The following is a 922,746-nucleotide window of genomic DNA, read 5'->3' as shown; positions in this document are numbered from 1 at the left end:
GGTCACGGCGGGCAACGCGTCGCCGATGAACGACGGCGCGGCGGGTCTGCTGCTCGTCAGCGAGGAGGCCCTCGACGAACTGGGCCTGGAGTCCCTCGGCCGGTACGCGGCCGGGGCATCGGCGGGTGTGCACCCCGACGTCATGGGCATCGGCCCCGTGCCCGCCACGCGCAAGGCGCTCGACCGCGTCGGCTGGAGCGTCGGGGACCTCCAGGAGGCCGAGTTCAACGAGGCGTTCGCCGCCCAGGCGCTGGCCTGCGTGGACGCCATCGGCATCGATCCCGAGCTGGTGAACCCCTCGGGCGGCGCCATCGCGCTCGGCCACCCGCTCGGCTGCTCCGGTGCCCGCATCCTCACCACGCTGCTCCACCGGATGCGCCGCACGGGCGCCACCCGGGGCCTGGCCACCATGTGCGTCGGCGTCGGCCAGGGCAGCGCGCTGCTCGTCGAGCGCGACTGACCCGTCGACCCCGTCGGCCCTGTGGTGCCCGCCTCCGCCGGGCGGGCACCACCGCCGAGCCGCAGAACGATCCACCGCAGGCCGCAGCCCGCACGGAAACGGAGCACCCCCCATGGCAACGCTGTCCCTCGCCGCGATCCTCGCCGAGCCCGCACGCCGCAACCCGGACCGCACCGCTCTCGTCGAAGGCGAACTCCGCCTCTCTTTCAAGGAGATGTGGCGCGCGGCGCGCGGTCAGGCAGCGGCCCTCGTGGGGCTCGGGGTGCGGCCGGGGGACCGCGTGGCCCTGCTGGCGCCCAACACCACCGAGTTCCCGACGGCCTACTACGCGATCCTCGCCGCGGGCGGAGTCGTCGTCCCCGTACACCTGTTGCTCTCCGCGGAGGAGGTCGAGCACGTGCTGCGGGACAGCGGCGCGACCCTGCTCCTGTGCCATCCCGCGCAGGCGGCGACGGGCGGCGCGGCCGCCGAGGCCACCGGGGTGCGCATGCTGGACCTGGGCGCGCGGGGTGAGTTGGCGGCGCTCGCGCGCGAGAGCGAGCCGCTCGCGTCGTACGTCACCAGGGAGGCGGACGACCCGGCCGTCGTCTTCTACACCAGCGGCACCACAGGCGTCCCCAAGGGCGCCGTGCTCAGCCACTTCAACCTGGTGATGAACGCGACGGTCAACGCCTTCGACGCCAACGACATCCGCCCCGACGACATCGCGCTGGGCGCGCTGCCGCTCTTCCACGCCTTCGGCCAGACCGTCTCCATGAACTCGACCTGGCGGGCGGGCGCCACGCTCGTCCTGCTGCCGCGCTTCGACGCGGCGCGCGCCATCGAGCTGATGGTGGCGGAGGGCGTCAACACCTTCCACGGCGTGCCCACCATGTTCGTCGGCCTGGTGGCCGCCGCCGCGGCAGCCGCCGAGCTGCCCCGGCTGCGGATCTGCATCTCCGGCGGCGCCTCGCTGCCCGTCGCCGTGCTCGAAAGCTTCGAGAAGGCCTTCGGCACGCCCGTGTACGAGGGGTACGGGCTCTCCGAGACCTCCCCGACGGCATCCGTCAACCAGCCCGACTTCGGCACCAAGGCGGGCAGCATCGGCCACCCGCTGTGGGGCGTCGACGTGGAGATCGCCCGCGCCGAGGTCGACGACCGGGTCGAACTCCTGCCCATCGGTGAGCTCGGCGAGGTCGTCGTCCGTGGCCACAACGTCTTCTCCGGTTATCTGGGCAGGCCGGAGGCGAGCGCGCAGGCGCTGGTCGACGGCTGGTTCCGCACCGGCGATCTGGGCACCAAGGACGACGACGGCTTCCTGGCCATCGTCGACCGCAAGAAGGACGTCATCATCCGCGGCGGCTTCAACGTCTACCCGCGCGAGGTCGAGGAGGTCCTCGTCCGCCACCCGGACGTCGCCCAGGTCGCCGTGATCGGCCTGCCCGACCCGGTGCACGGCGAGGAGGTCTGCGCGGTCGTCGTCGCGGCACCCGGCGCCTCACCTGACCCGGCGGGGATCGTCGCCTGGTCCAAGGAGCACCTGGGCAAGCACAAGTACCCGCGCCGCGTGGAGGTCACCGACGCGCTGCCGCTCGGCCCCAGCATGAAGGTCCTCAAGAGGGAGCTGCGCGCCGCCTACGCCGCTTCCTGAGCGTCCCGGAAGCCGCCCGCGGCGACCGCGGCCTCGACGAAGGAGGCGACGAGCGGGCGCTGGTCGAGCCGTGACCACGCGATGACCATCTGGTTGGGCGGCGCGTCGACCACCGGCCGGTACACCAGGCCGGGGTGTGCGGGCTCGGTGAGCGAGCGGGGCAGCACGGCGACCGTGCGCCCCACCATGATCAGCTGAATCAGCTGCGGCACGTCCGACACCTCGGGCCCGCTCCCCTCGTCGACCACCCCCGCGCGGGGCACGCCCTTCCAGCGCGGCAGCGTCTCGCCGTCGAGATCGGCCAGGCGCAGCTCGTCGCGGGCGGCGAGCCGGTGCCCGACCGGCAGGATCGCGACGCGCCCCTCCACCGCGAGCGTCCGGTGGTCGAGGCCGGTGAGATCGTCGAACGGCGCGTACAGGAGCGCCACATCGGCCCGGCCGTCGCGCACGTGGTCGGCCCGGTCGGTGGCCCCGCCGAAGAGGATGTCGACCCGGCGCGCATCGGGCGTCCTGGCGTACTCGGCGAGGATCCCCGACAGCAGGTTCGCGTCGCCGCCCGGCTTGATCACCAGGCGGAGCCGCGCCTGCGCGTCCCCGGCCCGGCGCGCGCTGCGGGCCGCGGCACCGACCGCGTTGAGCGCGTGCCGACCGTGCCGCAGCAGCGCCTCGCCCGCCGGGGTGAGCGAGACGTGACGGCTCGTACGGACGAGGAGGGGAACGCCGAGGCGGGACTCGATGCGCCGGATCGCCTTGGACAGCGCGGGCTGCGCGATGGCCAGGCGCTCGGCGGCCCGGCCGAAGTGCAGCTCCTCGGCGACCGCGATGAAGTACTCGAGCTCCCGTGTCTCCAGTTCAGCCATGGCACAAGGGTAACGGCGATCGATGCCTGTGGTTCATCGCCGATGAGCGAACGGGTCTTGGACCCCGGCGCCGTCCCGGGGCTTCAATGGAGGCATGATCCAGCACACGATGATCGTCTCGTTCGACTCCGACGTCCCGGAAACGGAACTGCATCAATACCTCAAGGACATCGAAAGCCTGATGATGGGCTCCGGCCGTGTCGAGTCGTTCTCGGCCCGCCAGCACATCCGGGTGCCCGGTGACGACCACAGCCCGCTCTTCGTGGCCACCGTGATCGTCCAGCTCGATCTCGCCGACCTCGACGCGCTGAACGCCGTCTTCGACATGCCCGGGATCATGGAGATCAGCAAGCGCTGGCAGGCCCGCTACCCCTACAAGGTCGTCTGGGCGAACCACGAAGCACTCTGACCGCCCGGCGTCACGGGCGACGTCACGCCGATAGGCGGCGCCACGGGGATAGTTGGGCCTAGCATGTGTTTCCGGCATGGACATATCACTGTGGGACATCACGCCGGGACAGTTCGCCGCGCTCGCCGCGGCGGCGATGCTCGTCGGCTTCTCGAAGACGGCCGTCAGCGGGGCCAACACCATCAGCCTCGCGGTCTTCGCGGCCGTCCTGCCCGCCCGCGCGTCGACCGGGGTCCTGCTCCCCATCCTGATCGCGGGCGACGTCCTCGCCGTGCTCACCTACCGAAGGCACGCCCACTGGCCCACCCTGTGGCGGCTGTTCCCCGCGGTCGCCGCGGGGGTGGTCGTGGGCACCGTCTTCCTCGTGTGGGCCGACGATTCCGTGATGCGTACGTCGATCGGGGCGATCCTGCTGCTCATGGCGGGCGTCACGATCGCGCGCCGCAGAGCCGCGGCCCGCGCGGAACCGTCGGACGACGGCTCAGGGGGAAGCCGCCTCAAGGCCCCCTCCTACGGCGTACTCGGCGGCTTCACCACCATGGTCGCCAACGCGGGCGGCCCTGTGATGTCGATGTATCTCCTGTCGGCGGGCTTCCGGAAGCTGGGATTCCTGGGCACGTCCGCGTGGTTCTTCCTGATCGTCAACACGTCCAAGGTGCCGTTCAGCGTGGGCCTCGGCCTGATCGACGCCCACTCGCTGCTCCTGGACGCGGCCCTGGTGCTCTTCGTGGTGCCGGGCGCGGTCCTCGGGAGGTACGCCGTGCACCGCATCAACCAGCGCCTCTTCGAACAGCTGGTGATCGGCGCGACCGTCCTTGGCGGACTGCAGCTCCTGCTGCGCTGAGGCGCGGGCGCCCGCTCAGCGCGAGCCGACCGAGGCCCCGGCCGTCTCCGGGGAGAGCCCGTGCTCCAGGTCCTCGGCGAGCAGCCGCTTGGCGATCGAGTCGAGGGCCACGGTGAGCTCCTTGTCCGGCGGCCTGCCGAGGTCCTTCTCGATCTCCTGGCCGAGCCACCCCGACCAGGCCCCCGAGATGACCTCCGCCTCGCGCTCGCCTGCGGACGTGAGCGAGAAGTACGTGCCGGTGCGGGTCAGATAGCCCTCGTCGACCATGCGGTCGAAGACCGGCACGAGAACCTCGGGCGGAATCCTGCGCCGGGCCCCGATGAGACCGAGACTGGCGTGTCCGACCATCCGGGTGAAGAGCGACACCTGCATCACCGCCCAGGCGCCCGCGATGTCCAGGCGGGTGTCGGAGCTCCTGATGATGCCGCGCGCGGTGTCCATGCCGACGTTGCGGATGATGTTCGCGACGCCCCGCTCAAGGAGGTGCCCCGAGTCTCCGCTGGTCGGCTGCGCGAAGCCCTCGCCCATGTCGGGGGCGCCCATCCGGGCGCTGTCGCGCAGCTCGACCTGTTTGAGGAAGAGGGCCACGACGAACCCGATGAGCGCGACGGGAACGGTCCACAGGAAGACCGTGTGCAGGGTGTCCGCGTACGCCTTGACGATGGGCGCGGCCGCCGCCGCGGGCAGCTCGTGCAGCCCCTCCGGACTCTGGGCCGCCTTCCCGACCGCGGCCGGATCACCGCCCCCGGCCCGGACGGCCGCGCCGACCCCGTCCTTCAGGTTCGGCGCGAGCGTATTGGCGTAGATCGTGCCGAACACGGCCGTGCCGAAGGAACTGCCCAGCGTACGGAAGAAGGTGACGCCGGACGTGGCGGTGCCCAGATCGGTGTACGGGACGGTGTTCTGCACGGCGATCGTCAGCACCTGCATGCACAGGCCGATGCCGGTGCCGAGCACGAACATGTACAGGGACTCCAGCCAGGTGCTCGTGGCGCTGCCCATCAGCGAGAGCAGATAGAGCCCGAGCGCCATCACCAGCGCGCCGACGATCGGGAAGATGCGGTACGTGCCGGTCTTGCTGACCACGTTGCCGCTGAAGATGGACGCGATGAGCAGACCGATCACCATGGGCAGCGTGCGTACGCCCGAGATGGTGGCCGAGTCCCCGTCCACGTACTGGAGATAGGTCGGCAGGAACGTCATCGCGCCGAGCATGGCGAAGCCCACGATGAAGCTGAGGATCGAGCAGACCGTGAAGACGGGATTGGCGAAGAGCCGCATCGGCAGCATCGGTTCGGCGGCCCGCGTCTCGACGACGCAGAACAGCGCGAGCGCGAGCACGCCGCCGACGAAGAGAGCGATGATGGTCGGCGACCCCCACGCGTACTGATTGCCGCCCCAGCTCGTCGCCAGGATCAGCGCGCTCGCGCCCACCGCGACGAGCGCGATGCCCAGGTAGTCGATGACGGGCCGCACCGCCGACTTCACGACGGGGATGGTCCTGGCGGCCGCGATGACCACGACGATCGCGATGGGCACGTTGACGTAGAACGCCCAGCGCCAGCTCAGATGGTCCGTGAAGAGCCCGCCGAGCAGCGGCCCGATCACCGTGGACACCCCGAACACGGCGCCGATCGCACCCTGGTACTTGCCGCGCTCGCGCAGCGGGATGACGTCCGCGATCAGCGCCATGGACGTCACCATCAGGCCGCCCGCGCCGATGCCCTGCATCGCCCGCCAGGCGATGAGCAGCGTCATGTTCGTCGACAGGCCGCACAGGAAGGACCCGGTGATGAAGATGATCGCCGAGAGCTGGAAGACGACCTTTCGCCCGAACAGGTCACCGAACTTGCCGACCAGGACCGTCGCGACGGTCTCCGCGAGCAGATACGAGGTGACGACCCACGACATGTGCTCGGCCCCGCCAAGGTCCGACACGATGGTGGGCAGCGCGGTGCCGACGATGGTCTGGTCGAGGGCGGCGAGCAGCATGCCCAGCATGATCGTCACGAAGACGACGTTGCGGCGGCGCCGGTCCAGGACGGGCGGCGCCTGCGGCTGCGCCGCGGCGGGAGCGGAACCGGCGGCCGACTGATCGGTGGTGGTCACACGGCCACCCTCACACCGGGACGTGACCTGTGCATGCGGGGTGAGGCCGGTTCGGTGACGGGGCGGGCCGGGGGCCTTGAGCCGTCCGGACCGTCACCACTCACCAGGAGTGGCTCCGCCCCGGTAGCCGTCGGGGTCCTCCGCGAGGACGGAGCGGCGCTACTCCGGGTTGCCCCCTCGCAGGCGCGGTGCGTGGGACGCCGCGTCGATCGGGGCGGCATCCTCGGTGCTCTCGCTGTTCTCGGTGACGTGGGCGGACAACGCCCGTGCCCACGCGGCGAGTTCGGGGACGTCGATGCCGTACGGCCGAGGCAGGCCACTCGTCGCGCTCCAGTCGGAGACGGCCGTCGCGCCCCGGAGCAGCAGCCTGGCGCCGCCCTTCGTGTTGCCGCGCGCCGAGTGCGTCAGCCCCACGGCGAGCTGGGCCAGGCCCTTCCACAGGCCGCGCTCCGTCTCGGGGCCCGTCTTCCACGCGTCCTCGAAGACCTCGTGCGCGTGGAAGGGCCGCCCCGCGTCCAACAGGGCCTGTGCCTCCGCGACGGACTCGTCGGGCGTGCGCACGACGCCCTCCGGTTGCCGGGCGACGCCGTCCCTGCCGTACGGCAACGGGCGCCCGAGTCCGTCGCGCGGCCGCTGGTTGCGGGCCCTGCCCTCCTCGTCACGGTCCCGCTCGCGGCCACGGTCTTGGGGTCCAGGTGCGGTGCTCATACGGCGATTGTCGCGCGTACCTGACGGCGGTCACCGGGGATCGGAGCACCCTCGGGCGTGGGGTAGAGTTCTTCTTGTGATCACGCGGAGCACCGCGAAGAACACACCGGGACGTGGCGCAGCTTGGTAGCGCACTTGACTGGGGGTCAAGGGGTCGCAGGTTCAAATCCTGTCGTCCCGACTCGTAAGAGTCGCAGGTCAGGGGCGGCTTCGGAGAATTCCGAAGCCGCCCTTTGATCATTTCTGGGGACCAGTTGGGGACCATCGTTCCTTGACCGGTGTCAGCGGGTGAGGGCGGTTGGGCCGGGAAGGGAACGAGGGGCGCGCAGCACGCTGAGGTGCGCCGAGAGTGCCGTACCGGCGGCCGTGATCTTGTGGACGTCCGGGTGCAGGTAGCGCTGAGTGGTCGTCAGTGAACCGTGGCCGGCGATCCTGCGTAGTACGTGGATGGGGACTCCGGCGTCCGCGAGCCAGGTCAGTCCGGTGTAGCGGAGATCGTGGCGGCGCAGGTGCTCGTAGCCGAGCCGGGTGACGACCTCGTCCCAGTGTGTCGCGTCGCGTAGGACCGCGGTGGAGATGTGTCCCCCGCGTGGGCCGGTGAACAGTCGCGCGTCAGGGGCGGGGCCGGCGAAGAGGATGCGCTGGGCCACGAGCGGGCGGATCTCTTCGATGATGGGAACCTTCCGGGCGCGCTTGCCCTTGGTGCCCTTGTCGGTCAGTCCGCCGGGCGCGGGCGTGGTCTGGCGCTGTACCGTCCAGATCCACTGACTGGTGTCGATGTCTCCGACGCGGCACCCGGAGACTTCTCCGATCCGAGCGGCGGTGCTCGCGGCGAAGAGAACGACGTCGCCCCAGCCGCGGTACTGGTTGGAGGAGGCGGCCACAAGTGCCTCGGCCAATTGGACGAGCGTGTCCCAGTCGGGCAGGGCGAGGGGCCGTGGGTCGCGGAGTTCGTCCTCGGCCTGCTTGTGGAGCTTCTGCCAGCCGCTGACTCGGGCCGGGTTGACTTTGATGATGCCGTCGCGGACCGCCTGCTCCATGACGCGGACCAGAACGGCGATGGTGTTCTTGACCGTTGAGCGGCTGTGCTCGTCGACGATCCAGTTCTGCATGGTTCGGTCGACGACGCCGTTGGTGATCATCCGTACGGCGAGGTGGCCCAGGGCGGGGATCACGCGCACCCGCCATCCCGCGAGATATGGGTCGAGGGTCTTCAACTCCAGCCCGCGCAGAGCGAGATCCATGTTTGCGTCGCCGTATTCCGCGAGCTTCATAGTGGCCAGCGACGGGGACAGGCCGGCCTGCGCGGCCTCGATGATGTCCTGGAGCCACTCCTGCGCCTCGTCCTCGTCCGCCTTTCCCTCCGACAGGGACAGACGCCGCTTCGTAGCTGGATCGAACCAGCGGACACGCGCTCGATACGGATTGGGGCGATCGGGTCGATATTCGATGTCGGTGGAGAGCCGCACACCGACCGGAACAATGGCCTTCTTGGCCATCAGGCTTCTCGGCCCGGGACGGTCCGGTGGCTGTGGAGCCATTCCTCAACGTCGAGCGCGCTGTACATGAGAACGCGCTCCGAAAAGGAGACGAACGGCGGTCCCTGCGGTGGCCGAGCGGTGCGCCAGCGACGCAGAGTCGAGGCGTCCACGTGCAGGCAAGCGGCGAGGTCACTCGTCGAATACCAGGCGTTGGCCAGGAGGGACGAACGGCTGTCGTCTCGGACGGAGACAGCCTGGCTGGCTATGGCGTGCGCCGCGCCCTCCTTCTGCTTGCGCGGCTGACGATTTGTGGAATCTGTTATCGGTTCGGGAGGCAAGTGCGGTGGATCTCCGGGCGGTATGGAGCACCAAAGGGATACGGGAGAAGACCGTCGGCGACAGACGACACGACTCGCAAGCGGAGAACAGCGGGATTCCGGCTCCGCGGCGGCGGTAAGTTCTTGCTGATGGATCGATCCGCTGTGGTGCTCGGGGCGGACGTTGGACAACAATCATCTGCAGAAACGCCGGTTTGGCCAACCGTCGATGTGCGGCTATGTTCCCCTCGCTCACGACGAGATTGCCGGAGTGCGGATCCTAGGGGGCGACGAGATTCGTCGGGTGCGTCGACGATCGCGTACATGCTTGGCAAATTAGGTGCCGCGCCGGTTCATGCCTTCCCCATGACCCACCACGTGGAATGCGTCGCGATCCTTGAACCGGCCGCGAAGGGCTCCTGACCTGCAGTTTTGCCCGTGCGCATTATGTGCGGTGTGGGCGTTACGGGCGATATCTTGACGCTGAAATGACGCTCGTGACGCTCATTTGACGCTCGTCCTGATGGGGTGTCAGGTGGCGTGTGGGCAGGTCAGGTCCTGCCAGGTAGTGAGAGTTTCGATGGGCGCCGACGGTAGGTTGACGCTCTGCGGGAAGCGGCCGGTCGCTGCTCTGTAGATGTCGTGGGAGTCGATTCTCCCCACGCGCTCCCCAGCAGCTCGGATTCTCCCCAGATTTCCCCAGGGAACGTCGTTGTCGTGGGTGGCGGTGATGATGGATGCTTCACCGCCCTAGGCGCGCTGAGCTACGTGATGGCGGCGGCGGATTCAGCCCGACCAACACTGGACTTGGCCGACGTGGTGATCGGAACACCTCCACGCTGGTGGGGAGGACCCGGGCCCGAGCTCGGGCCCGGACTGCACGCCCGGAACACCCCCACGCTGGTGGGAAAGACTTAGGGTGCTCGATCAAGACGTGCGGCGTGTTCGGAACACCCCCACGCTGGCGGGGAGGACTGCGGTCCCCACGCTAGGCCCTGTCCGGCGGATCTTGTGACCGTCGAGGCTTCGGGTCGTTGGCTTGAGCATGGGGCGGGGAGATTTATCGGGCGCGGAGTGGGACCGGCTGACGTCGCATTTGCCGAAGTCCGGGCAGCGGGGTGGTCGTTGGGCCAGTCATCGCAGGGTCATCAACGGCATTCTGTATCGGTTGCGTACCGGGGTGCCGTGGCGGGATCTGCCGGTGCGTTTCGGTCCGTGGAAGACCGTGTACGAACGTCATAGACGCTGGTCGGCGGACGGCACGTGGGACGAGGTCTTCACGGCCGTGCTGGCCGACGCCGACGCGGAAGGCCGCATCGACTGGTCCATGGTGAGCGTCGACTCGACCTCCTGCCGGGCCCACCAGCACGCCGCCGGAGCCCTCAGGAGGGCGCCGCGAGTGCCGGGAAAAGATACACGCCCCGGCAGCACCGCCCCGACGAGGGACTCGGTCGCTCCCGGGGCGGCCTGACCTGCACGATCCACCTTGCCGGCGAAGGCGGATGCCGCCCGCTTGCCCTGCTCATCACTCCGGGCCGGTGGGGCGACGCCCCGCAGCTAATCCCGGTCATGGAACGCATCCGAGTGGGCCGCCTCGGTGGCGGTCACCCACGGACCCGGCCCGACCATCTCGGCGGCGACAAGGCGTACTCCTCCCGCCGCATTCGCCGATACCTGCGCAGACGCCAGATCAGGCACACGATCCCAGAGCCGCAGAACCAGCAGGCCAACCGCCAACGCCGAGGGAACAAGGGCGGACGACCCGCTGGCTTCGACAAGGCGATCTATAAACGGAGGAACGAAGTCGAGCGGACGATCAACGCCCTCAAAAACTCTCGGGCCGTCGCGACCAGATACGACAAGAGGGCCTACATCTTCCAAGGCGCCATCACCGTCGCAGCCGTCCGACTCTGGCTCCGAGCATGATCCGCCAGAGAGCTTAGACGCGAAGATCTTTACGGAAGACCGTGGAGCTGTGCCGGACGGTCATGCCCACTCGTAGATACAAATCGAGCGCGCCGGTGTCCGAGTGTGTCCCCAGGGTGCAGAAGCTGCGGCCCGCCCGGTGGAAGGCGTGAAACGTGTGGCGCAGCAGCAGGCGGGCGATGCCACGGCCGCGGTGGTCGTGGCGTACGGCAACCTGCTCGAGGTAGCCCTCGCCGGATCCGGGCACATCCAAAGCCAAGACAGCACCCACCAGTTGACTACCAGAAAAGGCCAGGGTCGACTGCGTAGGGGCGAACGCAGGCCGGTCGATGGTGTGTGTGGCCCACTCCTCGTACGCCTGGCGCCGCTCCTGCCACTCGTCGAACGCGTCCTGCACGAGGGCATGCGCGGCGGGCCCGTCGCCGACGCGGAACGGCCGAACCGTCACGCCCGTCAGCGGCTTGGGCACCGTGGGCTCGACCGGCATGGCGAACTCCAACTGCCAGGCCGTCACCAGCGGTTTGTATCCCTGTGAGCGCAGCAGTACGACGGCAGCGGTATCCGCGTCAGGCACAGTCTGCACGATGCCGTCGCGGCCGGCCTGCCGCGCCCGCGCCTGCGCCCAGTCGAGGAGCACCGCGCCCAGGCCCTGGCCTCGGTGCTCGGGGTGCACGTCGACCTCGGAGCGCCGGTCCACCCAGGCCCAGGCGGCCAGCCGTCCGGCCCGGTCGAGGACGAGCACGGAGTCCGATTCCGGAACCAGACCCGGCCGCGAAAGATCGGCGGCGATGGCACCAGCGTCACTTTTCACTCGCCCGTGCACCTCCCGTTCGCAGGCTGCGACCAATGCGTGGATCGTTGGTATGTCGTGGGCGTTCGCAGGCCGTGAACGGTAGCCGGGCGGGAGTGACGGGACTATCGAAGGCATCAGCGGACCCTAGCCGCACGCCGATCTCCCGATCCAGGGCGTGATCCGCCGGACACCCCCTAGTAGGACTTTGTTAGGTGGTGTCGTAGGGCTGCCAGGGTGCGGGCTGTCGGCAGGCTGGGCAGCGTCCTGACCAGGTGGCCAGCAGTTGCTGGAGTTGAGTGAGGGCCTGGTAGAGGGTCAGGCCCTGGCAGGGGCTTTTGGGTCGGTGCGTCGTTCGGTCAGGAACAGGTGGGCAGCTGTCACGAGGGTGACGTGGCGGTGCCAGCCCTCCCAGGAACGGCCCTCGAAGTGGTCGAGTCCAAGAGCGGTCTTCAGCTCGCGGTAGTCGTGCTCGATGCACCAGCGGGTCTTGGCGAGCCGGATCAGGACACGGGGCGGGAGGTCGGCGGGCAGGTTGGAGAGCCAGTACTTGACCGGTTCGTCGGCGTCCCCCGGCCACTGGGCGATCAGCCAGCGCAGGGCGATGGTGCCGTCGGCGGCGGGTTTGGGGCGGCGCCCCGATGGGCGGACGCGCAGGAACGCGAACCGGGAGCGCATCCGGCCTCTTGAGCCCCGCCGCCAGGTGATGGTGCCAGCCTGTCCGCGGCCCGCGTCCAGCACATGGTCACGCAGGCTGACCGGCCGGGTGCGGTAGCGGGGCAGCGGGCGCGGACCCAGCCCGCCATAGGCCAAAGTCACCGGTTCCGCGTCTGCTGGGTATGCCGTCAACTTGCCCTCGACCTGCAGCACATAGGCCAGATGCCGGGTGTCCAGCCCGGCGCGGAAGGACGCGTTGTTGCCGTATCCGGCGTCGGCGGCCAGCACTGCGGGCCGCAGTCCGAGCCCGGCCATCTCATCGAGCATGTCCAACGCCAGCTGCCACTTCGGCTGGTGGTGCACGCCAGAAGGGATGCGGCAGTGACGTCGCCGCTCGGCGGCTGCGGGCCCGTCCCAGCACGCGGGCACGAACAGGCGCCAGGCCAGCGGACAGGACGCGGTGTCGGTAGCGGCGTGCACGCTCACCGCCACCTGGCAGTTGGCGGTCTTGCCCAGCGGTGGACAGTACTGCGCGGCCACCGCGGGCGAGTGATCACCATCCTTGGGGAAGCCGGTGTCATCCACCACCCACACCTCCGGCCGGACCGCGGCCACCGCCCGCCGGGCCAGCCGCTGCTGCACCGCGGCGACCGGCCAGGTCGACGACGTCACGAACTGCTGCAGCCCTTGGTGATCCACGCCGAGACGCCGGGCCATCGGCTGCATCGACTTCCGTCGCCCGTCCAGCAGCAGGCCCCGCAGATACAGCCCGCCCTTCGTCCGCTGATCCGACCGCACCAGCGGCGCAAACACCTCCGCCGCGAACTCCACCAGCCGGTCACGGCACCCGGCAAGCTCCTCCGGAGTCATACCCCAAGCGAACTACCAAAACTGAGCCGTGACCAGCCACCTAACAAAGTCCTACTAGCCGCCGCCCGAGCGCCATAGGCATGGATCGCGGTCTCTTCCACCCCGCGGAAGCTCACCGACGAGCTGCGCGCGGGGTCCTTGGGGGAGTCACATGCGCGACGCGGCGCCGTCTTCGACGGTGTGGTCGAGGATCGCGCACATCACCGGCAGGTCGTCATCGAGGGCGGCGACCGGGTCATTGGCGAGGAGTTTGGGCATGCCGAGCACGCAGCCGGTGACCGCGAGGACCCGCATCCTGTCTCCGGGGGAGAGCCAGTTGAGGTGGGGCAGGCTGAACGTGACATTGAGTCGCTCCCGCAGCAGCTCGGGCACGCCGCCGCTTCCCCACCGGTCGACGTCGTCGAGGTCGCCCGGGTCGAGGTTGCTCGTCGCTTCCTGGACGGCGTCAGCGAGATCTCCCGCGACCCAGTTCCCGTCCGGGCCGGGCAGAGCCCGCAGCCAGTTGGCCGCCCGGCGCCCCGCTGCCGCCACCCTCGCCAACGCCATCTCCTCGCCGGGAAGCAGCTCTTTCGCCGGGGCGGGGAGCGGGGCGGGGATGCGGGCGAGCACGTAGTCGTCGGTCACGCACGGAGCAACGAGGCGCTGCGGTCGGGGACACCGCCGCTCCTGTCCGAGAAGGCGGCTGCGCGCATCGCCCGCCCGCAGCTCGTTGCCTACATTCGCTTGCGGTAGTCGCGCGCGGAGGGCGGCAGGGCCATGTCGAGCAGAGCGTCGATGGTCGCGCTGTCGAGGTCGCTGTCCAGACTCAAAGACCGGCGGAACAGCGCGCCCACCTTCGCGGGATGCAGATCCAAGCTGACGCGGGCCCTGAGGCAGACGTCCCCGAGGATGCTGGCGGTCTCACCGGGCCGACGCTGGAGGTACCAGGTGAGGAGCTTCACCGCGCCCGTGGGCATGTCCGAAAGCATCATCGTCTCCCGGCTCTTGCCCTCACCGCCGCGTTCTTCGACGTCCTCGGCCAGGCGCCCCATGATGGACTCGACCAGGACCTCGCGCAGCGGGCCATGGGGAATGAGGCCGTAGTCGGAGCCGTACATGAGGGCGATTGCCGCGTCCCACGCCAGGTCGTCGGCGGTACTCTGCGCCAAGTCGCCCTTCATATATGGGGGTTGCTTCTTTCCGCCGCTGTGGCTTGGCTCGGTCAGGGTCTCGTGGAAGATCCGGCGCAGCCGGTTATGGTCGGCGACCAGCCCGACGGGCTGGGTGGTGCCGTACACCGTGGTGTCCGACAGCAGGGCTTCGGGGCCGTTGTACCGGAGGTAGTCCTCGGCCCAGTCCCGTGCGACCGGCACCGACCACCGCATGATGCCGTCGGTCTCCTCCTGTGGTTCCGGCAGATCGTTACGCCCGTACTTCGGGTGAGGCAGGTCGTCCGTGCTGATGGACGCGATCCTCGCCAGGTCCACCCTCCCCACGAGCTTCTCCACCTCGAGCTCGGGCGCGTGGAGGTCGACGACACAGGCATCGAGCGGCAGCTCGCCAGGTTGCGAGGCGCGACGCTGCGCCCACAGGGCCAGGTGATCCGTCCAGTTGGGCACTAGGCCCGGCGCGCTGAAGCTGGCGATCGTCAGGATGCTGGCGTTCTGAGGCACGCTCGGGGCGGAGTTCAGAACACTGGCCGCGGTGATGGTGGTGGGGCCCTCGACCGGGCGGGGGTCGTAGCTCTCGAAGGCGGCATCACGCACCTGGGCGGGACGGTGCCAGCGCTCTCCGTTCCACCAGTAGCCGCCATGCCGGTGGAGGAACCCCGCGCCACCGTACTTCCACTGATAGTGCAGATCGCTCTGGTCGCTGTCACGGATGAGGAGGACGGTGCGGCCGTACGGCGGGTGGTGGAACACCGCCCAACAGAACGAAGGGTTCTTGGGCTCGGTGGTGAAGGCGACCCAGCCACCGTTCTCGGTGGGGTCGGTACGGCCCCAGAGCCCCTGGCCCTGGTTTCGGCCGGTGCGTTCGATCGCGTCGGGGTTGTCCAGGGGCAGGCGGCCGTCATTGATGAACGGCAGACCCGGCACGGGGTGGTCCGTACTGGTGCCGTTGGCCACCGGGCGTAAGCGGTACACGTAGGCGTCCTGTTCGTCGACTCATAATCGAGGTGTTGGAGCTCTGGGGTAACGCTGGCCCGCCAACGAGCTGAATATGCCTCGCGGAGCAGACCGGTGGCGCCCTTGGACCCGTCACGATCCTCGGTGAGCGTGAACGCCCCTGTCCGCAGCGCGAGCAGAAGTCTGGTAGCGGCAGCCGCTTCGCCCGTGAACGGCACGCGGACCGCCTCCATCACCGTGGGTAGGAACCACCATGGCCGGTGTCAGACTCGCCCCGAGCAAGCCCGAAAACTTCCTCGCCTTCACCGCCATATGAAGTTGAGTCTAAATATCCTTGACGTAGTTCCACTGTGGGCTATTCCTGCCAGCACCTCTCGCCGATGAAGATCACATTCCGCCGCCAGGGGGGGGCGTTCCTTTCCGGCCAATCTCCACTGGTGTGCAAGTCGGCGTTGAAATGCCCCATTAATTAAGGTGGACTGGTGCGCCAGTAGCGAGAGAGGCACCGCATCGCTACTACCGTGAAAGATGCGACACTGCACGTTTCGTAAGAAGGTCACCAATCGCTACGCTCAGGGGAAGGTCGACGCCTAGATGCCGTACACCAGGAACCTTGACCATCGAAGATACTTAAGATTTCTATCACTCGTCATCGCCGCTGTGGCCTCAGTGGCGCTCGCTCCGTTATCGGCCGTCGCGGACACAGACGATCCGCAGGAACGCGAACTGCCGGTCACTATCGGGGAAGACCCCGCACACAAAGTCGAATGTTACCTATCCGCGTTCAAACCGAACTACAGCGGCGACACCGTCACAGGGACTGGCGGGATCAAGAAGTGCAAGCCGACCCCACCCGATGCCTGCGCCCATCAAACCGAACTTCAGCGCTACGATCAGTACGGCCCAGGCCCCGGAACATGGGTCACCATCCGCGAGGGGAAGCGGCACTTCGATTGCCCTCCGCCAAAAGCGCTACTCCCATCAAGGACTGCAAACCTCAATCAGACGCCTACCGCACAAGGGTAATTGGCGCCTTCATTCACCACGAGAATAAAACGGCGAAAGTGGACAGTGATGCGCTGTTCGTGAAGTGCCTCTAGGGGTCCTCGCCTGGCTTGGGGAGAGAGTGTCCGTGACAAGCTTCCGCATAAGGTCTTGCCGAGAGATCGGCAAGGCCTTCATGTCGCTCATTGAAGAGGATGAGAAGCTCTCATTCCACCTGATCCACCGCTGCACGGTATGGGAGGTCGAACCGCGAGCCTTCGGGAGGAGAGTCGCGGCGTTGGTCTTCGTGGCCAGCTACTCCTTAACTGTCGATTCCGATCCTTCCGATATTCCCAGGCTCCCCTTGTCAGGCATTCTGGATGCATTAAAGAATCGGTCGGAGTCCGAGCTGTTTGCTCCACTCAAGGCAGATCCCGAATACGATACTCTTGAGGACGCTCGCGAGGCGTGGCTGATATCGACTGGCGTGACGAATGCCCGTGCCCTCTACTGGGGCAACCTACGCATCACCGCACGCGAGCTATTGACGCTCTTGCTCGAACAGATCGGCCGTGACTGCACGGTGGAAGACCTGGTGAGTAAAGGTCCCCACAGCTCGCGCTAGTGCGTTGACCGCGAAGGTTCGCAGGTGCGGTTGATCACGCGGCTTTGTGGTGGGGATCCACAGGCACTGGCGTTCGTGGCGGAAGCGGTAACGCGCGGTGCTGGCCTCAGCTAAGCTTGTCTTTTAACCTCTGAGGCTGTCGCGTTCGATGATGCTCTCGGGGCGCCTGGTCGATTTCCCGACGTCGTAGTGGGTCGTGGGGCGACGGTTCTTCGAACCAAGCGGACGTCCAGGACCGGGAGTTGAGGGTTTCGGCGCACGGGCCGGGCAGTGCAGGTGAGGGCGGAGGTTCCGAAACCCCCGGCGGACCCGGGCGGGGGTGAGCCGTGCGGGCTCGGCTGGCCTTTCCCAGGGGCGGCGAAGGTCCGCCGCGGCTTCACGGGTGAGCCGGAGTTGGGTGTGGGCGGCGATCACGAGCCACGTCCAGCGGTCACCGGCCTCTGGAGTGCGGAGCTTCGGCCGGGTCCAGCCGAGCGTCTGCTTGATCATGCGGAAGGTGTGCTCCAGGTCGAACCTGCGCAGGAACGCCTGCCAGCGCACGTCGATGTCCTCACCGCTCAGGCCGGTGGCCGACGACCACAGCCAGAGGGGCAGCGGGTCGTTGCCGCCGGGCAGGCGGTCGACCTGGAGCCGGATTAAGGTGCCCTCGATGATGTGGAGTTCGCCGCGGTGGTCGATCCAGGCAGAGCGGGTGGTCAACCGTGGATGGATACGGTCCCAGGCCATCGCGCGGGCGGAGCCGTACCGGTCGGTGACCTGGACCGTTGCCGCATCCGGCTCGCCCCAGGTCTCTGGTTTGGCGAAGCGGAACTCCTTGCCGTGCCTCGGCGGTCGCCCGCCCAGGGGGTAGGCCAGAGCGTACTCCTTGAGCGAGGGCGTCGGCCGTCGCATGACGCGGTCGGCGCGCATCCGTCCCAGCACCTCGACCGGGAGGCCGTCGAGGAGGTGGGCCATGCGCGGAGCGTCGTAGCCGGCGTCGAAGACGATGAGGATGTCGCGGTCGCCGAAGTGCCAGCGGCCCATCTCGATGAGGTCGGTGACCACCCGGCGAACCTGGGCCGCGGTGACCTCGGCGACGTCGTCGTCCGGCCCGAGCCGCACGGCGTCCAGGAGTTGGCACCAGGACGTTCGGCCCGACTCCAGGGCCGCGACGAACGAGTACGGCCAGCCGGGAATGAACTGGTCCGAGGTTCGTCCGCTGCGGCCGTAGACGTGACAGAACAGACGGTCCGCGCTGGTCGGGGAGTCCGGGCGGAGCCAGTTGCTGACGTCGACCGCGAGGACCAGGCGCCCGTCGGCGGCCCGTGGCTTCGGCAGGCCCGCCAGCACCTGCCGAAGCCTCGGAACGTCCACGTTCCCGCTGTTCAGCGCGTCATACATGGCGCCGTGCCCGCGCGGGTGCTCGGCCACCAGCGTCAGGTCCACCGGCGCCGTCACCGGCCCGTCCGCACACAGCAACGCATCGGTGAGGTCGAACAACTCGTCCCCGCGCGCGGTCAGGCAGTCGAATAGGTCTTCCCGGAAGCGTGACGTGAAGTCGAACGCGTCCCGCCGGGCATCGTGGTCCAGCACACTCACCTCTGCGGCCTTCGTATGAACGTGATTCCGTGGCGGAACGCATGCTCATGCGAAGGCCGTCCGCCTGCCCTGCGAACCCCGGACGAGTGAGCGCGTACGACGTGACGTTCGAGGTCAGAGGTTAAAGGACAAGCTTAGAGCTCGAAACACGATCTTGGCCGTGTCGTGGAGACTGACGCTCTGGCGGCCTGCTTGTCTCTTGGCGATGCGGCTCGGGCTTCCGATGCGTTCTGTGGCATGAGTGGCAGCTTCGACGTAGCGCCTCCTCTCGGTCACCCTTGGCGTGCTCGCGTTCTGTCTCCTCGCGGTCGGCGCGCTCCTCGTTGGTCATCCAGGCGATGCACGCGTCCGTGCATCCAGCGACGGCCCTGGCGCCGAGAGTGTGGGCGGCGGAGTTTCCTCGCGTGCTCTCCGTAGGGCTACTGCACAGCCCAGCCGCATAGACGCGCTGATGTCTACCGCGCTGCCCGGGTGGGCCGTGCGGGTCCTTCACTGCCGTCCGGGTGAATGCGATGCCATGAGGATTCGACAAGATCACAAATGGTGACTTGTTGTGACGAAAATATGGAATTCGTCACGCTTGGTGAGGTTGCCGTGGAGTGGTCCGTAGCTGATGAACGCCGACCGGTGCGCTCTGCGCGCTGGTTGCGCTGGACGGCGCGGACCGCGCTGGCCCTGGCCGCGATGCTGGCGGGGGAATGCGCCCTTGCGACTGACGCCGGTGCGGTACAACTACGCCCGACACGCTCCGCGACAGCCGAGGAACTGCGGCAGCGGGGGCGGGCGCAGGCCCCGGATGAGGCGTCCGCGCTGCTGACAGCCCGCTTGCAGGATCGTCCGGTCGAGGTCCTGTCCGAGCGCACGGAATTCGCAACGATGTGGGCCCAGCCGGATGGCACGTTGGAGTTGCAGCAGTCGGCCGGGCCGCTGCGCTTCAAGGAGAAAGGTGCCTGGCGCGAGATCGACACCGCGTTGGCGGCGGGTGCGGACGGGACGGTGGCGCCCAAGGCGCACCCGCTGGGCGTGCGGTTGTCGGACGGTGGTGCTGACGGGCAGCTGTTCTCGCTCGGCAGCGGCGGCCACCGAGTGGGGCAGGGCTGGCCGGGTGTCCTGCCACAGCCGGTACTGGAGGGCGGCCGGGCACTCTACAAGGACGTGCGGCCGGGCCTGGATGTAAATGTGGAGGTCACCCGGACCGGGGTGCAGGAGTCGTTCACCGTCCGTGACCGGGATGCCGCGCGGGAGTTGGAATCCCTCGCACTTACGCTGCGCGGCCAGAAGCTCTCGCTCAAGCCCGCCCCGGACGGTGGCCAAGACCTGGTCGACGGGCAGGGACGGGAACTGGGCGAGATCGGCGCCGCCATCGCCTGGGACGACGAGATCGATGCGCGCTCCAAGGAGCCCGAAGACATCGAGCCGGTCAACACCCGCTTCAAGCCGGTGACCGACGGGGCGGTGATGCGCCTGGACCTCGACGACACCTTCCTTGCCGACAAGGACACCCGTTTTCCGGTGACCGTGGACCCGGCGGTCAACTTCGGCCCGTCCTTCGACACCTTCGTGCAGCAGGGCTATACCTCCGACCAGTCGCGGGCCACGGAGCTGAAGTGGGGCAACAACGGCTCGGGCCAGGTCGCCCGCTCGCTGCTCGCCTTCAACGCGGCGAAGGTGAAGGGCAAGCAGATCCTCAAGGGGGAGCTGAAGTTCTTCAACCACCACTCCTGGTCGTGCCAGGCGCGCGGCTGGGATGTGTGGTCGACGGGGAAGTCGGATGCCAGTGCGCGGTGGGCCAAGCAGCCCGCGTGGGTGAAGAAGTATGCCACCTCTACTCAGACCAAGGGGCCCAAGCCCTGTAATCCGGGATGGATTACGGCGGATGCCAGCGCGTTGGTGAGGGACTTCGCCGCCGCCAAGCAGAACACCCCGCTCTATGCCGGGGTGCAAGCCTCGAACGAGAAAGACCCGTACTTCTGGAAGCGGGTCTCCTCGGCGGAGGGCTCGAACCCGCCGGTGCTTGCGGTCACGTACAACACTGTGCCCAACACCCCGGCCAGGCCGGTCATGGTGCCTCAACGCGCCGACAAGACGGGCTGGTGGTGGACCACCAGCACGACCCCGACGGCCACCGTCACCCCGGTCGATGCGGATGGCGGGCAGCTGACGGTGGGCTGGCAGCTGAACAAGCCCGGCGGGGTCAAGTACCTGGAAGGCACGACCAAGGGCGCCTCGGGCACAAAGCAGAGCTGGAGGGTGCCCGCGGGCAAGCTGGAGGAGGACGGCGCCTACGCCTTCAAGGCCCGGGTGTGGGACGGGCATGCCTGGTCGGGATGGAGCCCGTGGCTCTCCTTCCGGGTCCTGACCGCCAAGCCCCCGGTCCCGAAGATCACCTCCACCGACTTCCCGCCGAACACCTGGGGCGGGGCACCCGATGGCAAGGGCGGCTACACCGGCGAACTCACCCTCACTCCGTCGGGGCTGCACCGGGAGTCGCTGTTGTGGCGCTGGGACAACCAGCCGTGGAAGGAGATCGTCACCACCTCGGCCTCCCGGGTCAAGGTGACCGTGCCCGCGGGCGCCCACACCGTGCAGGCCAAGACGCGTAACCGGGCCGGACTCGAATCCGCGCCCGCCTCCTACAAGTTCCTGGCCGGGGACGGTGCGGCCCTCAAGTCCCCGTCACAGGGCACTCGTTCGGCCCGGCGTACCGCGCTGGACTCACTGGGCTCGGCGCAGGACACCAAGGTGCGCTACCAGTGGCGGCGCGGCGCGACCGACCAGTGGAAGGACGTCCCGGTCGGTGATGTGCGCTGGGCCAAGGACGGCAAACCCGTCACGGCATGGCCCATCGACGCGCCGGGCGGCAAACCGGCCGGGCTGACCTGGAATGTGGCCGACACCCTGGGCGAGAACGGCACCGTCGAAGTCCGCGCGGTCTTCACCGCGGGCGAGAGCACCCGGGTCTCCCCGGCCAATGAGCTCACCCTGGACAAGGACGCCGGGCAGTCACCCACCCAGGAGGTGGGGCCGGGCACCGTGAACCTGCTCACCGGCAACTTCACCCTCTCCGAGACGGATGCCTCGGTGTGGGACATGAGCATCGCCCGTACCCTCGCCTCGCGCCGCTCGGAGACTGCGGCTCAGCGACAAGGTGTGGCACCGGTCTTCGGCCCGGGCTGGCTGGCCAGCACCGTCTCCGAGATCAGCGAGTCGGACTACACCGCCCTCCGGAAGACCTCGGCCACCTCGGTCGAAGTCGATTTCGCGGATGAGGACGGGGTGGCCGGGATCGGCTTCACCGCGGCCCCGGGCGGCAAGTGGAAGCCCGAGCCGGGTGCCGAGGACCTGACCCTGACCGGGTCGCTCACCGGCAACTTCACCCTGACCGACACCGACGGCATGGCCACCACCTTCTTGCGGACCGCGGGCACGGACACCTGGCAGGTGGCCTCCAGCTACCTGCCCGAATCCCAGTCCACCGTCCGTCAGACCTGGGAGAAGACCACCGTCGGCGGCAAGAGCCTGGCCCGCCCCCGCTATGTGATCGCCCCGACCAGCGCCGTCTCCCAGGCCACCTGTGAGACCAAGCCCGCCACCGCGGGATGCCGGATGCTGGAGTACGTCTACGCACCCGCCACCACCGCCGCTCAGGACCGGCTCGGTGACGTATCCGGGCAGGTCAAGGAAGTGCGCCTGTGGGCCGCCGACCCCGGGGCGGCCGCGGCCACTGCCCAGCCCGTCGCCTCCTACGCCTACGACGCCACCGGACGGCTGCGCGAGCAGTGGGACCCGCGCATCAGCCCCGCCGTCAAGACCCGCTACAGCTACGACGGTTCGGGCCACGTCCTGACCCACCAGAACGGCTCCGACCAGCCCTGGACCATGGTGTACGGGAAGGCGGGCAAGCCCGAGTACGCGGGCGAGGGCACCCTCAAGGAGGTCCGGCGCCCCACCCTCAAGCCCGGCACCCGCGCCGAGGTCACCGGCACCGCGCAAACCACCCTGGTCTACGGCGTCCCGCTCACCGGCGGCCAGGCACCGCACGCCATGGGCCACGCCGACGTCAACACCTGGGGCCAAAGCGATGCCCCCACGGACGCCACCGCGGTCTTCCCGCCTGACCAGATCCCTGATTCCAGCAACGGAGAGGACCTGACCTCCGGCTCTTACCGCCGCGCCACCCTCGCCTACATCAACGCTTCCGGCCGCCAGGTCAACACCGCAGAGCCGGGCGGCGGCATCACCAGCACCCAGTACGACGAACACGGCAACACCACCTGGCAGCTGAGCGCCGCCAACCGCGCCCTCACCCTCGGCCAGGGCGAGGACGCCGACAGCCGCCTGAGCGACCTGCAGCTCACCGACGCCTCAAACGACGAGCGCGCCGAACTGCTGGGCACCTCCTCCACGTACAGCGACGACGGCCTGCGCGAGACCGACACCCGAGAACCGCTCCGGCTGACGGCCCTCAAGAACGGCAGCGATGTGCCGGCCCGCACGTGGGTGCACCGCGACTTCGACCAAGGCCGTCCCACCGACGGCACCGCCAAGGCCAAGGACCTGGTCACCCGCGAGCGCACCGCCGCAGAACAGCCCGGAACCTCCGGCCAGCCGGTCGAGCCGCGCACCACGGCCACGGCCTACGACTGGACCAAGGGCCTGCCCGTCACCACCGTCACCGACCCCGACGGCCTCGCCCTGACCGAGACCACCGCCTACGACGCGCAGGGACGCGTCACCAAGACCACCCACCCCGCCTCCAACGGCAACGACGCGGGCACCACCCTCACCGAGTACTGGACCGCCACCGGCAGCGGAGGGTGCGCAGGCCGTCCCGAATGGGCCGACCTCACCTGCAAGGTGCATGCCGCCGCCCCCGCCGACCAGGGCCGCAACCGTGAACTCCCGGTCACGGTCACCGAGTACACCCGCGACGGCCAGAGCGCCAAGACGACCGAGACCGCCAATGGCGCCACCCGCACCACCGTCCGGACCTACGACGCGGCAGGCCGTCTGACACGCACGAGCATCCCCTTCGTGGTCGGCGCCCCGGTGCGCGACGTCACCACCGAATACGACCCCGCCACCGGCCGCGCCACCACCCAGCGTTATGACGACCGCAAGAGCGTCCGCACCACCTACGACAGCCTCGGCCGGATCATCGGCTACACCGACGGCCACGACACCCTCACCACCACACGCCACGACACCCTGGACCGCCCAACCGAGATCAGTGACCCCAGCGGCACCCGCACCCTCGCCTACGACCACAGCAAGGAACCCCGCGGCCTGCTCACCTCGGTCACCGACTCCATGGCAGGCACCCTCACCGGCCGCTACGACCTCGACGGCAACCTCACCGAGCAGCGCCTGCCCGGTGACGTCACGCTCACCGACACCCAGGACACCACCGGCGACACCACTGCCCGCACCGTCACGCGCGGCCAGGGCGAAAGCACCACCACGCTGCTGTCCGACTGGCAGTCCAGCAACACCCACGGCCAGTGGGCCGCCCGCACTACCCAAGCCGACCACCACACCTACGCCCACGACAACACCGGACGGCTGACCGGCCACGACGACACCGACCGCACCGGCGCGTGCACCCGCACCCAGTACGCCCTGGACCGCAACACCAACCGCACTGCCAAAACGATCCAACAGCCCGACACCACAGACACCACTGACGGAACCACCGCCGAGTCCTGCGGCCGCGGCCAGAAGAGCGAGCTGTCGCACACCTACGACAGCGCCGACCGCCTCCAGGACCCCGGTCACCTGTACGACGCCTTCGGCCGCACCACCCGCACCATCGACCGAACCGACAGCCCCGGCAACGACACCTACACCGGCTCCGACACCCTCTACTTCACCAATGACCTGGTCCATCAGCAGACGAGCGGTGACCGACGCACCACCTGGACCCTGGACCCGGCGGGTCGCCGCGACACCGCCACCACCGCTACCCGCGCCGGAAACGACTGGCCCACCACCGGCACCCAGAAGGACCACTTCGGCGACAGCGGCGACAACCCCGCGTGGAGCGAAACCGCCAGCGGCACTCGCACCCGCTACATCGACGACATCGCAGGCGACCTCATCGCGATCAGCACCGGTGACAAGACCGACTGGCAGTTCGCCGATCTCCACGACGATGTCACGACCACCCTGAACCACGACACCGAAGCCCGCGTCCACGCGTACGACCCCTTCGGCATCCCCACCAACAGCCCAGCCACCCCGGCCACTCCGTACGGCTACCTCGGCGCCAAACAACGCTCCAACAACACCCCCAGCGGCCAGCTCCTCATGGGGGCCCGCCTCTACCATCCCGTCACCGGCCGATTTCTCCAGACAGACCCTGTCCCCGGCGGCAGCGCCAACAACTACGACTACGTGCGACACGCACCTCTCAGCGCCACCGACCTGGACGGTCGCTTCCGCCGCATCCGCTGGCGCCCCCGCTGGCCCAAGGTCAGGGTCAACTGGGGAGGAGCCCGCAACCGCTTCCGCAACAGCATCGGCGGGCGGGCCATCCGCTGGGGATGGGGCGTACGCACCCGGGCCTGGAATCGGGGCGGCAACTTGGCCATCCGTGGCATGGGGGCGTACGTGAGGCGCCGTGGACTCAGGCCCCCCAGCCCTTGGGTCACCGGAGGTAGAGGCGGTATCTCCTCCTATGGACCGGGAACGGGAAACTGGTGGATGAAAGCCACAAGCGCTGTGGTTGGTGGTGCGTTCACATGGTGGCGGCGGCGTCGCTGACGGTTCGTCATGCAGAATCGGGAACAACAGAGTGGAGCCCATACATGATCAATGACATGCAGGCTGCGCGAGAGACCCTGCAAGCCGAGGCCCGCACCAGTACAGACATGGATGCTCTGCTGTACCTCTACGGAGTCGGTGGACCTGAGGCCGATGCAGTGGTCATGGACTTCATTCGCCGGATGTCCACGGCCCGGGGCAAGGCGTACAACGCGGTGATCCATGGCACCGCGATCAGGGTCGCGGCCGAATTCGATCCGGACCGCGATCCCGGCCCGTTCATGGACTTCCTCGACATGCAGCCGCCGTCAAATCGGCTAATCCGCGCCATCCTGCGCCGCTCGACCGCCACATGGGACTACCCCGACACCGCACCCGCGAACTCCGGCTGGGGTTACACGCGTCTGCGTCGTCTCGATCCGCCGCCGGTCGAGCGCTTCACCCAACGTTTGGCTGTTCCCGGCAGCATCATCCGAGTGAATGCGGCCAACGCCCTCGGAGACACCGCGGACGTGGCTGCACTCAGCCCACTCGCCGACGCACTTGACGACGCGAACCCGGCCGTGCGCAGCGCCGGTGCCGCCGCCGTCCGCCGATTGCGCCACGCCGGGGCAGCCGCTGCCCTGCATGCGCACCCGGCAGAGAGCCAATTGATCGCTCTGCTCAAAGACCCCAAGCGCGCTGTGCGGCGGGAGGCGGCTCAGGCGCTCGTACTCCTGGAGCGCGCCGAGGCGGTCCGAGACGCGCTTCATGACGTCGACGAGACGGACTTGCAGGCCTTCGAAGGCTATCTGCAGGGGAACGTCCGGACCCTGCAGCAGACCTGGGCCGGAGACACGACCAACGTGTGATCGCCGGACTCCGAATCCGGAAGAACGCATGCAGGCTCAATGAACACACCCGGCCGAAGTAGGAGCCCCCATGTTCCGACGCATGCTCCGCAAAATCCGCAGCGCAATCGATGTTGCTATTGGTGCCACCATCGACTTCTTCAGCAAGCTCGGCCCTTGAGCCAACAGCGGAGTCCTGCATAATCAGCAAGATCTAGGACGCACAGAGGATCCTGGGATCTGCGGTTCCACCTGCGGAGGCGGTGGCATGGATGACTCTCTGGCCAGCGAGAAGCAAGCAGAAAGAAGAGAAGCAGGAAATTCGGCAGCTTGCCGGCCGGATCGAGCGTGAGGTGCGACAGCGGCCCTTCCGCGAACTGTCCAAGCTCCTTGAGGAGGACGAACGGTTCGAGGTCTCACAAGAGGGAGGTCGCACGTACCAGGTCGTCATTGAAGCCTTCGAGAATACCGAACTCGATCAGGAAGGTATCCGGGTAGCCATCGCAGTTGACGATGGCGGCTGGTCCGCCCTGGCTCCGGTCAGCAGGCAGTTCTTCCTGCCCTGCACAGGCTGACGCAGATGCGGAGGTCCGCATCGACTGGTCCACTCCCTACCAGTTGAGTTGCCGTGCCGGGCGCGCAGCTGCAGCCCGGCCAGCTGTGCCATCAGGTCGAAATCGGCAGGATACGCGTAGCGGGTGACCAGTGGGAGCAGGCACATGCCGGTCGCATCAGCGCGGATCTCCTGCGCGCGGAGCGCCTGGCTGACGGGGTCGTGGAGCATCGCCGATCACTGGGCGTGCCTCTCACCCACCTCTTGCACGGCCATAGCCTGCCGGACGCCGGGTGCCACGAGGTAGTGCCACTCGGCACGCACCGGTGAGCCGTTGTCGACAGGCGCTGGACCCAGTGCCACCACGTCGTCGGTGATCTGGGAGGTGAGCCGGTAGGCCATGACCTGGGCCGCGGGCCCCGTCCACCCCTGCGTCTGGCGGGCGGGCGGTACCGGCCCGAGCACGGTCACGAACCACATCGGTATCAGAGCACGGTCGAGCGCGGCCACTGCCAGGCGGCTGCCGCGGCGGACCCTGGCGGCAGATTGCCGGGCACGGGCCTGGACCTGCCCCGCCGATTCGGTTGCTTGGGTCTGCACCACCTAGTGCTTAGTGAGGAGGCGTCCTTATCGACCCTTCGAGGGGGCACAACACCATGCCCTGCCCGAAGATCAACCACGGGTGCGCGGTCCTCATCGCTGAGGCGCTTGTGCCGGGGGAGACCCTTGATCTGGGGACCAGAGTTGGGGACCAATGTGTATTGCATCGACCTTTCTGGACCGGCTACATGGCGGTCTCTCTGGCCTGATAGCTGAGCTGCTCCAGGGGCCGGTCGTGTGGCGCCGTAGTGGCAACCTGCCTGGAGCGGGAGGCCACGAGGCGTTTGGGCGCGGGCGGATTGGCTCACCCGGACCGCGGATGGAGTCTCACCTGTTCGAGCCGACCCGAGAGCTTGGGGGACCTCGATGTCTAAGGTTGCGGTCCTTCGTGGGCTGAGGTCGGGAAGATGATCATGGGGGGAGGGCGTCGTGTCGACAGTCCGGCTGTGCGGCATGATCCCCGAAGGCTTCACTTTCACGGGCACGCCTCGCCCCTGCTCGGAACGGGTGCCTACCTGGGATGATCGAGATTCGCCCGACTGGTGGTGATGGGGGGCGAGCCAAGTCGATGCGGGCTGCCTAACGGCAGGGAATGGCCCGCTCCTTGGGGACCAGTTGGGGACCACACGGTGTGCGTGATGGCGCACGACGGGTCCCTGCACGCACAACTTGCACCCAATTTAAGTCTGATATATCGCGAAAATCACCCTGCCTCTTACTCCTGGGGGTCAAGGGGTCGCAGGTTCAAATCCTGTCGTCCCGACTCGTAAGAGTCGCGGATCGAAGGGCCGTATCAGAGAAATCTGATACGGCCCTTCGGCCGTTCTTGCCGGTGGTCTGTGGCTCAGGTGCCGCAGTTGCCGGAGGTGGGCCGGCCCGCGAAGCGTTGGCCGAGCCACTCCAGTGCCGGGCCGTTGCCCTGGATCGCCGTCCCGACATGGGACTGCCCGGTGAAGGTCGTCCACTGCACGGCGTTGCCCTTCGCGCACCAGTCGGCCCGTAGCTTCTGCCCGACCGCGTAGGGGATCGTCTCGTCGGCGTCCCCGTGGTAGAGGAACGTCGGCGCCGACGGCCGCACGGTCCCGATCAGCTGTCGGGCGATGGCCCGTTGCCAGTCCGGCCGCTCCAGCGGGTTGGACGTGGTCACGTCCTCGATCTTCTTGCCGCGCCCGGCTTCCAGGACCGTCCCGACGCACTCGTTGCGGACCACGGCGGCGAGCTTGCGGCCCTCGGCGTTGAGGTACTTGCCGAGGTGGAGGGCCGGGTAGGCGGCGTTCTGTCCGACGGCGGACATCAGCAGATAGCCGGCGCTGTCCCCGCCCTCGAGCGAGTCGGCGACCTTGGCGAGATCGGCGGGCACGCCGCCGCTCGCCGTGCCCTTGACCTTCAGTTCGGGGGCGTACGTCGCGGCCATCTCGGCGGCCTTCGCGCTGGCTCCGCCGCCCTGTGAATAGCCCATGATGCCGACGGGTGCCTTGGCCGAGACTCCGTACTTCGCGGCTTCGGGGTGCCGCTGGGCCGCGCGCGCCGCGTCGAGTACCGCGGTGCCCTGCGCTTTGGCGACCATGTAGGTGTGGTCGCCGGGCGTGCCGAGCCCCTCGTAGTCCGTGACGACGACCGCGTAGCCGCGTACGAGTGCGGCATTGACGAGCGGTGCCTCGGTGGTCGTACCGCCCGGGAAACCGGCGGACGGCGCGCACTTGTCGCCGAGGCCGACCGTGCCGACGGCGTAGGTGATCAGCGGGCGCGGCGTGGTCTTGCCGTCGTCGGGGACGATCACGGTTCCGGAGACGGCGTTGGGCCGCCCGTTCGCCGAGGTCGACCGATAGGTGATCTTCCAGGCCTTGGTGGGGGTGGGCTGGCCTGGGGTGTACTGGAACGAGGACGGCTGCGAGCTGAGGATCTTGCCGGGGGTGGGCTTCTTCCCCGGTTTCTTCCCCGGCTTCTTCCGGTCCGGCACGCGGTGCTTGTCCTTCTCGTGCTTCCCGGCGCCGGGGGCCTTCTCGGCGGTCTGCGGTGCGGACCGGGCCGAGGGGCGCGCGTCCGGAGTGCCGACCGACGCGTCCGCGCTCTGCGCGGCGGCCGATCCGGGCAGCCCGAGCACTGCCACCGCGAGGACGGCACTGGCGGCCACTGGTCGTCTGCGTAATGCTGACATCATGCGGCTCTCCCAACTCTCCTGTGGGCAAGGGGGGTTGGGCAGCACCGTACTGACGCGTCAGTAGGACAGCCATAGGCGTGCAGTGGTCCGTCCGCGGCGGGCGTGCACGGGCGGTCGGTGCTGGTCGGCATCGGTGGAGCTGGGAGGGTTTCAGCGCGCCACGTCGCTATGGCACCGGCCGACACGATCAGTCCCATGCCGACGAGCACCGGTGCGGAGAGGCCCTCGGCGAGGGCGAGGGCGCCGATGAGTGCGCCCATCTCTGGGTCGAGGGAGAGCAACGTGGCGACCACCTTGGCGGGCTCTCGCACCCTCCTCGTCCCGGGCGACGACGGCGTTCACCTTCGGGTCGAGCCGCTCCACCCGGGCGAGGTAGTGGTCGAGAAGCTCGACGCTCGACACCTCCTTCGCCGCGACCGCGGCAGCGAGTTGGCCTGCGGAGCGAAATGCCAGATCGGTCATGCGAGCCTTCAGGGAAAGCCTGACCACGGCGGGAGCACCACTGTGGCTGACGCAAAAGGGTGTGGCGTTTCTCCTTTTGGCCGTCCTGATCCCCCGTTCACGAACGCTCAGTGAGCGGGGTTCGTGCGGAGGTGGGCGGCGCCCGAACGCACCGCCCACCCGAAGACGGCGAAGGCGACGGCGCCCACCACGACCGAGTCGTACGGCGCCGGCAGATGTCCGGAGCCGCCGAAAGTGCCGAGCCACGACAACAGGGCGAGCGCCGTCAGGTGGAACACGAGCCAGGCGCCCTGGCGCAGTTCCTCGGCCGGGGCACTGCCCGCTGTCCTGCGTCGTTGCAGCAGGAACAGCGGGACACCGGCGAGGACGAGAGGAAGGGCGAGCCGCAGGTCGTCCCAGCCCGACCAGTAGATGAACTCGGTCGCCACGGCGAAACTGACCGGTGCGATCCAGCGCACCCCCGGCATGTGGCCGTCCGCCAGGGGCACGCCACGCGCCCGGTCATGTGCCCGGAAGGACGCCACGGCCACCGCCGATGCGGCGTAGATGATCAGGTACATGTCGCCCATCACGCTCACGATGTCCTGCCAGCCGCCGAACGGCAGCATGAAGAGGACGATGACCGCGAGGTTGAGGACCAGGGCGCGGCGCGCGATGCCGGAGCGGGGATCGATGCGCATGAAGAAGCGGGGCAGCAGGCCGTTCTTCGAGAGGGCGTAGGTGTGGCGGGCGTCGATCGCGACGCCCACGTAGGCGGATCCGCCCGGGGAGACCACCGCGTCGGCGTAGAGAAGTGTGGCGAGCCAGTGCAGGTTGAGGACGAGGGCGAGCTGACCGAACGGCGACTCGAAGTTGACCCCCTGCCAGCCGTGCGCGAGGAGTGAGTCGGGCACCGTGTAGAGGAAGGCGAGTTGGAGCCCGAGGTAGACGAGGACCGCGAGGCCGATGCCGGTGAGGACGGCGGCGGGTACGTTGCGGCGCGGATTGCGGGCTTCTCCGGAGAAGTCCAGAGGGGCCTGGAACCCGTTCACGGAGTACACGATGCCGCCGCCGGCGAGTGCGGTGAGGCAGGCCGCGTATCCGTACGGGGCGAATCCGCCGTGGTCCGTGAGGCGGCCCGAGTGGGTGCCGGAGAGGAACAGGGCGACCACCGTGAGCACGGGCACGACGACCTTGAACACCGACACCAGATTGTTCACCCGGGCGAACATCTTCACCGCGAACCAGTTCAGCGCGGTGAGCAGAACGCTCAGCGCGGCGGCGACGCCGAGGCCCGACGCCGTGAGGCTGCCGCCGCGGTAGAGCCCGGGCACGTAGTGGGCGGCGTACTGCATGATCGCGCTGATCTCGGCCGCGGTGCCGCCCACGGAGAGCATGACGGACCAGCCGACGACCGTGCCGACAAGACGGCCGTTCGCGTACAGCGGCCAGCGGACCGTGCCGCCGCCTTCCGGCCTGGTGGCGCCGAGTTCGACCATGACCAGGGCGACCAGTGCGCAGAGCAGCCCGGCCGCGACCCAGGAGAGCAGCGCGGCGGGACCCGCGGTCTGGGCGGCGTACATGGCGGCGAACAGCCAGCCCGAGCCGAGGATGTTGGAGAAGCCGATCGCGGTGAGCCCCCAGAACCCGAGGTCCTTGCGCAGCCGGTTCTCCTCGGCGCGGACGTCCGGGTCACCGGCAGTATCCGCCGGCATCTGCTGCGCCACGTGGCAAACCTCCTCGACGATCGCGGACCCACGGGGGCCAGCGTGCCACGCGGCACGTCGTGTGTGGCGGAGCGCGGCCCGTCCCGCTCCATACGTCAATTGCTCCGGCATCGCATGCGGCCGAGGTCGCAGTCGCAGGCTTCGGCGACGACCAGGGCCGACCGGGCTCGACAGGGGCCCGCTCGGCCCTGGCCGGTGCCGAGCGGCGGCGCGAAGCTGGAGGTGAGAAGACCGGAACCCGCTGTGAGGGAGGGCGAGATGAGTGGCATGGCCGACAGGCTTCCGCACTGGCCCCGGACGCTGCCGGATCTGTTCGGCTGGATGGAGGCCGGGATTCCAGGGCTGTATACGGCCCCCGGTGCGCACGGGATCCGCATCGAGGAGTCCCGCACGGAGGGGACGTACTCCCTCCGTGCCGAACTCCCCGGCATCGACCCCGCCAAGGACATCGACATCACGGTGACGGGCGGCGTCCTGACGCTGTGCGCCGAGCGCAGTGCCGAAACCGTGGACAAGAGCCACTCGGAGTTCCGCTACGGCAGCTTCGCCCGAGTCGTCCGGCTGCCCGTCGACGCACGCGGCGAAGAGGCGACCGCGGATTACACGGACGGCGTTCTGACCATCACGGTCCCGGTGCCGGAAGGCAGTTCGGCCACCAGGACCATCCCGGTGCGGCACACCTGAGCGCGATGTGCGACGCGCTCGTGCCGCACTCGCCCGCGCGACCGCCCCCCGCTCGGCCGCGCGGGCGCTTCGTGTGCCCGTACGATCCCCTTGGTTTGGTGCGGAAGGGATCCGTCAGTTGTGCGGAACGATCGCGACCGGGTCCTTGGCGTGGTGGATCACCGAGTGCGCCGTCGGTCCGAGGTGTTCCCCGGCAGGGATTCGGCGGCCGATGACGAGCAGGCCCGCACCAGCGGTTTCCTTGACGAGATGGTGCCCGGCAAGGCCCCGCACGAGCCGCTCGGTGACCTGCGTCGCCGGGAACTTGTGCCGCCAGGGAGTGAGCGCCGCCCCGAGAAGGTGTGACTTCGCGACCTCGGGGTTGGTGGCGTCGGTGGCGGGGAGCAGGGGAACCGTATAGGCGTGCACCACCTGGAGCGGTGCGTGTCGGACGGCCGCGGTGGTGAAGGCGAACTCCAGCAGCTCGTCGCACGGGTGGTCCAGGTCGAGGCCGAGTACGACCGGACGGTGCGTGCCCGCTGCCTGGTCCTCGCGCCCGTCATCAGGATGTTCTCCCGCCCGTACCAGGACGACAGGGCAGACGGCCCGGGCCGCGACGGACAGCGCGACGGAGCCGACCAGGGCGCCGGTGAGCGCACCGAAGCCGCGTGAACCGAGCACCAGCAGGGCGGCGGATCCGGCTGTCGCGAGCAGTGACTCCACCGGTGGCCCGGTGACCTGCTCGTCCAGGATCCCGAGTGCGGGATGCGCGGCGGCGAGCCGCAGCACGGCGCGGTCGAGTGCGCCACTCTCGCGGTGGAAAGGCACCTCGATCTCGGGCAGGCGGCTCCGGTCCGAGGGCTGGTCGTAGGCGTGGACGAGGTGGAGGGGAAGGTCGCGGCGCAGGGCTTCGCGGGCCGCCCAGTCGGCGGCTTCCAGGCTCTCGAGCGAGCCGTCGATGCCCGCGGTGATGGTCTGCTGTGGGGTCATGGGGCGCACCTCCACGGTGCGGTCGGAGGTTCAGCCGGTCCAGGTCCAGTCGGCGATCTCGGGGAGGTCGGTGCCGTGGGCGCGGATCCAGGAGTGGTGGCGGGCGCGGGCGTCGGCCATGGTCTGGCGGACCTGTGCGGCACGGACGGCGAGGCCGGGGACGCGGTCGACGACGTCCATGACGAGCCGGTAGCGGTCCAGGTCGTTGCGGACCACCATGTCGAACGGCGTGGTCGTGGTGCCCGCTTCCTTGTAGCCGCGTACGTGGAGATGGGGATGGCCGGTGCGGCGGTAGGCGAGACGGTGCACCAGCCACGGGTAGCCGTGGTAGGCGAAGATCACCGGGCGGTCGGGCGTGAAGAGCGCGTCGTACTCGAAGTCGGCCATGCCGTGCGGGTGTTCCTGGTGGGGGAGCAGCCGGGTCATGTCCACCACGTTCACGACGCGGACGGCGAGTTCGGGCAGGTGATGGCGCAGCAGTCCCGCCGCCGCGAGGACTTCCTGCGTGGGCACGTCTCCCGCGCAGGCCAGGACCACGTCCGGGTCGTGTGTGCCGTCGTCCGTGCCCGCCCACTCCCAGACGCCCGCGCCGCGCGCGCAGTGCACGCGGGCCTCGTCCAGGGAGAGCCAGTCGAAGCAGGGCTGCTTGCCCGCGACGACGACGTTGACGTAGTCGCGGCTGTGCAGGACGTGTTCGGCCACCGAGAGCAGGGTGTTGGCGTCCGGCGGCAGGTAGACGCGTACGACGTCGGGGCTCTTGTTGAGGACGTGGTCGACGAAGCCGGGGTCCTGGTGCGAGAAGCCGTTGTTGTCCTGGCGCCAGACGTGTGAGGTCAGCAGGTAGTTGAGGGAGGGCACGGGCGCGCGCCAGGGCAGTGAGCGCGCGGTCTTGAGCCACTTGATGTGCTGGTTGACCATCGAGTCGACGATGTGCACGAACGCCTCGTAGGAGGAGAACAGGCCGTGCCTGCCGGTGAGGGTGTAGCCCTCCAGCCAGCCCTGGCAGAGGTGTTCGGACAGCACCTCCATGACGCGTCCGTCCCCGGCGAGGTGCTCGTCGGTGCCGACGATGCCCGCCTGCCAGGCCTTGCCGGTGACCTCGAAGAGCGCGCCGAGGCGGTTGGAGGCGGTCTCGTCGGGACCCACCACCCGGAAGTCGCGCCGCCCGGCGGTGTCGGCCATGATCCGGGCGAGCAGGGCGCCGAGCACCCGGGTCGGCTCGTGCAGGGTCGTGCCCGGCTTGTCGACGGGCACGGCGAAGCGTTCCAGCGGCACCGCGGGCAACTGACGGGTGAGCAGACCGCCGTTCGTGTGCGGGTTCGCTCCCAGGCGTCGGTGGCCTTCGGGGACGCAATCGAGGACCTCGGGGGAAGGACGGCCGTGTGCGTCGAAGAGCTCCTGGGGACGGTAGGAGCGCAGCCAGCCTTCCAACTGGGCCAGGTGTTCGGGGTTCTCGCGCACTCCGGCAAGGGGCACCTGGTGCGAGCGCCAGGTGCCCTCGACCGGCATGCCGTCCACCGTCGCGGGTCCCGTCCAGCCCTTGGGCGTACGCAGCACGATCACCGGCCAGCGCGCACGTCCGCGTGCTCCGCCGGTCCTGGCGGTCTGCTGAATGGCGGCGATGCGGTCGAGCGCCTGGTCCATGGCCTTGGCCATCGTGTGGTGGATCTTGCGCGGGTCGTCGCCCGTGACGTGCAGCGGCTCGTGGCCGTATCCCTTCAGGAGCGCGTCGAGTTCGGCTTCGGGGATGCGGGCCAGGACGGTCGGGTTGGCGATCTTGTAGCCGTTGAGGTGGAGGATCGGCAGGACCGCGCCGTCGTGCACGGGGTCGAGGAACTTGGTGGAGTGCCAGGAGGCGGCGAGCGGCCCGGTCTCCGCCTCGCCGTCGCCGATCACGCAGGCGACCAGGAGGTCCGGGTTGTCGAAGGCGGCCCCGTAGGCGTGCGCCAGGGAGTAGCCGAGTTCGCCGCCCTCGTGGATCGAACCGGGGGTCTCGGGCGCCACGTGGCTGGGCACGCCGCCGGGGAAGGAGAACTGGCGGAACAGCTTCGCCATGCCCTGCGCGTCCCGGGTGACGTCCGGATACGTCTGCGTATAGCTGCCCTCCAGCCAGGAGTTGGCGAGGACCGCGGGGCCGCCGTGGCCGGGGCCCCACACGCACAGTGCGTCCAGGCCGCGCTCGATGATGACGCGGTTGAGGTGGGTGTGGACGAGGTTGAGCCCGGGTGAGGTGCCCCAGTGCCCGAGCAGCCGCGGCTTGATGTGCTCGGGGCGCAGCGGCTCGGTGAGCAGCGGGTTGCTCATCAGGTAGATCTGGCCGACGGCCAGGTAGTTGGCGGCTCGCCAATGGGCGTCCAGGGCTGCCGGTCGGGCGTGTGCCACGGTGCCTCCTGCGTCTTGGGGTTCGGGGGTACGCCTCATCGGGGGTACGCCTCATCGGGAGTACGCCGCTGAGGGCGGGGCGCTGTCAGGTGTGCGGGACGACGGCCACCGGGCACGCCGCGTGGTGCAGCACCGCGTGGTTGACGGGGCCGAGCTGCATGCCCACGTGCCCCTTCCTGCGGCGGGCTCCGACCACCAGGAGGTCGGCGGTGCGGGAGGCGTCCAGGAGTACGGCGCGCGCATGGCCCTCGGCGATCTCGCGGTGGACCGTGATCTCGGGGCGGGCGGCCGTCGCGTCCCGTACGGCTTCGTCCACCTGAGCCGCGGCGCGGCGCTGATGGTCCTCGTGGACCGTCGTGGGGAAGTCGGGGACCTCCCGGGCGGGGCAGCGCCAGGCGTGGACGGCCGTGACGGCAGCGTTCAGCGTCTGCGCTTCGTGGAAGGCGAACTCCGTTGAGGGCGCGGCCTCTTCGGGCTCGTCGATGCCCAGGACGACGGTGTGGAAGCCACCCGTCACGTTCTCCTCGCGACCGCGTACGACGATCACCGGCGACGCGGCGTGCGCGGCGACGGACAGGCTGACGGAGCCGAGCAGCAGCTCGGCGAGCTCGCCGCGCCCCCGGCTGCCGACCACGATCGCCCCGGCCTCCGGGCTGAGCCGCACGAGCGCGAGGGCCGGATCCTCGGGGAGGATCTCGCTCGTCACCTTCACGGCGGTGGTGCGGCGCAGCGCGCGCTCGACCGCCGAGGCCGCGATGTGGTCCGAAAGGACTTCCACGGACGGCCGGTTGATGCCGAAGGACGGTTCGTGTCCCTCGTACCACTCCCACCTGGAGGCGTGGACGACACGCAGCGGCACACCGTGTGCCGCGGCCTCGTCCACCGCCCAGTCCAGCGCGCGCAGGCTCGGATCCGAGCCGTCGACGCCGACGATCAGGGGCTTGTCCACGGTGTCACCGCCTTCGGGCACGCCCCGGCAGGGGCCGTGCTTCGGACGGTTCCACCGAGGGGGCCGGTCGGGGAGGGGCGATCCGGCCCCAGTAGGGGACGTTCGGCCCCTGGCGAGGCCAGGACGGCCTTCGCACAGTGGCGGCATGGCCTGGCGGAAGGAGGCGCGATGCCCACCCGGACACGCATCGCGGTGATCGGCGTCGGCAACGAGTTCCGTCGTGACGACGGCGTGGCCCTGGCGGTGCTCGCCCGGCTCCGCGAGCGCGCCGCGGACCGGCCCTTGCCGACCGGCACGGTCCTCGCCACCTGCGACGGAGACCCGGCCCGCCTGATCGGATCATGGGAGGGGGCGGATCTCGCGGTGGTGGTGGACGCGGCGCACGCGCACCCCGTCCGTCCCGGACGCGTGCACCGGCTGGCCCTGGACGCCGACGCCCTGGACCGGCCACGGACGACCAGCTCGCACGGTCTCGGGCTCGGCGAGGCCGTCGAACTCGCCCGCGTCCTCGGCCGGTTGCCACGGTGTCTGGTCGTGTACGCGGTGGAGGGCGCCGACAGTGCCTGGGGCACCGGCCTGTCACCGAGCGTCGAGGCCGTGGTGGAACCGCTCGCCGAAAGCGTCGAGGAAGAGATCGTGCGGCACCGCTCCGCCGTCGCGCGGGCCGGAGAGGAGTGATCCATGCCGGAGCGCAGCGCACTCCGCTTCGAAGTGTTCGGCACCGTGCAGGGGGTGGGCTTCCGTCCTTTCGTGCATCGGCTGGCGACCGGCCTCGGCCTGGCGGGCTGGGCCGCCAACACCGCGGGCCACGTGGAAGGGACGGTCGCCGGACCCCCTGACGCGGTGTGGGAGTTCATCGGGCGGCTGCGCACCGGCGCACCCGCTCTCGCCCAAGTGCGGCAGGTGCGCGTGACCGCCGTACGGGGCCGACTCCCGCTCGCCACGTCCGGCTTCACCATCCGGCACAGCGATATCGCCCGCGCCCTGCCCGTCGGCGCGCGGGAGGTTCCGCCCGACGCCGCCATCTGCGCCGCCTGCCTGAACGAACTCCTGGACCCGGCCGCCCGCCGGTTCCGCTACCCCTTCATCAACTGCGCCGACTGCGGGCCGCGCGCCACCGTCATCGAAGACCTTCCCTACGACCGGATCCGCACCACGATGCGGCGCTTCCCGCTCTGTGCGGCCTGCGCGGCGGAGTACGACGACCCGACCGACCGGCGCTTCCACGCCGAACCCCTCGCCTGCGCCTCCTGTGGGCCGAGGCTCTCCTGGGACGCGCTGAGCGGGGAGGCCGCGCTGCGTGCCGCGGTCAAGACCGTGGAGGGCCGCGGCATCGTCGCGTTGAAGGGCCTCGGCGGCTATCAGCTGGTGTGTGACGCCACCGACCAGGTGGCGGTTCTGGCCCTGCGGGAGCGCAAGCGCCGACCGGCCAAGCCGTTCGCCGTCATGGTGCAGGACCTGTGCGCCGTACGGGAGTTGGCCCGGTTGTCGGGTGCCGAGCGGACCGTACTGGAGTCGGCGGCGCGGCCCGTGGTGCTGCTCGCCGCACAGGGCCCCGGCCTGGCCCCCGCGGTGCGTCCGCGAACCCGTGACGTCGGTCTGTTCCTGCCGACCACGGGGCTGCACCACCTCCTGCTCCGCGAACTCGCCCGCCCGCTCGTCGTCACCAGCGGCAACATCGCCGACGAGCCGATCGCCACCGACGACGCAGAGGCCCGGCACGCGCTGGCGGAAGTCGCCGACGGGTTCCTCACCCACGACCGGCCGATCCGCGCCCGCTACGACGACTCGGTCGTCCAGGCCGTCGGCCGCTCCGTGCTCACGGTCCGCAGGGCGCGGGGCCTGGCACCGGCGCCACTGCCCCTGCCGGTGCCCGCCACCAGCCCCTTGGTGGCGGTCGGCGCCCAGCTCAAGCACACGTTCGCCCTGGCGGACGGCCACGGAGCCCATCTCTCCTCGCACGGCGGGGACTTGGCCGACGCGACCACGCTCGACGCCTTCACACAGGGGTACGAGGACCTCGTCCGGCTCACGGGCATCACCCCGCAAGCCGTCGCGCACGATCTGCATCCCGGGTACCTCTCCACCCAGTGGGCGCGTACCCGGTCACTGCGCCGCATACCGGTCCAGCACCACCACGCCCACGTGGCCGCGTGCGCGGCCGAGCACGACCTGCGTACGCCGTTCGTCGGGGTCGCCTACGACGGCCTGGGACTCGGTGACGACGGGACGCTGTGGGGCGGGGAGATCCTCGTCGCGGACCTGACGGGATACCGGCGGGCGGGCCGCTTCGCGACCGCGCCGCTGCCCGGTGGTGAGGCCGCGGTCCAACACCCGTACCGCATGGCCCTCGGCTACCTGCACGGAACGGAACTGCTCGGCGGCCCACGCCCCTACCCCTGGCTGACCAGGCGCTTCAACGAGCGGCTCGATCCGACCGAAGCCGCCGTCGTGCGGTCCATGGTGGCCCGGGGCATCAACTCCCCGCGGGCTTCCAGCGCCGGACGGCTCTTCGACGCCGTGGCGAGCCTGCTGGGCCTCGCCGACTCCGTCAGCTACGAGGGCGAGGCCGCCGGGGCCCTTGAGGCGGCCGCGGGCAGTGTGCGCGCGCTGCCCCTGGACCACCGCCTCGTGCGGGTGGACGGCCTGTGGGTGTACGACCCGGGCCCCACCTTGATCGACCTGCTGGACAGGCAGCACAGCGGGGAGGGCGTTCCCGCGCTCGCCGCGGCCTTCCATCTGACCCTCGCCCTCGTGACCGCCGAACTGGTCGCGCACGCGGTGGCCGACGGCGCCCCGCGCACCGTCTGCCTCGCCGGAGGCTGTTTCCTCAACCGTCGTCTGCTCACCGAGGTCAGGCGCCGACTGCGCGCGCAGGGGCTGCGGGTGCTGGTGGCCGGAGCCGTCCCGGTGGGTGACGGCGGCATCAGCTACGGGCAGGCGGCGGTGGCCGCGGCCCGGCTCGCGAAGGAGTGAGCGCGATGTGCTTGGGCATCCCCGGCCGTGTCCTAGAGGTCAGGGACGACGCCGGACTCCGCATGGCCACCGTCGACTTCGGAGGCGTACGCCGCGATGTCTGCCTCGCCTACACGCCGACGGCGGCGATCGGCACCTACGTCATCGTGCACGTCGGGTTCGCCATCACCGAGGTCGACGAAACCGAGGCCGAACGGACCCTGAACGTCCTGCGGGCGATGGCGGGTGCCGTGGAGGCCGAACTCGGCGAGCCGCTGCCAGGACCGGCCACATAGGGCCGGTCGGCCCCCGTCCCTGCCCGGCCAGCCCCTGCGGGCCGCTCTTCGCCCGCGCGATTCTCGAAGGGTCGGATCTGCCCCAGGAGGCCCGAGATGACGCACGACGAGCGAAGCCGAGCACCGGTCCACGCCCTGCTCGCCGACGGGACGACCACCTGCGTACGGACCGTCAGGACCGACGATCGTGCCGCCCTGCTGAGGCTCTACGAGGGGATGTCGGCCGAGAACCTGCGCCTGAGGTTCTTCGCCGCGAGCCGCCGGTCGGCCGCGCAGGCGGCGGACCGGGCCTGCGCCGCCCCCCGTCCCGGATACCGCGCGCTGCTCGCCGAGACCACGGGCCAGGTCATCGGACTCGCCGAGTACGAGAGGACGGACGAGCCCGGCACGGCGGAGATCTCCCTCGCCGTCGCCGAGGGCCTCCACCACCGGGGGATCGGCACCCTGCTCCTGGAACACCTGGTCTCAGCGGCCCGGGCGGACGGCATCACCGCCTTCACGGCCGACGCGCTCGCCGAGAACCACGAGATGCTGAAGGTCTTCGCCGACCTCGGACTGCGCACCGCCCGCCGCTTCACGGGCCCCGAACTGCGCTGCACGATCCAGCTGGAAGAGGACGAGACGTACCTGACGGCGGTCGAGGAACGGGGCGGCACAGCCGATGTGGCCAGCCTTCGGCCGCTGCTGCGGCCGGACGTGATCGCCGTGGTCGGAGCGGGCCGCAAGGCAGGATCGGTCGGCCGCGCCGTCCTGCGCAATCTGCGCACGGGCGGCTTCACCCGGCAGCTCTTCGCCGTCAACCCGCACGTGTCGTCGCTGATGAGCGTGCCCTCCTACCCCTCGGTGGCCGCGCTGCCCCAGGTCCCCGACCTCGCGGTCCTCGCGGTGCCCGCACCGGCCCTGGCCGCCACGGCCGAGGAGTGCGGAAAAGCGGGCGTACGCGCCCTGGTGTCCGTCACGGCGGGCCTGGACGGGGCTCAGGCCCGCGCGCTCCTGGCCACCTGCCGGACGTACGGAATGCGCCTGGTGGGACCCAACTGCCTCGGCATCGCCAACACGGACGAGGCGCTGTCCCTGGACGCGACCTTCGCCGCCCGGCATCCGCACGCGGGTACGACAGGTGTCGCCGTGCAGTCCGGGGGAGTGGGGATCGCCCTGCTCGACGGCCTGAGCCACCTCGGCCTCGGCATCTCCAGCTTCGCCTCGCTCGGCGACAAGTACGACGTCAGCGGCAACGACCTGCTGCAGTGGTGGGAGCGCGACGGCGTCACGGACCTGGCCCTGTTGCACCTGGAGTCCTTCGGCAACCCGCGGGCCTTCTCGCGCACCGCGCGTCGCGTGACCCGGCGCATGCCGGTGCTCACCGTCGACGCGGGCCGTACCGCGGCCGGTCGGCGGGCCGCGGCCTCGCACTCCGCCGCGGCCGCCACCCGGACCATGACCCGGCAGGCCCTGTTCACCCAGGCGGGCGTCACCGCCACCCGCACGGTCGGCGAACTCCTCGAAGCCGCGGCCTTGTTGCACTCCCAGCCCGCGCCCGCCGGGAACCGTGTCGTCATCGTCACGAACGCGGGCGGCGCGGGTGTACTCGCGGCGGACGCGTGCGCGGAGGCCGGGCTCGCGCTGCCATCGCTTCCGGTCGACCTCGTCGACGCGCTGGTCACGGTGTTGCCCGAGGGCGCATCGGCCGCCAACCCGGTGGACGCCACAGCCGCCGTCACGGAAGCGCAGCTCAGGAATTGTGTGGACCGGCTCGCAGGGCACAGTGGCGTCGACGCCGTGCTGCTGGTGCTTGTCCCCACCGCGGTCGCCGCGGCGACCGGCGACGATCTGGTCCGGGCCCTTACCCATGCCCCCGGCCGTCGCTCCCGAACGGTCGCCGCGGTCCGTCTCGACCAGGCGCTGCCCGTGCGGCTCCTGCCGGTCACCGCAGGAGGTTCCGTGCCCTCCTTCGGGGACCCGCAGGCCGCCGCACGCGCTCTGGCGCACGCCGTCCGCCGCGCCCGGTGGCTGTCCCGGCCGCCGGGCAGCGTCCCGGACCTCGCCGGGGTGGAGACGTCCCGCGCCCAGGCGGTGGCCGAGACCTGGCTGGCCGGGCAGCCCGAAGGCGGCTGGCTCGACCCACGCGCCTGTGCCGAGCTGCTCGGCTGCTACGGCATCCCGCAACTGCCCTGGGCCTGGGCGGAGACCGAGGAGGCGGCGGTCGCGGCCGCCGAACGCCTGCGCGGCCCCGACGGCAGGATCGTGATGAAGGCGCACTGGCCGGGCCTGCTGCACAAGAGCGAACAACGCGCCATCCACCTCGATCTGCAGGGGGACGCCCAAGTGCGCGCCGCCTTCCGGGACTTCGAGACCCGTTTCGCCGGTCTGCTCACCGGAGTGGTGGTGCAGCCGCTCGCCGAGCGCGGCACCGAACTGTTCGCGGGAGTGGTCCAGGACGAGGTGTTCGGACCTCTGGTCCTGTTCGGGCTCGGCGGCACGGCCACCGAACTGCTCGCGGACCACGCGGCCCGCCTCGCCCCGCTCACCGACGCCGACGTCCATGACCTGATCACCGCGCCGCGCTGCGCCCCGCTGCTCTTCGGGCACGGCGGCAGCGGTCCCGTCGACCTCGAAGGCCTGGAGCAGCTGCTGCACCGGCTGTCCCGGCTGGCCCGCGACCTGCCGCAGCTCGCCGAGGCCGATCTCAATCCCGTCCTGGCGTGGCCGGGGGGCGTCACGGCACTGGACGTACGCGTACGGCTCCTGCCCCGGACCGCTCATGACCCTTATCTGCGCCGACTGCGCTGAGGAGGAGACAGAGATGAAACACAGCAAGATCGGTTCCGTGATGACCAGCGAGGTCGTCAGCGCCCAGTACGGCACACCGTTCAAGGAGGTCGCCAGGCGCCTGTCGGACCATCGCGTCAGTGGGCTGCCCGTGATCGACGCCGACGACAAGGTGGTCGGGGTGATCTCCGAGACGGACCTGCTGGTGCGCGAGGCCGAGGCTCCTGACCCGCACCGGCCGCGGCGCCGCTTCCGGCCGCTCCGGATGAGCCGTGCCGCACGAGGGGACAGGACCAAGGCGACGGCACGGACGGCGGGGCAGCTCATGTCCACGCCACCCGTCTGTGTCCGCGCCGAGAACACCATCGCCGAAGGCGCCCGGTGCATGGCCCGGCACAAGGTGGAGCGGCTGCCCGTCATCGACGAAGAGGACCGCCTCGTCGGTATCGTCACCCGGCGTGACCTGCTCCAGGTGTTCCTGCGTGCCGATGACGAGATCCGCCACGAGGTGATCGAACAGGTCCTGGTGCGCACCCTGTGGCTGGCACCGCAGACCATCACGATCGAGGTGCGGGACGGTGTGGTGACGTTCGAAGGGAAGCTGGAGCGCCGCAGCGAGATCCCCATCGTGCTGCACATGACGCGTGAGATCGACGGGGTCGTCGCGGTGGTCGACAAGCTCACGTTCCACGTGGACGACTCCCACCTGCAGCCGACCGATCAGGCGCTGTGGGGCGTCGCCGACGACTGGCTGCGCAAACTCTGAGGAGCGACAGATCGCCATGACCGTCAAGGTGCTCGTCGCCTACGCGACGAAGAACGGGTCCACGGCCGAGATCGCCCGCACCATCACGGAGGTCCTGCGCGAGGAGGGCCTCGAAGCCGAGCTGCGGCCGGTAGCTGACGTCGGCGAACTTCAGGAGTACGACGCCGTCGTCCTCGGCAGTCCCCTCTACAAGGGACAGTGGCACAAGGACGCCCGTCGGTTCGCCAAGCGCCGACGGGAGGAACTCGCCCAGCGGCCGGTATGGCTGTTCAGCAGCGGCCCCCTCGACGCCTCGGCGAGCGAGAGGAACATTCCTCCCGTCCCGTCCGTGCGCCGTCTCCTCATCGAGATCCACGCCAAGGAGCACGCCACGTTCGGCGGCTGCCTCACCGAGGACGCGCGGAGCTGGGCGGCCCGGATGATCGTCAAGGCCGGCCACGGCGGGGACTTCCGGGACGTCAAACAGATCTCCGCCTGGGCGCAGCACGTCGGCGTCACGCTGCGGGGTGGGGCCGCACCGCGGCGGGAGGAGCGCTGACGTCATGAGCGCCTCGACACAGCCTCGTTTCCGGCCCGTGGCATGGCGATGGCGGAGGAACCCGCTGCGTCGCCGCAGCGACGTCGTCGAGGCGTGGACGCGGCTGTCGCTGGGGGTCGTGGCGCTGTGCGTCGCTCCCCTGACCGGGGCGTTCGCGGGTCTTTCCACGTACGACACCACGCACGCCGAGGCCCAACGACAACGGGCCGAAAACCACGTCGTGTCGGCCACGCTCGCCGAGGACGCTCCGGCGGTGAGCGGCGTCGACTCCCGGACGCGCTACCCGGTCACGGTGCGCTGGACCGATCGCGGCGGCACGGCGCACAAGGCCACGGCCAGGGTCACGGCAGGCGCCGAGGCGGGCAGCCGGACCGACGTCTGGCTCGACGCCCACGGCAGGGTCACCGCCGCCCCGATGGCCGAAGACGTCCAGTGGGGTACCGCGATCGGCGTGGGCGGCGCCGCGACCCTCGTCGTCTGGGTGTTCACCGGGGGAGTCCGGATCGCCGTACGCGGCGTGGCCCACCGGCGCCGGATGGCCGAGTGGGAGCGGGCCTGGGCGCGGACGGAACCGCGCTGGACGGGCAGCCAGCCCTGAACCGGGCCCGTACGGGCCAGGACCGGGGCCGCTCGGCCCCTGCCCCGCTCACGGCTCCTCGCCGAGTCTGGTGAGCGGGGAACCACCCCGATGCGCGGGAGGACGGACATGACGACCACCGGAGCCACGGCAGTCCTCGACCGGAGCGGGCTGACCGCCCTCGTCACGGAGCTGACGGCCGAGGGCCGTACCGTCGTCGGACCCACCGTCCGCGACGGTGCGATCGTCCTCGCCGAACTCGATTCGGCCGAACAACTCCCGTACGGCTGGGGCGTGGAACTGGAGGCCGGGCACTACCGACTGCGGCGCCGCGAGGACGGGGCCGCCTTCGCGCACTCCGCGGGACCGCAGTCCTGGAAGAACTTCCTGCATCCGCAGCGCGAGCGGCTGTGGAGCGCGGACCGCGCCCCCGACGGAACGGTGGCCATCAGTGCCGAGGCCGCCGACCGGCCGTCGTACGCCTTCCTCGGAGTGCGGCCCTGTGATCTGCGGGCCATCGCGATCCAGGACCGGGTGCTGACGGGCGGCCGGTATCAGGACGGCGGCTATCAGGAGCGCCGGAGGGGAGCCTTCCTGATAGCCGCTGAGTGCACCGAGCCCGGCGCGACCTGCTTCTGCGTCTCCATGGGCAGCGGTCCCGGCGCCGACACCGGATTCGATCTCGCACTCACCGAGGTCGTCGACGACGGCGGCCACCGCTTCTTCGTACGCGTGGGCAGTGCGGCGGGCGCGGAACTGCTCGCCAGGGTCCCGCACCGTGCGGCCGACGCGACGACACAGGATGCGGCCCTCGCCGCGGTCTCCGGGGCCGTCGACAAGATGGGCCGGGCCATGCCGCCGGTGAGCCTGCGGCAGCTGATGGGATCGAGCCTTGCGGCCGAACGCTGGGACGACGTGGCTTCGCGCTGTCTGACCTGCGGCAACTGCACGATGGTCTGCCCCACGTGCTTCTGCGCCACCACCGAGGAGGTCACCGACCTCACCGGTGACCACGAGGAGCGCTGGCAGCGCTGGGACTCCTGCTTCGACCTGGACTTCTCCTACGTCCACGGGGGTCCTGTGCGTTCCTCCGGCCGCAGCCGCTACCGGCAGTGGCTCACCCACAAACTCGGCACCTGGCACGACCAGTTCGACAGCTCCGGCTGTGTGGGCTGCGGCCGCTGCATCGTCTGGTGCCCCGTCGGCATCGACATCACCGAAGAGGTCGAGGCCCTGAAGGAGGAGTCGGAGCGATGAGCAACACCACCACCATGATGAGCGCCATACCCACCGAGCACCGCAAGCGGCTGATGCGCATCGCGCGGGACGTGGCCTTCCCCGCCGGGACGCGGATGTTCGAGGAGGGCGGGCACGCCGACCGGTTCTGGATCATCCGCACCGGCTCGGTCATCCTGGACATGCACGTGCCCGGCCGCCGCTCGCCGGCGATCGAGACCCTCGGCCACGGCGAACTGGTCGGCTGGTCCTGGCTGTTCCCGCCCTACGTGTGGCAGCTCGGCGCCGTGGCGCAGAGCCCCGTGCGGGCCGACGAGTACGACGCACTCGCGGTCCGGCTGATGTGCGACGACGACCCGGAGCTCGGCGCGGTCGTCGGCCAGTGGGTGGGCCGCGTGCTCGCCCACCGCCTGCAGGCCGCGAGGACCCGCCTCCTCGATCTGTACGCCCCCTACGGCAGCGGAAGCGGCGCGCGGGGATGACCGCCGTGCCGGTTCCCTACCGGGTCGTCGCCCGCTGGGCGGAGACACCGGACACGGCCACCCTGCGCCTGGAGCCGGTCGGGGAACCGCTGCCCGCCTTCGTGCCGGGGCAGTTCGCGATGGTCTGGGCGTTCGGCCGGGGCGAGATCCCGCTCTCGGTCAGCGCCATCCCCACCACGGGAGGCCTCGCGCACACGGTCCGCAGCGTGGGCGCCGTCTCCGAAGGGCTGTACGCCGCCGAAGTCGGCGACGTACTCGGACTGCGCGGCCCCTACGGCACCGGCTGGAACCTGGAGAAGGCCATCGGGCAGGACCTCGTGGTCGTGGCGGGCGGCATCGGGCTCGCTCCGCTGCGCCCTCTCGTCCGGGACGCGCAGGCCGACCCGAAACCGTACGGCCGCCTGAACCTCCTGGTGGGCGCACGCACCCCCGCCGACCTGATGGCCAAGACCGAGACCCGGCTGTGGAGGACCGCGTACACGGGAGTGACCGTCGACCGGCCCGACAGCCACTGGGCGGGCGCGATCGGCGTCGTCACGAACCTCCTCGACCGGGCGCGGTTCACGCCGAGCGCAACCACCGCGTTCGTCTGCGGACCCGAGCCGATGATCAGGGCGACCGCCCGGGACCTGCTCCAGCGGGGCGTGCCCGCAGACCGGATCCGGGTCTCCCTGGAGCGCAACATGCGGTGCGCGACCGGACACTGCGGTCACTGCCAGCTGGGCCCGCTGCTGCTGTGCCGAGACGGCCCCGTGGTCGGCTGGGACCGTGCCGAACCCCTCCTCTACGTGCGGGAGTTATGAGATGGGCGCTCCGACGCTCGCCGTGTTCAAGCTCGCCTCCTGCGACGGCTGTCAGCTCACCCTGCTCGACTGCGAGGACGAACTCCTGGGCCTCGCCGGGCAGATGGAGATCACGCACTTCTTGGAGGCCTCCAGCGCCGTGCGCCCGGGCCCCTACGACCTGACGCTGGTCGAGGGCTCCGTCACCACGCCCGCCGACGCCGAGCGGATCCGCGAGATCCGCGCAGCCTCCCGCCACCTGGTGACGATCGGGGCCTGTGCGACGGCCGGCGGCATCCAGGCGCTGCGAAACTTCGCCGACGTCGAGGAGTTCACCCGCACCGTCTACGCGCGCCCCGACTACATCGACACACTCGCCACCTCCACCCCGGTCTCCGCGCATGTGGACGTCGACTTCGAGCTGCGCGGCTGCCCCGTCGACCGCCGCCAACTCCTGGAGGTCATCACCGCGTACCTGGCGGGCCGCAGGCCGGACATCCCCGACAACAGCGTGTGCTTCGAGTGCAAGCGGCGCGGCACGGTCTGCGTGACCGTCGCCCACGGCACCCCCTGCCTCGGCCCGGTCACCCACGCCGGATGCGGAGCGATCTGCCCGGCCTACGGACGCGGCTGCTACGGCTGCTTCGGTCCCTCCGGGTCGGTGAACCTGCCCGCGCTGATCCCGGTGCTGCACCGCGACGGCATGGACGACCGCGACACCGAGCGCTTCCTGCACACCTTCAACACCGCGGCGTTCGAAGAGGAGTCGCGCCGATGACGCACCGCGGCTCCCGCGTCCTGCACGTCGGCTCGCTCTCCCGGGTCGAGGGCGAAGGCGCGCTGCACCTGAGCGTCCACGACGGGACGGTCACCCGGGCGCAGCTGCGGATCTACGAGCCACCACGATTCTTCGAGGCGTTCCTGCGGGGCAGGTCGTACGCCGAACCGCCGGACATCACCGCCCGGGTGTGCGGAATCTGCCCGGTCGCCTATCAGTTGAGCGCGTGCGCCGCGATCGAGAACGCCTGCGGGATCACGGTCGACCCGGCCCTGCGCGTGCTGCGGCGGCTGTTGTACTGCGGCGAGTGGATCGAGAGCCAGACCCTGCACATCTACCTCCTGCACGCCCCCGACTTCCTCGGCTGCGACAGCGCCATCGAGCTGGCGCGGACCGCCCGCGGGCACGTCGAACGGGGCCTGCGCCTGAAGCAGGCGGGCAACGCGATCCTCGAACTCCTGGGCGGCCGCGCCATCCATCCGGTCAACGTCCGTATCGGCGGCTTCCACCGCGTCCCGACAGTGGCGGAACTCAGGCCGCTGGCAGGCCAGTTGGAGCGAGCCCTGGACGATGCCTGGCAGACCGTCGAGTGGGTGTCCGGCTTCGAGTTCCCCGATGCCGAGGTGGACGCTGACCTGTTCGCGCTCGCGGAACCGGAGACGTACGCCATCGAGACCGGTACCCCCGCCGTCCTGCGGGCCGACAGCGACACACCGAACCTCTTCCCGCTCCACACCTTCCTGGACCGAGTGCGCGAGGAACACCTCCCGCACTCCACGGCCCTGCACGCCACCCTCGACGGGCGCCGCCACCTCACCGGATCGCTGGCCCGCTTCGCCATCAGCGGCCGATGGCTGTCCCGTACGGCGGTGCGGGCCGCCCGCGCCGCCGGGCTCGGCGATCCGCGCGCGGGAGTGTTCTCCCGCAATCCGTACCGGTCGATCCTGGTCCGGGCCGTCGAGGTCGTGTACGCCGTCGACGAAGCGCTGCGGATCATCAGGGCGTACGAGCGGCCGCGGCGCCCGTACACGGAAGTCCCGGCCACCGCGGGCACCGGCCACGGCGCGACGGAGGCCCCGCGCGGACTCCTCTACCACCGCTACGTGCTGGACGCGGAAGGCACCGTCACCGACGCCCGCCTCGTACCGCCCACCGCGCAGAACCAGGGCGCCATCGAGGACGACCTGCGCCGCACCGCCCAGCGCGCGATCACCCAAAGCGACATCGAGGACGAGGAGTTGACGCGGCTGTGCGAGCGCGCCATCCGCAACCACGACCCGTGCATCTCCTGCTCCACACACTTCCTCGACCTGACCGTCGACCGCACCTGACCCCATGGGAGGACGCCGTGCTCCACTCTCCGCGCACCGTGAGCGACGTGATGACCCACACCGTCATCGCCGTGGGCCGCGAGGCCCCCTTCAAGGAGATCGTCGCGCTGATGGGGCAGTGGAAGGTCAGCGCCCTGCCCGTCCTGGCAGGCGAGGGCCGGGTGATCGGCGTGGTCTCCGAGGCGGATCTGCTGCCCAAGGAGGAGTTCCGCGACAGCGACCCTTCTCACTTCGATCAGCTGCGCCGCCTCTCCGACCTGGCGAAGGCGGGCGGATTGAGCGCGGGCGAGGTGATGAGTGCCCCCGCCGTCACCGTCCACCCGGACACCACGCTTCCGCAGGCCGCGCGCATCATGGCCCTGCGGCACGTCAAGCGGCTCCCCGTGGTCGACGCCCACGGTCTGCTGCAGGGCGTGGTGAGCCGCAGCGATCTGCTGAAGGTGTTCCTGCGCACCGACGGGGAGCTGGCCGAGGAGGTGACCCGCACCGTGACCGCCCTCCTCTTCCCGGACGGGGCCGTCACCGTGGCGGTCGAGAGCGGCGTGGTCACCCTCGGCGGAACCATCCGCGACAGGAGCCTCGTTCCGGTCGCCGCCCGGCTCACCCGGGCCGTCGAAGGAGTCGTGGACATCCGCATGGACCTCACCGGGCCGGATCAGGCGCCGCCCCGATGAAGTACCTCGACGAGTACCGCGACCCCGCGCTGGCCCGGCAGTTGCTCGCCGAGCTGCGGCGCACCGCGACGCACCCCTGGCGCATCATGGAGGTGTGCGGCGGCCAGACCCACACCCTGGTCCGCCAGGGCATCGACGAACTGCTCCCCGCGGGCATCCGCATGATCCACGGCCCCGGCTGCCCGGTCTGCGTCACCCCGCTGGAGACGCTCGACCGCGCCATGGCCATCGCGGAACGCCCCGGTGTGATCCTCACCAGCTTCGGTGACATGCTCCGCGTCCCCGGCAGTACCACCGACCTGCTCGCCCTGCGGGCCCGAGGCGCGGACGTGCGGGTGATCTACTCGCCGATGGACGCGGTGCGCACCGCCGAGGAGAACCCCGGCCGTGAAGTGGTCTTCCTCGCCGTCGGGTTCGAGACCACGGCACCGGCCAACGCGATGACCGTGCTGCACGCCGACCGCCTCGGCCTCACCAACTTCTCGCTCCTGGTCAGCCACGTCCTCGTACCGCCCGCCATGACCGCCCTCCTTGACGACCCGGAGTGCGAAGTGGAGGCGTTCCTCGCCGCCGGGCACGTGTGCGCGGTCATGGGCTGGACGGAGTACGAGCCGATCGCCGCGCGCTACCAAGTGCCCGTCGTGGTCACCGGCTTCGAACCGCTCGACCTGCTGGAAGGCATCCTCATGGCGGTCACCCAACTGGAAGAGGGCAGGCACGACGTCGAGAACCAGTACGCGCGCGCCGTGCACCGCACGGGCAACTCCGAGGCCCAGGACGTCCTGGGCCTCGTCTTCCGCAGCACCGACCGGGCCTGGCGGGGGATCGGCACGCTCCCCGCAAGCGGCCTCGAACTCGCCCCAGAATACGCGTCGTTCGACGCCTCCCGGCGATTCGACGTGAGCGGCCCGCACTCCACCGAGGACCCCGAGTGCATCGCGGGGGACATCCTCACCGGCGCCCGGCTGCCCACCGACTGCGTTGCCTACGGGGCCCGTTGCACACCCCGCACCCCACTCGGCGCTCCCATGGTGTCCAGCGAGGGCACCTGCGCCGCCTTCCACGCCGCCGGACGAACCAGGAGCGCCCCGGCATGACACTCGACTGCCCACTCCCGTACGGCGAGCACGAGCTCATCCAGCTGGGCCACGGCGCGGGCGGCAGGCTCACCGCCGAACTGCTCGACTCGCTCGTCCTGCCCGCCCTCGGCGGACAACCCGACGGTCCGCTCGAAGACGCGGCTCTGCTCCCGGGGGCGGACGAACTCGTCGTCTCCACGGACTCGTTCGTGGTCAGCCCGCTGAGCTTCCCCGGCGGGGACATCGGCTCCCTAGCCGTCCACGGCACGGTCAACGACCTGGCCATGCGCGGAGCCCTGCCCCTCGCCCTGACCCTCGCCGTGATCGCGGAAGAAGGCCTCCCGCTGGCGGAACTCCGTGCCGTCCTGGACTCCGCGGGGAAGGCCGCGTACGAGACGGGTGTCCCGTTCGTCACCGGGGACACCAAAGTCGTCGGACGCGGTGCCGCCGACCGCCTCTTCCTGAACACGACCGGCATCGGCCGCCGCATCACCGGTCTGACCCCCTCCGCCGCAAAGGCCCGACCGGGCGACGCGGTGCTCCTCTCCGGCCCGATCGGCCTGCACGGCACCGCTGTCCTCTCCACCCGCGAAGGGCTCGGCTTCGAAACGGACATCGCCTCCGACACTCGTCCCCTGCACCGCCTCGTCCAGGCCCTCGCCCCTCTCGGCGGCGGCATCCACAGCCTGCGCGATCCGACCCGGGGAGGTCTGGCCGCCGCGCTGAACGAGATCGCGCGCGACTCGGGAGTCGGCGTGCGGATCGAGGAGCGGGCCGTGCCGGTGCCCGCGGCCGTCGCCGCCGCCTGCGATCTGCTCGGCCTCGACCCGCTGGTCGTCGCCAACGAGGGCTGTCTGGTCGCCTTCGTCACGGCCGACACGGCAGACGAGGCGCTCACCGCACTGCGCGCGCACCCCGAAGGTGCTGAGGCCGTCCGCATCGGACACTGCGCAGCGGCTCCCGCCGGGCGCGTCGAGCTGCGCACGCTGATCGGTGCGCGACGGGTCGTGGACATGCCGCTGGGTGAGCAACTTCCGCGGATCTGCTGAGGGTTGACGTCGCGCGGCCACGTACGCCTTTGTTCAGGTCTGGCCACGCGCCAGTGGGGCCCATCCGGCCCTGGTGCGTCGCACGGTCCGACCGACACCATCGAGACGGGACCACCGACGCTCAGGGGGTAGGCATGAACGCACCTGGCTTCTCGCCGGAGCACCCGATCCGGGTCTTCCTCCTCGACGACCACGAGGTCGTACGGAGGGGGGTCCGTGACCTGCTCGACGCCGAACCCGACATCTCCGTCGTGGGCGAGGCGGGCACGAGCGAACGAGCCCTGGTCCGTGGCCCGGCTCTGCGCCCGGACGTGGCGATCCTCGACATTCGCCTGCCCGACGGCGACGGCGTCACCGTCTGCCGCGAACTGCGCTCGAAGATGCCCGAGGTGGTCTGCCTCATGCTGACCTCCTTCGATGACGACGACGCGCTCCTGGACGCGATCATGGCGGGTGCCGCGGGTTACGTCCTGAAGCAGATCAAAGGCACCGATCTGATCGACGCGGTACGTACGGTCGCCTCCGGCCAGTCCCTGCTCGACCCGGCGACCACGGCCCGCCTGATGAGTACGTTGCGGGGGCCGGACGAAGCGGTGGCGCCGCAGGACGACAAGCTGGCCCGCCTCTCGGACCGTGAGCGGGACATCCTCGCCCTGATCGGTGACGGCCTCACCAACCGCCAGATTGGGAAACGGCTCTACCTCTCCGAGAAGACCGTCAAGAACCACATCTCCCGGCTTCTGTCGAAGCTGGGAGTGGAGCGACGCATCCAAGCCGCCGTGATCGCCGCCCACTTCGACTCGGAGCAGTCACGCTGATCTTTCCTCGGTCACCGGCCCGTCTCTCCCCGGTCACCGGCCCGGCAGCGGAACCAGCCACTCCAGGCGGGTGCCCCCGTCCGGTCCGCTGCCCAGAGCCAACCTGCCTCCCAGCTTCTCGGCCCGCTCGGCGATGTTGCGCAGACCGCTGGAGGACTCGCGCTCGCCGCTGCCGACGCCGACGCCGTCGTCCGCCACGGTGAGAGCCAGTCGGCCCTTGCGTACGACGATGGAGATGTCCGTGGCCGATGCCTGTGCGTGCCGTGTGATGTTGGCGAGCGCTTCGCTCAGCACGGCCACCACGTCGTCGGCGACGTCGGCGGGGACGTCGATGTCGATCAGTCCCTCCATGCGCAGCGCGGGCGTGAAGCCGAGGGCGGCGACCGCCTCCTCCACCGTCCGCGCGATCCGCACGCGCAGCCCGGAGCCGCCCATGGTGCTCGTGTCATGAGCGCGGAGTCCGAAGATGGTCGAACGGATGATCTTGATGGTGGTGTCGAGATCGTCCACGGCGCGCATCAGGCGCTCGGCCGCCTCGGGGTGGGAGACGAACCGCTGGGCGCTCTGGAGCGTCATGCCGGTCGCGAAGAGACGTTGAATGGCCAGGTCGTGAAGGTCCCGGGCGATCCGGTCCCGGTCCTCGAGCAGACTCATCTGCTCGGCGTCCTGCCGCCGGTCCGCCAGCTCCAGCGCCAACGCGGCCTGTCCGGCGAAACCGGGCAGCGAAGCGATCTCGGCGCCACTGAACGCGGGACGTCCGGTCCGCCGGGCCAGGACCAGGGCGCCGCGCACCCCGTCGGCCGTACCCATGGGAACCGCGACCGCCGGCCCCAACCCCTGCCACCGCTCCGGGGCGAAGGTGACTCGGGGATCACAGGTCACGTCCGCGGTGGTGACAAGACCGCCCTCCCTCAACGCCGTCCCGGCCAGGGTCCCTTGACGGGGAATGCGCCGGCCTTGGTGCACTTCGGCGCCTTCACCGTGGGCGAGGGAGCCCTGGAGTTCCGTCCCCTCCGCCACCAGCAGATCCACCACGCCGATGTCAGCGGAGGTGATCTCCAGGGCGCGATCGACCATCAGCTCAAGCACCCGGGCCTCCGACGTCCCGGACAGTACGGCGTTGGTGAACTCGGCACCGGCCGTCAGCCAGCGCTCGCGCAGGCGCGCCTCCTCGTAGAGCCGGGCGTTCTCGATGGCCACGCCCGCCGCCACCGCCAGCGTCGACAGCACTGCCTCGTCCTCGGCGTCGAACCCGATGCCGCCGCGCTTCTCGGTGAGGTAGAGATTCCCGAACACTTCCTCGCGCACCCGGATGGGCACACCGAGGAAGGAGTGCATCGGCGGATGATGGGGCGGAAACCCGGACGAGGCCGGATGCTCCGACAACTCCCGCAGCCGCAACGGCTCGGGGTGCCGGATCAACTCCCCGAGCAGGCCGTGCCCCGAGGGCAAGTCGCCGATCTGGGCCTGCAGTTCCTCCGTGATCCCCACCGGCAGGAACTCGTCCAGCTTGCTCCCCGCGCCGATGACGCCCAGCGCCCCGTACTCCGCGTCGACCAGGGTGACGGCGGTCGCGACGATACGCCGGAGTACTTGGGGAAGATCCAGCTCCCGCCCGACGGACAGCACCGCCTCCAGCAGTCCGTGCAGTCGGTCCCGGGTGCCGCGGACCGCGTCGATCCGCACCTGAAGCTCTTCGAGCAGTTCGTCCAGCCGCAACCGCGGCAGCTGCCGCGATGTGCTGTGCCCATCTCCACCCATGTTCTGCCTCCGCCGGGTGCCGTCGGACAAGGGCGTCGCAGGTCTGCCCTTCACCGTAGCCGTGTGGCGATGAGACCGGAGGCGTGGCGGTCTGAATCCGCCAGGGTCAGCGACGCGGCCTGTCCGATGCCGCCGACTGATCATTTTCAGGCAGGTCGGCTGACGTCCAGCCGTTCGGACGACGGCTCGTATCCAGCCGCCGTGTAGGTGGCGACGGCGGCGGCGTTCGAGCTCGGGGTGCTGACGATGGCGCTCGACGCACCCATTTCACGCAGCGTCGCCGCGGCGGCGACGCTGATCGCCGTCCCGTAGCCGCGACCGCGATGGTCGGCGTGCACGCCCACCGGCTCCAGCAGGCCGGGCCTGCCGGGCCCGGCCGACCAGACCGTCGCCGCGGCCACCGCGTTGTCCTGGTCGTCGTAGCCGATCAGGCAGCGGGCGTCGGCATAGACCGGCCCGGCCGCGAGGACGTGCCAGACCTCCTCGGTGAACTTCGAGCTGCCGAACGCCGAGCGGTGCACCGCCGTCCGCACCCCCGCCGTCTCCGGACCGGCCACCTCGATCCGCAGGCCGGAGTCCTTCACCGGCTCGGCGAGGTCGCGGCGCAGCGGCGTCCACGGCTCGTCAAGATTCCAGCCCGCCTCCAAGAGGACCTCGCGCAGCAGGGCGCCGTCGGGGATTTCGAGGCCGACCTGCCCGGGAGGCAGGACCCCGCGCGCCGGATCATTGAGGTCCGCCAGCAACCGGCGCGCCAGATCACCGTCCTGTCGCAGGTCCGGCGCGGTCGTCAGGCGCAGCACATCAGGGCCGTCCAGGTACCCGACGGCAACGATCCGTCCGTCCACGCTCCAGGTGCGGACGTCCGCGGCCAGCCTCTCCGCACCCAGCGCCCAGGCCCAGCCGAGGTCTCCCGGATGGAGTTGCAGCGGCGTACGGTCGTCCTGCCATACGCGGAGGGCATCCACTGCCCCGGTCAACTCGTCGATTCCGGGCTCGTTCAGAACGATCGTCATGTCCGCATCTCACACCACGGTGGCGACCGGCCGCACCTGGTTTTACTCAGCGAGTCAGCGAGTCAGCCAGCCAGACCGACAGGATCAGCCCTAGTCGAAGTCCCCGAGGGTTCTCAGCCCACTCCTGCTCTCGTGGCTCTTCACCGCGCCAAGAGCCGTCTTCCACTGCGCCCACTCTTCGATGAAGTGGGAACGGAACTGTAGAGGCTCGTAAACACGGAACGCCCGCTGCTGCTGGCTGAGCCGCCGGTGCTCCCGCAACTCCTCCCCGTACACCCGGCGAGCCTCGGGGAAATCGAAGATGATCTGCTCACCGGGCGCCACGACGGCGCGCTCCACCCGCACAGACTCCTCATCGACCGTCACCTGGGCAGCCACATCGTGAGCAGAGTGCACCCCATGGGTCGTCAACGCATACTGGCCGGGCGCGATCCAATCACCCTCCCACCGAACGTCGTGCGCTTCGGTCTCACGCTGATCTTGATGCTGGGAAAGGGCCAGAGCTTCGTGGGAGATCTGATTCGCCACATCGCTCTTGCGGTTCGCGTCAAGGGCGATGTCGTTCGCGTCCCGAGCGATGGTGTTCCCTTTCTGAGCAATGCCGTTGCTCTTCCCCGCCGCCCTCAACCCGAGCCCACCGGTGACCATGCCGACGATTCCCGTACCAGCGCCGACGACGGCCGCCCACTTCTCCCAGTCCATGCTCATTGGCGTAGCGTAGATACCTCCGCCGGGGCGGGTCGGCAGATGCTGCGCCGATGAGCCTCGGTCGGCGTCGTCGTGCGCCAGGCCGCGAGTCTGCCCGCGCACCGTCACCCGTCGACCACCAGATCCGGCGGGCGGGTCACTCCAGCATGCCGAGGAACCGGCGTCGGCATTCCAGCGTCTGGACTGGCACCGGCATGCTGTGGCCTTCAGGGGAGCGAGACGTGGATCCGGATCCGTCGATATGGGAACTGCTCCTTGTGTTCCTGATAGCAGGGGCTACCGCCATCGCGCGAGTCGGCATCGTCCTCTTCCCTCTCATCGGTCTGGGGATCTGGGTGACGTACCGGATACGCCGCCGTAGACGGGCCCCCGACTAGTCCAGCAGGCCGAGCGCACTTCGACGGGCGGGGCGCCTTGGCCGATGCTTCGCTCGACGCGTCAGTTCGGACCGGGAGGGCGGGCCTGCTCGCCGTGGGTTCGTTCGGCCTCACGGCGCTCGGCGGCGATGGCCTCGTCAAGCCGGTCGACCTACAGGGCGTGCCACGTCCGCAGGGTGCGGAAGCGACATACAGCCGCCACTCGACCGTGCCCACCTTGGCCTGAACGCCCTTTGGGTTTCACCTCACAAACAGCCGCGCTGCCTCGTCGTAGCTACGGAGACGACCTCCGGCATGCGACACAGGCGAAGGAGCAGATAGTGAAGCGCGGAAAATCGCTCTCCAGAGCAGGCAGAATCGGCCTGTCCCTGGGCACCGCCAGCGCACTTGTCGTCGGGTTCAGCGGCCTTGCTTACGCGGACGACACCACCGTGACCCTCAACCACGGCGGGCACAAGATGGGATACATGAAGCACGAGGATGAGGAACCCGACAGCTTCAAGGTCTGCGACACCTACGCCAACGGTCACGGAGTGACCGGCAGCCTCTACATGTGGTTGGTCTACCCGGTCAACAAGTGGCGCAAGCTGGACGAGGTCAGCGACGGGGGCGCCGCAGGCTGCGGCAAGTTCGAACACGACATCAACAACAACAGGTACCAGTTGCGCATCGAGGGGCACGGTGGCACAGGTATAGAGCTGAAGAACTTCACGGAGTAGCCCAGTCCGGCCGGAGGTGCCCCCTTCGGCTGTTCCCGCGGCTGACACAGCGAAGCCCCCGACTCTCGTCGAGGGCCTTCTTGTACCCGACTACTCGATTGCGCGCCTCTTCGACGGGACGTTCCAGCTTGATCAGTTCATCGGAGATGTCAGCCACCCCAGCGGGCTCCGGTGATGTCGAGACGGTCGGCGATCAGGTGCCGGGCTGCACCCTCGATGATCCCCGTGGCGATCGTCCTCCACTCCGTCACCGCAGAAGCAAGTCGCCGTCTCACGCACGCCCCGTCGATCCCCGGGGCAGTCCTCCTCCGAGAGGAACTGCGCCAGTTCGGCTGTCCGGCACAGACCCAGGACGACGAAGGCATTACGAAGCCCCCGATCTGGATGCCTTTCCGTTCAGGGCCCAACGGGCGGCCCTGGCATCGAGGCCGCCCACGATCAGGTCGGTCAACGCGGTGACCACTTCGTCGTCGGTTGCCCGCTCCCGGTTCAGCTCCGCGGCGATCGCCTCGGCCGCGCCCAGTACGCCGACGCACCGCAGCCGGAGGGCTTGGGGTGCGAGGCCGGAGTACGGCAGCAGCGCGGTGGCCATCAGGTCCGCGTAGCTGTCGGTCAACAGCTGACCCTCACCTCAGAGCGGGGACTTCACCTTCACAGGCAGCCAAGTCGATGCGGTCTGCCTGACGGTAGGGTGGGGTCGGCAGGTTCGAACCCTGTCGTCCCGACCGGCGTCTATGCAGGTCGGAGGCCGTATCGGAGTAATTCGATACGGCCTTCTCGCTGTTTCTGGGGTTGCTCGATGAATGAAGGACGAAAATGAATTCGCCCCTAGCCAGGCTCGGCGCCAGGACGTCAGGGAGCGGCGTCGCCCGCGCCGTCACCAATGCCCTGCAGCCCCGCAACGTGCTCGTGTCCGGCATGCTCGGGATCGGCGCCGTCGCGGGTGGCCTCGCCGGTCTGGCATGGGGACTTCTCGGCGCGCTCTGCGCCGGACTGGTGCCCGCCGCCTACATCGAGTTCGAACGGAAACGGGGGACTTGGGGCGACCGCCACGTGGTGGACCGGACGAAGCGCGCCCCCATCTTCCTCGTCATCCTGGCCTCCGTCGGGACCGGCGCACTCCTGATGACATGGGGGCACGCCCCGTCGGACGTCATCAGAGCCATGGTCGCGCTGTGGGTGATGACCGTCGCGCTGCTGAGCGTCAACACGGTCTGGAAGATCTCCGTCGACTCCGCGGTCGCCTCGGCCGTGGTCGCACTGCTCTCTGTCGTACACAGCCCGTGGTGGCTGGTGGGGTACGCCGCGACCGTGGTGGTGTGCTGGTCCCGAGTGGCCCTCAGGTATCACACCGTGTGGCAGACCGTGGCGGGCGCGACCCTGGGAGCGCTGACCACGGTTGCTTGGGTCGGGGCCTGACCTCTGCTCGGTCTCTAAGGGTTCTGCGGGCTCCACGGGTTCCACGGGCTCTACGAGCTCTGCGGGGTGAAGAAATCGACGAGCGCGTGGGCGATCGCGTCGGGTGCGTTCTCCGTGGGGATGTGATCCGCGGCCGGGATACGTATGAGGGTGGTGTGCGGGATCTCCGCGGTGAACCGCTCGGCGTACTCCACCCGCTCGTGCCGGTCGTCCTCGCCCCAGATCAGCAACTTGGGTGTGGTGGACCGCCGCAGCGCGGGCACGAGTTCCAAGGTGTAGCGGCTGTCGGCCGCGCCCGCCATGGTCATCCAGGAACGGCGCACCCGCGCATCGGTCCACGGCTCCACGTAGTCCGCGATCAGCTGCTCGCCGGCGACACCGGCCAGCGCTGACGTCACCGCCTCGCGGCGGGCGGCGAGAACGTCGTCGACGGTGGTCCCCGCATCGGCCCCCGAGCCCCGGAACCGGGCCACATGAGGAGCGGGCCAGGAGTCGTAGAGGACGGAGTTGACCAAGGCGAGGCGGCGTACGTCCAGTTGGCCGTGGACGAGGAGGTGCTGGGCGATGGCGCCGCCGATGTCATGGCCCGCCACGGCGATCGGCCCGGGGAGCCGCAGCGCGGACGCGAACCGCGCCACCCAGTCCGCGAGGGCGGGGACCGTGGCCGTTGCCGGGGTGAGCTCGCCTCCCGAGCGTCCGAGGCCGGGGAGGTCGACCGCGAAGGGCCGCAGCCCCGCTTCGGCGAGGCGGCCGATGACCGGGAGCCAGACCCGGCTCCAGTACGTGCCGTGCAGCAGCAGTACGACCGGGCCGTCCCGCTCCACGGTCAGGTAGCTGGCCGCTTCGCCGTCCACCTGAACCGCGGTCCTCAGCACTGTCGTTTCGGTGGTTTCACTCATGGGACCACTGTGACCGGAGCCGGGCTCCCGGCCGAGAGTCCAGAAAGACACCCATGGGTATATTCCTGCCATGGATCCGCATCGGGTGGTGGCGCTGCTCAACCCGCCCCAGTCGCCCTTCGAACTCGCCTGCGCCGCCGAGGTCTTCGGCGCGGCCCTGCCGGACGAGCCCGCCCGCTACACCTTCCTGACCTGCGCCGAGCGCCCAGGACCCCTGCGGACCACCGCAGGTTTCGCGATGCTCGTCGACGCGGGTCTGGCGGCCCTGGCGGAGGCGGACACCGTGGTCGTCCCCGGCTGGCAGCCGCCCGGCGCCCCGGTGCCGTCCGCCGTCACCGACGCGCTGCGGTCCGCCCACCGGCGCGGGGCGCGGATCGTCGCCATCTGCACGGGGGCGTTCGTCCTCGCGCAGGCCGGACTGCTCGACGGCCGCCGCGCCACCACCCACTGGCGCAGCAGCGCCCAACTCGCCGCCGCCCACCCCGAGGTGGCGGTGGACCAGGACGTGCTCTTCGTGGACCACGGCGACGTGGCGACCAGCGCAGGAACCGGCGCGGGCATCGACCTGTGCCTGCACCTCGTGCGCGGCGACCACGGCGCGGCGTACGCCGCGCGGATCGCCCGGAACATGGTCCTGCCGCCGCACCGGGAGGGCAGCCAACTCCAGTACGCCGCACAGCCCGCACCAGCACGGGCGGACGAGTCGTTGGCGCCCCTGCTGGAGTGGGCCGCCGACCGGCTCGACACCCGGCTGACCCTCGACCGCCTCGCCGAACGGGCCGGACTGTCCAGCCGGACCCTCGCCCGCCGGTTCGCCGAACAGCTCGGCACCAGCCCCGGGCAGTGGCTGCTCGGTCGGCGCATCGAGGCGGCACGGGTCCTCCTGGAGCAGACCGACCTGCCGGTCGAAACCGTCGCCACCCGGGTCGGCCTCGCCTCCGCGGTCAACCTGCGCCGCCATTTCCGTACCCATCTCGGCACCACGCCCGGCGCCTACCGGCGGACCTTCGGCGAAGCCTGATCGCGGAGCCCGACGGCGGAGGCGGCCACCGCCACCGTCGGGCGTCAGCCAGGAGTTCCGACCGCGTGGCGCGCCGCGTCCAGCTCGTCGACCAGTGTGGTCAGGTCGTCGGCCCCGGTGAGATGACTGGTGAGGCACATGCGCAGTGCGGCGCGCCCGGCAAGCCGTACCGGGCTGATCCACGCTTCTCCGCTCTCCACCACCTTGGTGGCGACGGCGGAGTGCCAGGCCCAACTGTCCTCGCCGCTCAGGGCGTCGGCCGCGGGGTCAACCACGCAGATCACGGGCAGCGGGGTGTGATTGATCCGGTGCCAGCCGTGTGCCGCCGTCAGGTCACCTCGCGGTGCTGCCCGCGCACCGCGGCAACGGCTACGCCGACGACCTCCTCGCCGAGGGCACCCGCATCCTCGCCGAGCAGGACGTCCCCCGCATCCGCGCCGCCACGGACCTGGGAAACGTCCCGATGGCGAACGCCTTCCAGCGCGCCCGTTCGATCTTGGAATACTCGGCCCCGAGGTGGGAGTTCACAGGAGGTGTGATCCGCAGGGTGAGTGAGAGACAGGTGAAGCGATGAAGTCCGTCATCCGGACGACGGCCGGTGGCCCGGAGGTTCTCCGACTCGTCGAGCGTCCGGTCCCCGAGCCAGGACCCGGCGAGGTACGTGTCCGGGTGCACGTCTCCGGCGTCAACCCGACCGACTGGCGCAGCCGCAGGCGCGCCCTTCCGCAGGGCATGCGCGAGCAGGTGCCCCACCAGGACGGTGCCGGGGTGATCGACGCCGTCGGCCCGCAGGTCGACCCGGCGCGGGTCGGGCAGCGGGTGTGGCTCTGGGAGGCCGCGTGGGAGCGGCCCTGGGGCACGGCTCAGCAGTACACGCTGGTCCCCGACCGGCACGCCGTCGCCCTGTCCGACCACGCCCCGTTCGAACTCGGCGCGTCCTTGGGCATCCCGGCCCTGACCGCGCACCGCGCGCTGACCGTTCACGACGGCGGACCGGGGCGCATCGCACCCGAAAGCCTGCGGGGTGTGACCGTCCTGGTGGCGGGTGGTGCCGGTGCCGTCGGCAACGCGGCGATCCAGCTCGCCCGATGGGCCGGGGCACGTGTGGTCACCACCGTCAGCAACCCCGCCAAGGCCGCGCTCGCGCGCGCGGCCGGTGCCCACGAGGTGGTCGACTACCGTACGCAGGACGCGGCGGCGGAGATCCTGGCGTTCGCCCCCGAGGGCGTCGACATCGTCGTGGAGGTCGCACCGGGCGCCAACGCCGCCCTCGGCATCGCGGTGGCCGCACCGGGCGCCGTGGTGGCCTACTACTCGGGTGGCGAGGGCGAGCAGTTGACCGTCCCGGTGCTCTCCTCGCTGTCGGCGAACCTGCGCTGGCAGAGCGTCTTCGTCTACACCGTGCCGCCGGTGGCGAAGCAGCACGCCGTCGCCGACGTCGCGGCGGCCGTGGAGGCAGGCGCGCTGCGGGTGGGAGCGGAGGCCGGACTGCCGTTGCACCGCTTCACGCTCGACCGCGTCGCCGACGCCCACACCGCTCTCGAACAGGGCCTCGTCGGGAAGGTTCTGCTCGACGTCCCGTGACCGCCCGGGAGGTGTCCACCGGGCGGCCGGGTCCCGGTAGCGGGTGTGTCAGGACGCGAGGTGGAAGCCCGCGCCGACGCCGCCGTTGGCGTTCATCTCGTCGATGATGCTCAGGATCGGCGAACTGTGCTGGGCGCCGAAGGCGTTGCCCACCAGGGTCTGGCCGTTGACGACGGGTGCGCCGGAGTCGCCGCCGTCGGTCGAGATGAGGTGGTTGAACCAGATGCCGTTGGTGCCCAGCTTGATGCCGCAGGTGAGGCCGGTGCGGTGGTCCTGCTCGCACATGCGCGTGCCGTTGGCGGGCGGGGCGCCGACCGAGGTGATGGTCACCGAACCGACGGTGGTGGTGGGCGCGACCCTGCTCTCGTCCAGGTCGATCACCGCGTAATCCAGGCCCTTGGGACCGGTGTTGAGCAGGTTGTTCGGTGTGCTGACATGCGTCACCGTGCCGATGCTGCCCGTCTTGAGGTCGGGACGGCTGTCGGGGATCGGGGCCGGGGCGGCGGCGGTCCCGGCGGGCGAGCTGTCCAGGTAGACCTTCTCGCCGACCAGCTTGTTGCCCTTGTCGTCGATGAAGCAGTGGGCGTTGGTCAGGCCGACGAGGTTGCCGGTGGCGTCACGGCCGACGGCGGTGAGCGTACAGATGTAGTAGCTCTGGGGCGCCTCCGGAGTCGGGCTCAGCCGGAAGATGATCCCGCTGCCGCCGCCGACGGGTGTGAGGCTGTCCGCACCGGCGGACGGGGCGGTGGCGACGGTCATGCCCGCCGCCAGGACAACGGCGAGACCAAGGGCGCGCAGGGTTCGTAACATGCGTTCACATCCCGTGTGAGACTGGAGTGGCCGGATGGACGAGCAGCCACATAGGAACACGGCCGGGTGTCCGCCGCCAGAGGCCCTCCGCCACCCACCCTCCGGACTCCCGTCCCACACCGGGCAGTTGGGTGCGCGGGGTCGTACGACGCCCGTCATACTCTCCGGGTGACCAATGCCTCGCTCCCCAGCTCCGCCATATCTGCCGTACCCGCCGTGCCCGGTGCCCCCGAACGCCGTTCACTCGTCGTCGTCATCGGCGCGGGCCCCGCCGGTCTGACCGTCGCCAACATCCTGCGTGCCGCGTCCGTCGACTGCGTGGTGCTGGAGACGGAGAGCAGGGAGTTCATCGAGCAACGGCCTCGCGCGGGCTTCGTCGAGGAGTGGGCGGTGCGGGCCCTGGAGGAGCGGGGGTTCGCCGAGGGGATCATGGCTCGCGCGCAGGCACACCACGAGTGCGAGTTCCGGTGGGCGGGGGAGCGGCACACGTTCCGCTACGGCGAACTGTCCGGGCGCCGCCACTTCGTCTATCCCCAGCCCCTGTTGGTCACCGACCTCGTGCGCGCCTACGCGGACCGCGCGGGCGGCGACATCCGGTTCGGCGTACGCGAGGTGGCGCTGCACGGCATGGACACGGACCGCCCTGCGGTCTCGTACACGGACCCGGAGACCGGACAGCGCCTGCGCATCGACTGCGCGGCCGTCGCGGGCTGCGACGGTGCGCGCGGCGTCACCCGGGCGAGCCTGCCCGCCGAGCGCGTCAGTGTCGCCCGGCACGACTACGGCATCGGCTGGCTCGCGCTGCTCGCCGAGGCGCCGCCGTCCAGCGACTGTGTCGTCTTCGGCCTGCACCCCCGCGGCTTCGCCGCCCACATGGCGCGCGGCCCGCGGATGACCCGCTACTACCTGGAGTGCACGCCCGGCGACGACCCGGACAACTGGTCGTACGACCGGGTCTGGTCCGAGCTGCGCACCAGGCTCGACGCGGCCGGGGCGCGGCCGCTCACCGAGGGGCGGCTCATCGAGAAGCGCGTCCTGGACATGCACAACTACGTCGTGGAGCCCATGTCGTACGGGAGGCTGCACCTCGCGGGCGATGCCGCGCACCTCGCCGCGCCGATCGCCGCCAAGGGCATGAACCTCGCGCTGCACGACGCGCTGCTGCTCGGTGACGCGCTGGTCGCCCACTGCGCCCGGGGCGACGGGAGCGGGCTGCGCGGATACTCCGATGCCGCGCTGCGCCGGGTGTGGCAGTACGAGGAGTTCTCGGAGTGGTTCTCCGAGGTGCTGCACGGGACGTCGTCGGGCGACCCCTTCAAGGCGGGCACCGCGGCCGCCCGGCTGCGCAGGCTCTTCGGCTCGCAGAGCGCCGCGACCGCGTTCGCCGACCTCTACATCGGCAACGAGGTCGACAACTGACGTAGGGGAGAACGGAGTTCGGCGGTCAGCCGGGCGTCGTGTACCGGTGCCGTGCCCAGGCGGGCAGCACGAACCAGCACAGCAGGTACCAGGCGACCACGCCCGCCACCAGCCAGGGCACGACGGCGTTGCCGGTGGCGACCCGCAGGACGAGCAGCAGCGCCGAGGTCAGCGTGCCGAGCAGGAGGACGAGCCCGGCCAGGGTCAGCCGCGAGGCCCAGACCACGGCCTGCGGCTTGATCCTGCGGCCCGACACGATGCGGTGGAAGGAGACGGGGCCGATCAGGGCGCCGGTCGGCGCGCTCCTCCGGCGTCTCGTCACGGCCCCACGGCGTCGCGTCCGGCGGGTCGGCCACGGACGCCATCGGGGCCGTACCAGACCGTCGTGGCGTTGCAGAACTCGCGGATGCCGTGGCCCGCGAGCTCCCGCCCGTAGCCGGACCGTTTGACGCCGCCGAAGGGCAGGCCGGGGTGGGAGGCGGTCATGCCGTTGAAGAAGATCCCGCCCGCCTGGAGGTCCCGTACGCAGCGTTCGGCCTCGGCGTCGTCACGTGTCCATACGTTGGAACTCAGCCCGAACGGCGTGTCGTTGGCGAGGGCGAGGGCCTCGTCCAGGTCCGCAACGCGGTAGAGCGTGGCCACCGGACCGAACGTCTCCTCCCGGTGGATGCGCATCCCCGGAGTGATGTCGGCGAGGACGGTGGGGGAGTAGAACCAGCCCCGCTCCTGCTCCTTGGGGCGCTGCCCGCCGCACAGGGCCGTGGCGCCCTGGGCAAGGGCGTCGTCGACGAGCTCCTCCAGGTCGTCGCGGCCAGCGCGGCTGGACAGCGGGCCGACGTCGGTGTCCTCGTCCATCGGGTCGCCGACCGTCAACTCCCGCATCCCGGCGACGAACCGGTCGCGGAAGGCGTCGTAGACCTCGGCGTGCACGATGAAGCGCTTGGCGGCGATGCAGGACTGTCCGTTGTTCTGCACGCGCGCGGTCACCGCGGTCTCGGCGGCGCGCGCGACGTCGGCGCTCGGCAGGACGAGATAGGGGTCGCTGCCGCCCAGTTCGAGGACGGTCTTCTTGATCTCGTCGCCCGCGGCCGAGGCCACGGCGCGGCCCGCGGGTTCGCTGCCGGTGAGGGTCGCGGCCGCCACCCGCCCGTCCCGCAGGACGGCCTCGACGGCGTCGGAGCCGACGAGCAGCGTCTGGAAGCAGCCCTCGGCGAATCCCGCGCGGCGGAACAGGTCCTCCAGATAGAGGGCGGTCTGGGGCACGTTCGACGCGTGCTTGAGCAGGGCGACGTTGCCCGCCATGAGCGCGGGCGCGGCGAAGCGCACGACCTGCCAGAGCGGGAAGTTCCACGGCATCACGGCGAGGACGGCGCCGAGCGGGCGGTAGCGGACGACGGCCCGTGCCGCGCCGGAGTCCGTGACGTCGCCCGGTGCCGGGTGCTCGTCCGCGAGGAGCGCCTCGGCGTGCTCGGCGTACCAGCGCATGGCCTTGACGCACTTGGCCGCCTCGGCCCTGGCCGCCTTGACGGGCTTGCCCATCTCCGTCGTCATCGTGCGGGCGATGTCGGCGGTGTCCTCCTCAAGCAGGTCGGCGGCCCGGTGGAGCAGTCCGGCGCGCTCGGCGAAGGACGTGGCGCGGTGGACGGCGAACGCGGCATCGGCGGCCCCGACGCGCCGTTCGATCCCGGTGGCCGTCAGCGGCTCGAACGTCCTGAGCGTCTCACCGGTGGCGGGGTTGACCGTGGCGATGGGCATGCCGTTCCTCCTCGGGGTGCGTGGTGCGGCCCAGGATCGGGTTCCCTCCCCTCCGACCCTGAACCGGCACCGGCACCCGCGCAAGACGGCGGACGCCCCTCACAGGCCGAGGTCGGTCAGCCCCGGGTGATCGTCGGGGCGGCGGCCCAGCGGCCAGTGGTAGAGGCGGTCGGACTCCGCGATCGGCAAGTCGTTGATGCAGGCGTGCCGGGCGCGCATCAGGCCGTCGTCGTCGAACTCCCAGTTCTCGTTGCCGTACGAGCGGTACCACTGGCCCGAGTCGTCGTGCCACTCGTAGGCGAAGCGCACCGCGATGCGGTGGCCGTCGTGCGCCCACAGCTCCTTGACGAGCCGGTAGTCGAGCTCGCGGGCCCACTTGCGGGAGAGGAGGCCGACGATGGCATCGCGCCCGGTGACGAACTCCGCGCGGTTGCGCCAGCGGGAGTCCTCGCTGTAGGCGAGCGCCACCTTCTCGGGGGTACGGCTGTTCCAGCCGTCCTCGGCGAGGCGGACCTTCTGGATCGCGGTCTCGCGGGTGAAGGGCGGGACGGGGGGCCGGGCGGGGGTGGGCATGGGGGTCTCCTTGGTGAGAGGGAGAACGGTCGTTCTCCCTCGGGGCCTGCCACGATAGGAGAACGGTCGTTCTCGCGCAACGGTGCGGGTGTGACCGAACGCGTAGTAGCCTGAGAGAACGTACGTTCTCGATCGAGGACTCGACCGGTCAGCCGAGGAGGAAGGCTCCATGCAGCACGCCGAAGCGGAGACCAGGCTCCTCGACGCCGCCGAGCGGCTCTTCTACGAGCGCGGCATCCAGGCGGTCGGCATGGATCAGGTGCGCACCGCCTCCGGCGTCTCCCTCAAGCGGCTCTACCAGGTCTTCCCCTCGAAGTCGGAGCTGGTGCGCGCCTGCCTGGAGCGCCGCGACCGGCGCTGGCGCGAGCACCTCGCCGCGTACGTGGACGGCACGGAGGACGCCGAGGGGCGCGTGCTCGCGGTCTACGACTGGCTGTACGCGTGGTTCGCCGAGCCGGACTTCCGGGGCTGCGCCTTCATCAACTCCTTCGGTGAACTGGGCGCCGTGGACCCGGCGGTGGCCGACACCGTACGGGCGCACAAGGCCGCGTTCCGGGAGTATCTGGCCGCTCTGGTGGCGGCCGCGGGCGGGCCCGCGCGAGCCGTCGGCCCGTTGGTGCTGCTCGCCGAGGGCGCCATGACGACCGCCGCGATCACCGGATCGCCGGAAGCGGCCCGTCAAGCCCGCCTCGGCGCGGTCCAGTTGCTGTCCGCGACGTAAGCTCCGAGCGTTCGACACGAGGAGGGGCGATGGCGAAGACGTACCGCGTGACATCCGGCACGCGCATGATCAACCGGGTGTTCCATGCGATGACCCGGTTCGGGATCGGCAAGGGGTACCGGCACATCCTGACCGTGCGCGGCAGGAAGTCCGGGCGCCTGTACGCCACTCCGGTCGACGTGATGTCGGCCGGGGGTGAGCGCTGGGTCGTCGCCGCCTACGGAGTGGGCGACTGGGTGCGCAACGCGCGCGCGGCCGGGGAGATCGGCCTCAGCCGCGGCGGCAGGTCGGAGAGTGTGCGGGTGGTCGAGCTCGGGCCCGAGGAGAGCGTGCCGGTGCTCCGGCAGTACGTGCGCGAAGTGCCCGTGACGCGGGCCTACTTCGACGTGACCCAGGAGTCGACGGACGAGGCGTTCGCCGCCGAGTCGGCGGGGCATCCGGTGTTCCGTCTCGAGCCGCTCGCTTGAGGTGAGGTTCCCGGAGACCGGGAGGCCGGGCGGACCCGTGGGAGCGGGTCCGCCCGGCGGTGGCGGGCCGCGCGTGGAAGGGCGCGCGGCCGTGGTCCCGGCGGCTCAGGGGGCTGAGCCGCTTAGCGGTGTCAGCAGCTCAGGTTCGCGCCCGGCGTGGTGCCCAGGATCTGGGTGAACGCCTTGTACTTGTCGATGCGGCTCTGGACCTGGGCGGGGTTGCCGCCGTTGCACTCCAGGGTGCCGTTGATGGCGCGGATGGTCTCACCGAAACCGGCGCCGTTGACCATGGCGTTGTGCGGGGTCATCGTGCCCGGACCGCTCTGGGTGTTCCAGTACCAAAGGCCGGTCTTCCAGGCGATGGCCGGGTTCTGCTCGACCAGGTACGGGTTGTTGAGCAGGTCGATGCCGAGCGCGTCGCCCGCGGCCTTGTAGTTGAAGTTCCAGCTGAGCTGGATCGGGCCGCGCCCGTAGTAGGCGGCCTGTCCGGCCGGACAGCCGTAGGGCTGGGTCTTGTCGCAGTAGTGCGGGTAGTTGCTCTGGTTCTGCTCGACGACGTACTTCAGGCCGCCCGTCTCGTGGTTGACGTTGGCGAGGAACGCCGCCGCCTCCTGGCGCTTGACGGTGTCGCTGCCGGTGTTCGCGAAGCCGGGGTAGGCGCTGATCGCGTCGGTCAGGCCCTTGTACGTGTAGAACGGGTTCCGGTTCGGGAACATCTGGTTGAACTGCGCCTCGGTGACGAGGAATCCGGACGGGTCGGGGTTGCCCGGGTCCGTGCCGCCGCCGCAGGCGCCCGAGTCCGTCCAGACGTCGGCGCGGCCCGGCGTCTCGTTCTGGGTCCACCACTTGGCGGTCCAGTTGTGTCCGTTGTACGAGGCGGACTTGCCGCCCGTGTAGACGGACGAGGAGTTCCACGGTGCGGCGCAATCGGCGGCGGACGCCGTAGTGGCGGCCGGACCCAGGACGATCATCGTGCCGAGGGCGGCCAGCGCGGCCGCGAAGCCGGTGATTCGTTTGATCATGCCAACTCTCCTTAAGGGCGGGCAGGGGGAGGGCCCGGTGCCGCCAGGGGGTTGCCGGTGACTCAAGCGAAGGTGGTCTGGACCTGTCAAGGTCTAGACCAGGGGCGGAATCAGGCGCTTCGGTGGCCGAGAAGCGTCTTCACTGTGAATTCGCCGGGCAAATCAGGCCCTCAACTGGGTCGATTTCCCTGGGAGTTCGACGGATGGGCGGGCCGGGTGCGGCTCGGCGTGGAAGGTAAAGCTTGGCGGGTGTCCACTATGCGGACAGTGGGTGGGTCGGCCCGGGCGGGCGGCGGCCCTGTTTGACACCCACAAACATGGGATGTTCCCATGTTTCCCTTAGCTCAAGAGAGAGAAGGTGCCGACCCATGCCGCTGCGCAGTGCCGCACGGACCAACCTCGTCGACCTGGTCATCGCGCAGATGGAGAGCCTCATCTCCGACGGCGAGTGGCAGGTCGGCGAGAAGATCCCGGCCGAACCGCTGCTCGTGGAGCAGCTCGCCGTGGGCCGCAACACCGTGCGCGAGGCCGTCCGCGCGCTCGTGCACACCGGCATGCTGGAGCCCCGCCAGGGTGACGGCACCTATGTGCGGGCCAGCAGCGACTTCGGCGCCGCCGTGCAGCGCAGGCTCCGCCGCGCGGGCGCCCTGGAGGCGTACGAGGTGCGGGCCAGCCTGGAGCGGGACGCCGCGCGCCATGCGGCCGCGCGCCGCACGGAGGACGACCTCGCCACCCTGCGGGCCGCCCTCGTCGAGCGCGACCGCGCCTGGCGGAGCGGCGACATCGCCGCGTTCATCGACGCGGACGTCGCCTTCCACCGCACGGTCGCCGACGCGGCGCACAACAGCGTCCTCGCCGATCTCTACGGGCACCTCAGCGACGCGCTGCGCGAGACGCTCCAATCCGTCGTCGCCGCGCCCGTGCCCGACTCGGTCCGCCACCAGCTCGACGCCCACGAGGCGATCGTCGACGCCATCGAGGCGCGGGACCCCGAGGCGGCGGAGGCGGCCGTGCTCGCCCACCTCGCCGAAGGCATGGCCGCGCTGCGAGACCAGCCGCAGGACGGCACCGACGACGGCACGGGTGCTGGCACGCACACCGGGGGAGCGGCTCATGTCTGAGGACACCCACGCCGTCGTGCGGGCACGGCCCGACACGGACGTACCCGCCGACACGGCGGTGGCCGCCGACGGCTCCGGCTCCACCCGGACCCTGCCGACCGGGCGCCGCGCCCTCTACCTCGCCGTCGGCGTCGTCCTGCTCGCGCTCAACCTGCGCCCCGCCCTCGTCGCCGTCTCGCCGCTCGCCGACACCATCCGCGACGACAGCGGCATGTCGGCCGCCGCCACCAGCCTGCTCACCGCACTGCCGCTGCTCTGCTTCGGGCTGCTCGCGCCCGTCGCGCCGCGCCTCGGCCGCCGCTTCGGCATGGAGCGTTCGCTGCTCGGCACCATGGCGCTGATCTGCGCGGGCACGGCCCTGCGCCTGCTGGACTCGGTATTCGCGCTCTTCGCGGGCACGGTCGTCATCGGCGCGGGCATCGCCGTCGCCAACGTTCTGCTGCCGGGCCTGATCAAGCGCGACTTCCCCGCGAAGGCGGGTCTGATGACGGGCCTGTACTCCATGTCGCTGTTCGGCGGCGCCGCGCTCGCGGCCGGTGTCACGCTGCCCGTGCAGCAGGCGAGCGGCATGAACTGGCGCACCACGCTCGCCTGTTGGGGCGCGCTCGCGGCGATCGCGCTGCTCGTCTGGCTGCCGCAGATCCGCTCGCGCACGCGGGTGAGCGCGGCGGCGGCGCGACAGGCGGCACATCCCGTACGCGGTCTGTGGCGCTCCCCGCTGGCCTGGCAGGTCACCGCGTACATGGGACTCCAGTCCCTCAACTACTACGCGGCGGCCGCCTGGTTGCCGACCGTGTTCCAGGACGCGGGGATGAGCGCGGGCGACGCGGGCTGGATGCTCTCCTTCTCGTCGCTGCTCGGCATCGTGGGGTCCTTCCTCGCCCCGGTCGTCGTCGGCCGGCGGCTGCGCTCGGGCACCCTCGCCGTACTCGGTGCGGTGCTCTGCGCGCTCGGCTTCGCGGGGCTGCTCGCCGCGCCGGTCGGCGGCGCCTACCTCTGGATGATCCTGCTCGGCCTCGGCCAGGGCGCGGCCATCAGCCTGGCGCTCCTGTTCATCGTGCAACGCGCGCCCGACGCGCGGCACGCGGCACAGCTGTCCAGCATGTCCCAGTGCTTCGGCTACATCCTGGCGGCGACCGGGCCCACCGTCCTGGGCGCGGTCCACGACGCCTCGCACAGCTGGACGGTGCCGCTCGTGCTGCTGTGCGTCCTGCTCGTGCCGCAGGTCGTGGCCGGTCTGGGCGCGGCACGCGACCGTCATGTGGCGGGCATCGGCTGACCTCGGCTCGGGCAGGATGCACCCGGTGCGGTTCTTCACGGCGCACCGTGTCGGATCAGAAGGGTGCAGCGATGACGGATTCGGCCCACGGGCGGCTCGTGGTCTCACGGGCGACGCTCGACGACTGGCGTGTGGTGACGGGATGGGCGGCGGACGAGGGCTGGAACCCGGGTCTTGCCGACGCCCCTTCGTTCTTCGCGCAGGACCCCGAGGGGTTCTTCGTGGGGCGCGTCGACGGTGCGCCGGTCTCCGCGGTCTCGGTGGTCAACTACGGGGAGCGGTACGCCTTTCTGGGCTTCTACCTCGTCAGGCCCGACCTGCGCGGCCGTGGCCACGGCCTGGCCACCTGGCAGGCCGGGATCGCGCACGCGGGCGGGCGGACCGTGGGCCTGGACGGCGTACCGGACCAGCAGGACACCTACCGCCGCTCCGGCTTCGAGCGGCGGCACGGCACCCTGCGCTACGTCGGCCCGCTGCCCGCCGTCGACGTGCCCGACCGGCACGTACGACCCGTCGAGGCCGCGGGGCTGCGGGCCCTCATGGCGTACGACAGCGCCTGCCTGCCCGCCGACCGGCCGCGCTTCCTGGAGTCCTGGCTCGCCGCGCCGGGGCACCGCGCGCTCGCCCGCATCGTCGACGGGCGCCTGACCGGGTACGGCGTGCTCCGCCCGGGCCGCGACGCACGGCGCGTCGGGCCGCTGTTCGCGGACACCCGCGAGGACGCCGAGGCGCTCCTGGACGCGCTGGTGGCGGAGGCGGACGGCGCGCCCGTCGCGATGGACGTGCCCGAGAGCAACCCGGCGGCCGTCGCCCTCGCCGAGGCGCGCGGCATGAAGCCGACGTTCGACACGGCCCGCATGTATACGGGCCCGGTCAGGGACTTCGCCGAGGATCGGGTCTTCGGCGTCACCACGCTCGAACTCGGTTGACCGAGGGGCTCGGAGGGGCGGACCGTCGGGATCCGGCGGCAGCCGCCCCGTCCCCCGTTCGGGAAAGGTGTTGACCTCAAGTTTGATTGAGGTCCTAACGTTCCCCGCATGAGCATGGAAACCACCGCCTGGACCCAGCTGCACAGCGTCATGAACGCCCAGCCGGACGACCGCCGCCCCTTCGCCCGTGCCACGCTGCGCCGCATCGGCGCCTTCGCGCGGCCCCACCGGCGGCGCATCTGGCAGTTCGTGCTGCTGAGCGTCGTCACCGCGCTGCTCGCCGTGGCGACCCCCGTACTCGCGGGGAACGTCGTCAACGCCATCGTCACCGGCGCCGAGTCCGGGACCGTGGTGCGCTACGCCCTGCTCATCGCCGTCATCGCGCTCGCCGAGGCGGGGATCGGGCTGCTCGCCCGCTGGCTGTCGTCGAACCTCGGCGAGGCCCTCATCCTCGATCTGCGGACCGCCGTCTTCGACCACGTGCAGCGCATGCCCGTCGCCTTCTTCACCCGCACCCGCACCGGCGCGCTCGTCAGTCGCCTCAACAACGACGTGATCGGCGCGCAGCGGGCCTTCAGCAACACGCTCTCCGGAGTGGTGGGCAACATCGTGACGCTCGTCCTCACGCTGGCCGTCATGCTCACCCTGTCGTGGCAGATCACGCTGCTCGCGCTGCTGCTCCTGCCCGTCTTCATCGTGCCCGCGCGCCGCATGGGCTCCCGGATGGCCCGGCTGCAGCGTGAGGCCGCGGCCCACAACGCCGCGATGGGCACCCGGATGACCGAGCGGTTCTCCGCGCCGGGCGCCACCCTCATCAAGCTCTTCGGCAGGCCGGGCGACGAGTCCGCGGAGTTCGCCGCGCGGGCCCACCGGGTGCGCGACATCGGCGTCCGCACCGCCATGGCACAGTCCACGTTCATCACCGCGCTCACCCTCGTCTCCGCCCTGGCGCTCGCCCTCGTCTACGGCCTGGGCGGCTACTTCGCCCTGGAGGGCACGCTGGAAGCGGGCGCCGTGGTCTCCCTCGCGCTGCTGCTCACCCGTCTCTACGCGCCGCTGACCTCCCTGGCGGGCGCACGGGTCGAGGTCATGAGCGCCCTCGTCAGCTTCGAGCGGGTCTTCGAGGTGCTCGACCTGAAGCCGCTCATCGAGGAGAAGGCCGACGCCGTACCGGTGCCCGAAGGCCCGGCCGCCGTCGAGTTCGAGAACGTCAGCTTCGGCTACCCGTCCGCCGACAAGGTCTCCCTCGCCTCCCTCGAAGAGGTCGCCTCGCTCGACACCCGCGGCGGCGAGGAAGTGCTCCACGGCCTGTCGTTCCGCGCCGAGCCGGGACAGACCGTCGCGCTCGTCGGCTCGTCGGGGGCGGGAAAGTCGACCATCGCGCAACTGCTTCCCCGGCTGTACGACGCGGACTCCGGAGTCGTACGCATCGGCGGCGTCGACGTCCGCGACCTGTCGGCCGAATCGATGCGGGCCACGCTCGGGATGGTCACCCAGGACGGCCACCTCTTCCACGAGTCCGTCCGCGCCAACCTGCTTCTCGCCAGGCCCGAAGCCACCGAGGACGACCTGTGGGACGTGCTGCGCAGGGCCCGGCTCGAAGACCTGGTGAGCTCCCTGCCCGACGGCCTCGACACGGTGGTCGGCGAGCGCGGCTACCGGCTCTCCGGCGGCGAACGCCAGCGCATGACCATCGCCCGCCTCCTCCTCGCCCGCCAGCGGGTCGTCATCCTCGACGAGGCGACCGCCCACCTGGACAACACCTCGGAGGCCGCCGTCCAGGAAGCCCTCGGCGAGGCCCTCGCGGGCCGCACCGCCGTGGTGATCGCCCACCGCCTCTCCACGATCAGGTCCGCCGACCAGATCCTGGTCGTCGAGGCCGGACGCATCGTGGAACGCGGCACGCACGAGGAACTCCTCGACCTCGGCGGGCGCTACGCGGAGCTGTACCGGACGCAGTTCGCCAAGGGCACGGAGGTCGTCGAGGCGGCCTGAGGGGGAAACGCGAGGAGAAAACGGCCCGTACCGGTACCGGCGGTAACCCCGCCCCCGGTGCGGGCCGTTTCACAAGATCGCGAAGCCCCCGGACGTCCACCAGGAGTTCATTGGTTCCCCACCAACGGCACACTCTCCCGTGAGAGAAACCTCCCATGTGCGATGACGAGTTGATACCGCCGAGCGCGGACATGACCGAGGACGAGTGGCTGCGGCGGGACCCCTCCCTGGGGGAAGGTTCCGTGGGGCAGCGGGTCAGGGAGATGCGGGCGCTGCGCCGGCGCTCCGTGCTCGGCGGTGTGGTGGCGGGGGCGGCGGCCCTCGCGGTGCTGCCGGGACAGACGCGGGCGGCCGCGGCCGCCCGCGCGCAGGAGCCGGGGAAGTTCCCACTGCCGACAGGACCGAACCGTGCGGGGGAGTACGCGGTCCTGCTCACCGGCGACGCCGGGACCGGCGAGGAGTCCCAGCACGCGGTCGCCGCCGCCGCGCGCGAGGTGTGCGAAGCGCAGGGCGTCAGCCTCGCCGTGGGTCTCGGCGACAACATCTACGAGAACGGTCCCGAGTCCGACCACGACTCGGAGTTCCGCAGCAAGTTCGAGGACCCCAACTCCGGCCTGGACATGCCCTGGCTGATGGTCCTCGGCAACCACGACTGCTCGGGCCTCATCCCCGGCAGCGGCGGCGACCCCTCGCGCGGCGACCGCGAGGTCTCGTACGCCAGGAGCTCGCGGCGCTGGTACATGCCGAGCCGCTACTACAACGTGGCGCTGCCCGCCGCCGACGGAGCGCAGAGCGACCCGCTGGTGGAGTTCTTCGCGCTCGACACCAATCCCGTCACCTCGTACGTCATGCAGACCGACCCGCACTACTACTGGAACGGTCCGTACATGCGCGACCAGCGCGCCTGGCTCGACGGCGCGCTCAAGGCGTCGCGGGCCCGCTGGAAGATCGTCCTGGGCCACCACCCGTACCTGAACAACGGCAAGCACGGCAGCGCCGGTTCGTACGACGGTTTCGTGATCGGCAACTACACCAGCGGCATCCACCTCAAGGAGCTGTACGAGGAGGTGGTGTGCGGGCGCGCCGACGCGATCCTGTCCGGGCACGACCACACGCTGCAGCTCCTGGAGCCCACCGCGCGCACCGGCGGCACCCGGCAGATCGTCTGCGGCGCCGCGGCCAAGTCCGGCGACGGCAAGGCCCACTTCAATCACCCCTCGACCTGGCAGAACTTCTCCGACCACGGCTTCATGCTGCTCAAGGTGTCGGACCGGGCGATGACCGTGGAGGCGTACACGGTCGACGTCGCGACGCGGAAGGCGAGCCTCGCGCACCGCACGCGCACCGCGACGCCGGTGGCGGGCGCGCGCGTCTGACGGCCGCGCGGGTCAGGCCCGGCCTTTCCGGAGAGGGGTTCGCGTCGCGTCCCCTCTCCGGGCGGTTCTCCGGGCGGTTCACGCGACTGGGCGAGGACCTTCGCGAGGACTCCGGATGGTTCACGCCAAAGGAGGGCGCGGGCGGAGGCTGGAATTCCGCGAGTGGGGTTTGAACCGCTTTGCGGGGTACGGATGCGATCATGACTGCGACCAGCGCACCCGGCCCCGCCACCACCACCCGCACCCCGGCCGTCGCCATACTCCGCCTGCTCGGCGGGTTCCAGATCTCCCAGGCCCTCTACGTCGCCGCCCGCGCGGGCATCGCCGACGAGCTGCGCGACGGAGCACGCCAGGTCCCCGAGGTGGCCGAGGCCACCGGCATGCGGCCCGACCTGCTGCGCAGGCTCCTGCGCACCCTCTCCGTCGAACAGGTCTTCACCTACGACGAGGACCAGGACACGGTGGCCCTCGGCCCGCTCGGCCACACGCTGTGCGGTGACACCGACGAATCCGTGCGCGACATCGCCCTCATGTGGATGGAGACCCACTACCGGCCCTTCGCCCAGCTGTGGTCCACGCTGCACGACGGGGTCCCGGCCGCCGAACGGGAGCTGGGCAAGCCCTTCTTCGACTGGCTCGGCGAGGACGCGGACCGCGTCGCGGGATTCACCTCCGCGATGGGCAACATGATGCGCGCCATCAGGCAGGACGCCCTCGACGCCATCGACCTGGGCGACGTCGAGCACCTCGTCGACATCGGGGGCGCCGACGGCACGGCCATCGCCTCCCTCGCGCGGCGTCACCCCCGGCTGCGGGGCACCGTCTTCGACCTGCCGCACGTCGTGACGGCCGCGCCCGCGACCCTTGCGGCGCAGGGCCTCGCCGACCGGATCGACACCAGCGGCGGCGACTTCTTCCAGGCCGTTCCGCAGGGGGCCGACGCGTATCTCGCCTGCTTCATCCTCCACGACTGGAACGACAAGCAGAGCACCCGCATCCTGGAACGCGTCCACGAGGCCGCCGCCCCCGGTGCGCGGCTCCACCTCGTCGAGACCGTCCTCGGCAAGGGCCCAGCGCCCGAGATCGCGACGATGCTGGACCTGACCATGATGGGCATGCTCGACGGCAGGGAACGCACCCAGGAGGACTGGCGGGCCCTGCTCGCGGGCGCCGGATTCCGGCTCACCGGGATCGTGGAGACGGCGGGTCCGATGTGTGTCGTCGAGGCGGTCAAGGTCGATTCCTGACGGCACACGTGTGCCGCTCCCCGTCCGTCCGTCGGTCCGTGTGCTCGACCACGAGGTGCCGGTGGACGGGCGGGAGGCCGGGCAGCAGCCCCGGCCAGACCGTGTCGATGACATGGGCGCTCGGGGTGAACAGGGCCTGGGCGAGCGCGGGGAGATCGCGCACCTCGTGCCACTCCCAGCGCCGGATCAGCTCCGGCTCCGTCACCCGCGGTTCGCCGGTGTGCGCGGTGACGCGGACGGCGGCGGTCACCCGGGGCATGTCGTCCACGGCGTCCATGAGGACGGCGAGCAGCCGTGCGTCGTCGGCCCCGGCCCGCAGTCCCGTCTCCTCCGCGAGCTCCCGCACCGCCGCCGCGGTGAACGCCTCCCCGGGCTCGTTCTTGCCGCCGGGCAGCTCCCACGCACCGTCGACGGACAGGCCGAGCAGCACCCGCCCCGCCGCGTCGGTGACCACGACTCCGGCGCCCGTGAGCGCGTGCGGCCGCGGCCGTCCCTTGCCGCGGAAGGCGACCCGGGCGGGGGCGGGGTCGCGCAGCACCAGGAAGGCGAGCCCCTCCGCGTCGTACCGCTGGACCTTGCCCCAGCCCGCGCACAGCACGTCGATCTCGTCCTCGTCGAGAGCGATGTCCCGCCTGCCCTCCGGCACGGCGTCCGCGACCGGCGTGATCACACACAGGGCGCCGCCGGGCCCGAGCTGCCCGCGCAGCCGGTTCAGGACCCGCGTCCGGTCGGCGACGAACGCGAGCGAGAGCCGGAACGTGATCAGGTCGTACGCCGGGTGCGGCAGAGCGGCGAGGTCGTCGCGCTCGACGTCGAACCGCAGGAATTCCACCGGGAGTTCACCGACGCCGTCGGCCGCGCTCGCGGCGGCGACGGCGGCGGGGGCGTAGTCGACCGCGTCGGTGCGGTAGCCGACCGAGGCGAGGTGGCGGGCGAGCTCCCCGAGGCCGCAGCCGACGTCGAGGGCGAGACCGCCGTCCGGGGCGGGGACGTGCGCGGCGAGCAGCTCGCGCTCGCTGTCGCCGAGCGGGCGGAACGACGAACCGTCCCGGTAGTGCGCGTCCCACTCTTCCTGCGAGGTGTATCCCACGGTCAGCTGCTCCTTGCCTCCGCGGTCCGCGACGCGCGGCGGTAGTGGTCGAGTTGGGTGATGCCGTTGTAGCCGTAGCTCTCCGGGTGGAGTTCGTGGAGGGCGACCCCGGTGAGCGGAGGCAGGAGCTCCAGTGTCTCGTGGAGCAGGGCGTAGGCCCCGGCGATGAACCGGGCCTTCTCCTCCGCGCTGTTGGTGCCCGCGGTGATGCTCACCTCCACGTGCGCACCGGTGGCGTCGCCGACCGGCAGGCCCGCGACGAAGTACTGCCCGCCGGGGACCGCGTGCAGCTGCACCGTGGTGCGGGCGGCGTCCTTGCCGAGCGCGGAGACGGCCAGCTCCGTGAGGCCCTTTGCGAGCGCGGTGCGCCGCGCGGCGGGCAGGCCGGGGTCGGAGAGGGTGACGCGGATGTACGGCATGGGTGAGGTCCTTCCGTGTGTGTGGGGTGGGGGAGTGGATGACCTTCACCCTTCCTGGTCGGCGAAGATGGGTCCAACAAAGATCATTCATGGGGGCATGAGAGGGGCTCATGACACGGGCTCACGGCATGGGCCGTGCGGAGGCCTCATACGGGAGCTCCATGACGTCGGACGGTGAAGAGGAGAGGAACACGTGGCGCTGAACCTGCCGCAGCTGCGCGCCTTCGTCGCGGTCGTCGACGCGGGCGGCTTCGGGGCGGCGGCGACGGATCTCGGGCTGAGCCAGTCCGCCGTCTCGCACGCCCTCGCCGCGCTGGAACGTGCCCTCGGCGCGCCGCTCGTCATCCGCTCGACGCCCGTACGCACCACGGCACTTGGCGACACCGTCCTGCCGCACGCCCGCGCCGCGCTCGCGGCCACCGACGCGATCGGTGACGCGGCCGCCCGGCACGACGCGGCGACGGGCGGCACGGTGCGCCTGGCGGCCACGCCCACGGTCCGCCAGGGGCTCCTTCCCGCGCTGCTGAGCCAGTGGTCCGAGCGGCTGCCCGGCGTCCGGGTCCGGGTGTTCGAGGGCAGCGGCGAGGAGATCGACGTGTGGCTCGCGGGCGGTGCCGCCGATGCCGCGGTCGTGGTCGACCCACCACAAGTCGCCGATGGTGAGGGGGAGTTGGGCACTCTCCTGCGAGTCGACGCCTTCTTCGCCCTGCTGCCGCTCGACCACCCCTTGGCGGGCGAGCCGTGCGTGCGTGTGGGGGACCTCGCCGACGACCCGCTGATCCTCTCGCCCAACGGCTGCGAACGGCACATCCGTGTCATCCACCGGCTCGCGGGCGTGGCGTACTCCCTCGCCCACCGCGTACGCGACCTCGGCACGCTCATCAGCATGGTCCAGGCGGGTCTCGGCGTCTCGATCCTGCCGGAGGTCTCACGGCCGCTGGTCCCCGATGACCTCGTGCTGGTGCGGGTCGTCCCGCACCACAGCAGACGGCTCGTCCTGACCGGTCCTCGCGAACGGCCTTGGCTGCCCCCGGTGCGGGCACTGGTCGACGCGGCCGCCCGAAGCGGGCGGTATACGGATCCCGGGAGCGGCGGAGCGGGCGCGGCGAGTCCGGAAGTGCCCGCCTTCTGAGAGTGGGTACGCGTTGACCGCATGCCCTCTTTCCCGGTATCGCGGACGCGAAGCTTACGCGGGGTAATGCCTGATCGCGGCGGAGCGGGTGATTCGCACCGGCATACCTGACGGCTCGTCCGTTGTGTACGGCGGCCGCTGCGACCGCTAAATGAGAAGTGGCATTCCGCTTTTGATAACCACCGGCGGATTGGGTGGAACGGGCCCTGCCCGCCCCGATACCGTTGGGTCAGCCGCAGGGCACGGGTCGCGCTATCAACTCGTTTTCCGTGGCCCGCCCGTGCAACCAGTCGGGCTTTTTGAGCATCTTCCCTTCATCTCTGTATCGAGTCCGGCGCCCGCGCAAGGCCCCTGGGTCCATGGAGTCCACGTAAAGGGCGGACTAAGGCTCGGTGGCTCGCGAGGCGGTGTTTCCCCGTACCCCACACGTCTATGACTCCATTGGCCTTCTAAATGTCATGGCCGCTTCATGTCGGCACCGTGCTGCCGTGGCGTGAACACCGTGTGAACTGCGACACGTCCCCCTGTGAGTCGTTTTCGGCCTGCCAGGCAATGGGTTCTCGCCAATTGGAGGGGGGGAAGGGTGGCGCATTCCTGGGGCCTGCTTGGCGTATTTCTAACGGTCTCATGACGGGCAGGTTTCGGTGAATGCGCTTGCTGTTAACTTTCTGGCCGCTCGGCGTGCGCCTGACCCCATGGGTCGTACAGGAAGGGACTCGTGACCGTTAGGGCATGACCGTTGTTCGAAAGGGCATCGGCCTTAACGCGGCCCTGACACCGCTGTGAGCTGGAAGTTTGTATGGTAGTTCCGCGCGCATGTGTGTCGTTGTTGGTGCGCGTTCGTCCTGGGGTGTGCATTGCCCGCCCGAGAGTGTCGAGTCAACGCGGCAGGCCGCACTCGGACGGAAAAGTCCTTGGTTGACATTTTCTGGAGCACTGGTCTTGACTTGCGATTGTTGTCGCGGCGGATTGGCTGAGAAATGCGCGAAGTCAATTCAGGCCAGTCATGTATGTGTCATGCATGGGTTCATGCATGCGTTCGGTTCTAGTGAGACGACTGACGAGGGCAGAACTGTCATGTGCGAATTGGCGCGAGTGGACACAGACACTGTCGCCGTCATCGGAGTCGCACCCGCGGCGCCGGTACGGGCGGAAGCGGACGCGGGGGCACTGGCCGAGCTGACCGGCGTGCCGCTGCCCGCGGGTCGTACGGCCGAACTGGAGTCGGCGTGGCGGGCCTGTGAGGACGCGGGCATCGGCGCCGACGACCGGGCAGACATCGATGTCTATCTGGCTGCCGACACCGCCGAGGTCGACACCGCTGAGGTCGACACCGCCGAGGACGGTGCGGCAGCGGCGAGCGACGGCGCAGCCGAACTGGCGGGCGCGCTCGGCCTCTTAGGCCGTTGCCTGACCACGCACGACCCCGTCGCCGAAGCCGTCGCCGCCCTGCGGTCCGGTGAGCGGACCCTCGCCCTGGTCGGGGCGGACGGCGCCTTCGCCGTCCTGACCCGAGCGGACGCCCGGCGCACCGAGACCTTCGCCTACCGCATCGCCTCTCACCACGACACCGACCACGCCCAGCGCGCCGGGGTCCCCGCCCTGGTCGAGGCCGCACAGCTCGCGGGACGCCCCGGGCCCGGCCGCACCGCGCAGGACGGACCCGCAGTCCCGGTCCCGCTGTCCGCGCACAGCCAGGACGCACTGCGCGCACACGCCGCCGACCTGCACACACTGCTGCACGCCGAGCCCGGACTGCCGCTCGTCGACGTCGCCTACTCCCTCGCCACCACCCGGCCCGCACTCGGCCGCCGCGCCGTGTTCGCGGGCGGAGACCGCGAGCGCCTCGCCGCCGATCTGCTCGCCTTCAGCGAGGGCGGCCTGGCCCTGCCGGGACTCGCGACCGGACATCTCTCCCGCGCCGCCGCGGTCGACCCCGCCTTCGTCTTCCCCGGGCACGGCCCGCAGTGGCTGGGCATGGCCGAGGAACTCCTCGCCGTGTCACCGCTGTTCGCCGAGCATCTGCACGCCTGCGTGGACGCCCTCGCGCCGCACCTGGACCAGCCCGTCCTCGACGCGCTGCGCGGCACCGCGGACCCGGCGTCCCTCGACCGTCCCGACGTGGGACAGCCCGCGCTCTGGGCCATGATGGTGGCCCTTTCCGAGGTGTGGCGCTCCTGGGGCGTGCGGCCCGGCGCCGTGATCGGCTCCAGCTTCGGTGAGATCACGGCCGCGACCGTCGCGGGCGCGCTGTCCGTCGAGGACGGTGCCCGCGTCGTGGCCCACTTCGTCAAGGCACAGGTGCGGCTGCTCGAACGCGGTGTGATGGTCTCCGTCCTCGCCTCCGCCGACGAGGTGCGCGAGCGGCTCACCCGCTACGACGGACTCGACCTGGCCGCCGTGCACGCCCCCGGCTCGGTACTGGTCTCCGGCGCCGAGGACGAGGCCACCGAACTCCTCGCCGAACTGGCCGCCGACGGCGTCAGAGCCAGAAGCATCGCCATCCGCATCGCGGCACACAGCCGACAGGTCGACTCCGTGCTCGACGGCATGCGCGCCGACCTCGCCGGGATCACCGCACGCCCGTCGGACGTGCCGGTCTACACGGCCACCACGGGTGCGAGGGTCGACCCGCGCACGCTCACCGCGGACCACTGGTGCCACAACCTCCGCCACACCGCGAACTTCGAGAGCGCCACCCGCGCCGTCCTCGCCGACGGACACCACCTGCTCCTGGAGCCCAGCCCGCACCCCGTCCTCACCAGGGCCGTGCAGGAGACCGCGGAGGACGCGGGCGTCGAGGCGACCGTCGTCGGCGCGCTGCACAGGGACCGCGGCGGCGTCGACAGCCTGACCGCGGCGCTCGGCGAGCTGCACGCGCACGGCGTACTCCCCGACTGGGAAGCCGTGTTCGACGGCCGGGAAGCGCGCGCCGTGCCGCTGCCCGCCTACCCCCTGCACGCGGCCCCCGCGGCCGCCACCGTCCCGTCGCTCGCCGACCGGCTCGCGGCCGCACCCGACCGCCACGCCTTCCTGATCGACCTGGTCCGCGCGCAGGTCACCGCCGTCGTCGGCGGGACCGCGGTGTCCGAGGCCGAGACGTCCGATGCCGATGCCGACGCCGACGCGGACACGCTGCTCCTGGCCCTCGGCATCGACTCGGCGGGCGCGGTGACCCTGCGGAACCTGCTGAACGCGGCCACCGGGCTGACCATCTCGGTGTCCGCCGTGTTCGACAACCCGACGTGCCGGGGCCTCGCCGAGCACATCGACCGGATGCTGACCGGCGCACCGGCCGACGACGACGAGACGGCCGCCTTCGCGGCCGCCGGTGACGACGAGCCGATCGCCGTCGTCGCCATGGGCTGCCGCCTGCCCGGCGGCGTACGCGGCCCCGATGACCTGTGGGCGCTCCTTTCCGAGGGCGGCGAGGGCATCACGCCGTTCCCCACCGACCGTGGCTGGGACATGGAAGGGCGCTACGACGAGGACGCCGAGCGGCCCGGCGGCTACTACCAGCGCGAGGCCGGATTCCTGCACGACGCCGACCAGTTCGACCCGGAGTTCTTCGGGATATCGCCGCGCGAGGCGCAGGCGATGGACCCGCAGCAGCGGCTGCTCCTCGAGGTCGCATGGGAGTCGGTCGAGCGCGCGGGCATCGACCCGGCACAGCTGCGCGGCAGCCGCACCGGCGTGTTCGTCGGCGCCATGACGATGGACTACGGCCCCCGCCTTCACGAGGCGTCCGAGGACCTGGCGGGCTACCTCCTCACCGGCAACACCGCGAGCGTCGCGTCCGGCAGGCTCTCCTACACGTTCGGATTCGGGGGCCCCGCGCTGACCATCGACACCGCGTGCTCCTCCTCGCTCGCCGCCCTGCACGTGGCCGTGCAGTCGCTGCGGCGCGGCGAGTGCCCGCTCGCGCTCGCGGGCGGTGTCACGGTCATGCCGTCACCAGGCATGTTCGTCGAGTTCAGCAAGCAGCGCGCGCTCGCCCCCGACGGACGGTGCAAGGCGTTCTCCGGCAGCGCGGACGGCTTCGGCCTCGCCGAGGGCGCCACGATGGTGGTCCTGGAGCGCCTGTCCGACGCGCGGCGCAACGGACACCCCGTACTCGCCCTGATCAAGGGCACCGCGATCAACCAGGACGGCGCGTCCAACGGCCTCACCGCCCCCAGCGGCCCCGCGCAGCGCAAGGTCATCCGGCAGGCACTCGCCAACGCGGGCGTATCGGCCGCCGAGGTCGACGCCGTCGAGGCGCACGGCACCGGCACGCGCCTGGGCGACCCGATCGAGGCGGACGCGCTCCTCGCCACCTACGGCCAGGAGCACCCCGCGGACCAGCCGCTGCTGCTCGGCTCCGTGAAGTCCAACATCGGTCACACGCAGGCGGCTTCGGGCGTCGCGGGCCTGATCAAGATGGTCCTCGCGCTGCGGCACGGCGTACTGCCCAAGAGCCTGCACATCACCGAGCCCACACCGCACGTCGACTGGACGTCCGGCGCGGTGTCACTGGTCACCGAGACCACGCCGTGGCCGCAGGTCACGCGCCCCCGACGGGCCGCCGTTTCCTCGTTCGGCATCAGCGGCACCAACGCTCACGTGATCCTTGAGCAGGCACCCGATGAGGTAGCGGCCGAGGAGCCTTCGGCGTCCGGACCGACTCCGTTGGTGCTCTCCGCCCGCACGGAAGACGCGCTGCGTGCGCATGCGGGTCAACTCACCTCCGTTGCCGGTCAGTTGGGATCCGCGGGTGTGGCGGATGCGCTGTTGTCGCGGTCGGTGTTTGATCACCGGGCTGTGGTGGTGGCGGGTGGTGTGGATGCGTTGGCTGCGGTGGCGCAGGGTGTTGAGTCGGCGCGTGTGGCGGTGGGTGTGGCGCGTCCCGCGGGCAAGGTCGCGTTCGTGTTCCCGGGTCAGGGTTCGCAGTGGCTGGAGATGGGGGTGGCGCTGGCGGAGTCGTCGCCGGAGTTCCGGGCTTCCATGGATGCGTGCGCGGAGGCGTTGGCGCCGTATGTGGACTGGTCGTTGTGGGATGTGCTGTCCGATGCTGAGGCGTTGGAGCGCGTGGATGTCGTGCAGCCGGTGTTGTTCGCGGTGATGGTGTCGCTGGCCGGGTTGTGGCGTTCGTACGGTGTCGAGCCGGATGCCGTGGTGGGTCACAGTCAGGGTGAGATCGCTGCCGCGCATGTGGCGGGCGCGCTGTCGCTGGAGGATGCGGCGCGGGTTGTGGCGTTGCGCAGTCAGGCGATTCTGGCTCTGTCGGGTCAGGGCGGGATGGTGTCGTTGGCGGTGACGGTCGAGGTGGCGCGTGAGCGGATCGCGCGCTGGGAGGGCCGGATTTCCGTCGCGGCGGTGAACGGTCCCGGTTCGGTGGTCGTGGCGGGTGACGCGGATGCTCTGGATGAGCTGATGGAGTCCTGTGCCGCCGATGACGTACGGGCTCGTCGGGTTCCTGTCGACTACGCCTCCCACTCGCCCCATGTCGAGCGCATCCAGGCGGAGTTGGCGACCCTCCTCGCCGGAGTCGAGGCCAGACCCGCGCAGGTGCCGATGCTCTCCACCGTGACGGGGGAGTGGCTGACCGGGACCGAGGTCGGCGCCGAGTACTGGTACCAGAACCTGCGGCACACCGTCCGCTTCGAGGACGCCACCCGTGGCCTCCTTGAGCACGGGATCGGCACGTTCATCGAATGCAGCCCCCACCCCGTCCTCACCTTCGGGGTGCGCGAGACGCTGGACGCGACGGGCCGTGACGCCATCGTCGTCGGCACGCTGCGCAGGACCGACGGCGAGCTCGACCGGTTCCTGCTGTCGGCCGCCGAGGCGTACGTCGAGGGCCTGCCCTTCGACTGGCGCGCCCTGGTGCCCGCAGGACGACATGTCGACCTGCCGACGTACCCCTTCCAGCGCAAGCGCTACTGGCTCGACGACACGGCCCGCCCGACGGCGGCCGCCGACCCGGCACTTGAGGAGTTCTGGGCTTCCGTGGAGCGCGGCGACCTCGCCGCGACGCTCGACGTTCCCGCCGACGCGCCGCTCACCGATGTGCTTCCGAGCCTGGCCGACTGGCGTCGGCGCAGGCAGGAGCGGTCCGCCGTCGACGCATGGCGTCTGAAGGTCACCTGGCGTCCGCTCGCCGCCACCGGCACACCGGTCCTGACCGGCACCTGGCTCGTGGTCGGCGCGCCCGCCGAGGCGGCACACCCGTGGCACACGGCCGCCGTCGACGCCCTGCGCGCCCACGGCGCCGACGTCCTCGAAGTCGACGGATCCGTCGAGTCGCTGCGCGCCCTTGATGTCGTACCCAGCGGCGTACTGTCCCTGCTGGCCCTGGACGAACGGCCCGACCCCGCGGCGCCCGACGTCCCGAGCGGTCTCTCCGGCACGCTGGCGCTCGTGCGGGCCCTCGGCGACGCCGGGATCGCCGCGCCGCTGTGGCTGGCCACGACGGGCGCGGTGTCCGTCGGACGCTCCGACCCGCTCACCCACCCGACGCAGAGCCAGGTCTGGGGCCTCGGACTCAGCGTCGGCCTCGAACACCCGGACCGCTGGGGCGGCATCGTCGACCTGCCCACCACCCCCGAGGGCAGGTCGACAACGCGCCTCGCCGCCGTGCTCACCAGCAGCGGCGACGAGGATCAACTGGCGGTCCGGGCCTCCGGTGTCTCCGTACGACGGCTGACCCCGGCCCCCGCGCCGGTGGCCGCGCCCACCTGGCGCACCACCGGCACGGCACTCATCACCGGCGGCACCGGCGCCATCGGCGGACACGTCGCTCGCTGGCTCGCGGCCAACGGCGCCGAGCACATCGTCCTGACCAGCCGCAGCGGAGCCGGGGCGCCCGGCGCGCGCGAGCTGGCCGACGAACTGACCGCACTCGGCGTACGGACCACCGTCGCCGCCTGCGACGCCGCCGACCGTGCCGCGCTCGCCGACCTGTTCGCGCGGCTCGACGCCGAAGGCACCCCTGTCCGCTCGGTGTTCCACGCCGCGGGCGTCGTCGTGTCCAAGACGCTGGCCGACACGGACACCGCGGACCTCGCCCACGCCCTCGCGGCCAAGGCCGTCGGCGCCGCCCACCTCGACGAGCTGTGCGCGGGGCGCGACCTCGACGCGTTCGTCCTGTTCTCCTCCGGATCCGCGGTCTGGGGCAGCGGCGAACTCGGCGCGTACGGCGCCGCCAACGCCTACCTCGACGCCCTCGCGCAACGCCGCCGCGCCGCGGGACTGCCCGCCACCTCGGTGTCCTGGGGCATGTGGGCCGGCGAGGGCAAGGGCATGGTCACCGACGACCTGGACGGCCAGCTGCGCCGCAGGGGCCTGCGCCCCATGCGGCCCGCGCTCGCCGTCGACGCGCTCGCCACCGCCCTCGCGGCGGACGAGACGACCCTGACGGTCGCCGACGTCGACTGGCCCCGCTTCGCCCCCGGTTTCACCGCGGCCCGCTCCCGCCCGCTGATCGGCGAGATACCCGAGGTCGTGGCGCTGGCCGAGCAGGACGAGGCGGAGCAGCCCGCCACGGGCGGCGCCCTGGCCGAACGCCTGAGCGGGCTCAACGAGGCCGACCAGCACCGACACCTGCTCGACCTGGTGCGCGGCCACGCGGCCGCGGTCCTCGGCCACGAGGGATCCGAGTCCGTCACGCCCGACCGGGCGTTCCGCGACCTCGGCTTCGACTCCCTCACCGCGATCGAGGTCCGCAAGCGGCTCAACACCGCCACCGGCACGCGGCTGCCCACGACCGTCGTGTTCGACCACCCGACGCCGGAGGCGCTCGCCCGCCACCTGCACACCGTGGTCCTCGGCGAGCGAGCCACCGCCGCACAGGCCGGGACCGCGGCCCGCGACACCGACGAGCCGATCGCCGTCGTCGCCATGAGCTGCCGCTTCCCCGGCGGCGTGCGCGGACCCGAGGACCTGTGGTCGCTCGTCGCCGAAGGACGCGACGCCGTCGGCCCCTTCCCCGACGACCGGGGCTGGGACACCGACCGCCTCTACCCGGCCGACGCGGCGGCCCAGGGCCGCAGCCGCACGCTGGAAGGCGCCTTCCTCGACGACGCGGGCGGGTTCGACGCGAACTTCTTCGGCATCGCCCCGCGCGAGGCCCTCGCGATGGACCCCCAGCAGCGGCAGATCCTCGAACTGGCCTGGGAGGCATTCGAACGGGCGGGCGTCGACCCGACGTCGGTGCGCGAGAGCCTCACCGGCGTGTTCGTCGGCGCGTCCCCGCAGAGCTACGCGGGCAGCCTGGCGCAGGCCACGCCCGAGATGGACGGCTACCGCCTTACCGGCGACGCGATGAGCGTCGTGTCCGGCCGCATCGCCTACACCCTCGGCCTGCGCGGCCCCGCCGTCACCATCGACACCGCCTGCTCGTCCTCGCTGGTCGCCCTGCACCTCGCGGTGCAGGCGCTGCGGTCGGGGGAGTGCACGATGGCCCTCGCGGGCGGCGCGGCGATCATGGTGACGCCGACGCCGTTCGCCGAGTTCAGCCTCCAGGGCGGCCTGGCCCCCGACGGCCGGAGCAAGCCCTACGCCGACGCCGCCGACGGTGTCGGCTGGGGCGAGGGCGCGGGCCTGATCCTCCTGGAGCGCCTCTCCGACGCCCGCGCCAACGGCCACGAGGTCCTCGCCGTCGTCCGCGGCTCCGCGATCAACCAGGACGGCGCGTCGAACGGCCTGTCCGCGCCCAGCGGCCCCGCGCAGCAGCGCGTCATCCGCGCGGCACTCACCAACGCGGGCCTGACCGCGCCGGACGTCGACGCCGTCGAGGGCCACGGCACGGGCACCCGGCTCGGCGACCCCATCGAGGCACAGGCACTGCTCGCCACCTACGGCCAGGACCGCCCCGCCGAACGGCCGCTGCTCCTGGGCGCGTTGAAGTCGAACATCGGCCACACCCAGGCCGCGTCGGGCATCGCGGGCGTCATCAAGATGGTGCAGGCGATGCGACACGGCGTACTGCCGCGCACCCTCCACGTCGACCAGCCCTCCCAGCACGTCGACTGGACGACCGGCGCCGTGGAACTGCTCGCCGAGCAGCGGCCGTGGCCGGAGGTCGGCAGGCCCCGGCGGGCCGCCGTCTCCGCGTTCGGCGTCAGCGGCACCAACGGCCACGTCATCCTCGAACAGGCCGAAGAGGTCCAAGAGGTCCAAGAGGTCCAAGAGGTCCAAGAGACCGAACCCGTAGCCCCCGCCGAGCCCGATGGGCCCCTCGGCTGGGCGCTGTCCGCCCGCGACACCACCGCGCTGCGCGCCCAGGCCGCCCGCCTGGCCGCCACCGTGGACGAGCGGCCCGAGCTCTCGCCGGTCGACGTCGCCGCGACGCTCGCGGCAGGACGGGCCGCGCTGGACCACCGCGCGGTCGTCCTCGGCACGAGCGCGCCCGAACTGCGCGCCGGACTCGACGCGCTGGCCGAAGGCATCGACGCCCCCACCGTGGTGCGCGGCGCCCCCGACGGCGGCAGGCTCGCCGTGCTCTTCGCCGGGCAGGGCTCCCAGCGCATCGGCATGGGCCGCGGCCTGTACGCGACGCAGCCCGTGTTCGCCGACGCGCTCGACGAGGTGTTCGCCCACCTCGACCCGCTCCTCGCGAGCCCGCTGCGCGACGTCGTCTTCGGCGAGGACCAGGAAGCCCTCGACCGCACCGAGTACGCGCAGCCCGCGCTGTTCGCCGTCGAGGTCGCCCTGTACCGCCTGTGGGAGTCGTGGGGCCTGACGCCCGACGCGCTCGCGGGCCACTCGATCGGCGAACTGGCCGCCGCGCACGTCGCGGGCGTCTTCTCGCTCCCCGACGCCTGCGCGATCGTCGCCGCCCGCGGCGCGCTCATGCAGGCACTGCCCGCGGGCGGCGTCATGGTCGCCGTGCGGGCCACCGAGGACGAGATCGCGCCCGAGTGCTCCGAGCACGTCGGCATCGCCGCCATCAACGGTCCGGACTCCCTCGTCCTGTCCGGCAGCGCGGAGCAGGTCCTCGGCCTCGCCGACCGGCTTCAGGCACAGGGCCGCAAGGTCACCAGGCTGCGCGTCAGCCACGCCTTCCACTCGCCGCTGATGGAGCCGATGCTCGCCGAGTTCCGCCGCGTCGTCGAGGGCACCACCGCCCACCCGCCCACGCTGCCGATCGTGTCCACGCTCACCGGCGCGCCGGTCGGCGCCAGCGAACTGGCCTCGCCCGACCACTGGGTACGGCATGTGCGCCAAGCCGTGCGGTTCGCCGACGGCGTGACCGCGCTCGTCGCGCAGGGCGTGACCACCATGGTCGAGGTCGGACCCGGCGGCGCGCTCTCCGCGATGGGCCAGGACAGCGCCCCCGACGCCGTGTTCGTCCCGTCGCTGCGCTCCGAGGCTCCCGAGCCGGACGCGCTGACCCGCGCCGCCGCACACCTGCACGTCCGGGGCGCGGGGATCGACCTGACGGCCGTCCTCGGCGGCCGCGGTAGCAGCGTCGACCTGCCCACCTACGCCTTCCAGCACGACCGGTACTGGCTGACCGCCGCCGTCGCCCCCGCGGGCGACGGCGCGACCACCGCGCTCGGCGTCGCCGCGGGCGAGCACCCGCTGCTCCGCGCCGCCGTCGCGCTGCCCGACTCCGACGGCGTCGTCCTCACCGGCAGGCTCTCCACGCGGGCCCAGCTCTGGCTCGCCGACCACGGCGTCGGCGGCCGGGTGCTGTTCCCCGGCACCGGATTCCTCGACCTCGCCCTGCACGCCGCGGGCCACTGCGGCCTCGACACCGTCGAGGAACTGACCCTGCACGCCCCCATGGTGCTGCCCGAACGCGGCGGCCTCGCCCTGCGCGTCACCGTCGGCGCCGAGACCGAAGAGCGGCGCGGCATCCGGGTCCACTCGCGGGCCGAGGACGCCGAGCGGGACGAGCCGTGGACCGAGCACGCCACCGGCACGCTCACCACGGGTGACACCCCGCCGGCCGAGCTCACCGTCTGGCCGCCCAAGGGCGCGACACCGATGGACGTCGACGACGTCTACGACCGTCTGACCGAACTCGGCTACGGCTACGGGCCCGTGTTCCGCGGGCTCCGCGCCGCCTGGCGCCTCGACGCCGACGCGTACGTCGAGGTGGCCCTGCCGGAAGGCACTGGTGGCGACGGCTTCAGCGTGCACCCCGCGCTGCTCGACGCCGCCCTGCACGCACCCGGGTTGCGCGCCTTCGAGGAGAGCGGCGGCGGCCCCCGGCTGCCGTTCAGCTTCACCGGGGTGCGGCTGCACGCCGTCGGCGCTTCGACGCTGCGGGTGCGCTGGTCGCCCAGGGGCCAGGACGACATGTCACTGACCATCGCGGACCCGGCGGGACGGCCCGTGGCGAGCGTCGAATCCCTGGTCATGCGACCGGTGGAGCTGCGCGGACTCGCATCGCGGACCGCCGAATCGCTGCTCGCCCTGGAGTGGACGCCCGCCGAGGCGACCGGGGAGAACACGCAGGGCCTCGTCGCCGTGCTCGGCGACGGCGATCACGACGGTCTCGGCGTCGACGCCCCCACCGTCCCCGACTTCGGCGCGCTCGACGGCGTACACGACCTGCTCGCCCCCTGCCCGCCGCCGTCCGGCGACGAAGCCGAGGCCACCCGCGAGGCGACGGTGTGGGCGCTGACACTCGCCCAGGAATGGCTCGCCGACGAGCGGACCACAGGCACCCGCCTGGTGTTCGTCACCCGCGGCGCGGCCGACCCCGAAGCGCCCGACCCCGCCCAGGCCGCCGTGTGGGGCCTGGTGCGCTCGGCACAGACCGAGAACCCCGGCAGGTTCGCCCTGGTCGACCTCGACGGCACCGAGGAGTCCGCCCGCGCCGTACCCGCCGCGCTCGGCACCGACGAGCCTCAACTCGCCCTGCGGGAAGGGAAGATCACGGTCCCGCGGCTCACCCGCGCCCGCACTGACGCCCCGCGGCCCGAAGACACCTGGCGCCCCGACCCGGACCGCCCGGTCCTGGTCACCGGCGGCCTCGGCACCCTGGGTACACTGGTCGCCCGCCACCTGGTCACCGAACGGGGCGTACGCGACCTCGTCCTGGCCGGACGCAAGGGCCTGGCCACCGAAGGCGCGGCGGAACTGCGCGACGAACTCGCGGCCCTCGGCGCCCGGGTGACCGTGGCCGCCTGCGACGTCGCCGACCGCGCGTCCGTGGCGGCGATGCTCGACTCGCTCGACGCGCCCCTCGGCGCGGTCGTGCACACGGCGGGCGTCGTCGACGACGGCGTACTGGAGTCCCTGACGCCCGACCGGGTCGACCGCGTGTTCGCCCCGAAGATCGACGGCGTGCTGCACCTGGACGAACTGACCAGGGATGCCGACCTGTCCGCGTTCATCGTGTTCTCCTCCGCCGCCGGACTCCTCGGCAGCGCGGGCCAGGCGAGCTACGCGGCCGCCAACGCCGCGCTCGACGCCCTCGTACTCCGCCGCCGGGCCCTCGGCCTGCCGGGCGTCTCCCTGGCGTGGGGCATGTGGGCGGCCGCGAGCGGCATGACGGCGGGGCTCGACGAGGGCGACCGGGCCAGGCTCGGCCGCTCCGGAGTCCTCGAACTGCCCACCGAGGACGCGCTCGCGCTCCTCGACGCCGCGGCCGACGACGACCGCGCCGTCCTCGCACCGCTCCGCCTCGACACCACCGCGCTGCGCGCACAGCTCGCGGACGGCACCCTGCCGCCCCTGCTGCGCGGCCTGGTCCGTGCCCCGGTCCGCCGTGCAGCGACGGCACCCCCCGCCGACACCGTCCCGTTCGCCGACACCCTCGTGGGCCAGACCGCGCAGGAACGCGAAGAGACGGTCCTGAACCTGGTGTGCGCCCAGGTCGCGGCGGTGCTCGGCCACACCGCGGGCACCGAGGTCGAGCCGGGCCGCGGCCTGAAGGACCTCGGCTTCGACTCGCTGACCTCGGTGGAACTGCGCAACCGGCTCACCACCGCCACCGGCCTCCGGCTGCCTTCGACGCTCGTGTTCGACCACCCGACGCCCGCGGCCATCGCCCGGCACGTCCTGCCCCTGCTCGCCCAGAACGGGACCGAGCCGGACACCGACGTGCTCGACCAGCTCGACCAGCTGGAGAACGTCCTGTTCGCCCTCACCGACGACGGCGCCGTCACCAAGGCGGACCTGCGCCTGCGCGCCCTGCTCGCCCGGTGGAGCGAAACCCACGCCGGTGACCCGGACGAGGACGCCGAGTCCGACCTCGCGTCGGCCACCGACGACGAACTCTTCGGCTACCTCGACAACGAACTCGAGACCTCGTGAACGCGCAGAGCCGCGCCGATCTCGTCTGCACCGCTTTAAGGAGCGCACGCTAAATGGAGAACGAGAACAAGCTCCGCGACTACCTCAAGCGGGCGACCACCGACCTGCGCAACGCCCGCCGCCGCCTGCGCGAGGTCGAGGAGCGCGAGCACGAGCCCATCGCGATCATCGGGATGAGCTGCCGCTACCCCGGTGGCGTCACCTCGCCGGAAGACCTCTGGCGCCTGGTCGCCGACGGCGGCGACGCCGTGGTGGAGTTCCCCGCCGACCGCGGCTGGGACACCGAAGCCCTGCACGACCCCGACCCGGAGCACGCGGGCACCTCCATCACCCGGCACGGCGGATTCCTCCAGGGCGCGACGGAGTTCGACCCGGCGTTCTTCGGCGTCAACCCGCGCGAGGCCGCGGCCATGGACCCGCAGCAGCGCCTGCTCCTGGAGACCTCCTGGGAGGCGTTCGAACGCGCGGGCATCGACCCGGCCCAGGCCAGGGAGTCCAGGACCGGCGTGTTCGCGGGCGTCATGTACAACGACTACGCGACGCGCCTGCCGCAGGCTCCCGAAGGGTTCGAGGGCTACCTCGCCAACGGCAGCGCGGGCAGCATCGCCTCCGGCCGCATCGCCTACACCCTCGGCCTCGTCGGACCCGCCGTGACGGTGGACACCGCCTGCTCCTCGTCCCTGGTGGCCCTGCACCTGGCGATGGTGGCGCTCCGCCGCGACGAGTGCACCCTCGCGCTCGCGGGCGGCGCCACGTTCATGTCCACGCCCCGCACGTTCGTCGAGTACAGCAGGCAGCGCGCGCTGTCCGTGGACGGCCGCTGCAAGGCGTTCTCCGACGGCGCCGACGGCACCGGCTGGGGCGAGGGCGTCGGCATGCTCCTGGTGGAGCGGCTCTCCGACGCCCGCCGCAACGGCCACCCGGTCCTCGCGATCGTGCGCGGCTCCGCCGTGAACCAGGACGGCGCGTCCCACGGCCTGACCGCGCCCAACGGCCCCTCCCAACAGGCCGTGATCACCCAGGCGTTGGCGAGCGCGAGCCTCACCGCGGCCGACGTGGACGCCGTCGAGGCACACGGCACGGGCACCACCCTCGGCGACCCCATCGAGGCGCAGGCCCTCATCGCCACGTACGGCCAGGACCGGCCCGCGGACCGGCCCCTGTGGCTGGGTTCGCTGAAGTCGAACATCGGCCACTCCCAGGCCGCGGCGGGCGTCGGCGGCATCATCAAGATGGTCATGGCGATGCGGCACGGCACGCTGCCCAAGACCCTCCACGTCGACGAGCCGAGCAGCCACGTCGACTGGTCGGCGGGCGCGGTGGAACTGCTGACCGAAGGCCGGGCATGGCCCGAGACCGGTGAACCGCGCCGCGTCGGCGTCTCCTCGTTCGGCGTCAGCGGCACGAACGCCCACGTCATCCTGGAACAGGGCCCCGCCGCCGACCAGGAACCCGCCGAGACCACTGGCGAGCCCGTCGCCGGAGCCACCCCGTGGGCGCTGTCCGCCATGACGCCCGCCGGGCTGCGCGCCCAGGCCGACCGCCTCCTGTCCGCCCTGCGGGACACCGACGGCACGGACGAGCGCGACGGCTCCCATGACTTCGACGCGGCCGCCGTCGGCTTCTCCCTGGCCACCACACGCGCCGTGTTCGAGCACCGCGCCGTGCTCCTCGCCGACAACGACGACAAGGCCGCCACCCTCGACCGGCTCGCCGCGCTCGCCGAGGGCCGCGGCGCTCCTGGCGTCGTCGTGGGCGAGGCCGCCACCCACCGGCTCGGCTTCCTGTTCTCCGGTCAGGGTTCGCAGCGGCTCGGCATGGGCCGTGAACTGGCCTCCCGTTTCCCGGTGTTCGCGGATGCGCTGGAAGAGGTCCTGAGCCTGCTGGCCCCCGAGGTGCGCGAGGTTCTCTTCGGTGAGGACGTCGACGCGCTGAACGAGACGGGTGTGACGCAGCCCGCGTTGTTCGCGGTCGAGGTGGCGCTGTTCCGGCTTCTTGAGTCGTGGGGTGTACGTCCTGACGTGCTTGCTGGTCACTCGATCGGTGAGCTGGCTGCGGCACATGTGTCGGGTGTGTGGTCCCTCGCGGACGCGGTCAAGGTGGTGTCCGCGCGTGGCGCGCTGATGCAGGCGCTGCCCGCGGGCGGCGCGATGGTCGCCCTCCAGGCGAGTGAGGCCGAGGTCGTCCCCGACCTGCCGGACAACGTGGGCATCGCCGCGGTGAACGGCCCCGAATCCGTGGTGATCTCGGGCCCCACCGCCGACGTGGAGGCCGTCGCGGAGCAGTGGCGCGACGCGGGCCGCAAGGTGAGCCGACTGCGGGTGAGCCACGCCTTCCACTCGCCGCTGATGGACCCGATGCTCGACGACTTCCGCGCGGTCCTGGAGAGCGTGTCCTACGAAGCTCCCGCGATACCGATCGTGTCGACGCTGATAGGCAGCCTGGCGAGCGCCGACGACCTGACGTCGCCCGAGTACTGGGTACGCCATGTACGCGAGGGCGTGCGGTTCCACGACGCGGTCACCGCACTGCGCGAGCACGGCGTCGACGTCTTCCTGGAGATCGGCCCCGGTGGCGTCCTGTCCGGCCTCGGCCAGCTCAGTGCCTCCGACGCGGCCTTCGTCCCCGCCCTGCGCGGCGACAGGACCGAACTCGACGCGCTGACCACGGCCGTCGGACAGCTGCACGTGCGCGGCGTCGCGGTGAACCTGGCCGCCTGCTTCGCCGACGGCGACGCCCGACGCGTGGACCTGCCCACGTACGCCTTCCAGCGCGAGCGCTACTGGCTGGACGCCCCCGCCGACGACGCGGCCACCGAGCCGATGTCGCCGGTGGAGGCCCGGTTCTGGGAGACCGTGGAAGAGGGCGACCTCGGCGACCTCGCCCGCACGCTGGGCGTGTCGTCGGACGACCCGCTGAGCGCCGTACTGCCCCGCCTCTCCGCCTGGCGCAGGAAGCAGCGGGAACGTTCCACCGCGGACGGCTGGCGGTACGCCGTCGAATGGCGGCCGTTGGCCGCGGGGAACCAGCGCCTCGACGGCACGTGGCTGGTCGTGGCGCCGGTCGGCGAAGAGCGGGCCGCATGGGTGCGGGACGCGCTGACACGCAACGGCGCCGAGACGCGGCTCGTGGAGGTGGACCCGGAGTCGGCCGACTGGCCGGAGCAGTTGAACGAGCTGCCCGCACTGGGCGGTGTGGTCTCGCTCCTGGGGCTCACCGCCACCGAAGGACCCGGCATCCCCGCGGGCCTCAGCTCCACGATCGGCCTCCTGCGGGCGCTCGACGACGCGGAAGTCCAGGCTCCGCTGTGGTGCCTCACATCCGGTGCGGTGTCGGTGGGCGCGGACGACGCCCTGACCGCGCTCGACCAATCGATGGTGTGGGGCCTCGGCCGGGTGGCCGCCCTGGAGCGGCCCGGCAGCTGGGGCGGTCTCGTCGACGTCCCGCAGACGCGCGACGAGGCGGCCGGTGACCTGCTGGCGTCGGTCCTCTCCGGTGCGCGCGACGAGGACCAGATCGCCGTACGCGGCGGTGAGATCCTCGGCCGCAGGCTGGTGCCCGCGCCCCTGGGCGACACCCCGGTGGAGGGCTGGACGCCGCGCGGCACAGTGCTCGTCACCGGTGGCCTCGGCGCCCTCGGCGGGCACGTGGCGCGCTGGCTCGCGGTGCGCGGGGCCGAGCACGTGGTGCTGGCCAGCCGCCGCGGCCAGGCGGCCGAAGGCGCCGCTGAGCTGGCGGCCGAACTCGTCCGGCTGGGCGCCCGGGTGACGTTCGCGGCCTGTGACGTGGCGGACCGGGAGTCCGTCGCGGCGCTCATCGAAAGCCTCCCCGAGCTGACCGCGGTCGTGCACACGGCGGGCATCGAGCGCGCCGTCGCCCTCGCCGACCTCGACCCGTCCGACCTGGGCGAATTCGCCGACGTGCTGGCGGCCAAGGCCGACGGCGCGCGCAATCTGCACGAGCTGCTCGCCGACAGGACGCTGGACGCGTTCGTCCTGTTCTCGTCGATCGCCGGTGTGTGGGGCAGTGGCGGCCAGCCCGCCTACGGCGCGGCGAACGCCTACCTGGACGCGCTGGCCGAGCACCGCAGGGCCGCGGGTCTGCCCGCCACCGCGGTGGCGTGGGGCCCGTGGGGCGGCGGCGGCATGGTCGCCGACTCCGGGCAGGCCGCGCACCTCCGGCGCAGGGGCCTGAACACGATGACCCCCGAAGCGGCGCTCGCCGGTCTCGGCGCGGCCGTCGACCACGGCGACGCGACGGTGACCCTCGCCGACGTCGACTGGGACCGTTTCGCCGGTACGTTCATGGCGCAGCGCCCGAGCCCGCTCCTGAGCGAACTCCCGCAGGTCCAGGCCGCGTTCGAGGCATCGGCGCCCGAGCAGGGCACATCGGCCCTTGCGCAGCGGCTCGCCGGTCTTGACGAGGCCGAGCAGGAGCGGCAGCTCACCGACCTCGTCCGGTACGAGGCGGCGGCAGTCCTCGGCCACGTGTCCGGCGAGGCATTCTCCGCGACCCGTGCCTTCCGTGAGCTGGGCTTCGACTCGCTGACGGCGGTGGAACTGCGGGCCAGGCTGAGCGAGGTCACGGGCATCGCCCTGCCCTCGACACTGGTCTTCGACTACCCGACCGCCGCCGAACTGGCCACCCATCTGCGGACCGAACTGTCCGGCGCGAACGCGGACTCCACCTCGGCGACCCCCGTGGCCGCCTCGGGCGTGACGGACGAACCGATCGCGATCGTGGGCATGGCATGCCGGTTCCCCGGTGGCGTGGCAAGCCCCGAGGACCTGTGGCAGGTTCTGCGGTCGGGCGGCGACGCGGTGTCGGAGTTCCCGACCGACCGCGGCTGGGACCTGGAGACGCTGTACGACCCGGACGCCACGCGCGCCGGAACCTCGTACACGCGCAAGGGTGCCTTCCTCGACCAAGTGGCGGAGTTCGACCCGGCGTTCTTCGGCATCTCGCCGCGCGAGGCCCTGGCGATGGACCCGCAGCAGCGCCTGCTCCTGGAGACCTCCTGGGAGGCCGTCGAGCGCGCGGGCATCGACGCGCACGCCCTGCGAGGCAGCCGTTCCGGCGTGTTCGTCGGCACCAACGGCCAGGACTACACGACCCTGATGATGGCCGCTCCGGACACCGTCGAGGGCTACTTCGGCACGGGCAGCGCGGCGAGCGTCATCTCGGGCCGGTTGTCCTACACGTTCGGCCTGGAGGGCCCGGCCGTCACGGTCGACACGGCATGCTCGTCGTCCCTGGTCGCCCTGCACCTGGCGGTGCAGGCGCTGCGGTCCGGTGAGTGCGAGATGGCGCTCGCGGGCGGCGTGACGGTGATGTCCACCCCCGCCGCGTTCGTGGAGTTCAGCAAGCAGCGGGGCCTGTCCTTCGACGGCCGCTGCAAGGCGTTCGGCGCGGACGCGGACGGCACGGGCTGGGGCGAGGGCATCGGCATGCTCGTCGTCGAGCGCCTGTCGGACGCCGAGCGCAACGGCCACCAAGTGCTCGCTGTCGTACGGGGTTCGGCGGTGAACCAGGACGGCGCGTCCAACGGTCTCACGGCCCCCAACGGCCCCTCGCAGCAGCGCGTGATCCGCCAGGCGCTCGCGGCCGCCGGTCTCGCTCCGTCCGAGGTGGACGCGGTCGAGGCGCACGGCACCGGCACGAAGCTGGGCGACCCGATCGAGGCGCAGGCGCTCCTCGCGACGTACGGCCAGGACCGGCCCGCCGATCAGCCGCTCCTGCTCGGCTCGATCAAGTCCAACATCGGTCACACCCAGGCGGCGGCCGGTGTGGCGGGTGTCATCAAGATGGTCATGGCGATGCGCCACGGCGTCCTGCCCAAGACCCTCCACGCGGACGAGCCTTCGCCGCACGTCGACTGGTCCGCCGGTGCGCTGGAACTCCTCGCCGACGAGCGCGAGTGGCCCGCCGCGGACCGCCCGTGGCGGGCAGGTGTGTCCTCATTCGGCTTCAGCGGCACCAACGCACATGTGATCGTGGAGCAGGCCCCTGTCGTCGAGCGGGAGCAGGCCCCGGAGCCGCTGCCCGTCGGCACGGTCGTCCCGTGGGCACTGTCGGCCACCACCCCCGAGGGGCTGCGCGAGCAGGCCGCACGGCTGAAGTCCTTCGTGGACGAGGCGCCGTCGGACCTGTCCGTGGCGGACGTGAGCCGTGCGCTGCTGTTCTCGCGTGCGGCCCTTGAGCACCGCGCGGTGCTCGTCGCCACGGAGCCCGCCGAGTTCCTGTCGGCCCTGACCGCCGTCGCCGAGGGGCGCGGCGGCCCGGGTGTGGTGACGGGCGAGGCGTCCGGTGCGCGGCGGGTGGGTTTCCTGTTCTCGGGTCAGGGTTCGCAGCGGCTGGGCATGGGGCGTGAACTGGCGTCTCGTTTCCCGGTGTTCGCGGATGCCCTGGACGAGGTGCTTGAGCTGCTGGCTCCTGAGGTGCGCGAGGTCCTCTTCGGTGAGGACGTCGACGCGCTGAACGAGACGGGTGTGACGCAGCCCGCGCTGTTCGCGGTCGAGGTGGCGCTGTTCCGGCTTCTTGAGTCGTGGGGCGTACGTCCTGAGGCGCTGGCCGGTCACTCGATCGGTGAGCTCGCGGCGGCACATGTGTCGGGTGTGTGGTCCCTGGCGGATGCCGTCAAGGTCGTGTCGGCGCGTGCGAGTCTGATGCAGGCGCTGCCCGAGGGCGGCGCGATGGTCGCGATCCAGGCGGCGGAGGCCGAGGTCGCCTCGGACCTGCCGGACGGTGTGGGCATCGCGGCGGTCAACGGCCCGTCCTCGGTGGTCATTTCCGGTGTCGCCGCCGACGTGGAGGCCGTCGCCGAGCGCTGGCGCGAGACGGGCCGCAAGGTCAGCAAGCTGCGTGTCAGTCACGCGTTCCACTCGCCGCTGATGGACCCGATGCTGGACGACTTCCGCCAGGTGGTCGAGGGCGTCGCATGCGGTGAGCCCGAGATCCCGATCGTATCGACGCTGACCGGCCGGTCGGCTACGGCAGAAGAGCTGGCCTCCCCGGAGTACTGGGTGCGCCACGTGCGCGAATCGGTGCGCTTCGCCGACGCCGTGAACACGCTCGTCGCCGACGGAATCGACACGTTCGTCGAGGTCGGCCCGGGCGGCGCGCTGTCGGCCCTCGGCCAGGAGTCCGCGCCGGACGCCGCCTTCGTGCCCGTGCTGCGCGGTGATCGCCCCGAGCCGGTGGCCGCCACGACGGCCGCGGGTCAGCTGCACGTACGCGGTGTGGCGGTGGACTGGGAGGAGTTCCTCGCCGGACGCGGCTCACAGTGGGTGGATCTGCCGACGTACGCGTTCCAGCGTGAGCGTTTCTGGCTGGACGTCTCGCCGGTGGGTGAGGGCGTCGGCCGGATGTCCCCGGTGGAGGCGCGGTTCTGGGAGGCCGTCGAGGAGGGTGATGTCGCGGACTTCGCCCGGACGTTGGACGTGTCGTCGGACGACCCGCTGAGTGCGGTGCTGCCCCGCCTGTCCGCGTGGCGCAAGGAGCAGCAGGACCGCTCTGTCGCGGATGGCTGGCGGTACGGGGTCATGTGGCGGCCGGTGGCCGCCGGGTCCCGGCAGCTGGACGGTACGTGGCTGGTCGTGGCGCCGGCCGGTGAGGACCGGGCCGCGTGGGTGCGGGACGCGCTGACGCGCAACGGCGCCGAGGCGCAGGTCGTGGAGGTGGACCCGGAGTCGGCCGACTGGTCGCGGCAGCTGAGCGAACTGCCCGCACTGAGCGGTGTGGTGTCACTGCTGGCGCTCGCGGACGCGGGTGTCGCGCACACGGTCGCCCTCCTGCGCTCCCTCGGTGACGCGGGTGTGTCGGCTCCGCTGTGGTGCCTGACGTCGGGTGCGGTGGCGGCGGGTGCGGATGATGCCGTGTCCGGGTTCGAGCAGTCGATGGTGTGGGGCCTTGGCCGGGTGGCCGCGTTGGAGCAGCCGGGTGGCTGGGGTGGTCTGGTCGACGTCCCGAACTTCGGCGACGACGATGCGACGGGTGACCTGCTGGCCTCGGTCCTCGCCGGGACGAGTGGTGAGGACCAGGTCGCCGTACGCGGTGGTGAACTCCTCGGCCGACGTCTGGTCCCCGCGCCGCTGAGCGCGGAGGCCCCTGGTTCCGGCTGGACGCCGCGCGGCACGGTGCTCGTCACCGGTGGCCTCGGCGCCCTTGGCGGGCATGTGGCGCGCTGGCTGGCGACACACGGCGCCGAACACGTGGTGCTGGCAAGCCGTCGCGGCGCCGATGCCGACGGCTCCGATGAACTGGCAGCCGAGCTGGCGGAGTTGGGCGCGCGGGTGACGTTCGCGGCCTGCGACGTGGCTGACCGGGAGTCCGTCGCGGCGCTCCTCGAAAGCGTCCCTGAGCTGACCGCGGTCGTGCACACGGCGGGCATCGAGCGCTCCGCTGTTCTCGCCGACCTCGGCGCGGACGAGCTCGCGGACGTGCTGGCCGCCAAGGTCGACGGCGCGCGCAACCTGCACGAGCTGCTCGCCGACGTGCCGTTGGACGCGTTCGTCGTCTTCTCGTCGATCGCAGGCGTGTGGGGGAGCAGCGGCCAAGGCGCGTACGCGGCCGCCAACGCCTACCTCGACGCGCTCGCCCAGCACCGCCGTGCCCGGGGCCTGCCCGCCACGGCCGTGGCGTGGGGCCCGTGGGGCGGTGGCGGCATGGTCGCCACCACCGAGCAGGCCGCGCTGCTGCACCGCTGGGGCCTGTCGACGATGGCTCCGGCCGTCGCGATCGTGGGCCTGGCGACGGCTCTTGAGCGTGGCGAGGGCAACGTCGTCGTCGCCGATGTCGACTGGGAGCGCTTCGCGGGTACGTTCATGGCGCAGCGGACCAGTCCGCTCCTGAGCGAACTCCCGCAGGTCCAGGCCGCGTTCGAGGCATCGGCGCCCGAGCAGGGCTCGTCGGCCCTTGCGCAGCGGCTCGCAGGGCTTGACCAGGCCGAGCAGGAGCGGCAGCTCACCGACCTCGTCCGGTACGAGGCGGCCACGGTACTCGGCCACGTCTCGGCCGACGCCTTCTCCGCCACGCGTGCCTTCAAGGACCTGGGCTTCGACTCGCTGACGGCGGTGGAACTGCGGACCCGACTGAGCGACGCCACGGGCGTCGCCCTGCCCGCGACCCTGGTCTTCGACTACCCGACCGCCGCCGAACTGGCCGCGTATCTGCGCACCCAACTGTCGGGTGTGAGCGCGGACTCCACGACCACCGCTCCCGTGGCAGCTTCGGGTGCGGCGGCGGACGAGCCGATCGCGATCGTGGCCATGTCCTGCCGGTTCCCCGGTGGCGTGTCGAGCCCCGACGACCTCTGGCAGGTGCTGCTCTCCGGCGGCGACGGCGTGACCGACTTCCCGGCCGACCGTGGCTGGGACGTCGAGGCGCTGTACGACCCCGACCCGGACTCCGTGGGCACCACGTACCTGCGCTCGGGCGCCTTCCTGTCGGACGTGAGCGGCTTCGACGCGGGCTTCTTCGGCATCTCGCCGCGCGAGGCGCTCGCCATGGACCCGCAGCAGCGGCTGCTCCTCGAAACCTCCTGGGAACTGCTCGAGCGCGCGGGCATCGACCCCGCCTCGCTGCGCGGTGAGCGCGTCGGCGTGTTCGTCGGCTCGAACGCCCAGGACTACGGCCTCGTCCTCGGCGAGTCCGGCGAGGACGTCGGCGGCTACATGGCGACCGGCAACGCGGCGAGTGTGGCCTCGGGCCGCCTCTCGTACACCTTCGGCTTCGAAGGCCCGGCGGTCACGGTCGACACGGCGTGCTCCTCGTCCCTGGTCGCCCTGCACCTCGCGGTGCAGGCCCTGCGCTCGGGCGAGTGCGAGATGGCGCTCGCGGGCGGTGTGACCGTGATGTCGACGCCGGGTGCGTTCATCGAGTTCAGCCGCCAGCGCGGTCTGTCGCTGGACGGTCGCTGCAAGGCGTTCGCGGCCGCGGCCGACGGCACCAGCTGGGGCGAGGGCGTCGGCATGCTGTTCGTGGAGCGCCTGTCGGACGCCGAGCGCAACGGGCATCAAGTGCTGGCTGTCGTACGGGGTTCGGCGGTGAACCAGGACGGCGCTTCCAACGGCCTGACTGCTCCGAACGGTCCCTCGCAGCAGCGCGTGATCCGCCAGGCGCTCGCGACGGCGGGTCTCTCTCCGTCCGACGTGGACGCCGTCGAGGCGCACGGCACGGGTACCAAGCTGGGTGACCCGATCGAGGCGCAGGCGCTCCTCGCGACGTATGGCCAGGACCGACCCGAGGACCGGCCGCTGTGGCTGGGTTCGGTGAAGTCGAACATCGGTCACACTCAGGCCGCCGCGGGTGTGGCAGGTGTGATCAAGATGGTCATGGCGATGCGCCACGGCGTACTGCCCCGCACCCTGCACGTCGACGCGCCGTCGCCGCACGTCGATTGGTCGGCAGGCGCGGTGGAGCTCCTGACGCAGGACCGCCCGTGGCCGGAGACCGGCCAGCCGTGGCGTGCGGGTGTGTCGTCGTTCGGCTTCAGCGGCACGAACGCACACGCCATCATCGAGCAGGCCCCTGTCGTCGAGCCGGTCGAGGTCTCGGAGCCGACGACGTACGACGGTGGTGTGCTGCCGTGGGTGCTGTCCGCGGGTGACGAGGGTGCGCTGCGCGGGCAGGCGGAGCGTCTGCTGTCCGTCGTCGACGAGCACGCGCCCGTTGAGGTCGGCTACTCGCTCGCCACGTCACGCGCGGCGCTGGACCGCCGAGCGGTGGTCGTCGCCGCCGAGCCCGCCGAGTTCCTGTCGGCCCTCTCCGCTCTCGCCGAGGGCCGGGAAGCGCCGGGCGTCGTGCTGGGCGAGGCATCCGGTTCGCAGCGGGTGGGTTTCCTGTTCTCGGGTCAGGGTTCGCAGCGGCTCGGCATGGGCCGTGAACTGGCGGACCGTTTCCCGGTGTTCGCCACCGCTCTGGACGAGGTCCTTGATGTTCTGGCTCCTGAGGTGCGTGGGGTCCTCTTCGGTGAGGACGTCGACGCGCTGAACCAGACGGGTGTGACACAGCCCGCCCTGTTCGCGATTGAGGTGGCTCTCTTCCGGCTTCTTGAGTCGTGGGGTGTACGTCCTGACGTGCTTGCTGGTCACTCGATCGGTGAGCTCGCGGCGGCCCATGTCGCGGGTGTGTGGTCGCTTGCGGACGCCGCCAAGGTGGTGTCGGCTCGTGCGGGTCTGATGCAGGCGTTGCCCGAGGGTGGCGCGATGGTCGCGATCCAGGCGACCGAAGAGGAACTCGCCGGATATCTTTCGGAGACCGTCGGTATCGCGGCGGTCAACGGGCCCTCATCGGTGGTCATTTCGGGTGTCGCGGCCGACGTGGAGGCCGTCGCCGAGCGCTGGCGTGAGGCGGGCCGCAAGGTCAGCAAGCTGCGTGTCAGTCACGCGTTCCACTCGCCGCTGATGGACCCGATGCTCGATGACTTCCGTACGGTCCTGGCGAGCGTCTCGTACGAGGCTCCCTCGATCCCGATCGTGTCCACCCTGACCGGCGCACGCGCCACCTCCGAGGAACTGTCCTCGCCCGAGTACTGGGTGCGTCACGTCCGCGAATCGGTGCGTTTCGCCGACGCCGTGAGCGCCCTGGTCGCAGAGGGCGTGACCGCGTTCGTCGAGGTCGGCCCCGGCGGCACGCTGGCCGCCCTCGGGCTCGCCAGTGCGCCGGACGCGGTGTTCCTGCCCGCGCTGCGCGCGGACAGGGCCGAGGACGTCGCCCTCGTCACCACGGTCGCCGCGCTCCACGCGCGGGGCGTGGCCGTCGACTGGAGCGCCTACTTCGCCGGGAGCGGGGCGCGACGCGTCGACCTGCCGACGTACGCGTTCCAGCACCAGCGCTACTGGTCCGACGCGCGACCGGGCAAGAGCGATGCCCTCGCGGACGCGGACGAGGCGGAGTTCTGGGCCGCGGTGGACAGCGAGGAGGCGGGCGCGCTCGCGTCGTCCCTGGGGATCACCGACGACGGGGAGACCGACTCCCTCCGCGCGGTGCTGCCCCTGCTGTCGTCGTGGCGGCGCCAGAGCCGTGAGAAGTCCGCCATGGACAAGTGGCGTTACACCGTCGAGTGGACGGCCGTGGCCGACCCGGCGACCACGCCTCCCTCGGGCACCTGGCTGGCCGTGGCGCCCGCGGGTGACGAACGTGCGGCCGCGCTGGGCGAGTTGCTGAAGGAGCGAGGCCTGTCAGTCGTCGCGGTGGAGGCCGAAGGAGCGGACCGCGAGGCTCTCGCCGACGCGCTGCGCGCGGCTGCCACCGATGCGTTGCGCGCGGCTGCCCCCGGTGCGGAGATCAGCGGCGTCCTGTCGCTGCTGGCGTTCGACGAGTCGCCGCACCCCGAGCACCCCGCTGTGCCGAATGGCGTCGCGGCCACCATCGCGCTGTTCCAGGCGCTGGGCGACACCGACGTACGGGCGCCGCTGTGGTGCCTGACGTCGGGTGCGGTGTCGGCGACCGCGGAGGACGCGGTCGGCGGGTTCGCGCAGTCCATGGTGTGGGGCCTCGGCCGCGCAGCGGCGCTCGAACACCCCGACCGCTGGGGCGGCCTCGTCGACCTGCCGGAAACGGTGGACGAGGCCGCGGCCGCACGGCTGTGCGGCCTCATCGGCGGAGCGGAGGACCAGGTCGCCGTCCGCGGGACCGGCGTGTTCACGCGCTGCCTGCGGCGTGCCGGAAGGGCCACCGCAAGCTCAGGGTGGACGCCGCGCGGCACGGTCCTCGTGACCGGCGGTCTCGGCGCCCTGGGTGCCAGGGCCGCACGGTGGCTCGCCGAGCACGGCGCCGAACACGTCGTCCTGGTGAGCAGGCGCGGCCCCGAGGCCGCGGGCGCCGCCGAACTGGACGCCGAACTCGCCGAGTTGGGCGCACGCGTCACGGTCGCCGCCGTCGACATCGCCGACAGGGAACGGCTCGCCGCCCTGCTCGACGACCTGGCCGCGGCCGGTGACCCGGTCCGTGCCGTCGTGCACACCGCCGGGCTCAACGACAGCGTCCCCGCCGACACCACGGACCTCGCGCGCTTCGCCGACGTCGTCACCGCCAAGGTGGCGGGCGCCGCGCACCTGCACGAACTCCTGGCCGACGCGCCGCTCGACGCGTTCCTGTCGTACTCCTCGATCGCGGGCATCTGGGGCAGTGGCGGCCAGCTCGCCTACAGCGCCGCGAACGCCTACCTCGACGCGCTCACCGAACACCGTGCCGCCCGCGGCCTGCCCGCCACCACGGTGGCCTGGGGCCCCTGGGCGGGCGGCGGCATGGCCGACGACGAGGCGCAGCGGCAGCTGTCCCGGCGCGGTCTCCTCGCCCTGGCGCCTGAGCTCGCGGTGGGCGCCCTCGCCGACGCGGTCGGCGGCGGCACACCGAGCACGGTCGTCGTGAACGTCGACTGGGCGCGGTTCGCGCCCGCGTTCACCATCGGCAGGCCGAGCCCGCTGCTCGCCGACCTCGCCGAGGCGCGCGACGCGATCGCGGACCGGGCCGACGGAGCAGGCAGGGCCGACGCCTCCGACACCGGGGACGAGAAGGGCGCCGCGCTGCGCAGCCGCCTCACCGGTCTGGACGCGGCCAAGCAGAAGGAACTGGTGCGCGGCCTCGTGGCCGCCGAGGCCGCCGCCGTCCTCGGGCATGCCTCGGCCGCCGCGGTCGACCCCGACCGGGCCTTCCGCGAACTGGGCTTCGACTCGCTGACCGCCGTCGAACTCCGCAACCGGCTGACGGCCGCCTCCGGCCTGACGCTGCCCGCCACCGTGGTCTTCGACTACCCGAGCCCCGCGGTGCTCGCCGAACACCTCCTGACGGAGGTCGTCGCACCGCACGGCGAGTCGCTCGTGGCACCGGCAGCCGCGGCGCCGGGTGTGACCGACGAGCCGATCGCGATCGTCGCGATGGCCTGCCGCTACCCCGGCGGCGTCGCCAACCCGGAGGACCTGTGGCGGGTGCTGCGGGAGGGCGGCGACGCGGTGGCGGAGTTCCCCGCCGACCGCGGCTGGGACATGGAGACGCTGTACGACCCCGACCCCGAAGGGGTGGGCACCACCTACAGCCGCAGGGGCGCCTTCCTCGACCGCGTCGCGGACTTCGACGCGAGCTTCTTCGGCATCTCGCCGCGCGAGGCGCTCGCCATGGACCCGCAGCAGCGCCTGCTCCTCGAAACCTCCTGGGAGACCTTCGAGCGCGCCGGTATGGACCCGAACGCGATCCGCGGCGAGCGGGTCGGCGTGTTCGTCGGCTCGAACGTGCAGGACTACGGCATGGTCCTGGACGGAGCCGCCGAGGACGTGGGCGGGCACGTGGCGACGGGCAGCGCGGCCAGCGTCATGTCCGGCCGCCTCTCGTACACGTTCGGCCTCGAAGGCCCCGCCGTCACGGTCGACACGGCCTGCTCGTCGTCGCTCGTCGCGCTGCACCTCGCGGTGCAGGCCCTCCACCAGGGCGAGTGCGAGATGGCGCTCGCGGGCGGTGTGACGGTGATGTCGACGCCGGGTGCGTTCATCGAGTTCAGCCGCCAGCGCGGCTTGTCGGTCGACGGCCGCTGCAAGGCGTTCGCCGACGCCGCCGACGGCACGGGCTGGGGCGAGGGCATCGGCATGCTGCTCGTCGAGCGGCTCTCCGACGCCGAGCGCAACGGCCACCAAGTGCTCGCCGTCGTACGGGGTTCCGCGGTGAACCAGGACGGCGCCTCCAACGGCCTGACCGCGCCGAACGGCCCCTCGCAGCAGCGCGTGATCCGCCAGGCGCTCGCCAGCGCGGGTCTCGCCGCGTCCGACGTGGACGCGGTCGAGGCGCACGGCACCGGCACGAAGCTCGGCGACCCGATCGAGGCGCAGGCGCTGCTCGCGACGTACGGCCAGGGGCGCGACGCCGACCGGCCGCTGTGGCTCGGCTCGATCAAGTCGAACCTCGGTCACACCCAGGCGGCGGCCGGTGTGGCGGGCATCATCAAGATGGTCATGGCGATGCGCCACGGCGTCCTGCCCCGCACCCTCCACGTCGACGAGCCGTCGACACACGTGGACTGGTCCGCGGGCGCGGTGCGGCTGCTCACCGACGAGCGTGACTGGCCCGCCGTGGACCGGCCGTGGCGGGCGGGTGTGTCCTCGTTCGGCTTCAGCGGCACCAACGCGCACACCGTCATCGAGCAGGCCCCCCAGACGGCATCGGCCGAGGCGGAGGCCGACGCCGACGCCGGACCGGCGGAGACGGGCGTCGTGCCGTGGGTCCTCTCGGCGCGGTCCGTGGAAGCGCTGCGGGAACAGGCGGCCCGCCTCCGCGACGAGTGCGCGCACGAGACGGCCGCTCCGGTCGCCGACATCGCCCACTCCCTGCGGACCCGCTCCACGTTCGACCGTCGGGCCGTCGTGGTGGGCCGCGACCGGGAGGACTTCCTCTCCGGGCTCACCGCCCTCGCCGAGGGCCGCGAGGCACCCAACGTCGTGACCGGCGTCGCGGAACACCACGGCACCGGACCGGTGTTCGTGTTCCCCGGCCACGGCACGCAGTGGCTCGGCATGGCGGGCGACCTCCTGGAGTCGTCGCCGGTGTTCCGCACACGTATGCAGGAGTGCGCGGCGGCACTGGCGGAGCACGTCGACTGGTCGCTGCTCGACGCGATCCACGACGACGCCCTGATGGAACGCCTCGACGTCGTCCAGCCCGCCCTGTTCGCGGTCATGGTGTCGCTGGCCGCCACCTGGCGGTCGTGGGGCGTCGAGCCCAGCGCCGTACTCGGCCACTCCCAGGGCGAGATCGCCGCGGCCTGCGTCGCGGGCGCCCTGACCCTCCAGGACGCGGCACGCCTGGTCGTCGTCCGGAGCAAGGCGCTGAGCGCCCTTTCGGGACGCGGCGGCATGGTGTCGGTCGCGCTCGACGTGGACGGCGTACGGGAACTGATCGCGATCTGGGCAGGACAGCTCGCGATCGGCGTGGTCAACGGACCCGCCTCCGTCGTCGTCTCCGGTGACGTCGGCGCGCTCGACGAACTCGTCGAGACCTGCGCCGAGCAGGGCATCTGGGCGCGCCGCGTGCTCGCCGACTACGCCCCGCACTCCCACCACGTCGAGCGCATCGAAGCCGACATCCTGGCGGGCCTCGCGGACGTCACGCCGCGCTCCGGCGACGTGCCCTACTACTCGCCGCTGACCGGCGGCTGGCTCGACACCCGCGAGCTCGACGCCGCGTACTGGTACCGCAGCCTGCGGCAGACCGTCGAGTTCGCCGACTCCGTCACCGACCTCGTGGCGGCGGGCCACACGGCCTTCGTCGAAGTCAGCCCCCACCCGGTCCTGGTGGCGGGGCTCGGTGAACTGGTCGGCGCCGACGGCGTCGTCGTCGGCTCGCTGCGCCGCGGCGACGGCGGCCTGACCCGCCTGACGACCTCGGCGAGCGGCCTGTTCGTCCGCGGCGGACAGGTGGCCTGGCCGACACCCGGCGGACGCCGCGTCGACCTGCCGACCTACCCCTTCCAGCGCAAGCGCTTCTGGCCCACCACGACGCACACCGCGACCGGCGACGTCACATCGGCGGGACTCGGCCGCGTCGACCACCCCGTGCTCGCCGCCGTCACCGAACTCCCGGACTCCGAGAGCCTCGTGTTCAGCGGCAGGCTCTCCCTGCGCACCCACCCCTGGCTCACCGACTACCGCGTCCTCGGCTCCGCGGTGCTCCCCGGCGCCGCCTACGTCGAGCTCGCGCTGTGCGCCGGTGACCACGTCGGCTGCGCCTCCCTGGACGACCTGGTCCTCGAAGCACCCCTCGTACTGCCCGAACGCGACGGCGTCCAGGTACGGCTCAGCCTGCACGGACCCGACGACTCCGGGCGACGGGCGTTCACCGTGGACTCCCGCGGCGACGAGGGCGGCGACTGGACCCGGCACGCCACGGGCGCCCTGACCGACCGGGCGGAGCCCGTCACCGACACCCTCGTCGCCTGGCCGCCCAGCGAGGCCGAACCGGTCGACCTGGACACGCACTACTCCGCGGTCGCCGCCTCCGGGCTCGACCACGGCCCCGCCTTCCAGGGCCTCAACGCGGCCTGGCGCAAGGGCGACGAGGTGTTCGCCGAAGTGGCGCTGCCCGAAGGACTCGCGGACGACGGCTTCGGCCTGCACCCCGCACTCCTCGACACCGCGCTGCACGCCGTCTCGCTCGGCGTCAGCTCGGACGGGCTGCCGTTCTCGTGGGCCGGGGTACGGCTCCTGGCGACCGGCGCGACCGTGCTGCGGGTCCGTCTCACGCCCGTCGGCGTGGACGCCGTGGCCGTACTCGTCGCCGACGGCACCGGCGAGCCCGTCGCCGCCGTCGACGAGCTGAACCTGCGGCCCCTGTCGGCCGACCAGCTCAACCTGGCCCGGTCCGCGCACCGCGACTCCCTGTTCGAGGTGAAGTGGGTCCCGACGCAGGACGCCGCCCCCGACACCGGCACCTGGGCGGTGCTCGGCGCGGGAACCGGCACCGACCGCCTGGTCCAGGCGCTCACCGCCGCCGGTGAGCAGGTCGACGAACACGCCGACCTGGCCGCCCTTTCGGCCGCCGTCGACAGCGGCGCGCCCGCGCCCCGCTACGTCACCGTGACCCCCGGCGGGGACGCGGCGACACCCCGCGAGGCCACGCACCACGCCCTCGGCCTGCTGCAGGACTGGCTCGCCGACGACCGGTTCGCCGACTCCAGGCTCGTGGTCCTCACCAGCGGCGCCGTCGCCGCGGGACCGGACGAGGACGTACCCGACCTGGTACGCGCCCCCGTGTGGGGCCTGGTCCGCTCGGCGCAGTCGGAACACCCGACGCGGTTCGCGCTCGTGGACCTCGTCGACACGGACGACGACGCACGGTCGGCCCGCAAGCTGCCCGCCGCCGTGGCGACCGGGGAGCCGCAGCTCGCGATCAGGGACGGCGTCGCCTCGGTGCCCCGCCTCGCCCGGCTCGCCGCGCACGCCGACGCGCCCGACACGGTGGCCTTCACCCCCGACAGCGTGGTCCTGATCACCGGTGGACTCGGCGTGCTCGGCGGCGTGACCGCACGGCACCTCGTCACCCGCCACGGCGTCCGCGACCTCGTCCTGACCGGCAGGCGCGGCACGGCCACCCCCGGCGCGGACGAACTGCGCGCGGAACTCGAGGCACTCGGCGCGCGGGTCACGGTCGCCGCCTGCGACGTGAGCGACCGCGACGCGGTCGCCGCGCTCCTCGCGGAGCACCCCGTGACCGCCCTCGTGCACACGGCGGGCGTCCTGGACGACGGCGTGATCGGATCCCTCACACCCGAACAGGTCGACGCGGTGCTCCGCCCCAAGGCCGACGCCGCACGACACCTGCACGAGCTGACCAGGGACTCCGGCTTCACCGCGTTCGTGCTGTTCTCCGCGGCGGCCGGTGTGTTCGGCGGCCCGGGGCAGGGCAACTACGCGGCGGCCAACGCCTACCTCGACGCGCTCGCCCAGCACCGCCGCGCCGTGGGACTGCCCGCGACGTCGCTGGCCTGGGGCCTGTGGGCCGAGGCCACCGGCATCACCGGGCACCTCGACGACGCCGACGTCCAGCGGATGGCGCGGGGCGGCATGGTCCCGCTGTCCACCGCGGACGGCATGGCCCTGTTCGACGAGGCACGCGCGACCGGCGCCGCGAGCGCGGTGCCCGCCGCGCTCGACCTGGCCGCGCTCCGGGCCCACCCGGAGCGGGTGCGGCCGCTGCTGCGCGGCCTGGTGCCCACCCCGGCCCGCCGGTCCGCGCGGTCCGGCGACGGCGCGGGAACGGTCCCGCTCGCCCAGCGCCTCGCGGGCCTCACCGAGGCGGAGCAGGACCGGGCCCTCGTACACCTCGTGCGCACGCACACCGCCGCCGTACTCGGCTTCGCGGGACCCGACGCAGTCGAGGCGGACCGGGCGTTCAAGGAGCTCGGATTCGACTCGCTGACCGCCGTGGAACTGCGCAACAGGCTGGACGCCGAAGTCGACACGCGGCTGCCCGCCACCCTGGTGTTCGACCACCCGACCCCCGGGGCGCTCGCGGCCCATCTGCGGACGACGGTCGTCACCGACCAGGCGTCGCCCGCGGCGGCCGTACTCAGCGAACTCAACAAGCTCACGATCACGATGTCCAAGCTCGACCCGGACGACGCACTGGCCGGAGACATCCGGCTCCGGCTCCGCTCGCTCCTTTCCACGTGGGAGGAGCAGGAGCAGGAAGCCGCGGTGGACGACCTGAGCTCGGCAACCCTCGATGACGTCTTCGACATCATCGACGAGGAGCTCGGCAAGTCCTGACCAGCCAGTACGCACTGGTACCCGCACACACTCTCACCACCCTGAGCACGGACTCACACCCAGAGGGGCAGCACGCACATGTCGACCGACGACAAGGTCCTCGACTACCTGAAGCGCCTGACCGCCGACCTGCGGCAGACCAAGCAACGCCTGCGCGAGGTCGAGGAGAAGGCCGGCGAGCCGATCGCGATCGTCGGCATGAGCTGCCGTTTCCCCGGCGGCGCGAACTCGCCCGAGGGCCTGTGGCGGCTTGTCGAGTCCGGTGCGGACGCGGTCTCCGGGTTCCCCGCCGAGCGCGGCTGGGACGTGGAGTCCCTCTACGACGCCGACCCCGACCGCTCGGGCACCACCTACACACGTGAAGGTGGCTTCCTGCACGAGGCGATGGAGTTCGACGCGGACTTCTTCGGCATCTCGCCGCGCGAGGCCCTCGCGATGGACCCGCAGCAGCGCCTCCTCCTGGAGACCTCCTGGGAGGCCTTCGAGCGGGCGGGCATCGACCCCAACTCCGTACGCGGCAGCCGTGCCGGAGTCTTCGTCGGCACCAACGGCCAGGACTACGCGCAACTGCTGATGGCCAATCAGGAAGCAGTCGAGGGGTACGCGGGCACGGGCATCTCGGCGAGCGTCATCTCCGGCCGCGTCTCGTACACGTTCGGTCTCGAAGGCCCGGCGGTCACGGTCGACACGGCCTGCTCGTCGTCCCTGGTCGCCCTGCACCTGGCGGCGCAGGCACTCCAGAAGGACGAGTGTGAACTGGCCCTCGTCGGCGGTGTGACGGTGATGTCGACGCCGGGCTCGTTCATCGAGTTCAGCCGCCAGCGCGGCCTCTCCGCCGACGGCCGCTGCAAGGCGTTCGCCGACGCCGCCGACGGCACCGGCTGGGGTGAGGGCGTCGGCATGCTCCTCGTCGAGCGCCTCTCCGACGCCCAGCGCAACGGCCACGAGATCCTCGCGGTGGTACGCGGCTCGGCGGTCAACCAGGACGGCGCGTCGAACGGTCTGACCGCCCCCAACGGCCCCTCCCAGCAGCGCGTGATCCGCCAGGCCCTCACCGGCGCTGGCCTCGCCCCGGGCGACGTGGACGTGGTCGAGGCGCACGGCACGGGTACGACCCTCGGCGACCCGATCGAGGCGCAGGCCCTCCTCGCGACGTACGGCCAGGACCGCGATGTCGACCGGCCGCTGTGGCTGGGTTCGGTGAAGTCGAACATCGGTCACACCCAGGCCGCGGCCGGTGTCGCGGGCATCATCAAGATGGTCATGGCGATGCGGCATGGTGTGCTGCCGCAGACCCTGCACGTCGACGAGCCGTCCTCACACGTGGACTGGTCCGCGGGGGCTGTTGAACTCCTGACGGAGTCTCAGCCCTGGCCCGAGACGGGTCGCCTGCGGCGCGCGGGCATTTCGTCGTTCGGTGTGAGCGGCACGAACGCACACGTGATCGTGGAGCAGGCTCCTGTCGTCGAGTCGGTGGAGGCTTCTGAGCCGACGGCGTATGACGGTGGTGTGGTGCCGTGGGTGCTGTCGGCGCGGAGTGCGGAGGCGCTGCGGGAGCAGGCGGCGCGGCTCGGCTCGGGGACGTCCGGGCTGAACGCGGTGGATGTGGGCTTCTCGCTGGCGACGACGCGTGCGGTGCTGGAGCAGCGTGCGGTGGTTGTCGCTGAGGGCGTGGAGGACCGGCTTGCCGCTTTGACCGCGTTGGCGGAGGGCAGGCAGGCGGCGGGTGTGGTGACGGGTGCGGCCGTCACCGGCCTGCTGGGTTTCCTTTTCTCGGGTCAGGGTTCGCAGCGGCTGGGGATGGGGCGTGAACTGGCGTCTCGTTTCCCGGTGTTCGCCACCGCCCTGGACGAGGTTCTCGATCTCCTGGCGCCTGAGGTGCGTGAGGTTCTCTTCGGTGAGGACGCGGATGCGCTGAACGAGACGGGTGTGACGCAGCCCGCGCTGTTCGCGGTGGAGGTGGCGCTGTTCCGGCTCTTGGAGTCGTGGGGCGTTCGCCCTGACCTGCTGGCTGGTCACTCGATCGGTGAGCTGGCTGCGGCCCATGTCGCGGGTGTGTGGTCCCTCGCGGATGCGGTGAAGGTGGTGTCGGCGCGTGCGGGGCTGATGCAGGCGCTGCCCGAGGGCGGCGCGATGGTCGCGATCCAGGCGAGCGAGGAGGAGATCGCCGGGGACCTGTCGGAGACCGTCGGCCTTGCGGCGGTCAATGGGCCGTCGTCGGTGGTCATTTCGGGTGTCGCGGCCGACGCTGAGGCTGTCGGGGAGAAGTGGCGTGAGGCGGGCCGCAAGGTCAGCAAGCTGCGCGTCAGTCACGCGTTCCACTCGCCGTTGATGGACCCGATGCTGGACGAGTTCCGCGCGGTTCTTGAGAGCGTTTCGTACGAGGCTCCTACGCTTCCCATCGTCTCGACGCTGACGGGTCAGCTGGCCACGGCCGAGGAACTGACGTCTCCCGATTACTGGGTGCGTCACGTCCGCGAGTCGGTGCGCTTCGCCGACGCCGTCGTGACGCTGCGCGAGCAGGGCGTTGCCGTGTTCGTCGAGGTCGGTCCCGGCGGCACGCTGGCAGCACTCGGCCTGGGGAGCGTGCCCGACGCGGTGTTCCTGCCCGCGCTGCGCGCGGACAGGCCTGAGGAGACCGCGCTCGTCACCACGGTCGCCGCACTGCACGCGCGGGGGACGGCCGTCGACTGGGCCGCCTACTTCGCGGGCAGCGGGGCTCGTCGGGTGGATCTGCCGACGTATGCGTTCCAGCGTGAGCGTTTCTGGCTGGATGCCGCGCCGGTGGGTGAGGGCGTCGGGCGGATGTCTCCGGTGGAGGCGCGGTTCTGGGAGGCCGTGGAGGAGGGCGATGTCGCTGACTTCGCGCGGACGTTGGACATGTCGTCGGAGGATCCGCTGAGTGCGGTCTTGCCCCGGCTTTCCGCGTGGCGCAGGGAGCAGCGTGACCGGTCTGCCGTGGAGGGCTGGCGGTACGGGGTCGAGTGGCGTGCGGTGGCCGCCGGGACCCGGCAGCTGGACGGCACGTGGCTGGTCATCGCCCCGGCGGGCGAGAACCGGACCGACTGGGTGCGGGACGCACTGGTCAGGAACGGCGCCGAGGCACATGTCCTCACGGTGGACCCGGAGTCGGCCGACTGGGCCGGGCAGCTGAACGGGCTGTCCGCGCCGAGCGGTGTCGTTTCCCTGCTGGGGTTCGCGGACAAGGGCGCCGCGCACACGGTGGGTGTGGTGCGGGCGTTGGGCGTGGCGGGTGTGTCGGCGCCGTTGTGGTGCTTGACGTCGGGTGCGGTGTCGGCGGCGCCGGGTGACCTGGTGGCCGGGTTCGAGCAGTCGATGGTGTGGGGTCTCGGCCGGGTGGCCGGGCTGGAGCAGTCCGGTCGCTGGGGTGGTCTGGTCGACCTGCCGGAGACGGACGACGAGGCGACGGGTGACCTGCTGGCTTCGGTCCTTGCCGGGGCGAGTGGTGAGGACCAGGTCGCCGTACGCGGTGGCGAGATCCTCGGTCGGCGTCTCGTGCCAGCCCCCGTGGGCAAGGTGCTGTCCGGAGAGGCATGGACGCCGCGCGGCACGGTCCTCGTGACCGGCGGCACCGGGGCACTCGGTGGGCACATCGCCAGGTGGCTGGTGGCCAAGGGCGCCGAGCACCTGCTGCTGACCAGCCGTCGTGGGCTGGCTGCCGACGGAGCCGAGGACCTGCGTGCGGAGCTGACCGCGCTCGGCGCCCGTGTCACGGTGGCGGCCTGCGACGTCGCCGACCGGGATGCCCTGGCGGACGTACTGGCCTCGGTGCCCGAGGAGTTCCCGCTCACCGCCGTGGTGCACGCGGCGGGTGTGGAGCGTTCGGCGGCCCTCGCCGACCTCGAAGCCGACGACCTCGCCGGCGCGCTCGCCGCCAAGGCCGACGGCGCGCGTAACCTGCACGAGCTGCTCGCCGACGCGCCGTTGGACGCGTTCGTGCTGTTCTCCTCGATCGCCGGTGTCTGGGGCAGCAGCGGCCAGGGCGCCTACGCGGCCGCCAACGCCTACCTGGACTCCCTCGCCGAGCACCGCCGTGCCCGGGGTCTGCCCGCCACCGCGGTCGCGTGGGGCCCGTGGGCCGACGGCGGCATGGTCGCCAACGCGGGGAAGCACGCCGCGGCGCAGCTGCGGCGTCTTGGCCTGCCCGCGATGGCCCCGGCGGCCGCGATCATGGGTCTGGCCACGGCGCTGGACCGGGCTGACGGGAACGTCGCCATCGCAGACGTGGACTGGGAGCGGTTCGCGGCCACGTTCACGGCGCAGCGGCCGAGCCCGCTGCTGAGCGAACTCCCGCAGGTGCGGGCGGTGTTCGAGGCCGAGGCGGCCGAGCAGGGTTCGTCGGCGCTCGCGCAGCGCCTCGCGGGTCTGGACGGGGCGGAGCAGGAGCGGCAGCTCACCGAGCTGGTGCGGTACGAGGCCGCGGCGGTTCTGGGACACGTGTCGGCCGACGCGTTCTCCGCGACCCGCGCCTTCCGTGACCTGGGCTTCGACTCGCTGACAGCGGTGGAGCTGCGGGCCCGGCTGAGTGAGGTCACGGGCATGGCTCTGCCCTCGACCCTGGTCTTCGACTACCCGACCGCTGCCGAGCTCGCGGCCCATCTGCGGACCGAACTGTCCGGTGCGGGCGCGGACTTCGCGCCCGCGGCTCCCGCCGTCGCAACCGGCGTGGCGGACGAGCCGATCGCGATCGTGGGCATGGCGTGCCGTTTCCCGGGCGGCGTCGCCAGCCCCGAGGGCCTGTGGCAGGTGCTGCTGTCCGGCGAGGACGCGGTGTCGGACTTCCCGACCGACCGCGGCTGGGACCTGGAGAAGCTGTACGACCCCGACCCGGACGGCGTGGGGACCTCGTACTCGCGTTCGGGCGCGTTCCTGTCGGACGTGAGCGGCTTCGACGCGGCCTTCTTCGGGATCTCGCCGCGCGAGGCCCTCGCCATGGACCCGCAGCAGCGCCTCCTCCTCGAAACCTCGTGGGAGGCCATCGAGCGCGCGGGCATCGACCCGAACGCGATCCGCGGCGGGCGCGTCGGCGTGTTCGTCGGCTCGAACATGCAGGACTACACCCACGTCATCGGGGAGTCCGCCGAGGACGTCGGCGGCTACGTGGCGACGGGCAACGCGGCGAGCGTCGCCTCCGGACGCCTCTCCTACACCTTCGGTTTCGAGGGCCCCGCGGTCACGGTCGACACGGCGTGCTCGTCGTCCCTGGTCGCCCTGCACCTCGCCGCGCAGGCCCTGCGGTCCGGTGAGTGCGAGATGGCGCTCGCGGGCGGTGTGACCGTGATGTCGACGCCGGGTGCGTTCATCGAGTTCAGCCGCCAGCGCGGCCTGGCTCTGGACGGCCGCTGCAAGGCGTTCGCCGACGCCGCCGACGGCACGGGCTGGGGCGAGGGCGTCGGCATGCTGGCCGTCGAGCGGCTCTCCGACGCGCAGCGCAACGGTCACAAGATCCTCGCCGTCGTACGCGGTTCCGCCGTGAACCAGGACGGCGCGTCGAACGGCCTGACGGCGCCGAACGGTCCGTCGCAGCAGCGGGTGATCCGTCAGGCGCTCGCGACGGCGGGTCTCTCCCCGTCCGACGTGGACGCGGTCGAGGCACACGGCACCGGCACCAAGCTCGGTGACCCGATCGAGGCACAGGCGCTCCTGGCGACGTACGGACAGGACCGGGCCGGTGAGCCGCTGTGGCTCGGTTCGATGAAGTCCAACATCGGCCACACGCAGGCCGCGGCCGGTGTCGCGGCTGTCATCAAGATGGTCATGGCGATGCGCCACGGCGTCCTGCCCCGCACCCTCCACGTCGACGAGCCGTCCACGCACGTCGACTGGTCGACCGGCGCGGTCGAACTCCTCACCGACGAGCGCGCGTGGCCGGACGTAGACCGGCCGTGGCGTGCGGGTGTGTCGTCGTTCGGCTTCAGCGGCACGAACGCACACGCCATCATCGAGCAGGCCCCTGCCGCAGAGCCGGTGGCGGCTCCGGAGACGACGGTGCGCAACGACGGTGCGGTGGTGCCGTGGGTGCTGTCCGCAGGAGACGAGGGTGCGCTGCGCGACCAGGCGGAGCGACTCCTGTCCCTCGTCGACGAGCACGCGCCCGTGGACGTCGGCTACTCGCTCGCCACGTCGCGCGCGACGCTGAGCCACCGTGCGGTGGCCGTCGGCGCCGACCGCTCGGAGCTGCGCGCCGCGTTGGAGGCGCTGGCCGGTGGCCGGGCGTCGGGTGCCGTGGTCTCGGGTGTGTCCGATGAGCCGGGCCGGGTGGGTTTCCTGTTCTCGGGTCAGGGTTCGCAGCGGCTGGGTATGGGGCGTGAACTGGCGTCTCGTTTCCCGGTGTTCGCCACCGCCCTGGACGAGGTTCTCGATCTCCTGGCGCCTGAGGTGCGTGAGGTTCTCTTCGGTGAGGACGCGGATGCGCTGAACGAGACGGGTGTGACGCAGCCCGCGCTGTTCGCGGTCGAGGTGGCTCTCTTCCGGCTTCTTGAGTCGTGGGGCGTACGTCCTGACCTGCTGGCCGGTCATTCGATCGGTGAGCTTGCTGCGGCACATGTCGCGGGTGTGTGGTCCCTCGTGGACGCGGTCAAGGTCGTGTCGGCGCGCGGTGCGCTGATGCAGGCGCTGCCCGAGGGTGGCGCGATGGTCGCGATCCAGGCGAGCGAGGAGGAGATCGCCGGGGACCTGTCGGAGACCGTCGGCATCGCGGCGGTCAACGGGCCGTCGTCCGTGGTGATTTCGGGTGTCGCGGCCGATGTGGAGGCCGTCGCCGAGCGCTGGTGCGAGGCGGGCCGCAAGGTCAGCAAGCTGCGGGTGAGCCACGCGTTCCACTCGCCGCTGATGGACCCGATGCTGGACGAGTTCCGTACGGTCCTTGAGGGTGTCTCGTACGAGGCTCCCGCAATCCCGATCGTTTCGACGCTGACCGGCGTGCGCGCCGCCGCCGACGAGCTGGCCTCGCCGGACTACTGGGTGCGTCACGTGCGCGAGTCGGTGCGCTTCGCCGACGCGGTGAGCACGCTGGTCGCCGAGGGTGTCGGCACGTTCGTCGAGGTCGGCCCGGGCGGCACGCTCTCGGCCCTCGGCCAGGAGTCCGCGCCCGACGCCGGATTCGTCCCCGTACTCCGTACCGAGCAGGCGGAGGAGGCCGCGCTCGTGTCGGCGCTGGCGCGGCTGTGCACGCGGGGCGTGCGACTGGACTGGGAGGCGTTCTTCGCCGGTCGTGGCGCGCGGCGCGTCGACCTGCCCACGTACGCCTTCCAGCGTGAGCGCTTCTGGCCCGACACGCTGCCGACGGTCGGTGACGTCTCCGCGGCAGGGCTCGGTGCGGCCGAGCATCCGCTGCTCGGCGCCGCTGTCGCCGTGGGTGACACGGACGGTGCGCTGCTGACCGGCAGGTTGTCGGTTCGGACGCACCCGTGGCTCGCCGACTTCGCGGTTCAGGGCTCGATCCTGCTGCCCGGCGCGGCGTTCCTTGAGCTGGCGATCCGCGCGGGCGACCAGGTCGGCTGCGACCTGGTCGAGGAGCTGACGCTGGACGCCCCCCTCGTCCTGCCCGAGAACGGCTCCGTGCGCGTGCAGCTCTGGGTCGGTGGCGCGGACGAGTCGGGCAGGCGTGAACTGACCTTCTACGCCAGTGAGGGCGACGCCGACGACGCCGGTGCGTGGACCCGGCATGCCACGGGAGCGCTGCGGTCCGGCACAGGCGCCGCCGCGGCCCCTCTGGGCGAGTGGCCGCCTGCCGGTGCGGAGGCCGTGGACGTCGACGGGTTCTATGACGGACTGCTGGGGTCGGACCTTGAGTACGGTCCGGTGTTCCAGGGCCTGCGGGCCGCCTGGCGCGGCGGCGACGAGGTGTTCGCCGAGGTCGCGCTGCCCGACGGCGTGAAGGCCGACGGCTTCGCTCTGCACCCGGCGCTGCTTGAAGCGGTGCTGCCCGCCATCGGGCTGATGGACGCGACGGATGTCCCGGAGGGGCTGCCGTCTTCGTGGTCGGGTGTGCGTCTGCACGCTTCCGGGGCGACCGAGCTGCGGGTGCGGCTCGCGTCCATCGGTGCGGATGGGGTGTCGCTGACGGTCGCGGACGGATCCGGTGCCCCGGTGGCCACCGTCGACTCGCTGGAGCTGCGCCCGGTGACGCTGCCCCGGCAGGAGCGGGAGGCGCTGTTCGGCGTCGACTGGGTGTCGGTGCCGGTGGTCGAGGACGCTGTGTCGTCCGTGGCGTGGGCCACTGATCTGGCGGAACTGGCCGCTTCTTCGGCTGAGTTGGCGGACTTCGTCGCCCTGTCGTGCCCGGTCGAGGCCGGTTCTGACCCGGTGGCGGCCGCGCACGAGGCTGCGCACTGGGCGCTTGGTGCGGTCCAGACGTGGCTTGCGGAGGAGCGGTTCGAGGCGTCGCGCCTGGCTGTGGTGACGCGTCGCGCGGTCTCCACCGCCGACGGCGAGGACGTACGGAATCTCGCCCATGCCGCGGTGTGGGGTCTGGTGCGCTCGGCGCAGTCGGAGAACCCCGACCGGATCGTTCTCGTCGACCTCGACGAAGAGCCGGAGTCGGCGGATGTGCTGCCTTCTCTCCTGGCTTGTGGTGAACCGCAGTTGGCGGTGCGTGCGGGCGCGGCAAGTGCCCCGCGTCTTGCGCGGGCCCAGCAGTCCGTGACGGACGACCCGGGCTTCGGCTCGGGTGCGGTTCTGATCACGGGTGCGACCGGCACTCTGGGTGGTCTGGTCGCCCGTCACTTGGTGGCGGAGCGTGATGTGCGCAGCCTGCTGCTGGTCAGCAGGCGCGGCGCCGACGCCGCGGGTGCGGAGGAACTGCGCGACGAACTGACCGGGCAGGGCGCCGAGGTGACGTTCGCGGCGTGCGACGTGTCCGACCGGGATGCGGTGGCGGCGCTGCTGTCCGCGCACGAGATCTCGGCCATCGTTCACACCGCTGGTGTGCTCGATGACGGCACGATCGGTTCGTTGACGCCGGAGCGGATCGACGGTGTGTTCCGGCCCAAGGTGGATGCCGCCTGGCATCTGCACGAGCTGACGCAGGATCTGGACCTGTCGGCGTTTGTCCTGTTCTCCTCCGTGGCTGGTGTGTTGGGCGGTCCGGGTCAGGGCAACTACGCGGCGGCGAATACGTTCCTGGACGCGCTGGCCCAGCACCGCCGCGCGACCGGTCTTGCCGCGACGTCGCTGGCCTGGGGTCTGTGGGCGGATGCGTCGGGTATGGCGGGCAGCCTCGATGAGGCGGATGTGCGGCGGATGGCACGTGGCGGTGTGCTGCCGCTGCGCTCGGCGGAGGGGCTGGCGCTGTTCGACGCGGCGGGCTGCACGGGGCGTGCGCTGCTCGCGCCCGTGCCGCTGGACTTGGCCGCGTTCCGCAGGCAGGCGCGCACTCAGCCGGTGGCGCACCTGCTGCGTGCGCTGGTGCGCGGCGTGACGCGCCGGGCGGCGGTGGCCGGGCAGGTGGCGCGTTCCGGGCTGGCGCAGTCGCTGGTGGGGATGTCGGCGGCCGAGCGGGAGAAGACGCTCCTGGACCTGGTGTTGGGGCATGTGGCCGTGGTTCTCGGGCACAGCTCGGCGCAGTCCGTCGCACCCGAACGCGCCTTCAGGGAGCTGGGGTTCGACTCGTTGAGCTCCGTGGAGCTGCGCAACCGGCTGAATGTGGCGACGGAGCTGGCGCTCCCTGCCACGTTGGTCTTCGACTATCCGACCCCGGCGGCGCTCGCCGCCTACCTCGGCGCCGAGCTGCTGGGCGGCGTCGTCGACGCCGTGGTCGACAGTCCCGTATCGACGGGTGTGGCCGATGAACCGATCGTAATTGTGGGCATGAGTTGCCGGTTCCCGGGTGGTGTGGGTTCGCCGGAGGATCTGTGGCGGCTGGTGGCCGGGGGTGGCGACGCGGTGTCGGAGTTCCCGGCCGACCGTGGCTGGGACCTGGACACTCTCTACGACCCGGACCCTGAGCACTCGTTGACCACGTACAGCCGCATGGGTGCCTTCCTGGACCAGGTGGCGGATTTCGATCCGGAGTTCTTCGGGATCTCGCCGCGCGAGGCGCTGGCGATGGACCCGCAGCAGCGCCTGCTCCTGGAGACCTCGTGGGAGGTCTTCGAGCGGGCGGGCATCGACCCCAACTCCGTACGCGGCAGCCGTTCCGGCGTGTTCGTCGGCACCAACGGCCAGGACTACATGGCCCTGTTGATGGCCGCGCAGGAGATGGTCGAGGGATACGCGGGCACGGGCATCTCGGCGAGCGTCATCTCCGGCCGTCTGTCCTACACGTTCGGCCTCGAAGGCCCGGCGGTCACGGTCGACACGGCGTGCTCCTCGTCCCTGGTCGCCCTCCACCTCGCCGCGCAGGCCCTGCAGAAGGGCGAGTGCGAGATGGCACTCGTCGGTGGCGCGACGGTGATGTCGACGCCGGGTGCGTTCGTCGAGTTCAGCCGCCAGCGCGGTCTGGCCGAGGACGGCCGGGTCAAGGCATTCGCCGATGCCGCTGATGGCACGGGTTGGGGCGAGGGCGTCGGCATGCTCCTCGTGGAGCGCCTCTCCGACGCGCAGCGCAACGGCCACGAGATCCTCGCCGTCGTACGCGGCTCGGCGGTGAACCAGGACGGCGCGTCGAATGGTCTGACGGCGCCGAACGGCCCGTCGCAGCAGCGTGTGATCCGCCAGGCCCTGGAGACCGCAGGTCTCGCTCCGTCCGACGTGGACGCGATGGAGGCGCACGGCACGGGCACGAAGCTGGGTGACCCGATCGAGGCGCAGGCGCTGCTCGCCACCTACGGCCAGGGGCGCGATGCCGACCGGCCGCTGTGGCTGGGTTCGGTGAAGTCGAACATCGGTCACACGCAGGCGGCTGCCGGTGTGGCGGGTGTGATCAAGATGGTCATGGCGATGCGGCATGGTGTGCTGCCGCAGACCCTGCACGTCGACGAGCCGTCCACGCATGTGGACTGGTCGGCGGGCGCCGTCGAGCTCCTGACGGAGGCCAAGCCGTGGCCTGCCGCGGACCGTCCGTGGCGTGCGGGTGTGTCGTCGTTCGGCGTGAGCGGCACCAACGCGCACGTGATCGTGGAGCAGGCTCCCGTCACGGCGCAGGCGGAAGCCGCGGAGCCGACGGCGTACGACGGTGGTGTGGTGCCGTGGGTGCTGTCGGCGCGGAGCGCGGAGGCGCTGCGGGAGCAGGCGGCGCGGCTCGGCTCGGCAGTGACCGACTTGAACCCCGTGGACGTGGGCTTCTCGCTGGCGACTACGCGTGCGGTGCTGGAGCAGCGTGCGGTGGTCGTCGCTGAGGGTGCGGAGGACCGGTTTGCCGCTTTGACCGCGTTGGCGGAGGGCAGGCAGGCGGCGGGTGTGGTGACGGGTGCGGCCGTCACCGGCCTGCTGGGTTTCCTGTTCTCGGGTCAGGGTGCGCAGCGGCTCGGCATGGGGCGTGAACTGGCGGACCGTTTCCCGGTGTTCGCCACCGCCCTGGACGAGGTGCTTGATCTGCTGGCGCCTGAGGTCCGTGAGGTGCTGTTTGGTGAGGACGCGGATGCGCTGAACGAGACGGGTGTGACGCAGCCCGCGTTGTTCGCGGTGGAGGTGGCGCTGTTCCGCCTCTTGGAGTCGTGGGACGTTCGCCCTGACCTGCTGGCTGGTCACTCGATCGGTGAGCTCGCGGCGGCACATGTCGCGGGTGTGTGGTCCCTGGCCGACGCGGTCAAGGTCGTGTCGGCTCGTGCGGGGCTGATGCAGGCGCTGCCCGAGGGCGGCGCGATGGTCGCCATTCAGGCAACCGAGGAGGAGATCGCCGGGGACCTGTCGGAGACGGTCGGTATCGCGGCGGTCAACGGGCCCTCGTCGGTGGTGATTTCCGGTGTCGCGGCCGATGTGGAGGCTGTTGGCGAGAAGTGGCGTGAGGCGGGCCGTAAGGTCACCAAGCTCCGTGTGAGCCACGCGTTCCACTCGCCGCTGATGGACCCGATGCTGGACGACTTCCGTACGGTCCTTGAGAGCGTGTCGTACGAGGCTCCCTCGATCCCGATCGTTTCGACGCTGACCGGCCGGTCGGCCACGGCCGATGAACTGACGTCGCCCGAGTACTGGGTGCGTCACGTGCGCGAGTCGGTGCGGTTCGCCGACGCGGTGAACACGCTGGTCGCCGACGGCGTCGGCACGTTCGTCGAGGTCGGTCCCGGTGGCACGCTGTCCGCGCTGGGTCAGGAGTCCGCGCCCGACGCCGCCTTCGTGCCGGTGCTGCGCACCGACCGTTCGGAAGAGTCCACGCTGGCCGCCGCGCTCGCCGAAGTGCACGTCCGGGGCGCCCAGGTGGATTGGGACGCCTACTTCGCGGGCAGCGGGGCCCGTCGCGTCGACCTGCCGACGTACGCCTTCCAGCGTGAGCGCTACTGGCTGGACGTGGTGCCGGGCGCCGGTGACGTGTCGGCGGCCGGTCTCGGTCCCGCCGAGCACCCGCTCCTCGGTGCGACCGTTGTGCTCGGTGGCACGGACGGTGTGCTGCTGACGGGTCGTCTTTCGGTGCAGACCCACCCGTGGCTGGGGGATCACGCGGTCATGGGTTCGGTGCTGCTGCCGGGTACGGCGTTCTTGGACCTGGCGGTCCGTGCGGGTGACCAGGTCGGGTGTGACCTGGTGGAGGAGTTGACGCTTGAGGCGCCGCTCGTGCTGCCTGCGAGCGGTGCGGTGCGGGTGCAGGTCTCGGTCGGTGCCGAGGACGCGTCCGGCAGGCGGGAGTTGACCTTCCACTCCAGTGCGGGTGACTTGGAGGACGGTCGTTCGTGGACCCGGCACGCCACCGGTGTGCTGCGTTCCGGCGGACGCTCCGGCGGGGACGCGCTGACCCAGTGGCCGCCGACAGGGGCCGAGGCCGTGGACCTCGACGGGTTCTACGAGAACATGGCGGAGGACGGCTTCGGCTACGGTCCGGTGTTCCAGGGCCTGCGCGCCGTCTGGCGCGAGGGCGAGACGCTCTTCGCCGAGGTCGCGCTCCCTGAGGGTGTGCGGACGGAGGGCTTCGGCCTGCACCCGGCGCTGCTCGACGCCGCGCTGCACGCCACTGGCGTCACGCGTGCGGCCGACGAACCGGGCAAGCTGCCGTCTTCGTGGTCGGGTGTGCGTCTGCACGCTTCCGGGGCGACCGAGCTGCGGGTGCGGCTCGCGCCCGCCGGTTCGGACGGGGTGTCGCTGACGGTCGCGGACGGATCCGGTGCCCCGGTGGCCACCGTCGACTCGCTGGAGCTGCTTCCGGCCGCCCCGGTGCAGGCGGCTGCTGATGAGCGCGGTGACGCGCTCTTCGGTGTCGACTGGGTGTCGGTGCCGGTGGTCGAGGATGCCGCCCCGACGGTCGAGTGGGCCACTGATCTGGCGGAACTGGCCGCGTCGAGCGCCGAGTTGACCGACTTCGTCGCCCTGTCGTGCCCGGTCGAGGCAGGTTCTGACCCGGTGGCGGCCGCGCACGAGGCTGCGCACTGGGCGCTTGGTGCGGTCCAGGCGTGGCTCGGTGAGGAGCGGTTCGAGGCGTCGCGTCTGGTCGTCGTGACGCGCCGCGCGGTCGCCACCACCGGAGACGAGGACGTACGCAATCTCGCCCATGCCGCGGTGTGGGGTCTGGTGCGCTCCGCGCAGTCGGAGAACCCCGACCGGATCGTCCTCGTCGACCTCGACGAGGAGGCGGCTTCGACCGAGGCGCTGTCTGCCGTACTGGCCACGGGCGAGCCGCAGTTGGCGCTCCGCGCGGGTGCCGCCACGGCCCCCCGCCTGGCGCGTGCGCAGCAGTCCGTGGTGGACGACCCCGGCTTCGGCTCGGGTGCCGTCCTGATCACCGGTGCCACGGGCACTCTGGGCGGCCTCGTCGCCCGTCACTTGGTGGCGGAGCGTGATGTGCGCAGCCTGCTGCTGGTCAGCAGGCGCGGTGCCGACGCCGCGGGTGCGGAGGAACTGCGCGACGAACTGACCGCGCAGGGCGCCGAGGTGACGTTCGCGGCGTGCGACGTGTCCGACCGGGAGGCCGTCGCGGCTCTCCTGTCCGCGCACGAGATCTCCGCCGTCGTCCACACCGCTGGTGTCCTGGACGACGGAGTGATCGGCTCGCTCACTCCCGAACGTATCGACGACGTGTTCCGGCCCAAGGTCGACGCGGCGCACCACCTGCACGAGTTGACCCTCGACCTGGACCTGTCCGCCTTCGTGATGTTCTCTTCCGCCGCCGGTGTGTTCGGCGGTCCGGGTCAGGGCAACTACGCGGCGGCGAACAGCTTCCTCGACGCGCTGGCCCAGCACCGTCGGGCGCGGGGTCTTGCCGCGACGTCGCTGGCTTGGGGTCTGTGGGCGGACGCGTCGGGTATGGCGGGCAGCCTCGATGAGGCGGATGTGCGGCGGATGGCGCGTGGCGGTGTGCTGCCGCTGCGCTCGGCGGAAGGGCTGGCGCTGTTCGACGCGGCGGCCTCCACGGGGCGTGCGCTGCTCGCGCCCGTGCCGCTGGACCTGCCCGCGTTCCGTAAGCAGGCGCGCACTCAGCCGGTGCCGCACCTGCTGCGTGCGCTGGTGCGCGGCGCGACGCGCCGGGCGGCGGTGGCCGGGCAGGTGGCGCGTTCCGGGCTGGCGCAGTCGCTGGTGGGGATGTCGGCGGCCGAGCGGGAGAAGACGCTCCTGGACCTGGTGTTGGGGCATGTGGCCGTGGTTCTCGGGCACAGCTCGGCGCAGTCCGTCGCACCCGAACGCGCTTTCAAGGAGCTGGGGTTCGACTCGTTGAGCTCCGTCGAGCTGCGCAACCGGCTGAACGTGGCGACGGAGCTGGCGCTGCCCGCCACGCTGGTCTTCGACTATCCGACCCCGGCGGCGCTCGCCGCCTACCTCGGTGCCGAGCTGCTGGGCGGTGTCGCCGACGTCGTGGTCGATGGTCCTGCGGTTGGCATGGTGGATGAGCCGATCGCGATCGTGGGCATGAGTTGCCGGTTCCCGGGTGGCGTGGGTTCGCCGGAGGATCTGTGGCGCCTGGTGGCCGGGGGCGGTGACGCGGTGTCGGAGTTCCCGGCCGACCGTGGCTGGGACCTGGACACCCTCTTCGACCCGGACCCCGGGCACTCGCTGACCACGTACAGCCGCATGGGTGCCTTCCTGGACCAGGTGGCCGATTTCGATCCGGAGTTCTTCGGGATCTCGCCGCGCGAGGCGCTGGCGATGGACCCGCAGCAGCGGCTGCTCCTGGAGACCTCGTGGGAGGTCTTCGAGCGGGCGGGCATCGACCCGAACTCGGTGCGCGGCAGCCGTTCCGGCGTCTTTGTCGGCACCAACGGCCAGGACTACACGGCCCTGTTGATGGCCGTACGAGAGAACGTCGACGGCTACGTGGGCACCGGAAACGCCGCGAGTGTCATCTCCGGCCGTTTGTCCTACACGTTCGGGCTCGAAGGCCCGGCCGTGACGGTCGACACGGCGTGCTCGTCGTCCCTGGTCGCCCTGCACTGGGCGAGCCAGTCGCTGCAGAAGGGCGAGTGTGAAATGGCGCTCGTCGGCGGTGTGACCGTGATGTCGACGCCGGGTGCGTTCATCGAGTTCAGCCGCCAGCGCGGCCTGGCCGAGGACGGCCGCGTCAAGGCCTTCGCCGATGCCGCGGACGGCACCGGCTGGGGTGAGGGCGTCGGCATGCTCCTCGTCGAGCGGCTCTCCGACGCCCAGCGCAACGGCCACGAGATCCTCGCCGTCGTACGCGGTTCCGCGGTGAACCAGGACGGCGCGTCCAACGGCCTCACCGCCCCCAACGGCCCGTCCCAGCAGCGCGTGATCCGGCAGGCACTCGCCAGCGCCGGGCTCGTCGCAGCCGACGTGGACGTGATGGAGGCGCACGGCACGGGCACCAAGCTGGGCGACCCGATCGAGGCGCAGGCGCTCCTGGCCACCTACGGCCAGGACCGGCCCGCCGACCGGCCGCTCCTGCTCGGCTCGATCAAGTCCAACATCGGTCACACGCAGGCCGCGGCCGGTGTCGCGGGTGTGATCAAGATGGTCATGGCGATGCGCCACGGCGTACTGCCGCAGACCCTGCACGTCGACGAGCCGTCCACGCACGTGGACTGGTCGGCCGGCGCCGTCGAGCTCCTGACGGAGTCTCAGCCGTGGCCGGAGAGCGGTCACCTGCGCAGGGCGGGTGTGTCGTCGTTCGGCGTGAGCGGCACCAACGCGCACACCATCATCGAGCAGGCCCCCGAGACCGAGCGGACGGAAACCCCCGAACCGCTGGCCGTCGGCACTGTCGACACAGTCGTTCCGTGGGTGTTGTCGGCGCGGAGCGCGGATGCGCTGCGTGAGCAGGCCGCGCGCCTGAAGTCCTTCGTGGAGGCGTCGGGCGACCTGTCCGTGGTGGATGTGGGTCGTTCGCTGGTGTCGTCGCGTGCGGTGCTTGAGCACCGTGCGGTGGTGGTCGGCGCCGAGCGGTCGGAGTTGCTGGAGGCCTTGGACGCGGTGGCTGAGGGCCAGGTGTCCGGCGCCGTGGTGACGGGTGTGTCCGATGAGCCGGGCCGGGTGGGCTTCCTGTTCTCGGGTCAGGGGTCGCAGCGGCTGGGGATGGGCCGCGAACTGGCCGCCCGTTTCCCGGTGTTCGCCGAGGCGCTGGACCAGGTGCTCGCGGAGTTCGACCCGCAGGTCCGTGAGGTGCTGTTGGGTGAGGACACGGATGCGCTGAACCAGACCGGGGTGACGCAGCCCGCGCTGTTCGCGGTCGAGGTCGCGCTGTTCCGTCTCCTGGAGTCGTGGGGCATACGCCCTGACGCCCTTGCCGGTCACTCGATCGGTGAGCTGGCCGCCGCGCACGTCTCTGGCGTGTGGTCCCTCGCGGACGCCGTCAAGGTGGTCTCCGCGCGAGGCCGGTTGATGCAGGCGCTGCCCGAGGGCGGCACGATGTTCGCCATCCAGGCGACCGAGGAAGAGGTCACCGAGGACCTGCCGGACACCGTCGGCATCGCCGCGGTCAACGGCCCGAACTCCGTGGTCGTCTCCGGTGTCGCCACCGATGTCGAGGCCGTGAGCGAGAAGTGGCGTGAGGCGGGCCGTAAGGTCACCAAGCTGCGCGTCAGCCACGCGTTCCACTCGCCGCTGATGGACCCGATGCTGGACGAGTTCCGTACGGTCCTGGCGAGCGTCTCCTACGAGGCTCCCTCGATCCCGATCATTTCCACCCTGACCGGCGTGCGCGCCACCGCCGACGAGCTGGCCTCGCCGGACTACTGGGTGCGTCACGTGCGCGAGTCGGTGCGGTTCGCCGACGCGGTGAACACGCTGGTCGCCGAGGGTGTGGGCACGTTCGTCGAGGTCGGTCCCGGTGGCACGCTGTCCGCGCTGGGCCGGGAGTCCGCGCCCGACGCCGCCTTCGTGCCGGTGCTGCGCGGTGAGCGCCCGGAGGCGCTGGCCGTCACGACGGCCGCGGGACACCTGCACGTACGCGGTGTGACCGTGGACTGGGACGTCTTCTTCGCCGGTCACGTGACGCGGCGGGTCGACCTGCCCACGTACGCGTTCCAGCGCGAGCGCTTCTGGCCCGACGTGCTGGCGGCGGTCGGCGACGTGTCGGCGGCCGGGCTCGGTGCGGCCGAGCACCCGCTGCTCGGCGCCGCCGTCACCCTCGGCGGCACGGAAGGCGTGCTGCTGACCGGGCGCCTGTCCGTGCAGACCCACCCGTGGCTCGCCGATTCCGTGGTGCGGGGCTCGACCCTGCTGCCCGGCTCCGCGTTCGTGGAGCTGGCGATCCGCGCGGGTGACCAGGTCGGCTGCGACCTGGTGGAGGAGTTGACGCTTGAGGCGCCGCTCGTCCTGCCCGAGAGCGGTGCGGTGCGGGTACAGGTCTCGGTCGGTGCCGAGGACGCGTCCGGCAGGCGCGAGCTGGCCTTCTACGCCAGTGAGGGTGACGTCGACGACGCCGGTTCCTGGACCAGGCACGCCACCGGCCTGCTCCGGGCGGGCGGTGGCGCGGGCGGGGAGTCCCTCGTCGTGTGGCCGCCCGCCGGAGCCGAAGCCGTGGACCTGGACGGCTACTACGACCGCATGGCCGACGGCGGCTTCGGCTACGGCCCCGCCTTCCGTGGCCTGCGTGCCGCCTGGCGCGGCGGCGACGAGGTGTTCGCCGAGGTCGCGCTGCCCGACGGCGTCAAGCCCGACGGCTTCGGCCTGCACCCGGCGCTGCTCGATGCCGCGCTGCACACCATCGGCCTGACGAACCAGGCCGACACCACCGGCAAGCTGCCCTTCTCCTGGGCCGGTGTGCGCCTGCACGCCTCCGGCGCGACGGTGCTGCGCGTGCGGCTGACGCCCGCGGGTCCCGCGGGCACGGACGCGGTGGCGCTGACGATCGCGGACGGGGCGGGCGCTCCGGTGGCGAGCGTGGACACCCTGGTGCTGCGCCCGATGACGGCGACGGTGACGCGACAGGAGCGGGAGGCGCTGTTCGGCGTCGACTGGGTGTCGCTCCCGCCGTCCGACGGCGAAGCCCCGACGACACGGTGGACCGACCTGGAAGCACTGACCCGGGCACAGGACACGGATCAGCCCGATTTCGTGGTCCTGCCCTGCCCGGTCGAGGCCGGTTCGGACCCGGCCGCCGCCGCGCACTGGGCGCTCGACGCGATCCGGACGTGGCTTGCGGAGGAGCGGTTCGAGGCGTCGCGCCTGGCTGTGGTGACGCGTCGCGCGGTCGCCACCACCGGAGACGAGGACGTACGCAATCTTGCTCATGCCGCCGTCTGGGGTCTGGTGCGCTCGGCGCAGTCGGAGAACCCCGACCGGATCGTCCTCGTCGACCTCGACGAGGAGGCGGCTTCGACCGAGGCGCTGTCTGCCGTACTGGCCACGGGCGAGCCGCAGTTGGCGCTCCGCGTGGGTGCGGCGAGCGCCCCGCGTCTTGCGCGGGCCCGGCAGTCCGTCGTGGCCGACCCCGGGTTCGGTTCCGGCACGGTGCTCGTCACCGGCGCCGCGGACACCCTGGGCGGGCTCGTCGCCCGGCACCTGGTCGCGGAGCGCGACGTACGCAGCCTGCTGCTGGTCGGCGGGCGTGGCGTCGAGGCCGCGGGTGCGGAGGAGCTGCGCGACGAACTGACCGCGCAGGGCGCCGAGGTGACGTTCGCGGCCTGCGACGTGGCCGACCGCGATGCGCTGGCCGCGCTGCTGGCCGAGCACCGGATCTCCGCCGTCGTCCACACCACCGCTTTCGCGGACGACGACCGCGCGACCGGCTCGCCGACCGGGGACCGGATCGACACCGTGTTCCGGCCCACCGCCGATGCGGCGTACCACCTGCACGAACTGACCCGCGACCTGGACCTGTCCGCGTTCGTCCTGTTCTCCTCGGCGGCCGGTACGTTCGGCACGCCGGGACAGGGCCTCCACGCGGCGGTGAGCACGTTCCTCGACGCGCTCGCGCAGCACCGCGCGGCGGCCGGTCTGCCCGCCACCTCGCTGGCCCGGGGCCCGTGGGAGACGACCGGCGAACCGCAGGACAGCGACGCGCCGCCGACGACCGTCGACGGCGTGCACCCGCTCGGCACGGCCGATGGCCTCGCCCTGTTCGACGCCGCTGCCTCCACGGGGCGCACCCTCCTCGTCCCCGTACCGCTCGACCTGCCCGCGCTCCACAAGCAGGCGCGCACCCAGCAGGTGCCGCACCTGCTGCGCGCACTGGTGCGCGGCACGGCACGCAGGGCCGCCGCGGCCGCCCACGTCGCCGGGTCCGCGCTGGCGCAGTCCCTCGCGGGACTGACCGGGGCCGAGCGGGACAAGGCGCTCCTCGACCTCGTGCTCGGGCACGTGGCCGTGGTCCTCGGACACGGCTCGGCGCATTCCGTCGCGCCCGAACGTGCCTTCAAGGAGCTCGGGTTCGACTCGCTGACCGCCGTCGAGTTCCGCGACCGGCTCAACGCGGCCACCGAGCTGCGGCTGCCCGCGACGCTCGTCTTCGACTACCCGACCCCGGCCGCGCTCGTCGCGTACATCGCCGCCGAACTCGCCGGGGCACCCGTCGACACCGCGCCCGCGCGCAGGACCCTCGCGGTGTCCGACGAGCCGATCGCCATCGTCGGCATGAGCTGCCGTTACCCCGGCGGTGCCAACTCGCCCGAGGAACTGTGGCGGCTCGTGCACGAGGGCATCGACGCCATCAGCGAGTTCCCGACCAACCGGGGCTGGAACCTGGAGACCCTGTACGACCCGGACCCCGACCACTTCGGCACCACCTACGCCCGCGAGGGCGGCTTCCTGCACGACGCCGACCGCTTCGACCCCGCGTTCTTCGGCATCTCGCCGCGCGAGGCCCTCGCCATGGACCCGCAGCAGCGGCTGCTCCTGGAAACCTCCTGGGAGGCCTTCGAGCACGCGGGCGTCGACCCGACCGGGGTGCGGGGCAGGGACATCGGAGTCTTCACGGGTACCAGCCTCCAGGACTACGACGCGCTCCTCGCGTCCAGTGAGGAGAGCGTCGAGGGATACGTCGGCACGGGCAACGCGGCGAGCGTCATGGCGGGCCGCCTGTCCTACACGTTCGGGCTCGAAGGCCCGGCCGTGACGGTCGACACGGCGTGCTCGTCGTCCCTGGTCGCCATGCACCTCGCCGCGCAGGCACTGCGGTCGGGGGAGTGCGACATGGCCCTGGCGGGCGGTGTGACCGTCATGTCGACGCCGGGCGCGTTCCTGGACTTCAGCCGCCAGCGCGGGCTCTCCGTCGACGGCCGGTGCAGGCCGTTCTCCTCGGACGCGGAGGGCACGGGCTGGGGCGAGGGCGTCGGCATGCTCGTCCTGGAGAAGCTGTCCGACGCCCAGCGCAACGGCCACGAGATCCTCGCCGTCGTACGGGGCTCCGCGGTGAACCAGGACGGCGCGTCCAACGGTCTGACCGCTCCCAACGGTCCCTCGCAGCAGCGGGTGATCCGCCAGGCGCTCGCCAGCGCCGGGCTCTCCGCCGCCGACGTGGACGTGATGGAGGCGCACGGCACGGGCACCAAGCTGGGCGACCCGATCGAGGCGCAGGCCCTGCTCGCCACCTACGGCCAGGACCGCCCCGAGGACCAGCCCCTGTGGCTCGGTTCGCTGAAGTCCAACATCGGCCACACCCAGGCCGCGGCAGGCGTCGGCGGCATCATCAAGATGGTCATGGCGCTGCGGCACGGCACGCTGCCCAAGACCCTGCACGTCGCCGAGCCGACGCCGCAGGTCGACTGGTCGGCCGGCGACATCGAGCTCCTCACCGAGGCCAGGCCCTGGCCCGACACGGGCCGGCCGCGCCGGTTCGCGGTGTCGTCGTTCGGGTTCAGCGGCACCAACGCGCACGCCATCGTCGAACAGGCACCGGTCACCGCGACCGCGGCGCCGAGGACCGCACCGCGACCTGCCGCGTCCCCGCTGCCGCTGCTGGTCTCCGGACGGGGCGAGGACGCACTGCGGACCCAGGCGGAACGGCTGCGCGCCCACCTCGTGGCGCACCCGGACCTGAACCCGCTCGACGCCGCCGCCACCCTCGCGACCGAACGGCCCGCCCTCGAACACCGGGCGGTCGTCGTCGGCCTGGACCGCGACGAACTCCTCGCGAACCTCACGGCCCTCGTCGAGGGAAGGACCGCGAACGAACTGGTCTCCGGCGTCGCAGGAGGACACCGCCCCGCGTTCCTCTTCTCCGGCCAGGGCGCGCAGCGCCTGGGCATGGGACGCGAGCTGTACGACGCCTTCCCCGTGTTCGCCAAGGCCCTCGACGACGTCCGCGCCCACCTCGCCGCGCACACCGAACAGCCCCTGCTCGACGTGCTGTTCGGGGACGACGCCGACGCGCTGAACGAGACCGGTGCGACGCAGCCCGCGCTGTTCGCGGTCGAGGTCGCGCTGTTCCGGCTCCTTGAGTCGTGGGGTGTACGTCCTGACGTGCTTGCCGGTCACTCGATCGGTGAGCTCGCGGCGGCACATGTCGCGGGTGTGTGGTCCCTCACGGACGCCACCAAGGTGGTCGCGGCCCGGGGCCGGCTGATGCAGGCGCTGCCCGACGGCGGTGCGATGGTCGCCGTCCAGGCGAGCGAGGCCGAACTCCTGCCGGACCTGTCCGACACCGTGGGCATCGCCGCGGTCAACGGGCCTTCGGCGGTGGTCGTTTCCGGTGTCGCCGCCGATGTGGAGGCCGTGGGCGAGCGCTGGCGCGAGGCAGGCCGCAAGGTCACCAGGCTCCGCGTCAGCCACGCGTTCCACTCGCCGCTGATGGAGCCGATGCTCGACGACTTCCGCAAGGTCCTGGAGAGCGTCTCGTACGAGGCTCCCGCGATCCCGATCGTGTCCACGCTGACCGGCACGCAGGCGAGCACCGAGGAACTGACGTCGCCCGAGTACTGGGTGCGGCACGTGCGCGAATCGGTGCGGTTCGCCGACGCCGTCGCCACGCTGCGGGACCAGGGCACCGACCTGTTCCTGGAGATCGGCCCCGGCGGCGTGCTCTGCGCGCTCGGCCAGGAGACCGCGCCCGACGCGACCTTCGTCCCCGCGCTGCGCGGCGACCGTTCGGAGACGCTCGCCCTGGCGACCGCCGCGGGCAGGCTGCACGTGCTCGGCGTACCCGTCGACTGGTCCGAACTGACCGCCGGTGGCACGCACACCGACCTGCCCACCTACGCCTTCCGGCGCGACAGGTACTGGCCGGTCATCGCCGACGCCCCCGCCGGAGACGTCTCCGGCGCCGTCGACGCCCGGTTCTGGGCCGCGGTGGCGGACGGCGACCTCGGTGAACTCGCCGCCGAGCTCGCCGTGTCGCCCGACGACACGATCGGCGCGGTGCTGCCCCGCCTCTCGTCGTGGCGGCGCGAACAGGCCGAGCACTCCACCGTCGACAGCTGGCGCTACCGCGTCACCTGGCAGCCGATGAGCGACCCCACCCCGGCGCTCACGGGCACCTGGCTCGTCGTCAGCAGGGACGGCACGGGGGAGGAGGCCGTCGCCGCCGCGCTGAGCAGGCACGGCGCACGCGTCCTGCCGGTCAGGACCGGCGAGGCGACGGACCGCGCGGCACTCGCGGCGCGCGTGGCCACCGACGAGCCCGTCGCGGGCGTGCTCTCCCTGCTCGCCCTCGACCCCGAACTGCCCTCCGCGGGCCTGACCGCCACCCTCGCCCTCATCCAGGCCCTCGGCGACAACGACCTCGCCGCGCCCCTGTGGTGCGCGACCCGGGGAGCGGCCCGCACCGGCGGGTCCGACGCCCCCGCAAGCCCCGACCAGGCGATGGTCTGGGGCCTCGGCAGGGTCGCCGGGCTCGAACAGCCGGACCGCTGGGGCGGCCTGGTCGACCTGCCCGAGACGCTCGACGAGCGTGCGGGCACCCGCCTCGCGGGCGTCCTGTCCGCCGCGGGCGACGAGGACCAGCTCGCGGTGCGCAGCGGCGGAGTGTTCGTCCGCAGGCTCGTCCGGGCGGCCGCGGGCCGCGTCGGGGACTGGAGCCCCAGCGGCACGGTCCTCGTCACCGGCGGCACCGGCGGGCTCGGCGCGCACATCGCCCGCTGGCTGATCGCCAAGGGCGCCGAGCACCTGCTGCTCACCAGCCGCCGCGGGCCCGCGGCCGAGGGCGCGGCGGAACTCCACGCGGAACTCACCGCGTTGGGCGCCCGCGTCACGATCGCCGCCTGCGACGCCGCGGACCGGGACGCCCTCGCGGGGCTGCTCGCCACGGTGCCCGACGAGTTCCCGCTCACCGGGGTCGTGCACGCGGCGGGCGTCCTCGACGACGGCGTGCTGTCCGGGCTCACCCCGGAGCGACTGCACGCCGTGCTGCGGCCGAAGGTCGACGCCGCGATCAACCTGGACGAACTGACCAGGGACCACAAGCTGTCGGCGTTCGTGATGTTCTCCTCGCTCTCCGGCACGCTCGGCGGTTCGGGCCAGGCGAACTACGGGGCCGCCAACACCTTCCTGGAAACCCTCGCGGAACGACGCGCGGCGGCGGGCCTGCCCGCCACCACGGTCGCGTGGGGACCCTGGGGCGGCGGCGGCATGGCCGAAGGGGCGCTCGGCGACTCCCTGCGCCGCCGCGGCCTGAACCCGATGGAGCCCGAGCAGGCCATCGCCGCGCTGGACCGGGTGGTCCGGCTCGGCGACCCGATGGCGCTCGTCGCGGACATCGACTGGGACCTGTTCGCCCCGACCTTCACCGCGGTACGGCCCAGCCCGCTCCTGTGGGAACTCTCCGGCGGACCCGGCGCCCGCGACACCGCGGACGCGAGTGCGCCGAGCGACCTCACGGCCCAACTGACCGCTCTGTCAGGAGCCGAACGCGAACGCGCCGTGCTCGACATGGTGCGCGAGTACGCGGCGGCCGTCCTCGGCCACGACGGCACCAAGCTGGTCGAGCCGGGCCGGGCGTTCCAGGAACTCGGCTTCGACTCGCTGACCTCGGTCGAGTTCCGCAACCTCCTCAACGTGGCGACCGGCCTGAGCCTGCCCGCCACGCTCGTCTTCGACCACCCCACGCCGTCCGCGCTCGCCGCGTACGTACTCGACGCGCTGCCGGGCGGCGGCGCGCCGACCATCGACGCGGAACTGGACCGCCTCGAATCCGCCCTTTCCCTCCTCACGCCCGACGACGAGCAGAGCACCGCCGTCGGCACCCGACTCCGCGCGCTCCTCTCCATGTGGGACGAAGCGCACACCCGCACGGAACCGGCCGAGTCCGCTACGGACGCGCGTACGGCGACGGCGGACGAGCTGCTCGCGCTGCTCGACGAACAACTCGGCAACTCCTGAGCACCAGCCGCTCGCGCTGCTCGACGAACAACTCGGTAGGTCCTGAGCTCATGAACACACCTGAAGGGTCCAAGCACATGTCCAACGAGGAGAAGTACCTCGACTACCTCCGGCGGGCCTCCGTGGACCTGCAAGAGGCGCGCGGCAAGCTGCGCGAGGCCGAGGAGCGCGAGGTCGAGCCGATCGCGATCGTCGGAATGAGCTGCCGGTTCCCCGGCGGCGTACGGTCGCCGGAAGACCTGTGGCGCCTCCTCGAGGACGGCACGGACGCGGTCTCCGCCTTCCCCACCGACCGCGGCTGGGACCTGGAGGCGCTCTTCGACGACGACCCCGACCGGCAGGGCACCTGCTACACCCGCGAAGGCGGGTTCATCCACGACGTCGCGGACTTCGACCCCGGCTTCTTCGGGATATCGCCGCGCGAGGCCGCGGCCATGGACCCGCAGCAGCGCCTCCTCCTGGAAACCTCCTGGGAGGCCTTCGAGCGGGCGGGCATCGACCCGCAGGCGATGCGGGGCAGCCGCTCCGGCGTGTTCGTCGGCACCAACGGCCAGGACTACCTGGCCCGCCTGCTCACCGGAGCGCCGGAAGGCTACGAGGGCTACCTCGGCACCGGCAACGCGGCGAGCGTCATCTCGGGCCGCATCTCCTACACGTTCGGCTTCGAGGGCCCCGCGCTCACCATCGACACCGCCTGCTCCTCGTCCCTGGTCGCCCTGCACCTCGCGGTGCACGCGCTGCGGCACGGCGAGTGCCCGCTCGCCCTCGCGGGCGGCGTCACGCTGATGTCGACGCCGGGCGGTTTCATCGACTTCAGCCGCCAGCGCGGCCTGGCCGAGGACGGCCGCGTCAAGGCCTTCGCCGACGCCGCCGACGGCACCGGCTGGGGAGAGGGCGTCGGCCTGCTCCTCCTGGAGCGCCTCTCCGACGCGCAGCGCAACGGCCACGAGGTCCTCGGCGTGATCCGCGGCTCGGCCGTGAACCAGGACGGCGCGTCCAACGGCCTGACCGCGCCCAACGGCCCCTCGCAGCAGCGCGTGATCCGCCAGGCCCTGGCGAGCGCACGCCTCTCCGCCGCCCAGGTGGACGCCGTCGAGGCCCACGGCACCGGCACGAAGCTCGGCGACCCGATCGAGGCCCAGGCCCTCCTGGTGACCTACGGCCAGGGCCGCCCCGCCGACCGGCCGCTCCTGCTCGGCTCCATCAAGTCCAACATCGGTCACACCCAGGCGGCGGCGGGTGTGGCGGGCGTCATCAAGATGGTCATGGCGATGCGCCACGGCGTCCTGCCCCAGACCCTGCACGTCGACGAGCCGACCTCACACGTGGACTGGTCCGCGGGCGGAGTGGAGCTCCTGACGGAGGCCAAGCCCTGGCCGGAGACCGGCCAGCCGTGGCGCGCCGGTGTGTCGTCGTTCGGCGTGAGCGGTACGAACGCGCACGTGATCGTGGAGCAGGCGCCCGTCGCCGAGCAGGCGGAAACCCCGGAGGCGACGGCGTACGACGGTGGCCTGCTGCCGTGGATCCTTTCGGGCCGCAGCGTCGAGGGCCTGCGCGAGCAGGCCGCGCGCCTGAAGTCCTTCGTGGAGGCGTCGGCCGACCTGTCCGTACTGGACGTGGGCCGTGCGCTGATTTCCTCGCGTGCGGTGTTGGAGCACCGCGCGGTGGTGGCCGGTGCCGACCGGTCGGAGCTGCTCGACGCGCTGACGGCGGTGGCCGAAGGCCGGCCGGCCGGTGGCGTGGTCACGGGCGTGGCCGATGAGCCGGGCCGGGTGGGCTTCCTTTTCTCGGGTCAGGGTTCGCAGCGGCTGGGGATGGGGCGTGAACTGGCTTCTCGTTTCCCGGTGTTCGCCACCGCCCTGGACGAGGTCCTTGATCTCCTGGCTCCCGAGGTCCGTGAGGTCCTCTTCGGTGAGGACGTCGATGCACTGAACGAGACGGGTGTGACGCAGCCCGCCCTGTTCGCGGTGGAGGTGGCGCTGTTCCGCCTCCTGGAGTCGTGGGGCGTACGCCCCGACCTGCTGGCCGGTCACTCGATCGGTGAGCTGGCCGCGGCCCATGTCGCGGGTGTGTGGTCGCTCGCGGACGCGGTGAAGGTGGTGTCGGCGCGCGGTGCGTTGATGCAGGCGCTGCCCGAGGGCGGCGCGATGGTCGCGATCCAGGCGAGCGAGGAAGAGATCGCCGGGGACCTGTCGGAGACCGTCGGCATTGCGGCGGTCAATGGGCCGTCGTCTGTGGTCATTTCGGGTGTCGCGGCCGACGCTGAGGCTGTCGGGGAGAAGTGGCGTGAGGCGGGCCGCAAGGTCAGCAAGCTGCGCGTCAGTCACGCGTTCCACTCGCCGCTGATGGACCCGATGCTGGACGAGTTCCGTACGGTCCTGGCGAGCGTCTCCTACGAGGCTCCCTCGATCCCGATCGTGTCCACCCTGACCGGCGTGCGCGCCACCGCCGACGAGCTGGCCTCGCCGGACTACTGGGTGCGTCACGTGCGCGAGTCGGTGCGTTTCGCCGACGCGGTGCGCACGCTCGCCGCCGAGGGTGTGGGCACGTTCGTAGAGGTCGGCCCGGGTGGCACGCTGACCGCGCTGGGCCGTGAGTCCGCGCCGGACGCGGCCTTCGTCCCCGCCCTGCGCGGCGATCGCCCCGAGGCGCTGGCCGTCACGACCGCCGCGGGACACCTGCACGTGCGCGGTGTCACCGTGGACTGGGACGCCTTCTTCGCCGGTGACGCGGCGCGCCGCGTCGACCTGCCGACGTACGCCTTCCAGCGCGAGCGCTACTGGCTGGACGCCGTACCCGCCGATGCTGACGTCGACGCGGATGCCGCGTCGCTGTCCCCGGTGGACGCGCGGTTCTGGGGCGTCGTCGAGGACGGTGACATCGCCGATCTCGCGCGCACGCTGGACGTGTCGTCCGATGCCCCGCTGAGTGCCGTGCTGCCCCGTCTTTCCGCGTGGCGCAAGGAGCAGCAGGGCCGGACCGCCGTGGAGGGCTGGCGGTACGGGGTCGAGTGGCGGCCGGTGGCCGTCGCGCCCCGGCGCCTTGACGGCACGTGGTTGGTCGTCGCCCCGGCGGGCGAGAGCCGGACCGACTGGGTGCGGGACGCGCTGGTCAGGAACGGCGCCGAGGCGCATGTCCTGACGGTGGACCCGGAGTCGGCCGACTGGGCCGAGCAGTTGAACGGACTGCCCGCGCCGAGCGGTGTCGTCTCCCTGCTGGGGCTCGCGGACGCGGGCGAATCGGTGGTGCCCACCGGGGTCAGGGCCACGGTCGGCCTGCTGCGGGCGCTGGGTGCCGCCGGTGTGACGGCGCCGTTGTGGTGCCTGACGTCGGGTGCGGTGGCGGCGGCCCCGGGCGATCTGGTCGCCGGGTTCGGGCAGTCGATGGTGTGGGGTCTCGGCCGGGTGGCCGCGCTGGAGTCGTCGGATCGTTGGGGCGGTCTCGTCGACGTGCCGGACGCGCGGGCCGACGAGTCGACCGGGGACCTGCTGGCCTCGGTCCTCGCCGGGCTGGAGGGTGAGGACCAGGTCGCCGTACGCGGTACCGGGATCCTCGGCCGTCGCCTTGCCCCCGCCCCGCTGGGCAAGGCGAGCGGGAGCGGCTGGACGCCGCGCGGCACGGTCCTCGTGACCGGTGGACTCGGCGCGCTCGGCGGGCACGTGTCGCGCTGGCTGGCGGGCAACGGCGCCGAGCACGTGGTCCTGGCGAGCCGTCGTGGCGCCGAGGCGGCGGGCGCCGCCGAACTCGAAGCCGAACTGGTCGAGTTGGGCGCTCGGGTGACGTTCGCCGCGTGTGACATGACGGACCGTGACTCGGTCGCGGCGCTCCTCGCGGGTGTCCCCGAGCTGACCGCGGTCGTGCACACGGCGGGCATCGAGCGCTCTGTCGTACTCGCCGACATCGACCCGTCCGACCCGGACTCCCTGGGTGAGTTCGCCGATGTGCTCGCGGCGAAGGCCGTCGGCGCGCGGCACCTGCACGAGCTGCTCGCCGACAGGACGCTCGACGCGTTCGTGGTGTTCTCGTCGATCTCCGGTGTCTGGGGCAGTGGCGGTCAGGCCGCCTACGGTGCGGCGAACGCCTACCTGGACGCGCTGGCCGAGCACCGCAGAGCGGCGGGTCTGCCCGCCACCGCGGTCGCCTGGGGCCCGTGGGCCGACGGCGGCATGGTCGCCAACGCCGGGCAGGACGCCGGGGCACAGCTGAAGCGTCGCGGCCTGCCCTCGATGGCTCCTGCGGTGGCCATCGTGGGCCTGGCCACGGCGTTGGAGAGCGGTGACGGGAACGTCGCCATCGCCGACGTGGACTGGGAGCGGTTCGCGGGCACGTTCATGGCGCAGCGGCCGAGCCCGCTGCTGAGCGAACTCCCGCAGGTGCGGGCCGCGTTCGAGACCGCGGCGCCCGAGCAGGGCGCCTCGGCTCTGGCGCAGCAGCTCGCCGGTCTTGACGAGGCCGAGCAGGAGCGGCAGCTCACCGAGCTCGTCCGATACGAGGCCGCGGCGGTCCTCGGGCACGCGTCCGGCGACGCGTTCCCGGCGACGCGTGCCTTCCGGGACCTGGGCTTCGACTCGCTGACGGCGGTGGAGCTGCGCAGTCGGCTCAGCGAGGTCACCGGGGTCGCGCTGCCCACGACCCTCGTCTTCGACTACCCGAACGCGGCCGTGCTCGCCGCCTATCTGCGGGACGAGGTGTGCGGAGCGGTCGCCGCCACCACCACTTCGGCCACCATGGCCGACGTCTCCGACGAGCCGATCGCGATCGTGGGCATGGCCTGCCGCCTCCCGGGCGGTGTGACCAGCCCGGAGGAGCTGTGGCAGGTGCTCCGGGCGGGCGGCGACGCCGTGTCGGACTTCCCGACCGACCGTGGCTGGGACCTCGAGGGGTTGTACAACCCCGACCCGGACTCGATCGGCACCTCCTACTCCCGGTCCGGCGCGTTCCTGTCGGGTGTGAGCGGCTTCGACGCGGGCTTCTTCGGCATCTCGCCGCGCGAGGCGCTCGCCATGGACCCGCAGCAGCGACTGCTCCTGGAGACCTCCTGGGAGGCCTTCGAGCGGGCGGGCATCGACCCCGCCTCCCTGCGCGGTGAGCGCGTCGGCGTGTTCGTCGGCTCGAACATGCAGGACTACGGCTGGATCCTGAGCGCCTCCGCCGAGGACTCGGGCGGTTACGCGGGCACCGGCAACGCGGCGAGCGTCGCCTCAGGACGCCTCTCCTACACGTTCGGCCTCGAAGGCCCGGCGGTCACGGTCGACACGGCCTGCTCGTCGTCCCTCGTCGCCCTCCACCTCGCGGTGCAGGCACTCCAGAAGGGCGAGTGCGAACTGGCCCTGGCGGGCGGCGTGACGGTGATGTCCACGCCCAGCTCGTTCATCGAGTTCAGCCGTCAGCGCGGCCTGGCCGAGGACGGCCGCTGCAAGGCGTTCGGCGCGGGCGCGGACGGCACGGGCTGGGGCGAGGGCGTCGGCATGCTGTTCGTGGAGCGTCTTTCGGACGCCGAGCGCAACGGTCACAAGGTCCTCGCGGTCGTACGGGGTTCGGCGGTGAACCAGGACGGCGCTTCCAACGGCCTGACGGCGCCGAACGGTCCCTCGCAGCAGCGCGTGATCCGTCAGGCGCTCGCGACGGCCGGGCTTGCCGCCTCCGACGTGGACGCCGTCGAGGCGCACGGCACGGGCACGAAGCTGGGCGACCCGATCGAGGCGCAGGCGCTCCTCGCGACGTACGGCCAGGACCGCGACGCCGACCGGCCCCTGTGGCTCGGCTCGTTGAAGTCGAACATCGGTCACACGCAGGCGGCCGCCGGTGTGGCGGGCATCATCAAGATGGTCATGGCGATGCATCACGGCGTGCTGCCCAAGACCCTCCACGCGGACGAGCCTTCGCCGCACGTCGACTGGACCGCGGGCGCGGTCGAGCTGCTCTCCGACGAGCGCGAGTGGCCCGCCGCGGACCGCCCGTGGCGGGCAGGTGTGTCGTCGTTCGGCTTCAGCGGCACGAACGCACACGTGATCGTGGAGCAGGCGCCGGTGTCGGAGCCGGTAGAGGTCGAGGAGCCGTCCGCGGACGGTCGTCTGCTGCCGTGGGTGCTTTCGGCGCGGAGCGCGGAGGCGCTGCGCGAGCAGGCCGCGCGCCTGAAGTCCTTTGTGGAGGCGTCGGGCGACCTGTCCGTACGGGATGTGGGTCGTTCGCTGGTGTCGTCGCGTGCGGTGTTGGAGCACCGTGCGGTGGTGGTCGGTGCCGAGCGGTCGGAGTTGCTGGAGGCCTTGGACGCGGTGGCTGCGGGCCAGGTGTCCGGCGCCGTGGTGACGGGTGTGTCCGATGAGCCGGGCCGGGTGGGCTTCCTGTTCTCGGGTCAGGGTTCGCAGCGGCTGGGGATGGGCCGCGAACTGGCCGACCGTTTCCCGGTGTTCGCCGCCGCTCTGGATGAGGTGCTTGATCTTCTGGCGCCTGAGGTCCGTGAGGTGCTGTTCGGTGAGGACGCTGACGCGCTGAATGAGACGGGTGTGACGCAGCCCGCGCTGTTCGCGGTGGAGGTGGCGCTGTTCCGTCTCCTGGAGTCGTGGGGCGTTCGCCCTGACCTGTTGGCTGGTCACTCGATCGGTGAGCTGGCCGCGGCACATGTGTCCGGCGTGTGGTCCCTGTCGGATGCCGTCAAGGTCGTCTCGGCGCGTGCGAGCCTGATGCAGGCGCTGCCCGAGGGCGGCGCGATGGTCGCCATCCAGGCGACCGAGGACGAGGTCACTGAGGGCCTCCCCGACACCGTGGGTATCGCGGCGGTCAACGGGCCCTCCGCAGTGGTGATTTCCGGTGTCGCCACCGATGTGGAGGCTGTGAGCGAGAAGTGGCGTGAGGCGGGCCGTAAGGTCACCAAGCTGCGCGTCAGCCACGCGTTCCACTCGCCGCTGATGGACCCGATGCTGGACGAGTTCCGTACGGTCCTGGCGAGCGTTTCCTACGAGGCTCCCTCGATCCCGATCGTGTCCACCCTGACCGGCGTGCGCGCCACCGCCGACGAGCTGGCCTCGCCGGACTACTGGGTGCGTCACGTGCGCGAGTCGGTGCGCTTCGCCGACGCGGTGCGCACGCTCGCCGCCGAGGGTGTGGGCACGTTCGTCGAGGTCGGCCCCGGCGGCACGCTGTCCGCCCTGGGCCAGGAGTCCGCGCCCGACGCGACCTTCGTCCCCGTGCTGCGCGGCGAGCGCCCCGAGGCTTTGACCGTCACAACTGCCCTCGGACGACTGCACGTTCACGGCCTCCGGGTGGACTGGAGCGTCTTCTTCACCGGTCACGGAACACGGCGCGTCGACCTGCCCACGTACGCCTTCCAGCGCGATGACTACTGGCCCGACGTGCAGCCGCTGATCGGCGACGTCGCGGCGGCGGGCCTTGGCCCCGCCGAGCACCCGCTCCTCGGTGCGACCGTCGTGCTCGGTGGCACGGACGGTGTGCTGCTGACCGGGCGTCTTTCGGTGCAGACCCACCCGTGGCTGGCCGACCATGCGGTCATGGGCTCGGTCCTGCTGCCGGGTACGGCGTTCTTGGACCTGGCGGTCCGTGCGGGTGACCAGGTCGGCTGCGACTTGGTCGAGGAGCTGACGCTGGAAGCCCCGCTCGTGCTGCCTGCGAGCGGTGCGGTGCGGGTGCAGGTGTGGGTCGGTGCCGAGGACGGTTCCGGCAGGCGTGAGGTGACCTTCCACTCCAGCGCGGGTGACATGGAGGACGGTCGTTCGTGGACCCGGCACGCCACCGGTGTGCTGCGCGCCGGTGGACGTTCCGTCGGGGAGCCGCTGGTCGAGTGGCCGTCCGCCGGGGCCGAGGCCGTGAACCTGGACGGGTTCTACGAGGCCATGGCCGAGGCCGGCTTCGGCTACGGTCCGGTGTTCCAGGGCCTGCGGGCCGCCTGGCGCAACGGTGACGAGGTGCTCGCCGAGGTCGCGCTGCCCGACGGCGTCAAGGCGGAGGGCTTCGGCCTCCACCCGGCGCTGCTCGACGCCGCGCTGCACGCCACCGGCCTGACGAACCAGGCCGACACCACCGGCAAGCTGCCCTTCTCCTGGTCCGGTGTGCGCCTGCACGCCTCCAGCGCGACGGCGCTGCGGGTGCGCCTCACGACCACAGGACCTGACGGGGTGTCCCTGGCGATCGCGGACGGGGCCGGTGCCCCGGTCGCCACGATCGACTCGCTGATCCTGCGCCCGGCCGCCCCGGTCCAGGCCGCCACCGACGAACGCGACGACGCGCTCTTCGGCGTCGACTGGGCGCCGGTGCCGCTGGTCGAGGACGCCACTCCGACGGTCGAGTGGACCAGTAACCTGACTGAACTGGCCGCTGCTGGCACCGAGTTGGCCGACTACGTCGCCCTTTCGTGCCCGGTCGATGCCACCTCCGACCCGGCCACCGACGCGCACCAGGCCGCGCACTGGGCGCTCGACGCGGTCCAGGCGTGGCTCGGTGAGGAGCGGTTCGACGCCGCGCGTCTGGTCGTCGTGACGCGCCGCGCGATCGCCACCACCGGAGACGAGGACGTACGCAATCTCGCTCACGGAGCCGTCTGGGGTCTGGTGCGCTCGGCGCAGTCCGAGAACCCCGACCGGATCGTCCTCGTCGACCTCGACGAGAACGACGAAGCGTCGTCGCTGGACGCGCTGCCCGCCGTACTGGCCACGGGCGAGCCCCAGTTGGCGCTGCGGTCCGGCACCGCCAGCGCCCCGCGCCTGGCCCGCGCTGCCCGGTCCGTCGTGGACGAGCCGGGCTTCGGCGAAGGCACGGTCCTGATCACGGGTGCGACCGGCACCCTGGGCGGCCTCGTCGCCCGGCACCTGGTCGCCGAGCGTGACGTCCGCAACCTGCTGCTGGTCAGCAGGCGCGGCGCCGACGCCGAGGGAGCCGCGGAACTGCGCGACGAACTCACCGCCCAGGGCGCCGAGGTGACGTTCGCGGCGTGCGATGTGTCCGACCGTGAGGCCGTCGCGGCCCTCCTGTCCGCGCACGAGATCTCCGCCGTCGTCCACACCGCCGGTGTCCTGGACGACGGAGTGATCGGCTCGCTCACTCCCGACCGCATCGACGGCGTGTTCCGTCCGAAGGTCGACGCCGCCTGGCACCTGCACGAGCTCACGCGGGATCTCGACCTGTCCGCCTTCGTGATGTTCTCTTCCGCCGCCGGTGTGTTCGGCGGTCCGGGTCAGGGCAACTACGCGGCGGCGAACAGCTTCCTCGACGCGCTCGCCCAGCACCGCCGCGCGACCGGTCTGGCCGCGACGTCGCTGGCCTGGGGCCTGTGGGCCACGGGCGGTGGTATGGCGGGCAGCCTCGACGACACCGACGTACGCCGCATCACCAGCGGCGGCGCGATTCCGCTGGGTCCTGCCCAGGGCCTCGCCCTGTTCGACGCGGCGACCTCCACGGGGCGTGCGCTCCTCGCGCCCGTGCCGATGGACTTCGCGGTGCTGCGTCGGTTCGCCCGGACCCATCCCGTACTCCACCTGCTGCGCGGTCTGGTGCGGAACACGGCCCGCAGGACCGCCGAGGCCGCCGACCGGTCCGCGCTCGCGCAGTCCCTCGCGGGGCTGACCGAGGGCGAGCGGGAGAAGGCGCTGCTCGACCTCGTCCGTACGCACGCCGCCGCTGTGCTCGGCCACAGCTCGGCCCACGCCGTCGAACCCGACCGCGCCTTCCGCGAGTTGGGCTTCGACTCGCTCAGCTCCGTGGAGCTGCGCAACCACCTCAACGCGGCCACCGAGCTGCGACTGCCCGCGACGCTCGTCTTCGACCACCCGAACCCCGCCGCGCTCGCCGCGTTCATCAGCACCGAGATCGCGGGCGTGCCCGTCGTGGCCGCGCCCACGCACACGGCCGTCGCGGTGTCCGACGAGCCGATCGCGATCGTCGGCATGAGCTGCCGCTTCCCCGGCGGTGTCGAATCGCCGGAGGACCTGTGGCGGCTCGTACTCGACGGGACCGACGCCATCAGCGAGTTCCCCGTCAACCGAGGCTGGGACACCGACGCCCTGTACGACCCGGACCCCGATCGTACGGGCAGCTCCTACACCCGTGAGGGCGGCTTCCTGCACGACGCCGACATGTTCGACCCGGCGTTCTTCGGCATCTCGCCGCGCGAGGCCCTCGCCATGGACCCGCAGCAGCGACTGCTCCTGGAAACCTCTTGGGAGGCCTTCGAGCGAGCGGGCATCGACCCCAACTCGGCCAGGGGCAAGGCAGTCGGCGTCTTCGCGGGCGTCATGTACCACGACTACGTGGCGCGGTTGCGCTCCGTCTCGGAAGAAGTCGAGGGCTACCTCGGCACCGGCGGCTCCGGCAGCGTCGCCTCCGGTCGCGTCGCCTACGCGCTCGGCCTCGAAGGCCCTGCCGTCACCGTCGACACCGCCTGCTCCTCGTCGCTGGTCGCCCTGCACTGGGCGATCCAGGCGCTACGCCAGGGCGAGTGCACGATGGCGCTCGCCGGTGGTGTCGCCGTGATGTCGACGCCCAGCACGTTCATCGACTTCAGCCGCCAGCGCGGCCTCTCTGGGAACGGCCGGTGCAAGTCGTTCTCCGACAGCGCCGACGGCACCGGCTGGGGCGAGGGCGTCGGCATGCTGCTCGTCGAGCGCCTCTCGGACGCCCGCCGCAACGGCCACCCGGTCCTCGCGGTCGTACGCGGCTCCGCGGTGAACCAGGACGGCGCGTCCAACGGCCTGACCGCGCCGAACGGCCCCTCGCAGCAGCGCGTGATCCGCCAGGCGCTGGCCAGCGCGGGCCTCGCCCCGTCCGACGTGGACGTCGTCGAGGCGCACGGCACCGGCACCACCCTCGGTGACCCGATCGAGGCGCAGGCCCTGCTCGCCACCTACGGCCAGGACCGCGCCGACGACCAGCCGCTCCTGCTCGGCTCCATCAAGTCGAACCTCGGCCACACGCAGGCCGCCGCCGGTGTCGCCGGTGTCATCAAGATGGTGATGGCGCTGCGGCACGGCGTGCTCCCGCAGACCCTGCACGTCGACGAGCCCTCGTCGAAGGTGGACTGGTCGGCGGGCGCCGTCGAGCTCCTCACGGAGTCCAGGGCCTGGCCGGAGACCGGTCGAGTGCGCAGGGCCGGTGTCTCGTCGTTCGGCGTGAGCGGCACGAACGCGCACACCATCATCGAGCACGTACCGGGAGACGACAGCGCCCCGGCCCCGGCCGACGGCGGCGTCGTGCCGTGGGTGCTCTCCGCGCGGACCGCGGAGGCACTGCGGGACCAGGCCGTACGGCTGCGGGAGCACGTCACGGGCGCGCCCGCCGAGGCCGATGAGCCGGGCAGCCGCGCGCAGGACATCGGGTACGCATTGTCGACGACCCGGTCGGCCTTCGAGCACCGGGCGGTCGTCGTGGGCGACGACCGCGCGGCCCTCGTGGACGGGCTCGCCGCGCTGGCCGAGGGACGCCCGTTCCCCGGCCTGGTCACCGGCTCCGTCGCCCCCGGCGGCGTGGGCTTCCTGTTCTCGGGTCAGGGTTCGCAGCGGCTCGGCATGGGCCGTGAACTGGCGTCTCGTTTCCCGGTGTTCGCCACCGCCCTCGATGAGGTCCTTGATCTCCTGGCTCCCGAGGTCCGTGAGGTCCTCTTCGGTGAGGACGCGGATGCGCTGAACGAGACGGGTGTGACGCAGCCCGCGCTGTTCGCGGTCGAGGTGGCGCTGTTCCGGCTTCTTGAGTCGTGGGGTGTACGTCCTGACGTGCTGGCCGGTCACTCGATCGGTGAGCTCGCCGCGGCACATGTGTCGGGTGTGTGGTCCCTGACCGACGCCGTCAAGGTCGTGTCGGCTCGTGCGGGTCTGATGCAGGCGCTGCCTGAGGGCGGCGCGATGATCGCGATCCAGGCGACCGAGGAAGAGCTCGCCGGGGACCTGTCGGAGACCGTGGGTATCGCGGCGGTCAACGGGCCCTCGTCGGTGGTCATTTCGGGTGTCGCGGCCGACGTGGAGGCCGTCGCTGAGCGCTGGCGCGAGGCGGGCCGCAAGGTCAGCAAGCTCCGTGTGAGCCACGCGTTCCACTCGCCGCTGATGGACCCGATGCTGGAAGACTTCCGTACGGTCCTTGAGAGCGTGTCGTACGAGGCTCCCGCAATCCCGATCGTTTCGACCCTGACCGGCGCACGTGCCACCGCCGACGAGCTGGCCTCGCCGGACTACTGGGTGCGCCACGTACGCGAATCGGTCCGGTTCGCCGACGCCGTGAAGGCGCTGGCAGCGGAGGGTCTTGTCACCTTCGTAGAGGTCGGCCCCGGCGGCACGCTCTCGGCCCTCGGCCAGGAGTCCGCGCCGGACGCCGCCTTCGTCCCCGTACTCCGTACCGATCAGGCGACCGATCAGCCGGAGGAGTCCGCGCTGGTCTCCGCGGTGGCGCAGTTGTGCACGCGGGGCGTACGCCTGGACTGGGAGGCGTTCTTCGCCGGTCGTGGCGCGCGCCGCGTCGACCTGCCGACGTACGCCTTCCAGCACCAGCGCTACTGGCTTGAGGCCGGAGTGGGCGCGGGCGACCTGAACGCCGCGGGACTCGGCTCTGCCGGGCACCCGCTGCTCAGCGCGATCGTCGACACGGCGGACTCGGACGAGCAGCTCTTCACCGGCCGCCTGTCCGTGGAGACCCACCCGTGGCTCGCCGACCACGTGATCCAGGGCTCGATCCTGCTGCCGGGGACGGCGTTCCTGGAGCTGGCGATCCGGGCGGGTGACCAGATCGGCTGCGACCTGGTCGAGGAACTGACCCTCGAGGCACCGCTCGTGGTGCCCGAGCGCGGTGGCGTACGCGTGCAGGTGCAGGTGGGCGCGGCCGACGGGACCGGGCGTCGCTCGGTGACCGTGCACGCCCGTGACGACGACGGTGACGTGTGGGTGCGGCACGCGAGCGGTGTGCTCGTGGACGGCGCGGAGGCGTCGCCGGCCGGTCTCGGCGCGTGGCCGCCCGCCGGGGCGCAGTCCCTGGACCTGGACGGTCTCTACGACCGCATGTCCGACGGCGGCTTCGGCTACGGTCCGGTGTTCCAGGGCCTGCGGGCCGCGTGGCGCAGGGGCGATGAGGTGTTCGCCGAGGTCGCGCTGCCCGAGGGCGTGGAGGCGGGCGGTTTCGGTCTGCATCCCGCGCTGCTCGACGCCGCGCTGCACGGCATCGGCCTGATGAGTGAGGCCGAAGGACCCGGCAAGCTGCCGTTCTCCTGGACCGGTGCGCGGCTGCACGCCTCCAGTGCGACGGCGCTGCGGGTGCGGCTCTCGCCCGCCGGATCGGACGGCGTCGCCATGACGGTCGCGGACGGGGCCGGTGCCCCGGTCGCCACGATCGACTCGCTGGTGCTGCGCCCCGTGACGGCGACGCTGTCGCGCCAGGGCTGGGAGTCGCTCTTCCACCTGGACTGGGTGTCCGCACCGGCCGCCGCACAGAGCGCGGGTACGGTCGCGGAGTTCGCGGACTGGGCCGCGCTGCGGTCGGCCCTGGACGCGGGGGAGACGCTGCCGGACCATGCCGTGGTGCGGTGCGTCGTCTCCCATGACGCGGACCGTGACGCGGACCATGACGCGGACGACGTACGCCGAGACGTACTGAGCGCCCTTGAGCTGGTGCAGGGTTGGCTCGCCGACGAGCGGTGCGCGGCGTCGCGGCTCGTTCTCGTGACCCGTGGCGCGGTGGCGGTCGGGTCCGGGGACGACGTGCCCGACCTGGCCTCCGCCGCCGTGTGGGGCCTGGTGCGGACCGCGCAGGTGGAGAACCCCGACCGCCTCGTCCTGGTCGACGTCGACGATGCGGAAGCGGACGGTTGGCGGCCCGCCGTGGCGACCGGGGAACCCCAGGTCGCCGTGCGGGACGGAAGCGTCCGCGTCGCCCGGCTCGCACGCGTCAAGGCCGAAGTCGGCTCTGACGAACCGGCGTTCGGGCCCGAGAGCACGGTCCTGGTGACCGGCGCGTCGGGCGCCCTCGGCGGTCTGTTCGCCCGGCACCTCGTCGAGCGGCACGGCGTCGGCAGGCTCGTCCTGGCCAGCAGGCGCGGCACGGCCGCGCCGGGCGCCGACGCACTGCGCGACGAACTGGTCGCGCGGGGCGCCGAGGTCGCCGTGGTCGCCTGCGACGTCGCCGACCGCGACGCGCTGGCCGCGCTGCTCGCCGAACACCCCGTGACCGCCGTCGTCCACACCGCCGGTGTCCTGGACGACGGCACGATCGGCTCGCTGACCGCGGACCAGATCGACACCGTGTTCCGGCCCAAGGTCGACGCGGCGCGGCACCTGCACGAGCTGACCCACGACCTGGACCTGACGGCGTTCGTCCTGTTCTCCTCGGTGGCGGGCACGCTCGGCGCGCCGGGTCAGGGCAACTACGCGGCCGCCAACGCGTTCCTCGACGGGCTCGTCCGGCGCAGGCGCGCCCAGGGCCTGCCCGCCACGTCGCTGGCGTGGGGCCTGTGGGCCGACGGCATGGGCGCCCAGGTGGCGGACTCCGCCGCCAACGGCCTGTCCGCCGACGAGGGCGTCACGCTGTTCGACGCCGCCGTCGCCGGGGCGGAGCCCGTCGTCGTACCGATGCGGCTCGACCTGCGGGCCGTACGTGAACTCCCGGTGATCCCGCCGGTGTTCAGCGGCCTGGTGCGCACCACGCACCGCAGGACGGCAGGGAGCGGCGCCGACCCGGCGGGCGCTCTTCGGGGCCGCCTGGCGCCGCTCACCGAGGACGAGCGCGAGCGGGTGCTCCTGGACCTCGTCCGCACCCAGGTCGCCATGGTCCTCGGCCACGCGGGACCGGAGGCGGTCGCCTCCGGACACGCGTTCACGGAGCTCGGCTTCGACTCGCTGACCGCCGTCGACCTGCGCAACCGGCTCAACACGGCCACGGGCCTGCGCCTGCCCGCCACGCTGGTCTTCGACTACCCGACCCCGACCTCGCTCGCCGCGTTCGTCGGCGCCGAACTGGCGGGCGAGCCCGCCGACCTGGTGCCCGCGCGCCCGGCCGTGGCGGTGACCGGAGCCGGGACCGAGGCCGACGAGGCGATCGCCATCGTCGGCATGAGCTGCCGCTACCCCGGTGGCGTCCGCTCGCCGGAGGACCTGTGGCGCCTGGTCGTCGACGGCGCGGACGGCATCACGCCGTTCCCGACCGAGCGCGGCTGGGACGTGGAGGCGCTCTACGACCCGTCCGGTGAACGGGGCGGCAGCTCCTACACCCGCGAGGGCGGCTTCCTGCACGACGCCGACATGTTCGACCCGGCGTTCTTCGGCATCTCGCCGCGCGAGGCGCTCGCCATGGACCCGCAGCAGCGACTGCTCCTGGAAACCTCTTGGGAGGCCTTCGAGCGTGCGGGCATCGACCCCAAGTCGGTGCGGGGCAGCGCCACCGGTGTGTTCGCGGGTGTCATGTACCACGACTACGCCACGCAGCTGCACAGTGCGCCCAAGAGCGTCGAGGGCTACCTCGGTACGGGCAACGCGGGCAGTGTCGCCTCCGGGCGCCTCTCCTACACGTTCGGCCTCGAAGGCCCCGCGATGACCGTGGACACGGCGTGCTCGTCGTCCCTGGTCGCCATGCACCTCGCGGTGCGGGCGCTGCGCTCCGGCGAGTGCACGCTGGCGCTCGCGGGCGGCGCGACCGTCATGGCGACGCCCGGCGCGTTCGTCGACTTCAGCCGCCAGCAGGGCCTTTCGCCCGACGGCCGCTGCCGTTCGTTCTCGGACGACGCCAACGGCACCGGCTGGGGCGAGGGCGTGGGCATGCTCGTCCTTGAGCGGCTCTCGGACGCCCGCCGCAACGGCCACCAGGTCCTCGCGGTGATCCGCGGCACGGCGGTCAACCAGGACGGCGCGTCCAACGGCCTGACCGCGCCCAACGGACCCTCCCAGCAGCGCGTGATCCGCCAGGCCCTCGCCAACGCTGGCCTGGTACCCGCCGACGTCGACGCCGTCGAGGCGCACGGCACCGGCACCACCCTCGGTGACCCCATCGAGGCGCAGGCCCTGCTCGCCACCTACGGCAGGGACCGCGCGGGCGACCCCCTGTGGCTCGGCTCGCTGAAGTCCAACATCGGCCACACCCAGGCCGCCGCGGGCGTCGGCGGCGTCATCAAGATGGTCATGGCGCTGCGCAACGGCGTCCTGCCCAAGACGCTGCACGCCGACGAGCCCTCGACGAACGTCGACTGGTCCGCGGGCGCCGTGGAACTCCTCACCGAGGCACGGCCGTGGCCCGAGGCGGACCGGCCCCGGCGCGCGGGCGTGTCGTCGTTCGGCTTCAGCGGCACCAACGCGCACGTCATCGTCGAGGCCACGTCGGACGACGAGGCGCCGCGTGGCACCGAGGCGCCGATCGGACCGTGGCTGCTCTCCGGCCGTACCGAGGGCGCCCTGCGCGACCAGGCGGCGCGGCTGCGCGACCACCTCACCGAGCGGGCGGGACTCGACCCGGTGGACGTGGCGCGCGCGCTCGCGACCTCGCGGGCCGGGTTCGAACACCGGCTCGCCGTCGTCGGCCACGACCTGCCCGACCTGCTGGCCGGGCTGACCGACACCGTCGAAGGCCGTCCGGTCGCCGGGGCCCTGAGCGGTGTCGCCGAAGAGCACCGGGTCGGCTTCCTGTTCTCTGGTCAGGGTTCGCAGCGGCTCGGCATGGGCCGTGAGTTGGCGGACCGGTACCCGGTGTTCGCCGAGGCACTGGAGGAGATCCTCGACCTGCTGGCTCCTGAGGTGCGCGAGGTTCTCTTCGGTGAGGACGCGGACGCGCTGAACGAGACGGGTGTGACGCAGCCCGCGCTGTTCGCGGTCGAGGTGGCTCTCTTCCGGCTCCTTGAGTCGTGGGGCGTACGTCCTGACGTGCTTGCCGGTCACTCGATCGGTGAGCTCGCGGCGGCACATGTCGCGGGTGTGTGGTCGCTCGCGGACGCGGTGAAGGTGGTGTCGGCGCGCGGCGCGCTGATGCAGGCGCTGCCCGAGGGCGGCGCGATGGTCGCGATCCAGGCGACCGAGGCCGAGGTCGCCTCGGACCTCCCGGACGGCGTGGGCATCGCGGCGGTCAACGGCCCCTCGGCGGTGGTCGTTTCCGGTGTCGCGGCCGATGCGGAGACGGTGGCGGAGCGCTGGCGTGAGGCAGGCCGCAAGGTCAGCAGGCTCCGCGTCAGCCACGCCTTCCACTCGCCCCTCATGGACCCGATGCTCGACGAGTTCCGGCAGGTCCTGGCAGGTGTGACCGCCAGGACGCCGGAGATCGCGATCGTGTCGACGCTCACCGGCACCCGTGCGGGCGCCGAGGAACTCGCCTCGCCCGACTACTGGGTGCGGCACGTGCGCGACTCGGTGCGGTTCGCCGACGCCGTGGTCGCCACGGGCGCGGACGTCCTCGTCGAGATCGGCCCCGGTGGCGTCCTGTCCGCGCTCGGCCAGGAATCCCTGCCCGACGCCGACTTCGTCCCGGCGCTGCGCGGCGACCGTCCTGAGGGCGACGCGGTCATGACCGCGCTCGCCGCCCTGCACGTGCGCGGCGTGCCCGTCGACTGGGCCGCCTACTACGCGGGCACCGGCCACACCGTCGAGCTGCCGACGTACGCGTTCCAGTACCAGCGGTTCTGGCCCGACACGAGCATGCGGCCCGTCACCGACGCGTCAGGACTCGGGCTCGGCTCCGCCGACCACCCGCTGCTCGGCGCCGCGGTCACCCTCGCGGACGAGGAGGGCGCCCTGTTCACGGGCAGGCTGTCGTTGCGTACGCACCCGTGGCTGGCCGAGCACGCGATCATGGGCTCGGTGCTGCTGCCGGGCACGGCGTTCGTCGAGCTCGCGGTGCAGGCCGGTGACCAGGTCGGCTGCTCCTGCGTGGAGGAACTGACCCTGGAGTCGCCCCTGGTGCTGCCCGCACAGGGCGGCGTACAGGTCCAGGTGCGGGTCGGCGCCCCCGACGCGTCGGGCCGTCGCCCGGTGACCGTGCACGCCCGCGACGAGGACGGCGACCTGCCGTGGGTCCGGCATGCGAGCGGCACCCTGACGGACGACGCGGGCAGCCCCGCCGACCTCGGCGCGTGGCCGCCCGCGGGAGCCGATCCCGTGGACCTGGACGGGTTCTACGACCACATGTCCGACGGCGGGTTCGCCTACGGGCCGCTGTTCCAGAACCTGCGGGCCGCATGGCGCAAGGGCGATGAGGTGTACGCCGAGGTCGCGCTGCCCGACGACGTGGAAGCGGGCCGGTTCGGTCTGCATCCGGCGCTGCTCGACGCCGCGTTGCACGGCATCGGTCTGATGGGCGAGGCGGCCGAGGGGACCGGGAAGCTCCCGTTCTCCTGGACGGGCGTACGCCTGCACGCGGTCGGTGCGACGGTGCTGCGGGTCCGCCTTTCACCCGCCGGTTCGGACGGCGTGGCCATGACGGTCGCGGACGGCTCGGGCGCTCCGGTCGCCACGATCGACTCGCTGGTGGTACGTGCGGTGGCCCCGGGCTCGCTCGGTGCGACGCGCGGACACGAGGCGCTGTTCCGTACCGACTGGGTGCCCGCCTCGGCGGCGGCCCGGAACGCCGGTTCGGTCGCGGAGTTCGCGGACTGGGCCGCACTGCGGTCGGCCCTGGACGCGGGGGAGACGCTGCCCGAGAACACCGTGGTGCGCTGCGCGCGTTCCGCGGACATGACCGCGGACGCGGTGCACCGGCAGGCCCACACCGCCCTCGAGCTGGTGCAGGGCTGGCTGGCCGACGAGCGGTGCGCGGCGTCGCGGCTCGTCCTGGTGACCCGTGGCGCGGTGGCGGTCGGGTCCGGGGACGACGTGCCCGACCTGGCGTCCGCCGCCGTGTGGGGCCTGGTCAGGTCGGCGCGGTCCGAGAACCCGGACCGCTTCGTCCTGGTCGACGTCGAGGACGAGCACAGCTGGAAGTCGGCCATCGGCAGCCCCGAACCCGAACTGGCCGTGCGCGCGGGCGAACCCTTCGCACCGCGGCTGGTGCGGGCCCGCCCGGAGCAGCCGGAAGGCGCGGGCTTCGGCGACGGCGCCGTCCTGGTGACGGGCGCGAGCGGCAAGCTCGGCGGCCTGGTCGCGCGACACCTCGTCGTACGACACGGCGTGCGGAACCTGGTCCTGGCGAGCAGGCGTGGCGAAGTCGGCTCGCTGCACGGCGAGTTGACCGAGCTGGGCGCCGAAGTCGCCGTGGCCGCCTGTGACGCGGCGGACCGCGAGGCGGTGGCGGCGCTCCTCGCCGAGCACCCCGTGACGGCCGTCGTGCACGTGGCGGGCGTCCTGGACGACGGCGTCGTCGGCTCGCTGACGCCGGAGCGGATCGACACCGTGTTCCGCCCGAAGGTCGACGCGGCCTGGAACCTGCACGAGCTGACCCGCGACCTGGACCTGTCCGCGTTCGTGGTGTTCTCCTCGGCCGCCGGTGTCTTCGGCAACCCCGGCCAGGGCAACTACGCGGCGGCCAACGCGTTCCTCGACGCGCTCGCCCAGCACCGCCACGCCCAGGGCCTGCCCGCGACCTCGCTGGCCTGGGGCCTGTGGGACGGCGAGGACGGCATGGGCGCACGCCTCGCCGAGACCGGCGCGGCGGGCCTGACCCCCGAGGAGGGCCTGGAGCTGTTCGACGCGGTGGCCCTTGGCGCGGACCCGGTCGTCGTGCCCATGCGGCTCGACCTGCGGGCACTGCGCGCGGCGGCCGTCGTACCGCCGCTGCTCAGCGGTCTGGTGCGGACGACCACCCGCAGGGCGGCGGAGACCGGGGGCGACCCCGCGGCCGCGCTGCGGGACCGGCTCGCGGCGCTGCCCGCGAGCGAACGTCCCTCCGCCCTGGTGGACGTGGTCTGCACGCACGTCGCGGCGGTCCTCGCGCTGCCGGGATCCGAAGCGGTCGACGAGCGGCGCGCGTTCACCGAGCTCGGCTTCGACTCGCTCACGGCGGTCGAGCTGCGCAACCACCTCGGCGCGGCCACCGGGCTGCGGCTGCCCGCGACGCTGGTCTTCGACTACCCGACCCCGCTCGACCTGGTCGGCCACCTCGTGGACACGCTCGTCGTGGACGAGCCCGGCGGCGTGGCGCCGCTGCTCGCCGAACTCGGCCGCATCGAGGCGAGCTTCGCCGCGGTCGAGCCCGGCGGCGACGCGGACGACCTGGTCGGCGCCCGCCTGACGGCGCTGCTCACCGCCTGGCGCGACAGCCGCGCCGACGTCGCCGAACCGCAGGCGGCCGACGACCTCGACGCCGCGACGGACGACGAGATGTTCGACCTGCTCGGCAAGGAATTCGGCATCTCCTGACCCGCCGCCCTGCCACACCACTTGCACGACGTTCTCTGGAGTAGAGAAGGCATGGAAAACGAAGACAAGCTGCGGTACTTCCTCAAGCGGGTCACCGCTGACCTGCGCGAGACCCGCCAGCGGTTGCGCGAGGTCGAGGAGGGCGAGCAGGAGCCGGTCGCGATCATCGGCATGAGCTGCCGCTACCCCGGCGGCGTCAACTCCCCCGAGGAGCTGTGGGACCTGGTCGCGGGCGGCCGCGACGGCGTCACGCCGTTCCCCACGGACCGAGGCTGGGGCGATGTCGCCCTGGCCGACCCGGAGGACCCCGACCGGGTCTTCCGCACCGAAGGCGGCTTCCTGCACGACGCCGCCGAGTTCGACCCGGGCCTGTTCGGGATATCGCCGCGCGAGGCCCTGGCCATGGACCCGCAGCAGCGCCTCCTCCTGGAGACCTCCTGGGAGGCGTTCGAGCGGGCCGGGATCGACGCGGCGTCCCTGCGCGGCAGCAGGACGGGCGTGTTCGCGGGCGTCATGTACCACGACTACACGTCACGGCTGCGGTCCGTGCCCGAGGGCGTCGAGGGCTTCCTCGGTACGGGAAGCTTCGGCAGCGTCGCCTCCGGGCGCGTGTCGTACACGTTCGCCCTCGAGGGACCCGCCGTCACCGTCGACACGGCCTGCTCGTCGTCCCTGGTCACGCTGCACCTGGCGGCCCAGGCACTGCGCTCGGGCGAGTGCGGGCTCGCCCTCGCGGGCGGCGTCACCGTGATGGCGACCCCGGACACGTTCATCGGCTTCAGCAAGCAGCGCGGCCTCGCCGCGGACGGCCGGTGCAAGTCCTTCGCAGACAGCGCCGACGGCACCGGCTGGGGCGAGGGCGCGGGCATGCTGCTCCTGGAGCGGCTCTCCGACGCCCGCCGCAACGGCCACCAGGTCCTCGCGGTCCTGCGCGGCTCCGCCGTGAACCAGGACGGCGCGTCCAACGGCCTGACCGCGCCCAACGGCCCCTCGCAGCAGCGCGTGATCCGCCAGGCCCTGGAGAGCGCGGGACTGACCACGGACGAGGTCGACCTGGTCGAGGCGCACGGCACGGGCACCACCCTCGGTGACCCCATCGAGGCGCAGGCCCTGCTCGCCACCTACGGCAAGGACCGCGCCGGCGAGCCGCTGTGGCTGGGCTCGGTGAAGTCCAACATCGGCCACACCCAGGCCGCCGCCGGCGCCGCGGGCGTCATCAAGATGGTCATGGCGATGCGGCACGGCGTGCTGCCGCCGACCCTGCACGTCGACGAGCGCTCCCGGCACGTCGACTGGGCCGCGGGCGCCGTGGAACTCCTCGACGAGGCGCGGCCCTGGCCGGAGACGGGACGGCCGCGCAGGACGGCGGTGTCGTCGTTCGGCATCAGCGGCACCAACGCCCACGTCGTCCTCGAACAGGCCCCGGCGGACGAGGCCGACGACGATGACACCGAGGTCATCGACGGCGAGCCCGTCGCCCCCGTCCTCGCCGACGCGGTGCCGTGGGTCCTGTCCGGCAACGACCCCGCCGCACTGCGCGAGCGCGCCGCCGCCCTCCTGTCCCACGTGGACGGGCAGGGCGGCAAGGCCGCGGCGCGCGACGCGTCGGCCGTGGACATCGGCCACGCGCTCGCCCTGACCCGGACCGCGCTCGAACACCGGGCCGCCGTCGTCGGCGCGGACCGCGCGGAACTGCTGAGCGGCCTCAAGGCCCTGGCCACCGGCGGCGAGGCACCGAACCTGGTGCGCGGCACGGTGGGCAGCCGCGGCAAGCTCGCCTTCCTGTTCAGCGGACAGGGCAGCCAGCGCGTCGGCATGGGGCGCGAACTGTACGGGGAGTTCCCGGAGTTCGCGCGGGCCCTGGACGAGGTCTGCGCACACCTGGACCCGCACCTGGACCGGCCGCTGCGGGACGTGCTCTTCGCCGAGCCGGACACCGAGGCCGCCGCCCTGCTCGACCTCACCACCTACACGCAGCCCGCGCTGTTCGCGATCGAGGTGGCGCTCTACCGCCTCGTCACGGCGTGGGGACTCACCCCGCAGTTCCTCGCGGGCCACTCCATCGGCGAACTGGCCGCCGCCCACGTGTCGGGCGTCTTCACCCTCGCCGACGCCTGCGCGCTCGTCGCCGCCCGCGGCAGGCTCATGGGGGCACTGCCCGAAGGCGGCACGATGCTGTCGCTGCGCGCGGACGAGGACACCGTGCGCCGCCTGATCGCCGAGCACAGCGGCACGGTGGACGTCGCGGCGGTCAACGGCCCCGAGTCCACGGTGGTCGCGGGCGACGCCGACGCGGTCGCCGCCCTCGACGCCGCCTGGCGGGAACAGGGCGGCAAGACCCGCTACCTGAAGGTCAGCCACGCCTTCCACTCCCCGCACGTGGACGCCGTCCTCGCGGACTTCCGCGCCGTCGCCCGCACCCTCACCTACGGCACGCCGAAGATCCCCGTCGTGTCCACGCTGACCGGCGCCGTGCTCTCCCGGGAGCAGGCGCGCGACCCGGAGCACTGGGTACGTCACGTACGCGAAGCCGTGCGGTTCCTGGACGGCGTGCGGTGCCTGCGCGAGCAGGGCGTCACGAACTTCCTGGAGCTCGGCCCCGACGCCGTGCTCACCGCGGCGGGCCGCGACTGCGTCGACGACGCCGCGTTCCTGGTGGCCGCGGCGCGCGCGAACCGCCCCGAGGGCACCGCGCTCACCTCGGCCGTCGCCGCCCTGCACACGCGGGGCGTCGCCCTCGACTGGCGCGCCGTGTTCGCGGGCCGCGGCGCCCGGCGCGTCGACCTGCCCACGTACCCGTTCCAGCGCAGCAGGTACTGGCTGGACACGGGCGCGTACGCCACGGACGTCACCTCGGCCGGGCTGCGCTCCGCCGACCACCCGCTGCTCGGCGCCGTGGTCACCCTCGCCGACGAGGAGGGCGCCCTGCTCACCGGGCGGCTCGCCCTCGACACCCACCCGTGGCTGGCCGACCACACCGTCGGCGGTGTGGTCCTCGTGCCCGGTGCCGCCTTCCTCGAACTCGCCGTCAGGGCGGGTGACCAGGTAGGACTCGACCACGTCGAGGAGCTGACCCTCGCGGCGCCGCTGGTCCTGCCGGAGGACGGCGCGGTGCGGCTCCAGGTGTCCGTCGGGGCCCCCGACGAGTCGGGCCGCAGGACGCTGAACTGCTACGCGCGCGCCGACGACGCACCCGATGGTGACGCGTCCGACGACGAGCCGTGGACGCGGCACGCCTTCGGCACGCTGGCGACGGCTGAGAACACCCCGGGCGCCCCGGTCACTCCGGTCACCCCGGGGGAGGCGTGGCCGCCCGCGGGCGCCGAGCCGGTCGACATCGAGGGCCGCTACGACGAACTCGCCGCGGGCGGACTCGGCTACGGACCCGCCTTCCGCGGCCTGCGCGCGGCCTGGCGCCGCGGCGACGAGGTGTTCGTCGAGGTGGCGCTGCCCGAGCAGGACACCACGGCGGGCGCGCCCTCCTTCGCGCTGCACCCCGCGCTCCTCGACTCCGCGCTGCACGCCATCGGGCTCGGCGACTTCGTCGCCGACACGGAGCGGCTGCACCTGCCGTACTCCTGGCGAGGTGTGAGCCTGCACAGCGGCGGCGCGACCGTGCTGCGCGGACGGCTCTCCCCGGCGGGCACCTCGGGCGTCGCACTCGCCCTGAGCGACGGCACGGGCGCACCCGTCGCCACCGTCGACACCCTGTCCCTGCGGCCCCTGGCGGCGGAGGCGCTGAGCGGCGACCGTCTCGACTCGCTGTTCCGCGTCGACTGGGCGCGGGTACGGCCCGCCCCGGCCACCACGGCCGACTGGGCGGTCCTCGGAGACAGCCCCGACGCCGGCGAACAGGTGCGCTCCTACGCGGACTTGACCACGCTGGCGGCCGAGGACCGGATCCCGGACCTCGTGCTCGCCCCCGTCCCCACCGACACCGACCCCGCGAAGGCGACGCACTGGGCGCTCGCCCTGGTGCAGAGCTGGCTCGCCGACGAGCGGTTCGGCTCGGCGCGCCTTGTGTTCGTCACCGCGGGCGCCGTGGCCACAGGCCCCGACGAGGACGTCACCGACCTGACCGGCGCGCCCGTGTGGGGCCTGGTCCGCGCCGCGCAGGGCGAACACCCCGGCCGGTTCGTCCTCGTCGACGCCGACCAGCCGACGGCCGAGTTCACCGCACTCCCCGCCGCCGTCGAGACCGGCGAGCCCCAACTGGCCCTGCGCGCGGGTGAATTGCGCGCGCCGCGGCTGGTGCGGGCCCGCCCGGAGCAGCCGGAAGGCGCGGGCTTCGGCGACGGCGCCGTACTGGTGACAGGCGCGAGCGGCACGCTCGGCGGTCTGGTCGCGCGACACCTCGTCGTACGACACGGCGTGCGCAACCTGGTCCTGGCCAGCAGGCGCGGCCAAGTCGGCGCGCTGCACGACGAGTTGACCGAACTGGGCGCGGCGGTCACCGCGGTCGCCTGCGACGTCGGTGACCGCGACGCGGTGGCGGAACTCCTCGCCGCCCACCCGGTCACGGCCGTCGTGCACGCGGCGGGCGTCCTGGACGACGGCGTCATCGAGTCGCTGACCCCCGAGCGGATCGACACCGTGTTCCGCCCGAAGGTCGACGCGGCCCGCAACCTGCACGAGCTCACCCGCGACCTCGACCTGTCCGCGTTCGTGGTGTTCTCCTCGGCCGCGGGCACCTTCGGCAACCCCGGCCAGGGCAACTACGCGGCCGCCAACGCCTACCTCGACGCGCTCGCCCAGCACCGCCGCGCCCAGGGCCTGCCCGCGACCTCGCTCGCCTGGGGCCTGTGGGCGGACGACAGCGGCATGACGGGCGACCTCGCGGAGGCCGACCGCGGCCGCCTCACCAGGGCCGGGGTCGCCGCACTCTCGGCCGAGGAGGGCCTGCGCCTCTTCGACGCCGCCCTCGCGCTCCCCTGCGCCGTGGCAGTGCCCATGCGGCTCGACCTGGCGCCGCTGCGGGCGCGCCCCGAGACCGTGCCCCCGCTGCTGCGCGCCCTCGTGCGCACGGCACGCCCCGAAGCCGCCAAGGCCGAGGGCGGACTCGCGGCACGGATCGCGGCGCTGCCCGCGGACGAGCGCCTGCCCGCCCTGCTCGACGTCGTCCGCACCGCCGTCGCCGCCGTGCTCGGCCACGCCTCCGCCGCCGAGGTGGAACCGGAGCGGGCCTTCGGCGAGCTCGGCTTCGACTCGCTCACCGCGGTCGAACTGCGCAACAGGCTCGACGCGGCCACAGGGCTGCGACTGCCCGCGACGCTGGTCTTCGACTACCCGACCCCGCTGGTCCTCGCCGACCACCTGCACACCACGCTGCTCGGCGGCGAAGAGGCCGGCGCGGTGACCCTCCGCACGGCCGCCGCCGACGACGAGCCGATCGCCATCGTCGGCATGGGCTGCCGCTACCCCGGCGGCGTGAACTCGCCGGAAGACCTGTGGCACCTGGTCGCCGACGGCCGCGACGCGGTGTCCGACTTCCCGGACAACCGGGGCTGGAACGTGGAAGGGCTCTACAACCCCGACCCCGAGAAGCTCGGCACCAGCAGCGTCCGGCAGGGTGGCTTCCTCTACGACGCCGCCGATTTCGACCCGGTGTTCTTCGGCATGTCGCCGCGCGAGGCCCTGGCGGTCGACCCGCAGCAGCGCCTCCTCCTCGAAACGTCGTGGGAGGCCGTCGAGCGGGCGGGCATCGACCCGAAGTCCCTGCGGGGCAGCGCCACCGGCGTGTTCGCGGGCGTGATGTACAACGACTACGCCTCCCGGCTCAGCCGCTCCCCGGAGGGCTTCGAGGGACAGCTCGGTCTCGGCAGCTCGGGCAGCGTCGCCTCCGGCCGCGTCTCGTACGTGTTCGGCCTCGAAGGCCCCGCGATGACCGTGGACACCGCGTGCTCCTCGTCGCTCGTGGCGATGCACCTCGCCGCGCAGGCGCTGCGCACGGGCGAGTGCTCGCTCGCGCTCGCGGGCGGTGTGACGGTGATGTCGAGCCCGGCGACGTTCGTGGAGTTCAGCAGGCAGCGCGGCCTGGCCCCCGACGGCCGCTGCAAGGCCTTCTCCGCCGAGGCCGACGGCACCGGCTGGGGCGAGGGCGTCGGCATGCTCGTACTGGAGCGGCTCTCCGACGCGCAGCGCAACGGCCACCGCGTCCTCGCGGTCATGCGGGGATCGGCGGTCAACCAGGACGGCGCGTCCAACGGCCTGACCGCGCCCAACGGCCCCTCCCAGCAGCGCGTCATCCGCCAGGCCCTGGCGAGCGCGGGGCTGACCACGTCCGACGTGGACGTGGTCGAGGCGCACGGCACCGGCACCACCCTCGGCGACCCCATCGAGGCGCAGGCCCTGCTCGCCACCTACGGCCAGGACCGCACCGGCGAGCCGCTGTGGCTCGGTTCGCTGAAGTCGAACGTCGGCCACACCCAGGCCGCGGCCGGTGTCGGCGGCGTGATCAAGATGGTGATGGCGATGCGGCACGGCGTGCTGCCGTCGACCCTGCACGTCTCCGAGCGCTCCCCGCACGTGGACTGGTCGGCGGGCGCCGTGGACGTCCTGACGGAGGCCCGCCCGTGGCCGAAGACGGGACGCCCGTCGCGCGCGGGTGTGTCCTCGTTCGGCGTGAGCGGCACCAACGCACACGTGGTCCTTGAGCAGGCACCCGATGAGGTAGCGGCCGAGGAGCCGTCGGTGTCCGGGCCGGTTCCGCTGCTGCTGTCCGCCCGCACGGAAGCCGCATTGCGTGCGCATGCGGCGCAACTCGCTCCGCTGGTCGGCGAATTCGGGTCTGTGGGTGTGGCGGATGCGCTGTTGTCGCGGTCGGTGTTTGATCACCGGGCTGTGGTGGTGGCGGGTGGTGTGGATGCGTTGGCTGCGGTGGCGCAGGGTGTTGAGTCGGCGCGTGTGGCGGTGGGTGTGGCGCGTCCTGCGGGCAAGGTCGCGTTCGTGTTCCCGGGTCAGGGTTCGCAGTGGCTGGAGATGGGGGTGGCGCTGGCGGAGTCGTCGCCGGAGTTCCGGGCTTCCATGGATGCCTGTGCGGAGGCGTTGGCTCCGCATGTGGACTGGTCGTTGTGGGATGTGCTGTCTGATGCTGAGGCGTTGGAGCGCGTGGATGTTGTGCAGCCGGTGTTGTTCGCGGTGATGGTGTCGCTGGCCGGGTTGTGGCGGTCGTATGGTGTCGAGCCGGATGCCGTGGTGGGTCACAGTCAGGGTGAGATCGCTGCCGCGCATGTGGCGGGCGCGCTGTCGCTGGAGGATGCGGCGCGGGTTGTGGCGTTGCGCAGTCAGGCGATTCTGGCTCTGTCGGGTCAGGGCGGGATGGTGTCGTTGGCGGTGACGGTCGAGGTGGCGCGTGAGCGGATCGCGCGCTGGGAGGGCCGGATTTCCGTCGCGGCGGTGAACGGTCCCGGTTCGGTGGTCGTGGCCGGTGACGCGGATGCTCTGGATGAGCTGATGGAGTCCTGTGCCGCCGATGACGTACGGGCCCGTCGGGTGCCTGTCGACTACGCCTCCCACTCGCCCCATGTCGAGCGCATCGAGGAGACCTTGGCGAGTGTGCTGGCCGGAATCGAACCCCGCGCCGCCGCAGTGCCGATGCTCTCCACCGTCACGGGGGAGTGGCTGACCGGGACCGAGGTCGGTGCCGAGTACTGGTACCAGAACCTGCGGCACACCGTCCGCTTCGAGGACGCCACCCGTGGCCTCCTTGAGCACGGCGTCAGCACGTTCATCGAATGCAGCCCCCACCCGGTCCTGGTGTTCGGCGTGCGCGAGACGCTGGAGGCGCATGACGGCGACGCGGCCGTGGTGGGCACGTTGCGCAGGGACGACGGCGGTCTCGACCGGTTCCTGGTCTCCGCCGCCGAGGCGTACGTCGAGGGTCTGCCCTTCGACTGGCGCGCCCTGGTGCCCGCCGGACGACATGTCGACCTGCCGACGTACCCCTTCCAGCACAAGCGCTACTGGCTGGACGCTCCCCGCGACCTGAGCTTCGACGAAGCGGCCGGGGGTCTCGGCCTCGCGGCCGCGGGCCACCCGCTGCTCGGCGCCGCCGTGGAACTCGCCGACGAGCAGGGCCTGTTGTGCACCGGCAGGCTCGGCACCGACACCCACCCGTGGCTCGCGGAGCACGCCGTCGGGCAGACGGTCCTGCTGCCCGGCACGGCCTTCGCGGAGATCGCGCTCGCCGCGGGCGACAGGATCGGCCTCGACGAGGTGGAGGAGCTGACGCTCGCCGCGCCGCTGCTGCTGCCCGAACACGGCGGCGTACGCCTGCGGGTGACGGTCGGCGGGGACGACGGTTCCGGCCGCCGGACGCTGACCATCGACTCACGGCCGGACGGCCAGGACGCCGACGGCGACTGGACCCGGCACGCCACCGGCTTCCTGACCACCGGAGCGCCCGCGGCCCCGGCATCGTTGACCCAGTGGCCGCCCGCCGAGGCCGAACCCATCGACGTCGACGGCTTCTACGACGGCTTGGAGGAGGCCGGGTTCGTCTACGGACCCGCCTTCCAGGGCCTGCGCGCGGCGTGGCGCGGCGACGACGCCGTGTACGCCGAGCTGGCACTCGGCGAGGACCAGCACAAGGACGCCGCTTCGTTCGGCGTCCACCCCGCGCTCCTGGACGCCGCGCTGCACGCCTGCATGCTCGGCGGACTCGTCGAGGACGCGGGACGGCCCAGGCTGCCGTTCTCCTGGAGCGGCATCCGGTGGCACGCCACCGGTGCCACGACGGCGCGGGTCCGCCTCACGCAGGCCGGACCCGACGCCGTCGCCCTCGAACTGGCCGACGCGCGGGGGAATCCCCTGGCGACGGTCGCATCCCTCGTCCTGCGGCCGATCGCCGCGGACCAGTGGGGTGCACGCCACCGCGACGCGCTGTTCCGGCTGGAGTGGGTGGCCGCACCGACCCGTGCGGCCACCCCTGCTCCCGCCCGCGGTTGGGCGGTCGTCGGTCCTGACGACCTGAAGGCGGGCGCGGGACTCGCCGCGTCCGGCGTCACCGTCGCCGAGCACCGCGACCTCGCGGCGCTCGCAGCGGTCGGAGTGCCCGACGTGGTCCTCGTGCCGTGCGCAGACGACGGCACGGAGCCGGTCGCCGCCGCCCGCGCCACCGCTCTGCACGCGCTGTCGCTGGCCCAGGAGTGGCTGGCAGACGACCGGTTCCTCGGCTCCCGCCTCGTCTTCGTGACCCGCGGGGCCGTCGCCACCGGCCCTGACGAGGACGTGTCCGACCTCGCCGCCGCGACGGTGTGGGGCCTGATCAGGTCCGCCCAGTCAGAGAACCCCGACCGGCTCGCCCTGGTCGACGTGGACGGGCACGACGCGTCCTGGGCGGCGCTGCCCGCCGTCCTCGACGGCGCCCAGGCCGGTGCCGAACCCCAGTCGGCGGTGCGCGCCGGTGACCAGCTGGTGCCGCGCCTGGCACGGCCCGCACCGTCCGCACCTCAGTCCCCGGAGTCCCCTCAGCCCTCGCTCGCGTTCGCGCCCGGCGGCACGGTCCTCGTGACCGGCGCCACCGGGATGATCGGCGGCCTCGTCACCCGGCACCTCGTGGCCGAGTACGGCGTACGGCACCTCGTCCTCGCCAGCCGCAGCGGCGCCGCCGCGCCCGGAGCCGACGCGCTCCGTGCCGAACTCACCGGTCTCGGCGCCGACGTCACGCTCGCCGCCTGCGACGTGACCGACCGCGCCGCGCTCGCCGAGCTGCTCGCCGCGGTGCCCGCCGACCACCCGCTGACCGGCGTGGTGCACTCGGCGGGCGTCCTCGACGACGGCGTACTCGGCTCGCTGACGCCGGAGCGGATCGACACCGTGTTCCGGCCGAAGGTCGACGCGGCCTGGAACCTGCACGAGCTGACCCGTGACGCGGACCTGTCCGCGTTCGTCGTCTTCTCCTCCGCCTCGGGCATCCTCGGCGGCCCCGGCCAGGCCAACTACGCGGCGGCCAACGCGTTCCTCGACGCGCTCGCCCACCGGCGCAGGGCGGCCGGGCTCCCCGCCACGTCACTGGCGTGGGGCCTGTGGGAGTCGGCGAGCGCGATGACCGGCGACATGGCGGAGTCCGACGTGGCACGCCTGTCCCGCTCCGGCGTCGCGGGCCTCACCCAGGAGCAGGGCCTCGCCCTGTTCGACCTCGGCTGCGCGACCGACGACGCGGTCGTGGTGCCGATGCGCCTCGGCCTGAGCGCCCTGCGCGGCGGGCCCGACGAGGTGCCCCCGCTGCTGCGGGGCCTGGTGCGCGCCCGCGCCACCAGGGCGGCGGCCGAGACCGGTACGGAGCCGCTGGCGCGGCGCCTCGCCGGTCTGACCGAGCAGGAGCAGGAGCGTGAACTGCTCGTACTCGTCAGGGACCGGACGGCGGCCGTGCTCGGCTACGAGCCGGACGAGCTCGACGTGTCCGGCGCCCTGACCCAGCTCGGCCTCGACTCCCTGACCGCGCTGCAACTGCGCAACCAGCTCGCGGGCGCGACCGGTCTGCGCCTGCCCAGCACCGTCGTGTTCGACCAGCCGACGGGACCGGCGCTCGCCGCGTACCTGAGGAGCCGTCTCGCCGTGGGGGAGGCGGGCGGCGGCACGGACGCCGCGCCCGCGACCCTGGCGGTCGAGGACACGCTCAACGGCCTGTACCGGCAGGCGATCGACCTCGGCCTGTACGAGGAGGGGTGGCAGCTGGTGATGGCGGCCGCGCTGGTGCGGCCGGTGTTCGAGACGCAGGAGGAGGCACCCACCCTGCCCGCGGTCACGCTGGCGACAGGACCTGGCATCCCGCTGCTGTGCTTCCCGCCGCCGATGGCGCCGTCCGGGCCGCACTACTTCAGCCGGTTCGCCCCCGCCTTCGCGGGCGAGCGGGACGTGACCGTACTGCCCCACCCCGGCTTCGCGCCGGGGGAGCCGCTGCCCGCGAGCCGCGAGGCGATCGTCCGCTTCCAGGTCGAGGCCGTCCGACGCGAGGCGGGCGACCGGCCGTTCGCGCTGCTCGGCTACTCCTCGGGCGGCTGGCTGGTCAACGCGGTCGCCGCCGAGCTCGAACGGCAGGGCACCGGACCGGCCGCGGTGGTGCTCGTCGACACCTACACCGCGACGAACTCCTTCGAGGACCGGCTCGAGGCGGCCCTGCGCGAACGCGGTTCCACCAGCGAGGCGTCCGAGCTGCTGACCGGCGCGCAACTCACCGGCCAGGGCGGCTACGTCCGCGTCTTCGAGGACTGGGAGCCCGGCCCGGTCGAGGCGCCGACGCTCTACGTGCACGCCACCTTCCCGCCGGGGGAGTCGGCCGTACGCGAGACCGAGGACGACTGGCAGCCGGAGTGGCCCTACCCGCACGACGACGCCGACGTCCCCGGTGACCACTTCTCGATCATGGAGGACCACTCCGAGTCGACCGCGCTCGCGGTGCGGGAGTGGCTGGGGGCGGGCCGGGGCAGCAATTCCTGACGCTTCTGAGCGACCAAACCGATTGACCACCGCACGAACGACAGCAGAACGAACGACCGCAGAACGGACGATGTGACATGACAGTTGCCGACAGCAGTGACCTCTGGCTCCGCCGCTACCACCCCGCGCCGGACGCCCCGGCCCGTCTCGTGTGCTTCCCGCACGCGGGCGGATCCGCGAGCTTCTACTTCCCCGTATCGGCCGCGCTCCAGAACGACAGCGACGTGTCGATCCTTCAGTACCCCGGCCGCCAGGACCGCAGGAACGAACCGCTCGTGGACGACATCGGTCAACTGGCCGACCGGATAGCCCCCTTGATGGCGCCGCTCTTCGACCGCCCCGTCGTGTTCTTCGGGCACAGCATGGGCGCGATCGTCGCGTACGAGGTCGCGCGGCGGCTCCAGGACAGCGGCCACACGCCCGCGAGCCTCTTCGTGTCCGGCAGGCGCGCCCCGTCGACGCACCGCGCGGAGAAGGTCCACCAGCGGGACGACGACGGGCTCATGGCCGATGTGAAGGCGCTCAGCGGCACCGACACCCAGGTCCTCGGCGACGAGGAGATCCTGCGGATGGTGCTGCCCGCCATCCGCAGCGACTACCGGGCCATCGAGACGTACGGCACCGAGAACGGCACCGTCGACAGCGCGATCACCGCCCTGATCGGCGACAAGGACCCGAAGTCGACGGTCGAGGAAGCCGACGCGTGGCGGGCCCACACGACGGGCGACTTCCGCCTCCAGGTGTTCGACGGGGGCCACTTCTTCATCAGCTCCCGCGCTCCGGAGGTGATCGAGGTGCTGCGCGAGGGGCTGCGCGGCTCCGTCGCCGTCGGCTGAGCACGTAGAGCGCGGCGGCGGGGGCCGGACGATGTGGTCGTCCGGCCCCCGCCGCGCGGTCGGTGGCGTCAGCCGGGTACGTGGATTTCCTGCCACTGCTCCAGAGTCATCGCGTACTCGACGGTGCGCAGGTCGGACCCCGGCGGCAACTCGTCGGCGTCCGTGAGGAATTCACGGACGTGCCGCAGTCCGAGACCGGTGAGCGTCGCGTGCGACGCGGTGTTGGCCGCGGCCGACATGGCGCAGATCCGGGTCAGCCCGAGGTCGTCGAACCCGTGCCGGAGCAGCTCACGAGAGCCCTCGCTGCCGAGCCCCTGCCGCCAGAGGCGCCGCAGTATCTTGAACCCGAGTTCACCCTCTCCCGGCGCCGGCTCCTCGTCGTGGCCACCCGGCGGCCGCAGCAGCCAGTACCCGGCGAAGTCCCCCTCGACGAACCCGGCCCAGTACCCGAGGCCCGGGGCGCGGTCCGCGTCGGCGAGGTTCCCCCGGAGCGCCGCCTCCACCTGCTCGCGGTGGCGGGCACCGCCCAGGTGACGCATCACCTCCGCGTCGGCGTCGAGCTCGAGCTGATATTCCAGATGCGCGTCGGTCAGCGGGGTCAGCCGGAGCCGCTCGGTGCGCAGGATCACTTGGTGCATGGCGCTGAGCATCTCAAACGGCAAGTTGAGTGATCAAGGAAAATCTGTCCCATTTCGAGTGTGCCCGCAGCACGCTCACGCGCGCGGGCGCGGAGCGCCGCCGCGTGCGTCCGTCGAGCACCTCGCGCACCCCGGCGATAAGGTGATCATCATCAGCTACGCCCAGGTCGAGGACGCCGAGGCGCGGGTGCCCAGGGTGTGAGGAGAGTTCGATGACCGAGATCAAGGACGACCGGGCCCGGGGTGTACTCGAAGCACGCGAAGGCGGTGAAGTCGTCGGCCACATCGTCTACTTCATGTTGGACGCGCCCGAGGCCGCGCTCGTGCCGGTGCACACCGAAGTGGCGTCCGCGCACGAGGGCAAGGGCATCGCGGGGGCGCTGGCCGCCGAGCTGTACGCCCTCGCCGAGCGGGAGGGTCTCGCGGTCGCGCCCCTGTGCCCGTACGTCGTGAAGTGGGCCGAGCGCCACCCCGACCAGGCGCCCGCCGCGTCCGACGCGCTGCTCAGGGCCGCCCTGGACAAGGTCAGGACGGATCCGTCGGCATGGTGACGCTGGGTCTTCTGCACACGTCGCAGGTGCATGTGCCGGTCTTCGACGCCTTGCGCGACGAGCACCGGCCCGGGCTCGAACTGCGCCACTACGTGGACGAGTCGCTTCTCGAACGCGCGCGGCAGGAGGGCCCGGACGCGGTCGCCCCCGACGTGCGGGCCGCGCTCGAACAGGCCGTGGCGGCCGGGGCGGGTGCCGTGCTGTGCACCTGCTCCACCATCGGTGGCGTCGCCGAGGCCGTCGGCGCGGGCGGCGTTCCCGTGCTGCGCGTCGACCGGCCGATGGCCGCGGAAGCGGTCGCCGCGGGGCGCCGGATCGTCGTCCTTGCCACGGTCGAGTCCACGCTGGGCCCCACGGTGGCACTCGTCGAGGAGGAGGCGCGGCGGGCCGGACGCGCCGCCGAGGTGCGCCCCGTCCTGGTGGAGGGCGCCTGGGAACTGTTCGGGGCGGGCGATGCTGATGGGTACGCGCGTTCGATCGCGCAGGCCGTCGCGGCGGTCGACGACGCCGACGCGATCGTGCTCGCGCAGGCGTCTATGGCGGTGGCGGAGGATCTCGTGCGGGAGGCGAGGGGAGCGCGGGGGGCAGGGGGAGCGGGGGCATCCGTGCTGTCCAGCCCCGGGCCCGGGTTCGCGGCGGCGGCGCGGTTGGTGTGACGGTTCGGCCGGTGGCGCGGGCAGGGACGCGGGCCGGGAGGCGGTCCGGTGCGCTCGTCCGCGTGTGCCTGCCCGCGTGTGCTCGTCCGCGTGCGCTCGCCTGCTCGGGCTCGCCTCCGCGCGGGCCTGGTCGAATGAGACCGGAACGCTGTCCGGTGCGCCCGCCCGCATACGCCTGCCCGCATACGCCCTCCCGTGTGTGTTCGGTTGAGCCGGATCGGTCGCGTGCGCTCGCCTGCTCGGGCTCGCCTCCGCGCGGGCCTGGTCGAATGAGACCGGAACGCTGTCCGGTGCGCCCGCCCGCATACGCCCGCCCGCATACGCCCTCCCGCGTGTGTTCGGTTGAGCCGGATCGGTCGCGTGCGCTCGCCTGCCCGGGGTCGCCTCCGCGCGGGTCCGGTCGAATGAGGACCGCGCTCGCCCGCCCGCCCGGGACCGGTCGCGTGCGCCCGCCCGGGCTCGATCGCGCGGCCCCAGCCGAATGAGGGCCTGGACGCTGTCCGGTGCGCCCGCCCCGCGCAGGCCCGCCCCGCGTAGGCCCGCCCCGCGTAGGCCCGCCCCGCGTAGGCCCGCCCCGCGCAGGCCCGCTCCAATGATGGAACGCTTGGGAGCGAGGGCCTCGGGTACGCGGGGGTGAGGCCGACTGAACCACTGGCTGGAGGACCGCAATGACCCATCCGTATCCCGATCCCGCGCCGCCGAAGCCGCTGCCCGACCCGGACCGGCCCTTCCCCGACCCGGATCCCGTGCCGCGGCCCGAGCCGCTGCCCTCGCCCGAGCCGTCGCCGATCCCGCAGCCGCCGGGCCCCGAGCCGACGCCCGAGCCGCAGCCGGGACCACTCTCCTGACGATGTGCCCGGGCCGTCGAAGGGACGGCCGGGCAGGCGCGGGCGGAGGCCGGTAGGGCAGGCCCCCGCCCCGCGGCGCGCTCCCGGCGTAGCGTGGTTCGCCCGAGCCCGCGTACCGAGGAGGAGCCGCCCGTGCCCCATTTCGACCTGCCTCTCGATGAACTGCGCCGCTACCGGCCCGAGTTGACCGCGCCCGACGACTTCGACGCCTTCTGGGAGAAGAGCCTCCTCGAAGCGCGTCAGTTCGACCTTGACGCACGGTTCGAGCCCGTGCGGCTGCCCCTGCCGGGTGTGCGTGTGTTCGATGTGACGTATGCGGGGTTCGGCGGGCACCCCATTAAGGGATGGCTGATTCTGCCCGCGGGGGCCACGGCCGACGAACCCTTGCCCGCCGTCGTCGAGTACATCGGATACGGAGGCGGGCGCGGCCTCCCGCACATGCATCTGCTGTGGGCCGCCGCCGGGTTCGCGCACTTCGTGATGGACACCAGGGGGCAGGGCAGCGGGGGACCGGCGCAGGGCGACACCCCCGATCCGGTGGGCAGCGGGCCCGCCCACCCCGGGTATCTGACCCGCGGCATCGAGGACCCGCACGAGTACTACTACCGACGCGTCTTCGTCGACGCGGTGCGGGCGGTCGACGCGGTCCGCGCCCACCCCCTGGTGGACTCCGCACGGATCGCCGCGCTCGGCGCGAGCCAGGGCGGCGGCATCACCCTCGCGGTCGCCGGACTCGTCCCCGGCCTCACCGCCATCGCGCCCGACGTGCCGTTCCTCTGCGACTTCCCGCGCGCGGCCACCCTCACCGACCGGCCCCCGTACAGCGAGATCGGGCTCTATCTGAAGGCGCGCAGGGGCGGCGAGGAGCGGGTCTTCCAGACCTTGTCGTACTTCGACGGCGTGCACTTCGCGGCCCGGGGCCGGGTGCCCGCGCTGTTCTCCGCGGCGCTGCAGGACCAGACGTGCCCGCCCTCGACGGTGTTCGCCGCCTTCAACGCGTACGCGGGAAGCGAGCGTTCGATGGAGGTGTACTCCTTCAACGATCACGAGGGCGGCGGCCCCTACCAGCAGGGAGTGCAACTCCGGTGGCTGTCGGACCACGTGAGGCAGTGAGACGTTCAACTCCAGTCCCGTGTCGCGGTCTTGTCAGCCCTTTGCGGACCCGCTAGCTTGCGGGCTTGTCGTGTGTCCGAGGTGTGCAATCCGTGATGACGTGTGTCTGAGGGGGCTCCCATGGCCGTACGTGGTCGGCACCGCCGGTATCAGCCGAACCGCATCAACCGCGCGTCGCTGACCGTCACGGCGGGCGGTGCGGGCATGGCGCTCCCGCTGACCGTCGCGGGCACCGCGGGCGCGGCCGACGTCGACACCTGGAACAAGGTCGCGGCCTGCGAGTCCACCAGCAACTGGAGCATCAACACCGGCAACGGCTTTTACGGCGGGCTGCAGTTCACGCAGTCCACGTGGGAGGCGTACGGCGGCACGGCCTACGCCTCGCGCGCCGACCGGGCCACCAAGGCCCAGCAGATCGCCGTCGCCGAGAAGGTCCTCGGTGCGCAGGGCCCCGGCGCCTGGCCGGTCTGCTCGGCCAGGGCGGGCCTGACGCGCGGCGGCGGCACCCCGGACGTGACAGCGGACGTGACCCCGGCCGTCACGCCGAAGAAGGCGCAGACGAAGCCGAAGCGTGACGTCAGGGACGTCAAGCCGGAGGTGACCCCGCAGTCCGCAGCGGGCAGCGCCGAGATGTACAAGGTGGTGCGCGGCGACACCCTCTCGGGGATCGCCACCGACCGTCGGGTCAGGGGCGGCTGGCAGCAGCTGTACGAAACGAACCGCCGCGTCATCGGCGGCGACCCCGACCTGATCACGCCCGGGCAGCGGCTCTCCGTGCACGGCGGCGGCCAGGGCAAGCGGCCCGCGTCCGACGCCACGGCACGTGAGCGGGAGAAGGCCAAGGAGCGGGCCGAGGACCGGGCGAAGGAGCGGGCCAAGGACGCGGCTCGGGAGAAGGCCAGGGAGAAGCCCAAGGAGAGTCACAGGGAGAAGCCCAAGGAAAACCACAAGGAGCAGGCCAGGCCCGCCACTTCGGCCGCCGCCTTCGCACCCGTGGCCGCCTCTCCCAGCACGCCCTACCGCGCGGCGGGCGGCTCCTGGTCGAAGGGCTATCACACGGGCGTCGACTTCCCCGTGACCACCGGCACTTCGGTGAAGGCGGTCGCCGCGGGCCAGGTCGTCTCGGCGGGCTGGGGCGGCAGTTACGGCTACCAGGTGGTCATACGGCACGCGGACGGCAAGTACAGCCAGTACGGCCACCTCTCCGCGCTCTCCGTGAAGGCCGGTCAGAAGGTGGGCGCCGGGCAGCGCATCGCACGCTCCGGTTCCACGGGCAACAGCACGGGCCCGCATCTGCACTTCGAGGTGCGGACGGGGCCCGGCTTCGGTTCCGACATCGACCCGCTGGCGTACCTGCGGGCACGGGGCGTGCGCATCTGACGCTGTCCCGCCGCCCGGCAGGGTCCGGTCAGGACCCGATCCGCTGCCCCTTGTGCAGCGGATGCCGGGTCAGCGTGCCGCGGCGCGTCCGGAGCATGGCGTGCTGCGCGGGGAGCGCGGGCAGCGGGTTCACCGGCGGCCTCGGAACGGGCGCGGAGGCCCGGCCGGGAGCGTCCTGCGACGCACCCTCACCGGCGTCGGCGGTCCGCATCGGCACGGTGTCCGCGGTGGCCGTCGGCGCGGCGTCCCGCGAGGCCGCGGACGCGGTCTCCGGCGCCGTCACCGGGGCCTCGGCCACCGTCACGCTCCGCACCGCGACGGTGTCCCCGAGCCGCTCCGTGGTCAGCAGGATCAGGCCGCCCGCGGCGACGACACCGCAGCCGAGCGCGATGACCGTGCCCGCGGTGCCGTAGCGGAAGGATTCACCGAACAGTGTGAGACCGACGGCCGCGGCGACGACCGGGTTCACGACCGTCACCGTCGACAGCGGCGCCGCGAGTCCGGCGCCCCGGTAGGACGCCTGCGAGATCAGCACACCGGCCGCCGCGAGCACCGCGATCACACCGAGGCTCGGGAGCTGCTCGACCAGCGCGACGTCCCGGTCCCAGTCGACCGCCACGCTCTTGGTGAACACCGAGGCGATGCCGAACGCCGCACCGGCCGCGCAGGCGAGCAGCACGCTGCGCACCACCGGGTGACGGTGCACCGCGTGCGCGGCCACCATCAGGGCCAGCACGCCGCCGCCGGTGATGAGCGCGAGCATCATGCGCTCGGCCGCGTCCAGGGTCCCGGAACCGGAGGTCGAGGTGAGGGAGAGCAGTCCGGCGAGGCCCACCGTCGCCATGATCGCGCCGCGCCACGCGGTGGCCCCGGCCTTGCGGCGTACGAAGAGTGCCGCCATCGGCAGGGCGAAGACGATGGTCAGGGCGCCCAGCGGCTGTACCAGGCTGAGCGGGCCGTAGGCGAGGGCCACCACGTGCAGGAGCGCGCCCAGGCCGTTGAGACCGATGGCGGTCCACCAGATGCCGCGGCGCAGCGGTGCGTACCGCCGGTCCGGGGTGGACGTCGCCACGCGCTCCTGGAGGATCGCACCGCCCGCGTACGCCACGGCGGAGACGAGGGAGAGCGCCACGGACAGCGCGAGGGCACTCATGAGGTGCTCCGCGGTGTGCGGTACGCGCGGTGATCCCGGCGGGACGAACGATCGGCTTCCATGCATACAACGATGCCTCGCGAAGCGGCTCACGTCGTCGTACCTGAGCAGGCAATGGGTCCTACTCCCGATGGAGTACGACCAGGCCTGAGTCCTCCCCTGGAGGGGGTACCCCCTAGGGACGGAAGTGGCGGACCCGGAGACCGCGGGCCCGCCGGGACTTGCTGTACTGCTGTCGTGACCACCCACATCGACCTGGCAGAACTCGGCTCCGTCGGCGGTTTCTTCGCTCTGCGCGAGGGGCTGCCGATCGTCAGGGGTACCGCTCCGTTCGCGCAGGTGTACGCAGCGGCACCGACACCCCCTTACCCGCCGGTAGGAACGGCCCGCGCCGAGCCCCCCGAGGGCCCCGGCCGCGATCCCCTCGCCTTCCGCGTCGACAAGGTCGGGCGGCGGCTCGGAGCGCCCGAGGAGCGCATCGCGGTGTCCGTGGCCCAGCTCGGGCTCGCGGCCCGCCTGTGGTCCGTGACGCTGGGCTCCGCCGCCCTGTACGGCGCCGTGCCCGACCTCGACCCGGCGCTGCTGCGCTGGGACGCCGACGGCACCTCGCCCGACGACCTGTGGCTGACGGAACTGCGCCTCCTGCCCGGCGACCCCGGCACCATCAGGGACGTCGTGCAGCACGGACACCTGGCGCCGCTGTCGGCCGCGCTGCGCGCCCGGTACCGGATCTCCGCCGGGCTGCTGTGGGGCAACGCGGGCTCCGCGCTCGCGGGCGCCGTGCGCGAACTGCACGCCTGGGCGGCGCGCACCGGCCGCGCCGACGTGGGGGAGCGGGCGCTCGACCTCGCCGCCGCGCTCTTCGACCACCCCGCACTGCGCGGCACGGGCACGCTCGAAGGCACCGCCTTCCGGCGCCGTAGTTGTTGCCTCTACTACCGGTGCCCCACGGGCGGTGTGTGCGGCGACTGTTGCTTCGAACGGCCGCCGCAGCGGTCTTCCCCCGGGGCGTCGTCTGGGTGACCATGAGGGGAGCGCGGCCGACCTCAGGCGGACGACGGAGGGTTCTACGTGAAAGTGGGACTGCTCACCCGGGAGTACCCGCCCGATGTCTACGGCGGAGCGGGCGTCCATGTCGAGTTCCTCGCGCGGGAGTTACGCTCCCTCGCCGATGTCGATGTGCACTGCTGGGGAGAGGGCGGGGAGGCCGACGGCGTCCGGCGGCACCAGTCCTGGCCCGCGCTCGACGGCGCCAACGACGCGCTGCGCACCTTCTCCGTGGACCTCTCGATGGCCGCGGCCCTCACCGGGTGCGACCTCGTCCACTCCCACACCTGGTACGCCAATCTCGCCGGTCACGTCGGCAAGCTCCTGCACGGCATCCCGCACGTGCTGACCTGCCACTCCCTTGAGCCCCTGCGGCCCTGGAAGGCGGAGCAGCTCGGCGGCGGCTACGCCCTGTCGAGCTGGGCCGAGCGCACGGCGGCCGAGGCCGCGGACGGGGTCGTCGCGGTGTCGGGCGCCATGCGCGACGACATCCTGGCCTGCTATCCGGCCATCGACCCGGCCAAGGTGCGCGTCGTCCACAACGGCATCGACACCGACCTGTACCGGCCCGACCCCGGCACGGACGTCCTGGCGCGGCTTGGCATCGACCCCGGCCGCCCCTACGTGCTCTTCGTCGGCCGCATCACCCGGCAGAAGGGCGTCCCCCATCTGCTGCGCGCCGCACGGCAGTTGGACCGTGACGTACAGCTCGTGCTGTGCGCGGGAGCGCCCGACACCCCGGAGATCGACGCGGAGTTCCGCACGCTCTTCGAGGAGCTCAGCCGCACCCGCGCGGGCGTGCGGTGGATCCCGCAGATGCTGCCGCGCCCCGACATCGTCCAACTCCTCACCCACGCCGCGGTGTTCGCCTGCCCCTCGGTGTACGAACCACTCGGCATCGTCAACCTGGAGGCGATGGCCTGCGGCACCGCCGTCGTCGCCTCGCGGGTCGGCGGCATCCCCGAGGTGGTCCAGGACGGCACCACGGGGCTGCTCGTGCCCTACGAGCACAAGGACCCCGAAGGGTTCGAACACGACCTGGCGCTCCTCCTGAACAGGGTCGCCACCGACCCGGAGCGGGCCGCGGCGATGGGCGGCGCCGGGCGCTACCACGTGGTCAGGGAGTTCGGCTGGGACGCGATCGCCCGGCGCACGGTCGAGGTGTACGAGGAGATCCTGCACGCCGACAGTTAGCCCACAAGTAGGAGGCCGGGATGCGCGGTGGACCTTCGGTGCTGGGAATCGTGCTCGCGGGCGGGGAGGGCAAGCGGCTGATGCCGCTCACCGCCGACCGCGCCAAACCCGCCGTCACGTTCGGCGGGACGTACCGCCTCGTCGACTTCGTCCTGTCCAGCCTCGTCAACGGCGACATCCTGCGCATCTGCGTCCTGACGCAGTACAAGTCGCACTCCCTGGACCGCCACGTGACGACGACCTGGCGCATGTCCAGCCTGCTGGGCAACTACGTCACCCCCGTGCCCGCCCAGCAGCGCCTGGGACCACGCTGGTACTCGGGCAGCGCCGACGCCATCCTGCAGTCCCTCAACCTCGTCCACGACGAACAGCCCGACTACATCGCGGTGTTCGGCGCCGACCACGTCTACCGCATGGACCCGCGGCAGATGCTCAAGCAGCACATCGAGAACGGCGCCGCGGTGACTGTCGCGGGGATCAGGGTGCCGCGCGCCGACGCCTCCTCCTTCGGCATCATCACGCCCGCGCGCGACGGGACGAAGGTCGAGCGCTTCCTGGAGAAGCCGACCGACCCGCCGGGCCTGCCGGGATCCCCGAACCAGGTCTACGCCTCCATGGGCAACTACCTCTTCACCACCAAGACCCTCGTCGACGCCCTCCAGCAGGACGCCGAGGACCCGGACTCCGTGCACGACATGGGCGGTTCCATCCTGCCGCTGCTCACCGAGCGCGGCCTCGCCCAGGTGTACGACTTCGACGAGAACCACGTGCCGGGCGAGACCCCGCGCGACCACGGCTACTGGCGTGACGTCGGCAGCCTCGACTCGTACTACGAAGCGCACATGGACCTGATCTCCGACCACCCCGTCTTCAACCTGGACAACCGGCGCTGGCCCATCTACACCCACCCGGGCGGCCTGCCGCCCACCAAGTTCTGCGCGGGCGGCATCGCGGGGGAGTCGATCGTCAGCCCCGGCTGCGTCATCCGCGGCCAGGTCACCCGCTCCGTCCTCTCGCCCGGCGTCAGCGTCGAGGAGGGCGCGGTCGTGCAGGGCTCCGTGCTCCACGACAGCGTGCGGGTGGGGCGCGGCGCGGTGGTGCGGGGCGCCGTGCTCGACAAGAACGTCGACGTACCGCCGGGGGCGACGATCGGGGTCAATCCGGAGCGGGACGAGGAGCTCTACACCGTGTCCAAGGGGGGCGTGATCGCGCTGGGGAAGGGGCAGATCGTGCCCGGCTGAGGCGGGAACGGGAACGGCGGCGAGGGCGAGGGCGGGAGCAGGGGGGGCGGCTCAGGATCAGAGCACCCGCCGCCTGCGGCCCAGCCACGTCTGTGCCATCACCACCACCGCCAGGAACGCGCCGCTGACCACCTGCTGGTACGCCGAGTCCAGCGAGCCGATCTGGTTGATCACGTTCTGGATCACCTTCAGGAGCAGCACCCCCACCAACGACCCGCTGATGAAGCCGAATCCGCCGGTGAGCAGCGTGCCGCCGATGACGACCGCGGAGATCGCCTCCAGCTCCATGCCGGAGCCGAGGATCGTCACCCCGGAGACCAGCCACGCCGCGTTGAGCGCGCCCGCGAGGCCCGCGCAGAGGCCCGACAGGGTGTAGACCGCGATCTTCGTACGGGCCACCGGCGCGCCCATCAGGGCCGCCGCGTCCTCGTTGCCGCCCACCGCGTACACGTACTGCCCGAAACGGCTGCGCCGCAGCGTCACCGCGCCCGCGACGAACAGGGCGAGGGTGATCCACACGGGTACGCCGATGCCGAGCGCCTCGCCCTGGCCGAGCTTCGCGAAGAACGAGTCCTTGTCCACCAGGTACGTCCGGGAACCCTCGTCCGTGACGGCGAGGAGAATGCCGCGCGCGCCCAGCATCGCCGCCAGCGTCACGATGAAGGGCGCGAGCCGGGAGCGGGCGATGAGCAGGCCGTTGACCAGGCCGATCAGGGCGCATACGGCGAGCGGGAGCAGGAGCGCCACGGCCGTTCCGTACTGGGACCCCCACGCGGCGAGGACCCCGCCGAGCGCGAACAGCGAGCCGACCGACAGGTCGATGCCACCGGTGATGATCACGAACGTCATGCCGAGCGCGACGACCGCGAGGAACGCGGACGACACCGCCATGTTGCCCAGGTTGTCGGTCGTCAGGAACGTGTCGAAGCTCAGTGACGCGGCGGACACCGCGACGATCAGCGTGACCAGCGCGCCGTGCTGCTGGGCCAGGGCGCTCAGGCGTTCGGCGCGGGCGGGGCCCGTGGCCTCGTCCTGCCAGGACGGTGCGGGCGCGGTGGCGGTGGGAGGCACGGCGTCCGTCGGGGTGTTCGTGGGCGTGGTCATCGCTTGACCCTTTCGCGGGCCGCGTAGACGGCGAGGATGATCACCACGGCCTGGGCGATCTGCGTCCACGACGGGGGCAGGTCGTGCTTGATGAGCGTGGCGGTGAGCAGTTGGATGAGGACCGCGCCCGCGACGGTGCCGCCGATGCGGACGCGGCCGCCGCTCAGCGGGGTGCCGCCGACGACGACCGCGGTGATCGCGGAGAGTTCCATCAGGGTGCCGAGCGAGGTCGGGTCGCTCGCGGTCAGACGTGCGGTGGCGAGGACGCCCGCGATGGCCGCGAGGGCGCCGGAGGCGACGTACACGAGGATCAGGACGCGGCGCACGGGGAGGCCGGCCAGGCGGGCCGCGGGGCGGCTGTCGCCGATCGCCAGGAGCTGGCGGCCGAAGGTGGTGCGGCGCACGACGAAGGCGACGAGGAGGGTCAGGGCCGTGGCGATCAGTACGAGGTAGGGGATGCCGAGGAGGTCGCCCGAGCCGAGGGCGGCCATGCCCGGGTCGTGGACGTCCTTGAGCTGGGGGAGAAGGACGAGGGCGATTCCTCGTCCCGCGACCATCAGGGCGAGGGTCGCGACGATGGGCTGCACGCCGATGAACGCGATGAGTGCGCCGTTCGCGACGCCCACGGCGGCGCCGCCCAGGACGGCGGCGGCCAGCGCCATCCAGATGCCGTAGCCGAGGTAGAGCGAGATGAGGGAGGTCGACAGTGCCATGACGGAGCCGACGGAGAGGTCGACGCCCTCGCTGCCGATGGCCAGGGCCATGCCGAGGGCGACGATCAGGACGGGGGCCACCTGGACCGCCTGGGTGCGGAAGTTCTCGGTGGAGAGGAAGTGCGGGGTGAAGAGGATGTTGACGATGAGGAGGGCGGCGACGCCCAAGTAGACTCCGTATTCCTGGAGTTGGCGGCGCAGGCGGTCTCGGTCCGTGGCCTTCGTGCGGGGCACTGCCAGGTCGGTCGTCATGCGGGCTCCGTCGTCGCTATGGCGCGCAGGAGGTTCTGCTCGGTGACCTCGGGGCCGGTCAGTTCCGCCACCGTCTCGCCGTCCTTGAGCACCACCACGCGGTCCGAACCCTCGATCAGCTCCTCGGTGTCCGAGGAGATCAGCAGGACGCCGAGGCCCTGCTCGGCCAACTCGTCGATGAGTGACTGGACTTCGGCCTTCGCGCCGATGTCGATGCCCCGGGTCGGCTCGTCCAGGAGGAGGACCTTGGGGTGCATCGCGAGCCAGCGGGCCAGCAGGACCTTCTGCTGGTTGCCGCCGGACAGTTCGCCGACCTTCTGGTGCGGGCTCGACGCCTTGATGCGCAGGCGTCTGATGAAGGTGTCGACCAGTTCGTCGATGCGCCTCTCGTCCACCAGGCCGAAGCGGGACAGGCGGGGGAGCGCGGCCAGGGCGATGTTCTCGCGGACGGAGAGGCCGGGGACGATGCCCTCGGCCTTGCGGTCCTCGGGGAGCAGGCTGATGCCCGCCCGGATGGCGGCGGGCGTGCTGCCGGTGCGGATGCGCTCGCCCGCGATCGTGACACGGCCGGAATCGGTCGGCAGGGCCCCGGCGATCGCCTTCGCCGTCTCGCTGCGGCCCGAGCCGAGCAGGCCGCCCAGGCCCACCACCTCCCCGGGACGGATCGTGACCGATACGTCGTGCAGATGGTGACTCACCGTCAAGTTCTCGGCCACGAGTACGGGTTCGGTCTCGGTGTCGTGGGTGCCCGTGAAGTTCGTCAGGCCTTCTTTCCGTACGGTTTCGATCTCCCTGCCCAGCATCAGTGCCACGAGCCGCAGCCGGTCGAGGTCGGCCAGGGCGCCGTTGTGCACCACCTTGCCGTCCCGCAGCACGGTGACGGTGTCGCATATCTCGTACAGCTCGTCCAGGCGGTGGCTCACGTAGATCACCGCTATGCCGCGTTCGCGCAGCGTGCGGATCACCCCGAAGAGGGTGCGCACCTCGCGTGGTTCCAGGGAGGACGTGGGCTCGTCCATCACCACGACGCGCGCGTCGACCGAGGCGGCGCGGGCCAGGGCCACCATCTGCTGGGCGCCCACGCCCAGTTCGCGCAGGGGGCGCCGGACGTCGACGGTGACGCCCAGGTCGCGCAGGGCCTCCTCGGCGTCGCGGTGCATGCGGCTGAAGTCGATCAGGCCGAGGCGGCCGCGCGGCTCGCGGCCCAGGAAGAGGTTGCGGGCCACGCTCATCAGGGGGACGAGGTTGACCTCCTGATAGATGGTGGAGATGCCCGCGTGCTGGGCGTCGAGCGGGGTCGTGAAGCGGGCGGGAGTGCCGTTGTACGTCAACTCGCCCGTGTCGGGGGCGTAGACGCCGGTCAGGACCTTGATCAGGGTGGACTTGCCCGCCCCGTTCTCGCCGATGAGGGCGTGCACCTCGCCCGCGCGTGCGGTGAAGTCGACCTCGTCCAGGGCGCGTACGCCGGGGAACGTCTTGGATACCGCCTTAGCTGACAGCATGTCAGTACGCCTTGGCGAGGTCCGACTTGGCGTTGTCCTTGGTGTACGCGCTGTCCTTGATGACGATGTCCTGGCCGACCTTCTTGCCTTGGGTGAAGTCGTCCAGGGTCTGGAAGGCGAGCGGGCCGAAGCGGGGGTTGGACTCGATGACGCCGTCGATCCAGCCGTCCACGATGCCGCGCACCGCGCCCTTGGTGCCGTCGATCGTCACGATCTTCACGTCGCCGGCCGTCTTGCCCGCGCCCTTGAGGGCGTTGACAGCGCCGAGGCCCATCTCGTCGTTCTCGGCGTAGATTCCGGTGATGTCAGGCTTCGACTGGATCAGCTGCTCGGTGACCTGCTGGCCCTTCTCGCGGGCGAACTCGCCGGTCTGCTTGAAGACGACCTTCAGGTCGGGTGCCTTCTCCTTGATGCGGTCCTCGAAGCCCTTGGTGCGCTCGGTGGTGACGTTGTTGCCCGCCGCGCCGAGGAGGATCGCGATCTTGCCCTTGCCGCCCGTGGTCCTGATCATCTGGTCGGCCGCCCGCTTGCCCTGTTCGACGAAGTCGGAGCCGATGAACGAGACGTAGTCCTTGCAGGCGGTCGCGTTGATCTTGCGGTCGATGGTGACGATCGGGATGTGCTTGGCGCCCGCCGCACGCAGCACGGGCTCCCAGCCGTCGGAGTTCAGCGGCGCGATGACCAGCAGGTCCGCGCCCTTGGCGATGAGGTCCTGGACGTCGCTGATCTGCTTGGAGAACTGTGACTGGGCGTTGGCCGTGAGGAGTTCGACGCCGCGCTTGTCGGCCTCGGCCTTGAGGGAGGCCGTCTCGGCGATGCGGAACGGGTTGGCTTCCTTCTCGGACTGCGAGAAGCCCACGGTCGCGTCCTTGAGATCGAGTTTCTTGCCGCCGTAGGCGCCTATCGCGCAGGTCTTGCCGCCCTGCTCCGAGACGGCCTGGCCCGCGTCACCGCCCGCGGCGCTCTTGTCGTCGGATGCGTCGTCCTCCGACTTGGCGCACCCGGCGGTGAGGGCGAGGCTCGCGGCGAGGCCGACGGCGAGCAGGGTCCTGGCTGAGGTACGGAGGATGATCGGCTTCATGGAGTCCCCAAAAACGGCACGGCCCCGGCACTGAGAGCGCTCACGGCAGGATCGGCACTTGCGGTCAACTCGCGGTACGGGGAGCTTTTTACATCGTTGAAAGTGGGCTGTAAACCCTCCGCGCAGCGGCCGCGGCGTCCGCGCTCAGCGGCGTCCGAGCGTGCTCTCGCGCTCCACCAGGCGGAATTCCGCGGTGATTTCGCGTCCGCCGGGTTCGGCGGGGGTGGCCAGACTGCGCAGCAGCGACTCGACCGCGAGCCGCGCGATGGCCCGCTTGTCCGGCGCGACCGTGGTGAGCGTGACCGCCCCGAACTGCCCCTCGGCGATGTCGTCGAAGCCCACCACCGCGACGTCCCACGGCACCCGAAGACCCCGCTCGTGCAGCACCCGCATCGCGCCGATCGCCACCAGGTCGTTGTACGCGAACACGGCGTCGGGCCGCACCCCCGCGTCCAGCATCCGCGCCATGGCCTTGGCGCCGTCCCACCGGTCCCAGCCGCCGACCGGGCCCACCAGGCTCTCGGGCGCCGCGATCCCGGCGGCCGTCAACTCCTCGCGCCAGCCCGCGAGGCGCAGGTGGGCGGGGCGGTTCGCGGAGTCCGTGCGGGCGCCGAGGAAGGCGATGCTGGTGCGGCCGCGGCCGATGAGGTGGCGCACCGCTGTGCGGGCCGCCGCGACGTTGTCGATCGCGATGTGGTCGTAGGGCTGGTCGTACTCGCGCTCGCCGAGCAGCACGAGCGGCACGTCGTCCTCGCGGCCCCGCAGGTCCTCCGACTCCAGCTCCAGCGGGCTCAGGATCAGGCCGTCGATGACCCGGGTGCGAAACCCCTGGCTGACCAGGACCTCCTGCTCACGGTCGCCGCGGGTGTGGTCGAGCAGTACGGTGAACTCGTGCTCGGCGGCCGCGTCGATGACGGCGCCCGCGAGTTCGGCGAAGTAGGGGTTGCCCAGTTCGGGGACGGCGAGCGCGATGATGCCCGTACGCCCTTTGCGCAGATGCCTCGCCGTCAGGTTCGGCCGGTAGCCGAGCTCGTCGATGGCCTCCTGCACGCGGGCCCGCATCGCCGGGGTGACGTGCTGATACTTGTTCACCACGTTCGAGACGGTCTTGATCGAGACGCCCGCGCGCTCCGCGACGTCCTTGAGGCTAACCCGCACTGGATCTCCCTGCGTCCGTGAACCACCCGGCAGAGCGGGGCGGTTGCCGTGACCCTGGACAGCACGCCGGAGCCGTGCTGTCATGCCAACTGCCGTTCCTTCCAACGTTGTACAGATTCGTTGTACCGACTGTGACGGCGAGCCGCCACCCTTCCCCGGTACGAGCCGCCGCGCTTCCCGAAACGAGCCGCCACCCTTCCTCGACAAGGAGGATCCGTGCGCCTACGACGTCCCAGAAGACGCCCGAGAATCAGCCCACGACTGGCACTGCTGCTCACCCTGGCCCTCGCCCTCGCGGGCCTGACCGCCGTGCCCGCGGCGACCGCGGCCCCCGAAACCCCCGACGTACGCGGCCTGAAGGGCGAGTACTACACCCAGTCCGCCCCCGGGGCCTTCGACTTCCACGAGCTCAAGGCCACCGGCTTCGACCCGAACATCGACTTCGACAACCTGGAGCCGCGCCTGTCCTTCGCCACCGGCAAGGCCGACGACGCCACCGTCCGCTGGACCGGCAAGGTCGTCCCGGAGAAGTCCGGCGCCCACACCTTTTCGATCACCGGTGACAACGGCTTCCGCCTCTGGGTCGACGGGAAGCTCGCCATCGACCACTGGGTCGACGACTGGGACAAGGAACAGACCTCCGCACCCGTCCAGTTGACCGCGGGCACGGCCTACGACATCAAGGTCGAGTACTTCGAGCACTACGGAGGATCCAACCTCCACCTGCGCTGGACCGAACCCGGCGGAGCGAAGAAGGCCGTGCCGCAGTCCGCGTTCCGGCTCCCCGACGGCTATGACTATGACGGCGCCACCGCCGCCACGGTCGGCAAGGACGGCCGCACCCTCAAGCTCGACTTCGCCCAGCGGATCGCCCCGCCCCCGGCCGGACTCGCCTCGCACATCGAGGCCGCCATCGGCGGCGCCAAGTGGCCGCTCGGCGAGGTCAAGGCGGATCCGGACGACCCGCGGGCGCTCCTGGTCGGGCTCAAGGAACCCGTCGTCGGCAACAAGCAGGGCACCGCGCGCGGCACCGCCGACCTGCGCTACGACGGCAAGGGCGGACTCGCGGGCGAGGACGGCGAATCCGTCGCCGCGTTCTGGAGCAGCGGCCCGAACCGGTCGACGCACGAACTGCGCACGAAGTGGGGCGACGACGTCACGCCCGGCAACGCCCACCGCGAGTACCCCCGCCCGCAGTTGAAGCGCGACACCTGGCAGAACCTCAACGGAACCTGGCAGTTCGCGGGCGCGGAGAAGGGCGAGCAGCCCCCGGTGGGCAAGCAGTTGAAGGAGAAGATCCTCGTTCCGTACCCCGTGGAGTCGCAGCTCTCCGGGATCCAGCGGCACGAGGATCGCATGTGGTACCGCCGTACCTTCACCGTCCCCGCCGACTGGCAGATCGGCAAGGGCAAGCGGCTCAGGCTGAACTTCGGCGCCGTCGACTGGCAGTCCGAGGTGTACGTCAACGGCGAGAAGGTCACCGAACACCGGGGCGGCTACGACAAGTTCAGCGCCGACGTCACCGACGCGCTGAAGCCGGGACGCACCCAGGAGCTCATCGTCGGCGTCCAGGACCCGACCGACTCGGCGGACGGCGCGAACCCGCCCGTCGGCAAGCAGCGCCTGGACCCCAGTGGCATCTGGTACACGCCCTCATCCGGCATCTGGCAGACGGTGTGGATGGAGCCGGTCGCCGCCGACCACGTCGACTCGCTGAAGCTCACGCCGGACGTAGAACGCGGCCAACTGGCATTGGAGACCAGGGGAGTTCGGGACGGCGTTCCCGTCACGGCGATCGCGTACGAGGGCGGCAAGAAGGTCGCAGAGGTGCGCGGCAGGACCGGCGACCCGCTCACCCTGAAGATCAGCAAGCCGCGCCTGTGGTCACCGAGCGACCCGTTCCTCTACGACCTGAAGGTGAGCGTCGGCCGCGACCGCGTGCGGAGCTACTTCGGGATGCGCTCGATCTCCGTGGAGAAGGTGAACGGCACCCCGCGCACCTTGCTCAACGGCAAGCCCGTCTTCATGATGGCCACGCTCGACCAGGGCTTCTGGCCCGACGGACTGCACACCGCGCCGAGCGACGAGGCCCTCGCGTACGACCTGAAGATGCACAAGGAGATGGGCTTCAACTCCGTGCGCAAACACATCAAGGTCGAGCCCGACCGCTGGTTCTACTGGGCGGACAAGCTGGGCCTGCTGGTGTGGCAGGACATGCCGTCCATGCGCTCCGACCGCAATCCGAGCACGGCGGCCCGTGCCCAGTACGAGCACGAGATGAAGCGGCTGATCGACGAGCACGCCAGTCATCCCTCGATCATCATGTGGGTCACCTTCAACGAGGGCTGGGGGCAGTACGACGTGGGGCGCATCGCCTCGCAGGCCAAGTCCTGGGACCCGACGCGCCTGGTGAACAACATGTCGGGGCTCAATCTCGGGGCCGACGGCGGCACCGGCGACATCATGGACGAGCACGGCTATCCGAGCCCCGCGCTGCCACCGCACCCCGACGGTGAACGGGCCCTGGTGAGCGGCGAGTACGGCGGACTCGGACTCGCGGTGCCCGGCCACGCCTGGTCGGTGCAGCAGAGTTACGTCGACGTGGATCCGGCCGCCTACACGGACGGCTACATCGCCAAGCTCGACGAGCTGCGCAAGCTCGCCTGCAAGGGCGACAACGGCGCGGTCTACACCCAGATCACGGACGTGGAAGGCGAGTTGAACGGTCTGCTCACCTACGACCGCAGGGTCGTCAAGCCCGATGTGAAGCGGCTGAAAGCGGCGCACGAAGCGCTGATCCGCGACGCGTCGCAGGCCACGGTGCCGGGCTGCGCGAGTTCCTGAGGGTGACGTCCCCGGTCTGCCCGTGCGGCGGACCGGGGGCTTTCCTCCGTACGGCGCACGACCCTTGACGGGCGCGCGCAGACGACCCAAGAATGATCGCGAAGCGTGCTCTGACAACGTTGTCTAATGGTTTCCGTAGCTTCAAGGAGGCGTTCCCACGCATGAGATGGACCCCACGACTGCGCGGCGCGGGAACGGTGGCGCTGACGGCCGCGCTCCTCGGCGGCGCCCTCGCGATCCCGTCGGCCGAGGCGGACACCCCGCGCTCCGGCCGCCTCACCGACCTGGTCAACCCGTTCATCGGCACCGAGAACGAGGGCAACACCTATCCCGGTGCCGCCGTGCCCTTCGGCATGGTGCAGTTCTCGCCCGACACCGGGCACAACACCGGCTACGACCACTCCGACACCCACATCCGGGGCTTCTCCACGGTGCACCTCTCCGGGGTGGGCTGCGGGCTCGGCGGTGATCTGCCGGTGCTGCCCACGACCGGCGACGTGACGGAGACCGACTACGCCAAGTACGCAGCCGAGTTCAGCCACGACGACGAGAGCGCGAGCCCGGGGCGGTATCAGGTCGGCCTCAAGGGCGGCATCGACGCCGAGCTGACCGCGACGAAGCGCACCGGCGTGCAGCGCTACACCTTCCCCGCCACCGACAAGGCCAACGTCCTGCTGAACGCGGGCCAGTCGCTGCACAAGACGGTGCAGACCAAGGTCGAGATCCTCGACAGCCGCACGGTGCGCACCGCCATCACCGGCAGCGGCTTCTGCCAGGACACCAAGCCGTACACGCTGTACACGATCACCCGCTTCGACCGGCCCTTCAAGACCTCCGGAACCTGGCGGGGTTCCACCGTCACGGAGGGCTCGAAGGAGTCGTCGGCGGGCGACGAGCGCAACGGCGCCTACGTCCGCTTCGACACCACGAAGGACCGCACCGTCGAGGCGACGACCGCGCTCTCCTACGTCGACGCCAAGGGCGCGGCGCTCAACCTCCGTGCCGAGGGCGGGCGTTCGTACGACAGGGTGACGAAGGCGGCACGGGACGCGTGGGAGGACCGGCTCGGCGACGTACGGGCCAAGGGCGGCAGCGAGACGGTGCGCCGCACCTTCTACTCGTCCCTGTACCGCTCGTTCCTCGCGCCGAACATCGGCAGCGACGTCGACGGCAGGTACACGGGCTGGGACCAGAAGACCCATCGCGCCAAGGGCTTCACGTACTACCAGAACTGGTCCCTGTGGGACACCTACCGCACCCAGGCACAGCTGCTCGCCCTGCTCGCGCCGCGCGAGTCCCGCGACATGGCGCTCTCCGTCCTGAAGATCGACGAGGAGAGCGGCTGGCTGCCCAAGTGGGGCTACGGCACGGTCGAGACGAACATCATGACCGGTGACCCGGTCACACCGTTCCTCACCAACGCCTACCAGCAGGGCCTGCTCAAGGGGCACGAGGAGGAGGCGTACCGGGCGCTGAGGAAGAACGCCGACGGCGTGCCGCCCGCCGCGTCGGCGCCGGTCGGGCGCGAGGCCAACAAGGAGTACCTGGCCGAGGGTTTCGCGCCGTACATCAAGGGCCGCCCGCACGCCAAGCCCGGTGACTCCGACTACGACCACGGCGCCTCCGCGACGCTGGAGTACGCCCTCTCCGACGCGATGCTCGGCGAGATGGCGCGCGACCTCGGGCACGCGGGTGACGCGAAGCGGTACCTGGACCGGGCGCAGAACTACCGCGCGATCTTTGACGGTTCGACGGGATTCTTCCGTGCGCGCGATGCCGCGGGGGCCTTCACCGGGCCCGCCGACCCGGCCAAGAGCGAGGGCTTCCACGAGGGCACGTCCTGGCAGTACCAGTGGCTGGTGCCGCAGGACCTGCCCGGCATGGTCGGCCTGATCGGCGGAAAGAAGGCGGCGGGCGAACGGCTCGACTCCTTCTTCGCCTACGAGCAGCTCCTGAAGGACCCGGCGAAGACGGCCCGCGAGGTGTGGGTCAACGGTCCCTACGACTACTACAACGCCGACAAATACAACCCGCAGAACGAGCCCGACCTGATCGCCCCCTACACCTACCTCTCGACGGGCCAGCCCTGGAAGACGACGGACGTGGTGCACGCCGCGCTCACCCTCTTCACGGACGCCCCGACCGGCATGACCGGCAACGACGACCTCGGCACGATGTCCGCGTGGAACGTGCTGTCCTCGATCGGCGTCTTCCCGGTCCAGCCGGGCACCGACACCTGGGGTCTTTCGACGCCCGTCTTCGAGCGCGTGGACATTCGGCTCGACCGGCGCTACTACCCGCGTGGCGCGCTGACGGTGAAGGCGCCGGGCACGTCCGACACCCAGCGGTACATCCAGTCGGCGCGCACCGACGGGGCCGCCCTGGACAAGACCTATCTGACCACCGACGACATCCGCGACACCCGCGAGCTCTCCTTCACGGTGGGGGAGCGGCCGTCGGACTGGGGCACGTCACCGGCCGCCGCGCCCCCGGCCCTGAGGTAACCGTTCACTTTTGCACCACATGAGCCACACGAGGCCCGCCTCTCTCGGAGGGGCGGGCCTTAATCTGTTATTAACTCAGCGTAGCTTGATCGTACTTGACTGTAATTGCCCGGCGGCGTTGACTGCGTGCTTGCCATCCCCCGCATCGACCCCCGACGCGAGAGCGATCCATTGACCACATCGCCTGCTGAGACCGCTGACCTGCTCGCACCTCTCGATCTGGCCTTCTGGAACATAGAGACCGCCGAACATCCCATGCACCTCGGGGCCCTCGGAGTCTTCGAGGCCGACGCGCCCGACGCGGCGGAGCGCGCCGCGGGACTCCTCGCGGCGCGCGCGGAGGGCGTGCCCGGCCTTCGCATGCGCATACGTTCCGTATGGCTGCCCTTCGGCGGCGCCACCCGCGCCCCGGTCTGCGGCTTCGACCCGTTCGACCACGTACGGATCACCGCCCCCGCGAGCGACTTCCACGCCGTCGCGGGCGAGCTGATGCAGCGCCCGCTGGACCGCGACAAACCGCCGTGGGAGGCACATGTGCTGCCGGGCGCCGACGGCACGTCCTTCGGGGTGCTCTTCAAGTTCCACCACGCGCTCGCCGACGGGCTGCGCGCGCTGACACTCGGCGCGGCCCTCCTCGACCCCGTCGACCTGCCCGTGTCCCGGCCCAGACGCCCGGCGCCCGTCGCCCCGCGGCGGCCCCTGCCGGACCCGCGCAGGCTGCCCGGGCTCCTGCGCGACACCGTCACGGAGGTCGGCCAGGCCCTCGGCATCGGCACCTCGGTGGCCCGCGCGACCCTGGGCGTGCGCTCGTCGGCTTCCCTCACGTCGGCCGCCACCGGCACCCGCCGCACCGCGGGCGTCGTCCTCGACCTGGACGACGTCCACCAGGTGCGCAAGGCGGTGGGCGGCACCGTCAACGACGTACTGATCGCGGTGGTGGCCGGGGCCCTGCGCCGCTGGCTCGACGAGCGCGGCGACTGCAGCGAGGGCGTCGAACCGCGCGCCCTGGTTCCCGTCTCGCGGCGCCGCCCGCGCACCGCCCAGCCGCCCGGCAACCGGCTCTCCGGCTACCTGGTGCGCCTCCCGGTCAGCGACGAGGACCCCCTGGTGCGGCTGCGCAGCGTGCGCACCGCCATGGACCGCAACAAGGACGCGGGGCCCGAGCGCGGCGCGGGCGCCGTCGCGCTGCTCGCCGAGCACGTGCACCCGCTCGGACACCGGATCGGCGGCCCCGTGGTGGCCCAGGCCGCCCGGCTGCTCTTCGACATCCTCGTCACCAGCGTTCCGCTGCCCGGCATCGGTCTGCGCCTGGGCGGCTGCCCGCTCGCCGAGGTCTACCCCTTCGCGCCGCTCGCCAGGGGCCAGTCGCTCGCCGTCGCCGTGTCCACCTACCGGGGCCGGGTGCACTACGGCCTGGTCGCCGACGCCGCCGCCGTCCCCGACCTGGACCTGCTCGCGGACAGTGTGCGCAGGGAGATCGACGACCTCGTGGCGCTGTGCGCGAAGGACGCGGGTTTGGAGACCGGGCCCCGCGCTACGTAAAGTTGCGCTTTTGGAGCTTCCGCGGACGACCCGACGCACCGCGGCACGGAATGACACGAGGACGAGCGGCGATGACGGTGACAGACGAAAGCCAGGAGGGGCCTGTCGTGTACGGGCCCGGCATCGACCCGGACCGCCTCGCCGTCTGCCTCGCCGTGCTCGACGAGCTCGACAAGCTCGACATCGACCACCCGGACGCGATCGCCGTGCGCCGGGCCACGGCCGGGATCTACCGCACGGTGAAGCAGCGCCGCCGCCAGGAGCGCCGCGCCGCCAAGACCGCCCACGACAAGGCGGTCACCGAGTCCACCGCGACGGGCTCCGCGCAGCGCATCGACGACGAGACCGAGGGCCTGCTGCCCTCCTCGCAGACCGAGGAGGGCAGGATCGCCGGGATACTCCAGCGCCCGCGCTCCTGCTACACCTGCAAGACCAGGTACGTGGAAGTCGACTACTTCTACCACCAGCTCTGTCCGGACTGCGCCCTCCTGAACCGGACCAAGCGCGAGGCCCGCGCCGACCTCACCGGCAAGCGCGCCCTGCTCACCGGCGGCCGCGCCAAGATCGGCATGTACATCGCGCTGCGCCTGCTCCGCGACGGCGCCCACACGACCATCACCACGCGGTTCCCCAAGGACGCCATCCGCCGCTTCAAGGCGATGGACGACTCGGCGGACTGGCTGCACCGCCTGGAGGTCGTCGGCATCGACCTGCGCGACCCCGCGCAGTCCGTCGCCCTCGCCGAGCGGCTCGCCGCGGCGGGCCCCCTCGACATCCTGATCAACAACGCCACGCAGACCGTGCGCAGGCTGCCCTCCGCGTACGCCGCCCTCGTCGACGGCGAGAGCGCGCCGCTGCCCGCAGGTGAGCTGCCCGCCCACTCCGTGATCGGCGCCTTCAACTCCGGCGCGGTGGACGGCCTGGCCGCGCTGCCCGTCGGCACCAGCGGCCTGGACGCCCAGCAGGTCGCCGACCTCGCGCTCGTCGCGGGCAACGCCAGCGTCGCCCGGCACCTGGACGGCACCGCCATCGACGCGGGCGGCCTGGTCCCTGACGTCGTCGACAGCAACACCTGGGTGCAGACCATCGAGCAGATCTCCCCCGTGGAGCTCCTCGAAACGCAGCTGTGCAACTACACCTCGCCGTTCATCCTGATCAGCGCGCTGCGCCAGGCGATGGCCGACGCCGCGAAGAAGGCGTCGAGCGGCCGCGCCTACGTCGTCAACGTCTCGGCGATGGAGGGCGTCTTCGGCCGCGGCTACAAGGGCGCGGGCCACCCGAACACGAACGCCGCGAAGGCCGCGATGAACATGGTCACGCGGACCAGCGCCCAGGAGATGTTCCAGACCGACGGCATCCTGATGACCTCCGTCGACACCGGCTGGATCACCGACGAGCGCCCGCACTACGACAAGCTGCGCCTGGCCGAGGAAGGCTTCCACGCCCCCCTCGACCTGATCGACGGCGCGGCCCGCGTCTACGACCCGGTGGTGTGCGGCGAGGCGGGCGAGGACCTGTACGGCGTCTTCATGAAGGACTACGCGCCCGGCAAGTGGTAGACCGCGCGGGGTGGCGGCCGCCACCCCTCAGCTGACGCGCGCCGAAGGGCCGCCCCGCTCGCCGGGGCGGCCCTTTTCGCGCCAGTCGTACGTGATGCGACGGTCTCCGCCTGCGCGCTCCGGGCCCGTCACGGGCGGTGTCCCTGGGGCTGTCCGACGGCCGCGGGGGCGGGGGTCCGGGGGGTCATCGGACCCCGGGCGCGACGCGGGCCCCTGGCGTCCGTCGGGACCCGGTGGCCGCAGGTGTCCGGGGAGGCGCCATTGTCCGGAATCTGTCCAACCTTTGGGCCCCATCGAGCGTGGCCGCGCTCATTTGGTTAACCTGGGGCGAACGGGCCGCCACGAGGGATCCACGAACATCCCTCGGCGACCCCGGGACAGGCCGGCGACCACGGCCGCGGTCCCGCCTCGAACGGGCGCCACCGCGACCGAACTGCCCTTGTCCTTCCGTTACGCGACACAAAGGAGTGCGCGGTGACACCAGATCTGACGAAGCAGGAAAAGCGACCGGCGGAACGCGGCGGCGAGCGGGCCGGTCGGCCCCACAAGCTCCGCAACCTCGAGGCATGGGCCAAGGCGGCCCCGATCCGCCTCGCGGGCTACGAGGACGACCTCGCCGAGCCGCACATCCTGCCCGGCATCGACTGATCCGACCCCGGACCAGCCGATCCGGCAGAAGCCCCGGTCAGCCTTGACCGATCCGCTTCGCCACGTGCCCCCGCCCCCTCGGGCGGGGGCACGGGTGTCTCAGGCCGCCCCCCACCCCGGTGTCCCCGGGTGCGGACGGCCGTCCCCTCCACAGTCGTCCGCACCGCTCACGGCGGCGGGCCGAGCGTCATCGGCACGCGCTCGGCCCGCCAAGTGATCCACGACGCGGAAACTACAAGAGGCGGGGTGAGTTGACCATTGCGCGGGGCGGATCTCCGCCACTCAGGCCCTGATGCGCATTCATCCGATGGCTCATCGAAAATGTCCAAGACCCGGGCGGAGACAGTGCATTGACACCTCTCCGGGGTACTTGAATCATCGGATGTCATGACGGAACTGCGCTCGTTCTCCGGGCATCGGCGACGCCGATGGTCCCGTGTTGTCGGAGTAGCCGCCAGCCTGCTGCTGCTCGCGGCGCCGGTCCCTGCGGCCGGAGCTGCCGGAGCCGCCGGAGCCGCTGGAGCCGCCGGTGCTTCCGGAGCTGTCGGCGCGGATCCGCCCCGGGCGCCGCGTACCGTGCCCGCCCTGGCGAACTGGACGCCCGCCGAGGGCAGTTACCACTTCGGCTCGGGCGCCAGGATCGTCGCGCGTGATCCCGTCTCGCGGCGCGTCGCCGACACGCTCGCCGACGATCTCGACGCGGCGGGCAAGGACACCGTGCGCGTCACCGGGCGCGCGACCGTGCGGGCCGGGGACATCGTCATCGATGTCGACCCGGCGCGGCGGTCGCTCGGTGGCGAGGGGTACGAGCTTCGTGCGGGGCGGAGCCTGGAGATCACCGGGGCCGGTGAGGCCGGGGCCTTCTACGGGACCCGGACGCTGCTCCAACTCCTCTCCCGGAGCGCCGACGTGCCCGCCGGACGCACGGTCGACGTCCCGCGCTACAAGGAGCGCGGCGTCGGCGTCTGCGCCTGCTACATCAACATCTCCCTGCCCTGGCTGGAGAACCTGGTGCGCGACATGGCGTACCGGAAACAGAACCAGCTGCTCCTCGAACTCAAGGTGAAGAGCGCCAGGCATCCCGAGGCCAACTCCTGGGGCTACTACACCAGGAGCGAGATGCGTCGCCTCGTCGCGCTCGGCGAGAAGTACCACGTCACGATCGTTCCGGAGATCAACTCGCCCGGACACATGGACCCTTGGCTGGAGAAGCGGCCCGATCTCCAGCTCACCGACTCCGACGGCACCCCGCAGCCCTCGCGTCTCGACGTCACCAAGGACGCGGCCTTCGACTACTACACGAGCCTCATCGACGAGTACGCCGAGGTCTTCCCCGCCACCTCCTGGCACATGGGCGCCGACGAGTACATGCTCGGCTCCGACTTCGCCAAGTACCCGCAGATCGAGGCGTACGCGAAGAAGAAGTACGGCGCGCGGGCCACCCCGCAGGACGCGTTCATCGACTTCGTGAACCGCGTGCACGCCTACGCGGCAGCCAAGGGCAAGCGGCTGCGCATCTGGAACGACGGTCTCACCGGCGACAACACCGTCCCCGTGGCGCCCGGCACGACCGTCGAGCACTGGCTCGACGTCCGCACCAAGCCCAGCGGCCTCATCGCGCGGGGCCACCCGGTGATGAACGCCGCCTACTCCCTCTATCTCGTACGCGGCGGCTTCCACACCAACACGCGCAAGCTGTACGACGAGCGCTGGGATCCGCGCGTCTTCGAGGGCGAGCGGCTCGCCACAGGCAAGGGCGTGACCGGCGCGAAGATCAGCCTTTGGCCCGACAACGGACGCGGCGAGACCGAGAACGAGGTGGCCACCGCCATGGCGCCGCCCCTCGCCCACATCGCGCAGGTCACCTGGGGCGATCCGCACCCCGACGCGACGTACGACGCGTTCACCGAGCGTGCCGAGTCGGTGGGGCACGCGCCCGGTTGGCGTGATCTGACGAAGGTGTCCGTGGCCGACGGGGCGTACACCCTGCGCGACACCGAGGGGCGTGCCGAGCCGGTCGACGTCGAGGTGAAGCGCACCGCCGACGGGTACGTCACGCTGCGCTCCACCGCGAGCGGCAGGTGCCTGGAGACCCGCAGCGGCAAGCTCACGCTCAACGTGCCCCTCCAGCCGGGCACCGCCATCACCGAAGAGACCTGCGATCCGGCGAACACGCTGCAGCGCTGGCGGCTCGACAAGGCGGCGGGTGGCTACCGGCTCACCAACGCCGTCACGCGCATGGCCGCACACGTGGCGGACGGGGGGCGGCTCCATCAGTACCCGAAGGATCAACTCCCGCCTGCCGTATGGACCTTGACCGCCCCCTGACTCGACTGCCCCCTGATTCGAGGGAGACCCACACCCCCATGACCGTCAGCAGACGTCTCTTCATGGCCGCCGCCGTCAGTACCGCCGTCGCCGCGTCCAGCGCCTCGATCCCCGTGGCCGCCGCTGCCGCCGCCACCCGCCCCGGCGGCGCCGAACCGCCCTACCGCATCCCCATCGGTCCCGGCGACTCGCCCGAGTCCGTCGTCGCCAAGGCGTCCCGAGTCCGGCCCACCGCACGGCAGATCGCCTGGCAGAAGCTGGAGCAGACCGCGTTCCTGCACTTCGGCGTCAACACCTTCACCGGGCTCGAATGGGGGACGGGCGACGAGGACCCGAACGTCTTCCAGCCGTCGGGCCTGGACACCGACCAGTGGGCGCGCGCCCTGCGCGACGGCGGCTTCAAGCTCGCGATCCTCACGGTCAAGCACCACGACGGCTTCGTCCTCTACCAGACCCGCTACACCAAACACGGTGTGGCGAGCAGCAGTTGGCGGGGCGGCAAGGGCGACGTCCTCAAGTCGTTCGCCGATTCGCTGCGCCGGTACGGCATCAAGGTCGGCGTCTACATCTCGCCCGCCGACGAGAACCAGTACCTCGACGGCGTCTACGCCAACGGCAGCGAGCGCTCGGCGCGCACCATCCCCACCCTGACACCCGAGGACGACCGGGCGGGCGACGCTCCGCGCACCTTCACGCTCGACGCCACCGACTACGGCGCCCACATGCTCAACCAGCTCTACGAAGTGCTCACCGAGTACGGGCCCGTCGACGAGGTCTGGTTCGACGGGGCGCAGGGCCGCATCCCGCCGGACAAGGTGGAGACGTACGACTGGGACAGCTGGTACACGCTGATCCGCGCGCTCGCCCCGAACGCCACGATGGCGGTGCGCGGGCCCGACGTGCGCTGGGTCGGCAACGAGGGCGGTCTCGCGCGTGAGAACGAGTGGAGCGTCGTCCCCGTCAAGGACTCCGGGAACGGCAGCATCGACTACGCCCTCAAGTACGACGCCCCCGACCAGGGCAGCCGCGAGGCGCTCGCCGAGTCGCGGTCCGTCGCCCAGTACGTGCAGTGGTGGCCCGCCGAGTGCGATGTGTCCATCCGGCCCGGCTGGTTCTACCACGAGGACGAACAGCCCAAGACCGTCGAGCAGTTGACGGACATCTGGTTCCGCTCGGTCGGACGAAACTCCGTACTGCTGCTCAACATCCCGCCGGACAAGCGGGGACTCCTTCCGGACGCGGACGTGACCCGGCTGCGTGAGTTCCGCGAGCGGATCCGCAAGGAGCTGCCCAACGACCTCGCGGACGGCGCGCGCACCCGGCACGACCGCACGGCGGGCACCGTCACCGTCGACCTGGGCCGGGCCCGCGAGGTCGACAGGATCAGGCTCGCCGAGGACATCCGGCACGGGCAGCAGCTGGAGCACGCGGTGGTCGAGGCACGTGTGGGCGACACCTGGCAGACGGTGGCCGAGGTGGACACGGTGGGCGCGAGCCGGGTGCTCACGCTCACCACCCCGGTGACGGCGCGGCGCTGGCGGCTGCGGGTGACGCGGTCGCGGCGCGCGGTGCGGATCGCGCGGTTCGGTCTGTACCGGTCGGAGGTGCTCGACGGGTAGGTGCCGGAGAAGGCCCGCGTTGACATGCGGGGGAGTGGGTGTCTGTAATGGTGCTCGTGCCGCGTGGCGCCGACCACAGAGCAGTGGGCAGGTCGGCGATCGGGCGAGCACCTTCACTCAAGGACGACGCCGATGACCACGTCGTGAGTTCTCACCCCCGGGCCACCGCCTGACCCGTGCGCCTTCGCACGCCGTCACCCGTGGCCCGCGACTCCCCTCATCCACACCGCTGTCGACGCGTGCCAGCGTGCCGTCGGCGCGGGCCCGAACATCCCGTACGGAGTTCTGACACCGTCATGCCCACATCCTTCAACCAGTCCGTCATCGACGAGTTCCGCGCCCAGGGCGGCACGGTCGGCGGCCCCTTCGAGGGCGGCGACCTCCTCCTGCTCACCACCACGGGCGCCAGGTCGGGCAAGGAACACACCACACCGCTCGGGTTCATCCGCGACGGCGGCCTGCTCCTGGTCGTCGGGTCGAACCTCGGCGCGCCCCGGCACCCCGACTGGTACCACAACGTCCTCGCCCGCCCCACGGTGCGCGTGGAGCTCGGCACCGAGGAGTTCCAGGCGATCGCCGTCCCCGCCGAGGGGGAACGCCGCGACCGGCTCTTCGAGCGGGTGGTCGCCGCCGACCCCGGATACGGCGACTACCAGGAGCGGACCAGCAGGATCCTGCCGGTCGTCGTCCTGGAACGCCCCGCGCACGAGGCCGACATCCCCGAAGAGGCCGACAACTTCGCGGACAAGATGCTGCAGGTGCACCTGTGGCTGCGCGGTCAGCTGCGGCACGTGCGGGCCGAGACCGACGCGCACTTCGCGGCGCTCGCCGCGCACACGGGCCCGGGGGCACCGCCCGCGCCGGGACTCGGGCTCCAGATCCGACAGCACTGCCTGGCGTTCTGCGACGCGCTGGAGTTCCACCACACCAGCGAGGACGCGCATCTCTTCCCGACCATGGCGGGGTACCACCCGGAGCTGCGCGACACCTTCGACCGGCTCGCCGGGGAACACCGCACCGTCGCCCGTATCCAGGGCGAGCTCGCGGCGCTCCTCGCGGACATCGACGGCGCGGACCCCGACCGCTTCCGTACCGAACTGGAGCGCATGTCCGATGGGTTGACGACACACCTCGACTACGAGGAGGAGGAACTGCTGCCGATCCTCGCAGCGCTCCCGTGGCCTCCGGGAGGGCCGGGCCCCGAAGGGGCGCGGGCAACTGCGCGACCAGCCACGCCGCAGCCGCAGCCGCAGCGGAACGACGCTTAGCCCCGCACCGGCCCCGTACTCTCCCGCTCGATGAGCCGCGGCAGCGGCACCTGCACCGTCGCCGCGGGCCCGTCGTCGAGCAGGGCGAGCAGCTCCCTGGCCGCGGACCTGCCGAAGGCGACCGTGTCCCGGGAGAGGGCGGTCAGCCACGGGTGCACCATGCGGCACAGCGCCGAGTCCTCCCAGGCGACGACCGAGAGGTCGTCGGGGACCGCGAAGCCCAGGGAGGTCGCCGCGGCGACACCGGCCACGGCCATCACGTCGTTGTCGTAGACCAGGGCCGTCGGCGGCTCGGCGGCCTCCAGGACGCGCCGGGTCGCCGCGGCGCCCTCCGCGTCGGAGTAGTCCGTCGTCACCGAACGCACCCCGGACAGGCCGCGGCCCGCCGCCTCGGCGCGCAGGGTGCGGATGCGCCGCTCGGTGTGCGCGAGGCCTTCGAGACCCGCGATGTGCACGATGCGGCGGTGGCCGAGCGCGTGCAGATGGCCGACGACAGACGCCATCGCGCCCGCGTCGTCCGCCCACACCGTCGAAAGCCCCGGATGCCCCGCCTCCGGATCGGGCACGCCACCCGTCACGACCGCGGGCAGGCCCAACTCGTCCAGGAGCGCGGGCCGCGGGTCGTCGGTGCGCGGATCCACCACGAGCACCCCGTCGACCCGGTGCTCGGCCCACCAGTGCCGGTAGACCGCGCACTCGGCGGCCACGTCCTCCACGACCTGGAAGAGGAGCCCCAAGTGCCGCTCCGCGAGCACCTCCTGGACGCCCGAGATCAGCTGCAGGAAGAACGAGTCGACGCCCAGCGTCGCCGCGGGGCGCGCCACCACCAGGCCCACCGTCGCCGAGCCCTCGCCGGACAGGGCGCGCGCCGCCGTGCTGGGCCGCCAGCCCAGCTGTTCGGCGACCCGGCGCACCCGGTCACGGGTGAGGTCGGAGACGCCAGGACGGTCGTTGAGCGCGAAGGAGACCGCGCTCTCGGAGACCCCGGCGCGGCGCGCGATGTCCTTCATGGTCGGCCTGCGCGCCGGTGACCGCTTGCCTTGCACTCGCTGCCCCTTTCCTGACGGTCGAGTACTAATGCGCTTGAGCGGTCCGACCCTAAAGCGCATTAGTGCTTCACCGCAAGAGTCTCAACACACCCTTCTGACCTGGCCAGTTACCGAGTGGTTCGGGAGGATCCCGGATATCCGACCACCGATCGTCCGACGGAATCCATTGACAATTCTCCACCGTGGGATGCAAGGTCTGCCTCGGCGAGGATTGCCCGGCTCGGACGGCCGCAGTCACCGCCGTCTCACGCTGGGCCGAGCAAAGGAGCCGTTTCACCGTGCGTATCTCCCGCATCCCCCGCAGAGCGGTCGCCGCAGGCGCCGTCCTCGCCGTCCTGTTGCCCCTGAGCGCCTGTGGCGACGGGGACGAGGGCGGTTCCACGGACGCGTCGGGCAAGATCGAAGGCAAGATCACCTTCCAGACCTGGAACCTGAAGGCGAACTTCAAGCCCTACTTCGAGGGCCTCGTCGACGAGTTCGAGAAGAAGTACCCCGGCACCGAGGTCCACTGGGTCGACCAGCCCGGCGAGGGCTACGCGGACAAGATCAGCGCCGACGCCGCGGGGGGCACGCTGCCCGACGTCGTGAACGTCTCGCCCGACTTGGTCGCCCCGCTCGCCAAGGCGGGCATCGCCATGGACCTCGACAAGGCCGCGGGGAAGTACGAGAAGGAGTACCTGCCCGGCGCCTGGAAGAGCCACCAGATACCCGGCACCGAGGGCACCTACGCCTTCCCCTGGTACCTGAACACCGGGCCGCTCTTCTACAACAAGCGCCTCTTCAAGGACGCGGGCCTGGACGCGGACAAGCCCCCGACGACGTACGACCAGCTCTTCGAGGACGCCCTGGAGCTCTCGAAGAAGAGCGACGGCAAGGTCGCCACGCTCGCCAACGCCCCCACCATCGAGGACTTCGGCCGCTACGGCGTACCGCTGATGGACAAGGAAGGCACCGGCTTCTCCTTCAACGACGCCAAGGGCGTCGAACTCCTCACCAAGTACAAGAAGTTGTACGACGCCAAGGCGCTCGACGGGCAGGCGCTGACCGCGACGCCCGAGTCGACGGGCAAGAAGTTCCTCACCGAGGCCGTCGCCATGAACCCCGGCAGCGCGCTCGACCTGGAGAAGTTCAAGAAGGACGCGCCGACGCTCTACAAGAACATCGGCATCACGCCGCAGATCAGCAGCACCGGCAAGGACAACATGTACGTGATGGGCCTGATGGTGAACGCCCGCACCAAGCAGACCCCGGCCGCCGTCGCCTTCGCGCACTTCGTCACGGACGCCCAGCACCAGATGGAGTTCGCCAAGAAGGTCGCGATCTTCCCCAGCACCAAGGGCTCCCTGGACGACCCGTACTTCACCAAGCAGGACGGCAAGGAGGACACGCGGGTCCGCGTCGCCGCCGCCAAGTCCATCAAGACCGCGGTGAACTACACGCCCGTGCTCTTCAGCGAGCAGATGAAGGTCGAGCTCCGCAACGCCGTCGCCCGCGCGCTGCAGGGCAAGGAGAGCCCCAAGGAAGCGCTCGACAACGCTGTCAAGAACTGTGACCGGCTGCTGAAGCAGAGCTGAGCCGCGGGCGCCGTGCCGAGCCACCAGGGAATGACCAGGGAACGCCAGCCATGAAGAGTCCCACCGCCGCCAAGGCGACATCGTCCGACATCAGTACCGCGGGCCCCGCCCTCAAAGAGCTGCCCGACGGCACCCGCCGCGGCGCGCGGGGTGCTCGGGTCCGGCGTCAACTGCCCACGAGCCCCTGGCTGTTCGCCGCCCCCGGGCTCGTCATCGTCGCCGTATTCATCCTCTATCCGTTCATCAGCACGCTGAACAACGCCTTCACCGACAAGCGGACGCTGATCCCCGGCGAGTACGTGGGCTTCGCCAACTTCTCGGAGCTGCTGCACGACGACATGTTCTGGATCGGCCTGCGCAACAGCACGCTGTACGTCCTCGTGGTCGTCCCCGCGCTCGTACTGCTGCCCCTGCTGCTCGCGATGCTCGTCCAGAAGCACATCCCCGGCATCACCTTCTTCCGGTCCGCCTTCTACACCCCGGTGGTCGCCTCCATCGTGGTCGTCGGCCTGATCTGGGTGTGGATGCTCGACGAACGCGGCCTGGTCAACGCCGTGCTCGAGGCCGTGGGCGTCGGGAAGGTCGGCTTCCTCAGCGACCAGTGGCTGCTCCTGTTCAGCGCCATGGCCGTCACGGTCTGGAAGGGCCTCGGCTACTACATGATCATTTATCTCGCGGCGCTCGCCAACGTGCCGCGCGAGCTCCACGAGGCGGCCGCGGTCGACGGCGCCGGAGCGTTCCGCCGCTTCATCACCGTCACCGTGCCCGCCGTGCGCTCCACCATGGTCCTGGTCGGCGCGCTCTCCTCGGTCGCCGCCTTCAAGGTGTTCTCCGAGGTCTACCTGATGGCGGGCCCCGCCGGCGGCCCCGCGGGCGAGGACACCACGCTCGTGATGCTGGTGCAGCGCGTCGGCACCGGCCTGACCGGACGGGTCGGCTACGCGTCGGCCATCTCGGTCGTCGTCTTCGTCGTCACCGTCGCACTGATGCTGCTCGTGCTGCGGGCGGACCGGAAGGAGGACGCGTGAGCGCCACCGAGACCACCGAGAACACGGCGGACAGCAAGCCCCGACGCCGACCGCGCGTCACCGACGAGAACGGCCGCCGGATGCCGGTGTGGGAGATCGTCCTGCGCTACGGACTGCTGCTCGCCGTCCTCGCGCTGATGATCGGGCCCTTCCTGTGGCAGCTGTCCACGTCCCTGAAGGGCCCGCACGAGAACATCTTCAGCTCCCCGCCGAAGTTCCTGCCCTCCGACCCGACCTTCCACAACTACGAGCGGGTCGCCGACACCATCCCCGTGTGGGACTACGCGTTCAACTCCCTGAAGGTGGCCGCCGCCAACGTCGTCACCAACTGCGTGGGCGCCACCCTGGCGGGCTACGCCCTGGCGCGGCTCCGCTACCGCGGCCGCAAGGCGGCCACGATCGTCTTCATCCTGGCCATGCTGGTGCCCGTCGAGGGCATCATCATCGCCCAGTTCACCACCATGCGTGAGCTCGGCCTCAACAACACCCTCATCGGTGTGCTGCTGCCCGGCTGCGTCTCCGCGCTCAACGTCCTGCTGATGCGCAACGCCTTCCTCAACGTGCCCTACGAGATCGAGGAAGCCGCGTTCGTGGACGGCGCGAACGTGTGGCAGCGGTTCCTGCGCATCGCGCTGCCCGCGGTCAAGGGCACCCTCGCGGTCGTCGCGATCTTCGCCTTCATGGGCGCCTGGGACGACTTCCTGTGGCCCCTGATCGTGCTCAGCGACCCGGACCGCTTCACGCTGACCATCGGCCTGAACTACCTGCACGGCACCTTCGCCAACGACGAACGGCTCGTCGCCGCGGGCACGGTCATCGCCGTGCTCCCGCTGATCGTCCTGTTCGCCTGCCTCCAGCGGTACTTCTTCCGCGGCGTCGGCGAGGGCGCGGTCAAGGGCTGAGTCCCGCCCCCACGGCCGACCGCGCCCCCTCAATTCCCCAGAACCAGGATCCGCCTTGCTCTCCTCCGCACCGCCTTCGGGCACGCCGCGCTTCGGCGCCAACTACACCCCCAGCCAAGGGTGGTTCCACCACTGGCTCGACTTCGACATCGACGCCGTACGGACCGATCTCGACGCCATCGCCGCGCTCGGCCTCGACCACATCCGGGTCTTCCCGATCTGGCCGTACTTCCAGCCCAACCGCACCCTGATCCGCCCCCGCGCCGTCGAGCAGCTGGTCGCCCTCGCCGACGCCGCCGCCGAACGCGGCCTCGACGTCAACGTGGACGGCCTCCAGGGGCACCTGTCCAGCTTCGACTTCCTGCCCGCGTGGACCCAGACCTGGCACCGGCGGAACATCTTCAGCGACCCCGACGTGGTGTCGGGGCAGGCCGAGTACCTGCGTACGCTCGCCGCGGCCCTCGCCGACCGGCCGAACTTCATCGGCATGACCATCGGCAACGAGATCAACCAGTTCTCGGCGGGCCCGCACCCCGACCCCGACCGCATCACCGAGGAGCAGGCGGAGAGCTGGCTGCGCACCGTACTCGCCGCGTGTGAGCAGGGCGCTCCCGGCAAGCTGCACCTGCACGCCGAGTACGACGCGGCCTGGTACCAGGACGACCAGCCCTTCACCCCGGCGCAGGCCGCGCGGCTCGGCGCGGTCACCGCCGTGCACTCGTGGGTGTTCAACGGCACGGCGCAGCGGCACGGCCGCACCGGCGTGGCCACCCGCGCCCACGCCGCGTACATGATCGAGCTCTCCAAGGCGTGGGCGGACGACCCCCGGCGCCCCGTCTGGCTCCAGGAGGTCGGGGCGCCCGCGCCGCTGATCCCCGCCGAGCACGCGGCCGAGTTCACCGAGTCGACGATCGAGGCGGCACTCGACTGCCAGGACGTGTGGGGTGTGACGTGGTGGTGCTCCCACGACGTCTCGCGTGACCTCGCGGACTTCCCGGAACTGGAGTACAGCCTAGGTCTGTTGACCAACGCCGGTGCGGTGAAGCCCGCGGGGGCGGCGATCGCGCGCGTCGTCGAGGAGCGGCGGGGGCGGTCGTACGAGCCCGCGCCACGGACGACCGCGGTGGTCGTGGACGACGCGATGTCGCGACGCTCCGAGTGTGCCCCCGGAGGGGTGGTCTTCGAGGCGTTCGCCCGCCTTGTGGCGGACGGGGTCCGGCCGACGGCCGTCCTGGCGAGCCGGGCCGCTGACGCGGAGCAGCTCGCTGCGCGGGGCATCGGCGAAGTGGTGCTGCCGGGGGACGTCGGGTAGGCGCCCCCTCGCGCGGGGCTCCGCCCCGGACCCCGCTCCTCAAACGCCGGAGGGGCTGAATTTCAGCCCGGCGTGTGCTGAATCTCAGCCTGACACGTATGGAACGACACTTACCTGGGAGACCCCATGCATGACGACCGCACCCTGGTCGAAGCCCGCCTCAAGCGCGTTCTGGACGAGCGCATCAGGCCCGCCGTGTATCCCGCGTCCGTGCCGCTCGACGTCGCCGTGTGGAACGCGCCGGGCGAACCCGTGCCGGTGGCCGAAGGGCTCGCCGCCGAGGTCTCGCCGACCGCCGTCGGGGAGAAGTGGGGCGCGCCCTGGGGCACCAGCTGGTTCCGGGTGACGGGGACCGTGCCGAAGGAGTGGGCGGGGAAGACCGTCGAGGCGATACTCGACCTCGGCTTCGACGAGAACATGCCCGGCTTCCAGTGCGAGGGCCTCGTCTACCGCCCGGACGGCACCCCGGTGAAGGGCCTCAACCCGCGCAACCAGTGGGTGCGCGTCGCCGCCCCCGCCGAGGGCGGCGAGGAGGTGCGGCTGCACATCGAGGGCGCGTCCAACCCCGTCATCCTCGACTACCACCCCTTCCTGCCCACCCAGCTGGGCGACAAGGAGACCGCGGGCAGCGAGCCCCAGTACACCCTGGAGCGCATGGACCTGGCCGTCTTCGACGAGACGGTGTGGCAGCTCGTCATCGACCTCGAAGTCCTCGGCGAGCTGATGCGGGAGCTGCCCGAGAACTCCGGGCGGCGTTACGACATCGTGCGCGCGGTCGGCCGTGCGCTCGACGCCGTCGACCTGCAGGACGTGAACGGTTCCGCCGCCGCCGCGCGGGCGCGCCTTGAAGGGGTGCTCGCCACCCCCGCCGAGCCCTCCGCGCACCGGATCAGCGCCGTCGGGCACGCGCACATCGACTCCGCGTGGCTGTGGCCGCTGCGCGAGACCGTGCGCAAGGTGGCGCGGACGACCTCCAACATGACCGCGCTCCTGGAGGACGAGCCCGACTTCGTGTTCGCCATGTCCCAGGCGCAGCAGTGGGCGTGGATCAAGGAGCACAGGCCCGAGGTGTGGGCGAAGGTCAAGAAGGCCGTCGCCGACGGGCGGTTCGTGCCCACCGGCGGCATGTGGGTCGAGTCGGACACGAACATGCCGGGCTCGGAGGCGATGGCCCGTCAGTTCGTGCACGGCAAGCGGTTCTTCATCGACGAGTTCGGCGTGGAGAACGACGAGGCGTGGCTGCCCGACACCTTCGGCTTCGCCGCGGGCCTGCCGCAGATCATCAAGGCGGCGGGCGCCAAGTGGCTGCTCACGCAGAAGATCTCGTGGTCGCAGACCAACCGCTTCCCGCACCACACCTTCAACTGGGAAGGCATCGACGGCACACGTATCTTCACGCACTTCCCGCCCGTCGACACCTACAACTGCTCGATGAAGGGCAGCGAGATCGCCCACGCGGCGAAGAACTTCAAGGACAAGGGCGTCGCCCGGCACTCCCTGGCGCCCACCGGATGGGGCGACGGAGGCGGCGGCACCACCCGCGAGATGATCGCCAAGGCGGGGCGCCTGAAGGACCTCGAAGGCTCGGCGACCGTCCAGTGGGAGACGCCCGCGGAGTTCTTCGAGAAGGCCGAGGCCGAGTACCCCAACCCGCCGGTCTGGGTCGGCGAGCTCTACCTGGAGCTGCACCGCGCGACCCTCACCAGCCAGGCGGGCACCAAGCAGGGCAACCGGCGCAGCGAGCACCTGCTCCGCGAGGCGGAGCTGTGGGCCGCGACGGCCGCCGTCCGCTCCGCCGAGTTCGCCTACCCCTACGAGCAGTTGGACCGCATCTGGAAGACGGTGCTGCTCCACCAGTTCCACGACATCCTGCCCGGCTCGTCCATCGCCTGGGTGCACCGCGAGGCTCGCGCGACGTACGCGGCGCTCGCGCAGGAGCTGACCGGCATCATCGACAAGGCGCAGCGCGCGCTGGCCGGTGAGGGGAGCGGCTCCCTGGTCTTCAACTCCGCTCCGCACACCCGTGACGGCGTGCCCGCGGGCGGCGCCCGCCCCGCCGCGATCGACGGACAGTCCGCGATCGCCTCGCGCGCCGACGGCGGCTTCGTCCTGGACAACGGTCTGCTGCGGGTCGAGGTCGACGCGCGCGGCCTGGTCGTCTCCGCGTACGACCTGGTGGCCGACCGGGAGACGGTCGCCCCCGGCGGGGCGGCGAACCTGCCGCAGCTGCACGCCGACTTCCCCAACATGTGGGACGCCTGGGACGTGGACGAGTTCTACCGCAACACCGTCACCGATCTCACCGATGCCGACGAGGTCGAGCCCGGCGAGGGCGCGTCGGTCCGCATCGTGCGCACCTTCGGCGCCTCGCGCCTGACCCAGGTCCTCTCCCTGGAGCCCGGCGTCCAGCGGCTCGACATCGACACCGAGGTGGACTGGCACGAGACCGAGAAGTTCCTCAAGCTGTCCTTCCCGCTGGACATCCACGCGGAGCGGTACGCGTCGGAGACCCAGTTCGGACACTTCTACCGGGCCACCCACACCAACACGAGCTGGGAGGCCGCCAAGTTCGAGGCGTGCAACCACCGCTTCGTGCACATGGAGGAGCCGGGCTGGGGCGTCGCCCTGGTCAACGACTCGACGTACGGCCATGACGTGACCCGCGCGGTCCGCGCCGAGGACTCCGGCACGACCACCACGGTCCGGGTCTCCCTCCTTCGCGCCCCGCGCTTCCCCGACCCCGAGACCGACCAGGGCGTGCACCGCTTCCGGCACGCGCTCGTGCCGGGCGCGGCGATCGGCGACGCGGTGCGCGAGGGCTACCGCATCAACCTGCCCGAGCGCCGGGTGAGCGGCGGCTCGGACGTCGCGCCGCTGGTCACGGTCGACAACGACGCCGTGGTCGTCACCGCGGTCAAGCTCGCCGACGACGGCAGCGGTGACGTGGTCGTGCGCTTCCACGAGTCGCGCGGCGGCAGAGCGAAGACCACGCTGGCGGCGGGCTTCTCGGCAGGTTCGGTCGCGGTGACCGACCTCCTGGAGCGTCCGCTGGCCGACGCGGCGGCTCCGGAGCTCGCGGACGGCGCGGTGTCGCTGACACTCCGCCCGTTCGAGCTGGTCACGCTGCGGTTCAGCAGGAGCTGACGCCTGCCTCTCGCGGCGGATATGGGGCCCCCGGTGCCACGGCGCCGGGGGCCTTGCGCGTGGGGTCCCACCCGTAGGGCCCTACCCGTCCAACTGCGCCCGCAGCCACTCCTCCACCTCGCCGACGTGCGCCGCGGCCGCGGCCCGTGCCGCCTCCGGGTCGCGGGCGACCAGGGCCCGGTGGATGCGGGCGTGTTCGCGGCGGGTGCGTTCGAAGGCGCCCTCCTCCTGGTAGCCGCGCCACACCCGGGCACGGAACGTGCGCGAGGAGAGGCCCTCCAGGATCGCGGCCATCGTGTCGTTGCCCGCGGCGAACGCGATCGTGCGGTGGAACGCGAGGTCGTGGGAGAGGATCTCCTCCGGGTCGTCGGTGGCGCTCATCGCTTCCAAGTGCTTCTCGACATCGGCCAGTTGGTCCGACGAGATGCGTGCGGCGGCCAGCGCGGTGGCCGTCGACTCCAGGACCCGCCGCACTTCGAGCAGTTCCACGAGCTGCGGCCCCCTGGACAGGTCCGCCACCACCCCGAAGGTCTCCAGGAGGTCCCCGGCCTCCAACTGCGTCACGTAGATGCCCGAGCCGTGCCGCGCCTCCAGGACGCCGAGCACCGTCAGCGCGCGGATCGCCTCGCGCATCGAGCTGCGCGAGATGCCCAGCTGGACGGCCAAGTCCCGCTCCGTGGGCAGGCGTTGCCCCGGCTCAAGGCGACCCTCGCCGATCATCGCCTTGATCTGCTCGATGGCCCGCTGCGTCACGGTGCCCTTCTGCGGGGCGGACTGGTCTGGCTGGTCCACGTAACGCTCCTCCACTAGCCGGGTGCGCCGCAGTCTAGTCAGAGATGTGGTCCGACCACTACGGCCGGAAACCGGGAAAAGTTGACGCCGAGGGGTGTTGTGGGGGGCAAGTGGTCTGATAAATATTCGCGTCATCGGGTCCTGGAAACCACTCGACCACCTCCCGATCCCGTTCGATCTCCCTCGATGAGGAGCCGTCAGATGGCTGGCAGGAAAGTGCGCAACAGGCCCGGCAGGATGGGGACTTCGCGGGCGGTGCGGGCCGCGGCCGTGGCCGCCTGCGCGTCCCTCGCGCTCACCGCGTGCGGCAGTACGAAGGACACCGCGTCGTCCGGCGGCGGGGGCGGCGAGGGCAAGGTCGGTGTGATCCTGCCCCTGCTGACCTCGCCGTTCTGGCAGTCCTACAACGACTACGTGCCGAAGATGGCGAAGTCCGAGGACGTCGACGCGATGAAGACCGTCAACTCCAACAGCGACCCCTCTCAGCAGATCACGGACATCAACAACCAGCTGAACCAGGACGTGAAGGGCCTCGTCGTCGCCCCGCTCGACAGCGCCGCGATATCCGCCGGACTCGACCAGGCCGAGCGCAAGGGCGTGCCCGTGGTCGCCGTCGACGTCGCGCCCGAGCAGGGCAAGGTCGCCATGGTCGTACGCGCGAACAACGTCGCGTACGGCGAGAAGGCCTGTGACTACCTCGGCAAGCAGGTCAAGACCGGCAAGGTCGTGCAGATCATGGGTGACCTGGCGTCCGTCAACGGCCGCGAGCGCTCCAAGGCGTTCCGCGACTGCGTGAAGAAGAAGTACCCGAAGCTGAAGGCCCTGGAGATCCCCGCCAAGTGGGAGTCGGACACGGCCGCCTCCAAGCTCGACACGCTCCTCAACTCCGACCCCGACATCAAGGGCATCTACATGCAGGCGGGCGGCGTCTACCTCGCGCCCACCCTGCAGACCCTCAAGTCGAAGGGAATGCTGAAGAAGGCGGGGGAGAAGGGGCACATCACCGTCGTCTCCAACGACGGCATCCCGCAGGAGTTCGACGCGATCCGCAAGGGCCAGATCGACGCCACCGTCTCGCAGCCCGCCGACGCCTACGCCAAGTACGGCATGTACTACATCAAGGCCGCGATGAACGGGAAGAAGTTCAAGCCGGGACCGACCGACCACGACTCCGAGATCGTCAAGCTGCCCAGCGGCATCCTCGAGGACCAGCTGCCCGCACCGCTGGTCACCAAGGAGAACGTCGACGACGCCAAGCTGTGGGGCAACGCGGTCAAATGAGTGAGCCGATGACCAAGCCCGCCATGGATTCGGCCGCCGCAACCCCGCTCGTCGAGGCGTCCGGCATCGTCAAACGGTACGGACCCACCGTCGCTCTCCAGGACGGCCACCTCACCGTCCTGCCCGGCGAGTCCCACGCCCTCGTCGGCCGCAACGGCGCGGGCAAGTCCACCCTCGTCACCATCCTCACCGGACTCCAGGCGCCGGACGCGGGCACCGTCCTCTTCGACGGCGAGCCCGCGCCGCCGCTCGGCGACCGCGACGCCTGGCGCCGCAAGGTGGCCTGCGTCTACCAGAAGCCCACCGTCGTCCCCGAGCTGACCGTCGCGGAGAACCTCTTCATCAACCGGCAGCCGGAAGGCCGGGGAGGTTTCATCAGCTGGCGCAGGCTGCGCACCCAGGCGGCTGAGCTCCTCGACACCTGGGACGTGCACGTCGACCCCGACGCGCGCACCGCCGAGCTCAAGGTCGAGGACCGCCAAATGGTGGAGATCGCCCGGGCGTTGAGCTTCGGCGCGCGGTTCATCGTCCTCGACGAGCCGACCGCCCAGCTCGACAACCGCGAGATCGAGCGGCTCTTCACACGTATGCGCGCCCTCCAGGAGTCCGGCGTCACCTTCCTGTTCATCTCGCACCACCTCCAAGAGGTGTACGAGGTGTGCCAGACGGTCACCGTCCTGCGCGACGCCCGCTGGATCACCAGCGCCCCCGTGGCCGAACTGCCGCGCGGCGCCCTGGTGGCGGCCATGGCGGGCGAGGTCATCACCGAACAGGCCGAGGCCGAACGGGCGGTGGCCCGCGCCGAGGTGCCCGCCGACGCCCCGGTCATGCTCGACGTCAAGGGCCTGACCGGCGAGTCGTACGCCGACATCGACCTGACCGTGCGCAAGGGCGAGGTCGTCGGCCTCGCCGGATCCAGCGGCAGCGGCAAGATCAACCTCGCGGAGAGCTTCGCGGGACTGCACAGGCCGACCGGCGGCACCGCCCGGCTGGGCGGCGAGCAACTGCCGTTCGGCGACGTCACCGCCGCGCTGCGCGCCGGGGTCGGCTGCGTGCCGCGCGACCGGCACGACCAGGGCCTCGTCTTCGGGATGTCCATCGGCGACAACGCCACGATGAGCGTCCTGGACCGCCTCGGCAGGTACGGCTTCGTCGCCACCGACAGCAAGCGGCGGTTCGCCGACGAGCTGATCGAACGCCTCGACATCCACGCCGAGGGCCCCGACCAGCCCGTCTCGGACCTCTCCGGCGGCAACGCGCAGAAGGTCGTCATGGCCCGCGCGCTCGCCTCCGAACCCCGCCTGCTCGTCCTCATCAACCCCACGGCTGGCGTCGACGTGAAGTCCAAGGAATCCCTGCTGGCCCGCATGGACAACGCCCGCCAGGACGGCACCGCGGTCCTGGTCGTCTCCGACGAACTGGACGACCTGCGCCGCTGCGACCGCGTACTGGTCCTCTTCCACGGCCGGATCGTGGCGGAACACGAGGCGGGTTTCAGGGACCACGACCTCGTCGCGTCAATCGAGGGTGTGGGCCCCGTAAGGGGCGCGGGGAACGGCGCGACAAGCCACAACGGGCCCGCAGCCAAAGAACAAGGAGACAACCGTGGCTGACATCAAGGCCCCGTCGACAGTCGAAACGACCACGCCCCCCGTGCGACAAGAGCGGGACTCAGGGACGGCGAAAACGGTACTGCTACGCCGCGCACGCGAACTGGCACTGGTACCAGCCCTGTTGCTCCTCATGCTCCTCGGCACCCTGGTGAACGACTCGTTCCTCACCGAGCGCAACCTCATCTCCATCCTCGGCGCATCCGCCGCCCTCGCGATGGTCGTGCTCGCCGAGTCGCTCGTCCTGATCACCGGCAAGTTCGACCTGTCCCTGGAGTCCGTCGTCGGCATCGCGCCCGCCGTCGGCGCGCTCCTGGTCCTGCCCGCGGCCCAGGCGGGTTTCGGCACGGACCTGCCCGCCGCCGTCGGCATCATCGCGATCCTGCTCGTCGGCGCGGCCATCGGCGCCTTCAACGGCATCCTCGTGGTGAAGCTCAAGCTCAACGCGTTCATCGTGACCCTGGCCATGCTGATCGTGCTGCGCGGACTGCTCGTCGGCGCCACCGAGGGCAAGACCCTCTTCGGCATGCCCGACGCCTTCTACAGCCTCGCCACGACCACCTTCCTGACCATCCCGCTCTCCGTGTGGCTCGCGGCGGCCGCCTTCGGCATCGCGGGCTTCGTGCTCAAGTACCACCGCGTCGGCCGCGCCCTGTACGCGATCGGCGGCAACCCGGACGCGGCCCGCGCCGCGGGCATCCGCGTGGAGCGCGTCATGCTCGGCGTGTTCGTCGTGGCGGGCGCCCTCGCCGCGGTCGGCGGACTCATGCAGACCGGCTACGTGGGCGCGATCAACGCCAACCAGGGCCAGAACATGATCTTCACCGTGTTCGCCGCCGCCGTCATCGGCGGCATCAGCCTCGACGGCGGCAAGGGCACCATGTTCGGCGCCCTGACCGGTGTGCTGCTGCTCGGCGTCGTACAGAACCTGCTCACCCTCGCCCAGGTGCCGTCCTTCTGGATCCAGGCCATCTACGGCGGAATCATCCTGGTCGCCCTGATGATCGCGCGCGTCACCACGGGCCGCGCACAGGACTGACCGCGAGCCGGTTCCCAGCGCCCCCGCCCCTTTCCGGAAAGGCCTCCTGTGTCCCCGACTCCCACCCGCGTCACCGCGGTCGACACCTACGACATACGGTTCCCGACCTCACGGGAGCTCGACGGGTCCGACGCGATGAACCCGGACCCCGACTACTCCGCCGCCTACGTGGTGCTCCGCACCGACGCGGACGACGGCCTGGAGGGGCACGGCTTCACCTTCACCATCGGACGCGGCAACGACGTCCAGGTCGCCGCGATCCAGGCCCTGCGCCACCACGTCGTCGGCCGCCGGGTCGACGAGCTCTGCGCCGACCCCGGCACCGTCAACCGCGACCTGATCGGCGACAGCCAGCTGCGCTGGCTCGGCCCCGAGAAGGGCGTGATGCACATGGCGATCGGCGCGGTCGTCAACGCCGTCTGGGACCTGGCGGCCAAGCGCGCCCGCAAGCCGCTCTGGCAGCTCCTCACCGACGCCACGCCCGAGTGGCTCGTCTCCCAGGTCGACTTCCGCTACATCGCCGACGCGCTCACCCCCGAGGAGGCCGTCGGCCTGCTGCGGGCCGGACGCGAGGGGGCGGCGGGGCGCGCGGCCACCCTCCGCGAGCGCGGCTTCCCCGGCTACACCACCTCGCCGGGCTGGCTCGGCTACAGCGACGAGAAGCTCACTCGCCTCGCCCGGCAGGCCGTCGCCGACGGATTCACCCAGATCAAGCTGAAGGTCGGCGCCGACCTCGCCGACGACATCCGGCGCTGCCGCACCGCACGCGGCGCCATCGGCCCCGGCATCCGCATGGCGATCGACGCCAACCAGCGCTGGAACGTCGGCGAGGCCGTCGAATGGACGCGCGCGCTCGCCGAGTTCGACCCCTACTGGGTCGAGGAGCCGACCAGCCCCGACGACGTACTCGGGCACGCCGCGATCCGCACGGGCGTGGCCCCGGTCAAGGTCGCCACCGGCGAACACGTGCAGAACCGCATCGTCTTCAAGCAGCTCCTCCAAGCGGGCGCCATCGACATCCTGCAGATCGACGCGGCGCGCGTCGGCGGTGTCAACGAGAACCTCGCGATCCTGCTGCTCGCGGCGAAGTTCGGCGTCCCCGTCTGCCCGCACGCGGGCGGCGTCGGCCTGTGCGAACTCGTCCAGCACCTGTCGATGTTCGACTACGTCGCGCTCTCGGGGACGACCGAGAACCGCGTCATCGAGTACGTCGACCACCTGCACCAGCACTTCATCGACCCCGTCGTGATGCGCGCGGGCCACTACACGGCCCCGACCGCGCCGGGCTTCTCGGCCACCATGCGCCCGGAGTCGATCGCCGAATTCACCTATCCGGGCGGCTCGTTCTGGGCCGCCGACCTCGCTTCGGACAAGGGAGCAGCCGCATGACGGACTTCGAAGGGCTCAAGGCCCTGGTAACCGGTGGCGCATCCGGCATCGGCCGGGCCACCTCCGAGCTCCTCGCCGCGCGCGGCGCCCAGGTCGCCGTGCTCGACCTCGACCCGAGCGGCGTCGACAAGCCGCTGCGCGGATACACCGCCGACGTCGCCGACGACATCTCCGTACGGGCCGCGGTCGCCGCCGCCACCGCCGACCTCGGCGGGCTCGACGTCCTGGTCAACAACGCGGGCATCGGCGCCCAGGGCACCGTCGAGGACAACGACGACGCCCAGTGGCACCGGGTCATCGACGTCAACGTCCTCGGCATCGTCCGCACCACCCGCGCCGCCCTGCCCCACCTGCGCGGCTCGTCGCACGCGGCGATCGTCAACACCTGCTCCATCGCCGCGACCGCGGGCCTGCCGCAGCGCGCCCTGTACTCGGCGTCCAAGGGCGCGGTGCTCTCGCTGACCCTCGCGATGGCCGCCGACCACGTACGCGAAGGGGTGCGGGTCAACTGCGTGAACCCCGGCACCGTGGACACCCCGTGGGTCGGCCGTCTCCTGGACGCGGCACCCGACCCCGCCGCCGAACGGGCCGCGCTCCGGGCCCGCCAGCCCACCGGACGCCTGGTCGGCGCCGATGAGGTGGCGGGCGCCATCGCCTACTTGGCGAGCCCGCTCTCCGGCGCCACCACCGGCACCTCGCTCGCCGTCGACGGCGGCATGCAGGGCCTGCGCCTGCGTCCGGCGGACCGGTGAGCGGCCTGGCGCGGCGCCCCCTGGGACCCGGCGGCGTCGAGGTGACCGAACTGTCCTTCGGCGCCGCCGGCATCGGCAACCTCTACTCGCCGATCACCGACGAGCAGGCGGCCACCGCCGTCGAGCACGCCTGGGACGCGGGCATCCGCTACTTCGACACCGCCCCGCACTACGGACTCGGCCTCTCCGAACGCCGCATCGGCGAGGCGCTGAGCGGCCGCGACCGGTCCTCGTACACGATCTCGACGAAGGTGGGGAGGCTACTCGAACCGGTCGGCGAGGTCAGCGGCGACGACCTCGCCGACGGCGGCTTCGCGGTGCCCCGCACCCACCGCAGGGTCTGGGACTTCAGCGCGGACGGCATCCGCCGCTCCATCGAGTCCAGCCTCACCCGCCTGCGCACCGACCGCGTCGACGTCGTCTTCCTCCACGACCCCGACAACCACGCCGAAGAGGCGTTCCGCGAAGGCTATCCGGCCCTGGAGAAGCTGCGCTCCGAGGGCGTCGTCGGCGCGATAGGCGCGGGCATGAACCAGGCCGAGATGCTCACCCGCTTCCTCCGCGACACCGACGTCGACGCGGTGCTGTGCGCGGGTCGCTACACGCTCCTGGACCACCAGGCCCTCACGGAACTGCTGCCCGCCGCGAGCGAGCGGGGCGCCTCGGTCGTCATCGGCGGCGTCTTCAACTCCGGTCTGCTCGCCGACCCGAAGCCGGGTGCGCGCTTCGACTACGTCGAGGCACCGGCCGAACTCCTGGCGCGCGCCCGCGCCCTGCGGGCCCTCGCCGAGCGGCACGGCACCACCCTGAGGGCGGCCGCCCTCGCGTTCCCGTTCGGCCATCCGGCCGTCGCCAGCGTTCTCGTCGGCATCCACGCACCGGAGCAAGTCACCGACGCCGCCGCGCAGTTCGCGGCCCGCGTACCCGCCGACTTCTGGCAGGAGGCGCGGGCGGCAGGGCTGCTCGCGGCCGATGTGCCCGTCCCGGGAGAGGACCGCCCGTGAGAGTCGCCCTGCACACCAAGGTCCGCGCCGACCGGATCGAGGAGTACGACGCCGCCCACCGGGAGGTGCCCGCCGAACTCGTCGCCGCGATCCGCGCCGCGGGCGCCACCTCCTGGACGATCTGGCGCAGCGGCAGTGACCTCTTCCACGTCTTGGAGTGCGAGGACTACGGCCGCATGCTCTCCGAGCTGGAGCGGCTGCCGGTCAACATCGCCTGGCAGGCCCGCATGGCCGAGCTCCTCTACGTCGTGCACGACTACTCCGCCGAGGGGTCCGAAGCCGGACTTCCCGTCGTGTGGGAGCTGCCGTGACCGGCCTGGTGGACGCCCATCACCATGTGTGGGACCTCTCCGTACGCGACCAGGAGTGGATCACCGGCGAGGAACTCGCGGCCATCCGGCGCACTTTCACCCTCGCCGACCTCGCTCCCGAGGCGCGCGCGGCGGGCGTCACCGCCACGATCCTCGTCCAGACGGTCACCTTCGCCGAGGAGACGCCCGAGTTCCTCGCGCTCGCGGCGGACAGCGAGCTCGTCGCGGGCGTCGTCGGCTGGACCGACCTCACCCGCCCGGACGTCGCCGAGACCTTGGCCGCGTTCCGTGAACTCCCGGGCGGCCAGCACCTGGTGGGCATCCGCCACCAGGTCCAGGGCGAGCCCGACCCCGAGTGGCTGCTGCGCCCGGACGTCCGCAGGGGCCTCGCGGCCGTGGCCGACGCGGGGCTCGCCTACGACCTCGTCGTCCTGCCCCATCAGCTGCCCGCCTGTGCCAGGGTGGCAGCGGATCTGCCCGAACTAACCTTCGTCCTCGACCACTTGGGCAAGCCGCCGATCGCTGCGGGAGCCCTCGAACCCTGGGCCGCGGCGCTTCGTACGCTCGCCGCGCGCCCCAACACGGTGGGCAAACTGTCCGGTCTGGTGACCGAGGCGGACCACAAGACGTGGACGGTGGACGACCTGCGGCCTTACGCGGAGACCGCCCTGGACGCCTTCGGCCCCCGGCGGCTGATGTTCGGCTCCGACTGGCCCGTCAGCACGCTCGCCGCGTCGTACGGTGAAGTCCTGGATGTGGCACGGCAGTTGACGCGATCGCTCGACTCGGGCGAGAGTGCCGAGGTCTTCGGTGGCACGGCCCGCCGCATCTACCGGTGGTGATCCACCGGCGGTAGTTCAAAGCGGCTGTGTCGAAGTGCGGTGCGGTTGCGCGCCCCGAAAGGGGCGCGGGGCTGTGTCGACATGCGGCTCCGCCGCGTGGGCGCGACCAGCCACGCGCGGCCCGCGGGTTCGGCGCCGGTCTTCCCGTGGAGCGCTCAGCGCCGCCGCGCAGGTGTGGAGAGCCGCGTCGGCGCCAGATAGTCACGCACGTACGTCCGCTCCCAGTGCGCACCCGTCTCGCGCAGCTCGCGCCAGGTCGTGTAGCGGTAGCGGTAGAGCCGTGCGCGGATGTACGCGGGCGGCGCGTCGGGCGGGAACGGGCTGGCGTGCAACAGCCTCAGGGTGTCCCGGTCGCCGTCCAGGAGGCGTTCCACCAGCGGGCCGAACCACGACCTGGCGTACGCGGGGGAGAGCGCGGCGAACCACATCATCCAGTCGAGCCGCAGGTGGTAGGGGGCGAACTGGCGCGGCCACCGTCGTACGTCGCCCGGCTTGCCCTTGAACTCGTAGGCGCGCCAGTCGGAGTCCTCGCGCGGCACCGGATCGGCCGTGCCCTCGATGACGATCTCCTGGCGCACCCGGCTGACGCTGCCGAACGCGCCGTAGGAATTGACCAGGTGCAGCGGGTCGAAGGAGGTGTTCATCACCTGCCGCCGGGACAGCAGATTGCGCACCGGGCGGTAGCTCAGCGCCAGGAGCGCCACGGTCACGGAGCCGACCACCACTTCGTACCAGAGCGGAGCGGGCGCGAACGAGCGCGGCGTGTGCCAGGCGGAGAGGTCGAGGGCGGAGACGGCCAGGACGATGGTGAGCCAGTTCAGCCAGGAGAAGTTGCCGGAGAGCACCAGCCACAACTGGGTCGCGATCATCAGACAGGCCGCGCCCGTCGCCACCGGCTGCGGGGTGAACAGCAGGACGGGCACGACGAGTTGGGTGACGTGGTTGGCCGCGACCTCGATCCGGTGCGCGGGCCGGGGGAGCTGGTGGAAGAACCGGCTCAGCGGTCCGGGCATCGGCTGTGTCTCGTGGTGGAAGTAGAGGCAGGTGAGCCTGCGCCAGCAGGCGTCGCCGCGCATCTTGATCAGCCCGGCGCCGAACTCCACGCGGAAGAGCACCCAGCGCAGCAGGAAGAGGACGAGGACGGGCGGCGCGACCTCGTCGTTGCCGAGGAAGATCGCGAGGAAGCCCACCTCGAGGAGCAGTGACTCCCAGCCGAAGCCGTACCAGGTCTGTCCCACGTTCACGACGGAGAGGTAGAGCGCCCAGGGGACCAGCCAGAGCGCCATGGCGCCCCACAGGGGCAGTTGGCCGTCCGCGCCCGTGAGCAGCGCCGCCGCGACCGCGCAGCCCGCCCACGCGCAGAGCGCGAAGAACCGGTCCGAGTAGTGCACCTGGAACAGGCTCGGCGCCTGCCGGAACGGCACGCGCGCGACGTACCGCGGCACCGGCAGCATCCCGCGCTCCCCGATGAGCGGCCGGAACTGCAGGGCCGCCCCCAGGAACGCCACGAGGTACACCGCGGCGAGAGCCCGCTGGAAGACCAGCCTGCTCAGGTCGTACACGTCCGCGGTGAACCACTCCACGGCTCCATTGTGACGCTGGGTGAGGCCGCTCGGCTTGCGGGACGATCGGATGCCCCGCAGACAATGAGGGACAAATGCCCCGGCAACGGCGGGAGAACCCGGTGCGCGTGCCCACCAGGACCTACGCGATGACCTTCGCGATATCCACGGCCCTAGCGGTCGCAGGCGTCGCGGGCCTCGCGGGCTGCGCCGGTGACGGCGACAAGAACGCCGCCGACGGGGAGCGTGAACTGTTCATGCAGCCCGTCGCCGCTCAGGGCCCCGACCCGTTCACCGACTCCACCGCGAAGAGCACCGCGACGCCGCCGCCCGTCACCCGTTCGCCGCAGCCTTCGCCCACCGGCTCCGCCACCCCGCAGGGCACCCGCTCGATCTCGGGCGGCACCCCCGGCCTGTACGGCGGCACCCACGCCGTCGGCAGCTGCGACGTCGGGCAGCAGATCCGTTTCCTCACCGCCGACCAGGCCAAGGCCCGCGCCTTCGCCGAGGCCTCCGGCATCGAGGCGGCCGCGATTCCCGGCTTTCTGCGCGGGCTCACGCCCGTCGTGCTGCGGGCCGACACCCGGGTCACCAACCACGGCTTCCGCGGCGGCTCGGCCACCAGCTTCCAGTCCGTGCTGCAGTCGGGCACGGCCGTCCTCGTCGACGAGCGGGGCCTGCCGCGGGTGCGCTGTGCGTGCGGCAACCCGCTGAAGCCGCCGGTCGCGTTCCAGGGCGCGCCGCGCCACAACGGTCAGCCGTGGGGCGGTTACCAGCCCACCCGTGTCGTCGTGGTGACCCCGGCGCCGCGGCCGATCACCAACATCACCATCGTCAACATCGTCAACAACACCTGGATCGAACGGAAGATCGGGGACGAGGACGCCGACGAGGACCGCAGGGCGAAGCCGCCCGTGAGCCCGACGCAGACCCCGACCCCGACTCCGAAGGACTCGGGCGGCGACCAGGACCAGGGCACGCCCGACCAGAACGTCGTGCCCAACGATCCGGGCCGCACCGATCCGGGCCGCACAGATCCGGGCCAGACCGACCCCACGGACCCCGACTCCTCGTCGGTCGACTGCCCCACGCCCTCCGCGGTGACCGGCACTCCGACGGAGCCCCCGTCCCCGCCGCCGCCCGGCTGCCCCACGCCGACGACGACACCGCCGAGCGAAGTGCCGCCGCAGGAGCCGGAGGATCAGCCCCACGACGAGAGTCCGGAGGACATCGGCCCGGAGACCGTGCCCGACGCGCCGGACCAGTCCGACGACGGCCTCGTGCCCGACGACCCGTACCTGTCCGAGAACCCCCTCGACGACAGCGACCCGGGCTCCTTCGCGAGCTGACCGGAGACCGGGGCGATGGCCGGAGTGGGGCGGGCGCGACGCGCGGGAACCAGTCATGCGGTCCGGAGCGGGGGCATGCCGATCGCGCCATTCGTGCACCCGGCCCTGGTGTCACTGGTGTCCCTGCCGCCCCTGCCGTCGTTTCCCCCGCTTCTCGGACGCCTTCTGAAAGAGCGTTGATTTCACTCATCAGGCAAATACGCATGAGCTTTCGACGTATGTGGAGCGGGTAAATCCGATTTCCCGCCATGTGGCGCATTCGCGACGGTAATAAGATGGCATTGAGTCAAATGGCGCTGGTAGTTGATTTTCAGATATGGCAGAGTATTTGGACGGGTGGTCGGTCAAGTCGAAGGAATTGATCCAGCTGTTCGATCGAGCACTCAAGGATCAGCCGTCAGGCGCGGGGGAGAAGTCGGCTCATGGACTTGGTGGAACGTGGTGAAGAATTCTCGATCATGCAAAAAATGCTCGGCTCCAGTGCGGCCGGGCAGGGCGGAGTCCTTCTGGTCAGCGGCGCGGTGGCCAGCGGCAAGACCGCGCTGCTGCGCGCCTTCGGAGAGCGGGCGACCGCCACGGGCGCACTGTATCTGCAGGCCACCGCCTCAGCGGCGGAGAGCGACCTGCCTCTCGGGGTGATGGGACAGCTGTTGCTCGGCGGCGATCCGCTCGGCGCGGACGCCCGGCGGGCTGCCCGGATCGTGGACCTGATGTCGGATCCCGGCCCTTCGGGGCGTGCGCGGGGGGTACGTGAGGGCGTGCCGATGGGCGAGATTCCCGAGCTCTGCTCGATTGTCCTCGAAAAGGCAAGGGAAAGGCCCGTGCTGCTCAGCATCGACGATGTGCATCATGCCGACAGTGAGTCCCTTGAATGCCTCCTCTACCTGGCCCGCAGGCTGGACGTGAGCCGTATTCTGGTCGTCCTGGGAGAAAACAACGGCTTCTTGGCCGGTAATCCGCGATTGAGGGTCGATTTGCTGCGCCTGCCGGGGTGCCGGAATATCAGGCTCGGCCCGCTCCAGCGGCACGGAGTCGCGGAAATGATCTCTGGATTCGGCGGCCCCGGGTGGCGGACGCGCAAGCTCGTCTCGGACGTCCACCGCATCGGAGGCGGCAGCCCCTTGCTGACGCGTGCGTTGATCGAGGACCACCGCGCCACCGTCGCCGGGGGAGGAACCTCCGCGGAGCTGGTGCCCGGCGAGTCCTTCGTGCAGGCCGTCGCCACCGGCCTGTACCGCAGCGATCCGGCCACCCGGCGCACCGCCTGGGCCCTGGCCGTCGCGGGACCGGAGGTGACGCTCGCCGAACTGGGGGAGGCGCTCACCAGCAGCCGGGAGTCCCTGCACCGCAGTCTGCGCGCGTTGAACGAGGCGGGGCTCCTCGACGCCGGCTGGTTCCGGCACGAGGCGGGCCGCGCCGCGGTGCTCAGAAGCATGGAGCCCGCCGACCGCGCCCGCCTGGAGGCCCGGGTCGCCCGGGTGCTGCACGAGCACGGCGCGGCAGCGACCGTGGTGGTCCAGCATCTGATCGCGGCCGAGACCGTCGAGGCCCCCTGGGCGCTGCGCACGCTCATCGAGGCCGCCGAGCGGGCCCTCGCCGACGACGAGGTCGAGCTCGCCCTCACCTGTCTGCGGGTCGCCCGCGACACCTGCTCCGACCCGCACCAGGCCCTGGAGATACGGGCCGCGCTGACCAGGGCGGGCTGGCGGGTCAACCCGGCCGCCGTCGACCAGCACCTGCCCGAGCTCGGCGCGGCCGCCCTCGAAGGCCGGCTCGGCGCCCGTGACACCGGTGAACTCGTCGGCCACCTCCTGTGGTTCGGCCGTTTCGACCGTGCCCTCGACGTGCTCGGCGCCTCCGAGCGGCACGGCGTGGTGGCGTGCGGAAAGACCGGTGCGGGCGGGCCGCGCGGCCACGACTGCCCGCGCCACTGGCTGACCTACGCCTATCCGGGACTGCCCGCGTCCGCGCGGGCCTGCCTCGGTACGACACCGGAACACGCCCAGGCGACCGAGCACGCGCCGAGCCTGACGCGCAGCCCGCACCAGCGGGCGGCGAGCCTGCTGAAGGCGGTCATCGAAGGCGCGGACGACGACGTGGTGGTCAGGGCCGAGCAGATCCTGCAGAGCACCCGCCTCGACGACCGCACGCTGACCGCGCTCCTGGTCGCGCTGCACTCCCTGGTGCTCACCGACCGCCTGGACGCGGCGGCCTTCTGGTGCGAGACGCTGTTCAACGAGGCCGCAGAGCGGCGCGCCCCGATGTGGCAGGCGCTCCTGGCGTCGGCCAAGGCGCGCGTCGAACTGCGGGCGGGCGCGCTCCTCGCCGCGGACGCGTCGGCGCGTTCGGCGCTCGCCCTGGTGCCCGCCGAGGGCTGGGGCGTGGCTGTCGCCTCGCCCATCGCCACGGCCGTGTTCACCAGTACCGCCCTCGGCAGGATCGACGAGGCAGCGACCCAACTCGGCGTCCCGGTGCCCGACGCGGCCTTCCAGACCCCCGACGGGCTGCTCTACCTGCGGGCCCGCGGCCACTACTACCTCGCGGCCGGCCGCCCCTACGCCGCGCTCGACGACTTCCTCACCTGCGGGGACCTCATGACCCGCTGGGAGTTCGACCTGCCCGCGCTGGTGCCATGGCGCACCGACGCGGCGCAGGCCCACCTCCGGCTCGGGGACGTGGCCCGTGCCCGGGCCCTCGCGGAGGAGCAACTGGCCCTCGTCGGGGCGGGCGGCACCGCGGCGCGGGCCGTGTCGCTGCGGGTGCTCGCGAGCACGCTGGTCGCGGGGCGCCGCGTCGGGCTGCTCGGTGAGGCCGTCGAGATCCTCAGGGAGCGCGGCCACCGGCTCGAACTGGCGTGCGCGACCGATGAGTTGGCCAGAGCGCAGCGCGAGCTCGGGAAGCTGGGGCAGGCGCGGACCCTGGCCCGCAAGGCGCAGCAGCTGGCGGGTGAGTGCGGCATTCCGGTGCCCGGCGTCGCGCCGAAGGAAGGGGCGGGCACCCTGGCCGCCGAGCGCCCATGGCCCCCGGGTCCCCGCCGCAACCCGGTCGAGCTCAGCAATGCCGAACTGCGTGTGGCCACGCTCGCCGTCCGTGGCCACACCAACCGGCAGATCGCCGACAAGCTCTGCATCACCGTCAGTACCGTCGAACAGCACCTGACCCGGGCGTACCGAAAGCTCGACGTCCAGCGCCGCGCGGACCTGGCCGCGAAGCTCAGCCCCCACACCGGCCCCGGCGGCCGCGAAGGTCCCGCGAGCCACGACGACCGCGACCGGCTGTACGTGGTCTAGGAGGTCGGTCATCCGGCTGCCCTCCCGTCCGTGTGTCACCGCGCCGTGCCTTCCGTTTCTACGCGGCGGGCGGTCACAACGCGGTCCGAAGATCTGTGATCATCACAGCCCAGGAGAGCGGGGCCCGGACCCCGGACCCTCGGACCCGGATCCCCGGACCCGGACCCCGGACCCGGCAACTCCGTTCCGCATAAGTGATATTGCGCAGTTGGACAATGTCGTAGACCTCGTTGAGGAAAAGCTCCGGCACTCCTACCGTGGTCGCTCAATGGATTTCGCTCCGCCAGTGGGTTTCCCCGCCCCGCGAGTTCCCGGAATACCGGGAACTCGCGGAAATCCCGGCGAGAGCTTTCCCTTTCGCGATCACGGGAGGAACCCCTTGGTAGTGGTGATGGCCCCGGAGGCCACACAGAAAGATGTGGAAGCAGTCGTCGATCTGGTGCGCACAGCGGGCGGTGACGCATTCGTCAGCCGGGGCGTGACGCGCACCATCGTGGGCCTCGTGGGGGACGTGGAGGCGTTCGACGCCCTCAACCTGGCCCAGCTGCGCGGGGTCCTCGACGTCGTACGGATCTCCGTGCCGTACAAGCTGGTCAGCCGTGAGCACCACCTCGACAGGTCGGTCGTCACCGTGGCGGGCGTGCCCTTCGGCCCCGACACCCTGACCGTGATCGCGGGACCCTGCGCGGTGGAGACCCCCTCCCAGACGCTGGAGGCCGCGCGCCTAGCCAAGGCGGCCGGGGCCGCACTGCTGCGCGGCGGCGCGTTCAAGCCGCGGACCTCGCCGTACGCCTACCAGGGGCTCGGCGAGCGTGGCCTGCGCATCCTCGCCGACGTCAGCGCGGAGACCGGACTCCCCGTGGTCACCGAGGTGATCGACCCGGCGGGTGTCGAACTCGTCGCCCCCTACGCCGACATGCTGCAGATCGGCACGCGCAACATGCACAACTTCGCGCTGCTCCAGGAGGTGGGCGCGGCGGGCAAGCCGGTGCTGCTCAAGCGCGGCTTCGGCGCCACGATCGAGGAGTGGCTGATGGCCGCCGAGTACATCGCGCAGCGCGGCAACCTCGACATCGTGCTCTGCGAGCGCGGCATCCGCACCTTCGAGACCGCCACCCGCAACACCCTGGACATCAGCGCGGTGCCGGTGGTCCAGCGCCTCTCCCACCTGCCGGTGATCGTGGACCCCTCGCATTCGGGCGGCCGCCGCGACCTGGTCCTTCCGCTCACCCGTGCCGCGCTCGCGGTCGGCGCGGACGGCGTCATGATCGACGTACACCCCGACCCGGGAACGGCGCTCTGCGACGGCAACCAGGCGCTGACCCGGGTGGAGGCCGCCGAGGTCGCCACGGCGGTCGCGATCCTCTCCCCGCTGATGGGCCGCAAGCTCGCGCACCCGTAGGTGGAGGGAACACCGATAGGGGTGAATAGGGGTACCCGGCGGCGTGATTTCTGCATTAGTGAGGGGTACCAGGTCCGAATGCGCGTTGTTAGGGTGAACGTGTTCGGTTTGAGGGAAATCTTCCTTCCTGGATCGTGCTGGCACGGATTCCCGTGGGAGGGACAGGGGTGCCGGGTGCGGGTGAATTTCAGTAATTCGACGGGATGTTCGGTTCGGATTCGGCACGGAGATTGACCGCGGCGAGGGCGTCAATATCTGCGCGCGACGCACCCGCCGCGCCTCGTGCCGAACCAGCGCACCTCGTCGACGCACTCCTCCAGAGCCGTGCCGGGCCGGTCCGCCCGGTGGCACCGGAGGGGCGCGGCGGTGTGACCTGAGCGGTTCGGGGTGCCGGGACGCACGCACGGGGGACAACCAGAGCTCAAGGGGGAGTTGAGTTGGCAACACCTGAGCATGAACAGACAGATCCGATAGATCAGTTGGAGAAGGCAGAGCAGACAGTTCAGGTAGAGCAGGCAGTTCAGGTAGAGCAGGCAGTTCAGGTAGAGCAGGCAGTTCAGGTAGGGCAGGCAGAGCAGACAGTTCAGATGGATCAGATGGACCGGCTGATGGTCGTCGAGGTCGAGATCGGCTCGCTGTCGACGGCGGATTCACCGCGCACCACCGGGGTCGACCAGGAGCACGTGGCGGCGCTCGCGGTCGTCCAGACCCCGCTGCCGCCCATCACCGTGCACCGGCCGTCCATGCGCGTGATCGACGGCCTGCACCGATTACGGGCCGCCGAACTCAGGGGACAGCGCAAGATCGCGGTCAGGTACTTCGACGGGGGCGACGCCGACGCCTTCGTGCTCGCCGTCGAGTCCAACGTCACGCACGGCCTGCCGCTCACCACGGCGGACCGCAAGCGGGCCGCGGGGCGCATCATCGCCTCGCACCCGCAGTGGTCGGACCGCATGATCGCCTCGGTCAGCGGCATCGCGCCGGGCACGGTCGCGGACATCCGCAGGCGCGCACCGGGCGGCCGTACGGGCGAGGAGAGCCGGATCGGGCACGACGGCCGGGTCCGGCCGATCAACGGAGCCGAGGGGCGCAGGCTCGCGAGCGAGCTCATCGCCCAGAACCCCGGCCTCTCGCTGCGCCAGGTGGCCCGCGTCGCTTCGATCTCGCCGGAGACGGTCCGCGACGTGCGCAACCGCATGATGCGCGGTGAGGACCCGGTGCCGCGGCGTGGAAGGCAGGCGAGCCACGAGGTCCGTGTCGAGCCCCCGCGCCTGGGCCGCGGCCCCTCGGCCGTGCCCGACAGGGACGCGGCCCAGGACCGGGCAGAGGCGGTGAAGCGGCTCAAGGCGGATCCCGCGCTGCGCTTCAGCGAGATCGGCCGCACCCTGCTGAGGCTGCTCAACCTGCACACGATCAGCATGGAGGAGTGGGACCAGATCATCGACAAGGTTCCGCCGCACTGCCGGGGCGTCGTCGCCTACCTGGCGAGCGAGAGTGCGGAGATGTGGACGGAGGTGGCGGTCCGGGTCCAGAGCAAGGTCGCCGAGACGGCGTAACACCGGCACGAACAAGAACGAACCAGAACGAACAACTAGAACGAACTAGTACGGACCAGTACGGACCAGTAGAACTCCGCGTGGCGGGCCGCTGCCGGGCAGGCACAGCAAAGCGGCCCCGACCAACACGCGAGACCAGTACTTCGCAAGAAGAACAGACCAGTACCTCCCAAGAACAGACCAGCGCTTCGCAGGACCGGAGCCCCACGCGTCGCCTCCCCCCACATGCGCGCGCGAGGGGCTCCGCCTAGCGTGGGCCCATGGACGCGGGAACCGGTGGGCACGCCCCGGCGGGGCACTGCCACTGCGGAACGCAGGACCACGGCTGCGCGCACGGCTGCTTCATGGAGCTGTACGGGGCGGCCCTGCGCATGGGCCGTTTCGACTGGGACCTCGACAGCGGCCTCATGGAGATGGACGCCACGGCCCACGAGGTCTTCGACGTACGCGCCGACGAATACGACAACCGGCCGGAATCCCTCGCCTTCCGCGTCCCGCCCGTCGAGGCCCACCGTCTCGACGAGATCGTCTCGCACGCCCTGAAGGACGGCAGCAGCGCCTATGGCGCGTACTTCCGGGTGCGCCGCCGCGACGGAACCCTGCGCTGGACCCACACCCAGGGTCACATCCTGCGCGACGCCACAGGACGCCCGCGCCGCATCGTCGGCATCGTCACCGACGCCACGCGGGAGCTCGCGGACAGTCCGCTGTGCGAGCGGGTCGACGAGGAGGCCGAGCGGCGCCGCACCACCAGCATCGTGCAGGGCACCACGGCGGCCCTCGCGCACGCCCGCACCGTGCGGGACGTCATCGACGTGCTCAAGGACACCCACGGCCTCGCCCACCTCGGCGCGTCGAACCTGGTCATGGGCCTGGTCGAGGCCGGTCGGATCCGCCTGGTCGCCGAGGGTCCCAAGGACAGCTACGTCCAGGGCACCCGCCTCACCCGGATCGACGAGGCGTACCCGATGAGCGAGGTCGTGCGCACCCTCGCGCCGCGCTACATCGAGACGCCCGAGGACTTCGCGGCGTCCTACCCGCTGCTGTGGCCGCACATCGACGAGCTCGGCATCACCGCGGCGGCCTATCTGCCGCTGATCGCGCAGGCCCGCCCCATCGGCGTGCTCGGCCTGCTCTACCAGGACAAGACCGGCTTCCCCGAAGAGGAGCGCAACGTCCTGGTCGCGCTCGGCAGCAGCATCGCGCAGAGCCTGCAGCGCGCCATGTTCTACGAGCAGGAGAAGGACCTCGCACAGGGCCTCCAGCAGGCCATGCTGCCGCGCAGCATCCCCGGCGTGCCCGGCGCCGAGATCGCCGTCCGCTACCGCTCCGCGGCGCTCGGCAGGGACATCGGCGGCGACTGGTACGACGTGATCCCGCTGCCCGGCGGCCGGGTCGGCGCCGTCATCGGTGACGTCCAGGGCCACGACACGCACGCGGCCGCCGTCATGGGGCAGCTGCGCATCGTGCTGCGCGCGTACGCCGCCGAGGGGCACACCCCCGCCACCGTCATGGCCCGCGCCTCCAGCTTCCTGCACGAACTGGACACCGAGCGCTTCGCGACCTGTCTGTACGCGGAGGCCGACCTGTCGACCGGCGTGGTGCAGTTCGTGCGGGCCGGACACCTCGACCCGCTCGTCCAGCTCACCGAGGGATCATGCCGCCGGGTGCCCGTGGACGGCGGCCTGCCGCTCGGCCTCTCCGCCGAGTTCGGACGGCTCGACTACCCGGTCACCACCTTCGAACTCGACCCGGGCCAGACCCTGTTGCTCTGCACCGACGGCCTCGTCGAGGAACCGGGCGCCGACCTCGACGACGGCATGCGGGCGGTCGCCGAACTCGCCGCCACGGGCCCCCGCGACCTGCAGAAACTCGCCGACCGGCTGTGCGGCATCATCGACGGCAGGGGCGGGGACGACGACGCGGCGCTCCTGCTGCTGCGCCGCCGCATGATCGACGCGCCGCAGTCCGGCGGCCGCCTCCAGCAGCACGTCGCGCCGAGCGACCCGGAGGCGCTCGCCGAGGCCCGGCACATGATCAGGGCGGCGGTGCGCGCCTGGGGAGCGGGCGAGCGCGCCGACGAGATCGAGCTGGTCGCCGACGAGGTGATCACCAACGCGCTGATGCACACCGACGGCTCCGCCATCGTGACCCTGCGGGTCCTGACGGGCACCGACCGGCGTCTGCGGGTCGACGTCGAGGACTCCTCAAGTGCGTTGCCGCGCCGCCGCGAGGCGGGGGAGTCGGGGGTCTCGGGCCGCGGCCTGCTCCTGGTGGACCGGCTCGCGGACGTCTGGGGCGTGGACGCGCGGGGCGGCGGCAAGTGCGTGTGGTGCGAGTTCATCGTGCCCGCCCGGAACGCCCGGAACGCGCGGCACGCTCAGAACACCCAGAACACCCAGAACACCCAGAACGCGCGGGGCTGAGGGAGCGTCATGCCCGAAATGCCCGAAGTCGAAGCCCTGCGCGCCTTCCTGACGGACCATCTGGTCGGCCGCGAGATCGTGCGGGTGCTGCCGGTCGCGATCAGCGTCCTCAAGACGTACGACCCGCCGCTCACCGCCCTGGAGGGCCGCACGGTCACCGCGGTGGCGCGGCACGGCAAGTTCCTCGACATCGACGCCGGGGGGTCGCACCTCGTCACGCACCTGGCCCGCGCGGGCTGGCTCCAGTGGAAGGACCGCCTGCCGGACGGCGTCCCGCGCCCCGGCAAGGGCCCACTGGCGCTGCGGGTGGCCCTGGCGACCGGTGAGGGCTTCGACCTCACGGAGGCGGGCACCCAGAAGCGTCTCGCCGTGTACGTCACCGAGGACCCGCTCACGGTCCCGGGCATCGCCCGCCTCGGCCCCGACCCGCTCGCCGCCGACTTCGACGAGGAGCGCCTTGCCGGGCTGCTCGCGGGCGAACGGCGGCAGATCAAGGGGGCGTTGCGCGACCAGAGCCTGATCGCGGGCATCGGCAACGCCTACAGCGACGAGATCCTGCACGCGGCGCGCATGTCGCCCTTCAAGATCGCGTCGAACCTCACGAAGGAGGAAGTCCATGGGCTGCATGTGGCGCTGCTGGCTACGCTGACCGAGGCGGTGGACCGCTCGCGCGGTGTCGCGGCGGGCCGCCTCAAGGCGGAGAAGAAGAGCGGCCTGCGCGTGCACGGCCGCACCGGCGAGCCGTGCCCCGTGTGCGGCGACACGATCCGGGAGGTGTCCTTCGCCGACTCCTCGCTGCAGTACTGCCCGACGTGCCAGACGGGCGGCAAGCCGCTCGCGGACCGCAGGATGTCGCGACTCCTGAAGTAGCCGAAGCAGTGGCCCCTACGGCCGGTGCAGCGTAAGGAGCACCTGTCCGCCGGCCGTGCGCACCTCGTAGCGGTCCGTCTGCGCCGGGTGCAGCGCGGCGACCCCCCGGACCCGCACGGTGCGCGCGCCCATCCGCCACGTCGTGACGGCCTGCTCGGAACCGTCCGCGCCGACGGCCACCAGCTCGCAGACCCAAGGGAGCGGCGTCTTCTCGCGCATCGTGAGCCCGAGCTCGGTCCCCCAGACGCGCTCCCGCGCCGTCAGCGTCGCGGACACGCCGTCGGGGCCGTGCGCGCTGACGCGCGCGGGCCCGGCGTGCGACGCCGTGAGGATGCCCGCGGCGGGCGCGGCGACGGAGATGACGACCGCGGCGGCCACCGCGTACAGCCGCCGTCCGCGCCGCTCGCGCAGGCGGCGGCTCTCACGCAGCAGCCGCGCCAGGAGCGCGGGGTCCGGCGCGGCGAACGGGTCCACCGAGGGTGGCGTCAGGCGGCCGTAGCACTCCAGCTGCCGGGTCGTGGCGCCGAGTTCGTCGAGTGCGAGCAGACAGGCGGGGCAGGCCGCGAGGTGATCCTCGAAGCGGAAGGCGTCCGCCGTGTCGAGGACGCCGAGCGCGTAGGCGCCGACGTCGCGATGCCGCTCCAGGGGCCTCATGGTGTTCCTTGTCGGTGGGGGTGCTCCTCTCCCTCCGGTACGCAGCGGACAGCCGAATCACTCAAGCCGCGGGGGCGCGCGCCTCCACGGCGCGCCGTGCGCCCGAACAGCACGCCGCGCGGCGGACGTCAGAACAAGCGGACGTCAGAACAGGTGGATCGCCAGATGGCCGAGCGGCAGACCGAGCCGCCAGGCGGGCGTCCACACCTTCGGCCCCTCCTCGTCGCCCGGCACGGGCCCGCCACCGGGCACCGCGTCGAGGTCGGGCGCGAGCAGTTCGGTCTCCTGGAGCCACCGCCACGCCAGATCGGCGAGTTCGAGGTCGGGCATCGCCGCTCCGGTGGCGGCGGCGTCCTCCGCGCGCAGCGCCATGCGGTCGCGGACCCAGTCCTGCCACGGCTGGTCGTACGCCGTCAGGGACAGCCAGGTCTCCAGCTGGGTGACCACCCGGATCCCGGACAGCTCGCCCCTGCTGTCCGACAGGAAGATCGTCAGGGCGAGGGCGTCACGTCCCGCGCGGTACTCGAAGGACGTGGGCGGCATCAGATCGCCGGTGCGCAGCAACTCGTCGGCGATGTACTCGGCGTACAACCACGCCATGGGGATGGCCAGTTCTCCGCTCCGCGGGCCGGGGCCCTCCGCGCTTCCTCTTGCCTCGTGCTGCATCCGCTCCGCCTTCCTCCGGTCCGTGCGCGTCCACCGGCCTCTGGCCCCCCAATCCGGAACACGGATGAGGACAGCCGATTACCCAACAGGGGTGCTGAGCAAGGCGTTTTGCCGATCCTTGACCTGGCTCACGGTTTCATCGCAGGTGGGCGGTGTCGTGTTGTTCGCGTCACAGGGCCAAATGATGTGACTCCGTTTCAGGGACCTTGGCGGCATTGGTCCTTGAAATGCCCTCAGGTCCGTATGTGGATTCGTTTGCCCCTTGTGCCCCGATCCACGGAGACCGCCCGATGACGCAGCACGCACGGAATTCACGCCACACACGGACCACCCCCACCCCGAGAACCTCACGGGCACCACGGAATCTGCGGCGCGCGACGGCCGTCGCGACGGTGCTCCTCATCGGCGGCACGGCCGCCTGCGCGGGACAGCCCGACGACGCCGCGAAGCCCGCCGCGAAGCTCGCCGCGCCGGGCGCGTCGCCGCGCGCCGCCTCGGGCCCCGCCCCCGCCCCCTCGGCGGCGGGCGGCGGTGCGGCGGGCCCGCGCGGCTTCACCCTCGTCGCCTCCGGGGACGTCCTGCCGCACTCCTCGATCATCCGGCAGGCCAACGCCGACGCGGGCGGCGACGGCTACGACTTCGAGCCGATGCTCTCGGGCGCCAAGCCGGTCGTCGCCAAGGCCGATCTGGCGATCTGTCACATGGAGACGGTGTACGGCGCGAACGGCGACTACTCCGGCTACCCCAGCTTCAAGTCGCCGCCCCAGGTAGCCCGCGCCCTCAAGGCCACCGGGTACGACTCGTGCTCCACCGCCTCCAACCACACCCTGGACGCCGGTTCCGCGGGCGTACGCCGCACCCTGGACGCGCTCGACAAGGCGGGCGTCAAGCACGCGGGCTCGGCCCGCTCGGCCGCCGAGGACAAGTCGCCCGCGTGGCTGCGCGCGGGCGGCGCGAAGGTCGCGCAGCTCGCCTACACCTACGGCACCAACGACATCCCGCTGCCCAAGGGCAAGCCCTGGTCGGTCGACCTCATCGACCGCGGCAAGATCGTCGCGGACGCGCGGGCGGCCCGCAGGGCGGGCGCCGACGTCGTGGTCGTCAGCCTGCACTGGGGCAGCGAGTGGCAGGACGAGCCCGACCGGCAGCAGCTGCGGCTCGGCAAGCAGCTCACCGGATCCCGCACCGGCTCCCGCCCGGACATCGACCTCATCCTCGGCACGCACGCGCACGTCCCCCAGGCGTACGAGAAGGTCAACGGCACCTGGATCATCTACGGCATGGGCGACCAGATCGCGGGCAACATGATCAACCACGAGGGCGCCCACGACCCGCGCGGCAACCAGGGCTCCATCGGCCGCTTCACCTTCGCACCTCCCGCCAGGCCGGGGGCCCGGTGGGAGGTGCGCAAGGCCGAGTTCATCCCGATGTGGTTCGACACGGACCCGGGCCGCGTCGTCAACCTGAACAGGGCGCTGGACCGCGGCGCCGAGGTGGGCGGCATCCGCGACCGCATCCGCCGCGTCGTCCTCAGCAGGGGAGCGGGCAAGGCGGGCCTGGTCATGGGGAAGTAGGTCCGACGCTCAGGAGCCAGCCGCGTCCCGGCGCCACCGGGACCGGCTCGCCCGCGGCGAAGCGCCGCTCCTCCTGGAAACCCTCGATCGCGGGCGCGTGCGCCGCCACCGGCCGCCCGTCCGCCGCGGTGAGCACCACGTCCACCGGCTCGGGCGCCCAGGACGCGAGCGCGGTCGCCATGCCGCCAGGACCCTCCCACGTCGTCGCGAGCACACCGTCGTGCCCGGTGCGCACCGGCGGTTCGCCCGCCCACCAGCCCGTCATCTCCGCCTCCGGCAGTCGGAGCCGGTCGAACGCCCGCCACAGCGGCCGCACATCGGTCATCGGCGCCCGCCCCGTCATCCCGAAGACGAGACCGCGCCACGGATTGCCGCCGTCCTGCAGCATCTCGCCCATGAGACCGAACGGGATGCCGGAGATCTCCACGAGCCAGTACGCCGGGTCGGCGCCGTCGGCCCCGTCGTAGTCGAAGAGCTCACCGAGCCAGAGCCGGTCGACGTACGGCAGGAGTTCGGCGTAGAGATTGACGCTGGAGGCGAAGCCGTCCGCCTCCCGGTACTGGTTGCACGAGTGAAGGTCGATGACCGGCGCGGCCTCGCCGGACCGGGCGAGTGCCTTGCGGACCCGCTTCATGGTGGTCCTGTCGTACGCCACGTCGTCCAGGTAGAGCCCGTCGACGCCCACCACTCGGCGCAGCCGCTCGATGCCGCACACGTAGGAGTTGTGCCAGCGCGAGTCGCCGGACGTGACGACCGCGACGTCACCGACGTCGGGCGCCACCCAGCCGGGCACGTGGTCCTCGCCCAGGTGTTCCCTGAGCCAGGCGTGCCCGCCGCCGGGCCCCGCGGCGAAGATCTCGTCGCCGAACGCGGCGAGCACCGGCAACTCCGGTGTGTGGCGGGTGAGTTCGCGGACCGTGTCGTACACCTTCACGCGGACGCCGAGCCGGTGCGCCTCGTCCGTGTAGGCGCGAAGGACCTCGGCGGCGAGCAGGGGATCGTTGATGTAGGGATTGGGGGGTGTGGCGTGGTGCAGATTGACGACGTTCGCGCCGTACTGGGCGACCTCGCCCGGCGACGCGTACGCGTGGTAGTAGCGCTCGGTGAGCTGTCCGCCCGGGTCGAGCGGCTTGAACGGGGTGAGGAGGAGCCGGAACTCGAAGCGGCGGCTCTCGCCCGCGCGCAGCCGCAGCGGCCCGCTGAACGCGGTGAGCTCGCGCGCCCCGTCCGCCGTGCGCAGCCGCACGCCGCCCTCGCCGTCACCCGCCCAGGAGCGCGGTGTGACCAGGGGCTTCTCCCGGTAGTAGTTGGTGTTCAGGGGGCGCGCGTAGTGCTCGTCGCGCAGCGAGAGCTGGAGGCCCGCGGCGGGGTCGCCGAGCCAGAAGGCGTCCTGGTTGCGGGTGGGTGTGTCCCAGCTCCAGTCGTACGCGGCCGGGCAGGCGCGGCCGGTCAGGCCGAGCCCCATCGCGTACCGCGCGACCTCCTCGCGCACCGGGACGGCAAGACTCACGTCGAGCTCGGTGTCGGCGGTCGCCTCCACGGTGGCCCGCACGACGAGGTAGCCGTCGGCCTCCAACTCGCCCTCGGTGCACAGGAGTACGTCCTGTCCGGTGGCCCGCGCCGACCAGCGTGCGCGCGCCGGGCCCGGCTGGTCGACCGTGAGCGGCTCGTGGTCGAGGGGTCGGCCGATGCCGAGTGTCACCGGGGCGGCGAGCAGGTCGCGCTCGGGCCCGTCGGTACGTGTGACGGCCGGGGTGAACGCGGAGGTGATCCGGTGCGGGAGCCCTGCGGGGCCCAGCTCGACGGAGCGGCCGAGGATGGTGAGTCGATGCCCGTCGATCTTCACGGGAGCGAAGGGCGGGACCACTTCGTCGTCCTGCGCCAGCGTCGAGTCCAGCCAGCCCAGGCGGGCGAGCCGCGCCGGTTCGCCCGCGCCGTGATCGTCGACGACGCCGTCGCCGACGGTGAGCACCAGCGGAAGCACCCGCTCCGGGGAGCCCTGCGCGCGGACCGCGATCTCCGCCTCGTACCGCCCTGGCATCGCCTCCTCGGGCACCTCGACGCCGAGCCACAGCGCGCCCACTCCCTCCGCCGCCACCTCGACGCGCCGTTCGAACGCGGTGCCGCGGGCGTCGATGCCGCCGGTGCTCAGACAGCGGGCCGGGAACGGCAGCCCGCGCAGCTCGGCGCGGACGTCCGTGAGATCGGTGAGCGCGTACACGCCGACCTGTACCGCGTAGAACTCGCCGCGGTCGGCCGTGCCCGCGAGCGGCGCGCCGGGCTCGGCGAGCGCCCAGCGTGCGGGCAGCCGTGCGTAGCGGCCCAGCGGATACTCCCTGTCCTCGCCGAAGAGCACGAACGGCTCGCCCTCGTGAGCCTGTTGGAGGGCCGCGCGCTCGGCCGCCGTCGCCGCGAAGCCCAGCGGCGCGAACGAGTCGACCGCGCTCGCCGCCTCGTAGCGGAACGCCTCGGCGCGGGGGAGCGCCGCCCAGCCGGCGGGGTCGTCGAGCCCGCAGCGGTGCACCCAGCCGGGGTCGGCCGTCCTGGTGGGCGGGCGGTAGGCGGCCTGCGGGTAGTAGGGCTTGCCCGTGTGCGCGTACGGCAGGTAGTGCACGGCGTACGCGCCGGGGCCCGCCGTCGGCTCGAAGGAGATGCGGCCGCGTTCGTCGGTCACCTCCACGGCCACCGTGTTGTGCACGCGCAGCCCCGAAGGGGCGAGGACGATCACGTCCACGTCCCGCGCGGTGGAATCCTGGCGCCGCCACGGCAGTTCGGCGGCGACCGCCGGGGCCGCCGCGGTGACGTCCACCAGCAGGCGATGATTTCCGTAGACGTCCTGATCCCAGATGCCGATGCCGCACTCCAGCTCGGGATGGCCGGGCCGCGGTCCTGTCTCACCCATCTGTTGCTCCCCAAGGGCGCTGTTTATTAGGTAAGTTTCTCAATCGCTCCGGGTCACCCTGGGGATGAACCGATCATGCTGTCAAGGGGGAGGGACCCATGAGTGGTGACCCGTTGAGTGGCGATCCGTCACTGCTGCGACGGCTGAACACGGCGGCCGCGCTGCGCGTACTGCGCGAGCGCGCCGAGATCACCGTGCCGGAACTGGCCTCGCTGATCGGCGTGTCCCGGCCCACGGCCCAGGACCTCACCGCCCAACTCCTGCGCGAGGGACGGCTCGTGGAGCTGTCGCCGGGCAGCGGGAACGTCGGCAGGCCCGCCCGCAGGTTCCGCTTCCGCGCCGAGGCGGGCCACGTGCTCGGCGTCGACATCGGCGCGCACAAGATCCTGGTGCTCGCCGCCGACCTGCTCGGCCGCACGGTCGCCGCCCAGCGCGTCGCCGTCACGCCCGAACTCCCCGCGCGGGAGCGGCTCGACGCGGTGCGCGCGGCCGTCAGCGGCTGCCTCGCCCAACCCGGGGCGGCCGCCGTGCGGCCGCTCGCCACCGGCGTGGGCACCAGCGGCATGGTCGACACCGAGGGGCGCGTCGCGGTGAGCGACTCGCTGCCCCAGTGGTCGGGGCTCGACCTCGCGCGCGAACTCGCCGACGCCGCGCCGGGACCCGTGGTGGTGGGCAACGACATCCAGCTGGCCACCCTCGCCGAGTGCACGGGCGGCGTCAGCGTCGACGTGCGCGACTGCGTGTACCTGTACGTGGGAAACCGGCTCGGCATCGGCCTGTGGCTGGGCGGTGAACTGCACCGCGGCCACCACTCCGCCGCCGGTGAGATGGTCGCGGGAGACGGCTGGGAGATGTCCTACCAGCGGCTCCTCGACTGGTTCGCCGGGCACCAGGGCGCGGAGAAGCCCACCCGCGAGAACGCGGCGCGCGCCGTGGTGACCGCCGCCGCGGCGGGCGACGGCGGCGCCCGCTACACGCTGCGGGCCTTCGCCGAGTGCCTCGCCGACAGCCTCACGCGGCACGTCGCGGTGCTCGATCCACGGGCCGTCGTCCTCGGCGGCGGCATCTCCCGCGCGGGCGTCCTGCTCAGCGAGCCCTTCGCCGGGCGCCTGGCCGAACGCTGCCCGTACGCGCCCGAGGTGCGCACCTCCGTGCTCGGCGAGGAATCGACCGCAATCGGGGCAGCCCGCCTCGCACTGGACCAGCTGGAACAGATGCCGCACACCGACCGCGCCGCGCAGAAAAGTCCAACCCCTTAGGACTCGCAGGTGGTTGACGGGCGCGGGCGGCCCTTCCATGATGTGGCTCTCTTTCGGCAAGTTGGCTTCTTAATTACGTCCTTCCGAGGTGCGAGTGACATCCCCTGCAACGCGACGCAGGCCACAGGCCGCGTCGCCCCCCGCGTCCGTATCGAAGTCGACGTCGAAGTCCCCCTCCGGGAAACCGGGTCAGCAGCTGCACAAGCGGCCGCCGTTGTGGGTCCGGCTGCGCGACAACTGGGTGATGCTGGCCCTGATGGCCCCCGGCGTGCTGTTCTTCGTCGGGTTCTTCTACGTGCCGATGCTGGGCAACGTCATCGCCTTCCAGGACTACCAGCCATTCATCGGCTTCAAAGAGAGCCCACTGGTCGGCCTCGCCAACTTCCAGGAGCTGTTCGCCGATCCGGCGTTCTGGGAGGCGGTCCGCAACACCCTGGCCTTCGCCGCGCTCCAGCTGATCTTCTTCTTCCCCGCCCCGCTGGCCCTCGCCCTGCTGATCAATAGCCTGATCAGCCCGCGCATCAAGAAGTTCGTGCAGAGCATCGTCTATCTGCCGCACTTCATCTCGTGGGTCCTTGTCGTCGCACTCTTCCAACAGGTCCTCGGCGGCGCGGGCCTGGTCAGCAACTACCTTCGGGACAACGGCCTTTCCGCACTCGACGTGATGAGCGACCCCAGTACCTTCCCGCTCCTGATCACCGGCCAGGTGATCTGGAAGGACATCGGCTGGGGCATGATCATCTATCTGGCGGCGCTCGCCAACGTCGACCAGAGCCTGTACGAGTCGGCCGCCGTCGACGGCGCGGGCCGCTGGCGCCGCATGTGGCACGTCACGCTGCCCGCCGTACGCGGCGTCACCATCATGCTGCTCGTGCTGCGCCTCGGTGACGTGCTCTCCGTCGGCTTCGAGCAGTTCCTGCTCCAGCGCGACGCGGTCGGGGCCCGCGCCTCGGAAGTCCTCGACACCTACATCTACTACCACGGCGTCGTCTACGGCGACTGGGGCGTCGGCGCGGCGGCTGGCCTGGTCAAGGGAGTCATCGGCGCCCTGATGATCTGGGGCGCCAACAAGGTCGCCCACGCCTTCGGAGAGCACGGGGTGTACAGCAAATGAGCAGCTTCGGATTCCCCCTGCGCGGCAAGGGCGAGCGACAGCGGATACGCGAGGAGCGGCCCGCCTGGGAGGAGCCGCCGTCGAAGATCGGCTCGGCCGCGAAGGCCGTCGTCATCACGGTCATCTGCGCCGTGATGATCCTGCCCTTCCTCACGGTCCTCTCCACCAGCCTCGCATCGCGCGAGGAGATCACCGCGTCCGGCGGCTTCGTCCTGTTCCCCTCGGAGCCGACCCTGGAGGCCTACCGCACGGTCCTGTCCGGCGGCATCGTCTCCCGCGCGGTGGTGGTCAGCGTCCTGATCACCGTGGTCGGCACGGCGCTCTCCCTCCTGACGACGATCGCCCTCGCGTACGCCCTGAGCAAGCGCGGCGTCCCCGGCGGCAAGCCGATCCTCCTGATGGTCCTGTTCACGCTGCTCTTCGCGCCGGGCATGGTCCCGATGTACGTGGTGGTCAAGGAGCTCGGACTCCTCGACTCCTACTGGTCGTTGATCCTCCCTGTGCTGATCAACGCGTTCAACCTGGTGGTGCTCAGGGCGTTCTTCATGAACATTCCCGAGGAGCTCTACCAGGCCGCCCGCATCGACGGCGCGGGGGACTGGCGGATCCTCACGCGCATCGTGCTCCCGCTGTCCAAGGGCGTCGTCGCCGTCGTCGGCCTCTTCTACGCCGTGACGTACTGGAACGCCTTCTTCAACGCGATGCTCTACCTCAACGACTCCGGCAAGTGGCCCATCCAACTGGTCCTGCGCACCTACGTCGTACAGAACAAGTCCATGACCGCGGACCAGCTCGGCATCGCCCACATGCCGCCGCAGCAGTCCCTCTCCATGGCCGTGGTCATGCTCGCGCTGCTGCCGATCCTGGCGCTGTTCCCCTTCCTCCAGAAGTACTTCACCAAGGGCGTGCTCACCGGCGCCATCAAGGGCTGACCCCTCCCCACACGACCTCATCCGCGGAGATTCCCATGACCGGCATGTCCCGACGCACGTTCCTGAGCCTGTCCACCGCCGTCGCCGCGGGCGCGGCCGCCACCTCCCTGACGGGTTGTGGCTCGGCCGCCAAGAAGAGCGGCGAGGCGGCGTCGGCGAAGGTGAAGCTGCCGTCGTACGTCCCCTTCACCAAGATCAAGCCCGATCTGCCGCCGAACGCGAAGGGCCTCTCCGCGGGCTTCCTCTCCTACCCCGAGGAACTGGTGCGCAGCGTCGCGAAGACCCCCGGCGACGGCTCGAACATCACGATGCTCACGGAGATCTGGACCCAGCCGCCGACCCCCAAGGACTCCAACGGCTACTGGAAGGCGGTCGACAAGAACCTCGGCGTCGACCTGACCGCGATCCTCGGCACCGACCCCGGCTACGAGCAGAAGTTCTCCGCCGTCATCGCGGGCGGCGACCTGCCCGACCTGCTCTGGATACCGCCCAACCAGGGCATCCAGCACATCGCCGAACTGCTCGAAGCCAAGTGCGCCGACATCACCAAGTACGTCTCGGGCGACGCGGTGAAGACGTACCCGAACCTCGCCGCCATGTCCCCCGCCCACTGGAAGACGGCCGTGGTCAACGGCAAGATCTGGGGCGCGCCCGTGCCCTACCCGGCGTTCGGGCAGGTCTACGCGGGCAATCCGAAGGTGTGGGCGAAGGCGGACGGCCTTCAGTCGTCCAGCACCGAGGAGTTCCTCGACAAGTGCAAGGAGGTCACCGGCGGCAAGACCTGGGCGCTCGAACCGATCTACGTCAACGCGGTCAACGTCCTGTGCCAGTCCTTCGGCGCGCCCAACAAGTGGCGGCAGAACAAGGACGGTTCACTCACCTGGTTCCAGGAGACCGACGAGTACACCGAGGCCCTCGCCTTCGTGCTCAAGCTGAAGCAGGCCGGTGTCTTCTACCCGGGCAACCCCAAGATGGCCGACGCGTACATCAAGATGGCGCAGGGCGCGATCGGCGCCACCGTGCACGCCAACCCCTACAACGCGCGCAACGAGATCCGCGTCCAGGACCCGGAGCTGGCCGCCGAGATCATGATCCCGTTCGCCGCGGGCGGCAACAAGCCGAACCACCACTACCACCTGGGCACCATCGGCTACACCGCCATCAAGAAGGGCGACGAGAAGCGGGTGCGCATGCTGCTCCGCGTCCTGGACTACCTGGCGGCGCCGTTCGGCAGCAAGGAGCGCGAGTTCCTCGAATACGGCACCGAGGGCGAGGACTTCACCTACGACAAGAACGGCTTCCCCACCCGTACCAAGCAGGGCAAGCAGGAGGTCGAGGGCCTCTACAGCGGCCTGCAGACGGCGACGACCTCGCCCTTCGCCCTGATCGCCTCCAGCTTCCCCGGCGACGAACGGGCGCAGGACGTCAAGGACGTGTACGCGGCCGAGCAGAAGCTCATCGAGACCGCCGTGCGCAACCCGGTGGTCGGCCACTACTCGGACGCGTACACCCAGCACTACGGGCGCATGTCCACCGAGGCGACCGACCTGGTCAACGACATCGTCAGCGGCCGCAAGAAGATCGGCGAGTGGAAGCCGTTCTGGGCCGAGTGGAAGAACAAGGGCCTGGAGCAGATGGCCCGCGAATTCCAGAAGTCGATCGAGAAGAGCGCCTGACGGGTGTTCGAGAAGAGCGCCTGACGGGCGTCACGCCCGGGTGTCCTGCTCTGCCTTCGCCAGCTCCGACTTCCGGTAGGAGTACCCGAAGTACACGACGAGGCCGAGCAGGAACCACACGGCGAACCGCACCCAGGTCTGCCACTGCAGGAACGTGATCAGCCAGATGGAGAAGACGACCCCGAGCGCCGGTACCACCGGCATGCCGGGGCAGCGGAAGGTGCGCGGCAGATCGGGTCGCTTGTAGCGCAGCACGATCACCGCGATACACACCACGACGAACGCCAACAGGATGCCGATGTTGGTGAGTTCGGCCGCCTCGCCGATCGGCAGGAACCCGGCGATGGCGGCCGAGGCGACCCCGACGATCCAGGTCACACGTGTCGGCACGTGCCGGGTCGGGTGGGTCTTGGCGAACCACTTGGGCAGCAGGCCGTCCCGGCTCATCGAGAACCACACACGTGTGCAGCCCAGCATGAACGTGAACATCACCGTCAGGATGCCGATGATCGCGCCGACCGCGATGACGTCCGCGAGCCCGCCGAGCCCCACGGACTTGAAGGCGGTGGAGAAGCCGCTCTCCGGGTCGACGTCCTTGTAGCTCTGCATGCCGGTCAGGACCAGACAGGCCAGGACGTACAGCACCATGGAGATCGCGAGGGAGTAGAGGATCGCCTTCGGCATGTGGCGCTGGGCGTCCTTGGACTCCTCGGCGGCGGTCGACATGGCGTCATAGCCGAAGACGGCGAAGAAGACGGTCGCCGCGCCCGTGAACGCGCCGCTGACCCCGTAGGGGAAGAACGGGTTGTAGTTGCCGGTCTCGATGTGGAAGAAGCCCACCGCGATCACGACGAGCACCACGATCACCTTGAGCACCACCACGATCAGCTCGAAGCGCGCGGCGTTCTTGATGCCGAGGGTGAGCAGATACGCGATGAACAGACACAGGACCGCGGCGAACAGATCGACCTTGTGTCCGTCGCCGGTGCCCGGCGCGCCCATCATCCAGTTCGGCAGTTCGGCGCCCATCTCCTCGACGAGGAAGCCGAAGTAGCCGGAGATGCCGATCGCGACGACCGCGACGATCGCGGTGTACTCCAGGAGCAGGTCCCAGCCGATGAACCAGCCGGTCAGCTCGCCGAGCACCACATAGCCGTACGTGTACGCGGAGCCTGCCTTCGGGATCATGCCCGCGAACTCGGCGTACGAGAACGCGGCGGCCGCGCTCGCGACGCCCGCGATCAGGAAGGAGACGAGGACCGCGGGCCCCGCGGTGCCGTTGGCCACGGCTCCCGCGAGGCTGAAGATCCCGGCGCCGATGATGCCGCCCACGCCGATCGCGGTGAGCTGCCACAGGCCGAGCGTGCGGGTCAGGCCGCCGCCCGACTCGGTCTCTTCGATGTTGTCGATGGGCTTGCGGCGCAGTACGCCGTGTCCCATCCGGAGTCCGGCCATGGGCCTCACCTTTTCGCTGACGGCAGTCGGCTGACGGCGGATCATGATGGCCCAGCCGTGCCCGCGAAGGAAGACGCCACACCAGCGCGGTCAGGGGACGACGGTGACCGGCCAGCGGCCCGCCTTCACCAGACGTACGGCGACGGAGCCGACGATGCGGTGCCCTGCCTGCTCCGAGGCGCCCACGACCACGGCGTCCGCCTTGAGGTCGTCGGCCGCGGTGACCAGGCCGCTGTAGGGGTCGCCGCGGAAGGTGTGGAACTCCCACCGGATGGCGAATATGTCCTTCACCCGCTCGGTCGCCTCGCGGATGTCCGCGATCAGTCCCTCGGCGATCTCGTCGGTGGTCTCCGCGACCGGGGCGCCGAGCGCGGCCCCGGCCGCCATCACCGGCTGGATGTACACCACGGCGAGCAGCGCCCGCTGGCGCCGGGCTAGGCCCCCGGCATATGCCGCCGCGCGGAGCGACGAATCGGAGCCGTCGACTCCGACGACGATCACCTTCGGCCCGTCGGTGCCGCGTTCGAACTGGTGGGACTGGTCTTCGCTCACGCCGAGAGGTTAACGGAGGCGCGCTTTCCTGTTGAGGGCAGGCGGGCCACGGAGTCAGGTCGACGGGCGGGGAGGCGCCGGACTTCCTAGAGTCGTGCCATGACTGTCAGCACGGAGGAGCCCGACGTCAGCGGGCGGATATCCCCGCGCGGCGGATTCCTGAGCCGCGTTCCCGAAGTCTTCGCCGCCTTCTTCGGCACGCTCGGCATCTTCTGCGCGGTCCTCGCGGTCATCGCCCCGCTGCGGCGGCTGCTGCTCCCCGTGATCCGCTTCCTGGACCTGATCACGGTCCCGGTCAGCGCGAACCTCGCGTACGCCGTCTTCCTCTTCCTGCTCGCCGCCGCCACGGCCGCCCGCAAGAAGGTCGCCTGGTGGCTCGTCGTCAGCTATCTGGGCCTGCTGCTCGCCTTCGACGTGCTCGGCGCCGCCCTCGGCTACTGGGGCGAGTCGCTGCCGTCCTTCGTCATCTGCGGCGTCGCCTTCGTGGTGCTGATCCTGGCCCGCGCGGAGTTCTCCGCGGACTCGCGGCGCGGCGCCGTCTGGCGGGCCATCGCCGTCCTCGCCGCGGGCCTCGGCATCGCGATCCTGGTCGGCTGGGGCCTGGTCGAGCTCTTCCCCGGCACGCTGCCGCGCGGTGAGCGGCTGCTCTGGGCGGCCAACCGGGTCTGCGGCGGTCTGATCCACGGCCACGACTACTTCGACGGCACCCCGCCGCGCGGCCTGCACTTCTGGCTCGGCCTGTTCGGCGCGCTCGCGCTCCTGAACGCCGCCGCGACGCTCTTCCGCTCCCAGCGCATGGAAGCGGCGCTGCACGGCGACGAGGAACCCCGCATCCGCGCGCTGCTCGGCGCGTACGGCGCACAGGACTCGCTCGGCTACTTCGCGACCCGGCGCGACAAGGCCGTGGTCTTCTCGCCCAGCGGCAAGGCGGCCGTCACCTACCGCGTCGAGGCCGGCGTCTGCCTGGCCAGCGGCGACCCGGTCGGCGACCGCGAGGGCTGGCCGCACGCGATCGGCGCCTGGCTCGACGTGGCCAGGCGGTACGCCTGGCAGCCCGCCGTCATGGGCGCGTCCGAGGACGGCGCCACCGCCTACGCCCGCGCCGGACTCGGCGCGCTGCAACTCGGCGACGAGGCGATCCTGCACGTCGCGGGATTCGACCTGGACGGCCGCGACATGCGGGTCACGCGCCAGGCGGTGAACCGCGTCCGCCGCACCGGCGCCACCACCCGCATCCGCCGCCACTCCACCCTCACCGACGAGGAGATGGAGGAGATCATCGACAAGGCCGACGCCTGGCGGGACACCGAGACCGAACGCGGCTTCTCCATGGCGCTCGACCGGCTCGGCGACCCCGAGGACGGCGACTGCCTCCTGGTCGAGGCGCTCGACGCCGAGGGCAAGCTCCTCGCGCTGCTCTCCCTCGTGCCCTGGGGCAGGGACGGCATCTCGCTGGACCTGATGCGTCGCGACCGCTCCGCGCCCAACGGCGTCATGGAGTTCATGGTCGCCGAGCTGTGCGCGGCGGCCCCGAAGTCAGGGGTGCGCCGCATCTCCCTGAACTTCGCGGTGTTCCGCTCGGTCTTCGAGGAAGGCGGCAGGATCGGCGCGGGCCCCGTCCTGCGGCTGTGGCGCAAGCTGCTCCTGTTCTTCTCCAAGTGGTGGCAGCTGGAGGCGCTCTACCGCTCCAACGCCAAGTACCACCCCGAGTGGTACCCCCGCTTCATCTGCTACGGCGACAGCGGCGCGCTGGCCCGCATCAGCCTGGCCTCCGGCATCGCCGAGGGCTTCGTCTCCGTGCCGTCGCTGCGCCAGCTCTGGGGCAAGGGACACCACAAGCCCCGGGGAGTCACCCAGCCCGCCACCACCGAGGGCCTCCCCTCGATCGCCGCGCTCGGCCTCGCCGCTGCGGGCGCCGCGGCCGACGCCGACCCCACGTCGCAGCTCCCGGACCAGATCCGCGTCCGCCACCGCAAACTCGACCGCCTGCGCACCGAAGGCATCGACCCCTACCCGGTGGGCCTCGCCCCGCGCACCCATGAACTGGCCGATGTCACCAGAGAGATGACGGGGGATCAGGTCACGGTCGCGGGACGCGTCATGCTCGTACGTGACTTCGGCGGCGTCGTCTTCGCCGTGCTGCGCGACTGGTCGGGCGACCGCCAGCTCGCCCTCGCCCGGGACACCGCGGGCCCCGACGTACTCGACCGCTTCACCACCGGCACCGACATCGGCGACCACATCACGGCCACCGGCACGGTCGGCACCAGCGACAAGGGCGAGCTCACCGTCTTCGTCACCGACTGGCTGCTCACCGGCAAGTGCCTGCGCCCGCTGCCCGACAAGCACCGGGGGCTGACCGACCCCGAGGCCAAGGTGCGCCGCCGCTACCTCGACCTGGTCGCGAGCCCGGCCGCCCGCGACGTGGTCCGCGCCCGCTCCACCGCCGTCCAGGCCCTGCGCCAGGGCCTGCTCGACCGCGGCTACCTGGAGGTCGAGACGCCGATGCTCCAGCAGATCCACGGCGGCGCCAACGCCCGGCCCTTCACCACCCACATCAACGCCTACGACCTCGACCTGTACCTGCGCATCGCCCCCGAGCTCTACCTCAAGCGGCTCTGCGTCGGCGGCCTGGAGAAGGTCTTCGAGATGGGCCGCACCTTCCGCAACGAAGGCGTCTCCTACAAGCACAACCCCGAGTTCACGATGCTGGAGGCCTACCAGGCCTTCGCCGACTACGACGTGATGCTCGACCTCACCCGCGAGCTCATCCAGGGCGCGGCGACCGCCGCGTTCGGCACCCCCGTCGCCCACAAGGCCGACGCCGAGGGCAAGCTCGTCGAGCACGACATCTCAGGCCCCTGGCCGGTCAAGACCGTCTACGGCGCGATCTCCGAGGCGCTGGGGGAAGAGGTCGACGCCGACACCCCGCTGCCCGCGCTGCACCGGCTCTGCGACCGGGCCGACGTGCCGTACACGGCGGAGAACGGCCGCGGCGACGTCGTCCTGGAGATGTACGAGCGGCTCGTCGAGGAGAAGACGACACTGCCCACCTTCTACAAGGACTTCCCGACCGACGTCTCGCCGCTCACCCGGCAGCACCGCGGCGACCCGCGCCTCGCTGAGCGCTGGGACCTCGTCGCCTTCGGCACCGAACTGGGCACCGCCTACTCGGAGTTGACCGACCCCGTGGAACAGCGGCGGCGCCTGACCGCCCAGTCGCTGCTCGCCGCCGGGGGAGACCCGGAGGCCATGGAGCTGGACGAGGACTTCCTCGACGCCCTCGAATACGCCATGCCGCCCACCGGCGGCCTCGGCATCGGCGTCGACCGGCTCGTCATGTTCCTCACCGGCCTGACCATCCGCGAGACGCTGCCCTTCCCGCTCGTACGCCGCACCTGACGGCGTCTGTTCGGGTGCTTTCGGGGGCCGCCCCGGTGTTGGTGTGCCGCCCGGGCCTTCGGCCATGCGACGGATTAGTCATGAAAGACGATCAGCTGACTTCAGGGCGGCGTGCGTTGCTCCGCGCCGCCGCGCTCATCGGCCTGGCCGCGACCGCGGGCTGCGCGGGCGCGGCACGCCCGGCCACCCCGCACCCCACCGGATCCGGCGGAGCGCCCGCCGCGGGACCTCCCGCGGCCCGCGCCCTCAAACCCTCCGCGTACCGCCTGCAGCCCATGGCGGGCCCCGGCCCCGCGCGCGCCGCGCGCGCCCTGCCACGGGTGCGCAAGGAGCCGATCCTGCGCATCCGGGGAGGCGGCCGCTCGATGGTGCTGACCTTCGACGACGGGCCCGACCCCCGCTACACGCCGCACATCCTGCGGACGCTGCGCAGACATGACGTACGCGCGATGTTCTTCGTCTGTGGCGAGATGGCCGTCGACAACAAGGACCTGCTGCGCGAGATGGCCGACGACGGGCACCTGATCGGCAACCACACGTGGGACCATCCGCTGCTGCCGCGCCTCGGCAGGGCCGCGATGCGGGAACAGATGGAACGCACCTGCGACGTGATCGAGGACGCGACCGGCGAAGCCCCCGCCTGGTTCCGCGCCCCCTACGGAGCCTGGAACCGCAACGCCTTCCAGCTCGGCGCCGACCTGGGCATGGAGCCGCTCGCCTGGACCGTGGACACCCTGGACTGGACCGAGCCGGGCGCGCCGACCATCGTGCGCCGGGTGCGGGCGGGGGCCGGGCCAGGCGTCGTGGTGCTCTCGCACGACGCGGGCGGCAACCGCTCGGGGAGCGTCGAGGCGCTGCGCACCTATCTGCCGGAGCTGCTCGACTCCGGCTACCGCATCACGCTGCCGAGCCGCTACGCGCTGTGAGCCGGGTGTTCGCCCGCCGGGAGCGCTCGCGCGGGGCCGGTGTCAGCGCACGGCGATCAGGCGGGCGAACACCACCACGTTCCCGTCGTACCCGGCCTGCTTGGAGAATCCGCCGCCACAGGTGATGACCCGCAATTCGGGAGTTCCGCTGTTCCCATAGACGCGCTTTCCGGGGAAATTCTCCTTCTCGAACACCTCGATGCCGTAGATCTGGAAAATCGCGGTCTTCTTGTCCTTGCGCCGCACCTCGACGTGATTGCCCTTCTTCAGCGAACCGAGTCCGTAGAAGACGGCGGGGCCCTGCTGGTTGTCGACGTGCCCGACCACCACGGCCGTGCCCTTCTCGCCCGGCGAGACGGCGCCGGTGAACCAGCCCGCCAGGTTCGGGTCCTCGGGCGGCGGCGCGTCCACCCAGCCGTCGGCGTCCAGACCCACCGGCATGATCGGGGCGTCCACCTGGATGCCCTTGATCCGCACGCGCTCGGCGGGCGAGAACGTCAGGGGCGCGGGGGCGCCACGGCCCGCGGCATCGGGAGCCGCGTCAGCGGCGGCGGCCGAAGCGGGCTGCGGCGGGCCCACGTCGAACTCCCCGGAGCCGTTGCGGATCAGCGCGAGACCGGTCAGCAGGACGAGCGCCATGACACCCCAAGGGGCGCGCTTCTTCTGCTTCTCGGCCTCCTGGAATTCCTGGAATTCCTGGAAATCCAGGAATTCCGAATCGTCGGCCGAATGGGACGAAGGATGGGACGAAGGCATTCTCTATCCCCTCTCAACGCGGCGTGCGAGCCGCGTCCGTAGCGCGTACGAGAACGCTAAGCGCGGCGCGCGAGGTGTGCGAAAGGGCGGGCGCGAACGGGTGGCGGACGGGCCGGGTGCGCCATCCGGGTCGGCGCCGGGGAGGAAATTTCTGACGGTCCGTGACCTGCGGCGATGTCGGCTCGCGAGGATGCCGCCCGGCGTGTCGTCTCACCGGTACGGCCGATCCCCGAAATGCGGCCCCGCGCACGGCATCTGAGGGTCTGTCTGGGAGGCGCTCTCGCCGATCGACCGGGGACGGTATCCCCGGGGCGTCTTCCGCGGAGGATTCCCATGCGTACATCTCGTATGCGCACCACACGTGCCCTCGCGGTCGCCGCCGCGGCAGGCGCGGTCGTCGGGCTCGCCGCTCCGACCGCGTCCGCCTGGGCCGACCCGACCAACATCGTGGCGATGCCCAGCGTCATCCCGAAGGGCGGGCACCTGACGGTCACGGTCGACGGCACGTCCTGTCAGTCCGGCGGGAAGATCACCTCGCTCGCCTTCCCCGACGCCGACCTGCAGGCCATCCCGGGCGGCAGCACGGCCAGCGCGACCGCCGTCATCCACGCCAACGCCCAGCCGGGCGCCTACGACATCACCGCACACTGCGGCGGCAAGGAACTCACCCGCCCGTCCGCCTTCACGGTCATCCACGGTGGTGTGCGCGGCGGTGTCGGCGGCAGCACCACAGACGGGGCAACAAGCACCGACATGGCGATCGGCGGCGCGTTGGTGGCCCTGGCCGTCATCGGCGGCGGGGTGTTCTGGATGCGCCGCAGGACCGAGAACCGGATCTGAGGCACGGGGCGGGCCCGCGCGAACCCCTTCCGCGCCGGGTGCCGACCATGACACTGCTTCGCCCCCGGGATCTGGAGACGTCCCGGGGGCGAAGCGGGTGGGTCAGGAGTTGTCCTCGCCCGTGCGGCGGCGCGTCTTGTAGTACGCGGTGCCGAGCGCACCCAGGATCAGGGCGCTGCCGAGGGCGATCTCGTGGAGGTCGAGCCCGCCGAGGCTGCCGCCGATACCGGCCTTGACGCCCTTGTGGGTCGTGTCGTTGTCCGGGCGGCCGGTGGCGATGGTGAGGTCCGTCTTGCCGGTCTCGCCCTTGCAGTCGAAGGTCACCTCGTACATCGCGCCCGGCTTGGCGTCCCAGAACACCGATGCGGTGGTGGACGCCTGGCCCTTGGGGATGGTGGCGTCCTCGAAGATGCCGGAGGTGACCTTGGTATCGCCGTCGCAACTGTCCACGCTCAGCGTGACCTGGCCGCCCGCGGCGATCGTCGAGGGGGTCACGCGGAAGCCGAACGACGTGATGTTGTTGTTCGTGTCGTCGCCCGCCACGGCCGCGGTCGCGGTCGGGGCCGTGAGGGTCAGGGCGGTGGCGGTGAGCAGAGCGGCCGAGGCGACGCGTATCGCGCGCATGATGGATCCTCCGGGTCCCCGAGGAGCAGTCGCGGACCTTCTTCCGCTTTCACCTGAAATGCACCTCGATGCCGGAAACGCTAAGTACGGACGTCACCCCTCGCGATCGGTGTAGGGCGAACGGGGCATTCCTGTCCGCCGGGCGGGGGAACGTGACGGCGTGGCGCCGGGCCGGTGCGGCTCTGTCGCTTAGGGGATCAGGGCGTCAGGCCGAGGCGGGAGGCCAGCCACGGGAGCTGCTTCCGCAGGCCCGGGCGCCAGACCTGCCAGCTGTGACCGCCCGGCAGCTCGACGAGCCCGGCCCGCATCCCGGCCTTCTTCGCCGCCTCGTACACCTTGTGTGCCTGTGGCCGGTACGTCGAGTCGTCGGTGCCCGCGACGAACATGCCCGCGGTGTCGGGGAACTTCTCGCGCGCCATCACGTCCATCGGGTTGACCTTCTCGAACGCGGCCTCGTCGCCGCCGAAGGCCGCGTCCACGGTCTGCTTGCGGCTGCCGAGCGTGGGCTCGTCCTGGCCGGAGATGTCGAGGAAGACGCCGTAGCGCCGGGGTGCGTTGACCGCCAGCTGCAGGGCGCAGGTGCCTCCGTTGGAGAGCCCGGAGACCGCCCAGTGCGTGCGGCCCTCGGCCGTCTGCAGGTGGGCCGCCGCCCAAGCGGGGACGTCGTCGGCGAGATACGTCTGGACCTTGCCGAGCCTGGAGTCCATGCACAGCGGGTTGTCGAAGGAGGAGCCCAGCGGGTCGACCACCAGGACGATCGGCGCGAGCCCCGCGTGGTCCGCGGCGAAGTCGTCCATCATGTCCGGCAGCTGACCCGAGGTGATCCAGTCCTGCGGGGCACCGGGCTGACCCGCCATCAGGACGAGCACGGGCAGTGGCGGGCGGGGCGAGGCGCGGTAGGCGGGCGGCAGGTAGACGTACGCGTCACGGGCCTTGAAGCCCGACTTCGTGCCGGGGATCGAGGCGGTCGAAACGGTGCCCTTGGCGGGCAGGCCCGCGGGCGCCTGCCACACCTCGGACAGCGCCTTGCCCTTCGGCACGCCGAGCAGGGCGGCCTTCTTGCCGGTGGCGTCCTTGAGGCTCACGGTGTCCTGCGTGCCGAGCATGGTCCGCGCCGTCGGGTAGTTGTCGTAGTGGATGTTGACCTCGGAGAGGCCGAGCACGACCACGAGCAGCCCCGCGACGAGCGCGCCGAGACGGCCGCGCCAGCGCAGCGTCGGCATCCGGAAGAGCAGCAGGCATACGCCGAGGATCGCGACGCCGATCCACACCACGACGTCCGAGGGGAGCTTGTCGGGGAACGGCTGCCACCAGTCGTCGACGGTGAGCTTGACCAGCAGGGTCAGGAGCGCCGCCACGACCACGCCGATCGGCAGGAGCCTGGTCCACCAGCGGCGGTCGCGGGAGAAGAGGAGGGCGGCGAGCGCCAGGGCGCCGAGGACCTGGACGACGAGCGGAACCGCACCGTCGACCAGTGACCAGTCCAGTGGCCCGGCGGCCAGCCGCACCCGCTCCACGCGTGTCCCCGTTCCGTCGGGTCCGTTCTCCCTCGGTGGGCCGACTTGAACGCACCATCTGTCCAGATCTGTCCGCTCACGGAAAACCCTAGCAATAGGGGTAGATCTGGCAAATCGGGACAGCGTTGCACCGGGTGGGCGGGCCGAGTGGGCTCAGTCGTCCGGGGTCGCCCACGCGTGCGGGCCCCCGCGCCACTCGACGAGATGCGGGTCGTCGAGCGCGATGTCCGCGTCGCCGAGCCCCGCGCGCCGCAGGAACTCCGCCAGGTCACGGTCGCCGTGCGCGACGCCGACGTCCTGTCCGCGCACGGTGACGCGCCGTCCGCCGTCGGCGGCGGGCGGATGGACGACGATCGGTGTCTGCCAGGCCATGGCACAAGAGTGCGCCGTGCGGGGCCCGGGCGCAGCACGGTTCACGGACATCCAGTCGTTCGGTGTTCCGGCCATCCGGTCTTACGGCCTTCCGGTCCTACGGCCTTCCGGGTGCGGCGCGGGGAGCCGGCCGGCCTGACCGGCTTGACCGCCTCCCCGCGCCGCCGTCTCAGCCTCCGAGCCCCGGGAACATCAGGTGGAACGGTTCGGCTGTCGCCGCGATCCCCCGGCTGTAGGGGGCGTCGAAGTCCCAGATGAGGAAGAGCAGGAAGGCGAACAGGGCCGAGAAGAGCCCGGCGAGGATCAGCTCCCGCCGGGTGCGGCGGATCTGCAGCGCGAAGATCATGCCGATGGTGATGAGCCCCCCGGCGATCAGCCCGAACCAGACGACGCCCGGCATCGTGGCCCCCGCGCTGTCGGCACGCGCGCTGCGCGCGTCGTCGGCCGCCGCGACCTGGTCGACGAGCGGCTGGTACGCCTGCGCCTCGAAGTCCGATTTCGGCTGGTAATCGGTGACATCGTGGCGTACGCGGGTCAACAACTCGGTGCCGCGGTGGGTGAGTTCGCCCTTGGCCGACATCGTGTCCCATTCGGTGGTCACGACATGGCTGACATAGGCGCGTACATCAGTACGAATCCGGTCCCGTACGTCATCGGGATAGACCCGGGCCCGCTCGGAGACCTCGTGCAGCGCCTGGGCCTCCACCCGGACGTGCTCCTGGGCGGCACCACGTGCTTCCCAGACGCCCGCGATGGCCAGGCCGAGCACGATGGCGTAGACGACGCCGATCATCATCGTCATGTATTCGATGACGTCCGGGGTCTCCGACGCGTCGTAGTCCGCGCCGGTCCTGCGGTGCCGCAACTGCGTCACGGCGAGCACGACAGCGCAAGCGGCCGCCATCGCGAGGGTGAGAACAAGCCATTCCGACATGAAGACCTCCGGCGGATCAGCGCGGGCGCAGCGCGGCGACGGCGAGCACCGCGGGCGCCGTGATGAGCAGGGTGAGCGAGACGAGGGACGGGCCGTTGCGGGGCGGATGCTTGCGTGGCGGGGCGTGGTACGCCGGATAGGTCACGGGCGGCGGGGACGGGGAAGGGGCGACCCGTGGGCGAACGGACGGCTTGGGCTTGGCAGTTGGCTCCGGCGCGGGCTTGGGTGGCGCCGGGGCGGGTGTCGTCGGTGGCGGGGCGGGTGGTGGCTGCGGCGCCCGGGGTTTCGGCGCAGGTGGGGGCGGTGGTGGCGGGGGAGCGGCCCGGTGCGGCGGCTTCGGCGCTGGTGGTGCGGGCGCGGGCGGAGGCGGCGGTTTCGGCCGGTGGGTGGGGCCCGCCCGGCAGACGACGCCGTCCCCGGCGACGGCGACCGCGCCGTTCCCTGCCGACGCGCCGCCCTCGGTGACCGAGGAGTACGCGCACGCGTCGCTGGGTGCCGCGCCCGCGGCCGCCGACGCGCCGAGCATCAGAGCGAGTGCGAGTAGTGCCAATACGCGTGTGACTAGGGCCGATATGACCCGTGGAGATCCGTGCACGACGCAGATGATGAGGCTCCGCGCGCGCCCGTTGCGTCGGAGTCGCCCCCGATTGACCCGAAGGAAGGAGATGGGACGGCGGCAGGTTTGACGGCGTGCGCCCCTGCGCCCGTCGTGGAGCGGGCGTGGGAAAAATCTTGCGCACCGGTTGAACGCGACAGCGGCTCCCGCCCGTACCTAGGGCCATGTGTGACGCAGAACGGCGGCACAACACCCAAGCGGACAGCGGGAGTCAGCGATGCGGCAGATGGTAGGGCGTACCCCTCGGGCGCGGCGGAGTGCCGCGCTCGCAGTGACAGCCGTGGCTCTCCTCGCGCTGACGGCGGCGTGCGGCCAGGACAAGGGAGAGCAGTCGCCCAACGGGCAGAACGTGGGCAATGGGGCGCCCGCCAAGGACAACGGGTACGGCGCCGACGACGGCTATGGAGCGGACACGGGCGACGCCGGCAAGGGCGCAGACGCCAAGACCAAGTCCGCCGGACAACTCGCGGTGTGGGACGGCAAGAAGCTCGGCAAGGTCGTCACGGACAGCGCGGGATTCACCCTCTACCGCTTCGACAAGGACAGCGCCCAGCCCCCCACGTCGCGCTGCGACGCCGCCTGCCTGAAGGCCTGGCCCGCCGTCCCCGCCACCGGCGCCAAGGCGGCGCCCGGCGTCGACGCGTCCCTGCTCGGCGAGGTCACCGCCGCCGACGGCACCAAGCAGCTCACCATCGGCGGCTGGCCGATGTACCGCTACGCACAGGACGCCAAGCCGGGCGACGCCAAGGGGCAGGGCGTCGGCGGCACTTGGTACGCGGCGGCCCCCGACGGGAAGAAGGCGGCACCCGCGGCGGCCGGTACGGCGCCCGCCGACCCGGCGGGACTTTCCACCCGCAATGACCCGAAACTCGGTGAGATCGTCGTCGACAAGAACGGGATGACCGTCTACCGCTTCACCAAGGACTCGGCCTGGCCGATCAAGTCGAACTGCGTGGGCGCGTGCGCGGGGAAGTGGCCCGCCGTCGCCCCCGTGGCCAAGTCCGACACCGAGGGGATCAAGAAGAAGGGGTACATGACCTACAACCGGCCGGACGGCGGCAAACAGCAGACGATCAACTGCTGGCCGCTGTACACCTTCTCCGGTGACAAGAAGCCGGGCGACACGAATGGCCAGGGTGTGGGCGGAACTTGGTACGCGGCGAGCCCCGAGGGCAAGGCGATCGGTGCGACCGCGTAGGCCTGACGCCCTTCGCGCGGCGCTCGACCGGCCGGTCCGCCCCTTCCTTTATCACAGGGAAGGGGCGGGCCGGTTAGCGCTGTGGGATACGGCACTTGCCAAAGGCAGTGACCGAGAACGGACGGCCAATTTCCGTTTTGACTCGCTCCCTTGGCAGACGATCAGTAGCCTCACCCTCGAACAACGGATCGTCTGTGCCACCCCCCCTACGCCTTGGAGTCTTGATGGAGCGTCCTGCCTGGGCCCCGTTGAGCATCGACATCTCGATGCCCAGCGTCTCCCGCATCTACGACTACTACCTGGGCGGCTCGCACAACTTCGAGGTGGACAGGGAGGCGGCCCGCAAGGCGATGGAGTTCATGCCGGGACTCCCCAAGATCATGCAGGCGAACCGGGCGCTGATGCGCCGCGCGGTGCGCCACGCGGTGGGCGAGGGGATCACCCAGTTCCTCGACATCGGCTCCGGCATCCCGACGTTCGGCAACGTCCACGAGGTGGCGCGGCAGGCGAGTGCGGACGCCCGCGTCGTCTACGTGGATCACGATCCGGTCGCCGTCGCACACAGCAAAGCCGTTCTCGAGGGCGACGAGGGGTCCGCCGTCCTCGCCGGGGACCTGCGCAAGCCCCGGGACATTCTGGGCAGTTCGGAAGTCGGCTCGACCCTCGACCTGGACCGCCCGGTGGCCCTTCTCCTCGTCGCCGTACTGCACTTCGTCGAGGACGCGTACGATCCATACGCGGCGGTCGCGGAACTGCGGGACGCACTCGCGCCCGGCAGCCTGATCGTCGTCACCCACGCCTCGTACGAAGGGATCCCCGTCCCCGCCGAGCAAGCAGGCCACACCGTCGGTGTATACAAGGACATCCGCAATCCACTGATCATGCGCTCGCGCGACGAGATCGCGCGGTTCTTCGAGGGATACGACATGGTGGAACCCGGCCTGGTGCCGATGCCGCACTGGCGGCCCGACACCGCGCCCGAGGAGGAGGACCCCTATTCCTTCTCGGGATTCGCGGGCGTGGGACGGAAGCGTTGAGCGGCGAGCCGGACGGACCTGAGGGCAGACTGCGCAGGTTCGCCACCATCTGGAGCCGGGCGATCTTCCCCGTGACGGCCACCTCGCTCACCCGTCCCGAGTTCGAGCAGCAACTGGTGCCACTGGCCCGCAGGTTGCGCGACGCTCTCCAGGAGCGGGTCTTCGAGGCCACCGAGGGCCAGGCCGTCGGCGCCGCGCTCATCGACACGCACTGCACCGACCCCGAGGCGCTCAGCCGCACGCTCGACTGCGTGGACGCCTATCTGGTCCTGTACTGCGGCGGTGACGGGCCGCAGGAGGAGTTGCGGGCCCGCTCCGCGCGCATCCAGCACTCCGTCGCCGCGGGCTTCGCCCAGGCGCTGCGCGAGCGCACCCTGGCGGAGCAGGAGGCGATCTCGCGGGCGACCCTGAGCGCGCGCAGCGCCGTCGCCGAGGCCCTGCACGCGAGCGAGGCACGCTTCCGCGCGGTCTTCCACGGCGCCGCCATCGGCATCGGCATCGCAGACCTCGACGGCACGGTCCTCGAGGTGAACGACGCCCTCGTCCGGATGTTCGGCGGCCTCGAGCACCACCTGCGCGGACGCAACGTGGGGGAGTGGACCCACCCCGACGACTCGCCCCACGTCTGGCGCCTCTACGAGGAACTGGTGCGCGGCGACCGCGAGCACTACCGCGTCGAGAAGGCGTTCTACCGCCCCGACGGAACGGTCCTGTGGACCAACCTCACCGTCTCCCTGCTGCGCGACGCGGACGGCGTGCCGCAGTACCAGCTGGCGCTGATGGAGGACACCACCGAGCGCCGGCTGCTCAACCTCCGGCTCCGCTACGAGGCGACGCACGACGCGCTCACCGGACTGCCCAACCGCACGCTGTTCTTCGAACGCCTGGAGAAGGCCCTCGCGGTCGGCGGCAACACCCGGTTCGGGCTCTGCTACCTCGACCTCGACGGCTTCAAGACGGTCAACGACAGTCTCGGGCACGCGGCAGGTGACCGGCTCCTGGTCGAGGTCGCCGACCGGCTCCAGTCCTGTGCCACCGCGCCGGGCGAGATGGTCGCGCGGCTCGGCGGCGACGAGTTCGTGGCGCTCACCACGGGGCCCGACACCGAGACCGAGGTGGACGAGCTCGCCGGGCGCATCATGAACGCGCTCGCCACGCCGATCCGCGTCGAAGGGCGCGAGCTCACCGTGCGCGGCAGCATCGGCATAGTGGAGGGCCCCGCCGGGGTGCGCGGCGCCGCGGAGGTGCTGCGCAGCGCCGACATCACGATGTACCGCGCCAAGTCCGCGGGCGGCAACCGCTACGAGCTCGCCGACCCCGAGGCCGACGCCCGCGCCATCACCCGGCACGGCCTGACCACCGCGCTGCCCGCCGCCCTGGAACGCGGCGAGTTCTTCATCGAGTACCAGCCGCTCGTGCACCTCGGCGACGGCAGCGTGCGCGGCGCCGAGGCGCTGGTGCGCTGGCTGCACCCGCAGCACGGCGTCATCGGCCCCGACCGGTTCATCCCGCTCGCCGAGCACACCGGTCTGATCGTGCCGCTCGGCCGCTGGGTCCTGGAGGAGTCCGTACGCCAGGCACGGCGGTGGGAGGCACGGACCACCGGGGGCATCGACGCAGGGCCGCTGCGCGTCAACGTCAACCTCTCGCCGATGCAGCTCACCCATCCCGGCCTTGTCTCCGACACGGTCGACATCCTGGAGCGCGAGGGCCTCGAACCGGGCGCGCTGTGCCTGGAGGTCACCGAGTCGGCGCTGATAGGAGCCGACGACGACCTGCTCAAGCCGTTGCGCAGGCTCGCCGAGATGGGCGTGGACATCGCGCTCGACGACTTCGGCACGGGCTACTCCAACCTCGCCAACCTGCGCAGGCTGCCGGTGAGCGTGCTCAAGCTCGACCGCTCGTTCACCCAGGGCATGCAGCACTTCCCCGCCGACCCCGTCGACCTGAAGATCGTCGAGGGCATCGTCTCGCTCGCCCACAGCCTGGACCTCGCGGTCACGGTCGAGGGCGTCGAGACGGGCGCGCAGGCCGACCAGCTGCGGGAACTGGGCTGCGACACCGCCCAGGGCTGGTACTACGCACGCCCAGGACCGCCCGACCGGCTGCACGAGCTGGCCCTCGCGGACGCGACGGGCTGAGCCGCCGTGATCCGCTGGGCGTACGCCTTCATCGACCGGCCGCGTGACCGCTTCCCGGAGGCGTACGCCTTCTGGGCGGCGGTCACGGGAGCACGCCTCTCCGCGTTCCGGGGCCCGGACGGCGAGTTCGTCACGCTGCTGCCGAAAGGCGGGGGCGACGCGCATCTGAAGGCACAGGCCGTGGGCGGCTCCGGCGGCGCGCACCTGGACCTCGCCGTGGACGACCTCACGGCCGCCGCGGCCCAGGCCCGCGCGCTCGGGGCCGACCCGGTCCACGCGGAGGACGACCTCGAAGTGCTCAGGTCACCCGGTGGACAGCTGTTCTGCCTGGTGCCCTGGAACGGCGAGTCCACCCGCCCCGCGCCGGTCGCCGGGCCCGACGGCGCCACCGCCCGCCTCGACCAGGTGTGCCTGGACACGGCACCGGAGGCGTTCGACGTGGAAGTCGCCTTCTGGACGGCGCTCACCGGCTGGGAGTCCGCCGCGGGCAGACACCCCGAGTTCCACGCACTGCGGCCACCGGCGAACCTGCCGGTCCGCATCCTCCTGCAACGCCTCGGCACACCGGGCGCGTCCGTGGCCGCCCACCTCGACCTCGCCTGCTCGGACGTTGACGCGGTGCGGACCTGGCACGAGGGCCACGGCGCGGAGTTCGTCTCGCGCGGCGCTGCCTGGCTCGTGATGCGGGATCCGGCGGGCGGAACGTACTGCCTGACGGAGCGCGAACCGTGGACGGGGGACGTGCCGTCACGGCGAAGCGCCGGGTGATGGTGACGGCGAGGACGACTGGGAGGGGCTCGGCGTCTCGACGGGAGCCGTGACGTCGTTCGCCCAGGCGGTCGCGAGGACGGTGACGGCCGCGGCGATCGCCGCCACCAGGACGGCGCTGACCGGGGTGGCGAGCGAGGAGAGCCGCCGGAAGTTGCGGATGTGCCCCCAGAGCAGATCCGCCCTGCGGACCAGCCGGATCTCCCAGTACAGGCCGAGGCCGAGGGCCATCACCGTGCTCTGGGCCAGGAGCAGGAAGACGGACAGGGTGGTGGCCTCGCCGGGCGTCTGCAGCTTGGGGACGAGGAGCAGGAGCTGCACCGTCGTCATCACGGTCCACAGCCCGCCCGCCTTCGCCACCGGGCTGTTGCCGCGCAGCCAGGAGTAGAGATAGCCGTACGTGAAGCCGTGCGCGAGCCAGACGCAGGTCGGCCCGCCCGCGACGGTGACCGCTTCGGGAACGCCGCTGTAGCCGTGCGCCTGGGACGCGGTCCACACGCTCCAGGGCAGCGTGAGCAGCGCGGTGGCGGCCGTGGCAGTGACGCCGTTGGCCCACGCGGGGCGGCCCGCCGAACTGCCGAGCGCGGCGGCCCGCAGCCGCGCCGTCTCTCGCGCCGCGTCCGCCGCCGTGGGCTCCTTGAGGCTCTGCCACTTCTCGTCCCAGGTGTTCGCGGGCAGCGAGGTGTCGGCGAGCGTCGCGCGTGACGAGGTCAGGAACCGGTGCCGTCCCTCGGCGAAGAGCAGGGCGCGGGCCAGTGCCGCGACCAGGCGGGTGTGGGTGGCGCCGGTGCGCGCGTGCAGCCGTGCGGCCTGCCGGGCGCGGCCGCGCGGCAGCAGCAGGAGCCCACCGCCCCAGGCGGTGGCCAGCGCGGCTCCGGTCGTCCAGTACGGCAGCCAGCTCTCGGGGGCGCCGAGCACGGTGGAGCTCGCGGCGAGCACGAGCAGCAGGACGCAGCTCGCGCGGGCGCTGGGATGCCAATGGCCCCGAGTGGTGCCGGTGTTGTGGAGGTGGAACAGGAGCAGAGCCGTGACCACCAGCCAGATCAGCTGGAGGGCGGGGGCCAGGACGCGGACACCGAGGAGCATGCGGTCGCCCGGGCTCTGCCCCACCAGCTGGAGCAACAGGGCGGAGGTGACCGGCATGGAGCCGGACACCTCTTCACGGAGAGCCGTCCACCAGGGCAGGCAGGCCGTGATGACCAGAACGCCCAGTACGAGGCGGCGGCCGATGGCCGGACCCGGTGATGTCCGTGGTGGCGCCAGTGTGAGCAGAGCGATCACCCACGGGGCGAGCATCACGGACACGGCAAGCCAACTCGCCACCAGCGAGAGGCGGGTGAGGATGAAGAGTTCTCCGGGATACGACTGCCACAGATCGCGGGGCAGTGCCTGCAGCACGATGGTCGAGGAGACACCGGACCACGCGGCGGCGGCCAGCGGCACGGCCCGAGGACGCGGATTCCACCCCCGCGAGGGGAGCAGAAGCAGGCCGAGGACGGCAGCGGCGGCCAGGGTGGCGCACAGCAGGCACTGGGCGACGGGCCAGGTCCATTGAAGGCCGCCCATCACCCAGGACAGGAGGACGAGGGCCGCTGCGGGCGCGGTGACGGTCAGCACGGTGCGCGGCGGCGGTGGCAGCGCGGTGCGCAGCCGGTACCCGAAGGAGGTGACGAGCACGGGGAGGGCGAAGAGCAGTACGCCCAGGAGCGTGCCTTGGGCCCGGGCCTGGACGGGCAGGGTGTAGGTGTCCAGGTCCGTGTTCTCGAACCACTGGGAGCCCCACACCCAGTAGAGGATGCTCCAGCGTGGCAGGTACAGGTCTTCCAGGACCGCCCCGATGGCCGCGCCCAGGAGGAGACAAGCGGCCACCGTGGCCTGGCGTGTGCGGCGCAGGAGCCGCGCTGTGCCACCGGGCGCGCGGCGCAGGCCGAGCAGGGTGCCGCCCAGGGCCAGGAGCAGGGCGAGCAGTGAGAGCGCGGCCTGGTACCGGGGTGCCGCGTCGGTCTCCTCCTCCTCGTCCTCGGGGATCTCCGCGTACGGAGGGAGCAGCCGGGCGGATACGGAGATCGCCTCTCCGACCTCCTCGCGCTGGGTGAGGCGGAAACGGACCGAGTGCGCGGTCTGCCGGTCCGGGCGGCCCTTGACCTCCATGCCCCATTCCCGGGGGAGGCTCAGGCTCCAGGTCCAGCGGCCCGGCAGACGGGGCACGAAGCCCTCGTCGCCGTCCGGCACCCGCTCCCCGAGGCTGAAGGGGGCCAGCCGGTCGCCGGTCAGACCGGTGGAGGTGACGGTGTGCTCGGCGGTGACCGTGACGCGCCCGCCCTTGGTGGGCTGACTGACGGTGCACCAGCCGGGGAGGCCCTCGAGGTTCGGCTGGTCCTCGTTCCCGGACTCCATGTTCGCGAGGGGCTGCGCGGTCGCGTACCCGCCGGGCAGGACGTACGCGACCTCGGCCATGCGTTCGGGCTCTGTCCGCAACGTCTCGACGAGCGGGTCGTCGGCCCGCAGGCTCAGCCGCATCCGGGACGTGACCCGCCAGTCCTTCGTGCCGTGGTGGGTGACGCGGACGGCGATGTCCCCGCCGCTGCCCCTTCGAGGGAGCCACGGAGTGGTGTCCTGCGGCCCTGCCGGGAATTTAGCGGACCTCTCCGGCAGCTCGTCGGGGTCCGGTGCGCTCAGCTCTTCGCGCTCCTCGGTGAAGAGCTGCTGCCGCGCCGCGTCGCCCCATCGGTCCGCTCCCCACACCGCGCACCCCGTGACGGCCGCGCACACCAGCAGCAGCCGGACGGCCCGCACCGCTCCTCGGGCCATGCCTCGCGCAGTCGGCACGGGCACCCCTCCCCCCACCGGGAGGGCCACTGTAGAGCCGCCCACGCGCCACCGGCAGCCTCAGCGCTCCACCAGCATCCGCTGCAGTTCCCGTGCAGCCCGCGGCGGCGCCACGTCGCTGCGGTGGGCCAGCGCGATCGTGCGGTGCAGGCTCGGCTTCGCCAGGGGCGTCACCCGCAGGCCGGAACCGGCGCGTTCCGCGACCATGCGGGGCACGACCGCCACCCCGAGGCCCGCGCGGACGAAGCCGAGCACCGCGTCCATCTCGCCGCCCTCGACCGCGAACTCCGGCTCGAACCCCTCGGCCCGGCACGCGGCGACGGTGAGTTCGCGCAGGTCGTAGCCGTGCCGGAACATGACGAGGCGCTCGCCCTGGAGATCCGCGATGCGCACGGCCTTGCCGAGGGCGCGGGCCGTGGGCGCCGACACCACGACCAGGTCCTCGCGCAGCAGCTCCACGGTGGTCAGGGCGGGCGAAGGCGAGGGCAGCGGCAGCACGACGAGTGCCAGGTCGAGGGCGCCGCGCGCCAGTTCGCGGACGAGGTCGTGGGAGCCGCCCTCCTCGATCAGGAGCTGGATGCCGGGGTGGCGGTCGTGGAAGGCGCGCAGGACGTCGGGCAGCAGACCCGTACAGACGCTCGGGGTCGCCCCGAGGCGGATGCGGCCGCGGCGCAGCTGCGCCAGTTCCTGGACCTCGATGCGGGCGGTGTCCGCGTCGGCGAGGATCCGGCGGGCGAGCGGCAGCAGCGTCTCGCCCGCGTCGGTCAGCGTGATGTTGCCGCGGGCCCGGCTGAACAGCTCCGCGCCGAGTTCGTTCTCCAGGGCGCGGATCTGCTGGGAGAGCGAGGGCTGCGAGACGTGGACCTCTTCGGCGGCCCGGGTGAAGTGCCTGGTCTCGGCGACCGCGACGAAATAGTGCAGCTGCTGGAATTGCATATCCGAACGATACGTCCGTTGATAGGCAGTGGCTATGGAGATCAGCTGATCCATCTCTTGGACTGATCGGGACTTTCGGCCGTAGCGTCGCGGGCATGGCTCTGGCAACGCGGACGGACAAACGGCCGTCCATGACCCGCACGCTGTGGGACTCCACCATCGGCAAGAAGACCGTGATGGCGGTGAGCGGTCTGATCATGCTGCTCTACCTGGTCGCCCACATGGTCGGAAACCTGAAGATCTTCTTCGGGCCCGAGGAGATCAACCACTACGCCCACTGGCTGCGCACCGTCGGTGAGCCCTTCATGCACTACGAGTGGACGCTCTGGCTGGTCCGCGTGGTGCTCGTCGTCGCGGTCGTCGCGCACGCCACCTCCGCGTACCAGCTGAGCCGCCGCGACATCAGGGCGCGCCCCACCAAGTACGTGCACAAGAAGCCCGAGGCGAGCTTCGCGACCCGCACCATGCGCTGGGGCGGCATCATCCTCGCCCTCTTCATCGTCTGGCACATCCTCGACCTGACGACCGGCACCGTGCACCCGGGCGACTACCAGCACCTGCACCCGTACCAGAACATCATCGACACCTTCTCGACCTGGTACGGCAACGTCATCTACATCGTCGCCGTGCTCGCCCTCGGCCTCCACGTGCGGCACGGACTGTGGAGCGCCGCACAGACCCTGGGCGTGGGCACCGCCGCCCGCGACCGCGTCCTCAAGCCCCTGGCCAACGGCCTCGCGCTCGTCCTCGTCGTGGGCTTCGTCTCCGTACCCGTCGCCGTCATGACCGGACTGGTGAGCTGACCCATGAACTACTCCCGTGAATACGCCGAGTACACGACCGGCGAACCGGTCGTCGACACCAAGGCCCCCACCGGGCCGATCGCCGAGCGCTGGGACACCCGCCGCTTCGAGGCCAAGCTGGTCAACCCCGCCAACCGCCGCAAGCACACCGTGATCGTGGTGGGTACGGGTCTCGCGGGCGGCGCCGCGGGGGCCACGCTCGCCGAACAGGGCTACCACGTCGTGCAGTTCTGCTACCAGGACTCGCCCCGCCGCGCCCACTCCATCGCCGCGCAGGGCGGCATCAACGCCGCGAAGAACTACCGCAACGACGGCGACTCCATCCACCGGCTCTTCTACGACACCGTCAAGGGCGGCGACTTCCGGGCCCGTGAGTCCAACGTGCACCGGCTCGCGCAGATCTCCGTCGAGATCATCGACCAGTGCGTCGCCCAGGGCGTGCCGTTCGCCCGCGAGTACGGCGGGCTCCTGGACACCCGCTCCTTCGGCGGCGTCCAGGTGTCGAGGACCTTCTACGCGCGCGGGCAGACGGGCCAGCAGCTCCTCCTCGGTGCCTACCAGGCCCTGTCGCGGCAGATCGCCGCGGGCAACGTGGAGATGCATCCGCGCACCGAGATGCTCGATGTGATCGTGGTGGACGGCAGGGCGCGGGGCATCGTGGCCCGTGACCTCATCACCGGGAAGATCGACACGTACTTCGCCGACGCCGTGGTCCTCGCGTCCGGCGGCTACGGCAACGTCTTCTACCTGTCGACGAACGCCATGAACTCCAACGCCACCGCCGTCTGGCGGGCCCACCGGCGCGGCGCCCACTTCGCCAACCCCTGCTTCACCCAGATCCACCCCACCTGCATCCCGCGCACCGGCGACCACCAGTCCAAGCTCACCCTGATGAGCGAGTCGCTGCGCAACGACGGCCGCATCTGGGTCCCCAAGGCCAAGGGCGACGACCGCCCGGCGAACAAGATCCCCGAGGACGAGCGCGACTACTACCTGGAGCGCATCTACCCCTCCTTCGGCAACCTCGTGCCCCGCGACATCGCCTCGCGCGCCGCGAAGAACGTCTGCGACGAGGGCAGGGGAGTGGGCCCCGGCGGACAGGGCGTCTACCTGGACTTCGCCGACGCCATCCAGCGCATGGGCAAGAAGAAGGTCGAGGAGAAGTACGGCAACCTCTTCGACATGTACGAGCGGATCACCGCGGAGAATCCGTACGAGGTGCCGATGCGCATCTACCCCGCCGTGCACTACACGATGGGTGGCCTCTGGGTCGACTACGACCTCCAGACCACCGTCCCCGGCCTGTTCGCGATCGGCGAGGCCAACTTCTCCGACCACGGCGCGAACCGGCTCGGCGCCAGCGCCCTCATGCAGGGCCTTGCCGACGGGTACTTCGTGCTCCCCTCCACCATCAACGACTACCTCGCGCGCAACCCGCACCACGACGAGGTGAGCCAGGAGCACCCCGTCGTGCAGGAGGTCCTCGCCGAGACCGAGGACCGGCTCCACCTGCTCCTCGCCGTCGACGGCGACCGCACCCCCGACTCCTTCCACCGCGAACTGGGCGAAGTGATGTGGGAGTTCTGCGGCATGGCCCGCACCGAGACGGGGCTGCGCAAGGCCCTGGAGCGCATCCCGCAGATCCGCGAGGAGTTCTGGCGCCGGATCAAGGTCCCCGGCACCGGCGAGGAGTTCAACCAGTCCCTGGAGAAGGCCAACCGCATCGTCGACTACCTGGAGCTCGCCGAGCTCATGTGCCTCGACGCCCTGCACCGCGCCGAATCCTGCGGCGGCCACTTCCGCGAGGAGTCCCAGACCCCGGACGGCGAGGCCGCCCGCCGCGACGAGGAGTTCTCCTACGCGGCCGCCTGGGAGTTCACCGCCACCGGCGAGGCTCCCGTGCTGCACAAGGAAGACCTCGCCTTCGAGTACGTCCACCCCACTCAGCGGAGCTACGCATGAAGCTCACCCTGCGCGTCTGGCGCCAGAAGAACACCGACGCCTCCGGCGCCATGTCCACCTACGAAGTGGACGGGATCTCCCAGGACATGTCCTTCCTGGAGATGCTGGACACCCTCAACGAGGAGCTCATCCTCAAGGGCGAGGACCCCGTCGCCTTCGACCACGACTGCCGCGAGGGCATCTGCGGCGCCTGCTCGCTCGTCATCAACGGCGACGCGCACGGCCCCGAGCGCACCACCACCTGCCAGCTCCACATGCGGTCCTTCCAGGACGGCGACACGATCGACGTCGAACCGTGGCGCGCGGCGGCCTTCCCGGTCGTCAAGGACCTCGTGGTGGACCGCACCGCCTTCGACCGCATCATCCAGTCCGGCGGCTACATCAGCGCACCGACCGGGGCCGCGCCCGAGGCGCATGCCGCGCCCGTGCCCAAGCCGGACGCGGACTCCGCCTTCGAGCACGCGGAGTGCATCGGGTGCGGGGCGTGTGTGGCCGCCTGCCCCAACGGGTCGGCGATGCTGTTCACCTCGGCCAAGGTCAACCATCTGAACGTGCTTCCGCAGGGTGCGCCCGAGCGGGAGACCCGTGTCCTCGACATGGTGGCGCAGATGGACGAAGAGGGCTTTGGCGGGTGCACGTTGACCGGTGAGTGCGCCACCGCCTGCCCGAAGGGCATTCCGCTGCCGTCCATCGCCGCGATGAACAAGGAGTGGTTGCGGGCCACCCGGAAGGTGAGTCGGTAGCCACCGCGTGGTTGCCCGCGGGTGCTTCGTGGCTTGTCGCGCAGTTCCCCGCGCCCCTGACGGGGCGTTACCTTCACGGGATGTATCCGGGAGCGTACGACCCCGCCAGAACGGCCGTCGTCAGCGCCGACGGCACTCGGACCCTCACCTACGGACAACTCGAAGAACGTTCCCTGCGGCTCGCGGATCATCTGCGGGCCGCAGGCTTGCGTAGGGGCGACCACCTCGCCCTGCTCTGCGACAACGACCCGCGCGCTCTTGAGGTCTACTGGGCCGTCATGCGGTCCGGTCTCTATCTCACCGCGGTCAACCACCACTTGAGCGCGGACGAGGCCGCCTACATCGTGCGCGACTGCGGTGCGGCCGCACTCGTCGTCTCCGGTTCGCTCGCCGAACTCGGCGCGGCCGTCATCGAGTTGGCGGGCGGCCCGCCGCTGGTGCTCGGGCTCGACGACGGTACGTACGACAAGGCCCTGGACGCGGCGTCCACCGTGCCGCCCGCCCGCCAGCCGCTCGGCACCGACATGCTCTACTCGTCCGGTACGACCGGGCGGCCCAAAGGGGTCGAACCCGCCCTCCCCGAGGGGGACGTGCGCGAACAGCCCACGGCGTACACCCTCATCTTCCAGGCGGCGTACGGCTTCGACGAGGACAGCGTCTACCTCTGTCCCGCCCCGGTCTACCACGCGGCGCCGCTGCGTTTCTGCGGCGTGGTCACCGCGACCGGCGGCACGGTCGTCCTGATGGACGCCTTCGACGCGGAGGGCGCCCTCGCGGCCGTCCAGCGCCACCGGGTGACGCACAGTCAGTGGGTGCCGACCATGTTCGTCCGCATGCTGAAGCTCCCCGCCGAGGTGCGCGAGCGGTACGACGTGTCGTCGATGAAGGTCGCCATCCACGCCGCCGCGCCCTGCCCCGTCGAGGTCAAGCGCCGGATGATGGAGTGGTGGGGGCCCGTCCTGTATGAGTACTACTCGTCGACGGAGGGCAACGGCATCACCTTCATCGCCCCCGACGAGTGGTTGCGCAAGCCGGGCTCGGTGGGCCGGGACGGGGTCATCGGGGTGCTGCGGATCTGTGACGAGTCGGGGCGGGTGCTGGCCGCGGGGGAGACGGGGACCGTCTACTTCGAACGCGACGACGTGGCCTTCCGGTACCACAACGACACCGACCGCACCCGCGAGGCGCAGCACCCCGAACACCCCAACTGGACCACCACCGGAGACATCGGCCACGTCGACGAGGACGGCTACCTCTTCCTCACCGACCGCAAGGCGTTCATGATTATCTCGGGTGGTGTGAACGTCTATCCGCAGGAGGCGGAGGACGTGCTCGTGCTGCACCCGGCCGTCGCCGACGTGGCCGTCGTCGGCGTGCCCGACGCCGAGATGGGGGAGTCGGTCAAGGCGGTCGTCCAGGTCGAGCGCGGGATCGTCCCCGGACCCGAACTGGAGCGCGCCCTCATCGACTTCGCGCGCGAACGCATCGCGCACTACAAGGCGCCGCGCAGCGTCGACTTCACCGAACGCCTGCCGCGCACCCCCACCGGCAAGCTGGCCAAGTCCCGCCTTCGCGACGCCTACCGGGGCGGGTGAGCGCCCGCCCCGGTAGGCGTCGCAGCCGGTCAGCCCTGTTCGCGCTCCACCGGCAGCCACAGCTCGGCCTCGGCCTCGTTCCGGTCGGGGGACATCCGGGTGCGCAGGATCTCCGGTCCGGGACGGGTGCGGTACGGGTTGGCGGGGAACCACTCCGTGAACACGTCCCGCCACAGGTACTGGATGGCCTCCGGTGCCGGACCCGACGTGGTGAAGACCGCCCAGGTGCCCGCGGGCACGGCGAGGGCGGTGCTGCCGTCGGGGAGGGACTCGGGTCCCGGTGCGGCGGTGATCACCCCTTGGTAGTAGTCGAGTTCGGTGCCCTCGGCGCGGCCGGGGTCCAGGTCGTCGCAGACCGCGACGGTGCCGTGCGGCTCCTGGTCCGACAGCTTCGCCAGGGACTCCATGGTCCCCGGCGCGATCCCGCGCACGAAATCGATGATCGCCTGGTTCGGACCCACGTGCACCAGGGGTACCCGGGCCTTCGGCCCGACCACGGTGAAGTCCGGCTTGTCCACGACGCGATAGCGCATGCTGCTGCTCCCTTCGACGGTGAGGCGGAAGGACAGCCGGGGCTGGGAGACGAGCGCGGCGCCGCCGCGCCTCGCCTCGCCGGGACCGACGCCGTGCACGGCACGGAACGCGCGGGCGAACGCCTCGCCCGAGCCGTATCCGTAGCGCACGGCGATGTCCAACAGCGACTCCCGGCCCGCGAGCACCTCGGCACCGGCGACGGTGAGCCGCCTGCGCCGGATGTACTCCGACAGCGGCATCCCCGCGAGCGCGGAGAACATCCGGCGCAGGTGGTACTCCGAGGTGGCCGCGGTGCGCGCGAGCACCGCCACCTCGATCACCTCCGTCAGCTGCCGCTCGATGTGCTCCATGACCTGGTTGAGCCGCTCCAGCACGCCCGGCCTCCTTCCTTGTTCGTGATCACCACGCTAGGCAGTGGGCACCCCGGAGGACCCGACATCCTGTGCCCGATGCGGTCGGGTGCCGCCGCGCGCCCTCGCCAGGTACGGGGCGGTCCTGCTGCCCTCGGCGCGCGCCACCTGCGCCGGGGTGCCCGCCGCCACGATCAGTCCACCGCGGTCGCCGCCGCCGGGGCCCAGGTCGATCACCCAGTCGGCACCGGCCACCACCGCCATGTCGTGCTCCACGACCACCACGGAGTTCCCCGCGTCGACCAGCTCGTGCAGACGGTGGGTGAGGACCTCGACGTCGGCGGGGTGCAGGCCCGTCGTCGGCTCGTCCAGGAGGTAGAGGGTGTGACCGCGGCGCACCCGCTGCAACTCGCTGGCCAGTTTGATGCGCTGGGCCTCGCCGCCGGAGAGTTCGGTGGCGGGCTGGCCGAGCCGCAGATAGCCGAGGCCCACGTCGAGCAGCGTGCGCAGGCTGCGTACGACGGCCGGGGTGTCGGTGTCCGCGAAGAAGTCCGCTGCCGCCTCCACCGTGAGGTCGAGCACCTGCGCGATGTTCCGCCCGTGGTAGGTCACTTCGAGCGTCTCGGGGTTGTAGCGGGCGCCCGCACAGTCCGGGCAGGGCGCGTACGTACTGGGCAGGAAGAGCAGTTCGACGCTGACGAAGCCCTCGCCCTGGCAGGTCTCGCAGCGCCCGCCCGCCACGTTGAAGGAGAACCGGCCCACTCCGTAGCCGCGCTCCTTCGCCGTGCCGGTCGCCGCGAAGACCTTGCGTACGACGTCGAAGAGGCCGGTGTACGTGGCCAGGTTGGAGCGCGGCGTGCGGCCGATCGGCTTCTGGTCCACGCAGACCAGACGGCCCACCCCCGCGAGCTCCTCGGTGATCTCACCGACGAGCGTGGACTTGCCGGACCCCGAGACGCCGGTCACCGCGGTGAAGGCGCCGAGCGGGACCTCGGCCGTCACCTCGCGCAGATTGTGACGGCTCACCGGGCCGAGCTTCAACCAGCCCTGCGGAGTGCGCACTTGACGGTCCGCGGGCGGCTCGTCGTTGAAGAGGAAGCGGGCCGTCGCCGACGCGTCGACCCCCGCGAGCTCCGCCACCGGGCCGCTGTGCAGCACCTTGCCGCCGTGCTCGCCCGCCTGCGGCCCCACGTCGACGAGCCAGTCCGCGTGGCGTACGACATCGAGGTGGTGCTCCACGACGAAGACGGAGTTGCCCGCGTCCTTCAGGCGGTCGAGAACCGTCAACAGGGCTTCAGTGTCGGCGGGATGGAGTCCGGCTGACGGTTCGTCAAGGACGTACACCACGCCGAACAGGCCCGAGCGGAGCTGCGTCGCCAGGCGAAGGCGCTGCAGTTCGCCCGCCGAGAGGGTGGGCGTCGCGCGGTCCGGGCTCAGATAGCCGAGGCCGAGCTCGGTGACCGTCGCGATCCTGGCCAGCAGGTCCCCGGTCAGGACGCGCGCGGTCTCCGACGAATCCGCCGCCCCCGCGAGGGCGTCGGCCAGCTCGGACAGCGGCAGCGCCGCGAGCTCCGCGATCGTACGGCCCGCGAAGGTGACCGCCATCGCCTCGGGGCGCAGCCTGCTCCCGCCGCACGCCGGACACGGCGCGCTCGTCAGGAACCGTTCGGCCTTCGCGCGCAGCGTCTGGCTCTTGGAGTCCGAGAAGGTCTTCATCACATAGCGGCGGGCGCTCATGTACGTGCCCTGGTAAGGGCGTTGGATGCGGCCCGCGTCGCGCACCGGGTGCACGGTCACCACCGGTTGCTCGTCCGTGAACAGGATCCACTCCCGGTCCTCGGGCGGCAGCTCGCGCCAGGGACGGTCCACGTCGTGGCCGAGCGTGTCCAGGACGTCGCGGAGGTTCTTGCCCTGCCAGGCGCCGGGCCAGGCCGCGACGGCGCCCTCGCGGATGGAGAGCGAGGGGTCGGGGACGAGCAGTTCCTCGGTGGTGCGGTGCACGCGGCCGAGGCCGTGGCACTCGGGGCACGCACCGGCGGCCGTGTTCGGCGAGAACGCGTCCGAATCGAGCCGCTCGGCGCCCTCGGGGTAGGTGCCCGCACGTGAGAACAGCATCCGCAGCGAATTCGAGAGAGTGGTGACCGTGCCGACGGACGAACGGGACGTCGGCGCGGAGCGGCGCTGCTGGAGCGAGACCGCGGGCGGCAGCCCGGTGATCTCGCCGACCTTCGGGGCACCCACCTGGTGGATGAGCCTGCGGGCGTACGGCGCGACGGATTCGAAGTAGCGCCGCTGGGCCTCGGCGTAGATCGTCCCGAAGGCGAGCGAGGACTTGCCGGAGCCGGAGACGCCCGTGAAGACCGCGAGCACGTCGCGCGGAATGTCCACGTCGACGCCCTGGAGGTTGTGCTCGCGGGCACCCCGGACACGGACGAACGGGTCGTGGGGGCGGCTGTGCATGGGGGCTCCGTACGTGGCTCGGGGACAAACCCCACGATTCTAGGCCGTGGGCCTTGGCGCGAGTCGGGGCCCGGCGTGCCGCCTGGGCCTGCCGCCGTGTCTCGTTGTTCTCCGCCGGTGATTCGTGGCTGGGCGCGCAGTTCCCCGCGCCCCTTACGGGGCGCCCCCCCGCTACCGGGCGTGCGTCGTGTGTATGCGGGATGCTGACGGTACTGTCGCGCATCCCGCCAGGCCCAAGGCGTCCTTGAGTTCCTCCGCGAGCAGGTGAAGCACGTGGCGTACGCCCGGTTCGCCCGCCAGGGCCAAGCCCCAGAGCGGCGGGCGGCCGATCAGGACGCCGGACGCGCCTAGGGCAAGCGCCCTGAGCACGTCCGTGCCGGTGCGTACGCCGCTGTCCAACAGGACCTCGCAGTGGTCGGCGACGGCCGCCACCACGGCGGGCAGCGCGTCCGCGCTCGGTACGGCGCCGTCGAGCTGGCGGCCCCCGTGGTTGGAGACCACCACGGCGTCGACCCCGCACTCCACGGCGCGCACCGCGTCCTCGGGGGCCAGTACGCCCTTGAGGATCAGCGGAAGGCTGGTGCGCTCACGCACCTCCGCGACGGCCGACCACGTCAGGGCGGGCGAGAACGCCGCGCCCGTGTGGACGGCGAGCGCGGAACCCGCGCCGGACGTGGCCCGGTGCGCGGCCGAGGGACGGTCGTCGAGGTGCGCGGCCCGCACCCGGTCGGGCAGCGCGAAGCGGTTGCGCACGTCGCGCAGCCTGCGCCCCATCCACGGCACGTCCACAGTGAGCATCACCGCCTCCGCGCCCGCGTCCGCCGCCCGGGCGACCAGATCGAGCGAGCGGCCGGGCTCGCGCAGCCAGTACAGCTGGAACCAGACGCTCCCGCCGATCGCCGTGAGCTGTTCCACGGGCACGCTGCTCAGCGTGCTCGCGGTGAACGGCACCCCCGCGGCCTTCGCCGCGCGGGCCGCGGCCAGCTCGCCGTCGGGGTGCAGGAGCCGCTGGTAGGCGACCGGCGCCAGGGCCACCGGCATCCCGTACCGGTGCCCGAGCAGCGTCGCTTCCGTCGAGCACCGGGACACGTCGCGGAGCACCCTCGGGACGAGGAACACCCGGTCCAGGGCGGCCCGGTTGGCGTCGAGCGTCGTCTCCGTGCCGCTGCCCCCGGCGACGAAGTCCCGGACGTCGGCGGGCAGGACCGCGGCGGCCGCCCGCTCGACGTCGGCCAGGCAGAGCAGGTCAGCGACGGTGGAAGCCACGCTGCTTCGTCCGCTCCACCTCCACCGCCTCGTACAGCGCCTTGATGTTCGCGCTGCCGAAGGTCGCGGAGCCCTGGCGTTCGATGATCTCGAAGAACAGCGTGCCCCGCGCGTGGGCCGAGGCGGTGAAGATCTGGAAGAGCTGGCCGTCGTGGTCCTCGGCGGCGAGCACGTTCGTCGCCCGCAGGTCGTCCAGGCGTTCCGAGGTCAGATCGACCCGGCGGCCGAGCCGGTCGTAGTACGAGGAGGGGGTGCGCAGGAAGGTGACGCCGCGGTCGGAGAGGGCACGGACCGAGTCCACCGCGTCGCGCGCGGAGAACGCCAAGTGCTGGACGCCCGCGCCCTGATGGCTCTTGAGGAAGTCGTCTACCTGCCCGGAGGCGGCCGAGACGTCGGGCTCGATGAGCGTCAGCGTCACGGTGCCCGAGGCGCCCTGCACGGCCGTCGACTCCATCGCCTGGGTGCCGACGACGATGTGCTCCTCGAAGACGTTCCGGAAGCCGAGGGTGTCGCAGTAGTAGTCGACCATCGGGTCCAGGTCGCCCGCGTTGAGGCAGACCGCGATGTGGTCGAGGTCGACGAGGCCGACGTCAGGGGCCCCTTCGCCGTCCGCGCCTGGCACCGGTTCGAATCCGACGGGCAGCCCGGACGGCGCCGCGGGGTCCCGCTGCACGAGCGTGTGGACGAGGTCCCCGAAGCCGCGGAGCGCGGCGGTGACCCCCGGTCCGCCGTCTGCCGTGTGCCGTTCGGGGCGGCGGTGGGCGAGCGCGCCGCGTGCGACCGCGGCGTCGAAGGCCGCCTCGACGTCGGCGGTGCGCAGCGCGATGTCGGCGACGCCGTCGCCGTGTTCGAGGACGTACGCCGATGCGGGGTGCTGCTCCGACACCGCCTGGGTGACGACGAGCGCGATCTTCCCGTGGCGCAGCGCGATGCCGCGGTGGTCCGCGGAACCACCGGTCCCCACCACCGCGAAGCCGTACCGCTCGACCCAGGAGGACGCCGCCGCGTCCACGTCTTCGACGTACAACTCGACGTAATCGATGGAGAGATCCGCGAGCGGATCCGCTGATTTCGATAAATCCCGCATGTGTGTCTCCAGAATCCGGAGAGAAATGGGCTCCTGGGACTCTACGGTTCTGATCTCCCATCTGGCCACGGACCATATGGACGAGTCCGGGAAAGGCTCGGCGGCTTGGTGGGCGGGGCGTCACCTGCATAAAGTCGGGGGGCCTTTCGCTTTATGGCCGACGGCCTTTCGGACGGGGGAAGTCCTGTGATGCGCACCATGGCCGTCATCGGCACGGGCCTGATCGGCACGTCGGTCGCGCTCGCCGCGTGCGGGCGGGGCGTGACGGTGTACCTCTCCGACCGCACCGAGGCTGCCGCGAGGACGGCCGAGGCCCTCGGCGCCGGAGTGGCGGCCACGCCCGCGCAGCCGGTGGACCTGGCCGTCATCGCCGTACCGCCCAGCCAGGTCTGCGCCGTGCTCATCGAGGCACAGGAGCGCGGTCTCGCCCGCTGCTACACGGACGTGGCCAGCGTGAAGGCGGCCCCGGAGCGCGCCGCGCTGAGCCGCGCCCCCGCCCCCGACCGCTACATCGGCGGGCACCCCCTGGCGGGCCGGGAGCGCTCGGGCCCGCTCGCGGCCCGCGCCGAGCTGTTCCTCGACCGCAACTGGGTGCTCACCCCGTCCGCGCTGACCTCGGACGAGACCTTCGACCGGGCGCTCGAACTGGTGGAGCTGTGCGGTGCCGTTCCCGTCGTGATGCGCAGTCAGGAGCACGACGCCGCCGTCGCCGTGACCTCCCACGTACCGCACCTGATGGCCAGCCTGATCGCCGCCCGGCTGCGCGAAGGGCCCCCCGCGCTCTCCCTGGTCGCAGGTCAGGGACTGCGTGACGCCACCCGGATCGCGGGCGGCGACTCCCGGCTCTGGGGCGACATCCTGCGGTCCAACGCCCCGGCCGTCGCGGGCGTCCTCAAGGACCTGCACACCGATCTGTCCCGCCTCGTCCCCGCGCTCGACGCGCTCGCCGAGCCCGGCGGCGGGGACGGCGACCACGGGATGCGCACGCTCGTGGACCTCCTGGACCGGGGCATCTCGGGGCTCGCCGGGATTCCGGGGACCGGGCGGGCCGCGTCGGCGGGCGGCCACCGGGTACGGGTGGGCGTCCCCGATCGCCCCGGGGAGCTGGCCCGGCTCCTTGCCGCCGTCACGGAACTCGGCGTGGTGGCGGAGGACGCCGCCGTGGACGCGGGCGTGGACACGGGCGCGGACGGCGGCTCAGGGCTCGCCGCCCGGTTCACCGTGCCGCCGCCGGTCGCCGAGCGGATGGTGGCGGAGTTGCGCGCCGACGGGTGGGAGGCCGTACGCGAACACGGCGCCGCGCGGCTCCCTTCGCTGCGGGAATGAGGGAACAGGGGGAGCGGTGAACACCTCTGTTCCCCCGCGGTGTCCAGGTGCGTCCAGAGCTGTCCAAGTGCACGTTTCGGGCGGTTGGACGGCGTTGTTGGACTGTGGTGATTCATGTGAGTCTGAGCGGCAGATGAAACATTCTTGCTAACTGCCGGATGGCGGGGGGAAATACATGGCGGGACAGCGCTCCGACGGCTCCGCGCGGATTGCGCGAGGGTACGAAGGTAAGAGCGGGAAATCGGCTCCCGCGTCCGCTCCCGGCAATTCGGCGGCCAAGAGGAATCGTGGATCGAGCGGCCAGCACGGTTCCAGCGGTGGTCTGGGCCCGGGCAACCCCGGCGATCACCTGCCGACCGGGGACCACCTCCCGGCCACCGGGCCGGAGCGCGCCTCCGTCGCCAACCGTGCGTTGTTCGACCGCATCGGCCTGCGCCAGTGCACCCCGCGCAATCCCGGCCCGCCCGATACCGGCGTGAAGATCCTCGACAGGGTGTGGGCGGCGCCCCTGGTCGTCGGCCCGCTGGACGCACCGGCGCGTCCTGGCGGCGAGTTCGCCGTCGTCCAGGCCGCGGGGACGGCCGGACTCCCGGCCGTGATCAGCGCCTTCGCCGAACGCACCTTCGCCGAGCTGGCCTCGGCCACCGACGCCCCGCTGTGGCTGCGCACCTACGCCTTCGCCGACCGGGACACGGCACGTCGGCTCGCCGGGCAGGCCGAGGACGCCGGGATCGGCGCGCTCCTCCTCGCCGTCGGCGACCGCGACGACATCCGCCTCAGGCGCGTGGCGGCCCCCGTCAACCTCGGCTGGCAGGGCCCGGTCGCCGACGTGCACGCCCTGCTCGGCGCCACCGCCGACTGGTCCGACGTGACCGGCCTGCGCGCGGTCACCGGCCTGCCGCTGCTCGTCGCGGGTGTCCACGGCGCCGCCGACGCGCTGCGCGCCCTGGAGAGCGGCGCCGACGGGATCGTGGTCGACGCCCTGGAGGCGCTGCCCGAGATCGCGCGGACCGTGGCGGGGCGCTGTCCCCTCCTGCTGAGCGGCGGCGTGCGGCGCGGCGCGGACGTCCTGGCCGCGCTCGCCTCGGGCGCCGACGCGGTGTTCGCGGGACGCCCGGTCCTCGACGGGCTGCGAGCCGGTGGGCGCGCGGGCGTCACGGAGGCACTGGACGGTCTCGTACGGGAGTTGGGCGAGGCGATGGCGTTCACGGGGACCGGCACGGCAGCCGACATCGCACCCGGTCTGATCAGGACCGCGCACCGGGCGCCGGACGCGCCGCGGTCCGCGGGCACCAGGACCGTGGCCCTTCGCAAGTCCGAACTGCACGCCAGCGTCCGTGATCCCGTCCTGGACACGATGACCTTCCTCAACGAGATCACCTCCCGCTATCCGGACGCGATCTCCTTCGCGCCGGGGCGCCCGTACGACGGCTTCTTCGACAGCGAGCAGATCTTCAGCCATCTGCGCCGCTACCTCAACCACCTCGCGGAGCAGGGGAGTTCACCGCAGGACATCCGCACCGCGATGTACCAGTACGGGCCCACCGCCGGGCAGATCCGCGAGATCATCGCCGACTCGCTGCGCGTCGACGAGAACATCGACGTGCCCGCCGAGTCCGTCGTGGTGACGGTCGGCGCCCAGGAGGCGATGCTCCTGGTGCTGCGCGCGCTCATCAGCGGGCCCGACGACGTACTCCTGGTCTCCAGCCCCTGCTACGTGGGGATCGCGGGCGCGGCCCGGCTCCTGGACATCCCCGTCACCCCGGTCGAGGAGCGCGCGGACGGCGTCTCCTGCGCCGATCTGGAGGCGGTGCTCAGGGCCGAGAAGGCACGCGGCCGACGACCCCGCGCCTTCTACGTCGTACCCGACCACTCCAATCCCTCGGGCACCACGATGGGCGAGACGGCCCGTGCCGAACTGCTCGACCTCGCCGCCCGGCACGACATCCTCATCCTGGAGGACAGCCCCTACCGGCTGGTCAGCCCGGGGCCGCCGCTGCCGACCCTGAAGTCCATGGACCGCGCACACGCGGTCGTGCACCTGGGCTCGTTCTCCAAGACGGTCTTCCCGGGCGCCCGGGTCGGCTTCGTGATCGCCGACCAGCCCGTCGTCGACGACCGCGGCCGCACCGGGCTGCTCGCCGACGAACTCGCCAAGATCAAGAGCATGGTGACGGTCAACACGTCCTCGCTCAGCCAGGCCGCCGTCGCGGGCACGCTGCTCGCGGCGGGCGGCCGGGTCTCGGAGCTGAACGCGGCGGCCTCCCAGTACTACGGCGACGCCATGCGGGCCACGCTCAGGGAGTTGGACACCCGCCTGCCGAGCGAGCGCAGGGACGCGCTGGGTGTGCGGTGGAACGAACCCACCGGCGGCTTCTTCCTGACCGTCCACGTGCCCTTCCGCGCGGACAACGCGGCGCTGACCAGGTCGGCTCAGGACTTCGGCGTCATCTGGACGCCGATGACGTACTTCCATCCCGGTGGCGGCGGCCTGCACGGCATGCGCCTGTCCACCAGCTATCTGACGCCCGCCCAGATCGCGGAGGGCACCGCGAGGCTCGTGCGCTTCATCGAGGCCGAGGCTGAGGCCGCTTCCGCGGACGTGACGTGACGTGAGACGAGACGAGACGAAGGGACAGAACAGTGACGAGCATCAGCACCGCCCGGCCACCGCGCAGTCAGCGCCGCAGGTGGGGGTGGACCTTCCGATGACCACCGACACCGCACTCCTCGGCGTGGGCACGGCCGTCACGGCCACCTCCTACTCCCAGCCGGAAGTACTCGACGCGTTCGGGATCACCGATCCCAAGGTCCGCTCCGTCTTCCTGAACAGCGCGATCGAGCGCCGCAACCTCACGCTGCCGCCCCCGGACGCCCACGGCGTACGGCACTCCGAGGAACAGGGCGACCTGCTCGACAAGCACAAGGCGCTGGCCCTGGAGATGGGCGGCGAGGCGCTGCGCTCCTGCCTCAAGGAGATCGGGGCGGAACTCGCCGACGTGCGGCACCTGTGCTGCGTGACGTCCACCGGTCTGCTCACCCCCGGCCTCAGCGCCCTGCTGATCCGCGAGTTGGGCCTCGACCGGCACTGCGCCAGGACCGACATCGTCGGCATGGGCTGCAACGCGGGGCTGAACGCCCTCGGTGTGGTCGCCGGTTGGTCCGTGGCGCATCCGGGTGAGCTCGCCGTCGTTCTGTGCGTGGAGGCGTGCTCCGCCGCGTACGCGGTGGACAACACCATGCGTACGGCGGTCGTCAACAGCCTCTTCGGCGACGGGGCCGCGGCCGTGGCGCTGCGCTCCGACCCGGACGTGACGGCACGTCAGGACCGCACGGTGGCCGCCCCTTCCGTCCTGAAGTTCGCCAGCTGTGTCATCCCCGAAGCGGTCGACGCCATGCGCTACGACTGGGACCGCGAGCAGAGCAGGTTCAGCTTCTACCTCGACCCGCAGATCCCCTATGTGGTGGGCGCGCACGCCGAACTCGTCGTGGACCGGCTGCTCACGGGCACCGGACTGCGCAGGAGCGACATCCGGCACTGGCTGGTGCACTCCGGCGGCAAGAAGGTCATCGACGCCGTCGTCGTCAACCTCGGCCTGACCCGGCACGACGTGCGGCACACCGTCGGCGTGCTGCGCGACCACGGGAACGTGTCCAGCGGCTCGTTCCTGTTCTCCTACGAACGCCTCCTCGAAGAGGGCGTCGCCCGGCCCGGCGAGTACGGAGTGCTCATGACCATGGGGCCGGGCTCCACGATCGAGACCGCGCTGATCCGATGGTGAGGACGGAACGGGTTATGGAACCCCTGTACACACTGGAGATCGACGGCTCCGTGCCGCTGTCGCCCGCCGCCGTCAAGGCCGTCGCGGCGCTCTGCGACCGGACCGAGGACCGGGCGGGCCGCGGCCTCGTGGTCGTCCACGTCACCGGAGCCCCGGCCGGTGACCGGCCGGACGGACTCGACGTCTCGCTGGTCACCAAGTGGGAGCGCGCCCTGCGGCGCCTGGAACGGCTGCCCGCGCCCACCGTCGCGGTGGCCGAAGGAGCGTGCGGAGGGACCGCGCTCGACGCGTTCCTCGCCGCCGACGTGCGCGTGGCCACGCCGGACACCCGGCTGCTCGTACCGCGCGACACCACCGCCACCTGGCCCGGCATGGCCGCCTACCGACTGGTCCAGCTGGCAGGCGTGGCAGGGGTCCGCAAGGCCGTCCTCTTCGGCCGCCCGATCGAGGCGGCGGCGGCCCTCGCGCTCGGCATCGCCGACGAGATCGCCGACGACCCGAAGGACGCGCTCGCCGCCGCGGCCGAGCTGACCGACGGCCTCTCGGGACAAGAGGTCGCGATCCGGCGGCAGTTGCTGTTCGACGCCGCGACGACCGGCTTCGAGGACGCCCTCGGCGCGCACCTGGCCGCCTGCGACCGCACCCTGCGGCAGGGCGCGGCGAAGGAGGCGGCGGCCTCATGACGACGGTGCTGCCCGCGCGGCGCGCCCGCGAGGACGTCGTCGACGCCTGGACGCGGCTCTCCGCCGCGTCCGGCGCGGTCGCCCGCGCGGCGGACCTGATGGCGTCCTTGCCGGCCCCGCCCGCGCGCACACCCGGGCAACGGGCCGCGATCGCCGCCGCCAAGGAGGCGGCCCGCGCGCTGCGCACCCGCTTCATGGACGTGTACGCCGACGCGGTGTATGACCGGCTCACCGCCGACCGCACCCTGGATCTGCGCATCGCCGAACTCCTCGATGCGGCAGCGGCCGAACTCCCCGGCCTGGTGCCGGACTCCGCGCGCCTCGCGGCCGAACGGAGCAGGCCCCAGGCCGCGAAGGAGGGCGACGAGATCGACCAGGGCATCTTCCTGCGCGCGGTGCTCCGCTCGCCGACCGCGGGCCCGCACCTGCTCGACGCCATGCTCCGGCCCACCCCACGGGCGCTGCGGCTGCTGCCCGGATTCACCAGGACGGGACTGGTGGAGATGGACGCCGTACGCCTGGAGCGCCGCGCGGACGGCGTAGCCAGGATCACCCTGTGCCGGGGCGACTGCCTCAACGCGGAGGACAGCGCGCAGGTCGACGACATGGAGACCGCCGTCGACCTGGCCCTGCTCGATCCGGCCGTACGCGTGGGACTGCTGCGCGGCGGAGAGATGAGCCATCCGCGCTACCGGGGCAGGCGCGTGTTCAGCGCGGGCATCAACCTCAAGAGCCTCAGCTCCGGCGACATCCCGCTGGTCGGGTTCCTGCTCCGCCGTGAACTCGGCTACCTCCACAAGATCGTCCGCGGTGTGCTCACCGACCACCCCGGACAGTGGCACTCGCCCCGCGTCGAGAAGCCGTGGGTCGCCGCCGTGGACGGCTTCGCGATCGGCGGCGGCACGCAGGTGCTCCTGGTCTGCGACCACGTACTCGCCGCGTCCGACGCCTACTTGAGCCTGCCCGCGGCGAAGGAGGGCATCATCCCCGGCGTCGCCAACTTTCGGTTCACGCGGTACGTCGGCCCGCGCCCGGCCCGCCAGGTCATCCTGGAGGGTCGCAGGATCCGCGCGAGCGAACCCGACGCCCGGCTCCTCGTGGACGAGGTCGTGGAGCCCGAGGAGATGGACGCCGCCGTCGAGCGGAGCCTGCGGCGCCTGGACGGCGAAGCGGTGCTCGCCAACCGCCGGATGCTGAACCTCGCCGAGGAGCCGTCCGACGCGTTTCGCGCGTACATGGCGGAGTTCGCGCTCCAGCAGGCGCTGCGGATCTACGGCCAGGACGTGATCGCCAAGGTCGGCAGGTTCGGCGCCACGCCGCCGGGCGGGCCCGCGCGAGTCGTGCCCGGCGGCGGGTGAGAGGAGACGTCGATGCCGATCGCCACACGCGACGGGATCAGCCTCGGCTACGAGGAGTACGGCACCGGCGAGCCCGTCGTCATGGTGACGGGCACCGGCGCGCCGGGACGGATGTGGCGCACCCACCAGGTGCCAGCCCTGATGGCGGCGGGCCACCGGGTGATCACCCTGGACAACCGGGGGATTCCGCCCAGCGACCCCTGCCCCGAGGGCTTCACCCTCGCCGACATGGCGGCGGACGTGGCCAGGGTCATCGAGCACGTGGGCGCCGGCCCCTGCCGGGTGGTCGGCTACTCGCTGGGCGCGATCGCCGTCCAGGAACTCCTGCTGGCCCGCCCCGGTCTCGTACGCCAGGCCGTCCTGATGGCGACCAGCGGGCGTACTGACGCGCTGACCGCCGCGATGACGGCCGCCGATCTGGAACTCGACGACGGGGACGGCAAGTTGCCGCCCCGCTTCGCCGCCTACGTGAAGGCGCTGCAGAACCTCTCGCCGCGCACCCTCAACAACGAGGAGCGACTGCGCGACTGGCTCGCCGTCTTCGAGATGTCCGCCGTGGACCCGGCGGGCGCGCGCGGCCAGCTCGGCCTCCAGCTCATCCCGGACCGCCGCCCCGCCTACCGGCGCATCACCACGCCGTGCCTCGTCATCGGATTCCAGGACGACCTGGTGGTGCGCCCGCACCTGTCCCGCGAGGTCGCGCGGTCCATTCCCGGCAGTTCCTATGCCGAGATCCCAGGGTGCGGCCACTACGGATATCTGGAGAACCCGGCAGCGGTGAATTCCGCGATCGTCGATTTCTTCGCCGGGGGCCGTCTGGACGGCCTTGTCGCTCCTCATAAGCCCCGGCTAGCGTGAAAACACGCTCTGCCGACGGAAATTGATCGGAGTTGTTATGCCGAACCCGTTCGACGACGAAAACGGCACCTTCCTCGTTCTCATCAACGACGAGAACCAGCACTCGCTCTGGCCCTCCTTCGCCGAGGTGCCCGCGGGCTGGAAGGCCGTCTTCGGAGAGGACACCCGGAAGGCCTGCCTCGACTACATCGAGGAGAACTGGACGGACATGCGTCCCAAGAGCCTCATCGAGGAAATGGACAAGTACGAAGCCGCCAGCTAGGCGAACCCCCGACCTGAACGACAACGAAAACAGGAGGTTTTCGTGGCCATGATCGGCGGCCCGGGGCCGATGGTGATACGGGGGATGGGTCCGGACGAGTCGGTGACCAGGCAGAAGATCAAAGCCGGCACGGCGAAACGAATCCTCCCCTACGCAAAACCGTACCGCGTCAACATAGTTCTCCTCGTGATCGTCACCGCGCTGAACGCAGCCAACGTGGTGGCCATGCCCATTCTGTTCAAGTACCTCATCGACGACGGCATTTCCAAGGGAAACACCTCCCTCGTCGTATGGATCTCCGTGGCGGTCGCGGGACTCGCACTGATCAGTGCGGCCGTGGGATTCGCGGAGGCCTGGTACTCGGGCCGGATCAGCGAGGGACTCATCTACGACCTGCGCACCAAGATCTTCGACCATGTGCAGCGCCAGCCACTGGCGTTCTTCACCCGCGCCCAGACCGGGTCCCTCGTCAGCAGGCTCAACACCGACGTGGTCGGCGCCCAACAGGCCGTCACCACCCTGCTGTCCACGGTGGTCTCCGCGGGGCTGACCCTGATCCTCGTCCTCGGCGCGATGTTCTACCTCTCCTGGGTGGTCACCCTGATCTCCCTGGTGGTCATCCCGCTGTTCATCCTGCCCGGCCGGATCGTCGGCCAGCGGCTCCAGCGCATCATGCGCGAGCACATGCAGGTCAACGCCGAGGTCGGCTCGTTCATGAACGAGCGCTTCAACGTCACGGGCGCGCTGCTCGCCAAGCTCTACGGACGGCCCGCCTCCGAGACGGGCCTGTTCTCCCGCCTCGCGGCCAAGGGACGCGACCTGGGGATCCTTACCTCCGTCTACGGCAGGATGCTCTTCCTGACGATGACGCTGGTCGGCTCGCTGGCCACGGCCCTCGTGTACGGCCTGGGCGGCAGCCTCGTCATCGAGGGCACCTTCCAGATCGGCACGCTCGTGGCGCTCGCGGTGCTCCTCACCCGGCTCATGGCGCCGATCAACCAGCTCTCCGGCGCCCACACCAGCCTGGTCACCGCGCTGGTCAGCTTCGACCGGCTCTTCGAGGTCCTCGACCTCAAGCCGCTGATCTCGGAGAAGCCCGACGCGGTGCCGCTCCCCTCGTCCGCCGACGGCGGCAGGACGGCACCCGAGATCCAGTTCGACGGGGTCTCCTTCCGCTACCCGAAGGCGTCCGACGTCTCGCTCGCCTCACTGGAGTCGATCGCGCTGCCCTCGCAGGAGCGCACCACGAACGCCTGGACGCTGCGCGACCTGAGCTTCACGGCGCCCGCGGGGAAACTGACCGCCCTCGTCGGCCCGTCGGGCGCGGGCAAGACGACCATGACCCACCTGGTGCCGCGGCTCTACGACCCGGTCGAGGGCGTCATCCGCATCGGCGGACACGACATCCGCGACGTGACGCTGAAGTCGCTCAACGACACCGTCGGCATGGTCACCCAGGACGCCCACCTCTTCCACGCGACCATCCGCGACAACCTCACCTACGCACGGCCCGACGCGACCGAACAGGAACTGATCGAGGCGTGCAGGGCCGCGCAGATCTGGCACCTCATCGAGTCGCTGCCGGACGGCTTCGACACGGTCGTCGGCGACCGCGGATACCGCCTGTCCGGCGGTGAGAAGCAGCGCATCGCCATGGCCAGGCTGCTCCTGAAGGCGCCGCCGATCGTCGTCCTCGACGAGGCCACCGCCCACCTCGACTCGGAGTCCGAGGCGGCCCTGCAACGCGCCCTCAAGACCGCGCTGCGCGGCCGGACCTCACTGGTGATCGCCCACCGGCTCTCCACCATCAGGGACGCCGACCAGATCCTGGTCATCGACGAGGGCCGGGTCCAGGAACGCGGCACCCACGAGGAGCTGCTCGCGCTCGACGGGCTCTACGCGGAGCTGTACCGCACGCAGTTCGCCCGCCAGAGCTCGGCCAACGGCGACGAACCGCGCCCGGAGCAGGTGCCCCAGCCGGTCGGCGGACCCATGCTGCACGGCGGACCCGACGGGCCCATGCCCGGCGGACCCGGCGGACCCGGACTCTTCCTGCTGCCGCTGGGCGAGGGACCGGGACCCGACGGAGGCGGCGGACCGGGTCCAGGACCGGGCGGGCCAGGACCGCGGATCATCGGCGGGCCGCCCCCGCCGCGGCAGGACTGACCTTGCGGCAGGACTGACCCGCACGCATACGGAAGCGCGGCATCCGCACCGTCGTCCGCGGCGGCACGGATGCCGCGCCGCCGTGCGGGGTACCTTGCTGCTGTATGTGCGCCGCTGTATGTGTTCCGCACACGACCGCGGCGGGCTGTGACCGCTACGTGACCTCGGCCCGGGCATCCTGTCAGCCAAGATCCGTGCCGTCGCCCGCTCAGCTCGGTCGCAACGCGCGCTTAGGTGGGGGGGTGAGCGGTGAGGGTGCTGGTGGTCGAGGACCATGCCGAACTGGCCGAATCGGTGGCCAGGGTGCTGCGCAGGGAGGGGATGGCGGTCGACGTCGTCTACGACGGCGAGGGCGCCCTGGAACGCACCTCGGTGGTGGACTACGACGTGGTCGTGCTCGACCGGGACCTGCCCGGCATCCACGGCGACGAGGTCTGCGGCGCCCTGGTCGAGGAACCCGCCCGTACCCGCGTGCTGATGCTGACGGCGTCGGGCACCATCGCCGACCGGGTGGAGGGCCTCACCCTCGGCGCGGACGACTACCTCCCCAAGCCCTTCGCCTACGCCGAACTGGTCGCCCGCATCAGGGCGGTGGCCCGGCGCTCGGCGACGGCGGTCCCGCCGGTCCTGGTCCACGGAGACCTGAGACTCGACCCCGCACAGCGGATCGCGACGCGCTCCGGGGATCGACTCGCGCTCACGCCCAAGGAGTTCGCGGTACTGGAGTACCTGCTCGCGGCCCAGGGGCGCGTCGTGTCGGCCGAGGAACTCCTGGAGCGGGTGTGGGACGAGGCGGCCGATCCGTTCACCACCACCGTCAAGGCCACGATCAACCGCCTGCGGTCGAAACTCGGCGCACCGCCCCTGGTCGAGACCGTGCCGCGCGGCGGGTACCGGATCTGAAGATGTGATGTGAGATGCCGATACGTCTGCCCAGCTCACCCCGCGTCACCCGGTCGCGCGCCGCGCTCGTGTCCCGGCTGCTGCCCCGCAGGGTCCGGATGCGGCTCACCCTGCTCTACGGACTGATGTTCGTCCTGTCGGGCGCGGTCCTGCTCACCATCACCTATCTGCTGGCCAACAGGCCCAACGGCTTCTTCCTGTTCAGCCGCGGCAGCGTCGGCGGGAACGCCTCGATGCCCGCGGACGGCGGCATCCATCTGTACCCGGACAGCATGGCGCCCAGCGCGGTGGGCGCCTTCGCCGAGGCACAGCGTCAGCAGGCCGTACGCCAGCACGCGGCCGAGATGCACGACCTGCTCATCGAGTCGGGCATCGCCCTGGCGATCATGTCGGTGATCGCGATCGGCCTCGGCTGGCTGATCGCGGGGCGGGTGCTGCGGCCGCTGCGCACCATGACGTCCAGCATCCAGCGGATCTCCGCGCGCAACGTCCACGAACGCCTCGCCGTCGGGGGCCCCGGCGACGAACTCAAGGACCTCGCGGACACCGTCGACGGGCTGCTCGGCCGCTTGGAGACGGCGCTCGACTCGCACAAACGGTTCGTGGCCAACGCGGCACATGAACTGCGTACGCCACTGACCGTGGAGCACGCGCTCCTGGAGGAGTCGCTGATCGACCGCGACGCGACCGTGGACTCCTTCCGGTCCAACTTCGAGCGCCTGCTCGTCCTCAGCGAGCAGCAGGCCAGGCTCCTGGAGTCCCTCCTCACCCTCTCCAGCAGCGAACGCGGCCCGGACCGCAGGGAGCCCCTCGACCTCGGCGAAGTGGCGGAGCAACTGGTGCTCGGCTGGCGCGCGGAGGCGCAGCGGCGCGGGCTGCGGGTGGACGCGGTGACCGCGCGGGCCGACATCTGGGGCGACGGCGCGCTGGTGGAGCGCCTGGTGGCCAACCTCCTGGACAACGCCCTGGGGTACAACGTGCCCGGCGGGTGGGTGAAGGTCGTCGTCGGCGTCGAGAGCGGCAACGCCGTCGTCCGCGTCTCCAACACGGGTCCGACGATTCCGCCGGACCGGGTAGGCCGACTCCTCGAACCCTTCCAGCGCCTCGACCGCAGCTCCGGAGACGGCCACCACGGCCTCGGCCTCTCGATCGTGCGCTCCATCGCCGTCGCGCACGGCGCGACCCTGCGCGCGGAGGCCAGGCCCGGGGGCGGTCTCGTCGTCGAGGTGTCCTTCCCGCCGCGCGCGGCGGACCAGCCCGTGAAGTACCACCACGGCCCGGGAACGCGTGAATTCGGTGTGACAGGAATCCGGTAGAGACGCAACCGGCGCGCTTTCCGGTGGCCGCTGTCCCGGACACTCGCATGTCATACATCGCTCGGCCTAACCTGGAATGCGCGCATGTCCGTCCAGGTGTCGTCCAGGTGTCCAAGTGTAGAAATCGCACGGTTGGACGCGCTTGGCAGGGTCGGGGAAAAGTCGGGGTCCCCGGCCATTCGTCGCTTTAACGGCGGGCAATGAGTATCGTCCTCATGCGTGTTCGTCCGAGTGGAGTCGAGGGAAAAGCCGACGCGGATCGCGCGGCTAGGGGGATATATGAACGGCAAGGCTGGTCGCGCTCTGCCCCTGTTCGACTCCCAGGAAGGAATCTGGCTGGCGCAACGCGTGGCAGGCTCGCGCCGCCTCTACAGCGTCGGTCAGTACGTCGAAATCCTCGGCCCCGTCGACACGAAGACATTCCGGCGGGCGCTGCGGTGGGTCGTCGCAGAGACGGAAATCCTTCACGTGCGAGGCGTGGAATACGGCGACCAAGGTCAAGTGGCGCAGATCGTCGGGCCTTTTCCGGAAAGGGACTTGTTCCACGAAGGCCCCGGCGAAAACCACAGGGACATCGCCGGTCTCACCGAATTCACCGGACTCACCGACCTCATCGGCACTGTCGATCTCAGCGCCGAGGACGAGCCGAAGGCAGCCGCCGAAGCATGGATGCGGGCGGAACTCCGCACGGAGGAAGGCGCCCACGCCGACCGGCCGTTCTCATACACCCTCTTCCGGCTCGCGCACGACCACTACGTCTGGTTCCAGCGCTACGACCACCTCCTGATGGACGCCTTCGGCTGCTCCCTCCTTGCGCGCCGCGTCGCGCACCTCTACACGGAACTGCTGCACGGGAACACGCCCGCACCCGCCGGGCACGCCTCCCTGGACGCCCTGTTGGCGCAGGAGGCCGCCTACCGGGACTCGGAGCGGGCCGTGCGCGACCGCGGGTACTGGCTCGACCGCTTCGCCGACCGTCCCGACCCGGCCGGGATCCCGGGGCACGGCACACCGGCGCCCGGCGGCGACACCCCCGGCGGCGGCGCGGCGCTCGAAGTCCTGCGCGAGACGGGGGAGTTGCCGCCCGGCGCCGTGACGGCCCTGCGCGCGGCGGCGGGCCGTGCCGGAGTCAGCTGGCCGAGGCTCGTCGTCGCGGCCTTCGCGGCCTTCACCGGCCGGATGAGCGGATCGGACGAGACGGTCCTGAGCCTCCCGGTCGCCGGACGCATGACGCACGAGGCGCGGCGCACCCCCTGCACGATGGCGAACATCCTGCCGCTGCGCCTGCCCACGGCCCCCACCCGAAGCCTGCTCGACCTGGCGCGGACAGCGGGCCGCGAGGTCGGCGCCCTCCTCGACCACCAGGCGTTCCGCGGCGAGCACCTGCGCCGCGAACTCAACTGGCCGGTCGGCGACCGCTGGCACTTCGGCCCGTACGTCAACGTGCTGCCGATGGCGGGCGAGAGCCTCCGCTTCGGCGCACACCGAGGCGTCGTACGCGATGTGTCGACCCGCCGCGTCGAGGACTTCGGCGCCCTGGTGAGCGGCTGGTCGGAGAACGAGGGAATGCGGGTCACCTTCGAGGCCAACCCCACGCGCTACGACCGCGACTGGCTCGACGCGGCCCACCGCTCGTTCCTCACCTTCCTCGAACGCGCCGTGGCGGAGCCGACGTTGCCGGTGGGCCGCGTGGACACGGTGGACGGCGCCGAGCGGCTGCGGGTGGTGCGCGGCTGGAACGACACGGCCCGGCCGGTGACGGCGGACTCGGTGCTCGGAGCGTTCGAGGGATGGGCGGACCGCTCGCCGGCCGCGGCCGCGGTGATCGCCGGTGAACACACCCTTTCGTACGGCGAGGTGGAGGCACGGGCAAACCGCCTCGCCCGCCGTCTGGTCGGTTTGGGTGTGGGGTGTGAGTCGCGGGTGGGTCTGTGTCTGCCGCGTGGGGTGGAGATGGTGGTGGCGGAGCTCGCGGTGTGGAAGGCGGGGGGTGCGTTCGTTCCGTTGGATCCGGAGTACCCGGCGGATCGGCTGGCTTTCATGGTCGCGGACAGTGGGGCGGAGGTCGTGCTGGGTCTGGGTGGGTCGTTGGATGGGGTGCCGGTGGGGGCGGCGCGGGTGGTGCTGCTTGACCGGGTGGTGGAGGGGGCGTACGCGTCCGGCCCGCTGGTGACACGCACTGCTGCGGATCAGCTCGCTTATGTCATTTACACGTCTGGGTCGACGGGGCGTCCGAAGGGTGTGGCGGTGGCGCATGGCGGTGTGGTGAATCTGGCTGAGGTGATGCGGCCGGTGCTGGGGGTGGCTGAGGGTGTGGTGGCGTTGCAGTTCGCGTCGTTCAGTTTTGATGCGGCGGTGCTGGATGTGGCGGTGACGTTGGCGGGTGGTGGCACTTTGGCTGTCGCGTCGTCGCGGGAGCGGGCGGAGCCTGCGGCGCTGGCGGCGATGCTCAGGCGTACGGGGGTGAGTACGGCGAGTGTGGTGCCGTCGTTGTTGGGTGTGCTGGATCCGGCGGCGGTCGAGGGTGTGGGGAACTGGGTTCTCGGCGCGGAGCTGCTCACGGCCGATCTGGCCAGTCGCTGGACGGGTCAGGCACGGGTCTGGAACACCTACGGCCCCACCGAGGCGACGGTGATCACCACCGCCGGTCCTGTCGCGGGAGACATACGACCCCAGGACGCGCCGCCACCCATCGGCTGCCCACTCGGAAATGTCAAGACGTACGTCTTGGACGGGCACCTGCGGCCCGTACCCGTGGGCGTGACCGGTGAGTTGTATGTCGCGGGTCCTGGTGTGGCGCGTGGGTATGTGGGTCGTCCGGGCTTGACGGCGGAGCGGTTCGTGGCCTGCCCCTTCGGTGAGGGCGGCCGGATGTATCGGACGGGTGATTTGGCGCGCTGGACGGCGGACGGCGAGTTGTTGTTCGCGGGTCGTGCCGATGAGCAGGTGAAGATCCGCGGGTTCCGGGTCGAGCCCGGCGAGGTGGAAGCGATTCTGGCCGCGCATTCTGGTGTGCGTCAGGCCGCTGTGGTCGTACGCGAGGACCGTCCCGGTGACAAGCGCCTCATCGGCTATGTCGTGCCCGAAGGCGCAGAGCCCGCGACCCCACTAGAGCTGCGTACGTACCTGGCCGATGCCCTGCCGGAGTACATGGTGCCCGCCGTCGTCCTGGAGCTGGACGCGCTCCCGCTCACCGCCAACGGAAAGCTCGACCGCACCGCGCTGCCCGCGCCGGACTTCGCCGGTACGGGCGGCGGCCGAGGTCCCGCGACGGCCGTGGAGGAAGTGCTGTGCGGGCTGTTCGGCGAGGTGCTCGGCCTTGGCCGGGTCGGCGCGGACGTTTCCTTCTTCGACCTCGGCGGGGACTCGCTGTCGGGGATGCGGCTCGTCGCCAGGGTGCGGGCGGTGTTCGACGCCGACCTGGGGATAGGGGAGTTGTTCGGCGCGCCGACGGTGGAGGGGCTGGCGCGGTTCGTCGGTGAAGGTTCGGGTCCCGGGCGGGTGGCGTTGCGGCCCTATGCGCGTCCTGAGGTGGTGCCGTTGTCGTTCGCGCAGCAGCGGATGTGGTTCCTGAACCGGCTTGAGGAGACGGTGCCGGGCGCGGCGGCCGCGTACAACTTGCCGTTGGTGCTGCGTATTTCGGGTGACCTGGATGTGGCGGCTCTGGAGGCGGCGCTCGGTGATGTCGCCGACCGGCACGAGAGCCTGCGCACGGTCTTCCCCGACGCCGGAGGCGTACCCCGTCAGCAGGTGCTCGACGGTGACGCGGGCCGCCCCAGGCTGTCGATCACGCGGCCCGGCGAGGCGCAGGCCGAAGACGTGCTGGCGGAGCACCAGGCCATGGGATTCGACCTCCGCCTCGAACTCCCCTGGCGAGCAGCTCTGTTGGTGCTGGGCCCCGACGACTTCACGCTGTCGCTCGTGGCGCATCACGTGGCCGTGGACGGCTGGTCCATGGGGGTCATCGCGCGGGATCTGGAGGCGGCGTACGCGGCGCGGTGCGAGGGCGGTCACACGTCGTCCTTGGCTCCCCTGTCCGTCCAGTACGCCGACTACGCGCTCTGGCAACGGGAGCTCCTGGGCGATCTGGACGACCCGGACAGCGTCCTGAGCGGTCAACTGTCCTACTGGCGCCAAGCCTTGGCGGACGTACCGCAGGAGCTGGCGCTCCCGGTGGACCGGGCGCGGCCCGCGGTGCCGTCCTTCCAGGGGAGCCGCGTGCCGGTGGAGGCGGACGCGGAGACGCATGCGCGCCTTGTGGATGTGGCGGGGCAAGGCCGGGCGACGATGTTCATGGTCGTGCACGCGGCGGTGGGTGTGCTCCTGTCGCGGTTGGGCGCGGGTGAGGACATCGTGCTGGGCACGCCCGCGGCCGGGCGGGGAGACACGGCCCTTGAGGAGCTGGCCGGGTTCTTCGTCAACACCCTCGTCCTGCGCACCGACTTGGGCGGTGACCCCACCTTCGCGGAGCTCCTTGAGCGGGTACGGGCCGCGGACCTGGCGGCGTACGCGCACCAGGACATCCCCTTCGAACGCCTCGTCGACGAGGTCAACCCCGCGCGCTCGGTGTCCCGCAATCCGCTGTTCCAGGTGATGCTGGCCCTGGAGAACGTGCCCGAGCCGGAATGGCGGCTGCGGGGCGCGCGGGTGACATCGGCGTCGATGACGGCGCCCGCCGCCCGGTTCGACCTGGCGGTGACGCTCACGGAGCAGCGTGACGCGGACGGGTACCCCGGTGGTCTCGACGGCGACATCCTCTATGCCACGGACCTCTTCGACGAGACGACGGCCCACACTCTGGCGGACCGCCTCACACGTGTCCTCGCACAGGTTGCCGCCGACCCGGACATCCGCCTCAGCGAGGTGGACGTCCTGACCGAAGCCGAGCGGCTCCGGGTCGTGGAGCAGTGGAACGACACGGACCGGACCGTGGTGTCGGGTTCCGTGGTCGAGGCGTTCCGGGGGCGTGCGGCGCTCACGCCGGACACGGCGGCCGTCGTCTCCGGCGAACGAACGCTGTCGTACGCCGAGTTGGACGCGGCGACGAATCGTTTGGCCCGCCGTCTGGTCGGTCTGGGTGTGGGGTGTGAGTCGCGAGTGGGCCTGTGTCTGCCGCGTGGGGTGGACATGGTGGTGGCGGAGCTCGCGGTGTGGAAGGCGGGGGTGCGTTCGTTCCGTTGGATCCGGAGTACCCGGCGGATCGGCTGGCTTTCATGGTCGCGGACAGTGGGGCGGAGGTCGTGCTGGGCGTGGGCGGGTCGCTGGACGGGGTGCCGGTCGAGGCGGCGCGGGTGATGCTGCTCGACCAGGAGACGGACGGGGCGTACGCGTCCGGCCCCCTGGTGACACATACCGCTCCGGGTCAGCTTGCCTATGTCATTTACACGTCTGGGTCGACGGGGCGCCCGAAGGGTGTGGCGGTGGCGCATGGCGGTGTGGTGAATCTGGCTGAGGTGATGCGGCCGGTGCTGGGTGTGGCTGAGGGTGTGGTGGCGTTGCAGTTCGCGTCGTTCAGTTTTGATGCGGCGGTGCTGGACGTGGCGGTGACGCTTGCGGGCGGCGGCACGCTGGCGATCGCGTCACCGGAAGAGCGCGCACAGCCCGCCGCGCTGGCCGCGCTGATCGAGGACCTCGGGGTGAGTACGGCGAGTGTGGTGCCGTCGTTGTTGGGTGTGCTGGATCCGGCGGCGGTCGAGGGTGTGGGGAACTGGGTTCTCGGCGCGGAGCTCCTCACGGCCGATCTGGCCAGTCGCTGGACGGGTCAGGCGCGGGTCTGGAACACCTACGGCCCCACCGAGGCGACGGTGATGGCCACGGCAGGTCCTGTGGACGCCGGGGCGGGTCCGGGTGACGCCTCGCCGCCCATCGGACGCCCCCTCGGCAACGTACGCACCTATGTCCTCGACGGATTCCTGAAGCCTGTCCCGGTGGGCGCGACCGGTGAGTTGTATGTCGCGGGTCCTGGTGTGGCGCGTGGGTATGTGGGTCGTCCGGGCTTGACGGCGGAGCGGTTCGTGGCCTGCCCCTTCGGCGGGGGCGGCCGGATGTATCGGACGGGTGATTTGGCGCGCTGGACGGCGGACGGTGAGTTGTTGTTCGCGGGGCGTGCCGATGAGCAGGTGAAGATCCGCGGGTTCCGGGTTGAGCCAGGCGAGGTGGAGGCGGTTCTGGCCGCGCATCCTGGTGTGCGTCAGGCCGCTGTGGTCGTACGTGAGGACCGTCCCGGTGACAAGCGCCTCATCGGCTACGTCGTACCCGAAGCCGCGGAGGGCGACCTGACCCCCGAGGGCGTACGTCGCCATGTGGCCTCCCACGTACCGGAGTTCATGGTCCCTGCGGCAGTCATCGTCCTGGACGCGCTGCCCCTCACGGTGAACGGGAAGCTCGACCGCGCCGCGCTGCCCACGCCGGACTTCGCGGCCCGGGTCAGTGGCCGTGAGCCGCGCACCCAGACCGAGGAGATCCTGTGCGGGCTCTTCGCCGAGGTGCTCGGGCTCGAATGGGTCGGGATCGACGACGGGTTCTTCGACCTCGGCGGGGACTCGCTCCTCGGGATGCGCCTCGTCTCCCGGGTGCGGGCGGTGCTCGATGTCGAGGTCGGCATAGGGGAGTTGTTCGGCGCGCCGACGGTGGAGGGGCTGGCGCGGTTCGTCGGTGAAGGTTCGGGTCCGGGGCGGGTGGCGTTGCGGCCTTATGCGCGTCCTGAGGTGGTGCCGTTGTCGTTCGCGCAGCAGCGGATGTGGTTCCTGAACCGGCTTGAGGAGACGGTGCCGGGCGCGGCGGCCGCGTACAACTTGCCGTTGGTGCTGCGTATTTCGGGTGACCTGGATGTGGCGGCTCTGGAGGCGGCGCTCGGTGATGTCGCCGACCGGCACGAGAGCCTGCGCACGGTCTTCCCCGACGTCGACGGCGTGCCCTATCAGCGGGTGCTCGACGGCGACGCGGGCCGCCCGCCGCTGACCGTGGTCCGTGCGGCCGATGACCAGGTGGCGGACATGCTCGCCGAGCAGCTGGCGGACGGCTTCGACCTGCGCGGGGACCTGCCGTGGCGCGCCTGGCTCCTGACGGTGGCGCCGGGGGAGTCCGTGCTGTCGCTGGTGGCACACCACGTGGCCGCCGACGGCTGGTCCATGGGAGTCCTCGCGCGGGATCTGGAGGCGGCGTACGCGGCGCGGTGCGAGGGCGGTCACACGTCGTCCTTGGCTCCCCTGTCCGTCCAGTACGCCGACTACGCGCTCTGGCAGCGAGAGGTCCTCGGCGATCCCGACGACCCGGACAGCGTCGTCAGTGGCCAACTCGACTACTGGCGCGACGCGTTGGCGGACGCACCCCAGGAGCTGACCCTCCCGGCCGACCGGGCGCGCCCTGCCCTGCCCTCGTTCCGCGGGCACATGGTGCCGGTCGGTGCCGACGCGGAGACGCATGCGCGCCTTGTGGATGTGGCGGGGCAAGGCCGGGCGACGATGTTCATGGTCGTGCACGCGGCGGTGTGTGTGCTCCTGTCGCGGTTGGGTGCGGGTGAGGACATCGTGCTGGGCACGCCCGCGGCCGGGCGCGGGGACGCGGCCCTTGAGGAGCTGGCCGGGTTCTTCGTCAACACCCTTGTCCTGCGCACCGACTTGGGCGGTGACCCCACCTTCGTAGAACTGGTGGAGCGGGCGCGGGCCGCGGACCTGGCGGCGTACGCGCACCAGGACATCCCCTTCGAGCGCCTCGTCGACGAGCTGAGCTCGTCGCGCTCGCTGTCCCGCAATCCGCTGTTCCAGGTGATGCTGGCGCTGCAGAACGTGCCGGAGGTCGAGTGGGAGCTGCCCGGCGTCTCGGTGCGGCCCGAGCCCCTGCCGCCCGAGCTCGCCGCCCGGTTCGACCTGACCTTGTCCTTCGTCGAGCGGCGCGACGAGCGCGGGACCCCCGCCGGACTCGACGGCGAGATCATGTACGCCACGGACCTCTTCGACGAGGGCACGGCCCGCGCCCTCGCGGAGCGTCTCGCCCATGTGCTCCAGCAGGTCGCCGCCGACCCCGAACTGCGGCTCAGCGAGATCGACGTCCTGACGTCGGCCGAGCGCTCGCAGCTCCTGGGCCACTGGAACGACACGACGACCGCGGAACCGGCCGCCCTCGCGCCCGAGCTGTTCGGCGAGCAGGCGGAGCGGGCGCCGGGCGCGGTGGCGCTGGTGTCCGGTACGGACGAAGCCTTGGTGAGTGGTGAACAGGCCCTGTCATACGGCGAGTTGGCGTCCGACGCAGGACGTCTCGCCCGCCATCTCATCGGTGTCGGCGTCGGCCCCGAACGCCGGGTGGCCGTGGTCGGCGAGCGGTCCGTGGCGCTGGTCGTATCGCTCCTCGCGGTGTCGATGGCGGGCGGCGTGTACGTCCCGGTGGACGCGGGCTACCCGCCGGAGCGGATCGCGTACGTGCTGGGCGATGCCGCCCCGGACGTCGTGCTGTGCACCGAGGCGACGCGGGGCGCGGTGCCCGCCGGGTTCACCGGGCGGATCGTCGTCATGGACGACCCCGCGGTGGCGGACGCGCTCGCGCGGTGTGCCGGGGGCCCGGTCGGGGACGCGGAACGGCTGGCCCCGCTGCGCGCCGACCACGCCGCGTACGTCATCTACACCTCGGGCTCGACCGGGGCACCCAAGGGTGTGACGGTGTCGCACGGCGGCCTGCGCAATCTCGTCGCGGAGAACGTCCAGCGGTACGAGGTCGGCGCGGACAGCAGCGTCCTGCAACTCGTGTCACCCGGCTTCGACGTCTCCATGGCGGACATCTGGCCGACGCTCTGCGCGGGCGGCCGCCTCGTACTGGCGCCCGCACGCCTGGACGTCACCGGCGCGGAACTCGGCGGCCTGATCCGCGAGCGCCGTGTCACACACGCGGCGATACCCCCGGCCTTCCTGTCGCAGATGCTCGCCGAGGAGCTGCCGGAGCTGCGGGTGCTCATCACCGGCGGCGAGGCCATGCCCGTGGAGGTGCGCAGGCGCTGGTCGACGGGGCGCACCATGTTCAACCAGTACGGGGTCACCGAGTCGACGGTCATCTCCACGGTGGGTGTGATCAGCGACATCGACAGCGCCCCTTCGATCGGCCGCCCGATCGCCAACACCCAGGTGTACGTCCTGGACGCGGCCCTGCGGCCGGTGCCGGTGGGTGTGGCAGGTGAGCTGTACGTGGCGGGGGCCGGGCTCGCCCGTGGGTACCTGAGGCGTGCGGGCCTGTCCGCCCAGCGGTTCGTGGCCTGCCCGTTCGGCCCCGGCGAACGCATGTACCGGACCGGTGACGTGGTGCGGTGGACCGGAGGCGGCGAACTCGTCTTCGCCGGACGGGCCGACGAACAGATCAAGATCCATGGCCACCGGATCGAACCCGGCGAGGTCGAGGCCGCCCTCGCGGGCTGCCCCGGAGTGCGCCAGGCGGCGGTCCTCGTCAGGGAGGACCGCCCCGGCGAGCGGCGTCTCATCGGCTACGCGGCCGCCGACGCGGACAGCGTGGACGGGCGGACGGTGCGCGCCCACGCGGCCGGGGTGCTGCCCGAGTACATGGTGCCCGCGGCGGTCGTCGTCCTCGACACGCTGCCGCGTACGGCGAACGGCAAGGTGGACCGGGCCGCCCTGCCCGCGCCCGACTTCGCCGAACGGGTCGCGGGACGCGCGCCGCGCACGGCGGCCGAGGACGTCCTGTGCACCCTCTTCGCCGAGATGCTCGGCCTGGCACGGGTCGGCGCCGACGACAGCTTCTTCGAACTGGGCGGCGACTCGATCAGCTCCATGCAACTGGTGTCGCGGGCGCGGCGGATGGGTCTTGTCGTGACGCCCCGGCAGGTGTTCGAGGAGAAGACCCCGGAACGGCTCGCCGAGGTGGCGGAGGTCGCCGAGGACACGGCCGTCGCGGACGGCGAAGGCGTCGGCGAGGTGCCCTGGACGCCGGTCATGCGGGCGTTCGGCGAGCGGGTCGCCGCCCCCGGATTCACCCAGTGGATGACGGTGCGAGCACCGGCGGGGCTCGGCCTCGACGTCCTGAGTGCAGGTCTTGCCGCCGTTCTCGACGCGCACGACATGCTGCGCGCCAGGACCGTACCCGGGGAGCCGAAGCTGATCGTCGGCGAGCGGGGGTCGGTGGACGCGGCGGGACTCGTGTCGCGAGTGGACGCGGCGGCGGAGGCCGGGTTCCCGGGAGCCGGGGTCGGCGCCGATGCCGCGTTCACCGATGCCGCCCTCGACGAGATCGCCGGACGCGCGGCGCGGGAAGCGGCCGGGAGCCTCGACCCCGAATCCGGCGTGCTGGTGCGCGCGGTGTGGGTCGACGCAGGACCCGGCCGCACCGGCCGGATCGCGCTGGTGGTCCACCACCTGGTGGTCGACGGGGTGTCCTGGCGGATCCTCGTCCCCGACCTGCGGGCGGCCTGCGAGGCGGTGGCGGAGGGGCGCGAGCCCGGCCTCGACCCGGTGGGGACACCGTTCAGGCGCTGGGCGGAACTGCTCGCCGCGGAGGCCACCGCCGAGAGTCGCATCGCGGAGCTCACGGACTGGCTCACGCTGCTCGGACGGCACCAACGCCCGCTGGGGCGCCACCCGTTGGACCGGGCGGTGGACGCGGCGCACACGTTGCGCCGACGCTCCTGGGTGGTGCCCTCACACCAGGCGGCCACCCTGGTGGGACGGACCCCGGCCGCGTTCCACTGCGGCGTGGACGACGTGCTCCTCGCCGCGCTCGCGGGCGCCGTCGCGCACTGGCGCCCCGGGACGGGCACCGGACTCCTGGTCACCGTCGAGGGGCACGGCCGCCAGCCGCTCGGGGACACGGACCTGTCGCGCACGGTCGGCTGGTTCACCAGCGCGCACCCCGTACGCCTGGAGGTGACCGGCGCCGACCTGGACGCCGCTATGGCCGGGGGCAGGGCTGCCGGTACGTTGGTGAAGGCCGTCAAGGAGCAGGCCAGGGCGGTGCCCGGCGACGGGCTCGGCTACGAACTCCTGCGCCACCTCAACCCCGAGACCGGCACCGTCCTGGACGCCGCGCCGGCCGCGCAGATCGGCTTCAACTACCTGGGCCGGTTCGCCGAGGGAGCGGGACGGACCGGCGCCTGGCAGCTGGCCGGTGCGGCGGGCACCGGCGGCTCGGCCGGGCAGGACATGCCCGCGATGCACGTCCTGGAAGGCATCGCGGTCGTCCGGGACACCCAGGAAGGACCCGAACTCACCGTCACACTCAGCTGGCCCGAACGCCTCCTGTCGGCGGACGACGTGGAGCTCCTCGGCCACACCTGGGTGCGTCTGCTCGGTGGCCTCGCCGCACACACCGACGACCCGGACGCGGGCGGTCACACGCCCTCCGACTTCCACCTGCTCGACCTCGAACAGGACGAGATCGACCAATTCCAAGCGATCGCAGCAAAACTAGAGGGAGGCCTGTCCCGGTGAAGTCCTCAACCGCCGCCCACGGCTCGGCCCTGACCGAAGTGTGGCCGCTGTCGCCGCTGCAGGAAGGACTGCTGTTCCACTCCGACTTCGACGACCGGGGCCCCGACGTCTACGCCGTCCAGTTCATGCTGGCCGTGGAAGGCCCCCTGGACGCACCCCGGTTGCGTACGTCCTGGGAGCGACTGCTCGACAGGCACGCGGCGTTGCGGGCGAGCTTCCACCGCAGGAAGACCGGCGAGGCCGTGCAGCTCATCACGCGGAACGTGACCCTACCCTGGCGCGAGGTCGATCTGTCGGAGCTCGCCGAGCCCGACGTCTGGGACCAAGCGGAGAAGCTGGCCGCGCAGGAGCGCGCCGAGCGCCTCGACCTCGCGGTCCCGCCGCTGCTGCGCCTGCTGCTCATCCGCCTCGGCGAGCACCGGCACCGCCTCGTCGTGACGTCCCATCACCTCCTGATGGACGGCTGGTCGATGCCGGTGCTCCTCGACGAACTCGCGGCCGTGTACGAAGCGGGCGGCGACGCCTCCGTGCTGCGGCGCGCGGCGTCGTACGGCGAGTACCTCGCGTGGCTCGACCGGCAGGACAAGGAGGCGGCACGGGCCGCGTGGCGTGCCGAGCTGGCCGGGACCGACGAATCGACGCTCGTGGCACCGGCGGACCGGGGCACGACCCCCGTCCTGCCCGACGAGAGCATCGTGCGGCTCCCCGAGGAATCCACCCGCGCCCTGGTCGAGCTGGGCCGCGCGCACGGCCTGACGGTGAACACGCTGGTGCAGGGCGCGTGGGCGCTGGTTCTCGCGCGCCTCGCGGGCCGTACGGACGTGGTGTTCGGCGCCACCGTCGCGGGCCGGCCCACCGACCTGCCCGGCGCCGAGTCGATGGTCGGCCTGCTCATCAACACCTTGCCGGTGCGGGTGCCGCTCGACGGCGCGCAGCCCGTGACCCACATGCTCGCGCGGCTACAGGAACGCCAGTCCGCCCTCTTCGCCCACCAGCACACGGGCCTCGCGGAGATCCAGCGGCTCGCGGGCCCCGGCGCCGTCTTCGACACGCTCATGGTGTTCGAGAACTACCCCCAGCCGCCCGCGGCACCGCCCACACCCGACCGCCCCACCTTCACCGCCTCGGCGGGCCACCAGGCCACCAACTACCCGCTGACCCTCGGCATCCTCGTCACCGACCGCGTCACGATCCGCGTCACCTCCCGCCCCGACCTCATCGGCCGCCGCGAGGCCGCCGAAGCGGGGCAGCGCCTCATCCGCGTCCTGGAACAATTCATCGCCGACCCGATGGCACCGGTCGCCCACATCGACGTCCTCACCGAGGCCGAGCGCCTGCGGGTGGTGGACCGCTGGAACGACACGGGGCGTCCGGTGGCGGCTGGTTCGGTGGTGGAGGCGTTCGAGGAGCGGGTGGGGTTGTCGCCGGGTGCGGTGGCGGTGGTATCGGGTGAACGGGTGCTGTCGTACGCCGAGTTGGAGGCGGCGGCGAATCGTCTGGCGCGGTATCTGGTCGGTCTGGGTGTGGGGTGTGAGTCGCGGGTGGGTCTGTGTTTGCCGCGTGGGGTGGACATGGTGGTGGCGGAGCTCGCGGTGTGGAAGGCGGGGGCTGCGTTTGTGCCGTTGGATCCGGAGTATCCGGTGGAGCGGCTGGGTTATGTGATCGCTGACAGTGGTGTTTCGGTGGTGCTGGGGGTCGAGGGGACGCTGGTCGGGGTGCCGGTGGGGGCGGCGCAGACCGTGCTGCTCGACGACGAGACGACCGTGCGGGAGGTGGCGGGGGAGTCCGCCGCCCCGTTGGGTACGCGGGCGGGTGGCGATCAACTCGCCTATGTCATCTACACCTCCGGGTCGACCGGGCGCCCGAAGGGCGTGGCGGTGGCGCACGGTGGTCTGGTGAATCTGGCGGAGGTGATGCGGCCGGTTCTCGGGGTGGAGGAGGGCGTGGTCGCGTTGCAGTTCGCGTCGTTCAGCTTCGATGCGGCGGTGCTGGATGTGGCGGTGACGCTTGCGGGCGGCGGCACGCTGGCGATCGCCACCGCCGAACAGCGTTCTGAGCCTGGCGAGTTGGCGTCCATGATCCGTCAGGCCGGGGTGAGTACGGCGAGTGTGGTGCCGTCGCTGTTGGGCGTGCTGGATCCGGGGGCGGTCGCGGGGGTGGGGAACTGGGTGCTCGGTGCGGAGCTGCTCACCGCTGATCTGGTGAGTCGGTGGACTGGTCGGGCGCGGGTGTGGAACACGTATGGGCCGACCGAGGCGACGGTGATGGCTACGGCGGGGCCGGTGGATGCGGGGGTCGGGCCGGGGGGTGGCTTGCCGTCGATTGGGCGTCCGTTGGGCAACGTACGGACGTATGTGCTGGATGGGTTTTTGCAGCCGGTTCCGCCGGGTGTGGTGGGTGAGTTGTATGTGGCGGGTCCGGGGGTGGCTCGGGGGTATGTGGGTCGGCCGGATCTGACGGCGGAGCGTTTTGTGGCGTGTCCGTTCGGTGGTGTGGGCGACCGGATGTATCGGACCGGTGACCTGGCGCGGTGGGCTTCCGATGGGCAGCTCTTCTTCGTGGGGCGTGCGGATGAGCAGGTGAAGATCCGTGGGTTCCGGGTGGAGCTGGGTGAGGTGGAGGCGGTGCTGGCCGCGCATCCCGGTGTGCGTCAGGCGGCCGTGGTCGTGCGCGAGGACCGGCCCGGCGACAAGCGGCTGATCGGCTATGTGGTCGCGGACGCCTCCGAAGAGGCAGATGTAGACGTTGAGGCGATTCGTGCGTACGCGGCCACGCGCCTGCCCGAGTACATGGTCCCGGCGACGGTCCTGGTCCTGGACGCGCTGCCGCTGACCGTGAACGGCAAGCTCGACCGATCCGCGCTGCCCGCCCCCGACTTCGCGGGGAAGGCCGGTTCTCGCGAGCCCCGCACGCCCACCGAGGCGACGCTGTGCGCGTTGTTCGCGGAAGTTCTCGGGCTCGACCGGGTCGGTGTCGAGGACGGTTTCTTCGAGTTGGGCGGTGACTCGATCAGCTCGATGCAGCTCGCCTCGCGGGCGCGTAGGGCGGGGTTGGTCCTCACTCCGCGTCAGGTCTTCGAGGAGAAGACACCGGAACGGCTGGCGGGTGTTGCGGAGGCCGCGGGTCAGCAGCGCGCGGACGACGTGGTGGGTGTGGGTGAGGTGCCGTGGACGCCGGTGATGCGAGTGCTGGGGGAGCGGGCTGCTCGTCCGGGGTTCGCGCAGTGGGTGACGGTCGGTGCCCCGGCCGGTCTCGGCCTCGACGTGCTGAGCGCCGGGCTTGCCGCTGTCCTCGACACGCACGACATGTTGCGGGCGAGGGTGATCCCCGGTGAGTCGAAGCTGATCGTCGGTGAGCGCGGCTCAGTGGATGCCGCCCACCTGGTGACCCGCGTCGACGCGGCTACCGAAGGGGATGTAGGCGCGACCGCCGCGCGGGCGGCCCAGGACGCCGTCGCGCGGCTCGACCCGGCCTCCGGCGTGATGATGCAGGCGGTCTGGGCGGACGCAGGCCCCGGCCGTGCCGGTCAACTGGTCATCGCCGCGCACCACTTGGTAGTTGACGGCGTCTCCTGGCGCGTCCTCGTACCGGACCTGCAAGCGGCCTGCGAGGCGGTCGCCGACGGGCGCGTGCCCGAACTCGATCCGGTCGGCGTGTCGTTCCGGCGCTGGTCCGAGCTCCTCTCCGCCGAGGCGGGAGGGGAACGGCGGATCGCGGAGCTCGCGGGCTGGCTCCAGTTGCTCGGCGAGACGCGGCCGCGCCTGGGACGGCGGGAGGTCGACAAGGACGTCGACACCGTACGCATCCTGCGCCACCGAACCTGGCAGCTCCCGCGGGGACAGGTCGAGACGCTGCTCGGCCGGACGACCGCGGCGTTCCACTGCGGGGTGGACGACGTGTTGCTCGCCGCTCTGGGCGGCGCCGTGGCGCACTGGCGTCCTGACGTTGCCGACAGGGTTCTCGTGGATGTGGAGGGGCACGGGCGCGAGCCGATCGGGGACGTCGATCTGTCGCGCACGGTCGGCTGGTTCGCCAGCACGCATCCGGTACGGCTCGACGTGACCGGCGTCGACCTGCCGGAGGTGCTCTCCGGTGGTCCGGCCGCCGGTGCGCTGGTCAAGGCGGTCAAGGAGCAGGTGCGCGCCATACCCGGCGACGGGCTCGGCTACGAGCTCCTGCGGCACCTCAACCCCGATACGGGACGGGTCCTCGCGGCCGCGCCCGCCCCGGAGATCGGCTTCACCTACATGGGCCGGTTCGCCACAGGACCGCACACCGCGACACACACCGGCCCTTGGCAGTTGACCGGCGACACCGCGATCGGCGGCTCCGCGGACCCGGACACACCTCTGCTCCATCTCCTCGACGCGGGTGCGATGGTGCGGGACACCCCGGCGGGCCCCGAACTGGAGATCACCCTGAGCTGGCCCGCCGCCCTCGTCGATGAGGCGCGGGCCGAGCTGCTCGGGCGTACCTGGCTGGAGATGCTCGGCGGCCTCGCCGACCACACCACCGACCCCGGCGCGGGCGGGCGGACGCCCTCCGACTTCCCCCTGCTCGACCTCGCACAGGACGAAGTCGACGAATTCGAGACCGGTTTCGCCGGAGACCACTTCTGACCGCTCACGCCCGTCGCCGCTCTTGTGGAGCTTGAGGAGACCGAACGATGAACCGATCGCTTGTCGAGGACGTGTGGCCCCTGTCGCCCTTGCAGGAAGGGCTGCTGTTCCACGCCGCCTTCGACGACCGGGGCCCGGACGTCTACCAGGGGCAGCGGATGCTGGAGCTGGTGGGGCCGCTGGACGCGGAGCGGCTGCGGGCGACGTGGCAGGCGCTGCTGGCCAGGCACGGCGCGCTGCGGGCGGGCTTCCGTGGTCGTAAGTCGGGCGAGGCGGTGCAGGTCGTCGCCCGTGAGGTCGAGCTGCCGTGGCGCGTGGAGGACCTTTCCGGGCTGCCGCAGGACGACGCCGTCGCCGAGGTGGACCGGCTCGCCGCGCGGGAACGGGCCGAGCGGTTCGATCCGGCCGTCCCGCCGTTGCTGCGGCTGCTCCTGATCCGCCTGGACGCCGAACGGCACCGCCTCGTGGTCACCAGCCACCACCTCGTCATGGACGGCTGGTCGATGGCGGTCGTGTTCAGCGAGTTCTCCCGGGTGTACGCGGCGGGCGGCGACACACGTGTGCTGCCCCGTACGACGTCCTACCGGGAATACCTGGCGTGGCTGCACCGGCAGGACGGTGACGCCGCGCGGGCCGCGTGGCGGGCCGAGCTCGCCGGTGCCGAAGAGCCGACGCTCGTGGCACCGGCGGACCCCGGCCGGATGCCCGTCGCGCCCGAGAGCCTGATCCGGCACATGTCCGAGGAACTGACCCTGGAACTCGGCCGGTTGGCCCGCGCACGGGGTCTGACGGTCAACACGCTGGTGCAGGGGGCGTGGGCCCTGGTCCTCGCCCGCCTCGCCGGTCGCAGCGACGTCGTGTTCGGTGCCACCGCGGCCGGTCGGCCCACGGACCTGCCCGGCGCGGAGTCGATGGTCGGCCTGTTCATCAACACCCTGCCGGTGCGGGTACGACTCGACGGCGCGCAGAGCGTCGCGGCGCTCCTCGCAGACCTTCAGCAGCGGCAGTCCGCCCTCATGGCGCACCAGCACCTGGGGCTCCCGGAGATCCAGCGGCTCGCGGGGCCCGGCGCCGTCTTCGACACGATCGTGGTCTACGAGAACTACCCTCGCCCCCCGGAGGAGAGCCCCGCTCCGGACACCTTCGCCGTCCGTTTCATCGGCGGCGAAGAGGCCGCGCACTACCCGCTGACACTGGTCGTGGCGCCCGAGGGCGAGCGGATGGGCGTCAAGCTCGACTACCGCACCGACATGTTCGGCCACGAGGCGGCCCGCTCCGTCGTCGACCGGCTGGTGCGAGTGCTCGAACAGGTCGTGGCGGACCCGGACATGCCGGTCGGCCGGGTCGACGTACTGGGCGCACCGGAGCGCGAGCTCGTGGTCGCGCGGTGGAACGCGACGGCGGCACCCGTGCCGGGCGCCTCGGTCCCCGAACTCTTCGCCGGGCAGGCGGCGCGGACACCGGACGCGGTAGCCGTCGTCGACGGCGAACAGGTGCTGACCTACGCGGAGTTGGCTGCGGAATCCGGGCGTCTCGCCGCCCACCTGACCGGTTCGGGCGTGCGCAGGGGCGACCGGGTCGCGGTGGCCATGGGCAGGTCGGCCGAGCTGATCGTGGCGCTCCTCGGGGTGTGGCAGGCGGGCGCCGTCCACGTGCCCGTCGACCCGGAGTATCCGGCGGAGCGGGTCGCGTTCCTGCTCGCGGACTCCGAACCGGTGACGCTGCTGTGCACAAGGGCGACCCAGGATGCCATGCCCAAGGACATGGCGGTCACCGCGGTGGTGCTCGACGCCCCGGCCGTGGCCGCTGCGATCGCCGGATGCCGCACGCGGGACACCGCCGCCCCCGTGGGTGCCGACGACCTGGCGTACGTGATGTACACCTCCGGATCGACGGGTGTGCCCAAGGGAGTGGCGGTGCCGCACGGGAGCGTGGCCGGTCTGGCCGGTGACCCGGGCTGGTCGGTCGGCCCGGGGGACGCCGTGCTGATGCACGCGCCGCACGCCTTCGACGTGTCGCTGTTCGAGGTGTGGGTGCCGCTCGTCGCGGGCGGGCGCGTGGTGATCGCGGAACCCGGCGCGGTGGACGCCGGGCGGGTGCGCGACGCGGTCGCGTCGGGTGTCACGGCGATCCACGTCACCGCGGGGCTCTTCCGGGTGCTCGCCGAGGAGACCCCGGACTGTTTCACCGGCCTGCGCGAGATCCTGACCGGCGGTGATGTGGTGCCTGCCGGGGCAGTGGCACGGGTGCGCGAGGCGTGCCCCGAGGTCTCCGTGCGGCACTTGTACGGGCCGACCGAGATCACGCTGTGCGCGACGTGGCATGTGCTCCCCGTGGGCACGGCGGGCGGGCCCGCGCTGCCGATCGGCCGACCGCTGGGCAACCGGCGGGTGTACGTGCTCGACGCCTTCCTGCGCCCTGTGCCGCCCGGCGTCGTCGGCGAGGTGTACGTCGCCGGGACCGGCCTGGCGCGCGGCTACCGGCACCGCCCCGGACTGACCGCCGAGCGGTTCGTGGCCTGCCCCTTCGGCGACGGCGGCCGGATGTACCGGACCGGCGACCTGGCGCGCTGGACCGCTGCTGGCGAGTTGCTGTTCGCGGGCCGCGCGGACGAGCAGGTCAAGGTCCGCGGGTTCCGGGTGGAGCCGGGCGAGGTCGAGGCGGTGCTCGCCGGGCACCCCGAGGTCGCGCAGGCCGTGGTCGTCGCACGCCAGGACGGCCCGGGCGAGACGCGGCTGATCGGCTACGTCGTGATCGACGGCGCGGAGGCAGTGGAGAAGACGGAGGCGGAGGCGTTCCGTATCTACCTGGCTGAGCGCCTGCCCGAGTTCATGGTTCCGGCGGCGGTCCTGGTCCTGGACGCGCTGCCGCTGACCGTGAACGGCAAGCTCGACCGTGCCGCGGTGCCCGCCCCCGACTTCGCGGCCCGGGTCTCGGGCCGGGCGCCGGGTACGCCCACAGAGGCGACTCTGTGTGCCCTGTTCGCGGAGGTTCTCGGGCTCGACCGAGTGGGTGTCGAGGACGGTTTCTTCGAGCTGGGCGGTGACTCGATCAGCTCGATGCAGCTCGCCTCGCGGGCGCGCAGGGAGGGTCTCGTCCTCACCCCGCGCCAGGTCTTCACGGAGCGGACCCCGGAACGGCTCGCGTCCGTCGTGGACGCGGCGGGAGCGGCGGAACGAGCCGCCGCGGTCGAGGACGTGGGTGTGGGCGAGGTGCCGTGGACGCCCGTGATGCGGGCGCTGGGGGAGCGGGCCACCTCACCGGGGTTCGCGCAGTGGGTGACGGTGGGTGCCCCGGCCGGTCTCGGCCTCGACGTGCTGAGCGCCGGTCTTGCCGCCGTCCTCGACGCGCACGACATGTTGCGGGCGCGAGCCGTGCCCGGTGAGCCGAAGCTGATCGTCGGCGAGCGCCGCTCGGTGGACGCCACCCGCGTGTTGACCCGGATCGAGGCCGCCGACGGCGACGTCGACGAGGTCGCCGCGCACGCGGCCAGGGACGCGGCCGAGCGCCTCGACCCGCTCTCCGGAGTGATGGTCCAGGCGGTCTGGGTCGACGCGGGCCCCGGCCGTGTGGGCCGAATCGTCCTCGCGGCCCATCACTTGGTGGTCGACGGCGTCTCCTGGCGCGTTCTCGTACCGGACCTGCAAGCGGCCTGTGAGGCGGTCGCCGACGGGCGCGAGCCCGAACTGGCCCCCGTGGGAACGTCGTTCCGGCGCTGGTCGGAACTCCTCGCCACCGAGGCGAACTCCGAGAGCCGCGTCGCGGAGCTCGACGCCTGGACGACGGTCCTCGGTGAGCCCGAACACCCAATGGGGCAGCGTGAGTTGGACCCGACCGTCGACACCGCGCAGACCTTGCGGCAGCGGACCTGGACCGTCCCCGCCGCACAGGCCGAGCCCCTGCTGAACCGGGCCACCACGGCGTTCCGCTGCGGCGTCGACGACGTGCTGCTCGCCGCGCTCGCCGGTGCCGTCGCGCACTGGCGGGCCGACGGCGGCACCGGGGTCCTGATCGACGTCGAGGGGCACGGCCGCGAGCAGCTCGGGGACGTGGACCTGTCCCGTACGGTCGGCTGGTTCACCGGGGCACGGCCGGTCAGGGCGGACGTCGCGGGGGTCGATCTGTCCCGGGCCCTCGCGGGCGACACCGCCGCGGGAGCACTGCTGAAGACGGTCAAGGAACAACTGCGGTCGCTGCCGGGCGACGGGCTCGGCCACGAACTCCTGCGTCACCTCAACCCCGAGACGGGCCCGGTTCTCGCGGCCGCGCCGAGCCCGCAGATCGGCTTCAACTACATGGGCAGGTTCCCGGCCGCGAGCGCGCGTACGGGCAGCCCCGCCGACGCGCACACCGGCAGGCACGACAGCCCAACAGGTCCGTGGCAGACGGCCGGTGAGACCGCGATCGGCGGCTCGGTCGCCCCTGACCTGCCCCTGCCGCACGCCCTGGAGGCCAACGCCACCGTCAGGGAGACGCCCGACGGGCCCGAGCTGGAGCTCAGGCTGAACTGGCCCGCCGCCGTCCTGGACGAAGAGGAGGCGGCCCGGCTCGGCGAGGTCTGGGCGGAGATGCTCGCCGGTCTGGCCACCCACGCCACCGACCCGGCGGCGGGCGGACGGACCCCCGCCGACTTCCCGCTCGTCGGCGACGCACTGACGCAACAGGGCGTCGAGCAACTGGAGCTGTCCGTACCGGAATTGGCCGACATCTGGCCGCTTTCCCCGCTGCAGGAAGGCATGCTCTTCCACGCCACGTTCGACGAGAGCGGCCCCGACGTCTACCGGAGCCAGCGGATGCTCGCCCTCGACGGGCCGCTCGACGCCGCAAGGCTGCGCGCGTCGTGGCAGGCGCTGGTCGCGCGGCACCCGGCGTTGCGGGCGAGCTTCCACCGCCTCGCCTCAGGTGAGGCCGTCCAGGTCGTGGCGGGCGAAGCGACACTTCCCTGGTGCGAGGCCGACCTGTCAGGGCGCACGGAGAGCGACGCGCTCGCCGAGCTCGACCGGCTCGCCGAGAGCGAGCGTGCGGCGCGCATGGACGTGACGGCCGCGCCGCTGCTGCGCCTGCTGCTCGTCCGCATGGGCGCGGAACGGCACCGCCTCGTCGTCACCAGCCACCACATCGTGGCGGACGGCTGGTCGACACCCGTGATGTTCAACGAGGTCTCCGAGCTGTACGCGGCGGGCGGCGACGCCTCCGTGCTGCGGCGCGCGGCGTCGTACGGCGAGTACCTCGCGTGGCTCGACCGGCAGGACAAGGAGGCGGCACGGGCCGCGTGGCGCGCCGAGCTGGCCGGGACCGACGAGTCGACGCTCGTAGCACCGGCCGATCAGGCGGACCGCGCGCAGACGGCGTCGGATGAGACGGCGCTGCGCCTCTCCGAAGAGACGACCGCCGCCCTGACCGAGCTGTCCCGCGCCCAGGGCCTGACGATGAACACGCTGGTGCAGGGCGCGTGGGCACTCGTCCTCGCGCGCCTCGCCGGTCGTACGGACGTGGTGTTCGGCGCCACCGTCGCGGGTCGGCCCGCCGAACTGCCGGGTGTGGAATCGATGGTCGGCCTGTTCATCAACACCGTGCCGGTACGGGTACGGCTCAACGGTGCGCAGCCGGTCGCCGACCTGCTCGCGGGGTTGCAGCGGAGCCAGTCGGACCTGATGGCCCACCAGCACGTGGGCCTCGCGGAGATCCAGGCCGCAGCCGGTCCCGGCGCGGTCTTCGACACCATGCTGATGTTCGAGAACTACCCGCGCGACGCGGCCGCCCCCACCGGCCGGAACGGCGCGGACGCCCTCGCGATGGCGCAGGTGAACACGGAGGCGGGCACCCACTACCCGCTGGCCGTGAGCGTCGTACCCGACGACCGCCTCCAAGTACGTGTGACCTACCGCCCCGACCTCTTCGACCGCTCCGAGGCCGAGCAGGTGGGGGAGCGACTGGTACGAGTCCTCGAAGGGATGGCGGCCGATCCGCTGACGCCCGTCGGACGCATCGCCTTCCTCGACCCGGCGGAGCACGCGGTCGTAGTCGAGCGCTGGAACGACACGGGGCGTCCGGTGGCGGCGGGTTCGGTGGTGGAGGCGTTCGAGGAGCGGGTGGGGTTGTCGCCGGGTGCGGTGGCGGTGGTATCGGGTGAACGGGTGCTTTCGTACGCCGAGTTGGAGGCGGGGGCGAATCGTCTGGCGCGGTATTTGGTTGGTTTGGGTGTGGGGTGTGAGTCGCGGGTGGGTCTGTGTCTGCCGCGTGGGGTGGACATGGTGGTGGCGGAGCTCGCGGTGTGGAAGGCGGGGGCTGCGTTTGTGCCGTTGGATCCGGAGTATCCGGTGGAGCGGCTGGGTTATGTGGTCGCTGACAGTGGTGTTTCGGTGGTGCTGGGGGGTGAGGGGGCGCTGGCCGGGGTGCCGGTGGGGACGGCGCGGACCGTGCTGCTCGACGATGAGACGACCGCACAGGCGATTGCCGTCCGCTCCTCCCTCCCGCTGAGTGCACACGCCGGACCGGACCAACTCGCCTATGTCATCTACACATCCGGGTCGACCGGGCGCCCGAAGGGTGTGGCGGTGGCGCACGGTGGTCTGGTGAATCTGGCGGAGGTGATGCGGCCGGTTCTCGGGGTGGAGGAGGGCGTGGTCGCGTTGCAGTTCGCGTCGTTCAGTTTTGACGCGGCGGTGCTGGATGTGGCGGTGACGTTGGCGGGCGGCGGCACGCTGGCCATCGCGTCATCGGAAGAGCGCGCACAGCCCGCCGCGCTGGCCGCGCTGATCGAGGACCTCGGGGTGAGTACGGCGAGTGTGGTGCCGTCGCTGTTGGGCGTGCTGGATCCGGCGGCGGTCGCGGGGGTCGGGAACTGGGTCCTCGGTGCGGAGTTGCTGACTGCGGATCTGGCGAGTCGGTGGACTGGTCGGGCGCGGGTGTGGAACACGTACGGGCCGACCGAGGCGACGGTGATGGCTACGGCTGGGCCGGTGGATGCGGGGGTCGGGCCGGGGGGTGGCTTGCCGTCGATTGGGCGTCCGTTGGGCAACGTACGGACGTATGTGCTGGATGGGTTTTTGCAGCCGGTTCCGCCGGGTGTGGTGGGTGAGTTGTATGTGGCGGGTCCGGGGGTGGCTCGGGGGTATGTGGGTCGGCCGGATCTGACGGCGGAGCGTTTTGTGGCGTGTCCGTTCGGTGGTATGGGTGACCGGATGTATCGGACCGGTGACCTGGCGCGGTGGGCTTCTGACGGGCAGCTCTTCTTCGTGGGGCGTGCGGATGAGCAGGTGAAGATCCGTGGGTTCCGGGTGGAGCTGGGCGAGGTCGAGGCGGTGCTGGCCGCGCATCCCGGTGTGCGTCAGGCGGCCGTGGTCGTACGCGAGGACCGGCCCGGCGACAAGCGGCTGATCGGCTATGTGGTCGCGGACGCCTCCGAAGACGCAGATGTAGACGTTGAGGCGATTCGTGCGTACGCGGCCACGCGCCTGCCCGAGTACATGGTCCCCGCGACGGTCCTGGTCCTGGACGCGCTGCCGCTGACCGTGAACGGCAAGCTCGACCGATCCGCGCTGCCCGCCCCCGACTTCGCGGGGAAGGCCGGTTCTCGCGAGCCCCGCACGCCCACCGAGGCGACGCTGTGCGCGTTGTTCGCGGAAGTTCTCGGACTCGACCGGGTCGGTGTCGAGGACAGTTTCTTCGAGCTGGGCGGTGACTCGATCAGCTCGATGCAGCTCGCCTCGCGGGCACGCGGCGCCGGGCTGATCCTCACCCCGCGCCAGGTCTTCGAGGAGAAGACACCGGAACGCCTCGCGTCCGTCGTGGACGAGGCAGGCGCCGATGACCAGGACGTCCCCGAGGACGTGGGTGTCGGCGAGGTGCCGTGGACCCCGGCCATGCGGGCATCGGGGGAGCGGGCCATCTCACCGGGGTTCGCGCAGTGGGTGACGGTCGGTGCCCCGGCTGGTCTTGGCCTCGATGTGCTGAGTGCTGGGCTTGCCGCTGTCCTCGACACGCACGACATGTTGCGGGCGAGGGTGATCCCCGGTGAGTCGAAACTGATCGTCGGTGAGCGCGGCTCAGTGGACACCGCCCACCTGGTGACCCGCGTCGACGCGGCTACCGAAGGGGACCTGGACGAGATCGCCGAAAGGGCAGCGCACGACGCCATCGCGCGGCTCGACCCGGCCTCCGGCGTGATGGTCCAGGCGGTCTGGGTGGACCCCGGGCCCGGCCCCGGTCAGATCGGCCGAATCGTCCTCGTGGTCCACCACTTGGTGGTCGACGGCGTCTCCTGGCGCGTCCTCGTACCGGACCTGCAAGCGGCCTGCGAGGCGGTCGCCGACGGGCGCGAGCCCGAGCTTGCCCCTGTGGGCACGTCCTTCCGGCGCTGGTCGGAGCTCCTCGCCACCGAGGCGACCGCCGAGAGCCGAGTCGGTGAACTGGAGGACTGGAAGACGCTGCTCGGCGCTACCCAACAGCCGCTGGGCAACCGGGCGTTGGACGAAACGATCGACACGGCGCGGACGCTGCGCCGCCGGTCGTGGGTGGTGCCTCCCGAGCAGGCCGCCGCGTTGGTGCGCCGGACCCCGGCCGCCTACCACTGCGGCATCGACGACGTGCTCCTGGCGACCCTGGCGGGCGCGGTCGCCCACTGGCGCCCGGACTCCGCGGGCGACGACGCCCCGGCGCTGCTCGTCGACGTCGAAGGGCACGGCCGCGAACCCCTCGGTGGCGTCGACCTGTCACGCACGGTCGGCTGGTTCACGGGCGCGCACCCCGTGCGGCTCGACGTGGCGGGTGTCGACCTGCAGCAGGTCCTGGCCGGAGGCCCGGCCGCCGGTGCGCTGGTCAAGGCGGTCAAGGAGCAGGCGCGGGCCGTGCCGGGCGACGGGCTCGGCCATGAGCTGCTCCGGCACCTCAACCCGGAGACGGCGCCGGTCCTCGCCGCCGCGCCCGCCCCGGAGATCGGCTTCAACTATCTGGGCCGGTTCGCCACCGGACCGCACACCGCGACACACACCGGTCCCGGTCCCTGGCAGTTGACCGGCGACACCGCCATCGGCGGCTCGGTCGACCCGGAGACGCCCGTCGCGCACGCCCTGGACGTCGGCGCGATGGTGCGGGACACCCCGGAGGGCCCCGCCCTTGAGATCACCCTGAGCTGGCCCGCCGCCCTCATCGAGGAGGCCGAGGCCGAGCGCCTCGGCCACACCTGGCTGGAGATGCTCGCCGGTCTGGCGGACCACACCGCCGACCCCGGCGCGGGTGGACGGACGCCCTCCGACTTCCCGCTGCTCGGCGTACTCACGCAGCGGGGTGTGGAGGAACTGGAGTCCGCCGTACCGGCGTTGGAGGACGTCTGGCCGCTGTCCCCGCTTCAGGAAGGCATGCTGTTCCACGCCACGTTCGACGAGGGCGCCCCCGACCTCTACGAGAGCCAGCGCATGCTGGCCCTGGACGGGCCGCTCGACGCGGCGCGCCTGCGGGTCGCCTGCGAGGCGCTGCTGCGCAGGCATCCGATCCTGCGTGCGGGCTTCCACCGGCTCGCCTCCGGTGAGGCCGTCCAGGTCGTGGCGCGCGACGTGGCGCTGCCCTGGCGCGAGGCCGATCTGACCGGGCGTACGGAGAGCGACGCGCTCGCCGACCTCGAACGGCTCGCCGAGAGCGAGCGGGCGGAGCGGATCGACGTGGCGGCCGCGCCGCTGCTGCGGCTGCTGCTCGTCAGGCTCGGCGAGCACCGGCACCGGCTCGTCCTCACCAGCCACCACATCATCATGGACGGCTGGTCCCTGCCGATCCTGATCGGCGACCTGTCGGCGGCGTACGAGGCGCACGGCGCCGACCACGAACTGCCGTCCGCCGCCTCCTACGGCGAGTACCTGGCCTGGCTGGCCCGCCAGGACGGCGAGGCCGCGCGGGCCGCCTGGCGCGCCGAACTGGCCGGGCTCGACGCGCCGACGCTGGTGGTGCCCGCCGAGGCGGCGAGTACGCCGGTGGTGCCCGAGCGGGTGCGGTTCGAGTTCCCCGCCGACCTGTCGCGCGCGCTCGCCGACTTCGCCAGGGCCCGCGGGCTGACGCTGAACACGGTGGTGCAGGGTGCGTGGGCGCTGCTCCTGGCGCGCCTGGTGGGACGTACGGACGTGGTGTTCGGCGCCACCGTGGCGGGCCGCCCCACCGACTTGGCGGGCGCGGACACGGCGATCGGTCTGTTCATCAACACGCTGCCGGTGCGGGTGGACCTGGCGGCGGGGCAACCGGTCGGCGAACTGCTCACCGCGCTGCAGGAACGCCAGGTCGGGCTCCTCGGTCACCAGCACGTGGGGCTCTCCGAGATTCATCAACTCGCGGGCCCCGGGGCCGTGTTCGACACGCTCGTGGTCTACGAGAACTATCCGCACCCGCCCGCGGGGAAGCCCGACCCCGACGCCCTGTCCGTCCGCCCGGTCGGCGCCCCGCGCGACATGGGCCACTACCCGCTGACACTCGTCGTGTCGCCGGGGGAGCGGATGCGCGGCGACTTCGTCTTCCGCCCCGACGTCTTCGCGCGCGACAGGGCCGAGGAGATGGTCGCCTCGCTGGTACGGATCCTCGAAGGATTCGTGGCCGGCCCCGGGGCGCCCGTCGGCCGCATCGACGTGGTCGGCGAGGACGCGCGCGACCTGGTCGTGCGCGGGTGGAACCGGACCGGCGCCGCGGTCGATGCCACGCCGCTGCCCGACCTCTTCGCGGCCCGGGCGGCACGCACGCCGCATGCGGTGGCCGTGACGGACGGCGAACAGGCGCTGTCCTACGCTGAGTTGTCGGCCGAAGCCGCGCGGCTCGCACGTCATCTGGCCGGTGCGGGCGTGGGTCCCGAGCATCGTGTCGCGGTCCTGATGGAGCGGTCCGCCTCGCTGGTGGTCGCGCTGCTCGCGGTGTCGACGGCGGGCGGCGTGTTCGTCCCGGTGGACCCGGCCTACCCCGCGGAGCGGATCGCGTACGTACTGGCCGACGCCGATCCGGCGGTCCTCGTGTGTGCGCGGGCGACGCGCGACGCGGTGCCCGAGGGGTTCACGGGCCACGTCGTCGTGGTCGACGACCCCGTCACGGCGGGGCGGATCGCCGCATGTGCCGAAGGGCCGGTCGGGGACGGGGAGCGCCTGTCGCCGCTGACCGGAGCCCACGCCGCGTACGTGATCTACACCTCCGGCTCGACCGGCCGCCCCAAGGGCGTCGTGGTGACGCACGGCGGCCTCGGCAATCTGGCGCAGGCGCAGATCGAACGGTTCGGGGTGCGGGCGGACTCGCGGGTGCTCCAGTTCGCGTCGCCGAGCTTCGACGCGGCCGTCTCCGAGCTGTGCATGGCGCTCCTGTCCGGCGGCTCCGTCGTCCTCGCGCCGCCGGAGGCGCTGCCACCCCGGGTCTCCCTCGGCGAGGCCCTCCACCGGACGCGGGCCACCCATGTGACGGTGCCGCCGAGCGTCCTCGCCGCGGAGGACGAACTGCCGCGCGAGCTGCGGACGTTGGTGGTGGCGGGCGAGGCGTGCCCGGTGGGTCTGGTGGACCGGTGGTCCGCCGACCGGCGGATGGTGAACGCGTACGGGCCGACGGAGACGACGGTCTGCGCGGCGATGAGCGCGCCCCTGACCCCGGGCCGGGGCGAGGTGCCCATCGGCGGCCCGATGGCGAACGTACGGGCCTTCGTGCTCGACGACTTCCTGCTGCCCGTTCCCGCAGGTGTGGCGGGCGAGCTCTATGTGGCGGGGGCCGGGCTCGCACGCGGCTACCTGGGGCGCGCGGGCCTGTCCGCCGAGCGGTTCGTGGCCTGCCCGTTCGGCACGGACGAACGGATGTACCGGACCGGTGACGTGGTGCGGTGGACCGACGGCGGCGAACTCGTCTTCGCCGGGCGCGCGGACGACCAGGTCAAGGTCCGCGGCTACCGCATCGAGCCCGGCGAGATCGAAGCCGTCCTCGCCGCGCACCCGGACATCGCGCAGGCCGTGGTCGTCGCACGCCAGGACGGCCCTGGCGAGAACCGTTCCGGCGGCAAGCGCCTGGTCGCGTACGTCGTCGCGGACACCTCCGGACGTGCCGGGAGCCCGGTGCCGCCCGACGAACTGCCCGCCGCGCTCAGGGCGTTCGTGGCCGAGCGGCTCCCCGAGCACATGGTGCCCACGGCGGTGGTGCCGCTCGACAGGCTGCCGCTCACACCGCACGGGAAGGTGGACCGGGCCGCGCTGCCCGCGCCCGACTTCGCGGGCCGCACCGGCGGCCGCCCGCCGCGCACCGAACGCGAGGCCCTCGTCTGCGACCTCTTCGCCGAGGTCCTCGGGGTCGACGGGGTCGGCGTCGACGACAGTTTCTTCGAGCTGGGCGGCGACTCGATCATGTCGATGCAGCTGGCGTCGCGAGCCCGGCGCGCCGGACTCCTGCTGACCTCGCGCCAGGTCTTCGAGGAGAAGACACCGGAGCGCATCGCGGCCGTGGTGGAGCTCGCCGGGCAGCAGTCCCGGCCCGCCGACGTCGGTGTCGGCGAGGTGTCGTGGACACCCGTGATGCGGGCGTTCGGAGAGCGGGCAACGCGCCCCGGTTTCGCGCAGTGGATGACGCTCGGCGCCCCCGCCGGGCTCGGTGTGGAGGTGCTCACGGCCGGTCTCGCCGCCGTGCTCGACACGCACGACATGTTGCGGGCGAGGACCGTGCCCGGTGAGCGCAAGATGATCGTCGGCGAGCGCGGATCCGTCGACGCGGCAGGACTCGTGACGCGGGTCGCCGCCACGGCGGACGAGGTGGACGAAGTCGCCGCGCGAGCGGCCCGCGACGCCGCCGAGCGGCTCGACCCGGCATCCGGGGTGATGGTCCGGGCGGTCTGGGTCGACGCGGGGCCGGGCCGGATCGGCCGACTCGTCCTCGTGGCACACCACTTGGTGGTCGACGGCGTGTCCTGGCGCGTCCTCGCGCCCGACCTCCAGGCGGCCTGCGAGGCGGTCGCCGAGGGGCGCGAACCCGACCTCGACCCGGTCGGCACGTCCTTCAGGCGCTGGTCGGAGATCCTCACCGCGCAGGCCGCCGACGAGCGGCGGACCGCCGAGCTCGACGACTGGAAGAAGCTGCTCGGCGCACCCGAACCACCCCTGGGCAAGCGCCTGTTGGACCCGGCCGTGGATGTGGCGAACACCTTGCTCCACCAGACGTGGACGGTGCCGCCCGAGCAGGCCGCCACCCTGGTGGGCCGGACCCCCGCCGCGTACCACTGCGGGGTGCACGAGGTGCTCCTCGCCGCTCTCGCGGGCGCCGTCGCGCACTGGCGGCCCGGCGGCGGCACCGAGGTCCTCGTGGACATCGAGGGGCACGGCCGCGAGCCGCTCGAAGAGGCCGATCTGTCGCGCACCGTGGGCTGGTTCACCAGCGTGCGGCCGGTCCGGCTGGACGTGACCGGCGCCGACCTGGACAGCGCTATGGCGGGCGGCGGCGCTGCCGGTACGTTGGTCAAGGCCGTGAAGGAGCAGGTGCGGTCGGTGCCCGGCGACGGGCTCGGCCACGAACTGCTGCGCCACCTCAACTCCCGCACGGGCCCGGTCCTGGAGGCCACTCCGGCTCCGCAGATCGGCTTCAACTACCTGGGCCGTTTCGCCACCGGCACGCGCACGGGCCCCGCCGGGCCCTGGCAGCCGGCCGGCGAGACGGCGGTCGGCGGCTCGGCCGCCCCCGACATGCCGGTGACCCACGCCGTGGCGGCGGGCGCGGTGGTCAGGGACACCCCGGAGGGGCCCGCGCTCGACATCACCCTGAGCTGGCCGGGACAGCTCCTGGAGGAGGCCGTGGCCGAGCGCCTCGGCCGGGCCTGGCTGGCGGTCCTCGCCGGACTCGCCGCCCACACCGCCGACCCCGGCGCGGGCGGGCACACCCCCTCCGACTTCGCCCTGGTCGACCTCGCACAGAACCAGATCGAGGAACTCGAAGCGGCACTCGCCGAGGGAAACCGTTCCCGATAGGCATCAACCGTAATGAGGAGAAGGAGCGATGACCCGATCCCTTGTCGAGGACGTGTGGCCGCTTTCACCGCTGCAGGAGGGGCTGCTGTTCCACGCGGGCCTCGCCGACCAGGGGCCCGACGTCTACACCGTGCAGTCCGCGCTCGACATCGAAGGACCGCTCGACGCGGCCAGGTTGCGTACGTCGTGGCAGGCCCTGGTGGCCAGGCACGCGGCGCTGCGGGCCTGCTTCCGCCCGGTGAGCGGGGCGCAGATGGTGCAGGTCGTGGTGCGTGATGTGACACTGCCGTGGAGCGAGGCGGACGTCTCGGGTCTCGCGGAGGGCGAGGCGCGGGAGGAGATCCGGCACCTCGCCGAGGGCGAGCTCGCCCGGCGCTTCGACCTGGCGGTGGCGCCCCTGCTGCGACTGCTCCTGATCAGGACCGGCGACGACCGGCACCACCTGGTCATGACGCTGCACCACATCCTCCTCGACGGCTGGTCGATGCCGGTCCTGCTCGGTGAACTCTCCGCCGTGTACGCGGCGGGCGGCGACGCCTCCGGGCTGAAGAGGGCCGCCTCGTACGGGGACTACGTCGCCTGGGTGGCCCGGCAGGACAAGGAGGCGGCGCGCGCCGCCTGGCGCACGGAGCTGGAAGGCGCCGACGAGCCGACGCTCGTGGTGCCCGCCGACCCGACCCGGATCCCCGAGTTCCCCGAGCACGTGATCGCCGATCTGCCGGAGGACCTCTCGCGAGGTGTGACGGCGCTGGCCCGTAGCAAGGGTCTGACGGCGAACACCGTGATCCAGGGTGCGTGGGCGCTCGTCCTCGCGCGTCTCGCGGGCCGCACCGACGTGGTGTTCGGCAGCACCACGGCGGGCCGCCCCGCCGAACTGCCGGGCGTGGAAGCCATGGTGGGGCTGCTCATCAACACGCTCCCGGTGCGCGTACGCCTCGACGGCGCGGAGTCCGTGGCCGACCTGCTGACCCGGCTCCAGGAGCGGCAGACGGCGCTGATCGGCCACCAGCACGTAGGAATCCTGGAGATCCAGAAGCTCGCGGGACCCGGCGCGGTCTTCGACACGCTGGTCCTGTACGAGTCCTTCCCGCACCCGCCGGGCGGCGACCCCGGCGCCGACGCGCTGACGATGCGTCCTTCGGGCATGTCGCGCGACGCCTCGCACTACCCGCTCACCCTGGTCGTCACTCCCGGCGAGCGGATGCGCTGCAAACTGGACTACCGCCCCGACCTGTTCGACCGCGACACCGCACGCTCGATCTTCGACCGGGTGGTGCGGGTCATCGAGCAGCTGGTGGCCGACCCGACGGCCCGCATCGGTGACATCGACGTCCTGGCGCCGCACGAGCGGACCACCGTCGTCGACCAGTGGAACGACACCGTCCGCGCCGTGCCGCCCGGCACCTGGGTGGACGCCTTCGACGAGCGGGCCAGGTGGGCGCCGGACGCCCTCGCCGTACGGTGCGGATCCGAGACGCTCTCGTACGGCGAACTCGACCGCCGGGCCAACCAGTTGGCCCACCATCTGACAGGTCTCGGCGTGCGCCGCGAGACCCGCGTGGGGCTGTGCCTGCCGCGCGGGACCGGCATGGTGGTGGCGCTGCTCGCCGTGTGGAAGGCCGGGGGAGCGTTCGTCCCGCTCGACCCGGGCCACCCTGTCGACCGGATCGGCCACCTGATCGGCGACAGCGGCGCCGACGTCGTGCTCGGCACGAAGAGCACCCTCGCCCCGGTGGCGGCAGGCACGGCACGCGTGGTCGCCGTCGACGAGGCCGAGCAGGCCATCGCCGCCGAACCGGCGACGCCGCCGACCGTACTCACCGAGCCGGACCAACTCGCGTACGTCATCTACACGTCGGGGTCGACCGGACGCCCCAAGGGCGTGGCGGTCCCGCACCGCGGCGTGGTGAACCTCGCCGAGGCCATGCGGCCCTTCCTCGCCATGGATGAAGGCGTCGTCGCTCTGCAGTTCGCCTCCTTCAGCTTCGACGCGGCCATCCTCGACGTCGCCACCACCCTCGCCGCGGGCGGCACCCTCGCCATCGCCACCGAGGACGAACGCACCGACCAGGCCGCCCTCGCGCGAATGATCGAAACGGCCGGGGTCACCACCGCGAGCGTCGTCCCCTCGCTGCTCGGCCTCCTCGACCCGGCCGACGTCCCCGGCGTACGCAACTGGGTGCTCGGCGCCGAACGCCTCACCGCGGACCTGGCGGGCCGCTGGACCGAACGGGCCCGCGTGTGCAACACCTACGGCCCCACCGAGGCCACCGTCATCGCCACCGCCATCCCGCTCGCCGAGAGCAACTCCCCCTCGGAGCAGGCTCCTTCGATCGGCCGTCCGCTCGGCAACACCTCGGTCTACGTCCTGGACGGGTTCCTGAGGCCGGTGCCCGCGGGCATGACCGGTGAGGTGTACGTGGCGGGCGCGGGAGTCGCCCGCGGCTACACCGGGCGGCCCGGCATGACCGCCGAACGCTTCGTGGCCTGCCCCTTCGCCGACGGCACCCGCATGTACCGCTCGGGCGACCTGGCGCGCTGGACCCCGGAGGGCGAGCTGCTGTTCGCGGGCCGCGCCGACGCCCAGGTCAAGATCCGCGGCCTGCGGATCGAACCGGGCGAGGTCGAGGCCGTCCTCACCGCCCACCCCGCGGTCTCCCAGGCCGCCGTCGTGGCCAGGGAGGACCGTCCCGGCGACAAGCGCCTGATCGCCTACATCGTCCCCGACGAGCGGGACGGACAGAAGGCGGACCTGGGCGAGATCCGCGAGCACGCCGCGGGGCTCCTGCCCGCGTACATGGTGCCGTCCGCGGTGACGGTCCTCGACGCGCTGCCCCTCACCCGCAACGGCAAGGTGGACCACCGGGCGCTGCCCGCCCCCGACTTCGCAGAGCGGGTCTCCGACCGGGCGCCGCAGGGCGAGACCGAGACGGCCCTGTGCGCGCTGTTCGCCGAGATCCTCGGCCTCGAACGGGTCGGCGTCGACGACAACTTCTTTGACCTCGGGGGTGACTCCGGCCTGGCGATGCGCCTCGTGGCGCGGGTCCGCGAGGAGTTCGGCGTCGAGCTGAGCATGCGGCGGCTCTTCGGCGAATCGACGCCGATGGGCGTGGCCCGCATGCTGACCGCCAAGGCACGCCCCGTCCTGGAGCCCGTCGACGACCGCCCGGACGAAGTGCCGGTATCCGCGGGCCAGTCGCGCACCTGGCTCCTCGACCGGCTCAACGGCGACACCGCCGCCCACCAGGCCTCCGTCGCGCTGCGCCTGCGCGGCGAGCTCGACCGGGACGCGCTGCGGGCCGCGCTCGCGGACGTCGCGGCCCGGCACGACATCCTGCGCACCACCTTCGGCGGCACCCGCAGCGACGACCTGCACCAGCGCGTCCTGGACACCGATGCCGCCCGCCCGGTGCCGACCGAGCGGACTGCCACCGAGGCGGAGCTGCCCGACCTGCTCACCGCCCATTCGGTCCGCGCCTTCGACCTCTCCCGTGAACTCCCGTGGACCCAGCACCTGTTCACGCTCTCGGCGAGCGAGCACGTGCTGCTGCTCGTCGTCCACCGGATCGCCGCGGACGACCCGTCACTCGACATCCTCGTACGCGACCTGGGCGCGGCCTACGGCGCACGCCGCGACGGCCGCGCACCACAACGGGCGCCGCTGCCGCTGCAGTTCACCGACTACGCCCTGTGGGAGCGCGAACTCCTCAAGAGCGCGCGGGAACCCGACAGCCTCATCGGCGAGGAACTCGCCTACTGGAAGGACGCCCTGGCCGACGCGGCACCCGAGATCGAGCTGCCCGTCGACCGCGAGCGTCCCGCGCTCGCGTCCCACCGCGCCGACTCCGTGGAGCTGAGCGTGGACGCCGACACCCACCAACGGCTGACCGAGGCCGCCGAACCCACGGGGGCACCCGCCTTCGCGGTGCTGCACGCCGCCCTCGCGCTGCTGCTCACCCGGCTCGGCGCGGGCCACGACATCCTGCTCGCCGCCGTGCTGCCGCGCCGCGACAACGAAGGCGACCTGGAGGGCGTGATCGGCCCCTTCGCCGGTCCGCTGGTGCTGCGTACGGACACCTCGGGCAACCCCACCTTCATGGAGCTGCTCGACCGGGTGACCGAGGCGGGGCGCGAGGCCAGGCGGCACGAGGAAGTGCCCTTCGCCCACCTGGTGGACGCCCTGGCGCCGCCCCCGTCGGCGGCCCGCCACCCCGTGTTCCAGGTGGTGCTCGACGTGCGCGACGACGGCACCGAGGAGTGGGACCCCTCCGAACTGCCCGGCCTGCACACCACCCGCATCGACACCGGGGCACAGACCACCGAACTCGACCTGACGTTCGGCCTCACCGAACGCCACAGGGCCGACGGCACCCCGGCCGGCATCGAGGGGCGGCTGCGCTACGCCACCGAGCTCTTCGACCGGGCCACCGCCACCGCGCTCGCCCAGCGCCTGGTCCGCGTCCTCGAACAGGTCGCCGAGGCGCCCGAGTCCCGCATCGGCGACATCGACGTACTCCTCGGGGACGACGAGCTGCGCGAGATCATCGCGACGGCGGGCAACGCCACGGCCGAGCGGATCCCGGAGCACACCGTGGTCGAGCTCGTCGCCGAGCGCGCCGCCCGCACCCCCGACGCCGTGGCCGTCACCGACCGGAGCGGCGCCCTCACCTACGCCGAACTGGCCACGGCGGCCGGGGCGTTCGAGCGCCGCCTGACCGCGGTCGGCGCGGGGCCCGAGGACGTCGTCGTCGTGGCGCTGCCGCCGTCCGGCGGGCTCGCCGCCGCGCTGCTTGGCGTGCTCGCCTGCGGCGCCGCCTGCCTGCCCGCCGCCCCCGAACGGCCCCTGGACGCCATCGGGGCGCTCGGCCGCAAGGGCAGGGCAGCCGCGCTGATCTGCACCTCGGAGACCGCCGCCCGACTGCCCGTCGACGCGGGCGCCCCGGTGCTGCGCGCCGACGCCCCCGCGCCGACCGGGCAGACGGCGGGGCCCCTGGGCTCCGGCAGGGCGCCACGGCCCGGCCACGCGGCGCTCGTCCTGCCCGCGACCGCGCGGAGCGGCGCCACGGTGATCGAACACCGGGCGCTCGCCCACCACACGGCGTACCGCACACCCGCCACCACGGCGGGAGGCGAAGTGCTCCTGGACGACCGCGCCCCCGTCGCCGCCCTGACCACGCCGCTGCTCGCCGCGCTCTGTGCGGGCGGCACGGTCCGGCTCGGCACCGGGCGCGACGCCGCGCAGGTGAACGGCCACGGCCCCGCGGAGACCGTGGGCCCCTGGCTCGACCACCGCACCCCGGCCGGAGAACCCGCACCGACGGCGCCCTCCTCCGGAACACCCGTCGCGGGCCTGCGCGCCTTCGTCCTCGACGACTTCCTGCGCCCGGTCCCGCCGGGCGTGGTCGGCGACCTCTACCTCGCGGGAACCGCACTGGCCCGCGGCTACGCGGCCAGTCCCGCGCCGACCGGCGAACGGTTCGTCGCCTGCCCCTTCGGGAGCGAGGGCGAACGGATGCTGCGCACCGGCGAACGGGCCAGGCGCACCGCCACCGGCCTGCTCACCCTGCGGGACGCCGCCGCCGACCGGGACCGGCTGGCGACGGGCGCGCCGCGCCGCACCGGCGGTGGCCACGGCGACCTCGCGGTCCTGCTCCCGCTGCGGAAGGCAGGCAGTCGCCCACCGCTGTTCTGCGTCCACCCGGCCATGGGGCTCAGCTGGAGCTACGGCAACCTGCTGCGCCACCTGCCGCAGGACCAGCCCGTCTACGGACTCCAGGCCCGCGGGCTCGGTGCCCCGGAACCGATGCCCACGAGCGTCGAGGACATGGTGGTGGACTACCTGGAGCAGATCAGGTCCGTCCAGCCCACCGGCCCCTACCACCTGCTCGGTTCCTCGCTCGGCGGTCTGATCGCCCAGGCCATCGCCGCCCGCCTGGAGGAACAGGGCGAAGAAGTGGCGCTGCTCGCGGTGCTCGACGCCTACCCCGGCAACGTCGGCAGGGTCGTGTCCGCAGACGGCGAGCCCCCGGCGGCCGGTGCGGAAGGCCGCCCGGCACCGGGCGGACAGGACCAGACCGACCGGGCGATGCCGGGAGACATCGACGCCGTCCGGATGGGCGTGGGCGGCGAACTCCTGAAGAAGATGCAGCGGGTGATCCGCAACGCGGCCGGTTTCGCGCCGGACCACACGCCGCCCCGCTACGGCGGCGACCTGCTGCTCTTCATCGCCACCGGGGACCGGCCCGCCGAACTCCCGACCGAGGCGGCCGCCGCCACCTGGGAGCCCTACATCGCGGGCGCCATCGAGACGCACGACGTCGACGCGGGCCACTACGACCTGTTCCAGCCCGCGGCCGCCGCGCACATCGGGCGCGTCGTCGCCGACAAGCTCCGCGCCGCGGCCGCCGCGCGCACCAGGGGGAAGTGAGTCCGCCATGCCCAAGCCGTCCCAGATACCGCTGCACGAACAACGCGACGGGATGGACCCCGTCCCCGAACTGGCCCTGATGAGCAGGGACACGCCGCTCGTCGAGTTCGACGTCCCCGGCACCTCGGAGCGCACCTGGCTCGCCGTCGGCAACGACGTGGTGCGGGCGGTCCTCGGCGACGCGGACCGCTTCAGCTCCCTGCCGCCCGCCGACACCGACACCGACTCCCGGCGGCTCGTCCAGCCCGGCAACCTGCTCCAGTACGACCCGCCCGACCACACCAGGCTCCGCAAGATGCAGACGCCGGAGTTCACCGGGCGGCGGATGCGCAGGCTGGAGCCGATGATCGAGGAGATCGTTGCGGACCACCTGGACGCCCTGGAAAGGGCTGGGCAGCCCGCCGACCTCATCCGGCACTTCGCCGCGCCCATCCCGAGCCTGGTCGGCTGTCTCCTCTTCGACATCCCCCGCGACGACCACGCCGAACTCGCCCGCAACCTCGACATCAGCCGCACGGACGTCCACTCCCGGGAGCGGCGGATGGCGGCGGGCAAGGCCTACATGGCGTACATGGGCAAGTTCATCAAACGAAAGCGCCGCCGCCCCGGCGACGACCTGATCAGCGCGCTGATCAAGGAGTACGGGACGGAGCTGACCGACGACGAACTGGCGGGCACCGTCGCCACCCTCCTGGCGCCCTCCGTCCTGAACGTCGGCGGCACCCTCGGCCTCTCGATCCTCGCGCTCCTTCGCCACCCCGACCAGCTCGCCCGGTTCCGGGAGCGTCCCGAGCTGACCGAGAACGCGGTGGAGGAGCTGACCCGGTACACCTCGGTCACCGCCGCGTCGCCGCGCACCGCCCTGGAGGACGTGACCCTCGCCGGACAACTGATCAAGGCCGGTGACGTCGTGATCTGTTCGCTGTTCGCCGCCAACCGCGCCCGGTGCCCGGGAGCGCCGACGGACGACCTCGACCTCACGCGCGAGGACACCAGTCATGTCGCCTACGGGCACGGCATCCACCACTGCCTCGGTGCGCCGCTCGCCAGGCTGACGCTGCGGATCGCGCTGCCCGCGCTCCTGCACCGCTTCCCCGCACTGCGCCTCGCCGTGCCCCCGGAGGAACTCCGTTACAAGGCGCCGACCGGCATCTACGGCGTCGAGACACTGCCCGTGGCCTGGTAGGGGACGACATGGCACAGGAGCGCGGGACGATCCCGCTGTACACCCGCCGCACGGGTCTCGATCCGGCCGACGAGTTGCGCCGAGCCACCGAAGGCCAGCCCGTCAGCATGCTCGGCGAGGTACCCGAAGGCGGCACCGCCTGGCTGGTGACGGGCTATCACGAGGTGCGCCAGGTCCTCGGCGACCACGTCCGCTTCTCCACCCGCCGCCGCGTCGGCTCGCGGGCCCAGGACGCCGACGGCTACCGGCCCGACGAGGCCATCGGGCAGCTCATGGACTACGACCCGCCCGACCACACCCGGCTGCGGAAGATGCTCACCCCGGAGTTCACCCACCGGCGCATCCGCAGGCTCGAACCGCGCGTCGAGGCCCTGGTCGCCGAGCGCCTCGACCTCATCGAGCGCGCGGGGCCACCGGCCGACCTGGTGGCGGAGTTCGCCTCGCCGATCGCGGGCGCCGTCCTGTGCGAACTGATCGGGGTGCCCCGCGACGACCGCACCGACTTCCTGCGCCGCTGCCACACGCACCTCGCCGCGGGACAGGGCAGGCAGCGGCGGGCGGCCGCGGGCAGCGCGTTCACCCGCTACCTCGAAGCCCTCGTGGCACACCAGCGCGCCGACCCCGACGAGGGCTTCATCGGCATGCTCGTGCGCGACCACGGCGAGGAGTTCACCGACAAGGAACTGCGCGGCGTCTGCGTCCTGTTGATGCTCGCGGGGCTCGACAACATCTCGGGCATGATCGGCCTCGGCACGCTGGCCCTGCTCACGAACCCCGGGCAGCTCGCGGCCCTGCGCCGCGACCCGGGGGAACTGGACCGGGCGGTCGACGAACTGCTCCGCTATCTGTCCGTGCCACACGCGCCCACGCCCCGTACCGCCCTGGAGGACGTCACCGTCGCGGGCCGGCACATCGCGGCGGGGGACACCGTCGTCTGCTCGATCCCGATGGCCAACCGCGACCCGGCGCTCACCGCGCTGCCCGACCGCCTCGACCTCACGCGCGAGCCGGTCGCCCACGTCGCCTTCGGCCACGGCATCCACCACTGCCTGGGCGCCGCCCTCGCCAGGCAGGAACTGCGGATCGCCTTCGCGGCGCTGCTGCGCCGCTTCCCGGCGCTGCGCATCGCGGAACCCGCGCGGGACGTGGCGTTCCGGGTCAGGTCCACCGCGTACGGCGTGGAAAGCCTGCCGGTGGCCTGGTGAGACAAGAGGGCGCGCACCACCGAGGAGATCACGTGCTCAACAGGGAGACAGGGGTGGGGACATCATGAACGGACCGGCGACCAACAGCACAACGGGATACGACCCGGCGTCGAACGGCACGTCTTCGAACGGGACGGCCTCCGCCGTGCGCGACGTCGTCATCGTCGGCGGCGGCACGGCGGGCTGGATGACCGCCGCGTATCTGACGGCGGCCTTCGGCAACCGCGTCAAGATCACACTCGTGGAGTCGGCCGACGTCGGGACCATCGGCGTCGGCGAGGCCACGTTCAGCGACATCAGGCACTTCTTCGAGTTCCTCGGCCTCGCCGAACGGGACTGGATGCCCGCCTGCAACGCCACGTACAAACTCGCGGTCCGCTTCGAGAACTGGCGCGAGCCGGGCCACCACTTCTACCACCCCTTCGAACAGCTGAAGTCGGTCAAGGGCTTCCCGCTGACCGACTGGTGGCTGCGCTACCCCACCAGCAAGCGGTTCGACACGGACTGCTTCGTGATGGCCTCGCTGATCGACGCCAACCGCAACCCGCGCTACCTCGACAACCGGCTCCTGGAGCAGGAGTTCGTCGAATCCGACGACCTGCCGAACACGATCGCCGAGTACCAGGGGGCCCAATTCCCCTACGCCTACCACTTCGAGGCGCACCTGCTCGCCAAGTACCTGACGAAGTACGCCACGGACCGCGGCGTGCGGCACGTGGTCGACAACGTGGTGGACGTCGGCCGCGACGAGCGCGGCTGGCTGTCGCACGTGGACACCGCCGAACACGGCCGCCTCGCCGGGGACCTCTTCGTCGACTGCACGGGATTTCGCGGGCTGCTCCTCAACAAGGCGCTCGAAGAGCCCTTCGTGTCCTACCAGGACACCCTGCCCAACGACAGCGCGGTCGCCCTCCAGGTCCCCATGGACATGGACAAGGACCCGCTGCGGCCGTGCACCACGGCCACCGCGCAGGACGCGGGCTGGATCTGGACCATCCCGCTGATCAGCCGCATCGGCACCGGCTACGTCTACTCCGGCGACTACATCGACCCCGAGGAGGCCGAGCGCACCCTGCGCGAGTTCGTCGGACCCGCCGCGGCCGACGTGCCCGCCAACCACATCAAGATGCGCATCGGCCGCAGCCGCCGCTCCTGGGTCAACAACTGCGTGGCCATCGGCCTGTCCAGCGGCTTCGTCGAGCCGCTGGAGTCCACCGGGATCTTCTTCATCCACTACGCGATCGAGCAGCTGGTCAAGTACTACCCGGCGGCCGACTGGGAACGGTCGCTGCGCGAGCAGTACAACAGCGCGCTGATGAACGTCATGGACGGCGTACGGGAGTTCCTCGTCCTGCACTACCGGGGAGCCAAGCGCGCCGACAACCAGTACTGGCGCGACACCAAGATCCGCACCGTGCCGGACTCGCTGGCCGAACGCCTGGAGCAGTGGGAGAGCAAGGTCCCCGACGCGGGCACCGTCTACCCGCGCTACCACGGCCTGCCGCCCTACTCGTACAACTGCGTCCTGCTCGGCACCGGCGGCATCGACGTGAGGCCCTCGCCCGCGCTCGACCTGATCGACGAGAAGGACGCGCTCGCCGAGTTCCAGGCGGTGCGGGACAAGGCACGCCACTTGGTGCGGACGCTGCCCACGCAGAACGAGTACTTCCGCCGGATGCGCGAGGGGGTGTGACCAGAGGGATGGACGCCGAATTCCGCGAGATGATGGCGTCGTTCCCCACCGGAGTCTCGGTGGTGACGGCCAGGGACGGCGGCTCCGCGCCCTGGGGCATGACGTGCTCGTCGCTGTGCAGCCTCAGCGTGGACCCGCCGACGCTCCTGACGTGTCTGCGCACGGAGAGCCCCACGCTGCGCGCGGTGCTCGCCAGCGGGGCGTTCGCGGTGAACCTGCTGCACGGCGAGGCCGACTGGGTCGCCGCGCTGTTCGCGTCGGGCGCGCCCGACCGCTTCGACAAGGTCGCCTGGCGGCCCGCCGGGCACACCCGCAGCCCCGCGCTGATCGAGGCCGCGCACGCCGTCGCCGAGTGCACCGTCGCGCGCACCCACCCCTCGGGCGACCACGTGATCGTCGTGGGGAGGGTGCGCGCCGTCGAGCGCTTCGGCCGCTTCGAGCGCGAGAGCGCCCTGCTCTACGGCTTCCGCAGATACGGCGAATGGTCGCCGGGAGTCCCGGCGGCCGCCGGTGACTTCCGGGTCAGGGAACGGGAGGGGTGAGGCCGGTGGGGATCCCCGGAGTGTGGACGGGCGCCACGGCGACGACGGATCACGTGTTCGCGGCCGCCCCCGTCGCGCCGATCGCGGCGCACCCGCTCCTTGTCTTCCTGCTCCAGGTCGGCCTCCTGCTGCTGCTCGCCATCCTCCTGGGCAGACTGGCCATCCGCTGCGGACTCCCCGCGATCGTCGGCGAGCTGGGCGCCGGGGTGCTGCTCGGCCCCTCGCTCTTCGGCTGGCTCGCGCCGGGCGTCACCGCCTGGCTGCTGCCCGCGGACCCGGCCCAGGTCCATCTCCTGGACGCCGTCGGGCAGCTCGCGGTGCTGCTCCTCGTCGGGCTCACCGGGATCGAGATGGACCTGCGGATGATCCGCCGCAGGGGGGCCACCGCGGCGCGCGTCAGCCTCGCCGGGCTCCTGGTGCCGCTGGCGCTCGGCATCGGCCTCGGTCACCCGCTGGCCCGGATGCTCGGGATCGACGCCGCCGACCGGCAGATGTTCGCGCTCTTCCTGGGCGTGGCGATGTGCGTGAGCGCCATTCCGGTCATCGCCAAGACGCTGATGGACATGAACCTCATGCACCGCGACGTCGGCCAGCTGACCCTCGCCGCGGGCATGATCGACGACACCTTCGGCTGGTTCATGCTCTCCGTCGTCTCGGCGATGACCGTGGGCGGGCTGAGCGCGGGGGTGTTCGGGCACGCCATCGGCTCCCTGCTGCTCGTCCTGGTCCTCGCGGTGCTGCTCGGCCGCCCGCTCGTGCGGCGCGCCCTGCGGCTCTGCAAGGGCTCGGAGGAGCGGACGGTCTCCGCGGCCGCGGCGATGATCGTCCTCGCGGCGGCGGGCACCCAGGCCCTCGGCCTCGAAGCGGTGTTCGGCGCGTACCTCTGTGGGATGCTCATCGGCTCCAGCGGGGAGTTCGACCGCTCCCGTACGGCGTCGCTGCGCATGGTCGTCCTCGCGGTCCTCGCCCCCGTCTTCTTCGCCACGGCGGGGCTGCGGATCGACCTGCGGGCCCTTGCGGAGCCCGTGGTGCTCGGGGCCGCCCTGATCGTGCTCGCGATCGCGATCGCCGGGAAGTTCGCGGGCGCCTACATCGGCGCGCGGCTGAGCAGGCTGAGCCGCTGGGAGGCGCTCGCGCTCGGCGCGGGGATGAACGCCAGGGGCGTCATCGAGGTGATCGTGGCCATGGTCGGGCTGCGGCTCGGCATCCTCGACACCAGGACGTACACGATCGTCGTCCTGGTCGCGGTGGTCACCTCCGTGATGGCCCCGCCGCTCCTGAAGGCCGCCATGAAGCGCATCGACTGCACGCGCGAGGAGGAGCTGCGGCTCATCGAGTGGCGCGGGACGAAGGCGCGGGGGAGCCCGGAGCGGGCCGGGCGCTGAGGGGGCGGGATCCGGCGCCGGAGCGCCGGATCCCGCAGGGAAGCGGAACTGCCGCGCTGCCGTCGGCACGCGGCAGTTCGGCCTGCCCCGGGCCGGAAGGCAACCCCGTCAGAGCACTGTGTGGACGCCCGCTTCTGTGCCCGCCGTGTGACCGCCCGCTGCGTAGAACTTGGGCTCATGTTCCTCACACACAAGCGAGCCGTCGCACAGTCGCTCCTGGCGGTATCGGCTCTTTTCGCAGGATCCCTGCTGACGGCGTGCTCGGGCGATTCATCGGCCGCGTCGTCCAGCAAGAGCTCGGCTCCGGCCGACCGCGCACTGGCGTACTCCGAGTGCATGCGGGCCAACGGAGTCCCCAAGTTCCCGGACCCGCAGCCCAACGGCGGCGGCCTCCGGCTCAGCCCGGACGACGGCGTCGACCCGAACTCCAAGGCGTTCAAGGACGCGGCCAAGGCCTGCCAGGACAAGGCCCCGCAGGGCCAGGGCCCGGGCGGCGGCGGTGGCGGGGGCGGCGGTGGCACCCTCGACTCGGCCAAGGTCGCGGCCTGGGCCAAGTGCATCCGTTCGAACGGGGTGCCGAAGTTCCCGGACCCGGAGGTCAACGGCTCCAGCATGGTCATCGACATCATGGGCGCGGGCGTCGACCCCGGTGACCCGAAGTTCCGCGAGGCCATGCAGAAGTGCCAGAGCAAGTACCCCGGCGGCGCGGTGCAGTTCGGTGGCGGAGGAGGCCCCCAGTGACGAATCCGGACGAGACCGAGCCCCTGCCGGGCCGCGGTGACTCCGCGGGCGCCGTCGAACGGCACGGCTCCGGCGAGCTGGCGAGCGGGCGGACCGGCGTGCTCACCACGTCGGGCAACGGCGAACGGCCCGAAGGGGCGCTCGCGAAGCGCTCCGAAGGCAGCGTCGCGGAACGCCGGGACGGATCCGCCGCCGAACACCGGGACGGGACCGCCGCCGTCGAACGCTCCGAAGGGGCCGTGCCCGAGCTCGCCGCGGGCGGTGCCGGAGACGACGGGGAAAGCGGCGAAGAGGCGTCCGGCGGCGGCCGCAGGCGCCGCCCGCTGCGCACCTCGCTGATCGTGCTGGCCGCGATAGCCGTGGCCGCGGCGGCCGGTATCGCCGCCACCGGATCGCTCGGCGGCGACAGCGGCGGCTCGTCGAACGCCGCGCCCTCCGGGCCGCCCGCCACGGCCAAGGTGCAGCGGACCACGCTGACCGACTCCGAGACCGTGGACGGCAACCTCGGCTTCGGCGACGCCTCGACCGTGCAGGCCCCCGCCGCGGCGTCCGGCGACACGGGCGCGGGCCAGAGCGGCCAGAGCGGCCAGAGCGGGCAGAACGGGCAGAGCGGGCAGGGCGGCGCGTCCGGCGCCGGCACGAGCACGGGCACGATCACCTGGCTGCCGGAGGCGGGCAAGGTCATCCGGCGCGGCGACCCCGTCTACCGTGTCGACCAGCAACAAGTCCCACTGCTCTACGGCTCGTTCCCGCTCTACCGCACCCTGGCGGACGGCACCAAGGGCGCCGACGTCAAGATGCTGGAGAAGAACCTCCGCGCCCTCGGCTACACCGGCTTCACGGTCGACGACACCTACACCTCCGACACGGCCGCCGCCGTCAAGCAGTGGCAGGACGACCTGAACCGCACGGAGACCGGCACGGTCAAGCCCGGGGACGCCCTGGTGGCCGACGGCGCCCGGCGCGTCGCCGACATCAAGACCTCCACCGGCGCCGCCCTCAGTGGCAACCTGCTCACCTGGACCGGCACCTCACGGATCGTCAGCGTCGACCTGGACGTGCAGTTCGAGGACCTGGTGCAGAAGGGCACCAAGGCGACCGTGAAGCTGCCGGACAACTCCACCGTCGAGGCCGAGGTGACCGACATCGGAACGCCCACCACCGCGCAGGGCAGCTCCGGTGACTCCGGAAGTTCCGGCAGCAGCGGCGACAACAACAGCAGCAACAGCAACAACAACCAGGTCACCCTGCCCGTCGAGCTGACGGTGAAGGACCAGAAGGGCCTCGGCCGCTACCAGGCGGCCGCCGTCAACGTCACGCTCAAGGCCGAGTCCCACAAGGACGTCCTCGTGGTCCCCGTCAACGCCCTGGTCGCCAAGCGCGGCGGCGGCTACGCCGTGGAGGTCGTCACGGCGGACGGCACGAAGCTCGTCCCGGTCAAGCTCGGCATGTTCGCCGACAGCAAGGTCGAGGTGTCGGGCACCGGCATCAAGGAAGGCAGCGTCGTGGGGGTTCCCAAGTGACCTCGCAGACACCGGGAACACCCGCCGACCGGCCGGTCGTCGAGCTGGCGGGAGTCTCCAAGACGTACGGCGACGTGGCCGCGCTGCGCGGCGCGGACCTGGTCATCCGGCGCGGTGAACTCCTCGCCATCGTCGGCCCTTCGGGGTCGGGCAAGTCCACGATGCTCAACATCATGGGCACCCTGGACCGCCCGTCGGCGGGCATGGTGCGCGTCGACGGGCACGACGTCGCCGACCTGAGCGACCGCGAACTGTCCGCGCTGCGGGCAGGCACCATCGGCTTCGTCTTCCAGCAGTTCCATCTGGCGTTCGGCGTACCGGCGTTGGACAGCGTCGCGGACGGGCTGCTCTACAGCGGCCGATCGCGCGGCGAACGGCGGCGCCTCGCCGAGCGGGCGCTGCGCAGGGTGGGCCTCGGACACCGGCTCTACCACGAGCCGCACCAGCTCTCCGGCGGCGAGAAGCAGCGGGTGGCCATCGCCCGCGCGGTCCTCGGCGACCCGCCGCTGCTGCTCGCCGACGAACCGACGGGCGCGCTCGACTCGCGGTCGGGCGCCGTCGTCATCGAGCTCCTGCACGAACTGCACGAGGCGGGTACGACCGTGGTGGTCATCACCCACGACCGGGACATCGCCGCGACCCTGCCCCGCGAGGTGCGGGTCAAGGACGGCCGGATCGAGCACGACTCCGGAGAGGCGGCCGCGGGGCACTCCACGGCTCTGGTCCCCGAGGGGGCGCTGCGATGAGCACGGTGAACGCGACCAAGGAGCTGGAGCCCGCGGCGGATCCGACGCCACCGCCCCGGCGGCCGAAGCCCGCCCGGATGAGCCCGGCCGACGTGCTGCGGGTCGGCGGTTCCGGGCTGCGCTCGCGCCCCATGCGGGTGTTCCTCTCCGCACTCGGCATCGCGATCGGCATCGCCGCCATGGTCGGCGTGGTCGGCATCTCCACCTCCTCCTCGGAGGACCTCAGCCGACGGCTCGCGTCGCTCGGCACCAACCTGCTCACCGTGACCCCGGGCACCTCGTTCAACGGCGACGGCGCCCATCTGCCCGCCGAATCGGTGCAGATGATCGGCAACGTCGACCACGTCGAATCGGTCTCCGCCATCGGCAGGACGGACGCGAAGGTCTACCGCAACAACTACACGCCCAAGCAGGAGACCGGCGGGCTCACGGTGGCCGCCGCCCGCACCGACCTGCCCAAGTCGGTCGGCGCTTCGATCGTCGACGGCCGCTGGCTGAACGCCGCCAACAGCCGCTATCCGGCCGTGGTGCTCGGCCCCAAGGCCGCCGAACAGCTTGGCGTGCACCGGGCGGGCGCCGACGTCAAGGTGTGGCTCGACGGGCAGTGGTTCACCGTCGTCGGACTGCTCGCCCCCAACGAGCTGATCCCCGCACTCGACTCCACCGCCCTGGTCGGCTGGTCCGTCGCCGAGAACGACCTGGGCTTCGACGGCTACCCGACCACGATCTACACCCGCGCCGAGGAGTCCTCCGTCGGCGACGTGCAGTCCGTGCTCGGCGCCACCGCCAACCCCGAGACGCCCAGCGAGGTCGAGGTCTCCAGGCCCTCGGACGCGCTGGCCGCCAAGCAGGCCACCGACGACACCCTCAGCGGACTGCTGCTCGGGCTCGGCGGAGTGGCCCTGCTCGTGGGCGGCGTCGGCGTCGCCAACACGATGGTGATCTCCGTACTCGAACGCCGCTCGGAGATCGGCCTGCGCCGCTCGCTCGGCGCCACCCGGGGCCAGATACGCACCCAGTTCCTGGCCGAGGCGCTGCTCCTCTCAGCCCTCGGCGGACTCGGCGGCGTCTTCCTCGGCATCGGCGTCACCGGCGGCTACGCCGCGTACCAGGGCTGGCCGTCCGTCGTGCCGGTCTGGGCGATGGCGGGCGGCGTCGGGGCCACCCTGGTCATCGGCGGCCTCGCGGGCTTCTACCCGGCCGTACGGGCGGCCAGGCTGCCCCCGACCGAGGCGCTCGCCACCACCTGAGACCGCGGTGCTCCTGCTGGATCCGTCCCCCGAGCCCAGGGGAGCGCCGCGCCCGTCCGCGCCACCGGCAGGGCCGATCCCTGCGGGTGGCGCGGACGGGACCTCATGGGGTCCCGGCGGGCGTCAGACCGGCCACGCGGGCAAGGCGCCGGAAGGAGTCCAGGAGGCCCGCACGGTCGTACGTACTGGTCGTCACGAGCACCTCCTGAGCGCCGCTCTCCTTGATCACCGTCCCGAGTTCGTCGGCGACCTGCTCCTCCGTGCCGTACACATGGCCGCGCAGCCCCGACTCGTAGAAGCCGCGCTCCTTCTCCGTCATGGCCAGCTCGGCGACCCGCTCGGCGGGCGGCAGCGGCGGGAACGTACCGTGCGTGCGGGAGTACGCCATCGACCAGGCCTCGGGCACCAGGAGGCGACGGGCCGCTTCCTCGGTCTCCGCGACGGCGACGGTCCCCGAGATCACCACGTACGGCTCCGTGGACCACGACGAGGGCCGGAAGGACGCGCGGTACTCGTCGATGCCGCGCAGCATCTTCTCGCGGCCCCTGAGGTCCCCGATGACCAGCGGAAGCCCCGCCTCCGCGGCGATGCGGGCGCCCTCGCCGATGGCCAGCACGAACGGCGGGACGGTGAGCCCCTCGGCGGGCCTGGCCCGCACCCCGGTCTCCGACGTGCCGCGGAACCAGCCGAGCAGCTCGGTCAGCCGCGCCGCGAAGTCGTCCGCGTCGTGCTTGTCCCTGCCCAGCGCCTTGCGCACCCCGTCCGTGAAGCCGACGGACCGCCCGAGACCCATGTCGATCCGGCCGGGGAAGAGCGATTCGAGGACCCCGAACTGCTCGGCGACCACGAGCGACTGGTGATTGGGCAGCATCACGCCGCCGGTGCCCACCCGGATGGTGCTGGTGGCCCCCGCGACGGCCGCCGCGAGGACGGTGGGCGCGGAGCCCGCGACGCCGGGCACCCCGTGGTGCTCCGAGACCCAGAACCTGTCGTATCCGAGCGCCTCGACCTCCTGGGCGAGCCGCACGGTGTCGCGCAGCGCCGATGGCCCTTCGTGCCCCTGGCGGGTGCGCGAACGGTCGAGGACGGAGAAGCGGGTTCCCGCGATCACTGAGCTCACGCTGGTGTCAACGCGTGGGCGGCGCCCGCATTCCCCACCCCGCGTTGCCTACGCTGACGAGGTGACTCAGAACAACAACAGACGACCGACACCCGTGGCACCCGTGGCACCCCTGGCACCCCTGGCACCCCTGGCCGTGTTCGACCTCGACGGAACGCTCGCGGATACCGCGCACCGCCAGCGCTTCCTGGAGCGCACGCCGCGCGACTGGAACGCGTTCTTCGCGGCGGCTCCCCAGGACCCGCCCCTGGCGCGGGGCGTCGAGCTCGCCCTGCGGAGCGCGGCGGAGTACGAGGTCGTCTACCTGACGGGCCGCCCCGAACGCTGCCGCACCGACACCGAGGAGTGGCTGACCCGCCAGGGCCTGCCGAAGGGCCGCATCTGGATGCGCCGCAACGACGACCGCCGCCCGGCCCGCCGCACCAAACTGGAAACCCTCCGCGACCTCGCCCGCAAGCGAGAGATCCACATGCTGGTGGACGACGACGAACTGGTCTGCGCCGAGGCGGAGCGCGCGGGCTTCAGGGTCGTAAGAGCCGACTGGGCAACCACATCGGAAACCCTGAAGAAGGCCCAGGAACAGGAGGGCAGAACCTGAGGACAGCCTTCAGGGGCGCGGCGAAGGGCCGCTTTTGGGGGCGCGGGGAACTGCGCGAGCAACCACGACGGTCCCGCGGTGAGGGGACGCTTTTGGGGGCGCGGAGAACGGCGCGAGCAACCACGACGCGCCCGCGGTGAGGGGACGCTTTTAGGGGGCGCGGGGAACTGCGCGAGAACCACGACGCACCCGCGGTGAACGATCGTCTTCAGGGGCGCGGGGAACTGCGCGAACCCCCGACGCACCCGCGCCGAACGACGACACCCGCCCCGGCCCCCGCACGCACCACCTATTCCTCCAAGCGGAACCCAACCTTCAGCCCCACCTGATAGTGCTGAATCTCCCCGTCCTCAATATGCCCCCGCACCTGCGTGACCTCGAACCAGTCCAGCGACCGAAGGTTCTGCGAGGCCCGCGCGATCCCATTGCGGATGGCCTGGTCGACCCCCTCCTGCGAGGTGCCGACGATCTCGGTGACGCGATACGTGTGATCCGACATGAGGAGATGCCTCCCGGCCGTGAGTTGACGTCGGAGTGACGTCGGAGTGACGCCAAGGAATGCCGCCACTCCACCGTGCCCCAGTCCGCGCGGACACGCGAGATGGCACACACCCCTTGACCGACTCATTGGTACAGACCAAAATCCAGCCATACCCGTTCGAGTTTCGTGCTCACCCCCCGCGTCGGGCCCGCCCTTCCCTGTCCGCAGGCAGAAAGTGACCCACGTGAAGCCCCGCCGCCGCCCCAGCACGCCCCGCGTCCACGTCCGCGCGCTCGTCCTCGTCGTCGCCTCCTCGACCCTGCTCGCCGGATGCGGGCTGCTGCCGGGGAAGGACGGGCGCAGGACCGTCACCCTCTGGCTGATGAAGGGCAGCGCGTCACCGGAATTCGTCGATCGGTTCACCGAGGATTTCGAGAAGCAGCACGACGACATCGACCTGGACGTACGCGTCCAGGAATGGACCGGCATCGGCGCCAAGGTGAAGAAGGCGCTCAAGGACGACAGCGGTGATGGACCCGATGTCATCGAGGTCGGCAACACCCAGGTCGCGCAGTACGTCGACGAGGGCGGCCTGTACGACCTCACGCTGGAGTCCGCGCGCGACCTCGGCATGGACGACTGGCTGCCGGGCCTCGCCGAGCCGGGACGCTTCGACAACGCGCAGTACGGCATCCCCTGGTACGCCGCGAACCGCGTCGTGATCTACCACAAGGACCTGTTCGCCGAGGCGGGCATCAAGAGCCCGCCGCGCACGCGCGCGCAGTGGCTCGCGGACACCGAGAAGCTCAACACCGGCGGCAGCCAGGGCATCTACCTCGCGGGCCAGGACTGGTACACCCTCTCCGGGTTCATCTGGGACGAGGGCGGCGACCTCGCCAAGGAGACCCGCGGGTCCTGGAAGGGCACGCTCCACGCGCCCGCCGCGCTGCGCGGCATGGAGTTCTACCGGCAGTTGCAGGCGCTCGGGCAGGGGCCGCGCGACGCCGACGAGGAACATCCGGCGCAGTCCGGGGTGTTCGCGAAGGGCGGCGTCGCGCAGATCATCGCCGTGCCGGGCGCGGCGCGGGCCATCGAGGAGAAGAACCCCGAGCTGAAGGGCAAGCTGGGCTACTTCCCCATCCCCGGCAAGACGGCGGGCAAGCCGGGCGCGGTCTTCACCGGTGGCTCCGACCTCGTCGTGCCCGAGCGCGGCGACGACCACAAGGGAGCCGTCAAGGTCATCGAGGCCCTGGCGGGCAAGAAGTGGCAGACCGATCTGGCCCGGACCATGAACTACGTACCGAACAAGGCGAAGCTGGCCCCCGCGGTCGCGGGCGACGAGGGCAGCGCCGCGATGGCGGTCGGTGCGGCGAACGGCCGCGCGACCCCCAATTCGCCCCGCTGGGCCGGGGTCGAGGCGAAGAACCCCATCAAGGGCTATATGACCAAGGTCCTGAACGGCGGCGACCCGGCGACCGAGGCGCGCAGGGCGTCGGGCCGGATCACCGACGTCCTGGACGTGGCGGGTCCGTGAGCTGAGCCGGGTCCTGACCTACGCGGCCGTACTGAGCGACAGCGCGAAGCGCCCTCTCTCGTCCGTCCACCAGTGGCTCAGCTTCAGCTCCGCGGCGGCGAGTTCGGAGCGTACGCCGTCCTCCCTGAACTTCGCCGAGATCTCCGTGCGGAGTTCCTCGCCCGCGGTGAAGTCGACCGCGAGGCCGAGCGTGGGGATCTTCACCGTCTGGTCGGCCCGCGCGCGCAGCCGCATCTCGATCCACTCGTGCTCGCGGTCCCAGACGGCCACGTGCTGGAAGGCCGCGGGGTCGAAGTCGGCCTCCAGCTCGCGGTTCATCACCGTGAGGACGTTCTTGTTGAAGGCGGCGGTCACCCCGGCCCCGTCGTCGTAGGCGGAGACGAGCACCGACTCGTCCTTCACCAGGTCCGTGCCGAGCAGCAGCATGTCGCCGGGGGAGAGGAGTCCGCGCACGGAGGCGAGGAACGCCGCGCGCTCCGTGGGCAGCAGGTTGCCGATCGTGCCGCCGAGGAAGGCGACCAGGCGCGGCCCGGGCGTGCCGGGCAGCGCGAGCCCGCGGGTGAAGTCGGCGATCAGCGCGTGCACGGAGAGCGAGGGGCGCTGGGCGAGGAGCGCGTTCGCGGCGCCGGTCAGCGCGCTCTCGCTGACGTCCACGGGGACGTAGGTGTCCAGGGTGGCCATGGCGTCGATGAGGTGACGGGTCTTCTCCGAGGAGCCCGAGCCCAGTTCGATCAGCGTCCGCGCGCCGGTGATCTCCGCGATCTCCGCGGCGCGGGTGACCAGGATCTCGCGCTCGGCGCGCGTCGGGTAGTACTCGGGCAGGGTGGTGATCTCCTCGAAGAGGGCGCTGCCGCGCGCGTCGTAGAACCACTTGGGCGGCAGCGTCTTGGGGGTGCGGCTGAGGCCGTGCAGCACGTCGGCGCGCAGCGCGGCGTCGGTGGCGTCCTCGGGAAGGGTCCGGGTCAGCAGGAACGGGCTCACGCGGTGGGCTCCTTGAGCGGGGTCAGCAGTACGTCGGTGCGGCTTGCGGCGAGCAGGGTGCGGTCGGGCACCTCGCGCCAGTGCGGATCGTCGTCGTAGGGCTCGGAGGCGACGACGGTGCGGCGGTCGGGCTCCGCGAGGTACCAGAGGGTGTCGCCCCAGGCGGTCGCGGCGACTGTGTCGCCGTTGGTGAGGAGGAGGTTGAGGCGCGATCCGGGGGCGGCGTCGGCGACCTCGATGACGGTGTCCGCGAGGGCCTGGCCCTCCTCGTCACCGGCCCGCAGCCGGTGCAGCACGAGCGCCCACACCAGCGCGGAGTCGCAGCGCGCCTCCATCGAGAGTAGTTCGGCGGCGGGCAGCCGGGCGGCGAGGGACGCCAGGGAACGCGGCCAGCCCGCGATCGCCCCGTTGTGGCTGAACAGCCAGGGCCCCGAGGCGAACGGGGCGGCCGCGGCCTCCCCGTCCGCGCCCCCGAGGGTCGCGTCCCGCACCGCGCCGAGCAGTGCCCCGGTGCGCACCACCCGGGACAGGTCGGCGAACGACTGGTCGCCCCAGATCGGCCCGGCGCGGCGGTAGCGGGCGGGCACCGGGTCTCCCTCGGCGTACCAGCCCACGCCGAACCCGTCGGCGTTGACGGTGCCGTGCCGCTGGCGCCGGGGCTCCCAGGACTGGCGGTACAGGCTGTGCGCGGGCTCCACGAGGAGACTGCCGAGCGGCTCGGGCGGGCCGAGGAAGGCGAGGTGACGGCACATCAGGCGGCCCCGGCGGGAGCGGCGTCGCGCGCCGTGCGGAACCCGGCGAAGATCTGCCGCCGCACCGGGTGGTCCCAGTTGCGGAACGTGCCGCGGCAGGCCACCGCGTCGACGGAGAAGGCGCCGCCGCGCAGCACCTTGTAGTCGCCGCCGAAGAACACGTCCGAGTACTCGCGGTAGGGGAACGCGGCGAAGCCCGGATAGGGCAGGAAGCCGCTGGTCGTCCACTCCCACACGTCACCGATCAACTGGCGTACGCCGAGCGGGGATTCGCCCGCCGGATAGCTTCCGGCGGGGGCGGGGCGAAGGTGGCGCTGGCCCAGGTTGGCCCGCTCGGGCGTGGGGTCCGCGTCGCCCCACGGGTAGCGCATGGAGCGGTCGGAGCCCGGGTCGTACCTGGCGGCCTTCTCCCACTCCTCCTCGCTGGGCAGCCGCCGCCCGGCCCAGCGCGCGAAGGCGTCTGCCTCGTACCAGCTGACGTGCAGGACCGGCTCGTCGGGCGGCACCTGCTCCACCGTCCCGAAGTGCCTGCGCAGCCACTGCCCGCCCTCGTGGCGCCAGAACAGCGGTGCGGTGAGCTGGTTCTGACGGACCATCGCCCAGCCCGCCGGTGTCCACCAGCGCATCTCGTCGTAGCCGCCGTCCTCGATGAAGCGCAGATAGGCGGCGTTCGTCACCGGTGTGGTGTCGATGAAGAAGGGCGGTACGAGACGGTGGTGGGCCGGTCGTTCGTTGTCCAGGGCCCAGGGCTCGGTCGAGGTGCCCATGGTGAACGGGCCGCCGGGCACCAGGACTTCGGCGGGCCCGGTGAAGGGCGCGTCGAGCGGTGCGGGGTCGGGCGCGGTGAGCGCCGTCGGGCCCGCGCGCAGCTGGTGCGTGATCAGCATCGTCTCGTCGTGCTGCTGCTCGTGCTGCGCGATCATGCCGAACGCGAACCCCGCGTCGGTGAGCGGGCTGCCGTGCAGCGGCGTCTTCTCCAGGACGTCGAGCGCGCGCCCGCGCACCTCGGCCGCGTAGTGGCGGGCCTCGGCGGGTGCGAGCAGCGGCAGGGCGGGACGCTCGGCGCGGGGGTGCTCGAAGGCGTCGTACAGCGGATCGATCTCGGGCCGCATGGCGTCGCGCCCGGCGACCGCGCGCAGCAGCCACTGCTCTTCCTGGTTGCCGATGTGCGCCAGGTCCCAAACCAGTGGCGACATCAACGGCGAGTGCTGCGCGGTGAGTTCGGCGTCCTCGACACAGGTGGTGAGGAGGGAGGTGCGGTCCCTGGCGGCGAGCAGCGCGGCGTGCGCGCGCTGCCGCAGGTCTTCGGGGTCGGCGGTGGGCCCTGTCATCGGCGGGCGTCCTTCCCGGGTGTGTCGTGACGTGTGTCGTGACGTGTGTCGTGAGGTGAGCCGTGAGGTGTGTCGTCAAGGGGGCGGGGGCCGGGCGCACCGCCGTGGCGCAGCGCGTCCAGGAGGTCGTCCGCGGGGCAGCGCCCGCGCGCCACGTACTGGGCGCCGTAGGTGACGACGGCGTCCCGGACGTCCGTGCTCACGCCCATCCGGGGCAGCGCGTCGGCCGCCGCGGCGAAGCAGGCGACGGCGGCCTCGCGCAGCTCGGCGTCGGCCGGGCCGTGCCGCGCCGCGTCCAGCCAGAGCGGGCTCTGCGGCGCGGCGGGCGAGCCGGGCGGACCGGCCCGCTCCGCGAGCGGCTTGACCGCGCGGTAGGCGGTCTCCGCGGCCTCCGGGTCGTCGAACAGCGCGGCGGTGACGGCGAGCGGCACGATCCAGCCGTCCTCGCCCGGCTGCGCGTCGACCATGCGCAGCTCCAGGTGGCCGCGCGGGCGCACCGGCGGGAACAGCGTGGTCAGGTGGTAGTCCAGGTCCTCGCGGGTGGGCGCTCTCGGCGCCTTCGAGCGGGTCCAGGCACGGAAGGTGAGGCCGTCCGGCACGGGCCAGGCGGTCTGCCCGGCGCTGTCGTCGAGGTCTCTGACGCACATGACGGGGGCGTCGAGCGCGTGCCGGGTCCAGGTCTCACGGGGCTCGCCGTCGAGCGGCGGCGCCCCCGACCTGCCGGGGGCGATGCCCGCCCAGATGGCCTGCCGGGTGGAGCGCCAGCCGGTGCCGCGGCCGTCCTGCAGCGGGGAGTTGGCGAACGCCGCGACCAGGACGGGCCCGAGCAGATGCGCGAGGCGCCAGCGCCGCGCGTAGCCGAGCGGTCCCGGCTCCTCGTGCCCGGCGTCCAGGCAGATCTGCACGGACGCGGTCGAGCACATCATGCGGCGGCCGGAGGGGCCCGCCCGGTCGAAGCAGGACTCCATGGCGTCGTAGCGCGGCTCGTGCAGGATCCTGGCCGGTGGCCGCCACGGGTCGGCGCCGAAGCCGCTGAGGGTGAGCTGGTGGGAATGTAACGCGTCGCGGACGACGCGGAGATCGGCCCGCATGGCCGAGATGCACTCCATCAGGGACGGGGCGGGAAGCGAGCTGAGCTCCAGCTGGCCGCCGGGTTCGACGGTGATGAGCGAGTGCAGGGGCAGGGCCCGCAGTGCGGCGTAGGCCGCTTCGAGGCGGGCGGTGGGAACGGTCTTGTGCGGCAGGCCCGGTTCGTGGACGAGCCATTCCAGTTCGACACCGGTGGTGCGAGGCGGCCCGGTCTTGAAGCAGATGCCACGGACCAGCGCCTCCACTTCGGCCTCGGTCACCGTGTCCAGGGCCCGGGTGCGCGCTGGTGTGTCGTGCGGCCTACAGTCTCCCTCTGGCATGCCGGGGGGTCCTTCCTGTCGATGGTGCTCGTCATACCCAAAACCCTCGCGGGCCTTCGCACAAGAGTGCCCCTAAGACCGTTTTCGCGCCGGGAATTGAGTTGTGCCACCCGCCACGCGGAGCTCACCATGCGTTCATGAACGACAACGGGGCGCGGACATGAGCGCCCGGCTGCGCGCACAGGCGCAGGAGACGGAACAGATCGTCGCGGCGGGGGAGTACACCGCGGCGAGCGGGCGCACGGTGGCGATCGCCGACGCCGTGGCCGCGGCCCGCGAGGGAACCCGGATGTACGGTCCTGGGCCGGTGGACCTACCGCCGCGCCCGCCCGTGCCCACCCGCTTCGAGGTCACGGCCGAGAGCAGCCTGGCGGCGGCCCGCAGGCTCGTCGGCGCCGCGGACTCCCCGGTCGCCGTGCTCAACTTCGCGTCCGCGCGCAATCCCGGCGGCGGGTACCTGAACGGCGCCCAGGCACAGGAGGAGGCGCTGTGCCGCGCCTCCGCGCTGTACACCTGCCAGCTGCGGGCCCGCGCGTTCTACGACCACCACCGCGCGGAGCGCGATCCCTTCTACAGCGACCGCGTCGTGTACTCGCCCGGCGTCCCCGTCTTCCGCGACGACCGCGGGGACCTGCTCGACACGCCGTACACGGTCGGCTTCCTCACCTCCGCCGCGCCGAACGCCGGAGTGATCAGGCGTCAGACGCCCGAGCGCGCCGGACTGATCCCCGCGGCCGTCGCGGCGCGCGCGGAGCGCGTCCTGGAGACGGCCGCCGCCCGCGGCCACCACCGCCTGGTGCTCGGCGCGTGGGGCTGCGGCGTCTTCATGAACGACCCGGCGCACGTCGCGGGCGCGTTCAAGGAGCTGCTCGGCCGGGGCGGCCGGTTCCACGGATACTTCGCGCACGTCGTGTTCGGGGTGCTCGACCGCACGACCGGCGCGGTGACCCGCGGCGCCTTCCAGACGGCGTTCGCGGACGAGGCCGCGGCGGCTCAGCGCCAGCCGTAGCGCTCCCGCAGACGGCGTACGACGAGGTCGAACCGCATCCGGTCGAGCGCGGCCGCCTCACGCCGCATGCCTTGCTCGTGCAGCCGGAGCACCCGGTCGATGTCCACCCACGATTCGCGTCCCTCGCGGTCCCACGGACCGCTGCCGATCGGCAACCACTCCCGGTCCCCCGCGTGGCGCTTGCTCGACAGCTGCACGGCCAGCAGCGTGCCCGCCGCCTCACGGGCGACGACGAGAACCGGGCGGTCCTTGCCGCGCCCGTCGTTCTCCTCGAACGGCACGAACGTCCAGACGATCTCACCGGGATCGGGGTCGCCGTCGTGCTCGGGCGCGTACTCGGTGCGCACCCGGCCCACCCGGTGCGGCGCGACCTCGGTGGTCGCGGTGGCGCCGGAGCGCCCCGGCGACGCGGACATGTGCGGATCATCGATGGAAGCAGTCACACGGGTCACCGTAGGACCTGTCCGGCCCAATCCGCTGAGCGGGTCCGCCCGATGACCCGCAGGCTCGGGGCATGCTGCTTCGACACCCGCGCCACGCCCGCGCCCTCGTCGTCCTCGCCGTCGCGGGCTCCGCGCTCGCCGCCGTCCCCGCCGCCACCGGCTCGTCCCCGCCGCCCGCGCACGCCGCACCGCCGCCCCGCACCGCCTCCGCCTGGCTGCCGTACTGGAACCAGGACGCCGCCTTCAAGAGCGCCCTGCGCCACAAGGACCAGCTGCACACCGTCAGCCCCTTCTGGTACCAGGCCAAGTCCGCCGGGCGTGTCGCCGCGCACTCCGGCGCGGGTGAGCGGCGTGTCGTGGACGGATTGCACCGGGCCGGCATCAAGGTCGTGCCGACCGTCATGGAGACCATGGCACCCGGGGCCCTCGCCGCCGTCGTCACCGACCCGGGCCACCGCGCCACCCACATCAAGGAACTGCTCAAAACCGTGCGCCTCGGCGCCTACGACGGCCTCGACCTCGACTACGAGACCATCGCGCCGACCGGCGACGCCGTGTACAAGAAGGTCCGCGACGGCTACGCCACGATGGTCACCGACCTCTGCCGCCAGCTGCACGCCCTGCGCAAACAGTGCGTCATCACGGTCTCCCCGAAGACCGCGGGCACCGGCCGCGTCTGGGACTACCGGCGGCTCGGCGCGGCCGCCGACCGGCTGCGCGTCATGGCGTACAACCTGCACTGGGCGGAGGGCGGCCCAGGACCGCTCTCCACGCCCGCCTGGTACGAGGAGATCCTGCGCCGCGCCACCGCCGAAGTGCCGCGCCGCAAGCTGGAGATGGGGCTGCCCGCCTACGGCTGGGACTGGGCCGTCGGCAAGCGGGACCGGGCCAGGCACGTCACCTCCGTCGAGGCGGAGGCGCTGCGCCGCAAGGTCGGCGCGCCCTACCGCATCGACCCCGCCTCCAGCACGCCCCACTTCACGTACAAGGAGGGCGGGACACGCCGGACGGTCTGGTATCAGGACGCGCGGGGCACGGCGGCGCACCTGCCCGCGCTGCGCAGATACCGGGTCACCAACACCGTCCTGTGGGCACTGGGCTTCGAGGACCCGGGGCTCTGGCGGGTCCTCGCCCGCGGCTGAACCGCCTCACGGCGCCGGTGCCGTGTCCGGGACCGGCGTCGGCCACCGCTCGTACCAGCGCTGGTCGGCCTCCAGCTGCGCGGCGAGCGAGATCAGGAGCGGCTCGCTGCCCGCGGGCCCGAGCAGCTGCGCGCCCACGGGGAGGCCGCCGGGGGTGTGTCCCGCGGGCACGTTGACGCCCGGCCAGCCGAGGACGTTCCACGGCCACGCGTACGGGCAGGCGGCGATCATCGCCCGGTCGGTGCGCAAGCCGTTCATGGTGGCCAGGGCGCCGACGCGCGGCGGGGGAGTGGCCGTCGTCGGCGCGATCACCACGTCGTACGTCGAGAAGACTGCGCCCACCCTGCGGTGCAGCGCCACCTCGGCGCGCCGCGCAAGCCGCAGCGGGGCGCCGCCCAACAGCCGCCCCATGCGGGCCGCTTCGCGGGTGCGCGGGTCCAGGAGCGAGGGATCGGGGACGTGCCGCGTCCACTCGGCGATGCCCGCCGTGGCGCGCGGCACGAAGGCGAGCCCGATCTGGCCGTAGCGCGGATCGGCGGCCGCCACGTCGTGCCCGAGCGCGGCGAGCCGCTCCGCGAGCGCCACCACCCGGTCCCGCACCACGGGGTGCAGCCGCTTGGGCGTCGCCGTGAACGGCATGCGCAGGGAGAGCGCGATGCGCAGCCGCCCCGGATCGCGCGTCGCCGCCTCCGCGGCGCGCACGGCGGGCGGCCGGTGCAGATCGCCCGCGTGGCTGCCGCTCGCCGCGTCGAGGAGCAGGGCGGCGTCCGCGACGGTCCTGGCCAGCGGGCCGTTGACGGTGATGCCCTGGAACGCCTCGGCCCACGGCCACGTCGATATCCGCCCGCGCTGCGGCTTGATCCCCACCAGATGCGTCCAGGCCGCGGGGATGCGCACCGAGCCCGCGCCGTCCGAGCCGAGCGCGGCGGGCACGAGCCCCGCGGCGACCGCGGCCGCCGAGCCGCCCGAGGAACCGCCGGGCGTGTGCCCGGTGTTCCACGGATTGCGGGTGTCGCCGAACCCGGGCCCCTCGGTGAACGGCCACTGCCCCAGTTCACAGCTGTTCGTCTTGCCGACGAGCACCGCCCCGGCCGCCCGCAGCCTGCGCACCGCCTCGGAGTCCTCGGACTTCGGCGGGAAATCGCCCCTGCACCCGAACGCGGTCGGCTCGCCCGCGATGTCCATGTCGTCCTTCACGGCCAGCGGCACCCCGAGCAGCGGCCGCCCGGGGAAGGGGCCGCCCGCCGCCAACTCCCGGTCGGCGGCGTCCGCCTCGGCGAGCGCGGCCTCGGCCCGCACCAGCTTGAAGGCGTTCAGGACGGGCTGCGCCGCCTCGATCCTGGCCAGCGTCCGCTCGGTCAGCGCACGCGAGGACACCTCTCCCTCGGCCAGCGCGCGGGCGGTGCGCGCCAGGCCGTCGGCACGGTCGGCAGTCATGTGGGGGGCACCTTCGTTCGACGACGGGTGCCCGCACGTTAACCGGCGAGTAGGGCAACGGGGAATGCGCACAGGGAAGTTGTGCGCCGAGCTCCGCCCGCCCGCGCCCCGCCGCCCGCCTGCGGGCGCCCCTGATCGGTCTGCGAAGATGCCCATGTCATGGTGCACATACCGAACCAGCAGCCAGCGCAGCGCTCCGTGCCGACGAGCGCCGACGTCGCACGCCTGGCGGGGGTCTCCCGCGCCACCGTGTCGTACGTCCTCAACAACACCAGCGCCGTCCGCATCAGCGAGCCCACCCGCCGCCGTGTCCACGACGCGGCCAGGGAGCTGGGGTACGTCCCGCACGCCGCCGCCCGCAGCCTGCGCGCCGGGCACAGCCGCATGGTGCTCATGCCCACGTCGGAGATCCCGATGGGCCTCCTGTTCAGCACGTTCTTCAACGAGCTGCAGTGGGCGCTCAGCCGCCTCGACTACACCGTCGTGCAGTACGCGAGCCTCGGCATGACCGGCGAGGACGCCGCGCGTGCCTGGGCCGAGCTGCGCCCGGTCGCCGTCCTCGCGCCCGACGCGTCAGCGCTCGGACCCCGGGGCGTGACGGTCCTCAAGCGCTCGGGTGCCAAGGCCGTCTTCACCCTCGGACCGCAGCGCGTGGAGGGCGCGCACGCGCTCCTGATGGACGGACGCAGGGTGGGCAGGGCCGCCGCGCTGCACTTCCTGGCGCGCGGACGGCGCCGCATCGGCGCGATCGTCCCGACGGAGGCCGGTCTCGAGATGTTCTGGCAGCCGCGGGTGGCCGGCCTGCGCGAGACGGTCGAGGCCACCGGGACCCACGGCGCCACCGTCACCGAACTCTCCCTCGGCTACAGCGAGGAATCGGCCGCGCGGCTCGCGGCCCGCTGGCGCGACCTCGGCGTCGACGCCGTCTTCGCGTACAACGACGAGTACGCGATGCTGCTGATGCGGGCGTTGCAGGACGAAGGCATCGACGTGCCGGGCGACACGGCCGTCATCGGCTCCGACGACCTGATGCTCGGCAGGCTCCTGCGGCCCCGGCTCAGCACCGTCCGCATCGACCTGCCGTCCGGGCGCAGCCTCGCCGAACTCGTCGACCGCGTGGTGCGCGACCCGGGGGCCGAACCCGAGGTGCACGACGTCCTCGGCGCGGACGTCGTGCACCGCGAGTCCAGCTAGCCGCTCACTGCTCCTGCTGCTTGGCCTGCTCCTCGGCGACCTGGCGGCGGACCTCGTCCATGTCCAGCTTCCGTGCCTGGCCGATGACGTCCGTCAGGGCCTCCGCGGGGAGCGCGCCGGGCTGGGCGAACACCGCGACCTGATCACGGATGATCATCAGGGTCGGAATGGACTGGATGTTGAACGCGGACGCCAGCTCGGGCTGGGCCTCCGTGTCGACCTTGGCGAAGACCAGGTCGGGGTTGGCCTCAGCGGCCTTCTCGTAGACGGGGGCGAACTGACGGCACGGCCCGCACCACGACGCCCAGAAGTCGATCAGGACGAATCCGTTGTCCGTGACCGTCTGGTCGAAGTTCTCCTTGGTGAGCTCCACGGTCGAGCTGCTCATGGTGTTCCCTACTTCCTGATATCGGGCGTAGCCGCTGTGCACAACCGCCGGAGGGACGGACGTATTCCGACCGTCCCGCGCGCGGGAGCCCCCGCGCGCGATACCGGGGCGTTCCGCGCGCGTACCCGTGTGGCCACGGCGCACACCTGCGGAGAGACTGTCCTTATGACGGATGCCATCACGTACGACGTAGTAGTCATCGGAGCGGGCCCCGTGGGGGAGAACGTCGCGGACCGGGCCAGGGCCAACGGGCTCAGCGCCGCGATCGTGGAGAGCGAGCTCGTGGGCGGGGAGTGCTCGTACTGGGCGTGCATGCCGAGCAAGGCGCTGCTGCGCCCCGTGATCGCCCGCGCCGACGCCCGCCGCACCCCCGGCCTGCGCCAGGCCGCGCGGGGCCCCCTCGATACGGCGGAGGTCCTCGCGCACCGCGACGACTACACCTCGCACTGGAAGGACGACGGCCAGGTCGGCTGGCTGGAGGGCGTGGGCGTCGACCTGTACCGCGGGCACGGCCGCATCGCGGGCACCCGCAAGGTCACGGTCACCGGCCAGGACGGCGCCGAGCGGACCCTGGAGGCCCGCCACGCGGTCGCCGTCTGCACCGGCACCCGCGCGGCGCTGCCCGATCTGCCGGGGCTCGCCGACGTCAAGCCCTGGACCAGCCGCGAGGCGACCAGCGCCGACCGGGTGCCGGGGCGGCTGCTCGTGGTGGGCGGGGGAGTCGTCGCCGTGGAGATGGCCACGGCCTGGCAGGCGCTCGGCTCCGAGGTGACGGTCCTGGTGCGCGGCGGCGGCCTGTTGCCCCGCATGGAGCCGTTCGCCGGTGAGCTGGTGCGCGAGGCCCTCACCGAGGCGGGCGCGCTGATCCGCGACGGCGTCTCCGTGACGGCCGTGCGCCGCGATAACGGCACCGTACGGGCGACCCTGGACGACGGCGAGACCCTCGAAGCCGACGAGATCCTGTTCGCCACGGGACGCGCGCCGCGCACCGACGACATCGGCCTGGAGACGGTGGGCCTCGCCCCCGGCTCGTGGCTGTCCGTCGACGAGAGCCTGCGGGTGGAGGGCAGCAGCTGGCTGTACGCGGTGGGCGACGCGAACCACCGTGCGCTCCTGACCCACCAGGGCAAGTACCAGGCCCGCGTCGCGGGGGCCGCGATCGCCGCCCGCGCCCAGGGGGTGCCGCTCCTGGAGACCGACCGCTGGGGCGCCCACGCGGCCACCGCCGACCGCGCCGCGGTCCCCCAGGTCGTCTTCACCGACCCGGAGGCGGCGTCGGCGGGCCTGACCCTCGCCGAGGCGGAGTCGGCGGGTCACCGCGTCCGCGCCGTCGACTACGACATGTCGGGCGTCGCGGGCGCGGGTCTGTACGCCGACGGCTACCGCGGCAAGGCCCGCATGATCGTCGACCTCGACCGCGAGATCCTCCTCGGGGTCACGTTCGTCGGCCCCGGCGTGGGCGAACTCATCCACTCGGCGACCGTCGCGGTGGCGGCCGAGGTCCCGATCGACCGGCTCTGGCACGCGGTCCCCGCCTACCCGACGATCAGCGAGGTGTGGCTGCGGCTGCTCGAGACGTACCGGGGCTGAGCGGCCAGGGGCGGCACGGTCAGACCGCCAGGGCCTGGTGGTTGGTCCACACGACCTGGTACGGGTACTTCGCCTGCCACCTGGTCCGGAAGTCGTTGAGCGGCTGATATCCCGTCAGGCGCTCAAGGGTGGCCAGGTCCTTGCAGCGCAGTTCGGCGATGCCGCTGGAGACGAAGACGGGGGCGTTCGCGTCGTCGGGCAGGGGCAGATGCGGCTTGTGGTCGACGCTCAGGGCGAGCCCGGAGCCCATCACCACGTCGCGCAACTCGGCGTAGAACGCGTCCTGTTGGGCCTTGGGCATGGTGCCGGGGAACGAGAAGACCAGGGTGTGGACGACGGTGGCGTCGGCGTCGGGCCGCGCGGTGGTGGCGGCCCGTGCGGCGGCGGTGGTTGCCGTCTGGGCGCCGACCGCCAGCGCGGCGACTCCGGTGGCCTTGAGGAAGGAGCGGCGGCCGAGTCCGCCGCGGGATATGGGCGCGGTGGGGTCCTGCGTCATGGGATGTCTCCGGAATGCGGTGCGGTGAGCGAGTGGTGTGGGTGTGGCTGGTGGCACGGGAGAGGCGCCTCCCTCTCGCCGTCGATGACGCGTGCCGGTCATCGGCCGAACAAGACGGAGGCGCCTCAGTGGTGAATTCGGGGCTGGAGCCGCGGACTCAGACCGTCAGCTTCTCGTGGTTCACCCAGATCACCTTGTACGGGTACTTCGCCTGCCACTTGTCGCGGAACTTGCCGAGCTCCGGGTAGCCGGTGAGCTTCTGCAGCGTGGGCAGGTCCTTGCAGCTGATCTCGGCGATCGCGCTGGAGACGAAGACGGGGGCGTAGTCGTCGTCCGGCAGGCGCAGGTGCGGCTTGTGGTCGATCTTCTCGGCCAGGCCGGAGCCGAGGATGACGTCGTCCATCTCGACGAAGAACTGGTTCCGCTCCGCGTCCGACATCGCGTCGGAGAAGGAGAAGACCAAGGTGTGGATGATCATTTTCGCCTCTGAACCTCTGGGGTGTGGTCAGTTCTCATGTGCCGTCACAAATGATCCTCAGCCGTACTCAAGGAGTACTAAAGGAAGGAGTGCTACAGGAAGTCCGGCGGGATGGACGCCTCCAGCGCGTGCAGATGCGAGTTGATCGGGCCGACGCCCTCCACCCGCAGCCCCGCCCGCTCGATCAGCGCGGTCACGCCCTTCTTCGTGTGGCGCTTGCCGTTGGTGTTGAGCAGGAACAGCAGGTCGATCCCCGTCGCGTAGCGGATCTCCGGGCTGTCGTCCACGAGGTTGGTGATCAGTACGATGCGGCTGTCGGGGCGACCCGCCCGTGCGGCGTTGCGCAGCGCCGTCACCGTCTGGTCGTCGCCCCACTCCAGGATGCTCTTGAAGAGGTAGACGTCGGCCTCCACCGGCACCTCCTTGAGGCAGTCGCCCGCCATGACCCGCGCCCGCGAGGCCAGCGTGCCGTCGGGGCGCAGCCGCGGGTCCGGCGCGGCCACGGCGGCGGGCAGGTCGACCAGGACGCCTTCGAGGGCCGGGTTCCGCTCCAGGAGGGTGGCGAGCGTGAAGCCGCGGCCGCCGCCGATGTCCGCCAGGGTGCGTACGCCGTCCAGGTCGAGGCGCTCCGCGACCGCGTCCGACGCCAACCGGCTCAGCTCGGTCTGAGACTTGTTGAACACCTCGGTCGACTCGGGCCACTCCCGGTGCAGATGCGTGAAGAAGTCCGCGCCGTACTCCTCCTCGAAGTGGCCCTTGCCCGTGCGGACCGCCTTCTCCAGGCGCGGCCACAGCTCCCAGGTCCAGGGCTCGGTGACCCAGAGCACCCAGAACTTCAGGCTCTCGGGGTGGTCCTCGCGCAGCAGCCGGGACGCGGGGGTGTGGACGTGCCCCGCCGCGGTCTCGGTGAAGACGCCGTACTGCCTCAGCGTGCGCAGCAGCCGCTCCAGGACGTCCGGGTCGACCTTGAGGGAACGCGCCAACTGCGCTGTCGTGGCGGGCTCTTCGCCCAGTTCGTCGGGTACGCCGACCCGTACCGCGGCCCGCAGCGCCGCCGTGCCCGCCGAGGCGAGGGACAGCTCCCGCAGCACGGTCATGGGGACTGGCCCCTGCCCGCCGTCCGCGCCCCGCTCGCCCCGATCGGTTCGAATGATCGTCATCCACGCCTCCGCAGTCAGGAACCGCACTGATCCGCACGGCCCGGTGGCCGCCGACCCCTTCGACCCTGCGGACGCGCCCTCAGGCGACACTCAAGTCCGGCTAACCAACGGGCGCTTGACATGGTCTTGAGCGCGGCCCGGCACCGTGCCGGGTATGCAGCGAAGTGATCTCTCCGGCGTCTGGCGCCTCGTCGCCTTCGACGACCTCGGTTCCGGCGGCGAACGACTAGAGGGCCCGCTCGGGCCCGACCCCCGCGGCCTGCTGATCTACAGCACGGACGGGCACATGTCCGTGAGCCTCATGCGGACCGCCGCGTCGACCCGGCCCCCCTCGACGCCCGTGCCGCTCGACTTCATGGGGTACGCGGGCACCTGGCGGATCGACGGGGACCGGGTGGTGCACCGGGTCGGCATCACGCACACACCTCGGCTGAAGGACAAGGACGAGGTGCGTGAAGTCCACCTGGAAGGCGGCCACTTGAGCCTCTTCGGCACCGTGCCCGCGGGTGACCGGCAGCTGCGCAGGGTGCTGGAGTGGAACCGGGCCGGTGAAGGGGTGTGACCACGACGACCGGCCCGATCACCTTGCGGGGCCTGAGTGACCTGAGCGGCCTGACCGACCTCGCCGCCGCGCACGCGCCCGAGGCCGACCGGGCACGCCGTCTGACCCCCGACGTGCTGACCGGACTGCTCGGCGCCGGATTCGCCCGGCACTTCGTACCGGCCCGGCACGGCGGAGCCGAAGGCACCTTCACCGACCTGGCCCGCGCGGTGCGCACCGTCGCGACCGGCTGTGTGTCGGCCGCCTGGGTCGGTCTCATCTACGCGACGGCGGGCCGCATGGCCGCCTTCCTGCCGGACGCGGGACAGGCCGAGCTGTGGGCCGAAGGGCCCGACGCCGCGGTGTCCAGCGCCCTGCGCCCCTCGGGCCGCGCCACCCTCTCCGGCGACGTGTGGACCGTGACCGGACGGTGGGACTTCCTCAGCGGCGTCGACTTCGCCGACTGGGCGCTGCTGTGCGTCGCCGGGGACGACTGCGCGGGCGAACCGGCCGACGGGGTGCGGTACTTCGCGGTGCCGCGCGCGGCCTGGACCGTCGAGCACACCTGGCACCCCACCGGAATGCGCGCCACGGCCAGCGACTCGGTGCACGTCGAGCAGGTGCGGGTGCCCTGCTCCCGGTCGTTCGGGCACAGCGCGCTCATGTCCGGCAGCGACGACCCGGACGCGGCCGCCTGCTACCGGGCGCCCTTGCAGGGCAGCGGCCCGCCGCTGTTCGTGGCGCCCGCGCTCGGCGGCGCGACGCGGGCACTGACCGCGTGGGCCGGTGGGCGCGCGAAGCGCGACGCCACCGCGCGCCTCGCCCTCACCCGCGGCAGCGCGGAACTCGACATCGCCCGGCTGCTCCTGGACCGCTCCGTGGCCGCCGCCGACGAACCCGGCATGTCCCGGGAGGCCGTCGCCCGCGTCCTGCGCGACGCGGCGGTGGCGGCGCGGCTCGTCAGGGACGCCGTCGACCGGGTGGTCGACCTCTCGGGCTCGGCGATGCTCTCCGAGGCCGACCCCTTGCAGCGGGCCTGGCGCGACGTACGCACCGCGACCGCGCACGGCGCCCTCGACCTGGACCGAAGCAGCACACAGTACGTACGCGACATCTGGGGATGGACACATGACTGAACCCCTGCACACGGGGACCACCACGCGCAGCGACATCGTGGTGATCGGCGCCGGTCACAACACGCTGATCGCCGCCGCGTATCTGACCCGCGCCGGCCTCTCGGTGACCGTGGTCGAGGAACAGGACGAACCGGGCGGCGGCACCTCCACCCATGAGGTGACCCTGCCGGGCTTCCACGACGACCTCGCGTCGACCTTCCACATGTACGCCCAGCTCAACCCCGCAGTGGGCGGTGACGAACTGGGCCTGGTCGCCGAATACGGACTGCGCTACGTCGCCCCCGACCCGGCCCTGCTCTCCTGCGCGGACGAGGGCGAACCGCTCGTCATGGAGCGGAGCGTCGAGGCGACGGCGGCGGCCATCGGGCGCTACAGCGCGGCGGACGCGCGGGCCTTCCGGGAGCTGGTCACCTCCTACGAGCCGCTGCTCGCCGAACGCGTCCGGCGCTCGGCGGTGCCGCCCGGCACGCTCCCCGACAACGACGCGTCGCGGCAGCTGGACGCGCTCGCCGCCCGGGACGGCTACAGCGTCGTCCACGAGACCTTCGCCGACGACCGCACCCGCGCCCTGCTCCTCGGCTTCGCCTCGGCGATCGGTGACCTGAGCCTGCCGGGATCGGGTTTCGTGCCCGCGGAGTTCGCGCTGCTCCTGACGCGGATCTCCGGCGTCACCCCGATCGGCGGCTCGGCCGCGCTGCCCCGCGCGCTCACGGCGTGCGTCGAGGCCGGTGGCGGCCGCGTCCTGTGCGGACGGCGGGTCGAGCGGATCGTGGTGGAGAACGGGCGCGCCGCGGCGGTGCTCACCACCGGCGGCGAACGCTTCGAGGCGGGCCGGGCGGTGCTGTCCGGAGCGCACGTGACGCAGCTCGCCGGACTCCTTGGCCCGGACGTGCGGCTGCCGTCCGAGTTCGACGCGCTGCGCGGCTGGCGCAACGGCGGCTCGGTGTTCCAGGTCCATCTCGCCCTGCGCGAGGCGCCGTTCTTCGCCGCGCCCGGCGGCCCGCTGCGGCCCGTCACCGCGACCATCGGCACAGCGGCGGGTCTCGCGGCGCAGTGGCACGACATCGCGGCGGGCACACTGTCGGGCGACGACCGCATGACGGTCGCGCTCGCACCGTCGGTGGTCGACCCCGGCAGGGTGCCCGAAGGGCGCGCGTCGGTCCGGCTCTTCACCTACGCCCCGTACCGCCTGAACGGCGATCCCGCGCGCTGGGACGCGGAGAAGGAGGGGTACGCCGATCAGCTGGTGGCCGCGTACGCGCGCAAGGTCACCGGGTACGAGCCGGGGGACGAACTCGCCCGCTCGGTGCACACCCCCGTGGACCTCGCCGCGATGAACCGGCACTTCGTCGACGGCGGCTACATGGGCGGCGCGATGGTCCCCGACCAGCTCGGCGTCAACCGCCCCGTCAAGGGCTGGAGTTCGTACCGCATGCCGGTCCCCGGGCTCTACCAGACCGGGGCCTGCACGCACACCGGCGGCGGAGTGAGCGGCTGGCCGGGACGCAATGCCGCGCGGGCCCTCCTGGCGGACCTCGGCATCGACCCGGGCACGGTCATGCGGGACCCGAAGGACGTGGAGCTGCCGACCTGGGCGTAGCAGGGGGCCGGGTCCCCGCGCTAGCGGGAGTCCGGCTGCCAGTCCTGGACGAGGAGTCCGAGCACGACCTCGTCCAGGAACTCGCCCATCACCCAGGCCGCGGAGCGCAGCACGCCCTCGCGCACGAAGCCGTTGCGCTCGGCGGCGCGCAGCATCGCGGCGTTGTCCGCCAGCGTCTCGATCTGCAGCCGCCGCAGGCCGCGTACGACGAAGGCGTAGTGGCTCAGGACCGCGACCACGTCGGTGCCGTAGCCCTTGCCGCGGGCGGCGGGACGCAGCCCGAGCCCGATGTGCGCCGACCGGTTGTGGGTGTCGATGCTCCACAGCGTCGCGGTGCCGACCAGTGTGCCGCCGTCCAGCTCGACCACGGAGAAGGAAGCGTGGCCCTGCTCCTTGTCGTCCACCACGTACTCCGCCCTCTTCGAGCCGGGCGTGATGGGCCGCCACGGTCCGTCGTCGGAGCGCGAGTAGTTGACCACGTCGTCGTAGAGCTCGGCCTGTAGGACCGGAATGTCCGCCTCGTGCCGGGCCCTGAGCCCGACTGCGCTGCCTCTGAGCATGCGAGATTCCTATCCGAACCGGCTGACGGGCGGCAAACCAATATCCGGCGCCCGCTCTCAGCCGTCGGTGCGGGGCCCCACCGTGTGCCGCAGGCTTCCGAGGCGTTCGATCTCGATGACGACCTCGTCGCCGGGGTTCAGGAACTCGCCGATGGCCATCCCGACACCGGCCGGTGAGCCGGTCAGGATCACGTCGCCGGGCAGCAGCGTCATGTCCTTGGCGGCGACCGAGAGCAGCTCCTTCACGGGCCTGATCATGTCGCCGGTGGTGGAGTTCTGTTTGAGTTCCCCGTTGACCGCCAGGGTGATGCCCAGGTCCTGCGGGTCTTCGACGAACCAGCTCGGGACGATGCCGGGACCCAGGGGGCAGAAGCCGTCGAGGGACTTGGTGCGCAGCCAGTCGAACTGGAACGGCGGTCCCACCGCCTCCGGACGCCGCAGCGCGTCCCGGGCGGACAGGTCATTGGCGATGGTGTACCCGGCGATGTAATCCGGTGCCTCCTCCGGGCTAAAACCCTTGCCCGCGCGGCCCACCACGACGGCCAGTTCCGCCTCCCAGTCGAGCTGCCGCCCCTCGCCCCGGGGGTAGGGGACGGCGTCGCCGGGACCGATCACCGTGGTCCGCGGCGTCTTGCCGAAGAAGTACGCCTCGGCGGGCTCCGCGCGCTTCTCCACGCCCATTTCCTCCAGATGGCCGTAGTAGTTGGCGCCCGCGCACAGCACCTTGGAGGGGTAACTCAGCGGCGTGCGGAGCTCCGCGCCGGGCACGGCGGTGGCGGGGTCGGGCCGCCAGCCGCGCAGGGTGTCGCCGACCCGCCGCCAGTCGCCGATGATGTCGAGGAGCGGGGTGTCGGCGAGGGCGCCGGGCGCGGCGTGGACCGTGCCCGCCGCGGTGCGGACGCCGGTGCGGGGGAGCGGCTGCTCGGGGGTCCCGTAGGTCACCAACGACCAAGGTTCACTGGGCACTTCGGCGTACTCCTTCGTGGGTTTCGACGTGGCTGTCACGGGGTGGGCTCGGTGTTCTCGGTGAACTCGGCGGGGCGCAGCGGGCACCAGACGGTGGAGGGCACGTCCTGCCAGTCCCGCGGCTGCCAGTTCTCCGTGATCTGGTCCATGTCGAGGAAGTACTCGACCCAGCTGCCCCACGGATCACGGATGTAGTGGAAGAGGTTGGAGCCGAAGGTGTGACGGCCCAGGCCCCAGCCGAGAGCACTGCCCCGGTCGGCCAGGCCCCGGGCGCCGAGCACGATCTCGTCGACGCTGCCCACTTCCCAGCTGGAGTGGTGCAGACCGGGATGGGTGCTCTGGACGAACCCGAAGACGTGGTGGTCACCGGGGCCGCAGTTCATGAACGTCACCACGCCCGGCACCCGGTCGGAGAGCCCGAGCCCCAGCGTCCGGCCGTAGAACCGCTCGGAGGCGGCCACGTCCGGCGAGAAGATCAGCATGTGTCCCAGGCGCCGGGGCCTGGTGGGCGCGTCGGCGGTCAGCCAGCGCGCGACGTCCTTGCGCCGGTAGTCGCCGGGCACGTTCATCGCGGGCGCGTCGGCCGTCGGCGCGGGCAGCGGCGGCTGTTCGCGCACGGTGACGAGGGTGCCGTGCGGATCACGGAACCACAGACCGGCCGCCACCTCGTCGGGGAGCCCTTGCGCCACGTCGCGCGCGGGCGCGTCCTCCAGGCGTACGCCCTCCTTCTCCAGATGCCGCCGCATCCGGGGCAGGTCACCGGGCGCGACCCCGAACGCGATGTGCTGGAGGCGTTTGTCGGGCCCTTCCGTCAGCAGTGTGCGGTCCAGATCCTGGGCGTCGCAGCGCACGGCGAGAACAGAGCCGTGTGCGGAGACGGAGAGGCCGAAGTCCTCGTAGAACTTTCCTCCCCTGCTCAGGTCGGGTACCTGGAGACCGTAATGGAGGAGGCTGGAAACCCGCATGGCACACTCCTTTCGTACTCAGGGGCAGGTGCGAGACTCCGCTCGATTTCCCGCCGCAGAATTTGCAGTTCCTGACACGGCTCAAGACCTATCTGCTCGGCCATGGAACGATGCAGACGCTGATACACCTCAAGGGCTTTGTCGCGGCGCCCGCTGCGCCGCAGAGCTTCCATGTAAGAGCCGTGCAGATTCTCGTCGAAGGGATACTCGGCGGTCAGTTCGGCCAATTCGGCGAGAAGGAACTGATGGTGCCCCAGGTGGAGTTCGGCCTGGATGCGCAAGGCGCGCGCGGCCGACCGGGACTGCTCGAGTCCGGCGATCTCGGCGCGCAGGGGCGAGCCCTGGTCGACGTCGGAGAGCGGAGCGCCGCGCCACAGTCCCTCCGCCTGGCGAAGGAGCCCCACCGCCAGGTTCCGCTCGCCGTCCCGCAGGGCGCGGCGCCCGGCGAGCACCAGGTCGTGGTACTGGGTGAGGTCGAAGTCGCAGGTCTCCGTGTGGAACACGTACCCCTTGTTCTTCGTCAGGAGCAGCTCGGTCCTGACGTCGGGGCCGTGCAGGCCGAGCGCGATCGACAGGCTTCTGCGGATGTTGAGGACATAGGTCTGCAGCGCGGTGATCGCGGTCTTCGGCGGCCGCTCCGGCCACAGTTCGTCGATCATGGTGCTGATGGGCACGACCCGACCGGAATTCATCAGGAGCAGCGCGAGCAGCTCCCTTTCCTTGGGGGCGGTCGGTGTCGGTATCGAATCGCCGGAACGCAGGTGCAGCGGCCCCAGGACTCCGATGTCGAACGAGCTCTTCATCGATGCTCCAGATGTCCGTGGATCTGGACATGTCCGTGGATCTGGACTGTTCGCCAGGATCTGCCGCCCCGCTCAAGCCCCGGTCAAGGCGGTTTCCCTGAGCCGGGCTTGAGGACCGCTTGAGGCCCGCTTTCCAGGATGAACCCGGTACCGGCCGAGCACTGCCGAGCATCGGGAAGGCATCGATGATTCTGCACACCCTGATCTACCGTTTCGACGAATCGGTCACCGAATCCGATCAGCGCCGGTTCTTCGACGAACTGCGGGAATTACTGCTCACCTCCGAGTACATCGAGGGCTTCGCCTGCGAGCCGCACCACTGGCTGCCGATCGACGACAACTCGCGCGGCATGACCGGCACGGCGATCGCCCAGTACGCCGCCCGCGACCTGGACTCCCTGCGCGCGTTCTCCGAACTCCCGCACGTGCACGACTTCCTGGCGAGCTGGCACTCGAAGATCACCTACCAGGCCGCCTACGCCAACCACCGCGAACTCACCCTCACCGGAAGGCGCGTCATGCGACACACCGAGCACACCGTCACCGTCGATGCCCCCGTCGCCGCGGTCTGGGACGTCCTGGTCGATGTCGAGGGCTACGCCCGGATCTTCCCGCCCACCCAGGAGGCGAAGATCATCGAGGACTCCGAGACCCACCAGATCGTCCGGCTCGTCGTCGACGTGAACGGCGAGACGCAGTCGTGGGTGTCGCGCAGGGACATCGACCACGACCGGCACGTCATCGCCTACCGACAGCTCGAACTCGCCCCGATCATCGGCCACATGGGCGGTGAATGGCGCGCGTACCCGCTCACCGATACGCGTACGCAGCTCGTCCTCACCCATGACTTCAAGCCCAAGGACCCGGTCGACGGCAAGGTCGCGGGCAAGTTCACCTACGAAGAGGCCGACGAACTGCTGTGCGGCGGTGTCGAGCGCAACAGCGTCGACGACCTCGGCGCGGTCAAGTCCGAGGCCGAGGGCCGCGCCACCGGGGCGTCCGCGGCATGACCCGCCTCATCGACCTGAGCGTGACCACGCGGTCCACGCCGAGCGAGGCCACCCCGGTCACGGTCGACCTCCTCGACCACAGGACCGGGGCCACCGTCCTCGGCCTGACCCCCGAGGACTTCCCCGACGGCATGGCCATCTCGAACGAGACGGTCACGCTGACCACGCACACCGGCACGCACATGGACGCCCCGCTGCACTACGGCCCGCTCAGCGGCGGCTCCCCGGCCAAGAGCATCGACCAGGTCCCCCTCGAGTGGTGCCACGGACCCGGCGTACGGCTGGACGTGCGCGACGTACCGCCGGGCGAGGGCATCACGACCGACCACCTGGAGGCCGCGTTCAAGGAGGCCGGGCACGAGCCCGTCCCCGGCGACATCGCCCTCCTGTGGACCGGGGCCGACCGGCTGTGGGGCGGCGCGGAGTATCTGCGCGAGTTCCCAGGTCTGACCGGCGAGGGCACGGCGTACCTCGTCGAGCGCGGCATCCGTGTCATCGGGATCGACGCGTGGGGCCTGGACCGCCCCATGCACCGCATGATCGAGGACTACCAGCACACCGGGGACAACGCGCACCTGTGGCCCGCGCACATCTACGGCAGGACCGCCGAGTACCTCCAGCTGGAGAAGCTCGCCCACCTCGGCGACCTGCCCGCGGCCACCGGCTTCACCATCTGCTGCTTCCCTGTCGCCGTCGAGGGCGCGGGCGCGGGCTGGACCCGGGTCGTCGCGCTCGTCGAGGACGCCGCACCCTGACCGTACGGAGGCCGCATGATCCCCACGGAGACATCCCGGCACCTGGCGCTCGACCCGGTCGCGCAGGACCTCCTCTTCCGCGAGGCCCGCACGGCCACGGCCTTCACGTCCGAGCCCGTCGGCGACGAACAGGTGCGCGCCATCTACGAGTTGGTGAAGTACGCGCCGACCTCGATGAACCAGCAGCCGATGCGCGTGGTCCTGCTGCGCTCACCCGAAGCCCGCGGGGAACTCCGCACGCACCTGGCCCACGGCAACCGCGCCAAGGCCGCCACGGCACCCCTGATCGCGCTGCTCGCGGCCGACCTGCGCTTCCACGAGACGCTGCCCGAGGTCTTCCCGCACCTGCCGGAGGCCAAGGACCTGTTCGCGGACCCGGCGGTGCGACGCGATTCGGCGCTGTTCAACACGGCGCTGCAGGTCGCGTACTTCATCGTCGGCATCCGGGCCGCCGGGCTCGCCGCCGGGCCGATCGTGGGATACGACGCCGACGCGATCAACAAGGCGTTCTTCGGCGACGGCACCAAGGAGATCGTCACCGTCGTCAACATCGGCCGCCCGGCCGCCGGTTCGGGGCACCCCCGGCTGCCCCGGCTCGCCTTCCACGACGTCGTCAGCACCGTCTGAGCCCCTTGGCCGCGCCACGGTTCAACGAGAGAAGGCCACGATGAAAGCAGGAGAGCAGCTCTTCGACGCGGGCAGCCTGAAGCCGCTCGGCGCCCGGCCGCGCACCGGCGATCCACTGGTGTGCGCGGAGGGCGCGGTGCACGGACACCGGGTGGTGGCCGCGGTGACGGACTTCCGCCTCCTGGGTGAATTGATTGCCACGGCCGCCGAACGGGCGGTGCGGGAGCGGCTCCCGCTGCTCGTCGTGGCCGTTTCCGGGGGCGCCGGGACGCAGGAGGTGACGGTGTCCCCGACGCAGTTGGCCAGGGCGGCGCAGGCTCTCGGCGAGCTGGACAGGGAGGGCATCCTGACCCTCGCGGTCATCTCGGATCCGCCGTACGGCGAGGGCGTGGCCTCGATCGCCGGGCTCTTCGACGTGATCGTCGCGGAGTCGGGATCGGGGTCGGATTGGGATTCGGAACTCCCCGACGGATCGCGCACGGCTGAGTACCTCCGGGAGCGCGGGCTCGTCGACGTGCTCAGGCCGCGCGCCGAACTGCGCGACACCCTCGCCCGGCTGCTGGCCACGGCGGCCGTACCTGCGTCACCTGCCGTACGGGCCGAGGGCACAGGAGCACCGTCCGCCCGCGCCCCGCTCATCCGCGACCCCGCCGAGCTCCCCGAGTCCGCCGTGAAGGAGACCGTCCGGCGCGCGAGGCACCTCGGCAGACCGACCACGCTGGACTACTTCGGACGGCTCTTCACCGGCTTCGAGGAACTGCGCGGCGACCGCGGGGGCAGCGACTGCCCCTCGATCGTCGGCGGCCCCGCCCGCCTGGACGGCGTACCCGTCATGGTGCTCGGCCACCAGAAGGGCCACCCCGGCGAGGCACCGCGCGAGCGCGGCTTCGGCACGACCACCCCGGCCGGTCACCGCAAGGCCGCCCGCCTGCTGCGCCTCGCGGGCAAGCTCGGCCTGCCGGTGATCACCCTCGTCGACACCCCGGGAACCTTCCCCGGCTTGGAGACCGGGGAGCAGGGGCAGGGCCAGGCCGTCGTCATCGCCGAGAGCATCCGGCTGATGACGGGCCTGCCCGTGCCGGTGGTCACGCTCGTCACCGGCGAGGGCGGCAGCGGCGGCGCCCTCGCGCTCGCCGTCGCCGACCGGGTCCTCGTCTGCGCCAACTGCGTGTACTCCGTCATCAGCCCCGAGGGCTGCGCGGCGCTCCTGTGGGACGACGCGGCGACGGCGCCCGGCACGGCGGAGGCGTTGCGCATCGACGCGGGCGCGCTGCTGCGCCTCGGCATCGCCGACGCGGTCGTCCCCGAACCGGCGGACGGCGCCCACACCGATCCGGCGCTCGCCGCCGACTACGTCCACGCGGCGCTCGCCTCGGTGCTCGACGAACTGCGCCCGATGCCCGTCGCCGACCTCGTCGCCGCGCGATACGACCGCTTTCGCGCGTACGGAGCCGTCGAGTCCTTCATGAACGCCACGGAAGAGGCGATGCAATCGTGACCACGACCACCACGACCACGACCGCACAAGGAACGGGAACGGGGGCTCTCCGATGACACGTCCGACACGTCGTGTGGTCATCACGGGCCTCGGGGTACGGGCGCCGGGCGGCGCGGGGAAGAAGCAGTTCTGGGATCTGCTGAGTTCGGGCCGCACCGCGACCCGCCGGATCTCCTTCTTCGACCCGAGCCCCTACCGGTCACAGGTCGCGGGAGAGTGCGACTTCGACCCGGTCCACGAAGGATTGACGGCACGTCAGATCCGCCGGATGGACCGTTCCGCGCAGTTCGCCGTGGTCTGCGCGCGGGAGGCGGCGGCCGACAGCGGCATCGAGTTCGAGGAACTGGACCCGCACCGCACGGGCGTCAGCCTGGGCAGCGCGGTCGCCGCCGCGACCAGCCTGGAGCGCGAGTACCTGGTGCTGTCCGACGGTGGCAGGCAGTGGCAGGTCGACCCCGACTATCTCTCCCCGCACATGTTCGACTACCTCACCCCGGGCGCCGCCGCCGCGGAGGTCGCCTGGGCGGTCGGTGCGGAAGGGCCGACCGCGATGGTCTCCGACGGCTGCACCTCGGGGCTCGACGCGTTGGGCCACGCCTGCCGCCTCATCCAGGAGGGCAGCGCGGACGTGATGGTCGCGGGGGCCGCCGACACCCCCGTCACACCGATCGTCGTGGCCTGCTTCGACGCGATCAAGGCGACCACCCCGCGCAACGACGATCCCGGTCGGGCCTCGCGCCCCTTCGACCGCACGCGCAACGGCTTCGTCCTCGCGGAGGGCGCTGCCATGTTCGTCCTGGAGGAGTACGGGCACGCGCGGCGCCGCGGAGCGCACATCTACGGCGAGATCAGCGGGTACGCGACCCGGCTCAACGCGTACCACATGACGGGCCTGAAGACCGACGGCCGCGAGATGGCCGAGGCGATCAGGGCCGCCCTCGACGAGTCGAGGACCGACACCGACGCGATCGACTACATCAACGCCCACGGCTCGGGCACCAAACAGAACGACCGGCACGAGACCGCCGCCTTCAAGCGCAGCCTCGGCGACCACGCCTACCGGGTGCCGGTCAGCTCCATCAAGTCCATGGTGGGGCACTCGCTCGGCGCCATCGGTTCCATCGAGATCGCCGCCTGCGCGCTCGCCATCGACCAGGGCGTCGTGCCGCCGACCGCCAACCTCCACGAACCCGACCCCGAATGCGACCTGGACTACGTGCCGCTGACGGCGCGTGAGATGCGCGTGGACACGGTGCTCAGCGTCGGCAGCGGCTTCGGCGGCTTCCAGAGCGCGATGGTGCTGCGCCGTGCGGAAGGAGCGGTGGCATGAGCGACAAGGTGGTGATCACCGGCATCGGGGTGATGGCGCCCAACGGGCTCACCGTCGAGGAGTTCTGGGCGTCCGTCCTTGCGGGCCGCAGCGGCATCGGTGAGATCGACCGCTTCGACGCCTCCGCCTATCCCGCCCGAATCGCGGGCCAGATACGGGACTTCGACCCGCTGGAGCACATCCCCAAACGGCTCCTGCCGCAGACGGACGTCTCCACCCGCCTCGCGCTCGCGGCGGCCGCGGCCGCCCTCGCGGACGCCCGTGTCGACCCCGCGGAACTCGCCGAGTTCGACATGGGCGTCATGACGTCGAACGCCACCGGGGGCTTCGAGTTCACCCACAAGGAGTTCAAGAAGCTCTGGTCCCAAGGGCCTTCGGCAGTCAGCGTCTATGAGTCCTTCGCCTGGTTCTACGCGGTGAACACCGGCCAGATCTCCATCCGGCACGGCATGCGCGGACCCGGCAGCGTCGTCGTCGGCGAACAGGCGGGCGGTCTCGACTCGGTGGGCAACGCGCGCCGCGCCATCCGGCTCGGCACCCCGTTCATGGTGTGCGGCGGCGTCGACTCCGCCTTCGACCCCTGGGGCTGGGCCGCCCACATCTCCGGCGGCCGGGTCAGTACGACACCCGACCCGCGCCGCGCCTACACCCCGTTCGACGTCGCCGCGGACGGCTACGTACCCGGCGAGGGCGGGGCGATCCTCATCGCCGAGAACGCCGACACGGCCCTCAGCCGCGGCCGCGAGCCCTACGGCGAGATCGCGGGCCATGCCTCGACGTTCGACCCGGCACCCGGCGTCGGCCGACCGCCGGGACTGCGCAGGGCGGCCGAACTCGCCCTCGCCGACGCGGGACTGACGCCGGGGGACATCGACGTCGTCTTCGCCGACGCGGCCGGGATCCCGGCCGACGACGGTGCGGAGGCGGCGGCGATCCGGGAGGTGTTCGGGCCCGGCGGCGTGCCCGTCACCGCGCCCAAGGCGCTGACGGGGCGACTGTTCGCGGGCGGCGGGCCGCTCGACCTGGTGGCCGCGCTGCTCTGTATCCGCGAAGGCGTCGTCCCTGCCACCGCACACACCACCGAGGTGCCCGCCGCGTACGGCATCGACCTCGTCCTCGACCGGCCCCGCACCCGCCGCGTCGACTCCGCCCTGGTGCTCGCACGGGGCAAGGGCGGCTTCAACTCCGCCGTCGTCGTACGTCGTTCCGAGGCGGCAGAGCGCCGCGACCCCAGCTGAAGGAGATGGTCCGGATGACCGGGATCACCGCACAGGACATGGTCCGCCTGCTCACCGAGAGCGCCGGGGACCTCGATTTCTCGGGGCCTCCCGAAGACGTCCTCGACCTGACCTTCGAGGAGCTCGGCTGTGACTCGCTGGCCCTCCTGGAGACCGCGGCACGGATCCAGCAGGACTACGGCGTCGAGCTCCCCGACGACCTGGCGACCGGGCTCGCGACCCCGCGCTCACTGATGGAGGCCATCAACACCAGCCCCGCCAAGGCCGGTTGAGGCATCCGAGCGCGGCGCGACGCCTCCCCGTCAGCGCGCCCGGACGAAGGCGTCCGAGACCCGGCCGAGCCAGACGATGTCGTCCGTGAGTCCGGTCGGGGCCCGGCCGCGGCCCGCTGCCCCCGGCGCGTCGGCGGCCGGGCCGAGCGGCCCGCTCGCGGCCCGTTGCGCGCCGAGCGCGATCCGCAGGTCCCGCGCCTCGGCCTCGGCATCGCAAGACCGGGTCTCCTTGGGCAGATAGGGGCGCAGCGCGTGCTGGCCGTCGCGGATCTCGATGACGCGGCGGTAGAGCCGGTAGTCGAGGTCGCGCAGGGGCAGTATGTCACCGAGCCCGCCGAGCACCGGAGGGTCGAGCACGATGTCGGGCACGGCCCGGCTGAGCGCGAGCCACAGGGGCCTCAGCCGCCGGTAGGCGCGGTACTTGCCGATCCACCGTGCGGCACGGCCCAGGCTCGGCCCCCACGCGGGCACCGTCCAGCCGAACACCTTGAGCGCGGCGCCGATGTCCCCCGTCAGCCAGTCGGGGGAGTGCAGGACGCCCATGCCGTGCCCCGACAGCGTGCCCGTGATCTCCCAGCACCGGATGGCGCAGTGCACGACGGAGAGGAGCGCGCCGAGCATGGCGGCCCGCATGCCCCAGCGCAGCCAGGCACGCGGGGCGATGCCCATGTAGCGCCAGGAGAGCCGGACCGTTTCGAGCTGCCCGAGGGCGCAGATCGCGAAGAAGACGTAGAGGTACGCCGCGTACCCGGGATCGTGCATGTCCGCCAGGGTGAGCCGCTCCGCGACGGCCCTGCGGCCGTTCAGGCCCAGCGCGAAGTTCAGCGTGACGAGGGCCAGCGCGAGACCGGCGAAGAGGACGACCCGTCGGCGGGCCCTGCGCCGGGCGGTCCGAGGCGGATGGGACCAGTACATGAGGAAGACCGTCTGGGAGCCGGTGAGTCCGACGACCGCCACCTCGGTCAGCAGGGGCGTCAGATGGCGCTGGTCGGTCGGCGGCAGCGCGCCGAGCTGTTCGAGGAAGCTGAGCGAGGAGCACAGGAAGTGGACGCACAGGGCGAGCGCGGCCGGGTCCCTGCGGCCGCGGAGGAGGGGCGGAATGGTGTAGACGAAGGCGGCCAGCGCCCCCACGGCGCAGCACCACCCGATGAATTGACTGGGAAGCATGCCGAACAATCAGTCCCCCCGTGGCCGTCCGAAGGGCCACTCAGTGCGGCCCGAGCGTGGCCTCGATGCGAGCGATGATCTCCGCGTCCGCACACGGGACCTCCCGGACCGGCTCCGGGGGAGCCGACGCCGCGGCCCGCTTGAGGAAGAGCGAGGCGAACATCTCGGCCTCGCGCTCCTGGGGGTCGGTGTACGCGGTGCGGTACAGGGCGTCGCGCACGAGCGCGGGATCGAGGTCGGGGAAGAGCGTGCCGACCGCACCCTGGTCGGGGGGTTCGTCGACGGCCCGGTGCCCGCACAGGATGTGCGCGAGTTCGTGGACGATGATGTGGTCCTGGTGCGCCGGGCTGGTGTCCGACGCGTACACGATGACGTCGATGTCCTGCCAGGCGATCCACATGCCGCACGGCGAGGGCGCCTCGAGGTCCATCGGGGCGGTCACCACGGGGCGTCCGCGCTCCGCGCTGACATGGGCGCACAGCTGGGCGATACCGGCCTCGCCGGGCATGCCCAAGGAGGCGAGCCGCAGTTCGCAGGAGCGGCGCAGGCGGCCGGCTTTCCTCCTGGACCAGGCCCGGCGGGGTCTTAATGCGGAGGACACTTCTTGGATCTACTCCTCGACGGGCGGCAATCCCTGCAATTTACGGACCTGGTCGATGACGGCGCTGATGGCCGCCAGACTCTCCGGCGGCAACCCGACCGCTCGCAGGGCCACTTCACGCACACCAGACTGGCTCAGTTCGTTGAGCGCCGCCAATTGGCTGTCCACTCTCGCGGCGTGATTCTGATCGACGAAGTAGGCGGGCGAGACACCGAAGAATTTCGCCAGTGCGCTCAGGAGATCGGCCGACGGGTTCGTCCGCTTTCCCGTACGCAGCGCGGACAGATAGGCACCGCTCACCTTCAGTTTGGGATTGGCCAGTTTCACCTCCTCGGCCACTTCGCGGTTCGTCCACGTTCTGCCGCGGGGGCGACTGGCGCGAAACAGGTGGTTGAGCCGCTCCGCGAGCAGCGCTCCCTCATCGCTCTCCGGCATGTCCTCACTCTCCACAGCGGCACCCTCCACAGCTTCTTGGGCACCAGGGATACGGCACCGCGAGTCCGGTAGTTGACCCCAATCCTCCCCGATCAACTGACAGTTGACAACGTTTCGGCGATCCGTGCAGACTGCAGTCAACTAGCAGTTGTTTCTCCATGACCTAGACCGATCATTGGTTGGCCGCCCGGGGGCGGACACAGGGGGAGTCCATGGGAGTCCGTATAAACATCGATGTGCTGGGTTCGTTATCGCTCTACTCCGACCAAGGGCAGGCAACCCCAACGGCCCCAAAAGAACGTAAAGTTCTGGCACTTCTGCTGATGAGTCACTCGCGCGTCGTGCCGGTCTCCCAGCTCGTCGAGGAACTCTGGCACGACAGCCCGCCAAAGACCGCGCTCACCGCCCTTCAGACGTACATCCTCAATATCCGCCGCAGTATCGCGGTGAATTTCGGATTGCCCCAACGGGTCGTGAGCGGCGAGCTGTTGCAGACCAAGAGCATGGGCTACGTATTCCACACGGAGTCATGCGCCTTCGACCTCGCGGAGTTCCGGCGGCTCGAAGCGGCGGGGCGGCTCGCGCTGCGCGCGGGCGACCAGGCCGACGCGGTCCGTCAGCTACAGCGGGCCGACGACCTCTGGCAGGGCGCCGCCCTCGTGGACGTCGAGCGGGGACTGCCGCTGCAGGCCGAGGTGTCCGGGCTCGAACAGTCGCGGCAGGCCGCCCGCGGCCTGCGCATCGAGACGGTGCTGCGGATCGGCCGCCACGAAGAGGTGCTGAGCGAACTGGCGTCGCTGGTGCTGCGCCACCCCTTCGACGAGCACCTCCACGCGTACTACATGCTGGCGCTGCAGCGCTCGGGACGGCGTCCGCAGGCGCTCGAGGTCTTCCACCGGCTGCGCCGCGCCATGAACGACGAGCTCGGCCTCGAACCCTCGCCCGACCTGCAGCGCCTCCAGCAGGAGATCCTCAGCTCCGCGACGCCCCACCGCCGCCCCGAGCGGCACCTGGAGGCGGCGGGCGCGCCGTCGTCCGACGCCCGCAGGAGGGACGACCTCCTCCAGCGCACCCGGCTCGGCGCGCTGCCACCCGCGGTGTGAGGCCGTCGGGCCCACCCGCGACGCGGACCTCCGCGCGGGCGGCTAGCCTGGAGTGAGCGGCGCTCTCCACCGGGCGCCGCGCGGCGGTGGGGCCCGCCGTACCCGAACCGCGGCACGCACGCCGCCGACGGTCCCTACTTGCGAACGAGTGCGCCCGGACACGGGCGACGCGAGTAGGAGGCACATGCCCAGGCAAGACCCGCGGCCCGCGGCGGTGGACGAACCCACGGACCCCGACGTCGACCTGTCCGTGCCCGCGCAGCGGCGCGAGCTGACGCGCGGGCAGGGCGGCATCCTCGCGGCGGTCTCCGTCGGCGGCGCGATCGGCGCCACCGCCCGCTACGCCGCATCGCTCCTCTGGCCGGTCGCGCCCGGCGGCTTCCCCTGGGCCACGCTCGCGGTGAACGCCGTCGGCTGCGCGCTGATCGGCGTCCTGATGGTCCTGGTCACCGAGGTGTGGACGGCCCACCGCCTGGTGCGGCCCTTCCTCGGTACGGGGGTGCTCGGCGGCTTCACCACGTTCTCGACGTACGCGGTGGACATCGAGCGCCTGGTCAGCGGCGGCTACGCCCGCACGGGCCTGGCCTACCTCGCCCTGACGCTGCTCGCGGCCCTGGCGGCCGTGTGGTGCGCGGTGCGGGTGACGCGCGGCCTCACCGCGGGGACGCGCCGCCTCACTGCGGGGAGGCGGCGATGAACTGGCTGCTCGTCGTCGCGGGCGCGATGATCGGCGCCCCGCTGCGCTATCTGACGGACCGGGCGGTGCAGGCCCGGCAGGGCACCGCCTTCCCCTGGGGAACCCTCACCGTGAACGTCGCGGGCTGTCTGGTCCTCGGCGTCGTCACGGGCGCGGTGGCGGCGGGCGCCGCATCGCCGCACACCCAGCTCTTCCTCGGCACCGGTCTGTGCGGCGCCCTCACGACGTACTCGACCTTCTCGTACGAGACGCTGCGCCTGGCCGAGGACGGTGCGGGGTTCTCCGCGGTGGCCAACGCGGCCGGAAGCGTCGCCGCGGGCCTCGGCGCGGCCTTCATCGGTGTGGGCGTCGCCGAGGCCCTGTGGCTCTGACGCACGCGGCCTCGGACGATCAGCGCGTGAGCTCGTAGCGGAGCAGGACGACGCCGTTGCCGAAGGTCCGTGTCCCGGCGAGACGCAGGTCGGCATGGACGTCCGCGGCCTGGAACATGGCCGTGCCGCGGCCGATGACGACGGGGTGGACGTAGACGTGGATCTCGTCGATCAGACCGTGGCGGAGGAAGGACGCGGCGAGCCCGGCGCCGCCGAGCGCCAGGTCGCCGCCCGGCTGCTCCTTGATCGCGCGGATCTCCTCGGGCGCGACCTCCCGCAGGATCGTGGTGTGCCACCCCGCCTTCTCCAGGGTCCGCGAGAACACGTACTTGGGCATGTCCCGCCAGATTCCGGCGAACTCCCGCATGGGCTCGCTGTTCGACGGGTCGGCGTCGGCGTCCGGCCAGACGCCCGCCATGAGCTCCCAGGTGACCCGGCCGTCCATGAAGGCGCCCATCGCCCGGCACTTGTCGTTGAAATGACGGTGCAGTTCGTCGTCGACGAGATGCCAGTCGAGATCGCCGTCCGGACCCTCCACGAAGCCGTCGAGGGCCGTGGCCCGCGAGCTCCTTGAGCGAGCGGGTGTCGTCCTGCCGCGCCGCCCAGTCGGTGAGCGTGGCCAGGTACCAGTAGTGGGTGGTCAGCGTGCCCGTCAGGGTGGAGAAGACGCTGAACTCCGCCTCGTCCGCGACGGGCAGCGCTCCACCGAGGCGGTCGAAGAGGGCGTCGACGGCCGGGTGGGAGGGGCAGGTCACGGTGACGGAGCGGCGCTCGCGCACGGTGGGCAGCGGGATGGTGCGCACCACCGGGGCGTCGGTGCCCAGCGTCCTGCGCGGCTCGTCGACGGCGACCCCGGCCACGGCACTGACCACGATCTTGTCGGCGTCGACCCGGAGTCCGGCGAGGGCCGCCCGGTCCTGGGGGCGGACGGCGATGATCACCAACCGGGAGCGATCCACCACGTCCTGGTTGTCGGCGCACACCCGCGCGTTCGGATACCGCCGGGACAGCTCGGCGGCCACGCGGGCGCCCCGCGGCGAGAGGTGGATCTCGGGAGCCTCGTGGTGGTGCCACGGGGCCGCGGCGTCGCGCGGTCGCGGGTCAACCCCCTGGACGGTTTCGCCGGGTGATCCGTGCGTGCGATTCGACGACCGAACACGATCTTCGCGTCCACGCCATCTCTTGGGGGTTGCTTCCACGAGACGAATGTGTGGGGGATCTCACCTGACGCAACCGGTGAATTCCACCCTCATGGCTCCGATAACATGATCGAACTCACAACGATCGCCCAGATCGCCGTACGGCACTAGAAATCCATGCTATCTAGCGCAAAAAGTGAGCCATTTCCCAAAAACTAACAAATCGGTCATGGAATTGATATCTAGAGCACCGCGGAACCCTTCGCGAAAAGACAGCAGAAACATGCTCGCCGCGCTGCGCCGGCCGCGAGTGATCCTGTGGACCGTGGCAGTCGTCGTGGCCCTGGGGTTCATCGTCGCGCTGGAGATCGCCGCACGGCACTACGGCATGCCAGGACCGATCACCAACCAGGCGCGCGAGGTGATCTTCGCACCCAAGTCCGGGCCGCTGCTGTACGCCAGCATGGGTCTGATGATGGTCGTGCTGACCTGGCGCGAACGGTTCATCGCCATCGGCGCCGCGGTCGGCATAGACGTCGTCTTCTTCCTGGTGCGCTGGGCGGTCGACGCCAAGATGATGTTCGGCAACGGCGCGCTGCTGGTGATCCTGGCCTGCGCGGTCATCGCCGTCACCCGCCGCACCGGCAACGAACGCATGCTGCTCCTGAAGGGCGTCGGCCTCGGACTGCTGCTCGTGGCGGGCCGCAAGACCGGTGACACCTGGCTGCTCATCACGTCGAAGACCCGCCCCCAGGTGCTCGACCAGTACGTGGCGACCGCCGATCACGCGCTCGGCAACCCGTCGTGGGTGGCGGGCCGGATCGTCAACGCCACGGGCACGGTGGGAGCCCACGTCCTGGACTGGGTCTACATCCAGCTCGCGGTGGCCGCGGTCGCCGTAGCGGTGTACCAGCTGCGCAACGTGGCCAAGGATCGCCGCTTCCCGCGCCACCACCTGGTGCGGACCTTCCTGGTCATCGGCCTGCTCGGGCCCGGCATCTACATGATCTTCCCGGTGGTCGGGCCGATCTTCGCGTACGGCGGCGACGGCGGACAGTGGGCGGTGGCCAATCTGTGGCCGGACACCGCGCCGCCGTTGAACCTCCCGCAGCACATGCCGTTCAACGAGATCACCCCGCGCAACTGCATGCCGAGCCTGCACACCGCATGGGCCACCGCGATCTTCATCCACTCCCGCAGAGGCCCGCGCGTGCTCCGGTACGGAGGCGTGTTCTGGCTGATCGCCACGCTCGGCGCGACGCTGGGCTTCGGCTACCACTACGGCGCGGACATCGTCGCCGGTGTGGTGTTCACGCTCACGATCGAGTCCGCCCTGCGCGCGTACGACCGGGGCTGGGAGCGGTCGAACGTCCAGCTGGTCGCCCACGGCGCGGTGGTCTTCACCGCGCTCCTGGTCTCGTACCGCTACCTGCCGACGGAGATGGCCGACTACCCGTGGCTCTTCGGCCCGCTGATCATCCTGTCGATGGTCTCGGTGATATACGGCTACATGCGGCTCAACAGGGTGTGGGAGCCGAAGGCGGTACCCGCCATGAAGCCGGAACCGCAGCCCGAACTCGTCTGAGTCGACGCGTGCGCCGCGCCGCGTGAGCGGGGCGCGCCCGCGTCAGGCGGCGGGCGCCCCGCGGGTCAGGACCGACCTGTACCCGCGGCGCACCGCACGGACGCGGGCTCCTGCCCAGGCCCGCACCCTGGCACGGGCGCGCCGAGCCGCGCGCCCGTGCCGCGTCGCCCGCAGCTCGGCGAAGAGGGCCTCGTGCCGCCGGACGATCGGTTCCGGATCGAACCGGTGGGCGCTGCGCAGGGCGGCCTCGCCCATCGCCCGGCGTCGTGGCGCGTCCTCGATGAGCTCCACGATCGCTTTGGCGAGCGCGTGGCCGTCGCCGGTCGGCACGAGACGGCCGTCGCGCCCGTCCTCGATGATCTCCGCGGGCCCCAGCGGGCAGTCGGTGCTGACCACCGGCAGACCGCAGCGCATCGCCTCGACGAGCGTCATGCCGAAGGACTCGGCGTCGGACGCGGAGGCGACCAGGGACGCCTTCCTGAACTCCTGCTCGATCGGTGAACGCACCCCCATGAGCGTGACGTGCGCGCCGAGCCCGAGCCCGTCGATCATTTCCTGAAGGCCCGCCCGCGCGGGGCCGCCGCCGTAGATCCGCAGCTCCCAGTCGGGATGCAGCGCCGCGACCGCCGAGAACGCCTCCACGAGCAGGTCGAACCGCTTGCCGGGCACCAGGCGCCCCGCGGCCGCGACCACCTTGGCCGAACCCTCGGCGGGCACCTGCGCGGGCGCGGGCACGATGTTGGGCACCGCGAGGACCCGGACCCCGGGCAGCGGCATCCGCTTCCGGTAGACGGCCGCGTCCGCCTCCGTGGTGGTCACCACGGCGTCGAGCTCCCGGTAGTGGCGTGCCAGGACGGCCCGCAGTCGCTTGCTGTGCGCGTCGTGGCGCAGGTGTTCCTGGGCGATGCGCAGCGCCCGGCGCGGACCGAAGCGGGCGAGATAGACGTTGATCCCCGGGCGGGTGCCGATGACGACGTCCGCGTCACAGGCGCGCAGGAAGTGCTCCGCGCGTACGTCGTGGAGGCGGGTGTACTGGTGATGGCGCTTGTCGGCCTCAGGGAAGACCCGCGCGGGCTCGGCGAACAGCGGGTCCCCCATGTCCGTGCCGCCCACCCGGGTGTCCACGAGCGGCACCAGCGTGACGCGCGGATCCACCGCGAAGCGCGGCGCCTCGCGGTGCCGCGACAGCGAAGCCACCTGGACCTCGTGACGGTCGGCGAGCGCGGCCGCGAGGTTGAGGGTGGTGCGGATGGTGCCGCCGACGCCATAGGCGTTGTGCAGCAGAAAGACGACCTTCATGTGGTGCTTTCCCCCTGGTGGAGCGGACGAGCTGGTCGGCACGGGGCCTCACCCTGGCAGCACGGGGTAAGCCGAAGGACCGCCGACGGTGAGAGACGGGTAAGAACGCGGGTGTGATCCGGGTGAGAAGAGGCCCTCTCGGCTCCCGGGGGGGCGGCAGGCCCCGGTTGGCTTGGCAGACTGGTCCGATGCCCCACACCGTGCTGCTCGCCGAGGACGACCGCGCCATCCGCCATGCCGTCGAGCGCGCGCTGACCCTTGAGGGGTACGAGGTCACGGCCGTCGCCGACGGCATCCAGGCACTCGCCACCGCCCATCGGCAGCCGCCGGACATCCTCGTACTCGATGTGATGATGCCCGGCATCGACGGCCTCCAGGTCTGCCAGGTGCTGCGGGCCGAGGGTGACCGCACGCCGATCCTGATGCTCACCGCCAGGGTGGAGACCGCCGACCGGATCGCCGGGCTCGACGCGGGAGCCGACGACTACGTGGCCAAGCCGTTCGAGATCGAGGAGGTCTTCGCGCGGCTGCGGGCGCTGCTGCGCCGGGTCGACGGCGAAGCGCCCTTCGGCAGGGCGGCGGCCAGGGAGGGGACGGCCGAGCGGGGCGAGGCCGCCCCGGTCGCGGCCGACCTGATCACGGCGGCCGACCTCAGGATCGACCCGGGAGCCCGCCGCGTCTGGCGCGGGGAGGTGGAACTCGACCTGACCCGCACGGAGTTCGACCTCCTGGAGCTGCTCGCCCGCAACACCGGCATCGTCCTTGACCACACGGCCATCTACGACCGGATCTGGGGCTACGACTTCGGGCCCAGCTCCAAGAACCTCGCGGTGTACGTCGGCTATCTGCGCCGCAAGCTGGACGTCGTCGCGGGCGCGGCCCCGCTGATCCACACGGTGCGGGGCGTGGGCTACGTCCTGAGGGAGTCTTGAGCCCGGCCATGCGCGCCTTCCCCCTCCGCCGCGGTCCGCGCGGCACGCCCCGCTCGCCCCGTTCGCGCGCCAGCCTGCGCACGACCTTCGCCGCCTCGTTCGCGGCGGTCGCCGCCGGGGTCACGCTCCTCGTCGGCCTGCTCAGTTACGACGCGGCGGCCCAACTCGTGCGCAGGGACCAGCAGTCGGTCTTCGCCGAGGTCGTCAGCGACCTGCGCTCCCAGGTGCGCCACCGGAGCCTGGACGCCGAGGACTACGCCAGCGGGGACCTCGACCACGACGGGCTGCGCGACGACCTGACCCGGCCCACCCGCGCCGACGTCCAGGTGCTCGGGGCGGGCGGCCGGATCGTCGACCGGGGGAGCCGCGCGCTGCCGGTCGACCCGACGGAACGCGCGATCGCGCGTGAGCGGGAGCCGGGCAAGGTGGCGCGGCGCGACATCGAGATCAACGGCGAGGAGTACCGTCTGGCGACGGTCGCGCTCGGCGGCGGCAGGGGCGCGGTGCAGGTGGCGCAGCAGTTCAGCGACACCGAGGACCTCCTGAAGGACCTCCAGGACCGCACGCTCCTCTTCGCCCTCCTGGTGGTGGTCTCCGCGGGTCTCTTCGGCTGGTGGCTCGCCCGCCGCATCACCGGACGTCTCGTACGCCTGGCGTCCGCGGCGGAGGGCGTCGCCGCCACCGGCCGGGTCGACATCCAGGTGCCGGTCGTCGGCCGCGACGAGGTGGGCAGGCTCGGCCGGTCCTTCGACCACATGCTGGGGCGGCTCGCCAAGGCCGAGGACGACCAGCGCCGCCTGGTCCAGGACGCGGGGCACGAACTGCGCACCCCGCTCACCTCGCTGCGTACGAACATCTCCCTGCTGCACCGCATCGACGAACTGCCGCCCGGCGCGCGGGCGGAACTGGTCGCCGACCTGGCCGAGGAGTCCCGCGAACTGACCGATCTGGTCAATGAGTTGGTCGATCTCGCCGCGGGCCGACCGGACGACGAGCGGACCGAGGAGCTGACCCTCGTCGACGTGGCGCGCGAGGCGGCGGCCGTCGCCGGGCGCCGCACCGGCCGCACGATCACCTTGCGGGCCGAAGGTGCGCAGCTCTTCGAGGGGCGGCCCGCCGCGCTGCAGCGCGCCGTCACCAACCTCCTGGAGAACGCGGCCAAGTTCGACCGCGGGGGCACCGAGCCCATCGAGATCGTCGTCGAGGGGCGCCGCGTCACGGTCCTCGACCGCGGTCCGGGCATCGCCGCCGCCGACCTGGCCCACGTCTTCGACCGCTTCTACCGCGCCCCGGGCGCCCGGGGCCTGCCGGGCTCGGGCCTCGGCCTCTCCATCGTGCGGGAGGTGGCCACCAGGCACGGCGGCACGGTCTTCGCCGAGGCGCGGCAGGGCGGGGGAGCGGTCCTGGGGTTCGAGGTGGGGGACGGCGCGGGGGACTTCGGCGGGGAGTGACGAAGGGGCCTTCGGCGGCGAGAGGCACCTCTCGCCGCCGAAGGCCCCGACCGGCCCTCAGACCTGCGGCACGTCGCCGCTCAGCGCCGCGGCCATCCGCAGGTGCGGGGTCGCGTCCGCGTTCCTCCCCTGGCGCTCCAGGGTGCGGCCCAGCATCAGGCGGGCGTAGCTCTCGACCGGGTCGAGCGCGATGACCTTGAGCAGCTCGTCCTCGGCGCGCACCAGCTGCGCCGAGTGGTAGTAGGCGCGCGCCAGGAGGAGACGCGGAGCGACCTGCTCGGGCACCTCGTCGGCCAGGGCGTCGAGGATGCGCGCCGCCGTGGCGTACTCCTTGGCGTCGAAGAACTGCCGCGCCCGCTCCCAGCGCTCCGCCGCGGTCCCGTGGTCGTAATAGGTCATTTCCATGGTCAGCTCCACTGTCTGCCTCCTTCAGTGGGCTGCAACGGCGTCCAGTAGTTGAATATTCCAGGACTCGGGGCTCACCGTTGGCCGCGCCACTCCCGGGCCAGGAGGTAGCCGAGGTACGCGCCGCCGAGGGCGAGCGTGTAGATGCCCACGGGCAGGTCGTCGAAGAGGGGCAGCTGCTGGGCGGTGAGGTCGGCCGCGACCAGGAGCAGCGCGCCCAGGAGCGTGGACAGGACCAGGTGCGGTCCGCTGCCGCGGCTGATCCGCTTGGCGATCTGCGGGGCGGTGAGGGAGATGAACGCGATCGGGCCCGCGACGCTCACCGCTCCCGCGGACAGCGCGATGGACAGCAGGACGGCGAGCGTCTTGGTGCGGGCCGGTGCGGCTCCGATGCTGGTGGCCAGATCGTCGCCCATCTCTCCCATGGCGAGCGGCCGGGCGATCAGGGCGGCCAGGGGGAGCGCCAGTGCGAGGACGAGCCAGATGGTGGTGGCGTCGTCCCAGGACCGGGCGGTGAGGCTTCCGTTGATGTAGGCCGTGAGCGAGGTGGCCTTGTCGCGTTCGATCGAGTAGACGACGTACTGGGTGAGCGACGTGGCGATCGCCGCGACGCCGATACCGGCCACGACGAGGCGGCCCGGACTGCGGAATCCGCTGCCCGTGGAGGCGTAGACGACGCCCATGGCGGCCAGCGCGCCGAGGAGCGCCCCGAGGGGGACGGGGACGGTGTCGGGGAAGAGCAGGGCGACCGTGGCGGCACCGGCTCCCGCCCCCGCTCCCAGGCCGATGACGTCGGGGCTGCCCAGCGGGTTGCGGGTGACGGACTGGAACAGGGCGCCCGACAGGCCGAACGCGGCGCCGGTGCCGATCGCGACCACCAGGCGGGGCCCGCGCAGCCGGTTGAGTACGAAGGCGTCGACGCCGGACGCGTTGCCGGTCAACGCCGCGGGCAGATCGGCGAGTTCGATGCCGAGGCGGCCCAGATGGAGGGTGGCGACGGCGGTCGCGGCCAGCAGGACGAGGGTCAGCAGAGCGGCGGCCGCGGTCCGGCGACGTACGGGTATCGCGACCTGCCCGCCGATGCGGAGCGTGCTGTGGCGGACGGTCCGCGTCGGCTTGGAGTCCGTGGTGGTCATGAGGTTCCCCGCATCTTGCGGACGGCGATCAGCAGCGCCGGGGCGCCGAGGAAGGCGGTGACGACCCCGACCATGAGTTCCTGGGGCCGCAGCAGGACGCGCCCGACGACGTCGGCGAGCAGGACGAGGGACGGGCCGACGAGGGCCGAGAAGAGCACCTGGAAGCGGAAGTCGGTGCCCACCAGGACCCGTACGAGATGGGGCACGGCCAGACCGACGAACGCGATCGGCCCGACGGCCGCGGTGGCGGCGGCGCTCAGCAGGGTCGCGGCGAGCAGCCCGGCCGCCTTCACCTGGTGCGGCTTGGCGCCGAGCGAGGTGGCGGTGTCGTCGCCCATCGCCATGGCGTTGAGGCGCGGGCCGAGCAGCGCGGCGATGAGGAGACCGGCCAGGGCGAAGGGCAGGACCGACCGGACGACGTCGAAGTCGCGGCCGCCCAGGGCTCCGACGACCCAGTAGCGGTAGGTCTCGAACACCTTGGGATGGCTCAGGGTCACGGCCTGGATGAACGCGGTGAGGACCGCGGAGAGCACGGCTCCGGCGAGCACGAGCCGGGCAGGACCGCCGAGACCGCCCGCCGTGCCCAGCGCGTGGACGGCAAGGGCGGTCAGGAACGCGCCGGGCAGCGCCCACCACATGGTGTCGCTCTGCCCGGACGCGCCCAGGTACGCGGTGGCGGCGACGATGCTCGCCGAAGCACCCGCGTTGATGCCCAACAGGCCCGGCTCGGCCAGCGGATTGCGGGTGATGCCCTGCATCAGCGTGCCCGCGACGGCCAGACACGTCCCCGCAAGGACGCCGAGGACGGTGCGCGGGTAGCGGCTCTCGACGACCGTGCGCAGATACGTGTCACCACCGCCGCCCAGGACGTCGAAGACGTCGCCGGGGGAGTTGCTGTGGCTGCCGAACATCACGCTCGCCAGCAGGGCACAGGCCAGCAGCGCGAGGGAGAGGGCCAGGGCGAGGGAGAGCCGGGCCGCGCCCCGCCGGCGTACGCGAGCGGAGCGCGGCAACAGGCCGGTGTTCGTGGTCACTTGGGCGACTACTTGCCGGCCTTGGCGATGGCGGCGTCGATCATCGGCTGGTACCGCTTGATGCTGTACGGCACGGTGAGCGGATTGATCATGGAGGACGCCGTCACGAACGACTGGTCCGTGCTGTGCACGAGAGCACCCTTCTTGACCGCGGGGATGGCCGCGTAGAGGGGCTGCTTCTCGATGCCCTTGCGCGTCTTGTCATCGGCGTAGAAGGTGAAGACGAGGTCGCTGTCGGACAGTTTGTCGGCGTTCTCCAGGCCGATGAGGGCGGAGTCGGTGCCCTCGGTCTCCTTGAAGGTCTTGACCACCGGGTCGACCTTCAGACCGAGCTTCGAGAGCATCTCGACGCGCTGCTCCTTGGGCTTGAACACACCGAGTGTGCCCGGGCCCGAGGTGTAGATGTAGGAGAAGCTGACGTCCTTGTACTTCGGCCGGGTGGCGGCGGCTTCGGACAGCTGCTTGTCGATCTTTCCGGTGAGGTCCTTGGCCTTCTCCGGCTGCCCGAGGGCCTTGGCGACGATCTCTATCTGCTGGTCCCAGTCGGTGCTCCACGCCTTGTCCGGGTAGGCGACGGTGGGCGCGATGTCCTTGAGGATGTCGTACTGCTTCTGCGTGACGCCCGACCACGGAGCGAGGATCACGTCCGGCTTGAGCTCGGTGATGGCCTCGATGTCGAGTTCCTCACCGCCCTTGAACTGCTTGGGCAGTTCCTTGCCCGACTTCTTCACCGCGTCGTGGACCCAGGGGAGATAGCCGGTCTTGTCGCTGCCCCAGGCGTACTCCTCGACGCCGACGGGGACGGTGCCGAGCGCGATGGCGGTCTCCGCCGAGCCCTGCCCGAGCGTGACGACCCGCTTGGGCTCGGACTTGATGGTCGCCGAACCGAGCGTGCTCTTGATCGTCACGGGAAACGCCCCGTCTCCCGCGGCTTTCCCGGCGGACTCGTCCTCGTCGTCCGAACCTCCGCAGCCCGCGACCAGCAGGCAGAGGGAGGCGGCGAGCGCGGCGGCGCCAAGCGTACGGCGGTGGGGGCCGGTGAACACTGCGGGCATGACGGGTCCTTCGTTGCAGGCAGGAACGACGACGCCCTGCCGCCGGGCGGATGAGCCGGACGGGCAGGTCGTGCATCCACAGGAATATTAGGCGAGCCTAACCTACGTTGATCTCCGGGTGGGCCGGTTCCGGCGGACCGCGACCGCGAACGGGGCGAAAGGGGTAACAGGAGTGCCTTCGGGAGGCAGTTGGGCGGAGCGAGGGCGTCGGACCGGCGGTTCCGGCGTCAGCGCGCCAAGACGCCGCCCGGCACGGACGGCGTACCCGCGCGCTCACCCACATGCGGGGCGCCCCTCCGCTTCCTGGGTGGTTTTTGGACCCTGCCCGTGCCTCTGACGCGCTGTGGGGGGAGGGCGTACATGTCCACACGCACTCGAAGTAAGGACTCCCATGCGCATTCGTACCGCTCTTGCCGCCGCGTCCCTGGCCACCGCCGCCCTCCTCGGCGGCGCGGGAGCCGCGGTCGCCGACGACGGTCCCGGCGCCGACGCAGTCGGTTTCGCGGAGGACTCGCCGGGCGTGGCCTCCGGCAACGTGGTCCAGGTCCCGGTCGACGTGCCGATCAACGCCTGCGGAAACAGCCTCAACGTCATCGGGCTGCTGAACCCCGCGTTCGGCAACGACTGCAGCTGACGCCCGGCTCCGCACGCCGGAGCTGCCTCGCCCCTGTGCGGACGCCACGTCCGCACAGGGGCGTTCGCTCAGTCGAGGCAGAACTCGTTGCCCTCGACGTCCCGCATCACCAGGCACGACTCGTAGTCCCCGTCGGCGACCAGCAGCTCCAGGCGTACCGCGCCGAGCGCGACCAGTCGTGCGCACTCGGCCTCGAGCGCGGCGACGCGCTCGTCACCCACGAGCCCGGTGCCGACCCGCACGTCGAGGTGGACCCGGTTCTTGACGACCTTGCCTTCGGGAACGCGCTGGAAGAACAGCCTCGGACCCGCACCTGAGGGATCGACGCAGGCCGCTGAACCCCGGTGCTCGGGCTTCAGCGTGCGATCGAAATCGCCCCACGTGGCGAACCCCTCCGGCGGCGGCGGTATGACGTACCCGAGGACCTCGCACCAGAAGCGTGCGACGCGCTCGGGTTCCGCGCAGTCGAAGGTGACTTGGACCTGCTTGATCGATGGCATCGGCCCACCCTAGTGGCGCGTGACGATCACCCGTGGAGCGAGCGTGCTCCCGGGCTTTCGCCCTCGAAGCGCTGGCCCGCGGCGATCTCGTCGCCGACGATCGACCAGCTGGTTTCGTCGTCCCCGAAGGGGAGCGGGTCGACGCTCCCCGTCTCCTGGCGGATGCGGTCGACCTCGCGCTCCAGACGCTCGAAGTCGGCTTCCTCGTCGCTGCCGCTGTCGCCGTGGTCGCCGCTGAAGGTGAACTCCTCAAGCAGGCGCTGGAACCGGAGAGTGACCTGGATGAGGGAGGAGACGTCCGTGTGGAGTGCCTGCACGGTCTCGTTGTCGGCGTCGAAGGCGTACACCTTGCCGGAACCGGGGTCGAGCGCGAGGTGGGCGTTGAGCAGCCAGCCGATGACGGGCCAGTCACCCGAGTCCTGCGCGTTCTCGGGGACGTCCTCGAAGTCCCCGGTGTCGACGACGTCCTGGACGAGGGGCAGTCGGCCGGAGTCCTCGCCGGTCTCGCGCAGCCAGAGCGTCCCGGTCGGGACGCCGACGGTCGCCAGGAGGCGGGCGCCCTCGGTGTCCGCGCCGGCGGGCGGGAAGGCGGTGGCGGGCAGGGTCACGAGCCGGTCAGCGCCGAAGATCTCGGCGAGCTCGCTGCGGGTGATGTCGAAAAGCACTGCCGGAACTCCGAACTCGGCGGCGGCACGGGCGCCGTGGGTCTCTTGGGTGGGAACGTGTCGTCCGAGGGCGAAGGGTGCCACATCCGACCAGGTCCGCCGCGAGACCCGACCTGACCCTGCCCGAGCGTTCGAGATCGAGCCTCATGCGGCCGTGACCGCATGAGGCTGCCCGGACCTCCGGCTCGGCTAATGCCTCAGCGGAATGCGGCGATGTTGCGGGTGACCCAGTCGCCGAAGGGGCGCGGGGCACGGCCGAGGACTCGTTCCACGTCCGGGCTGATCCGCAGTTCGGCCGGGTTCGGGGCGGCGATGATGTCCAGCGTGTCGTCGGCGAGCTCGGCAGGCACGAACTGGATCATCCCGGCCTTGGCCTCGTCGCGGGTGAGTTCGTGGAACCGTACGGGCGAGCCGAGCGCCGTGGCGATGACCTCCGCCTGCTGGCGCGGTGTGATCACCTCCGGGCCGGTCAGCTCGTACACCCCTCCGTTGTGCCGGTCGTCCAGCAGGCAGGCCGCGGCGACCTCGGCGATGTCCGCCGGATCGATGACCGGCACCCCGACGTCGCCGAAGGGCCCGGCGGCCGTCCCCTGCGTGCGGACGGACTCCGCCCAGGCGAACGCGTTGGAGGCGAAGCCGCCGGGTCGAAGGAGGACCCAGTCCATGCCGGACTCCCGCAACGCGTCCTCCACCGCCCGCAGCGCGACCCGCGAAGGACCGAGCGGCCTGGTCGCCACACCTTGCGAGGACAGCAGGACGACGCGGCGGACCCCGCTGGCCGCGGCCAGGTCGATGATGTCGGTCGGCTTGGCATCGGGGGAGTGCAGGTCGCCGGAGAGCAGGAGGAACAGCGCCTTCGTCCCGTCCAACGCGGGCGCCAGGCCTGCCGGTTCGGCCAGATCGGCTGCCACGTGCCGGACACCGTCGGGCACCGACGCGGCGTTCCGCGACACCGCTGTCACCTGCTCGCCCGCGTCGGCAAGGGCCTGCGTCAAAGGCCGCCCGATGTTTCCGGTAGCCCCGGTGACAACCATCATTTTCCGCTCCTAGTCCGTTGTGCACCAAGGAAGTTGTGCACTACGGAAGGTGACGCTAGGAGACAGGCTTACTTTCCGTAAGGACATACCCCGAGGTAAGCTCCGGACATGGGAGAAGGCGCGCAGGTGACGAAGGGTGACGCGGGCACCGGGTATGAGGTGTTTCACACCGACTGCCCGGCACGCGACGTGGTCGACCACGTGACCAGCAAGTGGGGCATCTGGGTGCTGATCGCCCTGCGGAGCAACGACTTTCGGTTCTACGAGCTGCGCGACACCATCCAGGGCATCAGCGAGAAGATGCTCGCGCAGACCCTGCGCGCGCTGGTGCAGGACGGCCTGGTGTGGCGTGAGGTCGAGCCGACGACGCCGCCCCAAGTCACGTACGGACTGACCGAGTTCGGCCAGCACCTGGGCGAGCCGCTGACGGATCTGTTCGATCGGATCACGGAGCGGCTGTCACGCTCGTCGACGACCTAGACGGCGCCAGGGTGTGCGACCGAGGGCCGATGGCGGAGTGGTGATTGTCCTCCGTGGGCGGATACGGCACGCGAGCGGCGGGTGACAGCGTTCCGGTCATGCGTACGGGCGGTGGCAGGACACGCCGGTACGTGGCCGCGGGCCCCTCTGCGACGGTCGGACAGTCGGGCCCGGTTTCGTCCAGGAGCCGGGGAGGGACCGTGACGATCACACCGTTCGCGAGTCGGAGAAGCTTCGAGCGCCGTCGTCTGCTGGCAGGCGCGCTGGCGGCCGGTGCGGCCGTGCCGCTCGGTCTGGCCGTGCCGCTCGGCCTCGCCGGTCCGGCGCGGTCGGCCACCGGCGCCCCCGCCAAGGCCCCGGCCCGGCGCGACTCACGCTGCCCCGGCCCACGCCCGTACCCGGTGGGCACCGTGGCGCTGCACCTCCGCGGCGCGGCGGGTCCCGGGCGTCGCCGGGAACTGATGGCGAGCGTCTGGTATCCCGCCAGGGACGTCGAACGGTACCCGCGGGCGCCGTGGATGACCGCAGGTGCGCTGCGGGAGCTGCTCGCCTCCTCGGGGTTCGCCCCCGACGTCGCACCGGCGCCGCCCACCGCAGGTCACCGGGGAGCCCCGGCACGGCGGAGCGAGCGGGGGCTGCCCGTCGTGGTGTTCTCGCACGGGGCGCACAGCCACCGCGCGGACCACACGGTGATCGTGCAGGAACTGGCCAGCCACGGATACGCGGTGGTGACGGTGGACCACACCTACGACGCGTTCACCGAGTTTCCCGACGGCCGTGTCCTGGTCCCGTCCAGAGATCCGCAACACGCGAGGGGACCGGCGGACTTCGCCGCGGACATCCGCGTCGTCCTGGACCGTGTCGAGGATCTCGCAGCGGGGCGCGGTCCCGGCAGCGACGGACGGCCGCTGCCGGAGCACCTTGCCGGTGCGATCGACCCGCTGCGCATCGGCATGTTCGGCTGGTCGAAGGGCGGGACGGCGACCGCCCACGTCATGGCCGCTGATCCCCGGGTGCGTGCGGGGCTGAGCCTCGACGCTCCGATGGACCCGGTCGTCTCCGGCGCCCTGGACCGCCCCTTCATGATGATGACCGCCACGTACACCCGGCAGGAAGATCCCCATGTCGCCGCGTTCTGGCGTACCCGTTGGCGTTCTTCGACCTGCACCTGCGCCACGGAAGGGGGCCCCTCCAGGGGTCACCCCGTCCTGAGCGGCTGTGTCGCCGGTTCCAGCAGCGACAGCGTCCGCCGCTTCGCGTCCAGGTCGACCTGGACGCCCACCGGCATCGGCAGATTCGCGACGGCATGACCGAACTCGACGTTGCCCAGGACCGGGATGTCGCGGTCGCCGAGGACGTCGAGGACCAACTCGGTGAGGCTCGGGGTCCCTTGGGCCCCGAGCCCGTCGATCTCGCACGGCACGCCCACGACCATGCCGGAGATCCGGTCGAGGACGCCGGAGTGCCGCAGTACCTGGAGATAGCTCCACACGTGTGCCGCCTGGCCGCCCTTCTCCTCCCAGAACAGCACCGCACCGTCGAACCGTTCGAGAGGCAGCGCGAAACGCGTCGCCTGCACCAGCGCGACGCGATTGAGCACCCCACCGATCAGTCGGCCTTCGGTACGACCGGCACGCCAGCACTCCCACGAAGGGCTGGCGGGCAGCTCACCGATCGGCTCCGTGCCGGTCAGCAACGTCGCGTAGAGCTTTTCGAGTTCCGCTCTGCGTGTCCCGGGGGCGGCCTGCCAGTACCCGCCGAGTCCGGGAGTGGCCAGGTCGGCATGGAATCCGACCAGGCCCGTGCGTGCGTAGAGCGCGAGATGCAGCAGCGAGATGTCGCTGTAGCCGAGGATCGGCTTGGGGTCGGCGGTGATCGCGTCGACATCGATCAGGTCGAGGTAACCGAGGACGGTGTTGCCGCCGTCGTGCGCGATGATCGCGCGGACCTCGGGGTCGCGCAGCAGGGTGTTGAATTCCGCCGCGATCTCCGCCGACGGGGCCGCGCTCCACCAATGCTGCCGCCCCGCCTCGAGCAGCGGCGCACGGCGGACGCGGAATCCCATCCGCTCGAGCACGGCCTCGGACTGCTCGAGGTCGGGCACCCGCTCGATGTCGAGCGGGCCGGACAGCGACGCGATGACGACGAGGTCTCCGGGCGCCAGGGCGCGAGGCCGAAGCGGTCGAGGCAGGGCGGCGTAGGTCATCGGCGCAGTATTCCGAGGCTCGCGACACCACGCGACACATTTATATGGCGGGCCGATCGATCGCCGGGACGCTCAGCCGAGCAGCAGCTCGCGGGTACGGGCAAGGTGGTCGTATTGCCGTCGCAGGTCGTTGCCCGACAGGTTGATGACGAAGGTGTGCGCGCCCGCTCGTAGGTATTGGTCCAGTCGTTCGGCCAGCTTCTCGGGAGGCCCGCTGACCACCAGGCGGGTCGCCTGCTGCTCGGAGAGCCCCTGCTCACCGGTGAGCGAGCGCAGGAAGCGCACCAGGCGCTGGTGGCCCCGGCGGCTCTCCCCGGGATCGGTGCTCAGCGTGGCGAACACCGTGGTGCCCACCTCGGGCGCCCGCGTGCCCGCCTCGGCTGCCATCGCCGCCAACTTTGCTGCTCGTACGCCCAGTTGCGCGGGTTCGAGCAGTGAGGCGAGCCACCCGACGCCGTGGTCGATGACGCGCCGCAGGGCGCGGTCGGACATGCCGCCCACCCACAGCGGCGGTGCGGGAACGGCGGGTTCGAGCGTCATGACCGGCTCGCCCGGCACGGTGAGCAACGCCGTCGGCCGCCCCGCGAACAGATCGGGCAGCGCCCGCAGCATCACCTCGGTCCTGCGGCCCCGCCCGGCGTACGGAACCCCGCCGACCGGCCAGTCCTGCGGGTGTATGCCCGCACCGACCCCGAGCACCACGCGGTTGCCGGACAGGTACTGCAACGACGACAACTGCTTGACTGCCCAAGCCTGTTGCCGCAGCGCGAGGAGCATGACCCCGAAGCCGATCCGTACGCGCTCGGTGACCGCGGCGGCCGCGCTCAGCGCGACCACGCTCTCCAGGAACGGGGTACGCGCACACAGATGGTCGCCCGCCCACACCGTGTCAAGGCCGACTTGCTCGATGTGCCGGGCCAACGCGGGGATTTCTCCCATGCCTTCAGCCGTGCCCTCGTCGCCACGTTGGGCGAAGGTCGGAAGGCAGACGCCAAGATTCACCGGCATGTCGATCCTTTCGGTGGTCGGTGAGGCCGACTCGGTGGTCGGTCGGTGAGGTCGACCTTGCCCGCTCAACCGGGGTTGAGCTCAACTGGTCCGATGGACGACCTGGCTTCGATACGGCGAGTCGCCGACCACTTCGATCTGCCCCTCTCGACGCTGCACTACTGGGAGCGCCGCGGACTCATCACGCCCCAGCGACGCTTCAGTCATCGCTATTACGACACCGATCAGATCTACCGGATCGCGCTGATCCGGCTGTGGCGGACCACGGGGCAGATGTCCCTCAACGAGATCGCCGAGGTCCTTTCCGGGCGCGCGGAAGCTCCCGACTGGCGCGACACCGTCACCGCTCGCCTCTCCGCCATCGAAGCCCAGATGGCCCAACTGGACACCGCGCGCGGCTACTTGCGCGAGCTGCTCACCTGTCCCCAAGGGGATGCGCTCGAACGCTGCGGAGGGTTCCGCGCGCAGGTTGCCCTCCCGGCAGAGGATCACCGGTGTCGGCCACGTCACTGATCGTATGGCGCCTGATGCTAACAGCTGCAAATCAATAACCGTTTCGAAAGGCTATCGGTTAGTGCTACGGTCGTCGGCATGAAGAAGGTGAGCTTCGCCGAGTTCGGCGGTCCCGATGTCCTGCGCTTGACCGATGCCGAGGAGCCCCACGCGGGCCCCGGCCAGATACGTATCGCCGTACGGGCGGCGGGTGTGAACCCCGTCGACTGGAGAATCCGCGAAGGCCAGTTCCATGAGGTCCGGCCGCTCGAACTGCCTGCCGGGATCGGCCTGGACGCCGCAGGAGTGGTGGACGAGGTCGGCGAGGGAGTCGACGGGGTCGAGGTCGGTGACCAGGTGTTCGGCGAAGGGGCCGAGACCTACGCCGAGTTCGCCGTCCTTTCGGCATGGGCCCGGATGCCGGAGCGTCTGACGTTCGAGGAGGCGGCCGGGTATCCCTCGGTGGTGGAGACCGCGCTGCGTGTGATCCGTGAGAGCGGTGTGCGGCCGGGGCAGACGTTGCTGGTCAGCGGCGCGTCCGGGGGAGTGGGTTCGGCGGTCCTGCAGATCGCCGGGGACCGTGGCATCACGGTGATCGGCCTGGCCGGTGCCGCGAACCAGGACTATCTGCGGGACTTGGGCGCCCGCGCCACGACGTACGGCGACGGCTGGGTGGAGCGGGTGCGGGCACTGGGCACCGTGGACGCGGCGCTCGATCTGGCCGGTTCGGGTGTGATCCGTGAACTGGTCGAACTCACCGGGGATCCGCGGAAGGTGATCTCCATCGCCGATCTGGGCGCGCCGGAGCTGGGTGTGCGGTTCTCGGGTGTGGCGGGGAGCGTGCCGGACGCGCTCACCGAGGCCGTCGGCCTCATCGCGCGGGGCAAGCTCCACATTCCTGTCGAGAAGTCGTACGCGCTCGCCGACGCGGCGGCGGCACACATCGACAGCCAGGCAGGTCACACCCGCGGACGACGGGTCATCGTGGTCTGAACTGCCGTCGCCCGCCCGGTCGTACGGCGTGGCAGGCCGCTTTCCTCTCAGCGCCCCTGCCGGACCCGACCGGCAGGGGCGCGACACACAAGGACACACACAAGGACCCACAGAAGGACACGAGGAGCCCCATGCACACTCCTGTCACCATCATCGGCGCCGGACTCGGCGGCCTCGTCCTGGCCCGCGTCCTGCACCTCCACGACATCCCGGTCACGGTCTACGAGGCGGACGCCTCCGTGACGACCCGTGCGCAGGGCGGGATGCTCGACATCCACGAGCGCAACGGCCAACTCGCCCTCGAGACAGCCGATCTGATGGACGAGTTCCGCGGCATCATCCTGGCGGGCCGCCAGGCGATACGGGTCCTGGACCGCGACGGAACGGTCCTGTTCGAGAAGGGCGACGACGGCACGGGCGCGAGCCCCGAGGTCCAGCGCGGCGAACTGCGCCAGATCCTGCTCGACGCGCTCCCCGACGGCACTGTCCGATGGGGGCACAAGGTCACCGGTGTCCGTACCCTCACCGAGGGCCGCCACGAGGTGGCCTTCGCCGAAGGGCGTACCGTCGTCACGAGCCTGCTGGTCGGTGCGGACGGCGCGTGGTCACGCGTCCGGCCGCTGCTCTCCGACGGCACACCCGCATACGTCGGCCGGTCCTTCGTCGAGACCCACCTGCACGACGCCGACACCCGTCACCCGGCCACCGCGAAAGCGGTCGGCGGCGGGACGCTCGTGGCTCTCGACCCGGACGGGAACGGGACGTGGCTCGTGGCCCACCGGGAGAGGGGCGGGGCCGTCCACGCCTACATCACCCTGGTCAAGCCGCAGGACTGGTTCGCCACCGTCGACTTCACCGATTCCGTCGCGGCCGCCGCGCGGATCGCGCAGGAGTACGACGGCTGGGCACCCGAACTCACCGCCCTGATCACCGCCGGGCAGAGCGTGCCGGTCCTGCGCCCCCTCTACGCGCTGCCGGTCGGGCACCGCTGGGACCGGGTGCCGGGCGTGACGCTGCTCGGCGACGCCGCTCACCTCTCGACGCCCAACGGCGAAGGCGCGGGCCTGGCCATGCAGGACGGTGCCGCACTCGGCAAGGCCATCGCCGCCCACCCCGACGACATCGAGAGGGCCCTCACCGCGTACGAGCGAGAGCTGTTCCCCCGCGCCGCTGTGGCGGCCGCCGCAGTCACCCACAACCCCACGCCCCAGGAAATGATGGCCTTCTTCACCTCCTGACCACCGCCGTCGAGGAGGGCCGGGACCAGAGCCGACGCCCTCCTCAACGGCGTCCGGTCCTACTTCAGGTGCCGGTCGTAGAACCGGCCCCCGTCCGCCACCTCGAACCACGGGGTACCGACGTGCCCGCCCAGGTTCGCGTGCAGCGTCTTCTCCGTGCTGCCGAAGGCGTCGAACAGGTCCAGGGCCCGCTGCCGGGGGTTCCCTTCGTCGTCCCACTGCAGCAGGAACAGCAGCGGAACGGTGACCTGCCGGGCCTCCTCACGCTGGGCGCGAGGCACGTAACCCCCGGCGAAGAAACCGGCGGCCGCGATGCGCGGCTCGACCGCCGCGAGGTGGATGCCGACGGCGGTCCACCCCGAGTACCCGACCGGGCCGCCGATCTCGGGCAGCGCGAGGAGGGCGTCCAGGGTGCTCCGCCAATCCGGGACCGCCTTTTCGACCAGCGGGCCGATGAACGACTCGAAGATCTCATCGACCGGCTCACCGGCCCGCATCGCCCGGCGGAGGTCGGCGCGGGCCTGTTCGTCGGCGGCGGAGCGGGGCCGGTCGCCGCACCCTGCGGCGTCGATGGTGGCCACCGCGTAGCCGTACGCCGCGGTCTGCCTGGCCCGCGCCACAAGCCGGGGCTGCGCCTTGGGCAGGCCGTTGTTGTGTGCCATCAGGATCAGCGGAACCGGTGTGGCGGATCCGGCGGATCCGGGCGTCCACAAGGTGCCGGGGATCTCGCCGAGGGTGAACTCGCGCTCGATGATGCCGTCGTCGAGTCGCTGTTCGGACGTGAACCGCATGGTGTCGGAAGTGAAGTGCATGGTCGTGCCTTTCGGGAGAGCTCACAGACGGCGCTCCCGGACGACCTGTCTAGCGTCCGACCGTGACCCCGGAGGAGAGCACCCACGTCGATACGTTCACGGGTACCACCTCCTCTTCTCTCGCACGGCCTCCAGGAAAGTAGCAGTGGCCGCCACGGCCCGCCAAGGGATTTTCTGTCCGCCGACGCCCCGAGCGCACATCCTGAGGCCCGCCGCCGAGCCCGAGAGCGGACCGCACTATGTTGGCCGGATGCAGCCACAGCAGGACCACCCCACCCCAGCCCCACCAGCGGCCCCGACGGCGACCGCACGACCACGCGGCCGCACCGCGACCGCGGCCGTGTGGCTGATGGTTGGCCTCGTCATCGGGGGCGGGGGAGTCGGAGCGGCGTGGGCGCTGAACGGCGACGGAGACGGTACGACGTCGGAGAGCGGGACCGCGGCCGGTGACGCGCGGGCCGCGTGCGAGGCGCTCGACGGATTCGACGAGACGAAGTACACGGAGAAGGGCTCGGCAGGCGAGATCTCCGTCAACCGGTACACCGCGGCGGGAGCCTTCTCGGCATCGGCCGCAGCGGGCGACAAGCGGTACGAGCCGCTCGCCCAGGCGATACGCCGCTCGCAGGAGCGCCACGCCAGGGTCTTCGACTTCGACGCCGCGGCGAAACAAGACCTGGACAAGGCCCGCGGAATCTGCCGGGACCTCTAGGCATCAGGTCACACCCCCGAACAGCGGTTATGGTGATCGCCGACCTGTGACCAGGGTCTTTCAATCGGGGGATGAGTTGCGTGGGCGCGATAACTTTCAATCTGACGACCGCTGCGTTGATGGTGCTGATGTTCAAGAGCGGCATGCTCCTGATCGGTGACGGTGACCTCCGCAAGCGGCCCGTTCCCTACGGGGCCCTCGCGCTAGCGGTGGTCGCTGTCGGCGCGGTGGTGCTCCAGCTGAGCTGGTCCGGGGCGATGGACGCGCTGGACGGCGACCCGCACGAATCCGGCTGGTGGCGTGTGGTGACCTCGGTGTTCATGCAGAACGGCGGGGTGTTCGGGACCGTCTGGAACATCGCCACCCTCGCGGTGATCGCCGCGCTGGCGCAATGGTTCTGGGGCGGGCCGCTGATGCTGGCACTGTTCGCCGGAGGCATCCTGCTGCCGCAGCGGATCGACGCGCTCTTCGGCGAGAGCGCGCCGAGCACCGACCCGCGCAACTTCGCCGGAAGCTCCGGCGCGACGTACTTCCTCGCCGCGACGCTCGCGGCGGGTCTCGTGCTGTCGAGCACCGCCCCCAAGGCGCGGCTGATGGCGGTGGGCGTGCCCGTCGCCGGACTCGCGATGTGGCTGGCGCAGGACAACGGGCACGGTCTGGTGGCCTGTTACGGCTTCGTACTCGGCGCCGTCGTCCTGCCCCTGGCCCGCCTCTCCCCGCGCGTGCTGCTGCCGACGGGCGTCTCCGAGGAAACCCCGGCCCAGCGAGGTCAGTGAGGCGCGGGCGACGTAGCCGTCACGTTCCAGGGTTCGGGGCGACCGGGGACCACAGGCCCATCCACTGCTCGGCGCCCCACGCCTCGTACCGCTGCACCTCGGTGAATCCCAGCTTCGCCGCGAGACGCATCGAGCGGTGGTTGGCGGTCTGGGTGCAGAGCACCACCGGCTCGCCGGGCTGTGCGTCGGCGTACCAGGTGAGCGCCGCCGCGCACGCCTCGGCTGCGTATCCCTGTCCCCATGCCGTCGGCAGCAGCAAGTAGCCGAGTTCGGCCTCTCCGGCATCCGGACGGACACGACTTCGCCGCTCCCCGTCGCGCCGGTTGAGTTCGATGGTGCCGATCATCGCGCCGTCGAGCTCGATCACGAAGAGGCCGAGGCGGCTCTCCGGCGTCTCGGGCAACGCGCGCTCACACTCGTCACGCGGTCGGGGGCCGCCCAGATACGTGTTCACCTCGGGCGACGCGAACAGCTCGACGAACGCCGCACGGTCCCGGGCCTCGGACGCGCGGAGAACGAGGCGTTCGGTCTTCAACGGGGCGGGCGGCCAGGTGACTTGTCCGAGATCTGCCATGGCGGGCAACTTATCGCACGCCCCTGGGAGTGATCCGCGGGGGAAGCCCCGCGACGGGTCCCGGCCGGTCAGGCGCGGCGTGCGGCCCAGACGGTGCGTTCGGTGCGCACGACCAGGTCGTCGCGGCGCAGGATGCCGCGCGGCCCTTCGGCGTCGAGGAGCTCGTCGAGCGCGGCGAGATCCGCACCGTCGAGCGTCTCCGCGGCTGTGCCGCGGATGCGGAGCAGGCTCTCGCGGGCATAGCGGCCGATCGCCTCACTGCGGTCGCCCTCGATGTGTACGGAGACGGTGCGCTCGTCCTCGACGAGGAAACCGGCGGCGGACAGCATCGGCCCCCAGTCGGCGCCGCGGTGCGGGACGTGCTCGGCGTGGAAACTCTCGGTCGCGGCATGGCAGCGCTCTTCGAGGCCCGGCCGCTCCTCCGGGGCGTCCGCGGGCAGGAAGCGGGGGAAGCCGTCCAGCTCCACGACGGCGAACAGGCCGCCGGGCGCGAGCATGTCGTGGACACTGCGCAGGGCCCGCTCCGGCCGGGCCATGTGGTGCATCGACGCCGAGGCCCACACCAGGTCGGGGGTGCCGAGATCGGGCCAGTCGGGCTCGTCGAGGTCGGCCTGCACGGTGCGCACGCGTTCCCCCACCCCACGGGCGCACGCCTTCTCGCGCAGGTCCTTGAGATGTCCCGCCGAGGTGTCGACCGCGGTGATCTGCGCCTCGGGGAAGCGGTCGAGGAGGGCGAAGGTGCCCGCTCCCGTGCCGCAGCCCAGATCCACGATCTGGCGGGGCGCGGTCTTCAGCGGCAGCCAGGCGGTGATGGACGCGATGTGCTCGGCGAGCACCTCCGCGTCCAGGTCGAGGAGCTCCGCCTGGGCGCTGTCCTGGCTGTCGGCGCCGTGCTCGTGATGGTGGCGGTGCGGGCCGTCGCTGTGGGGGGTGTGCTGGTGCGCTGGAGTCATGCCGACACCTTAAGCAGGACATGCGCCTGTGGCACGAAGAGTTGCCCGCAACGCAAGAAGGTGACTCTGTGCGCTGCTCATCACGCAAGATCGCAGCCCTTGGCGCCCTTGGTGCCCTGGTCGTCGCAGTCGACGATGTCCCGCTGGTGACCGCGGCGGGCGTCCTGGTCGAAGATGCCCATGATCTCGCACGGCCCGCCCTCGGAGCCGATGGCGTGCGGCATCATCGTCGGGAACTCGGCGGCCTGGTTGGTCTCGATGCGAAAGCGGCGGTGCCCCAGCATGAGGACGGCGGTGCCGGACAGGACGACGAGCCATTCGCGGCCGGGGTGGGCCCGCATGCGCGCCGGGTTGACGGGCGGCGGTTCGGTCATCCGCTGACGCATGACGCTCATGCCGGGGTCGCTCTTGACCGGCCAGCGCATCAGGCCGTGAGCGCCGTCGATCGTCGGGCTGATGACGACATCGTCGGCGGCGTTCTCCACGAGCTGGTCCAACGTGGTGTCCAGGGCGCGTGCGAGCGTGACGAGCTGGTCCAGGGCGAGGCGCCGCTGACCCGTCTCGATGCGGCTCAGCGAGGACTGGCTGAGGTGGGCGCGCGTGGCCAGCTCTTCGAGGGACCAGCCCTGCGCGACCCGCAACGCCCGGATCCGTTTGCGTACGAGGCTGTCCAGCTGCCCGTCTTCTTGCGTCATGGGCAGCATCGTATGCCTGACGTGCAAAGTGAGCCGGGCCGCCCGGTGCGGGCCGCCCGGCTCACTTTGCCGTCGGGGTGACGTCAGTCGACGGGGGCGACTCGGATCAGGTTGCCGTCCGGGTCCGCGACGACGAACGTGCGCCCGAAGACCGTGTCGTGGGGCTCGCTGACCACGCGTACCCCCTTCGCCACCCACTTCTCGAAGTGGCGATCGATGACGTCGGGCCCGCCGTCGAGGGTCAGGCAGACCTCGCTGGTGCGGGGCACCGCCGGGGTCAGGCTGCCGTCGAACGCCCCGCTCCAGACGGCGAGGTCCGCGCCCTCGCCGAGATCGAAGCCGATGTACTCGGGGGTCTCGAAGTTGGGCTCGCTCTCGAGGAGTTCCGCGTAGAAACGGGCGGCTGCGGGGGCGTCGTTGACATAGACGATGAACACGATCGGGGCGGGCATGGCGCACTCCTTGGCTCGGTCTTTCGACCTGGCTCGGCCTTTCGACCTGGGTCGGTCTTGCGAACGACTGGAGCGTGCCCGCAAATCATGACGGATCCCGTCATGATTTCTGAGATCCTCGGTTCCGTGACTCCGGATCGCTTCTTCTCGCTCCTGCTGGCGCTGCAGTCCCGGGAGACCATGACGACCGCCGATCTGGCCGATGAGGTCGGGGTCTCCGTCCGTACCGTCCTGCGGGACCTGCGGTGGCTGCAGGAAGCGGGCTTCCCGTTGCTGATCAGGCGCGGGCGCCTGGGCGGGGTGACCCTTCTGCCCGGTGGTGTGCTCGACACGTCACGGCTCACGCCGGACGAACGGGACCATCTCGCCCTCCACGGCCTCGACGACGCGCAGCGCGAGCAGCTGGGAGCCACGGCCGACACCCGGCGCGCGGACCGGAAGGTGCGATCGGGGCTGCGCCCGTCGAGCACCGGCGCGCTGCCCCTGAGCGCGGTCGTCACCACCGACAACAGGCCGTGGTTCTTCCGGGACGCCGCGGGCATGCCACCGGCGGCGCTGGTGGGTGACCTGCGGCGCGGTGTCCGGCTGCGGATCTCCTACCGCCGGTCGGCGGAGACCGAGGCCGCCTGGCGGGTCGTGGACCCTTATGGCCTGCTGGCCAAGGCCGGGAGGTGGTACCTCGTGGCGGATGCGGAAGGCCGCCCCCGACTCCACGCGCTGGAACGCCTCGTCGGCTGGGAGCCGATGCGGGCAGCCCGCAGGTTGCGTCCTGACGCGACCCTGGACGGTGTCGCGGCGGAGCTGACGGCGCGCTGGGAGAACCCGGAAGCCTTCCGGATCCATGCGGAGATCGACGCCGACCGCCTCGGCCTCGCGAGGCGCGTCCTCGGCCGCCGACTGGCCGTTCAGGACACCGAAGGCGTACTAGGAGGGCGCGTGAGCATCACGGTCACCGGCCGGGACGTGGAAGACGTACGCCTGCTCCTGCAGTTCGGCGACAGCGCCACGGTGACCGGCCCCGCGGAAGCCCGCGAGCACGTCCGGCGACTGGCCGCGCAGATCCTGGAGATCAACTCCTAGCTGAGGGCGGATCCGAGAGTCAGGCGCAGCGGCGGGGCCGGGCCCGTTCTCCACCCCCGTGGGAGAACGGGCCCGGCAGTTCGGTGGGCCCTGTCAGGGCGTGCTGCGCATCCTCACCGCACCGACGTTCTTGGGGCACTCGGCCTTGTTGTAGTTCTTCCTCCAGTACGGCTTGCTGCTGTAGCTCTTGTGGTTGGCGCACCACACCCTGACGTGAACCTTGTATCCCGGGCAGTTGGCGTGGCCCCGGCCCCGGCCGAGGTAGTCGATCCACTTCGAGCACCGTGAGCCGGCGGACACGTCGTCGTGGGCGGGGCGGCTCTGTGCGGTCCGAGCCGGTGCGGTGGGGGCGGCGGTGGCCGCCGGGATCGTGGTGAGGGCCATGCCGCCGCCGAGCGCGATCGATGCCGCCCCGAGGGCCAGGCGTTTCGTTGCGATCATGAAGTCTCTTCCCGTCTGGTCGTGGAGATCGGTGTGCAGCACAGAGTTCAGCGGCGGTGCCATTGATTGGGCAGTGGTCTTCGCGGTCCTGATCAATGGCGTGCGCGGTGGCTCAAGAGCGACGTCAGGACGCTGACCGGCGAAGGCGCCTCTGGTTGGCCGCGCATCCGGGGCGTAGCTTGTTGGCCTTCGTGCCCTCCGGGGGGATCGCGCGGGGGCGGTGGGGAGGGAGCGGCATGGCGGGGCGTCCGGAGAGAGCGTTGGATCCGGGCAGCGGGCCGGTGCGGAGGTTCGCGGCGGAGCTGCGCACGTTGCGCACGGAGAACGGCAGTCCGACCTATCGCGAGATGGCGCGGACCTCCGGCCTCGGAGCGAGCACGCTCTCGCAGGCCGCCGCCGGTGAACGGCTGCCGACCCTGCCGGTCGTCCTCGCCTACGCACGCGTGTGCGGCGGGGACGCGGAGGAGTGGGAGGCGCGCTGGCGCGAGGCTGCCCGGCAGGCCGCGGCCGAGCCGAGGGAGCGGGAGGATCAGGGCGAGTCTCCCTACCGGGGACTGGCCCGCTTCGAACCGGGTGACAGCCATCTGTTCTTCGGCCGGGACCAACTCGTCGAGCGCCTCCTGACGCTGGCACGGTCCCGCCGTTTCATCGCGGTGCTCGGCCCGTCGGGCAGCGGGAAGTCCTCGCTGCTGCGGGCCGGTCTCATCCCGCGGCTGCGCGCCCCGGCCGCGACCGGCCCCCGGCCTGCCGCGGTGCGGGTCCTGACACCTGGCGCGCACCCTTTACGTACGCACGAGCAGCGCCTGGTGCCGCGGGACGCGGACGGGGAAACGTGGCTGGTCGTAGACCAGTTCGAAGAGCTCTACACGCTGTGCACCGACGCGGCGGAGAGGGAGCGGTTCGTCGAGCGGCTCCTGGCCGCCGTCGACGAGGCGAGCGGGCTCCGCGTGGTCATCGCGGTGCGTGCCGACTTCCTCGGACACTGCACGCGGCACCCCGGCCTGACCGCGGTACTGCAGGAAGGCACCGTGCTGGCCGGGCCGATGAGCCGCGATGAGCTGCGTGCGGCGGTGGTCCAGCCCGCCAGGGCCGCCGGGCTGATGGTGGAACGCTCCCTGACGGCCCGCATCCTGGACGAGGTCGACGGCGAGCCGGGCGCCCTGCCACTGATGTCGCACGCGCTGCTGGAGACCTGGCGCCATCGCCAGGGCCGCGCGCTGACCGCCGAGGCGTACGAAGGCGCCGGTGGTCTGCACGGCGCCCTCGCCCGCACCGCCGAGACCCTCTACGGCCAACTCGCCACCGGCCAGGGCGAGGTTGCCCGGCGTGTTCTCCTGCGGCTCATCGCCCCGGGGGAGGGCACGCACGACGCGCGGCGCCCCGTCAGCCGTGCGGAGCTCGGCCCCGACGAGTCCGGCGACGTCGACGCCGTGGTGGAGCGCCTGGCCCGCGCGCGGCTGATCACCCTGGACCACGACACCATCGAACTGGCACACGAGGCACTCATCACCGGCTGGCCGCGGTTCCACGGCTGGATCGACGCCGACCGAGGACGCCTGCGCGCCCACCGCCGACTGACCGAGGCGGCGCAGGCGTGGGACTCGCTGGAGCGTGACCCCGGCATGCTGTACCGCGGCACGCGCCTGGCCGACGCCGAGGAGACCTTCACCGAACAGGAGGGCCTGAGCACCCTGGAGTCCGCGTTCCTCGCGGCGAGCCTGCAAGCCCGCGCCGGTGAACAGCGGGCCACCGCGCGCACCACCCGCCGACTGCGCGCGCTGGTCGCGGGGTTGACCGCCCTGCTCCTCCTGGCGGGCGCCGCCGCGGCCGTCGCCTTCCAACAGCGCGCCGCCGCCCAGGAACAGCGCACGGTCGCGGTGTCCCGGCAGATCGCGGCGGAGGCGGACCAGTTGCGAGGCACCGGTCTCCCCGCGCAGGTCCAGAACGCCTCGCTGGCGGCCCAACTCGACATCGCCTCCTACCGGATGCGCCCCTCCGACCGTACGTACACGAGTCTGCTCACCGCGGCGAACTCGCCGCTGTTCACCGAGGTCCCCGACCAGAGCCGCCGCTCGGATGACGAGAACAACGCCCCCAACAATGAGCGCATGGCCGTCGACGCACGTCGGCGCGTCATGGCGGTCGCCGGGTCCGATCGCCGTGTGCGGTTGTGGGACATCCGCGACGCCACCCACCTCCGGCGGGTGGGACCTTCGCTGCCCGGCTCTGCGGTGGGCCTCAGCGCGGACGGCGGGCTGCTGGCCGCCGAGGACGACCGGAACGGCAGGATCCGGCTGTGGGACATCGGCGAACCGCGCCGCCCGGCCCGGCTCGCCACGGTGGACGTGCCCGGCGACACCATCGCCAACACGGTGGCGCTGAGCCCCGACGGGCGCCTGCTCGCCACCGGCGGACAACGGATCTTCCTGTGGGATCTGCGCGACCCCGGGCGCCCCGTACGCGTCGGCCGTGCGCTGCCGGGCGACCTGCCCGCCTTCAGCCCGCACGGACACGTGCTGGCCACGGCGGGCGACGACGACACCGTACGGCTCTGGAACACCGCACACCCCACGCACCCGCGGGCTCTGAGCACCCTTCGACTGGGTGTTGCCAGCGCACATGACGTGGTGTTCAGCCCCGACGGACGGACGCTTGCGACGGCCCGCGACGACGCCGCGCAGGTCCGCCTCTGGAACATCGCCCACCCCGAACACCCCACACGGCTCACCACACCGCTCGACACCACGGACGGCTCCGAAGCGATGTCGGTGGCCTTCAGCCCTGACGGCCGGCGCGCCGCCGTGGCGGAGGACAACGGGGTCCAGCTGTGGGACATCGCACGGGGTGCACCGGCCCGGGTGGGCGAAGTGCTGGGCCAGCCCGCCTACGACGGCATGGCCATCGCGTTCGGCCGGGACAGCCGCACCCTGGTCACCGACGCCCGGGTCATGCGGGTCTGGAGCCTGCCGCCCGTGCTGCCGGACTGCCCCGATGCCACCGTCGCGGGGACGAGCCCGGACGGGCGGACTGTGGCCGTCATCTGCGATGCCTCTCACGTGCAGTTGTGGGGCACGACCCGCACCGGCCGCCTCGAACACCTGACAACTCTTCCCGGGACGGCCGCCGCGCTCGCGCCACACGGCGACCTCCTCGCGGTCGCCGAATCGGGCGGCGGAAGCCGCCTGTGGGACATCGGCGATCCGAAACGCCCGCGCCGCCTGGGCCGGATGCCATCGGCGCAACGCGACTACACGGTGTCCTCCCTGATCTTCAGCGCGAACGGCCGCACGCTGGCTGACTACGAAGAGGCGGAGCCCGTGGCGTTCCCCGCGGGCAGTCAGGCGGACGACGGGGTCGGCGCGACGGTCCGCGCCGTCGAGTCGAGCGGCGTCAGCCAGGTCCGCATGTGGAACGTCAAGGATCCCCGCGACCCCCGCCCGCTCGGCACCGGCGCCTCACCCCAGCAGCCCGACCCGCCCTCGCTGGCGCTGAGCCCTGACGGACGCACCCTCGCCCTCGCGGACGCCACGCGGAAGATCCGCCTCTGGGACACCCACGACCCCACGCACTCGCGGCCTCTCCCCACCGCCCTGCGCGGCGACTTCATCGCCTTCGCCCCCCGCGGGCACACGCTCGCGGTGGCCTCAACGGGCGGAGCTCTACGCCTGTGGGCCGTGCCTGCGGACGTCCGGCCCACGCCACTGGGCCCGCCGGTCACCGACGACGGTCCCGTATCCGCCCTCGCCTTCGACGGACGCGATCTCGTCACCGGAACCGAGGACGGCACACTGCGCCTGTGGGACGTGTCCGACCCGGCACACCCCACCGCCACGGGCGACCAACTCGTCGGCTACAGCGGTGCCGTGAACTCCACCGACCTCAGCCCCGCAAGCCGCACCCTGGTCACGAGCAGCGACGACGGCGGAGTACGACTCTGGGACCTGGACGTCGAGCGCGTCATCGACCGCGTGTGCGCCGAGACGGGAAACGCCCTCGACCGGGCCCAGTGGCAAGCCCGCCTGGGGAAGATCCGCTACCAACCGCCGTGCCCCTGAGGGGTCTTGACGCCCCGAGCCGCCGGGGATCAGATGTCGAGGAAGCGGACGTCCTTGGCGTTGCGCTGGATGAAGGAGCGGCGCGCGTCGACGTCCTCGCCCATGAGGACGGAGAAGAGATCGTCGGCGACCGCGGCATCGTCCAGGCTCACCTGGCCGAGGACGCGGTGGTCGGCATCCATGGTGGTGATGCGCAGCTCCTCGGCGTTCATCTCGCCCAGGCCCTTGAAGCGCTGGATGGAGTCGTCCTTGACGCGCCGCCCCTGCCGGCGCCCCTGTTCGATGAGGGCGTCGCGCTCCCGGTCGGAGAAGGCGTACTCGGCGTGGTCCCGGCTCCACTTGACCTTGTACAGCGGCGGTCGCGAGAGGTAGATGTGGCCGTGCTCGATCAGCGGCCGCATGAAGCGGAACAGGAACGTCAGGAGCAGCGTGTTGATGTGCTGGCCGTCGACGTCGGCGTCCGCCATCAAAATGACCTTGTGATAGCGGAGCTTGGCGAGGTCGAAGTCCTCGTGGACCCCGGTGCCGAAGGCCGAGATGAGGGCCTGGATCTCCTGGTTGTGCAGGACCTTGTCGATGCGCGCCTTCTCGACGTTCAGGATCTTGCCGCGGATCGGCAGGATCGCCTGGAACGCGGGATCGCGGCCGGACTTCGCCGAGCCACCGGCGGAATCGCCTTCGACGATGAAGATCTCGGACCTGCTCGGGTCGTTGGACTGGCAGTCGGAGAGCTTGCCCGGCAGGGCTGTTGACTCCAGGAGGCCCTTGCGGCGGGTCAGATCCCGGGCCTTGCGCGCGGCCGTCCGCGCGGTGGCCGCCTGGATCCCCTTGCGCACGACGTCCGTGGCCTCGTACGGGTTCCGGTCGAACCAGTCCGACAACTGTTCGTGCACGACCTTCTGTACGAACGTGCGCGCCTCGGTGTTGCCGAGCTTGGTCTTGGTCTGGCCCTCGAACTGGGGCTCGCCGAGCTTGACGGAGATGATCGCGGTCAGGCCCTCGCGGATGTCCTCGCCGGAGAGGTTGTCGTCCTTGTCCCGCAGGAGCTTCCGCTCGCGGGCGTACCGGTTGACGATCGTCGTCAGCGCGGTGCGGAAGCCCTCCTCGTGGGTGCCGCCGTCGTGGGTGTGGATGGCGTTGGCGTAGGAGTAGACGCTGTCGGTGAACTGGCTGTTCCACTGCATGGCCACCTCCACAGACAGCAGCCGCTCGCTGTCCTCGGCGGTGAAGTCGATGACGGTGGGGTGGACGGGCTCGCCCTTGCGGCCGTTGAGATGCCTGACGAAGTCGCTGATGCCGCCGTCGTAGCGGTAGGCCAGGGTCTTCGCCCGCTGCTGCCCCGCGGTGTCCGAACCCGCCTCGTCCGCTGTCGCGGTGGCCCGCGCCTCAGCTCGTTCGTCGGTGAGGGTGAGGGTCAGCCCTCGGTTGAGGAACGCCATCTCCTGGAAGCGGCGGGCCAGGGTCTCGAACGAGTACTGGGTGGTCTCGAAGATGGAGCCGTCGGCCCAGAAGGTGATCGACGTACCCGTCCGCGCGGTGGCCTCGTGCCGGGACAGCGGAGCGGTCGCGGCGCCCGCCTCGTACTCCTGGGTCCAGCGGTGGCCTTCCGTCCAGATCTCCACCGAAAGCCGTGAGGACAGGGCGTTGACCACGGACAGGCCCACCCCGTGCAGACCACCGGAGACGGCGTACCCGCCGCCGCCGAACTTGCCTCCCGCGTGCAGGACGGTGAGCACCAGCTCCACCGCGGGCTTCCGCTCCACCGGGTGCATGCCCACCGGGATGCCTCGGCCGTTGTCGACGACCCGCACCCCGCCGTCCGCGAGGACCGTCACGTCGATCCGGTCCGCGACCCCGGCGAGGGCCTCGTCCACGGAGTTGTCGACGATCTCCTGCACCAGGTGGTGCAGACCCTTCGCGCCGGTGGACCCGATGTACATGCCGGGCCGCTTGCGGACGGCGTCGAGCCCGTCAAGGACGGTGATGGTGTTCGCGTCGTACGACGTTTCGACGCAGGTCCCGGACGGGGCGGTCGCAGCGGCGGTGACTCCGGCTTCGGTCACGGATGCTCCTTCTTCGGGCACGACGAACAGCGCCCCCGACACGGCAGCCGGAAACGCCAGATCACTGACAGGAGGAATCGCTCCGAGGGCACGGCAAAGCCGCCCCACACGGGCGGAACCGGCCGCACCACGGCGGACCGGAACAACTGCAAGAGTACCGGCCTCGCCATCGCGGACTAGGGCGAGAAGGCCGCCAGGTGGCCCTGTGGTGCGAGATGAGGGGTGCGGATTACTCCCCCTACCGATGCGAGGTCGATAGGGCGTCAGGTGGCCCTCTGTGGGCGCTGATGCCGGTAGAAACGGCGACCGGAGAGGCGGAACTTCACGGCAGGGTGCCCCCGGCTCCACGAAGCCTCCGCCGGCAGGCGCAGGCCGCGAGCCGGACGAGGAAACGCGGCATCCCAGCTGAGAGCTACCGCGGAGCTGCGCACCGACCGGTGAGCGGTCGGTGCGGACCCGGTCTACCGGTTCGCGGCTTCGCGAGAGGCGATCCGGCTCGTGTGGCCGACCGCGCGGCCCGCCGCGTTGCGCACCGCGAGGCCCGGCCGGGTGCGGGGCACCATGAGCCTGGAGAGCGGACCGACGCGTCGCTGCCGTGGACCCACCTCACGGCGGAGCCGCGACTCGTAGGCGGCGAAGGCGCGGGCGTGATCACCGGGATGGGCGGCGAGCTCTTCCGCGAGGGCGTACGCGCCCGCCATCGCCATGCTGGACCCGTCACCCAGCAGGGCTGTCGCCGCCGCCGCGTCCCCGAGCAGTACGACCCTTCCGCGGGACCACGAGGGCATCCGGACGGTGGTCAGGGGATCGAAGAACGGAGCCGGGTGGTCGAGGAACGCCGCCACGAGTTCCGGTGTCCGCCATCGCACGTCGGCGTAGGTGTCGGCCAGGGTCCGCTTGTGGAGGGCGATGTCCTTGCGGTCGTGGGGCGCGGGCTGTGCGGGCCGGAAGGTGAAGATCGCGAGCGGAGTGGTCCGCGAGGGGTGGACGACCAGCATCCGGTTCGGCACGGTCAGCATCGTCATCTCGCTCGGGTCCTCGACGGCGTCGGGTTCCAGTGGCACGCTCGCGCCGTACAGGCCCAGGTCGCTCACGAACTGTCGCTCGGGTCCGAACACCAGGCGCCGTACGGTGGAGTGCATCCCGTCGGCACCGACGACCAGGTCGAAGCGCCGTGGCGCGGACCGCCGGAAGGTGACGTCGACCCCACCTCCGTCCTGGTCGAGAGCGGTGACCGTGTCGTCGAACAGGAACTCGGCCTCGGTCTGCGCCGACTGGTGGAGCACCTCGGACAGGTCGGCTCGGGTCACCTCGACCGTCGGCGCCTTGTCCGAGGCGAGCGGGAGTTGCAGGATGCGCCTGCCGCCGGGGTCGAGCAGGGTCAGCGATCGATTGCGGGTGGCGAGCCCGCGGAGCCGCGGGAGGATGCCCATGCGCTGGGCGACCGGGACGGCGGGCCCTTTCACGACGATCGCGCTACCACCGGAGCGCAGCTGCCGGGCATGTTCGACGACCGTCGGCCGGTGGCCATTCCGGGAGAGCCAGTACGCGAGTGCGGGCCCTGCGATTCCGGCACCGACTATCAGCACTTCGGGCTTCTTCATGACGATGACCTCTCGGAGTGTCGATGACCAGGTCCCCGGCGAGCGTCGGGGCGGGGTTCGGGTCTCAGGGCGCGGCGGCACGGGGCGGCGCAATCGAGCCCAGGTACGAAATATTTCGTACCTGAGTGGAGCACATCCTTCAGGTACGATTCAAGTCGTACCTGAAGAGTCGTACCTGAAGGGGGTGCCACGTGGCCGGGACGAACCGGATGGGCCCGGAGGCCGATGCGCTCGATCTGGGTGCGGTGTTTCGCGCCCTCACCGACGACCACCGTCGTGCGGTGATGACGGAGTTGGCCGCCGACCGTAGCGACAGCGAGCGGGGCTGCAACTCGTTCGATCTTCCGATCTCGAAGCAGACCCAGACGCACCACTTCCGGGTCCTGCGCGAGGCAGGTCTCATTGACGAGATCGACTACGGCAACCGCAAGGGCATCCGACTGCGACGCGCGGACATCGAGAAGAGGTTTCCCGGGCTGCTCGCGCTCTTGGGGGCGGAGCCCGCGGGCGGTACCGCTCCTCGCTGAGCACAGATGAGCACACTGGGGGGGGGAGTCCGAGTCGGCCCTGAGCCGCGAGCTCGACCGAATCCAGCTCACGCCCGGCTCGCGCTTCCCACGGTCAGCGCCACCACCGAGCTACCCGTCTGGTGCCACAGCGGTCATCGCTGGATACGCTCCCGCCATGTCTGACTCACCCGACGCCATCAGCAAGCGCAATGCCGATGTGGTGCGCCGCTACCTTCGAGTGTTCGAGACAAAGGACGTTGATGAGCTCGCAGAACTCGTCGCCGCAGATGTGCTTGTCCATGGAGCAGGCCGAAACGTCCAGGGTCGGCGCTATCCCGAGGAGGCGGTCCTGACTCCAGGCCTGTCCAACTGCCGCGTACGGGTGGACGACCTCTTCGCCGCCGAAGACCGCGTTGTCGTGGCCTTCACCTTGACCTACGAACACGACCGCACCGGGCGCGACCTGACCATGACGGGCGTCAAGTCCTACCGCCTCAAGGCAGGGCGGATCGTCGAGTTCTGGGGCGAGACGGACCTGCACGGGATCCTTCGTCAGGCGGGGCTCGTTCCCGAGCGGATTCCGCAGTTCTGAGGGGCGGAGCCCCTTGGCATCGACGATCTAGGCTGGCGCGATGACTGATGAGCAGCGAGTGCGGCCGTCGGGAGTGTGGGCCACCGCGGTGGGGGTGGCCAGGGTTCGGGCGCTGGAGACCGAGCGGGAGAACGCGCTGTTCCGCGACCCGCTGGCACGGGCCTTCGCCGCCGGCGGCGGCCTGTGGCCCTCCTCGCCGCCGCCCGATGACGAGGCCGCGCGACGCCGTCGCATGGCCGTGTCGTACTCCATCGTCATCAGGACGAAGTTCCTCGACGACCTGTTGCGGCAGGCCTCCGCGTCCGGGGTCCGGCAGGTCGTGCTGCTCGGTGCCGGTATGGACAGTCGGGCCTTCCGGATGGACTGGCCCGATGGGACCCGGCTGTTCGAGGTCGACACCGCCGCGCCACTGGACTTCAAGACTTCGGTGCTGTGCCAGGAGCGGGCCGTCGCGCGCTGCGAGCGGACGACCGTCGCGGTGGATCTGCGTGAGGACTGGCCGGGCGCGCTGGCCGCCGCCGGGCACGACCCGGCGCTGCCGACCGCGTGGATCGCCGAAGGACTGCTGATCTATCTGCCCCAGGACGCGGTGGAGCTGCTGCTGGCCCGGATCAGCGCGCAGTCGGCGGCAGGCAGTCGGATGGGGCTGACCTTGGGCTCACGCGGCGTGCTCGAGCGCTTCGGCGCGGACGCCGCGGCGGGATCGGCGGCGTCCATGTGGGTCTCGGAGATGCCCGACGACCCGGTGGGGTGGCTGGTCGGGCACGGTTGGGAGGCCGACAGCCACACCCTGCGCGAGCGCGGCGCCGCCTATGGACGCCCGATCAGTACCCCTCCGCAGCGCGAGGAGCGGCCCGGCGGACTGATCTCGGCAGTCCGCCGGTAGAGCGCCTGATGAGTGGAGAGTGCGAGAGCGGTCCCCTTGAGTGGGTCGTGTGGGGTGTGTGACTTGTGTGAGCTGAGCACTGCGATGTGAGCGCTTGGGCCGAGAACAGGCTTGCGGACGCTGTGACGGAATATGGCATTACCTATTTGGCATGAGCGCGAAAAGGTGGCACTCATGGGGAACCTGGGTGAGTTAGGGGAGCTGCCACCGTCCGGAGACGAATCCCCGTCAGAAGTCCGTGACGACGCCGACTGCATCGCGTCGATGCAGCGGCTCAAGGAGCGGTCAGGACTGACGTACCGCGAGCTGGAGGAGCGAGCCGCCCGCAGTGGTGACGTCCTGGCGCGCAGCACGCTCGCCGACGTACTGAACCGGACGAGCCTGCCGCGCCCCGAGGTCCTGGCCGCGTTCGTCCGCGCCTGCGGGGACGGTGCGAGGGTCGACGTCTGGCTGGCCACCAGGGACCGGCTCGTCGCCGCACGCGCCACTGCGCCACCCGTCGCGGACCGCGACGTGGAAAGCGAGCTTCAGCCACAGGCCGAATCGCCTGCGGCCGCCCGTCCCCGTTCCCGCCCCCGTCCCCGCCGACCCCGGGTCTCCACGCTCGCCGGTGCGACGCTCGCGGTCTCGCTGCTGGCCCTGGTCCCCCGACCACGGCTGGGTCACCATCCGCCCCGCCCGCACCACCGATCTCTGCCTGACCGACGGACGCGAGCGCAGCGGCTCCTACCGTAGCGCCGTGGCCGTCCAACTCCCCTGTGCCAAGGCACCTGTTCCGCGCACCTACCTCGAACCGACGGGAGGAGGGCTCTACCGCATCCAGTGGCACCACCCCGAGATGGGAAAGGGATGCCTCGTGGTCATGGGCAAGGACCAGATCAAGGGCATGCTCGAACCGCGCCGGAACTGCGCGCAGGGCACCCTTTTCCACCTGGAACCGGCGGCCGGGGCCTTCCGGCTGCGCCCGGCCACCAGCGGCGGCTGCATCGGCATCGTCGACAACGACATCGCCGTGGGCGCCGAGGCGATCGAGCAACGCTGTTCTGACGCCGCGGGCCAGCGGTTCCTCGTCCGGGCGGACTGACTACGGCTCCGTGCCATGCGGGGGTGCCGGAGTCCGCGTCCGGTCCGGGGGATCCGTGGGACCTAGGTCCCGGCCATCAGCGACGTATGGCATTGGTGCGGACGCCGCCCGGTCCTCAGGATGGTGCCGGGCGACCTGTGTGAGCCCGCCCGCCGACGCCCCGTCCCGAGAGGCTCCACCGTCATGTTCACCCCCGTCTCCCTGCGCCGTGCCCGACGTGGCGTCGACCCGCACGCGGTCGAATACACCGTCATCGACGTGGAGACCACCGGCCTGGATCCCCGACGGGGGCACCGCGTGTGCGAGATCGCCGCCGTGCGGATGCGGGCCGACGGGATCGTGCTCGAGGAGTTCGCCAGCGTGGTGAACCCGCAGCGGCGCATGTCCTCGGAGAACCAGGAGTTCCACGGCATCAGCAACGCCGAGGCGGCCGCGGCGCCCACCTTCGCGGAACTGGCCGGAACCCTGCTGAGGCTGATGCGCGGCGCCGTGGTGGTGGCGCACAACCTGGAGTTCGAAGGGAAGTTCCTCACCGCCGAATTCGCGCACGCGGGGCTGCCACAGGTGCGGGCCGGAGGCCTGTGCACCCTCGAGACGTACCGCGAACACACCGAAATGATCGGCTACCGGCTGCCGGGCATCGTCAAGAGCCTCTCCGGTTCCTGGCCGGGCACGGAGCACGCCGCGCTCGAAGACGCGCGGAACACCGCCCGCGTCCTCACCGCGCTGCTCACCACCGCTCCCGTCGCCCTCACCCTCTCCGCAGGACCGAGTGGCAACGACGCGCCCGCGCCCTCCGCACCCTCCGCTCCGGAAGCGGCACGCGTCCGCCCCCGGGCCTGCGGCCTGCGCAAGGGGCGTGAGGGGTGGCTTGCCCATCTCCGACGTGCGCTGCCCACGCGTACGCGCACCCCGCTCGACGAGGTCGGCGCCTCGGCCTACCGCGCCGCGGTCGCCCGCCACGCCGAGCAGGGACGCCTCATCGGCCGGGACGCCGAGGAGCTCGCCGCACTCGCCTCCGTGGCGGGCCACAGCCAGGAGAGCCTGCGCGCCGCCCACACCGACGTCTGGAAGGAACTGCGCGCCCGGGCAGGCGCTCACCCGGACGCACCGGCTCTCCGTTCCCTGACCGCTGCGGCCCTGCTGCTCGACGTACCGCACCTCAACGCCCAACTTCCCAGTGTGGGAACGGAATTGAAGGGGTTCAGAGTCGTCCCCCTGGGCGACACCCCGGCCGTCCGGTCCGTCGTGGCGCTGGCCGAACGTCACGGGGCTCCCGTGGGAGTACGCCCGTCCAGGACGACCCGCATGGTGATCGTCGCCGATGAGGTGGCAGCGCCCCACACCCTCCCGGCCGAATCCGTACAGGTGCTCAGGCCCGCCGCGGCCGAGGCCGCCCTGCGCGAACTCATCGCCCGGCACGCGGCGGAGCGCGCGGCGGAGCGTCCGGCGGACGCGGCTCCCCAGGAGCCGGACTCGGGGCGACTGATCATCGAGAACGCCGACGTCGCGATGCTGTGGCGCGGCCATGTGCCCGCCAAGCGTCCGCGTACGACTCCCGCCACCACTGACTCCCCGGCCAGGACCGACGTCCTGGTGGGCAAAGCGGCGGACATGTTCCGTAGGGGCCTCGGGAAGCGTGAGGTCGCCAGGTCCCTGCGCGCGGAGGGTCTTGGGTTCTTCGAGAGGCGGAGCGTCATGGCGCGGGCGAGGGCCGTATCGGCAGCATGATTCGCCATGTGTTCGAACCGCCCGGCCGGGGCTAGGTTGATCCGATCAGCAGGCAACTCCCCTGGAAAGGGGCATGAATCGGTATGACCGTCGACTTACGGACCCCGGCTGACGTCCCGGCCCACGTCCCCGCCGTCCCGGCCCAAGCTCCGGCCCGAGGCCGTGCCGCCCGGTTGGTGGGCCTGGCACCCGCAGGCGCCCGGCCGTATCTGGAGGTGCTGCGGCTGGACCGGCCGGTGGGGTCCTGGCTGCTGGTGGTGCCCGGCTGGATCGCCCTCGCGGCGTTCGCCGGGCCCCGGGACGGGGGCCTGTTCGGGCTGCTGCTCCTGGTGTACGGGGTGTTGTCGAGAGGAGCCGCCTGCGGGCTCAACGACGTGCTTGACGCGCGGTTCGACGCGCAGGTGCCGCGTACGGCGGGGCGGCCCGTCGCCTCCGGGCGGCTGACGGCCACGCGGGCACTGGTGCTGTCCGTCGTGGTGGGGGCCGCCGCTCCGCTGGTGATGGCGTTCTGGAGTGTGGAGGCCGTGGTGTGGGCGGCGGCGGGCGCGCCCCTCGCGGCGGTGTATCCGCTGATGAAGCGGATCACTCCGTGGCCGCACGTGTGGCTGGGGTTCACCATCAACTGGACGGTGCCGCTGGTGTACGTCCTGCTCACCGGAGGGCTCGGGCTCGCGGGCGGGGTGCTGTACGGGGCGATGATCTGCTGGTCCGTGGGGACGGACGTGATCTACGCCTGCCAGGACCGGGAGGCCGATGTGCGGGCCGGGGTGCGGTCGGCCGCCGTGCTGCTGGGGCGGCACAGCCGGGTGCTGGTGGGCGGCGCGTACGCGGGGTGCCTGGTGCTGCTCGCCTGGTTCGGGGTCGTGGCCGGGCTCGGGCCGCTGTACTGGCCCGGACTGTGCGTTGTCGCGGGGCAGTTGGGCTGGCAGGTGTGGCGTGCCGACCCTGCGGACGTCGGGGCCTGCGGCCGGGCGTTCGGCACCAATCCGCTGTGCGGACTCCTCATCCTCGTGGCCGTGCTCGCCGGGCGGGTCGGTACCCTCGGCTGAGGGGGACGGATCCTGGAGGTGCTGGTGGGAGTGGGACTGCGGGAACGGATCGCGGCGGAACTCACCGCGACCATGCACGGCGGCGATCTCAAGCTGGAGCGGTACGCGGGTCCGCTCGGCGATCCCGGCCTTTTCGGGATCGCGCCGGGGGACCCGGTGTGGCGGGTGCACGGGCATGCCACCGGGATGCTCACCGGCGGGTTCGCCGCGCTCATGCTCCAGTCGCTGCACCCACTGGCCATGGCGGGGGTCGACCAGCACTCCGACTTCCGCGCCGATCCGGTCGGGCGGCTGAACGGAACCGTGCGGTTCATCACCACGACCACCTTCGGCTCCTCGCCCGCCGCCACCGAGGTGATCGACCTGGTCCGGCGAATCCACACCCGGGTGCACGGCACCGCCCCTGACGGCAGGCCGTACCGCGCGGACGATCCCGACCTGCTCACCTGGGTGCACACTGCCGAGGTGCGCAGTTTCCTCGCCGGTCACCAGACCTACGCGCCCCGGCCGCTCCGACTGACCCCCGCCGAGTGTGACGCCTACTACCGCCAAGTCGCCCCGGTCGCCGAGGCGTTGGGGGCGCGGAACGTACCGCGCACGTTCCTCGAAGTCGAACATTACCTGGACCGTATGCGGCCTCAACTCCACGCCACTGCGGCTGCGTTGGACTCGGTCCGGTTCCTCCGCCGCTTCGGACGCACAGGGCGGGAGCGGCTGGTCGCAGGCTTGCTCACGAGCGCCTCCGTCGGACTCATACCCGACTGGGCCCGCGCCGAACTCGGCATCCACCGCCCCGCGTTCGTCCGCACCGGCTGGGACCGGACCCTGGCGACGGCCGTCGGACGCACCCTCCAGTGGGGGCTCGGGCCCTCCCAGATCCAGGCCGCAGCACGAGGGCGGCTGGCAGGGGCGGGGGAGCGGGGCGTGGAGAACACCCCGAGCACGTGAATGGAGAACACCCTGAACGCGGAAGCCCCACCCTCCGACCCGTGGCCCGGATACTTCGCCGACCGCGGGCACACCGGTGCCCGCCGTATCGGCGCCGGTGTCGAGGGTGTCGTCTACCGGCTCGGCGAGGGCCGGATCGCCAAGGTGTGGAGCGGTCGGCCACCGGTCGGCTTCGATCTCGGCCGCCAGGTGTACGCGGACATCGCGCGGCACCCGCTGCCGTTCGCCGCCCCGGAGATCTTCGACGTCGAGGACCACGAGGGTGTCCTGGTGACGTACGAACGTGAGCTGCCCGGAGACCCGATGCGGGCCGACTCCGCACACGCGGCGTACGAGCGTGAGTTGCCCACCCGGTACAGCGACGCCCTGCTCGCCGTTCTGCGCGGCCTGGCCGCCGTGCCCGGCACCGATGCCATGCGTCAGTTGACCGTGCAGGGTGACGACCGCCCGCTGTGGCGCGATCACGACCGCTTCCGTGACGCGCTCGCGGCCCTGGTCGCCCGGGCCGCCGCCCGGCACGGTGCCGCCCTCGCGGCTTGCGTGCCGGACTTCGACGCGGGAGTCGAACGCACGCGGAAGGCGCTGCGGTCGCTCCCCGACGCCCCGGTGACAGTGATCCACGGTGACCTGGTCCCGCCCAACATCCACGTCGACGCCGCGGGACGGCCCGTCGCGGTTCTCGACTTCGGCTTCTACACGACCGCGGGCGACCCGGCCTTCGAGGCTGCCGTCACCGCTGCCGTCTGGGACATGTACGGGCCGCACGCCGAGGAACACGCCGAGGAACTCTCCCGGCTCTTCGCCCACGAACTCGGTTACGCACGGATGACCCTGACGGTATATCAGGCGGCCTACGCCCTCACGACCTACGACCTCTTCGGCTTGGACGACGGCGACGGGCACTTCCGGTGGTGTGCGGAACAGCTGCGCCGCAATGCCGTGTTCAGCGCCTGAAGCAGGCGTCAGGAGCTCGGCAGCAGCGGCGGACGCCACGCTGTCGGCGATCTGTCGTGGATGTCGGCGCCGTATCGGCCCGGTGTCGGTGAGGGCTGACACCTTTCGAGAGGTCCGGCCGGGTGACCGCCCGGCGGCGACTTCGGAAAAGGGGATGTCTCATGCACGACGTAGTGATCGTGGGCGCGGGCCCGGTCGGTCTTTTCCTCGCCTGCGAGCTCGGCCTCGCGGGCTGCTCGGTGCTGGTACTGGAGAAGGAGTCGGAGCCGGAATCACCGTGGCGGACGGCACCGCTCGGCACGCGCGGCCTGTTCGGCTTCTCGGTCGGGGCGTTCTACCGCCGGGGCCTGTTGGACGAGCTGGTGGCGGCGTCCTTCGTCCTCGACGGAGGTGACGCCCACACTGAATCTGACGAGACGTCACCACAGCGTACGGCGGCTGACGAGCCGTCACGGCCGCGTGCGGTGGGCCACTTCGCCGGGATGGTGCTGGATCCGGCCAAGGTCGACGTGACCGCCCTGCCCTTCCGGCTGTCCAGCCCGGCTCCGGGCTTCATGATGATCAGCCTCCAGGCGCTCGAGTCGCTGCTGTCCGAGCGCGCGGTCAAACTGGGCGTCGACATCCGGCGCGGCATCACCGTGGACGCGGTCGCGCAGGGCGAGGACCACGTGGTCGTGTCCGCGGGCGGCGTCGGCTTCGAGGGGCGCTGGGTCGTCGGCTGCGACGGAGGACGGAGCGCGGTGCGACGTCTGGCCGGGTTCGATTTCGCGGGCACCGAGCCGGAGTTCACCGGATACACCGTGCTCGGCACGCTCGACGATCCGGAGAAGCTGCGCCCCGGGATCAATCTGACGCCGACCGGCATGTACGTCCGGATGGCCGTCGAGGGGCACATCGCCATGATGGACTTCGACGGCGGCGCGTTCGACCGCTCGCGGCGGCCGACCCGCGACCACCTCCAGGCGGTGCTGCGCCGCGTGTCGGGTACCGACGTCACCCTGAGTGACGTCCGGCTCGCCTCCACCTTCACCGACCGGGCCAAGCAGGCGACGACCTACCGACAGAACCGCGTCCTCCTCGCGGGCGACGCCGCTCACATCCACTCGCCGCTCGGCGGCCAGGGCCTCAACACCGGTATCGGCGACGCCGTGAACCTGGGGTGGAAACTCGCGGCGACCGTGCGGGGGAACGCGCCGGACGGGCTCCTCGACACCTACGGCCAAGAGCGCGGCCCGATCGGTGCCCAGGTCCTCGACTGGTCGCGCGCCCAGGTGTCGATCATGAGGCCGGACCGGCACTCCCAGGCGATCCAGGGCGTGGTCCGCGACCTGCTCGGCACCCGGGACGGGACGACGTATGTCTTCGAGAAGGTGTCGGGCTCGTCGGTCCGCTACGACCTCGGCGGCGCGCATCCGCTGGCGGGCCGCAACGCCCCCGACTTCCGCCTGGGTGACGGAACGTACCTCGGTGAACTGATGCGCGACGGCAGGGGCGTGGTCCTCGACTTCAGTACGGAGCGCCGCCTGAGCGGCCCGGCGGCGGCCTGGAGCAGCCGCCTGCGTCATGTGACCGGGGTGCCCGCGGACGACCTCGGACTGGGGGCCGTACTGGTCCGCCCGGACGGCACGGTCGCGTGGGCCGACGGACACGACTTCGCCATAGCCGAGTTCGAACGGGCGGCCTCCCACTGGTTCGGCCGCTGCCCGCAAGCCTGACCCACCCGCCCTTGATCTGTGCCGCCTTTCCGGCTAAGTCGCTTCACGGGTCCCACCCTTCACGGGCACGACATCTGCGCGGCGGTCAGTGCTGTTACCCGGCTATGACAGAGCGATCTTGACATCACCTGTCAGTACGCAATTAGGTTCAGAGTGCAACGAATTCACACTGTAAAGCCCGGCGTTCCCCAGCGCCGGAGAGAGGGGTGCCTATGGGTTCCCACGCCCGCCCCAACCGGATACACCGCACCGGGGCCCGCCTCGCGACGGTCGCTCTGGTCGGTGCTGTCTTGCCGATCACTGCCGGGGGCCTCGCCCAGGCGGCCACTGCCCAAGCCCCCCATTCCGTTGACGACAACGCCCCGCAGAGCCCGCAGCGGCACGGCGAGGCCACCACTCCCGTCGGGCAGAACCAGGGCGCGCCGGACGCGAAGGATCTGACCGACCCCGTGGTCAAGGCCGACCACGCCTTCCTGCTCGACACCCGCGACGGGAGCCAGGAGCGGGAGTTGTGGGCCGGGGCCAAGGCGGACGAGGCCGTGTCGATGGCCAGCACCACCAAGATCATGACCGCCTTGGTGGTGTTGAGACACCCGGAGTCGCTCGACCGGCAGATCACGGTGAAGCAGGAGTACCGGGACTACGTCGCGAGGGTCGGCGCCAGCACGGCCGACCTCCAGACCGGCGACAAGCTGACCGTCAGGCAGCTGCTCCACGCCGCGCTGATCCCGTCGGGGGCGGACGCCGCGAGGGCCCTCGCCGACAACTTCGGCACCGGGGACACCGAGGAAGCGCGGATCGCCGACTTCGTGAACCAGATGAACGCCGAGGCGCAGCAACTGGGCCTGACCAACACGCGCTTCGACTCGGTGGACGGCATCTCCAACGGCGCCAACCACAGCACCGCCCGCGACATGGCCAAGCTCGGCCAGCGCGCGATGCTGCAGCCGGTGTTCGCGGACGTCGTCAAGCGCCAGCAGTTCAAGACCGAGGCGCCGGCGGCCAACGGCCGCACCCGGTACTACACCTGGGAGAACACCAACCAGCTCCTCGGCACGTACGAAGGCGCCCTCGGCATCAAGACCGGCAGTGGACCGGAGGCGGGCTACTCCTTCGTCTTCGCCGCCAAGCGGGACAACCGCACCCTGGTCGGCGCGGTCCTCGGGACCGACAAGACCCGCTTCGAGGACGCCACCAAGATCCTGGACTGGGGCTTCGCGCACTGAGCGAGCGGCACTCCGAAGCCGCGAGGGGCAGCCGACACCTGGCTGCTCCTCGCGGGCTTGTCCGCCGGACGGTGAGAAGACCCGGTCACCTGCGGGACGCGGTGGCAGAGGGCAGTTCGGCGAAGCGGTCACGGTACTCACCGGCGAAGCGGCCGAGGTGCGAGACGCCCCACCGGTAGGCGATCGTGCCGACGGGGTCGCTGGAGGCGAGGATGTCCTGACGGATCCGGTCGAGGCGCAGGTTGCGGACGTACGCCATGGGGGAGAGGCCGAGTCGGCCGCGGAACGCGGAGCTGAGGGTCCGCGGGCTGCAACCTGCCGCGGCGGCGATGCCGTCGACGCTGATGTGCTCGGCGAGGTTCGCCTCGATGAACGCGAGGGCCGCCCGCAAGGAGCGCGGATGGCCGGGGCGCGGACCGTCGTGCAGCTCGCCGGTGTGCGAGTGCGGCTGGGCCAGGAGCAGGGCGGTGACGAGGCAGCGCAGCTGGCTGCGCTGCAGCTCCGCGCGCTGGAACAGGGGGTCTCCGGAGTCCAGCTGTTCGAGGAGGGAGCGGACGAGCAGCCGCACCGCCCGGCCCTTGGACCCGGCCAGGTCGAGGGCGAAGTCGAAGCGCACGGTGGACACCGGCGGATGCCCGGTCAGCGTCGCGAACTCCTGGTCGACCAGGGCGGCGTCGATCCGCAGGCCGAGGAACCGCGTCTGCGGGCCGCGCAGGGGCCGTAGTTCCTGGATGTCTCCGGGGTTGACGACTCCTGCCGTCGCCTCGTCGAGGGTCGCCCGCAGGTTGCCGCGCGACGCCGAGATGGCGCCGGAGACACCGATGTTGACGAAGTAGGAGCCGCGGCGACGGCTCTTGGCCGAGGCGACGCGCACATCGAGCGGCGAGGCGAAGTAGCCCACGGCGAAGTCGTGTGCGGCGACGCCGCGCAGTTCGTGATCGCCGCCGCACAGCTCGCCCAGCGGCGATGTGACGATCGAGCCGCCGAACAGACGGGTGGCGGCGTTCAGCAGATCGGCGGGGTTCTGCGAGCTGGTGATGGGGTGGTTGCGCAGCGGCGTTGGCACGACGGCGGGCTCACCTCCTAGGAGGCCATTGTCCCTTGTCGTCCCTTGTCGTCCACTGTCGTCCACGGCGGTCGGCGGCACGCCGTTCGCGCCGGAAGGTTACGCGGGCTCGGCCATGAGCCGGTGGCAGGAATCGACCAGCGGATACGCCTCGTGATGGCGCCGCGCCTGCACCAGGCGGGCGATCGTCACCGAGGTCTCCACGAGCGTCCGGCAGCGCTGCGCGCGTCGCCTGACGAACGCCCGGAGCCCCGCGCCGACGGTCTCGTGCCGCCCGAGTTCCCGGGCCAGTACGAGACCGTCCTCGATGGCCAGGGCGGCGCCACTGGCCATCTGAGGTGCGGGCGCGTGCGCGGCGTCCCCGATGACCACGCAGCTGCCGCGGTTCCAGGCGCCTGCCAGGAACGCGGTGAGGACCGGGCGGCGCACCACCGATGTCGACATGGACACCAGGGAGCGGATCTCCTCCACCCGGCCGGGGAAAGCCTCAAGGAGTTGCCTCAGGCGCGGGGCGAGTCGGGCATCGGGCAGGACGCTCTGCTCCACTCCGTTCTCCGTAAGGAATACGTATGCCTGACCGCCCGAGAGGGGGACGAGTCCTGCCGTGTCGGCCTTCCCGGCGAACTGATGGATTCCGGTGGCCCACCGCGGGCGGGGGACCAGAGCGCGCCAGACCATCTGCCCGTGGAAGTCGATCGAGGTCTCAAGCCCCAACAGGCCCCGCACCGACGAGCGGACCCCGTCCGCGCCGACCAGCAGCGCGACCTTGCGGACCGTCCCGTCCGACAACCGCACGCGGACGAGGTCCCCCTCCTGATCCACCGCGACGACGGTCACTCCATGGCGTACCACTACGCCGTGCCTCTCGGCTTCCGCGTGCAGGATGCGGTGCAGCACGGGGCGCGCGATACCGGCCATCGCCGGTCGTCGCGTGCCCATCAGGCGCGGCAGCTGGAGCTCGCCCCTGGGCTCGCCGTTCACGTCCATGTACGTGAGGGTGCTCATGCCGTAGCCCTCGGCCAGACACGCGTCCGCAAGACCCAGCTCGTCCAGCGCACGCAGCGAAGGCCCGGTCAGGCACAACCCCCATCCGGCAGGCGCCTCCGGCGGGCCGATCTCGGCGATCTCCACCTGCCACCCGTCGCGTGCCAGGGCGGTGGCCGCTGTCAGACCAGCCACCCCCGCACCCACGATCACGGCCGTCCGCGCACCGCGACAGCTGTCCATATATGCCTCCAGAGCACCGATTTCTTCGAAACCGTAGGACGCTTCGGCGCTCTGCCTCATCCGGATCGGGCAACGGTCATCCGCTGGCGGTCAGTTACGCGGTTCCCGTCGCGAAGAGCATGAGCATCGACGTGGGCTCGTCGGTCACGTTCTTGAAGGCGTGCAGGCCGCCGGGCGGTACGTACAGGAAGTCGCCGGTCCGGCCGGTCACCCACGTGTCGCCGTTGAAGAGCTCCAGTTCACCGGAGAGGACGTAGAAGGCTTCCGACATCGCCTTGTGGAAGTGGGTCCTGGCGCCCGCGGCCCGTGCCGCCAGGTCCACCTGGTAGAGGCCGTAGTCGCCGCCGGTGGACTCCTGCGTGGCGAGGTAGCGGTAGGCGTCGCCGCGGGGCGAGGTGCCCTTCGCGAGGGTCTCGGAGGCCGGTCAACTGCTTCAACGTCAGATCTTTTGACATCGAAATAGAAACATGCCGTATCGCTCAATGGCGAGTCTCTTAAGGTTGAAATATATGGCACGGGAGGAGACCGGGAATGACCGATGCGGTGGACCTGATCGGCGAGCAGCGGCGCGCGGAGTGCCCCGAACTGGCCGACGCCCTGGGCGCGATGGAGATCTTCGGGCGGATCCAGCGGGTGCGGCGCGTCTACGACCGGCACTTCAAGAAGCTGTCCGACACGTTCGGCCTGAACCTCGGCGAACTCGACATGATCTTCACGCTGCGCCGCTCAGGACCGCCCTACACGCTCACCGCCGGGGCCTTCGCCAAGGCCGCCCTGGGGAGCCCCGGCGCCGTCACCAACCGCATCGACCGCCTGAAGGGCAAGGGCCTGGTCGAACGTGTCCGCGAGAGCAGTGACCGCCGCTCGGTGCAGATCCGCCTCACCAGACGCGGCGAAACCCTCGTGACCGCCCAGGGCGACACGGCGCTCGACTGACGGTGCGAACCAGCGTCCCGGTGACGGCTGCTCAGCGGCCGGTCTCGCCCTGGGCGACCTCGATGTCCTGGTGGACGCGGACGGCGACGGTCGCCGCGGTGGCGCAGGACGCGAACGCGCAGACGGCCAGCAGGGCGGCGACCCAGGACGTGGCCCGCCGGGGCCGGGCGGCGGGGGAGAGCAGGGCGGCCACTCGCTGCGGCACGGGACTGGTGGTGGCCGCGGGCGTCACCACGGGCCGCGCGGTGTCCGTCGCGTGTGCGGCCAGGGCGGCGCGGGCGATGGCGCGCGCGGTCAGGCGGCGGTCGCCGACGGCGGTCGCGGCGGCCTCGTCGGCGGCCCGCTCGGCGGCGAGCCGGATGGCCGCGCGGACCGGGCGCAGAGCGGGGTGGCAGTGCGCGGCGAGCTCGGCCGCGGACAGGAAGTAGTGGTGGCCGCCCGCGTTGTGGGCGCGCTCGTGGGCGAAGAGCGCCTCGCGCTCGCGGGCGTCGAGGCTGCGCAGCATGGCGGTCGTGACGACGATGCGGTGCGGGCGGCCTGGCAGGGCGTACGCGTCGGGGCGCGGGGACTCGACGACGCACAGGTCGCCCGCCGGGGGCCTGCGACCGGCCTCGGACCGGGCGGTACGCAGGGCCGTGGCCTGCCGTACGACCGAGCGGCCGAGGGCGAGCGCGCCGAGCGCGAGCAGTCCGGCGGCGAGCGCGGCCAGCGGAAGGACCAGCCGCACGGACGGTGTCCGCAGCGGGTGCACCAGCTCGCCCACGGAGGCGAAGGCCGGGATCTTGAACAGCCCGGTCAGGGCCAGCGTGCCGAGCGCCGCGACGGTGCCCGCCGCGAGGAGGAGCGCCGAGGCGGTGAGCGTCCACAGGGCGACCACGGGGGAGCGGTGGCCCAGGCTCCGGCGCGCCAGCAGCGGCGCCGCGCAGGGCAGCAGCAGGGGGATCAGCAGCACCGCGATCGTCATGGGCCCTCTTCGAGGAGGCGGCGCAGGACCTGCTCGTCGTCCGGGTCGAGTTGGGCGACGAAGCGGGCGAGGACCGTCTCGCGGTCGCTGTCGCGGTCGAGTTCGCCGTGCATGCGCAGGGCGGTCAGGCCCTGCGGGTCCTGTACGGGGTGGTAGGCGTAGCCACGGCCCTGCCGCTGCCGTTCGAGTGTCCCCTTCTCGTACAGGCGGGACAGGATCGTCGTCACGGTGGTGCGGGCCAGGTCCGAGGCGAGTTCGGCCTGGACGCGGGCGGGAGTCAGCGGTGCGTCCGCGGCCCACAGCGCGGCCATCACCGCGGCCTCCAGCTCGCCCGCCGACCGCCGGTCGTCCTTCTCGCTGTTCATGGGAACGATCCTCACCCCCGCGTCGTCTACAGTAACGTAGACCGTCTACATGCTTGTAGTCGGTCAGGTGTTGTGCATGCCGGATGCCACGCATTCGGTGGTCCGTAGGGAAGGGACGCATGCCGATGAGTACACCCGTGGTCCTGCCCGTCCTATCGTCGCAGCTCGCGGTGGGCCCGCTCAACGCGTTCGTTGCCGAGTCGTACCGAGGGCGTGGGCGCGGCAAGGCTGAAGAGGTCCGGGGATGATCCTCGCGTTCGACGGGGCGTCGATCGACGGCTCCGGCTACCGGGAAGTGGCGGACCTCGCGCAGCGGGCGCCGGGCTGGCTGGACGCCGCGGTGACGGCGTGGTCGGCGTACGGCCTCGCGGTGTTCGCGCTCCTCATGGTCCTGGGATGGTGGCGGGCCCGGCGCGCGGGAGCCGCGGCCGCCGTGACGGCACTGGCCGTTCCCGTGGCGGCGGCCCTGGCGTTCGTCCTGGACGACGTCCTGAAGCTGATCGTCAGGGAGGACCGACCGTGCCAGAGCTTGGGCGGCCGGACCCTGGAGGCGTGTCCGGCGCCCGGTGACTGGTCCTTCCCCAGCAACCACGCGGCGATCGCCGCGGCGGCGGCCGTGGCGCTGCTGTTCGTCTCGCGACGCCTGGGAGCGGTGGCCTGTGGGGCGGCGGCCGCCATGGCGGCCTCGCGGGTCTGGGTGGGAGTGCACTATCCGCACGACGTCCTGGCGGGGCTGCTGGTGGGCGCGCTCGTCGCCCTCGCCGCGATGCTCGTGGTGGGGCGCCGGTCACCGGCACTGGCCCGGCGGATGACGGCGGTGACTCCGCTGCGCCTGCTGCTCACGGCTTCACGAACGGCATCGGTCTCATGAGCCGCGTCAGTCTCATGAGCCGCGTGGGCCTGAAGGGCCGCGTCGGTCTCAAGAACCGCGGAGGCCCCAAAAGCCGCGCAGGCCCCAAGAACCGCGGAGGCCCCGAGAACCGAACCCGACTCGTGAACCGCGGGGACGCCGCCGATCTGCTCGTCAGCGTCGCGCTGGGCGCATGGGCGGCGTTCGGGGTCCTGGCCCTGGTCGTGGTCGGCCGGGCCGGTTCACCCCTCTGGCTGGACGACGGTTTCCTCGCCTGGTCGGTCGGCCACCGCCCGGAGGTGGCCGTGGCCGTGGCGCGGGGCGTGACCGCCTCCGGCACCGGCGTGGTCCCGTACGTACTCGTCGTCCTGGCCGGAGTCGTGGCGGGGCGCACCCTGTGGCACCGGCTGCTCGCCGCCGTCCTCTGCCTTGCCTGCCTCGGCCTCGGCCAGGTACTGCGGTACGCCCTGATGGAGTTCATCCACCGCGTACGCCCGCCCCAGAGCGACTGGACGGCGCACGCGAGCGGCTGGGCCTTCCCGTCCGGGCACACCACCACGGCCGCTCTGACGGCCGGTCTGCTGATCGCCGCGCTCACCCTGCGCCGCACGCACGGCGGCACCGCGCTCCGGATCGCCGTGGGCTGCTGGGGCTTGTTCGTCGGAGTGACCCGGGCCTACCTCGGCGTGCACTGGTTCACCGATGTCCTGGGCGGCTGGCTGTTCGCCCTCGGCTGGCTGGGGGCGTGTCTGTGCGCGGCCGCCTACCTGTTGCCCGCTCCGTTCCTCACTCACACGACGGCTCACGCCCCGCAGCCGACGGAGAACCAGGAGAACCATGCGCCCCAAGATCCTGGTGGTGGAGGACGATCACGCCCTGCGTGACGTCCTGCGTGACGTCCTGCGCCGCGGCCTGCGGGACGAGGGCTTCGACCCCGTGCCCGCCGTCGACGGTGCCACGGCCCTGCGGTTGGTCACCGCCGACGTCGCCGCGCTGGTCCTGGACGTCGGGTTGCCCGACGCGGACGGCCGGGACGTGTGCCAGGCACTGCGCGCCAACGGTTTCCTCGCCCCTGTCATCTTCCTGACCGCCCGTCACCAGCTCACCGACCGGCTGGCCGGTTCTCCGCAGGCGGGGACGACTACCTGCCCAAGCCCTTCCACCTCGCTGAACTCGCCGCCCGGTTGCGCGCCGCACTCAAGCGCGCCAGTCCCCGCTCCCCGGCCGCGACCGGTGACCTGGTCCTCGACGCGGTCGGCCACCACGCGACCGTGCACGGCGTCCGCATCGCACTGTCCCCCACGGAGTTCCGGCTGCTTGCCCCGCTCGTCGCCGCGGACGGCGATCTCGTGCGCCGCCGTGACCTGGTCAGGGCCGGTTGGCCCGAAGGCGCGCACGTCAGCGACAACACGCTGGACCAGTACCTGAGCCGGTTGCGCCGCAAGCTGCGCGAGGCGGGCAGCGGCTTGTCGATCGACACGGCGCGCGGGATCGGACACCGCCTGTCGTGAACCGTACCGGGAACGTCGTGCGCCGCACTGGGTACGTCGCGCGCCGCACCGGGAACGGCATGCGCCGTCTGGCCCCACGCACTCTGCGCGGCCGCCTCTCCCTCGTCGCGCTGGCCACCGCCGCCCTGCTGATGACGGTGCTGACCGTGGTGTTCAACGCCGTGATGGACGAGCACCTGTAGCGCCAGGCAGATCACGAACTGCGCACCCGGGCGGCGGCGGTGGCCACGACCGTCGACACCGGCGGACCTCGCGTACGCGTCCTGGAGACCGCCAACGACCGCCTGCTCGACGCGAATGTGTGGATCTACACCGGAAGCCGCCTGCTGGAGAGGCCGCCGTCCGCCGCGGCCGACAGCCCGCTCACCCGGGCCGCCGACCGGCTGGCGACGCGGGACGGGCGCGCCTGCGAGATCGTCCACACCATTCGGCTGTGCGCATACCCGCTCCCCGACCGCCGGGCCGACGCCACCGTTGCCGCCGTGGTCACCGCTCTGGACCTGACGCCGTACCGCAGTTCGGCGGACACCCTGCTGCTCGGATCGCTCGTCCTGGACGTGGTGATGCTCGGCTGCACGTACGCACTGACCCGGCTGTCCGTCGGGCGGGCGCTGCGCCCGGTGCGGGCGATGACGGACCAGGCCACGCAGTGGAGCGCGGTGGCCTCCGACGAACGGTTCGGCACGGCGGGTCACCCGGCCGAACTCGCCCGCCTCGGTGCCTCGTTGGACGCGCTCCTGGACCGCATTCGCACCGTGCTGCGCCACGAACGGCAGCTGACGGGCGAGCTGTCCCACGAACTGCGTACGCCGCTCACCCGGATCGTCATGGAGCTCGGCTGGTGGGGATCCCGCCCCCGTACGGATGCCGAGACCCGGGCCACCCTGGAGGCGGTCGCCGAGGCCGCCCGGTCCATGCGCACCATCCGCGATACCGTCCTGGACGACGCGCGCGAGAGCGCCCTCGATCCGGCGACGGTCCCCGGCGCCACCGACGTGGGGCCGATCATCGACCGCCTGCTCCGGAACTTCACCCCACCGGGCCGGGTGAAACTCGTGCTGCTGGAGCCACCAACCCCCGCCCTGGTGGCGGGAGTTGCCCCTGCCCTCCTCGAACGCATCCTGAGCCCCCTGCTCGCCAACGCCGCCCGGTACGCCCACTCCCACGTGACCGTGTCTGTGTCCGCGCGGCAAGTCCCCGGAACCGTACGTATCGATGTCGTCGATGACGGCCCCGGGGTGCCGGAAACGTTCGTGGGTGAACTCTTCCAACCAGGCCGCCGCGCCGTCGGCGGCGAGGTGCCCCACGATCCCGGGCACACCCCCGGAGCCAGATTCACGGTCAGCCTGCCCGGCGGGTGACCGGGGCGCGGCCGCGCAACACCGCCAGAGGGCAGGAGCCAGGAGCCAGGGGTCAGAAGCCAGAGGTCAGGCCGGGAGTCCGGCCTCCCGCTCAGCCTCGGTGACGTCCTTGCGCGTCACCGCCAGATACACGACCAGGCCGAGGATGACGGCCAGGAAGAGCGTGCTGGTCACCACCGTGCCCAGGCCGAGGCCGCCGTCCCCGGCCGACTGGGAGAGGTAGTCGCCGACCGAAGCGCCGAGCCAGTAGCCGAGGTCCATGCGCTCGGAGACCAGGTCACCGGCCGCGGTGCCCAGGGCGAACGTGAAGCGCACCGCGAGCCAGTAGAAGGACTCCCGGCCGGTGGTGTCGATGCTGTGGATGGACAGCGTCCGCTCCCGCCGGTACCAGACGACGAACACCACCGCGAGGGCGATCGCGAACACCGCCGTGCTCGTGTCCAGCGGCACCCCCATGTTGTCGGTGAGGTTGTCGCTGATCAGCGTGCCGACGATGCTGATCAGGGCCACGGCGAGCCAGTACACGCCCGCCCGGTAGGCGCACGTGCGGAACTGCACCACGAGCACCCCGGCCAGCAGCGCGCTCATCAGCACGGACACACCGGTGAGTCCGAGGCCCGCCTTCTCGTTCAGCAGGTCGGCCGCGGTCTCACCGACCGTCGTGCACAGCACCTTGATGATCCAGAAGTAGACGGTGACCTCGGGCACCTTGTTCCTGCGCAGCCGGTGCCGCGCGGGCACGTCAGGCGCACCGGTCGCACCGGTCGCACCGGTCGAGTGGAACGCGGATGTCTCAGACGTTTCATGGGACGGTGACGGCCACGAGGAACCAGCCTCGTAGCAGCCCCACCAGGTGCGCGCCGGTGGTTGTAGGCGACTTGTCGGTGCCCTGTCGGCGCGGTCGAGCAGTCTCGTACGTACGGAAGTTCCGCAGACTGTCGAGGAGCCCGCAGTGTCCATGCGCAGGGAATCGAAGAGCCCGAAGAACGTCAGTGTCCTGATCTCAGGCGCCAGCATCGGTGGCCCCACCCTCGCCTACTGGCTGAACCAGTACGGGTTCCGGGTCACGGTGGTGGAGCGGTGGGTGGGCCTGCGGCCGGGCGGGCAGGCGATCGACGTCCGAGGCCCGGCTCTCGAAGTGGCCGAACGCATGGGCGTACTGGATGAGATGCGCCGTCGGAGTACCGACCTGCGCGGGATGTCGGTCGTCGACGACGACGGCGAAGAGCTGTTCAGGAGCACCGAACACACCGTGAGCGGCGGGCAGATCGCCAGCCCGGACGTGGAGATCCTGCGCGACGACCTCGCCCGGATCCTGTACGACGCGGGCGGCAGCGACATCGAGTACCTCTTCGGGGACTCCATCGCCACGATCGAACAGGACGACGATGAGGTGCGGGTCGTGTTCGACAGCGGCACGTCACGCACCTTCGATCTGGTCGTCGGCGCCGACGGCGTGCACTCCCACACCCGCGGGCTCGTCTTCGGCCCCGAGGAGGACTACCTGCGCCACCTGGGTGCTTACCTCGGCGTATGGACGGTACCCAACCACCTCGGCCTGGACCGCTGGGAGGTGATCTACCAGATGCCGGGGCGTGACGTCTGGGGTGCGATGGTGATGAGCGTCCGGGGCAACTCGGAGGCCCGCGCCTTCATCGGCATCGAATCCGACCGGCCGCCCGCACGTTTCCTCCCGCGGGACACCGTCGAGCAGAAGCACCTGGTGGCGGGCGCGTACGAAGGCGCGGGCTGGGAGGTGCCGAGGCTGCTCAAGGAGATGTGGGACGCACCCGACTTCCACCTCGACGCGCTGGCGCAGATCCACCTGGACAGCTGGTCCCACGGCCGGATCACCCTCCTCGGCGACGCGGGCTACTGCGCGTCGCCCGCCTCAGGCCAGGGCACGACGATGGCCATGACCGCCGCGTACATCCTGGCGGGCGAGCTCGACGCCGCGCTCGGCGATCACCGCACGGCCTTCGCCGCGTACGAAAGGGAGTTGCGCGACTTCGTGGCCCTCAACCAGGAATTCGCACTGATCAACCGGGCCGCCATGCGCGCGAAGCAGGAAGCGGCGGCGGACCAGGTCGCGCCGCTCGCCCCGCACGAGGACGACGCGTCCGCGGCGGTCTTCGCGAAGCTCAACGCCTTCCGGCTCAAGGATTACCAGGCGGCTTCCGTACCGGGGGACTAGGCCATACGGGTTACCTCATGTGTGCTCGTGCACTCTTCTGGGCTCGCGTCAGTAGCTTGGTGAGTACATGCCGTGATGGGGCGGCGTCATCGGTTCAGGAGGAGCGTGCCATGCGCAGGTTTTCCGTTGTCGCGGCAGCAGTTGCGGGAGCCATCGGCCTGACCCTGGGAAGCACCGCCGTGGCGGACCAGCCAGGAGTGCGGCCGGCTGAGCGCTATCTGAACCTCCACCAGTGCGTCTACGTCGGGAGCGGCGGGCACTACACGAACGTGCTGCCGAACACGGCGAACACCGCCTTCAACACCGGCACGAACGTCTCCAACACGCCCGACACCGCGCTCTCCTGTGGACCGGGGGGTGGAGGCTGGAGGCCGGCGCCCGCCAACTCCGCGGTGAAGGCCTTCGACCTCACCGCCGGTCGGTACCTGAACGTGCACCAGTGCGTGTACTTCTCTGCCGGGCAGCACTACACGGCTGTGCTCCCGAACACTCCGAACGTCAACTTCAACACCGGCACCAACGTCTCCAACACGGCCGACACGAAGCTGAACTGTGGCCCTGGAGGGGGCGGCTGGCGGCTGCTCCTGGCCAACTCCGCCGTCAAGTCGTTCGACCTGGCCGGCAACCGGTACCTCAACCTGCACCAGTGTGTGTGGACGTCGAGCGGGCAGTACTACATGGGCGTCCTGCCCAACACTCCCAATGCCAACTTCAACACCGGCACCAACGCGTCGGGCACAGCCGACACGGCGCTGAACTGCCGCTCTGGCGGGGGAGGTTGGTCTCTCAACCCATCCGACTCGGCGTTCCTTGCCTTGGGCGGTTGAGTGTGAGCGTGAGCTGATCTGGAGTTGACCGCGCTGGCGCCTACCAGCGCAAGCGGGGGCTGCGAGACAACCGGGAGGCCACTGAAATGGCTGGGGCATGGTCGGTGCCCCAGCCGATCTGCCTGCTGACCTCAAGGAAGACGCTCGCAGCCTGCGTGCTCACCGTCGGCGTACTCGGTGCCGCCGGTGGGCGAAGCCGCTCAGTCGTGCTTGGGCCAGATCGGACCCTGGTCGGTCCAGGTGACACCCTTGTTGCGGCACAGGCAGAAGGGGTGGCCGATCGGGTCGGTGTAGACCTGCCAGCCGTAGCCGTTGGGGCCGATGAAGTCCTGCCTCAGCGTCGCGCCGAGGTCGAGGACACGGCGCTGCTCGGGCTCGATCTCGTCCACTTCGAAGTCGAGGTGGAACTGCTTGGGGTGCTGGCTGTCGGGCCACTGCGGAGCGCGGTAGTCGTCCACCCGGATGAATGCCAGCTCGATCTCGCCGAACTGGATGCCAGCCCAGTCCTCAGAGCTGCCCTTCTTGATCGGACGGCCCGTCACCTCGGAGTAGAAGGCCGCCAGCTTCATCGTGTCCGGGCAGTCGATAATGAAATCGGTGAGTCGCAGCATCCCGCGATCTTGCCACAAGCTCACCCCCAGTACCGTAGGTGCGGATCAGCAGCGGATTTCGGCGGAGCCGCTTAGAGCCGGTGACCTCCTGCGTTGGCTCTTGCATCGTTTCGGTTCGGGTGCATGGCGCAGGACGTATCGCAGTCGCTGCGCTGCGGCAGCCTCAGCCGACCGTCGGGGTCGGTGGCGCGACCACCTCACGCAGTTCGGCGGCGGTCTGGGCGACGAGATCGGAGAGGGTCGCCTCCGGGTCGGCCAGCCAGCGGGACGTGGCGCGCCGGGAGATCGCAATCGCCACGTCGATGATGAAGCGTGCTTTGCCGGGCTCGACGCCACGGTGTTCGAGCGCCCGGGCCAGCGCGTCGGCGATGTCGGCGAGCTTGATCAGGTCGCGCTCGGCCAGTGCCGGGCTGGCGGCGATCACCCTGACGCGGCGCAGCAGGAACTCGCGCGGGCGGAAGATCTCGTCGGCTGTCCCCAGCGCGGCCAGCAGCGCCTCGATCGGCGTGAGGCCCGGGTCCGCCGCTTCGACTTGGGCGACGAGGTGGGCCTGGAGCCCGTCGTCGGCGAAGAGGACTTCCCGCTTGTCGGGGAAATAGCGGTAGAAGGAGCGCTCGGTCAGGCCTGCGGTGCGCGCGATCTGTGCGACCGAGGTGCGCTCGAACCCTTGCGTCTCGAACAGCTCGAGCGCCGCGCGCTTGAGCCGGCCCTGTGCGTCTGACTCCCATCTCGGCATGCCCACCAGCATATGACAGCAGAGGCTGTCGTCGTGACGCTAGGATCGATGACAACAGATGCTGTCATCACTTAGGAGATCGTCATGAAGGCTCTTCAGTTCGACCGGTTCGGATCCCCCGACGTGATCGTGCTCCGCGAGGTCCCGAAGCCGGAGCCGGGACCCGGCCAGATCCGGATCGCCGTGCGGGCGTGCGGCCTGACGCCGGGCGACTGGGCGGTGGTCGACGGCCTGCTCGCCGACCAGTTGCCGCCACTGCCGCGCGGGCTCGGCGTCGAGGTCGCGGGTGTCGTCGACGCGCTCGGTGAGGGCATCATCGGCGTCGAGATCGGCGACCGCGTGTTCGGCCCGGCGACCTTCGACGGTCCGACGGCCGGAGCTTCCGAGTACGCGCTGATGGCGGTCTGGGCGCACATTCCCGAGGGTGTCACCGCAGAGCAGGCCGCCGCGCTGCCGATGGCGGCCGAGACGGCATGGCACGCGCTCGACGACCTCGGCGTCCAGCCGGGTGAGCTGCTGCTCGTCCACGGCGCGGGCTCCACCGTGGGTGAGGCGGCGGTGCGCTTGGCGTTGCACCGGGGTGTCCGGGTGATTGCCGCCGCCGGGCCGACGCGGGCCGCGGCCCTGGGAGAGATCGGCGCCCGGGTGACCGGCTACGGCGACGGTATGGCCGAACGCGTCGCCGCACTGGCCGGAGGCCGCGTCGACCGCGCCCTGGACACGGCCCCGACCGGCGGCCGGATCGACCGTGCCCACCAGGCCAGCCCGGGCGGCGGCTCGCTGCCGTCCTTGATCGGGCTGACCGGGGACCCCGACCGCGTCCTCACCGTCTCGGACTTCGCCGCCGCGGCCGAGCTGGGCACCCGAATCACCCAGATCGAGATGCGTTACGACCGGATGGGCGAGTTCGCCCGGCTGGCCGCCGAAGGCGTTCTCGTCGTATCGGTCGCCCGCACCTACACGCTCGACCAGATCCAGGAGGCGGCCCAGCTCAGCCAGTCCCGTCGGCCCGGCGGCAAGCTCATGCTCGTCCTGTGATCGGGTGACTGACCTGTTCATGCGCCGTTCGACGGTGTCGCGCCGCTTGTGGGCCTCGCGGTCCAAGCCGGCCGGGCGGCCAGGCTCAGTCAGTGAGTGAGCAAGTCGAAGAGCTCGCTGCCCAACTGCGTACGATGAACCATCACATGCTGCCCCCGCCGGCACCGACGGATGAGCCCCGCGTCCTCCAGCCGCGCGCAGTGATGGGACATCGTTCCGGGCGCGTAGCCCAGGGTCGACGACAGGTTGCCCATGTGGGTGGCCGCACTGGTCGCGCGAAGGATGGCGGCCCTCGCGTCGCCCAGAATGAGTCGTGCCGGGTCCGGGCGCGTCGCCCGGGCCTGCGGGAGCCGACCGGACCAGAGTGCGTCGAGGTTGGGGAGCGGGTAGCCCACCCACGCGATGTCCGGCGCGTCGAAGGCGAACAGGGACGCCTCACTACCGGAGGCGACCGGCACGAGGGCCAGTCGACGACCGAGGAGGTCGAAGTCCTCGGGGTGCGTGTCCGGCAGCTGCAGCACGGTGCCGTCGAGGCGGTAGCGCACGCTGAGGGCGGACAGCGCCAGTTCGGGGTGGCCGAACACCATGGAGGCGCCCACCCGCTCCGCCTCTCGGCGCAGCGCGTCGCCGGCCGCTGCCCATACCGGCTGCATGGTCTCCCATGTGCGCTGCATGACTTGGGCGTACCCCTGGAGCCATCGCTTCGGGTGCGCGATCACATGACGCCACTGCGTGGGGACTTCGCCGCCGAAGTCCGCCTCGAGGTCCGCCAGGAGCGTGTCGGGCGGCAGGTCCCGCAACTGTTCCAGATGATGGGCCGCGCCTTCGTGGGACATGGTCCCCGTCGGCGTCAGACAGTCGGGAATGGCCGGATGCTCGGGTGTGAAGAGCGGACGAAGCGTTATCTCGGCATGCGCCGGAGCACCGGTGCGAACTGCCTTGCGTGCCGGGCCCGGTACGGCGTGCCGCCGTTGTCCGAACGCGTCCGCGACGAGCGAGAGCAGGCTCGCCCCGGGATGCGGTACGACCTGGATGCGCAGCTCGGAAAGCCCGCCGAGCTGCAGCCTTGAATAACTGTTCATTTCTTGCCCCCGTTTCGCGCCACACGCCCCCGTTGCGCATGGTTCATCGCATGGTACGCCTCGGCTGGTAACCCCTGGCGAAACATTTTCGAACATCTTCGAAATGCTTGATCAAGGACCTTGCCGACCCGCAGAGTCGAGGCATGCCGGATGCGGAGATAGCAGACTTCATTCGTGCGGCGGGATACGGGGAGTTCCTGTCGGACACCGTGGTGACCTTCTCCGGACGGAACCAGAACGTGGCGGGCACGACGACCACGGGGATCGACGTTTTCGCCAGGCGCATTCGTGCCACCGGTCAGGCCAGGGCCGGTCTGCGGCGAGCCGAGCGGTTCGAACGACTGGGCGGGGAGCTGCCCTTGCGGCACCTGCGATGGCCGACTCCGCTGGCGAGCGACGCGACCCGCGGAATTCACGTCACGCGTTGGCTGAAAGATTGCCGTACGGCAGCTGACGCGGTCGCCGATGGCATATTCGGGCCGGAACTCGCCCGAAGCCTTGGGCGGGCGCTCGGTGAACTGCATTCGCTGCGAGTGTCCTCAGAAATTGCGAGTGTCGTCAGAAATGCTGCCTCGCGAGCCATTGCCAATGCCGAACCACCGCATCCTCGCCGCCTTGTCGATGAGTCAGTATCTGGAAGTTGCTTCTCTCCGACTGGGAGGAGTTCCGGCAGGGCGACGCGGCCCGGGACGTCGGCGCGGTGGTCGGCGAGACGGCGACTGGACGAGGTCCTGCCCACGCTCGTCGCCTTCGCCGAGGGATACCGGTCCGTGCGGTCGGCCCCCGACGACGGACTGGCGGTGCGCGCGGTCGCCTTCGCCGGATGGCACCTCTTCGAACGGGTCATGGCCGCGGCAGCGTTCCGCTCCGACCTCTCCCCGGTACACCGGGCCGCGGCAGGAGTGGGCCGCACCGCCCTCGTGACCCCGGCCGCCTCGTCTCCGTACTCGGGATGGGGGCCGTATGACCCCCGAACTGACCGAGATCACCGAGGCGGTCACCGTACGGGCGCACGACCTCAGCGCGTCCGTCGCGGGCGCCGAGATCCGTGCGGACGTCAACGCCATAGCACCCGGAACCGTGGACACCGACATGCTCCGCGCCCTGCACGACGAGCGCGCCAGGCAGGCTCTCGCTGCGGTGCCTGGGCCAAGGGGCCGACATCGCGGGGGCCGTGACCTTCTTGGCAGGGCAGGACGCGGCGTTCATCACAGGGCAGGTCATTCCTGTCAACGGCGGGGCTGCGCTGAGGCACTGTGGGTCCGGGCGCGCTCCGCCGTCGCCTCGCGCTGGTGCCGGTCGGTGAGCAGTGGGGCGTCGGCGATTTGCCGTTGCTCCGACGAGACGTCGTCGATCAGCGCGACGACAGCCTCGTTGTCCGCCAAGTGGCGTGCGCTGTGCACCTGTTCATTGCCCGCCGAGGTCGCGAGTGGGATGAACACCGCTGCGGGAGATCACCACGTCGAGCTGGCGATGCGGGCTTCACCGGACCGTTCGAAACGCCCGTCGGCGTCGAACGGCCGACCGGTGCCGAGCTCGCCATTCCGAAGGCCGACTTCTGGCGCCTCAAGGAAGGCTGGATCAAGGAGTTCAACTGGATTTCGTCGCCGCGGGCCGAGAAGCGGGACGGGTGCCGGAGGGCTGCCCAAGAGGATGTCCTGGGCAGCCCGGCACCTCACTGGTGGTGAGGGTCAGCAGGCGTCGACGTACCAGACGGGATGCCAGTTGCCGGAGGGGTCACTGGAGGGGGCTCCGGGGGTGGTGAAGATCAGCTGCTTGCGCTCGTTGAACATCTTGGCCTTGGTGCCCGCGGACTGGTTGTTGTACCAGGAGCCGCCGCTGTTCAGGCCGTCCGGGATCTCCTGCATGTAGCAGTCCTTGAACTTGAACGCCAGGCGCTTGAAGTTGGCGTCCTTGTAGCCGCAGAAGTAGTACTTGGGGCAGTCGGACGGTGCGGCGGTCACCCGGGATCCGCTCTGCTTCTGGGCGGCGGAGTGGGCGGATGCCTGGGTGGCTCCGACGGCTGTCGTCAGCGCGATGAAGGCGCCTGCCGCCACCGCCGTACGGCGCAGTCTGGTGCGGGTGAACGAAGCACGGGTCATGAGATCACTTCACCTTTCCGGTCATCGGCACAGCCGCGAGGACGCGGTGTGTGTCGTGAAGCTATGACCGGGGGTTGCCCAGCGTCGTCCCGCACCGGGTTGACAAACGTGTACGCCCCAAGGGTTAGCCGATCGGTTGTACAACGAGCGCGGTATTCGAAGTCGGCCGGCGGGCCCGCGCTCGGTTCCCGTAGGAGTTGGACCCTGTGCTGTCGACAGCCAAGCCAAGCCAAGCCAGGCCAAGCCAGGCCAGGGGAGGGGCAGTTGCGACCGCCGCGAATACGTCGGATGACGGATGTACAGCCGCTGGCGACAGGCAGATTGTTGCTCTCTAAGTTCCTCAAGTCATGAGCGATGCGGCGACCTTCGCGTAGGTCGCCAATGGGTGATCGGGTGATCGTCCCGGGTGGGAGGGCAACGCCGAGGCGCTGCGCTTCCCGCGACGAAGCATCAAGGCTCCACCGCGCCGCAGCACACTTCGGTCTGCACAGCCACCTGATGGGAGTCGCGAAATGGCACACCACGTCTCCGGTCTGGGCATCAGCCCCACCAGCCTGGATCCCAGGAGCCACATCACCGACCTCTACGTATTTCAGAAGCCGGACGATGCGAGCAGAACGATCCTGGTGATCAACGTCAATCCGACCTCGCCGATCACCGACGACGCCGTCGACCACGAGTCGGTCTACGAGCTCGGCGTGGACACCGACGCCGACGCGGTCACCGACATCGCGTTCCGCATCCGCTTCTCACCCGTACAGGGGCACGAGCAGACCGCAAGCCTGCAACTGGCGACCGGCCGGGAGGCCGCAGCCGACCTCGACGCGGGAGACACGGTCCTTCTCGACGCACCGGTGACCTTCGGCTCCGAGCCGCGGATCGCCGCGGCCGGTGAATTCAGGTTCTTCGCCGGGCTGCGCAGCGACCCGTTCTTCGCCGACCCCGTCGGTGCGGAGAACAAGTTCCAGTGGACCGGCGAGGACTTCTTCGCCGACAAGAACGTGTTCGGCATCGTGCTGGAAGTCCCGAACAGGGCGCTCGGCCCGAACCCACGGGTGGGTGTCTGGGCCAGGGTGCTGGTTCCGCACGACGGCCGACTGGTCCAGGGCGATCGGGCCGGACGGCCCGGGATCGACGCCAACTTCAACCAGGACGACGATGACAAACGCGTCTGGAACCAGCAGGAACCGTCCCACGATCGCGAAGGCTTCCTCGCCAAGTTCGCGCACGTCTTCGAGCACGCGGGCCACCCCGAGGACCGGGCCAACGCTCTCGCGGAAAGCTTGCTCCCCGATCTCCTGACGTATGACTACGCCAGCGCCGAAGGATTCCCCAACGGCCGCAACCTCACCGACGATGTCATCAACATGGGGATCGCCCAGCTGAGCAACGGTGCCGTGCCCCACGACGGGCTCCGGCCCCACACCGACCTTCGCACGGACTTTCCCTACCTGGGGAATCCGCACTAGTTCAACCACAGGTTCTCGAACTTGAAGGGGACGCACAGCCCAAACCGGGAGATCGCCAGCGGGAGAACTCGACGGCGACGTCGTACAGACCCCGGCTTGACGTGATCCGCGTCTGCGGGTCGTCCTGCGCGGCGCGTTTACCGGCTGGCTGTCCGTGGTCATGGGGAACTCCAAGACAAGAAGGGATGGCGCTACCTGGCGCGCTCGGCGCGGGCCGCGTAGCGGTGGTCAGGTTCTGCGGCGCAGTGCGGCGAGTTGCAGGATGGTGAACACCGAGACGGGGACGGCCTGCAGGACGGTCCACGCCGTGCCGACGGCGTTGGGGTCCCACCAGTCGAGGACGAGGGAGGCGACGCTCGCCGCCACCCACGCGACCCCGATCACGGCCACGAGCCGAACTGATGCGACCGGCGGACGAGCTGACCAGCCGCCGCATCCTCGTCGAACCCGACCGCTGGCATGCCGCGCCGCGCCCCTACACCGTCGACCCGTACGGCCTCGTGGCCAAGGCCGGTACCTGGTAGCTGGTCGCCGATCACAAGGGCACCCCGCTGCTCCTGCGAACCGACCGGCTGTCGCAGGTCAGCGTCATCGAGGCCGAGGCGCGCCGCCGCCCCGGCGTGGAGCTGGCCCAGGTCTGGCACGATCTGCGCCGCGAGGTGGAAGACCGCAGCGTCGGCATCAGGGTCACCGTCCGGCTGAGCCGCGAGCGGCTGGACATGGTGACCCATATCGCCGGTGGGTACTTCACCGCGCCACCTGTTTCCGAGGCCCGTACGGAGTTGGCCTGCGCCACCGCCGAGTTGGCCGGACTCTACGGCGCTTGCTGGAGGGCAGATGCCCCCTCCTGAGGGTTGCTTCACGTCGACGCAGTCCGCCGCGGAGGCGACCGCCGGGGTGGTGCGGTGATGCATGAAGCGCTTCCCCATGTGCCAGACGTCCCCGGTTAGCCTCTGATCTGGACTGATCTCGGAGAAACGGTGTGGAGATCGCGGGCGGGTCGATAGCGTCGCGGCCATGCTGAGTGCCGACGAGCCGACATCGCGCGTGGGCCCGAGTTCCACACTTCTCAGGAGCCGTCTTGCACATACCCAGATACGTCACCGCCGTCTGTGCCGCCGCCGCAGCGACGGTCTTGGTCACTTCCACGTCCGCGGCCGCGGAGACCGGCCCTGAGCAGGACAACTTCTTTCCTGCCATGGTCCATTCCATCCTTCGCCTCGACATCGACCCGCCCGGCGCCAACGACTGGACCTGCCGTCCCAGCGCCGCCCACCCGCGGCCGGTCGTCCTGGTACACGGCACCTACGAGAACCGCTACAACAACTGGGCCCGGATGTCCCCCGAGTTGAAGGCCCAGGGCTACTGCGTCTACGCCCTCGACTTCGGCGACACCGACGACGCCGGAGTGGCTCTCGCTCCCACCGTCAAGGGCTACGGAGACATCAAGGAGTCCTCCAAGGAGCTGGCCGCCTTCGTGGACAAGGTGCTCGCCGCCAGCGGCTCCGGCCAGGTGGACCTTGTCGGTCATTCCCAGGGCGGGACCCTGGCCCGCTGGTACCTCAAGGCCGACGGAGGCGCGAACACGAGCGACCCCTCGAAGAACAAGGTCAAGAAGATCGTCCAACTCGGCGCGACCAACCACGGCACCACCATGAGCGGCTTCACGACACTCGCCGACGCGCTCCACATACTGAAATCCGGGGAGAAGCCCCTCGGGAAGGCGGGCGTCCAGCAGTACGTGAAGTCCGACTTCATCAAAGAGCTCAACGCCGACGGCGACACCGTTCCCGGGGTCGACTACACCGTGATCGGCACGAAGTACGACGAGATCACCACCCCCTGGCAGAGCACGTTCATGACGGCGGGCCCCGGAGCGACGGTGCGGAACATCACCTTGCAGGAGGGCTGCTCCGTCGACCTCTCCGCCCATCTGAGCATGTCGTACAGCCCGCGTGCGATCGGACTCGTCAAACGAGCCCTGGACCCCTCAGCCCCGCCGGCTCCCTGCGTGCCGAGAGCGCCCGCCTTCTGATTCCGGCTGACCTCATCAACGACAGGCGGGGGACAGTCCCGTTCAGCCGGTGAGGAGCGGAGGGTGACGGAATCTGATTGAAGCGTCATCTGGGTGGTGCTCGGCGGGAGCTGTCAAGTGCCCCCAGCCGCCGTGCTGGGGGGTGGTGGTTTCGGTCAGGGGTGTCACGGCCGTCACCAGCATCGTTAGGGTCGATTTGCCATCTTGGGAGTGGAGGTCGGCATGCGCGATTTTGAGAGCTGTCAGGGAGCCGTGGTGCTCGCCGACGAGATGGAGTTGTGCGTAGGCAAGCGGAGTCAGGACAAGCGGTCCGAGAGGGTGGCGCACGTGCTCGACGTGCCGCCGTCCGAGCCCGTGCCCGGAGAGGTGCCGGGCGTTCGGAAAGTGAGTTCGGTCGACGGCGGCACCATGTGGAGCGAGAGCTTCCAGCCATTTCCCACGCTCGCGTTCCTGGCCCGGTACGGCAGGACCGGCTTCGTACGGCGTACCGGTCACGCCGTCGTGGAGCCCGACATCGTTTTCCAGCAGTCGGGGCGCGCGACGTCCGGTGCCCACGGTCCGATGCCTCAAGTGCCCGCCGGGGGTGCGAGATGAAAGAGGATCTCTGGTTACGCCAGTTCTTCCCGACGCCTGACGCTGCCGTACGGGTGGTGCTGTTGCCCCACTCCGGAGGGTCGGCGACCTTCTATCTGCCGCTCGCCCGCGCGCTCGCCCCGGTGGCGGACGTGTATGCCGTGCAGTATCCCGGCCGTCAGGACCGTCGGGACGAGGAGCCGCTGCGGGACCTGCGTTCCCTTGCCGGGCTCGTGGCGCAGGCGCTGGAGCCGGGTCTCGACCGGCCGTTGGTGTTGTTCGGTCACAGCATGGGTGCGACGCTCGCGTTCGAGCTGGCGCGGCGGGTCCCGGTGGCGCACCTGATCGTGTCGGGCGGGCGTGCGCCGTCGCGTGCGCTCACCGACACCGTCCATCTGGCGTCGGACGACGAGTTGCTGGCGGCGGTGGTCGGACTCGGCGGCACGAGCGCCGACGTACTGGCGGACGACGAACTGCGTGCGCTGGTCCTGCCGCCGCTGCGCGCGGACTACTACGCGGCGGAGACGTACCGGTGGGAGCCCGCGCCGCCGCTGGACACGCCGATCACGGTGTGCATCGGCGACAGCGATCCGAAGACGACGGTGGAGCAGGCCCGTGCCTGGGCCGGTCACACCACCGCGCCGACGGCCGTGGAGGTCTTCCCGGGCGGGCACTTCTACCTCGTCGAGCACCAGGAGCGGGTGGCCGAGACGGTGGCGCGAGGCGTACGGCTCGCGGCGCCGCGGGGCGGAGCCACGGAAGAGGCAGATCATGCCATCCGGTAACACCATTGACAGCCGCATATGCTAAAGAATTTTGCATGGCGCCGACCGATTTAGAAGATGGCCGCGAGGTGGTTCCTGAAGTGCGAGCAGCCCCCGACGAACTGATCGCCCGCGATGACGAGCTGAGCCGCCTCCAACGGGCACTCACCAGGGCGGGGAGCGGAAGGGGCGGCGTCGTCGCCATCACCGGGCCCATCGCCAGCGGAAAGACGGCGCTGCTCGACGCCGGAGCGGCCAAGTCCGGCTTCGTCGCACTCCGTGCGGTGTGCTCCTGGGAAGAGCGCACTCTGCCGTACGGGATGCTGGGCCAGCTCTTCGACCATCCCGAACTGGCCGCCCAGGCGCCGGACCTTGCCCACTTCACGGCTTCGTGCGAGAGCCCTCAGGCCGGTACCGACAACCGCCTGCGGGCCGAGTTCACCCGCACCCTGCTGGCGCTCGCCGCGGACTGGCCCGTCCTGATCGGCATCGACGACGTGCACCACGCCGACGCGGAATCACTGCGCTGTCTGCTCCACCTCGCCCGCCGCATCGGCCCGGCCCGCATCGCGGTCGTACTGACCGAGCTGCGCAGACCGACGCCCGCCGACTCCCGCTTCCAGGCGGAACTGCTGAGCCTGCGCTCCTACCAGGAGATCGCGCTCAGACCGCTCACCGAGGCGCAGACCGGCGAACTCGTACGTCGGCACCTCGGCGCGGAGACCCACGAGGACGTCTCCGCCGATACGTTCCGGGCGACCGGCGGGAACCTGCTCCTCGGGCACGGTTTGATCAATGACATCCGGGAGGCGCGGACAGCGGGACGGCCGGGGGTCGTCGCGGGGCGGGCGTACCGGCTCGCGTACCTCAGCTCGCTCTACCGCTGCGGCCCGAGCGCGCTGCGTGTCGCCCGGGCGTCCGCCGTGCTCGGCGCGAGCGCCGAAGCCGTGCTCGTCCAGCGGATGACCGGACTGAACAAGGACGCGGTCGAACAGGTCTATGAGCAGCTGAACGAGGGACGGCTGCTGCAGGGCGAGCGGTTTCCGCACCCGGCGGCCCGCTCCATCGTCCTTGACGACCTGTCGGCCCTGGAACGCAGAAACCTGCACGAGTCGGCGCTGGAGCTGCTGCGGGACCACGGCGTGGCCGGCAACGTGCTCGCCCGCCACCAGATCGGCGCCGGCCGGGTGCACGGCGAGGAGGCCGTCGAGCTGTTCACCGGGGCCGCACGGGAGCACCACCTGCGCGGTGAACTGGACGACGCGGCCGGATACCTGGAACTCGCCCACCGTGCCTCCGACGACCCCGTCACGCGCGCCGCACTACGCGTCGGCGCCGCCGCGATCGAGCGCCTCTGCAATCCGGTACGGGCAGGCCGGCATCTGCCCGAGCTGCTCACCGCGTCGCGCGCGGGACTGCTCTCCAGCGAGCACGCCGTGTCGCTCGCCGACTGGCTGGCGATGGGCGGGCGCCCGGGCGAGGCGGCCGAGGTCCTCGCGACGCAGCGTCCCGCGGCCGACAGCGAGCAGCACCGCGCACTCCTGCGCAGCGGCGAGTTGTCCCTCGCGCTGGTCCACCCCGGCGCGTGGGATCCGTTGCGCCGGACCGATCGGTTCGCCGCGGGCGGGCTCGGCTCGCTTCCCGGACCCGCCCGGCACCGCGCGGTCGCCGACCAAGCCGTCATCGCGGCGCTGCGTGGACGTCTCGACCGGGCGGACGCCAACGCGGAGAGCGTTCTCCAGCACACCGACGCCACGGCGGACCGGACCACGGCCATCATGGCGTTGCTGGCCCTGCTCTACGCGGAGAACACCGATGCTGTCCAGTTCTGGGTCGACAAACTGGCCGGTGACGAGGGCACCAGGACACCGGCCGACGAGGCGGTCCACGCGGGGTTCAACGCCGAGATCGCGCTGCGCCGCGGCGACTTGATGAGAGCCGTCGAGTACGGCGAGGCAGCGCTCGGCCACCGGCACCTGCCCACCTGGGGAATGGCCGCCGCTCTGCCGCTGAGCAGCACCGTGGTTGCCGCGATCCGGCTCGGCGACCTCGACAGGGCCGAGCGGTGGCTCGCCGAGCCGCTGCCGCAGCAGACGCCGGAGAGCCTCTTCGGGCTGCACCTGCTCTGGGCCCGCGGGCAGCACCACCTCGCGACCGGGCGGCACGGGGCGGCGTACACGGCGTTCAGGGAATGCGGCGAGCGGATGCGGCGGTGGGCCGTCGACGTGCCGGGCCTGGCCCTGTGGCGGGTCGACGCCGCCGAATCGCTGCTGCTGCTCGGCCGTGACCGTGCCGAAGGACTGCGGCTCGTCTCCGAGCAGCTGTCCCGGCCGATGCGCCCTCGCGCGCGCGTGCAGACGTTACGGGTACAGGCGGCCTACAGTCCGCCGCCCCAACGGATCGACCTGCTCGAAGAGGCCGCCGACCTGCTGGTCACCTGCAACGACCAGTACGAACTGGCAAACGTACTCAGCGACTTGGCAGAGGCCTCCAGCATGGTCCGGCAGCACAGCAGGGCGCGGGGTCTGCTCCGCCGGGCACGGCACCTCGCCACCCAGTGCGGCGCCGTGCCGCTCCTGCGGCGGCTCGGCGCGGAACCCTCGGACATCGGCGGAGCCTGGGACGCGACGCTGGGACAGCGGATCGCGTCACTGACGGAGTCGGAGCGGCGGGTGGCCGCGCTCGCCGCGGTCGGGCGTACGAACAGGGAGATCGCCGAGCAGCTGTTCGTCACGGCCAGCACGGTGGAACAGCACCTCACGAACGTGTTCCGCAAACTGGCGGTGAAGGGCCGCCAGCAGCTTCCGAAGGAACTGGCCGACGTCGGCGAGCCGGCGGACCGCGACCGCCGGTGCGGGTAGCCCCGCCCCGGCCGCTCAGTGGGTCCCACGCCGCGCGGCGACCTGGTGGATGTCCGTGCCGACGAACAGCGGATCCTGCTCGGCGACGACGGTGAAGCCATGGCCGCGCAGCAGTGCGACGACCTCGTCGAGCGCGCCCTCCACGTCGTGGACCTCCGCGACGACCTGGCGGATGCGGGGCCAGTCGGCCTCGTCGACACCGGCGAGGACCTGCCGTTCACTCCTCTCCACATCGACCTTCAGGAGGCCGATCGTCGCGATGCGGCGCTCGGCGATGACGTCGGAGAGGCGGACAACGGCGGTCTCGATCTCCTCGCCCGAATCGGGCAGTTGGGCCAGCATGCCGTCGACGTCCTCGGCGGTGTATCCGCCGTTGAGACCAAGAGTGCGCAACAGCTCCTTACGGGCCGCGGCGTCCGGGTGGAAGCCGGACATCAGCGTGGCGTCGGGGTAGAACGTCATCTTGCGCACGCCGGTCTCGTCGGAGACCGCGCACTGGTCCACCCGGCCCGAGATGCCGTACTGTGCCGCGTTCGCCCGCAGCGCGGCGAACGGCACCGGCGCGGGCTCGAACGCGTGCACGGTCACGCCGGGACGCTCGAGATGAGCGAAGAGCGTGAACATGCCGATGTTCGCGCCGATGTCGAACACCACGTCCCCAGGGCGCAGTTCCACGCCGTGGCGCAGATAGCAGCGCTCGGTGAAGATCTCCCGGTACAGGAACTGCGCCTCGCCCGCGTTGATGTGCGCGACCGTCGTCCCGTTCGGCAGCCGCAACGTCTCCACCGCCGCGCTCACTCGGTACCCCAGGTGACCCGCAGCTCGGCCGGGCTGAAGAGCCCGAGGCCCTCGTTCATCGGCACGTCACCGGTGAGGCGGATGTCCGGGAACCGCTCGAACAACCGCAGGCAGGCGACCTTGATGAGCAGCCGGGCGACGTGCTGGCCCGGACACTTGTGGATGCCGTGGCCGAACGCGAAGTTCCCCTCCGGCGGACGCGTCACGTCGAAGGCATCGGGGTCCGGGAACACCGCCGCGTCGCGGTTCGCCGTCGAATAGAGCGGGATCACGTTGTCGCCCGCACTGATCCGCACACCCTGTAGGTCGATGTCCCCGACGCAGACGCGCGGCACCCCCATTTGGTTGACCGGAAGGAAGCGCAGCATCTCCTCGACCGCGTTGTCGATCAGCTCCGGTCGCGCGCGCAGCGCCGCCTGCTGCTCGGGGTGGCTGAGCAGCGCGTAGAGGCTGTAACCGACCATCTGCTGCACCGAGTCGTGCCCGGCGAACAGCAGCGTCGCGAACACGCCCGTCGCCTCGTCGTCGCTCAGCGAGATCTCACCGTCCGAGGTCGAGGCGAGCCTGTGCAGCAGGTCGTCGCCCTGCTCGTCACGCTTGGCGCGGACCAGCTCCAGCGCGTGGGCGAAGAAGTCGTCGGTCAGCGTCTTGACGCTGTCCAGGTCGACCGAGCCCGTGATGCCGCGCATGCGCGCCTCGAGTACCTCGCCCTCCTCAAGGGTGAGCCCGTACAACGCGTTGATGACGAGGGAGGGGAGCCGCTTCGCGTACCCGGGGATCAGGTCGGTGCCGGGACCGGCGACTTCGATGTCGTCCAGACAGGAGTCCGCGGCCTCGACGACGAAGTCCTCCTGCTTGCGCGCGGCGCGCAGCGTGAAGTCCCCGGCGATCTTCTGCCGGTAGCGACTGTGCTCCGGCAGGTCCATGCCGGAGAACCAACCGGGACGCCGGTCGGGCAGCATCTCGGACGGAGCGGCCGAGCTGAACCGCGGGTCGTTGGTGACCAGCTTGACGTCCTCGGCGGCGGCGACCAGCCAGTGCTTGATGCCGAACAGATCGAACGAGCCGACCGTGCCGCTCTCCAGGATCGCCCGGTGGGCGTCCTGGATCGCGAACGGGCACCGGCTGGTGGCCGTCGTCTCGTCGTGCGTGTCGGGGCTCATCGGTGGTCCTTCCAGGTACGGGAGAGCTTGTCGAGCAGATCGGCGATGGCCGCACGCTCCGGGGCCGGTGTCGCCGCGATGTCCGCGGCGTCGAGCGACTCCATCTCCGCCAGGAGCGCGAGCACGGTGGGTGCGTCGTCGTCCGCGCCGTCGCCGAGCTGCTCCTCCAGATAAGCGGTGAGGGCGGACGGGGTGTCGTGGTCGAACAGGACGGCCGTGGGCAGGTCGAGGCCGGTCGCCGCCGTGAGCTGATTGCGCAGCCGCTGGACGGCGAGGGAGTCGAACCCGAGCGCGAAGAAGGTCGTGTCCGCGTCGACGTCGCCGGGGTCGGCGATGCCGAGCAGTGCCGCGGCACGCCGCCGGACGATCTCGGCGACGGTGAGGTCGTCAGGGTCGGGCTCCGCCGGCCGCCCGGTGTCCGGCACGGCGGTCGGCGAACCACCTCCCACGGCAGGGGCCAGCCAGTAGGAGCGGTGCTGGAACGGGTACACGGGAAGGTCCACCGGGCGTCCGCCCGCCAGAACCGCGGCGAGGTCCACCGGGGCGCCGTGGGCGTGCAGTTCGGCGACGGCGGTCAGCGCCGCGTTCTCCTCGCCGGTCCGGGCGCGCAGCACCGCGTGGTACGTCCCGGCGCTCCCGCCGGTGTTCTCCGACGCGGCCGACGCGAGTGCCCCGGAAGGACCGACGGCCACGAACATGTTCACGCCGAGGTCGGCGAGCTCCCGGACGGCGTCCGCGAACAGCACGGGACGGCGCGCATGACGCAGCCAGTGCTCCGGCGTCGCGAGGTCGCCCGCGGCGTCCCGGCCCGTCGTCGTGGACACCACCGGCAGCCGGGCCGCGCCGAACGAGAGCGATTCGAGGACCGTACGGAAGTCGTCGAGCGCGCCGTCGACGTGCCGGGAGTGGAACGCGTGCCCGACGTCGAGCCGTTTCGCGCGCCGCCCGGCCGCCGCCCACTCCCGTTCGAACGCGGTCACGTCGTCCGGTGAACCCGTGAGCACCACGGCGGACGGGCCGTTGACCGCGGCGATGTCCAGACCGGTGAACGCGCCGACCTCCGCCGGGCTTCCGTCGACCGCGGTCATCGCTCCCGGCGGCAGCGCCCGCAACGCCCGCCCACGGGCCACGATCAACGCCGTCGCGTCCGCCAGCGTGAGCACGCCCGCCGCGTACGCCGCGGTGACCTCGCCGACGGAGTGCCCGACGAGCACGTCAGGACGCACACCCCAGTGCTCGAGGAGCCGCAGCAGCGCCACTTCGAGCGTGAACAGGCCGACCTGGGCGTACAAGGTGTCATGGGCGAGATCACCGTGCTCGCCGTGGAAGACGTCCGTGGGGGAGTGCTCCAGGTGCTTGCCGAACGCGTCGGACACCTCGTCCCACGCGGCGGCGAAGACAGGGAAACGCCCGTGGAGTTCGCGCCCCATGCCGACGCGCTGGGCGCCCTGCCCGTCGAAGAGGAAGGCGACGCGCCGCTCCCGAGCGGTTCCGCCGACGACTCCGGGCGCTTCGACGCCGTCCGCGACGCTGTCGAGCCCGGCGCGGAACTCGTCAGAGGAAGTGGCCACTACCGCGGCCCGGTGTGTGAACCGGGCGCGGCTGGTGGCCAGCGCGTATCCGATGTCCAACGGGTCCGCGTCCGGCACGGCCGCCAGGTGATCGCGCAGCCGGGCGGCCTGCGCCCGCAGCGCGGCAGGGGTCCGCGCGGACAGCACCCAGGGCAGCGGCCGAGGTTCCTCGCGAGGCGGTCGCGGCGCCACGGGCTCCGGCCGGTGCTGTTCGAGGATGACGTGAGCGTTCGTCCCGCTGAGCCCGAACGCGGAGACTGCTGCTCGCCGGGCACGCTCGTCGTCCGGCCAGGGCCGGTTGCCGGTGAGCAGTGACACCCGCCCGGCGGTCCAGTCGACGGCGGGCGAGGGCTCGTCCGCGTGCAGCGTCCGCGGCATCGTGCCCGCGCCGATCGCCTGCACCGTCTTGATGACGCCCGCGACACCGGCCGCGGCCGTCGCATGCCCGATGTTCGACTTCAGCGAGCCCAGCCAGACCGGCTCCTGGCGGTTCTGCCCGTACGTCGCGAGCAGCGCGTCCGCCTCGACGGGGTCGCCGAGCCGGGTGCCCGTGCCGTGTCCCTCGACGAGGTCCACGTCGGCGGCGGTCAGTCCGGCCGCGGCGAGCGCCTTGCGGATGACCCGCTGCTGCGCGAGCCCGTTCGGCGCGGTGAGCCCGTTCGAGGCGCCGTCGGACGTGACGGCGCTGCCGCGGACGACGGCGAGCACGGTGTGGCCGAGCCGCTCGGCGTCGGAGAGCCGTTCGAGGACGAGGACACCCACGCCCTCGGCCCACGTCGTGCCGTCCGCGCCCGAACCGAACGACTTGCAGCGCCCGTCGGCCGCGAGACCGCGCTGGCGGGAGAACTCGACGAACGCGGCCGGTGAGCTCAGCACCGAAACGCCACCGGCCAGCGCGAGCTCGCACTCGCCGAGGCGCAGCCCCTGACATGCGAGGTGCAGTGCGACCAGCGACGACGAGCACGCCGTGTCGACGGTGACGGACGGGCCCTCGAGCCCGAGAACGTACGCGAGCCGCCCGGACAGCAGGCTCGTGGAGCCGCCGGTGATCGCGTTGCCCTCGGTGTCCTCGGCGCCGAGACCGTAGCCCTGCGCGGCGGCACCCACATACACACCGATCTCCCGGCCGTGCAGCGACGCGGGGTTGATCCGGCCGCGCTCGATCGCCTCCCACGCCGTTTCGAGCAGCAGGCGCTGCTGCGGATCCATGCCGAGCGATTCCCGCGGGCTGATGTCGAAGAACGCCGCGTCGAACTCCGCCGCCCCCTCCAGGAATCCGCCCCGCAGGTTGTACGCCTTGCCCACCGCGTCCGGGTCCGGGTCGTACAGCGCGTCGAGGTCCCAGCCCCGGTCGCCGGGCGCCATGGTGATCGCGTCGGTGCCGGACTCGACGAGCCGCCACAGCTCCTCCGGTGACGTCACGCCGCCGGGCAGGCGGCACGCCATCGCCACGATCGCGATCGGCTCGTCCTGATCCCGCGCGGCCGTGCCGGGCGCGGCCGTCACCGCGGGCAGGGACGCCCCGGCGGTCAGGGCGGCAGGAGCGTCGAGCAGTTCGAGCAGGTGCGTGGCGAGTGCCTCCGCCGTCGGGTGGCTGAACACCACGGTCGTCGGCAGCCGAAGCCCCGTCTCGGCCGCGAGCCGGTTGCGCAGGTCGACCGCGGTCAGCGAGTCGAAGCCGAGATCGCGGAACGGCCGGTCCGCCGCGACCTGTTCGCCCAGGCCGTACGCGAGCACCGCGGCCGCCTGACGGAGCACGACCTCCTGCATCACGCGCCGCTGCTCGGCGGCGGTGTGCCCGGCGAGACGTGCCGCGAGCGGCTCGTCGTCGGCGTTGCGGGCGACCGCTCGCACCGGCCCTGACCGGTGGGCCACCAGGCCGCGGAGCAGCGGCGCGACCGGGCCGTCGAGCCGGGTGACGTCGACGGTCGTGGCGACGACGACCGGCTCCGGCGTACGCGCCGCCGAGTCGAAAAGCCGCATGCCGTCCGCCGCGCTCAACGGCGGGAATCCGCTGCGCCGGATGCGTTCGCGGTCGGCATCGGTGAGTTTCGCGGTGAGTGCGCTGACGTCCGCCCACATGCCCCACGCGAGCGACTGCGCGGGCAGTCCCCTCGCCTGCCGGTGTTCGGCGAGTGCGTCGAGGAACGCGTTCGCCGCTACGTAGTTGCCCTGGCCGGGACTGCCCATGACACCGGCGACCGCGGAGTAGAGGACGAATGCGGTGAGGTCGGTGTGGCGGGTTTGGTGGTGGAGGTGCCAGGCGGCGTCGGCTTTGGGTTTGAGGACGGTGTCGATGCGTTGGGGTGTGAGGTTGTCGAGGAGGGCGTCGTCGAGGGTGGCGGCGGTGTGGAAGATGCCGGTGAGGGGTTGGGGTATCTGGGCGAGGGCGGTGGCGAGTTGGGTGGGGTCGCTGACGTCGCAGCGCAGGTGGGTGCCGGGGGTGGTGTCGGGCGGGGGTGTGCGGGAGAGGAGGTAGGTGTGGGGGTGGTTGAGGTGGCGGGCGAGGATTCCGGCGAGGGTGCCGGAGCCGCCGGTGATGATGACGGCGCCCTCGGGGTCGAGCGGTCGCGGGACCGTGAGTACCAGCTTGCCCGTGTGCCGACCGCTGCTCATCCAGCCGAACGCCTCCCGCGCCTGTCGTACGTCCCAGGCGTGGACCGGTAGGGGGTGCAGTGTGCCGTTGGCGAACAGGTCGAGGAGTTGGGTGATGATCTGCTGGAGTCGGTCGGGTCCTGCGTCCATGAGGTCGAAGGGCTGTTGGGCGTGGTGGCGGATGTCGGTCTTGCCCATTTCGATGAACCGGCCGCCGGGTGTGAGGAGTGCGGTGGAGGCGTCGAGGAGTTCGCCGGTGAGGGAGTTGAGGACGACGTCGGCCGGGGGGAAGGTGTCGGCGAAGGCGGTGCTGCGGGAGTCGGCGATGTGGGTGGGTGCCAGGTCCACCAGGTGCTGTTTGGGGGTGCTGGCGGTGGCGTACACGTCCGCGCCCAGGTGGCGGGCGATCTGGAGGGCGGCCGCGCCGACTCCGGTGGCCGCCGCGTGGATCAGGACCTTCTCGCCGGTGCGCAGCTCGGCCAGGTCGACCAGGCCGTACCAGGCGGTCGCGAACACCGTCACCACCGACGCCGCCTGCGGAAACGTCCAACCCTCCGGCACTCGGCCCAGCAGCCGACGGTCAGTGATCGCGACCGGCCCGAACGCGCCAGCGAGCATCCCCAGGACCCGGTCGCCCGGCGCCAGGTCGTGCACGCCGGGACCGGTCTCCAGGACGACACCGGCGGCTTCGCTGCCGAGCGGGCGGTCATCGGCGACCACGCCGAGGGCGACCGTGACGTCGCGGAAGTTCAGGCCCGCCGCACGTACCGCGATCCGCACCTCACCGGCTGCGAGCGGCCGGTCGGGCTCGTCGGTGGGCACGAGGGCGAGGTCGTCGAGCGAGCCGGTGGCGGACTGCCGCAGCTGCCACGACCCGGTGTCCGGAGGCGTCAGGGCGGGTGTGGCGCGCACCAGCCGGGCTGCCTCGAACCGGTTGTCGCGAAGCCGCAGCCGGGGCTCGCCGAGCGCCGCGATCGTGTCGCACCGCGCGCTGTCCAAGACCTCTCCGGGGTCCGTCTCGACGAGGAAGAAACGGCCGGGCTGCTCGCTCTGAGCGGTGCGGACCAGGCCCGCGGCCGCCATCGCGGCAAGACCGCCGGTGACCTGGACGATCAGGGTCCGCTCGACCTCCAGCAGCGCGTCGAGCACGCGAGTGGTGAGTTCCCGGGTTTCCTGGACCGGATCGGCATCGTCGCTGTGCAGTGTCAGTACGTCCGCGTCGGACGGGCTGACCTCGGCAGGTACGGGCACCGCGGTCCACCCGACCCGCAGCACAGGGTCGGCGGGTGCGAGGTCGGCAGGAGGCCGGGTGACCAGTGCGTCGATGGTCGCGACGGGGTGGTTCTCGCTGTCGGCGGCGCGGAGCCGGAGGCCGTCGGGGCCGGGCACGATCGTCACCCGCAGTGAGGTCGCCCCGGTCGCGTGGAACCGGACGCCGTGCCAGGAGAACGGCAGTTGCACGCCCTGCTCGCCGTCCGATGCCAGCATGAGCAGACTGCCGCTCTGCAACGCGGCGTCGAGCAGGGCCGGGTGTACGCCGAAGCGGTCCGCGTCGGCGGCACGGTCCTCGGGCAGCGCCACCTCGGCGTACACGGTGTCACCGTCACGCCACGCTGCCCGCAGTCCGCGGAACGTGGGGCCGAACCGGTAGCCCAGCACGGCCAGTTGGGCGTAGAACTCCGTGATGTCGATGGCAGAGGCGCTGGTTGGCGGCCATTGCGGGAAGGAGCTCGGGGCGGGGGTGGTGTCGGTGGCGCTGGTGGTGAGTGTGCCGGTGGCGTGGCGGGTCCAGGTGTCGGTTCCTTCGGGGCGTGCGTGGACGCTCACCGGGCGGTGGCCGGTGGTGTCGGGCTGGTCGACGGTGACGGTGAGGTCGACGGCACCGGTGACGGGCAGTACGAGCGGGGTCTCGATGACCAGTTCGTCGATGGTGTCGCAGCCGACCTCGTCTCCGGCCCGCACCACGAGTTCGAGGAACGCTGTGCCCGGCAGCAACACCGAGTCCTGGATGGCGTGGTCGGCCAGCCAGGGATGGGTACGCAGGGAGATCCGGCCGGTGAGTACGGTGCCGTCGTTCGTGGGCAGCGCGGCGGTCGCCGCCAGCATGGGGTGTGCGGTGTCGGTGAGACCGAGGGCGGTGAGGTCGGTTGCGCTGGCCGCCTCTATCCAGTACCGCTTGTGGTCGAAGGGGTAGGTGGGCAGGTCCAACAGGCGGTGCGGGGCGGGCTCGATCAGGGTGGTCCAGTCGACGGGTGCGCCCTGGGTCCAGGCCTGTGCGAGGGCGGTCAGGAACCGGTCCCAGTCGCCGTCGTCGGTGCGCAGGGAGGCGACGGTGTGTTCCTGGTCGAGGGCGGGCAGCAGCACCGGGTGGGCGCTGCACTCGATGAACAGCGAGCCGTCCAGCTCACTGATCGCGGTGTCCATCGCGACGGGCTGACGCAGGTTGCGGTACCAGTAGTCGTCACCGACCGGTTCGGTCACCCAGCCGCTGTCCACCGTCGACCACCAGGAGATGTCAGGTGCGCTGCTGGTGATTCCCCCTAAGACGTCGGCGAGTTGCTCCTCGATCGCTTCCACGTGCGGGGTGTGCGAGGCGTAATCCACCGCGATCCGGCGCACCCGCACACCCGCAGCCTCATACCGGGCCAGCACCCGCTCCACCGCGCCCGGATCGCCCGCGACCACGGTGGATTCCGGACCGTTGCGCGCGGCGATCCACACGCCCTCCGCTACCTCAACGGCGCTGGCGGGCAGGGCGATTGATGCCATCGCCCCGTGCCCGGCCAGCCGCGCAGCGATGGTCTGGCTGCGCAAGGCCACGACCCGCGCGGCGTCCTCCAGACTCAAGGCTCCCGCCACACATGCCGCGGCGATCTCCCCCTGCGAATGCCCGATCACCGCATCCGGCACCACGCCGTGGGCCTGCCACAGTGCGGCCAGGCTCACCGCCACCGCCCACGACGCGGGCTGCAACACCTCCACCCGATCAGCCACCACCGCCTCACCCAGCACATCCAGCACATCCCAACCGGTATGCGGCTCCAACGCCGCCGCACACTCCCGCATCCGCGCCGCGAACACCTCCGAGGCGCCCATCAACTCCCGGCCCATGCCCACCCACTGCGAGCCCTGCCCCGGGAACACGAACACCGTCCGCGCCCCCTCCACAGCGACTCCGGCGACCGTGCTCTCCCGAGCAACACCGCCCGACGGTCGAACACCGCACGCCCACGCACCAGACCATCCGCCACCGCGCCCAGGTCCGCCCCACCCCGCACATACTCGCCGACCCGCTCCACCTGCAACGCCAAGCTCGACTCCGTACGCGCCGACACCGGCAACGGCACCAGACCCGACGACCCCCGCTACGAACCGACGACTCCGCAACCCCCTCCAAAATCACATGCGCATTCGTGCCGCTGATGCCGAGCGATGACACACCTGCCCGGCGCGGGCGGTCCGAGTCCGGCCACGGCCTCGCCTCCGTGAGCAGCTCAACCGCCCCTGCCGACCAGTCCACATGTGACGACGGCTCGTCCACATGGAGTGTCTTCGGGAGCAACCCGTGCCGCATCGCCATCACCATCTTGATGACACCCGCGAGACCGGCGGTGGTCTGGGTGTGGCCGATGTTCGACTTGACCGAACCGAGGTAGAGCGGTGTGTCGCGGTCCTGCCCGTACGTCGCGATGATGGCCTGCGCCTCGATCGGGTCGCCCAGAGGTGTGCCGGTGCCGTGCGCCTCCACCACGTCCACGTCGGCGGGAGTGAGTCCGGCCTTGTCGAGTGCCTGGCGGATCACGCGCTGCTGCGACGGGCCGTTGGGCGCGGAGATGCCGTTGGAGGCACCGTCCTGGTTGACGGCGGAGGAGCGGACGAGCGCGAGGACCGTGTGACCGTTGCGCTCGGCGTCGGAGAGCCTCTCGACGACGAGAACACCGGCGCCTTCGGAGAAGCTCGTACCGTCGGCGCCCTCCGCGAAGGCCTTGGCCCGGCCGTTGGGGGCGAGCCCGCGCTGGCGGCAGAACTCGACGTAGCCGAGCGGTGTGGGCATCACCGTGACGCCACCCGCGAGTGCCAGCGAGCATTCGCCGTCCCGCAGGGACTGCGCCGCCTGGTGCAGCGCGACCATGGACGACGAGCACGCCGTGTCGATGGTGACGGCCGGGCCTTCCATGCCGAAGAAGTACGAGAGGCGGCCGGAGAGCACGCTGTTCTGGGTGGCCGTGGCGCCGAACCCGCCCAGGTCGACGCCCGCGCCGTACCCGTGGGAGAACGCGCCCATGAACACGCCGGTGTCGCTTCCGCGCAGGGTGTCCGGCACGATTCCGGCGTTCTCGAACGCTTCCCATACGGTTTCGAGGATGACGCGCTGCTGCGGGTCCATGGCCCATGCCTCGCGCGGGCTGATGCCGAAGAACGCGGCGTCGAACCCGGCCGCCTCGGAGAGGAAACCGCCGTGCCGGACGTAGGTCTTGCCGGGCGCGTCCGGGTCCGGGTCAAACATCCGGTCGATGTCCCAGCCGCGGTCGGTGGGGAACTCGGTGATCGCATCCGTGCCGGACGCCACGAGCCGCCACAGGTCCTCGGGTGAGGTCACGCCGCCGGGCAGGCGGCAGGCCATGCCGACGATCGCGAGGGGCTCGTCGTGACGGGCCCGGGTCGTCCGCGTGGGCGTAGGTACGGCCGTGCCGAACAGGTCGGTGCGGAGCTTGGCGGCGAGTACCCGCGGTGTCGGATGGTCGAACACCATCGTGGCGCTCAGCCGGAGCCCGGTTGCCTCCGCGAGCCGGTTGCGCAGCTCGATCGCGGTGAGCGAGTCGATGCCGAGGTCCTTGAACGTGGTCGTGGGCCCGATCTCGGAGGCGTCGGCGTGGCCGAGCACGGCGGCCGTGGCATCCATGACGAGGGTGCTCAACGCCGTGTCGCGGTCGGCGTCGGGCAGTTCGGCGAGGCGCTGCGCGAACGTCTGCCCGGTCCGGGCGGTGCGGCGCGCGCTTCTGCGCAGACCGCTGAGGATCGGCGGTACGTCGCCCGACATCGGCTGCGCCGGGTCCATCGAGGCGGCCAGTACGTAGTCCTCGCCCGAGCCGACGGCCGCGTCGTAGAGGCGCATGCCCTCGTCGTCCGAGATCGGCAGGAAACCGCCGCGCCGGATGCGGTCGCGGTCGCTGTCGGTGAGGTGTGCGGTGAGTGTGGTGGTGGTGTGCCACATGCCCCAGGCGATGGTGGTGGCGGGTTGGTTGTGGGTGTGGCGGTGGGTGGCGAGGGCGTCGAGGAAGGCGTTGGCGGCGGCGTAGTTGGCTTGGCCGGGGCTGCCGAGGGTGGCGGCGGCGCTGGAGTAGAGGACGAAGTGGGTGAGGGGTTGGTTTTGGGTGTGGTGGTGGAGGTGCCAGGCGGCGTCGGCTTTGGGTTGGAGGACGGTGGTGAGGCGTTGGGGGTGAGGGTGTGGAGGGGGGTGTCGTCGAGGGTGGCGGCGGTGTGGAAGATGCCGGTGAGGGGTTGGGGTATCTGGTTGAGGGCGTGGGTGATTTGGGTGGGGTCGGTGAGGTCGCAGGGGATGTGGGTGCCGGGTGTGGTGGGGGGTGGTGGGGTGCGGGAGAGGAGGTAGGTGTGGGGGTGGTTGAGGTGGCGGGCGAGGATTCCGGCGAGGGTGCCGGATCCGCCGGTGATGAGGATGGCGTGGTCGGGGTTGAGGGGTGGGGTGGGTGTTGTGGGGTGGTGGGGGTTGGGGTTGCCGGTGGAGGTGAGTGGGGTGAGGTGGGGGGTGTGGAGGGTGTTGTTGGTGAGGCGTAGGTGGGGTTGGTTGAGGGTGGTGAGTTGGGTGAGGGGGAGTGGGGTGTGGGGGTGGTGGGTTTCTATGAGGTGGATGCGGCCTGGGTGTTCGTTTTGTGCGGTGCGGGTGAGGCCGGTGACGGCGGCGCCTGGGGGGTCGGTGGTGGTGTGGATGATGAGGGTGTGGTTGGTGGTGGTGAGGTGGTGTTGGAGGGCGGCCAGGACGCGTGTGGTTTGTGTGTGGGTGCGTGTGGGTGTGCTGTGGGGGTTGGTGGGGTCGTCTTCGGGGTCGTCGGGGTGTGTGGCGGTGATGAGGGTGTAGCCCTCGGGCAGGCTGTCGGCACCGTCGTAGTGGGCCTCCGCCACCGGCAACCACTCAAGCCGAAGCAGACCGTCCGACTCGTCGGATCCGCCTGCCGACGCGACCTCGCCCAGCGTCACCGACTCCGCGGTGAGCACCGGCAGACCGGCGCCGTCGAAGGCGGCGAGTTCCACGACACCACCGGCGCGGCGGGTGAGGCAGGCGCGCAGCACGGTGGCGTCCGACGCGTGCACCGCGAGGTCGCGCCAGCCGGTCGGCTGGCGGCTCCCGTCGCCGACCGCGGAGAAGACCGCGTCGAGCAGGTCGGGGTGTGCCACGAAGCCGTCGGGGCTGTCGACTTCGGCCTCGACGAAGACCTGGTCCGCGCGTCGCCACGCCCTGGAAAGACCGTCCGCGGGCACCGCGCCCGGCGGGGGCCAGGCGGCGTCGACGGCGTCGGGCCGGGGCACGCCGCCGGGGCGGAGAACCCCCTCGGCGTGCAGCGTCCACGGAGCGTCGCCGACCCGGGAGTGCACGGTGAACCGGCGCCGCCCGTCGGCCGCGGGTTCATCGACCCAGGTCTGCGCGATGGCCCTGCCGCGGGCGGACCCGCCGGGCACGGAGGTGATGTCGAGCTGTTCGACCGTCGCGCAGTCGGTGGCGTCGGCGGCGGCGAGGGCCAGTTCGGCGATGAACACCGCGCGGTCCGCACCGGTCGGCACGGGACCCGTGAACACCCGGCCCGGTGACCCGGCGACGGCGACTCCGGTGCCGAGGACGGGGTGGCCCGCGTCGGCCGTGGCCGGGGGAGCCGACTCGATCCAGTAGGGCCGCTGCTGGAACGCGTACGAGGGGACGTCCGGGTCGTGCCGCGAAGCACCGCCGAGCACGAGGGGCCAGTCGAGCGTGGCGCCGCGCGAGAAGAGGCGGGCGAGCGCGGTGCGCAGCGCGTGCGCCTCGTTCGCCGGGCCGTTCTGCAGCGCGATGCCGTCGACGAGCGGTGAGAGGTCCTGGCCGGGGCCGATCTCGACGAACACGGCGTCGGGGTACTGCTGGGTGTGGGCGTGGAACAGCACGGGGTTGCGGACCTGTTCGGCCCAGTACTCGGCGGTGGTGGGGTCGTTCGGAATGGCGGTGTGGGGCCGGTCGTAGCGGAGCCGACGGGTGGTGGCGAGCAGCTCGGCGGCCACGGGCTCCATGTGCGCGGAGTGACCGGCGTGCGGCGCGGGCAGGCGGTGGTGGATGCCGAGCCGCTGTGCGACATCGAGCACGGCGTCCTCGTCGCCCGAAAGTACGACGGAATGGGCGCCGTTGACTGCGGCGATCTCCACGCCCGGCCGCAGGGCCTGACGGGCCTCCTCCTCGCCGGTCAGCACGGTGACCATGGCGCCGGGCGGCGGAAGCGTGTGCATGAGGCGGGCGCGCGTGGTGATCAGGGTGCAGGCGTCGTCGAGCGACAGGATCCCGGCGGCGTACGCGGCGGTGATCTCGCCGAGCGAATGGCCGATGACGGCGTGCGGCGTGATGTCCCAGGACCTCAGGAGGGCGGTGAGCGCCGCCTGGTGGGCGAAGAGCGTGTGCTGGCTCCGTGTGGGGTCGTGCGGGTCGGGGTCGTCGAGCCGCCGGAGCGCGTCGTGCCAGGTCTCGGCGAACACGGGGAAGGCGGCGGCGAGTTGCTCGCCCATCGCGGGATGCTGGGTGCCCTGACCGGAGTAGACGAAGACGAGTTCGTCGGCCTGGTGCGAGGGGGAAGTGGTGATGACGGTGTCACCGAGCAGCACGGCGCGGTGGGCGAAGTGCGTGCGCCGGGCCAATGTCTGTGCCACGGCCGCCCGGTCGACGCCAGGGCGGGTGTCGAGGTAGGTGCGCAGGCGCCCGATCTGCTCGTCGAGTGCCTCCGGGGACCGCGCCGACACCAGCAGCGGAAGGTCTTCGCCCGGTGCTGACGGCGGCGCCGCGGGGACCGGGCCTGCCTCGACCGGACCTGCCTTGACCGGGCCCGCCTCAAGGATGATGTGGGCGTTCGTGCCGCTCACCCCGAACGACGAGACGGCGGCGCGGCGCGGGCGACCGGTCCCCGGCCACGGCCGGGCCGACGTCAGGAGCTCGACGGCACCGGCCGTCCAGTCGACGTGCGGCGACGGCTCGTCCGCGTGCAGCGTCGGCGGCAGCTCCCCGTGCCGGATGGCCTGCACCATCTTGATGATCCCGGCGACCCCTGACGCGGCCTGGGCGTGCCCGATGTTCGACTTCAGCGAGCCGAGCAGCAGGGGCGTCGCCCGGTCCTGCCCGTACGTCGCGAGCAGCGCCTGCGCCTCGATGGGGTCGCCGAGGCGGGTGCCGGTGCCGTGCGCCTCGACCGCGTCGACGTCGGCGGGGGTGAGTTTCGCGTTGGCGAGTGCCTGGCGGATGACGCGTTCCTGCGACGGGCCGTTCGGCGCCGACAGACCGTTCGACGCGCCGTCGGAGTTGACCGCGGAGCCGCGCACGACGGCGAGGACGGTGTGGCCGTGGCGCTCCGCGTCGGAGAGCCGCTCGACCACCAGGGCACCGGCGCCCTCGGCGAAGCTCGTACCGTCCGCGCCCGCGCCGAACGCCTTCGCCCGCCCGTCCGGCGCGAGCCCGCGCTGCCGGGAGAACTCGACGAATCCGCCGGGCGACGCCATCACTGTGACGCCGCCGACCAGGGCGAGCGAGCATTCGCCCGAGCGCAGCGACTGACCGGCCTGATGCAGGGCGACCAGCGACGACGAGCAGGCGGTGTCGACCGTGACCGACGGCCCCTCCAGGCCGTAGAAGTAGGAAAGGCGGCCGGAGAGCACGCTGGTCTGCGATCCTGTCGCGCCGAAGCCGTTGGTGTCCGCCCCTGTGCCGTACCCGTAGGAGAACGCGCCGATGAACACGCCGGTGTCGCTGCCCCGGGCCGAGTCCGGGGTGATGCCCGCGCTTTCGAACGCCTCCCAGGACGTCTCCAGGAGCACCCGTTGCTGCGGGTCCATGGCCAGGGCCTCGCGCGGGCTGATCCCGAAGAACCCGGCGTCGAAGCCGGTCGCGCCGTCGAGGAAGCCGCCGTGCCGGACGAAGGTCTTGCCGATCGCGTCGGGGTCGGGGTCGTAGAGCGCGTCCACGTCCCAGCCGCGGTCCGCGGGGAACTCCGTGATGGCGTCGGTGCCGGACGCGACGAGACGCCACAGCCCTTCCGGCGACGCGACCCCGCCCGGCAGGCGGCAGGCCATGCCGACGATCGCCAGTGGTTCGTCGTGCGCGGCCGCGGTGGCCGCGGTCCGGGCCGCGACGGGCGCGCGGGTACCGGCCAGCTCGTCGCCGAGTCTCGCGGCGAGCGCGCGCGGCGTCGGAAAGTCGAAGACCGCCGTGGCGTTGAGGCGTACGCCGGTCGCCGTGGTCAGCGCGTTGCGCAGCTGGACCGCGGTGAGCGAGTCGATGCCGAGTTCCTTGAACGTCGCTGTCGCCGGGATGTCTTCCGCGCCCAGGTGGCCGAGCACGGTGGCGGTGCTGTTCCTGACGAACGCGAGGAGCGCGTCGGCGCGCTCGTCGTCGGGCAGCACGGCGAGCTCGTCGGAGAGGGAGCGTTCCCGGACGGTGGCCCGCCGGACGGTCGTACGCCGCAGCCCGCGCAGCAGCGGCACGTCCGGGGCGTCGTCGAGCGCGGCCGCCACCACCACGGGACTTCCGGTGCGCCTCGCCGCCTCGTACAGCCGCATGCCCTGGCGCGCGCTGATCGTGCGGAATCCGCTCCGCCGCATCCGCTGCCTGTCCGCCTCGCTGAGCTCGGCGGTCAGCCCGCTCGTGTCCTCCCAGAGCCCCCAGGCGATGGAGAGCGCGGGCAGCCCGGCCGCCTGGCGCTGTTCGGCGAGGGCGTCGAGGAACGCGTTCGCGGCGACGTAGTTGCCCTGTCCCGCGTTGCCGAGTACTCCGGCGGCCGAGGAGTAGAGCACGAACGCGGCGAGGTCCTGGTCCTTCGTGAGTTCGTGCAGGTGCCAGGCTCCGTCGGCCTTGGGGCGCAGCACGGTGTCGAAGCGCTCGGGCGTGAGCGACGGGAGGGTGCCGTCGTCCAGTGCGCCCGCGGTGTGCACCACGGCGGTGATCGGCCGGTCGATCCGGCGCAGGGCCGCGGCCAGTTGCTGGCGGTCACCGACGTCGCAGGGCAGGTGGATGCCGGGCGTTCCCTCGGGCGGTGCCGTGCGGGACAGCAGGTAGACGTGTTGCCCGCTCACATGGCGCGCGAGGATGCCCGCGAGCGTGCCGGAGCCTCCGGTGATGACGATCGCGCCTTCCGGGTCGAGCGGCCGGGGAAGCGTGAGGACGTTCTTGCCGATGTGGCGGGCGCGGCTCATCACGCCGAGCGCGTCACGCGCCTGCCGGACGTCCCAGGCGCGGACCGGCAGCGGGGTCAGGGCGCCCGCGTCGAACAGCTGGAGGAGTTCGCCCAGGATCTCGCCGATGCGGTCGGTGCCCGCGTCCATGAGGTCGAACGGCAGGTAGGCGGGCGTGATCGTGTCCGGGTCGCGCAGCTCGGCGCGGCCCATCTCGACGAACCGTCCTTCCGCGTCGAGGAGTTCGAGTGATGCGTCGATGAACTCACCGGTCAGCGAGTTGAGGACGACGTCCATGCGCGGGAAGTCGGTCCGGAACGCTGTCGTCCGCGAGTCGGCGATGTGTGTGCCGGGCAGCCCGGCGGCGCGCAGGACGTGCTGTTTCCCGGTGCCCGCGGTGGCATAGACCTCGGCGCCCAGGTGCCGGGCGAGCTGCGTGGCGGCCATGCCGACACCGCCGGTGGCCGCGTGCACGAGGACCTTCTCGCCCGCGCGCAGCCCCGCGAGGTCGACCAGGCCGTACCACGCGGTCGCGAACACGATGGGGACGGATGCCGCCGTGGTGAAGCTCCACCCGTCGGGAATCCGGGCCAGCCAGCGCCGGTCCGTGACGGCTGTCGGGCCGATGCCGCCCCGGGTCAGGCCGAACACCCGGTCACCGGGGGCCAGATCGGCCACGCCGGGCCCGGTCTCCACGACGATGCCCGCGGCCTCGCCGCCCAGTGCGGTGGCTCCGTCGTACGTCCCGAGCGCGATCAGCACGTCGCGGAAGTTCAGACCCGCGGCCCGGACGTCGACGCGGACCTCACCGGCTTCCAGTGCCCGGCGAGGTGTGCCGTCGACGGCGAGCGTGACGTCGTGCAGGACGCCGGACGCGGAGTGAGTGAGCAGCCAGTCGCCGTCCGGCAGGGGCAGCGGACCGTGCACGGGGTCGGACATCCGGACCAGCCGCGGCGCGAAGAGCACACCGTCCCGGACGGCCAACTGTGGTTCGTCCAGGGCGGCGCACGCGGTGAGCAGGTCCGCCGGAGTGTCCGGGGACGCCTCGACGAGGACGATGCGGCCGGGGTTCTCGGCCTGCGCGGAGCGGACCAGACCCGCGGTGGCGGCCGCGGCCAGGCCGGTGCCGATCCGTACGACCAGGGTCACGTCATCGGTGGCGGACAGGCGGTGCTGAAGCGCGTCGAGGACGCGGGCGGTCAACTCCCGTGTCGCCGCGGCGGGTTCGCCGTCGAGGGGGTCCGCGCCGAGAACCTCCACGCGCGGGTCGGCCGCGGACGGGGCGGGCATCGGCAGCTCGGTCCAGACCGGGCGCAGCAGCTCGTCGTCGGAGCCGGAGCCGCCCGCGTACGGGCGCGACACCACAGAGCCCACCTCGGCCACCGGCTGTCCGTCCTCGCCGGTCATGCGCACGGTGCTGCGATCGCCGTCACGGCTGACGGTGACCCGCGCCCGCGTCGCCCCGGCCGCGTGGATCCGGACGTCCTGGAACGAGAACGGCAGCAGGGCCGCCTCGCCGGGCGCGTCGAGCGCGGACAGCGCCCCGGCCTGGAACGCGGCGTCGAGCAGCGCGGGGTGCAGCGTGAACCGGGCTGCGTCCGGGCCCTGTTCGTCGGGAAGCGCGACCTCGGCGTGCACGGTGTCGCCGTCGCGCCATGCGGCGCGCAGTCCCTGGAACGCGGAACCGTATGCGTACCCGATACTCCCGAACCGTTCGTAGACGTCGCCGACATCGACCGGCCGGGCCCCGGCGGGCGGCCAAGGCGCAGGGTCCCCCGTCTCGGCAGTCGTCGCGGCGGCCTTGCCGAGGAACCCGGTGGCGTGCCGGGTCCACAGCACGGCGCCATCGGCCCGCGCGTGGACGGTGACCGCCCGCCGTCCCGTGTCGTCGGGCTCGGCGACCTCGACGGAGATCGCCACGGAGCCGGTCGCGGGCAGCGTCAGCGGTGTCTCGACGACGAGCTCGTGGAGCAGGTCGCAGCCCGCCTCGTCCCCGGCGCGCACCGCGAGTTCGAGGAACGCCGCGCCGGGCAGGAGCACGGTGCCGTTGACGGCGTGCCCGCCGAGCCACGGGTGGGAGGCGAGCGAGACGCGGCCGGTCAGGACGGTTCCGCCGGTGCCGGGCAGCGCGACCGCGGCGCCGAGCAGCGGGTGCGCCACCTGCTCCTGTCCCGCGCCGGTCACATCCGCCTGGGCGGTGGCCCGCAGCCAGTAGTCCTTGTGCTGGAACGGATACGTGGGCAGCGCGACGGGCGCGCGATCACCGCCGAGCACGGTCGGCCAGTCGACCACGCCGCCACGGGTGTGCAGGCGGGCGAGTGCGGTGTGCAGTGCTTGAACCTCGTCGGGCGTTCCGGTCTGGGTGGGAATGCCGTCGACGACGGGGGAGAGGTCCTGGTTGGGCCCGATCTCCAGGAACGTGGCGCCCGGGTACCGCTCGGCGTGTGCCTGGAAGCGCACCTGGTCGCGGACTTGACGCGCCCAGTATGCGGCGGTGGTGGGATCTCCAGGGATGGCGATGCGCGGCTGGTGGTACGTCAGGCCGCTGGCGGCTTCGAGCAGGGGCGCGACGAGCGGATCCATGCGCGCGGAGTGCCCGGCGTGGCGGGTCGGCAGGCGGTGGTGGATGCCGAGCTGCTGTGCGACGGCGAGCACGGGGCCCTCGTCGCCGGAGAGCACGACGGAGTGCGGGCCGTTCACCGCGGCGATCTCCACCCCGGGCCGCAGCGCCCGGAGCGCGTTCTCCTCGCTCGTCAGCACGGTGACCATGGCGCCGCCCGCGGGGAGCTCGTCCATGAGACGGCTGCGGGCGGCGAGGAGCGCGCTCGCGTCGCCGAGGGAGAGGACACCGGCCGCGCACGCGGCGCTGATCTCACCGAGGGAGTGACCGATGACCGCGTGCGGGGCGATGCCCCAGGACCGCAGGAGCGCGGTGAGCGCGATCTGGTGGGCGAAGTGCGTGGCAGGACCCTGATCGGCGTCGAGATGACCGAGGACCTCGCCCCACGCGTCGGCGAACACGGGGTACGTGGCCGCGAGTTGCCTACCGGTGTGCGGGTGGAGCGTGCTCTGCCCGGAGTAGACGAAGACGACAGGACCGGAGCCCGCGTTCGGGTCCGCGGTGATGAGCGTGTCGCCGAGCAGCACGGCGCGGTGCTCGAAAGGGGTGCGCCGCGCGAGCGTCTGTGCGACAGCGACGTGGTCCGCGCCGGGGTTGTCGTCGAGGAACGCACGGATGCGGATGGTGTGTTCGTCGAGTGCTTCGGGAGTGCGGGCTGAGATGGGCAGGGGTACGGGGCGGGCGCCGGGTTCGGCGCCGGGGGAGGGAACCGGAGTGGGGCTTTCGAGGATGACGTGGGCGTTGGTGCCGCTGACTCCGAAGGAGGAGATACCGGCGCGGCGCGGGCCTGTGGTGGTGGGCCAGGGCCGGGCATCGGTGAGGAGCTCGACACCTCCTGTCGTCCAGTCGACGTGTGAGGAGGGTGTGTCGACGTGGAGGGTGGGCGGCAGGGTGTCGTGGTGCATCGCCAGGACCATCTTGATGATGCCCGCGACGCCCGCGGCGGCTTGGGTGTGGCCGATGTTGGACTTCAGCGAACCCAACAGGAGCGGGGTCGTACGGTGTTGTCCGTAGGTCGCGAGGAGTGCGGTGGCCTCGATGGGGTCGCCGAGGCGGGTGCCGGTGCCGTGCGCCTCGACCGCGTCCACGTCCGAGGGCTGGAGGCCCGCGTTCGCGAGGGCCTGGCGGATGACGCGTTCCTGGGAGGGCCCGTTGGGTGCGGAGAGTCCGTTGGAGGCGCCGTCCTGGTTGACGGCGGAGCCTCGTACGACCGCGAGAATACGGTGGCCGTGGCGTTCGGCGTCGGAGAGCCGTTCCACGACCAGGACCCCGGAGCCCTCGGAGAAGGCGGTGCCGTCCGCCGCCTCGGCGAACGCCTTGCAGCGCCCGTCCGGCGCCAGGCCACCCTGCTCGGAGAAGTCCGCGAAGCCCGCGGGTGACGCCATGACCGTGACGCCGCCGACCAGGGCGAGGGAGCATTCGCCGGTACGCAGGGACTGCCCTGCCTGGTGCAGCGCGACCAGCGACGACGAACACGCCGTGTCGACCGTGACCGCCGGGCCCTCCAGGCCGTAGAAGTACGAAAGGCGGCCCGAAAGCACGCTGGTGTGGATGCTCGTGGTGCCGTACCCGTCGAAGTCGGCACCGATTCCGTACCCTGGAAGAACGCCCCCAGGAACACCCCGGTGTCGCTGCCGTTCAGTGTGTGCGGGTCGATGCCCGCGTGTTCGAGCGCCTCCCACGACGTCTCCAGGACGACGCGCTGCTGCGGATCCATCGCCAGCGCCTCACGCGGACTGACGCCGAAGAACGCGGCATCGAACCCGGCCGCCCCGGACAGGAATCCGCCGCGCCCGTCGGCGCCGGTCTCCCAGCCGCGGTCTCCGGGGAAGGCGCCGATGCCGTCGCCGCCGGACTCCAGGAGCCGCCACAGATCGTCCGGCGACGCCACCCCGCCCGGCAGGCGGCAGGCCATGCCCACGATCGCCAAGGGCTCGCTGTGCGCGGCGAGTTCCGCCCGGGTCCTCTGCAGTTCCGTGGTGGCCCAGCGGAGGTACTCGACCGTTTTGTCCTGTTCGGGCACGGCTACTCGCTTCCCACTTGACCGGTGACGCGTACGGTGAGGTCGCCTGCGGCGGCGCGCAACGTCGACTCCACCCGAGTGAGCAGGTCGTCGACGGTCGCGCGGTCGAGCAGCGCGGCGTCGTGGACGACCGCGCCCGAGACGGTGCGACCGTCGTCGAAGAGATTGACCGACAGCTCGCCGTTGATCTCGTCGACGGTCTCGGCGACGACGGGAAACGGCTCGGTGCGCAGCCCGGGCAGCCGCAGTTCCGTGCTGAGCGCGCTGATGAGCTGGAACGACACGGGAGTCGGCGGCAGTGCGGGGTCCGCCGCGCGCATCGCCGAGTAGGGCACCGACTGATGGGCGTGGGCGCCGGTCATCGCGGTGTGCACCCGGCGCAGGACCTCGGCGAACGACGGTGTGCCACCGCCGCCGCTGCCCTTGCCGACGTCGATGCGCAGCGCGAGTACCTTCGCGAAGAACCCGATGAGGTGGTCGGTCCCGGCGTGCCCCCGGTCCGCGAACGGCGTCGCGACGAGCACGTCATCAATGTCGGCGGCCTCGGCCACGACCAGGGCGAAGGCGCCGAGCACGGTTTCGTGCAGCGTCGCGTTCCTGGCATCGGCGACCCGGCGTGCCGCCGCGACCGTGGCGTCGTCGAACGTCCAGAGGAAGGCCCGCCCGTCCGGCGCGGTCGTGCCCCGGGGCCGGACCGTGGGCAGCTCGGGCGCGCCGGCACCTTCGAACTGTCGGCGCCAGTACGCCCGGTCGTCCTCCCGCGCCGCGACGACGGCCGGGATCCGCTCCCAGCGGGCCACGTCAGGATAGGACACCGGCAGGTCGGGCGAGGCCCCCGACAGTTCCCGGACCAGGAGGTCGAACGACCAGCCGTCACCGGCGAGGTGATGGAGCATCAGCAGCAGTACGTGGTCCTCGGTGCCCAGCGGCAGGAGCACGGCGCGCAGCAACGGTCCGGCCACCAGGTCGAACGGCCGGGCCAGCTCCTCGCGGGCCACCCGGGCCGCGGCGCCGACGTCACCGGACGGCACATCGACCACCTCGGCACGTACCGCGACGGGCGGCCCGACGATCTGCTCCCGGCCCCGGAATCCGGTCCGCAACGGCTCGTGCCGTGCGGTGATCCGGGTCAGTGCCGCGTCCAGCGCGTCGCGGTCGAGCGGCCCGCGCAGCCGGAACCCGTACGGGGCGACCGTGTAGGAAGGGGCGGCGAGCAGGGATCCGTGCGAGTGCAGCATCTGCTCCTGTGCGGCGGTGATGGGGGTGGGCCCGGCACAGGGGGAGGGCAGGATCGGGGGCAGGGCGGCGGGTCCTGCCTCGTCCACGGCGCGGGCGAGCGCCGCGGGGGTCCGTGCGTCGAAGAGCGTCCGCAGCGCGACGTCCGCACCCAGCTCGGCGCGGATCCGCGAGACGACTCGCGTGGCGAGCAGGGAATGCCCGCCGAGCGCGAAGAATTCGTCGTCGATGCCGACCCGCGGGACGCCGAGCACGTCCTGGAAGATCCGGCACACCACCCGTTCGGCGTGGTTGCGGGGCGCGACCTTCCGGGGCGCCGCCGAGTCGGGCGCCGGGTCGGGCAGCGCGCGCCGGTCCACCTTGCCGCTCGTGGTCCGGGGCAGCGCGTCCACGATGACGACGGCGGACGGCACGAGATAGGCGGGCAGCCGGTCGGCAAGACCTTCGCGCAACGACGCGGCGAGGCCGTCGCCGTGCGGACCGGCGGTCGGCACGACGTACGCGGCAAGGAACTTCTCGCCCCGCGGATCCTCGCGTACGGACACGGCGGCGTGTGCGACGCGGGCGTCCTCGGCGAGGACGTTCTCGATCTCGCCCGGCTCGATGCGGATGCCGCGGATCTTGACCTGGTCATCGATCCGGCCGAGGAAGTCGAGGTCGCCGCCGGGCGCCCGGCGGGCCAGGTCGCCGGTGAGGTACATGCGTTCCTCGCCGGTGGCGCCGCCGGGCACCCATCGCTCGGCGGTCAGTTCGGGGCGGGCGAGATAGCCGCGGGCGAGGCCGACGCCGGCGACGCAGAGCTGCCCCGGCATGCCGTCGGGAACCGGTCGCAGCGCGTCGTCGAGCAGATGGATGCGGGTGTTGTCGATCGGCGGACCGATCGGTGCGGCGGCGGGCCACGTGTCGGGGTCGGCGGGCAGCGTGTACCCGGTGATGAGCTGGCTCTCGGCCGGGCCGTAGTGGTTGTGGACGCGCAGGTGGGGCCGGTGTCGGCAGAGTTCGCGCAGCCGCGCGTCGAGAGTCAGCGCCTCGCCGCCCTGGCAGAGGTGCCGGAGCGCGGAGAGCTGATCGCTGTGCGGGTCGACGTGTTCGACCAGCGCGCGCAGCACGGCCGTCGGCGCGTAGATCCGCGTGATCGCCTGCTCGTCCATCCACCGGGCGAGTCCCGGCGGGTCGAACCTGGCCTCGTCCGGCGGGATGACGAGCGTGCCGCCGAGCAGCGCGGAGAAGATCTCCTGGACCGAGTAGTCGAACGTGGCGGTCACGAACTGGACCGTGCGGCTCGCCGGTTCGCGGCCCATCGTGCGCTCCTGCCAGAGCAGCAGGTTGACGGCGCTGACGCCGGGCATGAGCACGGCCTTGGGTTTGCCGGTCGAACCGGACGTGTAGATCGCGTAGGCGAGGCTGTCCCGGTCGAGCGTGAGGTGCGGCGCCGTGTCCGGCTGCCGGTCGAGGTCCGGGTCGTCGGGCGTCACCACGTGCGGCACATCGGAGAACCGATGGCGGTAGGCCTCGTGTGCCACCACCGCGGTCAGTTGAGCGTCGGCAAGGACGAACGCCGTGCGCTCCGGCGGGTGTTCGGGATCGAGCGGCACGTACGCGGCACCCGCTTTGAGGATCCCTACGATGCCGACGACGAGGTCGACGCCGCGGTCGGCGCAGATTCCGACGAGGTCGCCGGTGGTGGTGCCGCGCGCGCGGAGCAGGTGCGCGAGGCGGTTCGCGCGCCGGTCAAGGTCCGCGTACGTGAGTGAGGTCCGCGGATCCGTGACGGCCACGGCGTCGGGGGTCCGTGCGGCGTACCCGGCCAGCAGTTCCGGCAGTGTGTCGACGGGCAGTTCCCGCGCCGTGTCGTTCGAGGGGATCGCGGGTGTCGGCGTCGCGTCGTCACCTGGCAGCTGGGACAGCCGTGTGTCGGGTGCGGCGGCGGCCGCCCGCAGCACCGCCGTGAACTCGTCGAGCAGCCGCGTGATCCGTTCCTCGTCGAACAGCGCCCGGCTGTAGCGGAGTTCACCGGTGAGAGCGCCGTCCGCCTCCTCGTACACGTGGAACTCGAGGTCGAAGCGGGTGAACCAGCGGCCGGTGCCGAACGGCTCGGCCGTGACGCCGGGCAGCGCGGCCGTCGTGGCGTCGCGCCGCAACACCTGCAGCAGCACCTGGACGACCGGGTTGACCGACAGGTCGCGGTCCGGTGCGACGACCTCGATGAGGTTCTCGAACGGCAGGTCGGCGTGGGCGAACGCGTCCGTGGCCGTGGCCCGGCAGCGGTCCAGGAGCTCCCGGAACGACGGGTCGCCGGAGAGGTCGCCGCGCAGCGCGAGGGTGTTGACGAACATGCCGATCAGGCCCTCGAACTCCGTCCGCGTGCGGTTCGCGACGGGCGTGCCGACCAGCACGTCCCGGGTGCCCGAGTGCCGGGCGAGGACGAGCTGGAACGCCGAGAGGAGCGTCATGAACGTGGACGTGCCCGCGTCGCGGCCCAGTCGGTGGACCGCGGCGGCCAGTTCGGCCGGTGGCCGCCACTCGACCATGCCCGCGTCCGCGTCGGCCACGGGCGGGCGGGGGCGGTCGGTGGGCAGCTTGAGCACGGCAGGGGCGCCGCTGAGCCGGTCGCGCCAGTAGGCCAGGCGCTGTTCGAGCCCGGCGCCGGTGAGTTCGCGCCGCTCCCAGGCGGCGAAGTCGGCGTACTGCAGCGGCAGCGGCGGCAGCACGGCGGGACGGGACGTGTCCCGAAGTGCCGTGCAGTGCGCGGCGAGTTCGAGCTGGAGAAGCCCGAACGACCAGCCGTCGGCGGCGACATGGTGCACGGTCACCGCGAGGACGTGGTCGTCGTCACCGACGCGGATCAGCAGAGCCCTGATCAACGGCCCGGTGGAGAGGTCGAACGGCGCGGCGATCTCGTCGTGGACGAGCCGGGCGGCGCCCTGCTCGCCGTCGGCCCGCGTGTGCCGCAGGATCCGGGACGGGACGGGAAGCACCCGCTGGACGGGCTCGCCGTCCGCGGCGTCGAACACCGTCCGCAATGCCTCGTGCCGCGCCACGACGAGCGTGAGCGCGCGCTCCAGAAGCGCCGGGTCAAGAGGACCGCGCAGGCGCCGCACGAGCGGAAGATTGTAGGCATTGCTGTCCGGATCCAATTGCTGGAGGAACCAGATGCGCCGCTGTGCGAAAGACGCGAGCAACGGCTCGGCCCGGTCGGCGGCGACTATTTCCCGATTCGTTGAATTCCGTTTCTTTGGGGAACCGCCAAGGCGCAGAGTGCCCGGCCTCTTTCCGTGTGATGTCACCGCACCACCCCCTCGATTTCGACGAGCAGGTCGCCGCGGGCGATGTCGGTGTGCAATATCGCGACGGTCGCGGTGCTCGACAGGCGGGCGGCGCAGACGCGGCGCACCGCCGCGAGGTCCTCGCGGCGGCGGACGTAGACCTTGAGGTGGTCGACGTCGGCGAGGACGTGCCCCCGCCGGATCCCGTGGCGGCGCAGGTTCTCCGCGCCGACGACCCGGGCGATGTTGTCCAGGGCGACCTCGCACTGACCGGTCACGTCACCGTGGTGCGTCGTCTCGTGTCCGAGAATGCCGGCCGTCGCGGAAACGAACAGCCGGCCACCGTCCGGCGGGCCCACCCAGGTGGCCCGCGCGAAGACCGGGGAGCGCGGGCCGTATGCCGCGGGGTAGTGGTGTGCCGTGAGGACGGCGGGGTTCTCGATGTTGACCCGGACCCCGCCGCGGGCCGCGATGAACGCGCAGGCGATGCCGCCCCCGTGCGTGCCGATGCCGGTGGCCGCGGGCATGCTCGCCGGGTCGATGCCGCCCTCGTCGAGCGCCTGGGCGCGGCCCACGCAGAAGTCCCGGTACACCTCGAGGCCGTCCGCGTTCGCCGAGTTGATGCCGCTGACGTAGTTCCACGTACGGGCGAGCAGCGGGTATCCCAGCGACCGGGTCAGCCCGAAGAGGCGCGTGTAGAGCGCCGAGACGGCATCGGCGTACCTGCGGCTCTCGGGGACGCGCCCCACACCGAACAGGTACTCGCCGGTGCGGGCCCACGCGATGCCGTCGTCCGTACCGGACTCGACGGGCGGCTCCGCGTGCCAGACCTCGGCGAACGCCTCCTCGTCACGGGTCGTGGTGTGCAAGGCGGTTCGCGGGACGCCGTCCACCAGCGACGCCCCGGTATGGCCGGTGCCGTGTTCGATGACGCCGAGTACCGTCTCGTCGTCTTCGAGGTCCGGCGACCCGATCTTCTCGAAGCGGCAGTACGGTGCCGCGACGGGCGCAGACATAACCTCACCCTTCCTGCCGTTCCGTAGTCGGTCACGAGGCAGAAAAGTACGTGTGACGTTATTCGTGCAACCCCCTAGATGGGCAACAGGGGAGTCCGGCCAAGGCAGGGGGATGGTCAGGGGGATCGGCAGCGGGATCGTCAGGGAATCGCTGTTAGCGTCGCCGACATTCGCAGGTGCTCGGCTTCGTGCTGCCGTGCGGACAGCAGAGAGAAAGGTGTTCCCATGGCGCGTGCGGAATCCATCCGGCCCCTGCATGAATTGCTGCGCGTGAATGCCGAGCGGCACGGCGACCGGGTCGCCTACACGGATTCCCGACGCGCCGTGACGTACGAGCGGCTCCAGCTCAGGACCGGCAGGATCGCCGGACACCTCGCCGCGTCCGGCGTGGGCCGTGGCGACCGCGTCGCGCTGCTGCTCGGCAACAGGATCGAGACGATCGAGGTCTACCTCGCCGCCGCGCGTGCCGCCGCCGTCGCGGTGCCGCTCAACCCGGACGCCGCCGACGCCGAGCTCGCCCACTTCCTGACGGACTCCGGCGCGACCGTGCTGGTCACCGACGACCTGCACCTCGACCAGGTACGCCGGATCGGCACCGATGCCACCGTGGTGCTCGCAGGGCGACAGGAGCCGGGCTGCATCGCGTACGAGGATTTGGCGGGAACCGAACCGCCGCGCCCGCCCCGAGACGACCTCGGCCTGGACGAACCCGCCTGGATGCTCTACACGTCCGGAACCACGGGGCGCCCCAAGGGCGTCGTCTCCGCGCAGCGCAGCGGCCTGTGGTCCGCGATGTACTGCGACGTGCCGTCCTGGCAGCTCACCGAGGACGACGAACTGCTCTGGCCCGCCCCGCTGTTCCACAGCCTCGGGCACCATCTCTGCCTGCTCGCGGTCCTCACCGTCGGCGCGTCCGCCCGCATCCTCGGCGGCTTCGTCGCGCGTGACGTCCTCGACGCGCTTGCCGAACACCCGTGCACCGTGCTGGTCGGCGTGCCGACGATGTACCGCTACCTCCTCGGTGCCGTCTCCGGCGAACAGGAGACCCGCGCGCTGCGCGTGGCGCTGGTCGCGGGTTCCACCGCACCGGCGTCGCTCACGGCGGGCTTCGAAGCGGCGTTCGGCGCGCCGCTGCTCGACACCTACGGCTGCACCGAGACCACCGGATCGCTCACCGCCAACACCCTGACCGACGCCAGGGTTCCCGGCTCGTGCGGGCTGCCCGTCCCGGGCCTTTCGCTGCGGTTCGTCGACCCGGTGACCGGCGCCGACGTGGCGCGCGGCGACGAGGGCGAGCTGTGGGCGAGCGGACCGAGCCTCATGCTCGGCTACCACGCGCAGACCGAGGCGACCGCCCAGGTGCTCGTGGACGGCTGGTACCGCACCGGAGACCTGGCACGCCAGGCGGAGACCGGGCATGTGACGATCACCGGCCGGGTCAAGGAACTCATCATCCGCGGCGGGGAGAACATCCACCCCCGGGAGATCGAGTCCGTGGCCCAGGAGGTGCCGGGCGTCAGGGACGCCGCCGCGGCGGGCCGCCCACACCCCGTCCTCGGCGAGATACCCGTGCTCTACGTCGTGCCCGAAGGACCCGGCGTACCCGTGGAAGCGATCCTCGCGGAGTGCCGCCGCCAACTCGCCTACTTCAAGGTGCCCGACGAGATCCTGCACGTCGCCACGGTCCCGCGCACCGCGTCGGGCAAGGTGCGCCGGGGCGAGCTCGCGGGCCTCCCGGCCCGCCTCGTCGGCACCGGCAGCGGCGAGGCGGCACTGTGCGAGCTGGTCTGGGAGCGGCGCGAGCTGCCCGACACGGTGTCGCAGGCTCGGACAGTGGTCACCCGGCGGGCGGTCGGGATCGGCCCTGCCGAGGTACCGGACACGGACCAGGCCCTCCTCTGGGACGAAGCGCTCGTGCGCCAGGCTGCGGAGCCGGGGTCGTTCGTACTGGTGGACACGGATGCGGACAACGGTGACGAGGCCGACGAGCTCGTCGCCGCCGCGGCGGCGCTCGGCGAACCCCAGGTAGCGCTGCGATCCGGTGTGGCCTACGTGCCGCGCCTCGTCCGTGCGAACACCACCCCCCTGCCCACCACACCGTGGGCGCTGCGCCCGCCCGCCTCCGGCACGCTCCGCGACCTCGCCGTCGTCCCCTCGGACGCCCCGCCGCGCCCGCTGGCCGCCGGTGAGGTCCGCATAGACGTCCGCGCCGCGGGGCTGAACTTCCGCGACGTACTGATCGCGCTCGGCACGTACCCGGGCGACGGTGCGATGGGCGGGGAGGCCGCCGGGATCGTGACCGAGGTCGGGCCCGGCGTCGACGACCTGGTGCCCGGGGCCCACGTGTTCGGTCTCGTGCAGGACGCGTTCCGGCGCAGCGTCGTCGCGGACCGGAGGCTGGTCGCGCGGATCCCGCGGGACTGGTCGTTCCCGGTCGCCGCGTCCGTGCCCATCGTGTTCGCAACGGCGTGGTACGGCCTCGTCGACGCGGGAGAGGTGCGGCCGGGCCAGAAGGTTCTGATCCACGCGGCCACCGGTGGAGTCGGCTCGGCCGCCCGGCAGATCGCGCGGCACCTGGGTGCGGAGGTGTACGCCACCGCGAGCCCCGCCAAACAGCACCTGCTGCTCACCGACGGCTTCGACGCCGACCACGTCGCGAACTCCCGTACGACCGCGTTCGCCGACGCGTTCCCCCCGGTCGACGTCGTACTGAACTCCCTCACCGGCGAATTCCTCGACGCCTCCGTCGACCTGCTCGCACCGGGCGGCCGGTTCGTCGAAATGGGCAAGACCGACATCCGTCACGACGTCCAACAGCCCTTCGACCTGTCCGACGTCGACCCCGCGCGGCTGCGGGAGATCCTCGAACTGCTCCTGGAGTTGTTCGACCGCGGCGAGCTGCGCCCGCTGCCGGTGCGGCCGTGGGACATCCGCCGTGCGCGGGACGCGTTCGGGTGGATGAGCCAGGCCAGGAACACCGGCAAGACGGTCCTCACCGTGCCGCATCCGCTCGGTCCCGACTCGCCGGTCCTGGTCACCGGGGAGGGGGCCGACGCCGCCGCCGGGCTGCTGCGCGACGAGACGGGCCGCACACACGTGTCCAGCAGCGCTGCGGAAGCCGAGGGGGCCGAGGAAGCCGAGCAGGGCGTGAACGCGAGCACGCTCGCGCACGTCCTGCTCGGCGATCCGGCCGGTGCCGACGCGTATGCCCGGTCCCGGGCCCCGGAAGGGCTCCCGATCGTCACGGTCCACGGGCTGCCCGGCATCGAACAGGCGCCGCTGACCGGTGAGTTGCTCGAAGAGGCCATCGAGGGCGGCGGCTCGTACGTCGTCACCCGGGTCGGTTCCGCAGGGGCGCGGGCCGAGGCGATGGCAGGCGCGACGCCACCGATCCTCTCCGGACTCGCCGGAGTGGCGGGACCGGCCGGGCCGACAGATCAGGCCGAGCCCGGCGCCGCAGGACCGGAGTGGGCGAGCCTCCTCGCGGCGGCCGACGCCGACCGGGAGAAGGTACTGCTCGACCTGGTCCGCGACAGCGTCGCCACGGTCCTCGGTCTGCCGGGCGCCGAACGCTGCGCGCCGGACCGTACGTTCCGCGAGAACGGTCTCGACTCACTCACCACTGTCGAATTCGCGAACACCGTCACCGCGCGGACGGGCCTGCGCGTTCCCGCGTCCACGGCGTTCGACCACCCCACGCCGCGTTCGTTCGCCGCGCACCTCGCGGGCTCTGTGGCGGCGCCCGCCGCCAAGGCTGCCCTGGGTTCCGGTGAACCTGTCGCGATCGTCGGGATGGCCTGCCGCCTGCCCGGCGGCGTGACGTCCCCCGAGGACCTGTGGCGGCTCGTGGCGTCCGGCACGGATGCGATCACCGAGTTCCCCGCCGACCGCGGCTGGGACGTCGACGCGCTGTTCGACCCGGATCCGGACGCGGTCGGCCGTTCGACGACCCGCCACGGTGGCTTCCTCACCGAGGCAACCGGGTTCGACGCCGCGTTCTTTGGGATCAGCCCGAACGAGGCGCTGGCCATGGATCCGCAGCAGCGTCTGGTCCTCGAAACCTCATGGGAGGCGTTCGAGCACGCGGGGATCGTCCCGGACACGCTCCGGGAGAGCGACACCGGCGTGTTCATGGGCGCGTTCCACCAGGGGTACGGCGCGGGCCGCGACCTGGGCGGACTCGGCGTCACGGCGACCCAGACGAGCGTCCTGTCCGGGCGCCTCTCATACTTCTACGGACTCCAGGGCCCGGCCGTGACGGTGGACACCGCGTGCTCGTCGTCGCTGGTCGCGCTGCACCAGGCGGCGCAGGCGCTGCGTTCGGGGGAGTGCTCCCTGGCGTTGGCCGGTGGTGTCACGGTGATGGCGACACCGGGGAGCTTCGTGGAGTTCTCCCGGCAGCGCGGGCTCTCCCCGGACGGGCGGTGCAAGGCGTTCGCCGATTCGGCGGACGGCACCGGGTTCGCCGAAGGCGTCGGTGTCCTGGTTGTGGAACGGCTGTCCGACGCGGAGCGCAACGGTCACACCGTTCTCGCGGTCGTCCGTGGTTCGGCGGTGAACCAGGACGGCGCGTCCAACGGCCTCTCCGCGCCCAACGGTGTCGCCCAGCAGCGCGTGATCAGGCAGGCCCTGGCGAACGCCGGGCTGAACGGCACCGACGTGGACGCGGTCGAGGCGCACGGTACGGGAACGGTCCTCGGCGATCCGATCGAGGCGCAGGCGGTTCTGGCGACGTACGGGCAAGAACGTGAAGTCCCGCTGCTGCTCGGTTCGGTCAAGTCGAACGTCGGTCACACCCAGGCGGCGGCGGGCGTCGCGGGTGTCATCAAGATGGTGATGGCGATGCGGCGTGGGGTGGTGCCGCGGACGTTGCACGTGGACGAGTCGTCGTCACATGTGGACTGGTCGGCAGGGGCCGTCGAGGTGGTGACGGAGGCACGACCGTGGCCGGAGTCGGGTGGGGCGCGGCGTGCGGGTGTGTCCTCGTTCGGTGTGAGCGGCACGAATGCGCATGTGATTTTGGAGGGGGTTGCGGAGTCGTCGGTTCGTAGCGGGGGGTCGTCGGCGGGTCTGGTGCCGTTGCCGGTGTCGGCGCGTACGGAGTCGAGCTTGGCGTTGCAGGTGGAGCGGCTCGGCGAGTATGTGCGGGGTGGGGCGGACCTGGGCGCGGTGGCGGATGGTCTGGTGCGTGGGCGGGCGGTGTTCGGCCGTCGGGCGGTGTTGCTGGGGGAGAGCACGGTTGCCGGAGTCGCTGTGGAGGGGGCGCGAACGGTGTTCGTGTTCCCGGGGCAGGGCTCGCAGTGGGTCGGCATGGGCCGGGAGTTGATGGGCGTCTCGGAGGTGTTCGCGGCGCGGATGCGGGAGTGTGCGGCGGCGCTGGAGCCGCACACGGGGTGGGATGTGCTGGATGTGCTGGGTGAGGCGGTGGTGGCTGATCGGGTGGAGGTGTTGCAGCCCGCGTCGTGGGCGGTGGCGGTGAGCCTGGCCGCACTGTGGCAGGCCCATGGTGTGGTGCCGGATGCGGTGGTGGGGCATTCGCAGGGGGAGATCGCCGCGGCGTGTGTGGCGGGAGCGTTGAGTCTGGAGGACGCCGCGCGGGTCGTGGCCTTGCGCAGCCAGACCATCGCTGCGCGGCTGGCCGGGCACGGGGCGATGGCGTCAATCGCCTTGCCCGCCAGTGCCGTTGAGGTGATGGAGGGGGTGTGGATCGCGGCCCGCAATGGTCCGGAATCCACGGTGGTCGCGGGCGATCCGGCGGCGGTGGAGCGGGTGCTGGCCCGGTATGAGGCTGCGGGTGTGCGGGTGCGCCGGATCGCGGTGGATTACGCCTCGCACACCCCGCACGTGGAAGCGATCCAGGACGAACTGGCCGACGTCTTAGGGGGATCACCAGCAGCGCACCTTCCGTCCCGTGGTGGTCGACGGTCGACAGCGGCTGGGTGACCGAACCGGTCGATGACGACTACTGGTACCGCAACCTGCGTCAGCCGGTGGCGATGGATACCGCGACCGGTGAGCTGGACGGTTCGCTGTTCATCGAGTGCAGTGCCCATCCGGTGCTGCTGCCCGCCCTCGACCAGGAGCGCACGGTCGCTTCCCTGCGTACCGATGACGGTGGCTGGGAGCGGTTCCTGACCGCGCTCGCCGAGGCCTGGACCCAGGGCGCGGACGTTGACTGGACCACCCTGATCGAGCCCGCCCAGCACCGCGTGTTGGACCTGCCGACCTACCCCTTCGACCACAAGCGCTACTGGTTGCAGCCCGCCCCGGCGGGCGGCGCGGGGATCGGCCATCCGTTCCTGTCGAGTGCGGCGGTGCTGCCGGGCAGCGACGGCGTACTACTCACGGGCAAGCTGTCGCTGGCCACGCACCCGTGGCTGGCCGATCACGCCGTGCAGGACACGGTGTTGCTGCCGGGCACGGCGTTCCTCGAACTCGTGGTGCGGGCCGGTGACGAGGTCGGCTGCGACACCATCGACGAACTGGTCATCGAGACCCCGCTCGTACTGCCCGTCACCGGTGCCGTCGACCTCACCGTCACCGTCGACCAGCCCGACACCACCGGCCACCGCCCGGTGAGCGTCCACGCACGCCCCGAAGGAACCGACACCTGGACCCGCCACGTCACCGGCACACTCACCACCAGCGCCACCGACACCACCCCCGCCCCGAACTCCTTCCCGCAATGGCCCCCGACCGGCGCGCAACCGGCAAGCCTGGACCAGTTCTACGAGCAGCTCGCGGCCGCGGGCTACACCTACGGCCCGGCGTTCCAGGGGCTGCGCGCCGCATGGCGGGCGGGTGACACGATCTACGCCGAGGTGGCGCTCCCCGAGGACCGTGCCGCCGATGTGGACCGTTTCGGAGTGCACCCGGCGCTTCTGGACGCGGCCCTGCATGCCGGGCGCCTCGACGCGGGCGACGAGTTGGAGCTGCCGTTCTCGTGGACGGGCGTACGCCTGCACGCCACCGGCGCCACCGCCGTGCGCGTCGCCCTCACCCGAGGCCCTGCGGGCGTCGCCGTGCAGGTGGCCGATCCGGACGGCCGCCCTGTCGTGTCCGTGGACGCGTTGGTGCTGCGGCCGCGCAGCGCCACGCCGTCGGGACCGAACCTGCTCGGCCTTGAGTGGTTGCCGGTGGCGGAGGCGCACTACGACGGTGCCGACAGCCTGCCCGAGGGCTACACCCTCATCACCGCCACACACCCCGACGACCCCGAAGACGACCCCACCAACCCCCACAGCACACCCACACGCACCCACACACAAACCACACGCGTCCTGGCCGCCCTCCAACACCACCTCACCACCACCAACCACACCCTCATCATCCACACCACCACCGACCCCCCAGGCGCCGCCGTCACCGGCCTCACCCGCACCGCACAAAACGAACACCCAGGCCGCATCCACCTCATAGAAACCCACCACCCCCACACCCCACTCCCCCTCACCCAACTCACCACCCTCAACCAACCCCACCTACGCCTCACCAACAACACCCTCCACACCCCCCACCTCACCCCACTCACCCCCCGCACCAACCCCAACCCCAACCCCAACCCCACCACCCCACAACACCCACCCCACCCCTCAACCCCCACCACGCCATCCTCATCACCGGCGGCTCCGGCACCCTCGCCGGAATCCTCGCCCGCCACCTCAACCACCCCACACCTACCTCCTCTCCCGCACCCCACCACCCCCCACCACACCCGGCACCCACATCCCCTGCGACCTCACCGACCCCACCCAAATCACCCACGCCCTCAACCAGATACCCCAACCCCTCACCGGCATCTTCCACACCGCCGCCACCCTCGACGACACCCCCCTGCACACCCTCACCCCCCAACGCCTCACCACCGTCCTCCAACCCAAAGCCGACGCCGCCTGGCACCTCCACCACCACACCCAAAACCAACCCCTCACCCACTTCGTCCTCTACTCCAGCGCCGCCGCCACCCTCGGCAGCCCCGGCCAAGCCAACTACGCCGCCGCCAACGCCTTCCTCGACGCCCTCGCCACCCACCGCCACACCCACAACCAACCCGCCACCACCATCGCCTGGGGCATGTGGCACACCACCACCACACTCACCGGGCAACTCGGCGACACCGAACGGCAGCGGGTGCGGGACGGTTTCCGTCCGCTCACCGAGGCCGAGGGCAACCACTTCCTCGATGCGAGCCTCGCCACCGACGTGCCGTTCGTGGTCGCGGCGATTCCCGCCGAGCCCGCTCGTCGGCGGGTCGAGCGTCGTACCGTCCGTACCGGTGAGGACAGCGGCCGCGACCTGCTGGCCGTCGTGTGCGGGGCCACCGCCGCCGTACTCGGCCACGCCGATGCCTCCGAGATCGGGCCCGCGACCGCGTTCAAGGACCTCGGCATCGACTCGCTCAGCGGCATCCGGCTGCGCAACAGCCTCGCCGAGACGACCGGCGTCAGGCTCTCCGCGACGGCCGTCTTCGACCACCCGACGCCGGACGCGCTCGCCGCGCGTCTCGCGGAGGAACTGCGGGGCGATGAGGAATCACCGGGGGCCGCTGCCGCTGCCGCCGCTCAGAGGACCGTACCGACACTGGCGGTGGCGGGCGACGAGCCGCTGGCGATCGTGGCCATGGCCTGCCGGATGCCCGGTGGCGTGGACACGCCGGAAGACCTGTGGCGCCTCGTCGAATCCGGTGGTGACGCGATCACCGAGTTCCCCACCGACCGCGGCTGGGACCTCGCCGCGCTCTACGATCCGGACCCCGACGCGATCGGCAAGGTCTCCGTGCGGCACGGCGGCTTCCTCGCCGGGGCGGCCGACTTCGACGCCGAGTTCTTCGGGATCAGCCCGCGCGAGGCCCTCGCCATGGACCCGCAGCAGCGGCTGATCCTCGAAGTGTCGTGGGAGGCGTTCGAGCGGGCGGGCATCCTGCCCGCGAGCGTCCGCGGCAGCGACGCGGGTGTGTTCATGGGCGCGTTCACGCAGGGGTACGGCGCGGGCGTCGACCTGGGCGGCTTCGGGGCGACCGGCACGCCGACGAGCGTGCTCTCCGGGCGGCTCTCCTACTACTTCGGGCTCGAAGGCCCTTCCGTCACCGTCGACACGGCCTGCTCGTCGTCACTGGTGGCGTTGCACCAGGCCGCGCGTTCGCTGCGCTCGGGGGAGTGCTCGCTCGCGCTGGTCGGCGGTGTCACGGTGATGGCGACGACGACCGGGTTCGTCGAGTTCTCCCGCCAGCGCGGGCTGGCTCCGGACGGCCGGGCCAAGGCGTTCGCGGACACCGCCGACGGCACCAGTTTCGCCGAGGGCGCCGGTGTCCTGATCGTCGAGCGGCTCTCCGACGCCACCCGTCTCGGCCACCCGGTGCTCGCGGTGGTGCGCGGCTCCGCCGTCAACTCCGACGGCGCGTCGAACGGCCTTTCCGCCCCGAACGGCCCCGCGCAGCGGCGCGTCATCGAGCGCGCGCTCGATGACGCCGGGCTCGTACCGGGCGACATCGACGCCGTGGAGGCGCACGGCACCGGTACCCGTCTCGGCGATCCCATCGAGGCCCAGGCGCTGGAGGCGGCGTACGGGCTGGACCGCGTGCATCCGCTGCTGATCGGCTCGCTCAAGTCGAACCTCGGCCACACCCAGGCAGCGGCCGGCGTCGCCGGGGTGATCAAGATGGTCCTCGCGATGCGGCACGGCGTCCTGCCGCGCACGCTGCACGTGGACGAACCGTCCCGGCACGTCGACTGGGGCGGTGGTGTCCGGCTGCTGCGCCGCAACGAACCGTGGCCGGTCACCGGCCGCGTCCGGCGCGCGGGCGTCTCGTCGTTCGGCATCAGCGGTGCCAACGCCCATGTCGTGATCGAGGCCGGGCCGCCCGCCGCACCCGCCACCCTTCCCGCCACCGAACCGGTGCCGGAGGGCGTCGTCTGGCCGGTGTCGGCCCGCACACCCGACGGGGTGCGGGACGTCGCGGGACGACTGGTCGCGCTCACCGCCCCCGCGGCCGCGATCGGGCACTCGCTCGCCACCACCCGGACGGCCATGCGGCACCGGGCGGTCGTGCCTGCACGGGACGCGGAGGCGTTCGCCCGCGGCGAGGAAGTGCCGGGCGTGGTGCGGGGAACCGCCGACGTCACCGACGCGCGCGCCGTGTTCGTGTTCCCCGGGCAGGGTTCCCAGTGGGACGGCATGGGCGCGGAACTGCTCGCCACCGAGCCCGTGTTCGCGCGGCGGCTCGGCGAGTGTGCCGAGGCGCTCGCCCCGTACACCGGATGGGATCTGCTCGACGTCATCGCCCGGCGGCCCGGGGCGCCCGCGCTCGACCGGGTCGACGTCGTGCAACCCGTGTCGTTCGCGATGATGGTGGCGCTCGCCGAACTGTGGCGCTCGCGCGGGGTCGCCCCCGCCGCGGTGGTCGGCCACTCCCAGGGCGAGGTCGCCGCGGCCTGCGTCGCCGGGGTGCTCACACTGGACGACGCCGCGAAGGTCGTCGCACTGCGCAGCCGACTCGTCGCCACCGAACTGGCCGGGCACGGCGGCATGGTGTCGGTGCCGCCCGCCGACTTCGACGCGGCCGCGTGGGCCGGGCGCCTGGAGGTCGCCGCGGTCAACGGGCCCGCGTCGATCGTCGTCGCCGGAGCGGCCGACGCCGTCGAGGAACTGCTCGCCGCCACGCCCCACGCCCGCCGGATCGCCGTCGACTACGCCTCGCACACCGCGCACGTCGAGACCATCCGCGATGCGCTGCTCGACGCGCTCGCTGACCTCACCCCGGGTGCGCCGGAGGTCCCGTTCTTCTCCACCGTCGACGAGGCGTGGCTCGACCGACCCGCCGACGCCGCCTATTGGTACGACAACGTACGCCGCCCCGTTCGCTTCGGCGCCGCGACCGCCCGCCTCGCCGAGCTCGGCTACCGCGTGTTCGTCGAGGCCAGCCCGCACCCGGTACTCACCACCGCGCTTGCGGACACGCTCGCCGGGCATCCGAACACGGCGGTGACCGGCACGCTGCGGCGGGGCGACGGCGGGGCACGCCGCTTCACCAGCTCGCTCGCCGAGCTCTGGGTCCGGGGTGTGCCCGTCAGCTGGCCGTCCGGGGAGTCCCGGAGGGTGCCGCTGCCCACGTACCCGTTCCGGCGCGACCGCTACTGGATCGACGCGGAACCGGCAGGCACCTCCGGGCATCCGCTGCTCGGCTCGCTGGTCGAACGCGCCGACGGCGAGGGCGCGTTCGCCACCGCGCTGTTCTCGGTCCGTCGACAGCCGTGGCTCGCCGACCACGAGGTGGACGGGCGGATCATCGTGCCCGGCTCGGCGCTCGTGGAACTGCTCGCCGAAGCGGGGGCGCGGCTCGGCACGCCGACGATCGCGGAGCTGACGATCGTCGCGCCGGTGGTGGTCGACGAAGAGCGCGACACGGAGATCCAGCTCACGGTCGGAACCGAGGTGTCGGGGCGGCGGCCGGTGCGCCTGCACTGCCGGACCGGCGCGGGGCCGTGGACGGTCGGCGCGACCGGCGCGCTGAGCGCGGACACCAGCGATCCGGAGCCGTTGGAGTGGCCTCCCGCCGACGCGGAACCGGTCGACCTGACCGGCTTCTACGACACGCTGCCGATCTCGTACGGGCCCGCGTTCCGGGCCATGACGGCGATGTGGGCCGGGCAGGGACGCGCCTACGCGTCGGTCCGCCTCGGCGAGCAGCTCACCGACGCCCGGTACGGGCTGCACCCCGTGCTGCTCGACGCGGCCGTGCACGCGCTCGGCACGCTCTTCGCGGACCCGGAGCGGCCCAGGCTCGCCTTCTCCTGGTCCGGCGTACGGATTCACGCGCGCGCCGCGACCACGCTGCGCGTGCTGCTCGAACGCGCCGACGGCGACACGATCCGCATCCTCGCCACGGACGAGCACGGCGCCCCGGTCCTCGACGTGGACGGCCTGACCGTGCGGGCCGCGGAACCCGGCACCGAAGCGCTGTTCGAGGTCGCCTGGGTTCCCGTACCCGCCTCGCCCGTCCCCGGCTGGACGTACCTCGCCGATGTGCCCGGGGGCGACGTGTCCGAGGGCGACTTAATCGAAGGCGACGTAGTCGAGGGCGGTGTAGGCGAGAGCGACCCGCCCCCGGTAGTGGTCCTTCCCGTGGAGCCCGGCGACCCTGGCACCTCGCCCGGTGTCCGGGCCCGGGAGCTGGGCCGCGACCTGCTCGCGACCGTGCGGACGTGGCTCGCCGAGCCGCGCTGGGCGCAGTCCCGGCTCGTCGTGGTCACCCGTACCGGCGACCCCGCGCAGGAGGCTCTCGGCGGCCTGGTCCGGACGGCCGGGACCGAACACCCGGGCCGCGTCGGCCTGATCGAAGCGGACGAGATCACGCCCGCCACCGTCGAGGCCGGGCTCGCCGTCGGCGACGAGTCCCACGTCCGGGTCACCGACGGCACGGTCCGCGCGGCCCGGCTGCGCCGTGTCACCGCGTCCACGGGAGCATCCCCGCTGTCCGGCGGGACCGTGCTCGTCACCGGCGGCACCGGCGGGCTCGGCCGCCGCCTCGTGGACCACCTGCTGACCGCGCACGAGGCCGCCGAGGTCGTCGTGGCGTCTCGCGGCGGCCGACCCGACGGAGCACCTGAGGACGACCGCGTGCGGTACGTGGCCGCCGACGTCACCGACCGGGACGAGCTCGCCGCCCTCGTCGAGGGTGTCGCCGAGCGGCTGTGCGCCGTCGTCCACATGGCCGGAATCGTCGACGACGCGGTCGTGGCGACCATGCGGCCACAGCAGTGGGACGCCGTGCTGCGGGTCAAGGCGGACGTCGCCTGGCAGCTGCACGAGCTGACGCGCGGCCTCGAACTCGCCGCGTTCGTCCTGTACTCGTCCATCTCCGCGACGTTCGGCGGGGCGGGGCAGGCGAACTACGCGACCGGCAACGCGTTCCTCGACGCGCTCGCCCACCACCGGCGGGACCAAGGGCTGCCCGCGGTCTCGCTCGCGTGGGGACTGTGGGACGAGGCGGACGGCATGGGCGGACGGCTGACCGCCACCGATCTGACCCGTATCGCACGCGGCGGCATGATCCCGATGACGGCCGAGCAGGGGCTCGCGCTGTTCGACGCGGCCCTGCACAGCGACCGCGCCGCACTCGTGCCGGTCCGGCTCGACCTCGCCGCCGTCGCCGCCTCGGACCAGGTCCCGCCGATCCTGCGCGACCTCGTACCGGCCGCCCGGCGCGCGGCCGCACCGACGGCCGCGCGGGACATGCTCGAACTCGTCCGGACGAGCGCCGCCTTGGTGCTCGGCCACCGCGACGCCCACGCCATCGAGCCGACGCGCGCGTTCAAGGAGGTGGGCTTCGACTCGCTGACCGGCGTCGAACTGCGCAACCGGCTGGCCGACGCGACGGGCCTGACCTTGCCCGCCACGCTCGTCTTCGACCACCCCACGGCCCAAGCGCTGGCCGCACACCTGGACGAGCTGGCCGGAGCGAGGACCGCCACCCGGCGGCGCGCACCGGCCCCGGCCCGCCGACATGACGAGCCGCTGGCGATCGTGGGCATGGCGTGCCGGTTGCCGGGTGGGGTGGCCTCTCCTGAGGACCTGTGGCGGTTGTTGGAGTCGGGCGGTGACGGGATCACGACCTTCCCCGGGGACCGTGGCTGGGATGTGGAGGCGCTCTACGATCCCGATCCGGAGCATCCGGGTACGTCGACGGTCCGGCACGGTGGATTCCTGTCCGGGGCGGGTGACTTCGACGCCGGGTTCTTCGGCATCAGTCCGCGTGAGGCCGTCGCGATGGACCCGCAGCAACGTGTCGTCATGGAGACGTCGTGGGAGGCGCTCGAATACGCGGGCATCGACCCGCACACGCTGCGGGGCAGTGACACCGGCGTGTTCATGGGGGGCTACTTCTACGGGTACGGATCCGGCGCCGACCGCGGCGGTTTCGGCGCGACAAGTACCCAGACCAGTGTGCTCTCGGGCCGCCTTTCGTACTTCTACGGTCTGGAGGGCCCGGCGGTCACGGTCGACACCGCCTGCTCATCGTCGCTGGTCGCGCTGCATCAGGCAGGGCAGTCGCTGCGTACCGGCGAATGCTCGCTCGCGCTGGTGGGTGGCGTGACGGTGATGGCGTCGCCGTCCGGATTCGTGGACTTCTCCCAGCAGCGGGGCCTCGCGCCGGACGGTCGGTGCAAGGCGTTCGCGGAGGCGGCGGACGGTACCGGCTTCGCCGAGGGTTCCGGGGTCCTGGTCGTGGAGCGGCTCTCCGACGCGGAGCGCCACGGCCACCGTGTTCTCGCGGTCGTACGGGGTTCCGCCGTCAACCAGGACGGCGCGTCCAACGGGCTCTCCGCGCCCAACGGGCCCTCCCAGGAACGTGTCATCCGCCAGGCCCTGGCCAACGCGGGTCTCCAGCCCTCGGATGTGGACGCGGTCGAGGCGCACGGCACCGGCACCCGTCTCGGCGACCCCATCGAGGCGACCGCGCTCCTCGCGACGTATGGGCAGGACCGGGCGACGCCGCTCCTGTTGGGTTCGCTGAAGTCCAACATCGGCCACACCCAAGCCGCCGCAGGGGTCGCGGGCATCATCAAGATGGTCCTGGCGATGCACCACGACACCCTGCCGAGCACCCTCCATGTCGACACACCCTCCTCACACGTCGACTGGACGGCAGGCACCGTCGAACTCCTCACGGATGCCCGCCCCTGGCCCGAGACCAGCAGGCCGCACCGCGCCGCCGTGTCCTCCTTCGGAGTCAGCGGCACCAACGCCCACGTCATCCTCGAAAGCCACCCCCGACCGACTCCCGCCCCCGACACCGGATCCAGCACCCACCCCGTACCCCTGCTCATCTCAGCCCGCACCCCCCGAGCACTGAGCGAACACACCACCCGCGTAAGCGCGTTCCTCGACGCCGGGGGCGGGGACGAGCGCGCGGTGGCCTCGGCCCTGCTCACCCGTACCGCCTTCACCCACCGGGCCGCCCTGATCGGCACGGACCTGATCACCGGCACGGCGGTACCGGACCGCCGCCTCGTGTGGCTCTTCTCCGGGCAGGGCTCGCAGCGCCCCGGCATGGGCGACGAACTGGCCGCCGCGTACGACGTGTTCGCCCGCACCCGCCGTGACGTCCTCGACGCCCTCCAGGTGCCCGCCGGGCTCGACATCCACGACACCGGTTACGCCCAGCCCGCGGTGTTCGCGCTCCAGGTCGCGCTCAGCGCCCAGCTCGACGCGTGGGGCGTACGCCCGGACGCGCTCGTGGGCCACTCGATCGGTGAGCTGGCCGCGGCGTATGTCGCCGGTGTCTGGTCGCTCGACGACGCGTGCGCGTTGGTGTCGGCGCGGGCCCGGCTGATGCAGGCGCTGCCGCCCGGCGGGGCGATGGCCGCGGTGATCGCGTCGGAGCGGGACGCGCTGCCGCTGCTGCGCGAAGGCGTGGAGATCGCCGCGGTCAACGGTCCCGCGTCGATCGTGCTCTCCGGCGACGAGGACGCCGTGCTCGACGTCGCGGCCCGGCTCGGCCGCTTCACCCGGCTGCGGACCAGCCACGCGTTCCACTCGGCGCGGATGGAGCCGATGCTCGACGAGTTCCGGGACGTCGCGCAGCGGCTGACCTACCACGAGCCGAAGCTCCCGATGGCCGCGGGCGCGGACTGCGCGACGCCGGAGTACTGGGTGCGGCAGGTCCGTGACACCGTCCGGTTCGGGGAGCAGGTCGCCGCGTACGACGGGGCGGCGCTCCTGGAGATCGGCCCGGACCGGAACCTGGCCCGTCTCGTCGACGGCATCCCCGTGCTGCACGGCGACGACGAAGCGCGGTCCGCGATGACCGCGCTCGCCCGGCTGCACACCGGCGGCGTCGCGGTCGACTGGCCCGAGGTCATCGGCGCCGCGCCGACGCACCTGCCGAACCTGCCGACGTACCCGTTCGAGCGGACCCGCTACTGGCTCGGCTCCCGGGCCGCGGGCGACGCGGCCCAGGCCGGGCAACTGCCGGTCGCCCACCCGGTGTTGACCGCGGCGGTCATGGTTCCCGGCACGGGCGACCTGGTGCTCACCGGCCGGGTCGAAGCCACCGACCCGCTGGCGCACTCCGTGCACGGCATCCCGGTGCTGTCCGCCGCGGTGCTGCTCGACCTGGCGATCACGGCGGGCGGCGAAGCGGGCTGCGACGCCGTGGAGACGTTCACCGTGGACACCCCGGTCACGCTGCCGCAGTCCGGCGGGCTCGCGCTCTCCGTCACGGTGGCGGCGCCCCGGGAAGACGGCCGCCGCGCGGTCACCGTGCACGCGCGACACGGGACGGGAGAGTGGACCGAGCACGCGACCGGGATCCTCGCCCGCGCCGCGCGGGCGGCGTCGGCCGTGCCGGAGATGCCGTCGACGTGGCCGCCTGCCACCGCCCGGCCGTTCGACGTCGGCGACCTGGCCGACCGCCTGGCCAGGGCCGGGCACACGGACGGCCCCGCGCTGCCCCGGCCGCGCGCCGCCTGGGCCGACGACGACGCCGTCCACGCCGAAGTGACCCTCGCCGACGAGCAGCACGCCGATGTCGAGCGATACGGCCTGCACCCGGCGCTGCTCGGTGCCGCGCTCGCCCTCACCCGGGAAGGCACCGACCTTCCGTACGCGTTCGACGACGTCCGTGTCCACGCGACCGGTGCCACGACAGTGCGGGTCGCCGTCACCGCCACCGGTGTCCACCTCGCGGACGAGACCGGGAGTCCCGTCGCCACCGTCGGCGCGGTGCGCAGGCGTCCCCTGACCGTCGAGGGAGCCGTTCCCGGCCTGTTGCGGCCCGGCCTTGCCGAGATACCGGAACTGCCGCCCACCACCGCGACGACCGGTGGACTCGACGACCCGGCGGTCCCGGACGTCGTCATACTCCCCGCGCACGGCACCGGCGGTGCCCCACTCGCCGAGACCCGCGACCTCGGGGCCGACGTGCTGGCCGCGCTGCGGCGCTTCCTCACCGACGACCGGTACGCCGACGCGGTCCTGGCCGTGCACACCGGGCCCGGCCTCGCCCCCGCCGCGGCCGCGGGTCTGGTCAGGACCGCGCAGGCGGAGCACCCCGGCCGGATCGTCGTCGTCGACGCCGAGCCGGACACCGCCGCCCCGCTCCTCGCGGCGGCCGCCGGGCTCGGTGAGCCGCACGTGGTGCTGCGCGAAGGCCGGGCGTACGCCCGCCGCCTGACCCCGGCGGTCCCGTCGGGGGACGCCCCGGCGCTCGACCCGGACGGCACCGTCCTCATCACCGGCGGGTCCGGCACCCTGGCGGGCATCGTCGCCCGTCACCTCGTCGGCCACTACGGAGTACGCCGTCTGCTGATGTTGTCGCGCGGCGGCACGGCGAGCGACGTCCCCGGCGCCGAGGTCACGGCGCTCGCCTGCGACGTCGCCGACCGGGACGAACTCGCCTCGGCACTGGCGGGGATCGACCCCGCGCACCCCCTCACGGCCGTCGTGCACACCGCGGCCGTCATCGACGACGGAGTCCTCACCGCACTCACCCCCGAGCGGCTGGACACCGTGCTGCGTCCGAAGGCCGACGGAGCCTGGCACCTGCACGAACTCACGAAGGACCAGGACCTCGCGGCGTTCGTGCTCTACTCCTCGGCCGCCGGAGTACTCGGCAGCCCCGGACAGGGCAACTACGCCGCCGCGAACGCGTTCCTCGACGAACTGGCCGAACAGCGCAGGGCCACCGGACTGCCCGCGCTGTCCGTGGCCTGGGGGCTCTGGGAGCCGGAGAGCGGCCTGACGGCCGGGGCCGGGGACCGCATGCGCCGGGACGGCGTCACGGCGCTGAGCACCGAACGCGGTCTCGCGCTGCTCGACGCGGCGCTGCGGTCCCCGGACGCGGCGCTCGTCGCCGCAGACCCGGCGGGCCTCGGCAGTTCGGCCCTGTTCAGGGCGCCGCACCGGGGCCCGCGGCGCCGCGCGGCCGGTGCCTCCGCTCTCGCCGACCGGATCGCGGGGCTGACCGCGGCCGATGCGGAGAAGGCGGCGCTCGCCGTCGTCCGGGAGTGCGCGGCGGCCGTGCTCGGCCACGAAGGACCCGCGCGGATCGAGGCGACCGCGACGTTCAAGGAACTCGGCGTCGACTCCCTCACGGCGGTCCGATTGCGCAACGCGTTCACCGAGGCGACGGGCGTACGGCTCCCGGCCACCGCGGTCTTCGACTTCCCGACGCCACAAGCCGTCGCGGCGAAGCTGACCGCCGCGCTGACCGGCCGGGCACCGGCGCGGACCCGCGCCACGACCGCGGTCGGCGGGCATGACGAGCCGCTGGCGATCGTGGGCATGGCGTGCCGGTTGCCGGGTGGGGTGGCATCTCCTGAGGACCTGTGGCGGTTGCTGGAGTCGGGCGGTGACGGCATCACGGCGTTCCCCGCGGACCGTGGCTGGGATGTGGAGGCGCTCTACGATCCCGATCCGGAGCATCCGGGTACGTCGACGGTCCGGCACGGTGGATTCCTGTCCGGGGCGGGTGACTTCGACGCCGGTTTCTTCGGCATCAGTCCGCGTGAGGCCATCGCGATGGACCCGCAGCAACGTGTCGTCCTGGAGACATCCTGGGAGGCGCTCGAACAGGCGGGCATCGTGCCCGGCACGCTCCGCGGGAGCGACACCGGCGTGTTCATGGGCGCGTTCTCCGACGGATACGGACTCGGCACCGACCTCGGCGGATTCGGCGCCACCGGCACGCAGACGAGCGTGCTCTCGGGCCGTCTTTCGTACTTCTACGGTCTGGAGGGCCCGGCGGTCACGGTCGACACGGCGTGTTCGTCGTCGCTGGTCGCGCTGCATCAGGCAGGGCAGTCGCTGCGTACCGGTGAATGCTCGCTCGCGCTGGTCGGCGGCGTCACGGTGATGGCGTCGCCCGGTGGGTTCGTCGAGTTCTCCCAGCAGCGCGGACTCGCGCCGGACGGGCGCTGCAAGGCGTTCGCGGAGGCGGCGGACGGTACCGCTTTCGCCGAGGGTTCCGGGGTCCTGGTCGTGGAGCGGCTCTCCGACGCCGAGCGCCGCGGCCACCGTATTCTCGCGGTCGTACGGGGCTCCGCCGTCAACCAGGACGGCGCCTCCAACGGCCTCTCCGCGCCCAACGGGCCCTCCCAGGAACGTGTCATCCGCCAGGCCCTCGCGAACGCGGGCCTCCGGCCCTCGGATGTGGACGCGGTCGAGGCGCACGGCACCGGCACCCGCCTCGGCGACCCCATCGAGGCGACCGCGCTCCTCGCGACGTACGGACAGGACCGGGCGACGCCGCTCCTGTTGGGTTCGCTGAAGTCCAACATCGGCCACACCCAGGCCGCCGCAGGGGTCGCGGGCATCATCAAGATGGTCCTGGCGATGCGGCACGGTTCGCTGCCGCGCACCCTGTATGTGGACACACCCTCCTCACACGTCGACTGGACGGCGGGCGGTGTTGAACTCCTCACGGACGCCCGGCCCTGGCCCGCCACCACAGGCCCTCGCCGCGCCGCCGTGTCCTCCTTCGGAGTCAGTGGCACCAACGCCCACGTCATCCTCGAAGCCCACGCGGCTCCAGAGCCACCGGCCTTGGATTCACCGGTGGTGGAGCCCAGCGCATCGCTGTTCGCCACGGAGCTCACACCACTGCCCGTCTCGGCGCGGACCTCCGAGGCCGTCGACGGTCAGGTCCAACGGCTCCGCGAGCACCTCGCCACCCACCCCGGCGACGACCCGCGTGCCGTCGCCGCGGCGCTGCTCGCCACGCGTACGGACTTCCCGCACCGCGCCGTACTCCTCGGCGACGGCGTCGTCACGGGCACGGCGCTCACCGCGCCGCGTACCGTCTTCGTCTTCCCCGGACAGGGCTCGCAGTGGCTCGGCATGGGCCGCAAACTGATGGCGGAGTCCCCGGTGTTCGCGGCCAGGATGCGCCAATGCGCGGACGCCCTGGCCGAGCACACCGGGCGGGACCTGATCGCCATGCTCGACGACCCCGCGGTGAAGAGCCGCGTCGACGTCGTGCACCCCGTGTGCTGGGCGGTCATGGTGTCGCTGGCCGCCGTGTGGGAGGCCGCGGGCGTACGTCCGGACGCCGTCATCGGGCACTCCCAGGGCGAGATCGCCGCGGCCTGCGTCGCCGGGGCGATCTCGTTGGAGGACGGCGCCCGCCTCGTGGCGCTGCGCAGCGCACTGCTGGTGCGCGAGCTCGCAGGGCGCGGCGCGATGGGTTCGATCGCGTTCGCGGCCGCCGACGTCGAGGCGGCCGCCGCACGCATCGACGGCGTGTGGGTCGCGGGCCGCAACGGCACCGCCACCACGATCGTGTCCGGACGGCCGGACGCCGTCGAGACGCTGATCGCCGACTACGAGACCCGCGGCGTCTGGGTGACGCGGCTCGTCGTCGACTGCCCGACCCACACCCCGTTCGTCGACCCGCTGTACGACGAGCTCCAGCGGATCGTCGCGGCCACCACCTCGCGCGCCCCCGAGATCCCGTGGTTCTCCACCGCCGACGAGCGCTGGATCGACGCGCCGCTCGACGACGAGTACTGGTTCCGCAACATGCGCAACCCCGTCGGTTTCGCGGCGGCCGTGGCCGCCGCCCGTGAGCCGGGCGACACCGTGTTCATCGAGGTCAGCGCGCACCCGGTGCTGCTGCCCGCGATCAACGGCACGACCGTCGGCACGCTGCGCCGCGGCGGGGGAGCCGACCGGCTGCTCGACTCGCTGGCCAAGGCGCACACCGTCGGAGTGGCCGTCGACTGGCCCACGGTCGTCGCCGCGACGGGGGCGGCACACGACACCGCGAGGACGGCGGACGGCGCCGCGACGGGGACGGCACACGACCTGCCCACGTACGCGTTCCACCACGAGCGCTACTGGATCGAGCCCTCCGCCGGCACGGACGCTTCCGGCCTCGGGCTCGACGCCGTCGACCACCCGCTGCTCGCCGCGTCCGTGGCGCTGCCCGACTCCGACGAGGCGCTGCTCACCGGGCGGCTCTCGCTCGCCACCCACCCGTGGCTCGCCGGGCACACCGTCGACGGCGAAGTGCTGCTGCCCGGGCCCGTGTTCGTGGAGCTGGCCGGGCGCGGCGCCGACGAAGCGGGCTGCGACCTGCTCGACGAACTGGTCATCGAGACACCGCTCGCGCTGCCCGCGACCGGCGCCGTCCAGGTACGTGTGACCGTCGCGGCGGCCGACGACGCCGGACGCCGCGCCGTGCGGATCCACGCCAGGGAGGACGGTGGGAGCACATGGACCCGCCACGCCTCGGGCTACGCAGCCATCGCCACGACCGAGTCGGCGACCGCCGAAGGGCCCTGGCCCCCCGCGCGTGCGGAACGGATCGACATCGCGGAGTTCTACCGGCGACTCGACGCAGGCGGGTACGAGTTCGGCCCCGAGTTCCGCGGCATGTCCGCCGCGTGGAGCCACGGCGACACCGTCTACGCCGAGGTGGCCATCGACGGCGCCCTCGCCAGGGACGCCGCCCGCTATACGCTGCACCCGGCACTGCTCGTCACCGCGCTCCAGGCGGGCAGCCTCTCCGCGGGCTCCGAGAACGCGGGGGTACGACTGCCGTTCGCGTTCACCGGGGTCCGCGTCCACTCGAGCGGCGCCGCGAAGGCACGTGTCACGTTCGTGCCGGGAGACGGCGGTGCCCGCGTCCACATCGCCGACGAACTGGGACAACTGGTCGCGGAGATCGGGTCGTTCGTCACCCGGCCCCTCGCCGAGGCGGATCGCGGCGGAGACGTCCGGCTGTACCGGCGTACGTGGACCGGCGTACGGGCTCCCGCGGCACCCGGCACCACAGCCGTCCGGTACGCCGACCTGGGCGACGGCGCGAGGTCCGATGCCACCTTGCCCGATGTGGCCTCGCCCGACGCCACCTCGCCCGACGTCGTCCTCATGAGGGCATCCGATCCCGCCGAAGTCCGTGCCGCTCTTGACGACCCGAGGACCGCCGACGCCACGCTGGTCGTGTCCGCCGAGGCCGGACCCGTCGCCGGTGCCGTCGCCGCCCTGCTCGACGCCGTCGAACCGGGACGGCTCGTGCTCGTGCAGACCGGAGACACGGTGACGCCCCGCCGTGCCGCCGCCCTCGCCCGACTCGACGAGCCACACCTGCGACTGACCGGGGGACGCCTCGAAGCGCCACGCCTCACCCCGGCCCTGACAACCACGACTCCGGTGCCGTACGGCGACGTCGTGCTCCTCGACGGCGGTTCGGAGGGGCTCGCTCGGCGGCTGAGCGAACACGGAGCCGAGGTGATCCACCACGAGCCGGGCAAGCTGCCCCAGACCCCGGTGACCGCGGTCGTCCACGCGCACGGCGCGGCCGAATCGGCCTGGGAGCTGCACCGGCTGACCCGCGACCTTCCGCTGACCGCGTTCGTGCTCGTGGTTCCGCCCGGTGAGGCGGCGGGGCCGTGGGAAGCCCTGGCCGAGCTGCGTCGGGCGGAGGGGCTGCCCGCCGTGGCGTTCACCGCGGCCGAGGACCGGCAGACCGAGCTGCTCGACGCGGCGTGCGCCACCGGGGAAGCCGTGGTCGTGGCAACCACCCCGCCCCGGCCCGGCGACCCTTCGCCGCTGTGGCGGCCGGTCCGGCGTCCCGCCCGGCGGTCCGCCGCCGACGGCGGCTCCCTGCTGGAACGCCTGCCGGACCTGTCGCGAAAGGAACAGGAGCAGGTTCTGCTCGACGTCGTCCGTGACACCGCGGCCACGCTGCTCGGCCACGCCGACGCGCGGGCGGTCACGGCCACCGCGGCGTTCAAGGACCTCGGGGTCGACTCGCTCACCGCGCTCGGCCTGCGCGACCGCCTCGCCGAGGCCCTCGGCATCCCGCTGCCCGCCACGCTCGTCTTCGACCATCCGGCGGCCGGAACGCTCAGCCGACACCTGCTGACGCTGCTGGCCCCGGCGGACGGCAACGGGACCCCGGCCGACGGTGAGCCACCGGCACGAATACCCGCGAGCGCTCCGGCAACCGACTCGGAAGTCGCATCGCCCGACGACGAATTGATCGACGACATGGACGCCGACGCGCTCATCGCGCACGTGCTGAAGGGATGAGGCGATGGCTGGAAACGACCTGATCGACGCGCTGCGGACGTCGGTCAAGGACAACGCGAAACTGCGCAGGGAGAACACCGCGCTGCGCGCCGCCGCGAACGAGCCGCTCGCCGTCGTCGGGATGGCGTGCCGCCTGCCCGGCGGCATCACGTCCCCGGAAGAGCTGTGGGAGCTCGTCGAGGACGGCGGTGACGCGGTCGGCGACTTCCCCACCGACCGGGGCTGGGACGTGGCCGCACTACACGCCGCCGCCGAGTCCGCGACGTCGAGGGCGGGTGCGCTCATGGGCGCCGCCGACTTCGACGCCGCGTTCTTCGGCATCAGCCCGCGGGAGGCCACCGCGCTCGACCCGCAGCAGCGGATCCTTCTCGAGATCGCCTGGGAGGCCATCGAACGCGCGGGTATCAAGGCGGACGTGCTGCGCGGCACCGACACAGGAGTGTTCGTCGGCGGCTTCTACTACGGCTACGGCGCCGGTGCGGACCTGGGTGGCTTCGGCGCCTACAGCACACAGCCCGCGGTCCTTGCGGGCCGCCTCTCATACTTCTTCGGACTCGAAGGCCCCGCCGTCACCGTCGACACGGCGTGCTCGTCGTCCCTGGTCGCCCTGCACCAGGCCGGTCAGGCACTGCGCGCGGGCGAGTGCTCCCTCGCGCTCGTCGGCGGTGTCACGGTGATGGCGTCGCCGCAGAGCTTCGTGGAGTTCTCCCGGCAGGGCGGCGTGGCCCCGGACGGGCGGTGCAAGGCGTTCGCCGACGCGGCGGACGGCACCGGGTTCGCCGAGGGCGCCGGTGTCCTGGTCGTGGAACGGCTGTCCGACGCGGAGCGCAACGGTCACACCGTTCTCGCGGTCGTACGCGGCTCGGCGGTGAACCAGGACGGCGCGTCCAACGGCATCTCCGCACCGAACGGCCCGGCCCAGCAACGGGTGATCCGTCAGGCACTCGGAAGTGCGGGACTCGCTCCAGCCGACGTCGACGTGGTGGAGGCGCACGGGACGGGAACGGTCCTCGGCGATCCGATCGAGGCGCAGGCGGTTCTGGCGACGTATGGGCAGGGTCGTGAAGTTCCGTTGTTGTTGGGTTCGTTGAAGTCGAACATCGGTCATGCGCAGGCGGCGGCGGGTGTTGCCGGTGTCATCAAGATGGTGATGGCGATGCGGCGTGGGGTGGTGCCGCGGACGTTGCATGTGGATGAGCCGTCGTCACACGTGGACTGGACGACCGGGGCGGTTGAGCTGCTCACGGAGGCGAGGCCGTGGCCGGAGTCGGACCGCCCGCGCCGGGCCGGTGTGTCCGCGTTCGGGGTGAGTGGCACGAATGCGCATGTGATTTTGGAGGAGGTTGCGGAGTCGTCGGTTCGTAGCGGGGGGTCGTCGGGTCTGGTGCCGTTGCCGGTGTCGGCGCGTACGGAGTCGAGCCTGGCGGTCCAGGTGGAGCGGCTGGGTGCGTACGTGCGGAGTGGGGCGGACCTCAGCGCGGTGGCGGATGGCCTGGTCCGTGAGCGGGTGGTCTTCGGCCATCGGGCGGTGTTGCTGGGGGAGAGCACGGTTGCCGGGGTGGCTGAGGGCGAGCTGCGGACGGTGTTCGTGTTCCCGGGGCAGGGCTCGCAATGGGTGGGCATGGGCCGGGAGTTGATGGGCGCCTCGGAGGTGTTCGCGGCGCGGATGCGGGAGTGTGCGGCGGCGCTGGAGCCGCATACCGGCTGGGATTTGCTGGATGTGCTGGGCGAGGCGGTGGTGGCTGATCGGGTGGAGGTGTTGCAGCCCGCGTCGTGGGCGGTGGCGGTGAGCCTGGCCGCACTGTGGCAGGCCCACGGGGGCACTCCGGATGCGGTGATCGGGCATTCGCAGGGGGAGATCGCCGCGGCGAGTGTGGCGGGGGCCTTGAGTCTGGAGGACGCTGCGCGAATCGTGGCCTTGCGCAGCCAGACCATCGCCGCGCGGCTGGCCGGTCGTGGGGCGATGGCGTCAATTGCCATACCCTCTGCCGAGGTTGAGGTGATGGAGGGAGTGTGGGTCGCGGCCCGCAACGGCCCCTCCTCGACTGTGATCGCGGGCGATCCGGCGGCGGTGGAGCAGGTGCTGGCCCGCTACGAGGCCGAGGGTGTGCGGGTGCGCCGGATCGCGGTGGATTACGCCTCGCACACCCCGCACGTGGAAGCGATCCAGGACGAGTTGGCCGAGGTCCTGGAAGGGGTGACGGCCCAAGTCCCCACAATCCCTTGGTGGTCGACGGTCGACAGCGACTGGGTGACCGAACCGGTCGATGACGACTACTGGTACCGCAACCTGCGTCAGCCGGTGGCGATGGACACGGCGATCGGCGAGCTGGACGGTTCGCTGTTCATCGAGTGCAGTGCCCATCCGGTGCTGCTGCCCGCCTTGGACCAGGAGCGTACGGTCGCTTCCCTGCGTACCGATGACGGTGGCTGGGAGCGGTTCCTGACCGCGCTCGCCGAGGCCTGGACCCAGGGCGCGGACGTCGACTGGACCATCCTCGTCGAGCCCGCCCCGCACCGGTTGTTGGATCTGCCGACCTACCCCTTCGACCACAAGCGGTACTGGCTGTTGCCTGCCCCGGAGGGTGGCGCGGGGATCGGGCATCCGTTCCTGTCGAGTGCGGCGGTGCTGCCGGGCAGCGACGGCGTACTACTCACGGGCAAGCTGTCCCTGGCCACGCATCCGTGGCTGGCCGATCACGCCGTGCAGGACATGGTGTTGCTGCCGGGCACGGCGTTCCTCGAACTTGTGGTGCGGGCCGGTGACGAGGTCGGCTGCGACACCATTGACGAACTGGTCATCGAGACCCCGCTCGTACTGCCCGTCACCGGTGCCGTCGATCTCACCGTCACTGTCGACCAGCCCGACGACACCGGATGCCGCCCGGTGAGCGTCCACGCACGCCCCGAAGGAACCGACACCTGGACCCGCCACGCCACCGGCACACTCGGCCGCGCCGGAAACACCGTGGCGGCCCCCTCGTCCGCGTGGCCGCCGCCCGGGGCACAACCCGTCGACGTCACCGGCTTCTACGAGCGGCTCGCTGAGACCGGCTACCTCTACGGCCCGGCATTCCGCGGCCTGCGCGCGGCTTGGCGCGCAGGCGAAACCTTGTACGCCGAGGTGGAGATCGCCGCGGAACAGGCGGACGACACGTCCCGCTACGGCGTACACCCGGCCCTGCTCGACGCGGCGCTGCACGTCACCTGCCTGCCGCCGCTCACGGGGCAGGATTCGGACTCGGCGTCGGAGGTGAAGCTGCCGTTCTCGTGGAACGGCGTACGGTTCCACACGACCGGCGCCACCACGCTGCGTGTCGCGATCACCCCGGGCCCCCATGGCGTGGCCGTGCACGCGGCGGACCCGGCAGGCCACCCTGTGGTGACCGTCTCCGAGTTGACCGCGCGGCCGGTGAACGTCAGCACCGACGCCGACACCGACGCCGCCGTCCGTAACTCCCTGTACGACCTCTCCTGGACCGAACTGCCCACTCCCGCCTCCACCCCCGGTCCCGCGGACGCGGTCCAAGTCGTCTCAGCAGTCCCGGACCCGGGCGCGGACGTGCTCGACGAGACCTACCGGCTCTCCGAGCTCGTGCTCGCCGAGTTGCACCGGGTGATCGCCGACGACAGCCTCGCGGAGACCACTATCGTCGTCCGCGTCGACGCGGGACCGACCGGGGGAGCGGTCGCAGGACTCGTCCGGTCCGCGCAGGCCGAGCATCCGGGCCGATTCGTGCTCGTGGAGACCGGCGCCGACACCTCCGTCGAGGCGATGGCCGCGGCCACGACACTGGCCGAGCCGTACGTTCGCGTCACCGACGGCCGATACGAGGCGCCCCGGCTCACCCGGGCGGTCGCCACGCCGCCGTACGAGCCGTTGCTCGACCCGGACGGCACGGTGGTCATCACCGGCGGCTCGGGCGTGCTGGCCGGTCTTCTCGCCCGGCGGCTCGTCGCCGAGCACGGCGCCCGCCATCTGTTGCTGCTGTCGCGCAGCGAGCCGCCGGCGGACACACCCGGCGTCCACGTCCGCTGTGACGTCTCCGACAGGGACCAGCTCGCCGCCGCGCTCGCCGCCGTGGATCGGCCGCTCACGGCGGTCTTCCACACGGCGGCGGCGCTCGATGACGGTGTGGTCGCGGCGCTCACGCCGGAGCGGCTCGCCACCACGCTGCGCCCCAAGGCCGACGGCGCCTGGCATCTGCACGAGCTGACTCGCGGTGCGGACCTGCGCGCGTTCGTCCTCTACTCGTCCGTCGCGGGCATCCTCGGCGGCCGTGGCCAGGCCAACTACGCGGCGGCGAACGGGTTCCTCGACGGACTCGCCGCGCAGCGCCGTGCCGAGGGGCTGCCCGCGCTGTCACTGGCCTGGGGACTGTGGGCCGACGACAGCGGACTCACCGGCGGCATGAGCGACACGAACCGGACCCGCGTACGCCGCGGTGGTTTCCGCCCCATGCAAGCAGGCCTGGCCCTACGCCTGTTGGAGACCGCGGCCGGTTCCGATGCCGCGTTCGCCGTGGCGGCCATCATGGACCTGCGCGAACAGACGTCCCCCCTCCTCGCGAGCTTGCGCCGCTCCGTGCCGCGCGGGGCGGCCGCCACCACTGTCCCGCTCGCCGAGCGGCTCGGCGCCATGACCGGCGCCGACCGGGATGCCGCGCTGCTCACCCTGGTCCGCGACTGCGCGGCGGCGGTGCTGGGCCACGTGGACGCCGCGGGCGTCCCGGCGGACGCGGCGTTCAAGGACCTTGGTGTCGACTCGTTGACCGCCGTCGAGCTGCGGAACCGGCTCGCCGCGGCGACCGGCGTCCGACTGCCCGCCACGCTCGCCTTCGACCATCCGACACCGAGGGCCATCGCGTCACGGCTGGACGAGGCGCTGGTCGGCGGCGCAGTCCCGGCCGCGGTTCCGGCGGCCGCCGCGTCCCGCGACGAGCCCCTCGCGATCGTCGGCATGGCCTGCCGCCTGCCCGGCGGCGTCGCCTCCCCGGGTGACCTGTGGCAGATGCTGGACAGTGGCGGCGACGCGGTCACCGGCTTCCCGGTCGACCGCGGCTGGGACCCTTCGGGCCTCACCGGCGGACCGGACGCGGATCGCGGCGGTTTCCTCTCCGACGCCGCCGACTTCGACGCCGCGTTCTTCGGGATCAGTCCGCGCGAGGCGCTGGCCATGGACCCGCAGCAGCGGATCCTGCTGGAGACGACGTGGGAGGCGTTCGAGAACGCGGGCATCGTGCCGGGCACGCTGCGCGGAAGCGACACCGGCGTGTTCATGGGGGCCTTCTCCTACGGGTACGGCGTCGGCGCCGACCTGGGCGGGTTCGGCTCGATCGGCGTGCAGCCCAGCGTCCTCACCGGCCGGATCTCGTACTTCTACGGGCTCCAGGGCCCGGCGTTCACCGTCGACACGGCGTGCTCGTCATCGCTCGTCGCGCTGCACCAGGCGGGGCACGCCCTGCGCCACGGTGAGTGCTCGCTCGCGCTGGTCGGCGGTGTCACCGTCATGGCGAACCCGGACGGATTCGTCGAGTTCGAACAGCAGGGCGGGCTCTCTCCCGACGGCCGCTGCCGCGCGTTCGCGGACGCCGCGAACGGCACCGGATGGGCGGAAGGCGCCGGTGTCCTGGTCGTGGAACGGCTTTCCGATGCGGAGCGCAACGGTCACACCGTTCTCGCGGTCGTCCGTGGTTCTGCGGTGAACCAGGACGGCGCGTCCAACGGCCTCTCCGCGCCGAACGGCCCGTCGCAGCAGCGCGTGATCCGGCAGGCCCTGGCGAACGCGGGGCTCGGCGCGGCGGATGTGGATGTGGTGGAGGCGCACGGGACGGGGACGGTTCTGGGGGATCCGATCGAGGCGCAGGCGGTTCTGGCGACGTATGGGCAGGGTCGTGAAGTTCCGTTGTTGTTGGGTTCGTTGAAGTCGAACATCGGTCATGCGCAGGCGGCGGCGGGTGTTGCTGGTGTCATCAAGATGGTGATGGCGATGCGGCGTGGGGTGGTGCCGCGGACGTTGCATGTGGATGAGCCGTCGTCACACGTGGACTGGACGGCCGGAGCTGTTGAGGTGGTCACCGAGGCGAGGCCGTGGCCGGAGTCCGGCCGGGTGCCGCGCGCGGGTGTGTCGTCGTTCGGGGTCAGTGGCACGAACGCGCATGTGGTGCTGGAGGGTGCGCCTGAGCCGTCTTCGGGTGCGGAGGCTTCCTCGGGTGGGGGGTTGGTGCCGTTGCCGGTGTCGGCGCGTACGGAGTCGAGTCTGGCGGTCCAGGTGGAGCGGCTGGGTGCGTACGTGCGGGGTGGGGCGGACCTGGGCGCGGTGGCGGATGGTCTGGTGCGTGGGCGTGCGGTGTTCGACCGTCGGGCGGTGTTGCTGGGGGAGAGCACGGTTGCCGGGGTGGCTGTGGAGGGGGCGCGGACGGTGTTCGTGTTTCCGGGGCAGGGCTCGCAGTGGGTGGGGATGGGCCGGGAGTTGATGGGCGTCTCGGAGGTGTTCGCGGCGCGGATGCGGGAGTGTGCGGCGGCGCTGGAGCCGTACACGGGGTGGGATGTGCTGGATGTGTTGGGTGAGGCGGTGGTGGCTGATCGGGTGGAGGTGTTGCAGCCCGCGTCGTGGGCGGTGGCGGTGAGTCTGGCCGCACTGTGGCAGGCGCATGGTGTCGTCCCGGATGCGGTGGTGGGGCATTCGCAGGGGGAGATCGCCGCGGCATGTGTGGCGGGAGCGTTGAGTCTGGAGGACGCCGCGCGGGTCGTGGCCTTGCGCAGCCAGACCATTGCCGCGCGGCTGGCCGGGCACGGGGCGATGGCGTCAATCGCCTTGCCCGCCAGTGCCGTTGAGGTGATGGAGGGGGTGTGGATCGCGGCGCGCAACGGTCCGGAATCCACCGTGGTCGCGGGCGATCCGGCGGCGGTGGAGCGGGTGCTGGCCCGGTATGAGGCTGCGGGTGTGCGGGTGCGCCGGATCGCGGTGGATTACGCCTCGCATACCCCGCACGTGGAAGCGATCCAGGACGAACTGGCCGACGTCTTAGGGGGGATCACCAGCAGCGCACCTGACATCTCCTGGTGGTCGACGGTGGACAGCGGCTGGGTGACCGAAGCGGTCGGCGACGACTACTGGTACCGCAACCTGCGTCAGCCGGTGGCGATGGACACGGCGGTCAGTGAGCTGGACGGTTCGCTGTTCATCGAGTGCAGCGCCCACCCGGTGCTGCTGCCCGCCCTGGACCAGGAGCGCACGGTCGCTTCCCTGCGTACCGATGACGGCGGCTGGGACCGGTTCCTGACCGCCCTCGCACAGGCCTGGACCCAGGGCGCGGACGTCGACTGGACCACCCTGATCGAGCCCGCCCAGCACCGCCTGTTGGACCTGCCCACCTACCCCTTCGACCACAAGCGGTACTGGCTGCAGCCCGCCCCGGTCGGCGGCGCGGGGATCGGGCATCCGTTCCTGTCGAGTGCGGCGGTGCTGCCGGGCAGCGACGGCGTGCTGCTCACGGGCCGGATCTCTCTGCGTACCCATCCCTGGCTGGCCGATCACACGGTGCAGGACACGGTGTTGCTGCCGGGCACGGCGTTGCTCGAACTCGTGGTGCGGGCCGGTGACGAGGTCGGCTGCGACACCATCGACGAGCTGGTCATCGAGACGCCACTCACCCTGCCCGTGACCGGTGCTGCCGATCTCACCGTCACCGTCGATCAGCCCGACACCACCGGACGCCGCCCAGTGAGCGTCCACGCACGCCCCGAAGGAACCGACACCTGGACCCGCCACGCCACCGGCACACTCACCACCAACATCGGCCCTGATCCCACCCATCCCGATTCCAGCACCGACACGTTCCTCCAGTGGCCCCCGCCCAACGCACAACCTGTCGACGTCACCACCTTCTACGACGAGCTCGCTGACGCCGGTTACGGCTATGGACCGGCGTTCCAGGGACTGCGCGCCGCCCGACAAGATGGCGACACCGTCTACGCGGACGTCACCCTCTCCGACGAGCAAGCCGCCGAGGCGACCCGCTATGCCCTGCACCCCGCCCTGCTCGACGCGGCCCTGCAAGCCGTCGCCTTCACCGTGCCGGACGACAGTGCCCCCGGCCTGCCGTTCGCGTGGACGGGGGCCCGGTTCGTCAGCGCCGGTCCCACCACGCTCCGAGTCGTGATCACCCGGGACGGGGACGAACTGAGCCTGCGCGCCGCCGACTCCACCGGCCAACTGGTCGCCGAGATCCGGACGATCCGCACCCGCCCGCTCTCCCCGCCCGCGGACACCGGCCTGATGCGCCTGGCCTGGACCGAGGTCGCCGTACCCGTGGACGTCCCCACGGGCGACGTGGACGTCATCACGCTGCACGCCGCTGCCGACGATGACCCGACGGCCGAGACACGCGCGCTGACGGCCCACTTGCTGGCGGCCCTGACCGGAACCGACCAGACCCTGCTCGTGCACACCACCGAGGGCCTCGCCACCGCCGCGGCCGCCGGGCTCCTGCGCGCCGCCCAGGCCGAGCAACCCGGCCGGTTCGTCCACGTCGAGACCGCGCCCGGAGTCACACTCGAACCCGAGCAGCAGCGCATCGCTGTCGCACTGGACGAGCCACGTCTTCGCCTGCGCCGCGGCCGGTTCGAGGCGGCCCGCCTCACCCGTGTGCCGGAACCGCTCATCGTGCCGGAGAGCGATACGTGGTTGATCCGACCGGCGCCCACGGGCACTCTCGACGGCCTCACCGCGGCCGATTCGGCGGAACCCTGGCGCCCGTTGGCGCCGACCGAGGTCCGGATCGGCGTACGTGCGGCGGGTCTCAACTTCCGTGACGTGCTGATCGCGCTCGGCACCTATCCCGGCCGGGGCGTTCTCGGCGGCGAGGCTGCGGGCGTCGTCCTGGAGACCGGCGCAGACGTTTCCGGCCTGACAGCGGGCGACCGCGTCTTCGGCCTCGTGGGGACCGGTTTCGGCCCCACGGTCATCGCCGACCACCGCATGCTGGGCCGGATGCCGGACGACTGGACGTTCCCGCAGGCGGCGTCGGTGGTGACGGTGTTCGCGACCGCCTGGTACGGCCTGGTCGACCTGGCCAAGCTGCGCCCCGGCGAGCAGGTCCTCATCCACGCTGCGGCCACCGGAGTCGGCGCGGCCGCCGTCCAGATCGCCCGCCACCTGGGCGCGGACGTGTACGCCACCGCCAGCACCCCCAAACAGCACCTGGTGGACCTGGCACCCACCCACATCGCCGACTCCCGCAGCACCGCGTTCGCCGACACCTTCCCCCCGGTCGACGTCGTACTCAACTCCCTCACCGGCGAACTCCTCGACACCTCCACCGCACTCCTCGCACCCGGCGGCCGGTTCATCGAAATGGGCAAGACCGACATCCGCCACCACGCCCAGCAGCCCTTCGACCTCATGGACGCGGGACCCGACCGACTCCAGCAGATCATCACCCAACTCCTCGACCTGTTCGCGAACGGCACACTGCACCCCCTACCGGTGATGGTTCACGACATACGTCAGGCCCGCGACGCGCTGGCGACCATGAGCCGAGGCGAACACGTCGGCAAGCTGGTGCTGACGGTCCCGCGGCCGCTCGACCCCGAGGGCGCCGTCATCATCACCGGCGGCTCCGGCACCCTCGCCGGAATCCTCGCCCGCCACCTCAACCACCCCCACACCTACCTCCTCTCCCGCACACCCCCGCCCGACACCACCCCCGGCACCCACCTGCCCTGCGACGTCAGCGACCCCACCCAACTCGCCACCGCCCTCGCCCAGATACCCGAACCCTCACCGGCGTCTTCCACACCGCCGCCGCCCTCGACGACGCCCTCCTCGACAACCTCACACCCCAACGCATCGACACCGTCCTCCAACCCAAAGCCGACGCCGCCTGGCACCTCCACCACCACACCCACACCCACGCCACCGACCTCGCCGCATTCGTCCTCTACTCGTCCGCTGCCGGTGTGTTGGGCACGCCAGGTCAGGGCAACTACGCGGCGGCGAACGCGTTCCTCGACGCACTCGCCGAACACCGCCGTACGCAGGGGCTGCCAGGCCTTTCGATCGCGTGGGGGCTGTGGGACCAGGCGAGCGGTCTGACCGGCGAGCTGACCGACGCCGACCGGCGCCGCATGCGTCAAGGCGGGGCGAGGGCACTCACCGCCGAGCAGGGCATGCGCATGTACGACGCCGCCGTTCATGCCGGAACGGGCAGTGTCGTCGCCGTGGCGGGTGAACTTCCTTCGGACATACCGCTGTTGCGCGGTCGCCGCAAACCGGTGGCCCGGCGGGGCGCCCGCAACGAGGTCGCGCGCCACACCGACCTGCTCACGCTCGTACGGCAGAAGGCGGCAGCCCTGCTGGGGCACGCGGGACCGGAGGACGTCCCGGAGGACGCGGCGTTCCGGCAGCTCGGCGTCGACTCGCTCATCGCGGTGCAACTGCGCAATGGCCTCAACGAAGCGACCGGTCTGCGGCTCTCCGCCACGCTCGTCTTCGACTATCCGACGCCGCGCGCGCTCGCAGGCCGCATCGGTGAACTCCTGTCCCCGGACGATCCGGCGGCCGCGGTACTCGCGCAACTCGACCGCCTTGAGGAACTGGTCGCGGACGTCGACCCGGGTGATCGCAGGAACGACTCGATCGGGCCCCGCATCGGCGCCCTGTTCGAGCGCTGGCAGCGGGTGGGCCGCCCGGCCGTACCGGCGGACGTGTTGTCCGAGGACGCGACCGCGGACGAGATCTTCGACCTCATCGACCGGGAGCTGCGCACAGCCCCGACCAAGAAAGGGAGGTGACACATGCAGACCAAGATCCTGCGGCAGCGCGACATCAAGCAGATTCTCTCCGTGGTCGGCCGCGACGCGATCATGGACCGGCTGATCGACGACCTGCACAACGGCTTCGCCGCACTGGGCCGTGGAGAGCTCGCCGAGGCGCCACCACGCAGTGGATTCGCCCGCGGCGGCGAAGTGCCCGGCGTCATCGAGTTCATGCCGTACCGGGTGCCCGGTGTCGCCGTGACCATGAAGACGATCTCGTACAGTCCGCACAACTACCGGCGATTCCGGCTGCCGACGGTCGTCGGTACGGTGTCGCGCCTGGACGACGACAGCGGGAGCCTGATCGCGTTCGCCGACGCGGCCGTGATCACCGCGATGCGGACCGGCGCGGTCTCGGCGATCGCGAGCCGACTCCTCGCCAGGCCCGACAGCGCCACGCTCGCACTGATCGGCGCGGGCGCGCAGGCGGTGACCCAGGCGCACGCGCTCAGCAGGGTCCTGCCGATCGAGCGGATCCTGGTCAGCGACACCGACCCGGACCACGCGGAGTCCTTCGCGGGCCGCGTCGCGTTCCTCGGCCTCACGGTTGATGTCACCGGTCCCGCGGCGGCGGTCGCCGCCGCGGACGTCCTGAGCACCGTCACCTCGGTGCCCGCGGGCGAAGGCCCCGTGCTGCCTGCCGGGCCGCGACTGCCGCACCTGCACGTGAACGCGACGGGCGCCGACGAGCCGGGCAAGACCGAGTTGCCGAGACCTCTGCTGGACGACGCGTTCATCTGCGTCGACCACCCCGGACAGGCCCGCGCGGAAGGCGAGTTCCAGCAACTGCCGGACCGTGACCTTGGCCCGTCCCTCGCGAGCTTGTGCGCGGCGCCGAGCAGCGCGACGGCGCACGTCGACAGCCTGAGCGTCCTCGACTCCACCGGCAGCGCGTTCGCCGACCACATCGCGTTCGACGTGCTGCTCGGCTTCGCGGACGAGCTCGGTCTCGGCCGAAAGGCCGCGATCGGAGCGGCGCCGGAGGACGTACTCGACCCGTACTCGCTGCCGTGGTGAGGCCAGGGGAAGGAGAGGGCATGGCGCACCGGATCCTCGTGCTCGGCGCGGGAGTGATGGGCACCGGCATCACCACGCTCGCGCTGCGCCACGGCGTCCACGTGACGCTCGTCGACACCTCCGACGCGATCCTCGTGGCGGCGCGGACGCGGATAGCCGCCGAGCTGCGGATGGCACAGCTCGTGGCCGGGCCCGCCGAGGCCGACCCCGGCGTCCTTGAGACGACGACGTCGGTGCTGCCCGCGATCGGCATGGCCGACGCGGTGATCGAAGCCGTCGTCGAGGACGCCGTGGTCAAGGCGGACGTGCTCGCCACGGTCTCGGCGGCGGCGCCGCCCGGCACCCCGATCATCACCAACACGTCGTCGATCCCGGTCGACGAGCTGGCCGACGCCGTGGCACGGCCGGAGAACCTGCTCGGCACGCACTTCATGAACCCGTCGTACGTGATCCCCACGGTCGAGGTGATCCGCGGGCCCCGCAGCGGCGAACCGGCCATGGCCGCCGTCGCGGACCTCCTCGCGGTGCTCGGCCGCAAGCCGATCGTCGTCCGGGACGCGCCCGGCTTCGTCACGAGCCGGTTGCTCCATCCGATGATCAACGACGCGGCGCGGATCGTGCAGGAGGGCACCGCCTCCACCGAGGACGTCGACGCGCTCATGACGGGCTGCCTCGGCCATCCGACAGGGCCGCTGCGCACCGCGGACCTGATCGGCATCGACAACCTCGTCGACGCGCTGTGGGTGTTGCACAAGCGCACCGGCGACGACCGCAGCCGCCCCTGCGACCTGCTGCTCGGCAAGGTCCGCGACGGGCACCACGGCCGGAAGACCGGGCGTGGCTTCTACGACTACGAAGAGGTGTTCCGGTGACAGTCCCCGTCAAGGACGATCCCGTCGCGCGTGAGCTGGTCGCGTTCCTGGAGACGAAGACCAGGTCGGACTGGTCGGTGGAGCGCGACCTGTTCGCGGAGGGCGGCCTGTCGTCGCTGTTCGCGCTGGAGTTGGTGGTGTTCCTGGAGAAGACGTTCGGCGTGGAGATCGGGGGCCCGGACCTTCAGTTGGTGAACTTCCGGACCGTCGTGTCCATGGTCGAACTCGTCCACCGGCTGCGGGGCGAGGGTGCCTGAGCGCGACGCGCTGCTGACCGGCCTCGTCGGTGACCGGGCCGCAGGCTGGGACACGTCGGGCGAGCTGCCCCGCGACCTGCTCGTCCGCCTCGGCGCCGACGGCCTGCTCTGCGCGGAGGCCGCCGTCGAGCACGGCGGTCTGGGCCTCGGCAGCCGCGAGAACGGCCAGTTCACCGCGCACGTCGGCAGCCTCTGCAGTTCGCTGCGCAGCGTCATGACGTCGCAGGGGATGGCCGCGTGGACCGTGCGGCGGCTCGGCGACACCGGCCAGCGGTCGACGTACCTGAAGGAGCTGACCAGCGGGAAGCTCGCGGCGGTCGGCTTCAGCGAGCGCCAGGCGGGCAGCGATCTGTCGGCGATGCGCACGCGGGTGCGGATCGAGGGGGACACCGCGGTCGTCGACGGCCACAAGGTGTGGACCACCGCGGCCGCGTACGCGGACCACCTGGTCGTCTTCGGCCTCCAGGAGGACGGTTCCGGCGCGGCGGTGGTCGTGCCGGCCGACACCGCGGGCGTACGCGTCGAGCGTGTCCCGAATCCGTCGGGATGCCGTGCCGCGGGCCACGCCGACCTGCACCTCGACGGTGTGCGGGTGCCGGTGGGCGCGGTCCTGGCCGGGTCCGGGGCGTCGCTGCCGATGCTCGTCGCGGCGGCGCTCGCGTACGGGCGCAAGTCGGTCGCCTGGGGCTGCGTCGGGATTCTGCGGGCCTGCCGAGTCGCCGCGACGGCCCATGCTCGGACCCGGGAGCAATTCGGCCGACCGCTCGCCGACCATCAACTCGTCGCCGGGCACCTCGCCGACCTGTGGACCGCCGAACAGGTCGCGACGCGCGTGTGCGAGTACGCGAGCGACCGCTGGGACGAGGGCTCGCCCGACGCGGTGACCGCGACGGTCCTGGCCAAGCACGTCGCGGCGGAACGTGCCGCCGCGGGCGCCGCCACCGCCGCGCAGGTGCTCGCGTCGGCGGGCGCGACCGAGGGCCACGTCGTCGAGCGGGCGTACCGCGACGCGAAGCTCATGGAAATCATCGAGGGCAGCAGCGAGATGTGCCGGATGATGCTGGCGCGCCACGCGCTGGCGCTCCCGGCGTGAGAGGACGGCCATGACCACCACGACCATCGTCAAGTGCCTGGTCTGGGACTTGGACAACACCTTGTGGCGGGGCACCGTGCTTGAGGGCGACGAGGTGGTGCTCACGGACGAGATCCGCGAGGTGATCAGCACGCTCGACGGCCGGGGCATCCTCCAGGCGGTGGCAAGCAAGAACGACCACGACGTCGCCTGGCAGCACCTGGAACGGCTCGGCGTGGCCGAGTACTTCGTGCTGCCGCGCATCGGGTGGGGGCCGAAGTCGCAGTCCGTCCGCGAGATCGCCGAAGGCCTGAACTTCGCCCCCGCCACCCTCGCGTTCGTCGACGACCAGCCCGCCGAGCGTGCCGAGGTCGCGTTCCACCTGCCCGAGGTGCGGTGCTACCCGGCCGAGCAGGTGACCGCGCTCCCGGCACTGCCGGAGTTCCGCCCGGCCGCTTCCACGGTCGATTCGCGCCGACGTCGCCTGATGTACCAGGCCGGATTCGCGCGCGACCAGGCCAGGGAGACGTACTCCGGTCCCGACGAGGACTTCCTGCGCTCCCTGGACCTGTACATGACGATCGCGCCCGCGGGCCACGAAGAGCTCACCCGCGTCGAGGAGTTGACCCTGCGGACCAGTCAGATGAACGCGACCGGCGTGCACTACTCCGACGCCGAACTGCGCGCGCTGCTCGCCGACCCGGCGCACGAGGTCCTCGTCGTCACCATGGGCGACCGCTTCGGCCCGCACGGCGCCGTCGGCATCGTCCTGCTGGAGAAGACGCCGCGGGTGTGGCACCTGAAGCTGCTCGCGACGTCCTGCCGGGTCGTGTCGTTCGGTGCCGGTGCGACGATCCTCGACTGGCTCACGGACCGGGCCGCCCGGGCCGGGACGCATCTGGTGGCGGACTTCCGGCGTACGGAACGCAACCGCCTGATGGAGGTCGCCTACCGGTTCGCCGGTTTCGCGGAGACGAGCTGTGCCTGCGTGTCCGCGCTGGGCGAGGCGGCCGGCCGCGTCGAGCGCCTGCATCTGGAGCCCTCGCCGCGCCCCACGCCGAAGACGCTGACGCTGACCGCCGCCGACGGCATTCCGTTCACCGCTTCCGCAGCAAGGTGATGCCGTCGGCCGTCGTGAGCATCGCCAGATCCACCCGATCGTCGTCGCGCAGCGCCGCGTTGAGCGCGCGGACCGCGAGCGTGTCCGGGTCCCGCGCCGTGTCGTCGGCCACCCGCCCGAGGAACAGCGTGTTGTCGACGACGATCAGGCCGCCACCGCGCACCAGCGGCAACACCGCCTCGTAGTACGCCGGATAGCCCGCCTTGTCCGCGTCGATGAAGACGACGTCGAACGATCCCGGCCCCGCGCCCGCCTCGTCGAGCAGCCCGCGAGCACGTCCCGGGCGTCGCCGACCCGTACGTCGATCCGGTCGGCCACCCCGGCACGCTCCCAGTGCGGCCTGCCCACCTCCGGCCACTTCGCTGTCACGTCGCACGTCACCACCCGGCCCCCCGGCGGCAATCCACGGGCCAGGCAGAGCGTGCTGTAACCGGTGTACGTCCCGATCTCGAGCACCTGCCGCGTGCCGGTCAACAGCACCAGGAACTCGAGGAGTTGACCCTCCTCGGCCTGTACCGGCAGGACGCTGCCACCCGGCAGCCCGGCCGTCTCCGCGCGCAAGCGGCTCAGCACCTCGTCGTCGCGCAGCGAGACCTTGCGGACGTAAGCGAGCAGCGCGTCGGACATCGTCACCTGATTCGCCATGTGCTCTCCAGCTGGTGGGTCGCCATCTGTCGGATCGCCATCTGTCGGATCGCCATCTGTCGGGTCGCAGCGAGCGAGCTACGTGCGTTTCGCGGTGGGCACGACGAAGCGGTGGAAGACCAGATCGCGCAGGACGTCGTCGCCGCCTTCGATGATCGAGGCGTGCCGGACGTCCCGCAGCAGCTTGCCGATCGGCACGTCGTGCGTGTATCCGATGCCGCCGAACATCTCCGACGCGGTGGAGGCGATCTGCCAGGCGGTCTGCCCGCAGAACATCTTCGCGGTCAGCGCCGACTTCTGGGCGCCCTGCCGCAGCAGCGTCCTGGCGGCGTCCGGCCTGGCCGCCGTCGCGTCGTAGGTGCGCGCCGCCGCCAGACACTGGTTCGCCATCACCTCGATCTGCATCTCGAACTGGCCGAGCCGCCCGGCGAACACCGCGTCGTTGACGAGCGGAGCGCCCTTGAGCGACTTCGTCTTCGCGTACTCCATGCACAGGTCGCGGATCCTGCGCGCGACGCCGAGCGCGGTGGCGGCGATCAGGATCCGGCTGGCGTTGAGCCCGATCTCAAGGAGGCGAAGACCGTGGCCGTCCAGCGCGTTCCCGGCGGGCACGTGGCAGTCGGAGAACGACACTTGGTACGTCGCCGAGGCGCGCAGTCCGATGACGTCCCAGCGCTTGTCGATCCGCAGTCCCGGCGCGTCCCGCTCCACGGCGACCGCCAGATACCGGGTCGGGTTCTCCGCCGAGCGCGCGATGACGACGAGGAACTGCGCGAAGTCGGTGCTGGTGGAGAAGGCCTTGGTGCCGTCGAGCACGAGTCCTTCGCCGTCGCGGCGCACCACGGTGGAGATCTTGGCCAGCTCGCTGCCCGCCTCGTGCTCGCTGCCCAGCGTGGCGCAGAAGCCCCGATGAGCCACGAGGGGGTCGAGGAGCTTCTCCTTCAGCTCCGCACTGCCGTACCAACTGACCATGCTGGTGGTCAGGATGGGCAGGAACAGGGTGAACGCCACTCCGGCGTCCCCGTAGGCGAGTTCGGAGACGATCCGCACGCTGTCTTCGAGACCGAGCCCGAGGCCGCCGTGCTCCTCGGGAACCCACCAGTTCATCAGGCCCGTCTCCGCGAACCGCTCGTACAACGCCAGCGGCGCGTCCGCCAGCGAGTCCAGGTGGGTTTCCCTGCCCAGGACTTCCTGGGCGACGAACTTCCGCACGGTGTCGAGGTGTTCGGGCTCACTCACCGCTGTTGTCCTTTCTGGAAAAGGTCGATCCGGTCGAGCTTGCGGGCCCTGAGGTCGGGGTCACGCACTCCCATGCCGGGACGGTCGGCGAGGCACAGCACGCCGACCTTGCCGTGGTGGCTGTTGCCCGCCACGGCGTGGGTGGCGTCGCCGACGGCGTCGAGGGGATAGGCCCGCGAGAGCACCGGGTGGATGCTGCCCCGTACGACGAGGTCGTTGGCGGCCCAGGCCTCGCGGTAGTTCGCCATGTGTGACCCGATGATGCGCTTGACGTGCATCCACAGGTGCCGGTTGTCGTAGCTGTGCTGGTAGCCGGTGGTCGAGGCGCAGGTGACCACGCTCCCGCCACGGGCGGTGATCATGACGCTGACGCCGAAGGTGTCCCGGCCCGGGTGTTCGATGACGATGCTCGGGTCGTCCCCCGCGAGATTGCGGACGGCGCTGCGGAAGCGGCTCCACTCGCTGAGGCGCGGCTTGTCCTGCTCGTCCCAGAAGGTGAAGTCCTCCGCGGCGCGGTCGATGACGAGCTCCGCGCCCATCCGGCGGCACAGGTCGGCCTTGGCCTGCGAGGACACCACGCAGACGGGGATCGCGCCGCCGTTGAGGGCCAGTTGGGTCGCGTACGCGCCGACACCGCCCGCGGCACCCCAGATCAGGACGCGTTCGCCCTGCTTCATGTCCGCCCCGTGGTGGGAGACCAGCTGACGGTACGCGGTGGAGAGCGCGACCCCCAGGGAGGCGGCCTCCTCCCAGGTGAGATGGGCGGGCTTCGGCATCAGCTGGTTCGCCTTGACCAGGGAGAGCTCGGCGAGGCCGCCGAAGTTCGTTTCGTACCCCCAGACCCGCTGTCCGGGGTCGAGCAGCGTGTCGTCGTGCCCGCCCGGCGTCTGCAGGTCCGGCTGCAGACAGTGCGCGACGACCTCGTCGCCCGGCTTCCATTCGCGTACGCCGGGTCCGGTGCGCAGCACGACTCCGGAAAGGTCGGAGCCGAGCACGTGGTAGGGCAGGTCGTGCCGGGCCGCTTCCGGGGAGGTCCGGCCGAGCGTGCGCAGGAACCGGAAGGTGGAGACCGGTTCGAACAGCGCGGACCACACGGTGTTGTAGTTGATGGAGCTGGCCATGGTGGCGATGAGGACCTCGCCGTGGTCCAGCTCAGGGTGGCGACCTCCTGAACGTGGACCGTCTTGCGGGGGTCCCGGCTCTCGACGGGCGTTCCCGCGAGAGCCTGCTGGTCCGCCGCGAGGACGACGGCGGCGCGGTATTCGGCGGGGACGTCGCAGGCGGCGATGGCCCCCGGGTCGTCGGTGGCCGCGGCGTCGCGGAGGTGACTCATCGGCTGGTCCTTGTCTGCCGGTGGGGCGAGCTGTGGGCGACGGGGGAGAGGGTGATGACCGGTCCTGGCGCACCGTCCGCAGGGCCCACGGCGACGTCGCTCGCGTCGGCGTGCAGGGCGCGGATCACGGCGAGGACGCCGTCCGCGCCGAGAAAGGTCCGCCCTGTCCCGGCCGCTCCGCAGGTGAAGCGCGTCGAGGGCTGAGGAGTGCCGCTCCACGCCGTACGGACGTGGGCGAGCGGGTTCAGGCCGTGGGCGCGGGCGACCGAGTCACGGCTCAGGGCGAGGAGGAAGGCGCCCTCCGCGATGTGCTCGGGGTCGATGCCCATGACGTGCGCGAACTCCGGCCGTGCCGTGGCGCTGACACCGAGGACGAGTGCCATGTCCACGTCGCCGCGGGCCAGTTGCCGGGCCGCGGTGTGCACGGCGGTGAGTCCGCTGGTGGCGCCCGTGTCCACCAGCATGGTGGGGCCGCCGAGGTCGTGGCGGTTGGCGATGCGCGCCGGGATGATGTTGGGCAGGATGCCCGGCAACGTGTCCTTGGTGGTCGGCGGGGTCGTGGACCTGAGCTCGTCGAGCCAGTCGGTGAACGCCGCGTGGTCGGGACCGTCGAGGAGGCCGTCCAGCTCGGCGGCGTGGCAGCGCACCAGGTGGTCCATCGCGGACGGCGGCGGACCGCCCGCGGCGGCGAAGACTCCGGTGGTGGCGCGCACGGGGTCCCACAACTCGCCGTGCTCGGCGCTGAACAGGGACGCCACGCGCAGGGCCATGAGCTGGCCCGCGTCGGTGGACCGCACCGTGGGTGGCGGCAGCCGGACGTCCGGGAACGGCGGTGCCGGATAGCGGGGCCCGAACGTCCGCGGTCCCGGGGCACGGCCGTCGCGCACCAGCCGTGCCACCGCCGCGGGGTCCGGGTCGCCGGGCAGGTGGGCGGTCCAGGCGAGGAGGACCACCGGGTCGGTCTCCGGGGGCGGGACGTGCCGGACGCGTGGGACGGGGGCCCGGTCGGCTACCAGCAGATGGGCGTTGGTGCCGCCGAACCCGAAGGCGGAGACGCCCGCGACGCGGGGGCGCGGGCCGCCCTCGTGCCACGGGACCGCGTCGACGGGAACGCGTACCCCGTCGCCGTTCTCTGCCGTGAGACCGGGCTCGATGAAGCGGCGCTGCGCCGGTATCGCGCCCTCCCGCAGTGCCGTGAGGGCCTGGACGACCGAGACCACGCCGGAGCTCCAACCGGTGTGGCCGAGCAGCGACTTGTTGGATCCGCACCAGAGGCCGCCGGGGTCGGTGGCCTCGGCCAGGGTCTTGAGTTCCACGGCGTCGCCGACCGCGGTGCCCGTGCCGTGCGCGATCACCCAGTCGATGTCGTCGGCGGTCAGTCCGGCGTGCCGCCAGGCGCGGTCGAGGCACCGGCGCTGCCCCTTCGGGTTGGGGGCGTAGATCGCCGTGCCCCTGCCGTCCGAGGATCCGCCGAACCCCACGAGGACGCCGAGCACGGCGTCACCGTCCTCGACGGCCCGCCCCAGGCGCTTGAGCGCGACGATGCCCGCGCCGTCGGAGAACAGGGTTCCGTCCGCCCCGCGGTCGAAGGCACGCACGTCCCCGCCGGTGCTCAGCCCGCGCAGTTTGGAGAAGGTGACGTTGTAGCGCGGCGTCACGCCCGACACCCCGCCGCAGTAGGCGACGTCGCAGTCACCGGCCAGCAGACTCGCGACGCCGAGGCCGATCGCGTAGAGCGAGGATGAGCAGGCGGCGTCCACCACGGCGAACTCGCAGTCGGCGGGCAGCAGTCCGGCGGCCGCGGCCCGCGCGACACGGTCGGGCAGCGTGTCCACCGGCCGCCCGGCGCCGTGCCCGTGGTGGCGCCCCAGCAGGGCGCGCAGCCGTTCCGCCGCCTCGGCGCGCCGGACGGGATCGTCCCCGTGCAGGCGCTCGGCGGTGTGCAGGGCGACGGACTCGGCCAGGGTCGCCTCGTCGGTGCGCTGCCCGACGAGGGTGCTGCTGCCGACGTAGTAGGCGTACCGGTCGGTGTCGCGGGCGGTGACGGTGTCCCGTGCCCGCAGGAGGCAGTGCCGCAGCCAGACCGGGTTCTGGTCGGCGGCCGAGAAGGTGCCCGCCGCGATCTCCTCGGCGAGGCGGGGGTGGGGCCGGAAGTCGTGCAGGAAGCCCGAGGTGCGTACGTAGGCGCGGTCCTCGGCGGCGGGGTCGGGGGACCAGAAGGAGTCCAGCGGGAAGCGGTCCCCAGGCTCCTCGAACACGGGCCGGTCCCCGCTCAGCAGCTTCCACAGCTCGTCCGTGTCGCAGGCTCCCGGGACCGCGATGCCCATCCCCACCACGGCGACGGTGTCCGCGTGTGTGCCCGCGTCGTCCGGGCTGCCGGAGGTCACGACGCGCTCACCGCTGTTCGGCGCCCGTGGTGGCGCCCTCGCGCAGCAGGCCGGTGATGTACAGGGCCAGACCGGCGACCGTGGCATACGTTCCCGCGGTGGCGTCGTGGACCCTGTCCTGCAAGTCGAAGCGTCGCAACGCGCGTTCCTGCAGTTCGGTCATCGCCAGGGAATCGACTCCGAGATCGGCCTGGAAGTCGGCGTCGGCGGTGACCACGTCCAACGGATACTCGAGGATCTCGGCGCACACCGCGCGTACTCCTTCGAGGACCTCCGCATCGGCCGCGGCGGTCGGCGTCGGCTCCCCGGCCGCGGCCGACGGCTGGGCGGTCCGCAGCCGGGCGGACAGATCGGACGTGTCCATGGCCTCGCGGAGCGGTGCCAGGGTCACCGCACGGGGCAGTGACCCGGACACGATCCGGGTGAGGACGTCCAGCGCGCCGCACTCCACGAAGGTCGTGACCCCCTCGGCGTTCAGCGCGCGCACGGCGTCGTGGAAGCGCACCGGACGGGTCATGTCGGCCACCATCAGATCGACGACGTCGTCCCGCGCGGTCAGGAAGCGGCCCAGGCCATGGGAGTAGAAGAAGCGCTCGCGGGGCGCGGACATCCGCACGTTCCGCATCGTCCTCGCATAGAGGGCACTCGCGTCGGCCAACTGCGGCACGTGGAAGGGGCCGGGGACATGCAGCCGGGACGTGCGGATCTCCGCCTCTCGTGCCAGCTGCCGTACCTTGACCAAGTCCGCCTCGGTGCCGCTGATCACCGTCTGGCTCGGCGCGTTCCGCGCCGACACGGCCGACGCCTCGGCCTTCGCCGAAGCGATCAGCTCCTCGGCACGGGCCGTGTCCGCGTTCACCGCCAGCATCCCGCCCTCGGGCGGCGGCGCCTTGCGCAGGGTGGCGTGCCGTTCACAGACCGCCCTGGCGGCCTCGCCGGGGGTGAACACCCCGGCGACGGCCAGCGCGCCGAACTCCCCGAGACTGTGCCCGACGACATGATCGGGACGCATCTCGTACCGGGACTCCAGGAGCTCCGCCAGGGCGATGGACGTCGCAAGGATGGCCACGTCGAGCCGCTCGTGATCGGACTCGAGCAGCTGTGCCAGGGCCGGGGCGTCAGGCGAGAACAACAGAGGCTGCACCGGCTCGAGTTGGAACTCGGCGGTCACCGCGTCGATCTCCGCGACACGGGCCGATATCCGGTCGGCGTCCGCGCCGATACCGGCGAAGACACCCGGCACGTACGACCCTTGGCCGGGGAAGAGGAACGCCACCCCACTGGTCATGTCATCGTCCTTTCGTCGGGATGGCCCGAGCCGGCCGCACCCGGCCGGCTCGGGCCGACACTTCTCCTGCCGGACAGGGGGAACCGTGGAACGTGTCGCTGGACATGCTGAGTCGGATGAGACAGGCACGATCAGCTGGCGGGTGCCTTACCGCAGGACGAGGAGACGCGCACGACCGCCGCGCTCAGGGCGTGCGCGGAACCGACATGACAAGCGGAATTCCCCCATACGGGAACGCCCTGAGCATAAAGAGGCGGCCGTTGACCCGTCAGCCCCCTAAGGAGCCGATGCACACCCCCTAGATCGCCGTGGAGCATGTCTCTAGGGGGGCCTCGGGCCTCGGTAATGGTCCCCCTTCGTCCTCAAGGAACGAGGAACTGCCCGCGGCCGTAGCCGCCGTGGCCCGCGTCACCACCTGAACCCGCGCCGCTGATGTCCGAGAGCGCCGAAGGCGGTGCCACTGACCTGCCGCACGGGAGGGGCGCCGGGCGAAGGCGCGTGTCGGCGGGCGGTAACTGGTGGAGAATGCCTGGATGTTAGGCACCATTCCGCAGTACACGGACCTCTTCGTCGGGCGCGCGGGAGAGCGGGAGAGACTGCTCTCGACGATCACCACGCACCGGTTGACCACCCTCACCGGCCTCGGGGGAGTGGGCAAGAGCCGCCTTGCCGCGTACACCCTGAGCTCCCTGTCCGGCCGGGAGGCCGAGGCGCTCGGCGAGGTCCGGTGGGCCGATCTGGGTGTCCTGCCGGACGCCCGGCGGCTGGTCGGGACCGTGGCGGACGCCGTCGGGTTCGCGGACCACACGCACGGCAAACCAGTCGAAGCGCTGTGCGGCTGGCTGTCCGACCGGCGCGTGCTGCTGGTCCTCGACTCCTGCGAGCACCTGGTGCCGGCCTGCCGCGATCTGCTCGCCGAACTCCTCACGGGCTGTCCCCGCCTCACGGTCCTGCTCACCAGCAGGCAGCGGCTCGAGACGCCCGCGGAAGCCGTCATCGAGATCGACCCCCTGCCGCACGGCGACGACGCCTTCGCCCTCTTCGTCGACCGTGCCGTCGCCGTGGCTCCCGCGCTGCGGGTGCGCAGCGCACAGCAGAACGAGGACGCCAAGGAGATCTGCCGACTGCTCGACGGCGTCCCCCTCGCCCTGGAGCTCGCCTCCGCACAACTGATGCACCACACCCTCGCAGAGTTGCGCCGTCGGCTGCGCTCACAGCGGACGGCGCTGTCGGCCGCCGCGCCCACCTGGCCCCGGCGTCACCGCTCGCTGCACACGGCCATGGGGTGGAGCCACGAACTGTGCGAGCCGCTGGAGAGGCTGCTGTGGGCACGCCTCTCGGTCTTCCGGGGAACTTTCGACGAGGACGCCGCCCGCAGCATCTGCTCGGGGGGACCGCTGTCCGCGGCGGCGGTCGGCACCGCGCTCAAGGGGCTGACGGCCAAGTCCGTGCTCAGCCGCCGCCCGGACGGCAGGCTGCACCTGTTGGAGAGCGTGCGCGAGTACGGCTGGATGTGGCTCGGCGAGCTGCGGCAGCGCGAAGCCGTCCAGGCTCGGCACGCCGAGCACTTCCTCGCACTGGCCCGGTCCGCCGACGCCGGCTGGCTCGGAGCCGACCAGGTCACCTGGTACCAGACGATCGACGCGGCCCACACCGACCTGTGCGCCGCGCTGGACCATCTCGTCGACACCGCACCCGGGCGGGCGGCCGAACTGGCGGGTCTGGTCGGCTTCTTCTGGAGCTGCTGCGGTCACCTCCGCGAAGCACGTGCCTACCTCACCCAGGTCCTGCCGCTGTCGCGGTCCCACACCCCGGAGCGGGCCAGGGCCCAGTGGGCGCTGGGCGTGGCCACCCTCTTGCAGGGAGATCACGGGGTGGCCGCGGGCATCGGGCGCCGCTGCGCGCGCGACGCGGCACGCTCGAACGACAGCGAAGGACGGCTGGCGGCCGCCTACTTACTGGGCATCACCCACCTGCTCTGCGGCCGGGCGGAGGAGGCGTACGCCGCCGTCGTCGAGGCTTTCCGGCAGATGCCCTCGGCGGCGGACACCTCGCCCGCGGCGCCCGATGCCTCGCCCTCGGTGCTGCGGTGTCACCTCGTGGAGGTGTTCGCCCTGACCGGTCTCGGCCGACTGGCCGAGGCGGAGCGGAAGGCCATCTCCCTGCGGGCCGACTGCGTGGCGCGCGAGGAGTGCTGGACGACGGCCTACACCGACTACCAGTTGGCCCTCATCGCCCTCACCCAGGGCGAACCGGCCCGAGCCACCGAGCACGCCCGCGACATGCTGGCGGGCAAACGGCGGCTCGGGGACAGCTTCGGCGTGGCCCTCGGCCTGGACCTGCTGGCCGCGGCGACCGCGGCCCAGGGCCGTGGAGAGACGGCCGCGCTGGTGTCCGGGGCCGGTGAATCGTGCTGGCGCTCGGTGGGGCACACCCAACGGGGCATGCCCGAGCTGCGGGAGGTGCGCGAGGCCTGCTGGCGGACAGCCCGTGCGGCCATCGGCGAAGCGCTCTTCGAGCGGGCTTTCCGGCGCGGAATGGAGGCGGAGCCCGGATCCGTCGTCGCCCTCGCGGTCGAGAGGAGACTGCCCGACGACGTGAGCACCTCAGATGTTTCTTGATTGCTCAACGGGGGCTCTGGGAGCGGTGTGTACCGTGCGCAGGGCCCCTTCGGCATGGGAGAGAGTGTGAGTGACGGACTGACGTGGCTGGCGAACAGCGACGTGACGTGGGCGGGGTACTGCGTGACACTGGCCCGCGGGCTGGAGCCGGATGAGCTGGTGCGGCGCCTGGCGCGGGGTGAGCCGGGTCTGTTGGGTGAGTACACGGGCGGGACGCTGGAGGATTTCCTGCGGCGCAAGGATGCGCCCGCGCAGACGGCGGTGCGGTACGGCTCCGCTGAGGGGCTGTCCTTCGCGGTGGCATACGGGGACTGGCCGGGGTGTACGGGGCCGGGGTTCACCGTCGGTCTCTCCAAGGGGACGCACATCTTCCAGCTCTACTACGAGAGTGAGAATCCAAAGGCGCCGCCACCCTCATTCTCCTATTTCCACCAGGAGACGTACATGTGCGGTTTCGATCTGTGTTCGTTCCCGGATGTGGGCGGTACGGCGCCGGAGCTGATCAGGGCTGGTCCAAAGTCGTTTGCGCTTGGTGTAGTTGCTGGTCCCTTAGGGCTTCGGAGTAGTCGCGTGATGTCCGGTTCGTGACCATGCGAGGCCGAGGGTGGCGAGGGGGGCGGTTCACGTCGCGTGCGCCGCCTGGAAGTCCGGCTCCGGGCAAGGCGGTTCACCTGCTCGTGCACCGCATGCTCGCACCGGACGTTCGCCGAGCAGATACCGGCGCTGACACGCCGCTGCGCACGGCGGACCGAATCCCTGACGGCGATGCTCACGGATGTAGCCCTGTTCCTGGGCGGCCGACCGGGCGCCCGGTTCTCCATAACCTGCGCGGAATGGCTTATTTCGGAGAAGGCAGGCCTTCCCGGCGGCGCCACACTCATCCTGGTCCGGTCCGGCGGCAGTTGCGTTCTGTCGTGCCGCCCGCGCGGAGCCGAAGATCCCAGCACACTCGCCTCAGAGAGAGGATCGCCATGCGCGTCAAGAGAGTGATCGCTTCCTCGGCGGCCGCTGCCGCCCTGGTCACTGCGGGGCTGGCGGCGACGGCCGCGCCCGCCGAAGCGGCCTGGACCTGCCCCTCCACCAAGCTGTGTGCCTACCTCAACCTCAACGGTGTCGGAGACCCGGGAGAGGTGGCCGGGAACAACACCAACCTCAAGCAGTACGCGAAGTTCGCCGGTGCCGAGTCCCTCTACAACCACGGCACCCAGTGCGCCGTGACGGTCTACAGCGAACTGAACTACGGCGGACGGTCCTACCGAATGCTGCGCGGAGACAAGGTGAACCTGAACGGCACGGCCTTCTGGCACCACACGTACTCGAACCAGTGGTGTGTGTGACCCGTTCCAGGCTGCTGCTCCTGATGGCGGCGGGCTGGCTGGCGGCTGGCTGTGCTTCGGCGCCGGTCCGCCAGTCGCCGCCCGCTGACTCCCCGCCCGTCCCTCTGCGCGGCGTGGCACAGTTCTCCGCGCCGGAGTCCCGGCTGCTGCACGAGGCGGAGGAGCGGCGAGTCCGCGCCTGTATGCGGCAGCGGGGGATGCGCTACGTCGAGGTGCCGACCGGGCCGGGGACCGAGCCTGCCAACCCGTACGGACTTCTCACCCCTGAAGTGGCCCGGCAGGACGGGTACGGGATGGTCTCCTCCGCTCTTTCCGGGGCAGCGACTACCGACGACGTCTACGCCCGCGCGACGCGGGACCTGTCCGTACGCGAGCGCGCACGCTGGCTCGCAGCGGTCGAGGGCACCAAGGAAGGTCGGCGTCGGCTGCGGCTGCCGGACGGCGCGACCTTGACCTATCCGACCGACGGATGTGTCGCCGAGGCCCAGCGGCAGTTGTACGGTGCGACCTGGCGGCAGACCTCGGCACGTGTGCAAGGGCTCGTCAACCTGGTGCTGGCGGGCGTCGAGAGCAGTTCCCGCTATGTGGCCGCCGAACGCGACTGGTCCGCCTGCATGCGCGCGACCGGCCGACCGTACGATTCCCTCCGCGCACCGGCCAAGGACATTCAGGACAGCCTGAACGCCTCGTCCGGCACCCGGAAGGACCTGCTCCGCATCGGTGCGCACGAGCAGGCCCTGGCTGTTGAGGACGCGCGGTGCCAGCGACGAATCCGTTTCGCCGAGCGGGTGCGCACGGTCCAGCGCGCCGTCGAGGCGGACCTGACGCCGACGTACCAGAAGGACCTCGCCAGTTACGCCCGCATGCGCGCCGCCGCCCTCCGGAATGCCCGTTCCTCCTGAGCCGCCGTCGGCGAACCCTGCGTCAAGAGCCGCTTGGCCTCTTGCGCGTCAGTCCGGTAGCCAGTGCAGCTCGTGCGCCAGGGTTTTGGCGACGGCACGGATGCGGCGGTGCAGCGGCGACTGCTCGCGTGGGAGGACCAGGTGGATCGTCAGGCTGGGGGCGCCTCGCAGCGGTCGCCAGGTGAGACCGGCCGGTTGTGCCGTGGCCGCGGCTTCTCCGGCCGGGGCGAGGGTGACCCCGTCGCGCAGGTCGCGCTGAGACATGTCGAAAGAGACTGCGGGCGTGTGGAATCGGGGGTGTGGTCGGGTGTCTCGGAACAGTGCGGACAGCTGATCGTGGATCACGGGGTTGGCCGCACGGGCCGGGAGTCGCAGCGGATACGCGGCCGCGTCGGCGATCTCGATCTCGGGGTGTTCGGCCAGCGGATGGTGCTGCGCCAGCTGGACCCCGATGCGCGCACGCCGCAGCAGGAACCGGCGCACGCCGCGGCCCGGCTGTTCACCGCGGGTGATCCCGGCATCGATGCGGCCGTCGGCGACCGCGGGGGAGATCTCCGGTGTCGCCATCGGGACCGCGCCGACCTCGAGTCCGCTGTTGTCGCGAATCAGCCTGTCCACCAGGGCAGGTACCGTCTCGGCACCGGCGCTCAGGCTGTATCCGATGCGCAGCGTGCCCAGTTCACCGGCCGCCGCGCTCCGGGCGGTGTCCCATGCCCGGTCCAGCGCCGCCAGCGCGGGCGGCGCGGACTCCGCCAAAGCCGTACCGGCCGTGGTCAATTCGACGCTACGCGTGTCGCGGACCAGCAGGGCCGTACCGAGTTGCGCCTCCAATCGGCGCATCCGGGCGCTGAGTGCGGGCTGTGCGATACCGATCCGTGCGGCCGCGCGGGTGAAGTTCAACTCCTGCGCCAGCACCAGGAAGTACCGCAGGCTCACCGTATCCGGCGCCACGTACCCTCCCCGACGATTGATAACGATCCGTTCTGAGTCTATTCCGTACCGGTCTTTCCCTCGACCGCACATCAAGCCCTAGCCTCCGCATATGGCGATGCCACTGACCGCGGTAACGGTCGCCGGGATCGATCGATCTGAGTGTCAATTCGACGTCGGACGTGTCCGTCCGAACACAGGAGGAATCCATGGCCAAGGGCTACTGGGTCAGTGTCTACCCCGCCATTTCCGACCCTGAGGGGCTGACTGCCTACGACCAACTGGCCGGTCCAGCCGTCCAGGCCGGGGGCGGGCGCGTCCTGTCCCGCCTCCCGTCTCATGGTGGTCGAGTCGTCGCTCACGAGGCCGGAATCACGCAACGCGTCGTCCTGATCGAGTTCGACAGCTTTGAACAGGCCGTCGCGGCATACGAGAGCGAGGCGTACCAGAAGGCGCTGGTGGCCCTCCCCGACGGCGTCGAGCGCGACTTCCGCATCATCGACGGCATCGACGGCATTGACTGACCGGCGGGCCCAGCCATCGCTGAGCATCCGTAAGCCGACCGCCTATCCACTGTAACCACGAACCATACTCAGGGCCTGGGATCACCTGGTTTCGACGAACGTCGCCAGGCCGCCGCCGGCCGTGGAACCATACGAGCCATGCCCCTGTGCCATGCGAGTGTCACTCTCGGTAGAAGGGGCCGTGGATGATAGCGGCTGTCATCACGGCCTTCGCGACACTCGTGGTAGCGATCGTGGCCTTCATGCTCAACCAGTGGAGCCAGCTGCGCTTCGAGCGTCGGCAGACCCGGGTGACCCGCATCGGCGAACAACTGCGCCTGCTCTACGGCCCGCTCAACGCCCTCGTGGAGAGCAACGAGCACATATGGGAGGCGCTGCAGCGATCGGTCCTGCCGTCCCGTGCGCACCGGCGGACGGTCGATCCGTCCCAGGAGGAACGTGCGACCTGGGACCGCTGGTTCACCTACGCATTCATGCCGACCAACCGGAAGATGCGGGATCTGATCATCGAGCACGCGGATCTCCTGGTCGAACCGGAGTTGCCGGAGCCGCTCCGGCTGTTCTGCTCCCATGTCGCCGCATGCGAGGTGGCTCTGGCCGAGCCTGCTGCTGGCGATGCCCGCCCCGAGGTGCTGATCAGGCATCCGGGCGCCCCATACGTGACCTACGTCCGTGAGTCGTTCGCCTTGCTGAAGGGGGAGCAACTCCGTCTGCTGGGCCTCATGACCCAACGCGTGTTGTAAGCGGACCGGAGGGGGAGTGCGATGACACCCTTGCTCGTGACCATCGCCATGTCCGTGTGGCTTCCCGGGTGGGCCCGCATACTCGTCCTGGTCGTCAGCCTCGCCGTCCTGCCGCCCACGGTGCCCCTCGTGAGGGTCGCGGGCGCAGCCAGGTTCGGCATGCGTGTGTCATGGGGCACGTGGCTCACCGTGTTGCTGTGGTATCCGTATTCCGCAGGTCTTGCCCTGGCGTGGCATTCCGTGGTGGGGAGGTTCGATGTCACCTTCCACTGGAATGCCTGGAGCGTTTTCGCCGCCTGTTTCGTGACGGCCGGGATCTACTTTCCCTTCGGCGTACGGCTGCGGGGGGTGAATCCGTACAACGGCTCGGTGGTCTGGGTGCGTTACCACTCCTTCAGTCTTCCCTTGTTCTTTCTGCTCTACGTTTTCCTGTGGAGCGGAAACACACTGACGGACCTGGACGGCTGGCTGCAGGGGGCAGCCGTCCTGTGCGGTGTGGGTGTCATCGCCGCGTTGAGTCGAATCCCGGCTCTGGGACTCCGCCTCCGCTACCCGAAGGACCTGGAACGGACGCATGACTGGCGCAGTCAGCGGGCCCGGTCGATCAAGGAAGGCGTCGCGCATGATCGCCCGGTGGAGCCCTTCGTGCTCTACCTCAGGTCCTTCACGGTGACCGACCACCTGCCGGCCCGGCCCGCGTACCGCTTCGAACTCGATCCGAATCCCGACGACATGCTGCTGCCGTGGGACGACCCCGTCCCAAAGACGAGCCACTGGAATCCGCACCTCGACTTCGAGACGGTGCTGTACGCGGCCTTGGGGGACGAGCTCCCCACGGTCGCCCTGGGGCCTTCGATCTCCGGCCCCGGAGTCGCCCGGATCGAGGAGCAGCCGGACGACAAGTGGAGGGTTCTGTTCGCGCAGCTCGCCGCCGCAGCGCGGTACGTGGTGATGATTCCCGGTGCGACTCAGTGGGTGCAGTGGGAGATGGCCTGGCTCTGTGACCACGATTGCCTCGGGCGGACGGTGTTCGTCATGCCGGAACACCTGGAAATCCCGGAAGTGCTTCCCGGGCGATCCGGAAAGGTGCGGGGTTCGCGTACGCAGCGGCCCAGGACGACCGATTCCCGGTCGGAGTGGGAGAGAGCTCGCGCCCTGTCTCGGAAGAACGGTCTGATACTTCCGGAATACGAACCGCGCGGCATGCTCTTCATGCTCAACGATGCCGGTCGCCCGGTAGCGCGGAGCCAGCCTCTGGGTCTCGTGGGCGCCTTTGATCCGATTGGGGCGCTCAAGAGCCGGTTGCGGGAGCTTGTGGGCCAACCGGCACACCGGACGTCAACGGGTCCGCACCGAAGGCGATGAGGAAATCCGGATCCTCGGCCCTGGTGAACGCGCTGGCGTCGTGCGCACCTTGCGCGCGGAACGCGCGAACCAGCCCACGACCACGTTCACGCTCGAAGCCTCCGCCGTTCACCGGGACAGAGGAACCACCTGGAGAGACGCGTCAGGCGGCACGCGGCGTGCCGAAGGTCGTGGCGAGCGTGCGGGCCTGGTCGTGGGCGGCGGCCATGGATGCCTCGTGCAGGGGAAGGAGCGGGGCCAGGGCCGGATTCACGGGGGCCATGGTCAGCTCGGGTATCACGGTGGTGACGTCCAGGCCGAGGAGGTTGTCGTGGCCCAGGACGGCCTCCAGGGTGGGCACCACGTAGTCGAGGCCCTCGTTGGGGGTGCCGGGGCCGTAGCCGCCGCCCCGGGCGGAGATCAGCACGGCCGGACGGCCCGCGACCGGGGAGGGGCCGTCGAAGATCAGGGTGCGGTCCGTGACGATGATCTGGTCCAGCCATGCCTTGAACACCGACGGCATCGAGAGGTTGTACATCGGCACCGTGAACAGGTACGCGCCGGCGCCCAGGAACTCCTCGATCAGCTCGTCCTGGAGCGCGGCCGCCTTCGCCTGCTCGGGAGTGTGCTGGGCCGGGTCGGTGATGCGGGCCGTGATGCCCGCGGCGCTCAGGTGCGGCACCGGCGAGGCTGCGAGGTCGCGGTGGACGACCGGGCCCTGCCACTGGTCACGGAAGGACTGGGCGACCTGATGGGAGACGGACGCCTCGCCGAGCGAGGAAGAGTCGATGTGCAGCAGGTACGACATGGCTGTTGTGCCTTTCACAGAGATGGTGGTGGGGTTGGGGTGACGGGTCAGGGCCGGGCCGGGACGGCGCGGCCACCGAGGCCGCAGCCCGGGGCGTCGCCCGCGGGGGCGAGGGTGACCAGGTGGGTTTCGTCCCAGGCGGTACGCAGCAGGTCGAGCAGGGTGTCACTGTCCTGCGCACCGAGGACGCCGTAGCGGCCGTCGACGACGAGGAACGGGGCACCGGTGGCGCCGAGGCGCTGAGCGCGGCGGGCGTCTTCCTGGACCCGGGCACGGTAGCGGCGCTCGGTGAGCACCTGACGCGTCAGATCACGGTCCAGGCCCAGCTCGTCGGAGAGCCGGAGCAGATCGTCCAGAGCGAAGACCGGCTCGGCCTTGCCGAAGTACGTACGGAAGACCGCGTCCCAGGCTTCACGGTTCTTGCCCCGCACTTGCTCAGCAGGGCCTCGCGGACGCTGACCGCGCGGTCGGCGGGGAAGCCGGCACCCAGCGGGAAGGAGCGGTGGACCACCTGCACTTGATCGCTGTGCTCGAACCGCTCCACGGCCCGGTCCGCACGGTGGCTGCCGAGCCCGCACCAGGGGCACGTGACCTCTGCCCAGATTTCTACCTTCACGGCCTGACCTCCAATTCCTCTCATTTGTTCGTAACGCCATGATGCGCCAGTATGGAAGGCGTTACAAAAGGCACACCGGTGTGCGCGACGGAGAGGAATGGGCGCCATGCAGGACAGCGTTGGTACGGAGATGGCGGCCGCGATCGGGCCGTGCGCGAGCATCCCCGCCGACCACATGGCCTTCATCCGCCAGGTCTTGGACCGGGTCGGCGACAAGTGGAGCATGCTGATCATCGCCGTCCTGGAAGACGGTCCACTGCGCTACACCGACCTGCAGCGCCAGATCCCCGGCATCTCCCAGCGCATGCTCACCCACACACTGCGCCAGCTCAAGGAGGACGGCCTGATCACGCGCACCGCCTACGCCGAGGTACCGCCGCGTGTGGAGTACGCCCTCGCCCCGCTCGGCCACGGCCTGCACGAGATCGTCATGCAACTGATCGGCTGGGTCGCCGACCACCACGACGAGATCCGCGCCAACCGCGCCTGAGCGTCGATCGGCTTCGCGGCGGCGGGCGGTGTTCGCGAACGGCCCGACCCCAGCCACGGGCCCGCTGATGAACTGCGCGCTAAGCGGTACGGGTTGAGTGCGCTCACCGTGTCGTTCCCGCGCAGGGATAATGGATCTATCCCCGAAGCCAGAGGCGGATCGCTGAGACGTTCACGGTGCCCTGGAAGACATAGGCGCGCTCGTCGAACCTCGTGGCTACGGAGCGGGAGTTCTTGAGGGTGTTGAGCGTCCGCTCGACTTCGTTCCTGCGCCTCAGCTCGACTCTCGTCGTCAAGTGCCCCAAAGGGCTTCTGGGTGCAGAGGTCCTCACTCAGCGCTTCTGATTCGCGCCCAGTGGCATGATCCGGCGGGAGGATTACTCATGCTGCATAGACATGCTCGCAAAGGTGTCGCCGGGCCTGCGAGAAATCCGTACCGCAGCGACATCATCGATGGATGCCCCGCCGGAACCGGCCTACCGTTGCGAACACCGGAGGCCGGAAGAAGCTCGGCATCTGTGCCAGTTCGTCCAGGGTCGTTACGCTCGCCCAATGACTGTGGACGAGCGAATCGCGCAGGCTCATCTCCTCTATGAGCGTGCCGTCTTCGGCGGCGACACCGGTGCGCTGACGACAGCCGAGCAGGGCCTCGATGCGGTCGAGGCGGATCTCGCGCTCGCCCGCGGCCGCGTGATCCATGCCCGCTACCTGGCGGATCGGGTCGAAGACGAACGGGAGCTGGAACTGGAGCTGGAACTGGAGCTGGAGCTGTTCGAGCGTGCGGCGGCAATCTACGGCCGAGTCGACGACGCGCGAGGCCAGGGCGAGGCGGTCTTCTGGATCGGCTGCTTCCACCAGGTCGTACGCGACGACAACGACACCGCGCTGCCCGCCTTCAAACGCGCCCTCGAGCTCGCCACCCAAGCAGGCGACCAGCTGACGATGTCCTACGCTCTACGGCACCTCGGCATAGCCGACCACATCGCTGGGCGCCTCGAAGAGGCCCGCGCGCACCTGGAGGAGTCCACGCGCCTGCGCCGGGAGCTGGGGTTCCTGCCGGGAGTCGCGGCAAACCTGATCGGTCTGGTCTATCTCGCCGCTCAGCAAGAACGGCGCGACGATGCGGCAGCGATGCTCCTCGAAGCAACAGACCTGGCCGAGAGGACCAAGTCCGACGGCGTCTTGCGCTCGGTAACGAGCGCCCGCGAAGAGCTCAGCCTGCCCTAAGGCAACGGCATGACCGCGAGTTCACGACTGTCGATCTTCACGACACCGCGCATTGACTGTCAGTAGTGCTCCCGCGGGAACCTCCCAGGCGTCTCGCTGTCGAGCCCACGGACACGTGGGGGCGTCCATCAGTCACCGCGACTCGACATCCCGGTGATGCTCCGCGACGCCAGATCATGCCAGGCCAGGACCTGCCGGATGTGGGCGGTGACGGCTGGAATGACTTCGCGGGACGGCACCGCAGCTCACCTGCCAGGGCGCACAGGGGCGTGCACCGGTGGGCCCCGGTCCCGGTGCGGCCGGATCGCCCCCGGCCAGGCGTGATGCCGTTGAGCGAACCAGAACCAACACTGCGAAGGTAAAAATCGACACCGTGTAGACTTTCTGGGAAGAGGAGCAGCCCTGCTCCCCGTGAGACCTTCCTGGAGGAGCAATGCAGAGGCAGAACTGGCTCATCACCGGCGTCAGCACGGGCCTGGGACGTGCCTTCGCCCAGGCTGCCCTGGATGCCGGTCACACCGTTGTCGGTACGGTCCGCTCCGAGGAGGACCGGCGAGCCTTCGAGGGGCTCAAGCCCGGTGACGCTCACGGCCGCATCCTGGACGTGACGGACGACCACGCCGTCTCGGATGTGATCACGGAGGTGGAGCGAGGCGTCGGTCCCTTGGACGTCGTCATCGCCAACGCCGGCTACGGCTTGGAGGGCACCTTCGAGGAAACTCCGCTGGCCGAGGTGCGGCGGCAATTCGAGATCAACGTCTTCGGGGCAGTGGCCACCCTGCAGGCAGCGCTGCCCCACATGCGCCGACGCCGCCGCGGACGCCTGATGGCCGTCACCTCCATGGGCGGGCTCATGGCCGTGCCCGGCATGTCCGCCTACTGCGGCAGCAAGTTCGCCCTGGAAGGCATCCTCGAAGCACTGGGCAAGGAGGTCGCACAGTTCGGGATCCACGTGACGGCGATCGAGCCCGGCTCCTTCCGCACCGACTGGGCCGGACGGTCCATGACACGCGCCGCGCGGACCGTCGACGACTACGACGAGTTGTTCGAGCCCATCCGTCAAGCGCGGCAGAAGGCCAGCGGGAATCAGCTCGGCAACCCGGCCAAGGCCGGAGACGCCGTCGTGCGCATCGCCTCGGTCGACCAGCCGCCGGCCCACCTCGTCCTGGGCTCGGACGCGCTGCGGCTGGTCACCACTGCGCGCGCCGCCGTGGACGAGGACATCCGTGCATGGGAGACGCTCTCCCGCACAACCGACTTCGACGAGGGTGCTCAGCTCTGATGCCCGGCCAGCACCCCGCGCGGAGCCGACGCAGCGCCGAACGCAAGGGCGATCTGCGGGAGCGGGCCATCCTGGACACCTGCGAAGCCCTGCTCGCGCACAAGGGCTACAACGCCATGACCGTCGGCGACATCGCCCAGGGCGCCGGCATCACACGCGGCGCCCTGTACTTCTACTTCGGCTCCAAGCAAGAAGTGGTGGTGGCACTCGTGGCGCGTACCGTCGAGCATCTGTGGGAACGGTCCCGGACCACCGCGCAGACCGACGAGCCCCGCCAGGCCATCGCAGAAGCCATGCAGCGCACGGTAGAGCTGTGGAACGAGCACGGCCTGGTCATGCGCACGGCGATCGACCTGTCGTTGACCGTGCCGGAGATCGGCGAGTTGTGGAGCCATACGGCGGACTTGTTCATCACGGCCATCACCGCCGTCCTGGAACGGGCCGGCATCCAGTCCGGCACCGAACCGGAACAAGCCTCAGCGATGGCACGCGCCCTGTGCTGGATGATCGAGCGGACCTTCTACCACGCCTCACAGGAGTCCCGAGAGACGCTGCAAGGGGCATCCGCGACCTGCGAACACATCTGGCTGACCAGCGCCGGTCTGACCACTTGAGCCGTGTGAGCGTTTCCGGGTCCCGATCGGTGCGAATGGCGCGGGCAAGACGACAGTTATGGATGCCTCGTACCTGGACCACACCAGCCGTTTTCCCCATCTGCCCCGCCTGAGCACTGCGGTTTTGGCAGCCGGTGCTGGACCAGGCGTAGAGGTGCAGTACAGCTTTGAGCAGGACAGCGCAGCCGAAAGGCTTCGGCTGCGCGGGCGGGGCGATACTGGTGGTGACAGTTGCCCCGCCGCCGGGCCGGCCTCGGACGCGGGTCCGGTGGGTGGGGATGCACCTTTGTTGATGTCTGCGAGGGGAGCCGTTCATGACCACGGCGCAAGACTTGTTCATCGTTGCCATGGACCTGAAGCATTCCGTGGGACAGGGCGACCTGTCCCTCGCACTCGCGGGAGCCGAGCTGATCGATCTCATCGGTGCCGGGGCGGTGGTCGTGGACGGCGACCGCATCGTGCCGGGTGGACAGCCGACGCTGGACGATCGGTTCATGGGCGAGGCCGCGGCAGGGCTCACTCGGCAGGCACCGTACGAGCGGATCGAGGACTGGCTGTGGCGCCGGGGCCGAGACCTCTCGGCCGCGTACCAGGCCGCCCTGGAGGAGAACGATGAGCTGAGGCCGCAGCGCAGCGGCCGGTTGGGCTTCGGCTCGCAGCGCGTGGAACTGGTCGATACGCCCGCGCGCCGCCGTGCAGCCGACCGCTGGAAAGAGAAGGAACCCGTCCTGGCCTCCCTCGCCTCGGTCGTGGGCATCGACGACGAACGATCCGACGATGAGCCCGGCCTCGATGACGAGGCGGTGACGACCGTGCTGGCCGCCGTCCACGACGCGGTGATGGAGCTGGAGGCCGTACGCCAGAGGCGGACCATCGAGAACTCCGCCTTCGCCAACCTCTGGCGCGGACCGTGAGCCGAGCCCGCCCTCGGGAGCGCGGTCGAATCCGACGGCGACAGCCACGCGATCGCACGGCCGTCGGGCGGCGCTTTCGCCTCCACTGGATCCTGGAACTGCACTTTGTGGACCGTCGCCGACCCCCGTGGGCTGGGGCCGGCGACGGGTTCGGTGTGGCCCGCTCAGCTCTTTGCCGGAGTGTCGTTCACGGCGTAGGAGTGGGCGCCGGTTCCGGCGAGGGCGCCGGCGGAGACGATGAGGTACTCCTCGCGGATGGGTTTGCCGTCGAACCACGCCTCGAGGATCTCCCGTGTTCCTGCGGCGTAGCGGGCCTGCGCAGACAGGGACGAGCCGGAGATGTGTGGGGTCATGCCGTGGTGCGGCATGGTGCGCCAGGGGTGGTCGGCGGGGGCGGGCTGGGGGTACCAGACGTCGCCCGCGTATCCGGCCAACTGGCCGCTTTCCAGGGCCTGTCGTACGGCGTCCTGGTCGACGATGCGGGCGCGCGCCGTGTTGATGAGGTAGGCGCCGCGTTTCATGGTGGCCAGCAGGTCGCTGTTGAACAGGCCCTGGGTTTCGGGGTGCAGGGGTGCGTTGATGGTGACCACGTCGCAGTGCGGCACCATCTGCGCGGTCGACTCGTGGAAGACCAGGCCCAGTTCGGCTTCTACGTCGGCGGGCAGGCGGTGGCGGTCGGTGTAGTGGAGCTTGACGTCGAAGGGCGCCAGGCGGCGCAGCACGGCGAGGCCGATGCGGCCGGCGGCGACCGTTCCGACGTGCATGCCCTCCACGTCGTACGAACGCTCCACGCAGTCGGCGATGTTCCAGCCGCCCTCGTTGGCGATCCGGTGCGAGGGAAGGTAGTTGCGCACGAGTGCCAGGATCGACATGACGACGTGTTCGGCGACGCTGATGCTGTTGGAGTAGGTGACTTCGGCGACGGCCACGCCGTGCTCGATGGCGGCGTCCAGGTCCACGTGGTCGGAGCCGATGCCCGCGGTGACGGCGAGCTTGAGGTTCTTGGCGGCGGCGAGCCGTTCGGCGGTGAGGTAGGCGGGCCAGAACGGCTGGGAGATGACGATGTCCGCGTCGGGCAGTTCGCGGTCGAAGACCGAGCCCTCGCCGTCCTTGTCGGAGGTGACGACCAGGGTGTGGCCGCGGCTCTCCAGGAAGGCGCGCAGGCCCAGTTCGCCCGAGACGCTGCCGAGCAGATGGCCAGGGGTGAAGTCGGCGCCCAGGGGCGTGGGCGCCGACTGGCCGTCGGGGTAGCGGTCGATGCGGGGCAGATCGTCGCGGGCGTAGACGGTGGGGTAGCCGCCGGTGGGGTCGTCGTACAGCACGCACAGAACCTTCGCCATGTCTGGACTCCTCAGTCGCGTGAGGCGGGATGCGCGGGATGTCCTTCACGGTGGCGGCCGGCTGCGGGAGCGGGCAAATCGAAGTGTTCTATCGATGCGCGGAGTTGACTATGAGCCCAGGTGGCGGTGGAGCAGGGCGTCCAGGGACTCGCGCACTCCCGCTCCGCGGGCGACGGTCAACAAGGCCCTGACGATCAGTGGTTGAGGATGCCGGCCGATGACGGCGAGGCCGACGCGGGGGCCGTGGGCGGGGCCGGTCAGGCGGACGACGCGTTTGCCTTCGGGCACGCCGAAGACGTGCAGCCAGGCGTGCGAGACGACGCTGGACCAAGGGCCCGCGGCGAGGTGGGCGTAGAGCCCGGCGACGGTGTCGGACTCGATGGCCGGGTCGGCTCGCGCGCCCTCGGCGGCGAAGTTCTCGTCCAGGATGCGGCGGTTGCGCATCCGCGGGGCCAGCAGACACAGCGGCAGTGCCGCGGCCCGGGCCCAGCTCACCTCGGCGTCCTCGGCGAGCGGCCCGTCGGCCGGGGTCAGCAGCACGTACCGCTCCTCGTAGAGCGGAAAGCGCTGTACGTCCCGCAGGGTGCTGTCGTCGAGATAGGTCAGGGCGGCGTCGATCTCCAGACCGGTCAGACGCCGGGTGATGTCGCGCGAGGGCAGCGACTCCAGGCTGACCTTCGCCGCCGGGTGCCGGGCGCAGAACGGGGTGGTGATGAGCGAGGCGACAGTCAGCGCGGTGGGGATCGCTCCCAGGCGCAAGGTGCCGTTCAACTCGCCTTTGAGGGAGGCCAGTTCGTGGCGCAGGGTGGCGTGTTCGCCGAGCATGCGGTGTGCCCACATCAGGACGTGTTCGCCCTCGGCTGTCAGCCCCTGGTAGCGGATGCCGCGGCGGATGAGGGGGACGCCGAGTTCGCCCTCGAGCTTGCGTATGCCTGCCGACAGGGAGGGTTGCGAGACGAAGCACGCGGCGGCGGCCCGGCCGAAGTGCTGCTCGCGGGCCAGCGCGACCAGGTATTCCAGCTGCCGCAGCACGCATCCCCCAGGTGGTGGTCGGGACCAGTGCCTGAACTGTACGACGGCGGCATCTAAGGCTGCCGTGGGGGCCGCCGGGCAAGCGAGCGGGGCCCCTGCGTCGTCGTCGCCGGGCTCGTGATCAGCTTCAGCTTCAGCTTCTTCGCTTTGCTCAGCGTGACCATCCGACCGCCTCGCTCGCCCAACTTGCCCCGTTCGAAAGGAGGTCAGACCCGCGCGCGAGCAGGCACCTCCCGGGCGAGGGCGATCGCGACGACGCCAAGGAGACTCCCGGTGGCCCAGCGTTGCCACTTGGCCCACGCGGGACGGCTCTTGAGCAGGGCAGCGACTGATCCAGCCGCGAGCACGATCAGCCCGTTCACGGTCAGGCCCACCGCGATCTGCACGGCGCCCAGAGCGAACCCCTGGGCCGTGGTGTGGCCGCGTGCGGGATCGATGAACTGCGGGATGAGAGCGAGATAGAGGATGGCGACCTTCGGATTCAGCAGGTTGGTGATCAGCCCCATCCGGAACAGCCTCCAGTGCGAGTCCCGCTGGAGACTGCGCGGCTCGAACAACCCGCGGCCTCCCGGCCTGAGCGTCTGCCACGCCAGGAAGGCAAGGTAGGCCGCGCCGACCGCTTTCAGACCGATGTACAGCCACGGGACGGCGATGAAGACCACCGCCAACCCCAGGTTCGCCGAGGCCATGTACACGACGAACCCCACCGCGGTCCCGATCAACGAGACGAGCCCGGCCGCGCGGCCCTGGCTGACACTCCGCGACACCAGGTACACCATGTTCGGGCCTGGCGTCAGAGCCAGTCCCAGTTCGACCAGGGCCATTCCGGCGGCCGCCTCCGATGAGATAATCACAAGGTGTCACCCTGTCAGACCCGGGGCGACGGTCCTTCCCCGGCATCCCGGAGATGTGTGCCAGGTAGTGGATCGCGCCCCTGGCGCCGCGGCGCCCGTGATCCTGGTGACCGCCGGGCCAGGCCGCACCCTGGGTGATCAACCAGCGGTCGCGGCTTCGATCACAGAATTTTCGGATCACCGCCCAGTGGATTGCGGAACCTCCCCCTGATGAGCTGAACCCCGTGAGCCACCAGGCCGCCGCACGGCTCTCGCGGCCTGCCGGTGAACGCGGAGTAGGGGAGGCTGTGTCGTACCTCCGCAAGCACGACACAGCCCCTCCGGCGCACGCCCACCCGCAGCCACCGCTGTTGTGCTCTCTGGCGATCAGGCGCACCCGGTCGCCCTCGGCGAGGGCGCGCAGTGCGTCGGAGGTGCCGTCGACCGATGCGTCGCCGACGACGACCTCGGCCACCGATTCCCCCTGGGTCAGCGCGGAACGCACCGCGTGGGAAGCACACACGGCGTCGTAGCGGACAATCACGACGACACTGATGTGCCCCGGTGCGGCCGGTTCTGCGTATGTCATGGGGTTCCCGAGGCCTGGCGGGAAGAGCTCGACAGGACCCGGCCCAGCGTCGTCGCGCGAGGTAAGGGCAAGGCAGAGACGACGCTGGAGCAGGGTACGAAATCGGGCCGCGCGAAACGCGGTTCAGTGTCCGAGGACGGGGCGCGATCCGGGCGAGGCCGCCTGGGCGGTGCGGTGCGGCTTCGGGGCGGCCGTCGTGTCCTGGGGGAACGTCAGCTGCCTGCCCATCCACTCGGTCGCGGCCCCGATCTCGCGCCGCCAGGTCGTGAAGTTGTGGCTGCCGCTGTCGAGGATGATCCGCGCCGAGGTCATCGGTGGCTTCACGGCTTTGAGGAAGCGGAGCGTCGGACCGTAGTCCTGCTCGCCGTGCCTGCTGCTCGCGACCAGGACCGAGACCCGCGGCACCGGCAGGTGCCGCAGCCGCCACACCAGGTCGTGCTCCTCCTGCCGCCGCCGCGCCTGCGCACCGGACCCGAACAGGCTGCCGGTCGTCAGATCGTCGGTGACCTTGTAGTCGGCCGAGAGCGCGGCGGCCGCCGTGTAGACCCCGGGGTTGCGCAGGGCGAGTTGCAGCGCGCAGGAACCGCCCGAGGAGTAGCCGAGGGCGCCCCATGCGCTGGGGTCGTGCCCGACCCGGTACGTCGCCTTCAGCGCCATGGGCAGGTCCTTGGTGAAGAACGTCTCCGCCTTCGGCCCGCCCGGCACATCCACGCATTCGGTGTCGCGGGGCGGCGCGATCGTGGGCCGCACCATGACGATCACTGTCGGCTGGAACTTGCCACTCCGCTCCAATCGAGCGGCTGTCTGCGGGACTTGCAGGTGCTGGGCGAGGTTGACGATGCCGCCGGGATAGCCGCTGATCGCCACGATCACCGGGAACCGCTGGCGGTGGTACTGGTGCTGGAAGTACTGCGGCGGCAGATAGACGAACGCAGGGACGACAGCCCCCGTGCGGCGCCCGGAGATCCGCACCGATTCGACCCGGCCCACCCGCGTCGGCGGCCCGGCGGGCAGTCCCGTCACCCGGTCGAGTCCCTGTGGTCCCGCCGCCTCCACGAGGTGGCTGCGCGTTCCGTACATGCCGCGCTCGCCATCGGCTTGTGCGAGTTGCACGGGTGCCGTGGGGACACGACCGATCAGTTCGCCCCAGGTGCCGTAGAAGTCGAAATGCGCGTTCACCATGACCGCGCACGCCGTCAGAATCGTCAGTTGCGTGGTCACGATGGTCCCGAACCTGCCGAGCACGGCCATCGGGCCGCGCCGAGCCAGCCGTGGCCACACCCACATCGTCAACCCCAGGCAACCCAGCGCGGCGACGACCGTCACGCACTCCAGCGCCCGACTCGTCAGACCCATGTCTGTTCCGCCTCTCCTCGCGACCGGTGACTGCCGTTAAGAGGCAGCTTTCCTACGAAAAGAGGCTCTGGAGGTGCAGCCGGTTTGCTCCGCCGGGCCTTCTCACCGTCCCCTTCACCGGCTCTTACCTGGCTGGTGACCAGCGCGTCTACGCTGAACCGCCGTGAAACCCCACCCCGCCACCGTGGCCGGTCACACGTGCCTGTTCATCGGGCTCGTGGACATCGCCACGGCGGTCTCACCGCGCATGCGCCCCGACCGCATCGAACGCGTCGCGTCCTACGTCCCCGGCCTCACCGAGGACGTGACGCGCGCCGCCACTCTCGTCGCGGGCGTGCTGCTCGTCCTGCTCGCCCGGGGGCTGCGCCGCCGGAAACGGCGTGCGTGGGAGGCGTCCGTCGCCCTGCTCGCCGTCAGCGCGCTGATACAGGGGGTACGCCACCACGCCTTCGTCGCGGCCACGGTCTCCGCGCTGCTGTGCGCCGCACTCGTCGTGCTGCGCGCCGAGTTCCGGGCCGAGAGCGATCCGCGCAGCAGGATCCGTGCCCTGGGCAACCTGCTGCTCCTCGGCACGGTCAGTATCGGCCTCGGACTGCTCATCGTCGGCATCCGTGCCGATCAGGAGGCCGGGCACGGCATCTCCTTCACCGACCGCCTCCAGCAGGTCCTCTACGGGCTTGTCGGAATGGCGGGGCCGCTGACGTACGACGACGACCGGGTCGGCGACATCGCGGGCGCCTGTCTGCTCGCCCTTGGCTTGCTCACCGCCTTGACCACCGTCTACCTGGCCCTGCGCCCCGTCCGGCTCACCGCCGCCGACGACAGCTCCCGTCTGCGCGTTCTCCTGGCGCGCGAAGGCGGGCGCGACTCCCTCGGCTACTTCGCGCTCCGCGGCGACAAGACCGTCCTGTACTCGGCGACCGGCAAAGCAGCCGTCGCCTACCGCGTCGTCTCCGGGGTCGCCCTCGCCGGCGGCGACCCGCTGGGCGACCCGGAGGCCTGGCCGGGCGCCATCAAGGACTTCCTCGACCAATGCGCGCGGCACGCCTGGACCCCGGCCGTCATGGGCTGCAGCGAACTGGGCGCACAGATCTGGACCCGTGAAGGCGGCCTCCACGCATGGGAGCTGGGGGACGAGGCCATCGTCGACTGCGCCGACTTCACCCTCACCGGCCGCTCCATGCGCAACGTACGCCAGATGGTCCATCGCATCGAACGCAGTGGCTACACCTGCCGAGTGCAACGCGTACGCGAACTGAGCGACGAACAGAAACAGCAGCTGCGCGAGGCAGCCGCCGCCTGGCGGGGAAGCGCCACCGAACGCGGATTCTCCATGGCACTCGGCCGGTTCGGCGACCCGTCCGACAGCGACTGCGTCGTCGTCACCGCCCACCAGACAGATGCCGACGGCACCCAACACGTCCGGGCACTGCTCCACTTCGTCCCCTGGGGCGAGGACGGCCTCTCCCTCGACCTCATGCGCCGCGACCGCACCGCCGACCCCGGCCTCAACGAACTCCTCATCGTCGCCGCACTGCGCGCCGCCCCCGGCCTCGGCATCACCCGCGTCTCCCTCAACTTCGCCGTCTTCCGCGCCGCGCTCGCCCGCGGCGAGCGCATCGGCGCCGGCCCGGTGCTGCGCGGCTGGCGGGCGCTGCTCGTCTTCCTCTCCCGCTGGTTCCAGATCGAGTCGCTCTACCGCTTCAACGCCAAGTTCCGCCCCCGCTGGCAGCCCCGCTTCGTCGTCTACCCGGCAGCCCGCGACCTCCCCCGCATCGGCTGGGCCTGCCTCCAGGCCGAGGCGTTCGTCGTGCTCCCGAGGCCCGCGGAGCGACTACGACAATGGGTACGGCACCGCTTTGCGGGCGTCCGCCCCGAACGGAAGGTGACCGGCCCGGACGCCGAACAGTTCTCACCGTAATCTTGCCGTCCCTTTACCCGCGGCCTGCCCGCCGCCACTATGTGAGGGGAACACCCGGCCACGGGACGGCCACGTCGTCCTCCGGCGACACGGTCGGTCTGCACCACGCTGACGCGGTGTCCGCCGGTCACCAGCCGGTACGCCGGACACGTCGAGGCTAGAGGACGTGCGTGTTCGCCGCCTCTGGTGATCGGCGTAGGAACAGCTCGGCGGATCCGACGTCTTCGGCGTGGCCCTCCCGCGCCACCCCCACCGACGCGCGCATGACGGTCCGCGCCGCGTTGCGCAGGTCGTCGAGGAAGAGTGCGGCCAGGCGCGGTGTGAAGCCGGTGCGGACGACGACCCGCAGCGCCCAGGTGTCGGCCAGGCCCGTCGGCAGCGGATACGCCGGTACCTGCCATCCCCGGGCCCGCATGGCCAGCGCGATGCCGCGCTCGTGCAGCCCGAGGGCGTGCGCGCGGTCGGTGAGACGGAAGGCGAAGGCGGGCAACTCGTCGCCCCCGGTGAGCAGTTCGAAGAGGTCGAGGTCGGCGATCCCGGCCGCGAGCCCGCGCGCGATGCGCCGTGACGTGAGATGCAGACGGCGCAGGCCCTCGTACCCGTAGCGGTGGAAGGTGTAGTACTGCGCGGCGATGTGAGAGGCGGGGCGGGTGAAAGTAAGTGAGAAGGTGTTCATCTCTCCGCCCAGGTAGTTGACGTGGTGGATGAGTTCGGTGGGGAGGGCCGCCGCGTCCCGCCACAGCGCCCAGCCGAGCCCGGGGAACACCTGCCCGTATTTGTGGCCCGAGGTGTTGATGGAGGCGATGCGCGCGAGTTGGAAGTCCCACAGGAGGTCCGGATCGAGGAAGGGGGCGACCAGGGCGCCGGACGCCCCGTCGACGTGGACGGGGATGTCGTTTCCGGTGGCCGCCTCGATGCCGTCCAGGGCGAGGCACAGGTCGCCGATGGGCTCGTAGGAACCGTCGAAGGTCGAGCCGAGGATGCCGATCACACCGATGGTGCGGTCATCGCAGTACTCGCCGAGCATCTCCGGGGTGAGGTGCAGGCGGCCGGGCGCGAGCGGGACGAGCCGCGCCTCCACGTCGAAGTAGGAGCAGAACTTCTTCCAGCAGACCTGCACGTTGGCGCCCGCGACGATGTTGGGGCGCTCGGTGTCGCGGCCCGCCGTACGCCTGCGTTGCTCCCAGCGCCGCTTGAGCGCGAGGCCCGCGAGCATGGCGGCCTCGCTGGATCCGGTGGTGGAGCAGCCGACGGCATGGGACGGGTCCGGCGCGTGCCACAGGTCGGCGAGCATCCGCACACACCGCGCCTCCATGTCTGCGACCTGTGGGTACTCCTCGGTGTCGACGAGGTTCTTGTCCGCCGTCTCGGTCATCAGCGAACGCGCCTCGTCCTCCATCCACGTCGTGCCGAAGGTGGCGAGGTTGAGCCGGCTGCGGCCGTCGAGGAGGAGTTCGTCGCGGATGGCGTCGTAGACCGCGCGGGGCTCGGCCTCTTCACGGGGGAACACCGTCTCGGCGGGGACGGCGACAGGGGCGGGAACGGGCGAGGAGGTGTGGGACATGACCTCTCCAGAGCGGGCGGCGGCATCAGCCGATCACGCCGAACCTAGAGCGCCGACACCCCGCTTACCTGCGTCGATTCACCCGGGCGAGGGAGGCGAAACCGAGACTAGACACAGTCTTTTGCAGCCCGATTGCGGCGCTTTGCCTCGCCGTAGGCATATGCCTACACCGTTCTTATGCTCGATGTCCGGTATCTGATGTACGGTTGCCGGTTGCCGGTTGCCGGTTGCCGGTTGCCGGTTGCCGGTTGCCGGTTGCCGGGTGACGCCTCCGGCCCGGGACGAAACAGCGCCCATGATTTTCCCCGCGTCAACTTGCGCCTGACCAGGTGTTCGCCGTCGGCCGGGCATGCCCCGCCACCGTGCCGCCGACGGTCCTCCGTATCGGAGCCCGCCGCTCTTACGACTCGTGTTCCCTCTGAGAGCGAAAACCAGGCGGGCCTGGCCACCGCTGCACGGGGTCGGCGAGCGGCCGGGATCCTGAGAGGAGGGTCAAAGGGCGGGCCAGGGGCTGCGGTAGGCGAGGCGGATGTGGCCGTCCGGGGTGCGGTGCAGGTCCAGCCCCTGGTTGGTGCGTTCTTGGCGTGCGCGCCCAGGGGCCAGGGCGGGGGCGGGCCGGAGGTGGCCGGTACGGGAGACGTGCAGCCAGGCCGGTGGCCCGGCGGTGTCGGGTGCGATGTAGTCGCTGACGTCCAGGGTGACTCCGGTCGCGTCGCTGGTGATCCGCAGCTGGCAGCGGGGCCGTTCACTGTGCCCGACCAGGTAGTGGCCGGCGACGCGTGCCGCGTCTGCCAGGTGCTGGGCCAGCGGCGCCGGTACGCCGATCGCGGCGAGCAGGCTCTGGGCGGCCCCGCCCAGCAGGTCGTGGATGCGTTCGGCCCGGTCGGCCTCGACGGTCAGCGACAAGCGGGGCAATGCTGACCGTTCGGCCTCCGGCGTGCGCGAGGGTAAGGCGGGGTGTGGGAGAACGGTCGACATGACGGGCTCCTGCTGTGGCCTGCGGGTGTATGGGGCTGTGGGGAGGCGGGGTCAGTTCGACGCCTCCGCTCTGGCCGCGCGTTTACAGCAATTGGCCGGGGTCTGGGACCAGTCGGGGAAGCTACGCCGCGCGACGCACGGCGCCTAGGGCGCTCGTTGGCCATCCGGCGGTGAACTGGGGCAACACCGGTCGGTGTACGGCTGTTCGGCCATGTCGGGGTGGATCAACTCCACCTCGATGGGCGGGAGCGTTCAGCAGGGGCTTCTCCGGCAAGTACCGGTTGCTGGACAAAGACCCGTACTGGGTTGATTTTCCCCAATTCGTGCACTGCGATGCGTCCAAAGTGAGCGTGGCCTGCAAGGTTCCCAAGCCGTGACAGGCTGCTGACCACTGGTGGGGCACAGCACTGATTCCCGTTGGGCCTCACCAGCCTCAATCGGGCCGGCCCTCACCATCCAGGAAGCCCACGCCATGGTCGACCTCACGCAGATCTACTGCGCCGGCCGCATCGGACAATGCGGCGACTGGTCGTTCATCGTGGAATGCGTAGGCAGCGAAGGTTGGGCCCTGGACCCGGCAACGTCCCGCGGCAGCGAGGTGCTGATCTTCGACCCACGGCTGGACGATCCGCCCTCCTTCTTCACCTGTCTCGCCGACGGCGCGCTGCAACCGCACTTCGAGATGGGCTTCGGCTACGACTCCGCCGGAACCCAGCCCGACCTGCTGCGTCCGGCGCTGGAATCGGCTGGAGCCATCCCGCCGGAAGGCTCCGTCGATGAGCTGCTCGGCGAGGATGAAGAGCTGCCGCCCCTCGAACAGAAGCCCCGCTTATTGGCAGTCGTCGGTGAGCACGCGCGCGACTGCCCGCAGCCCTTTCGTCCTGCCCGCCCGTCTGCTTACGGGCGGGCAAGACCTCTGCTCTGACACGACCAGACCAGGGTCGGCAACCTGAATGCGGCCGTCTGTATCCCTGAGCGTCTCCACGAACGGATCAAGATCCGGTAGGGCAAGACCCTCGCCCGCTTCGCCGGCGATCACGGAGCCAGTCAGCCCACCCCGGCCGAGCGCAGCTGGCGGTGAGTGCCGATGCCAGGCCGCGGAAAGGGCGCATGTCGATGTCAGTGATGCGTGTCCGCCCCAGTCCCGAAGGGGTGGAAGCAGGCCAACGGTCGCCCGGGGCGCCTGAACACGGCGCCCCGGGCCCATGGTTGCTGCCGATGCAGCTCAGTCCCTACTTCTTGCCCAGCTTCTCGACGTAGTCCTGAGCCTTGTCGACGGCGGTGTCGATCTTGTCGCTGTGCTTTCCGCCGGTCTTGTCGTCGATCAAATCGCCGACTTTCTCGAGCCCGTCGGAGATCTTGTCTCCATGGGCCTCGGCGAGATCTTCGGCCTTGTCCTTGAGGTTCTTCAGGGCGTCGAACATGCGGAAGTCTTGTCTCCTTCACTCATTCTTGCTGGTGAGGGCAATGATTCCATGGTTGGTACGACACACATGGCGGCCGTCATGGTGTAGCTCGGCCTAAGAGTCCGCCCCAACCGGTCTGTGCGGAGGCGGTGCTGGCTTATGCCAGTCGGTGCGCTGGAGCCAATAGCCTGCGCGGGCAGGAGCTTCATCCGCGAGCTTCCGGGTGTGCGCACAGGCCGTGGTGGGTGAGCAGGGCCGGTGGGGGCTGAGGTTGGCGACTGCGGCAGTACTCACGGTGACCGGGTGCTCGTCGTCCGGCGAGGCAGCGTCGCCTGCGGTGACCAACGACAAGCCGTCCGCCACGTCCAGGGCCGGGGCCGGGGGCGGCCAACCGGCCGACGCTTCCACGACACTGCCGGGCGTGCCCAGCGCCGGGCAGGTACGGGAGGAACTGGCCGGCTGAAGGTGGCCGCACACGGCTCGATGGCCGCCTGCCGTCCGGATCGGCTGCCGGCGCGTGTGCTGGGTGATAGAGCACCCAGCCGCCCCAGCCGCCCCAGCCGCCCCAGCCGCCCCAGCCGCCCCAGCCGCCCCAGCCGCCCCAGCCGCTGCGGAGCAGTACGCCGCCGCTCGGCAGCCACATCTCGCCGGTCTGCGGATGGACCGGCACCAGCACCAGCTCGGCGGCCGGCCCAGTGAGCCCCGGTCCCGCCAGGCCCAGCCGCTTCGCGCCTTCCCTTGCAGGCAGTAGCGCGGCGAGGGTTGGGCCGAGGAGGTCGGCGGCCGGGCCAGGCGCCACCTCTACCGGACAGCCCATGGCGGCCACCACGACGTGGGCGAGGGCCACGCCCGCCGGGATGTCCCGGTCCTCGCCGAGCCGTTGCCACAAGGCGCCGGTGGCCAGCAGCTCCGGCCGGTCCATCACGGGCCGCTCCGGCGGGCCGGGCAGCTGGTCGGCGCCAACGTGACCTCGCCATATGCCGCAGCGGGAACCGTGCTCGCCCTCGCCGAGAACCCCGAGCAGTACGACCTGCTGGGACGGAATCCGCGGCTGGTCAAGTCGTGCGTCGAGGAGGGGCTGCGCTGGACTTCACCCGTCAACCACCTGCTCTGATACGCGATCCGCGACACCGAGCTTGGTGGACAGCCGATCCGCCGAGGTGAGGTGGTCACGGCCTGGCTCGGCTGGGCCAACCGGGATGAGCGGGCGTTCTCCCACCCGAGCCCGTAGGGCCTCCGCAGCATTTCGCCTCGACTTTCATCGCCGGCTTCACCCACCTCCGGGTGGGGCTGAAAGCTCGCTCGACGCCGCTGGCGTAGCGAATCTTGCCGTTGATGCGGATACTCGCGGACGCCGGATGGCTTGACACGCCAACGCCCCCACCCATACCGGGGTGGGGGCGCCTGTCGGTTCAGGTGTTAGCAGGTTCCCTTTTCCCAGCCGTGCCACTTGCCGCTGTAGAAGCCGTTTGAGTAGGTCGTGTTGCCTGCCCAGACCATGATCCCTCGGTAGCCGGGCCCCATGCAGGCGTCCCGAATCGTGTTTGCCCGGCCGTTTCCGGGCATCTCCTTCCACCCGCCCGCCCGCTTCCACACGTGGTAGATGTGGTTGTTGGGTCCGATCACAAAGGTTTCGTCGGGAGTGTTGTTCCCGTCCCAGGAGACATCGATGACCCTGTTGCTGCCGCAGGCCCTGTATCCCTCATAGCCCCAGCGCAGGATGCGCTTCTGGCAGTAACCCGCTGTGGAGTAGCCCGTGTCGGCGGTTCCGGCAACGAGCATGGTCGGCTTTGACTGGGGCGTGGGCGCGGTACCGGCATGTGCGGTGGGTGCGAGTACGCCTGCCAGACCGGCCAGGGCTGCGACTGCTCCGAGCCCCGCCGTGTGGATGGTGCGCATGATGCTTCCCCCTGCGCTTCGGGTCTTGCGGTCGACACAGAAAGCTAGGGCGTGAACGGCATCGCGTGCGTCGTGCGCTGGTTTGGAATGCGTGTCCACCGAGTGCGTCAGCCGCGCAAACCTGTGCGGTACGCGCCGTCTGTCGTCAGCCTGGGGAGCTAGTGCCCCCAGTGCACCGACACTCATCGATCTGTGATGGTTTCGCTCCCGGCGGAGGTGCGGCGGGGCACGAACCTGATCGGCGCCTGGAAGCGGGCCTTGCGTGCGGCCCGGCGGAAGACGGTGAGCACCGCTGGGCCCGCGAGGGTGATGCAGACGAAGTTCGTGACCGCTCGGCCGGTGTCCCAGCCGAGCGAGGTCGCCAGGTCGAAGGCGATGTAGCGCTGCCACTGCTCGGTGAAGGGCAGGCCCGGCAGGTAGGCGATGGAACTGTTCGGGTCGAGGGAGAACGGCCAGAAGGAGAGATTGAGCAGGAAGCCGAAGAGGTAGCCGGAGAGCGAGCCGTAGACCGCGAGCATGAGCACCTCACGGCGGCCCGTGGCGCGCGGCAGGAGCCCGGCGAGCATGCCGACGAAGGCGCAGCCGAACATCTGGTACGGCATCCACGGCCCGACGCCGCCGGTGATGAGGGCGGAGGCGAACAGGGACGTACAGCCCAAGGTGAAGCCGAAGCCGGGGCCGTAGACCCGGCCGGCCAGGACGAGGATGAAGAAGACGGTCTCGATGCCCGCCGTACCCGCGCCGAGCGGGCGGATGGCCGCGTTGACGGCGGAGAGCACACCGAGCATGGCGAGCGCCTTGGAGTTGATGCCGCCCTCGGCGATCTCGGAGATGACCACACAGAGGACGAGGACCAACAGGGCACCGAAGATGAACGGGGGAGCGTAGGCCGAGCCGAACTTGCCCGGGGCGACCACGAACGGCCAGCAGAAGGCGACCAGGCCGACGAAGGCGGCCAGGGAGATGACCACTCCGGCACGGGGCGTGACGCGGATCGCCGTGGTGCGCGACTGCCCGGGAGCCGTGCTCACTCGTCCCCGCCCTTCTCGGACCCGGCGGCAATTCCGGCCACTGCCTGATCCACCGTCAAGTACGGCAAGGGGGAAAGGACTTTGGCCACTTGGGGGGCGAAGACGGGGGAGGACACGACCACGTCGGCGGCGGGGCCGTCCGCTACGGTCTCGCCCTCGGCCATCACCACCACCCGGTCGGCGGTCCTGGCGACGAACTCCACGTCGTGCGTGGAGACCACGACCGCTCTGCCCTCGGCGGCGAGCGCGTCGAGGATGTCGGTGAGCTGCGCCTTGGCCCGGTAGTCCAGGCCGCGGGTCGGCTCGTCCAGGAGGACGACGCCGGGGGCGGCGGACAACTGGATCGCCAGGACCAGGGCCAGCTTCTGGCCCTCGGACAGGTCACGCGGATGTGTGGTGCCGTGGATGCCGGGGGCCAGGCGGTCCAGGATGTCGCGGGCGCGCGGCCCGGTGCCCTCGGTGGCGGACTCGGCGTCGGCCTGGTCGAGTTCCTGCTTGACGCTCTCCAGGTACAGGAGGTCGGTCGGGGTCTGCGGGACCAGGCCGACCAGGCGGCGGGCGCGGGTGGGGGAGACGGAGCCGGGGTCCTGGGCGCGGGCGGAGGGATCGGCCTTGGACACGCCCCACGGCGTGACACGGACGGTGCCGTCCGTCCGGTGACCGGACCCCTGCAGCGCCCACAGCAGCGAGGACTTGCCCGATCCGTTGCGTCCCATCAGCGCGACGGTCTCTCCGCCGCGCAGCTCCAGGTCGATCTCCCGCACGGCGGGCAGGACCTGGCCCCGGTAGAGGACGCTGACGCCACGTGCGTCGAGGAGCCTCGGCCGGACGTACGGCGATGCGGGCGGCAGCGGCCGGGCGGGCGGTACGGCGGTGTCCTTGAGCCGGGCGCGCAGCGGGGCCGCGGCGCGGCGGGCGTCACGGACCGAGAGGGGCAGCGGGTCCCAGCCCGCCCGGCGGCCGAGCTGGACGACCGGTGGCGCGACGCGCGTGGTGCGGAACATCTCGGCGGGCGGGCCCGACTCGACGCGTCCGTCGCCCGGCAGGTGCAGGACCCGGTCGGCGTACTGCACGACGCGCTCCAGGCGGTGCTCGGCCAGCAGTACGGTGACGCCGAGGTCGTGGACGAGGCGAGTGATCGCCGCCAGTACCTCCTCGGCGGCGGTCGGGTCGAGCGCGGACGTCGGCTCGTCCAGGACCAGGACGCGCGGGTGGGCGGTGAGGACCGATCCGATGGCCACGCGCTGCTGCTGGCCGCCGGAGAGTTCGTGCAGGGCGCGGTGGCGCAGGTCGGCGAGGCCGAGCAGGTCGAGGGTCTCCTCGACGCGCTTGCGCATGGTGTCGGCGGGTACGGCCAACTGCTCCATGGCATAGGCGAGTTCCTCCTCGACGGTGTCGGTGACGAAGCCGTCCAGGGGGTCCTGCCCCACCACGCCGACGACGTCGGCGAGTTCCCGGGGCGGGTGGCCCGCGGTGTCGCGGCCGTCGACGGTGACCGTGCCGTACAGCGTGCCGCCGGTGAAGTGCGGTACCAGGCCGTTGACGGTGCCGAGCAGGGTGGATTTGCCGACGCCCGTGGGGCCGACGACGAGGCAGAGCTCGCCCTCCTCGACGGTGAGGTCGACATCGCGCAGGACGGGCTCGGTCGTGTCGTCGTACGCGACGGTGACCTGGTCGAAGGTGATCACTTGGCGGTGGCTTTCTGAGGGTGCCGGGTGCGGGGCGCGGCTCGCTGTGCGGTGCTGCCCGGTGACGGGGTGGAGATGGGGAGTGGTGGCGGCGCGAGGAATCCGGCGGCGCCCGCCAGCAGGACGGCTGCCGCGGGCACCATCGGGAGCGTGGGCCAACTCAGCGGATAGATGGACGGGTTGAGTTCCGCCGCGTCGAATCCGACGTTGGTGAAGAGCAGCACGGCCGACAGGACGCCGCAGCCCGCCACGGCCCACTCCTCGAACCGCCAGGGGTCGGGCCGGTAGGCGGTCCGGGTGACCCGGCGCCCGCCAAGCCGCAGTCCCGCCACGCACAGTGCCGCGCCCGCCGCCATCGCGGGGAACCCGAGCAGCCGGGGAGCGGTGGCGTCGAGCAGGCCGTACGACCCGGCGCACAGCCCACACATGCCGAGGAGCATGAGCGTGCCGGTGACCCGGCGCGAACGGCGCGTCGCCGTGCCGGACCGCCCGTAGCCGCGCGAGTCCATCGCGGCGGCGAGCCGCAGCGACCGTTCGAGGGCGTCCTCCAGCACGGGCACCACGATGCCGCGCAGGGCGCGCAAGCCCTTGGTGCGGCCCGCGCGCAGCCGCCGGGCGCGGTGCACCCGCTGCACGCTCTGGACCAGTTGCGGGGCGACGCTGATGGAGACGGTGACGGCGACTCCCAGTTCGTAGAGCGCGCCGGGCAGGACGCGCAGGGCCCGCTTGGGGTTGGCCAGGGTGTTGGCCGCGCCGATGCAGCAGAGCATGCAGGCCAGGCGCAGACCGTCCACGGCGGCGGAGAGGAGTGCCTCCAGGGAGACGGGGCCGCCCAGTTGGATCCCCGCGTACCAGTCGGGTGTGGGGATGTGCGGCAGCGAGAAGAGGAAGTGGTCGTGCGGGGTGATGCCGGTGGCGAAGACCGCACGGAAGATCACGCGGATCGCGACGACCGTGAGCGCCAGGTAGAGGTAGTACTTGAAGCCGCGCGCCCAGGGCGCCTCGGTGCGGCGCACGCTGATGACGTAGCCGAGGACGGCGAGCACGAGGAAGAGCAGCAGCGGGTTGTTGGTCCTGCTGACCGCCGTGGCCAGGGCCAGGGCCCAGACCCACCAGGCCATCGGGTGCAGGGTGCGGGGCAGTCGCCGCTCGGTCGGGCCTGACGGCGCGGGGGTGCGGTCGTGCACGGACTACTCCACGCGTCGGCGGCGCCGGGCCGTGTACACGGCGGCGCCCCCGATGAGCAGGACCAGCGCGCCGGTGACGGCGGCCGGTGCGTACGAGCCCGTGTCGTGCGCCGCATCGGCTGCCGGGGCAGCGTCGATGACCTTGGAGGACGGCTTTGCTCCAGCCTTGGCCCCGCCCGCTTCCGTACTCGGCGACGGCGACGGGGACGCGGAGGGGGAATGCGGCGGTGAGGGGGAAGCGGACGGCTTCTTCGTGGACTCGCTGCGTTTCGGGGCAGGCGGGGCGGCCTTCTCGTTGACGGGTCGCTCCGGAGCGGGGCCGGTGTCGACGTTCGGCGGCAGCGGCCTGGAGGTCTGCTTCTCGTACGGAGTACGGGGATTGCCGCCGCCGGTGGGGCGGGCGTTGCGGGCGCGCAGTTGGTCAGGGGTGACGGTCGGGCGGCCCTTGGTGCCCTCGATGTTCGTGCCGCCGAAGATCCAGAGGTCGACGCTGCCCGGCTTGGGCTTGTAGAGCATGGCGCCGAGCTGGCTGTACTCCCAGGTGTTCTCGCCGGGATCGGCGTGCCAGTACGACCAGTAGGCGGAGGCGGGCGGTGTGAGGACGCAGTCGTCCTGGGAGGCTGTGGGGAACTGTTTGCCGCCCTTGTAGCCGCTGTAGCCGATCCGGCAGATGAACGCCGGGCCGTCGTGGCCGGTGCCCGTGGTGCGCCAGCCGCCTTGGTTGAGCAGCTCGTAGCCGGTGGTCGGCGTGGTGCCGCAGGAGCGGAGGATGGGTCCGCCCCAGTCGCTGAAGTCGACCGCGAGCACGGCTCCCGATCGGGTGGTGCACTGGCCCATGGGCCGGGGCGCGGCGGTGGCGGGAGCGGCCGTGGCGGTCAGGGCCGCCACGGTCAGAGTCAGGGCGCCGACCGCGCTCGCGAACGTACGCAGAGTCCGGGTGATCACTGGTGGCCCCCTGTGGCGGCGCGGCGGCGGGCGATGACGACCGTGCGCCACCCTGCGAAGCACAGCGCGGCCGCCGCGATGGCAAGTCCGGTCAGCTGCAGGCCGGTTGACGCGAGCGAGCCGTCGGCCGACGGTCCTCCGGCGGCGTCCTCACCAGGGGTGACGATGTCCGGTGTGGAGTTGCCTGAGGGGCCGCCATCGGACGGATCGGCGGGCGGCTGCGGCGTCGTCCCGTCCAGGTCCCTGACGAGCGTGCCGAACGACGTGCCGACCGCCCCGCCGAGCCCCTGCGTGGACGCCCGCACGTCGGAGCCGCGCTGACCGCCCGCCGCGACGTTGAGACCGCCGTCCCTGTTCTGCTGCCCGGCGAGGAACTTGCGGGCCTTCTTGATCTCGTCGCCGTACTTCGCCGCGTTCAGAGAAAGACCCTGCACCGCGAGGGCCGCCGAGTTGACGGAGTTGCCCGATGCGCCGGGGAAGCCGCCGTCCGGAAGCTGCTTGGCCGCGATCCAGGCGATGGCCTTGTCGACCGCCTTGTCGGATTCGGTGTCCTTCACCAGGTCCAGGGCCATGGCGGCCATCGCGGTCGAGTCGACCTCGGAGTCACCGCTTGAGGGAATGAGGCTGGGCCAGGCGCCGGAGGAGTGCTGCAGGCTCCGCAGGTAGGCGATCGGGGCTGCTGCCGACGTCTTCTCCCCGGCCCGCAGCTGGGCGATGACACCGAGGGACTGCGAGAACACCGAAGGGGCGTACGTGTAGGCGCCCTTGGCGGGGCAGCTGCGGTCCGGTGCCCGACTGGGCTTCGCGCAGACGGACTTGTCGAGCGCCGCGATGAGGTCCTGGCCCGCGAAATCACGCGGGTCCCGGCCGACGGCCTGGGCCAGTACCGCCACCTTGCCCAACGAACCGCCCGCGGCGTGCGAAGTTCCCACCCCCGTCCAGTCGTTGACGGTGCGGCCCGGAGTCGCGCCGTCCTTGCCCTTGCCGTCCAGGAAGTCGACGATGCCGCGCAGCGCGTTGTTGTCATGGCCGGTGGCCGCCAGGGCGTACCCGCCGTCGATGGTCAGGCCGTAGTCGGCGAAGCCGGTCCCGGCGACGTTCTCGTAGTAGTGGCCCTGCTTGAGGCGGGTCGCCGCGGTGAGGTAGGCGGTGCCCTTCTTCAGGTCGGGTCCTTCGCCCGGGGCCCAGGGCGGATTCGGGCCGCTGGGATCACCCGGGTCCTTCGGATCCGTCGGGTCCTTCGGATCGGTGGGGTCGGTCGGATCGGTGGTCGGCGGCTGCGGCGGGTCCGGCCGCTTCGCGGTGAGCGCGGCCAGATCCGTGCGGGCCCCGGCGAGTGCGGCACCCCAGGTCGGATAGAGCTCCGGGTCGCTCGCGCCTTCGTCGGAGCCGAAGCCCCCGCTCTTCGTCTGCTGCCGGGACAGCCACGAGACCGCGGCGTCCGCCCGCACCGTGTCGCCGAGCAGGCGCAGGGCCTGCGCCGACCTGGCGGTGGCGTTGACGTCGCCGGTGGGCACTCCCGGATACGCGGCGAAGGCGCCGGTGGGCAGCTGGGCATCGCGCAGGCTCTTGCGTGCCTTCGCCACGACCGCGGAGTGCCCGCCCGCCTGTTGCAGGGCGATGACCGCGTACGGAGTGGTGGCGGGGTCGCTGTAGTTGCAGCTCTGGCCGTCACGCAGCAGCGTGGGGCTGAAGCCGCCGTCCTTGCACTGGTGGGCGGCGACCCGGGCGACCGCTTCGGCGGGCACCTTGCGGCCCGCGCGGTGCAAAGCGAGCACGGCGAGGGCCTGGGTCTCCACGTCGCCCACGTCGGGGAAGTCTCCCTTGGCGATGCAGGTGTCCGTTCCGCCGTCGGTGCACACGCTCCTGCCGAGGTCGCCCGTCAGGTTGTGGCCGCCGAAGGAGTGCGGGTCGCCCCCGGTGCTCTCGGCGAGGAGCGCGAGCAGGGCCGCGCCCGCCGGGTTCGGGTCCTTGCCCGTGCCCTGCGGGTAGGCGAACTCCGCGGTGCGCGCGGCGAGATAGGACGTGACCCGGGTGAGCGTGGTGCTCCTGCCGCCGGAGGCGACGAGGGCGAGCGCGGTGTGCGCCGTCTGGTACAGATTGGCGCTTTCGGCGCCCTCGTCACGGATGTGGTCGCCGTCGGTGAGCCTGCTCCGGAGCCAGGCATCGGCAACCTTGAGGTCCACCTCGCCGGGCTCGACGTCGGGCGGGTTGTCACCGGGGTCGGTCTGGCCGCCAGCCCTGACCTGGGCGGGTGTGAACGACGGCCCGCCGCTGGTGCCGTCCGGGTCGGTCGCGCCGAACACCCACGCCTCCACCGAGCCGTTCTTCGGCTTCTGGCTCATGGCGCCGAGCGGGCTGTACGTCCAGTAGTCCTGGCCGCGCGGAGCGATCCAGTACGACCAGTAGGCGGAGGCGGGCGGGGTGAGCTTGCACTGCTCCTTGTCCGGTGTCGGGTACCGCGTACCGGAGTTGAAGTCGCGGTGGCCGAGGCGGCAGATGAAGGCGGGGCCGTCGTGCTCGGTCCCCGCCGTACTGAAACCGGCCTCGTGCAGCAGGTCGTAGCCGGTGGTCGGGCTCGCGTCGCAGCCCCGGACGACGCCGCCTCCCCAGTCGCCGAAGTCCACGGCGACGACCGCGCCCTTGGTCGGCGTGCAGTTCCCGAGCGGATCGGCGGCCGCGGGAACGGCGTTGCCGATCAGCAGCCCTCCGCCGCCCACCGCCACGGCGGCCGCGCACAGCAGCGAGACCCATCTCGCGCGTATGCCCCGACCCGTTCTTCCGTCTCCGTGCCCCACCACTGCCCCCCTGGGCTTCGTCCGTGGCGGTCCTTCACGTGATAGGTCGGCGCTGGGCCGAGGAGTCCTCGTCGAGAAGTCACGGCGAGGAATCGTCCGTACCACGCCGTAGTCCGCGACGGCGTCATTCGTTGTTCCCCAGGCCAGGTAATCCGGCTCGCCCGCCGAGCGTGTGAGGTGCTCGGCGAACCTACGGTTGCGGGTCAGCGCCGGAGTTCGACCGGCTTCCCCTGGTAACTGAGTTCAGATTCGGGCGAATTAGAGCACAGTGACGGATGAAGTGGCAAGGGTGTGCGGGACCTGTGAGGTTCGAGTAACGTCCCGTGCTGCCGAGCGGGGGAATCTGGTGGGAATCCAGAGCTGACGCGCAGCGGTGTGACCCGGCCGGGGGGCCGGGGCGAGCCCGAATGCCCGACCGGCCCTGCAATCAAGGACGTCACACCTCGCGCTCGGGTGACGGCCACATCTCGCCCGACCGGAGCCCCTGCGCGTACTGCGGACGCGGGCTCAGTGGGAGGGGGACGTGCGGCCGGCACCCCCTCTTCCCGGGAGTACCCCGCCATGACCTCCGCCCACGTCGCCGCTCGCCGCATCTCGCTGGCCGTACCCGCCGCGCTCACCGCGCTCGCCCTCACGGCCTCGCCGGCCGCCGCGACGGCCTCGCCCGCCCAGATAGCCACCTCCAAGACGAACGGCGTGGCCTACCTCAGATCCCTGCAAGGCCCCGACGGCTCCTACGCGGGTACGGGCCTGTCCAACGAGTGGGCCTTCTCCGCGCTCGCCACCGCCGGGACGGCGGCCGTCGACGTCACACCGGGCGGCGACACCGCGAAGAACGCCCGCACCGTGTACCGCAACCACCTGGCCGCCCCGGGATGGCCCGGTACCTCTCCCGTCGTCACGGACTACGAACGCGGCATCATCAACGCGTACTCGGCCGGAATCGACCCGGCACGTGTGTCAGCGAGCCGCAATCTGATCGCCGACACCTACGCGCACTGGCAGAACTCCGCGCCCGGCTACTGGGGTTCACCCGACAACTTCAACGGCACCGTCTTCGCGCTGCTCTCGCTCGCGGGCGCAAAGGCGCAGACCGGGACCCCGCGTGTGCCGCAGGCCCTGCTCGACCGGTCCGTCGCCACCGTCCGCGCCAACCAGCACAACGACGGCGGCTGGAACTTCAGCAAGGCAGAGGGCGACCCCGACGCGCTCGCCGCGCCCGGTGACATCGACATGACCGGCGCCGCGATGGCCTCGCTGTGCGTTTCCGGAGTACCGGCGACAGACCCGGCCGTCACCAAGGCGAAGAGCTTCCTCAAGTCGAAACTGATCAACAACTCCGGTGCGTTCGACGCGATGTTCGGCGCCAACACGGACTCCAACGGCTGGGCGGTCTCCGGCCTGAACGCCTGCGGCATCAACCCCCAGACCGGCGACTTCCTCACCCGCGCGGGCAAGACTCCAGTGGACTTCCTGATCGCCCAGCAGTTCAAGCCCGGCGGCGGCTTCAAGTACCTGCCCACCGACACCACGCCGTCCGCGTACGCCTCCATCGACGGCCTGCGCGCGGTCGTGGGCGGGGGCTTCGCGACCGCGCCCCCTGCCCCCACCACCTCGGGCGCCTCGCGCTGGGCGGCCACGACCGACTTCACTCCCGGCACCCGGACCAGCCTCGCCCTGACCGTCGACGACGGCACCACGCTCAAGGTCTGCTCCGTCACCTTCACCCCCACCGCGACAACCACCACGCTGGGCGCGGTACTTGACGCGGCGAAGACCTCGGCAGCTCCTGCTGGCTGCGTGACAGAGGTGGTGCCCGGCAGTGGAGGCGGCACCATCACGTCAGTGAACAGCAGGCCGAACAGCGGTGGTTCGACCTGGAAGTCGAGCTTCGACGGCGCGACGGTCGTCACGGCGAGCCGCAGCACTGTGGTCAGGGCCGGTGACACGATCGCGCTTCGATACGGCAGCTAACCTGCCGACGTGCGGATCCTCGCCCAGCAAGCGAAGCGGAGGGCGCGGAACAGATCACCAGTCTGTTCCGCGCCCCTCTCGTAACAGCCGCAGGCCCCTCAGCCCAGCGGCGGACCCGGGCCCCTCAGCCCTGGTCGTATGTGGGGAACCCGCGCCCGTGCTTACAGCCGAGCACTCTTCGGGTGGCGCACGAGGTGGCGGGCGTACGCATCCGTCGTGAAGAAGGCGGGCAGTTCCCTGGAGAGAGCGGTTCGCTCGAAGAGCGCTCGCACCTCGTCGACGGCGGCCCAGGGGTATTCGGCGCCGAGGGAGCCGAGTTCGTCGTCCAGCACTTCCAGGACCTTGTCCCGGCCGATGGCCTGGTGGCGCAGCCACTGCCAGATCTGCACCCGGGCGATCTCGGCTGTGGCGGCGTCTTCCATGAGCCCGTCGAGGGCAACAGCGCCCTGTCCGCGCAGCCAAGCGGCGAAGTAGCGCACGGCGACCGCGATGTTGGTGCGTAGCCCATGCGCGGTGGGCGGTGCGCTGATACGGCGCACGGACAGGAGCTGATGAGCCGTCACCTCGCCTTCACCGCGTGTGCGTTCGATCTGATGCGGGCGGGACTCGAGCACCCCGTCGAAGACCTCGCGGCAGACAGGAACGAGCGCGGGGTGGGCGACCCAGGAGCCGTCGAAGCCGTCCTCGGCCTCGCGTTCCTTGTCGAGTCGTACCTTGCCGAGTGCCACTTCGTTGGCGGCCGGGTCCTTGCTCGGCACCTGCGCCGCCATGCCGCCGATGACGTGTGCGCCCCGCTTGTGGCAGGTGTGCACGAGGAGTTCGGTGTAGGCGCGCATGAAGGGGGCCGTCATCGTGACATTGGCCCGATCGGGCAGCAGGAAGTCCGTGCGGTGCCCGAAGGTTTTGATCAGGCTGAACAGGTAGTCCCAGCGCCCCGCGTTGAGTCCGGCACTGTGCTCACGGAGCTCGTAGAGGATCTCCTCCATCTGCACGGCGGCCGTGATCGTCTCGATGAGGACGGTGGCGCGGACCGTGCCACGCGGGATGCCGAGCAGGTCCTGGGCGAGGACGAAGACGTCGTTCCACAGGCGTGCTTCGCTGCGCCCCTCCAGTTTGGGCAGATAGAAGTACGGGCCGTAACCGGCGTCGATCTGGCGCTGCGCGCAGTGGAAGAAGTAGAGCCCGAAGTCGACGAGAGAGGCGGCCACAGGGCGGCCGTCGATCTCCAGATGCTCCTCGGTCAGGTGCCAGCCGCGCGGGCGGACGACGATCGTCGCGAGCTGCGCGCCGAGCCGGTACTGCTTGCCCTCGGCCGTGGTGAAGTCGATGCGGCGCTCGATGGCGTCGAGGAGATTCAGCTGTCCGCCGATGATGTTGTCCCAGGTGGGGGCGGTGGCGTCCTCGAAGTCCGCCATCCACACCTGCGCTCCGGAGTTGAGCGCGTTGATCGCCATCGCGCGGTCCGGGGGCCCGGTGATCTCCACCCTGCGGTCGGTCAGGCCAGGGGCCGCGGGCGCGACGCGCCATGAGTCGTCCGCGCGAATCGAGGCGGTGACGATGGAGAAGTCGAGCGGGGAGCCCGAGGCGAGCCTGGCCGTCACTCGCACCCGCTCCCTGAGGAGGTCGATGCGGCGCTCTTCAAAGGCGGCGTCGAGCCGCCCGATGAAGTCGAGGGCTTCTGGGGTGAGGATCTCGTCGTGGCGGTCGCCCGCTTCGCCGATGACCCGGACGGTGCGGGTCGGGGCCATGGTGGTCATGGAATCTCCTCGGTTGAGAGGTGCCGAGCGGGAACGTAAGTGGGGGCGGGCCCCTGGAAGGGGCGCGGGGAACTGCGCGCCCAGCCCCCGCCGGCCCGCGGACGAATCCCGTCCCCCAGCGGAGCGCCTAGTGGAACTGCTCCGCCTCTGTGGACCCCGCGAGCGCGGTCGTGGACGACGCCGGATTGACCGCGGTCGACACGAGGTCGAAGTACCCGGTGCCGACTTCCCTCTGATGCCGCACGGCAGTGAACCCGTGCTCCTGGGCGGCGAACTCCCGCTCCTGGAGGTCGACATAGGCCGTCATGCCGTACTCGGCGTAACCGCGCGCCAGGTCGAACATGCCGTGGTTGAGGGAGTGGAAACCGGCCAGGGTGATGAACTGGAAGCGGTAGCCCATCGCCGCCAGCTCGCGCTGGAACTTGGCGATCTGGTCGTCGTCGAGGGCCGCCTTCCAGTTGAAGGACGGCGAGCAGTTGTAGGCGAGCAGCTGGTCCGGGTGCTCGGCGTGGACCGCTTCGGCGAACTCGCGTGCCTGGGCGAGGTCGGGGGTGCTGGTCTCCACCCAGATCAGATCGGCGTACGGGGCGTACGCGAGGCCGCGCGCGATGACGGGGGCCATGCCGTTCTCGACCCGGTAGAAGCCCTCCGCGGTGCGCTCGCCCGTGACGAACCGCGCGTCGCGCTCGTCGACGTCGCTGGTCAGCAGGTTCGCGGCGAGCGCGTCGGTACGCGCCACGATCAGGGTGGGCACGTCGGCGATGTCCGCCGCGAGACGCGCCGCGTTGAGGGTGCGGATGTGCTGGGCGGTGGGCACGAGGACCTTGCCGCCGAGGTGACCGCACTTCTTCTCCGAGGCGAGCTGGTCCTCGTAGTGGATGCCCGCGGCGCCCGCCGTGATCATCGCCTTGGTCAGCTCGAAGGCGTTGAGCGGGCCGCCGAACCCGGCCTCCGCGTCGGCGACGATCGGGGCGAGCCAGTCCGTCGACGTGTCGCCCTCGCTGGTGGCGATCTGGTCGGCGCGCAGCAGCGCGTTGTTGATCCGACGCACCACCTGCGGAACGGAGTTGGCGGGGTACAGCGACTGGTCGGGATAGGTGTGCCCGGCCTGGTTGGCATCGGCGGCCACCTGCCAGCCGGACAGGTAGATCGCCTGGAGCCCGGCCTTCACCTGCTGCACGGCCTGCCCGCCGGTCAGCGCGCCGAGCGCGTGGATGTAGTCGAGTTCGTGCAGCTGCCGCCACAGCCGCTCGGCACCCCGCCGGGCGAGGGTGGCCTCCTCGCGGACGCTGCCGGAGAGGCGGACCACGTCCTCGGCGGTGTAGGTGCGCTCGATGCCCTGCCAGCGGGGGTCCGTCGCCCACCGCCGAGCCAGCACGTCGGCCGTCTCCGTCGTCATCCCTGTCTGCTCCATGGTCTTCTCCCGAAGAGTCGTGAACTACGCGAGTGCCTGGCACTGAGTGCCGAATTGGCGCATAGGTGCGGCTCACCGATTCCGCAGGGGGTTCTGTCAGGGGGAAGTCGAGTCGGATGGCAGGGCTGATGTATCCGACGTCAGGGCAGCGAATCGTGCCCCGATCCCCCTACCGTCCGGTGGTTCTCGGTGGGCCGTGGTTCGACTTTGGCACTGGCACTCGGTGCCATCAAGTAGGAGAAGTTGCTAATTTGTGCGGATCTTTTTTCTCGTTTTGCCAACTCTGCCAACTCTGCCAATGCTCCGGTGCGCGGATCAGGACGAGCCCGAGGTCTCCACGGGGTAGGGCACGTACGTACGCCGGTCGGGATCGACGGCCAGCGTTCCACCGGCCGGTGGCCGGGCTCGCTGGGCGCAGTCGCGGCGCTCGCAGATGCGGCAGCCAAGCCCGATGGGCGTCGCTGCCCTCGGATCGTCCAGGGCCACGCCTTCCGCATAGACCAGGCGGTGCGCGTGCCGCAGTTCGCACCCCAGCGCCACCGCGAACTCGGCGCGTGGTGCGCGATGTCCTGCTCCGCCCCTGGTGACCGTGCGCGCCACCCAGAAGTAGCGCTTCCCGTCAGGCATCTCCGCAACCTGGGTGAGAATGCGACCGGGTGAGGAGAATGCGGTGTACACCGTCCACAGCGGGCACGTGCCGCCGAGCCTGGAGAAGTGGAAGGCCGTGGCTGACTGCCGCTTGGACACGTTGCCGGCGCGGTCCACTCGCAGGAACGAGAAGGGCACCCCTCGTCGCCCGGACCGCTGGAGGGTGCTGAGGCGGTGGCAGACGCTCTCGAAACCGACACCGAAGCGGGCCTGGAGCAACTCGATGTCGTAGCGCAGTTCTTCGGCGGCGGACCGGAACGCCGAGTACGGCATGAGCAGGGCACCGGCGAAGTAGCTGGCGAGCCCGATGCGGGCCAGTGCGGCAGCTTGCGTGGAGGACAGTCCGGCCTCGCCGACCAGCTGATCGAGCAGCGACGCGTGCTCCAAGAGTGCAATCTGGGTGGCGAGTTGGAAGGGCAACTGGCCTTCCGTCAGCCACGGTGAGAGGAACAGCAGACGGCTCGTCGGATCGTAGCGCCGGGAGTCCGCGGAGTGCTCCGGCGCCGCCTTCACCACGGTGACGCGATGCCGTTCGGCGAGGTGCTGTTCCAGAATGTTCGCCGTCGACCGGGCCGAGTCGAACCCCCATCGCCGCGCCATGCGCTCTGCCTCGGTGTCGAGTGGCTCGAAGTGATTGTGATGGGCGTAGAAGAAGTCGCGCACCTCGTCGTGCGGCTCCGCCGGGGGCAGGGTGGTCACCGGGGCGTCGGCGGAGGCCGAAGCCAGCGCGGCGACCTGTTCGGAGGCATCCCGGTAGCGGTGGTGCAGGGCCACCAGGGCTCGGGCCACCTCAGGGTGGTCGCGGGCCACCTCGATGGCTTCCTCGGCCGATGCCGACACCCCGGTCGCCTCGTCGCCGAGGGCGGCACGCAGATCCGTCGCGAGGCGTTCTTCCGACGCTTCGGAGAAGAACTCGGGTTCGACGCCCAGGACTTCGGCGATGCGCAGCAGTACGGGTGCGGTGAGGGGCCGCTGGCTGTGCTCGATCTGGTTCAGATAGCTCGTCGAGATGCCGAGCGAGCGGGCCAGTTCGACCTGGTTCATGCCGCGCTCGGTGCGCAGTCGGCGGAGCTTGGCATGCGCGTAGATCTTTCGTGCGGGAGGCCGTGCCATGCGTGATGCGCTCCTTCCACGGGGCCCGACCGGTCCCGCAGATGCGAATTTAACATTCGCAGATTTTGCAAGATTCGCAGTTTCGCGTCCTTCGGCGGTACGCATTTCGCATGTTGGAGCCGTGGCTCCCGCTGTCGAACATGGGAATGATCGGTGCGGAAGGTGCGAGACCCCCGCATCCCGGTGGTCGTCGTTGGGCCGTACATCGCGAAGGAGTCCCGTGATCGACCACCAGATACGTGTCCACCCCAGCGCCGATCAGCTGCCCCGAGAGGATCAGCTCGCCTGGAAACTGGCCTCCGTGGCCACCGGCACCCAGGAGGTAGGCGATCTGGATCCGGCAGCCGCCGCCATGGCCGTCAACCGGGTCATCGACAACGCATCGGTCGCGATGGCCTCCCTGCGTCGACGTCCGGTCGCCGTGGCCCGCGCCCAGGCCGTCGGCCATACGACGCTCCCCGGGGCGTCGGTCTTCGGAGCGGAGCACGGGCTACGGGTGTCGCCCGAGTGGGCGGCCTGGGCCAACGGCACCGCCGTGCGCGAACTGGACTTCCACGACACCTACTTGGCGGCCGACTACTCCCACCCCGGCGACAACATCCCGCCGTTGCTCGCCGTCGCCCAGCACACCGGCCGCTCCGGCGCCGACCTGCTGCGGGGCATCGTCGCCGCGTACGAGATCCATGTCGCCCTGCGGCGCAGCTCGGCCTCGACAGTGATCGTCAGTTTTAGAGAACCCGCCGATGTTCATTCGGCGCTGCACGATCAACGGCCGGGCCCGGCCCGGGGCGGTGGTAGCGGTGACGAAGCCTGGCGGACCCCATCAGGTGGCCGCGATGGTCGGCGGAGATGGGCAGAGGCAAGATCCGGAGGACGCGGCCGTCGCTCATCGCGTGTACCCCCTGCCTTCCACTCAAGACGACAGGAGCCTCAGGTGCGAACCGCAGCGGCTGAATCAATACCGGGAATCAGGCCGCGACGAGCTCCTTCTCGCGGTTCGGCGTCTTGACCGTGGGCTTCTTGTTCGGCAGCGAGAGCCGGAAGACCTTGTGCCACGCGGAGAACACCTGCTTGGGCAGCGGCCCGGTGACGTACTCCAGCTCGTACTTTTCGAACAGCGCGCGCACCTTCACCGCGACCTCGGCGTACCGGTTGCTCGGCAGGTCCGGGAACAGGTGGTGCTCGATCTGGTGCGACAGGTTGCCGGTCATGAAGTGCATGGCCTTGCTGCCGCTGATGTTCGCCGAGCCCATCATCTGGCGCAGGTACCACTGGCCGCGCGTCTCGCCCTTGATCGACCGGCGTTCGAAGACCTGCACACCCTCGGGGAAGTGCCCGCACATGATCACCGAGTGGGTCCAGATGTTGCGGACCAGGTTCGCGGTGAACGTGGCGCCGAGCGTGGGGAGGAACGACGGGCCCGAAAGGAGTGGGTGGATCACGTAGTCCTTGAGCACCTGCTTGCGGATCTTGCGGCCCACGGCCTTGGCCCGCGCGCGGAACTCCGGGTTCTTGCGGCGGCGCTTGTGCAGGTTCTTGCCGAGCTCCAGGTCGTACGCCGCGATGCCGTACTCGAAGAAGCAGGCGTTGAGGAAGTTCCACAGGGGCTGGCCGAGGTGGAAGGGGTGCCACTTCTGGTCCTCGTCGACGCGCATGATGCCGTAGCCGAGGTCGTTGTCCTTGCCGATCACGTTGGTGTACGTGTGGTGCAGCTCGTTGTGCGAGTGCTTCCACTGCTCGGACGGCGAGACGTGATCCCACTCCCAGGTGGTGGAGTGGATCTTAGGGTCTCGCATCCAGTCCCACTGGCCGTGCAGGATGTTGTGGCCGATCTCCATGTTGTCCATGATCTTCGCCACGGACAGACCGGCGGTGCCGATCAGCCACGCGGGCGGGAAGATCGAGAACAGCAGGACGCCCCTGCTGACCAGTTCGAGCTTGCGCTGCGCCGAGATGACCTTGCGGATGTAGTCGGCGTCTTTCTCGCCGCGGTCGGCGATCACCTCGTCGCGGATCGCGTCCAGCTCGCGGCCGAGCTCCTCGACCTGCTCCGCGGTCAGGTGGACGGTGGGGTCGATGGCGGTCAAGGTGCTCCTAGCGTTCGATGTCGCAGGGGCCCGCCGCAGCGGACACGCAGGTCTGGATGAGGACGCCCGGCTCGGCCTCGGTGATCTCGCCGGTGCGCAGGTCGCGGACGGCGCCCGCCTTGAGCGGCGTGACGCAGCCGAAGCAGATGCCCATGCGGCACCCGGAGGGCATGAGCACACCGGCCTCCTCGCCGATGTCCAGCAATGGCGTGGCGCCGTCCGCGTCGACGGTCTTGCCGGTGGAGCTGAACGTGACCTCGCCGCCGCCGTCACCGGCGACGACGATGCTGGGGCGGAAGCGTTCGGTGTGCAGGCGCTCTTGGACGCCGCGCTCGGTCCAGTGCTCTTCGGCGGCGTCGAGCAGGCCCGAGGGCCCGCAGGCCCAGGTCTCGCGCTCCGCCCAGTCGGGCACGAGTTCGTCGAGACGGGCGATGTCGAGCATGCCGTCCGTGTCGGTGTGCACCTCGGTGAGCCGCAGCTTCTTGTCCGCGACCAGTTCGTGCAGTTCGTTGCGGAAGATCACGTCTTGCGGCTGTGGCGCGCAGTGGACCATGACGACGTCGTCGAACTCGGTGTCGCGCAGCATGCCCATCACGGGCGTGATGCCGCTGCCTGCCGTCAGGTAGAGCACCTTGGCGGGCTTGGCCTGGGGCAGCACGAAGTCACCGGTCGGCTGGTCGAGCTGGATCAGCGTGCCCGGTTTGGCCCTGCGGACCAGGTGGTTGCTGACCTTGCCGTCCGGGATCGCCTTCACGGTGATCGTGACGCGGCCGTCCTGGCGGTGTGTCGGCGAGGTGATGGAGTAGGCACGCCACAGGCGCACCCCGTCGACGTCGACCCCGATCCGCACGTACTGACCGGCCGTGTGGCCGCGCCAGCCCTGCCCCGGCCTGATCACGATGGTCGCGGCGTCACCCGTCTCGGGGCGCACGGCCTCGATGCGCCCCCGCAGGTCGGCGCCCGCGCGCAGCGGGCTGACCAGGTCGAGGTAGTCCGACGGCAGCAGCGGCGTCGTGACCATCTCCAGCAGTTTCCACGCCCTGCTGCGGAGGGCTGTACTCGTCATGGCTTCAGCTTGCTGCGCCTCAGGGCGTAAAGTCCTGACCGCAGGACGTAAATCTGGTCGGCTGAATTGTTCGCAGGGAACAAAAACGTGAGCCATGCAATCCGAAGGGCCAGTGAACTGGCCCTGGACGAGACGACGGTCACCGCACTTCGGGCGGCGCTGAAGACCACCGCCGACGAGGTCGTCCAGGCGATCATCGACGAGGTCCCTCCCTACGCCAACGCTCTTTCGGGCCGCATGGGCGCCACCATCCGCCGAGCCGTCCGCACCGCCCTGGGGCACTACCTGGACCTCGCGAGCGGAAACGCCACGGGCGGCGACGCCGGTGACGCGGCCTACGAGCTGGGCCGCGGCGAGGTGCGCGACGGTCGTTCGATGGACGCCCTGCTCAGCGCGTACCGCGTCGGCGCCCGCGTGGCCTGGCGATGCCTGGCAGCGGGTGCCGTACCCGCTGGTCTGCCCGCCGCCGAGGTCGCCAAGTTCGCCGAGCTGACCTTCGCCTACATCGACGAGCTCTCCGCCGCGAGCGCCGCGGGCCACGCCGATGAGCTGGCCGCCCGGGGCAGGGCCCACGAGCGTCACCTGGAACACCTGGCCCGCGACCTCCTCGCCGGCGCGAGCCCGGACGTGCTGCTTGCCTCTGTCCAACGGGCCGGGTGGCAGCCTCCGGTCTCGCTGACCGCGGTCCTGCTGCCCGCCGATCAGGCCCGGCCTGCCTACCGCACGCTCGACCCGAGCACCCTCGTCCTCGACGACCTGCCGGACGTCACCGGTGTGCTGCTCGTCCCCGATGCCGACCGATCACATCTCTTGCGGCAGCTGACCGACCGCACCGCCGTGGTCGGCCCGGCCCGGCCATGGACTCGTGCGTCCGACTCGTACGCACGAGCCGCACGCGCGCGCTCCCTCTCCTCTGACATTCGCGACACGGAGGACCACCTGCCCGAGCTGGTGCTGAGCGCCGACGCGGACGCGTTCGCAGACCTGCGTGCCAGAGCCCTCGCACCGTTGCGGACCTTGCCTGTCGCGACCGCACGGCGGCTGGAGGAGACGTTGCGGGCGTGGCTGCTGCACCAGGGCAGGCGGGACGAGGTGGCGGCGGCGTTGTTCGTCCATCCTCAGACAGTCCGGTACCGGATGGCGCAGCTGCGGGAGCTGTTTCCGGATCTCGCATCGCCACACCGGGTCCTTGAACTGACGCTGGCGGTCGGTCTTCGGGGCAGCTGACGAGTACGTCGACCGTCCACGACCGCATCCACGACCGCATTCACGAGCGCATCCACGAGCGGTCCAGGAATCGCGCCTCGACCGGCAGGGCGGTCAGGCCGGGACACCAGGGGTGGGGGCCGGGCCGCTCGCGCCGGGGACCGAGGGATGATGGGGATGCAATGACGGAACGTTGAGGTCAGGAGCTTCCATGGCGAAGCGGGTTCACCGACCCCGTGAGGACGCGGAGTTCGATTTCATCCTCGGGATGAGCGGAGCTCCGGTCCTCGCATACTTCACCGGGACATGGCCCAAGGCAATCGAACCCTGCCGAGTGATGGACCTCGTCGTGGGTGGCATCGCCGACGACTACGCGGGCCGCCTGACGGCCGTCCGCGCCGACATCACACGTTGTCCGGCCGCAACCGAGCGATACGGGATCACCGGAGCCCCGTCCTTCGTCCTGCTGAAGGAGGGAGAGGCGGTGGCGCACGGCTCGGGGCCTATGACCATCACCGAGGTGCGGAAGTTCTTGGACGGCCACCTCTGAGCGGCCGCCGCGGCACGTGGCCGCGACGCCCGTCACGTCTCGTCGCTGGGAACTGCGCCGCCCTGAGACACCTTGGGGCTGAGACCCTTCCCACGGGTCACATAGCGCCGTCCAGTTCTCACACGCCACATGTCGCAAGTGGTCCGGCCGAAACCGCAGTGCCGAGTGGCGTCATCGTCCGCGACGACGCTGTCGCTCTGAGCAGTGCAGTACCTCCTGTTCGCGTCGGCGGCCGGGAATAGGCCTAGTCGCACCGCTGAGGCGCATTTACCGTGCGCCTATGGATGCGCTGCGCACACGCAAGTACGACCGGTGGTTCCGCGCCGCAGACGTCGATGGCGACGGCGCGATAACGCGGCAGGACGTCGTCACGATGAGCGAGCGCTACGTCAGGGCCAGGGGTATCGCCTCCGACTCCCCTCAGGCGCGGCAGATGTACGAGACCATGCACGGATTCTGGGAGTCCGTGATCGCCCCGGCCGACGCCGACAAGGACGACAGGGTGACCTCGGCGGAGGTCACACAGGCGTTCGCCGCCACTTTCACCGATCGCGCCCGCTACTCCGAGGAGCTTGCGCCGGTCGCCGACCGCTTCTTTGACCTCGCCGACGGCGATAGCGACGGTGCGATCAGCCGTACCGAGTTCACACACATCTTCGGAAGCACTGGACGGGCCGCCGACGACGAGTGCGCCGAGGTGTTCAACGCACTCGACCTTGATGCATCCGGAGCCCTCTCGAGGGTCGAATATCACAAGGCCGTCTCCGAGTTCTTCTACGGAGACGATCCCGGCTCGCCGGCCAACCACATCTTCGGCCGTCTCACATAAGGGAATTGGGCTGGCTCCCTTACGCACGTCGAGACCTGAGGCTCCGATGGAACCCCAGGGAGTGCCGACTCCAGGTTCCAAGGTTGGGCCGACCAGCTTCAGCGTCCGGCGTGTGTTCGCCGTAGCATCCGCCGGCTACATCCGATACATGTGCCCGACCACTCCGTTCAAGGAGGCCGCCATGGCGCAGAACAGCACCGAGCAGAAGTTCACCTTCCTGTTCACTTGGTTCGACCGCACTGGTGACGGCTACCTCACTCGCGATGACTTCCAGCAGATCGGTGAGGTGTTCGCCGCGGTAGCGCCGGACGAGGGCAACAAGAGCGCGCTGCGCGAGGCATTCATTCTCTGGTGGGACGTCTTGGGCGAGGCCGGTGCTCCGGACGCTCAGGGCCGCATCGGGCGCCAACAGTTCATCACCGCCATGCGCTCCCACATCGCCGCCGATGCCAAGACCGTCGAACGCCTGGTGACGCCCATCATCGACGCCCTCATGCGCGCCCTGGACACCGACAAGAGCGGCATGCTCACCGCTGATGAGTACGTCCGCATGTACGAGGCCCTCGGTATCGACCCGGCCACCTCCAGCGCGGCCTTCCAGCGCCTCGACCGCAACGGCAGCGGCACCATCACCCACGACGAGTTCCGCACCGCCATCGAGGAGTTCTACCTCAGCACCGACACCGAGGCACCCGGCAACTGGCTGCTCGGCTCGCCACTGCCGCGCGGCTGATCGGTCCCGAGGTGGCCGAACTTGAGGAGCGGATTGCCGCGTTGACGGAACAGCCGGAGGCGGAGCGCTCCGGGACGGGTCCCCGTAGGCTCCGCGCCGCCGCCACCACGCCACCGGCCGTAGCGAAACCAACCGACCACCCGGGGGCGCTCAGTCCCCGTACATCCGGATCGACGACGGTGTGACGCTGGAGTAACTCACCTCGAACCGCGCTCCCGCCCCGAAGGTCGGTACGACGGAGTCGACGAACGGGATCACGTCCACCTGTGTGATCAGTTCCGATTCGGCGCGGCCCCAGGTGGGGCAGCCCTTGGCGCCCGGCATGCGGGAGGCCTTGCCGACCAGGGTCGCGTACGCCGCGTTCTTGATGTGGGCGAAATTCGTGCCGTTCGGGGGTGTCGGCCCCGAGACGAAGGGCCTGAGCTGGGACGGGAGTGCCAGGCCGAGGGGCAGGACGGCGGCGTCCCAGGAAGCGTTGCCCGCGATCACCTGAGTGATGCCCGTGGTGTCGACGCCCTTGATCGTCACCTTGGCCCCGATCGCCTGCCAGGCCTTCTGGAGCAGTTCGGCGGCGGACGCGGCCGGTTGTCCGAGCTGGCTGGGGTAGACGAACGTGAGCGCGAGCCGCTTGCCGCCCTTCCTGCGGTCTCCTTCGGCGTCCTCCTTCCAACCGGCCCGGTCCAGGAGGGACTTGGCGGCGTCCACGTCGTGCGGCGGCAGCCTGCCGGTGACCGTGTTGTCCTTGCAGACCTTCGGTTCGTTGGTGACGAAACCCCGAGAGGGTTTGCCGGTTCCGCTGCTGAGCACCTTGCCGATGTCCGTCAGCTTGACGGCCTGGACGAGGGCGCGGCGCAGCGCCGGATCCTGGCCGGGCCGCCCCGGAGCGTGGTTGAACCAGATCTCGCCCAGCGCGTCGGTCGCATCGGCGTGGAACTGGCCGCGGCCCAGCAGGCGTTGCCGGTCAGGTCCGCTGAGCCGCGCGGCGTTCAGTTCGCCGGACAGCAGCAGGTTGGCGGCGGTCGTCTCATTGGGGATGACGCGGAGGCGGACCTTGTCGGGCAGCCCCTGCTGGTCCGCCTTCCACGGGCCGGGGCCCCAGGTGTAGTCCTTGCGCCGCGTGAGGGTGTAGTGGTCGCCCGGCACGGCCTCGGTCATCGTGAACATTCCGGTGCCGTGGTGCCCCCTGGCGAGCGATCCGCGGTCCGCCAGGCCCTTGCCGCAGACGATCGGCACCATGCCGATGTTGCGCAGCAGGAAGGCGTCGGGAATCTTGCTCGTGACGGTGATCTCCCGGGCGGCGGCGTCGGCCCGCACCGTGGTGCCCGGGTTCACCAGCAGGCCGGTCATGGGCGACTTGTTCTTCACGTCGGCCATGAACGCGATGTTCGCGGCGACGTCCCGCGTGGTCAGCGGCGTACCGTCGGCGCAGGTGACGCCGCGGCGCAGCGTGAAGCGGGCGGTGGTCGCGTCCGCCTGCCACTTCTCGGCCAGGCCCGCGCGCTCGGTACCGTCCTGAGCCACGTGGACCAGCGGGTCGTACAGGAAGCGGTCGACCTGGACGGCGATCGACATGGCGGTCAGGGCCGGGTCGAGCGTGCCGGGGTCGGCCGACAGCGCCATGGTGAAGGTCCTGCCGTCGGCCAGGGTTCCGCCCGATGCCGGTCCAGCGGTGGCGGCGTAGGGGCCGGTGCAACCGGTGAGGCCCAGGGCGGCGGCGCCGATGACCGATGCTGCGACCCGCGCAGATCTCATCGCAGATCCCGTGGCGGAACTCATCCGTGCCTCCCGGCGGGTTGCCGCAGGTGGTCGACGGCGATGCGGGCGGCCCGCCCGATCGAGGCGTCGACTGCGGGCAGCCGGTCGTCGAGGGTGGCGGCCCGGGTGAAGACGGCCACGGCGAACCGGCGCCCGTCGGGGTAGGCCACCACTCCGGCCTCATTGCGTACGGCGGGCAGCGTGCCGGTCTTCGCGGCGATCGTGACGTCGGACGCGAAGCCGGACGTGAGGCGGTGCGGCCAGATCTGACGCCTCATCATGCTCCGTACGCGCTCGCATGCTTCGGGTGCCCCGGCACGGTCGGTCCAGATCGCGTCGAGGAGCTCCGTGATGTCGCGCGGCGTCGAGGCCGAGGTGCGCGCGGGGTCGAGCACCGAGCTCTGCCAGATCTGCTCGGGCGTCGCCGCGGCGAGCGCGCGCTCAAGTTCCCCGGGTTCGCCTCCCGGGCCTGCCATGTCTCCCCACACCACACCGAGGTCCGCCGCGAGCGAGGCGAAGAGGTCCTCGCAGCAGCCGGTCAACCGGGTTCGGGAAAGCCCCAGTTCGGCGAGCACCTTTTCCACGGTCACGCGCCCGAGCCGGTGGCAGAGGACGTCGGTGGCGGCGTTGTCGCTCATCGTCAGCATGAACAGCGCCACGTCGCGCCAGGTCATCTCCACGTCGTCGGCGCAACCCGCAGTGCCGATCCCCCCGATGCGGTAGCGCGCGGGGATCGTCGTCCGTTCCCGTTCGTCCAGACGCCCTGCGGCCACTTCGCGGGCGTACGCCACCGCGACGGGAATCTTGAAGACCGATGCCAGGACCACGGGGGCGTCCGCGCCGAACGCCACCTCGGGCACTGTCCCGGGTCCGACCTCGCGGGCGTGCAGAAAGCCCTGGGCGCCCGCCTCTTCGAAGACCGTCGCGATCTGCTCGTTCACGTCGTTCACGTCGTTCACGGCGCGACCCTGCGGTCGGCCCGGCCGGTGTGCAGGAACAGCGCATGGCCCGCGCCGTCGTCGCCGACGAAGGCGTACAGCCCGTGCATGCCGTTCTCGGGCTCGACGGCGATCAGGGTGTCCTCGTGCGCGCCGACCAGCTCGGTCTTCTCCCGCCTGCCGCCGAGTTGGGCGAAGACCCCCTTCGGGCGCCGCTCGGCCCAGATCCGCCCTTCGGCGTCCTGGCTGACCTCCGTGTCGGCTGCCGACGACGTGTACGTCCCGACGTAGCGCGAGGCGTCGACGTGTGGTGCTGCCGGGTCCGGCACCGGCAGCGCGGGCAGCTCGACGCCCGCGAGCTCGCGCAGGACACGGCCGACGATCTCGGTGTACAGGACGAGCGGGTCGCCGCCGTTGGTCAGGACCGCCACGGCGACGTCCTGACCCGGCGCGACGCGCAGGAACGCGGACTGGCCGATGGTGCCGCCGTCGTGGCCGACGACGGTGCCGCCGGGGAAGTCGAAGATCTCCCAGCCGAGTCCCCAGGCGTCGCCCAGGAGCCCCAAGGGCGGTAGTTCCACCTGGGGTTGGCGCATGGCACGCGCGCTCTCGGCGCCGAGTACGCGCGTGCCGTCGGGGCCGAGACCGTCGGCGAGGTGCATGCGGGCGAAGGCCAGCAGGTCGCGGGGGCGCATGGCGAGCATCGACCCCGCCGCCGAGTTCGAGCGGACGAGCGCCCACACCGGGGCGGGCTCGGGGGCGGCGTCCGGGGTGGGCCTCAGGTGGCCGACCGCGGCCCGGTGCAGGATCGCTTCGTGCGGTCCTGTGGCCGCGTGGGTGAGCCCGAGCGGGGTGAACAGATGGTCGCGCAGGCATGCGTCGTACGACTTTCCGCGCAGCACCTCGACGATCCGGCCGAGCACGCAGTAGGCGGCGTTGTTGTACGAGAACCGCTCGCCCGGTGCGAAGAGTTGGGGCACATCGCCGAACGTGGCGATCAGTTTCTCCAGGCAGTCGTCGCCCTGACCGGTGTCGGTGAAGAAGTCGCCCTCGAATCCGGCGACGTGGCACATCAACTGCCGTGTGGTGACGGCGGCCGCGGCCTCGTCGGCGGCGAGCTTGAAGTCCGGCAGATAGGTGCGTACGGGCGCGTCGAGGTCCAGCGTTCCCTCGTCGACCAGCTGCATCGCGAGCGTCGTCGTCCATACCTTGGTGATCGAGCCGATCTGGAACACGGAGTCCGGCGTCGCCTCGACCCGGGTGCGCGTGCTGAGGACTCCTGCGGCGGCGTCGATCACCTGGTCGCTGACGCTCACGGCGACGGCGGCGCCCGGTACTTGGTTCTCGGCGAGCAGGGACGGCAGGCGCTCGTTCAGCCAGATCTGGAGGGCTTCGAGTTTTGTTGCGTGCGGAGCAGTCGACATGTGTATCCCCTTGCTCACGGGTCGGTCGGTCGAGCTGGCAGCAACGCTAGGGCGCAGGTCGCCGAGGGGATTCGTCCGCGCGCACGACGCGGGGAGCCGCATTCATCGCCCCGTACGAGTCCCGCCCGCATCGGGCGGCCTTCAGGACGGCCGGGCGTGCGGCCACAGCCGCAGTTGCAGCATCGCGGCGAAGCGTGCGTCCGCGTCCGTGAGGTCGAGGCCGCCGACTTCCGCGAGGCGCCGCAGCCGGTAGCGGAAGGTGTTGGGGTGCACATGGACGGCCGCGGACGCCGCGATCACGTCGCCGAACGTGTCGAGCCACGCCCGCAGCGTGTCGACCAGACAGGTGTGGTGCGCCGCGTCGTACGCGATGAGCCGGGCCACCGGGCCCGAGGGCGGGTCGCCGCGCTCCGCGATCACGTCGGTGAGTTCGAGGAGGAGCGACTCGACGAGTACGTCGGCGATCCGGGCCACCGACCGGTTCCCCCGGCCCGCGCGCAGCACCCGCAGCGCCCGGTCGGCGCCGGCCCGGGACGTGGGGAGAGCGGTGCTCTCCCGGGCGAGAGGGCCGACGCCGACGAGGAGTTCCTGCCGTTCGCCGACGCGTTCCAGGAAATCGTCCGCGACCCGGGCCGTCCGCTCCTCCGCGTCCGGGCCGTCGGCGGGGACCGGGACGATGCCGTAGACGACGTCGCCGACGAGCGCGGCGGCCGAGCGGGGGTGGACGGCGGTCAGGTGCATCGCGAACGCGTCGGCCAGGCGCTGCCGTTCGGCCACGTACCTGGCGTGCCGCGCTGCGGACTGGTCGCCGTCCGGGCAGTCCGCGACCGCCAGGGCGAGCACCACGCCCGGCTGTTCCGCGAGACCCAGGCGGCCGAGGGCCTCGGCCGCGCCGGGCCCGCCCTCCAGGGCCGTACCGACAAGGTCGACGCGCAGCCTTCGCTCGACGTCGGCGCCCGCGCGCAGCCGCAGCAGATGCAGCGCCACCAGCTTGGCCGCGTCGCGCAGCGCCTGGCCGCGCTCGGGGCTGAGCGGCCCGTGCACCGCGGCCCAGATGGAGCCGAGGATCTCGTCCCCGGCCCGGACGGCCAGCGCGACGCGCGGCAGGCTGAGCTCGCCGGTGTCCCTCTGGACGAGGGGCTCGACGTACACGGGCAGGTCGCTGCGGTACAGGGCCTGGAAGACTCCGCGTTCCTCCAGGATCCGGGTGAAGCGCGCGGGCACCTGGCGGCCGAGGATGGTCTCCACGCGGGACGAGTCGGCCTCGTCCTGCCGCCCGGAGAAGGCGAGCACCCGCGAGCTGCGGTCCTCGATGGTGACGGGGGCGTCGAGGAGCGCCCCGATCGCGTTGGCCAGGGCGAACAGGTCCCCTGACGGCACGCCGCCGAGGGTCTCGCGGCCCGTCTTCCCGACGTCGCCCTCGGCGATGAGCGAGCGCAGCATCGCGGCGAGCTGCGCCCACGAGGCGCCGCGGGTCAGACCGAGGAGCGCGACGCCGGAGCGTCGCACCGCCTCGGTGACCTTCTCGTCGGTGGCGACCGGCGCGCGGACGACGAGCCCTGCGGCGCCCTGGTCGCCGAGGGCGTCGAGCAGTCGCACGATCTCCGTCGGATCGTGCACGGCGACGCCGAGCACGAGCGCCTGGGGCGGTGGTACGGGTTCGTCGTGCGGGTCGTGGATGACGACGCCGCCGATGTCGTCGGCGCCGTCGGGATCACCGCGGACGAGGTCGAGGAGGGTGGGGCCGAGATCCTCAAGGACGCGCCGGAGGCTGGCTCGTGGATGGGTGGTCATCGGGGTGAGCACGCCTCCTACCGTAGGAGGCGTGATGCGGCCCCACGTTCGTCGTACGCGCCGAAATCCTATGCGGAGTTCGTCGCGTACGACAGGGCCGTCCTCGGCGGCGGCCGGGGGGCCGCCTCAGACCGGGATCCACTCCGTGGAGACGGTCACCGCGTCGAGGGCGTCCGCGAGCGGGGCCACATCGATGCCGGGCCCGGTGTCCAGCATGCCGCCGCGGCTTGATGTTGACGATGCTGGTGGCGCCGATGGCGATCGCGTCGGCGGCCGCGCGGGCCGAGGTGATGGACTCGTCGAGGCAGATCGGCGTACGCACCCGGCGGGCGAGCTCCGCATGGCCCAGGAGATCCTGCCTCGGGCAGCGGCTGTTCGACGAGGAGCAGGTCGAACGGGTCGAGCCGGGCCAGATGGCGTGCGTCGGCCCGGGTCTACGCGGTGTTGGCGTCGAGCTGGAGCAGCACGTCGTCACCGAAGCGTTCGCGTACGGCGCGCACCGGAGCGATGTCCCAGCCCGGCTCGATCTTCAGCTTGATGCGTACGTATCCGGCGTCGAGGTATCCGGCGACGGCTTCAAGGAGCTCCGGGACCGAGTCCATGATTCCGACCGAGACCCCGCACGGCTCCCGCTCCCGCACGGCACCCGGCTCATGGGCGAGCGGTACGCCGCGCTCGCGCAACTCGGCGTCCAGGACGGACGTTTCGAGTGCCGCCTTCGCCATCATGTGCCCCTTGAAGGGGCCGAGCGCGGGAGCGACGGCGGACGCGTCGAGCCGGTCGCGGCGGGGCGCGAGCGCCGGAATCAGGAAGCGGCGGAGCACGTCCGCGCAGCCGTCCACGTACTCGGAGGAGTACAGCGGATCGCTCATCGCGACGCACTCGCCCCAGCCCAGCTTCATGGGGTGTTCCTCCTTTCGACGATGTACCAGCCCGCCCGGTCGAAGCCGGTGATCCGCGCCCCGTCGGCGAGCAGACCGCCCAGGACGTCGCGCAGGGCGGAGCGCCAGGCGGCGGCGCAGGCGGGGTCGGTGGTGCGCAGCTCCTCGATGTCGCCGGGTACGGCCACCAGGACGGCCGGTCCCTCGGTGGTGCCGGGGACGGGGCGGCCCTGCGGGGAGACGGTGAGGCCGGGGACGGCGCCGGCTGCGACGCTCGCCGGTGCGGGGCGCTGTCCGGCACAGGCCGCGACGACCTCGGGGGCGTCGAGGCGCCAGGTGACGAGGAGGCGGTCGGTGTCGTCGGCGCCGTTGATGTTGTCGTTCATCCGCCCGTAGAAGTTGGGCAGGTACGCGGTGGCCGCGGTGGCCAGTTTGCCGAGGTTGAAGTAGGCGTTGCGGCGCACGAGCGGGTCGAACGTCCAGGAGATCTCGGTCACTTGGTGCCGCAGGGCCCAGGCCCGCTGATGCAGTTTGAGGGCGTAGCCGACGTGGCGGCCGTGCGTCTCGGCCGCCACTGCGGCGATGTGGCTGTGCAGGGCCCGCTCGGCGGGCGGAGCGAAGAACCCGACGCAGGCGCCGACGAGTCGGCCACCTTGGTCACCTTGATCACTGTCGAAGGCCCCGCCGACGTAACTGCCCGCTTTGGCGAGCGCGCGCAGCAGTTCGCTCGTCAGCGGCGGGTTGCTCCCGTCGGGTTGCCAGATCTCCTCGTAGAGACGCTCCACGGCCTTCAGGTCGGCCAGTTCCGTCAGTTGACGGACGGTGGTGCGGGACGCGCGGGCCGCCGACTCCGCGGCGACGGCGGCCTCTTCGGCCACCTTTCCGGTGTCGGCGGTGCGGTTCGTCTCGCCGGACAGGTCAATCACTGGAGGAGCTCCCTCGGCAGCGCCGTGAGCAGGGCGGTACGCCGGGGCGGTTCGGCCACCTCGACGTGTTCGTGGTCGGCGTGCGCGCCGCCGCCGTCCGCGGTGAGCGGTCCCATGCCGAGGTCGCGGGCGAGCAGGTCGGCGCGGGCGAACAGGTCCCGTGACGCGGCGCCGGGCAGCGGTGGCCGGTTGGGGCCTCCAGCGATGTCGCGCACCCTGACGGCGAGGATCTTCGGGAGTGCCGCATCGAAGTCCCGTACGAGGTCGGGTACATGGGCTTGATGAGTGGTCATGTCAGGAAACCTTCGGGGTGGCGCGGGCGCCGTAGTGGACGTAGGGCTCACCGGTCGGGAGCGTGTAGAAGGTGACCGGGACCCAGGTCCGCGTACCGGGTTGGCGGAAGACGAACCGGCTGTCCTCGACCGGGACGAGCGTGAACTCCTGGGTGGGTGTCGGTTCCAGCGCCGCGAGGGGGCCCGTCGTGGTCTGGCGCAGCGTCAACCCGCCGTCCGTGGCGAGGACTTCGATGCGCGCACCGGCTCGCTCGTACACCCCGGTGTGCGGGGCGCCGTCGACGGTGGGTGGCTGGTCGGCGGGGGCCAGGGGGCGGGGCATGGTGATGCCCGCGAGCTCGGCGAAGATCTCCCGGAACAGGTCGTGGTACAGGTCGCGCGTGTTGCCGCCGTTGGTGAGCAGCGTCACCGCGAGGCCCTGGTCGGGCAGGACGCGCAGGAACGCGGACTGGCCGATGGTGTTGCCGTCGTGCCCGTACAGCCGCTGTCCGTCCCAGTCGAAGCGGATCCAGCCGAGGCCCCAGGAGTCTCCCAGGGTGTCCTGGTCGGGCAGGGCGGTCTGGTGGGCGGCCATCCGCGCCGCGCTCTCCTCGCTCAGGACGCGGGTGCCGTCCGGGCCGAGGCCGCCGGTCAGATGCAGCCGCGCGAAGGCGAGCACATCGGCGGTGTCGGCGCTGACGAGTCCTGCGGGGCCGACCGAACGGGGGAGTCCCCACACCGGGGCGGGGGCGGGAGCCGCATCGCCATCGGCGACGTGGCCGACGGCGGCGCGCAGGAGCAGCGCTTCCTCCGGGAGCGTCAGGGCGCGGGTCAGGCCCAGCGGGGTGAAGAGCCGCTCGCGCAGCGCCTGGTCCCAGGTGAGGCCGGTCAGTTTCTCGATGACCCGGCCGGCCAGGTTGAAGCCCGAGTTGCAGTACGAGAAGGTCGCGCCGATGGGGTGGCTCTGGCGCGTGTCGCCCAGCAGGTCGACGTAGCGCTCCAGGCAGTCGTCGCCGCGACCCGTGTCGGTGAAGACGTCGCCGTCGATGCCGCTGGTGTGGGTGAGCAGATGCCGCATCGTCACCTGCTTGGTGACGGTGGGGTCCGCCAGGCGCAGTTCGGGCAGTACGTCGACGATCGGGGCGTCCAGGTCCAGCTTGCCCTCGTCGACGAGCTGCATGACGACGGTGGCCGTCCAGACCTTGGTGACCGACCCGATCTGGAAGACCGAGTCGTCGGTGACATCGACGCCGGTGGCGGTGCTGAGGACGCCGTGGTGGGCCAGGAGGACGTCGTCGCCCACGCCTTGGGGGCCGAGCCGCAAAATGCCCAGGGCCGCGCCGGGTACCCGGTGTGCCGTGGCCAGTTCGGTGAGGCGCCGCTGCCAATGGGACGTGTCGAAGGGCACCTTGTGCGGCCGCCCCGGCTCACCGGCGTAACGCTCCACCCAGTCCACGATGCGCTGGTTGAAGTCCGCCCGGTGGGAGGGCGGCCCGTCGAGCAGGAACAGGTGTGAGCTGCCCGGGTACAGGACCAGTTCGGTGGGGACGCCCTGCGCGCGGAGCGCGCTGAACCACTGCTCGGCCTGCCCGACGGGGCAGCGCTGATCGTCGCCGCCCTGCACGATCAGGGTCGGCGTGCGCACGTGGTCGACGCGGGTCATCGGTGACTGCTCCGCGTACTTGTCGCGGGCCGCCCACGGCGCCCCGCCCAGTTCGGCCGCGCTGAGCGGGTGCGCGGCGTCGGACGTACCGGCGATGCTGGTCAGATCGCTGACCACACCGCCGGCGACGGCTGCGGCGAACCGGTCGTCGCGGCCGGTCAGATAGCAGGTCATGTACCCGCCGTAGCTGTAGCCCGTGACGGCGAGCCGCCTCGGGTCGGCGATGCCTTCGGCGACGAGCTGGTCGAGGGGCTCGGTGAAGTCCGCAGCGTCGGAGATGCCCCAGGCGCCGAGCGCGGCGGTGAAGAACTTCTCGCCGTAGCCGTCACTGCCCCTCGGGTTGAGCAGCAGCACGGTCCAGCCGCGCGAGGCGAGCTCCTGATGGTAGAGGTGTACGGAGTCGGCCGCGCCGTTCCAGGCGTTGTGCGGGCCGCCGTGGATGTCGAGGAGCAGCGGGGCGGGGCCCCGGCGCTTCGGGTCGCGCACGAGCCAGCCGTGCACCACCGTGCCGTCGGAGATGGTGAACTCCCGCTCCTCGCGCACGAGGAGACCGGCAGCGCCGGGCGTGCCGTGCGCGGTTCGGGTGGCGACCGCGCCCGAGCCGAGATCGACGGTGGCTATCTCACCGTAGGAGGACGCGGTGGACAGGACGACCGCGACGGTGCCGCCCGCCGCCGACACCCCGCCGACCTGGAGTGCGTCGCCGCCGTCCGCGCGGCGGGGGACGCCGCTGCCGTCGGCTTCGGCGACGTAGAGGTGGGTGAGTCCGCGGTCGCGCAGACAGACGAGCACCTGGCGTCCGTCGGCGGTGAGTTGGGGGAGCGCACCGGGGTAGCCGGCGCCGCCGGGCATGACGTTGCGGTCCAGTGCGCCGGTCAGGTCGACGGGGGCGGCGACCTCGCCGTCGGGGGCGGCGGCCCCGTCATCGCCCACCGGTACGCGCAGCAGCCGGGTGTGCCCCACCGCGGTGCCGGTCGAGCCGACGACGAGCAGTGCCGCGCCGTCCGCCGTCCATGTCACGGTGGCCGCCTGGCCGTTGGCAGCGCCGACCCGTACCGGCTCCGCGTGGTGCGGGCTCACCTCGATGACGTACGCCGCGCTGCGGAACGTCAGATCGGCGTCCGCGTCGCGTGCGGCGGGGAACGCGATCCGGGTTCCGTCGGGCGACCAGGCGGGGGCGCCCGCGTGCCAGTCGCCGTGGGTGAGCTGCCTGACCTGGCGATCGGCTAGGCGTACCACGTGCAGATGGGTACGCAGGGTGCGCAGCAGTCCCAGGCCGTCGGCCTTGTAGTCCAGGCGCCGGGCGACGACGGGCTCCTTGGTGCGCCGGGTGCGCGCGGTGCCGCTCTCGCCTTCGGCGGCAGCCAGGTCGACCGGCGCGGTGAACGCGAGCGCGCTGCCGTCGGGACTCCACACAGGGGCCCCCGCGCCGAGCGGCAGGGTCGTGACCTGCTCGGGCTCGCCGCCCGTCGCGGGCAGCAGCCACACCTGGGCGGGCCCGCCTTGAGGTGCGCGCAGGAAGGCGATCCGGGTTCCGTCGGGAGACCAGGCGGGTGCCATGTCCGCCTGGCCACGCGTCAGTTGGCGGGGCTCCGCGCTGCCGGTGGCGCCGACCTGCCAGAGCGTTCGCAGGTCGCGGTCGGCCTCGCGGTCGGCGGCGCGGAGCACGTACACGATCTCTTCGCCGTCCGGGGAGACCGCGGGCTGCTCGGGCAGGGCGAGGCCGTACAGGTCGTCGATGCGCGGGCGCGGGGTCACGGTGCGCCACCTCCTCGTGAATCGGGGGTCGGGGGACCGGCGGTGTGGGGCCGGGTGGGGAGTGCGGCGGTGGTCAGGAGGCGGGCCGTCCGAGACCGTCGCGGAAGAGCCGGAGCACATTGCCGCCGAGCACCCGGGCGATGTCGGCGTCGCCCCAGCCGCGCCGCAGCAACGCCTCGGTGACCAGGGGGAGTCCGGCTGGACCTTCGAGCCCCGGCAGGAACTGATCGGTGCGGAACCCCTCGATGACGGGGTGCGCGCAGCACGGCCGGGTGGTGTCCTCCATGACCTCCGCCACGAAGTCGGGGCCGAGCCCCACGTGTTCGACCCCGGCGACGTCGGCGAGGTGCTCGATGTGGTCGACCAGCCGGTCGACGGTGTGGTCGTGCTCGTGCAGGAACGGGGCGAAGAAGTTCACGCACACCACACCGCCCCGCGCCGCGGTCTCCTTGAGCTGGTCGTCGGTGAGGTTGCGGTGATGGTCGCGCAGCGCACGCACCGACGAGTGCGTGGCGATCACCGGGCGGGTGGACAGCTCCAGTACGTGGTCGACACCGGCGGCACCGAGATGGCTGATGTCGAAGATCATGCCGATGCGTTCCATCTCGGCGAGGGCGGTCACCCCCGCCCGGGTGAGCCTGCTCCCGGCCGCGTCCTCGCCGCTGCCGTCGGCGAGCGCGGTGCGCCCGAAGTGCGCGAGCGATGCGATGCGCACGCCCAACCGGTAGAGGGTTTCGAGGAGTTCGACGTCATCGCCGACGCCGGGCGCGCTCTCCAGGGCGAGCACGAGCGCGATCTTCCCGTCGTCCAGGGCGGTGTCCACCTCGGCGCCGTCGCCGCAGAGCCGTACCGCGTCGGCGTTTCCTTCGGCGACGCGGTGCGCGGCCTCGATCATGCGCAAGGTCTGCCGGAGCGCCCCTTCGGGCCGGTACTCGTCGTCGATGAAGACGGGCAGCACTTGTACGTTGACCCCGCCTTCGTGCAGTTGGGGCAGCCACTGCTCGCGGAAGAACGCCGCCCACCGGTCGACGGGCCTGGCCGCCACCGCGATGAGCAGGTCGTTGTGCGTTTCGACGACGACGCTGCGCCGGTGCAGCTCGGCTGCGTTGGTGGGTGCCGTGGTCATGCTCGGGCTCCGTTCGGCTCGGCGGGTTCCCCCGCGAAATGACAGGCCGCCCGGTGCGGACGCCGTCCGGCGTCCTGGGCGGGATCGGTGGTGCGGCAGAGGTCTCGGTCGGCCCTGGCGAGGGGGCCAAGGGCGCAGCGCGGGTGATAGCGGCAACCGGCCGGCGGATGGTGCGGGTCGCTCGGCTCCGCGTCGGCGGCCCCCGGGTCACCCGTCTCCTCGAACAGCGGGGTGTGCCACGACGGGGCGGCGCTCAACAGCTCACGTGTGTAGGGGTGCTGGGGGTCCGAGAGCACTTGTTCGGCCGGTCCCGCCTCGACGATCCGCCCCAGGTACATGACGGCGATGATGTCGCTGAGGTAGCGCACGACGGCGAGGTTGTGCGAGATGAAAAGCATGGACAGGCCCAGCTGCCGCCGCACATCGCGTACGAGATTGAGTACGGCGCCCTGCACCGACACATCGAGCGCTGAAGTGATCTCGTCGGCGATCACCACCTTCGGCTGTCCGGCCAACGCGCGGGCCAGCGCCACCCGTTGCCGCTGACCGCCGGAGAGCTGGGCGGGCAGCATCCCGGCGCGGTCCGGATCGAGGTTGACCAGCTCAAGGAGGCGTGCCACCTCGGCCCGGCGCGCCCGGGCCCCCGTGGTCCCGCCGCCGCGCGGCATCGCCTCGCTGATCGAGGCGCCGATGCGCATGCGCGGATCCAGCGAGGAGTACGGATCCTGGAACACCATCTGCAGCGGACGGCGCCCCGCCAGGTGCCGCACGTCGGTCCCGTCGAGCAGCACCCGCCCCGCACTGACCGGCGCGAGGCCGACCGCGCTGCGGGCGAGCGTCGACTTCCCGGAACCCGACTCGCCCACGAGGCCCACCACTTGGCCGGACGGCACGGTCAGACTGACGCCGTCGACGGCGGTGAGCCCGCTGCGGCGGGTCCCGTACCGCACACTCACCTGTTCAAAGACCAGCTCGCTCATGCGCCGCCTCCGGCGGTCTTGATGCCGACACCGCTCGTACGGGAACGGGACTCGGAGTCCTGCGGGTGCCAGCAGGCCACGCGATGCATGGCGCCGACGGCGCCGACGTTCACGGGGTCCGGCTCATCGGCCCCGCACCGTTCGTCGGCGAACGAGCAGCGGGAGGCGAACGCGCAGCCCGCGGTCACCTGTCCCGGCTCCGGCGGTCGCCCCGGGATGACCGCGAGCGGCGCGTCCCGGTCGGTGTCGAGCGCCGGTACCGCGGCGAGGAGCGCCCGGGTGTAGGGATGGCGCGCGGCAGTGTGCAGGTCGGCGGTGGGCAGGTCCTCCACGATCCGCCCGGCGTACATCACCAGGACCCGTCGGCAGCTCTGCGCCACGACGGTGATGTCATGGCTGATCAGCAACAGCGCCGCCTGCCCGCTCCCGTCCCCGCCCTCGCGCACCTGGGCGAGCAGCCGCAGCACCTGCCGCTGCACGGTGACGTCCAGGGCGGTGGTCGGCTCGTCGGCGATGACCAGGCGTGGCTCGCCCATCAGCCCCATCGCGATCATCGCCCGCTGCCGCATGCCGCCGGAGAACTCGTGCGGATACTGCCGGGCCCGGCGCTCCGCGGCGGGCACCCGCACCTCGCGCAGCCGCTCCACGGCCCGGTCCAAGGCCCTGCCGCGCGAAAGACCCTGGTGCTGCTCGGACACCTCGGCGAGCTGACGTCCGATGCGCTGCGTCGGGTTGAAGGAGGTCATCGGATCCTGGAACACCAGGGCCAGCGACGTACCGAGCAGCCCGCGCACCTCGGGCTCGGGCGCCCGCAGAAGCGGTGTCCCGAGGAACTCCAGGCGGGCCGCGGTCACCGTACCCGGCGCCTCGATCAGCCGGGAGACGCCGAGCGCGGTCAGGCTCTTCCCCGAGCCGGACTCGCCGACCACGCCCACGGACTCCCCGGCGCCGACGGTGAAGCTGACGCCGCGCACCGGGGTCACCGGCTGCCCCGCAGGCCCGGGGAAGGCGATGTGAAGGTCATCGACGAGCAGCACGGGCCGGTCGTCGCCCACACAAGCAGCAGGAGCGGCGGCCGCAGCAGGGGCCGAACCCTTCAGTGGGGACGGCCTCGACGCGCGCGCTCCCACCACACCCGCCACGGTCTCCCCGAACAGGTTGAACGCGAGCCCGGCGACCACCACGGCAACACCCGGCGCGAGGGCCGCCGTTGGATTGACGTAGATCTGGTTGAGCCCCTCGCCGAGGAGCCGCCCCCAGTCGTAGGCCGGGGCCTGCACCCCGATGCCGAGGAACGAGAGCCCGGCGAAGGCGAGCAGCGCCATGCCCGCGCTGATGGTGGCGTTGACCACCAGCGGCTCCCCGATGTTGGGCAGCACGTGCCGGACGAGGAGACGGACCCGGCCCACCCCCGCGACCCGCGCCGCCGCCACGAAGTCGCGCCCGGCGACGGCTGCGGAGAGCGTCTGGGTCAGCCGGGCGAACGCGGGCGCCATGGCGAGTCCGATGGCGAGCACCGCTCCCTTGGTCCCGACCCCGAAGATCATGGCGAAGAACAGGGCGAGCAGCAGCCCGGGGAAGGCCACGGCGATGTTCACGGCCGACGTCACGATGCGGCCCGCCCAGCGGGGGAGTACGGAGGGTGCGGAGCCCAGGACCGTTCCGGTCGCCACCCCGATCAGCGTGGCCGTCACGGCGAGCTCGATGGACAGCCGCGTCGCCACGAGGACGCGGGCGAGGACGTCCCGCCCCAGACTGTCGGTGCCGAGCAAGTGCGCTGCGGTGGGGCCCTGTTGGATGGCGTCCACGTCCACGGCCGATGCCTGGTCGCCCCAGAGCGCGGGTGCGAACAGGGCCAGCGCGATCACCAGCGCCAGCAGCGCGGCGGAGCAGGCTCCCACCGGCGTGCGCAGGACGGCCAAGACTTCCGCACTGCCGTTTCTGCTATTCCTTCCGTTCCTTCCGTTCCTGGCGTTCTGCACGGCTCAGGCCTCCCGGATCGTCGAGCGTGGATCGAGCACCGCGAGCAACACGTCGACCAGCAGATTCACGGTCAGCACCCCGATCCCGTAGACGAGGACGATCCCCTGCACGACGGGGTAGTCCTTCTGCTGGATCGATTGCACGATCGTCGACCCGAGCCCGGGCCACGCGAAGACGTTCTCGACGAGGACGGTCCCCGCCACCAGTCCGGTCAGCACCAGACCGGCCATGGTCAGCGTCGCGGTGAGCGCGTTGGGCAGCGCGTGCCGTGCGTAGATCCGCCGGGCGGGCAGCCGCTTGGCGCGCGCCGTACGGATGAAGTCGTTGCCGAGGACGGCCAGCATCTCGACCCGGACGATCCGCGCGAGGACGGCCGCGGGGCCAACAGCCAGTGCCAGCACGGGAAGTACGTACGAGATCAGGCCCCCGCGCCCGGCCACGGGAAACCAGCCCAGGTGCACCGAAAAGACATAGACGAGCCCGACGGAGAGCAGGAACTCGGGGATCGCCGCCAGCAGTACGCTGGTCGAGGTGAACGCCAGCTCCCCGCCCCTGCGCCGCCCTCCCCTGGTCAGCACGGCCATCACCGCGCCCACCGGAACCGCCACCACCATGGCCACGACGAACGCCGCCAGGGCGAGTTGCGCCGTCGCGGGCAGCCGGTCGCCGATCTGCTGCGAGACGGGCAGATTGCTGAGCACGGACGTCCCGAAGTCGCCGCCGCACAGGGACCGCAGGTAGTGCCAGTACTGCGTCAGCAGTCCGTCGTCGAGGCCCAGCGCCTGCCGCCTCGCGTTCACCGTTTCCACGGGCGCCGTCATGCCGAGCGCGGACCGTACGGGGTCCCCGGGCATCAGGTGGATCATGACGAACGCCGCGGTGACCACCACCCAGAGCGACACCACGAACCGCCCGAGCCGCCGTACGGCGAACGACAGCCAGGGGCTTCCCAGTACTCCCGCCAGCACACCCGGCGTTGCGGGCCCGGCAACCACAGCGACCACCAGAAACGACCTCCGTCGGACTCCCATCGGAACCCTGCGAGTGTCGCGCCCACCAGGGCACCGGCGATTCGTCCCCGCGCACAAGAAGCAGACGTCGGCTGGTGCCGCAGGACAGGCTGACCGTTGGCGACCTGGCGCCGCGTCACCTGCCCCGACGTCATATGGAGTACGGCTTGTCGCCTGCCACCGCGTCGGGCCGGGTGCGGGGCCGGCCGACGCGCAGCCGGATGCGGACCTTCCTCAGGACGGGGACGAACTGTGGGCTGTCGGCAGCCTGCCCGGCGGTCAGGATGATCGACAGCGGACGGCGCTTGCGGTCGGAGGCGAGGTGGACCTTGCAGGTCAGTCCGCATCTGGACCGGCCGAACAGGGCCTGCTTCAGGCGGGCTTCGTGTCTGCGCCGGAGGTGTCGCCGCTCTTGTCGGGCGGGGTCGCCTCCGGCGCTCTGCCCGTTCTGTCCCTCGCCGGTGCCCCCTTTCGCCGGGGCCGCTCCTGTTCCCTGACGGCCTTCTCCAGGGCCCCCACGATCTTGGGTTCGACATGCATTCCGGCGGCGTCGTGGTGGGCGCGGGCGGTCGTGGAGTCCACGCTGACCAGCGGCAGGTCCGTTTCCCCCTGCCGGGCGGCCTCGGCGATCAGGCCATCCAGCGGCGCGGTGAAGACCCCGGCGTCCCGCCAGAGCCGGAACCGGCCGTAGACGGTGGGCCAGGGCCCGAACTCCGCGGGCGTCTCACGCCATTGGGCACCGGACCGAAAACGCCAGATCACACCCTCGAACTGGTCCCGCAGCCGCACCGAGTAGGGCCGTACTCGCCCACCGGTAAGTACGGCTCTATGAGCTTCCACTAGTCATCGCTGAGCTGTCGCCGCGTCACGCCGACGTTCTACCGCGAACCGCCCCGAGGCGGCAGCGGAGCCCCGATATCGATCACGACCTCACACAGTCCCCAATGGTGCGGAGGATCCCCGGTTTGGCTAGCCGGGGATGGTCTGCCTGGTGTACGGCCCGCGAGCTGCTGCGCCAGTCGTACTACTGCTAAGGGTTCTCCACCGTGGCGGTCATCCACTCTCTGATCGCGGTGGAGATCGTGCTGCGCGACCGCATCCCGGACGTGGGGAAGAAGCCGCCGCACCAGTGATGGCGACGATCAGAACCGCCCTGGAGTAGGCAGGGCGTCATCCGCTATGGGTGACGCGCTCCACCCTTCACTGGCACAGCTGGCGACGTGTGTCGCGCATGGCCGAGGTGATCCGTCACCTCGTCACCGCCGGAGTCGGGGACTCAACGCGCGCTGTACGGAAGTTGTAGTGGTCGTCCGTGTACGGCACAGGTTTGCGGGGGGCCTATGTAGTTCGTCAAGGTGGCGGGTTAGCTTGCTGGTGATGTCAGCTGGGGAAGGGGATGTGGTGGGGGCGTCGGGCGAAGGGCCGAAGGCGCGGGCCGTCGAGTAGTGGCGGAACGTCTATGACCTGCTGGATGCCGTTCGGCAGCGGCCGAACGCATGGGTGCGTAGCGGCTCGTTGCAGGAACTGGCGGTGATGATGTTCGGGTACCACCTCGCGCTTCAGGTCCACGGTGTTGATGAGGCGTTCGAGTTCCACCGTGGAAGTGGAGGGTTTGCCTCCTGGCTAAGCAGGACCCGTGGATGGTCGATGGCGACCGGGTGGGACGCTGCGGTCATGGAGGATTTGCCTGGCGAACCTCCGCTTGACGCCTTCTTCCGGCTCGTGGACGAGTACCGAGAGTTCGCAGGTCAGCCGAGTTCGTGAAGTCTCTCGGCATGGTGTCTGTTCATGCTGATCGCGCGGGTTGGGGTTCGTAGAGGGTTCCGTCACGGAGCATCGCGAACAGGACGTCGGCCCGCCGCCGGGCGAGGCAGAGCAGGGCCTGGGTGTGGTGCTTGCCCTGGGCGATCTTCTTGTCGTAGTAGATCCGCGATGCCGGGTCGCCCAGGGCCGCGAACGCGGAGAGGAAGAAGGCCCGTTTGAGCTGCTTGTTTCCTCTCCGGGAGGGCTGTACGCCTCGGATCGACGACCCTGAACTTCGGGTTGCTGGGGCGATTCCGGCGTAGGCGGCGAGGTGGCTGGCGGTCGGGAAGGTGCTGCCGTCGCCGACCTCGATCAGGATCCTGGCTCCGGTCCTGACGCCGATGCCCGGCATGGACGTCAGGACCTTCGAAAGAGGGTGAGCCCCCAGCAGTTCCTCGATCCTCGTGGCCAGCAGTTTGCGCTGGTCAAGCACGGCCGTCAGCGAGCCGGCCAGGCTTGGGACGATGAGCGCTGCCGCGTCGGTCCCCGGAACGGTGACGGTCTGCTCGTCCAGAGCGGTGAAGATGTCCTCGACCAGCCGCTCGGCCATCCTGGGGGCCTTCGGCCGTAACAGCGTGACCAGCCGTCGTCGTCCGGCCTTGCGGATCTGGGCCGGGGATCCGAACCGCTCCAGCAAGGTCAGGACGGCCGGGTGCTGCAACCGCGGCCCCAGCACCCGCTCCAGCGACGGATGGATCTGGGTCAGCAGGCCGTGGAGCCGGTTCGCGACCCTGGTCGCTTCGTCGGCCAGGTCGTCGTCGAACCCGACGATCGTCTCGTCCTTGCCGTCGATCGCCCGCAGAGTGTGAGGCATCGCGCGGGCCGCGTCCGCGATGATGAACGCGTCCTTCGCGTCCGTCTTCGCCTCGCCGGGGTAGAGGTCGGCGATCCGCCGCATCGTCAGGCCGGGCAGGTAGGCGACCGGGCAGCCCATGTCTCGGGCGACCGCCAGAGGCAGGGCACCGATCGAGGCCGGCTGATCGACCACGACCAGCACCGTTCCGTGCTTGGCCTGCAGCTTGGCGAACAGCTCGCGGAGCTTGGGCTCGGTGCTGGGCAGCCGCTTGTCGAATGCCTTCTTCCCGGCCGGTGTGACGGCGGTGGCGTGGTGTTCGCCCTTGCCGACGTCCAGGCCGAGGAAGACGTCGATGTCGCCGGTGTCGATCACGTGCAGGCCCCTCCATCACGCCTTCATCCGGCCTTGCCTGGGCACCGAGCTGCCACATCCACGTTACGGAGAGCTCTCCCAGCTCGGATGAAGCCGGCGCTCAAGCCCCTCATCAGCGGTCCGTCGACGCCTCCGGACCCGGTGACACCACCCCCCCGGATCATCAACAACAGGAGGGGGAAGTCATGCCGGACCCGAAGGCCAGAGGCTCCATTGCGGAGCCAGGAAGAAGGTAACGGGGGGAGGATCTGGAAGACGGGTCAGTGCGACGACCGGGCCCGACGCCGGTCCGAACGCCGCGTCAAGGCCGCCGCGTTCCCCCGGCAGAAATTAATCCGGGACTTCGACTTTGACTCCAACCCCAACGTCGACCCCGCCACCATCCACACCCTGACCAAGTGCGAGTGGGTCAAGAAGGGACTCCCGCTCTGCCTGATCGGTGACTCCGGCACCGGCAGGTCCCACCTGCTGATCGCCCTCGGTACCGAGGCCGCCATCGCCGGATTCCGCGTGAAGTACGTGCTGGCCACCAAGCTCGTCAACGAGCTGGTCGCGGCCGCGGACGAGAAGCAGCTGACCAAGACCATCGCCCGCTACGGGCGCGTCGATCTTTTGTGCATCGACGAGCTCGGATACATGGAACTCGACCGGCACGGCGCCGAGCTGCTGTTCCAGGTGCTGACCGAACGCGAGGAGAAGAACAGCCTTGCCATCGCCTCCAACGAGAGCTTCGGGGGCTGGACCAAGACCTTCACCGATCCTCGACTTTGCGCGGCCATCGTCGACCGGCTCACCTTCGGCGGGAACATCATCGAGACCGGCACCGACTCCTACCGCCTCCAGCAGACCCGGGCCCGCAACGAGAGCACCGGATGACTTTCGGATCACAGCATTCCCTCAGGCAGACGCGGGCTGATGGCGACCTGAAGGTTCACCAGCCTTCACCAGCAGGCGGGAGAAAAGGTGGGCCGGTACTCTCGCCACCACCAGGCGATCACAGGGGCGGGAGAACCATGATCAGACGTTGGTACACAGCACTCGGCATCAACCTGCTCCTCGGCATCCCCGCCATCGTGCCCATGCTGATGCTCTGGTTTCTGCTGTCGAACTGGCCACTCGCCGACATCGGGCTGACGACAAGAATTCCGACCAACGAACAAGACGCCAGCCCAACTGCGGCACTCCTCTTCTTCGGCCCCATGATCGCTGCGAGCGCCGTCCTCTGGTGGATCGCCAACCGACCCCTCGTCCGCCGAACACAACTCACAAGACCCCGCTACTGGCTCCTGTCCTTCGCCAGCACACTCATCCCGACCGCCGTCGCCATCACTGTCTGGCTCTGAAGCGGCGATCCGCTGTCGAAGCTCACCAACATTCTCCAGCATGTCGATCGCCAACTGCTGCCCAAACTGGGCGACATGCGCTGCCAGCAGTCGGATCAGGCAAGATTTCCGTGAGGATGATCACCGGGGTTTCGCCTTCCTGACGTAGCGTCATCTGGGAGCGTGGTGTCGTGTGATGAGCTCGTCGGTGTGCTGTTCCCGTACCTCAGTCCGGTGCGGGTGGAGCAGGTGTCCCTCGTAGGCGGGAGGGTCCATGTCGTGGCCAGAACCCGGGATCACAGCATGCCCTGTCCGGACTGTGCGGCCGAGTCCCGCAGGGTGCACAGCACTTACGAACGTCGCCTGGCCGACGGCCCTATCGGGGGCCAGACCACTGTCGGCGCACACGTGAACGTGCCCAGCTAGGTACGGATGAATGTGCTCAGTTGTTGATGTGCTGAGGCCGGTGGGTCGGCAATCTGCTGCTGTCTGTTTTTGGGGTGTCAGAGGGGCGGCTGACGGTGGTCCTGGATCAGTATCGATGGTTGGAGCTTCGCCGCTTTCGCGGTCTGGTCGAGTCCGGGGCGATGAGCCTGTCGGAGATCGCGAAGGAGACCGGACTCAACCGCCGCACGCTGCGCAAGTACCTGGCGGCACAGGCTCCGGTGGCTCCGCCGCGGCGGGCGCCCAATGGCAGCCTCGCAGGCGCGTGGTGGATGAGGTCGCGCCGCTGATCGACGCCATGTTGCGAGCCGAGATCCTGATCAAGGGAGCGGTAATCCACGAGCGGTTGGTGACGGAGTACGGCTTCGCCGGCAACTACCAGCGAGTGAAGCTCTATCTGCAGGAAGCAAGGCCCCGTATCGCGGCCGAGCTCGGCATTGCACCTGACGAACTGGCTGGACTGAACCGCCGGTTCGAGGTGGGCCCAGGGGCCCAGGCCCAGGTGGACTGGGGTGATGAGGGAAAGGTCCTCGCCCACATGGGAATCCCGAAGGTCTATTCGTTCCATGACCTTGTCCTACTCGCGTGATCCGTTCTGCTGCTTCACCACCAGCCAGGATTTGGCGACGTTCTTCGACTGCCACCGCCAGGCATTTGCAGACTTCGGTGGCATTCCGATGGCGATCGTCTATGAGCGGACCAAGACCGTGGTCCGCAGGCATGTCGCCCTCGGAGCGGCTGTTCCCCTGCATCCTGTAGACATCGATGTGCTAGCCGCCTATCGGCCGACGGGAAAGGGCCGGGTCGAACGGCAGGTCGACATCGTCCGCGACCACGTGCTGGCGGGGCGGGCCTTCTCCTCCCTCGAGGAGATGGACGCCGCGTTCATGGCCTGGGTTCCCGACCGCCGGTCGCGCACTCACCGCACCCATGGCGAAGTCATCGGCAACCGGGCAGTCCGCGATCACGTGGCTCTGCGACCTCTTCCACCGGCACCCTATGTGGTCACGCAACGGCACCTGCGACACGTCGGCAAGGACTGCCTGGTCGCTTTCGAAGCGAACCTCTACTCGGTGCCGGCCCGCAAGGTCCGCGCCCGCTAACTCGTCGAGATCCGGGCAACAAAGTCCCAGGTCATGCTCCACTCCACCGTTCCGGACGCCAACGGCGAGACCCTGCTAGCCGTCCACGCAAGGGCTGTTGGCCGCGGCGCCCGAATCGTGGACGAAAGGCACTGGGACGGTCTCCCCAAGGGGGACAACCGCCGGGTCACCACCGCTGACATCCCGCTCCAGCCTCGCCACGAGGAGCCGCTCGGCGAGGAGGCCGGGCCGCTCAAGGCCCTGCTCAACCGGGCTACCGCCGCCCGCATCAAGGTCGGCACCCGCCCGTTGTCGGTCTATGACGAGCTGACCGGCACCCGTCCCTTCACCACCCATTCGACGCCGAAGGAAGTCCGTTGAGTCAGCTGGTCACCGCCCGCATCCGCAGCACGGCCGCCAAGCTCGGCCTGCCCCACCTGGCCGAGAGCCTGAATCAGTACGCCGAGCGGGCCGAGGAGGGCAAGCTCGGCTATCTCGACCTCCTCGACTGGTGCTGGCCGAGGAACTCGCCGTTCGCGACGACCGCCGCTTCCGCCAAGGGCTGAGGCTCTCCAAGCTGCCGCACCACAAGACGCTGGACGACTACGACTTCTCCTTCTAGCCCGAACTCGACCCACGCAAGGTCAAAGACCTGGCCACCCTCTCGTTCGTCGAGGCCACAGCCAACGCAGCCCTGCTGGGGCCACCCGGAGTGGGCAAGACGCATATCGCCGTCGCCCTGGCGGTCGCGGCCTGCCGAGCCGGGTTCTCGATCTACTTCACCACCCTCGACGACATGGTCCGACACCTCAAAGCGGCAGAAGACGCAGGCCGGTTGACCAGCAAGCTACGGTCCTACCTGCGGCCAAGCGTTCTCGTCGTCGACGAGGTTGGCTACCAGCCCCTCGAACGAGCCGAAGCCAACCTCGTCTTCCAAGTCATTTCCAAGCGTTACGAAAAGGGGTCGATCATCCTGACCTCGAACAAGACCTTCAGCGAATGGGGACAAGTCTTCGGCGACGAAGTCCTGGCCACCGCAATCCTGGACCGGCTCCTGCATTACTGCGACGTCGTCTCGATCAACGGCCCCAGCTACCGTCTGAAGAACCGACTCGCCGCCATCGAACGCGACACGAACGTCGCCTGACCCACAGATACCCGGTTATCGGATGACGTCGATCTCCGGCAGGGGCAGGTTCCATTCACCAAGCTCCGCGACGAGGACTTGGCGGGCCAACTGACGGGCCTGGGCCCATCCTGCGTCGGTGGGTAAGGCAGTCCTTGCCCACCGACCAGCGCTTTCTGCACCACTCATCCCGCTGAAGACCAGATCAATTTCACGCAGACCGGGCAGAGCACCCTGGCTGACTTGACCCTCTTCGACCAGCCTCTCGGCCATCCGGAATGCGTGATCGAAGTCCAAGGCGATCTCGTCCGTCACCACACGATGTTTCTCCAGCCAGGACACCTGGACAGAAGCATCAGCTGCCAGCACCGTCAGCGACTCGATCAGCAGACGTCGTCGAAACGACGGACCAGGACTCTCCATCCAGCGATCGTCGCACGGAGCTCCGCGAGTGAGCACTCCAATAGCGATCCAACTGAGCACGTTTATCGGAACTTACCTGAGCACCTTGCTCAGTACGCCGACAGCCGGTGCTGATCCGGCTCACAGTCCGCCGTATGTACTGCGAAAACCCGCGGTGCCGGCGTCGTACCTTCGTCGAACAGGTCGATGGCCTGACGGTCCGCTACGGCAGACGGACCCCGTCTGGTGCCGGGTACTGGAGGCGGCGGCGGTCGCCCTGGCCGGGCGGGCCGGGGCCCGTTTCACAGTGGTCCTGCACAGCATGGTCAGCCGCACGACGCTCCTGCGGCTGCTGATGGCCCTGCCCGACCCGCCCTGGACGGCGCCGCGAGTCCTGGGCGTGGACGACTTCGCGACCCGCCGCGGCCAGCACTACGGCACGGTGCTCATCAACTACGAGACCGGCCAGCCGCTTGACCTGCTGCCCGGCCGGGACGCCGAGACCCTGGCCGCGTGGCTGCGCGAGCACCCCGGCCTTGAGATCATCTGCCGGGACCGGGCTGGCGTCTACGCCGACGGCGCCCGCACCGGGGCACCCCAGGCCGTCCAGGTCGCCGACCCCTTCCACCTCTGGCAGAACTTCGCCACCGCGGTGGAACGCCGCGTGCGCCGACACAACGTCTGCTTGAAGCCACCCGACGCCGACGAGAACAGCATCGTGCACATCTCCTTCACCGACGAGCAGGACCCGACGAAGGAGATGTCGCCCATCGAGACCCGTCTCAGCGAACGCCACAGAGTCGTCCACACGTTCCTTGACCAGGGACACGGCATCCGCGAGATCGCCCGGGAACTGCACATGGGTGCCGTCCGCCGGGCCGCCCGCGCCGAGAGCCCCGAACAGCTGCTGACCGGACGCCACCAGCCCCGCCGCACCCAGCTCGACCCCTGCAAGCCAGGGCGTTGCTGTCCGAGGAGATGGCAGGGCAGCCGATGAGTGTTCACCCTGTTCAGGGAGGCACGACAGGGCAGATCGCGGCATGCTGCCACGACGGCTGGAGCGCGTGGTGTGCCGGAGATACCTACGTCTGCGAGCGGGGTGTGGCTGTGCCGGTGTCGAAGTGGTGGGCGATCCGTGTCATGGCCTTGTTGATCGTGGCCGGGTCGGCCAGGGCGGAGAGTCTGATGTGGTCGCCGCTCGTGAGGTGGAAGTCGCTTCCAGGGGCGATGAGTACGCCTTGGTCGCGTAGCAGGCTGTCGGCCAGTGTGCTGTCGTGTGGTGAGGCCGTGGCGGTAGAGATGCGCGGGAAGAGGTAGAAGGCGCCTTGGGGACGTGTGCAGGTGAGTGCGGGGATGTGGGAGAGCGTCTCCCATGCTGTGTTCAGGCGTTCTCGGAGTGGGCCGGCCGGGCCGGTGAGGCTGTCCTGGGTTTGGTGGATGTGCTCGAGAGCGGGCGGGATGGCGTGTTGGGCGGGCACGTTCGGGCACAAGCGCAGGCTGGCGAGCTGAGTGATGGCTTCGGTGTAGGCGTGGGTTGCGGCGCGGGGGCCGGAGACGGCCATCCATGCCGACCGGAACCCGGGGATGCAGCAGATCTTGGACAGTCCGCTGAAGGTGACGCAGGGGACATCGGGGGCGAGGGTCGCCAGGACGGTGTGCTGGGCGTCGTAGGTGATGTGGGCGTAGATCTCGTCGGCCATGAGCAGGAGTTCACGGCTGCGGGCGATGTCGGCCAGGGTGCGGAGCGTGGCGGGGTTCCAGACGGCGCCGGTGGGGTTGTGAGGGGTATTGGTGACCAGTGCCACGGTACGGGCGGTGATCTGGTCACTCAGATGGTCGCGGTCGGGCTGCCAGCCGTTGTGCTCGTCGCAGCGGTAGTACACGGGGACCCCACCGGCGAGCTGGACGGAGGCGGCCCACAAGGGGTAGCCGGGTGAGGGCAGGAGGACTTCGTCGCCGGGGTTGAGGAATGCCTGGAGGGCGAGGGGGACGAGTTCGGAGACGCCGTTGCCCAGGTGGATGTCCGAGGGGTGCAGGGCGAGGCCGTGGCGGTGGTAGTAGGCGGCGATGGCCTCGCGGGCGGCAGTGAGGCCCTGGGCGGCGGTGTAGGCACGGGAGTGTTCCAGTGCGTGCTTGACGGCGTCCAGGACGTGTGGGGGTGCGGGCAGGCCGTGGGCGGCGGGGTCGCCCAGGTGCAGGCGGATGATGGGGCGGCCTTGTTGTTCGAGGGTGTCGGCGAGTTGGGGCAGGGGACCGCGCAGGCCGTAGGAGAGGTCGGACAGGCGGGCAGCGGGTTTGATCATTGGAGGTCCATCAGGGGGAGGGGGCCTGCCCGGCGGGAGGGTTCCCCGTCGCCGGGCCGCCGGGCAGGCGTGACAGAGGTGCGGGTCGGAGGTTACGAAGTGGTGAGGGACTGGAGGCGGCGGCTGCGGGGGGCGAGGTTTTGGACGGTGTCGAGGGCGGAGCGGACGGCTCCTTGCTGGCTGTCGGCGTCGTGCAGGTAGCTTCCGGCGCAGTGGATGCCGTGGTGCCCCTGATGGGCGGTGAGTTGGACGGCGGCGCGGAGGCCGGGGACGGTGGGCAGGAGTTGCTGGAAGTGGGCCGTGGCGATGATGTCGTCAGGCGGGGTGCGGTGGGTGATCCAGCTCTTGAAGAGGTCGGTGCCGAGGTCTGGGCCGAACCAGCTGGTCGTCTCGGCCCAGTGGCCGTCACTGGTGGTGTTCGCGCTGGACCAGTGGGCGCGGTCGGCGGGCATGTGCCGGGGATCGCGGTGCAGGGCCACGGTGGTCGGGACGTAGGTGAACTCGCTGAGGTGGGCCGCGGTGCCGGCGAGCCGGGGGCACTGCTGTAGGAGCCGGGCCGCCCGGGGGGCGGGTAGGGCCAGGATCACGCTGTCGTAGGGGAGTTCCTGCCCGTCCGCGCTGTGCACGGTGGGCCCGTCGGCGTTCAGGGAGATGTGCCGGGCCGGGGTGCGACAGCGGACGGGGTTCTTGAGTGCGGCGGCGAGCCGGTCGGTGACCGCGCCGAGCCCCGAGGTGAGGGTGTGCCAGATCGGGGCCGCGTCCGCGTGCTCGGGTGGGGTGCGGGTGGCCCAGGCGGCAGCGGCCCGCGCGGGCATCCGGGCGGCCTGTTCCAGGGTGCAGCCGACGAAGGAGGCGCACCAGGCCAGGACGGCGTGCCGGTACAGGTCGTCGGCCAGGCCGAGGGGGCCGGCGAGATCGGCGACGGTGGCGGTGTCCGGTCCGTTGTCGGCTTCGAGTTGGGCGGCCCGGGCCAGGAAGGCGCCGAGCGCTTCCCACGCCGGGCCGGTGAGCGGCTTGCGTCCGGATGTGGCGTCGCCGGGTGTGTGGGGGGTGACCAGGAGCGGTTCGTCCTGCCCGGTGTGCAGCAGGGTCGTGGTCAACGGGACGCGGGTGCGGCCGTCGGCGGTGATGCCCAGGGCACGGCACAGGGCGCTGTGGTCGGGATAGGCGGTGGGGGAGAGGAACTGGGCGCCCACGTCGATGTGGACGGTTCCGTGTTCGGGTGTGGGGACCGGGACGGTGTGGATGTTGCCGCCGGGCCGGTCGGCGGCTTCGTACACGGTGATGTCGTGGTCTTCGTCCAAGAGCCAGGCTGCCGTCAGGCCGGCGATGCCTGCCCCGATGACTGCGATACGCATGGGGGTGCGTTCCTTTCGCTTCGCTCGGACCGATCCGGGTGTGGTCACCGCGGCGGGGGCTGGAGGAAGCCGGAGTCGGTGAAGTAGTCGAGGTAGGGGTCGAGCATCGCGGAGTCGACTGGCGGGCAGGTCAGGCCGGAGCCGTCGATGGCGGCCTCGAAGGTGGTGCGGGTGAAGGCGGGGAAGGTGCCGGCGAAGTACATCTCCTTGACGGAGATGTCGGAGTGATGGGCCGGTTCGATGAACATCGGCATGAACGGGGCCATCGGCTGGCTGGGTTCCCTGGCGGTGAGGTCGGCCATGAAGGCGACCCACTCCTCGTACGGCACGGTGCGCACCGGGTAGCCGCGGGCGCGCAGCCGCTCGGTGAGCAGGGACAGGCGGCCGTCGTGCGGGTTGGTGATGTGGTGCACCTGTCCGCGGGCGGGCCGGCGGGCCAGGATGTGGGTGATGGCCTGCGCGGTGTAGTCGACGGGCACGAAGTCCAGGGGGAGTTCGATGTCGGGCGCCAGACCGGTCTCGGCGATGCTGCGGAACAGCGCGCACATCATGGTGTCGGTGTTCCAGATGCCGCCCTGCTGGGTGCCGGTGATCTCGTAGGGGCGGTGCACGGCGGCGGCGAGGCCCTGCTGTGCGGCCTGGGCGACGAGACGTTCGGCGACCCACTTGGTCTCCGGATAGCCCAGCGAGATCCGCTCGGCGAAGCGCAGCGGGGTGTCCTCATCGACCCGGCGCACGCCGGCGACGCCGAACCCGGCGATGACGGCGATGCTGGAGACGTAGTGGAACGCCTTGGCCGGGCCGATGCGGGCGAGGTCGAGCATGGTGCGGGTGCCGCCCACGTTGATGGCTTCCAGCGCGGCGTACGGGTAGGCGAAGTTCACGCGGGATCCGGCGTGCAGCAGCGTGTCGCTGTCCTCGCCCAGGGCGTGGAACGCAGCCGGGGTGAGGCCGAAGCGCGGGGCGCCCAGGTCACCGGGCACGACGGTGACATGCTCGCCGAGGTCCTGGAGGTCGAGCCCGTAGCGGCGCATCCGGGCCGCGAGGCGCTGCCTGCCCTCGGCTTCGCTGCGGGCCCGCACCAGGCAGGACACCTGTGCGGCCCCGTGGTCGCGGATCAGGGAGTCCAGCAGGTAGGTGCCCAGGAAACCGGTGGCGCCGCTGAGGACCACGCGCCGCCCCGTGGGCGGCAGGTGGGCGGCGGTGGGAAAGACCAGGTCCGGATCGAGGCGGGAGGCGGCCTCGAAGTCCACCGTCTGCTCCTGCGTGTCCTGAGCGGTGGCGGTGGCCAGCTCCTCGATGCGGGCGGCGAAGGTCTTGACGGTGGGGTTGTCCAGCAGGGTGCGAATCAGGTAGCGGCTGTGTTCCGGGGCCAGGTCGAAGCGGGCCCGGCAGCGCGCGGCCAGCCGGGTGGCCTGCAGCGAGTGGCCGCCCAGGGCGAAGAAGTCCCTCTCGCGCCCGATGTTCGCATCGATGCCCAGGATCTCGGCCCACACCTCGGCGACCGCCTTCTCCACCGGAGTCACGGCCTCCTGCTCGCCGGTAGGGGCCGCCGTGTCGTGTCGGCCGGCCTCCTGGGCCAGCAGGCCGCGGTCGATCTTGCCGGACCGATTCAGCGGCATCCGCTCCCGCACCAGGATCGGCTGGGGCACCATGAACACCGGCAGCCGGTCACGCAGGTACTCCCGCAGCCGCCAGCCCAGTTCGGCCGCGTCCGCGCCCGGTTGCGGGGTCACCCAGGCCAGCAGCCGGTCACGCTCCCCGCCCTGCGGTGTGATCACCGCAGCCTCGCGCACCTGTTCATGGGCGCTGAGATGCACCTCGATCTCGTCCAGTTCGATGCGGTAGCCACGCACCTTGACCTGCCGGTCCCGCCGCCCCAGGAACTCCAGCACCCCGTCGGGACGCCAGCGGGCCAGGTCCCCCGTCTTGTACAGGGTCCCGGAGTCATCGCGGCCCAGGTGGTCGGGCACGAAGCGGCGGGTGGTGAGCTCCTCGTCCTCCAGGTAGCCGAGCGCCACCCCGTCGCCACCGACCCACAGCTCGCCGGTCTGCCCCGGAGCGGCAAGGGCACCGTCCTCACGCACCACGTAGGCCGTGGAGTTGGCCACGGGCGTGCCGATAGGCACCGTCTCCGCGTCGTCGGCCAGCTCGGTCATCACGTGCACGGTCGACAGCGAGGAGTTCTCGGTCGGGCCGTAGCCGTTGACCAGCACCCCGGGCCTGCCGTGGGCCAGGACCCGGCGCACCGCCTCCGGGGAGAGCGCGTCCCCGCCCGCGATCAGGCACCGCAGCCGGGCGAACATCTCCGGGCGGACCTTGGCCATCTGGTGGAACAGTCCCGCGCTGAGCCACATCACGCTCACGCCCTCGGCCCGCAGCACGTCTTCCAGGGCGTCGGCAGCCAGCAGGGTGTCCACCTCGGCCAGCACCAGGCGGGCCCCGTTCAGCAGGGCAGCGAACCACTCGAAGCACGAGACGTCGAAGGTCGGGTTGGTCGTGGCCAGCAGCACGTCCTGCGCCGACAGCCGCAGCCGCTCATCGCCGTGGCAGACCAGCCGCACCGGACCGCGGTGCGGCACCACTGCGCCTTTGGGTACGCCGGTGGAGCCGGACGTGAAGATCACATATGCCGGGTCGTCAGGGCCGACACGCACCTGGTCCGACGCCCCCGTGCGTACCGCCCGGTCAGAGATGTCCACCGTCTGGACGTGGTCCTCCACCAGCGGCCGGTGGGCGGCCCGGGTGATCACCTTGCGGACGTCGGCGTCCTGGAGCAGCCGCAGCAGGTGCTGCTGAGGGTAGTGGGGATCCAGGGGCAGGTATGCCGCCCCCGCACGCATCACCGCGAGTACCGCCGTCACGCACGCCACCGAGCGTTCCAGCAGCACCCCGACCACATCACCCGGCTCGACGCCGTCGGCGACCAGGCGGTCGGCCAACGCGGCCACCTGCTCCTGCAGTTCGCGGTAGGTCCTTTGATCCTCACCCTGGCGGATCGCCATCGCATCGGGGTGAACATCGGCCTGATGGGCGAAGCGTTCCGGCACGGTCGCCGTACGCGGGTAGCTGGTCGAGGTGTCGTTCCACCGGCGCACCTGGGCGCGGTGCTCGGCCGGATTCAGACGGAGGTCATTGGCTGCGGTAGCCATAGGCTTGCTCCTTGCGTAACTAGGTGTGGGCGACTTCTGCGCCCGGGGGTGAGAGGGGGGTGGGGTCATCGCGACGTGGAGGTGTCGGCAGGGCCGCGGCCCAGAAGCCGGCCAGAGTGGGTTCGACCTGGGACACGGCGTGCTCGATCACGGCCGGGTTCTCGCCGTGGGCCAGCCCGTAGGCGACGACCTCCCGCGCTCCGTCGACGAAACGTGGCGGTGCCGCACGGAAGAGGGCCACATACTCAAGGACCGGCGAGGGGAGCGCGGGCTCAACTCTGCCGAGGGCTTCACCCAACGCTTCGCAGGCGGCGCACCACAGCAGCAGATCGGCGCGCATCGCACAGGCCGCCTCGGCCGGCCCCGAACGCATCGCCAGCCATCCCATCAACGAATCGAACGCCCGCATCCCCTGCGGCGGCCGCTCAGCGCGCAGTTCCTGTTCCCCGTGCCCGAGGGCGCGTGCGCAGGCCAGCAACGGGGCCTCGCAGTCGAGCACCAGCCGGGCCAGGTCCAAGAAGTAGCCGGCCACGGGCTGGTGCGGGTGACGAGCGGCCAGCGCGGCGAATGCCGCCACCTCAGCGGTGTGGGCGTGAAATTCACCCACCGCCACGCGCGCCATTTCGGCCACGCCGGCTTCGCCCGAAGTCACCGCCGCCACCAGCCGGTTGGCACGCACATGCGCCTCGGTGTCAGGTGTCGTCTCCTCGAGCAACAGGTCCACATCCAACGTCATGCCAGCCTCCTGCGGCACGTCACGGTCAGCCCCGAGCTGGGGCGAGCAGCACATTTCCGCCGCCTTAAAGCGCGTTCCTCGCTCTCGTGAGTTCTCACGGGCGTGCAGAAGCGCCCTTGATGCGAACGGGTCACGCAAGTCGTGAAAGATGCATGACGCCTTACACCTGCCATGTGAGGCACGAAGTGCCGTAGACGATGCGCCCGCACACCGCGGGCTGGGCCTCGTGCGCCGGACGTGTCAGCTCGTGCCCCCTCATGTGCCACCTGGGGCAGTTCGCTCCGCGCTCGCTCGGTTTCGTTCCGGTGACCGGGGCAAGATGGCGCCCGACATGCTTGAGTGCTACTTGCAGGTCTCGCAGCAGGAGAGCCGGTCGGCGGGCCCGTAGAACGAGGACCGCACACACCTGGCGGGCCTGCTGGGCGAAGCACTTCCGTACGAGCTGCTGTGTGTGCCGCGGAACCGGATGTTCCACAGCCGTGGCCTGCGGTAGGCCGAGCAGGCTCAGAGCCCCGAGGACGACTCGCAGAGGCTGTTCACCGAGGCGTGCCTGCACGGGCTGAGCTTGACGCTGTCGGGGATCTTGAGGATCCCTGGCGGCGCAGCATGATCAACGGGCATGCTCGGCTCTGTTCAAGGACCGACGCAGTTGTCGAGGTGCGCGGTGTCCCTTCGTCCCCGTTCCGGTGAGCAAGTCCCGCCGCACCCGCCCGCAGAGTGGAATCGGGATCGGGGGAGTAGAGGTCGTCCTGCGGGCAAGCGGGGGTAGGCAGGGAAGGCGCACCCAGCGGCCCCCGTCGTACCCCTGCACCTCGCCGAACCGCGTGCCCGACGTCCAGTCCTCTCGCGCCTGTTCGATCTCCGCCTGCGTACGGCCGACGAAGTTCCACCACAAGTCTGACCGATGTGACATCGGTGCAGGTCAGCGGTGCTGTGTATCGAGGATGGTCAGCAGAACGCCAGCATCGTTCCTGGGACTTGGCCTTTCGCTCGTGTCTAGGGTGCCGCATGGGATGATGGGTCCGCTGTCCCGGATGCGGTGTCCGTGGCATGAGGCCCACCCGTCCGCGTACTGTGCCGCTGCCCTGAAAGGACAGCGGCACAGTGTTGCGGCTACAGACCCACGGGGGCCACGGGGGCCTCTACGCCTACGTAGTCGACGAGTTCGTGGCTGACACTGTCCTCTTTGAGGATGCGCTGATCGCTGATCTGCTGCGGCGCCCGCGGCGGAGGTGATTGCCGTCAGGCCCGTCAGCGCCAGCAGACAGGCGGTGCGTCCCACCAGCCGGGGCGCGCGGGGCAATGTGTGGCCCATGCGGAAGGCTCCTTCGTCAGCCGGCCTTGACCGAGGGCGGCGCGGATACCTTGAGGAACCCGATCAGGTCACTGTCGTGAGTGTCCTTCTTCCTGATGGTCTGTTTGCCGAGCTCATTCTCGTGACAATTCTGTCCGATTCCGTATGAGATGACGCTGGCCCCACAGTTGACGGACACGTTGTCGTTGTTGCGGTTCACGTCGGCGTGCGCCGGAGTGCACAAGGCGGCGCACGCGGCGCTCAGGGCCGCGGTGATGAATACGGAGCTGGTTGGGCGGTGCATGGGATTTCTCTCTGCTCGCTTTGGCCGGACCTTATTCGACTGCGGGCCCGTCAGGGGCCGGAGACGCCGATGGGGGCCAGCACGGTGCCGTAGTCGATGAGGTCGTGCGACGTGGCGTGCTCACGGTCGATGAGCTGGGTGAAGTGGTTGTCCTTCGTGCATGACGACTGTGCGGCGGCGGAGGCCAGAGGGCCGGCCGCACAGTTGATCTGGCCGTCGGACCGGTTGTCGTTGCTGTCCGCGTACGCGCCGCTGACGCCGGCGAGTCCCACCGCGATGCCAATGCCCGCAGCCACGGAAATGCGTTTGATTTCCATACGTGTCCTCCAGGTTGTCGAACCCTCTGCCCAACTCTCCTGCCTCTGGGTCGGTGCGCGGATTCACCTTTCGCGTTCCAGTGCGTCAATCCCCTGGAATCGGCCTGGCGGAAGCGGCAAGTCTATGAAGCGAATCGTGCTACTTTTGTTGAATTTGTTGCATGCCGGTTCTGTCGTAAATCCTTCGGGAATACGCTTGGAATGGGCCGATCTCACACGTACCGCAGGAACCCGGACGTGCTCGTGGACTGGGCTCCCGATGACCAGGACAGTCCGGGAGTAGGGTTGTTCGACGCTCGCACGGGCCGTGCTCTGTCGTGGCCCGTCCCGTCGTCCGACATCCCCGACTTGTTGCGGGCCCTGGCCCTCCAGGGCGTTCCACACCAGGGTTCCGGACAGGCCGAGATTCCGGGCAAGGTACTGGCCGCCGCGGTGAGCGCCGGGCTGATCGTGCCCTGCCCGCCGTGCGATCAGACCTTCCCGACGTCCTGCACCCCGCACCAGCAGGCCGCTCACCGCGAGGCCTGCATGGTGCCGCCGGATGCCGAATCCCTGCCCCGCCCACCGCCAGCCGCCCGGCTACGGCGTCCCGCATCCGGGACACGGACACCGCTGCCGGACCGTCCGGCACCGCCCAGCCGCCCTCTGTCGGCCGTCCTTGATGAGCGGCGCAGTCGGCGTGTCTTCGCCGAGCAGTCCGTTCCCCTGCCTTTGCTCGGCGCTCTGCTCGGCCGGGCGGCGCGGGTGCGGGGGTTCCTTCCGCCCCTGGACCTCCAGCAGACACAGCGGCCCGCGCCGTCCGGCGGCGGACGGCACAGCCTTGAGATCTACGTACTGGCCAGGGACGTAACAGGTCTCGCGCCCGGCGCCCACCACTATGACCCCTTTGACCACACCCTTGAGCGGCTCGCCCCGTGGGGCCAGGAGTTGAGCGAACTGATGGACCGATTGATCACCCGTCCCGGGCGGATGAGTCGGACACCGCCCGTCGCTCTCTATCTGGCCTCGTACACGGAACGTACGTCCTGGAAGTACGGCGGCATGACGCTCAGCCTCGTCTACCGCGACACCGGGTGTCTCCTGCAGACCTTGTGCCTGGTCGCCACCGATACAGGTCTGGCGGCATGCCCCATCGGGGCGATCGACGCTCCTGTTACCGCGTCCTTTCTCAACGACACCGACGGACAGGTGATGCACGTGGGCGGATTCGCGCTCGGACTGCCGTCCGATGTTCCGCCGCCCTCGGTCACTCCGCCGCACCTCGCGAAAGGAGCCGGCCGTCACCAGCCACCACCTCACTGACCGACACCGCGCCGCCCTGCCTCCATGGATGCCGCTGTCCTACACCGATGCCTTGGAGATCGTCTCCGGGCGCGGACGCACCGTGCGCGGCGGTGACGGACGCGACTACCTCGACTTCTACTCCGGCGTCGCCGCGAACATGCTCGGCTACGACGTCCCGCAGGTACGGGAGGCGATCGAGCGCCAGCTGCGCACCGGCGTCGTGCACACGTCCACCTTCTATCTCATCCGCTCCCAGATCGAGTTGGCCGAACGCATCGGGCGACTCTCCGCGATCGACGACCCCGTGGCGTTCTTCACCTGCTCCGGCACCGAGGCGGTGGAGACAGCCCTGCTCCTTGCCACCGAGTACCGGCGCAGTCGGCACGTCATCGCACTGCGCGACAGTTACCACGGCCGGTCGTTCGGTGCCCTCGCAGTCACTGGTGACCGGCGGTGGCAGGGCGCCGGGCTGACGCCCTTGAGCGTTGATCACGTGCCAGGAGGCCCCGTCCGGGCCGACGCGGGCGAAGACTGGGTCGCCTCGTGCACGCGACGGCTGACCCGTGTGCTCGACGACGCCGCTGGCCCGGTTGCCGCCCTGATCGCGGAACCTGTGCAGGGAGTGGCCGGTGCCGCGCCTCTCGCAGACGGCCAACTCGCCGCTTACGCCCGGGTGGTGCGCGAGCGGGGAGCGCTGCTGATCTGTGACGAGGTGCAGACTGGCTGGGGGCGCACCGGCCGCCTGTGGGGCTACCAGTGGGACGAAGACGTCCGCCCCGACCTTTTAGTCTTCGCCAAGGGAGTCGCCGGCGGCCTCCCTCTGGGAGGGGTTGTCGGCCGGCGCGACGTCATGTCGTGTCTGCCCATGCCGTCCGTCTCGACGTTCGGCGGCAACCCGCTGTCCACGGCCGCGGCCCTCGCCACGCTGGACCTGATCGAGGAACGTGACCTGACCACACGGGCCTTGCACACCGGAAGAGCCCTGCGCTCCCTGCTGACCGGCGGGCTGCACGGGCTCGCGAGCGTACGCCGGGTGCAGGGGCGCGGACTGCTGCTCGGAGTGGCCTTCCAGGATCCGGCCACCGCCGGCCCCTCGGCCGCGGTCGCCCGCGCCGTGCAGGAGAAGTGCCGGGAGAACGGCCTCTTGGTGGGACTCGGCGGGACCACCGGCCACTGCGTGCGCGTCATGCCGCCGCTGACCGTGACCGATGACGAAGTCCGCCAAGGCGCCGCACTGTTGGTTCAGGCTGCACGCGAGGTGGACCAGCACTGGAGGAATTCATGACCCGGCAAGCCGGACCAGCCTCATTCCCCCTCACCGATGTTCAGCACGCCTATCTCCTGGGCCGCCAGGACGGGCTGCCGCTCGGCGGCATCGGGTGCCACATGTCGTTCGAGTTCGACCAGACCGTGGCACTCGACCCAAGCCGGCTGGCCGTGGCCTACCAGCGGCTACAGGAACGGCACGTATCCCTACGCTCAGCCTTCGCGGATCCTGACCAGGCGACCCCCTGCGAACGGGTCCCCGGACAACTTGCCGTACGCGATCTCGCCTCAGCGACCCTCGACGCCGTGACATGCGAACTCGGCCTGGTGCGCGAACAGGTGGCCTCGCAGCGTCTGGACGTGGCACGAGGTCAGGTGACGGATCTGCGACTCACGCTCCTCCCCGGGGGCGGCTCGCGCCTGCACGTCGACATCGATCTTCTTGCCGCCGACCCGCCCGCCATCAGGGTTCTCCTCGACGAACTGGCCGCGCTCTACGAGGGAGAAACGCTGCCTGCGCCCGGTGACTTCGGGCGCTGCCGCAGTGCTCTGCAGGACACCGTGGCCGTCGGCGACACCGGGCCCTGCCCTCCGCTCGCCGCACCCCGGCTGCCGTACGCCATGGAGCCCGAGGATCTGGCAGGCCCCCCGCGCTTCACCCGCAGGGAAGTGGCCCTGCCGGCTCCGGCCTGGCGCAGCATCCAGGAGATGGCACGGATGACCGGCGTAAGGGCCGAGTCCGTGCTGTTCGCCGCCTTCGTCGCCACTCTGAAGCGCTTTGATGTCGCACCGGACACGGGCTTCGCGCTGAACTTGCCGGTGTTCGACAGGCCGCAGGACACCGGTGTACCGGCGACCTGCACCCTTGGAGACTTCAGCCGCCTGCTGGCCGTCGCGGTTCCGGCGCGGGAGCCGTGCAGCCTCAAGGATCTCGCCCTGTGGGCCGACCGCGCGCTGCAGGCCGACGCACCCACCGTCGCGGCCCTCCGGGAGGCGGCCCGCCGCCGTGGCGAGGCCGCGCCGCCACTCGGCGTCGTGTACACAGCCCTCGAACGGAGCTGGGCCTCCGCGCGATGCGAGGCTGTGATCGGCCCTCCGGTCTGGATGGTGTCCCACACCCCTCAGGTGTGGCTCGACTGTCTTGCCTATCCGTCCTCGGACGCCGCGGACAGCGGCATGGTGCTGGCATGGGACGCGGTCGACGACGTGTTCCGGCCCGGAGTGCTGGACGGCATGACCGAGTACTGCGGCGAGGTCCTGACCGCCTATGCCGGGCGCGACTGGGACGCCCCGCCCACCGACCGGCTGCCCGAGAAGCAGCACGAGGCACGCCGCCGTACCAACGACACCTGGGCCCCGCCGAGCGGGGCGCTACTGCACCAGCACTTCTTCGAGTCGGCGGCCCGCGAACCCCGACGCCTCTGCCTCCACCACGACGGCAACTCCCTCAGCCGTGGCGAACTCCGAGAGCGGGCCCTGAGGTTGGCGGGCGAACTGAAACGGCGAGGACTGCGTGCGCGTGAGCCGGTCGGCGTGTGCCTCACCTCGGGTGAGGCACAGGTCGTCTCCGTACTCGCGGTTCTGGCCGCGGGCGGCTGCTACGTCCCCGTCAGTCCGGAGCAACCCGCGCGGCGGCTGGAGCAAGTACTGCGGGTCTCCGGGGCGCGGTACTCGATCTGCGACGACGACGTGCCAGGCAGCGGAGACGGCCCGGCGCCCGTGGCCTGGCACATCGCCCTGGACACCTCCCGTGAGCCCCTGGCCCACCCCGTACACAGCGCACCGGACGATCCCGCCTACATCATCTTCACGTCGGGTTCCACCGGCACGCCCAAAGGCGTGGAGGTGAGCCATCGGTCTGCCGTCAACACCCTGGAGGATCTCAACCGGCGTTGGGACGTGGGCCCGATGGACGGCTGTCTGTCGGTTTCCGCCCTGGATTTCGACCTCTCCGTCTACGAGATCTTCGGGCTGCTGATGGCCGGCGGTCATGTGGTCATGCCGAACACCGACGAACGACGCGATCCCGAGGCATGGCTCCGTCTCATCCTCGCCCACCGTGTCACCGTCTGGGACTCCGTACCCGTTCTACTCGACATGCTGCTCACGGCCGGCGAACTGGGCACCCCGCCCGACAGCCTCCGGCTCGTTCTCACCGGAGGCGACTGGATCGGGACGGACCTGCCCGGGCGGCTGCGCCGCCTGGCCCCCGAGTGCCGCTTCGTCGCCTGCGGGGGCGCCACGGAAGGCGCGGTGTATTCCAACTTCTTCGAGGTGGAGGAGACCGACCCCACCTGGACGTCCATTCCGTACGGCACCCCGTTGCGTAACCAGAGCTATCGCGCAGTCGACCGCCGCGGCCGCGACTGTCCCGACTGGGTGCCCGGCGAGCTGTGGATCGGCGGGACCGGAGTGGCGCTCGGATACCGAGGCGACCCGCAGCGCACCGCCGAACGGTTCGTCGAGTACGACGGACAGCGCTGGTACCGCACCGGGGACCTGGGCCGCTACCGGTCCGACGGAACCCTGGAGTTCCTCGGCCGCGCCGACCATCAGATCAAGCTCAACGGGTACCGCATCGAACTCGGCGAGATCGAGAACGTGTTGGGCACGCACCACGATGTCGACAAGGCCGCCGCCGTGCTGGCCGGAGAAGGGCCGCGGCGACGCATTGTGGTGTTCCTGCTGCCGCGCGAGGACAGCATGGACATGGAAGACGTCCGTGCCCACGCCGGCCGCTGGTTGCCCGCCTACGCCCGGCCTGCCGACTACCTGCTGCTGCCCGAGCTTCCTCGCAACGCCAACGGGAAGATCGACCGCAAACAGCTGATCGCGTGGGCGGCACCGCAGCAGGAGGCCGTACCGCAGGAGCCTCCTCTGCCCGGGACAGAAGAGGCCCTGTGTCAGGAATGGACCCGGCTGCTGGGCAGTTCCCCGCGCTCGCGGCATGACAGCTTCTTCGGTCTGGGAGCTGACAGTCTGCTTACGATGCGGCTGTCGCTGGCGGTGAAGGACCGCTTCGGGGTACGCGTCCCGCTGCGACGTCTGCAGGCCGCCGCCACCCTGGCCGCCATGGCACGCGCGATCGACGACGCACCGGACGCCGTCCCCCAGGATGCCTCGTGACAGCGGCGCCCCCAGGCCCCGCACATCGATGGCTGCGGCCTCTGAACCCCCCTACAGCAGGCATACGGCTCGTCTGCTTCCCCCACGCAGGGGGCAGTGCCAGTGTCTACCGGCGCTGGCTGCCGCACCTGCCCGACGGCTACGAACTCTGGGCGGTGCAGTACCCCGGGCGCGAAGACCGGGTGAGCGAGCCCGCGCCCCCCGATCTGGGCTCCCTCTCACGGCATGTGGCTTTCGCGCTGCAGTGGGCGGCCGACCGGCCCTACGCGCTCGTCGGGCACAGCATGGGTGCCGTCGTCGCCTACGAAACCTGTCACCGCCTCGCCCGTCTCGGCCTGCCTGCTCCCCGCTATCTCGTCGTCTCCGGCAGTCCCTCACCGGGCCAGGCTGCTGCGGCCTGCCACGCCGAGGCGGGCAAGCCCCCGCAGTGGCTCGACGCCCAGGAGTCGGCCGGAGCCGAGTCCGTTGAACTCGCGACCCAGGCCCTTGAGAGCGATCTTGCCCTCCTCGCAGCATACGACCCATCGGACCGGCCCCGGCTTGCTCTGCCCCTGACCGTGCTGCGCGGTGCCGACGACCCCGGACTGCCTCCCGCGGCCGCAGACGCCTGGCACAGCGTCACCACCGCACCGGCCCGTACGGTGCCGCTGCGTGGGGACCACTTCACCTGCTTCACCGATCCCGGCGACACCGTGCGGGCCGCAGTGGCAGCGGTCGAGGGACGCTGAGGTCTCGTATCGGGGCCTGACCGCGGCTCGCTCACAGGCGTCGGATTCAGCCCAGTGCGGAGGGCGGACGACGGACGAAGGCATGTCCAAGGCCCACTTGGATCCCGTCCTTCGACGCTCATGGACGGCTCAGCGGCGGGCGGGCTGTATCCGGTTCGGGGACAGGGCTGGTTACGCGGAGCGGGGTGGCTGGCAGTGGCCTTCCGGCGCCTGGTGTGCGCCCGGGACGACTGGTGTACGCCTGGGACGAGGAGACGGGCGAGTCGTCCTGATCGACCCTGAGAGCGGGGACCGGCGCGAACTCACCCACCCGTCCGGCGCGGAGCATGGTGAGCGCGCTACCCATCGGCTACCTGCCGCGGTCCCCGCCCTGCCGTGGGCGTACGACACCCACGCGTAGTCCCTCTGCTGGCTGGGGCCCGGGAGTGGGCTGTGCGAAGAGCTTTCGGGGGCTCCGCATGCCACGGTGGTCAACGGCGGGCTCCTCGGCGGCCGCGGATCCCGTGTCGAAGTGCCGCAAGCCCCATCATCTCCGGCCGGTTCCGGGGCCACGGAACAGCACCAACGGGCCGTAGCGGCAGTAGTCCGCACGCTCGCGTTCGGACAGCGGATCGTCTCCGCCCTCCTCAAGCCCACTACCGGCTCGGTGAAACTCGTTCCTGGGGCCGTGCCCACGGTGCGGAAGCTCGGGCGCGTGACCCGGCAGTCGGACGAGGATCACGCGGCCAAGCCAGCTCACTTGTCGGTTCTCCGCCAGGCCGGGGTACGCCCGGGTACACAAATGCTGCCCCTCTTCACCCTCTTGTGCCTTCTCACGCCCCCAGTCCCGCGGTTTCTCTGTGGCATCCGGAGAAACACATAGAGAAGGAATAGTGCAAAAGGAAGATACGGACCCGCGGTGCCTTGTCGTTTCAGGGCGTAGAGGTGCACTCGGCGCCTGCGGGCTGTGCCCTGAAGGAGGACCCCTGGATGGCGATCAGTTACTCCGCAGTCGCGGCAATTCGTGCCGACATCGAAGAGATCTGGGAAGGCCGGGACGTCGTACCGCGTGCGACACCAGGTGCACGAGCAGCGCTGGACGCCGCGCTGGGCTTGATGGATACCGGACAAGAACGCCTGGCGCGGGTGGTGGACGGTGAAGTCGTCGTCCAGGAATGGCTGAGGCGGACTCTGCTCTTGCTGTATCTCTATACCCAGCCGCAGTCCGCGAAGTTCGGACCGTTCGCCACCGTCGACAAGTTCCCGCTCAAGTCAGGCCCGTCGGCTCCCGGTGTCACGGTGTCGCCCGGCGCGGTCGTACGCCGCGGGAGCTACCAGGGGCCGGGCGTCATCGTCATGCCCAGCCACTTGGGCATCGGAACGTTCGTCGACGAGGACAGCCTGGTGGACACCTGGGTCGGGGTCGGGTCGGGTGCGCAGATCGGCAAGCGGGTCCATGTCGGAGGCGGGAGCGGCGTAGGCGGCTTGTTGGAGCCCGAGGCCGTCACGCCCGTGGTGATCGAGGACGACGCCTTCATCGGAGCCCGCTCCATGATCTATAGCGGTGCCCGGGTCGGTGAAGGTGCGGTGCTGGGCGTGGGGGCGCTGCTCACCGACAGTATTCCGGTGATCGACGCCGCCACGGGGTGCGAACTCAGCCGCGGATACGCGCCCCCTTGGACGGTTGCCGTGCCGGCCATGCGATCGCGTGAATTCGACGGCGGCACGTTCGGATTGCCCTGCCTGCTGGTCGTCAAGCACCTGCCCGAAGGCGAGCGCCACGGCAAGGCCAGGCTCAACGCTCTCGTGCACTCCCGAGCCGCGGCCGGACCAGATCAGTACGCCGGGCCCGCCTACGGTCAGGCCGCCCTCATGACACACCGGGACTTCGTGTGATCGACGAGATCACCAGCCGGATCCTGGGACGGCATCCGGAGCAGCGTGAACTCCACGCTCGGCTTGTCGAGTTCCTTGACCGTCATCTGGCCGAGCCTGTCTGCGAGCAGGATGCCCAGCCGGACTGGGCGGCGCTGCGTCGCCGTGCCGCTGCTGCGGGACTGACCACGATCGGAATCGGTTCACCGCACAGTGCGGGTCATGTGGCGCAGGGCATGGCCGCGTTCCTCGCCGGGCAACGGGACTGCGACGCGCGGGAACTGTTCGGCGTCGGGCATGCCGCCATGATTCTGCGGCACGGCTCGCCCTCCCTGGCCCACCTCGTACACCGCCGCGCGGTGGAAGAGGGAAGCCTCGTCGGAGTCGCCGTCAGCGAGCCCCAGTCGGGATCGGACCTACGCGGTCTGCGGACGGTCGCGGTCGACCACGACGATCATCTGGTCCTCAGCGGGACGAAGGGGTTCATCAGCAGAGTTCAGGAGGCGGTGGGCTTCGTCGTTTTCTGTAAAATCCTGACTGCGGACTCGGGACGCGCCCGCGCGCGGGGCGAAGGCGAGGGCCCGGCCGGGATGCGCGATGTGCCGCTGTCGGCCGTGTGGATCCCCCAGGACGTCCCGGGCCTGCACCACGACGTCAGTCCTGCTCTGGGCATACGAGGTTGGTCCTTCGGGCACCTGGAGCTGTCCGATGTACGGGTGCGCAGGGACTGGCTGGTGGGCCCGCCCGGTCGCGGGCGCCATGTCTTCGACACGCACTTCGCGCCGTGGCGTTTGCTGATGGCTCTTGTCTGCCTCGGGGCGGCGGCAGCAGCGATCGAGGAATCCATGGCTCATGCCCGCCAACGACACATCGGTGCCGGGACGCTCGCTTCGCTTCCCGCCGTCGTCACCCGGCTGGGCCGGGCAGCGGCCGAAATCGCCTCCGCGACCAGCTGGTGCTTCGCTCTCCTCGACGACCTCGATCACGGTGTCGACAGCAGCACGGGCAGCGCAGCGGCCAAGGCACTGGCCACGGAGTGCGCCTATCGCGCCGTGGACCTCGCACTGCAGCTCCACGGCAGCGAGGGGTACACGGAGTACACCCCCATGGAGAAGCGACTGCGGGACATTCGCGGCCTGTGTATCGCGGACGGCCCCAACGACGCTCTGTTCAGCGCCGCGGCCCACTCCCTGCTCCGCTCGCCTGCCCTTGTCCAACGTCCCAAGGCGCAACACGACGCGCGGCCGCCCGCGTCGTGAGGCAGTCACTGCCCTTGCGGGTCACCGCCCAGGAAACGTTCGCCTCGCTGCACAACCGTGCCTTCCGCGTCTACCTCAGCGGCCAGCTCGCAGCCCACACCGGCACATGGATGATCCGTATCGCTCAGGACTGGCTGGTCCTCCAGCTGACAGGGTCGTCAACGGCTGTCGGGGCCACCATCGCGCTGCAGTTCATGCCGCTGCTGGTCTTTGGCCTGTACGGCGGAGTGCTCGCCGACCGCTGTGCCAAACGGCACCTGCTCCTGACAACTCAAGCAACCTTCGGCCTGGTCGGCGCCGTCCTGGCAGTACTGGCCTTCACCCACACGGTCAACGCCTGGCACATCTACGCGGCGGCCCTCCTGTGTGGCCTGGCCTCGGCCGTCGACAACCCGACCAGGCAGTCGTTCCTCAGCGACCTGGTGGACAGCGGCGACGTACGCAACGCCGTGTCGCTGAACATCGCCGTCTTCCAGCTGTCCCGCATGCTGGGCCCCGCCGTCGCCAGCGCCCTTCTCACCACCACTGACAGCAGTTGGGGCTTCCTCGGCGGCGCGTTGCTGTTCTTGGGGCCCATGCGGACGCTGACCAGCCTCGGCGCCGATGACGCACCGCGGTCGCGGAGCCCCGTCCGTTCCCAGGGCTGTCTGCGCGAGGGCATGCGCTGTGTCGCCGACCGGCCGGACCTGACCGCCGTCATCGCCCTGTCCACACTCACGGGTACGTTCGGCTACGCGTACCCCGTCTGGCTTTCCGCCTTCGCCGCCGATACCTTTCCCACCGGCGTCGGCCTGTACGGGATGTTCAACACCGCGATGGCGATGGGCGCGCTGATCGGGGCACTCCTGACCAGCCGCGGCGGCTCCACCCGTGTGCGGGAACTCAGCGGCCATGGCGCGGTGTTGGGTCTCCTGGAGGCGGCCGCAGCAGTCGCTCCGACCGCCTGGAGCTTCACTGTGCTGATCACCCTGGTCGGGACAGTCAGCATGGTCTTCAGCACCCGATCGAACGCTCACATCCAACTCTCCACCCCGCCCCACGTGCGCGGTCGGGTCCTGAGCATCTACCTCGCGGGCTTCGTCGGCGGAACCTCACTGGGCTGCCCGATCATCGGCTGGATCACCGATCTCCACGGCCCCCGCATCGGGCTCCTCACAAGCGGCACTGTCTGCGTTCTCACCGCGGCCGTCATCACGTGCACCCTCGCACCGCAGTGCCGATCCTCTTCGCCGTGGCTGCGGCTCTCCACCCGCAGCAGTCCTGACCGTCGTTGACGCCGATACACATACCGATCGACTTGCTCACGAGCCGTTGCAGGGGAGCCGACGTCGAGCTCTGCCGACGCCTGTCGTACCTGTAGCAATCCGAAAGGCGGGGTTTCCGCTGGGTGATGAGGTCGGCATGAGGCAGTCGGTGTGATGAGCGCAGGGCGCGGACATCGTTGCTTCAGGAGAGCTACATCCCCTTCCGGCTGGGCTCCGCGCCCCGAGGTATACGAGGTTCGGTCAGGATGCCCGGGACACGTCAGCTGCTCCAAGGGGACCCTCGCAATGAGCTCCAACCAGCCCGGGCCGTACGGCGGCGGGCAGGGCGGCCAGCCCCAAGCCCCGTACGGCCAGCCGCCCCAGACCCCGCACGGGCAGGTCCCGCCGCCCCCGCCGGCCAGCGGGGGCGGCGGGGCTCATCATCGGGTCGTGGTGGTCGCGGAAGAGTCTGCTCAGGAGGGCGGGCGAGCCGCGCCCGGCTGGGGGCATCGAAAGGCGGAGCGTCTCCCGTACATCGGCGTCTACGGCAAGGTGGAGGACCCGGCACCTCACGCCCGGATCCATTGGCAAGGCTGCCAAGGTTCTTGACGCCGGACTCTGTGCCTGAATCATGACCGTGGCTGCGCGGCGTCCGCGCCGCGGAGAGCTGCTCAGCCCGCCGCGATCATCACCGAGTGCCCCCCGCGTCGGACGGGACCGGCCTGACGGAGCCTCTGAACCCTTCCTGACCGGCATCGTGCTCTGCGTCTGGGCGATGACCAAGTCGCGCCTCGGCCAACTCACGATCACACCGGGGGCTCTTGGCGGCGGTCTTGTCGTAGCGAGTGGCCCGTGGGCATCGTGTTCGTGTCGTGGCGGGTCCGAACCGAGCCAGTGAGCCTTTTCCAACTTCAGTCAGAGCTGGTCAGGTGCAGAGTGAGGACGGCTTGGACGAGGCTGGTGATGCGTGGGGACGGGGCGTTTCCCGCGTGGTGGTGTCCGTGGGTGCGGTGGGTCAGGACGTGGGGTGGCCCAGGGCGTTGATCACGGCAGCGATGGCGGGCTCGGCGGCGCGTTCGCGGTGGTGGGCTGCCATGAGGTGGACGTGCCATTCGGGCATGTCGCTCACGTCGAGTTCGACCAGGGCGCGGGCGGCGAGGTCACGTTCGACCGTGGCGCGGGTGAGGACGGCGACGGCCTGCCCGGAGCGCGCGAGATCGGCTGCCGTCTCGGCGGAACTGATGCGGTAGAGCTGATGCGCGCGGGTGGGGGCGTCCAGGAGCAGTTCGTGAAAGAGCTGCGCACCGCTGCCCCAGAGGTTCACGGCGAGGGGGTGGCCGCTCAGCCTTGCCGTGTCGCAGGGGCCCGCCGTGAGCGGGTGGTCCGGGTGACAGACCGCGATGACCGGCTCACTGCGGAACGTGTGCAGCCGTACCTCGTGAGCGTGCGGCATCGGCAGTGTGATGGCGATGTCGGTCGCGCCCGAGGCCACCCGCTGGAGTGCGTCCTGGCTGTGCTGGTCGTCGACCACGACGGCGTATCTGAGCGGCTGCAGGGCACCGATGACGAAGGGGACGGCCAGCGGTGCGTAGCTGGCGTGGGTGGTCACGTGCAGGGTGCCCTGGGTGTCGTCCTCCCGTGCAATGTCCAGGGCTCGGGCCGCCAGATCCAGACACCGTTCCGCGTGGGGCAGCAGCCGTTCCCCCGCGGGCGTCAGCGACACTCCTCGGCTGGAGCGGTCGAGTAGTGGCTGACCGACGAGCCGTTCCAGTCGGCGCAGCCGCTCGCTGACGGACGGTTGCGCGACGCGCAGCTCACGTGCTGCGGCGGACAGCGAGCCGACGGATGCGGCAGTGACGAAGACACGCAGGTCCGCGAGTTCCAGGGCCATAGGTGCAGCCTATGACCAGTGCCTTCGGATCATGGGGTTCTGTGTGGCCGACGGCGGCCATAGCGTGCCGGTATGACATCCCCCGTGAGGTGAGGAGCCTCTCGTGCACGAGATCTACGAGGCCGCTGTTGAACTCGTCCCCGCGATTACGGATGATCTGCCCGGGATCGTCGCCATCCAGAATCACACGGCCGCCACCTCGCACGCCCGGTTCGCCACCAGACCGCATCGCCTGGAGGAGCGGCGGGACTGGTTCGCTCAGTTCGCGGAGACGGGTCCGTACCGGATGCTCGTCGCCCGGCGCGGCAACCAGGTTCTCGGTCATGCCTGCAGCCAGCGCTACCGCGACCAGGACGCTTTCCGGGAAACGGTCGAGGTGAGCATCGGACTCGGCGAGGACAGCAGAGCACGGGGGCTGGGAACCGCCCTCTACCGTGCGCTCTTCGGCGCTCTGGCCGACGAACCGGTGCATGTCGCCCTCGCCGGCATCGCCCTGCCGAACGACGTGTCGCTGGCCCTGCACCGCAAGTTCGGCTTCACCGAAATCGGAACCTTCCACGAGTACGCCGTGAAGAACGGCCAGTACCTGAGCTCCCTGTGGATGCAACGCCTGCAGTCCACTCCGTTCCCGGGAACGGACCAGAGCTGACTGGTTCCGTGATCGTGTGCCAGGGTCCAACGGGTATACGGGGCGGGGCCCGCAAGAGGCGTGCGGTAGCCGCAGGCGACCGCATGTTCGTCGTCCCAGGGACGGGCCCGGTGGGAAAGCGGCTTCGAAGGAACCGGTGCCGCCAACGAGCGGCTGGGCAGGTGGTCTCTCCCCAACCTGCCGAGCCGCTCCGGTGGTTGGCGTGACAGACAGGTGAAACCCCTGGTAAGTCGGTTTACTGCCAAGAGGACCGTCTCTACCAGAGGCCTCGCATGTTTGTGTACCCGTCCGGGGGCAACGTGTCCAGCTCTGCCCTCCGCTTCCTCGCCGACCGCCTGAGGAAGCATCGTCGTACCATCGGCACCCGATGGCGGCGCCTGAACGCAGGCCGACAGGCCCTCCTCGCCCTCGCCCACCTCCGCGACGGCCAGCCCTATGCCCAGCTCGCAGCCGGTTTCGGGATCGGCACCACCACCGCCTACCGGTACATCGCCGAGGCAGTCGAGCTCCTGGCCGCCCGACGGGACGCTTCTGCCCATCGACCGCATCGCTGCCGACCAGCCTTTCTACTCGGGCAAACACAGGAAGCACGGCGTGAACGTGCAGGTCATAGCCGCCCCCAAAGGACGCCCGCTCTGGTCTTCACCGGCCCTGGCCGGCGCTGTCCATGACGTCCGGGCCGCACGTGAACACGGCGTCATCGACGCCCTCGCCCGGCCGGCATCAACTGCTGGGCGGACAAGGGCTACCAGGGCGCAGGCGACAGCGTCCGTCTTCCCTGCCGTGGCCGATGGGACAGCCTCTCCGCCGGTCAGCAAGCCGTCAACCGGTCCCGCGCGAGAGTCCGAGCACTGGTCGAGCAAGCCATCGCCACCCTCAAGTCCTGGCGACTCCTACGCAATCCCCGCTGCTCGACAACCCGAATCACGAGACTCGTCCAGGCCGTCCTCACTCTCCATCTGGCCAGCTCAACTTGGAGCTGGAAAAAGCTCATTGCATGCCCAGCATGAAACGTCGTCGCCGATGCGGTGGATGAGGTCGACACCGTGTTTTTCGCCCGAGGTAGGAAGGCCGGGGCGTCGGCACCGGCCTGGGGCGGCGTGGCTGAGGACCCTTCTTCGGTCTTGTCCTACCTCCCGCAAATCGACCTGGTGCTCCCGCGGGAACCTCCCAGGCCCTGTGACCAGCAGCAACGGCCCCGAAATGGCACCTGGCGAGCTGTCAGGAAAGTCGGCATCAGGTCAGCATGAGTCCGCCCAGAGGCAGTCACACCCGCCCGCAGAATGGAATCGCGATCGGGGGAGCAGGGGGCGTCCGGCGGGCAAGCGGGGGCGGTCTGCGTGGAGGGGGGAGAGCGGTGCCGCCGTGCTCGTTCTCGTCCGTCGCCCCGCATCGCCGCCTCGCCGCAACCCCAGATCAGCGCACCCGCCCCCGAGGCTTCAACGGCACGGAAGGCAGGGAAGGCGCAGCCAGCGGCCCCTCGTCGTACCCCTTCACCTCTCCGAAGCGGGCGCCCGTCATCCAGTCCTCCCGCGCCTGCTCGATCTCCGCCTGCGTACGGCCGACGAAGTTCCACCACAATCCTGGCTGGGCAGACATCGGTGCAGGTCAGCTGTGTTCTGAGGTGGGGACGGTCAGCAATTCGTCAGCATCGTTCCGGGGTACGGGATTTCGTTCGGTGCCTGGGCTGCTGATTTCGGCGCCCAGAACCTCACGCCCCCAGGCACGTTCCAACCGTCCAGCGGCAATTGATCTTGTATGGACAGGGGCACATCGATCCCCACGGGCGCCGATACGCACGCCCATCGACAAGTGAACCCTGCGTCTGCTCGCCCCTTGTGGTGTGCGCCCGTCCTCCAGGGCGGCGCCGCGGACCAGTTGGTCGTCCGGACCGTGGACGGCGTGACCATCGGAACTCCCGTCGAGGACGATGGACGGCCGGGGCGTGATGCTCGCGCTTGGGCCTGCACACGTACTATGTGCGGGCAGGCGAAACTCCGATTCCTGTCCACAATGCAACACCGGGGCAGAAGTGCGATTTGACTCTGGGGGCTGGGCCGCGTGCCCGCGAGGGAGTAGCTCGGGTCAATGGTGATTTCGGAGCGCCCGGGGTTCGGGATCTGGCAAACAAGGGTGGCGGCGCGCGGCTGTCACACTTGTAGTGCCAAAACCCCAGATGCATCGTCTGGAGATTGGATCCCGGATCACCAGCCTTCGACCAGTCTTGTGCCCCCGGTTCTCCTCAGACGGCATATCCGCACTGTCTGGTTCGCGTCAGAAGGCAAGGTGGCGTGGTGTCGCAGCTCTCGCAAGGGAAGAGTAAGAAGTCATGGTAGCTAGCCCAGTCGCTTCCTTCCGGGCGAAAATCGAACACGGATGCCTGATCTTGCAGGACGTGAGTAGCGAAAATGACGTCGCGGACTGGGATCCGGCAACCAGTAATTGGTATAGAGAAGGCAGTTCCATCATTTTCGGTGTCCGACCTGGTGTGGACGGGCCGGTCGAATGTGAAGTTTGGACTTCTTCTCCACCTGCTGTGCTGCCTGTGAAGCTCTTCGAGGACGAACTCCCTTGTCCGTCCGGCTGGTTGGTCATCCATGATCCAAATGAACACGTGCGAATGCAGTTTCGAGGAATCCGGGGCTCAATGCACAGTTCGGTGATGGTGGATGATGCTCAGTTCCCGTCGAGGGTGCAGGTCATTTTGGAGGCGCCGGCTGCATTGTCGACGTGACGGGGTCGACAGCCTTGGCGTGGCGCGAACTCGCTGACTCGAGGTGACGACTGCGGGGTCCTACCGTGGAACTGTGGTGGGGCCCCGTAGGTGTTCTCAGGTGTTCGGTACGTCTTGGTCAACGATGTCGTCTGGCAACTCCTGCCAGAATCATCAGCCGGTTCGACGTCTCGCCCGGCGACCAGAGCCAGGATGCCGACCGCGTTCGCCGCCTTCTCACCCAGGTTCTGCTGGGGCAGCTGCCCCAGTACCCGGTGGGCGTCGCTGACCAGCGCGTCGACCAAGGCGACACGGGCCGCCTCGTCGTTCCAGGCCATCTTCAGTTTGCCCGGGACGGCATAGTCGTGGACGGTGCAGTACTCGGCGATGGCCTCGCGGGCGCCGGGGACTTCGCGGGCCACGGCCCGGATGGCCGCGATCAGCTGGGTGGCGGTGTCCTGGGTGGCCACCGCGTCTTCGAAGACGGTCGAGTCCAGGGCCCGCCGGTGTTTCCCCTTGAGCGTGCCAGGGGCCGCCACGGTCTCTTTGATCTTGGTGAACAGCCGGTCCGATGCCGTGGAACGCTGCAGGTGGCGCCGGCAGTACGTCGGCAGCGACGGGTCGAAGGCCGTATCCAGCAAGCCGAGCCCGCAGGCGGCCTTCCATCGCAGGTCGCAGCGCAGTTCCCGGACTGTCTCGAAGTCCGACAGGCCGTGCAGGCTCTGTAGCACCACAGCGGCGGCCAGCACCTGCGGCGGCATGGACGGCCGCCCGTTGGACGACGGATACATCTCGGCGAACATCACCGCCGGGAAGAGCACTTCGCGGTGCTCGGCCAGGAAGAGACGCCACCCGGCGGGATCAACTCCCGGGAGGTCTCCCGCGCATCAGGCCCGGCTCCCCGCGGCCCATGCGCCCTGCATGCCCACCAGACTGGCCCCGGACCACAAGTTCCGGAGCCGGAACCCGCAACATTTTCAGTGATCTTCTAACGGTCATCGGCGCCATGGGCTGCCTGCTGTGCCAGTAGCTTCATTGGGGTCGCACGGCCGAGATGTGAATCTTTTGGTCGGTTGGCGGATTTGAAGGGCTGATGACAAGGCGCCAGGGGCGCAGTGCGGGCCGCTGCTGCGGCAGCGACCCGGCTCCCCTTCCCTTGGGGGGGCAGCGAGGGCGATGCGCGTCCCTGGTGCCGAGGGTGTGGGCGGCAGAGTTCCCTCGAGGCCGACTGACCCTCCCCCCCCAGCGCGGGGAGTTCTCCTCGAAGTTGGTGCTGACCCGCGCCAACCTCCGCCACGGCCTGTCAGTGCACCCCGGCGGTCGCCAGCGTCGACCTGACCCTGATGCGGGAACACCCGCAGGGAATCCGTGCGGTGGTCATCGACGGGAGCGTGTCGTCAGGCGCGGCCACTCTCAGCGGGTTCTGGAGGAGCGTCTGAGAAGGATTCGGCGGTCTCTTCCGTGCCGGTGCGGCCGAGACGGCCTGCCGAAAGGAGAGATAAAAGGCCGTCCACGAAGCGTCAGACGCCTTCGATACCAAAGTACGCAGGGGGCTAGGCGTTGCTCCACCCGGCTGTGCTGGAATACGAGTCAAGCAGGTCCACCACGAAGACGAGGGTCGAGCCCGCCGGGATCAACGGTGATGGCGACTGATTGCCGTAGCCGAGACGCGGGGGAATGATGATCTCGCGTCGGCCACCGACCTTCATCCCCCGCACCCCCCGGTCCCAGCCCTTGATGACCCTGCCACTGCCCAGGGCGAACTTGAACGGCTGGCCCCGGTCCCAGGAGGTGTCGAACTCCTTCCCGGACTCGAAGGCCACCCCGACGTAGTGGACCCTGACCACCATGCCCGGCTTCACCTCGACCCCGTCCCCGACGACCAACTCTCGGATGGTCAACTCGGTAGGAGCGTCACCTTCCGGAACGTCGACCTCGGGCTTCGTCAGTTCACTCATTGCACCCTCATCGCTCTCCGCCGAATGCCCTCCGCACGGGTCGGCCGGACACATGGACACCCCATGCGGCAGATGGACACGCTACCGGGAATGCCGAATCCACCTGGAGGCAACTTCCCATGTCGCTGGCAATGCCGCTCGGCGCCCTCCCTCGGCCAGGGACAGACCGACGTGTCGGACCGGCCAGGGGTCGACAAGGAGCGATTGCGGAGTTTCTGACGGGCAAGGAGCCCAACACGCGTGACGCATGGGTGGTGTGCACACGGGATCGGTCCTCGGCATCCCGCCGTCCGGCCTGGAGGTTCACCTCACCGGCATCTCCATCGACCGTGTTGAGGGTTTGCAGTCCGTGGAGCACTGGGCGGAGGGGGATTTCTGCCGGTTCCTGGACACCATCAGCGGCAAGAGCGCCTAGGCGAGTGAGTCCGATGTTCCGTGGTCGTAGGCGATTAGGGGGCGTGGCGGGTGCGCCCGCTTTGTGGTTGTGCCGGACTGCTGCGGCAGGTGCGGGAACATCGTCGCCAGATGCCTGTGCGCGTACCGAAGCCGGCGGCGGGCCTCGGAGGAGAGGCCCAGCAGTGCCTGTGTGGCCACGAGGGCGACCAGCTCCGCGTTGCTCGACTGCGGCGAACAGCCCATCCACCGCTCTGTCTCAAGCTCGTCGTCGACCTTTACATGCGGGGCGGCGGGCAACGTGTTCAGTTCGTCGGTCACGTGGCAATATCGAACGGACTGCCCCTTTACGGATGAATCGTTATGTGTTGGCTAATATCTGCTGCATGATGACACCCGAAGATCAAGCACTGGCACTGATGAGCCTGACCGACCGCGCCGCGATCCGTGAACTTGTGGACAGGTATGCGAAGGTGTTTGACGACCGCTCCTTCACCGCGATGTTGCCGACGCTGTTCGTGCCGGACAGTGAGATCCAGCTTCCCCCGGGCGGCCATCACGGTCTCGAAGGCATGGACGACTTCCACAAAGACGTAATGAGGCCCTTCGGGCCCACGCAGCACCTCTTCACCAACACGCTCGTCGACACCGATGACGACCGGGCCACGTTCCAGGCCAACACCCACGTCACGCACACCGTCCTGAAGGACGACAGCACAGCGGACGACAACAACCTGTTCCTTGCCGGTGGCGTGCTGGCAGGTGTCGCGGTCCGTACCTCGTTTGGATGGCGGTTCCAAAGCGTCACACTCGAGGCCATCTGGCGACAGGGCGACTTCGGCCCGCCCGCGCAGTAGGGCAGCGGCCTCGGCTCGATGAGGTCGTCGATGGTGTTCAGTCTGAAGTAGTCCTGCCGCAGTGCCGTGGTCACGCGGCTGGCGGCTTCGTCTGGGCGCAGCGGTTCGTGCGGCGCTCGGCTCGGGCCTTGGTCACGGCCGGCAGGTCGCTCCGGGAGGCGTACCGGCTGCCCTTCCGTGACGCGGCTGCAGGGGAACGCGAGGTCTTCATGCGCCACTGTCCCCGGCCACGGTGAGCGGCGAGGACGATGTCACCTCGGTGTCGCTGGACCTCTGGTGGGTGCATCAGGGGGAGTTGGGCGGCAGCTTCGTAGCGGGCGGTGGGTTTGTCGATGCGGGTCGCGACCGCGTGGGCCTACTTGAGCAGGGCGATCCGGTTCTCGACCGCGTGCCGGTGCGGGCAAGCCTCGCGGTCAGGAGTGCGGAGGCAGCCGTCGCCTGCTCGATGCGGGTCCGGTCAACCACGGTCGTACGTCCCTGCGGGTGGATACCTTCGTCCGCCGCAACTCGGCCAACAGCGTGCGTTTTGAGTCAGGGACGAGCCAAATGCCAAGTACCGAAGGTAAGCCGTGCTCACCGCGCCCATCTTCCCCTGAGTATCGTCCTTACATGAACCTTCTGAGCCCAGACGATCCGCGGGTGATCGGGCCCTATCGACTTCTCGGGGTGCTCGGAGAAGGGGGTATGGGCCGGGTGTACCTCGCGCGGTCCGAAGGCGGGCGGACCGTCGCTGTGAAGGTCGTGCGGGCCGAGTTCGCCGGGCAGGACGACTTCCAGCAGCGGTTCGCGCGGGAGGTCGACGCCGCGCGGCGCGTGGGCGGTGACTGGACCGCGCCGGTCCTGGATTTCGACACGAGTGCCGCGACGCCCTGGGTCGCCACCGGCTACGTACCGGGTCCCGACCTGCAGACCGTCGTCGCCGACGACTACGGCCCGCTGCCCGAGCGTTCCCTGCGCACCCTCGCGAACCGGCTCGCGCTCGCCCTGGAGGCCATCCACGACGCCGGTCTCGTGCACCGGGACCTGAAGCCGTCCAATGTCCTGGTCACCGTCGACGGCCCCCGCGTCATCGACTTCGGCATCGCCCGCGCCTTCCACGCCAATTCCGGCAACGGCTTCCGTACCCGCACCGGCGTCGTCGTCGGCTCGCCCGCCTTCATGTCGCCCGAGCAGGCGCGGGGGCTCGAAGTCGGCCCGCAGAGCGACGTGTTCAGCCTCGGTGCCGTCATCGCGTACGCGGCGACAGGGCGGCCCCGTTCGGCGGCCAATCGATCGGGCTGCACGCGCAGTTGCTCCGGGTGACCGAGGAGGAGCCGGACCTGGAGGGCGTGCCGGAGGATGTTCTCGGGCTCGTACGGCAGTGCCTGGAGAAGGCGCCCGAGGAACGGCCCACGCCTACCGAGCTTGTGGCCCGCACCGTCGCCGGGCAGGTGCGGCCGTGGCTGCCGGGAGAGGTGCTTGAGCAACTGGGAAGGCATGCGGCCTGGTTGCTGGACCTGGATTCGCAGGGACATGCGGTGAGCGTGCCTGTGGATACGCAGCCGGACGTGCCAGTGGAGGCTCCATTGGATGCGTCGGCCGACATGCATCCGGACACTCCGGTGGATGCGTGTCAGCAGGTACAGCCGGACGTGCCGGTGGTTGTTTCGGCGGACGCCCCGACGTCCGACGGCCGCCCGGCACAGCCGAGTGCCCCGCCCGCGCAGTCACGGTTCAAACGAGCTCGATTCCTCGGCGCTGCCGGTGTGGTGCTGGTTCTCGCCGCCGGCGTACCTTTCGCGGTGAACTCCTGGGTGGCAACGGCAGTACGACCGATGGTGCGGGTGGCGGCGCAGGGACCACCCCGGCGGCAGTGGCCGTGCCGAAGAACTTCCTCGGGGCGTGGGAGGGCGTGCCGTTGAGCGACACGCGCGTACGTGTCGAGTTCAAGAAGGACGAGCAGCACCGAACGGTCGCCAGGTCCTTCTTCCTGACCGGCACCTCGCTCTGCGTGGTGAACAAGGAACCGAAGAAGGCCTCCAAGGACTCGGTTTCCCTGGGGAACGCCCGTAACGAGAACGCCTTCGGCAGCGGCACGTGTGAGTATCTGCCGTCGTACACCCTGAAGACCCGTAAGGACGGCAACCTCAACTTCGCCACCGACAACGGCCAGTACAAGGCTGTCCTCTTCAAGGCCCGGGCCGGCGACGCGCCCGTGCCCCAGAAATACGTGGGGCAGTGGGTGCCCAAGGGTGAGGAGAAGAACCCGACGGCCCAGGTCACCATCGAGCAGGCGAAGACCGGGGGCATCTTCGTCAAGGGCTGGGACAACTCCCGTCAGAAACGCTGCACGTGGAGGGAGATCCTGGTGTTCGTGGACGACACCGGTCTGATCTCCAGGCCGCTCTACCGGCGCGGGTCGGTGGAGCCCTGCGGCATGGCTCCCACCGGCGCCCGCGGGTACGCCCTTTCCGACTCCGGCATCCTGTCCATGGGCAATACGGCGAAGAAGTTGGAGTTCGTCCGCAAACCCGACGCGTAACGCGGGTGTGCGGGGGAGTCACAGGCGCACTACGTTTCGCCCGTCAGGTGATCGTGGCAGGAGCTCCAGGCGACTAGCCGGGGTCGGGGAGGTTCTCCGTGCCGTATCGCTCCATCAGCTCTGTCGGGGGCTCCGCGACGCTGAGCTGCCGGATGGGCGGAGCCACTCCCTGGTCCCACCCCATCGAGCGCGACGTCCGCATCACCGGCACGCCCCGGATCGAGATGGACACCGAGGGCAGCGACAACGTCATGGTCAAGCTGTACGACGTCGCACCGGACGGCTCCGCCGTCATGTTCGACCAGCAGGTGGCCCTCGCGGGTCCCTCTGGACGCGTGGCCGTGGACCTCAAGTCGACCGACTGGCGCCTTGCGGCCGGGCACTCCCTGGCTGTCGAGGTCGGCACTATCTACGACGGTGCGTGGATCGACACCCCGACCGGCGACCGCATCAAGGTGGGGGACGCACGCCTCCAGTTCTCCGTCGACGACCCCTCGGACGACCAGGCCACCGAAGGCAAGCGCGCGCCGTACCTCGACACCTACCTGAAGCTGTACACGAAGAAGAAGCTGACCGAGCGGCCCCTGTCGTTCACGGTCCCCACGGCGCGTGACTGACACCTGGTGCCAGGGCTCGGGGGGGTGCCTCTATGACTTCGGTCAAGGGGCAACGGGGGTTGGTGGTTGGTAGAAGGTCCCGTCGCGGAGCATCGCGAAGAGCACGTCGGCTCGGCGTCGGGCGAGGCAGAGGAGGGCCTGGGTGTGATGCTTGCCTTCCTTGATCTTCTTGTCGTAGTAGGTGCGGGAGGCGGGATCGGACAGGGCGGCGAACGCGGAGAGGAAGAAAGCCCGCTTGAGCTGCTTGTTCCCTCTCCTGGACTGCTGTTCGCCGCGGATCGAGGAGCCCGAGCTGCGGGTCGTCGGCGCGAGTCCCGCATAGGCGGCGAGGTGGGCGGCTGAGGGGAACCTGGTGCCGTCGCCGACGTCGATGAGGAGGCGGGCCGCGGTCCTGACGCCGACGCCGGGCATCGACGTCAGGACCTGGGAAAGAGGGTGTGTCTCCAGCAGCTCGTCGAGTCGTTTCTCCAGCAGACGGCGCTGGTCGAGCACGGCGGTCAGGGACCGGGCGAGGCTGGGAACGATCAGTGCGGCCGCCTCGGTGCCCGGGACGACGACGGTCTGTTCGTCGAGCGCGGTGAAGACGTCCTCGGTCAGACGGGCCGCCATCCGCGGAGCCTTGGGCCGCAGCAGGTGGGTGACCTTGCGGCGTCCGGTCTGGCGGATCTGGGCGGGCGAGCCCAACCTCTCCAGCAGGACCAGGACGGCCGGGTGCTGCATGCGCGGGCCGAGCACCCGCTCCAGGTGCGGGTGGACCTGCGTGAACAGGCCGCGGAGCCGGTTGGAGAGCCGGTTGGCCTCAGCGACCAGGTCGTCGTCGAACCCGACGAGCATCTCCAGCTCGGCGACGGTCTCGTCGTCCAGCTCGATGGAGCGAAGCGTGTGCGGCATCGCCCTGGCGGCGTCGGCGATGATGAACGCGTCGCGGGCATCGGTCTTGGCTTCGCCCGGATAGAGGTCGGCGATCCGCCGCATCGTCAGTCCGGGCAGATAGGCGACCTGGCAGCCGACGGCTCGGGCAACGGCCAGCGGCAGGGCTCCGATGGAGGCCGGCTGGTCGACGACCACAAGCACGATGCCGTGCTTGGCCTGGAGTTTCGTGAAGACCTCGCGGAGCTTGGGTTCGCTGTTGGGCAGGCGTTTGTCGAGGGCCTTCTTCCCGGCCGATGTGACAGCGGTGGCGTGGTGTTCGCCCTTGCCGACGTCCAGGCCGAGGAAGACGTCGATGTCGCTGATGTCGATCACGTCGTGGTTCCTTCGGTGCTGTTCACCCGGCCTCGCCACGGCACTGATCGCCACATCCACATTACGAAGAGCCTCCCGACCTGGGGAAAGGCCGGTGGTCATGCCTCTAATCAGCGGTCTGTCAGTGCCTTCGGAGCCGGTGACACCACCCCCCGGCCATGCACTCGACAAGGGGAGGTAGTCATGCCAACTCCGAAGGCCGGTAGTCCCGTTGCGGGACTACGAGAACGGTAATGGGGGGGGAGCGGATCAGCCCGCTGCGCCGTCAAGGAGGCGGCTGTGGCGCAGCCGCAATGCCCGTTCTGTGCTGGCCGCCAAGGTGGCGACGCCGATCGCGAAGTACCCCCACTTCGGTACGTCGATGGGCGAGGTGAAGGTCCCGATGCGCTGGGCGATTTCCTCGGGCTTGGTGAGCTGTTCGGCGAGTTGTGGGACGAGGACGGCGAGGGCGGCGACGAGTACGCACAGCGAGAGGAGACTGATCGTGCGGCTCAGCGCGGGGTGCGCGCGGTCGAGGCGCGCCCGGCGGCCCTCGGCGGAGTCGGGGTCCGGGACCAGCTGGAACTCGTCGCCCGCGTCGGTGACGTAGTGGCAGCGTTTGAGGCCGAATCCGCTCATCCGCACGTCTACGGTGCCGCCAGGGACGGGGAAGACGGCGGGGAGCTTGGACTCGGCGTGCAGCCTGCCGTCGAGGTACAGGTGGGCCTTGACGTTGCCGGACGACTGGTTCTGCCAGTGCCTGACGTCGACGGCGTAGACCGTTGTGCGGCCGTCGTGGCCCGTCAGCCGCAGGTGGAACAGCGCGCGGAAGGTCGACTGCCACCAGCGGAATCGCTTCAACTCCCGCCCGTCTCCTGGCATGACCCGCTGTAGGGCACGGCGGTGCCGCCACTCCTTGATCATGTGTCCGCTCCCGTTACTTGTTCGGCTTACTTGTTCGGCTCGGCCGCGCAGGCGAGGTCCTCGGCGGGGCGCTGTCCCGTGGTCAGGAACGCTGTCACCGTGTTGTTCGCGCACGTGTTGCGGCCGAACGGGTAGACGCCGTGGCCGCCCTGGTCGGCGGTCACCATCGTGGCCCGGTCTCCGAATGCCCGGCGCGTCTTCATGGCGCCGACCAGGGGAGTTCCCGGGTCGCGTTCGTTCTGCACCATCAGTACGTTCGACGGGCCGCGGTCACCGATCTTTACCGGCGGCTCGACCCGGCTGTCCGGCCAGTACGCGCAGGGCTTGATGTTGCCGGTGCTCCCGCCGAGCATCGGGTACTTCAGCCGGTCGATCGCGGCATTGCGCTGGTAGTCGAGGACCTTGCCGGGCCAACGCGAGTCGCCGCAGGTCACGTAGAAGTGACTGGCCAGGAAGTTCTCCGAGATCTGCGGCGGCGGAGTCGTCAGCGGTTTGCCCTGGTCCAACGCCTGCCAATCCTTGGCAAGGCGGGGCAGGAGGCCCTCGATGTAGAGGCTCTCGAAGGTCAGTCCGCGCAACACGGTCCCGTCGACGTCGCCGACCGGTTCGGCGTCAAGGCGCTTCACGAGTTCGAAGAACTTGGCGGTCACCTGCTTCGGTGTGGTGCCCAGGCCGTAGTCGGGGTGCGCGGCCGCGTACGCCGCGAAGTCCGGGAACCGGTCCTCCATCCCGCGGCCGAGCAGGCGGAAGTTCGCCAGGTCGTAGCCGCCGGGGCCCATGTTGCTGTCGAGCACGATCCGGTCGCTGCGCTTGGGGAACATCGTCGTGTACACCGCGCCGAGGTAGCTGCCGTAGGAGGCACCGAGGTAGGAGGCTTTCGGCTCGCCGAGCGCCGCCCGGATCCGGTCCATGTCGCGCGCGGTGTTCGCGGTGGTGGTGTGCGGCAGCATCCACGCCGTCCGCGACGTGGCGCACTGTTCGGCGATGGTCCGCGCGTACGACGCTTCCTTGGTGACGTCGGCCGCGGTGTGCGCGTACGGCGGGAAGTTGCCGCGTGCCTGCTGCTGCGGTGTCAGATCGCAGGTGACCGGCGTGCTGCGGCCGGCGCCACGCGGGTCGAAGCCGATCACGTCGTAGGAGTCGAGGACGTCCTTCGGTGGCCCGGCGTCGGCTAGCTGGGCCGGGTAGTCGAGCCCGGAGACACCGGGGCCGCCCGGGTTGGTCAGCAGCACACCGCGGCGCTTCGAAGGGTCCTTGCTCGCCAGGCGGGAGACGGCAATCTCGATCTGCCGACCGTCGGGATCGCGGTAGTCCAGCGGGACGTCGAGCGTCGCGCACTCGAGACGGGCCGCGTCGGCGTTCCGCGATGCGGCCTTCTTCGGGCACGGGCCCCACTGCAGGGAGTCCGGGGCGGGGGAGTCCGGCGCGGCCGTCACCGTGTCCGGAGTCGCCGCCGACGCTCCCGAAATCGTGGCCGCCGCGACCGCGGTGGCGGCGAGGGCGAGGGACAAGGTCTTGCGCATCTGGTGTCCTCCTGAGGGGGCGTACGCGGTCGAGAGGGGCGCACGAGGTCACGCACCGTAGCCGTTGCGTGACGAGATCAAGTCTGCCCATCCGGCGACACCGGCACATCGACCCAGCGGCTCGGGCCGCCTTCGACCAAAGTCGAAGGGGTGCTCCGACTCAGGACGAGGGCGGGAGTGTCCCCAGGTCTGGTGCACCGGCCGCGCGGTTTCGCGACAATGATCGGCATGAACACGGACGTCGCGCCACGGCTCGGAGGGTGGCAGCAGACATGGCGGCTGGTGGCGGCCGCGGCACTGGGCATTCCCTTCTGGGTTTCCACCAGTGCAGCGCTGCCGCGGGGGTGTGCGTCCGACACGTGTTCCTGGTTGGTCACCGGTGATCCGCTGGTGGCTCTCGGCTGCCTGACGGCGCTCCTGTGGCGACGACGTTTCCCGCTCGCCGTCGCCCTGGCGGTCGCCATCGCCGCGGGCCTGTCGACGCTCGCCATCGGTGCCGCCCTGCTGGCCCTGTGCTCCATCTCCACGCGTCGCCGTCCGGTGGAGATCGCAGTTGTCGCGCTCGTCTACGTGGCCGCGTCCCAACTCGCCCTCGTGCTCTACCCGATCAAGACCCCGCCCGGCTCGCTACCGCTTCAACTCGCACTCCCGGCACTGAGCGCGGGCATCGCGGTGGCTATCGGCGTGGCCATCTGCGCACGGCGCGTCGAGGTGCGGTCCTTGCGGGAGCGGGCGGAGAGCGCCGAACGGGAACAGACCGCACGGGCGGAGCAGGCACGGGCCCTGGAACGGAACCGAATCGCCCGGGAGATGCACGACGTGCTCGCGCACCGGATCTCCCTGGTCGCCATGCAGGCGGGAGTCCTCGACCACCGCGGTGACCTGCCCACTGAGGAGAACCGCACGCTGATCCGTGGCATCGCCGACGGTTCCCACCAAGCGCTGGAAGAGCTACGGGACGTCCTCGGTGTGCTCCGCGCCGACCCGGGCCGCCCGGAACCGCCACAGCCCTCACTCGACCGCATCCCGGAGCTGGTGACCGACGCCCGTACCTCCGGACTGGACGTCACGCTCACCACCACCGTGACGGGAGAACCGTCCGACGTCGTGGGACGAACCTGCTACCGGGTCATCCAGGAAGGACTGACCAACGCCGCCAAACACGCCCCAGGCGCCCACGTACACATCACCGTCGAAGGAGCGGTCGGCGACGGACTGCACGTAAGCGTCCGCAACTCCCCGGCCACCACCGCGACCGCCCACCCTCCGGCATCAGGGTTCGGCCTGCTCGGCCTCGCCGAACGCATCACCCTCGCCGACGGGAAACTCAACAACCACCCGACATCTGACGGCGGATACCTCCTCACCGCGCATCTACCCTGGCCGAACCACGACCACGAAAAGAGAAGCTGAGTGGAGAGCGAGCGGGAGCCGGTGCGTGTCGTCATCGTCGACGACGAACAACTGGTGCGCCTTGCACTACGACTCGTCATCGACGGCGAGCCGGACCTGACCGTCGTCGCGGAAGCGGCCGACGGAGACGCCGCGATCACCGTGGTGGACGAGCAGCGGCCGGACGTCGTGCTGATGGACATCCGGATGCCCGGCCGTGACGGCCTCAGCACGACCCGGGAACTCCTCACCCGGCCCGCGCCACCCGGGGCGCTCATGCTGACCACCTTCGACTCCGACGACCTGGTGCTCGGCGCGCTCCGCGCCGGAGCCCTCGGGTTCGTCCTGAAGGACACCCCACCGGCGCGGATCCTCGACGCGGTGCGGACCGTCGCGGACGGGAACCCCGTGCTGTCCCCGGCGGCCACGGCACGCGTGATCGCCGCGGCCACCGGGCCGCAGTCCTCCGAGGCTCGCCGCTCGTCCCGCGAAGCCGCGCGGCAACAGCTGTCCGCGCTGACCGGACGAGAACTCGACACCGCCCGGGCCATCGCGGACGGCCTCGGCAACCCGGAGATCGCCGAGCGACTGCGCATCAGCGTCGCGACCGTCAAGGCCCACACAACCAACCTGTTCATCAAGCTGGCGGTCGAGAACCGGGTGCAGATCGCACTCGTGGTCCGCGACGCAGAGCAATGACCGGTTCGGACCTCCTTACAGGGAGCGCAATGAGCATTCTCAAGACATACGCCCGCCTCTACGCGGACAGCGTCGAGCAGGCCCTTCCCTTGCTCCAGCAGCTGACCGGTTCTGCGGAGCCCGACCTTCGTTTCACGGACGGTGAGGTGGAATTGGTGGGCATCGGTGACTTCCTCTTGTTCGCCGGTCCTCCAGAGGAGCGCGCGAAGCACATGCACGCCTCCGCGACGGTCGTCGTCGCCGACCTGGATGATCTGACAGAGACCCTGATCGCCGGCGGAGCCGTGATCACCGAGGCTGCCACGCCAGCCCCCACAGGACGCTACTTGTACGCACGTCATGTCGGAGGGCCGGAAGTGGAATACGTGGAATGGACTCCGGACCTGGTCCAACGCATCATTTCCCAGTGACCGCGTGCGTCTCGTCCGGAACCGGAGCCGCCGTCGTCAGGCGTGTCCTCCCTGTTGCTCCGCGAGCCACCGCAGCGCCGTCAAGCCTGGCAGAAAGAGGTACTCGCCGCCTCTCAGCACATTGAAGGTCTCGATGCCGTGGACGCGATGTCTCACCGGCTCCTTCGGAATGGTGAAGACGGCGCCCTCTTCCTGCAGCCCCACGTTCGGGTCGCGCTCGGGCCCCAGGTCCATGAAGTTGCCGCTGTTGATCCACTCCTGCTGCAGGAACTCCATGGTCGCCATCGCCTTGGCGCTCAGGAAGATGAAGTAGATGCCACGCGGCACTTCGTCGGCGGCATCGGACGTCGCGTTCGGGTCGTACGGCGCGCCGTAGCCGGTGCTGCGCCGGACGATGCGGTGCAGGTTCACGTCGGCGAGTTGCGCCATTCGCGTGTCGCGCGGGTTCATGCGCCGCATGTGGCTGCCCAGGGGAACCCGGAGGCCCCGGGGATCATCGGCGTAGGTGAAGTCGTCGTTGCGCAGTGGATCGGCGCCGAGCTTGGGATCGTCCTGCCCAGGCGTCAGGGTCAACGGCGAGCCGCTGCGCCAGCGCCCGATCAGCTTCGCCGCGAGGAGTTCCCGCTCCTCCTCGCTCCGCGCGTTCGCCTGGAGGAACCGGTTGAACGCTCCCACTCGCGACTGGTACTTGCGTATGCCCACGAAGGTGCCGTTGCGCCCCAGCACGTCGGGGTGCGGCATCGGCAGCGGGACGCCCGCTTCGCCCGGGTAGCCGAGGACGAACTCGCCCGCCTTGATCGGGCGCCCCTGGCCGGGCAGAGGCGCGATGCCACCGCCCTCGATGGCGGGCTGACCGATCCCGTCCTTGTAGCCGAGGGGGTTGAGATCGCCCGGCTGGGCACCGAAGTCGTGCATCTCGAGCACACTGACCCCCGACAGCCCCTGGTACTGCTGCCGCGCCGTCTCCATGGCGGCGTGCCAGCGCGCCTCGGTGTCGCTGAAGATGCTGATCCACAGGTGAATTCGGCCGCTGCCGAAGGGTGAGTCCCAGTAACGTGGATCGTTTGCGCCATGGTCCCGTAGCTGATCAGCCCGCGCTGCCATCCCTTGGCGGAACGCCTCCGGGAAGCTCTGGAGCGAGGGCTCCGGGGTGCCGATGGCCACCATGCCCGTATGGCTGATGGCCACGGCGATCCAGGTGTCGTCCCCCCGCCACCAGTCGGCGGCGGAGCCGACGTGCGGTGCGAGCCGCCGCAGCACCTCACGCCCGCCGCGCGGATCGCTGACGTGCAGCATGATGTGCGTCCCGTAGTACGGCTCCGGGCGATATCGCAGCACTGTGGCCTGGATGTCGTCCAGTTCGAGGCTGACAGGGCGGCGCGGAAGGTCGCCGCCGAGGCGATCGCTGAGTGGCATGTCAGTGTCCTCACCGGGAGCCGGGAGCCGGGAGCCGGGAGCCGGGAGCCGGAAGTCTGCTCACCGGGACGAGACACTCGTGGCGAGGGTGATCCCAGCCTCGTCCCGGCGGCACCGTCAGTCGCTGATCCTGTCCAGGAACTCGTCCAGCGCCTCGCCGACGCGTTCGAGCCGTCGCGTCTCCACGACCGTCAGGTCCGGATTGGCGACGTACCAGCCCTCGGCCGTGACCTGATGCTCGGCGATCCAGTCCTTCACCGCCGGGTTCTTGATCCCCGGCCAGCCCTCTCCGGCGGAGAAGAGCATGTCCAGGTAGTCGGGGACCTTGGTCGCGAAGTCATCGATGTAGGCGTCCCACTCGCCGTCGTACGCGGTGGCGAAGAGCAGCTTCGTGTCGTTGTCCAGGAAGACGAAGCGCATGTCGTGGACGGTGCCGACCCGCTCGGCCTCCGCGAAGTCGCCATGCCCCAACCTCAGCAGCGCGCGCAACCGCTCGGCCCCGCCGGGCGCGAACGGAACGACGATGGTCAACTCCGAGACCGTGCCCTGACGGCTGCCGACGCGGCCGGCGCTTCCTGCCACCGATGGCGTCTGCGACATCTGCGACTTCAGTTCCTCAAGCACGTTCTCCAGCGCCCTCTTCGCCAGTTGCGGCGCGTCGGCGAAGATTTCCCGCAGCTGTTTGACCTGCTGCTCAGTGGTTTCGTCGCTTCCAGATCCGCGGGCTTTCCGTTCACGCTGTGCCATGTCCGCCATCTCCTTCGAAGACCTCCGCGAGACTGCCCGGCTCCTTGCGCACCTGATGGTTCAACTGATGGCGCAGGATCGACGATTGGCGATAGACCTCTTTTCGCGCCCGCATGATGTTGCCCAGCGGGCGGTGCTCCTGGGTGACGCGCCAGGGCGTCATAGAGGTGGCATCCATCCGGTCCAGATTGTCGTCCCCGCCGATGTCCTGCCGGGGGAGTCGCAGCTTCGCGACCGTCACGAACGGCGACAGCGTCTCGGACCAAGGCACGGTCAGATCCTCTACGGGCATGTGGTCAAGGTCCGTGCAGAGCTGGACCTGGATGTCGAACTCGTAGGGGCGCTCGCGCAACTCCGCCACCAGCGCGGGGCGGAAGACCTGTTCCTGGGCGAGGGGATCGAGCGTCCGCAGCATGACGCGGTCCGCGAACTCCTGGACCGGCGCCACGCGGACCTTGGCGATGTGGTCCCCATGCCGTACGGCACCCATCGTCCAGTACGTCGAGAGCAGCAGGTTGACGTACTTGACCTTGGTGAACTGCAAGAAGGTGGCCAGCTCCTTCCACGCCCACCGCTCCGGAGGGAGCGTTCCCTTGCCGGTGACCCAGTCGTGGAGGAAGAGGTACATCTTGGCTTGCCGCTCTTCCGGCGACTCGTCAGCTGGCGCAACAAGGCCGAGCGACTCGAACAGCGGGGCGATGAACACGTAATGCTCGATGTCGTTCACGAAGAAGACCGGGAGATTGATCATCGCGTAGTCGAAGGTCCGGCTGTCCGGCTCGTCGTCCAGGAGGGTTTCTCCGTCGATACCGAAAATCTTCAGCCCTATCCCGACGGCGGCCCCCAGGAACCTGTCGGCTCCCGTATGGCTGGTTCCCTGCGAGAAGCGGACCAAGGCTTCGTGGCGTCCCGGGTGGCCGTAGATGCCCTGTGCGTAGGGCTTTGGCAGTCCGGCCAGGATCTCGACTTCGCCGCGGGCAAGTCCGTAGCCCTTGGCGTGCGCGTTGCGCACGGCCCGCTGGATCCCTTCGACCTCGACGGACCTCTCGGTGTGTCGCTTCATGTCCTCGATGACGGATTCGAGATTCTTCGCGAAGTTGTCGTCGAAGTGCTCGACGTCGGGGCTGAACCTGACGAATTCCTGTGTCATCTTCGATCCCCTCCTGAACGTGACTCAGGGGGTGGGGGGCTCAACCCAACCGTGTACCACCGGCAGATGAGACTCCGCAACCGGTCGGGTCGTAGACCGGTCGACCGGACGCCGTCGGTGCAGAAGAACCGCTGAAGGCACGGAAGTTGGTAGGTGTGGCCTGCGGGCCGGTCGTGGACGCGGCGTCCGTCCGGCATCCCCGATGCGTGCACGGCCTGCTAGACGTATGAGTGATTCCTGACGGAGGGCTGAAAGGGTATTCAAGGGGCGGCGATTGAGGTCCTAACGTAGGCGTGTTTCACATGACACGGACGTTTGTCGTTTCCGCTTCGGTCTGTTTCGGACACCCGCCATCCGGAGAAGGAGATTCCGATGAGCGCGCAGGAGAATACGGGTCAGATCAACGCTGGCCGTCGGCGATTACTCGGACTCGCGGCAGGCGGCGCCGTCGCCGCCCAACTCGGCTTGCCTCTCAGGGCTCAGGGAGCGACGGCAGGGGAGCCGACAGCCGTCTCCGCGCCGGAGGCAGCCGACTCAGCCGCCGCGGTGAAGCACATCGAGGGCGTACGCCCCTTCCGCGTCGAGGTCCCGCAGAAGGAGATCGCCGCGCTCCGACGCCGACTGCGGGACACGCGCTGGCCGGAGAGAGAGACGGTCAACGACCGCACCCAGGGCGTCCAGTTGGCGAAGCTCCGCCCTCTGGTCGAGTACTGGGGCGCCGACTACGACTGGCGCAAGGCCGAAGCGAAGCTCAACGGCCTGCCGCAGTTCATCACCGAACTGGACGGCCTGGACATCCAGTTCGCCCACATACGCTCCCCGCATGCCGACGCGCTGCCGATGCTCATGACGCACGGCTGGCCCGGGTCGATCATCGAGCTGCTGAAGGTGATCGGACCGCTCACCAACCCCACGGCCCACGGCGGACGTGCCGAGGACGCCTTCCACCTCGTCCTGCCGACGTTGCCGGGATACGGCTTCTCGGCCAAGCCGACACACACCGGCTGGAACCCCGCTCGGACGGCGCGGGCATTCCACGCACTCATGCGGCGGCTCGGCTACCGGAGATACGTATCCCAAGGCGGCGACTGGGGCGCCGCCGTCTCGCACCAGCTCGCGATGCAACGACCCCACGGCCTTCTCGGCATCCACATCAACATGCCCGGAACCGTGCCACCGGCCATCATCCGGCAGCTGCGCAACTTCGACCCCGCACCCGCGCGGCTGTCGGAGCGCGAGAAGGCCGCGTACGACCGGCTGCTGCACTTCTACCGCGACGGCTACGGATACGCGGCGATGATGAACCAGAGCCCGCAGACCATCGGCTACTCACTCGCCGATTCCCCGGTCGGAATGGCGGCATTCAACTACGACAAGTTCGCGGAATGGACCGACAGCGGCGGCGAGCCCGAGAAGGTCCTCACCTACGACGAGATGCTCGATGCCATCTCCCTGTACTGGCTGACCAACACCGGGGCGTCGTCGTCCCGGCTCTACTGGGAATCCGCGCACGCGGGCGGTGGTCCTTTCGACGCCGTCGACATTCCTGACGTCCCCGTGGCGGTCACGGTGTTCCCTGCCGAGATCTACCCCGCGCCTCGGAGCTGGGGCGAGCGGGCGTACGGCAACCTCATCCACTGGAACGAGGTCGACAAGGGCGGCCACTTCGCCGCGTGGGAGCAGCCCCAGCTGTTCGCACAGGAGATCCGCGCGGCCTTCAGGTCACTGCGCTGAAGGCCGCACTTCAAGTGATCAACGAGCTGTGGGTGAGCAGAAGTGGCCAAGATGAAGAATGTCGTCGTCTTCGGCGACAACCTCTCCGACATCGGCAACAGGTGGATCTGGCCGACGGAGCGATCGGGCCGGTCGCCCGGAACCCTGTGCGTGAACGAGTCCGGCCGGTTCAGCGACGGGAAGAACTGGACCGACTTCCTGGTCGAATGGTCCACCGGCGACGCGCTCATGTGGGGAAACAGCGACCTGACGATTCGCAAGTCGGCCGACTACCGCACGCTGTCGCGCCATTCGGTGCTGGACGTCGATCCCGGTGACGAGCCGCCCGAGATGAGGCCGTGGCGGAGTCTCGACGCATACGCCTACGTCGGACATCCGGGTGACGACAGCGGATGGGAGAGGCGGCCGACTCCGACCCCGCAGCAGATCAGGTACGTCAACTACGCCATGGGAGGGTGCGTCGTCAGCCGGGACCGGGCGTTCACCCGCGGGCTCGGATCTCTCAGCTGTCTCAGGGGGCAGGTGGAGGACTATCTGGCACAACGCAGTTTCCTGGGCGCGGAGTTCGACGGACCCACCCTGCACGTCCTGTGGGCCGGGCTCAACGACTTCGTCACCGTGGAACGACCCGACCACGACCGTACGAAGGCGCGGAACCTGCCGTCCACGAACGACTACACGGCCTGGCAGACCTGGAGCCGAGACCATCCCGAGGAGTCCGAGGACGGAGTGGGCGCCTTTCCGGCCGTGGCGGAGACGCGGTCACTGATCGAATCGATCGTGTCCGATTCTCCGGGGGTGGAGGCCGATCAGTACTTCATGGTCGTCGACCTTCCGAACGTGTACGGCGGCGCGCCCGTGATCGACCGCTACAACGCGCTCCTCGCGAGTCTCGTGGCGGACTGGCCGCGAGGAGTCGGCGCACCCGCGCAGGGCCATGTCCACTTGGTGACCATGAGCAAGTGGATGGCGCACGTCGGCCGGGACCCGACGAACTGGCAACTGTCGAGCGAGTCCCAGCCAGCGGGGATCCGGCCCTTCTACGACGCGCGGATGCCTTCGGTACCGGACCGTGATCCCGTCCCGACCGAGGTCCGCCGATGTGCCACCACCAGCGACCCGCGCCATCCGACCCAGGCGGTCCACAGCCTGATGGCCCGCTACTTCGTCGCCGCGCTGCTGAAGAGCGGGCATGCCCTGGGCAGGCTCGACAACGACACCTGCCCCCTCGAATCACCCCTCAGCGCCCTGCCCCTCGACATCCCCACCACCTGAGCCCGGGAGGCGGATCACCGTGGACGTCTACGAAGCGGTCAGGAGCCGCAAGGCAGTACGAGGGTTCACCGGCCGCGAGGTTCCCAGAGAGACGCTGGAGCGCGTGCTGTCCGCCGCGGCCTGGGCACCGTCCGGGTCGAACCTCCAGCCTTGGCACATCTACGTGCTGACCGGCGGACCACTGGCCGAACTCAAGAAGCGCGCCGGTGAGCGTCTGGCCGTCGGCGACCTTTGGGACAAGGCGGAGTACGAGATGTACCCGCCCGAGCTGAAGTCCCCGTACCGCGAGCGCCGTGCCGCCTTCGGTGCACAGCGCTACGGAGCACTCGGCATTCCGCCGGGAGACGTGGAGGCGCGCCAGAGGGCCGCCTCGGCGAACTGGGACGCTTTCGGTGCGCCCGTCGCGCTCTTCTGCTACATCGACCGCGCCATGGGGCTACCCCAATGGTCCGACGCGGGCATGTATCTGCAGACGGTCATGTTGCTGCTCCGCGCGGAGGGGCTGCACAGCTGTGCGCAGATGGCCTGGGCCAAATTCCACCGGACTGTCGCGGAGGTGCTGACGCCCCCGGACGGGCTCGTCCTCTTCTGCGGCATGTCGATCGGCTTCGAGGACGTCACGACGGCCGGGCCTCGCACGGGCCGGGCACCACTTGAGGAGACCGTCACGTTCGTCGACGACCACACGCCTTCCGGTCACGGTGCCATCATTGGCGCAGGGTGATGAACGTGTCGTTCACGACGTATCCGTCCAGGCCGTGGAGCTCGCCGTACGTGATCAGGTCGCTGGTGCAGTTGATGAACCCGCGCCCCGAGTAGTTGAGCGAGGTGTTGCAGAGGACGCTGAATCCGGTCAGTTCACCGAAGGTGGTCAGTAGTTCGGCCATCTGCGGGTTCGACGTCGGGTCTACGGTCTGGGTGCGGGCAGTTCCATCGACGTGCGTCACCGCGCGCAGTTCGCCGGACGCGACCTGGCTGAAGTACAGCATGTAGGGATCCGGTACCCCTCCGCCGAACCAGCGGCCCGCGTCCTGTTCCAGGCAGATCGGGGCGATGGGCCGGTAGCCCTCGCGCTGCTTGATCTTGTTGAGCCTGTCCGTCGTCTCCTCGGTGAAGGGGGCGGCCAGGATCGACCGGTTCCCGAGCGCCCGGGGGCCGATCTCCCAGCGGCCGCGGGCCCAGCCGATGATGTTCCCGTCGCGGAGGTAGCGGGCGACCTCGGCGTAGTCCAGGGGACGGATCTCGTAGCGCTGCGGGTCGAACGCCGCGTCCTCGACGAACTCGCCGCCCGCGTAGACGTCCCAGTCCAGGTCGGCCGTCCCGGTGTAGAAGTGCTGGGCGTCGATGGCCGTCCCGATCGCGGAGCCGCTGTCGTTGGGGCACGGTGGGACGAAGACCGCGGGAAAGAGCCCGCACTCGCGCCAGCGGCGATTCCACTCGCAGTTGAGTCCGCAGCCTCCCGAGATGAGCAGGGGGAGCCCCTCCGTCAAATGCTCTCGGGCGTACGTGTAGAACCGGTCGAAGATGGCGTCCGACAAGCGAGCGGCGAGGCTCTTGTACGCGTCAGACTCCACCCCGATGTTGTGGAAGGGGGAGTCGGCCATCCGGTCCTTGAGGCTCCCTGTGATGACGTTCCTCTGACCGAGTATGAAGTCGATGACCTCCTGCTCCGCCTCGGTCGTCGCTCGGTCCTCCGCGAATCCGGCCAGGGCCATCTGCTTGCCCGCGTCCTGGAAACGGACGAACTCCTCGTGCGGGCTGTACTTGGGGTCGGCGAGCGCGAAGCCGTAGGAGTATTTGTTACCCGGGTAGTTGAGCACTTCCTTGAGGTGCGTCACCTTCCCGTGCGCGTCGATGCGGTAGAACGAGCCGATGTTTCCCTCCCACACCAGGCTGTAGAAGGGCTGGTCCCGGCGGAACGCCGACATCCCATAGGACGTCATGATGTGTGAGCGCTCATGCGTGGAGGAGAAGACGCGCACGTTCTTCCCGAAGAATCGTCCTGCCTCGTCCGATATCGCGGAATCGCCCACGCCGTAGTACCCGGCACGGGAGGGCTGGTCGGTGGCCTGGGTTCCCTTGATCCAGCCGCTCATCGCGACGACGTCCGGCTGTTTGTCCAGCCGGTCCGCCGCTACGGCGAACACCTCGGCGGTCAGGCCGCTGTAGCGGATGAACGAGTCCTTTTCCGCCTCCAGGGAGAAGAGCAGCTTGCCGTCCTCGACGGCTGCGATCGCCCCGTCATGGCCTTCCTTCAAGGAGAGAATCAGCATGATGGTCCGTTTCTCTGAGGATTTTCAGGGAGAGCCGGTGCAACTGCGGATTGGCGGACAAGGCACCGGTGCCGCCCTGGGGCGAGGCGCCCAGGAGATCGGTACAGACACCACCGGCCTCCTCGACCAGGACCTGCACGGCGGTGATGTCCCAGGGATTCACGACGGGTTCGGCCGCGACGTCGAGGGTTCCCTCGGCGACCATGCAGTGTTGGAGGAAGTCTCCGAACGCACGATCCTCCCAGCAGGCTTCGGCCAAGCGCAGATACGCCTCGCGTGAGTGGAAGGTGTCCCAGGTACGTGTGCTGGTGGTGGACAGATAAGCCTGGTCGAGGCGGGTGTTGCCGGAGACCCGCAGGCGCAGGGGAGCGCTGTCGACCGCCCCGCGCCGCAGCCAGGCGCCCCGTCCGGCCGCTGCCCACCAGCGGCTGTGCAGGGCAGGGGCACTGATCACACCGACGGTGGGCCTGCCGTCCTCCAGCAAGGAGATCAGCGTGGCCCAGACCGGCACTCCGCGCAGGAAGTTCTTGGTGCCGTCGATGGGGTCGATCATCCAGGTGCGCCCGGCCGCGACGGAGCCGCCGGTCTCCTCCCCGGCGAAGGCGTCGTCCGGGAGCGTGGACTTGAGCATCTCGCGTACGGCCGACTCGACCGCGGTGTCGGCGTCGGTCACGGGCGTACGATCCGGCTTCTCCTGGATCCGCAGGTCAAGGGCTTGGAAGCGGCGGCTGGTGATGTGGTCGGCGATGTCGGCGAGTCGCAGAGCCAGTTCGAGATCGTCATGTCGTGACATAGGGCGCCTCATTGCACACGTCGTGGGCTCCGGGGTTCAGTCCTCGGTGATTCGGGCGGAGTGTTGAGGGCTGCCGGATCACTTCGCGTGCAGTTCCAGCAGGTGGTACTCCATGACCCGCACTTCCTCGATCCGGCGCACGCGGTCCAGCATGTCGACCCGCATGCCCGCCTTCTCGGCGATGGAGTCGAGCCGTGCGCGGTCGCCGAGGTCGGCGGTGCCGATCAGTAGTCGACCGCCGTCGGTCAGATGTGCATGGGCGCCGGCGATGTAGCGGGACTGGCCCTGGTAGCCGGGGTCGAAGACGGCGGAGTGCAGGTCCGTGGAGAGCGGGAAGCCGTCCTCCACGTACGTCCAGGGCACGTTCCAGAAGATCGCGTCGAACCGGTCGGTGGGCTCAAGGGCCTCGTACATGTCGCTGTGGAGGACGCGCACGCGGTCGCCCACGCCGTGCCGCTCGATGTTGGCGGCCGTGTTGGCCACTGCTTTTTCGTTGATGTCCAGTGCGGTGACGGAGGCACAGCCCTCGAGCGCGGCGGTCACGGAGATGACCCCTGTACCGCAGCCGACCTCCAGGAGGGATCCGCCCTTGGGGTAGGGCACCATCGAGGCCAGCACCTCGGTGGCGGCGCTCAGGGTGCTGGGGAACACGCCTCGGTGCAGGCTCCATTCCTGCCCCAACAAGGTGAAGGAGTCCGGCAGGTCCTCACCCACGAGGGCGTGCTGGAGGACCTGGGCCACGGTCTCGGGGGACTCCTCGACTGTCATGGTCTCTACTACCTCTCCGCTGGTGTGGGTCATCGGGCCATCCCGGCCGCGTATCGCGCGAGTGCTTCCCGGTGGCGGCCGATCTTGCGGAAGGCTTCGGCGTACGCCTCGATGAGCGCCACGTCCTGGGGCCAGTCGGTGAAGGTGGGCAGGGACAGCGCGTGCGCCTCGACATGTGCGGCGTGCGAGCCGGGCTCGGGTGCGTTGCCGCGCTTGGAGGTGCCAGGGAAGAGCGGATTCTCGGCGCGGGCGTACAGCGGCAGGGTGGACAGCTGTGGGCCGGAGGGCGCTCCGACCTCCATGCCCTCGGCGCGCAGCGCGTCGATGAGTACGGAGCGGGGCACGCCGCCGAGCGCCTGGGGCCGGTAGAGCGGCTTGTAGCCGTACCAGGCGCCCATGTCGACGTGGTCGGGGACCCGCACGGGCTCCAGGTAGTCGACCTCGCGCAGCAGTTCGCCGAAGTGGTTGAGGCAGCGGTGGCGGGCTTCCATGCGCGCGGGGAACGCGGCGAGGGAGTGCCGGGCGACGACCGCGTTGAACGGCGACATCCGCAGTTTCAGACCGAAGCCGGTGACCCAGTGGGCACGCAGTTCCTCGTCGACGACCGCGTCGCGGGAGCGGTCGCGATAGTGGCCCAGGAGGGTGGCGCGGTCCTGTATCCGCGCGTCGTCGGTGACGAGGATGCCGCCCTCGCCCGCGTATACGGCCTTGTTGGCCTGGAGGGAGAAGACCGCGGCGTCGCCGAAGGTGCCGACCGGCCTGCCCTTGTAGCGACTGCCGTGGGCGTGCGAGCAGTCCTCTAGGACGCGCAGCCCGTGGCGTTCGGCGATCTGAAGGATGGCGTCCATGTCGCAGGGGTGGCCCCACTGGTGGACCACGGTGACGACCCGGGTCCTGTCGGTGATCGCCGCTTCCAGGGCCTTGGGGTCCAGGCCGCGGCTGGCGGGGTCGATGTCGGCCAGGACCACGTCGCCGCGCAGCACGAAGACGGGGCTGAGTGCCGCGTGATAGGTCAGCGCGGGGCCCACGACCTCGGTGCCCTCGCGGACGCCGAGGGCGAAGTAGGCGGCGAGCAAGGCGCTGGTGCCGGAGTTGAACGCGACGGCGTAGCGCACGCCGTGATCCAGGAAGGCCAGGAACTCGGCTTCGAGTTGGCCGATGGGGCCGCTGTTGCCCTTGATGGAGATGTCGGTCTGCCGTTGCTCGGTGAGCGCGGCCAGTTCGGCCTCGTCCGCGCGGGGCGGCCAGATCTCGTGGGGAAGCGGCCGGTCGATGGCGGGGCTGCCTCCGAGGAGGGCGAGCGTGTCGGCGGTCGTCATAGGTCCTTCCTGCTCCCGCGGGTGGTCTTGGGCCCGGTGCCGGACAGGGGAACCGGCAGGGGTGTCCGGGTTCGGATCGCACGAGCGTCAGGCGCACCGGTCGGCGAGTCGGTCCTGCTCACGCAGTCGATCCCGGTAGATCCCGTTGATCGTGCGCACGACGGCGAGTTGACGCCGGAGGTGGTCCTGGCGGTAGTGATGGTCGTTCAGGTGTCCCAGGTGGTGGGCGATCATGGATCGCACGGCGTCGGTCTTGGGGCCTTTCCAGGTGCGGCGCTCCAACGGCAGCCCTCCGATGGAGTGCAGGACGGCGGCCCCGGGGGTGACGTTCAGCGCGCCCTTCGTGCCGAGCACACAGAGGTGTTCCACCTTCTCGTAGTTGTGGCGTGAGACGCGTAGTGAGCCCGCGAGCCCCGTAGAGGGATAGCTGCACATGAGGCTGACGAGATCCTCCAGCCGACGGTCCCGCATCTCCTGGTAGTGGTGCACGAAGGCGGAGTGCACCCGCGAGGGTTCGGGGAACATTCCGGTGAGCACGTCGACTAGGTGGTAGCCCATGTCGAGGAGCACACCGCCCATCGCCTGCTCTCTGGAGGCACGCCAACCCGTGGTCGGGTGAGCCAGGTTGAAGTGGTAGTCGTACGAGAACCAGTAGGGCTCCCCGACCCGTGCGAGGTTCTCCTGGGCGAACCGGAACACCGGGCTGAAGTTCCGTTGCAGCAGCGTGAAGACGCTGCGGTCGGCCTTCTGCGACAGGTGGATGAGGTGCCGGGCTTCCTGTTCGGTGATGGCGAACGGCTTTTCCTTGATGACGTGCCTGCCGTGTGCCAGGAGTTTCGTACTGACGGGGAAGTGCTCGCTGTGCGGCACGGTGACCACCGCGGCGTCGAAGTCGGCTGATTCGAGTGCCTCACCGAGGGTGTCGTAGTGCGGGAATCCCGACTCGTCGGCGAGTGATGAGGCCGCGGGGGCGGGGTCGACGCCGCCGACGACGTCCGCACTCTCCCGCACGATCGGCAGGTACTCCTTTCCTTGATGCCCAGCAAATCCGACCACCAGGACTCGCGGTCGTGGACGCACGTTCTCTGACCTGTCGCTGGGCATGCGGAAATTCTCCCTCGCGGAATATCATTTGAGGATTGCGCGGGTGGTCAGGAAGGCTTGCGGATTTCCAGCGACGACGTCCAGCACTCGGGGTAGAGGTGGCGTCCATGGGGCGGGGGTCGGCCATCTCCGTCACGTCAGCTGTTTACCGCGTTCAGGCAGGTCCCCCACTTCACCTGCACGCTGGAATCGCGTGCGCCGGGTAAAAATGTATGGAGTCGAGCAACCAAAAAGGGAAAGCCGCAGTGGCCTGAATCGCTTGCAGATCGTGATAGCAATCTGGCCCACGTTTCCTCCCTGGACAATACCTGGAGACCTGTGGGGTGCACGGATTCGCAGAAGGCTTAGGACGCCTCAACTTCTTCTTGACGTGACGTCACGCCATATGGTGAGGGTTATGGGGCCGGTGGGTGTCGTGCCTTCGTTCGGATGCGGATGCCCGGGCGGCCCGCTCGGAGCTGCGGGCCGCCATCGTCTTGGTCTGCCTTGTCGGCGGGTGACGAAGTTTTGTGGTCTCCCTTCTCCCGGGGAATCATTTTTCTTGCCACTGTTGAACGTTTCACGGTTGAATATGTTGGCCAGATTTTCCGCTCGTCGCGGGGCGGGCCGGCTGCCTCGAGCGGGCTACGCGTTCACGGACGACGGGCGACCAGGAAGACGTAGCCGATCTGGGGGAGCGCGCCGAACCGGGGAAGGGAGCGCGTGGAGTTGAAGAACTCGTAGTGACGGTCATCGCCGGAGGGCGAAACGCCGTCGAAGGCATCGGCGAACGCCTGATAGGTGGGCCGGACGTGCTCCCCGATGTCGTTGAACTCCACCAACTCCAGACCGGCGCGGTCGAGAGCCGTGCGGAGCTCTGCCGGTTCGGGCAGCGAGGGGGACCCGAACGCCCGGCACGTCTGACGCACCAGCTCCGCGGAGTCTCCGGACACCGGCGACCGGAGCAGCACATCGGTGATGACCAGCGGGCTACCGGGGCGCAGGGTCCGGGCGATCTCGGCGATGGCGGTGGTCCGGTCGCCGATGTGCATCATCGACTCGATCGCCCAGGCGCCGTCGAAGGACGCGGCTTCGAAGGGCAGTACGCAGGCGTCCGCGTGCCGAAAGTCCACCCGGTCGGCGAGCGTCGCGGCGTCCGCCCGGGTTCGCGCGAGTTCGACATCCTCATCGCTGATCGAGATGCCCGAGACGTCGGCGCCGGTGGCCCGGGCGATGCGCAGGGCGGGCCGCCCGGTTCCGCAGCCGACGTCCAGCAGGCGCCTGCCAGGAGCGGCGGCGAGGCACCCCGCCACGAGGTCGGTGAGCCGGTCGGTGGCCTGGTCGAGGGAGCGGTGGTCCGTGGCGTCGTCCCAGTAGCCGACGTGGATGTTGCCGTCGACAGCCGCACCGTCCACGATCTCGGACTGGGCGTCGCCGACCACGGTCTCAGGGGCGTCCTCGTCGGAGAGCCGACCGGTGTCGGGTGACGCCGGGACGGTGTGGTGCGCGGATCGTTCGTGGGGCATCGAAGTCTCCCGAGCGTTGAGGGGCGATTCAGCTGGTGAAGAGGCCCATCCGCCACATTTCGCTGGGGGAGCGGTGTAAGGCTGAGGCTCGAACGGGTCGGCTCCCCGACGGCGTGGAACCGGGCTGTCGTGCCCTGCGGCAGTTTGCTCCGACGAAGCCATCCGCTCCCTCTCCGCAGGGCCATCACGTGTCAGATCACGCTTTGACGCGTCTCTCAATGTAAGGGTCGCGAGAGGTGTGACGAGGCGACAGTTGGGTGGTATGGCCTGAAAACAGGCACCCCATGCGGATCATGGGGATCCGTGCGAACCGCGCACCGGCTCTGAACGGGCGGCGCGGACCTCGGCCGACGCTGGTGGTCGGCCGCACGGACGCGGGGCGTCGCGAGCCGTCGCCGGGGCCGCCCCCATCCGGCCCCGGCGACGGCTGACACCTCGCCGTGTCGTCGTGCGTACGGGCTGCTCCTAGGAACTCATCCGCAGGAGACCGCAACGGGGCCGAGGGATGGCGGACGTGGGCACTCCAGACGGCAGTCGTGGCAGCGCTTGCAGCGCGCTCGGTGCTTCGCTCGTGCTCCGTGCCAGTCGCTTGCAACCCCCGGCTGCGAGACTCCCTGTGATCGAGCCGCTCGTCGTGGATGCGCCCCTCCTGGGTACCTGCTGCTCCCGAGGGCTTCCTTCCTGTGTCTGCTCATCGACTCGGCCTTTTCGCCTAGCGACCAACAGCCACCGACCGTCACCAAGAAGGGAACGCCATGGCTGGAGTTGTCGATTTCTGCACCGTGCTGCCCTCGGCACGGATCACCGTTCAGCAGATGGCCGGGAAGTCCGGCCTGCCGGAGGAAGCCGTCCGCGCGATCACCACCTGCGACAGCATCCCGGTGCTCGCGGCTGGCGAGCGGGAGTGGGAGCTCGCGCTGCGGGCCGCCCGGACGGTGCTGGAGCGGAACAGGATTCCACCGTCGGAGGTCCGCACGGTGATCTACGCGGGCTCGGGTGAATGGGAGACGTCCATGTGGTCGCCCGCGGCCAAGGTGGCCCATGAACTCGGGATCGAGCGGGCGTACTGCTTCGAGCTGGCCAATCACTGCAACGCCATGACGGCCGCCGTGCAGTTCGCCTGCGACGGGCTCGGGTCACGTCCTGACGAGTACGCGCTCGTCCTCATCGGAGATCGGGCCAGCACGATGCTGGACTACGGGGAAGCCGCGGCCAGGGAGTTGTTCAACAACGGGGACGCGTCCGGTGCGATCCTCCTGTCGGCGTCCGCCCCGCTCGCCGAGGTCCTCGGCTCACGGATGGTCACCGACCCGAGCTGGTGCGACTACTACACGGGCGTGCGCGAGGGCGACAAGGTGGTCGTCCGGCGCCACGGTCATCGGGAAGGCCTCGGCGAGGCGTACATGGAGCACTTCGGCGCGCTCATCGACGATGTTCTCGCCTCGCTGGGCAAGGACCTCACCGACGTCGACCGCCTGCTCGTCACCCACGGCAACCGGAACATCCACGAAGGCCTGCTGAGGAGCCTGGGACTTCCCGCGAGCAAGAGCGTGTTCCTGTACGACCGGCTGGGCCACATGGGCAACGCGGACACCTTGATCGCGATGCGTGAACTGATCACCCGCGACAGCCTCGACCGCGGCGACCTGGTCCTGCACGCGACGAGCGCCCTGGGCTTCAGCTGGGGCGTCATGGCCATGGAGTACCGCGGCCTGGAGGGGTGACGCGGTGCAGCCACCGTTCTTCGCCGTCCCAGGGCGGCGCGAGCGGCGTGCGGGCGTGCGTCGTACGGAAGTTGTCCACGATCAGGAGGTCGCCCGGGGAGAGTTCCAGCGGACGGCGCAGTGGGCGACAACCAGGGTGTGTCACGGTGGCCGGGCAGGTGCCGGGACGGCCCGGCGGCAGCGACTCGGGAAGGGGTATCCGGTCCGATGCATTCCTCGTCTCCTCAAGGCTTCCTTGTCCACCACGGTCGAGCGGGCATCAAAGACGCACGCCCGGACTTCGCCGTGATCGCCTCCGAGGTGTACGCCGCCACGAGCGCGGTGTTCACCCGCTCCCGCTTCGCGGGGCCGAGCGTCCAGATCAGCCGGGAAGCGGTCGCGGACCGGATCGCACGGGGCGTCGTCGTCCTGTCGGGCAACGCCAATGTGGCCACCGGGGCGGGGGGCCGCCAGGACGCCGAGGAGATCCGCCGCCAGGTGGCCGAGGCGATCGGGGCCGACCCGAACGACGTGCTGATCGCCTCGACAGGGTTGATCGGCCACCGCTACCCCATGCCCCTCGTGCGCCGCCATGTCGCCTCGCTGCGCTGGCCGTTCCCCGGCGCCGACTTCGACGCGGCGGCGATCGCCATCATGACGACCGACACCCAGCCCAAGATCCGCCGCGCCCGCTGCGGTGGCGCGACGCTGGTCGGCATCGCCAAGGGAGTGGGCATGATGGAGCCCGACATGGCGACGCTGCTGACGTTCTTCTGCACCGACGCCGAGGTGGGTCCTGTCGTGCTCGATGACATCTTCCGCCGTGTCATGGACCGTACGTTCAACGCCCTGAGCATCGACACCGACACGTCCACGAGCGACACGGCGGCCGTGTTCGCCAATGGCCTCGCGGGCCCCGTGGACCTGATGGAGTTCGAAAGGACGCTGGGAGCCATCGCGCTGGACCTGGTCAAGGACATCGCCCGCGACGGTGAGGGCGCCACCAAGCTCATCGAAGTACGGGTCACCGGCGCCAGGGACGTCGCACAGGCCAAGCGCGTGGCCAAGGCCGTGGTCAACTCACCGCTGGTGAAGACCGCCGTGCACGGAGCGGATCCGAACTGGGGGCGCGTCGCCATGGCGGTGGGGAAGTGCCAGGACGACCTCGACATCGCCCCCGAGCGCGTCACGATCGGCTTCGGGGGCCAGGAGGTGTACCCGGGGAGCCCCGGCCCCGAAGAGCTGGCGCGCGTCGCGGAGCACCTCAAGCAGGCAGAGGTCGGGCTCCGCGTCGACCTCGGCGCCGGCCCGCACTCCGCCGCTGAGTTCACGGCCTACGGCTGCGACCTCACCGAGGGGTATGTGCGCCTCAACGCCGACTACTCGACCTGAAGCCACTGGGTTCCGTTCCGACCGTTCTGGGGACGGTCGCGACGGTACGTACACGCCGCGATCTGTTCAGAACGTGCTGCGAAAGGGGCATGCCGAGCGTCGCTGACCGCCGCCGGTGGCGGCGAGAGCGGACATGTGGGCGTCCTCAGGGAGGATCCGCTGCCGCGTCCCGCAACTTCTTCAGCAGTTGACAGGTGTCGGGGTGGCCCCACTCGGCAAGGATCGCTGCGGCCTGCCCCCAACTGGACCGTGCGGCAGTGTGATTGCCCTGTTCGTGCAGGGTGTCGCCGATGTGGCCGAGAGTGTCTGCCTCAAGGGCGCGGTCGCCGATCTCCCGGAAGAGGACGAGGGCCTGGCGGTAGCAGTCCAGGGCGTGTGCGTGCTGCCTGAGATGGTGATGGGCGTATCCGAGGCTGTCCCAGGCGGCGGCCTCGCCGTTGATGTCTCCGGTCTTCTGGTGCAGGGCGACGGCCGTGGTGCACTGGGCCAGGGCCTCGTGGTGCTCGCCGCGCAGGATGTGGGTCCAGCCGATCTCGTTGAACACGCCGGCCTGCCTGCTGAGGTCGTCCGTCGCGCGGTAGTGGGCGAGGGCCTGGGCGTAGTGCTCCAGGGCTTCCTGGTGGCACGCGCGGCTGTTGGCCAGGAAGGCGAGGCTTCGTAGCGTACGGGCCTGGCCGTCGCTGTGGCCGAGGGCGGTGAACAGGTCCAGCGCGCTGCCGAGGTGGGACGCGGCCTCGGAGTCCACGCCGATGCGGTGCAGGGCGAAGCCCAGCGTGCGATGGAGGTGGGCCCGCCCGAGCCGGTCGTCGTGGCGCTCGGCCGCCGCCAGGGCCACGCGCTGTACGGTGATCTGTTCCTCCCTGAGGCCTCGCCGGTCCAGGAAGAGCTCAAGCGCCAGCGCCAACTGCCAGGCATGGACGGGGAATCCGCAGGTAGCGGCGCGTTCGATCAGGGCGAGCAGCCCCGGAAGTTCGACGGTGAGCCATGCGGCGGCGGACTCCCGTCCCGTGAGGGGCTCGGGTGCGCTGCCCGCGCGGCACGGGGGCGGCGTCTCGCGTTCGACGCGATGCGGGAAGAGCAGGTCGACCGCGGCTTGTGCGGTACGCAGGACATGGTCGAGGAGTCGCCCGAGTGCCTCTCGGCGCCCTTGCTCGCTCTCCTCCGCGTAGAGGAGTTCGTCCGCATAGGCACGCAGCAGGTCGTGGCTGGTGTAGCGGCCCGTCGCGTGCTCGATCAACAGGTGGGAGCGGACCAGGGCGGTCAGTGCCGCGCGGGCCTCGCCCGGCCTCAGAGCGGTCAGGCTCGTCGCGGCGGACCGGGAGACGTCGGGGCCGGGATGGAGTGCCAGGAGTCGGAACAGCCGGGTGGCCACGGGGTGAGTGCCCGGTGGGACCAGGAGAACACGGCCCGGACGTCGGCCTCGTCACCGGAGAAGGCGTCCAGACTGCCGTGGCCCGCGCGCAGTTCGGCGGCGATCGATGCCAGTGGGAGGCCGGGGCCCGCGGTGGAGTGCGCTGCCACGATGACGAGGGCCAGGGGTAATCGGCCGCACAGGGCGATGACGGCCTCGACGGCGGCCGGTTCGGCGGCGATCCGCTGTGCGCCGATCCGCTGGGCCAGGACCTCGCGTGCTTCGGCGTCACCGAGCGGACCCAGGGTGAGGGAGTGGGCGCCGTCGGCGGTGATCAGGCCCTGCAGTCGTCTGCGGCTTGTGACGATGACGAGCGAGCCGGGTGAACCGGGGAGGAGGGGCCGTACCTGTGCGGAGTCGCGGGCGTTGTCGAGCAGGACCAGCACGCGACGATGCGTCAACAGGCTTCGGTAGAGGCCGGCTTGGGCGTCGGGGCCCGCAGGCATGTCGTGCGGATGCACGCTCAAGCCATGGAGGAAGGCGCGCAGGACATCGCCAGGCTCCACAGCGGCACCAGCAGGATCGAAGCCCCGCAGGTTCGCGTAGAGCTGGCCGTCCGGGAAGCGGTGGGCGACGCGGTGGGCCCAGTGCACGGCCAAAGACGTCTTGCCGACGCCCGCCATCCCCTCGATCGTGGTGATCACCGTGGCCTCGGGAGTGGCGGCGGGATGGTCGAGCTCGGGCAACAGGGCTAAGGCGCGGGCGAGTTCGCTGCGGCGCCCGGCAAAAACCGGCAGGTCGGCGGGGAGTTGCGCGGGATGGGGCGCCGGAGTGCGGGCTCCGGACGGCGTTTCGGCTCGCGGGCGGCGACGGGGCGCTGGTGCGTCGCCGCTGTCCGGCCCCGGGGGCGTACCGGATCGCCATACGTCGGAGGGGTCCTGGTCGAGCACGCGCTGATGTGCCTCCGTCAGCTCGCGCCCGGGAGCGATGCCCAGCTCCTCGGCCAGTCGGTCTCGTACGGCGCGGTAGGTCGCGAGTGCCTCGGCCCGGCGCCCGGCGGCGGCGAGAACGAGCACCAGACGAGCCTGGAGCGGCTCGTCCAGAGGATGGCTGGTGGTGGCCCGGCGTAGCGGGGCGAGGACGCGATCCGGCGTACCAGCCGTCAGGGCGTCGACGGCGGCGTCGCGTACGACGCTGACACACTCGTCGTCGATGGCCGTGAACACCGGGTGCCCGCGGATGTCCGCGGGGACACCGTCGGCGATCGGCCCGCGCCACAGCGCCAGCGCTTCGTCGTACAGGTCGGTCGCGGTCTTCGGTGAGCCTTCGCTCGCCGCCTGCCTGGCCCGCGCCGCCAAGCGGCGGAAGACCAGCAGGTCCAGACCGCCGGTCTGGGGGTCGAGGCGATAGCCTCCGGAGTAGCGGGCAACCGTTCCGACCGCCCTGTCTTCGCCCGTCGGCGTCTCCGGGGCCAACAGGCGCCGCAGTGAGCCCACATGGTGGCGCACGACGTTCGTCGCGCTCTTGGGCGGACCCTGCGGCCACAGTACGTCCACCATGTCGCTCAGGCTCACCGGTGAGCCCGCCCGTACCAACAGGAGCGCCAGCAGCGCCCGCTGCTTGGGCGGACCCAGAGCGAGCTCGGTGTCGCCTCGCCATGCCCTTACCGGTCCGAGCACTGTGAACCGCATAGTCAGAGACTGTAGTCGGACCTGCGGTGACCGCCCGGTCACAGCAGCGGCCGAGTCCGCAACGAAGCCCTTTTCGACACCTTTTCGACACACCACCTCATCTACGCTCGCGACGATGCGACGGGCGGAATCACACGTGTGCCTAGGGGTCGGCTGAAGTTGACACGGGGGAGGGCTACATATGGGGGATACAGTCATGGGCCGGGCGGTCGCCGGGGAGGGCGAGGACCGGCGCCGCCGCATAGTGATCAGCGCCAGGCGAGCGGGGTCCGTCGACGTCACCGCGATCGCCGCTGACCTCGGGGTGTCCAAGGAGACGGTGCGGCGCGACCTGAGCGCGCTGGAGCGGCGCGGCCTGGTGCGGCGCACGCACGGGGGCGCGTATCCGGTGGAGAACAGGGGTTTTGGGACCACGCTGGAGTTCCGCACCGGGATGCACGTCGTGGAGAAGGAACGGATCGCGGCGGCCGCCGCGAAACTCCTGGGGGATGCCGAGACGGTCTTCATCGATGAGGGCTACACCCCGCAGCTGATCGCCGAGGCGCTGCCCGACGACCGGTCGCTCACCGTGATCACCGCGTCGCTCGCCACCGCCCAAGCCCTGGCGACCAGGCCGCGGGCCACCGTGCTGCTCCTCGGCGGCCGGGTCCGGGGCCGCACGATGGCCACCGTCGACCACTGGGCGGCGCAGATGCTGTCCGAGTTCGTCATCGACCTGGCCTACGTGGGCGCCAACGGCATCTCCCGCGAACACGGTCTGACCACCCCCGACCCGACGGTCGGCGCGGTCAAGCGGCAGGCGATGCGCGTCTCGCGCAGGAGGGTCTTCTCCGGGGTGTACTCCAAGTTCGGTGCGGTGAGCTTCTGCCGCTTCGCCGATGCGCGCTCCTTCGAGGCGATCGTCACCGACACCCGGCTGTCGCCGACCGAGGCCCGGCGCTACGCAGTGCTTGGACCGGAGGTGCTGCGGGTGTGAACGTGCACGGAGCCTGCCGCCGGGAGGATGACGACTGCGAGGCACGTGAGGGAGGACAGTGGGGCACGGCAGGCCGTGGTCCGCGTAGATCCGTATGCGGGTATGACAGGTGGGGATCCGGTCCAACTGGAGAAACCACAGGACCATTCGGGCCGCCACCCTCTCGAACCGGCCTCGGTCCTGACAGGCACGCGGGTTGAGTTTGGAACAAGCCGGTGCCCACCTGCATCATTTCGCGTACATGTCATGGGCACGTCGACTCGACCACTGTACTGAACTGCTCGACCCGCGAACAGACCAGGTCAGACAGCAACATCCTGCTGGAGCACTAGGACCAAAGGTCCAACTCGTGGGCGCCGGCGGCCGGATGTGGCCCGTCGCCTGTGCTCCCTAGTGTGGCCGTACCCCGTCGCCGTGCCTCGGTTGACGCCACCGATGAGGGAGCCGCCATGCCTGTCGAACTCAATCACACCATCGTCGCCGCTCACGACCAATATGTGTCCGCCCGGTTCCTCGCCGACCTGCTCGGACTCCAAGTAGGCCCGCCGGACGGCCCATTCACGCCCGTGGTCGTCGCGAACGGGGTCACGCTCGACTACTACGACCGCGCTCTCGATGACTCTGAACTAGGTCCCGAAATCACACCGCAGCACTACGCGTTCCAGGTCACGGACGAGGAGTTCGACGCAATTCTCGCCCGCATCCGGGCCGGGAACCTGCCGTACTGGGCCGATCCGCACCACCGAACGCCGGGTGAGATCCGCACCCGGGGCCGCAGCCGCGCCGCCTACTTCGAGGACCCGAACGGGCACAACATGGAGATCTTGACGCCGAGTTGATTAGCACCGCCACTGCCGCTACCGGCGAGGGTTCCACTCGTTGGAGGGGCGGTCCGACAAAACCGTCGTGGCGCGAGTCACCGTGGGTTCAAATCCCACACCCACCGCTTGCAGGTCAGCGTGTGTGCTGGTCAGAAGGGTGTCTCTCATGGAGAGGCACCCTTTTCGTGGGTGGGGGGGGCGTGTTGCTGGTCCGCCCCTCGTGCAAGCCGATGTGGGAGATCCCCGGCGGGTACATCGAGATGGGTGAATCCCCCTTGGCCGCGTGTCGCCGCGAAGTCGAGGAGGAGCTAGGCATCACACCGGTCATTGGCCCGCTCCTGGTGACTGATTGGGCACCGAACCCCGGCGAGGGCGACAAGGTCCTCTACATCTTCGACGGCGGTGAACTGAACGCGGACGCCGCAGCGTTGATCAAGCTAGCCTCTGACGAGCTGCTGGCCGCCGAGTTCCACCCGGCGGAAGACTTCGATGAGCTGCTGATCCCCAGGCTGGCCCGCAGAGTGAAGCGTGCCGTGATCGCTCGAAGCGAAGGCCAGGCCGCCTATCTCGAACACCGCGAGGCGCCAGCGTAGCCAATTCATGATCGCTAACGTGGGCGATCAGTTCATGAGGCTGACGGGGCCCGTCGGCCAGCGGACCGATTCGTCCATGAGCAGGTAGAGGATCCCGACGAGCGAACCCTGCTGACGATCTCCTTGCGGTCGATCATCCCTCGCGCCTCCGAGAGGGGGACCCACTCGATGCGGTCCGACTCGTTCTTCTCGGTCGGCGGCCCCGCGTAGGTGGCGCCACCGATGCGGACGATGCACTCTTTGAAGAGCGCCATGGACCGACCTTCGCCTTCGGTGACCAGCGTTAGTCCGAGGTCCATGATGGGCTTGATGGCTTGTGCCGCGGCGACAGAGGTACGGATCGCGCCGCGGCTGACGTTGTGCTCGCAGACCAGGCTGGCGATGGACTGGCGGTTCAGGAACGCCATGCACACGGCTCCGATTTTGTCGGCCGGGATCGCCGGGCGGCGCCCGCCCTTGCTGCCCTTCGCCTCGGCGGCCCGCAGCCTGTAGTGGTGCCCGAGCGGCGACGACGGCGGTCGGCAGGCGAGACCGGGGGTACCGCCGCTCCTCTATGTGCCACCCCAAGGCCGGATTCTTCGCGTGGCGTGGACGGGTAGAGCTCGAGAGACGAGCCGGGATGGCAAGGAGGCGCCCCCGCTCAGGCGAGCGGAGGCGCCGTTGTGCGGTGTGGTGATGATTGGTCAGTGGACCTTGAGAGAGAAGATGCTGCGGTCTCCCTGAAGGCTCTCGTTGAGGCCCCATAGCCGGCCTGAGTTGGGAGCGTAGGAGAGATTCTGGGTGAGGCGGGGGGTCTTGGTGAGCGCGACTGGCGCTTCTCCGGGCTTGGCGCGGTGGATACAGGAGAAGGCCCTGTTCGACTCGGGCGGGGACCCGTCTTCATCCGGCCAGCTGTCCGGGCAGGCGCCGCTCATGTAGTAGTAGGTGCCGTCAGTGGCGGCGCCTTGCTGCGCCCACACGGGAGACTTGTAGGCCGCCGAGGCAGTGGTGTCACCGATACCGGCTCCGTTGTCGGCCTTGGGGAGCGCTACCTCGGCGTTGAGGGGCCAGCGCACCACCCGGCCGCGGGTGCCTTGTTCCTTAGAGGTCTTGTAGGTGACGTGCTCGGAGGAGACCAGGGCGTCGGGGTACTTGCTGCGGTCCAGGCTGAGCGAGCTGAGACAGAGTTTGCTCCCTCCGGGAGCGCACGTACGGCCGGCGGGGGTGCCGTCGATGAAGTACCGGCCGATCATGGGCATGGCCCACTGGTGCCACCGCGCCGAGGAGGTCTTGCCGTCGGTGGTGCCGACCTTCCCGTCGATGTTGGTCATGCGCCAGAGGTGACGCATGTCGTACACCTGGAGTTCTCCGCCATTGGCGACGAACAGGCGGTTGCCGTACCAGACCATGCCGTCGGCGTGGGTCTCGGTGACGGCCTCGAAGTTGGTGCCACTCGCATTCGGCTTGACCAGGAGGACATGCCCGTAGGTCGGGGCAGTGCCGCCGGTGTTCTTGACGATGGAGATCCGCGCGAACTGGTCCTTGTCCGACTCCCCCGGCTTCTTCGGGTCGCATACAGTGCCCTGCCGGAAGCACGTTCCGAACTGCCATGCGGCCAGGTACAGGTGGTTGCCGTCGACGGTGCCCTCGGGAGTGGAGTCGTGGCTGGCGGTCAGGCCCTGCGGCATCCACCCACCGTCGAAGGTGTAGGCGCTGGAGTCCTCATCCTTCTGGTCCCAGCAGAACCCGTCCGGCACCAGCCGGGTTTCCAGAGGTGCGACGCCGTGGCACAGGCCGGCACGGCCCTTGTGCTGCCCTGAGGTGGCGACCTGCAGGGGCGTCACCTTGGTAACGGCGCCGCTGGCCTCGATCGCCTTGATGCCCTCCAAGCTCTTGTCCCACTGCGCGGTGAGCGTCGACAGCTTGAAGGACTTGACGATGGCGGGATCAAGAGGAGCGAGCGTTTCGGCCTTCACCGCAGCACGCGGTTCGGGCTCTGCGGCTGCGCCCATGGGCGCAGCTATCAAGCCGCCCAGGAGCGTAACGAGGGTCAGCGACAGCCCCACGAGGGAACGACGCCTCGGCAACCCTTTTGATGTGACCAACTGTTGATGTTGCATCAGCGCAAGCTATCCACAGGCCAACCACAGGACAAGCGCTTTCCGGTCAGGGCTCCCTCACCGGAAGCCTGCTGTGGCGTGCCGCCCACGGGGCCGTTGAGTAGAGGATGTGCCAGCGGCCGCGCCAGTAAGCAAGCACCCAAACGGCCAACTCTGCGCTCCGAGAAAGCCGAAGCGGTAAATGTTCAACCGGGCCGGACTCCCGCTCCTGAGGAAACGCGTCCTCGTCGCCGCGGCCCGACTCTCACTCACCGTGACACACACCAGAGCTTCGCGATCGCCGTTCACGGAATTCGCGCCAGAACTTGTTCGAAGTGAACGGAGCCACCCTGACTCACAGAGCGTCACCAATCAGGGGTTTTGGCGCAGCTTCTGGCGACCAGGAGGCGGCATGGATCTCACCGATACACTGCCCGGAACGGCGGTCCGCGAGGTCAAGGAAGAGACCGGTCTGGACGTGGAGATCACAGGCTTGGTCGGGACGCACCCCGACGATAAGCACATCATCGCGTACATGGACGGCGAGGTCTGGCGACAGTTCAACGTCTGCTTCATGGCCGGGATCATCGGGGGCCAGCTGGAATTCTCTGATGAGTCCACGGAACTCCGATTCGTGCGCCCGGCAGAGCTTGACGACCTGCCCACGCACCACACTCACCGGCTCCGACTTCGTCACTTCCTGGAGCGCCGCAAGCAGCCCTGTCTCCGCTGACGATGATGGTGAGACCGGCCCATCAAGCGACAGCGTGCTACGGCCGTAGCGCCTGAAGAACCTTGTGGCACGCGGTGATGGCGCGCTCTGTGGCCTGGGAGCAGAGGCGGCAGTGTTCGTGATGCCTCGCGTGCTGACTGCACAGCTCATGGCTCCGCTCGCAGGCGAGCGTGCACGCTTCCAGCTGTGTGGTCAGCAGCCTGTGATCCGCGTCTGTCCCCCGCGTCAGGACCCGTCGGGTGGCAGACGCCACGTCGGCGCAGTCCAGGTCGCGGTTGATGGCGACGCGGAGTTCATCGGCTTCCTTCTCTGCGAGCATCCCCGTCGCGCAGGCGGTGACGGCTTGTTCGCACTGCGAGAGGGCGTCGGCAGTAGCGGCCAGGATCTGGTTGTCGAGGTGGTCTGCCCGGGAGGCAAGGCTGTCGAACAACTCACGTGTCTGGAGCATCGTGTCTCCAACGGAGCGTATGGGGATTCCTGGCCTTTGACGCTAGTCCCGACACCGGGGACAGTGAAGCGCGCATGCAGGCCCATACATGTGCGCCGTCGGCCGCCAACCTTCGATGTCGCACACTCAACATCCTATGGCGCAGGGCGGTGATGCCGGTGCTGGAGTCGGTGCAGTGCGTGCCGGTGGACCCTGTGTGGACCGTGTCCCCCGGGGAACGCTCAGATCCGTGGCTTGGACCAGCTTCGCCCCAGGTAAGCGGCACTGAAGAGAGTTGCCCGAGCGGCCTAAGGGAACGTTCTTGAATACTGCCCCCGCACGATCGAAGTCCCGCTGCCCCCGCCACCCAGCGAAAAGACCAGGCCAGACAGCAACATCATGCTGGAGTACTAGCACGGCTAGGCTGTGCACGTGACTCCAACGGCCTCTCGGAGGCTGAGCGTGCTCCTGGCTGGGGCGATGGGCATCTCGCAACAGGACGGATGGCGCAGAGGACACTGCTGTCGCTTGGCCCGCAAGCCCCAAAGGCAGGGGAGAGTTCGCGGATCTGACCCATCGCCCCGCTGTCGTTTTCTGGAAGGTGCCTGGGTCGCCATGTGCACTTGCCACATGTATCGCGCGTGGTCGGCAGAGGCGTTCGCCGGTCGTTGGGGGTGCCGAGCTGGAACAGAGTGCGTCTGCCGGACGCGTGACAGGTCGTCACGCGTAGAGGAGTCATCTCATGCCTCAACCCGTCGAGCATTCCCGTATAGCCCTGGGCTGAAGCTCCTGTGGCCTCTGATCGTGGGCAGAGTGTCCGGTCCTGGCGTGCGCTGGTGGCGGTGCTCGCCCCGATCCTCCAATGGGTCGATTTCGGTGGGGGAGCGCGAGCGTATTCGGCGGTCCACTCCGTCGCGTCGGCGGGTTGGACGACCTGGTGCTCCTGCGGGAACCTCCCGGGCCTCACGCTGTCGGGCCCACGCCACGTGCCGCAGAGTCAGCATCGGTCGTGACGCCCCCGGCCTCGTCTGCTCGCCCGGCTTCTGTGACCAGCGGCAACGGCCTCGAAATGGCACCTGGCGAGCTGTCAGGAAAGTCAGCATCAGGTCAGCATGAGTCCTACCAAAGGCGGTTACACCCGCCCGCGGAATGGAATCGCGACCGGGGGAGCAGGGGGTGTCCGGCGGGCTAGCGGGGGCGGTCTGCGTGGAGGGAGAGACCGGTGCTTCCGTGCTTGCTCTCGCCCGTCGTTCCGCGTCGCCGCCCTGCCATAGCCGCAGGTCAGCGCACCCGTCCTCGCGGCTTCAACGGCACGGAGGGCAGGGAAGGTGCCGCCAGCGGCCCCCCGTCGTACCCCCTCACCTCGCCGAACCGCGTGCCCGACATCCAGTCCTCCCGCGCCTCCTCGATCTCCGCCTGCGTACGGCCGACGAAGTTCCACCACATGATCAGTTCCTCGTCGAACGGCTCTCCGCCGAGCAGCATGATTCCGGCGTCGGACGCGGCGCGCAGCGGGAGTTCGGTGCGGCCGCAGCCGAGGTAGAGCATGGAGCCGGGGAGTACCGGGACGCCGTCGACGTGTACCTCGCCGGACATGGCGAGTACGCCGTACTCGAAGTCGGGGTTCAGCGGCAGCCGTGCCTCGGTGTCGGCGGTGAGCGTGATGTCGGCGCCGACGATCGGTGTGTACGTGGTGCCGGGTGACTCCGTGCCGTCCAGTGCGCCGAGGAGCACGGTCGCGTCGAGGCCCGCGGCCGTGACCTTCGGCAGTTCGGCGTGGTGCTCGAACTTCGGGTCGGTGTGCCGGTGGGCGTTCGGCAGGGCCACCCACAGTTGCGCGCCGTGCAGGAAACGCGCGTGTGACTTGGGGCTCTCCTCCGAGTGCGAGATCGCCCGGCCCGACGTCATCAGGCCCAGCTCGCGCGGGCGGATGGTCTGCAGGCTGCCGGTGGAGTCGCGGTGCAGCACCTCTCCCTCGTGCAGCCAGCTGACGGTCTGCAGGCCCATGTGCGGATGCGGCGGCACCTGCATGCCGGGCTCGTCGGCGATGTCGTCGGGACCGTACTGGTCGACGAAGGCCCACGCGCCGATCATGCGGCGGCCCAGGTTGGGGAGGAGTCGGCGTACTTCGGTGGATTCGCCCAGCCGGACCCGGCGGGGGCTGAGGAGTTCGCGCACGGGCTCGGCGACGACGAACCCGCGTCCGCCGCACAGCGAGGGGACTGCCTGACGGTCAAGGTTGCTCATGCCGCTCAACCTAGCCTGCGATCAGCCCGGCGCGGCAGACGCGTACCGGCGTCCGGGTGGCCGACTCGCCAAGTCGGCACGGAGCGAGGTGGGGAGGGGGATCAGCGGCGCGCCGTCCGCTCGTCGTTGAGCGCGTCGACCGCGCCGAGCGCATCGCCGATCGTCGCGAAGTCGACGGCGGCGAAGTTCACCGGGCGCCCGCGTTCCGCCTCGCAGCGGTGGACCCGGTCGAGGATGAACCGGCGGGAGTTGACCACGGCGGCGTCAAGACGGCTGCCGCCCGCGTCGGTGATGAAGTGGTTCAGGAGGAAGAGCCGCTTGTCCGCGCCGCCGCGGTGCGGCACGCACGACATCTCCGCGGGCTTCTTGAAGGCGAACGGCGTCTCCATGCCGTACCGGTAGAAGTTGCGGTACCAGGGCGCCGGTCCGTCCGCCTCCTCCGCGAAGACCACCAGACGCCGGTCGGAACGCACCAGCTCGCCGAGGGTCGGCCACGGCTTCGCGGGGTCGGGGTCCGGGTGAGGAGCAGGCGGTCGAGGCCCGCCTCGTGGAAGGCGTCGCGGGTCCGCTCCCCGGTGATGGCGTCCTGGACGACCAGGGTGACGACGTCGCCGGGATGCTCGTCGAGCCAGTCGCCGATCTGCCGCAACGTCTCCACCAGGCCGATCGCGCCCGCCCTGCACACGGCGTGGCACAGCCACAGGCCGGGGCGCGGCGGGTTGGCCCTGGCGACCAGCTCGGTGATCTGCTCCTTCATCCCCGGGGAGATGTCGGACTCCTGGAGGCGTTCGGTGATCTCGTCGGGCGTCTCCCAGGTGTAGGTGTCGATCAGCAGTGCTCGGGCCCCGGCGTTGAGCTGGGCGACGATGTCGGGGTCGTGGAGCGGACCGATGAACCGGTCCTGGGTGGTCGACATCGAGTTGTGGGTGGCCAGATAGGCGACCTCGTCGTACCGCTTGTCGCACAGGGCCGCCGAGCCCAGGCACAGGTCCTTGGCCTCCTTGCCCGCCACGGCGGGGGCGAGCACGGACCCGGCGAGCGCCACGACCACCGCGAGCCCGCCCGCGGCGGCCGCCACTCCGGTACGCCGCCGGGCCGACCAGCCCGCCGTGCGCCGTGCCGCGAAACGGTCGTACAGCAGCGTGCCGCCCACCAGGAGCAGCCCGGCGAGGAACGGCACGGCGGCGGTGACGAGCCCGACCGCGCCGAGGCTGTCGGCCGCGGCGTGCTGGAGATCGTCGACGAGACGGTTCAGGGAGGGCGGCCAGCCCGGTGCGGGCTCCGCCATGAGGTCGTCCGCCGCGCCGCGGACGAGGAGGCAGACGGCGGCGGTCAGCGCCCCGCCCACCGCGAGCGCGAAGCCGACCGTACGCAGCCGCGCCGTCCTCGTGCCGGGTCCGGTGAACGCCAGCAGAGCGGTCGCGGCGAGGCCGAGCAGCAGTGCGACGGGCTGCACCACGCCGAGTACGAGGCGGGTGAAGGACCTGGCGTTCTTGACCGTGCCCAGGTCGACGCCCGCCGCCTCCAGGTCGGGCACGATCTTCCAGTGTCCGCCGTCGGTGATCGCCGCCAGATCGGCGCTGCTCCGCCCGGACTCCGCGCCGAGCAGGTGCGGACCGACCGCGGCCAGCGCGCTCGCGACGTCGCCGGTGGCGAGCGCCGCCTCCACCTGCGGGCGCAGCGAGGGGCGCACCGACTCGTGCAGGGCGTCGACCAGGGTGTCGGCCGCGGATTTCGCCGCGCTCTCGTCGAGGTGCAGCTCGGGCAGCGAGTCGGGGCGGCGGCCCGCCGCGATGTCCTCCAGGGCCCCGGAGAGGCCCTGCACGAACGCGGGGAAGTCGGGCGCGGGCTTGCCCTGCACTGAGGCGACCAGATCGCCGAGGTAGATCTCGGCGAAGCTGCCGATGTTGGTCAGGACCGGCTTGATGTCGACGGTGAGACCGAGCACCGGCTCCTCGCCGCGCATGTACGCCACGACGTGGCCGATCTGCTCGTCGACCAGCGTGCGCAGGGTGGCGGGCGGCAGCACGTTCTTCAGGTTCGAGGTCACCTGCGCGGCCGGCACCGGGATCCTGCCGAGCAGGTCGCGCATGGCCCGCGCGGACGCGGGGTCGACGAGGACCTCGTCGTACAGCCGCTCGTAGGAGTCCTGCTCGTCGAGGACGTTCTGGTAGAACGCCCTGCTCAGCAGCGTGCTGCGGGCGGCGCCCGCGAGGGCGAGGACCAGCACGCTCAGCACCGCGACGACACAGGCGACGGCGCGCGCCCAGCGCGGCAGAGCACCGCCGCCGGTCCGCCTCACGGAACCCTCGCGCGCATCGGCCACACCGCGATCATCTTCCATCCGGTGCCGCCGGGTGGGACCCGGGGGGCCATTGGGGTCACCAGCCCGGTTGTACGGGTGTCGGGTCCTGTGACTAGGGTGCCGGGGATGTCTCACGCCAATCGAGTTCCCGCAAACAAGGTAAGACGCGCGATCGAAGCTGTGGGTTGCCTGTGGGGGGTGCCGTGACCGATACGGCACCCGCGCGGGGCCGCCATCGGGCCCCGCTGCCCCCGGCCCGTCCCGCCCCGCTGCCCCAGCCCCGCACCGCGCCGCCGCCTGCGGGCCATGCGACCCGCACCCCGGGGGCCGCCTCGCACGGGGCCCGCGCCCCCAACGCCGCGAAGCCGCGGGACTCGTTCTTCGACAACGCGAAGTACCTGGCGATCGTCCTGGTGGCGATGGGCCACGCATGGGAGCCGTTGCGCGGGGACAGCCGCACGGCGGCCGCGCTCTACATGACCGTGTACGCGTTCCACATGCCCGCGTTCATCGTCATCTCCGGCTACTTCTCCCGGAGCTTCGACGCGAGCCCCGGGCGCCTGAGGCGCCTGGTGACGGGCATCGCCGTCCCGTACGTCCTCTTCGAAGTCGCGTACACCCTCTTCAAGCGGACCGCGGGCGACGACCCCACCTATCCGATCAGCCTCCTCGATCCCTGGTACCTGACCTGGTTCCTGATCGCGCTGTTCGTCTGGCGCCTGACGACGCCCCTGTGGAAGATCGTCCGCTGGCCCCTGCCGCTCGCCCTCGCCATCGCCGCACTCGCCTCGGCGTCCCCGGACATCGGCGACGACCTCGATCTGCAACGCGTGCTGCAGTTCCTGCCGTTCTTCGTGCTCGGCCTGGTCCTGAAGCCGGAGCACTTCCGGATGGTGCGCCGCAAGGAGGCCAGGATCCTGGCCCTGCCGGTCTTCGCCGCCGCGCTCGCCTTCGCGTACGTGGCCGCTCCGCACATGAGCGCCGCCTGGTTCTACCGCAGGGACAGCGCCCAGGAACTGGGTGCTCCGGGGTGGAGCGGCGCGGTCATGACGCTCGCGATGTTCGGCTGCTCCGTCGTCCTCGTGGCCTGCTTCTTCGCCTGGGTGCCGGGCCGGAGGCTGTGGTTCACCGCGCTCGGCGCGGGCACGCTCTACGGCTACCTGCTGCACGGTTTCCTCGCCAAGGGCTCGCGCTTCGGGGACTGGTACGAGGCGGACTGGCCGCACACGCCGTTCGGGCAGATCACGGTGACCCTGATTGCCGGAGCGGTGGTCACGGCCTTGTGCACCCCACCGGTACAGCGGGTGTTCCGCTTCGCGATGGAGCCGAAGATGGAGTGGGCCTTCAAGCCCTCGGCAGGCAAGCCCCCGACTGGCAAGTCCCCGGCCAGGTCGGGGCCCTAGCGCCTCACACGGCCCGCGTCCGCGTCCGCGTCCGCAGACCGGGCCGTGTCGCTCGACGCCACGACCCGGCCCGCGCGCGGACCCGCCAGCGCCGCGACGGCGACCGCGGCGAGCGCGAGCGCCACGCCCGCGACCGTGGCCGCCGTGACTCGGGTGTCGCCGTGCGGCAGCAGCAGATCCAGGGCGAGCGAACCCACCAGCTGGCCGGTGATCGTGCACAGTCCGAGCAGCAGGACGCCGAGCTTCTGAACCGCGGCGACCGCGATGGTGATGAAGGAGATGCCGACCAGACCGCCGAGATAGACGTACGGCTCGGTCGGCAGGCGGTCGGGCAGACCCTGCGCCGCCGCGTGCACCAGGAAGATCACGCTCAGCGCGCCGGTACCGGCGACGAAGTTGAAGAACGTGCCCGCGTACGCGGATCCCGCGGCGTTCTTCACATGTCCGTTGACCGCCTGCTGCCAGCTCACGCAGACGCCCGCCACCAGCGGGAGCAGCAGCATCGCGTACGGGAATCCGCCGCCCAGCTTGTCCGCCATCGACAGGCCGACGGCGACGAGTACGAGCATCGCGCCGACGACCCGGCGCCGCGAAGGCCGCTGCGGTCCCGCGGGCCCGAGCCCCATCCGGTCGAAGAGCAGCCCGCCGCTGACCTGGCCCGCGACGATCGCGACGGTGAACAGCGCGACGCCGAGCGCCCCGACGGTCAGCCCCTGCGCGAGCAGGAAGGCCGCGCCCCCGAAGCCGCCGAGCACCTGCCACCACTTGAGCCGTCCGCCGCGTACGTCAGCGAGCACCAGACCCACGCCGCGGCGCGGCCCGCGCAGCACGAGGAGCCCGAGGGCGAGCAGCACGAACCCCGAGCCGAACGAGATCACGGCGGCCGCGAACCCGTCCCCGCCGAGTCCCGCGGCCAGCTCGCCGGTGATACGGGCCTGGAGGGATATCAAGGTGCCGGAGAAGACGGCGAGGAGCAGCCAGGGGGCTGCGGCGGCAGGCATGTGCGGAGGACCTCTGTGCGTGTCGGTGGCGGGTGTGCGGCGGGGTGTGACGGTTGTGCGGCCGTGTGCGGTCGGTGGGTGGCGCCGGGCCTCCACCTCCACCTTTTTAACTGATCAGGTCCGAGCCGTCCTCCACCGGTCCGCGATGCGGATGCCGCGCTCTCACTCGTGCTTTTCTACGCCGGTTGGGCGCCTGGACAGAGGTAGAAGAGTTCGGGGTCGCCCTCGTCCAGGCCGTGGAGCAGGCCGACCGGGCTCCAGCCGACGCGCCGCAGTAGCAGTTGCATGGGGTGGTTGGAGACGTTGGTCGAGGTGAAGAGCTTCGTGCTGGTGCAGGCGGCCTCGGTGGCCTTGAGGAGACGTGCGCCCACGCCCCGTCGGCGGGCGCTGGGCGCGACCATCATCATGGTGATGAAGCCCTGCTCGAAGAAGGTGTACTCCAGCACGATGTAGCCCAAGGGGCCGGATGCGTCCTCGGCCAGGAGGACCGAGCCTTGTTCGCACCAGCGTCGGATGCTCGCGCGCCGTGCGTCGTCGCCCGATGCCGCGATGGAGTCGGCGCCGACCAGTACGTGCCAGTCAGAGGCATCCGCATGGCGGATCGCGAGGTCGTCGGGGTTCTCAAGGTCCATGGGGTGCATCCTGGCAGCACGGTGCGTTGGGCTGCTCACCTATTGCGTTCGGCTATTGCGTTCGGCGGGGCTTGGTACCGAGACCTCGTTACTCTTCACCGGGAAAGGGCGCGATGATGGCATTGGTGAAGAAGGGATCCCGACACATAACAGTGGACGGCATCAGGAACTGAGCGTCGCGCCCCGTCCCCGGTACTGACCGGTGGAGGGGGCCGGGGCGCCCGCAGCTGCCCCGGCCCCCGCTTGTGGGGATCCGGTCAGGAAGCGGGCAGTTCCCCGCGCACCGTGCGGGCCGCGGTGACCAGGTTCTCCAGGGAGGCGCGGGTCTCGGGCCAGCCGCGGGTCTTCAGGCCGCAGTCGGGGTTGACCCACAGGCGCTGGGGCGGGATGGCCTCAAGGCCCTTGCGGAGCAGGGCGGCGGCCTCCGCGGCGTCGGGGACACGGGGCGAGTGGATGTCGTAGACGCCGGGACCGGCCTCGCGCGGGTAGCCGTGTTCGGCGAGTTCGCGGGCGACCTGCATGTGGGAGCGGGCGGCCTCCAGGCTGATGACGTCCGCGTCGAGGTCGTCGATGGCCCGCACGATGTCACCGAACTCGGCGTAGCACATGTGTGTGTGGATCTGGGTGTCGGGGCGGACGCCGCTGGTGGTGAGGCGGAACGACTCCGTGGCCCAGTCCAGGTAGGCGGGGCGGTCGGCGGCGCGCAGCGGCAGGGTCTCGCGCAGCGCGGGCTCGTCGACCTGGATGACCGAAGTGCCCGCGGCCTCCAGGTCGTTGACCTCGTCGCGCAGGGCGAGGGCGACCTGGCGCGCGGTGTCGCCGAGCGGCTGGTCGTCGCGGACGAAGGACCAGGCGAGCATGGTGACGGGCCCGGTGAGCATGCCCTTGACGGGGCGGTCGGTGAGGGAGTTGGCGAAGGACGTCCAGCGCACCGTCATCGGTTCAGGTCGGGAGATGTCGCCCGCGAGGACCGGCGGGCGCACATAACGGGTGCCGTACGACTGGACCCAGCCGTGCTGCGTGGCGAGGTAGCCGGTGAGCTGTTCGGCGAAGTACTGCACCATGTCGTTGCGTTCGGGCTCGCCGTGCACCAGGACGTCGAGCCCGGTCTTCTCCTGGAAGGAGACGACCTCACGGATCTCGTTCCTGATGCGCTCCTCGTAGCCCGCCGTGTCGAGGCGTCCCGCGCGCAGGTCGGCGCGGGCCGTGCGCAATTCGGTGGTCTGCGGGAACGAGCCGATCGTGGTAGTGGGAAGCAGCGGCAGCTTGAGGTGCGAACGCTGGGCCGCGGACCGCTCGGCGTACGGCTGGGAGCGGCGTCCTTCGGCGTCGGTGACGGCGGCGGCCCGGGCCCGTACGGCCGGGTCGTGGGTGATCGCCGATCCGGCGCGCGACGCCAAGTCGGCGCGGTTGGCGGCGAGTTCCGCGGCGATGGTGTCGGTGCCCTGGGACAGGCCCTTGGCCAGGGCGACGATCTCGGTGGTCTTCTGCCGGGCGAAGGCGAGCCACCGCAGGATCTGCGGGTCGATGTCCCGCTCGGCCGCGGCGTCGATCGGGACGTGCAGGAGCGAGCAGGAGGCGGCCACGTCGACCCGGTCGGCGAGCCCGAGGAGGGTGCCCAGGGTGGACAGGGACTTCTCCAGGTCGTTGATCCAGATGTTGCGGCCGTTGACCACACCGGCGACGAGCCGCTTGCCGGGGAGGCCACCCGCGGCGGCGAGGTCGTCGAGGTTGGCGGCCGCGGCGTCGGTGAAGTCGAGGGCCAGGCCGTCGATCGGGGCCTTCGCCAGGACGGGCAGGGCGTCGCCGAGCCGGTCGAAGTAGGAGGCGACCAGGAGCTTGGGCCGGTCGGTGAGGGCGCCGAGTTCGCGGTAGGCGCGGGTGGCGGCGTTGAGCTCGGCCGGGGTGCGGTCCTGCACCAGGGCGGGCTCGTCGAGCTGCACCCACTGGGCGCCGGCCGCGCGCAGATCGGCGAGCACCTCCGCGTACACCGGAAGCAGCCGGTCGAGGAGGGTGAGTGGCTCGAAGTCGGCGGGGACTCCCGGTGCGGGCTTGGCGAGCAGCAGGTAGGTGACGGGGCCGACGAGGACCGGGCGGGCCGAGAGGTCGAGCGCGAGGGCCTCCTTGAGCTCGGCGACCTGCTTGGCGGAGTCGGTGGCGAAGACGGTGTCCGGGCCCAACTCCGGCACCAAGTAGTGGTAGTTGGTGTCGAACCACTTGGTCATCTCCAGCGGCGCCACGTCCTGGGTGCCGCGAGCCATCGCGAAGTACCCGTCCAGGGCGTCGGATTCGAAGGACGCGCGGTGCCTGGCGGGGACGGCGCCGACCATGACGCTGGTGTCCAGCACGTGGTCGTAGTACGAGAAGTCGCCGGTCGGCACCTCGTGGACACCGGCCTCCGCCAACTGCCGCCAGGTGGTGCGACGCAGCTCCGCCGCGGTCTCCCGGAGGGCGTCCGCGGTGACGCGGCCCTTCCAGTAGCCCTCGACGGCCTTCTTCAGTTCACGGTTCGCGCCCTGACGGGGGTAGCCGTACACGGTGGCCCGTGCTGCCGCGGCTGCGGACTTCGTTGTCACGGAAATCTCCTTCGCGAGATGACTCCTGAACATCCCGGGGACGGGACGCGGACGCGAAGGGATGACGGACCGTCCGGCCTCACACGCGTCGATGACACGGTTCTCCGAACGGTATGCGCGCCGACCCGCCCACGAGGTCACCGGGATTCCGCACGTGATCGGTCACGTGCGGGCAACGGGCAGGTCTTCGGACTCGTGGGCACATCCGCCGAGGCGGATTCCTACTGGCCGTCGCTTCCCGGATCCGCCGGATCCAGTGCGTATGACGGCGGTCGTTCCCACTCACCGCTGCGGGGCAGTCCCGGATTCCCACCGGGTTCCCTCTTGCGACGCGCCTGCCTGGCGGACAGGGCGAACCAGCTGCACGGGCCACCTTAGAGGGTGCGGGCCGTCTTGGGCAGCACTGATCACATGTCGGATCGCCCCAAGCTGCAGCTTGGGTCTTGGTGAGGAAACCCGAGGATTGACTTGGCTGTTGGGGAAGCGGGACGATCGTTTCGGGCCCAAGGCGGCAACCCGGCCGGGCCCCGACACCGATCCGGACGGTGTCGGGGCCCGGCCGGGTGTCGACCGCCTCGCCGACGTGTTCGGCCGGAAACGGCTGCCCGTCGGCCGGAAAGAGATCGCCCGTCCCCCGGCTGCGCGAGCCTGTCGGGGTGGACTTACTAGGACGTCCAACTATATGGTCCTCGGCAAGGCCCGCGGTGTCAGGGAAGCCGGTGTGAATCCGGCGCGGTCCCGCCACTGTGACCGGGGAGTGCGTTCTCGCAACACAACGCGCCACCGAGGGACGTCGTGTCCGTCGGGAAGGCGGGGGAGCGCGCGCTGATCCGGGAGTCAGGATACCGGCCGCGGGGTGTTCCGTGTTGTCCACGAGGATGGAGCAGACACGCATGGCACCGGTCCGTACCCACGACCCAGGTGATCCGGCGGAGCGACCGACGGTATGCGCCGACTTCTAGCGCACCGGCGACGTAGGCCCACGAGGTAGGCCCACGAGGTGGGCCCGACTCCCGGCTCCCCGGCGGCGTACGTCAACTCGCGGCTCACCGACGGCTCTTCGGCCCTCGCGTCCCGCGGCCCCGATCCGAGCGCGCCCCACCGGGCGCCGCCCGTCGGTGTGCCGCGCCATCCCCGGATCCCCACCTGACGAGAGCAGGCTCATCGTGGTCCGTGAACTCACCCATTTCATCGGCGGCAAGCACACCGTCGGCACGTCCGGCCTCTTCGGCGACGTGTACGACCCCAACACCGGCTCCGTGCAGGCCCGCGTGCCGCTCGCGGGGCGGGCCGACACCGAAGCGGCGATCGCCGACGCCACCGCCGCCCAGCGGGCGTGGGGCGAGTGGAACCCGCAGCGCAGGGCCCGCGTCCTGCTGCGCTTCCTCCAACTCGTCGACCAGGAACGCGAATCCCTGGCGCAGCTGCTCTCGGCCGAGCACGGCAAGACCGTCGCCGACGCGCACGGCGACATCCAACGCGGCCTGGAGGTCGTCGAGTTCGCCGCCGGGATCCCGCACCTGCTCAAGGGCGAGTTCACCGACAACGCGGGCACCGGCATCGACGTGCACTCGCTGCGCTCCCCGATCGGCGTGGTCGCCGGGATCACCCCGTTCAACTTCCCCGCCATGATCCCGCTGTGGAAGGCCGCGCCTGCCCTCGCCTGCGGCAACGCGTTCATCCTGAAGCCCTCGGAGCGCGACCCCTCCGTACCCCTGCGCCTGGCCGAACTCTTCCTGGAGGCGGGGCTGCCGCCCGGCGTCCTGAACGTCGTCAACGGCGGCAAGGAAGCGGTCGACACCCTTCTGGCGGACTCGCGCGTCGGCGCGCTCGGCTTCGTCGGCTCCACGCCGATCGCCGCGCACATCTACGCCACCGCCGCCGCCCACGGCAAGCGCGCCCAGTGCTTCGGCGGCGCCAAGAACCACCTGATCGTGATGCCGGACGCCGACCTCGACCAGGTCGTCGACGCCCTCATCGGCGCCGGATACGGCTCGGCGGGCGAGCGCTGCATGGCCATCTCGGTGGCCGTACCCGTCGGCGAGGAGACGGCCGACCGGCTCGTCGCCGCGCTCAAGGAGCGCATCGGCGCGCTGCGGATCGGCCGCTCCGACGACGCGGAGGCCGACTTCGGCCCGCTGGTCAGTCAGGACGCCCTCGACCGGGTCCGCAGGTACGTCGACATCGGCGTCAACGAGGGCGCCGAACTCGTCGTCGACGGGCGGAACTTCACCCTGCCGGGACACGAGAACGGCTTCTTCGCGGGAGCCACCCTCTTCGACCGGGTCAGCCCCCGGATGCGGATCTACCGCGAGGAGATCTTCGGCCCCGTCCTGTGCGTCGTCCGGGCCGCCGACTACGAGCAGGCCCTGCGCCTGCCCAGCGAGCACCCCTACGGCAACGGCGTCGCGATCTTCACCAGGGACGGCGACACCGCACGCGACTTCACCCGCCGCGTCAACACCGGCATGGTCGGCGTGAACGTCCCCATCCCGGTCCCCGTGGCGTACCACACCTTCGGCGGCTGGAAGCGATCGGGATTCGGCGACCTCAACCAGCACGGCCCGGACGCGATCCGCTTCTACACCCGTACGAAGACCGTCACCTCGCGCTGGCCCTCCGGAGCCAGGGAAGGCGCGAACTTCTCCATCCCCACCATGGGATGAGCGCCATGACCACCACCACCTCGCTCACCGAGGACCAGCAGGCGCTCGTCGAGACCACCCTCGACTTCGCCGAGGACCACCTGGCCCCGCACGCCGTGCGGTGGGACCAGGACAAACACTTCCCGCTCGACGTGCTGCGCAAGGCCGCGGGGCTCGGACTCGGCGGGGTCTACGTACGCGAGGACGCGGGCGGCAGCGGTCTCAGCCGTGCCGACGGGGTCCTCGTCTTCGAGGCCCTCGCCTCCGGCTGCCCCTCCATCGCGGGCTACCTCTCCATCCACAACATGGTCGCCTGGATGATCGACACCTACGGCGACCAGGACCAGCGGGCCCGCTGGCTGCCCCGGCTCTGCGCCATGGAGGACCTCGGCAGCTACTGCCTGACCGAACCCGGGGCCGGATCGGACGCCGGGGCGCTGCGCACCGGCGCGGTCCGCGACGGCGACCACTACGTCCTCACCGGCGTCAAGCAGTTCATCTCCGGTGCGGGCGCCGCGCAGGTGTACGTCGTCATGGCGCGCACCGACGGGGCGGGCGCCCAGGGGATCTCCGCGTTCCTCGTCGATCGGGACGACCCCGGCCTGTCGTTCGGGCCGAACGAGAAGAAGATGGGCTGGAACGCCCAGCCCACCCGCCAGGTGATCCTCGACGCCGTCCGGATCCCCGCCGACCGGCTGCTCGGCCGCCCGGGCGACGGCTTCCGGATCGCCATGAACGGCCTGAACGGCGGCCGACTCGGCATCGCCGCCTGCTCCCTCGGCGGCGCCCGCAGCGCCCTGGACCGCAGCCTGGCCCACCTCGCCGACCGGGAGGCGTTCGGCGCGCGGCTGCTCGACGCGCAGGCCCTGCAGTTCCGCCTCGCCGACATGGCGACCGAACTCGCCGCCGCCCGCGCCCTGGTCCACCAGGCCGCCCAGGCCCTGGACCGGGCCGACCCCGGCGCGCCGCAGCTGTGCGCGATGGCCAAGCGGTTCGCCACCGACACCGGCTACGCCGTCGCCGACCGGGCGCTTCAACTCCACGGAGGGTACGGCTACTTGAACGAGTACGGCATCGAGAAGATCGTCCGCGACCTCCGCGTCCACCAGATCCTGGAAGGAACCAACGAGATCATGCGCGTCATCGTGGCCCGCGGACTGACGGAGGCGCTCCGATGACCGGCTCTGAAGAGCTGACCGAATCCGAGAAGACGGCCGACTCCGCAGAGCAGGTGCTGCTCAGGACCGAGGGCCACGCCGCGTTCCTCACCCTCAACCGGCCGCGGGCGCTCAACGCCCTCACCCACGCCATGGTGCGGCGCATCGACGAGGCGCTGACCGCCTGGGAACACGATCCGGCGGTGCGGACCGTGGTCATCACGGGCGCGGGGGAGCGGGGGCTGTGCGCGGGCGGTGACATCCGTGCCATCTACGAGGACGCGCGGGCCGGGAGCGAGGAGCCCACGGCCGCCAGCGCTTCGGCCTCCGCCGACTTCTGGCGGGACGAGTACCGGCTCAACGCCCGGATCGCCCGCTATCCCAAGCCGTACGTCGCGGTGATGGACGGCATCGTGATGGGCGGCGGCGTCGGCGTCTCCGCGCACGGCGACGTACGCGTCGTCACCGAACGCTCCAGGATCGCCATGCCCGAGACCGGCATCGGCTTCGTACCCGACGTGGGCGGCACCTACCTGCTCGCGCTCGCCCCCGGTGAGCTGGGCACCCATCTGGCGTTGACCGGCGCCCAAGTCGGCTCCGCCGACGCCCTGTTGTGCGGGCTCGCCGACCATTTCGTACCGCACGACGACCTGCCCCGGTTCCTCGGCGAACTCGCCGCGCGACCGGTCTGGGACGCGCTCAAGGAATACGTGCGGCAGCCGCCGCCCGGCGAACTCGCGGGCCAGCGCCGCTGGATCGACGCCTGCTACGCCGCCGACACGGTGGAGGAGATCGTCGCCCGGCTCCGCGGCCACGGCGCGCGCGCCGCCGAAGCGGCGGCCGAAACGCTCGCCACCAAGTCGCCCACCGCCCTGAAGGTCACGCTCACCGCGCTGCGCGGGGCACCGGGGCTCGGCCCGCTGGAGCGCGTCCTCGAACAGGAGTACCGGGTCTCCTGCGCCGCGCTCTCCTCGTACGACCTGGTCGAGGGGATCCGGGCGCAGGTGATCGACAAGGACCGCAGCCCCCGCTGGAAACCGGCCACCCTGGCCGAGGTCACCGGCGCGGACGTGGCGCGCCACTTCGGCACGCCGCCCGCCGGTGGCGAGCTTCACCTGGCGACGACCCCACAGGAGGTGGCGTGGTGAACGGCACGCGCACGATCGGCTTCATCGGCCTCGGTCACATGGGAGGACCGATGGCCGCCAACCTCGTCAAGGAGGGCCACCGGGTCCTCGGCCACGACCTGATGCCCGAGTTGCTCGCCCAGGCGGTGGAGAACGGGGTGGAAGCCGCCGGATCGTCGGCGAACGCCGCCGCCACGGCCGACGTGGTGATCACCATGCTGCCCGCGGGACGGCACGTCCTCGGCCTCTACCGGGACGAGGGACTGCTGGCCGCGGCCCGCCCCGGCACCCTGTTCATCGACTGCTCGACCATCGACGTGGCCGACGCCCGAGCCGCCCACGAGGCCGCCACCGCCGCGGGGATGCGGGCCCTGGACGCCCCGGTCTCCGGGGGAGTGGTCGGCGCGGAGGCCGGGACGCTCACCTTCATGGCGGGTGGCGGCGGCGCCGAGTTCGCGGAGGCGGACCCGCTCCTCGCGGTCATGGGCAAGAAGGCCGTGCACTGCGGCGGACCCGGCGCGGGGCAGGCCGCGAAGATCTGCAACAACATGATCCTCGGCATCTCGATGATCGCGGTGAGCGAGGCGTTCGTCCTCGGCGAGAGCCTGGGCCTCTCCCACCAGGCCCTGTTCGACGTCGCCTCCACCGCGTCGGGCCAGTGCTGGGCGCTGACCGTCAACTGCCCGGTGCCGGGCCCCGTTCCCGCGAGCCCCGCGAACCGCGACTACCGCCCCGGCTTCGCGGCCCCCCTGATGGCCAAGGACCTCGGCCTCGCGGCGAGCGCCGCGAGGGCCGGGGGCGTCCCCACGGAACTCGGCCTGAAAGCCGCCGAGTTGTACGCGGCGTACGCGGAGAAGAGCGGCACGGACCAGGACTTCTCGGGGATCGTCACGACACTGCGACAGCGGATGACACAGGACGGAGACGGCGCATGAGCACGGACGCGAGTACGGAGACGGGCACGGGAACGGGCGTGGGGTCGTACGAGACGATCCATGTCGAGCGCAAGGGCCGCACCGCACTGCTCACCCTGAACCGTCCCGAGGCCCTCAACGCGCTGAATCTGCAGGTGATGAACGAGGTCGTCGCCGCGACGGCGGAGCTCGACCGGGACCCGGACGTCGGCTGTATCGTCATCACCGGCTCCCCGAGGGCGTTCGCGGCCGGGGCCGACATCAAGGAGATGCGGCCGCGGAGCTACATGGACATGTACCTCAGCGACTGGTTCGCGGCCTGGGACCGGCTCGGCGACCTGCGGACGCCGACGGTCGCGGCCGTCTCCGGGTACGCGCTGGGCGGCGGCTGCGAGTTGGCGATGCTGTGCGACATCCTGCTGGCCGCGGACACCGCCGTGTTCGGACAGCCCGAGATCAAACTGGGCGTCATCCCCGGCATCGGCGGCTCCCAGCGGCTGACCCGCGCGGTGGGCAAGGCCAAGGCCATGGAGATGTGCCTGACCGGCCGCACCATCGACGCGGTGGAGGCGGAGTGGGCCGGTCTCGTCTCCCGCGTGGTGCCCGCCGACGAACTCCTCGCCGAGGCGCTCGCCGTCGCCGAGACCGTCGCGGGCATGTCGCTGCCCGTCGCCATGATGGCGAAGGAGGCGGTGTCCCGGGCCTTTGAGACGACCCTCGCGGAGGGCGTCCGCTTCGAACGCCGCCTCTTCCACGCGGTGTTCGCGACCGAGGACCAGAAGGAGGGCATGGCCGCGTTCGTCGATAAGCGGCCGCCGGGGTTCACACACTCCTGAGGTCGTACGACGGTGAGCGCCCCGGCCCATGCCGGGGCGCTCGCGCGTGGGATGCGGAATGCGTCCGGGGAATCGTCGTACGCACCGGATTCCCCGCTCCCCTTCAACAGCTTCAACAGTCCCAGGGGGAACAAGGCGGTTGGGGCGTAGTTCCTGGGAACTTTCGAAGCGTGACGCCAGAGGTGAAATTCCGCTGCGTCCGGGCGAAATCACGCCTCCACAGCTTCGAGGAAAGGACCCGCCATGACCCGATCCGACCATCTCCTGTCCACACGGGAGTCGGCGCGCCCCGACGACGCGGCGGAACCCGGTGAACTGAACGCGATCGATCTCGTGGGAGGAGTCTTCGCCGAAGGCACCGGCGGAGTGCGCGACGTTCCGCATGAAAAGGTTCTGCTCTGCCAGGACGAGGCGACGGGCCTGAAGGCCATTGTGTCCCTGCATTCCACCGCGTTGGGCCCCGCTCTCGGCGGCACACGTTTCCGGCACTACGGAACCGCCGCCGATGCCGTACTCGACTCCTTGAACCTCGCCCGCGGAATGTCGTACAAGAACGCCCTCGCGGGACTTCCTTATGGCGGCGGCAAAGCGGTCATCATCGGCGACCCGTCGGTACGGAAGACGCGCGGGCTCCTCAGGGCCTATGGACGCTTCGTCGAGTCCCTGGGCGGCAGGTACGTGACCTCCTGCGACATGGGCACGAACTCGGCGGACATGGACATCGTCGGCGAAGTGACGTGCCACGTCGTCGGGTGCTCGGTCAAGCACGGGGGCGGCGGCGACCCTTCCGCGCTCACCGCCTACGGAGTACTGCAGGGCATGCGCGCCTGCGCAGCCGTCCGCTGGGGCGTACCCGTACTGCGCGGGCGCCGCGTGGGCGTGAGCGGTGTCGGGAAAGTGGGCCAGCACCTCGTGGACCTGCTGGTGTACGAGGGAGCGATCGTCGTCGCGGCCGATCCGCGGCCCAGCGCGCTCGCCCGCACCCGCGCGCGGCATCCCGAGGTCTCCACCACGACGCCCCCCGCGCTTCTCCACGCCGAACTGGACATCTTCGCCCCCTGCGCACTGGGCGGAGTGCTCGACCAGGTGGCCGTGAACCGACTCAGGACCGACATCATCTGCGGCGCCGCCAACAACCAGCTCGGGTACGGGGGCGCGGAGGAGCGGCTGCGGCGGCGGGACATCGTGTACGCACCGGACTACGTCGTGAACGCGGGCGGCGTCATCCACATGGCGCAGGAACACGCCGGGACGTCCGGCGAATTCTGTGCCGTGCACGCGCGCAAGCAGGTCATGGGGATCTACGACACCACGCTGTCGATCCTCACGAAGGCCGAGTCGACCGGCGCGACGCCCTGCGCCGTGGCGGACGAACTGGCCGAGCAGCGCATGGCGTCCGCGTCGCACGCGTCGGCCGGACCGCGCGTCGCCGACGCGGCGGACGAGCCCGCCGGACCACGCACGGCCGCCGCACCGGACGACGCCTCCCGCATGCCCGCGACCGACCAGCGAAACAGGTGACCATGACCACCGTCAGGCAGAGCACCCACGAACTCCTCCGGCACCACGACATGCGCGTCATCTTCGGTAACCCGGGCAGCACCGAACTGCCTTTCCTCGCCGAGCTGCCCGAGGACTTCACCTACGTCCTCGCCCTCAACGAGGCCACCGCCACGGCGATGGCCGACGGATACGCCCAGGCGACCGGGCGGCCCGCCCTGGTCAATCTGCACACCGCCGCGGGCCTCGGCAACGCCATGGGCTCCCTGGTCAACGCCGTCGGTGCCCGAAGCCCCGTGGTGGCGCTCGCGGGGCAGCAGGTCAGGGCCGCGCTCCCGACCCCCGCCCTGCTCGTCAACCGCCACCCGGCGTCCCTGGCCAGCGGCGCCGTCAAGTACACCGCGGAGCCCGCGAGGCCCGAGGACACCCCGGAGGTGCTCGGCCAGGCGATCCTGCGGGCCGGGCAGGCGCCGAGCGGGCCCGTGTGCGTCTCGGTCCCCATGGACGACTGGGACCGGCCCGTCGACGCATCGGCCGACGGATTCCCGCTCAAGCCGCGCACCGCCGCCGCCGTGCCGGACCCCGCCGCGCTCGACGCGCTGGCGGCAGAGCTCGGCCAGGCCCGCGCGCCCGCCCTGATCGCGGGACCGGAGATGGACACCCAGGAGGGATACGACGCCGCGGTGGCCCTCGCCGAGCGGTTGCACGCCCCCGTGTGGCTCCCCGCCTTCACGTCCCGGGCGGGCTTTCCCTGCGCGCACATCGCGTCCCGCGGACCACTGCCCTCGTCGGCGGAGGGAGTGGCGGAAGCACTGGCCGGGCACGACCTGGTCCTCGCCCTTGGTGCTCCCGTCTTCACCTACTACCAGTGGACGGGCGGCCCCGCCACGGCACCGGGCACCCGCCTCGTCCACATCACGTCGGACCCCGAGGAAGCGGCCCGCGCGGTCACCGGAACGTCCTGGCTCGGCTCTCCCGTCGCCGCGGCACAGACGCTCGACCGCCTCCTTGCGGACCGGGGCCCTCTGCCCGGTGGCCATGGGGTGCAGCGGCCGCACGTGAACGGGGCGGACGAGGCGGGTCCCGTGACCGAGACCCCTGAGACGGAGACCCCTGAGACGGAGACCCTTGAGTCGGCGAGCCCCGCGGCCGACGAGGGCCTGAAGGCCACCGAGATCTTCGCCGTGCTCGCGAAGGTGCTGACCGACGACGCGATCGTCGTCAACGAGACGCCTCAGCAACTGTCCGCCTACTGGCAGTCGGCGGCGGGCGCACGGCCGGGCAGCTTTTTCTTCACGGGAGGAGGCGGTCTCGGCTTTGGTCTCGCCGGTGCCGTCGGTGTCCAACTGGCCAGGCCGAAGCGCCCGGTGGTCGCCGTGGTCGGCGACGGATCCGTCCAGTACACGCTCCAGGCGCTGTGGACCGCCGCGCGCTACCGGGTTCCGTTGACCGTCGTCGTACTGGACAACGGCGGGTACGAGATCCTCAAGGACTGGTGCCGCGCGCTGGACACCGGCCCCCTGCCGGGGCTCGACCTGCCGGGCATCGACATCGTGGGCCTGGCCACCGGCTACGGCGTCAGTGCCTGTCGGGCGCGGTCCACCGACGAGCTGACGGCGCTCCTGGCCGACGCGGTCTCCATGCCGGAACCGCGGCTCATCCACGTACCGCTGGCTTCCTAGGAAGTCGGGCGCGGCAGTGTCGCAGTACTGAACTCCGGTCCGCCACCGGCCAGTTCCGCGACTCTGCCGCCCTCAGAAGCGCAGCGTCGGGCTCGAAGGCCAGCGGATTGCCCGCCATATCGAGGACGTCGATGTCCGCGGAGGAGTCACCCATCGCGAACGACCCGCCCCAGTCAACGGACAGGTGGGAGGTCGTCTCAAGCAGCGTGGCGCGCTTGGCGCCCGGCCGCGCGGGGGCCCGCAGTACGCGCCCGGTGCAGCGGCCCGCGTCGGAGGCGAGCCGCATTCCCCACACATGGTCCATGGCCAGTTCCTCGGCCGCGCACACCACGGCCTCCTCCGGGCTCCCCGACAGCAGGCATGGCGAGAATCCGAGCTGCCTCAACTCGGCGACCAGCTCCGCCGAGAAAGGGAAGAGGCGCGCACGCGACCGCTGCCACGCCCGGATCCCGACACGACGCAGCACCGCTGTCGACAGACCGCGTACGGCTCGCGCGTAGCAGGGGTAGAAACGCGCGGCGCATTCGTCGTGATCGATGGTGCCGCCCTTGTAGGCGTCGATGGCGGACAGTGCCTCGCGGGCGGCTGCCGGGTCGCCGGAATCGCATCGGGATAACTCCGTGGCCATGGTGGCGGCCAGGAATGTGTCCAACAGCGTGCCGTCCAGGTCGAATACGGCGAGTCGAATGGCCATGGCGCTTCTCGGCTTTCGCGTTCGGAGGGAAGGGTCACAGGGACTCCTTTCCGCCGACCGCGAGGAGTGGCCGGGACCGTTCGACGGATGTGTTGAAGGTGTTGAAGTCACACCCGAGAGCCGCTCAGGTCCCGCCCAAGAACCCCTCAGGGCCATGCACCGCTCAGCAGGGCCCGCACCGAGGCCTGCGAGCGGTAGGGCAGGAACGCCCGGCGCAGCGAGCTGCCCGCGCGGTCGACCCTGGCGGACTGGAGCCCCGCACCGAGGTGGGTGAAGGACCGCCAGTTCGCGCTTGCCTCTTCGAGGTGCCCGGCGTGCAGCAGCAGCTGGACGCGGAGGGCGCAGGTCAGGGCATGGCCCCGGCGGTCGTCGGGGCTGCGGTGCGCGAGCGAGGCCGTCACGGCCTTGGACGCGCCCGCCAGGTCGCCGAGGCCACGTAGCGTCTGGGCCCGCTGGAACTCCAGGGCCGCGCGCGGGTACACCGAGAAGGGCGAGGGGGCGACGTCCGCGCGGTCGGTGGCCCGCTCCGCGTCGTCCAGGGCAGCCATCGCTCCGTCGCGGTCGTCGGCACGGGCCCGGGCCACCGCCAGTTGGGCGGCGACGAAGGAACGGACGGCCGTCGGCGCCTCGGGCGGCAGCGCCGCGAACGCCCGCTCGCCCTGGGACAGGGCGACACCGCGGTGGTTCAGCGCGAGTGACTGACTGCTCAGCGCGCGCAGGGTCATGGCCCAGGTGACGCGGTCCTCGGCCTCGTTGGCCAGGAGCAGCGCGTTGGCGAAGTAGCGCTGGGCCACGCCCTGCATGTCGCTGTCCTCGTACTGCCTGGCCAGGACGAAGGCCAGCCGGGCGGACTCCCTGCGCAGCTGCCGCCCCACCTCGCTGTCGCCCGCGCGGCGCAGCCAGGGGACCACGTCGTCCGCGAGATACGCGCACAGGGCGGACCGGGCATGGCCCCCGCCGTGCCGGTCGAGACCGGACGCGAACGCCCGCACGGCGTCGCGGACAGTGGCCACCTCGGTGCTGCCCACGCCCGTGCCGCGCGGCGCGGGAACCTTCGCGCGGCGTGCGGCCGGAGCGGTCCGCACCGGGCGCCACAGGGGCAGGGACGGGTCGGCCTCGTAGGGAGTCCGCTGCAGGAAGGTGCGGCGCAGCGGGTCGGTGTCTGACCCGACCAGGGCCGTGAGCTGGCGAATCGCGCTCGCGTCAGCCGGTGCGACCGGGCCCTTCGCGGCGACGTCGCCGTCCGGTGTTCTGAAGCCCACGGCGGCCGTCGTGACGGCCCGGTCGAGGCGCCGCGAGAGGGCTTCGGCCACGAGCTGGGGCACTTGGTGCCGGGGCTGGGTGCCGGAGAGCCAGTGGGAGACCGACGTCCGGTCGTAGGAGAGCCGCAGCCCGATCTCGGCGCCGGCCATGTTGACGGCGCGGGCCAGGGCGGCCGAGGTCCACTGCGCCTCTCTGAGCAGGGCCCGCAGTCGGTCGTTGGATCCTGGCCTGTCCGTCATCACGCTCCTGAGGTCTGGCCGGTGCCACCACTCCTTGGTGGCACCGGGCTTTTGGGAGCCTGCCCAGGAGTCCGGACTCATGGCAGGCGCGCGGTAGTGCCGGGGGACGCGGCGTGCTTCCGCGAGCTGCTCTCCTCCTCGTACGGCGGATGGCGGGCTCTAGGAAATCGTGCTCTTTCCCACCGGTTCAACGGGTTCCGCGCCGTGGGCGGCACGGGTGGGTGTGGGTTCCATGTAGACGGTGTGCGCGACGCGCCGCTGGTCAACGGGTGTTGCTGCGGCGGGAGTCGGGGACGCGGCGGTGGCCGGGAGCGTGGCTAGCGGGGACTGGGCGAAGGGATCGTTCATGTGGCATATGCCTGCCCTGGGTGCGGAGGCCGCGAGCGGCGCGGGACACCGAATCACTCCGTCGGGCGGTGGTACGGGGAGGACGGCGGAGGGCCCGCGCGAGCGCGCCCTCCGGGAGCCCGGCGTGCTTTCAACATCCTCAACAGGGTCCGCGCCGGGGCGGCGTTGATCGAACGGCGGCGAGGGTCGACATAGAGGGAGACCACAGTACCGACGCTCAAGGAGACCTCGACGTTGTCCTCGTTCCGCCCGCGCCACCAGCAGCACGCTCCGTATGAGAACCGCCTCGACGACGCGGTGCCACCGGCCCCGTCGGTGACGAGTCCCGTCAGGACCTGCCCCGACTGCAGCTGCTGCGTGGACGGACTGTGCCTGCCGGGCCCCGGTTCGGGATGCCCGGACGCCCTGGACAGCCGGTGGCCCTATCCCTGCCCCTGCACGTCGAACGCGATGGACGCGCCGCATCCCTGACCGCGGGGCGGTGGTGGCGCCGCGCACGGTCAGTCGCCGCCGACCGCGTAGGGCTTGTCGACCGCCAACGAGCCTGACCTCCGCTCGGGCCGGGGAACTCAAGGGACGGAGCCAGCGGCGTGCGGGACCCGTGGGCGCGGTCATGCCGTGTCCGCGGGCCGGGCGGCCGGGGCGCCGTCGATCGCGCGTGCCGTCCCGACGAGGGTGGCGTCCGACTGGAGGCGACGCGGCGGCACCCGGGCACCGACCCGCTCGGTCACCGCCAGGGACAGCCGCATGGCCAGCAGGCTGTCCGCGCCGAGGTCGAAGAAGGCGTGGCCGAACTCGAGGGTCATAGGGCAGCCGGTCCCGCCGGGCGGCTGTCCGTCCTGTCGCCCGAGCAGGAACGAGCGCTGAACGTCCGTGAGCGGAAAGGGGGCCGACTCGGCCTTCTCGGCCACATCCGTCCGGTCGGTCATGAGGTGCTCCACTTCATGTGCTGTTCCGGCATCGGTCCACTTCGCGGGAGGCGGCGGTGAGCAGGGCGGCTCCCCGGCGTACCTCCTCGTCCGTCAAGGTCAGCGGCGGCATGACCCGCACGCAGTGCCCGGCGCTGCCGCCGAGACCCACGAGCAGGCCCAGGTTGCGGCACTCCTCCTGGACGGCGGCGGCCACCTCGGCGCAGGGCACGCCGGTCGCCGGGTCCTGGAACGCCACCCCGAGCAGCAGCCCGCGCCCCTGCACCCGCCGCACGCTCGCGAGTCCGGCGAGTCCCCGCGTCAGGAGGCCGCGCAGCCCCTGCCCCGCCCGGGCCGCCCGCGTGGGCAGGTCGTGTTCCACGATGAAGTCGAGGGTCGCCACAGCCGCCGCCGTGGACAGCGGGTTGCCGCCGAAGGTCGAGATCGAAGGCATCGGCAGGCTCGACATCACCTCGCGCCGCCCGACGACCCCGCCCAGAGTGAGTCCACCGGCCGCGCCCTTGGCGAAGACCAACAGGTCCGGGTGGACGCCCTCGTCCCACTGGTGGCCCCAGAAGCGGCCGGTGCGCCCCCAGCCCGTCAGTACCTCGTCGCAGATCAGCAGCGCCCCGCGGTCGCGCAACACGTGAGCGTACGCGGCGAGTTGTCCCTCGGCGAGTGGTACGGACCCGGCCACGCCCTGGACGGGCTCGGCGATCAGGGCGGCGATGCCACGGCCGGGTGCGGCATCGATCAGATCCTCCAACTCCTGCACGCACAGCGCGACATGGTGCTGGTCATTCTCTCCGTGCTCCGGCGCGGCCGGGACGTGGTCGACGCACAGCGGCGAGAGGCCGGTCCCCTGCCAGCGCTTGTCGCCGCTCACTGCCACCGCCCCGAACGAGCGGCCGTGATAGCTGTCCCGGAGGGCGACGACGTGCCGACTGCGCTGGTACTCCGTCGCCAGGAGGAGGGCGGTCTCGACGGCTTCGGTGCCCGAGCAGGTGAAGAACACCACGGCGTCGTCGATCCCGGAGACGCGGGCGACGCGCTCCGCGAGTTCGACCTGGGAACGGATGAGGTAGAAGGTCGACGTGTGCAGGATGCCGGTGCGCAACTGCCGCTCCACGGCCTCCCGTACCGGTGCCGCGTCATATCCGAGCAGATTGGCGGCCACCCCGGAGTAGAAGTCCAGATAGTCGCGCCCGTCGCCGCCGCGTACGGTGCACCCGTGCCCGGAGACGAGCTCCAAGGGCTTGCGATAGGACAGGGGCGACCACGGGGGCAGGGCCGCCCGGTGCCGGTCGATGAGGCTGTGCGTGCTGATGGGTTCCTCCTCGGGGTTCAGTTGGCGGTCAAGGGGGCGACGGGCGGCGGGGCGCCGCAGGGCGGGCCCAGGGCGAACCCGCCCACGTGCGGGACGTCGTCGGTGGCGCCGCGCGGGAAGGGGGCGGTGGCTGACGGGCGGGGTGTGGCTCATCCGGCCGGGGTGGGTGATCAACCGGTCCGTCCGCCCGTCGAGACGCGCGTTCCAGGGGGCGAGACGTTCCGGGGCATGCTCGAAGGGGTCGTAGTGGCGAACGCCGACGGGAAGCCACGCGACGGCCCTGACCGGCACGTAGATCTCCAGGCCGTGCAGGCCGCCGCCGGAGGGCGAGGGCCGATGGGTCTGCTGATGGACGAGCGGCGGCGGATATCCCCGCACCCGCGCCGCCCGGTCGAGGAGCGAGGTGAGCCGGGACGCCGGAACCGGCCGGTCGGCGACGAACCGCGCGCTGCGCGTGCCTCGTGGTGGGCTGCCAACTGGTGCGGGGAGCAGGAGCGGGAGCCGCCTCGGGGAAGGGCCGCGGGAGGGGAGGGCGTGATGGCCCCCGCGTCCACCAGCTCGGCGAGCACCTCCCGCAGCCGCGGGAGCGCGGGCGCGTCGGGCCAGCGGGCTTGGAGCACCTCGGCGGCGCGGGCGCTGCCGAGCCGGGCGAGCACCCGCGGCCGGTCGGGTACTTCCCCGGGAAGGCAGGGCCAGGGGCGAACGAGCCCGTGCCTGGCGTCCAGCAGGACCGGGGTACCCTCGTCGCCCTGATCGTTCATTCTCAGCGAATGCCCGACGCGGGCCGGGCGGGAACTCGCGCACAGGGAATTCAACAGTAATCGGATGATGTGCGGCGGCATGATTCTCCAGTGCCTCGGCTCGGCCCGGACCGGTGCCGGGGCGGGCGCCTCAGTCGATGGACCGCTTGGCGCGGGCGTCGACGTTGTCGAGTACGGGGTAGGGGCGTGGGTAGGCCGCGCCGAGCCCGTAGGACCGGGCGAGCTGGTCGGCGAATGCCGCGGCGATGCGCAGTTCGCCGTTGGGGTTGGGGTGGGTGCCGTCCCAGGTGTGCTGGGCGGCGCGGAACTCCGCCGCGGTGTCGGCGACGTGCACGCCCTGCTCCTCCGCCACCCTGCGGATCTGTTCGTTGGTCGCCTCGACCAGCGCGGCGAAGCCGGGTTCGTCCAGGGCCTTGCGGGTCTCCAGGACGGTGCCGATGAGGATGCGGAGTTCCGGTGCCGCGGAGCGCGCGTTCTGGATGAACTCGCGCAGGTTTTCGGCGAACTGGGCGGGCTCCACGCCGTACCAGAAGAGGTCGTTGATGCCGAGCAGCGCGAGGAGGTACGCGGGCTCGTACTCGGCGACCTTGGCGTGGATCTCGTCCTTCTCCGTGAGGTAGGGGCGGCCCCACTGCGCGTCGTGGTCCCGGTCGAAGTCGGGGTCGGCGTAGGTGTCGTCGTCGTCCCCGACCTCCGCGGTACGGATGTTGTCCAGGGTGGCCTTGGGGCCGACGAGGTCTACGCTCACCTCGTGGTTCTTCAGGTGCTTCCAGAAGAAGTAGCGCCAGGTCCAGTCGCCGCTGCTGCCGTGGCTGATGGAGTCCCCGACGATCATGATGGGGATGTCCCCCTCGGGCGGCTTCCTCATGGTGTCTCCTCGCGTTCGGTGGGCATCGGCTGCCAGCCGTGCCCGGGGCGGTACCTACGGACGATGCGGGCCGGGACACCGGCGACCACGCAGTGGTCGGGGAAGGTGCCGCGGACGACCGCGCCGCCCGCCACCACGACGTTGCGGCCGAGCCGGGTGCCGGGCAGGACGATCGCGCCCGCACCGAGCCAGCAGCCGTCGCCGATGGTCACGGGGTTGTTGACGGGCCGCTGGACGCCGATGGGCGTGCTTGGGTCGTCGAAGGTGTGGTTCTGGTCGGTGATGTACGAGTACGGGGCGATGAAGACGTCGTCGCCGATCCGCACCGAGCGGTGGCCCACGATGTGGGCGCCGCGGCCGATGGAACACCGCCGGCCGATCTCGACGATCGGATCGGGCCCCAGTTCCTGGCCGGGCACGAACCCGGCCGAGATGCTGACGCCGACACCCACCAGGGTGTCGTCGTCGATCGTGATGCACCGCTCGCCGAAGATCGCCCCCGGCGGAAAGGCGAGACAGGCCCCTTCGCCCAGATGCGCGAAGCGGAATCGTGCCGGACGGGACGCCGTGACACGGCCCCATTCCCCGGCCGCCGCCCACAGACGCTGAACGGCGCCGCAGACCATCCGGCGCAGCCATTCCACGGGGTCCACGAGGCCTCCTCGGTGTGGGGTGGGTGGTCCTGCGGATTCGGCCGTCGGCACGTCATGGCTGCACGTGCCGGGCCTCGAACCGGCCGCTTCCCAGGGCCAGCTCGAAGGAGACCTGCTGGCCCTCGGAAATGACCTTGAGGTCGCCGTCGAAGTCCTCGCGTTTCACGAAGACGGTGTCCTGCTGACCGAACGGAACGATGAATCCGTAGCCGCCCTCCCGGTTGAAGTACTGGACGAGTCCTTTGCACCGCTCCATGGCGAATGCATCTCCTTCTGTGCCTGTCGAGGTGAGCACCCGTTCACCTGCCGCGCAGGGCCAGGAACGGGTCGGGGGTGATGGCCATGCCGCGGCCGAACGGCGCGTCCATGTCCCAGATGAGGAAGAGCAGGAAGGCGAAGAGCGCGCAATAGAGCATCGCCACTGTCAGTTCGCGTGCCGTGCGCCGGATCTGCAACGCGAAAACCATGCCGATCGAGACCACGGCACCGACGATCAGCCCGAACCAGACCACCGGCGGCATCGTGGGCTGGGCTGATTCGCCCCGGTTGGTGCGGGCCTCGTCGGCGAGGGCGATCTGATCGGCCATTGGGGTGTACGCCTGGCCTTGCAGTTCGTCGCGCGGCTCGCTCCGCAGGACCGCGGTGCGCACCTTGCCGAAGAGCTGGTCCCCCCGGTCGGTGAGCTGCCCCTTGGCGGCCATCTCGGGCCATTCCTTGTCCGCGACGTACGCGGCGTACGCATCGATGCTCCGCCGGATCCGCTCGCGGTCGGCGGCCGGGAACACCTGCGCCCGTTCGGCGACTTCGTGCAGCGCCTGGCTCTCGTTCTGGACGACGGTCTGGGCCTCGTTGCGCGCCTCCCAGGCGCCCGCGATGGCGAGGCCGAGGACGATGGCGTACACCACCCCGATCATCATCGTCATGTACTCAATGACATCGGGCGTCTGTGAGGGGTCGTCATCCGCTCTCACCCGGCGCTGGACGAGCCCGGTGATGACGTAGATGACCGTGCCGGTCGCGGCCATGACGATGATCAGCCTGAGCCAATAGGGCATGACTGTCTCCCTTGTGAACTGGGCATCGGAAAGGCGAGTTGCGTGAAGGTGAGCCGGGAGCCGGGAGCCGGGGGACGCGGAGCGGCGTCTCAGCCGTTCCCGCCGCCACTGCTGCGGCCGGAGCCCCGGGAGAGCGCGGCCGCTGCCAGCACGGCGGGCGCCAGGAGCAGCAGCGCCTTCATGGTGAGCGGCTGCCCCTCGGGCTTCTTGTCCGACGGAGGGCCCGCGTAGGCGCGCGGCACAGTGCGGCTCGGTGAGGGCGATGCGGGCGGCGGGGACGAGGAGGGCTCGGGCGCCGGGGTGCTCGGGTCGGGCGGGGGTGGTATCGAGGGCGGCGGTGGGGGAGCGGGCGGGGTGGTCACGGGGGTGGCGGTGGCGTGGGCCGGGGCGGTGGTGCCGGGCGAGGCGGTGGGGGAGCGGGGGCGGACGACCGGCAGGCCCGGCGCACCGCTTCCCCGACGTCGCCCTCACGCGCGAGGCGCCCCAGCTCCTTCATGTCGAGATCGGCGCCCGCGTAGGCGCAGGCCTCGTCGCGCTGCCGGGCGTCGGCCGCGGGCGCCAGGCCGGGCAGCCAGCACACGAGGGCGCAGCCCACGCCCACGAGTGCGGCCGTGAGCACCGCCCCGGAGCGGCCCTGCCGCGTGGCCCGTACGCCGTGGGCGCCGCTCTCGTGGTCTTGGCGGGACGGCGCCGGTGCTCGGCGCGACGGCCTCATGTGGACGACCGCTCCTCGGCCGTCTTGCGCGCCTTCGGGGACTTGGCGGGCCCAGGAGTCTTCTTGGCCCTGGCGGGCTTGCCGCCGGACCGGGCAGGCGTGCGGTTCGAAGGGTCAGCCATGCCGTTCGGGCGGGAAGCCGTCCCGTCCGAAGAGGCAGACGTGACACTCTGCCGGGACGACTGCTGCCGCGGCACCGACTTGGCCTTCTGCCGCAACAGATCCGCGATGTCACTGTGCCCCTCGCGTTCCGCGTCCTGCTGAGGCGTGCCGTTCCACCGGTCGACGGGCGCGGGGTCGACCTCATGCGAGAGGAGGAACCGGACCGCGTCGGTCCGTCCCTCCGAAGCCGCCAGGTGCAGCGCCGTACGGCCGTCGTAGTCGGCGGCACCGAGATCCGTGCCGGAGGCCGCGAGGCGACGCACCTCGTCCAGGTCGCCCTGTCCCGCGGCCCAGCACAGCGCGACGACGCTCTCCACCGAGCTCTGGTTGCGGCGCTTGCGGGGGTCCTTGCGGGCGGCCTTGGTCTCGACGGCGGCGTGCGGATGCACTTGGTAGGTGTCGACGAGCTTGCGGCAGAACTCGATGCCGCGCACCGTGTTGCCCAGTTCGTCGAGCCGGGGCGACCACACGCAGATGCCCATGAGCTGCGGGATCACGACCATCAGCGCACCGGAGACACCGCTCTTGGCCGGTAGTCCGATGGTGAAGGCGAACTCGCCGGAGAAGTCGTACATCCCGCACGAGGTCATCAGCGACAGACAGTGCTGGACCGTCTGCTCGCTGAACACCCGGTCACCGGTGAGCGGGCAGACGCCGCCGTTGGCGAGGGTGCCCGCGACGATGCCCAGCATCTCGGCGTCGAGCTCGATCGAGCAGCACTGGAAGTAGAACTCCAGGGTCTCCTTGAGGTCGGTGCCCTCGGGAAAGGCCCTGCTCTCCCGCATCGAGTAGCCCAGCGCGAAGTTGCGGTCAGCGGTCTGCCGCTCGGACAGGTACACGGCGTTGTTGAAGCCGGTCCTGCGGCCACCGGCCAGCCGCTGCCAGGTCTGCGCGACGTGGTCGAACCGGTCGGCGAGCGATTCTCCCGGGTGGATCAGCGCGCAGCTCATGATGGCGCCCGCGTTGATCATCGGGTTGTGCGGACGCCCGATGCGGTTGAGGGTCAGCTCGTTGAAGCTCTGGCCGCTCGGTTCACGGCCCACGTGCTGGTGGGTGGGCTCGACGCCGTGGTCCTCCAGGGCCAGGCAGTAGCTGATGGTCTTGGAGACCGACTGCACACAGAACGGGACGCAGGTGTCCCCGACCGCATGGCGCTGGCCGTCCACCGTGCAGACGGAGAGGGCGAATTGCTCGGGATCGACGCGCGCCAGCTGCGGAATGTATCCCGCGACCTGCCCCTCGCGGACGGGCAGGATCTCCTGGTACATCCGGTCGATGTCGGCGGTGAACCCTTCGAAGTCCGGCACCGCGAGGTTCCCGCGCATGGCCCGCTGGATGAGTCCGCTGTGCTGTTTGACGAGCGAGACGAATTCGTCGAATTCCATCTCGCGTTCGTTCTCGCCGTCCTCGGTCGCGGCCAGGATTCCCGCAAGGCGGGGGTCGTCCTCCCTGATCCCCATCACCGCCAGATGGGTGAGGAGTTCGTTCCGCGAGAGGGTGCCGCTCTTGTCGTCGTCGAACGCGTCGAAGAGGGCCTGATAGGCCGCGGTGTACGCGTCGGTGTCGGCGGATGGTCCCGAGCCGGGCTCGGTGGCTTCCTCATCGGTGATCGTTCGCACGTAATTCGTCCTCTCCTGAGACCGGTGGACGGGCTCTTGGCTATTCGCCTGACCAGATTCAGTCGCGCCATGCCCGCAAGTGCCGCCATGTGGGTGACGCGCACAGATTGAGTCGGAATCAGAAGGCGTACGACGGCGCTCCGCTTGGCGGGCGGAATCCACCGCGCACAAGGATCAGTACCATCCGCTGTACGGGTGGCAATGGGAGTGCTTCCGGTGTGGTCCTCGAAGTCAAGGACAGGCGTACCTGTGGCGTCTTAACTCGCCGACACATCACATGGATTGGGGCACGATGAAGTTCACTCTTCGCGTGTACGCGAGTCGTCGGCGTGTGCTCGCGGGCGCGTGCGCGCCCTCACCGAATCGCGCGGCTTCACGGTCGTCGTGATGTCAGCGATCCTGGGGAACGCCGTCCTTCTCGGCCTGGAGACATACTCCGGATTCGCCGAACGCTGGCATGCCCAACTGCACTTTCTGGAGGGCGGATTTCTCGCGGTCTTCACGGCCGAGGTCGTGCTGCGGATACTCGCCCACGCGGACCGTCCGCGGTTCTTCTTCCGCAACCCGTGGAACGTGTTCGACGCGGCCGTGGTGCTTTGCGCCTTCCTGCCCGTCCTCGGCGACAACACCACGCTCTTGCGCCTCCTGCGGCTGTTGCGGGTCCTGCGGACCGCCCGCTTCCTGCCCCAACTCCGTGTCATCGTCACGGCGTTGGGCAAGAGCGCGCCGGGCACCATCAGCTTCCTCGTGGTCGGCACGCTGCTGCTCTACGTGTACGCGATGGTGGGCTGGCTCTGCTTCGCCACCGCCGACCCCGCGCACTACGGATCGATCGGCAGGGCGGCGCTCACGTTGTTCATCCTCATGACGCTCGACGGTCTCGGTGAGGCGGTCCGCGCCGGACTCGACATCTCGCCGTGGTCCTTCGCCTACTACGCCTCGTACGTGCTGCTCAGCTCGTTCCTGCTGGTGAACCTGCTGATCGGCGTGGTCATCAACTCCCTCGACCAGGCCAGGGACTCTGAGCTGGAGAGGGGCTCCCAGGGCGAGTGCGGGCGCGAGCCCGATCGGGACCTCGCCCCCGATGCGGCCGACATCCAGGACCGGATCACCGCTGCCCGGCGGGCCCTGGACGACGCCGAGCGCCTCGTCCTGGAGAGCCTGCCGCGGCAGAAGGCCCGTGACGCACCGACGAACCGCTGACCGCCCCAGCCGGTGCGAGGGCACGGCCAGCCACCGCCTCAGCTCTTGCGCAGCCGTTCCGGCTGGGCCGGCACCAGCGGCAGCTGCTGTTCCAGTTGGTCGAGGCCCGCGCGCAGGGCGGCGATGCTCTCGTGGATCGCCGCGGGGTCCGGCTTCGGCGCCTGTGACGCGTTGAACGTTTCTTCGGAGACCCGAGCCTGGTCGAGGGAGTTGATCACCACGCCGATCAGCAGGTTCACCAAGAGGAACGAGCTGAGCAGTACGTACGAGGCGTAGTAGGCGAAGGACCACGGCGAGATGTCGAGTCCGGCGCGGACCGCCTCACCGAGACCGTCGAGCGTCATCAGGACGAAGAGGGTGATCACCGCGCGGCCCAGCGAGCCGTAGTGCTCCGGGTCGGCGGTGGCGAAGCAGGTCCAGCCGATCATGGCGTACAGATAGAGCACGAGTGAGCCGACCAGCAGGAAACTCGCCATGCCCGGCAGGCTCTTGCCGATGGCGTTGAGGATGATGCGGAGCTGGGGCAGGAAGCGCGCCGTGCGGATCACCCGGGCCAGCCGGAGCAGCCGCAGCACGGTGGAGTCCTGGCCGATGCCGGGCGTGAAGGCGCACAGCACGACGAGGGCGTCGAAGATGTTCCAGGGATTGCGGAAGAAGTCCGATGGGCGGTCCGCGTGGGCCAGGGCCCTGACGAGGATTTCCAGTGCGAAGAGTCCGAGCAGGACGTGTTCCACGATCCCGAGGGGCGTGGCCCAGCGGTGCGCGAACCCGGCGTAGGTCTCCACCCCCAGCAGTACCGCGTTCAGGGCGATGGCGCACATGGCCGTGTGGGAGAACCACGGTGCCTGGGTGAGGGAGTGCACGCGCTGTGCCACCAAGTGCTGCCGACCGGATGGGGTTTGGACGCCGGGCGTCATGTGCGGATGTCACTCCTCGCGTAGGTGCGGCCGATTTCCAGGGTTCCGCGATCACATATCCGAGGAACGCGCGGCACACACCGGGACGATCAAGGAGCCCTTCTTGCGGGGGACGGGGTGAACAGGTGCGCCAACTCCTCCGGGGTGCGCGGCGCCTCCTCCGTGGCGGGCAGCAGGCCCTGGCGGTGCAGCAGCTCCCGGACGGCGATGCCCCACGGCAGCTGGAGCCCCGCCCCGGCCAGGAGCTCCCGGTGGGCGAGCTGCTCCGCGACCGGGCCTGTGCGCACGCCCGACGGGGTGAGCAGCGCGGCGTCGTCGGCCCAGCGCAGCGCCAGGTCCACGTCGTGGGTCGCCATGACCACCGTCGTCCCCGCGTCGCGCAGCCGCCCCAGCGTGTCGAGGAGCCGTTCCTGTCCGTCGGGGTCGAGGCCCGCGGTCGGCTCGTCGAGGATCAGCACGCGGGGGCGCATCGCGACGGCGCCCGCGATGGCGGTGCGCTTGCGCTGGCCGTAGGAGAGGAGATGGGTGGGGCGGTCCGCGAGCGCGGTGATGTCGAGCGCGGCGAGCGCCTCGGCGACGCGTGCGCGGACCTCCGCGTCGGGCAGCCCCAGGTTCAACGGGCCGAAGGACACGTCCTGTTCGACCGAAGCGGCGAAGAGCTGGTCGTCGGGATCCTGCACGACCAGCTGGACGGTGGTGCGCAGCCGCGTCAGACCCTTGCGGTCGTACGACACGGGGACGCCCTGGAGCGTCAGGCCGCCCGCCGCCGGGCGAAGGCCGCCGCTGAGCAGCCGCATGAGCGTGGTCTTGCCGCTGCCGTTGCGGCCGAGCAGTGCGAGCGCACGGCCCGCCACGACGTCGAAGTCCAGGCCGCTGAGGACGGTGGGCCCCTCCTCGTAGGCGTAGGAGACGCCGCGCAGCGCGACCAGGGACGCGGCGCCCGGTGCGTCGGGGGAGCTCGCGCGAGGAGCGCTGGGCTCGCTCATGGAAGAAGCCTTTCCAGTACGAGGGTGAGTGCCGCCAGCGCCACGAGCAGGACGGCGCTCGCGGCCACGAAGCGCCGTGAGACGCGGGCCTCGGGCACCAGTACGCGCAGGGTGCCGTCGTAGCCGCGCCCCGCGAGCCCGGCCTGCAGACGGCCCGCCCGGTCGAAGGCCCGCACGAACGCGGTGGCGCCGAGACCGCCGAGCGAACGCCAGGTGGCGGCCCGTGTGGTGTGGCCGAGGCGGGCCGCCTGCGCCTGCCGGATCCGGCCCATGGAGTCCAGGAGCAGGAAGCTCATCCGGTACGTCACGAGCGCCACGTCGACGACCGGCGCGGGCACCCCGGCCTTGACCAGGCGGGGCAGCAGGTCCGACATGGGCGTGGTGAACGCGAACAGGAGCACCCCGAGCGAGGCCGCAGAGGTCCGCAGGAGCAGCCCGCCCGCGCGCGCCGGGCCGCCGTCGGCGAGCGTGACGAACCCGTCGGGCCCGCCGACCTGGACGAGCAGGGTCACGGCGCCGGTGACGCAGAAGCCGAGCGGCACGCGGTAGGCACGCCACAGTTTGCGCGGCGGCACACCGGCCGGGCCGAGCAGCACGGCGAGCGCGGCGGTCAGGACGAGGACGGCGCCGGGCCAGGGCGGCAGCGAGATGGCGAGCACGGTGAGGCCGAGCCCGAGCACGGCCTTGTCCACGGGATGGCGGCGGCGCCAGCGACTGCTGTGCGCCGCCGCGTCGATGGGCAGCACGCGGGGTCAGACCTCTTCGGTCTCGGGGCGCGCGCCCTCCGCGTCGTCCTGCGCGCGCACGCGCTCCGCGCCCTGGCGACGCCCCCTGCGCAGCCCGAAGTAGTACGCGAGCACGCCCGCGCCGAGGGCCGCCTGCAGCGCGAACAGCGCCGATTCGACCTCCCCGGAGGGCGGCTCGTACAGGGGCGAGAACCAGGGCTTGTAGTCCGGCTTGATCTCGGTGATCGCCGACTCGGCCTGCGCGTCGGCACCGGCGAACGGCTCTTCCTTGTCGTCGCCGAGGCCGAGTGCCAGGGGCAGCACCGCGAGCGCGGCGACGATGAGGAGCAGCAGCGTATTGATCTTCGCGTTCCGGTTCATCAGGCACCGGCCCCCGTCTTCTCCGTCTTGATCACGGCACTCTCCGCACCGGCCTTGCGCTGAAGCAGGACGCCGAGCCGGGTGAGTTCGCCCTTGCTGGACTGCACGAGCAGCCGCATCACCACGACGGTGAGCAGGCCCTCGCTGACGGCCAGCGGGATCTGCGTGACGGCGAAGATGCCGCCGAACTTGCCGAGCGCGCCGAAGAATCCGCTGCTGGGGTCGGGGAAGGCCAGGGCCAGCTGGACACTGGTGACGCAGTACGTGGAGAGGTCGGCGACGAAGGCGCCGAAGAACACGGCGACCATCAGCGGCACGTCGTACCGCTTGAGGAGCCGGTAGACGGCGTATCCGGCCCAGGGCCCGACGATCGCCATCGAGAAGACGTTGGCCCCGAGCGTGGTGAGCCCGCCGTGGGCGAGCAGCAGGGCCTGGAACAGCAGCGTGATGGTGCCGAGCACGGTCATGATCGGCGGCCGGAACAAGATGGCGCCGAGCCCGGTCCCCGTCGGGTGCGAACAACTGCCCGTCACCGAGGGGATCTTCAGGGCGGAGAGGACGAAAGTGAAGGCTCCGGAGGCACCGAGGAGCAGGGTGCTCTCCGGTGTTCCTTGACTTCACGGGTCAGGGAACGGACTCCGTGGACGACGAACGGCGCGGACGCTACGCCCCAGGCGATCGCGTGCGCCGGTGGGAGGAAACCCTCGGCTATGTGCATGGCTCGGCAGACCCTCTCCAGCACCTCGTGGATGGACAACGCGCCTTGGCCGGTCTCCTGGCTGACGGGTCGTACCGACCGGACTCCGCCTTCCCGGGGGCTTGCGCACCCAGTGGCTGCCGCGAGGGCTGGAGCCGGACTTCCCGATCACAGTGGCGAGGGCCGCACCGGCATCACACCGGATTTCCCGTTCACCAAGGCGTCGTGACAGTAGTCCGCAACTGATCAAACTGACAACCTGCGCATGGGGAGCGGCGGAGGCGCGCGCCAGCGCACGCCCGCACGTCGTACGCCCCGTGAGCGGGGCGGCACCTTCATGCCTTCCTGCCGTATCCCGTCGCGGACCTTCCGGCGGAGCACCAGGTCTCGCATGCTGATGTCATGCGTCAGGGTGTGGCAGCCGTCGGCAGCGTGGTCTTCTTCGTGGTGGCACCGGGGGTGGTGACCGGCGTGGTGCCGTGGTGGCTCTCGGACGCCTGGTCGGCCGGCGGTTCCTGGAACTGGTCGGTGGGCGCGCTCGGTTGGGCCCTGCTGCTCGGCTCGGCGGCGCTCCTCGTGCACTCCTTCGGCCGTTTCGTGGCGCAGGGCCTTGGTACGCCCGCTCCGGTGGCGCCCACGGAACGCCTGGTGATCACCGGCGCCTACCGCTACGTGCGCAACCCGATGTACGTGGCGGTCGTCGCGCTCATCCTGGCCCAGGGCCTGGTCCTCGCGCGGCCCCTGCTGCTCGGCTACGGCCTGGTGGCGTGGGCGGTGATGGCCACGTTCGTCCGCGCCTATGAAGAGCCCACGCTGCGGCGGCAGTTCGGAGCGGAGTACGAGGTGTACCAGGGCGTGGTGCGGGCGTGGATCCCCGGACTGCGGGCGTACGAACCGGCGGCCCGCCCGGCGGACGGCCGCTAGCCGGCGCCGCCGGTCATGCGGCGGGCAGCCGCGTGTCGACGTCGAGGAGCGCGAGGAACGCGGCGGCCGCGGGGGACGGGGCGGCGCGGCTCCAGACGAGGCGTTCCACCCGGACGGGACCGTTGGTGAGGGGCACGCCGCGCAGGCCGTGGAGTCCGGCGGCGAACAGTTCGGGCAGCAGGGCGATGCCGAGTCCGTTGCGGACCATCCGGGCCATGAGCTCCACGCCGGACACCTCGAAGGCGACCTCACGGCGCAGGCCCGCCGCCGCGAAGGCCGCGTCCGACTGGGCGCGGGCCGCGCTGCCGTCGGCGAAGTCCACGAACAGTTCGCCGGCGAGCGCGCCGAGGTCCACCCTGTCCCGCGTGGCGAGGGGGTGGTCGGGGGCGACCACGGCGACGTGCCGCCCCAGGGCGAGCTCCCGGTCGCGGACGCCCTGGGTGCGGAACCCGGGCGGCACCCCGAGGAACGCCGCGTCCAGGGCGCCGTCCCGCACCTGCCCGACGAGCCGTTCGCTGGCCCCGGCCCGTAGGTGGATCCGGACCTGGGGGTAGCGCCTGCGGAAGTCCCCGAGGATCGCGGGGAGATCGACGGCCGTCACGGTGGGGATCGAGCCGACGGTCAGCGTGCCGCGTATCTGGCCGGAGGCCGCCGCGACCTCCGCGCGGGCCCGTTCGGCCGCCTCCAGGGCCTGGCGGGCCGCGGGCAGGAAGGCCTCTCCCGCTGCGGTGAGCCGCACCCGGCGGCTGGTCCGCTCGAACAGCCTGGCGCCCAGCTCCTTTTCGAGACGCGCCACCTGGTGGCTGAGCGCGGACTGGACGACGTGACACCGCTCGGCGGCCCGGGTGAAGCCACCGGTCTCGGCCACGGCGACGACGTAGCGCATCTGCTGGAGGTCCATTGATCCATCGTGGAACACGATGGATCCCGATGACAAGCATGTGTTGGACCGATGGATGCCTGCTCGGCGATGCTGAACGCACCCGGCGGGCGCGGCACTCGGCGCCCCCGCTCCTACCTCGTGGAGACACCTCATGCGCGTGATCGCCTTCGACCACCTCGTCCTGAACGTCGCCGACATCGAGCGTTCCCTCGACTTCTACACCGGCCCGCTGGGCCTCGAACCGGTGCGCGTCGACGAGTGGCGGGAGGGCAAGGTCCCCTTCCCGTCCGTGCGGGTCAGCTCGACCACCATCATCGACCTCGTGGTGGGGCCCGACGGGCAGCGGCAGGGGTCCAACGTCGACCACATCTGCCTGGTCGTGGAGCCGCTCGACTGGCAGGAGGTCATCGAATCGGGCGTCTTCACGGTCCTGGACGGTCCCGGCGAGCGCTTCGGCGCCAGGGGTACGGCGCTCTCCCTCTACGTGCGGGACCCGGACGGCAACACCGTGGAGCTGCGCTGGTATCCGGCGGCGGGCTGAACGTCCTGACGCACCCGTCACTCCCGTTCCCTCAGGTTGTCCAGGTAAGTTGCCCAGAGCTCGCTCCTGGCGATTTCCGCCGAAGAGGGATGCTGTGCGGCTCCGGATCGCTTGCTTCTACAAGACTGTAGAGTTCCGGCATTCGACTCGATCGGGTGATCTGTGATGCCGCGCGACAGTCGTGTGACGGGTGAGATCTGGAGGTTCGCGGGTGGGTGGACTGGCGCACGCAGACGCGGTCAGGGCCGGGACGGTTCGAGGGCGGTCCGCAGCGCGGTTCGCGGGGTGGCTCGCGGGGCGGTCCCAAGCCCGGCTCGGCCCGGCTGACGAGGCGGGACGGATCCTGCTCTGGGTCGCGGCCTCGTTCTCGGTACTGATCCTCGCGGTGGCCGGGATCGGCGCGTGGATATACACGGATCTCGACAACAACATCCACGCGGCGGACGTCGACAACAAGCTCGGCGGTGACCGCCCCGAGAACCTCAGCCCGGGCTCGAAGAACATCCTGGTCGTCGGCTCGGACAGCCGCGACGGCGCCAACGCCAAGTACGGCAAGAACCTGACGACCATGCAGTCGGACACGCTGATGGTCGTGCACATCCCCGCCGACCGGAAGTGGGCCACCGTCGTCTCCTTCCCGCGCGACTCCTGGGTCCAGATCCCCGCCTGCGACAAGGGCGACGGCAGCACGGCCGCCACCCACCACTTCAAGATCAACGAGGCGTTCTCGATCGGCGGGAGCACCGGCGAGGTCGCGAGCGCGGCCGCCTGCACCATAAAGACCATCGAGGCGCGCACCGGCCTGCGCATGGACCACTTCATGTCCGTCGACTTCCAGGGCTTCAAGGCATGGTCAATGCCCTCGACGGCATCGAGGTCTGCCCCGAGCAGGCGATCCACGACAAGAAGGCCCACCTCGACATGGACGCGGGCTGCCAGACGGTCAAGGACGAGAAGGCGCTGGGCTACGTACGCACGCGCTACAGCGTCGGCGACGGCTCGGACCTCGGACGCATCGGCCGCCAGCAGGAGTTCATGGACGCGCTGGCCTCGAAGGCCCAGTCCAAGCTCACCAGCCCCAAGTCCCTCTACGACTTCCTGCAGTCCGCCACCAAGTCCCTCACCACGGACAAGCCCCTGGCGGGCATCAAGCCGCTCTACGGCCTCGCCTCCGAACTCAAGGGCATCCCCGAGGACCGGCTGACCTTCCTCACCGTGCCGAACTACCCGCGTGAGGCCGACGTGCCCACCGACAAGGCGAACGTGTCGTGGCAGTTCCCGCAGGCCGCCGACCTGTTCACCTCCCTGGCCACGGACAAGGAGGTCGGGAAGGACAGGAAGAAGGCGCTGGAGAAGTCCGCGAAGGAGCCGGTCTACGCGTCGACGGTGAGCGTGCGCGTCCTCAACGGCACCGGTGAGGGAGGCCGCGCGGCCAAGGTCGCCGAGCAGCTCCGCGACGCGGGCTTCAAGGTCGAATCCACCGGCAACGCGCCCGCCGATTCCCGTACGACCACGATCGGCTACCCCGAGGGCGCCAAGAGCCGGGCCGATGTGCTGGCCTCGCGCCTGCCCGGGGTGCGCGCCACCGCACAGGCCGCGGATTCCGCCGCCGCGCCCGGCGTCGTGACGCTCACGGTGGGCAAGGAGTTCGACGGCTTGCGGTGACCGCGCCCGGCGGGGGGGGGGGAATCCGCCGACACAACCTCCAAATGCGACGACGCACATGCCACACTCCTTGGCTGATCAGCCAAGCATCAGCCAGGTACCTATGAGATTGACCGTGGCAGATGCAAGATGGGACATGTTGTTCGGGGCGCGGATGACGGCGCCCCGGCAGGCCCACCAGGCGAGGTCTCCCATGGTCATGCGCACTCACGACGGCAGCGCCGGCGACGTCGACTACGGCTCCCTCGGACCCGGCTACGCGACCTATCGCCGCCCCGACGAGCGCATCGCCCACGTCATCGCCCAGGCACTCGGCGACGCCCGCTCCGTCCTCAACGTCGGCGCGGGCACCGGGTCGTACGAGACCGAGGCGCACGCGATCACCGCCGTCGAGCCGTCACTGGCCATGCGGGCCATGCGCCCGGCCCGGCTCGCCACCGCGATCGACGCCGTCGCCGAGGACCTGCCCTTCGCCGACGTGGAGTTCGACGCGTCGATGACCCTCTTCAGCGTCCACCAGTGGTCCGACGCCGCGGCCGGACTGCGCGAGATGCGACGCGTCACGCGCGGCCCCGTCGCCGTACTGACCTGCGACCCCGCGCGCGTGCGGGACTTCTGGCTCTACGAGTACGCCCCGGACGTCCTGGAGACCGAGGCCCGCCGCTACCCGCCCCTGCGCCTGCTCACCGCCGCGCTCGGCGGCACCACCACGGTCGAGTCCGTCCCCATCCCGCTGGACTGCACCGACGGCTTCAACGAGGCGTACTACGGCCGCCCCGAACTCCTCCTCGACCCCGCGGCCCGCCAGGCCTGCTCGGCCTGGAGCTTCGTCGACGACCGCGCCCGCCAGGACTTCGACACCTCCCTGCGCCGCGCCCTGGGATCGGGCGCCTGGGACGACGCCTTCGGCCACCTGCGCGGCCGGCCGACCTACGACGGGTCGCTCGTCCTCCTGCGCGCCACCCCCTGACCCGGCGCGGCCCGGGATAATTCGGTCGCCTCCGCCCGGACTTTCCGGTGAACTGAACGCCGCACCGAGTCCAGGACCGATCGATGGCCTTCTTCCGAGAGGAAGCCGTGATGCCCGGTACCGCTCCGCAGCAGCAGCCGTCCCACTCCCCGTCCGATCCGGTGGTCCGCACCGCGGCGGGAGCGCTGCGCGGCAGCAGAGAGGGCGGCGTGGCCGTCTTCCGGGGAATCCCGTACGCCGAACCGCCCGTGGGAGCGCTGCGGTTCGCCGCGCCGAGGGCGGTGCGCGGTTGGGCGGGGACACGCGACGCGGCCGCGTTCGGGCCGCCTCCGCCGCAGGCCGGGGTGTTCGGGATGGACGCGCTCGCGCGGGCGTCGGCGGGCGACGACTGGCTGACGGTCAACGTCTGGTCGCCCGACGCGGCGCCCGGCGCGGGACTGCCGGTCCTCGTGTGGATCCAGGGCGGCGCGTACGTGATCGGCATGTCCGGGCTGCCCGAGTACGACGGCGGTCGCCTGGCGCGCGAGGGCGGCGTCGTCGTGGTGACGTTCAACTACCGCGTGGGCATCGAGGGTTTCGCCCGTATCGAAGGCGCACCGGACAACCGCGGCCTGCTCGATCAGGTCGCCGCGCTGGAGTGGGTCCGTGACCACATCCGGGCGTTCGGCGGGGACCCGGCCCAGGTCACGGTCTTCGGGCAGTCGGCGGGCGGCGGTTCGATCGCCGCGCTGCTCGCGATGGGGCACGGGGGCGGGCTCTTCCGCGGGGCCGTCGCCCAGAGCGTGCCGGGCACGTTCTTCACGCCGGAACTCGCCGCGGACATCGCCGGGGCCTGTGCGGCCGAGCTGGGGCTCCGGCCCTCGACCGGCGATCTGTCGGCCGTGGACCCGGCGGCGCTCGCCGCCGCGGGGGACGCGCTCACCGCCAAGCTCGGCCAGTGGGTGGGGCGTTGGGGACAACCGGCGTACCGGACGATCCCGTTCGCGCCCGTCGTCGACGGTGACGTCCTGCCCGCCACGCCCTGGCAGGCGCTTGCCGCGGGTGCGGGCCGGGACGTCGCGCTCATCGTCGGCCACACACGCGACGAGCAGCGGCTGTTCACCGTGGTGGAGGGGCTGCTCGGCGAGGTGAGCGACGAGCGGGCCGCGTCCGCCCTGGAGGCCCTCGCGCCAGGACCGGACGGCCCGCGACGCTACCGGGAGGCGTTCGCGGCGGCGGGCCCTCAGGAGCTGTACGAACTGGTCAACTCCGACTGGCTGTTCCGCATGCCGTCGCTCCATCTCGCGCGGGCCCAGACCGAGGGCGGCGGCCGCGCCCACCTGTTCGAGCTGAGCTGGCCCGCACCGGGCATGGACGGCATCTTCGGTGCCTGCCACGGCCTCGACGTACCGCTCGTCTTCGGCAACCTCGCCCACGGCCAGACCGCCGCACTGCTCGGCGAGGCATCCCCGGCGGCGGCGGAACTGTCGGCGCGCATGCGCCACGCGTGGACGGCCTTCGCCGCCCACGGCGATCCGGGATGGCCTCCGTACGACACGACGCGGCACCCGACCCGCCTCTTCGACGCGCCTCCGACCGTCGCCCCCTACCCGGAGGAGGCATCGCGGCTGCTGTGGCAGGAACACGACTTCGAGGCGCTGCCACTGATCACACCCTGACCACGCGTCACATCTATCCCTCCCGTACCGGCGCCCAGTAGCGTGCTCTTCCGCCGCGACCGTCGTGCTTGGGAGGCTGAGGGCCAGTGATCGTGCTCGGTTACAACGGGTTCACCAGGGGCGCGGAGCTCTTCGGACGGCTCTACGGGGCGACCGGCGTCGGCCGCAACCTCCTGGTGGGGCACGACGCGGCGGCGGCCCTGGTGATCGACGGCGAGGTGGTCGCCGCGGTCGAGGAGGAGCGGCTGAGCCGGGTCAAGAAGACCTCCGACTTTCCGGCGCAGGCGATCCGCTGGTGCCTGGACTCCGCCGGTGTCGATCTCGACCAGGTGGACGTCTTCGCCTTCCCCTGGCGCTTCTCGTCGGCCGTCGCCGAGGAGATGATCGCGAAGATATGTGACGCCGAGCTGCCGGTCGCGGCGAAGTTCGACTCGCTGCGGCGCACGGGCGAGCTGTACACCGGCATGCTCGCCAGGGACGCGGTGTACAGCGACTTCGTGCAGCGCACGGGGTACCGCCTCGACCCGAACAAGCTCGCCCTGGTGCCCCACCACCTGGCCCACCTGATGTGCGGCGCCTACCTGGCGGGCGGGGGCGATGCCGCGTTCCTGGTGAGCGACGGCCGGGCGGAGACCCTGTCGGCCGTCATGGGCGAGCTGCGCGACGGCGTGGTCAAGCGCTTCGACGAGGGCACCGTCGACATGGCGAGCTCGCTCGGCGTGGCCTACGGCAGGATCACCCGCTACCTGGGCTTCGTGCCGAACAACGACGAGTACAAGGTGATGGGCCTGGCCGCGTACGGTCCGCCGCCCCAGCACAACCCGCTGCTCGAACGCGTCGTGCGGCTGCACGAGGGCGGCTCGTACACGATCTCCGTGCCCCCGGACGTCCAGGAGTACTGCGCCCTGTTCGACGGCATCTTCGGCGGCGACAGCGAGAAGCGCGAGGAGTTCGACTTCCGGGTCAAGGTCGCGGGTCTCGCCCAGCACATGGTCGAGGCCGTCACCGCCCATCAGCTGCGGGCGCTGACCGCGGTCTCCGGCCTGGACACCTTGCTCTTCGAGGGCGGACTCGCCCTGAACTGCGTGGCCAATACGAAGATGCTGGAGAGGTCGTCGTTCACCGACATGGAGGTGAGCTTCGGGGCCAGCGACCCGGGCGTCGCCATCGGCGCCGCCGTGTACACCGCGGGCCTCAGGAACCGTCCCGCCGACGCGGTCACCACCCCCTACCTCGGACCCTCGTACGGCGAAGGGCGCATCCTCGACGCCCTGGAGGCATACGGCGACCGCGTGGAGTGGCAGCGGGAGCCCGACGCCGCGTCCGTCGCCGGGCGGACGGCGGAACTGCTCGCGGAGAAGAACGTCGTGGGCTGGTTCCAGGGCCGCGCCGAGTTCGGGCCGCGCGCCCTGGGCAGCCGCAGCATCCTCGCCAGCCCGGCCTTCCCCGACATCAAGGACATCATCAACCTCCGGGTCAAACACCGGGAGCCGTTCCGCCCGTTCGCGCCCGTCGTCCTGGAGTCCGAGGCGCCGCGCGTCTTCGAGATGGGCAAGAAGACCTCGTCCCCGTACATGACGTTCGTCTTCCCGGTGCGCAAGGAGTACCAGGAGCGCATCCCCGGTGCCTGCCACGTCGACGGCACGGCGCGCGTCCAGACGGTCGACGAGCGCCAGAACCCCGAACTCGCCGCGCTGCTCGGCGCCTTCACGGCCCTGACGGACGTGCCCTGCCTCCTCAACACCTCCTTCAACGTGGCGGGCGAGCCCATCGTCTGCTCCCCGCGGGACGCGCTGGACTGCTTCCTCGCGACCGAGATCGACTACTTGGTCATCGACCGGTTCGTCGTCACCAAGCGTGAGGGCCCCGGTAAGATGACTTGATCATGGAAAGCAGCGTGCCGATCGAGACGACCGCACCGATGACCGCGGTGCCGGGGGGACGGGTCACGCTGTCCGACCGGCGCACCCGACGCAGCTGGACGGTCGACGTGGCGCCCTGTCGACTCGGTACGTTTCCGGTCACCCGGGCCTTGTACGCGCGAGTCGGCGCAGGTCCCGTGGCCAACGCCGCCGAGCGGCCGGTGGAGAGCGTCTCCTGGTGGGACGCCGTCCGCTTCTGCAACGCCTTGTCCCTGCGCGACGGCTTCAGGCCCGCCTACCGCATCGGCGCCGACGGCGAGGACATCGGCTGGGACACCTCCGCCGACGGCTACCGGCTGCCGACGGAGGCCGAGTGGGAGCACGCCTGCCGCGCCGGTACGAGCGGGCCGCGCTACGGCCCGCTCGACGACATCGCCTGGTACCGCGACAACTCGGGGGAGCGGGCCCACGCGGTGGGCGGCAGGCGGCCCAACGCGTGGGGCCTGCACGACATGCTCGGCAACGTCTGGGAGTGGTGCTGGGACGTGTACGACGCCGAGGTCTACGGCTCCTACCGGGTACTGCGCGGCGGCGGCTGGTTCGACGAGCGGTGGAGCTGCCGTGCCTCCGTACGCCGCCGCAGTCCCCCCACCTTCCAGGTCGACGACGTGGGCTTCCGGCTCGCCCGCTCCGCCGGCTGACCCGCCGAGAGATGTCCCTTGAGGGTGAATCCCGGCGCGGACGCCTCGCCGGGGGCCAACGGCACGCGCCCGTCCAGGAGTCGACGGGCCGCGAGGTGGTCGCGGCGGCGGTTGACCGACTCGACCGCGCACAGCTCGTCCCCGTCGAAGAGGAGCACCGAGAACGCGTCGGGTCCCTCGCCGAGCACCACCTCGGAGTCGTGACCCTCGTCAAGTCCCGCTATCTGCAGTGTCGTTGAGAACTGATCGCTCCAGAACCAGGGCAGTTCGTCGTACGTACGGGACGGCGGCGCCCCGGTCAGCCGCTCGGCGACGAGCCGGGCGTGGCCGACGGCGTTCTGCACCGATTCGAGCCGCAGCCGGTTCCCGGAGCGCATGTGTCGGAACGCCGCGCAGTCCCCGACGGCCGAGATGCGCGGATCGCCGGTCAGCAGCCGGGAGTCGACGGCGATGCCGCCGTCCACCACGAGCCCCGCGGCGGCGGCCAGTTCGGTGTTCGGGGTGACGCCGACGCCGGTCAGGACCAGGTCGGCGGGGAGCAGTCGGCCGTCGGCCAGCTCCACCTCCGACACGCCCCCGCGGCCGCCGCCGCGCACCGCCGCGACCCCGTGGCCGCACAGCACCCGGGTGCCCGCTTCGCGGTGCAGCCGGGTGAAGTACGCGGCGGTACGGGCGGACACGGCCCGCGCGAGCGGCCGGTCGCACGCCTCGACGACCATCACCTCGCGCCCCGACTCCCTTGCCACCGCGGCGAATTCGAGCCCGATGAACCCCGCGCCCACCACGACCGCGCGGCGTGCGGCGGCGAGTGACTGCCGCAGTGCGGTGGCATCCCGCGCGGTGCGCAACGTGTGCACGCCGCGCAGCCCGGCACCCGGCACGTCGAGGGTGCGCGGCCGGGCCCCGGTGGCCAGCACGAGATGGTCGTACGCGTACGTGGAGCCGTCGGCGAGGCCGACCGTGCGCGTGCCCCGGTCGACGGCCGTCACGGTGCCCGCGACCAGGTCGATGTCCTGGCGCACGTAGTAGGTGGCGGGCCGCAGCCACAACTGGGCGCCGCCCTCCAGGTAGGTGTCGTCCTTGAGGAACGACTTGGACAGGGGCGGGCGTTCGTAGGGAAGTGCGTCCTCGGCGCTGATGAGCGTGATGCGTCCGGTGTGGCCGTACTCGCGAAGGGACGCCGCCGTCTGGAAGCCGCCCTGTCCCGCGCCGACGATGACGACGGAGGCGGGAGGCGTGCCGGGCGCCATCAGTTCTGCCGTTCCGGAAGGCGGACGATCAAACCGTCCAGGTCGTCGGTCACCGTGAGCTGGCAGCTCAGGCGGCTGGTGTCGAGGCGCGGTGACGCGGTGAAGTCGAGCATGTCGTCCTCGTCGGGCCCGGCGGCGGGCAGGCGGTCGGCGGTCGTCTCGTCCACATAGACGTGGCAGGTGGCGCACTGCGCGTTGCCGCCGCACTGGGCGACGATGCCGTCGACGTCGTTGAAGACGGCGCCGCGCATGACGCTCGTGCCGACGGGGACTTCGATCGTCCGCGTGGTCTCGTCGACGGACACGTAGGTGATTTTGGGCATGACGGAACTCCTCGACGGCGTCCGGGCGGCGCGCGAGGGCCCTGGGAGGGCAGCGGGGCGCGCCGGACAGGATGCCGGGCAGGTGGTGTCGAATGAGGGAGTGGGTGACCGGTGACCGGTGGCCCGTGGTGATGGCCGGTGGGGGACGCGACACCCCTGCCGACTCGCGGCCGCGCACCGGTCGCCTGGACACGCGACGTCCTGGGCCGGAACTGTGGCAGCGCGTTGGAACGTACCAAAAGAGTTTCCCGCGCGCCAGGACGAGTTCGTGCGCCGGCCCGGATCCGGGGCTAGGCCGGATCCGGGGCGTTCCCGTGGCGGGGGATGGGCAGGCGGTGCGTCATCAGTGGCCTGCTGGTGATGAACTCCCGCAGTCGCAGGGCCGCTTCGGACAGATAGGTGTCGCGGTTCCACACCAGGGTGAGGATCCGGCTGCAGCCGGGCGCGTCGAGGTGCACCCAGGCGACCGGTACGCGCGTCTCGGTGCCCGCCTTGCGGGAGATCGCCGGGATCAGGCCGATGCCCAGGCCCGAGCTGATCATGTCCTGGCTCGCCGCAGGTTCGTTGCCCTCGCAGGAGAGCATCGGCGTGAGCCCCTCGGCCTCGAACAGCCGGTCGAGCAGCGTCCGTTGCCAGTGACCCCGGCGCGTACTGACGAACGGCTCGTCGGCGATCTCGCGGATCGTCACGCTCTCCCGCCCGTCCAGCCAGTGCCCGTACGGCACCGCGAGCAGCACCTCCTCGCGGGCGAGCTCGATCGAGTCCAGGTTCGCGCCGGTCAGCGGCTGTGACGCCACGCAGAAGTCGACCTCGCCCGCGCGCAGCTGACGGTCCATCTCCTCGGCGTTCGACTGGTGGAGACGCACGTCGGCACGGGGGTACGCGGCCCGGAAGCTGCCGAGCAGCGGGCTGATCGTCAGGAGGGTCTCGGAGGCGACGCTGACGCGGCCGAGCCCCGTGTCCCGGGCGTCCGCCAGGGCCCTTCGGCCGTCGTCGAGTTCGCTCAGGGCGCGCTCGACGTGACGCAGGAAGATCGAGCCGTACTGGTTGAGCCGGATGCGGCGGCCCTGCCGGTCGAAGAGCGGGGTGCCGAGATCGGCCTCGAGGCGCGCGATGGTGCGGCTCAGCGAGGGCTGGGCGACGCGCAGCTCCTCGGCGGCCCGGCTGATGTGCTCGTAACGGGCCACTGCTCGGAAGTAGCGCAACTGCAGAAGATCCACGGTCCACCTTCACTTATGCCTCGTGAGGCATCTTCACATGGCGAAACCGGTCTTGGAAATGCATGAGCGATTGTCTCTACGGTCTTCGTCGAGGCCACCGCACAGGTGAGGGGCAACGGCCGGGCCCCACACCTGCACACGCGAAGCGGGAGCCTCGCCCGACTTCCGACTTCTGACCCCGACTTCCAGGAAGGTCGCACCATGAGCGCTGCGGATCTGGCCCGACTCCAGTTCGCGGCCACGACCGGCATCCACTGGCTGTTCGTGATCCTCACCATGGGGCTCGTGCCCCTCGTGGCGATCATGCACACCAGGGCCGCGTTCACCCGTGAGCCCGCCAAGAGAGCAGTCCGGGAGCGCATGACCCGCTTCTGGGGTCAGCTCTACGTCATCAACTACGCGGTCGGCATCGTGACCGGCCTCGTCATGGAGTTCCAGTTCGGGCTGAGCTGGAGCGGCCTCAGCAAGTTCGCGGGCAACGTCTTCGGCGCCCCCCTGGCGCTGGAAACCCTCATCGCCTTCTTCGCCGAGTCCACCTTCCTCGGCATGTGGATCTTCGGCTGGGGCCGACTGCGCAGCGGCGTGCACGTCACGCTCATCTGGCTGGTGGCCCTGACCGCGTACGCCTCCGGCTACTGGATCATGATCGCGAACGGCTTCATGCAGCACCCCGTCGGCTACGAAGTGCGCGATGGCGCCGCCTACTTGACCGACTTCGGCGCGCTGCTCACCAACTCCAGCGCCCTGGTCGCGCTCTTCCACATCACGCTCGCCGCGCTGACGACGGGCGGCGCTTTCGTCGCCGGGATCAGCGCCTGGCACTTCCTGAAGGGCACCAAGGAGACCGAGCTGTTCCGTGGGTCCCTGCGCCTGGGCCTTTGGGTGGCCATGGTCACCTCGTTCTTCGTCGTCATCGTCGGCGAGATGCAGCGGCCCGTGATCGAGCGGACCCAGCCGATGAAGCACGCGGTCCTGGAGAACAGCGGCGTCGCCGAGCTGCAGGCACAGCTAGTCAAGGAACACGGGCCCGGCGACTACGTGCCCTGGCAGGACACCATGCGGATCTCGATGGACGTCATGACGCTCATCGGCAACACCGTCTCCACCATCACGCTCATCGCCGTCGTCCTGCTGTGGAAGGACCGGCTGATGCGCTGGCGCTGGGCCTCGTGGGTCCTGGTGGCGATGATCCCGTTCCCCTTCGTCGCGTCCGCGGGCGGCTGGGTCGTCCGTGAGGTCGGGCGTCAACCCTGGCTCGTATACGGCGAGTTGACGGTGGAGGACGCGCTCTCCCAGGTCGGCACCGCCGCGCTCGCGGTGTCCTGTGCCGTGTTCATCGCCATCTTCCTCGCACTGGCCGTGACGAACTGGGCCCTGATGACCCGCTTCGCCCGCCGCGGCCCCGAGGCGACCCAGCTCGGCACGGTCGAGCCGCTTCCCGACGACGAGAAGCAGCCGCTCGCGGTCATCTGAACCGGCGCGAGCCCCTGCCCGCGCGCCGATGAACCCCTCTTCTGCTCTTCTGCCTGAACTCCGCCTCTGCCACGGAAAGTTGAACGAAATGAGTCTGGAGACCCTCTGGCTGGCCCTGCTCGGCTTGCTTCTCGCCGGGTACTTCGTGCTCGGCGGGTACGACTACGGCGTACAGATGCTGCATCCCTACCTCGGCGACGACCGCGAGAGCCGTCCCGACAGGAACGCCGCCCTCGATGCCATCGCACCCTTCTTCCTGGGCAACGAGGTGTGGCTCGTCGCCTTCACCGGTGTCCTGTTCGGTGCCTTCCCGCACCTGGAAGGCACGCTCCTGTCCGGCCTGTACCCGCTGATCGTGGCGATCCTCGTCGGCCTGGTCCTCGGCAACGCGGCCGTCCAACTGCGCGGTCGTTCACGCGGCGCACGTGGCCGACGGTGGTGGGACGCCCTGATCGTGATCGGCGGCGCGCTGCCCGCGCTGTGCTGGGGGCTCGTCGTCGGGCTGCTCCTGCACGGTGTGCCACGGCGGCCCGACGGGAGCTTCCACATCGGCTACGGCGAGGTGTTCTCGCCGTTCGTGCTGGCCTGTGGAGTGAGCACCGCACTGCTCTTCGCGGCGCACGGCGCCGGATTCGTCGCGCTGCGCTCGACGCCCGAACTCGCCGCGAAGGCACGCGACATGGGGCTGAGCCTGTTGACCGGCGTGGCCGCCGTGGGCTCGATCGCGCTGCTCCTGACGCTCTTCGGCGCGGGTGCCTCGATGACGAACCGCGCCACCTCGGCGGTCATCGCCGCCCTGCTCGTGGCGGCGCTCGCCGGAGCCTGGTGGTCCCTCTCGCGCGGTCACCGGGTCCGGGCGTTCGCGGCCACCTGCTGCGCCACCGCGCTGCCCGTGCTGCTCGTGGGCGCGGGCCACTACCCCTACCTCCTGATCAGCTCGGCGGGCACCGGCCTGACCATCGACCACGCCGTCACCGACGACGCCACGCTGAAGATCCTCAGCGTGTTCGGAGTCCTGGTGGTCCCGGTGATCCTCGCGTACCAGTCCTGGAGCTGGTGGGCCTTCCGGGGGCGGACGGGTCGACGCCACCCCAGCTACTTCTGACCGCGACGGCAAGCGACGAGAGGGGCCAGGAATGAAGCCCGCCGAACGCCGCCTGATGCGCGAACTCCCCGTGCTGAGGCGCCACATGACGTACTCCACGGTGCTCGCCCTGGCCGGCGGCGGACTCGTCGTCGCCCAGGCGGCGCTGCTCGCGACGGTGCTCGCGGACGGCTTCGCGGGGCAGCCGCCACGGACCGGGCCGCTCGCGGCACTCGGCGCCGTCATGGCACTGCGCGCGCTCCTCGCCTGGGCCCGCGGCGGGCTCGCGCAGCGCGCCGCGGCCGACGCCAAGCGCACGCTCCGCGACAAGGTCACCGGCAGGCTCCGGCACACCGGGCCGCTGCCTCTCGCGTCCCGCCGCCACGGTGAGACGGTGACGCTGCTGACCCGCGGCGTCGACGCCATCGATCCGTACGTCGTCGGCTATCTGCCCACGATGGCGGCTGCCGCGGTGGTGCCCCTCACGGTCGTCGGCTGGCTGCTGTGGACCGACTGGACCTCGGCGCTGATCATCGTCGTGACACTGCCGCTGATCCCCGTACTCGGCGCGCTGGTCGGCCTGCACACCACTCAACGTACCGCCCGGCAATGGCAGTTGCTCGCCCGGCTCGGCGGTCACTTCCTCGACGTGGTGGCCGGACTGCCGACCCTGCGCGCGTTCGGCCGCGAGCGGCACCAGAGCCGGGTGGTGGGCGAGATGGCCGACGCCCACCGGCGGGCCACCATGCGGACGCTGCGCGTGGCGTTCCTCTCCTCCTTCGTCCTGGAGACTCTCGCCACGCTCTCCGTCGCACTGGTCGCCGTACCGGTCGGACTGCGGCTGTTGCACGGCGACGTGGATCTCCGCACGGCGCTGGTCGTCCTGTTCCTCGCCCCCGAGGCGTATCTGCCGCTGCGCGCGGCGGGCGCGGCTTTCCACGACAGCGCGGAGGGCGTCGCGGTGGCCGAACGGGTCTTCGCGATCCTCGACGAGCGGGAGGACGGGCGCGGCTCCGGCGCCCCGGGTGGCCTGTCCACCGAGCCCACCGGCACCCGCGCCCCGGTCCCCGACCCCCGTACGGCGCGGCTGTGCCTGGACGACGTCACGGTCCAGTACCCCGGCCGCGCCGAGCCCGCCCTCCACCGCGTCTCGCTCTCCGTCGGCCCCGGCGAACACGTGGCCCTGGTCGGCCCGAGCGGCGCGGGCAAGTCCACCCTCCTGGCCCTGCTCCTCGGCTTCATGAGTCCCGCCCGAGGCCGTGTCACCGTCGGCGGCGCCGACCTCGCGGAGCTCGACCCCGACGCATGGCGCGCCCAGGTGGCGTGGGTGCCGCAGCGGCCGCACCTGTTCGCGGCCTCCGTCGCCGACAACATCCGCCTGGGACGCCCCGGCGCGAGCGACGCCGAGGTGCTGCGGGCGGCCCGCGCCGCCTGCGCGGACCGCTTCGTGGCGGAGCTGCCCCTTGCGTACGACACGGTCCTCGGCGAACACGGCGCCGGGCTCTCGGCGGGTCAGCGCCAACGGATCGCGCTGGCCCGCGCGTTCCTCAAGGACGCGCCCGTGCTGCTCCTCGACGAGCCGACCGCCCACCTCGACCCCGAGAGCGAGGCCGCCGTGACGCGCGCCACCGTCGACCTGATGCGCGGGCGCACCGCGATCGTGGTCGCCCACCGGACGAGTCTGCTGCCGCACGCGGACCGGGTCGTCACCGTACGGGAGGGCGGCCTCGTGCCCACGGGCCCCGCCCCCGATCTCCTCGTCGGCCCCGGACCGGCACCCGGGGAAAGCCTGGTGACCTCATGACGTCCTGCACGGCAGCCGCTCCCGGGCCTCTCGCGTCTCCCGCATCCCCCTCGCCCCGGTCGCATCCACGGCGGCACCCCACCCTCGGCCTCCTGCGCCACCTCCTCCCGTACTGGCGCAGGCTGCTGCCCGCCGCGCTCGCCGCCGCGGGCAGTGACCTCGCGGGGGCCGCGCTGATGGCCACCGCCTCCTGGCTGATCACCCGCGCCGCCGAACAGCCCCCGCTGGCCTCGGTGAGCCTCGCGATCGTCGCCGTGCGCGCCCTGGCCCTCGGGCGCGGAGCGCTCCGCTACACCGACAGGCTCCTCGGTCACGACGGGGTGCTCCGGGCCGTCGCGGGCTTCCGCACCCGGGTGTACGAGGGGCTCGTGCCGCTCGCCCCCGCGGGCACCCTGGCCTTCCGTGGCGGCGACCTCCTGACCCGGCTCGTCGACGACGTCGACGCCGCCCAGGACCTGCTCCTGCGGGTCCTGATCCCGGTGGCGGCCGCCTGCGCGGTCGCCGCGGCCGCCACCGGCACCGCCATGGCGCTGCTGCCGCAGGCGGGCGTGCTGCTCGGGCTGCTCCTCGCCGTGGCCGGACTCCTGGTGCCCGCGCTGGTGCTCGCGCTGTCCCGCCGTACGGGCCGTACGGAGAAGGCGGCGCGAGCCGAACTCGCCGCGCTCACCGTCGACTTGACCCGAGGGGCGGCGGACCTCGCCGCCTACGGCGCCCGGGGCCGCACCCACGACCGGGCCCGCCGCGCCGCCTCCCGGATCGCCGCGCTGGAACGCCGGGGCGCCCTGACCACGTCACTCGCGTCCGCCGTGGTGCTGCTGTGCCAGGGCGCCGCGACGGCCGGTGTCACCTGGCTCGCGCTGCGCGCCCACGCGGACGGCGCGCTGCCCGCCGTGCGCCTCACCGTCCTCGCGGTCCTTGCCCTCGTCGCCTTCGAAGCCCTCGTGCCCCTGCCCGCCGCCGCGCGGCGACTGGCCGAAGTGCGGGTGTCCGCACGCCGGTTGGCCGATGTGCTCGACGCGCCGCCACCCGTCACCGAACCCCTCGATCCGGCGCCGCTGCCCACCGAAGGCCCGGTCGGCGTGGAGATCACCGGCCTCCGGGTCCGGCACCACCCCGACGCGCCCCCGGCCCTGCAAGGGGTGAGCCTGCGGCTGCCGCCGGGGCGCAGGATCGTCCTCGTCGGCGCCAGCGGCTCGGGGAAGTCGACGCTGATCGCGGCGCTCATGCGGTTCGTCCCGTACGAGGCGGGCAGCATCCGGGTCGCCGGACGCGAGCTGCGCGACTGCGCGGGCGCCGACGTCCGCGGCCTGATCACCGGCATGACCCAGGACGCGCACGTCTTCCACGCCACCCTCCGCGCCAACCTCCTCCTCGCCCGCCCCGGCGCGAGCGAGGCAGAGCTGCGCGTAGCGGCGCGCAGGGCCAGGATCCTGGAGTGGATCGAGGGGCTGCCCGACGGCTGGGACACCCTCGTCGGCGGGGACGGCGCCACGATGTCGGGCGGCCAGCGCCAACGCCTGCTCCTTGCCCGCGCGTTGCTCGCCGACCCGCCCGTCCTCGTCCTGGACGAACCCACCGAGGGCCTCGACCCCGACACGGCGGCCGACGTGCTGGCCGACATCCTCGACGCGACCCGCGGTCGTACGACTCTCCTGGTCACCCACGAACGCTCGGGCCTGGCCGGTGCCGACGCGGTCGTCACACTCGACCGCGCCCGTCACTGACCGGCACCCACCCCCTCCGCGGCCCGGACCAGGTACCGGAACCCGTCCTCCTCGTCGAGGCAGTACTCCCGCACCATGGCGCAGAGGTTGGCGAGGACGACGGGATGTTCGCACTCGCGGGCGACGGCGGCGAACCGGTCGTAGGGCAGCCGCTGATACGCGTACCCGAACCGGTTGAGGGTGGCGAGCAGCACCAGATGCACCGCGATGAGCCGGTCGAAGCGGAAACGCGCCGACTCCTGGCGGCATGCCCCGTCCAGGAAGGTGAAGACGGTGAGGTACTCGTCGTCGTCCGCCACGAGCCGGTGGCCGAACTCCTTGAGGGAGAGCAGTCGCCCGTCCTCGTAGAGCGTGTCGGCCATGTCCGTCAGGTGGTCGCGGAAGAAGTGGTCGTCGTTGGCGCCGCCGTCGTACGGAAGGCCCTCGAACAGGTCCGCCCTCGTCCATACGGCGATGTTGAGCTTCATCGCCTCCAGGAACCTGCGGTCGGAGCGGGCCGCGACGACGCTGTCCACGTAGAGCGCCTGGCGCTCGATGAGTCGGCAGGCGGCCACCAGGCACAGGATGCGGTACGCGAAGGAGCGCAGGTAGTAGCCGGACTCGCCGCACCGGCCCCGGCCGCGCAGCCAGCCGTCCGCCTCGTGCGTGAGAAAGTTGGCCAGCCGGTTGCGCAGGGCGCCGCCGGTCTCCAGGAGGAGGCCCTTGTAGAGGGCGATGCGGTTGCGGAGCTCCTTCTGCTGCTCGTAGGTGTACTCGATGTCGAGCTTGCGCCGGTGGAACCGCTTGTCGAAGCCGTACTTGAGCGACGGCGTGACGAAGGCGACGACGAGGGCCACGGCCGCGGCGACCACGGCGGACGAGAGGGACGCGGACAGTGAGGGCCAGGCGGCTTCCATGCCCTGAGGGAAGGGCCTCGCGCCGCGTCTGTAAAGGGGGCGGCCGGTTCCTCGGGGCCGCGGCCCTCACCTCAGGACCGGCCCGCCCAGCAGGAACCGGTCGATCTCGGCCGCGGTGCCCGGGGCGAGGTCGGGCGGGGTGAGGGTGAGGACCTCGCGGCGGTGGTTGCGGATCTCCAGGGTGCTGTCGGCGGTCGCCTCCGGCAGCAGCCGGAGCGCGCGTTCCAGCATCGGCCGCGGATAGACCTTGAACGTCTTCTCGCGCACGGCGGAGCGGCCGCCGAGCTCCGCGAAGCCGCTCTCGCGGCGCAGGTCGAACTTCAGGTCGAGCACGGGGCAGGGGTCGCGGTCCCAGGTGGTCGACGGCAGCGAGCCGCGCCCCTTGATGCGGGCCTCGACCAGCGTCTCGGTGTCCTCGTCGGCGATCTCGCAGCCGTGCACGGGGAACGCGCCCGCGAGCCGTCCGCCGTACCGCGCGCCGTGCAGCGAGGGCGCGCAGAACAGCACGTGGTCCAGGCGGCCGACGGGGGCGGGCAGCGCCACCTTGTGGTGGGAGCGGCCGTCGAAGGCGAGGCCGACGCGGGGCCGGACGAAGTCGAGGAAGGCCGACACCCGCTCGCGGCTGTGCCCCGGCTCCTTCACGACGAAGGACAGGCCGCGCCGCCCGTCATCGGCGAGGACCAGATAGTCGTGGAAGGGTCCTGGGCCCGCCCGGAAGTCGTGGAACTTCGCGAACGTCCCGGGATGCCCCGCCACTTCCTCGTACCCGTTCCAGAAGAACTCCCAGGCCCCCGCGTACCGTTGGGACTCGCTGACCCGCATCACCTCAAGGAGCGGCGCGTCCGCGAGCGGGTCGGGGGCGGCGTCGGCCGCCGCGAAGGACGGGTCGGCGGCGACCTCCACGTACCCCTGCCGCAGCTTCTCGGCGACCTTCTTGTTGACGTGGCGTACGGCATGTGCCGCGTCGTCCAGCGTCATGCTCGACCCCAGGGTGCGCCCGCCGACCCGCCCCCAGGCGATGTGGCAGCGGATGCCGGACCGGCTGATCCGCCAGTGCCGCACCACCGCGCCTTCGCTCTTCTCGAAGTACCGCGTCTCGGACATCTTCCTGCCACCTTCCCCTCGCCCGGGCGCTCCGTGCTCCCCGACGGCTGACGATAAGCTGTCGATCTTTCGCTTCTGGAGGTGCAGGCTTCGTGGAGTTCCGGCTGCTCGGATCGGTGTCCGTGGCCACCGAGGCCGGTGACCTCGCGCTCGGCCCCGCCAAGCGGCGCAGCCTGCTCGCCGCGCTGCTGCTGCGGCCCAACTTCCCCGTCCCCGTCGACCAGCTCACCGCCGCCCTGTGGGACGACGAACCGCCGCCGCGCGCCCGCAGCGTCATCCAGGGACACGTGTCGCACCTGCGGACCCTCCTGGAGACGGCGGACGCCGCGATGTACGGCGTGGAGCTCGCCACCCAGGGCGCGGCCTACGCGCTGCGGATGCCCGAGAGCCTGCTCGACGCCCACCGCTTCGAGGAGCTGGTCACCCTCGCCCGCGGCCAGCGCTCGGTGGGCGACGCCGTCGTCATGTACCAAGAGGCACTCGCGCTGTGGCAGGGGCCCGCGCTGAACGGCGTCTTCCCCAGCCCGCCGCTGCAGGCCGCGGCGGGCGCCCTGGAGGAGCTCCGCCTCTCCGCCGTCGAGCAACTCGCCCAGGGATACGGCACGTTGGGCGAGCACTCCCGGGCCGCCGCGGTGCTGCGCGCCGAGACGGGCGCCCATCCGCTGCGCGAATCGCTCTCCGCCGCGCTGGTCACCGCGCTGCGGCGGGCGGGCAGGCGCTCCGAGGCACTCGACTGCTTCCACCGCACCCGGCGCCTGCTCGCCGACGAGCTGGGGGTCGACCCCGGGCGCGAACTCGCCGAGGCGTACGCCCTGGCCCTGCGCGGACAGTACGACGACGAGGACGAGGGAGAGGCCGGGGTCCCGGTGGGCGAGCGGGGCGGGGCGGCGGCCCGTACCGCGCCCCCCGGCGCGTCGGTGCCCGTCGTCACCGCGGCCCCCGTCGATCTGCTGCCGCGCGCGCCGCGCGGATTCCACGGACGCGGCGCCGAGCTCGCCGCGCTGTCCGGGGCGGCCTCCGGAGAGGCGCCCGTGTGCCTGGTCACCGGTCCCGCGGGGGTGGGCAAGAGCTCCCTCGTGGTGCACTGGGCGTACCGCGAGCGCGACCGCTTCCCCGACGGCAGGCTCCACATCGACCTGCGCGGCTTCAGCGACACGGGCGAGCCCGAACTCATCGACGTACTAAGGGAGTTCCTCCTTGCCCTCGGTGTCGCGCCGCGCCGGATACCGGAGTCGGTGAACAGCGCCGCCGCCCTGTTCCGCTCGCTGACCGCCGAGCGCAGGATCCTCGTCGTCCTCGACAACGCGCGCTCCTCCGAACAGGCCAGGCCCCTGCTGCCCGGTGGGGCCGACTGCGTCACCGTCGTCACCAGCCGCCACCGGCTGCGCGGCCTCATCGCCTCCGACGCCGCACGGCCCGTGCCGCTCGGCGTCCTGGGCGACGAGGACAGCGCGGCGCTGCTCGCCGCGGTGCTCGGACCCGAACGGGTGCACGCGGAACCGATCGCCGCGCGCCGCCTCGCCAGGCTCTGCGACGGGCTCCCGCTCGCCCTGCGGGTCGCCGCGGCCCGCCTCGCCGACCAGCCGCACTGGACGCTCGCCGCCATGGCGGACGAACTGTCGGACGCGACGCGCAGGCTCAGCCTCCTCGACGCGGAGGACACCGGGGTGCGCGCGGCCCTCCAGCTGTCCGTGCGCCGCCTCCCGCCCGGCGCCGCGCACCACTTCGCCCACCTCGGCCGCCACCCGGGAACCCGCGTCGACCGCCGCGCGGCAGCCGCCCTCGCGGGCACCACCCCGGCCGCCGCGGAGGCGGCACTAGACCAGCTCGCCGCGGCCCACCTCCTGACGCACAGCGCCCCGGGCCGCTGGACACTGCACGACCTCGTACGCCTCTACGCACGCGGCATGGACGCCGACCCCGACGCCCTGCCCCGCGTGCTCGACCACTACATCGCCACCGGGCTCGCCGCGGCCCGGGCCGCCGAGCACGACGGCGAACCGTGCTTCCAGCTGCCCGATGAGTTCCATCCGCCCGCCGAGGTAAGGGAGTTCGAGGGCCGAGAGGCCGCGATGGCCTGGTACGCCGCCGAACGCGACGACCTCATCCTCGCGGCGGGCGCCGCGGACGCGGCCGGGCTGCACGGCAGGACCTGGCGCCTCGTCCTCGCGCTGTGGCCGCTCATGGTGTGGCGGGTCCTCGACGGCTGGTCCCCGCTCCTGTACACGGCGCTCGCCGCGGCACGGGCCGACGCCGACGCGTACGCCCAGTCGCGGGTCCTCGCGCTCCTCGGCTGGGTCCTGACCGAGGAGGGCCGCACCGCGGAGGCGCTGCCCCACCTGGAGGAGGCCCCGCAACTCGCCGCCCGCGCGGGAGACCCGGGCGGCGAGGCCACCGCGCTGATCAACCTCTCCCTGGCGCAGGCCGCCCTCGGCGACGTGGAAGAGGCGGCCGACGGCTGCCTGCGCGCCGTGGACATCGCCCGCGCGACGGGCGAACGCCACACCGAGCGCCTCGCCCTCTACCACCTGACCAGGCATCAACTCGACGCCAGGCAATGGCAGTCGGCGCTCTCCACCGCGACGGCGGCCAGCTCCCTCCAGGCCCCGGACGCCCCCGCGTCGGCCCGGGTGCTGCTGCTCGCGGCGGCCGGTGAGGCACTGGTCGGCCTCGGCGACGAGATCGAGGGCGTGCGCTGTCTCGACGAGGCGGCGCGGGACGCGGAGGCGGCCGGGTACGACGACGGGGCGGTGCGGGCGCTCGGCGCGCTGCTCCGGGTGACGGACGACGACGCGTACCGCGCGCGGCGCGACGCGGCACGGGCGAGGCTCGCCGTCGGGGCGTGAGAGGGGGCGGATCCCGCGGCATTCGTGGACGTCAGCGGAACGTCAGCGGTGCGTGATCGCGACGCCAGCAGATCCTGCCAAGGTGGTCACACCGCGACAAACTGTCGCGTCGACCACCGCACCACCCAATCGGGGAGCACCACCATGCGCACGCACCGGATCCGCACCGCAGTCCTGGCCGGCACCACCGCCACCCTCGCCCTCGGCCTGGCTGCCTGCGGCAGTCCGGGCAGCGGCAACGGCGGCGACAAGGCGGACGCGAAGACCGGCACCACCAGGACCGTCGAGACGGGGACCGGCGCGGGGGCCGACAGCGTCACGGTCAGCAAGGCGAGTGCCGCGCGCGGCACGGCCAAGGCCACCGCGACCCGGCAGTGCAACGGAGACGAGATCTCCTACTCGGTGGTGCACCGGTTCGCGAAGCAGCAGGGCGAGCATCTGCTCATCACCGCGACGAACGCCGACGCCGCGCCGTGCTGGGTGACCTCCTACCCGTCGGTGATGCTCGGTGACACGACCAAGGTGCTGCCCCACTCCGCCAAGGACGCCCCGGGCGGCGCCGCCCGCATCACGGTGCGGCCCGGCGCCAAGGTCTACGCGGCCGTGAACCTCTTCACCGACTCCGCGAGGCCCCACACCTCGGGCGACCTGAGCATCGCCCTGCGCGACCGCACCGGCGACACCGGTCCTGGCACCGACCAGGCGGCCTTCGACGGCAAGGGCGTCCCCTCGAAGTTCACCTGGACCAGCGCGGACGTCACCAACTGGAACAAGACGAAGCCGTACGACTACTAGGGTCTGTGGTGAAGGTGCTGGTCCGACGGACTCTGGGCGGCCTACGCGGTTGTGGCGATGCCGCCGTCGACGGGGATCACGGTGCCTGTGAGGTATGCGCCTGCCCGGCTGGCGAGGAACACGGCGACACCCGCCATGTCGTCGTCGCGGCCGATCCGGCGTAGTGGGGCCGACGCGGCGATCGCCTCGCCGAGCTCATCGAGGGTTGCGGCCATCATCGCCGACGGGAACGGTCCCGGCGCCACGGCGTTCACGGTGACGTGCTGCGGTCCTAGTTCCTTGGCGAGCACTCTGGTGAGTTGGTGCAGTGCGGCCTTGCTACTGGAGTACGAGTAGTTGGGCCGCTGGGGGATGTGGATGGCGGCGATGCTGCCGATGTTGATGATCCGCGCGGGATCGTCGGCGGTGCCCGCCCTGCGAAGTGCGGGCAGCAGCGCCTGCACCAGCCAGAACGGCGACTTCAGGTTGAGGTCGACGACCGTGTCCCAGGCCGCGTCCGGGAACGTCTCCAGCGGCTCGTCCCACATGGCGCCCGCGTTGTTGACGAGGATGTCGAGCTGCTCCGAGTCGGCGGTGACGAGGTCGGACAGTCGCCGGCACTCGTCGTGGCGGGACAGGTCGGCGGGGATGGCCCGCACCTCACCGAATGCGGACAGCTGTTCCTGCGCCTGAGCGCATGCTTCTGCGTTGCGTGAGCTGATGACCACGCGGACGCCCGCCTGGAGGAGGCCACGCGCGATCATCATTCCGATGCCTCGGGTGCCACCGGTGACGAGCGCGCGCTTTCCACGCAGATCGAAGAGTTCCGCATGCGGGGTGAATTGGTTGTCTGCCACTTGCCGTCTTTCCAGTTGGTCGTGCGGGATGACGCGTCGACGCGTTGGGTGTTCGGTTCAGCTGTTCGGTTCAGCTGTCTCAACGCTATGGCCGTGGAGTGCACTCCAAGCAAGCGGATCAGGGTCCTGACGGACCGCGTCCGCAGCCGCCTCAAGCGCGGATCGCGAGGCGGACGGCCGCCCAAGTTCGACACCGGCTCTTCGGCCCGCACACCGTCACGCCCGACGGGTTCGAGCACGCCTCACGGAGGACCTGGTGTCCCGCCGGCAGGAGCCGTGCGAGGAGAGAGTTCGGTGAGTACGGTCAGGGCCTCGTGCAGCAGAAGGGGGCGGCGCGCCCCCTTCACCGCCTGCCCCGACCAGCCGGGGCCCGCGAGTATCACCGCCGGACGGCCGCGCGCACCCTTCACGCCCCAGCGCGCGGCCGCCACGTGCTGCGCCAGCGGGACGCTCGCGGTGGAGCGCGCCTGCGACCAGAGCACCACGGCGCACGGGCCGATCCGGCGCACGGCCGCGGTCAGCGCGGGCACCGGCAGCGCCGCGCCGAACATGCGCAGGGGGCGGCCCCGTTCGGCCAGCGCGGCGGTGAGCGCGTCGAGGGCGAGCGAGTGCTGCTCGCCGGGTACGCAGGCCAGCACGACGGGAGGGGCGGGGTCCGCCTCGGCCGTCGTCGACGTGACCCGGCGCAGCGCTGTCTGGATGTGCCACGAAAGGAGGTGCTCCACCTCGACGTAGCGGTCCCCGGCCGACTCCCACTTGCGGCCCACCGCGTGCAGGGCCGGGACCATGAGCTCCTCCCACGCGACGACGAGCCCGTGCCGCGCGATCGTCGCGGACAGCAGGTGGTCCACGGCGGGGGAGTCGAGGCGGACGGCCGCCCGGATCAGACCGCGGCGGGCCCGCCGGACGTCCGCGGGCTCCGGGGCCGGGTCCACCGATGCCGGGCGCGCGACGGCGGACGGGCGTCCGCCGGGTGACGGGCGGATGCTCGATGGCGGGGTCGCGGCGGTCTTCGCGGAGCGGGCCGCCTCGGCGGGTGCGACCCCCGACGCCGTGAGGCGGCACATCTCCTCCAGGACGGCGATGTCCTTCGGCGTCCAGCGGCGGTGGGCGCCGTCGCTCCGCGTCGCGGGGCCCACCCCGTACCGCTGGTCCCAGGAGCGCAGCGTCGTGGGCGAGACGCCCAAGTGCCTCGCCAACGCTCCCGTCGTCACACTCGCCATCGCCGGTGACGGCGCCCCGTCCCCTGCGCGCTCGCTGCTCATCCGGCCACCATACGATGCACGAACGACGCAACTTGCCGGTTGGGCATGGCAGTTCAGAGCATGTAGCCCGCCACGGTGTCCGGCCGTCCGGCGTTCGCGCCGGGGGTCGTCTCAGAGGAGTCGGCGCTCCTGAGACGTGGCTGCGTTCGCTCCCCCGCCTGCGCAGCCACGGACACAGTGGTCACACCGCGCGCCGTCCCGCCGACGAGGGGTTCGGTGGCGCCGGGTGTCAGACTTCCCGCATGTTCACGCAGATCATCGCGGCGGCCGGAGTGCTCGCCCTGCTCACGGTGGTACCGGGTCCCGACATGGCCGTCGTCACGAAACGGGCGGTCGCCGAGGGCTGGCACGACGGGCTCCGCACCGTCGGCGGAATCACGACGGGACTGCTCGTCTGGGGCGTCCTCACCGTCGCGGGACTCGCGGCCGTCCTCGCCGCGTCTGCTGTCGCGTATACGGTCGTCAAACTGCTCGGCGCCGCCTATCTGGTCTTCCTCGGCGTGCAGGCATGGCTGCGGAGCCGCCGCGGCGGAGACACGTCCGCCACCGTCCCGAGCGGTCCCGCGCCCGCGGGACACCCGTGGCGCACCGGCCTCGTCAGCAACGTACTCAACCCGAAGATCGCCGTCTTCTACACGGGCCTGCTGCCCACTCTCGCGCCGCCTTCGCTGCCCTCGCACGTCGGCATGGCCCTGCTCGTCCTCCTCCACGCGGCGCTCACGCTGCTCTGGCTCGGCGGGTACGTCATGGTCCTCGCCAGGGCCCGCGGGTTCTTCGAGAGGCCCGCCGTGCGCCGCGCGCTTGACCGGGTGACGGCGGTCGTCCTGATCGGCTTCGGCCTGAGGGTCGCGACGGCCGACAGCCGGTAGCGGCAGACGACTCCCGAAGATTTCTTTCCGCCACCGGTCACACTCCCGCGCCGGGATCCGTCAAGGCAGTGAAAGCGATACGGAAACCCTTGAAGGAGACGGCAATGGAAACGCGTTCGATCACGGCAGAGATCCCGATGGCCCCGCGGATGAGCGAGGACCCCGCCGAGCTGGTCCCCGAGCTCGGCGAGGTGTCGGCCGCACTGTTCAAGGTCACGGGCAACGGCTCGGTGCCGCGCGCCACGATCAGCCTGGTCCAGCTGCGTGCGGGCCAGATCGCGGGCAGCACCTACCTGACCGTGCTGCACACGGGCTTCCTGCGTACGGCGGGGGAGTCCGAGGAGCGGATCGCCTCGGTGACGTCCTGGCAGGATTCGCCGTACTTCACGTCCGCCGAGCGTGCCGCGCTGGCCCTGGTGGAGGCGGTGCTCCAGCCGTCCGCGGACGGCGAGAGGGTCTCCGACGAGCTGTACGCGCAGGTGGCCGAGTGCTACGAGCCCAGGGCGCTCGCCACCTTGATGTTCGCCATCGGCCAGGTCAACTTCTTCACGGCCGTGGCCCTCATCGCCAAGCCGGTGCCCGGCCGGTCGTTCTCGGAACCGTGGAAGTGACTACTGCTCGTCCCAGGTGACGGGGAGCCGGTGCACCCCGAAGATGTTCATGCCGGTGCGTAGCGGGATCTCGTCGGCGGGGACGGCGAGGCGCAGCGTCGGGAACCGGGTGACGAGCGCGGGGATCGCGGCCCGCATCTCGACGCGGGCCAGCTGCTGGCCGAGGCACTGGTGGATGCCGTGCCCGAAGCCGAGCTGACCGCTCGCCTTGCGGCGCAGGTCGAGTACGTCGGGGTCGGGATACTTCACCGGATCGCGGTTGGCGGCCTCCATCGAGACGGCGACCGTTTCCCCGGCCCTGACGAGCTGTCCGGCCAGTTCCACGTCCTCCAGGGCGGACTGGGCCCCTAGCTGGGCGATCGTCAGGTAGCGCATGAGCTCCTCGACGGCCTGGTCGGCGAGGCCCGGATCGGTGCGCAGCGCGGCGAACTGGTCCGGGTTGCCCAGCAGCGCGAAGGTGCCGAGCGCGATCATGTTGGCGGTGGTGTCGAGACCGGCGCCGAGCAGGAAGGCGGCGAGGCCGGTGAGTTCCTCGTCGTCGAGGTCGCTGCCGGTCAGGTCGCTGAGCAGGTCGTCGGTGGGCGCGGCACGCTTGGTGACGACCAGTTGACGCAGGTACTCGTTCATCGCCGTCATGGTGGCGGCCAGTTGCTCCGGGGTGGAGCTGTGGGACATGACCGTCGCGGTGCTCTCCTGGAAGAAGTGGTGCTCGTCGTAGGGCACGCCGAGGAGTTCGCAGATGGTGAGGGCGGGGATGGGCCGTGCGTACGCCGTCACCAGGTCCACGGCCGGCCCCTGCCGCTCCATGGCGTCGAGGTGGTCGGCGGTGATCCGTTCGATGCGGTCGCCGAGCTGGGCCATCCTGCGCACGGTGAACTTGCCCGCGAGCAGCCGCCGGTAGCGGGTGTGCTCCGGCGCGTCCATCCCGGTCATGTCGCCGATCGGCGCCGGGGGCAGCTCGCCGGTGAATCCGGTCTCGAACGGCAGGTGCATGAGTTCGTACCGGGAGCTGAAGCGCGAGTCGGCGAGGACCGCGCGCGCCACCGCGTGGCTGGTGGCCAGCCAGCCCACGTGCCCGTCGGGGAACTTCAGCCGGGTGAGCGGGCGTTCCGATCGCAGCCGTGCCAGCTCGGCGGGCGGATCGAAGGGGCATCCCGCGGGGCGCTCGACGGGAAGCCGGATCGGCTCGGGGTCCGCGGCTGAGGCTGCGACGCCCTCGTGAAGTGCGGTAGCGGGCGCGGGAGTTAATGGTTCGTGTGGCATGGGTCCTCCGGTGGTGTGCACCTTTTGGCGCCAGCATGGCACACGACTGACGCCATGGCGAGCCAAGTTGGCTCATCATGGCGTCAGTTGGCCACTTCGGTACTCCGCCGACCCGAGGTCCCGGCCGGTCAGGTCAGACCGCCGCGCGCCCCACGAGCGCATCGGCGAGCCTGCTGAGCCGCTTCACGGTGCGGCCCTCCGTGGCGGCGACCGCGGGGGCGACGCGTTCGGCGCGGTCGTAGTAGGCGCCGTTGACGATCTCGAAGGCCGGATCGCACAGCCTCACCACATGGCTCGCGCCCTCGGCGGGCGTGACGCCTTCATTGGCGTACAGCGGGAGCAGGGCGGTGCCGCACGCGCCGGGGTGTACGGAGACCGCGGTGACGCGGGGGTCAGCGGCGAACACCGTGAGGGCGAGCTGCGATTGGGCGTAGGCGGCGAGCCGCGAGTAGCGGCGGGCGCGCTGGGGGTCGCTCCACTGGATGGACGCGGTGCGGTGAAGGGACGAGGAGACATTGACGACGCGGCCGCCCGGCTCGCTGGTGAGGGCGGGCTCCAGGAGGCACGTCAGGAGGTAGTGGGCGAGGAAGTTCACCTGGAAGGCGATCTCGTTCCCGTCGGCGGTGACGGTGTGCCGCTCGGGGGCCGCCATCCCGGCGTTGTTGACCAGGACGTCCAGGTGTGGGTGTGCCCGGACGACCGTGTCCGCCAGTTTCTCGACCTCGTCGAGGTGTGCGAAATCGGCCCCATACGTGTGGAGTCGGGCCGCGTCGACATCGGTGGTGGCGATCAGCCGGTCGGCGGCGGCGCGGGCCTCCTCGTGGGTGCGCCCGTGCAGCAGAACGGTGGCGCCGCGCTCGGCGAGCTTTCGCGCCGTCTCGTGGCCGATGCCGGAGGTGGCGCCGGTGACGAGGACGGTGCGGGCGGACAGGGGGGACTCGGGCATGGGACGTCCATCGGTGTGGGTACGCGGCACCGCCGACCGGGGCTCCGGGCTTTGGGCAGGCAGGTGAAAGGGCGTACGGAACTGGTGTGTTGAGGGAGGACGAAGAAGGGGGCGCCGTGTCAGGTCACGGCGCCCCACCACTCTTCGGGAAGGCGCGTCAGCGGCGGGCGGACGCTTCCGTCAGAGGGCAGCGGGGCATACGACGGGGCGCCCGATGAGGGGGCCGGTCGAGGAGGAGCCACGCGCTGTTCACATCCCCATGGAAGCCGCGGGCAAGGCGCCGGGCAAGCGCGGCCGTCGCTTCCATACGCCGCTCTGACGATCCGCGACGAGCCCCCTTCGGCATCCACCTCCCAGCGTCACACCCCGCGCATCCCGCGCCCTCCGCGTGTCAGCCCCGCGTAGACGGCCGACGAGACGATCATGCCGACCGGCAGCGCTAGGTCCGCGCCGCCCAAGGCGTGGGCCACGGGGCCGGTGTAGAGCGTGTTGACGCAGAGCGCGGCCGAGGTGACACCCGTGACGAGGGCCAGGGCACCGGCCCGGTGGACGCCGCCCGTGTACCAGAAGGGGCTGTCCGGCGACTCGTCGGTGAGCGCGAGCCCGTCGTAACGGTTGCGGCGCAGGACGATGTCGGTGGCGTAGAGGGCCATGGCGGGGCCGAGCAGGACGACGGTGAGCTGGAGGACGTCGCTGACGGTGTCGAGGAAGTTGGACACGAGCAGCGCGTACAGGGTCAGGGCGACCGCCGCGGTGCCGTCGAAGAGCACGCTGACCGAGCGCCGGATGCGCAGGCCCACGGCTTGCAGGGCGAGACCGGCGCTGTACGCGGTCATGGCGTTGATGGAGATCGTGCCGAGCACCAGGGCCAGCAGGAACGCGGGGGTGAACCAGCCGGGCAGGAGCCCCTCGAGCGCGGTCTGCGGATCCGTCATGTCGACCGTGGTCGCGGCGAACGCGCCCAGCGAGCAGACCGAGACGCTCGGCAGGAAGGCGCCGAGGGCGGTCCAGCCCGCGACCGCCTTCGCGGACGTCGTGCGCGGCAGATAGCGGGAGAAGTCCGCGCTGGTGGTGTACGACAACGGGCCCGCGGCGATGAGCGTGACGCCGGAGATCAGCGTCACCCACAGCTCGCTGCCGGTCAGCGGCTCGGCGGGCGCGTACGAGAAGTCGGTGTGCCCGAGCACGGCGACGGCGACGAAGGCGAAGACCGCGACCAGTGCGAGGGTGATCGGCAGGTACAGCCGCAGGATCGTGGCGTGGCCGTAGACGCTGATGGTCAGGGTGAGTGCGGCGATGACCACCACGACGGCCACCTGGACGCCGGTGTTCGCCGGTATGCCCACCTTCTCGACCAGGGCGAACGCGGCGGTCGCGGCGGCCGACAGATTGAGGGCGAAGTAGCAGACCGAGATCATCCAGCCGGTGACCGCGTTGTTCACCCGGTTCCCGATGACGCCGTACAGCGCCCGGGTGATCACTTCGCTCGGTGTGCCCGAGGCGGGACCGGAGATCGCGAGGACGCCCGTGACCACCCAGAAGAGGTTGCCCACCACGATCACCGCGACGGCCTGCCACAGGCTCAGCCCCATGAGGACGAGCGCGCCGCCGATCACCAGGCTCAGGTAGTTCACGTTCGCCGCGGCCCAGACGGAGAACAGCTCCCGCGGGTGCCCGTGGCGTTCGCCGTCGGGAATGTGGTCGATGCCGTGGGCCTCGATGCGACCCGCGTGGTCCGCGCCGGTCGCGGCGGGCCCCGTGGCGCCGAGCGCGGTGTGCCCGCCCGGGAGTGGGTCGGGAATCGTGGACGCCATGAGGCCCTCCGGATGCTGGTCTACCCACCTGCTTGCTTATTGGTCGCACACTCAATAGCGTTGTGGGCATGTCGTCAAGCGTTCAGCGCAAGCGAATTCGGAAATCTCCGGCCGCCCGACGTGCGGAAATCGTCGTGGCGGCGGCCTCGGTCGCCCTGGCCGAGGGTCTGGAGTGCGTCACCCTGCGGCGGATAGCCGAGGAGCTCGACGTGCGGCCGGGGCTGATCAGTCACTACTTCCCCTCGGTGGAGGACCTGGTGGCGGAGGCGTTCGGCGACGCGGCGAGCGCCGAACTCGACGCGCTGCTGCCCGCGGACAGGGCCGATGGCACGCCTACGCAGCACCTGGTCAGCTTCTTCGCACAGGCGACGGGGGAGTCGTACGACGACATCAGCCGCCTCTGGATCAACGCGCGGCACCTCAGCCGCTACCGGGCCGTCCTGCGCGACCGCGTCGCCGAGCAGGAGGCCGCCTGGCGCGAGCGCCTCGCGGGGGTCATCAGGGACGGCGTGGAGCGCGACGAATTCCGTACCGAAGACGCGAATGTGACGGCCATTCAGATCCTGGTCGTGCTGGACGGCCTCGGTGTCCACGCCACCACTGGCGACAGTGACCGGCCTCCGGCGGTGGCGCGGATGGCCGTCGCCACGGCGGAGCGTGAACTGGGTCTGGCGGAGGGGGCGTTGGGCTGATCTGAGGTCTCGCTCGCCCGCGTACGGCCGGTGCCGACCTGTGCATCGACGCGTGCGTCAACGCGTATGCCGATGCGCGCGCTCATACGTGTGCTGTCACGTACGCCGACACGTACATCTCCATCACGTACACCGCCAGCACGTACACCCCCATCACACAAACCCTGCCCCAAGGAGCCCCCGTGCCGCCCACCTCCCTCGTCCTGCTGTCCGCCCGCCTGCTCGACCCGGTCACCGGCGCGTTCCTACCGGAGACCGCGCTGGCCGTGTCCGGCGGGCGGATCCGCGCGCTGGGGGACGACCGGGAGGTGCGGGCGCTCGCCGATCCCTCGGCGACAGTGCTCGACCTCAAGGGGGCCGTCGTGACGCCCGGCCTGGTCGACGGGCATCTCCACCCCGTCTCCGGTGTCGAGTTGACGGCAGGGCTCGACCTCTCCGGCTGCGCAGACCTGGACGCGGTGCGCGACGTGCTGGCCCGCGAGGTCGGCGGTCTCGCGCCCGGGGCGTGGCTGCACGGCTGGGGGCTCGACCCGAACGTCTTCGGTGACCGGCCCGTCGGGACCGCCGCCATCGGCCCCGTGCTCGACGGCGTCCCCGCGCTCCTGCAGATGTTCGACGCGCACTCGATGCTGGCGAGCCCGCGCGCCCTCGAACTGGCCGGGGTCGACGGACCCCGCACCTTCGACCAGGCCGCCGAGGTCGTCTGCGACGCGGCGGGACGGCCCACCGGGCTGCTCCTGGAGGACGCCGCCTGTGAGCTCGTGGAGCGCGCCGCGCCGCGGCCCACCCGTGCCGAGCGCCGCGACCGGCTCGCCGCGGCCCTGCGCGCGATGGCCGCCACCGGGCTCACCGGCGGTCACGCCATGGACGCAGGCGGCGAAAGCCTGGCGCTGTACGCCGAGTTGGACGAGGCGGGCGAACTCCCGGTGCGGCTGCGCGTGGCTCCCTGGTGCCAGCCGGGCACGGACGCCGAAGGACTGCGCGCGCTCATCGAGGGGCAGGGCGTCGGCGGCGCCCTGTGGCGGACCGCGGGCGTCAAGCTCTTCATGGACGGCACCATCGACAACGGCACCGCCTGGCTCGAACGCCCCGACTGCCACGGCGAGTCGACGCACGCGTTCTGGCCCGACCCCGCCCTCTACACGCACATCATCGGCGAGCTCCACCGGGCCGGGGTGCCCACCGCCACGCACGCCATCGGCGACGCCGCCGTACGGCACGTACTCGACTCGGTCGAGAAGGCCCAGGCCGCCGGGGGCGGCGCGGCAGGGGCCCTCCGGCACCGCGTCGAGCACATCGAGACCGTGCCCGACGACACCCTGCGCAGGTTCGCCGAGCTCGACGTCATCGCCTCCATGCAGCCCACCCACTGCTGCGACTTCACGCGCGCCGACCACACCGACAACTGGTCGCGCCGCCTCGGCGAGGAGCGTGCGGCGCGCGCCTGGCGCTGCCGCGACCTGTGGGACTCGGGCGCCACGGTCGTCCTCGGCTCCGACTGGCCCATCGCCCCCTACCCGCCGCTCGCCGTCATGGCGGGCGCCCGGCACCGCCGCCCGAGCCGCGATCTGAGCCAGGACCCGCACGGCCCGGAGCAGGCGCTCACCGCTCTTGAGGCGCTCCAGGGCATGACCGTCAACGCGGCCCGCGCGGCGGGCGACGAGCACGAGGCGGGACGGCTCGCCGTCGGGCACCGCGCCGACCTCACGGTCTTCGCGGAGAGCCCGCTCGACGTCGCGGCCAGGGACCTGCCGGAGCTGCCGGTCCTGCTCACCGTGGTCGACGGCGGGACCACACACCGCGACGCGCGCGTGTGAGTCCGCCGGGCTCGGGTGCGTGTGCGTCGGCCCCTGCCGGTCGGTCACGTGGCCAACTGTCTGTCAGTCGTGCGGGGGCCGACCGGTGAGCCGGTGGTGTGCGAGGTTCAACGCCTCGTCGACGACGCGGCGCAGATGACCGTCGCCGAGCGCGTAGACCACGCGCCGCCCCTCCTTGCGCGTGGTCACGAGCCCGGCGAGGCGCAGCCGCGCGAGGTGCTGACTGACGGCGGGCCGCGCGGCTCCACAGACCTCCGTCAGCGTGCTCACATCGGCTTCGCCGTCGGCCAGCCGACGCAGCAGCACCAGCCGGGTGCGGTCGCCGAGCAACGACAACAACTCGGCCGCCAGAGCGAATTGGTCCTCGCCCGGGCTGTGCGGATGCGCAGGATGCGCAGGTGATAGGTGCATGCGTGCGCTCATACGCACATAATGAGCGTCTGGGCGGCCCGCGTCCACCCGCCCCGCCTCCGGGGGACGGGTGAGCGGGCCTGCCCGCGACGCCATCCGCGTACGGGAAGGGGCATGACGTGAGCGACGATCGGCAGCACGGGGATCCTCATGCGCACGGGGGCGGTCACCCTCCGCATCACACGCGCCTGGCCCGCCTGCGCCATCACCTCCGCCACCTGTTCACGCCGCACTCCCACGACTCCGCCGACAAGGTCGACGCCGCGTTGGAGAGCTCCGCTCGCGGGATGCGGGCGTTGTGGGTGTCACTCGTCGTGCTCGGGGTGACGGCTCTGGCGCAGGCCGTCGTCGTGGTCGTCTCCGGATCCGTCGCGCTGCTCGGCGACACCGTGCACAACGCCGCCGACGCGCTGACCGCCGTGCCGCTCGGCATCGCGTTCGTCATGGGACGGCGCGCCGCGAACCGCCGCTTCACCTACGGGTACGGCAGGGCCGAGGACCTGGCGGGCGTCGTCATCGTGCTGACCATCGCCGCGTCGGCCGCCTTCGCCGCCTGGTCGTCCGTCGAACGGCTCCTGAACCCGCGGGACATGAGCCACATCCCCGTGGTCGCCTGCGCCGCCGTCGTCGGGTTCGTCGGCAACGAATGGGTGGCCCGCTACCGCATCCGCGTCGGACGCGAGATCGGCTCGGCCGCCCTGGTGGCCGACGGGCTGCACGCGCGCACGGACGGGTTCACCTCCCTCGCCGTACTGATCGGCGCGGGCGGCACCACCGCCGGCCTGCCGCTCGCGGATCCCGTGGTCGGTCTGCTGATCACCGCCGCGATCCTGCTGGTCCTCAAGGACGCCGCCCGCGAGGTCCTGCACCGCGTGATGGACGCCGTCGACCCGGCGCTCGTCGACACCGCCGAACGCGCGCTCCTGGACGTGGCCGGTGTGCACGCGGTCGGCGAGCTGCGGCTGCGCTGGATCGGGCACCGGCTGCGCGCCGAGGTCGCGGTCGTCGTCGACGGATCGCTGACGGTACGGGAGGCGCACGGGGTCGCCGTCGACGCGGAACACGCGCTGCTGCACGCGGTGCCGAAACTGACCGGAGCCACGGTGCACGCCGACCCCGCGCCCGTCGCGGGCGAGCGGGATCCGCATCTGGCGCTGGCCCACCACGCACCGGCCTGACCGGGCCGCCGCCCCAACTCGGCGTACGCACAGCAGAGTTGCGCGCGTGTGGCGTACGTCACTTCACGTGGCGGGAACCCGACGGGCATGCGGGCCGACTCCTGGACCGGTCCGGCTGCGGAGCCGGGCCGCGGCCCGCCGATCCAGGAGAACGCCCTATGCCCGCCGAACCCACCGTCCTCGTCCCAGACGACGGGCAGCAGCCGGACGCACCCCCGAAGCCACCCCAGGACCCGGCGGACCGCGGCCCGGCGGCCCGGCGCTCCGTAGGGGCGTCGCTGCGCCCCCTGGTCCTGCGCCTGCACTTCTACGCGGGGCTGCTCATAGCCCCCTTCCTGCTCGTCGCCGCCACGACGGGACTGCTGTACGCGGGGTCGTACCAGGTCGAGAAGTACGTGTACGCCGATGAACTCCGCGTCCCCGTCGGCGAGGACAAGGCGGAGCTGCCCCTGACGCGCCAGGTGGCCGCCGCGCGCAAGGCGCACCCCGAGGGCACGATCAGCGCGGTGCGGCCCTCTCCCGAGGAGGGCGCGACCACCCGCGTCCTGCTCTCCGGGGTCCCCGGCGTGGACCCCGACCACACGCTCGCCGTCTTCGTGAACCCCTACACGGCCGAGGTGCGGGGCGCGCTGGAACAGTACGGCGCCAGCGGGGCGTTGCCGCTGCGCACCTGGATCGACGGGCTCCACCGGGACCTCCAGCTCGGCGAGCCGGGCCGCCTCTACAGCGAGCTCGCCGCCAGCTGGCTCTGGGTGATCGCGGGCGGCGGGCTCGTCCTGTGGTTCGGGCGGCGCAGGTCGCGCAGGAAGCTGCGGGGGACGAAGGGCGGCCGACGCACCCTGGCACTGCACGGATCGGTGGGCGCCTGGGTGGCCGCGGGTCTTTTCTTCCTGTCGGCGACGGGCCTGACCTGGTCGACGTACGCGGGCCAGAGCATCAGCGACCTGCGCGAGTCCATCGACCAGACGACGCCCACGGTGTCGGCGAGCATCACGCCCGGCGGCGCGGCGGGGGCGGGCTCGGCAGGCTCGGCAGGCGAGCACTCCGGTCACGGCGCGTCCGGCGGCGCGGGAGCGGGAGCCGGGACGGGATCCGGAGCCGGGGGAGACGCGGGGCGGGGCGGGGCCGACGTCGGGCTAGACACCGTCCTCACGGCCGCCCGGGACCAGGGCCTTTCGAACCCGGTGGAGATCGTCCCGCCGACCGACGAGGCATCGGCGTACGTCGTGAAGCAGGTGCAGCGCAGCTGGCCCGAGAAGCAGGACTCCGTCGCCGTCGACCCCACGAACGGTGAAGTGACCGATGTGCTGCGCTTCGACGACTATCCGGTGCTCGCCAAGCTGTCCCGCTGGGGCATCGACGCGCACTCCGGATCCCTGTTCGGCCTCGCCAACCAGATCGCGCTCGCCGCGCTCGCCGTCTGCCTGATCCTGCTGATCGTCCTGGGCTACCGGATGTGGTGGCGGCGCGGCCGGGGGAGTGGCCGAGGGAGCGGTTTCGGGCAGCCGATGGCGCGCGGCGCCTGGCAGGACGTACCCGCGTACGTCCTTGTCCCGTCGCTCGCGGTGATCGCCGTGCTCGGCTACTTCGTGCCGCTGCTCGGCATTCCGCTGGCGGTGTTCCTGGGTGTGGACATCGTGCTGGGGGAGATCGCGTACCGGCGGGGCAAGCGTACGTACGCGTGAGTCGGAACTCGTGAGTGGCGGGGGGAGGGGAGGGGGCTCAGGCCCGGGCGGCGGCGACACAGAACTCGTTGCCCTCCGGGTCGGCCATCACGACGTGGTGGCCGTCGAACTCGGCCAGGACGCGGCCGCCCGCCGCGACGAGGCGTGCGGCCTCGGCCCTGATCCGCGCCCAGCGCTCGGCGGCGTCGCCGTGTCCCGGCACCCGGACGTCGACGTGCAGCCGGTTCTTCGCGGTCTTGGGTTCCGGAACCCTCAACAGGGAGAGCCGGGGGCCGGTGCCGTCCGGGGCGCAGAGCCACGCCGAGTCGTCGATGGGGTCGTCGTCCGGCAGCTCGAAGCTCGCGAACCACTCCTCGCGGGTGGCGAAGGGCGCGGGCGGCGGCTCGTCCACATAGCCGAGAGCCGTCTTCCAGAACGCGGCGAGCAGCCGCGCGTCCGCGCAGTCGAGGGTGAGATCGATTCTGGTGGCCATGACGTGACCGTACTGCTGGCCACTGACAACGGGCCGTCCGCACGGGAGTGTTCGGGGTGGTGCGGGGCTGCCCGGGTGGCGAGGGTGGCTCGAGAGTCACTCAAGGATGACTCAAGGCGGCGAAGAATTATCGTGCGTGTGTGTGACTCGGCTGAGGCTGGGCACCCAATTCCTTGGGTCCCGCCGTGTCTCCCCCGTCGCGGCGGGGCCTCACCCTTTGCCGGGCTCCGCTTCCGGCGTCGGCCGGACAGGGGCGTGCCCACCCCGGCAGGGGCGGGCCGGGGTGGGCACGGGGTGGTGCGCGGGGGACGCACCGGAAAGGCGGGCGCCGCGGCCGGTCGGCCGAGCGGCGGAGGCCAGGGCTCACGGCGCCCGCGTGGCCTTCGGATCAGCCGAACTTCACCGAGCTGATCTTGTTGTCGAAGCCGACCGTGGCCAGGTCGGCCACATCGCCGTTGACGACCTTGGACTCGCCGGTGCAGTCACGGCCCGACCAGATCTTCGCCGATCCGCTCATGGAGATCGATGAGGTCACCTTCGGCCGGGCCACGTTCTGGCAGCCCTTGCCCGCGACGCCCTGGGCCGGTCCGTTGTCCGAGAAGTTGGCGTCGTCGAAGAGGACGGCGCTGGTCGCGGGCGCCTGCTGGGCCTCGTCGGGGGCGGTCTCGTCCTGGCCCGCGGGCTGCCCCGCCTTCTGTCCGTCGGGCTGGACGCCGAACCACGTGCCGCCCACGCCCTGCCCGTTGGTGTCGCCCGGCTTGAGGTCCTTGCTGAAGCGGTAGACGGGCCAGCCGCCGACGGTGACCTGGTGGGTGCCGTCGTCACGCGTGATGACACCGACGGCCGACGGGTCCACCCCGTCGACGAAGATCTTGCCGCCGGGGTTCACCAGTACGGGCGGCCAGGTGGTGGCGCAGGCGTCGTTGCAGTTGGACTTGGACGGCGCCGCGGTGTCCTTGTCGAAGCGGTAGAGGGTGAAACCGGCGCCGTTGACGACCACCGGGTCGAGGGCACCCGCCCTGCCCGCGGAGAGCTGCACCCACTTGCGCTGCACCGGCTTGGCCGCGGGCTTGCCGGGCGGATTGGCCCAGTCCCCGGTCTTCGCGGGCGCGCTGTTCCGCTTCGCCGTACCGGACTTGAAGGCGAGGTCCATGGAGCCGGAGCCGCCGTAGCCGGAGTCGGCTGCTTGATCGTTCGCCGATGAAGAGGCATGGGAACCATCGGACTTGGCCCCGGAGCCCGAGTCGTCACCGCCGCCGCAGGCGGACAGCAGCAGGGCTCCAGCGGCGGCGAGGGACGCGAACAGGGCCGCGTTCCCGCGGTACTTGGCGCCCACGCCCGCGCGGGTCCTCGAGCTGCTGGTGGTGTCGGTCGTCGTCCTGGTCATCGGGGTCTCCTCGGTCGGTGTCCGGTGTGGGGCGCTGCCCAATTCGTGCTGTCGCAGCGTGAGTACGGGCGTCGAGCACCGCCGGGTTCAGGGCCTCACACGACCGAGACCAAACCGAGACATTGTCTAAGGCGCGATGATTTCCGGGAGTTGAGTCATTCTCCTTCCCGGTAGCCGATGGCCGCCGCGGTGACGATCGCCGTGGTCAGGAGCAAGGGCCAGGCGATGCCGTGATGGAGGACCAGCCACGCGCCGGGGACCGCGCCCGCGACCATCGCGACCACGGCGATGACGCGGCGTACGGACCGGTCGTCCGTGCCGCCCGCGAGCCGGGAGTCGGCGGCGAGGGCGGCCAGCGTGCGGGTGAGCACGGTGGTGGTCATGTCCGGGACGGCCAGCTTCCCCACCGTGCCGTTGCGCAGCCCCATCGCGAGCGCGACCAGGGCGATCACGGGATACGGCGGCGTGCCGTCGGTCGCGAACGCGACGGCGGTGGCGATGCCGAGCAGTACGGCCTCACCCCACACCGCGGTGCGGACCCAGGGCACCCGGTGCCTGTCACGGAACACGAGCGCGAGCCTGCCCGCGGCCACGGCGCCCGCGAGGAACGCGGCGAGCGACACCAGCGACCCGATGACCGAGAACCCGGGCGCCCCGGCCAGCGCGAACCCGATGACGACGACGTTTCCGGTCATGTTGGCCGTGAAGACGTGCCCGAGGCCCAGGTAGCAGATGGCGTCCACGAGGCCGCTGACGGCGGTCAGCGTGATGAGGACCAGGGACAGGGGATGACGGTTGCCGATCCGCGCGGTCGGCACGGATCGGCTTCCTCGGTGCGTGGTCATCTCGCCGTTCTACCGTGTGGAACGGGCCTGAGCGGGCAGGCCGCGTGGCCTCGCGGCGGAGCGTTTGAGTGACCGTGCGACGGCTACCCGAGCGGAACCGAAGGAGGGTTCCGTGACCGTCACACCATCCCCGCCGGGCCTGCCGACTCTGTCGGCCATGCCTCGTGAGGTGCCCCAAGAGGCACGTCACGAGGATCTGGTCCGCTACCTGGAAGACCGTTTCGCCTGCGTCCAGGCGTGCGACGACTGCGTCCGCGTCTGCGCCGTACGCCAGGGCCCCGCGGACCCCGGCGACACCCCGCGCCTCAACTCGGCCTGCGCGGACGTCTGCGACGCGACCGCGCGGTTCCTCGCCGAACAGGGCGACCAGGGAGACCAGGACGAGCAGCGGGTTCGCATCCAGGTCGAGTGGTGCCGCGCCATCTGCCTCCAGTGCGCGAGCCTCTGCGGCCTGGGATCCGCCACCGACCGCTGTGCCCAGGCGTGCCGCCGCTGCGCGAAGGCGTGCGACGACTTCCTGACGACCATGGGCTGAGGGCCTGACCGGAGCTGTCGCCGTGGGGCCCGCCTCAGGCCCCCACCGTCCCGTCCACGCCCTCCCGCAGGAAGTCCGCGTGTCCGTTGTGGCGGCCGTACTCCAGGAGTACGTGCACCATCACCATTCGCAGGGACACCTCCTCGCCCCAGCGGGGCTGATGTCCTGCCTGGTCGAGGGAGTCCGCCGCCCGCTCGACACGGCGCGAGTTCGCGACCTCGGCCTCCCAGGCGGAGAACGCCTCGTCCCTGGTCGACGCGCTCGCGTCGTACGCCGCCTGGAAGTCGATCTCGTCGGACCAGACCATGGGTGCGTCGTTGTCCTCGAACACGCGGCGGAACCAGGCGCGTTCCACCTCCGCCATGTGCCGCACGAGCCCGAGCAGCGAGAGTGTGGACGGCGGCATCGAGCGCTGCTTCAGCTCCTCGTCGGTGAGGCCCTCGCACTTCATGGCGAGGGTCGCCCGGTGGTAGTCGAGAAAGGCCCGCAGCGTCTCGCGCTCGCTGCCGAAACTGGGCGGTCCCACGCGTTGGTCGCCGGTCACTGGCGCGCCTCTCCTAGGTCAGGTAGGTGATCGGGGGTCAGTATCCACGACTTCAGATCCACGACTCCCGCCGGAGCCGGAGCCGGAGCCGGAGCCGGAGCCGCATCTGAGCCGCAGCCGGTGAAAGGTCCCCGCGCCGCCGCCATTCCCTATTTCTGAAACGCGTTCTACTGTGTGCGCCGTCAAGTCCGGGACCGAGTCAGCCATCAGCCAGTCTGAGCCTGGAGGGGCCGTGCACCTCGAATACACGCCTGAGCAGCAGCGGCTGCGCACCGAGCTGCGTGCCTACTTCGCCGAGCTGGTGCCGGACAACGCCTATGCCAGGTACGGCGATCCCGCCGCCCAGAAGCGGTTCTACCGGGAGACGGTCCGGCGGCTCGGCACCGACGGCTGGCTCGGGGTCGGGTGGCCCGAGGAGTACGGCGGGCGCGGGCTCTCGCCCATGGAGCAGTTCATCTTCTTCGACGAGGCCGCGCAGGCGGGCGTTCCGCTGCCGCTGATGGCGCTGAACACGGTCGGCCCGACGATCATGCAGTTCGGCACGGACGAGCAGAAGGACTACTTCCTGCCGAAGATCCTCTCGGGCGAACTCGACTTCGCGATCGGCTACAGCGAACCGGACGCCGGTACGGACCTGGCGGCGCTCAAGACCAGGGCCGTACGGGAGGGCGACGAGGAGAGCGGCCACTACACGGTCGACGGGCAGAAGATCTGGACGACCAACGGCGACACCGCGGACTGGGTGTGGCTCGCCGTCCGCACCGACCCCGAGGCGCCGCCGCACAAGGGCATCACCATGCTCCTCGTACCGACGAGCGACCCCGGCTACTCCTGCACCCTCATCAACACCCTCGCCTCGCACGACACCACCGCGAGCTACTACGAGAACATCCGCGTCCCCGCGTCGCGCCGGGTCGGCAAGGAGAACAAGGGCTGGCGGCTCATCACCAACCAGCTGAACCACGAACGCGTCACGCTCGCCGCCCACGGCACCATGGCGATCCGCGCCCTGCACGACGTGCAGCGCTGGGCCATGGACACGAAACTCGCCGACGGCCGCCGCGTCATCGACCTGAACTGGGTGCGCCAGCGCCTGGCGAAGACCCACACCAGGCTCGACGCGATGAAGCTCCTCAACTGGCAGATGGTGAACGCCGTCCAGGAAGGCACCCTCACCCCCCAGGACGCCTCCGCCGTCAAGGTCTACGGCTCGGAGGCCCGCCGCGACGCGTACGCCTGGCTGATGGAAGTCGTCGGCGCGGCGGGCTCCTTGAAGGAGGGCTCGGCGGGCGCGGTGCTCCACGGCGAACTGGAGCGCGGCTACCGATCGGCGGTGATCTTCACCTTCGGCGGCGGCAACAACGAGATCCAGCGGGAGATCATCTCCTGGATCGGCCTGGGGATGCCGCGCGTCCGTCGTTGAGGCGTAGAGGCGTAGAGGCGTAGAGGCACTGAGGCGTCGCGGGAGGCAAGCAGGCGCCTGCTGCGTCCCACTGGTCGGTACCCGCATCCGACCAGAAGGAGCATCACGTGCAGCAACTCTCCTACCGGCGGCGCCTGGTGCCGCTGCTCGCGCTGGGGGTCGTCGCCGGGCTCGCGCCGGGACTCGCCACCGGGTCGGCCTCCGCCGCAGAGCCGTTAGGTCCGTACACGCGGCAGAAGCTCTCCTGGAAGCGGTGCGCCCCCGACAAGCCCGCCGCCTTCCAGTGCGCGACCCTGAAGGTGCCCCTCGACTACCGGGCTCCCGAGGGCAAGCGGATCGACGTGGCGGTCTCCCGGATCAGGACGAGCGACCCGGCCGAGCGGCGCGGCATCCTCACCATCAACCCGGGCGGGCCCGGCGGTCCAGGGCTCGATCTGCCCCTCGAGGCCGCCGACGGGCTGCCCAAGGCGCTGCTCGACCAGTACGACCTGGTGGGCTTCGACCCGCGCGGGGTCGGCAGGAGCACCCCCGTCAGTTGCGGGCTCACCCCCGACGAGCTGCCCTATCCGCGCGTCACCCGCTCCGTCGCCGACGCTGCGGCGAACGAGGCCTGGGCCGGGACCTTCGCCGCCAAGTGCCGGGCGGCGGCCGGTGACCGGCTGCCGCACAACAGCACCCGCAACACCGCCCGCGACATGGACGTCATGCGCGCCGTCCTGGGCGAGAAGAAGCTGACGTACTACGGCGTCTCGTACGGCACCGCGCTCGGCGCCGTCTACATGCAGCTCTTCCCGCACCGCGTCGACCGGTTCGTGCTCGACAGCGCCGTCGACCCGGGCCGGATGTGGCGCGGCATGTTCCGGATCTGGGGGCCGGAGGGCGAGCGGGCCTTCCAGCGGTGGACGAAATGGACCGCCGACCGGGACCGGACGTACCACCTCGGCGGTTCGCCCGCCGCGGTCGCGCGGACCTTCTGGCGGCTCGTCGCGCGCGCCGACACGAAGCCGATCGTCTTCGGCGACGCGACGCTCGACGGACCCGCCGTACGCGACCTGTCGCGGCCGGAGCTGTACAGCGTCCGCAAGGGAGCGGAGGTCGTGGCGATGCTCAAGAAGGCCGCCGAGGGGCAGAGCGTGCCCGGGCTGCCCGCCGAGGCGGACAGCGAGAACGAGATCGCGAGCCAGACGGCCGTGCTGTGCGCCGACGCCCCCTGGCCGCGCGACCCGGGCGTCTACCGCCGCGACGCCTTCCACGACGCCGCACGCCATCCGCTGTACGGCGACTTCGCCGCCAGCATCACCCCCTGCGCCTACTGGCCGAGGGGTGCCGAGCCCGTCACCACGGTCGACAACGACGCCCCGTCGCTGATCGTGCAGAACGAATGGGACCCGCAGACCCCGCTGACCGGCGCCCGCGCCATGCACCGCGCCCTGAAGGGCTCACGCATGGTCACCGTCGACGAGGGCGAGGGCCACGGCGTGGTGTTCGGCGACACCCGCAACGCCTGCGCCGAGAACGCCGCCATGGGCTACCTCGCCACCGGCACGCTCCCGGACCGCGACGTCACCTGTCACGCGACACCGGGCCGCCGCGGCATCGACCGTTGACTTGTCAGGCGCGCGCGTGACCCGGCAGACGCACACGAGTCCGGCACCGTCCCGCACAGCGTTCCCTCGCGTGTACGCCCGTAACTTCCGCCCGAGCGCATCCCGCGCGCCGTGGCCCGCCCAGGTGCCGGGAGCGGCCCGGCACCGTACAAACTCGACAGACGGGACGCCATACTGGACGAGCCGGGGAGGGCGCAGCGAAACAACGGGGGCGACAGCACGAGATGGCGGACACCAGGCTGATCCACGGCCGGTACCGGTTGCTGGATCTGATCGGGCGCGGCGGCATGGGCGAGGTGTGGCGGGCGCGCGACGAGTCGCTCGGCCGACGGGTGGCCGTCAAGTGCCTCAAACCGATGGGGCCCCAGCACGACCAGTCCTTCACGCGCGTGCTGCGCGAGCGCTTCCGGCGCGAGGCCCGGGTCGCCGCCGCGCTCCAGCACCGCGGCGTCACCGTCGTGCACGACTTCGGCGAGTACGACGGAGTGCTGTATCTGGTGATGGAGCTCCTGGAGGGCCGCAACCTCAGCCAGCTCCTGGAGGACAACAAACAGCACCCGCTGCCCGTCGACGACGTGGTGGAGATCGCCGAGCAGGTCTCGTCCGCCCTCGCGTACACCCACGAACAGGGCATCGTGCACCGGGACTTGAAGCCCGCGAACATCATGCGGCTGTCCGACGGTACGGTGAAGATCTGCGACTTCGGCATCGCGCGGCTCGGCGCCGACATCGGCTTCACCTCGCGTCTGACCGGCACCGGCATCGCCATGGGCACCCCGCACTACATGTCGCCCGAGCAGATCAGCGGCGACCCGGTCGACCAGCGCAGCGACCTCTACTCCCTGGGCTGCGTGCTCTACGAGATCGCCACCGGCGCCCCGCCCTTCGACCTGGAGGACGCCTGGGCCGTCCTCGTCGGCCACCGCGACACCACCCCGCAGCCGCCCCGCCGCCACCGCGCCGAACTGCCCGGATACTTCGACCGGGTCGTCCTCGACCTGCTCGCCAAGGAACCCGCCGACCGGCCGCACGACGCGCGGGAGTTGGGTCGCCGCATCACCGCGGGCCGCTCCAGCGTCTCGTACGCGCCGACGGTCGTCAGCCCGCCCGTGCGCCGCCCCGAACAGCCGCCGTCCCACGAGCCGCGGCTGCCCTCCTGGACCCGCGGCATGACCACCGGGCACAAGGCGGGCGGCGCGTCCGTGCTGCGCACCACCCCGCCGGACGCGGCGGCGGGCCTGACCGGCGAGTGGATCCCGCGCGTCGACGCGCGCCGGACCGCCGCGGCGCGCGGGCCCGAACGGCCCACGCCGTCGGCCGAGTTGGTCGCCACCCTCACCAGCAGGCACAACGCGGGCCTCAGCCTCGGCAGACTCGGCCGCTGGGCGGAAGCGGGCGAGGTGCACCGCGCGGTCGCCGCCGAGCGCGAGCACGCGCTCGGCCCCGACCACCCCGACACGCTCGCCAGCCGCTACGAGGTGGGGTTCACGCTCAGCCGTACGGGCCGCGCGGCCGACGCGCTGCGCGAGTACGGCCGCGTCGCCGAAGGGCGGGAGCGTTCCCTGGGGCCCGAGCACCCGGAGACGCTCGCCGCCCGCCAGGAGATGGCGTACGTACTGGGCCAGCTCGGGCGGCACTTCGAGGCGCACCAGACGTACACCGCGGTGCTCGCCGTACGGGAGCGCACGGCGGGCCCCGACCACCCGGACACGCTGCGCTGTCGGCACAACCTCGCCTACAACCTGAGCCGCCTTGGCCGTCTGGAGGACTCCTACCGGCTCGCCGGTGAGGTCGCGGCGGCTCGTGCGCGCGTGCTCGGTCCCGCCCATCCGGACACGCTCGTCACGCGGTACGAAGTGGCTTACGCGCTGGGCCAGTTGGGGCGCTGGCCGGAGGCGCTGCAGACCTACCGCGAGGTCGCCGAGGCCCGGGTGCGGGCCCTCGGCGCCGACCACCCCGACACGCTCGCCGCCCGCTACGAGGTGGGCATCAGCCTCGGCAGGCTCGGCCGCAGCGGTGAGGCCCTCGAGCTCTACCGCGACCTGATCGACGACCGCACGCGCGTCAACGGCCCCGCCGACCCCGAGACGTTGCGCGCCCGGCACGGCCTCGGGGTGAACCTCGGCAGGCAGGGCCGTTGGGAGGAGGCCCTCGCGGAGGCCCGCGACGTGTGCGCGATCCGTGAGCGCGTGCTCGGCGCCGACCACCCGGACACTCTGGTGAGCCGTCGCGAGGTCGCCGTCGGCCTCGGCTGGCTCGGGCGCTGGTCCGACGCGCTCACCGAGTACCGCAGGGTGGCCGCGGCCCGCGAACAGGTGCTCGGCGCCGACCACCCCGACGCCCTCGCCAGCCGCAACGACGAGGCGCACTGCCTGGAGCAACTGGGCCGTGGCACGGAGGCGGTCGAGCTGTACCGCAGGGTGGCCGCGCTCCGCCAGCAGCGGAGTCCCGGGGCCCACTGACCCTTCCCGTCGGTCAGTCCGTGTCCGCCCGGGGCGCGTCTCCGGGGGAGCGGTGCCGGTCGACGATGGCCTCGATGATCCGCATCAGCCGGTCCCCGGTCCTGTCGATGCTCCCGTTCACCGTGCTGACCTGGACGCCTTCGAGGAGGAAGGTGATCTCGGCGGCGGTCTGCTCGGGGTCGGGCAGCCCGGCGCCGGCGCACATGCCGACCAGACGGCGGGTCTGGAGGGCCTTGTGCTCCTCGATCACCTGCCGTGCGGGGTGGGAGCGCTCGGGCAGTTCGGCGAGGGAGTTGATGAACGCGCAGCCCCGGTGCGAGACCTCGGGCAGGCCATCGGCGATGAAGCGGGCCAGGCCCAGGATCTGCTCCCTCGGCCGGTCGGGGTGTTCGGCCTCGACCCGGTCGAAGGCCGCCTGATAGTCGGCGGCGAGGATCCGCAGCCACTCCGCGACGAGCGCGTCCTTGGTCGCGAAGTGCCGGTAGATGGCCATCTTGGTGGTCTCGGCCCGCTCGGCGATCGCCTGGACGCTCACCCGTCGGATCCCCTCGCGCTGGAAGAGCTCCTCCGCCGCGTCGAGGATGCGCTCGCGAGGCGGCAGTTTCGCCACCCTGCTCGGCCTTCTGACGGTCGATGCCATGCGTGCTCCGAGCTCCGTGATGTCCGGTCCGTGACCTAGCCCATCGGCTATCGGTCACCGGTAAGGTACCAGTCCGTCCCGCGCGATACCGTCCGGTATCGTCAGGGACTCATCGGTATCGTTCGTTCTCTTCTCACGTCTCAGGGAGTGGCAGTGAAGATCAGTGAGTACGTGGGCTTCGACGCGGTCGGGCTCGCGGAGCTGGTGGCCAGGGGTGAGGTGGCCCCCGCCGAGCCGGAGGCGGCCGCGCGCGAGGCCGCGGAGGCGGTCAATCCGCGGATCAACGCCCTCGTGGAGACCTGGCCGACCGACGACGAACCCACCCCCGGCAAGGCCCCGCTGGCCGGAGTCCCCTTCCTCATCAAGGACATCGGGGTCGCCATGGCCGGGCGGCGCATGGAACTGGGCAGCCGTCTCGCGGCCGGTAACGTCGCCGCCGCCGACTCCGCCCTGATGCGCCGCTTCCGCCGCGCCGGGCTCGTGACGTTCGGGCGGACCACGACACCGGAGATGGGCTACAGCAATACGACGGAACCGGTGCTGTACGGCGAGACCCGCAACCCGTGGAACCTGGGCCTGAGCGCGGGTGGATCAAGCGGCGGCGCGGGCGCGGCCGTCGCCGCGGGGGTGGTCCCGGTCGCGCACGCCACCGACGCCGCGGGCTCGATCCGCATCCCCGCCTCCTGCAACGGCCTCTTCGGGCTCAAGCCCACCCGGGGCAGGGTCTCGTGGGGCCCCGACTTCGACGAGATGTTCAACGGCCTCGCCGTGCACGGTGCCATCAGCCGCACGGTCCGCGACAGCGCGGTCCTCCTCGACCAGATGCGCGGCGCGGAGCCGGGCGACCCGTACACCGCACCGGAGCCGTCGCGGCCGTACGCGCGGGAAGTCACCCGCGATCCGGGCTCGCTGCGGATCGGCGTGCTCGGTCAGGCCTGGGGCGGGCGCCGCACCGTCGCACCCGTGGCCGACGCGCTCGCCCGCACCGCGCGTCTGCTGGAGTCCTTGGGGCACCGGGTCGGGGAGGTCGACGTCGAACTCGGCGTCGACTGGGAGGAGTTGGTCGTCGCCAGTGCCCGTCAGTGGACGGTGAACCTCGCGGCCTCGATCGACGAACTGGCCGCCGCCTTCGGCCGCCCCATCGACTCCTCCACCCTCGAGCCGCCCGTCCTGGCCAGTTACCACTACGGGAAGCGGGTCAGCGGCGCCCAGTTCGTCACCGCTCTCGCGCTCCGCAACCGGGTCTCCCGGGGCCTGGCACGGCACTTCGCCACGTACGACGTCCTGCTCACCCCGACCCTGCCCGAGCTTCCCGTGCCGCTGGGCACCCATGCCGAGGGCGCGGCGCGACTGGACGGCCTCGGCTGGCTGCGCCGCCTCTTCGACATCGCGCCGTTCACCGCGGTGTTCAACGTGGCGGGCACGCCCGCGATGTCCGTACCGGTGACGACCGAGCCCGGGACGGGGCTCCCGATCGGCATGCAGTTCGCCGCGGACCACGGCCAGGAGGGCCGCCTGTTCAGCCTGGCGGGCCAACTCGAACAGGCGAGCCCGTGGGCGGACCGGACGCCCATGGTGTGGGCGGGGGACGGCGTGGCCCAAGCCTGACGCGGCACATGCCCTCTGCCAATCCGGATGCCGCTACGCATGTCACTGCAGATGCCACCGCAGATGACACTACGGAGTCAGCACGATCCTGCCGAACACCTCTCCCGCGGCCATCTTCTGGTGGGCCAGCACGGCCTGGTCCAGCGGGAGTACCTCGTGCACCACGGTCTCGATCTCGCCGCGGCTTGCCGCGGCGAACTGCTCGTCCCGTACGGCACTCTGGTCGGCCTGGGCGACGGAGTCGGCGCTGAAGGCGGCGAACGACAGCGACTTCTGGAACGCGCCCATGACCTTCGCGCCGAAGTCGGCGGGCGGCCAGCCCCCGATGACGCCGACGGTGACCATCCGGCCGTTGGGGCGGAGCCGGTCGAAGAACGCGGGCAGGTCGGGACCGGCTACGACGTCGATGATGACGTCGTAGCCGGCGGGAGCGTCGTCCCCGCCGTCGCCCGAGCGGTCGAGCACGTGGGTCGCGCCCAGCAGTCGCAGCCGCTCGCCGCGTGCGGCGGACGACGTGGTGACCGCGACGGCTTCGGCACCGCGGCGGGCCGCGAGCTGGACCGTCGTCACGCCGATGCTGCCCGCGGCGCCGCGGACCAGCACCGCATCGCCGGGAGCGAAATGGGCGTGCGCGAGCGCGTAATGGGCGACGACTCCCGAGCCGCCGAGCGTGACCGCGTCGATCGCGGAGAGGCCCGCGGGCAGGGGAGCGACCGACTCGACCGCGGCGACGGCGTGTTCGACGTAGCCGCCGCCCCTGCCGGTGGATCCCCAAACCCGGCGGCCGATCCACGCGGTGTCGACGCCGTCGCCGACCGCGGTGACGGTGCCCGCCACCTCGCTGCCGATGACGTGCCCTTCGGTGAAGCCCAGGCCGCCCAGCGCGCCGCTGCGGATCACGGTGTCGACGCCGCCGACACCGATGGCCTCCGTGGCGATGAGCACCTGCCCGGCGGCGGGTGCCGGAGTCGGCAGCTCCACCACGGCCAGACCCTCCGGGCCGCCGTATGCCTTGATCGCAATTGCCTTCAACGGGAATCTCCGTCCTCGTCGGTCTGCGTGTGATCCGTCCTGTCCGGGACCGTAACGGACGCCCCCGTCCGTTTGGCTAAAGTGAGAGCGATGACCGAGCAATTGACTCAGCCGCTGCGTTCCGACGCGCTGGACAACCGCGCACGCATCGTCGAAGCGGCCCGCGCGCTGTTCTCCACCGAGGGCCTGAAGGTGCCGATGCGGGAGGTCGCCCGCCGCGCGAACGTCGGACCGGCCACCCTGTACCGCCACTTTCCGGCCAAGCAGGCGCTGATGGCGGCGGTCTTCGCCGACCAGATGTGCGCGTGCCGGGCCGTCGCCGAGGAGGCGTGCGCCGATCCCGATCCATGGCGCGGCCTGTGCCGGATGATCGAGAAGATCTGTGCGACGCACGCCTGCGACCGGGGCTTCACGGAAGCCTTTCTGACGGCCGACCCCCTCGGGTCGGCGGACATCGCGCAGGAGCGTGCCCTGATCGTGAAAGCGCTCGGTGAACTGGCCGAGCGGGCCAAGAGGGCCGGGCGGTTGCGTCCCGACTTCGTCCTGGACGACCTCTTCCTGATGCTCATGGCCCACTGCGGGATCCGGGCCGCGTCGCCCACCGGCCAGGCCACGGCCTCCCGGCGGTTCGTGGCCTACATGATCCAGGCGTTCGAGGCCAGGCCCGGGACCACCCCGCTGCCGCCGTCGGCCCGACCGGCGTTCCCGGGGTTCGACGTCGCGGCGGCCAACGCCTAGGACCCTGGCCACCGTTGGCCTCCACGCGCTCCCGCACCGGCCATCCGCCGTGCGGCGCTGACGCGGCGCGCCTGACCTTGACGGGCGGGCCTCCCACGGCCCGGCCCGTGCTAGGAAGGGGCATGCCTGATCGCGATGCGTACGACGCCGTCATCGTCGGCGGTGGTCACAACGGTCTTGTCGCCGCCGCCTATCTCGCCCGTGCAGGACGGTCCGTGCTGCTCCTGGAGCGGCTCGCGGACACCGGGGGCGCAGCCGTGTCCAGTCGGCCCTTCCCCGGGGTCGACGCCCGCCTGTCCCGCTACTCGTACCTGGTCAGCCTGCTGCCGAAGAAGATCGTCAGGGATCTCGACCTCGACTTCCGGGTGCGTACGCGCACCATCTCCTCCTACACGCCCGCCGAGCGCGCGGGCCGCCCCACCGGACTGCTCGTCGGCGGCGGCGAGGCCCGCACCCGGCAGGGCTTCGCGCGGCTCACCGGCGACCACCGCGAGTACGAGGCGTGGCGGAGCTTCTACGCCATGACCGGGCAGGTCGCACGCACCGTCTTCCCCACGCTCACCGACCCCCTGCCCACGCGCGGCGAACTGCGCGCCCGAGTCGCCGACGACACCGCCTGGCGCACCCTCTTCGAAGAGCCCATCGGCACGGCGATCGAGCAGCGCTTCGCCGACGACCTGGTGCGCGGCGTCGTCCTCACCGACGCCCTGATCGGCACCTTCGCCGACGCCCACGACCCGTCCCTGCGGCAGAACCGCTGCTTCCTCTACCACGTCATCGGCGGCGGCACCGGCGACTGGAACGTCCCCGTCGGCGGCATGGGCGCCCTCACCGGCGCGCTCTTCGACGCCGCGCGCGCCGCGGGCACCCGGATCCGCACCGGGTGCGAGGCGACCCGGATCGAGTCCGACGGACAGCGCGCCGAAGTGACGTACGCGACGGCCGACGGCGAACACACCGCCGCCGCCCGGCACGTCCTGGTCAACGCGTCGCCCCAGGCCCTCGCCGCGCTGCTCGGCGACGCGCCGCCCCCGCCCGCCGAAGGCGCACAGCTCAAGGTCAACATGCTGCTCAAGCGGCTGCCCCGGCTGCGCGACACCTCCGTCGACCCGCGCGAGGCGTTCGGCGGGACCTTCCACATCGCCGAAGGGTACGAGGCGCTGGCGACCGCGTACGCCGAGGCCGCCGCGGGAGCGCCGCCCACCGCGCCGCCCGCCGAGATCTACTGCCACTCGCTCACCGACCCGACGATCCTCGCCCCCGCTCTGGTGGAGCGCGGCTATCAGACCCTCACCCTCTTCGGTCTGCACACTCCCGCCAGGCTCTTCGCGCAGGACCACGACACGGTGCGCGCCGAGCTCCTCAAGTCGACCCTCGCGCAGCTCGACCAGCACCTGGCCGAGCCGCTCACCGACTGCCTCGCCCTGGACGCGGAGGGGCGCCCCTGCATCGAGGCGAAGACCCCGCTCGACCTGGAGCGAGACCTGAGGCTGCCGGGCGGCAACATCTTCCACCGCGACCTCGCCTTCCCGTACGCCCAGGAGGACACGGGGCGTTGGGGCGTGGAGACCCGGCTCGCCAACGTCCTGTTGTGCGGCGCGGGCGCGGTGCGCGGCGGCGGGGTCAGCGGCATCCCCGGGCACAACGCCGCGATGGCCGCGATGGGGGTCTGACGGCTGGTGAACGCACGCCGGTGGACCTGAGCGCGAAAGCCCCCGGCTCCGTGGGGAGCCGGGGGCTTTCGGGTGGAGCGCTGGGCAGGCCTTGCACCTACATTTCCCCGCAGGAAGCGGGGCGTCTTTCCTTGGACGACCAACGCGTGGCCCGTGTCCCGGAGTTCCGGGTGCGGGCGCAAGATCAACTGTAGCGCATGTTCCGGGGTGCGCGAACCACGTACAGCCCGAGGGGCTCGCGGCACGCCAAAGAATCTGACACTGCATCAGAAAATCTCTTCCCTCGACGCGAGCGCTGCGGCATCCTGCGCCCATGCAGACGGAGTTGAGCAAGAAACTGGGAGTCGAGCACGCCGTCTTCGGCTTCACGCCCTTCCCGGCGGTGGCCGCCGCCATCAGCAGGGCGGGCGGGTTCGGGGTGCTCGGCGCGGTCCGCTACACGGCACCCGACGAACTGGCCAGGGACCTCGACTGGATGCAGGAGCACGTCGACGGGAAGCCCTACGGACTCGACGTCGTCATGCCGGCCAAGAAGGTCGAGGGCGTGAGCGAGGCCGACGTCGAGGCGATGATCCCCGAGGGGCACCGGCAGTTCGTCAGAGACACCCTCGCCAAACACGGCGTGCCCGAACTCGCCGAGGGCGAGGCGTCCGGCTGGCGCATCACGGGATGGATGGAGCAGGTCGCCCGCAACCAGCTCGACGTCGCGTTCGACTACCCGATCAAACTCCTCGCCAACGCGCTCGGTTCGCCTCCGGCCGACGTGATCCAGCGGGCCCACGACCACGACGTCCTCGTCGCGGCCCTTGCGGGCAGCGCCCGGCACGCGCGCAAGCACGCGGAGGCGGGCATCGACGTCGTCGTCGCGCAGGGGTACGAGGCGGGTGGCCACACCGGCGAGATCGCCTCCATGGTGCTCACGCCCGAGGCCGTCGAGGCCGTCGCGCCGCTGCCGGTGCTCGCCGCGGGAGGCATCGGCAGCGGGCAGCAGATCGCCGCCGCGCTCGCCCTCGGCGCACAGGGCGTCTGGCTCGGCTCGCTGTGGCTCACGACCACCGAGGCCGATCTCCACTCGCCCGCGCTCACCCGGAAGCTGCTCGCGGCGGGCTCCGGCGACACGGTCCGCTCCCGCGCCCTGACCGGCAAGCCCGCACGTCAGTTGCGCACCGAGTGGACCGACGCCTGGGACGACCCGCAGGGCCCGGGGACGCTGCCGATGCCGCTCCAAGGGCTCCTCGTCGCCGAGGCCGTGTCCCGCATCCAGAAGTACGAGGTGGGGGAGCTGCTCGGCACCCCGGTCGGCCAGATCGTCGGCCGGATGAACAGCGAACGCAGCGTACAGGCGGTCTTCGACGACCTGACGCGCGAATTCGAGCGCGCCGTGGACCGCGTCAACCGCATCGCGGGAAGGGGAAGCCAGTCATGAGCACACCCCCCAACGGCTTCTGGGCCCAGGCCGCCGCCGCCCCGGAACGCACCGTCCTGGTGGCGCCGGACGGCACGCCATGGACGGCGGGCCGTCTGCACGGCGCCGTCAACCAACTGGTGCACGGGCTGCGCGCCGCGGGCCTCGAGCGCGGCGACGCGTTCGCCGTGGTGCTGCCCAACGGCGTCGAGTTCCTCACCGCGTATCTCGCCGCTTCCCAGGCCGGGTTCTACCTCGTACCGGTCAACCACCATCTGGTCGGGCCCGAGATCGCCTGGATCGTCGCCGACTCCGGTGCCAAGGTCCTGATCGCGCACGAGCGGTTCGCCGACGCGGCGACCGCCGCAGCCGACGAGGCGGGCCTTCCGGCCACCCACCGCCACGGGGTGGGGGACGTCCCGGGATTCCGTCCCTACGCCGAACTCCTGGACGGACGGCCCGCATCCGCCCCCGCCGACCGCACCCTCGGCTGGGTCATGAACTACACCTCGGGCACGACGGGACGCCCGCGCGGCATCCGCCGCCCGCTGTCGGGCAAGCTCCCCGAGGAGACCTACCTCGGCGGCTTCCTCGGGATCTTCGGCATCAAGCCGTTCGACGGCAACGTGCACCTGGTGTGCTCGCCGCTCTACCACACGGCCGTCCTCCAATTCGCGGGCGCCGCCCTGCACATCGGGCATCCGCTGATCCTGATGGACAAGTGGACGCCCGAGGACATGCTGCGCCTCATCGACACCCACGCGTGCACGCACACCCACATGGTGCCGACCCAGTTCCACCGCCTGCTCGCGCTGCCGGACGCGACGAGGGCCGCGTACGACGTGTCCTCGATGCGGCACGCCATCCACGGCGCCGCGCCCTGCCCCGACCACGTGAAGCGGGCGATGATCGAGTGGTGGGGCAGTTGCGTCGAGGAGTACTACGCGGCCAGCGAGGGCGGCGGCGCCTTCGCCACCGCGGAGGACTGGCTGAAGAAGCCGGGGACGGTCGGGAAGGCCTGGCCCATCAGCGAGTTGGCGGTCTTCGACGACGACGGGAACCAGCTGCCGCCCGGCGAGCTCGGCACCGTCTACATGAAGATGAACACGGGCGGATTCTCGTACCACAAGGACGAGTCGAAGACGAAGAAGAATCGCATCGGTGACTTCTTCACCGTCGGCGACCTAGGCATCCTGGACGAGGAGGGCTACCTCTTCCTGCGCGACCGCAAGATCGACATGATCATCTCGGGCGGCGTCAACATCTACCCCGCCGAGATCGAGTCGGCGCTGCTCACCCATCCCGCGGTCGCGGACGCCGCGGCCTTCGGGATCCCGCACGACGACTGGGGCGAGGAGGTCAAGGCCGTCGTCGAGGTCGCCGAGGGGCGCGAGCCCGGTGACGCGCTCGCCACCGAGATCCTCGCCCACTGCGAACGTCAACTCGCGGGGTACAAACGGCCCAAGACCGTCGACTTCATCGAGACGATGCCCCGCGACCCGAACGGCAAGCTGTACAAGCGCCGCCTGCGCGAGCCGTACTGGGAGGGGCGCGAGCGGGCGCTGTGAGGGCACGTCCCCGGGGCCGTACGTCCCCGGGGACGGATCAGCGGCGGTTCAGCGGTGCTCGCGCACCCGCACCACCTTCAGGTGCGGATCGGCCAGGACGTCCTTCTCGCAGAAGCGCGAGGTCACCCAGCGCTCCTTCGAGTAGAGCCTCGTCTGGTCGCTGTAGTGCGCCGAGTTCGGGTTGGCGGACTGGGAGTACGACAGGAGCGTGCGGGCCTTCGGGCAGCGGCCCTCGTCCCAGCCGACCGCCTGGATGTGGCTGGAGCCGTGGACGACCTCGGTGTAGCCGCCCTTGGCGTCCCAGGACGCCTCGATCTTGTTCCAGACGCCGAGGGCCTCCGTGCCGCCGTGGATCGGGATGCGCTTGCCGCCTCGTACGACGTACTGGTGCGCGCCGAGCGGGGCGTCCAGGGCGATGTCCGCCGCGGTCAGCTCGGACACCGTGTCGGCGAGCGCCTTGCCGAACTCAGGTGACGTGGTGTCCAGGGTGTTCGGGGTGCGCACGGGGTCGGCCGCGGAGAAGGGCACCTTCCAGAGACGCGCGTCCGGCACGGCCGCCGTCAGCTTGCGCCAGAAGCGGTCGAAGAGCAGCGCGCCCCGGCTCCCGGTGTCCATCGTGTGGTCCCAACGGGCAAGCACCCGGCAGGCCTTGCGGATGTCCACGGCCTTCCCTCCGCTGCCGTTCGCGGTGCCACCGGGCAGTGCCGCGCAGGCCTTCGCCGCGTCGTCCGCCGCGAGATCCGCCATGGGCACGCGGTTCGCGAACTGCTGGCGTCGCAGGTCGTCGACGGTGAGTCGGCCCTTCCGGGCCATCGCCGAGACGTCCTCGACGGCGCCACGGGTACGCGGCGAGCGCTGGGTGCCGATCGTGCCGAAGACCCGCTCGTAGCCGGTGATCGGCCGGTCGGCGTTGGCCAGCCAGGCGCTGTCGTTGGAGTTCTCGACGTACGGAGCATTCTTGAGGCCCGGCATGCGGGAGGGGCCGAAGATGCCGGGCTGCACCGCGTCCTTGTCCGAGCCGAGCGCGCAGTCCCCGCGCGAGCCGTCGAGCACCGCGACGCCCGACGCCGGATAGGTGACCTTGCCGAGGGCCGTGCTGCAGCGTGCCGCGAGGTCGTCGGTGATCCGGGGGAGCACCTGCGACTGGGTGAACAGCGAGTGCCCGCGCCGGTCCGCCGCCACCGTGTTGACCCAGGGCAGCCCCTGGGTGTCGCTCAGGGCCTTCAGGATGCCGTCGGTGGAGCGGGCCCTGCCGAAGTCGAGGTCGGTGTCGCTGCCGCGCAGGTTCGCGGAGTTGGGGTCGTTGAGAGCGTACGCCGTGGTGGCGGACCAGGGGAGCGGCAGCTGCGGACCGAGGCTGGTCACGACCGGTCCGTACCGGGTCCACCACTGCGTGCGCGTCACCGGGGTGCCGTCCTTGACCGGCACCGTGACCGCGCGCCGGGTCATCTTGTGCGGCTCGCCGTCCACCAGATACGTCGTCGGATCGGCCGGGTCGAGCGTCAGCTGATGCAGGTTCAGCGGCACACCCGTCGCCACGGTGTGGCTCCACGCCACATCGCCGTTGAAGCCGATGTTGACCACGCTGGTCCCGAGCAACGAGCCGCCGGAGACGTTCAGTTCACCGGGGATGGTCTGCTGCGACTGCCAGAAGCGGCGCCCGCCGTGCCAGGGGTAGTGCGGATTGCCGAGCAGCAGTCCCTTGCCGTTCGCGGTGGCCTTTCCGCTGAACGCGACGGCGTTGGAGCCCATGTCGGCGTCCTTCGCCGAGAACATGTCGCGGGCCGCCGCCGCGGAGCGCCGCGGATCGGCCGTGCGCTCCTTCGCCCCGGCGGTCGGCGGCGCGGCCGCGGTGATGCCGTCGATGCCGCGGCCCTGCCCGCCGAGCACCTGCACGGCGTAGCCCTGGCGCGCCACGTCCAGGGCGCTGATCGGGCGGACCCAGGCGGCTTTGGCGCAGGCCGGGTCGGTGATGCGGTTCTGCTTCAGCCAGGCGTTGTAGCCCGCGGCGAACCCGCGCATCAGCTCCTCGGCGTCCCGGCTCGGACCCGCGGGGGCGGGCTCGGCGAGCAGCTTCTCCACGGTGCCCGCCTCGCGCACGCCGCCGAAGTACAGATCGCTGTTGAGGTTCGTGGACGCCGACGACAGCGCGGATCCGGGCGCCGCGTCGGGACCGAAGTACCGGGAGCGCTCGCCGCGGACGGTCACGTAGCCGTCGGCGAGCGTGCACACCTGGTCGGCGGCCTGCGCCCAGCCGGTGCCGAAGCCGAGGCCGGCGTAGTCCTCGGCGAGGATGTGCGGGATGCCGTACTGCGTGTAGCGGACGGTGGCGTGCAGGCCGCCGCCCGACGGACGGGCGTCGTCGCGGGGCGCGGCCCCGGCGCCGGCCGGCAGCAGGGCGACGGCGGTCAGCAGGGTGACCCCGACGGCGGCCAGGCGTCTCGTGCGCGTGCGCATGGTGCCTCCCAACGGCGTTGAGGGAAGGAGCGGTTGAGCGTACCAAGCGGTTGATCATTTGAGGCTGGTGTGTTTTCGCCCTGGTGCGACGGGTCCGTGCCGGGGCGCGCCCGACCTCAGGGACGCGAATCGGCCATCCGAACGGCGACATTCGGCCTGCTCGGTGATCTGTCGGTCATGATCTGCCCATGGGGTGTGGCCCCCGTCCGGGCCCGCGAGACATGCTGACCGCAGATGCCGGGTCCGACCCGTCAGGGGGCCGCGTCCCGGCATCGGACCGAGGAAGGAAGATCCACCATTCCCACCACGACGTTCTCGATAACCACCCCGGACGGCCAGGCCGACGCCTTCGCGGCGTTCCCCGACGGGGGCGAGCGGTACCCCGGAGTGCTGATGTACCCGGACGTCTTCGGCGTCCGGCCCGTGATCGAGCGGATGGCCGGCGAACTGGCCGGGCACGGGTACTACGTACTCGTCCCCAACCTCTTCTACCGGAACGGCCCCGCCCCGGTGGTCGAACTCCCCGAGCACATCAGCGCGGAGAACCGGCCCGCGATCTTCGAGCGGCTGCTGCCGTTGGTCCAGGAACACACCACCGACCGTGTCCTGCGCGACGCCGACGCCTACCTCACGTTCCTCACCGGGCGGCCCGAGGTCGCCGAGGGGCCGGTCGCCGTCACCGGCTACTGCATGGGCGCCGCCCTGGCGATGCGCACCGCGACGGCGCACCCGGACAAGGTGGCCGCCGTCGCCGGGTTCCACCCGGGCTTCATCGTCACCGACGCGCCCGACAGCCCGCACCGCCTCGTCTCACAGCTCAACGCCGAGGTCCATCTCGGCCTCGCCGAGGGCGACTTGACGCCCGAGGCGATCGCCGAGCTCGACCAGGCCCTGGCGGCCGCGGGCGTCGAGCACACCACCGAGGTCTACCCCGGCACCACGCACGGCTTCACCATGGCCGACACCGACGCGCTCCACGCCGAAGGTCTTTCGCGCCACTGGGAGCGGCTCCTGGCGCTCCTCGACCGCACCGTGGCGGCCAAGGGATGAATCGCGTGTGTCCCGTCTTGACCTGAGCGTCGTGCGCGACACAGGATCACGCCATGACGGGCACCGGGGGCAACAGGGTCGACGCCGTACTCTCGCGCAGCGCGCGCCGCTCGCCGGAGCGCATCGCGCTGCGCTACGGCGAGCGGACCTGGACGTACCGCGAACTCGACGAGGCGGTGACCGAGGCCGCGGCCTTCCTCATCGGCCAACGGCTCGGGCACGGTGCCCGGGTCGGCGCGTACGGGCACAACTCCGACGCGTATCTGATCGGCTTCCTTGCCTGCTCCCGCGCGGGTCTCGTGCACGTGCCGATCAACCACAACCTCACGGGCGACGACCTGCGGTACATCGTCGAGCAGTCGGGCAGCACCGTCGTCCTCGCCGACCCGACGGTGCAACACCGGCTGCCCGACGCCACGCGGGTGCTGCCGCTGCGCGATGCCACGGGCTCGCTCCTCGAACACGCGAGCCGCCGCGAGAAGGGCGGGAGGCACGTCATCGTGGGCACCGACGACGGCGGTGAACTGGCCCAACTGCTCTATACGTCGGGCACGACCGCGCTCCCCAAGGGCGCCATGATGTCCCACCGCGCCCTCGTCCACGAGTACGCGAGCGCCATCGCCGCCCTGGACCTCAAGGAGACGGACAAGCCCGTCCACTCGCTGCCGCTCTACCACTCGGCGCAGCTGCACGTCTTCCTCATGCCGTATCTGGCGGTCGGCGCCGAGAACACGATCATCGACGTGCCCGACGCCGAGCGGATCTTCGAGCTCGTCGAGGCGGGGCTCGCCGACAGCCTGTTCGCGCCGCCGACCGTGTGGATCGGCCTCTCCAACCACCCCGGGTTCGCCACGCGCGACCTGGGCGCGCTGCGCAAGGCGTACTACGGGGCGTCGATCATGCCGGTGCCGGTCCTGGAGCGGCTGCGGGCCCGGCTGCCGGGGCTCGGCTTCTACAACTGCTTCGGGCAGAGCGAGATCGGCCCGCTCGCCACCGTCCTCGGCCCCGACGAGCACGAGGGGCGCATGGACTCCTGCGGGCGTCCCGTGCTGTTCGTCGAGGCGCGCGTCGTCGACGAGCGCGGTCTGGAGGTGCCCGACGGCACGCGGGGCGAAGTCGTCTACCGTTCACCGCAGTTGTGCGACGGCTACTGGGACAAGCCGACGGAGACCGAGGAGGCGTTCCGCTACGGCTGGTTCCACTCCGGGACCTTGCCGTGCGGGACGCCGACGGCTATTTCACCGTCGTCGACCGCGTCAAGGACGTCATCAACTCCGGTGGCGTGCTCGTCGCCTCACGGCAGGTCGAGGACGCGCTGTACGAGCACGCGGGCGTCGCGGAGGCCGCGGTGATCGGGCTGCCGGACGAGCGCTGGATCGAGGCGGTCACCGCGGTCGTCGTGCGTGCACACACGCGTGCGGGCCGCGAGGTCACCGAGGCCGAACTGATCGCCCACGCCCGCGAGAAGCTCGCCCACTTCAAGGCGCCCAAGCGGATCCTGTTCGTGGACGAGCTGCCGCGCAACGCCAGCGGCAAGATCCTCAAGCGGGAGCTGCGGGACCGCTTCGGCGGGCGGTAGCCCGGGGCGGTCGGGCCGTGGTGCGAGTCCGCCGCGGTCAGGCCCTGGCGTGGTGTCGGCCTTCGCCCCCGGAGGACTGGGCGCGGTCGGCTTCGTCGCGGGCGAGCAGGGAGAGCAGTGAGGCCACGGCAAGGCCGGATTCGGCCGGGTGGCGCAGCACCTTGCTCGGGTCGATCTCGTACGCGTTGCTGCGTCCCTCCCGGGTGTGGGAGAGATACCCGTCCTGCTCCAGGTCGGCGATGATCTTCTGAACAGCGCGTTCGGTGAGCCTGCAGTGCGCGGCGATGTCGCGGATGCGGGCGGTGCGGTCGTCGGCGATGGCCGCCAGCACGCGTGCGTGATTGGTGAGAAACGTCCATCCGGTGTGTGGCTCGGGCACTCCATCCATGCGCCAACTGTAGGACGGGGTATGCGTGTTTTCAAAAACACGTACTTGATTTCCGGTATCAGTTGACGTGTGTGCGGAACAACGGGCAGCCTGAGAACGGCGGATGGCAACGACGAGAGGGAGATGCCATGCCGGAGCTCGCACACTCGCAGCAGCCCCTCCCGCGGGAGGGTGTCGAACACGACAGGGGCAGGCGCCTCATCATCTTGTGCGGGGACCTCGACCTGGACGCCGCCCAACGGCTAAGGCCCGACTTGTGCGTCGCCCTCAACCACGCCCCCGAAGGCATCGACCTGGATCTGCGGGACGTGGACTTCTGTGACTGCTCCGGTCTCAACGTCCTGCTCGCCCTGCGGCGACAAGCCGTGAAGGCGGGCAAGACCATCGTCATCCGCGCCGCTAGCCCGACGGTGGACCGGGTGCTCGAACTGACCGGGGTGCGCGGTCTGTTCATGCCGTTACCTGAGGCCGAGGCCGAGGTCGAGGTCGAGAACGAGGACGATCAGGATCTGCACACCGTGGTGGCCCAGTTGCGCCGGGCCATGATGACCCGGCCGACCATCGACCTGGCCCGCGGCATCCTGATGTCCTCCTTCGGCCTGAGCCCCGAGGCGGCCTGGGAGGTCCTGGTCAGCGCCTCGCAGCACACGAACACCAAGCTGTACGTGCTGGCCGAGGACGTGGTGGGCACGGTGCGGGGCGGGCCCCTGCACGACTCCGTACGCAAGCAGTTGGAGGCCGCGGTCGCGAGGACGACCGCGGCGCATGCGGCCTGCCTCAGTCCCGCAGATCCACGATCCGCTTGAACTTGCCCACCGAGCGCTCCAGCGTCTCCGGGTCGACGATCTCGACGCCCACCGAGACACCGACGCCGTCCTTCACCGCCGCCGCGATCTCCCGGGCGGCCGCCTCGCGTCGCTCGGGCGTGGTGTCCGCGCGCGCCTCGGCCCGCACCGTCAGGGCGTCCATCCGGCCCTCGCGGGTCAGGCGCAGCTGGAAGTGCGGGGCGATGCCCGCCGTGCGCAGGACGATCTCCTCGATCTGCGTGGGGAAGAGATTGACGCCCCGCAGGATGACCATGTCGTCGCTGCGGCCCGTCACCTTCTCCATCCGGCGGAAGATCCGCGCGGTGCCGGGAAGGAGACGCGTCAAGTCCCGTGTCCGGTACCGGACCACGGGCATGGCCTCCTTGGTGAGCGAGGTGAACACCAACTCGCCGAGTTCGCCGTCCGGCAGCGCCTCGCCCGTGATCGGGTCGACGACCTCGGGGTAGAAGTGGTCCTCCCAGATGTGCAGCCCGTCCTTGGTCTCCACGCACTCCTGCGCGACGCCCGGGCCGATCACCTCGGAGAGCCCGTATATGTCCACCGCGTCGATCGCGAACCGTTCCTCGATCTCGCGCCGCATCTCCTCCGTCCACGGCTCCGCACCGAAGATGCCGACCCGCAGCGAGGTCGTACGGGGATCGACGCCCTGCCGCTCGAACTCCTCCAGGAGCGTGAGCATGTACGAAGGGGTCACCATGATGATCTCGGGACGGAAGTCCTGGATCAGCCGGACCTGGCGCGCGGTCATGCCGCCGGAGGCGGGGATCACCGTGCAGCCGAGCCGCTCGGCTCCGTAGTGCGCGCCGAGACCGCCGGTGAACAGGCCGTATCCGTACGCGACATGGACCTTGTCACCGGGGCGGCCGCCCGCCGCGCGGATGGAGCGCGCGACCACGTCGGCCCACATGGACAGGTCCTGCTCGGTGTACCCGACGACCGTGGGCAGCCCCGTCGTGCCGCTGGAGGCGTGCAGCCTGCGCACCTCGGACTGTTCGACCGCGAACATCCCGAAGGGGTAGTTGGCCCGCAGGTCGTCCTTGCTGGTCAAGGGGTACCGTGCGAGGTCGGAGAGGGAACGGCAGTCGTCGGGGCGCAGGCCCGCCTTGTCGAACGCGGCCCGGTAGAACGGGACGTTCTCGTACGCGTGCAGCAGGGTGTCCTGGAGGCGTTCGAGCTGCAGGGCCGCGAGTGCGTCGGGGCTCAGCCGCTCCGTCGCGTCGAGGAGTAGCGGCAAACGCGTCATAGGGAATGCTCCCGTCTTGAACGGGCGACCGATCATTCGGTCGTCGATCTTCTGTGAGGGTCAGTAATCCAGGCCGACAGGTGGGCGTCAAGAGATCGCGCAAGACCGCGTCGAGCTGGGGCGTTACGTTCCAGGAGCATTGCCCGGGTGCGATACGGGATGTGATGATCTTCTTCATGCCGACCTTCAGCGCGTTCGACGGAACCGAGCTTGCTTACCACGAGAAGGGGGAGGGCGCGCCACTGATCTGTCTGCCGGGCGGGCCGATGCGGGCCTCCGCCTATCTCGGGGACCTCGGCGGACTCACCGCGTACCGGAAGCTGATCCTGCTCGATCTGCGCGGCACCGGCGATTCGGCGGTCCCCGGCGACCCGGAGACGTACCGCTGCGACCGGATCGTCGACGACGTCGAGGCGCTCCGCGAGCACCTCGGGCTCGACCGGATCGACCTCCTCGCGCACTCGGCGGGCGGCAACGTCGCCACCCTGTATGCCGCCCGCCACCCCAAGCGGATCCGCGCACTCGCCCTGATCACCGCCGCCAGTCAGGCGGTCGGCCTCACCGTCACCATCAAGGACCACCTGGAGGCCGTGGCGGCGCACCGGGGCGAGCCCTGGTATCCGGCGGCCGTGGCCGTGCTGAAGGAGATCGAGGCCGGGGGCAGTCCCGCGAACGCGGGCGAGGCGCTGGCGCCGCTGGCCTACGGCCGTTGGGACGCGACGGCCCGCGCACACCAGGCGGCCAGCGCGTCGGAGAAGAACGCGGACGCCGCCGCGGCCTTCTACGCGGACGGCGCCTTCGACCCGCCCGCGACCCGCGCCGCCCTGGCCGAGCTGACCGCTCCGGTGCTCGTCCTCGCGGGCGAGTACGACGGCGGCCCGAACCCCGCGCACGCCGAGGAGCTCGCCGCGCTCTTCCCCGGCGGCGTACGTCAAGTACAGCCGCGTGCCGGGCACTTCCCGTGGCTCGACGACCCCGAGTGGTTCGTGCGGCGGGTGGCGGGATTCCTCGCGCAGGACTAGCGGTTTCAGGCCGGTGCGGACGCGTGGGGGCTCGTACGATGGGGCGCCGACCGGTAACGATCACCTGAGGGGAACCCCCGTGCAGCTCACCTCAACCGTGTCCCGCTGTCTGACCGTTGGCGCCCTGGCGGCCGCGCTGCTCGCCGGAGGCGGCGCGGCCGTCGCGGCGCCCCCGCAGCCGCCCGGGCCCGCACCCGCGCTCACGGCCACGGCGTCCGACGGCCCGTACGCCCGGCTGTATCCGCTCGCCGACCTGTCCGCGCGGCGCCTGGCCACCGCCGACCTCGTCGCGGCCGCGAAATACGGCACGGAGAGCCCCATCGACGACCCGGTCCGCGAGAAGCAGGTCCTGGACGCGGTGGCCGCGCAGGCGCGGGAGATCGGCGCCGACCCTGAGGCGACCGTGCGGATCTTCCGCGACCAGATCGAGGCGAACAAGATCGTCCAGCGGGGCCTCTTCCGGCGCTGGGACGCCGACCCGTCCCAGGCGCCGACCGAGCGGCCCGACCTCGCGGAGGTCCGCAAGGAGATCAACCGGATCAACGGCGAGCTGGTGCGGGGCATCGCCGCGTCGCCGGACGCGCGCACGGCGCCGTACTGCGGGGGAGTGCTCACCGCCGCGGCCGTGCACGTCAGGTACGAGAACCGACTCGACGCCCTGCACGCGGCCACGCTCGGCCGGGCGCTGCGCTCGGTCTGCGAGGGGTGACCCGGCGCTACCGGCGCGCGGCAGCGGACCTGCCGCTGGACAGCGACATGATCCGAAGGAAACAACTCCCTAGCGGGCGGCGGCTTTCAGCGCGGCCTCGATCACCCGGGCGAGTCTGTCCAGGTACTCGTCACCGCTGTCCTCTTCCATGATCAGCAGGCGGAAGCCCAGCGGTGCCATCAGGAGGTCCGCGGCCAGTTCCTGGTCCAGCGAGACCGGGAGTTCGCCCCGGTCGATCGCGGCCTGCAGCATGGCGCGCGCCACCGCCCGGCGCGGTGCCCCCACGCCCGTGTGAATCACGTCCGCGAGCGCGCCCGGTCGGCGGCTCTGCGCGAGCAGTCCGGGGCCGATGCTGCTCACCACCGGGTTGGTGAGCTGGCCGCGGAGGGTGCCGAGGAACTCGCGCAGATCGGTGTGCAGGGCTCCGGTGTCCGGAGTCGGCGGCAGCGCGCCCTTCACCGCTTCGCGAACCAGTTCGGCGAGCATCTCCTGCTTCGATGCCCAGCGTCGGTACAACGCGGCCTTGCCCACGCCTGCGCGCCGGGCGACCGCCTCCATGGACATCCGCTCGTAGCCGCTCTCCGCGAGTTCGGCGAAGGCCGCCTCGGTGATCGCCTCGGTCACCCGCTCCCGCAGTGCCGCGCCGCCGGTTGCCCTGCGTTCTGCTGCCATCCGCCCAGCATAGAGGAACGGAACGGGTGTGTTCCGTTCCGCTCTGCGGTGAGCTAGCATCACCTTCAGCGAACGGAACGGCACCGTTCCGTTCTGTTTCATTTCGTTTCCATGGGAGGCACTGACGATGAAATTCCTCTACGACAACGAGTCCTTCTCCTTCGAGGCGTTGAGGGCCGCCGGCTACGCCACGTACGGCGGCGCCGAGCTCGGCGAAGTCCTGGTGACCTGCCGCCTGATTCCGGACGGGGACGAAGAGGCGTGGTCGGCCCAGTGGGCCGCGACGGCGGCGCGGGTCGAGCGCATCGGCCGGGACGCGCTGGCCGCCGGACATCGGGTGAGTGCGCGGGAGGCGCTGCTGCGGGCCTCCAACTACTACCGGACCGCCGACTTCTACCGGCGTGCGGACCCGGCGAACGACACCGAGTCCGCGCGCCTTGCGAAGGCGTCAGGGCGGACCTTCGCGGACGCGGCCGCCCTGCTCGACGTCCCTGCCCGTGCCGTGCGCATCCCTTACGAGGACACCACCTTGCCGGGCTATCTGTTCCTCGCGGACGACTCGGGTGAGCCGCGCCCGACCGTGCTCTACCACGGGGGTTACGACTCCACCCTGGAAGAGGCCTACTTCGCGCTGGCCGCGGGAGCCCTGCGGCGGGGTTTCCACGTCCTCGCCTTCGACGGTCCAGGCCAGGGGAGCACCGTGCGCGAGCAGGGCCTGCACTTCCGGCCGGACTGGGAGGCCGTGGTCACCCCGGTCGTCGAGTTCGCGCTCGCCCTGCCCGAGGTGGACGGGGACCGGCTCACGCTCATCGGCACCAGCCTCGGCGGGTACCTCGCCGCACGGGCGGTCGCCTTCGAGCACCGCATCGCCGCCTGCGTACTGCACGACGGCGTGTACGACGTCCACCCCACGTTCGAGGCGGTCGCCCGGACCGCGGCCGAAACCCCCGGCGGCCTGGCAGCCGTGATGGCGCAGAGCACCTCGGCGCGCTGGTTGATCCACAACGGCTTGTGGACCCTCGGGGTCTCCGGTGCCGACGGACTCCTCGAGGCGTCCAAGGCCTACACCATGGAGGGACTCGCGGAGCGGATCGCCTGTCCGATGCTCGTTCTGGAGGCGGAGAACGACCAGTTCTTCACCGGCCAGCCGCAGCGCATTTTCGACGCGCTGACCTGCCAGAAGGAACTGATCGTCTTCCCCGAGGCGGAGGGCGGCGGCGAGCACTGCCACGAAGGCGCGGTCGCCCTGTGGCACCAGCGCACTTTTGACTGGCTGGACACACTGTTCGCCACGTGAGCGGCCTCGCACTCGCCGGAACCTCAGCTCGCCCCCTCGGCGGCCACCGCCTTCGCCCACCGGTAGTCCGCCTTGCCGCTCGGTGAGCGCTGTATGTGGTCGGTGAAGACCACCGACCGGGGGATCTTGTACCCGGCGAGCCGCGTGCGGCAGTGGGTCTGGACCGCTTCCAGGTCCAACGTGGGCGCCTCCGTGCGGAGTTGGACGACGGCGGCGACGCGGTTGCCCCAGCGTTCGTCGGGCACCCCGGCCACCAGCGCGTCGTACACGTCCGGATGGGACTTCAAGGCCTGTTCGACCTCCTCGGGGTACACCTTCTCGCCGCCCGTGTTGATGCACTGCGAGCCGCGCCCGAGCACGGTGACGATGCCCTGGTCGTCGACCGTCGCCATGTCGCCGAGCAGTACCCAGCGCTCGCCGTCCTTCTGGAAGAAGGTCTCGGCCGTTTTGCGCGGGTCGTTGTAGTAGCCGAGCGGGACGTGGCCGCGCTGGGCCAGGCGGCCCGGTTCGCCGACCGGCACCGGCTCGTGCGTCGCGGGATCGACCACCTGGGTGCGCTCGTTGACCTCCAGGCGGAAGCCCTTCTCGGGTCCTGAGTCGTCCGTCGCCTTGCCGTTGGAGCCGGACTCGGAGGAACCGAAGTTGTTGAGGAGCAGCACATTGGGCGCGAGCGCCTGGAACTGGGCGCGCACCGTCTCCGACATGATCGCCCCGGACGAGGAGACGCTGAAGAGGGAGGAGAGGTCGGTGCCCTTGAGCGGGCCGTGCAGCGCGTCGATCAGCGGCCTGAGCATCGCGTCGCCGACCAGGGAGACGCTGGAGACCTTCTCCCGCTCGATCGTACGGAGCACCTCTTCGGGCACGTACTTGCTGTGAATGACCACCCGCTGGCCGTAGTTGAACGCGATGAACGACGTCAGCGTGGACGTGCCGTGCATCAGCGGGGGCGTGGGGAAGAAGGTGAGCCCGGGGCCGCCCGCGGCGACCCGCTCGGCCAGCTCCTCGGGGCGCTTGACCGGCTCGCCCGTCGGCTCGCCGCCGAAGAGACCGGCGAAGAACAGGTCCTCCTGGCGCCACATGACGCCCTTGGGCATGCCGGTCGTGCCGCCGGTGTAGATGATGAACTGGTCGTCGGCCGACCGCGGCCCGAAGCCGCGCTCCGGCGATCCCGCGGCCTCCGCGTCGGTGAACGCCACCACGTCGAGCGCGGGCGCGTCGGCGGGCGGCGTACCCACCCGCACCAGGTGCCGCAGCTTCTCCGTGCGTGGCACCGCTGCCGCGACCCGCTCGGTGAACTCGGCGTCGAAGACGAGCGCCGCGAGGTCCGCGTCGCGGTAGAGGTAGACCAACTCCTCCTCGACGTAGCGGTAGTTGACATTGACCGGCACGAGTCGCGCCTTGAGGCAGCCGAGGACCGTCTGGAGGTACTCGACGCCGTTGTACAGATGCAGGCCCAGATGCTCGCCCGGCTTCAGGCCGCTGTCGATGAGATGGTGCGCGACGCGGTTGGCCGCCGCGTCGAGTTCCGCGTAGGTGAGGCGGCGCTCCGCGCCGGTGCCGGGATGATCGACATGGACGAGCGCCTCGCGGTCGGGGACCACGTCGACGACCGACTCGAACAGGTCGGCAAGGTTGTACTCCACCGCGCTCCTCCTGACCCCGGCGCCCACTGTGACGTCTCGCTTGGCGGTCATCAGAGCAGAGGCACCCCCAACTGGGAAGGGCCGCCGCACAAGAAAACTGACTGAGTGTCAGAAAACTATTGAACTGGCTCCCCGCCTGCTGCAACCTGTTCCAGGTCCGCAGCCGACAGGCCCGCCGCCCGGCGGCCGTCGACGGAGGCCGATGGAGGGAGCACGGCACATGGGTGGCACGGAACACCTCACCGTGCGGCGCGAAGGCGCCACACTGATACTCACGCTGAACAGGCCGGAAGCGAAGAACGCCCTCTCGCTGCCGATGCTCGTGGGCCTGTACGACGGCTGGCTGGAGGCCGACGGGGACGACACGGTCCGGTCGATCGTGCTCACCGGCGCGGGCGGCGCGTTCTGCGCGGGCATGGACCTCAAGGCCCTCGCGGGCAAGGGCATGGACGGACAGCGCTACCGGGACCGGATGACGGCCGACCCCGATCTGCACTGGAAGGCGATGCTGCGCCACCACCGCCCCCGCAAACCCGTCATCGCCGCCGTCGAGGGCTACTGCGTCGCGGGCGGCACCGAGATCCTCCAGGGCACCGACATCCGCGTCGCGGGCGAGTCCGCGACGTTCGGGCTCTTCGAGGTCAAGCGCGGCCTGTTCCCCATTGGCGGGTCAACCGTCCGTCTGCAGCGGCAGATTCCCCGTACGCACGCGCTGGAGATGCTGCTGACCGGGCGCCCCTACTCGGCGGCCGAGGCCGCGTCGATCGGGCTCATCGGGCACGTGGTGCCGGACGGCGCCGCGCTGGAGAAGGCGCTGGTCATCGCCGAACAGATCAACGCGTGTGGGCCCTTGGCGGTGGAGGCGGTGAAGGCATCCGTGTACGAGGCGGCGGAGATCTCCGAGACGGAGGGCCTGGCGGCCGAGCTGAAGAGGGGGTGGCCGATCTTCGACACCGCTGACGCGAAGGAGGGCTCCAGAGCCTTTACGGAGAAGAGGGCCCCTGTCTTCCGGCGTGCGTAGGCCGCTTCCTCGACTGCGGGCCGCGTCGTGGCTGGTCGCGCAGTTCCCCGCGCCCCTGACGGGGCCCTCCCTGTGAAACGGAGTTCCGCTCATGGCTTCTGCTCCCTCGCCCGAGGTGCTGCGCGCGCCTCTGGTTGTCGAGTTTCCGTTCACCCGGTCCCTCGGGCCCGTGCAGAGCGCCTTCCTCACCGGGCTGCGCGAGCGCACCGTGCTGGGAGTGCGGACCGGTGACGGCAGGACGCTCGTCCCGCCCGTCGAGTACGACCCCGTGACCGCCGAGGAGATACGGGAGCTGGTCGAGGTCGCCGACACGGGGACCGTGACCACCTGGGCCTGGAACCACGAGCCCCGGCGCGGCCAGCCGCTGGACACCCCCTTCGCCTGGGTGCTCGTGCGGCTCGACGGCGCCGACACCGGGCTGCTGCACGCCCTCGACGTGCCGGGGCCCGACGCCGTGCGCAGCGGCATGCGCGTGCGGATCCGGTGGGCCCCCGAACGGGTGGGCGCCATCACGGACATCGCCTGCTTCGAGGCGTACGAGGGGGATGGGGAAGCTCGTCAACCGGCGGCCCACAGCGGTGAGTTCGCCGACCCCGTGACCGGGATCGTCGCGGCCGCGCGGCTCGACTACACCTACTCGCCGGGCCGTGCGCAGAGCGCGTACATCGGCGCCCTCGCCGAACAGAAGACCGTCGGCGAGCGCTGCCCGTCCTGCCGCAAGGTGTACGTGCCGCCGCGCGGGGCCTGCCCCACCTGTGGCGTGGCCACGGTGGAGCGCGTGGAGGTCGGGCCGCGCGGCACCGTCACGACGTACTGCATCGTCAACATCAAGGCGAAGAACCTCGACATCGAAGTGCCGTACGTCTACGCCCACATCGCCCTCGACGGCGCCGACCTCGCCCTCCACGCACGCATCGCGGGCATCCCGTACGACCAGGTCCGCATGGGCCTGCGCGTCGAACCGGTCTGGGCCGAAGGCGGCCGGTTCCCCGACCACTACCGGCCCACCGGCGAACCCGACGCCGACTACGACACGTACAAGGAGCTGGTGTAGATGGCGCCCCGCAAGCCGTCCGTGATGCGGCCCGCCCGCGAGGTGGCGATCGTCGCCTTCGGGCAGACCCGGCACCAGCGTTCCACCGACGAGCTCTCCGAGGTCGAGATGCTCATGCCGGTGCTGCACGAAGTCCTCGCCGCCACCGGCCTGAAGACAAGCGACATCGGGTTCACCTGCTCGGGCTCGTCCGACTACCTGGCGGGCCGGGCCTTCTCCTTCACGATGGCGCTCGACGGAGTGGGCGCCTGGCCGCCGATCTCCGAGTCGCACGTCGAGATGGACGGCGCCTGGGCGCTGTACGAGGCGTGGACGAAACTCCAGACCGGCGAGGCGGACACCGCGCTCGTGTACTCCTACGGAAAGTCGTCCCCGGGCTCCGTGCGCGACGTCCTGACCCGACAGCTCGACCCGTACTACGTGGCCCCGCTCTGGCCCGACGCCGTGGCGCTCGCCGCGCTCCAGGCGCAGGCGCTCATCGACGCGGGGGAGACCGACGAGCCCGCACTCGCCGGGATCGCCACCCGCAGCCGGGCATCGGCCGACGCCAACCCCCACGCACAGCTGGGCAGTTCGGCCGGGCAGGGCGACTACGCCGTACGCCCCCTGCGTACGGGCGACTGTCCGCCGGTCGGCGACGGGGCCGCCGCGGTGATCCTCGCCGCCGGGGACCGCGCGCGCGACCTGTGCGCGCGGCCCGCGTGGATCCGGGGCATCGACCACCGCATCGAGGCGCACGCGCTCGGCGTGCGCGACCTGACCGCATCGCCCTCGACGCGTCTTGCCGCGGAACGGGCGGGCGTCTTCGAACGGCCCGTGGACACCGCCGAGTTGCACGCGCCCTTCACCTCGCAGGAGGTCGTCCTGCGCAAGGCCCTCGGACTCGGCGACGACGTCGACGTCAATCCATCGGGCGGCGCGCTCGCCGCCAACCCCGTCATGGCCGCGGGCCTCATCCGGCTCGGCGAGGCCGCCGCCCGCATCCACCGGGGCGCGTCGGACAGGGCCGTCGCGCACGCCACGTCAGGGCCCTGCCTCCAGCAGAACCTCGTCGCCGTCCTGGAAGGAGATGCCCGATGAGCACCTCGGTCGGTACTTCGGTCGGTACTTCGGTGGGCAAGGAACCGGTCGCCGTCGTCGGCATCGGCCAGACCAAGCACGTGGCCGCCCGGCAGGACGTGTCCATCGCGGGACTCGTCCGCGAGGCCGCCCAACGTGCCCTGTCTGACGCCGAGTTGAGCTGGGTCGACATCGACGCCGTGGTCATCGGCAAGGCGCCCGACTTCTTCGAGGGCGTCATGATGCCGGAGCTGTACCTCGCCGACGCGCTCGGCGCGGTCGGCAAACCCATGCTGCGCGTGCACACCGCGGGCTCCGTCGGCGGCTCCACGGCGCTCGTCGCCGCCAACCTGGTCGCGGGCCGTGTCCACGGCACCGTCCTGACGCTCGCCTTCGAAAAGCAGTCGGAATCCAACGCCATGTGGGGCCTCTCGCTCCCCATCCCGTTCCAGCAGCCGCTCCTCGCGGGCGCGGGCGGCTTCTTCGCTCCCCACGTACGCGCCTACATGCGACGCACCGGCGCGCCCGACTCGGTCGGCTCCCTCGTCGCGTACAAGGACCGGCGCAACGCCCTGAAGAACCCCTACGCACACCTCCACGAGCGGGACATCACCCTGGAGAAGGTCCAGGCGTCCCCGATGCTCTGGGACCCGATCCGCTACTCGGAGACCTGCCCGTCCTCCGACGGCGCCTGCGCGATGATCCTCACCGACCGCGCGGGCGCGGCCCGTTCGCCCCGGCCGCCCGCCTGGATGCACGGCGGCGCGATGCGCAGCGAGCCCACGCTCTTCGCGGGCAAGGACTTCGTGTCCCCGCAGGCGGGCAAGGACTGCGCCGCCGACGTCTACCGGCAGGCGGGCATCGCGGACCCGCGCCGGGAGATCGACGCCGTCGAGATGTACGTGCCCTTCTCCTGGTACGAGCCGATGTGGCTCGAGAACCTGGGCTTCGCCGCGGAGGGCGAGGGCTGGAAGCTCACCGAGTCCGGCGTGACGGAGCTCGAAGGCGATCTCCCGGTGAACATGTCGGGCGGCGTCCTCTCCACCAATCCGATCGGCGCTTCCGGCATGATCCGCTTCGCCGAAGCGGCACTTCAGGTGCGCGGGCAGGCGGGCGAACACCAAGTGGACGGCGCCCGCAGGGCACTTGGCCACGCCTACGGAGGCGGCTCCCAGTTCTTCTCCATGTGGCTCGTCGGAGCCGAACCGCCCACCACCTGAACGGCCGTGCGCGCGGGACGGGCGGCGGCCTTGCCGCCGCGGCCTGTCCGGCACCCGGAGCGAAAGCTAGGCTGGCGCCGGACGACGCACTCGGGAGGAGCACGGACGTGGCCGAAAGCACCACTCAGCAGTACCCGCTCACGGGCTGGGACAAGCCGCAGCTCGACCTCAGCACGGCCGACTGGCGATCGAGCAGTGAAGGGCGCGGCGATGTGGAGATCGCCTTCGTCGAAGGGTTCGTCGCGATGCGCAACAGTGGACGGCCGGAGAGCCCGTCCTTGATCTTCACCCCCGCGGAGTGGGGGGCCTTCGTGCATGGTGCGCGAGAGGGAGAGTTCGACTTGACGTAGCGCTGTGCGAGGCCGGGGCGGTGAGGGCTTCTGGGTCGCTGCGGGCAGGTGGGGGCTTGTCGCGCAGTTCCCCGCGCCCCTACGGGGCACGAGCCCCGTCGTTGTAGGGGCGCGGGGAACTGCGCGCTCAGCCACGACGCACCCGCGGTGAAGGCCGCGACCGGGTTGTTGGTTCTCAAGGGGCGCGGGGAACTGCGCGACAAGCACCCACGGACCCGCAGCAAAGGACGCTACCGTTCACGCCCCCGGCGCCGGGGCCCGCTCAAGGGAACGCCGCGCGACCCGTACCATGGACGCATGTCCTTCCTCCGCCGCCGCAGCGCCGCCACACCCGCGGGCCCGGACTTCGATGTCCTGGCCATGGACCCCGGTGACTGGCCCGGCAACCTCGGCGCGGGCCTGCTGCCCGCACCCGACGGCAGCTGTCAGGGCGTCTTCCTGCGCTACGACCTGTTCGGCGGCCGCGGCCCCGCGATGATCATCGGCAACCTTCCCGAGGGGTCCCCGGCCAGGGAGACCGCCGACGGAGAGGTGCCCTTCGAGGTCGCGCAGCTGCTGCTCGCCCTGGAGAACGAAGAGGAGATCACGGTCGTCTCCTCGGAGGACATGCCGGTGATGCAGGGGGACAACCTCCTCATCGTGCGCCGTCTGAAGCTTTCGGAGAGCCGCATCTCCTGTGTGCAGTTCGACCGCAGTGACAACGTCCTCGTGACGATCGCCGCCTGGGACCGGCCGATCACCGACGACCTCTACGCGCTCCTGAAGCCGCTGCCCGCGGAACTCTTCCAGCAGGGCTGACAGCAGGGCTGACAGCAGGGCTGACAGCAGGGCCGACGGCGAGGCTGACAGCAGGGTTGAAGGCAGCGCCCACCACATTCGTCCAAGCGCCGCCCCGTTCCGTCCAAGGAACGGGGCGGCGCTCTGTCTTGCCAGCCAGTCATCGGACTTTTAACGTGGCCGGTCATGACTCAGGGGATGACACGAAGAACCACGATGAAGTCCGCGCTCGGTGGGGCAGCCGCCGTCGCAGCGGGCGGAGGCGGACTCGCAGGCGCCGTGGCGGGCGGCGCGGAGGCGGCGGAAGGCGGGGGAGCGACCAAAGATCCATCCGATGAATTGCTGCTCTGGTATCGGACGCCCGCCGCCGACTGGGAGCGCGAGGCCCTCCCCATCGGCAATGGAGCCCTCGGCGCCATGGTCTTCGGCACCCTCGCCTCCGAGCGGCTCCAGTTCAACGAGAAGACCCTGTGGACCGGTGGCCCCGGCTCCCGGGAGGGCTACGACTTCGGCAACTGGCGCGCGGCGCGGCCCGGCGCGCTCGACGCCGTCCGCGCGGAGCTCGACGAGAAGGGCAGGCTCGCCCCCGACGCGGTCGCGGGCGAGCTGGGCCAGGCCCGACGCGGCTACGGCGCGCACCAGACGTTCGGGGACCTGCACATCGACATGCCGGGGACGCCGGACGCGCCGGACACCTCGTACCGCCGCAGCCTCGACCTGGGACAGAGCCTCGCCACGGTCACCTACGACCGTCAACAGGCTTCCCACCGGCGGGAGTTCTTCGCCTCGTACCCGGACGGCGTGATCGTCGGCAGGCTCTCCGCGACGCGCGCCGCTCAGGTCACCTGCACCCTGCGGTACACCTCGCCGCGCGCCGATTTCACGGCGAAGGCCGCCGGGGACCGGATCACCGTGCGCGGTGAACTCGCCGACAACAAGCTCGTGTTCGAGGCCCAGATACGGGTCGTGCACCGGCGTGGCACCCGCACCGCGCACGCCGACGGGAGCGTCACGGTGACCGGCGCCGACCACGTCTGGTTCGTCCTCGCCGCAGGCACCGCGTACGCCGACACCTACCCCGACTACCGCGGCGACGACCCGCACGCCGCGATCACCCGCACCGTCGACGCCGCCGTCGCCAAGGGCCACGACGCCCTGCGCGCCCGCCACCTGCGTGACCACCGAGCACTCTTCGACCGGGTCGCCCTCGACATCGGCCAGGCCCCGCCCGGCGACGTCCCGACCGACCAGCTCCTGAAGCAGTACACGGGCGGCGCGACCGCCGCCGACCGGGCCCTGGAAGCGCTCTTCTTCCAGTACGGGCGCTATCTGCTCATCGCCTCGTCGCGCGCGGGATCCCTGCCCGCCAACCTCCAGGGCGTGTGGAACAACAGCACCACGCCGCCCTGGTCGGCTGACTACCACACCAACATCAACCTCCAGATGAACTACTGGCTCGCCGAAGCGGCCAACTTGCCGGAGACCACCGCTCCGTACGACCGGTTCGTCGAAGCCCTGCGCGCGCCGGGACGCCGTACGGCCAAGGAGATGTTCGGCAGCCGCGGCTGGGTCGTGCACAACGAGACCAATCCGTACGGCTTCACCGGCGTGCACGACTGGTCGACCGCCTTCTGGTTCCCCGAGGCCGCGGCCTGGCTCACCGCACAGCTCTACGAGCACTACCGCTTCGGCGGCTCCACGGACTACCTGCGCTCCACCGCGTACCCCGCGATGAAGGAGGCCGCCGAGTTCTGGCTCGACAACCTGCGCACCGATCCGCGCGACGGCACGCTCGTCGTCACGCCGAGCTACTCGCCCGAGCACGGCGACTTCACCGCAGGTGGTGCCATGGCCCAGCAGATCGTTCACGACCTGCTCAGCAACACGCTGGAGGCGGCCCGCACGCTCGGTGAGTCACCGGCGTTCCGCGCCGAACTGGAGCAGGCCATCGGCGCGCTCGACCCCGGTCTGCGCGTCGGATCCTGGGGTCAACTCCAGGAGTGGAAGGCGGACTTGGATGACAAGGGCGACGACCACCGGCACGTGTCCCACCTCTACGCCCTGCACCCCGGACGTCAGATCGAGCCGGGCAGCCGGTGGGCCGAGGCGGCGAAGGTCTCCCTGACGGCGCGCGGCGACGGCGGCACCGGCTGGTCCAAGGCGTGGAAGATCAACTTCTGGGCGCGGCTGCGCGACGGCGACCACGCGCACAAGATGCTCGGCGAACAGCTCAAGTCCTCGACCCTGCCCAACCTCTGGGACACCCACCCGCCGTTCCAGATCGACGGCAACTTCGGCGCGACGTCCGGCGTCGTGGAGATGCTGCTGCAGAGCCAGCACGACGTCATCGAGGTGCTGCCCGCGCTGCCCACGGGGTGGCCCGAAGGGTCGGTGCGCGGACTCAGGGCGCGCGGCGGCGCCACCGTCGACATCGAGTGGTCGGGCGGCCGCGCCCGCCGCATCGTCGTACGGGCGGCGCGGACCCGTGAACTCACCGTACGCAGCGGCCTGTTGAGCGGCGGGCAGCGGACGTTCAAGGCGCGGGCCGGACAGCGGTACACCTTCGAGTGATGGGAGACGGTCCCCGGCTCCGTACGAAGCCGAGGACCTGGCTCCCCCCTGGTGCCTTCCCATCGTGCCGCGCCGCGGGCGCCGTGAGTTGTCGATGCGCGCGGTGTTACTTGTCGTTCCGCGCAGACCGTCCCGCGGCCGGTGTGCCGTGCGGCACCGTCCGGCGGAGTTCTCTGGGCGACACGCCGTACGCGGCGCGGAACGCCCGGCTGAAGTCCGCCGGGCGCAGGAGCCCCACCGGGCGGCGACGGCGCTGATGGGGCGGCGCCGCAGCCGGGGGTCGAGGAGGTCGGCGTGGCAGCGTTCCAGGCGCCGTCGGCGGATCGAGGCCGCCACGGTCTCGCCCTGCTGGCGGAAGAGCGAGTGGAGGGAGCGCAGGGAGATGTGGTGGTGGGCCGCGATGTCCGCGGGTGTCAGCTCCGGATCGCCGAGGTTGTGGTCGATGAAGGCGTTGACGCGGGACAGCATCGCCTGACGGCGGGTGTCGGCAGGCAGCTCCTCGTACGCGCCCAGGTGCTGGGCCAGACCTGCGGCCGCCAGGTCGAGGGCGACCGTGCCGAGGCGGTCCAGCTCACCGGGGTCGCAGTCGGGGCCGTAGGCGTTCAGCGAGGTCACGAATCGGGCGAGGATCGCTCCCATGCCGGTGCGGGCCGACAAGGGCCTGGCGAGGAGCTGACGCACCCTGTTCACCGGAAACGGCAGGCCGTCGTTGGGAAGCTGCACGATGACCACTTCCGTGTTGCGCCCCTGGTCGGGTACCTCGCCCTCGAAGGGCTGCGAGAGGTCGAAGAGCACCATGTCGCCGAAGACGAGCCCGGAGTCCTGGCGCCGCTGGCTGATCCACAACGGGCTGCCGGACACGAACGTCAGCTGGTACGTGCCCGGGTCTGACTGCCGGATGTCCGCCCAGGTCCTCCTCAGGTGCGCGGGCGGGCTGCTGAACGCGGCCACCCGCACGGAGCCGAGGTCGAGGACCGAGGCCCACGCGGGGAAGTCCACGGCGCCCTGCGCACAGGTGAGGGAGAGGGGTGCCAGCTCGCGGGAGACCAGCTCGCTCCAGAACGGCAGCTGATCCCGCGCGGGCAGCTCCTCGTTCGACGTGCTCAGCCACATTCCCGCACCTCCTGAGGGAAACCGAGCGCGCTCCGGTAGGGTCCACGCCCGGTTTCCCTACCCCGCGGAGCCGGGCGGAGTCCCCCGTGCGTCGGGTCCGGGCCCGCCCCCACGCGGACCCGGACCCGACCCTTCATGGTGGTCCTACGGTGGTGCTACGAACCCGACCGCACCACCCGCACATCGGCGGCCCGCACGTACCCGACGCGGTGCCCGTACTGGATGACGTAGTACATGTCCTTGCCGCGCACCACCCTGTGCGGCGCGGTGTCGAACGTCGGCGAGTAGAAGTACTCGCCCGGCACCTTGTCGCCGATCACGTAGCGCTGGCCCGCCAGGATCTTGTACGGCAGCGGGGAGACCGTCTGCACGGGCACGCCCGCCGGGTAGGCCTCCTTCTCCGGGTAGGCGCGGCCGTACACCGGGACCTCGGTGGCGCCCTCCTTCGGCGTCACCACGTACCCCTTCGCGTCGACGGCCGTGGGCTGCTTCCTCGGGTTCTTGAACCACGCCTTCTGGCCCAGGTACCAGACGGCCGTCCAGTCGCCCTGGCGGTCGGCGACCGCGTACTGCTGGCCGGTCGAGAGCCGCGGCCCCGTGTCGTTCACGTCGATCGTGGAGTCCTGGCCGCCCGGGCGCTTGCCGATGTCCTTGATCAGCGGCGCGTCGTCACGCGGCTCGGTGTGCACGCGGACCGCGGTCGAACCGTGCGGCACGCACGTCTCGCCGGGCTTGACGCAGCCCGTGTACTCCGGGCGGTTCTTGGCGTACTCGGGCGCCACGGTGACCAGGCCGCCCTTGGGGCCCGCCGTCTTCTTGAACGGCTTGCCGAGCAGCGTGAAGTAGTGCTGCCAGTCCCAGTACGGGCCCGGGTCCGTGTGCATCCCCGGGATCGTCGAGGTCACGGTGCCCTGCACGTTGTCGTGGCCGAGGATGTGCTGCCGGTCCAGCGGGATGTCGTACTTCTTCGCGAGGTACTTCACCAGGCGGGCGGAGGAGCGGTACATCGCCTCCGTGTACCAGGTGTCCGGGGCGGTGAGGAAGCCCTCGTGCTCCAGGCCGATCGACTTGGAGTTCACGTACCAGTTGCCCGCGTGCCAGGCGACGTCCTTGGCCTTCACGTGCTGGGCGATGTGGCCGTCGGTGGAGCGCAGCGTGTACTGCCACGACACGTACGTCGGGTCCTGCACCAGGTTCAGGACCCCCTCCCAGCGGCCCTCGGTGTCATGGATGACGATCGTGTCGATGCTCTGCGACTTGGGCCGGTCCGACAGGTCGTGGTTGCCGTAGTCCGGGTTGCCCTGCGGGTCCTTGAACTCCTCGTACGGCGCGGGGATCCACTCGCAGGAGACGGTCCTGGGGCACTCGGTCTCGCCCGCGGCCGCCTTGCGCAGCCCCATGCGCCGCAGCTGCGCGGGGTCGGTCCGCAGCCCTCGATCGGCCGCGAGCGTGACGCGCTGGCCGGAGTCCGTGACGCGCCGCTCGCCGTCGCGCATGACGGCGAACACGTCATTGGCGTACGACGCGGCGGTGGCCCGGTCGTCCGCGCCGGAGAAGCGGGCGATGGCGCCGTACCAGTCGGCGGGGTCGGCGCTCAGCGGCTTGCCGAGCCCCCGCTGGGCGGCGGCGAGCAGCGCGGCACCGCCTTCAACGTTCGCGGCGGCGTCCGTGCGCAGCTGCTCGGCAGAGCGGCCGGTGAGCTCGGCGGCGCGGGGCAACGTCTTGAGCCTGGCCGGGAGTTGGGAATCCGCGGGGATCTTCGCCTTCGGCGGGAGCGCCGGGCGCGAGGTGTCGCCGCGCGGGTCCTCCTTGCCCTCGCCGTGGTGCGGGGCGTTGGCGATGGCGGTCCTGGCGTCGGTCAGGTGCATGGGGCCGTAGCCGCCGGTCACGCTGGCCGCGCCGCCGTGCGCGTCCCAGCGTGACTGGAGGTAGGAGACGCCGAGCAGCACGCTCTGGGGAACGTGGTACTCGGCGGCGGCGGACGCGAAGGCACCCTGCAGCCCTGCGGTGGACGCCTGTTCGGGGGCGCCCGCCGAAGGGGCGGCGCCGAGCAGCGGAATCAGCAGACCGGCCGACGCGAGAGCGCCCACCGTCCTGATGGTTCGTCTGCGCGCGTACGAGGTAGGGGCGGTGTCGGATCCTCGCAATGCAGCCTCCTGGGCCGATGAAGCGTGACGGGGCGTGCGGGGCCGGGCGTGCGTCAGTGGTACCGGCTCTCCGACGATCCGTCAATCATGCCCAGAAGAAGGGATTCCCCATGTCAGCGCCGGTACCGGCGGGTTACGAACAGGTTTTCGCCAAAGGAGCCGTCACCGCCTGCGGTGCGTCAGTGGAGTGGACCAATGGGGAGAGGGGAGATCCACCTGTTCGGGGGAGTGCGCACGGGACCGGGCCCGGCAGCCGTCACTGCCCCACCCGTCCGTCGACGCACTCGCGCAACAGGTCGGCGTGCCCGCTGTGCCGCGCGTACTCGTCGATCCTGTGCACGAGCAGCTCCCGGATCGCGATCCCGTCCTTGCCCACGCGCAGGCCCAGATCCGGGAACGCGGCCAGCGCGGCGTCGGTCGCGGCCTGCTCGCGCTCCAGGTCCGCGTACGCGGCGTCGACCACGGCCTGTTCGGAGACGGCGCCGTGGAAGTCCGCGTCCTTCTTGCCGTACAGCTTGGGCAGCGGATCGTCGTGCGTGAGCCAGTTGCGCCAGTCCCGCTCCACCTCGGCCAGGTGGCGGACGAGACCGAGCAGCGACATCGTCGACGGCGGCACCGACCGCCGGGCCAGCTGCTCCGGGCTCAGCCCCTCGCACTTCATCCGCAGGGTCATGCGGTAGCTCGACAGGAAGTCCACCAGGGTCGCGAGCTCACCGTCCGGGCCGGTGCCGTCGCTGTCACGGGGGTCGTTGTCCGGGTCCGTCCACATGTCGGGATAGACGGTCGCCTCGGTCCATCGCGCGGGCCGCTGTTCACTGAGATCACTCATGCGCGCCATGCTGGCCCGCGCGGGCCCGGCCTTGCCACTTCTTTACCGCGTAGGCTGCGTGCACACGACGGCGCAGGTGAGGGACAGATGGCCGAGACGACAGGGACGACCGTGGCCGAGGTGATGGCCGAGTTGGCCGGTCTCGCGGACCCGAAGATCCGTGCGGTGAACGAGAAGCACGGCGACGATCACGCCGTGAACCTCGGCAAGCTGCGCGCGATCGCGAAGCGGCTGAAGACGCGGCAGGAGCTCGCGCGCGAGCTCTGGGCCACGGGCGACAGCGCGGCGCGGCTGCTCGCGCTCCTGATCTGCCGCCCGAAGGACTTCGGGCGCGCCGAGCTGGACGCCATGCTCCGCGAGGCACGCACCCCCAAGACGCACGACTGGCTCGTGAACTACGTGGTGAAGAAGAGCCCGCACGCCGACGAGCTGCGCCTGGCCTGGTTCGCGGATCCTGACCCGGTCGTCGCGAGCGCAGGCTGGGCGCTGACCACCGAACGCGTGGCGAAGAAGCCCGCGGGCCTCGACCTCGCGGGACTGCTCGACGTCATCGAGGCCGACATGAAGGGCGCGCCGGAGCGCCTTCAGTGGGCGATGAACCACTGCCTGGCCCAGATCGGCATCGACCACGCCGAACACCGCGCCCGCGCCGTCGGCATCGGCGAACGCCTCCAGGTGCTCAAGGACTACCCGACCTCGCCCGGCTGCACGTCTCCGTTCGCGCCGGTCTGGATCAGCGAGATGGTGCGTCGGCGGGACGGCGCGTAGGGCACCGGGGACGGGTCAGGACGCCAGGAACGTGAGCAGGTCCGCGTTGAACTCCTCCTCGTAGGCGCCGTACAGGCCGTGCGGGGCGCCCGGATACACCTTCAGGGTCGCGTCCTTGACGAGGTGCACGGCCTTGCGGGCCGCGGCGACGATCGGCACGATCTGGTCGTCGTCGCCGTGCGCGAAGAACGTGGGCACGTCGATGCGCCGCAGGTCGTCCGTGAAGTCGGTCTCGGAGAACTGCCGCACACAGTCGTACGCCGCCTTGGCGCCGACCTGCATGCTCTGCAGCCAGAAGGCGTCGCGCAGGCCCTGGGACACGCTGGCCGTCGGCCGGTCGGCGCCGTAGAACGGCACGCTCAGCTCGTGGTAGAACTGCGCGCGGTCGGCGCGCACCCCTTCTCGCAGGGCGTCGAAGGCATCCGGGGGCAGGCCCTCCGGGTTGGCCTCGGTCTGGAGCATCAAGGGCGGGACGGCCCCGAGGAGCACCACCTTGGAGATCCGGCCCGTGCCGTGCCTGCCGATCGCGCGGACCACCTCGCCGCCGCCCGTCGAGTGGCCCACGAGGACGGCCTCGCGGAGGTCGAGGCTCGCCAGGAGCCCGGCGAGGTCGTCGGCGTAGGTGTCCATGTCGTTGCCGTGCCACGGCTGGTCGGAGCGGCCGTGGCCGCGCCGGTCGTGGGCGATGGCGCGGTAGCCGTGCTCGGCGACCAGACGCAGCTGGTTGTCCCAGGCGTCCGCGTTCAGCGGCCAGCCGTGGCTGAAGACCACGGGCTGCCCGGCACCCCAGTCCTTGTAGTGGATCGAGGTCCCGTCGGCGGTCGTGATGGTGCCCATGAGCATGTCCCCTTCCCGGTCTGGTCGGTGCCGCGTGGCACGTCAGACGAAGCGTCGTACGAACGTCAGGGCGAGGTCGGCGACCTCCTTCCACCTGCTGTCGAGCGTCAGCGCGTGGTCGCGGCCGTGCAGCTCGGTGATCTCCGTGACGGACGTGTTGCGCTTCTGCCGCTTGTACGCGCCGTTGGCGAGCGCCCAGGGCACGGCGTTGTCGTGGCTGCCGGAGACGATGAGGAGCGGCCCGCGCTGCGGAGTGCGGGAGTCCGCCTTCGCCTCGGTACGGGGATTGAAGTTGGCCATGGCCGCCTGCATGGGCGGGGCGCACGGCGCCGGTACGGCGTAGCGGTCGTAGATGGCGCGGGCCTCCTCCTCGCCGACGGCGTTGGCGTAGGCGTAGCGGAACTGTTCGTAGGTCAGCTGCTTGGCGCGCTTGCGGTTCGCGGGGTTGGCGATCATCGGGATCAGGGAGCGCACCGTGGACACGGGGAGCGCGAGGACGCCGCGGAACGGCGCGGGATCGATCGCCACCGACACGGCGGACAGGCCGCGCCCCGCGAGGATCTGCGTGAGCATCCCGCCGACGGAGTGTCCGATCACGGCGGGTTTGCGCTCCAGGGTGTTGATGAGACCCGCGAGGTGGTCGGCGACCTGGCCCACGGTCTTGCCCGCGATGGCCTCGGGGTGGGCCCTGGCCTCGGCGATCGTCTCCGCTTCGCCCGGCCAGGTGAGGGCGACCGGTGCGTACCCGGCGGCCTCGAAGTGCGGGAGCCAGTGGTCCCAGCTGCTCGCCAGCATCCAGAGGCCGTGCACGAACACGACCGGCGTGCGACCGGAGGAGTTGGCCCGGTCGATCTGCTCTGCGTCGGTAACGGACATACCCAGACGCTACGGTCGCAAGTCCCTTGCTGTAAGGGAGAGTTGACGGTGTGGCCGATACTGCCGCGTGCGCTTCCGGATCGCGCCGTCGCGGGGCGGGACGGCGGGGCTCGCGGTACGACGGTCCGGCGGCGTCTCGCTCAGCGTGCCGCGCCCGCCAGGACCCGGTCCACCTGCCGCGGCGACAGCGCGTGCTCGACGGCGAGGATCCCGGCGCCGACCGCCGCCGCGTTCTCGCCGGTGCGGCTCGGCTCGATGCGCAGCACATGGGTGGCCAGCGGATGCGAGCGGCGGTACACCGCTTCCCGTACGCCCGCGAGGAGTTGGTCGTGCACGGCGGCGAGCGCGCCGCCGACCACCACGGTGTCCGGATTGAAGAAGTTCACCAGGCCCGCGAGCACCTCGCCGACCGATCGGCCCGCCTCGCGCACCATCCGCACGGCGTCCCGGTTGCCCGACTTGACCAGGCGTACGACGTCGCTGCCCGATGTCGCCTCCAGGCCGAGCGCCGACAGCCTGCGGGCGAGCGCCGCGCCGCCCGCGATCGCCTCCAGGCAGCCGGAGTTGCCGCACCGGCAGGGATCGTCCAGTTCGCCGACGCGGATGTGCCCGATGTCGCCCGCGCTGCCCTGCGCACCCCGGTGCAGGCGGCCGTCCGCGACGATGCCGCAGCCGATGCCCGTGCCCACCTTGATGTAGAGCAGATAGCGGGTGTCGGGGAAGGCGCGGCGCTGCTCGGCGAGGGCCATCACGTTCACGTCGTTGTCGACGAGGGCCCGCGCGCCGAACCGCTCGGCGAAGAACTCGGGAATGGGGTACTGGTGCCAGCCCGGCATGATCGGCGGATCCACCGGGCGGCCCGTGGAGAACTCGACGGGCCCCGGCACGCCGACGCCGATCGACTGGAGCGCGTCCGGGGAGCGCCCCGCCTCCTTCAGGAGCGTGTGCAGCGCGCGCTCCACATGGCCGAGAACGGCCCCTGGGCCGTCCGCGATGGACAGCGGGTCCTCGCGCAGCGCCAGAGTCTCGCCGCCGATGTCCATGAGCGCGACCCGGCAGTGCGAGGCGCCCAAGTCGACCCCCGCCACCGCGTGTTCACGGGTGCGCAGCCGCAGTCTCCGGGGCGGCCGCCCGCCCGTCGACCCGCCGTCGGCCTCCTCGGTGAGGAAGCCGTGGGCGATCAGGGCGTCCACGCGCTGCGACACCGTCGACCGGGCGAGCCCCGTGAGACGGGCGATGTCCGCGCGGGTCGCGGCGGCTCCCGTACGCAGCAGGGCGAGCACCTCGCCGGGTGAGGACGGCGCGGCGGCGGGGGCGGAAGAGGCCTCGGGAAACGGGTGATCCGGCGCTCCAGACATGGAGCCACCCTAGGGACGACTTCCGCTGCTCACAAGGCCGATGGTGTTCGACGATCGACCTAAGTCACCGTCAACTCCCGTACAAAGAAAGCTGCTTGGACCCTTGACAGGTCAAAGTTGTCTCATCACATTGCTCTGCAGACCGCTGCCGAAGGAGCCGAGGGTGCAGGCGATGCAGGCGACACAGACGATGTTGGCGATGCACGGCGTGTCCAAGAGCTTTCTCGGGGTGCGCGTGCTGCACGGCGTCTCGCTCGACCTCGCCGCCGGCGAGGTGCACGCACTCGTCGGCGAGAACGGCGCGGGCAAGTCCACGCTGATGAAGGTCCTCGCGGGCGAACACGTCCCCGACGAGGGCGCCATCGTGCTCGACGGCGAGGAACACCACTTCACCCATCCCGCGCAGGCCCAGGCCGCCGGAATCGGCATCATCCACCAGGAGTTCGCCCTCCTGCCGCACCGGACCGTCGCGGAGAACGTCTTCCTGGGCCGCGAACCGACCCGCTACGGCCTCGTCGACCGCCGCGCCATGGAGGCCCGCACCGCCGAACTCCTCGACGAGGTCGGCGTATCGGGCATCACGCCACGCACCCACGTCCGCGAACTCTCCGTCGCCCGGCAGCAGACCGTCGAGATCGTCAAGGCCCTCGCCTCCGACGTGCGCGTCCTGGTCATGGACGAACCGTCCGCGCCGCTCGCCGACCACGAGGCAGGGCTCCTGCACGCGCTGGTGCGCAGGCTCGCCGACCGGGGCCTCGGCATCCTCTACATCTCGCACCGCCTACGCGAGGTCTTCGACCTCTCGCACCGGGTCACGGTCCTCAAGGACGGCCGCCACGTCATGACCGCGCCCACGGATCGGACCGACGCCGACGAGGTCGTACGGGCCATGGTGGGGCGGGAGTTGAGCGCCTACTACCCGCCGCGCGCCAGTCCGGGGGACATCGGCGACGTCCGCCTGACCGTGCGCGGCGGCGGCAACGACCGGCTGCGCGACATCGACCTGACGCTGCGCGCGGGCGAGGTCACCGGCATCGCCGGACTGCAGGGCTCCGGACGCACCTCGCTGGTGCGCGCCCTGTTCGGCGCCGCGCCCTTCGCCCGCGGGGCGATGACCGTGGACGGCACCGCGCTGCGCCCGGGAAACCCGCGCCGGGCCATCCGCGCGGGCATCGCCCTGGTCACCGAGGACCGCAAGGCCGAGGGGCTCGCCCTGCGCCAGTCCGTGCGCGACAACGCCCTTCTGGTCACCCGCGCCGTGCCCCAGCGCGACCGGCCGCCCGCCGACCGCGACCTCACCGCGCTCCTGGAACGGGTCAGACTCCAGGCGCGCGGCCACGACCAGCAGGCCCAGTACCTGTCCGGCGGCAACCAGCAGAAGGTCGTCATCGCCAAGTGGCTCGCCGCACGCCCCCGCGTGCTGCTCTTCGACGAGCCGACCCGCGGCGTCGACGTCGGCGCCAAGGCCGCCATCCACACCCTCGTGCGGGACCTCGCGAAAGAGGGCCTCGCCGTGCTCATGGTCTCCTCCGAACTGCCCGAGCTCATCGGCATGAGCGACCGCGTCCTGGTCATGTCCGAGGGCCGGATCGCCGGTGAACTCCCGCCCGGCGCCTCGGAGGAGGACGTGATGCGGCTCGCCACGGCGCGGCACGCGCACCAGGACGGCCCGTGAACCCGGCGCCGCAAGCCCAGGAGGAAGCCGCATGACCGGCACCACCCTCGCACCGACCCCCGCCGTGACCTCCGCGTCCCGGCGCCGCTCCCGGCTCGCCGACCCCGCCGTCGGCGTCTGGCTCGCCGCGGGCGTCGTGACCGCGCTCGGCTGGCTCGTCGTCGCCGCCAGGGGAGGCGACTTCCTCACCCAGGCCAACGTGGTCGGCATCCTGCAGAACTGCGTCGCCCTCGGCCTCGTCGCCGTCGGCCAGACCGCCGTCATCCTGACCGGCTCCCTCGACCTGTCGGTGGCGTACCTCATCAGCCTCGGCACGCTCGTCGCCGCCACCACGATGGAGGACGGCAGCGTCCTCACCGCGGTCCTCGCCGTCCTCGCGCTCTCCGCGGCCGTCGGCCTCGCCAACGGCCTCATCGTCACGGGCCTCAAGGTCAACGCGTTCATCGCGACCCTCGGCACCGCCTTCATCCTGCGCGGCTGGATCGAGGACAACTACACGGGCCCCGCGGGCAAGGTGTCCGCCTCCTTCCAGCACCTCGGCTACGACCGCGTCGGACCCGTCCCGGTCTCCGTGTTCCTGCTGCTCGCCGTCGCCGCCGCGCTCTGGCTGATCACGCGCCGCACCCGCTTCGGACACCATCTGTACGCCACCGGGGGCGACGAACACGCGGCGCGCCTGTCCGGCGTCCGTACCCGGCGCACCGTCATCGCCGCGCACGTCCTGTGCTCGCTTTGCGTCGGGGCCGCCGCGCTGTTCCTCGCCGCGCGGCTCGGCGCGGGCGCCCCGTGGGCGGGCACCGAGGCCCGCTACGACCTGGAGTCGATCGCCGCCGTCGTGCTCGGCGGAACGGTGCTCGCGGGCGGGCGCGGGGGAGTGGCGGGCACGCTCGGCGGCGTCCTCGTCCTCGCCGTCCTCGACTCCGTCTTCAACCAGCTCGGCGTCGACCCGTTCTTCAAGAACGTCGTCCGCGGCGTCGTCATCATCGCCGCCGTCGCCCTCTACGCGCGGCGCGGCAGCAGGAGGCCCGCATGACCACGGCCACGGCGACTCCCGCCCCGCACAAGCGTCTCGCCCGCATGCTCGGCACGGGAGCGCCCGTCTACGCGCTGCTCGCGGCGCTGCTCATCGTCCTCGCGGTCACCGACATCGGCTTCTACGAACCCGACCGCTTCCTCGCCTTCGTCAAGCGCGCCGCGCCGCTGGTGATCCTAGCCGCGGGCCAGTACCTGGTCATCGTCTGCGGCGAGTTCGACCTGTCCGTCGGCGCGATCGTCACCGCGGGAGTCGTCGCGGCCGCCGAGGTCTACGGCTCCTACCCCGACGCGCCCTGGCTGCTCGTCGCCGCCGGGCTGCTGCTGGCGGGCGCCCTGGCCGGACTGGTCAGCGGGCTGATCACCACCCGACTGCGCGTGCCGTCGTTCATCACCACGCTCGGCATGATGCTGATCCTCGAAGGCGCCGTCTTCTACTGGACCGGCGGCTCACCGCACGGCCAACTCCCGCAGGACTTCCGGCAACTGGGCCGTGGCACCGCCATGGGCTGGCTGCCTTGGGCGGTGCTGGCCTGCCTGGTCGCGGGAGCCGTCGCCGTACTGCTCATGCGCTCCGACTTCGGCCGCACGCTCATCGCCACCGGTGACAACGAACGCGCCGCCGCGCTCGCCGGGGTCCGGGTGCACCGCGCCCGCGTCATCGCCTTCGTCCTCTCCGGCGCGGCCGCCGCGCTCGCCGCGGTGCTCGTGGGAGGTTTCTCCGGGGTGTCCGCGCAGGCGGGCCGGGGCTACGAGTTCGAGGCGATCACCGCCGTGGTCCTGGGCGGCGTCGTGCTCGGCGGCGGCCGGGGAAGCGTCGTCGCCGCGATGGCGGGTGCCTTCTCGCTACAGGCCCTGTTCACGCTGCTCAACCTGCGGGGCGTGTCCGGCGCCCTGGAGTCCACCGTCCAGGGCGTCATCGTCATCGCCGCCGTCGGCATCGGGGCCGCCGACTTCTCCCGGCTGCGCCGTCGTCGTCGTACTCACTCACCGGGAGGGACACCCTCATGAATCCCCGCATGGTCCGCGGACGCACGGCCCGCAGGCGCGCCCTCGCGTCGGCCGCCGTCCTGCTGACGGGCGCCCTGCTCGCCTCGTGCTCCAGCGACACCCCGCCGGACGCGCCCGCGGCGGCGGGCGAGAGCCAGGACTCCGGTGGCGACAAACCCTCCAAGTTCTTCGAACGAGCCGAGTACGAACGGCAGTTGAAGCTCGGCGAAGAGACCCCGAAGGGTCCCGAGGGCAAGCCCTGGGAGCAGATGCTCGAACCACAGATGGTCTCCACCGCCCAGTACCGGAAGAAGGGTCAGGGCGATGACGTCCACCTCTGCTTCTCCAACGCCGGGGTCTTCAACCCCTGGCGGCAGGTCGGCCTGAAGACCATGAAGGCCGAGGTGAAGCTGCACGAGGAGATCTCCGACTTCACCGTCCTCGACGCGCAGGGCAAGGACGACAAGCAGATCTCCGACATCCAGGAGCTGGCGGGCAACAAGGACTGCGACGCGCTGATCGTCTCGCCGAACACCACCGCCACCCTCACCCCCGCCGTGAAGGAGGCGTGCGGCAAGCTGCCCGTCATCGTCTTCGACCGAGGGGTCGAGACCGACTGCGCCGTCACCTTCGTCAACCCCATCGGCGGGTACGGCTACGGCGCGGTCGCCGCGGACTTCCTCGTCGAGAAGGTGAAGCCCAAGGGCAAGATCCTCGCCCTGCGCATCTCGCCCGGTGTGGACGTCCTGGAAACCCGCTGGTCGGCGGCGAAGCTCGCCTTCGACAAGAGTGAACTCGATGTCGCCGACGTGAAGTTCACCGACGGCGACCCGGCCAAGACCAAGTCGATCGTGGCCGACGCGATCTCCCGGCACGGCTCCATCGACGGCGTCTGGATGGACTCCGGCGCCACGGCCGTCGCCGCCGTCGAGGCGTTCGAGGACGCGGGCGTCGACGTGCCGCCCATCACCGGCGAGGACCAGCAGGACTTCCTCCAGGTGTGGAAGGACAAGAAGCTCACCGCGATCGCCCCCACCTACCCCACGTTCCAGTGGCGTACGCCGGTCATCGCCGCGCTGCGCGTCCTCGACGGCAAGAGCGTCCCCAAGGAGTGGAAGCTCCCGCAACCGACCGTCACGCAGGACAACCTGGACGAGTACCTCAAGGACGGCATGCCGCCCCTGCACTACGCGATGTGCGGCTGCCAGCGCATGCCCGGCTTCCCCGGGGACTGGGGAGGCAAGAAGTGACCTCCGCTGCTCAAAAAGACACTGTGGCCTGGCAGTTGGGCGCCAACCCGTGGATCTGGCACTCGCCCGTGACCAGTGAGGCGCTCGGCGAGACGCTGCCCCGTCTCGCGGGCTGGGGCTTCGACTGCGTGGAACTCCCGCTGGAGAGCCCCGCCGACTGGGACCCCGCGTCCACCGTCAAACTCCTCGACGCCACGGGCCTGACCCCCGCCGCCGTCATCGCGGTCATGGCCGAGGGGCGCAACCTGGTCCGTGCCGACCCGGCGACCGTCCGCGTCACTCAGGACTACCTGCGCCGCTGCGTCGACGCCGCCCACGCGGTGGGCGCCCCCGTGGTGGCGGGCCCGGTGTACGCGCCGGTCGGGCGCACCTGGCGGATGGACGGCGCCGCGCGTTCGGCGGCGTACGAGGAGTGGCGCGAGCACCTCGCCCCGGTCGTCGCCTACGCGGCGCGCGCCGGTGTCCGCATCGCCGTCGAACCCCTCAACCGCTACGAGACGAGCCTGCTCAACACCGTCGCGCAGACCCTCGACGCCCTCGAAGGGCTACCCGAGGAGCCGATCGGCATCGCGCTGGACACCTACCACCAGAACATCGAGGAACACTCCCTGCCCGAGGCCGTCCACGCCGCGGCGGGGCGCATCGCGCACGTCCAGGTGTGCGCGAACGACCGGGGCGCGCCCGGCGCCGACCACCTCGACTGGCCCGGCTTCCTGCGCGCCCTGCACGAGGTCGGCTATCAAGGCCCGCTGTGCATCGAGTCGTTCACCGCGCACAACGACGCCATCGCCGTAGCCGCCTCCGTCTGGCGCCCGCTGGCCCGCAGCCAGGACGCGCTCGCCACCGACGGCATCGGCTTCCTGCGCCGCACCCTCGCGGCCCTCTGAGTTTCCGGCATCCGGCACCCGCACCTCCGTCCACACAGAAAGGACCACCTCATGAGCTGTCATGCTCGTGACATACGCGGTCTGAGAAGCCTTCGAAGAGCAGCGGTCGCCCTGGTCGCCGCGCTGCTCCTCACCGTGGGCTTCCTGCCCGGCGCCGGAGCCACGGCCGCCGACAAGGCACCAGCCTTCCGCGCCCTGCTCTTCACCAAGGCCGTCGGCTACGTCCACGACTCCATTCCGGCGGGCGTCCAGATGCTCAAGGAGCAGGCCGCCGCGAACGACTTCGAGGTCGTGCAGACCGACGACGCCGCCGTCTTCGACGACGCCAAGCTCAAGGACTTCGACGTCATCGTCATGCTGCAGAACTCCGGCATGGTCTGGGACACCGAGGCCCAGCGCGACGCGATGAAGAAGTACGTCAAGAGCGGCAAGGGCGTCGTCGCGCTGCACAACACCCTCGACATGGGCGTCGAGGACTCCTTCCCCTGGTGGGACGACCTCATCAACGCCGGTGCCCACATGCCCGCCCACTCGCCGGGCGTCCTCAAGGGAACCGCCAAGGTCGCCGACCGCGCCCACCCTTCCACCAAGGGGTTGCCGGAGCGCTGGGAGCGCCCGGAGGAGTGGTACAACTTCGACAAGAATCCCCGGGGTGACGTGCACGTCCTGGTCACCGCCGACGAGAGTACGTACGACCCGGGCGGCTCCAAGATGGGCGCCGACCACCCCATCTCCTGGTGCCGCAACGCCGAGGGCGGCAAGGTGTGGGCCACCGCCATGGGCCACGACAAGGCGTCCTACAGCGAACCCGCCTTCCGCGAGCACGTGCTCGGCGGCATCAAGTGGGCGGCGGGCAACGCCCCCGGCGACTGCGGCGGCACGGTCTGGTCCGGCTACGAGAAGACCGCCCTGGACGACAACACCGCCGACCCCATGGAGCTCGACGTCGCCAAGGACGGCAAGGTCTTCTACGTCCAGCGCAGCGGCGAGGTGAAGGTCTTCGACCCGAAGACCCACGCCACCTCCACCGCGGGCAAGCTCGACACGTACACCGGCGGCGAGGACGGCCTGGTCGGCATGGAACTCGACCCGAAGTTCGCCGACAACCGCTGGATCTACCTCTACTACGCGCCCGCCAAGGCGACGGACGACGTCAACCGGCTCTCCCGCTTCACGGTCAAGAAGGACAACACCCTCGACCTCGCCAGCGAGAAGAAGCTCCTGGACGTACCCGCCTACCGCGACCGCACCTTCCCGGAGCCGGGACACACCGGCGGCGCCGTCGAGTTCGGCCCCGACCGCACCCTCTACCTCGGCGTCGGTGACGACACCCCGCCCAACCTCGACCCGGCCTGGCAGGGATACGCCCCACTCGACTGGCGTCCCGGCAAGCAGATGCTGGACGCGGCCCGCACCGCGGGCAACACCAACGACCTGCGCGGCAAGATCCTGCGCATCAAGCCGACGGACTCCGGCGGCTACACCATCCCCAAGGGCAACCTCTTCAAGCAGGGCACGGCAAAGACCCGCCCCGAGATCTACGCGATGGGCTTCCGCAACCCGTTCCGGTTCACCGTCGACCCCAAGAACGGCTACGTGCACGCCTCCGACTACGGCCCCGACCGCGGCGGCCCGACCACGGACCGCGGCCCCGAGGGGCTCGTCGAGGTCAACGTCATCAAGAAGGCGGGCAACTTCGGCTGGCCGTTCTGCCACGGCAACAACCAGGCGTACGCCCCTTACGACCCCGACACCCAGAAGGCGGGCGCCAAGTTCGACTGCGCCAAGCCCACCAACCCCTCGCCCAACAACACCGGCCTCAAGGACCTGCCGCCGCTCCAGCAGCCCGACATCTGGTACGGCTACGGCGAGTCCAAGGAGTTCCCCGAGATGGGCGCGGGCGGCTCGGCGCCGATGAGCGGGCCCGTCTACCACTACGACGCGAAGAACCCCTCCACGACCAAGTTCCCCGCCTACTTCGAGGGCGCGAACTTCTTCTACGAGTGGGCGCGCGACTCGGTGAAGGAGATCCGCTTCGACAAGGACGGCAAGCTCCTGAAGATCAATGACTTCCTGAAGTCGGCGAAGTTCGCCAAGCCGATGGACATGACCTTCGGCCCGGACGGCTCGCTGTACGTCCTGGAGTGGGGCAGCGAGTTCGGCGGCGGCAACAACGACTCCGGGCTCTACCGCGTCGACTACGCCCAGGGCCGGCGCATCCCGCTCGCCAAGGCCAAGGCGTCCGCCACCAACGGCCCCGTCCCGCTCAAGGTCGACTTCTCCAGCGCGGGCAGCACCGACCCGGACGGCGACCCCCTCACCTACGCCTGGGACTTCGACGGCGACGGGACGTACGACTCGACCGACGCGAACCCCTCGCACACCTACACCGTCAAGGGGGACTTCAACGCCCAGCTGAAGGTCACCGACTCGACGGGCAAGTCCGGCTACGCCAACATCCCCGTTACCGCGGGCAACACCGCGCCCACGGTCAAGGTCGAGACCCCGGTCGACGGCAAGCTCATCGACTTCGGAGACAAGATCCCCTACAAGGTCACGGTGACCGACCCGGAGGACGGCACCATCGACTGCTCCAAGGTGACGGTGAACCCGGCGCTCGGCCATGACGACCACGAGCACCCCACCACCGACATCCCCGGCTGCGAGGGGACGGTCGACACCGGCGACCTCGGCGGCCACCCGGAGGGCGCCGACCTCACGTACGTCCTCAACGCCAAGTACACGGACAAGGGCGGGGAAGGCGTGAGCGCCCTGACCGGTTACGGCCGCTCGGTCCTCCAGCCCAAGCACAAGCAGGCCGAGTACCGCGACGACCAGTCGGGCACCCGCATCGTCTCGCAAGAGGGTGCCGAGAATGGCAAGCGCATCGGTGACATCAGCGACGGGGACTGGATCGCGTACAGCCCGATGAGCGTCGAGGGCGTGAGCAAGGTCAGCTACAAGCTGTCGTCGCCCTACGGCGTCGGCTCCGTCGAACTGCGCGCGGACGCCCCCGACGGCAAGCTGCTCGCCACCACTCCGGTGCCCGACACCGGCGGCTGGGACACCTACCAGAACACGCCCGACGTCCCGGTGGAGGCGCTGACCGGCACGCACAAGCTGTATCTGGTCTTCACCTCGCCCCAGGACAACGCGTTCGACGTCGACGCGGTGCGGTTCACCACGTCATAGTCATCGAGTCATAGTCGAACAGCAGTCGCCAGAGGCATACGAAAGTCCGCGGTGCGCCACTGAACAAGGCGCACCGCGGACCTTCTTCCCCGTCAGCGAGTGCCGACCGCCGCACGCACGGCCCGGCGGGCCATCTGGCAGTCGTCGTGCAGCCGCCTCAGCAGCAGCCTCTGTTCCTCGCCGGACGGCGCAGCACCGGGGTGGGCCGGGCCCGGTGCCGCCGGGGTCGATTCGTGCATCGAACGCTGCACGGCCGTTTCGTACGTACGGATCTCCCGGGTCAGGACGAGCATCAGGTTGACCAGGAAGGCGTCGCGCGCCGCGGGGCCCTCGCTCTGTGCCCGCTGGCTGATCTCGCGCCGTGCCGCCGGTGCGTCCCCGAGGACCGCCCAGAGCGTCGCCAGGTCGTACCCGGGCAGGTACCAGCCCGCGTACTCCCAGTCGACCAAGGCGGGCCCTGCGGGCGAAAGCAGTACGTTCGACAGGAGGGCGTCGCCGTGGTTGAACTGCCACATGGAGAGCGGCCCGTTGCCCTGGTGTGCCACCGAGTGCGCGATGCCGTGCAGCAGCTTCTGCAGGTCGCCCATGTCGCGGTCGGTGAGCAGGCCGAGCTCGTGGAAGCGGGAGATGCGCCGTCCGTAGTCCAGCGGCCTGACGAACGTGTCCGACGGCGGACGCCAGTCGTTCAGCCGGACGATCGAACCGAACGCCGCCCTGATGTCGGCGCGCGGCGGGGCCTCCGCCGGATGCCGGTGCAGCGCCGCCACCCGTCCCGGCATCCGCTCGATCACCAGCGTGCCGTCAGCGGGGTCGGCGGCGATGAGCCGTGGAGCCCTGACCGGCGGGCGGTGCCGGACGAACGAGCGGTAGGCCGCTATCTCGTGCCGGATCCGCTCGGCCCAGAGATCCGAGTGGTCGAGCAGGCACTTGGCGACGGCGGTGCCGCGTCCCGCCGTGCCGACGAGCAGCACGGTGCGGCCGCTTCTGCGGAGCACCTGCACCGGATTGAACTCGGGGCAGATGCGATGCACTGAGGCAATCGCGGTGCGCAGTTGCGCCCCCTGGGGGCCGGACAAGTCGAGTCTCCCGCTGAGCGGTTGGGTGCCGGGCCCCGGCGCACGGCGCGTCCGGCCGGCGCCGAGCTGCGTGGCACCGGGGCGCACGGGCTCCAGATACGGGCCGCTCCCCGACGAGGGGGGAACCTCGCGGCCCCGGGGGACCGGGGGGCGCGGGTGCAGCGGCCGGGGCGGGGCGGACACGGAGGACGATGCTGCGTACATGGGCGATACAGATCCCTTCGTGTGCCTGTGAGTTGCGTGCGCCTCCCCGGCCCGGCCGCTTCGGGTGCACCCTGGGGAGTGCCTTGCGGCGACCGGGTCGGGGTGGCGCACTCCTACCTGACACCCGCCGTCCCGTGGCACACCATGTGGCGCACCCTGGCGAACCCTGGCGAATAGTCGCCCAGCAACTGACAGAGGGTTACTGTCAACTCAGCCGAGAACCTGGGGGCTTGACGTGAACGGACAACCCAATACTCGCCTTTCGGACCTTTTCGGCCTCGCCGGTTGGTCCAAGGGTGAGCTCGCGAGGCTGGTGAACCGGCAGGCGGCGGCCATGGGCCACCCCCAACTGGCCACCGACACCTCGCGGGTGAGGCGGTGGATCGACATGGGAGAGATCCCGCGCGATCCGGTGCCCCGGGTACTCGCTGTTCTGTTCACCGAGCGTCTCGGCCGTGTCGTGACCACTGAGGATCTAGGTCTGGTCCGGCACGGGCGTGTAGGGAAGCGGCGTGGCGACGGGAGTGTGGAGCACCCCGACGGCATGCCGTGGGCGCCCGAGCGGACAGCCGCGGTCCTCACCGAATTCACGGGAATGGACCTCATGCTCAACCGACGCGGCTTGGTGGGCGCGGGCGCCGCGCTTGCCGCAGGCTCCGCACTGACCAGCGCCATGCACGACTGGCTGCACACCGATCCGGTCCTCGCGGCCGACGCCCCCCGCATCGACGATCCCCTGCACGCCGACCCCGCTGGGTTCGACCGCTACGAGGCCGCCCCCATCGGGTCGCAGGAGATCGAGGAACTGGAGCGCTCCGTCGAAGTGTTCCGCGCCTGGGACGCGGCCCGCGGGGGCGGGCTGCAGCGCAAGGCCGTGGTGGGCCAGCTCAACGAAGTGGGCGGCATGCTCGCCTACCGACACCCCGAACACCTCCAGCGCCGTCTGTGGGGCGTCGCTGCCAACCTCGCGGTGCTCGCGGGCTGGATGTCGCACGACATCGGCCTGGAGCCCACGGCACAGAAGTACTTCGTCATCGCCGCGCACGCCGCCCGAGAAGGAGGGGACAGGCCGCGTGCCGGCGAGGCCCTGTCGCGCGCAGCGCGGCAGATGGTGCACCTGGGCAAGCCCGACGAGGCCCTGGACCTGATGAGGCTCGCCAAGTCGGGAGCGGGCGAGGAGGCGCTGCCGCGCACCCAGGCCATGCTGTACACCATCGAGGCCTGGGCGCAGGCCTCGATGGGGCGCGGCCAGGCGATGCGGCGCACCCTCGGCATCGCCGAGGACCTCTTCGTGTCGGACAAGGGGGACGTGCCGCCGCCCAGCTGGATGCAGATGTTCGACGAGGCGGACCTGCACGGCATGCAGGCCCTGGCGTACCGCACCCTCGCCGACCACGAGGAGTCCGCGGCGACCATCGCCCAGCGGCACGCCAAGCGGGCCATCGAACTGCGGGTGAAGAACCGCAACCGCTCGCAGATCTTCGACTACATCTCCCTGGCATCGGCGTGCTTCATCGCCGACGACCCCGAACAGGCCGACAGGTACGCGCGGTTGGCGCTGGTGTCGATGCGGGCCAACTCCTCGCACCGCACCTGGGACCGGCTGCGTGAGATGTACCGGCTCACGGCGCAGTACTCCGGCTACCCGAAGATCCAGGACCTCCGCGAGGAGATCAAGCTCGCGCTGCCCAGGGGAAGCAAGAGGACGGGGAGGACGGCCAGGGCCTGACACACCCCCGGATCAGGGGGACCAGAGAACACACCGCGCGATCGGTCAGATCAGATCGGTCAGATTCGCGCGATCAACAGGCAGGCGTCGTCCTCGCGCGGTGCCGCGCCGAACTCCTCGACGACGGTCCGCACGCAGTCCTGTGCCGTACGCGCCCCGGTGAAGCGGGACGCGAGGGAGAGCAGCCGGTCCGTCGCCGCGTCCCTGTCGCGTCGTGGCACCAGGCCGTCGGTGTGCAGCAATAACAGGTCTCCGGGCCTCAGTTGCTCATCGGCCTGCCCGTACGCGGTGCCGGAGGCGGCTCCGAGGAGTACGCCGTCCGGTGGCGTCAGCGCGCGCCCCGTCCCGTCGCGGAACAGGAGCGGGGCGGGGTGGCCCGCCTGCGCCCAGGTGAGCCGGTGGCCCGCGGGGTCGTAGCGGCAGCAGACCGCGCTGCCGAGCGCGGGCTGCACCGTGGCGTCGAGGAGTTGGTTGAGCCAGCCCATGAGCTGGCCGGGCTGCGCCCCGGCGACCGCCATGCCGCGCAGCGCGCCGAGCAGCATGGCCATGCCGGAGGTGACGGTGACGCCGCGTCCGGTGAGGTCACCGACGCTCAACAGCGCCTGACCGTCCGGCAGTTGCATCGCGTCGTACCAGTCGCCGCCGATCAGGGCGCCGGTCGAGGAGGGGAGGTGGTGTGCGGCGAGGTCGAGCGTGCCGGGTCCTTCGCCCCGCGGGAAGCGCAGGGCGCCGCGCCACGGCGGCAGGACCGCCTCCTGCAGTTCGACCGCGAGTTGGTGTTCGGTATGCGCCCGGTCGCGATGGCGCTGCAGCGAGTCGCGCGTATCACGCACCGCCCGCTGGCTGCGGCGCAGTTCGCTGACGTCCCGGAGTACCGCCCACATGGAGGCGGTGGAGCCGTCGGCGGCGAGCACGGGCTCGCCCATCATGTGCACCTGGCGCACGCCGCCGTCGGGCCGCACGATGCGGAACTCGCCGTCGATGGGCTTCCCGTCGATGAGGCAGTCCGTGACCATCGCGGTCAGTAAGGGCTGGTCCTCGTCGTGCACCAGGGCGGGGAGCTCGTCGAGGGAGAGCGGCGGCGCGGCGGGGTCGCGGCCGAGGATCTGATAGAGCTCGGCGGACCAGTGGGCCTCGTCGCTGAGGAGGTTCCACTCGGCGCTGCCGACCCGGCTCAGGAGAGAGCCGTGGCGAGGCTCTTCGGGCGCGGCCGAAGCGGGCGGCGCCGGTGCCTCGGTCGGCGGCGGACCGTCCCGCAGCTGGGCCAAGTGGTCGTCCAGGTCGTTGAGTTGATGCACCGCCAGATCGCACAGGGCGCGCTGCCAGCGGCCCGCGGGGTCCCCGTGATCGGCCACGGCGTCGCGGCGCACGGCGTCGACCTCGCCGCGCAGCCGACGCGTCTGCGAGATCAGCGCGTCGACCGCACCGCGCTCGGGCGGCTGGGCGGCTGCGTGGTCCGCGAAGACATGGGACGGCATGAGGTGCTCCGTTGAGGATGCGGTGCGACCAGCTTGACGGGTGGTGGACCGCTAATGACTTTCGCACAGCGGCAGGTGGCCTGTAAGGGATTTGGCAACACCCGATGCGGTGGTGCTTACGGCATATGCCCATGGCTTGCGGATATGCGGAGGTCGATGCGGAAGTCTACGGCGAATCAATGAAGAATGCGTAGGGGATCAGCGCGGAATGTGGTGTTCCAGTGGGGGAGTTCGGAGCAGGTGTCCCACCGGAGAACATATGCCCGAACGCGCGACGGGCGGCGGGTGGGAAGCTCTGAATTCGTGCGGCGGGGATCCGCAATTCCGCGGGAGAACAAGGCGGCGCGCAGAAGTCGCGAACTCATTGACGTGCGCTTGCCAGCTCCTTAGCGTGCTGTCGCCAGGTGGGTACCGGTCCAGGAGCGGTCAGCTTGAGTCTCATCGCACAGGAACAACCTCTGCTCGATGCCTTACGTCCGCAGGACCGCGCTGCCCTTCTCGCCCTCGGCGTCGCACGGACCTATCGCGCGGGCGACATCCTCCTGCCCGAGCGCGCCACCACTTCGTACGTCCTGGCGGTCCTCAGCGGCTGGGCGGTCGTCTCGGTGGAGACCGAGCGAGGCCACCGGCTCATCCTCGCGCTGCGCGGCGCCGGTGAGCTGGTCGGCGAACTCGCGGCCGTGGACCGCGGGCCGCGCAGCGCCACCGTGGCGGCCCTGGGGGACGTCGACACCGTGGTGATTCCCGGCGACCGCTTCCGCGGTTTCCTCGGCGCCAGCCCCTCGGCCAGCTCGCTGGTGCTCAAACAGCTCAGCTCCCGGCTGCGCAGCTCCGACGGCGAACGCCGCTCGCTCGCCTCCGAGAACGTGCTGCAGCGACTGGCGGCGCGCCTGGTCGAACTGGCCGACCGCACCGGGCGCCGCGATCCCGACGGCAGCGTCACCATCGACCTGCCGCTGCCGCAGCACGACCTCGCCGCCTCCGTGGGATCCACCCGCGAGGCCGTCGCCAAGGCGCTGCGGCTGCTGCGTGACCAGGGCATCGTCCGCACCGCCACCAAGCGCCTCGTCGTCATCGACGCCGAACCGCTGCGCCTGCTCGCGGGCGACGCGGGTCCGACGGCCGGACCGGCCGCGGGCCCGGTTGTGTAAACGGCTACATACACGGCGGTCGGCCGAGGCCATCCTGGTCCAGCCGCACCGTTGCTGAGGGGGTTGGAGTGAGCAGACACGAGGCCGTGCACCGGCTGGTGATGAGCGCGGACATCAAGGGTTCCGGACGCCTCGGTCACCAGGCCAAGATCCGCTCCCGCACGGGCATGTACGAGGTCTTCGACGCGGCCTTCCACGCGGTGGGCGTCGCGGGCGGCGACCAACTGCACCTGGAGGACCGGGGCGACGGGGTGCTCGCCGCACTCGCCCCCGAGGTGCCGCCGTCGGCGCTCGTGGGCCTGTGGCTGGAGGAGGTCCACCAAGGACTGCGCGAGCACAACGCGGGCCTCACCGAGCCGCTGCGGCTGCGGATCGCGATGCACGGCGGGCCCGTCAGCGACGACGGCAGGGGCCTGGTCGGCAGGGCGGTCGACCTGGCGTGCCGACTCTGCGACAGCGAACCGGCGAAGGCGATCCTGGCGGCCGACGACGACATCGACCTGGTCCTCGTGGTCTCCGACCTGCTCTATCACTCGGTGGTCGCCGAGGGCGGCAGGTTCGTGGAGCCCGAGCACTACCTGCCCTGCACGGTACGGGCCAAGGAGACCGACGAGGTCGCGTGGTTCCACGTGCCCCGCCGCACCCGGCCGCCCCTCCCCGAGACCGGCCGGGTCCCCGCTCCGCGTCCCACGGGGGTGGACGCGGAGCGGGGGCCCGGCCGAACGCACGCTGATGCGGCTGCCCGGTGCGGGCAGCCAGGGGAGACCGGCGAGCCGTGGTCGACCAAGTACCGGATCAACGTCAACGGAAACAACCAGATCGTGGACGGCGCGGAGGTGCACGGCCCCATCATCGGCGTCCGCGTCTCGCCCGACAACGACAACGACAGCGGGCAAGCGGAAGGGGACGGGCCGAGGTGAGTGCTGACGGAGGGGGTCAGGGCCCGCAGGGCGGCGGTGGCGGCAAGGGCGGTGGCGGAGGCCAAGGCGGCGGTGGCGGCGACAAGGGCGGTGGAGGAAAAGGCGGCGGAGACAAGGGGGGCGGCGGAGGCAAGAACCCCGGCTCCGGACCGGGTGCAGGGGCCGACGAAGGCCGACGGCACGGTGGCGCGCGCACCGGCCCGCTCGGCGACCGATCGGCGGTCGGCGCGCACGACGCCGTACAGCAGGCGCGCGCCAACTTCATCGACGTCAACGGCCGCAACACCATCCTCGACGGCACCCAGGGCGATGTGCACCTGGGCGACCACCACCACTACCACGGTGACCGGGCCGGAGTGCCGCGCCTGGTCTCCGGCATGGTGCCCCGCGACGAACTGCGGCGCCTTCGCCTGGTCTTCGAGGAGCCGCCCGCCTACGGGGAACTGCGCGAACTCCTGGAGCGGCAGCGGCTTGTGGCCCTGTGCGGCGATCCCGGCACCGGGCGCGGCTACGCGGCCCTCTCCCTCCTCGACGAGGTGACGCGCGGTCGCATCGAGCGGATGGACCCGCGCACCGAGCTGGACCGGATCAGCGAGTCGGCCCTCGAAGAGGGCCGCGGCTATCTGGTCGAGATCACCGGCGAGGAGATGATCGTCAGCGGGCGGCGGCGCCCGAAGGGCGAAGGGCGCGACGACCGGGACGGCGAAGAGGGGGACCGGCGGTGGTCCGCCGAGCGCCCCGCCGAACTGCACCTCGACCGCCTCAGCACCCTGCTCGACCGGCGCGGCGCCTACGCCATCCTCGTCGTCGGCGCCGGTGGTTTCGCCGACGAACTGCTGCGCGGCCGCTACGGCAGGCTGTTCCGTGCGCCGTCGGCCGACGGCATGCTGCGCAAGCACCTCGTGGCGCTCCTGGGCCACGCCGAGCGGGAACGCCTAGAACAGGCGCTGGAGTTGGCGCGCCGCGCCGACGTCGTCCGGGCCATCGGGCTCGACCCGCTGCGCCCCCACGAGGTGGAGTCGCTGGCGCGCCTCCTGGTCGGCTGCCTCAAGGACGAGCTCACCGAGGACGAACTCCTCGCCGAACTGCGTACGTTCGCCCATCTGCAGGCCCGCGCGTGGTTCGCCACCACGGGACGCGCCGGGCCCGGCAACCGGGACGCGGTGGGGGCCGCCCTGCGACAGGCCGCCTTCCGTACGGCGGTGGCCGTGTACAACGGCTCGCCGTTCAGCGTGGCGGCCGAGGCCGCGGAGCAGCTGGCCTGGGAGTTCACCCAGGCCACCGACCCCGAACAGGAGCCGGGGCGCGTCCTGTTCAACGACCACCGCCAGGCCAGGCTCGCGGCGGCGCGCGCCGAACTGTTCACCGAGGACGTCACGTTCGACGGCCGGAGCCTCGCGACCCGCAAGGTGCGGCTGCAGGGCGGCGCGCTGGCCAGGGCCGTCCTCGCACACGTGTGGGAGGACTACCACAACGTACGCAGGCCGCTTGCCCTGTGGCTGCGCACCCAGTGCGCCGATGCCAGGGTGCTGGTGCTGCTGCCCGCCGCGATCACGGCCGGTGCGCTGTGCACGCTCGACCTCGACCACGCCCTTGCGGAGATCGTGCGGCCGATGGCCTCCAGCGACGTGCTGGAGCAGCGGCTCGCCGCAGCCACCGCGCTCGCCCAGGCGGCCGCGCTCAGCGAGGAGGTCCGCCCGATCGTGCGCGACACGGTCCGCATGTGGGCACGCGGCGACGACGGAGCGCTGCTCTGTACGGCCGCTCTGGTACACGGCTTCGGCACCGTGGAGAAGTCGGTCTCCGCGAGCCTGGACGAACTGGGCCGGATGGTCGCATGGAACGAGGACGACGAGGACCTGCTGGTGTACGCCTCCGCCAGTGTGGGGCGGCTCATCGCGGGTGCCGAGCCCGAGACCGGGCTGCGGCGGCTCGGTGCCTGGATGGGCGACCGGCGCACCCGGCACCGCAATCTGGCGCTGCTCACCGCGGACCGGCTGGTCTGGCAGAACACCTCGAACCTGTGGGGGCTGTCTCACATGCCCGTGGAGAAGGGGCACTTGAACTGGCCGCTCGCCGCGACCCTGCTCGTGCGGGCGCCGCGCCACACCCAGCTCCTCGCCGACCTGGTGTGGTGTGGCCTGGACACCGCACGGTGGCGCGAGGATCTGCAGGACTCGCTCGGCTTCTGGATGCACCGCGGGGACAGTGACCCCGCTCTGCTGGACGTCCTGTGCGACTTCCTGCCCCACCTGGTGAGCGGCCCGAACGACGCCGAGCGGCTGCGGAACCTGGTGCGCCGCCTGGAGCGCGACCCCGACCAGTCCCTGGCGCCCGGCACCGCCCAGCGGCTGCGTGACGCGATCGAGGGGCGCCAGACCATCGTCGTACGGCCGGAGACATCCGGTCCCCGAGCCGAGGAGACGGAGTGAGATGACGACCCAGAACCCGATGCACGTCCACCCGCCGGCCGCCGACCCCGCACGGAGCAGGGCGGCCTCGGGGGGCAGGCCGTGGACCCCCTGCACGAGGCGCCACCGAAGCCCCCGCCGAAGGTGCCGGTCGAACGAGCGGCAGCCGCACAGGAGTTGCCGGGACCCTTCCTGCGCGAGTACCGGCCCTCCTGGCCCTACCGGCATCGCAGCGCCCAGGTGACGGTGGTGCTCTACTACCGCAACAGGCCGCCGCGGGCGGTCGGACCGGAGGGCGAGGAGGGGCGGATGCAGCGCTGGTTCGCCCGCCCCTACACCGCCTTCGAGCTGCAACTCGGCTGGCACACCGCCTCGTTCAAGGTGGAGCTGCCCGCGAAGGAGCGCGGCAGGTCCTTCCCCGCCGAGGTGCGGGTGCGCTGGAAGGTCGAGGACCCCTGCCTCGTGGCGCGCAGCCAGGTCACCGACGTCGCCGCGCTGCTCGTCCCCGAACTGGAGCAGCGGCTGCGCGACGTTTCGCGCGCGCACTCCATCAACGACGCCGAGGACGTGCACGACGCGGTGCAGAAGGAGCTGCGCGGAGAGGGCCTCGGCGGCCAGTTCGGCCTGGAGCTCGACGTCTTCGTGGCGATCTCCTGGGACAAGCTCATCCAGGACCACGGCGCGAACAGGGGCCAGGTGCTGCACCAGACGGACCTGGAGGAGCTCAACCAGAAGCTGCGCCAGCTCAGGGACGGCAACCAGCGGGAGCTCATCAGCGCCTGGGCCGAGGACTTCCAGGAGGCGATGAAGCGCGGCGACCACGCCGTGATGGCGCAGATGATGGCGCGCAATCCCCAGGACCTCGGCGAGATCCGGCAGATGTTCCGCAAGGAGCAGCGGGAATCGCGCCAGGACGTCATGGAGCTGATGTCCCGCCTCATCGACGGCGGACTCCTGGAGCGCTGGGAACTGGGCGAACAGGCCATGGTGGTCGTCGAGTTCCTGCGGTCGAGCGCACGCCACGTGACATCGGATCCGCTGCCGCAGGTGACCGTCGACGGAGAGTCCCGGCGCAAGGTCTTCTGGGAGCGGGCGGACGGGCGGGAGGACACGGAGACCTCGGAGAAGCGCGGCGAGGGGGACAGGCCTAGAGCGGCGGCGTCCTAGGAGCGCAGGTACCGGATGACCGCGAGCACCCGGCGGTTGTGGTCGTGCGAGGTCGGCAGGCCGAGTTTGTCGAAGACGGCCGCCACGTGCTTCTCCACCGTGCCCTGCGAGACGAAGAGCGTCTGGGCGATCGCCGCGTTGGAGCGGCCCTCCGCCATGAGGGAGAGCACTTCGCGCTCCCGGCCCGTCAGCGGCGCCAGTTCGGCGCCGCGGCGGCTCGCCCCCGCCAGCTGTGTGACGACCTCGGGGTCGAGCGCGGTGCCGCCCGCCGCCACGCGTTCCAGCGCGTCCGTGAACTCCGCGATGTTCGCCACCCGGTCCTTGAGCAGATAGCCGACGCCCGCGGAACCCGCCGCGAGCAGCCGGGTCGCGTACTTCGTCTCGACGTACTGCGAGAACAACAGCACGCCCGTGCCCGGGTGTTCGGCACGGATATCGATGGCCGCGCGCAGGCCCTCGTCGGTGTGGCTGGGCGGCATCCGGATGTCGACCACCGTGACGTCAGGGCGGTGCACGGCGACCGCGTCGCGCAGGGCGTCCGCGTCGCCGACCGCGGCGCAGATCTCGTGCCCGCGCTCGGCGAGCATCTGGGCCAGCAGTTCCCGCAGTACGGCGGCGTCCTCGGCGATCACGACACGCATGACCCGCATGTTCTCACGGGTGCCGCCGCCGCTGCCCTCACGCACGCAGCGGCAGCTCGACGGTGACCTTCGTCGGACCGCCGTCGGGGCTGCGGACGTCGATGCGTCCGTCGACCGTACGGACGCGCTGCGCGAGCCCGGTCAGACCGCTGCCCGCGCCGGGCACCGCGCCACCCCGCCCGTCGTCGGTGACCTGGAGCCGCAGCAGCCCGTCCCGCCGGGTCACGTCGATCGAGGCCCGCGTCGCGCCGCTGTGCTTGATGACGTTGGTGAGGAGTTCGGCGGCGCAGAAGTACGCGATGGTCTCGATCGCCGGGGTGGGCCGCACCGGCACGTCCGCCGAGAGGTCGACCGGCACCGTGCTACGCGCGGCGAGGGTGGCGAGCGCGTCCGGCAGCCCGTCGTCGAGGGCGGGCGGATGGATGCCGCGGGCCAGGTCACGGAGTTCGGTGAGTGCCTCGGTGGCGTTGCGGTGCGCGCCGTCGACGAGTTGGCGGACGCGGGCCACGTCCGGCGGGTGCCCGTCGTCGAGCCGCGCCCTGATCATGTCGAGGCCCATCGCCACCGCGACGAGCCTGACCTGCGCGCCGTCGTGCAGATCGCGCTCGACGCGGCGCAGCAGCGCCACCGAGTCGTCCACGGCGAGCGCCCGGGTCTCCTCCAGGTCCCTGACGCGGTCGGCGAGGCGCCCGGGACCGAGCAGCGCCCGGATCAGCCAGCGGTCGCCCGCGACGACGATCCTGGTCACCCAGGGCGCGGACAGCAGCGTGCCGACGCCGAGCGCCAACGCGAGGAACGTCCCCGCGAACGTGTCCGCGTGCAGGCCGCCGAACGGGACCGGCGTCACGATCGGCATCCCCTCCGGGTCGTCCGCGGCGGGTTGCTGCCCGAGCACCGCCCAGCGCGGCGGCGCGGTGAGGTTCACCAGACCGGAGACCCACCAGAGCACGGCGTACCCCCCGACCACGCCGACCGGCAGCTTCGTGAGGACGTACGCAGCGGCCCGCCAGCCCGTGCCGTCCCGCAGCCGCGCGTCGAGACGGCCGACGAAGCCGTCGCCGGGACGGAACGGCGGCGGCGCGGGCGTCCGCTCGCCGAGCAGTGCGGCGGCGAGCCGGCGGTGGACGCCGCCGAGCCCGCGGGCAAGCCGCAGCGAGACGATGAGCAGCAGGACGCCCACCACGGCGAGCACCAGCGAGGCCGTGAGCCCGGCGCCGAGGGCGAGGAGCACGGCGAGGACCACCCCGCCCGTGACGCCCAGCGGGAACCCGGCCAGGCAGTACGCCGCCTCGGCCCACGCCCGCCGGGTGAAGGGGGCGCGGAGCGCGGTGCGGACGGTTTCGTGCAGGTGCATGGGGTTCAGTTTCCCTGTGGTCTTCGTTCTTCTTCGTTGCCTTGCCGCGCTGTGTCCCTCGTGCTCCCACGACCGCCGCTTCAGGCGTCCCTGCGGATCAGCAGACGTCCGCCGACGGCGAGCGCCGCGGCCGTGTACAGACACAGCACCCCGAACCCGGTCCACGGCGAGAGCATGTCGGACACCGGCTTGGCGACCGCGAGGGAGTTGCCCGCGATCATCGTCGGGAAGAACTTGGCGACGGTCGTGCCCGAGACGCCGCCGATCACCGCGGGCAGCACGAAGGTGATGCCGACGAGCGCACCGATCGCGCTCGCGGTGTGCCGGGTGATGGCGCCGATCCCGATGCCGATGAGCCCGACCATCGCGAGGTAGGCGCCGGACATCAGCACCGCGCGCAGCACCCCGGCGTCCCCGAGCGAGGGGCGCGGCACGCCGTCGCCGAGCGCGGCCCGCCCGGCGACGAACGTCACGAGGCTGACGGCCTCGCCCACGGCGAGCGAGAGCGCGCCGTACACGGACGCCTTCGCCGTCAGGACGAGACGCCGGTCGGGGACGGCGGCCAGGGTGGAGCGGATCGTTCCCGACGCGTACTCCCCGGTGACGACGAGCACGCCGAGTACGCCGATGAGGAGCTGCCCGACGGCGACGCCCGCGAGGACGTTGTTGGTCGGATCGAAGGCGGCGGCCTTGTCGGGGCTCGGCGCCTTGGTGTTGGCCATGGTGACGACACCGATGGCCACCATGGACCCCACCACGAGCAGCAGCGACCAGCAGGTCGACCGCAGGCTCCGCAGTTTGATCCACTCCATGCGGGCCGCGTGCCCGAATCCGTAGTGCCCGGCGGGAACGCGCGTCTCGCGCTGCCACGCGGGTGCTGCCGTACTCATCGGGACACCCCCTTCCGCGCCGCGGAGGCCGTCCCCGGCGCGGCGGTCAGCGTGAAGAAGGCCTCCTCCAGGGAGGCGCCGCGGGCGGTCAGTTCGCGCACGGAGGTGTCGGCGAGCAGCCTGCCCTGCCCGATCACCACCAAGTGGTCGGCGGTGAGCGCCATTTCGCTGATCAGGTGGCTGGAGAGCAGGACGGTGCGGCCCTCGGCGGCCAGGGACTTCATCAGCTCCCTGATCCACCGCACGCCCTCCGGATCGAGGCCGTTGACCGGTTCGTCGAAGAGCAGCACGCCGGGATCGCCGAGGAGCGCGGCGGCGATGCCGAGCCGTTGCGCCATGCCCAGGGAGTACGTCCCGGCCCGCCGCCCCGCGACGTGGCCGAGCCCGACGACGTCGAGCACCTCGTCGACCCGGCTCCGCGCGATGCCCCCGGCGGCCGCGAGCGCGGTCAGGTGCTGGGCCGCGGTGCGCCCCGGATGGAAGGTGCGCGCCTCCAGGAGCGCGCCCACCTCACGCGCGGGCCAGCGCAGCTCCCCGTACGGCAGGCCGTGGATCCTGGCCTGCCCCGCGTCGGGCCGGTCCAGGCCCATGATCATGCGCATCGTGGTCGACTTGCCGGACCCGTTGGGCCCGAGGAAGCCGGTCACGGCTCCTGGCAGCACGTCGAAACTCAACGCGTCGACGGCGACGGTGGGTCCGTACCGTTTGGTGAGCCCCTGGGCCTCGATCATCGCAACTCCCTGCCGCACGGCCGCGCATCCGACGCGGTCAACCGCACCTCACGCTAGGGATGCGGGCCCCTCGGCCGGAACGCTGCTTTCCTCCGTCCCCTCTGGGGATTTCCCCCAGACCGTGCGGGACGGCCTGTCACTCAGCCATGGCCAGCACATCGCGGACCAGACGTCGCGCGTACTCGCGATCGACGGGCAAGGCGAAGACGACGTGGTGGTACAGAGGCGCGATGACGTGGTCGAGGATCTGCGGGACGCTCGGTGCCTTCTCACCGCGTTCGCGGGCCCGGCTCACCACCTGCGACGCCTGCTCGCGCCGTTTCTCCGTGACCGGGCAACTCGCGACGGTCTCGGTGCGGGCCGACACCATCGCGCGCAGGTACCGGGCTCGGTGGGGACGCGTGATGTCGCGGGCGATGACCTGCGCCCACTCGGTCAGATCCTGCTGGAGGGATCCGGTGTCGGGCGCTGACTCACCGTCCCGAGTCAGGGCGGCGACAGCGACTTCCTCAAGGAGGGCGTGGACGCTGTCCCAGCGTCGGTAGAGCGTCGTCGGGTTGACCCCGGCCCGTTCGGCGACCACGGGAAACGTGATCCTTTCGGCGCCCTCGCCCACGAGTTCACCGACCGAGGTGTAGATCGCGGCCAGTACTCGACTGCTCCGCCCTCCGGGGCGGCTGGCGGCTGCATGGTGAGACACGCCACCAGCATACGCAAAGATCTTTGCTTCTACTATGCTGGGCCGCCAGGGTTAAAGCAAAGGCTTTTGCTTTTCGATGGAGGTCGCGTGCTCAACCGTTCGGTTTCGTTCTTCCTGGCCGGGGCCGTGGGCGCGGCCACGCTCACGGCCGCTTCGGCGCCGTCCCCCCTCTACCCGGTCTACCAGCGCCAGTGGGACCTCTCCACGTTCACCTTGACGGTCGTTTTCGCCGTCTACGTCTTCGCCCTGCTCGCCGCCCTGTTGACCGTCGGATCGATCTCCGACCGGGTGGGCCGTCGGCCTGTCGCCTGCGGTGCCCTGGTGCTGCTCGCGCTGGGCATGCTGCTCTTCGCCGTCGCCACAGGCGTCGGCGGCCTGATGGCCGCGCGCATTGTGCAGGGGCTTGCCGTGGGGACAGCCGCCGGCGCCACCACAGCCCTGATCATGGAGTCCGCGCCGAACCCCCGGCTCGGCTCGACCGTCAGCAGCGCGGTCCCTTCCTTGGGGATAGCGATCGGCGCCGTCCTCGCCGGAGCCTTGGTGGAGTTCGCGCCGCTGCCCCGCCAACTCGTCTTCTGGATCCTCGCCGTCGTGTACCTGGTGCTCGCGGCACTCGTCTGGCTGGTCCCCGAGAAAGCTCGATCCGACGCGCCGACCCGGGAAACGATGTGGCGGTCATTGCTGCCCAGCGCTCAACTCCCGCGGGCCACGCGGCCGGTCTTCGTCGCACTGCTGCCGTCGATCAGTGCGACGTGGGCCCTTGGCGGCCTGTACCTCTCGCTCGGATCGTCGATCCTCACCACCGTCCTCGACGTGCACAGCCACTTCGCCGTGGGCGTCATCCTCGGCGTCTTCTTCGTCGCGGGGACGGCGGGCACTGTCGCGTCGGCCTTCGCTCCGCCACGACACCGCGCATGGTTCGGCCTCGGGCCCCTCGCCATCGGCGTCCTGGTCACCATCGCGGCCATGCCGACGGGTGTACTGCCGCTCTACGTCATCGGGTCGCTGATCGCGGGATTCGGGTTCGGGGCGACGTTCCGGTCCGCCGTCCATGCCCTCGGTGAGGCGGCACCGAGCACCCGACGGGGTCAGGTGTTCGCGACGATGTACATCGTCAGCTATCTCGCCTTCAGCGTGCCTGCGCTCGCGGCCGGACTCGCTGTCGAGCGATTCGGGCTCGAACCGACAGCCGTCGTGTATGGAGCCGTGGACATCGCATTGGTCCTGTTCGCTCTCGTTGCCGGGACCGCCCACGCGCGTCGACGGGACGGCGAGGACGATGTCCGGCGCGACATCGCACCGCCGTTGGTCGCGCGCGGTTTCGGCACGCCTCGCCACACCACGCACTACCTGGAGAGCGGACCGGCCGATGGACCGCTGATGTTCTTCCTCCACGGGTGGCCGGGCATCGGGTTGTTGTGGCGGGCCCAGATGGAGGCGTTCGCTGCCGACGGGTGGCACTGCGTCGCGCCCGATCTGCGCGGGTACGGCGAATCCTCCGCCCCGGCGGACACCGACGCCTACACCGTCGAGGAGGTCGTGATGGACCTGACGGAGCTCCACGAACATCTCGGCGGCACAACCGCGGTCTGGATCGGCCACGACTGGGGCAGCGTCGTGGCGGGAGCAGTGGCCGCACACGAGCCGGAGCGGTGCCGCGGCGTGGTGTTGACCTCGTGGGCCTACTACCCCACCGCCAACGGCCTGGCCACGCTCGTACCCCTGGTCGACCGTCAGCTCTACCCGGCCGACCGGTATCCGGACGGACAGTGGGACTACTACCGCTACTACACGACACACTTCGAAGCGGCGGTCGCCGACCTTGACGCGGCTCCGGCGGCAACGCTGGCATCGGTCTATCAACCGGGCAGCCCCGCCGCGATCGGCGCCATCTCACCGACGGCCACGGTCACACGCGACGGCGGACGCTTCGGCGCCGCTCACCACGCACCGCCGACGCCTGCCGATCCGGCTCTCTGGCCACCGGCGGACTTCGACACCCTGGTGCAGGCGTTCGCCACTCACGGCTTTCGTCCTCCCTCCGCGTGGTACACGAACGACGACGCCAACATCGCTTACGCGCGCAAAGCCCCCGACGGCGGGCGCCTGACGCAGCCGGTGCTGTTCGTCAACGGCGAGTGGGACGCGATCTGCAACATCTCGGGAAACCGCCAAGGCGACCCGATGCGCGCGGCCTGCGCGGATCTCACCGTGGCCCGGGTGCCCGCAGGACACTGGCTGCCGCTCGAGAGCAAGGCTCAACACATTGAAGCCATCCGCACCTGGCTCCGCTCCAAGGATCTGCGATGAGCAGCGAGACATGGGCTCGTCCGGCTCGAAGCTCCGACCGCGCCTACGGGTGCGAGTCCGTGATCGCGATGACCTCGTCGAGGCGGTCCAGGGCGGCCTGCAGGTCGTCGACCTTGGCCTGGATGCGGTCGCGCTCGGCGCGCAGCATGGCTCGTTGCTCGGCGTCGGTGTGCCCGGAGTCCCAGCACGGCAGGAGTTCGGTGATCCTTCGGCTGGTCAGGCCGGCGGCGAACATCTGCTGGAAGAAGCGGACCAGGGGGATCGCGTCCTGCCGGTAGAGGCGCTGGCCGGAGGGGCTGCGCTCCGGGATGAGCAGCCCCTGCTGCTCGTAGTAGCGCACGGCGCGTACCGAGACACCGGCACCCCGTGCCACCTCGCCGATGCGGATCAGCCGCTCGGGCGCTGCCTTGGTGATGGTCATGGTGATGGTTCTCCTCCGGCCCTGACGACCAGCACTTGCCTCTGACGTCAACGTCAGGTTTTAGCGTACCGGGCATGGACATCAACAACTCAGTTGCCCTTGTCACCGGAGCCAACCGCGGCCTGGGCCGCGCCTTCGCCCAGCGCCTGCTCGAACGGGGCGCCCGCAAGGTCTACGCGACGGCCCGTCGGCCGGAGACCGTGGACCTGCCCGGGGTCGAGGTACTGCCCCTGGACATCGCCGATCCCGCATCCGTCAGGGCTGCCGCCGAGGCTGCCCCGGACGTCTCGCTGCTCGTCAACAACGCGGGGATCCAGACGGGGACCGACCTGGTGACCGGTTCGCTGGACGCGGTGCGGCACGAGCTGGAGACCAACGTGTTCGGCCACCTGGGAATGATCCGGGAGTTCGCGCCGACGCTCGCCGGGAACGGCGGGGGCGCGATCGTCAACGTCCTCTCCGCCATGTCGTGGTTCGGAGGGAAGGGCGCAGGCGCCTACCACCTGACCAAGGCCGCGGCCTGGGCCATGACCAACGGCGTCCGCCTGGAGCTCGCCGGGCAGGGCACGCTCGTGACAGCGGTGCACCTCGGCCTGGCCGACACCGACATGGCCGCGGGCTGGCCCGTGGCCAAGCTCGCGCCGTCGGATCTGGCCGACGCGGCACTCGACGGTGTCGAGGCGGGCTTGGGGGAGGTCCTCGCCGACCAGTGGAGCCGGGACGTCAAGTCCCGGCTGCCGCTGGCGCCGGAGGAGTTCAACGCCGCGATGGACCGTGCCCTTGCGGCACTGACGGCGGCCTGAGGACCCTCGGGCGGTTGCGGCGGATCCGCAGCTGGCAGGTGCCCGCCGCGTGGGCGGGCACCTGGTCGACGTCGGCCAGTCAGCCAGGGACGCGCGCGTGCGTGCGGTCGGACCAACTCACGACGAGTGGAATGACCTGGCCGACGACGAGCAGGAGGGCTCCCACGACGAGCCAGCCCGGCTTGCCCCAGCCGATGCAGAGCAGGCCGAGCAGCGGCGGGCCGACGGCGTTGGACAGACCTTGGCCGATGGCGAACAGCCCCGAGTACTGGCCCTGCGCGTGTTCCGGGGCGAGGCCGAAGGACAACTCGAACGCGGCGGCGGCGTGCCACAGTTCGCCCAGAGTGTGGACGATCACGCCGAGCACGATGATGACCATGGCGACCCATCCGGGGGCGCCGCCCGCCGCCGCGATGAGGGCCGTGGCGAGGAGGAACGCCGCCCCCGCGCGGCGCGCCACCCGGCCGGCCGCCGTGTTGTTGTCGACGCCGCGGCTGACCCGTACCTGCAGGCAGACCACGAGCGCGGTGTTGATCGCCACGCTCGCGCCGACGAACCATCGCGGCGCGTCGGTGTGCGTGATGATCCACAGCGGCAGGGCGAAGATCAGTACCTGATTCTGGATGGTCATGACGCCGTCCAGGGCGGTGAGCGCCACGTACGGCTTGTCCTTCAGGGCCGGCCAGCGGCTGCCTTCCGCCGGGGCCTCTATCGGCGACACGGACGGCACGCGGGAGGCGAGGGCCGCGGAGACGAGGAACATGGCAGCGGTGCCGAGGATGAGGCTGACGTACGCGGTCCTGGTGTCCAACTGGACGGCGACGCCGGCCGCGAGGGCTCCGCAGCCGACGGCGATGTTGTTGAGGGCGCGCAGGTAGGAGCGGTAGCGGGTGGGGTTCGGGGCGCCCAGGGTGCGGGTCAGCGGGCCGCGGGCGGCGGTTCCGGCCGAGGTGGCGAGCTCGACCACGCACACGAACGCGATCAGCGAGAGGAAGGAGTGCACGAAGACCAGTCCCGCCACGGCGAGGGCCTGCACGACGACCGAGAGCCGGAAGACCTCGCGCGGGCCGCGCCGGTCGGCCAGGCGGCCCACGGGGATGCCGGCGGCGAGCCCGATCAGGGCGGCGGCGCCCAGGGCGAATCCGACCTGGGAGACCGGGAGACCCACGGAGCGGGTGAAGAACAGCGCGGCCCCGGCGATGAAGAGGCCCTTGCCTATCTGGTTGACGAACGTCGCGCCGGCGAAGGCGCGTTTGGGGCTCGTCTCGGGGATGAGTCCGCGGGCCACCAGCCAGGCCGGCAACCCCCCTCCGGTGCCCTTCGCGACCGCTGTCCCGGTCCGATCGTCTCGCTGGCGCTGCTTACTGGTGTTCAACTGGCTGTCCCCCGGCTCCGGGTGATGGCATGTGCTCGGATGCCGCTCACTCAGTTCCATACGTCCCGCCCCACTCGTAGAATCGGGTGCAACGGTATGGATTTGATACCGGTATCTTCAACGAAACCGGGAGCGGCCATGGGCAAGGCGTACAACGTGATGGCGGCGACCTGCCCGAGCCGCACGGTGCTGCACCGCATCGGCGCCCGCTGGACCGTGTTCGTCGTCAACGCCCTCGACGAAGGACCCCGCCGCTTCAGTGAGTTGAAGGGGCACATCCGGGGGATCACGCCGAAGGTCCTGACCGAGACCCTGCGCTCCTTGGAAGCCGACGGTCTGGTCAGTCGCCACGAGTACGACGAGAACCCGCCCCACGTCGAGTACGCCCTGACACCGTTGGGCCGCTCCCTGCTCGTCCCGCTCCGCGCCGTACGACTCTGGGCCGAGGAGCACGTCCCGGACATCGAGGCGGCCCGGGCCGTCGGCCGATTCTCTGACGCTGTCGCTGTGGCTGTCGCGGCTCAGGAAGCCAGGTCGACGTATTGGGCATAGAGGGCGGCCTGAGTGCGGTGGGTGGCGCCGATCTTCAAGTAGATGCTGCTGAGATGGTTCTTCACGGTCTTCTCGGATATGCCGAGTCTTCGAGCGATGAGCCGGTTGCTCAACCCCACGGCCAGCAGGCGGAGTACGCCCCGCTCGCGTGCGGTGAGGGTGGGGCCGGCGGGTGGCGCACTGTCATCGGGGACGGGAGTGAACGCCGGAGCGGAGGGAGCCGCTTCCCCGGGGCCGATCAGCCCGGTCTGTCGGGCGTAGAGGGCGGCCTGAGTGCGATCAGTGGCGCCGATCTTGAGGTATATGCTGCTGAGATGGTTCTTTGCGGTCTTCTCGGAGATGTCGAGTTTCCGGGCGATGAGCCGGTTGCTCAACCCAAGAGCTAGCAGGCGCAGTACATCTAATTCCCGGCTGGTGAGTTTCGCGGCCGGTGGTTCTTCCACGTCTTTCCTCTTCCTTGCTTCTCCCAAAGGACATAAAAAAATGTCCAAGGACTGAGCGCCGAAAGATCGCCTACGGGCGGCGGTCACGGCAGGCGACCCGGCGTCTTGCCCAGCCGGGCCGTGCAGGCCGGAGGGCACAGGGCAGCGGTGTCGCCGCTGGGGAAGGTGTGATGGAAAGCGCATATGGGCATGACGTCAATGCAATCGCCCCCGTGTAAGCATGTCGGATCGCTCGTAGACGAAAATGGGAACGCCGCAAAGGGTCGAAGATGCGACTGAAAAGCGGCACGCACCTGGCCGACGGTGGCGTCCCCACGACGCTCGAGGCGCAGACAGAAACTGCTCAAGCGTGGACCAGAATCTACACACTTAAGCCAGCAATCGGCTAGTGCTTTTCTGTTAAATCTTGGACTGATTGCTTACGCCGCGCGGGAACGGTGACGGAATTCTGAAGTCTGTCAAAATCTTTCGACAGAATTCCGGGGCCCGTCAAAAGTCGCCGACGCCCCTGTCACGGTTGTCATGGCGGCCTTACCTTCGCCAACCGCCCGCGATCTTCAGGAGATGGTCGTTCTCCTCGGGAGTGCCGATGGTGATGCGCGCCCCTCGTCGCCGAAGGGGCGCACCATGACTCCCGCCGCCTCGCACGCGTCGGCGAACGCCGGTGTGTGTGAACCGAGGCGCAGCCAGACGAAGTTGGCCTGACTGTCAGGAACGCTGAAGCCCGCGGCCCGCAGCGCACGGGTGACCCGAGCGCGCTCGGCCACCAGGGTCCGTATCCGCTCAAGCAGTTCGGATCCCGCGTGCAGCGAGGCCCGCGCGGCGGCCTGGGCGAGCCCGCTGACGCCGAACGGCACGGCGCAGGCCCGCAACGCGGCCGCGACCGGCGGATGCGTCACCGCGTAACCGATGCGCAGCCGCGCCAGGCCGTACGCCTTGGAGAAGGTGCGCAGAACGGCGACGTTGGGACGGTCGCGGTAGAGCGCGATGCCGTCGGGCACGTCGGCGTCGTCGACGAACTCGCGGTACGCCTCGTCGAGTACCACGAGCACGTGGCCGGGCACCCGGTCGAGGAAGCGTTCGAGTTCACCGCGGTGTACGGCCGTGCCGGTCGGGTTGTTGGGGTTGCACACGAAGATCAGTCGGGTGCGGTCCGTCACCGCGTCGGCCATGGCCTCCAGATCGTGCCGCTCGTCACGCAGCGGAATCCGCACGGGAGTTGCCCCCGTGGCCCAGACGAGCAACGGATACGCTTCGAACGAGCGCCAGGCGAGCAGCACCTCGTCCCCTTCGCCGGCCGCGGCGCGCAGCAGGTCCCTGGCGACCCCGAGGGACCCGGTGCCGGGCACGAGGTGCTCCGGGGGCACCGAGAGGACCGCGGACAGCTCCTCGACCAGTTCACCGCTCGTCGGATCGGGATAGCGGTTGACGCGCCCCAACTCCTGGTACATCGCGGCGACGACGGACGGCAGCGGAGGAAAGGGGTTCTCGTTCGACGACAACTTGTCCACCAGGCCGCTGGGAGCGGCCCGGCCGGGGACGTAACGAGGCAACCCGGAGACATCGGCGCGCAACCGGGGGGCGGAGGTGGCCATGATCAGCCGACGGCCTCAGCGGGCGCGTTCTCCTCCTCGACGGCAGCGGTCCGTACTCCTGCCCTGGCGAACTCCTCCAGGAAGGTGGGAAAGGACAGCCGGACGTCTTCGAAGCCCGAGAACCGGTTGGCCGACCGCATCCGCAGGCCTGCCACGAACAGCGACATGAAGATGCGGTGGTCGCCCCAGCTGGACAGTGTCACTCCGCCGGGGTACGTCCGGGCGCCGCGCACCTCGAAGCCGTCGCAGATCCCGTCGTCGTACAGGACCTCGATGTCCACGCCCGCGCGGGTCAGTTCGGCGGCCATGGCCTCGATGCGTGACGCCTTGTGGAAGCGGGTGAGGCGTCCGCCGGTCACCCGCAGGCTGCCCCGCACGTACGCCCCGAGGGCGGCGAGCGTGGGCACGATGTTGGGGCAGTCCCGCACGTCCACCTCGAAGGTGCCGCACAGGCTGTCCGGCGGGTTGTCGACGGTCAGCGACGAGGTGGCCCGGTCGAAGGTGACGTTCACCCCGAGCCGCTCCAGGATCGGGACGATCGCGAACTCGCCCTGCATGCTGTCGCCGTACACGTTGCTCAGGACGGTCCGGCCCGGGAAGAGCGCGGCGGCGGCCAGCAGATACGAGGCCGAGGTGTAGTCCTCGTGCGTGGTGACGTCCTGGGCCTGGTAGGCGGAGGGCTCCACCTCGTAGTGACGCAGGTCCTCCGACGCGGAGACCTTGATGCCCGCGTCGGTCAGGCTCGCCAGTGTCTGCCGGATGTACGACTGGGAATAGACCTCGCCCGTCACCTCGATCTCCACCGGGCCTTCGGCCAGCGGCGCGGCGAACAGGACGGCGGTGATGAACTGGGAGCTGATGTCGCCCGGCAGATGGCACGTGCCGCCCTTCAGGCCGCGTCCCCAGTTGACGACCGGGGCCTTGTTCTCGCCGACGATCGACTCGATGTCCGCGCCGAGCTCGCGCAGCGCCCGCAGCAGCGGCTCCATCACGCGGTTGCGCAGGGTCGCGTCGCCCGTCACCACGACCGGCGACGGCTGTACGGAAGCCAGCGCCGTCACGATGCGGAACACCAGACCCGAGCCACGGGACTGGATGACACGCCGGATGTTCGGGAACGACTGTCCGATGCCCTGGATCTCCAGGAATCCGTCGTGCTCGGTTATCTTGGCGCCGAAGGCACGGCAGGCGTTCTTCATCGTCTCCGTCTCGTCGCAACGGAGATCGTTGAAAACCCGTGACGTGCCCTCGGCCAGTGTGCCGGTCAGAATTGCTCGTTGTGTCTCCGGTTTCGAAGACGGGACGCGGAACGTTCCGGAAAAGGAATCGACCGGGTCAACCTGCAGCAGCATGCTCGTATCTCCCGTTTCCCATCATTCGCTGTCTGAAAAGAATTCTGTGTCCCGCACGATTCGCGGGCAATAGGTCCATCTGCCCATGGCGCCCTGGCCCTGGCCCTGGCTCAGGCCAGGAACCGGAAGGCCTTTTCGTAATAGACCATGGGGGTCCGCGCGCCCTCACTGAGGCGCGCGCCCGATACCCGGCCGATCAGGATCATGTGGTCCCCGGCGGGGTGCCGGGCGTGCACCTCGCAGTCCAGCTCGACGAGCGCGCCCGCCACCGCCGGGAGTCCGCCGGGCGTACGGGACAGGCCGTCCGGTGCGAACTTGTCGGCGCCTTTGGTCGCGAACCGCTCTGCCAGCGGCCTGTGTTCGGGGCCGAGGACGCTCACCGCGAAGTGCCCGCAGGAGGCGAACGTCGCGAAGGAGTCGGCCGAGTTCGCCAGACAGACCAGAATCAGTGGTGGGCGCAGCGACACCGAACAGAACGAACTCGCCGTGAAGCCGCGCGGCGACCCGCCGTCGCCCAGAGTCGTCACCACCACGACCCCGGCCGCGAACCGGGCCATCGCGGCCCGGAAGTCCTCGGAACTCGCCCGCCGTACCGTCTCTGTCCCCTGCGTCACGGCAGCACCACCACCTGTCCCACGAAATTGAGTCTGTTTCGAAGCCCAGTTGCAGGGCCGTGTCCCGATGTCGAGGCGCGGTTCGGGAATAGCCTCCTGGCGTGCACGACAGCCCTATTCCGGCGGTGGCAGCGCGGTAAGAATTCTGTGTCCCGCGCGATGTGCGGGCAATAGGTCCATGTACCCATGGCGTTTCCGGAACGCGGCGGTGCATGCGGCAAGATCTCGGCGCGCACCTGCCGCGGGGAGGGGCGCTGGGACTTAGGTCCTATTCTGGCCAGGCCGGTCCCATGCCAGGCTGAGGCAGCGCGAACAACGCGTTGGGGGCCGTTCCCGAGATTCAGGTCCGGGTTCATTCTTCGGTTCCGAAGGCCCGCCGTCGCCGCCGCTTTCAACCGGCCGCCCCGGCCGCGCACGTCCATGCATCCCGTGAACCGATAGGACGACGTCCATGTCCGGCGCAATCCTGTTCTTGAACCGCTGGCCCTTGTACGAGGACGAGCGGCGCTGGGAGAACCGCCTCGCCGCTCCCGAGATCGTCTTCGGCCCGGAGGCCGACCGCGTCACGTACGTGTGCGACGAGGGCGGCCGCAGCGGAGTGCCTGCCGACGCCGAACGGGTCCACGTCGTACCGGACTTCAACAACCTGGACGACGTGCTGAAGCTCGTCGACGCGGTCGTTCGCGACGAAGGGCCGTTCGACCACGTCATCGCCTTCTCCGAAATGCTCCTCGACCTCGCGGCGACCCTGCGCGAGCGGTACCGCGTCCAGGGCTCCGGCCCCGAGGAAACCTCCCGGTTCCGCGACAAGACCGTCATGAAGGAGACGGTGTCGCGGGCCGGCATCCGAGTGCCGCGTTGGGCGTCCTGCCGCACCGAGGAGCAGCTCCTCGCGGCCGCCCGGGAGTTCGGCTACCCCGTGATCGTCAAGCCGGTGCGCGGGGCGTCCAGCCAGGGGGTGCTCGAGATCGCCTCGGCCGAGGAGCTGCGGGCCCTGTGCGCGAAACGGAGCCTGCACGACCTCGAGATCGAGGAGTTCGTACGGGGCGAGATCCTGCACGTCGACGGCGTCCTGGACGCCGCGGGCAAGCCGCTGTTCCTGTGTACCTCGCGCTACGTCGCCACCTGCCTGGACTTCGAGTTGCTCGGCGAACCGCTCGGCTCCGTCTTCCAGACGGACCCCGCGGTGCGCGGCCGCTGCGAGGACTTCGCCCTGCGCTGCCTGACCGCGCTCGGCCTGCGGAGCTCTGCCTTCCACCTCGAACTCTTCGACACCGGCGATGAGTTGGTGTTCCTGGAGGTCGGAGCCCGTGTGCCGGGCGCCGACGTGCCGTACGTCATCCACGACGTCCACGGCGTGAATCTCTTCCGGTTGTGGGTCGACGTGCTGCTCGGTCGCCCGGTGGACCCGCCGGTCCCCGACCCGGGGCTGAGCGGCGGCTGGTTGATCATCCCGGCCCCCAAGCCGCTGCCCCGGAAGGTCACTGCCGCCACCTCGCTCCTGGGTGAAGTTGCCTATCTGTACCGGGAGTTGGTGCCGAGGGCGGGCGAGGTCCTGGTCTCAAGGCCCGGTTCGTACGCCACGCTCCAAGGCGGCCGTTTCCTTTTCCGGGGCGGCACCCAGGAACAGATCGAGCAGGCAGTGCGCCAGGTGCGCGCGCGGTACCGCCTGGCCACCGAGCCCGTCCTGTAGAGCGCCCGAACCATCTCGTGTCATCGCCAAGAGAACCATCAAGTCCATCGATTCCATGGAGGAAAGACGTGGATCAGTTGAACCACGCGGAGCTGGTCGACAAGAAGTTCGTGCTGTTCGCCGAGGGGTGTTTCGGACTCTTCACGAGCAAGATCGCCGCCTCGCTGATCCGCTACCGCGGGGACCGCTGTGTCGCCGTGATCGACAGCCGCAAGGCCGGCCGGACCGTCCAGGACGTCCTCGGCTACGGCGGTGCGATCCCGATCGTCGGCCGCATCGAGCACGCTCTGTCCCTGCGCCCCGAGGTCATGGTCATCGGCAAGGGCCTGCACTCCGCCGAACTGCCCTCGGGCTGGAAGCCGCACATCCTCGCGGCCGCCAGGAACGGCCTCCACCTGATCAACTCGATCCACTACCGCCTCACCGACGACCCGGACATCGCCCGTGCCGTCCGTGACAAGGGCCTCACCGTCTGGGAGACCAAGGACGCCCCGACCGTGCCGCTCAACAGGGCCCGCGTCCTGGACCTGGACGCCTGGGTCATCCACACGTGTGGCAGCGACTCCAACATCGGCAAGAAGACCGCCGCCCTGCAGCTCTGGCACGAGGCCAACCGCAGCGGCATCCCCACCGGCTTCGCCGCCACGGGACAGAGCGGCATGCTGATCTCCGGGCACGGCCTCGCGGTCGACGGCGTGCCCGGCGACTTCATGGCCGGTGCGGTCGAGCACGTCGTGATGGAGGCCGCCGTCGGCAACGAATGGGTCGTCGTCGAAGGCCAGGGTTCCCTCAACCACATCGGGTTCAGCGGCGTGGCCCTCGCCATTCTCCACGGCGCCCTGCCGCACGCCATGGTCTTCTGCCACCGCCTCGGCGCCGAGCGGACCAAGGTCTGGGAGACGCCCATCGTCCCCATCCCCGAGCTCATCCGCATGAACGAGGAGCTCACCGTCTTCGAACGGCCCGCCAAGGTCGCCGCCGTCAGCGTCAACAGCATCGGCTTCACCGAGGAGGACTACCGCCGGGAGGCCGAGAAGCTGGAGGCCGATACCGGACTGCCCGTCGTCGACCCGGTCCGTGAGGGCGGCGCCCGGCTCGTGGACATCCTGCGCGCCCACCAGCGCGAGACCGCCGACCGGCAGTTGGTCCGCCGGCGATGAGGGTGGCCCCGGGACTCCAAGGAGAGGCACAGATGAAGAAAGCGATCCTGCTCCTCATGCACCAGGGCAAGTCGTACGCCGAGGAGATCGCCGCGGCCACCACCGGGCTCGGCCTGACCCCGGTCGCCCTCAGCTCCCGCCCGGAGCTGCCCGGGGCCCTGGACGCGAGCCGCCGCCACGTGGCGGACTGCGTGGTCACCGAGGAACCCGAACTGCACTCCGGCGACGTCGAGAAGGCCGTTCGCGAACTCGCCGAGCGGGGCTACCGGGTCGAGGCCGCCCTCGCCACCTTCGAGGGCTACCGGCTCCTGATGGCCGAGCTCAACGAGCGGCTCGGCGCGCGCGACTGCGCCGAGCCCGCGCTGCGCCTCTGCCTCGACAAGTACGAACTGCGCCGCCACCTCTTCGCCGAGGGACTGAGCGAGGTCCGCAGCCACCGCATCGCCCCCGGCGTGAGGCCCGAACTCGACTCCCGCGCACGCTGGTTCGTCAAGCCGGTGCGCGGTGCCTCGTCCTTCGCGACCTTCGTCCTCGACGACATCGGAGACCTGGCCGACCTGCCCGCGATCCAGGAGCAGATGCGCGCCGACCGGCGCATGAAGGCGATCTTCATGGACCGGTACGACTTCCTGGTCGAGGAGTACGTCGAGGGCCCGGAGTTCAGCTTCGAGACGTTCGTCCTCGACGGCCGGGTCCACCACCTGTGCGTCCACGAGAAGGCCCGCGTGGAACGCCTGGAGCGGACCGTCCTGGAGGGGATGTCGGTCAGTCCGCCCGTGAGCCTCGACCGAGACCTCGTGCTGGCGGGATCCGACCACGTCACCCGCTGCCTGGCCGCCCTCGCGGAGTACGGGCTGACCGATGGCGCCTTCCACATCGAGGTCAAGTACTGGGAGTCGAAGAAGCGCTGGGAGATCATCGAGATCAACCCCCGGATGGGCGGCAGCCTCATCAACGCCAGCGTCCAGACCGTCACCGGGCACTCCCTCCTCGACCTGTGGACCGAGTCCCTGCTGCTGCCCGACGGCGAGCGGGACGCCTTCCACAACCGGCTCACCCACGCCTCCCAGCTGGAGGCCCTGCGCGCCGGTGCGCCCACCCGGGCGACCGTGTTCCTCAGCAAGTACGGCGAGAAGGGGCGGACCGTCGACGCGATCCGCTTCGATCCGCCCACCCGCCCGCCCCGGATCCTGCGCGTCCACGCGACGGCGGGGACCGAACTCGAGTCGTCCGACCGGGGGATCTGCCTGATGGACGCCTTGTGGGACGTGGCGGCCGACCGCCTCGACGCCGAGACGGACTTCCTCGACCGACACGCGACGGAGCACTTCCACGTCCGCTACCGCTGACCCGACCTCGCTGGCCCTTCCGTGAACGTCCCTCCCGCGAACCCTCTCTTGAAGGAGATTGCGATGAACCGTGTGCAGAGCACCGGGATCACCCACCCGAAGCCGTTCTACGACGAGGCGCAGAGCCGTCTGAAGAAGGCCGAGCTCGACCGCTACCTGGACAAGAAGATGGCGGAGTGGAAGGCCACCGTCCCCTTCGCGTCCCACCTGACCGAGCCCGAACTCCACCAGGCGTACTACCGCCGCACCCTCATCGAGCACGTGTGGCGGATCCGCCTCTCCCGGGTCAGCCAGTCCAAGGCCATCTACAAGATCGCCCAGGTCGCGCCCAGGGCCGCCCGCGACTACGCGCAGTACCAGGCCGACGAGATGCTCCACGACAAGCTGTACATCAGTGACGCCGCGGCCGCCGAGGTCACCGAGGAAGAGATCATCGCCACCGAGCCCTACCTCTCCACCCGCCTTTTCGAGGGCTTCTTCTACTACGCGCTGGAGCACGAGTCGGCCCTCGCGCCGGTCGTCTCCAACTACCTGGTGGAGTACACCCAGATCAAGCTCCAGCCGGCCATCGTCGAGAACCTCCAGGAGCGGCTCGGCAAGGAGAACGTCAAGGGACAGGCCGCCCACCTCCACGTCGACTCCACCGAAGACCATTCCCAGGAGATGTGGGACATCCTCCACCAGTTGATCTTCAGCGAGGAGGACTTCGAGAAGGTGTTCAAGTACATCGACGACGTCCAGGAGATCCTCGCGATGTTCTTCCGGGAGATCTACGAGGACACCGTGTCCCAGCACGCCAAGACCGCCGTGTGACCCGTACGCCCCCCGCGGCCCAGCAGAGAGGAACCCCACACATGTCCGCACCCGACACGGCCGCGCTCGTCAAGGAGTACCGCGAGAACGGCTTCGCGGTCGCCGAGCGTCTCTTCGAGCCGAGCGAGGTGGCCGAGCTCAACACCGCCATCACGGAGATCCTGGCCGTCCCCGACATCGGCTCCGTTGCCGAAGTGGAGCCGGGCGACAACGGAGTGGCCCGCCGGATCTGGTCACCCACCAAACAGCACCCCGCGTTCGAGCGGGCCGCCGCCCACCCCGAACTGCTCGACCAGGTCGAGGCGCTCATCGGCCCCGACATCCTGTTCCACTACAGCAAGCTCCACCTCAAGGCCCCGCACGTGGGCAGTGTCGTGGAGTGGCACCAAGACTTCGCCTACTACCCCCACACCAACACCGACCTGGTGACGGCCCTCGTCTACCTCGACGACACCACCACCGAGAACTCAGCGCTCCAGGCCGTCCCCGGCTCTCATCTGCGCGGCCTCGCCGACCACTACGTAGACGGTCACTTCCGCGGCAAGGTGACGGGCGCGGGCGCCCCCGACCCGGCCCTCGCCGTGCCCATCGAGGCGCCCGCGGGCAGCGTCGTCTTCATCCACTGCCTGCTCCTGCACTACTCGTCCCCGAACCGCTCCGACCGGTACCGCCGCGCCTACCTGCCGGCCTACCGGGCGGCTGACGCCTACCCGATCCACTTCGGTTCGCACGCCGGGCACAACGAGCCCGGGGTGAAACTGCTGCGCGGCAGCGTGTCCGACACGGCACGGGTGGAAGCCGGGGCATGGCGTCTCCCGCTCGCGGAGCGCCCGTTCGGCTCGCTCTTCCAGCTCCAGGAGGGCGCCGACACCACCGAGGCGGCGACCACCGGGTACGCCACGCCGGCGAACTCGCCCGAGGGCGCGGCGATCGGAAGGTGAGAACGTGATCGTCAGCGGCTTGTCAAGCCAACCGCAGCCGGACTCGAACGAGCAGTCGGACTCGAACGAGCTGAGAGTGCACTGGAACTCGCCACTCAGCGGACAGCAGAAGGCGTCGGGGAAGTACCAGGTCGGCCAGCTCGACTTCGACGAGATCGTCGACTTCGCGCAGGAGGCGGACCGCCTGGGCGTCGACTCGCTCCTCATGGGGATCGGCTTCCACATGCCTGATCCGCTCCCGATGCTCGGCGCCCTGGTCCGCGAGACCCGACGCGTCAAGTTCCTCGTCGCCTACCGTCCCGGGCTGCTCCCACCGACGCTCTTCGCCCAGGTGGTCAACACGGTCTCGTGGATGTCGGACGGGCGGATCTCCCTCAACCTGGTCGCCGGTACCTCCCCGGCCGAGCAGGCGTATTACGGAGACTTCCTCGCCCACGACGAGCGCTACGCACGCTCCAACGAGTTCCTGGACATCCTCCACCGGTTCTGGCGCGGTGAGACCCCGCTGTCCTACGAGGGCGAGCACTATCGCATCGAGGGCGCACAGGTCGGCCTGGGATACAAGGGCGGAGGCCGTCCCGAGATATACATCAGCGGGGCGTCCGACGTGGCCCAACAGACCGCCGTGGACCACGGCGACTGCTGGCTGCGGTACGGCGACACTCCCGAGGGAATGGCCGCCGCGGCGAAGCCCGTCCTGGCGCAGGGCGGCCGGGTGGGAACGCGCATGCACGTGCTGGCGAGGGAAACCCGTGCGCAAGCACTGGCGGATCTCGCGGACATGATGCGCGATCCCGACGAAGAACACCGGAAACGGATCGCGGCCGCCGTGGCATCCTCCGATTCCGTGGCAGTGAACACGTCCTTCCAACTGGCCGAGTCCGCGGACGCCGACTGGCTCTCTCCCATGCTGTTCTCCGGTGCCGTGGCATATCGCGGCGGCCCTGCCCTCTGCGTGGTGGGCAGCTACGAGGAAGTCGCGGCGTATCTCTACGAGTACAAGCTGGCCGGGATCAGCGAGTTCATCTTCTCGGGCTGGCCGACCCGGGAGGAGATGCGGATCTTCTACACCCGTGTGCTGCCGCTGCTGCGCCGGCACGAACGCGCAGGCGTCTGAGCCGAGGCGGGGGAGTCCTGGGGGAATCTCCCCCTAGGGCTTGCCGCGCCGCACGATCCTGCCGCGCAGCAGCTTCGTCAGGGTGGTCGCCCCCGCGGTGAGGAAGATGAAGCTGTAGAGCAGTTGCAGGAGCGTGAGGACGCGTGCCGTCTGGCCGCTCGGGCTGATGTCCCCGTAGCCGACCGTGGCGAGCGTGACGACGGTGAAGTACAGCGCGTCCACGCGCGTGCGCAGCCCGATGAACTGGCCCTGCTGCCGCGCGAGCACGTAGTACGCGGACGAGAACAGCAGGACCGTCAGGCACATCAGGCCGGTGATCATCCAGGCCGGTCTGGTGCCGGTCCGGTCGGCGAGCACGTGCTGGATCTGCCGGAGCAGCCCGACGGCGACCAGCGCGAGCCCGGCGACGAACACGAGCCAGCTCAGGAGCGGGCGGTGCGGGCCGAACAGGTGCAGCGGCAGCAGGAAGTACGCCGTGACCATGACCACCGACGCCGCCGCGAGCAGGGCGGGCCGGTGCCAGTGTGTCCTCTTGTCGTCCGTAGGGTCCTTCACCGTGGCGCGCACCGCCGTTCCCCGGCGGTTCGGTACGCCGGAAGCCCCAGTCTCACCCGCACGGTCCGTTCTCGCATGCGCCGGGCGTCCGCCTCGTCGATGGTCGAAACGAACACGAACCGGCGCGGAGCAGGGGGACGGCGTGGACCACGCAGGGACACTCATCCTGATCATGGCGGCCGCCGTCCTCGCCCCGCTGCTCGCGCACGGGACGGGGCGGTGGATCCGGATCCCCGTGGTCATCTTCGAGATCGTGCTCGGCATCCTGATCGGCCCCGACGTGCTCGGCTGGGCGCACAGCGACGAGGTCGTCGAGGCCCTCTCGGACCTCGGTCTCTCCATGCTGATCTTCCTGGCCGGGTACGAGATCGAGTTCGGCGCCATCCGCGGGGACACCCTGCGCAGGGCCGGGCGGGCCTGGGTGGTCTCGCTGCTGCTCGGCCTCGCGGGCGCGCTGGCCCTGACCGGCCTCGACCTGGCCCGCACGGTGATCATCGGTACGGCGCTGACCAGCACGGCGCTCGGCACGGTGCTGCCGATCCTGCGGGACAGCGGGGACCTGGAGGGCCGGTTCGGCACGGTGATGATGGCGTTCGGGGCGCTCGGTGAGTTCGGGCCGATCATCGCGATGTCCGTGCTGCTCAGCGGCCGCGACCCCGGGGTGTCCACGGTCGTCCTCGTCGTCTTCGCCGCCATCACCGCGGCCGCCGTCGGCTGGGCGCTGCGCCCGCGCCCGCCCTGGTTCAGCCAGGTCATCCGGGCGACGCTGCACACCAGCGGGCAGTTCGCGGTCCGCTTCGTGATGCTGCTCCTGGTCGCGATGCTCGCGCTGTCACAGGCGTTCGGACTCGACGTGCTCCTCGGCGCCTTCGCCGCGGGGCTGCTCACAAGGCTCGTGCTCCAGGGCTCGGTCCCCGAGAGCAGCGAGCAGGTGCTCGAAAAGGTGGAGGCGATGGGTTTTGGGTTCCTCGTGCCGCTCTTCTTCATCACCACCGGCATCCAGTTCGACCTCGCCTCGCTCCTGGACGGCGGGCGCGCGCTGTTGCTGGTGCCCGTCTTCCTGGTCCTGTTCGTGGTCGTACGCGGGCTGCCCGCCTATCTGCTCGCGCCCCGGGACCTGTCGCCCCTCAGCCGCAGGGCGCTGTCGCTGTACTCCGCCACCTGTCTGCCGCTCGTCGTCGCCATCACGGCGATCGGCGTCGACGACGAGGTGCTGAGCGAGAGCACGGCGGCCGCCCTGGTCGGCGCGGCGATGATCTCCGTCCTGGTGTTTCCGCTGCTCGCGATGCGGGTGCGCGCACGCGAGCGGCACGTGTCGCCCCGGCTGCCGCCCGCGGCGGAGACGGAGAGCTGGTGAGGGTGCTCAGTCGTCCGCCGCGTCGACCGCCGCCTTGGCGTCGACCACGCCGAGGCCGAGCCGCTTCTGGGATCCGGGGTCCGTGGTCGTGCCGCGGATGGTCTTCATGATGGCGTCGGGGTCCTTGCCCTGCTGGTGCAGGAGCGCGGCGACCGCCGCGACGTGGGGCGCCGCCATCGAGGTGCCGTCGAGCTTTCCGTAGCCCGTGTCGTTCTTCGCCGTGAGCTTGACGGTGTACGTGGGCAGCGTGGAGAGGATCTGCACGCCGGGGGCCGAAACGGCGTTCTGCGCACCGAAGTTGGAGAAGTCCGCGGGGCGGCCCTTCTCGTCGCTCGCACCGACCACGAGGACCGGCGTCCCGACCTTGTACGGCTGGGTGTCCGCGCCGTCGTTCCCGGCGGCGGCCACCACCACGGCGCCCTTGTCGTGGGCGTGCTGGATGGCCCGGTTGAGGATGCCGCCCTGCAGCAGGTTCGACATCAACGGGCCCTCGCCGAGGGAGAGGTTGATGACGTCGGCGCCGTTGTCGGCGGCCCAGACGATGCCCTTGGTGATGTTGGCGTTGCTGCCGCTGCCGTCGTCGCCCATCACCCGGACGGGCATGATCTTCGCGCCAGGCGCCCCGCCCGCGATGCCCTTGCCGTTGTCGGTGTCCGCCGCCGCGATGCCCGCCACGTGCGTGCCGTGACCGAACCCGTCCTCGGGGCGCTTGTCCCCGTCCACGAAGTCGTAGCCGTCCACAAGGCGGTCCTTGAGGTCCGGGTGGTCCAGATCGACGCCGCTGTCGACGATGGCGATCACCGTGTCGTCGCCCTTCGCCTTCTGCCAGGCGTCGGGCAGCTTGAGGGCGTCCAGGGCCCACTGCTGGCCCCGCATCGGGTCGGGCTTGTCGTCGTTGTCGTCGCCGCATCCCGCGGCGACACCGGCGAGCAGCAGGCAGCCCGTCACGAGGGCGGCGCGGGTCCGGGCAGTCTTGCGCATCAGAGGTCTCCTTGGGTCGAGGTGCCGAGTGGGGTGGTAACGGGGCCACCGGTCGGGACGCCGCGCCCGGTGGCCGGTCCGTCGTCCTGCGCCACGGTCGCCTCCTCGCCGCATGTCCGTGCTGCCCAGGGGATCGTCCGCGGGGCCCCGAGGCGAGGCGGGTCAGCCAATCAGGTGACTGCGCGAACCGGCGTCCCGAAGTGCGCGAACCGGCGTCCCGGAAATGCGCGAATCCCAGGGCGCGGTGATACTTCGAAGCACTGTCCGCACCCCCTTCGTCCCTTTTAGTCCGCGATGTGCGCGGCGAGGGAAAACCTCTGTGCGGCGACGGAAAAGAGGACGTCATGGACGACTATCCGCTTCTCGACCTCTTTCTCACGATGCTGTTCTTCTTCCTCTGGATCATGTGGCTCTTCCTGCTCTTCAGGGTCGTCATGGACGTCTTCCGCGACGAGGAACTGAGCGGTTGGGCCAAGGCGGGCTGGCTGATCTTCTGCATCGTGCTCCCGTACCTCGGCGTGCTGGTCTACGTGATCGTGCGCGGACGCGGCATGGGGCAACGGGACGTCGACCGGTCACGGAAGGCGGAGGCGGCCTTCCAGGACTACATCCGCAAGACGGCCGCGGACGGGCAACAGAGCGGATCGAGCGGATCGAACGGCGCGAGCGGATCGAGCGGTACCGACGAACTCGTCCGGCTCGCCCAACTGCACGACTCCGGCGCACTCACCGACGACGAATTCGCCCAGGCCAAGACGAAACTGCTCGCCTGAATTCCCCCTCCCGCAAAAGGAATCGCCCTCGTGGAATCACCGAACAGCCCTTACGGCCGGTCGACCGCGCCCTACAGCGTCCCGCCGCCCTCGCCCGATCCGACGCCCCTGCCGCCCGCGGGGCCGCGCCTCGACGCAGGGCGGCTGTGGGCGGGCGGCGTGATGACCGCGGTGGTCGCCGCGCTCACCGCCGTCGTCGCGCTGATGCTCGTACGCGGTGTGCTCGGCATCGCCGTGTTCGCACCCGAGAGCGACGGCGCCATGGGCGACGCCACCACGGGCGCCCTGGCAGGCGGCGCCGCCGTCGCGGCGCTCGCGGCGACCGCGCTGCTGCACCTGCTGATCGCGGGGACCCCGCGCCCCGAGCGGTTCTTCGCCTGGATCGTCGCGCTCGCCACGGCGGTCATGGTGCTGCTTCCCTTCACCGCGGCGGCGTCCCTCCCCGCGAAGATCGGCACCGCGGCCGTCTACCTGCTCATCGGCGTCGCCATCGGTTCGCTACTGTCCTCGGTGGCCCGCAGCGCGGTGAGCCGGGGCTGACCACGCCGCCCCGCCGCCCCGCCGCCCCTTCGTCCCTTCGTCCTGAACGGTCCTTGGATGGTCGCCATGGCTGTGTGCACGGGATCCGGCTCTCGGCGCGCCGCACGGGCAGGCAGCGCGTGACCGCCGCCGAAGGCCCCGCGGCCAGCCACCCCACCGAGGACGCGGGGCCCGACGTTCCGCCGGATGCCCCGTACCGGATCCTGCTCAGCGGCCGCTACCTCCGGATGCTCCTGCTCTCCCTCGTCTTCGGCGTGCTCATCGCGCTCGCCTGCTTCTTCTTCGTGGGACTGCAGCACTGGCTCCAGCACGAGGTCTGGACGAACCTCCCCAAGGCCATGGGCTACCGGGAAGCGCCCTGGTGGTGGCCCCTGCCCGCCCTCGCGCTCGCCGGACTGCTCCTGGCCCCGATCGTCTCCCGGGCGCCGGGCGGCGGCGGGCACCTGCCGGTGAACGGCCTCGGCGGGGCGCCCATCGGCCCGCGCGAACTGCCGGGCGTCGTCCTCGCGGCGCTCATGACGCTGCCGTTCGGCGTGGTCCTCGGGCCCGAAGCGCCGCTCATGGCGGTGGGCAGCGGGCTCGCCCTGCTGGCCGTACGACGCATCAAGGGCGCGAGCGATCCGCAGACGACGGCACTCGTCGCCACCGCCGGATCCACGGCGGCCATCTCCACGATCCTCGGCGGTCCTGTCGTCGCGGCACTCCTCGTCGTCGAGGCGGCAGGCCTTGCCGGTGCCCGCCTAGTCGTCCTGCTGCTGCCCTGCCTCACCGCGAGCGCCGCGGGAGCGGTGGTCTTCACCGGCTTCGGCGCCTGGACGGGCCTCTCCATCGGCGGGCTCGGACTGCCCACCGTGCCGCCCGTGGCCAACCCCGACGCGGGCGACTTCCTGTGGGGCATCCCGCTCGCCGCGCTCATCGCGGGCGGCGTCGCGCTGACCCGGCGGCTCGGCCGGGTGACAGGGCGCTGGACGGGCGGCGAACACACCGCGGTCCGCACGGTCGGCTGCGCCGTCGCGGTGGGCGGCTGCCTCACCGCGTACGCGCTGATCACGGGGCGCTCCCCGGAAGAAGCCGCGCTCTCCGGCCAGGCGACCCTCGGCCATCTCGCGGCGGACCCGGGCGCGTGGTCCGTGGCGGCGCTGCTCGCCCTGGTCGTCTGCAAGGGACTCGCCTGGAGCATCAGCCTCGGGAGCCTGCGCGGCGGACCGATCTTCCCCGCCCTGCTGCTCGGCGCGGCGGCGGCCCTGGCCTGCGCGGGACTTCCCGGCCTCGGTACGACTCCGGCCCTCGCGCTCGGCATCTGCGCCGCGGCGACGGCGGTGATGGGCCTTCCGCTGTGCAGCGCGGTGCTCACCGTGCTGCTGATGGGCGAGGACGCGTACGACCAGATGCCGCTGATCGTGCTCACCGCGGTCGTCGCGCACCTGACGGTGCTGCTGGTGAACCGCGCGGCCGACGCCCGCGCGGCGCGGGCGACCGCTCAGGCGGTGACGACGGAGGGCCTTCGCTCCTGAGGACCCTGAGAACCGCTCGTCAGAGGTCGGCCCGGAAGCGGGTCAGTACGTGTTCAGCCTGGTCCATCATGTCCCGCACGATGTCCCCGGCGGGCCTGACGTCATGGATGAGGCCGACGCCCTGCCCCATCAGCCACGGCATCTCCTCCCAGTCGGCCACGGTCGCGGGGGTCGGGGGCAGCACGTTGAACTTGCGCAGCACCGTCTCCTCTCCCTGGAAGACCGTGGTGCCCACCTGTTCGAGCGCGGCACGGTCGGTCGGTACCTCGGCGAGCCGTTCGTGCCACTCGGCCACCACCCGGTCGCGCTGCACCCGCATCGGGTTGAACTCCGGCCACTCGGGGCCGAAGACCGCGGTCCGCACGGTGTCCTGGCCCAGGGCGGAGACCAGCCGCCGGTGGTGCTCCGGATGCACGTCGGCCTCCTGCGACGCGACAAGGCGCGTGCCCACCCATACGCCGTCGGCGCCCAGGCACAGCGCGGCGGCGACCTGGCGTCCTTCGCTGATCCCGCCCGCCGCGAGGACGAGGGCGCGCTCGCCCACGGCGTCCACGATCTCGGGCACGCCGACCATGGTGGGCAGGCCGCCGTAGTTGTGCCCGCCCGCCTCCCAGCCCTGGGCGACGACGACCTCCACGCCGTCGTCGGCGGCGCGCTCGGCCGCTTCGGCGGACGCGACCTGTTCCCACACCGAGATCCCGGCCTCGCGCAGGTACTTGAGCTGCTCGGCCGGTGGGTGCCCCCAGTGGAAGGACACGATCGGCACCCGCTCCTCGACACAGACGCGGACGCTGTCGGCGGTGTCGAAGTACGTGATCAGGTTGACGTGGAAGGGCGCGCTCCCCGCCCGCGCGCGGATCTCGCGAACGATCTGCCTGAGCCGGTCCGCGGGCATGAGCCCGGCCCCCACCGCGCCGATCCCGCCCGCCGTGGAGACCGCCACGGCGAGGTCGGCGGTGCCGCCCGCGAAGGCCATCCCGGCACAGGCGAACGGGTAGCGGACGGCGAACCTCTCCGTAAGGCGGGTGGACAGCACGCTCATGACGGATTCCTCCTGGCGTCGGTGCCGCCGGTACCGGGCATCGAAGCACGGCGCACATGCCGGGGGGAGACGAATACGCGCCCTTCACCGGTGAGCGTCCGGGCTGATCAGAGCCTGCCGCCGGGCCCTTCCGATCAGAGCGCGCCGCCGTTCCCTTCCGACGCACCATCGGCGACGTAGATCACCAGGGTGTGATCGGGCTGCTCGGCCAGATGGAACGCCGTGTACGCGTACTCGGTCACCCCCGGTCCCGGCCGCCGCAGCCGTTTCCGCCCGCCGTGCCTGACCTGTACGTCGTACCGGGGCCACCACGCCCGTACTTCCTTGCTACCGGCCTTCAACTCGTCGACGAGCGCGCGGTAGCGCGGGTCGTCGGGATGGCGTCCTGCCAGTGTCCGCAGCCGGGCGAGCAGGCCCCGCGCCTCCGCCTCCCAGTCGACCACCACGTCGCGGGCCGCGGGATCGAGGAACGTCCAGCGGGCGAAGTTCGACGGTGTGCCTGGGGCTTCGGTGAGGTGGGGGAAGAGTTCCTCCGCCGCCCGGTTGTGACTGAGCACGTCGTACGTGCCGTCGATGATGTACGCGGGCTGCGGCTGGAGCAGCCGGGGGACGGCCGCCACCTCGGAGGGGAGCGGCGCGGGCACCTCGGTCTCGGCCCCGGCCGGGCGCGCGTGGCCCGCGAGCCGCCGGAGATGGTCGTGTTCGCCCTGGTCGAGCCGGAGCGTCCGGGCGAGGGCGTCGAGCACCTGGTCCGAGGCGCGGATGTCCCTGCCCTGCTCCAAGTACGTGTACCAGGTGGCGCTGATCCCGGCGAGCAGCGCGAGTTCCTCCCTGCGCAGCCCCGGCGTGCGGCGTCGGCCGGTAAGAGGCAGGCCGACCTCGTCAGGGGAGACGCGCTCCCTGCGACTGCGCAGGAAAGCGCCCAGTTCACGGCGTTGTTCGGGACCTTGCGGCATGACGGATGGCACCTCTTATTCCAGGATGAACACGTTCTGTATACCAGGGTCCGGCTCTCGCAGACTGACGGTGGCAGAAGCCGCAGCGGGAGAGAAACGAGGGACCCCATGTCAGGTATCGAAATGTCGGGAATCGAAGGCAAGGTCGTGGCGATCACGGGCGCGGGCAGCGGCATCGGCGAGGCGACGGCATTGCTGCTCGCCGAGCAGGGTGCGCGGGTCGTCCTGGGCGGCCGCGGGGTCGAGCGCCTCGCGGCCGTGGCGGACAGGATCGGGGACGCGGGTGGCGAGGCCGTGCACCTGCGCACCGATGTGACCAGGCGGGATGACCTGCACGCCCTGGTCGCGCTGGCCGTCGAGCGGTTCGGCCGCCTCGACGTGCTGATCAGCAACGCGGGGGTGGGGACGCTCTCGCCGCTCGACGACCTGCGCGTCGACGAGTGGGACCACCTGGTCGACGTGAACATCAAAGGGCTGCTGCACGGGATCGGTGCCGCGCTGCCGGTCTTCCGGGCGCAGGGGAGCGGCCACTTCATCACCACCGGCTCCACCGCGGCGTTCCGCATCGTGCCGAACATGGCCGTCTACGCGGGAACGAAGGTCGCGGTGCGGACCATCTGCGAAGGGCTGCGCCAGGAAGCCGGGGACTCCCTGCGGGTGACCACGGTCTCGCCCGGCATGATCGGCACCGAATTCGCCGAGGCGTCGACCAACGAGCGGGTCAGGGCGGAGATCTCGGCGGCCAGGGATCGCGTCGCGATCCCGCCCGACGCGATCGCCCGGGCGATCGCCTACGCCATCGGGCAGCCCGCCGCCGTCGACGTGAACGAGATCGTCGTACGGCCCACGGCCCAGAGCTAGCGGCTGCCGGGTCCGGTCATGACGACCTTGCCGAACTTCCCGGGGCCGCCGAGCCGGGCGTACGCCTCCGCGTAGCGCTCCAGCGGGAGGGCGGTGTCGACGGGTACGCGCAACCGGCCTTCGGCCAGCAGCGCGACGACGCGGGTGCGCACCTCGGCCGCGAGGAGCGACTTCTCCGCGGGGGAGCGGCCCCTGATGGTGGTGCCGATCAACTGGGCGCGCGCGAGCATCAGATCGAACATGCGCAAGGGAGCCACCGCCCCGCCCTGGACCCCCACGACGAGGATCTTTCCGCCCGTACGCAGGAGTTCGACCCGCGCCAAGCAGTCGTCCCCGCCGACCAGTTCGACGATGACGTCGTACGGTGCGCGGTCGCGCTCCGCACCGGGGAGCACCACCTCCACGCCGCCGACGGGGCCGTCGGGGGCGTCGAGGGCAAGTCCCCTGACGCGGTCGTGCAGTTCGGGCCGCCGCACACTGGCCACCACGTGGGCGCCGGAAGCGGCGGCCACCTGCACCATGGCCGTGCCGACCCCACCAGCGGCCCCGGTGACCAGGACCTGGTCGCCCGCGCGCACCTGGGCCTGAAGGACCAGCGCGTCCCAGGCCGTGCTGAACGCCTCAGGAAAGCCCGCCGCCTCCGGCCAGGACAGCCCCGCCGGAACCGGAAGGAGGATGTCGGCGGGCACCACGATCCGCTCCGCATGGCCCCCACCGCCCACGAGGGCCATCACCCGGTCACCGACACCCACACCCGTGACGCCAGCGCCTGTCCGCTCGACCTCACCGGCGATCTCGAGCCCGGGGATGTCGTCCGGCCAGCCGGGCGGCGCCGGATAGTCGCCCCTGGCCCGGCCACCGGATCCGCGCGCTCCACGAGCCGGAACGCACCCTTGTCTCCGATCACCACTGCCTGCATGCCGCACGAATCTACTCCCGGGCGCAGGGGCTCCGTACGCCGTGTCAGAAACCCACGTCGGCCGGGCGGTAGGTGGGCGGTCGGCGGACGCGGCTCGCCTGTTCGTAGGCGTGAGCGAGGCGCAGCAGGACCGGCTCGCTCCAGGCCGTGCCCATGAAGGTCAGACCGACGGGCAGGCCCGAGGCGAAGCCTGCCGGGACGCTGACCGCGGGGTACCCGGCGAGTGCGGCGGGCGTCGACGAGCCGCCGCCGTAGCTGTCCCCGCGGATCAGGTCGATCTTGGCGGGCGGTCCCGTGGTCGGCATGACGAGCGCGTCGAGCCGGAACCGGCGCAGCACCGCGTCGATGCCCTCGGCGCGCGAGAGCCGGTGGTTGGTGGCCAGAGCCTTGCGGTACTCGCGTTCGGTGAAGTCCAGCCGGTGCACGGTCTCCAGGCCGTCCTGCTGTACGTAGCGGAGCTCGCGGTCGGCGTGCGCGCGGTTGAACGCGATCAGCTCCGCGAGGCTGCGCGGATGGTCGCCGGGCGCCCCGGCCAGGTAGGCGTTGAGCGCGCGTTTGATCTCGTACGCCTGCACGACCATCGAGCTCGGCAGGTCCTCGAGGCGCTCGGCGCCGGGGATGTCGGCGGGGTCCACGATGGTCGCCCCGGCCTTGCGCAGCGTGGCGATCGCCCGCTCCGCGATCTCGTCGGCGTGATGGCTGTAGCCGAAGTACGCCGTGCGCGGGACGCCGATGCGGGCCCCGCGCAGCCCGTCCGCGTCGAGGAAGCGGGTGTAGTCGCGGAAGAAGTGGCCGCGGCTCGCCCTGGTCGCCGGATCACGGCCGTCGACGCCGACGAGAGTGCCGAGCAGGATCGCGGCGTCGCGCACCGTGCGCGCGATCGGCCCGACGCTGTCCTGGCTCGGCACCCCCGGGATCACGCCGCCGCGTCCGACCAGGCCGACGGTCGGCTTGACGCCGACGACGCAGTTCGCGGAGGCCGGGTCGATGATCGAGCCGTTCGTCTCGGTGCCGATCCCGGCGACGCACAGCCCCGCCGCGGCGGCCGCCGCGGTGCCGGAGCTCGACTCGTTGGGCGACCGGTCCAGCTTGTACGGATTGCGGGTCTGCCCGCCACGGGCGCTCCAGCCCGCGTGGTGGGTGAGGGACATGCCGCCCGCCCACTCGCTCAGATTGGTCTTGCCGAGGACGACGGCCCCGGCCGCGCGCAGCCGGGCGGCGACCGTGGCGTCCGCCGCGGGGCGCAGGCCCTCAAGGGCGAGCGATCCGGCCGTCGTGTGCATCCGGTCCGCGGTCTCCACCAGGTCCTTGAGCAGGATGGGCATGCCGTGCAGCGGTTTGCGGGGGTCCCCTTCGGCGTCCACGCGGCGGGCCTCGCGCAGGGCGTCCGGGTTGACCTCGATGACGGCGTGGAGGAGCGGGTCGAGGCGCTCGACGCGGTCCAGGTAGTGGCGGGTGAGCTGTTCGGCGTCGAGTCGTCCCTGGGCCATCCGGCGGCGGAGCTCGGTGATGCCGAGCTCGGCCAGGCCCTTGTCGTCCGCGCCGGGATCGTCGGCGGCGCGGGCGGGGGAGCGGGTGCCGCCGAGCCAGGGTGCGGCGGCCGCGGCGGTGCCGAGCGCGAGCACCGCGCGGCGTGGGGCGTTGATCCGGTTCATGGGGTGCGGCTCCTGCGACTGGACGGTCGGACGTCGGACGGTCGGCACACGGGACTCGGCAGGCACGGCGCGAGTCGGCCGCTCGGCGTGGGCCGGGCCGCTCTCCGTACGCACAGCACGCTAGGGGCGCCGACGGTCGCCTCTCGCTGCGGCTGTCCCCCGAATCCGTGCTGCGAACAGCCCCCTGACGGATCGGGGGCCAGCCGGTGCGCCGTATACGTACGCTGGTAGGCATGCGGACGCGACCCACGTTGACCTGGGAACCCACCGGCGGCCTCCCTCCCGCCTCGACCGACATCGGCGCTGTCGTCGACGCCGTGCGCGCGGGCGGCGCCGTGGTGCTGAGCGGTGCGGGCCTCTCCACCGAGTCGGGCATCCCGGACTACCGCGGGGAGCACGGCTCGCTGCGCAAGCACACCCCCATGACGTACCAGGAGTTCGTCGGCGGCGAATGGGCCCGGCAGCGCTACTGGGCCCGCAGCCAGCTGGGCTGGCGGGCCATGACGCGGGCCCGTCCCAACGCCGGTCACCGGGCCGTGGCCACGCTCGCGGAGGCGGGCCTCGTCACCGGCGTGATCACCCAGAACGTCGACGGACTGCAGCAGGCCGCGGGTGCGCGCGGTGTCATCGAACTCCACGGGAGTCTGGGCAGGGTGCGCTGTCTGAGCTGCGGTCGCCTCACCGACCGCGCGGAGCTCGACCGGCGGCTGCGGGCGGCCAATCCCCGGTTCGAGGCGGCCGCCGAGCGCTACCGCGCCGCGCGGGTCAATCCGGACGGTGACGTGGACCTGCCCGACGAGGCGGTCCGCGAGTTCCGGGTGGTGGACTGTGCGGCGTGCGGCACCGGCGTCCTCAAGCCGGACGTCGTCTTCTTCGGTGAGAACGTCCCGCCCGAGCGGGTGGCCCGGTGCCGGCAGCACGTCGACGAGGCCGCCGCGCTGCTCGTGCTCGGCTCCTCCCTGACGGTCATGTCCGGCCTGCGCTTCGTACGACAGGCTGCCGACGCGGAAACGCCGGTCCTGATCGTCAACCAGGGCCCCACGCGCGGCGACCGCTGGGCCACCCACCGCGTCGACCTGCCACTCGGGCAGGCGCTGGCCGACCTCGTGACGCGGGTCTGTCCCTGAGGTCAGGCATCAGACCAGGACCACGCATCCCTGCCGCTCCAGCCGCATCCGCACGGGCGCGGCAGGGTCGATGCCGTTCCAGCGCAGATCCAGTTTCTCCAGCGACGGCAACTCGGGGAGCCAGTCCGGGAGATGGGTGAGACGGTTGCTCCGCAGGTCGATCTGTCGTAGCGACGGAAGTCCGGCCAGGGGAGCGGGAAGCTCGGTGAGCGCGTTCTCGCGGAGGTCCAGGTGACGCAGCGCGTGGAGGTGGGCCGTCGATGACGGCAGGCTGCGGAGGGAGTTGCCGCGGAGCCAGAACTCGCGCAGGCCGGTGAGTCGGCCGATCGAGGCGGGCAGTCCGGTGAGGTGGTTGTGCTGGGCTCTCAGCTCGATCAGGCCGGTCATCCCGCCGATGGTTTCGGGCAGCGCGGTCAGACGGTTCTCGCCGATGTTGAGGTAGCGCAGTCGGGCGAGATGCCCAATGCCCCAGGGAGTACGGAGAGTTGGTTGTCGTGCAGGTAGAGGAAGTCGGTGAGTTCAGACAGCTTCCCCAGTTCCTCGGGGACCGCGACCAGCGCGTTGTGACCCAGGTCGAGCGTGCGCAGCCGCGTCAGCCTGCCGATCTCCGGTGAGAGGGAGGTGAGGCCGTTGTCCGCGAAGACCCGGTCGGGCGTGGTCAGCCCGGCAGGAGATGGGACACGAGGGAGCGTGTCCACTCGGGGGTGAGCGGGTCGTCGGTGAAGACGGCCCGGTAGTAGAGGGGGGCGAGCACGGCGTCCGTGGTGCGCTCCAGGGTCGGGGGCCGCCCGTCCCGCGCGCGTTCCCGTTCGAGTACGGCTTCGAGTTGCTGCTGGCGTTCTCCGCGGCACGCGGCGGCGCCCTGTTCGCCGCCGATGCCGATGGTGGCGCGCACCAGCGCGAGGGTGTCCGGGTCGCAGAGGTCCTTGGCGAGGTCGGCCGCATAGCGTTCCAGGTCCCGCGGAGGCTGCCGGTGTCCGGCACCACGATGTCGCCGGAGAAACGGCTGGTCGCGACGTCGGCGAGCAGTTCGCCGACGGTGCCCCAGCGGCGGTAGACCGTGGTGGAGTGCACGCCCGCGCGGGCGGCGACGACCGGGATCGTGAGTGGTTCGGTGGGGTCGTCGCCGATCAGTTCCTTGACGGCCCGGTGGACGGCGGCGCGGACTCGTGCGGAGCGGCCCCCCGGTCGGCTCCCCGTCTGCGGGCGGGGGAATCGGTAGTGGACACCCGGCCAGTATCGCACTGATCACTGCACTAGCAGCGCAGCGATCGCTGCGTTTGTGCTAGCTTCGGGGTGGCCGTTAACGCACAGATCATTGCGAGAGTGCTATGTCCATCGACTCTGCCGTATCCGCTGACTCTGCTGACCCCGCCGTATCCGCCGTATCCGCCGCACCGTCCGACGAGGACGGCAGGGGCGGCAGGGGCGGCAGGCACCGCGTACCCCGTGGGGCCGCCTTCCTCGGCGTGGCCGCCGTCTTCGTCGTCTTCCTGGCCGCCTCCAGCGTGCCGTCCCCGCTCTACCCGGTCTATCAGCAGCAATGGCACTTCTCGGCGTGGGTGCTGACCGTCGTCTTCGCCCTCTACGTGGTCGGTCTGCTGAGCTCCTTGCTCGTCGTCGGGGCGCTCTCGGACCACGTCGGCCGCCGACCGGTGCTCGCCGCGGCGATCGCGCTGGAGACGGTCTCGATGGTCCTGTTCCTCACCGCGGGCAACGTGATCGCCCTGGCGGTCGCCCGGGTGCTGCAGGGCATCGCCACCGGGGCGGCGACGACCACCCTGAGCGCCACCCTCGTCGACCTCGAACCGCCGCACGCCCGTGGGCGCGCGGGCGTCATCACCTCGGTGTCCCCCTGACCGGGCTCGCTCTCGGCGCCCTCGGCTCCGGCGTCCTGGTGGAGTTCGGTCCCGCCCCGACCCGGCTCGTCTACGCCCTGCTGCTCGGTGCCATGGTGCTTGCGGCGACGGTCACCGCCCTCCTGCCGGAAACCTCCCCGCGCCGACCGGGATCCCTCGCCTCCCTGCGCCCACGGGCCGCACTGCCCGCACACCTGCGCGCGGACATCGTGCCGGTGGTGCCCGCGATGATCGCCGGCTGGGCGCTGGCCGGTCTCTTCCTCTCCCTCGGCCCGTCCGTCGCGGCCCAGTTGCTGGGGCTGCACAGCCGCCTGGTCGGCGGCGTCGTGGTGACCCTGCTCGCGGGCACCGGAGCGCTCACGGTCGCCGTCCTCCGCTCCCGTCCCGCGCCCTCGCTGCTGGCCCCCGCGTCCGCGCTGCTCGGGCTCGGCGTGCTGACCGCGCTCGCGGGCGTCGTGGCGGACCTCGTCTGGCTCGCCGCCGTCGGCACCGTCGTCGCGGGCGTCGGCTTCGGGGCCTCGGTGCTTGCGACGTTCGGCACCTTCGCCCGCATCGCCGGGCCGCACGAGCGCAGCGCGGTCTTCGTCTCCGCGAACATCTTCAGCTACCTCGGCAACAGCCTGCCCGCCGTGCTCGGCGGCATCGCCGTCACCACCCTGGGGCTGCGGACCGCCACCGAGATCTACGCACTGACGATCGTCGTGATCGTCTCCATCGCCTTCCTCCTGCGCCTGAACCAGCTACGGGCACAGCGCCGCCGCGCCGTCGCGGCCCCGTGCACCCGCGGCATCTCCCTGCACTAGACCGACAACACCGAACCACCACTCGTACGAAAGAAGGACACACCGTGACGACCGCAAGCAGCAGGACCGGCAAGGACCTCACTGTCCAGCGAGCGGACCACACGACGATCCGGTACACCGCCAGTGGCCCGGCCGACGGATCGGCCCTGGTCCTCATCCACGGCTGGGGGTGTGACCGCAGCGACTTCGACGCGGTCACGGGACACCTGCCCGAGGGCTCGCGCGTGCTGGCGGTCGACCTCGCCGAGCACGGCGCGTCACGGTCGCGGCGGGAGGTGTGGACCATGGAGGAGTTCGCGCGCGACGTGGCGGCGGTGCTGGAGGCCGAGTCGGTGACCACGGCCGTCGTGGCAGGACACTCCCTCGGCGCGGCGGTCGCCGTCGAAGTCGCCCGGCTGCTTCCCGGCACCGTCTCGCGCGTCGTCGCGCTCGACGGCCTGCACTATCTGTCGCTGTTCCCGGCGCAGCACGAGGAGCAGGCCGACGCCCTGCTGGGCGTGTTCCGCGACGACTTCGCCGCGGCGGTGCGCGGTCTCGTCGAAGGGGGCTCACCGGCCGGGACCGAACCGGCGCTCATCGACGCCTACTTCGAGAAGATGGTCGCGGTGCGCCAGCCCGCGGGCCTGCGGGCCATGGAGGGCCTGGTGCGCTGGGACATGGACGCGGCGCTGCGCGAGACGAAGCAGCCGATCACCGTGTTCGCCGTTCGTGACCTGGTGACGCAAGAGGCCATCGACCGCTACGGGGACCGTTTCGACATCGTGCTCGTCGACCTGGGAAGCCACCACTTCCCGGTGGAGGCCCCCGAAGCCACGGCACGGCTTCTGGCCGACGTACGGAGCTGATGAGACGCCGTCCGGACGGAGCGGCCGCCGCGCCGCCGCGTCCGGTCGGCGCTCCATCGCGCGCGCAGGCGGCTCGCGGTGATGACGAGCCAGGCCGCCAGCGCGGTCCAGGCCATGGGCTGGACCGCGTCGGACAGGAAGGCGTAACCCCGCGCCGCGGCGAGCCGGGCGGTGGCCGTGGTGTACATGCCGAGCGGGAAGACGATGCACCACAGGGCCGGTTCGCCGCCGCTCCGCACGCGGTGTCGCAGGTGACGCCAGGCTCCGGCCGCGATCAACGGCGGCACCAGCAGGGTTGCCCAGCCCCACAGCACGGTCACCGCGGCGGTGACGAGCCCGGTCACCGGGCCGGGGAGCGCCTCGGTGTGAACTGCCAGTTGGGTGCCGCAGAGCGTGCTGATCGCGACGGCTCCCATGGTCACCCAATAGGCGGGCGTCAGCAGTTGCGGGCCGGGCGGGTGACACCCCAGACGCCATGCCACGGCGGCGAGGACCGTGACGTAGAGAAGTACGCCACCCGCCCACAGGACGAGGGAGACCGCGACCGGGAGGGGTCGGGGGTCCACGGCCACGAAGGCGAGGCCGATCGACTGCAGTCCCACCACGGCCAGGAACCAGGTGCCGTCCGCACGTGGCAGCGCCGAGCGCAACGCGCGGCGGAGCCCGGCGACAACGTGGGCCGCGATGACGGCCCACGCGGCGGCCGCCAGGACGAGCAGCCCGTACGCGACGGCGCGCAGCTGGCCCGCTCCGAGGCGTGCCGCCAGGACCCCGCACGCGGCGACCAGGGTGAAGTGGCCGAACGCGCGTGCAGGGTCGCGCAGTTCGGCCAGCAAGCGGTCCGTGTGCCGGACGGCTTTGACGGCGAGCCCCGCGAGCAGCGCGGTGTGGAGCAACGCCGCGGCGACGAAGAGGGCCTTGCCCACGGTCACCGCGTGGGCTTCGTTCAGGGCGCGCGCGACGATGCCGGTGGCCATGACGGGGGCGAAGCACGCGGGCGGCAGGTCCCGGCACCGTTCGGCCGGTGGGAGACGGGGCACCGGGAGGCTCATCTCGACGGGTACGCCACGTGTGTGGGGGCCTTCCAGGTGATCAGTCCGTCCTTCACGGGGTACAGGGTGCACCGTCGCGGGGCGGGGCGAGAATCGCCTTCAGGCCATTTGAGTTCCGCTAGAAACTATTTTCCTCTCGCTTTGCGCAAGTTACTGGAGTGCGGCTGAGCGGGCCGTGTCCTCCGCGTCCGGCGGCCGCTGCCGGGGCCGACGGAGCGCCGGGCCGCCGCTCAGGAGGACGGGCAGAAGACGGCCTCCACGGCCTTGCCCGCGTCGAACTCCACCGTGGTGGGCTTGACGCTCAAGGTGAACGACATCGCGAACTGACGGCGGCCGTCCGCCGAGTAGAAGGTCATGGCGACGGAGCCGGGGGCCAATCCGCCGGTGATGTGGAAGTCGTCGCCGCAACGCCCGCGGACCGCACTCCGAAGGCGCGGGGCGGCGGGCACGTGGTCGGTCAGGATGCGCTGGAGTTCCGGCGGCAGCAGTTTGCCCTGGGTGAACGCCCGGTTGAAGGCGCTCACGTCGTGCGCGGTGGAGACCACCCCTCCTGCCCCCGCCCCGGCGAAACTGGCGTTGAACCGGTCCACGTCGCGCAGCCCCCCGTCGGCGTCGGGGTAGTAGCCGTGGCCGTGCGGCCCCTTGACGCCGTCCGGCGGCCTGACCATGAGGTAGGACTTGGTCATGTTGAGCGGATCGAACAGGCGCGTGCGCAGCTCGGTGGCCAGAGTGTGGCCGGTCAGCCTCTCGACGATCATGCCGAGGACGGTGTAGTTGGTGTTCGAGTAGGTCCACTTCTCGCCCGGCTCCCCGGTTCGGGGCCGGGCACGGCTCCAACTCACCAGGTCCAGCGGCCGGTAGTGGGTCGTGAAGTCGAACACGTCGAACGAGGGGTCCCCTCGCTCCCGTCCGGGTTCGGCTTGCCGGCGTACCAGTCGGGAATGCCGGAGGTGTGCTGGAGCAGCTGCCGCACCGTGATCTCGTCGGCCCGTGTCACCAGGTCCTTCTCCACCACCACCGGCAGCAGGTCACTGAGTTTGTCATCCACGCTCAACTCGCCTTCCTCGACGAGTTGCAGCACCACGGTGGCCACCATCTGCTTGGTCTGTGACCAGATCCGGTAGCGGGCGTTCGCGGGTATCCTCCCGCCCTGGCCGTCCGACAACCGGGAGCCCGCGCTGCCGAGCCCGACGGATCTCCCGTCGACGTACGCCCCGCCGACGACCCCCACCACCCCAGGAATCCTGGCCAGCTCCTCCATCGCCTCCTGCACGTTCCCGGTCCGCGCCGGGGCGGCGGTGGCAGGCCCGGCGTTGGCCGTCATCAGCATGGCGGCACCGGCGGCCAGACCGGCCTTCCACATCGGTGAACGAACGCTCTCGTATCGCACAACACACCCCTTTTTCACGATCACCTTCCGAAGCCGGGGCGCCATGCCCTCGGCACGGACCGCTGTGGTCCACGCCTCTAGGGAAGGCCGGAGACTGTTGCGGTGGCGTATGCGCATTTCGATACGTCCGCGATACACCTCACACCGACGTCCAGCCGGTGTGGCGCAGCCAGTCCTCGAAGGTCATCAAGTCGGGGTGCAGGCGGCGCAGGAGGGGGATGTCGCGGTCTCGGGCGTACAGGTCGCGGTCGGCGAAGAACTGGAACATCGCCGCGTAGTCGTGGCTGAAGTCGGGGACGGCGGCGTGCAGTTCGTCATGCGGCATCGGGACGTAGGCGCTGGGAGTGCCCGTGACCCGGGCGAAGGCAGCGGCGATCTCGTCGCCGGTGAGGCTGTCGCCGATCACCGCGAGGTCCCGGGCGCCCCAGGACTGCCAGTTGTCGAACATGTGGCAGGCGAACCAGGCGATGTCGTCGAGGGCGACGAGCGGATAGCGGGCGGCGCCGAGGGGAGTCGGAAGGTCAGGCCGCCCCGGCCGTCAGGTCGGGGGGTGAGCCGGTCGCGCAGGTTCTCGAAGTACGGCGCGGTGGTCAGTACCGAGACGTGGTCCGTGTACCAGCCGTCGGTCTCCTTGCGGAGCATTTCCTCCGACCGCATCAGGCCGATGTGGGCGGCGACGGCGGCCTTGCTGTCGAAGTGCGGGACGGGGCGGCCGGTCAGGGACACCGCGCTGTCCAGCGAGGACCAGACGAAACGCGCCACCCCGGCCCGCTCGGCGGCGGCCAGCAAGTGCAGCCCTTGCCGGTACTCACCCACGGCGCTGCCCGTCGCGAAGAAGTCGGTGTTGGCGAACACGCGGTCGGCCTGCCCGATCAGGACCTCGATGGCCGCCGGATCGGAGCGGACCAGTCGCACGCGGTCGGGCGCGGTAGCGGCGAGTTCGGTGGCGTGGGCGGAATCCGGATGGCGGGTGGGGACGGTGACGGTGGCGTCGGTGGTGGCCAACAGGTGGTGGACCACGCGGCTGCCCATGGCTCCGGTGCCGCCGACGACGAGGACGTGGGTCATGACGTGTTTCCTTGGTGTGTCAGGACGTGTGCGGCCACCTGGGTGTGGGTGGCGACCCAGACGTCGCCGGACTCACGGAGGTGGTCGAGGATCTGGCCGACCATGCCCGCGAGGAGCGGTCGGCCTCCGACGTGTGCGTGGACGGTCAGGTGGAAGACGCCTGGGCCGGGGGCGGCGAGCAGCTGGGCCAGCAGCTCACGGTGCAGGTCGCGGTAGGCGTACGGTCCTGACGCGGCGTCACGGACATCGGAGTGGTCGCCGTGCATGAGGGAGACCAGTGGACCGTGAGCGGTGGACAGGAGCCGCGGGAGGTCGTGGTCGCCGTGGTCGCCGGTCCACCGGTACCCGGCCTCGGCGAGCAGATCGTCGGTGTGCCTCGATCCGGTGGCGCGCGGGCTCATCCACCCCGTCGGGCGAACACCGGTGACGCGGCGGAGGGCGTCGGTGCAGCGACCGATGTTGGCCCGCTCGGCATCGAGGCCGAGCTGCGCGGGCACCACGTCCTGGGCCCAGGAGTGCGCGGCGATCTCGTGCCCCGCCTCGTGCACGGCCATGACGGTCTCGGGGTGCCGCTCGGCCACCAGGCCGTTGACGCCGACGGTGGCGGGCAGATCACCGAGGACGTCGAGCAGCCGCCAGATGCCGGTGGTGACGCCGTAGTTCACCCAGGAGCTGCTGTGCGTGTCGTCGATGCCGGACGGCAGCGGCCACGCCGCGGCCATCGGCGCGTAGGCGGGCCGGTGCCCCGGTGACCACAGCTCCAACGCGACGGTGACGAGCGCGACGACCTTCCGCCCGCCCGGCCACGCGAGCTCTGCCTTCATACGGTTCCCCCTTCGCATCCCCTGCTCGGTAGCTCCCGCCTGCTCGGCAGCTTCCGTCGTGGACGCTAGTGAGCGGGTAGGTACCTCCGGGTTCCTGGCGAAGGGCTACCGTCGGGGCATGCGTGAGTACTCCGGCAGCGTCTTCCTCGCCGACTGCCCGGCTCGGCTGGCGATCGAGATCATCGCCGACAAGTGGGCTGCGGTCGTGCTGTTCGCGTTGAGCCGGAAACCGTGCAGGCACGGCGAGTTGGTGGACCTCATCGGCGGAATCTCGCGGAAGGTGCTGACTCAGACGTTGCGGCGGTTGCAGGGGTACGGACTGGTCGACCGGCACGCCGAGGCCGGGAAGGTCCAGTACGCGCTGACCGACCTGGGCCGGACGCTGGTGAAGCCGATCTCCGCGCTGACCGAGTGGGCCCACGAGTACGGCGCGGCCGTGGTGGGATTCCAGGAGTCCACGACGGACTGAGCGGACGGGGCGGACGGGGCGTACTGAGCGGACCAGGTGTACCGAGGTGCGTATGCCGGTCAACCCGTAGGCAGTCCGATCTGGTCGCGTTCGAGCACGGAGCGCAGCTCCGAGAGCATCTGTACGGCGGCCGGTCCTGAGGGACCGCCGAGGGCGTCCGAGGTCAGCTCGGCCAGCGTTTCGGTGAAGGTCGCCTCCGCCGCCTCGACGAGTCGAAGGCCGTCGTCGGTCAGGTCGAGGAGTGATGAGCGGCGATCCGCTGGATTGGTTCGCCGGATGACCCATGCCTGCTTCTCCAGGCGGTCGATGCCCTTGCTCGCCGCGCCGATCCCGATGGCGAATTCGGTGGCGAGGTCCGCCACCCGGGACCCGGGGTGCTCGCGCAACGAGCGCAGGAACTCGAACTGCGAGGTGGCGATCCCGTGCCGCTCGCGAAGGCGGTCGTTCAGCGCGTTGTAGAGGCGCGTCTCGCAGCGGACGAGATCGGCGAAGAAGCCCGGGAAATCGATCGGGCGGGCAGGGCTTGACTTAGATGCCATGGCATATATCTTAGCTTACATGCCTAGGCATATAGTTCTCTGGCATGTACTTGAGATGGAGGCGGCAGTGAGCAGGCAACAGCGCGCGGCGCTGGACGAGATGATCCGACGGCCTCGGTCGGAGGGCCCTCCGATCGAGGGGGCGCGGTCGGTGGAGGAACTCCGCGCCGGATTCAGGGCGTTGATGGGGGAGATGATCGTCCCGGCCGGTATCCGCACCCGGACTGCGACGCTCGGCGATCGTCCCGCGGTGCTCATCGAGCCGACCGGCACCTCGAAGGCCGGGATGATCCTCTACTTCCACGGCGGCTCCTACGTGGTGGGTTCACCGGAGACGGCGATGTCGCTGACGGGAAACCTGGTGGCCAAAACCGGGTTCAGGGCGTTCTCGCTGGATTACCGGCTCGCCCCTGAGCATCCGTTCCCGGCCGCGATCGAGGACGGGCTGAGCGCCTACCGCGCACTGCTCGACAGCGGCGAAGACCCTTCGGCGATCGTGTTCGCCGGTGACTCGGCCGGTGGCGGCCTCACCGTCACGACCTGCCTCGCCGCCCGCGACGCGGGCCTGCCCATGCCCGCCGCGATCGTGGCGTTCTCCGCCGGGCTCGACGGGACGCGGACGGGCGAGAGCATGGACACCAAGGCGGGCGTCGACCCGTTCTTCACGCGTGCGGGCCTGGAGTACACCGGATCCATGTACCGCGGGGAGCAGGACCCTCATCAGCCCATGCTCAGCCCCGCCATCCTCGCCGACCTGACCGGCTTCCCCCCGATGCTTCTGCAGGTGGGCACCAACGAAATGCTGCTGGACGACTCCGTACGCATGGCCGCGCGCGCGAGGGATGCCGGGGTGGACGTCGTCCTGGACGTCACCGCTGACGTGCCCCATGTCTTCCAGGCGTACGCCGGTGTCCTGGACGAAGCCGACGAGGCGCTGGATCGCGCCGCTCTCTTTCTCGGTCAGTCGGTGCGGTGCCCCAGGTAGATTACCGTTCAACCATTTTTCGCCACTGCTCGCCGCCCGGGCGTGCGAACAATGGCCCAAAGTGATTTAACGTTCAATCGGTTTTGGCGGCATGCTGGTCACAGCGCCGGTGACCCCCCAGGGATCCGGCCCAACACCCCATCTGACCAATGGAGATGACCTGAGATGACCCAGACCGCGACCCAGCCCCAGACCCAGACGCAGCCCCAGACCCGGCCTCAGTCCGAGCCCTCGTCCCTGCCGCTCCGCCTCCACCACCACGCCTGGGTCACCGACGACCAGGAAGTCAACCGGCGCTTCTACGAGGACGTGATCGGCCTGCCCCTGGTGGCCACGTGGACCGAGCGCGAGGTGCTGTCCGGGGCCGAGCGCGCCTACAGCCACACCCTCTACGGCCTGGCCGACGGCAGCGCGCTCGCCTTCTTCCAGTTCGCCGACCCCAAGGACCAGGAGGAGTTCAAGACCGACATCAATGTCACCCCCCTGCGCCACATCGCCTTCAAGGTCGAGGCGGAGACCCAAGAAGCCATACGCGAGCGCATCGCCGCGGCTGGTGCCCCGGAGGCCAACGCCCACGTGTTGGACCACGGGTACTGCGTCTCGCTGTACGTCACGGACCCCAACGGGCTGATACTGGAGTTTGTCGTCGACCACCCCGACGTGGAGAAGATCGACGCCGAGCGGCGCACCACGGCACACGCCGACCTCGCCCGCTGGGTCGCCGGTGACCACACAAGCAACAACGACTGGCGCTGACCCCTACGGCTCAATGCGTCAATGCGTAGGGGACCGGAGGGCCGAGGCCAGCTCTTCAGGGCAGTCCGCCGCAGGATACGAAGCCTCTCGCAAGAACGTGTCGAAGAGGTTCACGGCGGAGAGGAGCATGGCCCGGCCCTCACGCATGAGATCGGCGCTCTTCGCACGTTCTTCGCGCTTTCCCCGCACATCGAGCAGTTGGGCGCCCTGGAGGAAGCGGCTGATGCCGTCGCTTGCTTGTTGCGTCAGTTGGGTCAGGCGCTTCTGGGCGCCCGCCTCGCTGGCCAGGCGGGCGATGTCCTTCCGTACCGCCACGTTTTCGCGCAGTGCGTCAGCGAGTTCGTCGGCGATGCGGATGACCATGGGGATCTCTTGCCGGGCCTGCACAGTTCCCAAGGGGGAGGGGTGGGTGACGCCGGTGCCGTCCGCGAGGGGGTCGTCGAGCCCGAAGCTGCTGACCGGAATCATGGCCATGGCGGCCTTTTTCGCGACAGCGTCCGAAGTCGGTTCCCAGGCCGATCCGAATTGGGCACCGTGCCATCCGACGCGCTCATCGTCGCCGACCGGACCAGGTGGCTCGGCGGATCCGTCACCCGACTCGAATTACTTGAGGGCGGCGAAGTGTTGCGCGGTCTGGTCCATGGTGAAGCCCGGAGCGTGGTGAGCCTGGTACTCGCCGGTGCGTTCCTTCGTGCCGTACCGGGAGCCATGTTTTTCGTGCGCGGCCCACTTTTCGGGACCTGACCAGAGGTTGTACTGCGTGAGGTCAATCTGTTGGCCTCCTGATTCACGCCCCCTTTCTCCCAGCTCGGACATGCTCTCGAGCATCTGTTGATAGATCTGGTGCGTGTGGACCTGAAGTGCTGTCATTTTGTCGAGCACGAGCTGGTTGGACAGGTCGTCGTCACCTTCGTGGTCGTGAGCGAACGCCCCTACGTTCTTTGCGCGTTGCGGCACGGGGGCTTGTTGGTCGCGGCTCCCGCCGCCGTGCTGGTGCTGCTCCTGCGCCCAGGAATGGCCAGCCGCCCGGAGTAGCTGGACGGCGGCCGCATTCCCTGCGGCGTTCGGCAGAGCGAGGGGGCCCGCTGGATTCGTGGTGCGCGGGGCTCTCGAAGGTAAGCGGCCGACTGCTTTCCGCTCCGAGGCCTGGGCTTGCTCGTTGGCGTGCATGGGGTCCCTCTCGCGAGCTGTGCGGCTCGCGACGCTGTGCCCGTGCGGCCGAGCGGGTCAAGCCTGAGGGCCGTGAATCTCAGGAGTCGCCAACGTATGTCCAGCGTCGCTGTGGAGCCGGTCCTGTGGGGCGCCCTGCACTCGCGCGGTAGTCAACCGAGCGGAAACGACGCCGAGTTGATCAACTCGGGCCCACGGCCCGTCAACGGTGCCGTGCGGTCAGCAGCCAGGCGAGATCTATCACCGCGATCGCCCCCCAGATCCCACATGCGACGGTGTTTGTGTGTGGCGCCAGCGCCGTGGCAAGTGCCCCCAATCCGACGGTCCCCAGCACCAGTCCGGTGCTGCGCCTGAGCGCCAGTGACGTGCGCAGTGGTCCCGGTTCGGCAAGCTTGTCGTTGAGGTAGGCGTCGAACGCCTCCGCGAGCACGGGGAGGCGAACTCCACCAGCGTCGCCAAAGCCCTCGGCGAGAACACCGGCACCACCAGCTACCACCTGCGCAAACTCGCCGACCTCAACTTGATCGCCGAGATCGAGGAGCGTTCCACCGGCAGGGAACGCTGGTGGACATCGCTCATGACGGACATCTTCACGCCCCCGGGCCTGGAGCTGACGCCCGACGAGCGCGAAGCCGCCGTGAAGATCGGCACGCTCAAGATGACCCATGACCTGAACCTGGTGGTGAGCGCATACGCCGGGTACGACTCCTCCGCCGGCTGGAATCAGATCCAACGCGCAGGGCTCCGGATGACGAAGGAACAGGTCACCGAGTTCGTCGAAGAGTACGAGACGCTGCTGCGCAAGTACCTGCCCCCGCCCGGCGAACACCCGCCCGACTCACGGCACATGGCCGTACGCCTCGTAGTGGTGCCCGACGAGGGACCCCGGCCCACCCTGCCGGCCGAGCCGGACGACGAGTGACACCGAGTCTCGGTTTCGGAGCCGCACAAGCGGAGCGGCTAACCGGTGGCGACTTCGGTGACCGATCGGAGATCCTTGATCTTCCATCGGGATCGTCACGTCACACAGGAGACGCCGAGGCATGAACAGGGACACGCGGCCATCGCCACCCGGCGCGGAGCGCGCTGACGGGCCATCCGTCCGGATCGGCGTGCTCGTTCCGCTGACCCGGCCCGGCTGGGTGGAGGCGGGCCGGCACCTGCTCGCCGGGCTCGAACTGGGTGTGCGCGACGTCAACGCCGTCGGCGGAATCGGCGGACGTCCCCTCGAACTCCTGGTCCGGGACACCGCGGCCGATCCCGAGAAGGCCGCAGCCGCCGTGGACGAACTGGCCGCCCTGGGCGTGTCCGCCGTGGCGGGCGAGTACCACAGCGTCGTCGCCCGCGCCGCTGCCGCCAGAGCCGACGCGCTCGGCCTGCCGTTCCTCTGCTCGTCGGCGGTCCTCGACGAACTCACCGAGCAGCCGACGGAACGGGTCGCGCGCCTCGCCCCGCCGCAGTCCCGTGGCTGGCGGATCTACGCCGACTTCCTCCTCGGCGCGGGCCATCGCCGGATAGCCGTGGCGGCCCAGCAGAGCGTCTATTGGGCGGCCGGGACCCGTATTCTCCGCGATCATCTGGCGCCACACGGCGGCACCGTCATCGAATGCGACATGAGCGCGCTCACCCCCGCCGCCCTGTGCGACGCGCTCGTCGACCAGCGCGCGACGGCCCTGCTGCTCCTGGTCGGCGTCCCTGACCCGGCGTTGGAGATCGTCACCTCCGTGCGCCGCGACCCGCGCCTCGCCGAGCTGTTGATGGGCGCCCCCGCCGGGCAGCCGGAGTTCGCGCAGTGGAGGTCGTCGCTGGGCGCCGACGGCGCGGGTATCCCGTTCCTGCGCTACCTCCCCGAAAGTCTCACCCCACTCGGCGAGCGCGTCGCGAAGGTCCTGCGCGAGCGGCTGGGTGCGGCGCCCTCCTTCGTCGCCTTCGAGGGGTACGACACGGTCGCCGTTCTCGCCGACGTGCTGCGTTCGCACGGCGCGGACCGGGCGCGCATCGCGGCGGCCTGGTCGGGCGTCGCGGTCGAAGGCACCCGAGGGAAGATCCAGTTCGCCCGGACACCGGGCATCAGCGTCAGGCAATGGACCTGGGCGCCGGTCCAGGTCGTTGATCGCGACCCGGCGGACCTCGACCGTTTCCGGATCCTCCACGCAGGCTGAGAAGGAGAAAGCGGGGGAGGCGCTTGAGCCTTCAGTTGCCCGACTGGTCTGACTGGTCTGACGGGTCCGACGGGTCCGTGGTCAAGACCTCCACCCCCCGCGCCACGAGCTCCTCGACGACCGCGTGCCGCGGATCGGCGTCGGTGATCAGGCCGTTGACGTCCTCCCACGGCAGGACGCGGAACCGTGACGCCGCGCCGATCTTCTCGGACGACGCGAGGATGTAGGTGTCCGCGGCCCGTGCGGCAAGGGCGCGCTTCATGGCGGCTTCCTCGGCGTCGCCGGTGGTCAGTCCCGCCTCGGGGTGGGCGCCCGTGACGCCGAGCAGGCACAGGTCGGCCGAGACGTTCTGCGCCGCCTCCACCGCCGCGGCGCCGCAGGCGACCGCCGAGTGCTTGAAGATGCGGCCGCCCAGCAGGAAGACCTCGGCCACCGGATGGTCGAGCAGCGCCGCCGCGATGGTCGGGCTGTGGGTGATCACGGTGCAGGCCAGATCCGGCGGGAGCAGGTGCGCGACGGCGAGGGCGGTGGTCCCGCCGTCCAGGATCAGTGCGCTGCCCGGTCGTACGAGCGCGGCGGCCCTCGCGGCGACCTTCCGCTTGCCGTCGGGCGTGACGGTCTTTCGCGCGGCGTAGTCCGCCACGGCGGGGGAGACGGGCAGCGCTCCGCCGTACACGCGGTGGCAGAGTCCCTCCGCGGCGAGGTCCCGCAGGTCGCGCCGCACGCTGTCCTCGGAAATGCCCAGGTCGGAGGCGACATTCTTGGCGACGATCTTGCCCTCGCGGGCGAGCAGGCTCAACAGGTGGTCGCGTCGTTCAGCAGCCAGCATCCGTATTCTCTCCTGATCTTGCATGTTTCTGCATGTATCGTAGCGCGCCATGAACGAGAAGCCGATGCTCATCCTCATCGCCGGGCCCTATCGCTCCGGCACCGACGGCGACCCGGAGGCGATGGCCGCGAACCTCGGCCGCCTCGAAGCCGCGGCGTGGCCGGTCTTCGCCGCGGGACACCTCCCGGTGATCGGGGAGTGGGTGGCGCTGCCCGTCCTTCGCTCGGCCGGTGCGGGCCCCACGGACCCGCTCGCCGACCAGGTGCTCTACCCGACGGCCGAACGCCTGCTCGCGCACTGCGACGCCGTGCTCCGGCTGCCCGGTGACTCCACCGGAGCCGACCAGGACGTCGCCACCGCCCGCCGCCGCGGACTGCCCGTCTACCACCACGTGGACGAGATCCCGGCCCGCACCCCGCAGGAGGCCAGGTGACCACCAGCCCCGGCCTCGACGCCCCCGACCACCGCGGCCGCACCGGGCTCGACCGCGTCGGGCGCGACCTGGACCGCAACCCCGACGTCGTGGTCCGTGACGTGGAGCTCACCTCGCAGGGCTGGCACGTGCTGCGCCGCACCACCTTCGACTACCGGCGCCGCGACGGCCGCTGGGTCACCCAGCAGCGCGAGACGTACGACCGCGGCAACGGCGCCGTCGTGCTGCCGTACGACGCCGAGCGCCAACGCGTGCTGCTCACCCGTCAGTTCCGCTTCCCCGCCTACGTCAACGACCATCCGGACGGCATGCTCGTCGAGGCCGCAGCCGGGCTGCTCGACGGCGACGAACCGCTCGCCGCCATCCGGCGCGAGAGCGCCGAGGAACTCGGCGTCACGCTCGGCCCGCTCACCCACGTCCTCGACGCCTATATGAGCCCCGGCTCGGTCACCGAGCGCCTGCACTTCTACGCGGCCCCCTACACCCCGGCCGACCGCACCGGGAGCGGCGGCGGCCTTGAGGAGGACGGCGAGGACATCGAAGTGCTCGAACTGCCCTTCGCCGAGGCCCTCGCGATGGTCCGCGACGGACGCGTCACCGACGGCAAGACCATCCTGCTGCTGCAGTGGGCGGCCCTGGACGGCCCGTTCGCCGGTGCCGGTGTTGGTGCCCGTGCCGCTGCCGGTACACACGCCGGATCCGCCGCGGAGTTCGTCCCGGGCCACCGATAGCGTCACGTACTCTCGTCCGCACGTACGAACGCGCTCGGTCGCACCCCTTCTAACCTGCGGAGATGATGAGACACATGTCGGCACACCCGGCCCGGAGTCTGAGCCGGGTGCTCGAGGACCTCGGGCCCACCCTGCTCGATCTGCTCCACGGCGATCCGGAGCGGGCCATGGAGCTCGGCGGTGTCGGCATCCACGATCCGTACGACGAGCAGCACTACCCGAGCGCGCCATCGTGCTCGGGGTCGGTGTGCACGGACCCGATGCCATCGCCCGCCTCCTGCGCGAGCTCGCCGTCGCGGGCGCCGCCGCTCTGGTGGTCCGCGGCCCCGTCGAGGACGGTGCGGCGCTCGACGGGGTGGCCGCGGAGACCGGTGTGGCGCTGCTCTCGCTGACGCGCGGGGCCTCCTGGGCCCAGCTCGCGGCCATGCTGCGGACCCTGCTCTCCGAAGGGGACGTGGGGGAGTCGGGGCGGCAGACCCTGGGCGGAGTGCCGTCCGGCGATCTCTTCGCGCTGGCCAACGCGATCGCGACACTGCTCGACGCGCCGATCACCATCGAAGACCGGCGCTCGCGCATCCTGGCGTTCTCCGGGCGCCAGGACGAGGCCGACCCGGTACGGGTGGAGAGCATCCTGTCCCGGCGGGTGCCCGAGCGCTATCTGCGGCTGCACGAGGAACACGGGGTGTTCGAGGAGCTGTACCGCAGCGGGAAGCCGGTGCACATTCCGCCGCCGACCCTGGACGACGAGGCGGCGCTGCCCCGCGCCGCGATCGCGGTGCGCGCGGGGGACGAGATCCTGGGATCGGTGTGGGCGGCGCTGCGCAAGCCGCTCACCAAGGAGCGGGAGGAGGCCTTCCAGGAGGCCGCCAAGCTCGTCGCCCTGCACATGCTGCGCCTGCGCGCGGGGACCGACGCCGAGAACCGGCTCCGCGCCGACCTGGTCACGACCGCGCTGGAGGGCGGCCCCGGCGCGGTCGAGGCACTGGGCAGGCTCGGTCTCGCCGACGGGCCGCTCCTGGTCATGGCGCTGGGAATCGAACCGGCCGAGGACGCCGACCACGCCCAGGTCACCGCGGAGCGCCAGCGGCTGGCCGGTGCGCTCGCCGTGCATCTGGCGGCGGTACAACCGCGGTCCGCGGTGGCGCTCCTCGGAGATGTCTCCTACGCGCTCTTCCCGGTCCCTCAGGACACCGCGGCCGTACGCGAGCGGGCCGTTCAGGTCGCGTCGAACTTCCTGGAGCGCACCGGCGACCAGCTGGGCGCCGTCGTCGGGATCGGCTCGGTGGCGGGCGAGGCGGCGGCGCTAGCCCGGTCGCGGGCGAACGCGGACCGGGCGCTGCGCGTGCTCTCCGGGGGCCGCGGCCCCCGGCGGGTCGCCGCGATCGCCGACGTGTACGTCGACGCGCTGCTGCTGGAGATACGGGACCTGGCGATCGCCAACCACGACGAACTGTCCGGGCCCATCGCCCGGCTGGCGGCCTACGACACCCGGCACAACGCCCATCTGGTGGAGACGCTGCGGGCCTGGCTGGACGCCTTCGGCGACGTGGTCACCGCTTCGGCGAACGTCTTCGTCCACCCGAACACCTTCCGCTACAGGATCCGCCGGGTCGCCGAGGTGGGCCAGATCGATCTGCAGGATCCCGCCGCCCGGTTCGCCGCCATGCTGCAGCTGCGGCTGATGGGGGCGTACGACGACGGCGGAGGCGGTGGCGGTGGGAAGGGCAAGGGGCCCCGCCCGGCCGCCGGTTGAGCGACGGCCGCGTCGGCGCCCTCGCCGCCCGCCGGAGGCGCCCCGGCGCGGGCCGCAGGCCGGGGACCGCCCGCTAGGGCCTGTCCGGCGGATCATGGCGCTGTCGCGGGGTCTGGCGCGCACGCCCCCAAGCTCTCGGCTCCGCTCGAGCAGGGGAGGCCCCACTGCGTTGTCGCCCTCCTCCGCCTTGCAGCCGCACGCACCACACCCCGCTCGCCCGCACCGGACGGTGGTCGCCACCCGAGCGCGCCCTGACCCGCCGGACAGGCCCTGGAGCCGCCTGCCGAAGGCGAAAGGACCGGCTCCGGCGCGAGTTCGGTCCCTCGTACGAATCCGCGCCGGACATTGTCGTCCACGTACGAACTCCGGCTCCCGCATCCTGCCTAGCGTTGTCGTCATCCCACCCCCCTGGAGGACGCACACGTGCAGGCCGATCACGCACCCCATCCCGCAGCGCCGCCCCTCGACCCCATGCTCGCCGACCTCGAAGAACTGGTGACCTGCGAGTCGTACTCCGCGGATCACGAGGCCGTGGCCCGCAGCGCCCGCGTCGTCGCCGCGCAGGGCGCCCGGCTGCTCGGCGCCGCTCCCGAGACGATCGTGACCGGGGGAGTCACCCACCTGCGGTGGAGCTTCGGCACCCCGCGGACGCTGCTCCTCGGCCACCACGACACGGTCTGGCCCATGGGCACCCTCAAGACCCACCCGTTCTCGGTCGAGCAGGGCATCGCGCGCGGCCCCGGCGTCTTCGACATGAAGGCCGGTCTGGTCCAGATGTTCCACGGCCTGGCCCAACTGCCTTCCCTCGACGGCATCTGCGTCCTGGTCACCGGTGACGAGGAGGTCGGCTCGGAGACCTCGCGCGCCCTCATCGAGGAGGCGGCGCGCGCCTGCCGCGCCTCGCTCGTCCTGGAGGCCGCGGCCGCGGGCGGCGCCCTGAAGACCTGCCGCAAGGGCGTGTCCAACTACCAGCTCACCGTCCGCGGCCGCGCCGCCCACGCGGGCCTCGAACCGGAGAAGGGCATCAACGCGGCGATCGACCTCGCCCACCACCTCCTGGCCCTCCAGGACATCACCGATGCCGTCACCGCCCGCACCGGTCCTGGCACGACGATCACCCCGACCGTGCTGTCGGCAGGCACGGCCACCAACACCGTCCCGGCCGGCGCCGAACTGAGCATCGACGTCCGCGTCCCCAGCCCGGCGGCCCAGCAGGCGGTCCACGACCTCATCACCGCCCTGCGGCCGCACCACCCCGACGCGGGTCTGCGCATCGACGGAGGGCCCAACCGCCCGCCCCTGGACGCGGACGCCTCCAAGGACCTGTTCGCGCTCGCCTCGGAGACGGCCGCGCGCCTGGGCATGGACGCCCTCCAGCAGGCGGCCGTCGGCGGCGCCTCCGACGGCAACTACACCGCGGGCGTCGGGTGCCCCACCCTCGACGGCCTCGGTGCCGTCGGCGACGGTGCCCACGCCGACCACGAGCACGTCGTCACCGCCGCCATGCCGGTCCGCGCACAGCTCCTGACCCACCTTCTCGGAGCGATGCCGTGAACCACATCGACACCCTTGCCGACACCCGTGAAGCGGGGGTCACCGGTTCCCTCTCCCTCGACATCCGCGAACTGCACGCCATGGACGACCTGGAGGCCGTCTGCGGCCTCTACGCCGACATCTGGGGCACCCACCCGGCCAAGGGCCCCGTCTCCGCCGAGGTCATGCGGGCGCTCGGGCACGCGGGCAACTACGTGGCAGGGGCGTACGAGAACGGCCGCCTCGTCGGCGCGTCCGTCGCCTTCTTCGCGGAACCCTCGGCGACCACCCTCCACTCGCACATCACGGGTGCCACCGCGGGCCGCGGCATCGGCCTCGCCCTCAAGCTGCACCAGAAGCGGTGGGCGCTGCGGCGCGGCATCACCCGCATCACCTGGACCTACGACCCGCTCATCCGCCGCAACGCCCACTTCAACCTCACCAAGCTCGGCGCCCGCCCCGAGGAATACCTCCGCTCCTTCTACGGCGCGATGGACGACGCGATCAACGGCGGCGACGAGTCCGACCGGGTCTTGACCGCCTGGGACCTCTCCGCGCACCAGGACCCGGCCGCGCCGTCCGCCCCGGGCGAGTCCGCGGCGGCCCACGCCGTGCACGCCGTCCGCAACCGCGGCGGCCGACCCGAAGTCACCTCCACCGACGCCGAGTTCGTCCTCATCGACCTGCCCGACGACATCGAGGCCCTGCGTCGTAAGGACCCCGAAGCCGCGCACGCCTGGCGGCTCGCCGTGCGTGACGCCCTCGGCTCCCTCCTCGACGACGGAGCCCGCGTGCTCGGCCTCCACGACCGACGCGGCTACCTCGTGCACCGCACGCCCGCCAACGCCCCCGCCCGCCCCCGCACCGAGAGCACCCAGTGACCACCATGAAGATCTCCGGCATCGAACTGCGGCGCATCGCGATGCCGCTCGTCGCGCCCTTCCGCACCTCTTTCGGCGTCGAGACCAGCCGCGACGTGCTGCTCGTACGCGTGGTGACCGCCGACGGAGAGGGCTGGGCCGAGTGCGCCGCCATGTCCGAGCCCCGCTACTGCAGCGAGTACGTCGACGGCGCCCAGCGCGTCCTGCGCGACTTCCTCATCCCGGCCCTGCCGAAGGACGGCGTGAACGCCGCCACCGTGGGCCGGGTCCTCGCGCCCTTCACCGGACACCACATGGCCAAGTCCGCTCTGGAGAGCGCACTCCTCGACGCCCAACTCCGCTCCCGTGGCGAGTCGTTCGGCTCCTACCTCGGCGCCGTACGCGACCGCGTCCCCTGTGGTGTCTCGGTCGGCATCATGGACTCGATCCCTCAACTCCTGGACGCCGTCGAGCGGTACGTGGCCGAGGGCTATGTCCGCATCAAGCTGAAGATCGAGCCGGGCTGGGACGTCGAGCCCGTCCGCGCGGTCCGGGAGCGCTTCGGCGACGACCTGCTCCTCCAGGTCGACGCCAACGCCGCGTACACGCTCGTCGACGCCCAACACCTCGCCAAGCTGGACGAGTTCGGACTGCTCCTGATCGAACAGCCCCTCGCCAACGACGACATGGTCCAGCACGCCCAGCTCGCCAAGATGCTGCGCACCCCCATCTGCCTCGACGAGTCCATCGAGTCCGCAGCCCACGCCGCGGCGGCCATCACGCTCGGCGCCTGCTCCATCATCAACGTCAAGCCCGCCCGGGTCGGCGGCTACCTGGAGGCCCGCCGCATCCACGACCTCGCGAGCGCCCACGGCATCCCCGTCTGGTGCGGCGGCATGCTGGAGACCGGCATCGGCCGCGCCGCCAACGTGGCCCTCGCCGCCCTGCCGGGCTTCACCCTCCCCGGCGACACCTCGGGCTCCAGCCGCTACTTTGCCACCGACATCACGGAACCGTTCGTCCTGGCGGACGGCCACCTCGACGTACCGACAGGACCCGGCCTCGGCGTCGAGCCCCTGCCGGACGTCCTGGCCGAGGTGACCACTTCGACGGAATGGATCGCCCTGTAGGACAAGGGACCGCGTAGCCCTGCGGCAGCGACCGGCGCGCGCAGGGGCTACGCGTTCTCACCCGAGCTCGGTGAGCCGGTCCCTGTTGTCCTCGAGGTGGACGGTGCCCTGGCGCGTCCCGCGGAGTCCGAAAGGCGGTAGGTCGGCGCCACGGAATGCCGTCCTTACCACTCGAATCCGAGACGGCCAGGCGCCGATGGTTCCTGCCGTGTTCCCGTTAACAACTCCTGTGGTCAGCGGAGTTCGTGTGAAAGGGTGGCGCCATCGGTACGCGGCGCCCATCAGGGCGTGGCGGGCGTCGAGAGGGGCGAGTGTTGAGTCAGGGCGGGCTGCACGCGGAGGACATCGACACCAGTAAGCCGCACCCCGCGCGGATCTACGACTATCTCCTCGGCGGCAAGGACAACTACGAGGTGGACCAGCGCGCCGGTGACGAACTGGCCGCCGCCGCGCCCGAGGTGCGCATCGGAGTCAGGGCCAACCGCGAGTTCATGCTGCGCGCCGTCCGTCACGTCACCGGCGCGGGCGTCCGGCAGATCCTCGACATCGGCACCGGCCTGCCCACGTCGCCGAACGTGCACGAGATCGCCAAGGAGACGGTGCCGGACGCCCGCGTCGCGTACGTCGACAACGACCCGATCGTGAACACGCACGCCGAGGCGCTGCTCCACCGCGTCGGCGGCACCAGCAGCGTGCTCGCCGATCTGCGCGACCCGCGAGGCGTCGTGGACCATCCCGAGGTCCGCCGCGTCATCGACTTCGACGAGCCCGTGGCCCTCTTCCTCGTGGCCGTCGTCCACTTCCTCACCGACGCCGAGCAGCCCGAGCGGATCGTCGCCACCCTGCGCGACGCGCTGCCGACCGGCAGCTTCCTGGTGCTCTCGCACGCCACGAGCGACTTCGCCGATCGCAGCGACGCCCAAGCCGTCTACAACCAGGCCACCGCCACCTTGAACCTGCGCTCCCGCGCCCGGGTCGAGCGGTTCTTCGACGGTTTCGAGCTGGTCGATCCCGGCCTGACCCAAGTGCCGTTCTGGCGCCCGGAGGGCACCCCGTCGGAGCGGTCCGGCGAGATCGGCATCTATGGCGGCGTCGCGCGCAAGCTCGACTGAGCTGTCTGTGCTCTGAGCTGCGTAGATTGACCTCATGAGTCATATAGGCCGGTTGAATCGTCGCCGTCGGGAGTTCGTCCCCGCGCTCGTGACTCCTTCGGGAGCGATCTGGCACTCGCCGACCTGGACGGCGACGGCTGTGACGAACTGGCCGTGCTGACCCAGGACTTCCCGGGCCGCGGTGCCACCGGCACGTACTGGATCGTGCCCGGCAGCCCCCGCGGCCCCGTCCCGTCCCGGGCCGAACGCCTAGACGCGAGCCGCATCGGCCGCGGCTGAACTCGCCGTGCTGCGGCGGCTGTCGCGGGTGAACGCCCACACCGCGAGCCCGAGGCAGCTGAACCCGGCGCCAAGGCCGCAGACCGCGCCCCAGCCCGCCACCGTGTAGAGGGAGGTCGCGGCGATGGCGCCGGTGGCGCTGCCGATCGAGTAGAAGACCATGTAGCCGCCGATGATCCGGCTGCCCGCTTCCGGGTGCAGCGCGTAGATCAACGTCTGGTTGGTGACGTGGACGGCCTGCACGGCGAGGTCGAGCAGGATCACCCCGAGGAACAGGGCCCAGAGGGAACTGCGGGTGAAGGCCAGCGGCAGCCATGACGCGGCGAGCAGCGCCAGGGCGATGCCGGTGGTCCGCTGGGAGAGGCCTCGGTCGTTGAGGCGGCCCGCCGCGCTCGCGGCCAGCGCGCCCGCGACACCGATGAGGCCGAGGGCCCCGATCGCGCTGTGGGAGAAGAAGTACGGTGCTTCGCTGAGCGGCAGCGCGACGCTGCTCCACAGCGTGCTGAACGAGGCGAATATCAGCAGACCGAACAGGGCCCTGAGCCGCAGCAGCCGTTCCCGTGCGAACAGCGTGACGGTGGAGCGCAGGAGCTGTCCGTAGCGCAGGGCCGTGGTCGGCGGGGCGTCACCGCGGCGCGGCAGCACCCGGTACAGGACCAGGGCGAGCAGCGTGGTGAGCGACGCCGACGTGAGGTAGACGGAGCGCCAACCCGCGAGGTCGGCCAGGACGCCGGACACGGTGCGGGCGAGCAGGATTCCGCTGACCACGCCGCTGGTGACCAGGCCGACGACCCGGCCGCGCCCGGCGGCGGGAGCCAGCGATGCCGCGAAGGTGAGCAGGGTCTGTGTGACGACCGCGAGGAGCCCCGTCGCGGCCATGCCCGCGAGCAGGACCGCCGCCGTGCGGGCGGTGGCGATGAGTGTCAACGCCCCTACCAGGAGCAGCAGTTGGGCCACGATGAGCCGTCTGCGGTCGGCCACGTCGCCCAGCGGCACGAGGAAGAAGAGGCCGAGCCCGTAGCCGACGTGCGTGAGGGTGACGACGCTGCCGACGAGCGCGGGGCTCATGCCGAGGTCGTGCCCCATGGTCACCAGGAGCGGCTGGGAGAAGTAGACGTTGGCCACCGCCGCTCCGCAGGCGACGGCGAAGAGGAGGACGATGCCGCGGGAGAGGGCGCCGACCCCAGCCCCGGCACCAGCCTCAGCCCCGGCCCCGACTCCGGCCCCGTGTGGCGCGGCGTCACCTCCCCTAGTCGGCGCCTCGGTGTGCCCTGTCGCTGTCTCGCAGTTGCCTGACATCCGCTTCCCCTCTCGCACTCTGGTTTCAACTTGCTACCGATGGCGACCGTAACTTTCTTGGTAGCATGTTGCAACCACAGTGGATGCGAGGAGCGAACGTCATGGTGACCAGGACACGGTTCGACGACAGTGAATGCCCCGTCGCCCGGTCGGTGGACGCGATCGGCGACTGGTGGTCGCTGCTGATCGTGCGGGACGCCTTCGACGGAAGCCGGCGCTTCGGAGAGTTCCAGCGCAGCCTCGGCGTCGCGAAGAACATCCTCACCGCGCGGCTGCGCTCCCTGGTCGCGGGCGGAGTTCTCGCATCCGTCCCCGCGTCGGACGGCAGCGCCTACCGCGAGTACGTACTGACGGAGAAGGGGAAGGAGCTCTTCCCCGTCATCGTGGCGCTGCGCCAGTGGGGCGAGCGGAACTTCTTCGCCCCCGGGGAAGCGCACTCGGAGCTGGTCGACCGTCGGCAGGGCGAGCGCCTGCGCCCCCTGGAGGTCCGGTCCGCCGACGGGCGGCGCCTGGACCCCGACGACACCGCCGTGCACAAGGTCGCGACCCCCTGAACCGGGCCGAACGGTTCAGGTCAGTGGCCCGCCCCCGCCGTCCGCCCGCGTGACTTGGCGAACAGGCCCCAGAAGGAGACGACGGCCCAGGTCCCCTCCAGGAGCAGGAAGCCCCAGTCGCCCTCCACGACCGCGTCGACGGCCATGAGGAGCGAGCCGGTCGCGTTGAGCCAGAGGTAGGACCAGGCGTCGGTGCGCATCCGGTTCGCCTGCACGGCGACGAACGCGGCGAGGACCAGCAGGGAGCCGACGATCTGCACGGTGAGCCACATGCCGCCGATCATCCCGGGGCTCCTGCTGCCGGGGTGGCCCGCTGGTGCATTCGCCGCAGCGACTTCCTCCCTTCGGCTGGAGGGGCCGTGGACATCCCCGTCCGCGTTCGCGACGATCCCCACGATGACGGCGTCCGCCCCCGTGCCCGGAAGGAACCCGCCCCATGCCCCTGCACCGGACCACGCATCACCCCATCAAGCCCGGCAGCCCCTTCGACGACGTCTACGCGCTGCCGATCAGCGAGCAGATCCTGCCCAAGTACAAGATGCCGCGCTCGGTCTCCGACCCCCGTGCCGTCCGTGCGCTGATCCACGACGAACTCGCGCTCGACGGCAACGCCTCGCAGAACCTCGCCACGTTCTGCACCACCTGGGTGGAGCCCGAGGTGCACATGCTCATGGACGAGTGCCTCGACAAGAACATGATCGACAAGGACGAGTACCCGCAGACGGCCGAGATCGAGAACCGGTGTGTGCACATGCTCGCCGACCTGTGGAACTCGCCGGAGGGGGAGACCACCCTCGGCTGTTCCACCACCGGCTCCAGCGAGGCCTGCATGCTAGGCGGTCTCGCCCTCAAGTGGCGCTGGCGCAAGCGCCGCGAGGCCGAGGGCAAGCCCACCGACCGGCCCAACATCGTCGTGGGGCCCGTGCAGGTGTGCTGGGAGAAGTTCGCCCGCTACTTCGACGTGGAACTGCGCCAAGTCCCGCTGGCGGACGACGCGTTGGGGATGCGCCCCGAGCAGCTCAAGGACTACGTGGACGAGAACACCATCGGAGTCGTCGCCATCCTCGGCGTCACCTTCACCTGCGTCTACGAACCGGTCGCCGAGATCGTCGCCGAACTCGACCGCATCCAGACCGAGACGGGACTCGACATCCCCGTACACGTGGACGCGGCCAGCGGCGGCTTCCTCGCCCCGTTCCTCACCCCCGAACTGGTGTGGGACTTCCGGCTGGCGCGCGTCGCCTCCATCAACACCTCGGGACACAAGTACGGCATGGCACCGCTGGGTGTCGGCTGGGTGGTGTGGCGCTCCGCCGATCTGCTTCCCGAGGACCTGATCTTCCGCGTCAACTACCTGGGCGGCGACCTGCCCACCTTCGCCCTGAACTTCTCCCGCCCCGGCGGCGAGATCGTCGCCCAGTACTACAACATGCTGCGCCTGGGCCACGAGGGCTACCGCAAGGTGTACGAGGCGTGCGCGGTCACCGCCCACATGCTGGCCGAACGGATCGAGAAGATGGGTCCTTTCACCCTCCTGTACGACGGGAGGGGCGCGCTGCCCGCCGTCTCCTGGAAGCTCGCCGACCCGGTCACGGCCGGGTTCACCCTCTACGACCTGACCGAGGAGCTGCGCAAGCGCGGCTGGCAGGTGCCCGCCTATCCGCTGCCCGCAGGGCGTGACGACACCGTCGTCCAGCGGGTCCTGGTGCGGCACGGCACCGGCCACGACAAGATCGGGCTGCTCGCCGACGACATCGGCGCGGCCGTCGACCGGCTGATGACGTCGGGCCCCGGCAGCCACGCGCCCGAACAGCCGGGATTCCATCACTGACAACCCCGGGAGCAGAGGGGCCGCCGGGCGGGTCGGCCGCCCGTGCGCGCCCCCGCCGCCTACGGTGAAGCGCGTGAACGAACCAATGCCCAGCGAGACGGCCTCGGGGCTCGTCACGCTTCCCGCGCCCGGCACCGTCGACGCCGTGGTGGACCGGCTGCGCACCGCCGCGACCGAGGCGGGACACCACGTGCTCTCCGTCATCGACCACCAGGCCAACGCGGAGAAGGTGGACATGACGCTCCGCCCCACCCGCCTGGTCCTGATCGGCAGACCGGCGGTCGGCACCCGGCTCATGCAGGACCGGCGGACCACCGGGATCGACCTGCCGTCGAAGGTGCTCGTCTGGCAGGACGAACACGGCGAGACCCAAATGACGTACTCCACCGGCGCCTGGCTGGCCAACCGGCACGGCCTCAAGACGAGCGGCCGCGAGAACGCCGCGAAACTCGACGCCGCCGTACGGGAGTTCGTGGCGCAGGCGAGGCGGCCGTAGGGGACCTGGGGCAGGCCCCGGCGGGGCCTGCCCGGCGTTCACCACAGACGCGTACCGAAGCGGGTCAGGATCAGTGCGGCGAGGACGCCGTACATCAGGACCGGGCCGAGCCACGCATGCCGGGTCAGCGTCCCGGTGAGGCGCCGGGGCGCGGGCAGTACGCCCGAGCGCAGGCAGTGCACGGTCACGTACCAGAACAGGGGCAGGACGACCGCCCAGACCAGCATGCACCAGGGGCACAGCGCCCCGATGACGTACAGGCACTGGGTGATCAGCCAGACCACGAAGCCGAACGCCGCCGTCACACCGGTCTGGAGGAGCAGCCACAGCCACCGGGGGAAGCGGGCGCCGGACAGCAGGGCGAGCCCGAACGCGGCGAGGGCGGCGAAACCGGCGATGCCGAGCAGCGTGTTCGGGACGCCCAGGACGTCGCTCTGCCAGGCCGCCATCACGTCACCGCAGCTGAGGACCGTGTTGATGTTGCAGCCGGGGGAGAACGCCGGGTCGGCGAGCGACGCGATGCGGTCGCGGGCCAGCTCGGTGGAGGCGACCGTGCCGAGCGCTCCGGCGAGCAGCATGAGCAGGCTGAGCCCGCGGCCTGCGCGGACGTACGTGGACTGGGGCATGCGGTCCAAGGGTGGCCGTGGCCCAGGCACCGGGGCAGGGCCGGCGGTCCCTGGGCCACGGGTCGTTCGGCCCGGCGGGGTCAGGAGCTCTCGGCCCGGAACTTCTCCGCGAGGTCGGCGCCGCGGATCACGCCGCCCGTGTGGTACTTCAGGCCCCAGGCGTCGATGACCGAGCCGTCGCCGAACATGCACGCGGAGATCACCTGGTCGGACTTGGTGGCGCCCTTGGGGCCCCAGCCTCCCGCGTCCAGCTTTCCCGGCCCGTACATCGCGGTGCCGTTGATGGCGTGGCAGTAGGCGATGGACGGGTTCCCGACGCCGCCGCCGGGGTCGGCGATCTTGCGCTGGTACGCGCGCTGGGCCAGCGTCTCCTTCTCCGCGGCCAGGGTGTCCGCCGCGATCGCGATCCTGGAGCCGTCGTCGGCGCCGAAGACGCACATCGTCCGCTCGCCGCCGAGCCGGACGAGTTCCTGCGTGCGGGGATCGGTGCGGTAGGGGTACTGGGTCTGCGCGGTGCCGCCCTGCTTGGCGCACCAGGACGCGGCGGAGGCCGGGGCGGGCCGGTGCCGCGCGCCCTGGTCGCTCTGCGCGGCCTGGGCGACCGCGGCGGTCGTGCCGAGCAGGAACAGGACACCGGCACTGATGGCTCGGGAGCGTTTCACACTGCCTCCTCAAGGCGGGACACGGGGGTGTGGTGGAGGGATCGCACACATCCTGATCACCGGCTTCGACACCGTCAACGCGCTGCGCACGGCCGCTCGGCGGCCCCTGCGACATTGGCGTGATCTTCGCCGGGCACGCCTCTGAAGTGCCGGAACCACCAGCGGCTTTCGGCCAGTAATTCCTGTGTAACGGCCCCCTGTTCCGCGTCCGCTGAGGCTAGAGTGACCGACCGTGACGGGCGCGGCAGCACATTCGGACGGCGTCGCGGAGCGCACGGCGGGGGCCCCGCCACTGCTCCGCATCCACCTTCTCGGCGGCTTCCGCACCGAAAGGGACGACGGCGCGCGGACCGTCGAACGCTGGTCGAGGCCCGGTGCGAGGACCCTGGTGAAACTCCTCGCGGTCACCCCGGGACACCAGCTGCACCGCGAGCGCGTCATGGCCGTGTGCTGGCCGGACGCCGAACTGGCCCCCGCCCTGCGGAGCCTGCGCGTCGCCCTGCACACCGCCCGGCACGCCCTGGAACCGGAACTCGCGCCGCGCGCCGCCTCCGCCTATCTGATCGGTGACGGCGCGCTGCTGCGCCTGGCGCCCGACCACGTCTGGATCGACACCGACCACGCGCGGACACACGCCGAACGCGCCCTTGCGACGCGCGCCGTACCCGAACTGGCGGCCGCACTCGCCGCGTTCACCGGGGAGCCGCTCCCCGAGGATCCCTACGCACCCTGGGCCGAACCGTGCCGTGAACACCTCGCCGAGCTCCGCCGACGGGTCAGGACCGCCCTCGCCGCCGCGCGCCTCGCCGAGGGCGACCTGGACGGCGCGGCGCACACCGCCCACCGCGCCGTGGCAGAGGCACCCGCCGACGAGGGCGCGCACCGGGTGCTGATCGAGGCGTATCTGCGCCAGGGCCTCCGGGGTCGGGCGGTACGCCAGTACGAGGTGTGCGCGGCGGCGCTGCGGGACGAACTCGGCGCCGGGCCAGGAGCGGAGACGCGGCGGCTGCACCGCGCCGCCCTGCGCGACCCGGGGCCCGCCGCACCAGGGCGGCCGGTCGGGGACGAGACCGAGGCGCAGGCCGACGCCGCGCGGGTGCGGCTGTCCTGGGCCGCCGCCCTGGAACGATCAGGGCGCTACGAGGAAGCGGCCCGCACCCTGCGGGAGGCGCTCGCCTCCTATGAGCGGCACGGCGAGCGGGACGACTGCGTGCTGACCGCCGCCCGCCTCGCCGAAGTGCTGTGCCGCAGCGCCACGTCGGAGCAGGCGCACGCCGCGCTCCGGCGCCACGCGCCCACCTCACGTACTCCCGCGCTCGTGACCGGCACGCACCACATGGCCCGCGCCATGGTCGGCTTCTACGCGGGCGCGTACGACGAGGCGCTGACGGCGGCGCGCCTGGCCCAGGAGGCGGGCGCCGCCGTGCCCGGCACGGAAGGGCAGGCGCTGCGGGCCCGCGCGCTGGCCCAGCAGTCCATCTGCCTCAGCCTGGCGGGCGACCTGGACCAGGCGGTGGAGCTCGCCGGGCGGGCGCTCGCCCCCGCGGAGGCCTGCGGCGATCCGGCGCTCCTGGCCAACGTCCTGTCCGTACTGCGCGAGAACGCCTGCCGGGCGGGCAGCCTTGACGACGCCCTCGTGCACGGCCGACGCGCGCTCACCCTGGCCGAGCGCGCGGGACGCCCGACGGCGACCGCCTTCGAACGAGCGAACCTAGCCGAGCTGCACCTGTGCCGGGGCGAACACGCGGAGGCGGGCCAACTCGCCCAGTCTGCCGTTGAGTTGGCCGAACCCTTCGGCGAGGCGGCGCTTGCCTTCGCGCTGGTAGCCCTCGCCCGCGTCCGCATGCGCACCGACCCGCCGGCGGCCACCGCGCTGCTCGACCGCGCGGAGGGGTGCGCCAGGGACAGTGACCACCATCAGGCCTCGGCCGAAGTCGAGCGAGCGCGAGGGGAGTTGGTCGAACGCCTCGCGGGGAGCGGTGCCGGGTGACCGTGCGACGGTTCAGCTCGCCGTGCGCTCGATGGCGCAGACGAGGGCGTCGTCCTTGACGTCCGCGACGATGGTGTCGCCCGGCTCCGCCTCGCCCGTAAGCAGCAACTCGGCGAGGCGGTTGTCCAATTCGGTCTGGATCGTACGGCGCAGGGGGCGCGCCCCGAACTCCGGCTGGTGCCCGTGCGCGACCAGGAGCTTCTTGGCCGCCTCGGTGACCTCGAGCTCCAACCCCTGGGCACGCACCCGGCGTTCGGACTGGGCGAGGAGCAGATCGAGGATGCGGGTCAGGTCGTCCTCGGCCAGGCCGTGGAAGATGATCGTCTCGTCGATGCGGTTGAGGAACTCCGGGGTGAAGTAGCCGCGCAGATCGGCCTTGAGGTCGTCCTTGATCTCGGAGACGTCGCCCTGGTGGGCGAGGATGCGCTGGGCGCCGATGTTCGAGGTCATCACGATCACGCAGTTGCGGAAGTCGACCGTACGGCCCCGCGCGTCGGTCAACCGCCCGTCGTCGAGCACCTGGAGGAGGCTGTTGAAGACGTCCGGATGGGCCTTCTCCACCTCGTCGAAGAGCAGCACGCTGTACGGCTGCCTGCGCACCTTCTCGGTCAGCTGTCCGGCCTCCTCGTGCCCCACGTATCCGGGCGGGGCGCCGATCAGCCGGGAGACGGTGTGCTTCTCCTGGAACTCGCCCATGTCGAAGCGGACCATGCGGCCCTCGTCCCCGAACAGCAACTCCGCGAGCGCCTTGGCGAGTTCGGTCTTGCCGACGCCGGTCGGGCCGAGGAAGAGGAAAGAACCGACAGGGCGGTCGGGGTCGCCCATGCCCGCGCGGTTGCGGCGCACCGCCTGGGCGATCGCGGTGACCGCCTCGTCCTGGCCCACCACCCGGTCGTGCAGCGCGTCCTCCAGCTTGAGGAGCTTCTCCTTCTCGCTCGCGGTCATCTGCGCGACCGGGATGCCGGTACGCCGGGACAGGATCTCGGCGATGTCGAGTGCGGTCACCTCCATCACGCCCTCGCGCCGCTCCTCGATCCCGGCGAGCTCGCTCTCGGCCGTCGCGATCCGCTTCTTGAGGTCGGAGGCCTTCTCGAAGTCCTCGGCGCCGACCGCCTCGTCCTTCTCCCGCCGCAGCTTGGCGACGCGGTCCTCGCGCTCGATGACCGCACCGGACTTGCCGAGCGACTTCAGGCGGACGCGCGCGCCCGCCTGGTCGAGCAGGTCGATGGCCTTGTCCGGCAGGAACCGGTCGGAGACGTAGCGGTCGGACAGCTCGGCCGCGGCGGCGAGGGCGCCGTCGGCGTAGCGGACCTGGTGGTGGGCCTCGTAGGAGTCCCGCAGCCCTTCGAGGATCTGCACGGTCTCCGCGACGCTCGGCTCGGGGATGAGCACCGGCTGGAAGCGGCGCTCCAGGGCGGCGTCCTTCTCGATGTACTTCCGGTACTCGTCGATGGTGGTCGCCCCCACGACGTGCAACTCCCCGCGGGCGAGGGCGGGTTTGAGCATGTTGCCCGCGTCCATCGCCCCTTCGCCCGACGCGCCCGCGCCGACCACGGTGTGCAGCTCGTCGATGAAGAGCACCGTCGAATCCGACGCCTGCTTGACCTCGTCGATGACCTTCTTCAGGCGCTCCTCGAACTGGCCGCGGTACTGCGCGCCCGCCACGAGCCCCGACAGGTCGAGCGCGATGACACGCTTGCTCTCAAGGGTCCCTGGCACCTCGCCCGCCACGATGCGCTGGGCCAGGCCCTCGACGATCGCGGTCTTGCCGACGCCGGGCTCACCGATCAGTACGGGGTTGTTCTTGGAGCGCCGGGAGAGGATCTCCACGGTCTGCTCGATCTCCTCGGCCCTGCCGACCACCGGGTCGAGCCTGCCCGCCCTCGCCTCCTCGGTGAGGTCCCTGCCGTACTCGTCCAGGGTCGGCGTCTCGCTCACGCCACCGGTCGGCGTGCCCTCCGCCCGGGCGGCCGCCTCCGTGCCGTGTCCGAGCCGGTCCGCGTCCACGCCCTGCGAGGCGAGCGTCCGCACCGCGCCGGAGTCCGGTGTGCCGAGGAGCGCGGCGAGGATGTGCTCGGGGCCGATGTAGGACACCCCGGCCGCCTGGGAGCGCTCGAAGGCCGCCATCAGGACGCGCTTCGCGGCAGGCGTCAACCGCGGTTCGGCGGACGGCACTTCGCTCGCCCCCGGCAGGGCTTCGGCGATGGCCTTGCCCAGTTGGTCGGGGTCCGCGCCCGCCTGCGCGAGGAGGCCCCTGGCCGGTTCGACCTGGGTCGCGGCCCACAGCAGGTGCTCGGTGTCGAGGTCCGCGCTGCCGTCGTCGGCGGCGCGCGTGGTGGCCAGGCCGATCAGCTCGCGCGCCGAGTCCGTGAGCAGCCGTCCGATGGGCACCCGCTGCACCTGTGGTGGCGAGGAGGCGGGGGACATCCCGAAGAAGCGGTTGAGCAGCTCGGAGAAGGGGTCGGGGCCGCCGAGGGATCCGAAGGAGGACATCGTCATGGTCGCGTCGCCGTCCAGGTGTGGGGCAGGTCGTCGTGCGGGGCAGACCGTCGTGTCGTCGTGTCGGGCAGCCATCGTGCCCAGCCGGTCATCCTCACTAAAACAAGCCCGCCGCATTACCGCAAAAGGTGCATATGACTATGAAGTGAGGTAGCCGGGACGCGCATCGCCGCGGTTCGCCAGCCCGCCATGGACGCCGCCCGGCGCACGGCGCCCGTCACCCGGTCGGCCGCAGGGAGCCCGGCGAGCCGCGGGCCGTGTGCCCGGGCCCCGGCCGCCCCCGCCGTGGCCCTTTCGGCCCGCGCCCCGGGTTGTCGCCCCGACGGCGCCGACCAGCCTGGAGGCATGGACACAGCCACCCCACCCACTCCGACCGCCCCGCACGGGCCCGACGGACCGAGCGGACCGCTGAACACCCTGGTCCGCGGCGCCTGGCAGTACGTGCTCGTCTCAGGCGTGCTCGCGCTGGTCCTCGGCGTCCTCGCGCTGGTCTGGCCCGGCGCGACGCTGCTGGTCGCGGGCGCGTTCTTCGGTGCCTACCTGTTGGTCAGCGGAATCTTCCAGATCGTCGCCGCGTTCGGCACGCACGTGTCGGGCGCGATGCGGGTGCTCGCCTTCATCAGCGGCGCCCTCGGCATCCTGCTCGGTCTCTTCTGCTTCCGCGGCGCGATGCAGTCGATCCTGCTGCTCGCTCTGTGGATCGGCATCGGCTGGCTCTTCAAGGGCATCACGCTGACCATCGCCGCGGTCTCGGACCCGGACATGCCCGCCCGCGGCTGGCAGGCGGTCACCGGCATCGTGAGCGTGATCGCGGGCTGCGTCCTGATCGTCTCGCCCTTCGACTCGGTGGCGATCCTCACCGTGCTCGGCGGCTGCATGCTGATCGCGGTCGGCGTCGCCGAGATCATCACCGCCTTGCAGATCCGCCGCCGCGCCAAGCACCTTCCGCACCACGTCTGACGGGACCGGCCCTGCCGCGACGGGCGTGTTCTCCGCGTCAGTGCGCGATGCCGTCGATCAGTTCCCTGGCGCCCTGGCGCAGCAGCGCGACCGCGACCGACATGCCGAGCGTGGTGGGGTCGAGCGGCCCCGCCCACTCCTGCGCGTTCAGGACCGTCTTGCCGTCCGGGGTGAACACGCAGGCGCGCAGCGACAGATCGCCGCCCCGCTCGGCACGCGCGTACCCGGCGATCGGCGAGTTGCAGTGCCCCTGCAGCACGTGCAGGAACATCCGCTCGGCCGTCGCCTCCCGCCACGCGTCCCTGTCGCCGAGGCCCGACACCGCGTCGATCGTGGTCGTGTCCTCCTCGCGGCACTGCAGCGCGAGGATCCCCGCGCCGATCGGCGGGCACATCGTCTCCACCGACAGGATCTCGCTGGCCAGCTCCGGGCGGCCGATGCGGTCCAGACCCGACTGGGCGAGCAGCAGCGCGTCGGCGTCGCCCGCGGCGAGCTTCGCCAGCCTGCGGCCCGCGTTCCCGCGCATCGGAACGCAGTCCAACTCGGGGTGTGAGGCGGCGAGTTGCGCGACACGGCGGACCGACGATGTGCCGATGCGGGTGCCCGCGGGCAGCTCGTCGAGGGTGAGCCCCTCGGGGTGGATGAGCGCGTCGCGGATGTCGTCCCGCTTGAGGAACGCGGCGAACGTGGTGCCCTCGGGCAGCGGCCGGTCCGCCGGTACGTCCTTCACGCAGTGCACCGCGAGATCCGCCTCACCGGCGAGCAACGCGGCGTCGACCTCCTTGGTGAAGGCCCCCTTGCCGCCGAGCCGCGCCAGGTCGCCCATCCAGCGGTCCCCGGAGGTGGTGACCGGCACGACCTCGGTGCGGATGCCGGGGTGCAGCGCGGCGAGTTCGGTACGGACGCGCTCCACCTGGGCCAGTGCCATGGGGGAGGAGCGGGAGACGATGCGGATGAGCTCGGGAACGGACATGCGCTCCACGATAAGGGCTGCGAAGGGGTCCTCCGGCCCGGTGGGATGATCAACGGTCGCCCACAGCGCGGGAGTTGTGCGCCGTTTGGCCGAGCGCGCCGTACGTCGCCGCTCCGACCGGGGCGTACGCCGCCACCTCCGCCGGATACGGCCCGGCGTGCGCCACTCGCCCCCGGCTCATAGCGTGAAGTGCGCCCAAGGCGCGGCCTGGTGCCGCGCCCGCCCCCCTCGGAGGCCCCATGTCCACGCCCGCAGCGTCAGCGCGCCCGGAGATCGGGCTCGAACCGATGGCCGCCACCCATCTGGCCGATGTCCTCGCGCTGGGCCGCCAGGTCTACGACACGAGTGTGAAGCCCTACACGTCCTGGTCGCTCTCGGCGATCGCCGGGCACTTGGACGGGGAGGCGTCCGCCTGCTGGGTGGCCCTGGACGGGGCGCGGCTCGCCGGGTTCGTGCTCGGCTCGATGGGCTTCGACCAGCGCGCCGACTGGGGCAACCTGGAGTGGATCGCGAGCGCCCCCGACTACCAGGGCCAGGGCGTCGCGAGCCGCCTGGTGAAGGCCTGCGTCGCGGCACTCACCGAAGCGGGCGCGAGCGCCGTCGTGACGGACGTCGAGTCCCGCAACACCGCCTCGGCCGCGCTGATGCGGCGCAACGGCTTCGAGGCGAGCGTGTCGGTCACCCTCTTCGTACGGGAGGTACGCCCGGCTTCCTGAACCGCGCGGGGGCCGGTCATTCGGCGCCGCGCGCCCCCGGCTCCAGCGGCGGCGCGTTCACGCCGAGACACGTCTTGCACTGCGGCTCGTTCCCCCGCTCGGCGTGCCACGCGGCGGGGCTCGGCCTGACGAACACCGCCGCCGCGACCGCCGCGAGCACGAACAGCGCCGCGCACATCACCGCCGCCTTGCCGAAGGCGGTGTTCAGCGCGTCCGGATCCGCGTACGCCGTGCCGGAGAGGCCCACCGCGAGCGGCAGACCGGCGACGACGAGCAGCTGTGCGATGCGCGCCGCAGTGTTGTTGACGCCGGACGCGAGCCCCGCGCGGCTCGCGTCCACCGAGGCGAGCACGGTCGCCGTGAGCGGCGCCACGAACAGGCTCATGCCGAGGCCGAGCACGACCACCGCGGGCAGCACCTCGGTGACGTACGAAGCGCCGGGCCTGATCCGCAGCATCAGCAGGACACCGGTGGCCGCCACCAGCGGTCCTGCCATCAGCGGCAGGCGCGGGCCGATGCGCCGGGCCAGGTCACCGGAGTACGCGGAGAGCAGCAGCATCAGGACGGTGATCGGCAGCGTCGCCGTGCCCGCCTGCAGCGCGTCGTAGCCGAGCGTGGTCTGCAGCTGCACCGGCAGCAGGAAGAGGATGCCGCCGATCGCCGCGTACAGGCACAGCGTCATCACGTTGGCCGCGGTGAACAGGCGCGAGCGGAACAGGGTCAGGGGCAGCATCGGGTCGCGCCTGCGGTGCTCGACCGCGACGAAGGCGGCGCCCGCGGCGAGACCGAGCACGCCGGGGAGCACCACGCCCGCCGTCGACGCGTCACCGGACGCGCCGATCAGCGAGAAGCTGACGCCCGCCAGGAACAGCGCGGCCAGGCACGCGCCCGGCACGTCGAACGGCCGCGCCGAAGCCGCCTCGTCGCGGCTCTCGGGCACGTGCCGCACCGCGATGAGGACCAGCGCGGCGAGCGGCACGTTGATGAGGAAGATCCACCGCCAGCCGGGACCGTCGATCAGCCAGCCGCCCAGGAAGGGCCCGATCGCGCCCGCCACACCGCCGAGCCCCGACCAGGCACCGACCGCGCGGGCCTGGTCGTCCGGGCGGTACGAGGAGCGCACGAGCGCCAGCGAACCGGGCGTCAGGAGCGCGCCCCCGACGCCCTGCAGCGCCCGCGCCGCGATGAGCGTCCCGGCGTTCTGCGCGAGCCCGCACAGCGCGGAGGCGAGCGCGAACCACACCACGCCCACGATCAGCGTGCGGCGCCGCCCGACGCGGTCGCCGAGCGCGCCACCGAGCAGCAGCAGCGCCGACAGCGTGAGCATGTAGGCGTTGACCACCCACTGCAGGGCCGAGATCGAGGCGTCCAGATCCTTGCCGAGCGTCGGCAGGGCGACGTTGACCACGGTCCCGTCGAGCATCGCCATGCCGGAGGCGAGAACCGCGCACGCGAGCACCCAGCGGCCGCGCGCCGAGGCGAGCGCGATTCCGTCCTCGCCCGCGGAGACCGGGGCCATGAGCCACTCCCGCCCTACATGTGGACCGCGCCGCCGCCCGCTTCCGTGGCGACCGGCGCTCCTCTGCGATAGAGGACGACCGTAACGACAAGGCCGACCGCGAAGAAGAGGGCCGACCACCAGTACGCCGTCGAGTACGACTGCATCGCCGCCTGCGCCTGCACCTCGGGCGTCGGCTTCTTGCCGACCAGATAGTTGGATGCGGCCGTGGTGGCGAGGGTGTTCAGGAGCGCCGTGCCGATCGAACCGCCCACCTGCTGGCTGGTGTTGACCATCGCGGAGGCCACGCCGGCGTCGTGCGCGGCGACTCCTGCCGTGGCCATGCTCATCGCGGGGGCGAAGATCAGGCCGAGGCCGAGCCCGGCGACCAGGAGGGGCGGCAGCACGTGCGCGGCGTAACCGCTGGTCGTGTCCAGCGCGGTGAGCCAGGCCATACCGGCGGCCGAGAGCCCCATGCCCAGCGGGACGATCGGCCGCGCCCCCATCTTCGGCAGCAGGTTGTTGGTGGTCACCACCGAGGCCACCACCATCACCGCGACCATCGGCAGGAAGGCGAGACCGGTCTTGATGGGCGTGTACTCGAGGATCTGCTGGAGGTAGTACGTCAGGAACAGGAAGACGCCGAACATGCCCGCGCCCGAGATGAACATGGCGAGGAACGAGGCCCCGCGGTCCCGGTCGAGCACGACCCGCAGCGGCAGCAGCGGATGCGTCGCCCGCGTCTGCCACCACGCGAACGCGACGAGCAGCACGGCGCCGATGACCAGGAAACCCCACGTCTGCGCGTCGCCCCACTCGTGGGTCTCGGCGTTGGAGAAGCCGTAGACGATGCAGAAGAGACCGGCGGAGACCAGGAGCGTGCCGGGCACGTCCAGCTTGGGCCGGTCCGGGGGAGCGCCCGCGTGCAGCAGGCGGGCCCCGCCGATCATCGCGACGACGGCGAAGGCGAGGTTCACGTACAGGCACCAGCGCCAGTCCAGATACTCGGTCAGCACACCGCCGAGCAGCAGTCCCACCGCGCCGCCCGCGCCCGCGATGGCGCCGTAGATGCCGAAGGCCTTGGCGCGCTCCCGCGGATCCGTGAACGTCGTGGTGAGCAGCGAGAGCGCGGCGGGGGCGAGCAGCGCGCCGAACACGCCCTGCAGCGCGCGGGCCGCCACCAGCATGGAGAAGCTGTTGGCCGCGCCGCCGAGCGCGGAGGCGAGGGCGAAACCGGCGAGCCCGGCCAGGAACACGATCTTGCGTCCCACCAGGTCGGCGATGCGTCCGCCGAGCAGCAGCAGCGAGCCGAAGGCGAGCGCGTACGCGGTGACGATCCACTGCCGGTTGCCGTCGCTGAACCCCAGGTCCCGCTGGGCCGACGGCAGCGCGATGTTCACGATCGTCGCGTCGAGCACCACCATGAGCTGGGCGATGCCGATCACGGCGAGGATCAGCCAGCGGTGCTCATGGCGGCCGCCTCCCGCGTACGGCACGGAGCCCGGCGCCCCGGCGTCGCGAACGGACTCGGAACCGGGGCGGACGGGCTCCGAAGCGGGTACGGACGAGCGGTCCATGGTGACCTCCAGACACCCCCGCACCACGCTAAACGCACTGCTCGGAGGCCGCGACCGGACCTCCGGGCAGTGCGTGACCCGCGCCCCTGTCAGGCGGCGCGGTCCGCGGCGAGCAGCAGCTCGCTCACCCGCTCCCTGGCACGGGCCACCCGGGAGCGCACGGTGCCCACCGGGCAGCCGACGGCGGCCGCCGCGTCCGCGTACGGCAGCCCCGCGAGCTGGGTGAGCACGAACGCCTCGCGGCGCGGCGCGTCGAGCCCGGACAACAGGTCGAGCAGGGCCACGCCCTCCTCGAAACCGGGCAGACCGCGCGGCTGTGCCCGCTCGGCGGCCGCCTGCCAGTCACCGGTGTCGGCGATCCGCGGCCGCGCGGCGGCCCGCCGGAACCGGTCGGCGACGGTGCGGCGTGCGATCGCGAGCAGCCAGGTGCGGGCACCGGACCGCGCGGCGTAGCCGGGCAGCGAGGTCAGGGCCCGCAGATACGTCTCCTGGGTCAGGTCGTCCGCGCCGTGCAGGTCACCGCTGAGGTGCGCCACGAAGCGCCAGACGTCGCGCCGGGTGGCCCGCACGAACCGCTCGAACGCCTCGGCGTCGCCGTCGCGGGCCGCGAGCGCCCACTGGGTGATGAGGTCGTCGCGGGTCAGGTCCCCGCCGGGCGCACCGGTCGGGGGTCGCAAAAGGGCAGGAGTCATCGCAAAAGGTCCTTCGGTGAAGGGAGTTCGGAAGCGACGCGGCGCACGTGGCCGGGGACCGCTGCCCCGGCGTGCGCGGACGCCGAAAATCCGCCCGGCACCGAGGGGCGCGGGCGGTATCAGGAACTGACCGGAAGGACCGGTGGACCTCTGCGGGAGACGGCGTACTGGAGAAGGACCCCGCGCAGCCGCGGCACGGGCACGAGCGTGCCGACGCGCGGCGGGGCCGGGGGAAGCGCCGCGACGAGGACCCGCAGGACGAGGCGGAGCGGTACGAACAGGGCCGCGGCGAGCGCCCGTCCCGTCCGGAACGCGGCGGCCTCGCCGCGCCACAGCCACAAGGCGCAGATCAGGGCGGCGACGACGTGGGCGAGGAACATGCCGAGGGCGCTGTGACCGAAGAGCGACATGATCCACTCACCGGCGTCGGGCCCGGAGGCGGTCGCGGAGTCGGTCCCCGCGCCGGAGTGGGCGGGCATCGGCATCCGCATCGCGTGGTTCATGTGGTTCATGTGAGCCATGCCGTCGCCGCCGGTCGCACCCGCGCCGGGCGCGGCACCAAGCCGCTGGGCGAAGCCGAACAGTTCGTGCAGCGCCAGCTGCGCCACGACCGTGGCCGAGACGACCGTCGGCGCCCCCCGCTCGCGCCCGGTCAGCCACCACGCGGCCGCGGCCGTGGCCGCGAACGCGTAGCCGACCGCCCACCAGGGCAGCGCGGCCCCGGACATGAGCGTGTGACCCAGCGCCGTCACCACCACGCACACGGCCGCGAACACGGCGGCTCGTGCGAGGCGGAACACGGGACCTGAGGTCATGGGGAGCATCGTGCCAGCAGGGCGGGCGGTGCCGGGCGGCGAGTCCCGAAGTTGCCCGGTCTGTACCGAGCTGCACCGCCCGACGCCGCTGCCGGGTCCGCCTACGAGCGGTCGCGCGCGTCCTGCCCGTCGAGGGACTCGACGGCCTCCCTGGGACCCGGCAGTTGGGCCCCGGCGGCCTCTGCACCGGCGGTTTCGGCCCCGGCGGCGACAGGCCCACGCCGCCGCGCGAGCAGATCCGTCACGAAGGCCGCGATGGGCTGGGTGTAACGGGCGGTCAGCGGGCCGACGATCACCAGGATCAGCACGTACGCGGTGGCCAGCGGGCCGAGCGAAGGCTCGATGCCCGCCGCGACCGCGAGCCCCGCGATGACGATGGAGAACTCGCCGCGCGCGACGAGCGCACCGCCCGCACGCCACCGGCCCTTGACGGACACCTGCGCACGGCGGGCCGCCCAGTACCCGGTCGCGATCTTCGTGAGGGCCGTGACGACGGCAAGGGCGAGCGCGGGGAGCAGCACCGGCGGAATGCTCGCCGGATCGGTGTGCAGCCCGAAGAAGACGAAGAACACCGCGGCGAACAGGTCGCGCAGCGGCGACAGCAGCGAGTGCGCGCCCTCGGCGACCTCTCCGGAGAGCGCGATGCCGACCAGGAACGCGCCGACGGCCGCCGACACCTGGAGCTGCTGGGCGATGCCCGCGACCAGGATGGTCAGACCAAGTACCACCAGAAGCAGCTTCTCGGGGTCGTCACTGGAGACGAACCGGGAGATGAGCCGCCCGTACCGCACCGCGAGGAAGAGGACCAGGCCCGCCGCGCCGAGCGCGATGGCCAGCGTGAGGCTGCCCGCGGCGAGGCCGACTCCGGCGAGCAGCGCCGTGATGATGGGCAGGTAGATCGCCATCGCCAGGTCTTCGAGCACGAGGATGCTGAGGATGACCGGCGTCTCGCGGTTGCCGACCCGGCCGAGGTCGTTGAGGACCTTGGCGATGACACCCGACGAGGAGATCCAGGTGACGCCCGCGAGGACGACGGCGGCCACCGGCCCCCAGCCCATGAGCAGCGCGGCGATCGCGCCGGGCAGGGCGTTCAGCGTGCAGTCGACCAGACCGGCCGGGTACTGCGTCTTGAGATTGCTGACGAGGTCGTTGGCCGTGTATTCGAGGCCCAGCATCAAGAGCAGCAGGATGACGCCGATCTCGGCGCCGATGGCCACGAACTCCTCGCTCGCGCCGAGCGGCAGCAGCCCGCCCTCGCCGAACGCGAGCCCGGCGAGCAGGTAGAGCGGAATCGGCGAGAACTGGAAACGCCCCGCGAACCGGCCGAGGAGGCCGAGCGCCAGGATGATCGCACCGAACTCGATCAGGAAGACAGCGGAATGCACGCGATCACTCCCGCCCGAGTATCGTCGCGGCCGTCTCCACGCCTTCGCGCGTGCCGATGACGATGAGGGTGTCGCCACCCGCCAGGCGGAAGTCGGGAGTCGGCGACGGAATGGCGTCGGCCCTGCGCAGCACGGCGACGATCGAGACGCCGGTCTCGGTCCGCATCTTGGTCTCGCCGAGGAGACGGCCGTTCCAGTGCGAGGTGGCGGACAGCAGGACCCGCTCGGCGACCAGGCCCAGGTCGGTGGTGTGCAGCAGGTTCGGGCTGTGGTGCGAGGGCATGAGCGCGTCGATCAGCGCGTCCGCCTCGCCCGAACTCAGCTTCAGGGACAGCGCGCACTCGTCCGGGTCGTCGGACCGGTAGGCGCTCAGCGTGCGGGCGCCGTCCCGGTGCGCGACTACGGAGAGACGGCGTTGTTCACGGGTCGTCAGGTCGTAACGTATGCCGATGCCTGGGAGCGGCGTACGACTGAGTCGCGATGCGGGCACAGCTTTCCCCTTGTGGAATAGGTGATCTTTCGGGGAGTCACCCTATAGGGGCCAAGTATTTGCAAAATCCACCTCCGGAGGCCGTCATGTCCAGAACGCCGCAGGAGATCTTCGAGCGGTGCGTCTACGCGGGAACCCTGTCCCACGATGCCGACGCGTTCGCCGAGCAATTCACCGAGGACGGCGTTCTCGAAGCGCCGCTCCAGCCCGCCGATGCGGCCTTCCCCGGCCGGTTGGTGGGCCGGGAACAGATTCGTACCGAGATGGCGGCGTACTACGCGCGGCAGCCGAAGGACCACCGCAGGCCGAACCTCGAGAAGTCCGGGTACGTGCTGCACGCCACCGCGGACCCCGACGTGTTCATCGTCGAGATCGACACGGTCTTCGACGGGGAGGGCGGTGAGGAGGACGAGGCCGTCTCGCTCGTACAGATCTTCCGCGTCCGGGACGGAAAGATCGCCCGGCTGCGGGACTACTTCGCGCCGGACCTGATGACCTGAGGAGCTGAGCGCGTAGTGGTGCCACCATGGTGTCAATTGGCGCCAGGCGGTAAGTCACGTTTCTGACCTGCACTTTCGTGGGGCCCTTCGAATGCCTCCGGTGACGTTGCGCCATCGGGCGTGAAGTTGGCACCGTAAATGGCTCCACAGTGGCACCACTGATGTGCCATGATGATGCGCATGCAGCGCACCCCGGCCGTATCGGTCGGGGTGCGCGTTTCGCGGGGCGAGTCATCAAAGGGGCGGATCATGGAGACAGCAGAGAGTCGGCAGCAGGCGGCACCCGGCGCCTTCGTCGCGTTCGCCCGCTTCGTGCTCTGCGGCGGCGGCGTGGGCCTCGCCTCCAGCTTCGCCGTGGCGGGCCTCGCCTCCTGGCTTCCCTGGGCCCTCGCCAACGCCCTGATCACCGTGGTCTCCACGCTCCTCGCCACCGAACTGCACGCCCGCTTCACCTTCGGCAAGGGCGGGCGCGCGACCTTGCGCCAGCATGGGCAGTCGGCCGGGTCGGCGGCCGCCGCGTACGTGGTCACCTGCGTGGCGATGCTGGTGCTGCAGCAGCTGGTGACGTCGCCCGGTGCGGTGCTCGAACAGGTCGTCTACCTTTCGGCCTCCGCACTCGCCGGTGTCGCGCGGTTCGCGGTGCTGCGCCTCGTCGTCTTCGCGCGGAACCGTGCGCAGGGCGCGGCCACCGTCCGCACCGCGACCGTGGCCCGCGCCGCGATCCAGGCCGACCCCGCGAAGCTCTGCCCCGCGGCCTGACCCGAGAGGCCGGTCCCGGCCACCCCACAGTCCTCAGACCGTGCCGGTGAGGCGGCCCGTCACCACCAAGTTGCCGTCCCGGGTGCGGCGCGCGAGTCGGCCGGTGCGGAAGAACCCGTCGGGGGTGAAGACGCTCGCGTTGTGGTCGGGCGCCCGGTAGTAGCCGCGCGGGGTGTACGGGCCACGGGCCAGGAGTTCGCCGGACTCCCCGTCGGGCACGTTCTCGCCGTCCGCGTCGACCAGGCGGATCTCGTCGTCGGGCGACAGCGGGCGCCCCTGTGTGGCGAGGACGGTCTCGACCGGATCGGTGGGACGGGTGAGCGTGAGCGGCCCCTCGGGCATGGCGAACACCTGCTGCGGACGGCAGCCCCACTCGGGTTCCATCCGCTCGGCGGTCGTACGCGGCAAGGCTCCGCCACCGATCTGCACCAGCCGCAGACTGCTCAAGTCGGCCCGGGCCGCGGGAAGTCCGTCGAGCCAGCGCTCCGCGTCGGCGGGCGTCACCGAGGTGATGGTGACCTGCCGCTGTTCGATGACCGGCAGGCAGCGGGCGGGGTCGGTGTTCTCGACCAGAACGACGGTGCCTCCCACCGAGAGGGTGCCGACGATGCCCGGGCAGCCGAAGGCGAAGTTCGACTCGGCGGGCAGCGCGGCGAGGTACACGTCGTCCCCGGTGAGCGACACCAGCTCGGCGGCGGCCCGCGCCTGGTAGGCGTAGTCGTTGTGGGTACGCGGAACCAGCCTGGGTTCCGTGCTGGTGACCCCGTCGGCGAGGAGGAAGAACGCCACCTCGTCGGCGCTCCGCGCGACCGCACGGTCGGGCGGGGCGTCGATGGTGGACAGCGGGAAGTAGTGGCAGCTCGACGCGTCGGCCGTCATGCCGCCGTGCGGGGACGAGGTGCCCGGCGCCTCATAGGTGAACACCCGTCGCAGGAAAGGCCCTTCGGCCGCGATGTCCGCGGCCATCGCCGTGTGGTCGAAGCCCTGGTACGTCGAGGGGCCGACGTAGCCGACGGCCTGGGTGATCCGCACGAGCGGGGACACCTCGGACGGGCGGTGCGACACCGGACAGAACACGGGAATCGCGCCGACGCGCATCAGCGCGAAGACGGTGACGACGTACTCGGGGACGTTCGGCAGCTGGACGACGACCCGCTGCCCGGGCCGGAGCCCGCGCAGCCGGAATCCGGCCGCCGTGCGGTCCACCCGCCGGTTCAGGTTCGCGTACGTGAGACGGGTTTCGCCGTGCGCGAGCGCGGTCCGCGGACCGTACTCAAGGGCCCAGCCGCGCAGCAGGTTGTCCAGCGTGTTGCCGCACCAGTGCCCGACCGTCCAGTAGCGGTCGACGAACTCCTCGGGCCAGGGCGTGCAGCCGTCGAGCATGAGTGTCCTTCGCTTGCCGCCGTGTTGACTCCGGCAACCCAATCCGCCCGTGCCCTCGCTCCGCAATGCGCGTTCCGAACCATGGCAGCGGACCCGAATCGGCGGAAACTCCAAACCCGTTACTAGGCTGCTGCCGTGAACGACACCACTGCGAACGACACCACGCGGCACGTACGGATCCGCCCGGGAACCCTCGCCGACGCACCGGCCGTCCTCGGCATGCTCGACGCCGCTGTGGTCTGGATGAACGCACGCGGCAACACCGAACAGTGGGGTACGACCGCGTATTCGCGTCAGCCGGGCGGCGCGGACCGCGTCGAGCGGTACCTCACCGAGAACACGCCGTACATAGCGGAGTGGGACGGCGCCCCTGTCGGGGCGCTGGTGCTGGATTCCGGCCCCAGCGCGCAGCTGCCGATCCCGCCCGCGGGAGAACCCGAGCTGTACGTCCGGCTGCTGATCTCCGACCGGCGCCGCGCGGGCCTCGGGATCGGGGCGGCGCTCCTGGCCCACGCCGAGGAGGAGACCCGGCGGGCCGGTGTGGCACTGCTTCGGCTCGACTGCTGGGCGGGCGGCGGGGGCGAACTCGTCGCGTACTACGAGCGCAACGGATTCACCCCCACCGACCGCTTCCTGTCGGAGCGCTGGCCGGGCCAGGTCCTTGCCAAGCGAATCGCCTGACGGGCGGAGATCCGCACGTCCTAGGGACGGTGGCAGATGTGGATCGGCCCGATCCAGGGCTCGCAGACCGGTGGCTCGGGCGTGGGGTCCACGGGAGTCGGATCCGGTGTCGTTGGTGTTGGTGTTGGTGTCGGCGTAGGAGTCGGCGCCGGATCCGTAGGCGCGGGCGACGGTGTCTCGACCGGTGGGGTGGCGGGGGCCTGCGTCGCGGGTTCCTGAGTGGCCGGATCCTGCGTCGGCGGGGAAGCAGGGGGAGGCACGGGCCGCTGAGGCTGCTGCGGCGTCTCGGCAGGCTTCGCCGCCTCTGAGCGCTGCGGGGACGGCTCCGCGGGCTGCGGCGCGGACGGCCGCTCGGGCGCGGTATCCGGTTTGGGAGCACTGTCCGGCTTCGGGACACCCTCCTGCTTCGGCTTCGGTTTCGCCTGCTCAGGAGCCTGCTGCCACGGCGGCGCAGGCGGTTGCGGCACCCCGCTCACCGCCGTGACGACCCGCTGCCGCGGCACCGAGGGCTCGTCGGATCCCGCGAGGACGAGCCCCGCGGCGACGGCGGCCCCGGCCACCGTCGTGGCGACCGCTCCCACCGCCACGGCGGACATCTTGCCGCCGCCGGTGAGGACGTGCCGTATGCCGTGGAGCAGACCACCACCGTGGCCTGCCGCGGCACCCGCCGCGGAGCCCGCGGCGAGCGGCAGCAGGAACTTGCCCGAGCCGCCCAGGACGAAGATGAGGAGGGCGGGCCCCGCGAGCGCGGGCAGCCGGGTGTTGGCGCGGGTCAGCAGCGCGAGCCGGGTGCGGCAGTCCGCGCAGTCGTCGAGGTGGGCGAGCAGCCGCTCCGACTGCCGGGGCGATGCCTCGCCGCGGATGTGTCCCGGCATGCGGTCCCAGTGCGTCTCGCACGCGGGATTCTCGGGTGTGCCGGGGTGGGCGCGCAGGAACGCCTGCCGCATGCCCTCGCGAGCCCGGTGCAGCAGCACGGCCGTGGCGCCGCGCCCGGCGCCGATACGGTGCCCGATCGCATCGAGCGGCTGCCCCTCGGCCTCGGCGAGCCACAACGCCTTGACCCACCGCTCGGGCAGCTGCCCGAGCACGCGCGTGAGGAGGTCGACGGAGGAGACGCGGGCCGCGGGATCCTGCTCCGCGACTCCCGCGCCGAGTGCGCCGAGCGCGCCGAACGGCGAGTCCACGGCGCCCGTGATCCCGACGGACTCGGGGGCCTGCGGATCGAGCGGCGTCTCGCGCGCCGCCGCTCCCCGCCCCACCGTGGCGGCGAGGTGGCGCACCGTCGTCATCAGATACGCCGGTACGTTCTCGATCTCGTGCCCTGCGGACAGTCGCCGCCACACCCGGAAGTGCGCCTCGGCGACGAGGTCGTCGGCGACCCAGGAGTTGCCGGTGAGAGCGCGCGCGTAGGCGACGAGGCGAGGCTGCTGTTCCTCGAAGACGCGTGTGTACCGCGCTGTGGCGGGCACCTGGACGGGCGCGACGGCCGGTTCGGACGCGAAGGGCGCCGTGTCGGCGGCGGACCCGGTGGTTCCGGTGGTTCCGGCGGATATGCCGGAGGGGACGTCGGCAGGGACGTCGGTCATGACAGGACACTCTCCCGTTCCCGCTGCGGGGGGTTCGGACGAGTTCGAAACTCTAGGCGAGAAATGTCGGACTTATGGAGACGAGTGGCGCAGGTCACATGGATCTCTCGGTGTGTTGCCGTAATGACCCGGCTGGTCGCGGGGTCTTCACAGTGCGAGGGTCCCGGCCGCGGCGGGGATCCCCGGAACCGGAACCGCAGAAGTGGAGCTCGATCATGGCCGTCACCCTCGAACAGCCCGCCCGCGCCCGCCTCATCACCCCCGAAGGCCGCGAGCGGGGCCTGCCCGTGCTCCTGCGCTACTCGGCGGCCGATCCGCTCGCCGTCCAGATGACCTTCCCCTCGCAGGCGGCGCTCGACGGTGTCGAGGTCACCTGGATCTTCGCGCGCCAGCTCCTGGAGGACGGCCTCACCGCCCCCGCGGGCGCCGGCGACGTGCACGTCTGGCCGTGCGGGAGAGCGCGCACGGTCCTGGAGTTCCATGCGCCACAGGGGCTCGCCCTGGTGCAGTTCGACAAGATCGCGCTGCGCCGATTCCTGACCCGGTCGTACGCCGTGGTGCCCGTGGGCGGTGAGGTGGCCGACCTCGATCTGGACCTCGGGCTCTCGAGGCTGCTCGGGGGTGTCTGAGCGGAGTCTTATTAGGTTAGGCTCACCTAAGACGATCAACTGGCGCATTGCCAGGGACGTGCTCAGGGGAGGGGTGTCCGGTGGGGCATGGCTGGGAAGGCGTGGTCCTCAAGCTGTTCCGCGGCAAGGACTTCGAGTTCACCGTGACGGCGACCGAGGAGGTCACCGAGCACTATCGCCGCGTCCACGTCACGGACGGCGGCATGCTCGCCCTGACCGGCGTGCACCCCACGATGTGGGTGCGCCTCTGGTTCGACGACGGGGGCAAGCCGCACCAGCGCGCCTACACCCTCGTCGACCCGGATCCGGAGGCGGGAACCTTCACCCTGGAGTTCGCGCTGCACGACGGCGCCGCCAGTGAGTGGGCCCGCGATGCCGCGCCCGGGGACACGATCGAGGCGACGGTCCAGGGCACCGGCTTCGAGCCGCCGGACCCGGCGCCCGCACGGCTCTTCGTCATCGGTGACCCCGCGGCGCTGCCAGCGGTCAAGTCCCTGCTGGCGGCGCTGCCCAAGACTCCCGCGACGATCTGGTTCGAGACGCGGCACGACGCCGACGGCGAGCTCGACCGCCTTGGCCTGTGCCTCGACGCGGGGCTGCACGAGCTGCGCACCGTCGAACGGCGCGCTTCTGGCGGGCACCTCGTCCAAGAGGTGAAGGCGGCCCTCCCCGAGCTGCTCGGCGACCCCGAGGACGCCTACGTATGGATCACCTGCGACACGAAGACGACCCGCGCCCTCGCCTCGTACGTCCGCAAGGAACTGTCCGTACCGAAGCACCACGTGCACGCGCTCGGCTACTGGCGCCCCTGACGCGGCGCCCCGCGAGCCACGCGGCGGCTCTCAGCCGTACAGCCCGGGCCGCTCGGCCAGCTCCACCGTGACGCGCGAGCCCTCGCGCAGCGCGCGCACCCCGGCCTCGGCGACGGCGGCCGCCGCGTAACCGTCCCAGGCGCTCGGTCCCGCGGCGCCGCCGGAACGGGCCGCGGTCACCCAGGCCCGCACCTCACGGTCGTACGCGTCGGCGAACCGCACCAGATAGTCCTGGGCGACGTCCTGTCGCGCCTGGCCCGTGAAGTGGACGGCCATCGCGCGGTCGTCGCCCACCTGGGCGCTGCCGCGTTCGCAGACCGCCTCGCACCGCACCTCGTATCCGAAGCCGCAGTTGACGAAGATCTCCACGTCGACCAGCGCGCCGCCGGACGTCTCGAAGAGCACCAGCTGCGGGTCGAGCAGCCCCTGCGGGGCGTCGCCGGACGGCGTGGGGCGCAGCACCGTCACCGCGGTGATCTCCTGGCCGAGCAGCCAGCGGGCCGCGTCGATCTCGTGCGAAACGGAACTGCTGATCAGCATCTCCGAGGTGAAGTGCGGGGGAGAGGCGACGTTGCGGTGCCGGCAGTGCAGCATCAGGGGTCTGCCGAGGTGCCCGGAGTCGAGCAGCGACTTCAGGGCGGCGTACTCGGCGTCGTACCGGCGCATGAACCCCACCTGTATCAGGCGGCGCCCCAGCCTCGCCTCCGCCTCCACGACCCTGAACGAGGAGGCGGCATCGGGGGTGAGCGGCTTCTCGCAGAACACCGGGAGGCCGCGTGCGCAGGCCGCGAGCAGCACCTCCTCGTGCGCCGCCTCCGGGGAGGCCACCAGGGCCGCCCGCACACCGGGCGCGGCCAGCGCGGCGAGCGCGTCACCGTGCACGGACACCCCGGCACGGCCCGCCACGGCCGCCTCGGCCCGCGCCGTGTCGGGGTCGGCGACCGCCACCACGCGGGCCCCGCCCACCGTCGTACCGATCCTGCGCACGTGGTCGGCGCCCATGTGCCCCGCGCCGAGCACGGCCACCCCCAGCAGATCGCTCACGGTGCCCCCGCCCCCTCGCCTACTCGGCCAACTCCGCGCCCGCGTCCGCGCGTCGGGCCACCGTAGCCCGTCGCCGCACGGCCACCACGGCGCCCCCGAGCACGGCGAGCGCGCCCGCGCCGACCAGCAGTACCGCGGGCCAGTCGGAGTCCTCGTCCGGTGTGCCGACGACGGCCTGAGCGGCCTGAGCGGCAGTGGCGGCGTGCGCCGGTCCTGGGGCCGTGCCCGCCGTCTTGGCCGGTGGCAGCAGCGATCCCACGGGCCGTACGTGTCCGGCCGCCGCGAAGCCCCAGTCGAGCAGCGACCTGGCCTCCTCGTACACGGCGTATCCACCGCCCGCCTGAGGGTTCATCACCGTCACGACGAGAGTGCGGCCGTCGCGCCGGGCCGCACTGATCAGGGTGGAGCCCGCGTTGCTGGTGTAGCCGTTCTTCACGCCGAGCAGACCGGGGTAGGGCGCCACGCCGTCGGCACCGGTCAGCAGCCGGTTGGTGTTCTGGATGGGGTACGACCAGCCGCCCGCGGGGAAGGGGGCCACGCGGGTCGAGCAGTAGCGGGCGAACTCCGGATCCGCGAGCCCCGCCTTGCCGAACACCGCCAGGTCGTACGCGGATGAGACCTGCCCGGCCGCGTCGTAGCCGTCCGGCGACACCACGTGCGTGTCGTTCGCGCCGAGCTCGCGGGCCTTGGCGCGCATCTGCTCGACGCTCCGGTGCCAGCCGCCGTTGAGCCCGGCGAGGACGTGCACGGCGTCGTTGCCGGAGCTGAGGAAGACGCCCCGCCACAGATCGGCCACCCGGTAGCGGCGGCCGGGGGCGACGCCCACCATGCTGCTGCCCTCGCCGACCCGGTCCAGCTCGTGCTCGGTGACCAGGTGCTTCTCGTCGGCGTCCAGGCGGGGGAGCGCCGTGAGCGCGAAGAGGGACTTGAGCGTGGAGGCGGGCGGCAGCGGGCGGTGCGCGTTCCTGGCGGCGAGTACTTCTCCCGTGCGGGCGTCGGCCACCAGCCACGACAGCGCGGAGACGTTCGCCGGAACCGAGGGGGCGCCGGGGCCGGGCCGCACCTGGACACCGGGCCGGTCGAGGAGTGTGGACGAATACGCGGGAAGCGGCCGCGGCGGCGCCGGTTCGGCGGGAACCTCGGCCGCCGCGACCGGAGTCGACAGGAGGGCCAGAGCCCCGATCGCGAGGACCGCGGTGCGTACGGACGAGGAACGCGGAAGGTACCTGATGACCATTCAGCCACCGTAGGAGCGCGGTCCCGACTCCGCAGATCGGCTTGGCCCGGCTGGAGGTATCGCTCCGTCAGCCGGGCCCGCGCCCACGAGTCCGAACCCGGGGAGGTCAGGCCGGGAGGACCTTCTCGATCGCGGCGACGACCTCGGGGGCGTCCGGCTCGGTACGCGGCCCGAACCGGGCGACGACCTCGCCGGAGCCGTTGATCAGGAACTTTTCAAAGTTCCAACGTACGTCCCCGGTGTGCCCCTCCGCGTCCGCGGTGTCGACCAGACGCGTGTACAGCGGGTGCCTGCCGTCCCCGTTGACGTCGACCTTCTCGGTCATGGGGAAGGTCACGCCGTACGTCGCCGAGCAGAACTCGGCGATCTCCTCGGACGTGCCGGGCTCCTGCCCCATGAACTGGTTGCACGGCACGCCGAGGACACTGAAGCCGCGCGCCGCGTACTGCTCGTGCAGCCGCTCAAGACCGGCGTACTGCGGGGTGAGGCCGCACTTGGAGGCCACGTTGACGACGAGGACGGCCTTGCCGTCGAACTGGCGCAGATCGGCGGAGCCGCCCTGCAGAGCGCCGATTTCTTCTTCGTAGACAGACATGCGGGCGAGCCTACGCCCGCACGGGCGGGCGCCCTCAGCCCACCCGCCGCAGCGCCTTCTCGCGACGCTCGGCCACGCTCGACCCCGACTCGCGGCGGGCCGCCCGGCGCAGCACGAGCGGCGCGAGGACGAAGCCGAACACGACCCAGGCCCCAGCACGCCGACGGTCTCCAACTGCCGCCAGGATTCGCCGATCTCGACCGTGACCGCGCTGTCGGGGAGCAGCGCGGCCCGCATGCCCAGGCCGAGCCAGTAGATGGGGAAGACCTGCGCGACGGACTGCAGCCACTCGGGGAGCGCGGTGATCGGATAGAAAATGCCGGAGATCGCTATGAGGCCGAGCACCGGCAGCTGGATGATGCCCTGGGCGCGGGTACTGGTGAAGACCGAGCCGAGGACCGCGCCGAAGGGCAGTGTCGCCAGCATGCCGAGCACGAGCACCCAGGCCAGCGTCAGCCAGGAGCCCGCGTCGGCGACGGACAGTCCTTCGATGAGGAACAGCGCGGGCACCAGGAAGATCGCGAGGTCGGCGACGAGTCCGCAGGACACCGTGATGATCTTGCCGGTGAAGTACCCCCGCATGCCGTGCGGAGTCGCCTTGGCGCGCAGCAGGGTGCCGTCCTCGCGTTCGGCGGTGAGGACCTGGCTCATGCTGAGCATGCCCATGGCCGCGTTCATGCCCAGGATGCTCGGCAGGGCCAGGGTGCCGAGCAGGAGCCCCTGGGACCCGAAGGCCGAATCCCGCATGAAGTACATGACGGCCAGCATCAGGACGGGCCACAGGAAGTGGGAGAGCAGGTCCGCGCCGTTGGTGAAGGACTGGACCAGTTCGACCCGGCCGCGCGTCCAGCCCGCGCGCAGGGCCGTGGTGGTGGGGTTGGGGTTCATCGGACCGCTTCCGTCGTCTCGCGCACCCACGCCAGGTAGGTGTCCTCCAACGAGGCCCTGCGGACCTCCAGTTCGCTGATCGCGTCGCCGTGCTCCCGGAAGAGGCCGTGCGTGAAACGCGTCGAGTCGGTGGTCGACGTCTCGAAGCGCCGCCCGTCGCGCATCCAGCGCACCTCGTCCTCGCCCGCCATCCGGCGCGCGAGCTCCTCCGCCGAACCGTCAGCGACGATCCGGCCCGCCGCCAGGATCACGATGCGGTCGGCGAGCCTCTCGGCCTCGTGCAGATCGTGCGTGGTGAGCAGGACCGTGGTCGCGTGGACGTCGGCGAGGCCGCGTACGAGGCCGTGGAACTCACGGCGCGCGGCCGGATCGAAGCCCGCCGTGGGCTCGTCGAGGAAGAGCACCTCGGGACGGCCCACGATGCCGATCGCCACGTCCAGCCTGCGCCGTTGGCCGCCCGACAGGGTCTTGATCTTGCTGTCCGCGCGCGCGGACAGGCCGACCGCCTCGATCAGCTCGTCCGTCTCCCACGGCCTGCGGATCAGTTCCGTGGAGTACCCGGCGTAGTACGTACCGAGGTGCGCGAGCAGTTCGCGCACCCGCCACTTGCCGTGATCGCGCCAGGACTGCAGGACGACGCCGATCCGGGCCCGCCACCGTTCGTCACCGTGGGCGGGGTCCGTGCCGAGTACCTCGACGCGCCCCGCCGACCTCGTACGGAAGCCCTCCAGGATTTCGATGGTGGTGCTCTTGCCCGCTCCGTTCGGCCCGAGCAGCGCGACCACTTCACCGTGGCGGGCCCGGAACGTCACCTCGCGCAGCACGTCATGGGTGCCGTAGCGCATCCGCAGCCCTTCGACCATGAGCGCGGTCTCACCGCTCGTCGTCGTCACGTCGTTCGACTCCTTGTCGCAGTCCTTCACTTCGCGGTGAAAGCTACGTTGCGTTTTATGCGCCAGCAACGAGAAGAAGGCCCAATCTCCACTCTGTACAGGGCAATTAAGAGTTCTATTGCAATAGGCGTGACGGTAAATGCAATTCCGTGTCGATGACTGTTGCAATGTACTGACGGTGAACGCACACTTGCCGAGCCGGTCCGAGCGGGCCGCGACGGAGCCAGGGGCAAGGGAGGCGGTCACGGATGCCCGGAGGCAGGCTGACCCATGACGAGCGTCGGCGTATCGCGACGGGACTCGCCGACGGGCTCGGATACGCCGAGATCGCCCGGCACCTCGACCGGCCGACGTCGACCGTCAGCCGCGAGGTCGCCCGCAACGGCGGCTTCGGCGGCTACCGCGCGGACCACGCCCAGCACGCCACCGGACGCCGGGCCCGCCGGAGCGGCGGCACGGCCGCCTCGCGCCAGGAGTCCGCGGCCTTCGACCCGCACGGCCGTGACACCGAGGCCGTGCGCGCGTACGCCGAGGAGTTCGCGGCGCTGATGGTGCGGACGGGCCTTCCGCGCATGGCGGCCCGCGTCCTGGCCCGGCTCGTCACGACCGACTCCGGTGGTCTGACGGCGGCCGAACTGGTCGAGCGGCTCCGGGTCAGCCCCGCCTCCGTGTCCAAGGCGGTCGGGTACCTGGAGGGGCTCGAAGTGGTCCGGCGCGAGCGCGACGCGGGGCGGCGGCGCGAGCGGTACGTCATCGACGACGACGTCTGGCTGCGTGCCTGGCTGACCAGCGCCCGGACGAACGCGATGTGGGCGGAGACCGCCCGGCGCGGTGCCGAGATCCTCGACGCGGCCACCCCGGCGGGGGCCCGCCTCGACCAGATGCGCCGGTTCTTCACCGGGCTGAGCGACGACATGGCGGGCGGCACCACGGCGGAGGTCTTCGCCGACGTGCTGACCGTCCTCGCCGCGCTCGTGCAGGTGGGCGGGCCGCTCGCCGTGGACCGGTTGGCCGCCGCCCTCGACTGGCCGCGGGACCGCGTCGCCGACGCGCTGCGGGACGCCGAGCGGCACCCGGACATCGCGGGCCCCGTCGCCCTTGAGCGCGTCGCCCCGGACACGTACGCGGTCGTGGCCGCGGCGGACCGCCTCACACCCGAGCAGCGCGCGGCGCTCGGCCCGTAGCGGATTCCTGAACTCGCCCACGCGGACGGGCCGGTGGGGTGGGGACCGGCCTACGCTGCTCCTCATGTCTGGCCTGTCGCAGGACCCCACCCCGTACGCCCACCGGCATCCGCACATCGAGACCGCCGTCCGCTATCACGAGGCGGTGGCGCGCGGGGCCGTCGGCGATGAGCTGGCCCGGTTCTTCCACGCGGACCTGGTGCAGCAGGAATTTCCCAACGCGCTCTTCCCCGACGGCGTACGGCGTGATCTGACCGCCGTGCTCCAGAGCGCGGAGCGGGGGCAAGGGCTGCTCGCCGAGCAGCGGTTCGACGTGCTCAACGCGGTCGCCATGGGGGAGCAGGTGGCACTTGAGGTGACGTGGGAGGGGACCCTCGCCGTGCCGATGGGGGCCCTGCCCGTCGGCCATGTGCTGCGCGCCCACATCGCCGTCTTCCTCGAATTCCAGGACGGCAGGATCCGCGCCCAGCGCAATTACGACTGTTACGACCCACTGGACCGCGTGCGGTGAGGGCGCGGCGGCGCCGCGCCGGTCAGGTGCCGGGGCTCGGCAGGGGCGCTTCGGCGGGGGTGTCGGTGCGGCCGTGTTCGGAGGAGGCGAAGGCACGCCGGACGAGCGGGCGTGCGGCCTTGGACTGGAGTGCGCGCATCGCCAGCGCGTTGGCCCGGATGCCCAGCGCGGTCTTGGGGGCCATGGACGCGACCCGGCCGGGCGGGAGCTGCTGGGCCGAACGGACCCTCGGCCGCATCGCCCGCTCGAACGCGGTCAGCGCGGCGGGCACCCGGGTGGTGTCGCCGGGCGCGCCCTCGGCGCGCAGCGCGGCCGTCAACTCGGCGGCGCCGCGCAGGGCGAGGGCGGTACCGAGGCCGCTGAGCGGGCTCGCGCACCAGGCGCTGTCGCCGAGCAGGACGATCCGGCCGGTGTGCCAACGCGGCACGTGCACCTGGTCGAAGGTGTCCAGGGCGAAGTCGTCGGCCTGCCGGGCCGCGGCCAGGAATTCCGCGGCGCGCCAGCCGACATCGGCGAACGTCCGGTCCAGCAGGGCCAATTGGGCCGCGCGGTCGTGCCGCGAGGGCAGGGTGCCGGCGGCGAAGGTCAGGCCGACCTCCTGCTCTCCGGGGTGGCCGGGACGGGCCTCCACGCCGCGGCGGCCGGGTGCGTTGTGGGTCAGGAACCAGCCGTCCAGGGGCGGTGTCCCCGGCCGCTCGGTGAGGGTGAACCAGGCGTGCGCGAGGCCGAGTGGCTTGCGGTAGTCCTCCTCGGGGCCGAACCGCAGGGCGCGGACCCGTGAGTGCGCGCCGTCGGCGCCGACCACCAGGTCGAACTCCTCCCGCGTGCCGCTGCGGAAGCTGGCGAGCACTCCTGTGCCGCTGTCCTCCAGCGCTTCCACGGTCTCACTGAACCGGTGGGTCACGCCGGGCCCGGTCGCCTCGTGCAGGATCCGGGCGAGGTCGGTGCGCAGCAACTCCTCACGGGAGACGTAGCCGCGCCCGTCGAACGCCTCCACCGGCATCTCGGCCAGACGCCGCCCCGCGCGTCGATCCAGGCCGCGCCGCGCTGCGGGACCAGGCAGTCCAGGGCCTGCTGGAGCAGTCCGGCGCGCTCGAGGACCGCCCGGCTGTCGCCGCGCAGGTCGACGGTCTGACCGCCGCTGCGCAGGGCCGGTGCGATCTCCGCGACGGTGACCGTCCAGCCGTCCCTCTCCATGAGCAGCGCGAGTGTGTCCCCCGCGATTCCACCGCCGACGACGAGTGCGTGTGCCACGAGATCCTCCGGTTCGGCTTCGATCTCAGAGGCACCTCATCGCCTCTGATGCGAATGTTTCGCATTTAGGTTACGCACGTCGGCCGCGCTAATGCAAGAGTTTCGCGATAGGGTGAGGTGGTGACGCAAGCATCAGGGACAGCCCGCCCCGGCGGTCGCACCGCCCGCACCCGTGAGGCCGTGCGCGCGGCCACCCGCGAACTCCTTGCCGAATCCGCCGACGGCACGGTCGACATCGCGGAGGTATCGGCCCGCTCCGGCGTGCACATCGCCACCATCTACCGGCGCTGGCGCACCGCAGACGGCCTGATCATCGACGCGGTCGTGGACGAGCTGGGCAGCCGCTCACCGCTTCCCGCCACCGGTGACCTGCGGGCCGATCTGCACGCCTGGATCACCAACCTGCTCACCGATCTGACCAGGCCCGGCCATCTGGCCTTCTTCCGCGCCCTGCTCAGGGCCGGTGGCGACGAGCAGGACGGGCGGGGCTTCGCGGAGCCCCGGATCCAGCAGATCCAGGCCACCCTGGACGCCGCCGGTGCCACCGTGCTGACCTGGCTGGACATCTTCGAGCTCGTCCTGGCACCGGCCTACGTGCGTGCGCTCCTGACCATGCCGATGGATCCGTCGACCGAGGCCGAGCGCCTGGTCGACAACGTGCTGGCCGTCCGGTCGGCGCGTGAGCGCGCGGCGGCGTCGTCCTAGGTCACGCTGTCAGACGGTCCGGTTCTGCCCGGTGCAGCCGTCCCCGCGCGATGAGCTCCACCGTCACTGCCACCGACACCACCTGGACCGCCATCAGCGCGATCAGCACGAAGAGCTGCACCGCCCCGGCGAGCACGGGGGACGCGCCGCCCAGGAGCATGCCGACGAACGCGCCGGGGAGGGTGACCAGGCCCACCGTGCGGGTCTGGTCGAGGCCGGGCAGGAGGGCGTCGGACGCGGCCGGGCGGACCACTTCGAGGCGGGCGTCGCGGTCCAGGAGACCGAGGGCGAGACCTGCCTCGAACTCGCCGTTGCGGGTGCGCAGTTCATCGAGGGCGCGGCGGCCCGCGAGCACCGTCGCGGTGAGCGCGCCGCCGATCAGGATGCCGGTCACCGGCACCATGGCGATGCCCCGTACGGGGAGCAGCCCCGCCAGGGTCAGGCCGGTCACCACCGGTACGACGGGTCCTGCGATCGGCACGGCCGCCCACCACCAGGTGCGGTTCGGCGTGACGCGGCGGCCCGCGGTGCGGGTGGCCACGGCGAGCATGAGCAGGAGGAAGGCGTACAGGGCCGCCGTGTGGTGCACCACCCAGCCGATGACCAGCGAGACGGCCGCCAGCTGGGCCGTCGCCCGTACCCCGGCGACGAGGATCTCCCTGGCGCGTTCGCGCGAGCCGTCGGGGGAGAGCCGGAACAGGGCCGCGGTCGCCGCGGCGGCGAGCAGCAGGAGGAGCAGGGCGACGGCGAGTGCCGCGTCGACCGGCAGGAGGGCCTGGGCAGCTAGATCACGCACGCGCTCACCCTAGGACGCGGCCGGGGAGCGTGGTCACGGCGCGCGGCCGCGCGTTCGTGCACCGCTGCGGACACCCGCCGCCCGACCTGTAACGATGGGGCCGGTAAGACATGCGGAGAAAGAAGGGCTGAAGTCATGGCGCAGCAGGTGCAGGGCGTGATCGCGCGCGCGAAGGGCGAGCCGGTACGGATCGAGACGATCACGGTGCCGGACCCGGGCCCCGGGGAAGCCGTGGTGAAGATCCAGGCGTGCGGGGTCTGTCACACCGACCTGCACTACCGGGAGGGCGGGATCAACGACGAGTTCCCGTTCCTGCTCGGGCACGAGGCGGCGGGCGTCGTCGAGTCGGTGGGCGAGGGCGTCACCGAGGTCGCCCCCGGTGACTACGTGATCCTCAACTGGCGCGCGGTGTGCGGCCAGTGCCGCGCCTGTCTGCGCGGCCGCCCCCAGTACTGCTTCGACACGCACAACGCGAAGCAGAAGATGACCCTCGCGGACGGCACCGAGCTGTCGCCCGCGCTCGGCATCGGGGCCTTCGCCGAGAAGACCCTGGTCGCCGCGGGACAGTGCACCAAGGTCGACCCGGCCGCCTCGCCTGCCGCCGCCGGCCTCCTCGGCTGCGGCGTGATGGCGGGCATCGGCGCCGCCATCAACACCGGCAACGTAGGTCGGGGCGACTCGGTCGCCGTCATCGGCTGCGGCGGCGTGGGCAACGCCGCGGTGGTGGGCGCGCGCCTGGCCGGTGCCGCGAAGATCATCGCCGTGGACATCGACGACAAGAAGCTCCGGACGGCGAAGGAGCTGGGTGCCACACACACCGTCAACTCCCGCTCCGCCGATCCCGTCGAGGCCATCCGCGAGCTGACCGGTGGCAACGGCGCCGATGTCGTCATCGAGGCGGTCGGCCGTCCGGAGACGTACGAGCAGGCCTTCTACGCCCGGGACCTGGCGGGCACGGTCGTCCTGGTGGGCGTCCCGACCCCGGAGATGAAGATCGAGCTGCCGCTCCTCGACGTCTTCGGGCGCGGCGGTGCGCTGAAGTCGAGCTGGTACGGGGACTGCCTGCCCTCGCGCGACTTCCCGATGCTCATCGACCTCTACCAGCAGGGCCGCCTCGACCTGGACGCGTTCGTCACCGAGACGATCGCCCTGGAGGATGTGGAGAAGGCCTTCGAGCGGATGCACCACGGCGACGTCCTGCGTTCGGTGGTGATCTTCTGATGGCGGCCGAAGCTGCTGCGGGCGCGTCCGGCGCGCGCGTCGACCACCTCGTCACGTCGGGGACGTTCTCCCTCGACGGCGGCACCTGGGAGGTCGACAACAACGTATGGATCGTCGGCGACGACAGCGAGGCGATCGTCATCGACGCCGCGCACGACGCGGACGCCATCGCCGCGGCGGTGGGAGAGCGCACGCTCGTCGCCATCGTCTGCACGCACGCCCACGACGACCACATCGACGCGGCCCCCGCGCTCGCCGCCCGCACCGGCGCGCCGATCCTGCTGCATCCCGCCGACACCGAGCTGTGGAAGCGGACCCACCCCGACCGCGCCCCCGACGGCGAGCTCGCCGACGGACAGGAACTGACCGTCGCGGGCACCACCTTGAAGGTGCTGCACACGCCGGGCCACTGTCACGGCGCGGTCAGCCTGCACGCCCCCGCCCTCGGCACCGTCTTCACCGGCGACACGCTCTTCGCGGGCGGCCCCGGCGCGACGGGCCGCTCCTTCAGTGACTTCCCGACGATCGTGGAGTCCATCAAGGACCGGCTGCTCACGCTGGAGCCCGGGACGGTGGTGCGCACGGGGCACGGCGACAGCACGACGATCGGCGCGGAGGCGCCGCACCTGGAGGAGTGGATCGCCCGAGGGCACTGACCTCGCCGACGGACGCACTACGCGTCAACTGGCGTATGTGCCACGGCCCCGCGCGGTTCACCGCGCGGGGCTTCGGCGTACTGGCAGTGCCGCGCGATCTCCGATAAGTTAGGCAAGGCTTACCTAATGGAGGTTGAGGATGGGTGTCCGCCACAGCAGCACGACCGTGCCCACAGCGGCAGCACGCGCACGTTCCATGCTGGCCACCGCATGGTCCTGTGCCGTGACCACAGAGATCGGCAAGGACGAACTCGTCGGCGCGCACAGCGTCATGGACGACGGCAGGCTTCAGTTGCACCCGCCCGAGGACAGCGCGCTCGCCGCCGCCCTCATCTGCGCGCCGCACGGCGAACCTTCCACGCTCATCGAGTTCGCCGACGTCTCCCCGGTGCCGGTCAGGGACCGGATCCGCGCCCGGCTGTGGCTCTCCGGGGCGCTGACGCAGTGCGGGGACCACCTGATCTTCGATCCGGTCTGCGTCGTGCTGCACGACTCCACCGGACGCCTCGGCGTCGAACTGGACGAACTCGCCCTGACCGTGCCCGACCCGCTCGCCGAGGCGGAGGCGCGCCTGCTCACCCATCTCGCGGACGCCCACCCGGACGCCGTCGAACAGCTCACCCGCCTCGTCAGCCCCGAAAGCCTCCAGGGCGTCGTACGCGTACGCCCGCTCGCCATCGACCGGCACGGCATCACCCTGCGCCTCGAACGCGCCCGCAGCCAGGCCGATGTGCGCCTCGCGTTCCACCAGCCCGTGGACGACGTCGGTCAGGTCACGGACTGCATGCACGCCCTGCTGACGCGGGCCCGCCTCTCAGCCGTCCGGCGCGGACGCCCTGTCGGCGGCTGACCGCAGGGACCGCAGCGCCAGCAGGAGCACCCCGATGTCGTCGAGGAAGACGGGATCGGGCAGCAGGTCCGCGGGCAGTACGAGATAGGCGACCGCACCCCAGAACACCCACTGCCGCTCGACGGGAATCCCGGCGTCGCGCAGGAGGCGACGGGTGCGGACGAGACGGACGAGCAGCGTCACGGCCATCGCGAGCGTCGCGACCACGACGACGCCCGCGATGACCAGCAGAACGGTCATCTCCGTGCTCATGGCATTACCCCTCCTCGCGAGGCGGCTACGGGTGGTAGAGCTCCCGGGCGCGGGCGGAGTCGAAGGACCCGCCCCGGCCGATGTCCAGGAAGTGGCCGAGCTGCCACTCCTGCGCTCGTCCTGCCTGCCGGTTGGTGGTGGTCACCCAGGGCGGATAGACACGGAAGGCCCGCTTCCCGCCCGAACCGTTCACCGCGACGACCCCGTGCCTGCGGAGCGCGTCCATGGAGAACACGAACTGGCCGAAGTGCTGATCGTCACGCGCGCTGATGACGAAGAGGTCGACAGGGTCCTCGGCGTCGTAGGGCTCAATGGGTCCCCCGGGGGACCTCTTCCAAACGGTGACGAACTGGCCGACCTTGGTCGGTGTCGTCCTGGCCACGCGGAACCGCACGGAGAGACCGTCCAAGGTGAACGTGTGCGCGGCGTACTCGGCGCTCTCCGCCTCGGCGACCGGCTCCGAGCAGACGAACCCGCAGGGGTCGTAGACGAGAGCCTTCGCCGCGAGCAGGTCGTCGTGGGGCAAGTTCGTCGTCATTCGTCCACCCTGCCATGGGTGCGAGCCCGGAGCGGGGAACTGCGCGACCAGCCCCCCGGCCCGAGGGCGACACACCTCACGTCCCGCAGAGCGTCAGAGCGGCAACGCGCACACGGCGACAGGCGCGGCGAACGGGACGCCCGCGAGCCGGAGTTCGCCGCTGCGCCCGTCGACCTGGAAGACGCTCACCGAACTCGACTTCTGGTTCGCGGCGAACAGCAGCCGCTCGGACGGGGAGAAGGCGATCTGACGCGGGAAGTCGCCGCCGACGTCCACCGTGTCCAGGAGCCGCAGCCGGGCGCCGCCGCCCTCGACGGCGTACCGCGTGATGCTGTTGTGCCCGCGATTGGCGAGGAAGGCGAACCGCCCCTCGCGCGTCACCAGGATCTGCGCCGGATAGGAGGTGCCGTCGCCGGTGCCCGTCGGCTGGGGCTCGCCCGGTGTGAGGCGGCCGGTGGCGGGGTCGTAAGCGCAGACGACGACCGTGTTGTCCAGTTCGTCGGCCAGATACGCGAAGCGACCCTCGGGGTGGAAGGTGAGATGGCGCGGCCCCGCGCCGGGCCGCAGGCGCGCGTGCGACACCTCGCTGAGCCTGCCCGCCTCGAGGTCCAGGCGGTAGGTGTAGACGGTGTCGTTGCCGAGGTCGACGGCGAGGACGTGGCGGCCGTCCGGCGCCGTGACGATCTGATGGGCGTGCGGACCGTTCTGGCCGGGGCCGGGCTCAGGGGCGGAGTGCGTGACGAGGTCGGTGCGTTCGCCGAGCGCGCCCGACTGCTCCACCGGGTGGACGCTCACGCTGCCGGAGCCGTAGTTGGCGCTGAGCAGCCAGCGGCCGCCGGGGTGCACGGAGAGATGGCAGGGGGCCGCGCCGCCGGTCGCGCGGGTGTTGAGGACCGTGTGCGGCCCTTCCCCGTCGGCCGCGAGCGCCACCGCTGTCACGGTGCCCTTCTCCTGCTCGTTGACCGCGTACAGCGTCCGGCCCGAGGGGTGCAGTGCCAGATAGGAGGGGTCGGGCACGCCGGTCAGCGTCCCCGTGCCGGTGATCTGCCCCGTCGCGTCGTCGTACGTCGCCAGGCCGATCCCCTTTCCGCCGCCCGCCTGCGAGGTGTACGTCCCGAGGAGCAACTGCCGTGCGTCGCGCGGACGGCGCCGGGGCGAGGCGCTCGGGTCGCCGGGCTCCCGGTCCGGTAGCGCGGCCGCCGTGCAGGCTGCCGCCGTGGTCGTCGTGCCGGTCGCGGCCACCGCCGCGAGCGCTCCGATGAACCGCCGCCGACCCCAACCGCTCCCCGAGTCCCCGGCCGATCCTGCTCCGCTGCTCATGCCTGCACCTCGCGTGTCGGTGGTGACGGATGTGGCAGACACAGTGCCCCGTGCACGCCCGCGCGGACAAGCTCCGCGCGCGGCGTGTGCGCGCCAGGTCCGTGTCCCGGTCACCTGCCGGGAATCGGCCAACAAAGGCGCGAAACAAGGCGGATTGACCACGTAGCGCCACCACCCTTATACGGTGAGCGAGTGATCCGTGGTGATCACACGTACCAACACGACGCACCCGTATGAGGAGTTGACGAGTGGACCACAGCCGTGTGATCCGGATTCGCATCCGTACCGTCCTGGCCACGCTCGGGGTCGCGACCGCCGTGGCGGCCGCCCCCGCCGCGAGTGCCACGGCATCCGCCGCGCCCGCGCCCCCGGTGACGAGCGCCGCGGCGCACGAGCCGTGCACCGGCGAGTTATACGGGGACGCCCGGCTCGGCCCGGCCTGGCTGCCCAAGAAGTGGCAGCGCCCCGTCGGCCCGCTCCTGAAGAACTGGAAGCGGACCGGCAAGCTGTCGCCGCAGTCCTTCCTCAAGAAGTACTGGGAGGGCCCCGCGGACACCGGCACCTGGAAGTACCCGCCCAACGACGGCTTCGGCACGGTCAACGGCCACGTCGACAAGCACCCCGAGCGCCTGGACGAGGGCGAACGGCTCGACCGGTTCGGCTCGGAGTTCGGCTCCTTCCTGGCGCCCGCGGGTGACTCCTACGCGAAGCGCGCGCTGCCCCCGCAGAACCTCAACACCAGGGACGCCGCGTTCGCCTGCGACTACCGCGTCTACGAGGTCAACAAGCCCTTCGACGTCTGGCAGGGCAGCATCGCCCCCTGGTTCGAGCAGCCCGGCGGCGGCCAGCAGATCAAACTCGACCCGGTCTTCCTCGACCCGGGCGCGGGTCAGCGCCTCAACGTGAAGTGGCTCATCGACCACGACTACCTCCGGCCGGTCAACGTCAACGGCTAGCGGCGGCGGAGGAGGAACAGGCACCGGTGGACGTCCGAGAACTGCGGGCGGCCCTGCGCGCCGCGCACGTGGCCCACGGCTACTACTGGATCGAGGGCGTCCACGAACCGGTCCCCACACCCCGGACTTCTGGTACCTGCGCAGGGTGGAGGGCGGGGCGTGGGAGATCGGCGTGTTCGAACGGGGTGCGCACCATCCCGTCACGCGCCATACCGATGAGGCGACGGCCTGCGCGGACCTGCTGGGCCGACTGACCTGACGGTGGCCTGATCAGCACATGGCGATCCCGGCGGCCCAGCCGAGATATCCGGCGTTCACACAGAGGCGCGCCGTCACGCCCCACGGGGAGTCCAGAGGCCGCGTCGCGGACCGTGTGTGGCGGGCGGCGTCCAGGTGGGACACCTGGAAGGCGGCGATCAGTGCGGTCGCGGCCCAGCCGCCCGCCGTCCGCGTCGGCGGGACGAACAGGAGCGCCGCGACGGCCAGTTCGGCGACCGCGCCGGCGGCGACGATGATGGCGGGGGAGGGCAGCCAGGCGGGGACCAGGGTGCGGAAGTAGGCGGGGAAGACGAAGTGGGCGAGGGCCGTGCAGGACAGGAAGACGGCGAGGGCCGGTGCGGCGAAGGTGGGCATGGGGTGATCATCGGGCGGCGCTCCGGGACGCGTATTGAACAGAACGCTCGTCCTGGGGGAGCGGCCGAGAGCTCCGCGTCCGCGGTCTCCGCGTACGAGGTCTCCGCGTACGAGGTCGCTTCGTCCGCAGGGTTTTCGTCCGCAGGGTTGTCGTCCAAGGAGGCGTCCTCGTCCCGCGAGGGCGCCTCGTTCGTCGCTCTCGACGACATCACCCTCTTCGCCGAGCACGGAGCGTACGCGGTCTCCCCGCACCGCCACCCCGCCTGGAAGCTCGTGCTCCCCGTCGAAGGCCACGCCCTCCTGGGAACGTCGGCCGGGGCAGGCGTCCTCGTCCCGCCCCAGTACGCGCACGCCTGTGCCACCTCGGCGGGGTTCGTCGCCGCCTTCCTCGAACCCTGGTCCCTGCGGGGCGACACCGGGGCGCCGACCTGGCTGGACGGGCCGACGGTCCGGCGCCTGCTCGACGCGGCGCGGGACGGTGCGGGTCTGGACGCGGAGGCGTTGCGGGCCGAGTCGACCGCTCTCATGGGGGCGCCCAGGGCTGTCGATCCGCGCATTCCGCTTGCCGTACGGGCAGCGACCGCGGAGGCCACCCGCATCGACGTGGTCGCCGCGGACCTGGGGCTCTCCGCGGCCCGGCTGCGTGCCTTGGTGGCGGCGCAGGTCGGCGTCCCCCTCAGCACCCTGCGCCAGTGGCGGCGGCTGCGTGGCGCTGTCGGTCCGCTCGTGGCCGGGGGCGGTTCCCGGGGCATCGCCGACGCCGCGGCCGCGGCGGGCTTCGCCGACCAGGCGCATCTCACCCGTGCCGCGCGGCGGTTCGTCGGGCGCACCCCGGGCTCGCTGCGGAGCGGCCGACTTGACCCTCACGTCGCGTCAGGCTTCACGCTGTACGTCGACGAAAGGCGAGGTCCATGAGTTACACCGTCGGTCAGGTCGCCGGGTTCGCGGGTGTCACCGTCCGTGCCCTGCACCACTACGACCGCACCGGGCTGCTCACTCCCAGCGAGCGCAGCACCGGCGGCTACCGCCTGTACACCGATGCCGATCTGGCCCGGCTCCAGCAACTCCTCTTCTACCGCGAACTCGGCTTCACGCTCGAGGAGACCGCCGAGATCCTGGCCGACCCGGGTGCCGGTGCCCTCGACCGGCTGAGGGCCAGGCGCAGCGCGCTGCGCGAGCAGATCGGCGAGCTCGAGCGCCTGGTGGAGGTCGCCGATCGGGCCATCGAAGTCCAGCGGACCGGGGTGCGGCTCGGCCCTCAGGAGCGGTCCGAGGTCTTCGGGGAGATCACCTTCGATCTGAGCTACGCCACCGAGGCCGAGCTGAAATGGCAGGACAGCGCGGGGCACCGGGCCGCGATGCGGAGCGCCGCCGAACACTCCAAGGAGGACTGGGCGCGGCTCATGGGCGAGGCCGCCCAGTGGCGGGACGAGTTGCTCGCGGCCTTCGACGCCGGTGAGGTCGCCGAGGGGGAGCGGGCGCGGGAGCTGGCCGAGGCGCACCGCCTGCACATCGCCCGCTGGTTCACCGACTGCCCGCCCGACATGCACCTGCGCATCGCCGACGACTTCGTCGCGGACCCGCGCGCCTTCGCGCTGGTCGTCCCACCGTCGCAGCAGCGGCCGGGGCTCGCGGACTATCTGCGTACGGCGGTACGGGCCAATGCGCGGGCCCCTCGGGACTCTCACGGTCAGCGAGAGGAAGAGGGTGACTCTCACCCTAAACCTGAGGGTGAGAGTCGTGAGGAGAGAGGGATACGGGGAAGCCGATGACCAGGATCCTGATCGCCGCCGCCGGTTCGTACGGGGACGTCGCGCCCTACACCGGCCTCGGCGCCCGGCTGCGCGAGGCCGGTCACGACGTCGCGCTCGCCACGCACGACTCCTTCGCTCCGCTCGTCACCGCGGCGGGCCTGGACTTCCGGCCGCTGCCCGCGGGGCCTGACCGCCGGGGCCCGGCGGCCGGGCAGGGCAGCGGGGAACTCATGCGGACCGCCCGCGCCTTCGTGCGGAAGCTGGGCGACGGCCTCGCCGACGCCGCGGACCGGGGCGCCGACCTCCTGCTTCTCTCCACCACCACGGCGCCGCTCGGCTGGCAGCTGGCCGAGGCCATGGACGTACCGGCCATCGGAACGTATCTCCAGCCGACCCACCCCACGCGGGACTTCCCGCCCGTCGTCGGCGGCACGCGGTCGCTCGGTGGTTTCGCGAACCGTGCGCTCGGCCGCTTCTCCCTGCGCATGGTCGACCGCGTGTACGCCGACGCCGTACGCGACCTGCGTGCCCGCCTCGCGCTGCCCGGCGTCAAGCCGGGCGAGGTCAGGGCCCGGCAGGAGCGGGAAGGGCGTCAGGTCCTGCACGGCTTCAGCGCGGCCGTGGTGCCCCGGCCCGCCGACTGGCGTCCTGGCCTCGACGTCGTCGGCAACTGGTGGCCGCACGACGACCAGGAGCGCCCCCTGCCACCGGAACTCGACGCGTTCCTGCGGGCCGGGCCGCCGCCGGTCTTCATCGGCTTCGGCAGCATGGCCGCAGGCGAGGGCGAGCGGCTGAGCGAGATCGCGGTGACGGCGCTGCGCGCGGCCGGACTGCGCGGAGTGCTCCAGTCAGGCCGCGCGGAGCTCGCCGCCTCCGGGGACGACATCGTCACCGTCGGCGAGGTGCCGCACGCCAGGCTCTTCCCCTGGGTCGCGGCCGTCGTGCACCACGCGGGCGCGGGCACCACGGCGGCGGCACTGCGCGCGGGAGTCCCCGCCGTGCCGGTGCCGGTCATGGCCGACCAGCCGTTCTGGGCCGCACGGCTCGCGGCCCTGGGGGCGGCGACCGCACCCGTCCCCTTCAAGGAGCTGACCGCGCCACGCCTCGCGGACGCGCTCGGCCGCGCGGTCCGCGAGCCCGGCCACGCCAGCGCCGCGGCCCGCCTCGCCCGTGCGATGGCCGCGGAGGACGGGGCGGGCCAGGTACTCAAGGAGGTCGAGCGGATCGTCGGGTCCGAGTAGCCCGAGCGGCCGACTGGCTAGGCGGTTTCCCCGGCCGCCGTGGAAGAGTTCAGGACATGACCGAAAGCGCGTACCTGTACATGGCGAACCCCCGGATCACGGTGCTCGGCGTGCAGCCCGGCAGCCCGCCGTTCCGCATCGTGGAGATCGATGGGGAGGTGGTCGGCAAGGCCAAGACCGTCACGGACGTCCTCGACGCGGCCGTCATGGCGGGCATCACGGTGCACGATCTGGACGACCCGGACGCGGTGCGCTGGGTGGGCGGCGACAAGTTCACCTGGGACCTGTCCAGCGCCGTCTAGCCCTGTCCGGTGTCGTGTCGTACCGATGAGTTTCCGCGTGACCCGCGGTCATAGTGCTGGTTGATGCGCGCAAGTCGAACATGTGGTCCAATCGCGCGTCGATCGAATCTGGTGAGATTCGGACACGAGATACCGAGGAACTTAGATGCGCACTCTGATCAGTACCGCTTTCGTCTCGCTCGACGGTGTCGTGGAGGCCCCGGGCGGCGAGCCCGGATACCGGAACTCCGGATGGACCTTCAAGGACATGGAGTTCCTCCCCGAGGCGTTCGAGATCAAGGGACGTGAGCAGCAGGAAGCCACGGCGATGATGATGGGTCGCACCAGCTACGAGGCGTTCAGTCCCGTGTGGCCCGACATGGCGGACTTCGCCGACTACAAAGTCATGCCGAAGTACGTCGTCTCCACCACCCTCGGCGAGGGCGACCTCGTGTCGAACTGGGGCGAGACCACGATCCTGCGCTCGCTCGACGAGGTCGCCGCGCTGAAGGAGACCGAGGGCGGCCCGATCATCGTGCACGGCAGCGCCTCCCTGAACCAGGCCCTCTCGGACGCCGGCCTGATCGACCGGTACCACCTGCTCGTCTTCCCGCTGCTGCTCGGTGCGGGCAAGCGGCTCTTCAGCGCCACGGACAAGGACACCCAGAAGCTGAAGCTCGTCGAGCACGAGGCGTACGCCAACGGCCTGCAGAAGAACGTCTTCGACGTACTCCGCTGACGAGGGCGAGGCGGCGGAGGGCGCGGGGCACGGGAAGGGCCAGGGCGCGACGATCAGGGCCGTCCGGCGGCAGGCACCTCCTCGTCCTCCGGCACCGGACCCGGCGGCGTCCCCTCGCCGAACGGCCGCCCGCCGAGCTCCTCCCGGTGATGCGGCGTCAGCCAGCCCGCCAGATCGGGGCCGAGCGGCACGATCCTGGTCGGATTGACGCCCGTGTGCACCTGGTAGTAGTGCCGCTTGATGTGGTCGAAGTCGATGGTGTCGCCGAAGCCGGGGGTCTGGAAGAGGTCCCTGGCGTACGCCCACAGGACCGGGTCCTCGGTCAGCTTCCAGCGATTGCACTTGAAGTGGCCGTGGTAGACGGCGTCGAACCGCACCAGGGTGCAGAACAGCCGGATGTCCGCCTCGGTGATCGCGTCCCCGACGAGATAGCGGCGGCCCGCGAGGCGCTCCGACGTGAGCTCCAGACGGCGGAACAGCTCGGCGCAGGCCGTCTCGTACACGCTCTGCTCCGGTGCGAAACCGGCGCGGTACACGCCGTTGTTCACCTCGCGGTAGATGCCCTCCATGACCGTGTCGATCTCGTCGCGCAGCGGCTCCGGATACAGCTCGGGCGCACCCGCCCGGTGCAGAGCCGTCCACTCGGTGGCGAGGTCGAGGGTGATCTGCTGGAAGTCGTTGGTGACCAGCTTGCCGCTCGGCACGTCCACGATCGCGGGCACGCTGACGCCGCCCGGATAGCCGGTCTCACGCGCCTCGTACGCCTCGCTCAGGAAGCGGATGCCGAGGACGGGGTCGCGGTCGTCGGGATCCAGCGTGAACCGCCAGCTCCGGTCGTCCTGGACGGGGTCGGTGACCGCGAGCGAGAGGGCGCTCTCCAGACCGAGCAGACGCCGCGCGATCATCGCCCGGCCCGCCCAGGGGCAGGCGCGGCTCACCACGAGGCGGTAGCGGCCCGCCTCGACCGGCCAGCCGTCCCGCCCGTCGGCGGTGACTCGGTCCGCGAAGTGGCTCTTGGAGCGCTTGAACTCCTTGTGGCCGTACGAGTCGTTGCCCTCCGGTGTCCTGTCTTGCGCGCTCATGACGGGCTCCCCTCGTGCGTGCGGGAACGGGGTGCGGGGGCGGCCTCGGCGCGCGGCCCGGCCACCGTCCGCGGGAGCGGCGCCAGATCGTAGATCCGGTCGATGAGCGCCGCCTCGTTGCCCGCGAGGCCCGCGCGGCGCAGCGCCTCGTCGGCCTCCGCGATCGGCCCCGCGAGCAGCGAGGCCGCCGCCGCGACGGAGACCGCGTCGGGGTCGGCGAGCGCGGCGCGCGCGGTGTGCAGCAGCCGCAAGCAGGCCTGGGCGGCGAGCAGTTCCTCGGACGGCGTGCCGGTCATGTCGAGTGACTCCTCTGCGCTGGATGGCACGGACGGCATCGCACCGATGCCACCTCCACTGTGGCGCACGGGTCTGACAATGGCCCCTACGCGGCCCCGGCGCGGCGGCCGAGCCGCAGCGTGAGGCCGTCCGGCATGAGGGTCAGGCGCTCGGCGATCCGCAGCCGGTAGCCGGGATCGGCGTGCAGGTCGTAGCGGCGCAACAGCAGTCCGAGGACCAACGTGGCCTCGTGGAGCGCGAACTGACGGCCGATGCAGGCACGCGCTCCGGTGCCGAACGGTTTGAAGACGTGCGCGGGCCTCGCGCGTACCGCCGATGGCGCGAACCGGTCGGGATCGAACTCCGCCGCGTTCTCGCCCCAGGCCGCCGGGTCGCGGTGCAGCATCGTCGCGAGGACCAGCGCCCAGGCGCCCCTGCGCATCGGATGGACGCCGCCGAGCGTGGTGTCCTCGCGGGCCTCGCGCGCGAAGCCCGGCGCGGTCGGCCACAGTCGCAGCGATTCGTCGAGCACCCGGCGTAGATAGCGGAGCTTGGCCACCTGCTCGTAGGCGGGCTCGCCGTCGGCTCCCCAGACCTCGTCGACCTCGGCACGCGCGCGGGCGAGCACATCGGGGTGGAGCGACAAGTAGTGCAGCGCGAACGACAGCGCGCCGGACGTCGTCTCGTGCCCCGCGACCAGGAAGGTGATGACCTGGCGGCGGATGTTCTCGGCGGAGAGCCGCTCCCCGGTGTCGGGGTGGGCGACCTCCAGCATCCGGTCGAGCAGATCGCCCTGGCCGCCGCCGGAGCCACCGGCGGCGCGGCGGGCCGCGACCACCTCGTCGACGGTGCGGTTGAGGTAGGCCATGTCGGCGTCGTTGCGCCGGTCGGCGCCGCGCAGCAGCAGCGGGCCGAGCAGCGGCGGCACCACGTTGCGGCGCTGGGCGAAGGAGAGCGTGCCGACCATGGCCGTCACGAAGGGGTGCGGCGCGGCCCGTTCGAAGGAGCCGAAGTCGTGGCCGAAGCCGGTGCGGGCGATGGTCTCCAGGGTCAGCTTCGTCATGTCGCCGGGCACGTCCACCGCGTCGCCCGCCGCCTCCCGCTCGTCCCACCGGGCGGTCAGCTGCCGTGCGACGTCCAGCATCAGCGGGTGGTAGCCCGCCATCGCGTCCCGGCTGAACCCGGGGGCGAGGATGTCGTGCGCGAGCTGCCAGTTGGGCTCGTGGTTGTACGCGGTGAAGAGCCCGTCGCCCGCCACGGGGCGGAGGTTGGCGACGCCGAGGCCCACGTGCTTGGCGAACCGTGACTCGTCCGCGAGGTCGGCGGCGAGGTCGGCCCCCGACACGAAGACGAACTCCTTGCCGAAGGCCTTCCGCCGGAAGATCGGCCCGAGCCGGTCGGCCATCCGCATCGAATCCTGCAGCGGGGTGCGGACGTTGACGCCGAGCACGTCGCCGAGCAGCGGGACGCGGCGCGGCGGATGCGGGATCCGGTGCAGCTCGGGCCAGCCCTGCTCCGCGCTGCGGAAACCCTTCGCGAGCCCGGTGGGGCCGGTGGTGTTCGTGTTCCCCGTCGCGGGCCGCGTCGTCTGCGCCATGTGCCCATCTCCCTTGTCCGACGGGCCCCTTGGGCCTGTTGTACGTGGATTCAATAGGAGGTTCCAGTCTGGTGCCGTTGTTGAATTCGCGTCAAGTAAGGTGCCTGCATGGCCGTGGACCCGCAGCAGCGCACACGTCGCAGACTGACCACGGAGGAGCGCCGTGAGCAGCTGCTTTCGGTGGGGTCGCGGCTGTTCGCGCAGAAGCCGTACGACGATGTGTGGATCGAGCGCGTCGCGGAGATCGCCGGGGTCTCACGCGGCCTCCTGTACCACTACTTCCCGACCAAAAGGGACTTCTTCGCCGCCGTCGTCCAGCGCGAGAGCGAGCGGATGCTGCGCCTGACGGCGGCCGTCCACGGGGTGCCGGTGCGCGAGCAGATCACCACCGGACTCGACGCGTTCCTCGGCTATGTGGAGACCCACGCGCACGGCTTCCGGGCGTTCCACCGGGCCGAGGCGGCGGGCGACCCGCTGGTGCGCGAGGTCTACGGGGAGGGTCTCGCCGCCCAGGAACGGCAGATCCTCGCGGCCCTCGCCGCCGACCCGGGCGCGGGGGAACTCACCCAGGACTTGCCCACGCTGCGCCTCGCCGTACGGGGCTGGCTCGCCTTCATGGTGGCCGTCTGCCTGGAGTGGCTGGAGGAGCCGGACCTGACGCGGGAACAGGTGCGGGACCTGTGCGCGAAGGCCCTGCTCGGCGCGATCACGCGCTGAGGGCGTGATCGCGCGCTGAAGGTGCGATCACACGCTGAGGCCGAGCGCTTCCCTCAGCTTCGCGGGGGAGGTGAAGAGGTGCCCGCGCAGACCGACCGCCTCGGCGGCCCGGATGTTCTCCTCGCGGTCGTCGATGAACAAGACGTCGTCCGGAGCGGCACCCAGGGCCTCCAGGCACCAGAGATAGGCGCCCGGCTCGGGCTTGGCGTGGCCGATGCGGCAGGAGAAGGCGCGCACCTGGAACCGCTTGAGCCAGGAATGCCGCTCTTCGTAGTGGGCGGTCAGCTCCTCGGGGATGTTGGACAGGAGCGCGATCGGCCTGCCCGCCGCCGCGAGTTCCTCGATCAGCGCGACCATGGTCTCGTCGACGGCGCTCCAACTGGCGATGTCGGCCTCGACGAGGCGCGCGATCCGCCGCTCGTCGACGTGCGTGCCGAGTGCGTCGGCCACCCGCCGCCAGTACGCGGGGCCTGTCACGTCCCCGCGGTCGTACGGCTGACGCAGCCCCCAATAGGCGTCCCAGAAGGCGGTTTCGGGGACGTCCGCGAGCGCCGCGAGGCGGTCCTTGCCGTCCTGTGACTGGTGGCGCGCGATGACGCCGAACATGTCGAAGAGGAGGATCGCGGGGCTGGACTCGGCGTCGATGTGGTTCATGGGGATCGGGTCATACCTTTCGTACGGTCACGCCCGCCGTGGCGAGCGCGTCGGTCTCCTCGTCCCGCGCCGAGGTGTCCGTGACGACGGCGTGCAGGGCGGTGGCGGGCGCGACGAACGCCAGGGCGGTACGGGAGAGCTTGGCCGCTTCCGCGACGGCGATGACCCGGCGGGCCGAGCCGATCGCGGCGCGTTTCACGGCGGCGTCGTCCAGGTCGTAGGCGGTCAGGCCGTCCGCTGCGGTGAGCCCGCAGCAGCCGATGACGGCCGTGTCGAAGCGTAGGGCCGCCAGTGACGCGGCGGTCAGCGGCCCCGTGAGCGCGAGCTCGCCGGGCCGCGGCCGCCCGCCGGGCACGAGCAGCGTCACCTGCGGCGCCCCGGTCAGCGCGTGCACCGCGTGCAGGGACAGTGGCATGACGGTCACCCTGCGGTGCGCCAGTACGCGGGCCACTTCCAGGCAGGTCGTGCCGCTGTCGACGACGACGGACTCGCCGTCGGCGATGAGCCCGGCGACCTCGGCGGCGATGCGCCGCTTGGCCTCGATGCCGTCCTGTTCCCGCAGCGCGAAGGGCGGTTCCTCGCCGCGCAGCAGCAGGCTGCGGGCGCCGCCGCGGTAGCGCTCGAGGACGCCCTGGTCGGCGAGCGTCTCCAGGTCGCGCCGGATGGTCATCTCCGAAGCGCCGGTGAGTCCGGCGAGTTCCGTGACGCCCATCCGGCCCGCCTCGCGCACGGCGTCCGTGATCTGCCGAAGTCGATCTGTACTGGCCACTCCCACATCAAACATCATGTGTGTTCGAAAATCAAACTTCCGAACATCAATGCTGTTCGTTATGTTCGTTCAGGTAGGCCGAGTAAGACAGAAGTGGGGAGAGACGCGTGGAGACGATGGAGAACAGCGTGGACAGCAGACTGCGGGCCGCCCGGCGGGCCACATTCGGCTACTTCGCCCTGAACGGCTTCCTCATGGGGATGTGGATCGTCCACATCCCCGCGATCGAGGACCGCGCGGGGATCAGTCACGCCGTGCTCGGCTGGCTCCTGCTGCTGCTCGGCGGGGGCGCCTTCGTGGGGATGCAGATCGTCGGCCCGCTCACGGACCGGATCGGCGCGCGCACCGTCGTACCGGTGAGCGCCGCGCTGTGCAGCGTCACCCTGGTGCTGCCGGGCATCGCCACCAACGTCTGGGCGCTCGGCGCGGCGCTCCTCGCGCTCGGCTTCGGCAACGGCTGCCTGGACGTCAGCATGAACGCCCACGCCGTCCAGGTCGAGCACGGCTACCGACGGCCCGTCATGTCCGCCTTTCACGCCACGTTCTCCATCGGCGGCGTCCTCGCGGCCCTGGTCGGGGCCCGCACGCTCAGCTGGGGCTGGAGCCCCGCGGCGACGCTCGCCGTGATCGCCGCGGCTGGTCTCGCGGCCGCCGCGCTGGCCGCCCCGGCGCTGCTCCGCGCCGAGCGCGCGGACCCGGAAGCCGGAGCGGCGGCGGCGACGGTCAAGCGCCGCACTCCCCGGCGGATCTGGTTCCTCGCGGCCCTCGCCCTGACGCTGATGCTCTGCGAAGGCGTCGCCAACGACTGGAGCGTGTTGCACCTGCGCGACGTCCTCGACGCGCCCGCCGCCACCGCGGCCCTCGCCTACGGAGCCTTCGCCACCGCCATGACGGTGGGCAGGCTGCTCGCCGACCGGGTGGCCGCCCGCTTCGGCCCGGTCGCCATCCTCCGCTACGGCGCGGGCGTGGCCGCGGTCGGTCTCACCGTGGCCGCGCTCTCCCCGTGGATTCCGATGGCCCTGATCGGCTGGACCGTGTTCGGCGCGGGCCTCTCCGGCTGCATACCGCAGCTCTTCAGTGCCGCGGGCCACGCTGACCGGGACGCGGCGGGCGCCAACGTCTCGCGCGTCGCGGGGCTCGGCTACCTCGGCATGCTGGCGGGCCCCGCCGTCATCGGACCGCTGACCCACTTCATCCCGCTCAACCTGACGTTCCTCCTGCCGGTGGCGTTCTGCGTGGTCGCCGTCTGCGCGGCGGGTGTCGTGCGCCCGAGCCGGGCGCCGAGCGACGTCACGCCCGCCGTGCGATCGTGACGATCTCGCGGCTCTCGGCGGTGACAGGGCCGCGCTCCCAGTCCCCGTACTGGGCCTCGACGGTGAATCCCGCATCGGCGAGGAAGCCCCCGAGGGCCGCGACGTCGAGGAAGCGCAGGCTCGTGCGGTCGACCCGCAGCACGCTGCCGTCGGGGGTGCCGACGGACTCGGTGAACGTCACCACGTCCCCGGCCACCTCCTGCACCTCGTGCCACACCCGCACGGCGTGCCCGGCCCCGTCCACGAGGTCCCGTGCGTGCGACGGATTCCACTGCTCCCAGGCGCAGGCCTGCGGATGGCGGGTGTCTAAGGAGAAGCGTCCGCCGCCACGCCGTGCACCCACTCGACGTCCGCGCGCCGACGCGCCCGGTCGAGCATGGCGGCGGACGGGTCGAGGCCGACGAGCCGTCCCGCGTGCCCACGCGCGCGTGCCTGGTGCAGCATGACGCCGGTTCCGCAGCCCACGTCGAGGGCGGCGTCGGCCCGCATGACGAGGCCGTTGTAGAAGGCGTCGGAGTAATGGCGGGTGCCGTCCCACGGGTTGAGGAGGTCGTAGAGGGCGGCGGTGTCGGCGTCGGAGTACATCCGGCCAGTGTGGGCGACCGTTCCGGCCGATCGTTCGCCGGGCCCTGAGAGGCGTGGGCCCCGGAGCGGTGGCGTCAGGCCTCCTGTCCGGGGCGGAAAACCTCAGCCAGCGGCTTGATCGCACTCTTGTGCGTAACATCACGCACACATAGCGTGACGATCGTTCTCATCCCATTGCCATGCATTCGCGGGAGGATGCTGCGTCATGCCCGAAAAGTCTGAGTACGTCGAGCCCATCGAGCCCTCGGCCGCCGTCGCCGCGGCGAATCGCAAGGCTGCCGAGGCGGCCAACGCCGCCGACGAGAAGGACGGCAAGGACTTCGCCGATGCCAGCAGGTTCCAGATCGCCCCGCCCGACGTCCCGGTGATCATGTCCCGCAAGAACCCGGAGAAGGTGGTCTGGGACTTCACCGCCTACGAGTTCCTGGAGCCGGACACGCGCACGGAGATGGCGACGGTCAACGGCAGCCTGCACCGGCAGGGCGAACTGACCGCCATTTCCGGGCTGTTCCAGGTCACGTCCTGTCGCGAATACCGCGTCTACCAGGTTCGCGGCTACGACCTGTCCAACATGACGATCATCGAGCACGACTCGGGTCTGGTCATCATCGATCCGCTCGCCTGCTACGAGACCGCACGGGCCGCCTTACAGCTGTTCCGGGACAAGACGGAGCTGACCAAGGAGCAGCGGCCCGTCAAGGGGCTGGTCTACACCCACTGCCACGTCGACCACTTCGGCGGCGCCCGCGGCGTCTTCGCCGAGCTGGGCGATCCGCTGGAGCCGGGGGTCCCGGTCGTCGCGCCGGACGGCTTCCTGGAGCACGCGATCAGCGAGAACGTCTACGCGGGTCCGGCCATGGCGCGGCGCGCGCAGTACATGTACGCGGCGCAGCTGGACAAGGGCCCCACGGGGCAGGTCGGTTCGGGCCTGGGCCTGACGATCTCCACGGGTGAGGTGACGCTCGTTCCGCCGACCGTCTACATCGGCGGGCCGGAGCACCAGCCGGTCGCCAAGAACTCCTGGAAGAGCTCGTACGTCATCCCCTGGCGGCCGGGTCTGTACGCCTACGAAGGGTTCGGCTTCCCGCTGGTCCTCCAGCTCACGCCGGGCACCGAGGCCCCGGCGGAGATGAACATCTACCTCCCGGACGCCAGGACACTGTGCATCGCGGAGAACGCCACGCACACCATGCACAACATCCTCAGCCTGCGCGGCGCGCAGGTCCGGGACGCGCACGCCTGGTCCAAGTACCTCACCGAGGCGATCCAGACCTTCGGCAAGGAGACCGACGTCCTGTTCGCCTCGCACCACTGGCCGATGTGGGCCGAGGTGGAGAACGAGGAGCCGGGCGAGAAGGTGTCCAACAAGCGCATCCTCGAATTCCTGAACAAGCAGCGCGACATGTACGGCTACCTCAACGACCAGTCGCTGCGCATGATCAACGCCGGTTACACCGGCATCGAGATCTCCGACCGGCTCGAAGCCCTCCCGGAGGGCCTGCGCGACCACTGGTACAACCAGGGCTACTACGGCTCGATGAGCCACAACCTCAAGGCGGTCTACCAGCGCTACATGGGTTGGTACGACGGCAACCCGGCCCACCTGTGGGAGCTGCCGCCCGCTCAGGCGGGAGCGGCCTACGTGGCGGCGATGGGGGGCGCGGAGGCCGTGGTCGACGCGGCCCAGCTCGCTTATGACAGCGACACCTCGGGAGGCTTCCGCTGGGCCGCCGAGCTGCTCAACCACGTCATCTTCGCGGCCGCGGCCGAAGACGGCAGCCCGCTGGCCGAGCCGCAGGTCACCCGGGCGAAGGAGCTGCAGGCCAAGGTCTTCACCCAGCTCGGCTACGGCAGCGAGAACGGCACCTGGCGCAACGCCTACCTCACCGGCGCCCAGGAGGTCGTGGACGGCCCGCAGCCGCTGATCACCAGCCAGACGTCCGCCGACCTGATCCGCAGCACCACGTTGGACCAGTACTTCTCCGCGCTCGCCCGGAGCGTGGACGGGCCGACGGCCGCCGAGCAGTACCGCGAGCCGATCGCGCTCAACTGGGTCTTCACCGACGAGAACGGCGTGGCGACCGGCGACACGTGCACCACGACGCTCCGCAACGGCGTGCTGGTCTTCGTCGAGGGCGGTGACCGCTTCGTCGAGGCGCCCGCGGCGACCATCAAGCTGACCCGCCGGGCGCTCGACGAACTGGCCGAGTCCCCCGGCTTCAAGGAGAACTTCAACAAGGCGGTGCAGGACAAGAAGATCGCCCTGGAGGGCGACAAGGCCCAGGCGGCGACCGACGCCGTCTTCGGCACGCTGACCCTCCCCGACCCGAAGTTCCCCATCGTCACCCCGCACCAGCCGAACTGACCGGCGCTACCTCGTCCCGGCCCGGCTGCCGATGACCGGGGAGCCGGGCCCGCCGCTCCGCTGGGCGCGGATCAGATCCGCGTAGTGGCGCCCGCTGTCCTTGACCGTGCGGCGCTGCGTCGCGTAGTCGACGTGGACGAGTCCGAAGCGCTTGTCGTAGCCGTACGCCCACTCGAAGTTGTCGAGGAGGGACCAGGCGAAGTAGCCCGCCAGCGGGGCGCCGCGGTCGGTGGCACGGGCGCAGGCCGCCAGGTGTTCGTGGAGGTAGCGGGTGCGCTCCGCGTCGTCGATCGTGCCGTCGGCGCGGACCACGTCGGGATACGAGGAGCCGTTCTCCGTGACGTACAGCTCGCGCGCCCCGTACTCCTCGGTGAGGCGCATCAGGAGGGTCTCGATGCCGGACGCGTCGATCTCCCAGTCCATGCCGGTGCGCGGGACGTCGGGCCGGTGGATCTGGCGGGCGAAGGGGGCCGGGCCCGTCGGGTCGTCGGTGACGACGGCGGGGAAGTAGTAGTTGAGGCCCAGCCAGTCCAGGGGCTGGGCGATGGTCGCCAAGTCGCCCGCCCGCTCCGGGAGTTCCACGCCGTAGACCTCCCGCATGTCCGCGGGGAAGCCGAGCCCGTGCAGTGGGTCGAGCCACCAGCGGTTGGTGTGGCCGTCCGCGCGCCGGGCCGCGGCGACGTCCTCGGGGCGGTCGGAGGCGGGCCGCACCGGCGAGAGGTTGTTGACGACGCCGACCCGCGCGCCGGGCGCCGCGGCGCGGATCGCCTGGGTGGCCAGGCCGTGGCCGAGGAGCAGGTGGTAGGAGGCACGCACGGCGGCGGTGAGGTCGGTGAGGCCCGGCGCCATGCGGCCCTCCAGGTGGCCGATCCACGCCGAGCACAGCGGTTCGTTGAGCGTGGCCCAGTGGCGCACCCGGTCGCCGAGGCGCTCGGCGACGATCGATGCGTAGGCCGCGAAGTGCTCGGCGGTCGCCCGCTCGGGCCAGCCCCCGCGGTCCTGCAGCGCCTGCGGCAGATCCCAGTGGTAGGCGGTCGCGTTCGGGGTGATGCCCGCGTCGAGCAGGGCGTCGACCAGCCGGTCGTAGAAGTCGAGACCGGCCGCGTTCACCGCCCCCGAGCCGTCGGGGGCGATGCGCGGCCAGGCGATCGAGAAGCGGTAGGAGTCGACGCCGAGCTCCCGCATCAGCGCGATGTCCTCGGGCCAGCGGTGGTAGTGGTCGCAGGCGATGTCGCCGGTGTCGTCGCCGTCGACGCGGCCCGGTGTGTGCGCGAACGTGTCCCAGATGGAGGGCGCGCGCCCGTCCTCGTCGACGGCTCCCTCGATCTGGTACGCGGAGGTGGCCACGCCCCACACGAAGTCCCGGGGGAGTGCGGAGAGGTCCATGGCTGAGGGGTGGATCACGGAAGTCCTTTCGGGGGTGGGTGCTTGACGGCTCGCGCCGGTCATTTGACGGCGCCCGCTGTGAGTCCGGCGACGAGATAGCGCTGCAGGAGCAGGAAGCCCGCGACGACGGGCACGCTGACGACGAGCGAGGCGGCCATGACCTGGTTCCAGTACACGTCGTTCTGGGTGGCGTAGCCCTGCAGGCCGACGGCGAGCGTGCGCGTGGTGTCGTTGGTCAGCACGGAGGCGAAGAGCACTTCGCCCCACGCGGTCATGAAGGCGTAGACGGCGACCGCGACGATGCCGGGGATCGCGGCGGGCACCACGACGCGGAAGAGCGCGCCGAGCGGCCCGCATCCGTCGACGAGTGCCGCCTCGTCCAGTTCCCTGGGCACCGAGTCGAAGTATCCGATCAGCATCCAGATGGAGAATGGCAGCGAGAAGGTGAGATAGGTGAGGATGAGCCCGGCGCGCGAGCCGAACAGGGCGATGCCCGTGGCGTTGCCGAGATTGACGTAGATCAGGAAGAGCGGCAGCAGGAACAGGATGCCGGGGAACATCTGCGTGGACAGGACGGTCACGGTGAAGACGCGCTTGCCGCGGAACGTGTAGCGGCTGACCGCGTACGCGGCGAACACCGCGATGACCACCGAGCAGACGGTCGCCGCGCCCGCCACGATCAGCGAGTTCATGAAGTAGTCCGCGAGCGGGACGGTCGTCCAGATGTCGAGGTAGGGGCGGACGGTGAAGCCGCTGGGCAGCCAGTGGAACGACCCCGACACGTCCTCCAGCGGCTTCAGGGAGCTGCTGATCATCACGTACACCGGAAGCAGGACGAACCCGGTGAGCAGCGTCAGGAAGATCCGCCGCGTCCACAGGAACGAACGCGGCGCGGCCATCGGGGAGCGGCCCGCCCGCACCGTTGATCGGCTAGACATCGGCGCTCCTCCGCCCTCGCGAGGTCACGAGCAGGTAGCCCGCGGTCACCAGGAGCAGGAAGAGCAGCAGCAGGACCGACATCGCCGAGCCCGCGCCGAAGTTCCAGGTGACGAACGAGGACTGGTAGATGTGGATCGAGATGAGGTCCGCGGCCTCGGGGGCGGCCTTGCCGAACAGCACGTACGGCGTGTTGAAGTCGTTGAACGTCCACAGGAACAGAACCAGGACGAGCACCTGGTTGACCGGGCGCAGCGAAGGCAGCGTGATCCGGCGCAGCTGCTGCCAGATTCCCGCGCCGTCGATGGCGGCCGCCTCGTACAGCTCCTTGGGGATGTTCTGCAGGCCGGCCATGACGATGAGGAAGGCGAACGGCCAGCCCTTCCACACCGACACGGTCAGGAGCGCGACGAAGCTGTTGTCGCCGATCAGCCAGAACGGCCGGGTGTCGGTGAGGCCGAGCTGGTCGTGCAGGACGTGGTTGATCAGTCCCGTGTCGCGCTGGAACATGAACGACCAGGTGATCACGGCCGCGTACACCGGAAGCGCGTACGGCGTCAGGAAGACGGCCCGCAGCAGGCCGCGGCCCCGGAAGTTCTCCTGCATGAACACCGCGGCGGCCGTGCCGATCAGCCAGCACAGGCCCACGGAAAGCACCGTGAACACGACGGTGACGGCGAAGGAGTGCAGCAGGGCCTCGCCGACCGGTGCGTCGAAGTCGACCGCCGTCGCGTAGTTGTCCAGGCCCGTCCAGGGCGCCGCGCCCCAGTCGCGGACGAAGAACTGGGTGAGCTCCTTGAAGCTCATGAAGATGCCGACGGCCATCGGCACGAGGTGGACGAGCAGTTCGAGCAGGAGCGCGGGAAGCAGCAGGAGATAGGGGAGCGAGAGGCGGCGCAGGCGCGCGGGGAGCCGGTCGCGCAGCGTGCGCCCGGGCGTGGGCGGGCCCGCCTTCGTGCCCTCGCCTTCCGTGCCGTCGCGCGGTCCGCGCGGTGAGGTCAGCGTGGTCATCAGGCGGCGCTCAGCTCTTCGGCATCTGCTGCTGGGCCTTGGACAGTTCGGCCTTCACCGAGTCCGTGGTCACGCCCCTGCCCGCCGCCGCGTCCGCGAAGAGCTTCTTGATCGCGGTGCCCACCGACGTCTCGAACTGCGACTCGTCGGGGACCTGAGGCAGCGGCGCCGCGCTCTTGAGGAGCGTGTCCCGCAGTACGGCGGTGTCGGCCCGGTCGAACGCCGCGTCCCGCTGCGCCGCCCTGACCGGCGGGATCGATCCGTACGCCTTGTTGAGGTGCGCCTGCTCGGTGTCGCTCGTCATGAACTTGACGAACTTCCGCGCGCCGTCGATGTTGTCGGTGTTCTTGAAGACGGCCAGATTGATGCCCGCCACCATCGAGTTGACCTTCTCGCCCGCGCCCGGAAGGCCGGACGCCACGGGCACGGGGGCCACCCCCCACTCGTCCGGCTTCATGCCCTGCGCCTCGAACGTGGTCGCCGCAGCCTGCCAGAGTACCATCGCCGTCCTGCCCCGCGCGAAGTCCCGCAGCGACTGGTTCTGCGCGTACTCGGCGTTGCCCGGCGCGATGATCTTGTCCTTGGCCATGAAGTCGACGTATTGCTTCACGGCCGCGACGGCGCCGTCGGAGGTGAACGTCGGCTTCCCGTCCGCGTCGAAGAAGTCGGCGCCGTGCTGTTTGCCGAGCGCGAAGGCCTGGTGGATGTTATTGACCAGGTTCGAACCCTCGGCGCCGAGCGCCCACTTGCCGCCCTTGGACAGCTTCTTGCCGTCGGCGACCAGCTCGTCCCAGGTGGCCGGGGGCCCGTCGATCCCGGCGTCCTCGAACATCGCCTTGTTGTAGTAGAGCGCGTACGACAGTGAGTACAGCGGCACCGCCGCAGGATCCTTGCCGGTGGCGCCCGTCGACCCCAGCGCGGCGGGGACGAACCTGTCACGGCCGCCGATCGCCGCGAAGTTCTTCGCGTCCCACGGCAGCAGCGCGCCGGTGGCCTGGAGCGAGGACGACCAGCTGTTGCCGATGTTCAGGACGTCGGGGCCCTGCCCCGACGTGGTCGCCGCCAGGATCCGGTTGAGCAGGTCGGACCAGGGGATCACCTCGAGTTTGACCTCGATGCCCGTCTGCTCCTCGAACTTCTTCAGCTCGGGCGTCAGGATCTTCTTGTCCGCGGCGAGGTTCGGCCCCTGGTTGGACGCCCAGTAGGTGAGGGTCTTGGTCGACGCGTTGCTGCCCTCGCCACCCGCGCTGCTCCCGCCGCCGCACGCCGCGGCGGTGCCGGTGAGGGCGGTGACGGTGAGGAGGGCGGCAGCGGCTCGGATTCTGCGCATGACGGATCCGTACCTTTCGTGGTGTTCGACTCTTGATGATCGACACGGGTGATCAACGGACTTATGGGCGCGCCGAGTTCAGCGCCTGAACGAATTCACGACTTAATTTAGGACGTGAGTTAAAACCTGAGGGATAGTCGCGTCAAGGGGTCGCGCACGGGTATGTTGCGGACCGGAGGGGAGTTCACATGGTTGAACGGGGCAGTCGGACGGTGCGCGACCTGCGGGTGGGCAATCGCGCCACGGTGCTGCGGCGGCTGTACTTCGGCGGGCCGATGAGCCGTCAGGCGCTCGGCCCCGCGACCGGACTCAGTTCGGGATCCGTGAGCAACGTCGTCGCCGAACTCGCCGCGGACGGCCTCCTGGAGGAGGCGGGCGTCGTCGAGTCCGACGGCGGCCGCCCGCGCACGCTCCTGCGCGTCGCCCCGTCCCGCGGCCGCCTCATCGGCGTCGACGTGGGGGAGACGCGGGTGCGCGTGGAGGCGTTCGACCTGGCGCTCACCGAACTGGCCCGTACCGAGCGGCCGTTGACGGACTCGGGCCACGATGTGGAACTGATCGTGCGTCACATTCGGGACGGGATCGCGGAGGTGGGCGGCGGCTCACCGGATGGCGGGGCGCCGGGCAGCGGCTCGGCCGGTGGCGGCGAGCTGATCGGCGTGGGCGTGGGCGTGCCGGGGATCGTCGACCGGGACGCGTCGGGCGCCACGGTGGTGCACGGTCAGACCATCGGCTGGGACGCCGTCCCGCTGGAGGCGATGCTGCGCGAGGCCGTCGAACTCCCCCCGGACACGGCCTACTTCGTCGACAACGGCGCACGGGCGCTCGGTCAGGCGGAGATGTGGTTCGGCGGCGGGCGCGGCGCGCGGGACGCGGCGATCGTCCTGTTCGGCTCGGGCGTGGGTGCGTGCGTCGTGGCCGACGGCGTCATCCACGGCGGTGCGCGCGGTGGCCCTGCGGAGTGGGGCCACCTCACCGTGAGCGTCCGTGGCCGCAGGTGCCGCTGCGGAGCCCGTGGCTGCCTGGAGGCGTACGCGGGGGCCGAGGCCCTGCTGGAGCGATGGCAGGAAGCCGGTGGTCAACTGCCCCCGGGCGCCGACGAGGAGACAGGCGTGAGCGCCCTGCTCGCCGCCGCGCATCCGCGGGACGGGAGTACGCCCGACCCCGTCGCGCTGGCCGTGCTCGACGAGACCGCCGAGTACCTGGGCGCGGGCATCTCCGACCTCGTCAACCTCTTCGGTCCCGAACGCGTCCTGGTCGGCGGCTGGGCGGGCCTCCAGCTCGGCCCGCGTCTGCTGCCCGCCGTACGGGAGTACGCCGACGCGTACGCCCTGCGCCACCCCGCCGCCCGCGTCACCATCGACCTCGGCCAACTCGGCCCGGACGCGGTCACGGTGGGCGCGGCGACACTGCCCCTCGCGGACTTCTTCAGCCGTGGCGGACGCCGGGCGACACCGTCCCGCACGGAGTCGGCGACAGCGGCGGTGCCCGACTGGCAGACGGTCCTGGAGGGGCGGGGAGCGCAGGGAGCGAGGTGAGCGCGGTTCGCCGGGCGGCGTGTCACCCGACGCCGTGGTCCTCCGGCTGACGCCGCCGGGTGATCAGCCAGGTGCCGCCGACTATCAGCAGGGCGAAGACCGCGAGGCCCACGCCCTGCGCGGCCAGTGGCAGTTGAGCAGGCAGGATGGGTTGGCGCGGGAGCGGTCATGGGTGCAGGTCCGGGTGTCGGGCGGATGGCGACGGCCCCTCCTCGATGTCCGCGATCAGCTGATGGATGAGAGCGGCACCGGGCGGCCCGGCCACCGTGACGACGGCCGGGAGGCCGTTACCGGTCGCCGTCGTGCCGTCCGCCTCGCCCGTCGCGGTGGTCCTGGCGGCCTTGGCGGCGCCCGCCACCCCGTTCGCCCCGGCGAGCGCCTTGTGCGCCCTGCGCCAGGCGCGGCTGCGGCGCCCGCGCAGATGGTCGACGAGCGCCTGCGCGTACTGCGTCATGGACCGCGTCCATAAGTCGTGCCGGGGCTGCGGGCCCGCCGACGCGCGACGGATGCTGCGCCGGGCGGCTGCGGGGCTGACCCTCGCTTGTGCCACGGCGAGGAGCGCCCAGCTGACGGCGGCGGGCGGGCCGTGCTCCGCGTGCACGGGAATGATGTCGGCGGCCTCCCGCAAGTGGGCGATGGCCCGCTCCGTCCTGCCCTCCTCCAGGGCGAGCGCGCCGAGTACGTGTGAGACCCGCCCGATCGTGGCGTCGTCCCCCGCGAGTACGCCCACGCGCCAGGCCTGGCCGAGGAGTTCGGCGGCGTCGGGCGCGTCGACGCACACGGCGAGCCAGCCCGCGAGCCACAGCGCCTGACCGCACAGGCGGGTGTCGGCGCGGCCCACCGGCAGCAGCCGCCGCAGGTGCTCGCGCCCCTCGGCGGCCCGGCCGCAGACGGCCCACCAGAACCACAGGTCCACGGCCACGGCGAGCGCCGCGGCCGCTTCGTCGGCACGGTGGGGCTGCCTGGCGAGCGAGGCGTGCAGATTGTCCTCTTCCTCGCGGACGAGCGCCGTGGCCCGTTCGTGCAGGCCCGTGCTCCACAAGTGGTGGGCGCTCGAAGCGATGTTCGCGTACCAGTACAGGTGGCGGCTGACGGCGGCGGCCGTCTCGCCCGCCGACTGGAGCCGTTCGGCGCCGAAGCCGCGGGCCGCCTCCGTCATGCGGTAGCGCGGGGGCAGCACGCCGCCCGGGTCGCGGACGGGCGTCAGGACGGAGGCGAGCACGAGGCGGGCCAGACAGACCGGCACCTCCTCGGCGCCGAGGCCGCCGCCCGAGCACACGAACACGGCGGCGTCCTCGTCGAAGTCCCCTGCGAAGACGCTGAGCCGCGCCCAAGTGGTGCGCTCCGTCGGCTCGCAGAGGGCGTATCCCGCACCCACGGCGGCCCGCAGCGACCGGTGCCTGCGCAGCGCCGCGTCCGGCACGCCGAGCCACCCCTGCCCGGCGTCCAGCATCCGCACGAGCTGCACCATCGAGTACTCGGCGACCTGCGCGGCCGCCAACTCGATGGCCAAGGGGACGCCTTCGAGGCGGCGGCAGATGTGGAGGGCGATACGGAGCTCGTCGTCGGAGGGCTCGCCGCTGTCGGGCAGAGCGCGATGGTCTCCGGCCAGCGGCGCCGTGTGATGGCGGGCAGGGAGCTCCGCGTCCGTGGCTCCGTGGATGGGAGGGGCCGCGTCCGCGCCCGGGGCGGATTTCGTGTTCGCGGGTACGACGGGTGCCGCGTCGGCGCGGGCAGGCTCCGGGCCACCGTGCAGGGCAGACGCCGCGTCCGGTCGTACGACAGGCTCCGCATCGCGGCGCGGAGACTCGTCGGCGTCGGTGAGCGGCGGTGCCGAGGGGCGGGGCGCCTGTAGTCGTGCATCCGCGCCGCCCGCGACGGGCAGCCGCTCGCCGTGGCGCATCGGCGATTCGGTGTCGTGTTCCGGCGGTGCGTCCGAGGAGCCGTGCGTCGGTGTTTGTCCGGCCTCGCGTCCCCGCGCCCCCGGTGCGTCCCGTTGGCCGCCGGGCGTCGGCGGTTCGGTGCCGTGGGCTGGCGGGTCCGAGGTCCCGTGCGTCGGTGTTTGCCCGGTCCTGTGCCTCGGCAGTTCGGGGGCGTGCTGTTCGCCGTCGCGCATCAGTGATTCGGTGTCGTGTTCCAGCGGTGCGTCCGAGGAGCCGTGCGTCGGTGTTTGTCCGGCCTCGCGTCCCCGCGCCCCCGGTGCGTCCCGTTGGCCGCCGGGCGTCGGCGGTTCGGTGCCGTGGGCTGGCGGGTCCGAGGTCCCGTGCGTCGGTGTTTGCCCGGTCCTGTGCCTCGGCAGTTCGGGGGCGTGCTGTTCGCCGTCGCGCATCAGTGATTCGGTGTCGTGTTCCAGCGGTGCGTCCGAGGAGCCGTGCGTCGGTGTTTGTCCGGCCTCGCGTCCCCGCGCCCCCGGTGCGTCCCGTTGGCCGCCGGGCGTCGGCGGTTCGGTGCCGTGGGCTGGCGGGTCCGAGGTCCCGTCCGCCGACGTTTGCCCGGTCCCGTGCTCCGGCAGTTCGGGGGCGTGCTGTTCGCCGTCGCGCATCGGCGATCCGGTGCTTTGCTCCACCAGCCTCTCCGAGGTCCCGTCCGTCGGCGTTTGCCCGGCCCCGTGCTCCGGCAGTTCCGGGGCGTGCTGTTCGCCCCCGCGCATCGGCGATTCGGCGCCGTGCTCCACCGGCGCCCCCGAGGAGCCGTCCGTCTGATCGCCTCCCCGCGCCCCCGCCGCAGGCCCCTTCCGCCCCCGTTTGCCGGGGATGGCCCACGCCGCCCGCCCCCGTCGGGCGCGCGCCACCGCGCCGCGCAGTCGCAACACTCCCGCGTCGCCGTCACCCGGCACCTCCGCCGCCCCGGTGGAAGCCGCCCGCCGACCCGCCGACGCGGCCCGTACCCGGTCCAGGAACAGCGCGACCGCGGGGGCCAGCTCCGCGTCGTCGGACCCGGACGGTGTGACGGCGAGTGGGCCAAGGCGTAGGACCGCCTCGTCGCCGAGGCCGAGTGGATGGCGGCCCGCCGCGAGGATCCGTACGCCCGGAGCGCCTTCGAGGAGCGCGTGCACCAGGTGGACGCAGTCGGCGCGCACCGGGTCGAAGTCGTCGAGCACCACCAGCATCCGACGCGACCGCAACCGTGCCACCAGGTCCGTGACGCCGACCGCGGCGCCGGTGCCCTCGGCCGCCGCGTCCAGCGCCTCGGCCACCGTTTGCGCGACCGTCCTGCGCCGCGCGGGCCCGCCGTCCCACCAGCGCACCCGCACCACGCCGTCCGGGAGCGAGCCGCCGACCGCGGCGGCCGCGTGCGCGGCGAGGAGGCTCTTGCCGACTCCCGCGCCACCCACCACCGTGACCAGGCGGCGCTGCGCGAGAAGCCTGCGCAGGGTTCCTAGTTCCTCGGTTCGTCCGACCAAGATCCGCTCGGCCAGGGACCGCCCGGTCAGGGGGCGCTCCACCGGATCGCCCCTCCTCGGCCCCGAGCGCCCCCGCCGGGCATCGCCCGTCCCGTCACCCCGTACTCGCACGCCGCTCCACTCCCACTCGCGTCCTTCACCGCCGCGAGCCTCGCTGCCCGCCCCGTGCCACGGTCGCCGTGCAGAATCGTCACTGCACCCGTTTCGACAGATCGTCTAACTCTCCGTCGACATCAGGGGTAGTGAAGCGCCGGGCGAATCATGCGGGGCAGCTAACCGTCGTAACCCTGTACGAGCACCCCGGCGGGAGACGCGTGCCGCGCCAGTCAGGTGGATCACCGCCCAGCGCGTCCTGCCAGACGTGACCGACGCAGCCCCGGACTCCGCGAGAGCCGCCACCGCCCCTGCCCCCGAGACGCCCGAACGCCTGCCCGCGAGGGAGACCTGGCGCGCCCTGTACCGCCACTTCCGGCCGCACCGCGGGGCCGTGGCCCTGGGCGCTCTCTTCACGCTGATCGGCGCGGCGTCGGGGCTCGCCCAGCCGCTGGCGGCCAAATCGCTCGTGGAACGGCTCGGCACCGACGAATCGATCACCGGCATCCTGCTGCTCCTCACCGGGCTCGTACTGCTCGGCACCGCGATCGAATCCGTCGGCGCCTACGTCCTGGAACGCACTGCCGAGTCCGTGGTGCTCGCGGCCCGGCGCACCCTCATCGGGCGGCTGCTGCGGCTGCGCCTCTCGGAGGTGGAGCGCACCCAGCCGGGCGACCTGATGTCCCGGGTCACCTCGGACACGACGCTGCTGCGCGCGGTGACCACCCAGTCCGTGGTGTCCGCGGCCACCGGCGGGTTCACCTTCATGGCGACGGTCGTGATGATGGCGCTGATGGACCCGGTCCTGCTCGGCGTCACGCTGGGCGTGATCGTGCTCATCGGCGGCGCGACGGCCCTGGTCATGCCGAAGATCGCGCAGGCGACACAGCGCGCCCAGGAGGCGGTCGGCACGATCTCGACCGCGTTGGAGAGGGCGTTCGGCGCCTTCCGCACCCTCAAGGCGTCCGGTGCCGAACGGCGCGAGGCGGCCGCCGTGCGGCAGGCCGCCCAGGAGGCGTGGCGGCACGGCGTGCGGTCGGCCAAGTGGCAGTCGGTGGCGTGGAGCTCGGTCGGACTCTCCGTACAGGTGTCGTTCCTCGCGGTGCTCGGCATCGGCGGCGCGCGGGTCGCGTCCGGCGCCATCTCCATCGCGACGCTGGTGGCCTTCCTGCTCTACCTCTTCTACCTGATCGACCCGGTCTCGCGCCTGGTCGAGGCGGCGTCGCAGTACCAGGTGGGCTCGGCGGCCGTCGCCCGGATCGTGCAGGCGGAGCGGCTGGAGACGGAGGAGGTGGACGGCCCCGACGCGAGGGAGTCGACTGAACCGGGCGCCGCCCGGCCCTCCGCCGCTTCCGTCGCCTTCGAGGACGTGCGATTCCGCTACCGCGAGGACCTTCCGTACGTCCATCACGGCGTGAGCTTCGACGTGCCGGGGCCCGGCATGACCGCGTTCGTCGGCCCCTCCGGTGCGGGCAAGACCACCGTGTTCGGGCTGATCGAGCGGTTCTACGACGCGTCGGGCGGCCGCGTCCTGGTCGACGGCAAGGACGTCCAGGAGTGGCCGCTCGCCGAACTCCGGTCCGCCATCGGGTACGTCGAGCAGGACGCGCCCGTCCTCGCGGGCACGCTGCGCGAGAACCTGCTCTTCGGGGCGCCGGGTGCCACCGATGACGACATCGACGACGTTCTCGTACGCGCCCGTCTCGACGCCGTGGTACGGCGGCTGCCCGAGGGCCTGGACACGGTCGTCGGACACCGGGGCTCCAAGCTGTCCGGTGGCGAGCGGCAGCGGGTGGCGATCGCCAGGGCGCTGCTGAGGAAGCCGCGGCTGCTCCTGCTCGACGAGGCGACCTCGCAGCTCGACGCGGTCAACGAACTGGCCCTACGTGACGTGGTGGCCGAGGTCGCCCGTGAGGTGACGGTCCTCGTGGTGGCGCACCGGCTTTCGACGGTGACGCTGGCCGACCGGATCGTGGTGATGGACGCGGGCGGCGTCCGCGCGACCGGCACGCACGCCGAACTGGTGGCGGGGGACCCGCTGTACGGGGAGCTGGCGGCGACACAGTTCCTCGCGACATCGGCGGGGGTGTCGGCGACGTGAGCCGGTCCATGGGCCCCGGTGCGGGTCAGGAGCCGAGTGGGACCCCGGGCCACTCCGCGTACCGCACCTTCTCCGCGGTCCTCAACAGCCCCTGGTTCGTGCCCAGTAGCCTGCAATCGGTGGTCTATCGTGACGCCATGACGCGTCCGACCCCGAGTGCGGTCCACGACCGCTACGCCGCCCGCATCCTCGACCAGACCGCCCTGCTGACCTCGGCGGTGGCCGGTGCCGACCGTGCCGCTCCCGTGCCGGGGTGCCCCGGCTGGACCCTCGCCCATCTGCTGCGCCACGTCGGCGGCGCGCACCGCTGGGCCGAGACGATCGTGCGGACCCGGGCCACCGGGCCCGTCTCCGACGACCAGGTCAACGATGTGACGCCCGACGAGGGCGACGACCTCGCCACGCTGTCGCACTGGCTGACGGAAGGGGCCGAGCTCTTCGCGGACACGCTGCGCGCCACGGACCCGGACGTCCCTGTCTGGACCGTGGCGCCGGGCGGGACGCCGGAGTTCTGGGCGCGCCGGATGACGTTCGAGACCGTCGTGCACCGCTTCGACGCGACCGCCGCCGTCGGCGCGAAATACACGCTGGACGCGGAGGTCGCCGTCGACGGCCTTGACGAGTGGATCGAGTTCAGCACCCTGCCGCAGGCGTACGAGTCGGCGGAGGTGCGGCGCGCGCTGATCGGGCCCGACCGCGGACTCCACTTCCACGCCACCGATGCTCCCGAGGACACGGGGGAGTGGCTGATCGACCTCACCGGCGAGCCGTTCGCCTGGCGCCACGCCCACGGCAAGGCGACCACCGCCGTACGCGGTCCGCTCACGGACCTGCTGCTCCTGCTCTACCAGCGCCGTTCGCCGGTCGCGGCCGACGGGATCGAAGTCCTGGGCGACCAGGACCTGTTCGGCGACTGGCTGACCGGTGCGGGGCACTGGCTGCGCAAATGACGTAGGGCGTGCCTCGTCCCACCCTCTCCCCGTGCGGTGTGCTTCCTAGGGGGTGGCTGACGCGGTCGCGTCCCAGCGGATCAGGGTGGCTCCGATGGACATGCCGCCGCCGAAGGCGGCGAGCAGGAGCGTGTCGCCGTCGCCGAACGATCCTTCGCGCCGCGCCGTGTCCAGGGCCAGCGGCACGGAGGCCGCACCCGTGTTGGCGTGTTCGGCCACCGTCAGATGGGCCCGTGCGCGGGGCAGGCCGAGGCGGGGGAGCACGTCGGCCAGCATGGCTCCGTTGGCCTGATGCGGTACGAAGTGGTCCACGGCGGCGGGGTCCGTGCCGCACGTGAGGAGCAACCGGTCTATGGCGGCGGGGAGTTCGTCCGTGACGAACTCCCGTACGGCGCGCCCCTGCATCTGGAAGAAGTGGTCACCCGACGCGAGGGTCTTCTCGGATGCGGGCAGGCGGCTGCCGCCGGCCGGGACCTTGATCATGTCGTGATGGCGCCCGAAGGTGGCGAGGTCCGACCCGATGATGCCGTGCCCCGCACGCACCGGGCCGAGCACCACCGCTCCCGCGCCGTCACCGAACAGTACGGCTGTGCGCCGATCGGACGGGTCGATGATGCGCGAGTACACGTCCGCGCCCACCACGAGCCCGAACCGCGGGGCCCCCGCCGGATCGGCTGCGAGCAGGCGGGCCACGGTGACCAGCGCGAAGACGAATCCGCTGCACACGGCGTTGATGTCGAACGCGGCCGCTCCGACGGCGCCGATGCGGTGCTGCACCAGGCTCGCGGTGGCGGGCTGAGGGTGGTCGGGCGTCGATGTCGCCACCACGATCCAGCCGAGTTGGCCGGCGGTGACGTCGGCGTCGGCGAGGGCGGCCCGGGCCGCGGCGACGGCCAGGTCGGACGTCGCCTCGTGGTCGGCGGCGTACCGGCGTTCCCGTATGCCGGTCTTGCGGACTATCCACTCCGCGGTCACGCCGGCCCGTTCGGCGACGAGTCCATTGGACACTTTGTCGACCGGGAGGAATGAACCGGTGCCGCGAATTCCGGTAGTGAATGCTTCCTGTTGGGCGGTCACGATCTTCTCCTGGTCGCTCGTCCGTGTGGAGGCCTCTCGACGCTAGGAAGGTTGATCGACCCGTGGGAACCCCTAACGGCCGGTCCGACCCCCCTTACCGGCGTCCGGCAGGACCGCAGTTCGATGGCCACTCCCCCTATGCGTCCGCGATGCGTTTCCTTTTCGGTCATTTCATCAATCACGGAGTGTCACGCCGGACGCAGTGGGTGGGCGGGGCCGGGCGCACCGAGCCCTTCTCGATTTTAACGAAAAAGTAGCGCCGTACCTGCTGGGACTGTCGGCGCTTTGCGTGATCCACGGCTCTGACCTGCTGTCTCGCCTGGGGTTTTGATTAGTATATGGGCGATTTTATGAGATCGAAATCGACTGCGTACGGTGATCGCGTGGCGCAAGGTCGATGGTTGACAGGCGCACTACCACAAGGGTTTCATCGGAAGGTGTGGTGCACAGCTGGCGTCGTTGACTAATTAATTGGAAGACTTCGGTAAAGACTCCCCCACGTCACTCCGTAACGCCTGTTGTAGACCATGCGAGGCGCCGGCTGCTTGGCCGGTGGAAGGGTGGGGGGATGCGCGCCGTGGTCAGTCGAAAGTCGGGGGTTGAACTTTCTGATGCTGATCGACAGGGAATCGGAAGTCTTAAGACTTGAGTCTGCCCTGGTTGACTGTGCATCCAATAGAGCAAGAACCATCGTCATCGAAGGTCCTGCGGGCTGCGGGAAAACCGAACTTCTGGAATTCGTCGCAGCGCGCGCCCTGGAAAGCGATGCAGTCGTCCTGAAGGCGACAGGAATACCGTCGGAAAGCAATGAGTCGCTGGGCGTCCTGCGCCAGCTGCTGCTCCTCGGGGCCGGGCTGCCGGCCGAGGTCGAGCAGGAGCTGCACCGGCTCCTGGAAGAGGAGGAGGCGGCCGCCGCCTGTGGCCTGGACGGAGGCCCGGCCTCGGGCGGCCTCCTTGGTCCGGGTGGATCCCTCGCTCCGGGCGGGTTCCTCGGTACGGGGGGCAGCGCGACGTGTGGGCGCGCCGTCCGCATGCGGAGGTTCTGTGCCGCCCTGCACACGGTCGCACGGGACCGGTTGGTGGTGATCTGCGTGGACGATCTCCAGCACCTCGACAACGAGTCCCTCGAGTATCTGCTCCATATCGCGGGCAATTCGCGGTCCACACGGCTGCTGCTGGCTTTCGGTGACGTTCTCTACTATCGGCAGCAGGACGCCGGATACCGCACCGAATTCCTGCGCCAGCCCAACTTCGAACGGATCAGGGTGGATTGCCTCGACCGGTCGGGTACGGCACAGCTCCTCGCGCATCTGCAACCGGACACGCCGGTGTGTGAGGAATTGCTCGACTACGCCTACGGGCTCACGGGAGGCAACCCCCTACTCGTACGCGCCCTGCACGAGGAGGGGCCGATCGCGGATCTCCTCGCCGAGCAGAAGGACTCGGTCGATCCGCTGGTCGGTGAGTCCTTCGCGCACGTGGTGCTGATCTGTCTGGAGCGGAGCGGCCCGATGGCCGGCAAGGTCGCCGACGGCCTCGCCGTGCTCGACGACCTCGCCGCGCACGACCTGCTCACGGAGCTCTGTGAGCTGCCGCACGCCGTCGCGACGAAGGCGATGCGGGCCCTGCGGGCGGCACGCGTGATCGTCGACAGCCGGTTCCGGCATCCGGCGGTGCGCAGAGGCGTTCTGGACGGCATGGCCCCCGAGCACCGGCGACACCTCCATCACCGGGCCGCCGAGCTGTTGCACCGGCAGGGCGCCACGGCGGCCACCGCGGCAGCGCACCTGCTCGCGGCCGGGCACAGTGACGAGGAGTGGGCGGTGACCGTGCTCAGGGACGCCGCCGAGGAGGTGCTCGCCGACGACGTGGACGATCTCGCGGTCGACTTCCTGGACCTGGCGTACCGGCTCTGCGGCGATCCGGTGCAGCGCATCGAGATCAGGGTGCGCACCGCGGTGATCCTCCGGCGCAACCATCCCTCGGCGGCGGAGAAGGTGGCCGAGGGCCTGCTGCGAGCGATCCACGCCGGTGAGGTGCCGACCCGTCAGCTGATGCCGATCGTCGACCTGTTCCTCGTGCACCGCCGTGTCGAGGAGGCGTTCGAGGTCATGACGAAGGCGCGGGCCCTCGCGTACGAGGCAGCTCGGGCCGGAGGCGCGGAGGGCGCCGCGGTCGACACCCGGGTGGGCTCGGACAGCGCCCTCGCCCAGCTCGTGGAGGCGCGTTACCCATGGGCCGAGGGCGGCGTGCTCGGACCGCCCAAGGTGGGCGGCGGCGGATCCTCCGTCGTTCTGACGCCGAACGAGGAGCGCTCGGTCCTCGACCAGCCGTGGAGCCTGTCGCTGGGTCTCAACCGTGACGACTACGTGATCGCCGCTGAAGAGCTCCTGCGGCACACCGTGCTCACGGACGCCACCCTCGAGCCCATCGCCAGCGCCATCAAGTGCCTGCTCTTCTCGGGGAACACCCAGAAGGCGGGCTTCTGGAGCGAGTCGTTCCTGGAGAGCGCGGAGCGACACGGAGCCGACGGCTGGTCCGCCCTGTTCGCCGGGCTGCGGGCCGAAGTCGCCTTCGCCCAGGGCAATCCGGGGTGCGCCCAGAAGTACACGCAGGCCGGAATCGCCCGCATCGTCGAGGGCACGGAGAGCGTACTGGTCAGCGGCCTCATCGCGCTTCAGGTGATGGCGCAGATCGCGCTCGGAGACATCGAGGGCAGCGCGCGCCGACTCAACCAGCCCGTGCCCAGCGCGGTGTACGGCAGCGCCTACGGGCTCGTCTACCGTCGGGCCCGCGGCCACCACCACCTGGCCATCAACCGGCTGGACGCGGCGCTGGAGGACTTCGTGGCCGTGGGCGAGCAGGCCCGACGCTGGGGAGCGGACCAGCCCGCGTGGCTTCCCTGGCGCGGCGACGTCGCCGAAGTGCTGCTGAGGCTGGGGGAGCGCAAGGAGGCGGAACGTCTCGTCACGGAGCAGATCACCCGGGTAGGGGGCAACAACCTGCGCACCCGAGGGATCTCCCACCGCATTCTCGGCGCCGCCGTCGGCAGCGACGAGCGACTGCCGCTCCTCACCCGCGCGGTCGCGCAGCTGCGGCTCGCCGGTGACCGCCTGGAACTGGCCCGTGCCATGTGTGACCTCGGCGACGCGCACAAGCAGCTGGGGGACGGCGACCAGGCGGCGATGGCGGCCAGGCGGGCCTGGGAGCTGGCAACCGAGTGCGGCGCCCAGCCGCTGCGCGCCCGCATCGACCAGGAACACGATGTGAACAGCTGGGGCACCACCGTGTGGAACGCGCCGGTGGACATCCGGGACGCCAAACTGAGCGACTCGGAGAAGAAGGTCGCCGCGCTGGCGGCCCGTGGCTACACCAACCGGGACATCTCCTCACGCCTGTACGTCACGGTGAGCACGGTCGAGCAGCATCTGACCAGGGCGTACCGGAAGCTGAACATAGGGGGTCGCCAACAGCTGCCGATAGACCTGCAGTTCGAGGTGGACGAAGTCGCCTGAGCGAGGCGGGTGAGAACGCCCGCGGGGTGTGGCGCGACCGACCGGTCGCGCCACACCCCGCGGGCGTTCGGCGTCATCCCCGGGCGTGGTTCAGGAAACCCACCCCGGTCTTGCGTCCCAGGTGGCCCGCCCGACCAGGTGCTCCAGATAGTGGGCGGGGGCGAGCGACGGCTCGAGGAAGGTCTGGTGCAGCGTGCGCTGAATCTGCAGGGACACGTCCAGACCCACGACGTCGAGCAGCCGCAAGGGCCCCATCGGATGACCGTGGCCGCCGGTCATCACCAGGTCGACGTCCTCCGGGGAGACCGCATGTCCCTCGACCATGCCGATCGCCTGGTTGAGGAACGGGAAGAGCAGCGCGTTCACGATGAAACCGGCACGGTCGGCACACCCCACCGGCTGTTTGCCGAGCTCGGTGGCGAGTGTGTGGGCGGTGGCCACGGTCTCGTCGGAGGTGAGCGCCGTTCGGACCACTTCGACCAGGCGCATGACCGGTGCGGGGTTGAAGAAGTGCATGCCGAGGACGTTCTCGGGTCGTCCGGAAGCGGTGGCGCACTCGATGATCGGCAGGCTCGACGTGGAAGAGGCGAGTACCGCGTCGGGGCGGCAGAGGGGACCCAGGGCGGCGAACAGCCGCCGCTTGACGGCGAGTTCCTCCACGACGGCCTCGACCACCAGATCGCAGCCGTCCAGCGCTTCCAGCTGAGAGGCCCCGGTCAGGCGGCCCATGGTCGCCTCCATGTCGGCGGACGTCAGCTTGCCGCGCGTCACCGCCTTGCCCAACGAACGCTCGACGGCCAGCAGCGCGCCCTTCGCCTTCGCCTCGCTGCGAGCCACGAGGACGGTCGGGTGACCGGCCCGCGCACACACCTGCGCGATGCCCGCGCCCATCGTGCCCGACCCCACCACGCCTATCGTCCGTACGGGGCGGGCGGCCGCGGCACCCTGGTGCGCGGCGGGAGCGCTGGACCCGCGCTCCGAGGAGTAGTCGTAGAGTCCGCGCCCCGACTTCCGGCCGAACAGACCCGCCGCCACATAGTGGGAAAGGAGCGGGGCGGGCGCGTACTGCCGGTCGCCGGTGCGCGTGTACAGGGCCTCGAGCGAATCGTGGGCCACGTCCAAGCCGATGGCGTCGAGCCGGGCCAGCGGTCCCATCGGCAGTCCGCAGCCCAGCGTCATGGCCGCGTCGATGTCCTCACGCGACGCGTAGCGCTGCTCGTACATCGTCACGGCGCTGTTCAAATACGCCATGGTCAGCGCGCCACCGATGAACCCGGGCCGGTCGGGCAGGGCGACCGCGTCGAGCCCCAGGCTCGCCACGAAATGCTCCGTCGCCTTGCGGACGGCCCCGTCCGTAAGGGGAGTGGTGATCACCTCGACGACGTCGAGCGGTCCTGCGGGAAACAGGTGCAGCCCGACGGTCCTGGCCAGCGCGCCCCAGCGCGAGGCGAGCTCGGTGACGGAAAGCCCGGTCGTGGTGGTGGCGAACACCGTGGAGGGCGCGCACAGCGCGCGGACCTTCCCGATGACCTCGGCCTTGAGGTCGAGCCGCTCCGGGAGGGCCTCGATCACCAGGTCCGCGTCCGCGACGTCCGCCAGCGAGGCGGACCAGCGCACCGCGCCGGGCCGTTCGGCATCGGACGCGCGTTCCGCCACCCGGCGCCGCCCGGCGGACAGCGCCGCCTCGTCCGCCTCGACGGCGATCACGGGCAGCCCCGAGCGAGCGAGCAGATCGACCAGGGCGGATCCGACCGCCCCGATGCCGACCACGGCGACCTGCGAATAGCCCAGGGACATGCGAGTGATCCTTTCGATCAAATCGACGGACGAGCCTGTGGGTTGTGCCCGGACGTGCCCGGACGAGATGTCAGGTCCGGGCGATGACGCTCGCGTCGCCCTTGCCGTAGAAGGCCTGCATCCGATCGACCAGACCGTCGTCGTTGACGTGGATGACCATCACGATGTTGACCCGGATCATCTTGTTCTCCGGGTCCTCGGGCGGATGCGGCGGAAGGAGACCGCTCTCGGTCATCGCGGGTCCCGCGAGGGGAAGGTAGTTGAACGTCGAGACCATGGGGACCGCGGCCCAGCCGTCCTTGGACGCCACCGGCGAGCCCGCGTCCTCATAGGCCCCGGAGAATATCGCGGCGGCGGCTCGCTGACTCAGCGCCTGCAAACCGTACTGCTTTCCGTTGCCGACCGGATCCTCGAAGCTGCAGTCCTCGGCATAGAGCTTGAGGAGCCCGTCCACATCGCCTTCGTTGATCTTCCGGCAGTGGTCGAGGATGAGCTGCTTGGCCAGTTCTTCGTCGGGCATGTGATCTCCGGAAATCCGCGCGATGGCTGACGTATGTGATGCGACAAGTGGTGCGCTTCAGGCGGGCTTCACGAAGACCGGCAGCGATTTCACACCGAAGAAGTTCTGCTCGTAGAAACCGAGCGGGGCATCCCGGTTGAGCCGCACATCCGCGTAGCGGTCGAAGAGGAGGTTCAGGGCGACCTTTCCCTCGAGACGGGCCAGCGGAGCGCCGATGCAGAAGTGAATTCCCTTGCCGAAAGCGAGATGAGCGTTCTGCGTACGATGAATGTCGAATACATCGGGATCCGAGAACTGCCGCTCGTCCCGGTTCGCCGAGACCAGCCAGGGGATGACGATGGACCGTTCCGGAATGGTCACCCCCGACAGTTCCAGATCCTTCGTGGTGTACCGGGCGGTGATGGTGAAGGGCGGCCGATAACGCATCACTTCCTCGACCGCCGCGGGGATGAGTGACCGGTCGGCGCGCAGCGCGGCCGGGGCTTCGGGGTGCTCGTCGAACGAGAGGACGGAGCTGCTGAGCATCATGGTGGTCGTGATGTGACCCGCGATCAGCAGCAGCCGGGCGAAGTTCACCGCCTCCGCGCCGGTGATGCGTTCACCGTCGACCTCACTGCTCACCATCTTGCTGAGCAGGTCGTTCCCCGGTCGGGCGCGGCGCTCCTCGAGCATTCCCTCCAGGTAGTAGTCCATCTCCTCGATCGCCGACCGTAGGCGTTCGTACGTCTCGGGGTCGTCGATGCCCGCGATCTTCGCCGCGATGATCCGGTCCGCCCAGTGCCGGAACACCGGACGATCCTCGACCGGCACCCCGAGCAACTCGGCGATCACGATGACCGGCAGCGGATGCGTCAACTGCCGGACCAGGTCCAGTTCGCCCGCGTCGCCCGCCGCATCGAGCAGTTCCTCGCCGATCTCCAGGATGCGCGGCTCCAGTTCGGCGACCGTTCGCGGCGTGAAGACGCGGCTGATCTGACGCCGCAGATGGTGGTGCATGGGCGGGTCTATCTGCGCGAGGTCGCCCTTGGCCACCTCGGCCGCCTTCGGGGAGATGGCCGTCGGGTCGGACGAATAATCCGCGTACTCGGTCAGGACATGCTGCACATCGGTGTACCTGAACACGTGCCAGCTGCCATTACTGCCCTGCACCACTGGGAATTCGGCACGCATCCTCCGCAGCCAGGAGAACAACTCCCCACCGCCGTCGGCAGTCGAAGGAGGAGTGAGTGAAACAGCCGGTTCGGACACGGAACAGCTCCCGTCTTCACGCGAATCACCATCGTTCTCCGGCACCCTATCGACGGAGTGACCCGCGGCCATCCCCAGAAGTTCCCTAGGGGGCGGGAGGCACCCCGTAGGGGGTGCCTCCCGGGTGCTAGGGGGCCTGCGGCGGCAAAGCCCGGTGGACAGTGGACGGCGCCGACTGCTGAGATCGGTACACCGAAGTCCGCGGGTGCCTGAACTCTGCCCGGCGGCACGGCCGTCCCGGTTTTATCGCCATTCATTGCTTTGTCATTCGCGATTCGATTCTCGTCTCTATGTGGTGTTCGGGGAGCTCTGGAGAAGGTGTTGGCGGACAAGAAGGCTCAGAAGGTTCTCTCGGCCCGGCCCGACGGTGAGCCCACCGGCCCGGTCGAGCCCGTAGCGGTCATCGGCCTCTCCTGCCGCCTGCCCGGAGCTCCGGACCCGGGGGCGTTCTGGGAACTCCTGCGCGACGGGCAGCACGCGATCACCGAAGAGCCGCGCGACCGCTGGGAGTTCACCGGCGAAGAACCCCACGAGACCCCTGACGCGCCCGATGCCACCGGGCGCACACGGCACGGAGCCCGCCTCGACGTCGACCAGATCGAACGCTTCGACCCGGGCTTCTTCGGCGTCTCGCCACGCGAAGCGATCTTCATGGACCCCCAGCAACGCCTCATGCTCGAACTCGGCTGGGAGGCCCTGGAACAAGCCGGTCTCACCCCCCAGGCCCTGACCGGCCACCGGGCCGGTGTCTTCGTCGGCGTCATCGGCGACGACTACGCCGCCCTGGCCGCCCGGCTCGGCGCGGGCAGCGGCAGCCCGCACGCGATGACCGGCCTGCACCGCAGCATGATCGCGAACCGCGTCTCGTACGTGCTCGGGCTGCGCGGCCCCAGCATGACGCTGGACACCGGGCAGTCGTCCTCACTGGTCTCCGTCCACCTCGCCTGTGAGAGCCTGCGCTCCGGCGAGAGCACCGTCGCCCTCGCCGGCGGTGTCAACCTCAACCTGATCCCGGAGACCACCGACCGCATCGCCCGCTTCGGCGCCCTCTCCGCCGACGGCCGCTGCTACACCTTCGACGCCCGCGCGAACGGATACGTCCGGGGCGAAGGCGGCGCGGTCGTCCTCCTGAAGCGACTCTCCCGGGCCCTCGCCGACGGCGACCGGATCCACTGTGTCCTGCGCGGCAGCGCGGTCAACAACGACGGCGGCGGCAGCTCGCTCACCACCCCGCACCGCCTCGCCCAGGAGGAGGTGCTGCGCCTGGCCCACGAGCGGGCCGGCGTCGCCCCCGACGAGATCCAGTACGTGGAACTGCACGGCACGGGAACCAAGGTCGGCGACCCCATCGAGGCCGCCGCGCTCGGCGCCGTCATCGGCTCCGCCCGAGAACCCGGAAGCCCCCTCGCGGTCGGCTCCGTGAAGACCAACGTGGGCCATCTGGAGGGCGCGGCCGGAATCGCGGGCCTGCTCAAGGTCATCCTCAGCATCAAGGGCCGCGCACTGCCCCCGAGCCTCAACTTCGAGACGCCGAACCCCGACATCCCCCTCGACGAGCTCAACCTGCGCGTCCAGCGGACCACGTCGCCCTGGCCGCGGTCCGAGAACCCACTGCTCGCCGGTGTCTCCGCCTTCGGCATGGGTGGCACCAACTGCCATGTGGTGGTGTCCGACTGGCCCGCGCCCGAACCGTCCGCACCCGAACAGGCACCGGCACTCGAACCCACCCCCCACCTCCTGCCCTGGGTGATCTCCGGCAAGGGCCGGAAGGGACTGCGGGCGCAGGCGGGGCGTTTGGCTGCGTTCGTGGGGGAGCGGTCGGAGCTTTCGGTTGCGGATGTGGGTCTTTCGTTGGTGGCGTCGCGTGCGGTGCTGGATCACCGGGGTGTGGTGCTGGCGGCGGATCGTGCGGGTGCGTTGGCGGGGCTTGCGGCCTTGGAGCGGGGTGAGGTTGCGGCTGGTGTGGTGAGTGGTGTCGCGGCTGCTGAGCCGGGTCGGGTGGTGTTTGTGTTCCCGGGTCAGGGGTCGCAGTGGGTGGGGATGGCGGCGGGGTTGTTGGAGTCGTCGCCGGTGTTCGCGGAGCGGCTTGCTGAGTGTGATGCGGCTTTGCGGGCGTATGTGGACTGGTCCGTGGTGGATGTGGTGCGCGCGGCTGCTGATGCGCCGTCTCTGGACGAGGTCGTGGTGGTGCAGTGCGCGTTGTGGGCGGTGATGGTGTCGCTCGCGGAGTTGTGGCGGTCGACCGGCGTCGAGCCCGCCGCGGTGATCGGTCACAGCCAGGGTGAGATCGCGGCGGCGGCGGTGGCGGGTGCGTTGTCGTTGGAGGATGCCGCGAAGGTGGTGGCGCTGCGGGCCGCTGCGATTGCCGAGGAGCTGTCGGGCAAGGGCGGGATGATGTCGATCGCGCTGCCTGCGGAGGACGTGCGGGAGCGGATCGCTGCCTGGGGCGAGCGGATCTCGGTGGCGTCGGTCAACGGCCCCTCCTCGACGGTGGTGTCGGGTGATCCGGACGCGTTGGATGAGCTGCTGCCCGCGTGTGAGGCGGACGGTGTGCGGGCGCGGCGGATCGCGGTGGATTACGCCTCGCACTCGGTGCACGTGGAGTCCATCCGCGAACAGGTCATCAGGGCGCTGGAAGGTATCCGCCCGCGTGCCTCGAAGGTGCCGTTCTACTCCACGGTGACCGGATCGGTGATCGACACGGCGGGGTTGGACGCGGAGTACTGGTTCACGAACCTGCGCCAGGAGGTCCGCTTCGACCACACCGTGCGGAACCTCCTCGCCGACGGCTTCGGGGCGTTCGTGGAATGCAGCGCCCACCCGGTGCTGACCGTCGGTCTGGGCGAGACGTTCGAGGACACCGGCAGCACCGCGTACGCGCAAGGCACTCTGCGTCGTGACGAAGGCGGCGCGGAGCGTTTCCTGACCTCCGCCGCCGAGGGCTACGTACGTGGCCTGCCGGTCAACTGGCATGCGGTGTACGCCGGTTCGGATGCCCGCCAAGCCGACCTCCCCACCTACGCCTTCCAACGCGAGCGCTACTGGATCGACTCCGTGGTGACCCCCGCCGACGCCGCCGCGTCTCCTCGGCGGCAGATCGTCGTCGAAGACGGCGAAGCCGAGACGGTCCTTGCCGAGGAACCCGCTTCCGGTCTGCGGGCGGAGCTGACGCCGTTGAGCCCGGCCGAGCAGCGGGGCAGGGTGCTGCGGCTCGTACGGACGTACGCGGCCGCCGCGCTCGGGCACGCCTCCGCGGACGCTGTTGATCCGGAAATGACCTTCAAGGACCTCGGTTTCGACTCACACCTGTCGGTGCAGCTGCGCAACACGCTGAACGACGGGACGGAGCTGACACTCGCCGCCACCGTCCTGTTCGAGTACCCGACGCCCGACCGGCTCGCCGAGCACCTGCACGGCGTGCTCATGGAGCACGGCTCCGCGACGCCGGTGGCGGTGGGCGGGGTCCAGGCCGCGGACGAGCCGATCGCCATCGTGTCGATGGCCTGCCGCTTCCCGGGCGGGGTGGCGACGCCGGAAGCGCTGTGGGACGTCATCGCCGAAGAGCGTGACGTGATCTCGGACTTCCCCGACGACCGGGGCTGGGACCTCGAGAACCTCTACGATCCGCAGCTCGAACGGCGTGGCACCAGCTACGTGCGCATGGGCGGCTTCCTGGACGGGGCTACCGACTTCGATCCCGCGTTCTTCGGCATATCGCCGCGCGAGGCGCTCGCCATGGATCCTCAGCAGCGGCTGCTGCTCGAGACCTCGTGGGAGGCCGCGGAGCGCGCCGGTATCAACCCTCAGTCGCTGCGCGGTACCCGGACCGGCGTGTTCTTCGGCGCGATGTTCCAGGAGTACGGGCCGCAGCTCCAGGACGGCGCCGAGGGAGTGGACGGTCACCGGCTGACCGGCGGCACCACCAGTGTGGCGTCGGGCCGGGTCGCGTACACCCTGGGCCTGGAAGGTCCTGCGATCACCGTGGACACCGCGTGCTCGTCCTCCCTGGTCGCCCTGCACTGGGCGGTGCGGTCGCTGCGCGCGGGCGAGTGCTCCATGGCGCTGGCCGGTGGTGTGACGATCATGTCGACGCCCGGGATGTTCGTGGAGCTCAGCCGCCAGGGCGCGCTCTCCAAGGACGGCCGGTGCAAGCCGTTCTCGGCCGCGGCCGACGGCACGGGCTGGTCGGAGGGCGTGGGAACCCTGTTGGTGGAGCGGCTGTCGGACGCCCGCCGCAACGGGCACCGGGTACTGGCCGTGATCCGCGGCTCCGCGACCAACCAGGACGGTGCGAGCAACGGCCTGACCGCCCCGCACGGCCCCTCCCAGCAGCGGGTGATCCATGCCGCGCTCGCCGACGCGGGCATGTCCGCGGCCGACGTGGACGTGGTGGAGGCGCACGGTACGGGCACGGCGCTGGGTGACCCGATCGAGGCAGGGGCCCTGCTCGCCACCTACGGGCAGGGGCGGCCCGCGGAGCGGCCGCTCAAGCTCGGTTCGGTCAAGTCCAACATCGGGCACACGCAGGCGGCGGCGGGCGTGGCCGGTGTCATCAAGATGGTCCTCGCCATGCGGCACGGGACGCTGCCCACCAGCCTGCACGTGGACGCCCCGTCGCCGCACATCGACTGGTCGTCCGGCGCGGTGGAGCTGCTCACCGAACCGGTGGAGTGGGTCCGCGGCGACCGGCCCCGACGGGCAGGTGTGTCGTCGTTCGGCATCAGCGGCACCAACGCCCACCTGATCATCGAGGACGCGCCCGCGGCCCCGGACCTCGTGGCAGAGGCCGCACCGGTGATCGATGACGAGGGCGGGGAGGACGACCGTGGCCTCGCCGCCGCGAGCGGACTCGTTCCCTGGATGGTCTCGGCGAAGACACGGGATGCGCTGTTCGCCCAGGCAGAGCGACTCTCCGCCTTCGTGGGCGAGCGGCCGGAGCTCTCGTCCGCCGACACCGGGCGGGCCCTTGCCACAGCGAGGGCACACCTGGAACACCGTGCCGTGATCCTCGCCGACGACCGGGAAGCCGCGCTCTCCAGCCTGTCGGCCCTGGCCCAGGAACTGCCCGAGCCCGGTCTCGTCACCGGCTCGGCGGACATACGCGGCGGCACCGCGTTCGTGTTTCCGGGGCAGGGATCGCAGTGGGAGTCCATGGCGGTGGAGCTGTTGGACGGTTCCGCCGTGTTCGCGCGGTGTTTCGCCGAGTGCGAGCGGGCGTTGCGGGCGCATGTGGAGTGGTCCCCCGAGGGTGTGCTGCGGGGAGCGGCGGGTGCGCCCTCGTTGGGGCGTATCGAGGTGTTGCAGCCGGTGTTGTTCGCGGTGCACGTGGCGTTGGCGGGGTTGTGGCGGTCGGTGGGTGTGGAGCCCGCCGCGGTGGTGGGCCACAGCCAGGGTGAGATCGCGGCGGCATGTGTGGCGGGTGCGTTGTCGTTGGAGGACGCGGCGCGGATCGTGGTGTTGCGCAGCGCGTTGTTCGCCGAGGAGCTGGTGGGGCGGGGTGGCGTCGCGTCGGTGGCGTTGTCGGCGGATGAGGTCGAGGCCCGTCTTGGCCGGTGGGACGGTCGGTTGTCGTTGGCAGGGCGCAACGGTCCCGGCGCCGCGACGGTCGCCGGGGACACCGACGCGCTGGAGGAATTCGTCGCCGAATGCCAGGCACGGGACGTGCGTGCCCGGGTGATCGGTTCGACCGTGGCGTCGCACTGTGCGCAGGTGGACCGGTTGCGGGAGCGGATTCTTGAGATGTTCGCCGAGGTTCGGCCCCGGCGCTCGGAGGTGCCGTTCTATTCGACGGTGACCGGTGGGCTGGTGGATACGGAGCGGTTGGATGCCGCGTATTGGTTTGAGAACTGCCGTCGGCCGGTGGACTTCGAGGGTGCGGTGCGGGCCCTCCTTGCGGACGGGTTCCGGTTCTTCGTGGAGTCCAGTGCGCATCCGGTGTTGACCACGGGTGTGACGACGACGTGTGAGGATGCCGGGGTCGAGGCCGTGGCGGTCGGCTCGTTGCGCCGCGACGAAGGCGGTCCGAACCGGTTCCTGACCTCGCTCGCCGAGGGACACGTCCGTGGTATCCCGGTCGACTGGGAAGCGGTTCTCGCCGGAGCCGACGCCCGTAGTGGCGCCGACACGGACGACGACGGCGTACGCGTCGAGCTGCCGACGTACGCCTTCCAGCGCGACCGCTACTGGCTGGAGACCACCCGCGCCACCTCCGCGGACCCGGCCGGACTCGGCCTCGAAGCGGCCGAGCACCCGCTGCTTGGTGCCTCCGTGCACGCGGCGGGCGGCGGCGAACTGCTCTTCACCGGCCGGGTCGGCCTGAAGTCACACCCCTGGCTGGCGGACCACGCGGCCTTGGGCACCGTGCTCCTGCCGGGCACCGGATTCGTCGAACTCGCCCTGCGCGCGGCCGAATCCGTCGGATGCGACCGACTCGACGAACTCACTCTGGAAGCCCCGCTGATCCTGCCCGAGGAAGGCGCGGTCCAACTCCAGGTGACGGTCGGTACGCCCGACGGGTCGGGCGCCCGTGAGGTCACCATTCACTCCCGCGCGGACGAGGTGGCGGGTGTGGACGCGGCGTGGACGCGACATGCGGTGGGTGTGTTGGTGGCTGTTGGTGGTGCGGCTGGTGATGGTCTGGGTGTGTGGCCGCCTGCTGGGGCCGAACGGGTGGATGCCGGGTCGTTCTACGAGCAGGTCGCTGATGTGGGTTATGGCTACGGACCGGCGTTTCAGGGGTTGCGGTCGGCTTGGCGGCTGGGTGGGGAGGTGTTCGCCGAGGTCGAGTTGGCGCAGGAGCAGGTCGCGGACGCGGGAAGGTTCGGTCTGCATCCCGCACTCCTGGACGCCGCGCTGCACGCGCTCGTCCTGAGCCGGTTCGGCGAGCAGGACGCCTCGGCTCCCGTGAGCCTCCCGTTCGCGTGGAGCGGTGTCACGCTGCATGCGGTCGGGGCCGGTGCGCTGCGGGTGCGGATATCCCCGGTCGACACCTCGAACGACGCGGTCGCCGTGCGGGTCTTCGACGTCAGTGGCGCCCCGGTGGCCACCGTCGAGTCCCTGAGCCTGCGCCCGGTCTCCAGCGAGCAGTTGACGGCCCGCCAGGACGTGACGCGTGGCGCGCTGTTCCGTACGACATGGTCGCCTCTGCGTACGACGACCTCCACTACCTCTACGACCTCCACGACCTCTACGCGGGAGTCGAGTGACTCGCGTGCCGGAAGTGGCTGGACGCTCCTCGGCGACGCCGACACCAGGGGGCTGGCCGGGATCGCCCGTCGGGTCTCAGGCCTGGACGCGCTCATCGCGGCGCGGGACGCGGAGGACGCGGAGAACGGCAGGGGCGCGGGCACGGCGCCCGGCTCGAGTTCGGCACCGCAGACGGTGGTCACGGTCTGGGCCGGTGGAGCCGACAAGTCCGGTGGAGCCGCCGGATCCGGTGGATCGGAGCTCGGACGGCTGGTGGCGACCACGCACGAATCCGCCGCGGCCGCGCTGGAGTTCCTGCAGACGTGGCTGAGCGAGGAGCGACTCGCCGAGGCGCGGCTCGTCCTCGTCACCCGAGGCGCCGTTTCCACCGGCGCGGATGAGGGCGTGGCCGAGCTGGCGCACTCCGCCGTCTGGGGCCTCGTGCGCTCGGCGCAGTCCGAGAACCCCGGCCGCTTCGTCCTGGTCGACAGCGATGGCACGGACGCCAGCGAGGCAGCCCTGCAGGCGGCCGTCGCCGAGGCGCTGGCCACCGAGGAACCGCAGATCGCGCTACGCGATGGCGCGGTTCTCGTGCCCCGCCTCAAGCACGTGGGCACTGGCCAGGACGAGCACGCCCTGACCCCGTTCGACGCGTCGGGGACGGTACTGATCACGGGTGGCACGGGAGCATTGGGCGGGCTGTTGGCCCGGCATCTGGTGGCTGAACACGGCGTGCGCAGGATGGTGTTGACCAGCCGCCGGGGCCGGGCGGCTACGGGCGCCGAGGCGCTGGAGGCCGAGTTGGTGGCGGCCGGTGCGGATGTGGAGATCGTGGCGTGTGACGCCGCGGACCGGGACGCGCTCGCCGAGGTGCTGGACGGCATCGGCTCGTCGCTGACCGGTGTGGTGCACGCGGCAGGCGTACTGGACGACGGGCTCGTGGGGACACTGACGGCTGATCAGCTGGCAAGGGTGCTGCGCCCGAAGGTGGACGCGGCGGTCAACTTGCACGAGCTGACGCGGGAGTTGGACCTCTCGGCCTTCGTGCTGTTCTCGTCGGTGGCCGGGATCTTCGGTAATCCGGGGCAGGCCAACTACGCGGCCGCCAACGCCTTCCTCGACGCCCTGGCCGCGGACCGGCACGCCGAAGGACTCGCCGCGCACTCGCTCAGCTGGGGCCTGTGGGACCAGTCCACCGAGCTGCTCGGCCACCTGGACACCGACGACCTCGCCTGGATGCGGCGATCGGGCATCCGGCCCTCTCGCCCGAACTGGGCCTGGCGCTCTTCGACGCCGCTGTCGCGCGGGACGACGCGCACACGGTCCCCGTACGCCTGGACATGACCACGCTCCGACAGGAGGCGGCCGCGGGCATGCAGCGGCCCCTGTTCCGCGACGTGGTGCGCAACCCCCGTCGTGCCGCCGCGACGTCCACGGACGCCACCGAACTGGGGTCGGCCCTGGCCCGGCGGTTGAACGGACTGAGCGACGAAGAGCAGCAACGCGAACTGCTGAACCTCGTGCGAGCCCAGGTGGCAACCGTCCTCGGCCACCCCCACCCCGAACAGATCGTCATGAACAGCCCTTTCAAGGAGCTGGGGTTTGATTCGTTGACGGCGGTGGAGTTGCGGAATCGGTTGAATGGTGTGACGGGTCTGCGGTTGCCTGCGACGTTGGTTTTTGATTATCCGACGCCGGTGGCTTTGGCGGGGTTTTTGCGGGCTGAGGTGGTGGGTGGGGTTCGGGCTGGTGCGGTGTCTGGTTCGAGTTCTGCTTCTGCTTCTGCTTCTGTTTCTGGTGTGGGTGTGGATGAGCCGGTGGCGATTGTGGGGATGGCTTGTCGGTATCCGGGTGGTGTGGTGTCGCCGGAGGGTTTGTGGGATCTGGTGGCTTCGGGTGGGGATGCGGTGTCGGTGTTTCCGGGGGATCGGGGGTGGGATGTTGAGGGGTTGTATGACCCGGATCCGGATGCGGTGGGGAAGTCGTATGCGCGTGAGGGTGGGTTCCTTTATGGGGCTGGTGAGTTTGATGCGGGGTTCTTTGGTATTTCGCCGCGTGAGGCGTTGGCGATGGATCCTCAGCAGCGTTTGTTGTTGGAGGCGTCGTGGGAGGTTTTCGAGCGGGCGGGTATTGATCCTGGGTTGTTGAGGGGGAGTGCGACGGGCGTCTTCGCGGGCGTCATGCACCACGACTACGGCACGTCCTCCGACCAGCCCGAGGGCCTCGAGGGCTATGCCGTCACCAGCACCCAGGGCAGTGTCGCCTCGGGCCGAATCGCCTACACCTTCGGCTTCGAAGGTCCCGCGGTCACGGTGGACACGGCCTGTTCCTCCTCGCTGGTCGCCCTGCACCTGGCGGTGCAGGCGCTGCGTACGGGTGAGTGCTCGATGGCGATCGCGGGCGGCGTGACGGTGATGGCCACTCCGTGGGTCTTCGTGGAGTTCAGTCGGCAGCGGGGGATGGCGGTGGACGGCCGGTGCAAGGCGTTCTCGTCGTCCGCTGATGGCGCGGGGTGGTCCGAGGGTGTGGGGCTGTTGCTGGTGGAGCGTCTGTCGGACGCGCGGCGGAACGGTCATCAGGTGTTGGCGGTGATCCGTGGTTCGGCGGTGAATCAGGACGGCGCGTCCAATGGCCTGACGGCGCCGAACGGTCCCTCGCAGCAGCGGGTGATCCGTGCGGCGTTGGCCAATGCCGGGCTTGAGGCCGCTGAGGTCGACGCGGTGGAGGCGCACGGCACGGGCACGACGTTGGGTGACCCGATCGAGGCGCAGGCGCTGCTGGCGACGTATGGCCAGGGCCGTCCTG

General features: G+C 71.2%; 648 protein-coding genes, 1 tRNA gene, 37 pseudogenes and 4 riboswitches (2 of these 690 running past the window's edge). Of the genes and pseudogenes, 378 read left to right on the top strand and 308 right to left on the bottom strand.

Annotated features, from left to right (window positions below):
* Together CP970_RS03700 and CP970_RS03695 are read left to right on the top strand one after the other, a co-directional pair.
* Nucleotides 1-460, top strand: the 3' portion of a protein-coding gene (locus tag CP970_RS03700; RefSeq protein WP_055547010.1) for a thiolase family protein. The gene continues 728 nt to the left of window position 1, outside the view; the window shows 460 of its 1,188 coding nt (coding positions 729-1,188); its start codon lies beyond the left edge, outside the window; it ends in the stop codon at nucleotides 458-460.
* A gap of 112 nt (nucleotides 461-572) precedes the next feature.
* Nucleotides 573-2,090: a long-chain-fatty-acid--CoA ligase gene (locus CP970_RS03695; protein ID WP_055547012.1), complete on the top strand. Its 1,518-nt coding sequence runs from the start codon at nucleotides 573-575 to the stop codon at nucleotides 2,088-2,090.
* Here CP970_RS03695 and CP970_RS03690 read toward each other — a convergent pair.
* A complete protein-coding gene (locus CP970_RS03690) occupies nucleotides 2,075-2,950 on the bottom strand; it encodes a LysR family transcriptional regulator (protein WP_055547014.1) in 876 nt (291 codons plus the stop codon). The genes CP970_RS03695 and CP970_RS03690 overlap by 16 nt on opposite strands.
* 94 nt (nucleotides 2,951-3,044) lie before the next feature.
* Here CP970_RS03690 and CP970_RS03685 point away from each other — a divergent pair, with 94 nt between their 5' ends.
* Together CP970_RS03685 and CP970_RS03680 are read left to right on the top strand one after the other, a co-directional pair.
* Complete coding sequence (locus CP970_RS03685) at nucleotides 3,045-3,359, top strand: hypothetical protein (protein WP_055547016.1); 315 nt, start codon at nucleotides 3,045-3,047, stop codon at nucleotides 3,357-3,359.
* 76 nt (nucleotides 3,360-3,435) lie between these two features.
* On the top strand, nucleotides 3,436-4,203 hold the full coding sequence (locus CP970_RS03680; protein ID WP_191094867.1) for a sulfite exporter TauE/SafE family protein: 768 nt from the start codon (nucleotides 3,436-3,438) through the stop codon (nucleotides 4,201-4,203).
* 15 nt (nucleotides 4,204-4,218) lie between these two features.
* Here the strand turns inward: CP970_RS03680 and CP970_RS03675 are convergent, their stop codons facing one another.
* Together CP970_RS03675 and CP970_RS03670 are read right to left on the bottom strand one after the other, a co-directional pair.
* On the bottom strand, nucleotides 4,219-6,312 hold the full coding sequence (locus CP970_RS03675) for an MDR family MFS transporter (protein WP_055547018.1): 2,094 nt from the start codon (nucleotides 6,310-6,312) through the stop codon (nucleotides 4,219-4,221).
* A 159-nt stretch (nucleotides 6,313-6,471) separates the two neighbouring features.
* Entirely contained in the window at nucleotides 6,472-7,020 is a 549-nt protein-coding gene (locus tag CP970_RS03670; protein WP_055547020.1) for a DUF309 domain-containing protein, read from the bottom strand.
* A 107-nt stretch (nucleotides 7,021-7,127) separates the two neighbouring features.
* On the opposite strand from CP970_RS03670, the gene CP970_RS03665 reads away from it, so the two are divergent.
* Nucleotides 7,128-7,201: transfer RNA gene (locus tag CP970_RS03665), tRNA-Pro, on the top strand.
* 100 nt (nucleotides 7,202-7,301) lie between these two features.
* Here the strand turns inward: CP970_RS03665 and CP970_RS03660 are convergent.
* Nucleotides 7,302-8,519, bottom strand: coding sequence for a tyrosine-type recombinase/integrase (locus CP970_RS03660; RefSeq protein WP_150492951.1), 1,218 nt, complete (start codon nucleotides 8,517-8,519; stop codon nucleotides 7,302-7,304).
* Between the two features lie 1,344 nt (nucleotides 8,520-9,863).
* Between CP970_RS03660 and CP970_RS03650 the strand changes: the two genes are divergently transcribed.
* A protein-coding gene (locus CP970_RS03650; RefSeq protein WP_107098920.1) for an IS5 family transposase occupies nucleotides 9,864-10,744 on the top strand; the annotation gives its coding sequence in 2 pieces (ribosomal slippage) (nucleotides 9,864-10,224 and nucleotides 10,224-10,744; 882 coding nt in all).
* A gap of 13 nt (nucleotides 10,745-10,757) precedes the next feature.
* Here the strand turns inward: CP970_RS03650 and CP970_RS03645 are convergent.
* The 4 genes from CP970_RS03645 to CP970_RS03630 all read right to left on the bottom strand — a co-directional run bounded on the left by CP970_RS03645 (nucleotide 10,758) and on the right by CP970_RS03630 (nucleotide 15,184).
* Nucleotides 10,758-11,555: a GNAT family N-acetyltransferase gene (locus CP970_RS03645; RefSeq protein WP_224058199.1), complete on the bottom strand. Its 798-nt coding sequence runs from the start codon at nucleotides 11,553-11,555 to the stop codon at nucleotides 10,758-10,760.
* Between the two features lie 297 nt (nucleotides 11,556-11,852).
* Nucleotides 11,853-13,061 carry an IS701 family transposase gene (locus tag CP970_RS03640; RefSeq protein ID WP_055547026.1) on the bottom strand — a complete coding sequence of 403 codons (1,209 nt, stop codon included), beginning with the start codon at nucleotides 13,059-13,061 and terminating at the stop codon, nucleotides 11,853-11,855.
* A 147-nt stretch (nucleotides 13,062-13,208) separates the two neighbouring features.
* Complete coding sequence (locus CP970_RS03635; RefSeq protein WP_150492949.1) at nucleotides 13,209-13,685, bottom strand: hypothetical protein; 477 nt, start codon at nucleotides 13,683-13,685, stop codon at nucleotides 13,209-13,211.
* A gap of 89 nt (nucleotides 13,686-13,774) precedes the next feature.
* Nucleotides 13,775-15,184 (bottom strand): hypothetical protein, encoded by a 1,410-nt coding sequence (locus CP970_RS03630; protein ID WP_055556072.1) that lies wholly within the window; start codon nucleotides 15,182-15,184, stop codon nucleotides 13,775-13,777.
* A gap of 1,114 nt (nucleotides 15,185-16,298) precedes the next feature.
* On the opposite strand from CP970_RS03630, the gene CP970_RS03625 reads away from it, so the two are divergent.
* Nucleotides 16,299-16,775, top strand: coding sequence for a hypothetical protein (locus CP970_RS03625; protein ID WP_055556070.1), 477 nt, complete (start codon nucleotides 16,299-16,301; stop codon nucleotides 16,773-16,775).
* Nucleotides 16,776-16,898: 123 nt separating this feature from the next.
* On the opposite strand, the gene CP970_RS03620 is transcribed toward CP970_RS03625, so the two are convergent.
* Nucleotides 16,899-18,347: an NF041680 family putative transposase gene (locus tag CP970_RS03620; protein ID WP_317987143.1), complete on the bottom strand. Its 1,449-nt coding sequence runs from the start codon at nucleotides 18,345-18,347 to the stop codon at nucleotides 16,899-16,901.
* Between the two features lie 882 nt (nucleotides 18,348-19,229).
* On the opposite strand from CP970_RS03620, the gene CP970_RS03615 reads away from it, so the two are divergent.
* From CP970_RS03615 to CP970_RS03605, 3 genes are all read left to right on the top strand, one after another.
* The gene (locus CP970_RS03615; RefSeq protein ID WP_150492945.1) at nucleotides 19,230-25,115 is read left to right on the top strand and encodes an RHS repeat-associated core domain-containing protein; all 5,886 of its coding nucleotides are present in this window, start codon (nucleotides 19,230-19,232) and stop codon (nucleotides 25,113-25,115) included.
* 44 nt (nucleotides 25,116-25,159) lie between these two features.
* Complete coding sequence (locus tag CP970_RS03610; protein WP_150492943.1) at nucleotides 25,160-25,966, top strand: HEAT repeat domain-containing protein; 807 nt, start codon at nucleotides 25,160-25,162, stop codon at nucleotides 25,964-25,966.
* 251 nt (nucleotides 25,967-26,217) lie between these two features.
* Nucleotides 26,218-26,520, top strand: a complete 303-nt coding sequence (locus CP970_RS03605; RefSeq protein ID WP_055555154.1) for a hypothetical protein — start codon at nucleotides 26,218-26,220, stop codon at nucleotides 26,518-26,520.
* Nucleotides 26,521-26,735: 215 nt separating this feature from the next.
* On the opposite strand, the gene CP970_RS03600 is transcribed toward CP970_RS03605, so the two are convergent.
* From CP970_RS03600 to CP970_RS03580, 3 genes are all read right to left on the bottom strand, one after another.
* A complete protein-coding gene (locus tag CP970_RS03600; RefSeq protein WP_150492941.1) occupies nucleotides 26,736-27,098 on the bottom strand; it encodes a hypothetical protein in 363 nt (120 codons plus the stop codon).
* A gap of 844 nt (nucleotides 27,099-27,942) precedes the next feature.
* Nucleotides 27,943-29,232 carry a lipase family protein gene (locus CP970_RS03595; protein ID WP_055544423.1) on the bottom strand — a complete coding sequence of 430 codons (1,290 nt, stop codon included), beginning with the start codon at nucleotides 29,230-29,232 and terminating at the stop codon, nucleotides 27,943-27,945.
* Between the two features lie 596 nt (nucleotides 29,233-29,828).
* Nucleotides 29,829-31,415, bottom strand: a complete 1,587-nt coding sequence (locus CP970_RS03580) for an APC family permease (protein WP_055544425.1) — start codon at nucleotides 31,413-31,415, stop codon at nucleotides 29,829-29,831.
* 270 nt (nucleotides 31,416-31,685) lie between these two features.
* On the opposite strand from CP970_RS03580, the gene CP970_RS03575 reads away from it, so the two are divergent.
* On the top strand, nucleotides 31,686-32,111 hold the full coding sequence (locus CP970_RS03575) for an Hsp20/alpha crystallin family protein (RefSeq protein WP_055544422.1): 426 nt from the start codon (nucleotides 31,686-31,688) through the stop codon (nucleotides 32,109-32,111).
* A 114-nt stretch (nucleotides 32,112-32,225) separates the two neighbouring features.
* On the opposite strand, the gene CP970_RS03570 is transcribed toward CP970_RS03575, so the two are convergent.
* Genes CP970_RS03570 through CP970_RS03560 form a run of 3 tightly spaced genes read right to left on the bottom strand, consistent with a single transcriptional unit; the run spans nucleotide 32,226 to nucleotide 36,411 of the window.
* Nucleotides 32,226-33,080, bottom strand: coding sequence for a universal stress protein (locus tag CP970_RS03570; RefSeq protein WP_055544421.1), 855 nt, complete (start codon nucleotides 33,078-33,080; stop codon nucleotides 32,226-32,228).
* Between the two features lie 30 nt (nucleotides 33,081-33,110).
* Nucleotides 33,111-35,501 carry a phosphoketolase family protein gene (locus CP970_RS03565; RefSeq protein WP_055544420.1) on the bottom strand — a complete coding sequence of 797 codons (2,391 nt, stop codon included), beginning with the start codon at nucleotides 35,499-35,501 and terminating at the stop codon, nucleotides 33,111-33,113.
* A 46-nt stretch (nucleotides 35,502-35,547) separates the two neighbouring features.
* Entirely contained in the window at nucleotides 35,548-36,411 is an 864-nt protein-coding gene (locus CP970_RS03560) for a universal stress protein (RefSeq protein WP_055544424.1), read from the bottom strand.
* Between the two features lie 168 nt (nucleotides 36,412-36,579).
* Between CP970_RS03560 and CP970_RS03555 the strand changes: the two genes are divergently transcribed.
* From CP970_RS03555 to CP970_RS03480, 16 genes are all read left to right on the top strand, one after another.
* A complete protein-coding gene (locus tag CP970_RS03555; RefSeq protein WP_055544419.1) occupies nucleotides 36,580-37,089 on the top strand; it encodes a hydrogenase maturation protease in 510 nt (169 codons plus the stop codon).
* Between the two features lie 3 nt (nucleotides 37,090-37,092).
* Nucleotides 37,093-39,387: a carbamoyltransferase HypF gene (gene hypF, locus CP970_RS03550; RefSeq protein WP_055544418.1), complete on the top strand. Its 2,295-nt coding sequence runs from the start codon at nucleotides 37,093-37,095 to the stop codon at nucleotides 39,385-39,387.
* Nucleotides 39,388-39,392: 5 nt separating this feature from the next.
* Nucleotides 39,393-39,662, top strand: a complete 270-nt coding sequence (locus CP970_RS03545) for a HypC/HybG/HupF family hydrogenase formation chaperone (protein WP_055544417.1) — start codon at nucleotides 39,393-39,395, stop codon at nucleotides 39,660-39,662.
* Nucleotides 39,663-39,758: 96 nt separating this feature from the next.
* The gene (locus CP970_RS03540) at nucleotides 39,759-42,452 is read left to right on the top strand and encodes a bifunctional acetate--CoA ligase family protein/GNAT family N-acetyltransferase (protein ID WP_055544416.1); all 2,694 of its coding nucleotides are present in this window, start codon (nucleotides 39,759-39,761) and stop codon (nucleotides 42,450-42,452) included.
* Nucleotides 42,453-42,465: 13 nt separating this feature from the next.
* Nucleotides 42,466-43,197, top strand: coding sequence for a CBS domain-containing protein (locus CP970_RS03535; RefSeq protein WP_055544415.1), 732 nt, complete (start codon nucleotides 42,466-42,468; stop codon nucleotides 43,195-43,197).
* 16 nt (nucleotides 43,198-43,213) lie between these two features.
* Nucleotides 43,214-43,735 carry a flavodoxin domain-containing protein gene (locus tag CP970_RS03530; protein WP_055544414.1) on the top strand — a complete coding sequence of 174 codons (522 nt, stop codon included), beginning with the start codon at nucleotides 43,214-43,216 and terminating at the stop codon, nucleotides 43,733-43,735.
* A 4-nt stretch (nucleotides 43,736-43,739) separates the two neighbouring features.
* On the top strand, nucleotides 43,740-44,333 hold the full coding sequence (locus tag CP970_RS03525) for an Rv1733c family protein (protein WP_055544413.1): 594 nt from the start codon (nucleotides 43,740-43,742) through the stop codon (nucleotides 44,331-44,333).
* 108 nt (nucleotides 44,334-44,441) lie between these two features.
* Nucleotides 44,442-45,569, top strand: a complete 1,128-nt coding sequence (locus CP970_RS03520) for a 4Fe-4S dicluster domain-containing protein (protein WP_055544412.1) — start codon at nucleotides 44,442-44,444, stop codon at nucleotides 45,567-45,569.
* Nucleotides 45,566-46,030, top strand: coding sequence for a Crp/Fnr family transcriptional regulator (locus tag CP970_RS03515; RefSeq protein ID WP_055544411.1), 465 nt, complete (start codon nucleotides 45,566-45,568; stop codon nucleotides 46,028-46,030). Before CP970_RS03520 ends, CP970_RS03515 begins: the two co-directional genes overlap by 4 nt.
* A complete protein-coding gene (locus tag CP970_RS03510; protein WP_055544410.1) occupies nucleotides 46,027-46,833 on the top strand; it encodes an FAD/NAD(P)-binding protein in 807 nt (268 codons plus the stop codon). Before CP970_RS03515 ends, CP970_RS03510 begins: the two co-directional genes overlap by 4 nt.
* Nucleotide 46,834: 1 nt before the next feature.
* Nucleotides 46,835-47,590, top strand: a complete 756-nt coding sequence (locus CP970_RS03505; RefSeq protein ID WP_055544409.1) for an NADH-quinone oxidoreductase subunit B family protein — start codon at nucleotides 46,835-46,837, stop codon at nucleotides 47,588-47,590.
* Nucleotides 47,587-48,921: a Ni/Fe hydrogenase subunit alpha gene (locus CP970_RS03500; protein ID WP_055544408.1), complete on the top strand. Its 1,335-nt coding sequence runs from the start codon at nucleotides 47,587-47,589 to the stop codon at nucleotides 48,919-48,921. The genes CP970_RS03505 and CP970_RS03500 overlap by 4 nt, the downstream gene beginning before the upstream one ends.
* 50 nt (nucleotides 48,922-48,971) lie before the next feature.
* Entirely contained in the window at nucleotides 48,972-49,595 is a 624-nt protein-coding gene (locus CP970_RS03495; protein ID WP_107098832.1) for a CBS domain-containing protein, read from the top strand.
* Nucleotides 49,592-50,692 carry a hydrogenase formation protein HypD gene (gene hypD, locus CP970_RS03490; RefSeq protein ID WP_055544406.1) on the top strand — a complete coding sequence of 367 codons (1,101 nt, stop codon included), beginning with the start codon at nucleotides 49,592-49,594 and terminating at the stop codon, nucleotides 50,690-50,692. The genes CP970_RS03495 and hypD overlap by 4 nt, the downstream gene beginning before the upstream one ends.
* Nucleotides 50,689-51,723, top strand: a complete 1,035-nt coding sequence (gene hypE / locus CP970_RS03485; RefSeq protein WP_055544405.1) for a hydrogenase expression/formation protein HypE — start codon at nucleotides 50,689-50,691, stop codon at nucleotides 51,721-51,723. The genes hypD and hypE overlap by 4 nt, the downstream gene beginning before the upstream one ends.
* A gap of 134 nt (nucleotides 51,724-51,857) precedes the next feature.
* The gene (locus CP970_RS03480) at nucleotides 51,858-52,541 is read left to right on the top strand and encodes a response regulator (RefSeq protein WP_055544404.1); all 684 of its coding nucleotides are present in this window, start codon (nucleotides 51,858-51,860) and stop codon (nucleotides 52,539-52,541) included.
* Nucleotides 52,542-52,574: 33 nt separating this feature from the next.
* On the opposite strand, the gene CP970_RS03475 is transcribed toward CP970_RS03480, so the two are convergent.
* From CP970_RS03475 to CP970_RS03465, 3 genes are all read right to left on the bottom strand, one after another.
* Complete coding sequence (locus CP970_RS03475) at nucleotides 52,575-54,302, bottom strand: sensor histidine kinase (RefSeq protein WP_055544403.1); 1,728 nt, start codon at nucleotides 54,300-54,302, stop codon at nucleotides 52,575-52,577.
* Between the two features lie 146 nt (nucleotides 54,303-54,448).
* Nucleotides 54,449-55,315 (bottom strand): GNAT family N-acetyltransferase, encoded by an 867-nt coding sequence (locus CP970_RS03470; protein ID WP_055544402.1) that lies wholly within the window; start codon nucleotides 55,313-55,315, stop codon nucleotides 54,449-54,451.
* Nucleotides 55,316-55,405: 90 nt separating this feature from the next.
* On the bottom strand, nucleotides 55,406-56,023 hold the full coding sequence (locus CP970_RS03465) for a hypothetical protein (RefSeq protein ID WP_055544401.1): 618 nt from the start codon (nucleotides 56,021-56,023) through the stop codon (nucleotides 55,406-55,408).
* Nucleotides 56,024-56,720: 697 nt separating this feature from the next.
* Between CP970_RS03465 and CP970_RS03460 the strand changes: the two genes are divergently transcribed.
* Nucleotides 56,721-57,119 (top strand): hypothetical protein, encoded by a 399-nt coding sequence (locus tag CP970_RS03460; protein WP_055544400.1) that lies wholly within the window; start codon nucleotides 56,721-56,723, stop codon nucleotides 57,117-57,119.
* A 364-nt stretch (nucleotides 57,120-57,483) separates the two neighbouring features.
* On the opposite strand, the gene CP970_RS03455 is transcribed toward CP970_RS03460, so the two are convergent.
* Entirely contained in the window at nucleotides 57,484-57,735 is a 252-nt protein-coding gene (locus CP970_RS03455) for a hypothetical protein (RefSeq protein WP_224058197.1), read from the bottom strand.
* 200 nt (nucleotides 57,736-57,935) lie between these two features.
* Here CP970_RS03455 and CP970_RS03450 point away from each other — a divergent pair, with 200 nt between their 5' ends.
* Nucleotides 57,936-58,538 carry a phosphatase PAP2 family protein gene (locus CP970_RS03450; protein ID WP_055544399.1) on the top strand — a complete coding sequence of 201 codons (603 nt, stop codon included), beginning with the start codon at nucleotides 57,936-57,938 and terminating at the stop codon, nucleotides 58,536-58,538.
* A 50-nt stretch (nucleotides 58,539-58,588) separates the two neighbouring features.
* Here CP970_RS03450 and CP970_RS03445 read toward each other — a convergent pair whose 3' ends face one another.
* Nucleotides 58,589-59,437, bottom strand: a complete 849-nt coding sequence (locus CP970_RS03445; RefSeq protein WP_055544398.1) for an alpha/beta fold hydrolase — start codon at nucleotides 59,435-59,437, stop codon at nucleotides 58,589-58,591.
* 70 nt (nucleotides 59,438-59,507) lie between these two features.
* On the opposite strand from CP970_RS03445, the gene CP970_RS03440 reads away from it, so the two are divergent.
* A complete protein-coding gene (locus tag CP970_RS03440; protein ID WP_055544397.1) occupies nucleotides 59,508-60,458 on the top strand; it encodes a helix-turn-helix domain-containing protein in 951 nt (316 codons plus the stop codon).
* Between the two features lie 44 nt (nucleotides 60,459-60,502).
* Here the strand turns inward: CP970_RS03440 and CP970_RS03435 are convergent, their stop codons facing one another.
* Nucleotides 60,503-60,742 (bottom strand): hypothetical protein, encoded by a 240-nt coding sequence (locus CP970_RS03435; RefSeq protein WP_055544396.1) that lies wholly within the window; start codon nucleotides 60,740-60,742, stop codon nucleotides 60,503-60,505.
* 56 nt (nucleotides 60,743-60,798) lie between these two features.
* On the opposite strand from CP970_RS03435, the pseudogene CP970_RS03430 reads away from it, so the two are divergent.
* Both CP970_RS03430 and CP970_RS03425 read left to right on the top strand, forming a co-directional pair.
* Nucleotides 60,799-61,032: pseudogene (locus CP970_RS03430) on the top strand (GNAT family N-acetyltransferase); the annotation flags it as partial.
* Nucleotides 61,029-62,042 (top strand): NADPH:quinone reductase, encoded by a 1,014-nt coding sequence (locus tag CP970_RS03425; protein WP_055544394.1) that lies wholly within the window; start codon nucleotides 61,029-61,031, stop codon nucleotides 62,040-62,042. The pseudogene CP970_RS03430 and the gene CP970_RS03425, both read left to right, overlap by 4 nt.
* A 48-nt stretch (nucleotides 62,043-62,090) precedes the next feature.
* On the opposite strand, the gene CP970_RS03420 is transcribed toward CP970_RS03425, so the two are convergent.
* Entirely contained in the window at nucleotides 62,091-62,852 is a 762-nt protein-coding gene (locus CP970_RS03420; RefSeq protein WP_055544393.1) for a chymotrypsin family serine protease, read from the bottom strand.
* 216 nt (nucleotides 62,853-63,068) lie between these two features.
* Between CP970_RS03420 and CP970_RS03415 the strand changes: the two genes are divergently transcribed.
* A complete protein-coding gene (locus tag CP970_RS03415) occupies nucleotides 63,069-64,271 on the top strand; it encodes a 4-hydroxybenzoate 3-monooxygenase (protein ID WP_055544392.1) in 1,203 nt (400 codons plus the stop codon).
* 25 nt (nucleotides 64,272-64,296) lie between these two features.
* On the opposite strand, the pseudogene CP970_RS03410 reads toward CP970_RS03415, so the two are convergent.
* The 3 genes and pseudogenes from CP970_RS03410 to CP970_RS03400 form a co-directional block, all read right to left on the bottom strand.
* A pseudogene (locus CP970_RS03410) lies at nucleotides 64,297-64,572 on the bottom strand (DUF6328 family protein); the annotation flags it as partial.
* A 17-nt stretch (nucleotides 64,573-64,589) separates the two neighbouring features.
* The gene (locus CP970_RS03405) at nucleotides 64,590-66,026 is read right to left on the bottom strand and encodes an NADP-dependent succinic semialdehyde dehydrogenase (protein ID WP_055544391.1); all 1,437 of its coding nucleotides are present in this window, start codon (nucleotides 66,024-66,026) and stop codon (nucleotides 64,590-64,592) included.
* 99 nt (nucleotides 66,027-66,125) lie between these two features.
* The gene (locus CP970_RS03400) at nucleotides 66,126-66,599 is read right to left on the bottom strand and encodes a nuclear transport factor 2 family protein (RefSeq protein ID WP_150492939.1); all 474 of its coding nucleotides are present in this window, start codon (nucleotides 66,597-66,599) and stop codon (nucleotides 66,126-66,128) included.
* Nucleotides 66,600-66,768: 169 nt separating this feature from the next.
* Between CP970_RS03400 and CP970_RS03395 the strand changes: the two genes are divergently transcribed.
* Together CP970_RS03395 and CP970_RS03390 are read left to right on the top strand one after the other, a co-directional pair.
* Nucleotides 66,769-67,320 carry a TetR/AcrR family transcriptional regulator gene (locus CP970_RS03395; protein ID WP_150492937.1) on the top strand — a complete coding sequence of 184 codons (552 nt, stop codon included), beginning with the start codon at nucleotides 66,769-66,771 and terminating at the stop codon, nucleotides 67,318-67,320.
* Between the two features lie 29 nt (nucleotides 67,321-67,349).
* Nucleotides 67,350-67,787 (top strand): nitroreductase family deazaflavin-dependent oxidoreductase, encoded by a 438-nt coding sequence (locus CP970_RS03390; protein ID WP_150492935.1) that lies wholly within the window; start codon nucleotides 67,350-67,352, stop codon nucleotides 67,785-67,787.
* A 131-nt stretch (nucleotides 67,788-67,918) separates the two neighbouring features.
* Here CP970_RS03390 and CP970_RS03385 read toward each other — a convergent pair whose 3' ends face one another.
* On the bottom strand, nucleotides 67,919-68,809 hold the full coding sequence (locus CP970_RS03385; protein ID WP_150492933.1) for a glycoside hydrolase family 19 protein: 891 nt from the start codon (nucleotides 68,807-68,809) through the stop codon (nucleotides 67,919-67,921).
* Nucleotides 68,810-69,177: 368 nt separating this feature from the next.
* Between CP970_RS03385 and CP970_RS03380 the strand changes: the two genes are divergently transcribed.
* From CP970_RS03380 to CP970_RS03355, 6 genes are all read left to right on the top strand, one after another.
* The gene (locus CP970_RS03380) at nucleotides 69,178-69,930 is read left to right on the top strand and encodes a FadR/GntR family transcriptional regulator (RefSeq protein ID WP_055545159.1); all 753 of its coding nucleotides are present in this window, start codon (nucleotides 69,178-69,180) and stop codon (nucleotides 69,928-69,930) included.
* Nucleotides 69,923-71,209 carry a CynX/NimT family MFS transporter gene (locus CP970_RS03375; RefSeq protein WP_079043312.1) on the top strand — a complete coding sequence of 429 codons (1,287 nt, stop codon included), beginning with the start codon at nucleotides 69,923-69,925 and terminating at the stop codon, nucleotides 71,207-71,209. Before CP970_RS03380 ends, CP970_RS03375 begins: the two co-directional genes overlap by 8 nt.
* Nucleotides 71,210-71,280: 71 nt before the next feature.
* Nucleotides 71,281-72,138 (top strand): GNAT family N-acetyltransferase, encoded by an 858-nt coding sequence (locus CP970_RS03370; RefSeq protein WP_055545160.1) that lies wholly within the window; start codon nucleotides 71,281-71,283, stop codon nucleotides 72,136-72,138.
* A 108-nt stretch (nucleotides 72,139-72,246) separates the two neighbouring features.
* Nucleotides 72,247-74,133, top strand: a complete 1,887-nt coding sequence (locus CP970_RS03365) for an ABC transporter ATP-binding protein (RefSeq protein ID WP_055545161.1) — start codon at nucleotides 72,247-72,249, stop codon at nucleotides 74,131-74,133.
* A 155-nt stretch (nucleotides 74,134-74,288) separates the two neighbouring features.
* Nucleotides 74,289-75,509, top strand: coding sequence for a metallophosphoesterase (locus CP970_RS03360; protein WP_079043313.1), 1,221 nt, complete (start codon nucleotides 74,289-74,291; stop codon nucleotides 75,507-75,509).
* Between the two features lie 200 nt (nucleotides 75,510-75,709).
* Nucleotides 75,710-76,756 (top strand): methyltransferase, encoded by a 1,047-nt coding sequence (locus tag CP970_RS03355; protein WP_055545162.1) that lies wholly within the window; start codon nucleotides 75,710-75,712, stop codon nucleotides 76,754-76,756.
* Here the strand turns inward: CP970_RS03355 and CP970_RS45750 are convergent.
* Complete coding sequence (locus CP970_RS45750) at nucleotides 76,740-77,846, bottom strand: bifunctional class I SAM-dependent methyltransferase/NUDIX hydrolase (RefSeq protein ID WP_055545163.1); 1,107 nt, start codon at nucleotides 77,844-77,846, stop codon at nucleotides 76,740-76,742. The genes CP970_RS03355 and CP970_RS45750 overlap by 17 nt on opposite strands.
* A gap of 2 nt (nucleotides 77,847-77,848) precedes the next feature.
* The gene (locus CP970_RS03345; protein WP_055545164.1) at nucleotides 77,849-78,265 is read right to left on the bottom strand and encodes a tautomerase family protein; all 417 of its coding nucleotides are present in this window, start codon (nucleotides 78,263-78,265) and stop codon (nucleotides 77,849-77,851) included.
* Nucleotides 78,266-78,458: 193 nt separating this feature from the next.
* Between CP970_RS03345 and CP970_RS03340 the strand changes: the two genes are divergently transcribed.
* The 7 genes from CP970_RS03340 (at nucleotide 78,459) to CP970_RS03310 (ending at nucleotide 169,175) form a co-directional block, all read left to right on the top strand.
* Nucleotides 78,459-79,397: a LysR family transcriptional regulator gene (locus tag CP970_RS03340; RefSeq protein ID WP_055545165.1), complete on the top strand. Its 939-nt coding sequence runs from the start codon at nucleotides 78,459-78,461 to the stop codon at nucleotides 79,395-79,397.
* A gap of 1,095 nt (nucleotides 79,398-80,492) precedes the next feature.
* On the top strand, nucleotides 80,493-92,648 hold the full coding sequence (locus CP970_RS03335; protein WP_055545166.1) for a type I polyketide synthase: 12,156 nt from the start codon (nucleotides 80,493-80,495) through the stop codon (nucleotides 92,646-92,648).
* A gap of 53 nt (nucleotides 92,649-92,701) precedes the next feature.
* Nucleotides 92,702-111,898, top strand: coding sequence for a type I polyketide synthase (locus CP970_RS03330; RefSeq protein ID WP_055545167.1), 19,197 nt, complete (start codon nucleotides 92,702-92,704; stop codon nucleotides 111,896-111,898).
* A 78-nt stretch (nucleotides 111,899-111,976) separates the two neighbouring features.
* Entirely contained in the window at nucleotides 111,977-136,651 is a 24,675-nt protein-coding gene (locus CP970_RS03325; RefSeq protein ID WP_150492931.1) for a type I polyketide synthase, read from the top strand.
* 50 nt (nucleotides 136,652-136,701) lie between these two features.
* On the top strand, nucleotides 136,702-156,900 hold the full coding sequence (locus CP970_RS03320; protein WP_224058196.1) for a type I polyketide synthase: 20,199 nt from the start codon (nucleotides 136,702-136,704) through the stop codon (nucleotides 156,898-156,900).
* Nucleotides 156,901-156,951: 51 nt separating this feature from the next.
* Nucleotides 156,952-168,339: a type I polyketide synthase gene (locus CP970_RS03315; RefSeq protein ID WP_150492929.1), complete on the top strand. Its 11,388-nt coding sequence runs from the start codon at nucleotides 156,952-156,954 to the stop codon at nucleotides 168,337-168,339.
* A 77-nt stretch (nucleotides 168,340-168,416) separates the two neighbouring features.
* Nucleotides 168,417-169,175, top strand: coding sequence for a thioesterase II family protein (locus CP970_RS03310; RefSeq protein WP_055547080.1), 759 nt, complete (start codon nucleotides 168,417-168,419; stop codon nucleotides 169,173-169,175).
* A gap of 68 nt (nucleotides 169,176-169,243) precedes the next feature.
* On the opposite strand, the gene CP970_RS03305 is transcribed toward CP970_RS03310, so the two are convergent.
* Entirely contained in the window at nucleotides 169,244-169,813 is a 570-nt protein-coding gene (locus tag CP970_RS03305; RefSeq protein WP_055547088.1) for a GNAT family N-acetyltransferase, read from the bottom strand.
* 118 nt (nucleotides 169,814-169,931) lie between these two features.
* Here CP970_RS03305 and CP970_RS03300 point away from each other — a divergent pair.
* The 6 genes and pseudogenes from CP970_RS03300 to CP970_RS03275 all read left to right on the top strand — a co-directional run.
* Nucleotides 169,932-170,012: pseudogene (locus CP970_RS03300) on the top strand (aspartate 1-decarboxylase); the annotation flags it as partial.
* 13 nt (nucleotides 170,013-170,025) lie between these two features.
* On the top strand, nucleotides 170,026-170,364 hold the full coding sequence (locus CP970_RS03295; RefSeq protein WP_055547078.1) for a GNAT family N-acetyltransferase: 339 nt from the start codon (nucleotides 170,026-170,028) through the stop codon (nucleotides 170,362-170,364).
* Nucleotides 170,358-171,020 carry an aspartate/glutamate racemase family protein gene (locus CP970_RS03290; RefSeq protein WP_055547076.1) on the top strand — a complete coding sequence of 221 codons (663 nt, stop codon included), beginning with the start codon at nucleotides 170,358-170,360 and terminating at the stop codon, nucleotides 171,018-171,020. The genes CP970_RS03295 and CP970_RS03290 overlap by 7 nt, the downstream gene beginning before the upstream one ends.
* A gap of 668 nt (nucleotides 171,021-171,688) precedes the next feature.
* Nucleotides 171,689-171,868, top strand: coding sequence for a hypothetical protein (locus tag CP970_RS03285; RefSeq protein ID WP_055547074.1), 180 nt, complete (start codon nucleotides 171,689-171,691; stop codon nucleotides 171,866-171,868).
* A gap of 132 nt (nucleotides 171,869-172,000) precedes the next feature.
* A complete protein-coding gene (locus CP970_RS03280) occupies nucleotides 172,001-172,981 on the top strand; it encodes an acetylxylan esterase (protein WP_055547072.1) in 981 nt (326 codons plus the stop codon).
* A gap of 120 nt (nucleotides 172,982-173,101) precedes the next feature.
* The gene (locus CP970_RS03275) at nucleotides 173,102-174,361 is read left to right on the top strand and encodes a transglycosylase family protein (RefSeq protein ID WP_055547070.1); all 1,260 of its coding nucleotides are present in this window, start codon (nucleotides 173,102-173,104) and stop codon (nucleotides 174,359-174,361) included.
* A 28-nt stretch (nucleotides 174,362-174,389) separates the two neighbouring features.
* Here the strand turns inward: CP970_RS03275 and CP970_RS03270 are convergent, their stop codons facing one another.
* The gene (locus CP970_RS03270; RefSeq protein WP_224058194.1) at nucleotides 174,390-175,514 is read right to left on the bottom strand and encodes a DMT family transporter; all 1,125 of its coding nucleotides are present in this window, start codon (nucleotides 175,512-175,514) and stop codon (nucleotides 174,390-174,392) included.
* A gap of 237 nt (nucleotides 175,515-175,751) precedes the next feature.
* Between CP970_RS03270 and CP970_RS03265 the strand changes: the two genes are divergently transcribed.
* From CP970_RS03265 to glgC, 3 genes are read left to right on the top strand one after another with little or no spacing between them, the layout of a single operon-like run.
* Entirely contained in the window at nucleotides 175,752-176,537 is a 786-nt protein-coding gene (locus CP970_RS03265; protein WP_063806076.1) for a ferric iron reductase, read from the top strand.
* A 48-nt stretch (nucleotides 176,538-176,585) separates the two neighbouring features.
* The gene (glgA, locus tag CP970_RS03260) at nucleotides 176,586-177,755 is read left to right on the top strand and encodes a glycogen synthase (protein WP_055547068.1); all 1,170 of its coding nucleotides are present in this window, start codon (nucleotides 176,586-176,588) and stop codon (nucleotides 177,753-177,755) included.
* 20 nt (nucleotides 177,756-177,775) lie between these two features.
* The gene (gene glgC, locus CP970_RS03255; protein WP_055547066.1) at nucleotides 177,776-178,996 is read left to right on the top strand and encodes a glucose-1-phosphate adenylyltransferase; all 1,221 of its coding nucleotides are present in this window, start codon (nucleotides 177,776-177,778) and stop codon (nucleotides 178,994-178,996) included.
* A gap of 57 nt (nucleotides 178,997-179,053) precedes the next feature.
* On the opposite strand, the gene CP970_RS03250 is transcribed toward glgC, so the two are convergent.
* From CP970_RS03250 to CP970_RS03230, 5 genes are all read right to left on the bottom strand, one after another.
* The gene (locus CP970_RS03250; RefSeq protein WP_079043477.1) at nucleotides 179,054-180,100 is read right to left on the bottom strand and encodes an ABC transporter permease; all 1,047 of its coding nucleotides are present in this window, start codon (nucleotides 180,098-180,100) and stop codon (nucleotides 179,054-179,056) included.
* The gene (locus CP970_RS03245) at nucleotides 180,097-181,065 is read right to left on the bottom strand and encodes an ABC transporter permease (protein ID WP_055547064.1); all 969 of its coding nucleotides are present in this window, start codon (nucleotides 181,063-181,065) and stop codon (nucleotides 180,097-180,099) included. Before CP970_RS03245 ends, CP970_RS03250 begins: the two co-directional genes overlap by 4 nt.
* Nucleotides 181,062-182,567 (bottom strand): sugar ABC transporter ATP-binding protein, encoded by a 1,506-nt coding sequence (locus CP970_RS03240; protein WP_055547062.1) that lies wholly within the window; start codon nucleotides 182,565-182,567, stop codon nucleotides 181,062-181,064. Before CP970_RS03240 ends, CP970_RS03245 begins: the two co-directional genes overlap by 4 nt.
* 1 nt (nucleotide 182,568) lies before the next feature.
* A complete protein-coding gene (locus CP970_RS03235) occupies nucleotides 182,569-183,648 on the bottom strand; it encodes an ABC transporter substrate-binding protein (protein ID WP_055547060.1) in 1,080 nt (359 codons plus the stop codon).
* 144 nt (nucleotides 183,649-183,792) lie between these two features.
* A complete protein-coding gene (locus tag CP970_RS03230; protein ID WP_055547058.1) occupies nucleotides 183,793-184,806 on the bottom strand; it encodes a LacI family DNA-binding transcriptional regulator in 1,014 nt (337 codons plus the stop codon).
* 216 nt (nucleotides 184,807-185,022) lie between these two features.
* Here CP970_RS03230 and CP970_RS03225 point away from each other — a divergent pair, with 216 nt between their 5' ends.
* The 8 genes from CP970_RS03225 to CP970_RS03195 all read left to right on the top strand — a co-directional run bounded on the left by CP970_RS03225 (nucleotide 185,023) and on the right by CP970_RS03195 (nucleotide 199,118).
* A complete protein-coding gene (locus CP970_RS03225; protein ID WP_055547056.1) occupies nucleotides 185,023-187,650 on the top strand; it encodes a glycoside hydrolase family 2 in 2,628 nt (875 codons plus the stop codon).
* A gap of 161 nt (nucleotides 187,651-187,811) precedes the next feature.
* Nucleotides 187,812-190,154, top strand: a complete 2,343-nt coding sequence (locus CP970_RS03220) for a GH92 family glycosyl hydrolase (RefSeq protein WP_055547054.1) — start codon at nucleotides 187,812-187,814, stop codon at nucleotides 190,152-190,154.
* Nucleotides 190,155-190,325: 171 nt separating this feature from the next.
* A complete protein-coding gene (locus CP970_RS03215; RefSeq protein ID WP_055547052.1) occupies nucleotides 190,326-191,696 on the top strand; it encodes a wax ester/triacylglycerol synthase family O-acyltransferase in 1,371 nt (456 codons plus the stop codon).
* A 71-nt stretch (nucleotides 191,697-191,767) separates the two neighbouring features.
* The gene (locus CP970_RS03210; RefSeq protein ID WP_107098925.1) at nucleotides 191,768-193,255 is read left to right on the top strand and encodes an SDR family NAD(P)-dependent oxidoreductase; all 1,488 of its coding nucleotides are present in this window, start codon (nucleotides 191,768-191,770) and stop codon (nucleotides 193,253-193,255) included.
* A 474-nt stretch (nucleotides 193,256-193,729) separates the two neighbouring features.
* Complete coding sequence (locus CP970_RS44000; protein ID WP_162933544.1) at nucleotides 193,730-193,903, top strand: hypothetical protein; 174 nt, start codon at nucleotides 193,730-193,732, stop codon at nucleotides 193,901-193,903.
* Between the two features lie 387 nt (nucleotides 193,904-194,290).
* A complete protein-coding gene (locus CP970_RS03205) occupies nucleotides 194,291-196,231 on the top strand; it encodes a family 20 glycosylhydrolase (protein ID WP_055545079.1) in 1,941 nt (646 codons plus the stop codon).
* Nucleotides 196,232-196,269: 38 nt separating this feature from the next.
* Nucleotides 196,270-197,850: an alpha-L-fucosidase gene (locus CP970_RS03200; RefSeq protein WP_055545078.1), complete on the top strand. Its 1,581-nt coding sequence runs from the start codon at nucleotides 196,270-196,272 to the stop codon at nucleotides 197,848-197,850.
* Nucleotides 197,851-198,146: 296 nt separating this feature from the next.
* A complete protein-coding gene (locus CP970_RS03195; RefSeq protein WP_055545077.1) occupies nucleotides 198,147-199,118 on the top strand; it encodes a nitroreductase/quinone reductase family protein in 972 nt (323 codons plus the stop codon).
* Here the strand turns inward: CP970_RS03195 and CP970_RS03190 are convergent.
* Nucleotides 199,115-200,164, bottom strand: coding sequence for a LacI family DNA-binding transcriptional regulator (locus CP970_RS03190; RefSeq protein ID WP_169801204.1), 1,050 nt, complete (start codon nucleotides 200,162-200,164; stop codon nucleotides 199,115-199,117). The genes CP970_RS03195 and CP970_RS03190 overlap by 4 nt on opposite strands.
* A 281-nt stretch (nucleotides 200,165-200,445) precedes the next feature.
* Between CP970_RS03190 and CP970_RS03185 the strand changes: the two genes are divergently transcribed.
* From CP970_RS03185 to CP970_RS03165, 5 genes are all read left to right on the top strand, one after another.
* Entirely contained in the window at nucleotides 200,446-201,741 is a 1,296-nt protein-coding gene (locus tag CP970_RS03185; RefSeq protein ID WP_055545076.1) for an ABC transporter substrate-binding protein, read from the top strand.
* A gap of 50 nt (nucleotides 201,742-201,791) precedes the next feature.
* The gene (locus tag CP970_RS03180; protein ID WP_079043294.1) at nucleotides 201,792-202,769 is read left to right on the top strand and encodes a carbohydrate ABC transporter permease; all 978 of its coding nucleotides are present in this window, start codon (nucleotides 201,792-201,794) and stop codon (nucleotides 202,767-202,769) included.
* An 80-nt stretch (nucleotides 202,770-202,849) separates the two neighbouring features.
* Nucleotides 202,850-203,671: a carbohydrate ABC transporter permease gene (locus CP970_RS03175; RefSeq protein WP_224059148.1), complete on the top strand. Its 822-nt coding sequence runs from the start codon at nucleotides 202,850-202,852 to the stop codon at nucleotides 203,669-203,671.
* Nucleotides 203,672-203,726: 55 nt separating this feature from the next.
* Nucleotides 203,727-204,983, top strand: a complete 1,257-nt coding sequence (locus CP970_RS03170; RefSeq protein WP_055545074.1) for a glycoside hydrolase 5 family protein — start codon at nucleotides 203,727-203,729, stop codon at nucleotides 204,981-204,983.
* 126 nt (nucleotides 204,984-205,109) lie between these two features.
* Entirely contained in the window at nucleotides 205,110-208,127 is a 3,018-nt protein-coding gene (locus CP970_RS03165) for an alpha-mannosidase (RefSeq protein WP_055545073.1), read from the top strand.
* A gap of 81 nt (nucleotides 208,128-208,208) precedes the next feature.
* Here the strand turns inward: CP970_RS03165 and CP970_RS03160 are convergent, their stop codons facing one another.
* Nucleotides 208,209-208,919, bottom strand: coding sequence for a FadR/GntR family transcriptional regulator (locus CP970_RS03160; protein WP_055545072.1), 711 nt, complete (start codon nucleotides 208,917-208,919; stop codon nucleotides 208,209-208,211).
* 201 nt (nucleotides 208,920-209,120) lie between these two features.
* Here CP970_RS03160 and CP970_RS03155 point away from each other — a divergent pair, with 201 nt between their 5' ends.
* Genes CP970_RS03155 through CP970_RS03120 form a run of 8 tightly spaced genes read left to right on the top strand, consistent with a single transcriptional unit; the run spans nucleotide 209,121 to nucleotide 217,147 of the window.
* Nucleotides 209,121-210,200 (top strand): sugar ABC transporter substrate-binding protein, encoded by a 1,080-nt coding sequence (locus CP970_RS03155; protein WP_055545071.1) that lies wholly within the window; start codon nucleotides 209,121-209,123, stop codon nucleotides 210,198-210,200.
* An 8-nt stretch (nucleotides 210,201-210,208) separates the two neighbouring features.
* Complete coding sequence (locus CP970_RS03150) at nucleotides 210,209-211,813, top strand: sugar ABC transporter ATP-binding protein (protein WP_055545070.1); 1,605 nt, start codon at nucleotides 210,209-210,211, stop codon at nucleotides 211,811-211,813.
* Nucleotides 211,806-212,849 carry an ABC transporter permease gene (locus CP970_RS03145; RefSeq protein ID WP_398654496.1) on the top strand — a complete coding sequence of 348 codons (1,044 nt, stop codon included), beginning with the start codon at nucleotides 211,806-211,808 and terminating at the stop codon, nucleotides 212,847-212,849. Before CP970_RS03150 ends, CP970_RS03145 begins: the two co-directional genes overlap by 8 nt.
* A gap of 48 nt (nucleotides 212,850-212,897) precedes the next feature.
* Complete coding sequence (locus CP970_RS03140; RefSeq protein WP_055545069.1) at nucleotides 212,898-214,238, top strand: L-fuconate dehydratase; 1,341 nt, start codon at nucleotides 212,898-212,900, stop codon at nucleotides 214,236-214,238.
* On the top strand, nucleotides 214,235-214,990 hold the full coding sequence (locus CP970_RS03135; RefSeq protein WP_055545068.1) for an SDR family NAD(P)-dependent oxidoreductase: 756 nt from the start codon (nucleotides 214,235-214,237) through the stop codon (nucleotides 214,988-214,990). The genes CP970_RS03140 and CP970_RS03135 overlap by 4 nt, the downstream gene beginning before the upstream one ends.
* The gene (locus tag CP970_RS03130) at nucleotides 214,987-215,994 is read left to right on the top strand and encodes an aldo/keto reductase (RefSeq protein ID WP_055545067.1); all 1,008 of its coding nucleotides are present in this window, start codon (nucleotides 214,987-214,989) and stop codon (nucleotides 215,992-215,994) included. The genes CP970_RS03135 and CP970_RS03130 overlap by 4 nt, the downstream gene beginning before the upstream one ends.
* Nucleotides 215,991-216,305, top strand: coding sequence for an L-rhamnose mutarotase (locus CP970_RS03125; RefSeq protein WP_055545066.1), 315 nt, complete (start codon nucleotides 215,991-215,993; stop codon nucleotides 216,303-216,305). The genes CP970_RS03130 and CP970_RS03125 overlap by 4 nt, the downstream gene beginning before the upstream one ends.
* Entirely contained in the window at nucleotides 216,302-217,147 is an 846-nt protein-coding gene (locus CP970_RS03120; protein WP_055545065.1) for an amidohydrolase family protein, read from the top strand. The genes CP970_RS03125 and CP970_RS03120 overlap by 4 nt, the downstream gene beginning before the upstream one ends.
* 155 nt (nucleotides 217,148-217,302) lie before the next feature.
* Here the strand turns inward: CP970_RS03120 and CP970_RS03115 are convergent, their stop codons facing one another.
* Nucleotides 217,303-218,730, bottom strand: a complete 1,428-nt coding sequence (locus CP970_RS03115; RefSeq protein ID WP_055545064.1) for a lipase maturation factor family protein — start codon at nucleotides 218,728-218,730, stop codon at nucleotides 217,303-217,305.
* Between the two features lie 74 nt (nucleotides 218,731-218,804).
* Between CP970_RS03115 and CP970_RS03110 the strand changes: the two genes are divergently transcribed.
* The 6 genes from CP970_RS03110 to CP970_RS03085 all read left to right on the top strand — a co-directional run bounded on the left by CP970_RS03110 (nucleotide 218,805) and on the right by CP970_RS03085 (nucleotide 229,602).
* Complete coding sequence (locus CP970_RS03110) at nucleotides 218,805-220,058, top strand: DUF6777 domain-containing protein (protein WP_224058190.1); 1,254 nt, start codon at nucleotides 218,805-218,807, stop codon at nucleotides 220,056-220,058.
* Nucleotides 220,059-220,480: 422 nt separating this feature from the next.
* A complete protein-coding gene (locus CP970_RS03105) occupies nucleotides 220,481-223,348 on the top strand; it encodes a helix-turn-helix transcriptional regulator (protein ID WP_079043292.1) in 2,868 nt (955 codons plus the stop codon).
* A gap of 391 nt (nucleotides 223,349-223,739) precedes the next feature.
* Nucleotides 223,740-224,750 carry a 3-deoxy-7-phosphoheptulonate synthase gene (gene aroF, locus CP970_RS03100; protein WP_224059144.1) on the top strand — a complete coding sequence of 337 codons (1,011 nt, stop codon included), beginning with the start codon at nucleotides 223,740-223,742 and terminating at the stop codon, nucleotides 224,748-224,750.
* A gap of 587 nt (nucleotides 224,751-225,337) precedes the next feature.
* A complete protein-coding gene (locus CP970_RS03095) occupies nucleotides 225,338-226,306 on the top strand; it encodes a ParB/RepB/Spo0J family partition protein (protein WP_055545061.1) in 969 nt (322 codons plus the stop codon).
* Nucleotides 226,307-226,650: 344 nt separating this feature from the next.
* Entirely contained in the window at nucleotides 226,651-228,732 is a 2,082-nt protein-coding gene (locus CP970_RS03090) for a SpoIIE family protein phosphatase (RefSeq protein WP_224059142.1), read from the top strand.
* A 9-nt stretch (nucleotides 228,733-228,741) separates the two neighbouring features.
* Nucleotides 228,742-229,602, top strand: a complete 861-nt coding sequence (locus CP970_RS03085) for an Fpg/Nei family DNA glycosylase (protein ID WP_055545059.1) — start codon at nucleotides 228,742-228,744, stop codon at nucleotides 229,600-229,602.
* 15 nt (nucleotides 229,603-229,617) lie between these two features.
* Here CP970_RS03085 and CP970_RS03080 read toward each other — a convergent pair whose 3' ends face one another.
* Entirely contained in the window at nucleotides 229,618-230,256 is a 639-nt protein-coding gene (locus CP970_RS03080; RefSeq protein ID WP_055545058.1) for a zf-HC2 domain-containing protein, read from the bottom strand.
* A gap of 144 nt (nucleotides 230,257-230,400) precedes the next feature.
* Nucleotides 230,401-230,922, bottom strand: a complete 522-nt coding sequence (locus CP970_RS03075; protein ID WP_055545057.1) for a hypothetical protein — start codon at nucleotides 230,920-230,922, stop codon at nucleotides 230,401-230,403.
* A 290-nt stretch (nucleotides 230,923-231,212) separates the two neighbouring features.
* On the opposite strand from CP970_RS03075, the gene CP970_RS03070 reads away from it, so the two are divergent.
* Nucleotides 231,213-232,496 carry a CapA family protein gene (locus CP970_RS03070; RefSeq protein ID WP_079043291.1) on the top strand — a complete coding sequence of 428 codons (1,284 nt, stop codon included), beginning with the start codon at nucleotides 231,213-231,215 and terminating at the stop codon, nucleotides 232,494-232,496.
* Here the strand turns inward: CP970_RS03070 and CP970_RS03065 are convergent.
* Complete coding sequence (locus CP970_RS03065; protein ID WP_055545056.1) at nucleotides 232,483-235,398, bottom strand: glycoside hydrolase domain-containing protein; 2,916 nt, start codon at nucleotides 235,396-235,398, stop codon at nucleotides 232,483-232,485. The genes CP970_RS03070 and CP970_RS03065 overlap by 14 nt on opposite strands.
* Nucleotides 235,399-235,496: 98 nt before the next feature.
* Here CP970_RS03065 and CP970_RS03060 point away from each other — a divergent pair, with 98 nt between their 5' ends.
* The 4 genes from CP970_RS03060 (at nucleotide 235,497) to CP970_RS03045 (ending at nucleotide 240,379) form a co-directional block, all read left to right on the top strand.
* Nucleotides 235,497-236,657: an ROK family protein gene (locus CP970_RS03060; protein WP_063806027.1), complete on the top strand. Its 1,161-nt coding sequence runs from the start codon at nucleotides 235,497-235,499 to the stop codon at nucleotides 236,655-236,657.
* Nucleotides 236,658-236,745: 88 nt separating this feature from the next.
* Nucleotides 236,746-237,771 carry an ABC transporter permease gene (locus CP970_RS03055; protein WP_398654491.1) on the top strand — a complete coding sequence of 342 codons (1,026 nt, stop codon included), beginning with the start codon at nucleotides 236,746-236,748 and terminating at the stop codon, nucleotides 237,769-237,771.
* Entirely contained in the window at nucleotides 237,768-238,703 is a 936-nt protein-coding gene (locus tag CP970_RS03050; RefSeq protein WP_055545054.1) for a carbohydrate ABC transporter permease, read from the top strand. The genes CP970_RS03055 and CP970_RS03050 overlap by 4 nt, the downstream gene beginning before the upstream one ends.
* Before the next feature lie 44 nt (nucleotides 238,704-238,747).
* A complete protein-coding gene (locus CP970_RS03045; protein WP_063806029.1) occupies nucleotides 238,748-240,379 on the top strand; it encodes a type 2 periplasmic-binding domain-containing protein in 1,632 nt (543 codons plus the stop codon).
* 30 nt (nucleotides 240,380-240,409) lie between these two features.
* On the opposite strand, the gene CP970_RS03040 is transcribed toward CP970_RS03045, so the two are convergent.
* Complete coding sequence (locus CP970_RS03040) at nucleotides 240,410-241,834, bottom strand: amino acid permease (protein WP_055545052.1); 1,425 nt, start codon at nucleotides 241,832-241,834, stop codon at nucleotides 240,410-240,412.
* A gap of 90 nt (nucleotides 241,835-241,924) precedes the next feature.
* Complete coding sequence (locus tag CP970_RS03035) at nucleotides 241,925-242,386, bottom strand: universal stress protein (protein WP_055545051.1); 462 nt, start codon at nucleotides 242,384-242,386, stop codon at nucleotides 241,925-241,927.
* Between the two features lie 99 nt (nucleotides 242,387-242,485).
* Between CP970_RS03035 and lysX the strand changes: the two genes are divergently transcribed.
* Nucleotides 242,486-245,788 (top strand): bifunctional lysylphosphatidylglycerol synthetase/lysine--tRNA ligase LysX, encoded by a 3,303-nt coding sequence (lysX, locus tag CP970_RS03030; protein ID WP_055545050.1) that lies wholly within the window; start codon nucleotides 242,486-242,488, stop codon nucleotides 245,786-245,788.
* Nucleotides 245,789-245,868: 80 nt separating this feature from the next.
* On the top strand, nucleotides 245,869-246,714 hold the full coding sequence (locus CP970_RS03025; RefSeq protein WP_055545049.1) for a polysaccharide deacetylase family protein: 846 nt from the start codon (nucleotides 245,869-245,871) through the stop codon (nucleotides 246,712-246,714).
* 42 nt (nucleotides 246,715-246,756) lie between these two features.
* On the opposite strand, the gene CP970_RS03020 is transcribed toward CP970_RS03025, so the two are convergent.
* Nucleotides 246,757-247,353, bottom strand: coding sequence for a class F sortase (locus CP970_RS03020; protein ID WP_224059140.1), 597 nt, complete (start codon nucleotides 247,351-247,353; stop codon nucleotides 246,757-246,759).
* Nucleotides 247,354-247,818: 465 nt separating this feature from the next.
* Here CP970_RS03020 and CP970_RS03015 point away from each other — a divergent pair, with 465 nt between their 5' ends.
* Complete coding sequence (locus tag CP970_RS03015) at nucleotides 247,819-248,310, top strand: hypothetical protein (protein ID WP_055545048.1); 492 nt, start codon at nucleotides 247,819-247,821, stop codon at nucleotides 248,308-248,310.
* A 102-nt stretch (nucleotides 248,311-248,412) separates the two neighbouring features.
* On the opposite strand, the gene CP970_RS03010 is transcribed toward CP970_RS03015, so the two are convergent.
* The 5 genes from CP970_RS03010 to CP970_RS43995 form a co-directional block, all read right to left on the bottom strand.
* Nucleotides 248,413-248,934 (bottom strand): hypothetical protein, encoded by a 522-nt coding sequence (locus CP970_RS03010; protein ID WP_055545047.1) that lies wholly within the window; start codon nucleotides 248,932-248,934, stop codon nucleotides 248,413-248,415.
* A gap of 197 nt (nucleotides 248,935-249,131) precedes the next feature.
* A complete protein-coding gene (locus CP970_RS03005; protein WP_206188625.1) occupies nucleotides 249,132-250,451 on the bottom strand; it encodes an alpha/beta hydrolase in 1,320 nt (439 codons plus the stop codon).
* A gap of 153 nt (nucleotides 250,452-250,604) precedes the next feature.
* On the bottom strand, nucleotides 250,605-250,823 hold the full coding sequence (locus CP970_RS03000) for a hypothetical protein (protein WP_055545046.1): 219 nt from the start codon (nucleotides 250,821-250,823) through the stop codon (nucleotides 250,605-250,607).
* Nucleotides 250,824-250,992: 169 nt separating this feature from the next.
* Nucleotides 250,993-251,757 (bottom strand): bestrophin-like domain, encoded by a 765-nt coding sequence (locus CP970_RS02995; protein ID WP_150492927.1) that lies wholly within the window; start codon nucleotides 251,755-251,757, stop codon nucleotides 250,993-250,995.
* 16 nt (nucleotides 251,758-251,773) lie between these two features.
* Nucleotides 251,774-252,307, bottom strand: a complete 534-nt coding sequence (locus CP970_RS43995) for a hypothetical protein (RefSeq protein WP_224059404.1) — start codon at nucleotides 252,305-252,307, stop codon at nucleotides 251,774-251,776.
* A gap of 292 nt (nucleotides 252,308-252,599) precedes the next feature.
* On the opposite strand from CP970_RS43995, the gene CP970_RS02985 reads away from it, so the two are divergent.
* From CP970_RS02985 to CP970_RS02970, 4 genes are all read left to right on the top strand, one after another.
* The gene (locus CP970_RS02985) at nucleotides 252,600-253,571 is read left to right on the top strand and encodes an SCO0930 family lipoprotein (RefSeq protein WP_150494736.1); all 972 of its coding nucleotides are present in this window, start codon (nucleotides 252,600-252,602) and stop codon (nucleotides 253,569-253,571) included.
* A gap of 224 nt (nucleotides 253,572-253,795) precedes the next feature.
* Nucleotides 253,796-254,608 (top strand): SAM-dependent methyltransferase, encoded by an 813-nt coding sequence (locus CP970_RS02980; protein WP_055551433.1) that lies wholly within the window; start codon nucleotides 253,796-253,798, stop codon nucleotides 254,606-254,608.
* The gene (locus tag CP970_RS02975) at nucleotides 254,605-256,749 is read left to right on the top strand and encodes a putative bifunctional diguanylate cyclase/phosphodiesterase (RefSeq protein WP_055551436.1); all 2,145 of its coding nucleotides are present in this window, start codon (nucleotides 254,605-254,607) and stop codon (nucleotides 256,747-256,749) included. Before CP970_RS02980 ends, CP970_RS02975 begins: the two co-directional genes overlap by 4 nt.
* Nucleotides 256,750-256,755: 6 nt before the next feature.
* A complete protein-coding gene (locus CP970_RS02970) occupies nucleotides 256,756-257,517 on the top strand; it encodes a VOC family protein (protein WP_055551438.1) in 762 nt (253 codons plus the stop codon).
* On the opposite strand, the gene CP970_RS02965 is transcribed toward CP970_RS02970, so the two are convergent.
* Both CP970_RS02965 and CP970_RS02960 read right to left on the bottom strand, forming a co-directional pair.
* Nucleotides 257,497-260,346 carry a hypothetical protein gene (locus tag CP970_RS02965; protein WP_150492923.1) on the bottom strand — a complete coding sequence of 950 codons (2,850 nt, stop codon included), beginning with the start codon at nucleotides 260,344-260,346 and terminating at the stop codon, nucleotides 257,497-257,499. The genes CP970_RS02970 and CP970_RS02965 overlap by 21 nt on opposite strands.
* 60 nt (nucleotides 260,347-260,406) lie before the next feature.
* The gene (locus CP970_RS02960; RefSeq protein ID WP_055551443.1) at nucleotides 260,407-261,282 is read right to left on the bottom strand and encodes a LysR family transcriptional regulator; all 876 of its coding nucleotides are present in this window, start codon (nucleotides 261,280-261,282) and stop codon (nucleotides 260,407-260,409) included.
* Between the two features lie 95 nt (nucleotides 261,283-261,377).
* Here CP970_RS02960 and CP970_RS02955 point away from each other — a divergent pair, with 95 nt between their 5' ends.
* From CP970_RS02955 to CP970_RS02940, 4 genes are all read left to right on the top strand, one after another.
* The gene (locus CP970_RS02955) at nucleotides 261,378-262,085 is read left to right on the top strand and encodes a succinate dehydrogenase (RefSeq protein WP_079043773.1); all 708 of its coding nucleotides are present in this window, start codon (nucleotides 261,378-261,380) and stop codon (nucleotides 262,083-262,085) included.
* Nucleotides 262,086-262,088: 3 nt separating this feature from the next.
* Nucleotides 262,089-264,047: a fumarate reductase/succinate dehydrogenase flavoprotein subunit gene (locus CP970_RS02950; RefSeq protein ID WP_055551447.1), complete on the top strand. Its 1,959-nt coding sequence runs from the start codon at nucleotides 262,089-262,091 to the stop codon at nucleotides 264,045-264,047.
* Complete coding sequence (locus tag CP970_RS02945) at nucleotides 264,044-264,790, top strand: succinate dehydrogenase/fumarate reductase iron-sulfur subunit (RefSeq protein WP_055551450.1); 747 nt, start codon at nucleotides 264,044-264,046, stop codon at nucleotides 264,788-264,790. The genes CP970_RS02950 and CP970_RS02945 overlap by 4 nt, the downstream gene beginning before the upstream one ends.
* An 80-nt stretch (nucleotides 264,791-264,870) precedes the next feature.
* Entirely contained in the window at nucleotides 264,871-266,385 is a 1,515-nt protein-coding gene (locus CP970_RS02940; protein ID WP_150492921.1) for an acyl-CoA synthetase, read from the top strand.
* A 29-nt stretch (nucleotides 266,386-266,414) separates the two neighbouring features.
* Here the strand turns inward: CP970_RS02940 and CP970_RS02935 are convergent, their stop codons facing one another.
* From CP970_RS02935 to hppD, 4 genes are all read right to left on the bottom strand, one after another.
* A complete protein-coding gene (locus CP970_RS02935; protein WP_055544329.1) occupies nucleotides 266,415-267,293 on the bottom strand; it encodes an AraC family transcriptional regulator in 879 nt (292 codons plus the stop codon).
* A gap of 33 nt (nucleotides 267,294-267,326) precedes the next feature.
* Nucleotides 267,327-269,729 (bottom strand): ATP-binding cassette domain-containing protein, encoded by a 2,403-nt coding sequence (locus CP970_RS02930; protein ID WP_055544330.1) that lies wholly within the window; start codon nucleotides 269,727-269,729, stop codon nucleotides 267,327-267,329.
* Between the two features lie 171 nt (nucleotides 269,730-269,900).
* Nucleotides 269,901-270,995 carry an alpha-hydroxy acid oxidase gene (locus CP970_RS02925; protein ID WP_055544331.1) on the bottom strand — a complete coding sequence of 365 codons (1,095 nt, stop codon included), beginning with the start codon at nucleotides 270,993-270,995 and terminating at the stop codon, nucleotides 269,901-269,903.
* Entirely contained in the window at nucleotides 270,976-272,082 is a 1,107-nt protein-coding gene (hppD, locus tag CP970_RS02920; RefSeq protein ID WP_055544332.1) for a 4-hydroxyphenylpyruvate dioxygenase, read from the bottom strand. Before hppD ends, CP970_RS02925 begins: the two co-directional genes overlap by 20 nt.
* A 189-nt stretch (nucleotides 272,083-272,271) precedes the next feature.
* On the opposite strand from hppD, the gene CP970_RS02915 reads away from it, so the two are divergent.
* The 25 genes and pseudogenes from CP970_RS02915 to CP970_RS02800 all read left to right on the top strand — a co-directional run bounded on the left by CP970_RS02915 (nucleotide 272,272) and on the right by CP970_RS02800 (nucleotide 331,425).
* Entirely contained in the window at nucleotides 272,272-273,408 is a 1,137-nt protein-coding gene (locus CP970_RS02915) for a prephenate dehydrogenase (RefSeq protein WP_063806003.1), read from the top strand.
* A gap of 175 nt (nucleotides 273,409-273,583) precedes the next feature.
* Nucleotides 273,584-276,019, top strand: a complete 2,436-nt coding sequence (locus CP970_RS45930; RefSeq protein WP_079043210.1) for an aminotransferase class I/II-fold pyridoxal phosphate-dependent enzyme — start codon at nucleotides 273,584-273,586, stop codon at nucleotides 276,017-276,019.
* A gap of 97 nt (nucleotides 276,020-276,116) precedes the next feature.
* Nucleotides 276,117-277,190, top strand: a complete 1,074-nt coding sequence (gene dpgA / locus CP970_RS02905) for a 3,5-dihydroxyphenylacetyl-CoA synthase DpgA (RefSeq protein WP_055544333.1) — start codon at nucleotides 276,117-276,119, stop codon at nucleotides 277,188-277,190.
* A gap of 14 nt (nucleotides 277,191-277,204) precedes the next feature.
* The gene (dpgB, locus tag CP970_RS02900) at nucleotides 277,205-277,873 is read left to right on the top strand and encodes an enoyl-CoA-hydratase DpgB (protein WP_079043211.1); all 669 of its coding nucleotides are present in this window, start codon (nucleotides 277,205-277,207) and stop codon (nucleotides 277,871-277,873) included.
* A gap of 98 nt (nucleotides 277,874-277,971) precedes the next feature.
* On the top strand, nucleotides 277,972-279,231 hold the full coding sequence (dpgC, locus tag CP970_RS02895) for a (3,5-dihydroxyphenyl)acetyl-CoA 1,2-dioxygenase DpgC (RefSeq protein ID WP_191095034.1): 1,260 nt from the start codon (nucleotides 277,972-277,974) through the stop codon (nucleotides 279,229-279,231).
* Between the two features lie 12 nt (nucleotides 279,232-279,243).
* The gene (locus CP970_RS02890; RefSeq protein ID WP_055544335.1) at nucleotides 279,244-280,089 is read left to right on the top strand and encodes an alpha/beta fold hydrolase; all 846 of its coding nucleotides are present in this window, start codon (nucleotides 279,244-279,246) and stop codon (nucleotides 280,087-280,089) included.
* 37 nt (nucleotides 280,090-280,126) lie between these two features.
* Nucleotides 280,127-280,351, top strand: coding sequence for an MbtH family protein (locus CP970_RS02885; RefSeq protein WP_055544336.1), 225 nt, complete (start codon nucleotides 280,127-280,129; stop codon nucleotides 280,349-280,351).
* Nucleotides 280,352-280,399: 48 nt separating this feature from the next.
* Entirely contained in the window at nucleotides 280,400-282,517 is a 2,118-nt protein-coding gene (locus CP970_RS02880) for an ABC transporter ATP-binding protein (RefSeq protein WP_055544337.1), read from the top strand.
* Between the two features lie 249 nt (nucleotides 282,518-282,766).
* Entirely contained in the window at nucleotides 282,767-283,420 is a 654-nt protein-coding gene (locus CP970_RS02875) for a response regulator transcription factor (protein WP_055544338.1), read from the top strand.
* Between the two features lie 14 nt (nucleotides 283,421-283,434).
* On the top strand, nucleotides 283,435-284,736 hold the full coding sequence (locus CP970_RS02870; RefSeq protein ID WP_063806004.1) for a sensor histidine kinase: 1,302 nt from the start codon (nucleotides 283,435-283,437) through the stop codon (nucleotides 284,734-284,736).
* Nucleotides 284,737-285,015: 279 nt separating this feature from the next.
* A pseudogene (locus CP970_RS46185) lies at nucleotides 285,016-286,437 on the top strand (condensation domain-containing protein); the annotation flags it as partial.
* Nucleotides 286,417-291,339: pseudogene (locus tag CP970_RS45475) on the top strand (amino acid adenylation domain-containing protein); the annotation flags it as partial. The pseudogenes CP970_RS46185 and CP970_RS45475, both read left to right, overlap by 21 nt.
* A gap of 134 nt (nucleotides 291,340-291,473) precedes the next feature.
* The gene (locus tag CP970_RS45470; RefSeq protein ID WP_398656878.1) at nucleotides 291,474-296,159 is read left to right on the top strand and encodes an amino acid adenylation domain-containing protein; all 4,686 of its coding nucleotides are present in this window, start codon (nucleotides 291,474-291,476) and stop codon (nucleotides 296,157-296,159) included.
* The gene (locus CP970_RS02855) at nucleotides 296,156-300,778 is read left to right on the top strand and encodes a non-ribosomal peptide synthetase (RefSeq protein ID WP_150492915.1); all 4,623 of its coding nucleotides are present in this window, start codon (nucleotides 296,156-296,158) and stop codon (nucleotides 300,776-300,778) included. Before CP970_RS45470 ends, CP970_RS02855 begins: the two co-directional genes overlap by 4 nt.
* Before the next feature lie 47 nt (nucleotides 300,779-300,825).
* The gene (locus CP970_RS02850) at nucleotides 300,826-314,727 is read left to right on the top strand and encodes a non-ribosomal peptide synthetase (protein ID WP_055547944.1); all 13,902 of its coding nucleotides are present in this window, start codon (nucleotides 300,826-300,828) and stop codon (nucleotides 314,725-314,727) included.
* Between the two features lie 28 nt (nucleotides 314,728-314,755).
* Nucleotides 314,756-321,154 carry an amino acid adenylation domain-containing protein gene (locus CP970_RS02845; protein WP_224058188.1) on the top strand — a complete coding sequence of 2,133 codons (6,399 nt, stop codon included), beginning with the start codon at nucleotides 314,756-314,758 and terminating at the stop codon, nucleotides 321,152-321,154.
* A 7-nt stretch (nucleotides 321,155-321,161) separates the two neighbouring features.
* On the top strand, nucleotides 321,162-322,340 hold the full coding sequence (locus tag CP970_RS02840) for a cytochrome P450 (RefSeq protein WP_055547942.1): 1,179 nt from the start codon (nucleotides 321,162-321,164) through the stop codon (nucleotides 322,338-322,340).
* Between the two features lie 8 nt (nucleotides 322,341-322,348).
* On the top strand, nucleotides 322,349-323,545 hold the full coding sequence (locus CP970_RS02835) for a cytochrome P450 (RefSeq protein ID WP_055547941.1): 1,197 nt from the start codon (nucleotides 322,349-322,351) through the stop codon (nucleotides 323,543-323,545).
* 64 nt (nucleotides 323,546-323,609) lie between these two features.
* Nucleotides 323,610-325,238, top strand: coding sequence for a tryptophan halogenase family protein (locus CP970_RS02830; RefSeq protein ID WP_224058186.1), 1,629 nt, complete (start codon nucleotides 323,610-323,612; stop codon nucleotides 325,236-325,238).
* 8 nt (nucleotides 325,239-325,246) lie between these two features.
* Nucleotides 325,247-325,780 carry a flavin reductase family protein gene (locus tag CP970_RS02825; RefSeq protein ID WP_055547939.1) on the top strand — a complete coding sequence of 178 codons (534 nt, stop codon included), beginning with the start codon at nucleotides 325,247-325,249 and terminating at the stop codon, nucleotides 325,778-325,780.
* 5 nt (nucleotides 325,781-325,785) lie between these two features.
* Entirely contained in the window at nucleotides 325,786-327,165 is a 1,380-nt protein-coding gene (locus tag CP970_RS02820) for a cation:proton antiporter (protein ID WP_224058184.1), read from the top strand.
* Between the two features lie 177 nt (nucleotides 327,166-327,342).
* Nucleotides 327,343-327,906 (top strand): hypothetical protein, encoded by a 564-nt coding sequence (locus tag CP970_RS02815; protein ID WP_150492913.1) that lies wholly within the window; start codon nucleotides 327,343-327,345, stop codon nucleotides 327,904-327,906.
* Nucleotides 327,903-329,429, top strand: a complete 1,527-nt coding sequence (locus CP970_RS02810; RefSeq protein ID WP_224058182.1) for a peptidoglycan-binding protein — start codon at nucleotides 327,903-327,905, stop codon at nucleotides 329,427-329,429. Before CP970_RS02815 ends, CP970_RS02810 begins: the two co-directional genes overlap by 4 nt.
* Nucleotides 329,426-330,175, top strand: coding sequence for an ABC transporter ATP-binding protein (locus tag CP970_RS02805; protein WP_055553410.1), 750 nt, complete (start codon nucleotides 329,426-329,428; stop codon nucleotides 330,173-330,175). Before CP970_RS02810 ends, CP970_RS02805 begins: the two co-directional genes overlap by 4 nt.
* Entirely contained in the window at nucleotides 330,172-331,425 is a 1,254-nt protein-coding gene (locus CP970_RS02800; protein ID WP_055553408.1) for an ABC transporter permease, read from the top strand. Before CP970_RS02805 ends, CP970_RS02800 begins: the two co-directional genes overlap by 4 nt.
* 103 nt (nucleotides 331,426-331,528) lie before the next feature.
* Here CP970_RS02800 and CP970_RS02795 read toward each other — a convergent pair whose 3' ends face one another.
* Complete coding sequence (locus CP970_RS02795; protein ID WP_055553406.1) at nucleotides 331,529-332,545, bottom strand: LLM class flavin-dependent oxidoreductase; 1,017 nt, start codon at nucleotides 332,543-332,545, stop codon at nucleotides 331,529-331,531.
* Nucleotides 332,546-332,657: 112 nt separating this feature from the next.
* On the opposite strand from CP970_RS02795, the gene CP970_RS02790 reads away from it, so the two are divergent.
* Nucleotides 332,658-333,143, top strand: coding sequence for a phosphatase domain-containing protein (locus CP970_RS02790; protein WP_055553412.1), 486 nt, complete (start codon nucleotides 332,658-332,660; stop codon nucleotides 333,141-333,143).
* 289 nt (nucleotides 333,144-333,432) lie between these two features.
* Here CP970_RS02790 and CP970_RS02785 read toward each other — a convergent pair whose 3' ends face one another.
* Nucleotides 333,433-333,642 carry a dodecin gene (locus tag CP970_RS02785; RefSeq protein ID WP_055553404.1) on the bottom strand — a complete coding sequence of 70 codons (210 nt, stop codon included), beginning with the start codon at nucleotides 333,640-333,642 and terminating at the stop codon, nucleotides 333,433-333,435.
* Between the two features lie 217 nt (nucleotides 333,643-333,859).
* Here CP970_RS02785 and CP970_RS02780 point away from each other — a divergent pair, with 217 nt between their 5' ends.
* Nucleotides 333,860-335,158, top strand: a complete 1,299-nt coding sequence (locus tag CP970_RS02780) for an extracellular solute-binding protein (RefSeq protein ID WP_079043878.1) — start codon at nucleotides 333,860-333,862, stop codon at nucleotides 335,156-335,158.
* A gap of 18 nt (nucleotides 335,159-335,176) precedes the next feature.
* On the opposite strand, the gene egtD is transcribed toward CP970_RS02780, so the two are convergent.
* The 4 genes from egtD to egtA are packed head-to-tail and all read right to left on the bottom strand — an operon-like array spanning nucleotide 335,177 to nucleotide 339,631.
* Nucleotides 335,177-336,139, bottom strand: a complete 963-nt coding sequence (gene egtD, locus CP970_RS02775) for an L-histidine N(alpha)-methyltransferase (protein WP_055553399.1) — start codon at nucleotides 336,137-336,139, stop codon at nucleotides 335,177-335,179.
* Nucleotides 336,136-336,891 (bottom strand): ergothioneine biosynthesis protein EgtC, encoded by a 756-nt coding sequence (egtC, locus tag CP970_RS02770; protein ID WP_055553397.1) that lies wholly within the window; start codon nucleotides 336,889-336,891, stop codon nucleotides 336,136-336,138. The genes egtD and egtC overlap by 4 nt, the downstream gene beginning before the upstream one ends.
* On the bottom strand, nucleotides 336,891-338,222 hold the full coding sequence (egtB, locus tag CP970_RS02765) for an ergothioneine biosynthesis protein EgtB (protein ID WP_055553396.1): 1,332 nt from the start codon (nucleotides 338,220-338,222) through the stop codon (nucleotides 336,891-336,893). Before egtB ends, egtC begins: the two co-directional genes overlap by 1 nt.
* Nucleotides 338,219-339,631 (bottom strand): ergothioneine biosynthesis glutamate--cysteine ligase EgtA, encoded by a 1,413-nt coding sequence (gene egtA / locus CP970_RS02760; RefSeq protein ID WP_079043877.1) that lies wholly within the window; start codon nucleotides 339,629-339,631, stop codon nucleotides 338,219-338,221. The genes egtB and egtA overlap by 4 nt, the downstream gene beginning before the upstream one ends.
* Nucleotides 339,632-339,791: 160 nt before the next feature.
* Between egtA and CP970_RS02755 the strand changes: the two genes are divergently transcribed.
* Complete coding sequence (locus CP970_RS02755) at nucleotides 339,792-340,640, top strand: TIGR02452 family protein (protein WP_055553394.1); 849 nt, start codon at nucleotides 339,792-339,794, stop codon at nucleotides 340,638-340,640.
* On the opposite strand, the gene CP970_RS02750 is transcribed toward CP970_RS02755, so the two are convergent.
* Nucleotides 340,625-341,056, bottom strand: a complete 432-nt coding sequence (locus CP970_RS02750) for a type II toxin-antitoxin system PemK/MazF family toxin (RefSeq protein WP_055553391.1) — start codon at nucleotides 341,054-341,056, stop codon at nucleotides 340,625-340,627. The two genes, CP970_RS02755 and CP970_RS02750, sit on opposite strands and share 16 nt — an antisense overlap.
* Before the next feature lie 98 nt (nucleotides 341,057-341,154).
* Between CP970_RS02750 and CP970_RS02745 the strand changes: the two genes are divergently transcribed.
* Nucleotides 341,155-342,225 carry a glycosyl hydrolase family 18 protein gene (locus CP970_RS02745; RefSeq protein ID WP_150492911.1) on the top strand — a complete coding sequence of 357 codons (1,071 nt, stop codon included), beginning with the start codon at nucleotides 341,155-341,157 and terminating at the stop codon, nucleotides 342,223-342,225.
* Nucleotides 342,226-342,231: 6 nt separating this feature from the next.
* On the opposite strand, the gene CP970_RS02740 is transcribed toward CP970_RS02745, so the two are convergent.
* Nucleotides 342,232-343,662, bottom strand: a complete 1,431-nt coding sequence (locus tag CP970_RS02740; protein ID WP_055554206.1) for an amidase — start codon at nucleotides 343,660-343,662, stop codon at nucleotides 342,232-342,234.
* 159 nt (nucleotides 343,663-343,821) lie between these two features.
* Here CP970_RS02740 and CP970_RS02735 point away from each other — a divergent pair, with 159 nt between their 5' ends.
* Nucleotides 343,822-344,856, top strand: coding sequence for a LacI family DNA-binding transcriptional regulator (locus CP970_RS02735; RefSeq protein WP_055554204.1), 1,035 nt, complete (start codon nucleotides 343,822-343,824; stop codon nucleotides 344,854-344,856).
* Between the two features lie 4 nt (nucleotides 344,857-344,860).
* Here the strand turns inward: CP970_RS02735 and trxA are convergent, their stop codons facing one another.
* Nucleotides 344,861-345,244: a thioredoxin gene (trxA, locus tag CP970_RS02730; RefSeq protein ID WP_055554202.1), complete on the bottom strand. Its 384-nt coding sequence runs from the start codon at nucleotides 345,242-345,244 to the stop codon at nucleotides 344,861-344,863.
* Between the two features lie 165 nt (nucleotides 345,245-345,409).
* Here trxA and CP970_RS02725 point away from each other — a divergent pair, with 165 nt between their 5' ends.
* Nucleotides 345,410-346,834, top strand: a complete 1,425-nt coding sequence (locus CP970_RS02725; protein ID WP_055554200.1) for a dihydrolipoyl dehydrogenase family protein — start codon at nucleotides 345,410-345,412, stop codon at nucleotides 346,832-346,834.
* 19 nt (nucleotides 346,835-346,853) lie between these two features.
* Here CP970_RS02725 and CP970_RS02720 read toward each other — a convergent pair whose 3' ends face one another.
* The 3 genes from CP970_RS02720 to CP970_RS02710 all read right to left on the bottom strand — a co-directional run bounded on the left by CP970_RS02720 (nucleotide 346,854) and on the right by CP970_RS02710 (nucleotide 348,968).
* A complete protein-coding gene (locus CP970_RS02720; protein ID WP_055554198.1) occupies nucleotides 346,854-347,330 on the bottom strand; it encodes a hypothetical protein in 477 nt (158 codons plus the stop codon).
* Between the two features lie 157 nt (nucleotides 347,331-347,487).
* Entirely contained in the window at nucleotides 347,488-347,808 is a 321-nt protein-coding gene (locus CP970_RS02715) for a hypothetical protein (protein ID WP_055554196.1), read from the bottom strand.
* Between the two features lie 92 nt (nucleotides 347,809-347,900).
* Entirely contained in the window at nucleotides 347,901-348,968 is a 1,068-nt protein-coding gene (locus tag CP970_RS02710) for a methyltransferase (RefSeq protein ID WP_055554194.1), read from the bottom strand.
* A 154-nt stretch (nucleotides 348,969-349,122) separates the two neighbouring features.
* On the opposite strand from CP970_RS02710, the gene CP970_RS02705 reads away from it, so the two are divergent.
* Genes CP970_RS02705 through CP970_RS02695 form a run of 3 tightly spaced genes read left to right on the top strand, consistent with a single transcriptional unit; the run spans nucleotide 349,123 to nucleotide 352,245 of the window.
* On the top strand, nucleotides 349,123-349,530 hold the full coding sequence (locus tag CP970_RS02705) for a lipocalin-like domain-containing protein (protein ID WP_055554192.1): 408 nt from the start codon (nucleotides 349,123-349,125) through the stop codon (nucleotides 349,528-349,530).
* A complete protein-coding gene (locus CP970_RS02700; RefSeq protein ID WP_055554190.1) occupies nucleotides 349,527-350,645 on the top strand; it encodes an acyl-CoA dehydrogenase family protein in 1,119 nt (372 codons plus the stop codon). The genes CP970_RS02705 and CP970_RS02700 overlap by 4 nt, the downstream gene beginning before the upstream one ends.
* On the top strand, nucleotides 350,638-352,245 hold the full coding sequence (locus CP970_RS02695; RefSeq protein ID WP_055554188.1) for a phytoene desaturase family protein: 1,608 nt from the start codon (nucleotides 350,638-350,640) through the stop codon (nucleotides 352,243-352,245). Before CP970_RS02700 ends, CP970_RS02695 begins: the two co-directional genes overlap by 8 nt.
* 20 nt (nucleotides 352,246-352,265) lie before the next feature.
* On the opposite strand, the gene CP970_RS02690 is transcribed toward CP970_RS02695, so the two are convergent.
* From CP970_RS02690 to CP970_RS02675, 4 genes are read right to left on the bottom strand one after another with little or no spacing between them, the layout of a single operon-like run.
* Nucleotides 352,266-352,805, bottom strand: coding sequence for a GNAT family N-acetyltransferase (locus CP970_RS02690; protein WP_055554186.1), 540 nt, complete (start codon nucleotides 352,803-352,805; stop codon nucleotides 352,266-352,268).
* 57 nt (nucleotides 352,806-352,862) lie between these two features.
* A complete protein-coding gene (locus CP970_RS02685) occupies nucleotides 352,863-353,771 on the bottom strand; it encodes a fumarylacetoacetate hydrolase family protein (RefSeq protein WP_079043916.1) in 909 nt (302 codons plus the stop codon).
* Between the two features lie 35 nt (nucleotides 353,772-353,806).
* Nucleotides 353,807-354,736: a VOC family protein gene (locus tag CP970_RS02680; RefSeq protein WP_055554181.1), complete on the bottom strand. Its 930-nt coding sequence runs from the start codon at nucleotides 354,734-354,736 to the stop codon at nucleotides 353,807-353,809.
* The gene (locus tag CP970_RS02675; protein WP_055554178.1) at nucleotides 354,688-355,539 is read right to left on the bottom strand and encodes an AfsR/SARP family transcriptional regulator; all 852 of its coding nucleotides are present in this window, start codon (nucleotides 355,537-355,539) and stop codon (nucleotides 354,688-354,690) included. Before CP970_RS02675 ends, CP970_RS02680 begins: the two co-directional genes overlap by 49 nt.
* A gap of 185 nt (nucleotides 355,540-355,724) precedes the next feature.
* On the opposite strand from CP970_RS02675, the gene CP970_RS02670 reads away from it, so the two are divergent.
* The 7 genes from CP970_RS02670 to CP970_RS02640 are packed head-to-tail and all read left to right on the top strand — an operon-like array spanning nucleotide 355,725 to nucleotide 362,269.
* On the top strand, nucleotides 355,725-356,549 hold the full coding sequence (locus CP970_RS02670; protein WP_055554176.1) for an aromatase/cyclase: 825 nt from the start codon (nucleotides 355,725-355,727) through the stop codon (nucleotides 356,547-356,549).
* On the top strand, nucleotides 356,546-357,304 hold the full coding sequence (locus CP970_RS02665; protein WP_055554174.1) for a cyclase family protein: 759 nt from the start codon (nucleotides 356,546-356,548) through the stop codon (nucleotides 357,302-357,304). The genes CP970_RS02670 and CP970_RS02665 overlap by 4 nt, the downstream gene beginning before the upstream one ends.
* 15 nt (nucleotides 357,305-357,319) lie before the next feature.
* The gene (locus tag CP970_RS02660) at nucleotides 357,320-357,931 is read left to right on the top strand and encodes a malonic semialdehyde reductase (protein ID WP_055554172.1); all 612 of its coding nucleotides are present in this window, start codon (nucleotides 357,320-357,322) and stop codon (nucleotides 357,929-357,931) included.
* A 40-nt stretch (nucleotides 357,932-357,971) separates the two neighbouring features.
* Entirely contained in the window at nucleotides 357,972-359,429 is a 1,458-nt protein-coding gene (locus tag CP970_RS02655) for a carboxyl transferase domain-containing protein (protein ID WP_055554170.1), read from the top strand.
* 52 nt (nucleotides 359,430-359,481) lie between these two features.
* On the top strand, nucleotides 359,482-360,759 hold the full coding sequence (locus CP970_RS02650) for a beta-ketoacyl-[acyl-carrier-protein] synthase family protein (RefSeq protein ID WP_055554168.1): 1,278 nt from the start codon (nucleotides 359,482-359,484) through the stop codon (nucleotides 360,757-360,759).
* Nucleotides 360,756-361,997: a ketosynthase chain-length factor gene (locus CP970_RS02645; protein WP_055554166.1), complete on the top strand. Its 1,242-nt coding sequence runs from the start codon at nucleotides 360,756-360,758 to the stop codon at nucleotides 361,995-361,997. Before CP970_RS02650 ends, CP970_RS02645 begins: the two co-directional genes overlap by 4 nt.
* Nucleotides 361,998-362,011: 14 nt before the next feature.
* The gene (locus CP970_RS02640) at nucleotides 362,012-362,269 is read left to right on the top strand and encodes an acyl carrier protein (protein ID WP_055554164.1); all 258 of its coding nucleotides are present in this window, start codon (nucleotides 362,012-362,014) and stop codon (nucleotides 362,267-362,269) included.
* Nucleotides 362,270-362,299: 30 nt separating this feature from the next.
* On the opposite strand, the gene CP970_RS02635 is transcribed toward CP970_RS02640, so the two are convergent.
* The 3 genes from CP970_RS02635 to CP970_RS02625 all read right to left on the bottom strand — a co-directional run bounded on the left by CP970_RS02635 (nucleotide 362,300) and on the right by CP970_RS02625 (nucleotide 364,472).
* Nucleotides 362,300-363,436, bottom strand: a complete 1,137-nt coding sequence (locus tag CP970_RS02635; RefSeq protein ID WP_150492909.1) for an MAB_1171c family putative transporter — start codon at nucleotides 363,434-363,436, stop codon at nucleotides 362,300-362,302.
* 40 nt (nucleotides 363,437-363,476) lie between these two features.
* Complete coding sequence (locus tag CP970_RS02630) at nucleotides 363,477-363,944, bottom strand: ImmA/IrrE family metallo-endopeptidase (RefSeq protein ID WP_055554159.1); 468 nt, start codon at nucleotides 363,942-363,944, stop codon at nucleotides 363,477-363,479.
* Nucleotides 363,945-364,046: 102 nt separating this feature from the next.
* Entirely contained in the window at nucleotides 364,047-364,472 is a 426-nt protein-coding gene (locus CP970_RS02625) for a helix-turn-helix domain-containing protein (RefSeq protein WP_055554211.1), read from the bottom strand.
* A 212-nt stretch (nucleotides 364,473-364,684) separates the two neighbouring features.
* Here CP970_RS02625 and CP970_RS02620 point away from each other — a divergent pair, with 212 nt between their 5' ends.
* From CP970_RS02620 to crcB (CP970_RS02610), 3 genes are all read left to right on the top strand, one after another.
* Complete coding sequence (locus tag CP970_RS02620) at nucleotides 364,685-365,575, top strand: AfsR/SARP family transcriptional regulator (protein ID WP_107099079.1); 891 nt, start codon at nucleotides 364,685-364,687, stop codon at nucleotides 365,573-365,575.
* Between the two features lie 184 nt (nucleotides 365,576-365,759).
* Nucleotides 365,760-366,272, top strand: a complete 513-nt coding sequence (gene crcB, locus CP970_RS02615; RefSeq protein WP_055554157.1) for a fluoride efflux transporter CrcB — start codon at nucleotides 365,760-365,762, stop codon at nucleotides 366,270-366,272.
* Nucleotides 366,269-366,643, top strand: coding sequence for a fluoride efflux transporter CrcB (gene crcB / locus CP970_RS02610; RefSeq protein ID WP_055554155.1), 375 nt, complete (start codon nucleotides 366,269-366,271; stop codon nucleotides 366,641-366,643). The genes crcB (CP970_RS02615) and crcB (CP970_RS02610) overlap by 4 nt, the downstream gene beginning before the upstream one ends.
* A 19-nt stretch (nucleotides 366,644-366,662) precedes the next feature.
* Here the strand turns inward: crcB (CP970_RS02610) and CP970_RS02605 are convergent, their stop codons facing one another.
* Both CP970_RS02605 and CP970_RS45465 read right to left on the bottom strand, forming a co-directional pair.
* Nucleotides 366,663-367,181: a dihydrofolate reductase family protein gene (locus CP970_RS02605; RefSeq protein WP_055554154.1), complete on the bottom strand. Its 519-nt coding sequence runs from the start codon at nucleotides 367,179-367,181 to the stop codon at nucleotides 366,663-366,665.
* Nucleotides 367,182-367,554: 373 nt separating this feature from the next.
* Nucleotides 367,555-367,626 (bottom strand): annotated as a pseudogene (locus tag CP970_RS45465) (hypothetical protein); the annotation flags it as partial.
* A 439-nt stretch (nucleotides 367,627-368,065) separates the two neighbouring features.
* Here CP970_RS45465 and CP970_RS02595 point away from each other — a divergent pair.
* The gene (locus CP970_RS02595) at nucleotides 368,066-369,367 is read left to right on the top strand and encodes a phosphatase PAP2 family protein (protein ID WP_055554149.1); all 1,302 of its coding nucleotides are present in this window, start codon (nucleotides 368,066-368,068) and stop codon (nucleotides 369,365-369,367) included.
* A gap of 42 nt (nucleotides 369,368-369,409) precedes the next feature.
* On the opposite strand, the gene CP970_RS02590 is transcribed toward CP970_RS02595, so the two are convergent.
* Complete coding sequence (locus CP970_RS02590) at nucleotides 369,410-370,666, bottom strand: glycosyltransferase family 4 protein (protein ID WP_055554147.1); 1,257 nt, start codon at nucleotides 370,664-370,666, stop codon at nucleotides 369,410-369,412.
* Between the two features lie 188 nt (nucleotides 370,667-370,854).
* On the opposite strand from CP970_RS02590, the gene CP970_RS02585 reads away from it, so the two are divergent.
* The gene (locus CP970_RS02585) at nucleotides 370,855-371,598 is read left to right on the top strand and encodes a response regulator transcription factor (protein WP_055554145.1); all 744 of its coding nucleotides are present in this window, start codon (nucleotides 370,855-370,857) and stop codon (nucleotides 371,596-371,598) included.
* A gap of 8 nt (nucleotides 371,599-371,606) precedes the next feature.
* Entirely contained in the window at nucleotides 371,607-373,049 is a 1,443-nt protein-coding gene (locus CP970_RS02580) for a sensor histidine kinase (RefSeq protein ID WP_150492907.1), read from the top strand.
* A 57-nt stretch (nucleotides 373,050-373,106) separates the two neighbouring features.
* On the opposite strand, the gene CP970_RS02575 is transcribed toward CP970_RS02580, so the two are convergent.
* From CP970_RS02575 to CP970_RS02560, 4 genes are all read right to left on the bottom strand, one after another.
* A complete protein-coding gene (locus CP970_RS02575) occupies nucleotides 373,107-373,454 on the bottom strand; it encodes a tetratricopeptide repeat protein (protein ID WP_055543875.1) in 348 nt (115 codons plus the stop codon).
* 74 nt (nucleotides 373,455-373,528) lie between these two features.
* Nucleotides 373,529-374,590, bottom strand: coding sequence for a FecCD family ABC transporter permease (locus CP970_RS02570; protein ID WP_055543855.1), 1,062 nt, complete (start codon nucleotides 374,588-374,590; stop codon nucleotides 373,529-373,531).
* Entirely contained in the window at nucleotides 374,587-375,624 is a 1,038-nt protein-coding gene (locus tag CP970_RS02565) for a FecCD family ABC transporter permease (RefSeq protein WP_055543856.1), read from the bottom strand. The genes CP970_RS02570 and CP970_RS02565 overlap by 4 nt, the downstream gene beginning before the upstream one ends.
* 8 nt (nucleotides 375,625-375,632) lie before the next feature.
* The gene (locus CP970_RS02560; protein ID WP_055543857.1) at nucleotides 375,633-376,679 is read right to left on the bottom strand and encodes an iron-siderophore ABC transporter substrate-binding protein; all 1,047 of its coding nucleotides are present in this window, start codon (nucleotides 376,677-376,679) and stop codon (nucleotides 375,633-375,635) included.
* A 391-nt stretch (nucleotides 376,680-377,070) separates the two neighbouring features.
* Here CP970_RS02560 and CP970_RS02555 point away from each other — a divergent pair, with 391 nt between their 5' ends.
* A complete protein-coding gene (locus tag CP970_RS02555) occupies nucleotides 377,071-377,313 on the top strand; it encodes a chaplin (RefSeq protein ID WP_055543858.1) in 243 nt (80 codons plus the stop codon).
* Nucleotides 377,314-377,381: 68 nt separating this feature from the next.
* Here the strand turns inward: CP970_RS02555 and CP970_RS02550 are convergent, their stop codons facing one another.
* The 3 genes from CP970_RS02550 to CP970_RS02540 all read right to left on the bottom strand — a co-directional run bounded on the left by CP970_RS02550 (nucleotide 377,382) and on the right by CP970_RS02540 (nucleotide 379,515).
* Nucleotides 377,382-377,813 carry a VOC family protein gene (locus CP970_RS02550; protein WP_055543859.1) on the bottom strand — a complete coding sequence of 144 codons (432 nt, stop codon included), beginning with the start codon at nucleotides 377,811-377,813 and terminating at the stop codon, nucleotides 377,382-377,384.
* A 26-nt stretch (nucleotides 377,814-377,839) separates the two neighbouring features.
* Nucleotides 377,840-378,478 (bottom strand): SUKH-4 family immunity protein, encoded by a 639-nt coding sequence (locus tag CP970_RS02545; protein WP_055543860.1) that lies wholly within the window; start codon nucleotides 378,476-378,478, stop codon nucleotides 377,840-377,842.
* Between the two features lie 197 nt (nucleotides 378,479-378,675).
* Nucleotides 378,676-379,515, bottom strand: a complete 840-nt coding sequence (locus tag CP970_RS02540) for an NAD(P)H-binding protein (protein WP_055543861.1) — start codon at nucleotides 379,513-379,515, stop codon at nucleotides 378,676-378,678.
* A gap of 108 nt (nucleotides 379,516-379,623) precedes the next feature.
* On the opposite strand from CP970_RS02540, the gene CP970_RS02535 reads away from it, so the two are divergent.
* Together CP970_RS02535 and CP970_RS02530 are read left to right on the top strand one after the other, a co-directional pair.
* Complete coding sequence (locus CP970_RS02535; protein ID WP_055543862.1) at nucleotides 379,624-379,995, top strand: winged helix-turn-helix transcriptional regulator; 372 nt, start codon at nucleotides 379,624-379,626, stop codon at nucleotides 379,993-379,995.
* A gap of 200 nt (nucleotides 379,996-380,195) precedes the next feature.
* Entirely contained in the window at nucleotides 380,196-381,305 is a 1,110-nt protein-coding gene (locus CP970_RS02530) for an alpha/beta hydrolase family protein (protein WP_055543863.1), read from the top strand.
* On the opposite strand, the gene CP970_RS02525 is transcribed toward CP970_RS02530, so the two are convergent.
* Nucleotides 381,194-382,201 carry a S66 peptidase family protein gene (locus CP970_RS02525; protein ID WP_055543864.1) on the bottom strand — a complete coding sequence of 336 codons (1,008 nt, stop codon included), beginning with the start codon at nucleotides 382,199-382,201 and terminating at the stop codon, nucleotides 381,194-381,196. The two genes, CP970_RS02530 and CP970_RS02525, sit on opposite strands and share 112 nt — an antisense overlap.
* Nucleotides 382,202-382,273: 72 nt before the next feature.
* On the bottom strand, nucleotides 382,274-383,209 hold the full coding sequence (locus tag CP970_RS02520; protein WP_055543865.1) for an LLM class flavin-dependent oxidoreductase: 936 nt from the start codon (nucleotides 383,207-383,209) through the stop codon (nucleotides 382,274-382,276).
* 93 nt (nucleotides 383,210-383,302) lie between these two features.
* Between CP970_RS02520 and CP970_RS02515 the strand changes: the two genes are divergently transcribed.
* The 3 genes from CP970_RS02515 (at nucleotide 383,303) to CP970_RS02505 (ending at nucleotide 385,932) form a co-directional block, all read left to right on the top strand.
* Nucleotides 383,303-383,722 carry a helix-turn-helix domain-containing protein gene (locus CP970_RS02515; RefSeq protein ID WP_055543866.1) on the top strand — a complete coding sequence of 140 codons (420 nt, stop codon included), beginning with the start codon at nucleotides 383,303-383,305 and terminating at the stop codon, nucleotides 383,720-383,722.
* A gap of 78 nt (nucleotides 383,723-383,800) precedes the next feature.
* Entirely contained in the window at nucleotides 383,801-384,694 is an 894-nt protein-coding gene (locus CP970_RS02510; RefSeq protein ID WP_055543867.1) for an NADP-dependent oxidoreductase, read from the top strand.
* A gap of 131 nt (nucleotides 384,695-384,825) precedes the next feature.
* On the top strand, nucleotides 384,826-385,932 hold the full coding sequence (locus tag CP970_RS02505) for an FAD-dependent oxidoreductase (protein ID WP_055543868.1): 1,107 nt from the start codon (nucleotides 384,826-384,828) through the stop codon (nucleotides 385,930-385,932).
* Nucleotides 385,933-385,991: 59 nt separating this feature from the next.
* Here CP970_RS02505 and CP970_RS02500 read toward each other — a convergent pair whose 3' ends face one another.
* Entirely contained in the window at nucleotides 385,992-386,723 is a 732-nt protein-coding gene (locus CP970_RS02500) for a dienelactone hydrolase family protein (protein ID WP_055543876.1), read from the bottom strand.
* A 271-nt stretch (nucleotides 386,724-386,994) separates the two neighbouring features.
* Between CP970_RS02500 and CP970_RS02495 the strand changes: the two genes are divergently transcribed.
* Together CP970_RS02495 and CP970_RS02490 are read left to right on the top strand one after the other, a co-directional pair.
* On the top strand, nucleotides 386,995-387,453 hold the full coding sequence (locus CP970_RS02495) for a hypothetical protein (RefSeq protein ID WP_224058179.1): 459 nt from the start codon (nucleotides 386,995-386,997) through the stop codon (nucleotides 387,451-387,453).
* 71 nt (nucleotides 387,454-387,524) lie between these two features.
* Nucleotides 387,525-388,229, top strand: a complete 705-nt coding sequence (locus tag CP970_RS02490; protein WP_224058177.1) for a hypothetical protein — start codon at nucleotides 387,525-387,527, stop codon at nucleotides 388,227-388,229.
* A 19-nt stretch (nucleotides 388,230-388,248) separates the two neighbouring features.
* On the opposite strand, the gene CP970_RS02485 is transcribed toward CP970_RS02490, so the two are convergent.
* From CP970_RS02485 to CP970_RS02470, 4 genes are all read right to left on the bottom strand, one after another.
* Entirely contained in the window at nucleotides 388,249-388,803 is a 555-nt protein-coding gene (locus tag CP970_RS02485) for a GNAT family N-acetyltransferase (RefSeq protein WP_055543870.1), read from the bottom strand.
* 68 nt (nucleotides 388,804-388,871) lie between these two features.
* On the bottom strand, nucleotides 388,872-389,756 hold the full coding sequence (locus CP970_RS02480) for a class I SAM-dependent methyltransferase (protein ID WP_055543871.1): 885 nt from the start codon (nucleotides 389,754-389,756) through the stop codon (nucleotides 388,872-388,874).
* Nucleotides 389,757-389,836: 80 nt separating this feature from the next.
* On the bottom strand, nucleotides 389,837-390,451 hold the full coding sequence (locus CP970_RS02475; protein WP_055543872.1) for a helix-turn-helix domain-containing protein: 615 nt from the start codon (nucleotides 390,449-390,451) through the stop codon (nucleotides 389,837-389,839).
* An 83-nt stretch (nucleotides 390,452-390,534) separates the two neighbouring features.
* Complete coding sequence (locus CP970_RS02470; protein ID WP_055543873.1) at nucleotides 390,535-390,903, bottom strand: VOC family protein; 369 nt, start codon at nucleotides 390,901-390,903, stop codon at nucleotides 390,535-390,537.
* Nucleotides 390,904-391,029: 126 nt separating this feature from the next.
* Here CP970_RS02470 and CP970_RS02465 point away from each other — a divergent pair, with 126 nt between their 5' ends.
* Nucleotides 391,030-391,983, top strand: coding sequence for a helix-turn-helix transcriptional regulator (locus CP970_RS02465; RefSeq protein ID WP_055543878.1), 954 nt, complete (start codon nucleotides 391,030-391,032; stop codon nucleotides 391,981-391,983).
* A 93-nt stretch (nucleotides 391,984-392,076) separates the two neighbouring features.
* Here the strand turns inward: CP970_RS02465 and CP970_RS02460 are convergent, their stop codons facing one another.
* Nucleotides 392,077-392,424: a hypothetical protein gene (locus tag CP970_RS02460; protein WP_150492905.1), complete on the bottom strand. Its 348-nt coding sequence runs from the start codon at nucleotides 392,422-392,424 to the stop codon at nucleotides 392,077-392,079.
* Between the two features lie 236 nt (nucleotides 392,425-392,660).
* Here CP970_RS02460 and CP970_RS02455 point away from each other — a divergent pair, with 236 nt between their 5' ends.
* Nucleotides 392,661-396,479: an nSTAND1 domain-containing NTPase gene (locus CP970_RS02455; protein WP_150492902.1), complete on the top strand. Its 3,819-nt coding sequence runs from the start codon at nucleotides 392,661-392,663 to the stop codon at nucleotides 396,477-396,479.
* A gap of 29 nt (nucleotides 396,480-396,508) precedes the next feature.
* Here the strand turns inward: CP970_RS02455 and gyrB are convergent, their stop codons facing one another.
* Together gyrB and CP970_RS02445 are read right to left on the bottom strand one after the other, a co-directional pair.
* On the bottom strand, nucleotides 396,509-398,542 hold the full coding sequence (gene gyrB, locus CP970_RS02450) for a DNA topoisomerase (ATP-hydrolyzing) subunit B (RefSeq protein ID WP_055554485.1): 2,034 nt from the start codon (nucleotides 398,540-398,542) through the stop codon (nucleotides 396,509-396,511).
* Nucleotides 398,543-399,003: 461 nt separating this feature from the next.
* Nucleotides 399,004-400,146 carry an FAD-dependent monooxygenase gene (locus tag CP970_RS02445; protein ID WP_055554487.1) on the bottom strand — a complete coding sequence of 381 codons (1,143 nt, stop codon included), beginning with the start codon at nucleotides 400,144-400,146 and terminating at the stop codon, nucleotides 399,004-399,006.
* 191 nt (nucleotides 400,147-400,337) lie between these two features.
* On the opposite strand from CP970_RS02445, the gene CP970_RS02440 reads away from it, so the two are divergent.
* From CP970_RS02440 to CP970_RS02395, 11 genes are all read left to right on the top strand, one after another.
* The gene (locus CP970_RS02440; RefSeq protein WP_055554489.1) at nucleotides 400,338-400,673 is read left to right on the top strand and encodes an ArsR/SmtB family transcription factor; all 336 of its coding nucleotides are present in this window, start codon (nucleotides 400,338-400,340) and stop codon (nucleotides 400,671-400,673) included.
* 157 nt (nucleotides 400,674-400,830) lie between these two features.
* Complete coding sequence (locus CP970_RS02435; RefSeq protein WP_055554491.1) at nucleotides 400,831-401,247, top strand: ester cyclase; 417 nt, start codon at nucleotides 400,831-400,833, stop codon at nucleotides 401,245-401,247.
* A gap of 40 nt (nucleotides 401,248-401,287) precedes the next feature.
* On the top strand, nucleotides 401,288-402,133 hold the full coding sequence (locus CP970_RS02430; RefSeq protein ID WP_055554493.1) for a class I SAM-dependent methyltransferase: 846 nt from the start codon (nucleotides 401,288-401,290) through the stop codon (nucleotides 402,131-402,133).
* 174 nt (nucleotides 402,134-402,307) lie between these two features.
* The gene (locus CP970_RS44690) at nucleotides 402,308-402,868 is read left to right on the top strand and encodes an XRE family transcriptional regulator (RefSeq protein ID WP_224058175.1); all 561 of its coding nucleotides are present in this window, start codon (nucleotides 402,308-402,310) and stop codon (nucleotides 402,866-402,868) included.
* 4 nt (nucleotides 402,869-402,872) lie between these two features.
* Nucleotides 402,873-403,217, top strand: coding sequence for an RICIN domain-containing protein (locus tag CP970_RS44685; protein ID WP_224058173.1), 345 nt, complete (start codon nucleotides 402,873-402,875; stop codon nucleotides 403,215-403,217).
* A gap of 183 nt (nucleotides 403,218-403,400) precedes the next feature.
* The gene (locus CP970_RS02420; protein ID WP_055545398.1) at nucleotides 403,401-404,948 is read left to right on the top strand and encodes a 3'-5' exonuclease; all 1,548 of its coding nucleotides are present in this window, start codon (nucleotides 403,401-403,403) and stop codon (nucleotides 404,946-404,948) included.
* A gap of 83 nt (nucleotides 404,949-405,031) precedes the next feature.
* Nucleotides 405,032-405,997, top strand: a complete 966-nt coding sequence (locus CP970_RS02415) for a 4-hydroxybenzoate octaprenyltransferase (RefSeq protein WP_079043346.1) — start codon at nucleotides 405,032-405,034, stop codon at nucleotides 405,995-405,997.
* Nucleotides 405,998-406,069: 72 nt separating this feature from the next.
* The gene (locus tag CP970_RS02410) at nucleotides 406,070-406,945 is read left to right on the top strand and encodes an oxygenase MpaB family protein (RefSeq protein ID WP_055545424.1); all 876 of its coding nucleotides are present in this window, start codon (nucleotides 406,070-406,072) and stop codon (nucleotides 406,943-406,945) included.
* Nucleotides 406,946-407,899, top strand: coding sequence for a phosphotransferase family protein (locus tag CP970_RS02405; protein ID WP_055545400.1), 954 nt, complete (start codon nucleotides 406,946-406,948; stop codon nucleotides 407,897-407,899).
* Nucleotides 407,900-408,060: 161 nt separating this feature from the next.
* Nucleotides 408,061-409,614: an FAD-dependent oxidoreductase gene (locus tag CP970_RS02400; protein WP_055545401.1), complete on the top strand. Its 1,554-nt coding sequence runs from the start codon at nucleotides 408,061-408,063 to the stop codon at nucleotides 409,612-409,614.
* 212 nt (nucleotides 409,615-409,826) lie between these two features.
* Nucleotides 409,827-410,840, top strand: a complete 1,014-nt coding sequence (locus CP970_RS02395; protein ID WP_055545402.1) for a D-alanyl-D-alanine carboxypeptidase family protein — start codon at nucleotides 409,827-409,829, stop codon at nucleotides 410,838-410,840.
* An 85-nt stretch (nucleotides 410,841-410,925) separates the two neighbouring features.
* Here the strand turns inward: CP970_RS02395 and CP970_RS02390 are convergent, their stop codons facing one another.
* The 3 genes from CP970_RS02390 to CP970_RS45745 form a co-directional block, all read right to left on the bottom strand.
* On the bottom strand, nucleotides 410,926-411,906 hold the full coding sequence (locus CP970_RS02390; protein WP_055545403.1) for a helix-turn-helix transcriptional regulator: 981 nt from the start codon (nucleotides 411,904-411,906) through the stop codon (nucleotides 410,926-410,928).
* A 99-nt stretch (nucleotides 411,907-412,005) separates the two neighbouring features.
* Nucleotides 412,006-413,133 (bottom strand): FAD-dependent monooxygenase, encoded by a 1,128-nt coding sequence (locus tag CP970_RS02385; RefSeq protein ID WP_055545425.1) that lies wholly within the window; start codon nucleotides 413,131-413,133, stop codon nucleotides 412,006-412,008.
* A 94-nt stretch (nucleotides 413,134-413,227) separates the two neighbouring features.
* Nucleotides 413,228-413,455 carry a cupin domain-containing protein gene (locus CP970_RS45745; RefSeq protein ID WP_191094863.1) on the bottom strand — a complete coding sequence of 76 codons (228 nt, stop codon included), beginning with the start codon at nucleotides 413,453-413,455 and terminating at the stop codon, nucleotides 413,228-413,230.
* A 209-nt stretch (nucleotides 413,456-413,664) separates the two neighbouring features.
* Here CP970_RS45745 and CP970_RS02375 point away from each other — a divergent pair, with 209 nt between their 5' ends.
* A complete protein-coding gene (locus CP970_RS02375; RefSeq protein WP_055545404.1) occupies nucleotides 413,665-414,069 on the top strand; it encodes a MarR family winged helix-turn-helix transcriptional regulator in 405 nt (134 codons plus the stop codon).
* 31 nt (nucleotides 414,070-414,100) lie between these two features.
* Here CP970_RS02375 and CP970_RS02370 read toward each other — a convergent pair whose 3' ends face one another.
* Both CP970_RS02370 and CP970_RS02365 read right to left on the bottom strand, forming a co-directional pair.
* Nucleotides 414,101-415,033, bottom strand: coding sequence for a M48 family metalloprotease (locus tag CP970_RS02370; RefSeq protein WP_055545405.1), 933 nt, complete (start codon nucleotides 415,031-415,033; stop codon nucleotides 414,101-414,103).
* Nucleotides 415,030-415,398, bottom strand: a complete 369-nt coding sequence (locus CP970_RS02365; protein ID WP_055545406.1) for a BlaI/MecI/CopY family transcriptional regulator — start codon at nucleotides 415,396-415,398, stop codon at nucleotides 415,030-415,032. Before CP970_RS02365 ends, CP970_RS02370 begins: the two co-directional genes overlap by 4 nt.
* A 244-nt stretch (nucleotides 415,399-415,642) precedes the next feature.
* On the opposite strand from CP970_RS02365, the gene CP970_RS02360 reads away from it, so the two are divergent.
* The 4 genes and pseudogenes from CP970_RS02360 (at nucleotide 415,643) to CP970_RS02345 (ending at nucleotide 419,120) form a co-directional block, all read left to right on the top strand.
* Nucleotides 415,643-416,269, top strand: a complete 627-nt coding sequence (locus CP970_RS02360) for a phosphatase PAP2 family protein (protein WP_055545407.1) — start codon at nucleotides 415,643-415,645, stop codon at nucleotides 416,267-416,269.
* Nucleotides 416,270-416,391: 122 nt separating this feature from the next.
* Nucleotides 416,392-417,132 (top strand): phosphatase PAP2 family protein, encoded by a 741-nt coding sequence (locus tag CP970_RS02355; RefSeq protein ID WP_055545426.1) that lies wholly within the window; start codon nucleotides 416,392-416,394, stop codon nucleotides 417,130-417,132.
* A pseudogene (locus CP970_RS02350) lies at nucleotides 417,086-417,759 on the top strand (response regulator transcription factor). The gene CP970_RS02355 and the pseudogene CP970_RS02350 overlap by 47 nt, the downstream one beginning before the upstream one ends.
* Nucleotides 417,760-417,818: 59 nt before the next feature.
* A pseudogene (locus tag CP970_RS02345) lies at nucleotides 417,819-419,120 on the top strand (sensor histidine kinase).
* Nucleotides 419,121-419,186: 66 nt separating this feature from the next.
* Here the strand turns inward: CP970_RS02345 and CP970_RS02340 are convergent.
* On the bottom strand, nucleotides 419,187-419,861 hold the full coding sequence (locus CP970_RS02340; protein WP_079043347.1) for a COG4705 family protein: 675 nt from the start codon (nucleotides 419,859-419,861) through the stop codon (nucleotides 419,187-419,189).
* 217 nt (nucleotides 419,862-420,078) lie between these two features.
* Here CP970_RS02340 and CP970_RS02335 point away from each other — a divergent pair, with 217 nt between their 5' ends.
* Both CP970_RS02335 and CP970_RS02330 read left to right on the top strand, forming a co-directional pair.
* The gene (locus tag CP970_RS02335; protein WP_055545427.1) at nucleotides 420,079-421,314 is read left to right on the top strand and encodes an FAD-dependent monooxygenase; all 1,236 of its coding nucleotides are present in this window, start codon (nucleotides 420,079-420,081) and stop codon (nucleotides 421,312-421,314) included.
* A gap of 110 nt (nucleotides 421,315-421,424) precedes the next feature.
* The gene (locus CP970_RS02330) at nucleotides 421,425-422,141 is read left to right on the top strand and encodes a hypothetical protein (protein ID WP_150492900.1); all 717 of its coding nucleotides are present in this window, start codon (nucleotides 421,425-421,427) and stop codon (nucleotides 422,139-422,141) included.
* 200 nt (nucleotides 422,142-422,341) lie between these two features.
* Here the strand turns inward: CP970_RS02330 and CP970_RS02325 are convergent, their stop codons facing one another.
* The gene (locus CP970_RS02325) at nucleotides 422,342-422,752 is read right to left on the bottom strand and encodes a VOC family protein (protein ID WP_055545410.1); all 411 of its coding nucleotides are present in this window, start codon (nucleotides 422,750-422,752) and stop codon (nucleotides 422,342-422,344) included.
* 163 nt (nucleotides 422,753-422,915) lie between these two features.
* The gene (locus CP970_RS02320) at nucleotides 422,916-423,488 is read right to left on the bottom strand and encodes a TetR/AcrR family transcriptional regulator (RefSeq protein ID WP_055545428.1); all 573 of its coding nucleotides are present in this window, start codon (nucleotides 423,486-423,488) and stop codon (nucleotides 422,916-422,918) included.
* Between the two features lie 84 nt (nucleotides 423,489-423,572).
* Between CP970_RS02320 and CP970_RS02315 the strand changes: the two genes are divergently transcribed.
* Complete coding sequence (locus CP970_RS02315; RefSeq protein WP_055545411.1) at nucleotides 423,573-424,526, top strand: NADP-dependent oxidoreductase; 954 nt, start codon at nucleotides 423,573-423,575, stop codon at nucleotides 424,524-424,526.
* An 89-nt stretch (nucleotides 424,527-424,615) separates the two neighbouring features.
* On the opposite strand, the gene CP970_RS02310 is transcribed toward CP970_RS02315, so the two are convergent.
* Nucleotides 424,616-425,608 (bottom strand): winged helix-turn-helix domain-containing protein, encoded by a 993-nt coding sequence (locus CP970_RS02310; RefSeq protein WP_150492897.1) that lies wholly within the window; start codon nucleotides 425,606-425,608, stop codon nucleotides 424,616-424,618.
* A complete protein-coding gene (locus CP970_RS02305; RefSeq protein ID WP_150492895.1) occupies nucleotides 425,605-426,132 on the bottom strand; it encodes a hypothetical protein in 528 nt (175 codons plus the stop codon). Before CP970_RS02305 ends, CP970_RS02310 begins: the two co-directional genes overlap by 4 nt.
* A 768-nt stretch (nucleotides 426,133-426,900) precedes the next feature.
* Here CP970_RS02305 and CP970_RS43985 point away from each other — a divergent pair.
* Nucleotides 426,901-427,296 (top strand): hypothetical protein, encoded by a 396-nt coding sequence (locus tag CP970_RS43985; RefSeq protein WP_107098878.1) that lies wholly within the window; start codon nucleotides 426,901-426,903, stop codon nucleotides 427,294-427,296.
* A gap of 3 nt (nucleotides 427,297-427,299) precedes the next feature.
* Here the strand turns inward: CP970_RS43985 and CP970_RS02290 are convergent, their stop codons facing one another.
* Nucleotides 427,300-427,710 carry a hypothetical protein gene (locus CP970_RS02290; RefSeq protein ID WP_055545414.1) on the bottom strand — a complete coding sequence of 137 codons (411 nt, stop codon included), beginning with the start codon at nucleotides 427,708-427,710 and terminating at the stop codon, nucleotides 427,300-427,302.
* 512 nt (nucleotides 427,711-428,222) lie between these two features.
* Here CP970_RS02290 and CP970_RS02285 point away from each other — a divergent pair.
* On the top strand, nucleotides 428,223-429,179 hold the full coding sequence (locus CP970_RS02285) for a DUF4331 family protein (protein WP_055545415.1): 957 nt from the start codon (nucleotides 428,223-428,225) through the stop codon (nucleotides 429,177-429,179).
* Between the two features lie 228 nt (nucleotides 429,180-429,407).
* Here CP970_RS02285 and CP970_RS43980 read toward each other — a convergent pair whose 3' ends face one another.
* On the bottom strand, nucleotides 429,408-429,569 hold the full coding sequence (locus CP970_RS43980) for a hypothetical protein (RefSeq protein ID WP_157877682.1): 162 nt from the start codon (nucleotides 429,567-429,569) through the stop codon (nucleotides 429,408-429,410).
* 11 nt (nucleotides 429,570-429,580) lie between these two features.
* On the opposite strand from CP970_RS43980, the gene CP970_RS45740 reads away from it, so the two are divergent.
* The 6 genes from CP970_RS45740 to CP970_RS02255 all read left to right on the top strand — a co-directional run bounded on the left by CP970_RS45740 (nucleotide 429,581) and on the right by CP970_RS02255 (nucleotide 435,412).
* Nucleotides 429,581-429,703 (top strand): hypothetical protein, encoded by a 123-nt coding sequence (locus CP970_RS45740; RefSeq protein WP_317987142.1) that lies wholly within the window; start codon nucleotides 429,581-429,583, stop codon nucleotides 429,701-429,703.
* A gap of 96 nt (nucleotides 429,704-429,799) precedes the next feature.
* The gene (locus CP970_RS45735) at nucleotides 429,800-430,030 is read left to right on the top strand and encodes a hypothetical protein (protein WP_055545416.1); all 231 of its coding nucleotides are present in this window, start codon (nucleotides 429,800-429,802) and stop codon (nucleotides 430,028-430,030) included.
* Between the two features lie 230 nt (nucleotides 430,031-430,260).
* On the top strand, nucleotides 430,261-431,214 hold the full coding sequence (locus CP970_RS02270; RefSeq protein WP_055545417.1) for an esterase/lipase family protein: 954 nt from the start codon (nucleotides 430,261-430,263) through the stop codon (nucleotides 431,212-431,214).
* A gap of 222 nt (nucleotides 431,215-431,436) precedes the next feature.
* Complete coding sequence (locus tag CP970_RS02265; RefSeq protein WP_055545418.1) at nucleotides 431,437-431,808, top strand: MDR/zinc-dependent alcohol dehydrogenase-like family protein; 372 nt, start codon at nucleotides 431,437-431,439, stop codon at nucleotides 431,806-431,808.
* Complete coding sequence (locus CP970_RS02260; RefSeq protein WP_055545419.1) at nucleotides 431,805-432,572, top strand: thioesterase II family protein; 768 nt, start codon at nucleotides 431,805-431,807, stop codon at nucleotides 432,570-432,572. The genes CP970_RS02265 and CP970_RS02260 overlap by 4 nt, the downstream gene beginning before the upstream one ends.
* Before the next feature lie 80 nt (nucleotides 432,573-432,652).
* Entirely contained in the window at nucleotides 432,653-435,412 is a 2,760-nt protein-coding gene (locus CP970_RS02255; protein ID WP_055545420.1) for a LuxR family transcriptional regulator, read from the top strand.
* 15 nt (nucleotides 435,413-435,427) lie between these two features.
* Here CP970_RS02255 and CP970_RS02250 read toward each other — a convergent pair whose 3' ends face one another.
* From CP970_RS02250 to CP970_RS02230, 6 genes and pseudogenes are all read right to left on the bottom strand, one after another.
* Nucleotides 435,428-436,210 (bottom strand): FkbM family methyltransferase, encoded by a 783-nt coding sequence (locus CP970_RS02250; protein WP_055545421.1) that lies wholly within the window; start codon nucleotides 436,208-436,210, stop codon nucleotides 435,428-435,430.
* The gene (locus CP970_RS02245) at nucleotides 436,207-437,373 is read right to left on the bottom strand and encodes a C9 hydroxylase cytochrome P450 (protein WP_055545422.1); all 1,167 of its coding nucleotides are present in this window, start codon (nucleotides 437,371-437,373) and stop codon (nucleotides 436,207-436,209) included. The genes CP970_RS02250 and CP970_RS02245 overlap by 4 nt, the downstream gene beginning before the upstream one ends.
* Nucleotides 437,370-438,779, bottom strand: a pseudogene (locus CP970_RS46180) (acyltransferase domain-containing protein); the annotation flags it as partial. The gene CP970_RS02245 and the pseudogene CP970_RS46180, both read right to left, overlap by 4 nt.
* A gap of 171 nt (nucleotides 438,780-438,950) precedes the next feature.
* A pseudogene (locus CP970_RS46175) lies at nucleotides 438,951-456,583 on the bottom strand (beta-ketoacyl synthase N-terminal-like domain-containing protein); the annotation flags it as partial.
* A gap of 11 nt (nucleotides 456,584-456,594) precedes the next feature.
* The gene (locus CP970_RS02235; protein WP_150492893.1) at nucleotides 456,595-461,115 is read right to left on the bottom strand and encodes a non-ribosomal peptide synthetase; all 4,521 of its coding nucleotides are present in this window, start codon (nucleotides 461,113-461,115) and stop codon (nucleotides 456,595-456,597) included.
* A complete protein-coding gene (locus CP970_RS02230) occupies nucleotides 461,112-462,110 on the bottom strand; it encodes an FkbO/Hyg5 family chorismatase (protein WP_055547736.1) in 999 nt (332 codons plus the stop codon). Before CP970_RS02230 ends, CP970_RS02235 begins: the two co-directional genes overlap by 4 nt.
* Nucleotides 462,111-462,335: 225 nt before the next feature.
* Here CP970_RS02230 and CP970_RS45730 point away from each other — a divergent pair, with 225 nt between their 5' ends.
* From CP970_RS45730 to CP970_RS02195, 11 genes and pseudogenes are all read left to right on the top strand, one after another.
* Nucleotides 462,336-468,053, top strand: a complete 5,718-nt coding sequence (locus tag CP970_RS45730) for a polyketide synthase (RefSeq protein WP_317987141.1) — start codon at nucleotides 462,336-462,338, stop codon at nucleotides 468,051-468,053.
* 53 nt (nucleotides 468,054-468,106) lie between these two features.
* Nucleotides 468,107-469,144: pseudogene (locus tag CP970_RS45725) on the top strand (polyketide synthase dehydratase domain-containing protein); the annotation flags it as partial.
* Between the two features lie 691 nt (nucleotides 469,145-469,835).
* Nucleotides 469,836-470,132, top strand: a pseudogene (locus tag CP970_RS45895) (ketoreductase domain-containing protein); the annotation flags it as partial.
* 51 nt (nucleotides 470,133-470,183) lie between these two features.
* Entirely contained in the window at nucleotides 470,184-485,144 is a 14,961-nt protein-coding gene (locus CP970_RS02225) for an SDR family NAD(P)-dependent oxidoreductase (RefSeq protein WP_317987140.1), read from the top strand.
* A 100-nt stretch (nucleotides 485,145-485,244) separates the two neighbouring features.
* A pseudogene (locus tag CP970_RS02220) lies at nucleotides 485,245-494,655 on the top strand (beta-ketoacyl synthase N-terminal-like domain-containing protein); the annotation flags it as partial.
* A gap of 215 nt (nucleotides 494,656-494,870) precedes the next feature.
* On the top strand, nucleotides 494,871-495,941 hold the full coding sequence (locus CP970_RS45720; protein ID WP_317987185.1) for a beta-ketoacyl reductase: 1,071 nt from the start codon (nucleotides 494,871-494,873) through the stop codon (nucleotides 495,939-495,941).
* A gap of 3 nt (nucleotides 495,942-495,944) precedes the next feature.
* Nucleotides 495,945-496,982: an ornithine cyclodeaminase family protein gene (locus CP970_RS02215; protein ID WP_150492892.1), complete on the top strand. Its 1,038-nt coding sequence runs from the start codon at nucleotides 495,945-495,947 to the stop codon at nucleotides 496,980-496,982.
* Between the two features lie 20 nt (nucleotides 496,983-497,002).
* Nucleotides 497,003-497,854 (top strand): 3-hydroxyacyl-CoA dehydrogenase family protein, encoded by an 852-nt coding sequence (locus CP970_RS02210; protein ID WP_150492890.1) that lies wholly within the window; start codon nucleotides 497,003-497,005, stop codon nucleotides 497,852-497,854.
* Nucleotides 497,851-498,111, top strand: a complete 261-nt coding sequence (locus CP970_RS02205; protein WP_055557004.1) for an acyl carrier protein — start codon at nucleotides 497,851-497,853, stop codon at nucleotides 498,109-498,111. Before CP970_RS02210 ends, CP970_RS02205 begins: the two co-directional genes overlap by 4 nt.
* Nucleotides 498,104-499,204 (top strand): acyl-CoA dehydrogenase family protein, encoded by a 1,101-nt coding sequence (locus CP970_RS02200; protein ID WP_150492888.1) that lies wholly within the window; start codon nucleotides 498,104-498,106, stop codon nucleotides 499,202-499,204. Before CP970_RS02205 ends, CP970_RS02200 begins: the two co-directional genes overlap by 8 nt.
* Nucleotides 499,205-499,214: 10 nt before the next feature.
* On the top strand, nucleotides 499,215-500,303 hold the full coding sequence (locus CP970_RS02195) for an HAD-IIIC family phosphatase (RefSeq protein ID WP_150492886.1): 1,089 nt from the start codon (nucleotides 499,215-499,217) through the stop codon (nucleotides 500,301-500,303).
* Here CP970_RS02195 and CP970_RS02190 read toward each other — a convergent pair.
* From CP970_RS02190 to CP970_RS02170, 5 genes and pseudogenes are all read right to left on the bottom strand, one after another.
* Nucleotides 500,281-500,948 (bottom strand): annotated as a pseudogene (locus CP970_RS02190) (O-methyltransferase). The gene CP970_RS02195 and the pseudogene CP970_RS02190 overlap by 23 nt on opposite strands.
* Nucleotides 500,949-501,026: 78 nt before the next feature.
* Nucleotides 501,027-502,187, bottom strand: coding sequence for an acyl-CoA dehydrogenase family protein (locus CP970_RS02185; protein WP_055551085.1), 1,161 nt, complete (start codon nucleotides 502,185-502,187; stop codon nucleotides 501,027-501,029).
* Nucleotides 502,184-503,520: pseudogene (gene ccrA / locus CP970_RS02180) on the bottom strand (crotonyl-CoA carboxylase/reductase). The gene CP970_RS02185 and the pseudogene ccrA overlap by 4 nt, the downstream one beginning before the upstream one ends.
* A complete protein-coding gene (locus tag CP970_RS02175) occupies nucleotides 503,517-505,907 on the bottom strand; it encodes a beta-ketoacyl synthase N-terminal-like domain-containing protein (protein WP_224058169.1) in 2,391 nt (796 codons plus the stop codon). The pseudogene ccrA and the gene CP970_RS02175 overlap by 4 nt, the downstream one beginning before the upstream one ends.
* Nucleotides 505,908-505,914: 7 nt before the next feature.
* The gene (locus CP970_RS02170; protein WP_150492884.1) at nucleotides 505,915-507,195 is read right to left on the bottom strand and encodes an acyltransferase domain-containing protein; all 1,281 of its coding nucleotides are present in this window, start codon (nucleotides 507,193-507,195) and stop codon (nucleotides 505,915-505,917) included.
* Nucleotides 507,196-507,728: 533 nt separating this feature from the next.
* Here CP970_RS02170 and CP970_RS02165 point away from each other — a divergent pair.
* From CP970_RS02165 to CP970_RS02150, 4 genes are all read left to right on the top strand, one after another.
* Nucleotides 507,729-509,816: an ATP-binding protein gene (locus tag CP970_RS02165; RefSeq protein WP_055549634.1), complete on the top strand. Its 2,088-nt coding sequence runs from the start codon at nucleotides 507,729-507,731 to the stop codon at nucleotides 509,814-509,816.
* Between the two features lie 66 nt (nucleotides 509,817-509,882).
* On the top strand, nucleotides 509,883-510,404 hold the full coding sequence (locus CP970_RS02160) for a hypothetical protein (RefSeq protein WP_150492882.1): 522 nt from the start codon (nucleotides 509,883-509,885) through the stop codon (nucleotides 510,402-510,404).
* Nucleotides 510,405-510,787: 383 nt separating this feature from the next.
* Nucleotides 510,788-511,153, top strand: a complete 366-nt coding sequence (locus CP970_RS02155; RefSeq protein WP_055549638.1) for a peptidase inhibitor family I36 protein — start codon at nucleotides 510,788-510,790, stop codon at nucleotides 511,151-511,153.
* Complete coding sequence (locus tag CP970_RS02150) at nucleotides 511,150-512,055, top strand: hypothetical protein (protein WP_055549640.1); 906 nt, start codon at nucleotides 511,150-511,152, stop codon at nucleotides 512,053-512,055. The genes CP970_RS02155 and CP970_RS02150 overlap by 4 nt, the downstream gene beginning before the upstream one ends.
* A gap of 48 nt (nucleotides 512,056-512,103) precedes the next feature.
* Here the strand turns inward: CP970_RS02150 and CP970_RS02145 are convergent, their stop codons facing one another.
* Nucleotides 512,104-513,006, bottom strand: coding sequence for a LysR family transcriptional regulator (locus CP970_RS02145; protein ID WP_055549642.1), 903 nt, complete (start codon nucleotides 513,004-513,006; stop codon nucleotides 512,104-512,106).
* Between the two features lie 188 nt (nucleotides 513,007-513,194).
* On the opposite strand from CP970_RS02145, the gene CP970_RS02140 reads away from it, so the two are divergent.
* From CP970_RS02140 to CP970_RS02130, 3 genes are all read left to right on the top strand, one after another.
* The gene (locus CP970_RS02140; RefSeq protein WP_055549645.1) at nucleotides 513,195-513,509 is read left to right on the top strand and encodes a DUF1330 domain-containing protein; all 315 of its coding nucleotides are present in this window, start codon (nucleotides 513,195-513,197) and stop codon (nucleotides 513,507-513,509) included.
* Nucleotides 513,510-513,694: 185 nt separating this feature from the next.
* Nucleotides 513,695-514,252 (top strand): hypothetical protein, encoded by a 558-nt coding sequence (locus CP970_RS02135; protein ID WP_055549647.1) that lies wholly within the window; start codon nucleotides 513,695-513,697, stop codon nucleotides 514,250-514,252.
* A 36-nt stretch (nucleotides 514,253-514,288) separates the two neighbouring features.
* Nucleotides 514,289-515,617, top strand: a complete 1,329-nt coding sequence (locus tag CP970_RS02130; protein ID WP_150492880.1) for a hypothetical protein — start codon at nucleotides 514,289-514,291, stop codon at nucleotides 515,615-515,617.
* A gap of 142 nt (nucleotides 515,618-515,759) precedes the next feature.
* Here the strand turns inward: CP970_RS02130 and CP970_RS02125 are convergent, their stop codons facing one another.
* From CP970_RS02125 to CP970_RS45455, 3 genes and pseudogenes are all read right to left on the bottom strand, one after another.
* The gene (locus tag CP970_RS02125; RefSeq protein WP_055549651.1) at nucleotides 515,760-516,404 is read right to left on the bottom strand and encodes an FMN-dependent NADH-azoreductase; all 645 of its coding nucleotides are present in this window, start codon (nucleotides 516,402-516,404) and stop codon (nucleotides 515,760-515,762) included.
* Nucleotides 516,405-516,451: 47 nt separating this feature from the next.
* Complete coding sequence (locus CP970_RS45460) at nucleotides 516,452-516,835, bottom strand: DsbA family oxidoreductase (RefSeq protein WP_263406789.1); 384 nt, start codon at nucleotides 516,833-516,835, stop codon at nucleotides 516,452-516,454.
* Between the two features lie 74 nt (nucleotides 516,836-516,909).
* Nucleotides 516,910-517,044 (bottom strand): annotated as a pseudogene (locus CP970_RS45455) (DsbA family oxidoreductase); the annotation flags it as partial.
* A gap of 73 nt (nucleotides 517,045-517,117) precedes the next feature.
* On the opposite strand from CP970_RS45455, the gene CP970_RS02115 reads away from it, so the two are divergent.
* Entirely contained in the window at nucleotides 517,118-517,510 is a 393-nt protein-coding gene (locus CP970_RS02115; protein WP_055549653.1) for a winged helix-turn-helix transcriptional regulator, read from the top strand.
* A 136-nt stretch (nucleotides 517,511-517,646) separates the two neighbouring features.
* Here the strand turns inward: CP970_RS02115 and CP970_RS02110 are convergent.
* Nucleotides 517,647-517,784, bottom strand: a pseudogene (locus CP970_RS02110) (IS5/IS1182 family transposase); the annotation flags it as partial.
* Between the two features lie 277 nt (nucleotides 517,785-518,061).
* On the opposite strand from CP970_RS02110, the gene CP970_RS02105 reads away from it, so the two are divergent.
* The 4 genes from CP970_RS02105 (at nucleotide 518,062) to CP970_RS02090 (ending at nucleotide 521,546) form a co-directional block, all read left to right on the top strand.
* Nucleotides 518,062-518,736, top strand: coding sequence for a tetratricopeptide repeat protein (locus tag CP970_RS02105; protein ID WP_055549655.1), 675 nt, complete (start codon nucleotides 518,062-518,064; stop codon nucleotides 518,734-518,736).
* 433 nt (nucleotides 518,737-519,169) lie between these two features.
* Nucleotides 519,170-520,018 carry an oxidoreductase gene (locus CP970_RS02100; protein WP_055549657.1) on the top strand — a complete coding sequence of 283 codons (849 nt, stop codon included), beginning with the start codon at nucleotides 519,170-519,172 and terminating at the stop codon, nucleotides 520,016-520,018.
* The gene (locus CP970_RS02095) at nucleotides 520,018-520,632 is read left to right on the top strand and encodes a TetR/AcrR family transcriptional regulator (RefSeq protein ID WP_055549659.1); all 615 of its coding nucleotides are present in this window, start codon (nucleotides 520,018-520,020) and stop codon (nucleotides 520,630-520,632) included. Before CP970_RS02100 ends, CP970_RS02095 begins: the two co-directional genes overlap by 1 nt.
* Nucleotides 520,633-520,946: 314 nt before the next feature.
* Nucleotides 520,947-521,546, top strand: coding sequence for a GOLPH3/VPS74 family protein (locus CP970_RS02090; RefSeq protein WP_055549660.1), 600 nt, complete (start codon nucleotides 520,947-520,949; stop codon nucleotides 521,544-521,546).
* A gap of 164 nt (nucleotides 521,547-521,710) precedes the next feature.
* On the opposite strand, the gene CP970_RS02085 is transcribed toward CP970_RS02090, so the two are convergent.
* From CP970_RS02085 to CP970_RS02070, 4 genes are all read right to left on the bottom strand, one after another.
* Nucleotides 521,711-522,886 carry an NAD-dependent formate dehydrogenase gene (locus CP970_RS02085; RefSeq protein WP_055549661.1) on the bottom strand — a complete coding sequence of 392 codons (1,176 nt, stop codon included), beginning with the start codon at nucleotides 522,884-522,886 and terminating at the stop codon, nucleotides 521,711-521,713.
* 108 nt (nucleotides 522,887-522,994) lie between these two features.
* Nucleotides 522,995-523,918: a LysR family transcriptional regulator gene (locus tag CP970_RS02080; RefSeq protein ID WP_206188660.1), complete on the bottom strand. Its 924-nt coding sequence runs from the start codon at nucleotides 523,916-523,918 to the stop codon at nucleotides 522,995-522,997.
* 206 nt (nucleotides 523,919-524,124) lie between these two features.
* Nucleotides 524,125-524,769 (bottom strand): LysE family translocator, encoded by a 645-nt coding sequence (locus tag CP970_RS02075; protein ID WP_055549664.1) that lies wholly within the window; start codon nucleotides 524,767-524,769, stop codon nucleotides 524,125-524,127.
* A 694-nt stretch (nucleotides 524,770-525,463) separates the two neighbouring features.
* Nucleotides 525,464-526,696, bottom strand: a complete 1,233-nt coding sequence (locus CP970_RS02070) for an alpha/beta hydrolase (protein ID WP_079043656.1) — start codon at nucleotides 526,694-526,696, stop codon at nucleotides 525,464-525,466.
* Nucleotides 526,697-526,859: 163 nt separating this feature from the next.
* On the opposite strand from CP970_RS02070, the gene CP970_RS02065 reads away from it, so the two are divergent.
* Nucleotides 526,860-528,617, top strand: a complete 1,758-nt coding sequence (locus tag CP970_RS02065) for a phosphatidylglycerol lysyltransferase domain-containing protein (RefSeq protein WP_224058167.1) — start codon at nucleotides 526,860-526,862, stop codon at nucleotides 528,615-528,617.
* A gap of 157 nt (nucleotides 528,618-528,774) precedes the next feature.
* Here CP970_RS02065 and CP970_RS02060 read toward each other — a convergent pair whose 3' ends face one another.
* Both CP970_RS02060 and CP970_RS02055 read right to left on the bottom strand, forming a co-directional pair.
* A complete protein-coding gene (locus tag CP970_RS02060; RefSeq protein ID WP_224058164.1) occupies nucleotides 528,775-530,181 on the bottom strand; it encodes a glutamate decarboxylase in 1,407 nt (468 codons plus the stop codon).
* Between the two features lie 492 nt (nucleotides 530,182-530,673).
* Entirely contained in the window at nucleotides 530,674-531,087 is a 414-nt protein-coding gene (locus tag CP970_RS02055) for a hypothetical protein (RefSeq protein WP_055555403.1), read from the bottom strand.
* 544 nt (nucleotides 531,088-531,631) lie between these two features.
* Here CP970_RS02055 and CP970_RS02050 point away from each other — a divergent pair.
* Nucleotides 531,632-532,084 (top strand): DUF6461 domain-containing protein, encoded by a 453-nt coding sequence (locus CP970_RS02050; RefSeq protein ID WP_055555405.1) that lies wholly within the window; start codon nucleotides 531,632-531,634, stop codon nucleotides 532,082-532,084.
* 307 nt (nucleotides 532,085-532,391) lie between these two features.
* Here the strand turns inward: CP970_RS02050 and CP970_RS02045 are convergent, their stop codons facing one another.
* Nucleotides 532,392-532,583, bottom strand: coding sequence for an antitoxin (locus CP970_RS02045; RefSeq protein WP_055555407.1), 192 nt, complete (start codon nucleotides 532,581-532,583; stop codon nucleotides 532,392-532,394).
* 814 nt (nucleotides 532,584-533,397) lie between these two features.
* On the opposite strand from CP970_RS02045, the gene CP970_RS02030 reads away from it, so the two are divergent.
* Complete coding sequence (locus CP970_RS02030; RefSeq protein ID WP_150492878.1) at nucleotides 533,398-533,679, top strand: hypothetical protein; 282 nt, start codon at nucleotides 533,398-533,400, stop codon at nucleotides 533,677-533,679.
* 305 nt (nucleotides 533,680-533,984) lie between these two features.
* Here CP970_RS02030 and CP970_RS02025 read toward each other — a convergent pair whose 3' ends face one another.
* From CP970_RS02025 to CP970_RS02000, 6 genes are all read right to left on the bottom strand, one after another.
* Nucleotides 533,985-534,464: a hypothetical protein gene (locus CP970_RS02025; RefSeq protein ID WP_055552526.1), complete on the bottom strand. Its 480-nt coding sequence runs from the start codon at nucleotides 534,462-534,464 to the stop codon at nucleotides 533,985-533,987.
* A gap of 182 nt (nucleotides 534,465-534,646) precedes the next feature.
* Nucleotides 534,647-535,495 carry an ECF transporter S component gene (locus tag CP970_RS02020; protein ID WP_055552528.1) on the bottom strand — a complete coding sequence of 283 codons (849 nt, stop codon included), beginning with the start codon at nucleotides 535,493-535,495 and terminating at the stop codon, nucleotides 534,647-534,649.
* On the bottom strand, nucleotides 535,492-537,183 hold the full coding sequence (locus CP970_RS02015; protein ID WP_055552531.1) for an ABC transporter ATP-binding protein: 1,692 nt from the start codon (nucleotides 537,181-537,183) through the stop codon (nucleotides 535,492-535,494). Before CP970_RS02015 ends, CP970_RS02020 begins: the two co-directional genes overlap by 4 nt.
* Entirely contained in the window at nucleotides 537,180-538,370 is a 1,191-nt protein-coding gene (locus CP970_RS02010; protein ID WP_055552533.1) for a CbiQ family ECF transporter T component, read from the bottom strand. Before CP970_RS02010 ends, CP970_RS02015 begins: the two co-directional genes overlap by 4 nt.
* Nucleotides 538,371-538,373: 3 nt before the next feature.
* Nucleotides 538,374-539,315 (bottom strand): hypothetical protein, encoded by a 942-nt coding sequence (locus CP970_RS02005; protein WP_191094862.1) that lies wholly within the window; start codon nucleotides 539,313-539,315, stop codon nucleotides 538,374-538,376.
* Nucleotides 539,312-542,113 (bottom strand): prenyltransferase/squalene oxidase repeat-containing protein, encoded by a 2,802-nt coding sequence (locus CP970_RS02000; protein WP_079043821.1) that lies wholly within the window; start codon nucleotides 542,111-542,113, stop codon nucleotides 539,312-539,314. The genes CP970_RS02005 and CP970_RS02000 overlap by 4 nt, the downstream gene beginning before the upstream one ends.
* A gap of 336 nt (nucleotides 542,114-542,449) precedes the next feature.
* Nucleotides 542,450-542,526: riboswitch (cobalamin riboswitch) on the top strand.
* 148 nt (nucleotides 542,527-542,674) lie between these two features.
* On the opposite strand from CP970_RS02000, the gene CP970_RS01995 reads away from it, so the two are divergent.
* On the top strand, nucleotides 542,675-544,087 hold the full coding sequence (locus CP970_RS01995) for a prenyltransferase/squalene oxidase repeat-containing protein (protein WP_055552535.1): 1,413 nt from the start codon (nucleotides 542,675-542,677) through the stop codon (nucleotides 544,085-544,087).
* A 161-nt stretch (nucleotides 544,088-544,248) separates the two neighbouring features.
* Here CP970_RS01995 and aceB read toward each other — a convergent pair whose 3' ends face one another.
* The 3 genes from aceB to CP970_RS01980 form a co-directional block, all read right to left on the bottom strand.
* Nucleotides 544,249-545,844 (bottom strand): malate synthase A, encoded by a 1,596-nt coding sequence (aceB, locus tag CP970_RS01990; protein ID WP_055552537.1) that lies wholly within the window; start codon nucleotides 545,842-545,844, stop codon nucleotides 544,249-544,251.
* 127 nt (nucleotides 545,845-545,971) lie between these two features.
* Nucleotides 545,972-547,258: an isocitrate lyase gene (aceA, locus tag CP970_RS01985; RefSeq protein ID WP_224058162.1), complete on the bottom strand. Its 1,287-nt coding sequence runs from the start codon at nucleotides 547,256-547,258 to the stop codon at nucleotides 545,972-545,974.
* Nucleotides 547,259-547,573: 315 nt separating this feature from the next.
* Entirely contained in the window at nucleotides 547,574-549,019 is a 1,446-nt protein-coding gene (locus tag CP970_RS01980; RefSeq protein ID WP_055552541.1) for a short-chain fatty acyl-CoA regulator family protein, read from the bottom strand.
* Nucleotides 549,020-549,239: 220 nt separating this feature from the next.
* On the opposite strand from CP970_RS01980, the pseudogene CP970_RS01975 reads away from it, so the two are divergent.
* Nucleotides 549,240-549,713: pseudogene (locus CP970_RS01975) on the top strand (MmgE/PrpD family protein); the annotation flags it as partial.
* Between the two features lie 274 nt (nucleotides 549,714-549,987).
* On the opposite strand, the gene CP970_RS01970 reads toward CP970_RS01975, so the two are convergent.
* Both CP970_RS01970 and CP970_RS01965 read right to left on the bottom strand, forming a co-directional pair.
* A complete protein-coding gene (locus CP970_RS01970) occupies nucleotides 549,988-551,106 on the bottom strand; it encodes a fatty acid desaturase family protein (protein WP_055552543.1) in 1,119 nt (372 codons plus the stop codon).
* Nucleotides 551,107-551,113: 7 nt separating this feature from the next.
* Nucleotides 551,114-552,172, bottom strand: a complete 1,059-nt coding sequence (locus CP970_RS01965; protein ID WP_055552545.1) for a ferredoxin reductase — start codon at nucleotides 552,170-552,172, stop codon at nucleotides 551,114-551,116.
* An 87-nt stretch (nucleotides 552,173-552,259) separates the two neighbouring features.
* Between CP970_RS01965 and CP970_RS01960 the strand changes: the two genes are divergently transcribed.
* The 4 genes from CP970_RS01960 (at nucleotide 552,260) to CP970_RS01945 (ending at nucleotide 555,490) form a co-directional block, all read left to right on the top strand.
* Nucleotides 552,260-553,399, top strand: a complete 1,140-nt coding sequence (locus tag CP970_RS01960) for a PucR family transcriptional regulator (RefSeq protein ID WP_055552547.1) — start codon at nucleotides 552,260-552,262, stop codon at nucleotides 553,397-553,399.
* Between the two features lie 190 nt (nucleotides 553,400-553,589).
* A complete protein-coding gene (locus CP970_RS01955) occupies nucleotides 553,590-553,928 on the top strand; it encodes a thioredoxin family protein (RefSeq protein ID WP_055552549.1) in 339 nt (112 codons plus the stop codon).
* A gap of 280 nt (nucleotides 553,929-554,208) precedes the next feature.
* Entirely contained in the window at nucleotides 554,209-554,757 is a 549-nt protein-coding gene (locus CP970_RS01950) for an EF-hand domain-containing protein (protein WP_055552551.1), read from the top strand.
* 181 nt (nucleotides 554,758-554,938) lie between these two features.
* Nucleotides 554,939-555,490 carry an EF-hand domain-containing protein gene (locus CP970_RS01945; protein WP_055552553.1) on the top strand — a complete coding sequence of 184 codons (552 nt, stop codon included), beginning with the start codon at nucleotides 554,939-554,941 and terminating at the stop codon, nucleotides 555,488-555,490.
* A gap of 150 nt (nucleotides 555,491-555,640) precedes the next feature.
* Here the strand turns inward: CP970_RS01945 and CP970_RS01940 are convergent, their stop codons facing one another.
* The 14 genes and pseudogenes from CP970_RS01940 to CP970_RS01870 all read right to left on the bottom strand — a co-directional run bounded on the left by CP970_RS01940 (nucleotide 555,641) and on the right by CP970_RS01870 (nucleotide 574,971).
* Nucleotides 555,641-557,242, bottom strand: a complete 1,602-nt coding sequence (locus CP970_RS01940) for an ABC transporter substrate-binding protein (RefSeq protein WP_055552555.1) — start codon at nucleotides 557,240-557,242, stop codon at nucleotides 555,641-555,643.
* Between the two features lie 20 nt (nucleotides 557,243-557,262).
* Nucleotides 557,263-558,204, bottom strand: coding sequence for a serine hydrolase (locus CP970_RS01935; protein ID WP_224058159.1), 942 nt, complete (start codon nucleotides 558,202-558,204; stop codon nucleotides 557,263-557,265).
* Nucleotides 558,201-559,607 (bottom strand): serine hydrolase domain-containing protein, encoded by a 1,407-nt coding sequence (locus tag CP970_RS01930; protein WP_055552557.1) that lies wholly within the window; start codon nucleotides 559,605-559,607, stop codon nucleotides 558,201-558,203. The genes CP970_RS01935 and CP970_RS01930 overlap by 4 nt, the downstream gene beginning before the upstream one ends.
* Nucleotides 559,608-559,748: 141 nt before the next feature.
* Nucleotides 559,749-561,413: a PucR family transcriptional regulator gene (locus CP970_RS01925; RefSeq protein ID WP_317987138.1), complete on the bottom strand. Its 1,665-nt coding sequence runs from the start codon at nucleotides 561,411-561,413 to the stop codon at nucleotides 559,749-559,751.
* Between the two features lie 154 nt (nucleotides 561,414-561,567).
* Nucleotides 561,568-562,294, bottom strand: a pseudogene (locus CP970_RS45710) (enolase C-terminal domain-like protein); the annotation flags it as partial.
* Between the two features lie 5 nt (nucleotides 562,295-562,299).
* Entirely contained in the window at nucleotides 562,300-563,208 is a 909-nt protein-coding gene (locus CP970_RS01915; RefSeq protein ID WP_224058158.1) for a GNAT family N-acetyltransferase, read from the bottom strand.
* Complete coding sequence (locus tag CP970_RS01910) at nucleotides 563,205-563,501, bottom strand: zinc-binding metallopeptidase family protein (RefSeq protein ID WP_055552559.1); 297 nt, start codon at nucleotides 563,499-563,501, stop codon at nucleotides 563,205-563,207. The genes CP970_RS01915 and CP970_RS01910 overlap by 4 nt, the downstream gene beginning before the upstream one ends.
* 1 nt (nucleotide 563,502) lies before the next feature.
* A complete protein-coding gene (locus tag CP970_RS01905) occupies nucleotides 563,503-566,901 on the bottom strand; it encodes a serine hydrolase (protein ID WP_150492875.1) in 3,399 nt (1,132 codons plus the stop codon).
* Between the two features lie 73 nt (nucleotides 566,902-566,974).
* A complete protein-coding gene (locus tag CP970_RS01900) occupies nucleotides 566,975-568,027 on the bottom strand; it encodes a dipeptidase (protein WP_055546408.1) in 1,053 nt (350 codons plus the stop codon).
* Nucleotides 568,024-569,007 carry an ABC transporter ATP-binding protein gene (locus CP970_RS01895; protein WP_055546410.1) on the bottom strand — a complete coding sequence of 328 codons (984 nt, stop codon included), beginning with the start codon at nucleotides 569,005-569,007 and terminating at the stop codon, nucleotides 568,024-568,026. The genes CP970_RS01900 and CP970_RS01895 overlap by 4 nt, the downstream gene beginning before the upstream one ends.
* Nucleotides 569,004-570,929, bottom strand: a complete 1,926-nt coding sequence (locus CP970_RS01890) for a dipeptide/oligopeptide/nickel ABC transporter permease/ATP-binding protein (protein WP_224058156.1) — start codon at nucleotides 570,927-570,929, stop codon at nucleotides 569,004-569,006. The genes CP970_RS01895 and CP970_RS01890 overlap by 4 nt, the downstream gene beginning before the upstream one ends.
* Before the next feature lie 63 nt (nucleotides 570,930-570,992).
* On the bottom strand, nucleotides 570,993-571,994 hold the full coding sequence (locus CP970_RS01885) for an ABC transporter permease (RefSeq protein ID WP_224058155.1): 1,002 nt from the start codon (nucleotides 571,992-571,994) through the stop codon (nucleotides 570,993-570,995).
* Nucleotides 571,995-572,157: 163 nt separating this feature from the next.
* Nucleotides 572,158-572,830, bottom strand: a pseudogene (locus CP970_RS01880) (transposase); the annotation flags it as partial.
* A gap of 956 nt (nucleotides 572,831-573,786) precedes the next feature.
* Entirely contained in the window at nucleotides 573,787-574,971 is a 1,185-nt protein-coding gene (locus CP970_RS01870) for an IS110 family RNA-guided transposase (protein ID WP_055546414.1), read from the bottom strand.
* A 261-nt stretch (nucleotides 574,972-575,232) separates the two neighbouring features.
* Here CP970_RS01870 and istB (CP970_RS01865) point away from each other — a divergent pair.
* The 8 genes and pseudogenes from istB (CP970_RS01865) to istB (CP970_RS01850) form a co-directional block, all read left to right on the top strand.
* A pseudogene (istB, locus tag CP970_RS01865) lies at nucleotides 575,233-575,847 on the top strand (IS21-like element helper ATPase IstB); the annotation flags it as partial.
* Between the two features lie 137 nt (nucleotides 575,848-575,984).
* Nucleotides 575,985-576,314, top strand: coding sequence for a hypothetical protein (locus CP970_RS01860; protein ID WP_079043419.1), 330 nt, complete (start codon nucleotides 575,985-575,987; stop codon nucleotides 576,312-576,314).
* Between the two features lie 282 nt (nucleotides 576,315-576,596).
* Nucleotides 576,597-576,719, top strand: coding sequence for a transposase family protein (locus CP970_RS45890; protein ID WP_398654429.1), 123 nt, complete (start codon nucleotides 576,597-576,599; stop codon nucleotides 576,717-576,719).
* A gap of 95 nt (nucleotides 576,720-576,814) precedes the next feature.
* Nucleotides 576,815-577,027, top strand: coding sequence for a hypothetical protein (locus CP970_RS46170; protein ID WP_450260496.1), 213 nt, complete (start codon nucleotides 576,815-576,817; stop codon nucleotides 577,025-577,027).
* Nucleotides 577,003-577,326, top strand: coding sequence for a hypothetical protein (locus CP970_RS46165; protein WP_450260494.1), 324 nt, complete (start codon nucleotides 577,003-577,005; stop codon nucleotides 577,324-577,326). Before CP970_RS46170 ends, CP970_RS46165 begins: the two co-directional genes overlap by 25 nt.
* Nucleotides 577,304-577,840 carry a Mu transposase domain-containing protein gene (locus tag CP970_RS46160; protein WP_450260492.1) on the top strand — a complete coding sequence of 179 codons (537 nt, stop codon included), beginning with the start codon at nucleotides 577,304-577,306 and terminating at the stop codon, nucleotides 577,838-577,840. Before CP970_RS46165 ends, CP970_RS46160 begins: the two co-directional genes overlap by 23 nt.
* A gap of 33 nt (nucleotides 577,841-577,873) precedes the next feature.
* Nucleotides 577,874-578,200 (top strand): hypothetical protein, encoded by a 327-nt coding sequence (locus tag CP970_RS46155; protein ID WP_450260490.1) that lies wholly within the window; start codon nucleotides 577,874-577,876, stop codon nucleotides 578,198-578,200.
* Nucleotides 578,197-578,966: pseudogene (istB, locus tag CP970_RS01850) on the top strand (IS21-like element helper ATPase IstB). Before CP970_RS46155 ends, istB (CP970_RS01850) begins: the two are co-directional and overlap by 4 nt.
* A gap of 15 nt (nucleotides 578,967-578,981) precedes the next feature.
* Here the strand turns inward: istB (CP970_RS01850) and CP970_RS01845 are convergent.
* Nucleotides 578,982-579,368 carry a hypothetical protein gene (locus tag CP970_RS01845; protein WP_224058151.1) on the bottom strand — a complete coding sequence of 129 codons (387 nt, stop codon included), beginning with the start codon at nucleotides 579,366-579,368 and terminating at the stop codon, nucleotides 578,982-578,984.
* Between the two features lie 301 nt (nucleotides 579,369-579,669).
* Between CP970_RS01845 and CP970_RS01840 the strand changes: the two genes are divergently transcribed.
* Nucleotides 579,670-580,344, top strand: coding sequence for a transposase (locus CP970_RS01840; protein WP_150492871.1), 675 nt, complete (start codon nucleotides 579,670-579,672; stop codon nucleotides 580,342-580,344).
* 85 nt (nucleotides 580,345-580,429) lie between these two features.
* On the opposite strand, the gene CP970_RS01835 is transcribed toward CP970_RS01840, so the two are convergent.
* From CP970_RS01835 to CP970_RS01805, 6 genes are all read right to left on the bottom strand, one after another.
* On the bottom strand, nucleotides 580,430-581,650 hold the full coding sequence (locus CP970_RS01835) for an aminotransferase class I/II-fold pyridoxal phosphate-dependent enzyme (protein WP_055546428.1): 1,221 nt from the start codon (nucleotides 581,648-581,650) through the stop codon (nucleotides 580,430-580,432).
* A gap of 92 nt (nucleotides 581,651-581,742) precedes the next feature.
* Complete coding sequence (locus CP970_RS01830; RefSeq protein WP_055546430.1) at nucleotides 581,743-583,008, bottom strand: FAD-dependent oxidoreductase; 1,266 nt, start codon at nucleotides 583,006-583,008, stop codon at nucleotides 581,743-581,745.
* A gap of 44 nt (nucleotides 583,009-583,052) precedes the next feature.
* Complete coding sequence (locus CP970_RS01825) at nucleotides 583,053-586,160, bottom strand: amino acid adenylation domain-containing SDR family oxidoreductase (RefSeq protein WP_055546432.1); 3,108 nt, start codon at nucleotides 586,158-586,160, stop codon at nucleotides 583,053-583,055.
* Nucleotides 586,161-586,179: 19 nt separating this feature from the next.
* Nucleotides 586,180-586,896, bottom strand: coding sequence for a hypothetical protein (locus CP970_RS01820; RefSeq protein WP_150492868.1), 717 nt, complete (start codon nucleotides 586,894-586,896; stop codon nucleotides 586,180-586,182).
* Between the two features lie 1,331 nt (nucleotides 586,897-588,227).
* On the bottom strand, nucleotides 588,228-588,494 hold the full coding sequence (locus CP970_RS01810; RefSeq protein WP_055546436.1) for a hypothetical protein: 267 nt from the start codon (nucleotides 588,492-588,494) through the stop codon (nucleotides 588,228-588,230).
* 50 nt (nucleotides 588,495-588,544) lie between these two features.
* A complete protein-coding gene (locus CP970_RS01805; RefSeq protein ID WP_150492866.1) occupies nucleotides 588,545-588,790 on the bottom strand; it encodes a hypothetical protein in 246 nt (81 codons plus the stop codon).
* Between the two features lie 306 nt (nucleotides 588,791-589,096).
* Between CP970_RS01805 and CP970_RS01800 the strand changes: the two genes are divergently transcribed.
* From CP970_RS01800 to CP970_RS01770, 7 genes are all read left to right on the top strand, one after another.
* Nucleotides 589,097-590,113, top strand: a complete 1,017-nt coding sequence (locus tag CP970_RS01800; protein WP_224058149.1) for a SagB family peptide dehydrogenase — start codon at nucleotides 589,097-589,099, stop codon at nucleotides 590,111-590,113.
* A gap of 28 nt (nucleotides 590,114-590,141) precedes the next feature.
* Nucleotides 590,142-591,380, top strand: coding sequence for an aspartate aminotransferase family protein (locus tag CP970_RS01795; RefSeq protein WP_206188637.1), 1,239 nt, complete (start codon nucleotides 590,142-590,144; stop codon nucleotides 591,378-591,380).
* Nucleotides 591,377-594,487, top strand: a complete 3,111-nt coding sequence (locus CP970_RS01790; protein WP_055546445.1) for an amino acid adenylation domain-containing protein — start codon at nucleotides 591,377-591,379, stop codon at nucleotides 594,485-594,487. Before CP970_RS01795 ends, CP970_RS01790 begins: the two co-directional genes overlap by 4 nt.
* Entirely contained in the window at nucleotides 594,484-595,215 is a 732-nt protein-coding gene (locus CP970_RS01785; protein WP_079043423.1) for a thioesterase II family protein, read from the top strand. Before CP970_RS01790 ends, CP970_RS01785 begins: the two co-directional genes overlap by 4 nt.
* Nucleotides 595,216-596,184: 969 nt before the next feature.
* The gene (locus tag CP970_RS01780) at nucleotides 596,185-597,090 is read left to right on the top strand and encodes a 2,3,4,5-tetrahydropyridine-2,6-dicarboxylate N-succinyltransferase (RefSeq protein ID WP_079043424.1); all 906 of its coding nucleotides are present in this window, start codon (nucleotides 596,185-596,187) and stop codon (nucleotides 597,088-597,090) included.
* Nucleotides 597,087-598,328 carry an acyl-CoA dehydrogenase family protein gene (locus tag CP970_RS01775; RefSeq protein WP_055546449.1) on the top strand — a complete coding sequence of 414 codons (1,242 nt, stop codon included), beginning with the start codon at nucleotides 597,087-597,089 and terminating at the stop codon, nucleotides 598,326-598,328. The genes CP970_RS01780 and CP970_RS01775 overlap by 4 nt, the downstream gene beginning before the upstream one ends.
* Nucleotides 598,325-599,602, top strand: a complete 1,278-nt coding sequence (locus CP970_RS01770) for an MFS transporter (protein ID WP_157877692.1) — start codon at nucleotides 598,325-598,327, stop codon at nucleotides 599,600-599,602. Before CP970_RS01775 ends, CP970_RS01770 begins: the two co-directional genes overlap by 4 nt.
* A 985-nt stretch (nucleotides 599,603-600,587) precedes the next feature.
* Here CP970_RS01770 and CP970_RS01760 read toward each other — a convergent pair.
* Entirely contained in the window at nucleotides 600,588-601,463 is an 876-nt protein-coding gene (locus tag CP970_RS01760) for a LysR family transcriptional regulator (protein ID WP_055546453.1), read from the bottom strand.
* Between the two features lie 103 nt (nucleotides 601,464-601,566).
* Between CP970_RS01760 and CP970_RS01755 the strand changes: the two genes are divergently transcribed.
* A complete protein-coding gene (locus CP970_RS01755; protein ID WP_055546455.1) occupies nucleotides 601,567-602,112 on the top strand; it encodes a GNAT family N-acetyltransferase in 546 nt (181 codons plus the stop codon).
* Nucleotides 602,113-602,384: 272 nt separating this feature from the next.
* Nucleotides 602,385-603,122, top strand: a pseudogene (locus tag CP970_RS01750) (transposase family protein).
* A 406-nt stretch (nucleotides 603,123-603,528) separates the two neighbouring features.
* Here the strand turns inward: CP970_RS01750 and CP970_RS01745 are convergent.
* From CP970_RS01745 to CP970_RS01730, 3 genes and pseudogenes are all read right to left on the bottom strand, one after another.
* Nucleotides 603,529-603,687, bottom strand: a pseudogene (locus tag CP970_RS01745) (pirin family protein); the annotation flags it as partial.
* Between the two features lie 1,305 nt (nucleotides 603,688-604,992).
* A pseudogene (locus CP970_RS01735) lies at nucleotides 604,993-605,667 on the bottom strand (transposase); the annotation flags it as partial.
* A gap of 711 nt (nucleotides 605,668-606,378) precedes the next feature.
* Complete coding sequence (locus CP970_RS01730) at nucleotides 606,379-606,783, bottom strand: FKBP-type peptidyl-prolyl cis-trans isomerase (RefSeq protein ID WP_055554475.1); 405 nt, start codon at nucleotides 606,781-606,783, stop codon at nucleotides 606,379-606,381.
* A gap of 247 nt (nucleotides 606,784-607,030) precedes the next feature.
* Between CP970_RS01730 and CP970_RS43975 the strand changes: the two genes are divergently transcribed.
* Nucleotides 607,031-607,198, top strand: a complete 168-nt coding sequence (locus CP970_RS43975; protein ID WP_157877811.1) for a nuclear transport factor 2 family protein — start codon at nucleotides 607,031-607,033, stop codon at nucleotides 607,196-607,198.
* Here the strand turns inward: CP970_RS43975 and CP970_RS43970 are convergent.
* Nucleotides 607,195-607,497: a hypothetical protein gene (locus CP970_RS43970; protein WP_191094861.1), complete on the bottom strand. Its 303-nt coding sequence runs from the start codon at nucleotides 607,495-607,497 to the stop codon at nucleotides 607,195-607,197. The two genes, CP970_RS43975 and CP970_RS43970, sit on opposite strands and share 4 nt — an antisense overlap.
* A gap of 65 nt (nucleotides 607,498-607,562) precedes the next feature.
* Here CP970_RS43970 and CP970_RS43965 point away from each other — a divergent pair, with 65 nt between their 5' ends.
* The 4 genes from CP970_RS43965 (at nucleotide 607,563) to CP970_RS01710 (ending at nucleotide 611,171) form a co-directional block, all read left to right on the top strand.
* Nucleotides 607,563-608,033 (top strand): nuclear transport factor 2 family protein, encoded by a 471-nt coding sequence (locus CP970_RS43965; protein WP_157877812.1) that lies wholly within the window; start codon nucleotides 607,563-607,565, stop codon nucleotides 608,031-608,033.
* Nucleotides 608,034-608,642: 609 nt separating this feature from the next.
* The gene (locus tag CP970_RS01720; RefSeq protein ID WP_398654420.1) at nucleotides 608,643-609,335 is read left to right on the top strand and encodes a serine/threonine-protein kinase; all 693 of its coding nucleotides are present in this window, start codon (nucleotides 608,643-608,645) and stop codon (nucleotides 609,333-609,335) included.
* Between the two features lie 550 nt (nucleotides 609,336-609,885).
* Entirely contained in the window at nucleotides 609,886-610,554 is a 669-nt protein-coding gene (locus tag CP970_RS01715; protein ID WP_150492862.1) for a hypothetical protein, read from the top strand.
* A gap of 98 nt (nucleotides 610,555-610,652) precedes the next feature.
* Nucleotides 610,653-611,171 carry a CocE/NonD family hydrolase C-terminal non-catalytic domain-containing protein gene (locus CP970_RS01710; RefSeq protein WP_398654418.1) on the top strand — a complete coding sequence of 173 codons (519 nt, stop codon included), beginning with the start codon at nucleotides 610,653-610,655 and terminating at the stop codon, nucleotides 611,169-611,171.
* Between the two features lie 42 nt (nucleotides 611,172-611,213).
* Here CP970_RS01710 and CP970_RS01705 read toward each other — a convergent pair whose 3' ends face one another.
* The 3 genes from CP970_RS01705 to CP970_RS01695 all read right to left on the bottom strand — a co-directional run bounded on the left by CP970_RS01705 (nucleotide 611,214) and on the right by CP970_RS01695 (nucleotide 614,842).
* Nucleotides 611,214-612,416 (bottom strand): IS110 family RNA-guided transposase, encoded by a 1,203-nt coding sequence (locus CP970_RS01705; protein ID WP_107099142.1) that lies wholly within the window; start codon nucleotides 612,414-612,416, stop codon nucleotides 611,214-611,216.
* 249 nt (nucleotides 612,417-612,665) lie between these two features.
* Nucleotides 612,666-613,319 carry a hypothetical protein gene (locus CP970_RS01700; RefSeq protein ID WP_055545264.1) on the bottom strand — a complete coding sequence of 218 codons (654 nt, stop codon included), beginning with the start codon at nucleotides 613,317-613,319 and terminating at the stop codon, nucleotides 612,666-612,668.
* Nucleotides 613,320-613,345: 26 nt separating this feature from the next.
* Nucleotides 613,346-614,842 (bottom strand): alpha/beta hydrolase, encoded by a 1,497-nt coding sequence (locus CP970_RS01695; RefSeq protein ID WP_055545263.1) that lies wholly within the window; start codon nucleotides 614,840-614,842, stop codon nucleotides 613,346-613,348.
* 228 nt (nucleotides 614,843-615,070) lie between these two features.
* Here CP970_RS01695 and CP970_RS01690 point away from each other — a divergent pair, with 228 nt between their 5' ends.
* Genes CP970_RS01690 through CP970_RS01680 form a run of 3 tightly spaced genes read left to right on the top strand, consistent with a single transcriptional unit; the run spans nucleotide 615,071 to nucleotide 617,343 of the window.
* The gene (locus tag CP970_RS01690; protein ID WP_055545262.1) at nucleotides 615,071-616,255 is read left to right on the top strand and encodes a sensor histidine kinase; all 1,185 of its coding nucleotides are present in this window, start codon (nucleotides 615,071-615,073) and stop codon (nucleotides 616,253-616,255) included.
* Nucleotides 616,256-616,933, top strand: a complete 678-nt coding sequence (locus CP970_RS01685) for a response regulator transcription factor (RefSeq protein ID WP_055545261.1) — start codon at nucleotides 616,256-616,258, stop codon at nucleotides 616,931-616,933.
* A 29-nt stretch (nucleotides 616,934-616,962) separates the two neighbouring features.
* Nucleotides 616,963-617,343 (top strand): hypothetical protein, encoded by a 381-nt coding sequence (locus CP970_RS01680; protein WP_055545260.1) that lies wholly within the window; start codon nucleotides 616,963-616,965, stop codon nucleotides 617,341-617,343.
* Between the two features lie 36 nt (nucleotides 617,344-617,379).
* Here CP970_RS01680 and CP970_RS01675 read toward each other — a convergent pair whose 3' ends face one another.
* The 3 genes from CP970_RS01675 to CP970_RS01665 form a co-directional block, all read right to left on the bottom strand.
* Nucleotides 617,380-618,759, bottom strand: a complete 1,380-nt coding sequence (locus CP970_RS01675; protein WP_055545259.1) for a Dyp-type peroxidase — start codon at nucleotides 618,757-618,759, stop codon at nucleotides 617,380-617,382.
* A gap of 117 nt (nucleotides 618,760-618,876) precedes the next feature.
* The gene (locus CP970_RS01670; protein ID WP_055545268.1) at nucleotides 618,877-619,506 is read right to left on the bottom strand and encodes a hypothetical protein; all 630 of its coding nucleotides are present in this window, start codon (nucleotides 619,504-619,506) and stop codon (nucleotides 618,877-618,879) included.
* The gene (locus CP970_RS01665; protein ID WP_055545258.1) at nucleotides 619,493-620,656 is read right to left on the bottom strand and encodes a catalase family protein; all 1,164 of its coding nucleotides are present in this window, start codon (nucleotides 620,654-620,656) and stop codon (nucleotides 619,493-619,495) included. The genes CP970_RS01670 and CP970_RS01665 overlap by 14 nt, the downstream gene beginning before the upstream one ends.
* A gap of 372 nt (nucleotides 620,657-621,028) precedes the next feature.
* Here CP970_RS01665 and CP970_RS01660 point away from each other — a divergent pair, with 372 nt between their 5' ends.
* Genes CP970_RS01660 through CP970_RS01650 form a run of 3 tightly spaced genes read left to right on the top strand, consistent with a single transcriptional unit; the run spans nucleotide 621,029 to nucleotide 624,389 of the window.
* Nucleotides 621,029-622,390, top strand: coding sequence for an epoxide hydrolase family protein (locus CP970_RS01660; RefSeq protein ID WP_055545257.1), 1,362 nt, complete (start codon nucleotides 621,029-621,031; stop codon nucleotides 622,388-622,390).
* A gap of 51 nt (nucleotides 622,391-622,441) precedes the next feature.
* Complete coding sequence (locus CP970_RS01655; RefSeq protein WP_150492860.1) at nucleotides 622,442-623,665, top strand: SGNH/GDSL hydrolase family protein; 1,224 nt, start codon at nucleotides 622,442-622,444, stop codon at nucleotides 623,663-623,665.
* A gap of 19 nt (nucleotides 623,666-623,684) precedes the next feature.
* Nucleotides 623,685-624,389, top strand: a complete 705-nt coding sequence (locus CP970_RS01650) for a nitroreductase (RefSeq protein WP_055545255.1) — start codon at nucleotides 623,685-623,687, stop codon at nucleotides 624,387-624,389.
* On the opposite strand, the gene CP970_RS01645 is transcribed toward CP970_RS01650, so the two are convergent.
* The 6 genes from CP970_RS01645 to CP970_RS01620 form a co-directional block, all read right to left on the bottom strand.
* A complete protein-coding gene (locus CP970_RS01645) occupies nucleotides 624,373-625,938 on the bottom strand; it encodes a carbamoyltransferase C-terminal domain-containing protein (protein ID WP_055545254.1) in 1,566 nt (521 codons plus the stop codon). The genes CP970_RS01650 and CP970_RS01645 overlap by 17 nt on opposite strands.
* The gene (gene hisN, locus CP970_RS01640) at nucleotides 625,907-626,731 is read right to left on the bottom strand and encodes a histidinol-phosphatase (protein ID WP_055545267.1); all 825 of its coding nucleotides are present in this window, start codon (nucleotides 626,729-626,731) and stop codon (nucleotides 625,907-625,909) included. The genes CP970_RS01645 and hisN overlap by 32 nt, the downstream gene beginning before the upstream one ends.
* Before the next feature lie 78 nt (nucleotides 626,732-626,809).
* Entirely contained in the window at nucleotides 626,810-627,499 is a 690-nt protein-coding gene (locus CP970_RS01635; RefSeq protein WP_191094860.1) for a methyltransferase, read from the bottom strand.
* Nucleotides 627,500-627,528: 29 nt separating this feature from the next.
* The gene (locus tag CP970_RS01630) at nucleotides 627,529-628,818 is read right to left on the bottom strand and encodes a DegT/DnrJ/EryC1/StrS aminotransferase family protein (protein WP_055545252.1); all 1,290 of its coding nucleotides are present in this window, start codon (nucleotides 628,816-628,818) and stop codon (nucleotides 627,529-627,531) included.
* Between the two features lie 87 nt (nucleotides 628,819-628,905).
* Entirely contained in the window at nucleotides 628,906-629,922 is a 1,017-nt protein-coding gene (locus CP970_RS01625) for a Gfo/Idh/MocA family protein (RefSeq protein ID WP_055545251.1), read from the bottom strand.
* Nucleotides 629,923-630,554: 632 nt separating this feature from the next.
* A complete protein-coding gene (locus CP970_RS01620) occupies nucleotides 630,555-631,427 on the bottom strand; it encodes an SAM-dependent methyltransferase (protein ID WP_055545250.1) in 873 nt (290 codons plus the stop codon).
* Between the two features lie 755 nt (nucleotides 631,428-632,182).
* Here CP970_RS01620 and CP970_RS01615 point away from each other — a divergent pair.
* Nucleotides 632,183-633,151, top strand: a complete 969-nt coding sequence (locus CP970_RS01615) for a 3-oxoacyl-[acyl-carrier-protein] synthase III C-terminal domain-containing protein (protein WP_055545249.1) — start codon at nucleotides 632,183-632,185, stop codon at nucleotides 633,149-633,151.
* On the opposite strand, the pseudogene CP970_RS44655 reads toward CP970_RS01615, so the two are convergent.
* Nucleotides 633,150-633,254 (bottom strand): annotated as a pseudogene (locus tag CP970_RS44655) (TauD/TfdA family dioxygenase); the annotation flags it as partial. The gene CP970_RS01615 and the pseudogene CP970_RS44655 overlap by 2 nt on opposite strands.
* Nucleotides 633,255-633,358: 104 nt before the next feature.
* Between CP970_RS44655 and argJ the strand changes: the two are divergent.
* Nucleotides 633,359-634,522, top strand: a complete 1,164-nt coding sequence (argJ, locus tag CP970_RS01605) for a bifunctional glutamate N-acetyltransferase/amino-acid acetyltransferase ArgJ (protein WP_055545248.1) — start codon at nucleotides 633,359-633,361, stop codon at nucleotides 634,520-634,522.
* Between the two features lie 145 nt (nucleotides 634,523-634,667).
* On the opposite strand, the gene CP970_RS44650 is transcribed toward argJ, so the two are convergent.
* Together CP970_RS44650 and CP970_RS44645 are read right to left on the bottom strand one after the other, a co-directional pair.
* Nucleotides 634,668-635,894 (bottom strand): tetratricopeptide repeat protein, encoded by a 1,227-nt coding sequence (locus CP970_RS44650; RefSeq protein ID WP_224058146.1) that lies wholly within the window; start codon nucleotides 635,892-635,894, stop codon nucleotides 634,668-634,670.
* Nucleotides 635,819-637,564 carry an AfsR/SARP family transcriptional regulator gene (locus tag CP970_RS44645; RefSeq protein WP_224058144.1) on the bottom strand — a complete coding sequence of 582 codons (1,746 nt, stop codon included), beginning with the start codon at nucleotides 637,562-637,564 and terminating at the stop codon, nucleotides 635,819-635,821. The genes CP970_RS44650 and CP970_RS44645 overlap by 76 nt, the downstream gene beginning before the upstream one ends.
* A gap of 181 nt (nucleotides 637,565-637,745) precedes the next feature.
* Between CP970_RS44645 and CP970_RS01595 the strand changes: the two genes are divergently transcribed.
* The 3 genes from CP970_RS01595 to CP970_RS01585 all read left to right on the top strand — a co-directional run bounded on the left by CP970_RS01595 (nucleotide 637,746) and on the right by CP970_RS01585 (nucleotide 639,954).
* Nucleotides 637,746-638,540, top strand: a complete 795-nt coding sequence (locus CP970_RS01595) for a DeoR/GlpR family DNA-binding transcription regulator (RefSeq protein ID WP_055545246.1) — start codon at nucleotides 637,746-637,748, stop codon at nucleotides 638,538-638,540.
* A gap of 449 nt (nucleotides 638,541-638,989) precedes the next feature.
* The gene (locus CP970_RS01590) at nucleotides 638,990-639,379 is read left to right on the top strand and encodes a VOC family protein (RefSeq protein ID WP_055545245.1); all 390 of its coding nucleotides are present in this window, start codon (nucleotides 638,990-638,992) and stop codon (nucleotides 639,377-639,379) included.
* A gap of 122 nt (nucleotides 639,380-639,501) precedes the next feature.
* The gene (locus tag CP970_RS01585; protein WP_055545244.1) at nucleotides 639,502-639,954 is read left to right on the top strand and encodes an NUDIX domain-containing protein; all 453 of its coding nucleotides are present in this window, start codon (nucleotides 639,502-639,504) and stop codon (nucleotides 639,952-639,954) included.
* Nucleotides 639,955-639,981: 27 nt separating this feature from the next.
* On the opposite strand, the pseudogene CP970_RS01580 reads toward CP970_RS01585, so the two are convergent.
* A pseudogene (locus CP970_RS01580) lies at nucleotides 639,982-640,187 on the bottom strand (hypothetical protein); the annotation flags it as partial.
* A 450-nt stretch (nucleotides 640,188-640,637) separates the two neighbouring features.
* The gene (locus CP970_RS01575) at nucleotides 640,638-642,053 is read right to left on the bottom strand and encodes a hypothetical protein (RefSeq protein ID WP_150492858.1); all 1,416 of its coding nucleotides are present in this window, start codon (nucleotides 642,051-642,053) and stop codon (nucleotides 640,638-640,640) included.
* A 253-nt stretch (nucleotides 642,054-642,306) separates the two neighbouring features.
* Here CP970_RS01575 and CP970_RS45450 point away from each other — a divergent pair, with 253 nt between their 5' ends.
* Nucleotides 642,307-642,765: an NUDIX hydrolase gene (locus tag CP970_RS45450; protein WP_398656873.1), complete on the top strand. Its 459-nt coding sequence runs from the start codon at nucleotides 642,307-642,309 to the stop codon at nucleotides 642,763-642,765.
* A gap of 37 nt (nucleotides 642,766-642,802) precedes the next feature.
* Here CP970_RS45450 and CP970_RS01565 read toward each other — a convergent pair whose 3' ends face one another.
* The 3 genes and pseudogenes from CP970_RS01565 to CP970_RS01555 form a co-directional block, all read right to left on the bottom strand.
* Entirely contained in the window at nucleotides 642,803-643,213 is a 411-nt protein-coding gene (locus tag CP970_RS01565; RefSeq protein WP_055545241.1) for a hypothetical protein, read from the bottom strand.
* 1,260 nt (nucleotides 643,214-644,473) lie between these two features.
* Nucleotides 644,474-645,439: a pirin family protein gene (locus tag CP970_RS01560; RefSeq protein WP_055545240.1), complete on the bottom strand. Its 966-nt coding sequence runs from the start codon at nucleotides 645,437-645,439 to the stop codon at nucleotides 644,474-644,476.
* Between the two features lie 101 nt (nucleotides 645,440-645,540).
* A pseudogene (locus CP970_RS01555) lies at nucleotides 645,541-647,783 on the bottom strand (hypothetical protein).
* A gap of 164 nt (nucleotides 647,784-647,947) precedes the next feature.
* Here CP970_RS01555 and CP970_RS01550 point away from each other — a divergent pair.
* Nucleotides 647,948-649,147 carry an acyltransferase family protein gene (locus CP970_RS01550; RefSeq protein ID WP_055545239.1) on the top strand — a complete coding sequence of 400 codons (1,200 nt, stop codon included), beginning with the start codon at nucleotides 647,948-647,950 and terminating at the stop codon, nucleotides 649,145-649,147.
* Here the strand turns inward: CP970_RS01550 and CP970_RS01545 are convergent.
* The 3 genes from CP970_RS01545 to metE all read right to left on the bottom strand — a co-directional run bounded on the left by CP970_RS01545 (nucleotide 649,144) and on the right by metE (nucleotide 653,356).
* Nucleotides 649,144-650,148 (bottom strand): DMT family transporter, encoded by a 1,005-nt coding sequence (locus tag CP970_RS01545; protein WP_063806034.1) that lies wholly within the window; start codon nucleotides 650,146-650,148, stop codon nucleotides 649,144-649,146. The genes CP970_RS01550 and CP970_RS01545 overlap by 4 nt on opposite strands.
* Before the next feature lie 176 nt (nucleotides 650,149-650,324).
* A complete protein-coding gene (locus CP970_RS01540; protein ID WP_055545238.1) occupies nucleotides 650,325-650,780 on the bottom strand; it encodes a GNAT family N-acetyltransferase in 456 nt (151 codons plus the stop codon).
* A 257-nt stretch (nucleotides 650,781-651,037) separates the two neighbouring features.
* On the bottom strand, nucleotides 651,038-653,356 hold the full coding sequence (gene metE, locus CP970_RS01535) for a 5-methyltetrahydropteroyltriglutamate--homocysteine S-methyltransferase (RefSeq protein WP_055545237.1): 2,319 nt from the start codon (nucleotides 653,354-653,356) through the stop codon (nucleotides 651,038-651,040).
* Between the two features lie 161 nt (nucleotides 653,357-653,517).
* Nucleotides 653,518-653,732: riboswitch (cobalamin riboswitch) on the bottom strand.
* A gap of 297 nt (nucleotides 653,733-654,029) precedes the next feature.
* A riboswitch (cobalamin riboswitch) is annotated at nucleotides 654,030-654,224 on the top strand.
* 298 nt (nucleotides 654,225-654,522) lie between these two features.
* Here metE and CP970_RS01530 point away from each other — a divergent pair.
* The 7 genes from CP970_RS01530 to mdlC all read left to right on the top strand — a co-directional run bounded on the left by CP970_RS01530 (nucleotide 654,523) and on the right by mdlC (nucleotide 663,217).
* Entirely contained in the window at nucleotides 654,523-656,022 is a 1,500-nt protein-coding gene (locus CP970_RS01530; protein ID WP_055545236.1) for a CoA-acylating methylmalonate-semialdehyde dehydrogenase, read from the top strand.
* Nucleotides 656,019-657,179: an acyl-CoA dehydrogenase family protein gene (locus CP970_RS01525; protein WP_055545235.1), complete on the top strand. Its 1,161-nt coding sequence runs from the start codon at nucleotides 656,019-656,021 to the stop codon at nucleotides 657,177-657,179. The genes CP970_RS01530 and CP970_RS01525 overlap by 4 nt, the downstream gene beginning before the upstream one ends.
* Nucleotides 657,176-658,306, top strand: a complete 1,131-nt coding sequence (locus CP970_RS01520; protein ID WP_055545234.1) for an enoyl-CoA hydratase/isomerase family protein — start codon at nucleotides 657,176-657,178, stop codon at nucleotides 658,304-658,306. Before CP970_RS01525 ends, CP970_RS01520 begins: the two co-directional genes overlap by 4 nt.
* A 38-nt stretch (nucleotides 658,307-658,344) precedes the next feature.
* Complete coding sequence (gene mmsB, locus CP970_RS01515) at nucleotides 658,345-659,220, top strand: 3-hydroxyisobutyrate dehydrogenase (RefSeq protein WP_055545265.1); 876 nt, start codon at nucleotides 658,345-658,347, stop codon at nucleotides 659,218-659,220.
* Nucleotides 659,217-660,035, top strand: coding sequence for an enoyl-CoA hydratase (locus tag CP970_RS01510; protein WP_055545233.1), 819 nt, complete (start codon nucleotides 659,217-659,219; stop codon nucleotides 660,033-660,035). The genes mmsB and CP970_RS01510 overlap by 4 nt, the downstream gene beginning before the upstream one ends.
* A 243-nt stretch (nucleotides 660,036-660,278) precedes the next feature.
* On the top strand, nucleotides 660,279-661,556 hold the full coding sequence (locus tag CP970_RS01505) for a Glu/Leu/Phe/Val family dehydrogenase (RefSeq protein ID WP_063806033.1): 1,278 nt from the start codon (nucleotides 660,279-660,281) through the stop codon (nucleotides 661,554-661,556).
* A 2-nt stretch (nucleotides 661,557-661,558) separates the two neighbouring features.
* A complete protein-coding gene (gene mdlC, locus CP970_RS01500; RefSeq protein ID WP_055545232.1) occupies nucleotides 661,559-663,217 on the top strand; it encodes a benzoylformate decarboxylase in 1,659 nt (552 codons plus the stop codon).
* On the opposite strand, the gene CP970_RS01495 is transcribed toward mdlC, so the two are convergent.
* From CP970_RS01495 to glsA, 11 genes are all read right to left on the bottom strand, one after another.
* Nucleotides 663,192-663,911 (bottom strand): HAD family hydrolase, encoded by a 720-nt coding sequence (locus CP970_RS01495; RefSeq protein ID WP_055545231.1) that lies wholly within the window; start codon nucleotides 663,909-663,911, stop codon nucleotides 663,192-663,194. The two genes, mdlC and CP970_RS01495, sit on opposite strands and share 26 nt — an antisense overlap.
* Nucleotides 663,912-664,057: 146 nt before the next feature.
* Nucleotides 664,058-665,413: a hypothetical protein gene (locus tag CP970_RS01490; RefSeq protein ID WP_055545230.1), complete on the bottom strand. Its 1,356-nt coding sequence runs from the start codon at nucleotides 665,411-665,413 to the stop codon at nucleotides 664,058-664,060.
* A 959-nt stretch (nucleotides 665,414-666,372) separates the two neighbouring features.
* Nucleotides 666,373-666,690 carry an acyl carrier protein gene (locus CP970_RS01485; RefSeq protein ID WP_150492856.1) on the bottom strand — a complete coding sequence of 106 codons (318 nt, stop codon included), beginning with the start codon at nucleotides 666,688-666,690 and terminating at the stop codon, nucleotides 666,373-666,375.
* Nucleotides 666,691-666,703: 13 nt separating this feature from the next.
* Complete coding sequence (locus tag CP970_RS01480) at nucleotides 666,704-668,374, bottom strand: aminotransferase class III-fold pyridoxal phosphate-dependent enzyme (RefSeq protein WP_224058138.1); 1,671 nt, start codon at nucleotides 668,372-668,374, stop codon at nucleotides 666,704-666,706.
* 513 nt (nucleotides 668,375-668,887) lie between these two features.
* Nucleotides 668,888-669,625, bottom strand: coding sequence for an SGNH/GDSL hydrolase family protein (locus CP970_RS01475; RefSeq protein WP_055554961.1), 738 nt, complete (start codon nucleotides 669,623-669,625; stop codon nucleotides 668,888-668,890).
* Complete coding sequence (locus CP970_RS01470; RefSeq protein WP_206188701.1) at nucleotides 669,622-670,278, bottom strand: acyltransferase; 657 nt, start codon at nucleotides 670,276-670,278, stop codon at nucleotides 669,622-669,624. Before CP970_RS01470 ends, CP970_RS01475 begins: the two co-directional genes overlap by 4 nt.
* A 52-nt stretch (nucleotides 670,279-670,330) precedes the next feature.
* Complete coding sequence (locus tag CP970_RS01465) at nucleotides 670,331-670,534, bottom strand: cold shock domain-containing protein (RefSeq protein WP_055554959.1); 204 nt, start codon at nucleotides 670,532-670,534, stop codon at nucleotides 670,331-670,333.
* Between the two features lie 43 nt (nucleotides 670,535-670,577).
* Nucleotides 670,578-671,333 (bottom strand): bestrophin-like domain, encoded by a 756-nt coding sequence (locus tag CP970_RS01460; protein ID WP_055554957.1) that lies wholly within the window; start codon nucleotides 671,331-671,333, stop codon nucleotides 670,578-670,580.
* Nucleotides 671,334-671,422: 89 nt separating this feature from the next.
* Nucleotides 671,423-671,695: a hypothetical protein gene (locus tag CP970_RS43955; protein ID WP_191094857.1), complete on the bottom strand. Its 273-nt coding sequence runs from the start codon at nucleotides 671,693-671,695 to the stop codon at nucleotides 671,423-671,425.
* Nucleotides 671,692-672,048, bottom strand: coding sequence for a hypothetical protein (locus CP970_RS43950; RefSeq protein ID WP_191094856.1), 357 nt, complete (start codon nucleotides 672,046-672,048; stop codon nucleotides 671,692-671,694). Before CP970_RS43950 ends, CP970_RS43955 begins: the two co-directional genes overlap by 4 nt.
* Nucleotides 672,045-673,829, bottom strand: a complete 1,785-nt coding sequence (gene glsA / locus CP970_RS01450) for a glutaminase A (protein ID WP_055556664.1) — start codon at nucleotides 673,827-673,829, stop codon at nucleotides 672,045-672,047. The genes CP970_RS43950 and glsA overlap by 4 nt, the downstream gene beginning before the upstream one ends.
* A 387-nt stretch (nucleotides 673,830-674,216) precedes the next feature.
* On the opposite strand from glsA, the gene CP970_RS01445 reads away from it, so the two are divergent.
* Complete coding sequence (locus CP970_RS01445) at nucleotides 674,217-675,032, top strand: ion transporter (RefSeq protein ID WP_150492854.1); 816 nt, start codon at nucleotides 674,217-674,219, stop codon at nucleotides 675,030-675,032.
* 38 nt (nucleotides 675,033-675,070) lie between these two features.
* Here the strand turns inward: CP970_RS01445 and CP970_RS01440 are convergent, their stop codons facing one another.
* The 5 genes and pseudogenes from CP970_RS01440 to CP970_RS01420 form a co-directional block, all read right to left on the bottom strand.
* A complete protein-coding gene (locus CP970_RS01440) occupies nucleotides 675,071-675,895 on the bottom strand; it encodes an ion transporter (RefSeq protein ID WP_224058135.1) in 825 nt (274 codons plus the stop codon).
* 143 nt (nucleotides 675,896-676,038) lie between these two features.
* Complete coding sequence (locus CP970_RS01435) at nucleotides 676,039-676,935, bottom strand: energy-coupling factor ABC transporter ATP-binding protein (protein ID WP_055548170.1); 897 nt, start codon at nucleotides 676,933-676,935, stop codon at nucleotides 676,039-676,041.
* A complete protein-coding gene (gene cbiQ, locus CP970_RS01430; RefSeq protein WP_055548172.1) occupies nucleotides 676,932-677,681 on the bottom strand; it encodes a cobalt ECF transporter T component CbiQ in 750 nt (249 codons plus the stop codon). The genes CP970_RS01435 and cbiQ overlap by 4 nt, the downstream gene beginning before the upstream one ends.
* 6 nt (nucleotides 677,682-677,687) lie before the next feature.
* Nucleotides 677,688-678,041, bottom strand: a complete 354-nt coding sequence (locus CP970_RS01425) for an energy-coupling factor ABC transporter substrate-binding protein (protein WP_055548174.1) — start codon at nucleotides 678,039-678,041, stop codon at nucleotides 677,688-677,690.
* Nucleotides 678,041-678,759 (bottom strand): annotated as a pseudogene (locus CP970_RS01420) (energy-coupling factor ABC transporter permease). Before CP970_RS01420 ends, CP970_RS01425 begins: the two are co-directional and overlap by 1 nt.
* Nucleotides 678,760-678,789: 30 nt before the next feature.
* Nucleotides 678,790-678,973, bottom strand: a riboswitch (cobalamin riboswitch).
* A gap of 167 nt (nucleotides 678,974-679,140) precedes the next feature.
* Here CP970_RS01420 and CP970_RS01415 point away from each other — a divergent pair.
* Nucleotides 679,141-679,662: a methyltransferase family protein gene (locus CP970_RS01415; RefSeq protein WP_055548176.1), complete on the top strand. Its 522-nt coding sequence runs from the start codon at nucleotides 679,141-679,143 to the stop codon at nucleotides 679,660-679,662.
* A 13-nt stretch (nucleotides 679,663-679,675) separates the two neighbouring features.
* Here the strand turns inward: CP970_RS01415 and CP970_RS01410 are convergent, their stop codons facing one another.
* Nucleotides 679,676-680,563 carry a LysR family transcriptional regulator gene (locus CP970_RS01410; protein ID WP_055548177.1) on the bottom strand — a complete coding sequence of 296 codons (888 nt, stop codon included), beginning with the start codon at nucleotides 680,561-680,563 and terminating at the stop codon, nucleotides 679,676-679,678.
* Nucleotides 680,564-680,696: 133 nt separating this feature from the next.
* Here CP970_RS01410 and CP970_RS01405 point away from each other — a divergent pair, with 133 nt between their 5' ends.
* The 7 genes and pseudogenes from CP970_RS01405 (at nucleotide 680,697) to CP970_RS44635 (ending at nucleotide 687,942) form a co-directional block, all read left to right on the top strand.
* Nucleotides 680,697-681,086 carry a VOC family protein gene (locus CP970_RS01405; protein WP_055548179.1) on the top strand — a complete coding sequence of 130 codons (390 nt, stop codon included), beginning with the start codon at nucleotides 680,697-680,699 and terminating at the stop codon, nucleotides 681,084-681,086.
* Nucleotides 681,087-681,654: 568 nt separating this feature from the next.
* Nucleotides 681,655-682,088 (top strand): annotated as a pseudogene (locus tag CP970_RS45885) (LCP family protein); the annotation flags it as partial.
* Between the two features lie 33 nt (nucleotides 682,089-682,121).
* Complete coding sequence (locus tag CP970_RS45880; protein ID WP_398656871.1) at nucleotides 682,122-682,751, top strand: LytR C-terminal domain-containing protein; 630 nt, start codon at nucleotides 682,122-682,124, stop codon at nucleotides 682,749-682,751.
* 199 nt (nucleotides 682,752-682,950) lie between these two features.
* Complete coding sequence (locus CP970_RS01395; protein WP_224058134.1) at nucleotides 682,951-683,721, top strand: class I SAM-dependent methyltransferase; 771 nt, start codon at nucleotides 682,951-682,953, stop codon at nucleotides 683,719-683,721.
* 110 nt (nucleotides 683,722-683,831) lie between these two features.
* Nucleotides 683,832-685,379, top strand: coding sequence for a carboxylesterase/lipase family protein (locus tag CP970_RS01390; RefSeq protein WP_055548200.1), 1,548 nt, complete (start codon nucleotides 683,832-683,834; stop codon nucleotides 685,377-685,379).
* 86 nt (nucleotides 685,380-685,465) lie between these two features.
* Complete coding sequence (locus CP970_RS01385) at nucleotides 685,466-687,262, top strand: carbamoyltransferase family protein (RefSeq protein ID WP_055548183.1); 1,797 nt, start codon at nucleotides 685,466-685,468, stop codon at nucleotides 687,260-687,262.
* 38 nt (nucleotides 687,263-687,300) lie between these two features.
* Nucleotides 687,301-687,942, top strand: a complete 642-nt coding sequence (locus CP970_RS44635; RefSeq protein WP_224059130.1) for a formylglycine-generating enzyme family protein — start codon at nucleotides 687,301-687,303, stop codon at nucleotides 687,940-687,942.
* Nucleotides 687,943-687,971: 29 nt separating this feature from the next.
* On the opposite strand, the pseudogene CP970_RS01375 reads toward CP970_RS44635, so the two are convergent.
* The 3 genes and pseudogenes from CP970_RS01375 to CP970_RS01365 all read right to left on the bottom strand — a co-directional run.
* Nucleotides 687,972-689,192 (bottom strand): annotated as a pseudogene (locus tag CP970_RS01375) (NAD(P)/FAD-dependent oxidoreductase); the annotation flags it as partial.
* The gene (locus CP970_RS01370; protein ID WP_055548187.1) at nucleotides 689,192-689,515 is read right to left on the bottom strand and encodes a 2Fe-2S iron-sulfur cluster-binding protein; all 324 of its coding nucleotides are present in this window, start codon (nucleotides 689,513-689,515) and stop codon (nucleotides 689,192-689,194) included. The pseudogene CP970_RS01375 and the gene CP970_RS01370, both read right to left, overlap by 1 nt.
* A 290-nt stretch (nucleotides 689,516-689,805) precedes the next feature.
* Nucleotides 689,806-690,735: a LysR family transcriptional regulator gene (locus CP970_RS01365; protein WP_055548189.1), complete on the bottom strand. Its 930-nt coding sequence runs from the start codon at nucleotides 690,733-690,735 to the stop codon at nucleotides 689,806-689,808.
* Nucleotides 690,736-690,936: 201 nt separating this feature from the next.
* Between CP970_RS01365 and CP970_RS01360 the strand changes: the two genes are divergently transcribed.
* The 4 genes from CP970_RS01360 (at nucleotide 690,937) to cydC (ending at nucleotide 696,820) form a co-directional block, all read left to right on the top strand.
* Nucleotides 690,937-692,208, top strand: coding sequence for a cytochrome ubiquinol oxidase subunit I (locus CP970_RS01360; protein ID WP_055548191.1), 1,272 nt, complete (start codon nucleotides 690,937-690,939; stop codon nucleotides 692,206-692,208).
* 88 nt (nucleotides 692,209-692,296) lie between these two features.
* Nucleotides 692,297-693,313, top strand: coding sequence for a cytochrome d ubiquinol oxidase subunit II (gene cydB / locus CP970_RS01355; protein ID WP_055548193.1), 1,017 nt, complete (start codon nucleotides 692,297-692,299; stop codon nucleotides 693,311-693,313).
* A gap of 31 nt (nucleotides 693,314-693,344) precedes the next feature.
* Nucleotides 693,345-695,096 carry a thiol reductant ABC exporter subunit CydD gene (cydD, locus tag CP970_RS01350; RefSeq protein ID WP_150492850.1) on the top strand — a complete coding sequence of 584 codons (1,752 nt, stop codon included), beginning with the start codon at nucleotides 693,345-693,347 and terminating at the stop codon, nucleotides 695,094-695,096.
* Nucleotides 695,093-696,820 (top strand): thiol reductant ABC exporter subunit CydC, encoded by a 1,728-nt coding sequence (gene cydC / locus CP970_RS01345; protein ID WP_055550208.1) that lies wholly within the window; start codon nucleotides 695,093-695,095, stop codon nucleotides 696,818-696,820. The genes cydD and cydC overlap by 4 nt, the downstream gene beginning before the upstream one ends.
* On the opposite strand, the gene CP970_RS01340 is transcribed toward cydC, so the two are convergent.
* Together CP970_RS01340 and CP970_RS01335 are read right to left on the bottom strand one after the other, a co-directional pair.
* The gene (locus CP970_RS01340) at nucleotides 696,814-697,716 is read right to left on the bottom strand and encodes a hypothetical protein (RefSeq protein WP_055550210.1); all 903 of its coding nucleotides are present in this window, start codon (nucleotides 697,714-697,716) and stop codon (nucleotides 696,814-696,816) included. The two genes, cydC and CP970_RS01340, sit on opposite strands and share 7 nt — an antisense overlap.
* A 66-nt stretch (nucleotides 697,717-697,782) precedes the next feature.
* Complete coding sequence (locus tag CP970_RS01335; protein ID WP_055550212.1) at nucleotides 697,783-698,820, bottom strand: WGR domain-containing protein; 1,038 nt, start codon at nucleotides 698,818-698,820, stop codon at nucleotides 697,783-697,785.
* A 92-nt stretch (nucleotides 698,821-698,912) separates the two neighbouring features.
* On the opposite strand from CP970_RS01335, the gene CP970_RS01330 reads away from it, so the two are divergent.
* The gene (locus CP970_RS01330; protein ID WP_055550214.1) at nucleotides 698,913-701,666 is read left to right on the top strand and encodes an AfsR/SARP family transcriptional regulator; all 2,754 of its coding nucleotides are present in this window, start codon (nucleotides 698,913-698,915) and stop codon (nucleotides 701,664-701,666) included.
* A gap of 144 nt (nucleotides 701,667-701,810) precedes the next feature.
* Nucleotides 701,811-702,461, top strand: a complete 651-nt coding sequence (locus tag CP970_RS01325; RefSeq protein ID WP_055550216.1) for a DUF4232 domain-containing protein — start codon at nucleotides 701,811-701,813, stop codon at nucleotides 702,459-702,461.
* 41 nt (nucleotides 702,462-702,502) lie between these two features.
* On the opposite strand, the gene CP970_RS01320 is transcribed toward CP970_RS01325, so the two are convergent.
* Together CP970_RS01320 and CP970_RS01315 are read right to left on the bottom strand one after the other, a co-directional pair.
* The gene (locus tag CP970_RS01320) at nucleotides 702,503-703,297 is read right to left on the bottom strand and encodes an SDR family oxidoreductase (RefSeq protein WP_055550218.1); all 795 of its coding nucleotides are present in this window, start codon (nucleotides 703,295-703,297) and stop codon (nucleotides 702,503-702,505) included.
* 242 nt (nucleotides 703,298-703,539) lie between these two features.
* Nucleotides 703,540-704,562, bottom strand: coding sequence for a MerR family transcriptional regulator (locus CP970_RS01315; protein WP_055552823.1), 1,023 nt, complete (start codon nucleotides 704,560-704,562; stop codon nucleotides 703,540-703,542).
* 242 nt (nucleotides 704,563-704,804) lie between these two features.
* Between CP970_RS01315 and CP970_RS01310 the strand changes: the two genes are divergently transcribed.
* Both CP970_RS01310 and CP970_RS01305 read left to right on the top strand, forming a co-directional pair.
* Nucleotides 704,805-705,431 carry a LysE family translocator gene (locus CP970_RS01310; protein ID WP_055552825.1) on the top strand — a complete coding sequence of 209 codons (627 nt, stop codon included), beginning with the start codon at nucleotides 704,805-704,807 and terminating at the stop codon, nucleotides 705,429-705,431.
* A 104-nt stretch (nucleotides 705,432-705,535) separates the two neighbouring features.
* Nucleotides 705,536-706,042, top strand: a complete 507-nt coding sequence (locus CP970_RS01305; protein WP_055552827.1) for a carboxymuconolactone decarboxylase family protein — start codon at nucleotides 705,536-705,538, stop codon at nucleotides 706,040-706,042.
* Here CP970_RS01305 and CP970_RS01300 read toward each other — a convergent pair whose 3' ends face one another.
* From CP970_RS01300 to CP970_RS01290, 3 genes are all read right to left on the bottom strand, one after another.
* Nucleotides 706,043-707,305, bottom strand: a complete 1,263-nt coding sequence (locus CP970_RS01300) for a cytochrome P450 (protein WP_079043839.1) — start codon at nucleotides 707,303-707,305, stop codon at nucleotides 706,043-706,045.
* 133 nt (nucleotides 707,306-707,438) lie between these two features.
* Complete coding sequence (locus tag CP970_RS01295) at nucleotides 707,439-708,251, bottom strand: SDR family NAD(P)-dependent oxidoreductase (protein WP_055552829.1); 813 nt, start codon at nucleotides 708,249-708,251, stop codon at nucleotides 707,439-707,441.
* Nucleotides 708,252-708,610: 359 nt separating this feature from the next.
* Nucleotides 708,611-710,065 (bottom strand): purine-cytosine permease family protein, encoded by a 1,455-nt coding sequence (locus CP970_RS01290; RefSeq protein WP_055552831.1) that lies wholly within the window; start codon nucleotides 710,063-710,065, stop codon nucleotides 708,611-708,613.
* A 68-nt stretch (nucleotides 710,066-710,133) separates the two neighbouring features.
* Here CP970_RS01290 and CP970_RS01285 point away from each other — a divergent pair, with 68 nt between their 5' ends.
* Nucleotides 710,134-710,757, top strand: a complete 624-nt coding sequence (locus CP970_RS01285) for a TetR/AcrR family transcriptional regulator (RefSeq protein ID WP_055552832.1) — start codon at nucleotides 710,134-710,136, stop codon at nucleotides 710,755-710,757.
* Nucleotides 710,758-710,939: 182 nt separating this feature from the next.
* Complete coding sequence (locus CP970_RS01280) at nucleotides 710,940-712,574, top strand: amidohydrolase (protein WP_055552834.1); 1,635 nt, start codon at nucleotides 710,940-710,942, stop codon at nucleotides 712,572-712,574.
* A 63-nt stretch (nucleotides 712,575-712,637) separates the two neighbouring features.
* On the opposite strand, the gene CP970_RS01275 is transcribed toward CP970_RS01280, so the two are convergent.
* On the bottom strand, nucleotides 712,638-712,997 hold the full coding sequence (locus CP970_RS01275; protein WP_055552836.1) for an ArsR/SmtB family transcription factor: 360 nt from the start codon (nucleotides 712,995-712,997) through the stop codon (nucleotides 712,638-712,640).
* A 107-nt stretch (nucleotides 712,998-713,104) separates the two neighbouring features.
* On the opposite strand from CP970_RS01275, the gene CP970_RS01270 reads away from it, so the two are divergent.
* Nucleotides 713,105-714,163, top strand: a complete 1,059-nt coding sequence (locus tag CP970_RS01270; protein ID WP_055552838.1) for a cation diffusion facilitator family transporter — start codon at nucleotides 713,105-713,107, stop codon at nucleotides 714,161-714,163.
* 158 nt (nucleotides 714,164-714,321) lie between these two features.
* The gene (locus CP970_RS01265) at nucleotides 714,322-715,848 is read left to right on the top strand and encodes a PepSY-associated TM helix domain-containing protein (protein ID WP_150492848.1); all 1,527 of its coding nucleotides are present in this window, start codon (nucleotides 714,322-714,324) and stop codon (nucleotides 715,846-715,848) included.
* A gap of 37 nt (nucleotides 715,849-715,885) precedes the next feature.
* Here the strand turns inward: CP970_RS01265 and CP970_RS01260 are convergent, their stop codons facing one another.
* The 3 genes from CP970_RS01260 to CP970_RS01250 all read right to left on the bottom strand — a co-directional run bounded on the left by CP970_RS01260 (nucleotide 715,886) and on the right by CP970_RS01250 (nucleotide 718,552).
* A complete protein-coding gene (locus CP970_RS01260; RefSeq protein ID WP_150492846.1) occupies nucleotides 715,886-716,320 on the bottom strand; it encodes a VOC family protein in 435 nt (144 codons plus the stop codon).
* Nucleotides 716,321-716,708: 388 nt separating this feature from the next.
* Nucleotides 716,709-717,707: a hypothetical protein gene (locus CP970_RS01255; protein ID WP_150492844.1), complete on the bottom strand. Its 999-nt coding sequence runs from the start codon at nucleotides 717,705-717,707 to the stop codon at nucleotides 716,709-716,711.
* 155 nt (nucleotides 717,708-717,862) lie between these two features.
* Nucleotides 717,863-718,552, bottom strand: coding sequence for a YoaK family protein (locus CP970_RS01250; RefSeq protein ID WP_055550766.1), 690 nt, complete (start codon nucleotides 718,550-718,552; stop codon nucleotides 717,863-717,865).
* 112 nt (nucleotides 718,553-718,664) lie between these two features.
* On the opposite strand from CP970_RS01250, the gene CP970_RS01245 reads away from it, so the two are divergent.
* Nucleotides 718,665-719,087 (top strand): hypothetical protein, encoded by a 423-nt coding sequence (locus CP970_RS01245; RefSeq protein ID WP_055550764.1) that lies wholly within the window; start codon nucleotides 718,665-718,667, stop codon nucleotides 719,085-719,087.
* A gap of 34 nt (nucleotides 719,088-719,121) precedes the next feature.
* Here the strand turns inward: CP970_RS01245 and CP970_RS01240 are convergent, their stop codons facing one another.
* Nucleotides 719,122-719,631: a DinB family protein gene (locus tag CP970_RS01240; protein WP_055550762.1), complete on the bottom strand. Its 510-nt coding sequence runs from the start codon at nucleotides 719,629-719,631 to the stop codon at nucleotides 719,122-719,124.
* 232 nt (nucleotides 719,632-719,863) lie between these two features.
* On the opposite strand from CP970_RS01240, the gene CP970_RS01235 reads away from it, so the two are divergent.
* From CP970_RS01235 to CP970_RS01220, 3 genes are all read left to right on the top strand, one after another.
* Nucleotides 719,864-721,054: an acyl-CoA dehydrogenase family protein gene (locus CP970_RS01235; RefSeq protein WP_055550760.1), complete on the top strand. Its 1,191-nt coding sequence runs from the start codon at nucleotides 719,864-719,866 to the stop codon at nucleotides 721,052-721,054.
* 107 nt (nucleotides 721,055-721,161) lie between these two features.
* A complete protein-coding gene (locus CP970_RS01230) occupies nucleotides 721,162-722,661 on the top strand; it encodes an alpha/beta hydrolase (protein ID WP_224058132.1) in 1,500 nt (499 codons plus the stop codon).
* Nucleotides 722,662-722,885: 224 nt separating this feature from the next.
* A complete protein-coding gene (locus CP970_RS01220; protein ID WP_055550758.1) occupies nucleotides 722,886-725,123 on the top strand; it encodes a serine/threonine-protein kinase in 2,238 nt (745 codons plus the stop codon).
* Between the two features lie 13 nt (nucleotides 725,124-725,136).
* Here the strand turns inward: CP970_RS01220 and CP970_RS01215 are convergent, their stop codons facing one another.
* A complete protein-coding gene (locus CP970_RS01215) occupies nucleotides 725,137-725,763 on the bottom strand; it encodes a TetR/AcrR family transcriptional regulator (protein WP_055550756.1) in 627 nt (208 codons plus the stop codon).
* A gap of 153 nt (nucleotides 725,764-725,916) precedes the next feature.
* Here CP970_RS01215 and CP970_RS01210 point away from each other — a divergent pair, with 153 nt between their 5' ends.
* Entirely contained in the window at nucleotides 725,917-727,371 is a 1,455-nt protein-coding gene (locus CP970_RS01210; RefSeq protein ID WP_055550754.1) for an amidase, read from the top strand.
* Between the two features lie 69 nt (nucleotides 727,372-727,440).
* Here the strand turns inward: CP970_RS01210 and CP970_RS01205 are convergent, their stop codons facing one another.
* Nucleotides 727,441-728,403: a zinc-binding dehydrogenase gene (locus CP970_RS01205; protein WP_055550752.1), complete on the bottom strand. Its 963-nt coding sequence runs from the start codon at nucleotides 728,401-728,403 to the stop codon at nucleotides 727,441-727,443.
* A 90-nt stretch (nucleotides 728,404-728,493) separates the two neighbouring features.
* Between CP970_RS01205 and CP970_RS01200 the strand changes: the two genes are divergently transcribed.
* From CP970_RS01200 to CP970_RS01185, 4 genes are all read left to right on the top strand, one after another.
* Entirely contained in the window at nucleotides 728,494-729,141 is a 648-nt protein-coding gene (locus tag CP970_RS01200) for a TetR/AcrR family transcriptional regulator (RefSeq protein ID WP_055550750.1), read from the top strand.
* A gap of 122 nt (nucleotides 729,142-729,263) precedes the next feature.
* Nucleotides 729,264-730,814 carry a phytoene desaturase family protein gene (locus tag CP970_RS01195; RefSeq protein ID WP_055550748.1) on the top strand — a complete coding sequence of 517 codons (1,551 nt, stop codon included), beginning with the start codon at nucleotides 729,264-729,266 and terminating at the stop codon, nucleotides 730,812-730,814.
* Between the two features lie 313 nt (nucleotides 730,815-731,127).
* On the top strand, nucleotides 731,128-732,240 hold the full coding sequence (locus CP970_RS01190) for an NAD(P)H-dependent flavin oxidoreductase (protein WP_150492842.1): 1,113 nt from the start codon (nucleotides 731,128-731,130) through the stop codon (nucleotides 732,238-732,240).
* Nucleotides 732,237-733,787 carry an acyl-CoA synthetase gene (locus tag CP970_RS01185; RefSeq protein WP_055550910.1) on the top strand — a complete coding sequence of 517 codons (1,551 nt, stop codon included), beginning with the start codon at nucleotides 732,237-732,239 and terminating at the stop codon, nucleotides 733,785-733,787. Before CP970_RS01190 ends, CP970_RS01185 begins: the two co-directional genes overlap by 4 nt.
* A gap of 48 nt (nucleotides 733,788-733,835) precedes the next feature.
* Here the strand turns inward: CP970_RS01185 and CP970_RS01180 are convergent, their stop codons facing one another.
* Entirely contained in the window at nucleotides 733,836-736,244 is a 2,409-nt protein-coding gene (locus CP970_RS01180) for a penicillin acylase family protein (RefSeq protein WP_055550912.1), read from the bottom strand.
* Nucleotides 736,245-736,541: 297 nt separating this feature from the next.
* On the opposite strand from CP970_RS01180, the gene CP970_RS01175 reads away from it, so the two are divergent.
* Both CP970_RS01175 and CP970_RS01170 read left to right on the top strand, forming a co-directional pair.
* Entirely contained in the window at nucleotides 736,542-737,294 is a 753-nt protein-coding gene (locus tag CP970_RS01175; protein WP_055550962.1) for a dienelactone hydrolase family protein, read from the top strand.
* A gap of 53 nt (nucleotides 737,295-737,347) precedes the next feature.
* A pseudogene (locus CP970_RS01170) lies at nucleotides 737,348-738,873 on the top strand (fatty acyl-CoA synthetase).
* A gap of 37 nt (nucleotides 738,874-738,910) precedes the next feature.
* Here CP970_RS01170 and CP970_RS01165 read toward each other — a convergent pair.
* Nucleotides 738,911-739,261, bottom strand: coding sequence for a helix-turn-helix transcriptional regulator (locus tag CP970_RS01165; RefSeq protein WP_055550916.1), 351 nt, complete (start codon nucleotides 739,259-739,261; stop codon nucleotides 738,911-738,913).
* Nucleotides 739,262-739,389: 128 nt separating this feature from the next.
* Between CP970_RS01165 and CP970_RS01160 the strand changes: the two genes are divergently transcribed.
* Nucleotides 739,390-740,067 carry an anti-sigma factor antagonist gene (locus tag CP970_RS01160; RefSeq protein WP_055550918.1) on the top strand — a complete coding sequence of 226 codons (678 nt, stop codon included), beginning with the start codon at nucleotides 739,390-739,392 and terminating at the stop codon, nucleotides 740,065-740,067.
* Here CP970_RS01160 and paaK read toward each other — a convergent pair.
* Complete coding sequence (paaK, locus tag CP970_RS01155) at nucleotides 740,039-741,331, bottom strand: phenylacetate--CoA ligase PaaK (RefSeq protein ID WP_055550920.1); 1,293 nt, start codon at nucleotides 741,329-741,331, stop codon at nucleotides 740,039-740,041. The genes CP970_RS01160 and paaK overlap by 29 nt on opposite strands.
* A 176-nt stretch (nucleotides 741,332-741,507) precedes the next feature.
* Here paaK and CP970_RS01150 point away from each other — a divergent pair, with 176 nt between their 5' ends.
* On the top strand, nucleotides 741,508-742,353 hold the full coding sequence (locus CP970_RS01150) for an alpha/beta fold hydrolase (RefSeq protein ID WP_055550964.1): 846 nt from the start codon (nucleotides 741,508-741,510) through the stop codon (nucleotides 742,351-742,353).
* Nucleotides 742,354-742,432: 79 nt separating this feature from the next.
* On the top strand, nucleotides 742,433-743,062 hold the full coding sequence (locus tag CP970_RS01145; RefSeq protein WP_055550922.1) for a chorismate mutase: 630 nt from the start codon (nucleotides 742,433-742,435) through the stop codon (nucleotides 743,060-743,062).
* Between the two features lie 69 nt (nucleotides 743,063-743,131).
* On the opposite strand, the gene CP970_RS01140 is transcribed toward CP970_RS01145, so the two are convergent.
* Complete coding sequence (locus tag CP970_RS01140) at nucleotides 743,132-743,734, bottom strand: TetR/AcrR family transcriptional regulator (protein WP_055550924.1); 603 nt, start codon at nucleotides 743,732-743,734, stop codon at nucleotides 743,132-743,134.
* Between the two features lie 127 nt (nucleotides 743,735-743,861).
* On the opposite strand from CP970_RS01140, the gene CP970_RS01135 reads away from it, so the two are divergent.
* Nucleotides 743,862-745,031 carry an alpha/beta hydrolase family protein gene (locus tag CP970_RS01135; protein ID WP_055550925.1) on the top strand — a complete coding sequence of 390 codons (1,170 nt, stop codon included), beginning with the start codon at nucleotides 743,862-743,864 and terminating at the stop codon, nucleotides 745,029-745,031.
* Nucleotides 745,032-745,054: 23 nt separating this feature from the next.
* On the opposite strand, the gene CP970_RS01130 is transcribed toward CP970_RS01135, so the two are convergent.
* Nucleotides 745,055-746,674 (bottom strand): acyl-CoA synthetase, encoded by a 1,620-nt coding sequence (locus tag CP970_RS01130; protein ID WP_055550927.1) that lies wholly within the window; start codon nucleotides 746,672-746,674, stop codon nucleotides 745,055-745,057.
* 220 nt (nucleotides 746,675-746,894) lie between these two features.
* On the opposite strand from CP970_RS01130, the gene CP970_RS01125 reads away from it, so the two are divergent.
* The 8 genes from CP970_RS01125 to CP970_RS44630 all read left to right on the top strand — a co-directional run bounded on the left by CP970_RS01125 (nucleotide 746,895) and on the right by CP970_RS44630 (nucleotide 755,617).
* Nucleotides 746,895-747,695, top strand: a complete 801-nt coding sequence (locus tag CP970_RS01125; protein ID WP_055550929.1) for a crotonase/enoyl-CoA hydratase family protein — start codon at nucleotides 746,895-746,897, stop codon at nucleotides 747,693-747,695.
* Between the two features lie 91 nt (nucleotides 747,696-747,786).
* Nucleotides 747,787-748,749, top strand: a complete 963-nt coding sequence (locus CP970_RS01120; RefSeq protein WP_055550931.1) for a Zn-ribbon domain-containing OB-fold protein — start codon at nucleotides 747,787-747,789, stop codon at nucleotides 748,747-748,749.
* Nucleotides 748,750-749,829: a thiolase domain-containing protein gene (locus CP970_RS01115; RefSeq protein WP_398654383.1), complete on the top strand. Its 1,080-nt coding sequence runs from the start codon at nucleotides 748,750-748,752 to the stop codon at nucleotides 749,827-749,829.
* 32 nt (nucleotides 749,830-749,861) lie between these two features.
* Complete coding sequence (locus tag CP970_RS01110; RefSeq protein WP_055550968.1) at nucleotides 749,862-751,028, top strand: thiolase domain-containing protein; 1,167 nt, start codon at nucleotides 749,862-749,864, stop codon at nucleotides 751,026-751,028.
* A gap of 107 nt (nucleotides 751,029-751,135) precedes the next feature.
* Nucleotides 751,136-751,378, top strand: coding sequence for a DUF397 domain-containing protein (locus CP970_RS01105; RefSeq protein ID WP_055550933.1), 243 nt, complete (start codon nucleotides 751,136-751,138; stop codon nucleotides 751,376-751,378).
* 297 nt (nucleotides 751,379-751,675) lie between these two features.
* Entirely contained in the window at nucleotides 751,676-752,176 is a 501-nt protein-coding gene (locus CP970_RS01100; protein WP_055550935.1) for a hypothetical protein, read from the top strand.
* Between the two features lie 195 nt (nucleotides 752,177-752,371).
* Entirely contained in the window at nucleotides 752,372-754,726 is a 2,355-nt protein-coding gene (locus CP970_RS01095) for a glycoside hydrolase family 95 protein (RefSeq protein WP_055550937.1), read from the top strand.
* Nucleotides 754,727-755,020: 294 nt separating this feature from the next.
* Nucleotides 755,021-755,617 carry a hypothetical protein gene (locus tag CP970_RS44630; RefSeq protein WP_224059402.1) on the top strand — a complete coding sequence of 199 codons (597 nt, stop codon included), beginning with the start codon at nucleotides 755,021-755,023 and terminating at the stop codon, nucleotides 755,615-755,617.
* Nucleotides 755,618-755,994: 377 nt separating this feature from the next.
* On the opposite strand, the gene CP970_RS01085 is transcribed toward CP970_RS44630, so the two are convergent.
* Together CP970_RS01085 and CP970_RS01080 are read right to left on the bottom strand one after the other, a co-directional pair.
* The gene (locus CP970_RS01085) at nucleotides 755,995-757,986 is read right to left on the bottom strand and encodes an N-acetylmuramoyl-L-alanine amidase (RefSeq protein ID WP_055550941.1); all 1,992 of its coding nucleotides are present in this window, start codon (nucleotides 757,984-757,986) and stop codon (nucleotides 755,995-755,997) included.
* A 256-nt stretch (nucleotides 757,987-758,242) separates the two neighbouring features.
* Entirely contained in the window at nucleotides 758,243-758,824 is a 582-nt protein-coding gene (locus CP970_RS01080) for a mycothiol transferase (protein ID WP_055550943.1), read from the bottom strand.
* A 78-nt stretch (nucleotides 758,825-758,902) separates the two neighbouring features.
* On the opposite strand from CP970_RS01080, the gene CP970_RS01075 reads away from it, so the two are divergent.
* Nucleotides 758,903-759,583, top strand: coding sequence for a DNA alkylation repair protein (locus CP970_RS01075; RefSeq protein ID WP_055550946.1), 681 nt, complete (start codon nucleotides 758,903-758,905; stop codon nucleotides 759,581-759,583).
* Between the two features lie 15 nt (nucleotides 759,584-759,598).
* On the opposite strand, the gene CP970_RS01070 is transcribed toward CP970_RS01075, so the two are convergent.
* From CP970_RS01070 to CP970_RS01060, 3 genes are all read right to left on the bottom strand, one after another.
* Nucleotides 759,599-760,420 carry an alpha/beta fold hydrolase gene (locus CP970_RS01070; RefSeq protein ID WP_055550970.1) on the bottom strand — a complete coding sequence of 274 codons (822 nt, stop codon included), beginning with the start codon at nucleotides 760,418-760,420 and terminating at the stop codon, nucleotides 759,599-759,601.
* Nucleotides 760,421-760,462: 42 nt separating this feature from the next.
* Nucleotides 760,463-761,296 carry an alpha/beta hydrolase gene (locus CP970_RS01065; protein ID WP_055550948.1) on the bottom strand — a complete coding sequence of 278 codons (834 nt, stop codon included), beginning with the start codon at nucleotides 761,294-761,296 and terminating at the stop codon, nucleotides 760,463-760,465.
* A 140-nt stretch (nucleotides 761,297-761,436) separates the two neighbouring features.
* A complete protein-coding gene (locus CP970_RS01060; protein WP_055550950.1) occupies nucleotides 761,437-762,654 on the bottom strand; it encodes an ROK family transcriptional regulator in 1,218 nt (405 codons plus the stop codon).
* A gap of 190 nt (nucleotides 762,655-762,844) precedes the next feature.
* Here CP970_RS01060 and CP970_RS01055 point away from each other — a divergent pair, with 190 nt between their 5' ends.
* Genes CP970_RS01055 through CP970_RS01030 form a run of 6 tightly spaced genes read left to right on the top strand, consistent with a single transcriptional unit; the run spans nucleotide 762,845 to nucleotide 771,680 of the window.
* Nucleotides 762,845-764,329: a sugar ABC transporter ATP-binding protein gene (locus CP970_RS01055; RefSeq protein ID WP_055550972.1), complete on the top strand. Its 1,485-nt coding sequence runs from the start codon at nucleotides 762,845-762,847 to the stop codon at nucleotides 764,327-764,329.
* A 31-nt stretch (nucleotides 764,330-764,360) separates the two neighbouring features.
* On the top strand, nucleotides 764,361-765,362 hold the full coding sequence (locus CP970_RS01050) for an ABC transporter permease (RefSeq protein ID WP_055550952.1): 1,002 nt from the start codon (nucleotides 764,361-764,363) through the stop codon (nucleotides 765,360-765,362).
* Entirely contained in the window at nucleotides 765,359-766,372 is a 1,014-nt protein-coding gene (locus tag CP970_RS01045) for an ABC transporter permease (RefSeq protein WP_055550954.1), read from the top strand. Before CP970_RS01050 ends, CP970_RS01045 begins: the two co-directional genes overlap by 4 nt.
* Nucleotides 766,369-767,601, top strand: a complete 1,233-nt coding sequence (locus CP970_RS01040; RefSeq protein WP_224058131.1) for a substrate-binding domain-containing protein — start codon at nucleotides 766,369-766,371, stop codon at nucleotides 767,599-767,601. Before CP970_RS01045 ends, CP970_RS01040 begins: the two co-directional genes overlap by 4 nt.
* 23 nt (nucleotides 767,602-767,624) lie before the next feature.
* Nucleotides 767,625-768,488, top strand: a complete 864-nt coding sequence (locus CP970_RS01035) for a sugar phosphate isomerase/epimerase family protein (RefSeq protein ID WP_107099012.1) — start codon at nucleotides 767,625-767,627, stop codon at nucleotides 768,486-768,488.
* A gap of 51 nt (nucleotides 768,489-768,539) precedes the next feature.
* A complete protein-coding gene (locus tag CP970_RS01030) occupies nucleotides 768,540-771,680 on the top strand; it encodes a ThuA domain-containing protein (RefSeq protein WP_079043736.1) in 3,141 nt (1,046 codons plus the stop codon).
* A gap of 92 nt (nucleotides 771,681-771,772) precedes the next feature.
* On the opposite strand, the gene CP970_RS01025 is transcribed toward CP970_RS01030, so the two are convergent.
* Nucleotides 771,773-772,960, bottom strand: a complete 1,188-nt coding sequence (locus CP970_RS01025) for an aminoglycoside phosphotransferase family protein (protein WP_150492840.1) — start codon at nucleotides 772,958-772,960, stop codon at nucleotides 771,773-771,775.
* 235 nt (nucleotides 772,961-773,195) lie between these two features.
* Here CP970_RS01025 and CP970_RS01020 point away from each other — a divergent pair, with 235 nt between their 5' ends.
* The gene (locus CP970_RS01020) at nucleotides 773,196-774,689 is read left to right on the top strand and encodes a DNA-binding protein NsdB (protein ID WP_055544549.1); all 1,494 of its coding nucleotides are present in this window, start codon (nucleotides 773,196-773,198) and stop codon (nucleotides 774,687-774,689) included.
* A gap of 59 nt (nucleotides 774,690-774,748) precedes the next feature.
* On the opposite strand, the gene CP970_RS01015 is transcribed toward CP970_RS01020, so the two are convergent.
* Complete coding sequence (locus tag CP970_RS01015) at nucleotides 774,749-776,167, bottom strand: PP2C family protein-serine/threonine phosphatase (RefSeq protein ID WP_055544550.1); 1,419 nt, start codon at nucleotides 776,165-776,167, stop codon at nucleotides 774,749-774,751.
* A 431-nt stretch (nucleotides 776,168-776,598) separates the two neighbouring features.
* Between CP970_RS01015 and CP970_RS01010 the strand changes: the two genes are divergently transcribed.
* The 4 genes from CP970_RS01010 (at nucleotide 776,599) to CP970_RS00995 (ending at nucleotide 781,816) form a co-directional block, all read left to right on the top strand.
* Nucleotides 776,599-777,318 carry a Crp/Fnr family transcriptional regulator gene (locus CP970_RS01010; RefSeq protein ID WP_055544551.1) on the top strand — a complete coding sequence of 240 codons (720 nt, stop codon included), beginning with the start codon at nucleotides 776,599-776,601 and terminating at the stop codon, nucleotides 777,316-777,318.
* Nucleotides 777,319-777,386: 68 nt separating this feature from the next.
* Complete coding sequence (locus CP970_RS01005; RefSeq protein WP_055544552.1) at nucleotides 777,387-778,238, top strand: nucleotidyl cyclase domain-containing protein; 852 nt, start codon at nucleotides 777,387-777,389, stop codon at nucleotides 778,236-778,238.
* Nucleotides 778,235-780,670 (top strand): hypothetical protein, encoded by a 2,436-nt coding sequence (locus CP970_RS01000; RefSeq protein WP_055544553.1) that lies wholly within the window; start codon nucleotides 778,235-778,237, stop codon nucleotides 780,668-780,670. The genes CP970_RS01005 and CP970_RS01000 overlap by 4 nt, the downstream gene beginning before the upstream one ends.
* Nucleotides 780,671-780,751: 81 nt before the next feature.
* Nucleotides 780,752-781,816: a hypothetical protein gene (locus tag CP970_RS00995; protein ID WP_150492838.1), complete on the top strand. Its 1,065-nt coding sequence runs from the start codon at nucleotides 780,752-780,754 to the stop codon at nucleotides 781,814-781,816.
* On the opposite strand, the gene CP970_RS00990 is transcribed toward CP970_RS00995, so the two are convergent.
* The 5 genes from CP970_RS00990 to CP970_RS00970 all read right to left on the bottom strand — a co-directional run bounded on the left by CP970_RS00990 (nucleotide 781,813) and on the right by CP970_RS00970 (nucleotide 786,132).
* Nucleotides 781,813-782,457: a response regulator transcription factor gene (locus CP970_RS00990; RefSeq protein ID WP_055544592.1), complete on the bottom strand. Its 645-nt coding sequence runs from the start codon at nucleotides 782,455-782,457 to the stop codon at nucleotides 781,813-781,815. The genes CP970_RS00995 and CP970_RS00990 overlap by 4 nt on opposite strands.
* Before the next feature lie 37 nt (nucleotides 782,458-782,494).
* Entirely contained in the window at nucleotides 782,495-783,811 is a 1,317-nt protein-coding gene (locus CP970_RS00985) for a sensor histidine kinase (RefSeq protein ID WP_055544555.1), read from the bottom strand.
* Between the two features lie 80 nt (nucleotides 783,812-783,891).
* Nucleotides 783,892-784,701 carry an ABC transporter permease subunit gene (locus tag CP970_RS00980; RefSeq protein ID WP_055544556.1) on the bottom strand — a complete coding sequence of 270 codons (810 nt, stop codon included), beginning with the start codon at nucleotides 784,699-784,701 and terminating at the stop codon, nucleotides 783,892-783,894.
* A complete protein-coding gene (locus CP970_RS00975) occupies nucleotides 784,698-785,432 on the bottom strand; it encodes an ABC transporter ATP-binding protein (RefSeq protein ID WP_055544557.1) in 735 nt (244 codons plus the stop codon). The genes CP970_RS00980 and CP970_RS00975 overlap by 4 nt, the downstream gene beginning before the upstream one ends.
* 136 nt (nucleotides 785,433-785,568) lie before the next feature.
* Entirely contained in the window at nucleotides 785,569-786,132 is a 564-nt protein-coding gene (locus tag CP970_RS00970) for a TetR/AcrR family transcriptional regulator (protein WP_055544558.1), read from the bottom strand.
* An 87-nt stretch (nucleotides 786,133-786,219) separates the two neighbouring features.
* Between CP970_RS00970 and CP970_RS00965 the strand changes: the two genes are divergently transcribed.
* Nucleotides 786,220-788,442, top strand: a complete 2,223-nt coding sequence (locus CP970_RS00965; protein ID WP_169801194.1) for an MFS transporter — start codon at nucleotides 786,220-786,222, stop codon at nucleotides 788,440-788,442.
* 43 nt (nucleotides 788,443-788,485) lie between these two features.
* Here CP970_RS00965 and CP970_RS00960 read toward each other — a convergent pair whose 3' ends face one another.
* Nucleotides 788,486-788,863 carry a MerR family transcriptional regulator gene (locus tag CP970_RS00960; RefSeq protein WP_055544559.1) on the bottom strand — a complete coding sequence of 126 codons (378 nt, stop codon included), beginning with the start codon at nucleotides 788,861-788,863 and terminating at the stop codon, nucleotides 788,486-788,488.
* A 74-nt stretch (nucleotides 788,864-788,937) separates the two neighbouring features.
* Between CP970_RS00960 and CP970_RS00955 the strand changes: the two genes are divergently transcribed.
* Nucleotides 788,938-789,666 (top strand): SDR family oxidoreductase, encoded by a 729-nt coding sequence (locus CP970_RS00955; RefSeq protein ID WP_055544560.1) that lies wholly within the window; start codon nucleotides 788,938-788,940, stop codon nucleotides 789,664-789,666.
* Between the two features lie 79 nt (nucleotides 789,667-789,745).
* Here CP970_RS00955 and CP970_RS00950 read toward each other — a convergent pair whose 3' ends face one another.
* Nucleotides 789,746-790,969, bottom strand: a complete 1,224-nt coding sequence (locus CP970_RS00950) for an MFS transporter (protein WP_206188620.1) — start codon at nucleotides 790,967-790,969, stop codon at nucleotides 789,746-789,748.
* Between the two features lie 210 nt (nucleotides 790,970-791,179).
* Here CP970_RS00950 and CP970_RS00945 point away from each other — a divergent pair, with 210 nt between their 5' ends.
* The gene (locus CP970_RS00945) at nucleotides 791,180-791,593 is read left to right on the top strand and encodes a winged helix-turn-helix transcriptional regulator (RefSeq protein ID WP_224058130.1); all 414 of its coding nucleotides are present in this window, start codon (nucleotides 791,180-791,182) and stop codon (nucleotides 791,591-791,593) included.
* Here the strand turns inward: CP970_RS00945 and CP970_RS45705 are convergent.
* The 4 genes and pseudogenes from CP970_RS45705 to CP970_RS00925 all read right to left on the bottom strand — a co-directional run bounded on the left by CP970_RS45705 (nucleotide 791,563) and on the right by CP970_RS00925 (nucleotide 795,597).
* Entirely contained in the window at nucleotides 791,563-792,036 is a 474-nt protein-coding gene (locus CP970_RS45705) for a response regulator transcription factor (protein WP_276204641.1), read from the bottom strand. The genes CP970_RS00945 and CP970_RS45705 overlap by 31 nt on opposite strands.
* Before the next feature lie 531 nt (nucleotides 792,037-792,567).
* A pseudogene (hisC, locus tag CP970_RS00935) lies at nucleotides 792,568-793,631 on the bottom strand (histidinol-phosphate transaminase).
* Between the two features lie 2 nt (nucleotides 793,632-793,633).
* On the bottom strand, nucleotides 793,634-794,983 hold the full coding sequence (gene aroA, locus CP970_RS00930) for a 3-phosphoshikimate 1-carboxyvinyltransferase (RefSeq protein ID WP_055544563.1): 1,350 nt from the start codon (nucleotides 794,981-794,983) through the stop codon (nucleotides 793,634-793,636).
* Between the two features lie 110 nt (nucleotides 794,984-795,093).
* Nucleotides 795,094-795,597, bottom strand: coding sequence for a flavin reductase family protein (locus CP970_RS00925; RefSeq protein WP_055544564.1), 504 nt, complete (start codon nucleotides 795,595-795,597; stop codon nucleotides 795,094-795,096).
* A gap of 451 nt (nucleotides 795,598-796,048) precedes the next feature.
* Between CP970_RS00925 and CP970_RS00920 the strand changes: the two genes are divergently transcribed.
* The 6 genes from CP970_RS00920 to CP970_RS00895 all read left to right on the top strand — a co-directional run bounded on the left by CP970_RS00920 (nucleotide 796,049) and on the right by CP970_RS00895 (nucleotide 802,670).
* Entirely contained in the window at nucleotides 796,049-797,290 is a 1,242-nt protein-coding gene (locus CP970_RS00920; RefSeq protein WP_055544565.1) for an ATP-grasp domain-containing protein, read from the top strand.
* A 68-nt stretch (nucleotides 797,291-797,358) separates the two neighbouring features.
* Complete coding sequence (locus CP970_RS00915; RefSeq protein ID WP_055544566.1) at nucleotides 797,359-798,450, top strand: DUF1611 domain-containing protein; 1,092 nt, start codon at nucleotides 797,359-797,361, stop codon at nucleotides 798,448-798,450.
* A 32-nt stretch (nucleotides 798,451-798,482) separates the two neighbouring features.
* Complete coding sequence (locus CP970_RS00910) at nucleotides 798,483-799,799, top strand: ATP-grasp domain-containing protein (protein WP_055544567.1); 1,317 nt, start codon at nucleotides 798,483-798,485, stop codon at nucleotides 799,797-799,799.
* 63 nt (nucleotides 799,800-799,862) lie between these two features.
* Nucleotides 799,863-800,612 (top strand): hypothetical protein, encoded by a 750-nt coding sequence (locus CP970_RS00905; protein ID WP_055544568.1) that lies wholly within the window; start codon nucleotides 799,863-799,865, stop codon nucleotides 800,610-800,612.
* Between the two features lie 41 nt (nucleotides 800,613-800,653).
* Nucleotides 800,654-801,553: a phytanoyl-CoA dioxygenase family protein gene (locus CP970_RS00900; RefSeq protein ID WP_055544569.1), complete on the top strand. Its 900-nt coding sequence runs from the start codon at nucleotides 800,654-800,656 to the stop codon at nucleotides 801,551-801,553.
* 19 nt (nucleotides 801,554-801,572) lie between these two features.
* A complete protein-coding gene (locus tag CP970_RS00895) occupies nucleotides 801,573-802,670 on the top strand; it encodes an LLM class flavin-dependent oxidoreductase (RefSeq protein ID WP_224058129.1) in 1,098 nt (365 codons plus the stop codon).
* Nucleotides 802,671-802,703: 33 nt separating this feature from the next.
* On the opposite strand, the gene CP970_RS00890 is transcribed toward CP970_RS00895, so the two are convergent.
* Nucleotides 802,704-803,237, bottom strand: a complete 534-nt coding sequence (locus CP970_RS00890) for a potassium channel family protein (protein WP_398654369.1) — start codon at nucleotides 803,235-803,237, stop codon at nucleotides 802,704-802,706.
* Between the two features lie 130 nt (nucleotides 803,238-803,367).
* Between CP970_RS00890 and CP970_RS00885 the strand changes: the two genes are divergently transcribed.
* Nucleotides 803,368-804,582, top strand: a complete 1,215-nt coding sequence (locus CP970_RS00885) for a cation:proton antiporter (RefSeq protein WP_055544570.1) — start codon at nucleotides 803,368-803,370, stop codon at nucleotides 804,580-804,582.
* Between the two features lie 6 nt (nucleotides 804,583-804,588).
* Here the strand turns inward: CP970_RS00885 and CP970_RS00880 are convergent, their stop codons facing one another.
* A complete protein-coding gene (locus CP970_RS00880) occupies nucleotides 804,589-805,563 on the bottom strand; it encodes a S8 family serine peptidase (protein WP_055544571.1) in 975 nt (324 codons plus the stop codon).
* A 344-nt stretch (nucleotides 805,564-805,907) separates the two neighbouring features.
* Here CP970_RS00880 and CP970_RS00875 point away from each other — a divergent pair, with 344 nt between their 5' ends.
* The 3 genes from CP970_RS00875 (at nucleotide 805,908) to CP970_RS00865 (ending at nucleotide 808,390) form a co-directional block, all read left to right on the top strand.
* Entirely contained in the window at nucleotides 805,908-806,336 is a 429-nt protein-coding gene (locus CP970_RS00875; protein WP_055544572.1) for an SHOCT domain-containing protein, read from the top strand.
* A gap of 30 nt (nucleotides 806,337-806,366) precedes the next feature.
* The gene (locus tag CP970_RS00870; protein WP_055544573.1) at nucleotides 806,367-806,876 is read left to right on the top strand and encodes a DUF6069 family protein; all 510 of its coding nucleotides are present in this window, start codon (nucleotides 806,367-806,369) and stop codon (nucleotides 806,874-806,876) included.
* Between the two features lie 74 nt (nucleotides 806,877-806,950).
* Complete coding sequence (locus tag CP970_RS00865) at nucleotides 806,951-808,390, top strand: chloride channel protein (RefSeq protein ID WP_398654367.1); 1,440 nt, start codon at nucleotides 806,951-806,953, stop codon at nucleotides 808,388-808,390.
* A 19-nt stretch (nucleotides 808,391-808,409) separates the two neighbouring features.
* Here CP970_RS00865 and CP970_RS00860 read toward each other — a convergent pair whose 3' ends face one another.
* Nucleotides 808,410-809,432 carry an NAD(P)H-dependent flavin oxidoreductase gene (locus CP970_RS00860; protein WP_055544574.1) on the bottom strand — a complete coding sequence of 341 codons (1,023 nt, stop codon included), beginning with the start codon at nucleotides 809,430-809,432 and terminating at the stop codon, nucleotides 808,410-808,412.
* Between the two features lie 134 nt (nucleotides 809,433-809,566).
* Nucleotides 809,567-810,388: a helix-turn-helix transcriptional regulator gene (locus CP970_RS00855; RefSeq protein ID WP_055544575.1), complete on the bottom strand. Its 822-nt coding sequence runs from the start codon at nucleotides 810,386-810,388 to the stop codon at nucleotides 809,567-809,569.
* A gap of 123 nt (nucleotides 810,389-810,511) precedes the next feature.
* Between CP970_RS00855 and CP970_RS00850 the strand changes: the two genes are divergently transcribed.
* A complete protein-coding gene (locus CP970_RS00850) occupies nucleotides 810,512-811,249 on the top strand; it encodes an SDR family oxidoreductase (protein WP_055544576.1) in 738 nt (245 codons plus the stop codon).
* Here the strand turns inward: CP970_RS00850 and CP970_RS00845 are convergent.
* Both CP970_RS00845 and CP970_RS00840 read right to left on the bottom strand, forming a co-directional pair.
* Entirely contained in the window at nucleotides 811,246-812,175 is a 930-nt protein-coding gene (locus CP970_RS00845; RefSeq protein ID WP_107098837.1) for a zinc-binding dehydrogenase, read from the bottom strand. The two genes, CP970_RS00850 and CP970_RS00845, sit on opposite strands and share 4 nt — an antisense overlap.
* 37 nt (nucleotides 812,176-812,212) lie before the next feature.
* Nucleotides 812,213-813,823 carry an amidase gene (locus CP970_RS00840; protein WP_055544577.1) on the bottom strand — a complete coding sequence of 537 codons (1,611 nt, stop codon included), beginning with the start codon at nucleotides 813,821-813,823 and terminating at the stop codon, nucleotides 812,213-812,215.
* A 233-nt stretch (nucleotides 813,824-814,056) separates the two neighbouring features.
* Here CP970_RS00840 and CP970_RS00835 point away from each other — a divergent pair, with 233 nt between their 5' ends.
* Nucleotides 814,057-814,950, top strand: coding sequence for an NAD-dependent protein deacetylase (locus CP970_RS00835; protein WP_055544578.1), 894 nt, complete (start codon nucleotides 814,057-814,059; stop codon nucleotides 814,948-814,950).
* Between the two features lie 9 nt (nucleotides 814,951-814,959).
* Here the strand turns inward: CP970_RS00835 and CP970_RS45700 are convergent, their stop codons facing one another.
* The 3 genes from CP970_RS45700 to CP970_RS00825 are packed head-to-tail and all read right to left on the bottom strand — an operon-like array spanning nucleotide 814,960 to nucleotide 816,202.
* Complete coding sequence (locus tag CP970_RS45700) at nucleotides 814,960-815,337, bottom strand: leucine-rich repeat domain-containing protein (protein ID WP_317987137.1); 378 nt, start codon at nucleotides 815,335-815,337, stop codon at nucleotides 814,960-814,962.
* Nucleotides 815,338-815,363: 26 nt separating this feature from the next.
* Entirely contained in the window at nucleotides 815,364-815,648 is a 285-nt protein-coding gene (locus CP970_RS45695; RefSeq protein WP_317987136.1) for a hypothetical protein, read from the bottom strand.
* On the bottom strand, nucleotides 815,609-816,202 hold the full coding sequence (locus tag CP970_RS00825) for a TetR-like C-terminal domain-containing protein (protein ID WP_398654363.1): 594 nt from the start codon (nucleotides 816,200-816,202) through the stop codon (nucleotides 815,609-815,611). Before CP970_RS00825 ends, CP970_RS45695 begins: the two co-directional genes overlap by 40 nt.
* Before the next feature lie 79 nt (nucleotides 816,203-816,281).
* On the opposite strand from CP970_RS00825, the gene CP970_RS44615 reads away from it, so the two are divergent.
* Genes CP970_RS44615 through CP970_RS00815 form a run of 3 tightly spaced genes read left to right on the top strand, consistent with a single transcriptional unit; the run spans nucleotide 816,282 to nucleotide 818,457 of the window.
* Nucleotides 816,282-816,809 (top strand): MFS transporter, encoded by a 528-nt coding sequence (locus CP970_RS44615; RefSeq protein ID WP_224058127.1) that lies wholly within the window; start codon nucleotides 816,282-816,284, stop codon nucleotides 816,807-816,809.
* 38 nt (nucleotides 816,810-816,847) lie between these two features.
* A complete protein-coding gene (locus CP970_RS44610; protein WP_224058125.1) occupies nucleotides 816,848-817,612 on the top strand; it encodes an MFS transporter in 765 nt (254 codons plus the stop codon).
* Nucleotides 817,613-817,656: 44 nt separating this feature from the next.
* Nucleotides 817,657-818,457, top strand: coding sequence for an alpha/beta fold hydrolase (locus CP970_RS00815; protein WP_055544582.1), 801 nt, complete (start codon nucleotides 817,657-817,659; stop codon nucleotides 818,455-818,457).
* On the opposite strand, the gene CP970_RS00810 is transcribed toward CP970_RS00815, so the two are convergent.
* The 6 genes from CP970_RS00810 to CP970_RS00790 form a co-directional block, all read right to left on the bottom strand.
* The gene (locus tag CP970_RS00810) at nucleotides 818,352-819,497 is read right to left on the bottom strand and encodes a tellurite resistance/C4-dicarboxylate transporter family protein (protein WP_157877662.1); all 1,146 of its coding nucleotides are present in this window, start codon (nucleotides 819,495-819,497) and stop codon (nucleotides 818,352-818,354) included. The two genes, CP970_RS00815 and CP970_RS00810, sit on opposite strands and share 106 nt — an antisense overlap.
* A gap of 242 nt (nucleotides 819,498-819,739) precedes the next feature.
* On the bottom strand, nucleotides 819,740-820,390 hold the full coding sequence (locus tag CP970_RS45445; RefSeq protein WP_191094855.1) for a serine hydrolase domain-containing protein: 651 nt from the start codon (nucleotides 820,388-820,390) through the stop codon (nucleotides 819,740-819,742).
* On the bottom strand, nucleotides 820,348-820,899 hold the full coding sequence (locus CP970_RS45440) for a serine hydrolase domain-containing protein (RefSeq protein WP_191094854.1): 552 nt from the start codon (nucleotides 820,897-820,899) through the stop codon (nucleotides 820,348-820,350). Before CP970_RS45440 ends, CP970_RS45445 begins: the two co-directional genes overlap by 43 nt.
* 139 nt (nucleotides 820,900-821,038) lie before the next feature.
* Nucleotides 821,039-821,368: an NmrA family NAD(P)-binding protein gene (locus tag CP970_RS45435; protein ID WP_263406812.1), complete on the bottom strand. Its 330-nt coding sequence runs from the start codon at nucleotides 821,366-821,368 to the stop codon at nucleotides 821,039-821,041.
* Complete coding sequence (locus CP970_RS00795; RefSeq protein ID WP_263406788.1) at nucleotides 821,302-821,967, bottom strand: NmrA family NAD(P)-binding protein; 666 nt, start codon at nucleotides 821,965-821,967, stop codon at nucleotides 821,302-821,304. Before CP970_RS00795 ends, CP970_RS45435 begins: the two co-directional genes overlap by 67 nt.
* Complete coding sequence (locus tag CP970_RS00790; protein WP_079043236.1) at nucleotides 821,964-822,791, bottom strand: polysaccharide deacetylase family protein; 828 nt, start codon at nucleotides 822,789-822,791, stop codon at nucleotides 821,964-821,966. The genes CP970_RS00795 and CP970_RS00790 overlap by 4 nt, the downstream gene beginning before the upstream one ends.
* Before the next feature lie 118 nt (nucleotides 822,792-822,909).
* Between CP970_RS00790 and CP970_RS00785 the strand changes: the two genes are divergently transcribed.
* Complete coding sequence (locus CP970_RS00785; RefSeq protein ID WP_055544587.1) at nucleotides 822,910-823,260, top strand: winged helix-turn-helix transcriptional regulator; 351 nt, start codon at nucleotides 822,910-822,912, stop codon at nucleotides 823,258-823,260.
* A 59-nt stretch (nucleotides 823,261-823,319) separates the two neighbouring features.
* Here CP970_RS00785 and CP970_RS00780 read toward each other — a convergent pair whose 3' ends face one another.
* On the bottom strand, nucleotides 823,320-823,799 hold the full coding sequence (locus tag CP970_RS00780; protein WP_055544588.1) for a MarR family winged helix-turn-helix transcriptional regulator: 480 nt from the start codon (nucleotides 823,797-823,799) through the stop codon (nucleotides 823,320-823,322).
* Nucleotides 823,800-823,866: 67 nt separating this feature from the next.
* Here CP970_RS00780 and CP970_RS00775 point away from each other — a divergent pair, with 67 nt between their 5' ends.
* A complete protein-coding gene (locus tag CP970_RS00775; RefSeq protein WP_055544599.1) occupies nucleotides 823,867-824,784 on the top strand; it encodes an alpha/beta hydrolase in 918 nt (305 codons plus the stop codon).
* Nucleotides 824,785-824,949: 165 nt separating this feature from the next.
* A complete protein-coding gene (locus CP970_RS00770; RefSeq protein ID WP_079043237.1) occupies nucleotides 824,950-825,540 on the top strand; it encodes a VOC family protein in 591 nt (196 codons plus the stop codon).
* Nucleotides 825,541-825,558: 18 nt separating this feature from the next.
* Here the strand turns inward: CP970_RS00770 and CP970_RS00765 are convergent, their stop codons facing one another.
* The 3 genes from CP970_RS00765 to CP970_RS00755 all read right to left on the bottom strand — a co-directional run bounded on the left by CP970_RS00765 (nucleotide 825,559) and on the right by CP970_RS00755 (nucleotide 827,140).
* Nucleotides 825,559-826,014: a hypothetical protein gene (locus CP970_RS00765; protein ID WP_055544589.1), complete on the bottom strand. Its 456-nt coding sequence runs from the start codon at nucleotides 826,012-826,014 to the stop codon at nucleotides 825,559-825,561.
* Nucleotides 826,015-826,143: 129 nt separating this feature from the next.
* Nucleotides 826,144-826,710: a hypothetical protein gene (locus CP970_RS00760; RefSeq protein WP_079043238.1), complete on the bottom strand. Its 567-nt coding sequence runs from the start codon at nucleotides 826,708-826,710 to the stop codon at nucleotides 826,144-826,146.
* A gap of 202 nt (nucleotides 826,711-826,912) precedes the next feature.
* Nucleotides 826,913-827,140 (bottom strand): hypothetical protein, encoded by a 228-nt coding sequence (locus CP970_RS00755; protein ID WP_055544591.1) that lies wholly within the window; start codon nucleotides 827,138-827,140, stop codon nucleotides 826,913-826,915.
* 90 nt (nucleotides 827,141-827,230) lie between these two features.
* Here CP970_RS00755 and CP970_RS00750 point away from each other — a divergent pair, with 90 nt between their 5' ends.
* Both CP970_RS00750 and CP970_RS00745 read left to right on the top strand, forming a co-directional pair.
* Nucleotides 827,231-827,632, top strand: a complete 402-nt coding sequence (locus CP970_RS00750; protein ID WP_240507298.1) for a hypothetical protein — start codon at nucleotides 827,231-827,233, stop codon at nucleotides 827,630-827,632.
* Between the two features lie 121 nt (nucleotides 827,633-827,753).
* Nucleotides 827,754-828,872 (top strand): ABC transporter substrate-binding protein, encoded by a 1,119-nt coding sequence (locus CP970_RS00745; RefSeq protein WP_055544128.1) that lies wholly within the window; start codon nucleotides 827,754-827,756, stop codon nucleotides 828,870-828,872.
* Nucleotides 828,873-828,903: 31 nt separating this feature from the next.
* On the opposite strand, the gene CP970_RS00740 is transcribed toward CP970_RS00745, so the two are convergent.
* Entirely contained in the window at nucleotides 828,904-829,701 is a 798-nt protein-coding gene (locus CP970_RS00740; protein WP_055544129.1) for a DeoR/GlpR family DNA-binding transcription regulator, read from the bottom strand.
* Between the two features lie 49 nt (nucleotides 829,702-829,750).
* On the opposite strand from CP970_RS00740, the gene CP970_RS00735 reads away from it, so the two are divergent.
* The 8 genes from CP970_RS00735 (at nucleotide 829,751) to CP970_RS45875 (ending at nucleotide 837,532) form a co-directional block, all read left to right on the top strand.
* Nucleotides 829,751-830,134 (top strand): hypothetical protein, encoded by a 384-nt coding sequence (locus CP970_RS00735; RefSeq protein WP_055544130.1) that lies wholly within the window; start codon nucleotides 829,751-829,753, stop codon nucleotides 830,132-830,134.
* Nucleotides 830,131-830,865, top strand: a complete 735-nt coding sequence (locus CP970_RS00730) for an NUDIX domain-containing protein (protein WP_224058122.1) — start codon at nucleotides 830,131-830,133, stop codon at nucleotides 830,863-830,865. The genes CP970_RS00735 and CP970_RS00730 overlap by 4 nt, the downstream gene beginning before the upstream one ends.
* 247 nt (nucleotides 830,866-831,112) lie before the next feature.
* Nucleotides 831,113-832,618, top strand: coding sequence for a PucR family transcriptional regulator (locus tag CP970_RS00725; RefSeq protein WP_317987135.1), 1,506 nt, complete (start codon nucleotides 831,113-831,115; stop codon nucleotides 832,616-832,618).
* A gap of 471 nt (nucleotides 832,619-833,089) precedes the next feature.
* Entirely contained in the window at nucleotides 833,090-834,172 is a 1,083-nt protein-coding gene (locus CP970_RS00720) for a M20 family metallopeptidase (protein WP_055544185.1), read from the top strand.
* Entirely contained in the window at nucleotides 834,169-835,032 is an 864-nt protein-coding gene (locus CP970_RS00715; RefSeq protein ID WP_317987134.1) for a GNAT family N-acetyltransferase, read from the top strand. Before CP970_RS00720 ends, CP970_RS00715 begins: the two co-directional genes overlap by 4 nt.
* 5 nt (nucleotides 835,033-835,037) lie before the next feature.
* Nucleotides 835,038-836,141, top strand: a complete 1,104-nt coding sequence (gene menC / locus CP970_RS00710; protein WP_055544187.1) for an o-succinylbenzoate synthase — start codon at nucleotides 835,038-835,040, stop codon at nucleotides 836,139-836,141.
* Nucleotides 836,142-836,455: 314 nt separating this feature from the next.
* Nucleotides 836,456-837,253: an SAM-dependent methyltransferase gene (locus CP970_RS00705; protein WP_055544188.1), complete on the top strand. Its 798-nt coding sequence runs from the start codon at nucleotides 836,456-836,458 to the stop codon at nucleotides 837,251-837,253.
* A 108-nt stretch (nucleotides 837,254-837,361) separates the two neighbouring features.
* Complete coding sequence (locus CP970_RS45875; RefSeq protein WP_079043173.1) at nucleotides 837,362-837,532, top strand: hypothetical protein; 171 nt, start codon at nucleotides 837,362-837,364, stop codon at nucleotides 837,530-837,532.
* Here the strand turns inward: CP970_RS45875 and CP970_RS00695 are convergent.
* Complete coding sequence (locus CP970_RS00695; protein WP_079043174.1) at nucleotides 837,503-838,831, bottom strand: MFS transporter; 1,329 nt, start codon at nucleotides 838,829-838,831, stop codon at nucleotides 837,503-837,505. The two genes, CP970_RS45875 and CP970_RS00695, sit on opposite strands and share 30 nt — an antisense overlap.
* A gap of 101 nt (nucleotides 838,832-838,932) precedes the next feature.
* Here CP970_RS00695 and CP970_RS00690 point away from each other — a divergent pair, with 101 nt between their 5' ends.
* On the top strand, nucleotides 838,933-839,385 hold the full coding sequence (locus tag CP970_RS00690; RefSeq protein ID WP_055544131.1) for a winged helix-turn-helix transcriptional regulator: 453 nt from the start codon (nucleotides 838,933-838,935) through the stop codon (nucleotides 839,383-839,385).
* Between the two features lie 20 nt (nucleotides 839,386-839,405).
* On the opposite strand, the gene CP970_RS00685 is transcribed toward CP970_RS00690, so the two are convergent.
* Nucleotides 839,406-839,669, bottom strand: coding sequence for a CBU_0592 family membrane protein (locus CP970_RS00685; RefSeq protein WP_224058120.1), 264 nt, complete (start codon nucleotides 839,667-839,669; stop codon nucleotides 839,406-839,408).
* Between the two features lie 152 nt (nucleotides 839,670-839,821).
* On the opposite strand from CP970_RS00685, the gene CP970_RS00680 reads away from it, so the two are divergent.
* Both CP970_RS00680 and CP970_RS00675 read left to right on the top strand, forming a co-directional pair.
* On the top strand, nucleotides 839,822-841,216 hold the full coding sequence (locus CP970_RS00680; protein ID WP_055544132.1) for a glutamate decarboxylase: 1,395 nt from the start codon (nucleotides 839,822-839,824) through the stop codon (nucleotides 841,214-841,216).
* Between the two features lie 73 nt (nucleotides 841,217-841,289).
* On the top strand, nucleotides 841,290-841,712 hold the full coding sequence (locus tag CP970_RS00675) for a DUF302 domain-containing protein (RefSeq protein ID WP_150492832.1): 423 nt from the start codon (nucleotides 841,290-841,292) through the stop codon (nucleotides 841,710-841,712).
* 38 nt (nucleotides 841,713-841,750) lie between these two features.
* Here the strand turns inward: CP970_RS00675 and CP970_RS00670 are convergent, their stop codons facing one another.
* Together CP970_RS00670 and CP970_RS00665 are read right to left on the bottom strand one after the other, a co-directional pair.
* Entirely contained in the window at nucleotides 841,751-842,338 is a 588-nt protein-coding gene (locus CP970_RS00670; protein ID WP_055544134.1) for a vitamin K epoxide reductase family protein, read from the bottom strand.
* An 80-nt stretch (nucleotides 842,339-842,418) separates the two neighbouring features.
* Nucleotides 842,419-843,000, bottom strand: a complete 582-nt coding sequence (locus CP970_RS00665; RefSeq protein WP_055544135.1) for a hypothetical protein — start codon at nucleotides 842,998-843,000, stop codon at nucleotides 842,419-842,421.
* 232 nt (nucleotides 843,001-843,232) lie between these two features.
* On the opposite strand from CP970_RS00665, the gene CP970_RS00660 reads away from it, so the two are divergent.
* Nucleotides 843,233-844,990 (top strand): AfsR/SARP family transcriptional regulator, encoded by a 1,758-nt coding sequence (locus CP970_RS00660; protein ID WP_055544136.1) that lies wholly within the window; start codon nucleotides 843,233-843,235, stop codon nucleotides 844,988-844,990.
* A gap of 12 nt (nucleotides 844,991-845,002) precedes the next feature.
* Here CP970_RS00660 and CP970_RS00655 read toward each other — a convergent pair whose 3' ends face one another.
* Nucleotides 845,003-847,489: an ATP-dependent Clp protease ATP-binding subunit gene (locus CP970_RS00655; RefSeq protein WP_055544137.1), complete on the bottom strand. Its 2,487-nt coding sequence runs from the start codon at nucleotides 847,487-847,489 to the stop codon at nucleotides 845,003-845,005.
* A gap of 345 nt (nucleotides 847,490-847,834) precedes the next feature.
* On the opposite strand from CP970_RS00655, the gene CP970_RS00650 reads away from it, so the two are divergent.
* The gene (locus CP970_RS00650; RefSeq protein ID WP_055544138.1) at nucleotides 847,835-848,449 is read left to right on the top strand and encodes an HdeD family acid-resistance protein; all 615 of its coding nucleotides are present in this window, start codon (nucleotides 847,835-847,837) and stop codon (nucleotides 848,447-848,449) included.
* Between the two features lie 37 nt (nucleotides 848,450-848,486).
* Here CP970_RS00650 and hemC read toward each other — a convergent pair whose 3' ends face one another.
* On the bottom strand, nucleotides 848,487-849,422 hold the full coding sequence (gene hemC, locus CP970_RS00645; protein WP_055544139.1) for a hydroxymethylbilane synthase: 936 nt from the start codon (nucleotides 849,420-849,422) through the stop codon (nucleotides 848,487-848,489).
* A 239-nt stretch (nucleotides 849,423-849,661) separates the two neighbouring features.
* Between hemC and CP970_RS00640 the strand changes: the two genes are divergently transcribed.
* Nucleotides 849,662-850,138, top strand: coding sequence for a GNAT family N-acetyltransferase (locus CP970_RS00640; RefSeq protein ID WP_063805993.1), 477 nt, complete (start codon nucleotides 849,662-849,664; stop codon nucleotides 850,136-850,138).
* 16 nt (nucleotides 850,139-850,154) lie between these two features.
* Here CP970_RS00640 and CP970_RS00635 read toward each other — a convergent pair whose 3' ends face one another.
* The 6 genes from CP970_RS00635 to CP970_RS00610 form a co-directional block, all read right to left on the bottom strand.
* Nucleotides 850,155-851,657 carry an MFS transporter gene (locus CP970_RS00635; protein ID WP_055544140.1) on the bottom strand — a complete coding sequence of 501 codons (1,503 nt, stop codon included), beginning with the start codon at nucleotides 851,655-851,657 and terminating at the stop codon, nucleotides 850,155-850,157.
* A gap of 14 nt (nucleotides 851,658-851,671) precedes the next feature.
* Nucleotides 851,672-853,213: an MFS transporter gene (locus CP970_RS00630; RefSeq protein ID WP_079043175.1), complete on the bottom strand. Its 1,542-nt coding sequence runs from the start codon at nucleotides 853,211-853,213 to the stop codon at nucleotides 851,672-851,674.
* Nucleotides 853,214-853,302: 89 nt separating this feature from the next.
* Complete coding sequence (locus CP970_RS00625; RefSeq protein ID WP_055544141.1) at nucleotides 853,303-853,905, bottom strand: sigma-70 family RNA polymerase sigma factor; 603 nt, start codon at nucleotides 853,903-853,905, stop codon at nucleotides 853,303-853,305.
* A 119-nt stretch (nucleotides 853,906-854,024) separates the two neighbouring features.
* The gene (locus tag CP970_RS00620) at nucleotides 854,025-854,720 is read right to left on the bottom strand and encodes a hypothetical protein (protein WP_055544142.1); all 696 of its coding nucleotides are present in this window, start codon (nucleotides 854,718-854,720) and stop codon (nucleotides 854,025-854,027) included.
* 101 nt (nucleotides 854,721-854,821) lie between these two features.
* Nucleotides 854,822-856,105, bottom strand: a complete 1,284-nt coding sequence (locus tag CP970_RS00615; RefSeq protein WP_055544143.1) for a cation:proton antiporter — start codon at nucleotides 856,103-856,105, stop codon at nucleotides 854,822-854,824.
* A gap of 4 nt (nucleotides 856,106-856,109) precedes the next feature.
* Nucleotides 856,110-856,595, bottom strand: a complete 486-nt coding sequence (locus CP970_RS00610; protein ID WP_055544144.1) for a cation:proton antiporter regulatory subunit — start codon at nucleotides 856,593-856,595, stop codon at nucleotides 856,110-856,112.
* Nucleotides 856,596-856,681: 86 nt separating this feature from the next.
* Here CP970_RS00610 and CP970_RS00605 point away from each other — a divergent pair, with 86 nt between their 5' ends.
* Together CP970_RS00605 and CP970_RS00600 are read left to right on the top strand one after the other, a co-directional pair.
* Nucleotides 856,682-857,095 carry a nuclear transport factor 2 family protein gene (locus tag CP970_RS00605; protein WP_055544145.1) on the top strand — a complete coding sequence of 138 codons (414 nt, stop codon included), beginning with the start codon at nucleotides 856,682-856,684 and terminating at the stop codon, nucleotides 857,093-857,095.
* A 249-nt stretch (nucleotides 857,096-857,344) separates the two neighbouring features.
* On the top strand, nucleotides 857,345-857,854 hold the full coding sequence (locus CP970_RS00600) for a GtrA domain-containing protein (protein ID WP_055544192.1): 510 nt from the start codon (nucleotides 857,345-857,347) through the stop codon (nucleotides 857,852-857,854).
* Between the two features lie 33 nt (nucleotides 857,855-857,887).
* Here CP970_RS00600 and CP970_RS00595 read toward each other — a convergent pair whose 3' ends face one another.
* Entirely contained in the window at nucleotides 857,888-859,237 is a 1,350-nt protein-coding gene (locus CP970_RS00595) for a (2,3-dihydroxybenzoyl)adenylate synthase (RefSeq protein WP_055544146.1), read from the bottom strand.
* A 219-nt stretch (nucleotides 859,238-859,456) separates the two neighbouring features.
* On the opposite strand from CP970_RS00595, the gene CP970_RS00590 reads away from it, so the two are divergent.
* Entirely contained in the window at nucleotides 859,457-859,918 is a 462-nt protein-coding gene (locus CP970_RS00590) for a GNAT family N-acetyltransferase (RefSeq protein ID WP_398656866.1), read from the top strand.
* A 20-nt stretch (nucleotides 859,919-859,938) separates the two neighbouring features.
* On the opposite strand, the gene CP970_RS00585 is transcribed toward CP970_RS00590, so the two are convergent.
* Nucleotides 859,939-861,504, bottom strand: a complete 1,566-nt coding sequence (locus CP970_RS00585; RefSeq protein ID WP_055544148.1) for a sigma factor — start codon at nucleotides 861,502-861,504, stop codon at nucleotides 859,939-859,941.
* Between the two features lie 215 nt (nucleotides 861,505-861,719).
* Between CP970_RS00585 and CP970_RS00580 the strand changes: the two genes are divergently transcribed.
* The gene (locus tag CP970_RS00580) at nucleotides 861,720-862,133 is read left to right on the top strand and encodes an SsgA family sporulation/cell division regulator (RefSeq protein ID WP_055544149.1); all 414 of its coding nucleotides are present in this window, start codon (nucleotides 861,720-861,722) and stop codon (nucleotides 862,131-862,133) included.
* Nucleotides 862,134-862,213: 80 nt separating this feature from the next.
* Nucleotides 862,214-862,945 (top strand): siderophore-interacting protein, encoded by a 732-nt coding sequence (locus CP970_RS00575; protein ID WP_055544150.1) that lies wholly within the window; start codon nucleotides 862,214-862,216, stop codon nucleotides 862,943-862,945.
* A gap of 30 nt (nucleotides 862,946-862,975) precedes the next feature.
* Here the strand turns inward: CP970_RS00575 and CP970_RS00570 are convergent, their stop codons facing one another.
* The 5 genes and pseudogenes from CP970_RS00570 to CP970_RS00550 all read right to left on the bottom strand — a co-directional run bounded on the left by CP970_RS00570 (nucleotide 862,976) and on the right by CP970_RS00550 (nucleotide 867,554).
* Nucleotides 862,976-863,989 carry a Gfo/Idh/MocA family oxidoreductase gene (locus CP970_RS00570; protein WP_055544151.1) on the bottom strand — a complete coding sequence of 338 codons (1,014 nt, stop codon included), beginning with the start codon at nucleotides 863,987-863,989 and terminating at the stop codon, nucleotides 862,976-862,978.
* A 19-nt stretch (nucleotides 863,990-864,008) separates the two neighbouring features.
* The gene (locus CP970_RS00565) at nucleotides 864,009-865,226 is read right to left on the bottom strand and encodes a D-alanyl-D-alanine carboxypeptidase family protein (protein WP_055544152.1); all 1,218 of its coding nucleotides are present in this window, start codon (nucleotides 865,224-865,226) and stop codon (nucleotides 864,009-864,011) included.
* Nucleotides 865,227-865,332: 106 nt separating this feature from the next.
* Nucleotides 865,333-865,821, bottom strand: coding sequence for a glutathione peroxidase (locus CP970_RS00560; RefSeq protein WP_055544153.1), 489 nt, complete (start codon nucleotides 865,819-865,821; stop codon nucleotides 865,333-865,335).
* A gap of 243 nt (nucleotides 865,822-866,064) precedes the next feature.
* A pseudogene (locus tag CP970_RS45690) lies at nucleotides 866,065-866,568 on the bottom strand (ABC transporter permease); the annotation flags it as partial.
* A gap of 137 nt (nucleotides 866,569-866,705) precedes the next feature.
* Entirely contained in the window at nucleotides 866,706-867,554 is an 849-nt protein-coding gene (locus tag CP970_RS00550; protein WP_206188612.1) for an ABC transporter ATP-binding protein, read from the bottom strand.
* A gap of 296 nt (nucleotides 867,555-867,850) precedes the next feature.
* Here CP970_RS00550 and CP970_RS00545 point away from each other — a divergent pair, with 296 nt between their 5' ends.
* The gene (locus tag CP970_RS00545; protein WP_055544155.1) at nucleotides 867,851-868,786 is read left to right on the top strand and encodes a GbsR/MarR family transcriptional regulator; all 936 of its coding nucleotides are present in this window, start codon (nucleotides 867,851-867,853) and stop codon (nucleotides 868,784-868,786) included.
* A 64-nt stretch (nucleotides 868,787-868,850) separates the two neighbouring features.
* Nucleotides 868,851-869,297 carry a nuclear transport factor 2 family protein gene (locus CP970_RS00540; protein ID WP_055544156.1) on the top strand — a complete coding sequence of 149 codons (447 nt, stop codon included), beginning with the start codon at nucleotides 868,851-868,853 and terminating at the stop codon, nucleotides 869,295-869,297.
* Nucleotides 869,298-869,319: 22 nt separating this feature from the next.
* Here CP970_RS00540 and CP970_RS00535 read toward each other — a convergent pair whose 3' ends face one another.
* Together CP970_RS00535 and CP970_RS00530 are read right to left on the bottom strand one after the other, a co-directional pair.
* Nucleotides 869,320-870,300 carry an FAD-dependent monooxygenase gene (locus CP970_RS00535; RefSeq protein WP_150492830.1) on the bottom strand — a complete coding sequence of 327 codons (981 nt, stop codon included), beginning with the start codon at nucleotides 870,298-870,300 and terminating at the stop codon, nucleotides 869,320-869,322.
* The gene (locus tag CP970_RS00530) at nucleotides 870,198-870,551 is read right to left on the bottom strand and encodes a Rossmann-fold NAD(P)-binding domain-containing protein (RefSeq protein ID WP_150492828.1); all 354 of its coding nucleotides are present in this window, start codon (nucleotides 870,549-870,551) and stop codon (nucleotides 870,198-870,200) included. The genes CP970_RS00535 and CP970_RS00530 overlap by 103 nt, the downstream gene beginning before the upstream one ends.
* 120 nt (nucleotides 870,552-870,671) lie before the next feature.
* Here CP970_RS00530 and CP970_RS00525 point away from each other — a divergent pair, with 120 nt between their 5' ends.
* Nucleotides 870,672-871,256 carry a TetR-like C-terminal domain-containing protein gene (locus CP970_RS00525; protein WP_063805994.1) on the top strand — a complete coding sequence of 195 codons (585 nt, stop codon included), beginning with the start codon at nucleotides 870,672-870,674 and terminating at the stop codon, nucleotides 871,254-871,256.
* 1 nt (nucleotide 871,257) lies between these two features.
* Here CP970_RS00525 and CP970_RS00520 read toward each other — a convergent pair whose 3' ends face one another.
* Nucleotides 871,258-872,052: an ABC transporter permease gene (locus tag CP970_RS00520; RefSeq protein ID WP_055544159.1), complete on the bottom strand. Its 795-nt coding sequence runs from the start codon at nucleotides 872,050-872,052 to the stop codon at nucleotides 871,258-871,260.
* A 135-nt stretch (nucleotides 872,053-872,187) separates the two neighbouring features.
* Here CP970_RS00520 and CP970_RS00515 point away from each other — a divergent pair, with 135 nt between their 5' ends.
* The 3 genes from CP970_RS00515 (at nucleotide 872,188) to CP970_RS00505 (ending at nucleotide 874,779) form a co-directional block, all read left to right on the top strand.
* Complete coding sequence (locus tag CP970_RS00515) at nucleotides 872,188-873,273, top strand: S-(hydroxymethyl)mycothiol dehydrogenase (RefSeq protein WP_055544160.1); 1,086 nt, start codon at nucleotides 872,188-872,190, stop codon at nucleotides 873,271-873,273.
* Entirely contained in the window at nucleotides 873,273-873,929 is a 657-nt protein-coding gene (locus CP970_RS00510) for an MBL fold metallo-hydrolase (RefSeq protein WP_055544161.1), read from the top strand. Before CP970_RS00515 ends, CP970_RS00510 begins: the two co-directional genes overlap by 1 nt.
* Nucleotides 873,930-874,068: 139 nt before the next feature.
* Nucleotides 874,069-874,779: a DUF2470 domain-containing protein gene (locus CP970_RS00505; protein ID WP_055544162.1), complete on the top strand. Its 711-nt coding sequence runs from the start codon at nucleotides 874,069-874,071 to the stop codon at nucleotides 874,777-874,779.
* Here the strand turns inward: CP970_RS00505 and CP970_RS00500 are convergent.
* The 3 genes from CP970_RS00500 to CP970_RS00490 form a co-directional block, all read right to left on the bottom strand.
* Entirely contained in the window at nucleotides 874,744-875,031 is a 288-nt protein-coding gene (locus CP970_RS00500; RefSeq protein WP_055544163.1) for a DUF1232 domain-containing protein, read from the bottom strand. The genes CP970_RS00505 and CP970_RS00500 overlap by 36 nt on opposite strands.
* A gap of 25 nt (nucleotides 875,032-875,056) precedes the next feature.
* Complete coding sequence (locus CP970_RS00495) at nucleotides 875,057-875,569, bottom strand: MepB family protein (protein WP_055544164.1); 513 nt, start codon at nucleotides 875,567-875,569, stop codon at nucleotides 875,057-875,059.
* 93 nt (nucleotides 875,570-875,662) lie between these two features.
* A complete protein-coding gene (locus CP970_RS00490; RefSeq protein WP_055544165.1) occupies nucleotides 875,663-876,889 on the bottom strand; it encodes a lactonase family protein in 1,227 nt (408 codons plus the stop codon).
* Between the two features lie 248 nt (nucleotides 876,890-877,137).
* On the opposite strand from CP970_RS00490, the gene CP970_RS00485 reads away from it, so the two are divergent.
* Complete coding sequence (locus tag CP970_RS00485; protein WP_224058118.1) at nucleotides 877,138-877,845, top strand: TNT domain-containing protein; 708 nt, start codon at nucleotides 877,138-877,140, stop codon at nucleotides 877,843-877,845.
* A gap of 26 nt (nucleotides 877,846-877,871) precedes the next feature.
* Nucleotides 877,872-878,104, top strand: a pseudogene (locus tag CP970_RS44600) (hypothetical protein).
* An 11-nt stretch (nucleotides 878,105-878,115) separates the two neighbouring features.
* On the opposite strand, the gene CP970_RS00475 reads toward CP970_RS44600, so the two are convergent.
* Nucleotides 878,116-878,478 (bottom strand): DoxX family protein, encoded by a 363-nt coding sequence (locus CP970_RS00475; RefSeq protein WP_055544167.1) that lies wholly within the window; start codon nucleotides 878,476-878,478, stop codon nucleotides 878,116-878,118.
* Nucleotides 878,479-878,481: 3 nt separating this feature from the next.
* On the opposite strand from CP970_RS00475, the gene CP970_RS44595 reads away from it, so the two are divergent.
* From CP970_RS44595 to CP970_RS00450, 5 genes are all read left to right on the top strand, one after another.
* Nucleotides 878,482-879,393: a helix-turn-helix domain-containing protein gene (locus tag CP970_RS44595; protein WP_224058109.1), complete on the top strand. Its 912-nt coding sequence runs from the start codon at nucleotides 878,482-878,484 to the stop codon at nucleotides 879,391-879,393.
* Nucleotides 879,390-880,250 carry a MerR family transcriptional regulator gene (locus CP970_RS00465; protein ID WP_055544168.1) on the top strand — a complete coding sequence of 287 codons (861 nt, stop codon included), beginning with the start codon at nucleotides 879,390-879,392 and terminating at the stop codon, nucleotides 880,248-880,250. Before CP970_RS44595 ends, CP970_RS00465 begins: the two co-directional genes overlap by 4 nt.
* The gene (locus tag CP970_RS00460; protein ID WP_055544169.1) at nucleotides 880,247-881,473 is read left to right on the top strand and encodes a glycosyltransferase; all 1,227 of its coding nucleotides are present in this window, start codon (nucleotides 880,247-880,249) and stop codon (nucleotides 881,471-881,473) included. Before CP970_RS00465 ends, CP970_RS00460 begins: the two co-directional genes overlap by 4 nt.
* Before the next feature lie 56 nt (nucleotides 881,474-881,529).
* Nucleotides 881,530-881,775 carry a hypothetical protein gene (locus CP970_RS00455; RefSeq protein ID WP_055544170.1) on the top strand — a complete coding sequence of 82 codons (246 nt, stop codon included), beginning with the start codon at nucleotides 881,530-881,532 and terminating at the stop codon, nucleotides 881,773-881,775.
* A 145-nt stretch (nucleotides 881,776-881,920) separates the two neighbouring features.
* The gene (locus CP970_RS00450; protein ID WP_055544171.1) at nucleotides 881,921-882,493 is read left to right on the top strand and encodes a dihydrofolate reductase family protein; all 573 of its coding nucleotides are present in this window, start codon (nucleotides 881,921-881,923) and stop codon (nucleotides 882,491-882,493) included.
* Nucleotides 882,494-882,546: 53 nt separating this feature from the next.
* Here CP970_RS00450 and CP970_RS00445 read toward each other — a convergent pair whose 3' ends face one another.
* The 3 genes from CP970_RS00445 to CP970_RS00435 form a co-directional block, all read right to left on the bottom strand.
* Entirely contained in the window at nucleotides 882,547-883,575 is a 1,029-nt protein-coding gene (locus CP970_RS00445) for a glutathione S-transferase family protein (RefSeq protein WP_055544172.1), read from the bottom strand.
* A complete protein-coding gene (locus tag CP970_RS44590) occupies nucleotides 883,572-883,871 on the bottom strand; it encodes a hypothetical protein (protein WP_055544173.1) in 300 nt (99 codons plus the stop codon). The genes CP970_RS00445 and CP970_RS44590 overlap by 4 nt, the downstream gene beginning before the upstream one ends.
* 86 nt (nucleotides 883,872-883,957) lie before the next feature.
* Complete coding sequence (locus CP970_RS00435) at nucleotides 883,958-885,448, bottom strand: cytochrome P450 (RefSeq protein ID WP_055544174.1); 1,491 nt, start codon at nucleotides 885,446-885,448, stop codon at nucleotides 883,958-883,960.
* A 108-nt stretch (nucleotides 885,449-885,556) separates the two neighbouring features.
* Here CP970_RS00435 and CP970_RS00430 point away from each other — a divergent pair, with 108 nt between their 5' ends.
* Nucleotides 885,557-886,165, top strand: coding sequence for a TetR/AcrR family transcriptional regulator (locus tag CP970_RS00430; protein ID WP_055544175.1), 609 nt, complete (start codon nucleotides 885,557-885,559; stop codon nucleotides 886,163-886,165).
* Nucleotides 886,166-886,192: 27 nt separating this feature from the next.
* On the opposite strand, the gene CP970_RS00425 is transcribed toward CP970_RS00430, so the two are convergent.
* Nucleotides 886,193-886,819 carry an HAD family hydrolase gene (locus tag CP970_RS00425; protein ID WP_055544176.1) on the bottom strand — a complete coding sequence of 209 codons (627 nt, stop codon included), beginning with the start codon at nucleotides 886,817-886,819 and terminating at the stop codon, nucleotides 886,193-886,195.
* A 10-nt stretch (nucleotides 886,820-886,829) separates the two neighbouring features.
* Complete coding sequence (locus tag CP970_RS00420; protein ID WP_055544177.1) at nucleotides 886,830-887,588, bottom strand: DeoR/GlpR family DNA-binding transcription regulator; 759 nt, start codon at nucleotides 887,586-887,588, stop codon at nucleotides 886,830-886,832.
* 116 nt (nucleotides 887,589-887,704) lie between these two features.
* Between CP970_RS00420 and CP970_RS00415 the strand changes: the two genes are divergently transcribed.
* Nucleotides 887,705-888,901, top strand: a complete 1,197-nt coding sequence (locus tag CP970_RS00415; protein WP_055544196.1) for an MFS transporter — start codon at nucleotides 887,705-887,707, stop codon at nucleotides 888,899-888,901.
* Here CP970_RS00415 and CP970_RS45685 read toward each other — a convergent pair.
* Nucleotides 888,879-889,145 carry a hypothetical protein gene (locus tag CP970_RS45685; protein ID WP_224058106.1) on the bottom strand — a complete coding sequence of 89 codons (267 nt, stop codon included), beginning with the start codon at nucleotides 889,143-889,145 and terminating at the stop codon, nucleotides 888,879-888,881. The two genes, CP970_RS00415 and CP970_RS45685, sit on opposite strands and share 23 nt — an antisense overlap.
* Before the next feature lie 62 nt (nucleotides 889,146-889,207).
* A complete protein-coding gene (locus CP970_RS45680; RefSeq protein ID WP_224058104.1) occupies nucleotides 889,208-889,486 on the bottom strand; it encodes a class I SAM-dependent methyltransferase in 279 nt (92 codons plus the stop codon).
* Nucleotides 889,487-889,691: 205 nt separating this feature from the next.
* Here CP970_RS45680 and CP970_RS00405 point away from each other — a divergent pair, with 205 nt between their 5' ends.
* Nucleotides 889,692-891,851, top strand: coding sequence for an alkyl/aryl-sulfatase (locus CP970_RS00405; RefSeq protein ID WP_055544178.1), 2,160 nt, complete (start codon nucleotides 889,692-889,694; stop codon nucleotides 891,849-891,851).
* A gap of 6 nt (nucleotides 891,852-891,857) precedes the next feature.
* Here the strand turns inward: CP970_RS00405 and CP970_RS00400 are convergent, their stop codons facing one another.
* The 4 genes from CP970_RS00400 to CP970_RS00385 are packed head-to-tail and all read right to left on the bottom strand — an operon-like array spanning nucleotide 891,858 to nucleotide 896,514.
* Entirely contained in the window at nucleotides 891,858-893,237 is a 1,380-nt protein-coding gene (locus CP970_RS00400) for a GH1 family beta-glucosidase (RefSeq protein WP_055544179.1), read from the bottom strand.
* Between the two features lie 59 nt (nucleotides 893,238-893,296).
* On the bottom strand, nucleotides 893,297-894,136 hold the full coding sequence (locus CP970_RS00395) for a carbohydrate ABC transporter permease (RefSeq protein ID WP_079043179.1): 840 nt from the start codon (nucleotides 894,134-894,136) through the stop codon (nucleotides 893,297-893,299).
* 31 nt (nucleotides 894,137-894,167) lie between these two features.
* Nucleotides 894,168-895,184 carry a carbohydrate ABC transporter permease gene (locus CP970_RS00390; RefSeq protein ID WP_055544181.1) on the bottom strand — a complete coding sequence of 339 codons (1,017 nt, stop codon included), beginning with the start codon at nucleotides 895,182-895,184 and terminating at the stop codon, nucleotides 894,168-894,170.
* A 10-nt stretch (nucleotides 895,185-895,194) separates the two neighbouring features.
* Nucleotides 895,195-896,514, bottom strand: a complete 1,320-nt coding sequence (locus CP970_RS00385) for an ABC transporter substrate-binding protein (protein ID WP_055544182.1) — start codon at nucleotides 896,512-896,514, stop codon at nucleotides 895,195-895,197.
* A 188-nt stretch (nucleotides 896,515-896,702) separates the two neighbouring features.
* Here CP970_RS00385 and CP970_RS00380 point away from each other — a divergent pair, with 188 nt between their 5' ends.
* Complete coding sequence (locus CP970_RS00380; RefSeq protein WP_055544183.1) at nucleotides 896,703-898,052, top strand: ROK family transcriptional regulator; 1,350 nt, start codon at nucleotides 896,703-896,705, stop codon at nucleotides 898,050-898,052.
* A gap of 166 nt (nucleotides 898,053-898,218) precedes the next feature.
* Here CP970_RS00380 and CP970_RS00375 read toward each other — a convergent pair whose 3' ends face one another.
* Nucleotides 898,219-901,497, bottom strand: a complete 3,279-nt coding sequence (locus CP970_RS00375; RefSeq protein ID WP_150492826.1) for an AAA family ATPase — start codon at nucleotides 901,495-901,497, stop codon at nucleotides 898,219-898,221.
* Nucleotides 901,498-901,882: 385 nt separating this feature from the next.
* Here CP970_RS00375 and CP970_RS00370 point away from each other — a divergent pair, with 385 nt between their 5' ends.
* Both CP970_RS00370 and CP970_RS00365 read left to right on the top strand, forming a co-directional pair.
* The gene (locus CP970_RS00370) at nucleotides 901,883-903,649 is read left to right on the top strand and encodes an ABC transporter ATP-binding protein (RefSeq protein ID WP_191095031.1); all 1,767 of its coding nucleotides are present in this window, start codon (nucleotides 901,883-901,885) and stop codon (nucleotides 903,647-903,649) included.
* Nucleotides 903,650-903,786: 137 nt separating this feature from the next.
* A complete protein-coding gene (locus CP970_RS00365; protein ID WP_055546493.1) occupies nucleotides 903,787-904,599 on the top strand; it encodes a maleylpyruvate isomerase family mycothiol-dependent enzyme in 813 nt (270 codons plus the stop codon).
* Nucleotides 904,600-904,644: 45 nt separating this feature from the next.
* Here CP970_RS00365 and CP970_RS00360 read toward each other — a convergent pair whose 3' ends face one another.
* Nucleotides 904,645-905,607 (bottom strand): 3-oxoacyl-ACP synthase III family protein, encoded by a 963-nt coding sequence (locus CP970_RS00360; protein WP_240507323.1) that lies wholly within the window; start codon nucleotides 905,605-905,607, stop codon nucleotides 904,645-904,647.
* Nucleotides 905,608-906,203: 596 nt separating this feature from the next.
* On the opposite strand from CP970_RS00360, the gene CP970_RS00355 reads away from it, so the two are divergent.
* Nucleotides 906,204-909,191 (top strand): helix-turn-helix transcriptional regulator, encoded by a 2,988-nt coding sequence (locus CP970_RS00355; protein WP_079043430.1) that lies wholly within the window; start codon nucleotides 906,204-906,206, stop codon nucleotides 909,189-909,191.
* A gap of 73 nt (nucleotides 909,192-909,264) precedes the next feature.
* Here the strand turns inward: CP970_RS00355 and CP970_RS00350 are convergent.
* From CP970_RS00350 to CP970_RS00340, 3 genes and pseudogenes are all read right to left on the bottom strand, one after another.
* Nucleotides 909,265-910,988: pseudogene (locus CP970_RS00350) on the bottom strand (3-hydroxyacyl-CoA dehydrogenase family protein).
* Between the two features lie 70 nt (nucleotides 910,989-911,058).
* A complete protein-coding gene (locus tag CP970_RS00345; protein WP_055547046.1) occupies nucleotides 911,059-911,508 on the bottom strand; it encodes a nuclear transport factor 2 family protein in 450 nt (149 codons plus the stop codon).
* 57 nt (nucleotides 911,509-911,565) lie between these two features.
* Nucleotides 911,566-912,756 carry a cytochrome P450 gene (locus CP970_RS00340; protein ID WP_263406787.1) on the bottom strand — a complete coding sequence of 397 codons (1,191 nt, stop codon included), beginning with the start codon at nucleotides 912,754-912,756 and terminating at the stop codon, nucleotides 911,566-911,568.
* Nucleotides 912,757-913,158: 402 nt separating this feature from the next.
* On the opposite strand from CP970_RS00340, the pseudogene CP970_RS46150 reads away from it, so the two are divergent.
* Nucleotides 913,159-922,746, top strand: a pseudogene (locus tag CP970_RS46150) (SDR family NAD(P)-dependent oxidoreductase) (it continues 5,510 nt past the right edge of the window).

Source organism: Streptomyces kanamyceticus (assembly GCF_008704495.1).
GTDB lineage: Bacteria > Actinomycetota > Actinomycetes > Streptomycetales > Streptomycetaceae > Streptomyces > Streptomyces kanamyceticus.
The sequence above is the reverse complement of the archived record's forward strand: the minus strand, read 5'-3'. Positions and strand labels throughout refer to the sequence as shown.

Excerpts from the sequence above, each read along its gene's own strand:
- CP970_RS03695 (WP_055547012.1), top strand. The coding sequence starts at position 573 with ATGGCAACGCTGTCCCTCGCCGCGATCCTCGCCGAGCCCGCACGCCGC.
- CP970_RS03690 (WP_055547014.1), bottom strand. The coding sequence starts at position 2,950 with ATGGCTGAACTGGAGACACGGGAGCTCGAGTACTTCATCGCGGTCGCC.
- CP970_RS03685 (WP_055547016.1), top strand. The coding sequence starts at position 3,045 with ATGATCCAGCACACGATGATCGTCTCGTTCGACTCCGACGTCCCGGAA.
- CP970_RS03680 (WP_191094867.1), top strand. The coding sequence starts at position 3,436 with ATGGACATATCACTGTGGGACATCACGCCGGGACAGTTCGCCGCGCTC.
- CP970_RS03670 (WP_055547020.1), bottom strand. The coding sequence starts at position 7,020 with ATGAGCACCGCACCTGGACCCCAAGACCGTGGCCGCGAGCGGGACCGT.
- CP970_RS03660 (WP_150492951.1), bottom strand. The coding sequence starts at position 8,519 with ATGGCCAAGAAGGCCATTGTTCCGGTCGGTGTGCGGCTCTCCACCGAC.
- CP970_RS03640 (WP_055547026.1), bottom strand. The coding sequence starts at position 13,061 with ATGACTCCGGAGGAGCTTGCCGGGTGCCGTGACCGGCTGGTGGAGTTC.
- CP970_RS03615 (WP_150492945.1), top strand. The coding sequence starts at position 19,230 with ATGTGGGCCCAGCCGGATGGCACGTTGGAGTTGCAGCAGTCGGCCGGG.
- CP970_RS03610 (WP_150492943.1), top strand. The coding sequence starts at position 25,160 with ATGATCAATGACATGCAGGCTGCGCGAGAGACCCTGCAAGCCGAGGCC.
- CP970_RS03605 (WP_055555154.1), top strand. The coding sequence starts at position 26,218 with ATGACTCTCTGGCCAGCGAGAAGCAAGCAGAAAGAAGAGAAGCAGGAA.
- CP970_RS03580 (WP_055544425.1), bottom strand. The coding sequence starts at position 31,415 with ATGCCGGCGGATACTGCCGGTGACCCGGACGTCCGCGCCGAGGAGAAC.
- CP970_RS03575 (WP_055544422.1), top strand. The coding sequence starts at position 31,686 with ATGAGTGGCATGGCCGACAGGCTTCCGCACTGGCCCCGGACGCTGCCG.
- CP970_RS03570 (WP_055544421.1), bottom strand. The coding sequence starts at position 33,080 with ATGACCCCACAGCAGACCATCACCGCGGGCATCGACGGCTCGCTCGAG.
- CP970_RS03565 (WP_055544420.1), bottom strand. The coding sequence starts at position 35,501 with ATGAGGCGTACCCCCGAACCCCAAGACGCAGGAGGCACCGTGGCACAC.
- CP970_RS03555 (WP_055544419.1), top strand. The coding sequence starts at position 36,580 with ATGCCCACCCGGACACGCATCGCGGTGATCGGCGTCGGCAACGAGTTC.
- hypF (WP_055544418.1), top strand. The coding sequence starts at position 37,093 with ATGCCGGAGCGCAGCGCACTCCGCTTCGAAGTGTTCGGCACCGTGCAG.
- CP970_RS03545 (WP_055544417.1), top strand. The coding sequence starts at position 39,393 with ATGTGCTTGGGCATCCCCGGCCGTGTCCTAGAGGTCAGGGACGACGCC.
- CP970_RS03540 (WP_055544416.1), top strand. The coding sequence starts at position 39,759 with ATGACGCACGACGAGCGAAGCCGAGCACCGGTCCACGCCCTGCTCGCC.
- CP970_RS03535 (WP_055544415.1), top strand. The coding sequence starts at position 42,466 with ATGAAACACAGCAAGATCGGTTCCGTGATGACCAGCGAGGTCGTCAGC.
- CP970_RS03530 (WP_055544414.1), top strand. The coding sequence starts at position 43,214 with ATGACCGTCAAGGTGCTCGTCGCCTACGCGACGAAGAACGGGTCCACG.
- CP970_RS03525 (WP_055544413.1), top strand. The coding sequence starts at position 43,740 with ATGAGCGCCTCGACACAGCCTCGTTTCCGGCCCGTGGCATGGCGATGG.
- CP970_RS03520 (WP_055544412.1), top strand. The coding sequence starts at position 44,442 with ATGACGACCACCGGAGCCACGGCAGTCCTCGACCGGAGCGGGCTGACC.
- CP970_RS03515 (WP_055544411.1), top strand. The coding sequence starts at position 45,566 with ATGAGCAACACCACCACCATGATGAGCGCCATACCCACCGAGCACCGC.
- CP970_RS03510 (WP_055544410.1), top strand. The coding sequence starts at position 46,027 with ATGACCGCCGTGCCGGTTCCCTACCGGGTCGTCGCCCGCTGGGCGGAG.
- CP970_RS03505 (WP_055544409.1), top strand. The coding sequence starts at position 46,835 with ATGGGCGCTCCGACGCTCGCCGTGTTCAAGCTCGCCTCCTGCGACGGC.
- CP970_RS03500 (WP_055544408.1), top strand. The coding sequence starts at position 47,587 with ATGACGCACCGCGGCTCCCGCGTCCTGCACGTCGGCTCGCTCTCCCGG.
- CP970_RS03495 (WP_107098832.1), top strand. The coding sequence starts at position 48,972 with ATGACCCACACCGTCATCGCCGTGGGCCGCGAGGCCCCCTTCAAGGAG.
- hypD (WP_055544406.1), top strand. The coding sequence starts at position 49,592 with ATGAAGTACCTCGACGAGTACCGCGACCCCGCGCTGGCCCGGCAGTTG.
- hypE (WP_055544405.1), top strand. The coding sequence starts at position 50,689 with ATGACACTCGACTGCCCACTCCCGTACGGCGAGCACGAGCTCATCCAG.
- CP970_RS03480 (WP_055544404.1), top strand. The coding sequence starts at position 51,858 with ATGAACGCACCTGGCTTCTCGCCGGAGCACCCGATCCGGGTCTTCCTC.
- CP970_RS03475 (WP_055544403.1), bottom strand. The coding sequence starts at position 54,302 with ATGGGTGGAGATGGGCACAGCACATCGCGGCAGCTGCCGCGGTTGCGG.
- CP970_RS03470 (WP_055544402.1), bottom strand. The coding sequence starts at position 55,315 with ATGACGATCGTTCTGAACGAGCCCGGAATCGACGAGTTGACCGGGGCA.
- CP970_RS03465 (WP_055544401.1), bottom strand. The coding sequence starts at position 56,023 with ATGAGCATGGACTGGGAGAAGTGGGCGGCCGTCGTCGGCGCTGGTACG.
- CP970_RS03450 (WP_055544399.1), top strand. The coding sequence starts at position 57,936 with ATGAATTCGCCCCTAGCCAGGCTCGGCGCCAGGACGTCAGGGAGCGGC.
- CP970_RS03445 (WP_055544398.1), bottom strand. The coding sequence starts at position 59,437 with ATGAGTGAAACCACCGAAACGACAGTGCTGAGGACCGCGGTTCAGGTG.
- CP970_RS03440 (WP_055544397.1), top strand. The coding sequence starts at position 59,508 with ATGGATCCGCATCGGGTGGTGGCGCTGCTCAACCCGCCCCAGTCGCCC.
- CP970_RS03425 (WP_055544394.1), top strand. The coding sequence starts at position 61,029 with ATGAAGTCCGTCATCCGGACGACGGCCGGTGGCCCGGAGGTTCTCCGA.
- CP970_RS03420 (WP_055544393.1), bottom strand. The coding sequence starts at position 62,852 with ATGTTACGAACCCTGCGCGCCCTTGGTCTCGCCGTTGTCCTGGCGGCG.
- CP970_RS03405 (WP_055544391.1), bottom strand. The coding sequence starts at position 66,026 with ATGCCCATCGCCACGGTCAACCCCGCCACCGGTGAGACGCTCAGGACG.
- CP970_RS03400 (WP_150492939.1), bottom strand. The coding sequence starts at position 66,599 with ATGCCCACCCCCGCCCGGCCCCCCGTCCCGCCCTTCACCCGCGAGACC.
- CP970_RS03395 (WP_150492937.1), top strand. The coding sequence starts at position 66,769 with ATGCAGCACGCCGAAGCGGAGACCAGGCTCCTCGACGCCGCCGAGCGG.
- CP970_RS03390 (WP_150492935.1), top strand. The coding sequence starts at position 67,350 with ATGGCGAAGACGTACCGCGTGACATCCGGCACGCGCATGATCAACCGG.
- CP970_RS03385 (WP_150492933.1), bottom strand. The coding sequence starts at position 68,809 with ATGATCAAACGAATCACCGGCTTCGCGGCCGCGCTGGCCGCCCTCGGC.
- CP970_RS03380 (WP_055545159.1), top strand. The coding sequence starts at position 69,178 with ATGCCGCTGCGCAGTGCCGCACGGACCAACCTCGTCGACCTGGTCATC.
- CP970_RS03375 (WP_079043312.1), top strand. The coding sequence starts at position 69,923 with ATGTCTGAGGACACCCACGCCGTCGTGCGGGCACGGCCCGACACGGAC.
- CP970_RS03370 (WP_055545160.1), top strand. The coding sequence starts at position 71,281 with ATGACGGATTCGGCCCACGGGCGGCTCGTGGTCTCACGGGCGACGCTC.
- CP970_RS03365 (WP_055545161.1), top strand. The coding sequence starts at position 72,247 with ATGAGCATGGAAACCACCGCCTGGACCCAGCTGCACAGCGTCATGAAC.
- CP970_RS03360 (WP_079043313.1), top strand. The coding sequence starts at position 74,289 with ATGTGCGATGACGAGTTGATACCGCCGAGCGCGGACATGACCGAGGAC.
- CP970_RS03355 (WP_055545162.1), top strand. The coding sequence starts at position 75,710 with ATGACTGCGACCAGCGCACCCGGCCCCGCCACCACCACCCGCACCCCG.
- CP970_RS03345 (WP_055545164.1), bottom strand. The coding sequence starts at position 78,265 with ATGCCGTACATCCGCGTCACCCTCTCCGACCCCGGCCTGCCCGCCGCG.
- CP970_RS03330 (WP_055545167.1), top strand. The coding sequence starts at position 92,702 with ATGGAGAACGAGAACAAGCTCCGCGACTACCTCAAGCGGGCGACCACC.
- CP970_RS03325 (WP_150492931.1), top strand. The coding sequence starts at position 111,977 with ATGTCGACCGACGACAAGGTCCTCGACTACCTGAAGCGCCTGACCGCC.
- CP970_RS03320 (WP_224058196.1), top strand. The coding sequence starts at position 136,702 with ATGAACACACCTGAAGGGTCCAAGCACATGTCCAACGAGGAGAAGTAC.
- CP970_RS03315 (WP_150492929.1), top strand. The coding sequence starts at position 156,952 with ATGGAAAACGAAGACAAGCTGCGGTACTTCCTCAAGCGGGTCACCGCT.
- CP970_RS03310 (WP_055547080.1), top strand. The coding sequence starts at position 168,417 with ATGACAGTTGCCGACAGCAGTGACCTCTGGCTCCGCCGCTACCACCCC.
- CP970_RS03305 (WP_055547088.1), bottom strand. The coding sequence starts at position 169,813 with ATGCACCAAGTGATCCTGCGCACCGAGCGGCTCCGGCTGACCCCGCTG.
- CP970_RS03295 (WP_055547078.1), top strand. The coding sequence starts at position 170,026 with ATGACCGAGATCAAGGACGACCGGGCCCGGGGTGTACTCGAAGCACGC.
- CP970_RS03290 (WP_055547076.1), top strand. The coding sequence starts at position 170,358 with ATGGTGACGCTGGGTCTTCTGCACACGTCGCAGGTGCATGTGCCGGTC.
- CP970_RS03285 (WP_055547074.1), top strand. The coding sequence starts at position 171,689 with ATGACCCATCCGTATCCCGATCCCGCGCCGCCGAAGCCGCTGCCCGAC.
- CP970_RS03275 (WP_055547070.1), top strand. The coding sequence starts at position 173,102 with ATGGCCGTACGTGGTCGGCACCGCCGGTATCAGCCGAACCGCATCAAC.
- CP970_RS03270 (WP_224058194.1), bottom strand. The coding sequence starts at position 175,514 with ATGAGTGCCCTCGCGCTGTCCGTGGCGCTCTCCCTCGTCTCCGCCGTG.
- glgC (WP_055547066.1), top strand. The coding sequence starts at position 177,776 with ATGCGCGGTGGACCTTCGGTGCTGGGAATCGTGCTCGCGGGCGGGGAG.
- CP970_RS03250 (WP_079043477.1), bottom strand. The coding sequence starts at position 180,100 with ATGACCACGCCCACGAACACCCCGACGGACGCCGTGCCTCCCACCGCC.
- CP970_RS03245 (WP_055547064.1), bottom strand. The coding sequence starts at position 181,065 with ATGACGACCGACCTGGCAGTGCCCCGCACGAAGGCCACGGACCGAGAC.
- CP970_RS03240 (WP_055547062.1), bottom strand. The coding sequence starts at position 182,567 with ATGCTGTCAGCTAAGGCGGTATCCAAGACGTTCCCCGGCGTACGCGCC.
- CP970_RS03235 (WP_055547060.1), bottom strand. The coding sequence starts at position 183,648 with ATGAAGCCGATCATCCTCCGTACCTCAGCCAGGACCCTGCTCGCCGTC.
- CP970_RS03220 (WP_055547054.1), top strand. The coding sequence starts at position 187,812 with ATGAGATGGACCCCACGACTGCGCGGCGCGGGAACGGTGGCGCTGACG.
- CP970_RS03210 (WP_107098925.1), top strand. The coding sequence starts at position 191,768 with ATGACGGTGACAGACGAAAGCCAGGAGGGGCCTGTCGTGTACGGGCCC.
- CP970_RS03205 (WP_055545079.1), top strand. The coding sequence starts at position 194,291 with ATGACGGAACTGCGCTCGTTCTCCGGGCATCGGCGACGCCGATGGTCC.
- CP970_RS03200 (WP_055545078.1), top strand. The coding sequence starts at position 196,270 with ATGACCGTCAGCAGACGTCTCTTCATGGCCGCCGCCGTCAGTACCGCC.
- CP970_RS03195 (WP_055545077.1), top strand. The coding sequence starts at position 198,147 with ATGCCCACATCCTTCAACCAGTCCGTCATCGACGAGTTCCGCGCCCAG.
- CP970_RS03180 (WP_079043294.1), top strand. The coding sequence starts at position 201,792 with ATGAAGAGTCCCACCGCCGCCAAGGCGACATCGTCCGACATCAGTACC.
- CP970_RS03175 (WP_224059148.1), top strand. The coding sequence starts at position 202,850 with ATGCCGGTGTGGGAGATCGTCCTGCGCTACGGACTGCTGCTCGCCGTC.
- CP970_RS03165 (WP_055545073.1), top strand. The coding sequence starts at position 205,110 with ATGCATGACGACCGCACCCTGGTCGAAGCCCGCCTCAAGCGCGTTCTG.
- CP970_RS03155 (WP_055545071.1), top strand. The coding sequence starts at position 209,121 with ATGGCTGGCAGGAAAGTGCGCAACAGGCCCGGCAGGATGGGGACTTCG.
- CP970_RS03150 (WP_055545070.1), top strand. The coding sequence starts at position 210,209 with ATGACCAAGCCCGCCATGGATTCGGCCGCCGCAACCCCGCTCGTCGAG.
- CP970_RS03135 (WP_055545068.1), top strand. The coding sequence starts at position 214,235 with ATGACGGACTTCGAAGGGCTCAAGGCCCTGGTAACCGGTGGCGCATCC.
- CP970_RS03110 (WP_224058190.1), top strand. The coding sequence starts at position 218,805 with ATGCCCCGGCAACGGCGGGAGAACCCGGTGCGCGTGCCCACCAGGACC.
- CP970_RS03105 (WP_079043292.1), top strand. The coding sequence starts at position 220,481 with ATGGACTTGGTGGAACGTGGTGAAGAATTCTCGATCATGCAAAAAATG.
- aroF (WP_224059144.1), top strand. The coding sequence starts at position 223,740 with ATGGCCCCGGAGGCCACACAGAAAGATGTGGAAGCAGTCGTCGATCTG.
- CP970_RS03095 (WP_055545061.1), top strand. The coding sequence starts at position 225,338 with ATGGATCAGATGGACCGGCTGATGGTCGTCGAGGTCGAGATCGGCTCG.
- CP970_RS03090 (WP_224059142.1), top strand. The coding sequence starts at position 226,651 with ATGGAGCTGTACGGGGCGGCCCTGCGCATGGGCCGTTTCGACTGGGAC.
- CP970_RS03085 (WP_055545059.1), top strand. The coding sequence starts at position 228,742 with ATGCCCGAAATGCCCGAAGTCGAAGCCCTGCGCGCCTTCCTGACGGAC.
- CP970_RS03080 (WP_055545058.1), bottom strand. The coding sequence starts at position 230,256 with ATGAGGCCCCTGGAGCGGCATCGCGACGTCGGCGCCTACGCGCTCGGC.
- CP970_RS03075 (WP_055545057.1), bottom strand. The coding sequence starts at position 230,922 with ATGCAGCACGAGGCAAGAGGAAGCGCGGAGGGCCCCGGCCCGCGGAGC.
- CP970_RS03070 (WP_079043291.1), top strand. The coding sequence starts at position 231,213 with ATGACGCAGCACGCACGGAATTCACGCCACACACGGACCACCCCCACC.
- CP970_RS03065 (WP_055545056.1), bottom strand. The coding sequence starts at position 235,398 with ATGGGTGAGACAGGACCGCGGCCCGGCCATCCCGAGCTGGAGTGCGGC.
- CP970_RS03060 (WP_063806027.1), top strand. The coding sequence starts at position 235,497 with ATGAGTGGTGACCCGTTGAGTGGCGATCCGTCACTGCTGCGACGGCTG.
- CP970_RS03050 (WP_055545054.1), top strand. The coding sequence starts at position 237,768 with ATGAGCAGCTTCGGATTCCCCCTGCGCGGCAAGGGCGAGCGACAGCGG.
- CP970_RS03045 (WP_063806029.1), top strand. The coding sequence starts at position 238,748 with ATGTCCCGACGCACGTTCCTGAGCCTGTCCACCGCCGTCGCCGCGGGC.
- CP970_RS03040 (WP_055545052.1), bottom strand. The coding sequence starts at position 241,834 with ATGGCCGGACTCCGGATGGGACACGGCGTACTGCGCCGCAAGCCCATC.
- lysX (WP_055545050.1), top strand. The coding sequence starts at position 242,486 with ATGACTGTCAGCACGGAGGAGCCCGACGTCAGCGGGCGGATATCCCCG.
- CP970_RS03025 (WP_055545049.1), top strand. The coding sequence starts at position 245,869 with ATGAAAGACGATCAGCTGACTTCAGGGCGGCGTGCGTTGCTCCGCGCC.
- CP970_RS03020 (WP_224059140.1), bottom strand. The coding sequence starts at position 247,353 with ATGGCGCTCGTCCTGCTGACCGGTCTCGCGCTGATCCGCAACGGCTCC.
- CP970_RS03015 (WP_055545048.1), top strand. The coding sequence starts at position 247,819 with ATGCGCACCACACGTGCCCTCGCGGTCGCCGCCGCGGCAGGCGCGGTC.
- CP970_RS03010 (WP_055545047.1), bottom strand. The coding sequence starts at position 248,934 with ATGCGCGCGATACGCGTCGCCTCGGCCGCTCTGCTCACCGCCACCGCC.
- CP970_RS03000 (WP_055545046.1), bottom strand. The coding sequence starts at position 250,823 with ATGGCCTGGCAGACACCGATCGTCGTCCATCCGCCCGCCGCCGACGGC.
- CP970_RS02995 (WP_150492927.1), bottom strand. The coding sequence starts at position 251,757 with ATGTCGGAATGGCTTGTTCTCACCCTCGCGATGGCGGCCGCTTGCGCT.
- CP970_RS02985 (WP_150494736.1), top strand. The coding sequence starts at position 252,600 with ATGGTAGGGCGTACCCCTCGGGCGCGGCGGAGTGCCGCGCTCGCAGTG.
- CP970_RS02980 (WP_055551433.1), top strand. The coding sequence starts at position 253,796 with ATGGAGCGTCCTGCCTGGGCCCCGTTGAGCATCGACATCTCGATGCCC.
- CP970_RS02960 (WP_055551443.1), bottom strand. The coding sequence starts at position 261,282 with ATGCAATTCCAGCAGCTGCACTATTTCGTCGCGGTCGCCGAGACCAGG.
- CP970_RS02955 (WP_079043773.1), top strand. The coding sequence starts at position 261,378 with ATGGCTCTGGCAACGCGGACGGACAAACGGCCGTCCATGACCCGCACG.
- CP970_RS02950 (WP_055551447.1), top strand. The coding sequence starts at position 262,089 with ATGAACTACTCCCGTGAATACGCCGAGTACACGACCGGCGAACCGGTC.
- CP970_RS02945 (WP_055551450.1), top strand. The coding sequence starts at position 264,044 with ATGAAGCTCACCCTGCGCGTCTGGCGCCAGAAGAACACCGACGCCTCC.
- CP970_RS02940 (WP_150492921.1), top strand. The coding sequence starts at position 264,871 with ATGTATCCGGGAGCGTACGACCCCGCCAGAACGGCCGTCGTCAGCGCC.
- CP970_RS02930 (WP_055544330.1), bottom strand. The coding sequence starts at position 269,729 with ATGCACAGCCGCCCCCACGACCCGTTCGTCCGTGTCCGGGGTGCCCGC.
- hppD (WP_055544332.1), bottom strand. The coding sequence starts at position 272,082 with ATGCGGGATTTATCGAAATCAGCGGATCCGCTCGCGGATCTCTCCATC.
- CP970_RS02915 (WP_063806003.1), top strand. The coding sequence starts at position 272,272 with ATGCGCACCATGGCCGTCATCGGCACGGGCCTGATCGGCACGTCGGTC.
- CP970_RS45930 (WP_079043210.1), top strand. The coding sequence starts at position 273,584 with ATGGCGGGACAGCGCTCCGACGGCTCCGCGCGGATTGCGCGAGGGTAC.
- dpgA (WP_055544333.1), top strand. The coding sequence starts at position 276,117 with ATGACCACCGACACCGCACTCCTCGGCGTGGGCACGGCCGTCACGGCC.
- dpgB (WP_079043211.1), top strand. The coding sequence starts at position 277,205 with ATGGAACCCCTGTACACACTGGAGATCGACGGCTCCGTGCCGCTGTCG.
- dpgC (WP_191095034.1), top strand. The coding sequence starts at position 277,972 with ATGGCGTCCTTGCCGGCCCCGCCCGCGCGCACACCCGGGCAACGGGCC.
- CP970_RS02890 (WP_055544335.1), top strand. The coding sequence starts at position 279,244 with ATGCCGATCGCCACACGCGACGGGATCAGCCTCGGCTACGAGGAGTAC.
- CP970_RS02885 (WP_055544336.1), top strand. The coding sequence starts at position 280,127 with ATGCCGAACCCGTTCGACGACGAAAACGGCACCTTCCTCGTTCTCATC.
- CP970_RS02880 (WP_055544337.1), top strand. The coding sequence starts at position 280,400 with ATGATCGGCGGCCCGGGGCCGATGGTGATACGGGGGATGGGTCCGGAC.
- CP970_RS02870 (WP_063806004.1), top strand. The coding sequence starts at position 283,435 with ATGCCGATACGTCTGCCCAGCTCACCCCGCGTCACCCGGTCGCGCGCC.
- CP970_RS45470 (WP_398656878.1), top strand. The coding sequence starts at position 291,474 with ATGTGGTTCCTGAACCGGCTTGAGGAGACGGTGCCGGGCGCGGCGGCC.
- CP970_RS02850 (WP_055547944.1), top strand. The coding sequence starts at position 300,826 with ATGAACCGATCGCTTGTCGAGGACGTGTGGCCCCTGTCGCCCTTGCAG.
- CP970_RS02845 (WP_224058188.1), top strand. The coding sequence starts at position 314,756 with ATGACCCGATCCCTTGTCGAGGACGTGTGGCCGCTTTCACCGCTGCAG.
- CP970_RS02840 (WP_055547942.1), top strand. The coding sequence starts at position 321,162 with ATGCCCAAGCCGTCCCAGATACCGCTGCACGAACAACGCGACGGGATG.
- CP970_RS02835 (WP_055547941.1), top strand. The coding sequence starts at position 322,349 with ATGGCACAGGAGCGCGGGACGATCCCGCTGTACACCCGCCGCACGGGT.
- CP970_RS02830 (WP_224058186.1), top strand. The coding sequence starts at position 323,610 with ATGAACGGACCGGCGACCAACAGCACAACGGGATACGACCCGGCGTCG.
- CP970_RS02825 (WP_055547939.1), top strand. The coding sequence starts at position 325,247 with ATGGACGCCGAATTCCGCGAGATGATGGCGTCGTTCCCCACCGGAGTC.
- CP970_RS02815 (WP_150492913.1), top strand. The coding sequence starts at position 327,343 with ATGTTCCTCACACACAAGCGAGCCGTCGCACAGTCGCTCCTGGCGGTA.
- CP970_RS02800 (WP_055553408.1), top strand. The coding sequence starts at position 330,172 with ATGAGCACGGTGAACGCGACCAAGGAGCTGGAGCCCGCGGCGGATCCG.
- CP970_RS02785 (WP_055553404.1), bottom strand. The coding sequence starts at position 333,642 with ATGTCGGATCACACGTATCGCGTCACCGAGATCGTCGGCACCTCGCAG.
- egtC (WP_055553397.1), bottom strand. The coding sequence starts at position 336,891 with ATGTGCCGTCACCTCGCCTTCCTCGGCCCGCCCGAGCCGCTCGGCAGT.
- egtB (WP_055553396.1), bottom strand. The coding sequence starts at position 338,222 with ATGACAGGGCCCACCGCCGACCCCGAAGACCTGCGGCAGCGCGCGCAC.
- egtA (WP_079043877.1), bottom strand. The coding sequence starts at position 339,631 with ATGCCAGAGGGAGACTGTAGGCCGCACGACACACCAGCGCGCACCCGG.
- CP970_RS02755 (WP_055553394.1), top strand. The coding sequence starts at position 339,792 with ATGAGCGCCCGGCTGCGCGCACAGGCGCAGGAGACGGAACAGATCGTC.
- CP970_RS02750 (WP_055553391.1), bottom strand. The coding sequence starts at position 341,056 with ATGTCCGCGTCGCCGGGGCGCTCCGGCGCCACCGCGACCACCGAGGTC.
- CP970_RS02745 (WP_150492911.1), top strand. The coding sequence starts at position 341,155 with ATGCTGCTTCGACACCCGCGCCACGCCCGCGCCCTCGTCGTCCTCGCC.
- CP970_RS02740 (WP_055554206.1), bottom strand. The coding sequence starts at position 343,662 with ATGACTGCCGACCGTGCCGACGGCCTGGCGCGCACCGCCCGCGCGCTG.
- CP970_RS02735 (WP_055554204.1), top strand. The coding sequence starts at position 343,822 with ATGGTGCACATACCGAACCAGCAGCCAGCGCAGCGCTCCGTGCCGACG.
- trxA (WP_055554202.1), bottom strand. The coding sequence starts at position 345,244 with ATGAGCAGCTCGACCGTGGAGCTCACCAAGGAGAACTTCGACCAGACG.
- CP970_RS02725 (WP_055554200.1), top strand. The coding sequence starts at position 345,410 with ATGACGGATGCCATCACGTACGACGTAGTAGTCATCGGAGCGGGCCCC.
- CP970_RS02720 (WP_055554198.1), bottom strand. The coding sequence starts at position 347,330 with ATGACGCAGGACCCCACCGCGCCCATATCCCGCGGCGGACTCGGCCGC.
- CP970_RS02715 (WP_055554196.1), bottom strand. The coding sequence starts at position 347,808 with ATGATCATCCACACCTTGGTCTTCTCCTTCTCCGACGCGATGTCGGAC.
- CP970_RS02710 (WP_055554194.1), bottom strand. The coding sequence starts at position 348,968 with ATGACGATCATTCGAACCGATCGGGGCGAGCGGGGCGCGGACGGCGGG.
- CP970_RS02705 (WP_055554192.1), top strand. The coding sequence starts at position 349,123 with ATGCAGCGAAGTGATCTCTCCGGCGTCTGGCGCCTCGTCGCCTTCGAC.
- CP970_RS02695 (WP_055554188.1), top strand. The coding sequence starts at position 350,638 with ATGACTGAACCCCTGCACACGGGGACCACCACGCGCAGCGACATCGTG.
- CP970_RS02690 (WP_055554186.1), bottom strand. The coding sequence starts at position 352,805 with ATGCTCAGAGGCAGCGCAGTCGGGCTCAGGGCCCGGCACGAGGCGGAC.
- CP970_RS02680 (WP_055554181.1), bottom strand. The coding sequence starts at position 354,736 with ATGCGGGTTTCCAGCCTCCTCCATTACGGTCTCCAGGTACCCGACCTG.
- CP970_RS02675 (WP_055554178.1), bottom strand. The coding sequence starts at position 355,539 with ATGAAGAGCTCGTTCGACATCGGAGTCCTGGGGCCGCTGCACCTGCGT.
- CP970_RS02670 (WP_055554176.1), top strand. The coding sequence starts at position 355,725 with ATGATTCTGCACACCCTGATCTACCGTTTCGACGAATCGGTCACCGAA.
- CP970_RS02665 (WP_055554174.1), top strand. The coding sequence starts at position 356,546 with ATGACCCGCCTCATCGACCTGAGCGTGACCACGCGGTCCACGCCGAGC.
- CP970_RS02660 (WP_055554172.1), top strand. The coding sequence starts at position 357,320 with ATGATCCCCACGGAGACATCCCGGCACCTGGCGCTCGACCCGGTCGCG.
- CP970_RS02655 (WP_055554170.1), top strand. The coding sequence starts at position 357,972 with ATGAAAGCAGGAGAGCAGCTCTTCGACGCGGGCAGCCTGAAGCCGCTC.
- CP970_RS02650 (WP_055554168.1), top strand. The coding sequence starts at position 359,482 with ATGACACGTCCGACACGTCGTGTGGTCATCACGGGCCTCGGGGTACGG.
- CP970_RS02645 (WP_055554166.1), top strand. The coding sequence starts at position 360,756 with ATGAGCGACAAGGTGGTGATCACCGGCATCGGGGTGATGGCGCCCAAC.
- CP970_RS02640 (WP_055554164.1), top strand. The coding sequence starts at position 362,012 with ATGACCGGGATCACCGCACAGGACATGGTCCGCCTGCTCACCGAGAGC.
- CP970_RS02635 (WP_150492909.1), bottom strand. The coding sequence starts at position 363,436 with ATGCTTCCCAGTCAATTCATCGGGTGGTGCTGCGCCGTGGGGGCGCTG.
- CP970_RS02630 (WP_055554159.1), bottom strand. The coding sequence starts at position 363,944 with ATGCCCGGCGAGGCCGGTATCGCCCAGCTGTGCGCCCATGTCAGCGCG.
- CP970_RS02625 (WP_055554211.1), bottom strand. The coding sequence starts at position 364,472 with ATGCCGGAGAGCGATGAGGGAGCGCTGCTCGCGGAGCGGCTCAACCAC.
- CP970_RS02620 (WP_107099079.1), top strand. The coding sequence starts at position 364,685 with ATGGGAGTCCGTATAAACATCGATGTGCTGGGTTCGTTATCGCTCTAC.
- crcB (WP_055554157.1), top strand. The coding sequence starts at position 365,760 with ATGCCCAGGCAAGACCCGCGGCCCGCGGCGGTGGACGAACCCACGGAC.
- crcB (WP_055554155.1), top strand. The coding sequence starts at position 366,269 with ATGAACTGGCTGCTCGTCGTCGCGGGCGCGATGATCGGCGCCCCGCTG.
- CP970_RS02595 (WP_055554149.1), top strand. The coding sequence starts at position 368,066 with ATGCTCGCCGCGCTGCGCCGGCCGCGAGTGATCCTGTGGACCGTGGCA.
- CP970_RS02590 (WP_055554147.1), bottom strand. The coding sequence starts at position 370,666 with ATGAAGGTCGTCTTTCTGCTGCACAACGCCTATGGCGTCGGCGGCACC.
- CP970_RS02585 (WP_055554145.1), top strand. The coding sequence starts at position 370,855 with ATGCCCCACACCGTGCTGCTCGCCGAGGACGACCGCGCCATCCGCCAT.
- CP970_RS02580 (WP_150492907.1), top strand. The coding sequence starts at position 371,607 with ATGCGCGCCTTCCCCCTCCGCCGCGGTCCGCGCGGCACGCCCCGCTCG.
- CP970_RS02575 (WP_055543875.1), bottom strand. The coding sequence starts at position 373,454 with ATGGAAATGACCTATTACGACCACGGGACCGCGGCGGAGCGCTGGGAG.
- CP970_RS02570 (WP_055543855.1), bottom strand. The coding sequence starts at position 374,590 with ATGACCACCACGGACTCCAAGCCGACGCGGACCGTCCGCCACAGCACG.
- CP970_RS02560 (WP_055543857.1), bottom strand. The coding sequence starts at position 376,679 with ATGCCCGCAGTGTTCACCGGCCCCCACCGCCGTACGCTTGGCGCCGCC.
- CP970_RS02555 (WP_055543858.1), top strand. The coding sequence starts at position 377,071 with ATGCGCATTCGTACCGCTCTTGCCGCCGCGTCCCTGGCCACCGCCGCC.
- CP970_RS02550 (WP_055543859.1), bottom strand. The coding sequence starts at position 377,813 with ATGCCATCGATCAAGCAGGTCCAAGTCACCTTCGACTGCGCGGAACCC.
- CP970_RS02540 (WP_055543861.1), bottom strand. The coding sequence starts at position 379,515 with ATGATGGTTGTCACCGGGGCTACCGGAAACATCGGGCGGCCTTTGACG.
- CP970_RS02535 (WP_055543862.1), top strand. The coding sequence starts at position 379,624 with ATGGGAGAAGGCGCGCAGGTGACGAAGGGTGACGCGGGCACCGGGTAT.
- CP970_RS02525 (WP_055543864.1), bottom strand. The coding sequence starts at position 382,201 with ATGACCTACGCCGCCCTGCCTCGACCGCTTCGGCCTCGCGCCCTGGCG.
- CP970_RS02520 (WP_055543865.1), bottom strand. The coding sequence starts at position 383,209 with ATGCCGGTGAATCTTGGCGTCTGCCTTCCGACCTTCGCCCAACGTGGC.
- CP970_RS02515 (WP_055543866.1), top strand. The coding sequence starts at position 383,303 with ATGGACGACCTGGCTTCGATACGGCGAGTCGCCGACCACTTCGATCTG.
- CP970_RS02510 (WP_055543867.1), top strand. The coding sequence starts at position 383,801 with ATGAAGAAGGTGAGCTTCGCCGAGTTCGGCGGTCCCGATGTCCTGCGC.
- CP970_RS02505 (WP_055543868.1), top strand. The coding sequence starts at position 384,826 with ATGCACACTCCTGTCACCATCATCGGCGCCGGACTCGGCGGCCTCGTC.
- CP970_RS02500 (WP_055543876.1), bottom strand. The coding sequence starts at position 386,723 with ATGCGGTTCACGTCCGAACAGCGACTCGACGACGGCATCATCGAGCGC.
- CP970_RS02495 (WP_224058179.1), top strand. The coding sequence starts at position 386,995 with ATGCAGCCACAGCAGGACCACCCCACCCCAGCCCCACCAGCGGCCCCG.
- CP970_RS02490 (WP_224058177.1), top strand. The coding sequence starts at position 387,525 with ATGAGTTGCGTGGGCGCGATAACTTTCAATCTGACGACCGCTGCGTTG.
- CP970_RS02485 (WP_055543870.1), bottom strand. The coding sequence starts at position 388,803 with ATGGCAGATCTCGGACAAGTCACCTGGCCGCCCGCCCCGTTGAAGACC.
- CP970_RS02480 (WP_055543871.1), bottom strand. The coding sequence starts at position 389,756 with ATGACTCCAGCGCACCAGCACACCCCCCACAGCGACGGCCCGCACCGC.
- CP970_RS02475 (WP_055543872.1), bottom strand. The coding sequence starts at position 390,451 with ATGACGCAAGAAGACGGGCAGCTGGACAGCCTCGTACGCAAACGGATC.
- CP970_RS02470 (WP_055543873.1), bottom strand. The coding sequence starts at position 390,903 with ATGCCCGCCCCGATCGTGTTCATCGTCTATGTCAACGACGCCCCCGCA.
- CP970_RS02460 (WP_150492905.1), bottom strand. The coding sequence starts at position 392,424 with ATGATCGCAACGAAACGCCTGGCCCTCGGGGCGGCATCGATCGCGCTC.
- CP970_RS02455 (WP_150492902.1), top strand. The coding sequence starts at position 392,661 with ATGGCGGGGCGTCCGGAGAGAGCGTTGGATCCGGGCAGCGGGCCGGTG.
- CP970_RS02445 (WP_055554487.1), bottom strand. The coding sequence starts at position 400,146 with ATGAAGAAGCCCGAAGTGCTGATAGTCGGTGCCGGAATCGCAGGGCCC.
- CP970_RS02435 (WP_055554491.1), top strand. The coding sequence starts at position 400,831 with ATGTCTGACTCACCCGACGCCATCAGCAAGCGCAATGCCGATGTGGTG.
- CP970_RS02430 (WP_055554493.1), top strand. The coding sequence starts at position 401,288 with ATGACTGATGAGCAGCGAGTGCGGCCGTCGGGAGTGTGGGCCACCGCG.
- CP970_RS44690 (WP_224058175.1), top strand. The coding sequence starts at position 402,308 with ATGGGGAACCTGGGTGAGTTAGGGGAGCTGCCACCGTCCGGAGACGAA.
- CP970_RS02420 (WP_055545398.1), top strand. The coding sequence starts at position 403,401 with ATGTTCACCCCCGTCTCCCTGCGCCGTGCCCGACGTGGCGTCGACCCG.
- CP970_RS02415 (WP_079043346.1), top strand. The coding sequence starts at position 405,032 with ATGACCGTCGACTTACGGACCCCGGCTGACGTCCCGGCCCACGTCCCC.
- CP970_RS02410 (WP_055545424.1), top strand. The coding sequence starts at position 406,070 with ATGCACGGCGGCGATCTCAAGCTGGAGCGGTACGCGGGTCCGCTCGGC.
- CP970_RS02405 (WP_055545400.1), top strand. The coding sequence starts at position 406,946 with ATGGAGAACACCCTGAACGCGGAAGCCCCACCCTCCGACCCGTGGCCC.
- CP970_RS02400 (WP_055545401.1), top strand. The coding sequence starts at position 408,061 with ATGCACGACGTAGTGATCGTGGGCGCGGGCCCGGTCGGTCTTTTCCTC.
- CP970_RS02395 (WP_055545402.1), top strand. The coding sequence starts at position 409,827 with ATGGGTTCCCACGCCCGCCCCAACCGGATACACCGCACCGGGGCCCGC.
- CP970_RS02385 (WP_055545425.1), bottom strand. The coding sequence starts at position 413,133 with ATGGACAGCTGTCGCGGTGCGCGGACGGCCGTGATCGTGGGTGCGGGG.
- CP970_RS02375 (WP_055545404.1), top strand. The coding sequence starts at position 413,665 with ATGACCGATGCGGTGGACCTGATCGGCGAGCAGCGGCGCGCGGAGTGC.
- CP970_RS02370 (WP_055545405.1), bottom strand. The coding sequence starts at position 415,033 with ATGACGATCGCGGTGCTGCTGATCCCCCTGCTGCTGCCCTGCGCGGCG.
- CP970_RS02365 (WP_055545406.1), bottom strand. The coding sequence starts at position 415,398 with ATGAACAGCGAGAAGGACGACCGGCGGTCGGCGGGCGAGCTGGAGGCC.
- CP970_RS02360 (WP_055545407.1), top strand. The coding sequence starts at position 415,643 with ATGATCCTCGCGTTCGACGGGGCGTCGATCGACGGCTCCGGCTACCGG.
- CP970_RS02335 (WP_055545427.1), top strand. The coding sequence starts at position 420,079 with ATGCGCAGGGAATCGAAGAGCCCGAAGAACGTCAGTGTCCTGATCTCA.
- CP970_RS02330 (WP_150492900.1), top strand. The coding sequence starts at position 421,425 with ATGCGCAGGTTTTCCGTTGTCGCGGCAGCAGTTGCGGGAGCCATCGGC.
- CP970_RS02325 (WP_055545410.1), bottom strand. The coding sequence starts at position 422,752 with ATGCTGCGACTCACCGATTTCATTATCGACTGCCCGGACACGATGAAG.
- CP970_RS02320 (WP_055545428.1), bottom strand. The coding sequence starts at position 423,488 with ATGCCGAGATGGGAGTCAGACGCACAGGGCCGGCTCAAGCGCGCGGCG.
- CP970_RS02315 (WP_055545411.1), top strand. The coding sequence starts at position 423,573 with ATGAAGGCTCTTCAGTTCGACCGGTTCGGATCCCCCGACGTGATCGTG.
- CP970_RS02310 (WP_150492897.1), bottom strand. The coding sequence starts at position 425,608 with ATGAACAGTTATTCAAGGCTGCAGCTCGGCGGGCTTTCCGAGCTGCGC.
- CP970_RS02305 (WP_150492895.1), bottom strand. The coding sequence starts at position 426,132 with ATGCAGTTCACCGAGCGCCCGCCCAAGGCTTCGGGCGAGTTCCGGCCC.
- CP970_RS02290 (WP_055545414.1), bottom strand. The coding sequence starts at position 427,710 with ATGACCCGTGCTTCGTTCACCCGCACCAGACTGCGCCGTACGGCGGTG.
- CP970_RS02285 (WP_055545415.1), top strand. The coding sequence starts at position 428,223 with ATGGCACACCACGTCTCCGGTCTGGGCATCAGCCCCACCAGCCTGGAT.
- CP970_RS45740 (WP_317987142.1), top strand. The coding sequence starts at position 429,581 with ATGCGACCGGCGGACGAGCTGACCAGCCGCCGCATCCTCGTCGAACCC.
- CP970_RS02265 (WP_055545418.1), top strand. The coding sequence starts at position 431,437 with ATGCGCGATTTTGAGAGCTGTCAGGGAGCCGTGGTGCTCGCCGACGAG.
- CP970_RS02260 (WP_055545419.1), top strand. The coding sequence starts at position 431,805 with ATGAAAGAGGATCTCTGGTTACGCCAGTTCTTCCCGACGCCTGACGCT.
- CP970_RS02245 (WP_055545422.1), bottom strand. The coding sequence starts at position 437,373 with ATGAGCCCCGACACGCACGACGAGACGACGGCCACCAGCCGGTGCCCG.
- CP970_RS02230 (WP_055547736.1), bottom strand. The coding sequence starts at position 462,110 with ATGTCTGCGCCCGTCGCGGCACCGTACTGCCGCTTCGAGAAGATCGGG.
- CP970_RS45730 (WP_317987141.1), top strand. The coding sequence starts at position 462,336 with ATGGCGCGTGCGGAATCCATCCGGCCCCTGCATGAATTGCTGCGCGTG.
- CP970_RS02225 (WP_317987140.1), top strand. The coding sequence starts at position 470,184 with ATGTGGCACACCACCACCACACTCACCGGGCAACTCGGCGACACCGAA.
- CP970_RS02215 (WP_150492892.1), top strand. The coding sequence starts at position 495,945 with ATGCAGACCAAGATCCTGCGGCAGCGCGACATCAAGCAGATTCTCTCC.
- CP970_RS02210 (WP_150492890.1), top strand. The coding sequence starts at position 497,003 with ATGGCGCACCGGATCCTCGTGCTCGGCGCGGGAGTGATGGGCACCGGC.
- CP970_RS02195 (WP_150492886.1), top strand. The coding sequence starts at position 499,215 with ATGACCACCACGACCATCGTCAAGTGCCTGGTCTGGGACTTGGACAAC.
- CP970_RS02170 (WP_150492884.1), bottom strand. The coding sequence starts at position 507,195 with ATGACCAGTGGGGTGGCGTTCCTCTTCCCCGGCCAAGGGTCGTACGTG.
- CP970_RS02165 (WP_055549634.1), top strand. The coding sequence starts at position 507,729 with ATGTTAGGCACCATTCCGCAGTACACGGACCTCTTCGTCGGGCGCGCG.
- CP970_RS02155 (WP_055549638.1), top strand. The coding sequence starts at position 510,788 with ATGCGCGTCAAGAGAGTGATCGCTTCCTCGGCGGCCGCTGCCGCCCTG.
- CP970_RS02140 (WP_055549645.1), top strand. The coding sequence starts at position 513,195 with ATGGCCAAGGGCTACTGGGTCAGTGTCTACCCCGCCATTTCCGACCCT.
- CP970_RS02135 (WP_055549647.1), top strand. The coding sequence starts at position 513,695 with ATGATAGCGGCTGTCATCACGGCCTTCGCGACACTCGTGGTAGCGATC.
- CP970_RS02125 (WP_055549651.1), bottom strand. The coding sequence starts at position 516,404 with ATGTCGTACCTGCTGCACATCGACTCTTCCTCGCTCGGCGAGGCGTCC.
- CP970_RS02115 (WP_055549653.1), top strand. The coding sequence starts at position 517,118 with ATGGGCGCCATGCAGGACAGCGTTGGTACGGAGATGGCGGCCGCGATC.
- CP970_RS02105 (WP_055549655.1), top strand. The coding sequence starts at position 518,062 with ATGACTGTGGACGAGCGAATCGCGCAGGCTCATCTCCTCTATGAGCGT.
- CP970_RS02100 (WP_055549657.1), top strand. The coding sequence starts at position 519,170 with ATGCAGAGGCAGAACTGGCTCATCACCGGCGTCAGCACGGGCCTGGGA.
- CP970_RS02095 (WP_055549659.1), top strand. The coding sequence starts at position 520,018 with ATGCCCGGCCAGCACCCCGCGCGGAGCCGACGCAGCGCCGAACGCAAG.
- CP970_RS02090 (WP_055549660.1), top strand. The coding sequence starts at position 520,947 with ATGACCACGGCGCAAGACTTGTTCATCGTTGCCATGGACCTGAAGCAT.
- CP970_RS02085 (WP_055549661.1), bottom strand. The coding sequence starts at position 522,886 with ATGGCGAAGGTTCTGTGCGTGCTGTACGACGACCCCACCGGCGGCTAC.
- CP970_RS02070 (WP_079043656.1), bottom strand. The coding sequence starts at position 526,696 with ATGGGTCTGACGAGTCGGGCGCTGGAGTGCGTGACGGTCGTCGCCGCG.
- CP970_RS02060 (WP_224058164.1), bottom strand. The coding sequence starts at position 530,181 with ATGTCCCACACCTCCTCGCCCGTTCCCGCCCCTGTCGCCGTCCCCGCC.
- CP970_RS02050 (WP_055555405.1), top strand. The coding sequence starts at position 531,632 with ATGGTCGACCTCACGCAGATCTACTGCGCCGGCCGCATCGGACAATGC.
- CP970_RS02045 (WP_055555407.1), bottom strand. The coding sequence starts at position 532,583 with ATGTTCGACGCCCTGAAGAACCTCAAGGACAAGGCCGAAGATCTCGCC.
- CP970_RS02025 (WP_055552526.1), bottom strand. The coding sequence starts at position 534,464 with ATGCGCACCATCCACACGGCGGGGCTCGGAGCAGTCGCAGCCCTGGCC.
- CP970_RS01995 (WP_055552535.1), top strand. The coding sequence starts at position 542,675 with ATGACCTCCGCCCACGTCGCCGCTCGCCGCATCTCGCTGGCCGTACCC.
- aceB (WP_055552537.1), bottom strand. The coding sequence starts at position 545,844 with ATGACCACCATGGCCCCGACCCGCACCGTCCGGGTCATCGGCGAAGCG.
- aceA (WP_224058162.1), bottom strand. The coding sequence starts at position 547,258 with ATGGAGCAGACAGGGATGACGACGGAGACGGCCGACGTGCTGGCTCGG.
- CP970_RS01980 (WP_055552541.1), bottom strand. The coding sequence starts at position 549,019 with ATGGCACGGCCTCCCGCACGAAAGATCTACGCGCATGCCAAGCTCCGC.
- CP970_RS01965 (WP_055552545.1), bottom strand. The coding sequence starts at position 552,172 with ATGACGAGTACAGCCCTCCGCAGCAGGGCGTGGAAACTGCTGGAGATG.
- CP970_RS01955 (WP_055552549.1), top strand. The coding sequence starts at position 553,590 with ATGGCGAAGCGGGTTCACCGACCCCGTGAGGACGCGGAGTTCGATTTC.
- CP970_RS01950 (WP_055552551.1), top strand. The coding sequence starts at position 554,209 with ATGGATGCGCTGCGCACACGCAAGTACGACCGGTGGTTCCGCGCCGCA.
- CP970_RS01945 (WP_055552553.1), top strand. The coding sequence starts at position 554,939 with ATGGCGCAGAACAGCACCGAGCAGAAGTTCACCTTCCTGTTCACTTGG.
- CP970_RS01940 (WP_055552555.1), bottom strand. The coding sequence starts at position 557,242 with ATGAGATCTGCGCGGGTCGCAGCATCGGTCATCGGCGCCGCCGCCCTG.
- CP970_RS01930 (WP_055552557.1), bottom strand. The coding sequence starts at position 559,607 with ATGTCGACTGCTCCGCACGCAACAAAACTCGAAGCCCTCCAGATCTGG.
- CP970_RS01910 (WP_055552559.1), bottom strand. The coding sequence starts at position 563,501 with ATGACCACTCATCAAGCCCATGTACCCGACCTCGTACGGGACTTCGAT.
- CP970_RS01900 (WP_055546408.1), bottom strand. The coding sequence starts at position 568,027 with ATGACCACGGCACCCACCAACGCAGCCGAGCTGCACCGGCGCAGCGTC.
- CP970_RS01895 (WP_055546410.1), bottom strand. The coding sequence starts at position 569,007 with ATGAGCGAGCTGGTCTTTGAACAGGTGAGTGTGCGGTACGGGACCCGC.
- CP970_RS01860 (WP_079043419.1), top strand. The coding sequence starts at position 575,985 with ATGATCAGACGTTGGTACACAGCACTCGGCATCAACCTGCTCCTCGGC.
- CP970_RS45890 (WP_398654429.1), top strand. The coding sequence starts at position 576,597 with ATGCCCTGTCCGGACTGTGCGGCCGAGTCCCGCAGGGTGCACAGCACT.
- CP970_RS46160 (WP_450260492.1), top strand. The coding sequence starts at position 577,304 with ATGACCTTGTCCTACTCGCGTGATCCGTTCTGCTGCTTCACCACCAGC.
- CP970_RS46155 (WP_450260490.1), top strand. The coding sequence starts at position 577,874 with ATGCTCCACTCCACCGTTCCGGACGCCAACGGCGAGACCCTGCTAGCC.
- CP970_RS01845 (WP_224058151.1), bottom strand. The coding sequence starts at position 579,368 with ATGGAGAGTCCTGGTCCGTCGTTTCGACGACGTCTGCTGATCGAGTCG.
- CP970_RS01840 (WP_150492871.1), top strand. The coding sequence starts at position 579,670 with ATGGTCAGCCGCACGACGCTCCTGCGGCTGCTGATGGCCCTGCCCGAC.
- CP970_RS01835 (WP_055546428.1), bottom strand. The coding sequence starts at position 581,650 with ATGATCAAACCCGCTGCCCGCCTGTCCGACCTCTCCTACGGCCTGCGC.
- CP970_RS01830 (WP_055546430.1), bottom strand. The coding sequence starts at position 583,008 with ATGCGTATCGCAGTCATCGGGGCAGGCATCGCCGGCCTGACGGCAGCC.
- CP970_RS01825 (WP_055546432.1), bottom strand. The coding sequence starts at position 586,160 with ATGGCTACCGCAGCCAATGACCTCCGTCTGAATCCGGCCGAGCACCGC.
- CP970_RS01820 (WP_150492868.1), bottom strand. The coding sequence starts at position 586,896 with ATGACGTTGGATGTGGACCTGTTGCTCGAGGAGACGACACCTGACACC.
- CP970_RS01810 (WP_055546436.1), bottom strand. The coding sequence starts at position 588,494 with ATGCACCGCCCAACCAGCTCCGTATTCATCACCGCGGCCCTGAGCGCC.
- CP970_RS01795 (WP_206188637.1), top strand. The coding sequence starts at position 590,142 with ATGCCGCTGTCCTACACCGATGCCTTGGAGATCGTCTCCGGGCGCGGA.
- CP970_RS01790 (WP_055546445.1), top strand. The coding sequence starts at position 591,377 with ATGACCCGGCAAGCCGGACCAGCCTCATTCCCCCTCACCGATGTTCAG.
- CP970_RS01780 (WP_079043424.1), top strand. The coding sequence starts at position 596,185 with ATGGCGATCAGTTACTCCGCAGTCGCGGCAATTCGTGCCGACATCGAA.
- CP970_RS01760 (WP_055546453.1), bottom strand. The coding sequence starts at position 601,463 with ATGGCCCTGGAACTCGCGGACCTGCGTGTCTTCGTCACTGCCGCATCC.
- CP970_RS01730 (WP_055554475.1), bottom strand. The coding sequence starts at position 606,783 with ATGAGTGAACTGACGAAGCCCGAGGTCGACGTTCCGGAAGGTGACGCT.
- CP970_RS43975 (WP_157877811.1), top strand. The coding sequence starts at position 607,031 with ATGGGTGGTGTGCACACGGGATCGGTCCTCGGCATCCCGCCGTCCGGC.
- CP970_RS43965 (WP_157877812.1), top strand. The coding sequence starts at position 607,563 with ATGATGACACCCGAAGATCAAGCACTGGCACTGATGAGCCTGACCGAC.
- CP970_RS01720 (WP_398654420.1), top strand. The coding sequence starts at position 608,643 with ATGAACCTTCTGAGCCCAGACGATCCGCGGGTGATCGGGCCCTATCGA.
- CP970_RS01700 (WP_055545264.1), bottom strand. The coding sequence starts at position 613,319 with ATGATCAAGGAGTGGCGGCACCGCCGTGCCCTACAGCGGGTCATGCCA.
- CP970_RS01695 (WP_055545263.1), bottom strand. The coding sequence starts at position 614,842 with ATGCGCAAGACCTTGTCCCTCGCCCTCGCCGCCACCGCGGTCGCGGCG.
- CP970_RS01690 (WP_055545262.1), top strand. The coding sequence starts at position 615,071 with ATGAACACGGACGTCGCGCCACGGCTCGGAGGGTGGCAGCAGACATGG.
- CP970_RS01680 (WP_055545260.1), top strand. The coding sequence starts at position 616,963 with ATGAGCATTCTCAAGACATACGCCCGCCTCTACGCGGACAGCGTCGAG.
- CP970_RS01675 (WP_055545259.1), bottom strand. The coding sequence starts at position 618,759 with ATGCCACTCAGCGATCGCCTCGGCGGCGACCTTCCGCGCCGCCCTGTC.
- CP970_RS01670 (WP_055545268.1), bottom strand. The coding sequence starts at position 619,506 with ATGGCACAGCGTGAACGGAAAGCCCGCGGATCTGGAAGCGACGAAACC.
- CP970_RS01665 (WP_055545258.1), bottom strand. The coding sequence starts at position 620,656 with ATGACACAGGAATTCGTCAGGTTCAGCCCCGACGTCGAGCACTTCGAC.
- CP970_RS01660 (WP_055545257.1), top strand. The coding sequence starts at position 621,029 with ATGAGCGCGCAGGAGAATACGGGTCAGATCAACGCTGGCCGTCGGCGA.
- CP970_RS01655 (WP_150492860.1), top strand. The coding sequence starts at position 622,442 with ATGAAGAATGTCGTCGTCTTCGGCGACAACCTCTCCGACATCGGCAAC.
- CP970_RS01645 (WP_055545254.1), bottom strand. The coding sequence starts at position 625,938 with ATGCTGATTCTCTCCTTGAAGGAAGGCCATGACGGGGCGATCGCAGCC.
- hisN (WP_055545267.1), bottom strand. The coding sequence starts at position 626,731 with ATGTCACGACATGACGATCTCGAACTGGCTCTGCGACTCGCCGACATC.
- CP970_RS01635 (WP_191094860.1), bottom strand. The coding sequence starts at position 627,499 with ATGACAGTCGAGGAGTCCCCCGAGACCGTGGCCCAGGTCCTCCAGCAC.
- CP970_RS01630 (WP_055545252.1), bottom strand. The coding sequence starts at position 628,818 with ATGACGACCGCCGACACGCTCGCCCTCCTCGGAGGCAGCCCCGCCATC.
- CP970_RS01625 (WP_055545251.1), bottom strand. The coding sequence starts at position 629,922 with ATGCCCAGCGACAGGTCAGAGAACGTGCGTCCACGACCGCGAGTCCTG.
- CP970_RS01620 (WP_055545250.1), bottom strand. The coding sequence starts at position 631,427 with ATGCCCCACGAACGATCCGCGCACCACACCGTCCCGGCGTCACCCGAC.
- CP970_RS01615 (WP_055545249.1), top strand. The coding sequence starts at position 632,183 with ATGGCTGGAGTTGTCGATTTCTGCACCGTGCTGCCCTCGGCACGGATC.
- argJ (WP_055545248.1), top strand. The coding sequence starts at position 633,359 with ATGCATTCCTCGTCTCCTCAAGGCTTCCTTGTCCACCACGGTCGAGCG.
- CP970_RS44645 (WP_224058144.1), bottom strand. The coding sequence starts at position 637,564 with ATGCGGTTCACAGTGCTCGGACCGGTAAGGGCATGGCGAGGCGACACC.
- CP970_RS01595 (WP_055545246.1), top strand. The coding sequence starts at position 637,746 with ATGGGGGATACAGTCATGGGCCGGGCGGTCGCCGGGGAGGGCGAGGAC.
- CP970_RS01590 (WP_055545245.1), top strand. The coding sequence starts at position 638,990 with ATGCCTGTCGAACTCAATCACACCATCGTCGCCGCTCACGACCAATAT.
- CP970_RS01575 (WP_150492858.1), bottom strand. The coding sequence starts at position 642,053 with ATGCAACATCAACAGTTGGTCACATCAAAAGGGTTGCCGAGGCGTCGT.
- CP970_RS01565 (WP_055545241.1), bottom strand. The coding sequence starts at position 643,213 with ATGCTCCAGACACGTGAGTTGTTCGACAGCCTTGCCTCCCGGGCAGAC.
- CP970_RS01560 (WP_055545240.1), bottom strand. The coding sequence starts at position 645,439 with ATGAGCAACCTTGACCGTCAGGCAGTCCCCTCGCTGTGCGGCGGACGC.
- CP970_RS01545 (WP_063806034.1), bottom strand. The coding sequence starts at position 650,148 with ATGCCTGCCGCCGCAGCCCCCTGGCTGCTCCTCGCCGTCTTCTCCGGC.
- CP970_RS01540 (WP_055545238.1), bottom strand. The coding sequence starts at position 650,780 with ATGGACCTTGAGAACCCCGACGACCTCGCGATCCGCCATGCGGATGCC.
- CP970_RS01525 (WP_055545235.1), top strand. The coding sequence starts at position 656,019 with ATGAGCGCCATGACCACCACCACCTCGCTCACCGAGGACCAGCAGGCG.
- CP970_RS01520 (WP_055545234.1), top strand. The coding sequence starts at position 657,176 with ATGACCGGCTCTGAAGAGCTGACCGAATCCGAGAAGACGGCCGACTCC.
- mmsB (WP_055545265.1), top strand. The coding sequence starts at position 658,345 with ATGGGAGGACCGATGGCCGCCAACCTCGTCAAGGAGGGCCACCGGGTC.
- CP970_RS01510 (WP_055545233.1), top strand. The coding sequence starts at position 659,217 with ATGAGCACGGACGCGAGTACGGAGACGGGCACGGGAACGGGCGTGGGG.
- CP970_RS01505 (WP_063806033.1), top strand. The coding sequence starts at position 660,279 with ATGACCCGATCCGACCATCTCCTGTCCACACGGGAGTCGGCGCGCCCC.
- mdlC (WP_055545232.1), top strand. The coding sequence starts at position 661,559 with ATGACCACCGTCAGGCAGAGCACCCACGAACTCCTCCGGCACCACGAC.
- CP970_RS01495 (WP_055545231.1), bottom strand. The coding sequence starts at position 663,911 with ATGGCCATTCGACTCGCCGTATTCGACCTGGACGGCACGCTGTTGGAC.
- CP970_RS01490 (WP_055545230.1), bottom strand. The coding sequence starts at position 665,413 with ATGACGGACAGGCCAGGATCCAACGACCGACTGCGGGCCCTGCTCAGA.
- CP970_RS01485 (WP_150492856.1), bottom strand. The coding sequence starts at position 666,690 with ATGACCGACCGGACGGATGTGGCCGAGAAGGCCGAGTCGGCCCCCTTT.
- CP970_RS01475 (WP_055554961.1), bottom strand. The coding sequence starts at position 669,625 with ATGAGGAAGCCGCCCGAGGGGGACATCCCCATCATGATCGTCGGGGAC.
- CP970_RS01465 (WP_055554959.1), bottom strand. The coding sequence starts at position 670,534 with ATGGAGCGGTGCAAAGGACTCGTCCAGTACTTCAACCGGGAGGGCGGC.
- CP970_RS01460 (WP_055554957.1), bottom strand. The coding sequence starts at position 671,333 with ATGCCCTATTGGCTCAGGCTGATCATCGTCATGGCCGCGACCGGCACG.
- CP970_RS43950 (WP_191094856.1), bottom strand. The coding sequence starts at position 672,048 with ATGAGGCCGTCGCGCCGAGCACCGGCGCCGTCCCGCCAAGACCACGAG.
- CP970_RS01445 (WP_150492854.1), top strand. The coding sequence starts at position 674,217 with ATGTCAGCGATCCTGGGGAACGCCGTCCTTCTCGGCCTGGAGACATAC.
- CP970_RS01435 (WP_055548170.1), bottom strand. The coding sequence starts at position 676,935 with ATGAGCGAGCCCAGCGCTCCTCGCGCGAGCTCCCCCGACGCACCGGGC.
- CP970_RS01425 (WP_055548174.1), bottom strand. The coding sequence starts at position 678,041 with ATGAACCGGAACGCGAAGATCAATACGCTGCTGCTCCTCATCGTCGCC.
- CP970_RS01415 (WP_055548176.1), top strand. The coding sequence starts at position 679,141 with ATGCGTCAGGGTGTGGCAGCCGTCGGCAGCGTGGTCTTCTTCGTGGTG.
- CP970_RS01410 (WP_055548177.1), bottom strand. The coding sequence starts at position 680,563 with ATGGACCTCCAGCAGATGCGCTACGTCGTCGCCGTGGCCGAGACCGGT.
- CP970_RS01405 (WP_055548179.1), top strand. The coding sequence starts at position 680,697 with ATGCGCGTGATCGCCTTCGACCACCTCGTCCTGAACGTCGCCGACATC.
- CP970_RS45880 (WP_398656871.1), top strand. The coding sequence starts at position 682,122 with ATGGACGCGCTGGCCTCGAAGGCCCAGTCCAAGCTCACCAGCCCCAAG.
- CP970_RS01395 (WP_224058134.1), top strand. The coding sequence starts at position 682,951 with ATGCGCACTCACGACGGCAGCGCCGGCGACGTCGACTACGGCTCCCTC.
- CP970_RS01390 (WP_055548200.1), top strand. The coding sequence starts at position 683,832 with ATGCCCGGTACCGCTCCGCAGCAGCAGCCGTCCCACTCCCCGTCCGAT.
- CP970_RS44635 (WP_224059130.1), top strand. The coding sequence starts at position 687,301 with ATGACCGCGGTGCCGGGGGGACGGGTCACGCTGTCCGACCGGCGCACC.
- CP970_RS01370 (WP_055548187.1), bottom strand. The coding sequence starts at position 689,515 with ATGCCCAAAATCACCTACGTGTCCGTCGACGAGACCACGCGGACGATC.
- CP970_RS01360 (WP_055548191.1), top strand. The coding sequence starts at position 690,937 with ATGAGCGCTGCGGATCTGGCCCGACTCCAGTTCGCGGCCACGACCGGC.
- cydB (WP_055548193.1), top strand. The coding sequence starts at position 692,297 with ATGAGTCTGGAGACCCTCTGGCTGGCCCTGCTCGGCTTGCTTCTCGCC.
- cydD (WP_150492850.1), top strand. The coding sequence starts at position 693,345 with ATGAAGCCCGCCGAACGCCGCCTGATGCGCGAACTCCCCGTGCTGAGG.
- cydC (WP_055550208.1), top strand. The coding sequence starts at position 695,093 with ATGACGTCCTGCACGGCAGCCGCTCCCGGGCCTCTCGCGTCTCCCGCA.
- CP970_RS01340 (WP_055550210.1), bottom strand. The coding sequence starts at position 697,716 with ATGGAAGCCGCCTGGCCCTCACTGTCCGCGTCCCTCTCGTCCGCCGTG.
- CP970_RS01335 (WP_055550212.1), bottom strand. The coding sequence starts at position 698,820 with ATGTCCGAGACGCGGTACTTCGAGAAGAGCGAAGGCGCGGTGGTGCGG.
- CP970_RS01325 (WP_055550216.1), top strand. The coding sequence starts at position 701,811 with ATGCGCACGCACCGGATCCGCACCGCAGTCCTGGCCGGCACCACCGCC.
- CP970_RS01315 (WP_055552823.1), bottom strand. The coding sequence starts at position 704,562 with ATGAGCAGCGAGCGCGCAGGGGACGGGGCGCCGTCACCGGCGATGGCG.
- CP970_RS01310 (WP_055552825.1), top strand. The coding sequence starts at position 704,805 with ATGTTCACGCAGATCATCGCGGCGGCCGGAGTGCTCGCCCTGCTCACG.
- CP970_RS01305 (WP_055552827.1), top strand. The coding sequence starts at position 705,536 with ATGGAAACGCGTTCGATCACGGCAGAGATCCCGATGGCCCCGCGGATG.
- CP970_RS01300 (WP_079043839.1), bottom strand. The coding sequence starts at position 707,305 with ATGCCACACGAACCATTAACTCCCGCGCCCGCTACCGCACTTCACGAG.
- CP970_RS01295 (WP_055552829.1), bottom strand. The coding sequence starts at position 708,251 with ATGCCCGAGTCCCCCCTGTCCGCCCGCACCGTCCTCGTCACCGGCGCC.
- CP970_RS01290 (WP_055552831.1), bottom strand. The coding sequence starts at position 710,065 with ATGGCGTCCACGATTCCCGACCCACTCCCGGGCGGGCACACCGCGCTC.
- CP970_RS01285 (WP_055552832.1), top strand. The coding sequence starts at position 710,134 with ATGTCGTCAAGCGTTCAGCGCAAGCGAATTCGGAAATCTCCGGCCGCC.
- CP970_RS01275 (WP_055552836.1), bottom strand. The coding sequence starts at position 712,997 with ATGAGCGCACGCATGCACCTATCACCTGCGCATCCTGCGCATCCGCAC.
- CP970_RS01265 (WP_150492848.1), top strand. The coding sequence starts at position 714,322 with ATGCCCGCCGAACCCACCGTCCTCGTCCCAGACGACGGGCAGCAGCCG.
- CP970_RS01260 (WP_150492846.1), bottom strand. The coding sequence starts at position 716,320 with ATGGCCACCAGAATCGATCTCACCCTCGACTGCGCGGACGCGCGGCTG.
- CP970_RS01255 (WP_150492844.1), bottom strand. The coding sequence starts at position 717,707 with ATGACCAGGACGACGACCGACACCACCAGCAGCTCGAGGACCCGCGCG.
- CP970_RS01250 (WP_055550766.1), bottom strand. The coding sequence starts at position 718,552 with ATGACCACGCACCGAGGAAGCCGATCCGTGCCGACCGCGCGGATCGGC.
- CP970_RS01220 (WP_055550758.1), top strand. The coding sequence starts at position 722,886 with ATGGCGGACACCAGGCTGATCCACGGCCGGTACCGGTTGCTGGATCTG.
- CP970_RS01215 (WP_055550756.1), bottom strand. The coding sequence starts at position 725,763 with ATGGCATCGACCGTCAGAAGGCCGAGCAGGGTGGCGAAACTGCCGCCT.
- CP970_RS01200 (WP_055550750.1), top strand. The coding sequence starts at position 728,494 with ATGACCGAGCAATTGACTCAGCCGCTGCGTTCCGACGCGCTGGACAAC.
- CP970_RS01195 (WP_055550748.1), top strand. The coding sequence starts at position 729,264 with ATGCCTGATCGCGATGCGTACGACGCCGTCATCGTCGGCGGTGGTCAC.
- CP970_RS01190 (WP_150492842.1), top strand. The coding sequence starts at position 731,128 with ATGCAGACGGAGTTGAGCAAGAAACTGGGAGTCGAGCACGCCGTCTTC.
- CP970_RS01185 (WP_055550910.1), top strand. The coding sequence starts at position 732,237 with ATGAGCACACCCCCCAACGGCTTCTGGGCCCAGGCCGCCGCCGCCCCG.
- CP970_RS01180 (WP_055550912.1), bottom strand. The coding sequence starts at position 736,244 with ATGCGCACGCGCACGAGACGCCTGGCCGCCGTCGGGGTCACCCTGCTG.
- CP970_RS01165 (WP_055550916.1), bottom strand. The coding sequence starts at position 739,261 with ATGGATGGAGTGCCCGAGCCACACACCGGATGGACGTTTCTCACCAAT.
- CP970_RS01160 (WP_055550918.1), top strand. The coding sequence starts at position 739,390 with ATGCCGGAGCTCGCACACTCGCAGCAGCCCCTCCCGCGGGAGGGTGTC.
- paaK (WP_055550920.1), bottom strand. The coding sequence starts at position 741,331 with ATGACGCGTTTGCCGCTACTCCTCGACGCGACGGAGCGGCTGAGCCCC.
- CP970_RS01150 (WP_055550964.1), top strand. The coding sequence starts at position 741,508 with ATGCCGACCTTCAGCGCGTTCGACGGAACCGAGCTTGCTTACCACGAG.
- CP970_RS01140 (WP_055550924.1), bottom strand. The coding sequence starts at position 743,734 with ATGGCAGCAGAACGCAGGGCAACCGGCGGCGCGGCACTGCGGGAGCGG.
- CP970_RS01135 (WP_055550925.1), top strand. The coding sequence starts at position 743,862 with ATGAAATTCCTCTACGACAACGAGTCCTTCTCCTTCGAGGCGTTGAGG.
- CP970_RS01125 (WP_055550929.1), top strand. The coding sequence starts at position 746,895 with ATGGGTGGCACGGAACACCTCACCGTGCGGCGCGAAGGCGCCACACTG.
- CP970_RS01120 (WP_055550931.1), top strand. The coding sequence starts at position 747,787 with ATGGCTTCTGCTCCCTCGCCCGAGGTGCTGCGCGCGCCTCTGGTTGTC.
- CP970_RS01115 (WP_398654383.1), top strand. The coding sequence starts at position 748,750 with ATGGCGCCCCGCAAGCCGTCCGTGATGCGGCCCGCCCGCGAGGTGGCG.
- CP970_RS01100 (WP_055550935.1), top strand. The coding sequence starts at position 751,676 with ATGTCCTTCCTCCGCCGCCGCAGCGCCGCCACACCCGCGGGCCCGGAC.
- CP970_RS01095 (WP_055550937.1), top strand. The coding sequence starts at position 752,372 with ATGAAGTCCGCGCTCGGTGGGGCAGCCGCCGTCGCAGCGGGCGGAGGC.
- CP970_RS01080 (WP_055550943.1), bottom strand. The coding sequence starts at position 758,824 with ATGGCGCGCATGAGTGATCTCAGTGAACAGCGGCCCGCGCGATGGACC.
- CP970_RS01075 (WP_055550946.1), top strand. The coding sequence starts at position 758,903 with ATGGCCGAGACGACAGGGACGACCGTGGCCGAGGTGATGGCCGAGTTG.
- CP970_RS01070 (WP_055550970.1), bottom strand. The coding sequence starts at position 760,420 with ATGGGCACCATCACGACCGCCGACGGGACCTCGATCCACTACAAGGAC.
- CP970_RS01065 (WP_055550948.1), bottom strand. The coding sequence starts at position 761,296 with ATGTCCGTTACCGACGCAGAGCAGATCGACCGGGCCAACTCCTCCGGT.
- CP970_RS01060 (WP_055550950.1), bottom strand. The coding sequence starts at position 762,654 with ATGTCTGGAGCGCCGGATCACCCGTTTCCCGAGGCCTCTTCCGCCCCC.
- CP970_RS01055 (WP_055550972.1), top strand. The coding sequence starts at position 762,845 with ATGTTGGCGATGCACGGCGTGTCCAAGAGCTTTCTCGGGGTGCGCGTG.
- CP970_RS01050 (WP_055550952.1), top strand. The coding sequence starts at position 764,361 with ATGACCGGCACCACCCTCGCACCGACCCCCGCCGTGACCTCCGCGTCC.
- CP970_RS01045 (WP_055550954.1), top strand. The coding sequence starts at position 765,359 with ATGACCACGGCCACGGCGACTCCCGCCCCGCACAAGCGTCTCGCCCGC.
- CP970_RS01040 (WP_224058131.1), top strand. The coding sequence starts at position 766,369 with ATGAATCCCCGCATGGTCCGCGGACGCACGGCCCGCAGGCGCGCCCTC.
- CP970_RS01030 (WP_079043736.1), top strand. The coding sequence starts at position 768,540 with ATGAGCTGTCATGCTCGTGACATACGCGGTCTGAGAAGCCTTCGAAGA.
- CP970_RS01025 (WP_150492840.1), bottom strand. The coding sequence starts at position 772,960 with ATGTACGCAGCATCGTCCTCCGTGTCCGCCCCGCCCCGGCCGCTGCAC.
- CP970_RS01015 (WP_055544550.1), bottom strand. The coding sequence starts at position 776,167 with ATGCCGTCCCATGTCTTCGCGGACCACGCAGCCGCCCAGCCGCCCGAG.
- CP970_RS00990 (WP_055544592.1), bottom strand. The coding sequence starts at position 782,457 with ATGCGTGTCGTGATCGCCGAGGACGCCGCCGTACTGCGGGAACTGCTG.
- CP970_RS00985 (WP_055544555.1), bottom strand. The coding sequence starts at position 783,811 with ATGCACCTGCACGAAACCGTCCGCACCGCGCTCCGCGCCCCCTTCACC.
- CP970_RS00980 (WP_055544556.1), bottom strand. The coding sequence starts at position 784,701 with ATGAGTACGGCAGCACCCGCGTGGCAGCGCGAGACGCGCGTTCCCGCC.
- CP970_RS00975 (WP_055544557.1), bottom strand. The coding sequence starts at position 785,432 with ATGATCGAGGCCCAGGGGCTCACCAAACGGTACGGACCCACCGTCGCC.
- CP970_RS00960 (WP_055544559.1), bottom strand. The coding sequence starts at position 788,863 with ATGACCATCACCAAGGCAGCGCCCGAGCGGCTGATCCGCATCGGCGAG.
- CP970_RS00955 (WP_055544560.1), top strand. The coding sequence starts at position 788,938 with ATGGACATCAACAACTCAGTTGCCCTTGTCACCGGAGCCAACCGCGGC.
- CP970_RS00945 (WP_224058130.1), top strand. The coding sequence starts at position 791,180 with ATGGGCAAGGCGTACAACGTGATGGCGGCGACCTGCCCGAGCCGCACG.
- aroA (WP_055544563.1), bottom strand. The coding sequence starts at position 794,983 with ATGCTGCTGCAGGTTGACCCGGTCGATTCCTTTTCCGGAACGTTCCGC.
- CP970_RS00920 (WP_055544565.1), top strand. The coding sequence starts at position 796,049 with ATGTCCGGCGCAATCCTGTTCTTGAACCGCTGGCCCTTGTACGAGGAC.
- CP970_RS00910 (WP_055544567.1), top strand. The coding sequence starts at position 798,483 with ATGAAGAAAGCGATCCTGCTCCTCATGCACCAGGGCAAGTCGTACGCC.
- CP970_RS00905 (WP_055544568.1), top strand. The coding sequence starts at position 799,863 with ATGAACCGTGTGCAGAGCACCGGGATCACCCACCCGAAGCCGTTCTAC.
- CP970_RS00900 (WP_055544569.1), top strand. The coding sequence starts at position 800,654 with ATGTCCGCACCCGACACGGCCGCGCTCGTCAAGGAGTACCGCGAGAAC.
- CP970_RS00880 (WP_055544571.1), bottom strand. The coding sequence starts at position 805,563 with ATGCGCAAGACTGCCCGGACCCGCGCCGCCCTCGTGACGGGCTGCCTG.
- CP970_RS00875 (WP_055544572.1), top strand. The coding sequence starts at position 805,908 with ATGGACGACTATCCGCTTCTCGACCTCTTTCTCACGATGCTGTTCTTC.
- CP970_RS00860 (WP_055544574.1), bottom strand. The coding sequence starts at position 809,432 with ATGAGCGTGCTGTCCACCCGCCTTACGGAGAGGTTCGCCGTCCGCTAC.
- CP970_RS00855 (WP_055544575.1), bottom strand. The coding sequence starts at position 810,388 with ATGCCGCAAGGTCCCGAACAACGCCGTGAACTGGGCGCTTTCCTGCGC.
- CP970_RS00850 (WP_055544576.1), top strand. The coding sequence starts at position 810,512 with ATGTCGGGAATCGAAGGCAAGGTCGTGGCGATCACGGGCGCGGGCAGC.
- CP970_RS00840 (WP_055544577.1), bottom strand. The coding sequence starts at position 813,823 with ATGAACCGGATCAACGCCCCACGCCGCGCGGTGCTCGCGCTCGGCACC.
- CP970_RS00835 (WP_055544578.1), top strand. The coding sequence starts at position 814,057 with ATGCGGACGCGACCCACGTTGACCTGGGAACCCACCGGCGGCCTCCCT.
- CP970_RS45700 (WP_317987137.1), bottom strand. The coding sequence starts at position 815,337 with ATGACCGGCCTGATCGAGCTGAGAGCCCAGCACAACCACCTCACCGGA.
- CP970_RS44615 (WP_224058127.1), top strand. The coding sequence starts at position 816,282 with ATGTCCATCGACTCTGCCGTATCCGCTGACTCTGCTGACCCCGCCGTA.
- CP970_RS00795 (WP_263406788.1), bottom strand. The coding sequence starts at position 821,967 with ATGACCCACGTCCTCGTCGTCGGCGGCACCGGAGCCATGGGCAGCCGC.
- CP970_RS00790 (WP_079043236.1), bottom strand. The coding sequence starts at position 822,791 with ATGAAGGCAGAGCTCGCGTGGCCGGGCGGGCGGAAGGTCGTCGCGCTC.
- CP970_RS00785 (WP_055544587.1), top strand. The coding sequence starts at position 822,910 with ATGCGTGAGTACTCCGGCAGCGTCTTCCTCGCCGACTGCCCGGCTCGG.
- CP970_RS00780 (WP_055544588.1), bottom strand. The coding sequence starts at position 823,799 with ATGGCATCTAAGTCAAGCCCTGCCCGCCCGATCGATTTCCCGGGCTTC.
- CP970_RS00770 (WP_079043237.1), top strand. The coding sequence starts at position 824,950 with ATGACCCAGACCGCGACCCAGCCCCAGACCCAGACGCAGCCCCAGACC.
- CP970_RS00765 (WP_055544589.1), bottom strand. The coding sequence starts at position 826,014 with ATGGCCATGATTCCGGTCAGCAGCTTCGGGCTCGACGACCCCCTCGCG.
- CP970_RS00760 (WP_079043238.1), bottom strand. The coding sequence starts at position 826,710 with ATGCACGCCAACGAGCAAGCCCAGGCCTCGGAGCGGAAAGCAGTCGGC.
- CP970_RS00745 (WP_055544128.1), top strand. The coding sequence starts at position 827,754 with ATGAACAGGGACACGCGGCCATCGCCACCCGGCGCGGAGCGCGCTGAC.
- CP970_RS00740 (WP_055544129.1), bottom strand. The coding sequence starts at position 829,701 with ATGCTGGCTGCTGAACGACGCGACCACCTGTTGAGCCTGCTCGCCCGC.
- CP970_RS00735 (WP_055544130.1), top strand. The coding sequence starts at position 829,751 with ATGAACGAGAAGCCGATGCTCATCCTCATCGCCGGGCCCTATCGCTCC.
- CP970_RS00720 (WP_055544185.1), top strand. The coding sequence starts at position 833,090 with ATGCTCGCCGACCTCGAAGAACTGGTGACCTGCGAGTCGTACTCCGCG.
- menC (WP_055544187.1), top strand. The coding sequence starts at position 835,038 with ATGAAGATCTCCGGCATCGAACTGCGGCGCATCGCGATGCCGCTCGTC.
- CP970_RS00695 (WP_079043174.1), bottom strand. The coding sequence starts at position 838,831 with ATGTCAGGCAACTGCGAGACAGCGACAGGGCACACCGAGGCGCCGACT.
- CP970_RS00690 (WP_055544131.1), top strand. The coding sequence starts at position 838,933 with ATGGTGACCAGGACACGGTTCGACGACAGTGAATGCCCCGTCGCCCGG.
- CP970_RS00685 (WP_224058120.1), bottom strand. The coding sequence starts at position 839,669 with ATGATCGGCGGCATGTGGCTCACCGTGCAGATCGTCGGCTCCCTGCTG.
- CP970_RS00680 (WP_055544132.1), top strand. The coding sequence starts at position 839,822 with ATGCCCCTGCACCGGACCACGCATCACCCCATCAAGCCCGGCAGCCCC.
- CP970_RS00670 (WP_055544134.1), bottom strand. The coding sequence starts at position 842,338 with ATGCCCCAGTCCACGTACGTCCGCGCAGGCCGCGGGCTCAGCCTGCTC.
- CP970_RS00655 (WP_055544137.1), bottom strand. The coding sequence starts at position 847,489 with ATGACGATGTCCTCCTTCGGATCCCTCGGCGGCCCCGACCCCTTCTCC.
- CP970_RS00650 (WP_055544138.1), top strand. The coding sequence starts at position 847,835 with ATGGACACAGCCACCCCACCCACTCCGACCGCCCCGCACGGGCCCGAC.
- hemC (WP_055544139.1), bottom strand. The coding sequence starts at position 849,422 with ATGTCCGTTCCCGAGCTCATCCGCATCGTCTCCCGCTCCTCCCCCATG.
- CP970_RS00640 (WP_063805993.1), top strand. The coding sequence starts at position 849,662 with ATGTCCACGCCCGCAGCGTCAGCGCGCCCGGAGATCGGGCTCGAACCG.
- CP970_RS00635 (WP_055544140.1), bottom strand. The coding sequence starts at position 851,657 with ATGGCCCCGGTCTCCGCGGGCGAGGACGGAATCGCGCTCGCCTCGGCG.
- CP970_RS00630 (WP_079043175.1), bottom strand. The coding sequence starts at position 853,213 with ATGGACCGCTCGTCCGTACCCGCTTCGGAGCCCGTCCGCCCCGGTTCC.
- CP970_RS00625 (WP_055544141.1), bottom strand. The coding sequence starts at position 853,905 with ATGACTCCTGCCCTTTTGCGACCCCCGACCGGTGCGCCCGGCGGGGAC.
- CP970_RS00620 (WP_055544142.1), bottom strand. The coding sequence starts at position 854,720 with ATGACCTCAGGTCCCGTGTTCCGCCTCGCACGAGCCGCCGTGTTCGCG.
- CP970_RS00605 (WP_055544145.1), top strand. The coding sequence starts at position 856,682 with ATGTCCAGAACGCCGCAGGAGATCTTCGAGCGGTGCGTCTACGCGGGA.
- CP970_RS00600 (WP_055544192.1), top strand. The coding sequence starts at position 857,345 with ATGGAGACAGCAGAGAGTCGGCAGCAGGCGGCACCCGGCGCCTTCGTC.
- CP970_RS00595 (WP_055544146.1), bottom strand. The coding sequence starts at position 859,237 with ATGCTCGACGGCTGCACGCCCTGGCCCGAGGAGTTCGTCGACCGCTAC.
- CP970_RS00590 (WP_398656866.1), top strand. The coding sequence starts at position 859,457 with ATGCTCGACGCCGCTGTGGTCTGGATGAACGCACGCGGCAACACCGAA.
- CP970_RS00585 (WP_055544148.1), bottom strand. The coding sequence starts at position 861,504 with ATGACCGACGTCCCTGCCGACGTCCCCTCCGGCATATCCGCCGGAACC.
- CP970_RS00580 (WP_055544149.1), top strand. The coding sequence starts at position 861,720 with ATGGCCGTCACCCTCGAACAGCCCGCCCGCGCCCGCCTCATCACCCCC.
- CP970_RS00565 (WP_055544152.1), bottom strand. The coding sequence starts at position 865,226 with ATGGTCATCAGGTACCTTCCGCGTTCCTCGTCCGTACGCACCGCGGTC.
- CP970_RS00560 (WP_055544153.1), bottom strand. The coding sequence starts at position 865,821 with ATGTCTGTCTACGAAGAAGAAATCGGCGCTCTGCAGGGCGGCTCCGCC.
- CP970_RS00550 (WP_206188612.1), bottom strand. The coding sequence starts at position 867,554 with ATGCGCTACGGCACCCATGACGTGCTGCGCGAGGTGACGTTCCGGGCC.
- CP970_RS00545 (WP_055544155.1), top strand. The coding sequence starts at position 867,851 with ATGCCCGGAGGCAGGCTGACCCATGACGAGCGTCGGCGTATCGCGACG.
- CP970_RS00540 (WP_055544156.1), top strand. The coding sequence starts at position 868,851 with ATGTCTGGCCTGTCGCAGGACCCCACCCCGTACGCCCACCGGCATCCG.
- CP970_RS00535 (WP_150492830.1), bottom strand. The coding sequence starts at position 870,300 with ATGCCGGTGGAGGCGTTCGACGGGCGCGGCTACGTCTCCCGTGAGGAG.
- CP970_RS00515 (WP_055544160.1), top strand. The coding sequence starts at position 872,188 with ATGGCGCAGCAGGTGCAGGGCGTGATCGCGCGCGCGAAGGGCGAGCCG.
- CP970_RS00510 (WP_055544161.1), top strand. The coding sequence starts at position 873,273 with ATGGCGGCCGAAGCTGCTGCGGGCGCGTCCGGCGCGCGCGTCGACCAC.
- CP970_RS00505 (WP_055544162.1), top strand. The coding sequence starts at position 874,069 with ATGGGTGTCCGCCACAGCAGCACGACCGTGCCCACAGCGGCAGCACGC.
- CP970_RS00500 (WP_055544163.1), bottom strand. The coding sequence starts at position 875,031 with ATGAGCACGGAGATGACCGTTCTGCTGGTCATCGCGGGCGTCGTCGTG.
- CP970_RS00495 (WP_055544164.1), bottom strand. The coding sequence starts at position 875,569 with ATGACGACGAACTTGCCCCACGACGACCTGCTCGCGGCGAAGGCTCTC.
- CP970_RS00490 (WP_055544165.1), bottom strand. The coding sequence starts at position 876,889 with ATGAGCAGCGGAGCAGGATCGGCCGGGGACTCGGGGAGCGGTTGGGGT.
- CP970_RS00475 (WP_055544167.1), bottom strand. The coding sequence starts at position 878,478 with ATGCCCACCTTCGCCGCACCGGCCCTCGCCGTCTTCCTGTCCTGCACG.
- CP970_RS00465 (WP_055544168.1), top strand. The coding sequence starts at position 879,390 with ATGAGTTACACCGTCGGTCAGGTCGCCGGGTTCGCGGGTGTCACCGTC.
- CP970_RS00460 (WP_055544169.1), top strand. The coding sequence starts at position 880,247 with ATGACCAGGATCCTGATCGCCGCCGCCGGTTCGTACGGGGACGTCGCG.
- CP970_RS00455 (WP_055544170.1), top strand. The coding sequence starts at position 881,530 with ATGACCGAAAGCGCGTACCTGTACATGGCGAACCCCCGGATCACGGTG.
- CP970_RS00450 (WP_055544171.1), top strand. The coding sequence starts at position 881,921 with ATGCGCACTCTGATCAGTACCGCTTTCGTCTCGCTCGACGGTGTCGTG.
- CP970_RS00445 (WP_055544172.1), bottom strand. The coding sequence starts at position 883,575 with ATGAGCGCGCAAGACAGGACACCGGAGGGCAACGACTCGTACGGCCAC.
- CP970_RS44590 (WP_055544173.1), bottom strand. The coding sequence starts at position 883,871 with ATGACCGGCACGCCGTCCGAGGAACTGCTCGCCGCCCAGGCCTGCTTG.
- CP970_RS00435 (WP_055544174.1), bottom strand. The coding sequence starts at position 885,448 with ATGGCGCAGACGACGCGGCCCGCGACGGGGAACACGAACACCACCGGC.
- CP970_RS00430 (WP_055544175.1), top strand. The coding sequence starts at position 885,557 with ATGGCCGTGGACCCGCAGCAGCGCACACGTCGCAGACTGACCACGGAG.
- CP970_RS00425 (WP_055544176.1), bottom strand. The coding sequence starts at position 886,819 with ATGAACCACATCGACGCCGAGTCCAGCCCCGCGATCCTCCTCTTCGAC.
- CP970_RS00415 (WP_055544196.1), top strand. The coding sequence starts at position 887,705 with ATGGAGAACAGCGTGGACAGCAGACTGCGGGCCGCCCGGCGGGCCACA.
- CP970_RS45680 (WP_224058104.1), bottom strand. The coding sequence starts at position 889,486 with ATGTACTCCGACGCCGACACCGCCGCCCTCTACGACCTCCTCAACCCG.
- CP970_RS00405 (WP_055544178.1), top strand. The coding sequence starts at position 889,692 with ATGCCCGAAAAGTCTGAGTACGTCGAGCCCATCGAGCCCTCGGCCGCC.
- CP970_RS00400 (WP_055544179.1), bottom strand. The coding sequence starts at position 893,237 with ATGGACCTCTCCGCACTCCCCCGGGACTTCGTGTGGGGCGTGGCCACC.
- CP970_RS00395 (WP_079043179.1), bottom strand. The coding sequence starts at position 894,136 with ATGGCCGCGCCGCGTTCGTTCCTGTGGACGCGGCGGATCTTCCTGACG.
- CP970_RS00390 (WP_055544181.1), bottom strand. The coding sequence starts at position 895,184 with ATGACCACGCTGACCTCACCGCGCGGACCGCGCGACGGCACGGAAGGC.
- CP970_RS00385 (WP_055544182.1), bottom strand. The coding sequence starts at position 896,514 with ATGCGCAGAATCCGAGCCGCTGCCGCCCTCCTCACCGTCACCGCCCTC.
- CP970_RS00380 (WP_055544183.1), top strand. The coding sequence starts at position 896,703 with ATGGTTGAACGGGGCAGTCGGACGGTGCGCGACCTGCGGGTGGGCAAT.
- CP970_RS00365 (WP_055546493.1), top strand. The coding sequence starts at position 903,787 with ATGACGCGTCCGACCCCGAGTGCGGTCCACGACCGCTACGCCGCCCGC.
- CP970_RS00355 (WP_079043430.1), top strand. The coding sequence starts at position 906,204 with ATGCGAGGCGCCGGCTGCTTGGCCGGTGGAAGGGTGGGGGGATGCGCG.
- CP970_RS00345 (WP_055547046.1), bottom strand. The coding sequence starts at position 911,508 with ATGCCCGACGAAGAACTGGCCAAGCAGCTCATCCTCGACCACTGCCGG.